The sequence below is a fragment of the Pseudomonas sp. E1BtOHC1 genome, assembly GCF_058744285.1.
Genome location: NZ_CP196023.1, coordinates 4,490,064 through 5,395,327, shown reverse-complemented (window position 1 = coordinate 5,395,327; position 905,264 = coordinate 4,490,064). Strand labels below are relative to the sequence as shown.

Below are 905,264 nucleotides of genomic sequence, written 5' to 3'. Positions count from 1 at the left end.
ACACCAACGGCTCCCGCGAAGTGCTGGCGCCGGGCCCGATGCGCGACTGATCCCTGTTTCGCTTTCAGCGGCGTGAGGTCACGCCGCTCGCATACCCATCCAATTTATGAGGAATTCCATGCGCCTGATTCGCATGTTGCTGCTGCCGGTATTGGCTGTGACCACCCTGTCGGCCCACGCCGACCCGAAAGACGTGGCACGCCTGACCCAGTTGCTGGAAAAGTCCCAGACCCTGACGGCGCGTTTCTCCCAGCTGACCCTCGACGGCAGCGGCACTCAGTTGCAGGAAACCGCCGGCGAGATGTCCTTGCAGCGTCCTGGCCTGTTCTACTGGCACACCGACGCGCCGCAAGAACAACTGATGGTGTCCGATGGCCAGAAAGTCTCCCTGTGGGACCCGGACCTGGAGCAGGTGACCATCAAGAAGCTCGACCAGCGTCTGACCCAGACTCCGGCCCTGTTGCTGTCCGGTGACGTGTCGAAGATCAGCGAAAGCTTCGACATCACCTCCAAGGAAGCCGGCGGCGTGATGGACTTCACCCTCAAGCCGAAAACCCGCGACACCCTGTTCGACAGCCTGCGCCTGTCGTTCCGCAACGGCATGATCAATGACATGCAATTGATTGACAGCGTTGGTCAGCGCACCAATATCCTGTTCACCGGGGTCAAGGCCAACGAATCGATCCCGGCGTCCAAGTTCAAGTTCGACATCCCCAAGGGTGCCGATGTGATCCAAGAGTAAGCAGCCGCAGCCGCAAGGTTTCGAAGGTAGTCCATGGACCTGTTTCGTAGTGCCCCGATCGCCCAGCCACTGGCTGCACGCTTGCGTGCGACCAACCTGGACGAGTACGTCGGTCAGCAGCACCTGCTGGCTCGGGGCAAGCCGCTGCGCGAGGCACTGGAGCAGGGCGCCCTGCATTCGATGATCTTCTGGGGCCCGCCCGGGGTCGGCAAGACCACCCTGGCGCGGCTGCTGGCGGAAGTCTCGGACGCCCACTTCGAAACCGTCTCGGCGGTGCTGGCCGGGGTCAAGGAGATCCGCCAGGCGGTGGAAATCGCCAAGCAGCAGGCCGGACAATACGGGCGGCGGACCATTCTGTTCGTCGACGAAGTGCACCGCTTCAACAAATCGCAGCAGGATGCCTTCCTGCCCTACGTGGAAGACGGCACGCTGATCTTTATCGGTGCCACCACGGAAAACCCGTCCTTTGAACTCAACAACGCCTTGCTCTCCCGGGCCCGGGTCTATGTGCTCAAGAGCCTGGATGAAGCGGCCCTGGGCACTCTGGTACAGCGTGCCCTGACGGAAGAGCGGGGGCTGGGCAAGCGTCAGCTGAGCCTCAGCGAGGAAGGCTTCCAGATGCTGCTGTCGGCGGCCGATGGCGATGGCCGGCGCATGCTCAACCTGCTGGAAAACGCCTCGGACCTGGCGGAAGACGGTGGCGAGATCAGCGTCGATCTTCTGCAAAGCCTGTTAGGGGATACTCGCCGGCGTTTCGACAAGGGCGGCGAAGCCTTCTACGACCAGATTTCCGCGTTGCACAAGTCCGTGCGCGGCTCCAACCCTGACGGCGCCCTGTACTGGTTTGCACGCATGCTCGACGGTGGTTGCGACCCGCTGTACCTGGCCCGACGCGTAGTGCGCATGGCCAGCGAGGACATCGGCAACGCCGACCCGCGGGCCTTGAGCCTGTGCCTGGCGGCCTGGGATGTGCAGGAGCGCCTGGGCAGTCCCGAAGGCGAGCTGGCGGTGGCCCAGGCCATCACCTACCTGGCCTGTGCGCCGAAGAGCAACGCCGTGTACATGGGCTTCAAGGCCGCCATGCGCGCCGCTGCCGAGCACGGTTCCCTGGAAGTGCCGATCCATCTGCGCAACGCTCCGACCAAGCTGATGAAGCAGTTGGGGTACGGCGACGAATACCGCTACGCCCATGACGAGCCGGATGCCTACGCTGCCGGCGAAGACTATTTCCCCGAAGAGCTCGAGCCTTTGCCGCTCTACCAGCCGGTGCCCCGTGGCCTGGAGCTGAAGATCGGCGAGAAGCTCAAGCATCTGGCTGCCCTGGACCGGGCCAGCCCCCTGCAGCGGAGAAAACCTTGATCCCCCTGATCCTCGCAGTCTCCGCCGGCGGCGTGGCCGGCACCCTGTTGCGCTTCACCACGGGCAACTGGATCAACGCCAATTGGCCGCGGCACTTCTATACCGCGACGCTGGCCGTTAATATCGTGGGCTGCCTGCTGATCGGCGTGTTGTACGGACTGTTCCTGATCCGTCCGGAAGTGCCGATCGAAGTGCGTGCCGGATTGATAGTGGGCTTCCTCGGTGGCCTGACGACTTTTTCATCCTTTTCACTGGATACCGTGCGTCTGCTGGAAAGCGGACAAGTGGCGCTGGCCCTGGGTTATGCGGCACTGAGTGTATTCGGCGGGCTGCTTGCTACCTGGGCCGGCCTGTCCTTGACCAAACTTTGATAAACGAGAGAACGACATGCTCGATTCCAAACTGTTACGTAGCAACCTCCAGGACGTAGCGGATCGTCTGGCATCCCGCGGCTTTGCCCTGGATGTGGCACGCATCGAAGCGCTGGAAGAACAGCGCAAGACCGTGCAGACCCGCACCGAGCAACTGCAGGCTGAACGTAACGCGCGCTCCAAATCCATCGGCCAGGCCAAGCAGCGTGGCGAAGACATCGCCCCGCTGATGGCCGACGTTGAGCGCATGGGGAACGAGCTGAGCTCCGGCAAGGTGGAGCTGGAAAACATCCAGAACGAACTGGATTCGATCCTGTTCGGTATTCCCAACCTGCCTCACGAATCGGTGCCGGTGGGCGAAGACGAAGACGGCAACGTCGAAGTGCGCCGTTGGGGCACCCCGACTACCTTCGACTTCCCGATCAAGGACCACGTGGCCCTGGGCGAAACCCACGGCTGGCTGGACTTTGAAACCGCGGCCAAGCTGTCCGGTGCGCGTTTCGCCCTGCTGCGCGGTCCTATCGCCCGTCTGCACCGCGCCCTGGCGCAGTTCATGATCAACCTGCACACCGGCGAGCACGGCTACGAAGAGGCCTACACCCCGTATCTGGTGCAGGCTCCGGCCTTGGTCGGCACCAGCCAGCTGCCGAAGTTCGAGGAAGACCTGTTCAAGATCACTCGCGAAGGCGAAGCCGATCTGTACCTGATCCCGACCGCCGAAGTGTCCCTGACCAACATCGTCGCGGGTGAGATCCTCGATCCGAAGCAACTGCCGCTGAAGTTCGTCGCCCACACGCCGTGCTTTCGCAGTGAAGCCGGTGCCTCGGGTCGCGACACCCGCGGCATGATCCGCCAGCACCAGTTCGACAAGGTCGAGATGGTCCAGGTGGTCGAGCCGTCGACTTCCATGGAGGCCCTGGAAGGCCTGACCGCCAACGCCGAGAAAGTCCTGCAACTGCTGCAACTGCCGTACCGCGTACTGGCCCTGTGCACCGGCGACATGGGCTTCAGCGCGGTCAAGACCTACGACCTCGAAGTCTGGGTGCCGAGCCAGGACAAATACCGCGAGATCTCCTCGTGCTCCAACTGCGGCGACTTCCAGGCCCGTCGCATGCAGGCGCGCTTCCGCAACCCGGAAACCGGCAAGCCGGAGTTGGTGCACACCCTCAACGGTTCCGGCCTGGCCGTGGGCCGTACCCTGGTGGCGGTGCTGGAAAACTACCAGCAGGCCGACGGTTCGATCCGTGTGCCGGACGTGCTGAAGCCGTACATGGGTGGCCTTGAGGTCATCGGCTAAATGGAATATCTGCCGCTGTTTCACAACCTTCGCGGCAGTCGTGTGTTGGTGGTCGGCGGAGGGGAGATTGCTTTGCGCAAGTCCCGTCTGCTGGCCGATGCCGGTGCGCAGCTGCGAGTGGTTGCACCTGAAATAGAAGCGCAATTGCAGGAGCTGATCGTCGCCAGCGGCGGTGAGTCCCTGTTGCGCGGGTATGTCGAGGCCGACCTCGACGGCTGCACCCTGATCATTGCCGCCACCGACGATGAATCTCTCAATGCCCAGGTCTCCGCCGATGCCCATCGGCGTTGCGTCCCGGTCAATGTGGTGGACGCGCCGGCCCTGTGCAGCGTGATCTTCCCGGCTATCGTCGACCGTTCGCCACTGGTCATCGCAGTCTCCAGTGGCGGCGATGCGCCGGTGCTGGCGCGGCTGATCCGGGCCAAGCTGGAAACCTGGATTCCTTCCACCTACGGCCAACTGGCCGGGTTGGCGGCGCGTTTCCGCGCCCAGGTCAAAGGCCTGTTTCCGGATGTGCAGCAGCGCCGGGCGTTCTGGGAGGATGTATTCCAGGGCCCCATCGCCGATCGCCAACTGGCGGGGCAGGGAGCGGAAGCCGAACGTCTGTTGCAGGCCAAGATTGCCGGCAAGGCGCCCCATGCGCCGGGCGAGGTGTATCTGGTGGGGGCCGGCCCGGGTGATCCGGACCTGCTGACCTTTCGCGCCTTGCGCTTGATGCAACAGGCCGACGTAGTGCTCTACGACCGCCTGGTGGCGCCGGCGATTCTCGAGCTGTGCCGCCGTGACGCCGAACGCATCTATGTCGGCAAGCGTCGCGCCGATCACGCCGTGCCCCAGGAACAGATCAACCAGCAATTGGTGACCCTGGCCCAGCAAGGCAAACGTGTAGTGCGTCTCAAGGGCGGCGATCCGTTCATCTTCGGCCGGGGCGGCGAAGAGATCGAAGAGCTGGCGGCCCACGGTATTCCATTCCAGGTGGTGCCGGGGATTACCGCAGCCAGTGGTTGCTCGGCCTACGCCGGGATTCCCCTGACTCACCGCGACTACGCGCAGTCGGTGCGCTTCGTCACCGGCCACCTTAAGGACGGCACCAGCAACCTGCCCTGGAGCGACTTGGTGGCGCCAGCGCAGACCCTGGTGTTCTACATGGGCCTGGTGGGCTTGCCGACGATCTGCGAGCAGTTGATCAAGCACGGGCGCGGCGCTGATACCCCGGCCGCCTTGATCCAGCAGGGCACCACCAGCAACCAGCGAGTCTTCACCGGCACCCTGGCCAACCTGCCGGCCCTGGTGGCGGAACACGAAGTGCATGCCCCGACCTTGGTGATCGTTGGCGAAGTGGTCCAGCTACGCGAGAAGCTGGCCTGGTTCGAAGGCGCTCAGTCCGAGGTCTGAAAAGCTTCGCCGGCAAGCCGGCTCCTACAGGATCGCTGTGGGAGCTGGCTTGCCAGCGAAAGCGTCCTCAACCCCTGCACCAAACCCCTTGCCCACTCAACCGTTGCCGATCATGTGCGCGGCTGAAGTCCTGCAACGGCCCCTTCGGCACAATCCCCGTTGGATTGATGGTGCTATGGCTGGCGTAGTAGTGCCCCTTGATATGGGCAAAATCCACGGTCTCGGCAATCCCCGGCCACTGATACAGCTCCCGCAGCCAGTTCGACAGGTTCGGGTAATCGGCAATCCGTCGCAGGTTGCACTTGAAGTGGCTGTAGTACACCGCATCGAAGCGGATCAGCGTGGTGAACAGCCGCACATCGGCTTCGGTCAGGTACTCGCCGACCAAGTAGCGCTGTTTACCCAGCAACGCTTCCAAAGCGTCCAGCTCGGCAAAGACATCATCGAACGCCGACTCATAGGCCTGTTGTGACGTGGCAAACCCGGCGCGATACACGCCATTGTTCAGCGCTGGATAGATGCGTGCGTTGAGTTCGTCGATGCGTGCGCGCAAAGGCTGCGGATAAAAATCCAGCTCATTGCCGGTCAAGTCATCAAAGGCACTGTTGAACATGCGGATGATTTCTGCCGACTCATTGCTGACGATGCGCTGTTGCTGCTTGTCCCAGAGCACCGGCACGGTAACCCGACCGGTGTAGTGGGCACTGTCGGCGGTGTAGCGCTGGTGCATGAAGTCGAAGGGGTCCAGGGCATCACCGCTGGAGCCGAAGGCGCTGTCGAAGGTCCAGCCGTTCTCGCGCATCAGCCAGCTGACCACCGAGACGTCGATCAACTGTTCCAGGCCCTTGAGCTTGCGCAAGATCAGCGTGCGGTGGGCCCAGGGGCAGGCCAACGATACATAAAGGTGGTAGCGCCCGGCCTCGGCGGCAAAGCCGCCTTCGCCGCTGGGCCCCGGACTGCCGTCGGCGGTGACCCAGTGGCGACGTTGCGCCTGTTCCCGTTGGAAGGCGCCGTCCTTGCCGCTTTCGTACCACTGGTCATGCCAGCGCCCTTCGATCAGCAGACCCATGAAATGCTCCTCAGCCATTTTGCGTTGGAGTGCAGTCTATTGCGCTGGGTTCGAACAAAAAGCGCAAAACTTGGGCAGTCAGGATCGATTAAATCGATCTGTCCCGGGCGTCCCAGTAGTGTTGGGCGCGCTCGAAGGCCTGCTCCCGAGGCATGCCCAGGCCACGCAAGGCCAGAGCCATAGTGGCCAACAGGGCCAACTGCGGGTAGCTGTCCTCCACCTCGCCACGCCACAGCGCCTTGAGGTGCTCGGGTTCCAGGCTGGCCGGTTTCACATGGCGTTGCGCCGACAGTGCCGGCCATTCCTCGTCCCAACTGACGCCGCCCGTACTGCCGTACAGATGGCTGGTGGTGTCCGGGTTGATCTCGATCTCGCCGCCATCGCCCTTGATCACGATGACGTTGTCCCCCAGCAGGCCGCTGGCATCGCGGTGCACCGCCTGATAGCCAGGGTGGAAGATGCTCTGCAGGCCGCAACGGGCGCCCAGGGGGTTGAGAATGCGCGCCAGGGAGTGAATCGGTGAGCGTAGGCCGAGGATGTTGCGCAGGTCGATCATCCGTTGCAGCTGTGGCGCCCAGTCGCCTAGCGGCATGAAGGCCAGGTTGCCCTGATCCAGTGCCTTGGCGACCGATGGCCAGTCACGGCACAGGGGAATCCCCAGGGGCTCCAGCAACTGCTCGGTGTACAGGCGCCCGGCCGTATGGGCGCCACCGCCGTGCAGCAGGATGCGCACGCCGTTCTGTGCCAGGCACTTGGCCGCCAGCAGGTACCAGGGCAGGTGGCGCTTCTTGCCGGCGTAGGTCGGCCAGTCGAGGTCCAGCTGGATCGCCGGGGCATTCAGGCGCTCGCGCAAGGCTTCGGTGAAGCCCGCCAGTTCTTCCGGGCTTTCTTCCTTGTGCCGCAGCAGCATGAGGAAGGCGCCGAGCTGGGTGTCCTCGACCTTGCCGTCTAACAGCATGCCCATGGCTTCCCGGGCTTCTTCCCGGGTCAGGTTGCGGGCGCCGCGCTTGCCCTTGCCGAGGATGCGCACGAACTGGGCAAACGGGTGCTCTTGCGGGGTCTGGGTGAGCAGGGGGGCGAAATCGTTCATAGGCAATTGGTCGGCTTCGGCAGGCCCGCCAGCTTGGCGGCAAGTTTGGCGGGAGTGCCTTTGAACAGTCGGTTCAGGTGCAGGCTGTTGCCCTTGTCCGGGCCCAGCTTGAGGGCGGTGTACTTGATCAGCGGGCGGGTGGCCGGGGACAGCTGGAACTCTCTATAGAAGCCCTGCAGCAGTTTGAGGATTTCCCAATGCTCCGGGCTCAGTTCAAGTTCTTCATTGGCGGCCAGGGCCTGCGCCACGTCGGCGGACCAGTCGTCGAGGTTGACCAGGTAACCGTCCTTGTCCAGTTCGATGGCGCGAGCGCCCACAGTCAGGGTACTCATAGCCAGGTGTTGACCTTGTCATGCTCGATCGACAGCTCGACGAAGCCCGGGTAATCCACTGCGCGGGCCCAGGCCGGCAGGGTCAGGCCCCGGGCTTGCAAGTCCTCTTCCAGCACATACAGATTCAGGCCGCTACGGGCGCCCAGTTCGCCGTAAAGCGTCGTACCCGGCTGCAAGGCATAGACGGCGTCGCCGCACAGCAGCAGGCCATCGGCGCTGCCCAGCAGACGCAGGCAACTGCTCAGGCGGGTGTCGGTGAAGGGCGAGTGGGACAACACATGCAAGGTCGACATCAGAGGGTAATCACCTGGTCAAAACGGTCGATGATCCCGGCCAGTTCCGGGGCGTTGAGCAGCTGTACAGCGTCAAGGCTCAAAGCCGCCGGGTCGAGGCCGCGAGCAGCGATGCTGGCACTGCAGGCAAACAGCTCGTCGACGCCGAACAGCGACAACGCCTGCAGGTTGGCGCTCAAGTCCTTCTGCCGCAGCAATGAAGCCTGTTGCCCGGGCGCCAGTTGCAGCACGCCATCGTCGAGAAACAGCAGGCCGATGGGCAGGTCGAAGGCGCCGCCGGCCAGGACGATATCCAGGGCCTCCCGGGCACCGGGGCCGGACCAGGGCGCCTGACGGCTGATCAGCAACAGGGATTTGGCCATCTCACGCCCCTCCAAAACAGATCAGGCGGTCGGCGGCCTGTACCGCGTCATGCAATTGCCCGAGCCCCGACAGCTCCCAGGGGGCTTCGACGCTCACCGCCGTGCGCTGATAGCGCTGGGCTTCGTCGGCATTCAACACACCCCGACGCAGGGCCGCGGCGATGCACACCACAGCATCCAACTGATGCTGGCCGACAAAGTCGCGCCATTCCTGGGGCAGGTTCTGCTCATCCTGGGGCGTGACGATGCTGTTGGCAGCGTTGTAGACGCCGTCCTGGTAAAAAAACAGCCGGACAATCTCATGCCCGCCCGCCAGCGCCGCCTGGGCGAACAGCAGGGCGCGGCGCGAGGAAGGCGCGTGAGCGGCGGAGAACAGGGCGATGGCGAACTTCATGACGGACTCGATGGATAAAACTGCGGCCATGATAAAGCTTTCTCCGTGGATCGGCTAAACCCCTTTCGCCCCGAAGGCTCTGGCTCCGGGAGCTCAGGACATATCGGGTAAAGCTTTGCCAGGCCCCAAACCCCGGGGCGAGGGATAGACTCGCGCCTTCATTCAACCTGGGACAAGGAGCAAGGGATGATGGATTTGAATTCGGCGGTGGTGGTGATCACCGGTGCCGGTCGCGGTCTGGGAGCGGCGCTGGCCATCAGTCTGGCGGACCAGGGCTGCAAGTTGATTCTCTGTGGGCGCAACCCCGTGGCCCTGGCGCAAGTCAGCGCGGCCATCGAAGCGCGCACCGGCAGCCCCGCCGATCACGTAGTGGTGGACCTGGCCAACAGCGACAGCGTCAAGGCCGCCCTGGCGGAGATCCATGTGCGCCATCCCCAGGTGGATATCCTGATCAACAACGGCGCCATGTGGCTGGAGGCCAGCGAGCAGCCCCACAGCGCTGCCGAGGTCACGGGCGTGATCGATGCGGCCCTGACGGGCACCTTCCTCCTGACCCAGGGCCTGCTGCCGGCGCTCAAGGCCTCCAAGCGTCCGGACATCGTCACCATCGGTTCCATCAGTGGCTTGCCCAATGCACCACTGCACAGCGTGTCGCTGCCGTTCTACGCGGCCAAGCACGGGCAACTGGCCCTGGCCGACGGCCTGCGGCAAATGCTCAAGGGCACGCCGGTGCGTTCGTTGTGCGTGCATCCACCGTACCTGGAAGATATCTCGCCGCTGGACGACGCCTGGCAACAGATCCCGGCGCGGCAGAAGGGGGAGCAGGGCACCAACCGTGACGTGGTGGAAGCGGTGGTCTTTGCCCTGACCCGACCGCGGCATATCAGCTTGTCATCCATCGTCATCGATACCGACAGCGGCGGTCTGTTCAGCTGATCGCCGGGCCTGATGTCAGCGGTTCTTGTAGCCCAGTTGCCAGCGTCGCGGGATCTTCAATGACGCGATGCCCAGCAGGGCTGCAAACAACCCGCTGACATACAGCGCCTTGAGCCCCAGGTGCTGTTCCAGAATCGCCCCCAGTACCGCCCCGGCGAACATCCCGCTCCAGGGCACCAGTTGCACCCGCCAGCCATTGCGCCGATCACCGAGCATCCAGCGCCCCAGCCCACGGCCAAAGCGCGACAGAGCACCGGTGACGTAGGTCAGGCCGATGGGCAGGCCGTTCACTTCCTCCACTGCCGCATTGAGCATGCCCATGGCAATAATGGCCGCCAGCAGGGCCGGCAGTTGCTGCTCGAAAGGCCAGGCGGCGGACGCGCAGAGCAATGCGCCAATGCTCAGCAGCAAGGGCAGGGCGCGGTGCCCGGCCAGGCGGCTGACCACCACGCCCAGGGCGTTACCGACGATAAAGGTCGCCAGCAGTAGCAGCAGGCGCAGCACCAGGCCCAGCTCGCCATCGCTGATGGCCACTGCCATGCGGGTGGTGTTGCCACTCATGAAGGACACGAAATCCCCGGTGGCCATGAAGCCGATGGCGTCGGTCATGCCAGCCAGCACCGAAAGGCAGGCCACCAGCCCTAGGCCGACCCGCCCGCGCCATTTCTGCGTGTGCTGCAGGGCGGCGCTGGCCGATTGCGTGGAAGTCGAAGGCAACATCGTCGGTTCTCCTGAACAGGGACTGCGAGGGACGCGTGCGGATCAAGGCTATGGATCGAGAGGATGCAGGGCGCAATATTCATCCCAGGGCAAGCCGGCCATTTGCGCCACTTCCCTGTGCACTTCAAGGCGCTGGGCGTGGAATTCTTCGGGGCTGGCGGCGGTCAGTTGCAGGCTCAGCTCCCAGGCGAACAGCCCCAGGCGCTCGGCTTCGGCTTCAAAGGCTTCATGCAGGCGTTCGTTGCGGTACTGCTCGGGCGTCTCGCCCTTGACCTGGGCCTCCAGCGGATTGAGCTTGTCCAGGGCTTCGCGCAGTTCGGGGCGGGCGGCGAGAAATCTTTCCAAGGCTATTTCGTGGTGCAGGGCATTGGCGGGCATCGGGGCTCCTTGAGGGGAACGGGCAGTCTTCAGGCATCAAGCCTGGGACAGGGGATGTTCTGGCATTTCACTGCGTATCTGCTGCAGATCCTTGTGCGGGATCACGTAGGTGCGGGCGAGCATATCGCCTATTCGCTGGCAGCGGCTTGATTCCGCGCAGGCCATCAGCGGGACAAAGGCGAAAGCGGCCTCCAGATAGCGGGTGGCGCTTCTGATCAGTACCTGGATCAGCGTCGGCGGCGTCCCGGCGGCGTTGATCACCACCAGGCCCAGGGCGCACTTGCCGGGCGTGCGGCCCTTGAAAAAATACTCCCAGGCCACGAAGTACAAGGGCCAGATCAGCATGAACAGCATTGAATGGAGGTAGGGCTCCAGCCCCGTCTGTTGCTCGAGGTCGAGCAAGCGTCTGACTGGCTGCAACGCCAGCACCCCGTGCAGGCTCAGCGACAGGAGCAAATACACCGCCAGCGCCAGCACCTGGTCGAGCATGAAGGCGGCGGCACGGCGCAGGATCAGTTGGGTTCTTGAGACTTCCATGGTCGATTCCAAAGTTTTTTCCATCACATCGGGCGCAGTGTAATCCCCGCAGGGCGGGGTGTAGCAGTGGTTTTGGCCGGGGCCTACCACACCCGCGCCGAGTCAGCTGACCACGGGCTGTTCGCGACCGATCTCGGCCCGTAGCTGGGCGATCAGGTGCAGGCAGTGGGTGAGCCCCGGTGAGGGCTCGCCGACCCGGCGGCTGAGGATGATCGGCGAGGTGGCCTCGGGTTCCTGTAGCGGGCAAAAACCGATGTCGTCGCGATGCAGCACCTGCACCGAGGCCGGCACCAGGGTGATGCCGATCCCGGCGCCCACCAGGCCGATGGCGGTCTGCAGTTCATTGGTCCATTGGGCGATCTTCAGGTTCAGGCCGCGGGCGCTGAACAGTGCGATCACGTGATCGGCGTAACTCGGGCGCGGGTTGGCCGGATAGAGCACGAAGGGCTCGCTGGCCAGTTGCTCAAGGCTCACCTCTTGTCCCAGCAAGGGGTGGCCGGCGGGCAGGGCGACCACCAGCCGGTCCTCGGTCAGGACCTTCTGCACGATGGCCGGGTCGTCGATGTGGATACGCCCGAAGCCGATGTCGATGCGCCCGGCCTTCAAGGCTTCCACCTGTTGCAGGGTGGTCATTTCCGACAGGCCCAGCTCCAGCTCCAGGGTCTCGTTGCTGCGCAGGCGGCGGATCAGTTGCGGCAGCACGCCGTACAGGGTCGAAGGGGCAAAGCCGATGCCCAGCCAGGTCTTGTGCCCCAGGCCAATGCGCCGGGTGTTGTCGCAGACCTTGCCCAACTGCTCCAGTACCCGATTGGAGTGCTCGTAGAAAAACCGCCCGGCGGCGGTCAGGCGCAGCGGTCGGCCACGTTCCAGCAACAGCACTCCCAGCTCGTCCTCCAACTGCTGGATCTGCCGGCTCAAGGGCGGCTGGGCGATGTGCAGGCGCTCGGCGGCGCGGGTGAAATTGAGGGTTTCCCCCAGCACCTGGAAGTAGCGCAGATGACGCAGCTCCATGACAGCTCCCCTGTGATGATGTGCATACCTTATAGGTATCAAGCCAGACCAATTCTATATTGGAACCCCGGAAAAAGCCGGGACAGAATCGAGCGCAGAACTTCAAGAACCTGACGGGTATGGACATGCACGCTTCTGCCATTGAATCGATCGAAACGATCATCGTCGATCTGCCGACCATTCGCCCCCACAAACTGGCCATGCACACCATGCAGAACCAGACCCTGGTACTGATCCGCCTGCGCTGCGCCGACGGCTTCGAAGGCCTGGGGGAATCCACCACCATCGGTGGCCTGGCCTATGGCAATGAAAGCCCGGACAGCATCAAGACCAACATCGACCGCTTCTTCAGCCCGCTGCTGATCGGCCAGGACGCCAGCAACATCAATGCCGCCATGCTGCGCCTGGAGCAGAGCATCCGCGGCAACACCTTCGCCAAGTCCGGGATCGAAAGCGCCTTGCTCGACGCCCAGGGCAAGCGCCTCGGGCTGCCGGTCAGCGAACTGCTGGGCGGCCGGGTGCGCGATGCCCTGCCCGTGGCCTGGACCCTGGCCAGCGGCGACACCGCCAAGGACATCGCCGAAGCCGAAAAGATGCTCGACCTGCGCCGCCACCGCATCTTCAAGCTGAAGATCGGTGCCGGTGAAGTGGACCGCGACCTGGCCCATGTGATCGCCATCAAGAAGGCCCTGGGGGAGCGCGCCAGCGTGCGGGTCGACGTCAACCAGGCCTGGGACGAAGCCGTGGCCCTGCGCGCCTGCCGCATCCTCGGCGGCAACGGCATCGACCTGATCGAGCAACCGATTTCGCGTAACAACCGCGCCGGCATGGTGCGCCTGAATGCCAGCAGCCCGGCGCCGATCATGGCCGACGAATCCATCGAATGCGTGGAAGACGCCTTCAACCTGGCCCGCGAAGGCGCGGCCTCGGTGTTCGCCCTGAAGATCGCCAAGAACGGCGGACCCCGCGCCACCCTGCGCACCGCGGCAATTGCCGAAGCGGCGGGCATCGGCCTGTACGGCGGCACCATGCTCGAAGGCGGCATCGGCACCCTGGCCTCAGCCCACGCCTTCCTGACCCTGAACAAACTGAGCTGGGACACCGAGCTGTTCGGCCCGCTGCTGCTGACCGAGGACATCCTCGCCGAGGCGCCGGTGTACCGGGATTTCCACCTGCATGTCTCACGGGCGCCGGGCCTCGGCCTGAGCCTGGACGAAGAGCGCCTGGCGTTCTTCCGTCGCGACAAAACCACCCCCGTGCTGCATCACACCTGAGGAGGGCTGCATGCTATTCCACGTGAAAATGACCGTGAACCTGCCGGTCGACATGAACCCCGAGCGCGCCGCGCAACTTAAAGCCGATGAAAAGGCCCTGGCCCAGCGCCTGCAGGCCGAAGGCAAGTGGCGCCACCTGTGGCGCATCGCCGGGCTGTACGCCAACTACAGCGTGTTCGACGTCGACAGCGTGCAGGAACTGCACGACACCCTGATGCAATTGCCGCTGTACCCGTACATGGCCATCGAAGTTGATGCGATGTGCAGGCATCCTTCTTCCATTCATGAGGATGACCGCTGAGCCCGGGCCAGCCCATTCACCACTCTAATAAATACAAGATGAGGATTAATCATGAACGTCAGAATTTCCCACACTGCCAGTGCCCAACAGTTTCTTGAAGAAGCCAGCGGTCAGTTCACCGAGGGCGGCAACCCCCGGGCCAAGGCCATCATCTACCGCATCCTGCGGGACTCGGTGAACATCATCGAAGACCTGGACGTGACCCCGGAAGAGTTCTGGAAGGCCGTCAACTACCTCAACGTCCTCGGTGCCCGCCAGGAAGCCGGGCTGCTGGCCGCGGGCCTGGGCCTGGAGCACTACCTGGACCTGCTGATGGACGCCGCCGACGAGCAGGCCGGCAAGACCGGCGGCACCCCGCGCACCATCGAAGGCCCGCTGTACGTGGCTGGCGCGCCCCTGAGCCAGGGTGAAGCGCGCCTGGATGACGGCGTCGATCCGGGCGTGGTGCTGTTCATGCAGGGCCGGGTGACCAACACCGCCGGCGAACCCCTGGCCGGCGCCATCGTCGATGTCTGGCACGCCAACACCGGCGGCACCTATTCCTACTTCGACGGCAGCCAGTCGGAGTTCAACCTGCGCCGGCGCATCGTCACCGACGCCGAGGGTCGCTACCGCTTTCGCAGCATCGTGCCGTCCGGCTACGGCTGCCCACCGGATGGCCCGACCCAGCAACTGCTGGACCAACTGGGACGCCACGGCCAGCGCCCGGCGCACATCCACTTCTTCATCTCGGCCGATGACCATCGCCACCTGACCACCCAGATCAACCTGGATGGTGATCAGTACCTGCACGACGACTTCGCCTACGCCACCCGCGACGAGCTGATCGCCCAGATCACCTTCAGCGAAGACCAGGCCCGGGCCAAGGCCCTGGGCGTCAGCGGGCGCTTTGCCGAGATCGAGTTCGACTTCACTTTGCAGTCGTCGGCCCAGCCGCAAGAACAGCAGCGCCACGAACGGGTTCGCGCCCTGGAGGACTGAAGCGCCGACCAGGCTTGACCCGGCCACGGAGCACCGACCCAGGTGCCCCGTGGCTTTTGCCGTTATGCCTGGCCTGACGAGACTGCGTTGCGTGCCTGAAACGCAGACCTGATAAGAACCATCAGAGTGACCCGATCATGCAAATGCATCTGTTGAGTGAGCGCAGCCGCGTGTTTGTTCAAGCCGATCCCTATGCCGTGTCCGGTTACGTCAATCAGCACGTGGGCAGCCACTGCATCCGTCTGCCCCGGGCGGGCCAACCCCAGGCCAGCCTCAACCACCGAGCCCTGGCCAGCCTGGACTTGTGCAGCCTCAGCTACGGCGGCAGCGTGCGCGTCACCTCGCCGGCCCTGGAAAGCATCTACCACCTGCAAGTGCTGCTGCGGGGCCACTGCCGGTGGCGCGGCGCGGGCCAGGAACACGCCTTCGCCCCGGGGGAGCTGCTGCTGATCAACCCGGACGATCCGGTGGACCTGACCTATTCCGACGACTGCGAAAAATTCATCATCAAGATTCCCACCCGCCTGTTGGAAAATGCCTGCCAGGAACAGCGCTGGCAGTACCCAGGGCAGGGCGTGCGCTTTCTGCGCCAGCGCTACCAATTGCAGGAACTGGAAGGCTTCGTGCCCTTGCTCAGCCTGTTGTGCCAGGAAGCCGAAGCCCTGGAGACCATGCCCAAGGTCCAGGAGCACTACGCACAGATCCTGGTGGGCAAACTGCTGGGCCTGATGCAGACCAACGTCCAGCGCGGCACCCTGGGCGCCTCGGCGGCGACCTTCGAACGGATTGCCGACTACATCGACCGCAACCTCAGGCACGACATCGGCTGCGAAGAACTGGCGCAACAGGCGCGCATGAGCCTGCGTTCGCTGTACGGCCTGTTTGAACGCAACGCCCGCACCACGCCGAAGTACTACATCCGCCAGAAGAAACTGCAACGGGTGCACGCCTGCCTCAGCGACCCGCAAAGCCCGGTGCGCAACGTCACCGAACTGGCCCTGGATTATGGCTTCTTGCACCTGGGCCGTTTCGCCCAAAGCTACCGCCAGCAATACGGCGAACTGCCCTCCGACACCCTCAAGCGTCGACACTGATCCTCAGGCATCGGCCTCTTGTAGGAGCTGGCTTGCCAGCGAAAGGGCCGGCAGGCCCAGCGCCCCGTCCAAGGGCCTCTTCGCCGGCAAGCCGGCTCCCACACAACTCGCCGTCGGCGCTTTTGCAGAATACGGATACAGGTCTGCACGCATCGGCTATTGCCCCGCCAACCCCCGTCCTAGCATGGCCCTGCCTGAATAAAAACAATGGAGGCGGCGGCCATGTCCCTGCGACCCGAATACCTGCATTCCCTGCTTGAAGAAGACCCCGACCAGGGCGTCTACCGCTGCAAGCGGGAGATGTTCACCGACCCCCGGCTGTTCGACCTGGAGATGCAGCACATCTTCGAAGGCAACTGGCTGTACCTGGCCCACGAAAGCCAGATCCCCAACCCCAACGACTACTACAGCACCACCATGGGCCGGCAATCGATCTTCATTGCCCGCCACAAGAACGGCGAACTCAACGCCTTCATCAACGCCTGCAGCCATCGCGGCGCCATGCTCTGCCGGCACAAGACCGGCAACAAAGCGTCCTTCACCTGCCCGTTCCACGGCTGGACCTTCAACAACGCCGGCAAGCTGCTCAAGGTCAAGGACCCGACCGCCGCCGGCTACCCGGCCAGCTTCAACTGCGAAGGCTCCCACGACCTGACCCGCGTCGCGCGCTTCGAGTCCTACCGCGGCTTTCTGTTCGGTAGCCTCAACCCCGACGTGCTGCCTCTGACCGAGCACCTGGGGGAGTCGGCGAAGATCATCGACATGATCGTCGACCAGTCCGCCGACGGCCTGGAAGTGCTGCGCGGCTCGTCGAGCTACATCTACGAAGGCAACTGGAAGCTCACCGCCGAGAACGGCGCCGACGGCTACCACGTCAGCTCGGTGCACTGGAACTACGCCGCCACCCAGAACCAGCGCAAGCAGCGCGAGGCCGGGGCAGACATCCGCACCATGAGCGCTGGCACCTGGGCCAAGCAGGGCGGTGGTTTCTACTCCTTCGACAAGGGCCACATGCTGCTCTGGACCCGCTGGTCCAACCCCGAGGACCGCCCGCTGTACGAGCGTCGCGATGAGCTGTCCCGGGACTTCGGCCAGGCCCGCGCCGACTGGATGATCGAAAACTCACGCAACCTGTGCCTGTACCCCAACGTCTACCTGATGGACCAGTTCAGCTCGCAGATCCGCATTGCCCGGCCGATCTCCGTGGACCGCACCGAAATCACCATCTACTGCATTGCGCCCAAGGGCGAGAGCGACGAAGCCCGGGCCCGGCGCATCCGCCAGTACGAAGACTTCTTCAACGTCAGCGGCATGGCCACCCCGGACGACCTGGAGGAGTTCCGTTCCTGCCAGCTCGGCTATCAGGGCAGCACCACGGCCTGGAACGACATGTCCCGCGGCGCCGAACACTGGGTCCAGGGGGCGGACGCCGCAGCGAAAGAAATCGACCTGCAGCCGCTCCTCAGCGGCGTGCGCACCGAGGACGAAGGCCTGTTCGTGATGCAGCACAAGTATTGGCAGCAAACCCTGCTCGCGGCCCTGGAGCGTGAAGCCTCACGCCAGATCGCAGTGGAGGCCGTGCAATGAACATTTCCTACGATGCCGTGCGGGATTTTCTGTACCGCGAAGCCCGCTACCTGGACGACAAGGAGTGGGACAGCTGGCTGGAACTCTATGCCCCGGACGCGACCTTCTGGATGCCCTCCTGGGACGACAGCGACCAGTTGACCGAAGACCCGCAGCGGGAAATCTCGCTGATCTGGTACGGCAACCGCAGCGGCCTGGAAGACCGGGTGTTCCGCATCAAGACCGAGCGCTCCAGCGCCAGCATTCCCGACACCCGCACCTCCCACAACCTGAGCAATATCGAGCTGCTGGAGCACGGCGACGGCTTCTGCAAGCTGCGCTTCAACTGGCACACCCTGAGCTTTCGCTACAAGACCGTGGACAGCTACTTCGGCTGCAGCTTCTACACCCTCGACCTGCGGGGCGAGAACCCGCGGATTCTGGCCAAGAAAGTCATCCTGAAGAACGACTACGTTCGCCAGGTCGTTGATATCTACCACCTCTGAGGCGACTGCCATGAGCCATCAAATCGCACTCAATTTCGAAGACGGCGTGACCCGTTTCGTCAACGCCAACCCGGGCGAAACCGTGGCCGACGCGGCCTACCGCCAGGGCATCAACATCCCCCTGGACTGCCGGGACGGCGCCTGCGGCACCTGCAAGTGCGTTGCCGACGCGGGGCGCTACGAGCTGGGGGAGGACTACATCGAAGACGCCCTGAGCGCTGCTGAGGTCGAGCAGGGTTTTGTCCTCACCTGCCAGATGCGCGCCCTCGGCGATTGCGTGGTGCGGGTACCGGCCTCGTCCCAGGTCTGTCGCGCCGGGCAGGGTACTTTCCAGGCCAGTATCAGCGCCGTGCGCCAGCTGTCCGCCAGCACCATCGCCCTGTCGATCAAAGGCGAAGCCCTGAGCCAGCTGGCGTTCCTGCCGGGGCAATACGTCAACCTCGGCGTACCCGGCAGTGAGCAGACCCGGGCCTATTCCTTCAGCTCCTTGCAGCGTGATGGCGAGGTCAGTTTCCTGATTCGCAACGTGCCCGGTGGCCTGATGAGCAGCTTCCTCACCCGTCTCGCCAAAGCCGGCGACAGCATGAGCCTGGCCGGGCCCCTGGGCAGCTTTTACTTGCGGGATATTCGCCGGCCCTTGCTGTTGCTGGCCGGCGGCACCGGGCTGGCGCCGTTCACCGCGATGCTGGAGAAGATCGCCGAGCAGGGCAGCGAACATCCGCTGCATTTGATCTATGGCGTGACCAACGATTTCGACCTGGTGGAACTGGAGCGCCTGGAAGGCTTTGCCGCGCGCATCCCCCAGTTCAGCTTCAGCGCCTGCGTGGCCAACCCCGAGAGCCAGTACCCGCGCAAGGGCTACGTGACCCAGCACATTGAACCGGCGCACCTCAACCAGGGCGATGTGGACGTCTACCTGTGCGGACCGCCGCCGATGGTCGAAGCGGTGAGCCAGTACATCCGCGAACAGGGCATCGCCCCGGCGAATTTCTACTACGAGAAGTTCGCCGCCAGCGCTGCCTGAAGAGCGCCTCACCGCTGTAGGAGCTGGCTTGCCAGCGAAGGCGTCCATAAGGGCGCTGCAAGGCTCAAGGGCCTCTTCGCCGGCAAGCCGGCTCCTACTGAACCCAGCACGGCCAGGCATAACGTTGTAGGAGCTGGCTTGCCAGCGAAGGCGTCCCCAAGAACGCTGCAAGGGTCAAAGGCCTCTTCGCCGGCAAGCTGGCTCCTACGGAGTCACGCACGGCAAGGTCCTCTCCATATTTTTGCACTCATGAGGTTTCCATGAACCGTTTCCACAACCAAGTCGCCCTGGTCACCGGTGCCGCCCAAGGCATTGGCCGTCGCGTTGCCGAACGCCTGGCCGCAGAGGGCGCCCGGGTGGTGCTGGTGGACCGCTCCGAACTGATCTTCGAGCTGGCCGCCGAACTCAGCCCCCGGTTCCCGGTCCTGGCCCTCACCGCCGACCTGGAGCAGTACCGCGAATGCAGCCGGATCATGGCGGCGGCCATCGCCCACTTCGGCCGCCTCGACATCCTCATCAACAACGTCGGCGGCACCATTTGGGCCAAGCCTTTTGAGCACTACGAACCGGCACAAATCGAAGCCGAAGTCCGCCGCTCATTGTTCCCCACCCTGTGGTGCTGCCACGCCGCCTTGCCGCAGATGCTGGAGCAGGGCAGCGGCGCCATCGTCAACGTCTCGTCCATCGCCACCCGCAGCCTCAATCGCGTGCCTTACGGCGCGGCCAAGGGCGGCATCAACGCACTCACTGCGTGCCTGGCCTTTGAAACCGCCGGTCGTGGCGTGCGGGTCAACGCCACCGCCCCCGGCGGCACCGAAGCCCCGCCGCGGCGCATTCCGCGCAACAGCGCTGAACAAAGCCCCGAGGAGCAAGTCTGGTACCAGCAGATCGTCGATCAGACCCTCGACAGCAGCCTGATGAAACGCTACGGCAACGTCGACGAACAAGCCTCAGCCATCCTGTTTCTGGCCTCCGCCGAAGCTTCCTATATCACCGGCACGGTGCTGCCGGTGGGCGGTGGCGACCAGGGCTGAGGGGCAACCTCCTGCTGAATAACCGACCTGTAGGAACCGGCTTACCGGCGAATGCGTCCGCGAGATCGCCTTCGCCGGCAAGCCGGCTCCTACGGTAAAAACGTATTGGATTGGCTTTCGCACGAGGGGTAGGTTGGGGATCGTGCGTGCTGTAAATTAATCCTATGGATTTATTATTAATCCATGGGTTGAATTTTTGTCGGCAGATGGTTCTTAATACATCGCACAGGCAACGGCTATTCATGGGAATCCCCGGCCGGCCGTGAATGCTCAAGGACGCGAGGCACACATGAACCCAACCCTTCCTTTGTTTCACCAGCAACCCTACCTGCAAACCGTGCAATGCCAGATCCACCGGCTTGAACGGGACGATTCGGGTGCGCCCTTCGCTCTATTGAGCGAGACGGTGTTCTATCCCCAGGGCGGCGGCCAACTGGGAGATCGGGGGCAGCTGACCCTCAGCGAACCCGGGGCCGGTGATGTGCCGCAGGTGATCGAGATCACCACCACCAAAAGGAAGGACGACGAGATCAGGCATTACCTGAAGCTGGATGACGCCGGGTTCGGCCAGCTGCAATCACTTGTGCCGGGGCAGGGGGTGACGGCGACCCTGGATTGGTCCCTGCGCTATCAGCAGATGCGCATTCATTCGGCCATGCACCTGATGCACTGCCTGCTGGAGCAGACGCTGGGGCGCTCGATTCCACACCCGGTTCGCTCGCCGTTGAATGACCAGGGCGGGGAAAACCACTATGAGTTCATGGGCGAGTTCGATGAGCAGAGCCTGGAGCGCGCCACGCAAGAGCTGAATCGCTTTTGCGCGGCCGGTCATGCCGTCAGAACCCAGGCCGATACCGGCAAAGGTCCAGGCTATCGCTGGTGGCAATGCGGCGAGTGGTCGATCCCCTGTGGCGGCGTGCATGTCGGCAATACGCGAGAGATAGGGGCCGTCACTGCCAGCATGAAAATCAGGAAAAACACCACCCGGGTCGCTGTCACGCTTGCTGCAGGGGCTGAATAAATGTCGGAGAACCAGCAGGCCTTTGGCGCGTTTCTCACCCAGTTGCGCCTCGAAAGCGGCCACCTGAAGATTTCAACCTTCCTGGACAGCGTGAACATTCCGTTTTCCGCCAACCACTACCGAGACGTCGAGGCAGGGCGCAAGCACCTGAGTCTCGACTCGGCCGTCGAGCTGCATGACAACCTGGGCATCGCCCCCTCCAGCAAGTCGAGTTTCGATTACTACTGGCATTACTTTCGTGATTTGTTGCCGGCCCCCGTGCATGAAATGCTGTTTGGCAAAGGGGTGGAGGTCAAGGATCTTTCCGCCATGCTTGAGGTGCGCGAGCACGACTCCAAGCTACTGCGTCGCGCCTTGAGCCTGAGCCGCTACGAACGTGAGTTCATCGTCACCGAAGAGATCATTGCAGCCTTCAAGGAACACTTCGAACTGCTGCCGTTGATGACCTATCTGTACATGGTGGACAGCGCCTCGGTGGCCGAAATCCAGGCGGTGTGCCAGCAGCTCGGCCTGGCCTACGACGCGCGCACCGAAGCCTTCCTGAGCCTTGTGGCCAAAGAGCGCAGCACCCCGCAGTCACCCTTCGTGCGCCATGCCCCCACCTTGAGAATGCCAAGAACCGCAGAGGCCCTGGCGCTCAAGGACCGGTTCCTGCGTCATGAGATCGACCGATCATTGACCAAGCCCGAGCAGAGCGAATATTTCAACGTATCCGGATCATTCAAATACAGCGCGATGGTCACGCTCAAAGCGGCGGAAATCGAAGAGATCCAGGACCGTCTTGTCGATCTTTTTTCAGTGATAGAAGTGCACAACAAATCCGCCGGACAGCTGGAAGACCCAGGGGCTGATCCCTACTTCTTCGGGCTGGTGGTGTCGGGCCGCCCGGAGTACGACGGGCGCGCGGGGCGATCGAAGAAAAAGAGCCGGGGATAAAACAGACTAAGGCCGCTGCAGCCAATGGCCACAGCCGAGCACCGGGTGGAGACGACCTCGGCGGCGCTATGACCTGTTCTGGGGAATGGCATAGGGCAGGGTGATAGGCGGCGCGTCCCGCAAAGGCCGCGAAGACCTCGCCATCAGATAACCAATGACCTGCGCCGAGCTCAGCTCGATATGCAACAGACCTTCATCGTCGAACCACGCGTTGGGCCAGAAGATCAGGTCCGAGGCATTGGCCTCGGGGAAGTTGGTTTCCAGCAGGCCCAGGGCGTAGTCCGTATCAGATTCCGTGCCCTCGCACTGGCAAATGAAATCTGCCACGGCGCACGCCTCGTCGAAGCTCAGGTCGTCAACGTAGCGCTGCTGATGAAAGGCCGTGCGCAGAAAGTTCGCCGCGCTGGTATGGCTGTGCATATCGCGAAATTCGTGGAATTCGAAAGGTCGGCCGGCGTGGCTGTTCCACTGCTCGATCAGCGCACTGATCTCGGGGCTTTCCCGTTCCTGGTTGGCCCAGATCTGATCGAGGATCTGCTTGAGCAAGGCCTTCATCAACGCCCGTATTTTTGGCGTCGCGGGTGTTGGTTTCAGCCGTTCCGGCATGGCCATGGGTGTCTCCCTGATTGTCATTTCATGTGTAGGAGCCGGCTTGCCGGTACTCATCCGCTACACCGGAGCACGCTAAACCTAGGTCAGATTCAACCCGCCGTCTGAGAGGAGTATCTCGCCGGTCAAGTAGTCCGACTCGACCAGCATTACAACAGCTTTTGCGATGTCGTCTGGGCTAGCGGCCCTGCGCATAGGGGCGCGAGTTCGCCATAGCTCTTGGGCCCCCGTCCACTCTGCGGTCATAGGCGTGTCGACCAAGCCAGGCGCCACAGCGTTTACGCGAATATCTGGCCCCAGGGATAACGCGAGCAAGCGGGTCATGTGATTAAGCGCGGCTTTACTGACCGCATAGGGAATCGATGCGCCCTTAGGACGGATACCGGCATGGGAACTGATATTCACGACGCAACCTGCTCGACGGTAACGGGCGGCATTGCGCAATGCCGACTCGGCCAAAGTGACGAGATGGAACGGCGCCACGACATTCACCTCGTTAAGTTCGTGCCACACCGTCGAGTTGGCCGAGGCAAGGTCGCCGTGAGGAATAACTTTGCTAATACCGGCGTTATTGACCAATACGTCGAGCTGCCCCCACGCGGCGATCGCCTCGTTAATCAGCCTGACCCTGTCAGCTTCGACAGCAAGATCAGCCTGCACGTAAATCGCCTGCTGCATTTCGGCAGCCATAGCGCGTCCCGTATCCGCAGAATTTCGCGAATGGAGCACCACCGCATAGCCTGCCTGGCTTAGCACACGTGCAATGGCTGCGCCGATACCGGAAGTGGATCCTGTAACCAAGGCGACGCGTAATACGTTATCGATTGTCGGATTGGGGTTCATATGGATTTCTCTAATGGGTTGCTGGAAAGCCAGCACCGGAGCACCAAGCGAGCAACGTTGGCGTCAGGCGGTCACGATGGGCAGGTATCCATCTTCAAATCAGGTTGGCGCTTACCGGGTAAACCGTTGCGGTGAAGGAGATACAGGTTCAGGGCCAGAACGAGTTCGTCGCGGCTGCAAGCAGGGTTGGATTGATTGCGGGTAGGTGCAGGGGGCATGCGGGAGCTATCCGTAGGTTTCCCGATTCGCTGTTCGAAACAGCGTAAGAGGCCGTAAGGATATTCTTTTCCCAACTAGTTTGGGAGTTCAGTAGTGAGTAGGAAAGGGGGCGAGTAGGGGAGAGAGGGGATGCTCCCACTACGCGGCCACGGGAGTGGCAGATCATCGAGAGTGCTTAAGCAATATCGACTACCACAAGCTCAACCTGATCGGCGGCAACGCCTGCTGGACTTCAACATCGGCCGCCTGATGGACATCGCCAAAGCGGGCGGCTACTACGACAACACGATTTTCGTGTTCTTCGGCGACCACAATACCCGCATCAGCCAGATCCCCCACATGGCCCCCGCGTTTGAACAGCTAGGGCTGGAAAGCAACAACGTACCGCTGCTGATCCATGCCCCGGGGATGTTGCAGCCCAGAGTGATCGAAGAAGCCGTCGGCCTGGCAGACCTGCTGCCCACCGTGGCCGGCATGCCCTTCACCAATGGCGCCATGGGGCGGGACATTCAACAACCCCCGCCGGAAGGCGAGCGCGTGGTGCCGCTGGTATTAAGGGAAGGGACCTTTCCAGTGATTGGCGGCGTGACCAAGGACTTTTTGTTGCAGATGCAGCACGACGGCAGTGGCGCGACTTTGCATGATTTGGCGTCGAATACCCCGCGTGAGGATGTGGCGCAGGAGCATCCGCAGGAGTTTGAACGGTTGCTGGAGTTGACGCGGGGATGCATGAGGGAGCGCGGTTGATGTTCTATGGAATGTTCGCTGACACCGCACAGTCATCGGTTGACGCCGGCCCGTGTAGGAGCTGGCTTGCCAGCGAAGGCGGCCGCAAGATCGCCACCAAACCTTCCAACCAGCCACTCTGACTCCCTAAACCAGGGAGTCACAACATCACCTTTACGTTTGCTTCAGATTGGCCTGATACCGCTCCTTCACTTCAGCCACACTCAGCCACTTACGTTGCGAATGCACCACCCGATGGCAATTGGCACACAACAACGCCAAATCAGCGAGCTTAGTTTTGTCACCCGGCTGGAGCGTGTGCAGAGGTTTAGTGTGGTGTACGTCAATCACCCCCTCCACATCTGCACCATAGGTTTGGCTGAAGTTAAAACCACAAGCTTCACACTGCAGCGCTCCATGTTGCTTCAGCGCCTCTTCCTTTTTGCGCTTAACGATTTTCTTGTCTCTTTCCCGTACCCGATGCACCCGAGTGAGCACTTTGCCTTCCTCTGCCTCGAAGAAGCCCGGGTCATCTGCTGCACTTAAATCGATAGGGCTAGCTGGAATCGTCTGAACATTGGCATTGATCGCCGCCACAACCTCAGCAAGACGCTCCGGGTCATTGGCAAATTCCAGCCACACTAACTGCTCATCCTTATTGCCTTTCGCGAGCCCCGTACGACCGTTATTGGTGTAGCTCGGGTCCCAACGCCGGAAGTTGTTGAGCTTCATACACACACCGTTGGCATTGCGAAAGCTTTGATTCTTGCTCACCCCGGTGGCATTACCGATGAGATTGAGAGCCTGCGATAACGCCAAAACATCCGGATGATTGACACCGGGTAAACCGTTGCGGTGAAGGAGATACAAGTTCAGGGCAAGAACGAGCTCGTCGCGGCTCCAAGCAGGGTTGGATTGATTGCTGATAGGTGCAGAGGTCATGCGGGGGGCTATCCGTAGGTTTCCCGATTCGCTGTACGAAACAGCGTAAGAGGCCGTAAGGATATTCTTTTCCCAACAGGTTTGGGAGTTCACTTGTGAGTAGGAAACGGGACGAGCAGGGAAGGGACGCGTTGCCTCTCACCACGTGTCTATGGCCGTGGCTGGGCAGTGAGAGAGCTTAAGCAATATCGAAGGGCTACAGCATCTGTAGGAGCTGGCTTGCCAGCGAAAGCGGCCTAACAGAAACGGGGCAAACCATCCTTCACCCCGTTTCCATATTTTTCGGATTTCTGCGTATCTAATCGATTACCGAGGCTGCGCCGGTCTATTGGCATCCAGCAACGAATCCACCACTGCTCTAGCCATCTCCACCGAATGAATCATTGACCAAATCAAACCACGCTCCACACCGCTGGCGCGTTCGGTGATTTCATCGCTGACCTGTACCGCACAGTCCAGCAGCAACGACACATGCACCAACGCTTCTTCGGCATTGATACCGGGACGGACACTGAACATGGATTGATGACCTACGGACGTAGGTACGGTGTCTTTCAGACTATTCAGGATTGAGGTTTCGGCGCTATGCGCGGCCAAGGCCAAGCGAATTCGCTGGGTGTCGATATCGTGTTCGGGGGTTCTGAATTGTCCAGGTAAGGACATGGGCGGATCGGGAACGAGCTTTTTCATGGTGCATCTCCAATGTGAATGGAGCTGCCAGCTATCGCTGCTAAACGAAGGAGTGGCAGCTGTACGCAGGTTAGCAGACCGGTCACATTGGAAACCGGCGCACCCGAAGGTGCCCTGCGCACAGCCACCATAAAAAGCAGAAGAAAAACTCTGGCAATAGGTGACGTCGATGCGCCCAATGTGATGATTCGAGCTGCTAAACCCGATCACTGATATGCAGTGATGAACCGAGCCTAGCCAGCCGAAGTATCAGGCGCAAGCGGGTTGGATTCTCTAGGAAAAGTCGCTCAATAGAAAGGGACTAGCCTTACAAGGAGTTGTGAACTGAGTAGGGAATATGGCACCTGAAGGGTAGAGATGAAGGTGGTTAGTCTTCGTTAGCCGTCCAGTGATGGCAGGATTGAGTACGCCATCACTGTTAGAGGAAACGTGACTAATGACACCTACAAAGCTGACTCGCCTTCTGCCAGTCGGTTGGCAAAATATTGCGCCGTTTCTGGGTCAGTACAGTACAAGTAGCAGCCCTTCATTCCTCGGGTCATCAAGGTCCGGTAGGTGTTCTTGATGATGAGATCAGTCTCTTGCTGTGCGAAGTCGGGTTGTTCCTTCATCAGCCTTTTCCAGCCACGAATTGTCTTGTCGTATTTGTCTCGCGCTTTGGGGGATGTCACTACTTTTCCATCGCGCACGATCAAATCTGGCCCGATGATCACACCGATATAATCCACCTCTAACCCTTGGCAGGTGTGAATACAGCCGACCTGATCCACGGATTTATCCGCGATGATCCACAGACTGCCGTCTTGATCCAGGTTCCATTGGCGGGCGTAGTGTTCACCGATTTCAATGTCTTTGGCTTTAGGGTCTTTCTTGCTGCTCCATGGCCAGCAGTAACCTGCGACGACACGCGCCTTGTTTCCGTGGTTCTTTTGTTCGATTGCCTCATGCATTGCTTGTGGTGAGTCGAACACTTTGAACTCGTATTCACTGGCATCGAGTATTGGGTTGGCGGTTGTGCGAATGCCCAGTACGTCATCTAGCCATGCCAAGTAACCATCGGAGCCACTGCAGCGGAATTGGGAGGACAAGGTGTACTCCTCCACCGTTGCCCCTCGGGCCTTAGCAAACTCTCGGATTGCTTGTTTGCTGCCAATATCCTTAAGGGTTACGCGTTGATCCTCGTCGATAAAGAACACTGAGCATTTGGCGGACCCAATTAGTTCTTTGATCTGGTTTTCACCCTCGTTGCCATAAAAGCCGCTTTTCTCATTCAGCCTGTGGGCTTCATCAATGATCAGCGCGTCGTAAAAGTCAGGCTTGATATTGGTATAGGCCCCCGAGCCGGAGAAAAGACTGGAGAACTTGGTGGGCTTGATAGTGCCGACCAGTTTTTTCTCGTATACAGCACGTGGAGCGGCGTTTTTTGAGACATACCTGCTCATCAGCCGTAAGGCGGTGAGTTGGACCAACAAGTTGATGGCCACTACGGTCTTTCCGGTACCAGGGCCACCCTCAATGATCAGTACCTTCGGAGCATCAGCAGAGGCCTCTGCGACTGCCGCAAGTACTGACTCGAAGACGGTCTTTTGATCATCAATCAGAACGAACTCAGGCTTGCCTTCCATTAGCCCACTGAGTGCTTCAGCCAAAGCTTTGGAGGGGCGGCTCTTACCGCTAGAAAGCTCGTAAAGAACGTCTTGGTTGTCGCCGTAATAGATGTGCTGTTTGAGGAAGCTTCTTAGTTTCGTTAACTCGTCAGGACCTTTTAGGAACAAAGGCGCCTTACTGGTATACGCGTCGTAGTGAGCCGAGTTGATAACGCCATCGCTGACATAGTTATGCAGGTAAGCACATGGGTGGACTTTGATGCCTTGGTCATAAACGGCTTCATTGAAGCCTTCCAGCAAAGTGGCGTAAGACCACACCTGATAGGAAGGATGAATGGTTTCAACATGACTGCCACCCAGCGCGGTTTTTACGATCGCATCTTTACTGGTGGCGCTGGCTTTGCTCCATTGCTTCAGTTCCACCAACACGGCATTTTTACCCTGGTTCTGGTCGTGGCCTGTCAGCAAGAAATCGATGCGTTTCATGGATTGCGGAATATGTAGCTCAATGGCCACTCCGGCATCCTCCGGCAGATCCTTATCCCGTAGAACCTTGGCCATGTAAGTGAGCGATCCCTGCCAAGATCGGATCTCTGAAGCCGCCACTTTCTTGCCAGTGGCTTCTTTAAAGTGCTTGAGGATCACCTCTTCAATATCGTTGTTGTCGCAAACATCGAGGAATTGTTGTTTGGTCGCCGAGTAAACGATCACAAGTGGTCCTTAGAGCCCAAGGGGTCAGAGTTGGTCGTACTTCTTGCTGGTGCTTTTGGCTTTGTCGACGGGGTACTTCTGGCCGTTCAACGCGAGTTTGTTTGTCACCGCCTCGTTTAGATCGACTCCCAGCACCGTGCTTAGTCGTACGAGGTACATGAGTACGTCGGCCAATTCATCCTTCACGGCTTGAGCGGTTTCTGGACGCTTGGCTGCGTCCTTGGCGTCGGCTTCGCTCATCCACTGGAAAATTTCGCAGAGCTCGCCGGTTTCACCGGTGAGGGCTAGGAGCAGGTTTTTGGGGGAGTGGAACTGCTGCCAGTCGCGATCGTCTGCGAAGCGCTGTAGAGCAGTTGCTAGGCGATGGGTGTCGATTAGTGTTTCAGTGGTGGCAACTACAGTGCTCACAATCTTGCCTCGTAGTTTGACTACAGCTGGCGCGACTGAGAGCTGTGTCAGAAATGGGAAGGCAGATTGTAAGAGATTTCGATTTTTGAGTAAGGTTTTTTGCCGGTACTCGTTGAATTACGGCTCGGAGCTTATTTCGCGTCCAAAACGCATCCGTTTTCTTTTAAAACAATCAAAACCAAATTGAACAGTACTGTTAGAGGATGTTGGCTAAAAATGATTGTGCTGTCTGAATACAGCGCTATCTAACCTGTAAAGGTTTTAGCAGCGTGAAAACCAACCCACTCCGGTGCTGACGTCCTAACCTTTGCTATCCTGCGCCCCTTTTCCCCACCGCAAGGACCGCAGGCATGACCCAGCCCATTGGCAGCAGTAAGCAAACAAAGGCTGGCAAACAGCATTACCTCCAACACCTCCTATCCCACCTGGCTCCAGCACTCTTGTTGGGCCTGGCACTCCTCACCCCCACCGCCCAAGCCAACCCCACCACCACCTACCGCGGCATCCTCGGCGACACCCCGGTTGAACTGGCGCTCACCTACGACTCCCAATACGGCGGCGGTATGTCCGGCTATTGGTTTTCCGAGTCCGAGCGCCTGCCCATGGCGTTGGAATCCACGCCTTTCCATCCCGGCTCTGCGCTCTTGATCAACATCATGGACAACCCGACCCTGCCGGCGACGGCGGTGTCGTTGCAGCCGTTCGCCGAGGGGGCAGAGGCGCTGCAGGGCAGTCTGGTGGATTTGCGCACGGGCACGCAGCAGCCGTTGCAGTTGCAGCGGGTGACGCGTTTTGGCGGCAGTCAGCGGGAGGCGTTTGAGGGGGAGTTGCTGCAGCCGGTGTTCGATCGGGATTTCTATTTCAGTGTGCATGCCGCGCGCAAGGCCGGGGAGGAGGTGGCGCAGGTGGACAGTATCCGGGTGATCAGCCGGGCCACCGGTAAGCGGGTGCAGGAGATTAGCGGGCAGTGGTGTCTGTCGTCCGTAGGCACCAGGACGCTGACCTTCGGGCATTTTCATGCCGAGGCGCGGATGGATTTTCAGGTCCAGGGCTATCGCGTAGGGGAGTCGGATGGTCGGGTGTGGTGCTCGCCTACGCAGTACTACCTGTACAGCCGGGATCTGCGGACCTATCGGCGTCATCCGCAGTTGGAGCAGTTCGCGGTGGACGGTGATCTGCGTTTTTCCCCCAGCGGGCAGATGGAGTTCAGCAAGCAGGACTTTATCAATTACGACCAGCGCACTCGGCGTTGGGATTATTACCGGGTGATCACCCCTGAGCGTTTGGAATATCTGTCGTCGGGCGAGGAGCGTTTCTGATGCGCGGGTTTGATTTTGCTCGGGGGTTGGCGGTGCTGGTGTTGGCGCTGTGGCTGTTGCCGGCGCAGGCGTCACACGGGGTGTATGAGGGGACCTTGGGCAAGCAGGCGATTGTCTTGACCCTGGGTAGCCAGAATGCGGTCTACCAGGGCACCTATGCCTATCAGCGCTATCGCACGCCGATTCGCCTCAAGCCGACCTTCAGCTACAGCAACAAGGTGCTGGCCATGGATGAGCTGGACGAGCAGGGCTTGCCGGTGGCGCGTTTGCAGTTCAATGACTTGATGAACTCCCGCCAGCAGGAGCTTGTGCGCGGCACCTGGACCAGTTATCGCACGGGCAAGACCTTGCCCATTGCGCTGAAGCTGGTGGGCTTGGTGGATTCGGATCGCTCGTGGCCGCAGCCGGTCACCACGCTGTTGCAGAGTGCTTCCACCAAACGCTGGTATTTCCAGGTGCCGATGCCGGGCAGTGATCGGCGGATCACGACGGTGGAGGTGATGGACAAGGCCACCGGCAAGTTGCTGGTGAGCCTGGCGATCGCGGCACCGGGCTGTCCGAATCAGGGGGTGGATACCTTGCAGTTGCGGGGTGAGGGGGAGCAACTGCGGATTGCTTTCAAGGACTGCACGTTTCCGGGGTTTCGCTGGAATGAGGGCGGTGGGAGCTTTGCGCCGTTGCCTTGAGGCCCGTTCGTTTGCGCCCTTTGCGACCTGGCGGCTAGTGGATTGGATGAGTCTGGTGTTGAACCTGGAAGTTGTGGAGCCCCGTATGGATGACAAGCAACCCCCTGTGCTGATTCAGGTGTACATGGCCGATGACGGCGGCGCCGTTCGCGAGGAGCTGCTGGCGCGGCAGATCGATGAGGATATTTACGAGTTACTGTCCTCACCGGGCCTGGCGCAAAACCTGGCGCGGGGCGATATCGTTTCAATCCGCAATCCCGATGCTCCGGCGCAAGTGCTGAAACGAGGTGGGAATTTCTGCATTCAGATCTATGCCGATTACATTGATCCTACGGTGATCAGTGCGCTTGAAAACGAGGTCGCTGGTGAACTGAGCGGAACCCTGGATGGGCTGTTCGAAGGGAACCTGTCATTCGCTGTTCCTGCGAGGAATGGCATGGACCGTATCAATGCGGTGTTCGATCGCTTCCGCGAGAGAACCGGGATTGAGTGGTACTACGCCAATGTCTATAAAAACCTCGACGACGATGAGGACGAGACGCTGTTGAACTGGTGGTTGGGCGTGTGATCCTCCCCGGGACCTGGGTATGCCACTAAACAAACCGACCAAGTAGCGACCAAGTAAGCGACCAAGTCAGCACCCGGTAGTGCTACAGCGGCCGTTCTGTGGGGCGGGTCTGCATTTGGGTGTGCTTTCTACTGGCGAGGGCGGTCTTGAGGACGCCTTCGCCGGCAAGCCGGCTCCTACGGGAGAGGTAGGAAGGGGCCGTCTGCATCAGAAATTCACCGAAGCACTCAACCGTGCTGTCAGCGGCGCGCCCTGGAACAGGTAGTCGTCGCCCATGTATTCACCGGCATCGCGCCAGTAGCGTTTGTCGAACAGGTTGTCCACGGTCAGGCGGAACACGGTGTCGTAGCCATCTACACGCCACTATTATAAGTTGCTGATTTTAAAGGGAATAAAATCATCCCCAAAATCTCCCCAATTCCTCTGCAAAACTCAGGATCAGATTGCGGCTACGTCTATCCATTCGGAACCCCTGGTATCGCGGTATACGTCGGTCATCGCTGACGACCTGTGACCTAACAATTTCTGAGCATCGCGACCTTCTTCCTCATGAAGCCTTGCCGATAGCGAGCGTTGCTCGTGGAAGCTTGGAGGGTGTGAACCGAAGGTGATCCCTAGCTTCATGGCAGCCTTATCTCTTGCCCGAGAAAATGCGGAGCTAAGAGTATCAAGAGCCAATGGATGGCCAACCTTGGCATTTCCATTCCTTCTGGAGTGATGCACTAAGTGCTTTGAGAGTGAGCCCCCTCGGCATTGCTTTATCACCTCTCCCAACTCAAGCCCAAGAGCTTCAAGGCGAAGCTTTGTGCTGATGCGGATTCTCGTCCCCGTCTTCGCCTGCACAATGTGCAAGTAGCCATCATGAACGTCTTTAAAAAGCATCGAGGCAATGTCATCCCGTCTCTGACCGGTAATCAGAGCCAGCTGCATCGCATTGCGCAACCAGGGTTCCGTCGCTTCAGCATAAGTAGCCTGCCACAGCTCAAGGGACAGCCTTTCTCGTTTGATTTTTACTTTCGGTGGCTTGGTAAGATCAACTGGATTTGCCCCAACCCACCCTCTAGCCATCGCCTCAAAGAACACGTCTCGCAACAACGATCGCATCGCTTTTGCCATCTGTGCCTTCCCCTCCTTTGTTATAGCTGTCAGGTAGTTGGCGACATCCATTGTTGTGACATCTTTTATCTGCATTGAGCCGAAAACGTCACAGAGACGATCAAGCCTTGTTCTTATTGATTTGTTGGTTGTTGGTGACAGATTCCTTTCTAAGTAAATTGCTCTGTACTCGATAAGCCACTCCGAAAATGTCTTGCCCTTTGGCTTCGGTGGTGCGCTGATTCTCTCTGATAAAGTGGGCTTCAAGGCCTCGGCGAAATTTGCAGCTATCGCTTCGCGAATTGCCGCATCCTTGTCCTTGCCAAGTCCAAAGCATCTACCGCTGATGGGATCTCTGTAGGTGTAATACGTGATCCCGTTGCGGGAGTCGGTTTTACGGTACAGATTCGGAGGCAAGTCCTTTGATCCCGTGTTACGCGGCCTCGGCGCCATGACGTGCTCTCTCTATTCTGCTGAGTAGACTGCCTCCAGCGCTCCGAACGGATAGCTTGGCTGGCTCCTGATAGCGTGCTTCTGAATCAACATAGTAGCTGCGCCCATGTTTTACCGGGCGTGGTGAGATTCGCCCTTCTCGCGCCCATTTCCGCAGGGTGTTGGGACTGGGCGGAGTCTTGAACTCAGCCGCTGCCCATTCGTCCAGGGTTACTTTGCTCATCTCTAACTCTCCTTGTGTCGCGACACGTTTTCGATATCCACGCTTTGTGTCGCGGACTTCCCGTCGGTGCTATGGCCTGTCGCGGCTTTGGCGCTTAGCTCTCCGATAACCTCGCAGGCTATGGAGAAGGCCGGATCGCCGAGGCGAGTTGCTCGTATGATCCGTGTCATACCTTCTAAAAGAACCTCGACTGCCGCCTGATCCTTGCGCCATTCGTCGCGGATCGACTCCGCGGATGCTGTCATTGTGTCGAGTTCGTGCCTGAGCTTCTTGTTCTCTGCGATGCTCAGGAAACAGGCATGGTTGCTGACCTGCAGGTCACCCTTTAGCTGCTCGCTCTCGGTGATCAGGGCCAAATAGCCCGCGGCAAGGTTTCTGTGATGTTCGTCCGAGCAAAACCTATGATCGGTCAGAATGCGGCCTGCTAGGGCTGTCAGCTCAGCGCTTGGCTTACTCATTACTTCGTCCCTCAGAGTCGGCCACCATGCGAAGCTTGAAGTTGATCCCGCAGGCCTGGGCCAGGGCCACAAGCTCGCCGACCCTGGTGGTGGGCTCCTGCAGGGCCTGGCCGAAGCGCACCAGGCGGGCGCCGAGGCTGGCGAACTCGCTGCCGCCAGTGGCGGTGCGTTGTTGTGCTGTCGTTGTCATAGTTGGAATGTCTCCTTGTACTGGCGCCGGAGCGGCACCGCGACAGGGGTTGGCCCGTCCTGATCCTGCTCCGGGGCCAGGGTTGGCTGGTTCTGGAGTGGTGGCGCGGGCGGAGTCTCGTCGAACCCTGGTGGTGGGCCGGCCACCAACGGCACGTTTTTCCGCTCTGAACTGGCCGGAAACGCCCGGCCCGTCTCACTTGAGGGGGTGGCCTGCTGCTGGAGCTGGCTGTCGGGCAGGCAGCTGATACCGGTGTTGTTCAATATCCAGCAGGTAACGCCGCGCTGGCTGTCGTGCTGGACGCTGATGACTTGTTCGCCGGCGGTGGCCTGTCCTGCGATCAGCAGCAGGGTGAAGGCGGTCAGAACCCTCATGGATTGAGGGCATGCTAATTTTTTCGACCGTAAATGTAGGTAGGTAATCAATTCGCGCATGGCGCGTCCTCCCAGTCCCAGTGCAGCTTTGGATTGATCGGCGGATAGCACTCCAGGGTGCCCAGGTCGATCAGCGTGAAGTGGCGGCCCATCCAGGCCCCGGTGTCGATGTGGTAGACGTTTCCCAGCACCGCGGGCTGGCGCACTGCGGAGTGGCCAACTATCACTGCGCGAACGCTGGCGATAACTTCGTGGTTCTCGTTGGTGATGCGCGAGCGAGACCACTGGCAGCAGGTCCTGACGTGCTCAGACTCTACTGGCCCGCCGCTCTCCAGAGCCCACTTGAACTCAGGCCACGATTGATATGGACAGTCGGCGTGTACGATCCCCACAAGGCCTGCAGCCGTTTCCACCTCGATCGCCACCGGTAGTTCGCTCAGCGCCATCGCATACTCGGCCTTCTCGTCTCGGTTCTTGGCCATCAGCCAGGCACCGCCGTTGTGCATGTACAGATCGTCACGCAGTGCCTGCTGCACAAAGCAGATGGCCATGTCTTCGTGGTTGCCCTGCACCGCGTGAAACCATGGCCTGGCCAACCACTCCAGCACCAGGGCGCTTTCCGGCCCGCGGTCGATCAAGTCGCCAACGCTGAACAGTCGGTCAGTGGCAGGGTTGAAGCCCACAGCATCAAGGGCGGCCTGCAGCTTGGTGAAATGCCCGTGAATGTCTCCCACGGCGAAGTCGCGCCCGGCGGTGTTGATCTCAAACCGTTTGAGCTTGCTCATGCTCGACCTCCCGCCAGCGCAGCCAGCTCGGCCACTAGATGATCAGTGCGACCGTAGAACTTCCCGGCGTCTTCGTTCACGAACCGCTCGAGCACGGAGGCCACGGCCTGCTGGTTGGCCAGGCCGCGCAAGTCGGCGGCGGGCAGAGCCGCGTCAGTCGACGGCGAGTGCACATAGGCGTCCTGGTTGATCAGCAGCGTGCGCACCGGACGGATGCCCTTGCACTTGCTGGCCCAGCTTGTGGTGGGCGTGCACCAGGGCAGCATGTGGAGACACCAGGAACTGCCGGGGCTGTTCTGCGTGCTCGTCCAGTACTCGGCGTGCGTGAAGGCCTGCGCTGGCCCGCCAGCACGATCAACGGACCAGTACCTGTCCCAATCGGGCAGTTGCAGCAGGTTGGCGCGCATCACCTGCAACTGCTCGACGCTTGGCAGGTGCCATCCGCGTTGGCCGCGAATCGTCATGCCCAACACCTTGCGCGCGATGGAGCTGCCAGCCTCGGCCATCGCAAGGGTGTTGGCGTGGCCGTCATGGAATGACTTGGCACCGCGCACCGTGATGCGCGGGCCTGGCTGCTCCCACCACTGGGCCAGAGTTTCGAACTCGCGTCCTGCATCGATGATCGCGTGCTCGGCGCCGTTGAAGTAGATCCGGCCGGCGAAGAAGCCGCCGCCCAAGGGCTGGCCAACAACAGGTAGGGCGGCTGGGGAGATCTCGCGGCGCTTCACGATTGCACCCCCTGCGCGGCCTGGTATCCGGCCAGAAAAATCAGGTAGTCGGCGTGGGTGCGGTGATCAACAAAGCCGCTGCAGCCCTTCTCCAGGTCGCCCGGGGCTACGCTGACGGGATTGGCGGCGATGAACAGGTCGCGCGGGTCTGCCAACTGCCGGGTTTGATTCGCGCCAACCGACGCCGACAGCGCTCCCAGAAGTAGCTCCTGGCGGTTCTGGTTGTCCAGGTACTGGCGTAGGGCCTGGATGAAAACACTGTTCATGCTGCGGTCGGCAGCATTGGCCGCGGCCTCGACCCGGGAGCGCATTCCATCAGGCAGGCGAACCACGAATTTATCGGCAAGGCGGGAATCGTACTGTGCGGACATTCACTTTCTCCTGGCCGAACGAATCCCGGCCGCGTTGTTGGCTTTCGCAAAAAATCAAAAAGTTGTTACTGGTGAGGCTGGCTAATCAGGCCAGGAACACCCCATCGCGCTCCGGCTGTGGCTGCTGTGGGTTGGGAGTGCACGCATGGATGAGCCCGCGCTTGAAAGCCTCCATTACGAGGCCGCGAATGCTTCGGACACCGAGCTTGAACTTCGCGTCATCAAGGCGCTTGGAAACGGTGCCTGGGGCTATTCCCATCAACCGAGCAATCTCTTTTGCCGTCAGGTCGTTGGCAGCGTAGAGCGTTGCTTCGAGTTCACGCGGCGCCAGACCCTTGCCAAGGGAGCCTGTCCAACTGCCGGCGGTGATGGTTGCGGTGATCATTTGGGGAGCTCCATGCGGGTTGCGATGGAGCAAAATTACAACCTGCAATTTGTAATTGCAAACAAAATTTGTAATTGAGGGGGAAAGAAAGGCCGCAAAGCGGCCTGGTCGTGGCTAGTTAAGCGAACATGCCCCACCAAAAGACATGGCCAACAATGCTGATTTGCTCATCCTGGAGCTGCTGGAATGAGTAGTCTTCGTCGGGGTGCTCATCCCGATTGAAGCTGCGGAGCCTTAAGCCATTCGGAATGCGAAACACCTGCTTCACGCGCAACTGGCCGTTGTGGTTAATGGCGTACATTTCGCCATCCATGATGTCGGTCAGTTTGTTTTTGCCAACGTTCACGCCGACTGTGGCGCCACTGCGGAGAACCGGGAACATACTGTTTCCGCTTACTGAAACGCACTTGGCATTTGAGAATTGCACGCCGTTTGTCCGCAGATCTCGCTTCGAGAAGCGCAGGCTAGAAGTGGGTCGCTCTTCAATTGTGAACCGTCCAGAGCCCGCGGAAAGTTCTACCTCCTTCAGTAGCGGGACATAAACCTCATCATCCTCTAGAGGAGTGGCGTCGTCCCAAACTCTGACATCACCATCCAGAGTAGCTTCAGTGTCTTTGGTGGCATTGGTCAGCCGCGTCATGAGGCTGGAAACGTCACCTTCAAACAGGCCACTAGCGCTCAGCAAATAGCGGCCTGGGATGCCAAGCGCATTCGCAATTTCCTGCAGCTTAGTGACCCTTGGTTTGGCGCGCCCAGACTCCCAGGCTTGCACTGCCTGAGGCGAAACCTGAAGGCGGCGAGCAAGCTCCGACTGGTTTAGCCCTAGCTTTTCGCGGCCCCTGGCAATCATTTCTGCAATGGTTTGTGTGCTCATATCCATAGCGTACAAGCGTCCTTTGTAGGTGGCATTGCAAATATCGTTTGTAAAATTGAAAGTGCGATTGTAGTCTCGGCGGCAATGTCATAAGCCCGCTGAGACCAACTATGAGTATCAACGCAATGGCAATGGCTGCTGGAGCGGTCGGAAGCCAAACCAAACTAGCGAAATCGCTTGGCTGTACCCCTCAAAATGTTCAGCGGATGTGTGCAACGGGTCACGTTCCAGCCAAGCACGTCCTTCGTATTGAGGAGGCGTCTGGTGTATCCCGGTCCCTGCTAAGGCCTGATCTGTATCCAGAAGCTCCGCCGACCTTGGAGCAAATGATGCTCCAGAAATCATCTTCAGGTCAGTCCGCTGATGGTGCTGTTAATTCATCCAGTGCCGCGGGGATCTCGTCATGACCTTGATAGTAACTGCAGTCACTTCGGATGAATCGTTCGCGCCCAGCCGCCATTATCGAGTGATGAAAGCAAGCAACCCCACAACCCTGTTTTTGTTGTCCGGTTAAATCCCAGGCAACAAAAAGGCCCGCATTCGCGAGCCTTTTTTAACCAGCCCATTGGCGTGGGCTTTCTGTACTTCTCGTTCTGGAGAACGATCTCATGCACCCGAAAAATAGCACCACCCCACCAGGGGCGCAAGACCTGCTAACCGTCAAGGTCGAGTTTTGCAATGCGCCCAACAGCAATACAGGCGCGCAGATGTTCAGTGTGGAACCAGGAGTTGGCACTCAGGACGCGCTTCAAACGGCAAAGGTCCTCGCCTCTGGCCTGGGCCAGCTCGCTCAGCACATGCATGACAGCCTGAACATGGGCGAGCTGGTCTACTGCGACGGCATGGTCGCCATGGGGTTCTTGGCCGAAACGGTCAGCGCCCTGGTCTGGTCTGTGCAAAAAGGCGCCGATGCCGCCGCTGGGTGCGGGGGTGAGCAATGACCGCCCAACCTCAAACTGTCGATCACGAGTTCTGCATCTTTGGCCAGCACGCTGTTCTGCAGGCCAACGGGGGGATTCCTCTCCATGAGTCGCTTGATGCAGCTACTGACTACCTGGAAGCAGTGGTCGCCGGTCTGCGGGAGCTGATACAGGAACCTTCCGTATCGAATCGGGCGACCCTGGTGCTCTTTGCTGCCGATACCGCGCTGGCGCTCGTCTATGCCGCCCACGCTGGAGTTGAGTCGGCGGTGGAGGTTCGGCATGACTGAGCAAAAGCAGATCGCTGACGACGCGGCCTTTCAGATTCACTGTGCCATGGACCACATCCACTGGCTGCGCGGGGTGCTGCATGTCATGCGTGATCACCTGCAGCGGGTTGATGGCTGCGAGCACTACGCGACCGTGGCAGACCTGGCCATCTACAACACGGATGACTGGCACAACCAGCTCAGTGTCGAGCTCCATGATCTGGAGGATCGCATAGCCAAGGCATTCCCTTCACAAGGAGGTGGCGTCCAATGAACATCACCCCATTCACAAGCGGTGATGCCGTCACGATGTCCTCTCAAGAGATCGCCGATCTTGTTGGTTCGCGTCACGACGACGTCAAGCGTTCCATTGATCGCCTTGTAGCCCGGGGAGTTATTTCCCAGCCGCCAATGGCGGACGGACCTAAGGCTGCCAACGGCGTGGTAGTTCAAGAGTACCGGGTCAGTAAGCGCGATAGCTATGTGATCGTCGCCCAGCTCAGCCCTGAGTTCACCGCCGCGCTGGTAGATCGGTGGCAGGCCCTGGAAGAACAGGCCGCTCGGCCGATGACTCAGGCCGAGATCACCGCGGCCAACGTGAACCACTTGGTGGCCGTCGAGCGCAAGCAGCGGGAGCATCAGGCGGCGCTGGAGCGGATCGAGACCCGGGTCGCCAACGTCGAGCGAGTCCGTTACCTGGATTCGATGCCCGCCGGCTTCGAGTCTATGACCTCAATCCGGGATCGCATCAACCGCCGCCATGGGCTGCCTCAGTGGGCGATCAATGCCGTGATGCGTGATATCGCCGGCGCGCCGCTGCCGTTCGCCATGGTTCGCAGTGCGCACTCCGACGACGGCGCCCAGCCTTACCCAATCTGGCCAACGGCCGACATCACCCGTCGCTTCGACCGGTTCGCAGCCGAATGCACCTTCGAGACCGCCGAGCGCGCCACCCATCCCGACATTCAGCAAGGCCGGTTCAAGTTGCGCCGGAGGACAGCCGCATGAGCAAAGTAATCGATTTCCCCAAACCGGCGCAGGCCGAAACCATCAATGAGGCCTTCTTCGAGAAGTGCGCCGACGCCTCACTCTTGCTGATGTCATTCGAGAAGATGGCTGATGCAGTCGATGTCATCGAGGGCGGAAACGAGATCTGTGAGCGAGACGAAACCTACGTCGGCCTGGTCGAGGCCTGCATGGCTCTGGCGGTGTTGTTCCGGCGCCGGACCGGGTTCGACGTGCAACAGGTTTCCGCTGACCACTTGGAAGAACAGCGGCGCTGTTTACTGATTGGGAAGGAGGTGCAGTCGCTCCCTATCCCCATCAGGGCGTCGGCACTCAGTCCGCTTCCTCCGTCAGCATTCAATCACCTGTCAGACCTTGACCTGGCGCAAGCGGGGTTCAACTACGTCAGGCGTGCGCACGAGCAGATCCTGAGTAATGCGCCCCAGCTGATCGAACTCGATCTTGCGCGCTCCCACTCGCTCGACTCGATGAATGCAGTCAGCTTGCTGATCACAAGGCTTTCGGAAAATGCCCTGTCGGACAAAGAAAGCAATCTGACCAAGATCAACGCTCCGGGCCCGGAGACACTGCAATGATCACCCAATCGCAAACCACAACTGCCGAGAAAGGCCCTGTCTCGGTGATCGCCGGCCCGTGGCCGACCTATAGCCAATTCAAGGGCCTGCCGGAGCGTGATCGCTGGGTTTTGTACGGCAGCGCCAAGGCCTATCGCGAGGCGCTGGAGAATCAGGGCCTGGTGATGGCTGAGGGGTATGACGAATTCATCAGTCGAGTCTGCCGGGAGCTTGAGCTATGAGCAGTGACATTCAGCGCAAATTCCAGGGGGTGTGGATTCCGGCCGAGCGCTGGCTAGATCGTAGTCTGTCGCCGAACGAGAAGGTCATGCTGGGCGAGATCTCCAGCTTGGACACTGGCCCGCGTGGCTGCTACGCCACGAATGCGCACTTTGCCGAGTTCTTCAATCTGTCTATTTCCAGAGTCTCCGAGATCATCAGTGGGCTTGTCGAAAAGGGGCACCTGCGGGTCGAACTGATCCGCGAGGGGAAGCGTGTTGTTGAGCGCAGACTGCGGCTTGTTGACCCCTTCGGTTTTCCGAAGACCCCTTCGGAAAACACGGCGAACCCCTTCGGAAAACACGGCGAACCCCCTTCGGAAAACACGCAGGGGAGCAATACACACAGCAACAATACAAAGAGCATTAAAACCCCTCCGGCATCGGGTGGTGAAAAAGGTGTTTCGGAAGAGGGGTTTGATCAGTTCTGGAAGCTGTACCCGAAGAAGAAAGGGCGCAAGGACGCAGCCAGAGCCTGGACAAAGCTGAAACCGAGCGAGGAGCTACGTCAGACCTTGATCAGTGCGCTTGGCCAACACAGTGTTTCCGAAGACTGGACCAAGGACCGAGGTCGCTACATTCCGAACGCTTCGACCTGGCTGAACGGTGAGCGTTGGACTGATGAGCTGTTGCCTGCCTCTGGCGGCAAATCATCCGCGTTCAACAACCTGCCCAACCACACCCCCGACATGTACCAGGAGGCGCAAGATGGCCGTTCGAATTTCTGACCTTTTCCACCGCCGCCCAGCCATGCGGTCTTTCGCCGGCCAGTGCGCCATCCATGGCGATGTCGACATGAGTGAAGTCGAGCAATTGGACGGATCTATGTTGGCCCGAGGCTGCAAGCGCTGCGCCTGGGACGCCTTGCACGCAACCCCTCGGGATTCTGAGGAATTCGCTCTGGCCAGCGCCCAGCGTCATGCCGAGCGGGCTATGGCCGCTCTCATTGGAGCCGGCATCACACCTCGCTTCGCTGATGCGACGTTTGGCAGCTACGGCACGCCAATCGCTGGCCAGGCCAAGGCGCTGGCTGAATGCCAGGACTATGCCGAGCGATTCTCTGAGCACTACCGAGCCGGCCGCTCGTTGCTGCTGACTGGAAATGTGGGCTGCGGCAAGACTCACTTGGCCACCGCCATCGTGCGAACAGTCGTCGAGGATGGCGCGCAGCCATTGCTGGTCACCGCCGGCGATATCGTCAGCATTGCGCGTGCCTCGATGGTGCCAGGCTCTGGCTACACCGACCGCGATGTGATCCTGCACCTTGGCGGCCTGGATCTGCTGGTGATTGACGAGGTTGGGTGCCAGAAAGGTAGCGAGTATGAGCTGGGGCTGCTGCACGGCATCATTGATCGCCGGTATCAGGCTGTGCTGCCTACAGTGCTGATCAGCAATCTGAGCGTCGATGGCTTGAGGGCATACATCGGTGACCGTGCACTTGATCGCTTGCGGCAGAGCGGCGGTAAGGCGGTTGGCTTCACTTGGTCCTCGATGAGGGCTTCGGCATGAGGGAGCTCTACAGCAACGAAGCCGAGCATGGCGTGCTCGGCGCGGTGATGCAGGCCTCCCTGCAAGGTGACACAGGTCTTGTCGAGGACATCCTCGGCCAGATGAGTTCTGGAGACTTCTACCACTTGGACAATGCGGCGCTGTTCGAGGCGATGCTTGAGTGCCGCGACCGAAATATGCCGGTTGATCCAGTTACCGTGGGGGTGGTGCAGCGGACGCTGCCCAGCGGTGACATGGTCATGGCTTACGCCGCCGAGCTCACCAGCAGCGTGCCCTCCATGGCCAACTGGAAGAGTTATGCCAAGCACGTCAAGGAGTGGGGCGTAATTCGCCGCATTCTGGATATTGCTGACCAGGCCCGGGACATGGTGCAGGAGGGTACCCATACCGCCGAGGTGATCGCCGCCGCCCAGCAGGCCATGGCAGATCTTCGCAATCTCGACGGCGAGAGCAAGGGCTTTAAACGCCTGGACCAGTGGATGGGTGATGCCGCCGATCTGGTGGACGAAAAGTTCCGCGGGGTTGCTCCAGAGTGGCCCACCACCGGGCTTGCCGACCTGGATGATTTGGTGCAGGGCATCCGGCCGAAGAAAGTTACCGTTATCGCTGGGCTGCCCGGAAGCGGCAAAACCACGCTGGCTCTGCTAATCGCTCAGCACAACGCGATCAGGAAGAAACAGCCTTGGCTGGTGTTCTCTATCGAAATGCCTGGTGAGGAGCTGGGGCTGCGCGCCATTGCTTCGCTGGGCGGAGTTAGCCTGCGCAAGCTGGACAACCCTGAAGATATGGGGGACGCCGACTGGGCGAATATGGTCGGCGCAGTGGCAATCGCCAACAAAGCGCCGTTGTTCGTCTGCGATGAGCCTGTACAGACCCCGTCGAGCATCCGGGCCACGGCTCGGCAATGCCAGCGCGAGCACGGCCTGGCTGGCATCGTCGTTGACTATTTGACCCTGGTACGCAGCGAGCGCGCAGGCCGTAGCCGAAGTGAGGAGGTAGGCAAGATCAGCAAGGCACTGCTGCAGTTGGCCAAGGAAATGGACATCCCGGTCATTGAGCTTGCACAGCTCAACCGCGATTCGACGAAGCGGGTAGGGAAAAAGCCCCAATCCAGTGATCTGCGCGACTCCGGCGAGATTGAGGCTGACGCCAGCTGCATTCTCATGGTTCACCGCGACATGGACAGCGAAGCCGGCCAGAACGGCATCACTGAAATTCTGATGACCAAGTGCCGGCACGCCCGGGTGGGCAATTGCCATGTTCAGCAGGAAGGCCAGTACGGACGGTTTTCCAACTTCTCGGGATCTCTGCCCAGCGATGACGAAGTGGAAATGGGCAGAAGCAGCTACGCCAGCAAGTACAAGGGGAGGGCACATTCGTGACGATCACCCCGAAGACCCTAGCTGTTGCCCTGAGTGATGCCGAGATCCGCCGGCACCAGGGTAGCGATGTTCGCCAGTTGCGCGACCCGCGGTATCGTGAATTGCGCTTTCGCTATTCAACCGTCGATCGCACCAGGGGCGCGTGGCACGTCGTTATCGCTGGCAAGTGGGGCAAGGCTGGCGATTACCCGGGAATCAGCGCCAAGGCGATGCTGGCCACGTTGCCGAGCATCCTGACGCGCCGCTCGGCCGACCCGGCAGCCAGTTCCACCGTCAGCCAGTGGGCCACCGTGGGCGATCTGCTGGACTGGTACGCCGACCGCACAGCGCGCAACCAGGGCCTGTCCAGCAAGCGCAAGTCCAGCATCAAGTCGGCGCTGAAGTGCCACCTGGTGCCGGGCCTTGGCGTGGTGGCGCTGGGCAGTCTGGACCGTGCCACCCTCGACCGGCTGCTGATGTGGCCGATGCAGGAGCACTTCGCCTTGTCGTTCGTTCGCTCGGTGTACGCGGTGCTGGCGGTGGCCTTTCGGCAAGCGTCGCGGCTGCGCCTGATCGAGCGCAACCCGATGGCGGATTTGAAGTTCACCGACTTTGTGACCACCCGTATCAGGCCTAAACCGGCCCAGTTGCGGGCGGACGACCTGCCGGACTTGCTGCGGGTGCTGCACGAACAGTTCGAGGAACGGCCGGTGGAGTCGATGCTGGCGCTGATGATGCTGTACCACGGCACGCGCCTGGGTGAGACCCGGTTGACCCGCTGGAGGCACGTCAACCTGGCCACGGCTAAGTGGTTCATTCCGGCGGCGGACACCAAGACCAAGGCCGAGCACACCCTGCCGCTGACCGAACAGGCCCAGCAGTTGCTCCGGCGGTACCGGGTGATTCAGGCGGCCAAGGGGTACAGCGGCCCGTTCCTGTTCCCGGGCAGCTCCGGCCGTGCCCTGAGCGCGACCAAGGCCAGCAGTCTGTTTACCAGCATCGCCCGCGGCGAGTGGTCGAGTCACGACCTGCGCAAGGTGGCGCGCACCGCCTGGACGGACCTGGGCACCGATTACATGGTCGGCGAGTTGCTGCTCAATCACGCGATGAAGGATCTGGACGCTACCTACATCCACACCACGGCCGAGGAGCTGAAACGTCGGGCGCTGGAATCCTGGCATGAGCACCTGGATCAGCAGGGTTTCGATGTGGTTGCCGCTGAGACATACCCGAGACACGAAAAACCATCAGAAGGGGCGCGCGCCTTACAGAGCGTGGCTCGCAGCGCATTTAAGCATCCATCCCAAGGGAGGATGCGAAACGACAAAGGCCGCGCCGACAGCGGTCCTGATGCTGCCAAGGTGCAGCAGGGGGAAGACAATGAGTAAGGTGACTGCGGCACTGCCGCGCAAGTGCCTGGCTGACTTCAGCCCGGGAGTTTATCGAGGCGTCATGTCGGCAATTGTTCGAGTGTTGGCCGCCGACAATATCGACAACTCAGCCAAGCAGAGCTGGCAGAAGCTCATCGACTCAGGGCCCCGTACTGGCGGATTCAGGGCGCTGCTGTCGGCCAGAGATCAGTTCGATTACGACTGCTGCCTGCATGCTCTCCTGCATCGCGAGTTGAGTGCGGCCCATTGGGACATCCTGGTGGGCAGGTACTCAACAAGTAAGGGGAATCGCGTTGGTGCTATCTCGCGGACCATCCCGCGCATCACTTCGCCGGCCCCTGCATTGTTCATCTACAAGGCGACCACGGTCTGGTTTATCCCGAAACTGAAGGGCGTCCAGGGCAAGCGCTCGACTGACGTGGCGATCCTCCCGGCGGAGTTTTACGACATCAACACTTGGGACACAGAGGCTCGCCCAGATTCAACCAGGGGTCGCTGGAGACTCGGAATCCATAAGCGGTTGGATGCAATGGAAGAGGAGGCGGTGGTCCATGTGACAGAGATCCTGGAGGAGCAGCAGCTCTTGGAGCCAACGGCTTGACAGTGGTGGGCAAATGAGCGAAATTGCTAACCATCATCTGATCCCTGCGCGTTAACGGGATCGACAGAAAAAGCCCGGTCATTGAGCCGGGCTTTTTGTTATCTGCTTGATATGGCAATCTGTCTTTTTTGATGAGAGATGGATTTCCATGGCAAGTTTTGAAGAGTTGCAAAATGCCTATAACCAAGCGGCTCAAGCGCATAATGCATACTGGTCGAATGTTACGGCTGGTGCCCAGCAACTGGTAAAGTCATTTGCTGAGTATCTAAGGGTCAATTCCGATCAAAAGGTCGACGTGTATGGCTCGGCCCCCTTGCCAGTCTTGACCGTTGGCTACATTGAGCGGGGTGAAAAGTTTGACCACCGCCCATATCAAAACCTTCCTCGGAAAGGCGACTCCATGAGCTTTGCTCTGCGGATCGTTTTTGGGGGGGATGCATCGGGGGAAGTCCCTATCGATGCGGTCTTCCAGTTATCGATCCAGCAAGGCGAAGAATTGGATCTATTCGTTGTAGAACTGATTGATGATCTCGAGAACGAGACCTTCCGTGGCCCGTCGTTTTACCCTCTTTTTGATCGTCTGACACAATTGGCGCTGGAAAAGATTGCCACTGCGCAGCGCGGATAAACACCTGTTTTCATGGCAGCGTGTTTAGCTTTTCAAGCGCGACACCACAGAGAAAGCCCGGCTATTGAGCCGGGCTTTTTGTTACAGGGAAGTCTTTGTCAATACCGGGGCTTTGTACGCGGAGTCCAGCTGCTCAAGAGCAATAAAGCCCTGGGCGGTCAGCACATGGCTTGCCGACATTTTGTACTGGCGATCGTGTACGAATCCTTCTTCAACAAGCCAAAGCGTGGCTCTCTTAACCTCTTGATCGAGTTCACGCCATTCTTCTGAAGCATTCCGGCGACCCGATTCGTCGTTTGTGGGTTGCTCACTCGTCAGCCCGATTTCGGTCGGCCCCAGATAGGTCGCGGCAGGGAATGACTCATGTAAGGCAATTAAAAGCTTCTTTGCGATCTCTTCGAATCTTTCGATGTTTGCTGTCATGCGTAGCACCTCGCAATTTGAGAGAAATGAAGATAGCACAAGGCCATTGCGCGCTATGAGCTAGGAGTGCTGCCGGGGCTGATTGATCAAGCTGCGCGAACGACTACTTCCAGGCGCTTGCCCAGGGCGCCCAGAGCGTTCTCAATCGCCTCCATCTTGGAGGTGTGGAGAAAGTCGACCAGGCGATCACCTTGTGTCTGAGCAATGCCAAGGAGTCTGCACAGATCGGCCTTACGCATATCGCGAGCCATCATTTCGTTCCACAGAATGATCTTTGCCACGGTTACGGTGGGGAGGCGGACGACATGCTGGCCAGGCTTTGGGTTAGATGCTTCAGGGATAACCCGTCGCTGGTCGACGTAGATGGACAGCGCGCTTTCGATACCGTCCACAGACTCACGCAGCGCATCGGCAACATTGTCCCCGGCACTGTTGAACTCTGGCAGGTCGTCACAGGTTACTGCGACGCCTGGGTTTTCGTCTTCGTGAATAGTTACTGGATAATCAAACATTTCTGGCCCTCCATTGGGCGGCCCTCTGGTGAATGTTTGGGGGTGATGAACGCGAGTGAGCTGGGGCTCATTAAAGCCCCAGCTGTTTGATGATTCCTTTGCGGGTCGGTTCTTTCATCTCTTTTGAACCGTGGTCCGCAAAGACCGTTTGCTTGCCGTTTGGTGCTGTGATCTTGAAGTGGCTTCCTTTAGCTGCTTCGAAGGTCACCCCTTGGGCCTTCAACCATCGTCTGAACTCGCTGTATTTCATCACCTCGCCTCGTTGTTTGGATGAGTCCAGTATACCACTATTTTGTGGTAATACAACGTTTTTGTGGTGTTCGTTTATGCCCGGCATGCGCTGGGTTTTTTACGCAGATGACGCGCCTAGGCAGCTGGGCTAAGTCGGTAGTGGCGTGGATCAAAGCCGTGCGCTCCCTGATCGACTACGCGATGAGAGTCTGGGGTACGTGACCCAACGAGCCAGACCACCAAGCCGGACATGCGCCGGCCCTCTGCACCCATTCGAGCCTCGGCAACTGCCGGGGCTTTTTCATTTCTGGAGCACAGCAATGCAGAGTTCGAACTTCGTTGAGGGGGTATCAGGCTGGCGCATCGCCGATGGCCGCATTGAGCTGTATGGCGGTCCGGGGCCGATCATCCTGGAGAAGACTCCAGAGCCTGGGCAGCCCTTCGTTGTTGTCGATGGCGTCACCTACATCAGCGAGGCCGCGATCAAGGACGCCTCGATCACCATGCATTGCCTCCGCTAACCCATTCCTTCACTCCCTAACTGGGAGGATATCGAGATGAACATGCCAGACAAACCAGACACTTGGGCGATTGCGCTTGCGTGGTTGAGTCAGCATTCGCCAGTGCTGGGTGCTGCGTTCCTGTCCGCGACCATGGCGGTCCTGCGGATAATCTACGGCGGCGGCACCAGGCGCCAGATGCTGGTGGAGGGCGCCATCTGCGGCGGCCTGACCCTGACCATCATCAGCGGCCTGGAATTCTTCGGCCTGCCTCAGACCTTGTCCACGTTCGTCGGTGGCTGGGTTGGCTTCCTCGGCGTCGAGAAGATCCGCACCATCGCCGACCGATTCACCGACTTCAAGCTGCCCAGTCGCAAGGCCGATTAATACGCGCCACGTTTTCGAATGCGCCCAATCGTGGCGCCGAATGAGGAATACCCCATGAGCACCATCAGCGCCGAGTATTACCAGATCAAGGGCATGGTCAGTGACATGCCGCCCGAGGAGCAGGCCGAGGTCGCCCGGGTTGAGGCTCAGGTTATCGAGCTGGCCAAGTCGTCCCAGTCTGCGGCCCTGGGCGTGATCCTGGCCTCAATCAAGCTTTCGCTGGAGGCATGACCATCATGCAGTCGCAAGAGGCGCCGCTTATGCCAAGCCTTGGCTCGATGCTGGTGGTTGTCGTGTTCCTGGCCGGGGTGGCGGTAGGCGCCAAGATGGCAGGAGGTTGGTGATGGCCTGTAGTGGATGCGCCGCACGGCGCGAATGGATCAACAAGTGGACGAGGATTGGATATGAACGAGCACGGCACCTGTTCGCAGCAGATCGAGAAGCTGAGCCCGAAGACCGGCGACCTGCTGGTGGTGAGCATTCCGCATCTGATGACGAAGGAGCAGCGCGAGCGGATGAGCTCAGCTCTACAGGCGCACGCTGAGCGCATGGGCTTTAAGGCTCTGGTTCTGGACGGCGGCGCAACTGCGCAGTTGCAGCCAGACCTCGGCGAGCTATTGGCCGAGCAGCGTAAGCAGACGGCGTTACTTGAACAGATCGCAACGCAGAACCTGGCGCTGATCGAGGCGCTGGCTGATGACCAGGGCGTTGATCCTGATGCTGCTCCTCGGGCCTACCTGAGTGGCGCGCCAGTTCACGGTGGCCGGTAATGGCTAGGCTCACGACCCTCAAGCCTGCGATGCAAGCCCAGCCATCAAAGCTGGCAACGGTCAACCCGGAGTCATGGCGGACCGCCAAGGGGACCGCTGCCCAACGTGGCTATGGGTACAAATGGCAAGTGGCGCGGGCGGGATGGCTAGTAGCCAACCCGCTGTGCGTGTACTGCCAGCGCGAGGGACGTGTTACCGCAGGATCAGTCGTTGACCACATCATCCCACACAGGGGTGACATGAAGCTGTTCTGGGATCGTGGCAACTGGCAGACCCTATGCCGACCCTGCCATGACGTGGTGAAGGCTGCCGAGGAGGCCGCAGGCCAGATCGGTTGATGCACGTCAATGGTGTGCATCAAATTAGTTGAAGCACGTCAACTCCCCGATTCAGAGGGGAGGGGTGGGTCGAGAGTTCAGGGCTTTTTGCTCCTAGACCACCCATCCCCGCACGCGTGAATTTTTTCCCCGTTTCAGAGGTTTTTGTTAATGGCGTTAACAGAGAAGAAGCGCCGTTTTGTCGAATCCAAGGCTGCTGGTGCCTCGAATCGCGAAGCGGCGGAAGCCGCAGGATACGCGGCGGGCAGCGCATCGGCGGCGGGTTCTCGGCTCGCCAAAGACCCTGACGTTGTTGCTGCCCTGGAAAAGTTAAAGGCGACCCGAAATGTTAAGCAGGAGCCAGATGGCGAGACCTTCGACCCAGCCCCGCTGGGTGATGAGTCTGGCGACCTGGTCAACCTGCCCAGCACTGACGATCCGCTGGTTTGGTTGCTGGCGTTGATGAACGATCCCCAGGCCAAGATCTTTGACCGGCGTAACGCGGCCCAGTCGGCGCTGCCGTACTTCCACGGGAAGAAATCCGGCATGGGCAAGAAGGAACAGAAACTCGAAGACGCGGCGAAGGTGGGTGCCAGCGGCAGCCGCTTCGGACTACGTGAGCGCCACTTGAAGGCCGTCAAATGAAGAAATGGACTACCGCGTGCCCCGATTGGGAAAGCCGTATCGTCCGTGGGCAGGCGCTCGTTCCGCTGGAGCCCATCTTTCCCGAGCAGGCGGAAGACGCTCTCGACGTGTTCTGCAACCTTCGAATGGTTGATGCCGATGGCAGCCCGCTGATGGGCGATACCTGCCGCAGCTGGGTGCTCGACGTTGTGGCCGCGCTCTTCGGCGCATATGACGCGGAAGCCGGCCGCCGGCTGATCACCAACTACTTCCTGATGGTCAGCAAGAAGAACGGCAAGTCGACCATCGCCGCGGGCATCATGCTTACGGCTCTGATCCTGAACACCCGGCCTTCTGGCGAGTTCCTCATCCTGGCGCCGACGAAGGAAGCGGCAGATAACGCATTTAAGCCGATTCGAGACATGATCGACGCGGATGAGGATCTGCAGGCCAGGTTCCATGTGCAGGAATACAACCGGATCGTCACCGACAACCTGAACAAGGCGAACTTGAAGGTGGTGGCGGCTGACTCGGCCACTGTCACCGGTAAGAAAGCCACTGGCGTGTTCATCGACGAACTTTGGGAGTTCGGCAAGCAGGCCAAGTCGGCGAAGATGCTGGTCGAGGCCACCGGTGGCTTGGCGTCGCGTCCCGAAGGGTTCGTTTTCTACTGCACAACGCAGTCAGACGAGCCGCCGGCCGGTGTCTTCAAGGCCAAGCTGGACTATGCGCGCAAAGTGCGTGATGGCGAGATCGAGGACCGGCGCTTCCTGCCGGTGATCTACGAGTTCCCGAAAGAGATGATCAAGCGGAACGAGCATCGCGACCTTGCAAACGCTCACGTGACCAACCCCAACTGGGGGCTTTCTGTCGATCAGGAGGTGATCGAGCAGAAGTATCAGGAGGCGCAGGCAGAGGGCGAGGGGGCCATACGCGGTTTCTTGGCGAAGCACCTGAACGTCGAGATCGGCCTGGATCTGCGGTCTGACCGGTGGGCAGGCGCTGATCATTGGGAGTCTGCATCTGAGGCTGGCCTGGACCTAGATACCCTGCTGCAGCGCTCCGAGGTGGTGACAGTCGGGATTGACGGCGGCGGCCTTGACGACCTGCTCGGCCTGACAGTGCTTGGCCGCGAGCCTGTGACTCGCCAATGGCTCCACTGGGCTCATGCCTGGGCGCACAGCATCGTGTTTGAACGGCGGAAGGATATCGCCAGTGCGCTGCGGGACTTTGAGAAGGCCGGCGATTTGACCGTCGTTGATCGACCTGGTGACGATGTCCAGCAGGTTGCCGACATCATCTGCGACATCAGGGATCGCGGCTTGCTGCCGGAGAAGCTGGCTATCGGCGTAGATGCGGCAGGTATCGGTGACATCGTTGATGAGTTGACCACCCAAGAGCGGGGGATCGTTATGGAGCAGATCGTGGCCATCTCGCAGGGCTGGAAGCTCAACGGCGCAATCAAGACGACCGAGCGCAAGGTGGCCGGCGGCGAGCTGGTCCACTGCGGCAGCGCGCTGATGAACTGGTGCGTCGGCAACGCCCGGGTAGTACCTCAAGGCAACGCTATAACTATCACTAAGCAGGCCAGTGGCTCGGCCAAGATCGACCCGCTCATGTCCACATTTGATGCCGTCTCCCTGATGGCGCTGAACCCGGAAGGCTCTGGTGACCTCCAGGGCTTCTTTGATAACCCGATCATGGTAGGAATCTGATGGCCAACAAAAAACCAGGCCGGGTGAAGGCAGCGCTGCAAAATTGGCTCGGCGTCCCGATTGGCCTGAAAGACGGCGCATTTTGGCAAGAGTGGTTCGGGAGTTCCGCATCTGGAAAGCACGTGTCGGTCGACAAGGCCATGCAGCTGTCCACGGTATGGGCGTGTGTGAGACTGCTGTCCGAATCCGTTTCCACGCTCCCACTTAAACTTTACCGGCGCCTCCCGGATGGGTCGCGCGAGGTGGCCAAAGAGCACCCACTGTACCGCTTGCTGTGCCGCATACCGAACGCCGAGATGACGCCGCAGCGCTTCATGTTGCTGGTGGTGGCGAGTATTTGCCTTCGAGGCAATGCATTCGTAGAGAAGAAGATGATCGGTAGCCGGGTGATCGCCCTGGTACCGCTCTTGCCTCAGTGCATGAAGGTCAAACGGCAGGACAACGGACGCCTCAAGTACACGTATAACGAGAATGGCGTTGAGCGCGACATTCCCGAAAAGAACCTGATGCACATCCGGGGGTTTGGTCTGGATGGAGTGTGCGGGATGCTTCCTGTCACCACCGGTCGCGAGATCTTCGGCTCGGCTATGGCGATCGAGGAGGCCGCGGCGAAGGTATTCGCACAGGGAATGCAGGCCTCCGGCATTCTGAGCAGTGACGCCAAGATCACGCCACAGCAGCGCGAGCAACTTCGGGCCAGCATGCAGGCGTTCATGGGGTCGAAGAACGCCGGCAAGATCATGGTGGCGGAAGCAGGCTTCAAGTATCAGGGCATCACGATGAATCCTGAGGCCGCGCAGATGCTGGAGTCTCGGGCGTTCGGAATCGAGGAAATGTGCCGGTGGTTTCGCGTGCCGCCCTTCATGGTCGGCCACATGGACAAGCAATCCAGCTGGGCCGCTTCAGTTGAGGCCCAGAACCTTCACTTCCTCACCAATAGCCTGCGGCCGCTGCTCGTAAACATCGAGCAGGAGATCACCCGCTGCCTTATCGGCGAGGCTGATGCTGAAGAGTTCTTCGCCGAGTTCTCGGTGGAAGGCCTGCTGCGTGCGGATAGCGCCGGCCGCGGCGCCTGGTACAACACGGCTCTGCAAAATGGCTGGATGTGTCGAAACGAGGTGCGTCGGCTGGAGAACCTGCCGCCGATCCCGGGCGGCGACACGTACACAGTCCAGTCCGCACTGGTGCCGTTGGACCAACTCGGAAAGCCTACCGCAGGCGTATCGCCAGCAGCCTCAGCATTCATGCTTCGGCTGGTTTCGGCGCGCAACAACGACGACCGAGAAGCCATCAACAAGGCGGTCGAACTGGCGTCAGAGGCCTTGGAAACAGGAAACCCGGACGGCCCCATGATGGCTCACGCGCTGATATCGATGCCGCTGCTCAAAGCGGCCTGACCTGGAGTAACCCATGACTCTCAAAACACTACCGGCAGCGCCGGCGGTGCGGCCGCACGCGCGCGTCGAATCCGATCTGCTGCCGAAGGCAATGGAACGATGGAATCCGGCGATCAAGGCTGCAGCCGGTGACGACTCCACCACTATCACCATGTATGACCCGATCGGCATGGACTGGTGGACGGGCGAGGGCGTCACCGCCAAGCGCGTCAGTGCCGCGCTTCGCAGCATCGGCGACAAGGACATCACCGTGAAGATCAACAGTCCAGGTGGCGACGTCTTTGAGGGGCTTGCGATCTACAACCTGCTGCGCGAGCACAAGGGCAAGGTGACCGTTCAGGTGCTTGGCCTGGCTGCCTCCGCTGCGTCGTTCATCGCCATGGCCGGTGATGAAATTCAGATCGCCCGAGCCGGTTTCATGATGATCCACAACGCCTGGACTATCGCCGCTGGCGACCGGAACGACTTCACCGAAGTCGCAGACTTCCTAGACCAGATTGACGCGACGCTGGCTGACATCTACTCGGTCAGGACCGGTGATGAGCCCGCCGCGATGCGCACCCTGATGGATGTAGAGACATGGATGGGAGGCACCGCTGCCGTCGATGCCGGCTTCGCTGACGGCCTTCTTCCTTCGGATGCGGCCCAGGAAGACCCGCAAGCCATTGCGCCTCAGCAGGTCGCGGCTCGACGCCTGGACACGATCCTGGCCAAACAGGGCATGCCTCGCTCCGAGCGGCGCTCCCTGATTCAAGAACTCAAAGGGGGTACGTCTGGCGCTGCCCCCTCCGGTACGCGCAGCGCTGCCGAAAACCAGGCCGACTTGGCCAACCACTTTGCCGATCTACAGGCCGCCATGTCGCGGTTCTCGGCAGCAGCCCTTAAGTAACCGGAGAAAATCCCATGGCAGACAATACCGCTGACCTGTTGAAGCAGGTCTCCAACGAGCTCAAGCAGGCTACCAGCGATTTCAGCAAGCAGGCCGAGAACGCGCTGGCCGAGGCCAAGAAGGCCGGAAGCCTGTCTGAAGAAACCAAGAATGCCGTCGACGAACTGGCGACCAAGTTCAACAGCCTGACCGAGGCCGAGAAGCAGCTGAAAGCCCAGCTGGGCGAGCTCGAACAGGAGTTCGCGCGCCGGCCTTCGGCTGGCACCCCGCAACCCCAGGACAGCCTCGGCGGCGTTGTGATCAAGAGCGAAGCACTCAAGCAGTTCGCGGCCAGCATCGAAGGTGGCAAGCGCGTCAACATTCCGGTCAGTGCCGCCCTGTTGTCTACCGATGTCCCGGCCGGCATCGTCGAGCCCCAGCGCCTGCCCGGCATCGACACCGCGCCGAAGCAGCGCCTGTTCATCCGCGACCTGATCGCCCCTGGCCAAACCACCGCACCGGCGATCTTCTGGGTGCAGCAGACCGGCTTCACCAACGCCGCCAAGGTCGTGGCCGAGGGTACCGCCAAACCGTACTCGAGCATCGAATTCGCGTCGAAGCTCACCGCGGTGTCGACCATCGCTCACATGTTCAAGGCCTCCAAGCAAATCTTGGACGACTTTGCCCAGCTGGGTTCGACCATCGACGTTGAAATGCGCTACGGCCTCAAGTACGTAGAGGAGCAGGAGATCCTGTTCGGTGACGGCACTGGCGTGCACCTGCACGGTATCGTCCCTCAGGCCTCGAAATACGTCCCGGCATTCGAGGTGGAGAAACGGTCGGGCATCGATGATCTCCGCCTGGCGATGTTGCAAGCCCAGCTGGCACGCTTGCCTGCTTCTGGTCATGTCTTGCACTTCATGGACTGGGCCAAGATCGAGCTGACCAAGGACTCGCTGGGCCGCTATATCCTCGCCAACCCGCTGGGTCTGTCTGGCCCTGTGCTGTGGGGGCTGCCTGTCGTGGCTACCGAGGTCGCTGCTTTCCTGGGCAAGTTCCTGACCGGCGCATTCCAGACCGGCGCTCAGTTGTTCGACCGTGAAGACGCCAACGTGGTCATCTCGACCGAGAACGCCGACGACTTCGAGAAGAACCTGATCTCGATCCGCTGTGAAGAACGTGCAGCCTTGGCGGTGAAGCGTCCAGAAGCGTTCATCTTTGGTGAGTTCGCCGCCCCGGTCACTCCGTAACCCAATGTGAGGGCCGCACAAGATGCGGCCCCAGGAGGCACTCATGAAGCTGAAAACCCTGAAACCTCTGTATCTGGGCGGCCAAACGCTGGTGGAGGGCACCTCTTTCGAGACTATCGAGCAGCACGGGCGCCAGTTGATCCAGAGGGGCTATGCCGAGCTGGACAGCTCCGAGGGCGAGGTGGTGGTGACCATCACCCAGGAAGATGCGACTGGCGCCGGCGTGCTGACCACCAGCACTCTGGGCGCCGTCACCCTGCCGATTACTCCACCAGTCGCAGTCTTCAAGGCGAAGCACAAGGGCGGTGGCAAGTGGATCGTGGTGGATGCTGAAGGCAACCAGGTTGGCGAGTTCGCCGGTAACCAAGAAGAAGCCAATGCTGAAGCTGAGCGACTGGTCGCGGGTGGCGAGCCAGAGAAGGTCAAGGAGTAACCCATGCCAGTGATCGCCATCGAACTGGCCATGCACCACTTGCTGGCCGAGCCAGAGGACCAGGTACTGGTACAGGCACAGCTTGAGGCAGCGGAAGAGACGGCGATGAAATTTCTGAATCGCCGCTTCTACCTTGATCAGGTCGCGCTCGACACAGCTCGTGCCGGGGTGCAGGGGGCGATGCTAGCGGCCAAGGAAGCGAATGCCGCAGCGGTAGCGGCCGCCGAGGCGGAGCAGGACCACACGCTGCGCTGCCGCCTTCTCGGTCATGCCCGCCAGGCGCTGGCCGACGCCTACGACCAGTGCGACGCCATCGCCTACGGCATGGTACTCAACTCTGCGATCCAGGCGGCCTGCCTGCTCAAGCTGGGCCACTTGTTCGCCAACCGCGAGGAGGTTGTCACCGGGGCGACAGCTGTCGAGCTTCCGATGGCGTCCCAGCACCTGCTGATGCCGTACCGCATCCGGATGGGTGTGTGATGCAGGCCGGTAAACTTCGGCACCGCATCGACATCGAGGAGAAAACGACTCCCCGTGACCCGGGCACCGGTGAGTATGGCGAACCCCAGTGGGTGGTGCGCTGGGGCAAGTGTCCGGCGCGTTTCGAGCCGCTTTCGGCCCGTGATCTAGTGGCAGCTCAGGCTGCCCAGTCTGAGGCAACGGCGAGAGTGGTTATTCGGTATCGCGCTGGTGTGCTCCCTATCATGCGAATTGTTTACCGCGGCGAGATCTACAGCATCGAAGGCCCGCCGCTGGAAGATCCCAAGTCGGGCCTGGAGTACCTGACCATCATCGTCTCGAAGGGGATTAAAGATGGCTGACCAGATCACCGCTCGCCTGCAGGGGCTCAAGCCCGTAACTGGCAAGATGCTGGGCCTGGCTCCAAAGCTTCGCCGCAAAGGGCTGCGCAAGGCTGCGCGCCAGGCCATGAACATCGTTCGCGATGATGCCAAGGCGCGGGCCAGGGCAATGGATGACCCGGAAACCGCCGAGAAGATCTGGCGAAACATCGTTACCCAAGAGTCGGGGCGACAGGGCCAGCGCGAGGGTGGCGTGGTGATGAAAGTTGGTGTTCGTGGCGGAGCCGGTTCAAACCAGCACAGTAAGGATGCCAGCGGCAACCCTGGTGGCGACACCCGACACTGGCGGTATCTGGAGTTCGGCACCCAGCACAACCCGCCGGCGCCGTTCATGCGGCCCGCCTTCTCAACCAACGTGAATGCCGTGACCGACCGCTTCGTGCAGGTGCTCGGGCAGGAAATCGACGCGGCGCTGTGAGGAGATCATGGAAGCACCCATTTTTGCCGTGTGCTCGACAGATCCCGGCGTTACTGCCTTGCTCGGCGTGGGCGTTGACTGCCGGCTCTACTCATTCGGGGAGGCCCCGGAAAAGCCGGTGAAGCCATACGTCGTCTGGAACTTGATCGCTGGCAGCCCTGAGAACTTCCTCGCCGGCCGGCCAGACGCCGACAGCTTTACCCTGCAGGTGGATGTGTATGCGGCCACCGCCTCTCCGGTGCTTGCAGTGACCAAGGCTATCTGTGCGGCGATTGAGCTGCGAGCTTATGTCGTTCGTTGGGGCGCCACGGACCGCGACCCGAAAACAAAGGACTACCACCGAAGTTTCGACGTGGACTGGATAGTCCGCCGATGAATCAACCGAGCCCGCCCAGTGCGGGCTTTTCTTTGCCCGATAGGAGACCACCATGTCGATTCTCACCCAAGGCACCCAGGTTTATGCCCTGATGCCTCCACTCACTGGCGCAGGCCCATCGACTGTGATGGAGGTCGAGTGCGCCACAGCATTCAACCCTGGCGGCGCGCCGAAGGAGCAGATCGAGGATACCTGCCTCAGCTCCAACGAACGCACCTACAAGCCGGGGCTGCGCACCCCGGGCCAAGCCTCTTTGACCATCAACGCCGATCCCAATAGCGCAAGCCACATCCGCCTGCATCAGCTGTCTGAAGCCAATGGCGACACCACGCTCAAGTGGGCTGTTGGCTGGTCCGATGGCTCCTCGGCTCCGAGCGTCGCAGCATCCGGCAGTCTGGATCTGATCGCGGTGACCAATGGCGGCAGCGGTTACGCCAGCGCTCCGACCGTAAATCTCACCGGCGGTGGCGGTAGCGGGGCCACGGCCGTTGCCGTGCTGGATGGTGACAAGGTGGTGGCCATCAACATCACCGCCTCAGGAACCGGCTACACCAGCGCACCAAATGTCACCTTCAACGGCGGCTCCGGTACTGGCGCTGTCGCCACCGCAACCGTCAACCTGGAGGAAGACTTCGTTCTTCCGCCTTCGCGTACCTGGTTTGTATTCGAGGGTTACGTGGCTGACTTCCCGTTCGACTTCGCCGCCAATGCCGTGGTCAGCACCGCGGTATCTATCCAACGCTCGGGCGGTTCCGCCTGGGTTAAGAAAACCACCTAAGGGGCCACCATGGATCTCGCACAACTGAAAAAGAAGGGGGGCGTTGTCGCTGACGCCCTGGTTCCGAAGAAGGTCGAGTGGACACATACCGACGAGACCGGCAAGAGCATCACCGACAAGTTCACCGTACACGTTCGACGCCATAACTTCGGCGTGATGGAGGCGATGTTTGCCGGCGGTGAGGCCGAGCGATTCAAGAATGCTCGCTACCTGTCCGCTAGCATCATGCTTGGCAAGGACGGCACCGAAGAGCTGCCGTTCGATGACGCGGTGAACCTCGATTCGAGCCTGGGAATTGTTCTGCTGAATGCGGTCAACGAGGTGAACAACCCCCCTGCAAAGAACTGACCCCAGGCGACGAGCTCTGGCATGAGTTGGTGCTCAACGGGGTCGGTGGACGATCGATAGCCGAGGCCAAGGCCACACTTTCCTATGCGGAAGTGCTGGCCTGGGTGGCCTACCGAGACAAGCATGGATCGCTCAATCTTGCTCGCCGTCAGGAGTTGGCCGCGGCGCTGATCGCCCTGCAGGTCAATCGCTCGGGCGGTGGCAAGGCGGAGCTCTACGACTTCATGCCACATCACGTCAATCCTGGGGATGCCCTGAAGCAAGCAATGGCTGAGTGGGCGTAACGCGACGTAACCCTTGATTCATTAGGGAAAACCGCCAGCCAAACAACTACCGACATGGTAAGCCCGTATCGGTGATAGCCAACTAAGCCCGCAATGGCGGGATTTTTTTCGCCTGGAGGAATGCATGGCGAGCCGTTCTCTAGGCACTTTGACACTTGATCTGATCGCTAGAATTGGCGGCTTCCAGCAAGGCATGGATCAGGCCGCAAGATCTACACAGCGCAGCATGGCGCAGGTAGAGCGGTACGCCGCAAACACCTCGCACGCGGTGATGTCGTCTTTCAAGGCGATCGCTGGAGCTGCTGCAGCCTACCTTAGCGTTCAGCAGGTTATTAAATACTCCCAGTCGTGGGTTGGAGTACAAAACCGCGTCAAGCAGGTATCCGAGACGTTTGACCAGTTCGCCAAGCAGTCGCAATCGGTATTTGCTGTTGCGCAGAACGCCCGCTCGTCTCTGGACGCTACCGCCGAGCTCTATCAGCGCATCGCCGCCAACTCTGGTCAACTCGGTGCGACCCAGGAAAAGGTAGCCCAGGTAACGCAGAACATCAGCAAGGCCATGTCTGCCAGTGGCGTATCCGCTGAGGCTGCACAGGGCGCCCTAGTACAGCTTGGCCAGGCATTCGCGTCGGGCGTGTTGCGTGGTGAAGAACTTAACTCTGTGCTCGAGCAGGCCCCCGGCCTTGCCCAGGCCATCGCTGATGGTATGGGGGTGGCACGGGAGTCGCTGCGTTCTATGGGCGAGGCTGGCAAGCTGACGTCCAAGGAAGTGTTTGGTGCGATCCTCGCCCAAACTCAGGCGATTGATGATGCTTTCGCCAGGTCTCAGGCGACCATTTCGGGGGCATTCCAGACTATCGAGAACAGCGCGACCAAATTTATTGGTTCGCTTGATGAGGCATTGGGCCTCAGCAAGGCCTTTACTGACGCCGTACTTGCTGTATCTAAAGCCTGGGATGGAGCAGGGGTTCAAGCTTTTGCTCAGGTCCTGACTGCCGGCCTGTATGTGGCGATCGGAAAGGTAGGCTTGGGGTTTGCCAACATGCTCGCGGCATGGCGTGCCAGTCGTGTCGCGGCCCAAGAGCAAGCAGAAGCATCAATGATTGCGGCCAACGGTTCGTTGCGGCGCGCCGAGGCGGCGCATGCTGAAGCCCTGGCGGTGCAAAACTCCGCTCGGCAAGCGGTTCAGTCTGCCAGCGCCCAAGTCGCAGCAGAGCGACAGATTGCAGCTGCAGAGGTTTCTCGCGTCCAGGCAGTGATGGGGTCGCTAGCTGCGGAAAAGCAACTTGAAACGCAGCGATTACAAGCCCAGATCTCCGACGTCGGTAGGCAGCAGTCCATTGCGCGGATGGCAGAACTGCGCGTGGCGGAGGTCGCGATCACCAATCAACTGGCAGTCGCCGAGGCGAAGCTCGCGTCAACGACCGTTGCAAGCTCAACCGCAGTCGCGGGTGCCTTGACGAAACAAGCTGCGGCTACTGAGGCCGTTGCGGTCACTACGCTTCAGGTCACCGCGGCTCAATACGCGGCAAGTACCGCAACAGCGGCATGGGCCGCGACTGCCACCTTTGCAGGGCGGGCAATTTCGGCGCTGCAAGGGGCCTGGTTTGGTCTGATGCGAGTTATGGGTGGCCTTCCTGGCTTGGTCCTCACCGTGGCTGCTGTAGGCGCGTCCTTTCTGACATTTGGTGACAATGCCGCATCCGGCGCGGGAAAGGCTGCAAACGCCTTTGAGGATGCATCCACGAGGATTCGCCGAGCTTCGCGTGACATGATCCCGCAGAACCTGTCGGGGCAGTCTTTCGAACAGATCCAGGAGAAGGTCGCCGGCCTGACCAAAGAGCTCAAGGAGGCCGAGCAGTGGCAGGAGGTGTTCCAAAAGAACGTTGACGACGGGAAAAACACCTCACAGGGCAACCTTGATATCCAGAAGGAGAAGGTTGGGGCGTTGCGCCTGGCGCTCCAAGAGCTCAATAAGGAGCTGAACGGCACAAGGCTTGCCTCGGACAAAGAGGGCAGCAACTACCTGAAGAACTTGGAAAAGCAAGCGGTTGTTGCTGGCAAGCTGACAGAGGTCGAGAAGCTCCGGGCTCAGCTTGCAGCTGGCTCGTTGAAGCTGTCGCCGCCGGACGAAAAAAAGGCCCTGGCTGCTGCCGACGCCATAGATAAGGCCAACAAGGCCCTTAAAGAGTCGAAGGCAATCGACAAGGACAGCAAGGCGCTTGGCAAACGCTTTGAGGACATGGAGGAGGGCTACAAGCGGCAGATCGAGCTGATTAACACCTCCACTGACAAGCGAAAGAACGCCACTGAGGTGGAGAAGCTCGCTTTTGAGGTCTCCAGTGGGAAGCTGGAAGGCGTTAACTCGCAGCAGCGCAAGCGCCTGGAAGGCTTGGCCGCTGAACTCGACGCACTCAAGAAATTGAAGCAGGCGGAGGAGGACGGCAAGAAGCTAGCATCCTTCCGATCCAGTGTGAACGAGGATTACCAGACTGCTAAAAGTGGATTTGATCAGGAGCTAGCCGGTGCCGGTCAGGGCGATAAATACAAGGAACGCCTGAAGGAGCGACTGGCGATTGAGGAAGACTTCAACCGTCAGCAGCGCGAACTTGTCCTCCAGCGAAATAGCGGCGACGTCAGCCAGGAACTGTACGACCAAGAAACTCAGATTCTCAGTGATGCACTTACCGCACGACTGGAGCTTCAGAACGACTACTACAGCCAGCTTGATGATGCACAAGCCAACTGGATGGACGGCGTCACTAGCGCATGGCAGAACTTCGCCGATGCGGCCACGAACTATTCGGCAATGGCCGCTGATGCAACAACCTCTATCCTCGGCAGCGCAAGAAGCGAGCTTGGTACGCTTCTGTCGGACGTAGCCACTGGGGCAAAGGATGCTGGAGATGCACTGATGGACATGGTGGCTGGTTTCGCCAAGTCCATGATCAATGCATTGGCGGATATGGCTGCTCAATGGCTTGTGTATCAGGCAATCCAGCTAGTGGTTGGAAAAAGCACCCAAGCGACTGCTGGCATGGCGCTTGTCGCCAATGCCCAGGCTACGTCATTTCAGGCAAGCCTTGCCGCCTTCGCCTCTACTGCGGCGATTCCAATTGTCGGCCCAGCAATGGCACCAGCGGCCGCCGCTGCAGCCGCTGCAGCAACTGCCCCAATGGTCGCCGGCGTGGCCTCCAGTGCTTTGGTCGGTATGGCACACAACGGCCTCGACAACATCCCGCGTGAGGGCACATGGCTGCTCGATGGTGGCGAGCGGGTGCTTAACCCGAACCAGAACCGCGACCTGACCCAGTACCTGCGCAGTGCGAACGATGCGGGTGCTGGAGTGGGGAGTGGCGGCGTCACAATCAATGCCCCTGTCACTGTCCAGGCCCAGCCAGGCATGAGTGACGAGGATGCTCGCCGCCAGGGCGAGATGGTTGGGCAGGGGCTCAGGCAAACCATCCGCGAGGTGCTGAATGAAGAGTTCGCCCAGGGCGGGTCGATGTGGAGGAGGTAATGGCAGAGACATTTAGCTTCTGCACCAGGGTCGGCGCATCGGGTGAGATCAAGCAACGTACATGGGAGAACGATTTCGGTGATGGATACGTCCAGTCGGGCGGCACCGGGATCAACGGCAAGTCGCAGGAGTGGGCCCACCAAGCGGTGGGTAGCCTGGAGGCGGGGCAGGAGCTTCGCCTAATGCGTGACTTCCTTGATCGCCATGAGGGCTACAAGTCTTTTTTCTGGACCCCTCCAGGCGGGACGTTGGGGCGGTACAAGTCCAAGGACTACAAGCTCGATCCACAAGGTGCTGGCCTGTTCAAGCTTAGCTTCACGATGAAGCAAGTCTTCACCCCCTATTGACCCCGCCCGAGCGGGGTTTATTTTTCTGAGGCCCCATGACTTTCGAAACCGATATCCAGAAGCTCGAGCCGGGCAACCAAGTCCGGCTGTACGAGGTGGACGCTACGCGCCTGGGCGGTAACCTGATGCGCTTTCACGGGCACGCCCAAGAGGGCGACATCGTCTGGCAGGGACAGCTGTACGAGCCAATTCAGATCGAGGCCAAAGGCTTCGATATTCGCGGCGACGGTCGGCCAGCTACACCGACGCTACAGTTGGCCAACGAAATCGCTGGTGTGCGAGGTGCCGTCTCGGCGTTATGCCTGGCCCTCAAGGACCTGGCAGGCGCTAAGGTGAAGGTCATTGAGACCTTCCGGCACTTCCTTGACGCGGCAAACTTCCCGGAGGGCAACCCCGGCGCTGCCAATCAGGCTCGGGAAAATCTTTGGTTCATTGAACAGAAGACCGAGGAAGACCGGGAGCAGGTGACGTTCCAGCTATCGAGCCCGCTGGACCTTGGTGGGGTGCAGTTGCCCAGCCAGCAGATCACCAAGCTGTGCCGATGGGCTACGCGCAACGGTTACCGCGGCGAGGCTTGCGCATATTCCGGCGCCGCGATGTTCACCAAGCAGAACGAGCCGACTGACAACCCGGCGCTCGATCGCTGTGCGGGCCGTTGGAACAGCTGCAAGCTGCGCGGTAACACACGCCGATTCGGCGGTTCCATGGGCGCAAGCCTGATCGCAAGTTCGAGGTAATCCATGCGTATCAACCAACAGTTGCAGGCCGCTATTCGCGAGCATGCCGAGCGCGAGCACCCGGCGGAAGCGTGCGGCGTGTTGATCAAGACGGCCGCGGGCCGCGAGTACGTGCCTTGCCGCAACCTGGCCAAGACGCCCCGCGACCAGTTCACCCTGCACCATAAAGACCTGGCCAACGCCGAGGACCGCGGAGAGCTGCTGGCTATCATCCACAGCCACCCGGACGCTACGCCGCGCCCGAGCATGGCCGACCGCGTCAGTTGCGAGCTGCATGAAGTGCCGTGGGGCATCGTGGCCTGGCCAGGTGGTGACATGGAGTGGTTCAAGCCGTCCGGATATACCGCGCCGCTGCTGGGCCGCGAGTTCTCGCATGGCCTGCTCGACTGCTGGGGCGCCTGCCGCGACTGGTACTCCAGGGAGGTCGGCCTGCAGTTGCCAAACTTCGAGCGCAAGGATCTCTGGTGGGAGGAGGCCGACGGCCCGAGCCTGTATGAAGACAACTTCAAGGGAGCCGGCTTCTATCAGGTCAGCGAGCCGCGCCGTGGTGACATGCTCGTCTTCATGGTGCCGTCACTTGGCCGACCATGCTTCCACCCGAATCACGCGGCGATCTACCTGGGCGACGAGCCGGCCCTGGTCAGCGAGGACGCACCAACGCTGGGTGGCTCCGGCCCATTCATCTATCACCACATGGCTGGTCGCGCCTCCACGCGCGACATCTACGGCTGGTCGATGGCCAACCGCTGTCGCCTGATCCTTCGGCATAAGGAGTACGAACCATGATGCGCACCGTGAAGCTCTACGGGGTTTTGCGCCGGCACTTCGGGCGCGAGTACGTGCTGGATGTCCACAGCGCCAGGGACGCAATACAGGCCCTGTGCAACATGATTCCGGGCTTTGAGAAGTTCCTGGCCACTGCCGAGGAGCGAGGCCTGGCGTTCACGGTGTTCTCTGGTCGCCGCAATCTCGCAGCCGAAGAGTTGGATCTGCAGGGCGGTGATAGTAGCGAGATCCGCATTGCACCAATTATCCAGGGCAGCAAACAGGCCGGCCTGTTCCAGCTAGTGCTCGGCGCCGTGTTGGTGGTGGCTGGCTATTTCACATTCGGGACTACCTCGGCGGCCGGGTTGGCAATGATGGCCGGCGGTGCCGCAATGGCGCTTGGAGGCGTGGTGCAGATGCTGTCGCCCACGGCCAAGACCGGAAGTCTCGATCGTAACGAGGACGGCAACAACCCCAGCTACGGCTTCGGCTCAGCGGTGACCACCATTGCCCAGGGCAACCCTTATCCCGTCCTTTACGGCGAACGTGAGATCGGCGGGGCGATCGAGTCCGGCGGTGTGTACCCACAAGACAGGCTGTAACCAGCCGATCACCTGACCTGCTCCGCAGGTTTTTTGTTTCTGGAGGAGTGAATGGTCGCGAAAGTGAAGCGCAGCACGCTGGCAACTCGGGCGCAGCGGCGCCAAGTCGTCGGGTACAAAGGGGGCGGCAAGAAGCAGAAGCAGCCGAGCATTGCCTCGAACAGCGTGCCGTCAATCTCGACCGCTCGCTTGGTCTACCTGTGGAGCTGGGGGCCTATCGTCGGACCTGTGAACGGATTGCGCTCGGTAAAGCTCGATGGGACGCCGATCATTGCCGAGGACGGCACGATTAACTACCCAGGTGTGAAGTGGCAGTTCCGGTCGGGAGAGCTGCACCAGGATCGCCTTGAGGGGGTTACCGAGTCGAGCAACGAGATCAGGGTCGGCCTGGAACTGCGTAGCACCGTGCCGTGGGTTTACTCAATCAATAACGCCGTTATCGACGCCGTGCGCGTGCGGTTTTCCTGGCCGGTGCTGCAGGCCCAGGACAGTGGCGGCAACATCAACGGCGTACATATCGCTTATGCGATTGACGTGGCCACGGATGGCGGTCCCTACCAGCAGGTGCTGACGTCGAGCGTAGACCGCAAGAACGTCACCAAGTACGAGCGATCGCACCGTATCGAGTTGCCCGCGGGCAGCAGGTGGACTATCCGTGCGCGTCGCTTGACACCAGAGGCGAGCAGTTCGCTGGTGCAAGACGCCATGGTCGTTGAGGCGATCGCCGAGGTCGTCAACAGCGACCAGGAGTATCCGCTCACGGCGGTCGGCTGCATCGAATACGACGCCCAACAGTTCGGCGGGGACTTCCCGAAGATTGCGGCCCTGATGCGCGGCAGAATCGTGCGAGTGCCGATGAACTACGACCCAGAGACGCGCACCTATGCCACCTCCGGCGCCGGCACCACCAACGGCGTGTGGGATGGCTCGTTCAAGGAGGCTTACACCAACAACCCGGCCTGGGTGTTCTACGACCTGGCTCTGCACCCGTACTACGGCCTGGGCGATCGTATCGATGCCTCGATGATTAACCGCTGGTCGCTGTACCGCATCGCCCAATGGTGCGACCAGTTGGTGCCGGACGGGAAAGGCCAGGGGGGCATGGAGCCGCGTTTCACCTGCAACCTCTACCTGCAGAAGCAGGCCGAGGCCTGGGCGGTGCTGCAGGACCTGGCTGCGATCTTCCACGGGTTGGCGTACTGGGACGGCAGCCAGATCACTGTCAATGCCGACATTCCGCAGGACCCGGTCTACACCTACACGCCGTCACAGATTCTCGGAGACGGGGCGATCAAGTATTCCGGCAGCAGGTTGCGCGACAGGCACAGCCTCGCCATGGTCTCGTTCGATGATCCTGATCAGGGGTTCGATACCGACAAGGAGCCGGTATTCGATGAGGACGCCATGGCCGAGTACGGCGTGCGAAGCGTTTCTGTTGAGGCGGTGGGCTGCACCAGCCGTGGCCAGGCCCAGCGCGCGGGCAAGTGGGCGCTGCTGACTGAGCAGCTGCAGATCCGCGGCGCGACGATCAACGTTGGCCTAGATGGCTATATCCCGAAGCCTGGAACCGTGATTGCGCTGTCCGATCCAATGCTGGCCGGCAGGGCCAACGGCGGCCGGATTGCTGCCGTCGCTGGCCGCACCGTGACCGTTGACCGTGACGTCGAGGTTCCCGCCGGCGCCCGGCTGCTGGTTAACCTGCCCAGTGGCAAGGCCGAGACGCGGCAAGTTCGCTCGGTGAGCGGGCGGCAGATCACCGTCATGGCCGACTTCAGCGAGGCCCCGCAATCCGAATGCGGCTGGGCGATCGACTACGACGATTTGAAGCTGATGCAGTTCTACGTTCGCAACGTGACGCGGCCAGAGTGGACTCGGTTCCAACTCGAGCTGATCCAGCATGAGCCCAGCAAGTTCGACGCCATCGATCACGGCACCATGATCGACGACCGGCCAATCAGTGTTTTGCCGCCTGGCGTGCAAGAAGCTCCGGCCCGCGTGCTGATCAGCAGCCACTCCGCTGTAGACCAGGGCATTGCGGTTACCACCATGACCATCGGGTGGGATGCTGCGCCTGGCGCTGTGGCGTACGACGTGGAATGGCGCTGGGGCTCCCGTGACTGGACCAAGGTGCCGCGCACCGGTGAGCTCGCCGTCGATGTGCGTGGAGTGTATGCAGGCCAGTACCTGGCCCGCGTGCGAGCCGTCAACGCAATGGACGTGGCATCTATCCCCGCAACGTCGGTACTCACTGATGTCGCAGGCAAGACCGCGTCACCACCAGCGGTAACGCATCTCACGGCATCGAGTGAGCTGTTCGGCATCGGCCTCAAATGGGGTTTCCCATCAGGCGCCGAGGACACCCAGCGCACCGAGATCTGGTATGGCCCAGGCAACAGCCTGGAGGAGGCCACCAAGCTGACCGACCTGGCACACCCACAGGCGGACTTCCTCATGCAGGGGTTGGCGGCGGGCGCCACGTTTTTCTTCTGGGCTCGCCTGGTGGACCGGACCGGCAACGTGGGGCCGTTCTACCCGACCGGTGCCGGCGTACAGGGGCGAGCCAGTTCCGACGCGAACCTGATACTCGACTACATCAAGGGCAAGATCGATGAGTCCAGCCTGGGCCAGCACCTCAAGGATGAGATCGCCAAGATCAGTGGAGATGGGCCGGGGTCGGTGAATGATCGCTTGGAGGCGATCAAGGATCTGATCAAGCAGTACACCGATGCGCTGGTGTGGGACCCGGAGAAGACCTACAGCAAGGGCGAGATCGTGCGCCAGGGCCAGAACCTGTACCAGGCTCTCGGTCCTGTTCCGGTGGGTACTCAACCTCCGAACGCGGCCTATTGGAAAGACGTGGGCACGATCCTTGAGGAAGCCAATGCCTTGGCCGGAGAGGTGCATAACCTGACCCAGCAGATCACCAACATCGACGGCAAGGTGACAGCTATGTCGGAGAAGGTCGACGGGGTCTATGTGCAGCTCAATCCGCCAATGGCGGGCGACAGCGGGGAGCTGGTGGGGCAGGACGCGGGCTACGCCGGTGTCTGGTCTGTCTGGTCTGCAATCGCCGAGGGCGACTACCAGCAGGCCAAGCGCACAGACATCGTCGAAGCAGGTCTCGGCGAGACAAATGCCAAGGTCACGGATCTGACCACGGCGATGGTTACTGCTGATACAGCGCTGTCCGAACGTATCACCCAGGTTGACGCAAAAGCCGGAGATAACTCTGCCGCGATCAAGGCGGAAACGCTGGCCCGCGTGACGGCAACCGATGCCCTGGCGCAGAAAACGGACACCCTCGAAGTGAACCTTGGCAAGACCTCGTTGAAGGCCGATCAAGGCTTCCAGCTCGCTACGGATGCAAGCGGCAAGGTCAATGCTTCATGGTCCGTGCGCTTGCAGTACAACGCGAGTAACGGCGAGTACAAGTACGCCGGTATCGGCTTGGGCCTAGAGAACAACGCCGAGGGGCAATTGGAATCGAAGTTCATCATCGATGCCGACATGTTCGCAATTCAGCAGGGTGGAACTGTTCCGTTTGCTGTTGAGGGCGGCCAGGTCTTCATGAAGTCTGCATTCATCAAGAACGGCTCTATCGACATGCTCAAAATCGGCGACAACCTGCAGTCTGCCGACTATGAGCCAGGAAAGCGCGGCTGGAAGCTCTGGAGGGGCGGCAATCTGGAGTTTAACGGCAACCTGGCGGGTGGCGGCAGGCTGACCATGTCGAACCAACTGATCCAGGTGTTCGACACAAACGACAGGCTGCGGGTCCGGCTTGGTATTTGGGGATAAGGCGGGAGGGAGAGGAAAGACTCTCTCGCCATTTGTTTTACAGATGAGGGGTGCGCATGGCACGCAAGAATATTGAGCTTGGAGTGATCCCGACGGGCCAAGGCGGCGACACGTTCCGCTCAGCGATGATCAAAGTTAACGACATGACCGCCGAGCTGTACACGGCAATCGAGGAGGGCGGCGGAAAGGTTCAGACAGTCGCAGGCGTCGAGCCTGATGCCGTCAAGGACGTCCCCAAGGCGCTTCTGGCGACTGCACTTGGGGTGGACGACAAAGCGGACAAAGCGGCAGTCAATACCGCGCTGAGCGAGAAAGCGGACAAGGTCCCGGGTAAGGGGCTTTCGACAAACGACTTTACAACCGCCGAGAAAACCAAACTCGGAACCCTGACCAACCTAAAGGATCAGGGTATAGGCGGCCCTGGAATCCCGGTCCCTGATGGAGACCTGAACAAGGCCCTGGTGTATGGGAACTATGCCGTCAAACCTACCGACGCAAACGGCAAAGGGACCTACGGGTTCCTTGAGGTAATTACTTTCGACAGCAGCTCAGTCTTGCAGAGGCTTACTACCACCAGGGGGCACCCTATTGGGGAGGTTTCGTGGTTCCGATCGGTTAGCGGTAACATCTGGACAGAATGGTTCAGGTCCATAACCAAAGGAGATTTTGGCGTAGGGGCAGACCCAAGAGCTGGCAGTGCTCAGCAGAGCGTAAAGGCTATTTCTGACGCAAACGTTCTGGAGCCAACAGGAACATACCTTGTCCACACCGAAACCCTGAACAGCCCGAAGGTTTACGGCACGTTCCGAATGGAGTGGTATGACGTGACGAGCTGGACGCAAACCGTTACGCAAATCAATGAGCCTATCGTGTGGGTTCGCGGATGCATTAACGGCGCCATTCAGCCCTGGAAGAAAGTTGGCTCGGGTGGCGCAGGGCTGCCTGTGGGCTCCCTGGTTCAATGGCATTTATCTGAGGCATCCCTGCCTGCCGGTCATATCCCGGCAAACGGACAGTTGCTGTCTAGAGCTATGTGGCCAGAGCTCTGGGCCCTGGTATCGCCGGTCGCGGTAACCGAAGCCGCATGGGCAGGTGACGCATATCTTCAGACCTCTTGGTCTTCAGGTGATGGCTCGACCAACTTCCGAGCACCAGACCTTAACGGAAAGCTTGCGAACGGCGCCCTGAATGGACTGTTCATGCGGGGATATGGCCGAGCATCGGCAGGCCTACAGCGGCTTCAGACTGACGCTACGCAAGACTTCAAGATAGGCTTTGTTGATTCGCCGTTTGATTTATATGCAAGTGAGACTGGATATTCTAATCCAACAACGAACTCAGGTACGTCAAGGAACGTATGGGCACAGGCGAATCAGGGCAATCAAATTAAGCTGGTCCCAGTATCCCCGGCGAACAAGGCTCTAAGGGTTGCTGCAGAGACTCGTCCGGCAAACTTCGGCGCTATCTGGTGCTTCATTGGTGGAACAACCGCAGTAAACCCTGGGACTGTCGATATCACCGCTACGGCCGCCCAAGTCGCAACCCACTCTTCGCAGATTCAAAACCTGCAAGCAACATCACTTAAAAAATGGGTTAGCGGCTGGACGCCTATAGCGTCCTCAACCAACATCTATATAACCCACAATCTCAACGCCAAACCATTTTCTATTACGCTAGAGGCGAAACTTAAAGTAGCGGTTGCTGGTTATGCGGCGGGCACTATCCTCAATATAAGCAACAACGCGGAAAGTAGTGCAGCGGTTGGAATGAGCATGTACAACCTTGGTTTAAACAACTTCGCCATACAAGCAACCAACGGGCAGAACGCCGCAGTCATTCACGCAACGCCCGGAGGAACGGGAACTTTCCTTCCATGGTCAAGCTGCGACATACAGTTCACTGTACTAGCAATTTAAGGAGTTAAAATCATGGATTACACGCTTTATCAGTACGTTTACCAGGGCGGAAGGCAGGCCGGTAAGTTCATGGGCGACCATACTCCTCCAGAGGGGGCAATCCTCGTAGATAGCATCTCCGAGTTCTGGGATCAGGTTTGGCTATTCCCGGGCTGGAGTGAGTCCCCCTCTGAGAACGCGAGGATTGATTCCGAATGGAAAGCCGAGCAGTCAGCTATCACCACCGCCCAGCTTGAGTGTCTGCAAGAGATCGCAGAAAAGGTCGAGGCTCCCGATGCAATCCACGGCAGCCTGAAAGACTGGCTCACTTATCGCGGCGAGCTGCGCCGGTACTCTGGAGGAAGGCCAAGGCCAGAAGCTCCATAGGACCAATAAAAACCGCTATTGAGCGGGTTTTTTTTGCCTGTTGAAAAAGTATCTATCACCGATCAGCGACTTCCACTTTTCCTCCCTCAGCCAGCCCGCCAAGTCGCGGGCTTTTTTGTGCCTGGAGTTTGACCATGACAATTCAAAACGCCCGCGGCGTCCGCAACCGCAACCCGGGAAACATCGACTACAACCCCCGCAACGACTGGCAGGGCCAGCTCGGCAAGGAGCCGAACGGCCGCTTTGCCATCTTCGACACTGCCGAGAACGGCATCCGTGCCCTGGGCAAGCTGCTACTCAACTACCGAGGCAAAGACGGTATGCCGGGAGTCGGCGGCCCAGGCATCGACACCCCTCGCGAGTTCATCACCCGCTGGGCGCCTGGGAACGAGAACGACACCGAGGCCTACATCGCCGCAATCGCTAAGCGCCTGGGCGTGAAGGCGAACGACGCGATCGACATCAAGAACCCGGCGACCCTGCGGGCTGTGATGCTCGGGATCATCGTGCACGAAAACGGCGGCAACCCTTACCCGGATGCTGTGTTCGAGGAAGGCTTGCGCAGGGCCTTGAGGTGAGCGCCGGCGCCTGGCGGGTGGTTGGCATTCTGCTGGCCGTCGTCCTGGTGTTGGCCGCCGGAGCTGCCCTGGGGGCCTGGCTGTCTTCCAGGCATTACCGGCCGCTGCTCGATACCGCCCAAACCGAGTTGGCCACGGCAAAGGCTGGCCGCAACAACCTGGAAGCCCTGGCGGGGGAGCAGGGGCGGAGGCTGGGTGACCTGGTGCTGGCTGGCCAGGAGCGCGAGCGTCGCGCCGCCCTGGCCCAGGCTGATGCCAAGGAGCTGACCCAGCACGATTACTCGGCGGGGAACCGATTGCTGCAGGAGCGTACTGGCGGTGACCCGGCGCCGGCGGCGGAATCGATCATTGATCAGGAGCTGGGGTTGTGAACGACAAAACGCACAGCAAAATATTCCAGAAGCTATTCCTGACCGGTCTTCTGTTGCTCCTGGTCGGATGCGCAGCCCGGGAACCTGAAGTGCGCACCGTGCGTGTGGAGGTGCCGGTGCAAGTACCCTGCAGGGCGCCGGTTGTGCCCGTGCCCGCTTGGGCCACGGATAGCCTTAAGAAGACCGACAGCCTGGAGTTGAAGGTGCGGGCGCTGCTTGCGGAGCGCTGGCAGCGGATAGGGTATGAGCGGCTTTTGCTGGCCGCAGTTGATGCGTGTCGCTGAACAGGCCGAGAGCAGCGCTATTTTTGTAGGAGGTTTATATGCCGGCAGGATTACAGACGTTTTATGCTGACGGAACGGTCAATATCGACACGAGCGCAGGGCTGCCTCGCTACCTCGGGATCACGCCAGCCCAGTGGTCCGGCAGCGTGCAGGTTCCTGAATGGGCTAGTAGTCGCCCGTGGTTCGTAATCTTGAAGGACCAAGTCGGTGGTCCGCACCAGATCAACACCACGCAGACATCCATTAGCGGTACAACGCTGACCTGGAGCACGCAGCCACATCCGCAATGGGGGCCGGCAGTGCTGGTCTACGGGTGCTATTGATGAGCAGCGTATATTTCGAAAGCATCAACGACTGGGGCTCTGTGCAGATCAGCGACTCGTTTTCAAACTATGTGCTATGGAAAAAGGGTGAAGTGTACAGCGGGGTTGGGCAGGCGGCAGCCACACAGATGTGGGACATGCGAGCTCCTGTTCCTAAGAGTGGTGCGAGGGCCATAATCGCCATTGAGCTCCCTTCAGGCTGCGCGCCGTTGACCTTATTCCAGAAGTTGGACGGGAGCACCCAATGGGCGAGGATCTACTCCAGCGACGTTTACACCTCAAACCAGAAGCTTACTTACTACGTCTTCATCCCCTCGGATGATCCCGAGGTGTCGCTAGAACCGCCGCGAGGGCTGCTCAACATCTGGAACGAGCACGGCAAGCTGATCTATGACAGCGAGGCGCCATTCCTCAAAGTGCTTGACTATCGAGAGCATTACTACGGCGCTGGGCAACTTTCAACAACGTACCCGAACGCACAAAAGATCGGGCTGGTGATATCGCAGCCGCAGTGGTACGTCGATTCTGGTGGCAGCGCGGGTGGAGGATGGGGAAGCCTCGCTGGCGTGTCGGCCTACGTGACTGGCAACCGCGTTACGTTCGACTACCTGCTATTCAGGCGAACCACCAGCGGCAACCAATGGCCGTCGGTGACGGGGGGGACAAACCCGAGCAAGCCAGCGATGGTCAAGATGTTGGTTTGCGACCTGACGAAAATGGATGAAGTCTCGCTCAACCTGTAATGGAGCCTCCGAACTGAGGAACAGCTTTTCTTCCCCAATAAGCATCCGTTTGCACCAATGCCTATTGAGCTTAAAACGTTCTAAATAAAGTGGTTTTTTTTGGTTGTTTTTGTTCTAAGCTGCTGAAAATAAAGAAGAAAATATGTTTGTATGGCGTGTACTAGCCATCAATGCGGGTGCTGTAGCGGCTGCCGATGTTGAATATGGCGTAGGCGCCGGTGGCGACGTTGCCCTGGCGGTCGGCGTATTTGCTGCCGCTGTATTGCATGCCGCCCAGCAATGCCAGGCCGTCGAGCCAGGGTAGGGCGTAGTCGCCTTGGAGGCTGGCTCGCAGGCGTGGGACGTTGAGGGTTTGATGGCCTTCGTAGGCCGGGGTGCCGGTGCCCTCGACCCGGGAGCGGATCGCCGCGACGCTGGCGGCAATCTGCAGGCGCTGGGTGGCCCAGCCGTTGGCGGAGAGCTCCAGGCCGGTGTTCTTTTGCTGGCCCTGCTGGACGTAGGTGAAACCGCCGGCAGCGTCCGGGCGCGAGTACTGGTAGGCCTGGCGCATCTGGAACAGGGCGGCGGTAAAACTCATGCGTTGCCAGTCGTATTTGATCCCGGTTTCGATTTGGCGCGAGACGGTGGGGGCCAGGGTGGCTCCACTGTTGGTGGCGAACCAGGGGGCCTGGCCACCCAAGGACAAGCCCTTGCCGTATTGGGTGTACAACGAAATGTCGTTGATCGGTTTGTAGATTAACGCCGCCTGAGGCAGGAAGACATAGCGCTGGGTGTGGCGATCGCGCACGCCGTCCTTGTCGAAGCTCTCTTCGTCGAGGCGCACTTCGCGCCCGCCGAGGACGGTCTGCCACTGTTCGTTGAAGCTGATGCGGTCACTGAGGAACAGGCCGTATTGGCGGCTGTCGAGGCGTTTATGGGGGTCGTTGAGGGCGCCGTCGTAGCGCTTGAAGTTCTCCGGCTCGCTCTGGATATTGCCCGTGCCAATCCATTGATTGATGGACTCGCGCCGGTCCACCACACGGCGAAATGCACTGGTCCCCACACTCAGTTCATGGCCCAGGCCCGCTGCGTCGAAGCGACCATTGAGCAGCGCCTGGGCTTCATCATTGCGCCGGGTGTCGTCGGGGCTGCGGAAGTCGTAGATGTCGTAGTTGCCTTCAGGGCTGAAGTAGTTGCCGTTGGCGTTGATGCAGCCAGTGGTGCAGCCGCCCCAGGCAAACGAGCTGTAGTCATCGATCACCACCTTGCTGCGGGACGCGCTGAGGTTGCCCTTCCAGTCGTCGTTGAAGCGGTACTCGAAGTTGCCGCTGATGTTCAGCGACTCATTGGTCACCGGCTTGGAGCCGCTCTGGTGTCCCAGGAGCTTTTTCGGCGAGGCGTGGTGGGGCAGGCTGGCGCCGCCCAGCAGTTGATAGCCCGGTGCCGAGCGCTGCTGCTTGTTCTGGTATTCGATGTCCAGTTGCAGCAGGGCATCGGGGCTGATGTTCCAGTCGAAGGCCAGGGAGGCGAAGTCGCGCTGGCCGTTGGTGTGCTCGACGTAGGAGTGCAGGTCTTCATGGGCCAGGTTGGCGCGCAGGCCGAACTGTTGTTCGCTGCCGAACCAGCCGCCCACGTCGGTGGCCAGGTAACCGCTGCCGCGATCGTCGGTGGAGACGGTGACCGAGCGGATATCCGTGGGCCGCTTGGTCACGTAGTTGATCAAGCCACCCGGCTCGCTGACTCCGCTTTGCAGGCCGGAAAGGCCCTTGAGCAATTCCACCCGCTGCTTGTTTTCCAGGGCGACGCTTTGTTCGCCAGTGACGGTGCGGTTGTTGATCTTGTAGCTGCTGGCGGCGTTCAGGGAAAAGCCGCGCACCTCGAAGTTTTCGTAGTAGCCCACCGGCGCGTAGCTCTGGCCCACCGAGGCGTCGTTCTTCAGCACCTCGCTGAGCAGTCGCGCCTGTTGGTCCTTGATCAGCTCTTCGTTGATCACGCTGATGGAGGCCGGGGTGTCCAGCAGCGGTGTTTCGCTGAAGCCGCCCACCGAGGCGCTGTCGGCGCGATAGCCGTACTGCGCTTCGCCACTGACCGTCTGGGTCGGCAACTGGGTGCCGCTGGCGTTGGCCACGGCGTGGCTGCCGGCCAGCAGCAGGCTCAGGGTCAGGCGATTGAAAGGCAATCCTTTGGAGCAGGCGCGTGTGGGGGGCGTCGGGTGAATCCGGCTCATGAACAATCCTAGAAGGCGACGCTGTCCCATGGCAGAAGCCGGGGGAGGTTCCTGAGAAGGCTACGATCGTCGACCTGCGTGTGTAGTGAAGAACAGCGGGGGAGCCCTGCAGGCATCAGGCAAGGGCCTGGCGGTTGCCGCTGGGTGCTGTCGGGCAGGCGCCATCATACAAGGTGCGGCGTGGGGGTAAAGGCAGGAGAGGAATCAGCTCAGGTTGCCGAGGGGGCGGCTCTGATAGGTGAACAGGAATGGCGTTACTGGTCAGGCTCAGGGGTGTTCATTTGCAGGGATTCAATCTGCTGTTCCAGGGACTCAATCTTGTTCAGCAGGATAGTGATGAGTTTTTCGTCCAGGGGGCGGGCGTCGGTGACAGTCAGGGACTTTTCCAGGCGGTTGACGATTTCGTGGTTCATGCTGCGGTTTTCCTGCTTGGCGATGCGCTTGACTTGCAGGTGAAGCTCACCAGGCAGGCGAACGATGAACTTTTGAACGGGGGCGCACATGCCGGACCTCAGGTGATATCAAAAAGAAACATCATAGAAAGATCGGGGTAGGGGGGCTTCAAGAAAATTCTGAAAAAACAGCAGGATCAGGCTTAGTTTTGCTGAGCAGGATGGGCGGCTCGCTGAGCCGAATCTGGGCTTTGCGCCCATAAAGCCATGCCATGAAATCAACAGGTGGGGGAGAGGGCGCCTGCCCTCTCGCCACAGGTGAAGGTTCGTTTGCATCAGGGGCTGGCCGATGGCTGAAGCCCCGTGCCCGACCTCAACGTCGATCCAGCCACACCGTCTGCGCATTGCAGAACTCGCGCACGCCGAAGTGCGACAGCTCGCGGCCGAAGCCGCTTTTCTTCACCCCGCCGAAGGTCACCCGGGGGTCGCTGGCGCTGTAGCCGTTGATGAACACGCCGCCGGTTTCCAGCTCGTCGGTCATCTGCCGGGCCCGTTCCAGGTCCTGGGTGAAGATCGTTGCGGTGAGGCCGAATTCGCTGTCGTTGGCCAGTTCCAGGGCGTGTTGGGCATCGCGGGCGCTGATGATGGCGGCCACCGGGCCGAACAGTTCCTGCTTGAAGGCGGTCATCTGCTCGGTGACGTCCGCCAGCACTGTCGGTTGGTAATAGTTGCCGGTGCCTTCGACCTTGCCGCCGCCCAGTAGCAGAGTGGCGCCTTCGCCCAGGGTTGCCTGGACTTGCTGGTCCAGCTCATCGCGCAGGTCGAAGCGGGCCATGGGGCCGATGTAGGTGTCGCTCGCCAGTGGGTCGCCCAGCACCAGGGCGCGAGTGGCTTCGACGAATTTGCGGGTGAACTCCGCGACCACCCCTTGTTCGATGATCAGGCGCTTGGCGGCGGCGCAGACCTGGCCGGTGTTCTGGTAGCGGCCGATCACCGCGGCCTTCACCGCTTCGTCCAGATCAGCGTCGTTGAGCACGATAAAGGGATCGGAACCGCCCAGTTCCAGTACGCATTTCTTCAGCGCGGCGCCCGCCTGGGCGCCGATGGCGATGCCGGCGCGCACGCTGCCGGTGAGGGTCACGGCGGCGATGCGGCGGTCGGCGATGGCGCGGGACACGCCGTCCGGGGTGACGTTGAGCACCTCGAACACGCCTTCAGGGAAGCCGGCGCGCTGCAGCGCTTGCAGCAGCAGGTAAGCGCTGCCCATGACGTTCGGTGCGTGCTTGAGCACATAGGTGTTGCCCGCCAGCAGTGCCGGCACTGCGCCGCGCAGCACTTGCCAGATCGGGAAGTTCCACGGCATCACCGCAAGGAGCGGGCCCAGGGGGCGGTACTCGATGCGCGCCTTGTCGTTTTCCACCAGGGTCGCTTCCGGGGCCAGCATGGCCGGGCCGTGCTCGGCGTACCACAGGCACAGCTGGGCGCATTTTTCGATTTCGCCGCGGGCCTGAGGCAGGGGCTTGCCCATTTCCAGGCTGATCATGCGTGCCATGGCCTCGCTGTTGTCCCGCAGGGCCTGGGCCAGGGCGTTCAGGTGAGTAGCGCGGGCGGCGACGCTCTGGCGTTTCCACTGAGCAAAACCTTCGGCAGCGCGGCTCAGCGCAGCGTCCAGCTCGGCCTCGGACTGGTAGGGGTAGGCGCCGATCTGCTCGCCAGTGGCGGGGTTGATCGACAAGGCGTGGGTCTGGCTGGAAACAAGGCTCATGGCACCGTCCTGCTGAGTGGGAATGACAGCAGGTTACGGTGCTGGATCTTTGCTGAAAACTGAATAATATTAAGCGAGTCGTTCACGTTTGGAGAATGAAGTGGATCTGGTCCAGCTGGAGATTTTCAAGGCAGTTGCCGAACAGGGCAGCATCAGCGCCGCGGCGCAACTGATCCACCGGGTGCCGTCGAACCTGACCACAAGGATCAAACAACTGGAGCAGGACCTGGGGGTGGAGCTGTTTATCCGCGAGAAGAGCCGTCTGCGCCTATCGCCTGCCGGGTGGAACTTCCTCGACTACGCCCGGCGCATTCTCGATCTGGTGGCCGAAGCGCGCCTGACCGTGGCCGGCGAGGAACCCCAGGGCCCGTTTGCCCTGGGTTCCCTGGAAAGCACGGCGGCGGTGCGCATCCCGGCGCTGCTGGCGGCCTACAACCAGCAATACGCCAAGGTCGAGCTGGACCTGTCCACCGGCCCCTCGGGGACCATGATCGAAGGCGTGCTCTCCGGCCGTCTGGTGGCGGCCTTCGTCGACGGCCCGGTGCGCCACCCGGCCCTGGAAGGGCTGCCGGTGTTCGAGGAAGAAATGGTGCTGATCGCGCCCCTGGGGCATGCGCCCATCACCCGGGCGCGGGAGGTCAATGGCGAAAGCATCTACGCCTTTCGCGCCAACTGCTCCTACCGCCATCACTTCGAAAGCTGGTTCACCCAGGACGCCGCGGTGCCGGGCAAGATCCACGAAATGGAGTCCTACCACGGCATGCTGGCCTGCGTCAGCGCCGGTGCCGGACTGGCGCTGATGCCCCGCAGCATGCTGGAAAGCATGCCCGGCTGCGCCACGGTCAGCGTCTGGCCGCTGTCCCCGCGCTTTCGCTTCCTGCGCACCTGGCTGGTCTGGCGGCGCGGTACCGTGTCCCAGAGTTTGAGCAGTTTTGTGAAGCTGCTGGAGGAGCGGGGGGCGGTGCTCGCCGAGGGGTGAATGGCGGGGCCCCAGCCACGCCAGGTACGCGGCGCCGCAGTTCTTCAACAGGTTGAAGGCCAGCTCCGACACCGCAATCAAGGCCCCCTGGCCGAAGGCCAGGAGACTCTCAGTGATCGACATGAGGCAGGCTTCAAGGTGAGGGTGCAGGCACGTTAACAGGCCACGCGCTCGACCCGTTGCGCTTGTTCAATAGTTTTTGGGCAGTGGCCGAGCCTGCTGGGCGAACCCGTGTGTTCGCCCTGATTGAACCGCCGATCAGCCGTAGAGACCTGCCAGTTTGAATGCCCAATCGGTGCTCAACCCGATGATCTCCAACAGCAGGTGCAGCAGCATGGGGACCAATAGTCCTCCACTGACAATTCGCGTGACAGCGAACACACAGCCACTCAAAAAGATCAGGGCAACTGACGTCCAGTTGCCGTACTGGAGGTGGAGCCCGGCGAAAATGGCCGAGGTCACGATGATGGCAATCCATTTCCAGACCTGGCTGTTCTCATATGGAAATAGCCGCAGCAGGTAGTGGCGGAAAAACAGTTCCTCGGCAATCGGCGGCAGCACCAGCAGTGAGGCGATTTTGATCAAGGTTTGCCAAGGGCTAAGCCCGGCCAGCAAGTCGTTCATGAAGGCTTCTTGAGGCAGATGCAAAACTGCGATGACGATGCCAAACAGTGCATAGAGTGCGATGAGGGCCAGCGCGCCAACTTTTAATGGCTGGCTGAATGTTCGCCCGCGCCATACAGCGGCCGGGTCAGAGCGGTACTGGATGACGAACAGGATGGACAGGACGAGTGCGGCGGAACCACTGCTGATGACGATCATCAGGTGGTTCTGCATCTCTGCCGGCACCAGCAGGATGCCGGGTATTCCAGCCAGGAAGAACAGCAGGGCAGCCAGAATGAATAGTCCGAGCCTAGGAAAGAACCGGTAGGTAGAACGCTCGGGCGCGCAGGCCCCAGGCGGGGAAAACAGATGAGTCACAGTCACTCCATGAATGTGCGATAAGCGGGGCGGCATAGTGCCACCATTGGCGACCACCAGGAACTGCTTTCAGGTGGCCCTTGCAAAGAGCCTTCAGCCTTTGCACCTGACCAGTGCCAGATACACCCCGGCTTCTTTCCCCGGTTCGATGTAATGGGCGCCTTCCAGATCGGCAACCTTGGTCGGTTCCATCACCAGTTCCAGTTCGGGTGCGCCCTTGTAGCGCTCCTCTCCACTGCTCAGACCGTACTTGAAGGCATGGTGAAAGGCCTTACAACTTTCGAAGTTGCCGTAGGTGTAGCCGCCTTTCTGGTCCACGTAGAACTGTGAGTAAGTCAGCAGCACGATGCCCCAGCGTTCGATATGGTCGTCAGGCGTGGTGTGGGGGATCTGCTTGACCAGATCCTTGCGGATCTCCCGGATCTTGGAGTGGGCGTTCTTGTTGTTGTGCACCACCTTGAATTCGATGGCGGTTGAGGCCTCTTCGCTGTAGCTGTCCTCGATCCAGATATCCACCTTGCGTCGCTCGGCGGCGATCAGCCAGCGGGGGACGTTGCAGCGAGGAGCGCTGATGTGGCTGGGGCGGTAGTCTTCGCGTTCATCGAACTGGCCGCCGAGGCCGAAGTGCTCGCGATTGATGTCCAGCAATGCCGCCGATTCCAGGCTCAGCCACAGTTCCGGAGCGACGCTGACAACAATCGATTTGAGAATGCGCTGGCGTTCTTCCTGTTGCAGGTGCGTCAGCAGCAGTTCGGTAAAGCGGGGAACAAAGGACATGGGATCTCCTTATCAGGTCCGAAAAGGTGGAGCGGTCAGATTAATGCCCAACGGGCCGTGGGATGCCCAGTTGCAGTTGTCGGGCTTCGAGCTGTTTGTCCAGGGTGTGTTTGCCACTGAGTAACTTGAGGTGCTGCACGCTGGGCGGCAGTTGGCTGTCGATCAGTGTCAGTGCATCCAGCTGAGGAGCCTTGATGATGCGCAGGTCAGCGATGTTCGAGGTTTTCAGGCCGCTGATTTCCCCCAGGGTCTTGAGGTTGATCAGGCTCAGCTTGCGCAACTGCGGTGCCCCGCCAAGGTCCAGCCGGCTCAATTGCGCCTGGTCCTCGATCTTCAGCACGTCAAGCTGTGGAAAGCCGTCCAGGTCCAGGCGGTTGAGGCCACGCACCCGCATGATCTCCAGCTCCCTGACGTAGGGGCTGTGCAGCTCGGGCATCTGCTCACGGCTGCTGAACGCCACCGACAGACTGCGCAGGCCGCTCATGCCGGCGACCATCCCCAGGGGGGTGTTGGCCGGCAGGCGATGCAGGCTCAGGGTATTGATGCTCGGACACTGGCTCAGAATCTCCAGGTCATGGCTCTGCGGGCTGATGTGCAGGCTCTGCAACTCGGGCATGCGGGCAATCGGCGCCAGATCGATGGTTGGGCCCTGGTCCAGGGAGAGCCGCAGGCTGTGCAGGTGTTCGAGGTTGGGCAGGGCCAGAAGCCCGGGCAGATCGGCACGGAAGACTTCCAGGGTAAAATCCCTGAGCGGGTGCAGGCTGCCAATGGCCTGGAAATGTTCCAGGGTTTCGAGGCCGTCCAGGCTCAGCGAGTGGACGTTGGGCAGGGCGAGCAAGGTCCGGCCATCAAAACTTCTGCTCGAATAGTGGTTGTAGAAACGCACGGTGAGGCGCTCGCCATAACGCGCGCAGAGGGCATCGGTCTGTTTCAGCAGTGGGTAATCGTATTGCTCGACGCTGTGCCACTGAACGATGACTCGGGCCCGCGGATCGGCCTCCAGCCGGGCACCGACCTGCAGGCGCAGGTCGGCCTGGGTCGGTGCTTTGATTCGATGGGGAAACATCAGCAGTCCTTGATGATTGTCGCGCGGCATCATGCCATCACTCTGGGCTTGGCGTAACGCCGATAGCCAACGGGCCGCCGGGGCTGACGTGCTTGCGATGGTGGCAAGCACTGCGCAGGCTCGCGGTGAGTGCGGATTATCGTTGAGGTGCTTCGCGAGCAAGCTCGCTCCTACGAGAGGGCGGCGGTCAGAACGGGCCGCGGGGTTCAGGAATGCCCAGTTGCTGTTGCCGGGCTTCGAGCTGTTTGTCCACGGCGCGTTTGCCACTGATGAGCTTGAGGTGCTGCACGCTGGGCGGTAACTGGCTGTCGATCAGTGTCAGCAGATCCATCTGTGGGGCCTTGATGATGCGCAGATCAGCGATGTTCGAGGTTTTCAGGCCGCTGAGTTCCCCCAGGCTCTTGAGGTTGATCAGGCTCAGCTGGTGCAGCCGCGCCAGCCCGGCGAGATCCAGCCGGCGCAGTTGCGCCTGGTCCTCGATCTTCAGCACCTCAAGCTGAGGAAAGCCATCCAGTTGCAGTTGGTGGAGGCCGCGCACCCGCAGGATCTCCAGGTCCGTGACCTGGGGGTTGCGCAACTCCGGCATGCTCTCGCGGCTGCCGAAACTCAGCGCCAGGCTGCGCAGCCCGGCCATGCCGGCCACCATGCCCAGGGTGGTCTTGGCCGGCAGGCGATGCAGGCTCAGGTGCCTGATGCTCGGGCACTGGTTCAGCACATCCAGCTGATGGCTCTGCACGCTGATGCTCAGGCTGTGCAACTCGGGCATCCAGCCAATCGGCGCCAGTTCAAGCGCCGGGCCCTTGTCCATGGACAGCCGCAGGCTGTGCAGTTGCTCCAGGTTGGGCATGCTGAGCAGTTCAGGCAGGTCGGCGCTGATCACCTGCAGGGCAAACTCCCGAAGCAGGGGCAGGCGGCCGATGGCCTCGTAGTGATCCAGGGTGTCGAGGCAGTCCAGGCTCAGGGACTGCACATGGGGCAGGGCCAGCAACACCCGGGCATCGAACGCGCTGCCCGGGTAATGGCTATAGAAACGCACCTTGAGGCGTTCACCGAAACGGGCGCAGAGCGTGTCGAGCTGACTCAGCAGTTCGCCGTCGTACTGTTCGGCCTTGGCGAACTGGACGATGACCTGGGCCTGGTCATCGGCCTCCAGGCGGGCGCTAACCTGCAGTTCCAGGTCGGCCTGGCTGGGGGCTTGAATTCGATGGGGAAACATCAGCGGTCCTTGATGATTTTCGCCGCGGCATCATGCCATTGCGCACGCTTCATCGCCATCTGCGCGCAGGCCCGGCTAGATGCCGGGCCGCCTTGCCGGAAGCGTTACGGGTCGACCTGGCCCATCAGCTCGGCCACCGATTCCGGGCGCTTGGCGTAGCGCTGGGCCAGCACCGCGCAAACCATCAGCTGGATCTGGTGGAACAGCATCAAGGGCAGAATCAGCACGCCCATGGTGCTGCCGGCGAACAGTACCTGGGCCATGGGCACGCCGGTGGCCAGGCTCTTTTTCGAGCCGCAGAAGAGGATGGTGATGCGGTCTTCCTGGTCGAAGCCGAACAGCTTGCCGAGAAAGCTCGACGCCAGCAGCACCAGGGCCAGGAGGATGCAGCAGGCCACCAGCAGCCCGCCCAGTTCCCACAGCGGGATCTGCTGCCAGATGCCTTCATTCACCGCCTCGCTGAAGGCGCCGTAGACCACCAGCAGGATCGAGCCTTGGTCGACGAAGCGCAGCCAGTGCTTGTTGCGCCCGACCCAGGCGCCGATCCAGCGCCGGGCGATCTGTCCGGCGATGAATGGCAGCAGCAATTGCACGCTGATCTTGAGGATCGCGTCCAGGGTCGAGCCGCCGTCGCCGTGCACGTTCAGCAGCAGGGTCACCAAGAGCGGGGTGAGGAAGATCCCGAACAGGCTCGACGCCGCAGCGCTGCAGATGGCCGCCGGGATATTGCCCCGGGCCAGGGAGGTGAAGGCGATGGCCGATTGCACCGTGGCCGGCAGAGCGCACAGATACAGCATGCCCATGTACAGCTCATTGCCCACCAGCGGCGACAACAGCGGTTTGAGCGCCAGGCCCAGCAGCGGGAAGAGCACGAAGGTCAGGCTGAACACCAACAGGTGCAGGCGCCAGTGGCCGGCCCCGGCGATGATCGCATCGCGCGACAGCTTGGCGCCGTGGAGGAAGAACAACAGGCCGATGGCGATATTGGTCAGCCAGCCGAAACCCACCGCCACCTGGCCACTGGCTGGCAGGAAGCTGGCCAGCAGGACCACGCCGATCAGGGTCAGGGTGAAGTTGTCGGGTAAAAGACGCGAGCGAGTCATAGCGGGATCATCCGGGGGTTGCCAAGAGCGATGGGGCGACTCTAACGTGGCTGGAATTTACCGACTAACGCCAAGGAGCCAGTTAATGCCGCCTAAAGGACATGAAAAGATCGTCCGGCGCAGTATTCCCGGGCTGCCGAGCTTGCCCCGGCCGGTGTACGGGCGCACCGAATCCTTGCCCAATCGGGCCCTGACCCGGCGCCACAGCCATCCCTGGGTGCAATTGTCCTATGCGATCCAGGGGGTGCTGGAAATTCACACCAGCGGCGGGCGCTTTATCGCGCCGCCGCAACGGGCGGTATGGATTCCCGCCGGGGTGCCGCACCGGGTGTTCAGCTCGCCGCGTACCGAGATGCGCAGCCTGTACCTGGACTGCAGCGTCACCGCCTGGGCGGCCACCGACAATTGCCAGGTGCTGGCGGTCAGCAGCCTGCTGCGGGAGTTGATCCGCGCCTTCAGCGAGTTGCCGGTGGAATATGTCGAGGACAGCGCCGACGGGCGCCTGGCCCAGGTGCTGCTGGATCAGCTGGCGGCCGCGCCGCAACTGGACCTGATGCTGCCGCTGCCTCACGACGTGCGCTTGCGCGCGATCTACCGCAGCCTGCAGGCGCACCCGGAACAGCAGACCACCCTGGGCCAGTGGAGCCAGAAACTGGGGGTGACGGAGAAGACCCTCAGCCGGTTGTTTCTCAAGGACACTGGCTTGACCTTTCGTGCCTGGCGCCAGCGTCTGCGTCTGCTCGGCGCCCTGACCCCGCTGGAACAGGGCGAGCGGGTCACGGATGTGGCCCTGGCTTGTGGCTATGACTCGACCTCGGCCTTTATCGCCGCGTTTCGCCAGCAGTTCGATGCCACGCCGGGGGAATTCTTCCGCGATCTATGACGTCTCGCCGCCGACGCCTGTTGCCACTGCCGCAGGGGGCCGCGGGCTTCAGGTTCTTGACGGGCGCAGCAGTTCGATCTGCTCCGGCGGCACCAGGGTCCGCAGGGTCTTGTACAAGGCTCGGGTTTCCAGCAGGTTCCAGATCCGCAACAGGGTCTCCAGAGCGTCCAGGGGCTTGCTGATAAAGTCCCGTGCGCCCAGGGCCAGGGCCCGCAAGCGGGTGTCGCGAGTGGCATCGGCGGTCAGTACCAGGATCGGCAGGTAGTCGTTGGCCGGAATCCGTCGGTTGAGTTGCTCCAACACCGCAAAGCCATCGAACTCGGGCATGTGCAGGTCGAGAATCACCAGGTCCGGCTCGAAGCTGTTGAACAGCTCCAGGGTGCGCAGCGGCTGGGTGCTGCTCAGAACGTTGTGCAACCCTTCCCGGGCCAGCAGTTGTTCCATCAGGTCGAGGTTGGGACGTTGGTCGTCGACAATCAGGATGCGCATATCGGCAGTCATACGGGCTCCGCTAGGCAGGCTTGGAGGTGGGCGAGGAACGCCGGTATATGGATCGGCTTGGTGAGGATCGCCGTCGCCCCGGCTTCGCGCAGGGTGCGCTGGGTCAGCTCGCTGGCGTCGGCGGTAATCATCAGGATCGGTGTGGTGGCGGTGATGGCGGAGGCTCGCAGGCGTTGCAGCACTTCCAGGCCCTGCAGGTCCGGCAGGTTGACGTCCAGCAGGATCATCTGCGGTGCGTGCTGGCGGGCCAAGTCCAGGCCCATCTGCCCCTGCATGCTCGACAGCAACTGAATCCCCGGACGGCGCTGCAGCAGGGTTTCGATCAGCGCCAGGCTTTGCAGGTTGTCTTCGATGCACAGCACTTTGCCCTGGTAACGGCTCGCGGGTTGTGGCGCCGGCACGTTCAGCACCGGGGCGCTGAAGGAGGCCCCGTCGGCCGCATCGGCCAGGCGCACGAAGGGCAGTTCCAGGGTGAAGCAACTGCCGCTGCCCGGGGTGCTGTGCACGTCCAGGGCGCCGTCCATCATTTCCAGCAGGCTCTTGCTCAGGGCCAGGCCCAGGCCGGTGCCTTCGACCTTGGGGTCGGCATCCAGGCGTTCGAACGGCTTGAACAGGCGCTCCAAGTGATCGGCAGCAATGCCGCCGCCGGTGTCGATGACGCTGATACGCAGGCGCGGCTCGTCGATCGCCACCTCGATGTTCACCTGGCCGGCGCTGCGGTTGTACTTGATGGCATTGGACAGCAGGTTGAGCAGCACCTGGATCAGCCGTTGGCGATCGGCGATCACCCCGCTGTCCGCCGGCAGTTCCGGCAGCGGGGCCAGGTGAATACCGGCGTCGGCGGCCATCGGCGAAACCAGGGTCAGGGCTTCATGCAGCACCGCCTTCAGGGCGATCGGCTCGACGTTCAGCGGCAGGCGTCCGGCTTCGATGCGGGCGATGTCCAGGACCTCGTTGATCAGCCCCAGCAGGTGCTGCCCGGCCCGCAGGATGTGCCCCACCTGGGGCCGCTGGCCGGCGGTGGAATCCATGTCCAGCAACTGGGCGAAGCCGAGAATGGCGTTCAGCGGGGTACGCAGTTCGTGGCTCATGCGCGAGAGAAACTCGCTCTTGGCGCGGCTGGCGCTTTCCGCTTCCTCGCGGGCGGTGCCCAGGGCGATTTCCGCGGCGCGGCGGTCGGTGATGTCCCGGGTGATCTTTGAGAAACCGCGCAAGGCGCCGCTGGCGTCGTACTGGGCGGTGATCACCACGCTGGCCCAGAAGCGGCTGCCGTCCTTGCGGCAGCGCCAGGCTTCTTCCATGTAGTGGCCGTGGGCGGTGGCTTCGCGCAGGGCCATGTCCGGGTGCTGCGGGCATTCTTCCGGCAGGTAGAACAGGGAGAAGTGGCGGCCGATGATTTCCTGTTCGCGGTAGCCCTTGATCCGTTCCGCGCCGACGTTCCAGGTGGTGACTCGGCCCTGGGTATCCAGGGCGAAGATCCCGTAGTCCTTGACCCCGTCGATGATCAGTCGCAGGCGTTCCTCGTTGTCCCGCAGGGCCCGCTCGCGCTCGGCCAGCAGTTGCCCGGCCTCTACCAGGCGGGTGCCCAGCTGGCCGATTTCATCCTGCTCCGGGGCTTGCGGCAGCAGCGGCTGTCCCAGGGCCAGGCGCTGGGCATTGCCCTGCACCTGCTGCACCCGGGTGACGATGCCCCGGGATAGCAACAGCACGGCGATGATGGCGCCGAACAGCCCGCAACCGGCGGCCAGCAGGGTGGCGAACAGCAGGCGCATGCGGGTCGCCACGGCGGCTTCGGTGCGCTCGGCCAGCAGCGCGTCTTCGCGCACGCGCATGGCGCTGATCTTCTCCCGCAGCACGTCCAGCACCTGTTTGTTGTCGATCAGGATCGCGGTCACGGTGTCGGCGTCGTCACGGCTGCCATTGCGCAGGGCCACCAGGCCATCGAGCTTGGTGTGGATCAGCGGGGTGATGGCTTGCAGGTACTCGCGCATGCGCGCATCCCGCACATTCTGGTCCAGGCGCTGCAGGGCGGCCTCGATCTGCGGCCGGGCTTGAAGGTAGGCCGGGAGGAAGTCTTCGCGCCGGGTCAGCAGGTAGCCGCGCACGCTGGCGGCGGCTTCCGCCAGCAGGGTGTGCACGGTCTGGATGTCGCCCTGTACCAGTAGCACCCGGCGCACGTCCTCTTCGGCACGGGCGGTCTGGCGCTCGGTGCTGTAGATCAGCACCAGGGACAGCAGCAGGATCACCAGCGGCAGCGAGATCACCACCAGCGCCTTGCCCCGCAGCGGCAGATCGGCCCAGCGCCGGGCGCTCAACAGGTTCATGGCCATTGCCCGCCGGGTTGGGCCACCAGCCCCAGGGCAATGCCGCGCACGGCGGCCTGGGTGCGGTCGGCGGCGCCCAGCTTGCCGATCACCCGTTCCACATGGGCCTTGGCGGTGCCGGTGGTGATGCCGAGTTTTTCACCGATCTCGCGGTTGCTGAAACCGCCGGCCACCAGACCCAGCACCTGGCGCTCCCGGGCGGTGAGGGGCTGGGCCTGGGGCGTCGTGCCGTTGCCACGCTCGGTCATGCGGCGCAACAGGCGGGCGCTGACCGCACTGTTGAGGGCTTCCTCGCCCTGGGCCACCCGTTGCAGGGCGCTGATCACTTCATCGCGGCTGGCATCCTTCAACAGGTAGCCCACGGCGCCGGCTGCCATCGCCGCTTCCAGGTGATCGGGGCTGTCGTCCATGGTGAAGATCACCACCTTGACCTCGGGTTGGCGCTGTTGCAGCAGGCGCGCCGCCCCCAGGCCATTGAGCTGCGGCATGCGGATATCGAGGATGGCGATGTCCGGGCGCAAGCGTTCGCAAAGCACCAGGGCTTCTTCGCCGTCCTTGGCCTGACCCACCACGGCAAACTCCGGGTTGCCCGCCAGCAGCGCGACGAAACCGGTGCGGGTCACTTCATGGTCGTCCGCCAGGACCAGGCGTATTACCTCGCTCATACAGGTTGCTCCACAGGTTGAACCGGCACTCGGGCCTGAATCCGGGTGCCTTGGCCGGGTTGGCTATGGCAGGTGAAATGACCGCCCAGCAAGTGTGCGCGCTCGTGCATGGCCACCTGTCCCAGTTGTTCAACGCCCTGGGTCGCCAGGCTGAGAAAGCCGCAGCCGTCGTCACTGACGCGCAGCAGGGCGTGGCGGTCTTCCATGGCCAGGCTCAGGCGCACCTCGTCAGCCCGGGCATGCTTGAGAATGTTGTTGATGGCTTCCTGGGCGATGCGGAACAGGGCGATTTCCACGGCCCCCGGCAGGCGCTCCGGGCAACGCTGCTCCCAGTGCACGCTCAGGCCCGCCTCCCGCAGGCGGTCGGCCTCGCGGTCGATGGCCCGCAGCAGGCCGAAGTCGTCGAGCACGTGGGGCCGCAGGCCGCCGATCAGTTGTCGGCCCTCGCCGACGCAGCCCTGGGCCAGTTGCAAGATGGTCTGCAGTTCGTCGTTCAACTCGCTGGGCAGTGACGGGCAGCGCCCGGCGAAACCTTGCAGGCGCTGATGCAACCCGGCCAGGGTTTGGGCCAGCCCGTCGTGCAGGTCATAGGCGACGCGCTTGCGCTCATCTTCCTGGGCGCTGAACAGGCGCAGCACCAGTTCCGACATGCTGCGTTCCCGGGCTTGCAGGTCCTGCAACAGACGCTGGTTTTCCAGGTGCGCCGCCAGCAGCGTGGCCAGCAGTTGCAGGGATTCCAGGTCTTCGCTGTCCGGCGCGCTGATGGGCACGCTGTTGGCCAGCAGCAGGGCGCCAAAGGCCTGGCCATCGGCACGGTGCAACAACACCCGCAGTACCGAAGCCGGCTCCGTGACCGGGCGTGCCAGCCACTGGGGTTGCTCGGCCAGGGCGCGCAGGGCCTTCAGGCGCTCGCCGTGGCCATGCTCGGCAGTGGTGCGGACCACGCCGTCGGCGTTCCACTCCAGCAGTACGCCGTGATCCATGGCGACAAAGGCACAGGCGCGCTGCACGACGCGCAGGCGCATCTGCTCGGGAGGCAGTTGCAGCAGTTCCTGGCCGGTGTCCACCAGCAGGCGCAGGCGCGCGGCGCGGCTTTGCGATTGCCGGTACTGGCTGCGCAGGGCCAGGGCGCTGCCGGGATCGAGGGGCGGGGTGGACATGACAGGACTCCAGCGGGGCGTCGGTGTGATTGAGCGGGCCGGGGCATTAGACCCTGTGACCTGGGCTGCGCCTATCTGCCGAATGGCATAGGCCGATGGCTCCAGTTGGCCGATGGCGCGGGCGGCGGCCCTTGGCACAGTGTGGCTCATTGAAACCCACTGGAGTCTGCCAATGAAACTGAAAACCACCGCCCTGGCCCTGTTCTTCGTTCTGGGCGCCCCTCTGGCCCAGGCCCTGGAAGCCACCCCTTACGTGTACCGCACCGTGGCCGAGCAGCCGCAGAATGTGCAAGACCGGGAAATCGCCGGCTTGTTCGATCGCTGGAACAGCGCCCTGCAGACCGGCAATCCGCAAGCCGTGGTCGGCCTCTATGCGCCCAACGCGGTGCTGCAACCGACCGTCTCCAACCAGGTGCGCAGCACCCACGCGCAGATCCAGGACTACTTCGAGCATTTCCTGGCGTCCAAGCCGGTCGGTCAGATCAACTACCGCGAGATCCGTCACCTGAGCCCGGACGCGGCGATGGACAGCGGCGTCTACACCTTTACGCTGACCGCCGCTGACGGCAAGCAGCAGCAGGTCCAGGCTCGCTACACCTTCCTCTATGAGCGCCTCGACGGGCAGTGGAAGATCCTCAACCACCACTCTTCGGCCATGCCGCAAGTGCAGCCGCAGTTGCAGGCCAGCCACTGATTCATCCGCGTCACCTCTTGCGCCGAGCCTGTGCTCGGCGTTTGCCTTACTGCTCGCGGTAACGCCCGGGCGTCATGCCGAACCAGCGCATGCAGGCCTTGTGAAAACTGCTCTGGTCGCGAAAGCCCAGTAACGCCCCGATGTATTTGACGCTGCGCATGGAGTTGCGCAGGAAGCTGTGGGCCAGCATCAACCGGGCTTCATCCTGCAGGGCCGAAAAGTGCACGTCTTCATGGCCCAGGCGCCGTTGCAGGCTGCGGGTGCTGACGCCGACCCGCTCGGCGATGTGCGGCAGGTCGCTGGGGGCGCCCCGGGCCAGGCATTCCGAGAGGGCCCGGCGCACCCGGGCGGTCATCGAGCCGCTGAGCAGCACGTTGAGCCGGCTGCGGGCGTATTCCATGTGCAGCACATCCAGGGCCGGGTCGGCGGTGGGCAGGGCGATGGCGCAGTCCTGGTGGCTGAAGGTCAGGCTGTTGTGGGGGGCGGCGAATTGCAGGTTGTCCCCCAGCAGGCGCCGCAGGGCCCGGGTATCCGCAGGCTCGGGGTAGGTGAAGGCCGCAGCCAGTGGGCGGGGCTTGTGCTGGGGCAGCAGCCAGTGCAGCAGGCCCAGGGTCTGGGCCGTGCCGGCGTCGATCACGGCCCGGGGCATCAGCGAGGGCGCGGCGGTGACATCGAAACCTATCAGTTTCAGCGCCTGGGGATTGCGCTCCAGGCACATGCAGAAGCCATTGCTGATCAGCGCGTGATAGTCCACCAGGCGTTGCAGGGCCGCCCCCAGGGTTGCGCAGGACATCACTGCATACCCCAGCGCCTTGAGGTTGGCCGGATGGGCCTTGCTGTAGGCCAGCAGTCCGAGATCCGGATTGCCCGTGCGCCGGGTCGCCTCGCCCATGACTTGATAGACCAGTTCCAGCCTGACGCCCTTGGGGTTTTCATCAACGTCCTGGATGCTGCTGCCGAACTGTTTGAGCAGGGCATCGACATTGGCGCCGCCCTCTCTCATGACATCGGCAAGCACCCGAAAGCTGGCGCTGGTCATTCTGTGCATAGGTCTTCCTGAACTAATGGCTAAATGATATCGATGAGGCCTTTTGCATGATTGCAATAAACAAAAGGCCGCAGACGATTAAGCCGAGGCCAGGGTTTCCGAGGACAAGCGAAAGGTATCCGGGAACACTTCCTCAAGGGGCGAGGGAGGGTCGATCATGGTCGGGCAGGGACCCTTGAGTGACCACGACGGCCGGTTCGTCGGGTGCTGCTTGTCGGGGTGTGCCTTTGTCTTGCCTATGGATCTGTCATGCAAAGCAGCAAAGACTTTTATCGCGAACTGGCCGCAGGCCGTTTGATGCTGGCGTTCCAGCCGGTGGTATGGCTGCCGGACAGCAGCCGGGTGCTTTACCACGAAGGGCTGTTGCGCCAGGTCGATGCCCAGGGTGGGGATGCCTATCCCCTGGCGCTGCTGGAGAAACACCCGGTGATGCGCGAGCTGGACCGCAGTGTGGTGCTCTGTGTGATCGAGGGTCTGCAGCGTGACGAACGCCTGCGCCTGGGCTGCAACATCTCGGCCCGCAGCGCGATCATCGACAGCTACTGGCACACCATCATCGAGCTGTTGCAGGAGGCTCCTTCCGTGGCCGCGCGGCTGGTGATCGAGATCACCGAAAGCGCCACGCCGCCGAGCATCGAGGCCGCCAGCGAATTCGTCCTGTGCCTGCGGGCGTTGGGCTGCCGGGTGGCCATCGATGATTTCGGGGCGGGCCTGGGCACCCTGGAATTCATCCGCCAGACCCGGCCGGATATCGTCAAGATCGACAAGGGTTACATCCAGCGCGCCCGTGGCGAACTCAACAGCGCCCAGACCCTCAGCCACCTGGTGCAGCTGTGCAAGACTCTGGCGCCTTGCGTGATCATCGAAGGGGTCGAAACTGCTGCCGACCAGAGCCTGGCCACGGCCTGTGGTGGCGAGTGGGGGCAGGGCTATCTGTTCGGTCGCCCGCAGGTGGATCGCCTCGGCCGGCGCTGCTGCCTGGAGCAGCGGGTGGCGGAGCTTTGCGCGCCGGATCAGGCGTAGCGGTGCTTGGGCCAGGGGCCGGGGATGGCCGGCGGCTCAGTCGGGATGGGGGGTAATGGGTGGGGTGTTGGCCGTTGGATCCTGCACCTGCGCACCGAGGGGCAAGGCAGGCAGGTCTTCTTCGGGCACCGGCCGGCTCCTGACGTGCATGTCGCGCTTGGGCCGCTCCGGCTGGAACGCATCGTAGGGCAGCAGCACGGTGTCGAGCGTTGCGTCCAGGGGCAGGCTGACGATCATCAGGATCGGGCACACCACCGTCACCCAGCAGCCGCCGGTGAGTATGCGTCCATAGCCCATGTCGTAGCCGGTGAGCAGCTGCGCGTTGGTCCTGGTGCTGCGGTAATAGCGATCGTCGCGCCAGTCCATGCTGCCGCCGCGGGCCATGTAGGTGCCGCAGCCAGTCAGCAGCAGGGTGTTGAGCAACAACAGGTAGTTGATGATTCGGATGATCGGGATTCCATTCAGGTAGCGGTTGGGGCGGGGCTCAGGGCTTGCTCGCGTCGTAGGGCAGCAGCACGGTGTCGACGGCGGCGTCCAGGGGCAGGCTGGCGACCATCAGGATCGGACACACCACACTCACCCAGCAGATGCCGGTGAGCATGCCCGCGTAGCCCATGTCATAGCCGGTGAGTATCTGCGCGTTCATCGTCGTGCCGCGGTAATAGCGATCGTCACGCCAATCATGGCCGCTGCGCGCCATGTAGGTGCCGCAACCGTTCAGCAGCAGGGTGTTGAGCAGCAACAGGCAAGGGGTGATTCGGATGATCAGGCTTCCACGCAGGGTTGAGACAGGGGGCGGCGCGGATCAGTGATTCATCGCGTCATAGGGCAGCAGCGCGGTGTCGGCCACGGCATCCACCGGCAGGCTGACAATGGCCACCACCGGGCAGACGATGCTGACCCAGCAGAAGACCGTGGCGTAGCCGTCGTAGCCACTGGAACCACGCATGGTCAGCAGCTCGATATTGGCCTGGGTGCCTTTGTAGTAGTCGTAGCCGGTATGGGCGTTGGGCGTGCGGGCGATCAGGGTGCCGCAGCCCGTCAGGGACAGCAGGGACAGCAGAAGTACAGCGTTGAGGGCTTTGATGATGCCATTCCTTAGCGAGCAGATTTTTGCCGCGCGCATCGTCGCAGAAGCCTGGGACGCACGCTAGATAGGCTCGAATAAATAATCGGCACCCGCTCAGATCGCTGATGGAATCAACAGCAGCAGATCGGTATCGCCGATGTCCACGCCGGCTTGGGTCAACAGGGTGCTGGCCTGGCCTCGGTGATGGGTCTGATGATTGAAAAAATGCACCAGCAGGGCATGGAAGTTGCGCTCGGCGACCACGCCCCGGGTGTTGGCGTAATGCAGGCTGCTGTCCAGGTCGGTCTCGCTCAGGGACTGGCTGAAATCGAGGATCAACTGGTCCAGCCATTGGCGCTGCTGCCAGAGCCCGCGCAGGTCACTGAACAGCAGGGTCTTGAGGTCCTGTGGCTGGGCCACCTGCTGCAGAGGGGCCAGTGCCGGATGCTGCGCAGGGTGCTGGGCAAAACGCTTGAGCCAGATCGTGTCACCGGCCAGCAGGTGATTGAGGGTGCCGAGGATCGAGCCGAAAAATGCCTGGCGGTCGAGCACGATCTGCCCCTCGGGCAGGCTCATGGCGGCGTTGTACAGCTTGGCGTTCATCCATTGGTTGTAGCGGGCCATCAGGTTCAGGTGTTCGGTGCGGTTCATGGCCGTTCCTTGTGGTGGTGTAGGGCGCTCGATCAGGCGGGCATCAGCTTCGCAAGGAGGATGGCCGGCGCGCAAGGGCGGTTTGAAAATGCCCGTGCGATGGGCGTTTTCCAGGCCTTCGAGGCATTAAAAAAAACGCCCCTTTGGCCCCGATAACATCGTTTCTCGGGGCTTGGGCTTTTCTCTATATTGGCCACCAGATCCAGCGCGGCAACAAGCCGCGCACCCTTTATGGTGAGCCGTTGCAATGAATAAAAAACCTGAACGCACAGGGCTGGAAAATCCCGGAACCGCCACCCGGGTGGTCTGGGGCGGAGAGCAGATCCGTCATCCCTACAACGCCACGCAAACGCCGATTATCGCCAGCGCCGCCTATGGCTATGACGACATCGACCAGTGGTACGACGTGGCCCTGGGCAAGGCTCCGGGCTTCATCTACAGCCGCATGAGCAACCCCACGGTGGAGACCCTGGAAGCCAAGCTGCGGGACCTGGAAAACGCCGAATCGGCGGTGGCCTTCAGCAGCGGCATGGCGGCCATCAGCGGCGTGCTCTACAGCTTTGTGCGCCACGGTCAGCGAGTGGTATCCACCAAGGACAGCTACGGTGGCACCAACAAAATCTTCGAAGAGTTCCTGCCGCGCATGGGCGTGGCCGTGACCCTCTGCGAAACCTTCGACCAGCAGCAGATCGAAGCCGAGATCGCCAAGGGCTGCGATCTGCTGTACTTGGAGACCCCGACCAACCCGACACTGAAGATCGTCGATATCCAGCGTCTGGTGAGCGCGGCGAAACAGGTCGGCGCCCTGGTGGTGGCCGATAACACCTTTGCCACGCCGCTGAACCAGAACCCCCTGGCGCTGGGCGTGGATGTGGTGATTCACAGCGCCACCAAGTTCCTCAGCGGCCACGGCGATGTGCTCGGTGGCGTGGCCTGCGGCAGCGAAGCGCTGATGAGCCAGGTGCGTCACTACCGGGAAATCAACGGTGCCAGCCTCGATCCGTTTTCAGCCTACCTGATCATCCGCGGGATCAAGACCCTGGCCCTGCGCATGCGTCAGCAACAGCACAGCGCGGCGCAACTGGCGCAGTTCCTGCTCAACGAGCCGCTGGTGGAAGCGGTGAATTACCCAGGGTTGCCCAGCCACCCGAACCACGCCGTGGCCTGTGCGCAGATGCGCGGCTTTGGCGCCATCGTCAGCTTTGTCCTGGCGGGCGGCATGGACAGCGTCAAGCTGCTGTTGCCGCGCCTGCGCTATGCCCACTGCGCCGGCAACCTGGGGGCGGTGGAAACCATCTACGGCCCGGCCCGCACCACCAGCCATGTGGAGAACACCCTGGAAGAGCGCCAGGCCCTGGGCATCTCCGAAGGCCTGGTGCGGATCTCGGTGGGCATCGAAGACACCGATGACCTGCTGGCAGACCTGCAACAGGCCTTTGCCTGGCTGCGCCAATCCCTCAAGCAGAATGCGGCGCCCGACGCCGTCCCTTCCCTGAATGCCCGGGCCGAGGTCGCCCACTGAAAGAGCGCGCAACACCCCCACAGCAAGGCAGCCCGTGGGGGCTTCATGAAGAGGAATAACAATAAAAACCTGGTGGCATCCGATTTGTTTTCTGCCCATTTCCACAGTCGCAGAAATTGAGACTTGCCCTGACAACTTTCATGAGAACCATCATGTCCCTACAAGAACAACAGACCGACTTGCGCGGCGGCTTCAAGCAAGAAATGCAGACCCGGCACATTGTCATGCTCGCCCTCGGCGGGGTGATCGGCACCGGGCTGTTCCTCACGTCCGGCTACACGGTGAACCAGGCCGGCCCCCTGGGGGCGGTGATCGCCTATATCATCGGCGCGCTGATGGTGTACATGGTGATGATGTGCCTCGGCGAACTGGCGGTGCAGATGCCCGAGACCGGCTCCTTCAGCACCTACGCCACGCGCTTTCTCGGCCCCGGCACCGGCTACACCGTGGCCTGGCTGTACTGGCTGACCTGGACCGTGGCCATCGGCTCGGAATTCACCGCCGCCGGCATCCTCATGGCCCGCTGGTTCCCCGACACCCCGGTGTGGATCTGGAGCGCGCTGTTCGCCATGGTGGTGTTTTTGTCCAACGTGGTCTCGGTGCGGCTGTTCGCCGAGACCGAGTTCTGGCTGTCGCTGGTCAAGGTGATCACCGTGCTGGTGTTCCTGGCGGTGGGTGGCGGGGCGATCCTGGGCCTGTTGAACATCGATCAGGCCCACAGCATCGGCTTGAGCAACTTCACTCGTGAGGGGCTGTTCCCCACCGGTTTCATGCCGATTGCCATGACCCTGCTGGCGGTGTCCTTCGCCTTCTCCGGCACTGAACTGATCGGCATTGCCGCCGGCGAAACCCGCGACCCGCAACGCAACGTGCCACGGGCGATCCGCACCACGGTGCTGCGCCTGGCGATCTTCTTTGTCGGCACCATCTTCGTCCTCGCCACCCTGTTGCCCCGGGAGCAGGCCGGCCTGGTGGAAAGCCCGTTCGTCACGGTGTTCACCTACATCGGCATTCCGTACTCGGCGGACATCATGAATTTCGTGATCATCAGCGCGCTGCTGTCCGCCGCCAACTCCGGGTTGTACGCCGCCTCGCGGATGCTCTGGACCCTGAGTGACCAGGGCCATCTGCCCAAGCAGTTCTCGGCCCTGACCCGCATGGGCACGCCGCTCAACGCGATCATCGTAAGCATGGCCGGCGGTGCGGCCTCTCTGCTCAGCAGTGTGTTCGCCCCGGACACCATCTACCTGGCCCTGGTGTCGATTTCCGGGCTGGCGGTGGTGGTGGTGTGGATGAGCATCGCCGCCAGCCAGATCGCCTTTCGCCGTCACTATGTGGCCAACGGCGGCGATGTTCGCGAGCTCAAGTTCCGTGTCCGCGGCTATCCCTGGGTGCCGCTGGGGGCGTTGTTCTGCTGCGCCCTGGCTTGTGTCGGCATCGGTTTTGATCCCGAGCAGCGGGTGGCCCTGTACTTCGGTCTGCCCTTCATCGCCTGGTGCTACTTCGTGTATTACATTACCCGCAGTAGCCGCCAGCGGCGCCTGGCCCTGGCACCTCTGGCACGCTCGTCCGATGCCTTGCAGGGCTGAAGGACGGGAGCGGTATCCAGGGTGTCCATGAGAGCCAGGCCATGAAGCAGAAAAGCTTGCCCCCGCTGAACTGGTTGCGCGCCTTCGAAGTGTCCGCCCGTTGCCTGAACTTCACCCACGCCGCCGAGGAACTGTTCCTCACCCAGGGCGCGGTGAGCCAGCAGATCCGCCAACTGGAAAGCCACCTCGGGGTGGCGCTGTTCAAGCGCCTGCCCCGGGGCCTGGACCTGACCGAGGAGGGGCGCTCCTACCTGCCGGTGGTGCAGGATGCCATCACCCGGCTGGCGGTGGGCACCAACGAAATCTTCGGCCAGCACCAGCACCGGCCGATCAAGGTCCGCGGCAGCCTGGCGTTCTTCGTCCACTGGCTGGCCCCCAAGCTGGTGACCTTCCAGCAGGCCCAGCCCCAGGTGGACCTTCGCTACATCAGCAATATCTGGGTCAAGGAACTGGACGGCGAGGACGACATGGAGATCCGCTGGGGCCGCGGGCACTGGCCGGGGCTGGTGGCCCAGCGCCTGACCTGGGACAGCCTGTTCCCGGTCTGCGCCCCGGCCTTGCTGGCGCGTTTGCCACTGCAGGTGCCGGACGATCTGGCCCGGCATCAACTGCTGCATGTACTGGGCTATGAGGAGGGCTGGGGCTACTGGCTCAAGCGCGCCGGCGCCAGTGGCGTGGACTCGTCCCGGGGCATGCAGTTCGACACCCTGATCTCGACCTTGCGCATGGCCGAGCTGGGCCAGGGCGTGGCCCTGGCCCGTTCCTCGATGGTCGCTGAAATGCTTGCTGACGGGCGTCTGGTGGAACCCTTCGAGCAACGCATCGAGGCCAGCGAGTCCTTTTATCTGGTGCGCGGCGCCGACGCCGAGCAACACCCCGATGCGCTGAAGTTTTCCACCTGGCTGGTGGAGCAGGCCCATCGCTACAAATGACTGGCCGGAGCCAAGCATGCGTTATGTGAGTACCCGCAGTGCCACCGAACAGGTGGATTTCGCAACCGTGGTCCTGTCCGGCGTGGCGGCCGACGGCGGGCTTTATGTGCCGCAGCAGTTGCCCAGTTTCAGCCCCCAGGAAATCGCCAACTGGTCGACCCTGGATTACCCCGAACTGGCCTTTCGCGTGCTCAGCCCCTTTGTTGGCGACAGCCTGCCCGAGGCGGACTTCAAGGGGCTGCTTCGGCAGGCCTACAGCGGTTTTGGCCATCGTGCGGTGGCGCCGCTGCGCCAGATCGATCGCAATGAGTGGCTGCTGGAGCTGTTTCATGGCCCCAGTGGTTCGGCCAAGGACTTTGCCGCACGCCTGCAGGCCCAACTGGTGAGCTACTTTCTCCAGCGCCGGCAGCGGCGTGGGGTGCTGGTGGGGGCCACCAATGGCGACACCGGACTGGCGGCCATCGAGGCCTTCAAGGACTGCCCGCAGACGCGACTGATGGTGTTCTATCCGCAGCACGGGGTGCCCGAGCAGCAAGGGCGGCAGTTGCAGGCGGCGCACCAGCCGGGCCTGTGGCGCTTCGCCGTGGAGGGCAGCTTCGATGACTGCCAGACCCTGGTCAGCCGCTTGCTGCGTCAGTGGCCGTTGGCCGAGCACGAGGTGATCGGCTTCAACTCCAGCAATTGGGTCGGGGTCATGGCCCAGTTGGTGCTGTATTTCCACGCCGTGCTGCAACTTGGCGGGGGCCAGCGGCCCATCGGCTTCAGTGTTCCGGCGGCCAGTTTCGCCGAGGTCTATGCCGGCTACATCGTGCAGAAAATGGGCCTGCCCATCACTCAGATGATCGTGGCCACCAACCGCAATGACGCCCTGCACCAACTGTTCCTGAAGAACCAGTATTCCCGGGGGCAGGCCAGCCAGAGCCTGTCGCCGGCCATGGACCTGTCGCTGTTCGCCAACCTGGAGCGCCTGGTCTGGGAGCTGTATGGCCAGGACCCGGACGCGGTGGCGGTGCTGATGCAGGGCTTCGAGGACAACGGCGAGATGACCCTGGACAACGAAGCCTGGCTGCAGGCGCGGATGATCATCGACTCCTATTCGGTCAGCGACGAAGAGACCGGCAAGGAGATCGTCAGCCTGTATCGGGACACCGGCTACGTCATTGACCCCCATGCCGCCACCGGGGTTCTGGCGGCACGCCTGTACCGCCGCAGCCTGGTGGCGCCGATGGTCACCCTGGGGGAGATTGCACCGGCCAAGTCGGCGCGCCTGCTGAGCTCGCTGGGCCTCCCCGGGTTGCCGCAAGAGCCGGTGGCACAGCCTTCGACGCAGCAGTGGCAGACGCTGGCCGCGGATGACTTTGGCGCGCTGCTGCACTGCCTGGAGTCCTGGTGATGGGCCGGTGCAAGGTGAGCCCATGAAGCGGATTCTTGATCCTCTGGACGAGCGCATCCTGGCCGAACTGACCCTCAACGCCCGGGCCGCCCACGCCGAGCTGGCGGCCAAGGTCAACCTGTCGCGCAATGCCGTGCGCCAGCGTATCGAGCGCCTGGAACGGGACGGGGCGATCCAGGGCTACACCATTCGCGTGGGGGAGGGGCGGGGCGCGGACACCCGGATCAATGCGCTGATCTTCGTCTACCGCTACGACCGCATGCGCGGCGCCGAAGTGCTGCAGGCCTTGCGTGCCATGCCGGAGATCGTCCAGTGCGAAGTGCTCAGCGGCGAGTTCGATGTACTGGTGCGGGTCAGCGCCGCCACGGCGGAGCGGGTGCATCGGGTGTGGAATGACATCGCCGCCTTGCCCGGGGTGGAAAACACCGTCACGTCCTTTGTCCTGTCCTCGGTGAGTTAGGGGCTGTCTGCCTGCTTGAAAAAGCCAACCAGTGTTGGCTTTTTTGCTTTTTTGGCGCCGCGGAATGTGCCCGTTCATGCCTCATGAGCAGGTGTTGGGCGGTACGCCTTGAAATGGCTTCGGTGGAAATCTGCGCGGGTAGCCGATGGCTCGAAGAAACGCCTCTGGCGGATCAACAGTCCGCTACCAAGAAACCTTTCCTGAAAATTCAGAAGTGTCTGATGTGTCGGTTATTGGGGTTAATCCAGTATCGGCACCCACTGCAAGGCCCGTATTCCGGGGGTATACGCCGTTTGCTGGGGTGCTCGGCGCTTGTTTGACGCCAGGATAGTGGCACATTAATATCGCCGCCCTGTCTTGACCCTTGCTGCCCTTTCGAAGGACCGAATATGCCTATCTCCGCCCTCGGGATGAGGTTGTGCTGTGCCTTGTCTTGCCTGCTGCTGGCCGGCCCCGTGCACATGGCGATTGCCGCTCCCTTGCCCGCACCGACCTTCAACCCCGGCGACCAGGATCTGATCCTCTAATTCCGCTTTTTGCCTGAGATATTCGACATGGACGTTCGTCAGTTTGCCTTTCTGGCCCGCCAGCCTTCGGCTGCCCTGCAATCCCGTGAGTCCTTTTTGGGCCTGCCGAAACGCGGACTGGCGTTCATCCTGGCCAACGTGATGTTCTGGCAGCCGCTGGTGGTGATGGCCGACGGCATTGTGGTCAATGGCAGCGGCACCAGCCTCGGGCAAGCGGCTAATGGCGTGCCCATCGTCAACATTGCCACGCCCAATGGCGGTGGCTTGTCCCATAACAAGTTCAGCGACTACAACGTCGGCCAGCAGGGCGTGATCCTCAACAACGCCATCAACCGCACCCAGGAAACCCAACTCGGCGGGATCATCCTCGGCAACCCCAATTTGGGTGGCCGCGCGGCCAATGTCATCCTCAACGAGGTCAACGGCGGCAGCCCCAGCCAGCTCAAGGGCTACACCGAAGTGGCCGGGCAATCGGCCCATGTCATCGTCGCCAACCCCTACGGCGTCAGCTGCAACGGCTGCGGCTTCATCAACACCCCCAAGGCCACCCTGACCACCGGCAAACCGGTGATCGAGAACGGCCAGATCCAGCGTTATCAGGTGGACCAGGGCAGCGTGTCCATCGAGGGCGCGGGCCTCAACGCTGGCAATATCGACCAGTTCGAAATCATCACCCGTAGCGCGAAAATCAACGCCGAGATCCAGGCCAAGCACCTGGCGGTGATCGCCGGGGCCAACGATGTCGATGCCAAGACCCTCAATGCCACAGCCCGCGCCGCCAACCCAGCGGAGGCACCGCAACTGGCCATCGACTCTTCGGCCCTGGGCGGCATGTACGCCGGGGCCATCAAGCTGGTGGGCACTGAAGCTGGGGTCGGGGTCAAGCTCGACGGCAAGCTGATCGCCAGTGGTGGAGATATACAGCTGGATGCCAACGGCCAGTTGCGCATGGCTGACGCCACCGCCGAGAAGGGTGCCGTGGCGATCAAGGCGCAAAGCCTCGATGCTAAGGGCGCGGTCTACGCCGGCACCGATCTCAAGGTGCAAACTCAAGACGACCTGAACAACCACAGCACCCTGGCGGCGGCCAACAGCATCAATCTGGGCAGCGGCGGGCAACTGAACAACCAGGGCATCATCGAAGCCGGGGTCAACCTCGACAACAGCCGCAACCCGAACGGCGATGTCACCCTGACGGCGCAAAACCTGAACAACACTGGCAAGAGCGTGGTGGCCAGCCGTGATCTGACGGTCACGACCAAGCAGACCCTGAACAACCAGGGCGGCACCCTGAGCGGGCAGCGCCAGGTAACGGTCAGCGCTGGGACTCTGGATAACAGCCATCAGGGCAAGCTGCTGAGCGCCGAGCGCCTGCAACTCAATGCCGATCAGGTGCGCAACGGCCAGGGCGGCCTGATCAAGAGTCAGCAGTCCCTCAATGCCACCCTGGGCCACCTGGGCAACAGCGGCGGCGAGCTGTCGAGCCAGGGCAGCAGCACCCTGGTGCTGGCCGGGATGGACAACCTCACCGGCGTGGTACTGGCGCAACAGACCCTGACCATCACCGGCAGCGCTGAGCTGGACAACCAGGGTGGGCTGCTGTCGGGCTGGCAGGGCCTGACCCTCAAGGGCACCGGCCTGAACAACAGCAACAAAGGCACCGTCTCCAGCCTCAAGGGCGGTGTCGACATCACCCTCAGCGACGCCTTGAACAACAGCCAGGGCGGTGGACTGGTCAGCCAGCAGGCCTTGGACGTCAAGGCCGCGAGCCTCGACAACAGCCTCAAGGGCGTGATCTCCAGCGCGGGTGCACAGAGCCTCAAACTCAGCGACCGGCTGGACAACAGCCAGGGCGGCTCCATCGACAGCGCCGCCACCCTGACCCTGCAGGCCATGGCCCTGGGCAACCAGGGCGGCACAGTCAACGCCACCGGCGACCTGGAATTCATCGGCAGTGACCTGGACAACAGCCACGGCACCTTCACCGGCAAGCAGGGCGTCACCCTCGACCTGCTGGGACACTTGATCAACAACCAGGGCACGCTGTCTGCCGCCGGCCCCTTGCTGCTCAAGCGCAGCACTAAGGTTGAGAACCAGGGCGGCGAACTCTCCAGCCAGCAGTGGCTGCGGCTGTTCACCGAACACTTGGACAACCGGCAGAAGGGCCGGGTCGCGGCCAATGATTCAGTGTTGATCAGCGCCAGTGGCGAAGTGCAGAACAGCGACGGCGGAGAGATCCTCAGCCGCGAAGCCGACCTGCAACTCAATGCCGAGCGCCTGGACAACGCCAAGGGTCTCCTGCAGGCCAAGACCACCCTGGGCCTTGATGTGGCGGCCGCTGCCGGCAACCAGGGCGGGCAAGTGATTGCCCAGCAGGGCGACCTGACGCTCAAGGCGGCCCACCTCGACAACCGCGCGGGCAAGGTCTCGGCCCTCAACGGCGGCGCCACTCTGGAAACCGCCGCCGATGGCCGCCTCGACAACCGTGACGGCGCGCTCTTCGCCCAGCAGGCGCTGCACATCAGCGCCAAGGACCTGGACAACAGCGCCGGCCAGATCAGCGCCCGGCAGATCGAGCTGGAACTGGCTGGCGCCCTGGACAACCGCCAGGGCCTGATCGAAAGCCGCAGTACCCTGGCCACCGCCGCCGCCAGCCTGGACAACCAGCGCGGGCAACTGCGGGCCCTGGGCCTGGCGAGCAAAACCCGCTTCGATATCGGCGGCACCTTCGACAACCGCGACGGCTTCCTGGAAACCGCCAACCACGACCTGGCCTTCGACGCCGGCGGCTTCAACAACCGTGGCGGCAGCCTGCTGCACAGCGGCAGTGGCGTGTTCGGCATCTCCATGGCCAACCTCGAAGACGTCGGCGGCCGCCTGAAGACCGCCGGCCAACTGACCCTGGAGGCCGAGCGCTGGACCAACAGCAGTGCAATCCAGGCCGACCAGTTGCTGGTCAAGGTCGACCACCTGAGCCAGACCGCCGATGGCCAGCTCCTGGCGGGCAACGGCCTGACCGGCAGCGGCAGCCACTGGAGCAACGACGGCCTGATCGGCAGTGACGCCGCGCTCAACCTCGACCTGAGCGGCAACTACAGCGGCAAGGGCCGCCTGAGCAGCATTGGTCAACTGGACCTGCATGCCGCCCAACTGGATCTGGCGGACAGCGCCAGCATCGCCGGCGGCGCTAATAGCACGCTGAAGATCGACGGGGCGCTGAACAGCGCCGGGCGCATCACCGCCAGCCAGAAACTGCAACTGAACGCCGCCAGCATCCACAACCTTGGCACCCTGGGCAGCGGCGAAGACCTGAACCTCAACGCCGCCACCCTGGTCAACGACCACGGCCTGATCTCCAGCGGCGGCAATATGCAGCTGCTAACCACCAGCTTCACCAACCGCTACGCCCAGGTGTACAGCCTGGGCACCGCGCTGATCGCCAAGGACGACCAGCAAACCCGCGCCGACCTGCTGGACAACCGTTCCGGGGATATCGAAAGCCTCGGCAAGCTGAGCATCGCCGCCACTACTGTCAACAACGTCATGGACGTGCTGCAGTACACCGAGCACGAAAAGAGTGCAGCCAGTATCACCCGCTTGCCGTGTGAGTGGATTGGTTGCGACGACCGCGGAGGCGGCCGCATCAACGGCTTCTGGGAAGTGGCCGAAACCGATCGTCTGCGAGTGACCAACAGCAGCGCCGCCGCCAGCCTCAACAGCGGCGCCGACCTGCAGATCGACACCCAGACCCTGACCAACACCAGCAGCCTGATCACCGCGGTCGGCGACCTCAACGTCAAGGCCGAGACCGTCCACAACCAGGGCCTGCAACCCCAGGAAATCACTACCCTGCGGCGTTATCAGAGCTTCGTCAACGAGACCGGTAACGCCGCCGCCCATGCCGCCGCGTTCAACGCCCGCAACAACCCGACGCCCTCGGCCAGCTTCGCTTCCGACCTCAGCGGCTTTATCGCCTGGACCGGGGTATTGCGGTCTTCCAGCAGCAAAGTGGTGGATGGCGACCAATCCTTCGCCGCCACCCTCCAGGCCGGTGGCAAGGTCAACCTCAAGGCTGACAAAACCCTCGACAACAGCGTGATCCGCTCCTTCTACGAGTACGTCGGCGCCGGCAAGACCCTGACCGACACCGGCGTTGGCAACGGCTACTCGACGCCGATCCGGATCAACCCGCAACTGCCCCCGGAACTGGCCCAGCAACAGGTCAACCCCCTGATACTGCCGGGCTTCACCCTGCCCACCAGCGGCAACGGCCTGTTCCGCCTCAGCGGCCAGGGCAGCACCTTGGCCCAGGCCCCAACCCCTGCGCAGATCGCCGGCCTACCGGACGCCGCAAGCCTGTCCCGGCCGCACAAGTACCTGATCGAAACCAACCCGGCGCTGACCAACCTCAAGCAGTTCATGAGCTCGGACTACCTGCTGTCCCACCTCGGCTACAACCCCGATGAAAGCGCCAAACGCCTGGGTGATGGCTTCTACGAACAGAAACTCATCCAGCAAGCCATGGTGGCCCGCACCGGCCAGCGCTTTATCGACGGCCAGGACAGCAACGAAAAGCTCTTCAAGCACCTGATGGACAACGCCATCCAGAGCAAGCAACAGCTTGACCTGTCGGTGGGCGTGACCCTGACCTCCGAACAAGTCGCCGCCCTGACCCACGACATCGTCTGGCTGGAAAGCCATGAAGTGAACGGCGAACAAGTGCTGGTGCCAGTGCTGTACCTGGCCCAGGCCAACAACCGCCTGGCGCCCAACGGCGCGCTGATCGCCGGCAAGGACGTGAGCCTGATTGCCGGCAAGGACTTGAACAACGTCGGCACCCTGCGCGCGGCCAATGACCTGTCGGCGGTGGCGGGGGAGAACCTGGTTAATAGTGGGTTGGTGGAGGCGGGCAAGGGCCTGAATCTGACGGCAGGCAAGGATCTGCTGAACAAGGCCGGTGGTGTTATCGCTGGGCGCGATGTGGCCTTGACGGCAACTGATGGGGACGTGGTTAACGAGCGCACTTTGACTCGCCATCAGAGCTCCACTTCCATCAGTAATGAGCAGCGCGATTTTGTTGATAGTGCAGCGCGTATCGAGGCCGCCAACAATCTGACCCTGACTGCAAGCCGGGACCTGAAAAATACCGGCAGCGCATTGACCGCAGGCGGTGATGCGGTGCTCAGCGCTGGGCGTGACCTGTCCATTACGTCCACCGAACAGGCGAACAGCAGCAATGGCCAGTTCAAGAAAGATCTCTGGACGCGTAGTCAGACCACACAAAATGCCAGTGACGTCCAGATAGCCGGCAGTCTGAAAGCAGCAGCGGGTCAAGACATTCAAGTTGTGGCGAGCAAGGTTGCTGCCCAGCAAAGCTTGTCGATGGTTGCAGCGCGAGATGTGACCATCGAGTCTGCGGCGAATGCGGGTCATAGCTCGTTCAAAACCAGTAACGGTAGAAGTTCTGACGATCAGGTTCGCCAGCAGTCTTCACGCGTAGAGGCGGGTGGTGATCTGTCGATCAAGGCAGGCCAGGATCTGACGTTGGTGGCCAGCCGGGTTAAAGGGGGGCAGAACGTCGCCCTGGATGCCGCTCGCGATCTCAATGTGCTGTCGGCAAAGGATGAAACTGCCTCTTTCATGTCCAAGAAGGGCAAAGGCTCCTTTGGTCAGAGCAGCAGCAAGCAACAGGAGAGTTACCACAGCACCAACGTCGCCTCTGTGGTTGAGGCCGGGAAAGACCTGACCCTCAACACCAGCAAGAAAGCCGATGGCGGCATGAGCATCAACGGTGGCCGCGATGTCACGCTGATCGGCAGCCAGCTCAAGGCTGGTGCAGACCTGATGGTGGGCGCCACCGGCGATGTGGCGATCCTTTCCGGCGTCGAGGAGCATGGCTCCTACAGCAAGAAGACCAAGTCCGGTTTCCTTGGCCTGTCCAAAAGCGGCAAGAGCCAGTTGCAAACCACCGCGACCCAGGTCGGCAGCGAGCTGAGCGCTGGCAACGATGTGGTGCTGGCAGCAGGCAACGATATCCGCCTGCGGGCCAGTGAAGCCACGGCCGGCAACGATGTGGAACTGCGCGCCGGGCTGGTCAAGGACACAGGTGACATCAATCTGGTTTCGGCCAACGACACGGCCTACAGCCGCAGCGAGCAGTACAAGAAAAAGGTCGGGCTTTCCTCCTCCGGGGCCAGCGTCTCCTTTGCTTCGGCCAAGGAGTCCGGGCGCCAGGCGCAAAGCAGCACCAGCGTGGGCAGCCAGGTGCTGGCCGAGCGCGATGCGAGCCTGAAGGCCGAGCGCGACATCAATGTGGTGGGCAGCGGCATCAGCGCCGGGCGCAATGTCAGCCTCGACGCCGGACGTGACGTCAATGTCGTGGCGGCACAGAACAGCTCGGCGGAGCAGGACTGGAAGAAGAGCAAGCAAGTCGGCGTGGGCGTCAGCAGCGACGACAACGGTGTCAGCCTCTTCGCTGGTGCCGAGCGCAACAAGGAGAAGAATCGCGTCGAAACCCAGACCGCCGCCGCCAGCCAGATCAGCGCTGGTGCAGACCTGTCGGTCAACGCCAAGCGCGACATCAATCAGATCGGTTCCGACCTTCGGGCCGATCACGACATCAACCTGGTGGCCGGTCGCGATATCAAGATCGACGCCGCCCGGGAAGTGCGGGTGACCGAGCAGCAGCGTGAAAGCGAGCGTAATGGCCTGGGTGTCACCATTAACCACAACTATGGCAAGACCAAGGACGCGGTCAACGGCGCCGGCGACGGTGAAAACAACACCAGCAAAGCCTCCAGCACCCTCAAGGCCGTCGACTCGGTCAGCCAGTTCCTCGCCGGGCCGACCGCTGACGTCAAGCTTGGCAACAGCAAGCAAAGCAGCAGCCAGGAGATCATCGAGCAGAGCAACCGCTCTTCAACCCTGCAGGCCGGCAACGACCTGAACCTCTCGGCCAACAACGACGTGACCGTCAAGGGCAGCCAGTTGGGTGCCGGGCGCGACATCAACATCAAAGGGCGCGACGTCACCCTGGATGTGGCCAAAGGCAGCATCAGCGAGGAAACCCGCAACACCGAGATGTGGGGCGGCATTCACGGCGGCACCAGCGGTGGCTTCAAGATCGGCGTCGGCGGCAGCTTCGGCACCGCCAGCAGCGAGAGCAGCCAAGGTTCCTCCACCGCCACCCAACTGGATGCCGGGCGCGACATCAACCTCAAGGCCAGCAACGACCTGAACCTGATCGGGACCCAGGCCCAGGCCGGACGCAACATTGACCTGGATGCCGGCAACGACCTGAACATCCGCGCCGCGCAGAACGACCACAGCAGCGAGAACAACCGCAACAGTGGTGGTGGGGAGATGGGCTTCACCTTTGGTTCAGAAGGCGTGGGCGTCTACGCCAGCGTCAGCATGGGCAAAGGCAATCTGGAGCGTGAAGGCGAGCGCCAGCAAGAGGCTTATCTCTATGCCGGGGAGCGTCTGGGCTTCACCAGTGGCAAGGACACCAACATTTCTGGTGCCAACCTGCGTGGCGATGAAGTGATCGGGCGTGTCGGGGGGGACCTGAACGTCGCTTCGGTCGCCGATACCGGCAAGGTCAAGGGCAAGGAATTCGACATCAGCGTCACCGCCACCTTTGGTCCTGCTCCGGGGCTCAGTGGCTCAGTCGGCTATGGCCAGACCACCGGCAAGACCGACTGGGTTGAAGAACAAACCCGCATCACCGGCAAGAACAAGGTCGATATCCGTACCGAAAACCACACCCAGATTGACGGTGCGCTGATCGCCGCTGACAACGGCAACCTCAAGCTGGACACCGGCACCCTGGGCTTCAGCGATATCGCCGGCAAGGACAAGGAACACGGCTATTACCTGAACGTGGGCGGCACCTACAGCTCCGGTAGTGGCACCACACAAGACAGCAGCCAAGTGGGTAAAGGCAAGGAGGGTGAAACCGGCTGGAGCGTCAGCGGCTGGGACTACCAGAAGGACCGCGAGCAGATCGTCCGCGCCACCGTCGGGGCGGGCGAGATCGTGGTGCGCAAGGATGCTGAAACCGGGGCCGATTCAACGGCCGGGCTGAACCGGGATGTGAGCAAGGCGTATGAGATCACCAAGGATGAGGAGACGCGTACGGATTTGTATGCGAGCAGTTCTTCCATTGACGCTGCACTCAAACCGGGTGAAACGCTGAAACAATGGTCTGATGGGTTGCTCAACTATGACAAAACTGCACTGAATAACTTTAACAAAGCGGCGTCAGCGCTCAACGTGATGATTAATCGCGTGGATAAAATTTTAGGGCGTCCCATGGATGCTCGTGCGGAAGCTGTGGCAGGGAAGGACTTAGCAGAAAGTACACTTGAGGCACTGATTCTTTCCGGTAAAAGTCGCCGCGAAGCTATGGCGATGATGGGTGATCAAAAGTTCATCGATGGCGTTCTTGTTGGTATCGCCTCATTAAATGGTATCGAACCGAAGGTTCTGGAGGAAATTGAAAGGGTCGTAGAACCCAGTAACTACGTTCCTAGTCAAGGTTCGCTGGTGCTGAAAGAAACGCAGGTTAATCCCAGTGGTATATTGGAGCTTCAGGGAACTTTAGAGAGTCTTGCGGCAGCTCAGAAATATATTAAGGAAAATCCAGAGCAAGCGGAAGCTGTAGGTTATGTTATGGCTGCTGCGCAGGGGCCTAAAGGTGTTGCGCAGTTTCTGGTGATGAAAGCTATTGAGGGAACAGAGTTTGGTAAGAAGTTTTCTGAAAATATGGGTAAGGCGGAAGCCTACGCGGGAAAAGCAGCGGCACAGGCTATTCAAGGGACAGAATTAAACCCGAATCATCAAGGGGATGCCTATATAATTGGCGGTGGCGAGCTGATCTATAGCATCTTTACTGGTGCGTTACCGGGTAAGAGGGGAGCGAAGGGTGAGGCTCATGTTTCTGTTAACGAAAGTCGAGTTAATGAACGTGGGGGGAATTCTGGAACTGATACTCCTAAAGGAGTAACTAATCCAGAGGTGCCTAAATTAGGGCGTCCTTCGATTCCTGAGGGGATGACACAAAGTCAATTTGGCAAGGATGTAGTCGGGTGGGGAGCAAGGCCCGAGGGTGCGCTACAGCGCCTCGAAACCATTAATGTTGCTGAGGTCGCATCAATGCAAAAACAAGGGCTTACACGTAGTATGGCTTCGGAGTGGAAAGATTTTTATGCAAATGAATTTTCTAGAAATAGAAATAATATTACTGCGAAAAATCGAGTGGAATTGATGCAGAAGATTTTGGATAATTGGGGGTAGAGATTGTATGAATATGATATGTAAAAACGGAACAAAAAAAACAATTCTGCTTATTGTCGAGCCGTGGGCGGAAGAATATTTGCTGGAACCTGGCCAGTCGGTGGAAGTGATAGGTGAGGGAGGCGTGGCTGATGGTGTTTTTGAAGTTGAGTATTTCGATGGTGGACTAATTGTATATGGGTGGGAGGGTAGCGTTTTATCCATTTTTAAGAATGGTGTTGAGGTTTCTCCTAGTTTGCAAAGTTGAGGTTTTCTGATTGGCGGTTTGGGTTTTTAAGTTGAGGTCGGAGGGGGTGTGTAAATGGTTTCTGTTTTGGTTTTTTTATAAAACAGCCGGCTTCGGACTGAGAGTTGATATCTATACAAACCTCCGATGTAAACAAAGACTTGAGCATTCGCGCCTTAACGAGAAATCGCAACAGTGGTGGTGGGGAAATGTGTATCACCGAGGGAACCGAAAGACATAGGCTTCTATGCTGGGCTCTATACGAAAAGTAATGTCGTAATCACCGCATTGCGAAGGCCAGCGAGACCATCGCGACATAACTTTTCGCGAGCTTTTCGAAACGCGTAACGATGCGACGGTTCTCCTTAAGCCAGCCAAACATACGCTCGATGATATTGCGCTGTCTGTACTTGGGATGATCAAACAGTTTCGGCAGCCCCGGCTTGGGTTTGCGCTTCATGCTGGGCAGAGGAATCACCGGTTGCGTCCGAGCGCGTGATCTTGTGGTTCTTCAGGCCCCCTTTTTTCCCGGCACCAGAAGAGGCCCGGGTTGCTCGTACTGCCGTGGAGTCAATCATCCAAGTTTCCAGGTCAATTAACCCTTGCTCGTTGAGCTTGATGTGAAGCCGTTTGAGCATCTGGTCAAACGCTCCCCGATTGCGCCAATCACGAAAACGTTGATAAACCGTTGACCAGGGGCCGAAACGCTCGGGCATGTCGCGCCAGGCAGCGCCAGAACAAAGTACCCAAAGGACACCGTTGAGCATCAAGCGATCATCTGTTCGTGGGCGGCACCTACAGCTCCGGTAGTGGCACCACACAAGACAGCAGCCAGGTGGGTAAAGGCAAGGAAGGTGAAACCGGCTGGAGCGTCAGCGGCTGGGATTACCAGAAGGACCGCGAGCAGATCGTGCGCGCCACCGTCGGGGCGGGCGAGATCGTGGTGCGCAAGGATGCCGAGACCGGGGCCGATTCAACGGCCGGGCTGAACCGGGATGTGAGCAAGGCGTATGAGATCACCAAGGATGAGGAGTCGCGTACGGATTTGTATGCGAGCAGTTCTTCCCTTGGAGCGGTGGCGAGCCCGAAGAAGGCGTATGAGCAGTGGAAGAAGAGTGTTGAGTTGTATGGGGAAAAAAGCCGGGAGACGATGGTAAAGCTGACCCTTCTCTTGGCCAGCATGGGCGTTCTAATCGCGTCGCCAGACAATCTTCAGGGCACATCCGAAGACATTAATAGAGTCCTGGTAGAAACCGAAAACTATCTAAAAGCCTTCAGTAAGGATGAGAACAGACGTGCGGAGGCTATTGAGTTTCGCCTGAGGGAGCAGTTGGGAGACTTAAATTCCGATGGGGAAAAGATTCTTCTCGCTCGGATGAAGGAAATTGTCCGCGAAAGCCCTGAGAAATCAGTTGAACTGACAGCAATGATTTCCACTCTGAGAGGTTCTCCTACAACGGCGCAGAATTATGTACAAGGGGTAGCCTATGTTGGAGTAATGGCAGCACTTGCTGCGGCTCTGGTCTATCCTACTTTGACACCTGAAAGTCAAGAGCGGATGCGTAACTCTGCTAATTCGATGATTAAAGCTGTAAGCCAAGATTTCGCTTTAACAAAGGAGCAAATGCAGAACCAACTCAAGGTTACGATGGCAGCCTGGGAAATGGTCACCCTCATGCCGTTCCCAGTTCATCTACTTGATGACGAAAACCGAAAGCTGGTTAATCCGATTGTTATTACATCAGGATGGAACCCCGCCAGCGGGGGCTACGCTGAGGGTGGCGGAGTTATTACAACGCCGCATACCGGCGGTACTCAGCTGGATGGAGTGCAGAAGGATGGTGCCTATGTGACTCCGGAGCACAAGCTGAATCCGGGGGTGATGTATAGTGAAGATGGAACTGCAAAAGGTTTAATCGGACAGGATTTTGAAAAATATCTCTATAAAGAACTGGGTGGAAAACCAAGCTTTTCGACGAAAGGACGAGAGTTTGACGGGGCTTATGGAGCGAATAACTCTATATGGTACGAGGCTAAATCTGGCCGATACTGGGAGGATCATGCTCAAGCCGGATCTAAAGGTTTTGATAAGTTTAAGTCAGATGTCGGCGCGCATTCTCGAATAGCTAAAGATAATGGCGCTTCTTTTGAGGTCCATTCCAATACACCGATTCCTCAGCATGCCAAGGAGTGGCTGAGTTCAAAAGGGATATTTTTTAAGGAGTATTAATATGGGTAGCCAAGCATCTGTAGATGTAAGTCTGTCTCGGCCTTGTAGTCCAAAAGATATAGTGATGGCACTACTTGATTCTGGGTGGAGTTTTGATTTTGAAGGGGATGTTCTATTTTTGTTGTCATCAGATATTGACTCTTATGATTGGCAGAAAGAGTATGCTGAGCATTTCAACTTAAAGGAATTTCTCGACTCTCATTCGCCATTCGGGAGGATTGGTATTGCTATGGTTTTTGATGGTAGGTTTGGAGGGGAGTTCTTAATTAGTCGGGATTGTATATCGTTGTCTATTTCAATAAATAGAATTTGTGTCTTTGGCACTGTGCCGGATTTTACTGAGTATGTTTTTAGACTTAAGAAAGTTGTGAGTGGCTTTGGTTTTTCTGATATTAGATGTGAATATATTTCCTGACTGATATTTGGTGTAAAGAAACTGATGTTGATGATGCTGTGCTGGCTGGAAGAGGGGTTGCTTCTGAAAATAAGAGTAACTATCTTGTCGCGAACTGAGCGTCGAAGAGCACGAGAGAAAAATCGCGACTTTCAAGCCGCGATTTTTGCTTGCTGAAGTACCTGCTCTTGTATTCACCTTGTTGTAAAATCCATCAAATCATACCCGCCGCGCAGCAGAATTCTGCACGCCAGTGACATTTCCTGTGGCACTATTTTAACTTTTGGCGCTTTATTAGATTTTGTATAGAAAATGCCGCGTTGAATGAAGTATCTCGTCAAAAACTAATAGGCTATTTTTAATAGAGAAAAATGAATATTTCAATATTTGAAGTGTCGATCAGAAAAGAGCTCCATATAAGCGAAATTTCGGCTGCGCTTAAGTTTTTTTTTGAGTTGTCGGATTTGAATGTTTTAAGTGTCGATGCTTTTTGGGAGTTGTCAGAGGTTGAGCAGGAGAAATCGATCGGAATCAGGCTGGAATACAATGACGTAGGTTATAGGACGTTGGCTATATTCTATTGCTGTTTTGAAGTTGTTGATGAAGTTTTGGCTGGGTTTGCGAAATATCTTGCTGAGGACTTTGGGGCTGAAGTTGCCATCGGTGACTACCTTCATAAGACTGATGTGGTTAATGATAGGTTTATTGTTTTTCAAGCAGATGGGAGTAGAAAGTTTGGCTTTGAGAAAGGCGATAGTGACGGATTTGATGTTGATGTTGTCGACTAACCCTGAGGAGGATCGGCGTGCGCGAGCTAATGAAGGATAGTGATGTTGTAAGTGGTTTTTTGAAAATGTTGATGTGTGCATATGGCGGCGATATTGAAGCAGAATTAAAGCTGAGGTTGTTGGTGATTTGTTAGGGATCTGTGCTGATAAGAAACTTAAGAGAAATCGAGGTAAGGCTGCCACGAATGCGGAAGACCGGAGTTGAAAGTGCGGGCGTCTCTGGCAGAGCGCCCGCAGCGGTTGGCTAAAGGAGGTGGATTTATAATGCCCTTGTCTGCTTATGCGGATAGCTGCCCTTGCATCCGTCGCCCTGCCAGATCCATCAAATCACACCCATCGCGCAGCAAAATGCTGCACACCAGCGACAGTTCCTGAAGCACCACTGCACCTTTGGGCGCGTCATCAGAAATCGCGAAGGTCTCCAGCAGTTGAGTCACAGCGCGAATGCGATACGCCGTGGCATTGTGTAGGACGTTAATGGGGAGCTTGGGTATCGATCGACAGATAGGGAATGTTGCAGTCGTGACCGGTAATCGGCATGTGTCTGTTCATGGAGTGAGCTAATTATAGTTAGATCTAGGGTTGAAATTATTTAGTGTTAGATGAGGTAAGGGGCGGAATTTGGATGGTGGTGTTAGCTATGTTGAGTTTGCTCTTGAGATTGCGGCTTCTTTAGAATCTGTTGAAAGTGGTATTTTTGAGTTGTTGGATCTGGTTTTTTTGGAAGTAATATATTTGGTGGTGAAGTGGAGGTTGGAGTGCTTTTTTTGAAAGGTATAAAATCTAATCGTATTGAGAAGTGGTTTAAAGTATGAGAATTCGTCGGGCCCTTGAAAAAAGAATGAGGCAGCTAGAGGCTTCGGGGCGTGGTCGCTTTTATGAAGTGGTAGGGCGGGAGCAGGTTCTATGTTCAGTTGAACTTGAGGCTGATACTTTAGATGTTTTTGTAGATGGTTTTTCATTCGTGAGTGAGGGTGAGGTGCGTAAGATTTTATTTGATGATGTGCTTGCTATTAAAAGCCATTTGAATGTGAGTTTCTTTTCTGGTGGAAGAGAGAGTTTTGATTTTTTTCTGCCCATAGATATTGAGTGTGAGTCTTTTAATTTTTCTCTTTCAGTACCTTTTTTGAGCTATTCCAATATTCTAAATATTCTGACTGGGCTCAGGGATGACTGGTGTAAGTGAGTCTTGGGCGGTAAGGGAAGGTGGTAGTGAATAATTTGCAAAGTGTGGGTCTTAAGTTGGATGTGGGGGTATTGCAGTTTGTGCCAGTTAATATTTATGTAAATGATGGGGTTTTTGATTTTAATATATTTTGTGCGCTTGATAGTGGGTTTTCTGGTTTTTTATCTGAGAAATTTTTCTGCAGGCTGTATAGGCGTGATATAGAAAGGTTGATATCTTATTTTGATAGTCATGTTAAAGGTCTGGTGGCGGGGGAGTTGGCTGAGTCATTTACTTATGTAAATTTGGAGAACGATATGCACATAACAGCCCTGAGTGGTGATGCGGTCGATTTGTCAGATGGAGAGTTTTCAATACGTATATTATTTAATTGTGGTCAGGGCGAAAAGGCAACGACAAATACTTACTTTGGGTTTGAGACGGTTGTCGATGTGTCCGATCTGAATAAATTTTGTATTGGGCTTAAAGGGTTTTTGGCTAAATAGTGATGCTTGGTTTTCAATGGGGCTTTGCTCCCGAAGGCGGGCGTATCCGGTGAGGGATAATAATGAAAATAATTAGACTGATGGCTGACTATTAGTGTTTTCCGTTGTGGGATGTATCACCAGGGTCTTATGGGGATGTTGATCCGGATGAATATCCCATTTCACAAAAGCTTAAGTCAGATCGGATGTCATGGGCATTGAAGTATGATGGAGGTTTAGATACGGAATACCCTCTACACTCCAAATTTCCCAGTGATGCAGATGAGGCGGAGTTTAACGAAGAAGGACGTTGTCTATTGGTACGGCCAAGGGGGGAATTGAAAGACTATGTTGTGATTGGCAAAATGCTGATGTGACTATTGAATTTTTTTGGGGGCGGGGATGGGCGAATATCATTACTTATGTTGTAAATCATGTCGGATCTCTTTGAATCTGGGCAAGAAATTGGGGCGAGAACATTCTCGTTTGGTTGTGCAGGGGGTATATTCTGACAAGCATCGAACTTGGCTTAATGACGGTCGTGCGTGGTTTATTATCCAGGCTTTTATGCAGCAGCATCAGGGGCATGAGCTTATGTTTGTCAGTGATACAGAGTTTCCGCAGATCCAGCTTTATGACTATGTAGAGGGTGATGGGTTTTTGGTTTAGAGGGAGTAAAGAGGGAGGGTGATGAATTGGAAATTGCACTTGTGTAAGTGGCTCTAAATTCTACTCGGCTGGAACTGCTCCAATAGAATTTTTCTGGGTGGACTCAATGGAAATGACTGAAGAATTTTTGGAGGCCACAGATCTGGACTGCTTGGATGTCACTGTCTATTTCAATAGATAGGCTTTATATAAAAGATTGTGTTCCTGATTTTACTTGATATATTTCAAGGTTGAGTGTGTTGCTTGAGAAATTTGGTGCGACTGAATTTGAATGTAAGGTTATATTTTAGATTGTTTTGATTGCGTTTGAGGAGATGCTTTGTGGAAATGTTAAAGAAAGAGTGTGTGGCAAGTATCACTCTTTATGATCTTAGGGTTTCAGAGGGTGAGTTGATGGTGTTCGCGGATTGCATAGACATGGTTATGAAAAATTTTAGCGATACAGTTCTTGCGGAAAATACAGTGTGTGAGTCGAAGGAGGAACTTTCTTTCTATCTTGATGAGATTAAGGAGTTGCTGAAGGGTATGGTCCATCAGGAGTACTTGCCAGAGCGTTTTAAGGAAGGTCTTTAATTGTGTGTCTGTCAGGAAGTTATTTATAGACTTGTTGGGTGTAGGGATGGATTTTTATTGGGGTGAAAGTGATGGTAGACGCTGGCCGTGCTGTCGCTCAGGTGTCTTGAATGGAGATGGAGTTGATCTAATCGCCTGTTTGTTAATGGATGATGGTGGTCAACCTTATTTGGAAACTGTGCCATGGCTTGATGAAGGACTGGACAAGATTCGTCAGATAAGCAGGGATCAGATTGAAGTAATTGAATGGAGTCGTGATGCTTGGGGCGTAGTTCTTGCTGGTAAGGTGGCGAAAATATATTCCTTGTATGATGAAACGTATTTTTTAGATGTGACTCTTGAAGATTTTGAAGGCGCATTGCTAGGGTGGAAGAAGTTCATTATCTCGTAATAGATGTTGGTGGGCGTATGTGTCGATTTTTAAATATCTCTAGGTGGCATACATATGACGGTTCTAGACGCTGATTGGCAACCTGAGTTTGGTTCAATATTCACTTGGTATGCAAAGGATAAATTTGGACGGGTTGCAGTAATGGTGAATAACTGCTTCGGAGATTTGCCCAGGGAGTTGCTCAGGATTGCCGAGGTTGAGTCACTACTCGATCGAATGAATGAATATATGTGGGAGGAGTCAAAAGAGTTTTATGATTACCCGATAGTGAAAGATGGCAGCTTTGATGTGGACCTGTATTCCGCTTGTCGTCATCGAAGTAACTTGTGTAAAGGTTTTATTTTAGATGAGTTTGAGAGTGATTTGGCGGAAATGGGTAACTACAGTGAGGCCAATTTACCTGTTAATAAGGGCTTCTTTGTCTATCACGCTATTGAAGGCAGCTATGAGGGTGAGGACTATCCAGTAGGGTACGATGGGACTACCAAGATGGGTGATTATTTTAGATATCTGGTCCCGACAGTTTTCGCCTCAGTCGAGGACTTTCCTGAAGCATTGCGAAGAGGCATCGCTGTTTCGGATCGCTTGGACTTTACAGTTGATCGGTTGCTGGATAACGAGCGTATAAATGAATATTTCCCTACTATGTACCAAGGCTAAGGGGAGGCTCTAATACCGCCTCTTTTGGCTTATGCTGCTAGTTGGTCTTGCATCAGTCGCCCTGCCAGATCCATCAAATCACACCCATCTCGCAGCAAAATGCTGCACACCAGCGACAGTTCCTGCAGAACCACTGCACCTTCGGGCGCTTCATCAGAAACCGAGAGGTTCTCAAGTAGTTGAGTCACAGCGCGAATGCGATACGCCGCCGCATCGTGCAAGACGTCAATGGCGGCTTGGATATCGATCAGCAGCGAGGGAATGTTGCAGTCATGGCCGGTAATCGGCATGTATCGATTCAGAGTCGTCATGGATCTTACTCCTATATCAATCAGAGCCATCACCTTCTGCCGCCAAGCAGAGTAAGGGTGACGGATTGCACAAGGTTGGCGGACCAGGGATATAGGACCTGGCACTCCCGAAGGCGTCCCTGCGCAACCCGCCATATTTCTATGCCCGCGCACCTGGCTCCAGGCGTGGGCAAAATGCTCAGCAAATACAGCAAAACGGCATATTTCACTGCCCGAGCCAGCCCCCTAACCTTGTGTCCATCAGCTTCTCAACCCGGATGGAACACAACAAAAATGACTGAATACAACATCGCCCTGGTGGGCTTCGGTGGGGTCAATCGAGCCCTGGCGCAATTGATTGCCGAGCGCAATCAGGCATGGAAAAAACAACTGGGTTTCAGTTTGAAAATCGTCGGCATCAGCGATCTGTTCCTCGGTTCCATCGTTGCTCCCCAGGGGCTGGACGCCGGCCTGCTGAGCAAGCTGCCGGCAACCAAAGGCGCTTTGGCGCAACTGCCCGGTGGTCAGGTAGAGGCGCTCAACGAGCAGGTGATCAAGGACTCTGGCGCCGACATCATTGCCGAGGCCACCTTCACCAACCCGGTGGACGGCGAGCCGGCCACGACTTTCTGCCGCTGGGCCCTGGAGCAGGGCAAGCATGTGGTGACCACCAATAAGGGCCCGATTGCCCTGCACGGCGCTGAGCTCAAGGCTTTGGCCCAGCGTAATCAGGCGGCCTTCGAATACGAGGGCGCGGTGATGAGCGGCACTCCGGTGATCCGCCTGGCCCAGCAGTCCCTGGCCGGCAGCGAGCTGCTGGGTTTCGAGGGCATTCTCAACGGCACCTCGAATTTCGTCCTGACCCGCATGGAAGGCGGCCTGGGCTTTGCCGAGGCGGTGGCCGAGGCTCAGGCCCTGGGGTATGCCGAGGCTGATCCGACGGCGGATGTCGAAGGCTTCGATGTGCGCTTGAAGGTGGTGATCCTGGCCAATGAACTGCTCGGTGCACAGCTGAGCGTCAGCGACGTCAGTTGCCGGGGCATCTCCGGTCTGACGGCTGCGGACCTGGAGCAGGCCCGGGTCGAGGGTGCGCGCTGGAAGCTGATCGGTTCGGCCCAACGTCAAGCCGATGGTTCGCTGCAGGCCAGTGTCGAGCCGCGGCTGTTGCCGCTGGCCCATCCGCTGGCGGGTATTTCCGGGGCGATCAACGCGGTGTCGTTCAACACCGGGCTGCTGGGCGCGGTGACGGTGTCCGGGCCGGGCGCCGGGCGTATCGAGACCGCCTTTGCCTTGCTCTCGGACATCATCCACATCCACCAGTCGCGCTCGAGCCGCTAGGAGCCTGCCCATGAACCTGTCACGCCTGGCGCCGGTCGCCGATTCGATTGAAGTCTGCAGCCCCTTCGATGGCCGCGTCATTGGCACGGTGCCACGCCTTGAGGCCGGTGCCGTGCCGTACCTGTTGCAGCAGGCCCGCCAGGGCGTAAAGGACTGCGCTGCGCTGCCGCGTTATCAGCGGGCACGGATTCTGGAACGGGCGGCCTTGAACATTGAGCGCGACGCCGAGCATTTTGCTCGACTGATCGTCGACGAAGCGGGCAAGACCTTGAAGCAGGCGCATAAGGAGGTCAAACGCTGCATCAACACCCTCAAGCTGTCGGCGGAAGAAGCCAAGCGCAATGCGGGCGAGGTGCTGCCGTTCGATGCCTATGAAGGCTCGGAAAACCGCCAGGGCTGGTTCTCCCGCGAGCCTCTGGGGCTGATCCTGGCCATCACGCCCTACAACGATCCGCTGAATCTGGTGGCGCACAAGCTGGGCCCGGCCATCGCCGGGGGCAACGGGGTGATTCTCAAACCGTCGGAGCTGGCGCCGTTGTCGGCCATCAAGCTGGTGGAATACCTGCGTGATGCCGGGCTGCCGACGTCGGTGGTGACCCTGGCCACCGGTGGCGCGGAGTTGGGCAAGGCCCTGGTGGCGGCGCGTGAGGTGCGGATGATTTCCTTCACCGGCGGCTTTGTCACCGGTGAGCAGATCGCCCGCAGCGCCGGACTGAAGAAGCTGGCCATGGACCTGGGAGGCAACGCGCCGGTGATCGTGATGGCCGATTGTGATCTGCAGGCCACGGTGCAGAGTTGTGTGTCGGGGGCGTTCTGGGCGGCGGGGCAGAACTGCATCGGCACCCAGCGCCTGCTGGTCCAGGCCTCGATCTATGCGGCCTTTCGCGAGGCCTTTGTGTGCCTGGCCCGGGCTCAGGTCAGTGGTGATCCGCTGGCCGACAGCACGGATATCGGGCCGATGATCAGTCTGCAGGCGGCGCAGAATGCGCAGACAGTTGTGGATGAAGCCTTGCAGCAGGGCGCGCGCCTGCTCTGTGGGCATCGGCGCCAGGGTTCCTGCTACGCCGCCACGGTGCTGGAGAATGTCGACCACGGCAGTCGCCTGTGGCAGGACGAAGTGTTCGCGCCAGTGGTGGTGCTGCAGCCGTTCGACGATCTGGATCAGGCCATCGCCCTGGCCAACCAGCCTGAATACAGCCTGCACGCGGGGATCTTCACCAACGATCTGCGCACCGCCATGGACGCTGCGCGGCGGATCGAGGCGGGTGGGGTGATGATCAACGATTCGTCCGATTACCGTTTCGATGCCATGCCGTTTGGCGGCTTCAAATACGGCAGCCTGGGCCGTGAGGGAGTGCGGTTCGCCTATGAGGAAATGACCCAGCCCAAAGTGGTGTGTCTCAACCGCCTGGGCTGAGGCTGGTTGCAGCAACACGACAGGTCGTCGGGCACCGGGCAGGTTTGGTCACCTGCCCGGTGTTTTTTTGCCTGGGGGCCGTGCTGTCGAATCGACCCGCACAAAGGCAGTGGTAAAGTTCGCCCACTCAGGAAGAACGATGGGGCAAGCGCTCGGATGATCAAGGTGTTGTGGCAACAAGGGCGCGGCCTGTGGCTGGCGCTGTTTCTCGGTCTGCTGTTACCGACACTGGTGGTGGCCGAGCCGGCCCCGCCCGGGCTGCTGAAGATCTCCCTGGATCGCCGGGTCATCGATCTGAGCAACACGCTGGACGCTGCCGATCAGCAGCGTATGGAGAACAAACTGGCGGCACTGGAGCAGCGCCGTGGCGCGCAGATCGCGGTGATGCTGGTGCCCAACCTTGGCCAGCAAAGCATCGAAGCCTTGAGCAACCAGCTGTTTCGCTCGTGGAAACTGGGGCGCAAGGGGGTCGATGACGGCCTCCTGCTGCTGGTGGCGAAAAACGACCGCAAAGTGCGCATCGAGGTGGGCTACGGCCTGGAACCGGTGGTCACCGACTTGCTGGCCGGGCAGATCATCGCCCGGGACCTGACCCCGGCCTTTCGCCAGGGAGACTTTGCCGGTGGGATCGATCGTGCGCTGGACGATCTGATCATCCTGGTGGACGGCGGTGAGCTGCCGGAACCGGCGCCCTTGAGCGTACCGCTGGAAGCCTATGCCTTGCTGCTGGCGTTCATCAGCGGTTCGGTGGCGGGGGTGATGCTGGCCGCAGGCTGGAAGTGGCGTCGGGTCCTGGCCGCTCTGGTACTGCTGGTGGCGTTGCTGGTAGGGGCGGTGGGCGGTCGCGAGTGGCTGGTGCAGTTGTTCCTGGTGCCACTGTGCATGCTGGTGGGCGGCGCGACCTTCGCCGGTTTGTGGCAGGCGCGTCGGGTGTTTTACGGAGTGCTGGGGCTGTTGCTGTATATCGCGCTGTTGAGCCTGATCAGCCAGTATCTGGGCAGTGCGACCTTCCTTTACGGGCTGGCCTGGCCGGCCGCTGTGCTGCTGGTACTGGGGGGGCATTGGCTGCTCTACCGCATGATGCGCAACCGGTGGCGCAAGAGCCCCAAGGGCTTTGCGTGGCGACTGGGGGCGCTGCTGGTGCTGATTCTACTAATGGCCTGGGGTGTCGACGCCTGGAGCACGGTCCGGCAGTGGCTGACGGTGTTGCCGTTCGCCTACTTCCTCGGTTTTATGCTGTTTGCCAGTGGCAGCAGCTTTCACTGGTCCAGTGGCGCTGGTAGTAGCGGCAGCGGCGGTCGTTCGAGCTCGGGAGGCGGGTTCTCCGGAGGCGGCGGCTCCAGTGGCGGCGGGGGGGCGTCGGGCAGTTGGTGACGCGCCTGTTTCCCTTCCCATGCCGAACGGACCGGCCCAGGCGCTGCCGTGTCCGTCCGGGTTCTTGGATCAGACGACTTCGTCGATCAATGAGTTTTTTGGCGGCGTGACCGTAACCGGTGGCTGAGGCTGTTCCTTGGCCTTGTCGCGGAGTTTTTCCAGCGCCTCTTTCTGTTCCGCCGTCAGGGGCGGTGGGGTCAGCACCTTGCCCGAGTCAGGCAGCTTGATGCCGGGCTGGGAGCCGCCGGCGGTCAGTGGTGGGAGGGGACGGTTGCTTATTTCCATGTCACTGCTTCCTTGAGTGGGGGTGAATAAAGGATAACGACCGCTTTGTGGTGATCTTTAGAGCCAATGCTCTAGGCCGCCAGCTGAACCTTCTTTCGAGAGGAAGGGATTTGATGTTGATAATTATTCTTGTTTACAAATAAGATATGTTATTACGTTTTAAAATCACCCCAAGGAGCCTCTCCCATGAAAGTCCTGTCCTCCCTCAAAGAAGCCAAGAACCGTCACCGCGACTGCCAGATCGTCAAGCGTCGCGGCCGGATCTACGTGATCTGCAAATCCAATCCACGCTTCAAGGCGCGCCAGGGCGGGGCGAAAAACCGCAATAAGGGCTGAACCGCCGCTTGCTCCTGTCCAGGACAGGGCGCCCGATACGCTGCAACTACAGCCGGGCGCCTTGGCGGTTTATCTGCCCAGGCGGGCGATCAGCGGCTCAAGCATCGGGCGTTTGCTCTGCCACTCCGCCTTGGTGATGCCCAGCAGGACCACGTCCATGCGTTGGCCATCCTTGAGGATGTTCTGGCGCCGCAGCCCCTCCTGTTGGAAACCGAATTTCAGGTGCATGTTGATCACCGCCGGGTTGCTGGCCAGCACCTCGCAGTTGAGCTTTTCCAGACCGGCTTCAGTGAAGGCGTAGTCCAGCATCCAGAACTCGATCAGGCTGCCCAGGCCCTTGCCTTGCTGCTTGGCGTCCAGGTAGAACGCCCAGTCGGCGGTTTTCTGTCGGGCATTGATGGCATTCAGTGAAACGATGCCCAGGGCCTGGCCTTCGCCCACGACGACAAACACTGCCTGGGCCGGATTGCCCTGCAAGGAGCTCAGCCAGCGCTGGTGTTCCTGTTCACTGATTTCATGGGAGGTGTACATGTACTTGCGCACCTCCTCCTGGTTGCGCAGCGTGCGTACATGGGCCTGAGTGGCGGGATCGGCATCGACCAGGGGGATGAACTGCATCCTGATGTCCTTCTCGGATGGGTGAGCGGTGGTGGTGCATGATGGCATATCCACTGCCGTTGCATGGATTTGTCTCTTGGGACAAGAACCGGTAGAAAGAACCCTCGCATTCAGAAAACAGATACCTGCATGAGCGACATTGAGAAACCCAATAGCCGCCTGTTCGACCTCGACTTGCTGCGCGCCATTGTCACGGTGGCCGATTGCGGCAGCTTCACCACCGCGGCGAGTCGCCTGCATTCCACCCAGTCCACCATCAGCCAGAAGATACGCCGTCTGGAGGACATGGCCGGGCACCGGCTGCTGGAGCGCGGCAACCGCGACGTGCTACCCACCGATGCCGGCGAGACCTTGCTGGGCTATGCCCGGCGGCTGCTGGCGCTGAACGACGAGATGCTTGAGGCGCTGTCCGGGGCCACGGTGGCGCTGACGGTACGTATCGGTGTGCCGGACGACTTTGCCGCGGGGCGCACCACTGAGCAACTGGCGGCGTTCAACCGGCGCTACCCCCAGGTCAAGCTGGAAGTCACCAGCGGCATGAGCCGCGACCTGAGTGGCAGTTATGACCGTGGCGAACTGGACCTGGTGGTGCTCAAGCAATTGCGCAACAGTCGTGAGGCCGTGGCGTGCTGGCCCGAGAAGACCCGCTGGGTGGACAGTGCGAAAAACCCCTGCATCGACCTCGACCCGTTGCCCATCGTCACCTTCCCGCCTCGCGGGGTGTATCGCGATGAAATGATCAGTGCCCTGGAAACCATCGGCCGGCGCTGGCATATCAGTTTCACCAGCTCCAGCCTCAGTGGCTTGCAGTCGGCCATTGCCGACGGCATGGGCATCGGCTTGCTGCCGCTGCGGGCGGTGACCCCGGGGCATGAGGTGCTGCCCAAAAGCATCGGCCTGCCATCGGTGGATGTGTTCGAGGTGGCGCTGCTGCACCGCCCGGCGGCCGATCCCATGGTCAAGGAGCTGGCGCGGGTATTGTCACGGGTGCTGGCCCAGGACACCCGTGGCTGAATCCGCTTGGTATTCGATAAATGAATATGCCGTAGTTCAGTATTTAATTTGTGCATGAAAGCGGCGCTGGATATCGTGGTGGCCAGCAGCGATACCCGGCATTGCCTGGCGCGTCGCTCCGCAGATTTGTTCACCCCGGCGGCGTTGTAGCACGGGGCAGCAAAACAACAATGAGGAGAGTCTCCATGTCCAAAACCACTTATTACGCGCCCCACGGCGGGCACCCGGCGCAGACCGAGCTGCTCACCGACCGCGCCATGTTCACCGAAGCCTACGCGGTGATCCCCAAGGGTGTGATGCGTGACATCGTCACCAGCCACCTGCCGCACTGGGACAACATGCGCATGTGGGTCATTGCCCGTCCGCTGTCGGGTTTCGCCGAAACCTTTTCCCAGTACATCGTTGAAGTGGGCGCCAATGGCGGCAGCGACAAGCCCGAGCAGGACCCCAACGCCGAAGCGGTGCTGTTTGTCGTCGAGGGTGAAGTCAACCTGACGTTGCAAGGCCAGGTGCACGTCCTCAAGCCCGGCGGCTATGCCTTTATCCCTCCGGCCGCCGACTGGAAGCTGCGCAACACCAGCGGCACCGAAGCGCGTTTCCACTGGATCCGCAAGCACTACCAGAAAGTCGACGGCGTGCCTTATCCGGACGCGTTCGTCACCAACGAGCAGGACATCGAGCCGCGGGTGATGCCTGACACCGAAGGTCGCTGGAGCACCACCCGTTTCGTCGACATGAGCGACATGCGCCACGACATGCACGTCAACATCGTCAACTTCGAGCCGGGCGGCGTGATCCCCTTCGCCGAGACCCACGTCATGGAGCACGGCCTGTATGTTCTGGAAGGCAAGGCGGTGTATCGCCTGAACCAGGATTGGGTCGAGGTCGAGGCTGGCGATTTCATGTGGCTGCGCGCGTTCTGCCCGCAGGCCTGCTACTCCGGCGGCCCGGGTCGCTTCCGCTACCTGCTGTACAAGGATGTGAACCGCCAGATGCGCCTGACCCTGAACGCGCCGCATTGATTCGATGGCAGGGCAGGGGCGGTTCGACGCTCTGCACGGCCGAACGGCACGTCATGAAAACCGGCGATCATTCGCCGGTTTTTTGATTGCGCAGCGGGGTAGAGATGAAGGCGCCGGAGGGGGGAGCGATGTTCTTTCGCGCCGACGCTCGCTCCGGGATTGAGGGATATCTCGACGTATCAGGCGGACATCCGCCGAGTTGACTCGGACCAGTAGACGGTTATTGAGCGCTGTTCCAACGTATCAACTTGAAGCCAAGGCGCCCGAGGGCAGCCTTGGCTGTTGCTAGTGCCTTACGCGACCGGGTGAATGGTTTCACCGTGGTCTTTCACCGTACTGTTTTCGATTTCGATCTTGCTTGTGGCCTGCACATAGTAAGGCGCCTGGGTGCCGTTCCTTTTCAGGGACAGCACAAAGCCACGGTCGTCTGATCGGTCCCAGCTTTCCTGCTTGCCGCTATCGATTCCGAAGAATTTGGTGTCGCCGTCGCTACCCCATTTGTTGATCGAGGCTTCAATTTTTTTCGATGATTTGTTGGTAACGGTAATACCCATATCTATATTCCTTTTAGATTGAGGTTTATTTGATCTGGCTATTGACTGCTATCCAATGCTTGCAGTCGTTATGTTGTTCTATACAACTTAACTAGACCTGCCAGTCAATGAGGGTGAAGCGCACTGGAGTCTAGATACTATTTTGCTATCAGCAAGGCAGTGCTCAACAACATTCTTGAGTCTGTCCTTGATTTGACTACTTGCGTCCCGAGCCTTGAAGAGAGAAATGGCGCTATTCATCGCTGACTCGCCTTACTCAGATGGTTCGATCTATTCCGCGCTGGGCGGGCGGTGATGATCAAAAAGTCTTCATGCTCGCCCTGGCCTTCATCTGGGGCCGGAAGCTGTCCGATCGGGGCGCAGAGATGGGTGAGCCGTCGCGGTGTCGGATCAGATAGGTCTGTTTCTTCGGGCCGCTGTCGTCCACTTACTCGAACCAGTTGTCGATCGGGCCGATCACCCGGTGTGATCAGATCTGCGGGAAGAAGTCCCGTGGGCTTAGCGCCATGCTCCAGATAGGGCCAACCGATATGCTGCCCATAACTGGAAATCTCCAAGCGTGACATAGGCGTTAACTGGATAACCTGGCTGAACGTCTCGAAGGCTAACTCAATCGCCGGCATCACCTGTTGTCGCGTCACAATTTGCAGATTCGCCAAACGTAGCGCGACCTATGACTGAGGACCGAAGACCAGGATCAACTGGTATATTGGCTGCGTGTCTGACCCACTTGGATTGCTTTCTAAAACACGGAGCGTGCTATGAAATTCGCAATCAATCTGCCGTTGTTATTAGTTGGGTGCACATTGTTTGGTGTGGGTATGGCGGGTGGAGGTAATTGGTTTTTGTTACCTGCCTGCCTCTTCATAGTGCTGGCTCTGATACTCAGAACAAGGAACTGAATCGCTGTAGCTCGCACCTTCGACTGCCTGGTATGAAAGGCGAGCGCCCTGGGTAGAGCATCGACCAATAAACGCAGTGAAAAAATCCGATGATCCTGGACCTGGCCATCTGGTAGTAGTGGTACCGTCTGCGCTGCAAAACCTGGAGCCTGCTAGATGAATCGTCAAAGCCCACCTCAGCCTGTCGCAACGCCTCTAGCCGCGCCAAGTACTGAAAACCCTGGCGTCCACCCACCTATCTGGCATCGCGGCACGGACTTACTGACCATTGGAAGCACGGGGGCGGCCATTTTGGGTTTCTGCTTTGTGGTGCTTGGGTTGTTGCCGGGCTTAGTGCTGACGATACTGGTCCTTCTCGGGTTCGAAGCGATGTCAGATGAACCGAACAGCGATGGGTCTAGCCTCACAACGTGGTTGTTCATCCAGCTCCTGTGTGGTTCTGTTGTGCTCATGGGGCTGGTCTTCGCGTGGATCTTCTCTGCGCCTAGAGTGCTGGCCTTCACGTTCGACGAAAACCAGCAATTGCTGACCCTCACGGTCACCCGTCGCGGTCGTAAGCCCACCGAAGTGCAGGTGCCATTTAGCGACATTATTTGTATCTGCCCTTACGTGCTCGCCAGTTATGACCGTCATGGCCATTTTAGCGTCGTGTGTCAGGGACCGAGGGACAAGGAGTTTGTATATCGATTGGCTGAGGATACTTCTCTGGAAGAAATGGAGTTTCACGCTGCGTGGTTGCGAGGAATAATTGGCTTACGGATGCAGGAACTACTGAATCTGGACAAATGAAGGAAGCGTGTCCAGGTGTTTCTTCGCCTCGATCCTGTGGTCAGCACCCTCGATTACGTCATAACCCCGGCGGGTACTGCATGGGCCGAACTGCTGCACCATCTGTACGGCTGGCCTGGGCGTGGACCTTTCGATGGGTTATCGACAGGCGGGTGATGCAAGCTCCAGCTTTTGCTACAGAACCTAGAAGCTTAATGATTGGTCTCTGCCCCGTTCTTTAGCTGCATAGAGCGCTTTATCGGCTTGAGCCAGTAGCACGTTAGACGGATGCCGCAGACCAAATGTATGAACTGAAAAGCCGATGCTTATGGTTAAGTATCCCGTGCTGGAGGCGGAGTGCGGTATTTTTAGATCCCGAACTCGTTGGCATAGTGTTTGGGCATACAGAGAGGCTTGCTCTTTGGTCATGCCATTGGACAGGATTACAAACTCTTCGCCGCCATACCTGGCTGCAAAGTCGGAGCCACGCTGAAAGGATTTATTCAAACTGTCAGCGACGCGTATGAGCGCTTCATCACCCGCTTGATGCCCATAAATATCATTGAAAGATTTGAAGTGATCAATATCAATCATGGCAAGAGTCAATGAGTCGCCATTGCGGCAGGCAATTTTCCATTGGATTTCGAACTGCGTATCAAAAAAACGGCGATTGTATATCCCCGTGAGTCCGTCTTTTATGGACAGTTGCTCGAAGTGTATTTTCATTTCCTCGAGAGACTGATGTTCGTCGCGAAGTTGCTGCTGTATAAGCATTCTCGATGTTACATCTTTTTGGATGCCGATAAAGTTACTGACAGCCCCGTTTTCATCATGGATTGGCGATATGCTTAACTCATTCCAGAACATGCTTCCATCCTTGCGGTAGTTGCGCAAGGTTACGAGGCAGTACTCGCCTTTTTTTACCGCGTTGTGAATAAGCTCCAGTTCAGGTTGATCTCTGTCGTTTCTTTGTAGGTATCGACAGTTGATGTTGGTAATTTCTTCGAATGAATAGCCGGTCATCCGTTCAAAAGCAGGGTTTACAAATATCAACGGATTGTCATCAATGCAATTGTCGGAGATGGTGATCCCGTCTCGCGAATCCATAACCGCCTGTTTGAGTATTTCAAGCTTCATACATGATCCGTCAGTAGGAGCGAGGGATAAGGATTGTTTTCAAGTGTTGTAGTGTCGAGACGTGACAATGGTTTGAGTGTTCTATTTTTTTCATTGTAGTCGCTGAAAGACTCAATGCCTGTTTTTCTATGTCTTCTATAGTGATTACGATTGGGGGCAGTAAAAAGAGCTGCTGAAATGCCGACAGCTGCGCTGAGCTGCTTCAGAAGTGAAACAACATTGGGGGCTTGGCGCTATCTTTGCCAGCGACTTAACGCATCGCTTTTTTCTCGTGCGACCGCTTGACGGTCAGCAGGTGTTGACCATTTTTTAAATATTCATATTCGCTTTCCAGGGTAGAAAAGTACTCGCCTGAGATTGATGTCTGTACTTTTTTTTCAGAAGGCTAATGCTTGGGAGTTGATCTAAAAGCGTGCAAGTAATGCGTTTCAACCCACCATGCGTATCTAGCCAGGGTGATAAAGACTTGCCGCAAAGCGAGCGGAGGCGAAGCTGGTTATCGACGTGCAGTTATGAACAAGCGAGCTGTTCGAGTCGCACTCCACATCGGATAATTGAATTGAAAACAGTTCGCCATGGTCGCTAGCGCAATTGCCGTGGTGTTGCGTTCAGCATCTTTTTCATCAGTCGCCGCAGGGAGGTGGCGTCCCTGTATCCGACGTGTTCGGCAATGGTGTCGATTGAATATTTACTGTTTGCCAGCAGTTCTCGGGCTTTATTGGCCTGGACTCGCTGGATCAGCCGTAACGGGCTATAACCGGTTGCCTTGTGGACGTGTCGAGACAAGGTCCGTTCTGACAAACCAAAGCTGGAGGCGAGTGCACTGACACTGATAGTCGCTGGTAGCGAGTCTTCAATATGGGCCGTCAACTGTGCGATCAATTCGTTCCCCTGAGCCATCATTGCCGGAACCATGAAGGGCGATTGTAGTTGCCTGCCATCTATCAGTAGTGCCCTTGCAACGGCATCTGCCAAAGCCGGGGAGAAGCGGCTTCGCAGAAGATGCAACATCAGATCACTATGACCCAGCGCTGCGCCCGCGGTGATCAATGGCGGGTCGATGATGACCATGCGATCGGCATCGACCTGGCACTCAGGTGCCCACTGCCGGAGCAAGGGGGCCAGCCACCAGGAAGTGGTCACACAGTGCCCGGCGAGCAGGTTCGCAGCCTGCAGGACGAATACCCCGGAACAGGATGCGGCTACGTCGCCTCCTGATTGCACGTGGGTGAGTAATGCCGGAATCAACAGGGCAATATCCGCCTGTTTCAATCGGTGTTCGAGTGAAAGGGCATCGGCGACTCCGATGCCGGGGATAATCCAGCAAGAGCGGTCATCGAATCGAGTGGTCAAGGGCTGAACGGCAATTTGCATGCCGTGGCCGAGGGGCACGCAATCCGTGTCCACCCCGCAGATCTGCCAGCGTGGTACGGCAGTGCCTTGTCGCTGAGCGATTACGGCTGCTGTCGAAAGGATGTCCAGAGTCAGGGCGACACTGGAGGCGAAGGCGCCATTGGCGACCAAAATCGTGAAGTCGTTCATTGGCTGATTATGCATGAAAGATGTCAAATCGGTCTCTGGTTGCAGTGTTGCATGACTGGCTTAATGACGCCTCCATTTCATCGAGCGTTAACCGGTATGCCAAATATTTTGATCAAAGTGCCCCAAGGTTCTTTTACTCCCGAGCAACGGGCACGGCTTTGCGAAGAGGTTACGAAAGTGGCCGTGGCAGTCGAACAAATCGGCGATGATCCTCGTCAACAGGGACTGTGTTGGACGCTCATTGATGAAGTGCCTGCAGGCTCCTGGACATGCGGCGCGATGGATATCAGCGCTCGGGCCATTCCCTGCATCGTGCAGGTCAAGGTTCCTGTTGGCGTGTTGAATGAGGCCATGCGAAGCGACTATGTAAAGCGTTTGCATCAGGCAGTCAGCCAGGCGCAAGCAGCCGGCGATCAACGGATCGTCATGACTTCTATCATCCTTGATGAAGTCAAAGATGGTTTATGGGCTGCGAATGGAGAGACTTGGCACTTGGCTGATTTCATTCAAGCGGCTGGATACCGACATCTGCAAGGGCCGGCATAGTAGAAGTGCACTGCATTTGGCCTATCCCGTTGTCGTTCGTGCATGAAGGACGTGTTCAAGGTCGTTGCTTGATCTAACCCAGCAATCTCTCGACGAGGCTGCTCTGAACATCATTTGTGAACAAGTTTGTGGCTGAGATACTGACCCTCCAAGTTGCGCTTTATCACGCGCAGGCGCGCTTGGAGTGTCGTACCGACAATGAGGCTTTGCACGATCTCAGAATAGCCGTCAGGAAGATTAGAAGCCTGTTGAAGCCATTTCGTTTATTGAATGAGGTTGCAGCTTTAAACAGCGCGGCAGCAGAAGTCGGCAGAGAAACGACCCCGGCCCGGGATTTGGAAGTGATGATCCTGGAGCTTCAGGAGAAGGGGGGGCGGGCTGGCGCAAACCAGAGCGTCTCGATTGGATTCAAGCTACGAAAGCATTCTCAATGGGTAGTCCATCAAGAACCTGTTGGTTCGGCTGGATAAATGGCCATCAAGCTTTCGCGTGATTGAGGCCAATGGCGATCTGATTGAAGCCGACCTGCGGCCTCTGAAGCAGGTCTGGACGGCACTGCAAAAGGCTGAGGTCCAATTGGTCAATCAGACAAAGCGGTCCCAAAACAAGCGGGCAAAAAAAAGCTGCCTTAGGTGGCAGCAGGAAAAAAAGCACGCTTTGTATGCGCAGTATTGCAGCTGAATTATTACAAAATGAAGATGTGGTTGATTGGGCAGGAGGAGCTCAGTCCCAAGACAGTGCCTTCAATGCTCTGTTAATGCTCAATGCCTATCGACTCAAGAGCATCGATTGGCGTGAGCTGGTTTTCGTGGGGCTTTTCCAGGATGCCTGGCAGTTGAGGAACTGCTGGCATAGCGGACTGTCTCTGGGATGAATCCAAAGAGGCTTGAGTGAGGCGCGATTCGCACCGACGAACTGTAGCTTGGGGGGATTGTCAGGCGGAACGCCTTAGAAGGGGGGGAGTTGCGGAAACGCCATGTGTCGGTGCGTCAGGAATGCCAAACCCCAGACACAAAAAAGCCCTGAAAAATCAGGGCTTTCTCGTTGAGATTTGGCGGAGGCGTAGAGATTCGAACTCTAGGACCTGTTACAGTCGGCGGTTTTCAAGACCGATAGAGAGAGGCAGGCGGGCCGCGCCTTGCGTGCGTTTTCCGTTCCATTACTTTAATTTTTTGACACCTCTACAGGCCGCATTCTACAAGGGGCCTGCTTTAAGTTATGGAACGGATTTTCGGGCTATTTTGACGGCTTTGCGATGGCGCCGATGCGTCGATAGACGCGCTCTGTGATGTCGCCTTTGGTGTGGCCCAGCAGCAGGCTCGCTTCGCCTACGTCCGCAATTTCAGAGGCCGCTTTTGGCCGGATATCCCTGAACTGAAAGCCAGCAATCTTGGCGGCCAGCAGTTCGTCACCAATCTCCAGCGCCGCCGATTTTGCGTTTTCCCGTGCGGCGTCCCAGCGCTTCCTCAGCATCGTCGCAGTCATCCGCTTTCCATGCCGGCTGACGATCAAATAGCTCGACACATGCTGGGAGTTTCGCGCACTGATTTCCGCGATCAGCCGACCAAGGCTGTTTGTCTCCCCTCCAGCAGTCAGCAAGATGCGCAGCTTCTTCTGCGTCTTGTTCTGTTGCACCACCAGATATCCGCCGTCGATATCGTCCTTGCGCATGACCAGTACATCTGCCGGCCTCTGCCCGGTCAGATACGCCAGGTCCATCGCGTCCTTCAGCTCTTGAGCTGCCTTCTTGTAGACCGCATCCCACACCACATCATTTGCGTAGTAGTCCCTCGGTGTTTCCTTGTTCTTCCGCACACCCTGGCAAGGGTTCTCTTTCGTCGTCAGCCCCCACTCGCGCGCGATGTTGAAGATGTGGGAGAGGGTGGCAATCTCACGGTTAGCCCGAACCTTAGCCGATCGGGCGTCCCGGTAACCGGCAATCGACGCTGGGGTGATCGCGTCAATTGGCGCGCTATCGAACACTGTCCGGAGTTGCTTGATCTCCGCCAGGTTATCCTTCTGCGTGCGCGGTGCTTTCTTGGGGATCACCTCGCGGATGTATCTATCGAAGATGCCTTTCATGGTGCGCAGGTCCAGCGGCTTTTCCTTCGCCTCGAGTTCAGCCCATTTCATCCTGGCTTGGTCTAGATCCTTGCCTAGCGGGATATCCTTTCCGAGAAGGTCGCGGTAGTAGTAAGCCGTCCATACGCTGCCGTTCTTGCGTGTCCGGGAGCGCTTGTACATGCGAGGCGGCAGGTGATGGTGCTCAGTCTTGCGGGGGCGCATATCAGTTCACTCGCGAAAAGTCTGGCGTCCATGCCGGCGCTGCCGGCGGCGGGTTAGGGTCAAGGATTGTCGGAACCAAAGCGCCCAGCTTCATGCGGGCGTACTGGCGACCCACTAGCGGCCGGCCGCCTCGGCTCTCGACATACAGCCACTTTCGATCGTCCAGCCAGCGTCTCTGGTGGAATCGACCCTTGTAGCCGGTGATGTCGGCTAGCTCTTCTTCCGAAAGGATCTCGGTTTCCATGGGGTTCTCCACGCCGCGCGTGGCGGCAGAAGGTGGTGATGGGTTATGCGCCGGCCTTGGCCAGGACTATGTCGGCGATCGCCATTGCAGCTTGGGCATCGTCCACGTAGGCGGGATCGAACCCGCCAGCGAGATGGATGGTTGCTTGGCAGGCGCGCAGGTTCTCGCGGTTGAGTTTCAGCGCGGCGACCAGCTCTTCGTGCAGTCCGCGCTCCTCGCGACCAATCTCCCAGAATTTCTGGGCCCAGTGCCCAGGCGGTGGCGGGTTCCGGTTCTGGGCGCCGAATGCCAGGGCTCCGACGATTGAGTCGCACAGATCGCGCTTATAGGCGTTGTCGCCGTCGATGCTCAGGCCGTTACGGCGCAGCGCGTCCAGAGCGTTGTTCAAATTGGACTCGGGCGAAGGCAGCACCAGGTCAAAATCTTTCTTGCCAGGACGGCAAGCCACGACCAGCAGTTCGCAGTCGAGCGGCAGGTGCTGCGCCATCTCCGAGATCAATTCGATAGCGGCCTCGCGGAATGCGTTCTTTTCTTGGGACATAGGAAATCCTCGCCCGCAGAGGTGCAGGCTTTCCGATTGTTGAGTGGGGTATTTAGAGTTGTTGCAGGATTCGCTGGCCGATCCAGCGGACGACGGTGACGGCCTTGCTGTTGCCGATCGCCTTGTATCGTGGCCCGTCGGGGCATTCCTCGGCAGGTTTGCCGCGCCAGGGGATCAGCGTGTAGTCGTCTGGCATGCCCTGGAGGCGTTCACACTCGACGGGAGTGAGGCGGCGCACGGCTGAGCCAGCCTGAACCGCTTGGACCTCGGCGCGGGCTTCAAGCGTGTAGGCGTGATCGGCCTGAACGCCAACACCGTCAGGCCCGCTGTCCGGATTCGTACGCAGCGCGCCGGCCTGGATCGTATGTGTTACGACGTTCGGCCCCATGGCAGAGTTGGTGTTGTCCAACTGCTTGCCGTAGTTGCTGGTAACCGTTTGCGCTACCTCGCGGCAATACAGATAGTTTTGCTGCTGGACTCCTGCTTCTGCAGCAAGAGCTCCAACCACCTGGCCATCCCCGCCGATATAACGAACCTCGCTCCTGCTGTTTTGGGTAAAGGCCATCAGTAAGGCATTTTCCTGACCGCTGTTCCGACCAAGCGTGTGCGCCTGATCAATACTGACACAAGGGTCTTGTGTGCCGTGTACAACCAGGTGGCTATGACCGTGATTCGCGTCCTGGCCTGAGCAGCCCTGTAAGCGTCCAAAGCTGGCGTCTAGAGTTGCGGCAACACACGGCACATCGTCGTAGCTGTAACCGCCATTCTTGCGGGCGCCGCCGGCCAACGTCGGTGCGACAAAGAAGGTTTCACTTTCGATATCGAGCCGGCTGTCCTTGGCGGTGAGCGTTGCAGCGCGCTCAATTGAGCCGCTCAGGCTGTGGCCGCCAAACGCTGGTATCCCGCCGAACATCCCGACCGCCGGCCCTTCGTCCCCCTCGCAGTTGGGGCAGCCAAACACACCTAGGGATTCGGCGAAGACGTATCCGCATCCACACTGGAGTGCAGGGCCGAAAGGAGCTGTTCCGGTAACGTCTTGCCCCTCGCCTCGGCGCGGCGCAGTATCCCGGCGCACGCCTTCGCGCTCAAAAAGTACCTCGGTGGGATCGAACCCGTCTCGAGCACTTGCGACAACGAACACACGACGGCGTCGTTGGGCCAGGCCGAAATATTGGGCGTCCAGGACCCGCCACGCGATTGTTCTCTTGGGTCCATACACACAACCAGCGTCCTGCCATTTCTTCCCTGGAGGCTGCAGCTCGCAGTCTTCCCCAGCAAGCGCGCCAAGAAAGCATCCGAAGGCGTTCCCTTTGTCACTGAGGACGCCGGGGACGTTCTCCCAGACGACGATTGAGGCGGCCTTTCGCTGGCCGGCGCGAACATAGTCAACTGCATCTGCAAGCTCCACGTATTTGATGGTGAGGGCGCCCCGGGGATCGGTGAGGCCTTCGCGCATGCCGGCGACCGAGAAGGCCTGGCATGGGGTGCCACCGACCAGCACGTCCGGCGCGGCGATCTTGCCGGCCAGCACCTGGGCGCCGATTTTGGTCATGTCGCCAAGGTTCGGCGTAGTGGGGTAGTGATGAGCCAGCACCGCGCTGGGGAACGGCTCAATCTCGGCAAGCCAGGTGGCGCGCATGCCCAGCGGGTGCCAGGCCATGGTTGCGGCTTCGATGCCTGAGCAAACCGAGCCATAGGTAATGGGCATAGGTGATCCTCGCCGGATGGCGTGATGGGTGGTTTAGGATTTGTCTCATCGCCGCCGGCGTTGCGCCGTGGCACTGTGCGGGTGTTCGCCCGGCCTATGTCCTGGCACCATCTGCTGACCGTTGTAGGGCCGGGTGGGCTAGGGCCTTGGTCTGGTGTCGAGTTCGTGAGCCATGGGAATGGCTCGCTAGCCGCTCACGGGCAGGCATGAGGAAAGCGTGCTGCCGATTTGTGCTGCTACGACGGTGACTGCCTGGCGTAGCGCGCCACCTCGATCCGCGTCATCGGTCCAACCGATGTTCTCTCCGAAGCCGCGCCGCTCGACCATCACGTACTGCAGGTTGGAGAACCAGAGGATGCTGAGCTGGAGGTCTACCACTAGGCGCAGGGCCTGGACGTCATCACTGAGCGGCTGCCATTGCTCCCGGCCGGATTCTGGATCGTCGTAGTAGAAGGCATCGCTTCCGTGCCGATACTCCAGTTCGAAGCCCATGGCCTTGGCGGACAGCTGTAACAACTCATGGTCAGTCATGGCCTTGGCCCTGTGTAGATGTTCCATGCGAGGTAGAGCAGGGCGGGGAGGATCATGGCTGCACCCTGCGAAATTCGACTACCCAGACCCAGGGGTTGGCGTCCCAGTCGCCGCCGGTGGATTGCCAGAGGTCCTTGAACGCGCCCACAGCCTCATGTCCGCGCCCGAGCGCCTTGTCCTCTATTCGCCATGCCCCTTCGGCTATGCACTGGCTTGGCGTGATCTCCTGAAGCCGCTCGACGCGCACGTCAGTGATCTCCAGCAGGATGCGGCTGTAACGCCGGTGCAGGTGGATGCTTGGCACGGATCGCTCGGGGAGCAGACCGTCATAGCTTGGACCTTTCTGAGCATCCTCATCATCGAACAGCGAGCACAGATAAACCGTTTCCCCATGCTTTCCGCCGGCGGCGAAGTAGTGACCGTATTCGCAGTCATAGCCGAGGCTCTCGCGTACCCACAGCCGGTCGCCGGGCCGGCCGTAGGGGCAATCGGCAATGATCTGAGCTTTGGCATTTGGGTACAGCCAGTGGCCGCCGCGCTTGTTTTTGAACGTCAGCATTGGACCGATCATGTCGACCTCGCGAACTTCAGGCTGCGGCTTCACAGCGCGCCGCGTGACTGTCTTCCGTCCTTCCAGGATGGCGCGCACCATGGGCCCCGAGAACAGGATCGGGCGTTCTTTTATTTCAGGCATGACTTGTCCTTGCCGCTGCTGCGGCTGGCTTGAAAGTGGGGAAGGGGTGAGTTTTTTACTGGTGGAGTACAAATGTACTCCTGTCGAGATTCAGCTACGCACGATACTCGATAGGATCTGTGCTGACTGAAGGGCAGCTACTCGCCGCTCCAGGTGTTGGGTTTCTGTGGGCATGGGGAGTCCTTACCGGGGTGTGCCCGGCGGTTGAGGTTGGTTTGGATCGGCTAAAGTGGAGCGATCTGTCAGACAGTACGTCGAGGGAAATATGGGATTTGAAGCAACGCAAAAGGGAAACCCGCATATGTTGACGATAAAGCAACACGTCTTTCCAAAGAAAAGCATCGACAGATTTTCAGATGGGGAAGGTGTTGTTCAGCTGGTTAGAAAGAATTGTGCGAAGGTAATCAAGGTGAACTCTTCGAACTACTTGTTCTGTGCTAAACGCGTTTGGGATCAAAGTACAGAAGCCGGTATAGGAAAAAACATCGAAGATCGGTTTCAGGATCTGGCGGAGTCCATCCTGACAGACTCTTCCAAAGTCATCGGGCATTTTGAAAAAATAGTAGTCGAAGACTTTTTTTCGTTGTGGAGAACCAGGCAAAAATTTAGGGTAGAGGGTCTTGAAGACTTAAGATTAGAAGGTATTGAGGGGGATTCGTTGACAAAAGATCAGCAGGAGATTCTTGAGAGGAAGCACGTAAGTTTTTTTAGAGACGGAGTAATGCCTGGACGTTTCGCTGCACAGATACATGTCATCGGATATATGAATACTTTCCGCGAAAACAATCGGGACATGCAGTGGGGAGTAGTTCGTGCGGGCGAGGGGGAGTTCATCGTTCCTGATTGTTTTCAAGATATGATGATTGTTCCCGTTTCCCCCAAGTTAATGATTATGGCTGACCAGCCAAATTCAATACTCACCCGCAGTGAGGTTGCAGTTACTAATCAAATCGCTATTGCACGATCTACTGATTATTACTTTGCGAGACGCCTGTCATCGTGTCCCGTCTATCGGGATAGTCCACCGCGACTCCAGAGACTGTTTTCGAAATAGATGTAACGGCTCCTTGTTGGTTGGTTATGGATCATGGAGTTACCTGCTGTGAAACGCTCAGGCCTACAGCCACGGGTTGAACCCAGACAGGCATGCTGTTGAGCATGAACGTCTCGCCGGCCTCGGCCAGGAGTAGGGTGGTGCCCATGACCTGGGCGATAGCTTCCGCCGCTGCTGGTGGAACTGCGTTGCCGATCCGTTCCCGCCAGGCCTGGTCGCTCAGGCCGTCCAGCTCAAGTCATTCCTCTGGCTCGACCCGGCTCTGCAGGGCGGCCAGTTCCAGGGTGGCAAATCGCTCGCAACAGGAGGCCGTAGCACTTAAAATCTCGGAAAATTCGAGGGAACGATTGATGAAGTTAAAAGCTGAAGTTGTCGGTGGCGTGGTTACAGTTGCGTATCTTTTTGGTGTTGCAGTTCTTGTCTATGTAAAACGCGCTAGTCTTCCTGGGCTTGAGCTAAATGCCATAGGTGATTTTTTGGCGGGGGTATTCGGCCCTATCGCTTTCTTGTGGTTAGTACTTGGTTACATGCAGCAAGGGCGAGAGTTGAAGCTGAGTTCTAATGCATTGCGGGAACAAGCCAGCGAGTTGAGAGTTTCAGTGGCTCAGCAAGCAGAGCTATTAAAGGCAACAAATAAATCATTAGAGAACTATGAGAAGTCGCTAGAACCATTGTTGCAGTTGGTGTTCTCAAGTGCCTTTGGGGTTTCGCTTGGTGGAGTGCCCAAGGAACGCATTGTTCTTGGTTTGATTAATTTAGGTGATTATTGCGAGCACTTAGTTGTGCGAGTAACTTTGAATGGTAACCAGGTTGGTGTTTCTGGATGCCAGTCACTTAATAGTGGCGAGCGAGAGGAGTTGGTTTTTGATGGCGTTTTTTCAGAGGCGCTCTACTATGACTTAACGGTTTCATACTCTAAGTCTAACGGTGTTTCCGGTGAGCAAGGCTTCGAAGTTTGTAAGGTTTCTAAGGGGGGATTCACTAGAGTCTTAATCGAAAAAAATAAGCCAGAGCCCACCATGGCTTGAACGACTGTATTAAAAGACACCATGGTGTCTCATTTCGCAGGGAACGGTACTACCTTAGTGATATTTCTTACTTATGTGCCTGTATTGTGAAGTACAGGTGGGCGCAGGCCTCGGCGTCAGCGCGGGCACGGTGGCCGCCGATCAGTTCTTCACCCGTGAAGTGCAATAGGGCCTCGGCAACGGATGGCTGCTTGAACTGGCGGCCCCGGCCGGCGGCGATCATCTTTTCAGTGGGCGGGCACTTCACGAGGTTGGAGCTGTTAGGCAACATAGATGACTGCTTGCATAGTTTTCCTCCGGGCAGCCGATGGCCGTGGCCTGGCTGGCGTGATCGATGGGGTAGAGTGGAGTGTTAGCGGGTAGCGCTGGAGTGTCAGGCGGCTTTACGGACAGGTATTGCGCGGAGGTGCTCTTTCTCGTCGGCATCGCCCAGGTATGGCTTGAGCTCGGCGCGGGTGTACTTGCCGGCCTGGTTCGTGTCGTTGGTGTACCCGCTGTAACCGGGCCCGAAGTAGGCGCCGCCGTGTCGATCAGTCCAGATCATGAAGAGCGATTCATTGGGCGGGAACAGGATGTTCTTCAGCACTTCGGCGCGCTTGAAGTCCAGCTTCTTCGCGGCCTGAGACATCAGCGACTCCAGCCTGCTGCGGCGCCGAGCCTGATTTGCTTTAACCCAGGGATGCTCAGGTGGAGTTGTGTAGAGCTCGAAGCAACACTCATTTGTGTAGCTGAATGGCCCGGTGACCACCCACCACATGTTGTTGATGTTGTAGAGCGCTGTGCCCCGCTGCCAGCGGCCTTCGTAGTCGGTAAACCAGACTGTCTGTCCATGCTCCAGCATCTTGCCGTCCGCTGACTTCACGTTGCTGACCATCCATGAACCGGACTTGTATTTTTCCCAATCCACGCCCTTGAAGTGCGGGCTGCCCTCGTAGTGGAGCTGGATGCGCTGCATGGCAGTGAGGTGACCTGGTCCAACCTTGCGCTCATGCTTGCGCATCCATTCCACGTCGAAGTGATAGCCGCTGAAGATGTTGCAGAGGTAGGTGCAGATCCGCCGACGCGTGCGCTCCATCTCCAGGCGCATGAGGTACGGCATGTGTTTTTCCTTTTCGCCCTGGTAGCGACCATCGTGGTCAGGGCGATCAGGCGCGTTTACGTTCTGGAACATCTGGAAGGTGATCGTAGCCCCGCAAAGCTCCAGATCGGCTTTCAGGTCGCCCTTGCTACACACGCGCTTGTTACGACGGAAGTTCTCCGCAATGCCGTACTGGTCGCGCTTGTCGCGCTCGCGCAGCTCTGGCATCGCGCAGGTCCAGCCCAGGCGGTTGAGCGTCTGCACGATGCGCTTCAACACCTGGTTGCGGTACTCACGCTCCCAGGCTTTCTCTTGCTCCCAAGACTGGCGCCCAGGGTGAGGTTCGCGGATAACGATATCGGCGTCGCCGAAAATGATGCTGGCGCTTCGTTCGATCTGCGGCATTTGTCTTCCTCCATGCATGCGCCGCCCTCCGTGGCCGGATTTGGTGGCGTGAAGTTGGTTTGTGGTCTATCTCTTGATGGCCCGGCATGGAGCCGGATAAAGGAGAGAGTCATGGGTAATCAGGCACAAATAGACGCACTGGAACACCTGCTGATTGCTGTTCTGAGCAGTACGCCCGGGGCACCAAAAAAACACCTGGTCGAAACGGCACAGGGATCTCTGCTGGGAAGTGATGGCCCTGGAGGCCCTGAGCAGAAGTCGGCAGCAGTCGACTATCTCAACTACATAGCATCCCGCATCCGTTAATCGGGCCTTTCGATTTCGTCATCAGGCTCAGGCGGATCGTCGGTGAGCGACTTTATTCCGGCTGCCCTGATGAGTCGCGACACCTTTTCGCTAACAAAAATAGGTGTCGTGACACAGCGCAGCATCGCGGCCTGGGTCTCAAAGTCTGCGCCGATGAGGTTGATCAGCAGTCGCTGGTGAATGTCCTGCTGATTGTTGATGCCGTGGGCCTTCATGACCTTCTTGAGGTCACGCTTGAACACCCCGGCCACCTCAATCGTGAACTTCTCGATTCCAAAGGCAGTGTTCCTGGCCGCTTCCTTCTCGCGCTTCCTGCGCTGCTTGATGGCTTCAGCCGTTGGTTGTTGTTCTTCCTCGGCCATGGCCGCCTTCTCCAACTTCATGTGTTGGTAAATCCAGCCAGGTCTGCCGGCGCCGGCCGGCTGTTCTGGTGCTGATTCGTCTCAAAGTGTGCCATCGATGGGTATGTTGTTCTCGGCGGCGATCATGAGGACGCGCTGAACGCGCATCGCCAATGAAGTGCCGATCTGCATTGGTCCAGCTATCTGGTAGGCGTTCATGGCTATCTCCATGCATGCTCCGCCCTCAGTGGTCGGATTTGGTGGCGTGAGTTTGGTTTGTGGTCTATTTCTTGACGGGCCGGCATGGGGCCGGTAGGAGAGGTTATGTTCGACTTGGAAAAAGCGCTTGCTGAGCTTTCTCGACTCAACTCCTATCTGGTTGATATCAGAAGAGAGGTTAATCTTTATGAGCAGCTCTATTGTGTACCAGGTTCACTATCGGTTTTAAATGGGAATTTGACGTCAGTGTTTTCGATAGTTCAGCGGTCAATGTTTATCAGTATCTTGACCCGTGTATCTGCTGTTTTCGATGCGAAGAGCTTCGGAAGTGATCCTAATTTGTCTCTTGCATTCGTGGAGGATAAATACCACGGGCTACTAAGCACAAGGACCTTGGGGCAGTTTCAAAATTTAAATGATGAATTCAATAGATTAAATATAAAGAAATTCAGAAATAAATTAATCGCTCATAACGATTTGTCAGCTGTTTTCGGTGCATCCCCCGTTTCTCATTCAATTAAGGACGGCGATATCGATCGGCTTTTGGTAGAGGCGCGCGAGTTTTGTATCTCTCTGTGCCATGACCTTCCAGGTGGTATCCAGGCTGTATTGCAAGTGATCCCATGGAAGCTACGCTCGGGTGACGATGGGTTAGAGCTTGTGCGTCGAGTTGCATTAGGCGCTTGCATAAAATCCTAAGTGTCGCCCTTCGAGACCGGATGTGGCAGTGGTTGTGATATTTGAGGTATGGCAGAGTGATTGCTGAATTTTTGTACATTGCGCAAGGAGCACTGCCAATGCGGTGTTTGCTGGTTCCAATGACCGCCCTGGTTATCGCCGGCTGCTCAGGCCCTGGCGTCGTCCCGATGGGCCAAGACACCTACATGATCGCGAAGGATGGCAGCTTTACCACCTTTGGGGGAGGCGCCGTAAAGGCGGAGCTCTATCAGGAGGCTAACGCTTTCTGCGAACGTAAAGGCAAGCAGCTCATGCCTGTCAAAGAGGCGTCCCGGGATTCTGGATATGGCCGCTATGCCAATGCCGAACTTCAGTTCCGGTGCCTTGATTCAAACGATCCAGAGCTGCGTCGGCCCACGATGGAAGCAGAGCCTACGATGAAGGTTAGAGTCGAATAGCTCCTCCGTGACCGGTGGTGGCAATTTGGTTTGGGTTGGGGTATTACGGGTGATCGGCATGGGGTTGGAATGGAGTAAAAAATGGAAGAAATCAAAATGGGTGAAGATCGTCCTCGCAACGTTTTCTACAAGGATGGTGATTATCAGGTTTCCTTGGTTTTCTCTTGGGCAGAACCCGGCGTAGTCCCATCTGGCGTAAAGGTTCACGTAGCCGAAAGCGCAAAGCCTGACAATTTCAGCCAGTCAAGTCAGCCGCTTCCAAAGAACTGGGAAGACGTCGAAGGAGCGGAAGAGGAAGGTCGTAAGTTTGCAAGCGGACTCATTGCCACCTGGCACCAAAACCGTCGCTAGCAGCTATAGAGTAGGGGCTAGCATCTCATCACCGGGGGCCTGCTGAATCATCAGCATGCTCTTGCGGCGAGATGGGACTATCTCTCTTCAGCATCGAGTCGAGATGCTTTGCGCTGGCCTACGGCCTGGATCATCCGCGCCACGTTTTCACTAACCGTTATTTTGTGGCGCGGACTTTCCATTGCCTGGTAGGAAAGAGTTGGGCCCAGGGCGTGAGCGTTGAGGATCAGGTTCTGGATCGCCTCGCTGATCTCTTCGATATCGTTCCAGGCCATCAACTCTTCAAGCTTCTGGCGGGTGCCCAGTCGCAGCCTGTGCCGCAACTCCTTCTCGTCGAACTCGATCCGCTTCGCGGCGGTTTTCGCCGATCGCTCTTTTCCAGTCTTGGCCATGACCTACCTCTTCGATGCCGCTGGCCGGTATCGTCGACCAGGTTTGACGTTTGCGCTGTTGCGGGCGGTTGCTGAAGCGCCTCAAGCTCGCTTCTCCCAGCGCTTCGGGAAGTTGAAGTCGTAGTCGAGCACCAGGCGGTTCAGCAGGGTGTCAGAGATCCCGACCTTCCTGCGCGCAGCGATTCGTGAAACTCCAGCGTCCCGCAGGGCCGACAGGCGCTCGATGAGCTTCAAATCCCGCTCCCTATCTACGATCTTGCTCTTGAACGTGAATCCGCCTTCGTGGGCAGCCCGGCGCATGGCCGATTCTGACTTTCCAGTGGCGGCCATGGCCTGGTCGATGGTCATGGTCTTGGCGAGCTCTCGGATCGTGTCGACGTAGGCCTTGCGTTGGGCGAACTGGCCTTCGTAGGTTCGCTTGAGCTGCGGGCGGGTGGCGCGTTTGCCATGCTGGCCACCCAGGTCCTTGCGTGGCCGGCGAGGCTGGAACCTGAAAGACTCCAGCACCTGGACCTTGTTGCCGGACATGAAGAAGGCAGCCTTAGCTGCCTCCAGTTCTGCCTGGCGCTCGGAGCAGACCAGGATGAAGTTGTTGCTCATGGTTACCTCACTTGATGCGAATCGAGCTCTCGCCGCGCTCCAGGTGGGCCCAGCTTGGTTCTTCCAGAAGTTCGGCTTCCGCGTCATCGCCGGCGGCCATTCGCTTGCGCACAGCCTCGTTGTGATCGCGGATTTCCTTGAGCCGGACGGCGATGGTTTTCTTGTCCGGGGTGATCACACTCTTTAGCGACACGAACTCGTCAGGCACGGCCTTTTCGTCATCGACGATCACCTTCTCTGGCGAAAGGGCGAGGGTGATAGTGAACAGCGGTCGCTTGATCGACTTGATGTCTGCGGCTTCCATGTTGCGACGCAGGTAGTCGCTGATCTGGCCGACGGTGTTCTTCTTGATGCGCTTGAGCTCGTTGAGGCGGTCGACTTCCTTGTCGATGGCATCGATGTCGCCCTCGATGTTCCGGCGCAGCATGACGATGCTGTCGGCCTTCACTTCGAACTCGCCCTTGATGCCGTCCATGGTGTCTTGGATGGCCTGGCGCAGCCCTTCGTCGTCGGTATCTGCGAGGGCAGCGAGTTCGGCCATCTGGCCAGTCAGTGCGTAGAGTTCGGTCATGCTGCACCTTCCATAGAGTCTTCAAGGTCCGCTTTGCGGGCTTCCTTGGCGCGGGTGAATTTGAGTTTTTGGGCTTCGCGCTCTGGGCTTTCCTTGCGCAGCTCCAGCTTGCGCATGGCCGACTTGTAGAGCTGCTCCAGCTCGTTGAGCGACTGCGCGGTACCGATCAGGTGGAGGGTTTTGGCTAGCCATTCGCGGTACTCAGCGGCGAGGCGCTCCTTCGCTTCGATCTTGTCCTCGGCTCGCTCGATCTCGGCTTCACCCAGGCGCTCGTTGACGTAGTGAATGTCGTCGTACAGGCCCAGGCGAACGTCGGCGGAGAAGCCAAGCTGGCTTAGGCATTTGCCGATCGCGTCGGTGAGGGACTTTTTCGGCGCGTCAAAGTCGGTGCTGATGCTGCCGAATTTGTTTTGAGTGATGAAGGGCGTGTGCCCGTAGTGCGTGATCGTCTTGCGTTCACCGTCGCCACCCAGGTACCACAGAGCGACCTTCAGGGTGTGCACCTGGGCATGAGCCAGCACAACGCCTTCCTTGTTCAGCAACGGGCCGCCGATGTCGAAGCGCTCCTCGATCACGTCATAACCCCAGCCGGTACCGCAGGGGCCGAACTGTTCCGTGGCGCGCTTGGCCAGGTACTGGGCATTCACCGCGGTACCTGTGAAGCCACCGAGGCCGGTGTACTCCTTGGTGAACTTGGGGTCGGTCTTTTCGACCTCTTCCCATAGGGCGAGGTTAGGTACAGGCATGACTATCTCCCGCCGCGGAGGTGCGCAGCTTTGAAAGATGTGGGTTATTGGGTGAGATGATCGGCGAGAGCGCTGATCAGCATTGCGGCGGTGCAGAGGGCGAGGGCAGGGAAGGAGCTACGCCAGTAGAGAAGGGCGATCACGACTCGACCAGCGAGAGAAGCCGCTCGCCCAGGGTGATCTTGGCGTTGGCCTGCTCCTTCTTGATGCCGGTGGCCTGGGCAACCTCGGAAAGGGATAGGCCCTCGCGTCGGAGTTTCGCGCAGCGGATCGCCAGCTGCTGACCACGCTTGTGTGCGCCGGCGCCGCTCATTGCCGCTGCTCCAACTGAGCCACGCGATAGCGCAGAACCTGCAGGACCCGGCCGCGGTAGCCTGGCTCCGCGTACTGCTCAACTGGCGGCCCGAAGAAGCCCCGGCGCTCGGCCAGGCTGTATGCATCACGCAGGTTATGGGCGGTGATATCTTCCAGCTGCTCGTCGACCAGAGATTTGACTGGGGAAGTGGTCATTCTGCCTCCTTGCGCCGGTGACAGGCTTCCATCAGGCGCTTGCAGTAGTGGGTGAATTCGTCAGTGGTGATTGCCCCGTCAGTGAACAGGCGGGTGATCAGGCCCTGCACCAGGACATCGATATCGGACTGGCTGTTGGGATCGGCAACGCCTTCTAGGGCTTGGTCGATGAGAATGTGAGGGCTCAAAAACCGCACTCCTGCTCGACGCGATCGCTTTCGCGCTTGGCGTCTCGGTATTCGTTGGCGTGCACTGCGACCAGGTCGCTGGCGAGAGACCGAACGATCTGCGGATCACCGCCGACGGCTTCGATGGCCCAGGTGTGCAAAATCCCGCCGTCTTGGCGCCTGATCAGTTCAATCAGGATCTTCTCGATGTAGCGATTAGGATCTGGGGTTGCGGCCATGTGATCCGCAAGCGCTTCTGGCAGGTGGTCGGAGTTGACCAGGACCTTGCTTCGGCCAACCGGGTTCGGCGCTTCGATGTGGTGCCGAGAGAGCAGATCGTCGACCGACTCAGCCAACCATTCCTGGCCAGCCTCTGTGTTGAGAAAGTCGTCTTCCGGGATGGGCTTGCGTAGCGCTGACATGATTGCCTCCAGGTTGGCGAGCTAAGCGGTAATCGTGGTGATTTCGGCTTCGTTGTCTGAAAGGAGCTTGGCGAACGTCTCTTGCATGCGCGGGCATGCCTGAAACTTCTGGCAGGCAATGCCTTCGCAGGATGGGCCGCGACTCATGCCGTTCACGTTCTTCTCAGCCGGGCACTCGCGGGACTTCATCCAGAAATGGCAGTTGCCGCACCTTGGCCGGGCTGCCGTTTGAATCCGGGCGCGCTCCCTTTTCAGGTAGGCGAGGTGGCTGACCTTGCCAAGGCCATCAATGAGCTTGTCGATTTGGTCGAGCATGGTCGCCTCCAGTGTTTAGGGTTGGGCGGAAGCCGGAACAGCCTCACGAAAGCGCGAAGGGCTCCAGTCACACCACTCATCAGCCGGGATATGGCCGAACATCAGCGTGCAGCGACGGCAATGCACGCAGTCGCCGCAGGTCTTGCCCTCGGGCAAGTTCATCTGGTCAGCGTTGTCCGCCGACCGCGGAAATGGCGCTCGTTGATCGCTCATGAATGTCTCCGTGGATTTGGTTCACCTGTATTCGTCAACACTCATGCCTCCCGCTGGTTGCCGATGGGCGCGGGGGAGGAGTGCTGACGCAATAGAGGCGGTGCGGGGCAGGTGTTAAGCTGATAGGGCTTTGACTAGGGGCTTGCTGGCCTCAGCGTCTATAAATAAGGAGTTTTGAATGTCGGTAGTAAGGATTTGCAGGTTGTCGCTATGTTTGGCATGCCTTTGCTTCGCTGGTAGCTCTATTGCAAACGAGAATGAGGAGCTGCATCAAACCGCTCTCACTGCCATTGCAATGGAACAAGTTTGCGATAAAGCAAACCCGGGTATGAACGCAAGCATCGAAAATGCCTTCGCCAACGAACCATCAATGGAATCAATAAAGCCTGAAGTTAGAAAAGTGCAATCAGACCCTGCTTATAAAGCTGAAGTGGCAGCGATGGTAAACACCCTAAGCGCTCCACCTTTTCAGGTCCTTCAGAAGGAACTGTGCGGCCCTTACGCCCCAAAATAAGATCATCACTCCGAGTTGAATTTCCCTGCAGTTCTTCCAAGGGATGCAGTAGCCCGCCAACCCGTGTTGTTGCATCAACCTGTGTATTCAGACCCGCCCCGATACAGCCTGCGCTTCGGCACGCAGGTGTCCGGGCAGTTATCGTCAGGCTGACGTGGTGCTGGTTGTTCAGCCGTCAAAACCGTACGAAAAGTCGTCAGGGTCGCAGTCGATCACCAGGGTGGCGTTGCCGAAGTACAGGGACGCCAGCATGCGCTCCCACTTCGTGCGGATTCGCATGTTGATGGCGACCTTCTTCTCGTCGAGCTTCGCGCTGATCACTTCGCCGAACTGCTCTTTCTTGCGGAAGTGGTCGCCCGTTTCTCGCTCACCCTTGATGTGGATGTGCAGCGAGTGCTTCAGACTATGGATGCTGCGCGTGTTGGAGCCATAAAGGCGGCTGCTTCGGGAGTCTTCCGGCTCAGGGTCGAATGCGATGTAGAGGAATTCATTTGAGTAGCCGCTGCTTTCTTCAAATCGGATTTCCGGCCGGTCCCAATGATCTTCAGCAGCTTGTTCTTTGTGATCATCGACGAACTCGTCGAGCAGAGCCCTCAGCGAAACCTCACCAGACAGCAGGCCGTCTGCCGAAAGAACTTCGGAGATCGATTTGTCGGCGTGCTCCAGGATGGCCGAGCCCATGGCTGCATCTTCCCAGCGCTGGCGAAGGGCATTGGCAATTAGGGCGTTGTACCGCTGAAGCTCGAACATATCGGATACGTTCGCGGGAAGGGCGGCCTTTACGGCCTCTTTGATCTGGCCAGAAAAGTCGCCGTAGGATCGGAACGCATCCTCGACGACAGACTTGAACATCTTCTCGATGCCTTCGTCGATCAGCTCACGCGGCCGATCAGACGCGGCGTATGCAGTGACGCGCTCGGCCAGCAGTGCCTGAAGTGTTTGTTCGCTCATTTGGTGCTCCGTGCTTGATCGGTTGATTTCCCGTCTGGCCCTGTCGCCAAGGCCAGCCAGTGAAATCAGGCAGCGCGGTCCAGTTCCATCTGAGCCAGCAGCTCAGTTACAGCCTCGGTCGGGGTGCAGCCGTCGCAGTAAAGGTCGTGCAGCATGTCGTCGTCCGATCCGTAGACCAGATCGCGGCCCAGGATCTTTGCCGCCTGGGCTTGCCAGCGGTGCCAGTGGCGCTCTTGTGTATCTTCGCGGCATTCGTCAGCCGCTATGGTTGCCATGTTGAACATCGTGAATCCCTCCGGTTGTTTTCCCGCTGCCACCGATCCGGTGGCAGAAGTGAAAAGGTCCGTAGTGAAGTTTTATGCGGGAATACTGATTGGCTGCTGGTCGATGATCGTGATTGATCCTCGATCAGTAACCGCTACTCTGGCCGTCAAGCCCGGGTGCATCTCTGCAAGCCTTGGGTGGGCCTTGAAATCGATGACCCTTCCAGTTCGGTCACCAAGACCCAGGAAGATCACGTCACCTATTTGAATTTCGCTTCCGCGCTTCGTTGGCATTTCTGTATCTCCTGGCCGTCATCCCAAAGCCCGCTCAATGAACGGGCTTCAGTGATGCTTTCCAAAGTGCCCCGGGCCCGCTACTGGCGTCAGACCGGGGTTGTTGCGTCAGCGATGTTGGCCAGTTACCCGCCGCTGATTGCAGGGCTGGCGGATCTTCGTCGGTGTGGGCTTCGAGCTTCCTCCGCGTGGCGTCAAACAGCATCTGTTCGCCACGGATCACAGGTCCTTACAACATGCACGCTACAGCTCTGAATGCCCTGCTGAGTGGGGCAGGGTGCATGAGGTCCGGCGTCCCCAGCCGAAGCTATCGGGGACGCTAATTTTTGAATCTGTTTCGCGCCTCCTACCGGGTCATTCGCCAGTTCGGTCAACACCTCGTCCGCCGTCGCAGTTCTGCGCGTTGGTAGCCTTTCGGGGCTATCGGATCGCCGGTCGCCAGTAGTCGCAGCGCGATTTTGTTCACCTGACTTTCTCTCGCCCCACAGGTGTGGCCGGGGCTGACCTCCCAGCGAATCGCTGGGTAATCGTTAATGGCGCAGGTTGTTAAAGAGCGGCGCGGCTTTCGCTGCTGGGCCGGTGTTGCATTGGCTTGGGAGTGATATTAGGCATAGGCTAATTTTATGTAAATAGGTAATGCCTAATTATTTTCGATTAGGCATGAAAAAGCCCGCGCAAGGCGGGCCTGGAGGAGCTATTGGATCAGTCAATGATTGGTGGGTACTTGCCGCTCACCGAGTCTCTGTAGACGATATCGCCAAAGAACTTGTAGCTTTCATGGAGCCTGGCCAGCGCCTCGCGAGCCTCGCTTTTTGATTCGTAAGGTCCGGCTCCCCATTGCCCCTCAACCATGTTGACCAACGGCAGGCCCAGGGACCGGACAGCCTCGTGAAACCGATCAACATCTTCGGGTTTGCATGGGATGGAGGCCACCCAGCCATTTCTGAGTCTTGGGGCTGCAACTGGCTCAACATCAGCCCCGCAGTGCTTGCACTTGATGGCGGCATTCTTGATGGTTTCTGCGCAGGCGGGGCAGGGGCGGGTATCAGTTGTTGTGGCTGCCGACGGAGCAGAGCCTTTACCGCCGAGCATCAAGATAATCAGGCCTGCCAGGGCGATCATCCCGCCGACAATGGTATGTAATTGGCGATCAGCCATAAGCCCAAGATTGTTCACTCTGCCGCCAGATCCAGTAGCGACAGACACGTCCATGCTCAGTGCGAATACGGCCCAGCAAATACCCACCACCAGGGCAAGCGTCCCAATTCCTTTCATTGGACTACTCCTCAAATAGATCTGGAATTTTACCACCCATGGTGCGCAGCCTCCATCGGCGGGGGGCTTGCTGGCCTGGCGGCGGATCGAGTTTGAGGGGAGGCGGCAAGGGCGGATACAAAAAACCCGGCGCTGGGCCGGGCTTTGTACAAGGAGCTGTCTTAGGCTACTAGAGACAATTTTGCACGAATAAGAGAACTTGTGCTACTTGGAAGCGTGGACATAATTGCGCTGATTCTTTTATCAGTAACTCTAATTTTACTTAGTGCTAGCTCTACCTTGGCAATGGCATCGTTAGTCGCAGTTTTTCGACACCACTGTATTGCGAATTTTTTTGAACCTATCTTCTGGTCAATACGCTGTAATTTTCTATCAAGACTGTAAATGTACTTCATCTTGACGGTGTTTACAGACTCTTCACACTCATCGATAAAGCTAAGTTCAACAGTTAAGTGTTCAGCGGTTTTAATGGTCTTGAATTCTAAATATGGACTTTCATACATAGCATCGGCTAGGTCTGAAGGCTGCACTCCATTAAAAAGATGCAGTGCGCTAAGCTCATCTAAGGCATCCTTCAGTAGTTTGTTCATTTCAACATGCCTCGAAGCTCATTAACAATGTGCGGCATCATATCTACGGCATTTAATAGCTGCCTGTTGTCCATCTGATCGCGCGCACCATAGCGTGAGTGTATCTTGGCATTGATGTACATTACAAGCACGCCATCGTTCGGAGTGTCTTTCTTCATGTACTTTAGATGTCTGGCAAACCTAGGGAAAAGCTCTATTCCCTTATCCTCAAGGCCTTTGTCGCTAATCAGGCTTGCGGCAGCGTCTTGAGATTTTTTAACCAGGAGGGCTCTAAGGTCTTTGCGAGCTAGCTCGGGACGCTTTGCAATGAGGTTCGGATTTATTTCTGAGGATGCCTTCTTTAGTTCGGCATCTATTAAAACACTACGTAATTTTTCAATAGTGGATAGGTCTAGAGCCGGACCTGAGGTTTGTAGTGTTTCAAGTTGCTTGTCTGCTGACTGCGAGATCTCTAATCGCTTTTTTTCGAATAGCTCATTAAAGTCTATGTCGTCCAGGTAGGAATCCGTTTGTCCTGCAAAAACGTCTTCTGTACTTATACCTGCTAGAGCGTTATCTCGTTCAGTGTATTCGTATTCGCTGAATTCATACTCTCTAGTGCGCTGATGCTTGGCTCGGTCGACTTCTGTTTGGAATGCTTGCCACATTACATCAAGCCCCGTTTCCTGATGAAAGACTATCAGTGCGTTGTTATCTATCTCAAATGCTTTAATTTCGTCTTCTGGTATCGCTCGCAGCACCCGGCCGACGATTTGAGCAAACGCATTCAGGCTTCGATAAGGGCGAAAAAGCGCAAGGACAGTGAGGTAGCGATGGTCATACCCCTCCATGAGCATGTTCACCGAAACAACAACCTCGCATTCATGGTTTTCAATTTTCCGGAACGCTTGCTCTTGGTCTTCCTCGCTCATCTCGCTGTGAATTGTAACTACTGTGGTACCGAGCTCTTCATACCACGAGTGAAGATCGTTGGCGTGACGAATGCTGCATCCCACAGCAAGGATTTTATGAGGTACAGAGGGAGATTCACTTTTAAGCTCTCTGAGCTTGGAGTAGCTGTGTTGAATGACGTCTTTAGAGCATGCTTCTGACAATGCGACACTTTTTTCAAGCCACTCTCTGTCTTTTAATTGAAGCACCTCTTCTTTGGAGAAGCTGCGCCCAGGATACGCGGCTAACGTGAAAGATAAGTTGTGTGCATTGACGGTTTCCTTACGAAGCCATTTTACGTATCTGTCACGCATTACTTCAGATAGCTGCGTTTCGTGAATTAGCTCGCCTGGAAGCTCTTGATTGTCACCCCGAAAAGGAGTCCCCGTTAAGAATAGTTTTTTGGCTGCGCTAAAATAGCTTAAAGTTTTAGTCCAGCTTTCTGCCGGTGCATGATGAGCCTCATCAACTATAATTAAATCGAAATAATTTTTGGGCACTCGATCCACAAGGCTGTTGCCTCTTGTACTATAGACTTGGTGGATGTTGGTGTACACCATGTTGCATGTATCAAGGTTGGCTATGAGCGTGCTTGAGTCATACTCTGTGATCGCCGGAAGGTCATCTGGGTCTAGTAGGACATTGCAATTTACCCAGAAATTATCCTCCAAGGCTTCCTGGGTTTTTCTTATGCTGTTTTTTGTTACTAGTCCAGGCGTAATTATCAATACTCTACCATTCGCAACACCATAGGGTGCTATTGAAATTAGGCCGCTTTTGCCTGTACCAGTTGGTAGCACTACTAATGCTTCGCCGTTAGGATTGTCTGAAAAGTATTTTTTTATTTGTAAGTAAGCTTCTATCTGGGGTGAGCGAAGTTTGCTATTACCTTCGATGTTTGCGACTGTGTGTTGGTAGTAATTCATATAAGTCCCTTTATGATGATAATTACGCACTATGTTTTCGTTAGATTCGTGGTAGCTCACGCTGCTCTATACGCACGACCCCATCTACCTTCGCTCATCGCTGTGCACCATAGAGGTGGTTCAGCACTATCAGCTCAAGAACAGCCACCATCACGCAGAATGCAACAAAGCCTCGCGTGAATACCCTGCGAGGCTTTTCGTAAGGCTGGAGACCAGCAAGACCACCGAGAAGGTCGGATAGAAAATCGAGCAGCCCCATCAGTCATCTGCCTCGTTGTTAATACACCCAGTGTTCGGCTGGGACGTGTACGTTTCAATGGAGAACCCTACGGCTCTCTCCAATTCTGACACGATCCAGTGCCCGGTTTAGTGCGTCCAACGCATCGAGGAGGGCTTTCGCCTCAGTCTCTCGTCCATCACCCCAAAGCCGCTCAGCCATTCTGTTGAGGGCCTGGATGGATCGCTCGATATCAGCAGCAGTTGCTGCTTTGCTGTGCGATGGTTGTTTCTTTGGCATTCAACACTTCCGTGGAGCTGGAGAATCAGCGAGCAAACATCCCCCACCAGAACACATGACCCAGAATTGAAATCTGTTGTTCCTGGGCTTCGGCGAAGGTGTAATCCTCATCCGGATGCTCGTCACGATTGAAGCTTCGCAGACGCAAACCAGTGGGCAGGCGATAGACCTGCTTCACGCGCAGCTGGCCGTTGTGATTGATCGCGTAGAGGTCGCCATCGACGATATCGCCAAGCGAGTTCTTGCCGGTGTTCACGCCTACCGTGGCGCCATCACGCAGTACTGGAAACATGCTGTTGCCGCGGACGATCACGCACTTGGCATTGTTGAACTGCACATTGTTGCGGCGCAGATCACTCTTGAAGAAGCGCAGCTTGGCGGTATCGCTTTCTTCGATCACAAACCGGCCAGAGCCGGCTGCCAGCTCAACTTCGCGCAGGAAGGGGACGTAGACCTCGTCGTCAGGGAGCGGGGTTGTGTCATCCCAGGTCTCGATGCTGGAGAGCTTGACGCTAGCCTTTGGTGACGAGTCGTAGACAGCTGGAGCTTCAGCGACGCTCAGAATATCCCCCATGCGTTCGCTCAACCCCCAGTGCGCAGGGGTAACGACATCCGAGAAATACTCAATCAGCTCCATCAGCTTAGATTTGTCGATTCGCCCCGTCTTCACCCAGCCTTGGACAGAGGGGCCCGCCACGCCGAAATCTTCGGCGAGCTTTTTCTTTGTAACGCCTTTGGCGACCCGAGCTCGCTCGATGGCTGCGCCTAATTCTATTCCTGTAAGCATTGCCTAATTAAGCCTAGTCCGCTGCCGAGTAGGCAATGGCTTGTTAGTGATTAGCTAATGCCTTATATTTGGCGCATGACAAACCGGAGAAAACCCATGACACCAGCAGAAGCGGTTCGGAAGGCAGCCGGGATTTTGGGCAGCCAAACAGCGCTGGCCAGCCGTCTTGATGTTCGAACCCCGACTGTTAGCCAGTGGTGTTCGGGAGATCGGCCCGTTCCGGCAGCAAGGGCGCTTCAAATTGAGGCGCTTACAGGTGGCGAAGTTAAGAGGGGGCAGCTTTGCCCTTCGTTTCCCTGGGGCGAGATGGTCGCTTGAGCGATTGCCCCGTCCACCTCCTCAGTAAGTCCAGATTAGAAGAGTGCAGTCTCCATGAATACGTCCAGTTCAAGACACAACGTGCAAACCCGTGACCAGGTGTTGGTGGCGCATGCCGCAAACCAGATCGCCCGTACCAGCCTGAGTCAGGACGCTTTCGCCCAAGCGCTGAGTCGTGAAATCTGCCTGCGTGTTCCCGCCGCCAAGATAATTCAGGCAAAGGTCCCGGACTTTAATGAGCTGGCGCGCATGAACGATGTGGGGGAGTTCGTTAAGGCAACAGGCCGCTGGCTGAAGCGCGTTCAGCGCTGGCTCTCCGGCGATCAGGAAATGCCGTCGTGGCTGGAAGAGTCATGGGTGAACGCTCTGGAGCCGGAGTTTCGCGACAACTGCATCAACGAATTGGCTGGCCGTCATGGCTTGACCGGCGCCCGCCAGATGCAGAGCTATCAATGTGCCAATAAAAGCTTTGGTGCGCTGATCCGCGCCCTGGGCGATGTGATCGATACCGGCAGCGAGGTCTTTGACGACCAGGTGATGTGCGAAGAGGACTTGCCGCATCTGCCGGCGTTCGCTGAACAGTGCCGCCAAGTTGAAGCTCGAGCAGGGGAGCTTGGCCGAAAGGCTGAAGCGCTGATCGCAAAACACCGACCGAATCTGAAACTTGCCTGAATCCCGGGCACAAAAAAGCCGGGATTGCGCCCCGGCTGATTCATTACCACTTGATGAGGCCGATTATGCAGAGCCAACCCAATTCCAGCAATACCCCTACCAATATCGCGCCACGTTTTCAGAGCTCGCAAAACGTGGCGCGGACTATGTCGTCTGTCGAGATCGCCGAACTGACCGGAAAGCTGCACAAGAACGTGCTGGCTGATATCCGTTCGATGCTCGCTGAGCTCGAAATCGACTCGGCTGATTTTTCAGCCCAGTACAAGGACAGCACCGGGCGCTTCCTGCCGTGCTTCAACCTCGACCGAGAGATGACCGACACGCTGCTGACCGGCTACAGCGCCAAGATGCGCCTGGCCGTAGTTCGCCGCTGGCGTGAGCTGGAGGCAGCCATTGCCCAGCCACGCGAGCTTTCCCGCATGGATCTGATCCAGCTTGCCTTTGAGGCCGAGCAGGCCCGGCTTCAGTTGACCATCCAGGTTGAAGCCCAGGCCACCAAGATCCATTCCCTGGAGAACCTGTTCAAGGAAGGCATGACCCACACCCAGTTCTGCAAGGGCCTCAATGGGGTCAACGTCATGCAGGTTGGCAAGTACCTGGAGGGCCGGAGCTGGCTCTACAACGAGAACAAGTCCGGCCTGCGCCTTCGTGTGGCGTCCTACGCCCGCGACAAGTACATGACCGAGCATCAGCACGAAGTCACTCCCCACGGCAAAGAAGCCTTCATTTCCTTCACGCCAGTCTTGCTCAAGAAGGGCGCGGTGCGCCTGTACGGCCTGTACCTGGCCGGCGAGCTGCCTATGAAAAAGACCTGGGACGGCCTGTTCACTCACGACAAGGCTATTCGAGGTGCTGCTTGAAGCCTGGTAGCCATCAATTCGGGCCGAAGGTGATGCCATGACCTTCCAAGAACTGCTCGATCGTCCTATCGCATTCCAGCGCGCGTTCGTGACTCTGGGTGTGGGCATTACAGGGGCCCTGATGCTGTCCCAAGCCATCTATTGGTCAAATCGTACCGATGACCAGGACGGCTGGTTCTACAAGACCATGGAGGAGTGGGAGGCCGAGACGGGCATGACGCGTTCGGAGCAGGAGAGTGCGCGCAAGAAGTTGGTCAAGGTCGGGGCGCTGCAGGAGATGAAAAAGGGCGTCCCGTGCCGTCTGTTTTACCGGGTCAACATCGAAGCCATTCGCGCAAACTTGTCTGCGGAAAACCCGCAATCCAGTTTGCAGGAATCCTGCAAACAAGGATGCAGCAAGCCCGCAAGCAAGCGTGCTAGAAAGCCGCAGGCTATTACAGAGACTACAGCAGAGATTACCCCAGAGATTACGGCAGATACTTTGCCGCCCAGCTCTGGCGAGCCGGCTGCATCCGGTGGGTTGGTGGTGCTTGATCGCATCGAAGTGCCCCGAGTCGAAATTCCCGCTGACATGCCGGGCCCGAAAGACCAAACCTGCAAAACCTTCAAGGCCTGGGCCAACTACGCCATGGCTTACCGCAAGCGCCACGGCGCATGGCCGGTGTGGAACGCCAAGGTCGCCGGACAGTTGGGCCAGGTCATCGACCGCCTTGGCATTGACGTTGCACACCACGTCGCCGCGTATTTCCTGACCATCAACGATGCTCGGGTGGTTTCGAATATGCACAGCATCGGCGACCTGCTGGCCAAGGCCGAGGCGTACCACACCCAATGGGTCACCAATCGCCAGATGAACGGGACTGCGGCTCGGCAGATCGAGCAGACCCAAACCAACTTCAGCGCTGCCGAGCAGGCCCTTGAAGCGCTTCGAGCTAAGAGGGTTGCGACCCATGCTGAATGACGCACAGCAAGAACAATTGCTCCTGTCCCTGTTTGCCACTGCCGAGGTGATGGGGCAGCAGCTCACCCAGGCCGCAGCATTGCTGATGGTTGAGGACCTGCGCGAATACACCGAGCCTGTGCTTACCGCAGCGCTTCGTAACTGCCGAATCGAAGGTGGCCGACTCACGGTTGCATCGATCCTGAAGCATGCCCAGTCGGCTGATGGGCGCCCGGGAAAGGATGAGGCTTGGGCCATTGCCATGACCACGAGCGACGAGTTCGAAACCGTGGTGCTGACCGACGAGATCCATCTGGCCCTGGTTGCGGCGAAGCCCATCTTGGATGGCGGCGACAAAATCGGCGCACGCATGGCGTTCATCGACGCCTACCAGCGGTTCGTGAGTCAGGCCCGAGAGGATGCGAAACCAGTCAGCTGGCACGTATCCGTAGGCTTCGACGCCAACCGTCGCATCCAGGCTGTGACCAAAGCGATGGAGCTGAAACGCATCCCGCGCGAACACGCCCAGAAGTACCTGGCGGACCTGAGTGTCGAGCCGATCACCGAGGATGGTCGGGCTATCGCGGGTTTGCTTACCGGCACAGTCACCCGGCCGGAGCCTGCGCTTCGCCAGAAATTGGAGCTCGTGAAAAGCTCGATGTTGGAAATGCGCAAAGCCAGCGCAGAGCAGAAGGACGAGATACGAATTGCAGCAGACAATGAGTTGGCTGATCGCCGGGCCCTGCTGATCAAGCAGGCGCAGGAACTGGAAGCGAAGAGGGCGGCGCAATGACCAAGCCAGCCAAGCCCCGCCCAATGCCCGTGTACCTGGTTCTGCGCCGCCTGGTAGACCCTGCCACTGGCAAGGAAGTTGCCGCGTTCGTGCCGTCCTCCGATGCCGATCGGTCGATCCTTCGAGAGCGTGAGTTTCGGATCAACACGAAGATCCGCGCCGACCTCAAACAGCCACGCAACCCACGGTTTAACGGTTTGGTCCACGGCTTGGGCCGGGTACTGAGCCAGAACATCGACCGCTTCTCTGGCAAGCAGTCCCACGACGCGATCAAGGCTCTGCAACTGGAGTCGGGCGTGTACTGCGACGAGGAGCGGTTCGACATCCCCGGCCTGGGTCAGCTCACCCGTAAGACGCCGCGCAGCCTTTCCTACGACTCAATGGGAGAGGAGGTGTTCCAAGACTTCTGGCGCCAGTGCTGTGCGTACCTGGTGTTGAATGACTGGCCGTCGCTCACGGAAGAGCGCTTGACCGAAATGGCTGAGTTCGAAGCATTCAAGGAGGCCGCGTGAAGCGCACCCCACTACAGCGCAAAACCCCGCTCACGTCCGTCGGCAAGCGTCGCAAGCGCTGTCCATCTTGCCGGGTTATGTTCACGCCCGTACGCGCCTCCCAGGCTGTGTGCGGGGAGATCGAGTGCGCCATCGCTCATGGCCAGTCAGAGATGGGGCAGGCAAGCGCCCGGAAAGCCATGGCTGATGTCGAGCGCCGGGAGATCAAGGTCCGTAAGGAGAAGCTGAAGAGTCGCGCGGATCATGCAAGGGAGGCTCAGGCGGTAATCAATCGCTATGTGCGCCTGCGTGATGCGCACTTGGGGTGTATCAGCTGCGACAAGCCGGCCTCATGGGGCGGTCAATGGCACTGTTCGCATTTCCGCAGCGTCGGCGCTGCTAAGCACCTCCGGTTCAACCTTTGGAACATGAACAAGTCCTGCTCCCAATGTAACGCCCACCTGAGCGGAAACATCATGGTTTACCGGCCGCGACTGGTCGAGAAGATCGGCTCGGAAAAGGTGGAGTGGTTGGAGTGCAACCAGGACCAGGTCCGCCATGAGGTCGACTACCTGAAGAGGCTGAAGTCCGTCTTCACCAAAAAAATCAAAAGGCTTGAGGCGCGAATCCAATGCAATGCAGCGTAGTGAATTGCGGTCGTGCCGCTATGTACAAGACCGCCCAGCTTTGCCAGATGCACTACTTCCGGGTGATGCGGAACGGTACAACCGACAAGCTTCCCACAAGTCGGCAGCGGCGGGTCATCACGCCGAATGGGTATGTCCGCGTATTCGAGCCGGGTCATCCGCTAGCCGACAAAGGCGGATATGTCTTCGAGCATCGCCACGTCATGTGGGCGGAGGTTGGGCCGGGCGGCAGAGATTGTGAGTTGTGCGGAAAGCATGAGAGCTGGCTTACCTGTCACGTCGATCACATCGACGACGACCGTAAGAACAACGAGCGCTCCAATCTGAGGATTCTCTGTCGTGGCTGCAACGTGAAGCGCGGCTTTACCCCAGAGAGTCATGCCAACCGCAGTGATGTCGGTCTGATCGAGTTTGAGGGCAAGCGGAACACGGCCACTCAATGGGGAATGGACCCGCGCGTCAAGGTCACTGGCGCAACCATCATGAGGCGGAAAAGGCAGGGCATGTCCGATTACGACGCCTTGTTCGCTCCCAAGAAAACTCACAACGGGAGAGGGCGATCATGAAAGCCATCAAGGCCGACTACCGCGAAAAGACCAAAGAACTGAAGAAGGGGATCGCAGCATGAAGCTGATCAACGCAAGGCAGGTATGGACAGAGGCTCAGCACGAATCGAACGCGTCGATCAGCGCTGCGGCAATTGAGCGGGCCGAGTCGGCATCGGTGAAGACTGGCGGCCGTATCGGCAAGCGCGAGGTGCAGTTCCCGGCGCTGGGCAGCGAGAAAGGGGAGGAGGCGGCGCGCTTTGCTGTACCTGGGCAGCGCATCAGCATCAGCGAGACGCGCCGCACGCCGATTGGTCGGTCCACAGCCCGCGCTGCGCACCTGGCCACAATCGGAAAGGTACTGCGCGCCATCGATACGCTGCCGTTCCAGGTGCAGCAGTTCGGGCACTACCTGTACCACCCAGCGATGAATATGCGACACCTACTGAACGCGGTGCTGCTGATTACCGCCAAGGCCCAGTTGCCAGACCTGACATCGGCCAAGCGAGTGAAGGCTCAATACCTGGTAACCCTGGCCCTGCAGTCCTACAAGGGAGAGGCGCACGGCGCGGCAGAGTGGGGGCCGGCCCGGGTCGCCTCTGAGATGAAGGAGTTCTTCGGTGTCACTATCGAGCCTAAGCATTGGAGTCGTGACTGGCTCGCCTTATGGGAATCACTAAAAGCAGTGATCAAGGAAGTGGATATTCAGGCTCAACAGCCGATCTGGCAGGTGATTCACTCGGAAAATGATGAAAAGGCGGCATAAAGATATTGACATGGTGGGGTTTTGAGCGTACTTTTCCCATAGTGCACAAGTAACGCGAAACGCACACGAACCCTGAACCCGGCCAAGCGCCGGGTTTTTTATTACTCCGATTTCAGCAGAATGATTTTTGTAGGGGCGGGCTGTAGTATGAAAAATACTGTTTGCATGTACAGTATTTTGCTGAGATAGTAATTTCACTCCTCGGGTGTATCAGAAGCGAAACCCACCGCGTTGCTGGTGTTTACTTTCTCGACTCGTGTGAAGGCCTTGAGCCTCGAGCAATCGCCTTTGAGCGACATGAGTGCGGAAATCTCCGCAATCACTTACTCGACTCAAAGGTGAAAATCATGGAACCAGTAACACTTGGCCAGAAGTTCATTTCTGCCAACGTCACACGGAAACAACAGCTTATTGCACCGTCTGCGAACGTTAATGGAATCATTCTGCGTACTACTCAGATCGTAGGCAGTAGCCTCTCGTTTATTTCGACCGGTACAGCTGAGCCTTCTTATTGGAGTGGTCCTGGTGTCCCGGTGCTGTTGATGGCGTGGTCAAGTTCAGAGACACTCCCAAATCCAGTCTATCTACCTCCTGGTAACGGCCTCTGGGCTTATGAGAATAATGGCCAACTTCTGGTCTTTATTACTTATGATGTGTTGCCCGCGCCCAGCGCCCAAAACGTGGACTAGTTTCCATTAGGCAGTCACTGAAAGCCAAGAGCTTCAACCCATCGCCTTTGAGCGACATGAAAGCGGAATTTCCCGCAACTAATCATTCCATTCAAAGGTGGCAAAATGAACGCAGTAACTATGGGTAAGCACTTCACTACACTGCACCCGAACGGGATTGTGGAGATTGTATCGGCAGCACAAAACACTGGTGGTCTGATCATCCAGACTGGTCTGATCGCCCCCTCGAACGGTACCGTTGATCTATACGTAGGGCCGACCGGTTCTTCCCTTGCCGATTCAGCAATCATTTTCTCCGCCAACGGTTCTCGTATCACGAATAGCAACTCGGAGGTTGTTATGCCGTACCCGATTCGCATCCCTGCGGGCAAAGCGCTGTGGACGTACTCGTCTACTCCGGGTGGCGCAATCGCATTGACCTGGGACTTGCTGGCTTAACGGTGCCTCCTGCTCCATAAGCCTGGATGAAATAGAAAAGCCCGGACCTGTACCGGGCTTTTTTGTGCCTCTGAGGAAAGCCGCTACCAAGTGGACGCTTTCCCGGATGTCTTTCGGATTTCCTGCAGCCAGGGCAACCTCACGGAAAGCCTGGACACTGATAAGCCGGCAAGTGCAGTGCAACGGAAAAACACCGGCAGCCCGCGCACCCTTACCTCACCATTGCTGTCGGGGTGGCGCGAGACTGGGTCTGGCGAGATCGATGCAATGGGGCGTCGACGTCGGGAAGGTCCTTGGCAGACAGCGCGGAAAGACGCGCGCACCTATTCAGGCCTCGGCATCCGCCGGGGTTTTTTCGTTTGCGCTCCCCGAAAGGGAGGAACAGAGATGGCCAAAATGCCAGAAAAGAACCCCGATCTATGGGCGGCAGCGCTGGCATGGTTTGCGGCCCATCAGCCACAGATCTATGCAGGCGGTACGGCTGCCATTGTTGCCGTATTCCGAGTTATCTATGGCGGTGGCAGCAGACGCAAGATGGTACTGGAAGCTGTCATCTGCGGCCTGATCGGTTCCAGCCTTATCCCGTTGCTTGAGTACTTCACGCTCCCGGCCAACCTGGCCACCTTCGCTGGCTGCATGGTCGGCTTTGTTGGAGTAGAGAAGCTGCGGGACTACTCCGATCGGTTCATGAGTCGTAAGGCTGAGGGCTGATCCGCGACACGTTTTCGAATGCGCCAAATCGTGGCGCGGCAATTGGTAATGCTGGCGATTGAGTTACCCTTTGAGACATTCAGCCACGTTCTCTAGGTAGCACTCATGTCGCGATTCGAGGTTTCCAGCAATGGGCAGCATATCGGTTGGTCCGATCTGGAGCTCGGCGACCCGCCCATGGGGGTCGCTTTTGGTGTATTTGTTCCAGGCCCCGGCTACTCCCGCATCCAAGACCAAGTGCTAGCCTCTACTCAGCGTGATCAGAGGCACTTCAACTTTACGGTGCGTATTGTTGGAGGAGAGGAGATTCGCGCCTCTGGCGCGTCCATCGCTGACTACTCGGCCGATTGTGGGGCTGATGGAATAGAGATAGTCGTTCTGGGCATCGAGTACCCTGACTATGCTGAAGTCTTTCCTGAGCATGTTGAGGCGTATCGACGCCAATTTGAGATCTGAGCTTGCATCAGGAAATAAGTGCGCTGGAAGAGTGGGTGTGCCGCAGCTGAGTGCGGCACGGTTTGATCAAACTTTCAGGGCTTCCTGAATCCGGTCTGCGTATTGCTTGAGATTATTGAACTCTGCGGCCAGATCAACTGGTGTGGAACTGCTTGCGCGGGCCGCAATTATTTCGAGTGCAGCAGCCACTGCATGAGTACGACGCCCAGTGCTTGCCGTTCCAGCCAGCACTCCGTGCTTTCCTACCTCTGACATGCTGCTCTCCAAGTGATTGGTTGATTTTAACCAATACCTGTAGCGCGTAACTATTTCAAGTTCGAGGTGACCCGTGGATAGGCCATACCCTCCCTCGTCGCTGCTTGAGCTGTCTGATCTATCCGACTTCGGTATCCGGCTGACTCCAGCCCCTGAAGTCTGGGAATGGCTCCAGGCCGAGATCCTTGCTGACGCGGGCAGCATCCATAACGAAGACCATGCCCACCTACTGGATGCAGACATCCAGATCATGTGGGCATCGTCGAGCTTCGAGAAGCAGGGCCGCATAGTCCTGGGTCAGGCTGAGCAAGTGGCGTTCCGCGCTGGAGGTTGGCAGAAGGCGCGGATGGAGCAACAGATGCGTGATTGGTTTGGCGATGTCCCGGCCTTCATCATCACCCTGGCGGCTGACTACTGCGCTCAGTGCAGCGACGCTGAGTTCTGCGCTCTGATCGAACACGAGCTCTACCACATTGCTCAGGCGACCGATAAGTACGGTCAGCCAGCTTTCACCCAGGAAGGCGCACCCAAGCTGAAGCTACGTGGCCATGACGTCGAGGAGTTCGTCGGTGTGGTCCGCCGCTATGGTGCGAGCCCTGACGTTCAGGCGCTGGTAGACGCTGCAAACAATCCTGCTGAGGTGGGGAAATTGAACATATCGAGGGCCTGCGGAACCTGTCTGCTCAAGTCGGCCTGATTTTGGACAGGTTTGGACGGATGAACGCCTATGGCAGCCCTATCAAGTGAGGTGAAGATCTTCGTAATTCAGGCCTTGGCCTGCTTCGATACGCCCTCCCAGGTAGTCGAGTCGGTCCAAAAGGAATTCGGCCTGTCTATCACCCGCCAGCAGATTGAATCGCATGACCCGACGAAGGTGTCCGGGAAAGGGCTCGCGGTTAAGTGGAAGCAGCTGTTTGAAGATACCCGCAAGCGCTTCCGAGAGGACACGGCAGATATCCCTATCGCCAACCGCGCGTTTCGCCTCCGCGGCTTGGCCCGGATGGCCGAGAAGGCCGAGAACATGCGCAACCTGGCCCTGACTGCCCAGCTTTACGAGCAGGCCGCCAAGGAGTGCGGCGATATGTACGTCAACCGGGCCCGCAAGGAAGAGCCGGACGACGAGCCGCAGATCCCGACCCGCATCCAGGTCGATGTGGTGGATGCGAGGAAACCGAATGCCGAGCCTTAACATTCCCCAGGCTCAGTTTCTCACGCTGCCCCACAAGTTCCGCGCCTTCGTTGCCGGCTTTGGCTCGGGTAAGACCTGGGTAGGCTGCTCCGCGCTGAGCAAACACTTTATGGAGTGGCCCGGCGTCAACGCTGGCTACTTCGCGCCAACCTATCCGCAGATCCGGGACATCTTCTATCCGACCATGGATGAAGTGGCCTACGACTGGGGGCTGAAGACCAAGATCAACCAGGCGAACCATGAGGTTCATATCTACAGCGGCCGGCAATGCCGTGGCACTGTGATCTGTCGGTCGATGGAGAAGCCCCAGACCATCGTCGGCTTCAAGATCGGCCACGCCCTGGTGGATGAGCTGGACGTGCTGACGTCGATCAAGGCTCAGCAGGCCTGGCGCAAGATCATTGCCCGTATGCGCTACAACCTGCCGGGCCTGAAGAACGGGGTAGACGTCACCACGACGCCTGAGGGCTTCAAGTTCGTCTTCCAGCAGTTCGTGAAGCAACTGCGCGACAAGCCGGCGCTCAAGGAGATGTATGGCCTGGTCCAGGCCAGCACCTTCGACAACGAGCTGAACCTGCCCGACGACTACATCCCGTCGCTGATGGAGTCATACCCCGAGCAACTGATCAGGGCCTACCTGAACGGCCAGTTCGTCAACCTGACGTCTGGGTCGATCTACCACGCCTACGACCGGAAGCTGAACCAGTGCTTCGACACGGTCCAGGCTGGCGAGCCGCTGTTTATCGGGATGGACTTCAACGTCGGCAAGATGGCGGCGATCACCCACGTCAAACGCGACCAGGGGCTGCCCAGGGCAGTCGATGAGCTGATCGATGGCTACGACACGCCGGACATGATCCGCCGCATCAAGGAGCGCTACTGGCAGCACGACGGCAACGACTTCAAGAAGACGTGCGAGATCAGGATCTACCCGGACGCTTCGGGCGACTCCCGCAAGTCGGTCAACGCCAGCATGACGGACATCGCCATGCTCAAACAGGCCGGTTTCTCTGTCATCGCGCCGGCGGCCAACCCGCCAGTCAAGGACCGGATCAACGCCATGAACGCCATGTTCTGCAATGCCCAGGGCGAGCGGCGTTACCTGGTGAACCCGTTTACCTGCCCGACCTACGCCGACGGCCTGGAGCAGCAGGTATGGGCGGCCAATGGCGAGCCCGACAAGTCACAAGGAAACGACCACGCCAACGATGCCGGCGGGTACTTCATCCACAAAGAGTTCCCGATCGTTAAGCCGATCACCTCGCTGAACATGGGATTTGCCCGATGACAGACGTCACCTTCACCCGCCCCGAGTACGACGCGGCGCGGAACCGCTGGCGCTTGGTGCGCGACGTCTGCAAGGGTTCGGAAACCATCAAGGCTGCCGGCGAGCGATACCTGCCGAGGCCCAATGCTCACGACAAGAGCAAGGAGAACCGGGAACGCTACGACGGCTACAAACAGCGGGCGGTGTTCTACAACGCCACCGGCCGGACCAAGCACAGCCTGGTGGGCGCCGTATTCCGTACCTGGCCGACGCTGACGGTCCCGGGCGCGCTCGATTACGTGGCCAAGGATGTCGATGGCCAGGGCGTGAGCATCTATCAGCAGTCCCAGTCAGTGATTGGGCACCTGCTCGAGGTGGGCCGTCACGGGCTGCTGGTGGACTACCCGCAAGTTGATGGTCAGGCTGTGAGTGTTGCCGATATGGCGTCTGGCCGTGTCCGTTCGACGATCAGCAGCTACCCGACGGAAGCGATCAAGAACTGGAAGACTCGCAAGGTAGGTGGCCAGCATCTTCTGAGCCTGGTGGTTCTGGAGGAGAAGGTCGATGTCGACACCGATGATGGCTTCGGCAGCAAGCAGGTAACCCAGTATCGCGTGTTGCGTCTGGATGCCGAAGGAAACTACACCCAGGAGGTGTGGGAGGAGGGCTCGGGTCAGGCCTCCATGGTCATCGCCCCTTTTACCCCGTTGAACGGCACGGGCCAGCGGTGGAGGGTGATCCCTTTCCAGTTCCTGGGAAGCGAGAACAACGACGCGAGCATCGACGACTCCCCACTGTACGACATGGCCGAGATCAACATCGGGCATTACCGCAACAGCGCTGACTACGAGGACGCGGCTTACCTGATGGGCCAGCCCCAGGTGTACATGGCTGGCCTTGATGAGCAGTGGGTGAAGATGCTGGAAGAGAAGGGGATCTACTTCGGTTCACGGGCCATTCTGCCGCTGCCCCAGAACGGAACCGCCGGCATTCTCCAGGCCCAGGCCAACACCATGATCAAGGAAGCCATGGACACCAAGGAGGATCAGTTGATCGCCCTCGGCGCCAGGTTGATCGAGCGTGGTAGTGCAGTGAAGACAGCCACTCAGGCCGACAACGACAGCGCCGCCGAGCACAGCGTGCTGTCCTTGATCGTGAGCAACGTCAGCGAGGCCTATTCGCAGTGCCTGGAATGGATGGGCGAGTTCCTCAACGTCGTCGGCGAATCGCTCTACAAGCTGAACCAGGACTTCACTCAGATCAGTCTCGACCCTGCGATCCTTTCTGCCTTGTTCAATGCTGTGCAGGGCGGCCGGTTGCCTGAGGCTGACTTCTGGCAGTACCTGCGCGACCGCGGTGTTATCGATCCGGAGAAGACCGACGACGAGATCCGGGATGAGCTGCAGACTGCTGATGCGGGCCCGCAACTGGATGACCTGACCGGAGGGGCTGATGATGGCGGCAAACCAAGCGACCCTTGATGCAACCATCCGGCACGCCGTCTTCCTTGAGCAGCTGAAATCGGGAGAGGTCGAGAAGTTCGGCCCCTTTCTCAAGGAGATCGACAGATCGATCCGTGACCGCCTGGCACGCGCTGACCTCACTGATTACACCGCCCGGCGCCTTGAGGTGCTGCTGCAGGAAGTCGACAGCCTGCTGCTGGGCATCTTCGACCGGTACAGCGAGAAGCTGAACCTGGATCTGGTCGACATCGCCAACTATGAGGCGCAGTTCGAGGCTACCAGCCTGACTAGGGCGGCGCCGGTGGGTGTGTCCTTTGAAGCTGCTGTCCCAGGCGCTGCAGCGATCAGGACGGCGATCCTTTCCAATCCGCTCAGTGTGCGCGGCGTGGACGGCGGCAAGCTGCTCAAGTCGTTCATTGATGGCTTCACGGCCACCGAGCGGCAACGCCTCACGGGCGCGATCTGGCAGGGCTTCTTCGAAGGGCAGACCAACTTCCAGATCATCAAGAACATCCGCGGGACCAAGGCGCTCAACTACAATGACGGCATCCTGGCCACGACCAACCGCAACGCCGGCGCCATTGTGCGGACGGCAGTGCAGCACGTCGCTACTCAGGCGCGCATGGAAACGCTGAAAGAGAACCCCGACGTCGTCCAGGCCGTGGAGTGGGTCAGCACGCTGGATTCGAAGACCACGCCTCAGTGCCGAACGCTCGACAAACATCGGTTCAAGCTGACCGAAGGGCCCAGGCCGCCGATCCACATCAACTGTCGCTCGACGGTGGTGGCGGTGACCAGGTTCAGCGCGCTGTTCGCCAAGGACGCTACACGGGCATCTGTCGGTGAGGATGGACCGCAGCAGGTGAGGGCCGACCTTAGCTATTACGAGTGGCTCAAGCAGCAGCCGGCAGCATTCCAAGACAAGGCGATTGGCCCTAAGCGCGCCAGGTTATTCCGCGAGGGTGGCCTGAGTGTGGAGCGCTTTGCAGAGCTGCAGCTTGATCGGAGTTTCAAGCCGTTGACTCTGAAGCAGATGAGGACACTTGAGCCGCTGGCATTTCAATCTGCGGACCTTTAGTATTTTGGAAATTGCTAGGGATTGCGTATGACCAAACTATTTAATCTTCCGCCGGAAGAAATATCGCATTTGTTGCGTTTCTATTGGTTTATTTTGAAGGCGAACAAAGAAACTGATCCGGACAAAATCATCGCGAATAAAGTGCATATAGAAAACCTGGTTGCGAGGCAGCTCTCCCGCAAAAACTTACCCGATAAAGACTTGAAAGAAATCGTTTGGTTTATAGCTGGGTCAAAAGACCTGCTCAAGACTCTGGAGACGCGACGACGCCTTACACCAATGATTTCTGATATTCATCGGGAGGTAAGAGCCGCTTATCCCAATAATCTTTACGAGCCCGCCACAGCCAGCGCCATTGACATACTAATTTATTAATCAGTCCGACCCGCTAACGCGGGTTTTTTTATGCCCGCAGGCAGGGCCTGCGCCTAAGTCTCAGGGAGACACCCCATGCTGAAATTCCAACTGGATACCCTAGAAGGGGTAGACGAATCCGTGCGCGCTTTTTACACCGAGAAGGATGGCAAGTACGTCCTGGGCATTGAAGGGTTGCCTCAGCCTGAAGATGTATCTGGCCTGAAGTCGAAGGTTGAAGAGCTGCTGGCCGAGAAGAAGTCCGAAGCCGACAAGCGCAAGGCTGCTGAAGAACAGGCTCGCTTGGAGCGCGAAGAGGCGCTGCGCAAGTCTGGCAACGTCGAGGAACTCGAGAAGTCCTGGTCCGAGAAATACAGCCGCCGCGAGGCAGAGCTGAATGGCCAGCTCGAGTCGGAGCGCAGCACCCTGCAGGGCCAGATCCGGGATCTGACCGTGGGGCGTACTGCTACCGAGATTGCAACCACCCTGGCCATCCAAGGCAGTGCAAAGGCACTGCTTCCTCATATCGAACGCCGACTGAGCGTCGAGCAGCGCGATGGTAAGCCAACCGTCGTGGTGCTGGATGCGGCCGGCAAGCTCTCTGCAACCACGCTGGAAGAGCTGAAGAATGAATTCACCAAAGACCCTGCGTTCGGTCCTCTGATCGCAGGCAGCAAGGCATCTGGCGGCGGGGCCGGCGGTGCTGGCAATAGCGGTGGGGCCGCTCTGAAACGTTCCGAAATGTCCTCTGTCGCCAAGCGTGAGTTCATCACTGCAAACGGCCAGGACGCCTACCTGAAATTGCCCAAATAATGGAGTAACCCATGGGGACTACCGTCACCTCGGACATGATCGTCTACAACGATCTCGCCCAAACCGCTTACCTGGAGCGTATCCAGGACGTGATCGACATCTTCAATACCTCCTCCAACGGCGCCCTGGTTCTGGACAACGAACTGATCGAGGGCGACCTGCGCAAGCGCGCCTTCTACAAGCTCGGCGGCTCTATCGCTCACCGCGATGTCAACTCGACCGCCGCGGTGGCCGGCCAGAAGATCGGCTCCGGCGAAATGGTCGGCGTGAAGGTGCCGTTCAAGTACGGTCCTTACGAGACCACCGAAGAGGCCTTCAAGCGTCGCGCACGCTCGCCGGAAGAGTTCTCCGAACTGGTGGGTCAGGACTATGCCGACGCAGTGCTGGAAGGCTACATTCAGTACGCAATGGCCGCACTGAAGGCTGCCATCGGTGCCAACCCCAACATGGTCACCAAGGCCAGCTTCGCCACTGACGGCAAGAAGGCGCTGACCAAGGGCATGCGCAAGTTCGGCGACCGATTCGGCCGCATTGCGTTGTGGACCATGGACTCGGCAACCTACTTCGACATGGTGGACCAGGCCATCACCGAGAAGGTCTACGAAGAAGCTGGCGTGGTTATCTACGGTGGCCAGCCCGGCACCATGGGCAAGCCCGTTCTGGTATCGGACACGATTCCGACCGAAGCCATCTTCGGCCTGCAGGCTGGGGCAATCAAAATCACTGAGTCGCAGGCCCCGGGCTTCCGTTCGTACCCCATCAACACCCAGGAGAACTTGGCGATGGGCTTCCGCGCTGAGGGCACCTTCAACCTGGACCTGCTTGGCTACAGCTGGAAGGACGCCACCGGTGGGGTGAACCCGAACCTGGCCGCGATCGGCGCGGGTGCCAACTGGACCAAATACGCCACCAGCGACAAGGTCACCGCCGGCGTTCTGATCGACCTGTCCGCGCCTTAATCAGCGCCTTCCTCAGCAAGCGGTTCGCCATGAGCCGCTTTGGAGATACCCATGGAATTGACTTACTCTGCGCAAACAACGGACTTCGATCCCGATAAGCGCTATCGCAACCCGCAGTACTTCGATAAGCCAGAATCCGGTGTGACCAAGGTCACTGTTGTGGGGGATTGGTCGGTCGTGGTTGAGGCCTATAAGGCCGTCCAGATCGAGGTGGATGTCGTCGAGCCCGGCGGTGCTGCTGAAACTGACCCGGCTAAAATGGGCGTAGCAGATCTGCGTGATTGGCTCACCGCCCAGGGCATCGAGTTCGATCCGAAGGCCCCGAAGGCCGAAATTGTGAAACTCATTCCAGCGAGCTGATTTATGGCACTCATAGTCGAGGATGGCACCGGGAAGTCTGACGCCGAAAGCTACGCATCCGCCGAGGACCTGGCCATGTACGCCGTGAAATTCGGCCTAGCCATCCCTGCGGAGGTGCCAGCGCAAGAGGCCTTGCTGCGACGGGCCGCCCTGGCCATGGATGGCATGACCTGGAAAGGGCGCAAGAGCAGTAGCGAGCAGGCTCTGGCCTGGCCGCGCCGGGAAGTGCTGCTGGATCAGGAGATCAAGCCAAATAACTACCTGCCGGCGCGGATCCAGTACGGCCAGATGGCCTTGGCTGCGGAGATCCATCAGGACGATATCGACCCGATCGAGAAGCGCAAAGGCGCGGTGACGCTGGAGCGGGTAGAGGGTGCGGTTACTCGCGAGTACGCGACTATTCCCAACACAAGCGGCCGCCTGTTGCCTGCGGCACCGGACCGGCCGAGTGCCACGCAATTTGCTGACTACCTACAGAAGCGCGGGTTGTTTGCAGTGAGAGCCTGATGGTAGCGTTGTGCCTCTGTATGCGGAGGAGCAAGAAAATGACGAAATTAGAAGCTTGGACTCGATTTGCTGAAAGTGCATTGATCGGAGTTATAACTGCCAAAGGAAACTCAATTTCACATGACAATCCAACAAAAACAGCGGCGAGCTACGCGGATAGCATGTTGAAAGAGTGGGAGAAAAAAAAGCAACAACTCGAAGATGAGCGACTCGCCGCTTACAGCGAATAATTGTAGCCCAGCCATCGCGCTGGGCTTTTCACATCTGGAGCCACCATGGCCTTCTACGACGAAATGGCCGTGATGGCTCTGGAGATGATCACAGAGCTCGGCCAGCCCGTAACCATCCGCGACATCAAGCCTGGCGAGTACGATCCTGATACCGACTCGGCCGGCCCTGACACCGTCACCGAGCAAACCGCCCAGGGCATCCTGCTCGACTTCACAGGCCTGGAGTTCCAGAACAACAGCCTCATCAAGCAGGGCGACAAAAAGTTCAAGGTCGCAGCCCAAGGGCTGGCGTGGGCGCCTGATCTGCTCAACAAGGTCATCATCCAGGGGCGCACCTGGTCCATCGTTCCGCCGCTGAAAGAGATCAACCCAGCCGGTACGCCTATTCTGTACGAGCTGCAGGTGCGGTCATGAACCGACCCGAATGACGACGGCAGTTAAGATAAGCCCTGGAGTTTCTTGTAAGGCGTAGGCTTCGAAAGGTGGCTTTCGCACTACCTGTATTGATGGGTGGACAACGACTCGATGCCGTAATAGCGTTGTGCCTTTATCTTCCGGCTGTGAGTAAAGTATATGGATATGCGCGGTATTGTATTTGCTGTTGGTGCGGCTGTTTTCTTTTCAGTTGCTGCACATGCAGACACTGATGTCAAAAAAGAGATCATTGATCGCTGCAAGTCACAGATGGATAAGTACGGATCAGTGATGGTGAAAGCCTGCGTTGACCAAGATCTAGAAGCGGTCGCTGGCCTTAAGCAAATCCCAGATGAGCATAAGAAGACCGTTGCACGCTGCATGAAGCAGATGCGTAAGTACGGTTACAGTATGGTGAAAGCATGCGTCGACCAGGACCTTGAGGCGGCGAAGGCCTTAGGTGAGTACTGAGTCACTATTCTCTTATGCGATGACCTCCACTATTCGAAAGCCCGCCTCCAAGCGGGCTTTTTTACGCCTGATGATCAGGGAGGAGTTCAGCCATGTCTTCGCGTTACGCGGGCCGGAGCGGCAATTTCGCCGAGAACATCCGCCAGTTCGCCGAGCAGGCCCAGGCCGGCATTGACGCCATCTTTCGCGAGATCGTGATCGAGATCGGCAGCAGCGTGATTCGCATGTCTCCGGTGGGTAATCCGGAGATCTGGGCCGCCAACGTGGCGCACCGTGCGGCCAACACGCGGGCAGCCGACGACTACGACTTCAAGGTCTCGGTGCGCAACACACTGATCAACCTGGACGAAAACAACTTCACCAAGGCCGGCAATCTGCGCCGCGGCGTGAAGTACGCCAAGCCTCTGACCAAGACCGAGCGCGACCAGAACTTCAACGTAAACGGCCTGGTCGCCGGGAAGGACTATGTCGGCGGCCGCTTCCGGGGGAATTGGCAGTTCTCGATCGATACACCGGCTGAAGGCGTGCTGGATCAGGTCGACCCGGCAGGCGGCGTGACGCTGGCCAAGCTGCGATTGCAGGTCGGACAGCTGACCGCCGGCCAGACTGCCTACATCGTGAACAACCTGCCTTATGCCGTTCCGCTTGAATACGGGCATTCCAAGCAGGCCCCCGGCGGCATGGTCCGGATCACGCTCGCCAGGTTCCAGCAGATCGTCGACGAAGCCATCAGGAACAACCAGGTATGAGCCATAACGTTATCGCCACGATCTATCAGGCCCGGGTTATCGCCTGGGCGAAAGCTAGGGTTCCGCCGCTGAAGGTGGTCGTCGAGAACGAGGCCTACACGCCGAAGGACGGAGAGACCCACATTAGGACCTACACCCTGCCGGCTGACACGACGAGCAACACCCTGGGCGGCGACCACCGGCTGTACACCGGTGTCTTCCAGGCCAGCGTAGTGGCGCCATCGGGCAAGTACCGCGGTCCGGCCGGCGGCCTCGCTGATGAGATCGGCGCGCTGTTTCCGCTGTATGAACGGAACGAGAAGGCCGGCCTGACGGTGATCACCATGACGCCACCAGACCAGGGCTCAGGCATTCAGGGAGACACGACCTACACCGTGCCCGTGTCCTTCCAGTACCGCGCTGACACCAACTAATTCCGCCCATCGGGCAACCCCACAGACCCGCCATTGAGCGGGTTTTGTCATTTCTGCAAAGAGGAAACACCCAATGGGATACAAAATTCCTAACGGCGGCACTTTTAAACACGCCGCCACCTACGAGGCTCCGCTGGCATTCACTGCCATCTCCAACGCAAGTGAGGCTGTGGCCACCGTTGTCGGCGCCGATCTGGACGCTGGAGACATCGTGCTGCTCACCTCCGGTTGGAGCAAGCTGGACAGCAAGGTCGTCCGCGTGAAGGCTGCCACGGCAACTGCGATCACGCTGGAAGGCATCGACACCACCGACACTCAAATTTTTCCAGCCGGCAATGGCTCGGGCACCATGAAGAAGGTGCTGACCTGGGTGCTGATTCCGCAAGTAACTGACCTGGCCTTCTCGGGCGGGGAGCAGAACTACCTCGACGTGGTGTTCCTCGAGAACGACCAGGGCAAGCAGATCCCTACTGACAAGTCGGCTGCCAGCATGGTCCTGACCATCGCCGATGACCCGGCCCAGCCGTTCAACGCTGTCCTGATGTCGGCCGATGCCGGCAAGCAGGTACATGCTGCGCGCCTCGATCTTCCAGGCAATGACACTCTGCTTTACGGGGCTTACACCTCGTTCTCCAAGCAGCCAGCGGTGTCCCGTAACAACCTGCTGACCCGCACCGTCAACCTGGCGCTGCAGTCCGAGCCAACCCGCTATCTGACCTCGGTGTAACCCATGGCCAAGTTCTCGCTGATCCAGAATCCAACCTTCAACGCCGACGTGCTGATCCCGCAGTTGGGCGGCGAGCCAGTGAAGGTGGGGTTTGAGTTCAAGTACCTGGACCGGACCGGCCTGGCCGAGCTCTACGCTGAGTGGGGCGAGCGCCACAAGGCCTTGGGGTTGAAGGCTGACGAGATGGACCTGAAAGCCTTCACCGCAGCCCAGATCGACCTGCAGGTGGACCAGGTGAAGGCCGTGGTGGCTGGCTGGGACTTCGAAGAAGAGTTCAACGAGCAGAACATCCGCATTCTGGTCACCTCGATTGTCTCGATACCCAGCGCGGTATTGGCGGCCTATTCCGAAGCGTTCAACCAGGCCCGCCTGGGAAACTCCTAAGCGCCGCGCGCGCACTCTATGAGCAAGGGCCTTCGGCTGAAGAGCTGAAGACCTTTGGCTTTCTGGTGGGTGATCTTACCGGCCAGGACTGCGAGGTGTGGCCGGACAACTGGCCGGCCTTCACCGTTTTCGAGGCGATGAGCACTCAGTGGCGGGTCGGTGCGTGCGGCGCTACTGGCCTGGACTACGGCGCTCTGCCGAGCGTCATCCGAATGTGTGGCGTGCCGGCTGGCTCCAGGCAAAGCATTTTCAGTGACATCCGGCAGATGGAGGCTGAGGCCCTGGCCGTAATGGCTGAACAGAGAGACAACAAATGAGCACTACCTTCGCATCGCTTGGCATTGCGGTTGAGTCGTCTCAGGCGGTCAAGGCTGCCGATGACCTGGATAAACTGGTCGACGCGGCCGAAGGGGCAGAGAAGGCCGTCGATGACCTTGGCAAGGCTGGGGAGGGCCTGGCCAACACCGGCAAGAAAATCAGCCAAGCGGAGGCGGAGGCCGCCCAGGGCATCGATAAAGCGACCAGTGCGAAGGAGCGCCAGGTCGACGCGAGCCGCAAGGCCGGGACAAGCGCCGCCAGCGAAATCGCAATCATCAGCCAGCTCGACAGGGCGATGACCGGCAACATCGACAGCATGGAGAAGCTGGTCCAGGCAGAAGGACTGCTTGAGCGGGCCCGCAAGGGCGGCCTGGTCACCATTGAACAGCAAGAGGCCTATCAGGAGCGCCTCGGCAAATCCTTCGACAAGATCGAGAAAGCCGAAGCCAAGGAGACGGTGCAGAAGCAGCGCCTGATTGACGCCGAGAACCGGCAGATCGAGGCACTAAAGCGCACGGTCAACAGCATCGATCCCCTGAATGTGAAGTTGGCCAAGCTGGAGGCGCAGGAAAAGGCGGCACATGAAGCTTTCCGTCTTGGCGCAATCAACGCGGAACGCTACAGCGAGGCCCTGGCCAAGGTCGGCAAGGATCGGGCCGGCATCACTGCTACAGAGGGCGCATTCGACAAGCTGAAGCTCGGCACCCGCCAGGCCCAAGAAAACGTCATGCAACTGGCCAACGCCTTGCAGTCCGGGGATTGGGGGAGTGGTGTTCGCGCAGTTACGCAGCTTGGCGCTGGAGCCGGGGCCAGTGCTGCAAGTCTCCTCGCGCTCGCGGCGCCTATCGCTCTTGTCACGGCCGCAATCGGTACTCTTGCCTACGCCTATTACAAGGGCAGCGAAGAGCAGGATGCTTACAACAAATCGCTGATCCTTACCGGAAACTATGCGGGCGTGAGTGCCGGGCAGTTGGGCGACATGGCGCGCCAGGTCAGTGCCACGGTTGGCACTACCGGGCAAGCGGCTGCGGTGCTGGCAATGCTGGCCGAAAACGGAAAGATTGCCGGCGAGAGCTTCACAGGCATCACCCAGGCAGCCGTGTCAATGCAGGAGGCTACGGGCAAAGCGGTGAGCGAGACAGTCGCCGAGCTCTCCAAGTTGGCCGACGACCCGGTGAAGGCCTCTGCAGCGCTGAACGAGCAGTATCACTACCTGACGGCCTCGGTTTACTCGCAGATCGCCGCACTGGAAGAGCAGGGCGATCATGCTGGGGCCGTAAAGCTGGCAACTGAGCAGTACGCTGATGCAATCAATGAGCGGACGCCGCGAATCCTGGAGAACCTGAGCTTCTGGGAGAAGGGCTACAACGCAGTGGCCCGCGCTGCAGATAACCTGAAGAACGTTGGCCGACAGGACATCGGCAGCGATATAGAGCAGGCTCGGCTTAATCTGGCCAGGGCACAAGCTGGAGATATTGGCGCTTTCCAGAACAAGACGGTGATGGTCGATTTCTACCAGAATCGCCTCAACATGCTGGAGGACCAGAAAGCTGCTGAGGAAGACATTGCCAAGTGGGAGAAAGAGCAAGCGAAGGCCCAGAGCGCCTCTGTCGACGCTATGACAAAGGTCGATGCATTGGCGAAGTCGTCATGGACGAACGAGCAGAAGCGCACGGAAGCGGTAAAGGAGTACAAGCGCTGGCTCGACGACATTCGCAAGACTGATCCCAACGACAAGCGCCTGGATAAGGCTGTCGTTGATAAGAACATTGCGAACATCAACGACAAGTTCAAGGACACGAAGACTGCCGCCGGCGCGGTAGACCTGACGGCCTTCAACAACTCGAAAAACAACCTCACCGGCATCCTGTCCGAGTACAAAAACGCTCAGAAGGAACTGGACGCAGCGCAGAAGGCGGGGCTGGTGTCCCAGGCCGACTACCTGCTCAAGCGTGAGGCCATGATCGGCAATGAGCGGGACGAGGTCACGGCGGCCTATGAGGCGAAGATTACGGCACTTGAGGCTGCCAAGGGCAAAGCCAGTACATCTGCCGCCCAGCGCATCCAGCTGGACCAGAAGATCGCCGATGCCCGCGCCGCCATGGTCAAGGCCCAGCAGGACGCTGACACCGAGCTGAGCGTGCTGGCCAAGAACGAAGAGGGCCGGCTGAAGAAGCAGGAACTGGCGGTTAAGACCTACACCAGCGCCTTGCAGCAGCAAGTCGACACTCTGCGCGAGCAGGGCATGCGCGCTGCCGCTGGCCTTGGCCAGGGTGATCGCCAGCGCGATCTGACCAACCAGCAGAACGCGATCGACGACCGCATCAACCAGCAGAAGCTGGACCTGGCCAACCAGTACGGCGATGGCTCCCGGGGCATGAGCCTCGACGAGTACACGCAGAAGCTGCAGGCGCTGGAAGCCACCCAGCAGAAGCTCCACGACACTGTGGTCAGCAACTACGACGACATGACGGCTGCGCAGGGCGACTGGAGGAATGGAGCATCTTCGGCTTGGCAGAACTACCTGGAGTCAGCACGGGATGTTGCCGGCCAGACCAAAAGCCTGTTCACCAACGCCTACGGCTCGATGGAAGACGCGATTGTGCAGTTCGCGATGACCGGGAAGTTATCGTTTGCTGACTTCACGAAGTCGATCCTCGCAGATATGGCCAGGATCGCTGTTCGCCAGGCCAGCTCCTCGGCGCTCAGCTCGTTGTTCGGCATGGCTGCCTCTGCTGCCGCATCGTACTTCGGCGGTGGGGCGGCTTCGGCCGGCTCAACGCAGGCCGGGTATACCGGGGTCGACTTCTCCAGCTACCAGGCCAATGGCGGTGCCTGGGGAGCTGGCGTGCAGATGTTCGCCAATGGTGGCGCCTTCACGAACAGCGTGGTCAGCAAGCCAACGGCTTTCGGAATGGCTGGCGGCCAGACTGGAGTGATGGGCGAGGCGGGCCCCGAGGCGATTGTGCCGCTGGCCAGGACCTCCAGCGGCCAGTTGGGTATTCGAGCGTTGGGCGGTGATTCAACCCCGAGCAACAACCAAGTCGTGATTCAGCAGACCTTCAACATCCCTGAAGGGAGTGGCGGGGCCAGCGAAGCGGACGGCCAGGTTCTGGCCCAGGCCTATGCAAAGTCCGCCAAGCAGGGCGCTCAGGAGCAGATCGCGAGAGACCTCCGGCCAGGAGGCCAGATCTACATGGCCATCAGGGGGCGTGGTTGATTGGCGTTGCCCGCTTCGGCGGGCTTTTTTATGCCTGGAGAAAATATGGCAACTGAAACCTTCACCTGGAAGCCGAATAACGATCCCGCGGCGACCATTGCGTTTCGAACCAAGTCGGCCAAGTTCGGCGACGGTTACGAGCAGCGTGCCCAGGACGGAATCAACAACCGCTCGCAGTCCTGGCCCCTGACGTTCACAGGCCAGAAGGCGCGCATCAAGGAGATCATGGCGTTTCTCGACCGACATGCCGGCGCAACACCATTTTTCTGGGCTGACCCGCTGGGCGATCAAATGCTCTACCGGTGTTCCGAGTATCAACCCAAGGCCATGGGGGGCGATGCCTACACCCTGACCGCAACATTCGAACAGGCATTCCACCCATGAGCATCGATCCCATCAACATCGGCGGGGCGCCCAACGATGGCAACGGCCAGGACCTGCGCTCGGGCGGTCAGATCATCAACGACAACTTCGCGGAGCTGGATACCCGCACGGCTGCCGCCCAGGAGAAAGCTGAGCAGGGCGTTTTGGATGCTGCTGCGGCAAACGCCGCCGCAGAAGCTGCCAAATCGAAGGCTGACGCCGCGGTTCCAGGCGCTGCGCTCGGGATTTCTGTCGCTCAACTGGTCAGTGGTGTTGTGCCCGCTTCTCAGTTGCCGAGCTTCGTTGATGATGTGTTGGAGTTTCCGGCGCGGGTCGATTTCCCCGCGCCGGGCGAGACAGGGAAGATCTACCTTGCGATCAATGATGGCGACAGCCCGACTAATCCTACTCGTCAGTACCGGTGGAGCGGCTCAGCGTATGTGTTGATCCCGTCCTCTCCGGGCTCGACGGATCAAGTCCCGGAAGGATCGACAAACCAATACTTCACGCAGTCCCGCGTGCGCTCGACGACTCTTTCTGGCCTGGGCGCTCTGGTCAATGCTGCGATCCTGGCAACCGACACGTTGCTGCAGGCTTTTGCAAAGCTGCAGGGCCAGCTCAACGCCAAGCTGAGTAGGAGTGAGGCGGCAACCGACTCCGAAAAGCTCGGAGGCCAACCTGCCTCGTTCTACACCGCACAGATGGTTGGAGCAACGGCGTCGTCCGCCGGCAAGCCTGGGCTTGCTCCGGCTCCAGCAGTTGGAGATCAGGCAAAGTACTTGACGGGTAGCGGAACGTACGAAGAGCCAATCCCGGGAGTGTTCACAAAGAAGTGGACAAGTTCGCCACTGTCTTTTGCCGTCGGATCGAACAACCTGATCACGCACAACCTCGGGCAGAAATTCAAACTCGCGAAGCTGTTCATTGTGTTGACCACTTCTGTCGGAGGCTGGCCTGTCGGCACTCGGTTAGAGCTGATTCCGTTCATGGATGCGGGCGGGACTACGGGATCTTCCTATGGGCTTCAGCTGGCTGCTTCAACAGAAACGACTGTTAATGCGGCCGTTGGAAATGGAGGTTTTGTTTGCCTGTCTACGGTAGGCGGAGGAGCAGTGGTTCTGCCTTCATCGGGTGTTCTGACCTTGGAGTTGTATGCATGAATGAATTGCATGGGGAGCCGTTTCATCACTACGTGACTCCCGAAGGGCAATATCTTGGCGCGTCGGATGGAGAGGCTCTAAGTGCTGTTGAAGTTGATTCGCCTCCCGAGTACGCCGATCAAGTATGGCAATTCCCCGGTTGGGCGCCGAGCCCAAGCAAGCTGCGCAGAGCTGAAGATGAGTGGTGCCAAGTCGAACTGGCTGTGATCGCCGCTCAGCTTGATGCGCTGGAAGAAGCTGAGGCCGGACAGGCGCCAGAAGACTTGCTGCCCGGGGTTCGCTCGCAGTGGCTTCGGTATCGCGGCCTGGTGCGGAACTGGAGCTCAGGAAAGGGAGATTACCCAGACATCACCAAACGCCCAACTCGCCCTATTTGAATTGCCGTCACCCGCCATGAGCGGGTTTCTTTTTTTGAGGAACTTCCATGCCAATTACGGCCGATATCCAGACCCTGGAGCCTGGCGCGTGGGTGGAGCTTTTCGAGCTCGACGCTACTGCTCTGGGCGCCGAGCTTTATCGCTTTCACGGCTACCCGCAGCAGTCGTCGATCTACTGGCAGGGCGAGGAGTATTCGCCCTGGCCGATCCAGGCCGAGGGCTTCGAAATGACAGGGCAGGGCGCGCAGCCAATGCCAACCCTGTCTGTTGGCAATGTCGGTGGGTTCATCACGGCCCTGGTGCTGTACTTCGAGGACCTAGTGGGGGCGAAGCTGATCCGGCACCGGACCTTGGGCAAGTACCTGGACGGCCAGCCCGAGGCGGACCCCGACGAAGAGCTGCCGCCGGACATCTGGTATGTCGAGCGCAAAGCTGCCGAGAACAACGAGACGGTGCAGTTCGAGCTGGCTTCAGCCCTGGACTTCGCCGGCGTCCAGCTGCCGCGCCGGCAGATCGTGGCAAACGTTTGCTGGTGGCTCAGCTGCGGCGGTTACCGCGGGCCCTACTGCGGCTACAACGGCGGGCCCGTGGCCGATGAGAACGACATCATCGTCACCGACGCCTCCAAGGACAAATGCGGCGGGCGCTTGAGCAGCTGCAAACTGCGCTTCGGCGAGAACAACCCTCTGCCTTATGGCTCATTCCCGGCCGCCGGCCTGCTTCGGAGCTGACAATGAACAAGTCCACCCGCGCCGCCATCGAGCGGCATGCACTTGCCGAGTATCCACGTGAGTGCTGCGGCCTGGTGATTCGCGAGGGGCGCAAGGAGGTCTATGTGCCTTGCCGCAACACGGCCTCGACACCCAGCGAGCATTTCCGCCTCGCGCCCGCGGACTTCGTCGCTGCCGAGGACCGCGGCCAGGTGCTGGCGGTCGTGCATAGCCACCCAGACCACCCGGCAGCACCCAGTGAAGCAGATCGCGTCTCATGCGAGGCCTCCGGGCTTCCCTGGCACATCCTTGAAGTCAGGAAAGGTGATGATGACGTCATGCGCCCCGGCGAGCTGTGCAGCTTCGCGCCGGAGGGCTACCAGGCCCCGCTGATTGGCCGCAAGTTCGCCCACGGCGTGCACGACTGCCTGAGCATCATCCTCGACTTCTACTGTCGCGAAATGGGCATCGATCTGGGCCAGTACGAACGGGAGGACGGATGGTGGGAGAAGGGCGGAAACCTGTACCTGGAGAACCTGCCGGCGGCTGGCTTCACGCAGGTCATTGTGCCGCAGCATGGCGACATCGTGCTGATGCAGATCCGGTCGAAGGTGCCGAACCACGCCGGGGTATACCTGGCCGACGGTGTGCTGAAGTCCGAGCCTCAGCACTTCCCAGCGCCCGGGTCGATCCTGCACCACCTCTACAACCGAGACAGCAAGCGGGACACCTACGGCGGCTACTGGCGCGAAGTTACGGTCAGCTACTGGCGGCACGCAAAACAATGAGGAAGAGCAATGGCTCAATCAGCTGAAAAGATGCAGACAGTGCTGCTTTCCGGTTCCTTGGCACGGCTATTTGGCCGCCGGCATAGAATGATTACCCGCGGTGGCTGGCGCGACATCATCGGGTATTTCAAGCAGTTCCCAGGATTCGAGAAACACATGGCCGAAAGCTCCAGCAAGGGGCTGCGCTACGCGATCTTCAACGGCAAAGAGAACCTTTCTGAGGATGACCTGGCGAAGCCAACCGGTCGTGATGTGATCCGGGTTGTGCCGGTGATCACTGGTTCGAAGCGCGCCGGCCTGCTGCAAACGATTGTTGGAGTAGTGTTGATAGCCGCATCCTATTTTACTGGCGGAACAACCCTTGCAGCAGGTGTCGCCATGGTTGCCGGCGGCGTGATCCAGATGCTGAGCCCCCAAGCAAAAGGCCTGGGCACCCAAGACACCCCCAACAACCGACCCAGCTACAGCTTCAACGGAGCCGTGAACACCAGCGTCCAGGGCAACCCTGTCCCGCTTCTCTACGGCCGGATGATTGTCGGCAGCGCGGTGATCAGCGCCGGGATCTACTCCGAAGACCAGATGTAAACCGAACCCGCCACCAGGCCCGCCGAGCGCGGGTATTTTTTTGCCTGAAGGAAAGTCATGAACCAGCACATTACCGGCAGCAAAGGCGGCGAGTCGAAGCCGCGGCCGTCCGTTGAGGCCCCCGACAGCCTGCAGAGCACTGCCTATGCGCGGATCCTCGACCTGGTGAGCGAGGGCGAGATCCAGGGCCTGGTCGCGGGCGAGCGGTCTGTCTATCTCGACGAAACCCCGCTGGCCAATGCCGACGGAACCCGTAATTTCAGCGGCGTCACCCTGGACGCCCGCACCGGCAGCCAGGATCAGCTACATATCCCGGGCTTTCCGGCAGTCGAGAGCGAGATTGCTGTGGGTGTTGAGCTGAAGTATGGCCAGCCCTGGGTTCGGGCTGTGCAGAACCTGCAGCTGTCGGCCGTGCGCGTACGCTTGTCTACCCCGCGCCTGGCGCAGACAAACACCAGCAACGGCGACACCAACGGCTACACCGTGCAGTACAAGATCGAGGTGTCCACCGACGGCGGGCCTTATGTGCAGGTACTGGCCTCGGCGTTCAGCGGCAAGACCTCGACCAAGTACGAGCGCTCCCACCGGGTGGACCTGCCGCCGGCGAGCAGCAACTGGCAGATTCGCGTCACTCGCCTGACGCCGAATAGCACCAGCAGCGTGATCGCTGACACCACCAACATCGACGCGATCACCGAGGTCATCGACGCGAAGCTGCGCTATCCGGGTTCCGCTGTCGTCGGCCTGCAGTTCGACGCCTCGCAGTTCCAGGCGATCCCCACGAGATCCTTCGACCTGCGCGGCCGCATCATTCGCGTGCCGAGCAATTACGACCCGGAAAGCCGGCTGTACTCCGGCATCTGGGATGGTTCGTTCAAGTTAGCCTGGACCGATAACCCGGCCTGGATCTTCTACGACCTGTTGCTGCACTTCCGCTATGGCCTGGGCCATCTGTTGAATGAGGGCCAGGTCGACCGCTGGGAGCTGTACCGCATTGGTCAGTATTGCGACCAGCCGGTGCCGGACGGGAAGGGTGGCATGGAGCCGCGGTTTACCTGCAATCTGTTCCTGCAGACCCGGTCGAACGCCCTGGACGTGCTGCAGGACTTGGCCACGACCTTCCGAGGGATGTCCTACTGGGCCGCTGGCTCGGTGATGGCCATTGCCGATATCCCGGAAGACCCGGTGTACACCTACTCGAACGCAAACGTGATCGACGGCAAGTTCGGTTACTTCGGCTCGGCCAAGAAGACCCGTTACACCGTGGCCCTGGTGAGCTGGAACGACCCGGCCGACTTCTACCGGCAGAAGGTCGAGTATGTCGACGACCAGGCCGGGATCACCCGCTACGGCATCCAGCAGACCGAGATCACAGCCACCGGCTGTACATCCCAGGCCCAGGCCCAACGCATCGGCAAGTGGGCGCTGCTGACCAACCGCCTGGAAACCGAAAGCGTGGGGTTCTCTGTGGGCCTGGACGGCACCCTGGCGCGCCCCGGGCAGATCATCCGCATCGCGGACAACGATCGGGCAGGGCGGCGCATTGGCGGGCGCCTGCGCTCTTCTACGCTCGACACCTTGATACTGGATGCCGACGTGAAGGCATACCCAGGTGACACGATCACCGTGATCATGCCCACGGGCACGGCGGTCTCCCGCAAGATCAAGTCGGTCGGGTATCCGCTGACCTGGGACAGCACGGGGATCACCTGGGACAACGGGCGGATTACCTTTGACACCACAGGCTTTCCATCCGACGTCCAGCAGGTGGTACTGGCCCAGAAGTTGGACGATCTGCCGCCTCAGCACTCGATGTGGGCGATTGACTCGACCACTCTGGCCACCCAGCTGTTCCGCGTGATGTCGGTGGCGGAGGATTTCTCCGACTCGGAGATCAAGTTCACGATCAGCGCGGTCCGTCACAACGCGAGCAAGTACGGCGCAATCGACAACGGCACGCGCATCGAGCGGCCACCGGTGACGGTGATCCCGCCGAGCGTCCAGCGGCCGCCGTCGAACGTGACGGTGAGCAATGACCACTTTGTCGACCAGGGCAGCGCGGTCAGCGTCATGACGATCGAGTGGGAAAAGCCCGAGGCAGCGATCGCCTACGAGGTGTACTGGCGCAAGAACGACGGTGACTGGATCTTTGCCGGCCGCACGGGCACCACGTCCATCGATGTGAGCGGGATCTACGCAGGGCGTTACGTCGCGAAGGTGCGGGCCATCAACTCGCTCGACATCGGGTCAGTGTTCGCGACCTCGGTCGAGACTGTGCTGAACGGCAAGACCACGCCGCCGCCGGTGCCGTCGTCCTTCACCGCCGAATCGATCGTGTTCGGCATCAAGTTGGCCTGGGGCATTCCGGCCGGAGTCACCACCGCGGACCTGCAGCGAACTGAAATCTGGTACAGCCAGACCAACCAGGTGGCTACGGCGACCAAGTTCGGCGACTACGCCTATCCGCAGACCGACTTAACGATCATGGGGCTGGCCGCCGGTGTGCGGTTCTTCTTCTGGGCCAGGCTGGTGGACCGTATCGGCAACGTGGGGGCGTTTTACGGGCCAGTGATGGGGCAGTCCTCAGCTGATGCCGGCGTGATCCTTGACTACCTGAACGATCAGATCACTGAAACGCAGCTGAGCCAGCACCTGCTGGAAAAGATCGACTCGGGCGGCGGTGCCTCGATTGAGGTTGAGGCCCTGAAGAGCGAGCTGGCGGCCATGTACTCGATCAAAACCCAGCTCACCGTCGACAACAAGCCGTACCTGGCCGGCATCGGGATCGGTGTAGAGAACAATGAAGGGATCATCACCAGTCAGGTGCTGATCGCGGCAAGCCGGTTCGCGATTGTCGACCCGAACGCCGCGGAGATCTATTACCCGTTTGTTGTTCAGAACAATGCCGCCTATATCGACACCGCGTTCATCAAGAACGGCTCAATCGACATGCTCAAGATCGGCAGCAACTTGCAGTCGAACAACTATGTGCCTGACGTTTCGGGCTGGGCATTCCGACCGGATGGAACGTTCCAGATGATGGGCAATACCCCCGGAGGAGCAAGGCTCATGATCAACAACAAAGGGCTGTATGTGTTCCATCCGAATGGCGTCAAAGCCATCGATCTGAGCGTGGACGCAACATGACGGTCGGGCTGATAACGCGTGATGCAAGCGGCAACATCACAACCAACATGACCAAAAAGCTGAGTCAGGGGGCAGGCTCCGTCATCACCAATCGCAGCAACGGATCGATCCCCGTTTCGCTGCCGGCCGGCAGATCGTACTTCTACGTTGTTCAGCCGCTGGAAGACTCGCAGCGCACAGCGGGCAAGAAGCCTGGCGTCACGATTACGCAGAATAGGCTCGAATGGTCGTACGTGATACCGGGCGGCTTTGCGATGAACTGCGAAATTTTCTATGGGTACTACTGATGAATACCGCACTCATAGTCCGCGACGAGAGCGGCAATGTTCTCTATGACACGTCGAAGTCGATCTACGGTCTCATAAAGAGCGGACCCGTCGAATATGCGGGCACATGGAGCAGATTGCAGCCAAGTGGTGCAGTGAGTGTCTTCTACGACAATATCTACAAGTTCGAAGTTGAAGGCGCAATCAGCCCGCTTGTATTCGTCACTGGCGCAAGCAACAAGCCGTTTCAGTCAAAGGAGGGTAACAAGACAGTTTTCTACTTCGCCGGCCAAGTCAGCGGCATTAAGGTTTACTGCTTCGACATCATGCGGCCAATCTTTACCGGGCCGGCGCTCAAGACGCGAAAGGAGGACGGAGGGTTCACGTTCAATAGTCTGCAGCGACCGTTGAACGTCATTGGCACTTCGACTCCTCCGGGCCCTGTGACATTTCCCAATGGAATGCAAACGCCATTCACCGGTGGTTCTGTTGCAGTGCTCATCCCTCAGCCCACGGGTTCGACACTCGGCGGCGTCCTGTGGGCGAATTACACGGTCAACCTCAATCCAAGCAAGACATATGCCGCGCATATTCCATGGGACCGCGGCTGCGGCTTTGTGAGTCAGCTCGGCAGCGATACTGTCTTCAGAGGCGCTGTTCATGAGGGATGCTACGGCCAGCAAGGGTCAATTGTGCACTGCATGTGGAACTCGCCGGAAACTACTTACGCCGGCGTTCACAGCACGACCCCTCAGGGATTCATGTCGCTGCTTTCAGACCGCATGCCTTCTTGCTCGTACATAGACACTGCTGAATACCCATACCCCTTTAATCCACAGTTGTAACTGAAGCGTCCGAATGCGCCCGCCCTGAGCGGGTTTTTTATTGCCTGGAGAAAAATAAATGCCGATCACCGAGCAGCAGTTGCTGCAGATCCTCCCGAACGCCCGCCCTGTTGCGGGCGTTTTTGTTCCTGCGCTCAACCGCGCTATGGCCCGCTGGAAGATCGACAGCCGGGTGCGCCAGGCCGCGTTCCTGGCCCAGGTCGGTCATGAGTCCGGTCAGTTGCGCAAGCTGGTGGAAAATCTCAACTACCGCGCCGATCGCATCCGCCAGATCGGCCAGGCCTCTCCTGTAGCCAGCCGGTGGCGTTCGTTGGTGCCGCGGGCGGATGAACTGGGCGGTAAGCCGGAGCGCTTCGGCAATGCTGTTTACGGCGGGCGTATGGGCAATGGCCCGGAAAGCTCGGGTGATGGTTTCCGCTACCGCGGTCGCGGCCTGCTGCAGGTCACCGGACGCAACAACTACCGCGCTGTCGCCAGCGGCCTGGGCCTGCCTCTGGAGGCGCAGCCAGAGCTGCTGGAACAGCCTGAGCATGCCGCCCAATCGGCAGCGTGGTGGTGGACCACCCATGGTCTGAACGAAATGGCCGACGCCGGACGCATCCAAGACATTGGCAGCATCATCAACACCGGGCAGCCAGGCCGGGTGCCAAATGGTGCCGTGGAACGGAAAGCACTCTACGACCTGGCTTTGAAGGTGCTGGCGTGAGCGCCTGGCTGTTACGTGGCGGCCTGCTGGTGCTGGTGCTTGCCTCTTACTGGGGGATCTATCAGCACGGACGGTCGATCGAGAGCGCAGAGTGGCAGGCGCGTTGGAATGCGCGTGACGCCGGCGATAAGCAGGCTTGGGCCATCGATGAGCGCGCAGAGCGCGACAAAGAACAGGATCGGCAGAACTCAATCAACAAGGCGGTGCAGGATGGACAACGGAAAATCGATAGTGCAGTCGCTGACGCTGTTACTGCTCGCGCTGCTGCTGGGAGCCTGCAGCGGACAGTCGACGATCTCACCGAGCGCCTCAAGCGTTCGGCCAGCAGCAATTCCTGCACTGCCGCCGCAAGCCAGGCAGCAACCCGCACAGCCTTGGTGCTTGCCGAGCTGTTCAAGCGCGCTGACGACCGAGCGGGCCAGCTGGCAGCAGATGCTGATCAAAACCGGAGCAGGGGAGTGACTTGTGAGCAGGCTTATGAAGGATTAACGAGGTGAGTTGATGCCTTTAAAATTGGTTAAGGCGAGATCATCGTGCGAGGGAAAAATTGCTATAACTAAAAACTGTGATCAGCATTCGATGAGGTAGAGCTCATGAAGAATATGACTTTGTCGGATTGGCAAAATCTACTCGTTGTGCAGGTCGGTTCCGAGAAGTGTCTTGATGAGTACTACTGTGATTTGATCTGCGCCGCTAACGAAATGTTGCGACTTGGTCTCGTTGACCGTAATGAATGGCATGGTCAGATTCAACAGGCCGGAGATTGGTTGGTCGCCGCAATTGAGCAGGAGCAAGCGCAGGCTGGAAAATGAAATAGCCCGCCGAAGCGGGCTTAAGCCGGTAGGGGGATTGTGGCCCGGCTTAGGAATTGTAGAACAATCTTGTTTTGGAGCAAGCCCGAAGCGGATTAAACAAAAAGCCCGGAAGTGGAGCGGGCATTAGAGGCTTCTGACTTTCCTGTCGGCAGTCAGCCGTTATTCACCGCATCGCCACCGGCGGGCTTGGTCGTGGGCTCGATCAGTACCGCGCCGTGATTCCTGACATTGCCGACGGCGGCGCTAACTTTGAACCACTCGAAGGCCTCGGCGGCCTCTCCCTGGTGTAGGGCCATCTGTTCGGCGCGCTCTTTGGGCGTTGCTGGGTCGAGCCATTCCCGGGCCAGGTCTGGGGCCAGGACCACCGGCCGGCGGTCGTGAATATCGACCATGCCGCCCTGTGCGTCGGCGGTGATGATCACAAAGCCGTCGTGCTCGCCCTGGTCCAGGGCTGGAAACTGTCCAATTGAGGCGCAGAGTATGGGAGAGCCGTCGCGGTGACGGATCAGGTATGGCTGCTTCTTCGGGCCGCCTTCGTCTACCCATTCGAACCAGCTATCGATCGGGCAGACAGCACGGTGTGGCCAGATCTGCCGAAAGAAGGGGCCGTGGGCCACTTTCTCGACGCGGGCATTTATCGGCGCGGCGCGGTCGGTGGCCCAATGCGGCCTCCAGCCCCAACGCACAGCGTCGGCATGCAACGCTTCGCCGGCAACATGGAAGAGGGCGAGCTGCATTGTCGGTGCTGCGTTGTAGCGCCCCAGGGGCTGGTCACCGACGTTATTGATCAGAGCCCCCGGCATGCTCAGGGCAGTGACGAAGTCGTGGATACCGCGATACTGAGAGAGTCGTCCGCACATGGCTGTGTCCTCGCTTGCTCTCAGCGTAGCTTTCCGCGTGCGCCAGCGGGTATCTGCCGCCGAAGATCCTCATTCGCTCGGTCCTTGCACCTGACTGTTGTTTCCAGGTCGTTGACTTGCTGCCGCAACCGCGCCGCTTCTCCCGCTTTTTCACGCAGCCTGGCCAGGGCTTCGTCGCGGTCCTTCTCTGTCTGGGCATGCATGTTCATCAGCTTGTAGATGTTTTCCCGGGCTGCGCGCAGCTGCAGATTCAGCTCTGCCACCTCATTTTCCAGCAGCAGAGCATGCTGCCGGGCAGTTTCTAGGGGCGTGGGGATGCCCAGCCAATCGGATGTGTCGTCATCTGTGTGCACGGTACTACCTCGAATCCAATGCTGTATGTGCATACAGTAAACGAGGTTTTGCAGCGCTGCGATTTGAGCCGACGAGATGTAGGTATAGAGGATTGGTAGTTGTTCGACAGGACGTCGGAGGAGGGTTAGTTATGGAACACGTCCATAATAGTTATGGAACGCTTTAAGTGTAATTGCGCCAAGCCTGAACCCCAGACACAAAAAAGCCCTGAAAAATCAGGGCTTTCTCGTTGAGATTTGGCGGAGGCGTAGAGATTCGAACTCTAGGACCTGTTACAGTCGGCGGTTTTCAAGACCGCTGCCTTAAACCACTCGGCCACACCTCCAGATCGCATTGCGGGCGCCATAATACCCGAATGAAACACACTGTCAAACTCTCTGCATCGCGAGTTACAGAGCCTCTGTTATGATCTTTGCCACTAAACGTTTCCCCCAACAGGAGTGTCGCCATGCGCGAACAGGATTACGCAGTTAACAACGGCGTGCAGGCCGAGCAGCTAGAGGTTAGCCGCGTCCTGCGCAACACTTACGGCTTGCTGGCTCTGACCCTCGCATTCAGCGGTGTCATGGCCTATGTGGCGCAGCAGATGCGCGTCGGCTACCCGAACATTTTTGTCGTGCTGATCGGCTTCTACGGTCTGTTCTTCCTCACCAACAAACTCCGTGACTCGGCCTGGGGCCTGGTCTCGGCCTTCGCCCTGACTGGCTTCATGGGCTTTTTGCTCGGCCCGATTCTCAACCGCTACCTGGGCATGCAGGGCGGCGCTGAAGTGGTCAGCTCGGCCTTCGCCATGACCGCCCTGGTGTTCGGTGGTCTGTCGGCCTACGTGCTGATCACCCGCAAGGACATGAGCTTCCTCGGTGGTTTCATCACCGCCGGCTTCTTTGTCCTGATGGGCGCGGTACTGGCCAGCTTCTTCTTCCAGATCAGCGGCCTGCAATTGGCGATCAGCGCCGGTTTTGTGCTGTTCTCCTCGGTCTGCATTCTGTTCCAGACCAGCGCCATCATCCATGGCGGCGAGCGTAACTACATCATGGCCACCATCAGCCTGTATGTATCGATCTACAACCTGTTCGTCAGCCTGCTGCAACTGTTCGGCATCATGGGTCGCGATGATTGATCCCTGGCGTTGAATCAATGAAAAAGCCCGCTTCGGCGGGCTTTTTTGTGTCTTCGAGAAAAGGGCGCCGGGTTCAGCGGGTCTGGACCTGCAGGCGCGCGGTGGCGATGGCTTCCTTGCTGACCTCGATGGAAAACGACTGCACCTCCACCTGCTGCTGTTCCAATTGATCAACCCAGCTGATCAGGCTGTTGAGCGGTCCTTCCAGGGCCAGGTTGATCCGGCCTGGGGCGTCATTGTCCATGCGCTCAAGGTTGAGACCGGCCTGGCTGCTGGAGCGAGCCAGCAGCCCGGGCAGGGCTTCGGCGGAAATCGCCATGGCGGTGCTGGACGGCGCGGTGGCGGGCAGTTGTTGAAGCTGATGATGCAAATCGGTTACCTCGATAAAACGTTGCTCTGCAAGCCTCAGCGCCTGCTGCTGTGGCTGCCAGAGCAGTAGATAAAACAGGGTCGCAGCGCTGAACAGGGCCAGCCCTTGAAGGGCCCGCTGCTCACGTTTGGCCAGGCGCTGCCAGTGCCCTTGGGATTGGCGGAGCAGGGTGGACAGGGGCGACTTTTTCCGTACGGCTTGGGTCACGTTCACTCCTTGATCTGCAACCGCGCGCTGACCCCTTGGGCGTCGCGTACGGAAGAGTCGGTGCTGGCGTCCAGGCCCTGGGCAATCAGGCCTTCGCGCAGTTGTTGAAGATCGGCAAAGGCCGGCGCGCTGATGTGCAGGCTCCAGCCTTCGCCGGCCTGGTAGTCGAGACGGTGGACCAGCGCCAGGGCGCCGTGGCTGGCGCTCCATTGGCCGGCCAGTTGCGACAGCTTGTGGGCGCTGCCGATGACCTCTTCGACCTCTTGCTGTTGCTTGGCGCGAATCTGTGCCGCCAGGTCGGTGGCCGGGCCTTCATCGGCAAAACGCTGTTGCCACAGGGCCAGGCTCTGTTCCTCAAGCCGGTCGCTCCGATGGTCCAGGTACCAGCGCTGGCCAGCGCTCTGCAGCAGTTGCGCGCCGCCGGCAATCAGCAGTAGCAGCAGGGCCAGGCGCCAGGGGGCGGCCTGTCGATGGCGCAGTTGGAACTCGCCCTGGCGCAGGTCGATGGCCTGTTGCGAACCCTGGCTCAGGCAGTCCCAGGGACGTTCGTCGGCTTGCCAGCCCTGGGTCTCGACTGGGTCCAGGGCCGGCGGCTGCGGCCCTTGCCAGTGCAGGTCCGCCGGCAGCAGCGGGGCCAGGCTGCCCAGCTCATCCGGTCCCAGGGCCTGGCGCAGCGGCGCACTGCCGCCCAGCAGCCAGCGGCCGTCCCAGGCCAGGGCTCGGGGCCGGTCCTGGGGCAGGCAATCAGCATCGATATGAATGCGCGACGGCTGCAACCCGTGCCTGGCCAGTTGTTCCAGGCAATAGCCCAGGCGCTCGCGATTGAGGGCCAGCACCGGGCAATGGCGTTTGTCCTTGAGCGGTCCGTGGGCCAGGTGCAGGCTGTCCAGCTCATCGATCAGTTGCTCCTCCAGGGCACTGTGCAGCGCCTGACGCAGCCAGCGACCGCTGCGTGCGGGTACGCTGACCTGATGATGGCTGGCCATTTCCATGGGCAGCAGCAAGGTCAACGGCTGTTGGTCCAGGTCCGCTGCGGCCTGTTCCAGGTTGCCCTGATGCAGGGGGCCGTCGGCCTGCCACCAGAAACAGCGCCATGGCGTCGCCCCGGTGGCGTGGGGGGAAAGATAAAGCCACTGGCTCATGTCGGTTTACTCGGTTTTCGATTGATCAGGAGGTGGGCTGGGCAGCAGCGTGCGCTGCTGAACCCGGACGTTCTCGGCATCCATTACTCGCAGGTCGCTGACCAGCCGCAGTCGGCGTTGACCCTGTTCGACGTCGATGGTGGCGCGAAATTGCCGGCTGCTGACCCCCAGTCCCCGGGGGCTGATATCCCGCCCCTGGAGCATGGGATTGGAGAGAAAGGCCGCCACGTCGGGGTAGCCCTTGGCCGGACGTGAGCTGGCCAGGGTACGGGCGGTGGGCAGGTCGATGCCCTCGATACTGGCCAGCACCTCGGCGCGGGTGGTGTTGACGTTGATTGCACTGTTGCCGAAGGCGCCTACCAGGGGTTCGAGCTGTTGCAGGACCTGGCTGTCCACCTGGGGCAGTTGCCGCAGTTCACTGAGGTCGCTCAAGGGCAGCGGCATGCCGTCGCGATTGTTCTGGCCGATCAGCAGCGCCGGGTCATGGGCCCTGATGCCTTGCTGGGCCAGCAGGCGCTGGTAGCGCGCCCGCAGATTCAGGTCGTTGCCCTGACGCAGGCTGTTGAGGTTGAGCCGGGCACCGAGGTCCTCCAACTGAATGTGGATGCGCCCGCCGTCGATTTCGAACAGCGGCGCCGGTTGTGCCCAGTGCTGGCCCAGGTGGGTCACCAGCAGGCCGCCTTCACTGCGGGCGTCTTCCAGCAGTTGCTGGCGGGCCCAACTTTCACCGCTCAAGGCCAGATTCCACAGCTGTTGCTGTTGCAGCAGATTGCTACTGCTGTGCAGGTTCAGCCGTTGCCGAGCCAGCATGTTGCTCACCACCAGGGTCACCAGGGCGGTGATCAGCAACACGCTGAGCAGGGCCACGCCTCGCTGCCGGGCCGGGCTAGTCATGGCCGGGTTCCTCTTCGCTATCGAGGCCGCCGGGCAACAGGATTACCCGGCGCACCTGGGGATAGCCCGGGGCATCCAGTTCGATCTCCAGTGCCGCCGGCAGGCTCAGGCTCTCGGTGCCCACTGGCCAGTGTTCGTGGCCCTGGCCCTGGGCGTCGATAAAGCGCAACCGGGTCAGTTGCACGCCGCTCAGCAGTTGCTGCTGTTGGCGGGTGGGGCCGACGGCGCGCTCCTGGGCTCCGGGCTCGGCAATGGCTTGCGACAGGGCGCGGGTTTCCCGCAGCCAGACGCCGTCCTGCCAGCGGTGGCTGACCTGCAGCAGGTCGCTACGGGCATAGTCCAGCGGGTTGTTCCAACCGCCACGCACCAGGCGGATACCGTCGGGCTGGCTGATCAATGCCTGGCTGTGGCTGGGATCATCGGTCAGGGGCTGGCGACGGGCCTGGACCAGATCCCGCTCGAACAGACTCATGGCCCGTTGCAGGTCCCGCAGTTGCTGCTCATGCAAGCCGATGCGCTGGTCGCTGCGCAGTACCCGGTCGAGCAACTGATAGGTGGCCAGGCCCAGCAGGCTGAAGATGGCGATGGCCACGACCACCTCCAGCAGGGTGAAACCCCGTTGCTTCATGGGCGTGCCTCAATGTAGCCAAGCAGCCGCGCGCGGCTGTACTGGCGGGCGCGCTGCGGGCTGGATTCGGCGGAAACCCGCAGTTCGATCTTCAGCAAGCGGGTATCCGGCACGGCCTCGACGTCGCTCGACAGCCACCAGCTACGGCCGCCGAATTCGATGCGTTCTTGCGTAGAGCGTATGGACGGTTGCTGCATTGCGGTGCGCAGCTCATTCATGCGGTTGTCGGCGATCCACAAGGCCTGGGTGCGTTCGGCGAGGTTGGCGCTGTTCACGGCGATATGCTGCACCGCACTGAACAGGGCGATGGATAAGGTGGCGAAAATCGCCAGGGCCACCATCACCTCCAGCAGGGTGAAGCCCCGATCAGTCCTGGGTATCAAGTTGCGCATCCTGTATGCCGTCGCTGGAAAGACTCACCAGCGGCTGATTACGGTATTCGACCCACAAGGTGTAGGCGCTGGTTTCATCACTGGAGAGCACCAGCAGTTGCGGCAGGCCATCGCGCTGGCGCCCGCTGCCCAGGGCAGCCCCGGCTTCGGCCACTTCCAGGCGCAGGCGCAACTTGTCGGGCAGGCGGTGGGGGCGCAATTCAGGGTCCGCCACCCAGCGTCCACGGGCGTCCAGGCGCAGCACGCTATAGCCGTCAGGTTCGATGCGCAGACCGTAGTCGTTGTAGCTGAGCACCGCTTCCTGGCGCAGCAACTGCAGCAGCGCTTGCAGGCGCTGGGCTTCCTGGCGTGCCTGGCGCGGGCCGGAGTCGGGATTGACCAGGCCCACCAGGCCGGCAGTCAGAGCAATCAACAGGATCACCACCAACAATTCCAGCAGGGTGAAGCCCCGGGCGTGGCGTCGCTGCACCGGTCAACGGTCCCAGTTGCCGATTTCCGCGTTCAGGCCTTCGCCGCCGATCTTGCCGTCGGCACCGAAGGAGAACAGGTCGTAGGCGCCGCCCCGAGTGCCCGGAACCCGGTACTGGTAGTGGGTGCCCCAAGGATCGATCGGCAGGCGCTTGAGGTAACCGTCGGGGTTCCAGTTACGTGCCGCTGGCGCGCCGCTGGGCTTGCTCACCAAGGCCTGCAGGCCTTGCTGGCTGCTGGGGTACTGGTGGTTGTCGAGCTTGTAGATGTCCAGGGCCATGGCGATGGCCTTGATATCGCTTTGCGCGGCCGAGGCCTTGGCCTGGTCGGGACGGCTCATGATCTGTGGCACCACCAGGGCGGCAAGGACGCCGAGGATCACGACCACCACCATGATTTCGATCAGGGTGAAACCACGTTGTTTTTTAGCTGTGTACACGTTGGGGGCTTTCCAGATTCAGGTAATCAATTGGTTCAGGCTGAGGATCGGCATCAGGATCGCCAGCACGATGACCAGCACCGAGGCGCCCATGAACACCAGCATCGCCGGCTCGAACAGGCCCACCAGCAAGGCAATGCGGTTGGCCAGTTGTTGTTCCTGCTGCTGGGAGGCGCGTTCGAGCATGCTGTCCAGCTCGCCGGAGCGTTCACCGCTGGCGATCATGTAGAGCATCATCGGCGGGAAACTGCCGTTGAGCTCCAGCGCTCGGGTCAGGCTGATACCTTCGCGCACGCCTCGGACGATGTCTTTCAGACCGGTACGAATTTTCTGGTTGGCCACCACTTCACTGGCAATCGCCAGGGCGTCCAGCAGCGGTACGCCACTGCGTCCGAGAATCGCCAGGGTGCTGACAAAACGCGTGCAGTTGCTGGCCCTGACCAGGCCGCCGATCACCGGCAGGCGCAGCACCAGGGCGTGCCAGCGTTCACGGTTGCCCGGCTTTCGCAACGCGGCCCGCCCTGCGGTGATCCCGACGCCGATCAGGATCAGCAACAGCAGGCCGTAATCGCGCAGCACGGCGCTGCTGGCGATCAGGCCGCGAGTCAGCAGCGGCAGCTCCTGGCCGCTGTCGATGAACACCTTGATCACGTCCGGCACCACGAAGCCCAGGAGAAAACCGACGATGCTGATGGCCGCCACCATGAGGATGCTGGGGTAGAGCATGGCCAACTGAATCTGCTGGCGCGCCGCCTGGCTGGCCTCGGTGTAGTCGGCGAGGTTCATCAGCACCTGATCCAGGTGTCCGGAACGTTCGCCGGCGGCCACCGTGGCCCGGTACAGATCGGGAAAGGCCTTGGGGTAGCCGCCCAGGGCCACCGCCAGGCTGTAGCCCTCCAGGACTCGGCCACGTATGGCCAGCAGCATGCTTTTCAGGCGCTGCTTTTCACACTGCGCGGCCACGGCGGCCAGCACTTCTTCCAGGGGCAGCGAAGCCTGCACCAGGGTGGCCAGCTGGCGGGTCAGCAGCGCCAGTTCGGCGCTGCTCAAGCCGCCACCGGAGACCTTGGCGCTGCCGGCGCCACTGCTGCGCTTGCCTTGGCTGGCGCTGACCTTGAGGGCGATCAGTTGCCGTTCGCGCAGCATCTGCCGCGCCTGCCGTGGGCTGTCGGCTTCCAGCACGCCGCTGGTTTTTTTCCCGGCGGCGCACATGGCCAGGTATTCGTAGGCGGCCATCTTCAGTCCTTCTGGGTAACCCGCAGCAACTCTTCCAGGCTGGTCAGCCCTTGCAGCACCATGGCCTGGCCGTCGTCGAACAGGCTGGGGCTGTGCTGGCGGGCGTGATTCAGCAGTTCATATTCACCGGCGCCGGTGTGGATCAACTGGCGCAGGGTGTCGTCGAACAGCACCAGCTCGTAGATCCCCCGGCGACCGCGATAACCCGACTGCTGGCAGCTCGGGCAACCCACCGGGCGGTACAGCAGCGGTGCGCCAGCGGGGTTCAGGCCCAGGCGTTCGCAGGCTGCCGGGTCGGCGTCATGGGGTTCCTTGCATTCGGGGCACAGCAGGCGCACCAGGCGCTGGGCCAGCACGCCGAGCAAGGAGGTGCAGAGCAGGAACGGCTCGATGCCCATGTCCACCAGGCGAGTCACTGCGCCGATGGCACTGTTGGTGTGCAGGGTCGAGAGCACCAGGTGCCCGGTGAGGGAGGCCTGGACGGCGATTTCCGCGGTCTCGCGGTCACGGATCTCGCCCACCATCACCACGTCCGGGTCCTGGCGCAGGATGGCTCGCAGCCCCCGGGCGAAGGTCATGTCGACCTTGGCGTTGACCTGGGTCTGGCCGATGCCGGTGAGGTGGTATTCCACCGGGTCCTCGATGGTGAGGATATTGCGCTCCAGGCTGTTGAGGCTGGCCAACCCGGCGTACAGGGTGGTGGTCTTGCCGGAACCGGTGGGGCCGGTGACCAGGAGGATGCCGTGGGGTTTGTGCAGGGCGTTTTCCAGGCGCTGGCGTACCTGCGGGTTCATCCCCAGGTGGCCCAGGTCCAGGCGCCCGGCCTGCTTGTCCAGCAGGCGCATCACCACCCGTTCGCCGTGGCTGGAGGGCAGGGTCGAGACCCGCACATCCACCTCGTGCCCGGCAATGCGCAGGGCAATGCGCCCGTCCTGGGGGATGCGCTTTTCGGCGATGTCGAGCTTGGCCATGACCTTGATCCGCGACACCAGCAGGGTCGCCAGTTCGCGCCGCGGGCGCAGCACTTCACGCAGCAGGCCGTCGACCCGCAGGCGCACCGACAGATGTTCCTCGAAGGCCTCCAGGTGCACGTCGGAGGCCTTGCTCTTGACCGCCTCGCTGAGGATCGCGTTGATCAGGCGGATGATCGGCGCGTCGTCTTCCTGTTCCATCAAGTCGGTGGTTTTCGGCAACTGGTCGGCCAGGCTGCAGAGATCGAACTCTTCGTCGAACTGCTCCCCCAGGCCATCGGCCACCTGCTTGGCCCCGTCCTGGCCGTCGCGATAGTGGGCCGCCAGGCGCTCGGCGAAGGCCTGTTCGTCGAGCACTTCACTGCGCAGGGGCGCGCCGTTGAAGCGGCGCACCTCGGCGATCACCGACCAGGGCGTATTGACCCGGCAATAGAGCACGGCGCCCTGGGCCTGATGCTCCAGGACCACGCCATGGCGCCGGGCATAGGCAAAGGCCAGGCGCGGACTTTCGATGGGCGTGATCATGGTTGCTGCGCGGCCTCGGTCGCCCGCATGTCGATCAGGCCCTGATCGCCGTCACTGTTGGCGTCGAACAGTTGGTGCGGGTTCTGCGGCAACTGGCCCCGGGTCTTGCCGTCCAGGGTGCGCAGCGAGCGCAGGTTGTTGTATTTCTGGGTGCTGAGCTTGTCGGCATTGCCGGTGTTGCGCAGCAGGGTCGGGCGCAGGAACACCATCAGGTTGGTCTTCTCGTTGACCTCCTTGCTGCTGCTGAACAGCTTGCCGACCCAAGGGATATCACCCAGCAACGGCACCTTGCTCACCTGGACCTTGATGTTGTCCTTGATCAGGCCGCCAAGGACGATGATCTGCCCGTCGTTGGCCAGAATGGTGCTCTTGACCGAGCGCTTGTTGGTGATCACGTCGCTGGTGCTGATGCCCGGCGGCGCGGCGGCCAGCTCGGAGCTTTCCTGTTCGACTTTCAGGCGCAGGAAGTTGCCTTCATTGATGTGCGGGGTGACCTTGAGGGTGATGCCCACATCCTTGCGCTCCACGGTGGTGAAGGGGTTGCTGGCACCGGCGGTGTCGGTGGTGTAGGAGCCGGTCTGGAAGGGGACGTTCTGGCCGACGAGAATTTCCGCCTGCTCGTTGTCCAGGGTCAGCAGGCTTGGGGTGGACAGCAGGTTGTTGTTGGAGTCGCTGGACAGGGCGGTGATCAGCGCGCCGAAGTTGCTGCTGCCGATGCCAATCACGGCGCCGTCCGGTAGGGTCGGGCTCTTGCCGCTCTCCAGGTTGCCCAGCAGGGTGCCGATGGTCATGCCGGCGCTGTTGAAGTTGCTGGCCGCGCCCCATTTGCCCCGGCCTCCGGCCCACTGCACGCCGAGGGCCTGGTTGATGTCGCCACTGACTTCGACGATGGCCGCTTCCACCAGCACCTGGGCGCGGGGCTGGTCGAGTTCGTCGATGATGGTTTCGAAGGTCGCCAGTTGTGCCGGCGAGGCCATCAGCACCAGGGCATTCTGGCTTTCGTCGGCGCTCACCAGCACCGGGTTGTCCTGCTTTTGGCCGTCACCGCGGCCGCCGGATTCCAGGCGTTTGCCAATGCCGCTGAGCAGCTCTTCGAGCTTCTTCGCGTCGCTGTGGTTGAGGCGCCGCACCCGGGCGTTTTCGCCGGCGTTGTTCGGCACGTCGAGGCTCTGGGCCAGGCGTTGCATCTGCTGGCGAATGGGCGCCGGGCCCACCAGGATCAGGCGGTTGCTGCGGGCATCGCCAATCGCCTTGGCGCTGGTCTGGGCACCGTTGCTGTCGGTCAGGCTGTCGGTCAGGGTCTTGGCCACATCACCGGCCCAGGCGTGCTTGAGCTGCAGGATGTTGAACTGGCGGCCACCGGCGTTATCCAGTTCTTCCACTACCTGGCGCACCCGCTGCACATTGTTGGCGCTGTCGGAAACGATCAGCGCGTTGGAGGTGGTGGACGGCGCCATGTAGGCATCCACCGCCACCAGCGGGCGCACGGCGGCGGCCACTTCGCTGGCATTGGCGTTGTGCAGTTCGATGACCTGGGTCACGAACTCTTCACTGGCTCCGCTGGCTTCGACATGGGCCTTGGTCTTGGCCTCGGCCACCGGCAGGATCAGCACCCGGTCGCCCTGGTCCATGGCCACATATCCCTGGCTGCGCAGGGCGGTGAGAAACAGCGAATAGATGCCTTTCTGGTCCATGGCGGTGCTGGACTGCACCGTCACCTTGCCGTTCAGGCGTGGGTCGAGAATCATCGTCTTGCCGGTGATCTGCCCGACTTCGTTGACCAGATCGCGCAGTTCCGCGTCTTTCATGTTCAAGGTCCACTGCTGCGCAAGGGGCAGTTTTTCAGTGGCGTGAAGGGGGCCGATCAGCGTGCCGAGGGCCAGCAGGGAACCTGCGATAAATGCTCGTTTCATGGTGTCTTGGGGGGTCACAAGGAAGGTTGGACAGGGCTGTCGGGCTCGCCCCGTGCCGCGGTGCTCGAAGGCACGTCGCGGACAGCGGGCAGCGGGATCAGCAAGGGGGTGGCATGGCCGGCCAGGGACAGGGCCTGGTCCTCGCCATAACGCTGGACACGAACCTGGGTGGTGCCGATTTCACGCAGGCTGCCGCCCCCGGGAAGGGGCTCGCCGATGCGGTAGAAACGGCTGCCTTCAGGGGACTCGATCAAGGCCCGGGACAGTTCCGGGCGGCTTTCCACCAGGCTCGCCAGCAGCGTCAGGGGCACCCGTGGCTGGTTGCCGCTGGCCTCCTGGGGCTGCACGCCGAACAGTTGGGCAATGGCTGCGGTGTCGGGTGGCTGATGGGCCGGGGCCGGGGCTTCGGCAGGCACTGCGGTGCCGCTCTGCTCCAGATTCTGCAGCCACAGCCAGCTGTCACGGCCAAGCCAGCCCAGCCAGCTCAACAGCAATAGCAGCGCGCCGGCCCGCAGGGCGACGCGTGGGCAAAAGCGCAAGGCGTTCACAGGGACATGCGCTGCAGGAGTTTTTCACCGTGCCAATGATGCACGGCCACCGCCGCCACATGCCCGGCCACCAGCAGCGCCAGGGCCATACAGGCGTACTTGTGCAGCACATTGAAGAAGTCGGTGAGCAGGGGTTCTTGAAGGGGCTGAGCCAGAGACAGCACGCCGAAGAGGTTGATCGGTCGCTCCATCATCAGCACGCCGGTGACCAGGACAAAACCGGTCACGACGTAGAGCGCCAGGTGGCCGCATTTGGCCAGCAGGCGCAGGGTTCGATTGGCGTGCACCGGTTCACGATGATCCAGGGCACAGAGAATTCGCAGACCGAACAGGGGAATCAGCATGAAGGTCAAGGACACATTGACGAAGCTGATGCCATCGGCGATCACGGTTGGCAGGTCAAGCAAGGCGTTGCCGAAGCCGCTGACAGTCGCCCAGATGATGATGCAGGCGAACGTCCAGTGCAGCAGCACGTGGGGTCTGGAGTAATTGCAAGTAGGCATAGGGGGCATGACTGGCAAAAGAAGCGTGGCGCCGGGGCGCCACGCTCGGGTTGACGAAGGTGTGACTTACTGGCGAGTCCAGGCCGACGGCCAGTTGGCGCCTACACCCGGCTCGAATGCAGTGGCACCGCTGTTCCACTGAATGCAGTAGCCGCTGTAAGGGAACGGGTTGCACTTGTAGGTCTTGCCGTCTTTAGGCTGCAGGACCACGGTGCCGGCTTTGTAGGTGCTCAGGCCCTGTGGGAACACGTGGTCGTACTTGCCACCGCTCTCGCCGCCGCTGCTTTCTTCCTGCTTGAGGGTGAAGCTGGCGGTCTGTTGCAGCAGGTCGCCCTTCTTCGAGGTGGCTACCACGATCAGGTCAAACTTGCCGGCGCTCTGACCGGTGAGCGGGATGGAGAAGTGCGGGGTGTTGCCGGCCGGAGCCTGCTGGAACGCTACGCTTTCATTCTTGGCGTTGTACACGGTGGCTTTCACGGTGTAGTCGCCGCCCTTGGCAATGGCGTTGAAGTGCAGGTCGACCTTGCCGTCCTTCAAGGTGTATTCGGACTGCATGCCGGTGATGGCCAGCTCGCCCGGCTTGGCCGCCTGTTCCTTGTCGATCATCACGTTGACGATGTCGCTGCCTTTCTTGACCAGGATGTCGTTCTTGCCGAAGTTGGGCACCACTTCGTCCTTGTCGTTGAGCAGGCCCATCTGGTAGCCCTGCTTGGCGGCGTTGACCTTCTTGGCCAGTTCGCGCGGCCAGACGTCGGCCTTGGCCAGTTCGGCAGAATCGATGTTCAGCACGACTTGCTTGGCGTTCACTTCGCCCTGTGCGTTGAACACGCGGGTCTTGACCTTGTCGCCGATGCTCAGTGCTTCAGGCTGAACTGCGCCCACGGTGGACCAGGAGGATGGAATCACTGCGCCGTTGTCGATGTTCAGGTCGACCACGCTGTAGAAGGTGGCGTCGGTGTCGTGCACTTTCCAGGTGGCCAGCAGCACGTGGTAGCCGCTGCGGTCAGACGGGATGTTCACGGTGTGCTGAGTCTTGCCACCGGCGGGGGCCGGGGTGTTCAGGGCTGGCCATGGCTGATCCAGCAGCGGCTTGAGCTCGAAGGAGTCACGGGTCAGCTTCTGGTTCGGGTTCCAGTCTTTTTTGGTGATGTAGAACTGCCAGTAGCGAGTGGCGTGACCGGCGGTGTACTTCCAGGTGAAGGTTTGCGGACCCGGCTTGACGGTGGTCTTGGTCCAGCGAGTGGCCGATTGCTCGTTGATCTCGGCGAAGCGGTCAAGGCCGCCGGCAGGGATGGTGCCATCGGCTGGGCCGCACTTGGTGAAGTCACCGGTACAGGCTTGGGCGCTGCTTGGGAAGTGCGAGAAACCACCGCCCGGACGACCGATGTACTCGGCGCTTTGCGGTTCGTAGGTGATGGCGCCGCAGTTGGCGTTGAGTTGACCGCCATTGCTGCTGCACATGAAGGAGCGAGCTTTAGGGGATTCAATGTAACCGTGGGCGGACGCTTGTTGAGCGGCAAGACCGGCAGCGCCCATGGCCAGGACCAGAGGCAGTTTGAGGAACGAGCGGGCTCGGGTGGAGTTGATCATTGAGAAAGCCTTGAGCAATTAGAAATGGATACAAAAGGTCCCGGGGGTGCGGATGGGGTCCGACCGATGGGGCGGCTGGCCTCCGTGCCGACGCATCCCCGAGAGCAGAGACAGGCTACGTGGCGGGGCAGAGCGGTCCCATGGGACGAGTACGAGAGTCGTCCGCTGAAGCCGGACCAACAGGCAAAAAAAAGCGTGGCATTCACATGCCACGCTCAAGGGTCAAACCTTCGCTTTAATGGTTATTGACGATCCCAGGCCATGCCCCAGTGGCTGCCGGTACCCGGCTCGTACTGAGTGGCGCCGGCTTTCCACTGCACGCAGTAGCCGCTGTAGGGGTGCGGTTTGCACTTGTAGGTCTTGCCGTCCTTGGGCTGCAGCACCAGGGTGCCGGCCTTGTAGGCGCTCAAGCCTTGCGGGAAGACGTGGTCGTACTTGCCGCCTTCAACGGGCTTGTCGCCGCCGTTGCCCGGCTTGTCACCACCGTTGCCTGGTGTTTCGCCGCCACCGACGTTCTCTTCAGCCTTCACGGTGAAGCGTGCGGTTTGCTGCATCAACTCGCCTTTCTTCGAGCTGGAGACCACCACCAGGTCGTATTTGCCGGCCTTGGTGTCTTTCAGCGAGATCGAGAAGTGCGGGGTTAGGTTGCCGATCGGTGCATGTTCATAGGCCAGGGTCTTGCCTGCGGTGTCGAACACCTTGGCGTAGACGGTGTATTCGTCTTTCGGGTCGCTGGCCTTGACGATGGCGTTGAAGTGCAGGTCGACCTGGCCGTTCTTCGCGGTGTATTCAGGCTGCACGCCGGTGACGCTGAGCTCGCTCGGCTGGCTGGCCAGTTCCTTGGCGATGATCACGCTGCTGATGTCGCTGCCCTTGTTGACGAAGATGCTGTTCTTGCCACGGTTGGGCACGATCTGATCCTTGTCGTCCAGCAAGCCCATCTGGTAGCCGAGTTTGGCGGCGTTGACCTTCTTCGCCAGTTCGAACGGCCAGACGTTTTCGTTGGCCAGTGCTGCCGAATCGATATTCAGCACCACTTGCTTGGCCTGTTGTTCGCTGTTGGTGAACACCCGGGTCATGACCTTGTCGCCGACTTTCAGCGGCTCGGGCTGGACCGCGCCGATGTCGCTCCACTGCGATTCAACCGCGTTGGCGTTGTCGATGTTCAGGTCCACCACCGAGTAGAAAGTGTTGGAGTTGTCATGCACTTTCCAGGTCGCCAGCATCACGTGATAACCGCTGCGGTCGGCCGGGATATTGACCACGTGCTTGGTGTTCTGCCCGGCTTTGGCCGGCATGCTGCCGTTCCATTTTTCATCCAGCAACGGGGTCATTTCGAACGAGTCGCGGGTCAGCGGTTGGTTCGGGTTCCAGTCTTTCTTGGTGATGTAGAACTGCCAGTAACGGGTAGCGTGGCCGGCGGTGTACTTCCAGGTGAAAGTCTGCGGGCCCGGCTTGATGGTGTTCTTGGTCCAGCGGCTGCTCGACTGTTCGTTGAGCTTGGCAAAGCCGGTCATGCCACCGGCGGCAATGGTGCCGTCGGCCGGGCCGCAAACGCGGAAGTCGCCGGTGCAGGCCTTGGCGTTGCTCGGGAAGTGCTCGCGGCCGCCACCCGGCGTGCCGAAGTACTCGACGCTTTGCGGTTCATAGGCGACAGAGCCGCAGTTGCCGTTCTGGTTGCCACCACCGGCACTGCACATGAACGAACGGGATTTCGGGCTTTCGATGTAGCCGTGGGCGCTGGCTTGTTGAGCCGCGAGCGAAGCCATGCCGATGGCCATGGCCAAAGGCAATTTGAGGAATGAACGGGCTCGGTGCAACGTGATCATCGATTGATCCTTAGTTTGAAATTATTGGATTCAACAGGCGATCGTGGGGAAGGATGGACGAGCTCAAGTTGAGTCTGGCATCCCTGTCTGGCGCCCCCCGAAAGCAGGCGCCAGAGTAGGACGGGTGAGTGTCGGTTCACATGGGACGGGTACGAGAGTGCACCAGGGGCGCCCGGGCGATACCCCGGGACCAGGGCCTGAGGGGCTGACGCAGGGCGGCCAGGTCGGCCTTGGCCTGTTCGAAGATGCGTTCCATGGACGCCAGCAGCCTGGCCTGGCAGCGGCGCACGGCGTCAGGCTGCTGGACATTGACCTGCCTCAGCCCATGGCAGGCCGCGGCCATTTCGCTGGCATCGATCAGGCAGGCCACGCCGGTCAGGCGATGACTCAGGTCGCCGATGGTCTGGGGCGCCGCGGTCAGATCGGTTTCGCGCAACTGGGCGATTTCCTGCTGCAGGTTCTTGGTCAGTTCCAGGAGGATGCGTCGGCGCAGGATCGAGCTGTTCTTGCCCACTTCGTCCAGGTGGTCGAGGTTGAACGAGCGCTCGTGCTCCACATCCTCGTCAGCCGGGGCATGGCTGCCGAGCACTTCCCGCAGACGCGCCAGGGTCACCGGCTTGATCATCAAATCGTTCATCCCGGCGTTGGAGCACTGGGTGGCCTCGTTGCTCAGGGCGCTGGCGGTGTAGCCGATGATCAGGCGCGCTGGCGTGCCCCGGCGCCGCTCGTCTTCGCGCACCGCACGGGTCAGGGCATAGCCGTCCATGTCCGGCATGTTGCAGTCGCTGATCAGCACGTCGTAGGGCGACTCGCTCAGGGCCAGCAAGGCCTGTTCGCCGCTGCACACATGCTCGGCCTGATGGCCTAGGCGGGCCAGTTGCAGGGTCAGCACCAGACCATTGGTGGACACGTCGTCCACCACCAGCACCCGCAGCGATTCGGCGGCTTGCTGTTGTGGCGTCAGCGGCTCGGGTGACGGCGCCAGGGGCAACTGCCAGCTCAGGGGCAGTTCCACATGCACGCAGCAGCCCTGGCCGGGTTCGCTTTCCAGCCAGATGTGGCCGTCCATCAACTGGGCCAGTTGGCTGCAGATGCTCAGGCCCAGGCCCGAGCCACCGTACAGGTGTGCGGTGCGGGCGCTGGCCTGGCGGTAGGGCTCGAAGATCAGGGGCTGCAAGGCCTGGGGAATGCCGATGCCGGTGTCGCAGACGCTCAGGGTCAGCAGGCTCACGCCTTCGCGCAGCGGGATTTCCTTGACCCGGGCCTGAATGCTGCCGTGGTCGGTGAACTTCAGCGCGTTGCTGATCAGGTTGTGGAAGATCTGCTGCAGGCGCAGGGAGTCGATCCAGTGCAGGCGCTGGCGGTCGGCCTGGTAGTCGAAGTGCAGTTGCAGGTTCTTTTCCCGGGCCTGGGCGGCGAACAGGCCGAGGCTGTTGGTCAAAAGCGGTTCCAGTGCCGTGGGGTGCGGGGCCAGTTGCATCAGGCCACTCTCGATCTTGTCCAGGTCGAGGATGTTGCCGATCAGGTCGATCATCGACGTCGCCGATTGTTGGGCCACCCGCAGGTTGTGCGAGGGCGTGTTGCGGCCGCTGGTTTCAAGCTCCAGCAGGCCCACCAGGGCATTGAGCGGGGTGCGCAGTTCGTGGCTCATGGAGGCCAGGAACTCGCTCTTGGCGGCGCTGGCCTTGAGTGCCACCTGCTTGGCTTCACGCAGTTTGATCTCCAGGTGCTTGCGTTCGGAGATATCCAGCCAACCCCCCAGCAGCCCTTGCAACTGGCCCCGGGCGTTGTAGAACGGCACCAGCCACTGATACAGGTAGCGCTGCTCGCCCTTGATCACCAGGCTGGTGTCGAGAAAGCGCGGCCGGTGGTTGTTCAGCAGTTGCCGGTGTTCGTCCTGCAGTATCTGCGCGAAGTCTGCCGGCATGTTCGGCTGTTCGGTGGGCAGGCAGTTCTGGACCAGATCCTCGGCGGTGGAGAAAAACTCTTCGTAGGCGCGGTTGCAGGTGCTCAAGCGTCCGTGCAGGTCGCACACGTACAGCGGAGTCGGCAGGCCGTTGAGCAGGGAGAACTGGAACGCCAGTTTGTCCTGCAGCCGGGTCTGGGCGCAGATCCGCTCCTTGACCTGGATCTTCAGTCGCCAGTTCCACACCAGGGACAGGACGAAGATCACCAGCGCCACGATGCCGATGTGCCAGGCCTGTTCGGCCGCCCATTCCCAGAAGTTGTCCCGGGGGCGTTCGGCGATCACCTGGATATCGCTCTGCGGGGTGCGCGACAGTGAGTCCAGCAGCTTGTTGAGGATGCTCAGCAATTCGCCGGAGCCTGCGGCCACGGCGAACTGATGGGGGCTGGGCGTGGCCTTGATCGACAGGCCGTATTGCAGGCCCGCTCCGGGTTGGGTCTGGCTGGCGCTGGGGGTGTCCAGGGTGGCGTCTACCCGGCGCTGCAGCACCAGGTCCAGGGACTGCTGGTAGTTCTCGGTGAGCAGCAGCTGGATCTTGGGGTAGCGCAGGCGCAAATGGTCATACAGCGGGTGATAGCGCGACAGCGAAAGCTTGCGGCCTTCCAGGGCTTCCAGGGAACTGGGAGAGCTGTCGCCGGTGCGGATGATGAAGGTCCAGGTGCGAGTGCCATAGGGCTGGCTGAAACGCACGCCGCGCGCGCCGTCGACCATGCCCAGGGTGCGGCTGGTCAGATCGGCCTGGCCCTGGCTCAACTGTTCCAGATCGTTGGCCCGGGACAGGCTGGGCTGGATGTTCAGTTTCAGGCGAAACGAGCTGGCCAGGGTCTGCAGCAGGTCGATGCTCAGTCCTGCCCACTCGCCGTCGTTGTTGCGATACAGGTACGGCGGTGCTTCCTGGGCCAGCAGGTTGATCTGCTGATGGTCCTTCAGCCACGCCAGTTCCTGGGGGCTGAGCATGAAGGCATCGGTGGGCGAATAGGGGAAGGGACCGTGGCTGGCGTGCTGTTGGACCTTGAGTTTCTGTGTCTCGGGAATGCTGTGCAGCACATGGTTGAGCAGGGCCAGCAGGGTGGGCTCGTCGCGGCGCGCGGCAAAGGCGAAACCGGTGGTGGGCAGGTGCGCGGAAAACTTGTTGTGCAGGGCCAGGTCCGGGCGTGCCTGCAGATACAGGTTGGCGCGGAACTGATCGCCGATAAAGGCATCGGCCTCGCCCTGGGCCACTTGTTCGAAGGCCAGTGCCGTGGTGCGCACGCTGCGTATCAGCGCCTGGGGGTAAGCCTGGCGGACCTGCTCCGGTTGCAGGTAGTTGTCCAGCACCAGCACCTGCTTGTTCTGCAGGTCCAGGGGCAGGCTCTGGTCGCTGGTGCGGCCGACGATGATCGGCTGGTTGCGCAGGTAGGGCAGGCTCAGGCGCAGGTTCGGGTTGGCTTCTTCGAACTCGGTGGCCCGGGCCAGCAAATCGACCCGGTGCTCCAACAGAGCCTCCACGGCGGCCTGGGGCGAGGGCACCTCGACACTCTGAAAGTGCAGGTCCAGTTGTTCGCCGATCAGCTTCAGGTAGTCATCGGAGATCGACTTCAGGACCTGATTGCCGGCGCTCTCCAGAGGCCGGTCGGGCGGCACGATGCGGGCCACTTTGAGGGTTTTGCGCGGCAGGCTGTTGCGCATCGCCAGCAGCTTGTTCAAGGGCAGGTTGCCGTCCGTCGCGGTGTCCGGGTTGTCGGCCCAGGCGGTTGGCAGCGTGCCCAGGAGCGCCAGGGGAATGAGCAGCAGGCAAAAGCGCTGCATCCTCCGGCGCACGAAGGAAAGCGAAATCAGGGGCATAGGGGGGAAGCTCCGGGATTCTGCCGCACGGGGCGGCTCAGGAAAGGCCGTGTTCCTGGATGTAGAGAAACAGGCTGGCCGAGGTGTCCAGGCCGAGCTTGCGCATGGCGCTGCTTTTTTGCGTGCTGATGGTCTGTTTGCTGCGGCACAGGTGCTGGGCGATGGCACCGATGCTCATGCCGGTGCCATACAGGCGCAGCACCTCGATCTCCCGCGCGGACAGTTGCTCCGGTTGCATCAGCGGCTTGCCGTGCAGGGCGGTGCTGGTGTCCAGCAAGTGCTGGATCGAGGCCGAGACAAAGGGCGAGCGCGGGCTGGCGGCGACCGCCTTGGGCAGGTCATTGAGCAGCCCGCGCTTGCTCACCAGCCCCTGGACCCCCAGTTTGAGCACGCTGCTGATCAGCGCCGGGTTGTCGAGCATGGTGATCACCACGATCGCCAGTTTCGGATACAGCGAACGCAGGCGACGGATCAGACGAATCCCGTCCACTTGGTCGCCACCGGGCATCATCAGGTCGGTCAGCAGCAGGTCGCAGGGCTGGCGCTGCAGGTTCTCCAGCAGGGTTTCCACGCTGTGGGCCTGAGCGACGACCTCCAGGTCGGCACGGCTTTCCAGCAGGGTGTGAATCCCAATCAGAGTCAGGGGATGGTCATCGGCTATCTGGACGCGGATCGGCATCGTGTTTGTTTACTCGGCTTTTCGACAGGCATGAGCCCACAAAAACGCGCGGCTTCCTATCAAGGAGCGGGCATTTTGCTTGTGGGGTCGTCAGAGGATTCGCAGGGTATCACTGAAATTGACGCCAAAAAGACGTCTTTGGCACTTTAAGAATCGTCTTATGTTTGCCAGGAAATTTCCTGAGAAGTTGTAGGGGAATTACTAAAGATCTTGCAAGAAACGCCTCTAGTACAGACGTTTCATCGGTGTTTTCCCTGTCGGATCTACAGCCTTTGGTGCCCGGGGCAACCCCGTCACTCCAGGGGCGGCAAACGCCGTTTGATTGGCGACTTCTTGATGATTGCGGTGTTGGTTTCGGCGAAATGGTTGAGGCGGTCCAGCAGGGTGTCCAGCTGTTCCATGGAGCGCACTTGAAGGCGGGCGATAAAGCAGTCGTCACCGGTGACCTTGTCGCATTCGGTGAACTCGGCAATCGCCAGAATCTGCCGTTCCACTTCCTGCAGTTTGCCCGGCAAGGGACGAATGCGGACGATGGCCTGCAACTGGTAGCCCAGAAGTCTTGGATCGATCTCCAGGGTATAAGCGCTGATCACGCCGCGTTCTTCCAGTCTTTTCAAACGTTCGGCGACGCTGGGAGCGGACAGGCCGCTGATCTGCGCCAGGGCCTTTAGGGAGCGGCGGGAGTCCTGCATCAGGGCACTGATCAGTGCCTGGTCGATGGCATCAAGCATGGCGATCTCGTTAGGTTGGATGGCTATTTTGCCTTGATAAAAAAGGCCTTGTGGCAGTCTAGCCTAGGTTTTGAACTGGCGATGGTCAGTTCGCGCTGGGCATAATTTGCCCACTGCCAGAGGAGCTTGATGATGGATGCACTGACTCGTCGCGGATCGCTGGAAATGACCGCCGCCATGCTGATTTCCGGAACCATCGGCTGGTTCGTCCTGGTGTCCGGGCAACCGGTACTGGACGTGGTGTTCTGGCGCTGCCTGTTCGGCGCCGGGGCCTTGCTGCTGATTTGCGGCGCTTTCGGTTTTCTTCGTAAGAACATTCTGACCAAGCGCACGCTGATCCTGGCGGTGCTCAGTGGCGTGGCCATTGTCGGTAACTGGGTGCTGCTGTTCGGCTCCTATTCCCGAGCCTCGATTGCCATTGGCACCGCGGTGTACAACGTCCAGCCTTTTATCCTGGTGGCTCTGGGGGCGTTGTTCCTGGGGGAGAAGATCACCCCGCAGAAGCTGTTCTGGCTGTGCCTGTCCTTTGCCGGGATGCTGGCCATCGTCAGTGCCCACGGCACCCAGGGCGAAACCGGCAACGACTACCTGCTGGGCATCGCCCTGGCCCTGGGCGCCGCGTTGCTGTATGCCTTTGCCGCGCTGCTGATCAAGCGCCTGAGCGGTACGCCGCCACACCTGATTGCGCTGATCCAGGTCTGCACCGGGGTGCTGTTGCTGGCGCCCTGGGCCAACCTCGGCGCGCCGCCCCAGCAGGCCACGGCCTGGGCCAGCCTGCTGACCCTGGGCATCGTGCATACCGGGGTGATGTACGTGCTGTTGTACGGGGCGATTCAGAAGTTGCCGACGGCGTTGACCGGGGCCTTGTCCTTCATCTATCCGATCGCGGCGATCTTCGTCGACTGGCTGGCTTTCGGTCATCGCCTGGGACTGCTGCAATGGGTGGGCGTCGGCGCGATTCTGCTGGCCGCCGCCGGCATGCAGCAGGGCTGGACCCTGAAGCGCCGGCGCAGCGTTTTGCAATGAGCGCAGGGGACGCAGGGCGCAGACCTGCAATGGGTTCCACGCCCGCTGGCCTGGGGGGTAGTGCCGCGCCTGTACCGGTCGGCACCTGACCTTGACAGGCCGGGGCGCAGCGCTAGTTTTTATCCAGTGTCGGCCGATTGGCCACGCACTTTCCGCCGGTGATCCAGGCCCCTGGCAACTCGCCCGGGTACGCCTCGATCATCCGCAACCACCGACTCGCGTCGTGCCGGGTCGGCCCTGGAGCGATCATGAGCACTCGACGCAAGGTTCCCGGAATCCGCAACTACGATGGCCCCGCCGGTGGCTGGGGTGCACTCAAGGCCACCGCCACCGCGGTGCGCGAACAGATGGATACCCTCAAGGCGCCGCTGACCCTGATGCGCACCAACCAGCCCGACGGCTTCGATTGCCCCGGCTGTGCCTGGCCGGACAAGGAGCACAAGTCGACCTTCCAGTTCTGTGAAAACGGCGCCAAGGCAGTGACCTGGGAAGCCACCAACAAACGCGTGACCCCGGCCTTCTTCGCCGAGCATCCGCTGACCTCGCTGTTGCAGCGCTCCGACTACCAGCTCGAAGACTTGGGCCGCCTCACCGAGCCTCTGGTCTATGACCGCGTCAGCGACACTTTCAAGCCGGTAGCGTGGCAGGCGGCGTTCGAGCGTATTGGCCAGATCCTGCGCGGCCTGCAACCCGAGCAGGTGGAGTTCTACACCTCCGGCCGCGCCTCCAACGAAGCAGCCTACCTGTACCAACTGTTCGCCCGGGAATACGGCAGCAACAACTTTCCCGATTGCTCGAACATGTGCCACGAGCCCACCAGTGTCGGTTTGCCGCGCTCCATCGGCATCGGCAAGGGCACGGTGTCCCTGGAGGATTTCGATTTCTGCGAGCTGATCATTTCCATCGGCCACAACCCGGGCACCAACCACCCGCGGATGATGGGCACCCTGCATGAAGCCTCGCGGCGCAAGGTGCCGATCATGGTCTTCAACCCGCTGCGCGAGCGTGCCCTGGAACGCTTCGCCGACCCGCAGAACATGGTGGAGATGGCCACCTACGGCTCGACCCGCATTGCCTCGTCGTACTTCCAGGTCAAGGCCGGCGGCGACGCGGCGGCGATCAAGGGCATCATGAAGGCTCTGCTGGCCCTGGAGGACAGCCTCGGGCAAGTCCTCGACAAGGCGTTCATCGCCGAGCACACCCTGGGCTTCGAGGCCCTGGTGGCGGATCTGCACGCCACCGCCTGGGCGGACATCGAACAGGCCAGCGGCCTGCACCAGGCGGACCTGGAAATGGTCGCCGCGGCCTACGCCAAGTCCAATGCCACCATCGTCACCTACGGCATGGGCATCACCCAGCACAACGAAGGTACCGCCAATGTGCGGTTGATTTGCGACCTGCTGATGCTGCGGGGCAACCTGGGCAAGCCGGGGGCGGGGATCTGCCCGTTGCGCGGGCATTCCAACGTGCAGGGCAACCGCACCGTGGGCATCACCGAGAAGCCTTCGAAAGCGTTCCTCGACAAGCTCGAACAGGCGTTCGGCTTCAAGCCGCCTTCGGCCCACGGCCATGATGCGGTGCAGGCGATGCAAGCGATGATTGCCGGCAGTGCCAAGGCGCTGCTGTGCCTGGGGGGCAACTTCGCCGTGGCCCTGCCGGACCCTGGCCAATGTTTCCCGGCCATGGCCAAGCTCGACCTGAGCGTTCACGTGGCCACCAAGCTCAACCGCAGCCATTTGCTGGTGGCCAAGGAGACTTTCATCCTGCCCTGCCTGGGCCGCACCGAGCTGGACCTGCAGGACGGTCTGCGCCAGGCCATCACCGTGGAGGACTCGATGTCCATGGTCCACGCCTCGGCGGGCAAGCTGACCCCGGCGTCGCCGTTGCTGCTCTCGGAACCGGCGATTGTCGCCGGCATGGCCAAGGCCACGCTGCCCGGCAGCCGCGTGCCCTGGCTGGAACTGGTGGCCGACTACGACAAGATCCGCGACCTGATCGAACAGACCGTGCCCGGCTTCGACGGCTACAATGCCCGCATCCGTGTACCGGGTGGTTTCCGCATGCCCCTGGCGGCGGCCGAACGCCAATGGCTGACGCCCTCGGGCAAGGCCGAGTTCTTCGTCTTCCCCGGGCTGCACGAGGACAAGGAAGTGGACGGCGCCGATGTGCTGCGGCTGATCACCCTGCGCAGCCACGACCAGTACAACACCACCATCTACGCCCTGGACGACCGCTATCGCGGGGTCTTCGGCCGGCGCGACGTGCTGTTCATCAGCCCAGGGGACCTGGCCGCCCGTGGCCTGGCCCACGGCGATCTGGTGGACATCGAGACGGTCATCGGCGGGCGTCGGCTGCGTTACGAAAACATCACCGCCATCGAGTACAAGATCGCCCCGGGCACCGTGGGCGCCTATTACCCCGAAGCCAACCGCCTGGTGCCCCTGGACTACCTGGATGTGGACAGCGGCACGCCGTCCTACAAATCGGTGCCGGTGCGGGTGCTGCGCTCGACCCTGGGCAGCGCCGCCTCCTGAACCGCCGATGTGGCGAGGGAGCTTGCTTGCGCTCGGTCGCGCAGCGGCAGCAAGCGCCCTCGCCACGGCCACAATCTGCTATTTTCCTGTCGGTGATTTTTTCGACCGCAGCCTGTGGAAACCATCAATGACCGACCTTTCATCCATGGCCGAGCGTCTGCCCGAGCCGCAAGCCATCTGCAACCCCATCACCCGTAGCGCCATCTTTATCGTCGCCACCCTGGCCCCCGGCGCCAGCGCGGCGAAAACCGTGCGTGAGTGGTGCGCCGATGTCGCCGCTCTGACCCGTTCGGTGGGCAAGCGCGTGCCGGGGGGCAATCTGTCCTGTGTCTGCGGTTTTGGCTCCAATGCCTGGGACCGGCTGTTCGGCGGCCCGCGCCCGGCGTCGTTGCACGCTTTCCGTGAAGTGGGCGTAGAAGGCCGCCGTGCGCCCTCCACCCCGGGCGACCTGCTGCTGCATATCCGTGCCGAGCAGATGGACCTGTGCTTCGAGCTGGCCACACAACTGCTCAAGCCCCTGGGGGATGCAGTCAAGGTGGTGGATGAGGTCCAGGGCTTCCGTTATTTCGACATGCGCAGCATGGTTGGCTTCGTCGACGGCACCGAGAACCCGGAAGGCCGCGAGGCCGTGGATTTCACCCTGATCGGGGACGAAGACCCGTCGTTCTGCAATGGCAGCTACGTGTTGGTGCAGAAGTACCTGCACAACATGGCGGCCTGGAACGAGCTGACGGTCGAGGCTCAGGAACGCATCATCGGCCGCACCAAGCTGTCGGATATCGAACTGGATGATTCAGTCAAACCCAGCTGTTCCCACAGCTCCCTGACCACCCTGGAAGAGAACGGCGAGGAGGTGAAGATCCTGCGCGACAACATGCCCTTTGGCCGTCCGGGCGCGGGGGAGTTCGGCACCTACTTCATCGGCTACGCCCGTTCGCCACGGCCGGTGGAGCAGATGCTGGAGAACATGTTCGTCGGTCGCCCGGCGGGCAACTACGATCGCCTGCTGGACTTCAGTACCGCGGTCACCGGCGGGCTGTTCTTCGTGCCGTCCGCCGATCTGCTGGAAGACCTGGCCGAGCGCGCCGCGGCCGGCCAGTAAACGACAGAACCCCGGCCCGCTGCTGCGGGCCGAGGTTCCAGGCGTTATGCAGCCATCTTCAGTGACTGTGCATTCCAGCGGCCTGCATCAGCAGCCGCAACAGGCCGGCCACCAGCCCCAGGCCGATGACACTGCTCAGCCAGATGCCGAACATCCACAGCAGGCGCTGCCAACCGGGTGCCGGTTGTGCCGGCCGGGTCGTGATCTTATCCATGAGCCAGCTCCAGCATCAGTGCGCCGCTGCAGGCGAGCATCAGCACCAGGCCAAAGAACAGCAGGCTCAACTGCGCCACTTGCCTGTGCCAGGGCTGGCTGGTCAGGGCCTTTGCTCGATCAGTGGTAGCCATCGCCAATCCTCACTTTGCCGCGGAACACGTAGTAGCTCCAGCAGGTGTACATCAGGATGATCGGCAGGATGAACAGGGTGCCGATCAGGATGAACAACTGGCTGGACAGGGGCGATGCCGCGTCCCACAGGCTGATGGACGGCGGCACGATGTTCGGCCAGATGCTGAACGCCAGGCCGATGTAGCCGAGGAACACCAGCACCAGGGTGAACACGAACGGCCAGTGGGAATGATGCTGGCGCAAGGTCCCCAGCAGCCCGCACAACGCCAGCAGGCCCAGCACCAGCAACGCACCGAAGATCACGATATGGGCATGGCTGAACCAGCGGGTGGCGATTTCCGGGTGCAGCAATGGGGTCCAGACGCACAACACCGCCACCACCGCCATCAGCGCGAACGCCAGGGGCCGGGTGTAGTGGCGCATGCGCGCTTCGAGCATGCCTTCGGTCTTGACCAGCAGCCAGGTGCTGCCCAGCAGCGCATAGGCCACGATCAGCCCCAGGCCGCAGAACAGCGGGAAGGGTGCCAGCCAGTCCAGGGAGCCGCCGGCGAACTGGCGATTGACCACCGCGATGCCGGAAATGTAAGTGCCGATCACAATGCCCTGGCACAGGGTCGCCAGCAGCGAGCCGCCGATAAAGGCCCAGTCCCAGATATGCCGCTGCTGCGGGCTGGCCTTGAAGCGGAACTCGAAGGCCACACCGCGGAAGATCAGCCCCGCCAGCATGAAGATCAGCGGCAGGTACAGGGCTTCGAGAATCACCGAGTAGGCCAGGGGGAAGGCCCCGTACAGCGCTGCGCCACCGAGGATCAGCCAGGTCTCGTTACCGTCCCAGACCGGGGCCACGGTGTTCATCATCACGTCCCGTTCCCGGGCATCGGGGATCAGCGGAAAGAGAATCCCCAGCCCCAGGTCGAAGCCGTCCATGATCACGTACATCATCACCCCAAAGGCAATGATCACGCCCCAGATCAACGACAGGTCTATGCCTTGAATCGTCATGTCGATATCCCTTGTTTCAGTGGTGGTGGTCGCTGGACGCGAAGGTCTCGGCGATGGCGGACAGTGGACGGCGCGGTGTTGGCTCCTGGCCGACAGGGTGGGTCGGCGGGTGCTCGTGGTGGGGCTGCGGGCCCTTGCGCACCAGCTTCATCATGTAGCCGATGCCCACCGCGAAGACCGAGAAGTAGATCACCACGAACAGCGCCAGGGAGATGCTCAGTTGGGTCACGCTGTGGTTGGACGCGGCGTCGCTGGTGCGCAGCAGGCCGTACACCACCCAGGGCTGGCGCCCGACTTCGGTGGTGATCCAGCCCGCCAGCATGGCGATCAGGCCGGTGGGGCCCATCCACAGCACCAGGCGCAGGAACAGGCGGTTGCGGTACAGCGCGCCGTTACGCCGCAACAGCAGGCCCAGGACCCCGGTGAGGATCATCAACATGCCCAGCCCGGCCATGATGCGGAAGCTGAAAAACACGATGGCCGAGTTGGGACGGTCTTCCTTGGGGAAGCTCTTGAGCGCAGGGATCTGCTTGTCCAGGCTGTGGGTTAGGATCAGGCTGCCCAGGTAGGGCAGTTCCACGGCGTAGTCGGTTTTTTCGCCGTCCATGTTGGGAATGCCGAACAGCACCAGGGGCGAGGGTTCGCTGCCGTGGTTTTCCCAGTGGCCTTCGATGGCGGCGATTTTTGCCGGCTGATGTTCCAGGGTGTTGAGGCCGTGGGCGTCACCGACCACCGCCTGGATCGGCGCCACGATCAGCGCCATCCACAGCGCCATGGACAGCATCTTGCGCACCGGCGGCGTGTCGTTGCCCCGCAGCAGGTGCCAGGCGGCGCTTGATCCGACGAAGAACGCCGTGGCGACGAACGCGGCAATCGCCATGTGCGCCAGGCGGAAGGGGAACGACGGGTTGAACACGATCGCCAGCCAGTCCATGGGCATGATCCGCCCATCGACGATGGAGAAGCCCTGGGGCGTCTGCATCCAGCTGTTGGAGGCGAGAATCCAGAAGGTCGAGATCAGGGTGCCGATGGCCACCATCACCGTGGCGAAGAAGTGCAGCCCGCGGCCGACCCGGTTCCAGCCGAACAGCATGACCCCGAGAAAGCCTGCTTCAAGGAAGAACGCGGTCAGCACCTCGTAGGTCAGCAGAGGGCCGGTGATGCTCCCGGCAAAGTCCGAGAAGCGGCTCCAGTTGGTGCCGAACTCATAAGCCATGACCAGCCCGGAGACCACGCCCATGCCGAAGTTGACGGCGAAGATCTTCGACCAGAAGTGATACAGGTCCTTGTAGGTGCTGTTGTGGGTCTTGAGCCACAGCCCTTCGAGCACCGCGAGGAAACTGGCCAGGCCGATGGTGATGGCGGGAAAGATGATGTGGAACGAGACCGTGAACGCGAACTGGATGCGTGCAAGGTCGAGCGCCTGTAGATGAAACATGACGATACCCTCGTATTGGCTTGATGCCCGAGCAGGCACTGCGCGGCCGTCGCGAACCCATGGGCTCGCGGCGGGGGCAGGGGCACTGCGCGGGTGAAGGCTGGGGTGGTGGTCGCACCGCCCCAGGCTGGGTCACACGCCGACGGACTGGATCAGGTTGCTGGCCGCAGCCGGCTCCAGGCGGATGGCGATGAACTTGGAGGTCGGCGTGTAGGTCCGGTCGCCATAGCTTTCCAGGGGCACCAGGGGGTTGGTTTCCGGGTAGTAGGCGGCGGATTGGCCGGCGGGAATGTCGTAGGCGATCAGGGTGAAACCACTGACCCGACGCTCCCGGCCGTCATCCCACAGCGAGACGATGTCGACCTTCTGCCCCGGCTCGAAACCCAGCTGGCGAATGTCCTGTTCGTTGGCGAACAGCACCTCGCGCATGCCGTAGACCCCGCGATAACGGTCATCCAGGCCATACAGAGTGGTGTTGTACTGGTCGTGGGAGCGCATGGTCTGCAGGATCAGGTCCGGCTTGACCTTGAGCTTGCGCACTCCAGCACTGATCAGGTGCTCGGGCAGCACGCTGGGGATGAAGCGCGCCTTGCCGGTGGTGGTGTTCCAGCGCCGCTGGGTGGCGTCGTTGCCCAGGTGGAAGCCGCCGGGGTGCAGCAGCTTGAGATTGAAGTCCTCGAACCCGGGGATGGTATCGGCGATCAGGTCGCGGATGCGTCCGTAGTCTTCGATGGTCCACAGCCAGTCGATGGGGTGCTGGCCCAGGGTGGCGTTGGCGATGCCGGCGATGATCGCCGGTTCCGAGCGCAGGTGCGGCGACTTGGGTTTGAGTTGGCCATGGGAGATGTGCACCATGCTGAAGGTGTCTTCCACGGTGATGCCTTGCGGGCCATTGGCCTGGATATCGATATCGGTGCGGCCCAGGCACGGCAGGATCAGCGCCTCGCGACCGGTCACCAGATGGCTGCGGTTGAGCTTGGTGGCAATGTGCACGGTGAGCTCGCAGTTGCGCAGGGCGGCGTGGGTACGCGGGGTGTCCGGGGTGGCCTGGGCGAAGTTGCCTCCCAGGCCGATGAACACCTTGGCCCGGCCCTGTTCCATGGCCGAGATCGCCATCACCGTGTTGTGCCCGTGCTCCCGTGGCGGCTTGAAGCCAAAGCGCGCTTGCAGGGCATCCAGCAGCTCGGTGGGCGCCAGTTCGTTGATGCCCATGGTGCGGTCGCCCTGCACGTTACTGTGGCCGCGCACCGGCGACAGGCCGGCGCCGGGGCGGCCGATATTGCCCCGCAGCAACAGCACGTTGATCACTTCCTGGATGGTCGGCACCGAATGGGTGTGCTGGGTCAGGCCCATGGCCCAGCACATGATCGCGCGCTTGGCCTTGCGGTACATGCGCGCCGCCAGCTCGATGTCGGCGAGCGTCAGGCCGGACTGCTCGACGATGTGGTTCCAGGACGTGGCATCGACCTCGGCCAGGTAGCTGTCCAGGCCCGAGGTGTGCTCGGCAATGAAGGCCCGGTCGAACACCGCTTCGCCGTTGTTGGCCAGGGCTTCGCGCTCCCAGCGCAGGAGGAACTTGGCGATGCCGCGAAAGGCCGCCATGTCGCCGCCCAGGGCCGGGCGGAAGTAGGCCGAGGAGGTGGGCTCGGAGCCGTTGGTGAGCATCTCCAGCGGGTGTTGCGGATGCTGGAAGCGTTCCAGGCCACGCTCTTTGAGCGGGTTGAAGCAGATCACCTGGGCACCGCGTTTCACCGCCTCGCGCAGTGGCTCCAGCATCCGTGGGTGGTTGGTGCCGGGGTTCTGGCCGATGACGAAGATCGCGTCGGCTTCTTCCAGGTCATGGAACACCACCGTGCCCTTGCCCACGCCGACGCTTTCGAACATGCCCACGGCACTGGCCTCGTGGCACATGTTCGAACAGTCGGGAAAGTTGTTGGTGCCATAGGCGCGCACGAACAGCTGATACAGGTAGGCCGCTTCGTTGCTGGCCCGGCCCGAGGTGTAGAACTCTGCCTGGTTCGGCGAGTCCAGCCCTTTGAGGTGGCTGGCGATCAGCTCGAAGGCCTCGTCCCAGGTGGTTTCTACATAGCGGTCCTGGGACGCATCGTAGCGCATCGGGTGGGTCAGGCGGCCCTGGTACTCGAGCCAGTAGTCGCTCTGCGCGGCCAGGGCCGAGACTGTGTATTTGTTGAAAAAGGCCGGGTTCACCAGGCGCCCGGTGGCTTCCCAGTTGACTGCCTTGGCGCCGTTCTCGCAGAACTTGACCATGCCGTTTTCCGGCGACTCGCCCCAGGCGCAGCCCGGGCAGTCGAAGCCGCCGTTCTGGTTGGTCTTGAGCATGGCGCGGATGTTCTTGAAGGCGTTTTCACTGCCCAGCCAGTTCTTGGTCACGGCGATCAGTGCCCCCCAACCGGCGGCCGCCCCCTTGTAGGGTTTGTATCGATCAACTTCGCTCATGATATTTCTCCAATACAGCGCACGCAGGCAACCGCCCGACAATGAATCAATGTCAGTGATTGTTTTACTGCACAGGCTAAATGCGGTTTTGTTGTGAAGCCGTTTAAGTTTGGATCTGCTTAGGGCTACGGAGTGACTTGAAGGCCTGTTTCATGGGCCACGAATAAAGCCTATTCGGCGCCTGTGTCGGCTGTCTAATCGCAATTAATGACCGGCTGATCGAAAGCCTCTATCAAGAATTAAAAGTCATGATAAACAATGGCTTGAGTAGACTTTGCGGTACTGATTGCTGGCGGTTTTTTCGGTGATAGATTGCATTGATCAATCAGTTGCAAATAGCGATTGGACGCAACTTTTAATCGCTCTTAGTCTTGCCGCCAATAACTCCTTAACGGTCGTTTGTGGCCGCGAATTACAACTAAGACCTATAGGTCGCAACCGTCGATAGAGGCTGTGATGTCAGATCAAGTATTGGTGGATGGCTTTGCTCGACGGGTCGACTATTTACGTATGTCGGTGACCGACCGATGCGATTTCCGCTGCGTGTATTGCATGGCCGAGGACATGCAGTTCCTGCCGCGCCAACGCATCCTGACCCTGGAAGAGCTGTACCAGCTGGCCCAGCGTTTCGTCGCCCTGGGTACGCGCAAGATCCGCCTCACCGGGGGCGAGCCGCTGATCCGTCCCGGGGTGGTGCAACTGTGCGAGCGCATCGGGCAACTGCCGGGGCTGCGGGAGCTGTGCATGACCACCAATGGCTCGCAACTGGGCAAGCTGGCGGCGCCGCTGTTCGAGGCCGGGGTCAAGCGCCTCAACATCAGCCTCGACAGCCTGGACCCGACGCTGTTTCGCCAACTGACCCGCAGCGGTGACCTGTCCCGGGTCATCGCCGGCATCGACGCGGCCAACGCCGCGGGCTTTGAGCGCACCAAGCTCAACTGCGTGGTGATGAAAGGGCGCAACGACCAGGAGATCAACGAGCTGGTGGCGTTCGCCATCGACCGCGGCCTGGACCTCTCGTTTATCGAGGAGATGCCCCTGGGCACCATCAGCGAGCACAGCCGCAGCGATGCGTTCTTTTCCAGCGCCCAGGTCCGCGAGCGGATCGCCGAGCGCTACACCCTGATGGAGTCCGCCGAGTCGACCCAGGGGCCGTCGCGCTACTGGCGCCTGGCTGAGGCGCCGCAGATCCGCCTGGGCTTCATCTCGCCCCACAGTCACAACTTCTGCGGCACCTGCAACCGCGTACGGCTGACGGTGGAAGGGCGCCTGCTGCTGTGCCTGGGCAACGAACACTCGGTGGACCTCAAGGCCGTGCTGCGCGCCCATCCCGGCGATGCCGAGCGCCTGCAGCGGGCCATTGTCGAGGCGATGAAACTCAAGCCCTACCGTCATCACTTCGAGCTCAACGACGAGGTCCAGGTGGTGCGTTTCATGAACATGACCGGCGGCTGATCGGCCCGTCGTCGCTCTCTTCTCTGGTTTACAGGTCGTGCCCCGATGATCGTCAGATCCAAACCCAACCTGATCAGCGTGCTGATCTCCCTCAAGGGCTCGATTGCCAAGCGCATCGCCTTGCGCAGCCTGCTGGTGACCCTGCTGGCCTCGGCCATCGTGCTGATCGAAACCCTGCACCCGGCGTACTTTTCCAAGGTCAATGCCACGCCTTTCACCTTGCTCGGGCTGTCGCTGTCGATCTTCATGAGCTTTCGCAACAACGCCTGTTACGACCGCTGGTACGAAGGGCGCAAGGCCCTGGGCGCGGTGCTTACCGAGGTGCGTTCGCTGATCCGCGAAACCCAGGTGCTCGGCGATGCCCAGGCCCGCAGCAGCATCCTGCGGGACCTGTGCGGTTTCGCCCACGCCCTCAAGGCCCGGCTGCGCCAGGAAGACGAGCTCAGCGCGGCAGGCACCTGGCTCAGCCATTGGCCGGCGGCCCGGACGCCGAACCTGCCGGACAGCATCCTGCGCCAGGTGTCACGCCAGTGCTCGGCCCTGGCGACTTCGGGCGTGATCAGCGAGTGGCGCTACCTGCTGATTGCCAATCTGCTGTCCGGGATCACCGCCGCGCAAACCACCTGCGAGCGGATCAAGGGCACGCCGCTGCCGTTCCCCTACACCTTGCTGCTGCACCGCACCAGCTACATGTTCTGCATCCTCTTGCCCTTTGCCATGGCCGAGCCCCTGGGCTGGCTGACGCCGATCTTCACCGCCATCGTCAGTTACACCTTCTTTGGCCTGGACGCCATTGGCGACGAGCTGGAGGACCCCTTTGGCCACGACGAGAACGACCTGCCGATGGACGCCCTGGTGCGCACCCTCGAACGCGAGATTCTCGACGCCCTGGGGGCCACTGAACTGCCGCCGGCCCTGGTGCCGGTGGACTATGTCCTGAGCTGATCCACTGTCTTTTTCCGAGGTTGCACATGAACGAACTCACTCACCTGGACGCACAGGGTCGGGCCAGCATGGTGGACGTCAGCGCCAAGCCGGCCACTGACCGCGAAGCCCAGGCCCAGGCCTGGGTGCGCATGCTCCCGGCGACCCTGCAACTGATCCAGGACAACGGCCACCCCAAGGGCGACGTGTTCGCTGTGGCGCGCATCGCCGGGATCATGGCGGCGAAGAAGACCCACGAGCTGATTCCCCTGTGCCATCCGCTGCTGCTCAGCGGCATCCGCGTTGAACTGCAAGCGGTGCCGCCGGACCGGGTACGGATCACCACCTGCTGCCGCCTCAACGGTGCCACCGGGGTCGAGCTGGAAGCCATGACCGCCGCCAGCGTGGCGGCGCTGACGATCTACGACATGTGCAAGGCAGTGGACCGGGGCATGGTCATCGAGGGCCTGCAACTGCTGAAGAAGCAGGGCGGCAAATCAGGGCTGTTCATCGCTGGAGACACGCAATGATTCTGGTCAATTACTTTGCCCGCTACCGCGAACAACTGGGCAGCGGCGGCGAGAAGCTGCCGCTGGACCCCGACTTGCGCACCGTCGATGACGTGCGTCGGCTGCTGATGGCCCGGGGTGAAAACTGGGCCGCTGTGCTGGGGGAGAACAGCCTGATGTGCGCGCTGAACCAGGACCTGTGCAAGCTCGATGCGGTGATCGAGGACTTCGATGAAATCGCCTTCTTTCCCCAAGTGACCGGAGGCTGAAGCATGAGCGTTCAGGTGCAGACCCAGGCCTTCAACCTTGAGCAACTCAACGCCGGATTGCAGGCCGGCGATAGCCGTGTCGGCGCCGTGGTGACCTTTGTCGGTTATGTGCGTGACCTCAACCTGGGGGAGGCGGTACAGAGCCTGTTCCTGGAACACTACCCGGGCATGACCGAGCGCTCGCTGCAGGGCATCGTGCAACAGGCCCAGGAGCGCTGGCCGCTGAACCGCGTGAGCCTGGTGCATCGGGTGGGCCTGCTGCAGGTGGGCGAGCCCATCGTCTTCGTCGGCGTGGCCAGTGCCCACCGGCAAGCCGCCTTCGAGGCCTGCGCCTTCATCATGGATTACCTCAAGACCCGCGCCCCGTTCTGGAAGCGCGAAGTCACCCCCAGCGGCGAACGCTGGATCGACGGACGCGAGAGCGACCGGCAGGCTGCCGAACGTTGGGTTGCAGAACGTTGAGCAGCAGAGCGTTGAGCTTATGCCGGTGAGTGAGGCTTGAGGGAAGGGGGGAACAACGCCGGATGCCTGTCATCCGGCGTTGTGCATTTACACCGGGCTGTAGATCCGCGGGGCGTTGCGGTGGGGCACGTGAATCAGGTTCAGGTGGTGCTTGTTGGCCCATTGCACGGTCAGTGCGGTAGGCGCGGAGAGGCTGACCAGGGTGCCGAGACGGGCGCGCACGGCCTTGTGGATCAGTTCCAGGCTGCAGCGGCTGGTGACCACGGTGAAGCCCCGGCGGCCGTCGATCCCGGCGTTCAGCAGGGCGCCGATCAGCTTGTCCAGGGCGTTGTGGCGGCCGATGTCTTCCTGGCACAGGCGCACGTCACCCTGTTCGTCAAAGTACAGCGCCGCATGCAGGGCACCGCTGCTGCGGGCCATGTGCTGGGCCTGTTCGATGCGCTCGCGCAGGCCTTGCAGGTGTACGGCGGGGGGCAGCGGCGAAGGTTCGAGGATCTGCAGTTGCGGTAGCGCCTGTTCCAGGGCTTCCACGCCGCATAAGCCACAGCCGCTGGTTCCGGCCATTTGCCGGCGATGGTCCTTGAGGGCCCAGAAGGCCCGGCTGGAAATCTGCACATCGGCCTGGCAGGCCTGGGGAAAGTGGCTCAGGCGGATGTCGTAGATTTCGCTGAGGTCACTGACGATGTCGTTGGTGATGCTGAAGCCACGAATGAAGTCTTCCAGGTTGCCGGGAGACACCATCATCACCGCCTGGCTCAGGCCGTTGTAAGTGATGGCCAGGGCAATTTCCGCAGCCAGCGGCGCCTCGGCCACTCCGCCCTCGGGGCTGTATTCGCGATAGGCCACGCGCTGCGGCGCGGGCGCCGGTGCATTGGCCTCGGGCTGTTGTTCCGTTTGTTCGATACGGCAAACCATGACGACACCTCAATACAGTCGATTCACTCCGGGGCACGCTGGCCCCGGGGGCGTTCATTCGGCCTTGATGGCAAAGAGTTTCCTGGCTTCGGCAAAGCACTTTTCGGCAATCGCCGAGCGCGGCTCGGTCTTGCGCATCACCAGGCCCAGGGGCGCCAGCACGCTGGCATCCGGCAGCTGGATAAAGGCCAGGTTGTCGATGGGCGAATCCAGGCCGCTGTCCAGGGGCATGATCGAGCAGCAGAAGCCTTCGTGAATCGCCTGGAACAGCTGGTAGGTGGAATCGCTCTCCAGGATCGGCGTCGGGTTCAGGCCGCGGCTGCGAAAGCTCAGGTCGATGGACTTGCGATAGTGCATGCCGGTGCTGAGCATTCCCAGGGGCAGTTCGGCGGCGTCCTCCCAGCTCATCTCGCTGCCTTCGAAATGAAAGTGCCGGGTGTCATAGAGCAGGCCGACCCGGGTCTCGCCGATCTCGAAGAAGTCCAGGTAGTTGGGGTTGACGTGGTCCAGGTAGCAGACCCCCAGGTCCAGCTGGTTGTTGCCGATGTCCTCGATGATCCGGTCGGAACTGGCGGACGACAGGCTGAACTTGAGTTCGGGAAAGCTCGCCGAGAGCTTCTGCACATAGCTGATGGGGTTGAAGCCGCTCAGCGGCACCAGGCCCAGGCGCAGGTTACCCACCAGTTGCCCGCGACAGGCAGCGGCTTCGGCGAACAGTCCGTCGTGGGCCGCCAGCAGGGTCTTGGCCCAGGCCAGCACCCGCTCGCCGGCCTCGGTGAAGCCTTCGAAGCGCTGGCCTCGGGTCACCAGGATCAGGTCCAGTTCGTCCTCAAGGTTGCGCAGGCGCATGGACAGGGTCGGCTGGGTGATGTGGCAGCGCGCGGCGGCCTGGCCGAAGTGCCGGGTCTGTTCCAGGGCGATGAGAAACTTGAGTTGCTTGATGTCCACAATGGCACCTGTTGTGAGGAAATCGGAGTCAGTATTAACGCAGGTGTCCGGCCTATGGAAAGGCCTTCAATCTTCCCGGGCCGGACCTTCGGGGAACACCTTCGGCGTTCAGGCCAAGGGCCTGGGGTCTGTTTCAGACAGTAGTTCAGGGGTGTTGAAATTGCTCAGTCGCGGGTCGTCCGCGGCGCAGGGCAGGGCGCTCAGTCCATGGGGTGCCAGGGCCCGCAGCAGGCTGCGTTCACCCAGGTTCCAGGCTTGGCGCAAGCTCGCTGCCAGCGCCGTGGGAATCAGGCTGAACATGGGTTGCCAGTACCCGGCCTGTTGCACCATCAGCGGATGAGGGGCGTCCTCTGCGCGAGCATCCAGCAGCGCCTGGATCAGCGCGCTGTCGATCCGCGGCGCGTCGCAGGCCAGCACCAACAGCCAGGGATGCCGGGCCACTGCCAGGCCTGCCAGCACGCCCGCCAGAGGGCCGGGAAAGTCCTGTTGTTCATCCGCCACCAAACGATCGGCATAGGACCGGTACTGCTCGGCGTTGCGGTTGCAGGAAATGATCAGGTCATCGCTGAAGGGCCGCACCACCGCCTGCACATGGGCAATCAGCGGCTGGCCGTGCCAGGTCACCAGGCCCTTGTCCTGGCCGCCCATGCGCGAGCCGCGGCCACCGGCCAGCAGCAGGATCGAGCAGGGCAGGGAACAGGCGGGTGCAGGCTGGATCGGGGTCATGGCGGGACGCATATCAAGTAGGTGGCGCAAACGATGGCATTGTCCTTCGGGCACGTCCAATCGGAACTGTTGAATGGCCGATTGATCCGGCTTATCAACGCGCCGTTGCCTGGGGCCAGACGATAGAGCGCCTCGATAATCCGGTCAGCCAGAACGATTAGACAGCCGCGCTTTCGGGCCTTTAGCCTGCACCCATGGTTTTTATCTTGCCGGTCGGAGAATGACATGAGCGTGAAGTCGGATGCGTTGTTTGTACCCTTGAACATGGCCGTGCTGACGGTCAGCGATACCCGGGAATACGCCACGGATACCTCCGGGCAACTGCTGGTCAGTCGTCTGCTGGAAGCCGGCCACACTCTGAGCGAACGCAACCTGCTCAAGGACGATCTGTACAAGATCCGCGCCCAGGTGGCGGCCTGGATCGCCGATGAGCGCATCCAGGTGGTGTTGATCACCGGCGGCACCGGCTTCACCGGCCGCGACAGCACCCCTGAAGCGGTGAGCTGCCTGCTGGACAAGCACATCGACGGTTTTGGCGAGCTGTTTCGCGCCATCTCGATCCTCGATATCGGCACCTCCACGGTACAGAGCCGGGCGCTGGCCGGGCTGGCCAACGGCACCCTGGTGTGCTGCCTGCCGGGCTCCACCGGGGCTTGCCGGACCGCCTGGGAAGGCATCCTTGCCGAGCAACTGGATGCCCGCCATCGGCCGTGCAATTTCGTGCCGCACCTCAAACCGGTGCAGGCCTGCGAGTCCCGGGGATGAGCCAGGGCCACTTGATGTCGCTGGAAGAAGCACTGGCCAGTTTGCTGGCCATGGCCGATACCCAGCGCCTGCCAGAGAGCGAAACCCTGGCCGTGGATGAAGCCCGGCAACGGGTGCTGGCCACTGACCTGGTGGCGACCCTGGACTTGCCGCCCTGGCCTAACAGCGCCATGGACGGCTACGCCCTGAACCTGCAGCACTGGGACGGTGAGCCATTGCCGGTCTCGCAGACGGTGTTTGCCGGGCAGCCCGGCGACCCTTTGCAGCCGGGCACCTGTGCGCGGATCTTCACCGGCGCCCCGGTGCCCGCTGGCGCTGACTGCGTGGAGATGCAGGAGAATGTCGAGTGGCTGGAAGATGGCCGGGCACGCTTCACCCAGGCGCTGAAACCGGGACAGAACATCCGTCCCCAAGGCCAGGAGAACCGGGCCGGTGAGGTGCTGTTGCAAGCCGGCAAACGCCTGGGGGCTTTCGAACTGGCGGTGGCTGCCGCTCAGGGCTGCACCGAGCTGCAAGTGGTGCGCCGTCCGCGAGTGGCGTTGCTGTCCACCGGCGATGAGCTGCTGGAGCCGGGCATGCCCATGCGCCCGGGCTGTATCTACAACAGCAATCGCACCTTACTGCGCCACTGGCTCGACACCCTGGGCTGCGAGGTCATCGACGCCGGGATTCTTCCCGACCAGCCACAGCAGACCCGGCTCAGGCTGGAGCAGTTGCAGCACGGCGCGGACCTGATCCTGACCACCGGTGGCGTCTCGGCGGGGGATGCCGACTGCCTGGGCCAGGTGCTGAGGAACAACGGTCGGCCGCTGTTCTGGAAGCTCGCCATCAAACCCGGAAAACCGCTGACGGTGGGCCACTTCGGCCAGGTGCCGGTGATCGGCCTGCCGGGCAATCCGGCCTCGGCCCTGGTGACCTTCGGCCTGCTGGCCCGGGCCTACCTGTTGCGGATTCAGGGAGTGGAGCAGGTCGCGCCCTTGAGTGTGCCGGTCAGCGTGGCCTTCAACTGGCCCAAGGCCGGCAGCCGCCGGGAATACCTGCGGGCACGCCTGGAAAACGGCCGCGCCGTGCTCTATCCGAACCAGAGCTCGGGGGTCCTGCTGGGAGCGTCCTGGGCCGATGGCCTGGTGGAGATTCTTGAAGGCCATACCCTGCAGGTGGGCGACTCGGCGCGTTTCATTCCCTTCAGCGAGTTGTTCTAGATTCCCGGTGCGAGGCGGGCCGTGGCGTGCTGTTTTGATGCGCCAGGCCCACCCTGACCGGCACCTGAGCAGGGCGGTTGTTCAGGCGCTTGAATCTTCGTGCCTTTCAACAGCAACGGGACGCCTGGATACACATTGAATGGCTCATTGGGCGAGCCATCGACGATGGCGTTTTCAACCAGATAGCGGGTGTTGCCGGTGGCAAAAAAACGCGCACCCTCGGCTTCACAGTGCACCTCCAGCCGAGCCGTCTCTTTCAGCGGTAATTGGCGCACCAGTGCACTGAAGGCGAGGTTGATCACTACGCTGCCGGCGATATTCGTTTGCTTGGGGTCCAGCAGGTTCATGACCGGCTTTATGTCTAGGCGGTAAACCTGCTCCTGCTCCACCGACTCAAGGGGTTTCAAGGTGACGGTCTTGCTCTGCCCCGGGGCGAGCTTGAGCTGGAAGGGCGAGGCATAGAGCTGGGGCCGGACCGTTTGGGTGATGGGTTCAAGGCGCTCATCCGCCAGCTCGACTCCCGGGTTGATCAGTCGCGACAGGCTGATCGAGACATATTCAGGACGCTGCCCCTTGTTGGTGATTTCCACCGTCATCGGTGTGTCCCGAACCTCGCTGATCTGGGGTTGGATATCGATGAGTGCCAAGGCCGGCGCAATCATCGCCAACCACGACAACAGCACGCGCGTACACAGGTTAAAGAGTTTCATGAGGTTCCCATGGGAAGGACTAAAGCCAGGCCGGCGGCCCTTGCTAGGCACGGCCGCGAACGGTACGGATCAAGGGTCGGTAATCACCGGCTCGAAGGTCAGCGACAAGACTCCGCTGTAGGCGCCGGTGGTCTCCTTGAAACTGCCATCGGGTGGATAGGCCGAGACCGTCAGGCCGTAATAGCCGGTGGAGTCTTCTCCGGGCGCTGGCCGGGGAGGGTTGTTGAATTCCGTGCCCAGGCCGACCGCCAGGGTCTTGGGCATCTCGCCTTCTGCGCCCAGGTTGATTTTGGGGCGCAGGAACACCTGTGCGGCGTTGCTGGCGTTGCGAATCTGCAACGGTTCATCCAGGCGCACCTGGAAGACCCCGGTGGACGAGACAATGCGCAGCCGCGCCTGCACTTCGTAGGGTGTGTTCCAGCCTCCCAGTTGCACCATCTCCAGGCCCTGATCGAACCATCCGCCCTGGTCGTCGGTGACGAACAGGTTGTTGTTCGGTTTCAGGTAGGCGCTGATCTTGCTACGGGTCTTGCCTTGCAGGATCACATCCGCCGGCGCCAGGGCCGGGAGTGCCCCCAGGACCGCTAGCCAGCAGGCGATTACTGTTTTGTTCATGTGCTACTCCAGATGGGCCGGGGACCTGTGGTTCGCCGCCCGCTGATAAATCACCACGCCATAACCCACACTCACGGCCAGGGGCGCCGGCTGTCCGGCGTCCGTACCGGCCTCCACTATCAGGCGCTCCCGGGGCCTGAAGGTGATGCGCCAGACCTGATTGCTGGTGGGAGACTTCAGGGCTTTCAAGGTCATCCGGTACTTCTGCCCCGGTGCCAGTACCAGCCGACTGGGGGTGACCAGCAAGCTGGGCCGCTGCACTTCATGAATGGCTAGCAGGTGCTCGGGGGACTGCCCCGGGTTAAGCACCAGCCGCTGATCCACTTCCAGGTACAGGGGGGTATCGCCGGTGTTCTGTGCATAGAGCTCGCCCTGAGGTTCGTCGGGGGTGAAGCGCAACTCTGTGCGAGACAGTTTCAGGACTCCGGCTGCCAGGCCGACAGGTGACCAGAGCGACAGCAAGAGCAGAAAAACCACGATGGGATAGTTCATCGGCAGAGGTTTTCCTAGGGCTTGGCCACGATGGTGAAGGTCAGTACATCGCTGTACGCCCCACCTTTCACCCACTTCTCGGCCAATGTCCTGAACGTTGGCACAAAGCAGGTGCGGCCGTCGGCACTCAGGGACAACAGGGCATTTTTGGTGTTGGGCAAGGGCACCAGGGTGCTGCCACTGTTCAGCGCTACCGTGTACGGCACGGTTTGCGAGCTGTCCTCGAGGTTCCTGAGCTGGTAGCGACCGTTGGCCGAGAGGCCATTTTCGCTGCTCGCGTTGATGATGAACTTTTGATAGGTGATGAACTTCGATCCGTCATAGGTGAAGCACAGCTGATCCTGGCTGGCGTTGAAGGTCTTCAGGGTTTCCTCGCCCCTGAGCAGCTCACCCAGATCCCAGTCCGGCGCCGTCATGGTGATGGTCGTATCCACGGGCGGAGGAGGCAGGTTCGCGTCCGTCAGTACGCGACAGTCGCCGCCCTTGGTGGTCGATGACAGGTAGGCCAGACCGGTGCTTTCGCCCACGTCATTGCTATTTGTGTAGTTGCCTGCGCGTACACCGACGGCAGGCCAGGCTGCGATATTTGAGTTGTCGACCTGTAGCTCAACGGTGGTGGTAACGGCGCTTGAGGTTGCCCATGGGCTATTGCTGCCGTAATAGATCACGTAGTCCTCCCCGGTGTAGGCGCTCGAGGATTTACTGCCGCCCAGCGTCAGATTCTTGGCAACTGTGGAACTGGTTTTCAGCTTGCCATTGGCGTCGTAGGTGTAGATGAGAACTCCCCGTGAAGTAAACGATTTGCCGTCAGTATGACCCGATGCTGCCTTGTAGCTGATGGTCACCTGCAAAGTGCTGGTGCCATTGCCGTTGTCCTTGAAGCTACAGCTGCTATAGCCGTTGCTTAGGTTGCTGTATTTCAAGACCAGAGCGGATGCCTCGCCCGCTCCCAGCGCCAGGTAGGCCAGCAACCCAGAGCACAGCAATTTCCAGCCCCAGCCCTTGAGGGGCAGGGCGGTAGTTGGAGTGATCCTGATCGGTGACTGCTGTTGTGTATCCATCAGGGGCATTCCAGGGTCTGTGGCTGATCATTGCTCAGCAGGCTCAGGCGCTTGCCGTTGAAGTGCTGGGGCGTTCCAGGGAACAAGGCCACCTTGCGTTTGTGCGAACCGCGATCCACCTCGACTTCCGACAGCACCAGGCGGACGTTACCGGTGTTCTCCAGGGTCAGGCCCGTGGCATCGCAGCGATGTGACCAGCCCGATCGCTGTTTGGCCGGCGGCGGCATGTGGCGCACCAGCACGCCGTAACCCACGGCCACCGACATCGGCGCGCTGATCTTGTCCTGGGGGGCTTCTTCCACCTGCATGGAGCGCACCGGCACTATGTACAGGCGAAACAGTTCTTCGGCCCCCGGCTCGGCGAGGGACTTGAGGCTGATGGCGCGACTTTGGCCAGGGCCCAGGGTGAGTTTGTCCGGGCTGGCAAGAATGCCCGGGCGATCGAGTTGCTGCAGAGGCACCTTGTGCTCCGGCTCCAGCCCCGGGTTCATCACCTTGAGCAGATTGATCGACAGGTAAAGTGGAGCGTCGCCGACGTTTCGCACGGTTACCGAGTGCTCGTGGTTGTTGTAGACCTTGAGGCTGGCGGGCATGACCAGCAACTCGCCCTCGGCCTGAGCCAGTGCAGTCCAGCTCAGTAGCGCCAGCAGCGTGGTACGCAATGTCATGGTGGGTTCCTGTTTGGAGGGTTGGGTTACTGGCACGGGTAGTAGCTGCCTTTGACGGTACGTGTGAGGTCGCACTGGTATTGGCGCCCCGCCTGTTCCACCGTGATGCTGTTCAGCACCGCCTTGTGGCTGATCGAGAACAGGCCGTTGGGATAGGCGGTATCACCGGTTTCGAGGATTCTGCCGCCCACGGGCCGGCCGCTGGCGTCCACCAGGAGGCCGCTGTAGACCATGTTGATATCCACCTTGGCCCGGGCGTTGTACACCTGCCCAGGGTGGGCCCGGACGATGTTCGCCGGCACCTCGATGTTCATGTCCATGTCCTGGCTGGCACTCACGACTCGGGCAAAGGGCACATCGCCGTATTGGTCCAGGGGCACGGCGTAGGTACTGCCTCCTGCCACGGGGTGACCTTCCACGCTGAAGCCGTAGGGGGTGCCCTTGAGATCGGGGGTTTCCAGCAACATGGCGCTGCCACTGCTGCTGTAGCGTCCCAGGGCCATGCCCTGGCTATTGGCCGCGAGCATGCCGCGGTAGTTGAAGTCGAGGTTGTTGGCGTCATCGCTGTGGCCGACGTTCAGCGAGGCGTCGCCCCGGGTACCGGAACGGCTGCCATAGGCGTTGATGTTGTTCATGCCATTGCTGCGATTGACGGTCAGGCCGCTGGAGGAGGTGCCGTAGCTGTCCTGGAAGGTCTTGCGGTAGTCAGCGGTCACCTGTGTCTGGCCGCCAAACTGCGCGGCGCGCAAGCTCGCCTGGGACCGATCGAGCATCCACGACAGGTTGACGTAGAGGGTGTAATCGCTATCACCCGGCAGAGAACCGCCTTTTTGCACCCCCAGCGAAAACGTCGACCATAGGCCGTTGGGCCGGTAGTTCCAGCGTATTTCAGCCTGTTGGGTCTCGGCGCCACTGAAGGTTCGATAGTTGTAGGCGAACAGCACACCCCCGAGGTTTTTACTGTACGAAAGACTGGTGCTGGGCGTTCCCCAATAGAAGCGCGATACCTCACGGCTTTGATAGCGACTGAGCATGAGGCTACCGAGCATCTCATCGCTCAGGTTCAGGTTGACGTAGCCGCCTGAACCCCGCTCGCCAGACAACATCCCCAGCGTGGGTGACAGGTTCAGGCTGCCCACTGTGGTGGGGCGCGAGAGGTTGATCTCCGAAGCCCAGCTTGCACTGTCACTGGCCACGGCTGCCGCATTCAAATAGAGCTGGCTGAGGTTGCGACTCAGGGCGGCCTCGAACAGTTGTCCGCCTTCTTCCATATCCTTGCCCGCGGTGACGCGCCAGGAGTTTGCCCCTTCACCGGTAAAGTTCAGGTTGTTGACGTCCTGGGTTTCCTGGCTCACCAGACCGCCGTTGCGGTCCACCAGGCGAATTTCGATGGGATAGTAGCCACCCGGAAGATCGAGGAAGCTGATTTCATTGCGGCCTAGCGCAGCGGGGCGTTTGAGCACCAGACGTCCGTTGCGATAGAACTCGTAGTTGCCTTCGGCCGTGGAGAACAGCACCAGGGAACCGGCGTCACGGTTACTGCGCAGGTTGCCTTGGCTGCCCAAGGTCAAGAACTGGTCGAAACTGGGTGAGAGCACCGTGCTGACCGAGCCCGAGCCGAAGTCGATGCTGTTTTGCTTGCCGGCTCGCACATAGGTGTCGGCAAAGTTCTTCTGCAGGTAATAGGACGATATGCCCTGATCGCTGCTGCTCTGACCGTTGCTGCTGCGGCTGCGGTTGGCATACCAGTTCATATAGCCAAAGCTGCGCCCCGGTAAGCCGAGCCAGGTATTGCCGTTGAAGTTCAGGGCGCGATAACGGTCGGAAGAACCGCGCAGGTCCAGGGACTGATTGTTGATCAGGCCCCAGGAAGTTGTAGGCGCGAGATAGTCTTCGCGGGTATTGCGAATGCTCAGTGTACGCCGGGTTTTATCGAGGGTTACATAATGATCGGCCACGCGCAGGTCGCAACCGTTAGTGCATTGCTTATAGTTGATTTCGGTGAGAATGCGTTTGATTGTTCGCAGGTCTTCAAGTGCAATGCCATTCTCTCTGTATTGCGCCGAGTCGAACACCAGGCCACTCTGTTCCAGGGAATAACTGATAAAGCCGGGTAAGGTTCGACCATTATAGGTGGCGACATAACGTGCAGTATTTTCCATCTCCACCGCGCTAAAACCTTCAGGAACTCCATAGGTGATCTTTACTTGAGCGAGCGCTTGGGTCGAGACAAGCGAAATGACGCACACAAGAAGTCTGTGTAGTTGATGGGAAAGTTTATACGGGCGCATGCCTGAGTGTTTCCAGTGACAGCAAAGAAGAGCCCTCGGGAGGGCTCATGAGACGGGGCGCTGCGATTTAGCTGCCGGAGGCGGCAACAGGCTCGAAAAGCATGACCAGGTCGCCGCTGTAGCTGCCATCGGTGCTGGGGCCGGTTTCGGTCTTGGTCGGTGCCTTGGCGCTGATCTTCAGATTGTGCACTTCGTCATAACCACCGTTGCCGGCTACTGTCTGGGTCACTTTCAACGGCTTGCCGAAGGTCACTGCACCTTCGCCGCCGGCATGAAAAATACTGACTGTGGTGTTGGTCATCTCATAAGTGCCGTTGGACATTTTCAACGGTTGTGCCAGCGAAACATTGAACTCGCTATTTTTGGTCCAGACCCGGATCGGCAGAGTCTTGGTGAAAGCTTTCTGGGTTTGGTCCAGGGGCTCCAGTTCCTCAGTTTCATACCAGGTCGTGCCATCCGCTTTGGAAACAAACATGGCATCGTTGATTTGTGCGGTGAGTGTAATTTTTTTGGAGACGATGTTCGTCGAACTTGGCGCGGCATGTGCCATGCCAATAAGTGCACCGCTCAAGCCCATGGCGATGAGGATGTTTTTAAGCTTCATGATGACTTCCGTACTAAAAAGTGAGGCGGAAAAGTAACTTTATTATGTGGGTTACTTTTTGATATGCATGGGTGACTAGTAGTAAGTAACCCGCAATAATGATCGCTATTTTAGTTTTGGAAAGGAACAAGAAGGTTCTTGGAATTCTCCAAGAACCTCCTGAAAGCGGGGGTGATTCAATATGTTGTCAGGGGCGGAAGTGGCGTTGTTAAGTTGTTTTTATAATAAGGTCGGGTCTGTGAAAAGTGTTGTGCGAGCGGGTTGAAAAACTGAGTGACTGTCTGGCTAGTGTCCAGAAGTCACTCTGGACCGACGCTTGAGGGTTGCACTTGATTCAGATCTTCCAGTGCCGGGCGTTCTTGGCCAATCGCTGGCGCATCTCGCCCAGGGTCGCGGCCAACTGCCGGGTGAGCAGCCGGTAACCGTCCAGGGCGCTATACAGCGGCGCCTCCAGGGCGTTATCGGCATGGCCTTCCAGGGGTTTCTCCAGGCGCTGGGTGACACCCGTTTGCAGGGCCCGGGCCATGCCGATCAGCTGCACGCGGATTTGCCGGTGCTCGGTCTTGAGCGCCAGTTGCATCTGCGCCATGGCGTGCGGGTCGCTGGCGTCGGGGCGGGTGTTGCCGAGGATCTCCAGGGTGCTGATGCACATCCGCAGATTGCGCTGGATGGCGTCCAGCTCGGTCATGGAAATCCGCACTTCCTTGGACACCGAAGGCATCAGCGAGCGCAGTTGCAGCATGGCGGCGTTGACCCGGCCCAGGAGCTTGAGGTGTTCGTCGTCGGTCACCGATTGGCCTTGGATGATCCGTCCGTACAACTGCGCGCAGTCGCGCAAGGCGCTGGCCAGGTTGTAGCGCCAGGAGTACACCGCGTACAGCGGAATGGCGAAGGAAAACGCCAGGGCCAGGGCAATGCCGATGAGGATGTCCACCGCGCGCCACAGGCCGTCGCTGATCTGGTTGTCACCATGGCCGGCGACGATGAACACTGTAATGGCCGCCAACAGCGCGGTGTAACCGCCCTTGCCGATGGCGTGGTAGGAAAAGTAGCCGCAGACCGCCGACATCCCCAGGTAGGTCAGCCAGGGATGACCGAAGTATGCCTGCTGCACCACCAGCACCAGGCCGACCCCGGCACCCACCAGGGTGCCGATGGCCCGCTCGGCGGCTTTCTTGCCGATATTGCCGTGGTGCTGCAGGCCGCCGATCACCACCAGCATGGTCACCGAGGCCCACTCGCCGTGGGGCAGGTTGAGGCCGGTGGTCAGCAGGATGGTGGCGATCAGGCCGAGGGCGACCCGCACCGCGTGGATCAGACGAGCGTGACGGTAGCGCCGGTACGGGTCCAGCACGGGACGCAGCAGGCGCTGCAGCAAGGGGGGCAGGTGGATGCCCCGCAGGTGTTTGAACGGGCCCAGACCGGTTTCTCCAATAGCTGATGAGTGGCTGATTCAGGGGCAGATTAAGGGAGGGGCTCGCCCCCTGGCGAGCCCGGCAACACTGTCTAGAAAATGTAGTCGGTGGTCAGGAAGCTGGAGTCGCGATTGCGGATGATGTCGCTGATCAGCTGCTTGTTGCGCTCCTGGAACTTGGTGGCCACCAGGGTGCGGATCGAGAAGGTGCGCAACGCATCATGCACCGACAGCGTGCCCTCGGCGGAGTTCTTGCGACCGTTGAAGGGAAAGGTGTCCGGCCCGCGCTGGCACTGGGCGTTGATGTTGATCCGCCCGACCTGGTTGGCGAAGGTGTCCACCAGCCGGCCGATCACTGCCGGGTCGCTGCCGAACAGGCTCAGCTGCTGGCCGAAGTCCGATTCCAGGACGTAGTCGATCACCGTGTCCAGGTCGCGGTAGGGCACGATGGGCACCACCGGGCCGAACTGCTCCTCGTGGTAGACGCGCATCTGCGGGTTCACCGGGTACAGCACCGCCGGGTAGAAGAACGAAGCCCGGGAAGCGCCGCCGTCAGGGTTCACCACCCGCGCGCCGTGGGCCTGGGCATCGGCCACCAGGGCATGCAGATAGTCGACCTTGGCGTTTTCCGGCAGCGGCGTCAGGGCCACGCCCGGCTCCCAGGGCATGCCCGGCTTGAGGCCTTGCAGCTTGGCGTTGAACTGCTGGATAAAGCGCTCCACCACGCTTTCATGGACGAACAGGATCTTCAGCGCGGTGCAGCGCTGGCCGTTGAACGACAGGGAGCCGGTGAGGGCTTCGCTGACGGCGTTGTCCAGGTCGGCGTCGGGCAGCACGATCCCCGGGTTCTTCGCATCCAGGCCCAGGGCTGCACGCAGGCGGTGGGGCTTGGGGTGGAGTTTCTTCAGGTCGCTGGCGGCCTTGTTGGTGCCGATGAAGGCGAAAATGTCGATCTTGCCACTGGCCATCAGGGCGCTGACGGTCTCGCGACCGCTGCCGTAGATGACGTTGATCACCCCGGCCGGGAAGCTGTCGCGGAAGGCTTCGAGCAGCGGGCGGATCAGCAGCACGCCGAGCTTGGCCGGTTTGAACACCACGGTGTTGCCCATGATCAGCGCCGGGATCAGGGTGGTGAAGGTCTCGTTCAGCGGGTAGTTGTAGGGGCCCATGCACAGGGCCACGCCCAAAGGCACGCGGCGGATCTGGCCGAGGGTGTCCTGCTCCAGTTCGAAGCGGCTGGAGCGCCGGTCCAGTTCCTTGAGCGCGCCGATGGTGTCGACGATGTAGTCGCAGGTACGGTCGAATTCCTTTTCCGAGTCCTTGAGGTTCTTGCCGATTTCCCACATCAGCAGCTTGACCACCGCCGTGCGCTGTTCACGCATGCGCGCCAGGAAGGCTTCCACGTGCTGGATGCGCTCGGCTACGCGCATCGTTGGCCAGGCGCCCTGGCCGCGGTCGTAGGCGCGCACGGCGGCGTCCAGGGCGGTGAGGGCGGTGTCGGCGTCCAGCAGCGGTGTGCTGCCAAGTATCACCTGGGTGTCGCCCTCGGCGCCGCTCAGGTAGATCGGGCTGCGGACCTGGGCCAGGGGGCCGTTCCAGGTGCGCAGTTCACCGTCCACCAGGTAGTCGCGCTGCTCCACCGGCTCGGGCAGGCGATAGGCTTCGGGGATGTCGGCGGCAGCAGGAAACAGGTTGTTGAGGACATTGGCTGTGGTCATGACTCTACCCCGTGTTGGAAATGGCTCCGGCGCGGTGACAGCGGCGGCATCGCTCCATGGTTTATACGCCTGAATGGCCCGGCGCTTTAGCGGTTTGTGCACCGGGCGTGCGAGCGCGACGGCCCGTGGCACAAGCGTGCGGACCTGCGGCGCGTCGGCGGTCGTGGTTCGAGATTAAACGTTTCAGCCGCTGCCCAGCAACTGCCGGATCAGGGTCGGGGTGCTGCCGGTCCAGCGCTTGAACGAACGGCGGAAGTTGGCCGGGTCATTGAAGTTCAGGTACTCGGCCACCGCCTCGTTGCTCCAGCCCTTGATCTGGTACAGGTACAGGGCCACGTGCTTGTGCACCCGGTCCACCTGCTGCTGGTAGCCGCTGTGGTGCTTGCTCAGCTTGCGCTTGAGGGTCGCCGGGCTCATGGCGAAGTCCTGGGCCGCCTGTTCCAGGGTCGGGATGCTGCGCACATGGGCTTTCAGGTAGCGGTACAGGGCATCGAGGAAACTGCTGGAAAACCCCAGCTGGCGCAGGTGCTCGCCGGCCTCCAGGCGCGCCACCTGGCCGGCGGTGGCCGAGGCGCCCGGCCAGGGCCGGGTCAGGTATTGCCGGGGGATGCGCATCAGGTCCAGGGGGCGCTGGAACTGGGTCTGTTCCCCCAGGTGCACCCAGTACTGTTCGACGTAGCGCGGTTCGCTGTGGCTGAAGCTGCATTCCCAGGGCAGGCGCTGTCCGGCCAGCCACTGACTCATGGCCACCAGCGAGGTCATGCTGGCTTCCAGCAGGAACCGCCAGTGCTCGCCGGCGCCGCAGCTGTCCAGCCAGTAGCAGTAGGCGTGTTGTTCATCGATCACCAGGCGCGGGCTGGCCAGGGGACTGAGCAGGGCCTGCTGCTGCACTAGGGCATCCAGGGCCTGATGCAGGTTCTGTGCATGGCGCAGGGCATGGCTGGCGGCGCCGTAATGCCCGGGCAGCAGGCGCTGGCCAAACAGAAAACTGCTGTCGTCGGCATCCAGCAGGCGCCGGCCGTTGCCGATCAGCGCCAGGAACTGCTGCGGGCTGAGGCGGGTCTGGCCGGCCAGGATGTCCTCATGGAACAGCCCGGTGCCGCGCAGCAGGCGGTGGCTGTCGATGTCCCGGGACAGCGCCAGATCGATCAGCGCTGCCGGTTGATAGTGCCCGGGGATAAACCGCGTATCGGCTTCGTACCAACTGGTCTTCACGGTCATGACGGCGCCTCAGGCGGTTTTCGCCAGGGGCTGCTTGGCCCGGGCCAGGGCCAGGTTGAGGCGTTTGAGCAGCCCCTCCGGGGTTTCCTCCAGGGCCATCACCACCGCGGTGCTGGCTGCCAGGTGCAGGCGCTCGCCGTGTTGCCGGGTCTTGTGCGCCAGCCCCTGCACTGCCTGTTGCAGTTCCAGGGCCAGCAGCCGTGCCTGGCTTTCCCCGGTGTTGGGCAGCAGCACCACAAAGCGGTCACCGGCCAGCCGGCACAGCAGGTCCTGGCGCCGCAGGTTGAGCAGCAGCACATGGCTCAGGGCCTGCAGCACCGCATCACCCTCGGCATGGCCGTAGTCCTGGTTGATCGCGGCAAAGTGATCCAGGTCCAGGGCCAGCAGCGACAGTGGCTGCTGCTGTCGGCGGCTGTCGGCCAGGCTACTGGCCAGCTGGTGCTTGAGGTAGTCGGCGCCGGCCAGGGGCGTGAGCTTGTCGAACTGGCGGTGTTCGCGAAACAGCCGCTCCTTCTTTTCCATCTGCGCGCTGATGGCCAGCTGTTCGCGGTGCCAGTGGTAGATGCCAAGGGTCAGCAGGATCATGCCGATGGGCATCGGCCCGGACTCCAGCCAGTGGTCCCAGGTGATGCTGTCGGGCAGGCGGATGAACTCGTCGAGGCTGTCGATCCACCAGGAAAAGAAGATGCAGCTCAGGCCCAGGGCCAGGTAGTTGGTGACCCGCCCGGCGGGGCGGCTCTTGAGCACCAGCCCCAGCCAGACCAGGGCCAGCAGCGCCGAGCCGCCTTCGCCGATGATGTCCAGCCACTGCCATTCGCTGACCGCTTTCAGGCTGCCGCAAGCCAGGTGCAGCAGCAGCCCGGCATTGGCCGCCAGCAACAGCGCGGCGAGTTTCCAGCGGTGGGGTTTGAGCACGCAGAACATGGCCGCGATCCTTTTTGCCAGGAGTGAGAGGGCGTCAGCACAGCAGATGTTTATGACACTGGGGTGACGCCGGAAAAAACCGCCGGGGGTCGAATCAGCTCAGGGTTCAGGTGTTTTTTTTTGCTGGATGGGGCAGCCTCAAGGGCCTCTTCGCGGGCAAGCCCGCTCCTACGGGGCGGCGGGTGCGCCACGGATGTGTAGGAGCCGGCTTGCCGGCGAAGGGGCCCGCAAGACCTGCGCCCGACGGGTGATGGCTTTTGCGGGCAAGCCCGCTCCCACAGGGGTCAATTCAGCTCATTTGCCGGGGCTAAACCCGGGAAAACGGCTGTTTTGGCGACCTGTCGACCAGGCCTGTCACAGAACCGTCATTCGCCAACCCTAGCGTGCCCTCCCAGTTGCCGGGCCCCTTGCCCGGCGTTAGCGGACTCTTGGGGGAGGACCATCATGTACAAGCGCAGCAGTCCCGGGCTTGTCAGCTTTACCTTGACCGCGCTGGCCATGGCCATCGCCAGTGAACGCTTGAGCGCCGCCGAAACGGCCGCCACCGAGCATGTGCAAGTGGTCGGCCAGGCCGCCAGCGTCGATCAGGCGCTCAAGGAGCAGCGGCGCTCGGACAGCATCGAAAGCGTGGTGCATGCCGACGGCGTGGCTCAGTTGCCGGACCAGAACGTCGCCGAGGCGGTGCAGCGCCTGCCGGGTATCAGCATCGAGCGCGATCAGGGCGAGGGGCGCTTTGTCAGCGTCCGCGGCCTGGGTCCGGACCTCAACAGCGTGACCATCAACGGCACCCTGGTGCCTTCGCCGGAAAGCGCGCGCCGGGCCGTGGCACTGGATGTGCTGCCATCGGAGCTGGTGCAGTCGCTGTCGGTGATCAAGACCCTGACCCCGGACATGGACGCCAATTCCCTGGGCGGCACCGTGGATGTGAAAAGCCTCTCGGCCTTCGACCACAAGGGCCTGTTCTACACCGGCAGCAGCGAGGCCAGCTACGACCAGAACACGCGCCAGACCAGCCCGAAATTCTCCGGTGCGGCGAGCAACCGTTTCAGCCTCGGCGACGGCATCGACAACTTCGGCGTGGCCGCGGCCCTGAGCTGGCAGAAGCGCGATTTCGGCTCCGACAATGTCGAGACCGGCGGCGCCTGGGACTTCGACCAGGGCGCCAAGTTGCAGTCTTTCGAGCAGCGCGACTACGCCATCAGCCGCGAGCGCGCCGGTGGCGGCCTGAACTTCGACTACAAGCCTGATGACAGCAGCAGCTATTACCTGCGCACCCTCTACAGCCGCTACAAGGACAGCGAGACGCGCAACTCCACCAGCATCGAGTTCGCCGACCCCCTGGCCGCGGGTGATCGCGGCGACGCTGAGGCCAAGCGCAAACTCAAGCAGCGCGAGGAAACCCAGGAAATCCAGTCCTACGTGTTCGGCGGCGAGCGCCAACTGGGCTTGTGGACTCTCAGCGGGCAGACCGGCTACAGCCGCTCCAGCGAAGACAGCCCGGCGCATATCGCCGGGGCCACCTTCAAGGGCAACAGCGATTTTTCCGACAGCGGCTTCTACGACAACGGCAAGCCGCGCCCGGTGATCGGCTCAGGCTTCTTTGATGCGGCCAACTTCACCCTGGACAAGGTCGACTGGGAAAAGCAGAACACCACCGACACCGAAAAGAACCTGCGCCTGGACCTGGCCCGGGACTACGACCTCAGTGGCTATGCCGCGCAGTTCAAGTTCGGCGGCAAAATCAGCCGGCGCAACAAGGACAACGATCTGGAGGCCTGGGTCTACAAGGATTTCGACACCCTGGGTTTCACTGATCAGCAGCTCAACCTCGGGCAGTTCCAGAAGGGCAGCGTGGACTATTCCCTGGGCCGCTTCGGCCCGGGCATCAGTGGCGGCGCCATCAAGCAGTTGATCGGCGGCCTGAATCAGGCGGCCTTCTATGACGAGGAAGAATCCCGGGTCAACGACTTCAAGATTCGCGAAGACATCAATGCCGGCTACTTCATGAACACCCTGGACATCGACGACTGGCGCTTTATCGCCGGCCTGCGCTACGAGGGTACCGAGTTCGAGGCCAAGGGTACCGGGGTCACCGACGGTGCCTTCACTGCCACCGACACCAAACGCCGCTACCAGCACTGGCTGCCGGGGCTGCATGCGCGCTACCAGTTGGACAAGAACACCCAGCTGCGCGCGGCCTGGACCAAGAGCGTGGTGCGCCCGACCTTCGGCCAACTGGCCCCGGGCTTTGTCATCGACGGCGACGAGGCGACCTTCGGCAACCCCGATCTCAAGCCCCTGGAGTCGAGCAACCTGGACCTGGGCATCGAGCACTACATGGGCCATGCCGGCACCGTCTCGGCCTTCGTGTTCTACAAGGACATCCAGAACTTCGTCTACAACACCGACCTGGCCGGCACCGGCGCCTGGACCGGGTTCTCCGAGGCGCACAGCTTCGCCAACGGCGACAGCGCCAAGCTGTATGGTCTGGAACTGGCCTACTCGCAGAAGTTCGACTGGCTGCCGGCGCCGTGGAACGGCCTGCTGGTGGGCGCCAACAGCACCTTCAGCCGCTCCAGCGCGAGCATCGAGGGCTTCGACCAGAAGGCCGGGGTCAACCGCAAGCGCGACATCGACCTGCCCAACCAGTCGGACACCGTGGGCAACCTGATGCTCGGCTGGGAAGACGACAAGCTCAGCCTGCGCCTGTCGGCCAACTACAAGTCGGCCTACCTGTTCGAACTGGCGTCCATCAACGACAAGGCCCACGACCTGCACGTGGATGCCCAGACCTTCGTCGATTTCAGCGCCAAGTATTCCCTGACCAAGAACCTGCAACTGAGCTTCGAGGCGCAGAACCTCACCGACCAGCCGTACTTCGTCTACACCGGCAAGCGCTCCTACAACGCCCAGTACGAGGAATACGGCCCGACCTACAAGCTCGGCCTGACCTTCACCCATTTCTAAGTACCGGGCCCTTGCCCGACTGCACCCCCAAGGATTGTGATGAGCACTGTATCGACCGCAAGAAACGGCCTGCTGGCCCTGTGCATGGCCCTGGCCGGCAGCGCCGCCCTGGCCGCGCCCAGCGTGCCCGGCCTGAACCTCAAGCCCTGGGCCGAGCAGACCCCGGGCGTCACCGGCCTGGGTTTCGTGCCCGCCGGCACAGGCGCCGACCGGCTGCTGGCCAGCGAGCGCGAAGGCCTGTTGCTGCTGGATGAACAGGGCCGGCAACTGGCCCGGCTCAAGGGCTCGTTCAATGGCCTGGACAGCCGCGCCGCCGGCCAGCAAGTGTTGGTGGCCAGCCTCGACAACCAGCGCCAGCAGGCGCTGCTGGTGAGCCTCGACCCGGCCAGCCGCAGTTGGGGCCAGCCGCTGTACCTGCCACCCCGCGACTACCCGGTCAACGGCCTGTGCCTGTACCGCGACGAGGCCAGTAACCTGTTCCTGTTCCTGGTGGGCGAGGAGGGCAAGGGCGAGCAGTGGCTGGTGGGCCACGGTGCGCAGTTGAGCGTCGAGCCGCAGCGGGTGCGTGGCCTGCCACTGCCTCCCGAGGCCAAGTTCTGCCAGGTGGACGATGCCGCCCAGCACCTGCTGGTCAATGAGCAGAATGTCGGCTGGTGGGCCTACCCGGCCCATGCCGAGGCCGACACCACGCGCCAGCCGGTGGCCCTGCGCGCGCCCTTCGGCGAGATCAGGAAAAGCGCCGGGGCCATGGCCCTGGTGCCAGGCGGGATGCTCGGCCTGGACCCGAAAGCCGCGCAACTGCACCTCTACCAGCAGCAGGAAAAAGGCTGGGCGGCCCAGGCCACACTGCCCCTGGCCGGCCTCAAGGAGCCGGAAAACCTTGCCCTGCGCGCCAGCGACAAGGGTCTGCAAGTGCTGCTGCGCGACGACGAAGACGGGCGCCTGTACCAGGGCCAATTGAACTGGCAAGCCACCCCAGTGGCGCTGCCGCCGGTCTTGCCCACCGTGCAGGCGGCGGTGCAGAGCGAGCCGGTGGGGCGCCAGGGCGACGCCGCCGATGACCCGGCGATCTGGGTCCACCCGCAGCAGCCGTCCCAGAGCCGGGTGCTGGGCACCAACAAGAAGCAGGGTCTGCTGGCCTACGACCTGCAGGGCAAGCTGTTGCAGGAGCTGGCAGTGGGGCGCCTGAACAATGTCGATGTGCGGCCCAACTTCCAGCTCGGCGAGCGCCGTGTGGACCTGGCCGTGGCCAGCAACCGCGACCGCAACAGCCTCAGCCTGTTTGCCATCGACCGGGCCAGCGGCGAGCTGAGCGAGGCCGGAGAGGTGCCCACGCCGCTCAAGGAAATCTACGGTATCTGCCTGTTCCAGCCGGCCAGCGGCGAGATCTACGCCATTGCCAACGACAAGGACGGCACCTTCGTCCAGTACCGCCTGAGCGCCCCCGGCGGCACCGCCCAGGGCGAACTGGTGCGCCAGTTCAAGGTGGCCAGCCAGCCCGAGGGCTGTGTCGCCGACGACCAGCGCCAGCGCCTGTTCCTCGGTGAGGAGGACGTCGGCGTCTGGGCGGTGGATGCCCGGCCCGAGCAACCGGCGACCCTGCACAGCGTGATCAAGGTCGGCGGCCTGTTGCAGGCCGATGTCGAGGGGCTGGCCCTGTACCAGAGCAGCGCCCGGGACTACCTGGTGATTTCCAGCCAGGGCAACGACAGCTACCTGGTGCTGGATGCCGAACCGCCGTTCGCCTCCCACGGCGCCTTCCGGGTCAGCCTGAATGCCCGGGCGGGGATCGACGGTGCCGCGGAAACCGACGGCCTGGAAGTCACCTCGGCCAACCTCGGCGGGCCCTGGAGCCAGGGCCTGCTGGTGGTCCAGGACGGGCGCAAGCGCATGCCCGAGCAGACCCAGAACTTCAAGTTCGTGCCCTGGGCCGAGGTCACCCAGGCCCTGAAGCTGCCCTGAGCCGGCGGTCATCACCTTGTCATTTGCATTTCATCGAATAGCCCCGCCAGCCCTGGCGGGCACCCGAGAAGGAGTTCCACCATGCAGGCCACACTCGAACACATGAGCATCTGGGGGCTGATCAGCGATGCCAGCCTGTTGGTCAAGGCGGTGATGCTGACCTTGCTCCTGGCATCCTTGCTCAGCTGGTACCTGATCATTCAGCGTGGCGCGGTGCTGCGCGGTCGTGAGCAGCGCTTCAACGATTTCATCCAGCGCTTTCGCGGCGCCCCCGAGCTGTTGCCGCTGTACCGCGAAGTGGCCAAGGGCAGCAACGCCGAAGGCGGCGTGGAGCCGATCTTTGCCGCCGGCTACCAGGAGTTCAGCCACCTGCGGGGCCAGGCAGGCGGTGCCGGCGAAGGGGTGCTGGAAGGCGTGGAGCGGGCCTTGTATGTGGCCATCAGCGAGCAGGAAACCCGTCTGGAAAAGGGCCTGCAGTTTCTCGCCACCGTGGGCTCGGTGAGCCCCTATATCGGCCTGTTCGGCACCGTGTGGGGGATCATGAATTCTTTCCTCGGCCTGTCCCAGGTGCAGCAGGCGACCTTGTCCACCGTGGCTCCGGGCATTGCCGAGGCGCTGATCGCCACCGCCATCGGCCTGTTCGCAGCAATTCCTGCGGTGATCGCCTACAACCGCTTCTCCGCCCGCAGCCAGACCCTGCTGACCCGTTACTACGCCTTCGGCAATGAACTGCAAGTACGCCTGCATCGCACCTTGCAGGGCACCCCGAGTCACCTGGCCGTGGCCGCCTGAGAGAAGGAGCAAACTGATGTTGACCCGGCCGCAACGCAAGCACGGACCCAAGGCGGAAATGAACGTGGTGCCTTACATCGACGTGATGCTGGTGCTACTGGTGATCTTTATGGTCACCGCGCCGATGCTCACCCAGGGGGTGAAGATCGAATTGCCCAAGGTGGCCAGCGAGGCCCTGGCCACCGACAGCCGCCAGCAGATCCTCACCCTGTCGGTGCAGGCCGGCGGCGGCTACTACTGGAACCTGGGCAGCGAACTCGATACCCGCCACCAGACCGATAGCGCCGTGGACCTTGAGCAGATGCGCGCCAAGGTGGCCCAGGTGATTGCCCAGCGCGGCGACACCCAGGTGTATATCCGCGCCGACCAGGACGCCGCTTATTCCAGCGTGGTGGCGGCCATGGCGGCGTTGCAGCAGGGCGGGGTGCACAACCTGGGGCTGGTGACCGAGGCCCCGCAATGACGGCGATGATCATGCACAGCCCGATAGCCCTGCCCATGGGCTCCGCAACTGCCGGCTTCTGGCGCAACAGCCTGGCGGCGACCCTGGCCCTGGCCCTGCACGCCGGGGTGCTGGCGGCGCTGGTACTGGGCTGGTCGGTGGACAAACCGCAGGTCGAGACACCGCCGGTACTGACCACCCAACTGGTGATGCTGGCGCCGCCGGCCGCCCCCGCGGAACCGTTGCCGGCGGTGGCTGAAGTCGCACCACCACCTCCGGCACCTACGGCGCCGCTGGAGCCCCCCAAGCCCCGGGTGGACCCCCAGGTGCAGGCGCAGAAGCTGGAACAGGCGGCCCTGGCGCGCAGGCGTGTGGAAGACAAGAAGCGTGAGCAGGCGCAGGAACAGCAACGCCAGCAGCGCGAGCGCCTGGACGCCGAACAGCGTCAGCGTGATACCGAGCGCCTGGCCCAGGAGCAGGCCCAGCGCGCCGAACAGTCGCGGCTGGCTGCCGAGCGCGGGCGTCAGCAGGCGGCCCAGGCGGCGGCCGACAGCCGCCAGTACCAGCCCCTGAGCAAGGAGGCCCCGGACTATCCGCAACGGGCCCTGGACAAGAACCTGGAAGGCGACTGCACCGTGGAGTACAGCGTTAACCCTCAGGGACGGGTGGAGAACCCCAAGGTCATCGACGGTTGCCACCCCCTGTTCATGCGCCCGTCCCTGGCGGCGGTGGCGACTTTCCGTTACCAGCCACGGCTGATCGATGGCCAGGCGGTGACAGTGCCGGCGGTGCGCAACACCTTTCACTATCGGATCAAGTAAGGCGGGGGTAGGCGTGCGCCCGTCGCCGTGCAGACCGCCACCTGGCTGACCGTGCGCGCCCTGGCTGAGCCTGTCCCTTGGCTGGCTCAGCCTGTCCCCTTGGCTGGCCGAGCCTGCCCCCTTGGCTGGCCGCCAATGCCCTCAACCCCAAGGGCCGGGTGTCTTAGTGTTGCCCTGTGTGGTCCGCCTCTGTTGTCGGGGCGGGCCCTTTGCCCTGGCCGCACTGAGGACCGCCGATGCCCACTGTTACCCCCGTCTGTTCGCGCCCGTTGCGGCGTCACTTTTGCTCGCTGATTCGCAGCGCCCTGGGCCTGTCTCTGGGCTTGCTGCTGAGCGCTTGCGGTGAGGCTGAACCGCCTGCTGCCGTGCGCCTCGACGCTGTGCGCCAGAGCCCGGCCGACCCGGCCCTGGCCCAGGTCTATGCCAGCAGCTGCCAGCTGTGTCACGCCAACCCGGCCTCCGGCGCGCCCCTGGCCGGGGATGCCAAGGCCTGGGCCCCGCGCCTGGCCCAGGGCGCCGATACCCTGCTGGATCACAGCATCAACGGCTACCAGGGCATGCCGCCCATGGGCCAGTGCATGCAGTGCAGCGAAGAGCAGTTCCTGGCCCTGATCAGCTTCATGTCCGGCCACTCATTCCAATAAAAAGACAAGGTCTTCGTTTATGGTCACGCACCTTTCTCGACGCCGGCTGCTGCAAGGCGCCGGTGCCCTCGGCGCCTTCAGCGCGCTGTGCAGCAACCCGCTGCTGGCCGAGCTGGCCCGCGCCCCGCGGCTGATTCCCTGGCGCAACTGGTCCGGCGCGCAAAGCTGCCTGCCCGAAGCGCGGCTGGCGCCCAAGGACCTGGATGAGCTGCGGCAGGTGATCCGCCAGGCCCCGGGCAAGATCCGCCCAGTGGGCTCCGGCCACTCCTTCAGCGCCCTGGTGCCCACCGACGGCACCTTGCTGTCCCTGGCCTATTTCAATGGCCTGCTGGCCCACGATCCCCAGACCCTGCAAGCCGAGTTCGCCGCTGGCACACCGATGGCGCTGATGGGCCCGGCGCTCAAGGAGGTGGGGCAGGCGTTGTGGAACATGGCGGATATCGACTACCAGACCCTCGCCGGGGCGATTGCCACTTCGACCCACGGCACCGGGATCGGCTTTGGCTCCTATTCGTCCCAGGTCTGCGGGCTGCAATTGGTGACCGCCAGTGGCGAGGTGCTGGACTGCGATCCACAGCGCAACGCCGAGGTGTTCCACGCCGCCCGGGTGTCCCTCGGGGCGCTGGGGGTGGCGACCCGGGTGCGCCTGCAGAACCGCGCCGCCTATCGCCTGCGGGAAAAACAGTGGATTGCCAGGACCGATGAACTGCTGGAAGACATGGCCAACAATGTTCGCGACAACCAGCACTGGGAAATGCTCGTGGTCACCCATTCCGACTACGCCCTGGCGGTGGCCCTGAACGAAACCGACGACCCGGCGACCCCGCCCAGGGACCCGGCCGAGGAGGGCGGCAACGAGTTCGTCGGCCTGATCGAGAACCTCGACAAGTACCTCAGCGATTTCCCCGACACTCGCCGCCACCTGCTCAACAGCCTGCGCTGGCTGGCCCGGTTCGATGAGCGGGTGGGGGATTCCTATCAGGTCTACGCCAATGTGCGCAGCGTGCGTTTCAACGAGATGGAGTACTCGGTGCCGGCGCACCTGGGGCCTGAGTGCCTGCGGGAGATCCTGGCGCTGATCCGTGACAAGGACCTGCGTACCTGGTTTCCCATCGAGTACCGCTACGTCAAGGCCGACGACATTCCCTTGAGCATGTTCGAGGGGCGCGACAGTTGTTCGATCTCGGTGCATCAGCACTACAGCATGGATCACCACAACTTCTTCGCCGCGGTGGAGCCGATCTTCTGGAAGTACCAGGGACGCCCACACTGGGGCAAGCACCACAGCCTCAATGCCCGCACCCTGCAGGGGCTGTACCCGCAATGGTCGGCCTTCGCCAAGGTGCGTCAGGCGCTGGACCCGCAAGGCAAATTCATCAACGCCCACCTGGCCTCGGTGCTGGGTGTGGTTTGAACAGGAGATCAGACCCATGAATCGTCGTCATTTCATGGCCGGCACCCTGGGGGCCGGTGTGTTGCTGGCCGGTGTCGGTGCCTGGCTGCGGCCCGGCGACCGGGGAGCGCCCTACAGCCCCTATTTCGCCGAGCTCAATCGCGAGCTCAAGGCCAACGGGCCGATGCAGCCGGTGATGCTGATCGACCTGGATCGCCTGGACCACAACATCGAGGTGGTCATGCAGTCGGTGCAACGGGGCGGCAAGCACCTGCGGCTGGTGGAAAAATCCCTGCCGTCGCCGGGGCTCCTGGCCTATATCGCCCAGCGCGCCGGCACCCGGCGCCTGATGTCCTTCCACCAGCCGTTTCTCAACCACGACGCCGAGGTGTTTGCCGACGCCGATATCCTCCTTGGCAAACCCCTGCCGGTCCGCGCCGCCGAGCTGTTCTACCAGCAGCTCAAGGGCCCGTTCGACCCGCGCCGGCAACTGCAATGGCTGCTCGATACTCCCGAGCGCCTGCAGCAATACCTGGGGCTGGCCCAGGGCCTGGGCACGCGAATGCGCATCAATATCGAGCTGGATGTGGGGCTGCATCGCGGTGGTGTGGCCGACCACGGCGTGTTGGGGCAGATGCTGGCGCTGATCAGCGCCAACCCCCGGCACCTGGAGTTTGCCGGATTCATGGGCTACGACCCCTTTGTCGACATGGGCGTGCCGGGGATTCTGGGCTCGCCGCAAAGCCTGTTCGATAAGGTCATGCAGCTCTACAACGGCTTTGCCGATTTCACCCGCCAGCAGTACCCGGCGCTGTGGCAGGCCGAGCTGACCCTGAACACCGCCGGCAGCCCCAGCTATCGCCGGCACGAGCAGGAGGCCCTGAGCACCGAGGTGTCGGTGGGCACCGCGCTGCTCAAGCCCAGCCATTACGACCTGGCGTCTCTGGAACAGCATGTGCCGGCCGCCTTTATCGCCACCCCGGTGCTCAAGAGCACCGGCCCGGTGCGGATTCCGGCCCTGGATGACCAGTCGCGGCTGTTCTCCTGGTGGGACCGCAACCAGCGCCAGACCTTCTTCATCTATGGCGGCCACTGGCTGGCGGATTTCGCAGCGCCGGCCGGGTTGCAGAGCAACGAGCTGTTCGGCCGCAGTTCCAACCAGGAGATGGTCAATGGCTCCCGCGCCGTGGGCTTGCAGGTGGACGATCAGGTGTTCCTGCGCCCGCAGCAGAGCGAGGCGGTGCTGCTGCAATTCGGCGATCTGCTGGCGCTGCGTGGCGGGCGTATCGTCGAGCGCTGGCCGGTGTATGGCTGAGGTATGTGCTCGCTCCCTGTAGCCTGTTTTCGGCTACAGGGGCGCAGATTGCTGTCGGTTTCAGAAGGCGAAAGGAATGCTCAGCTTGGCCCAGAGCATGTCGCCCTCGGGGCGGTTTTCCACGTCGAATTCCTTGGCCCAGCGGATCTCGGCGCTGGCGTACTTGAGAAAACGCAGGTGCAGCGCCGGGCCGATGGCGAACACTTGCCCGCGCACCCCGTCACTCACGTCCTCGCCCATGAAGGTCACGGTCTTGCCATATTGCTTGTCGTCGGTGGTCTGCTTCAGGTAGTAGCCGTTGAGCCCCAGGCTCAGGTCGTCGGTCAGGCGGTAGCTGGCCGAATAGTCGAAGTGGAAAATCTGCCCGGAACGGTAGTGGGTGTCGCGGTTTTCCCGGTTGAAGCTGTAGGTGCTCTTGAACGACAGCTCGGTGCGTTCGCTGGGCAGCCAGGTCATGGAAAACAGCGGCTTGTAGGTGGTGAAGTTGTTGCTGGTGTTGGCCAGCCGGTCGGCATCGTACTGGCCGGTGGGCAGGGTCACTTCCACGGCCGCGCCCAGGGTCAGGCTGGGCCCCATGTCCCACAGGATGATCGGCGCGAAGGTGGTATCGCCCATGCTTTCGCGGCGATCGCTCTGGCCGTACAGCGACACTTGCTGGCGCAGGTAGGGCTGGGCCACGTAGCCCCCCAGGCGACCGCCGAAGACCCGCAGCGGGCTCAGGTAATCCAGGCGCGGGATGATCGCGTCGGAAGTGATCTTGACCTCCTGCACCTTGCCGCCAAAGGAGCTGATGTCGAGCTTCTTGGCCTGGTAGTGGTTGTAGTAGAGGTTGAAGGCGAACATGTGCTCCGGCAGCTGGTCGGGGCTCAGGGGCAGCACGTAGAAGCCGTCGGTGCCGGGGCCGATATTGTCCACTCCGGATTCGCTGGCCTGGGCATTCAGGCTGGCGCAGGCGGCCAGGGCCACGCCCAGGTGCAGGGGCAGAGAGCGAGTGAGGCGGGTCGGGTGCATGGTTGGGCTCATTCTTATTGTTAGTGGGGAGCGCGGCGGCAGGCGCGCCGCAGGCCCCATAGAAATAAGCCCTGGGCCGGACGCGGGGCAGGGTATTGGCGGACAGGGAGGGGGACTTTGTCGGACAGGCTGCAATGCTTTGTTACATTCCTCCATAAAACCCCGTGGGACGGGATATGCTCCAGCGGTCGGTGATGCCTTGGCACCGGCCGTAGCAGACAATAAAAACAGCCGCTCAAGCGGCCCGGAAGCCGATACCCATGCAGATCAAAGCCGTCGATCCCCACGACCAGCTGGCCCTGGTTTCACCCTTTCTGTTGCAGACCCTGGCGGACGTCGCCACTGACAAAGGGATCAGCGCCGAACGCCTGTGCCGGGGCCTGGGCTTCACCCTGGAAGACCTGCAGGACCCGACCCTGCGCATTTCCTACCGCCAGGCGGTGGCGATGATCGAGCGCGCCCTGGCGGCGCTGCCCCAGCAAGGCCTGGGGCTCTGGGTCGGCAGCCGCAATGTGCTGGGCACCCTGGGGTTGCTGGGGCATGCCTTGTCCCTGTGCCGGACCCTGGGGGACGCCTTCGAACTGGGCATCCGTCATCAGCACACCTCGGGCACCATCGTCACCGCCGATGTCGGGCGTCAGGGCGAGGAGTTCTTTGTCGAACTGCAGTGCCGCCTACCCTATGGCGAGGTGCAGATCTTTGCTGCGGAAGAATTCTTCGCCAGTCTGCTGATCTATGGCCGGGCCTTGTTGAGCACGGATTTCCAGGCCTTGCGGGTGGAGTTCATGCACGCCGCGCCGGCTTACGCCGAGCTCTACCCGCAGTTGCTGGGCCCCCATGTCCGCTTCGGCTGCCTGCACGCGCGCATGGTGATCGAGGCGCGCTGGCTGCAGATGCCTTTGCCCAACCATCATCCGGTGGCCCTGCGCCAGGCCCTCAAGCTGCTGGAGCTGGAAAGCGCCCAGGTGCACCAGAAGATGGACCTGATCCAGGCGGTGGAGCGGGCCCTGAGCCGGGACCTGCGGGCCGGCAGCCATATCGAGCAGGTGGCGGGGGACCTGAACATGAGCGGGCGCACCCTGCGCCGACGCCTGACCGAGCACGGCCTGACCTTCGAAGCCCTGCTGGAACGGGTGCGCCAGGCGCGGACCCTGAACCTCTTGGGCAACCCGGAGCTGTCCATCGAACGCATCACCGAGGAGGTGGGTTACAGCGACGTGCGCAGTTTTCGCCGGGCCTTCAAGCGCTGGACCGGGCTGAGCCCCAGCGCCTTTCGCGAAGAGGCGGCGCTGCATTGAAGCCGCAGCGGCCTGGGGCGCGACCACCGCGGCCGGCCATAGGTTCCCGCGGATTGTTCGACAGCGCTGACGCCGGCAGCCCATGGCGGTAAACTCGCGGCCTTTATTCAGGAGTTCCCATGAGTTACTACCAGCCCGGCATCCTCGCTGCACCCGTTCCGTCCCAGGCCCGTCACCTGTTCTTTGCCCTTGAATCCATTGAAGCGCTGCCCCAGGCCCTCGACCAGTTGCTGGCACGGGTGGACGGTGCTTCGGCGGTGGCAGGTTTTGGTGCGTCGCTGGTCAAGGCCCTGGGCGCTCGGGTGCAGGGCCTCAAGGCGTTCCCGGCGCTGACTGGCGTGGGCGTGGACAACCCTTCGACCCAGCACGCGCTGTGGGTCTGGCTGCACGGTGACGAGCGCGGCGAGCTGCTGCACCGCAGCAACGAGCTGGAGGCTGCCCTGGCTCCGGCCTTTCGCCTGGTGCAGATGAACGAGACCTTCCGCCACAAGACCGGCCACGACCTCACCGGTTACGAGGACGGCACCGAAAACCCTCAGGATGAAGCCGCCACAGCCGCCGCACTGGCCGAGGGTGAAGACGGCCTGCGCGGTGGCAGCTTTGCCGCGATCCAGCAGTGGCAGCATGACTTCAAGGGCTTTGCCGCGATGCACCAGCAAGAGCGCGACCACATCATGGGCCGGCGCCTGAGCGACAACGAAGAGCTGGACGACGCACCGGTCTCGGCCCACGTCAAGCGCACCGCCCAGGAAAGCTTCACTCCGGAAGCCTTTATCGTGCGCCGCTCGATGCCGTGGATCGAAGGTGACAAGGGCGGCCTGATGTTCCTTGCCTTTGGCCACACACTGAACGCCTTCGAAGTCCAACTGCGACGCATGAGCGGCCTGGAAGACGGCATCACCGACGGCCTGTACCGCATGAGCCGGCCGATCACCGGTGGCTACTACTGGTGCCCGCCGCTGCACAACGGCCAGCTCGACCTGCGCGCGCTGCAAGCGCCGAAATGAACACCGAGGCCGCGTCGCTGCGCACCGTGCGCTGGGGCATGATCGGTTGTGGCAGCGTCACCGAGCGCAAGAGCGGCCCGGCCTTCTACAAGGTTGCGGGTTCGGCGCTGGTGGCGGTGATGGGACGCCGGGCCGAGGCGGTGCGCGATTACGCGCAGCGCCACGGCATTGCCCGGTACTACACCGATGCTCAGGCGCTGATCGACGACCCCGAGGTGGACGCGGTGTACATCGCCACGCCCCCCGACAGCCATTACGCCTACAGCCTGCAAGTGGCTGCCGCCGGCAAGCATTGCTGCGTGGAAAAGCCCATGGCTTTGCATGCCGGGCAGAGCCTGGCCATGCAGCAGGTCTTCGAGCAGGCCGGGCTGCACCTGTTCGTTGCCTACTACCGGCGATCCCTGCCGCGCTTTGCGCAGGTGCGGCAATGGCTGGCGGACGGGCGCATCGGTGAGGTCCGGCATCTGCACTGGAGCCTGAGCAAGGCCGCTTCCGAGGCCGACCGCAGCGGCGCGGCCAACTGGCGTACCGATCCACAGATTGCCGGTGGCGGTTATTTCGCCGACCTGGCCAGCCATGGCCTGGACCTGTTCCAGTACCTGCTGGGCGACATCGTCGAGGTGGCCGGCATCAGTACCCGCCAGGCCGGACTCTATGCCGCCGAGGATGCGGTCAGCGCCAGTTGGCGCTTCGCCTGTGGGGCCCTGGGCAGCGGCGCCTGGAATTTTGTGGCGGACCGCCGGGTGGACCGGGTGGACATCATCGGCAGCCAGGGACGCATCGGCTTTTCCGTGTTCGACGAGCATCCGCTGCAACTTGAAGCCGAAGCGCCCCTGAGCCTGGTCATCGACAACCCTGTGCACATCCAGTGGCATCACGTACAGGGCATGAACGCCCATATCCGCGGCGAGTCCCGGCACCCGGCCCTGGCCAGCGAAGCCCTGAAGACCGATTGGGTCATGGACCGGATTCTGCAGCGCGGCTGATCCCGGGGCGCCCGCCAGCCGGCTTCTACGGGGTTTGCGGGGGCATTGCCGGCGGTTTCCAGCGAGCTTTTGTAGGAGCTGGCTTGCCAGCGAAGGCGGCCTTGAGGAGGGTGCCAGTCTTTCGGGCCTCTTCGCCGGCAAGCCGGCTCCTACGGGGGCGGGCGGCTGGTCGCTCAGAAGGTCTTCTTGACGCTGGCCACCCAGGAGGCGCCGCACAGGTCGCTGAAGCCGTAGTTGCTGGTGCACTGGCTGCGGGACAGGTCGGTGTCGATGTAGCTCAGGCCCAGTTCCAGCCCTGCAAGGTCCCGGGTCAGTTTGGCCTCCCACTCGTGGTAGCTGTCCTCGCCCTGGCCCGAGGCGCGGATCAGCCGCGGGTCCTTGAAGTCCATCTGGCCATAGCGCAGTTGCAGCCCCAGCTTCAGGGGCAGTCGGGTCTCGTAGCCAAGGTAGCGGTACAGGGTGCTTTGTTGACTGTCGATGCCGGGGGCATCGCTGGAGTAATACGTCGCCAGCTTGACTCCGTAGACGCTGAGGATGCCGTACACCTCGCTCTGGTTGAACTGGGCTTCCCGGGGGTAGCTGTACTTCAGGTAGCCCAGGTCCAGGCTGATGTCTTCGCTGGCCTGCCACAGCCAGCCGCCGTAGTAGTCGAGCTCCTGGCGGGTCTTCAGGCCGCCGCCGAAGTCGACGTTGGAGCTCCAGGCACCCAGGTACAGGCCGCTGTTGTGCAGCAGGGTCACGGCCGCCTGGGCCGCGGGGTCGTTCTGGGTCTGGGAGATGCCGCGGGTGCGGTAGTCGCTGGCCAGGGTCAGTTGCAGTTCCACGGCCAGTTCGTCGGTCAGGGACAGGGCGTGGCTGGCCGGGGGCAGCAGGCACGCGGCGCCCAGGGTGAGCAGGGTGAGGGTCTTCATGGGTATCCCGTTGTTGTGATTGTTATGGGCGTGGAGCGGGCAAGGTGGTGCCGTGCCCCGGCGTCACCAGGACGCGGGGCAGGCGGTGCAACGGTGGGGCTGGGTCAGAGCGGGCGGGTGTAGATCTCGCGGCCGGCGAACCAGGTCTGCAGTACCTGGGTTTCATGCAGGGCCTTTTCGTCCACGGTAAACACATCGCGGTCGAGAACGATGAAGTCGGCCTGCTTGCCGGCCGTCAGCGAACCGATCTGCTGTTCCAGGCCCAGGGTGCGCGCGGCATTCAGGGTGTAGGCGTAGAACAGGGTTTCGCGGTCCAGGCGTTCGTCGGCGTTGAGCACCCCCAGGGGCCCCTGGCGGGTGATGGCCTGAGCCATGGCGTTCCACGGGTTGGGCGACGACACCGGCCAGTCGCTGGCGCCGGCGATGGTCGCGCCCTGTTTGAGCAGCGAGTGCGCCGGGTACTGGTAGCGGAATGCCAGGGCGCTGACGTAGGGCTTGATCATGTCCAGGGTGTAGTCGTCGGCCGAGGCCCAGAGCAGTTGCATCGAGGCAATCACGTTGAGCGGCTTGAAGCGGGCGAATTCCTTGGGGTTGACCATCTGCAGGTGGGTGATGGAGTGGCTGATGCCGCTCTGGCGATCCTGGCGCGCCTGTTGGATGCCGTTCAGCGATTCACGCACCGCGCGGTCGCCGATGGCGTGGATGTGCACCAGCCAGCCGCGCTGGTCGATGGCGCTGACCAGTTCGCCAAAATGCGCCGGGTCGATCAGCAGCTCGCCGGGTTTGTGCGAGTTGCTGTAGGGCTCGAGCATCGCCGCGCTCTGGGCCGGGTATTCGATCACCCCGTCGGCGAAGATCTTGATGCCCGGCAGGGTCAGGTTGGGGATGCCCTGAAACTGCTGGCGCACCTTGTCCAGGGTGTCGAGGTCGGCGGGGCGGCTGCGGGGGTTGGCCACCAGCAGCGCGGCGACGTGGGCGGTCATCCCGCCGCTCTCGGCTAGGGCCTTGTAGGCCGGCAGGACGCCGACGGTGTGTTCGGTGGGCTTGAGGGCGAACACCGCCTCGCCGGGGGCGGCGTTGGCGGCCGGGTCCATCCAGGCGGTGATCCCCAGGCTGTTGTTGTAGTGCAGGGCCGATTGTGCGGCGCGCAGCATCTGGGCGGGTCCAGGTACTGGCATTTTCGCGGCCACCCGGTCCCAGCCGGCGTCCACCAGGAAACCGTTGGGGCGGCCGTCAGGCAGTTGGCCGATGGTGTTGCGCTCGGCCTCGGGCAGGCTTTTGAGCAGGGCGGCGTCGATCCCGGCGCGCTTGAGCATGACGTCATTGGCCCAGGCGGTATGGTGATCGCTGCCGGTGAATACCACCGCCACCCCGGCCCATTCACCCTGGTTGAAACGCTGGCCCAGGGCCTCGGCCTGGGCCCAGTAGGCCGAGCTCATGCCGGCGATGTTGAGCACGTCGGCATGCCGGGCGCTGCCGTCGTCACGCCAGGCGCGCAGGCGTTTCTCCAGTTCGTCGAGGCTGACCACCTCGTCCTGCAGGTTGGCGCCGGTCATTTCCAGGCCGCCGAAGATCGCGTGAGAGTGAGTGTCGATCAGGCCCGGCATCAGGGTCTTGCCGCCCAGGTCGACGACCCGGGTGTGGCTGTCGATCAGCGCCTTGATCTGCGGGTCGCTGCCGGTTTGCAGGATCTTGCCATTTTCCACCGCCAGGGCCTGGACCTTGGGCTGGGCGCGGTCGGCGGTGAAGATCTGGCCGTTGAGCAGCACCAGGTCGGCTGCCGCCACGGCTTCCAACGAGGCAAAACTCATGGCGGCCAGTAACAGCGTGGGGGTCAATCTTTTCATTGAACATTTCCTTGTTATTGCGTCTGATCGCCAGATTAGGGGCTGTCCATAGCGGGCAGAACGGCTGCTTCACGAAAAACATTTTTGCCTGGATGGAAAAACCATGGACAAGTTGAATGCCTTGAAGATGTTCGTGGTCACTGCCCAGCTGGGCAGTTTCAGCCGGGCCGCCGAGCAGTTGGGCAAGACCCCGTCGGCCCTGACCAAGGCGGTCAATCACCTGGAGGCCGAATTGGGCTCGCGGTTGTTCGAGCGTAGTACCCGGCGCATCGTGCTGACCGAAATCGGCCGGCTTTATCTGGAAACTGCACGCCAGGTGCTGCAGCGGCTGGAAGAGGTGGGCGAGGAGGTGGAGCAGTTGCAGCATGGCCTGCGCGGCAACCTCAAGGTCACCGCGCCGCTGGCTTACGGCCAGGCGTTTCTGGATCAGGTGTGTGACGGTTTTCTTGAGCAGTACCCGCAGATCAATCTGCAAGTGGACCTGTGCGACGAGTTCGTCAACCTGCTGGAAAGCGGCTACGACCTGGCCCTGCGCGAAGGCCATGACGACCTGCCGGGGCTGATTGCCCGGGTGGTCGGGCGCAACCGTCTGGCCCTGTGCGCCAGCCCGGCCTACCTGGCGCGCAAGGGGCGGCCGGTGACCCCGCAGACCCTCGAAGAACATGAATGGCTGCTGTATCGCCACCCCTTGCTCAGCCGCGAGTTCTGGTGGGTCGAGCGCGACGGGCAGCGCCTGAGCCTGCCCCAGCCCCAGGCACCACGCCTGCGCAGTGACAATTACGACCTGCTGCTGGCCAATGCCCTGGCCGGGCGCGGCCTGCTGCACACCCCGTTGTGGAGCGCCGCGCCGTACCTGGCAGACGGGCGCCTGGTGCGGGTGATGGCCGACTACGAGATCGACCCGGACAGCTTCGGGCCGCACATCCTCGCGGTCTACCCCAGCCATCGGCGGGCGACCGCCAAGGTGCAGGCGTTCATCGACTATGTCGGCGGCTTTCTGGCCAGCCGTGGCCTGGACTGATTGGCGGTTCTTGTCAGATAAATCCGAGAGGAGTACAAATGTACTCCATGACGACTTTATCTCCCCGCCGCAGTGCCATCCTGACCTTTATCCGCGAGCGCATCGCCGATCACGGTCAGCCCCCAAGCCTCGCTGAAATCAGCGAGGCGTTCGGTTTCGCCTCGCGCAGCGTGGCACGCAAGCATGTGCTGGCGTTGACCGAGGCCGGGTTCATCGAGGTCAACCCGCATCAGGCCCGGGGCATTCGCCTGCTCAACCAGCCACGGCGCCCCGAGCTGCTGGAAATTCCGGTGCTGGGGCGGGTGGCCGCCGGTGCACCTATCGGCGTCGATGCTGAAGTCCACGGCCAGTTGCTGCTGGATCCGGGGATGTTCTCTCGTACTCCGGATTACCTGCTGCGGGTCCAGGGCGATTCGATGATCGATGACGGCATTCTCGACGGCGACCTGGTGGCGGTGCGCCGCAGCAGTGAGGTGCGCAACGGTCAGACCGTGATCGCCCGGCTGGACGGTGAGGTCACCATCAAGCGTTTCGAGCGCAAGGGGCAGGGCATTCGCCTGTTGCCGCGCAATCCGGCCTATCAGCCGATCGAGGTCACGGCCGACCACGAACTGTTTATCGAAGGCGTGTTCTGCGGTCTGGTGAGGCAAGGCTGATGGGCGCCGTGGTCGCACTGGATTCCCTGTTCAATGCCGGACGGGTGTGGAAAGGCCGCCCGGCCGCCGCGCCGGTCAGTCTGCACCCCACGGGGCATGCTGCTCTGGATGCGGTGCTGCCCAGTGGCGGCTGGCCGGAGGCGGCGCTGACGGAAATCCTCATCGCCGCCCAGGGCCTGGGCGAGTTGCAGTTGTTGTGGCCCAGCCTGGCGCGCTTGACCGCAGCAGGGGAGCGCATTGTGCTGGTGGCGCCACCCTTCGTGCCCTATCCCCAGGCCTGGCAGAACGCCGGGGTGGATGTGCGCCAGCTGTCGCTCATCCAGGCCGGGGAGCGCGATGCCCTGTGGGCCGCCGAGCAGTGCCTGCGTTCCGGCAGTTGCGGCGCGGTGCTGTGCTGGCCGCAGCAGGCCGACGACCGTGCCCTGCGCCGTTTGCAGGTGGCGGCGGAAAGCGGCCAGACCCTGGCCTTTGCCTATCGGCCCCTGGACGCCGCGCACAACCCGTCGCCGGCGGCCCTGCGGATTGCCGTGCAGGGTCGTCCCCCGCAGTTGCGAGTGCTCAAGTGCCGGGGCGGGCTGGCCCATCCGGCGCCGATTGCCCTGTATTCCGGGCACTGAGGTTGGCATGCGCTGGGTCTGTATCCTGTTCCCGCAACTGGCGCTGGACGCGGTGTTGCGTCAGCGCGCCGAACCCGAGGCGCCCCTGGCGCTGCTCAGTGGCACCCCACAACGCCGGGTGATCCAGGCGGTGAATGGCGCCGCCCGGGAGCTGGGCCTGCGCCCCGGGCAATCCCTGACCGCCGCCCAGGCCCTGACCAAGGCCTTTGCCAGCGCCGAATACGACCCGCAGCAGATCGAGCACTGGCAGCAGTTTCTTGCCGCCTGGGCCTACGGTTTCAGCTCCCAGGTCAGCGTGGCCTACCCCCGTACCCTGGTGTTCGAGATCGAGTCCAGCCTGGGCCTGTTCGGCCCCTGGCCGCAGTTGGAAGCGCGCCTGCGCCGGGAGTTGCAGGCTCTGGGTTTTCGTCATCGCATCGTGGCCGCGCCGAACCCGGCGGCGGCCCGGGTCCTGGCCAATGCCTATGACGGCTTGGCGGTGGCCGATCGGCAGGCCCTGGCCCAGGCTCTGGGAGCGATGCCCATCGAGCGCCTGGGCCTGGCCCCGGAGCAGGCCACGGCCCTGTCGCGCATGGGGGTGCGCAGCTTCGAGCAACTGCGGGATCTGCCCCGGCCCAGCCTGGCCCGGCGTTTTGACGGCCGCTTGCTCAAGCACCTGGATACCTTGCTCGGCGAGCGTCCGCTGGGGCTGGCGTTCTATCAGCCGCCGGATCGCTTCGACCTGCGCATCGAGCTGAATTTCGATGTGCTGTCCCATCAGGCGCTGCTGTTCCCCCTGCGCCGGCTGACCGCCGATCTGGCGGCCTTCCTCTGTGGCCGTGACAGCGGGGTGCAGCGTTTCGCCCTGCACCTGGAGCATGCCGACGGCGCCGACACCTTGATTCCGGTGGGGCTGCTCAGTGCCGAGCGCGACCCGGCGATGCTGTTTGAACTGGCCCGCGGGCGCCTGGAGCAGATCCAGGTGCCGGCGCCGGTGCGCAACCTGCGGCTGGTGGCCGAGGACTTGCCGCTGTTCGTGCCCCAGCACAGCGAACTGTTCGACGAGCGCCCGCAGCAGAACCTGCCCTGGGAGCAGTTGCGCGAACGCCTGCGGGCGCGCCTGGGGGATGACGCGGTGCAAGGCCTGGGGCACCGCGCCGATCACCGACCGGAGCGCAGCTGGCAGCCCCAGACCGATCCGCGACCCTGTCCGGCCAGCCCCGGGTTGCGCCGCCCCGGCTGGCTGTTCACCGAACCCCAGGTTCTGGGCGAGGGCTCGGTGCGGGTTCTCATGGGCCCGGAGCGCATCGAGTCCGGCTGGTGGGACGGTGCCGATGTGCGCCGCGACTACTACCTGATCGAAACCCCCGCCGGCCAGCAGGGTTGGGCCTATCGCCAGGTCGGCGAGCCCGGGCCCTTGCTGCTGCAAGGCTGGTTCGCATGAGCGGTTACGCCGAGCTGCACTGCCTGTCCAACTTCAGTTTCCAGCGTGGAGCTTCCAGTGCCCAGGAGCTGTTCCAGCGCGCCAAGTCCCTGGGCTACCAGGCCCTGGCGATCACCGACGAATGCACCCTGGCGGGAATTGTCCGGGCCTGGCAGGCCTCTCGGGAGGCGCAACTCAAGCTGATCGTCGGCAGCGAAATGCAGGTCGAGGACGGCCCGCGCCTGGTGCTGCTGGTGGAGGACCTGCCGGGTTACCAGGGCTTGTGCCGACTGATCACCCGGGCCCGGCGCCGGGCCGAGAAGGGCAACTATCGCCTGTTGCGGGAAGACTTTGCCGAACCGCTGCCGGGGCTGCTGGCCCTGTGGCTGGCGGACGATGGCCAGGCGGCGGACCACGGCCCCTGGCTGCGCCAGGTATTTCCCCAGCGCCTGTGGCTGGCGCTGGAGCTGCATTGCGGCCAGGACGATGCCCGGCGCCTGCAGGCGCTGCTGGCCCTGGCCGCTCAATCGGGGCTGCCGGCCGTGGCCTGTGGCGATGTGCATATGCATGTGCGCGGGCGCCGGGCGCTGCAGGACACCATGACCGCGATCCGCCATCACCTGCCGGTGGCCGAGGCCGGGCAGCGGCTGTTCGCCAATGGCGAGCGCCACCTGCGGCCCGTCGAAGTGCTGCAAGGTCTGTACCCCAAAGCCCTGCTCGATGAGTCACTGAAGATTGCCGGGCGTTGTGCTTTCGACCTCGGCCAACTGCGTTATCAATACCCCCGGGAACTGGTGCCCGAGGGGCACGACGCCGGCTCCTGGCTGCGGGTGCTGACCCAGCGCGGCATTCTGCGCCGCTGGCCGGCCGGGGCTCGGGCCGAGGTGCTGAAGCAGATCGACAAGGAGCTGGAGCTGATTGGCGACCTGGGCTACGAGAGTTATTTCCTCACCGTGCACGACATCGTCGACTTCGCCCGGCGCCAGCGCATCCTGTGCCAGGGTCGGGGTTCGGCGGCCAACTCGGTGGTGTGTTTCGTCCTCGGCATCACCGAGATCGACCCGGACCGCTCGACCCTGCTGTTCGAGCGCTTCCTGTCCCGGGAGCGCAACGAGCCGCCGGACATCGATGTCGATTTCGAGCACGAGCGCCGGGAAGAGGTGCTGCAGTACGTGTTCCAGCGCTATGGCCGACATCGCGCGGCGCTGACCGCTGTGGTCAGCACCTACCACGGCGCCGGGGCGGTGCGCGATGTGGCCAAGGCCCTGGGCCTGCCGCCGGATCAGGTCAATGCCCTGGCCGACTGCTGCGGCCATTGGAGCGATACGCCGCCCAGTGTCGAGCGCCTGCAGGAGGCCGGGTTCGACCCCGAGAGCCCGGTGCTGCGCCGGGTCCTGAGCCTGACCGGGCAATTGATCGGCTTTCCCCGGCACCTGTCCCAGCATCCCGGCGGCTTCGTGATTTCCGAGCAGCCCCTGGACAGCCTGGTGCCGGTGGAGAACGCGACGATGGCTGAGCGCACGGTGATCCAGTGGGACAAGGACGACCTGGACATGGTCGGCCTGCTCAAGGTGGACATCCTGGCCTTGGGCATGCTCAGCGCCATCCGCCGTTGCTTCGACCTGATCCACGGCTACCGTGGCCAGCGCTACAGCCTTACCAGCATTCCGCCTGAAGACCCCGCCACCTACGCGATGATCAGTCGTGCCGACACCATTGGCGTGTTCCAGATCGAGTCCCGGGCGCAGATGTCGATGCTGCCCCGGCTCAAACCGCAGAACTTCTACGACCTGGTGATCGAGGTGGCCATCGTCCGGCCCGGGCCGATCCAGGGCGGCATGGTGCATCCCTACCTGCGTCGGCGTAACCGTGAAGAGCCGGAGACTTATCCGTCGCCGAAGTTGGAAGCGGTGCTCAAGCGTACTCTGGGAGTGCCGCTGTTTCAGGAGCAGGTGATGCAGATCGCCATTGTCGCCGCCGACTACACCCCGGGGGAGGCCGATCAGTTGCGCCGCTCCATGGCCGCCTGGAAGCGCCACGGCGGCCTGGAACCGCACCGTGAACGGCTGCGCAAAGGCATGCGCAAGAACGGCTACAGCGACGAGTTCGCGGCGCAGATCTTCGAGCAGATCAAGGGCTTTGGCAGCTACGGCTTTCCCGAATCCCATGCCGCCAGTTTTGCCTTGCTGACCTACGCCAGTTGCTGGCTCAAGTGCCACGAACCGGCGGCCTTCGCCTGCGCCCTGATCAACAGCTGGCCCATGGGCTTCTACAGTCCGGACCAGATCCTCCAGGACGCCCGGCGCCATGGTTTGCAGATTCTGGCGGTGGACGTGGGGGCCAGTGATTGGGACTGCAGCCTGGAGCCGATCCCCAGCCACCCCGGACGCGCTGAAAACCTCATGTCCGGGCAGCCGGCTCTGCGCCTGGGGCTGCGCATGATCAAGGGCTTTCGCCAGGAGGATGGCCAACGTATCGAGAGCGCCCGGCAGCAACGGGCCTTTGCCGATGTCGCCGACCTGGGCCAGCGTGCCCGGCTTGATCTGCGTGCCCAGGAGTTGCTGGCGGATGCCGGGGCCTTGCGCGGCCTGGCGGGGGATCGCTATCGGGCGCGTTGGGAAGTAGCGGGGGTGGAGAAGCAGCTAGGGCTGTTCGCCGAGCTGCCACGCCAGGAGGAGATCCCGGTGAACCTGCCCCGGCCCAGCGTCGGTGAGGACCTGCAGGCCGATTACCACAGCCTTGGTACCACTTTGGGGCCGCATCCTTTGGCGCTGTTGCGCCCACAGCTCAAGGCCCAGCGTTGCCGCAGCTCGCGGGAACTGCTGGAGGTGGAGCACGGGCGCTCGGTGAGCGTGGCCGGGCTGGTCACCGGGCGCCAGCGCCCGGGCACTGCCAGCGGGGTGACCTTCGTCACCCTCGAAGACGAGTTCGGCAACGTCAACGTGGTGGTCTGGCGCGACCTGGCCGAACGCCAGCGTCGGGTACTGGTGGGGTCGCAGTTGCTCCGGGTCGACGGCACCCTGGAAGCAGAAGGTGAAGTGCGTCACCTGATTGCCGGGCGCCTGAGTGACCTGAGTCCGTTGCTGGACGGCATCAGCGTGCGCAGTCGGGATTTTCGTTGAGGGATCAGGCACTTGTCTGAAGTGCTTGGGTGCACTGAGGAATCAAGCAGTCAATGAAATGGCGCCAAGGTTTTTTATTCCTTTTCGGCCTGATGGCGCTTTGGCATAATCGCCGCCGATGATGCCCCCCGCATCAAGTTTCAGAACGCCCTGCCGACGATTTCGAGCCCGCACAGACTGGGGTTCGCAGAAGTACGGCAGGGCGAAAGTGCACCTAGACAGTGCCTCTAAATGGATACTCAAAAAGGAACATAGAGTGAGATTGATCTCGAAGTTGATGTTGTCCGGCGCAGCGCTGGCGGTGCTGGCGGGCATGAGCGGTTGTGCCACCGAAAGCTCCCGGGCCTTGCCGGTGGAGAAAGTCCAGAGCGCCAGCCAGGTGTGGACCGGCGCTCGGGTGCCGATGGCGGTGGGCAAGTTCGATAACCGTTCCAGCTACATGCGCGGGATCTTCTCCGATGGCGTCGACCGCCTCGGCGGCCAGGCCAAGACCATCCTCATCACCCACTTGCAGCAGACCAACCGTTTCAACGTGCTGGACCGCGACAACATGGGCGAGATCCAGCAGGAAGCGGCGATCAAGGGCCAGGCGCAGAAGCTCAAGGGCGCGGACTTTGTGGTGACCGGTGACGTCACCGAGTTCGGCCGCAAGGAAACCGGCGACCACCAGCTGTTCGGCATTCTCGGCCGTGGCAAGACCCAGGTGGCCTACGCCAAGGTGGCGTTGAACATCGTCAATATCAGCACTTCCGAAGTGGTGTATTCGACCCAGGGCGCTGGCGAGTATGCCCTGTCCAACCGTGAAGTGATCGGCTTTGGCGGCACCGCTTCCTACGATTCGACCCTCAACGGCAAGGTGCTGGACCTGGCCATGCGCGAGGCGGTCAACCGCATGGTCGAGGCCATCGACGCCGGTGCCTGGAAACCCGGCCACTGATCAACACTGCTGACAGGGAGACGTAAGCATGTTCAAGACAATCACCGCGCGGCCACTGCTGGCCGGCGCTCTGCTGTGCAGCGTTTTGCTGGCCGGTTGCAGTGGGCCCAAGACGCTATACCAGTGGGAAACCTACCAGGCCCAGACCTACGAGTACTTCAAGGGCGAGGAAGCCAGGGAAGCCCAGGTCGAGGCGCTGGAGCGCGACCTGCAGAAGATCAAGTCCACCGGCAAGGCCGTGCCACCGGGCTACCACGCCCACCTGGGCATGCTCTATGCAGACCTGGGCAAGGATGACCAGATGGTGCAGCAGTTCAACACCGAGAAGGCGCTGTTCCCCGAGTCGGCGCGCTACATGGACTTTCTGCTCAAGAGCGCCAAGAAGGGAGCTGCCCAATGAGCCTTAATACCCTGCGCAACCTGCTGGGCCTGCTCAGTGTCAGTTTGCTGGTGGGCTGCGCCGCGCCCAAGACCGTGGACTACTCGGCCTACAAGCAGGCCCGGCCGAAGTCGATCCTGGTGCTGCCGCCGCTCAATGAGTCGCCGGACGTCAAGGCCACCTACAGCATGCTGTCCCAGGTGACCTTTCCCCTGGCCGAAGCCGGTTACTACGTGATGCCGATTGCGCTGGTGGATGAAACCTTCCGTCACAACGGCCTGACCAACCCGGCGGACATCCACGGCCTGTCGCCGGCCAAGCTCAACGAGATCTTCGGCGCCGACGCCGGGCTGTACATCACGGTCAAGGAATACGGCACCAGCTACATGCTGATCAGCAGCGAGACCGTGGTCACTGCCAGTGCCACCCTGGTGGACCTGAAGACCGGCACCACCCTGTGGACCGGCAGCGCCCGTGCTTCCAGCGAGGAAGGCAACAACGGCAACAACGGCGGCCTGGTGGGCATGCTGATCACCGCTGCGGTGAAGCAGATCATCAACACTTCCACCGACGCCGGGCACCCGATCGCCGGCATCACCAGCCAGCGCCTGCTGTCGGCCGGGCAACGCACCGGTCTGCTGTACGGTCCGCGCTCGCCGAAATACGGCACCGACTGAGGTCCTCGCGGGCGGGCAATCCGCCCTTTGCCAGGGAGGCGCTTGCCGGCGTCCTCCTGGACTTGCCGGGATCGCCTATCCTGAGTGTTCAGTGCTGTTGAACCGGGCGTGTCCAGGTTTTCCGGTCCAGGGCTGAAAACCGTGAAACCATCCGCCCGGGCCGTGCTCAAAGGCTCTGGAGGCTGTGCGCAACCTCTTGAAAACCCATGCTGTATCACGTTTTTCGTAGAGTCCGTTCATGCCGTTCTTATCAGATCATCACGGGTGCCAGGGGTGGAAAGGCGAGATGGCCGAGCGCATCCGCGCCTTCGACTGGTCCGTCACCAGCCTGGGCTCATTGCAGCACTGGAGCCATAGCCTGCGCAGCACGGTGCAGCTGATGCTCGGCTCGCCGGTGCCGATGGTGATGCTCTGGGGCCCGCTGGGCTACATGATCTACAACGATGCCTACGCGGTGTTCGCTGGCGGTCGCCACCCTTATCTGCTGGGCTGCGCGGTGGAGCTGGGCTGGCCGGAAGTGGCCGAGTTCAATCGTGGCGTGATGAACACCTGCCTCAGTGGCGGCACCTTGTCCTACCGCAACAAGGAACTGGTGCTGCTGCGCAACGGCGAACCGGAAAACGTCTGGCTGGACCTCTACTACAGCCCGGTGGCCGGTGATGACCAGGCGCCGGCCGGGGTCATTGCCATCGTCGTGGAAACCACCGCCCATGTGATATCCGAGCAGCGCCGGCAGGCCGCCGAGGATGACCTGCGGCAGATGACCCGCAACCTCGAGCAGCGGGTGCTGGAGGAGGTCAATGCGCGCCTGAGCGCCGAGGAGCAGTTGCGTCAATCACAGAAGCTCGAAGCCATTGGCGGCCTCACCGGTGGCGTGGCCCATGACTTCAATAACCTGCTGCAAGTGATTTCCGGCAACCTGCACCTGCTGGCCCGCCATGAGCCGGACAACGCCAATGTGCAGCGCCGTACCGGAGCCGCGCTGGCGGCGGTGGAGCGCGGCGCCAAGCTGTCGACCCAACTGCTGGCCTTTGCCCGGCGCCAGCCGTTGTCGCCGGCGATCTACAATCCGCGCCATCTGTACGAGGGGCTGGGTGAATTGCTGCAGCGAGCCCTGGGCGAAACCATTGCTATCAAGGTGCAATTGCCCGACCAGCCCTGGTGCATCCATGTGGACCGCAATCAGTTGGAAAACGCCGTGCTCAACCTGGCGATCAATGCCCGGGACGCCATGGGCGGCGAGGGCACCATCAGCATCAGCGCCGAGAATCTGCTGCTGGACCGCAGCTTCTGTGCCGGCAAGGACCTCAAGCCCGGCGAGTACCTGCGCCTGACCGTGGCCGACAGCGGCAGCGGTATGTCCCCTGAAGTGCTCAAGCAGGCTTTCGAGCCGTTTTTCACCACCAAGTCCGATGGGCACGGCACCGGCCTGGGCCTGAGCATGGTGTTCGGTTTCGTCAAGCAGAGCGGCGGCCATATCGACATCCTCAGCCGTCCGGGGCAGGGCACCCGGGTGCAGATGTATTTCGCCCGCAGTGCCGCTCAGGAGGCCCAGCCAACATCGGCCTGCCCGGCGCGTGAGCCAGGAGGGCAGGAGCGCATCCTGGTGGTGGAGGACAACGCCGATGTGCGCAGTGCGGCGGTGGAAATGCTCAAGCACGAGGGCTATTGGGTGCGTACCGCGGCCAATGGCGATGCCGCCATGCACTTGCTGATGGCAGGGCTCAAGGTCGACCTGATTTTCACCGACGTGGTGATGCCCGGCCTGATCAAGAGCACCGACCTGGCCATCTGGGCCAGGACCCAGGCACCGCCCATCGCGGTGCTGTTCACCTCGGGGCACACCCGGGACATGATCTCGCGCAATTATCAGCTCAGCCCGGATACTCATCTGTTGAGCAAGCCTTACGGGCCCGAGGACCTGAGCGCCATGGTGCGGTCCTTGCTGGGGGCCTGAAGCACCTTCGCCTACCCGCTGCCGGGCTTGCCCCGGCACCTGCGGGTTGTGTGATGATCGCCGCTCGCGCCGTTTGCATGCGCGACACATCCCGAATTTCAACACCAGGCAGGTCCATGACTTCTTCGCGCAACGCCCCCATTGATCCCCTGACGAGCACGCTGCCGACCCTCAGTTCCGGTTTTGTCCGGGTGCGCGGGGCCCGCGAACACAACCTGAAGAATGTCGACGTGGACATTCCCCGGGATGCCCTGGTGGTGTTCAGTGGGGTGTCCGGCTCGGGCAAGTCGTCCCTGGCCTTCTCGACCCTGTATGCCGAGGCCCAGCGCCGCTACTTCGAATCGGTGGCGCCCTATGCCCGACGGCTGATCGATCAGGTGGGGGTGCCGGATGTGGACCGGATCGACGGCCTGCCGCCGGCAGTGGCCCTGCAACAGCAGCGCGGTACGCCGAGCACGCGTTCTTCGGTGGGCAGCGTCACCACCTTGTCCAGCCTGGTGCGCATGCTCTATTCCCGGGCCGGCAGTTACCCGCCGGGGCAGGCGATGCTGTATGCCGAGGACTTCTCGCCGAACACGCCACAGGGGGCCTGCCCCGAGTGTCACGGCCTGGGCCGAGTGTATGAAGTCAACGAAGCGACCATGGTCCCGGACCCTTCGCTGACCATTCGCCAGCGCGCCGTGGCCTCCTGGCCCCTGGCCTGGCAGGGGCAGAACCTGCGGGACATTCTGGTGACCCTGGGCTACGACGTGGACATTCCCTGGCGCGAACTGCCGAAAAAGCAGCGCGACTGGATTCTCTTCACCGAGGAAACCCCCACGGTGCCGGTGTACGCCGGGCTGACGCCGGAGCAGACCCGCGAAGCCCTCAAGCGTAAACAGGAGCCCAGCTACATGGGCACCTTCAGTGGTGCCCGGCGCTACGTGTTGCACACCTTTACCCACACCCAGAGCGCGCTGATGAAAAAGCGCGTGTCGCAGTTCATGCGCGGCAGCCCGTGCCCGCTGTGCGAAGGCAAGCGCCTCAAGCGCGAGGCCCTGGCGGTGACCTTTGCCGGGCTGGATATCGGCGAACTGTCGCGCCTGCCGTTGCTGCAGCTGGCCGAGGTGCTCCGGCCTGTGGCGGCGGCAGACTACCTGGAGCAGGCGGCGGCCGGTGACGAGGTGCTGAGCCAGGCGCAGACCCGGGCTGCGCGCCAGCAGCGCCATGCCCAGGGTGCCCCGGAGCACCGTGGCGCGCCGGATGTGCGGCATACCCCCAACCTGTCCGTGGAGAAGCGTCTGGCCGCGCAACGCATCGCCCAGGATCTGCTGGAGCGGGTCAGCACCCTGACCGACCTGGGGCTGGGTTACCTGGCCCTGGAGCGCAGCACCCCGAGCCTGTCGTCCGGCGAGTTGCAACGCCTGCGTCTGGCCACGCAGTTGGGGTCGCAGTTGTTCGGGGTGATCTATGTGCTGGATGAGCCTTCGGCGGGCCTGCACCCGGCGGATGCGCAGGCCCTGTTCGAGGCCTTGCAACGACTCAAGGCTGCGGGCAACTCGCTGTTTGTGGTGGAGCACGATGTGCAGACCATGCGCCGTGCCGACTGGCTGGTGGACGTTGGCCCGGCGGCGGGGGAACGCGGCGGCCAGGTGCTGTACAGCGGGCCGCCGGCGGGGTTGGCGGCCGTCGCAGCGTCCCAGACCCGGGCCTATCTGTTTGCCGAACAGGCCCCGGCCCGGCGTACCCCGCGCCAGCCCCGGGGCTGGCTGCGCCTGGAGGGCATCACCCGCAATAACCTCAAGGACCTGGACGCAGCGTTTCCCCTGGGCTGTTTCACCGCGGTGACCGGAGTTTCCGGCTCCGGCAAATCCAGCCTGGTGAGTCAGGCCCTGCTGGAACTGGTGGGCAGTCACTTGGGCAAGGTGTCGGGCCGCGAAGAGGCGCCGGAGCTGGATCTGGCGGACGAGGCACCGGTCAGTGGCACGGGGCAGATCACGGCGGGCATGGAGGGGATCAAGCGCCTGGTGCAGGTGGACCAGAAACCCATCGGTCGCACGCCGCGTTCCAACCTGGCGACCTACACCGGGCTGTTCGACAACGTGCGCAAGCTGTTCGCCGCTACCGCCGAGGCACAGGCCCTGGGCTTTGATGCCGGGCAGTTTTCCTTCAACGTCGCCAAGGGTCGTTGCCCGGCCTGCGAAGGCGAAGGCTTTGTCAGCGTCGAGCTGCTGTTCATGCCCAGCGTCTTCGCCCCGTGCCCCACCTGCCAGGGCGCGCGCTACAACCCCCAGACCCTGGCTGTGACCTGGCAGGGCCTGAACATCGCCCAGGTGCTGCAACTGAGTGTGGAACAGGCCTTGCCGGTATTTGCCGAGCAGCCGGGGATTCGCCGCGCCCTGGAAGTGCTGCGGGACATCGGCCTGGACTACCTGCGCCTGGGCCAGCCGGCCACCGAGCTTTCCGGCGGCGAGGCCCAGCGCATCAAACTGGCCACCGAGCTGCAGCGCAATGCCCGGGGCGCCACCCTGTACGTACTGGACGAACCCACCACCGGCCTGCACCCACGGGATGTGGACCGTCTGCTGGAGCAGTTGGACAAACTGGTGGAGGCGGGCCACAGCGTGGTGGTGGTCGAGCATGAAATGCGCGTGGTGGCCCAGGCCGACTGGGTCATGGACATTGGCCCGGGCGCGGGGGACCACGGCGGCAGTCTGGTGGCCTGCGGCACGCCGGAGCATGTGGCCACGCAGCGCAACAGCCGCACCGCCGCGTTTCTGGCCCAGGCCCTGGCCGGAAATTGATCCAGAACAGGGGCCCGCGACGAACGGTTACCGCTGGTCTGATTGGCGGTCGACAGACCCGGGGCGCCAAGGCCATTCTGATGACTGGCAGGGGCGTAATGAAGCCCTTGCTGCCATCAACCACGGAGGTGTTCCATGCCGGTGATCCACGACCTTTACCAGGACCTGAGCTGCAGCAAAGAGGACATTCAACAGCGTCGGGCCAGTGATCCCCACCTGAATGCGCTGTTCGACAAGTACACCAGCATCGACAATCAGGTGCTCAAGGCCGAAGCTGCAGCCGCCGCAGACGACGAATTGAAGAAACTCAAGGAAAAGCGCCTGCTGATCAAGGACGAAATCTCCGAGAAACTCACCGCCCGCTCCTGACCCTCCCCCTGTGACAAGGGCGCTCGCTGTAGCAGAGGCTTGTTGTGGCGAGGGAGCTTGCTCCCGCTGGGCGGCATAGCCGCCCTGACGCCCGCCGCGCTGTCCCCATTACACGCTACAGCGCAGCCCTCTCATCAGCGCACCCCTCTCATCCCCTCAAGGCGCCAGCGCCTCCTTCAATGGCAGCCGTGCCATATGGCTGGCACTCAAGGACCCCAGGTACAAGTCATCTCCATATTCGCGCACCGTGGTGATCGGCGAGTAGTTGCCGCTGCTGCCATCCTGCAGGTTGGCAATCACCCGGCCCTGGGTATCCAGGCCCAGGACAAAGCCGCGCTTTTCCACCGGCTTGGGCAACACGGTCATGGCGCGCACCAGCATCTTGCGCACGAAGGGATAGGCCGCGGTGCCATCGAGCAGGGCATTGCGCGGCGCATACAGGGCCACCCAGAAGCGCTCCCGGCCATTGAAACTGAGGTTGTCCGGCAGCCCCGGCAAGTTGTCGATGAACAGGTCATGGCTGCCGGCCTTGTCGCCCTTGAGCCAGTAACGACTGATGCGGTAGGCCCCGGTTTCATTGACCAGGACAAACGCCTCGTCCGGCCCCAGGGCAATGCCGTTGGCGAATTCCAGGCGCTCCAGCAGCACCTCGGTGTTGCCGCTCTGGAAGTCGTAACGCAACAGGCGGCCATCGCCGCCATGCTCGATCACCGCCTCGCCGTCGTGGCCATAACCCCAACGGCTGGTGGCGTCGCTGAAATAGGCATAGCGCCCGGCGGCGTCCACGGCCACGTCGTCGGTAAAACCGAACTTCAGGCCATTGGCGGCGGTGCTCAGGGTCTGCAACTGACCTTGCCGGTCCAGGGCCAGCAGGCCCTTGATGGCATCAGCGATGATCAGGCGGCCATCCGGATGCCGGGCCAGGCCCAGAGGACGGCCACCGGTGTTGACCAGCACCTTGAGGACGCTGCCGTCGAGGCTGGTCTGGATCACCCGGCCGTCGTGCAGGCCGGTGATCAGTTGGTCGTTTTCCAGGAGCAGGGCCTCGGGGCCATCGATGTCCCGAGCGCCCACGGGCTGTACCGCCTTGAGCTTGTGGTTCTTGGCATAGGTGCCCTGGCTCAGTGAGGGGGCAGGGGCCGGGGTCCAGGCCACTGGCTGGACCCGGGTCGGTGCCAGCAGCAGGAACGCCAGGATCGCGACCACCAGCAGCAGGAGGATGCGGCCGGGGGAAAAGCGTCGGGGGGCAATCTGATTCATGCAAGGACTCCTGTCGTGGGGCGGCTTCAGGATGGGCTGCGGGCCGGGTCGCTGGTCGGCAGCGGGATGGCCTGTTGGGCCGTCTCACACAATGCCAGCAATGACGCGGCGGATTCTCGCTCTATCCGCCGTTTGAATAACAGCTGATTGCCCAGGCGCATCAGCAGGTTGTCGAAGCGGTATTCCAGGGTCCGCACAAAACGCGTGCGTTCGGCCGCCAGCGGTTGGCATTCATAGGTCACTTGCAGTTCCAGGCCATGATCGCCCCGGGCAGTGGCGCGCCAGCGGTGCCCCGGCAGGTACTCCTGGACCTGCCAGCTCAGGTGGCCGCTGCGTCCGCCGGCATGGATGTCTTCCTCGAAACCCTGTCCGGCGAACAGGGGCCCATCGTCACCGAACACCTTGAGAGAGGATGGATGCCATTGTGGCCAGCAGCGTGGGCTGGCGGCGTAGGCCAGGGTGGTGGCGGCACTGCGGGGGATCTCGATCTGATGCTGCATGCGGGTCATGGGCGTGGACTCGTCAGGAAAGGGAACGGGGGCCGGCACCTCTTCCGGTTGCCAGTACAAGGTGCCAAACAGCCAGTCCATCAGCGGCAGGACGATATTGAAGTTGCGCTCCTGCATCAGCTCCCGGCGGTGATGCAGTTCGTGCAGGCGGCGCATCTGCCGCACCCAGGGCAGGCGCGCCAGGGGATGGCTGGCGGGCAAGTGCTCGCAGGCATGGAAGACCTCATAGGCCAGGTAGCCGATCAAGGTGCCACTGGCGAACAGCGCCGCGACGTTATTGTTCCAGACACTCAGCAACCCCCACAGGGGCAGGGCGAACAGCAGGCTGTGGACCACGATCAGCCAGGCCGGAAACAGAATCACCCGCCAGTCCTTGCGGCCTTCATAGGTCATCAGTCCCGGGGTGAAGAAACTGTGGTGGTCGCCGGTATGCCGGGCATAGAACAGCCGGGCGAAAGGCTGCTTGTGATGCCCCAGCCAGCGATGCACCACGTAGATGCACAGGTTGAAGAACAGCAGCGACACCGGCACCGCCAGCCATTCCAGGGGCAGCACCCGCTCCAGGGTGCTGCACAGCACTGTGATGCACAGCACGCCGTAGCCGAGGACGAAGCCGCCATGCAGCCAGGGGTTGTAGCGCGGACTGACCGCGGCTCGATACTGCTCGCGAAAGTGTTGGGTGGTGGTTCGCACGGCGCTGTTTCCCGTTGTTGTTTTTGTGGGCTGCAGCGTAGCCGTCGACCCTTTATCCAGCCAATGGATAGTGGGAATGAGCATTATTCATCAAGCTGAAAAGACCGTGAAAAGGGCCGGGGGAAAGCGTGTCGAGGCGGCGACGGGGTGAATGAAAGATTGACGCCAGAATAGTGGCTATTTAGTATTTTGCCATCAAATTGATATTACTTTTGCTGATGTTCTGTTTCTTTTGACCCGCTTTTCTCTGCTGCGGATCGATGGATTTCCAGTCCGATCTTGCCTCGTGAAATCAATTATCGCTCGCCGTGGGCCTTCGGGATGAAGGCCTTTGGGGTTTTGACTCCTGCATTGTTGAGAGACTGACATGGACGTTCGCCAACTCGCCTTTATGGCCCGCCAGCCTTCGGCTGCCCTGCAATCGCGTGACTCTTTCTGCGGCTTGTCCAAGCGCAGCCTGGCGTTCATTCTCGCCAACATGATGTTCTGGCAGCCGCTGGTGGTGATGGCCGACGGCATTGTGGTCAACGGCAGCGGCACCACACTCGGTCAGGCGGGTAATGGCGTGCCCATCGTCAACATTGCCGCGCCCAATGGCAGCGGCTTGTCCCATAACAAGTTCAGCGACTACAACGTCGGCCAGCAGGGCGTGATCCTCAACAACGCCACCGGCCGCACCCAGTCCACCCAGCTGGGGGGGATCATCCTCGGCAACGCCAATTTGGGCGGCCGTTCGGCTAATGTGATTCTCAACGAAGTCAACGGCGGCAGCCCCAGCCAGCTCAAGGGCTACACCGAAGTGGCCGGGCAATCGGCCCATGTCATCGTCGCCAACCCCTACGGCGTCAGCTGCAACGGCTGCGGCTTCATCAACACCCCCAAGGCCACCCTGACCACCGGCAAACCGGTGATCGAGAACGGCCAGATCCAGCGTTATCAGGTGGACCAGGGCAGCGTGTCCATCGAGGGCGCGGGCCTCAACGCGAGCAATATCGACCAGTTCGAAATCATCACCCGCAGCGCGAAAATCAACGCCGAGATCCAGGCCAAGCACCTGGCGGTGATCGCCGGGGCCAACGATGTCGACGCCAAGACCTTGAACGCCACGGCCCGCGCCGCCAACCCGGCGGATGCGCCGCAACTGGCGATCGACTCTTCAGCCCTGGGCGGCATGTACGCCGGGGCCATCAAGCTGGTGGGCACCGAGGCCGGGGTCGGGGTCAAGCTCGACGGCAAGCTGATCGCCAGTGGCGGCGACATCCAGCTTGATGCCGATGGCCAGTTGCGCATGGCCGACGCTACTGCCGAGAAGGGCGCGGTGGCGATCAAGGCCGGCAGCCTCGATGCCCAGGGCGCGGTCTACGCCGGCAGCGAGCTCAAGGTGCAGACCCGGGACGACCTGAGCAGCCAGAAAACCCTCGCCGCCCGGGACCGCATCACCCTCGAAAGCGGTGGCCAGTTGACCAACAAGGGCATCATCGAAGCCGGGATCAATGTCGACAACAGCCGCAACCCCGACGCGGACATCACCCTCACCGCCCAGAGCCTGGACAACCGCGGCAAGAGCATTGTCGCCAGCCGCGATCTGACTATCACTACCGCCCAGACCCTGGACAACCGGGGCGGTACCTTGAGTGGGCAACGTCAGGTGACGCTCAGTGCCGGCACCCTGGACAACCAGAACCAGGGCCGGGTGCTCAGTAGCGATGCGTTGGTGCTACAAGCCGGGCAACTGCTGAACCACAACGCCTTGATCACCAGTGATGGCGAGCTCAAGGCCAATCTCGGCCACCTGGGCAATCGCCACGGTGAGCTGACCAGCCTGACCCAGGTCACCCTGCAAGTGACTTCACTGGACAACGTCGCCGGGCTGGTGATGGCGGGCGACACCCTGGACATCAGCGCCAGCGGGAAGATCAGCAACCAGGGCGGGGCCCTGGGGGCGGAGCAACTGCTGAAGGTGCGCGCAGGGGACCTGGACAACAGCAAGGCCGGTAATCTGCGCAGTGAGGGGCGCCTCAGCGCCGAGGTCGCCGGGCGTCTCGACAATCAGGACAAGGGACTAATCCAGGCCACCGGAGTCGTTGAGGTACAGGCCGGGCATCTGGATAACCGCAAGGGCAAGGTTTCCGCCAGCGACACCTTGCAGGTCAGTGGCGAGATGGCAGACAACCGCGGCGGGGTGATGCGGGCGGACCAGGCCCTGAACCTGCTGAGCAGCGAGCTGGACAACCGTGACCAGGGCCGCCTGGAAAGCCAGGCCGCGGTGACTGTAGAAGGTCGCCGGCTGGACAACAGCGGCGGCCTGCTCAGCGCCACCTCCGGCCTGGAGCTCAAGACCCGGGAAGTGCTCAACAACGGCGGGCGTATCGCCAGCAAACGTGACCTGCAGGCCCAGGTCGACAGCCTGCGCCAGCAGGGCGGCGAACTGGTGGCCGAAGGCGATCTGCACCTCACAGGCCAGCACCTGGACAACCGCGACAAAGGCCTGGTGGCGTCCCTCAAGACCCTGACCCTGGACGTCGCTGAAGTGGACAACCGTGGCGGTGCGCTGTCGGGCCGGGGCGAGCTGCAGATCAACGGCCAGGGGCTGAACAACAGCGACGGCGGCAAGATCCTGGCCGACGATCGCCTGCTGCTCAAGGTGGCCCGGGTGATCAACCAGAACCAGGGGCTGCTGTTCAGTAAGCAGGGCCTGAATCTCAGCGGCAGTAGCCTGGACAACAGCGGCGGCCAGTTGGTGAGTCAGAAGCCCTTGCTGCTGACCCTGAGCGCAGCCCTGGACAACCAGCGTGGCCTGATCAGCGGTGAAGACCTGCTGACCCTCAAGGTCGGCAGCCTGGACAACCGCGGCGGCCGCCTGACCGGCGCCCAGGCCCTGAGCATCGACAGCCGCGGGGCGCTGCTCAACCAGGCTGGCGCCATCGTCGCCGAACAAGGCCTGGCCCTGGACAGCGCCAGCCTGAACAACAGTGGCAAGGGCGTGATCAGTGCCAAGGCTGACGCGCGTCTGAACACCGGGGACTTCGACAACAGCCAGGGCGGCAGCCTCACCAGCGCCGGGCAGTTGACCCTGACCGCCGCACAACTGACGAACCACCAGGGCCGGATCGGCAGCGATCAGGCCCTGAACGCCAGTGTCAGCGGTCTGGATCAGCAGGGGGGCGAGCTGTTCAGCAACGCTGATCTGACCCTGGACCTCAACCACGGGCAGTTGAACAACCAGGGCGGCAACCTTCACACCCCCGGGCAACTGCTGTTGCACAACCTCGATCAGGTGGACAACCGCGGTGGCGAGATCTCCGGGGCCAAGGCCTTCAGCCTGAACGCTCGGCAGTTGGACAACAGTGGCGGCAAGGTCCTGAGCAACCAGGCGCTGACCCTGCGCATCGAACAGGCCCTGATCAACGTCAAGGGCCTGATGGCGGCGGCGGCACTGGACAGCCGCAGCACCCGTCTGGACAACCGCGAGGGTGAGCTGCACAGCCGTGGCGACCTGCAGTTGCAGGTCACCGAGGCGGCCGACAACCAGGGCGGAGTGATCCTGGCCGACGCCCAACTGATCCTCAAGGCCGGTACCCTGGATAACCGCCAGGACGGCCTGCTGGGGGCGACCCGGCAGCTTGACCTGAACATCGGGCAACTGGACAACCGTGGCGGCGAACTGTCCAGCCGGCAGATCGGCCTGGTCGGCGAGCGCCTGGACAACAGTGATGCCGGGCGGGTACTGGCCAGCGGCGACCTGACGCTGACCGTGGCCCAGGTGATCAACCGGAGCCTGGGGCTGATTAGCGCGGACCAGGGCCTGAGCCTCAAAGGCACGAGCCTGGATAACCAGGACGGGCACTTGGTGGGGCTGCAGCGCCTGGACCTGGCGCTCGCCGGCGACCTCGACAACCATCAAGGCCGCATCAGCAGCGAAGGCCGTCTGGGCATCCAGGTGCGCAATCTCGGCAACCGCCAGGGCAGTCTGTCCAGCGCTGGCGCCCTGCAGATCAGCGCCCGGGAGGCCTTGGACAACCGGGGCGGCAAGCTGCTGAGCGACGCCGCGCTGACCCTGTCCAGCGCTCGTCTGGACAACCAGCAGCAGGGCGTTATCAGCAGCAAGGCCAAGCTGGCACTGGAGACGGGCGAACTGGACAACAGCCAGGGCGGCAACCTCAACAGCGGTGATGAACTGAACCTGACCGCGACCCAGGTCAACAACGACCAGGGCAGCATCGGCAGCGCCAAGGCCTTGCAGGCCTCGGTCAGTGGCCTGCAGCAGCAAGGCGGCAAGCTGTTCAGCAAGACTGCCCTGAGCCTGGACCTCAATCACGGCACGCTGAACAACCAGGGCGGCTTCATCAACGCCCCCGGTCCACTGGTGCTGAACAACCTGGGCTCGGTGAACAACCGCCAGGGTGAAATCTCCAGCGAGCAGGCCTTCGAACTGGCGGCGCAAAGCCTGGACAACAGCGCCGGGCAACTGCTCAGCCAGCAGGCGCTGACCCTGCGTATCGACGGCGCGCTGACCGCACTCAAGGGCAAGATTGCCGCTGCCGCCCTGCAGATCGATGCCGGCAGCCTGGACAACAGTGGCTCGCTGCTCAGTGACCACGACCTGGGCTTGAGGGTCGCCGGACCGCTGCAGAACCAGGGTTTGATCCAGTCCGCCGGGGGCTTGCAGCTCAGCGCCAAGGGCCTGGACAACCGGGGCGGCAAGCTGCTGGGCGGCACGGCGCTGAGCATCGACCTGGGACCGCAGACCTCGGACCTGGACAACCGCCAGGGTCTGATCAACACCCAGGGCGTGCTGAGCATCGCCCACCTGCGGGACCTGCAGAACCGCGAAGGTGAAATCTCCAGCGCCCAGGGGTTCAACCTGGCCGGGCGCAATCTGGACAACAGCGCCGGCACACTGATCAGCAACCAGCAGTTAGGGGTCGAGGCAGCGCAGCTGACCAACCAGCAGGGGCTGGTCTCCGGCTGGCAGGGGCTCAACCTCAGCGGTGGCAGCCTGGACAACCGCCAGCAAGGCACCCTGTCGAGCCTGCTGGGGGATCTGCATATCGACCTCAGCGGCGCCTTGCTCAACAGTGCGCAAGGCGGGCTGGCCAGCCAGGGTCAGCTGACCCTCAAGGCCGCCAGCCTGGACAACAGCGACAAGGGCATCGTCACCAGCAAGGGCGAGCAGCAACTGATCCTTGGCAGTGGCGGTTTGAACAACGCCCGGGGCGGGCTGATTGAAAGCAGCGCTAGCCTCGACATCGGCGCCGGCGAACTGGACAACCAGGGCGGCCGCCTCAGCGCCGTGGGCGCCTTGAACTTCACCGGCAATAGTCTGAACAACCAGGGTGGCAACCTGCGCAGTGAAGGCGCGGTGACCCTCGACCTGCTGGGCGCCCTGGTCAATGCCCAGGGCCAGTTGGCCGCCAGTGGTCCGCTGTTGCTCAAGCGTTCGAGCCGGATCGACAACCAGGGCGGGCAACTGATCAGCCAGAACCTGATGACCCTGTTCAGCGCCAGCCTGGACAACAGCAACCGTGGCACCCTGGCCGCCAACGGAGCGCTGCAAATCACCACCACTGGCCAATTGAGCAACCAGGGTGATGGCCTGATCTACAGCCGTGACGCCGGTTTGAGTCTCAATGCCGGCAGTCTGAACAATGCCCAGGGAGCGATCCAGAGCGCCAAGGCCCAGACCCTGACCATGACCGGGGACATCGACAACCAGGGTGGCAAGCTGATCGCCGAAGACGGCGACCTGCGTATCCAGGGCGCCAACCTGGACAGCCGCGGCGGGGTGCTGTCGAGCCTCAAGGGTCTGTTTCAGGCTCGTGTCTGGGGGCAATTGAACAACCATGGCGGCCAGGCCGAGGCCCAGAGTCTGGACCTGCAGGCCCTGGCCGGGATCGATAACGGTGGTGGGCGCATGGCGGCCAAGGGCGGCGACCTGCTGCTCAACAGCGGTGGCGCAGGGGTGGATAACAGCAACGGCGGGCTGTACGCCAGCGGGCGGGTCAAGGCCAGTGGCAACTCGCTGAACAACGGTGTCGGGCAGGTCAACGGCCAGCACATCGACCTGGACTTCAAGGGGCCACTGAACAACCGTGGCGGCCTGATTGAAAGCCGCGAGAGCCTGGCCCTGCGAGGCGCCAGCCTCGACAACCAGGGCGGCAAGCTGCGGGCCCTGGCGACCGGGGGCAAGACCGAACTGCAGATCGGCGGTCAGTTCGACAACCGCAACGGCCTGCTGGAAACCGCCAACACCGACCTGACCCTGGCGGCGTCGGGTTTGCTCAACCAGGGTGGCAGCCTGCTGCACCTGGGTGAAGGCAACTTCGATATCGCCACCGGCAATGTGATCAATGCCGGCGGCAGCCTGATCACCCGTGGAGGCCTGACCCTCACTGCTGACAGCTGGACCAACAGCAGTGTGATCCAGGCCGGACGCCTGAACCTCAACGTCAACCAATTCGCCCAGACCGCCAGCGGCCAGTTGTTGGCCAGCCAGCACTTGCAGGCCCGGGGCGGCAACTGGAGCAACGACGGGTTGCTGGCCAGCGATGGCAGCCTGGACCTGCAGATCGGCGGCACCTATTCCGGCAATGGCCGGGTGTCCAGCCTGGGCGGCATGACCTTCGGTGCTGCCCAGGTGAACCTGGGCAGTGCCGGCAGCATCGCCGGCGGCGGTGATACCCAGGTCAATATCGGCGGGCAACTGAACAACGCCGGGCGCCTGACTTCCAACGCCAAACTCACCGTGAAGGCCGGCGGCGTGCTCAACACCGGTACCCTGGGCGGCGCCCAGGACCTGAGCCTGACCACCCCGACTCTGGTCAACGACCATGGTTTTGTCTTCAGCGGCCAGAACGCCAGCCTCAACGTCAACACCCTGACCAACAGCTATGGCGAGTTCTACAGCCTGGGCGGCCTGACCGTGGCCGGCATGGCGGCCGGCACCTCGGCCCAAAGCCTGAGAAACATCTCCGGCAATATCCAGAGCGGCGGCGATATCAATATCGCTGCACTGGATCTGGTCAACGACCGGGAAAAATACGAGGCCAGCCAGCAGATCACTGATGGCCGCATGACCATCCGCTGCGTCCAGCACTGCGGCGGTGGCGCCAGTTGGGTCCGGGGGCCGGTGTTTATCTACCGGACGGTAGAAGGGGTGGTGACCAGCGACTCACCGCAGTCGACCCTGAACGCGGGGGGCAACCTGACGGTCAACAGCAGCAGTTTCCTCAACCGCTACAGCACCGTATCGGCAGGCAATGACCTGACCATCAGCAGCGGCACCATCACCAACCAGGCCTCTCTGGTGGCGTCCGGGTCTTCCGGCTATGAAGTCGGTGCCGGGGTCAAGATCAAGCGCGGGCTGTTCTTCCAGCTGGCCCGTGACGTGCAGGCCTACGACCGGGCGCACCCCCAGGGCAGTGCCTTCAACCAGCAGGACTTCGCGGCCCTGGTGGCCAAGTTCAACCCGGGGATCTTCTATGGCATCGACCGGCCGGTAGAGACCTCGACCCTGAGTTCTTCCTCCGCACCGGCCATCATCCAGGCCGGCGGCAAGGCCCGGCTCACGGCGGCCAACGACATCAGCAACATCAGCGTGATCAAGAGCGCCATTGCCGTGGGCGATCGCGCCCGGGACACCGGCGTCGGGGCATCGAGCAAGCCGCTGATGGTGGTGCTCAACTCCCAGCTGCCGCCGGACCTGGCGCAGCAGCAGGTCAATCCCCTGAGCCTGCCGAACTTCAGCCTGCCGTCGGGGCAGAACGGGCTGTTTCGCTTGAGTGGCCAGGGGGGCACTGCGCCGCCCGCAGCGCCGGCGCAAAGCTGGAACATGGGGGGCGCGAGCCTGGAGCTGACCTCGCGTCAGGCCGGGCCGGAGCCGATCCGCCCTCGGGACCTGAGCAGCCAACCGCTGCCGCAGGTGGCCCTGGGCGCCCGCGAGCTGAATCTGCAGGATCACCAGGCCACCGGCATCGATGGCCGCACTGCCGCGGTCCAGGTCAGCGCGACGGCGGCGGACTCGCCGCTGGGCGTGCTGTCGCCAGTGGGCGGCACCGGCAACCAGAGCGTCAGCCGGGTCCAGGGCCTGCCGGACAGCAGCGTGCGCAGCAATCCCCACAAATACCTGATCGAAACCAATCCGCTGCTCACCGACCTCAAGCAGTTCATGAGCTCCGATTATCTGCTGTCGAACCTGGGGTATGACCCGGACCAGAGTGCCAAGCGCCTGGGTGACGGCTTCTATGAGCAGCGGCTGATCCAGCAAGCGGTGACGGCGCGCACCGGCCAGCGTTTCCTCGATGGCCAGAACAGCGACGAGGGCATGTTCAAGTACCTGATGAACAACGCCATCGCCAGCAAGGACTCGCTCAACCTGGCGGTGGGCGTGACCCTGACCTCCCAGCAAGTGGCGGCCCTGACCCACGACATCGTCTGGCTCGAAGAGCAGGAGGTGAACGGCGAGAAGGTGCTGGTGCCGGTGCTGTACCTGGCCAACGCCAACAACCGTCTGGCGGCCAACGGCGCCCTGGTCCAGGGCCGGGACGTGACCCTGATCGCCGGCAAGGACCTGGTCAACTCCGGGACTTTGCGTGCCAGTGAGAACCTCAGTGCGACAGCGGGCACCGACCTGCTCAACAGTGGCCTGATCGAGGCCGGCAATCGCTTGAACCTGCTGGCCGGGGACAACGTGGTCAACCAGGCCGGCGGCATCATTGCCGGGCGTGACGTGACCGTCCGCGCCCTGGCGGGGGATGTGATCAACGAGCGCAGCATCACCACCTTCCAGAGCAACCCCGGTTCCACCACCCAGCGCCAGGACTATGTCAACAACGCGGCGCGGATCGAGGCGCGCAACGACCTGAACCTGGGCGCCGGGCGCGACATCAACAACGTCGGCGGCGTGTTGAGCAGCGGTGGCGACACCACCCTGATCGCCGCTCGTGACGTCAATCTGGTATCGGCTCAGGAGCACGACAAGCTCACCCGCGACCGTTATCTGAACGAAAGCATCACCCAGCACGGTTCCAGCGTCAGCGTCGGGCGGGATCTGGCGGTCAGCGCCGGACGCGACCTGACGGCGGTCGCCAGCCAGATCGAGGCCAAGCGCAACATCGCCATGGATGCCGTGGGAGACATGACCCTGGCCTCGGCGGCGGACGAGCAGCACAGCTACTCCAAGACCAAGAAGGTCACCCGCCAGGAAGACCATGTCAGCCAGGTCGGCACCTCGCTGACCGCCGGCGCCGATGTGGTCCTCAGTGCGGGCAAGGACCTGAGCCTGATCTCCAGTCGCATCAGCGCCGGCAACGAAGCCTACCTGGTGGCCGGTGACAACCTGGAGTTGCTGGCGGCCCAGGACAGCGACTACTCGCTGTACGACATGAAGAAGAAGGGCAGTTGGGGCCGCAAGAAGACCCGGCGTGACGAGGTGACCCAGGTCACCAACATCGGCAGCGAGATCACGACTGGCGGCGACCTGACCCTCAAGAGCGGCGGCGACCAGAAGTACCAGGTGGCCAAGCTGGAAAGCGCCAAGGACCTGACCCTGGACAGTGGCGGCGCGATCACCTTCGAGGGGGTCAAGGACCTGCACGACGAAAGCCACACCAAGAGCAACAACAATGCCTTCTGGAATTCCTCCAAAGGCCGCGGCAACACCGATGAAACCCTGCGCCAGAGCAGCCTGGTGGCCGGCGGCAGCCTGACCATCAAGGCCGTGGAAGGCTTGAAGATCGACATCAAGCACATCGACCAGAAAAGCGTCAGCCAGGCTATCGACGCCATGGTCCAGGCCGACCCGCAACTGGCCTGGCTGAAACAGGCCGAGGCCCGGGGCGACGTCGACTGGCGCCAGGTCAAGGAGATCCACGAGTCCTTCAAGTACAACAACTCGGGCCTGGGCCCGGCAGCGCAGTTGATCATCGCCATCGCCCTGGCGGCGGTGATGGGGCCGATGATGGCCGGGATGAACACCATGCTCCAGGCAGTGGCGGTGAACGTCGCCACCAAGGCCACGGTCAGCACCATCGACAACCGCGGCAACCTGGGCAAGGTCCTCAAGGACGTGACTTCCAAGGAGAGCATCAAGGGCTACACAGTGGCCGCAGCCACCGCCGGGGTGGCCCAGGGGTTGAACTACAACCCGAGCGCCATGGGCCTGGATGCCAAGAGCCTGCAGACCGTGGCGGTCAAGGTCACGGCCGATGCCTTGATCAAGACCGCAGTCTATGGCGGCAGCTTCAAGGACAACCTGGCAGCTTCGGCAGCCGGAACCGCCGCCAGCATCGGCGGGGCGTATGGCGCCGGCAAGATCGGCGACCTGGGCCTGACCGAGGGCGGCCTGGCGAAAATTGCCCTGCATGCCGGGCTTGGCGGCCTGCTGTCTGAAGCCATGGGCGGTGATTTCCGCACTGGAGCCATCGCCGGTGGTGCCAACGAGTTGTTGGTGGGGGTGCTGGGGGACAAGCTGCTACCGGACAACCTGATCCCCGGTTCGCCGGAGTACATCCAGGCCCAGGCCAACCTGATGGCCCTGTCGCAGATTGTCGGGGTTCTCGGGGCGGCCGCCGCCGGCGGTGACCTGAGCATCGCCTCGACGGTGGCGGCCAATGGCACCCAGAACAACTACCTGACGCACCAGGCCTTCGACGAGTTGGGCAACTGCCTGTCGGGCCGTACCTGCTCCACCGATGAGCAGAAAAAGGCCGCCGTGACCAAGGCCGAGAAACTCAGCGAGTGGCTGGACTCGGAGATGCGCAGCATCTGCGACAAGGCGCCGACCGGCGACGGTTGCCGGGCGGCGGTCAACGCTTCGATCAAGTACGTGGCCATGAAGGATGCCTGGAAAATCATGAACAAGGACGTGGTCCGTTCCTCGAAGAACACCTTCGACTACCTCTACAACACTGAAGGGGCAGCGACGCGCCTGGTGACCTACCTGAACACCATCGACAACCGGGCCAACTTCTTCGGTGCCAGTAATGTCTATGAGCAGAACCTGGGCATTGGCGCCAAGTGGTTTGGCGGGGCGGAAGAAGTGTCCAGGGCCTTTTTGACCGGGTTGGGTGCCGATGGTGATGGGACCTACCTGCCGTCCTACATCACCTTCGCTGCTGGACGAGTAGTGGCGCCGGTCTACGACTGGCGCAAGGCGGCCGGGGATGCGTTGATCACCGGTGGCTTCGATAATTTCAAGAATCTCTACAACAAGGCCACCACCGATCCGGTCGCCTGGGATATCAAGCAGTTGAAAGGCGAACAGACTATATTGCAGCCGGTTCATGAGAAGTACCTGGGGGGCCGTGATCTGTTTCAGACGATATCGGGCAAGGCCACCAATACTTCAGGAATAGCAGGGCACTTTATTGAGGAGAGGCAGGGTGTTCCAGGTGGAATCAATATTCTGGATTACGCCTCCAGGGTCGAGTTTGGTTGCAAGCTGCTGGGTTACTCAAAAAGTCAGGGATGCGCTCCATGACTGAGGTGAAATACCCACGTCTGAAGGTGTTTGCAGTGTTTGTGCTGTGTCCCCTGGTGCCGGGTTTTGTTGCCGGCCTGGTGAACTTCGTGTTGCTGCTTGCTCATCTGACCAGCAATCCGCGCTTGCTGGGCGAAGTCAGGGGAGGGGAGCTGTTGCTGATGCCCGTGTTGGCGCCGCTAATGACGCTGTTGGTGTTCTTCGTGCCTTTCCTCGGGCTGGCCCTGGGGGTGGCGCTGATAAAAGTCAGGAGGAGCGCGTTCAGTTGCAGCGCTGTGTCGCTGATTGGCGGCGGTCTTGCCATGTCATGGGCCTTGCTGTTCATTCGCGAAGTGGTCAATTACGTTGCAACGGCCCGATATTCCGATTACCTGCTTGGCCTGTTGCTGATCTTCCTGGCCGCAGCCATGACCTGCTGGCTGACCGCGCGTTTGTTCCTGCCGCAGCAGGATCCTGGTCCCACCGTGGCCGAATGATCCACGTGCCCCCCGGTTGCCGTTATTGACAGCCGGGGGCGGCGCTGCGAATTATCCAGCCCCCGGATAACCTCAGTGGGCATTATTCATGAAGCTGAATGTGCAACGCCTGGACCTCAACCTGCTGCGGGTGTTCGACGCCCTGATGCAGGAGCAGAACCTGTCCCGGGCCGCCGTGCGCCTGAACCTCAGCCAGCCGGCGGTAAGCAATGCCCTGGCGCGTCTGCGCCGGCACCTGGACGAGCCGCTGTTCCTGCGTACCGCCCGGGGTATGCAGCCCACTTCCAGGGCGCAAAGCCTGCATATCGCTGTGCGCCAGGCCCTGCATCTGTTGCAGCAGGGCCTGGACCCGACTGCCGCGTTCGATCCGGCGGCGGCCGACCCGTTGTTCACCCTGTCGATGAACGATTACGCCCAGGCGCGGCTGCTGCCGGCGCTGTCCCAGCGTTTGCAGCAGGTGGCGCCCAAAGTCCGGCTGGCGGTGCGCAGCGACAGCGCCGATTCGCTGGCGGCCTGGCTCTGCGCCGGAATGCTCGACCTGGCGGTGGACTACCTGTACTTCGACAATCCGGACCTGTGCTACCAGCCATTGCTGGAGGAACAACTGGTGGTGATCGGGCGCGCCGGCCATCCGGCCTTCACCCCGGAGCTGGACCTGGCCGCCTATCAGGGCAGCCGGCATGTGGCGATTCCCGATCGCGGCGGGCGCGGTTCGCCGCTGGAGATCGTCCTGGGCTCGGCCAAGGTCCAGCGTCAGGTGCAGTTGTGGGTGCCCCATTACCTGAGCATTCCCTTGATCGTGGCCCAGTCCGATCTGCTGGGTACGGTGCCACGGCATCTGGCGGAGCATTTTGCCGCGTTGCTGCCGATCCGCATCGCCCGCCTGCCGCTGCTGGCAGCGCCGGTGCAGGTCAGCCTGATCTGGCACCGCCAGCAACAGCAGGCGCCGGGGTTGCAATGGCTGCGGGGAGAGGTCAGCGCGATTGCCAGTGGGGTTGCGCAGTGAAGGGCGCACCGTCCCGGCGCCTTGAAAGTGCGACTCTCGAGGGGTTCCTAGTGGTTGCAGCGCTCGTGTAGCAAGGCTCGCGGGCATTTGCCGGCCAGAGGTCTTGGTGGGTGTCCGGCTGGCAATCAAGAGCCTTCTTGGTCAAGGCCAAGAGCCGTCCTGTCTCATTCGGAAGTTAACGTTTGTAGGCTTTTCGGGCCTTGGGCATAAGGCCAATGCCACACACGAGTTAGGTAAAAAACCAATGAAGTTAATCCCCAATCGGGAGTCGACCCTGTGCTCTGCGGCCGGCCCCGGCATGCCCTGTATTCTCCCCCGGGGTTAAGCGGATATGACTACTTCTCTTCTATTGCGTACTGGCTTGTCTCACCGGAACTGGCTGTTCTGCGCAGCCTTGACAACACTCTGGCCAGACTCCCAGGCATCCGCCGAGATCATGCTCAGCGCGACGCGAATCATCCTCAGTGCTGATGAACACAGCGCGTCGACCGTTGTGTCCAACCTCACCAGCAACGATTACGCGGTGCAGGCCTGGGTCAACGATGCCAGGGACAGTCAGGATCCGTACACCCCGTTCATTGCCATGCCGGCCCTGTTCAAGGTGCGGGCAGGCGAAGAACAAGTGGTGCGGATCATCAAGACCCCCGGGCAACTGCCGGAGGATCGGGAGTCGCTGTTCTATTTCAATGCCGAGGAAATTCTGCCGTTGGCGCACAAGCAGGACAAACCGTTGAACGTCGCGGCACGCACCCGGGTGAAGCTGTTCTACCGCCCCGGGAAGTTGCCGGGTACGGCCCGGGAAGCCCCCAGCCAGCTGTCATGGAAACTGCTGGACCAACCTTGCGGGACGGTATTGCGCGTCACCAACCCCAGTGCCTATCACGTCACTTTCATGGGGGTCCGGATAATGGACGGCGGCCGGCCCATCGAGTTGAAAAATGTCGGCATGGTGGCGCCCAAGTCCAGCCAGGACTACCGGCTCAAACACAAGCTCAAGTCCGGCACTGCCACCGTCGAGTTTTCGATCATCAACGATTACGGCGGTTACAGCGAGCCCTTGAAGTCCAGTGTCAGGTTCTGAATCGCTGGCCGGGTCAAGCTCTGCTGCAACGTAGCGAGCGCTCGACCTCAATCCGGGCAACGCCCACACGCTCTGGCGTGTGGGCGTTGTCGTGTCTGCGGCGGCACTCAGTCGGGGTTGGCGGAGGCCGTCAGGGTCCTGTTGAGTTTGTCCATCAGCCCACGCACCTCATTGCACAGCTGCGACAAGGTGCTGGTGGCGGCATTGTCCTCAAGGGCTTGCTCCAGGGCTTCGCATAACCGTAGCAGCGACTCGGACTGCATCATCTGCGCCGAGCTTTTCAGTTTGTGGGCCGTGTGGGCCAGGGCCTTGAGATCAACCCGGGCCATGGCGTCCTCCAAGGCCTGGAGATCCTGCTGATTGCATACGATCAGGTTACCCAGCAGGCTGCGCCGCTTGTCCTCCGGGAGGTTGAACAACTGCAGTGCCAAACTCCCGTCCTCCACCGCCTCCCGTGCCGTGCTCTCGGCGAACAATGGCACGTAGCGGGCCAGCATCGACACGCTCAGAGGCTTGAGCAGGCACACATCCATGCCGGCGGCGAGACCGGCCTGCATGTCTTCTGCCCGGGCGCTGGCGGTGGTGCCGATGATGGTGCAGGGACGAATGCGCAGTTGCTGTTCCAGGCGACGAATCTCTTCGGTCAGGGTGATGCCGTCCAACTCCGGCATATTGCAGTCGGTGATGATCAGGTCGACGTCGCTGTCCTCCCAGATGAACAGTGCCTCAAGCCCGTCGTGGGCCAGGATCGGCAGATGGCCGAGCAGCTCGATCTGCTCCTTGAGCAGGGTCAGACTGGGTAGATGGTCCTCGACGATGAGGATCTTCAGGCGCTGTTGGATCGGGGGGGCGGGCTCGCTCACAGGCAGTGCCAGCGGGGTGTCGCTGGGTGTGGCTTCCTCGGCGCAGGCGGTCAGGGTCATGGTGGTGCCCTTGCCCGGGGCGCTGTCCACCAACAGGTCGCCGCCAATGATCCGGCTCAATGACTGGCAGATGCACAGGCCGATCCCGGCGCCACTGTTACGGTTGGCGGTGACCCGGGAGAAAGGCGTGAACAGGGTGGCCATGTCGGCAGTGGCGATGCCCGGGCCGGTGTCTTGCACGCTGATGGAAAAGGCGAAACGTCGCTCACCCAATGCAACGCCCTGGACCCGCAGGGTGATATCGCCACTGTCGGTGAACTTGATCGCGTTGCTCATCAGGTTGGAGAGGATCTGCTTGATCTTCAGGCGGTCCAGGCGCAACGGCAGATCGGCACAGGCATCGAACCGGGTCTTGATCGACAGCCCTTTGCGGGTCGCCAGGCTGTCGAAGATTGCCAGGGTGGAAGTGACGATCTGCTTCAGGGTGCAGGTCTCGAGATGCAGGCGGGTCTGCCCGGATTCGATGCTGGAGATGTCGAGGATGCCCCCCAGCAGTTCCAGCAGGCTGACGGCCGCTTCATGGGCGAATTGCAGCGACTCGAGATTCTTGCCCTGGGGCGCCTTGCGGGTCAGTACCAGCTCCAGCATGCCGATGATGGCATTCATGGGGGTGCGAATTTCGTGGCTCATGGTGGCGAGGAAAATCGACTTGGCGCTGTTGGCCTGATCCGCCGTCTCCTTGGCCTGGCGCAGTTCTTCGAGGATGCGCAGGCGATCACCAATGTCCAGCCAGCCGCAGACCACGCCAAAGACCTGCTGCCGGTCGTCCCGCAGCGGTTGGACCCAGTGGTAGATGTCTAGCGTCTGGCCGCCCAGGGGCAAGGTCTGGTCACGGGAGAGGGCGACGCCGCTGGTCGCGACCTGCTCGTAGTCCTGTAGCCATTGTCCGAGCACCGCGCGCCCGAGCATCGCGTCGAGCATCTGGGTGTGGGTATTTGAGGTAGCGCCGGGTATGAAGGTCTGGGCGTAGGGGGTATTGAACAGCAACAGTTCGCCGTCGCGGCCACGTACGTAAATGGGGTGGGGAATGCTGTCGACGATGTTCTGGATCAGGCTCAGGCGTTCCTGCAATTGCTGGCGCACGATGGATTTCTTGAAGATCAGCTTTCTCAGGTAGAGGATCCAGATGCAGGTGGCCAGCAGCAGTACGAAGGATGCGCTGAGCACTTGGTAGACCCTCAGACCCACACCTTCCCAATACATGTTGTCGGTCGCGGCATTGGCGCGCCAACGTCCGGAGATGGCCGCGGTTTCACTGGGTGAAATGCGCAGCAGGGCCTTTTCGATAATGGAAATCAGCACCTTGTTATGCGGCTGGCTGGCGAGACCGATTCGGGCGTTGACGCCTTTGAGCAGACCCGAGACCTTCAGGGCGTCCTCGTATTTGTACGACAGGTAGTACCGGGCCTGGTTGGTGGAGGTCAGGGTGAAGTCGCTGCCACCGTCGCGAACCCGGTTCAAGGAGTCGGCGACGTTGTCCGTGGTGTGGATCTTCAGGTGCGGGTAGTTCTGGCGCATATGCTCCAGCAGGGCATCGGAGCGGGGTAGGGCGATGCTTTGTTCGGGATTGTCCTGGAGCTCGAACTCCTCGGGGCCGGTATTTTTGGTGATCAGGGTGTAGGGCGTGGTGATGACCGGTCGGGTAAACAGGTACTTGCGATCTCGGGAGTCGGTCTCCGACATGATGCCAAGGTCCACTTCGCCCTTGTCCAGCAACTCCATGGCCTTGTGCACCGAGCGGGTGCGGACGATCTCGAAACGCAGCCCGGAGTTCAGGCGTACCAGCTCCAGAATGTCGGACATGGTGCCGCCGAACTGGCCGCTGTTGTCGAACAGGGCGTAGGGCGCCAAGTCTTCGCTGACGGCAATCCTGAAGGGCTTCTTGCTGCCCAGCAGTTGTTTCTCTTCGCTGTTGAGCACGCTGACGAATTCGTCATCGCTGCACTTGAGGGTCACCACCCACCAATTGACCATCCTGATGATCTGGCAGCGACTGCGGGACTGCAGTTGCTGGTCGAGGATGGACGCCAGGTGGCTGTTGTTGTCGGTGTAGGCAAAACCTATGTTCGCCTCCAGGCCGTTGACACTGACGTTGGTCACCAGCTGATTGTTGAAACTCTGGTTCAGCAGGTAGTTGGTGCTGACGGTATCTCCCAGATAAGCCTGGGCATGTCCCTTGAGCACGGCGGCAATGGCTTCATAGGGCGAGTTGTAGTTCTTGATGGTGGCGCTGCGAAAGATCTTGAAGGTGTCCTCATCGATAAAGCCATCATGGGTCGATGAAATCTGCGCAGTGGGATCACGCAGGTCCACATCCAGCAGACTACCGGTGGTGGAGTACAAGGCGATCTGGGTATAGGCGTAAGGGGCGGAAATCTGCACGCCGTATTTTTCCGCCTCTGGCGGGGTGGTGGCGTCCACCAGGTCGATCTCGCCCGCTTTCAGTGCCTTGAAGGCGCTCCAGCGGTCCGGATAACCGATGATGTCGAAACGGATATTCAGGACTTTCTGCAGGGCCAGCAGGTTTTCCGCGAGTATGCCCTCCAGCTCCCTTTTCTCGGAGAAGATGGTCAGGGGCGGGTAGTCGGGGAAGGTTACGCCGATTCTTACGGAGCCCTTTTTATTGAGCCAGGCCTGGTCCTCGGGACTGACCTGGGCGGAAAACTGCAGGTTCTGTCCCCGTGAGGACAGTTGGAAGGTTTCAGCGGCTGAAGCAACGCCGGGCAGTAGCGTCAGGCTCAGTGTCATGAGTAGCGTCAGCAGGATGGTTTTCATCTTGCGCGAGTCAAATCAGGTTCATTTCTTTGGCGATACCGGCCAGTTCTATGGTGGTGCGTACTCCCATTTTGCGCAGGATGTTGATCTTGTGTCCGCTGACGGTCTTGTTGCTCAAGTGCAGCTTCTCCCCGATGGCCACGTTGCTCAGGCCCTGGACCAGTAGTTGCAGGACAATAACTTCCTTGTTGGTGAGTTTATGCGCGCTCAAGTCGCTGTTCTGGCCGTGTTCCATGTAGTGGGCCAGCACTTCCTTGGGGAAATACAGATAACCATCGTTGATGGTGTGAAGCCCCTTGATTAGTTCATCCATGCTTGCACTTTTGTTGATGAACCCCAAGGCCCCGGCTTGCATGCAGCGCGCGGCATAGGTGCTGGCCAGTTGCGAGGTGAAGACCAGGGTCTTGATCTTGAGATTTTCCGAGTTGAGGCGCTGCAGCACCGACAAACCATCCAGGCTATCAAGCCCGATGTCCAGTAGGAGGTACTCGGGAGCAAGGCTGCGTACTTTCGCCAGGGCATCCAGGCCATCGGCGGACTCGGCGACAACCTGATAGCCGTTTTGCTCAAGGGTGGCTCTAATCGCACCAGAGATGATGGGGTGGTCGTCCACAATCAGTACGGTTTTACTCATGATTCCCTCATTCTCATTATTACCTCTAGAGCGCTTATAGCTGTATGCAATAAGGTTTCGAATCGCCGGACTTACTATACCCTCCGGCACTCGTTTTCCGGCTCTAAAGCTGACTGTCTGGTGCACTTTTAAGGATCTTCTTGGTTTTATGCGAGAAGCATCTCGGGTTCTTTGGCGGGCGCTTTTGTTAGTCTGAGGGCTCTTCTAGTTGTGCTGGAAAAGAACCGCAGAGGCAGTCAATGGGTTGTCAGTTGTTGTCCTTGAGTTGTTGTATTAGTAGTGGCGCCCGGGCTGATTGCATCAGTGGCAGTACTAATGTTTATGCGGATTTTCATAAGGGCACGGCCAATCCCCGGGCGGCCTTTACCCTCACTTGCAAGTAAGAGCAAAGGTCAGTTGCTGAGGCGTTTGGGCGTTATTGACGAAGAAGATGCTCAGTCTCAGACGCTTCCTACCTCCATTCAAGAAGCATCCTGAATTCAGTTGAGTCTGATTTGGATAGCATGATTTTTTATCCGGAGCCGCAGGTCATGTCGACGCTAAGCGTACTGTTGTTGTGTTCGAACGCTTTTCGGGCTCGACGGTTTTCCAGAATACTGGCGGCTTCGGGCTTTGCCCGGGTTCAGGTGATCAGCCAGGAAAGCCAGTGGACCCAATTCCCACCGGAACTGGGTGAACTGGACCTGGTGATCTGCGACTCGTTGCACTCCCTGACGGCCATTTATTACCTGCGCCGACTCTGCGAACACTACGGTTTCTTCTCGATGATCGAGTGCGAAGCCCTGGAGGCGTCTATCCGCTGGGGCCTGGCGAACTTTCGCGTGCGCTCCGGCAAGTATTGCGTCGGCAGCTATAGCGACCTGGACACGGCGCAGATCGGTGGCTTGCTGCTCAAGGCCCTGACCGTCAAGCGCACGGTGAAGAACCACTCTCGCAGCAACAGCCTGGCGACCGATCGGCGTGCCCCCGCCAGCAATGACTGGATGGCGCAGCTGGATGTCGCCGAGGCTCTGGCACAGCAGCAGATCGTTGCCTATTTCCAGCCCCAGGTGTGCCTGAAAACCCGGCGCATCACCGGTGCCGAGGTTCTGGCTCGTTGGCAGCATCCCCACAAGGGCGTGCTGGGGCCACAGTTCTTCCTCGATCTGTTCGACAGCCCGGAGCGCCAGCGACAGCTGTTCGACTGCCTGTTGCAACAGGGCCTGATGCTGCAGCGGCAACTGCAGGCCCACACCCAGGGTGAGGCCCTGGTGTTCTCCTACAACATCGAAGCCAGCCAACTGACCGACCCCGAGTTTGCCGCCCAGGTGCTGCGGCAGATCGAGGAGGCCGGGGTGCCCAAGAAGCAGGTGACCCTGGAGATCACCGAGCGCCAGGCCCTGACCCTGGACATGCAAAGCATCGAGAACATCAGCGTTCTGGTGAAAAGCGGTGTGCGCCTGTCCCTTGATGATTTCGGTACCGGCCATTCGTCGATCATGCGCCTGGCGGATATTCCCTTTGGCCAGATCAAGCTCGACTCGGGTTTTGTCGCCAACGCCCTGGGGCTCAAGGAAACCCGGATCATCGAGGCGGTGGTGGGGCTGGCACGCTCGCTCAATCTGGAGCTGGTGGCCGAGGGCATCGAGACGGAGAAACAACGTGCCCACCTGCAGCGCCTGGGGGTCGATGCGGCCCAGGGCTATCTGTTCCACAAGCCGATGCAGGGCCAGGCGCTGCTCCAGGTGCTGAGCGCGAGCCACTCGCCATTGCGGCTGATTCGTCAGGGCTAGCTGCGCAGCAGGCCCGCGGTTCTCACATCAGGTTCAGTTGCCTGGCGATAGTGGCCAGTTCGATGGTGGTACGCACCCCAAGTTTCTTCAGCACATTGATCTTGTGGCCGCTGATGGTCTTGTTGCTCAAGTTGAGCTTGGTGGCGATCTCCAGGTTGCTGTAGCCGTTGGCCAGCAACTGCAGGATCACCAGCTCCTTGTTGGTCAGGTTGTTGAGCGCATCGCTCGGGTCGTGGCCGGTTCCCCGGTACATCTCCAGCACTTCCCTGGGGAAATACAGATAGCCGTCGGCCAGGGCATTCAGGCCCTTGACCAGCTCCTGCAGGCCGGCGCTCTTGCTGATGAAGCCCATGGCGCCTGCCTGCATGCAGCGCACGCCGTAGGTGCTGGCGCGATTGGCGGTGAACACCAGGGTCTTGACCTCCAGATGGTCCATGGCAATGCGTTGCAGGACCGAGAGTCCATCCAGGTTGTCCAGGGTGATGTCCAGCAGCATGTAGTCGGGGCGCAGCTTGTGAATCTTGTCCAGCGCGTCGAAGCCGTCAGAGGATTCACCAATAGGCTTGTAGCCGTTTTCTTCAAGCAGCTCGCTGACAGCGGCGCAGATGATGGGATGGTCGTCGACGATAAGCACACGTCTGTTTTTCATGGGGCCCTCGGAAGACACCCTAGGGAGCGCCGTTAGGGCTCGTTGCGGAAAATGGGTCACTCGGCAGTCACTGTTTTTGTTGTGGAAGTCATAGGCCCGATGACTCTTTTGCAGGGGATCAAAGTTGTTTTGCCGGGTCGTGATGACGGCGGCACAACCCCAAGAGAGTGAAGGCGTGGCAAACGGCGCGAGCATGTTAGTTCAGAAGAACGGGCAAAAGATTCGTGCAAGAAGCGACTGGTAAATTTCCAAGACGCTTCTTGCCAGGGGGGGCGCGCTGTCCTTGAAGGCTGTACTCAAGTGGGAAATTTGCGCGGCGTCCTCAGCCCGGCCAGGGACTGAGGATGGCCGGGCGACCGGTCGCAGACACAGCCCAGGGGCTGTTGCGCTGTTACGGCGCCTTGAGCATCACATAGGCTTCACCGCCACGGCGATCGTGCATGAGGATGAAACTCTGGCCGTCGAGGGTGATCCGCGCCGGGACGTTCTGCGCCACCGGCGTGCTGGAAAACTTGGCGACGCTGCTCAAGAACTGCAGGGTCAGCGAGCTGTCGTTCTGGCTGGGGGTGGTGATCGCACATTCCTTGTTGATCTGGACCTGGACCCCCAGGGTCTGGTCCTGGTTCATGCCCATCTTGGCGAAACCGGCGTCGGTGAGTTCCACAATGCCATGGGCCCGGGCGGCGCTTTCGGCCCCGGCGAAGGACGGTGCGGACTTCAGGCAGATATCGCGAAAGGCCAGGATACCGGCGGAGGTGATGGTGGGTTCAGGGTCGATCTTGCGGGTGACGCTGGAGCAGGCGCTGAGCAGCATCAGGGCGGCGAGCAGGGCGGCAAGCGGTGCAGTGCGGGGCAGAGTACTCATGGACAATCCTTGGCGAAGGGCCGGCAGTGGCGCCGGGCTTGGTTCATGCCGAATCGTGCAATCGGCTGCCTAGCAGGGTAGGCACGGCTGGCGCCCAGATCAATGTTTTGTCGGGGCTTGGCAGGCAAAGTCCAGGCGCTCTGGCGCAGTAATTGCGTGCTTCATGGATCAGTTCAGCGAGGGGGCGAGCGGCCATGCAGTTACGAGCGTTGCGTTATTTTCACGAGGTGGCCCGTTGCGCCTCCCTGCGCCAGGCGGCAGAGCGGCTGTACGTCACGCCCACCGCCGTGAGTCGGCAGATCGAGCAATTGGAACACTTCTTTGGCACCGCGCTGATCGAGCGCGGGCCCCGGGGGATTCGCCTGACGGTGGAAGGCGAGTGCCTGGCCGAGCAGGTCAGCTCCACCTTGCGCGGCTTCGATCAGGTGCGTGACGTGATCGCCAGCCGGCAGAGCCAGGTAGCGGGTAACGTCAGCATCCATGTGTCGGAAAGTATCGTTTCCAGCGTGTTGGCGCCGGTACTGGCCGCGTTCAATCGGGCCCATCCCAAAGTCACCTTCAACATTGTCATCGCCAGTGCCGGCGCCACCCTCGATGCTCTGTGCAGCGGCGAGGCCGATCTGGGCCTGGCCTTTTACCTGCAGGAACGGGTCGAAGTGGAAGTGACCGCCCATTGCCAGTTGTGGCACCGGGTACTGGTCAGCGCCGAGCATCCTTTCGCCCAGTGCCCGAGCATTCGCCTGGAGGACCTGGAAGGGCAGCCACTGGCCATTCCGGATTCGGCCTACGGCGTGCGTCAGGCATTGGAAGGCGCAGCCCGCAAGCGAGGGGTGAACATTTTGCCGGTGTTCACCACCAGCTCCCTGGAGGTGCAGAAAAGCCTGGCCCGCCAGCGCGCGGCAGTGCTGATCCTGCCCCAGGTGGACGCCGAGGCCCGGGACCTGGGTGATGGCCTGGTGGCGGTGCCGATTGACGACGAGCACCTGGAACGGATTCGTGTCGATTTGTGCGTGGTCCGTCACCGCCCCCTATCGGTAGCGACCCTCAGATGCCAGGAAATGCTCGCCCGCGCCATGCAACGCCATAGCCTGGCGTAGGAGCGGGCTTGCCCGCGAAGACGGCTGCCAGGGCGATGCAAGGCTGGCGGGCCGCTTCGCCGGCAAGCCGGCTCCTACGGGGGAGGGTGATGGGGTCAGAACAGGTTGAACGGGAAATTCCCCACCAGACGGAATTCGTCGTAGCTGCCGTCGATCTGCCCACCGCTGGCGCGGTGGTTGTAGACGATGGTGCGCAGCACCGCATCCTTGAGCCGCCCGGACTGCACCACATACGCCAGCATCAGGCCGTTTTCGTTGTGCTTGGCGCCGTCCAGGCCGCGCACGTTGTAGCCGCGGTTGCGGCCATCGCGATCGCCGTCGTAGTGCGTGCCGTCGATGCCCCAGCCCTTGGCGTGCCACAGGCTGGCGCTCAGCCCCGGCACGCCATAGGCGGCAAAATCCAGGTCATAGCGCAACTGCCAGGACTTTTCATTGGGGCCGTTGTAGTCCGAGTAGAGGGAGTTGGCCATGTAATTGCCGGTGGACTCCCAGACGTAGTCGAAGTACTCGTTGCCGAACACCTGCTGCCAGGCCAGGGTCAGGCTGTGGGCCTGGTGACTGCCGGTCAGCGCCAGACTGAAGGCGTCGTTGTCGATGTAGCCCAGGCGCTGCTGGCCCTGGTCCCGGGTGTGGTAGTAGTTGAACGCGGTCTTCAGCGCCAGCCGGCTTTTGTCCCCGGCGCGGTGGGTCAGGCCCAGGTAGTACTGGTCCCACATGTTCTCGAAGCGCGAGGCATAAAGGCTGCCTTCCAGGCCCAGGCCGGGCTTTACCGTCGCCCCCAGGTAGCTGATGCGCTCGCCGCTGTAGGCGCGGTTGCCGAAGGTGGTGGTCAGGCGTTCGCTGCCGGTGCCGGTGCGCGGGATGGCCCGGTCGAAGCTGCCGGCCTGCAGCGACAGCCAGTCGGTTTCGTTGCTGTACAGGCCCACGCCCTGGAAGCTCGAGGGCAGGGCGCGGTTGTCCTTGTAGCGCAGCACCGGGTTGTCGGTCATCAGGCGTCCGGCCTTGAGCTCGGTGTTGGACAGGCGCAGGCGTACGTCGCCGATGCCCAGGCGGCTCCAGGTGGGCAGGGCATCGCCGTCACTGTCCACCAGCACTCGGTCGCCGCCGTTGGCCACCCGGCCATGACCACGCTCCAGGTTGACCGCGCTGAACAGCCCGGCGTCGACGCCAAAACCCACCAGCCCCTGGGTGTAGCCGGAGCTGTACTTGAGCATGCCGGTCTGTACCCAGGTTTCCCGCACCCGGGTGCGCTCGATGCCGTCGGCCTTTTTGATCGACAGGTAGGTGTCGCGCTGGGTGTGCTGGTTGGAATAGTAGTGACGCAGGTTGAGGTCCAGGTGGCTGCCCTGGATAAACCCCGGCGCCTGATCCTGCTGGCTCGGGCGCGGGTTGTCCTGGGCCAGGAGGGTGCTGCTGGCGCTCATGGCCAGGACGCAAAGTACAAGCTGTTTCATGCTGCTTCCCCACAAATCAAAGGCGTCAAGCCACCGCCCGACCGCGGTTATGCGCGGCCGGCAGGGTAGAGAAAAACGCGGTGCCGGAAAAGAGTGCTGGGCAGTGCGAAGCGCGATCAGCGGGCGCGGGCTTCTGCGAGCCGTTGGCCGGGGTTGCTGCGTCCGGGTGCTTGCGGGCGGGTTTCCTTGGCGAACCAGGCGGCGGTCAGGCACACCAGGTTGGCCACCAGCAGGTAGCCCACCGGTGACATTGGGTTGCCGGTGGTGCCGATCAGCCAGGTGATGATGATCTGCGCCGTACCGCCGAAAGCCGCCACGCCAAAGGCGTAGACGATGGAGAAACCGGTGGAGCGCACCGCCTTGGGGAAACTCTCCACCAGCAACACGATCAGCGCCGCGCCGCTCATGCCGTGCAGGCCGGACAACACCGCCAGGGTCAGCAGGAACGTCGCCGGGCTGGGGTGCTCGGTCATCAACTGCAACGCCGGGAACAGCACCAGCAACAGCACCACCCGCGGCGCCATGAGGATGGTGCGGCGGCCGAAGCGGTCGCAGAGCATGCCGCCGGCAATCGCGCACACCGCCATGGCCGCGCCGGCCACCAGGGTCGAAAGCATGGAGATGCTGGTGGGCAGTTTCAGTTCGGTGAGGGCGAAGGTGGTCATGTAGTTGATGAAGTACTGGGTGATGGTGCTGCCGGACAGAATCAGCAGCCCCAGCACTAGGGCCCGGCGATGTTCGCCGAACACCTGACGCACCAGGCTGCCGGTGCTGGCTTCTTCGCCTTGGCCATGGAAGGTTTCCGCCAGGTTGCGGCGGATGTAGATGCCGATTGGCAGCACCAAGAGACCGAACACGAAGGGCACGCGCCAGCCCCAGCTGTTGAGGTCCTCGGGGGACAGCACCTGGGTCAGGGTGTAGCCCACGGTGCCGGCGGCCATGGCGGCCACGCCCTGGGCCACCACCTGCCAGCAGGCGTAAGTGCCGCGCTTGTGCGGCGGCGCGGCTTCGAGGATGTAGGTGGTGGCGGGGCCGGCCTCGCCGCCCCAGGCCAGGCCCTGGATCAGCCGGGTGAGCACCAGCAGGATCGGCGCGGCGATGCCGATGCTGTCGTAGCTGGGCAGGATGGCGATGCTGCCGGTGCCCACGGCCATCATCACCAGGGTCAGGAGCATCGCCGGCTTGCGGCCGACGCGGTCGGCATAGGCACCGATCAGCACCGCCCCCAGGGGCCGCACGATAAAACCGACGCCGAAGGCGGTGACCGATAGCATCAGGCTGACAAAGGCGCTGTCGGAGGGAAAGAAGGTGTGGCCGATCATCACCGCAAAGGTGGCGTAGACCCCGAAATCGAAGAACTCCACGGCGTTGCCGAGGATCACCGCGAACACGCTGCGCTTGCCCCCCGGGACATTCGGCGCTTCAGGATCCTGGTGCTGGGAGTGGGTGGAATCGTGACTGTGCATACTGGCCCCTCGAATTTTTATTCATAGGTTGCCCAGGCCCCGGGCGGCGAGGCCCGGGGCTGGGGTGAAGGTGGCAGTTTCGGTGTGTCAGTGGGACGGCGGACTTGGCCAGCTGTGGATCGCTCCGCGCCAGCTCTCATAGGTCTTGGCCACTTGCAGCAGCCATTGATCGGCAAAGCGCGGGGCGATCATCTGCAGGCCGATGGGCATGCCATCGGCGGCGAAACCGCAGTTGATCGACAGCGCCGGTTGTTCGCCCATGTTCCAGGGCAGGGTGAAGACGATGTGCTCGAACGGTTGCTGCGGGTCGTTGCTCGGCGATGGCCACTGGGCGGGAAAATGGTTGATCTGATTGGTGGGCGACAACACCAGGTCGAACTCGCTGAACACCTGGGCGGCGCGGCGACGCATCTCGAAGGTCTGGTTGAAGCCCAGCACCGCCTCGACCCCGGACAAGTCGGCCCCCGGCGCCGCCCAGTCACGGATATAGGGCAGCACCTTGGCGAACTGCTCGGCACCCAGGGCCGAAAGTTCCGCCCATTGCCGGGCGCGCCAGAAGCGGTCGAGGCCGTCCAGTTGGGCGCGATCCATGATCGGCGCCAGGGTGCGGACCTGGGCGCCGTGGCTCTCGAACAGTCGAGCGGCCTGTTCCACCGCTGCGCAGACAAAACCTTCCGGCTGCAGCCCTGCGCCGGGCTCCAGCATCAGGCCGATCTTCAACCCGTTGACCGACACCGGCTCATCGCTCCAGTCCGTGGTCAAGGGCGGCAGGCTGGTGGCATCCCGGGCATCGGGCCTGGCCAGGTGGCGCATCAGCAGCACGGTATCCGCGACGCTGCGGGTCATGGGCCCGGCGCAGCGCCCGGTGTAATACGGGTCGATGGGAATCCGCCCCAGGGTCGGCTTGAACCCCACCAGAGCGCACCAGGCGGCCGGCAGGCGCACCGAGCCGCCGATGTCGGTGCCGATGTGCAGCGGCCCGTAACCGGCCGCGGCGGCCGCAGCGGCTCCGGAACTGGAGCCGCCGGTATTGCAGGCGGTGTTCCAGGGGTTGCGGGTAATGCCGTGGAAGCTCGACAGCCCCGACGACAACATGCCGAAATCCGGCACCGTGGTCTTGGCCAGGATGATCGCCCCGGCTTCACGCATCCGCGCGGCCGGTGGAGCATCCTGCAACGCCGGCTTCAGGGTGGTGGCCGCGCTGCCCAGGGGAATCGGCGTGCCTTGGGTGGCGATCAGCTCCTTGATCGTCACTGGAATCCCGTCCAGCGGGCCGTTGGGCGTGCCCTTGTTCCAGCGCTCGGTGGCGGCCCGGGCCTGCTGACGCACCTGCTCCGGATCGAAGGCGTAGAGCGCACGGACATGCGGCTCCCAGCGCTCGATATGGGCCAGCAGATGCTCGTAATAATCCAGAGGCGAGAGCGTGCGGCTGGCGAATTGCGCCAGCAGCTGGGTGGTGGATAGATCGTGCAAATCAGTCATCGAACGCATCCTTGTGTCGGGCGTCAGTCGGGTTGCTGATGGCCCGACTGTATCGCTTCCACCCTAGCCCAACCATCACAAAGGACGCAGCCTGGTGTTGCGTTTTTGTGAGCACTGCGGCGGCGTATTCCTCGGCCTGATTGAATGCGGCCCCACCCGTTCGAGACGTTCTGTAGGAGCGGGCTTGCCCGCGAAGGCGGCCTCAAGGTTTGCACAAGGCTCACGGACCTCTTCGCCGGCAAGCCGGCTCCTACCGGTTCAGCGGGTCTGCGCTTGCAACTGACGACCCAGCACATCCAGCACATCGCAACCATCGCGCAGCGGGATGGCGCAGATCAGCGCTAGCTCTTGCAGCACCACGGCATCGCCGGGGATGTCGGGGCGGGCGGCGAAGTTTTCCAGCAGATGAGTGACGGCGCGGATGCGATAGGCGGCCGCTTCGTACAGCACATCGGCAGGGGCCTGGGTATCGATCAGCAGGGAAGGGATGGTGCAGTCGTGGCCGGTGATCGGCATGTATCTGTTCATAAGTAACGCCTCGGTCGGTTGAGAGCGCCACTGGATCGTCGCCAAACGAAAGGTGGCAGCTGTACGCAGGTTGGCGAACCGGGACCGGGGAGCCGGCAGACCCGAAGGTCTCCCGCGTACAGCCGCCATATAGGCAGCGTTACGGATGCGAAAAGCCCTGCAAATAAGCACAGGGCTCTCGCACACGGTCATCGGGTCGCCAAACCCGTTCGTCATCAGGACGACCCGGGACTATAGGCATGTACCCCAAAACGGAACAAGGCACTGGCAGGGCAGGACTTTCTGAGTTTGCTGTAGGACTCAGGAGCGCGAGTGTGGATCAAGCGTGCCGCGGGTTCAATGGCGGGGCTCAGTCGAAGCCGACGCTTGCGCTGTGGCGGGTTTCGCGTTCGTGCAACTGGTCGATATTGGTTTCGTAGGTGCATTGCCCGCTGCAGCGGTACTCGTAGCTGATGGTCGGCTTGAACTGCAATTTGAGCTTCGGCGTGTCGCGCTCTGGCGCCGGGGTCTGGGCGGGGGCCGGCAACGGAGGCTGCGGGTAGCTCAGGTCAAGGCCTGCGGCCTGGGCCGAACAGGTTGCCATCAGTAACAGACCTGGGAAAAACGCTTTGCAACTGAACATCATCGAATCCGCATTGCCATAAAAGGGTTGCCGATTATAACGAGCCCGGCGCCGAAAATTTAGCGGCAACGGCTCTGGATCGAGCTTTTGCTGCGGTTTAACCGGTGTTAGCCCTTCGCACCATGAAACATATGTCATGAACCGGCGGGGCGGGTCGCTCCTACACTGCAACTCACCTCCATGGCCAAGGACTCCCTCCATGACGGCAAGTACCCCAGCGAGCATTCTCGACACCTTGGAAGGCCAGCGCCTGCAGGGCAGCGATGCCGAGCACTGGCGCCAGTGGGGGCCGTACCTGAGTGAACGGCAGTGGGGCACGGTGCGCGAGGACTACAGCGCCGACGGCGATGCCTGGAACTATTTTCCCCATGAGCACGCCCGCAGCCGTGCCTATCGCTGGGGCGAGGACGGCCTGGCCGGGTTCTCCGACAAGGCCCAGCACTGGTGCCTGGGGCTGGCGCTGTGGAATGAACACGACAGTATTCTCAAGGAGCGTCTGTTTGGCCTGAACAACGCCGAAGGTAATCATGGCGAGGACGTCAAGGAGCTGTATTTCTACCTCGACGGCGTGCCCAGCCATGCCTATATGCGCATGCTCTACAAGTACCCCCAGGCGGCCTTTCCCTATGCCGATCTGGTGGCGGAAAACGCCCGGCGTGGTCTGTCTGAGGCCGAGTACGAGATCCTCGACACCGGGGTCTTCGAGGACAATCGCTACTTTGATGTGACGGTGGAGTACGCCAAGTACACGGCGGACGACCTCTTCATGCGGGTCACCGTGCACAACCGTTTTCACCAGCCGGCCCGTTTGCGGGTGCTGCCCCAGGTCTGGGCGCGCAACACCTGGAGTTGGGGCGGCGATGGGCCTCGGCCCAGCCTGCGCCTGGAAGGTGATCAGGTACTGGCGCGGCATGCGCAGCTAGCCGATCGGCAGGTCACCGCCTGGGGGGCGGCGCCTTGCCAATGGCTGTTCTGCAATAACGACAGCAACTTTCCCAAGCTGGACGGGGTGGCCTCTGCGGGGCCGTTCAAGGACGGCATCAACGATTATCTGGTGAACGGGCAGGCCACTGCGGTGGCCCTCGATGGCGGCACCCGGGCCGCGGCGCATTTTATCCTGGAGCTGGCGGGCGGCGAGAGCAAGAGTCTGTTCTTGCGCTTTGCCCCGGCGGGCAGTGAGCAGGTCAATGCTCGCCACCTGTTTGAGCAGCGTCGGCGCGAGGCCGATGACTTCTATGCGGCGCTGCAACAGCCCCTCGATGATGCGGATGCGCGCAATGTCCAGCGTCAGGCCCTGGCCGGGCTGCTGTGGTCCAAGCAGCTGTATTACTTCGACGTCAACCAGTGGCTCGATGGTGATCCCGGGCAGCCGGCACCGCCGAAGGCGCGCGCGCACCTGCGCAATACCCATTGGCGCCATCTGTCCAACTGCGACATCGTGTCCATGCCCGACACTTGGGAATACCCCTGGTATGCCTCCTGGGACCTGGGTTTCCAGGCGGTAGCCTTTGCCCTGATCGATCCCGGCTTTGCCAAGCAGCAGTTATTGCTGTTGGTGAAAGACCGCTTCATGCACCCCAACGGTCAGTTGCCGGCCTACGAGTGGCGCTTCGACGACGCCAATCCGCCGGTACACGCCTGGGCCTGCTGGCGGGTCTATCAGCAGGAAAAGTCCATGACCGGCGTCGGTGACCTGGATTTTCTCGAACGCATTTTCCACAAGTTGCTGCTGAATTTTTCCTGGTGGGTCAACCGTAAGGACGCCGAGGGCCGCAACCTGTTCCAGGGCGGCTTTCTCGGCCTGGACAATATCGCCCTGTTCGACCGTTCCGCGCCGTTGCCGGAAGGCTTCGCTCTGGACCAGGCCGACGGTACGGCGTGGGTGGCGGCCTATGCCCTGGACCTGATGCGCATCGCCCTGGAACTGGCCAAGCGCAATGGCGTGTACGTGGACATTGCGGTGAAGTTCTTCGAGCACTTCCTCTATATAGCCGGGGCCATCAACCGGGTGGATGAAAGCGCCGAAGGGCTGTGGGATGAACAGGACCAGTTTTTCTACGACGTGCTGCACCGGCCCGACGGCCACAACGAACCCCTGCGCTTGCGCTCCATTGTCGGCCTGATGCCGCTGTTCGCGGTGCAGGTGCTGGAGCAGCACGAGCACGAGAACCTGCCGGGACTGGCTCAACGTCTGCTGGGCTTTTTGCATCATCGTCCGGACCTGGCGAATCTGGTGTCGCGCTGGTACGAACCGGGCAAGGGCAACCGCATGCTCTTGGCGCTGTTGCGAGGTGAGCGCACCAAGGACCTGCTCAAGCGCATGCTCGATGAAAGCGAGTTCCTCTCGGACTTCGGTATCCGCTCCCTGTCCAAGGCCTTCGAGCAGCCGTTCGCCATGCAGGTGGATGGCAAGCAGTTGTGTGCCCGCTATGAGCCGGCGGAGTCCGATTCACGGTTGTACGGCGGCAACTCCAACTGGCGCGGGCCGCTGTGGATGCCGATCAATTACATGCTGATCGAATCCCTTCGTGAATTTCATCGGTACTACGACGTCAACTTCTCGGTGGAGTATCCGCGAGGTTCTGGATACCTGGCGTCCCTGGAGGAAGTGGCCGACGGCTTGAGCCAGCGCCTGACTCGTTTGTTTTTGCGGGATGAGGAGGGGCATCGGCCATCGATGAGCGGCTACCCACAGTTGCAGGTGGAGGCCGAGGACCGCGAGCTGGTGCTGTTCCATGAGTACTTCCATGGTGAAACCGGGCGCGGATTGGGGGCTAGCCACCAGACCGGCTGGACGGCGCTGGTGGCGTTGCTGTTGCAGCCGTGATCGCTTTGCCGGCGGCTTACAGGACGCAGCCCAAAGCGTTCATTCGCCATACCAGCGCGGCACATGCCTGGAAAAACCGGCGAAGTCCTCCCAGACTTTTTGCGTGCGTTGCAGGGTGGCCTGAACTTCCTGCTCGCCGAAAGCCATGGCCCAGAGCACGCTGAAGAAGGTATCGAACGCGGCGTAGAACGCCATGCGGGTGAGAAAGACAGGGTCGGCATGACCTGCGCAGTAGCCGTCGATCTGCCCGCGGGCGAAGTCGCTGCTGAGGTTGCAGGAAAACAGCGCCAGCCTGTTGAAGTCCCGCGCCGGATCTCCGAAACGGCAGCGGTTGAAGTCGATGATCGACAATTGGTCATCGGCGCCCACGATCATGTTGTTCAGGTGATAGTCACCGTGGAGAAACACCAGCGGCGTGTCTGCCAGCAGATGAAAGTGCTGTTCGAGAAACTGCAGGAAGTCTTGCTCATGGGCCACCTTGTGGCCACAGCTCCGGTATTGTTCGAGCTTTTTACGGTAGATGGCACGCATCTGCTGTTCGGCGTTTTCAGTGCCTTCAGGCGCAGCAACGCTGTGGATCTGCTGGAGTATTTGACCGGCTTGCAGACCAAGCTCATAACAGGCAGCGGCGGGCTGTTCAGCCACCCATTGCGCGCCATCCTTGCCTTCGATCCACGACAACAGCGAGTAAACCTGGCGTCCTGAATCAAACAGGCCGAAGTCCAAGGGCTGGGACATGGCGATGCCCTTTGCCGCCAGATGCTGGGTCCACTGGAACTCGTCGCGTTTGTTGACGTACTGGGATGAGTCGTTGGTGCGCAACAGCAGGTGTTGGCCTTGTTCGTCGACGATGTGAAAGATCCGATCGCTGGACCAGCCAAGGGTTTGTGCTTCGATGCTGCGCCATGTGGCGTGGCCTGGAATGTCTTGCATGATCGCCTCCTTGCAAAGTATTGCCGCCCCTGGGGGCGGCAATAAAAGGCGGCGAATGGTACGTGGCCTGGCGGTGCTTTTAAAGCCTGTCGCTCAGGCTGTGAATCAGCCCACCAGGGCAATGTCCTGGGGCTTGGCCCAGGCTTCTATCAGCCGCTCTGGTGTGCAGCAGGTCTTGCGCTTGTAGACGAAGTTGCTGCACTTCTCGGCGAAGCCCTTGCGGTTCTGCACCATGTCCATGTGCATGTCTTCCAGCTCGGCGTTGCGGCAGTGCTGCATCAGCTGGGGATCGGCATCCAGCTTGCGCTGGCGCAGGTGCTGGTAGCGCGGGTCGTTGAGCACGCCGTTGGCTCGCTGCAGCAGCCACAGGCCGAATTCATCCGGGCAGCGTGGGCCGATTTCCTGGACCATGCCCATCTGCAGGGCCTGGAGCGCGCTGATCGGCAGGCAGGCTTCGGTCAGTTGCTTGGCCATGGGCTGGCCGACGGCACGGGGCAGGCTGTAGGTCCAGTATTCGGAGCCGTACAGGCCCATGCTCTTGTAGTGCGGGTTGTACACGGTGTCGGCGCGGGCCAGAACCACGTCCGCCGCCAGGGCCAGCATCAGGCCGCCGGCGCCGGCGTTGCCGGTCAGGCCACTGACCACCAGTTGGCGGGCGGTGAGCAGCTCCAGGCAGACGTCGTCGATGGCCTGGATATTGGCCCAGGCTTCAAGGCCCGGCACCGGGGCGGCCTGGATCACATTGAGGTGCACACCGTTGCTGAAGGCGCCGCGACCGCCGCGTACCAGCAGCACCTGGGTGTCCCGGGCCTTGGCCCAGCGCAGGGCGCTGACCAGGCGCTGGCATTGCTCAGTGCTCATGGCACCGTTGTAGAACTCGAAGGTCAGCTCGCCGACCCTGCCGGATTCGCGGTAGCGGATCGGTTGGTAGGCTTCGGTGCTGAACGGGCTGCTGGACACTGACCAGTCCAGCACCGGCACGTCGGCCAGGCGTTCGCCGAGTACGTGGCGGGCGGGGCGTTTGAAGGTTTCCTCGCCGGGCTGGGGCTTGAGGCGCAGGTAGCCGATCCACAGGCTGTGATCGCCGCAGGCCACCAGCACCGCATCGTCGTGCACCGCCAGTAGTTGCCCGGGCATGCCGGTGCGTGAATCCAGGTGGGCGTCGTAGACGTAGTACTGGCCGCCGGCGAGGCTGGCCAGGACGCCAGGCTGGCCGTCAGCGGCGTCGATGCTGCGTTTGATGAACTGTGCGCTGTCGTGCCAGCTGAAGGTGCGGTCGCACTGCTTCATGTTCGGTTGCAGGCGGCCGAGCACCGAAGGGTTGTCGTAGTCCAGGGGCTCAGGGCTGAAGCCGTTGCGGAATTTTTCCACCACGTCGCGGATGCAGCGGATGGCAGCGTCACTCACCAGGCCGTTGTACAGCTCGGATTTGCGCAGTCCGCTGGGCAGGTTGAATTCATGGGTCGACCAGATCGGACCTGCATCCATTTCTTCGACGGCCTGCAGGGCGGTCACGCCCCAGCGCTTGAGTTCCTTGCTGATGGCCCAGTCCAGGGCGCTGGCGCCACGGTCGCCGACAATCCCTGGGTGAATGATCACCACCGGACGCTTGGGGTGGCTCCACAGCTGCTGCGGAACGCGATCCTTGAGGAAGGGGCAGATCACCAGGTCGGCCTGGGCTTCTTCGATCTGCCGGCAGACCTCTTCTTCGCCGGTGAACAGCACCACGCTGGGACGATGCCCGGCCTGGCGCAGGTCGAGCCAGGCCCGTTGGGTCAGACCGTTGAAGGCGGTGGACAGCAGGATGATCTTCAGTGATCGCATAAGCAGACTCTTCCGTGAGTGATAGCGGTGTGGCAAAGGGCTCCGGCTGTGCCGTCCCTGGCCGCGATGGAGGCGCAAGAGTAGAGGGGGGTTGCGGGGCGCAAGCTGACCGAGATCAATCAAGCGTGCGGCCTGGAGGCTGAGCCGCCCAGTGGTATTGATCCAGGGCAAAGCGGGGGGATAGAGGCGTTGCGTGGTGCAGAAACGACAAATCCCGCCACAGGGGCGGGATTTGTGTGCAGCCGGACCTGTGGGGTCTTAGGCTGGGAACAGCTCGCTCAGTTTCATGGCCAGCATCATGTCGCCTTCGGCGCGCAGCTTGCCGCCCATGAAGGCTTGCATGCCGTCGGTTTCGCCGCTGACGATGCCGTCCAGGGTTTCGCCGTCCATCACCAGGGTGACTTGTGCGTCTGGGTTCTCGCCTTCTTTGAGTTCGCAGGTGCTGTCCTTGACGACCAGCGAGAAGTGCTTGGAGTCATCGATGCGGAAACCGAAAACCAGGTCCAGGCCGGCAGCGGCAGCTGGGTTGAACTTGGCTTGCATGGCTTGTACGGCGTCAGCTACGGAGGTCATGGTTCGATCCTTTTATGGGTGGTTACAGCAAGGGTCACAGTAAGCCGGGCTCAACGGAAAGTGATGAGCTCCGGGGCCTTCAACAGTTGCAGATGGGCATGACCGTTGAAGGAAGCCAAAGACACCTCGCGCCCGCGGAACTTCAGCTGGTTGAGCGAGGTGTTGACGATTTGCCAATTCAGTTCGAACGCCTGCTGGGCAGGTATCCGGGTGATCAGGTGGAGCAGGGCGGTGATGGTGCCGCCGGAGGTGAATACCGCGATCTTGTGCGGGTTGTCCGCCGCTTCGAGAATCCGTTGCAGGCCGCCCTGGACACGCTCGACGAACCCCAGCCAGCTTTCCAGCCCGGGCGGATCGTAAGTGCCGGCCAGCCAGCGTTGGATGATCAGGGCGAAGATGCGTTGGAACTCGGCACGGTTCTGCGCGGCATTGCGCAGGATATTCAGGGCCTCGGGTTCCTGGGGCAACAGGTCGGGGAGCAGGGCACGGATGATGGCGTCGGCATCGAATTCGTTGAAGGCTGAATCGATTTCCAGTGGCGGGTGGTCAAAACCGGCAGCGCTCATCTGTTCCATGGCGGTTTGCGCGGTGTGCTGCTGGCGCCGCAGGTCACCGGACAGGCAGCGATCGAAGCTCACTCCAAGGGCGGCCAGATGATCGCCGAGAACTGCCGCCTGGCGCACGCCGATGGCAGACAGCACGTCGTAGTCGTCTGCACCGAAAGAGGCTTGGCCATGTCGAATCAAGTAGATGCTGCCCACGTCCGCGTCGTCCCGGTACGTTGAAAGTTTTGCGAGGTTATGAGGATGCCGGTGAGCTGTCAATGAAAAAACATACGCTTGTTTGAAATGCTTGTTGGAGCCTCGTTACACAAGGTTTCGCGACTGGTGGCCGGCCGGTCTCGTCGGTATGCTTGAGCCCATTACGCTGCTGGTTGGCAGCGGTTCATGTTTGAGGAGTCCCTGTGGAGTTTTTCGCCGAATACGCCAGTTTCCTGGCCAAGACCGTGACCCTGGTGGTCGCTATCCTGGTGGTGCTGATCACTGCCGCTGCCCTGCGCAGCAAGGGTCGCCGCAAAGGCGCCGGGCAGTTGCAGGTCAGCAAGCTGAATGATTTCTACAAGGACCTGCGCGAGCGCCTGGAGCAGAGCCTGCTGGACAAGGATCAGCTCAAGGCCCTGCGCAAGGCCCAGGGCAAGACCGAGAAGAAACAGAAGAAACAACCGGCCGAGGCCAAGCCTCGGGTGTTCGTGCTGGATTTCAATGGTGATATCAAGGCCTCGGCGACCGAAGGCCTGCGCCATGAAATCACCGCCTTGCTGAGCCTGGCCACGCCCAAGGATGAAGTGGTGCTGCGTCTGGAAAGCGGTGGCGGCATGGTGCACAGCTATGGTCTGGCCTCGTCGCAACTGGCGCGTATTCGCCAGGCCGGGGTGCCTTTGACCGTATGCATCGACAAGGTCGCGGCTAGCGGCGGCTACATGATGGCGTGCATCGGCGAGAAGATTATCAGTGCGCCGTTCGCCATCCTCGGCTCCATTGGCGTGGTGGCGCAGTTGCCCAACGTCAATCGTCTGCTGAAGAAACACGACATCGATTTTGAAGTGCTGACCGCCGGTGAGTACAAGCGCACCCTGACGGTGTTTGGCGAAAACACCGAGAAGGGCCGGGAGAAGTTCCAGGAAGACCTGGACGTGACCCATCAGTTGTTCAAGAACTTCGTATCCCGCTATCGCCCGCAACTGGCCATTGATGAGGTGGCCACCGGAGAAGTCTGGCTGGGGGTGGCAGCGCAGGAAAAACTGCTGGTGGACGAGCTGCAGACCAGCGACGAGTACCTGGCGGACAAGGCCAAGAATGCCGAGGTGTTCCACCTGCACTATGCCGAGCGCAAGAGCCTGCAGGAGCGCGTAGGCCTGGCGGCCAGCGGTTCCATCGATCGCGTGTTGCTGACCTGGTGGAGCCGCCTGACCCAGCAGCGGTTCTGGTAAGCCCCGAATTGCAGGCGCCTGTTCTGTAGGAGCTGGCTTGCCAGCGAAGGCGATCGCAATATTTGCACAAGGCCCGAGGGCCTCTTCGCCGGCAAGCCGGCTCCTACAGTGGTTGGGGGAGCCGATACAAAAAAGCCCTGAGCCGGGAAACCGGCTCAGGGCTTTTTGTTGGCGCCAGGGCTTAGCGGCGACGGAACAGCGGCAGCGGTTCGTCGGTGGCAGCCTGGTAGGTCACCGAGAAGTCCTTGAGGCTTTCCAAGGCTTCATAGGGGTCCTTGTCGGCCCGCAGTGCATAGGCGTCGAAGCCGCAGCGGTGCAGGTAGAACAGCTGGTCGCGCAACACGTCGCCAATGGCCCGCAGTTCGCCTTTGTAGCCATAACGGTCACGCAGCAGGCGGGCGTTGGAGTAGTTGCGGCCATCAGTGAAGGCCGGGAAGTTCAGGGCAATCACCTGGAAATGCTGGACGTCGTCACCGATTTCCTCGGCTTCTTCGTCCGCATCCAGCCACACGCCCAGGCCGCCGTCGCGAGCCTTTAGGGCATGGGCGTGATCGCGCCACAGGGCCAGCGGCACGATCAGGTCGTCGCAGTTGGAGATGCCGTCGAGGGTCGCGTCCTTGGGCAGCAGGTGCCAGGTTTCGTCGATGACCTCGTTGTTCTTAATGATTCGCTGCATAGACGCGCTCCTTGAAGAGGTCGATGCCAATACGTTGATAGGTGTCGATGAAGCGTTCGTCTTCGGTACGTTGTTCAACGTACACGTCGATCAGCTTCGAGATCACGTTGGGCATGTCGTCCTGGGCGAAGGATGGGCCGAGGATCTTGCCCAGGCTGGCGTCACGGCTGGCGCTGCCACCCAGGGAGACCTGGTAGAACTCCTCGCCTTTCTTGTCGACACCGAGGATGCCGATATGGCCCACGTGGTGGTGACCGCAGGCGTTCATGCAACCGGAAATGTTCAGGTCCAGCTCGCCGATGTCGAACAGGTAGTCCAGGTCATCGAAACGGCGCTGGATCGATTCGGCGATCGGGATCGACTTGGCGTTGGCCAGGGAGCAGAAGTCGCCGCCCGGGCAGCAGATGATGTCGGTCAGCAGGCCAATGTTCGGTGTAGCAAAGCCGTTTTCGCGCAGCTCGCCCCACAGGGTGAACAGTTGGCTTTGCTCGACATCCGCCAGAATCACGTTTTGTTCGTGGGACGTGCGCAGTTGGCCGAAGCTGTAGCGGTCGGCCAGGTCGGCGATGGCGTCGAATTGCTTGTCGGTGACATCCCCAGGCGCTACGCCGGTGGGTTTGAGCGACAGGGTGACGGCGACATAGCCCGGCTTCTTGTGGGCCAGGGTATTGCGTACGCGCCAGCGGGCGAAGCCTGGGTGTTGCTGGTCCAGGGTGGCCAGTTCGGCATCCTGGTTGCTCAGGGTCTTGTAGTCCGGGTCGACGAAGTGCTTGGCCACGCGATGCACTTCGGCTTCGGTGAGGGTGGTCTGGCCGCCGCGCAGGTGGACCATTTCCGCCTCGACCTTCTCGGCGAACACTTCCGGCGTCAGGGCCTTGACCAGGATCTTGATCCGCGCCTTGTACTTGTTGTCACGACGGCCGTAGCGGTTGTAGACCCGCAAGATGGCGTCGAGGTAGCTCAACAGGTCCTGCCATGGCAGGAATTCGTTGATGAAGGCGCCGACCACCGGGGTGCGGCCCAGACCGCCACCCACCAGCACGCGAAAGCCCAGTTCGCCGGCAGCGTTGTGCACCGGCTCCAGGCCGATGTCGTGGACCTCGATGGCTGCGCGGTCGGAAGTCGAGCCATTGATGGCGATCTTGAACTTGCGCGGCAGATAGGCAAATTCAGGGTGGAAGGTGGTCCATTGACGGACGATCTCGCACCAGGGACGCGGGTCGATCAACTCGTCGGCAGCGACACCGGCAAACTGGTCGGTGGTGACGTTGCGCAGGCAGTTGCCGCTGGTCTGGATGGCGTGCATCTGTACCGTGGCCAGCTCGGCCAGGATCTCCGGCACGTCTTCCAGGACCGGCCAGTTGAACTGCACGTTCTGCCGGGTGCTGATGTGCGCATAGCCTTTGTCGTAGTCGCGGGCGATCTTGGCCATCATCCGCGCTTGGCGCGAGGTCAATTGGCCGTAAGGCACGGCAACCCGCAACATCGGGGCAAAACGTTGGATATAAAGGCCATTCTGCAGGCGCAGGGGACGGAATTCCTCTTCGCTCAGCTCGCCTGCCAGATAGCGTCGGGTCTGATCACGGAACTGCTTGACGCGGTCCTCGATGATCCGCTGATCGTACTCGTCGTATACGTACATATAGGTCCAGTTCTCAGGCTACAGGTGGCGCCAAAGCGCACTTGGCAAATACTGCGGTGAACGGCTTCGGTACGTTGCTTCGACTGGCGTCGACCGGGGCTTGTCGCCGGTTTCACCTCGTCCTGCCTTCGTTCACGCTCAACCCCACCCATGTAAGCAAATCTGCGCGCACGGCCGCGCACTCCGATCGGAGCCGCCGAACGATACCAGTTTGCGGTTATGCGCAAAAGTGATGTTTGAGTATATGCAAAGAACCAAAACGACTAACGGTAGGGGTATATGAGTATCCACATTTGAGGTGGGGACAATCCTGGTCTTAACTGTGGTCGTGTCTTTGAGCAGTCACCGACAAAATCTACTAGAGGCGATGCTATGAGCCATCCAACCAAAGTAAGGAAAAGTGACAGTAGCGTTGATGCATGGGCGATTCTTTTTCTGATCATACTGGTCGTGGGTACGGCCGTGTTTTGGGTCAGCCACCAGTAGTCGAACGTAAAAGAAGAGCCCGAATTGTCGGACAATCAGGACGATTTGCCGCCGTTGGCTAGCACTTTGCCAGTTATACTGCCTGGGATAATCCAGGGGCTCTTTTCACAATGTTCAAGGTTCTGTGCAAGTGGGTGATATGGCTGAGTTTGCCGTTCTGGACGGTGGCTCAAGCAACGTCGGTGGTGTTTCTCAACCCCGGTAATTCGACAGAAATCTTCTGGGTCAGTTATTCGCAGTTCATGCAGGCCGCCGCCCGGGATCTGGGTATGGATCTGCAAATTCTCTATGGCGAACGCAATCCCCAGAACTCTCTCGATCAGGCTCGGGAGCTGTTTCAGCGAGCGCAAAAGCCCGATTATCTGATGTTGGTCAACGAACAGTATGTCGCTCCGCAGATCCTGCGCATGTCTCAGGGTACCGGGGTCAAGCTGTTTATCGTCAACAGCCCGCTGACCGAGGATCAGCGGGCGTTGATCAGCCAAAGCCGCAGCAGTTACTCCGATTGGATCGGCAGCATGATGGGCAACGATGAAGAGGCCGGTTATCGGATGCTCAAGGAGTTGTTGCGCAAGCATGGCCCTGTGCCTCAAGGGCAAACAATCGATTTGCTGGCCTTTTCCGGGGTGAAAGTCACGCCGGCGGCGCAGTTGCGCGAGCAGGGACTGCACCGGGCCCTGACTGAGAATCCGCAGGTGCGCCTGCGGCAACTGGTGTATGGCGAATGGAACAGGCAGCGGGCGCACGAGCAGGCGCAACAGTTGCTGCAGCGCTACCCGCTGACGCAACTGATCTGGTCGGCTAACGACGAAATGGCTCTGGGGGCCATGCAGGCTGCTCGGGAGTTGGGCCGAAAGCCGGGTGTCGACCTGCTGTTCAGTGGGGTCAACAGTTCGCCCGAAGCCTTACAGGCATTGATCGACGGGCAGTTGTCGGTGCTGATGGCCGGACATTTCACTATCGGCGGTTGGGCCCTGGTTGCCCTGCATGATGATGCACTGGGGCTCGATGCCAGGCGCCTGGGTGGGCCGGACTGGCAATTGTCGCTGTTCCAGTCACTGACCCGAGCCCAGGCCCAGCAACTGCTGCGGATGGGCGATCAGATGGGGGCCCGGTTCGATTTTCGCGGGCTGTCCGCCCAAGGCAAGCCGGACAGCTACCGCTATCCCTTCAGTTTGCAACTGCTGCTGCACTGACGCCGCTCAGACCCCCGCCAGGTGCATGGCCAGGTTGGCGATACCCAGCAGCACCAGTACGAACAGGGTGGTAAAGAGAATGCCCAGCACGATGAAGTGACTGGGTTTGCCGTGACTGAAGTCCCGGGCGCGATTTTTCCCGCTTTGTACGCCGAAGGCGGCCGCCAGCACGCTTTGCAGCATCTGCAGGAAGGTTGGGGGCTGATTGTCGCTGCTTGGATCGTCCATAAATCCCTCGACACGGTTGGGTGTCAACAGAGCATAGACAATGCCGCCTGTGATGGGGGCTGCACTTACCTAGGAGCCGGATCGCCGGCGAAGAGGCCCGAGAGTCTTGCATCGCACGCTCGAGCGCCCTCGCCGGCAAGCCGGCTCCTACCGCGTCCGGATCAGTTGTCGTAGCCCAAATTCGGCGCTAGCCAGCGTTCGCTTACGGTCAGGTCCTGGCCCTTGCGCTCGGTGTAGCTCTGCACCTGGTCCTTGTCGACCTTGCCCACGGCGAAGTACTGCGCCTGAGGGTGGGCGAAGTACCAGCCGCTGACCGCCGCCGCCGGGAACATGGCGAAGTGTTCGGTGAGGAATACGCCGCTGCGGCCGGCGCGGCCTTCGCTGGCCTCGGGGTCGAGCAGGGCGAACAGGGTGCTCTTCTCGGTGTGATCCGGGCAGGCCGGATAACCCGGGGCAGGGCGGATGCCGCTGTACTGCTCCTTGATCAGCGCCTCATTGTCCAGCTGCTCATCCTTGGCATAGCCCCAGTAGTCTTTACGCACCTGCTGGTGCAACCATTCGGCGCAGGCTTCGGCCAGACGGTCGGCCAGGGCCTTGACCATGATCGAGTTGTAGTCGTCGCCGGCATCCTGGTAGGCCTTGGCCACTTCCTCGGCGCCGATCCCGGCGGTGGTGATGAAGCCGCCGACATAGTCAGTGATGCCGCTGTCCTTGGGTGCCACGAAGTCCGCCAGGGAGAAGTTCGGCTTGCCGTCGGTCTTGATGATCTGCTGGCGCAGGTGATGCAGGCGCGCCAGAGGCTGGCCATCATCGCCGTAGACTTCCAGATCGTCGTCCTGCACCTGATTGGCCGGCCAGAAACCGAATACCGCACGGGCGCTGATCAGCTTCTCGTTGATCAGCTTGTCGAGCATCTCCCGGGCGTCTTTGTACAGCGCGGTGGCGGCTTCACCGACCACCTCGTCTTCAAGGATGCGCGGGTATTTGCCGGCCAGGTCCCAGGAGATGAAGAACGGCGTCCAGTCGATGTACTCGGCCAGCACCTTGAGGTCGATGTTGTCCAGCACTCGGGCGCCGGTGAAGCTCGGTTTGACTGGCTGGTAGCCGGCCCAGTCGAACTGCGGCTTCTTGGCGATGGCTGCGGCGTAGCTCAGGCGCTCGGTGCGGGCGCTGCGGTTGGCGGTGCGCTCGCGGACTTCGACGTATTCCTCGCGGGTCTTCTGCACGAAACCGGCCTTGAGTTCCTTGGACAGCAACTGCGTGGCCACGCCCACGGCGCGGGAGGCGTCGGTGACGTAGACCACTGCGTCATTGCTGTACTTGGGCTCGATCTTCACCGCAGTGTGGGCCTTGGAGGTGGTGGCGCCACCGATCATCAGCGGCAGGTGGAAATCCTGGCGCTGCATCTCGCGGGCGACGTGGACCATCTCGTCCAGGGACGGGGTGATCAGCCCGGACAGGCCGATGATGTCGCACTTCTGCTCCTTGGCCACCTGGAGGATCTTCTCCGCCGGCACCATCACCCCGAGGTCGACGATGTCGTAGCCGTTACAGCCCAGAACCACGCCGACGATGTTCTTGCCGATGTCGTGCACGTCGCCCTTGACCGTGGCCATGAGGATCTTGCCCTTGGCCTCCGGCTTGTCGCCTTTCTCCAGTTCGATGAACGGGATCAGGTGCGCTACCGCCTGCTTCATCACCCGGGCGGATTTCACCACCTGGGGCAGGAACATCTTGCCGGCGCCGAACAGGTCGCCGACCACGTTCATGCCGGACATCAGCGGGCCTTCAATCACTTCGATCGGGCGGCTGAAGCTCAGGCGCGACTCTTCGGTGTCTTCGACGATATGGCTGGTGATGCCTTTGACCAGGGCGTGCTCCAGGCGTTTGTTGACCTCCCAGCTGCGCCATTCCTCGGTTTCGGCTTCCTTGACGCTGCCATCGCCCTTGAACTGGTCGGCGATGGCCAGCAGGGCATCGGTGCCATTGGGCGTGCGGTTGAGTACCACGTCTTCCACGGCATCACGCAACTGCTGCGGGATCTGATCGTAGATCTCCAGCTGGCCGGCGTTGACGATACCCATGGTCAGGCCGTTGCGGATCGCGTACAGCAGGAACACCGAGTGGATCGCCTCGCGCACCGGGTTGTTGCCGCGGAACGAGAACGACACGTTGGACACGCCCCCGGAGCTCAGGGCGTAGGGCAGCTCGTCGCGGATGTAGGCGCAGGCGTTGATGAAGTCCACCGCGTAGTTGTTGTGTTCCTCGATGCCGGTGGCCACGGCGAAGATGTTCGGGTCGAAAATGATGTCTTCCGGCGGGAAGCCCACTTCATTGACCAGGATGTCGTAGGAGCGCTTGCAGATTTCCTTCTTGCGCGCTTCGGTGTCGGCCTGGCCGACCTCGTCGAAGGCCATCACCACCACGGCAGCGCCGTAGCGTTTGCACAGCTTGGCGTGGTGAATGAACTGCTCCACGCCTTCCTTCATGCTGATGGAGTTGACGATGCCTTTGCCCTGGATGCACTTGAGGCCGGCTTCGATCACTTCCCACTTGGAGGAGTCGATCATGATCGGTACGCGGGAGATGTCCGGCTCGCCGGCGATCAGATTGAGGAAGGTGACCATGGCCTTCTTCGAATCCAGCATCCCTTCGTCCATGTTGATGTCGATCACCTGGGCGCCGGCTTCCACCTGCTGCAGGGCGACTTCCAGGGCTTCGGTGTAGTTGTCCTCGCGGATCAGTCGGGCGAACTTGGCCGAACCGGTGATGTTGGTGCGTTCACCGACGTTCACGAACAGCGAGTTGCGATCGATGGTGAAGGGCTCCAGGCCCGACAGGCGGCAGGCCTTGGGGATATCCGGAATCTGCCGTGGCGCATAACCGGCAACGGCTTTGGCGATGGCGCCGATGTGCCCTGGGGTGGTGCCGCAGCAGCCGCCGACGATGTTGAGGAAACCGCTCTGGGCGAACTCCTCGATGATCTTCGCGGTTTGTTCCGGCAGTTCGTCGTACTCGCCGAATTCGTTGGGCAGGCCGGCGTTGGGGTGCGCCGAAACGTGGGTACTGGCCTTGTTCGACAACTCTTCCAGGTACGGACGCAGTTCGCTGGCGCCCAGGGCGCAGTTCAGGCCCACCGAGATCGGCTTGGCGTGGGCCACGGAGTTCCAGAAGGCTTCGGTGGTCTGGCCCGACAGGGTGCGGCCGGAGGCATCGGTGATGGTCCCGGAAATCATGATCGGCAGCTCGAGGCCCAGTTCCTCGAACACGCCCTGTACGGCGAAGATCGCCGCCTTGGCGTTCAAGGTGTCGAAGATGGTCTCGATCAGGATCAGGTCGACGCCGCCTTCGATCAGGCCCTTGGTGGCCTCGGTGTAGTTCTCCACCAGTTCATCGAAGGTGACGTTGCGGTAGCCGGGGTTGTTGACGTCGGGCGACAGCGAGCAGGTACGGCTGGTCGGGCCCAGGACGCCGGCGACGAAACGTGGCTTGTCCGGGGTCTCCTGGGTCTTGGCGTCGGCGATCTTGCGCGCCAGGCGTGCGCCTTCTACGTTTAATTCGTAGGCCAGTTCTTCCATGCCGTAGTCGGCCATGGAAATGCGCGTGGCGTTGAAGGTGTTGGTTTCCAGGATGTCAGCGCCGGCATCCAGATAGGCTTTTTCGATGCCGCCGATCACGTCCGGACGGGTGATCACCAACAGGTCGTTGTTGCCCTTGACGTCGCTGGGCCAGTCGGCGAAACGCTTGCCACGGTAGTCCTGTTCTTCGAGCTTGTAGCTCTGGATCATGGTGCCCATGCCGCCATCGAGAATCAGAATGCGCTCTTTGAGGGCTTGCTGGAGAGCGTGGAGGCGAGCACTGCGATCAGACATGAGAACTACCTGGTAGGGCCATTACGAAGGGCGTGGATCATAGCAAACCTGCATGGATTTGCGGCATGTACGGGTTTTTCATGAATATCGCTCATGTTGGTCGGTGGGCGACCCCGGTAGAATCGCGGCGTTTTTTATTTTCGGGATCAGGGACATGCCGTATCGTTTTGTCGTTGCCAGCGCTTTGCTGCTTCTCAGTTCATTGTGTATGGCCCAAGGTCCGGCTATTTCCTACACCCGCGACATCCAGCCGATCTTCACCGAGAAGTGCGTGGCCTGTCATGCCTGCTACGACTCCGCCTGTCAGCTCAACCTGGGCAGTGGTGAGGGGGCCGGTCGCGGTGCCTCGAAAATTCCGGTGTATGACGGCGAGCGCAGCAAGGCCCAGGCCCCGACCCGCCTGTTCTACGACGCCAGTGGCAAGGCGGCCTGGCAGCGCCAGGGCTTCTATTCGGTGCTCGATGCCCAGGGCAGCCAGGCCGCGCTGATGGCGCGGATGCTGGAACTGGGGCATCGCACGCCATTGCAGCCCAATGCCAAGTTGCCCAGTGAAATCGCCCTGGGCCTGAACCGGGAGAACATGTGCCCGCAGCCGGCGGAGTTCGACGCCTATGCCGGCGCGCATCCGAAAGAGGGCATGCCGCTGGCGGTCACCGGTCTTACCGATCAGCAATACCAGACCCTGCAACGCTGGCTGGCCTCCGGCGCACCCATCGACGAGCAGGGTCTGGCCCCCAGTGCCCGGGAAAGCCTGCAAGTGGCTCAGTGGGAGAACCTGCTCAACGCCCCTGGCGCTCGGGAAAGCCTGGTGGCGCGCTGGCTCTACGAACACTGGTTCCTGGCCCATGTCTATTTCGAAGGCGGCGAGCCGGGGCACTTCTTCCAGTGGGTGCGCTCGCGTACCCCCAGCGGCCAGCCCATTGACCTGATCAACACCCGTCGCCCCAACGACGACCCGGGCACCCAGGTGTATTACCGCCTGTGGCCGGTGCAAGGGGTGATCGTGCACAAGACCCACATCACCTACCCGCTGAGCGCGGCGAAGATGGCCCGGGTCAAGACCCTGTTCTACAGCGGCGACTGGCAGGTCACTGCCTTGCCGGGCTACGGACCCGGGCGCCGAGCCAATCCGTTCGAGACCTTTGAGGCGATTCCGGCCAAGGCCCGCTACCAGTTCATGCTCGATAACGCCGAATACTTCGTGCGCACCTTCATTCGTGGCCCGGTGTGCCGCGGGCAGATCGCCACCGATGTGATCCGCGACAACTTCTGGGCGCTGTTCCAGGCCCCGGAACATGACCTGTACATCACCGATCCTACCTATCGCGGCCAGGTCACGCCGCTGCTGGCCATGCCCGGGCAGAACGACGATGTCGGCAGCGTGCTCAGCTTGTGGCTGTCCTATCGCGACAAGCGCAACGAGTACGAAGCCCTGCGCCGCGACTTCTATGCAGACTCTCCGGCACCCAGTTGGTCAACCCTGTGGGCCGGCAACGACAACGCGCTGCTGAGCATCTTCCGTCACTTCGACAGTGCTTCGGTGACCAAGGGCCTGATCGGCGAGGTGCCGCAGACGATGTGGCTGTTCGACTACCCGCTGCTGGAGCGCACCTATTATCAGCTGGCAGTGAATTTCGACGTGTTCGGCAACGTTTCCCACCAGGCCCAGACCCGGCTGTACTTCGACCTGATCCGCAACGGCGCCGAGCAGAACTTCCTGCGCCTGATGCCCGCCGGTACCCGCGAGGATTTCCTCGACGATTGGTACCAGAACAGCGGCAAGTTCAAGATGTGGCTGGATTACGAGTCCATCGACGATGACAAGCGCAGCGCGCTGAAACTGGACCCCAAGGACCCGAAGAAAGACTTCGCCCATCAGTTGCTGGCGCGCTATGGCGAGCTCAATGCCAAGCCCGACCCGATCAATCGCTGTGACAGTGCCTATTGCTCGCGGCCCAATATCGACCCGGCGCTGCAGGATGCCGAGCAGGCCCTGAGCAGCCTGGCGTCGCGCCCGGCGGCGGGGCTCAAGGTCATCGAACAGTTGCCGGAAGCCACCCTGCTGCGGGTCCAGGCCCCGAGCGGCAAGCGCGAGTTCTACAGCATGCTGCGCAATCGCGCCCACAGTAACGTGGCTTTCATGCTGGGCGAGTCGCTACGCTACCAGCCGGGCCTGGACACCCTGACCATTTTCCCGGGCATTCTCAGCAGTTATCCGAACTTCATGTTCAACGTTCCCACCGAGCAGGTGCCGGCGTTTGTCCAGGCCATGCAAGAGGCCCGAGACGCTGCCGGCTTCGAGAAGATCGTCGATCGCTGGGGGATTCGCCGCAGTCATCCGCAGTTCTGGCAGTACTTCCACGACCAGACCCGCTATCTACAGGAAGTCGACCCGGTCGAGGCCGGCGTCATGGACATGAACCGTTACGAAAACCTCTGATACAGGGCCGCTATCTGTCCTCGGGCCGCCTACTGACGGGGCCCGGGGATGCCCTATACCAAGGTCTATCCCGACAAAAATACTAGGACTTTGTCAGCGGCGTCGATTGGCGTAAACTGCGCCCACGTCTGCGAGGAACCACCATGAGCGCCATAACCATTACCGACGCCGCCCACGATTATCTGGCTGATCTGCTATCCAAGCAGAACACCCCGGGGATTGGCATCCGCATCTTCATTACCCAGCCAGGGACTCAGTACGCCGAGACCTGCATCGCCTATTGCAAGCCGGGCGAAGAGAAACCCGAAGACAAGGCCCTTGGCCTGAAGAGCTTCACCGCCTACATCGACGCCTTCAGCGAAGGTTTCCTCGATGACGCGGTGGTCGACTACGCCACCGACCGCATGGGCGGCCAACTGACCATCAAGGCGCCCAACGCCAAGGTGCCGATGGTCAATGCCGACAGTCCGGTCAACGAGCGCATCAACTACTACCTGCAAACCGAGATCAACCCGGGGCTGGCCAGCCACGGCGGCCAGGTCAGCCTAATCGACGTCGTTGACGACGGCATCGCCGTGCTGCAATTCGGTGGCGGTTGCCAGGGTTGCGGCCAGGCCGACGTGACCTTGAAGGAAGGCATCGAGCGCACCTTGCTCGAGCGCATCCCCGAGCTCAAGGGCGTCCGCGACGTCACCGACCACACGCAGAAAGAAAACGCCTACTACTAAGGCGTTCGCTGCGAACTAAAAAACGGCGCCCCGTGAGCGCCGTTTTTTATGCCCGCAAGTCCCCCCCAAAAAAACTTCCGTAGGAGCCGGCTTGCCGGCGAATGGGCCCCCGAGCCTTGCACCGATACCGAGGACGCCTTCGCTGGCAAGCCAGCTCCTACAAAGGGGGAGAGGTGTCAGGGGCGATAGAGGTGCGCGTGTCCGGCGCGATACAGGGACGACTCGCTGAAAACATCCGTGGCCAGCACCCGGCCCACCAGGATCAGCGCCGTGCGCCGGAAACCCTTGGCCGCGACCTGCTCGGCAATGTCGGCCAGGGTCCCCAGGACCCAGTCCTGGTCCGGCCAGGTGGCACGATGCACCACCGCAATCGGGCAGTCGGCGCCGTAGTGCGGCAGCAGCTCGGCGACGATTTTCTCCAGGTGATTGACCCCCAGGTGAATCGCCATGGTGGCGCCGTGGGCCGCCAGGCTGGCGAATTCCTCACCGGCAGGCATGGCGGTCTTGTCCGCATAGCGGGTGAGAATCACGCTCTGGGACACATCCGGCAAGGTCAGCTCGGCCCCCAGCAGCGCGGCGCAGGCCGCTGTGGCGGTGACTCCGGGGACGATTTCGAAGGCAATGCCCAACTCCCGCAGGCAGCGGATCTGTTCACCGATGGCGCCATACAGGCTCGGGTCGCCGGAATGTACCCGGGCCACATCCTGTCCTTGGGCATGGGCTTCCCGGATGGCCTCGATGATCTGTTCAAGGTGCAGTTCGGCGCTGTTGATCACCCGCTCAGCACGGTGGCCTTCCAGTACTGCCTGAGGCACCAGGGAGCCGGCGTAGATGATCACCGGGCAGCGATGGATCAGGCGCTGGCCCTTGACCGTGATCAGTTCCGGGTCGCCGGGACCGGCACCGATGAAATAGACAGTCATGGCTGTCTCCTGTGAGAAAGGGGCTGGAGCCGTGCTTCAAATGAAGATTGCTCATGATCAAGGCGGGGGATTATCGAGGATTTTACCGGCAAGCGGCCATTGCCAGGGTGGCCTGGGCGTATTTCTGACGAGGGATCAGCAGTTGGGCCGGGCCGGGATGCAGCTGTTCGGCCATGGCCAGGGCAGCACTTTCGGCAACGCCGTAGCAGCCGGTGCGTTCAAAGGCGATCTGTGAACGGTGGCTGAGGCGCAGGGCATAAGGTGCCAGTTGCATGCTGCTGAAACAGGTCAGTGGCAGTGCCAGTTGCTCGGCCAACTCCAGCAGACCGGGCTCGGCCTGTTTCAGGTCGATGCTCGCCAGGGCGAAAACCTGCTGCGTATCGATGCGATGGGCTTCCAGCACCTGATCCAGCAGCGCGCGCAGCGTGGTCACCGGGCAGCCTTTCTGGCAGCCCAGGCCGACCACCAGGGTCGACGCTGCGCGCACTTCGATCATGCCGAGTACTGATCCGTGTTCCTGCGCCGGAACAACCAGGCGCTGATCAGCCCGAGGGCCAGCCAGAAGGCGGCATTGGTCAACTGCGAGGCGATTTTGAATTGTGCCTCCAGCTCTTCCGGGGCCAGCATCGAATGCACTTCCGGTTGTGGCGCGCCGATCACGTGAGGCACGGCGATGATGGCCGCGCCCAGCAGTTTCAGCAGCCAGTTGCCGGCGAACACGATCAGGGCAAGGCCCACGGCGGTGGAAGCGGCAGCGCCGACCCACCACACCTGGCGCTGTACCAGGTCGGCGGCGGCGGTGCCCGGCAACTCCGGTGGCAAGCCCAGGGTCGGCGCCAGGCAGAAGGTCGCATAACCCGCCAGGCCCCAGAGCAGGCCCTGGGAGGTGCGGCTGGGCGCCCGCAGGGTGTAGAGCCCGGCCAGCATCAGGGCGAAGCCGACGGCCACCACCAGATTGCCGCCCGTGGTGGACAGCACTCGCTGCCAGCCATCTTCCGGTTCCCAGGCTTCGGCGTCGTGGCTGTGGCCGGCCATGGCGCCTTCGGCGTGTTCATGGACTTCTGCGGCCGGGGCCTTTTCATAGGTTTCCGCCTGCAGAATCAGCGGGGCCACCCAGAAGCTTTGCAGCAGGGTCAGCAGCAAGGCCGCCAGCAACCCGGTGAACCCTGCGGTTTGCGCAATACGCTTGATCATGTCGGCAGGTCTCAGTGGCAAGGGAAAGCAGCGCTGTGACGGGTGTCGTGGGCGGCGTTGTGCACCGCTTCGATATGGGAGAAGCCGGCGAAGTACACCAGGCAGGCGCCCAGCAGCGAAGCGCCGATGGCGGCCACCAGGCGCTGGCTCAGGGTGGAGGTGCTGCTGGTGGAATGGCTGGTGCTGCTGATGATCGACATGGCGCTTCCCTCTGGAGTGTCAGCGGGGAGAGTGGCGCAGGAAAACCCCGCGTGACCGGCACGCAGGGTTTGCAACAGCGCCCGCCCACCGCGGGTTTGTTATGTGTGTGTTGCGGGCCGGTCTCCGGGCTGGCGAGGGGCAGGGGCCGAGTCATGTCGGACCGTGCCGGCAAGTGTCGCCTTCCCATGCCTTGGCACAGTGGATCTGACACTTCGCTCGCTTACCGTTGCGGGGGCAGCACCGGACTGGTCACGGCTTTTGTAGTAAAGCACGTGATTCACCGGTTTCCCGTTTCACCCTGTGAAGGGCACCCGTAACAAGGCGCGTAGGAAATCATGGCCGGGGTAACGTCGTCAATTGCGGACGCCGGCGCATTGCCGATTGACCGTCCCCCGCGCTCTGCGTAGCCTTGCGCCTTCGAGGTTCTTCGGCCAGCGGTCGAAGCTAAGAAGGGAACGCGGTCGATGCCGCGGCTGCCCCCGCAACTGTGAAGGGTTTCATTTCTGCAAGGCCACTGCATTCGCGTCCGGAACGCCTGCGGGAAGGCGCAGAAACCGCCAGTCCAATGACTGGCAAGCCCTCAGCCAGGAGACCTGCCTCGATCCCAGATTCTCACTACAACCGGGCGGGGTGATCCGGTGGCGAAATCTCCGCGCGCCCCTGCGCTGCGGCTCTCGTCCCGTTTGCCCGCCACCTTTGCCAAGGGGCATCCGATGAAAACACTGGCCAAACTTCCCGTCACCATCGTCACCGGCTTCCTTGGCTCGGGTAAGACCACCTTGCTGCGGCACATGCTGGATAACGCCCAGGGCCGGCGCATCGCGGTCATCGTCAACGAGTTCGGCGAGCTGGGCATCGATGGCGAGATCCTCAAGCAATGCTCCATCGGCTGCACCGAGGAAGAGGCCAGTGGCCGGGTCTATGAACTGGCCAACGGCTGCCTGTGCTGCACCGTGCAGGAAGAGTTCTTCCCGGTGATGCGCGAACTGGTGGCGCGCCGCGGCGATCTGGATCACATCCTCATCGAAACCTCCGGCCTGGCCTTGCCCAAGCCCCTGGTCCAGGCCTTCCAGTGGCCGGAAATCCGCAGCGCCTGCACCGTCGATGCAGTGATCACCGTGGTCGACAGCCCTGCCGTGGCCGCTGGCACCTTCGCCGCGTTTCCCGATCAGGTGGACGCCCAGCGCAAGCTCGACCCCAACCTGGACCACGAATCGCCCCTGCATGAGCTGTTCGCCGACCAGCTGTCCAGCGCCGATCTGGTGATCCTCAACAAGACCGACCTGATCAACCCCGAAGACCTGGCCAAGGTGCGCCTGGAAGTGGCCGAAGAGCTGCCGCCAGCAGTCAAAGTCATCGAAGCCAGCAGCGGCCGCCTGCCGCTGGACGTGCTGCTGGGCCTGGGCGCCGGCTCCGAGGAGCACATCGACGGCCGCCACAGCCACCACGATCACCACCACGACGGTGACGACGACCACGACGATCACGATCACGACGCCTTCGATTCCATCTCCATCGAACTGCCCCAGGCCGACGAAAGCCTGCTGCTGGACGCCCTGACCCAACTGGTGGTCAAGCACGGCATCCTGCGGGTCAAGGGTTTTGCCGCGATCCCCAACAAGCCGATGCGTCTGCTGATCCAGGGCGTGGGCACGCGCTTCGACAAGCACTTCGACCGCAAGTGGGGTGCTGACGAAGCCCGCACCACGCGCCTGGTGCTGATCGGCCAGGAACTGGACGCCGCTCAGCTCGAAGCGCAACTGCGCGCCGCCCTCAGCGTGTAACCCATGCACCTGCTCAGGACCCAGCCCGGCGGTTTCGTGTCGGATGACAACATTGCCGACCTTGGACAGACCCCCGCCGAGCTGGTGATCCTGTGCAGCGGCGACTCCAGCCTGGCGCTGCTGGCGGACGCTGCCGAGCAATTGCCCGAGGACTACCCCAGCTTTCGCCTGGCCAACCCGATGCAGGTGCAGAACCATGCGTCGGTGGACCTGTATGTGGACGAAGTGCTGCGCCACGCCAAGGTGATCCTGATTTCCCTGCACGGCGGCATTGGTTACTGGCGTTACGGCGTCGAACGGCTGGTGGAACTGTCCCGACGCGGAGTGCAGTTGATCCTGGTGCCGGGGGACGATCGCCCGGACCCGGAGCTCAGCGACCTGAGCACGGTGCCGGCCACCGAGCGTGATCGCCTGTGGCAATACTTGCGTCAGGGCGGCCGCGATAACGCCTTGAACTTCTATCGTTGCCTGGCCAGCGGTCTGCTGGGGCGCGACTACCCCTGGAGCGAACCGCAGACCCTGCCACGCACGGCGATCTATCACCCACACAAAAGCCAGGCCACCCTCAGCGACTGGCAGGCCGATTGGCAGCCCGATCAAGCAGTGGCGGCGCTGCTGTTCTACCGTTCCCACCTGCAGGCGGCCAACACCGGTTTTATCGATCTGTTCTGCCAGCGCCTGCAGGCGGCGGGGCTCAACCCCTTGCCGATGGCCGTGGCCAGCCTCAAGGAAGTCGGTTGCCTGAGCCAGGTGGAAGACTGGCTGGATGCAACCGCGGCCGGGGTGATCCTCAATACCACCGGCTTTGCCCAATCCAGCCCCGAAGCCCCGCACCTGCGGCCGTTCCGGCGCAATATTCCGGTGATCCAGGCCATTTGCGCCCAGGACAACGAACCCGGCTGGCGTGACAGCGAGCAGGGCCTGGGGCCGCGGGACCTGGCCATGCACATTGCCTTGCCGGAACTGGACGGGCGCATCATCAGCCGGCCCATCAGTTTCAAGGACCTGGCCTGGCGCAGCGAGCGCAGCCAGTCGGATGTGGTCTGCTATCGCGGCCAGCCCGAGCGCATGGATTTTGTCGCCGAACTGGCTCGACGCTGGGTCGAGCTGGGACGCCTGGACAATGGCCAGAAGCGCATTGCCCTGGTGCTGGCCAACTACCCGACCCGGGATGGTCGTATTGGCAACGGCGTCGGCTTGGACACCCCGGCCGCCGCGCTGAACATCCTCAAGGCCCTGCACGCCGAAGGCTACCCGCTGCCGGCCGAGTTGCCCGCCAGCGGCAGCGAGCTGATCCGGCAACTGCTGGGCGGGGTCAGCAACGACCTGGACAGCCTCGACCAACGCCCGTGTCAGCAAAGTCTGGCCCTGGACAATTACGCGGTGATGTTCCAGGCCTTGCCGGAAGCCAATCGTCAGGCCGTGCTAGCGCGCTGGGGTGCACCGCAGCAAGACCCGATGTTCCGCGACGGGCGGATGATGATCGCTGGCCTGCGCTTTGGCCTGACCTTCGTCGGCATCCAGCCGGCCCGGGGTTATCAGGTGGACCCCAGCGCGGTCTATCACGACCCGGATCTGGTGCCGCCCCATGGCTACCTGGCGTTCTACTTCTGGCTGCGCCAGACCTACGGCGCCCATGCGCTGATCCATGTCGGCAAGCACGGCAACCTGGAATGGCTGCCGGGCAAGGGCGTCGGCCTCTCGGAGAGTTGCTGGCCGGATGCGCTGCTGGGCCCGCTGCCGAACATCTACCCGTTTATCGTCAACGATCCGGGGGAGGGCGCCCAGGCCAAGCGCCGCACCCAGGCGGTGATCATCGACCACCTGATGCCGCCCCTGACCCGTGCCGAAACCTACGGCCCGCTGCGTAATCTGGAGCTGCTGGCGGACGAGTACTACGAAGCCCAACTGCTGGATCCACGTCGTGCCCGGGAGCTGCAGCGGGACATCCTGCAACTGGTGCGCGAGACCCACATCGACCGCGAGTTGCAACTGGGCGAGCAGCTCGACAGCGACGCCGATGCGGCGATCTGGCTGCCGCGCCTGGACACTTACCTGTGCGACCTCAAGGAATCGCAGATCCGCGATGGCCTGCATGTGTTCGGCGAATCCCCTGACGGCCGACTGCGCATCGACACCCTGCTGGCCTTGCTGCGCATTCCCCGGGGCGATGGCAAGGGTGCCCACGCCAGCTTGCTGCGAGCTTTGGCCAAGGCCTTCGGCCTGGGCTTCGATCCCCTGGACTGCGCCCTGGCCGAGCCCTGGACCGGGCGCCGTCCGCAGCCGTTGCAACGGCTCAGCGAGGCCTTGTGGCGCACGGCGGGTGACGTGCGCGAACGCCTGGAGCTGTATGCCGCAGCCTTGATCGAAGCCGCGCTCCAGGGCCCGGTGGCGCAGTTGGACGAGGCGGGCTGGGAGCCGGTGCAGGTGATCATCGAGGCGTTGCGCGAGGTGGTCGCCCCGCGCCTGGACGCTTGCGGCCCCGCAGAAATGCGCGGCCTGCTGGACGCCTTGAGCGGCCGCTTCGTTCCCGCCGGCCCCAGCGGTGCGCCGAGCCGTGGCCGTCTGGACGTGCTGCCCACCGGGCGCAATTTCTATTCGGTGGACGTGCGCAACCTGCCCACCACCACCGCCTGGCGCATCGGTTTCCAGTCAGCCAGCCTGATCCTCGAACGCCACCTGCAGGACCACGGCGACCACCTGTTGCAGTTGGGCCTGTCGGTCTGGGGCACCGCCACCATGCGCACCGGCGGCGACGACATTGCCCAGGCCATGGCCCTGATGGGGGTGCGTCCAGTGTGGGCCACCGGCAGCCAGCGGGTCGACGATTTCGAGATCCTGCCCCTGAGCCTGCTGGACCGGCCCCGAGTTGACGTAACCCTGCGGGTGTCCGGGTTCTTCCGTGACGCCTTCGCCAACCTGATCCGCCTGTTCGACGCGGCGGTGCAAGCGGTGGCGGCCCTCGACGAACCCGATGACATGAATCCGCTGGCGGCCAGAGTCCGCGCTGAACGCGCAGCCTTGATTGCCTCCGGTCTGGATCAGGACACCGCCGCGCGTCAGGCCGGCTGGCGGATCTTCGGCGCCAAGCCCGGGGCCTATGGCGCCGGGGTCCAGGGGGCCATCGACGGCCGCCTGTGGCAGAGCCGCGAAGACCTGGCCGAGGTCTACTTGAACTGGGGCGGCTACGCCTATGGCGGCAGCGACGAAGGCACTGCCGCCCGTGAGCAGTTCGCCTCCCGCCTGAGCCAAGTACAGGCGGTGCTGCAGAATCAGGACAACCGCGAGCACGACCTACTGGATTCCAACGACTACTACCAGTTCCAGGGCGGCATGCTGGCGGCGGTGGAAAGCCTCAGCGGCGCCAAGGCCGCCAGCTACCACGGCGACCACAGCCAGCCGGACCTGCCGAAGATCCGCACGCTCAAGGAAGAACTGAACCGGGTGATCCGCTCGCGGGCGGCCAATCCGAAGTGGATCGAAGGGGTCAAGCGCCATGGTTACAAGGGCGCCTTCGAAATGGCCGCGACCCTGGACAACCTGTTCGCCTTCGACGCCACCACCGAGCTGATCGACGATCACCAATACGCTTTGCTGGCGGACGCCTACCTGCTGGATGACTCGACCCGCGAGTTCGTTCGCCAGCATAATCCCCACGCCCTGCGCGACATGACCGAGCGCCTGCTGGAGGCTCAGCAGCGTGGCTTGTGGCAAGAGCCCGGCGATTATCGTGAAGCCCTGGAAAACCTGCTGCTGGATATAGAAGAAGATTCCTGATTCGGCGTAGATCGCGAGCAAGCTCGCTCCTACAACGGCAATGCCCTACCTGTAGGAGCGAGCTTGCTCGCGAAGGCGTCCTCCCAGACACCCCTGACCCGACCCAAGCGAGACCCCGACATGAGCGACACCCCCCATTTTCCGCTGTCCGCTGTGGTCGGCGCCGACGCCCTGAAACTGGCCCTGTGCCTGACCGCCATCGACCCGAAGATCGGCGGTGTGCTGATCGAAGGCCCCCGGGGCATGGCCAAGTCGACCCTGGCCCGGGGCCTGGCCGACCTCTTGGCCAGCGGGCAGTTCGTCACCTTGCCCTTGGGCGCCACCGAAGAGCGCCTAGTGGGCACCCTGGACCTGGATGCCGCCCTGGGTGAAGGCCGGGCGCAGTTCTCCCCGGGGGTTCTGGCCAAGGCGGACGGCGGCGTGCTCTATGTCGATGAAGTCAACCTGCTGCCCGATCACCTGGTGGACCTGCTGCTGGACGTGGCCGCCAGCGGCACCAACCTGATCGAGCGCGACGGCATTTCCCATCGCCATTCGGCGAAATTCGTGCTGATCGGCACCATGAACCCGGAAGAGGGCGAACTGCGTCCGCAACTGCTGGACCGCTTCGGCCTCAACGTCGCCCTCAGTGGCCAGACTGCGCCGCTGGAGCGCGGGCAGATCATCCGGCGGCGCCTGGATTTCGACAGCGATCCCCAGGGCTTCTGCGGCCAATGGGCCGAGGCACAAACAGCGTTGCGCGAGCGTTGCCAGCAGGCCCGAGCCCTGCTGCCAGCCATCGCCCTCGATGACCGGTCCCTGGAGTTGATCACCGAGCGTTGCTTTGCTGCAGGAGTCGACGGCCTGCGTGCCGATCTGGTGTGGTTGCGGGCCGCCCGAGCCCACGCCGCCTGGCGCGGTGCGAGCGCCATCGCCGAGGAGGATATCGACGCGGTGGCCGAGTTCGCCTTGCGCCACCGCCGCCGGGAGATTGCGCCCAACGCGCCTCAATCAGGACAAAGCCCCCAGGCACCGGCATCACACAACGCTCAGCCCAGCGAAGGCCAGGGCCAATGGGGCGAAATGCCGGCCCAGGCCCTGCCGACCGGCGCCCGTCGTGAAGTGCCCAGCTGGCCAAAAAAGCCCTAGGCATTCGTCCCCGCACTGACCGGGGGGCGGATGCCAAGCCCCGGGCGGGGCACCTGGATCAGGGCCGGCAAGGCAAAAGCCGCGAGGCCCGCGCCGGTTCCATCAACTGGCCCGGCACCTTGCTCAAAGGCCGGCCGCGCCTGCGCCAAGACCTGCTGTTTCGCCTGCGCAGCCGCGCGCCCCATGAACTGTGGCTGGTGATCGTCGACGCCTCGGCCTCGACCCGTCGGCACTCGGCCCTCAGCGACGCCAAGGGCCTGCTGGCGCAACTGTTCGACGACGCCTACCGCCGGCGTGCGCGCCTGGCCCTGCTCACTGCCAGCGGCCAAGCGCCCCGTTGGCAGGTCCAGGGCCTGAAAGCCTCCAAGGACCTGCGCCACTGGCTCGACGGTCTCGGAGCTGGCGGTGGCACGCCCTTGCTACAAGCGTTGGCCGAGGCCGCCCAATGGCTGGAACAGCGCCAGCGGCGCCTGCCGGCGGAGCGCCAGCGCGTGCTGCTGATCACCGATGGCCGGCTGAAAACCCTACCCGCCCAGATACCCCTCAACTGCCCGACCTTGATGCTCGACATCGAACGCGGCCCGATCCGCCTGGGCCGCGCCCGGGAACTGGCGCAGCTTCTCAACGCCGACTACCGCCACCTCGACGCCCCCGTGTAGGAGCTGGCTTACCAGCGAAGGCGTCGTCCGGTGCGGTGCAAGGCTTGCGGGCCTCTTCGCCGGCAAGCCGGCTCCTACAGGGGGCGGGGCGGTTCGAGGGATACCCATCTCCCCGTAGGAGCTGGCTTGCCAGCGAAGGCGTCGGTCGGGACGGTGCAAGGCTTGCGGGCCAATTCGCCGGCAAGCCGGCTCCTACAGGTGGCGGGGCGTTTCGAGGGATAAACATCCCCCCGTAGGAGCTGGCTTGCCAGCGAAGGCGTCGGTCGGGACGGTGCAAGGCTTGCGGGCCTCTTCGCCGGCAAGCCGGCTCCTACAGGGGGCGGGGCGGTTCGAGGGATACCCATCTCCCCGTCGGAGCTGGCTTGCCAGCGAAGGCGTCGGTCGGGGCGATGCGTGACTTGCGGGGGCCTAGTGCCTGGGTATCGCGGGAACGGCTACGCTTTGCGCTGTCTTTCACAGGAGTGAATCCATGCGGGTACTGGTGCGTAACGATAAGGACGATTTCCGGGTCAAGGCCTATGCCGGGACCAACGGCGTGTTGCTGGCCATGGATCTGGATGCGTCGCGGCGCAAGGGGCTGCTGGGCTTCGCCATCGAGAAACAGGTCGACAGCAAGCCCTGGCTGTTTCTGTTCAATAGCCTGACCTTCCCCGGCAAGCCCCACACCTTCCCCCAATACAACGCCACCCCCAGCGATCAGGCGCCGCTGCAGAAATTTCGCTGGGCCGACTACGCGGTCCGTCCCGGCACCACCCTCAACTATCGGGTTCACCTGGCCTACGGCAGTCCCGATGCACTGCAACTGGGTGAGGCCCTGGAACTGAGTATCACCGCCGACAACGGCCAGCCCCCGGGGCAACGGGTGATCTTCAACCGTGCCGTGGCCGCCAGCCAGGCCTTCTCGCGCAAGTTTCCCGAACTGGATGGGTTGCTCAGCAGCAACAAGAAACTGCCCATCGAGGCCTGGCCCGACGCACCCCGGCAATGGCTGGAAAACGGTTTGCTGGAGGAGCTTCTGGGGTTTATCCAGCGCGCCACGGATGCCAGCTGGAGCCTGGATATCGCCATCTACGAGTACCAGTTGCAGGCCGTCATTGACGCGGTCAACGCCGCCTTCGACCGTGGCGTGCAGGTGCGGGTGCTGTACCACGCCGGCCCCGGGGACGACGACACCACGCAGAACCAGGCCAGCCTGCAGCACCTGCCCGAGGACAGTAAACGCGGGCGGGTGACCCACGCGATCTTCCACGACAAGTTCATCGTCCTCAGCCGCCTCGACGCCGCCGGCCAGCGTCAGCCCGAAGCGGTGCTCTGCGGCAGCACCAACTTCACCGCCAACGGGGTCTACCGCCAGGCCAATGTGCTGCACAGCCTCGATCACCCGGACATTGCCGGGCGCTATTTGCAGGTATTCGAGCAGATCTGGCAGGCGCCGACGGACGTGGGTGCCACCCGCAAATGGTTGACCCAGAACAATCCCATGCAGCCTGATGCACCGCTGTTCGCCGGTTTTTCCCCGCGCAGCGGTCAGGGCGATCTCAGTGAGTTCGTCGACATCATCAACAGCGCCCGCCGCGACCTGCTGTTCGTCACCGCCTTCGCTTTGCCCGACAGCATTCTCGACGCCTTGCTCGGCCAGCCCCACGACGATGTCCTGCGTTATGGCCTGCAAAACACCGCCAGCCGTATCACCGGCTTCCACGCCGACCGCACCGCCGAATTCGCCGCCACCGCTTTGCTCAACAATGGCCTCGAGGGCTGGCTCAAGGAGGGCCTCAAGGGCCAGAAGGGCAACCTGCTGGTGCACACCAAGGCGCTGGTTACCGACTTCACCAGCGAGGCCCCGGTGATCATCAGCGGCAGCCACAACCTCAGCGTCGGCGCCAGCCAGAGCAATGACGAGAACTTCCTGATCATCCGTGGCGACACCGATCTGGCGGATCGCTACGGCCTGGAACTGCTGCGTTTCTACGAGCATTACCGGTTTCGCTATTTCGCCAGGCAGTTGGCCCTGAAACAGGTCCAGCCCCTGGCGATGGACGACAGCTGGAGCAATGACTACTACCTGGACGGCGACCTGCGCCAGCTGTCGCGCCTGCGTTTTTCCGGGCGCTGAACCGAGCCGCCGAACGGCCTGCCACCGGTCCGCTTTTACGGGGCCGGAACAGGCAAATTGATATCACCTGATCTAGCGTTGCCAGCGGAGCGAGCGCTCCCTCCGCAACGGAGCCTTTTCAGGGAGATAAATCATGGTTTATATACGGCGTGATGTAGGGAAATTGAGCGGCGATTGGGACCCGACCCTGTTGTGGTATGCCAGAGCGGTGGGCGTCCTGCGCCAGCGCCCGATCACCGATCGCACCAGTTGGCGATTCCTCGCGGCAATTCACGGGTTCTCCGAGTCGTGGTGGAGGATGGACGGCTACCTCAAGGCCGGTGAGGCACTGCCCAACGAAGCGGAACAGCTGCTGTACTGGGACCAGTGCCAGCATGGCAACTGGTTCTTCCTGCCCTGGCACCGCGGTTACCTGGCGTCCTTCGAACAGATCGTCCGCGATGTGGTCGTCCAGCTGGGTGGTCCCAAGGATTGGGCGCTGCCTTACTGGAATTACAACGAGGGGCAGCAGTCCCTGCACCTGCCCGCGTGCTTTGCCGCCAAGACCCTGCCCAACAATGAGGGGGCCAACCCGCTGTATGTTGAAAAGCGCTTTGGCCTTTCGGGCGACGGCAACGTGGTGCTCGATGGCAGCCTGATCGGTCTCGGCTGCCTGGATGATCCGCTGTACGAAGGCAATGTCAGGGGCACCCCGCCAGGGTTTGGCGGCGTGCCGGATTCCTCGCTTGACAGCGGCGTCCCCGGCGGCCTGGAGTCGTCCCCGCACAACATCGTCCATACCGAAGTGGGTGGCTACGACCAGGTGCGAACCGCACCCGACGGTTCTCGGTATACGGTTCGTGGCCTGATGAGCTATCCCAATACCGCCGCGCTGGACCCGATCTTCTGGCTGCACCATGCCAATATCGACCGCTTGTGGCAGGTCTGGCTAGACAGCTCCGCCGATCACAGCAACCCCGACAAATCGGACTGGTACAACGCCCCCGACAGCTTGAGCCGGTCGTTTATCGTACCCACCGTCAGCGGCGAGCCGTGGAAGTTCAAGGTGGTGGAGATGCTCGATACCCTGGCGCCCAAGCTCAACTATCGCTATGACACCAGCGCTGCCGCCAAGAGCCCGGTCAACCTGCTGCACCTGCGTTTGCAGCGTCTGGGACTGGAGGCCGATCAACTGCAAAACTTCAGCGCAAACGGAGCACTGATGGCCAAGGAACCGGATACAGAACTGATAGGCGCCAATCGCGCACCGCTGGAAATAGTCGGGCACTCGGTGCAGACCTCGGTGCAGTTGGACAAGCAGGTCACGCAGCAAATGTTCAACAGCCTGAAGTCGAACCTGTTCGCGGCCAGCTTCACGCCGCCGGACCGGGTCTTCCTCAATCTGGAAAACATTCGTGGCAACTGCGATGCGGTGCTGCTGGAGGTCTATGTCAACCTGCCGCCCGATGCCGACCCAAGCCAGCATCCGGAGTTGCGCGCCGGCGTCTTGTCGCTGTTCGGCGTGAGCCAGGCCAGTCGTACCGACCGTGAGCATGGCGGGCACGGCATCACCGAGGTGTTTGAGATCACCGATATCATCGATGCCCTGCACCTGGGGGGTATCACCTCGGCGGATCAGCTGAATATCCGCCTGGTGTCCAGGGCGGCAGTGCTGGCCGAGAACCAGATCACGGTGGCGCGGGTCAGCCTTACCCGGCTGGGCGGTTGAGGGGCGTGCTACGCGGGCTGCGACCTTCGGGCCAGAACCCGCGGCCCTGGTTGCTGCTGACCAGCCTGGTGGGCTGGGGGTGGTTGCTGGGGTCGACGGCGATGCTGTCGATTCCGGCGTTTTGCGGCAGCCTGCCATTGGCCGGTTATGCCCTGGGCTGGCAGGGCATCGAGCAGGCGTTGCTGTTCAATCCACCGCAGCAACTGTTGCTGGGCTGGTGGCTGATGCTGCTTGCCATGCTGCCACTGCTGTTGGTGCAACCCTTGCTCTACGTCTGGCACCGTAGTTTGCGGCGCAAGCGTTGGCAGGGCGTTGCCCTGTTCGTGCTGGGCTTCGGTGCGGTCTGGAGCCTGGCAGGCGTGGTGCTGATGGGGCTGGTGGTGGCGGTTCGGGTGTGGTTTGGCCTGAGTGCGTGGCAGGGTTTTTTCGCCGTGTTGCTGCTGTGCCTGGCCTGGCAGGCCTCGCCGTTCAAGCAACATTGCCTGAACCAGTGCCACCGGCAGCCGCGGATCAGTGCCTTTGGCCTGGGCTACCTGAGGGACTGCCTGGGTTTTGGCCTGTCCGCCGGGGCTTGGTGCGTAGGTTCCTGCTGGCCGCTGATGCTGTTGCCGGTGCTGCTGGAACAGGGGCATGTGGCGCTGATGCTGCTGGGCATGCTGTGGATGCTCTACGAACGCCTGTTGCGGCCTCGGGTCTTGCGCTGGTACTGGCCCTGGCCGCGGCATCCGCGGGGTCTGTCCTAGTCGTTGCCTGAGGTTGCCCAGGGGCGGGGCGCCCGCGATTGCGATCCCGCCCCTGGTAGCCTTTGCCTAAGGCCTACAACCGCGGCGCCGGGCTCACCGTGGCATTGCGCCAGGCGGTTTGCAGTTGCTCCTCGAGCAACGCCGGGACCGGCTTGCCGGGCTGGTTTTCCAGGCTCAGCTTCAGGCCGTTGAGGGAGCGGCCGCTGAGGCGGTTGCCCGCCAGATCCTCACGGAACACCTGTTCCGCCTCGGCATAGCGTTTCTGCGCCAGCAAGGCATAACCCAGGGACTCGCGCAGGGTGTAGTACCAGTCCGGCGGCTCGTTGTAGGCCAGGGCGTCTTGCACCTCCACCGCCTTGCGCCAGGCGGCAATCTGCTGCTGGCCGGCATCGCCCGTCAGGGCCTGCAGGTCAGCGTTGAGGCCCTCTTTAGCGTTGTTGAATACCTGGTTGCCGAGGTTTTTGAGGGCTGCCAGATCCAGTGGGCCGGCAGCACCGGTCTGGGCGCGGTCGAGCAGGATCAGGTTGGCGATGCGCAGCAGCTGCAGCGCCGGATTGTTGCCATATTGCAGGGCGTCCTTGCCGGTCAGGGGCTGGGGCGAGGTGGCGACGGCCTGCCAGAAACCCTTGAGGGCATCACGGGCCTGGTCCTGGTTCAGGTTCTGGGCGCTCAGTTGCCGGTACGCCAGGGCATAGGCTTTCATCAGTTGGGTGTAGGGCTTGGTCAAGTCTTGCCAGGGCTTGTCCGTTCCCTGGTTCGCCTCGCGGCAAGCCTGGTTGATGCTGGCCAGGCCGGCGTCGATCTTCGGTTCGATCCGTGCCAGGGCGTCCCAGTCCTCGAAGCGCACGGCGAAGTAGTAGGGCACCGCGTAGAAGTAGTCGGTCTTGGTCTTGAGCTCTTCGGGGTACTGCTGGCAAAGGAAGGGCACGGCCGAGTAGCGGGTGGTGTTCTCCACCAGTTCCTCGGCCATGTTCAGGGATTCGTTCTGCCGGCCTTCGATGGACAGGGTCCAGGTCAGGAAGTGAATGTTGTGCCCCAGGTAGTGCAAGGCATAGGGGCTTTGCGGCTGGACCTGATGGGCATAGGCGCGGTCCACCGAGACTGCGGTGTAGTTGGCCACGCTGGCCAGGTTGTTGTTGCCGGTGCGCTGGTAGATGTGCGAGGCCATGTGCACCAGATGGCCGATGGCCGGGTTCTGGTCGCGAAAGCGATTGGCCATGGGCAGGCCGCTGTCGGGGAACGGTGATTCTTCGATGGCGTGGATGTAGAAGTGATTGGCCCCGGTGTGCTGCTGGTCCTGGACCAGTACCCGGTTGAGCACTTGCAGGGCCTCGTAGGCGGCGTCGGTCGGCTTGACCTGATTGGATACGGCCTCGGTGCCGTCCCACCATTTCCACGGGTCGCGGCTGAGCAAGGCGTCGGCGTACAGGGTCGCGGCATCGAGGTCGTCAAAGTAGTTTTCCGACAGGGTTTTCATGGCGTCGGCGTAGCGCTTGTTGCCCTCATCGCCGAGGCTGACCTGGCCGTCCTTTTCGCTATACAGGCTCAGCAGTGCCTTGGCGTAGTCCACCTCGCGCTGCAACTGACGCTGGCTGAAGGCGGCTTGTGCGACGCTGTCCTTGAGCCGGGCGCTGGCGTGCTCCAGGGCGATCTGAACCGAGCGGTAGGCCAACTGGTTGCAACCGGTGGTGGCGACACTGTTGATGTTGGAGTTGGCCGACAGCGCGATGCCCCAATAGGGCATGGCCGAGTCTTCGTCGAAGCGGCTGGCCTGGTAGAAGGCGCGGATCGCTGCCGAGAAATTGAAGCCGTATTGCAGGGCCATGCCCTGGCTGTAGAAGGCCTGGACCTGCTCCGGCTGCTTGAGACTGACCAGGGGGTAACGGGTGCCGCCCAGGCCCGAGAGCAGTTGGTCGCCCTCGGTGTCCTGGGGGCTGACGCATTTGTGCAGCACTTGCAGGTAGGGCGTGTCCGGCGGCACCGGGGTGAAGCCGCCACTGTGTTCATCACTGCCGTGGTTCATGGTGTGGGCCAGGGCGCTGGCGCTGGCCAGCAGCAGGCCGGCGGCGAGGGTCGAGCGCAGGAAGGGAACGTCCATGCTGTGTTGCTCCTAAGAGGACATGCTCGGTAGGAGCCGGCTTGCCGGCGCAGGCGGTCTTAGCGACCTGTTCGCCGGCAAGCCGGCTCCTACAGTGGAGGGGCAATGACAACCGCCGGGGTTCAGTCGTTGTCGTGGCTGTGGCGGGCGACGAACAACGGGCCGTCCGGCTTGGCCAGGCGCTTGATCTGCGGTGCCAGGTCCTGCCGGGGAATCACCACCTGGATCAGCGCCGGGCGGTCCTTGATCTGCAGCAGCTGCGGCAGCAACTGTTCCAGCCCGGCCCGGGTCGAGACCTTGAACCCCTCGGCGCCGAAACCCTTGGCCAGGGCCAGGTAGTCCCAGCTTGGCAGGGTGTCGAACGGGGCGAACTGGCCGCCGGGTTCGAAGGCGTTAATGTCGACGAAAGCCTGTTCGATGGCGTAGACCTCGTTGCTCATGACGAACACCAGGGCGTTGATCCGGTTGCGTGCCAGGGTCGACAGCGACTGGCAGATCATCATGAAGCCGCCGTCGCCGGCCACCACGATCGGCCGCCGACCGCTACCCATGGCCACCCCCAGGGCGCAGCCGGTTTCGTGGCCCAGGGAACCCCAGATGGCATCGGCGACAAAGCTGTCCCGAGGTAGGCCGTTGAGGTTGCTGGCGGCATACAGGGCCGAGCTTTCACCGAGGATCAGGCTGCTGCTCGGCCACAGATTCTGTTGCCGGGCAAAACCGTCGAGGATCTCCAGGAACAGGTCGTAGCCCAGGGCATCGTCGGCTGCGCCCTGTTGCAGCAGCGGCGGGCGCGCGGGTTCAGGAACCTGGTTGCGCAGAGGGTAGTCGCTGTCCAGGCCCATGGCCCCCAGCAGCCGTTGCACATAGTCCGGCAGCGGTATGTGGGGGTAGTACTGCAGGCCCGTGCGGGCCAGTTGGCTGTTGACCAGGATGATCCGGCTGAAGTCCTTGTTCAGCAGTTGCAGGTAGTCGTCGGTGAAGATCACCCCCAGGGCGAGGATGCAGTCCACGTCCTGCATGAAGGCCTGGGTCCACAGGCGCGAAGCGGTGCCGGCGCAGGTGCCGATGAACTGCGGGTGACTTTCGTCGACCACGGTCTTGGCTTCCAGGCTGGTGGTGAAGGGCAGGCCGCTGGCCTCGATCAGGCGCATTACCTGCTCCTGCAGGCCGTAGCGGGCCACTTCGATGCCCAGCATGATCAGCGGCGAGCGAGCGCTGCCCAGGCGCAGCAGGCTGGCCTCGATGGCGGCGCGCATCGAGTCCTCGTCGCAGCGGGTGGGCAGCGGTTGCAGTTCGCCCTGAGGGCGCGGGCAAGGTTCGCCCCAGACGTTCTGCCAGGCCTCCAGGTAGATCGGCCGGCGCTCGCTGATGGCCTTGACCAGCGCCTCATCGATCAGCGCCGGCGCGCGCAGGCTGTCGTCAAGGATCAGGCTGGCCACGGTCACCGGCTCGAAGACCTTGCGGCCCACGTCCAGATCACCGGTGGAGTGGTGGAACAGCACATCCTGGGACCAGATCAGGTTGCGGTTCTGCGCCGACGGGCTGGCGCTGATCAGCACCAGCGGATTGCGTTCGACATAGGCGCCGGCAATGGCATTCAGGGCACTGAAGGTGCCGACGCTGTATTGCAGCGATACCGCGCCGATCCCGGTGTAACGGGCATAGCCGTCGGCCGCGTAGGCGGCTGCCATCTCGTTGATCTCGCCCACCGCGTCGATGCCGTCGAAGTCGTCCAGGGCCGACATGAAGTGCGAGACGTAGTCCCCCGGCACCTGGAATACCTTGGTCAGGCCCAGTTGCTGCAGGCGGGTCAGCAGGTAGTCGGCGACGCTGAAATTGTCATTGCTGGTCATGGGCGATCCCCTCGTAGGCGAACTGGGTGACGCTGTCCAGGGTCTTGGCGCAGTCCTGGCAGGGCAGCGGCTGGTCGCCGGGCAGGGTGCAGCCGTCCGGGGTCGGCACCGGCAGCAGGGCATAGTCCTTGGGCAGCCAGTTGGGGCGCTTGAGGCCAAAGAAGTCCTGCAGGGTCGACTCGGCCACGGTCAGCGCGCCTTCCACCCAGCCCTGGCCCATGGAGTAGGCCTCGCCGACGATATGGATCTGCTGGTCGGCCACCGGCTTGCGCATGCGGCACAGGATCTGGTCGATCCGGTAGTTGGCCTTCCATTCGTGCCAGCCGCCGCCGTAGGGATCGGCGTCCCAGGCGTGGTAGACCGCCGAATAGGGGCGTGGCAGCTCCACCTGATCATGCAGTTGAGTGACTTGCATCTGCGCCACCCGGACCATTTCGTCGCTGACCTGGAACTCGCTCCTGGGCACCACTGCCGCGGCTTGCAGTTGCCCGGCGAGGCTGGAGGGCACATGGCCGACAAAGGGCGCACCGCCTTCAAGGCCTTTCCAGAAAGGCACGGTGCCGATGTCGTTGTAGGAGGCCATCAGCAACGAGTTGAGGTTCGGCTGGCCGCCGGGCTGTTCGCACTCGGTGCCCATGTAGTAGACCTGGCGCACCGGCAGGTCGGTGACCGAGCGTCCGGCCACCAGCCCGAGGCTGCGCCACCAGGGCTGTTCGTAGGCCAGAAACAGCTTGAACGCCGACTGCATCAGCACCGAGCCGAGGTTTTCCTTGAGCCAGGGATCGTCGAACAGCGGCGCATCGATCAGCTCCAGGGCGCGACGAGGCATGGCCAGGATGATCTGCTTCGCCTTGACTACCTGGCTGCCGCCGACGTCCCGGGTGCTGCCCTGCTCGGTGACGGTGCTCTGGAAATGCAGGCGATAGGGGAAGTCGCGGTCCTTGGCGTAGCTGATCTGCACCAGGCGCTGGTTCATCTGCACCCGTTGGGCGCCGGGCAAGATCCCTGGCAGCTTGCGGAACTTGGCCTCCAAGGTCAGGGGCAGGCTCTGGAAACCCTTGGTCAGGGTCAGAAACTCGGTGTCGTCGCTGTATTCGGTGGCGGGCAGCTGGGTGACCGCGCTGGCGTTGGCGACGTTGGCGTCGTAGCCGCCGGCGTCCTTCATGAACTGGTAGCCCTCATTGCTCATGACCCGGTACAGCAGGTCCCAGAAGCCGTAGCGCCAGATCTCCTTGCCGAACACCTTGACCTGCATCTGCTGGCACAGGCTGAGCTGGTCGAAGCCCGGGTAGACGTAGTTCATCACCTTGACTTGCAGGTCCTCGGGGCCGAAACCACGTTCGGACCAGGCCAGGTCGTAGGGGATCTTGTGTGGCGCTTCCTTGAAGTCGCGATACCGGAAGCGCTTGCCCCGCAGGTAGAACAGGTTGTTCAGCGAGCCCACTGGGGGCGGCGCGCCCATGGGGAATTTCTGGCTTGGCAGGCGTAACTGCTTGACCAGGCTGTCCACCAGCACATGGCCGGTGGGGCCGGGGATATAGCGCATGCCGCCGACTTCCGCGACCACGTTGGGCAGCCCCGGCAGGTTGATGCTGAACAGCCGGCCGCCGATGCGGTCGCCATATTCGAACAGGCCGACACGCAGTTTTTCACCTTGTTCATGCTGCAGGCGCCAGGCGCTGTAGGTGCCGGACACGCCCCCACCGACCACCGCGACATCGAGTTCGAGTTCTTGAGGTTTCATGCTGAAGTCCTTTTCGCTGGAAGGCGGACAGGGAGGTCCGTCGCGACCTAGTATTGTCCAGTTTTGGCGAAATGCCAGTTTGCCATTAGTGCGTGTTTCGGCCCGTGTGTACGGGGCTTTGAAGATTATTGTCGGACAATATTCGAGGCTGCTGGCGCTGGCCGGCGGGGCCCTCTCCGAGGGGGCTTGAACCGTCGCTGCAGCGTTGGACAGGGCCGCGCCAACTGCGTAGTTTTCACGGACTGCGCACAAGGACTCCGCCATGTCTCCGGACCTGACTTCCATCGAGCTGTTTCTCAAGGCCCTGACCCTGGGCAACCTGTCTCGGGCTGCCGAGCAGTCGCACCTGTCGCTGTCGGCCGCCAGCCGGCGTCTGTCGCTGCTGGAGCAGCACTTCAAGGTGGCGCTGCTGACTCGCACCTCCACCGGGGTGCAGCCGACCGCGGCCGGGCAGGCCCTGGCCGAACATGCCCGGAGCATCCTGCGGGCGGTGGATGTGATGCACGCTGACCTGGCCGACTTTGCCAAGGGCGCCACCGGCCGGGTCAGCCTGTACGCCAACAGCTCGGCGATGAGCCAGGAACTGCCCCGGCAATTGACCCAGTGGAGCGACCTGCACCCGGGGATTCGCGTGGACATCCGCGAGGAGCGCAGCCGCGAGATTCTCCTGGCGGTGCGCGACGGCATCGCCGATGTGGGCATCGTTACCACCTTGCCCCAGGCCCGGGACCTGTACTTCAAGCCCTATTGCCGCGACCGTCTGTGCCTGATCGTGCCCCAGGATCACCCGTTCAAGATGAGCCATGCGCGTTTCCAGGACCTGTTGGGCTACGACTTCGTCGGCCTGGAGGACAACGCCGCCATCACCCCGTTGATCACCGAGGCAGCGGCTGCGGTGAGCATGCCTCTGCGCCTGCGGGTGCAGGTGCGCAGCTTCGAGGCGGTGTGCCGGCTGATCGCTGCCGGGCAGGGCGTGGGGGTGTTGCCCCAGGGCGCGGTGCAGATCTTTCGCAAGGAGATGGCCTTGCGTTTTATCGAAATCGACGACCCCTGGGCCGATCGTCAGATGTTCCTGTGCCGACGTCTGGAGCAACCGTCCCTGGCCAGCCGCGAGCTGTTCGACTACCTGGCTGACTGCGACCAGAGCGGAGCGCCGCCGCCCTAGTCGCGCGCCCCTGGCTGGCTGGCGCCGCGAGCCTTCGAATTTTGCGAAGGCGGTTTCCACAATGAGCAATTCCCCTGGGTGCTTCCCCGTGCCCAGAATGGGCTCGCCCTTGCGCTTGACCTGCCTCAATAACAACAACACGTCAGACCAGGAGATACGGCTTGTCCAGGATCAATTCCGCTGTAAAACCGTGCCACCGCATTGCCGTGATCGCCGGTGACGGCATCGGCCGCGAAGTGGTGCCCGAAGGCCTGCGCGTGCTGGAAGCCGTCAGCCGGCGCTTCGGCATCGATCTTGAGTTCGATCATTTCAACTGGTGCAGCGAGCACTACCAGGTCCACGGCAGCATGATGCCCGAGGACTGGGCCGAGCAGATCGGCGACCACGAGGCGATCTTCTTCGGCGCCGTCGGCGCCCCCGACATCGTCCCCGACCATATTGCGGTCTGGGACTCGCTGCTGAAGATCCGCCGCCAGTTCGACCAATACGTGAATATCCGTCCGGTGCGCCTGATGCCCGGAGTGCCGTGCCCCCTGGCCGGACGGGTGCCGGGGGACATCGATTTCATCGTGGTCCGGGAAAACACCGAAGGCGAATATTCCAGCGTCGGTGGCCGCATGTGGGAGGGCACCCCGCGGGAGATTGCCCTGCAGGAGTCGGTGTTCTCCCGTCACGGTGTCGACCGGGTGGTGAAGTACGCCTTTGAACTGGCCAGCCGCCGACCCCGGCGCAATCTGGTGGCGGCCACCAAGTCCAATGGCATCGCTATCACCATGCCGTTCTGGGACGAGCGGGTGGAGCAACTCGCCAAGGCCTATCCCCAGGTCGATACCCGCAAGTTCCACATCGACATTCTCTGCGCGCACTTCGTCCAGCACCCGGACTGGTTCGATGTGGTGGTGGCTTCCAATCTGTTTGGCGACATCCTTTCCGACCTGGGTCCGGCCTGTACCGGGACCATCGGCATTGCACCCTCGGCCAACCTCAATCCGGAGCGTCTGTACCCTTCGCTGTTCGAGCCGGTGCACGGTTCGGCGCCGGACATCGCCGGTCTCGGGGTGGCCAACCCGATCGGCCAGATCTGGTCGGCGGCCCTGATGATCGAACACCTGGGGCAGGGCGACGAGCTCTACCAACGGGCCGCGGCGGCGATTGTCGGAAGCATCGAGACGGTGCTCGCCGAAGGCCCGCGCACCCGGGAAATGGGCGGCAACGCCAGCACCGTGGAAGTGGGTAGGGCGATTGCCGAATGTCTGGCTGGAAACAGGAGCTGAGCTGATGAGTCTGGAACACTACATCGACAACCAATGGCAAGCCTCGTCCTGGGCCGAGGACATTCCGGTACTCGACCCCAGCACCGGCATCAGCTACGCGCGCATCGCCCGCGGCACTGCCGAGGACATCGACCTGGCGGTGCAGGCCGCGCAGCGGGCCCTGGGGGACAACTTCGATGGACCCTGGGGCAGCCTTTCGGCACTGGAACGTGGGCGCCTGCTGGCGCGTCTAGGCCAGGCGGTGCTGGAGCACCATGAAGAGCTGGCGCAGATCGAGGCCCGTGACACCGGCAAGGCGCTGAAGGTGGCCCGGGCCGACGTCACGGCCCTCGCGCGCTACTTCGAGTACTACGCCGGGGCCGCCGACAAACTCCACGGCGACACCTTGCCCTATCAGGCTGGCTACACCGTGCTCACCGTGCGCGAGCCCCACGGCGTCACCGGGCACATCATTCCCTGGAACTACCCGATGCAGATCTTCGGCCGCAGCGTCGGCGCCGCTCTGGCGGCGGGCAACGCCTGTGTGGTCAAACCCGCCGAGGACGCCAGCCTGTCGCTGCTGCGGCTGGCGGAACTGGCGGCCAAGGTCGGTTTTCCGGCAGGCACGATCAACGTGGTCAGCGGCTATGGCCACGAAGCCGGCGCGGCGTTGTGCGCCCATCCTGGCGTCGCGCATATCTCCTTCACCGGTTCCACCGGCACCGGCGCCCTGGTGGCCAAGGCCGCCGCCGAGCGCCATTGCCCGGTGACCCTGGAGCTGGGGGGCAAGTCGCCGCAGATCGTGTTTGCCGACGCCGATGTGGAGCGGGCGCTGCCGGTACTGATCAACGCCATTGTGCAGAACAGCGGCCAGACCTGTTCTGCCGGCAGCCGCCTACTGGTGCAACGCAGCCTCTACGAACCGCTGCTGGAGCGCCTGGCCCAGTGCTTTGGCCAACTACGTGCCGGGCCCTCGGAGCTGGACCTGGACCTGGGCCCGCTGATCAATCAGAAGCAGCTGCGCCAGGTGCGCGAATTCGTCCGTGAGGCCGAAGCCGCCGGCATCCCGGTGGCGGCGCGCGGGCAGGTGGTGGCCGAGGCCGGCAGCGGCGGCTACTTCCAGGAGGCGGTGCTGTTTCGCGATGTACCGCCAGACAGCCGTCTGGCCCGAGAGGAAGTGTTCGGCCCGGTGCTGGCGGTGATGCCCTTCGAGGATGAGGCCGACGCCATCCGCCTGGCCAATGACAGCGCCTTCGGCCTGGTGGCCGGGGTCTGGACCCGAGACGGTGCGCGGCAGTTGCGCATGGCCCACAAGCTGCGTTGCGGCCAGGTGTTCATCAACAACTACGGCGCCGGAGGCGGTGTCGAACTGCCCTTCGGCGGGGTCAAGGCCAGCGGTTATGGCCGGGAGAAGGGCTTCGAGGCGCTGCTGGGTTTCACCACCTTGAAGACCATTGCCATTCGTCACGACTGAGGGCCGCCACGACGGCGGCCCATAACAACAAAAACAGGAGTCACTCCCATGCGTCTAGCCAACAAGACTGCCATCGTCACCGGCGCCGGTTCCGGCTTTGGTGAAGGTATCGCCAAGACTTTCGCCCAGCAGGGCGCCCGGGTCATCGTCGCCGACATGAACGCCACGGGCGGCCAGCGGGTGGTGGACCAGATCCGCGCCGCTGGCGGCCAGGCCCACTTCATCGAGGTCAACGTGGCCCAGGACGCCAGCGTTGGCGACCTGCTGCGCAATACCCTGGAGCAATACGGCGGCCTGGACATCGTGGTCAACAACGCCGGCACCACCCACCGCAACCGGCCGATGCTGGAAGTGGACGAGGCCGAGTTCGACCGGGTGTTTGCGGTCAACGTGAAAAGCATCTACCTCAGCGCCAAGCACTTCGTGCCGCATTTTCGCGGCCAGGGCGGCGGGGTGTTCATCAATATCGCCTCCACCGCGGCGATCCGGCCGCGCCCGGGGCTGGTCTGGTACAACGGCAGCAAGGGCGCGGTGGTGGTGATGAGCAAGACCATGGCCGCCGAGCTCGGGCCGGACAACATTCGCGTCAATTGCGTCAATCCGGTGGTCGGCGCCACGGCCCTGCTCAGTGAGTTCATGGGCGTGCCGGACACCCCGGAAAACCGCCAGAAATTCATGGCCAGCATTCCCCTGGGACGTTTCTCCACCCCTCAGGACGTGGCCAACGCCTGTCTGTACCTGGCCTCCGATGAGGCGGCCTTTATCACCGGCACCTGCCTGGAAGTGGATGGTGGACGCTGCGTCTGATGATCTGTAGAAAGCCCTTTGGCTAAATCCAAACCCAGCTACGGAGTGCAGTCGACATGTGTGGGATCGATAACAACACTAGCCACCCCAATACCAAGCAACTGCTTGAAGGCCTGCCCAAGAACTGGGGCAAGTGGGGCCCGGACGACGAGGTGGGTGCCCTCAACTACCTGCAACAGGCCGAAGTGCTACGGGGCGTGGCCGCCGTGCGCCAGGGCAAGACCTTCACCCTGCAAGTGCAGATCGGCCACCCCGGCGGCGACCCGATGTGGCCGGCGCGCAACCCCTCGATGCGCTTCAACACCCTGGACCGCAGCCACTATCAGGCCGGCAAGCAGCCGTCCATGACCGGCGGTGCCGAGTACTGCGACGACGTGATCTTCATGCAGCTGCAGGGCTCGACCCAGTACGACGCCCTGGGCCACGCCTGGTACGACAACCAGCTGTGGAACGGCTACGACGCCAGCAGCACCGTTGGCGGCATGGCCAAGGCCAGCGTGCTGCCGATTGCCGAGCGTGGCGTGGTAGGCCGCGCGGTACTGATCGACATGGCCCGCCACCGCGGCAAGAAGTACCTGGGGCGCGGCGAGACCTTCAATCACCTGGACCTGCTGGCCGCCGCCAAGGCCCAGGGCGTGGCCATCGAGAAGCGCGACATCCTGATCATCCGTACCGGCTCCATGGGTGCCTTCTACGAGTACGGCAAGACCGAGTTCTTCAAGGATCTGGTGGAGCCGGGGCTGACCTACAGTCGCGAACTGGTGGACTGGTTCAACCAGATGGAAATCCCCAATCTGGTGACCGACACCATTGCCAACGAAGTGATCACCGACCCGGTGTCCGGGGTGCAGATTCCGCTGCACTGCGCGCTGATGCGCAACCTGGGGATCGCCTTCACCGAGATCGTGCTGCTCGAAGACCTGGCCGAGGATTGCGCCGCCGACGGCCAGTGGACCTTCCTCTACACCGCCGCGCCGTTGAAGATCGTCGGCGGCAGCGGGGCACCGGTGAACCCCATCGTCATCAAGTAGCCGGCGCTTGCTGGTGGAGAGGCGGGCGCAGGGTTTATCCTGCGCCCCCTCACCAAGACCGATAGGGATCATCGACCGATCATGCATGACGATTCGCACTCGCCGGACTGCAGCTGCTGCCTGGATCACGCCAATGCCCATCAGGGCGTACTCGATACCCTGGAGTTGATGGCCGACCACCCCGAGGCCAGCGAGGACGACATCGTCCAACTGCTGCAGGAGCGTGGCTACTCGGCCATCGCCGCGGAAAAACTCAACGCCTTCGTGCCATCGGCCCTGGCCTGGATCGTGCTCAAGCGCCTGGGGGTGAAACACCTGCCCAACCACTTCATCGCCCTGGATGAGGAGGGCGAGGAGGTCCGGGTTCCGGTGGCCGGCCAGCACTACTTCACCGCCGCGCTGACCCTGGCATACGACACCTTTGAAAACGGCTGGAGCAAGGTGCTGCCGCGCAAGACCTACGAAATGGTGGCTGGCCGCAGCGCCGAAATGGCCATGGCCAACGAGGCGCTGTATGCCGGGGAGTCCTTGCAGGGGTCCACCCTGGAGCCCGTGCAACTGCTGCGTCTGGATGCCAAGGCGGCGCTTGAGTAAACGCCCGGCTCGACACTGGCGGGCCGCAGGTTATGGGGTTACCCTGCGGCACTTTTTTCGAGACCGATATGGACCTTCGCCTCCCGTGACCGATACCTGCCCGCCAAACTGCGCGCACTGCGCCCAATACCCTGATCACCAGACCGCCCACCAGGCCGTGGTCGAAGCCCTGCAAGTGATGGGCGCCCACCCCAAGGCCAGCGAAGACGAAATCGTCCAGATGCTCCAGGCGCGTGGCTACTCGGCCATCGTCGCCGAGAAGCTCAACGCCTTTGTGCCCTCGGCCCTGAGCTGGCCGCTGCTCAAGCGCCTGGGGGTGGAGTCCTTCGTCGGTCACTTCATCGCCTACGACGACAATGACCAGGAGGTGAAAATCCCGGTTTCCAGCCAGCACTATTTCACCGCTGCGCTGATGCTGGCCTACAACACGCTCGAAGAGGGCTGGAGCGAGGAGTTGCCGCACAGCACCTTTGTCAGCGTGACTCAACACAGCGCCGAGATGAACGCGGCGAATAAGGTGCTGAACCAGGGCGGCAGCCTGGAGGGCGGGACGATCGGGCCCCTGAAGTTGCTGCGGCTGAGCGCCAGCGAGGTGCTGGAGCAAACGCCTAGCTGATGTAGATGATCTTCGACACCAGCTCCGCGCTGTTCTTGGCCTGGAGCTTCTTCATCAGCCGGGCGCGATGGACTTCCACGGTGCGGTGGGAAATCGCCAGTTTGCGCGCCACTTCCTTGCAGGTCAGGCCGTTGACGATGTGCAGGGAGATTTCCCGCTCGCGAGGGGTCAGGCGCACGGTCGGCGCCAATCGCCGGTCCAGGCGTTCGAAGTGCCAGATCATCAGCCCGAACGGGTCGTCCGGGGTCAGGGAAAAGCCGTGGGCCCGGGCCCAGAACACCTCACCATCGCGGTGCTGCATGAAGCGTTCGTCGGTATAGGAAGCGCCTTGGCCGTTGCGCAGCCAGTGTTCGCTGCGTTCGCCAATGCTCTGGTAATCGGCCTGGGAGGGATACAGCAACAGGGTCAGGTGATCCAGCAGCTGCTCGCGCTCATAGCCGAACAGGTGCAGGAAGGCCTGGTTGCAATCGAGCATGCGCCGATGCCCAGTGATCAACTGCGGTGCGGGTGAAACCTGGAAAGCCAGGCGCTCGAGGTCCTGGAGCTGCTGGGCATGTACGGTCATTGGGCATCCTGCCTCGTGGGGGTTGGTGCGCCGCTCTAGCTGGGCAGGCACTACTTACTGCTGTACGTAGTTGCCCCAACTAGCGTCTGATTTCGGCGCTCGCCATTGTATGGAATGCCCGCTTCAAGCACAGAAGAAAATCACTATGACCCATGCTTCCGTATCCATTGTTGCTGCTGCCCACACGCCTTTCGGTCGTCTGCAGGGCTCGACCCTTGAGGACCTGATTGTCCAGGTCACTCGTGAAGCCCTGGCGGATGCCGCGATTGACGCGGCCGAGATCGACGCCCTGTTCCTCGGGCACTTCAACTCAGGCCTGGTGCCGGACGGCTTTGCTGCCTCACTGATGCTGCAGGCCGACCCGCAACTGCGCTTCAAACCGGCGACCCGCTGCGAGAACGCCTGCGCCTCGGGCTCGGCAGCGATCCAGGCCGGGGTCAACGCGATCCGCAGCGGCGCCGCCGAACTGGTGCTGGTGGTGGGGGCGGAAAAGATGACCGGCAACTCCACCGCCGAAGTCACCCAAGCGCTGGCCGGGGCCGGTTACCAGAACGATCCCCAGGAGGCCGGCCTGAGCTTTGCGCAGCTGTTTGCCCGGGTCGCGCAGCAGTACACCGAGCGCTACCACAGCCCGCTGGCCTCGATGGCGGCGATTGCGGTGAAGAACCACGCCAATGCCATGGCCAACCCGTTGGCGCAGATGCACCGGCCGATGGACTTCGAGCATTGCAACAATGTTTCCCAGAGCAATCCGCTGATCGCGCCGTCGCTGCGCCTCACCGACTGCTCGCTGATCAGTGACGGCGCGGCGGCCATTATTCTGGCGTCACCGCAGCGCGCCCGTTCGTTCCGGCGCGAGGTGGCGATCCGCGCCCTGAGCCAGGTCAATGACCTGCTGCCGATGGCCAGCCGCGACATCCTGGCCTTCGACGGTCCGCAGCGGGCCATTCACGGCGCCTTGCGCGAGGCCGGGGTGAGCCTGGGGGACATGAACTTCGCCGAGGTCCACGACTGTTTCACCATCGCCGAGCTGTTGATCTACGAGGCCATGGGCCTGGCGCCCAGGGGCCAAGGCCATCGGGCGCTGGATGAGGGCATCGTGCGCCAGGGCGGTCGTTTGCCGGTGAACCTGTCCGGTGGACTCAAGGCCAAGGGCCACCCGGTGGGCGCCACCGGGGTCTCGATGCATGCCCTGGGCTTTCGCCAATTGATCGGCGAACCGATTGGCCTCGGCGTGCCCCGTGCCGAATTCGGCTTGCTGTTCAACATGGGCGGAATGGCCGTGGCCAACTACGCCTCGGTCCTGCAAGCGGTCAGGGCCTGAGATGAACATCGCTCATTGGCTGCTGGATGCGGCTCAACGCTGGCCCCAGCGTCCAGCGCTGTTCGAGGGCAACCGCCAGGTGGCCGACTATCAGGACTTCGCGGCGCGGGTCCGGGCTCGGGCCCTGCACTTGCGCCACGGCCATGGCATCGCCCCGGGGGAGCGGGTGGCGTTGCTGATGAAGAACAGTTGCGACTACCTGGAGCTGCTCTACGCCATCTGGTGGAGCGGGGCGGTGGCGGTGCCGGTCAACAGCAAGCTGCATCCGCGGGAGGCGGCCTGGATCGTCGGCAACGCCGGGGCCCGGGCGATTTATACCGACAGCGGTCGGACTTTCGAGCTCCAGGACTTGCCGGACAACTGCCGCGAGTTGCCTGGTTACGCCACCCCCGTGCCGGCTGCAGCCCCGGGCCACGAGCTGGTGGAGCCCTGCCCGCGCGGGGATAACGAGCTGGCCTGGCTGTTCTACACCTCGGGCACCACCGGCCGTTCCAAGGGGGTGATGCTGTCTCACGGCAACCTGATGGCCATGTCGCTGTGCTACCCACTGGATGTGGACCCGGTGCAGGCCCTTGATGCGGTGGTCTATGCCGCGCCGATGTCTCACGGGGCCGGGCTCTACAACTTCATTCACGTGCGCTGCGGTGCCCGGCATGTGGTGCCGGAGTCACGGGGGTTCGATGCGGCGGAGCTGTTCGGGCTGGCGCAGCAACTGGGACAGGTCAGCCTGTTTGCCGCGCCGACCATGGTCAAGCGCATGGTGGAGCAGGCCTGTCGCCAGGGGTATTCGGGCGAGGGGATCAAGACCATTGTCTACGGCGGGGCGCCCATGTACCTGGCGGACCTGGGCCAGGCCCTGGACACCTTCGGCCCGCGGCTGGTGCAGATCTACGGCCAGGGCGAGTGCCCGATGACCATCAGCGCCCTGTCCCGGGAGCTGATCGCCGACCGCGAGCACCCCGACTGGCCCGCGATCGCGGCCTCGGTGGGGCGGCCACAGTCCTGTGTGGAGGTGCGGATAGTCGGTGCCGACGGGCAGTTCCTGACGCCCGGCGAACCCGGGGAGATCGCCGTGCGCGGTGCCCCGGTGATGCACGGTTACTGGGACAACCCGCCAGCCACTCAGGCGACTCTGGTGGACGGCTGGTTGCTTACCGGCGATATCGGTTTTCTCGACAGTCGCGGGTTTCTGACCCTCACGGACCGCTCCAAGGATGTGATCATTTCCGGCGGCAGCAATATCTATCCCCGGGAAGTGGAAGAGGTGCTGATGCAGCATCCCGAAGTGTTCGAGGTCTGCGTGGTGGGGGAGGCGGATGCCGAGTGGGGCGAGGCGGTGGTGGCCTTCGTGGTGCTGCGTTCTCCTGGCGGCCTCGATCCACAGGCGCTCAACCATTGGTTCGTGACCCGCATGGCCTCGTTCAAGAAACCCAGGAAATACCTGTTCTGCAGCGAGCTGCCCAAGAACAGTTACGGCAAGATTCTCAAGACCCGCTTGCGGCAGTGGTTGCAGGACCCCACAGGGTCCGTCGCCGACCTCTGAACGATTTTTCCATGGACAGCAATACGACAGGAGTCTCCAAGCATGGACGTGTCCTCTTGCAATCCCCGGCGCCAGCGGCGCCGGGCTTTTATCGGCGCTACCTCGGGCCACTTGATCGAGTGGTACGACTACGGCGTCTACGGGTTCCTGGCGCTGTACATCGGCAAGGCGTTCTTCGTCTCCGATGACCCCACCAGCAGCCTCTTGGCAAGTTTTGCGGCCTTTGCCCTGAGCTTTTTCATCCGTCCTCTGGGCGGGCTGTTCTTCGGTCCCCTGGCGGACAAGATCGGTCGGCGCAAGACCCTGATCACCGTACTGCTGCTGATGGCCGGTTCCACCTGCCTGCTGGGCCTGTTGCCGACCTACGCCAGCATCGGCATCGCCGCGCCGATCCTCCTGGTACTGATCCGCTGCGTGCAGGGGTTTTCTGCCGGAGGCGAGATCGGCACCATCACCAGCTTCATTTCCGAGTACGCCGGACCTGGGCGCCGGGGCTTCGCCACCTGCTGGCTGATGGTCACCGCGGTGCTCGGCCTGCTGCTGGGCGGCGCCGTGGCCAATGGCATGACCTGGGCCCTGGGGGCCGAGCTGATGCAGGACTGGGGCTGGCGGATTCCATTCCTGATCGCCGGGCCCCTGGGGTTCATCTCGCTGTACATCCGCCTGAAGCTCGAAGACAGCCCGGAGTTCCTGGCCCTGGTGCACGCCGGAGAAACCTCCAAGGCGCCGCTGCGGGAAGTCTGGCAGTGGAAACGCTCGATTGCCCTGGTGTTCTTCATCATCACCCTGCACAGCTCGATCTTTTATCTGGTGCTGACCTTCGCTTCGACCTACATGTCCAACACCCTCAAGTTCGACAGCGGCACCACCTTGCTTTACGTGTTCGTCGCCAGCCTCTCGGCGGCGCTGGTCATGCCCCTGGGCGGCGCCTTCACCGATCGCTACGGACGCAAGCCGTTCCTGATGGTGATCGGCACCCTGGCCACCCTGGCCATGTACTGGTTCTTCAAGTCGGCGCCCAACGCCACCCCGGCCACGTTGTTCTGGCCGCTGATGGCAGTGGCGATCCTGTTCGGGCTCTACGCCTCCTCGACCTACGCCCTGATGAGCGAACTGCTGCCGACCCGCATCCGCTCCACCGGGATTGCCGTGGCCTACAACATCCCCGTTGCGGTGTTCGGGGGCAGTGCGCCGCTGATCTCCACCTGGCTGATCAAGCTCACCGGCGACATCACCGCGCCCTGGTACTTCTACGTGGCCACCGGGGTGGTGTCGTTGATTGCCCTGGTGGTGCTGCGCAAGGAGGACTTTGTCGCCTGCGCTCCCGGCTCGCACAACCACGACAGCCTGAGCCCCCCGTTGCTGGTCAACCCGGCGCCCTGAGCCAGCAGGCCGGTTACGGCCTGGAGGTTCAGCAAGTGGGGGACTCAGAAGCCTTGGGGTTTCCAGCATGCCGCCGGTGGCGCGGCACCGGCACAGGCGCGGTTTTGGCTATACAGCGGTTTTGCCGGCTTGCGGGTTACCGCGCTGTTGCGGGTCCTGATGCAGGTGCGGGTATAGCGGTGCATCTGGTTCAGCGCCAGGTTGCGCAGCCCCTTGGGGCAGATCAACAGGGCCTCGCCGAAAGAGAAGAGTTGAAAGCCCTGAACTTCCAGGCGCTGCTCAGAGGTCAGGCGGGTGTTCCACATCAGTGGGTCCAGGTCATGCAGTTCGAGGTCATCGTGCAGCACGAATCGTTCGATTCCGTCCTGACGCACGTCGAGGCTGCCGGCGGCCTTGTAGGTGATCTGACTCATGGCTCCGGGCAGCACCAGAAGAAATGCTGCGGCCAGGAGCAGGGTGCACATCAGGGCATAGAAGACCCGTTTGTAGGGACTACCGGCCTTGCAGTAGAAGAACACGATGGGCAGCAAGGAGAAGAGCAGCCCCAGGAAGTTCAACAAGGCTGGTAAGTGCGGCGAGTCATTGGACACTTCGTTGTTGTAGGCATTGATGATCAGCAGGCTGGTGAAGATCCCCGAGATCACCGTGCCCAGCAGGCAGAGTGTCAGGGTCACGAACAGGCCACCCCAGGTGCCTCTGCCCGCAGCGGGGTGTTTCTCCAGACTGCTGTGGATCACGCGTTTGAACGCGGGGCGTGACATCACCAGCCCTGTCACCAGTACCACCATCGCCACCAGTATCAGCGACGCCAGTGCCTCACCCAGATGCACGTAGTAGCTGAGCACGATCAGGGTCATGAAGCCTGCCAGGACCGGCAAGGTCAGCCATACCACCACATCTTTCATGTGTTCTGGAGTGTTGCGAAACACATCGTTTGCCAGCCCGAACAGCAGGGTGGTGACCGTAAGCAGCAGCAAGTAGATCAGCATGAGAAACAGCACCATGACCAGCCAGACCACCAGCGCCGATCTGGCATCGATGGAGGCCATGAACAGGTCGGTGCGGCCGATGGCCCGGGTGTACATGTACAGGCTGAACAACCCCAGCGCGGCGGCGCTCAGGCCGATGACGGTGCCGATCTGGCTCCAGTAGTTGAGGACGCGTTTGAGGTTTTTCCTGAACACCTCTTCGAAGGTGGGTCCTGCGACTTGCATGTGGGCACTCCCTGGCAACGGCGATGGCGGCGGGAGTAGAGCAAGACGAGGGGGGCTCTGTCGATGCTTTTGCACGCAGGACCAGGCTCCGACAGGGCCGGTCCCTGGCCCAGTCCTTCAGGCTCGCGCCTCAGCGGTATTGCGCCGCCGCTTGCACAGGGAGCCGCCCCTTGCGCCCGGCTGTCAGGCGATAGGCAATGGCCAGCCAGACGAACCACGCCGGCATCACGCACAGGGCCAGGCGGGTGTCCGGGCGCAGGGCCAGCAACGCCAGGACGAACAGCAGGAACGCCAGGGCGAACCAGGCCATGGGCACGCCGCCGGGCATCTTGTATTGGGAAGCGGCGTGCAGTTCAGGGTGCTTTTTGCGGTAGGCGATGTAGGACGCGAGGATGGTCGACCAGGTGAAGATCACCAGGATCGCCGACACCGTCGACACCAGGGTGAAGGCGGTCATCACCTCTGGAACCACGTACAGCAACAGCACCCCCAGCAGCATCAGCAGGCTGGTGAAGGCCAGGCTGATCACCGGCACGCTATGCCCCGACAGGCGTTTGAACAAGCGTGGCGCGTTGCCCTGGTCCGCCAGGCCGAAGAGCATGCGGCTGGCGGAGAACACGCCGCTGTTGGCCGAGGACGCCGCCGAGGTCAGTACCACGAAGTTGACGATGCCCGCCGCGGCCGGGAAGCCGGCGATCAGGAACAACTCCACGAACGGGCTTTTGCTCGGCGATACCTGCTGCCAGGAGGTCACGGCGATGATGCACGCCAGAGCCAGCACGTAGAACAGGATGATGCGCAGCGGAATCGCGTTGATGGCCCTGGGCAGGGTCCGGCGCGGGTCGCGGGTCTCCGCTGCCGCGGTGCCGATCAGCTCGGTGCCGGCAAAGGAGAAGATTGCCATCTGGAAACCGGCGAAGAAGCCCAGCAGGCCGTTGGGAAAGGCGGCTTGGCGGTCCAGCAGGTGGCTCAGGGAGGCACTCACCCCGGAAGGTGAGACAAAGGCGCTGGCGATCAGCACCAGACTCACCGCGATCAGGGTGACCACGGCGATGATCTTGATGATGGCGAACCAGAACTCCACCTCGCCGAACAGTTTCACCGTCAGCACGTTGAGGGCGAACAGGGTCAGCATCATGGCGATGGCGGGAATCCAGGCCGGTACATCGGGGAACCAGTACTGGAAGAAGCCGCCCACCACCACAGCGTCGCCCACCACCGCCACACTCCAGCTCAGCCAGTAGGACCAGCCGAGGAAGAACGCCGCCTGGGGGCCCAGGTAGGCACCGGCGAAATCGGCAAAGCTCTTGAAGTTCAGGTTGGACAGCAGCAGCTCGCCCATGGCGCGCATCACCAGGTACACGAACAGGCCGATGATCATGTAGATCAGGATGATCGAGGTGCCGGACATGGCGATGATCTTGCCCGAGCCCATGAACAGCCCGGTGCCGATGGCGCCACCCATGGCCATGAGCTGGATATGACGGTTATGCAGGGTGCGTTGCAGCGTCGGGTGCTCGCAGGCCCCGAAGGTATCTGGATTCATCACAAAACCTCTTGATTTTATAGTTGTCGAGTTTTGGCAGTGGAAGGTCGTAGGGGGCTGCGGTCTGTGATTGTTGTGGTGCAGCCGGTTCAGGTAATGCCCGTGAACAGGGGCACGAGGCCGGTTCCCTGTTCATGGGCCACGGGAGCGCTCTTTCAGCCGGCGGCGATCCGTCGCGGTGCCGTTGCCAGGGGGGCGGGGCGCGGTTGGAGCAACTGGTACAGGTCCTTGATATTGGCCGGCGTAGGCACCAGCTGGATCTGCTCGCCGATGCCGTGCTGGCGTGCCAGGTCATGCAGGTAGCGCAGGGACGCGAAGTCTTCCAGGGCGAAACCCACCGAGTCGAACACCGTGACCTGGGCCTCATGCTCGCGGCCCGGCGCCAGGCCCTGGGCAATGCGGAAGTACTCGATGACCGGGAAGTGTGCCGGCATCTGCTGGATATCGCCTTCGATGCGGGTCTGGGGTTCGAATTCGACGATCACCCGGGCGTTGCGCAGGATGTCCGCGTGCAGCTCGGTCTTGCCCGGGCAATCGCCGCCTACGGCGTTGAGGTGCATGCCCGGCTCGATCAGTTCGGGGGTGAGGATGGTGGCGTAGGCCTTGTCCGCGGTGACCGTGGTCACGATGTCCGCGCCCTTGACCGCATCGGCTACCGAGTCGGCGATGCGCACCTCGAGTCCCGGCCAGGCCTGCAGGTTGTGCTTGAGCTTATGGGACGCCTCGACGTCGATATCGAAGATCCGCAGCTCGTTGATGCCGAGCATTTCATGGAAGGCGATGGCCTGGAATTCACTCTGGGCGCCGTTGCCGATCAGCGCCATGCGGCGGGCGTCCTGGCGCGCCAGGGATTGCGCCACCAGGGCTGAAGTGGCGGCGGTGCGTACCGCGGTGGTCAGGGTCAGCTCGCTGAGCAGCACCGGGTAGCCGCTGTCGACCTGGGCCAGCACGCCGAAAGCCATCACCGTCAGCAGGTGCCGGGCGGGATTGCCGGGGTGGCCGTTGACGTACTTGAACGCGTATTGCTGACCATCGTCGGCGGGCATCAGCTCGATGACCCCGGTGGCGGAGTGGTTGGCGGTGCGCGGGGATTTCTCGAAGGCTTGCCAGCGCTGGTAGTCGGCCTGGATGTAGCCGGCCATTTCCCGGATCGCCCGGGCTATGCCCAGGCGTGAATACAGGTCCGCTGCGTGATCCACATCGATGAACAAGGTCATGTCTTTTCCCTCTCGGTCAGAACGTTGAAAACTGCTGGGCGGTGCGACGCTGGCGCATTAGCGGTTGGCATGGCCGTGGAGCACATTGACCGCGTTGATGCCGATCTCATCCACCATGTAGCCGCCCTCCATGACGAACAAGGTGGGTACGCCCACGCTGGCGATGACCTGGCCCATGCCGAGGAAATCCTCGCTTTCCAGAAGGAAGTGGCTGATGGGATCGTCCTTGAAGGTGTCGACGCCCAGGGACACCACCAGTAGCTCCGGGGAGAACTCGCGAAGCCGGGCACAGGCCTGGATCAGTGCTTCCCGGTAGCGCTGCCAGGTGGTGCCTCGGGGCAGGGGGAAGTTCAGGTTGCAGCCTTCGCCGGCCCCGGCCCCACGCTCTGCGGCGAACCCCGAGTAATAGGGGTAGGACACCGCCGGATCGCCGTGCAGCGAGACGAACAGCACGTCATCACGCTCGTAGAAAATGTTCTGGGTGCCGTTGCCGTGGTGGAAGTCCACGTCCAGCACCGCCACGCGCTTCGCGCCCCGGGTCACGGCGTGTTGCGCGGCAATGGCGGCGTTGTTCAGGTAGCAGTAGCCCCCCATGTATTCCCGGGCCGCGTGATGGCCCGGCGGACGGCACAGGGCAAAGGCACTGTCGTGGCCTTCGTCGATCAGCGCCAAGCCGGTGAGGGCGATATCGGCGCTGGTGCGCACGGCATTCCAGGTGGTGGCGGTGATGGGCGAGCCGGCATCCATGGCGAAGAAGCCCAGCTTGCCGTCGATGAACTCCGGCACCTGCTGGTTGGCCAGGTCGCGTACCGGCCACACCAGGGGCAGGGCGTCGTGGCTGCGGCCAGTGGCGTGCCATTCGCTCCAGGCGCTTTCCAGGAAGGTCACGTAGCGTTCGCTGTGGGCGGCGACGTAGCAGGAGCGGTCGAAACTGCGGGGGACGATGATGTCGCCAAGCCCCACGTGCCTGACCCGGTCGCGGACCGTATCGGCCCGGCTGGGTTGCTCGAAGGAGGGCTTGAGCACCCCATCCTTCAACTCGGTGCCGTGGTGCAGGCGGTGGGATTCGCTGAAGACGGTAAGCATGCTGAACGCATCCATTGTGGTTGTCCGGTGCAAATAGTTTGTTCCGGCATGCCTGCGACTTCTTTGCTTTTTGTTCTGATGGAATTAGAGTTTTGGGTAATATTTTTCCATTGGGAGGCTGATTGTGAAAAAAATGACTCGAAGGGTGTCCCTGGACGAAACCGACCTGGCAATCCTCGCCCTGCTGCAGCAGGACGCGAGCATTTCCAATGCCGAACTCAGTGAGCGCCTGTCCCTGAGCCTCACCCCCTGCTGGCGCCGACGCAAACGCATGGAAGAGGAAGGGGTGATCAAGGATTACCAGGCCAACCTCGACCGGCGCCTGCTGGGGCTGGACATCATGGCCTTCGTGCATGTGCGTTTTGCCACCCACTCCGACCAGACGCCGGATGACTTCGAGGCGGTGATCATGCGTCTGCCCGAGGTCCAGGCCTGCCACAAGATCACCGGTGACGCCGACTACCTGTTGCAGGTGCTGGCCCAGGACCTGGACAGCTACAGCGATTTTGTCGAGCAGGTGCTCAGGCGCCAGCCGGGCATCGCCTCGATCCAGTCGAGCCTGGCGCTGCGGGAGATCAAGGCCACCAGCCGCCTGGCGATTGCCCCGGCACCGGCCCGTTGAATCGAACCCGGGTTACTGGAACTCTCCGGACTCCAGGCAGAACGCGACCAGGGCCTGGTCGCTGTCCAGGTTGAGTTTGCGGATCGCCGAGATCTTCTGTGCGCTGACGGTCTTGACACTGCGCTTGAGGTTGGCGGCGATCTGCATCATCGATTCGCCCCGCACGAAGTGCCGCAGCACCTCGTATTCCTTGGGCGTGAGGCTGCTCAAGCCGTCGGCCATGGAGCGCACCGGGCTGCTCAGAAGCTCGTTCTGTTCAAGGCTTGGCGGGTAATGGATGCGTCCCAGGCGGACGTTCTTCAAGGCGCACAGCAGCTCGCTCATGTCGTGGCGCTTGAGCAGGACCGAGCGCACACCGATGTCGTACAGCGCCGCGACGATCATCGGGTTGGACATCATGGTCAACACCAGCACCTGGACCCGTGGAAAGTGGCGGATCAAGTAGGTCACCAGACGGATGCCGTCGCCGAACTTCTCGTCGCCCTCCATGAAGTAATCGGTAATCACCACGTCGATCCGCGGGTCGTCCGAGAGTTGCTGGATCAGCGCGCTGGGGGTGGTGACGGCGGCCACCACCTCGTACTTGGGTGTCTTGTGCAACAGGTCGCTGACGGCAGCGAGCACCAGGGGATGATCGTCGGCCAGGGCAACTCGGATTTTTTTCATGGTGGACACGATCCATTTTCTATAGGAAATGCGCAGAGATGCGAGTGCAGCGAGAGCTCAGTCGGGCTGGCTGATGTCCTGCAAGGCGTGCAGCAGCGTCAGGCTATTCGCGCGCGTGGTGGGCGTCAAACCGGCTTGTCGCAGGCTATGTCCCAAGGCTTCCAGCTGTTGAATCAAGGCGTCGTAGCCGGTCACCGCCAGGGACCCGCGGATCCGATGCAGCAGGTGGAAGATGTGTGGGTAATCCTGTCTGTCGATGGCCTGGCGCAATTGTTCGAGGTCCACCGCCATGGTGCTGATGAATATCTGTCGCAGGTTGCTCGATAGGCTCGCAGGTTCCGGGGGCTGGCGCAGGGTGGAGGGCGAAGCCTCGTCTTCCTGCGGGTCGAGCTGGGTGAGCCGCAGCAGGCTGGCCCGCAGGGTCTGCAAGGGCACCGGCTTGACCAGCCAGGCGTCCATGCCGGCGGCCTGGCACCGGGTCTCCTCGTCACACATGGCATTGGCGGTGATGCCGATGATGGGGCGGTCATCCCCTGAGGCCCGCAGGATGCAAGTGAGTTCGTAACCGTTCATGCGCGGCATGTTGACGTCGGTCAGCAACAGGTCGTAGTCGCCCACGCGCCACAGGTCCAGGGCTTCGGCGCCATCGGCGGCCAGGGTGCTGCGGCAGCCCAGTTGCTGCAGTTGATGGCTCAGGGTCGCCTGGTTGATGGGGTTGTCCTCGGCCACCAGCACGTTCAGTCCCAGGGCCGGCAGGGCGCTGAGTTCCTCGGCCTGCTCGCTGGGGGTGTCGGCGGGACGCCCCAGGCTGCGTTCGATCAGCCGGCCGATGGCACTGAAATCACAGGCTTGGGCAAGGTTCGCGCCGGGGCCCTGGTAATGGCCTCCCAGGTCGATGCGGATCAAGCCGCTGGCCTGCTGCGGGGCCGTGTCGGGGCTGTCGTCCAGTAGGCACAGGACAATGCCCGGGGCCTGGGGAGCGGGGTTCGAGCCTTCCAGGGGGCTGGCTCGGGCGCCCCATTTTTCCAGCCATTGGCACAGGTTGCTGCTGAGTTCATGGTGGGGGCTCTGGACATAGACCCGGGCGCCGCTGAGCTCCGGCTGGCGTTCGGCGAGGGGCTCGCTGGCCACCGGCAGATCCAATTGCAGGGAGAAACTGCTGCCCAGGCCCAGTTCGCTGGTGAGGTGGATCCGGCTCCCCATCAGCGCGGCCAGTTTGGCGCAGATCGACAGGCCCAGGCCCGCGCCGTGCACGGTGTGGGAGTGGGTATCGATCTGATAGAAGGGGATGAACAGTTGCTGCTGTTCCTCCTGGCCGATGCCGATGCCGGTGTCCGCCACTTGCAGCGATAGCCGTGTCCGGCCGTCACTGCCGGGTTCGGCCCGGGCGCGGACGATCACCTGCCCGGAATGGGTGAACTTGATCGCATTGCTGATCAGGTTGGTGAGGATCTGGCTGATCCGCCCGGGGTCGCCGAGCAGGGCCTGGGGCAGTGTCGGGTCGACCCAGGAGAACAGCAGCAGCCCCTTGTTCCGGGCACTGTCGATAAAGGCCGCAGTGCAGCGCTGCACCAGCGCCCGGGGATCGAAGGGCTGATCGCCGAGGGACAGCTGGCCGGACTCGATCCGGGTGATGTCGAGGATGTCGCTGATGATCTGCAGCAAGAGCGCCGAGGACACCTGGATGCGTTCGAGCAACTGGCGCTGCTCCCGGTCCAGGTCGGTCAGCCCCATCAGTTCCAGTGAGCCGAGGACACCGTAGAGCGGTGTGCGGATCTCATGGCTCATGGTGGCGAGGAACACCGACTTGGCACCGTTGGCCTTGTCGGCGGCCTGCTTGGCCTGGGTCAGTTGTTGCTCCATCTGGGCCCGGACGCTGAGGTCGGCGAAGGCACAGATCAGGACCTCCTGATTGCGGTAGCGGGTGGGCGCATAGGCGATGTAGAACGAGCGGCCGTCGTGGCTCTGATAGTTCTCCACTTCTCCCGGGCCCCGGGCCTGGGTGATCCGCTCCAGCAGTTCGTGTTCCAGCCCGCTGTCCTGCAGGCTTTGCCCGACCTGGGTATCGAACCACTTCAAGGCCAGGTTGTTGGCGAAGACGATCCGACTGTGTTCGCGGCTGAGCACGCACAGGGCCACCGGGGTGGTTTCCAGCAGGGTGCGGCTGAATTGGTCGTTTTCCACCAGCTCGGTGTGGGCCCGTTGCGCCGGCACTATTACCCGGCGCTGGTACCAGCGTGCGTAGCTGCGGCCGGCCAGAGGGCTGAGCAACAGCAGCAGCAAGACGCCCACCAAGGGCCAGCTATGCCCGAGGAACAGGGTCCTGTAGGTGAGCAGGTAGTAGCCGGTCCAGACGGCACTCTCGTCACTGATCCGGAACACCAGGCCGTCGCTGCGCAGGTTGACCTCCCGGGTCAGCTGCGTGGGCGGCGGGAGCTCCCCCAGCAACAGGCCGTCGTGCTGGCTTTGCAGCCAGAAGGCATCGTAGAAGTTGCGCTGCAGTGGTCGGGAAAAGACGTTGATGCGGTCCCGGTAGGTGAGGGTGGCAGCATAGGTCTTGCCCACGCCGTTGCCCAGGGACAGGCCGTGCAGCGGGATAAAGGCCAGCATCTGTTCCGGAAAGTCCTTGAGGTGAATCCAGCGGATCTCGTTGTGATCCGTGGCGCTGGTGCGTATGGCCTTGATGCTGGCCATCGCCAGGGCGGCGGACAGCCGCGGCTGGCTGCTGCCGACGGTGGGCACGGTATAGGTGCTGCCGACACCGGCATCCACCAGCAGCAGGGCCGAGGCCGGGTAACTCGAACGCACCCAGAAACTCGAATAGAGATCCGCCAGGTAGCGGCCCAGGCCAACGGCCCGGGGGCTGTCCAGGGGACACTGGGTCATGTCTTCGCACACCAGGGTGAACGGGACTTCCACCGACGACAGGCGGCCCTGGAACAGTGTGGCGCCCAGTGCCTGCTGTTGGTGCATGAGGTGGAAAACCTGCGGTGAGCCTTGGGTTGCATTGTTGTCTTCGAGTATGGGTTCTCCGGCCAGGCGCCGGAGCAGGGCTTGCTGCTCGCCCATGTAGCGGGTCAGCAACTGGAAATCCACGGCCATCCGTTCCTGCTCCTGACGGATGATCCGCTGGCCCCCCCAGAACAGGGCGCCGCCCATGATCAGCAGCAAGGGCAGAATGACGAACATGACGACATTCAGCCGTCGGAAGTTTTGGGCGATGCGTCGTAGCGGGATATCTGGCATGGGTTGGGAGAGACAGGCCGGGTGGGTGGCGAAAAGGGCGGTGTGACACTGCATCCCAGCAGTTGTGTAAAAGCGTCCAGCTCCAATGCCGCGGAAATAAGGTAACCCTGGGCGCTGTCGCAGCCAATCAAGCGTAGAAACTCCAGGTCACGGGCCGATTCTACGCCTTCGGCGACCACTTCAAGGCCCAACTGCCGGCCCAGTTGCACCGCCGCCACCAGGGCCGCGGCCCGGGCCTCATCGGCTGCGGCGCCATGGACAAAGTGGCGATCGATCTTCAGTTCGGTAAAAGGCGTGGAAATCAGCGCGTACATCGAACTGTAGCCCATGCCGAAGTCGTCCTGGGCCAGGCCGAAACCTTTCAGGCGCAGGCGGCTGGCGCCCATGTGGTACTGGCCGGGGGACAACGGCCGCTCGGTTTCCAGCAACTCGAAGCAGATATCGCGGGTGGCCAGCCCGGCCGCCAGGGTGATGCGTTGCAACTGGTCCGGCAGGCCGGGGTCCTCCAGCAGGCCGGTGGGCAGGTTCACCGAGACCGTGAGGCGATGGCCCAGGCGCTGCCAGTGCCGTTGCGCCTGGATGGCGTCGTCGAGCATCAGCAACAACAGGGCGTGATCCAGCCGGCAGCGGCTGATGGAGGCCAGGAAGGAATCGGGCATCAACAGGCCGAAGGACGGATTGTGCCAACGCACCAGGGCTTCGGCGCCGACGATCCGGCCACTGTCCAGGGCGCGCCGGGGTTGGAACCGTGCGCGCAGTTCACGACGGGCGATGGCCCGTTCCAGGACTTCGCGTTCGAACACCGGCTCATGCTCCGGGGGCAGTGGCAGGGCAGGGCCCTGGCCGGCCCCGATGATGGCGCTGATTTGCTCGACATGCCTGGCTTGCAGGGGCTTGGAGAAGGTGCCCAGCACCGCCAGGCCCTTTTCCTTGGCCATCAGGCTGACGCTGTTCATCAGTCGGCGGGAGCAGGAGGACACGATCGCCAGAATCGGTACCCGCTCAACGCCGGTCAGGGCATGGATGAACTGCACGCCATCCATTTCCGGCATGTGCAGGTCCAGCAGCACCAGGTCGTAGACCTGGCGGTGCAGCATGGCCAGCGCCTGGCGCCCGTCGAAGGCCGTGTCCACGGGGCCGAACCCGGCTTCCTGCAACAGTTGACTGACTTGCAGACAGTGGAGCGGATGATCGTCCAGCACCAGCACTCGCAGCGGCTTGGGCAGGCTCACGTGACTTTCCTCTTGATTGATTGAAGCACTTCGCTAAGGGCGTCCAGAGGCACCGGCTTGATCAGCAGGTGACGGATCCCGGCGGCTTCGCAACGGCCACGCAGCAAGGGCGAGAGTTCACCGGTAATGCCGATGATGGGGCCGCAAAAGCCCTGTTTGCGCAGGGTGCGAGCGAACGACAGACCGTCCATGTGTGCCATCTGCAGATCAGTGAGGACCCCATCGAAGGACAGCAGGTCGCCACGTTTCAGGGCTTCGACGGCGCTGCTGCAGGCCACCACCCGGTTGCCCAGGTAGCGGCCCTGCTGGAACAGCACTTGCAGCGACAGCGGGCTGTCATCCACCGCCAGCAGTTTGAGGTCCAGGTTTGGGGCCAGGGCCTGGGGTGAGGCAAAACGACCTTCGCTGACAATCCCGGCCTGGGCCTGGGCCACGGCGTTGCGCAGGCTGTCGAGGCTGAAGGTGCGGGCCACCCAGCTGTCGCCGGCCTGAGGCTGCGGCGGGCCCAGGCCAGGGGCGTGCATGATCACCCGAGGGCCGCTCCAGTTGATGGCCCGGCAGGTGCCGAAGAAGGCCTCCACCAGCACCGCCTGGCGCGCCTGCGGGTTGCGGTCCGCGGAGTAGGGCAGCGCCAGGGCGCCCCAGCGGCGCAACCATTGGCAGAGGTTGAGGGTCACCTCCCGCACATCGCCGTGCACGTACACCGGGATCACCCCCAGGCGCGGCGCCTCGGCTTCGCTGACGATGGCGCACGGCTCCAGGTCCAGGCTGAAACTGAAACTGGAGCCCAGCCCCGGTTCGCTGATGGCTGCGAGCCGGCCTTGCATCATGAACGCCAGCCGTTCGCAGATGGCCAGGCCCAGCCCGGTGCCAGAGGCTTTCTGGCCCAGCCAGTCGGGCACCCGATAGTAGGGTTCGAACAGGCTGGCCTGAAACTGCGGATCGATCCCCGGTCCGGTGTCCGTCACCTGGAAGCGCAGCCTGGGTGGCTGGCCCGGAGGCAGTTCGCAGTGCAAGCGCATGACCACCTGGCCGGATTCGGTGAACTTGATGGCATTGCTCACCAGATTGTTGAGGATCTGGCGAATGCGTCCGCCGTCGCCGATGACCTGCTCCGGCGTGTCCGGGTCCAGAGTCACATACAGCCGCAGACCCTTGCTGCGGGCCCTGGCCGAGTAGCTGAAGGCGACCTCTTCCACCAGTCGCACCGCCGAGAACGGTGCGCAGTTGAGGGTCAGCCGCCCGGACTCGATCAACGACATGTCGAGGGTGTCGTTGATGGTTCGCATCAGCACCGAGGAGGCTTGCTGGGTGGCTTCCAGGTAGTCGTTCTGCTCGGGACTGAGGGCCGTGGTACGGAGCATTTCCAGGGAGCCGAGGATGCCGTACATGGGGGTGCGGATTTCGTGGCTGAGGGTGCTCAGAAACAGGGTCTTCTCGCGGTTGGCCTGGTCCGACAGACCTTTGGCCTGCAGCAGCGACTGTTCGGCCAGCTTGAAGTCGGTGACGTCACTGATGCAGCACAGCACCGCCGCCACGCCGTTGTAGCCGGTAGGGGCGCACGTCAGCTGGATGAACCTGCCGTCCGCCAGGGCGTGGTCGATGGTTTGCACCTGATCATGGGGTGTGTCGAGGATTCGCTCGCGCCATTCGGGCGTCGAGGCCAGCCAGCACCGGCCCGCCGCATTGGAAAGGATCAGTCGGCCGTTGTCCCGACGCATCAGGCACAGGCCCACCGGTGCCACCTCGATAAAGCGGCGATTGAGCGAGACGCTGTCGTTCAAGGCGCTGTAGTGGCGTATCGCAGGCTCCACCAGGCGCAGGCGGATGTAGCGCGCCCCGAGGAAGATCGCCGCGAACAGCAGCAGGGTCAGCAATGCGCTGCTGTACAGAGGGCCCGAGGTGTCCTGCAGCAGTTGGCTGACCGGTGCGTAGTACACCAGGCGCCAGCCAGCGTTGCCCACCGACTTGTTGAGCACTATGTAGTCCGGTAGCCCCCGCAACCGGTGCAGGCCGAAGGAGTCTTCGTCGGCCCGAAATTGCGACAGGCTCTCGGGGACCTGCCAGGCGGCGCTGTGCAGCACGACCGCACCGGCGGCGTCATAGAGCACGTATTTACCCTGGTGCAGCCCCAGGGGATCGAGGGCCAGGTCGATGTCGTTGAGCTCCAGGCCGAGCCAGCCATCGGCGGCGTTGCGCTCGTCCACCGGGCGCAGCAGATACACCTGTTTTTGCCGGCCGCTGGCGGCCCAGGACCATAGGGTTCGGGCCCCGGGGTGCTGGTACAGCAGGTTCTGTGCGGCGCGCTGGTCGAGGTGCTTGAGCCAGGGGTCGTCGATGGCCCTGGGGACCGACTCGATGGCATGGGCGCCCGCTGGGTCGTAGAGGGTGCGGATCAGGTCCTGCTCCGGCGCCAGGTACAGCAGGCGGCTGTGGGTGCTGTCGACTTCCTCCAAATCACGCGCAGTGAGCACCAGGGCCCAGTTCGATGCTGGGGGCTTATTGCCCAGTGGCAATAGGCGTAACTGGTTATTACTTGCGAGAAAGTTCCTGCTGTCTGAAGTAAGGCGTTCTTCGCTAGTGCCTACGGCTGAAGAGGAAATGGCCTTTAGCAGGCTCTCTCGCTGATTGAAGAACTGCTGGGCGTTAAATGCCGCGGCATTCATCTGCCGTCGATAGTTGGAGAGGGTTTCATTCAGTGACCAGTGCACCACAAAGCCCGCAATGATCAGGATGCAGGACAGCAGGCTGTACATGAACAGACGTAGCAGTACCACCGGAATATGGGCCCCGGCAAAGTGACTGGTTACGGGTGGCAAGTGGGCTTGTGTGTGCATCGGCCCATGGTAAATAGAACTATCTTTTGGCTTCTTCAGAATATTCTTAATGCCCGGTCTTTAAGAAGATTCTTATTTGTTAGTTGGTCTCTTGACTCGAACATGCGGGCCTCTTGTGTTTTAACGCAAAGGCTTGAAAGTTTATGACTCTGGTTAAGAACACGATAAGCGTAGCGGTCAGTTCGGCGCTGTCGTTGATGACACTTTCCCCCCTGTCCGCTGTGGCGGCCGACTACGACACGATCGATCTGTCCTCGCCTGGTGGGCAATCCCTGACCCTGGACGGGGCCAACGTCGAGCATTCCGGCAGCGGCCCGGCGGTACGGGTGAGTGGTGCGCAGAACCAGTTGCAGGGCAGTGACTACCAGATCAAGGTCACGGCGGGCAGCTCCAGCAGTTCGGTGGTAGGGGTGCAAGTGGAGGCCGGCGGCCAGGCCAGCTTGTCGGATGTGAAGATCACCACCGGTGGTTCCGATTTCGCCACGGGCGCGGTGGTCAGCGGCGCCGGCAGTAGCCTGACGTTGAACAATGCGCAGATCACCACCAGCGGTCACCAGAGTCGCGGCGTGACGGTCACCGCCGGCGGCCAGGCGCTGTTGTCCGGAGGCTCGATCAGCACCGCCGGCAACCAGGCCGAGGCGCTGTCTGCCAGTGGCAAGGGCTCCAGCATCAAGGCTGCGGACATGGCCCTGAGCAACAGCTCGACCGGTTCTGCCGTCGTTGTGCGCGCCTCCGACGGCGCGTCCGTCGAGCTGGAGCGGGTCAGCGTTGACTCCCAAAGCTTCATCGGGGCGATGTCCGCTGAAGGCGTCGGCTCGTCCATCAGTGCCAATGGGGTCGATGTCACGTCCAGCAATGGCCGTGGCATTGGTGTGACCAGCGCCGCCTTGACCTTTCGCAACGGCACCATCAACGCCAAGGGCGATGGCATTACCCTGAGTTCGCTCTATCAGGTGCCCGGTGGCACTGCGGTGGTGAGCGACAGTCAGATCACCTCGCAAAATGGCAACGGCATCAACGTCAATGCCGACCTGGCCACGGCCGATCTGGATAACGTGCAGATCACCACCCTGGGTGACTACGGCACGGCGATCTGGATGCCGGGGAGTAACACCCGGGTGGACGCCAAGGACACCCGTCTGGAAACCAAGGGGGCTGCGGCGGTGGGCGTCGACAACCGCGCCGGTGTGTTCACCATGGACGGCGGTGCCGTCATCACCCAGGGCAACAGTTCCCATGCCCTGTACGCATCAGCGGATACCCCGAACAGCCCGGGGGCGGTGTTCAACGTCCGCGGGGCCCTGATCGAGACGTCGGGCCGTGGCGCGGTGGGCGCCCTGGCGCGGATAGGGGGGGCCAAGATCACCCTCAACGACAGTCGCGTCGTCACCCACGGCGACTTGGGCTATGGCCTGTTCGCGTCTGGCCGGGGCGCCAGTGTGCAGTCGATCGACAGCGATGTGCTGACCTCCGGTGGAGAGGCCCATGGCCTGGCCATCAGCAACAACGCCAACTCCCTGCTCCAGGGTTCGACCCTGAGCACCGGCGGCGCCAACGCCAACGGCATTGTCAGTTACGCCACCAGCGCCGGTGTGGTGAATGAGGTTCAGGTCACCGCCAGCCACATCCAGACCCAGGACGGAGCAGGCATTCTGGTCAACGGTGGCGGCTTGAACACGCGCTTCACCGACAGCACCCTGACCGGCCGCAGCGGCGGTCAGCCGGGCACCGCGTTGTGGATCACCGACCGCACCAGTGGGGTGTTGGCGGAGGCGGTGAACCTGGAGGCGGTCAGGTCCCATCTGTCGGGAGACGTGCGGGTGGACGGCGGCAGCCTGCAGCTGTCCCTGGCCGATCACTCCAGCCTGGAGGGGGCAATCCTGGGGGGCGGGCGTGACACCCAACTGTCCCTGGACGACAGCAGCGCCTGGACCTTGCGCGGTGATTCGGTGCTCAGTCGCCTGGCCAACCATGGGGTGGTGGAATTCGCCGACCCGGGACTGGCAGGGGCCTTCAAGCAATTGCAAGTGACCGGCGACCTGACGGGCGATGGCCACTACATCATGAACACCGACCTGGGGCGGCAGCAGGGCGACCGCCTGATCGTCGGTGGCCAGGTGACTGGCGACAACAGCATCCTGGTCCGCAACTCCGGGTCCGAACCCGGGGCCGAGGGGCAACACCTGACCCTGGTGCAGAGCGCCGGCGGCCCGGGTTCGTTCAGCCTGGCCAACCAGGGCGCTATGGTGGACGCCGGGACCTACCGTTATGGACTGCGGGCCGATACCCAGGGCAACTGGAATCTGGTCAATGTGGGCCGCAGCCAGCCGACGCCGGGGCCGGACAACCTGTCCACCGGTGCCAGCGCGGCCATCAACAGCAGCGCCATCGCCAGCTTGCGGGCTACTTGGGACGCCGAGCGGGCGACGCTGGTGCAGCGGGTCGGCGAGCTGCGTGAAGGCGCGCAGCGCCAGGGGGTGTGGGTCCGCGGCTTCGGTCAGCAGCAGTCCCTGGATAACGGCGTGGGGCGCAACTTTTCCCAGCAGGTGCAAGGCACTCAACTGGGGATCGATACGCGGATCGATACTCAGGGCGGTCAACTCGTGGTGGGTGCGCTCGCCGGATACAGCCAGACCGACCGCGACTTCAAGCGCGAAGGCAGCGGCAAGCTCGACAGCTATCACCTGGGCGGCTACGCCACCTACCTGGATGATTCGGGCTGGTACACCGATACCTTACTGACTCTGAACCGCTGGTCCACCCGCCTGGACGTGTGGGGCACCGACGGCGCCAAGGTCTCCGGGCACGCGCGCAGCAAGGGCGCGGGGCTGTCGGTGGAGGCCGGCAAACAGATCGATCTCGGCGACCGCTGGTTCGTCGAGCCCCAGGTGCAAGTCTCCATGCTCTACGCCCGTTCGGACAACTACCGCCTGGACAATGGACTGCAAGTGGAGCCCGGTGATGGCTTGTCGACCCAGGTCCGCAGCGGCGCCCGGGTTGGCCGCAACCTGCAGCTGGACAATGGCACGCGCCTGCAGCCCTACCTCAAGGCCGGCTGGATCGAGGATCTTTCGGCGCAGAACAAGGTGCGTACCAACGGCATCGGCAGCCGTCCCGATGGCAGCGGTGGCGGCTGGTATGCCGGTGCCGGAATCACCGGGGAACTGACCCGCAACCATCAGGTGTATGCCGAGGTCGAGACGAGTGAAGGTTCGAACATCGACCGGCCCTGGGCGGCCAATGTCGGTTACCGCTTGAGCTTCTGAGGCGACTTCACGGCTGTTGGGCGTTGTGCGCCGCCTGCAAGGTCCGGCGCACGCCTTCGGCATAGGACGTCTTGGCGATGGGCCCGATCAAGCCTTGCAGGGCCGAGTCATCGAGGATCAGCGGCGAGCTGATCAGGTAGTGCATCTCCACCATCTCCCGCAGCAGCGGATCGAACAGCCCCAGCAGGCGCAGCAGGGGCTTGCCGATCACCCGCTGCTTGAAGGGCGCGCCGCCGTGCTGGCGGATCAGGGCCAGCAGGTCGCGCTGGCTGGTGACCCCGGCGCCTGCCAGGTGCCAGGTCCTGCCGAAGGCGTCGGGCTGGTCGATCAAGCGGCAGACCACCGGGCCCACATCCGGCACGAAGACGAACTCGTGGGGGCGATCCAGGGGCCCCACCAGGTTCGCGGTGCCGCCCTTAACCGCCGCCTGAAAGGCGCCGTGCAGCAGGCTTTTGTCGACCCAGGGACCGTAGAAGTCCGGGAGGCGCAGTACCGCCGCCTGGATACGGCCACTGGCATGGGCCTGCAACAGCAGGTCTTCCTGGGCCTTGCGCATGCGCCCCTTGAAGCTGTTGGGCTGGCGCGGATGGTCTTCGCGCACCGGATGGGTCTGGGCCATGCCGTAGGGGTAAACAGTGCCGATCAGCAGGACCTTGCGCACCCCGGCAGCGATCGCCCCTTCCAGGGTCTTGCGCATCAGTTGCGGGTGCAGTTCGAACTGCCAGTAGTCGACCCCTACCAGATAGATCAGGGTGTCGATTCCGGCCGCGGCGGCGGCGATCGACGCGGGCACGTCCGGGTCCCAGGTGACGCGTTCGGCCAGTGGGTCGGCGCCGAAGGCCTGGGCCAGGCCGGCCTCGCTGCGGCCCACCACACGATAGGCTTGCCCCTGGCTGTGCAGGGCACTGGCAATGCTTTGGCCGATGGCACCGACGGCGCCGAACAGGGCTATTTGTGGCATGACAGGCTTCCTTTTTGTTGAAGAGAGCTTGCAGGGTGCGAAATCCTCGGCTAAATGGAAATTGCCCACTTGTTGATGGTTTCTATACATAAATGCATACCCTGACTGACCATCCGCCCAACTGGGACTGGTACCGGAGCTTTCTCGCCGTCCTGGAGACCGGCTCACTCTCTGCTGCCGGCCGTGCCATGGGCCTGACCCAGCCCACGGTCGGGCGGCATATCGACCAACTCGAGTCGGCCTTGGGCCTGAAATTGTTCATCCGTTCCTTCGATGGCTATGCCGCCACCGAAGCGGCTCTGGAGCTCAAGCCTTATCTGTTGCAAGTGGCGGCGGGAGACGCGGCGTTGCGCCGGGTCGCCAGCAGCCAGGGCGCGGGCGTGCAGGGCTGCGTGCGCATCTCGGCCAGCGAAATCATCGGCGTCGAGGTGTTGCCGCCGATTCTCGCCACCTTGCGTCAGCAGCATCCGCAACTGGTGATCGAACTGGTGCTGTCCAACCGTGCGGATGACTTGTTGCAACGGGAGGCGGACATCGCGGTACGGATGTTTCGCCCGACCCAGGAGGCGCTGTTGGTCCGCCGGGTGGCGGACATCGAAGTGGGCTTGCATGCCCATCGGGATTATCTGGCGAGCCAGGGCACGCCGGCTTCCCTGGAGCAGCTGGAGCAGCATGCCTTGATCGGGTTCGATCGGGAAACCGCCTTTATCCGCCGTCTGCAACAGCAGTATCCGCTGCTCTCCCGCGCCCGTTTCGCCTGGCGCAGCGACAGCGATCTGGCGCAACTGGCGGCGTTGCGCGCGGGGTTTGGCATTGGCGCGTGCCAGGTCCGTCTGGCCAGCGCCGATCCGCGCCTGGTACGGGTTCTGGCGCAGGAGTTTTCGGTGCGGCTGGAGACCTGGGTGGCGATGCATGAGGACCTGCGCAACAGCCCCCGTTGCGCGGTGACCTTCGCCGCACTGGTGCAGGGGTTGGTGGCCTACGCCGGGGCAGACTGAGGGCAGGGCAGCGTTGCGCGCAAGACGTGCCGCCCGTCGAGCGGCCTATTGATTGTCCGATACTCCCCAAAGTGATTTATCATACGCCGTATGTTTTTTCTCAAGGCAATGGCTATGGCATTCGGCAAGGTCTTCATCGCCACTTCGGTGGACGGTTTTATCGCTCGCAACGATGGTGCCATCGACTGGCTGCCCAGTGGCGAGTCTGGCGAGGACTATGGCTACGCGGCTTTCATGGCCTCGGTGGATGGCATCGTCATGGGGCGCGGGACCTATGAAAGCGTTCTGGGTTTCGAGTCCTGGCCGTTCCACAAGCCGGTGGTGGTCATGAGCCGCAGCCTTGCGGCTGAGGATGTGCCGCAGCACCTGCGGGACAAGCTGCGCATCAGCGCCGCGCAGCCCGCGGAGTTGGTGGCGCAGTTGCGGGGCGAAGGCTGGACACGGGCCTATATCGATGGCGGTGCGGTGATCCGGGCCTTTTTGCAGGCGGGGCTGATCCAGGAACTGACCCTGACCCGGGTGCCGGTGCTGATCGGCAGTGGGCGGCCCTTGTTTGGTGGGCTTGAAGGCGACCTGCGACTGCACTGTATCGCCTCGCGGCAGTATCCCGATGGGTTGGTCAGCACCTGCTATCGCGTCGAGGGGAGCCGCCCCGATGAGTGAACGCGCCAAGCGTAGCGGTCGTCCTGCTGCCGGTCGTTCGCTGAATCTCGATCAGGTTCTGCAGGCCGGCCTGAGATTGCTGGAGGAACTGGGCCCCGAGGGATTCGGCGGCCGGGCCCTGGCGCGACAGTTGGGGATCACCCCGATGTCGGTGGCCTATCACGTGGGCGACCAGCACAACCTGATGCGCCTGCTGGTGGAGCGGGTGCACGGCGTGCCACTGCCGGAACCGCAAGAGGACCTGCCAGCGCTGCAACGGGTCCAGGTGTTGCTCGGCCATTACATGGCGCGGGTCCGTCGACATCCGGCCCTTACCCTGTGCGTGCTCAGCGATCCGCAGCTGTTCGATGGCGCCCTGGCTGCCTTCAGTGAGCGCCTGCGTGATGCCGTACGGCAACTCGACGATGACCCGGTGCTGTTCGACCTGCTGGTGGACTACACCCACGGCCACGCCCTGGCACTGGCTCTGGCCGGGGAGGGCGCGCCGGGGCTTGAGGGTGCTTTTGAGGCGGGGTTGCGGCGCTTGCTGCGCTGAGCAGTGCTCAGTCGGCAGCGCCGAGCATGGCGGCGAAGCGCTGCGCCGACCACTCCTTGCGGTCCGATACCTGACCGTCCCCCAGTTCCACCAGACGCAGCACGCCGTCGGCCCGCAAAACCACATCCAGCGAAAAAAACCGGCTGTCGATCAGCGCGGCGCACTCGTTCACCAGTGCCGGCACCTCGCCTTGTGCCGCATGGGCCTTGCCGTTGAGCACGAAGTAGCGCCGTTCGCTGTCCTCCAGGTAGTCCTCCCGGCGCCGGACACAGATGCCTCCCTCGATCTGCCCGCGATACTGACGCATGCGCTCTACCAATGGGGCTATGTCTGCCGGCGAAGCCACCAGGCTGCCGCTGCCGGTGTTCAGTGACTTGACGTAGTCCTTGATGAAATAGCCCGGCCAGTTCAGGTCTGCCAGTGCCTGGATAAAGTCGGCGTCGGGCGCCAGTACCCGGGTCTCGCTGGTGTACCGGGCCAGCAGCGGATACCACTCTGGCAGGTGATGGCAGTGTCGGTAGTGGGCCAGGGAGGTGAATTCCTTGGCGTCCTTGGCGTGCAAGTGCTCGAGCAGTGCGCCGTAGCCTTCGGGCGTCAGCATCCAGCCGCGGTAGAGCACCGGCTCGTCGCCTGGCAGGGCCGGGGAAGCCTTGAAGCGGCCGCTTTCGAAATCCTCGAAAGAGAACAGCGAGGCGTTCAGGCCAGCGGCCAGCACCGCCTCATATTCGTCCAGGTAATGCTCGTCCGGGCGTTTGGGGTCGAACGGGTCGCTGGGATACAGCAGGTGCATGGCAGGTTCCATCGAGTGAAAGGGGGGCCGGGTCAAGGGACGCGGGTGAGGATGGCGTACGAGCGGTCGATGATAACGGCATTTGTGCAGGCTTTCTTCCTGGGCCCGCCGCGTCTCACATCTGTGCACGTTTATTCACAGAAAATCACTGACTGCAGACAGATTCCAACGCTTGCCATGGGGATACTGGGGCGGCTCCCGAGGAGCCTGAAGGATCGACGTGACCAGAGGAAAAACCCATGCGTTGCATGCTTGCCACCTTGCTGATCTGCACCTTGGGCGCGATGCCCCTGGCCCATGCCACCGCGCCTGCGGCGTTTCACAAGGTGTTCGACGACATCAAGCCGGACCAGCCCGGTTGCGCCGCCGGGGTGATGCGCGGCGCCAAAATGATCTGGAGCGCAGGGTACGGCGCTGCCGACCTGGCCACCGGCCGGGCGATCCAGGCCGACACCCTGTTCAACCTGGCCTCGGTGTCCAAGCAGTTCACCGGTTTTGCCATCCTTGAGCTCGAAGCCCAAGGCCGCCTGGATCTGGATGACTCGATCCGGCGCTTTGTGCCGGAACTGCCGGCCTATGCCGAGGGCATTCAGATCCGTCATCTGCTGCACCACACCTCGGGCCTGCAGGACTACATGCTGCTGGCGGAGTTGGCGGGGATTGCCCTGAACCAGCGCTTTACCCAGCAACAGGCCCTGGATCTGCTGTTCAAGCAGAACGCTCTGATGTTTCCCCCCGGCAGCGAGTTCAGCTACAGCAACAGTGGTTATGTGCTGTTGTCGAGCATCGCCGAGCGAGCCGCCGGCATGCCCCTCAAGGACTACAGTCGAGCCCATCTGTTCCAGCCCCTGGGCATGAGTCGCTCGAGCATTGTCGATCAGTACCCGGTGCAGTTGCCGAACCTGGCCCAGGGCTATGAACAGGGCGAGTCGTCCAAGGGCCCCGAAGCCGTGGACGCCCGCTGGGAACAGACCGGCGACGGTCAGGTGCACAGCACTGTGGCGGACCTGATGCTGTGGTTACGCAACTTGTCCACGGGGCGGGTCGGGGGCACGGCGCTGGTGGAGAAGATGCGCCAGACCGAGCCCTTCAACGACGGTGACCCGGGCTATTACGGCATGGGCCTGGCCAACCGCAGTTATCGGGGCTTGCAAGAGGTGTCCCACAGCGGCAGTTGGGCCGGTTTCAGCACCGATGTGGCCTGGTACCCGAAGCTGGATGTGGCCACTGTAGTCCTGTGCAACAGCACGGAAGGGGAAGCGTCGGAGCGCGGGCACCGCTTGCTGGATGTCATGCTGGGCCCGTCCTGGTTACCCCGGTACACGGACATTCCCGCGCCGCCGCCGAGCATCAAGGCGCTGCCCAAGGCGTTCTTGAATACCTTGGTGGCCGGCACCTACCTGGATGATCTCGGTCATCAGTTCCAGCTGCAACGCACCGGCGATGGGTTTGTCCTGGACACCTTTCACGAGGTCCTGCCGTTGCTTCGCCAGAGCGATCAACTGATGGCGGCGGACAACGATGGCATCCCGATCTATCTGGCGGCGGCACCGGGGGCACGGATCGTTGGCAACAACCCGGCCTCGACCTATGTCCTGGCGCCGGCCTGGAAACCCGAGGACATCCGTCGTTATGTCGGCCTCTACGCGCTGCAAACCAGCCCCGGACAGCTCAAGGTCTACCCCCGGCAAGGCAAGCTCTACGTACGTATCGGCCAGCACAGCTACCCTTTGCAGCCGCTGACGACGGAGCGCTTTCGCGCCGGTGAACTGGGGGTGATCAGCTTTGCCGAGGAGGGTGAGGTGTTGACCAGCAGCGTGGCGCGCAACCTGCGGTTCAGGAAGGTGACGGGGCAATAGTGGCCAGTGCCGCCGTGAGCCACGAACCCCTCAGATCCGCCGGCTGTGCACCAGCAACCACAGCAGGTAGAAGCCCCCCAGCAGCCCGGTCATCAGGCCGATCGGCAGGTTCGCGTACCAGGCCAGGCGCTGGCTGAGCAGATCCGCGGTCAGCAACAGGACCGCGCCCATCAGCGCCCCCGACACCAGCGGCACTTCGGCGCAACGGGTCAGGCGCCGGGCCAGTTGCGGGCCTGCCAGGGCGATAAAGGCGATGGGCCCGGCCGCTGCGGTGGCGATGGCGGTCAGGCCGACGGCCGCCAGGACCATGATCAGCCGGGTGCGCTCCACCGCGATTCCCAGTTGGGTGGCGGTGGCGTCGCCCATTTCCAGCAGGTTGATGCGCCGGGCGTGGTACAGGGCTATGGGCACAATGGCCGCAAGGCCCAGGGCCGCGGGCAGTACGTGGGACCAGGTGCGGGTGTTCAGTGAACCGGCCAGCCACAGCTGGGCGAACATCGCCTGGTCGAGGTTGCCGCTGACCAGCAGGATGCTGTTCAAGCCGGACAGACTGGCGCCCACGCCAATGCCCACCAGCACCAGGCGGTAGCCGCCGCTGCTGTGGCCCTTGCGCGCCAGGAGCAGCACTAACAGCGCAGTACAGAGGCCAGCGCCCACTGCTGCCAGGGACGTTGCCAGGGGGCCGCAATCCCACAGCATGATCTGCACGATGGCGCCGCTGGCAGCACCAGTGGTGAAGCCGATCACGTCCGGCGAACCCAGGGCGTTGCGCGAGATCGACTGGAAGATCGCCCCGGCCATGCCCAGGGCTGCGCCCACCAGGGTGGCGGTGAGCGCCCGGGGCAGGCGCACCCGATGAATCACCCGCTGGGCAGTGGAGTCCTGAGCGTAACCCAGGAGACTGGCCAGCACCTGATCCGGGGGCAGGGCCAGGCTGCCGGTGCCCAGCAACAGGGCCCAGAGCAGCAGCGTGGCGAGGATCAGGACGCCGCAGACCAACACCGTGCGTGGCCGCCAGCGCAGGGACAAGGGGCCCAGACGCAGGGCTTGAGGGCCCATCACAGGCGGCTCAGGCGAAAGCGCCTGACCAGGACAATGAAGCACGGGCCGCCCAGCAGCAGGGTGATGATCCCGGCGGCGATTTCCTCCGGTGCCGCCAGCACTCGGCCCAGTACGTCGGCCCCCAGCAGCAGGCTCGCCGCGAGCACTGCCGAGTAGGGCAGGATCCAGCGATAGTCCGGGCCCACCAGCATTCGCGCCAGGTGCGGCGCCACCAGACCGACGAAACCTATGGGCCCGGCCACGGCGGTGGCCGCGCCGGCCAGCAACATCACCGCCAGGCAGGACAGCAGCCAGGTCAGGCGCAGGTTCACCCCCAGGGCCTGCCCCAGGTCCTTGCCCAGCGCCAGGGCATTGAGGTTGGCGGCGACGCCCAGGGCGATGCACAGGCCGAGGGCGATGGCCATGGCCGGAACATGCAGCAGGGCGAAGCCGCTGCCGGACAGCGAGCCCGAGGCCCAGTGGCGGAAGTGGTCGAAGACCTCGGGCGGACTGTTGAGCACGATGATGCCGGTCAGCGAAGTGAGCATCACCGACAACCCGGCCCCGGCCAGCACCAGGCGTACCGGGTTGGTGCCGGTCTCATGGGCCTGGCCCAGGAGAAACACCACGACGCCGGCCAGCCCGGCCCCGAAGAACGCCAGCCACAGGTACTCGGCCATGCTGGTCAGGTGCAGCAGCGCCACGCCGATGATCACCGCCAGGGCCGCACCGGCATTGATCCCCAGCAGGCCCGGTTCGGCCAGGGGGTTGCGGGTGACGGCCTGCATCACCGCGCCGGCCATGCCCAGGGCCGCTCCGGCCAGCAGGGCAATCAAGGTGCGCGGCAGGCGCAGTTCCCGCAGGATCAGGTGCTGGTCGTTGTGCAGGTCGGCGGCGTGCAGCGCCTCCCAGGTCACGCTCAGGGGAATGGCCCGCGAGCCGACGGCCAGGCTCAGCAGGGCCAGCAGAACCAGCAGCGCGAGCCCGGCCAGCAGGCCCCAGGTACGGGGCGTGTTGCCTCGGGCAAGTCGCAGCGGTATGCCGCGGCCTTGGGCAGACAGGCTCATGGTTTAACGAAAGTGCCCGGCGACGGCGTCGATCATCTGCCGCCCCGAGTAGTAGTCGATGCGAAACGAGCTCGGACCCAGGGCGTAGACCCGCTTGTGGACCACCGCCGGCAGGTTGGCGAGCACCGGATCGGCGAGAAACGCCTGCACGTCGTTCTCGTCGGCGCTGAGCAGGAACACGCTGTCGCCGCTGATGGCTGCGGGCAGGTTCTCCCGGGAAATGAACTGGAAGTCCGAGGCACGGGTGACTTTCCCTGCCAGCGCCTCGGGCAGCTCTACCACCTTGAAGCCCAGGCCGGTGAGGAGCCGGGCCTGGGGGCTGTTGAGGCGGCCGATGGAATAGCTGCCGGCGATGTTGTAGCCCACCACGCTGACCGGACCGGGAGGCGGGGTGATGTGGGCGGCGGTGTCGGCGGCGTATTGGCCGAAGCGCTGGATGGCGGCCCGGGCCTGTGGTTCCAGGCCGGTGCGTTGGCCCAACTCGGTAGCGATGTCCTGCCAGCTGTGGTTCGAGTAGTCCACCACCAGGGTCTCGATGCCCTGGGCCTGGAGTTCGGCACGCTGGGCGATGACGCTGTCGGCGCCGGTGGCGGACACCACCACCAGGTCGGGGTCACTGGCGATCACCGCTTCGATATCGAATTGCAGGTTGCGGTACAGCACCTGCACGCCCCGTTGTTCGGCCACCTTGGCCCATTGGGAAAAGAACCCTTGCTGATCGGTGAGGCGACTGGCCGTGGTGGCGGCGCTGGCCACCAGCGGCGCGTCCATGGCCAGCAGGATTCCGCTGACGCTGGGGCTGGTGGAGACGATACGGGACGGGGCGGTCGGGGTGGCCCAGGCAAGGTGAGCGGACAGGGCCAGGACCGCTGCGCTGAGCAGCCGGACAGTAAGGCGTGGGTTCATCGTCGATCCGTTGGGCGGTGGGTGGAGTGCGGCTGGGGCGCCTTCTATTTCGCCTGAAGGGCCTGGACTGCAGGGCTTATATGATAATGCTTCTCATGCAATGTGTTCCATATTGTAGAATCCATTCCGCAATTGCAATACTGCAAGCGCCTGCTGCTCCAAGGAAAACCTGCCCATGACTCATCGTTTGCACGCGGATGCCGTGACCTTGCGCCACGACGCGCGAATCATTTCCCAGGACCTTTCCCTGGCCATTCCCGATGGCTCGTTCACCGTCATCGTCGGGCCCAATGCCTGTGGCAAATCCACCCTGCTGGCGGCGCTGTCGCGGCTGCTGGCCCCGGCCAGGGGCCAGGTGCTGCTCGATGGCAAGGACATTCGCCAACTGCCGGCCCGGGAGGTGGCCAGGCGCCTGGGCCTGCTGCCGCAAAGCGCCACGGCGCCGGACGGCATCACCGTCGCCGATCTGGTGGCGCGGGGGCGCTACCCGCATCAGTCGCTCCTGCGCCAATGGTCGCTGGAGGATGAGCAGGCCGTGCGCCGGGCGATGGCCGCGACCCGGGTCAGCGAGCTGGCCGAGCGACTGCTGGACGAACTGTCCGGCGGCCAGCGCCAGCGGGTGTGGATTGCCATGGTGCTGGCCCAGGAAACCCCGATCCTGCTGCTGGACGAGCCCACCACCTACCTGGACATCGTCCATCAGATCGAGCTGCTGGAACTGCTGGCCGAACTCAACCGCCAGGGGCGCACCATCGTCGCGGTGCTGCATGACCTGAACCAGGCCTGCCGTTATGCCAGCCACCTGATTGCGCTGCGGGACGGGGCCGTAGTTGCCCAGGGGGCGCCGGCGACGATCTTCACCGAGGCGTTGGTGGAGCAGGTGTTCGGGCTTGCCTCGATGATCATCACCGACCCGGTCAGCGGCACCCCCTTGATGGTGCCCAGGGGCCGGGTCGAGGCGCCGTCATCCGGCGCGCCTGATTCACTGGGTGACGACTCAGCGACGTGAAGGGAGCGGTTCCTGAGGAACTCGCTGGCCGCCGGTGGCCTGGTTGACCAGAGCGGCTTCGTGGAACAGCGCCTCGCGATCTTCCGGCGCCTGCAGTTGCCCCAGGTCGGTGACGGTGGTCATCACACAGACGATTTCCTGCTGGGCGTCGAACACCGGCGATGCCTGGCCGGTGACGTTGGACAGCAGGTGGCTGGTGAGCTCGGCCCAATGCTTCTGACGGACTTGATCGAGTACCGCGCTGCTGGGCGGGGTGCCGCGAAAGTGTGCCGGCTGCTGCTTGCGTGCGGCGTCGATGACGGCCTTGGGCAGAAAGGCCTGGAACACCAGCCCGCAGGCGGTGTTGTCGATGGGCAGGATGTCCCCCAGGGCCAGGGGGTTAATGGAGAAATAGGCACTGCGATACCAGCGCACCAGGGTCGGCCCACGGTCGGTCCAGATCGCCACGCCACCGCTGGCGGCATGCCGCTGGGCCAGGGCCTTCATATGCTGGGCGGCGATGTCCACGGCGTCGATGCGTTTCAGTGCGCCGATGCCGATGCTCAGGGCCGCAGGCCCCAGGTCATAGAGGCCGCTGACCGGGTCCTGCTTGGCCAGGCCTTCCTTGACCAGGCTTTGCAGGTAGCGGTGGGCGGTGGAACCCCCGGTGCCGGTACGCCGGGCCACTTCCCCCAGGGCCAGCTCGCCCTCGGCATTGGCCAGGGTGTTGAGAAAGCGCGCGGCAATGGAAACCGACTGGATGACCCCGGAGCGTTTTTCCGGTGGGGCATCCAGGGTGTCGTCCAACGGGTTGTGCGAAGTGTTCAACGGCTGGTCTCCTCAGCAATGTCTGGCCGCGTGGGGTGCGCAGGCTACGGCCTGCGTGGCGCTGGCACTAGCGGCGGCCATGATAGCGGTTTCGCCGTCGGCCAGGGACGGGCGAATGTACCCGGGCCGAACCTGAAGGTCATTCCAATTTGCAGAATGTATTCCGTATTGAGGAATTTGATGGCTACGTGATAGCCTAATCCTGAAAGAGGATCATTCTCATTTGGAAGGAAGTTTTGATGGCCCTTACGTATCGCACATTCAGCCACGGTATTGGCGTTCTTACCCTGTCCACCCTGCTGGCGACCCCGCCGGCCCTGGCTGAAGACAGTCGGGCCCGGGAGCACGTCGTGGCGAAGGGCGGCCTGGCATTGGACGCACTGGTGGTGACCGGTGAAAAACTCGACCGTGAATTGAAGGACACGGCGTCATCCGTGTCGATCATCACCGACCGCGATATCCAGCAGACCCGGACCGGCGATGGGTCGGTCTCGGAAGTCATCAACGGCAGCCCCAACGTGATCTACACCGATTCGGTGGGGGCGCCGATCATCCGTGGCCAGGACACCCAGGGGCCGAACAACGGGCAGAACGTGTTCTGGGGCGGTACGGTGCCCCGGGCCACCATCAACCTCGACGGGCACTATCTGAACTACAACGAGATGTTCTTCGGCGCGACCTCGGTCTGGGATGTGGACAGCATCGAAGTTTTTCGCGGCCCGCAGACCACCTCCCAAGGGGCCAATGCGATTGCCGGGGCGATCATCGTCAACACCAAGGATCCGACCTTCACCCCCGAGGCGGCCTACCAGGCTGAAATCGGCAGCTACCACTCGCGGCGCAGTTCCGTTGCCGTGTCCGGCCCTTTGGCCCAGGACTTCGCCGGGCGCCTGGCGGTGGACTATTCGGCCCGCGATACCTTCATCGACTACGACAACCCGAAATTCCAGGGCGGCAAGACCGACCAGGATTTTCGCAACCTCAACGCCCGGGCCAAGCTGCTGTGGCTGCCTACGGACATTCCGGGGCTGGAGAGCAAGTTCACCTTTTCCCACAACGACAGCAACCGCCCGACCCAGGAAGCCGCCTCGGCGCCGTTCCACAAGCTGGAACACAGCTCCACCACCATGCCCTCCTGGCAGCAGGACACCAACACCAGCATCCTGGATGTCTCCTATGAGCTGGGCAACGGCCTCAAGCTGTTCAACCAGGCCCAATACTCGTTGTCATCGGTGCACCGGGTCACCGGCGCGGCGGGCGAGGGCGATGCCGACATCCACCAGAAGAACGCCTCCAACGAATCGCGCCTGACTTTCGGTGAGAAAGAGGACCTGCTCAGCGGCATGGGCGGGGTCTACTACGCCCGCACCCGCACCGACGAAACCCTGAACCTGAGGGGCCGCTCGGCCTTCGACGACACCAAGACCAACCTGGGGATCTTCGGCGAGGTCAATTACCGCCTCACCGATCTCTGGACCCTGAGCACCGGCCTGCGCTACCAGCAGGACCACATCGAACGTACCGGCAACTCGGTGCTGGCCCCCGGCGCGCTGAACTATGACAAGACCTTCTCCACCGTTCTGCCCAAGGTGTCACTGGCCTACGCCGCCACCCCGCACTGGACCCTGGGCGGCCTGATCAGCCGTGGCTACAACCCGGGCGGCGTGTCGCTGAACCTGAGCACCCGGCAATGGGCCTACTTCAAGGAAGAGTCGATCTGGAACTATGAACTGTTCAGCCGCGCCAGCCTTCTCGATGACCGCCTGCTGATCAACACCAACCTGTTCTACATGGACTTCAAGGACGCCCAGTACAACATCCCGGTGGTGATCTCCCCCGGGGTGGCGCAGTCCTACACCATTAACGCCGAGAAGGCCCACGCCTATGGCCTGGAACTGGATTTCGACTACCGCCTGCTGGACAACCTGCGGCTCAAGGCCAGTGCCGGGACCCTGCGCACCCGCATCGACAAAATCTCCAGCAACGCCGGCTACGCCCACAACGAGTTCGCCCGTTCGCCGGGCTACACCCTGAGCTTCGGCCCCAGCTGGGACATCACCGAGCGCCTCAACCTCAACGCCCAGGTGCGCTACCTGGACGGTTACTACTCGGATGTCGCCAACACCTCGAGCTATTCGATCAAGCCCTACACCCTCACCGATGCACGCATGAGTTATCGCTTCAACGACCAGGTGCAGCTCTATGGCTACGTCAAGAACGTCTTCGACGACCGCTCGCCCACGTACATGCAGCAGAACCGCGGCATTGGCGGCATCGAAGCCAGCATGACCCAGCCACGGACCCTGGGCATCGGCGTCAAAGGGGCGTTCTGAGGCCCCGAGGACCCATCGCCGGCTGCTGCCCGAGGCGCGGTCGGCGTTCATTCGTACACAGGAGATTGGCAACAGATGAGTAACCGCAAACGCCTGCATATCGGCATGTCCCTGGCCCCCACCTGGCTCAGCGGAGATGCCTGGCGCCAGCCCGACAGCAATATCGAGGGTATCTACAGCGCCGACTTCGCCGTGGACATCGCCAAGCGCTCCGAGGCCGCACACCTGGATTTCGTGTTCCGCCCCGACGTCAGTTGCCTGAATATGGACGGCCTGGAAAGCGGCTCGGGTTTCTCCAGCCTCGACCCCACGGTGCTGCTGGCGTGCATCGCCCGGGAGACTTCGCACATCGGCCTGGTATCCACCGTCTCCACCACCTTTTTCCCGCCCTATGTGGTGGCGCGCCAGTTGCAGTCGCTGCACTGGGTGAGCAACGGTCGCGCCGGCTGGAACATCGTCACCGCCTTGCAGGGCCACGAGAACTTCGGCCTGGAGGCCATGCCCAGCGCGGACCAGCGTTATGCCCGGGCGGCGGAGTTCACCCGCCTGGTGCATGACCTCTGGGCCAGCTACCCCAACGACGCGCTGCTGCTGGACCGTGAGCATGGCCGTTACGCCGACCGTGCCAAGGTGCATCCGGTGGACCATGACGGTGAGCATTTTCGGGTGCGCGGTCCGCTCAACCTGCCGGCGTTCAAGGCGCGGATTCCGTTGATCCAGGCCGGCGCCTCGGACACCGGCCGCGACTTTGCCGCCTCGGTGGCCGATCTGGTGTTTGCCCCGACCCCGGACAAGGACGCCGCCCTGGAGCTGCGCCGCGATCTCTCCCAGCGGGCCCGGCGTCAAGGTCGCAAGCCCGAAGACATTCGCCTGCTGCCCGGTCTGAGCCTGTATCTGGCCGCGACCCGGGAAGAGGCTCGAGAGCTGTTCATGCAGACCCACGGCCGTCCGGACAACGGACGCAAATTCGCCTCGATCAAGCAGATGCTCGGCCTGGACCTCAGTGACTGGCCCCTGGACCGCCCAGTGAGCGCGGCAGACTTGCCGGCCCCGGTGCACAACCCCGGTAGCCGCACCCATACCAACCTGTTGCGGCGTCTAATCGAGCGCGAGACCTTGCGCCTGGATGAATTGCTGCTGCGCCCGGAAGTGATTTCCGCCGCCCACTGGCAAGTGATCGGCACCGCCGAAGATGCCTTCGAACAGATCGTCGACTGGGCCGAGGCCGGTGCCATGGACGGCTTCATCGCCGCGCCGGGAGGCTCGATCCGTTCGATGCATATCTTCCTTGAACAGGTGGTACCGCGACTGGTGGCGGCCGGGCTGTTTCGCGAGGCCTACAGCGGCAGCACCTTCATGGAGCACCTTGAACAGCGCTGATGGAGAGGGGAGCGTCCGCGCTGGACGTCTCCCGGACTACCAGTGGTCAACCAATTGCTTGACCTGCGACGCATCGTGGCAGCGCAGCAGCGCCTGACGAAAGCGTGGATTGGAAAACAGCCGGGCAGTGTCCGCCAGCAGTTCCAGGTGTTGCTGATCGGCGGGGGCGGGCACCAGCAGCACGAGGATATCGCTCACCGGCTGCTGGTCGGGGGCGGCAAAGGCCATGGCGGTCTGCGGCCGCAGGTACAACGCATGGATGCTATCGAGCTCGGCGAGCCGCGCATGGGGCACGGCCACACCGTCGCCGATGGCGGTGCTGGCGGCCAGTTCCCGGCGCCACAGACTGGCCGTGACCCCAGCGCCGGGCAGCTGTCGGGTCTCTTGCAGATGCTGGCCAACCTGTTCGAACAGGCACTGTTTGTTCGACACATGGACGTCGAGGAGGATGTCCTCGACCTGCAGATAGCGGGCAAGCTTGCTCATGGGCTTCTCCGGGCGTTTCAGGCTTGGCTCAAGGAGAATTGAAGCGCATTTGCCTGGCCGGGTCAGTGGCGGCCGGGCAGTCTTTACGAACTCTTTAGATCGCCGGCCCCCACCCCACATTCGCTCAGGGTGCCCTCGATAAAGTCGTTCTGGGCCACCTCAGGCATGGCCGGCAGCCGTTCGAACAACCCCTCGTCGCAGCCGCGCTGTATTTCGGCATGGTCCACTTCGACCACGTCCCAGCCGACACTCCCGGTCTCGACCATGGCCTTGATCATGCCGATTTCGCCGTTGTACTCGCCGGCCCGAACGCTAATCGAGTGTTGCTGCTCGAAGGGGGTGTAGAACGCCTGCTGCTGGGCTTGCTTGTTCAGCCCGCCGACGGAAACCACGGTCAGCGTATCGGCCTGGACGGCGCTGCAAAGCAGCGCCAGGGTCAGGCTGGCAAGAGCAGTTTTAAGCATGGCTGGTCTTCCTTCTTGTTGTTGTTTTAAAGATCGCGAGGGCCATCCTAGCCAGCACGGCTGCAGCTCATGAGGAATAAAAGGCGCGCTCAACGGGAGTTTTTTTCTCACGGCGTTGCACAGACGTCGCCCCGGTGCCAGCAGGCTGGGTAAGATCCAGAGACTGGCGCAACCCTGTACCGGGCACTGTGCCCGGACCATCGTCGCAGTGCGCCCGGGAGCCCAGACATGAACAACTTCACGGACTATCGCCTGCCTTCCCTGGATGCTCTGCTGGCCTTCCAGGCGGCCGCGCAGTTGCAGAGTTTCGAGCGCGCGGCCGATGCCCTGGCACTCACCGGGAGCGCCTTGCGCAAGCGTGTTGCAGGCCTGGAGCAACTGCTGGGCGTATCGTTGTTCGAGCGCCTGGGCGGCAGTGTGGTGCTGACCGTACAGGGGCAGGTCTACCTGGAGCAGGTCAGCCCGATCCTCGCGCAGTTGCTGGCAATCCCCGGGCATCAGCGTCCGGTGCAGCGCCAGCAGCACCTGACGGTCAGTTGCCCGCCGACCTTCGCCCGTCAGGTCCTCATCCCGCGCCTGCAGGAGCACAGCCTGGCCTACCCGGACGTCGACCTGCAGATCCAGCTCAGTGCGCCCATGGGCAGTGTCGATGGTGGAGCCTGCGACGTGCTGATCAGTGGCGACAGCGCCGAGGTCGCGCCTTGTCAGCGGCTGCTCGACGAACAACTGCTGCCCATGGCCGCACCGGCCTTGCTGGCGCATTTCCCGGGCCTGGATCCGGTGCGGGATTTCGCCCGCTTGCCCTTGTTGCGTTCACCTCTGGAGCCCTGGCGGCCCTGGTTCATGCAAGCCGGCCTGGAACTCGTCGAACCGGGGCAGGGCCCGGCGCTGCTGGACCTGGGAATGATGCTTGAGGCGGCGGCCAAGGCTCAGGGCGTGGTTCTGGCGCGGCCCTCACTGGCACAGGCGTGGCTGGCCGATGGGCAGCTGGTGGCGATTGGCGAGGTGCGCAGCGAGCCCTCATTTCACTATCAACTGCGGGTTCGGCAGGCATCGCCGGCGGCGGAAGCCTTCAGCACCTGGTTGACCCGGGTCTGTCATGAAACCGTGCTTGAGGCGCAGGCACGCTTGAAGCATTCGCTGTAGGAAAGTTACGCCCGATAAGCGCGAAATCTTTTCCCGGTCACGCCTCGGGCAGGCCGTTAATCTCGCGCTGAACCTCAATCGGGAGCGGGCCAATGCCCATCATCACCTGTATCGAAGACTTGCGTGTAATGGCCCAGCGGCGGGTGCCGCGAATGTTCTATGACTATGTCGATGGCGGCTCCTGGACCGAGAGCACCTACCAGGCCAACCAGGCCGACTTCAGCGCGATCAAGCTGCGCCAGCGGGTGGCGCGCAACGTCGAGCAGCGCTCGCTCAGCGCTCGGCGAATGGGCATCGACATGGCCATGCCGCTGGCCATCGCGCCCACTGGCCTGGCAGGAATGATCCACGCCGACGGCGAGATTCTTGCCGCCCGCGCCGCCACCGCCGCCGGCATTCGCTACACCTTGTCGACGGTGAGCATTTGCTCCCTGGAGGACATCGCCCAGGCCATTGCCGCGCCGTTCTGGTTCCAGCTCTACGTCATGCGCGACCGCGGTTTCGTCGCCAGCCTGATTGACCGGGCCAAGGCCGCCGGTTGTGATGCCCTGGTCCTGACCCTTGATCTGCAGTTGAGCGGCCAGCGCCACAAAGACCTGAAAAACGGCCTGAGCATTCCACCGCGACTGACCTCCTCCAGTCTCTTGAATATCCTCGGCAAGCCGCGCTGGATCAAGGGGATGCTGAGTACCCGTCGGCACCATTTCGGCAACATCATGGGGCATGTCAAAGGCGTGGATGACAGGCGCCAGCTGGCTGAGTGGACTTACCAGCAGTTCGACCCGCGCCTGAGCTGGGACGACATTCAATGGATCAAGAAGCGCTGGGGCGGCAGGTTGATCCTCAAGGGCATTCTGGATGTCGAGGATGCGCGCCTGGCGGCGGACAGCGGCGCCGATGCCCTGATCGTCAGCAACCACGGCGGCCGGCAGCTGGACGGTGCGCCTTCCAGCATCAGCATGCTGCCGGCGATCGTCGAGGCCGTCGGCGAGCGGATCGAAGTCTGGCTCGACAGCGGTATCCGCAGCGGTCAGGACGTGATCAAGTCCCTGGCGCTGGGCGCCCAGGGGGTCATGCTCGGGCGTGCACATCTGTATGGCCTGGGGGCGATGGGTGAGGCTGGAGTGGCCAAGGCCCTGGAGATCATCGCCAGAGAAATGGACCTGACCCTGGCCCTGTGTGGGCACACCGATGTGCAGCATCTGGATCACGACATCCTGTTGCCGGGTAGCTACCCTCTGCCCTAGGCAGTGCGGCTCGCAGCCTGGGATGCAGCCGCCTGCTGCCAACCTCTCAAAGGGCCTCCAGAAAAGCCTTCAGCGCCTTCAGTTCGCTCCGGTCCAGCTCCAATACCTTGAATTGCGCTGAGGTCACGGGAAACAGCGGGTCTTGCAACTGTCCACCCTTGGGGACGGGTATGGGCATGCCGGCGTTGTAGAACAACAGCACCTGATCGAGGCTGCTGGCCAGCCCATTGTGAAACCAGGGGCCGGTATGGCTCACCAGTCGCAGTGAAGGTGTGCGAAAGCGCCCGATATCTTGCACCAGCCCGGTGACCTCATAACGCCCGAGGTCTTCGCGACGACGCCCATAGAAGGTCAGGCCTGCATTGTGGAAACGGTCGTCCTGCATCCCTGGACCGAAGTGGCAGTTCATGCAGCGCGCCTTGGTGCGAAACAGGTGCAGCCCCTGCAATTGCTGGTCGTTGAGGGCCTTCGTCTGCCCTCGCAGAAAGCGCTCGAAGGGGGTGCGTTGTGCAACCTGCAGCAGGCTGCGCTGATAAGTCGCCAATGCCGCCGCCACTTGCTCGGCCCCCAGCGCCTGTCCGGGAAATACCTTGGCGAACTGCGCCGGATAGTCCGTGCTGTCACGCAGCCGGGCCACCAGCTCCGCGACGCTGAAGGCCATCTCCTTCGGGTCGACGACCGGCATCAGGGCCTGCATCTCCAGACTGTCGGCGCGCCCGTCCCAGAACAGATGCCCGGCCAGGCCGCTGGCCACCAGGCTCGGCGCATTGCGCCGGCCCGCTGCACGGTCATGCCCGAATGAAACCCGGCGCCCATCGGCGAACCTCAGGTCCGGCTCATGGCAGGAGGCGCAGGCGATCTGCCCCGAACGCGACAGGCGCGGGTCGAAGAACAGCTGGCGGCCAAGGTCGGCCTTCTGCTGTGTGTAAGGGTTGTACTCCGGGGACGGCGCCCGCTCGGGCAAGGGGCCCAGCTCTTGCCAGGCCACCCCGGCATCCACCTGCGGCGCCGGCCACTGCGCGGAGGGCCGGCTGTACATTTCGCGCAGGCAAGCCGGTTCGCTTAGTGCGCAGGCACGCACCTGTTCCAGCCCGACCATCAACAACATGCCGAGCATGACCACAAGACTCTTCAGGGACCGGCGCATTTCAGAACGCGTACCCGACTTCGAGCCAGTACTGGCGGCCCACCTCATAGGTCGAGACCGAGTTGCTGTTGACCGTCTGGTTGGCATTGACCGACTTCTTGTCGAGCACGTTGAACACGTCGACATTGACGAACACTGTCTGGTCCTTGGCGGTGGGAATGCGCCAGCCCAGGCGCGTGTCCCAGGTCAGCGCTGCCTGGAATTTCTGTTCTTCCCAGACATCCACCGAGGTCCCCATGTAGTCCACATTGCGTCCCGTGTCGCCAATGCGCTTGTAGCCGGCGCGGTAGCGCCAGAAGTTGCTCCACTGCAGATTGGCTTGGGGGATCTGGGTAATGGTGGTCAGGCGGGCCGTCCAGGGCCGGTTGAAGTTGCTGGCCGGGCGGTCGTCATAATTGATGAAGCTGCCCTGGTACTGGATGACGTTGTTCTGGTAGTACAGGTTTTCGGCAGCGACGTAGGTCGGCGCGGAGGCCTTGCTGTCGGTCCAGTTGAGCGCCAGCTGCCCGCCGGTCTGGGTGCCCAGCAGTGTCCAGCGCTGCAACGGCGTCACCGTCAGGGTGTAGGTGTCGGTCTCGCTCTTGCCGTCGTTGGTGTAGGTGGTGTAGTTGCTCGCCAGCGTCGGGTCCGTGGAGGGCTCGCCCAAGGTCTTTCCGGACACCTGCACCACCTGGTCGCGGCCCTTGCGATTGACATACTTGAGGGCATATTCGACCCCGGCCCATTGCTGCACCACGCCCAGCATCAGCTCATCGTCGTAGGGAATGTCCAGCTGATTGAAACGCACCTGGTTGGCGGCGTTGGACTTGACCACCCAGGGTTTGTCCAGGCTGTCGCGGGTTTCGTTGAAGCGCAGGCGGTTGCGTCCGTCTTGCAGCTGCCAGCTGCTGACACTGCGCCCGTAGTAACGGTTGACGCCGGCATTGAGCAAGGTGGTGCGGTCACCGAACAGGTCATATTCGAGGGAGAAGCGCGGCGCCCAGGTGGTCTTGTCCATGTAGTCGTCGCTGTCCACGCGCACGCCCGGGCGCAAGGTCAGTTGGCCGATGGTGATCTCGTCCTGCAACCAGCTGCCCCAGGAGGTGGTGGTGAAGTCGAATTCGCCGGTGGCGTAGCGGGTACGGCTCTTCATGTACTGGCCCGCCCAGCCGTTCAGGGTCCGGCCCATGTTGCAGGCGACGCTGTCGGTAACCCCGGCGCTGTTGGTGCAGGTTGTGGTCGCCGCGGGGGCAACATAGGTGCTGCTGTCGGTCAGGCGCTCGTAGCGCACGTACTGGCGGGAGAATTCCAGGCCGGTTTGCGGACGGTGAGTCATGCCCAGCCAGTCGACGCTGCGCCAGTCGGCATTGAGCTTGTACTGCCAGGTACGTTGCTGCTGCTCGATATCCCCCCAACCGCCTTCAAGGGTATTGGCGGTGGGCTTGTTGCCGATGCCCCAGTCCTTGGTGGTCGACTTGCGCCAGGTCCAGTAGTCGGCCGAATCCGACTGGCGGCTCTGTTCCTGGCCGCTCCACGCCAGGTTCTGTTCGATGCGCGCCAGGTCGCCATCCCATATTGTGCGCAGGTTCAACTGGGTGCCGCCGGCCTTGTTGTCATAACCCGAGTTGGCCACGTTGGCACGCAAGTAATGACTCTCCTCTGGGGCATGGGTCACGCTGGTCTCGACAGTGAGCTGATCGCTGGCTTTCCATACCGACTTGAGGAAGTAGTTGTCGATGCGCCGCTTCTGCTTCTCCTCGTGAAAGCCCATTTCCTCGACGTTGTTGTAGGAGTAGAAACCCAGCGGGATGGTCGAGCGCTTCTGGCTGAAGCTGCCGAGCAGGCCGAAATTGTCGGTCAGGTGGCCCTGCAGCGTGCCGCGAACGGTGACCTTGTCGAACTTGGGCTGCTCGTCGGGAGAGCCGGAGTTCTGCATGCGCAGCTCTTCGCTTTCGTCGATGTGATATTTAGTCCAGGCGGAACGGGTGGTCTGCACCGAGAACTTGCCGTGCAGTGCCTGGGTTGGCGCACGGGTTTGCGCATCGATGACGCCGCCGTTGAAGCCGCCATAGGCCGCTGGCACGTTGCTGTCCAGGACCGTGATGTTCTCCAGCAGGTCGCTGTCCAGTGCCAGGCCCTGGCTGCGCCCCGGTACCGCGTCCAGAAGTTGTACCCGGTCTTCGGCCGGATCGATGTCATTGTTCATGTTGATGCCATCGATCAGGAAGGCATTCTGGTAGAACTGCGCCCCGTTGATGCTGATGTTGGCCGGGCCGATTTCCCCAGGGGTCTTGCTGCTGAGCTGGGCATCGTCGAACTGCACGTTGGGATGGCTGCGCAGCAAGCTGGTGATGTCGCCATTGCCCGCCGGCATGGCTTCGATCGTCGCGCGGTCGATACGAGTCTCCCCCTGAGGCAGCACCCACTCGCCAGGGACCTTGGTATTGCCCAGGCGGACCGGATCGGTACGCGGGCGAGTCGCCCGTTGCACCATCAGCGCATCGTCACCGACGTAAATCCACTCCAACTGGCTGCCCTTGAGCAGTTTTGCCAGCGCCTGCTCGGCGCTCAGCTCGCCCTGTACCGCCGGAGCGTTCAGGTTGAGCAGCAGTTGGCTTTCGACGCTGATCTGCAGACCGGTCTGCTGTGCCAGCGCCATCAGCGCCGTGCTTAACGGCTGGCGCGCGATGTCGATGCTATGCCGTGTGCGCAGGTCACTGGCCAAGGCCGGCAAGGACACCGCCAGCCCTACTGACAGCCACAATAGCCGCGCACTGCGCCGGCAACCCTGAAGACCCTGTGGGGGGAAAATGGACATGCTCTGGTGGACTCCCCGATAGTGCGAATAATACGCACATGCTAATGAGAATAATTATGATTAACTCAGCGGGGCAATAAACGAACGGCAATCGAGAACTTCCAGAAAATTGTGAAATTTATTGTTTTACCGGTACTTGCGGCTCTTCGCGGATCAGGGTGAGGTACGGCCCCCATTGACTGAGGCGCCCGCCCAGTGGGGCGATCGCCAGCTGCAGCGCGCTGACTGGCGAGCGCAGGTTCAGCGAAGCGGTGATACGCCGCTCGCCCAGCGCAGGGTCCGCCAATAGCAGTACACCGGGGTAATAGTCCTGCAGCGCATCAATCACCTCGGAGAGCGGCCGGTCATTGACCAGCAATTGCCACTGGCGCCAGGAGGCAACCTGGCCAGGCAACAGCCGACCGCGTTGCGGCGGGCCCTGGTCCAGGCCGAGGCGAAGGCTATCGCCCGGGCCCAGGGCCGGCACCGCGAGTTCGCCGCGTCCATCGCGAACCTGGACTGCGCCCCTCTGCACCGCCACCACCACGGCGTTGCGGCTGAGATCCACGTCGAACGCGGTCCCTACGACCCTGACCTTGATGTCCGCGGCCTGTACCGTGAACGGGCGCGCGGCATCGTGGCTGACCTCGAAGAACGCCTGTCCCCGGAGTAGGGTGACCGCCCGCGTACCGGGTTCGAAGTCCACTCCAATAGCGCTGTCGCTGCCCAGTTCGATACGGCTGCCGTCACTCAAGAGCAGCTGTCGATGCTCGCCGGTTGGGCTGGTATAGGCGGTCGGAGGCCTAGGTCCGAGCAACAACAGCACACAGGCCGCCAATGCAAACGCCTTCAGTGCCCGACCCGGCCAGTTGCGCCGGGCCTGGATCGGGGTTGGCAAAGGCTGGGGCGCGGGTGGCTCCAGCGGCTCCAGGCCGCCAGTGAGCAACCAGATTTTCTCGGCCTTGCACCAGGCCCGGGCATGGCGCTCATCAGCGGCCAGCCAGCGCGCATGGGCCTGTTGCAGTAAGGCGTCATCCGGCGCGGCGTGGCATTGCAGTAGCCAATCCATCGCCGCCTGCCACACCGGGTCGTCCTTCAGTGAACCGGATACAGGTTGAGGCAAGGGGGTATCAGTCATCGGCCAGGTGCTCCGCACAGTGGGTCAGTGCGTCACGCACCAGCTGGTGCGCCAAGCTGGTGGAGATCTTCAGCTCAACGGCAATTTCCTGGAAGGTCATGTGTTGCAGACGATGCATGTGAAAGGCCCGCCGTGTGCGCTCCGGCAGCAATTTCAGGGCATCCTGCAGCAGGCGCAACTGGTCGCAGTGCAACGCCTGATGTTCCGGTGACGGCGTACTCGAAGGCAGTTCGTTCAGCAGATCGGCGCCATCGGGATGACGGTTTTCCAGGGTCGAGCGCCGCAGTAGGTCAAAGGACAGGTTGCGCACGATACGGTACAGGTAGCCCACCGGGTTGCTCGGCTGGGCGGCACTATCAGCCTGGCCGCAGAAGCGCAGCCAGGCCTCCTGGACCACTTCTTCGGCTTGCGCCCGGCAACCGACAATGGGCGCCGAATAGTCGACCAGCGCGGTGCGATGGGAAAGGTAGAGCTCGAGTTTATCGCTGAGATAAGACACGGCGGCGATCATTCAAGGCGGGATCAGGCCAGGGGGGCGGAATTCTATTCTTAATCACAAATGATTATCAAATACATTTGGGTAAGCCCTGATAAGTATCTCCCGGGCAAGTCTTGCGCTGGGATGGCCTTGCTTGAGGGCATTTTCTGCAGTTGGCTCAGTTGCTCATGGGGCAGGCGGACCGCGGCTTGCCACATTTTGCGCCGCTGATTGTCGTAGCCGTAGCGACTGGAGAGGTTGCCCAGGGCGTCGTTGTTGTTCTTGCAGCAGGCGCAGGCCTTGCCAGAGGAAGGTCGTGTCTTGGGTCTGGCCGCTTTGCGTGACGGCATTTAGCAATGCGTCGCCCGAGGGCGTCGTAGTGGTAACGGGCTTCGCTGTGCAGGGTTGCGCCGTGCCAGGTCTGGGCATGGATCAAGCGGTTTTCGCAGTCGTAGGTAAAGCGTTGCGTTGCGCCGTTGGTGCAGCTTTTTTCGCTGAGGTTGCCCCAGTCGTCGTAGGTAAAACGCAGGTCTTTGAAGGCGACCAGGCGGTTGTTCTGGATGCGATCGAATTGCCAACTGCCGCTGCCGCAAAGGTTGCCGGCCGGGTCGTAGGAAAAGTCTTCGGTGTGCAGTTGCGGGTGGTTCGGCTGGCGGCTGCGCAGTTGGCCGCTGGCGTCGTAGTGGAAGTCGGTGATACCGCGCTGTTTGTCGACGATCCGTTGCACTTCACCGCCGTCGCTGTAGTGATAGCGGCGGTGCAGGGTGGTGGCGGGATGTTGTGGGAGGCCGAGCAGGCTGTCGGTTTTTTCCTGCAGTTGGCTTAGTTGCTCGTGGGGCAGGCGGATCGCGGCTTGCCACATTTCACCTAGTGTGCGTCTGAAACAACCCCTTCAGGGGATTGGCTATTAACCATGGCTACTTTACGAACCATAAACGCCTATATCTAAAGCGTGGCCGATTTGAAAAGGGCTATCCGTGAATTTATCGAAGCTCATAACGAGCACTCAGCCAAGCCCTTTAAATGGAACAACACGGCTGAGAGCATCATCAGTTCGGTACATAAAGCAAAGCTGAGTGCGATCAAAAATAAGTTAATTGATTAACCGCTCAGGCTATTAGTCCTATTAATCGCACTAAAATATCTAAACCATTAATATCTGCTGATTTAATTTAGCTTTGTGCTCTGCAACCAATCCTTGATCCACGAGTTTTTCATTAGCTCAGGTGATACATTTTCTAGAGCTCGAGAAAACTCACTTATCACGCTGATCAACAAATGCTTTAGATGAACTATAGGGATGTTCTCGATCATTGGGTTCGGCTGCCAACTTGTTTGGCTTGTGCAGACTGCTACGTAATTTTCCTTCGAAGGACTGAAAGATATAAGTCGCTCAACCCCCTGCTCATACAGATCAATTTCAAATGCAAGACTCGAATTTATTGCCCGAACAGCATCGGGCATTTGCTCGAGAAAAACTGACAAATCTGTTCCTATGTCAACAGGCCATTTTTCTTGGCCGAAACCAGAAATACTAAAATATCCAGATAGTTCCAGCTTTTTACAGGCGTCCATTAAAATGGACCTCACATCATCATCTTCAACGTTATATCTACGGAATGGGGAAGTTTTTTTTAGCTTGTCAAAAAACTTCAGCTCTATATTGAAATTCGACATTATTACTCCAAGACAGGATAGGAAGTTCTGATCTCATTTCCTCTAGGGACGACAAGGGCATGCTTAGCTTGAGTAATACTGCCATCTGGCTTTATGACTTGCCCTAATCCCTCAGGGATAGGAATTTTCGTTGGCTTAGTAACATTGACATTGCTGAGTAACTCTGCAGCCTGCTCATTATTAAGCCATTGCCCTTGATTGTTATTTGTTCCACGAGCTCTATCCATTAATCGTTTTGTGTTTTTTGCTCCTGCGCCATGTTCGTTAAAGGTGTGACCGTATTTTTTAACGCTCTTCCAATTAGATGTAGATTTGGAAGCACATAAACCCCACGGATCAACCCACCCCAACGCATTCGGCGCATACCGATACAGGTTTTCCCCACCCGCCAACCCAATCGGGTCCTGCGTGGTAAACCGTCCCACCGTCGGATCGTAGTACCTGAAGGTGTTGTAGTACAGCCCGCTTTCCCGGTCGTGGTACTGCCCCTGAAAGCGCAGATTCTGTTCCACCGCATTCGGTGATAACGCTTCCAATCCGCCCCAGGCTTTGTAGTACGCGCGCCACACCACATGCCCTTGGGCGTCGGTCATTTCCTGCGGTGTGCCGATCTGGTCGGTATGGAAGTAGTAGGCCTGGCCGGGGTGTTCGGGCAGCTTGGGATCTGTGTCGATGCGCGCCAGGGGCGCGTAGCTGTCCGGCTCGTAGACGTAGGTGCTGTGGCGCTGTGGTTGTTGTTCTTGCAGCAGGCGCAGGCCTTGCCAGAGGAACGTCGTGTCTTGGGTTTGGCCGCTTTGCGTGACGGCTTTAGCGATGCGTCGCCCGAGGGCGTCGTAGTGGTAACGCGCTTCGCTGTGCAGGGTCGCGCCGTGCCAGGTCTGGGCATGGATCAGGCGGTTTTCGCAGTCGTAGGTAAAGCGTTGCGTTGCGCCGTTGGTGCAGCTTTTTTCGCTGAGGTTGCCCCAGTCGTCGTAGGTAAAACGCAGGTCTTTGAAGGCGACCAGGCGGTTGTTCTGGATGCGATCGAATTGCCAACTGCCGCTGCCGCAAAGGTTGCCGGCCGGGTCGTAGGAAAAGTCTTCGGTGTGCAGTTGCGGGTGGTTCGGCTGGCGGCTGCGCAGTTGGCCGCTGGCGTCGTAGTGGAAGTCGGTGATACCGCGCTGTTTGTCGACGATTCTTTGTACTTCACCGCCGTCGCTGTAGTGATAGCGGCGGTGCAGGGCGGTGGCGGGATGTTGTGGGAGGCCGAGCAGGCTGTCGGTTTTTTCCTGCAGTTGGCTTAGTTGCTCGTGGGGCAGGCGGATCGCGGCTTGCCACATTTTGCGCCCCTGGCTGTCGTAGCCGTAGCGACTGGTGAGTGTGCCTTGGGTACGCAGGGTTTCGCGGTGCAGGGCGTCGCGCTCGAAGTCGCTGATCAGGTGGCCATCGAGGTTGATCTGGTGCAGGTGGCCGCTGCCGTAATAGAGCTGGTTGAGCTGGCGAGCGTCGGGCAAGGTCAGCCCGGTGAGGTTGCCCAGGGCGTCGTAGTGGTAGGCAAGATTGCCGGTGCTGCTGCTTTCGCTCAGCAGTTGGTCGGCGGCGTCATAGCTGAAGGCCAGGCGGTCGGAGCGGATGCCCAGGGCGTCTCCCACCTTGCTTGGCAGGCGTTCGACGGCGATCAGACGGTCCGCGTCGTCGTAGTGATAATCCAGGCGAGCATCGCTCGTGACCCGGCTGAGCAGACGCCCCGCGGCGTCGTGTTCGAATTGTTGCTGACGAGTGACCTGGACCAGGGTCGGGCTGGTGGCGATTTCTTCCAACTGGCTCAGCTGGCCGTTGAGGCTATAGCTGAAGCGGCGGCGCAGGCCATCGATGCGCACTTCTTCATGCAGGCGATCGCTGGCGTCGTAGCTGAAGCGGTAGGCGGCCTTGTTTTCATTCAGCAGAGCGATCAGGCGCTGGGCTTTGTCGTATTGATAGTGAACCTGCTGGCCACGGGCGTCCTTGCGTTGGCTGGGCAGGCCCCGGGGCGTGCGCGCCAGGCTGGTGGTGTGGCCATCGGCATTGGTGTGGCTGAGCAACTGGCCAAGGGCGTTGTAACGGTACTGGTCATGGCTACCGCCTGGATGGTCGACGCGCAGCACTTCGCCATCGGCTTTGCGGGTCAGACGCGTGGTGCACTTCAGGGCATCGGTGATGCTCGCCAGGTGCAGGTGGCTGTCGTAGCCATAGCGCGTCAGTTGACCGGAACAGTCCTGGTATTGCTCGATCTGCCCCAGTTCGTTCCACCATAGTCGGGTGTTGTTGCCCAGCGGGTCGATGCGGGTGTGGGGCAGGCCGGCGTCAGTGTTGAAGAACTGGGTCACCTGACCCAAAGGGTCGGTGCTGTCGAGCAGGTTACCGTGACGGTCATAGCTCCAGCGCTGGCAACTGCCATCGGCACGCTCGATGGTGGTGATCAGGTCCGTGTCCAGGTGATAGCTGTAACGGATCGAGCGGCCCAGGGGATCGGTTTCTTCCTCCAGTCGCGAGAGCTTGTCGTAGGTAAAACTCAAGGTGCTGCCGTCGGGCAACTCCAGGCCGGTCATGTTGCCGGACTCATCAAGCTGGAAACGGTACTGCTCGCCACCAAAGTCACGGCTGGCGATAACTCGCCGACCTTCGTTGTAATCGATCCGTGCAGTACGACCGAGCACGTCTTTGATATGAGTCTGACGCTGTGCCAGGTCATAGCTGAACAGGTAGCGCTCACCGTCACTGGTCCAGTGCTCGGTGACCCTGGGCTGACCGTCGTTCAGGGTCGCCCAGCGGTAGTGACAGCGCAGGCCCAGGGCGTTTTCGTGGGCGACCATCAGGCCCTGGTCGTAGGCAAAACCTCGCACCCGTTCGCCGTTGCGGTTGATGACTTGGCGCAGTTGGCCGTTGGCGTCGTATTGGTAATGCACCAGGGTTTCGACAGGCTGGTTATCGACGACCCGTTCGACTCGGCTCAGGCGTCGTTCGTGCTGCTCGTAACATAGGTGCAGACGAATGCCGCCCGTGGCGCACAAGTCGCTCAGACGCTGCTGACCGTCATAGCTGAAATTGAGAAAGTGACCGAGGGCGTTTTCGATACGCCGCAGGGGAGATGGCTGACCGTCGTCGGCCAGCTCACCGAAATAGAAGAAGCTGTTGTCCAGGCTTTGCAGCAGATAGTGCCCACCTTCGGAGCGCACCACGAACAGTTGTTCGTCCGTCAGGTAGGCGCGCTCGCCGGGCTCCAGTTGCGGCAAGGGCAGATCACGCCCCTGGTTGTCGCGCAGGTACAGTTGCTGGTCTTCCAGGCGCAGGTTTTGCTCCCAGGGCAGCACCCAGCCGCGCCCGAGCAAGCCTTCGTGGGTAAGGTCACTGGCATAGAAGCGCGCCCAGGTGATGGGCATCAGTCCTGGCAGGCTGAAGTCGGTTTCGCTCTCTTCAAGAAGCAGTTTGCGCCCGCTGATGGCGTCCACCGGATTGCCGAACAGGGCACCGGCCACGCGGCCAATAGCCGGACCAATGACGAAGCGTCCTGCCAGTTCACCCGCGACAAACCCGGCAGCAAATTTCAATGCACAAGGGGCGACGGCCTTCAGGCCAATTTTACCGGCCGTCAACGCCAGTTTCAGTAGGCCGCCGGCGGCGCCGGCCACGGCCATGAGGATATCGACGGTGGTGCGCAGCCACTGCGGAATCTCGTCTTCGATCTCCAGGTACTGCTCTTTTTCGGCGCCGATAAAAACGCTGTCCGAGCCGCTGTCGATGACGCTGCCGCAGGTCAGCTTGTCGCCCTTGCGCGCCGCCGGCAGGCCGTTGATAAACACCTTGGCCGAGCCCTCCGCCACCATCGGAGGAGCCGGATGCTTGGTGCAGATACCCAGGCTATCCTGCACTTGTGCGGCATTCAGGCCATTGATGAATACGTCCGGCGAACCGCTGCTGATGCCCCCGGCGGGGGCCTTGGACATTCGCCCAATGGCTTCGCCCGCGGAGGTCAGTGCCATACCTCCCACACCCGCAAGCACCCCGGCCAGCAAGGCAGTGCCAAATCCGCAGGTGGCGACGGTGAGTATGGCCACGGCCGCAATCAAGGCGATCCCCAGCGCCGCCCCCACCAGAAACCCCACCAGCGCGTTGCTGTGGGCCAGTTCGTCGTTTAACCGTGCCGCTTCAAACATGCTTGGCCTCCCAGGCCTCTCGTTCCTTGAGTGCGCAGGCGCCTTATGGCTTGGACGGGGATGGAGGATGGGCCTCAAAGCTCGCCAGGACGTCTGTCCACAGCTGATTCAATGAGTCGTCAAAGGGCTGCTGGCTAGTGGCCGAAAACACCAGCACGCGCTGCGGCGAGACGATGAAACCGGCCTGCCGCTGGTACACCGGACGCCCGTCGCTCTGGTAATGGGCGTCGACTTGCAGGCCCGGTACCGGCGACTGCGTCGAAAGCCAGACCTCTTGCAGGTCCTGACGTTTGTATTTGCGCAACTTGGCGGCAATCAGGCCGACCTGGCGCTCGACATACTCCGCCAGGCTTTCCCCGGGCAGCGTGAGGTCCCGGGACAGGGTCAGGCTGAAGGGCGCGGGCAGGGCGACGCCTGGGACGAACATGTTGACGCTGCGATCTTGAAATCCGCTGGGCAGCGTGAGTTTTCCTTCCTGGATCAGGTAGTCCATGGGTGCTTGCTCTTGGGAAATGAAGGTCAGGCGGTGGGTGCCGGTGGTGGAGAGAAGGCAGCCTCGACTTCGGCATCGATGTTGCCTTTGACGCCATCCGTTTCGGGGGCGGTGGTTGCGGCGCCGCCGGGCATATTGATGTCGAGCTGACCGCCGGTATTGATCTGCGCGTCGCCGGTCACCGAGAAGTTGAACTTCGAGCCATAAAGGTTGATCTCCCCACTGGCTTTCATTTCAAAAACGCTCTGGCCGCAGACCAGGCGTATTTTTTCCCCGGCTTCGATCAAGTACTGGGTGCCGATGCTGTCCTTCTTGGTGGCGCCGACTTGCAGGGTGTCGTCGACCTTGACCGTTCTCAGGCTGTTCTGGCCGACGGTGATGGTTTCGTCCTGGCCGACCGAGTGCACACGGTTGACGCCGACCCAATGGCTTTCATTGTTCTTGACGGTGCAGTCCTGATCGCGCTGGGCATGGATGTAGATTTGCTCCTGGCCGGCGCGGTCCTCGATGCGCAACTCGTTGGACCCCTTGCCCCCCAGGCTGCTGCGGGTTTTGAACACGCTGCGGGTCTTGTTCGCCGGCAGCGGGTAGGGCACCGGCGTGTGCTGGTTCGGTACGCAACCGGTCACCAGCGGCTGCTCGGGATCGCCGCCGATAAAGCTGACCAGCACCTCCATGCCGATCCGCGGGATGATCACGTGACCAAAACCCTCGCCCGCCCAACTGGTGGCCACGCGCACCCAGCAGCTGGAGAATTCGTTGCGTTGGCCTTCGCGGTCCCAATGAAACTGAATTTTTATGCGCGAAAAATCGTCACACCAGATTTCCTCACCGGCAGGACCGGTCACCAGCGCGGTCTGGCTGCTCAGTCGAGGCTTGGGGGCCGGCTCTTGCGGCCGAAAGAATATCTCGCTGGGGATGGCGCTGAAGTGGTTGCGGTAACCCTGGGTAAAGCCGCCGTGGCGGTCGTCGCTGGTGACCGACTCTTCCAGTACCTGCGGCTGACGCCCCTCGTGTTCAACGCTGACCAGCAGCCACATCTGGTTGTACTCGCTGCGCGGATGCGCGGTCAGGGTCACCAGATGGCCGCAGCGAAAGCTCGCTAGATCGCCCTGACCCTTGGCCAGTTGGTAGTCGGCACGGTGGCCTTCAAGGGCGATCTGGCTCAGATGCTTGCCCACTGCGCCGGTGTTGTAGCGGCCCGGGTAGCGATAGTCCTCCAGGATCGGCGCTGCCTCGCTCTGTGCGGAACTGTGCAGGGTGCTGGGCACCGGATCGAGCTTGGCGCCGTTGGACGCGCCGCGTGGATCGGGCTTTTTCAGGTCGTAGTCGCGGCGCACCACCTGGCTGGTGCGGGTGCTGAAGCGCACCGCGAAATGACTGACCACCGGGTCTTCGGCAGCCAGGCCGCTGCCTTGTTGATAGCGCGCATGGGCCAGGATCGGGTAGTCGGTCTGATTGTCGGAGAACACCAGCAGGTGCTGGTCGGGCCTGTGTTCGTGGTGCCAGTGAATGCCGTCTTCGAAGCACAGACGTTGTAGAAACTGGAAATCCGTCTCGCCGTATTGCACACAATACACCCGGGGCAGCGACGGCTTGGGGGCAATGTTGAAGCGGTATTGGTCGGCGAGGATGCCGTGTTCCTTGAACACCTTGGCAATGATCTGCGGCACCGTCAGGTTCTGGTAGACCCGTTGGTTGTGGCGGTGCTGCAACTGGTAAAGGTGCGGGCGCAGGATCAGGTGATAGTGGGTCATGCGCTTGCCGCTGTCGCCGATTTCGATGTCGTCGATCAGGCCGTGGATGCCTTCACCCTTGAGGCCGAACTGCAAGAACGCCGGTTGGTTGAGCAGGCTTTCCAGATCGATGTTGGGGTTGTCCGAAACCAGCTCGATATGGATCGCATACAGCTCGCTGATGGCTTCGCGGCCCTTGAAGGCCAGCACCTTGAAGTCGTGGCGAACAGAAGGGATGGACAGCACGAAATGCGCAGTGTCGGCCGGCGCGAACATAGGCTCATCCTTAAGCTTGAGAGAGGCCAGACCCGTGCCGTACCTGGCCCGGGTGCAAAGTGGCGCTCAACCTAGCAAAGGGTGCGCAAACGCTAATATGAGACGAGTCTGGAAAGTCAGTTGAATTTTCCGCACCTGGCTTGGCTTTCCGCAGCAAGCAGCGAGGTTATGACTGACCCACTCAGGTCATGACCCCGCTCAAGCTCACTGGCTGCATCAGTCGAAGCGGGCACCGATGACTAGCCGGTTAAACCCTGGCGGCATACATGGCGCTTCCTGGCCCTAACGATTGAACCACTTGCCTTTCAACCAATTGGTCCTGGCCAGCTCCACCACCTCGTCACCACGCCCGCTCATCACGGCCTTGAGCATGTACAGGCTGAAGCCCTTGGCCTGTTCCAGCTTGATTGCCGGCGGCATGGCCAGTTCCTGGGTGGCGGTGATGACGTCCACCAGCACCGGGCCGTCGTGAGCCAGGGCGGTGCGCAGGGCGCCTTCGAGCTCTTCGGAGTTCTCCACGCGCAGGCCGAGGATGCCCATGGCGTTGGCCATGGCGGCAAAGTCCGGGTTGTGCAGGTCGGTGCCGATGTCCAGGTACCCGGCGGATTTCATCTCCATGGCCACAAAGCCCAGGGAGGCGTTGTCGTAGACCACGATCTTCACCGGCAGCTTGAGTTGGGCCAGGGAAATGAAATCCCCCATCAGCATGCTGAAACCGCCGTCGCCGGACAGCGAGATCACTTGGCGCCGAGGGAAGGCGGCCTGGGCGCCCATGGCCTGGGGCATGGCGTTGGCCATGGAGCCGTGGTTGAAGGAGCCCAGCAGGCGGCGTTTGCCGTTCATCTTCAAGTAGCGTGCGGCCCACACCGTGGGGGTGCCGACATCGGCGGTGAAGATGGCATCGTCGTCGGCCAGTTCGCTGAGCAGGCGGGTGAGGTATTGCGGGTGGATCGGTCGCCCGGGCGCTGAAGGCTGGGCCAGGTCGTCCAGGCCCTGGCGTGCCTTGGCGTAGTGCTGCAGCGATTCTTCGAGGAAGCCGCGATCGCCCTGGTAGGGGAGGCGCGGCAGCAGGGCGGCGAGGGTTTCGCCGACGTCGGCGGCGATGCCCAGGTCCAGGCTGACGCGTCGGCCCAGGGCCTGGGGGTTGCGGTCGATCTGTATCACGCAGGCGTCGCTGGGGTAGAACTGGCGATAGGGAAAGTCGGTGCCGAGCATCACCAGGGTGTCGCAGTTGAGCATGGCGTGGTAGCCGGAGCTGAAGCCGATCAGGCCGGTCATGCCGACGTCGAAGGGGTTGTCCCATTCCAGGTGTTCCTTGCCGCGCAAGGCATGCACCACCGGGGCGCCGAGGGCATCGGCCAGAGCCACCACCTGATCATGGGCGCCGGCGCAGCCACTGCCGCAGAGCAGAGTCACGGCCTTGCTCTGGCTCAGCAGCTCCACCAGTCGGTCCAGGTCCTGGGGGGCGGGCAGGGTGCGCGGCGGGTGCAGCGTCGGCCAGGGCTTGCTGGTGGCGGGCACCTGTTGCAGGGCCACGTCACCGGGAATCACCACCACCGCCACGCCGCGATTGAGGATCGCGCTGCGCATGGCCCGGTGCAGCACCTGCGGCATCTGCGCCGGGTTGCTCAGCAGTTCCACGAAGTGGCTGCACTCCTTGAACAGCTCCTGAGGGTGGGTTTCCTGAAAGTAGTCGAGGCCGATCTCCGAGGAGGGGATCTGCGCGGCGATGGCCAGCACCGGTACATGGTTGCGATGGCAGTCGAACAGGCCATTGATCAAGTGCAGGTTGCCCGGCCCGCAACTGCCGGCGCATACCGCCAGCTTGCCGGTGGCAGCGGCTTCGGCACCGGCCGCGAAGGCCGCCACTTCCTCGTGGCGCACGTGCATCCACTCAATGGTCTGCATGCTGTGCAGGGCGTCGGTGAGGCCGTTGAGGCTGTCGCCGGTCAGTCCCCAGATGCGCTTGACCCCGGCCTGCTCGAGGGTGTTCGCCAGTTGTCGGGCAATGCTGATGTTCGCCATGGAATGCTCCTGCTGTCCGATCAAGAAGTGGTCGCGATCAAGAGAGGACAGCAGGCAAGGGCGGATGATTCCGCAAGACTGTGGTGTCAGCCCAAACGTGCCGGGCGGCACGAGGCAAGCTCGGCACAGCATTGGCCCAGCAGCAGCTCCTGGCTGATCAGGCGGCCGATGGTGGGCGCCAGGGTCACTCCGGCATGCATCACCGCCAGATACAGGCCCTGGTACTGCTCGCTCGAGCCAATGATCGGCAACTGGTCACGGGGCATCGGGCGCTGACCAACTTCAACGCTGCGCAGGGCTATCTCTTCGGCGCCACGGAACAAACGGCGGATTGTGGCCATGGCTTGCTGCGCGATGGCTTCGGGTCCTTGAGGGCCGCTGTCGTCGATGTAGTCTTCCGCCGCCAGCAGGCTGCCGTCCGCCGCTTCGCGAATCTCCAGCAGGTTGTTGGAAACCAGGGTCTTGACCAGGCCGGGCGGGGCATCGAAGCGGATCAGGATCGACGGCGAGGCCTGCACTGGCAGCTCGATTCCCAGGGGCGCCAACAGCTCAGGGGTGGCGCAGCCCGCTGCCAGGACGACGTGGTCGGCAAGGCAAGGCCCGGCCGCAGTGGTGATGCCGAGCACGCGCCGGCCCTCTACCAGCAACCCCTGTACCGGCGTCTGGGTGAGCACCCGGGCGCCATGGGCGCGGGCCCCTTCGAGCAGGGCCAGGGTGGTGGCTACCGGGTCGAGACTGCCTTCGCCGGGGGCGTACCGGGCTCGCTCCGGCAGCACTTGCAGATTGGGTTCAAGCGCCCCGATCCGGGCACGGTCGATCCAGTGGGCGGACGACATCGGCTCTTGGTCATTAGTGTCTGTCGAGTCCTGGCCGGCCTCGGCATAGGACAGTGCTCCCGTCCATTGAATCGGCAACCGGGGCAGCTCCTGCTGCAGGCGCCGGTAGTCCGCCAGCGCCAGGGAGCGCAGCGGCCGAGCGGCTGCCGGGAACTCGCCGTGGGGGTTGATCCAGGCAAAGGAATGGCGGGTGACCCCGGAACCTGGACTGGCTTGCTCGATCACCGTGACCTGCGCGCCCTGTCGGGCCAGGTGGTAAGCGATGGATGCACCGACAATGCCGGCACCGACCACAATCACATTTGAAGGCTTCACGCTGACCTCGTCTGCTGAGGGCTGTACCTTAATCGGCCGTTTATTGCGCCAGCAATTTATTGAATGTTATGAAATTGCAAGCGGCGGGCCGCTGCCCGTTTTGGCAGCGGCCCATGGGGCCAGCCGGCAACCCCATGTTTCATTGGGCTTTCAGCACCAACCCTTGGGCCTGGGGCAGGGGGTTGCGCATCAGCCGGCCCACCACCAGGGCCCCAAGCAGGGCGAGAATGCCTGCCACTGTCAGCACCAGTCCGAAGCCGCCGACAAAGGCTTGCAGGGCCAGGGGTTCAATCAGGGCGCGGGCGCTTTCCGGCAGGCTCGCCAAGGCGCCCTGCATATCCCCGGCCACCACCCGCGAGGCGATGTCCGGCGCCTGGGCCAGCCAAGGCCCGGGCACCTGGCTGAGGCTGCCTTGCAGCCGTTGCTGGGTATGGCTGGCCAGTAATGCACCGAACACGCCGATGGCCAGCATGATGGCGCTGAAGCGCATGGTGGTGCTCATGCCCGAGGCCATGCCGGTGCGTTCCCGGGGCACGCAGGCCATGATGTTTTTCTGTGTGTCGCCGTTGAGCAGGCCGGCTCCAGCACCGGTCACGGCAATCGCCATCGCGAAGCTCAGATAGCCCCCGGCATGCACCGCCCAGGCGCTGAGCAGGTTGCCGCAGCCCACCAGGGTCAGTCCGGCGGCCATCAGGGCGGCGGGGGTGTAGCGCCCGGCCAGGCGGGCGCCGATCCGGGGGCAGATCAGCATGGTCAGGGCGAAGGGCAGCATGCCCAGGCCCGAGGCAATGGCGGAGAAGCCCAGACCGTTCTGCAGGTAGAAGGGCAGCAACGTCATCATCACTTGGGCACAGCCGGCGTAGGCGAACATGCCCAGCAGGGCGCCGATGAAACGCGGGTGGCGAAACAGCTGCAGGTCGACCATGGGCCGGCGTTGCAGGCGCTCGATCAGCACGAACAGCCCCAGCAGCGCCACGCCCGCCAACAGCCGTGTGGTGGTGGCCGGGTGGCTCCAGCCGATGCGGTTGGCTTCGATCAGGCCCCAGATCAGGCACAGCAGGCTGGCGCTGAAGGCCAGGCTGCCCCAGGGGTCCAGGCGCGCTGCCTGGGTATCCCGGGATTCCGGTACGTTGCGCAGCACGCTCCACAGCAACAGGGCGCCTACCGGCAGGTTGAAGTAGAAGATCCAGCGCCAGCCGAAGTATTCAGTGATCAAGCCACCGACCGTGGGCGCGGCGGTCATGGCCATGCCCATGCAGGCACCCCAGAAGGCCCAGGCCTTGGCCCGCTCCACTTCGTCATGGAAGGTATGGCCGATGGAGGCCAGGGCCGACGTCAGCAACAGCGCTGCGCCGACGCCTTTGAGGGCCCTGGCGACGTCCAGCAGCAAGGCGTTGGGCGCGGCGCCGCAGCCCAGGGAGGCGAGGATGAACAGGCCGAGGCCGCAGAGCAGGGTCCGTTTGCGCCCGAAGCGGTCGGCCAGGCTGCCCGCCGGCAGCAGCAGAGCGGCGAAGGCCAGCATGTAGGCACTGACCACCCATTCGATGTCGGCGAAGTTGGCCCCCAGGTCGCGGGCGATGCTCGGCAGGGCCACGGCGACGATGTTGGTGTCGAGAACGATCAGCGAACAGACCCCGGATGCGGTCAGCAGGGTCAGGCGCGGGTTGATGGCGCGGCTCATGGCGCGGTCTGCCGACTGAGGGTGGCGAGGGCGGCCAGGGCGATTTCATCGTCGTGGGCCGGGGTGTCGGCGCTGACCCCGATGGCGCCGATCACCTGGCCGTCGACGATGATCGGTTGTGCGCCTTTCATCATCAGCAGGCCGGCGCTGAGGGCGGCGGGGCGGCCGCCATTGACGGCGTTTTCCAGGTCCCCGGAAGGCCGTTTGAACAATGCCGAGGTGCGTGCCTTGCCTTGGGCCAGCTCGATTCCGGCCACCACCGGGGCGCCGTCCATGCGTGCGCCGAGTATCGGCCAGCCGCCGTCGTCGACAATCACCACGGCGCAGGGCCAGCCCTTGGCCTGGGCGGTTTGCTGGGCGGCCCTGAGCAGGCGCTGGGCGTTGTCCAGGGTGAGGATTGCCTTGTGGGCAACGACAGGCCGGCTTTCCTCGGCTGCCGCGGTCTGCAGCACGCAGCAGCTGATCATTGCCAGAAACAGGGGTTTGACGCGCATGGCAGAGGCTCTCTACTGTGAAGGTTTGCTCAGCTTATCCCGGCCTTTAGCGGTCTTTGTTAGCCGCTGGCGAGCAGTTCATTACCTTTGAGCTAATGCCAATCATGGAAATTCGTCACTTTCGCTACTTCCTGGCAGTGGCCCGGCAGCGCAATTTCACCCGCGCCGCCGAGCAATTGGGGATCGCCCCGCCAACCCTCAGCCGACAGATCCAGGACATGGAAAAAGCCCTCGGCACCCGGCTGTTCCTGCGTCAGCAGCGTGAGGTAAGCCTGACTGAGGCCGGCGCCACCCTGCTGCTGGAGGCCGAGGCCACGGTGCGCCAGTTCGAGTTCGCCCAGCGCAACGCCCAGCGCGCCGGACGCGGTGAGATCGGCCATATCGAATTGGGCTACGTGGCCTCGGCGGTGTATTCCGGGCTGTTGCAGAAGCAGGTGCAGGGCTTTGGCCGCGACTGCCCGGACGTCAGCCTCAACGTGCGCGAGTGCCCAATGGCGACGCTGCCGGCGCGGATTGCCGATGGCCGCCTGGACGTGGGCTACATCCGCTCGCCCATGACCCTGCCGGAAGGCGTCGAGGCCATTCGCCTGGATGCCGAGGGCTTTGTCCTGGCGCTGTCCGATGAATCCTGGCTGTGCCGCCTGCCGCAGATCGCCTCCGAACACCTGCTCAATGAAACCTTCATTCTTCCGGAGCAGATCAGCGGCACCTTGCAGGTGGCGGCCCAGGGCGCCTACGCCCCCAAACTGGGGCCCCAGCCCGGCGGCCTGGTAGCGGTGCTGGCCCTGGTGTCCCTGGGGCAGGGCGTGGCGGTGGTGCCGGAGTCGGTGGTGGGCCACATCAGCCTGCCCCATGTGTTGTACCGGCCGATTGGCGGCAGCTCGGCGACGTCCTGGCTGTCGCTGATCCACCGGCGTTTTGAACAGGCACCGGCAGTGGTGCGCTACATCGAACAGGTACGGCGCGAGTACCGCAGCAAGGCCTGAAGCGGCATGTTCAAGCGACGGTCCGGGTTGCATAATCCCCGGGCCATTCTTCTAGCTTCAGGAGCTGCGCCTTCGATGATCGACCACCTTGACCACCTGGTACTGACCACCATCGACCCGGTTGCCGCCGAGGACTTCTACGTCCGTGTGCTGGGCATGCAACTGGAGACCTTTGCCGGCGGGCGCAAGGCCTTCAAGTACGGCCGGCAGAAGATCAACCTGCATGTGCGTGGCCAGGAATTCGAACCCAAGGCCCACCTGCCGGTACCGGGCGCGCTGGACCTGTGCTTCATCGCCAGCGTGCCCCTGGAGCAGGTGATTGCCCATCTGCAGCAGGTCAACTGGCCGATCATCGAAGGCCCCGTGTTGCGCACCGGAGCCACAGGGCCGATCCGCTCGGTGTACCTGCGGGACCCGGACCTGAACCTCATCGAGATTGCCGAGCGGGTGTAGGGCGGCTACGGGGGCGGTACGGATAAACTTTTGTAATGATTTCCCGCTGGGGGAAAGCGCCGCCGCCCCTGTAACCTCCAAGTCCGTTTTTTCACTCAGGACTTGCATGAACACGCTCTCGGAGCCCCCCAGTCGGCGCTCTTCCTTCGCTTTGCCCCATGATTTCTCGCGCCCTCCGGCCACATTGAGACGCAGACGCTCAGGCAGTCATTCTCCCGGCCGTACTTCCCCGGCTTTTGCCACTTCCCGCCCTGACCAGCCCGCCACCAAGGTTGCGCATGCCCTGCACCTTGGCGCTTCGTCGCGCCTGGCCGTTTGAATTTTCTGGAGAACTTGAGTCGTCGTTATGGAATGGATCGCAGACCCCACGGCCTGGCTTGGCCTTTTGACCCTGATCGTCCTGGAGCTGGTGCTGGGCATCGACAACCTGGTGTTTATCGCCATCCTTGCCGACAAGCTGCCGCCGGAGCAGCGTGACCGCGCCCGCTTGATCGGCCTGTCCCTGGCACTGCTGATGCGCCTGGGCCTGCTGGCCAGCATCTCCTGGATGGTGACCCTGACCCAGCCGCTGTTCGAGGTGTTCGACAAGAGCTTTTCCGGCCGCGACCTGATCATGCTGTTCGGTGGTGTGTTTCTGCTGTTCAAGGCCACCATGGAGTTGCATGAGCGCCTGGAGGGCCATGTCAGCCAGCGCGCCGGCAGTGCCACTTACGCCTTGTTCTGGCCGATCGTGGCGCAGATCGTGGTGCTTGATGCAGTGTTCTCCCTGGACGCGGTGATTACCGCCGTGGGCATGGTGGAACATCTGTCGGTGATGATGATTGCGGTGGTGGTTTCCATCGGCGTGATGATCGTCGCCAGCAAGCCGCTGACCCGTTTCGTCAACGAACACCCGACGGTGATCATGCTGTGCCTGGGCTTCTTGATGATGATCGGCTTCAGTCTGACCGCCGAAGGCCTGGGCTTCCATATTCCCAAGGGCTACCTGTACGCGGCCATCGGCTTCTCGATTCTGATCGAGGTGTTCAACCAGATCGCCCGGGCCCGACGCAAGAAGTCCATGCAGGGCCTGCGCCCGATGCGTGAGCGCACGGCCTATGCGGTGATGCGCCTGCTGGGTGGTCGCAAGCTGGCGGCGGAAGAGGTGGGTGAGGAAATCGCCGACTTGCTGGAAGACGGTGATGCGCCGAGCAGCGAGCTGTTCGACCGCCGCGAACGGGTGATGATCAGCGGCGTACTGCAGTTGGCGGAGCGGCCGATCCGTACGTTGATGACGGTGCGGGCCGAGGTCGACTCCATCGACCTGACGGACAGCCCGGAGAGCATCCGGACCAAGCTGATGCACTCGTCCTATTCGCGCCTGCCGCTGATTCGCGATGGTGCGGTGGATGAGCCGCTGGGCTTCGTGCACAAGAAGGAATTGCTCAAGGAATACCTGGCCGGCAACGAGCCGAACCTTGAGCACCTGGCGCGCAAGACCATCAACCTGCTGGACAGTTTTTCGATCCTCAACGCCCTGGAACAGATGCGCAAGGCGTCGACGCACATCGCCTTCGTGATCAATGAATTTGGCGACTTCATGGGCATCCTGACCATGACCGACATTCTCGAATCCATTGCCGGCGAGCTGCCGGATGCCAGCGAGGTCGAAGGGCCGGATGTGGTAGGGCAAGAGGGTGGGTTCCTGGTCAATGGCGCCCTGAACCTGCCCCAGGTGCGCCAGCGTACCGGCTTTGGCGCCGAGCCTACCGAGGACTACCAGACCCTGGCCGGCCTGGTGATGAGCCTGCTGGACCGTCTGCCGGTCAAGGGCGACCGCCTGGAATGGGATGGTTGGAGCCTTCAGGTGATGGCGGTGGAAGAGCGCCGCGTGACCCAGGTCCTGCTGTCCCGCCAGGCGCCTGCCTGACGGATGGGGGCTTTCACTGGCCCGCCTTGGTCATGAGCAACTGATCCAGTAGCGGTTTGCCCCACGGGCGGTAACGCAGGGAAAACACCGCGGTGGCATGGCAGTCGCCGGGGCGGGCGTCAGGCGCCGCCGGTTCGGCACGGAACGGCTGGCCCTCGGCGCTGGTCTGGCGGAAGGCCTCCCGGACGATGCCGACCCCGCAGGGCAGGGCGGCGGCGTAGCTGTCGCGCACCCCCGGCGCCAGGCGCCCGGTACCGGCGCCGTCCTGCCACCAGACCTGTATGCCGCCGGCGGCCAGTTCACCGAGCCAGGCGCCATTGACCCGGGGCGCCAGGTGCCCGGCGCTGAAGGCGCTCAGGTGCAGCGGCGCATCGAGCTGATGGGCGAAGTCCTGGAGTTGGCGCTGCAAGGTGCTACGCCGCTCCGCGGCCTGGAAGTGCAGGTCGTCCAGTTCCATGGGCAGGTACCAGCCGCTGACCGGCAGCTTCCAGTCTTTGCGCAGCCTGTGCTGGCGCTCCAGGGACCCGGCCAACTGCGCTTGCCAATAGGTTTCCAGACCGGCGCTGTCCAGTTGCTCGATGCGCTGGTAATAAGCCGGGTCCATGTACAGCCCAAGGACCAGTTGCAGGCCTTGTTCCCGAGCCTGGCGCAGGCTGTCGGCGAGCCAGCCGTGAGCATTGCCCAAGTGCGAGTCGCCGTAGGCGGTCCACTGCACGATCAGGGTGCGTACGCCTTGGCGGGCGCTGGCCTGCCAGATCTCGCGCCACTGTTCGCGGCTCAGCGCCGCATCGCTGTTCAGCGGCTGGTAGAACAGCCGCTCCTCGGCCTGGGCGCCGAGGTTCAGGCCCAGGTACAACAGGGTGATCAACGTCAGTCGTTTCATCAGAAATTCAGCTCCACGCCCACCAGGACGCCGTTGCTCCCTTCGTACAGGTTGCCTCCCAGGGATTGTTGATATTCGGCGCGTATCGTCAGGCGGCTGCGATAGGCGTTGTACTGGTCATCGTCGAACCCGTACTGCCAGCGCAGGCCGACCCCGGTACGCAGGTCCTGGCGCCAGTGGTTGCGCGGGTCCTGGGCGGCCAACTCGAGAAACCCGTAGGGCATCAGGGTCTGGGCAGTGCTGACCGGCAGTTTCCAGGCGTGGCCCTGTTGGTAGCGCGACAGCCATTGATGGTCACCGGCCTTGGTCCACCAGGCGGCGTCCAGGTAGAGGAAGCGCTCGTCCCAGTCGCTCTCGTCGATCCGCCAGTCATTGCGGTACTGGCCCTGGTCGAGGAACGAGGCGGTGCCCCGCAGCAGGTAGTCGGTACTAGTGTGGCCGCGTTTACGATGGTCGTTGAGCTGGTCCAGCAGGCGTCCGGGGTCGAGCATCTGGCCCAGGCTCAGGCCGTGGTTGTCCTGGTCGTCGAACTGGCTTTGCCTGTAGAGCTCGCCGTAGAAGTTGATGTTGGCGTTGCCCCAGGGCTTGTAGCGCAGGCCCAGGCCGGCAGCGGCCGACTCGCCGTAGGAGGAGCGCCCGCGGCCGCCGAGCAGGGTGCGGCCGTAGACCGACAGGCTGCTGCCGTTGCGGCTTGGTTCTTCGCCCAGGGCGTGGTCCCACATGGCCACTTGGACGTTCTGCGATTGCGGGCGGCGGTGGTGGCCCTGGTGCTGGTTGTTGGGCAACAGACTGTTGTGGGTGGAGACCCCGCCCGGCGACCAGGTGCTGGCGAGGGTCAGACTGTCGCGCCGGGACAGGGTTTCGTGGGCGCGGCGCTGACGGTAGCGACGGGCTTGCATGCTGCCATTCTCATCGTCGGCGGCCACCGGGTGCTGCTCCAGGTCGATGACCCGGCGCAGTTCCTTGCGGGCGCCGAGGCTGTTTTCGATTTCGTCATAGCGCCAGGCCAGGGTCTCGCCCAGGCGATAGTCTTCGGGGAAGTCTCGAGTGGCCTGTTGCAGGTAGGGAATGGCCAGGCGCCGCTGCTCCGGAGTTCGGGTGCCGGCCAGGCGCATGCCGTAGTCGGCGCGAAAGCGTGGGTTGTTCGGCTCCAGGCGCACGGCCTCGGCCAGCCACAGGGTGCTCTGTGACAGGTCGCCGGCCTTCTGGGCGGTTACCGAGGCTGCGTAGTGGTGCCCGCCATTGGCTGACGGCCCGAGGGCCTGACGCTGACGTTCCAGAGCGCCGCTGTAGTCGCCACGCTGCTCGGCAATGGCGGCGCCCAGGGCCCACTCATCGGCGCCACGGGTCTGGCTCTGTTGCCAGTAGTGCTCGGCGCTGGCGTTGTCGCCCAGATTCAAGGCGCTGCGGCTGGCGGTGAGGCGGGCATTGTCGCTCAGTTGCCTGTCCGGCACGCTGCGCCAGATGGCCAAGGCACCGGCCGAATCACCGGAGGCTTCAAGGGCATAGGCCAGCGGCAAGCGGCTGCTGCGATCTCCCAGGCGTTCGGCGGCCTGGTACCAGGCCACGGCGGCGCCGGGTTGTCCGGGCATGGCGCAACGGCCCAGGGCCCGGTATTCCCCGATTTCCCTTGGGCGTGGGCCGATGGCTTGTTGCGCCGCGTCGCAACCACCGTTTTGCGCCAGTTGCGCGAGCAGTTGGCCGCGGGTGATGGGATCGACCCGCTTGAGCAGTGCACCCAGGCGGCGCAACTGTGCCGGAGTCAACGCAGATGGGGCGGCGTACAGCCCGGCCAGGCGTTGCAGCGAGGAGGCAGGCAAGCCGCCGCCGTGGCGGTCGTAGGCCTGCTCCAGCAGGGCCTGGGCGTGGGCCTTCCGGCCGTTGTCGAGGGCCAGGTAGGAGGCTTGGTCCAGGGCTGCCAGGTTGCCGGTCTGGCGGTACTGGCGCTCCCACAGTTCAGCGGCTTGGCGGGTGCGGCCCTGGGCCTGCAACAGCATGGCGCGCTGTTTCAGCACCGCCGGGGTTTGCTCCTGCTGGCTCAACCACTGGAGGGCCCGGGCGCCTTGGCCCTGTTTCAGCCAGACCTCCAGCAGACGCTCCCGGCGCGCCGTGTCCCAAGGCTCCGGCAGCCGCTGGCTTTGCAGCAGGTCGCCGGCCTGCAGGCGCTGGGCGAGCACCAACCAGGCCTGTGGGTCCTCTTTGGGCGAGCATTGATGCAACTGCCGGAGGGCGGCGTCAGGGTCATGCCGGGACAACCACTCCGCGGTTTCCAGGCAAGGTCGCTGCAGCTCGGCACTCAGGCGCAGCACGGTTTCGCTGTCGTTCTCCTGGCGGGCCAGTTCCCAATGCTGTACCCGCAGGACCGGATCGGCCTGATCCTGCATAGGCAGGCGCAGGATCCAGCGCTGCGCCTGGGCCCGGTAACCCAGGGCGATGGCTCGTTCGATCATCGCCATATGGACCTTGTGGGCAGCTTGCGGACTGGGTGCCTGTTTCAGCAGGGCTTGCAGCTTGCTCTCGTCCAGGTGCTGCATGTAGGCGTTGGCCAGGCGCTGCCAGCCGTCTGCATCGAGCTGCTGGCGGGCTGCTACGGGTTCGAGCTGGGCAATCACTTCATCCCAGTTGCGCAGCTGTTCGGACCAGCTGGCGCTGGCCAGGCGCAGTTGGCTGTCGTCGCCCTTGTCCGGCAGTTTCGCCAGCCATTGATGGGCACGGGCGGCGCCGCCGAACTTGGCCAGGCTCATGCTGTAGGCCTGCCACAGGCGGATGCGATGTTCCAGCGCACTGCTGTCGATCCAGCGTTCCACTTGCCGGGGGGCGGGAGGGTCCTGTTCGATCCAGGTCAGGCGCAGCTCCAGCAGGGCCGCGCTGTCTGGTGGCAGGGTGTGCATGGCTTGCAACGCATCCTTGTAACGGCGTTGCCTGGCCAGGGCCTGGGCCAGCAGGCCCTGAGCCTCCTGGTTTTTCGGCACCTGTTGCAACAGGTGCCGGGTCAGACGTTCCACTTCCTTCCAGTTGCCTTTGTGCGCTTCGCGGTAGCTGCGATCCAGATAGGGATAGCTGCGAAAACGCTCGAATTCGCTCAGGGCTTCGGTCTGCGCCAGGGGCAGGCCGGACAGGCTCAGCAGCAGGCCGCCCAGGAGCAGTTGATTGCGCGTGTTCATGCATCCTCCCGCGCGAAGATGCGGTAGGCCGCTTGTTGTTCACTGGCCTGGTCTGCCAGGGCCTGTTGCAGCACCTGAGGCGTGATCATGCCGCGCTCCAGCAGATGTTCACCGAGGGAGCCGCGATCGGCGTCGTAGTCGATCATCGCCTGGTTGAACAGGCTGGGCGGAACCAGGCCACGCACTTGCAGCAGGCTGCCGATTTGCACCTGATGACGGCTGACCCGTTCCAGCAGCGCTTCATCGTCCTGACGCCGTTCCAGGGTGGCGAGCATGCGTCGGGTTTCCTCGCCCTGATGTTGGCCGGCATACCAGTGGCGGATACCCAGGGTCACCCGGCCCTGAGGTGCCAGGCGGCAGGTTACCGGGCGCTTGAGCTGGCGACTGATGGCCCCTAGGGACACTTGGCTCACGGGGTCTTCGGAAGCCAGGATCAGGGTTTCGCCCTGTTCGGCCACCGGCAGCACAGCGTATTGCACGGCAATGCGCCGGGGCATGCTGGCGATCAGTTGCGGATCGAGCTTGAACGGGTTCAGTGGCGCCCATTGCAGATCGAACTGTGCCGCCAGTTCCTGCACCAGTTGGGTGCTGTCGATGTAGCCCCGCAATAGCAATTCGCGGCCCAGGCGCCGACGCACCGGGCTGGTGATTGCCGCTTCGAGCTGCTCTTCACTGAGCAGGCCCTTTTCCAATAGGCGTTGGCCCAGGGGCGTGCGCTGGGCCTTGGTCAGGGCGGGAAACTCATGGGTGGTCTTGTCCCAGGCCACACGTCGCGAATCGCCCATCTGCAGTACTTGGCGCAGGGCTCGCAGGTTGGCGAAGAAGTTGACGAAGTTGCTCCACATCATCCGCGGTGCCGACAACAGTCCCTGCACCAGCCCATAGAAGCGGGTAACGAACCAGGCTCGCTGGAACAGGCGGTTGAGCAGCATCAGGCCGTTGAGCCAGAGCAGCGCCACCAGCAGCGAGCTGTCGCTCAGGATTGATTGGAAGTGCCAGGCATCCGGGGTCAGCACAGTGATCAGCCACAGGCTCAGCAGCACCAGAAACAGCAGGTTGACCATGAAGCTCAGCAGGTAGGCGATCAGCCCTCGACGGTCGCGCCAGAGGAAGTAGTTGAGCAGGCCCGTGCGGCTCCAGCCCAGGTTGGTAGTGCCCTGGAACACGATACCGACGATCCAGCGGGACTTCTGCCGGACGGCGTGCTGCCAGTTTCGGGGGAAGTGTTCGCGCACGCAGATCACCTGGGCGAACTGGCGGTTCATGCCCGGTACCCATTGGTAGTCCAGGGCCAGTTTGGGGTCGTTTATCGAGTAGCGGGCAAAGATGCACTTCATGCCTTTTTGCTTCAGGCGAAAACCGATGTCGTAGTCCTCGGTCAGGCTCTGCACGTCGAAGGCGATGCCGTCGCCGTCTTCCAGCAGGGCGCTGATGGCGCGGCGGCTGAAGCAGGTGCCGACCCCGGCGCTGGGCACCTGGCCGGTCAGGGCCTCGCGCACGATTACGTCCTTGCCGTGGTTCTCGGCGAATTCGTCGACATAATGTCCGGCGGTGAAACCTTGCCACTGCGGCGCGTAGGGGTAGACCGGGATCTGGATCAGGTCCTTGTTGGGCAGCAGGTAGTTGTACAGGCGCAGTTCCATGGGTGAGATCACGTCTTCGGCGTCATGCAGGATGAAGCCGGCGAACTCGATCTTCGCCTCGCTCTGGAAGCGCAGGATGGCGTCGATGATGTTGTTCAGGCAGTCGGCCTTGCTGGTGGGACCGGGGCGTGCGCAGACCACCTTGTGCACGTTGGGGTAGTGCAGGCACACCGCGTCGACGTCGGCCTGGGTCTCGGCGTCGTTGGGGTAGGTACCGACGAAGATCTGGTAGTTTTCGTAGTCGATGGTGGACGCCGCCAGGCGCGCCATCTCGCCCACCACACCCACCTCGTTCCAGGCCGGGACCATGATCGCCAGCGGTTTTTCCGGGGTCGCGAACAGCCGTTCCTCGTCTGCCGGCTTGAACTTTTCGTAGATCCGCCAGCGCCGGATCAGCCTGCGGCTCCAGTACACCAGGTCGATGAACAGGTCATCCAGGCCCAGCAGGAACATCAGCAGGGCCAGGCTGATTGCCAGGTATTTGAGGCCGTAGAGGATGTAGATGAAGGCATCGACCAAGTCCAGGCTCATGCCCTGTCACGCAGGGCTTGAGCCTCCAGCCAGGTGCATAGGCGGCGGGCGATGCGCTCACTGGCATGGCCGTCGCCACAGGGGCTGTGTACCCGGCTCATGCGGGCATGGAACTCGGCATCGTCCAGCAATGCACTGGCATGGCGCACGATACGTTCGCGGTCGGTGCCCACCAGCAACACGGTGCCGCCCTCTAGCACCGACGGCCGTTCGGTGACGTCGCGCAGTACCAGCAGCGGCTTGCCGATGGCCGGCGCCTCTTCCTGGATGCCGCCGGAGTCGCTGAGGATGAAGTACGAGCGCCCCATCAGCCAGACAAAATGCTGATAGTCCTGAGGCGCTATCAGGTAGATGTTGGGTGTGTCCGAGAGCAGGCCATAGACCGCGCTCTGCACCTGCGGATTGAGGTGCACCGGGTACACGAACTGCACGTCCGGGTAGCGTTGGGCCAGGGTGGCCAGGGCTTCGCAGATGTCGCGGAAACCGTCGCCGAAATTCTCCCGGCGATGGCCGGTGATCAGCACCATGCGCCGGTTGTGTTCCAGCACCGCCAGGGGCGAATCGGCGGCGGGGCGCCATTGGGTCTGTTGCTGGTGGTGACGCATCCACAGCAGCGCATCGATCACCGTGTTGCCGGTGACCTCGATGTTCTCCACGGGCACGTTTTCCCGCAGCAGGTTGGCCTGGGCCTCGGCAGTCGGAGCGAAGTGCAGGTCGGCGATGACCCCGGTCAGGCGCCGGTTGGCTTCCTCGGGCCAGGGCGCCCTGAGGTTGCCGGTACGCAGCCCGGCCTCGACGTGGCCGATGGGCAACTGGCGGTGAAAGGCGGCGAGGGCGGCGATAAAGCTGGTAGTGGTGTCGCCATGCACCAGGACGATGTCCGGTTGCAGGCGCTCGAAGGTGGTATCCAGATGGATCAGCAGTTGTTGCGAGAGGCCGTTGAGGGACTGGCCCTGGGTCATCACTTCCAGGTCTTTGTCGACTTGCAACTCGAAGGAATCCAGTACCTGTTTGAGCATCTCCCGGTGTTGGCCGGTGGAACAGATGTGCAGTTGCAGACCTGGCCAGTGTTTTAGAACCCGGGCCAGTGGAGCCATCTTGATTGCCTCAGGGCGTGTACCGAAAACCATCATGACTTTAAAAGGCATGTCCCCTCCTTGGGTGCGATGCAATCGGAACGAACGTTGAATCAAAGCAGTGCTAACTACTCCTGTCCAGCAGGGGCAGGGACGCTGTGCTATCGCTCAAGTGTGCAGTTGCTGAAAAAAGAGGATGTTGCGGCGATCTTGAGGTTAAATTCCTTTGTATGGCGCAATACTGCTTTGAAGATGCAGGATCATGCTTTCTCGATCCTCGACAGGGCACCTCCACGTCAGTGAAATGCTTGTCACAAAATTGACGCTAATGCCACTTGTCGGGAGGTTGAAAATCCGTCGCGTGCGATTGTGTCAAAATGATGTCGCTCGCTGTTAAAATGCGCGTCATCCCCCGTCCTGGGGGGTGCAGGTATGGGTGGCAGTCTGTTTTGTGGAGTAGTGCTGTGGGTCGTGCTTTAGCGGTGTATGTAGTAGCAATGGCCCTGGTGCTGGGGTGTTTTGCCTGGGCAATGACGGCGGTCTACAACTGAGCGCTCAGCACTTTTCGAACCTTCCCCGGACCCTGTTCAGTGGTCCTTCAGCGTTGTTTGTCCCGGCCCATGATCAGCAGGGCCTGGTTCAGCCATTGTCCGGGGTGGGTAGATCCCGTTCGGCGGCCTGGGCCTGGAACCAGTTCAATACGGTTTCGCAGGCCGGGTGCGCGGCGCCGCTGTCGCGCAGCCACAGGGCATAGACGCCACCGGTCTTCAGTGCTGCGCCGAAGGGTATCAGCAGGCTGCCCCGGGCGATCGAGTCCTGGGCCAGGATCAGGTCGGTCATGGCCACTCCCAGCCCTCGTGCCGCGGCGTCCAGGGCCAGGTCGTCGAGGTTGAACAGGATGTGCTTGTAGCTGCGAGGGGTCAGATCGTCCTGGGCTTGCAGCCAAGCGGTCCACTCCTGGCGGCTAATGGAGCCGTGGATCAGCGCATGCCCCGCCAGTTCCTCCAGGGAGCGCGGCGGCTGTTGCCCGTCACTCAACTGCGGTGCACATACCGGCACCAGGTACTCGTCGAACAGCAGTGTCAGCGGTCGTTCGTCCAGGCCTTCGGGCAGGTACAGCACATAGGCATCACAGTCGCCACCGGTGTCCACCAGGGCGCCCCCCACCGTCTCGATGGACAGGCACAGTCCGGGGTTGGCGGCGTAGAAGCCACTGAGCCGGGGCAGCAGCCAGCGCACCGCCAGGGACACGAAGATGCGGATACGGAACGGTCGGTCCAGGGGCGCCGGGGCCAGGCGTTCCTGCAGCGCTCCCAGGGACCGGAGAATCTCGCTGGCCACGCTGCAGGCATCGCGGCCCTGGTCGGTCAGTGACACTCGTCGACTGCTGCGTTCGAACAGGGTCACTCCGTAGTGCTCCTCCAGTTGCTGGATCTGCCGACTCACTGCGCTCTGGGTCAGGTGCAGGCGCGCGGCGGACTCGGTGAAACTCTGGGTCTGGGCCACGTTGAGCAGGGTCTGCAAGGCTTGCAGCGAGGGCAGTCGAAGAGGGTTATCCATGCGTTTTCCGAATAGATCAATGAATTAATAACGTTCGAAATCCAGCTTGGGTCGCCATAGATTGTGGGCATGTGGCGCCGGCGTGGATTCCCTGTTGAATGCTCCTGGCGCATGGATTGTGAAGGAGTGGCAGGCTTTGAACAATGTATGTGGCTGGATCGCCCTGGCGGGGGAAGCCCCTCAGCGGCCGACACTCAAGGGCGTGCAGAAAACCGACTGGCTGATCATCGGCGGCGGCATTACCGGCCTCTCGGCTGCCCACGCCCTGGCGCGGATGTTTCCCCAGCAGCGCATCGTCCTGCTGGATCGTCAGCGTGCGGCCCAGGGCGCCTCGGCGCGCAATTCGGGGTTTGTGGTCAGCCATGAACTGCCGGGTGCCGACGAACTGATCGACCGCCCTGGTTATCCGGCCTATCAGGTCGCCTCGCGGGTGGGTTTCGCCGCCGGCGAGGAGGTGCGCCAGCGTATTGCCGAACTGGCCATCGAGTGCGAGTTCAATGACGGCGGCTACCACTTCGCCGTGCATCAGCCCCAGCACCTGCAGGACAGTGCCGCGCGGGTCGCCACCTTGAATGCGGTCGGGGCTCAGGCCTGCTATCTGGAAGGCCCGGCGCTGCAGCAACGCCTGGGCAGCGCTTTCTATCAGCGGGCAATTCACTGCGCCGGTGGCAACGCCTTGCTGCAGCCGGCCAAGTACGTGAAGGGCCTGCTGCAAGCGTTGCCCGAGCGCGTGGATGTCTATGAAAACAGCCCGGTGGACGACCTGCGACCCGTGCCCGGCGAGGGTTGGCGGGCGCAGACCCGAGAGGGCGAGATCAAGGCGGCCCAGGTGCTGGCTTGTGTCGGCGCGTTCCTGCCTCGGGTTGGCGTCAAGCACAGCGGCACCTTTCCCCTGGAGCTGAGCGCCAGCATCACCCGGCCGCTGCCAGAACAACCCTGGCAGAGCCTATTGGACGAGCAGGGCTGGGGCGTGCTTTCCACCCTGCCGGGAGCGGCCACCGTGCGCCTGCTGCCAGGGCGCCGGCTGCTGATGCGCAATACCGTCGAATACCGCCAGCGTGACCTGGGGCTGGCGCAGTTGGCGGTACGCCGCGAGGCACATCTGCGGGGTCTGCAAAAGCGCTTTCCCGGGATCACCGATGCCGATCTGCAATACACCTGGACCGGACACCTGAGCGGCACCCGCTCTGGCGAACCCTATTTCAGCCGGGTAGCCGAGGGCCTGCACACAGTGGCCGGTTGCAACGGCTCCGGGGTTGCCCGGGGCACCCTGTGGGGGCGGCTGCTGGCGGAAATGGCGGCCGGCGGCGACTCGCCGCTGTTGCGCGATGTGTTGTCCCAGGCCCGCCCCGGCTACCTGCCGCCGCGACCGTTTTTTGACATTGGAGCAAGCTTGCGCATGGGCTGGGAAGTGCAGCGCGCGCGACACGAACGTTAACCGTCGCGGCGAAAAATCGCCGCAATAATAAGAGCACAGAGGGCGGCAATATGATCAATCGCACCACTACGGCACTGTTATCCCTGGCCTTGTGCGCCACAGGCGCACAGGCGGCAGAAACAGTGAGCATCGCCAACTGGAGCGGCTACATCGCTCCCGACACCTTGAGCGAGTTCACCCAACGCACCGGCATCCAGACCACCTACGACGTGATCGACAGCAACGAGACCACCGAGGCCAAGTTGATGACCGGTGGCAGTGGCTACGATCTGGCCAGCCCGTCCAACCACTTCCTGCCGCGGCTGATCCAGTCCGGGGCAATTCAGCCCCTGGACAAGAGCAAGCTGCCCAACTGGAACAACCTCGATCCCAAGCTGATGAAGCTGCTGGAAACCAGCGACCCGGGCAACCGGTACGGCATTCCCTACATGTGGGTGACCGTTGGCATCGGCTACAACGTCGACAAGATCAAGGCGATCTTCGGCAACACCGATGTCACCCAGTCCTGGCAGATGCTGTTCAAGCCAGAGAACATCCAGAAGCTCAAGCAGTGCGGCGTAGCCTTCCTCGACAACCCGACGCAGATGGTACCCATCACCCTCAAGGCCCTGGGGCTTGATCCCCACAGCGAACAGCCGGCAGAGCTGAAGCAGGCCGAGGAGGCGCTGCGGGCCATCCGTCCTTCGATCCTCTACTTCCACCAGGCCAAGTACGTCAGCGACCTGGCGAACGGCAACATCTGCGTGGCCGTGGGTTTCAGCGGCGACGTGCTGCAAGCCATGGCCACCGCCCAGCAGGCGAAAAACGGCGTGAACATCGGCTACAGCATCCCTCGGGAAGGCTCTACCGTGGCCATGGACATGGTGGTGATTCCCAAGAACGCCCCGCACCTGGAAAACGCCTACGCCTACCTGAACTACCTGCTGGACCCCAAGGTTATCGCCAATATCAGCAACTTCGTGCAGTACGCTAACGGCAACGCGGCGTCCTTGCCTTACATCGAGCCACGGCTGCGTGACAACCCGGCCGCCTACCCGCCGCAATCGGTGCTCGACACCCTGTTCCCGATCAAGACCATGACCCCGGCCGGGATGCGCCTGAGCACTCGCCTGTGGACCCGGATCACCAGCGGCACCTGAGGGCAGGGGCGTTTCAAGCCACCGGAGCAGGGGCGCGCGGCAGAGGTGGGGAACTGTCATCTTCGGCTGATAGAACAGTGTATTTCCTACCACACCACAGCAAGCCTCGGTGGTGGGATCGGGCCGAGGAGATGCTGTCGCCAAGGATGCGCACTCATGCACAAGACACTGCTTATCGCTTCGCTGCTGCTATATGGCGCAGCGGCCCACGCCGCCGATCCCGCTGAAGTGCTCGGGCACGGCTTTGGCTCCCTGGGCTGCGTCGACCTGCAAGACCCCGACAGCAAGACCACCTGTGGTGCCCGGGCCTGGTCCAACGGCAAGGGCTGTCAGGGTTTGTCCAGCCAGGGCATGCGGGACAAATGCCTGGACGAGGCGCTGTATCCGCAGAGCCGCTCGACTCGCAGCCGTACCGCCAGGGCCAAGCCTCCTGCCCCTGCGGCGCAGGTTGCCATCCGGCACGCTATGGAGCCGCCTGCGCCGTTGTTGTCGGAGGGGGAGGCGAAGCGCTTGGAGGAGGTGCTTGGGGTCAATGGCTCCAGGCGTTGAGTCGCATCAATGCAGCGCAGGTTTTTGTACACGCCTCTTGCTGTCTGTATGCTCCCGGCCCGGTGATTCGCTCCGGGGGCCGGAGCGGATGTAAGCAACCATGACTTGTCCGCTCTCGATAATGCGCAGGCGGCCCGCTGGAGAACATCAATCAATGGCCGGACCGACTGTCAGGGTGCTGTTGCCGCGCAAGATCGATGGTTTGGTCGAAAGCCTGGTACGGGCCTGCTTGGCCGAAGTAGCAGATCAGCCCTGGATGGGGACGGGATCGTTCTTCATTGAAGGCAGCCCCATGCTTTACGCGCTAGGGCCCGATTATCCAGAGGAACTGGCGGAATATGCCGGGCTGGCCGGGCCGTTGGGATGGCTCCCTGAAGGTATCCTGAGCCTGGCGGCCATGGATAAAGATCTGTTGGATCACCAACGGCTAGGACAGGCGGCGCTGGCGTTGGTCCGGCGCCTGGATGGCGTGGTGGCCTTCTGCGCCAGCATCCATGCCTACACCCGGGACAGCGAGTTTCTGGCGGGGCTGGCGATCATCGAGCATGAGGGCGAGAGCATTTTCAGCTCTGTGGACTTTGCGGCATGGTTGGGGCATCGGGATTTTCGACTGGTGAAATGATCCACGGCCACGCGCCCGCACTGCCGCCCCGCCCACCACCTTCCGTAGGAGCTGGCTTGCCAGCGAAGGCGGCCGTGAGATCGCTTTCGCCGGCAAGCCGGCTCCTACAGGGGAGAGGTCAGATCTTCTGTTGGTGTTCGGCGGCGTGCAGGCCCAGGTAGTAGGTCAGGTTGTCGTCGTTGATGCCCAGGGTGCCGAGAATCTGTGCCATGAAACTCACCGGTGCGCTGCCTGGGGCGGTGATCACGCGCTGGTCCGCGACGGCATGGGGCACCTCCTGATAGTGCGCGGCCCCGCCATAGTTCACTGCCAGCAGGTTGGCCGCCGAATTGGAGGTGTGCTTCACCGCGTCCAGCACCCCGGCCCGAGCCAGCTCGCGGGTGCCGTCACAGATACCGGCGATCACAATGTTGTGTGCCTGGGCAGCGCGCAGCAGGTTGCCGATGTCCGGCGCCTGGTCGCTTTGCCAGACGCTCCCGCCGCAGACCATCAGCAGATCCACTTCATCCAGACGAATGTCTTCCAACGCCAGGTCCGGGGTCACCCGCAGGCCGCCCATGGAGGTCACGATGGCGCCCTTGGGGGAAGCATAACGGCAGTCGAAGCCATAGTAGCCACGGCCGGTGGCGTTGATCAGGGCAGTTTCCCAGTCGGCGAAATTGTCGCAGATGATAGTGATGGCGCGGGTCACGTGGTTGTCCTTCCTTGGGGCAATGAGCATTGGTAGGGCGTCAGGGTAACCCGTTTTTCGGCTGGCGGATGGAGAAGCTTTTACTGCACAGGCGTAAATGTAGAAGTCTGTGGGACGACAGTGACAGCCGGCAATTGTCGTTGGCTTTTAAGGATGGGGCTCGCTTAAGATCCCGCGCCTTGACGTCACTGAATACAGAGCAAGGCGGTTCGTGAGTGAACCCATCAAAGGAACTGAACATGTACAGCTTTCTGAACGGGACCCCGGCGCAGTGCGGGTTATGGGGCGGCATTCTTCTGGTGCTGTCCGGTTGCCAATCCGGCTCACCCAGCACCTTGCTATCCCAGGAAGAGCAGCAACAGCGGACAGATACGCAACTCTATGCCGCCACTGTACAGCAGGTGTTGCACCGCGAAAGCCTCAGGGCCAACCGCGAGAAACTGATGGGCAGCGTGGAGCTGGTCATGAGGTTCGATCGGCAGAATCAGGTCATCAGTTGTGAGGCGCAGAGCAGCTCGGCACCTAGCGCACAAGCCTATCCCTACAACCCGAAGCTTGGGGAAATGGTCAAGGCAATCTGCTGGAATACGGTGTTTCCTCTAGCGCCTGCCACGGCTTTTGAGCCTGACGGCGTGCTGGAGGTCAAAGGGACTTTGATGTTCCCTCAGTTGACCCTGGAGTCCTAGCAGCTGAAGGCATTTGATTTCAAGGCCGTTCAATACGCCCAAAGTCATTTCTTCTGGGAACACACGCTGGCCCGCTTGCCGGTGGACAGCGTCGGGGTGGCCAGTTTCCAGGTCAAGGCCGATCCTCAGGGTCGTGTGCAGGAATGCTGGGTGAACCTGCGGGAAGTGCGTTACCGACCCGAGTCGTTCAAGCCTGACAATCAATTGCGCAATCGCGCCACAGAGCTATGTGAGCAGTTGGACTTGCGGCAGATGCCGGGTTTTTCGGTCGAGCAGGGCAAGGTGCAGCCGATCCACGCCAGCGTGTTTTACACACCGTGGAAAGGCGGGCCGAACAAGTCCGCGCGCCTTTCTCAGGCAAACGGCGGGGAGCGTTGAGCCTGGTTGTTGCTCAACGGTGAGCAGGTTTCACTAAAGCTTTTGCGATTGGCCCGCAGCCCCGCTAACGGCGATTACCCCTGCTGTGGCAGGAGCGAGCTTTGCTCGCGAAGACGGTAGCTGGCGATTCCCCGCGGCCACGGGTATAACAGCGGCCTTTTCCCAAGGAGGCAGGGCCGATGTTCAAGTCAAAATGGTTGGGGGCGCTGGCAGCATTGCTCCTGGCGCAAGGGGCACAAGCCGAGCCGGGAGCCAACTGCCAGGAGCAGAAGGTGCAGGGTCACAGCGCGCAAATGTGCCTGCTCCCAGGCGCTGCTTTTCAACACGACACTTACCGCCTGATCGTGGACGGCAGTCTGATCTTCAGCCTGACTGACGACTTCGCCGAAGACGTCACCCTGGTTCACCGCATCCCCGCGGGACCTGCCGTGGAATACCCGCTCTCGCGCCAAGGCACCAGCAGCGTCACCCTCAAGGGCGGCTGCGTACCGGTGAGCGAGGGCAATCTGGAAGTGGCGCGGTTGTGCAACTTTCACTGGGGCAGCGTGCCAGTGGTCAAGGACGTGCGCTTCAACTTTTGACCCCACGCAGCTCTGTAGGAGCCAGCTTGCTGGCGAAGGCGTTGGCAGTCCTGCCCTTGGCTGCCGGAGATCCCGGATCGGCCCCCTCGATAAGCTCGTGCGGCGTGCGTAACTTGGCCTTCTGTCCTGTCTTGGGCTGGTAGTTTCCCACCTTCATTTGCCACGTCCACATTCTTTCCCCCTTGAGCTGGCTTGGTTGCGATCACAGCAACTGCCTCTGATCGGTTTCACTGTGGCTTCTTATGGCTCGGCTAATATTTGCAATGGTAAGACAGCTGTTGCCTTGAATGTTTGGACTACTTGAAATAGCTGTTTGTTATTAGGCTGGGGTTGGTGGCTTGTGGGTGTGTTTGTGGTGTCTGCGTTTGTTATTGGTCAGTTGTTTTACCTTGTTTAAGCTCGTTAGGGAGAGTGCAAATGGGTAAGGATGATGCAGATAAGACTGAAAGCGATCTTAAGATGGAGGCTTATATAAGAAACGCCATTGAGCAGATTGCTGTAGATGCTATTAAAGATGCTGCGATTCGTGCTTTTCCTGTTCGGAAGGAACGTTACAGGGATCAACTGGTAAAGTACATTTTTGGCCCTGTTTTTGTCGGGGCGGCATTGGTAGGCGCTTTTTCTTTTTTCACCTCTTGCACAGCTTCAAAAATACAAGAAGATCAACAGAGGAGAGAGTTGCAGCGGGCGGAAAATATAGGTGTCTATCTCAAGTACAAACAGGCTCATAGATCGCGCTTGCTTCAAGGCTCATTGCTTGTATCTTCTTTGAAATGGGGGTTTACAACCGAGATTGTGAGTGAAAGAAAGCGTAACTATGATCTTGCGTATTTAAAGACAAATGAAATTTTCCCCGATGCGCGAGACTATCTTGGCAGGGTTGTGGTGCCTGCGGGCGTGGATAGCAAGGACACATATGACTTGACGATCGAGAAACTTCGTAATGTCACTACTGTGTATGATCTTGCGCTGACAGCTGGCTATGCTGTGAGAAATGATTGGGATCAGGGTATATGGACGGATCGCATAAGAAAAACACCTGATGTTGCGCTTTATAAGTTGAAAAGAGAGCGCGACTGCAAAGTGAATAATACATTGATGCAATATCCGTATCATAAGAAGTTATATAATGCGACGGCCTTGAAAAATATATATACAAGTTGCACTGATGCTGTTTTTCAGCAGCTGGATGATGCTATACGAAAAGAGACTTCAAATAGTGTCGTTAAATTTTCGATCTGGAAGAAAAGCACCAGTGAAAAAATTGCCAAGGCCTGCGCACTTGAAGATGCAGAATTGAAAAAAGACGTGACTGAAGACTGCGGCAAGTCGGGCGAGGACATTGCTGCATCGAGCCCGAACGCCTTTCAGGTCAAGCGTTTGTAAAGCGCACTAGGTATTGAGCCTGAGGGAGGCATGCCAGGCTGATCCTCTTCGGGCAGTCTGGAGGGTAGGCGGGTCAGTCAATCCAGAAAATAATTTGCAGTAGGGTATTTACATTCAGCCTTGCGCTGAGCATCATCCGCGCCGTCTAAGTTTCGCTGCTGACCAGACAATTCCAGCCACCAAAAGGGTGGTTGTTTTGTTGCGTCCAAGAAAAGCAGTTGAAAATGACCAAGACTCCTCTGAAAAGAATTCAGCACAAGCTCGCCCGTTCCGGGGTGGCTATCGAACGCCTGAATTCCAATTCTCTCTCTATTTCTTCGATCAATGACGCCGGGCTCAAGGTGGATTTGCTGCTGCCCGATAGCTTTGCCATCGAAGAGAAAGCCATCCTCCAACTGATGGATTTCGCCAAGGTCGCCCACCCCCATGGCGGTGAAGTGAAGTGCGCCTGCGCCACGCCGGACTTCCACACAGGCAGCCCGATCCCGGTGGGCAGTGTGATCGTCACCAGCCACGACATGGTGGTGCCGCAAGCCATCGGCACCGACATCAATTGCGGGATGCGCCTGCACAAGCTGGGGCTGAACTACGAGCAGTTCATGGCGCAGAAAGCCAAGTGGACCGCCCTGGTCCGTGGCGATCTGCTGGAGGGCACGCGCAATATCCCCACCAGCCCAACGGCCATGACCGCGCTGTTTCAAGCCGGGCTGGGGGACTTCTGGGCCCAGGTGCAGCAGCAGGACCCCATCGGGTTGTTTGCCGGGGCGGATTTCGCCCAGTTGCAGCGTGAGTTGTCGGGCCTGCATGAGTCGTCCTTCGCCCGAGGCAGCGCCGACTACGCGCCTGAAGCCTTGCAGGACCGGTCGCGGAAAATCCTCCGCGACCCGGGCCTGGGCTCCCTGGGCGGCGGCAACCACTTTGTCGAGATCCAGGTGGTCACCGAGCTGGTGGACCGTCAGGCCTGCTTTGCTCAGGGCCTGTCCGTGGGGCAGGTGGTGATGATGATTCACACCGGTTCCCGGGACGTAGGCTTCTATGTCGGGCGGCGCTGGATGGACAAGGCCAAGGCTCTGTGGCCGGAGGGGATCAAGCACCCCGACTCGAAGATCTTCGCCCTGTTTGGCGAGATGGCCGACGAGTACCTGCTGGCCATGCACAGCGCCGCCCATTACGCCGACGCCAACCGTGCGCTGATCGCGGAAATGGTGCGCCAGCGCACCCGGCAAGTGTTTGGCGCGGGCATCGAGGCGCCGTTGATTGTCGATGTGCCGCACAACATCGTGCTGCGCGAAGAAGGCGGTAATGTGCACCGCAAGGGCGCCACACCGGCTTATGCCGGGCAGCCGCTGCTGATTCCGGGGAGCATGGGGCATGACTCCTACCTGCTCACCGGGTTGGGCAACGAACGCTGGCTGCGCTCGGCCAGTCATGGTGCCGGGCGTTCCATGTCCCGCAGCGAGATCGTGTTCAAGGCCAAGAAGGACAAGGCTTTCCTCGGTTTGCAGGGGGTGGAGTGCATCACCACCAAGGAAGAACGGATGATCGAAGAAGCACCGGGGGCCTACAAGGAAATTGGCCAGGTGATCCAGTCCCAGGTGGAAGAGGGCACGGTGTCGGTGATGGCGCGGTTTTCGCCGATCTTGACCTTCAAGGCTTAAGCTTGCAGGGACTGTGGGGCGGGGATGGTTTTCGGGTTTGCCGTGCAACTGTGCGGCCGATACATTGTCGCCCCCCGGCCTGGTCGTTCTGAGCGGTGTCGTTGAAGTTATCTGTGCAAGGGATGTCATCAGATCGTGAAGTTGCTTAAAAAAGCTGTTTGGTTTGTGTTGTGCATGGGGTCGATGCTCTCGATGGGCGCTGGCCTTTATCAGTTCATGCTGCCTAAAGGTGATCCCAGCCTGGCGTTGATGCTGGTGCTGATTGCGCTTATTTCTGGCTTCTATCTGCGGCCGCAAAAGCCCAGGGCACGGTAGTTGCTCTGGTGATTGCCTGTTTGCGGCCAAGGTGGGGTGCTCGATCATGAATCAAGATGAAAGTCTGAAGCACGATGCTGTAGCGCCATTGACAGGTGCCAGCGAGTTCGTCGTCGACAAGCGACCCCTTGTCGAACTGCTTGCCGTGCTTGCCCAGTGTGGCGAGGTGGTGTCCTGCTTCTTCAAGCCTGAGCCCGCCATCAAGGTGTTGGGTGAGAGGCAGCGACTGGCCGAGTTTCTGGAGCGTTTCAGCCACTTCGCCAGGTCGACGGCTATCGGGCAGATCGAGGGTGAGTTCGGGCCCTTTTCCATGCTGAATCGATATGAGTTCGAGGGCTCGTTATTGGCGGTGGTGCTTCGGGGCGGGTGTCATTCGTCCACCCGTGGATGTTCCGTGGCCTATGCCCGCGAGGTGGTGTTCGAAGCGCTGGATGCTGTGTTTCCGGCGCCGTTTTCCGAGCTGGTGGTGTATCGGTTCGATAGTTCCGATTGGTGTGAGTTGACCAGGGATTCGACTATTTCTTCTGCCTATGTGGTTTGTCAGGGGGCGCGAAATCTTTGGTGGGTGTTGTGCGTTGCTGATGTTGATTGATGCCTTGTGGGCGCCAGGCTTTCCATGGGGAAGAGTTTGGGTCAGGCACGGGGGTGACACGCACGATGGGGTTTCTTGGGTAGGAGCTGGCTTGCCAGCGAAGGCGGCATCGAGGACACCGGTGGATTGGGTGTTGTAGGTAGCGGTTGCTGCGCTGTCACCCAGTTGTCTGCCATGGCCACACAAGCTCTGTGGCGAGGGAGCTTGCTCTCGGTCGATCGGTTGGCGTTTCGGCGCGCGTAAACCGGAGTCCCCGATTTGGCAGGTGTACATATCCGTTGCTTTGGGTGTGGCCACTGGCGGTTTCGCCCTTACGGCGAGTCCCTTTTGTCAAACGACACAAAAGGAACCAAAAAGTCTTGCCCCTCCACTCGGTGCCTCGCCTAGGCTCGGCATTCCCTCACTCCGGCATTGATCCGTGGGCCGCCGCCACAGGCCATCCATGGCCTGATGGCGGCTAACCCGGCGTCCTGCCGGGTTACCCACGGCTCAATGCCTGCGTTCGGCCATCGTGGTTAACGGGGCGTTCAGATCAAGATCAAAATCAAGAGCGCGACGGCGGCCTGCCGGCCGGCCTGAAGCTGGAGCTGGAGCGGCGTGTCGCGCCCCTCGTGTAGGAGCTGGCTTGCCAGCGAAGACGTCGGTCCAGACGCTGCATGTCTTGCGGGCCTCATCTCCGGCAAGTCGGCTTCGGCAATTGCAATGCTTGTTGTTCCGTGACGCGCAACACATCGCAGCCATTGTGTAACAACTAGGTCGTCACGCTCGAGAAGCGCTTCAGGTCGAGGTGATCGGCATTGCGGGTGGTCATGGCGCAGGTCAGCAGGTCAAGCAAAGGAGCTTGAGGGTTGATCAAGGCGACGGGATGACCCATTCCTGGAAAGTTTTGCCATCCCCCTGTCATCTCCTTTGTTCTCCATGGCACACTCTGGCGCCTATTCCGTTGTTTCATATTTTATTCCGTTGTAGCGGAATGCTTTGAGGCGGAGTGTCTTTGTTTAGAGCCTTGGCGTTTTCCAGGTCATCGTTGTTTTCTGCGGTATTGACTGCACAGAAACACGCGGCGAGTTGGACAGCATTCTTGGGCGTGGCCAGCAAGATGGCCAACCTTCAACCAGGAGAACCTCTCATGAGCATCACCCGTTACGGCACAGGCAGCACCGCAGGCGGCGGCCAGCCGCGTCCTTTCGCTCGCGCCGTCGAAGCCGATGGCTGGCTGCATGTGTCCGGTCAGGTACCGGCTTTGGATGGCGAGATCATTCACGGTGGAATCGTTGAGCAGACGCATCAGACGATGCGCAATCTGCTGGCCATTCTCGAAGAGGCCGGGTACGGCCTGGAGGATGTGGTGCGGGTTGGCGTGTGGCTGGAAGACCCGCGGGATTTCTGGAGTTTCAACAAGGTGTTCGGCGAGTACTTCAAGCCCGAACACGCGCCGGCCCGGGCCTGTGTGCAGGCCAGCATGATGGTGGACTGTAAGGTCGAGATCGATTGTGTGGCCTACAAGAAGAAGCCTTGATGGGGGCGAACTTGTCTCGGCTGTTTTGTGCAGGAGCTGGCTTGTGTAGGAGCTGGCTTGCCAGCGAAGACGGCCGTGAGGGCGACACAAGGTTTGAGTGCCTCTTCGCCGGCAAGCCGGCTCCTACGGGTCGATAGGGGCGCCATGTTTTTTTGTGAAGGCCAGATAGATGAGTGAAGACAGCATCAAGCGCCGGGCCAAGGGTCTGGATCGGGCGTTCGATATTCTCGATTTCCTCAAGGAGATCGGTCAGCCGCTGCGGCCCAACGATATCGCCAAGGGCATTGGCAGTCCCAAGTCCACGGTCTATGAGTTGGTGGCGTCCTTGCTGGAACGGCGGGTTCTGGAGCCGGTGGGCAAGGACGGTCATGTGTACTTGGGGCGTCAGCTGTATTTTCTCGGGCAGGCCCATTTGCGCCATTTCGATCTGAGCCGCGAGGCCGATCAGGCGTTGCAGGAAATTGTCAGTCAGACCCGGGAAACGGCGCAGATGTGCCTGCTCAACGGGCGCAAATACACCGTCGCGCTGATGAAGGAAGGCGAGCGGCATTTTCGTATTTCCTCGGACATTGGCGAGAACGCGCCGATCCCCTGGACCGCGTCCGGGCGCTTGCTGCTGGGGCATATGAGCGATGAGCAGATCGTCGAGATGATCGATGATCAGGACTTCATGCTGCCCAATGGTGAACGTCTGCCGCTGGAGACCTTCCTCCAGGAAATTCGTCAGGCCACCGACGACGGTTTCTTTTCCTTCGACAGTGTCGCCGACACCTTTACCCATTGTTTTGCCGCGCCGGTGCGCGATGCGCACGGGGTGTGCATTTGTACCCTGTGCATTGTCGCGCCCAGGGCCGATGCCCAGCGCAATTACCAGGAATATCGCCGGGTGCTGATCGACAGCGCCAATCGTCTGGCCCGGCGTATCAACGATTGATGCCTGTGTCGCGGCTGTGCGCAGCCGCCTTGATAAGGAGTGCCAACATGTCTTCTGCTTTGAATCTGCCCCTGGTGGAAAAGGGCGCCGCTGCTAACGGCGTGAGTCTGCTGAGCGACGTCAGCCTGCCGGCCCTGGTGCTGCACCGCGAGGCGCTGGAGCACAACATTCGCTGGATGCAGAAGTTTGTCAGCGACAGCGGCGCCGAGCTGGCGCCCCATGGCAAGACCAGCATGATGCCGGGGTTGTTTCAGCGGCAGCTGGAGGCCGGTGCCTGGGGTATCACCTTGGCCACGGCGGTACAGACTCGCGCTGCCTACGCCCATGGCGCGCGTCGGGTGTTGATGGCCAACCAGCTGGTGGGTGCGCCGAACATGGCGCTGATCGCCGAGCTGCTGGCGGATGCCCATTTCGATTTCTATTGCATGGTCGATCACCCGGATAACGTGGCCGATCTGGGGGCGTTTTTCGCTGAGCGTGGGGTCACCCTCAAGGTGATGATCGAGTACGGCGTGGTGGGCGGTCGTTGCGGCTGCCGCAGCGAGCAGGAAGTACTGGCCCTGGCCAAGGCGATCCAGGCGCAGCCGGCTTTGGCGTTGTGCGGTATCGAAGGTTACGAAGGGGTGATCCATGGCGACCAGGCCATCAGCGGCATTCGCCAGTTTGCCGATTCCCTGGTGCGTCTGGCGGTGGATCTGCACAACGACGGACTGTTTGCCATCGAGCGGCCGATCATCACCGCCTCGGGTTCGGCCTGGTACGACCTGATTGCCGAGTCCTTCGAGGCCCACAACGCCAAGGGGCGTTTCCTCAGCGTGCTGCGTCCGGGCAGTTACGTCGCCCATGACCACGGCATCTACAAAGAGGCCCAGTGCTGTGTGCTGGATCGACGCAGTGATTTGCACGAAGGCCTGCGTCCGGCGATGGAGGTCTGGGCCCATGTGCAGTCGCTGCCGGAGCCGGGGTTTGCGGTAGTGGCCCTGGGCAAGCGCGATGTGGCCTATGACGCCGGGTTGCCGGTGCCGCTGCGGCGTTACCGCGCGGGAGCCGAGGCCGGTGCCGGCGATGATGTGGCGGCGTGCAAGGTGACGGCGGTGATGGATCAGCACGCGTTTCTCACCGTGGCGCCGGGAGTGGAGCTGCGTATTGGCGACATCATTTCCTTCGGCACATCGCACCCGTGCCTGACCTTCGACAAGTGGCGCACCGGTTTGCTGGTGGATGAGCACCTGCAGGTGATCGAAAGCCTGGAAACCTGCTTCTGACACGTAGGAACCGGCTTGCCGACGAAGAGGCCCTTGGCTAGGGCGCAGGTCTTGAGGGCACCTTCGCTGGCCAGCCAGCTCCTACCCGGTGGTGTGTGCTTTGAAGGAGAGGTCAGGAACATGAACAGCAAGAAGCGCATCGCCGCCATCGGCGAATGCATGATCGAGCTGCAACAGCGTCACGACGGCAGTCTGCAACAGAGCTTTGGTGGCGATACCTTGAACACTGCGGTGTATCTGTGCCGGGAGCTCGGGCAGCAGGCACAGGTGGATTACGTCACGGCCCTGGGCTACGACAGTTTCAGCGATGCCATGTGCCAGAGCTGGGCCGAGGAAGGTATCGGCCTGGGAAAGGTTCAGCGCCTGCCCGGGCGTTTGCCGGGGTTGTATTGCATTCAGACCGATGCTCGGGGGGAGCGGCGTTTTCTGTATTGGCGCAATGAAGCGGCGGTGCGCGATTGTTTCAATACGGCGGCCGCGGGGCCGATCCTCGAGGATCTGCAGGATTACGATGTGCTGTACTTCAGCGGCATTACCCTGGCGGTGCTGGGGGAGTCGGGGCGCAAGAAGCTGATTGACCTGTTGGTGGAGGCACGTCGCCGCCAGGCGCAGATCGTGTTTGACAATAACTATCGTCCCCGGCTCTGGGCCTCGGTGGAGCAGGCTCGGGCGGCCTATTTGCAGGTGCTGGAGCATGTGGATCTGGCGTTGCTGACGCTGGATGACGAGCAGGCGTTGTTTGGCCATGACTACGCCCATGGGGTGTTCGCGGCGTATCCGAATATTGTCGAGGTGGTGCTCAAGCGCGGGGCCGAGTCGTGCCTGGTGCGCTGTGGCGGTGAGAGCTACGAAATACCGGCGCAGCAGGTGGAACAGGTGGTGGACACCACGGCGGCGGGGGATTCCTTCAGTGCGGCTTATCTGGCCTGTCGTTTGCTGGGTGGCAGTCCGGTGGACGCGGCGCAGGCCGGGCATCGCTTGGCGAGCCGGGTGATTCAGCATCCGGGGGCGTTGATTCCCCGAGAGGCCGCTTTGTAGGAGCCGGCTTGCCGGCGAAGAGGCCTGTGGATGGGGCGGTGTTCTTGCGGACGCCTTCGCTGGCAAGCCAGCTCCTACGGGGGGTGGTGGGTCAGTCGCGGAAGAACACCTGCACCAGGTGATAGCCGAATTTACTCTTGATCGGGCCGTGTATGGTGCGCAGGGGCTTTTTGAATATCACCTGATCAATGGCACCGACCATCTGTCCCGGACGCACTTCTCCCAGGTCGCCGCCGCGCTTGCCCGACGGGCAGGTGGAGTATTTCTTGGCCAGGACATCGAAGGCTTCGCCCTTGGCGATGCGCTGCTTGAGCTGCTCGGCTTCTTCGGCGGTTTTCACCAGGATGTGGCGGGCTTGGGCTTTCATGATGGCGTGACCTTGTAGCGGGAAATCGGCGGCCGCGGATTATGCCTGAATTCAGGACTCGCGGCCGATCATCTGGCGAATCTTCTGCGCCAGTTCTTCGATGGAAAACGGCTTGGCCATCAGGTCCATGCCCGGTTCCAGAAAGCCTTGGCGCTCCGCGGCCTTTTCAGCGTAGCCGGTCATGAACAGCACTTTCAGCGCGGGCCGCTGTTGGCGGGCGATCTCCGCCAGTTGCCGGCCGTTCATGCCCGGCAGGCCGACGTCGGTCACCAGCAGGTCGACGCGCATCGGCGACTCCAACAGGGGCAGGGCGCTGCGGGCGTCCTCGGCCTCGAAAGCGCGGTAGCCCAGTTCGCTGAGGACGTTGAGCACCAGCATGCGCACTGCCGGGTCGTCCTCCACCACCACCACGCTTTCCCCGGCCATGGCCTGGGGCGCCTCGCTGCTGCCTGTGGCTTCCGGCTTTTCCAGGGGCGCGCTGTGCAGGCGAGGCAGGTACAGGCGCACACAGGTGCCCTGGTCCGGTTCGCTGCTGATGGTCACGTGGCCGCCGGACTGCTGGGCAAAACCGTAGATCATCGACAGCCCGAGGCCCGTGCCCTGGCCGATGGGCTTGGTGGTGAAGAAGGGGTCGAAGGCCTTGGCCAGAATCCGCGGGCTCATGCCCGCGCCGTTGTCGCTGACCCCGAGCATCACGTAGTCGCCGGCCTTGACCGGCTCCAGGGTGCTGATGTCGCTGCCGTCGAGGTAACTGTTGGCGGTTTCGATCAGCAGCCGGCCGCCGTGGGGCATGGCGTCGCGGGCGTTGATCACCAGATTGAGCAGGGCGTTTTCCAGCTGGCTGGCATCGGTGTTTACCGGCCACACATCGTCCGCCAGTTGCATCTGCAATTGGATGTGCTCGCCCTTGGTGTGGTTGAACAGCTCCTGCAGTGAGCGCACCAGCTGGTTCGGGTCCAGGGGCTGGCGGTCCAGGGACTGACGCCGGGAGAAGGCCAGCAAGCGGTGGGTCAGGGACGCGGCGCGCTTGGCCGAGGACATGGCGGCTTCGGTGAAACGACCGATTTCATCGCCGCGGCCGTTGTCGATGTAGCGCTGCATCAGGTCCAGGCTGCCGATGATGCCGGTGAGCATGTTGTTGAAGTCGTGGGCGATGCCGCCGGTGAGTTGGCCCACAGCCTCCATCTTCTGCGCATGGCGCAGGGCGTCCTCGGCGCGCTCGCGCTCGAACATTTCGTTCTGCAGGCGCTGGTTGGCGGTGGCCAGGGCCTCGGTACGACGGGTGACCCGCTCTTCCAGGGTTTCGTTGAGGTTGCGCAGGGCCTCTTCGGTCTGTTTACGCTCGGTTTCATCAATGACGAAAATGTAGAAACCGTTGATGGCACCGTCGGCACCGTAGCGCGGCAGGTACTTCATCAGGGCATGGCGCGGGCGGCCGTCGCGGTGGGGCGAGTTGGCTTCGAAGCTGCAGGGCTTGCCCGCCAGTGCGGCGGCAATGTTCTCGGCGCGGGTGGCGTAGATCTCGTCGCCCAGCACTTCGCGGATGGTCTTGCCGTACAGCTCCTGCGGGGTCAGGCCGTACCAGTCCAGGTAGGCGCTGTTGTTCAGGCGAAAACGCTCCTCGCGGTCGACATACCCGATCAGCACCGGCATCGCGTTGATGATCAGTTGCAGTTCGGTCTGGCTCTGGCGCAGCGCCTGCTCCATCTGCTTGCGCTCGGTCAGGTCCAGTGCGGCGCCGAGAAAGCGCGTCGGCCGGCCGTGGTGGTCCTTGTAGCAGCGGCCCCGGGCGAACACCCAGCGTACCTGGCCATCGGCCAATTGCAGGCGGTATTCCTCGGCGTACTCGGTGCCATGGGTGATGCAGTGCTTGATGCCCCGGGCCACCATGCCGCGGTCTTCCGGGTGCACGCCTTTGAGGTACTCGCTGATAGGCAGTTGCCGGGACTGCTGGGGGTCGACGCTGTGCAGCTGGGCAAAATGGGTGTCGGCGATAAAGCGGTCTTCGCCAATGTCCCAGTCCCAGGTGCCCACCGCGTCGGTTGCTGCCAGCGCCAGCTGCAGGCGTTCTTCGGTCTCGTGCTGGGCCCGCAGGCTGTCGTCGGAGCGTTGCTGCAGTTCGAGGGCAATGCGCCGGCGCTCGTTGGTCTCGATGGCGGTTACCAGGATCCCGGCGACGTCGCCGCGCTCATCGCGGATCGGGCTGTAGGTCAGGTCCAGCCACAGGTCGTATTCTGTGCCGTTGCTGCGTTGCAGGCTGAAGCGCTGCTCACTGAAGCTGCGGACCTGACCCTTGAGCACCGCGCGATAGATGGGGTCGGTGAAGTCCATCAGCTCCGGCCAGGTCAGGTGTGCGGGCTGGCCGAAGGCGTTGGGGTGCTTGTTGCCCGCCAGCAGGGCGAAGCCGTCGTTGTAGATCTGGGTCAGCTCGGCGCCCCAGAGCAGCAGCATTGGCATCGGCGAATGGATCACGATGTCCACGGCGGTGCGCAGGCTTTGCGGCCAGTGGTCGGATTCACCGAGGGTTGTGGCGGACCAGTCCAGACGGGCAATCAGGTGGGCGGCTTCGCTGCCGGAGTGGGTGCCATTCATGTCGAAGGTGTCCTGGGTGGAGCAGTCGTGCGCGGCGAGGCGTCAGGCTCGTTCACTCGAAAAGTCGCATGGACATGCGGTGCATATTCAAACGGATGGATTGTAGGTGTTTCGGGCGGGGTTATTTTCACCTGCTTTTGCGGCAGATGACCAGTCTAGAGAGGCTGAACGGTTATCACCGTGGCGTCTGCTGAGGCTTTGCCCGTAGGAGCTGGCTGGCCAGCGAAGAGGCCCTTGCCTGGTGCACCGACCTGGACGACGTCTTCGCCGGCAAGCCGGCTTCTACAAGGGGGCGGGGTCAGCTGCGCAGTTCCTCGCGGTCGCGAAACTGCTCCAGGGCCTCGGGGTTGGCCAGGGCGTCGGTATTCTTCACCGGCAGGCCGTGCACCACATTGCGCACCGCCAGCTCAACGATCTTGCCGCTGATGGTCCGGGGAATGTCGGTCACTGCGAGGATTTTCGCCGGTACATGGCGCGGCGTGGTGTTGCTGCGGATCACCTGACGAATCCGCTCCTGCAGCCCGTCATCCAGCACCACGCCATCTTGCAGGCGCACGAACAGCACCACGCGCACGTCATGTTCCCAGCTCTGGCCGATGGCCAGGCTTTCCAGCACCTGCTCCAGCTTCTCCACCTGGCGGTAGATTTCCGCGGTGCCGATCCGCACTCCACCCGGGTTGAGCACCGCATCCGAGCGTCCGTGAATCAGCCAGCCGCCATGGGGCAGTTGTTCGGCGTAGTCGCCCTGGGCCCAGACCCCGGGAAACAGGCTGAAGTACGAAGCCCGCAGTCTGCTCTGGTCCGGGTCGTGCCACAGGCCGACGGGAATACTTGGAAAGTGCCGGGTGCACACCAGTTCGCCTTTCTCGCCGGTCACCGGCTGGCCCTGGTCGTTCCACACTTCGATGGCCATGCCCAGGCTCTTGCCCTGCATCTCGCCGCGGCGCACCGCTTGCACCGGGTTGCCGGCGACAAAGCAGGCGACGATGTCGGTGCCGCCGGACATGGAGGCCAGGCACAGGTCGCCTTTGATCTCGCGGTACACGTAGTCGTAGCTCTGTGGCGACAGCGGCGAGCCAGTGCAGAGCAGGGTCTTGAGGCGGTCCAGCGAGTGGCTCTGGCGCGGCCGGCTGCCGGCCTTTTCCAGGGCCGCCAGGTATTTGGGGCTGGTGCCGAAGACGCTGATGCCTTCGCTATCGATCAGGTCGATCAGGTGTTCGTTGGAGGGATGGAAGGGCGATCCGTCGTAGAGCACCAGGCTGGCACCGGTGGCCAGGGCCGAGACCAGCCAGTTCCACATCATCCAGCCACAGGTGGTGTAGTAGAACAGTCGCTCGCCAGGCCCCAGATCGGCGTGCAGGCCGTGTTCCTTGAGGTGCTGCACCAGCACCCCGCCGGTGCCGTGGACGATGCATTTGGGCACCCCGGTGGTACCGCTGGAGTAGAGGATGTACAGCGGATGGGCGAAGGGCACCGGAACGAATTCGGGTTCGCCGCCGAGCTGATAGAAGTCGTCCCAGAGGCTGACCCGGGCTGGGGTACGGTAGTCGTCGACCCGGGCTTGCGGGCGGGCATAAGGCACGATGAGCAACTGTTCCAGGGACGGCAGGCGCTCAAGAATCTCGTTGATCTTGGCGGTCTGGTCGATGTCCTTGCCGGCGTAGCGATAACCGGCGCAGGTGATCAGCACCTTGGGTTCGATCTGGCCGAAGCGATCGATCACTCCCTGGGTGCCGAAGTCCGGCGAGGAGCTGGACCACACCGCACCGAGGCTGGTGCTGGCCAGCATGCCTACCAGGGTCTGCCAGGTGTTGGGCATGCAGGCGGCAACCCGGTCGCCGAGGCCGACTCCGGCGTCCCGCAGGCTGCGTTGCAGGCCGGCCACCTGAGCGGCCAGTTCGGCGTAGGTCAATTGTTCACGCTGGCCGTTCTCGTTGATGGCCACCACCGCCACAGCGTCGTCCCGGCGCTTGAGCAGGTGCTCGGCGAAGTTCAGCGTGGCTCCTGGAAACCATTGGGCACTGGGCATCTGCGGGCCTTCGCGGAGCACCGCTTCAGCCGGTTGCCGAAAGCTGACGTCGAAGAAGTCGACGATGGCCTGCCAGAAGCTTTCTCGCTGCTCGATGCTCCACTGGTGCAGGGCGGGGTAGTCGTGAAGATTCAGCCCGTGGCGCTGATTGACGAAGCGGCGAAAGGCATCCATCCGCGTCTTGCCGATGCGCTCGGCGCTGGGTTGCCAGAGTATTTCGGACATGCAAGGCCTCGTGTTCTTATTGTTTTTTTGGGGGGGCTGTTGGCTGGCAAGCCAGCTCTACAGGGACCGCCACATCCGTGTAGGAGCCGGCTTGCCGGCGAAGATCTCAGCCAGCGTGTCGCCTTATTGCGCCAACCACCCGCCATCGATATTCCACGCCGCACCACGCACCTGGGAGCCGGCTTCGCTGCACAAAAATAGCACCAGTTCCCCCAGTTGCGCCGGGGTGACGAACGCCAGGGACGGTTGCTTTTCCGCCAGCAGGTCATGCTGGGCCTGTTGCGGATCAGTGCCCGCTGCGACCCGGTCGTCGATCTGCTTCTGTACCAGCGGGGTCAGTACCCAGCCCGGGCAGATAGCATTACAGGTGACATTGCTGGTAGCGGTTTCCAGACCCACCACCTTGGTCAAACCGATCACCCCGTGTTTGGCCGCGACGTAGGCGGCCTTGCCCACCGAGCCTACCTGGCCGTGCACCGAGGCGATGTTGACGATGCGCCCCCAGCCCTTGGCACGCATTCCCGGCAACCCCAGGCGGGTGCTGTGGAACACCGAGGACAGGTTGATGGCGATGATCGAATCCCAGCGCTCCACGGGGAATTCCTCCACCGCCGCCACGTGCTGGATGCCGGCGTTGTTCACCAGGATGTCGACGCCGCCAAACTCCCGTTCGGCGTAGGCGAACAGCTCGGCGATCTGCGCCGGGTCGCTGACGTCGGCCGGGTGATGGCCGACCTGGCCGCCGAATTGCCCGACCTCGGCGATTGCCTTCGAGGCGTCGCCAAAACCGTTGAGAATCAGCTTGGCCCCGGCCTTGGCCAGGACCAGGGCGATCCCCAGGCCGATGCCGCTGGTGGACCCGGTGACCAGGGCGGTCTTGCCAGAAAGAGTGCTCATGAATACCTCACACAATGCCGGTGGCGTAGAAAGTGGCGATGACGACGAAGACCGCCAGGGTCTTGATCAGGGTAATGCAGAAAATGTCCTTGTAGGCTTCGCGGTGGGTCAGCCCGGTGACTGCCAGCAGGGTGATCACTGCGCCGTTGTGGGGCAGGGTGTCCATGCCGCCGCTGGCCATGGCGGCCACCCGGTGCAGCACTTCCAGGGGAATGTTGGCGGCGTGGGCGGCGCTGATGAAGCTCTCGGACATGGCCGCCAGGGCGATGCTCATGCCCCCCGAGGCCGAGCCGGTGATGCCCGCCAGCAGGGTCACGGTAATGGCTTCGTTGACCAGCGGGTTGGGGATGCTTTTCAGCCAGTCCGCCAGCACCAGAAAACCTGGCAGGGAGGCGATCACCGCACCGAAACCGTATTCCGAGGCGGTGTTCATGGCGGCCAGCAAGGCGCCGCTGACCGCGCTTTTGCTGCCTTCGGCGAGCTTGCTGCGAATGGCCGAGAAGCCGAATACCAGCACCATCAGGATGCCCACCAGCAAGGCGGCCTGCACTGCCCAGATGGCGGTGAGCTTGGCGATTTCACTGGTTACCGGTGTTGCCATGCCGGGCAGGCTGAGGCTGTGGGTCTTGCCGTACCACTGGGGAATCCAATGGGTGAACAGCAGGTTCATGATGCCCACCAGCAGCAGCGGCGACAGTGCCAGCCAGGGGTTGGGCAGCTTCAGGTCTTCGGCGGTTTCTGGCTCATTGCGCAGCTCGGTGCCATAGCCTTCACCGGCCTTTTGCGCCTTGTTGCGCTGACGCTGGAGGAACAGCATGCCGGCGCAGAACACGAAAATGGTGCCGATCACGCCCAGCCAGGGCGCTGCCCAGGCGGTGGTATTGAAGAAGGTGCTGGGGATGATGTTCTGGATCTGTGGGGTGCCGGGTAGTGCATCCATGGTGAAGGAGAATGCACCCAGGGCGATGGTGGCCGGGATCAGGCGCTTGGGGATATTGCTCTGGCGGAACATCTCGGCAGCGAACGGGTAGACCGCGAACACCACCACGAACAGCGAAACCCCGCCGTAGGTCAGCAGGGCGCAGACCAAAACGATCACCAGCATCGCCTGGCGGGTGCCCAGCAGGCGGATGGCCGCGGCGACGATGGAGCGGGAAAAGCCCGACAGCTCGATCAGCTTGCCGAACACCGCGCCCAGCAGGAATACCGGGAAATACAGTTTGATGAAGCCGACCATCTTCTCCATGAACACCCCGGTAAAGGCGGGCGCAACGGCGGAGGGATCGGTGAGCAGGACCGCGCCGAGGGCGGCGATGGGGGCAAAGAGGATAACGCTGTAGCCACGGTAGGCAGCCAGCATCAGCAGCGCCAGGGCTGCCAAGGCAATGATCACACTCATGGTGTGTCTCTCCAGGATTGTTATTGTTGTCGGGTGTTGCGTGTGGAGAGGCTTATAGCGAGAACTGTGCCAGATGCGTAAGCTTTTGAAATATATGGGTATTTTAATTTTTCCGGAGGCGCGCTGGAGTTGATTGTCTCTGTTTTGAGACTTTTTTGGATTGGCCGGCCTCTTCGCTGGTAAGCCAGCTCCTACGGAGATCGCTCAGCCCGCCGTAGGGGCTGGCTTGCCAGCGAAAAGCGCGCAGCGTGCCCGGCCAGTTCTCCAAATGGAGATTGATGTCTCGCTATGGAGACTCGGCAATCCCCAAGGCCGCCATCTTCTTGTACAGCGTGGAGCGCCCCAGCCCCAGGCGTCGGGCCGCTTCATCCACCTTGCCGGCACATTGGGCCAGGGTGGTGCTGATCAATTGCCGATCGAATCGCTCCCGGGCCGCGGCGAAGGTTTCCTGGTCCGCCGACTCGGCCGGCATCGCCGCTGCATTGCGCTGCACCGGGCTGAAACTGCCGATGGCCGCACGAATGTCCGCGGCATTGAGCATCAGGTCATCGCTGAGCAGTGCCGCGCGCTCCAGTACGTTGCGCAGTTCGCGGATATTCCCCGGCCAGGCATGTTGCGCCAGCAGGTCCAGGGCTTCTCGATCCAGCTCATGCTGGCTGCGCAGTTCTTCGAGTATCCCCTCGCTCAGGGCCGGCAGGTCGTCAAGGCGCTCGCGCAAAGCCGGCACCTGAATCGGCAGCACGTTCAGCCGGTAATACAGGTCTGCACGAAACTCGCCGCGCTTGATCGCGGCTTCAAGGTCGGTGGAGGTGGCGGCGATCACCCGCACGTCGCTGTGGATCACTTCGTTGGAGCCCACCGGTTCGAACTCTTTTTCCTGCAGCACTCGCAGCAACTTGCTTTGCAGAGGCAGGGGCATGTCGCCGATTTCATCGAGGAACAGGGTGCCGCCCTGGGCGATCTGCAACTTGCCGGCGCGGCCTTTGCGGTCGGCACCGGTGAAGGCGCCGGGGGCGGTGCCGAAGAACTCGGCTTCCAGCAGGGCCTCGGGAATCGCGGCGCTGTTGATGCTGACAAAGGGCTTGTGGGCCCGGGGCGAGGCGGCGTGGATGGCCTGGGCCAGCAGCTCCTTGCCGGTGCCGGTCTCGCCTTGCAGCAGCACCGGGGATTCGGCGCTGGCGCTGCGCCGAGCCCGGCGTTTGACTTCCAGGCTGGCGGCGCTGGTGCCGATGAAATGGGCGAAGTTGTATTTGGTCTGCCGGGCCCGCAACAAGGAACGGGTGGAGGCCAGCTCTTCCTGCATGCTCAGGTAGCGCTTGAGCATGGGGGACAGGCTGCGCAGTTCGTCGAACAGGGCGAAGCCGATGGCGCCGATCACTGTGCCGGCGGCGTCGTGGATTGGCAGGCGCATCACCACCAGGGGCTCCTTGGGGGTGTCCTGCATGTCCAGCAGGATCGGGCGACCGGTGCGTACCACTTCTCGCAACAGGCTGCCGGGGATCACGCTTTCGCAGGGCTTGCCGATGGCGAAGGCGGCGGATTCCAGGCCGAAGCGCCTTGCGTAGCGCTCGTTCATCCAGACGATATTAGCGTCGCGATCGACGATCACCGTGCCTTCACTGGACTGCTCGATGATCTCGAACAGCGAACGGATCGCCAGTTGGCGTACACGCTGGTAATCCTTGAGGCTTTCGCTGTCGTTCATGGCGGCATCCTGAAAATGGGCGCCAGGGATTATGCCCGATTTGTAGGAGCCGGCTTGCCGGCGAAGTGGCCTTTGGGTGGGGCGGTGATCTTGCGGGCGTCTTCGCTGGCAAGCCAGCTCCTACGGTGGCGGTGAATGTGTTCGCCCGTGTAGGAGCCGGCTTGCCGGCGAAGGGGCCCTTGGGTCAGCCGGGATGGGCGGCGGCAAGCAGTTCCTGGGTGTAGGGATGCTGTGGGGTTTCGAATACGTCGTGGCTGGTGCCGCGCTCAACCACCTTGCCGTCCTTGATCACGATCATGTCGTGGGCCAGGGCTCGCACCACCGCCAGGTCATGGCTGATGAACAGGTAGGTCAGGCCGTACTTTTCCTGCAGTTGGCGCAGCAGGGCTACCACTTGTTTCTGTACGGTGCGGTCCAGGGCCGAGGTCGGTTCGTCCAGCAGGATCAGCGCCGGTTTCAGGACCAGGGCTCGGGCGATGGCGATGCGCTGGCGCTGGCCACCGGAAAACTCGTGGGGGTAACGGTGGCGGCTGTCGGGGTCGAGGCCCACTTCCTCCAGGGCGCGGATCACTTGTACGTCGCACTGACGGGCGTCGTACTGGCTGTGGACTTCCAGGCCTTCGCTGATGATCTGCGCCACCGACATGCGCGGGCTGAGGCTGCCGAAAGGGTCCTGGAATACCACCTGCATCTGCTTGCGCCAGGGGCGCAGTTGCTTCTGGTTGAGGCCATCCAGGGCCTGGCCCTGGAAGCGGATGCCGCCCTGGGAATCCAGCAGCCGCAGGATTGCCTGGCCGAGGGTGGATTTGCCCGAGCCGGATTCGCCGACAATCCCCAGGGTCTTGCCTTGCTGCACGCTGAGGCTGATGCCGTCCACCGCCCGCAGGAATTCCTTGTGCCGGAACAGGCCGCCGCCTATCTGGAATTCGACGCTGAGATTATTCACCTCCAGCACGGTTTCCCGGGTGTCGCGACACAGCGGTTCGCCCTCGGGCTCGGCATGCAGCAGCTCACAGCTGTAGGGATGTTGCGGTGCGTTGAACAGGGTTTCGCAGTCGGCCTGTTCGACGACTTCTCCAGCCTTCATCACACACACCCGCTGGGCGATGCGCCGTACCAGGTTGAGGTCGTGGCTGATCAGCAGCAGGGACATGCCCAGGCGCTGTTGCAGGGATTTGAGCAGCAGCAGGATCTTGCGCTGCACGGTGACATCGAGGGCGGTGGTGGGTTCGTCGGCAATCAGCAGCTCCGGTTCGCAGGCCAGGGCCATGGCGATCATCACCCGCTGGCGCTGGCCGCCGGAAAGCTGGTGGGGGTAGGCCTTGAGTCGCTCCTTGGGTTTCTGGATGCCCACCAGTTCCAGCAGTTCGAGAATTCGCGCCTGGGCCTCCTTGCCCCCCAGGCCGCGATGCAGCAGCAGGGTTTCGCCGATCTGCTTCTCGATGCTGTGCAGCGGGTTGAGGGAGGTCATGGGCTCCTGGAAGATCATGGCGATGCGGTTGCCCCGCAGTTTTTGCAGGGTCGCAGCCGTGGCGCCGTTCAGCTCCTGGCCGCGGTAGCGCACGCTGCCGGAGCTGCTGCAGCCGGTCTGCGGCAGCAGTTGCAGGATCGAGTGGGCGGTCACCGACTTGCCCGAACCGGACTCGCCCACCAGGGCCAGGCATTCGCCGGGGCGGATGTCCAGGCTCAGGTCGCGAACCACAGTCTGCTCGCCGAAGGCGACGTTGAGCTGGCGGATTTCGATCAGGTTTTCAGTCATTTCTACAATCCGCTTCAAGATCGTGGATCAAAGGCATCGCGCAACGCCTCGCCGATAAACACCAGCAGCGAGAGGATCAATGCCAGGGTGAAAAACGCCGTCAGCCCCAGCCACGGTGCCTGCAGGTTCTGCTTGCCCTGGCCGATCAGCTCGCCGAGAGAGGCGCTACCGGCGGGCATGCCGAAGCCGAGGAAGTCCAGGGCAGTGAGGGTCGAGATGGCGCCGGTGAGGATGAAGGGCAGGTAGCTCAGGGTGGCGTTCATGGCATTGGGCAGGATGTGCCGTAGGATCACCTTGCGGTCTGTCAGGCCCAGGGCCCGGGCGGCCTTGACGTATTCCAGGTTGCGCCCGCGAAGGAACTCGGCACGCACCACGTCCACCAGCGCCAGCCAGGAAAACAGCGCCATGATTCCCAGCAGCCACCAGAAGTTCGGCTCGACGAACCCCGAGAGGATGATCAGCAGGTAGAGCACCGGCAGCCCGGACCAGACTTCCAGCAGGCGCTGGCCCAGCAGGTCGACCCAGCCGCCGTAATAGCCTTGCAGGGCACCGGCGGCGATACCGATCAGGGCGCTGATGGCGGTCAGGGCCAGGGCGAACAGGATCGACACCCGGGCACCGTAGATCACCCGCGCCGCCACGTCCCGGGACTGGTCGTCGGTGCCGAGCCAGTTGACGTTGCTCGGTGGGCTGGGAGCCGGACGGGTCAGGTCGTAGTTGGGGGTGTCCTCGCTGAAGGGGATCGGCGGGAACAGCAGCCAGCCACCGTCCTTGCGGATCAGCTGCTGTACATATTCGCTGCGGTAGTCGGCCTGGAACGGCAACTGGCCGCCGAACTCCTGTTCGGTGTAGCGCTTGAACACCGGGAAGTACAGCGAGCCCTGGTAGCTGACCACCAGAGGTTTGTCGTTGGCGATCAGCTCGCCGCCCAGGGTCAGGATGAACAGGCCGATGAACAGCCACAGCGACCACCAGCCGCGGCGGTTTTTCTTGAAACGGTCGAAGCGTCGGCGGGCGACGGGAGAAAGCTTGAGCATCAGGCGTTCCTCGCGGCGAAGTCGATACGCGGGTCGACCAGGGTGTAGCACAGGTCGCCGATGAGTTTTATCAAGAGGCCAAACAGGGTGAAGATGAACAGCGAACCGAACACCACCGGGTAATCTCGCGACACCGCCGCCTCGTAGCTCATGCGCCCCAGCCCGTCGAGGGAGAAGATCACCTCGATCAGCAAGGAACCGGCGAAGAACACGCTGATAAAGGCCTGGGGAATCCCCGAGACCACCAGCAGCATGGCGTTGCGGAATACATGGCCATAGAGCACCCGGCGCTCGCTCAGGCCCTTGGCCCGTGCGGTGACCACGTACTGGCGGGTGATCTCGTTGAGGAAGGAGTTCTTGGTGAGGATGGTCAGGGTGGCGAAGCCGCCGATCACCAGGGAGCTTACCGGGAGTACCAGGTGCCAGAAGTAGTCGGCGATCTTGCCCAGGGTGCTCAACTGTTCGAAGTTGTCCGAGACCAGCCCGCGTACCGGGAACCAGTTCAGCGAGGTGCCGCCGGCAAACAGCACGATCAGGAACATGGCGAACAGAAAGGCCGGCATGGCGTAGCCGATGATGATCGCGGTGCTGCTCCAGATGTCGAAGTGGCTGCCGTGGTGCACCGCTTTGCGAATCCCCAGGGGGATCGACACCAGGTAGGTGATCAGGGTCGCCCAGAGGCCAAGGGAAATGGTCACCGGCATCTTTTCCAGGATCAGATCGGTGACTGTGGCGCCGCGGAAGAAGCTCTTGCCGAAGTCCAGCTGGGCGTAGTTCTTGAGCATCAGCCACAGGCGTTCATGGGCCGGCTTGTCGAAGCCGTACTGTTTTTCGATGTCTTGGATCAGCTTGGGATCGAGCCCGCGACTGGCTCGGGAGCCGCTGCTGCTCATGGCATCGGCGGAGCCGCCGACGCTGCCACCGCCACCAATGCCTTGCAGGCGGGCGATGGCTTGTTCCACCGGGCCGCCGGGGGCCGCCTGGACGATGACAAAGTTGACCAGGAGGATGATCAGCAGGGTCGGAATGATCAGCAGCAGGCGCCGCAGAATGTAGGCCAGCATCAGTGGCGTCCTCCGGGTTTGCCACGGCGGATCAGTTCGGCGGCCATTTGTTCATCGGTCAGTGCCGTGCTGCTGACTTCCCACCAGCTTTCGATGGCTTCGTCGTTGCTTGCCGGCACTTTGGGGATGCCGAAGCGGTTCCACCAGACGGTGGAGGTGCCCGGCGGGTAGTAGTTGGCGATCCAGTAGTAGTTCCACTGCAGCACCCGGTCCAGGGCGTGGGCGTAGCGCAGCATCTCCGGCTGGCTGGTGGCCTTCACCAGGCCATTGACCAGGGTGTCCACTGCCGGGTTCTTGAGCACCATGTAGTTGTTGGAACCCGGATCGTTGGCTGCCGCGGAGCCGAAGTAGTTGTACAGCTCCATGCCCGGCGAGGTAGTCACAGGGTAGCCGGTGACGATCATGTCGTAGTCCCGGGCCATCAGGCGGTTGACGTACTGCGAGGAATCGATGCGGCGGATGTTCAGGCTGATGCCGATCTGCGCCAGGTTGCGCTTGTAGGGCAGCAGCAGGCGCTCGATGGAGCCTTGAGTGATGAGGAAGGTGAAGCTCAGGGGCTCGCCTTCGGCGTTGACCAGTTTGTCGCCTTCGGCTTTCCAACCGGCCTGTTCCAGCAGGGCCAGGGCTTGCAGTTGCTTGTCGCGGATCACGCCGCTACCGTCGGTTTTCGGCGCCTCGAACACCTGGGTGAAGACTTCGTCGGGGATCTGTCCACGCAGGGGCTCGAGGATCTTCAGCTCCTCGGCGTCCGGCAGGCTGCGTGCGGCCAGGGGCGTGTTGGAGAAGAAGCTCTGCTGGCGGATGTAGAGGTTGCGCATCATCTGCCGGTTGCTCCATTCGAAGTCCCAGAGCATGGCCAGGGCCTGGCGCACCCGACGGTCCTTGAACACTGGCCGGTCGAGGTTGAACACGTAGCCCTGGGCCGGTTGCGGCGCCGACTGGGCCAGGTGGGCCTTTTGCAGGCGACCGTCGTTCAGGGCCGGGCTGTCGTAGCCGATGGAGTAGCCGGTGGCGGAGAACTCGCGGTTGTAGTCGTAGGCGCCGCCGCGCAGCACCTGGCGGGCGACGTCGATGTCGCCGAAGTACTCGACGCTGAAATGGTCGAAGTTATACAAACCGCGGCTGACCGGCAGGTCCTTGCCCCACCAGTCGGGGTTGCGGGCGAAGGTGATGCTGTTGCCCGAGTCCACTTTGGCCACGCGATAGGGGCCACTGCCCAGGGGGGCTTCGTAGCCGCCGCCATTGGCGAAGTCGCGACTCTTCCACCAGTGTTCGGGGAACACCGGCAGGGTCGCGATATCCAGGGGCAGGGTGCGGTTTTCATTGCTTTTGAAGTCGAAGCGCACCACTCGTGGCGATTCCACGGTGACGCCTTTGACGTCTTCGAATTGGGTGCGGTAGCGCATGCTGCCCTGGGTCATCAGCAGGTCGTAGCTGTAGCGCACGTCCTCGGCGGTGATCGCAGTGCCGTCGGCGAAGCGTGCCTTGGGGTTGAGGTAGAAACGCAGCCACAGGCCGTCTTCGGCACGCTCCATCTTTTCGGCCACCAGACCGTAGACGGTGTACGGCTCGTCCAGGGAGCGCAGGGCCAGGGGCGAATAGACCAGGCCGTCGAGCTGGGACACACCGATGCCTTTGTCTATATAAGGCAGCACGTGGTCGAAGCGCCCGATCTCGATGGCCGAGCGGCGCAGGGTCCCGCCTTTGGGGGCCTGGGGATTGACGTAGTCGAAGTGGCTGAAGCCCTGGGGGTATTTGGCCGGTTCGCCGTAGACGGTCATGGCGTGTTGCGGTGCCGCCTGGGCACCCGTGGCCCCCAGCAACAGGGCGGTGAAAAGCACGGTGGGGAAAAGCAGTCGCATTGTCAGCCTTACGAGCCGGGTGATCGATGACCACGATTTGTACGCTAGCGGCGCGTGACTGGCCAGCCGCTTTCACATGCACAACGGCCCACCAGGAGGCGGGCCGTTGAGCAGACGCAGTCGCGAGGGGATCAGTCCTGGCGGCTGGTGACTTCCAGCAGGTGGTAGCCGAACTGGGTTTTCACCGGACCTTGCACCACGTTTACCGGAGCGCTGAACACCACGGTGTCGAATTCCTTGACCATCTGGCCCGGACCGAAGGAGCCCAGGTTACCGCCGTCACGGCTGGACGGGCAGGTGGAGTTCTTTTTTGCGACTTCGGCGAAGTCGGCGCCGGCTTCGATCTCGGCTTTGAGTTCGTTGCACTTGGCTTCGCTGGCAACCAGGATGTGACGGGCAGTGGCTTTGGCCATGGATATTGCTCCTTTCAAGAAAGTTGAGAGCCTACCGGATTCAGGTGGCTATTTCTTCTCAAAGTTCCTTCAAAGCGTTGCCATCTGGCGCCTGTGCGGGCGGCGGGTATTGCAGCAGCCGGCTTGCCGGCGAAGAGTTCCTTGGAGGGGGCGGTGCTCTTGGGGACGTCTTCGCTGGCAAGCCAGCTCCTACAGAGGGCCGTGGTCAGGCGGGAACGGCAGCGACCTTGTGTGCGTGCTGCAGTTGTTGCGCGGCATTGCGCAGCAATTGCTCGGTCGCGTTCCAGCCCAGGCAGCCGTCGGTCACTGATACGCCGTAGCGCAGCTGGCCGCTCAGGGGCTGGCAGCCTTCGAACAGGTGGCTTTCCAGCATCACCCCCATCAGCGAGGTGTCGCCCTGCAGGCGCTGTTCCAGTACGTCGTTGAATACGGCCGGTTGGCGCAATGGGTCCTTGCCACTGTTGGCGTGGCTGCAGTCCACCATGATCCGCGCCGGGATCTTCAGCTTGTGCAGGTCGCGCTGGACCTGGGCCACGCTCTGGCGGTCGTAGTTCGGGCCGCTGTGGCCGCCTCGCAGCACCAGATGGGTGTCGGGGTTGCCCGGGGTCTGGATGATCGCCGGATGGCCCTGGCTGTCGACGCCGAAATGGCGGTGGGAGTGGGCGGCCGAACGCATGGCGTCACAGGCGATGGCGACGCCGCCGTCGGTGCCGTTCTTGAAGCCCACAGGCATTTCCAGGCCGCTGGCCATCTCGCGGTGGATCTGCGATTCGGTGGTGCGCGCGCCAATGGCGACCCAGCTCAACAGGTCATCGAAGTAGCCGGCGGCCATGGGTTGCAGCAATTCGGTGGCAATCGGCAGGCCCAGGCGCAGCATTTCGCGCATCAGTTCCCGGGACAGGGTCAGGCCGCCGGCCATGTCGTCGCTGCCGTCCAGGTCCGGATCGTAGGCCAGGCCTTTCCAACCCACGGTGGTGCGGGGCTTTTCGACGTAGGCGCGCATCACCAGGAGCATCTGGTCGCTCACTTCTTCGGCCAGGCGGGCCAGGTTGGCGGCGTATTCCAGGGCTGATTGCGGGTCATGGATGGAGCAGGGACCGACTACCACCAGCAGGCGCTGGTCGCGGCCTTCGAGAATGGCGCGTACCGCCTGGCGGTGGGCGGCAACTTGCTGGCTCAGGGCCAGAGACAGCGGCAATTGCTGTTTGAGCTCCAGAGAGCTGGGCAGGCGCTGGGTCAGGGTTTCGTTGGCGCTGACGTGGGCGGACAGGGGCAGAGCGGATACGGACGAGTTCATGTTCGGTCTTCCTGGGCGGGCGGCGGGCGATGTCCCGCGCGCGGCCCTACTGGGGTGTTCGACAATTGGCCGTACTGGCCACAAGTGTGCAATTGCCACCGGTAGGTGACCGATCGGAGGCGGCAGGCTGTCCCGAGCGGAGGCTGCTAAATCGCCAGGCGCAGAACATGTCGTAACGGTAATAGGTGGCGTAGTTCATGGAGCAATCCTCAGTAAGTTCGGTGTGTCGCTGAAAGTCGTGGTTAAAAACGTTGGGCCTGAAAAAACAAAACCCCCGGTCGGGAGGCCGACCGGGGGTTGAGATTTCTCTGGTAGGCGACCCGTTAAAGTGGGCGCCGGTTGGGTATCAGGCGCGCCAGTGGCTAAACCAATACCCAAAATAAAAGTTGACCGGAGCTGTGGTGCCGTTGACCCAGGCAGCCGCAACCGAACGCAGTGCGCTGGCGGTGTGGCGATGCAGGGAAAGGGTCTGGGACAACATGAGTTTCTCCGTGAAGTGGGGCGAGCTTACTAGAGGCCGGGGCCGCGATTCAATCAGTAATTTCTATGGAGGCTGATGCAATGAGCCTTGGATTAAGCCGTGAAAGGATTTATGCCACACTCGCCGCTGCCTCTCGTTGTCTTGCCAAGGAACCTCCATGACCGTGCTGACCCTCGCTGCCGCCCAATCGGTGTCCATTGCTGGAGACTTGCCGGCGAATCTGGCTCGACATCAGCACTTGATGGGGTTGGCAGCGCAGCAGGGGGTGCAGTTGCTGGTGTTTCCTGAACTGTCCCTGACCGGTTATGAACCGCAGTTGGCCGCTGAGCTGGCGCTGGCGCCCGATTCCCCGCAGTTGCAGCCGCTGCGGGATCTGGCCCGCGAGCTGAAGCTGACGACGGTGGTGGGCATGCCGATTCGCTTGTCCGTCGATGGGCCGGTGCTGATTGGCGCACTGGTGCTGGGGGCGGACGGCACGCTGGCGGTTTACAGCAAGCAGCATCTGCACCCTGGAGAGGAGCGAGTTTTTGCTCCGGGTAGCGGTGGCGCGCCGTTGCAGTTGGGGGATGAGGTCCTGGCCTTGGCGGTATGCGCGGATTTCTGTCATGCCAGCCATGTGCAGGCTGCGGTGGACGCTGGTGCTGGCATCTACGCCGCCGGGGTGTTGATCAGTGAAGGCGGGTACGCCGTCGACAGTGCTCTGCTGCAAGGGTATGCCCGGGACCACGGGATACTGGTGCTGATGGCTAACCATGGCGGCCCCAGCGGTGGCTGGTCTTGTGCCGGGCGCAGCGCAATCTGGGGCACTCAGGGGCAATTGCTGGGGGCTGTGGAAGGCGTCGGCGAAGCGCTGCTGATCGCCCGGCGCGATGGGCGGCAATGGCGGGTCGAAGCGCGGGCGGTTACGGGTTGATGAGCGCCTTTCAATTGCGTCCGGCGGCTGAGGCGGATTTGGCCTTCGCCCGGGATCTGACTCGTTCCACAATGCTGCGTTATTACATCCGCAATGATCTGCTGTGGCTTGATGAAGCGTTTGATGTAGCTTGGGCCGGTCGTGAGAATCTTTTGATTTGCTCGGGAGCCCGGGTATTGGGGTTTGTTAGCCTGAGCCGGGACCTGCGCGCCGTCTACATCCGTGAGTTGCATGTACTTGAGGCGTGGCGGGGGCAGGGCGCCGGAGCCTGGACTCTATTGCAGGTGATGGAAAGGGCGCGCTCGGAGCGGCGGGGTTTGCTGCGCCTGACCGTGTTCAAAGGCAACCCAGCACAGCGTCTATATGAGCGGATGGGGTTGAAGGTGGTGGGGGAGGAGGAGTGTTTTTTGCGGATGGAGCGCTCCTGCGCCTCAGATACTGAGGCAGGCTCCTGCGGCAATTGAGCGCAACCTTGTGGGCTTTACCCCGTTTGCCGTTCTTGCGGCCTGCCAGTGGTTGATCGGTGGGCACAGGATCGAGTCTGTGCTCGTGGGAAAACTGTTGAACCGATTGACCTTGATCGTTCGGTCAGGCTTGGCTTGTGCGGCAATGTGGATACCGGGCATAGTTCAAAGCCGTTCAAATTGCTGGAGGGTGCTGTTCAAGGACGATCAGAAGGTAATCTGTCGCCTGATCAGGACCCTGGCGAGTTGTCGCAGACCCAGAGCCTGCGCAAAAAGCCACAGATCGCCGAGCCCTGAAGCCAGAGCGCTTTCTTGCATCTGGCCGGCGGCGTCTCTTATCGCGTGCTGATGTTTTTTATATAGCGCTTGTGATTAGGTTTGTACGTCGCTTTTTTGCTAAGGTATCCGGCAACCTATAAAGACCAAATCGCGAGGTGTCTGCTTGATTAGGGTGCTAGTAGTCGATGACCATGATCTCGTTCGTACGGGCATTACACGAATGTTGGCTGACATCGATGGCCTGCAAGTAGTCGGGCAGGCGGAGTCAGGGGAAGAATCCCTGCTCAAGGCTCGGGAGTTGAAGCCCGATGTGGTCCTGATGGACGTAAAGATGCCCGGGATCGGCGGCCTCGAAGCCACGCGCAAATTGCTGCGCAGTCATCCGGACATCAAGGTCGTGGCAGTGACTGTCTGCGAGGAAGATCCGTTTCCGACTCGGTTGCTACAGGCCGGAGCGGCGGGCTACCTGACCAAGGGCGCGGGCCTCAATGAAATGGTCCAGGCCATTCGCCTGGTTTTTGCCGGTCAGCGTTACATCAGCCCGCAGATTGCTCAGCAACTGGTGTTCAAATCATTCCAGCCTTCCAGCGATTCCCCGTTCGATGCCTTGTCGGAGCGGGAAATTCAGATTGCGCTGATGATTGTCGGCTGCCAAAAGGTGCAGATCATCTCCGACAAGTTGTGCCTGTCGCCGAAAACCGTGAACACCTACCGCTATCGTATCTTCGAGAAACTGTCGATCAGTAGTGATGTCGAGTTGACGCTGCTGGCGGTTCGTCATGGCATGGTTGATGCCAGCCTCTGAAATGACTGACCTGTTTGATCCCAGTGCTTTTCTTTCTACCTGCAGTGGCCGCCCCGGCGTGTATCGCATGTTCGACAGCGATGCACGCCTGCTTTACGTGGGTAAAGCCAAGAATCTGAAAAACCGGCTGTCCAGCTATTTCCGCAAGACCGGCCAGGCACCGAAGACCGCAGCCCTGGTGGCGCGCATCGCGCAGATCGAAACCACCATTACCGCCAACGAGACCGAAGCACTGCTGCTGGAGCAGACGCTGATCAAGGAGTGGCGGCCGCCCTACAACATTCTTCTGCGCGACGATAAGTCCTATCCCTATGTGTTTCTTTCGGACGGCGATTTTCCGCGTTTCAGCATTCATCGTGGGGCGAAGAAGCAGAAGGGCAAATATTTCGGGCCATACCCCAGTGCCGGCGCCATTCGTGAAAGCCTCAGCCTGTTGCAGAAGACCTTCATGGTCCGCCAGTGCGAGGACAGCTATTACAAGAACCGCACGCGGCCCTGCCTGCAGTACCAGATCAAGCGCTGCAAGGCGCCTTGCGTCGGCCTGGTGGAGCCTGAGGTCTATGCCGACGACGTGCGCCACTCGGTAATGTTCCTGGAGGGGCGCAGCAATGCCCTGACCGACGAACTTTCCAGTGCCATGGAAGCGGCCGCCGGCACCCTGGATTTCGAAAAGGCCGCCGAGCTGCGAGATCAGATTTCCCTGCTGCGCCGGGTCCAGGACCAGCAAAGCATGGAAGGCGGCACGGGTGATGTGGATGTAGTCGCGGCCTTCGTCAACCCGGGCGGCGCCTGCGTGCACCTGATCAGCGTGCGTGGCGGTCGGGTGCTGGGTAGCAAGAACTTCTTTCCCCAGGTGGGCATCGAGGAAGACGTGGCGCAAGTCATGTCGGCCTTTCTCGGCCAGTATTTTGTCAGCAGCCCTGAGCGCGATCTGCCTGCGGAGTTGATCGTCAACGTGGTGCACGAAGACTTCCCGATCCTGATCGCCGCCATCGACGAACTGCGGGGCCGCGAGCTGAGCATCAGTCACCGGGTCCGTGGCACCCGTGCCCGCTGGCAGCAACTGGCGGTGACCAATGCCGAACAGGCGCTGAGTGCACGCTTGGCCAACCGCCAGCACGTAGCAGCGCGCTTTGAAGCCCTGGCTGAAGTCCTGAATCTGGACGAGCCGCCTCAGCGCCTGGAGTGTTACGACATCAGCCACTCCAGTGGCGAGGCTACTGTGGCTTCTTGCGTGGTCTTCGGGCCAGAAGGGCCGCTGAAATCCGATTACCGCCGATACAACATTGAAGGTGTCACCGCTGGCGACGACTATGCCGCCATGCATCAGGCGCTGACCCGCCGCTTCAGCAAGCTCAAGGAAGGCGAAGGCAAGCTGCCGGATATCCTTCTGGTGGATGGCGGCAAGGGGCAACTGTCCATGGCTCGCGACGTGCTCAACGAACTGGCGGTACCGGACCTGATCCTCCTCGGCGTGGCCAAGGGGGCGACCCGCAAGGCCGGTTTCGAGACTTTGTACCTGAATGACGCCGCCCATGAGTTCACCCTGAAGGGCGACTCGCCGGCGTTGCACCTGATTCAGCAAATCCGCGATGAGGCTCACCGCTTCGCGATCACCGGTCACCGTGCCCGACGTGGCAAGACCCGGCGTACCTCGACCCTGGAAGGGGTGGCGGGCGTCGGTCCGAAGCGTCGGCGGGACCTTCTTAAACATTTTGGTGGATTGCAAGAACTGTCTCGTGCCAGCATCGACGAGATAGCCAAAGCACCGGGAATCAGTAAAAAGCTCGCAGAGTTGATTTATGCAAACCTGCACAGCGAGTAGAATGCCCAATCACCTCGTAGCCAGTTGTGCCGATGAATATCCCTAATCTGATCACCGTTCTACGCGTCCTGCTCATACCGATTTTCATATTGCTGTTCTATTTGCCCTATAGCTGGAGCTACATGGCGGCCAGTTCAGTCTTTGCCTTCGCGGCTGCCACTGACTGGTTGGATGGCTACCTGGCACGACGCCTGGAGCAGAGCACGCCGTTTGGCGCGTTCCTCGACCCTGTGGCCGACAAGCTGATGGTGGCGGTGGCCCTGGTGCTGCTGGTGCAAGAGCACGGCAACCTGTGGCTGACCTTGCCGGCTGCCGTGATCATCGGTCGCGAGATCGTTGTCTCGGCACTGCGCGAATGGATGGCTGAACTTGGCGCCCGGGCCCAGGTGGCAGTGTCCAACATGGGCAAATGGAAAACAGCGGCGCAGATGCTGGCGCTGGTGATCCTCCTGGCCAACCCTTCGGACTTCAGCTTCTGGGTCTTGGTAGGCTATGCCTTGCTGCTGGTAGCGGCGGGCCTGACTTTGTGGTCGATGTTGCAGTATCTGCGGGCTGCATGGCCGCATCTGAAAATCGACAACGAGAAAAAATAAGTATTTTTGAATCAAGGGCTTGACGCGCATTCGGATTTCTATAGAATGCGCAACACCAAGACGATGCGGGAATAGCTCAGTTGGTAGAGCACGACCTTGCCAAGGTCGGGGTCGCGAGTTCGAGTCTCGTTTCCCGCTCCAAACATAGCGCTGTAGAGTTCGAATGAATTATGCAGCGATCGCAAAAAGGACCTTCGGGTCCTTTTTGCGTTTCTGTGGGTTCCGCAGTGATTCAGCACCATCCAGCGCTTTAAAGTCCGGAATGGGGCATCTCCCAAAACGCTCAACCTTGCTTTACACGATTGTCATACTGTGGCTCACCCAAAACATGCCTGGCCTGTTTCTGTTGTGAAATGTGTGGTGGGACGCGACGCGACGCTTCTTCAGTAAGCCAAGCGGATCAATCCAGCCCACGGGGTTCGGCACGTACTGGAAGACGTTGAGTCCGCCCGCGTACCCAATCGGATCTCGACTAACAAACCGCCCCAACTCCGGATCATAGTGCCTGTACCGGTTGTAATGCAGTCCCGTCTCATGATCCTGATACTGCCCCTGGAACCTGATCGGGTTGGTAATCTCTTGCTGCCGAGCGGTATCCGAATGTAGCTCTTTGATCCCACCCCAAGCCCTGTACTGCGCGCTCCAGATCACTTCTCCCCTCTGATCCGTCAACTCTTGTGGTGTTCCCAGGTGGTCGCACTGATACCAGGCCAGCGCAACGATCTGATTGGGTTCTGGTGCATTGGCCCAAAGCGGGTCATGGTCCAGTTGGTAAAAGGCGCCGTATTCGGGCTCAGGAATCAGATAAATGAACTGATGGGTTATCGCCTGGGCCACCGGTACAAAACTGCCCGGCTCATAGAAGTAGTGGGTGGTGCGTGCGCCTTCTCCGATATGGTCCGGAGCCCGGCTTTCCCAGGCAAGGGTATCGCCATCCCAGCCGTATAGCGTCACGCCGCAACCGGCTTGGCTGTTGCGTTTGCGGCGCTCTAGGCGATTGAACTCGGAGCCGGCTTTAGGCCGATCCCTGTAGTGGGCCTCGGTCTGTTTGTAGAGGCGTCGGCCGAGGGCATCGTAGGCATAGTTCGCTTGTAGACGGTCGTCGCGGTAGCTCACCAGGCGGTCGAACAGGTCCCAGGTGAAATGGCTGCGCTGGCCATCGCGCAGGCGTTGGGAAAGATTGCCCTGGTCGTCGTACTGGTAGTGGGTGCCGGCGTACTCGCGCAGCAGGTTGTCCAGCAGGCGTCTGCGGGGCAGGCCGCGTTGTGGAAGGTCCGCTGTTTTGGGGTCGAGGAGGTTGCTGGCGGGGTCGAAGGCAAAGGTCTCTTGCCCCAGGCGCGACGTTGCCCCGAGCAGGCGGCCCACTGGGTCGTATTGATAGCTCAGCGTACCGCGGCGGCTGTCGTCGATTTGCAGCAGTTGGCCGATAGCGTCGTATTGATAACCGCGTTTGATCAATGTGCTCTTGCCGTCGCCACTGCCCAGCAACTGTTCTTGGAGTCGCCCGAGCGGGTCCCATTTTTGCGTCTGGAGCAGATGGTTGCCCTGGTGTCGGGCAACTTCGCGGTGCAGGTCGTCGCGTTCGTAGGCCAGTAGTTCATGCGCGTCCAGGCGCATGCCGAGCAGGTGCCCGCTGCCATAGGTCAACCAACTGACCTTGTGGCCATCAGGGCGGACGGTGGCGATGCGCTGGTTGAGGGCGTCGTACTGGTGCTGCCAGACCGCGACCTGGGGTTGTTTCAGGCAGCTGTAGTGCTGATGTTCGCGTGTCAGGTTGCCGGCGGCATCGTGGAAGAACTGCAACTTGCTGTCGTTGTTGCTGGCCAGCAGCAGGTGGCCATTGCCATCGTAGGCATAGCGTTCAAGCTGCTCCTTGGCTCTCGAAGAGTCGGCGCCTTCAATACTGAGGCTGGCCCGGCGTTCGGTCAGTCGGCCCATGGGGTCGAACTCGAGGCTGATGACACGCTGGCCATCGATGGTCCGGGCGAGACGGCCTGTTTCAGGGGCGTATTCATAGCGGGTGCTGTGCCCGTCGAAACCTGTTTCTTTAAGCAGGCGACCGACCGGGTCATAAACGAAGGTGGTGTATTGCTCGTTTTCGTTTTGCAGGCGCTGCAGTTGCCCGAGCCGGTCCCATTGATAACGCAGCTTGTGTCCGGCGGCATCGATGCGTTCGCTCAACAGTCCCGCTTCGCTGTAGGACCAGGAAGTGGCTTGGCCCAGGGCGTCGATATGACCGAGTAGTCGGCCCTCGGCATCGCGCTCAAAGCGTTCCTCGGTCTTGTCGGGATGAACAATGACGGCCAACTGGCCGGCGTCATAGTGGTAGCTGGTTTTTTGCCCCAGGGCGTCGGTGAAACAGATCAGTTGACCACGGGCATCGTATTCCCAGGCGCTGGCTTTGCCGGAACAGTCGACATAGTCGGTGAGCTGCCCGCTGTCGTTGTACTTCAGCTTTTTTTCATTGCCATTGGCATCGGTAATGGCAGTGGGCAGGCCCATCTGGTTGTACTGGTATTCGGTCTTGTTGCCGAGGGGGTCGACGGCCTCGGTGAGGTTGCCGCGCAAGTCGTAGTCACGGCTCCATTGACCGCCTTCGGCGTCGCTGATCTTGATCAGTTGGTCCTGGGCATCCCAGGCGTAGTGCAGGGTGTTGCCATCGGCTTGCGTATGTTCAAGCAGGTTGCCCCCGCGTTCGTCATAGGCGTAGCGATCCTCGCTACCGTCGGTATGCACATGACGCACGACGTTCTTGGCATCGTCGCGGAAGAACCATTCCGAAAGACCGTCCGGGTGTAGAACGCGATAGGGGTAGCCGAGGCTGTCGTAGTAGTGCCAGGTTTCGTGGCCATTGGCGTCGGTGACATAGGTCAGACGGATATTGCGGTCCCACTCCAGGCGCGTTTCGAAACTGCCATCGTCGGCCCATTCATGGACGGCGCGAGCATCGGGGCCTTCGCCTTGCCAGCGCAGATTCATGCCGCGTCCGCTGCGATCGGTGTAGCGGGTCACCAGGTGGTGCTGGTACTGATAGGTCCAGGTGGCGGCGTTCTCGTCCTGGGCGAGGATCAGGTCCCCGGCGGCATCGTATTGATAAAGACTCAGGCGACGCTGGGGTTCTTTTTCACCCATCAGCTACAAGCCAGTAATGCGCCCGTCTTCATCCACCAGTGTGCCGAGGTGGGTATGAACCTGACCGGGCTCGTCCTGATAGGTCATCAAGTCGGACAGCACAGCCTTTTTACCCATGCGGTGTTCATAGCCCAGCAGCATGCCGGCACCGCCACGCAGTTCGATTTGCACGAGCAAAAAACGCTCGCCATCGCGGCGATAGGTTTCCCGCCGATCGAGGCCGCGACATAGGGCAATTTGCACATCGCTGATGCGAATCAGCGTGAGGTTTTCCACTCGATCATCGTGGGCCTCACCCACCTTGGGCAGTGGGTAGTCGAAGCTGCGCCCATCGGCCGCGTGGTAGCGCAAACCGTCGCCAATCAGGTCCAGGCGTGTGGTGAAGGGTGTGATCCAGCGTGCGCCCAGTTCGCTTTGGTCATAGGCGCCCAGACTGGAGCGGTAAGTCCGGGTCCAGTCGATGGGGAAGGGGCCGGGCAAGGTGAAATCGGTATGGGAAATGATCTCGCTGCCCATGGCAAAACTGATGCTGGCGCAGCTGCCGGTGCAGGTTCCGGCCTTTTGCGGGGATGGGTCCTGGGTGGCCGGCCCTTGCCGGGATTGGCCTTGTTTACCCTGAACCGGCGCGTCGGTGTTTATCCGCTGAAGCAGTGGGAGGGTCAACTCCTTGAGGAACGAATCCCTTAACGGCACTGACTATCCCTCCCTGAGTTCTTTGTTTAAATACGTCTGTTTTTCTGAGTGTGTGGTGAATCCAAAATCAGAAAAAATTGTATGGCGGCAAAGAGGTTGTACTTAATTCGCAACTGATCGATATAAGAAAAGTCCGAAACTTGCATGGATAACGTCTGGCTTATTTTTAATGTGGAGAGTGATTGCTGAAAAGTTTCAATTTTTGGGTGATCTGTTGTGCCGCCTACTGCGAGGGTTTACACCTTTATGCCGGTGTTCCTTTCATTGGGTGCGACCTCGAAAGGAGACTGTTTTTAATGTTTATTTCTAAATAAGTGCATTATGTTTTTGATAATTATCAGTTAATTTTATTTGTCTCTCGATGCGCCAATGGCTGAATGAGATCGTGCCGGCTCGATGTTGCTTGCTCATGCAACATAGTAAGTTGAGACATTGATCTGTGACAATAAGTCGCGGTCACACGGCGTGAACGAGTCATCTAGAAACAAAAAACCGGTGCAGTGTGCGTTTTTAGGAAAAACCGAATTAGTCAGGGAATTATTCTCGTGAATTTAGGATTTTTCTTAAATTAATGCTTCTGGCTTAGGGGGTATATTTTTAAAGCATTAGCCGCCTGCTTTGCGGCAAAGCTTTAAATAGGTCATGGATGAACCACTCAAATAAACTGTCTGCTCATTATCTTGAAGTCGCTAAAACCTCTATTTCCAAAGAGAGTTTTGCGGGCGCGGATGTTCGTTTTTCGACTGAGTATGAAGCCCTTGAAAACGAGTTGGGCAAAGCCCAGTCCATGCATGAAAGCGGTCAGATCGACTGGCTGAAAGTTCTTGAAAACAGTGAAACCCTGTTACGCGTGCAGTCCAAGGATCTGCGGGTGGCGGCCTGGCTCACTTGGGCGCTGTATCAGCGTGAGTCCTTCGCGGGATTGCTGGCGGGTTCCGGCCTCTTGCAGTACTTGTGTGAACAGCATTGGGTCGTTGTCCATCCCAATAAACCGCGTACCCGTGGTGCCGCCATCAGTTGGCTGGTGCCACGACTGGAGCAGGCGTTAAGCGAAAGTATCGCGATCAAGGAACAGTTGCCGCTGTTCCGTCGATTGGTGCTGAATCTGGAAAAACTTGATGCTGCACTGACCCAGCATCTTGGCGATGATGCCCCCTTGTTGCTGCCCATCTGTCGGCGCCTGTCGAGCATGATCCAGCGTGCCGTCGAGCATCAGCCGGAGCCCGGCGCCGTCGGCACCGTGGTAGCACAGGTCAAGCAGGCCGCGACCCAGCTCTTCTCATCGGCTTCTTCGATCGATAACGAAAAGGATGCCCAGAGGGTCCTGCGTGCGCTGCAGGAACATGCTCGACCTCTGTGCGCCTGGTGGCTCAAGCAGAAGGCTACCGATGTGCGTTCCCTGCGCCTGAACCGCACCATGCTGTGGTTGCCCATCGATACTGTCCCTGAGCGTAACGCTGAACAGGTCACGGCATTGCGAGGGCTGCCAGGGGACAAGCTCAATAATTACCAGGAACGCTTTGCCGGCGGTCAGTTCGCCGATTTGTTGCTGGAGCTCGAAGCCAGCCTGTCGAGGGCGCCCTTTTGGTTCGACGGGCAGCGCCTGGTCTGGGAGTGCTTGCAAGAGTTGAACGCCGACCAGGCCATGCGTGAAGTCGAGTTTCACTTTGCGCTCTTGCTGCAGCGTCTGCCGGGAGTGGTCGAGCTGCGTTTTCACGACGGCACCCCCTTCGCCGATCCGGCCACCCGAAGCTGGATCAGCGCCCATGTCATGCCTCACCTATCCGCCACCAGCGCGCCGCGCCAGGTCGAAGCCAGTTCCAGCCAGCCGATTTGGGAGCAAGCCCTGGAAGAGGTCTTGCCGATCCTGCGCAAGGATGGCCTCAAGGCGGCTGTGCAGGTGCTCAAGCCCGGCTTGCAGAGTGCGCGTGGCGGTCGCGTGAGGTTCTTCTGGCATTTCAGCCTGGCCCGGCTGTGTTTCATCGCCAAGAAGTACGAGCTGGCCAAGACCCAGCTGGAAACCCTTGACCAAGAATTGCAGAACTCAGGCTTGCACGCCTGGGAGCCGGATCTTGCGTTGGAAGTGCTGCACCTCCTGCATAGCTGCTGTGAGTTGTTGCCGCAGAACCACGCAGTGCGAGAACGCAAGGAAGAGATTTATCGCAGGCTGTGCCATCTCGACCTCGAGGTGGTACTCGAATAGGCCCACGGGCCGACAATCGCAAGGAAAGAACCCATGGCCAAAGAAGGCTCTGTAGCCCCTAAGGAACGCATCAACGTCACCTTCAAACCCGCGACTGGCGGAGCTCAGGAGGAAATTGAGCTACCACTGAAACTGTTGGCGATCGGCGATTACACCCAGCGCTCGGACGAGCGCAAGGTAGAAGATCGCAAGCCGATCAGTATCGACAAGATGACCTTCGACGAAGTCTTGGCCAAGCAGGAACTGAGCCTGACGCTGAGCGTGCCTAACCGCCTTCAGGAGGGCAGTGACGCTGATGAGCTGGCGGTCAGTCTGCGGGTCAGCTCGATGAAGGACTTCAACCCGGCCAGCCTGGTAGAGCAGGTGCCCGAGCTGAAAAAACTGATGGAACTGCGCGATGCCCTGGTGGCACTCAAGGGGCCGCTGGGTAATGCCCCTGCGTTCCGCAAAGCCATCGAAGGCGTTCTCGCCGACGACGAATCCCGCGTTCGCGTGCTCGGTGAACTGGGCTTGAACGCCGCCGCCCCAGACGCCTGACCCATCAGACAAGGAAGCCACAACACATGACTACCCGTGCCGCGCAACACCAAAGCAACGAGAGCAGCGAGTACAGCATTCTCGACGGCATCATCGCCGAAACCCGTCTGACTCCGAACGACGAAGCCTATGACATCGCCAAGCGCGGTGTATCAGCCTTCATCGAGGAGTTGCTCAAGCCGCAGAACAGTGGCGAGCCGGTCAAGAAGGCTATGGTCGATCGCATGATTGCCGAGATCGATGCCAAGCTCAGCCAGCAGATGGATGAGATTCTCCACCACGAGGACTTCCAGTCGCTGGAGTCTGCCTGGCGGGGGCTGCAGTTGCTGGTGGAACGCACCAATTTCCGTGAAAACATCAAGATAGAAATCCTCAACGTCTCCAAGCAGGACCTGCTGGACGACTTCGAAGATTCGCCGGAAGTGATGCAGGCCGGTCTTTACAAACACATCTACACCGCTGAGTACGGTCAGTTCGGTGGCCAGCCAGTAGGCGCAATCATCGCCAACTACTTCATGTCGCCCAGCTCTCCCGACGTGAAGTTGATGCAGTACGTCTCCAGCGTTGCCTGCATGTCCCATGCGCCGTTCGTTGCCGCGGCAGGTCCGAACTTCTTCGGCCTGGAAAGCTTCACCGGCCTGCCGGACCTGAAGGATCTGAAGGATCATTTCGAAGGCCCGCAATTTGCCAAGTGGCAGAGCTTTCGCCAATCGGAAGACTCGCGCTACATCGCCCTGACCTTGCCGCGTTTCCTGCTGCGCAATCCCTATGATCCGGAAGAGAACCCGGTCAAGTCCTTCGTCTACAAGGAAACCGTTGCCAACAACCACGAGCACTACCTGTGGGGCAATACCGCGTATGCGTTCGGCACCAAACTGACCGACAGCTTCGCCAAGTTCCGCTGGTGCCCGAACATCATCGGTCCGCAGAGCGGTGGCGCAGTGGAAGACTTGCCGTTGCACCATTTCGAAAGCATGGGCGAAATCGAAACCAAGATCCCGACTGAAGTGCTGGTTTCAGATCGTCGCGAGTACGAATTGGCCGAGGAGGGCTTCATCTCCTTGACCATGCGCAAGGGCAGTGACAACGCAGCGTTCTTCTCTGCCAACTCGGTACAGAAGCCGAAGTTCTTTGGCATCAGCGCCGAAGGCAAGACCGCGGAGCTGAACTACAAGCTCGGTACGCAACTGCCTTACATGATGATCGTCAACCGCCTGGCCCATTACCTCAAAGTGCTGCAGCGTGAACAGCTTGGCTCATGGAAGGAGCGTACCGATCTTGAGCTGGAGCTCAATAAATGGATCCGTCAGTACGTGGCTGACCAGGAAAACCCCAGTGCCGAAGTCCGTGGCCGTCGTCCGCTGCGCGCTGCGCAGATCATCGTCAGCGATGTGGAAGGCGAGCCGGGCTGGTATCGCGTCAGTCTGAACGTACGCCCGCACTTCAAGTACATGGGGGCCGACTTCACGCTTTCTCTGGTTGGCAAGCTGGACAAAGAGTAACCGGGAGTCAGGCCATGAACGGATACGGCAGCCTTTTCGAACGCCTGAGTGCCGAGGCCGGCCAGCGCGTCGGCTGGAGCCGCGAGGTAAGCGCGATGGCATCGGTGGCTGCCCATCTGGGCAAGATGCTCAGCACCCGAGCGGGGAGCGTGCAAACGCTGTCCGACTACGGGTTGCCCGATCTCAACGACATGCGCTTGAGCTTGCACGATGCCCTGAGCCAGGCCCGGTTGGCCATCGAGCATTTCATCGAAGCCTACGAGCCGCGGCTCAGTCAGGTGCGTGTCGTTTCTCTGCCGCGTGATCATGACCCGCTCAAGCTGGCGTTCAGTATTGAAGGCTTGCTTGAGGTGGAAGGGATCAAGCGTCAGGTCAGTTTTTCCGCCTGCCTGGATGGCAGTGGACAGGTCAAGGTCAGTTAAGGAGACGACGATGACAGGAAACCATGCGGTCTGCGCCAGCCGGTCTTTTGACTGCCCAGGCCACGACCTTTGTTGGCGATCCCGTACGCGTCGCGAACACAGCAGGGACCTCTGGCGCGCGGGGTAATGCGGCACGGGTACCGGCAACGCGTTCCACCGAAGTGATCCATGACTCCTACTACCAGGCACTGAGCCCATGTCCTTTAACCACTATTACCAAAGTGAGCTTACCGCGCTGCGCCAGCTGGGCCGTCGCTTCGCCGAGCGCAGTCCGGCCCTGGCCCCCTTTCTCGGGCAGGCCGGACGAGACCCGGATGTGGAGCGCCTGCTCGAAGGGTTTGCGTTTCTGACGGGGCGTCTGCGCCAGAAGCTCGATGATGAGCTGCCCGAGCTGAGCCACTCGCTGATGCATCTGCTGTGGCCGAACTACATGCGGCCATTGCCGGCGTTCAGCATCTTGCAGTTCGACCCCCTGCAGCAGTCCGGACCTGCCCAGCGAATACCGCGAGATACGCCGGTAGAGAGCCAGCCCATCGATGATGTCAGCTGTCGCTTTCGCACCTGCTATCCGACCGAGGTGCTGCCTCTGGACCTGACGGCATTGAGCTACTCGGTCAAGGGCGATGGTGCACTGTTGAGCCTGCGCCTGGAAATGAGTTGCGACGGTCATTTCGGTGAACTGAACCTGCAACGCCTGCGCCTGCACTTGGCCGGTGAGCGCTACATCAGTCAGATGCTTTACCTCAGCCTGCTGCGCAACCTTGAGGGCATCGAACTGGTGCCGCTGGGGGCGGGTGGCGAGCCGCTTGCCGGGGCCAACGGCAGCGGGATGTCCTTCAAGATACCGGGCAACCTTGTACAGCCCGTGGGCTTTGCTGAAGAGGAAGCGCTGATCCCGTACCCGCTGAATACCTTCCGCGGTTATCGCTACTTGCAGGAGTATTTTGCCTTCCAGGACAAGTTCCTGTTCGTCGACCTCAGTGGCCTGGATCTGCTGCAGAGGCTGCCACAAGACGTTCTCCAGCGCATGCACGGCCTGGAGTTGCGCTTCGATATTCGCAACAGTGGGGTACAACGTCTGCGTCCGACCCTGGACAACGTGAAGCTCTACTGCACACCTATCGTCAATCTGTTCAAGCACGATGCCTTGCCGATTCGTCTCGACGGCAAGCAGGACGAGTACCTGCTGCTGCCGGCCAAGTACGAACTGGAACATTGCGGCGTGTTTTCCATTGAAAGCGTCACCGGCTGGAAGCCGGGCGGCCTGGGTTATCAGGCGTATGTACCCTTCGAGTCGTTCGAGCATGATCCGAGTTTCGACGTGCCCCACAGCCGTCCGCACTACAGCATTCGCCAGCGCTCATCACTGCTGCACGACGGCCTCGACACCTACCTGAGCTTCGGTATCCGTCACACCGATGCTCAGGAAACCCTGTCGATCGAGCTGACGTGCACTAACCAGAACCTGCCGCGCCGGCTCAAGCTCGGCGACATCAACCAGTTGTGCGAGGAAACCCCGGAGTTCCTCAGTTTCCGCAATATCACGCCGGTCACGTCGAGCTACGCACCGCCGTTGAACCGCGATTTTTTGTGGAAGCTCATCAGCAACATGTCGCTCAACTATCTGTCGTTGGCCAACGTTGATGCGTTGAAGGTCATCCTCGAAACCTACGACTTGCCACGCTACTACGACCAGCACCTGGAGAAGGTCAGCAAGCGTTTGCTGGGCGGGCTCAAGTCGATTCGTCACGAGCACGTTGATCGCCTGCACCGAGGTCTGCCGCTGCGCGGGTTGCGCACCGAGCTGAGCATCGATCCCCAAGGCTATATCGGTGAAGGCGACCTGTTCGTTTTCGCGTCGGTTCTTAACGAGTTTTTTGCTCTTTACGCCAGTCTCAATTCCTACCACGAGCTGCGGGTAAAAAGTACACAGGGAGAGGTGTACAAATGGGCACCACGCATGGGGCTGCAGCCCCTGCTTTAAGCCGACTGAGCACGGTAATACGAGAGTATTCGCTGTTTCAGGCCGTACTGTTGGTCGTCGATCGCTTGCGCGATGCCCACCCGCACCTGAGCGACGAGGAACTCTACGATCAGCTGGAGTTCCAGGCCAATCCGAGCCTGGGTTTCCCTGGCAGCGATGTCGATCGCGTGGAGTTTTTCGAAGAGTGCGGTCAGATGCGTGCGCGTTTGCGTTTCAACCTGATCGGGTTGTTCGGCGCGGGCTCGCCCTTGCCAGCGTTCTATGGCGAGCAGGCCCTGGGCGATAGCGAAGAGGGCAACCCCACGCGCAACTTCCTCGATCTGTTCCATCACCGCCTGCAACGCCTGATGCTGCCGATCTGGAGTAAATATCGCTACCGCGCCAGCTTCAAGAGCGGTGCCCTGGACCCGTTTTCAGCTCAGTTGTTTGCCTTGATCGGCCTGGGTGGCGAAGACATCCGCAAGGCCCAGGAACTGAATTGGAAACGCTTGCTGCCTTACCTCGGATTGCTCAGCTTGCGCGCCCACTCGGCCGCCCTGATCGAGGCGGTGCTGCGCTATTACTTCAAACACGCCGATCTGGTGATCGAGCAGTGCATCGAGCGCCGGGTAGAGATTCTCGACGAACAGCGCAACTGCCTGGGGCAGGCCAACAGCCTGCTCGGTGAGGACCTGGTACTGGGCGAGCGGGTACGCGACCGCAGCGGCAAGTTTCGCATTCATATCAGTCAGCTCGACTGGCAACGTTTCCACGAGTTCCTGCCGATCGGTTTCGGTTACCAGCCGCTGTGCGCGTTGGTGCGATTCACCCTGCGCGACCCGCTGAACTACGACATTCGCCTGGTGCTGCGCCAGGAGGAAATCCGCGAACTGTGCATCGGCGAACAGAACACCTGTCGTCTGGGGTGGACCAGTTGGCTCGGTCATGAAAAGGCCGACGGCGTGGTGACCTTGGGCAGCAAAATTCATTAAGGACAGATGACCCATGATCAACCTAGACCTGCAACAACTTATCCAGGCACTGGACGCTGAAACCCGCCGCGACCTGGAGCGCTCCGCTGAACGCTGTGTCGCCCGTGGCGGCAACAAGGTGCTGGTCGAAGACCTGCTGCTGGGTTTGCTGGAGCGCCCCCAGGGTTTGCTTGCCCGGGCGTTGCAGGACGCGCAAGTTGATGCCGGCGAGTTGACCGAGGCATTGCAATCGCAAGTCGGCGATAGCGGCTCACGCAGCCCGGTGTTCGCTCCGGAACTGGTGCAGTGGCTGCAGGACGCGTTACTGGTGGCCAATCTTGAACTGGGTCAAAGCCAGGTCGAGCAGGCGGCCTTGATTCTGGCCTTGCTGCGCAACCCGATGCGTTATGCCGGCAGTCGCTACCAGCCGTTGTTGGCGAAACTGGACATCGAACGCCTGAAGGATTTTGCCCTGTCACAACAGGAACGAACCTCCGGCGGCGGGCCGGCGGCAGCGGGGGAGTCGCTGTTGCAGCGCTTCACTCATAACCTCACCCAACAGGCGCGAGACGGCCAACTCGACCCGGTGCTGTGCCGCGATGATGCGATCCGGCAGATGGTCGACATCCTCGCCCGTCGCCGCAAGAACAACCCGATTGTGGTCGGTGAGGCCGGCGTCGGGAAAACCGCAGTCGTCGAAGGCCTGGCCTCGCGCATTGCCGCCGGAGAAGTACCGCCCGTGCTCAAGGACATTGAGCTGCTCTCTCTGGACATGGGGCTGCTGCAAGCGGGCGCCAGCGTCAAAGGTGAATTCGAGCGTCGCCTGAAAGGGGTGATTGACGAGGTCAAAGCCTCGCCCAAGCCGATCATTCTGTTCATCGATGAGGCTCACACCCTGATCGGCGCAGGCGGCAATGCCGGAGGCTCCGATGCGGCCAACCTGCTCAAGCCGGCCCTGGCCCGCGGTGAGCTACGTACCATTGCGGCCACCACCTGGACCGAATACAAAAAATACTTCGAGAAAGATCCGGCCCTGGCCCGCCGTTTCCAACCCGTGCAATTGCACGAACCCACCGTTGCCGAGGCGGTGACCATTCTGCGAGGTCTGGCTCAGGTCTATGAGAAGAGCCACGGTATCTACCTGCGTGATGACGCGGTGGTGGCCGCTGCCGAGCTATCAGCCCGCTACCTCGCCGGACGTCAGTTGCCGGACAAGGCTGTCGATGTCCTCGACACCGCCTGTGCCCGGGTTCGCATCAGCCTTGCGGCGGCCCCTGAGCGTCTGGAGCGTCTGCGGGGCGAGAGCGCTGAAGGGCGGCGTCAGTGCCAGGCGCTGCGGCGCGATGCCGAAGCCGGATTGAAGATCGACCAGGAGGCCCTGGACAGCCTGGAAGCGCGACTGGCCGAAGCCGCAGAGCAACAGCAGGCCCTGGAAACACTCTGGCACGAGCAACGCACATTGGCCGAGCGCGTGCTGCAGTTGCGCGTGCAATTGGCCAAGGCCCGTGACGCCAGCATCCTGCGCTCGACACCGGAGAACGAAGGCTCGCCGGATGCAAGCCTGGAGACTGATGTGCAAAGCGGACCTGGCGTGGGGGAGCTGGAGTCGGCACTCAACGACACCCATCGCGCCCTGAGCGACGCGCAAGCCCGGGAGCGGCTGGTCAGTTTCGAGGTCTGTCCACGCCTGGTGGCTGAAGTCATCAGCGCCTGGACCGGTGTACCGCTGGCGCAACTGGCCCGTGAGTACAACGCCAAGGTGGCGAGTTTTGCCACTGACCTGAGTGCCCGTATTCGCGGTCAGGACCAGGCGGTGCAGGTTCTGGATCGTTCCATGCGTGCCGTGGCCGCAGGCCTGAACAAACCGGACGCGCCGGTCGGGGTATTTCTCCTGGTGGGCCCCAGCGGTGTGGGCAAGACCGAAACCGCCCTGGCCCTGGCAGACCTGCTGTATGGCGGTGAGCGTTTCATCACCACCATCAACATGTCCGAGTTCCAGGAGAAACACACTGTTTCGCGCTTGATCGGCGCTCCGCCGGGTTATGTCGGCTATGGCGAAGGCGGCATGCTTACCGAAGCGGTGCGGCAAAAACCGTACTCCGTGGTGCTGCTCGATGAAGTCGAGAAAGCCGATCCGGATGTGCTCAACCTGTTCTATCAGATCTTCGACAAGGGCGTGGCCAACGATGGCGAGGGGCGTGAGATCGATTTTCGCAACACGCTGATACTGATGACTTCGAACCTGGGCAGCGAGCGGATCAGTGCGCTGTGCGAGAACGCCGAGCGCCCAAGCGTCGACACCCTGGAACAGACAATCCGTCCGGTATTGAACACGCATTTCAAACCGGCGCTGCTGGCACGTATGCGCGTGGTGCCTTACTACCCGGTGAGTGGCCCGGTGCTGCGTGAACTGATCGAAATCAAGCTGGGGCGGCTGGGTGAGCGGCTGAACGCTCGGCAGCTGGATTTCAGCCATTGCCAGGCGCTGGTCGATCACTTGGCCGAACGCTGCACTCAGAGCGAAAGCGGTGCGCGCCTGATCGACTACTTGCTCGACCTGCACGTCCTGCCGTTGGTGGCCGACCGCCTGCTGGCGGCCATGGCCAGCGGCGAGAACCTCAAACGTGTGTACGCAACGCTCGATAGCAGCGGTGGCGTGGCCTGTGAGTTCGCCTGAGGTGGGCATCATGTTCACCCGGGTGCCGCAACCGCTGGTCTATGCAGAGGCGCTGCTGGCGCAGTTTTCCGGCCTCTCGCGGGCCTCGGAAGGCTCTGCGTTGCTTGAAGACTTTGTGCGGGGGGCAGCGCAGCTCAGTGGTTGTGAACTGAGCCAGCTGTACCTGCTCGATGCCACCCATAGCTGCCTGCAACTGCGCGCCGAATGCCTCGGCGGCCTTGTGCAACCGCGGGAAGTGATCAACCTGCCGAGCGATTACAGCGGTGAGCAGTTGCTGCAGTTCGCCCTGTGCCAGAACCGGGTGGTGAGCCTGGTGGGCCTGAACCACAGCCTCCACGACACCAGCTTCCTGCCCGTGCGCAGCATCGCGTGGCAGTCACTGTTATGCGTACCGCTGGTCAACTCGCGCCAGGCTGTCCAAGGCTTGCTGCTGTGTGCCAGCGCGGAACAGGAAGACCTGCAAGCCTTTGCCCAGTCGTTGGGCCAGCTGGGGGCGTTTGTCCTTGGGCAATGGGCGTTGCTCCAGCGTTTGCACCTCCCCGCGGGCGAGCAGGCGCCGCTCCTCCATCCCGAGGTCATCACCAGCGGCTATGGCCTGATCGGCACCAGTACGGTGATGCGCCAGACCTATCAATTGATCAGCAAGGTACTGCACAGCCCTTACACCGTGTTGCTGCGTGGCGAAACCGGCACCGGCAAGGAAGTGGTGGCGCGCGCCATTCATGATTACGGCCCGCGTCGCTCCCAGGCATTTGTGGTGCAAAACTGCGCGGCGTTCCCGGAAAACCTGCTGGAAAGTGAGTTGTTCGGTTATCGCAAGGGTGCATTCACGGGCGCTGACCGCGATCGCCCCGGGCTGTTTGATGCGGCCAATGGCGGCACGCTGTTGCTGGACGAAATCGGTGACATGCCGCTGTCCCTGCAAGCCAAGTTGCTCCGGGTGCTGCAGGACGGCGAGATCCGCCCGCTGGGCTCCAACGACACGCATACCATCGACGTGCGCATCATCGCCGCCACCCACCGCGATCTGGCGGCGCTGGTTGGCGAAGGCAAGTTCCGTGAGGACCTGTATTACCGTCTGGCTCAGTTCCCGATCGAGTTACCGGCATTGCGCCAGCGTGAGGATGACATCCTCGACCTGGCCCGGCATTTCGCCGACAAGGCCTGTGCCTTCCTGCAACGGGACCCGCTGAGCTGGTCGCCGGCGGCCCTCAATCATCTGTCCGGTTATGCCTTTCCAGGCAACGTGCGCGAGCTCAAGGGGCTGGTGGAGCGTGCGGTGCTGCTCTGTGAAGGCGGTGAGCTCATGGTCGAGCATTTCTCCCTGAACATCGAGGTCATGCCTGAAGCGGTGGGCCTGAACCTGCGCGAGCAACTGGAGAACGTCGAGCGCCACCTGTTGCTCGATTGCCTGCGCAAGAACGACGGCAATCAGACCCTGGCGGCCCGGGAATTGGGATTGCCCCGTCGCACGCTGCTGTACCGCCTGGGGCGCCTGAATATCAATCTTGGCGACTTTGAGGCCTAGCGAGACATGGAGCCTTGGCTGGTTTTTCGTACTTCTCGGCGTGCCTGCAAGGGAAGGCGTTTTGTGCACTGTCTACCTATGGAGACCTTCTGATGTCTGTTCGTCACTGGCAAGCCGTGCTTTTGAGCCTTTTTGTTCTGGTTGGCCTCGGCGCCTGCAGCGGCAATTACAAATTCAACGACGACACCTATCGCCCGCTGGGTGATCCGCAGGCGGTCAATCGCGGCAAGTGAGCGCAAGGAGCATCACCATGGAACTGGTTTTTGAAATGCTGAATGCCAAGCAATTCGTGCCGGCGGACTTGAGCAGCAAAACCTTCAGGCGGGCCGGTGGTGTCATCGGCCGGGGAGAGGATTGCGAGTGGAAGATTCCGGATAGCAACCGTCATCTGTCCAACCATCATGCGCTGGTCAGTTATCGTGATGGCCAGTTTTTCCTCACCGATACCAGCAGCAACGGTATCCAGGACCGTGGCAGTGGCGCGCGTCTGCGCAAGGGCGAAGCCCAGCGTATCGAGCAGGGCAGTGTCTACGTGCTGGGGGATTTCGAGATCCGTGCGCGCCTGGTGCAAGCCCCGGAAGCCTTCGCCGTTGAAGCCGGTCGTCCACAGGCGGCCGGCAGCATCATTCCGGATAACGCATTCTTTGATCTTGACCCGCTTACTGCATTGGACCAGCAGGAGCACAGTGGGGCAGAGCTTGACGAGCTGAGCGCGCTCGAGGTGCCGCACCAGGAACCTGGGCAGCGAGCCGATTATGCCCGCATCGATAGGGAGTGCTTGTTGGTGCCGGAACTGGTGGCGCCCCCCGAGCCGCTGGCGCTCCCCGAGCCCATGGCGCCGGCGTGTCAGAGTGACGCTTTCTGGGCGAGTTTCGGTGCGGTCCTGGGGGTGGATCTGCAGGCGCTCGATAACGATCAGCGTGAAGCCTTGGCGGTCAATGTCGCGGGCCTGTTCAAGCAAAGCATTGGCGGCTTGCAGCAGAGCCTGCGCACCCGCAGCGAACTGAAAAACGAGTTGCGCCTGGCCCTCACCACGGCCCAGGGCAACAGTCAGAACCCGCTCAAGTTCGCCGTGGATTGCGAAGCGGTGCTGGGCATCCTGCTGCTGGATCACAAGCCAGGGCAACTGTCCGCCGAGCAGGCGATCTCCCGTGCCTTTCGCGACCTGCAGGCGCATCAGGTGGCGTTGCTCAGCGCCAGCCGCGCCGCAGTGCGTAGCACCCTCGAACACTTTTCGCCGCAACAGCTGACCCTGCGTTTCGAGCGCGATGGCCAGCAACCGTTGCTGGTGACTTCCGGTAGCCGTTGGCGAGCGTATCGCCGCTATCACCAGGCGCTGTGCCAGGACGATGACTGGAACGAGCGCCTGTTGGCGCGGGATTTCGCTCAGGCCTATGAAGAACAGATCCGCCTGATCTCCACCCTCCACCTCGATGATCAAGGATGACCTGCATGTCTCGCCGTACCCACCCATTACTCAAGGCCCTGACGGTGCTCATGGCCCTGGCGCTGTTGACTGGCTGCGCATCGATGTCGCCGTATTCGACCCTGACCAAGTTGAACCTGAAGCTGAGCGCCAGCGATCGGCTCAACCCCGACCTCAATGGGCGCCCGTCGCCGATCGTGGTGCGATTGATGGAGCTCAAGCATCCGGTCGCATTCGAGAACGCCGATTTTTTCAGTCTCTACGAGCGTGCCAGGGAATCCCTGGCGCCGGATCTTGTGGCCAGTGAAGAGCTGGAGTTGCGACCGGGCGAAAGCCTCGATGTCAAGTTGCGCGTCGAAGACGGGAGCCGTTTCGTCGGCGTGCTTGCGGCCTATCGCGATTTGCCGGAAAGCCAGTGGCGCTATGTGGTGCAGCTCACCCCGCAGGAGGTGACCGAGGTCGGCCTGATCCTCGACCAGTCCGGCATCCGCAACAGCAACGATGTGCTCACCCACGCGGATGACAACTCATGAACGTGCATAAAATCATTTGGCAGGAAGGCATGTTGCTGCGGCCTCAACATTTCCAGCACAACGATCGTTACTACGATTACCAGATGAAAACCCGTACCCAGTTGCTGAGTAGTTACAGTTGGGGATTTCTGGCGCTGGAGATCGATCTGCAGTTTCTCAACATGGGCAAGCTGGTGATCAGCCGAGCCTCCGGTATCTTGCCGGATGGCAGCCTGTTCGAGCTGGGGGACGATACCGAGCCGCTGGCCCTGGATGTGCCGCCCAATACGGCGAGTACCCCGGTTTACCTGGCCTTGCCGCTGGTCACGGGCAACCACATCGAGTCACGGCGCCCGGAGCAGTCCGACGTGCTGGCGCGCTACACCACCTACGAGGCACAAATCGCCGATTCCAACGCCGGTGATGATTCCAGCAGCCAGCTCAGTTGTGCCCGTCCGGACTTCCGTCTGCTACTGGGCGAGCAGCAGAGCGAGCAAGCCTATGTGAAGTTGAAAATCTGCGAAGTGATGGATGCCACCTCCGATGGCGTGATCAGCCTCGATCCGGATTTTGTGCCGACCTTCCTGCACACCCATGCCAGCGCCTATCTGCTCTCGTGCCTGAAAGAAATCATCAGCATGCTCAGCCATCGGGGGGACACCATCGCCGAGCGGATTCGCTCCAACGGCAAGGTTGGTGGCGCCGAGGTGGGCGACTTCATGATGCTGCAGTTGATCAACCGTACCGAACTGCTGTTGCGGCATTACCTGGATCTTGAGCATGTCCATCCGGAGGAGCTCTATCGTTCGCTGCTGGTGATGCTCGGGGAACTGGCGACTTTCGCCAGTGACAGCAAACGCCCACGGCTGGACAGCCGCTATCAGCACAGCGACCAGGGGGCGAGCTTTCGCAAATTGATGGACGCCATTCGCCAGGTGCTGTCGATGGTGCTCGAGCAGCATGCCATCGAGCTGGTGCTGCAAGCCCGCCAATACGGCGTGCTGGTGTCGCCGCTGCATGACCACAAGCTGCTGGAGTCGGCCTCGTTCGTGCTCGCGGCCAGTGCCAACTGCGACTCCGAAGAATTGCGTCATCGCTTGCCGGCGCACCTCAAGGTCGGGCCGGTGGAAAGCATTCGGCAACTGGTCAACCTGCACCTGCCGGGGATCAAGGTCCGGCCCTTGCCGGTGGCTCCGCGACAGATCGCATTCCACTCCAACAAGACCTATTTCATCCTCGACCTCAGTCCCGAGGACTTGGCGCAACTGGAACGTTCGGGAGGTTTCGCCTTCCATGTCTCCGGTGAGTTCGCCGAGCTTGAACTGAAATTCTGGGCCATCAGGAACTGACCGACATGATCAAGGATCTGGAACACCCTCAGGACGATAAAACCGTTTTGCTTGACCGTCATGGGCATGGTCCGGCACGCAACCCGCTGACCGACTTCGCCGAACCACCGCGTTTCGAGCAACTTGAGGAACGGATGATCTATGCCGCGCGCCTGGGCCCTGCGCAATCCTTCAGTGTCAGCCTCAACCCGCTTGTGGCGGCGGCGTCCGAGTTGCTGTCGGAAGTGGTTCGCCTCAAGCACAGCAAGTCTGCCGAAGACTTGCGTGCGCTCAATACGCGTCTGAGTGCCGGCCTCAAGCAGTTCGACGCGCGGGCCCAGCAGGACGGTGCGCAGAGCAGCCAGGTGATGGCCGCACGTTATGTGCTGTGTACGGTGGTCGACGAAGCGGTGGTGAGCACCTCCTGGGGCAATGAAAGTGAATGGTCGCAAATGAGTCTGCTCAGCAGCTTTCACAACGAAACCTTCGGTGGCGAAAAGTTCTTCCAACTGCTGGATCGACTGTCGAAGAACCCGGTCAAGCATTTGCCGATGCTGGAACTGATGTACCTGTGCCTGGCGTTGGGTTTCGAGGGCAAGTACCGGGTCATTCCCCGCGGCGTGCTCGAACTCGAGGGTATCCGCGACGCGTTGTACCGGCAGATCCGCCAGCTGCGTGGCGATGTGCCTCGTGAACTGTCGCCACATTGGGAAGGGCTCCGCGATCAGCGTCGCAGCCTGGTACGCATCGTACCGGGGTGGATGGTCGCGCTGTTCACCGTGGTGTGTCTGCTGGTGATGTACTCAGGATTCGCCTGGGTGCTTGGCCAGCAGCGCGAAAGTCTGTTGCAGACGTATCAGCCGCTTGACCCGGTGGTGGTCCAGCCCCAGCAGTAAGACAGGGACGTGTGATGAATAACTTCTTCAAGAAAACCGGCGCCTTCCTGCGCCAGACCTGGGTCTGGACGTTGCTGTTGGTGCTGAGTGTGGCATTGCTGGTGTGGTTCGTCGGGCCGCTACTGGCGGTCAACGACTATAAGTTCTGGGCCAGCGCAACCTCGCGCCTGCTAACCATTAGCGCGCTGTTTCTGATGTGGGGCCTGACGATGGTCTTTGTCAGTTGGCGCTCCGGCGTTCGCAAGAAAGCCGTCGAGGACAGCGAGGCCGGACAAGAGCGCATGCAGCGTGACGAGTTGATCGACCAGGAGCACAAAGAGCTCTTTGAGCGCTTCAAGGAGGCGCTGCGCACCCTCAAGACCTCAAGCCTGTACCGCGGTCGCAGCGAGCGTTGGCGCAGTGATCTGCCCTGGTACCTGTTGCTCGGTCCACAAGGCAGCGGCAAGACCAGCCTGCTGGACTTTTCGGGCCTTGAATTTCCACTCAACAAAATGGGCCGCAAGCTGACCCGCGACACCAGCGGCACACGTCACTGCGACTGGTACTTCGCCGAACATGGCGTACTGATCGACACGGCCGGCCGCTACCTGAGCCAAGGCGCTGCCGACGTCGACGCCAGTGCCTGGAACACCTTGCTGGGTCTGTTGCGCAAGCGTCGTCGCGGCCGCCCGCTCAATGGCGTGCTGGTGACCGTTCCGGTGGAGGCACTGCTGAGCGTCGACGAGCAGGAGCTGGACACCCTGGCGCATCAGGTTCGCGTGCGCCTGCAGGATATTCATCAGAAGTTGCACGTCGATGTTCCGGTCTATCTGGTGCTCAGCAAGGCCGACCAACTGTCGGGGTTCGACGAGTTCTTTGACCAGATGAGCCGCGAGGAAAGCGATCAGGTACTCGGCGCCAGTTTTAGCAAGGAACAAAGCGGCACCGATGTGGCGGTACTTCGCCAGGAGTTCGAGGAGTTGCTGCGGCGCTTGAACAGCCAGGTGATCATGCGCATGCACCAGGAGCGAGACACCCAGCGTCGCGGGCGCATTCTCGACTTCCCGCACCAACTGGGACAGATCGGTGAGCGCCTGTGCCTGTTCGTCGACATGGCATTCACCGGCAACCGCTATCAGCGCCCCAGTCAACTGCGGGGCTTCTACCTGACCAGTGCGCCGCACCTGGTTGAAGAGCTCGATCAAGACACGGCCAGTATCGGTGCAACCCTGGGCATGTCGGCCGCCGTCCTGCCGACCCTGCGCAGCGGTCGCTCGCGCTTTATTCACCACCTGTTGAGCCGGGTGATTTTTCCCGAGGCCGACCTGGCCGGCCTCGACCAGCGGGAGCGCCGACGCATTCACTGGGGCCAGCGTGCCCTGTACGTGGGCGCCCTGGCGGCCTTGGCGGTGTTTGGCATGCTGTGGGCGGGGAGCTTTTCGGCCAACCACGGGCGCCTGGAGCAACTGCGTTCACTGGCACAGACCTGGAGTGAGCAACGCGCGGCCCTGAGTGCGCGGGATGACGCGCAGGCCCTGCTCAAACCCCTCGACACCCGCTTTGCGGCCACCCAGGTCTTTGCGCCTCAGGGTGAGGTGCCGCTGCATGAGCGTGTCGGACTGTATCAAGGCGAGGCCAGCCGTCCGGTGCTCGTGCGTGCCTATGAGCGTGAGTTGCAGGAGCAACTGCTGCCCAGGGTTGCGCAGATGCTCGAAGGGCAGGTTCGCGCCAACATGCGCGATCGCGAACGCCTGCTCAACAGCTTGCGCGCCTATCTGATGCTGAACCTGCAGGACCGTCGTGATCCCTCCTTGCTCAAGGACTGGGTGGCGCGAGAATGGTCGAGCCGCTACGCCGGCAACAGCGCCTTGCAGAACGGTCTGAATGGGCACTTCGAACGCCTGCTTGAATTGCCGTTCAGTTATCCGCTCAACGACGCACTGGTGAGCCAGGCCCGCCAGGTGTTGCGCAGTGAGTCGTTGGCCAATGTGGTCTACCGAGTGTTGCGCGAACAGGCTCGCAGCTTGCCGCAATACCGTCTGAGCCAGCACCTGGGGCCACAAGGCAGTCTGTTTGTCGGCACTGACTATGTGATCCCCGGTTTTTATACCCAGCAGGGTTATCAGCAGTATTTTTCGATCCAGGGCACAGCGCTGGTCACCGATATCCTGCGTGACAACTGGGTGCTGGGCGAAGGCTCGGGAATCAGTGGCATGGATCTGCGTCGGCTGATGGTCGAGCTGGAGCAACTGTACTTTCGCGACTATGCCAACCACTGGAGTGAAGCCCTGGGCCGGGTCAGCCTGCCGCCGTTCCACGAAGCCGGTGATGGGGCCGAACAACTGGCCGGTCTGACCGCGGCCAACTCGCCGCTCTTGCAATTGCTGGTGGAGATACGGGAGAACACCCGCTTCCAGAGCATGGTCGAGGCTGCCGACGAGGTGGCGGTGCAGGCAGGCAAGGCGGAGCAGGGGGATGTACAGCCGGATGTGCCGGGCAAGGGACTGGTCGCCGCAGCGGGGAAGGCCCGGCAGGCCCTCGCCAAGAGCCTGCCGGATACGGCAAAGAAGGCGCTGCAACGTCGCTTCGAACCCCTGCACCGGTTGCTGGATGACAACAACGGCCCGGCGGCGGACCTGACCCCGGCGTTGCTGGCACTCAACGACCTGCAGCTGCAGTTGTCCAGCCTGGCGCGGTCCAGCCAGCCTGATCAGGCCGCGTTTGAAATGGCCAAGGCGCGCATGAGCGGCCAGCGCGATGCCCTGAGCAGCCTGCGCAATGCCTCGGTGCGCCTGCCGCGTCCGGTGAGCCTGTGGTTCAACACGCTGGCCGAGGACGCCTGGCGCCTGGTGCTCAACGATTCGTACCAGTACCTCAACCAGCGATACCAGAGCGAGCTGTACAGCTTCTACGGTAAGGCGATCAGCAAGCGCTATCCGTTCAACGCTCACAGCACCAGCGATGTGGCCGTCAACGATTTTCGCGAGTTCTTCAAGGCTCAGGGCATCGCCGACCGCTTCTTCGACACCTACATACGACCCTTCGTCAGTGGTGATCCGGGTAGCTACCGCCTGCGCAACATCGACGGCCAAAGCCTGCCAATCAACAAGGCCTACCTTGAGCAGATGGTCGCCGCGCAAGTGATTCGCCAGGGATTCTTCGCAGAGAACCCGGCCGAGCCCCAGGTGCAGTTCAGGCTAGAGCCCTACACCCTCGATCCGGCCGTGAGTCGCGCCGAGTTCCGTTTTGGCAACCGGCAACTGGAATACCGGCACGGCCCCATTGTGCCGATGTCCTTCAAGTGGCCTAGCGATGCTGATGAGGGCCGTGCCAGCCTGGTCTTGGACAAGATGGTCGGCCGGCCGATCGGTATCGAGAAGAACACCGGGCCCTGGTCGTTGTTCCGCCTGCTGGACCTGATGCAGACCGAGTACCTGACCGGTCGCGATGTGCTGGTGCTCAAGGCCGAGCTGGGTGGCTTGCGTGCCAACTATCTGCTGCTGAGCCAGCGCACGCCGAATCCGTTCGACATGGGCGTGCTGCGGTCCTTCCGTATGCCGGCGCAGCTCTGATGTCGGTTGCCAGTACTTGGCGCAGCGCCGCGCGCACCGATCCGGGTAAGGTGCGGCGGCGCAATGAGGATGCCTTTCTCGATTGCCCGGAGCAGGGGCTCTGGGTGGTCGCCGATGGCATGGGCGGCCACCAGTGCGGTGATGTTGCCAGCCAGCTGATTGTCGCCAGTCTGGCGGAGCTGTCGCTGCATGACAGTTTCGATGGACGGCTCAATGAGTTGCGCCAATGCCTGCACTGGCTCAACCGGCGCCTTGGCCAGGAGTTGACGGTCAGTGCGGGGCGGCATGACAGCATTGTTGGCAGTACCGTGGTGGCGCTGCTGCTGCAAGGCAACCGCGCGGCCTGTATCTGGGCCGGTGACAGCCGCTGTTATCTATGGCGTGGGCAGTGCCTGTATCAACTGTCCAAGGATCACTCGCTGATGCAGCAGTTGGTGGACGAACAACGGATGAGTCCGGAGCAGGCCAGTGCCCATCCCGATGCCAATGCCCTGACTCGCGCGGTGGGCGCCAGCGAGCGGTTGGCCCTGGATGTGCTGGAGTTCGAGGTCTATGCGGGCGATGTTTTCCTGCTGTGCAGCGATGGTCTTTATCAAGGGCTGACCGGGGATGCCTTGGGCCGGGCCCTGAGCCTGGCGTCGCCCCGGGTTGCCCTGGAGCGCCTGTTTGAAGGGGCATTGCGCGGCGCAGCCAGAGACAACCTGACGGCCGTGGTGATCCGCCAATGACGGATATGAAGCCCGATATGCAGCGCATCCTGGCCAGCGAGGCTGAGGCCGGCAACCAGACCTACTTTGCCTTCGTCAAACCCCAACCCGCTGCGCCTGCCGTGGCGCGCCCCAGAGGCAAGGGTCGACACCGGGGCAGAAAGCGTCGCAAAGCCAAACCTGCGGAGTCGGCGCCGCTAGGCACGCTGCCGGTATTGCTGGCGGGTCGCTATCGTCTTGAGCGGCTGCTCGGTGCTGGAGGCATGGGCACGGTTTATCGCGCGCGTGACCTGCTGCACGAACAGTTTGGCGACCCCGATCCCTACATCGCACTCAAGGTGTTGAGCGAGGAGTTTTCCGAGTCGCCGGATGCGGGCCTGGTGCTTTATAGCGAGTTCGCTCTGACGCGACGATTGCGCCACCCGAACATCGTGCGTTTGCACAGCTTTGAAGTGGATGCCCAATGCCAGTGTGCGTTCATCACCATGGAGCTGATGCGCGGGCTGACGCTGGACAAGCTGCTCTGCGAGCACCCGACGGGCCTGCCGTGGACAGCCTTGCAGGAGGTAGTCGTGCCGCTGCTCGATGCCCTGGCCTACAGCCACGGACGCGGCGTGCTGCATGGGGATCTGAAGCCGAGCAACGTGATGCTCGGCGAAGAGGGCGTGCGCCTGTTCGACTTCGGCCTGGGTCAGGCCGCAGCAGGTGTCTTGCCCGGCCTGCCTCACTTGAGCCGCAGTCGCTTCAATGCCTGGACGCTGGGCTACGCTGCCCCGGAATTGCTGGAGGGCGGTGTTCTGTCGGCCGCTGCCGATCTGTACGCCGTCGCTTGCGTGATCTTTGAACTGGCCTGTGGCAAGCATCCCTTCCGCGGCTTGCCGTCGACCCGGGCGCGTGATGAGCGACTGGAGCGCACGCTGCAGGCGCCAAAGCATCTTCCCGGGCATTGCTGGCCCGCCCTGCGATCGGCGCTGGCCTTCAATGTGGAGGAACGCCGCGGCGGCCTTCAGGCCCTGCGTGAGGCGATGGGTACGCAACCGTCCTGGATGTCGCGCTGGATGTCGCGCTGCAGAAGATAGTCCGTGAGCGGGGAGGGTTCCGGTCTTTTTCGTCGGGCTCGGAAGGCCAATGGTTCTCTAAGTGGAGATGTGTGTCATGCGTCAAAAGGATTTGAAGTTCACGTTTTCCGTGCTGACCGCGCAGGTGGCGTTCGAGGTGGTCGAGTTCACCCTGGAAGAAGCCTTGTCCGAGCCTTTTCGCCTGACGCTCGAGCTGGCCAGCGACAACGGTGCTATCGACTTCGGCCAGATCCTCGACCAGCCGGCCTTGCTGACGATCTGGCAAGGCGGCCTTCAGGTGCGGCATGTCCATGGCTTGGTCAGCAGCTTCACCCAGGGTAAAAGCGGTTTTCGCCGCACCCGTTACCGTCTGCTGGTGGAGCCGCAACTGGCCCGGCTGGCCCTGAGTTCCGACTGGCGCATTTTTCAGCAGAAAACGGTGCCCGAGGTCCTCAAGTCGGTGCTGGACGAGCACGGCGTCCTTGATTACCAACCTTATATCCATACCCAGCATGCGCCCCGTGAATACTGCGTCCAGGCCGGAGACACCGACCTCTACCTGTTTGACCGCCTGTCCACCGAGGAAGGCCTGTTCTATTTTTTCAAACACGATGCCAACGCCCACACCCTGGTCCAGGGTGACAAGTTGTACGTCCAGGAGCGCATCCAGGGGGCTGCGGTGCTGTACAGCACTCAGCCGGCCGGGGATGCCCCGCAACCGGTGCTGTACGCGTTCAGCTACACGGAAAACGTGCGTAGCGCCGAGCAGACGCAGCGTGACTACAGCTTCAAGCGCCCGGCCTTCGACCAGCAGCAGCGACTGCTCGGCGATAACCTTGAGCATCAGGCCCAGCGCTATGAGCGCTACGATTATCCGGGCCGCTACAAGAGCAGCGCCGTCGGCCAACCCTTCACCCAAAACCGCCTGCTGGGCCATCGTCGCGATGCCCGGGTGGCGACGGTGGAAGGGGATGATCCGCGGCTGATTCCAGGGTTTTCCTTCCAACTGACCGGGCACCCCCGGGGCGACTTCAACCGCTGGTGGCGCTCGGTGCGCATCACCCACACAGGGATACAGCACGCCAGCCAGCAAGAAGAGGCCGCTGGCGCCGAGATGGGGGTGAGTTACGACTTCCGCGCCCAGATCATTGCCGAGGACTGCGAATGGCGGCCGATGCCACTGCCCAAGCCGGTCATTGACGGGCCGCAGATTGCAACGGTGGTGGGCCCGGAAGGCGAGGAAATCCACACCGATGAATATGGCCGGGTAAAAATTCAGTTCCCCTGGGACCGCGAAGGCAAGCACAACGGGTTCAGTTCCTGCTGGGTCCGGGTTTCACAGAACTGGGCCGGAGCGGACTGGGGCCATATGGCGATCCCGCGTATTGGCCAGGAAGTCATAGTCGACTACCTGGATGGCGACTGTGACCAGCCGATCATCACCGGACGCACCTACCGGGCCAGCCATATGCCGCCCTACCGCCTGCCGGATCACAAGATCCTCAGCACCATCAAGAGCAAGGAGCACAAGGGCAGCCGGGCCAACGAACTGCGCATCGATGACACCACCCAGCAGATCAGTGCGGCCTTGATGAGCGACCACGGCAGCAGCGCCTTGCACCTGGGGTACCTGACCCATCCCCGTCCCGAAGGTGGCGCACCGCGTGGCGAGGGTTTTGAACTGCGCACCGACGAGCGCGGCGCCCTGCGCGCGGCCAGGGGGCTGCTGCTCAGCACCGAAGCGCAACTGCAGGCCAATGCCGGGCAGTTGCAGCGTGGCGCGGCCATCCAGGTGCTGGAAGCCGCGCTGCAACTGGCCAAGGGGCTGGGCGACTATGCGCAAGACCATCAAGGCATCGGGCATGACACCGAGCCACAGCAAACCCTCAGCGAGGCGGTGCGCGACCTGGGGCATGGCGCCAACGACGAGTCGCAGCAGAGCAACGGCGGCAACCCGGCCATTGCCCTGAGTGGCCAGGCGGGCATCGCCGCGGTGTCTCCCCAGAGCGTCACCCTGGCGGCGGGCGAGCATATCGACAGCGTCGCCCAGCAGAATCAGCAGCTCACCTCGGGGCAGAAGTTTGTAGTCAATGCCGGCACCGACCTTGGCCTGTTCGCCCAGAGCGGCGAGATGCGCCACATCAGCCACCAGGGGCTGATGTTGCTGCAGGCGCAACAGAACAGCATTCGCCTGGAAGCGGATCAGAGCGTGGAAGTCAGTGCAAGCAAGCAGCACGTCCTGGTGTCTGCCAAGGAGCACATCACCCTGATGTGCGGCGGGGCTTACCTGACGCTCAAGGGCGGCAATATCGAGCTGGGCATGCCGGGCAATTTCACGGTCAAGGCGGCTAAACACAGCCTCGTCGGCGGGGCCAGTCTTGCGGCGCAGTTGCCGAACTTCAACGTGGGCGATACCCAGCGGCGCTTCATGCTCAAGCAGATCGATGGTCAGTCAGCCATGCCCAACGTGCCCTACAAGATCACCCTGGCCAATGGTGAAATCGTCGAAGGCGTGACCGATGCACAAGGCGCGACGCAGCTGTTGCAGAAAGATGCCATGAGTATCGCCAAGGTGAGCATGCAGCGTTCGAGCACGCCATTGATTGCGGCCGCTGCAGCAGTGGGAGCGGCAGCTCTCGTGGCCAAGGCCTTCTCCGAACCGGATAGTGAAAAAGGGCGGGCCCTGACGGAGGGAGAGATCACTCTGGCGAAACGTGTGTTTGGCGACTCTATCGATTACGACAAGGTGCGCTTGCGTGATGAGGACTATGTGCCGTGGCAGGGCAAGAACTACGTAATGGCCCCCAACGGGCACATCTACTTTGGGGAGGACTTGCGAGGTGTGGCCGACTGGAGCCTGCTGCCGGCCGATGAGCGGGGCTTGTTCATTCACGAAATGACCCACGTATGGCAACACCAGCACGGCGTCAATGTGCTGTTGGTGGGCGCCTATCAGCAGGCAAAGCAGTTCCTGATAGGAGACCAGTACCAGTATCAGGTGGAGCCTGGGAAGACGCTCAAGGACTACAACATCGAGCAGCAAGGAGACATTGTGCGTGATTACTACCAAGGCCTGGAATCTGGAAACACTCAGGTACTGACAAAGCTCAAGCCTGTATTGGGCAACTTCCCGGCGGGGTATTGAACGATGAAAGGCCTGATGTTTGCTGTGTTCTGTGGGGTTTTGCTGATGCCATGGCCAACATGGGCCGTGTCCAAACGTCCTCCGGAAACGCCAGTGACGATCAATTCCGGTCGTCCAATAGCGGACCTTCGACCTCTGTTGGCGGACACCAACAACCTGGAGATCACCCATGTGTTTCTCTGCCGTCGGACCGCCAGCAGGTGTTACGAAACGCTCTGGGATATTGACCTTCCCGACGGCTGGATTCAGCCGCAAATAGAATTGTTGGGCGACTACCCCGGTGCTTTGGTCAGAACGCAGAACCGCAAAGCGCTGCAGCCGGGGGGTAGTTACAACCTCAATATTCATTTCAAGGAGCGCGGTCGTTGGCATAAACAAACAGTTTCCAGCACCTTTTTGGAGTTTTGTCTGATAGACGAAGGGGAGGGGGTAAAAGTCCAGGAATCGGCGCTTTGCCTGGCTCGAAGAAATGCCGAAGAGCGGCAATCACTGCCCTGAATCGATGGGGTGTAGCCCGTAATCTGGATGCTTGCTGTTCATGCCTCAATGAGGATAAGCACGATCAAAGATGAGCTGCAGATGAGGGCTGCCGACGTCGGCCAAAGGGGCAACTGAGTCCTTGGCAAAAATCGAATTCACATTGAAAAAACTGCGTCAGGGTACCAAGTCATGAAGTCTGATATATCGCCTTTATTCCTGTTGATCGCCCTGATCGCAACCTCTGTCCAGGCCGTTTCCAGAATGCCGCCAGCGACCCCGGTCTTGATCAGGGATAACCAGCCTGTCGTTGATCTGCGTCCCCTGTTGGCTGAAACCAACAATCTAGAAATTACGCATGTGCTTGTCTGCCGCCTTGGTGCTCAGCGTTGCGATGAAACGATATGGGACATTGCGCTCCCCGCTGGTTGGCAGCAGCCGGATCTCACCTTGTTTGGCAACTACCCGGGAGCAACCGTAAGGGTTCTCAGACATGAGGCTTTACAACCAGGAGGCAGTTACAACCTGTTCATTCATTTCAACGAGCGGAGCCGACTGCACCAGCAGACGGTCGACAACACCGTTACCGAGTTTTGCCTGGAAGAAAAATCTGACGCCTTGCGCGTCCTGACCCGCGCAGATTGTCGGGCTCGAAGGATCGCAGCGCAACATCAAGGAGGACACGCACGATGAATGACGCCGTTCGAATGAGGACCATTTGCACCGGTGAAGCGATCACCCTGCCAGGCGGTGGCGATGTGCACCTGATCGCGCCACCGCCCAAGCCCTGCGTGACCATCGTGGTGCATGGCGTCAACGACCTTGCCGGCTGCTACGAGCGCATCGAGCGCGGCCTGTGCGAGGGGCTCAACGAACGCCTGGACATGTCGCCGACCCTGCCCAATGGCGTGAGCAATCCAGGCTTGCTGCGCCCGGCCGGCTACAGCTTGCCCGAGGACGATGATGGCAAGGCCAGCAACCCCGACGCGGTGTACTACCGGCGCAAGTTCGGCGCCTCGGCCAACGGCGCCGACAGCCGCAGCGTGGTCATTCCGTTCTATTGGGGCTTTCGCGAGGAAGAGCAGCACATCATCAAGGATGCGCCCCATGGCGAGTGGATGGATCGCAACAGAAACCGCCTGGACAAGGCCGGCACCCTGGAGGGGGGGCATTTCGTCAATGCCACCACCAACCTGCCGGACATGTGGGGCAAGGGCTTCAACGGCAAGCTGTTTGGCTTCATTTCCCTGAATCTGCTTGCCGGAGAGCTGACTCACCCATTGTTCTCCGCACCTGGACGTCGCTACATGGTGCTGGCAGCGATGCGTCTGGCGATGCTGATCAAGATCATCCGCAAGCGCTACCCCAACGACACCGTGAATGTGGTGGGCCACAGCCAAGGCACGCTCATCACCCTATTGGCCCATGCCTTTCTCAATGAAGACAAGGTGCGGCCGGCCGACGGCGTGGTGATGATCAACTCGCCCTATAGCCTGCGCGAACCCAACATGGAGAAGCTTCAGGGCTTTGGCGCGCAGCAGACGGCCGAGGCCCGCCTGGCGACCCTTGATGCCATCCTGAAGTTCATGACCGCAGCGCCCAATCCGTACCCGGCCTTGTCGAGTATCGCCCTCAAGAACTGCCAGGGTTATGGCGCTATTGGCGGGCCTGGCTGGAGCAGTGGCAGCGCCTGTGAAACCACGATTGACGCCAAGCGCATTGCCTTCAACGAGCGCGACAACCGAGGCAGCGTCTACCTGTACTTCACCCCACAGGACCAGACCGTTGGCCTGGCCAACGTCCAGGGGATCGGCTGGCAGGGCGTTGACGAGCACCTGTATGGCAAGCCACTGCGCCGGACTTTGCCGATGAGCTTTCACCAACGAATCTTTACCCTGCGCAAGCGCGGCGGTGAAAAGGAACTGATCGGTTTGCACACGCCGCCCTATGTCTACCCATTGCTGCTCAAGGGGGAGGACACCTGGGAAGACGCCGGTCTGCCGTACAAGCAGCGGATGTCCGTGGCCCGCGCCTCCCTTGAGCAAGGGAAGTCGGTGATGCTGACCGCGCCGTTGTTGCCGGTGCCCGTTGCAACCAACTTTGACGCCGATGGCACGGTGGTCATGCCGGGGGCGGACTCAAACAGTGGCGTCTATCAGGTCAAGGACAAACTGGCGCCTATCGATGCAGCTATCGCAGTAAGCAACAAGGCCTGGTCTCCCGAAAGCGCCAAGCACACCCGGCTGGAGTCGATCGACGAAACCGTCGCCTTCAAGCACGGGCGTGATATTGGCAGCGTTCAAAAGGCCCTCAACGAAGGCAAGGAAATATCTGAAACCACCCATGTGTTTGCCGCCCGAGCGACAGACAGCGGCAAGGTGCTGGTGACGCGTTCAGAGACACCCTACGAGGCACGTCTGCGCCTGCAAAGTGGAGGCAAGAACAAGGAGCACGAGGAAGCGCTGTCTTTTCACTCGGCCATTCCAAACAACCCTGAACATAGCCGGCGAGTGCTGGCGTATGACGTGGCGATAGGGGCGGGTGAGAGCGTGGATGATGTGACGTTTTATGCGTATTTGTGTCGGGTGGCGGATTGGCGGTTGGATTGGGAAATTATTGATGAGTCTGCCAATAAAGACATTGAGGTAGAACAAGACCAGCCAGACGAAGCAGTGGAGGCACTTTATCGTCAAGAGGAGCCTAGGGATTTTGACCTGATTAACTCGACAGCCACGTATCGAGCAACTGGTGAGCTTCCTGATGCCGTGAGGGACCAAATGCCTTCCCTGGTATTCACCCAGTCTCTGGCGGAACGCAAAGCGGGCCATTCCGTCCGTCCTGGAGGGCCCGTCTGATGCGCCGCATGCTTGCGTATGGGGCCCTCTCCGGCTTGCTCCTGACCAGCCAACTGATTCAGGCCGCCGAATCCTCATTGACGTCTATTCGCTGCTTTGCCAGTTCGGCCACGCCCGTGACTGCCTATTCCTCGGCCAAGAAGGCTTCCACCATGACCGTTGAAACTCGCTACCGTGCACCCACTGCTTCGCCTCGTTTGGAAACTCTGGATGTGCTCAGCATTGGCATGAGCCTGGATGTATTTCGGCAAGGACAGGCCTGGCAGGCTTTGCAAGAGCAAAATGCTAAACAGCTCGAGGCTTTACACGTCGGTAGTATCTTGCCCATGGATCCGAAAAAATATCCGGTAATTGCCGATGACAAAGACATGGCTTATGCCAAACGAAAAGCTGATGCATTGGAGTTGGGACTGAAGGTTTTTTTGGAAAAGTGGCCGATTCCTACTATCACGGTGGTTCGCGGCTGGAGCGCTGAAACACCGAATCTGCGTTATGCGCCTGAAAGAACTAGGCGCAGTTTGTCTGTAATGGTCAATAACATGCGGATACCTGCAGGCTTGCATTGGCACCGAATTCGTAATCTTCAGGACGGTGTTATCTGCAATGACTCGCCCGAAGGTTTAGTCGAAAATATATTTCAACTCTTCGAGCTTTATCCTGATCTTCCTGCAGTACTGGTTTACGCCAATGAAGGATTCAACATGTCATATGCGCTTTCCGCCAGAAAGGCTCCATTGATTGGTGGGCCTGGGCCACGTAAACCCGATGAACTCACCGACTCAATGGTCGCCCTGGTCATCGGCCGTCCCGAGCGCGTCGAATGGCTGCGTTACTACGCACCCTTCACCAAGGTCAACAAGAACAGGATCGATCCCGAGTTCACCGGCTGGGGTTGGCGTAAACCTGCCGTGGAGTTCCAACCTTCAGAGTTCATCCCTCAGCCCTGGACCGAACGTGCTCTTGAGCAATGGGACGCTTTACCGGTGCTGGCCCAGATCCATCGCCCGGTCACCGTTTCCCTGCAGCGCCCGGACACCGGCGAACGCCTCAAGCGCGAAGCCCTGAGTGCACAACTAGCCGCAGGCTGGAAAAAAGCCATCGACGGGATTGCCCCAGCACCGGCCCGGTTGTTCTACGATGGCGGTTTGAACAGCGTGCCACTGGCCGAACTGATGCCTGCGCTCACCATTGCCCATAGCACCCTGGATCTGCTGGACTCCCGTGAAAGCTACGACCTGACTCAACGGCTGGGCGATACCGGCGCTGCCTCACCTTTCGTGGGCATTGCCTTGGCCACCATGGCCAGTTACCAGAACGCCGACACCAGTGTGGTGATGCCCCTGCGTCGCAAGGACCAGGCAACCATCATCACCATCACCTCACCGACACCCGGTAAAAAACCTCTCGACAACAGATTCGGCGTCAACCTGATGCCCCAAACCGCCAGCAATGACGACGGCGCCTCGGTAAAGCCTGCATCGGTTGCTCCTGCGGCATCGCGGATGTCGGTTGTGGAAGAGGACTATGCGCTGGAAGAGTTTCTGGCTGAGCTGAGGCCCAAGGACAATTGGATGGATGATCTCTAGCGCTTGCTGATCAAGCTGCGCTGAAGACCCGGGTCAAAGGGAGAGGGCTGTTTCGATGCACCGCATACTGTTGCTGATTGGCTGCTTGTCGTTACTCAGTCAGGGTGTTCAAGCCGCCGAACTGCCCCTGACTTCTGGTCGTTGCTTTGCCAGTTCGGCCACGCCCGTGACGGCCTACACCTCAGACAGGAAGGCTTCCACCATGACTGTTGAACCTCGTTACCGTGCACCCACTACTTCGCCGCGATTGGAAACACTGGATGTGCTCAGCATCGGTGTGAGTCTGGATGTGTTCAGGCAGGGACAGATTTGGAACGAGTTACAGGAAAAAAACTTAAAACAAGAGGAAGCACTACATGTAGGTAGCATTCTGCCTATGGACCCGAAAAAGTATCCAATAACCGCCGATGATAAGGATATGGCCTATGAAAAGCGGGAAGCGGATGCACTTGAGCTGGGATTAAGGGCTTTTTTAGAGAAGTGGCCGATTCCCACTATTACTGTGGTTTCAGGTTGGAATCCTAAAACTCCGAACCTTCGTTTTACACCTGAAAGAACCCGGAACAGCTTATCTGTCATGGTTAATGACATGCGAACTCCTGCAGGACTTCATTGGCATCGCATTCGCAACCTGCAGGACGGCATCATCTGTAATGACACTCCTGAAACCTTGCTGGAAAACCTGTTCCAACTGTTCGAGCGTAACCCTGACCTTCCTGCTGTATTGGTCTACACCAATGAAGGCTTCAGCATGTCCTATGCGCTTTCTGCCAAAAAAGCCCCATTGATTGGTGGACCAGGGCCACGTAAGACAGGTGAACTCACCGATTCAATGGTCGCCCTGGTCATCGGCCGTCCCGAACGTGTCGAATGGCTGCGCTATTACGCCCCCTTCACCAAGGTCAACAAGAACAAGATCGATCCCGAATTCACAGGTTGGGGCTGGCGTAAACCTGCTGTCGAATTCCAACCTTCGGAGTTCATCCCGCAACCCTGGACCGAGCGCGCCTTTGAACAATGGGACGCCTTGCCGGTGCTGGCCAGGATCCATCGTCCGGTCAGTGTTTCCTTGCAGCGTCCGGACAACGGCGAGCGCCTCAAACGCGAAGCCTTGACCACACAACTGGCCGCTGGCTGGAAAAAAGCCACTGATGCCGTTACGCCCACACCGGCCCGGGTGTTCTACGACGGCGGCCTGAACAGCACGCCACTGGCCGAGCTGCTTCCTGCTCTGACTGCTGCCCGCAGCTCCCTGGATCTGCTCGATTCCCGCGAAGGCTACGACCTGACCCAGCGCCTGGGCGATACCGGGGCGGCGTCGCCATTCGTGGGCATCGCGCTGGCCACCATGGCCAGCTACCAGAATGCCGACACCAGTGTGGTCATGCCTCTGCGCCGCAAGGATCAAGCGACCTTCATCACCATCACCTCACCGACACCTGGGCAAAAGCCCGTTGGCAACAAATTTGGCATCAACCTGATGCCCCAAACTGCCAGCAATGACGACGGCGCCTCGGTAAAACCTGCATCGGTTGCTCCTGCGGTATCGCGGATGTCGGTTGTGGAAGAGGACTACACGCAGGAAGCGTTTCTGGCTGAACTTCAGCCGAAGAAAAACGGAATGGATGACCTTTAAGGTCGCAAAGGAGTGGACATGGACATTATTCGACTGGGGGACAGTACCAGTCATGGCGGTACTGTCATTGAGGCATTCAGCCAAACCGACTTGAACGGTAAACCCATGGCGGGCGTTGGGCACAAGGTTGTGTGCCCGTTGTGCAAAGGGGTGTTTCCTATTTCAGAAGGCAGTGCGCTGTTGGATGTCGGTGGTGTTGCGGTGGCCCTTGACGGTATGAAAACCGCGTGTGGTGCCAGCCTGATCGCTAGCGGCCCCAAAGCAGGTGCGCAGTGTTAGTCAGGTAGCGATATTTGCTATCGCCCCTTAGCCCATCACGTTGGCGGGCAGTCCCGTTTTTTTCAGTGGCAGGTTCAATCATCCGCATAGGCGCCAAGGACCTTGTGTTCGATTAGAAAGGATCTGGCACGGGGCTGTTCTTGGTTGTCCAGGTCCCACCTGATGAAGGAATGGAAGTGTGCGGATTTTCCGAAGTGTTCAGTGGCCGTCGATAACGCCATTCTTTTTTTCCGGGGCAGGGACTCGAGTCTGGATGGGGAGAACAGGTTTACATCGAAGACGTCTCTAATGAAGTCGAGGTGTCGAGAGGTCCTGACAATGCTTGCCCAATTGCCAATCTGCTTTTTTCCGGGCCAGAGCAACGGGTGCTCTTGATCCACCAGGTGGTAGCCGCGGGCAAATCCCGTTCCGAAGGCTTGTGTTTCGCGGTAGCCGTACAGGTAGTCAAAGCGATCCAGAAATCCACAGCATGCCGATGATGCAGTGAGCAGGTCTTCAATAGAGAAGATGTTGCTGCTGGCGCTGATCGCTAAGCCACGATCCCGAGAGAATAGGGCGGCCAGTTCGCAGTTGAACACTTCTTCGCATTCATCCTTCGCAAGGACAGGTTGTGAGAAGAGTTCAACGCCTCCGTTCTCAGGATGCAGAAGGCTTTTATGGAGATTTTTCTCCGAGTATTTAACGACTTTCCCTCTGCTGTTTCCAAAGCGATCGACGTTTCTTTCCAGGTTTGCAAAGACACCTCGCAAACTTGAGCTGATCTCAATCAGATCATGGTCGGCGCCGGTAACGGCTTCTCCGGCGAGGAAGTTATAGAGTGCCATGGCGCTTGCCTGTTATTGAGCTGAACCCTTGGGTTGCAATCTGTTCTGCCATCGAGTTGATCCATTGCGTCATCGGGTTTTGCTAGAGCCGTCCAGAACTCTGGTTGGCAACGCCGGCTGTCTCCAGGCGCTGTTCAATGATCAATGGGTCATGCGTCGTAACGATGCCAGGGATGAACATTCCGACTGTCGGGCGAAGTCGATCCCGTGATGTTGCAGGCAGGCGTCTTCATAGGCGATCTGGTCATCGTCAGCTATCGAGGACAGGTAGGAATCTATAGCTTCGAAGCTGCACGCTGGCGGTATGTCAACCGAGAAGAGTGACAGGCTACGCGTCACTGTGCAGTGGGCACCCAGCTGCCGCAGTTTCTTGATGATGTTGGCTTTGTCTTGTGGGTTTTCAGCGAAGACTCTGAGGGTGGAGTGGCCTCCTTGTTGAATAACGACGGTAGCGATCAGCTCGCTGTTTTCCTGTCGCGTATCAATCAGGTCGCCTTTGCTGAGTCCATAAATGTAATAGGGCGTGTTGTCGACGAGGTAGGTGGTTTCGCCTTGCTTGATGCCCCACAGGGACTCGGCGGTGACGGGCGGATAACCGTCAGCATCCTGTTGCAGGATGAAGGTGATCTTGTGAAAGACGTCCTGGTGATGTTGCTTGATGTCCATGGTGTTTGCCCGCTCGAACTGGTCCGACAGTGGTGATAGCCGTTTTGCGCCGAAGAATACCTTATCCCATCGCCTCATCCGCACAGATAGCGGCGGCTACCCGGCGTGCGCCTCGTTGGGCTTGTGAACAATCCCGAGCCTGGAAGCGCTGTCGGGGGAGCCGACTGCGTGGACCATCACACCGGACGTACGTGGCGTTTGAATAATCTCGGGAATAATGCTGTGATTGCGCCCGTCGCGCCCTCCGGGTGGCCGCGCTTTTTTCAGAGACACAGTGAAATGGATAGCCAAGCAATGACAACCAGGACGTCGCAGCTGCCTCCCGGCAGCGATAGGCGCGAGCACCTGGAGGGTATCTCAGCCCATACCGCACTGGTGTTGGAGACCAACAACCTGCGTGGCGGCAAGGATGCAGAGGAGGCCTTGAACAGCCTCAAGCGGCTGATCGCACGCCTTGCCCTGCAGAGCCTGCCACCCCAGAGTTTTGCCCAGTGGGTCATCACCCATGACGGCCTCGATCCTATGGCACGCCAGGCCTTGTGTGCACTGGCCGGACGGGAACTGGACTTCGTCGAGATCGATACTCTTACCGGTTACTACGATGCCAAGAATGTCGGCTTCGACGCGGTCGATCAGGGGCGTTGCCAGTACGTGGTCTTTGCCGATGCCGATTGCATTCCCTGTAGCCATTGGCTGGAGCAGTTGCTCGTGCCTTTTGCCGAGGACGACGCGCCGCTGGCGGTTGCCGGGCGTACCAGTTATGCAGCCAGCGTCGCCGGCAGTGCCCTGACCGCCATCGATTTCATGTATTTCCCCAGCCCCTTGCGCCACGGCGCCACGCGTAACTTCTACGCCAACAACGTGGCCTTTCGCTGTGACACCTTCGAGCAGTACCGCTATGAGCCTCTGGATGGCGTCTATCGCGCCCACTGCCAGGTCATGGGCCTGCGTCTGCAAGCGGCGGGGGTGGCGGTGGCCTATGCGCCAGGCGCCCATACCGAGCATCGACTGCCCGACAGCCATGGCGAAGTGGTCAAGCTGCGCTGGCTCAGGGGCGGCGACAGCGTCGGCCTGACCCCCTATCTGGTCCGCGCCTATATGCCGGGCTGGCTGCAATGGCTTGGACGCAGCGGTCCGATCGGGCCGCTATGCGTGATGCTCGGGCGCCTCGGCTACAGCCTGCGGGCCCTCAACCATCAGGACTTGCCGCCCTTGCGCGGGCTCCGACGTCTTGGGGCGACGCTGGTGGTCATCGGCATGTCGTTGCTCGATACCGCCGGTGCTGTGGTGCGTGGCATGGGCATCAGTGTCGGGCGTCGGAGCGCCGGTCACAGTGAAGCCTTGTCCTATCACCGCAACCTGGATTGATCCGCGTCGCGCCGTACCGTCGCACGCAGGCTGCGTGCCCACAGGAAGACCCCATGAAAACACCTTCGCTCGCTTCATTCGGCTACTCCCTGGCGTGCCTGGCACTGCTGGCACTGAGCGGTCAGGCCACTGCCGCGCCTTCCGAGTTCAGTGGTCGCGGGGTGTATCACTTCGCCTCGGACAGTGGCTGCGCGACCGCCACCCGCAGCGCTGAGCGCGACTGCAACCGGATTGCCCTGGATGTGGCGGATGCCCAGGCCAGCGTCGACCCGCAAACCCGCGCCATCGTGATTGGCGCTGACGACCACCATGACAGCAAGACGGTGATCGGCGACGTGCTGCTGCACGGCAGTGGCATCGCCGCCGATGGCCAGCGTGTGCCGCTGAGCCTGCAGGTGCTGTTGCGGCGCTCGGGCACGAAGTGGAAGTCCGACACCTATGTGCACTCGCCCGTGCGTGGCAAGTTCAGCGACATCGTCCTCGACCCTTATCAGATCAGCGTCCGCGAAGGCACCGCTGAGCGCGTGCTGTTCACCGCCGAGCAGGCGCGCAAGGTCCTGGCGCAGCCGTCAATCGCCGCGCGAGTGGCCAGCTACTTCGTGGTCGTGCGCCCCAGCGATGCCCGGAACCCGGCGGCCGACGACATCACCATCGGCCTGGGTGTCGGGCGGCTGTCCAAGTCGGTGATGCGTGCCAGCTTCAGCGCCACGCAACCGGGCACTGGCGAACTGGACGCGTTACTGGCAACGGGCACCTGGAACCTTAACCTGCAGGCCTTGAGTGGCCAGATTCCGTTGTGGGTGGTTCAACGCCAACTGTTCGTGTTCGGCCTCGAAGACAGTCCTCTGCTCAAGGAGGTGCGCCAACGCGGCCTGAACAAGCGCGACATCCTCGAATTGGGGGCGGTCAACGGCAAGGGCTACCTGCGTTACAACGGCCATGAACAACCCTTTGCCGATGCCGGGGCATCCGGAGCGGCCTTTATGCGTGACAGCTTTATCGGCCTGATCCTGGCCTGGCACCGCAGCCAGCAGGTGGCCACGGCATCCGCCACTGCCCCGCAGCCCGCGCAATGAGTGTGGGTGAAGCGGTCGCCACCGAGGCGAACTTCAGCTGCCTGAGCATGCCTCAGGCCCAGGGCCTGGGGGCGGTGCAGGCGCGCCTGGTGGATCGCATCAAGCGCGCTGCGCTGCGGCGCCTGCACCGTAGCCCCCGCGGGGAGCGCTTGTTGTTGCGCATGTACCTGGCCGGCGAAGACGCCACCGAGCGCACGCTGCTGGAAGACTTGCTCCCCCAGTCACCGCCCTGGCTCGAGCGTCAGGTGCAACAGCATCTGGCCGATGAGCGTCGCCATGTGACGCTGTTTGCCGACGCCTTGCGCGGCCTGGGCGACGACGGCTCGGTACGCCTGGAACCGGACTGGCTCAGCCGGCGCAAGATCCGGCGTTGGCAGCGCCTGGCCCATCGCTATGCGGCACATTTCGCGCATGGCCTGCTGGTGCCGGCCTACGCCACCGGGCTCTGTGCCGAGCAGATGGCCCAGCGGGTATTGAGCCGTCATTGTGCGGTGATAGGGGCCGGGCATGAGCTGTATCCGCTGCTGTCCCGGGTCCTGGCCGACGAGCAGGGCCACGTGCGCTTGTGCGAGAACACCTTGCGCCGCATCGTCGCGCCCCATGAGTCGGCACACCTGGACCTGTTGCTCAAGGACATTCGCGCAGTGGATGCCAGTTTCGGCGTGACCGGTGCCCTGGCCATGTACATCGCCGGTTGGGTCCTGGGCGGTGTGGGCAGCGCGGCTCGATGAGTCAACGGATTCTTTACCTGGCGACCGCCGATGCCCGTGGCCACCTGATGCGTGCGCAGTTGCTGGTGCATGCCCTGCGCGAGGCAGGGGCCCAGGTCGACGTGCTGACGACCTCGGAGCAGGGGCAGCACTTTCTGCAACGCTTCGGCATCGAGGCCGAGCTGCTGTCCAGGCACTATGCGGTGCAGTTCGACAGCGAGCAGAACATGCTGCGCCAGGCCACCAATCGCAATGTCGCCCATTACCTGTTTCGTCCCGGGCGGATGCTGCGGGACATTCTCCATCTGGGGCGCAGGCTGCGCAGTGTGGATCGGGTGATCAACGACTCCTTCCACCCGGCGCTGCTGTACATGGGCATGCTGCCGGGATGGCGACGCAAGGTCGTGCATGTGTACGGTGCGAGCCTCAAGGTGGCGCTGCTGAACAATTTCGCGGGCATGTGGCCGCGTCAGTTCGGGCGGTTGTTCGGCTGGATTGTCGAGCGCCAGATCAACGCGGCGCGAGCCCGCATCGAGCATGATTTCGCCTATGAAGTGGACGACGCCCAGGCGCCGTTGCTGTATCGCCTGCCGACTCCGGTGGCCCTGGCGGCGGTGATGCCGGAACCATCGGCCCCCGGCGCTGCGGTGTACCTCAATCCGCATTTCAGCGAGCCCAGCCTGGCCGATGCCTTGAGCGCGGGTCTGGAGGACGCCGGCCTGGACGGGCATCGGGTGGGCGAGGGCTATGCCGGGCGCCGTGGCTGGCTCGGGGTCGATCCGCACTGGGCCAGTCGCGCCGCCCAGGCACGGCTGATAGTGTCAGCGCCGGGCATGGCGGCACTGTCCATCGCTCGGGTCTATCAGCGGCCGATCATCCTGGTGCTCAGCGATCAGCCCGAACAGACCAGCAATGCGGCGCGTGCCGCCCAGCTACAGCTGCTGCATCGGGTGGTGACCTGGCGCGGCGACGCCGCGGATTTTCGTCGCCAGGTGGCTGAGGCGGCGCAGCAATTGACTGCAGCGGCGGGGGCCGAGTCGACAGCGGCTGCAGGTCGGGCGCGGGCCCAGGGGCGGATCGACGCCTGGGTCAGCCGCCTGCTCAGCCTGTGAGCGCGCCGCTGTGGGCCGTTATCCACCCCTGCACCCGCTAAGCGAGCAGCCATGAGCAATCCCTTACCCAGCCCGACCCCAAGAGCCAACTATCGACAGGCGCTGGTTGCGCTGCTTGGACTGTTGCTGGGCCTGGGCATTTTCATCGGCCTGCAGCGGCTGATCACGCCGCGCTACACCTGGGTCACGCCGCTGGATGAAGAGATTCCTTTCATTGCCCAGTCCTGGTGGTTGTATGTGCTGTTCTTTCCCTTCGTGCTGCTGGCGGCGACCTACGCCAGTGGCGAGGCGTTCAGGGCGTTCAAGAACGCCACGGGCATGGCCTTCGTCATCGCCATCCTGTGTTTCTGGCTGTTCCCCGAACACCTGCCCAGGCCCGATCTTGGCAGCCTCGACAATGCCTTTGTGTATCAGCGCCTGAGCCGCATGTGGCAACTGGACCTGGCGTCCAACGGCTGCCCCAGCCTGCATGTGGCAGTGACGTGCCTGGCCTGCCGTGCCCTTTGGTCTCACCCCGGAAAATGGCTGATCGGCATTACCGGCCTGTTGATCTGCCTGTCGACCCTGACCCTCAAGCAACACACGCTGCTGGATGTCGCAGGCGGCCTACTGCTGGCCCTGGCCTGCGCCCTGGCCACCCAACGACAAGGAAGCCATGCCCGTGTCCCAGCCTAATGCCCGTGCCGGCGACAATCAGGCGCTCAATGCCTTTGTCCCGGCCGCCGAGCTGTTTGTCATCAAGCCCTGGATCGGCATGCTGGCGCTGTTGGCCGACTGGGCCCTGATCGCCGCTGCGTTCGTCTGTGCCGCACGCTGGCCGCACCCGGTCATTTACTTTTTGGCGGCGCTGATCATTGCCCGCAGCCAGCTGGCCCTGGCGGTGATCATGCATGAGAGTGCCCACGGCGTGCTTTTGCGCCGGCAGGCACTCAATGATTGCGTGGGGCAGTTGTTGGCGGCTGGCCCGCTGTTTCTTTCCATGGCGACCTACCGCGCCGGCCACCTGAAGCACCACCGGCAACCGATGCTGCATGACGACCCGGTGATGGCGGTGTTCGGCATGGGGGACTACCCGCTGCCTCGGGGCAAGCTGGCCAGGCGGTTGCTGGCGGACCTGTTCGGGGTGGGCTACTTCATCAGCGCCTACAGATTTGCCCGGGGCGACTACCGCGCCATCATGCCCAAGGTCGACAAGTCTGCGGGGCAGGTGTCCTGGGAGATCTGCTCAATGCTGCTGGGCAATGGCGTGCTGTTCGGTCTGCTGAGTGCGTTCGGGCATCCCTGGCTCTACCTGGGCTTGTGGTTGTTGCCAGCCATCACTTTGCTGCCCTTGATGGGCCGGGTCCGGGCGCTCATGGAACACGCCGGATTGCCCGCCCATGCTGACCAGAGCCAGAACGCCCGCAGCATCGTGCGTCCGAACGGGCAGACCTTCTTCTTCGGTCCCCATGGGATCCACTACCACATCGAGCATCACCTCTATGTGCGCGTGCCGTTCTACCATTTGCGCCATCTGCATGAGCAACTGGCAGCGCGGCAGTTGCTGCCTGCCGGGAATCTCTATGGCGGTTACATCGGGGTATTGCGGGATGTCAGCTACCCGGCGTTGAAGCCGCCGACGGCCTGACTGCTCATGGCATCTGCGCACCCATCCTCCGGATACTGATCGAGGCTATAGGAAGGGAGGTGTAGAAGGCGCTGGGCAATCAACCGGAACAAGGCCATCGGACCCGCCATTGCGGCGGGTCCGACAGTAGCGTCAGAGCTTGGGCAGTTGCCCGATACGCCCGACCATTTCGGTGACGATCTGCAAGTCCAGGAGGAACTGCTCCACGGTCTTGAACTCGTTGTCGGTGTGGCCGGTGTACTTGACTTCGGGCCGCGCCAGGCCGAATTGCACGCCGTTGGGCAGTTCATGCACCGAGGTGGCACCGGCGGAGGTGCCGAACTTGTGTTCCATGCCCAGGTTCTCGCTGGCCACCGCCAGCAAGGCCTTGACCCATTCGCCTTCGGGGTTGCGGTACATCGGCGCGGCGATGGAGGTGTCGAGCTTCACCGCCACCTGGGTCTTCTTGCTCCAGGCCGCCAGCTTGTCGGTGATTTCAGCCTTCAGCACGTCCGGGGTCTTGCCCTTGGGCACCCGCAGGTTGACCGCCAGCTTGAAGGCCTTGTCATCCACGCCGACGAAGGTCGGGGAGGTGGTCAGCGGGCCCATGAAAGCGTCGGCGAAACCGATGCCCAGCTTGTTCCCCAGGTAGTCCAGGCCCCAGTTGTCGGCGGCGTAGCGGGCACCGTCGGTGAACGCGTTGTGCTTGAGGGCGACCTTGCCGTCGAGGCTGTGGATGAAGTCCAGCATCCGCGCCACCGGGTTGACCCCGGACTCGGGTTCGGAGGAGTGGGCGGACACGCCGGTGACGGTCAACTGCACCTCCTTGCCCACCACCTTGGCGGCCACTTGGAAGTTGCCGCCGTTGGCCTTGGCATAGGCGGCACCGGCTTGCTGCAGGCTGGCCACCAGTTCGGCGGGTGTGTCGGTCTTGAGGGTGGCCACCGAGGTGGAAGGAATCTGGTTGGTGGCCAGGCCACCGGTCAGCCCGGTAATTTCCGCGCCCTTGCCCTCGGCGGCACGCCGGGCAAAGGTCGCCATCACCGTGCCGTAGCCTTTCTCGGCGATCACCACCGGGTAGCCGCCATCCAGCGCCAGGTTGTAGTTGGGCGTCGGATTGCGTTCGAAGTAGTAGGGGATGGCGTCGCCGCTGGTTTCCTCGGTGGTGTCCACCAGCAGTTTGAAGTTCCGGGCCAGGGGCAGCTGCTCTTCCTTGATGATCTTCATGGCGTAGAGCGTTACCACGATGCCGTTCTTGTCGTCCTCGGTGCCGCGGCCATACATGCGGTCGCCGATCAGGGTGACCTTGAACGGGTCGAGGCGGGTGCCGTCTTCCAGGACCCAGTTTTCCGGGGTTACCGGCACCACGTCGGCGTGGGCGTGGATGCCGACCACTTCGTCGCCGGTGCCTTCCAGGGAAATCTCGTAGACCCGGTTGTCGATGTTGCGAAAATTCAGGTTGAAGGCCTTGGCCAGGCCCTGGATCTTCTCGGCGATCTTGAGAAACTCGGGGTTCTTGTACTGCGGCACACCGTCGATGTTGAAGGTGGGAATGGCCACCAGTTCACGCAGGGTTTCGGTGGCGGCCTTGCCGTACTTCACCCGGGCGTAGAGGCCCAGCAGGCGATGGATCTCGTTCTGCTGTTCGGCGGACAGGCTCTTGTTGTCGAGAAAGGCGCCAATGGCCGGGCCCAGGTTGGCGTCCTTGCCCACTTCGCTCTTGGCCAGGCTGCCGAGGAACTGACGGAAGTCGCTGACCGAGGCATCACTGAAGGACTTGAGGATGGCCGCGCTCTGTTGCGGGGTGATATTGGCCTGGGCGGCGCTGGAGAACGCGGACAGGCTGGCGAGCATCAGGGTGGCCGCAGCCAGGTGCTTGAGAGAGAAATCCATTGTTGAGGGCATTCCTTTGCAGGCGGTGAGTAGGAACTGTCTGATGGTTCAGACAGAAACGTTCCCAAGCTAACACTACGAAGGAGGGCGGCGGGAGTCCCGGATGTGGGATCTGTCGCACAGAACTGCAAAAGCGGCGCACAAACGAAAGATGTTGCAGAGCGAGGAACAGGGGGCGCCTGGGTGGGCGCCCCCTGTGGGTGAGGCAGGATCAGATGGCAGCGTCCCAAGGACGGTCGCCATGCTCGTCCTTGATGCGGGTCGGCAGGCCCATCACGTCCAGCGCCTTGAGGAACGGCTTGGCCGCCAGCTCCTCGACGTTGACCATGCGCTGCACGTCCCACTCGCCACGGGCGACCAGCAGGGCGGCAGCCACTGGCGGTACGCCGGCGGTGTAGGAAATGCCCTGGCTGTCGGTCTCGGCGTAGGCTTCTTCGTGGTCAGCCACGTTGTAGATGAAGACTTCGCGAGGCTGGCCATCCTTGGTGCCCTTGACCAGGTCACCGATGCAGGTCTTGCCGGTGTAGCCCGGGGCCAGGGAGGCCGGGTCAGGCAGTACGGCCTTGACCACTTTCAACGGCACCACTTCCAGACCTTCGGCGGTCTTGACCGGTTGCTCGGAGAGCAGGCCGAGGTTGCGCAGCACGGTAAACACATTGATGTAGTGTTCGCCGAAGCTCATCCAGAAGCGCACGTTGGGCACGTCGAGGTTCTTCGACAGCGAGTGCACTTCGTCGTGACCGGTCAGGTACAGGTTCTGCGAGCCCACCACGGGCAGGTCATCGGTACGCTTGACTTCGAACATGGTGTTGCTGGTCCACTGGCTGTCCTGCCAGCTCCACACCTGTCCGGTGAATTCGCGGAAGTTGATTTCCGGGTCGAAATTGGTGGCGAAATATTTGCCATGGGAACCGGCATTGACGTCGAGGATGTCGATGGAATCAATGCGGTCGAAATGTTCTTGCTTGGCCAGGGCGGCATAGGCGTTGACCACGCCCGGATCGAAGCCCACGCCGAGAATGGCGGTGACCTTCTTCTCCTGGCATTCCTCGAGGTGCTTCCACTCGTAGTTGCCGTACCAGGGTGGGGTCTCGCAGATCTTGCCCGGCTCTTCGTGAATCGCGGTGTCCAGGTAGGCCACACCGGTATCGATGCAGGCACGCAGCACCGACATGTTGAGGAAGGCGGAACCGACGTTGATGACGATCTGCGATTGCGTCTCGCGGATCAGCGCCTTGGTCGCTTCGATGTCCAGCGCGTTGAGGGCGAAGGCGTTTATTTCAGCGGGCTGTTTGAGGCTGCCCTTGGCCTTGACGCTGTCGATGATGGCCTGGCATTTGGAGATGTTGCGCGACGCGATAGCAATACGACCGAGTTCGTCGTTGTGCTGCGCGCACTTGTGGGCCACCACCTTGGCGACACCTCCTGCACCAATGATAAGAACATTCTTCTTCAATTTATTTACGTCTCCTCGTTACTGTCCGCTCAGGAAAGGCTGGACAGGTAGTCTTCGAAACCAAACTCGCGAACCACTTCGATGCTGCCATCGAGCTGCTTCACGACAATGGACGGCATTTTCAGACCGTTGAACCAGTTTTTCTTGACCATGGTGTAACCCGCTGCGTCGATGAACGACAGTCGATCGCCGATGGCCAGCGGACGATCAAATTGGTATTCGCCGAAGATGTCCCCGGCCAGGCAGGATTTGCCGCACACCATGTAGGTATGTTCACCCGAGCTTGGTGACAGCTTGGCGTTCAGGCGATAGATCAGCAGATCGAGCATGTGCGCTTCGATGGAACTGTCCACCACCGCCAGGTGTTTGCCGTTGTACAGGGTGTCGAGCACGGTCACTTCCAGGGACGCGCTCTGGGTGATGGCGGCTTCGCCCGGCTCCAGGTAGACCTGCACGCCGTACTTCTGGGAGAAGGCCTTGAGGCGTGCGCAGAAGGCGTCCAGGGCGTAGTCCTCGCCGGTGAAGTGAATGCCGCCGCCGAGGCTGACCCACTCCACCTTGTGCAGCAGGTGGCCGAAGCGCTCTTCGATGGTGGTCAACATCTGGTCGAACAGGCCGAAGTCGCCGTTCTCGCAGTTGTTGTGGAACATGAAGCCCGAGATCTGCTCGATGACTTGCTCGATCTTGGCCGGGTCCCATTCGCCCAGGCGGCTGAAGGGCCGCGCCGGGTCGGCCAGCAGGTAGTCCGAGCTGCTCACCTGAGGGTTGACCCGCAGACCGCGGACCTTGCCACTGGAGGCTTCGGCAAAACGCTGCAGCTGGCTGATGGAGTTGAAGATGATCTTGTCGCAGTTGGCGAGCATGTCCTCGATCTCGTCATCGGCCCAGGCCACGCTGTAGGCATGGGTCTCGCCTGCGAACTTCTGCCGGCCGAGCTTGAGCTCGTACAGCGACGAGGAGGTGGTGCCATCCATGTACTGCTGCATCAGATCGAACACCGACCAGGTGGCGAAACACTTGAGGGCCAGCAGGGCCTTGGCGCCGGACTGCTCGCGCACGTAGGCGATCTTCTGCATGTTGCTCAAAAGCTTCTGCTTGTCGATGAGGTAGTACGGCGTCTTGATCATTTCAGGGTCTCCGGCAGGGCCAGCCAAAAAGGTACGCATTGTGCCTTCAGTGCCTGCAGATCGAAAGCTCGGAAATGCATTTTCGCCGGGTAATCATCTGAAAGGCCCTGCCGATCAGTCTGATCGCCATTGGCTTGCGCCCGGATGTCCCCCGACTACAGTCCGGCCCTCGGCAACCCGGGGCTGCAGGCCTTGGCGCTGCCTCGTTTTTTCTTATCCAGGGAGCACATTTTTAGTCATTTTCCTTCGCCGACGTCTGTCGCACCATCTGCTGCATCCGACTCACACCCGGGTTCTGAACAAGGCGCCCAGCGCTCGCGCTGGCGCCCCTCGTCTCGCAGAAGGACACAGACATGACCGTAGAACAAATACAAGTCGATACCCTGGTGGTCGGCGCAGGCCAGGCCGGCGTGGCCATGAGCGAACATCTGAGCAAGCTGGGGGTGCCCCATCTGGTGCTGGAGCGCAGCCGGGTCGCCGAGGCCTGGCGCACCGGGCGCTGGGACTCGCTGGTGGCCAATGGGCCGGCCTGGCATGACCGCTTTCCGGGGCTGGAATTCGATATCCCTGCCGATGCCTTCCCGGCCAAGGATCAGGTGGCGGACTACTTCGAGGCCTATGCCCGCCAGTTCAATGCGCCGATCCGCACCGGCGTGGACGTGCGCAAGGTGCAGCGCAATGTCGGACGCCCGGGCTTCACCGTCGAGACTTCCGAGGGGGTGATCCAGGCCAATCGCGTGGTGGCCGCCACCGGACCTTTCCAGCGCCCGGTGATTCCGCCGATCGCGCCCAAGAATGCACGGGTCGAGCAGATCCATTCCGCCGCGTACCGCAATCCGCAGCAACTGCCCGCGGGGGCGGTGCTGGTGGTGGGGGCGGGCTCTTCCGGCGTGCAGATCGCCGATGAGCTGCAGCGCGCGGGGCGCCAGGTCTACCTGTCGGTGGGTGCCCATGACCGTCCACCGCGCTCCTATCGCGGCCGGGATTTCTGCTGGTGGCTCGGAGTGCTGGGGGAATGGGACGCAGAGATTGCCAAGCCGGGCCGGGAGCACGTGACCATTGCCGTCAGTGGTGCCCGCGGAGGCCAGACCATCGACTTCCGCGCCCTGGCCCATCAAGGCATCACCCTGGTGGGTCTGACCCAGGCCTTCGACGGTGAGCGCGTGACCTTCCAGGCGGACCTGGTGGACAACCTGGCCCGTGGCGACGAGAACTACCTGGCGCTGCTGGACGCGGCCGATGCCTATATCGCCCGCAACGGCCTCGACCTGCCGCCGGAGCCCGAGGCTCGGCAGCGTGTCCCGGATCCGCAGTGCGTAAAGCAGCCGATCCTGGAACTGGATCTGCTGGCGGCGGGGGTTACCTCGATCATCTGGGCCACCGGCTATGCCGTGGACTTTTCCTGGCTGCAGGTGGATACCTTCAGCGAACAGGGCAAGCCCTTGCATCAGCGCGGTGTGTCCCGCGAACCAGGAATCTATTTCCTTGGCCTGCCCTGGCTGTCGCGCCGGGGCTCCTCCTTTATCTGGGGCGTCTGGCACGACGCCAAGCACGTCGCCGATCACATCGCCACCCAGCGTAAATACCTTGCCTACAGCCAAGCCCGGCAGACTTCGGCGCAGACCTGCGCGCAGCCGGAGACGCCGGTCCACAACCTCGACAGCGTGGGAGCCCACTGATGCCTACTCATACCCGTATTCGCATGTTCAATACCAAGGACACTTACCCCAACCAGTCCCTGGACAACGACCTGTGCCAGGCGGTGCGCGCCGGCAACACGGTGTACGTGCGCGGTCAGGTCGGCACCGATTTCGACGGTCGGCTGGTGGGCCTCGGCGACCCGCGGGCCCAGGCCGAGCAGGCGATGAAAAACGTCAAGCAACTGCTGGAAGAAGCCGGCAGCGACCTGTCCCATATCGTCAAGACCACCACCTACCTCACCGACCCGCGTTACCGCGAGCCGGTGTATCAGGAGGTGGGCAAGTGGCTCAAGGGCGTGTTCCCGATTTCCACCGGCCTGGTGGTCTCGGCCCTCGGCCAGCCGCAGTGGCTGATGGAGATCGACGTGATCGCGGTGATTCCCGAGTGACCCCTGTGCGGTGGTTTCCAGCGGCGCCGCGTCGAGCGTCCATGCGGGCCCAGTGGGCCAAGGAGTTCCCATGACTTTTTCCATCGTTGGCCGTTGCGCCGAAACCGGCCAGTTGGGCATCGCTATCAGTTCGTCGAGCATTGCCGTCGGCGCCCGCTGCCCCTGGCTGCGGGCCGGAGTGGGGGCGGTGGCGACCCAGAACGTGACCCTGCCGGCCCTGGGGCCGCAGATCCTCGACCTGCTCGAGCATCAGAAACTTGAGCCCGGCGCCGCCCTCGATCAGGCCCTGGGGCGCAACGGCTGGAGCCAGTACCGCCAGGTCACGGTGATCGACGGCCAGGGGCGCACGGCGCTGTTCAGTGGCCAGCAAGCCCTGGGCCTGCACAACGCGGTGGCGGGGGAGCAGTGCGTGGCTGCCGGCAACCTGCTGGCGCGGCCCGAGGTGATCGAGGCCATGGTCCAGGCCTTTGAAAACACCCCGGGCATGCTGGTGGAGCGCCTGCTGGCGGCCATGCAGGCGGCGATGGCGGCGGGGGGCGAGGCGGGGCCGGTGCATTCGGCGGCGCTGAGCGTGGTGGACGACCTGACCTGGCCCATCGTCGACCTGCGGGTGGACTGGGCCGATGCAGATCCCATTGGCCAGCTCGCGGGCCTGTGGCAGGCCTATCGCCCGCAGATGCAGGACTACCTGACCCGGGCCCTGGACCCCACGGCGGCCCCCAGTTATGGAGTACCGGGCAATGAGTGAGCATTCGAGCCGCGAGCTGTTGGCGCGGCTGGTGGGTTTTGCCACGGTCAGCCGCGACTCCAACCTGGAGCTGATCGGTTTTATCCGCGACTACCTGGCGGGCCATGGGGTGGACAGCGAACTGATCTACAACCCGCAGCGCACCAAGGCCAACCTGTTTGCCAGCATCGGCCCCAGCGATCGTAGCGGTGTGGTGTTGTCCGGGCACACCGACGTGGTGCCCGTGGATGGCCAGGCCTGGAGCGTCGAGCCGTTTGTCTTGAGCGAGCGGGAAGGGCGTCTGTATGGCCGTGGCACCGCCGACATGAAGGGCTTTATCGCCTCGGTGCTGGCGGCGGTGCCGGGCTTGGTCCGGCGAGAGCTGCGCATGCCGATCCACCTGGCCTTCTCCTATGACGAGGAGGTGGGCTGCCTGGGCGTACGGCCGATGCTCGAACGATTGCAGCAGCGGCCGCACAAGCCGTTGCTGTGTCTGATCGGCGAGCCCACCGAACTGCGCCCGGTGCTGGGCCACAAGGGCAAGCTGGCCATGCGTTGCCAGGTGCGTGGCGCGGCCTGTCATTCCGCCTATGCGCCGTACGGGGTCAATGCCATCGAGTATGCGGCGCGGCTGATCGGCAAGCTGGGGGAGATCGGCAGCCAACTGGCCCGTTCCGAACACCACGATCCGCGCTTCGATCCGCCGTTCTCCACGGTGCAGACCGGCACCATCCAGGGCGGCCGGGCACTGAACATAGTGCCGGCGGACTGCGAGTTCGATTTCGAGGTGCGCACCCTGCCGCAGTTCGATGCCCAGGCCGTGGTGGATGAACTGCAGCGTTATGCCCAAGACCAATTGCTGCCGCAGATGCAGGCGGTACAGGCCGACACCGGGATCGCCCTGCAACCCTTGAGCGCCTACCCGGGGCTGACCACCGCCGCCGACAGCGAGGCCGCCGAACTGCTGGCGCTGCTCAGCGGTTCGCGGGCGTTCGGCACTGTGGCGTTCGGCACCGAGGGTGGGCTGTTTCATCAGGCCGGCATCCCTACGGTGGTCTGCGGTCCGGGCAGCATGGACCAGGGCCACAAGCCGGACGAGTTCATCAGCCTTGAGCAGTTGCACGCCTGTGACGCCATGCTGCTGCGCCTGGGGGACTGGCTGGAACGTCCCGCCTGACCCTGTCCGGCGGTTGACGGGTGCTGTTTTACGCCCCCAGGCCACCTCCCGGATGGCCTGGGCGTTGGCGTTTGCGCGGCCGGTCCAGGGCCTTGGCTACAGAGCTTTTTCATGGTGCCGGAGCATATTTTTAGTATTTTTCCTCTCGCTCGCTGTGACGCACCATCCTCCCTACCTACATAACAACCAGGCCGTTACAACGGTCGACGAGGGAGTGCAGCGTGTTCGATCTCGGTTACTGGCAGCAGCGAGCTGCCCGGCAAACATTCATTGACCAGGCGCTGATCGGCGGCCAACGGTTGTCCGCCCAGTCCGGCGCCACGTTCGACGCCATCAACCCCGCCACCAATCAACTTTTGGCCCGGGTCAGCGCCTGTGGCGCAGCGGAGGTGGACCTGGCGGTGGCCGCCGCGCGCCGGGCCTTCGACCAGGGGCCCTGGGCGCGCATGGCCCCGGTGGAACGCAAGAAGGTGCTGCTGCGCCTGGCCGAGCTGATGCTTGCCCACCGCGAGGAACTGGCCCTGCTGGAATCCCTGAACATGGGCAAGCCGGTGATGGATGCCTGGAACATGGATGTGCCCGGCGCCGCCAACGTCTTCGCCTGGTACGCCGAAAGCGTCGACAAGCTCTACGATCAGGTGGCCCCCGGCGCCCGTAACAGCCACGCCAGTATCAGCCGTGAAGCCTTGGGGGTGATCGGCGCCGTGGTGCCCTGGAACTTCCCCCTGGACATGGCTGCCTGGAAGCTGGCACCGGCCCTGGCGGTGGGCAACTCAGTGGTGCTCAAGCCCGCCGAGCAGTCGCCGTTCTCGGCACTGCGCCTGGCCGAACTGGCCCTGGAGGCCGGGTTGCCGGAAGGGGTGCTCAACGTGGTGCCGGGCCTGGGTGCCGAGGCCGGCCGCGCCCTGGGCCTGCACCCGGACGTGGATTGCCTGGTGTTCACCGGCTCCACCGAAGTGGGCAAGTACTTCATGCAGTATTCGGCCCAATCCAACCTCAAGCAGGTCTGGCTGGAATGTGGCGGCAAAAGCCCGAATCTGGTGTTCGCCGACTGCCAGGACCTGGACCTGGCCGCCGAGAAGGCCGCCTTTGGCATCTTCTTCAACCAGGGCGAGGTGTGTTCGGCCAACTCGCGGCTGCTGGTGGAACGCAGCATTCATGACGAGTTCGTCGAGCGCTTGCAGGCCAAGGCTCGGGACTGGCGGCCGGGCAATCCCCTGGATCCGGCCAGCCGTGCCGGGGCCATGGTCGACGCCCGCCAGACCGCCAGTGTCATGGGCTTCATCAAGGGCGCCCGGGAGCAGGGTGCCGAGCTGGCGTGTGGCGGCCGGCAGTTGATCATCGATGGCAGCGACAACTACATCGAACCGACCATTTTCACTGGCGTGGATCGCCAGATGACCCTGTTCCGCGAGGAGCTGTTTGGCCCGGTGCTGGCGGTGACCCCCTTTGACCAGGAGGAGCAGGCTGTTGCGCTGGCCAACGACAGTGTCTATGGCCTGGCTGCGTCGCTGTGGAGCGATGACCTCAACCGTGCCCACCGGGTGGCCCGGCAACTGCGGGCCGGCACGGTGTCGGTGAACACCGTGGACGCCCTGGACGTCACCGTGCCCTTTGGCGGCGGCCGGCAATCGGGGTTTGGCCGCGACCTGTCGCTGCATGCCTTCGACAAGTACACCCAACTGAAAACCACCTGGTTCCAGTTGCGCTGAGCCATGCCTTGCGACCCGCTCGCCGGGTCCAGTGCCGCGCCGTCAGAGCGCGTCTTTGCCTGCCGCTCCGGCGGCAGGCCCACAACAATAAAAAACGGAGTGTGTGCCATGACTGCAAGTGTCTCCCTCGAGGCTGCAAGCCCCCTGCAACGCGGCGGTTTGCGCCGGGTCCTGGGCCTGGGTTCGCTGGTCTCGGTGGCCGTCGGCCTGGTGGTGTCTCAGGGGGTGATGGTGCTGATGCTGCAAGGGGCGGGGATGGCCGGACTAGGCTTCTTCATGCCTCTGCTGCTGGCGTATCTGATGGCCCTGACCTACGCGCTGTCCTTTTCCGAATTGGCGCTGATGGTGCCTCGGGCCGGCAGCTTGAGCAGCTACACCGAAGTGGCCATCGGGCACTTCCCGGCGATCCTCGCCACCTTCTCCGGCTACATGGTGGTGGCGATGTTCGCCCTGTCCGCCGAACTGCTGCTCCTGGACCTGATCATCGGCAAGGTCTACCCCGGCGCGCTGCCGCCGATGCTGGTGGCCTATGGCGTACTGGGCACCTTCACCTTGCTCAACCTGCTGGGCATCGATGTCTTCGCCAAGCTGCAGACGGTACTGGCGGTGGTGATGGTGGTGATTCTGCTGACCCTGGGCCTGGGCGCCATCGGCAGCGCGCAAGCGGATCTGCAACTGCCGCTGGATCAGGGCTGGAACCCCATGGAAGTGGGGGCGCTGGCGTTGGCGGCGATGGCCATCTGGGGCTTTGTCGGTGCCGAATTCGTCTGCCCGCTGGTGGAGGAAACCCGCAACCCGGAACGCAATATCCCGCGTTCGATGATCATTGGCCTGAGCATTATTTTCCTGGTGATCACTCTGTACTGCCTCGGCGCACTGCTGTGCATTCCCCGGGAGCAACTGGCGAGCCACCCGCTGCCGCATTTCCTCTTCGCCACCTCGGTGTTCGGTGAGGCCGGCAAGCTGTTCCTGGTGGGCGCGGTGATCACCGCGACCTGCAGCACGGTCAATTCGTCCCTGGCGGCGCTGCCGCGCATGCTTTACGGCATGGCGCAGAACGGCCAGGCCTTTCCCCAGTTCAAGCGCCTGAGTCCGCGCACCCGTACGCCCTGGGTGGCGGTGCTGTTCATTGCCGCCCTCACGGGCCTGCCGATCCTGCTGCTGGGCCAGGACCCGGATTCCATCAGCCTGCTGCTATTGGCCGCGGCCCTGGCCTGGCTGCTGGCCTACATCATTGTGCACATCGACGTGATCGCCCTGCGGCGTCGCTATCCCGAGGCGCCACGGCCGTTCCGCTCGCCGTTCTACCCCTGGCCCCAGGTGCTGGGCATCGTCGGCATGCTGTTTGCGATCTATCACGTTTCGCCGTCGCCGCAGATGACTGCGCGGATCTTCGGCAGCGCCGGGGTGGTGCTCGGGGTGATCTCGGTGATCGCCGTGGTCTGGATCAAATGGGTGATGCGCAAGCCACTGTTTGTTCCCGAGCCGCTGTTGCCCCTTGACCCGGGTCCCGCTGCAACCCCTTCCCTTGAATCCACTTGCCGTGCAGGAGAATGACCATGAGTGCTTCCAACCCTCAGCCAGACAACGCCCCGCAACGCAGTACCCAGGACTACCAGGCCCTGGACGCCGCCCACCATATCCATGCCTTTCTCGACCAGAAGGCGCTGAATGCCGAAGGCCCGCGGGTCATCGTCCGTGGCCAGGGCCTGCACCTGTGGGACAACGACGGCAAGCGCTACCTGGACGGCATGTCCGGCCTGTGGTGCACCAACCTGGGCTACGGCCGCAAGGACCTGGCGGCCGCCGCCACCGCCCAGCTGGAACAGCTGCCGTACTACAACATGTTCTTCCACACCACCCACCCGGCGGTGGTGGAGCTGTCGGAGTTGCTGTTCAGCCTGCTGCCGGGGCACTACAGCCACGCCATCTACACCAACTCCGGTTCCGAGGCCAACGAGGTGCTGATCCGCAGCGTGCGCCGTTACTGGCAGATCCTCGGCCAGCCGCAGAAGAAGGTGATGATCGGCCGCTGGAACGGCTACCACGGCTCGACCCTTGCAGCCACCGCCCTGGGCGGGATGAAGTTCATGCACGACATGGGCGGGTTGATCCCGGACGTGGCGCATATCGACGAGCCTTACTGGTTCGCCCATGAAGGCAACCTGACACCCGCCGAGTTCGGCCTGCGCTGCGCCCGCCAGTTGGAGGAGAAGATCCTCGAACTGGGGGCCGAGAACGTTGCCGGTTTCATCGCCGAACCGTTCCAGGGCGCGGGCGGCATGATCTTCCCGCCGGACAGTTACTGGCCCGAGATCCAGCGCATCTGCCGCCAGTACGACGTGCTGCTGTGTGCCGACGAGGTGATCGGTGGTTTCGGCCGTACCGGGGAGTGGTTCGCTCACCAGCACTTCGGTTTCGAGCCCGATACCCTGTCCATCGCCAAGGGCCTGACCTCGGGCTACATCCCCATGGGCGGCCTGGTGCTGAGCAAGCGCATCGCCCAGGTGCTGGTGGAGCAGGGCGGGGTGTTCGCCCACGGCCTGACCTATTCCGGGCACCCGGTGGCGGCCGCCGTGGCCATCGCCAACCTCAAGGCCCTGCGCGATGAGGGCGTGGTGACCCAGGTCAAGAGCGACACCGGTCCCTATCTGCAGCAATGCCTGCGTGAAGTGTTCGGCAACCATCCGTTGATCGGCGAGATCCAGGGCACCGGACTGGTGGCGGCCCTGCAGTTCGCCGAGGACAAGGCCACGCGCAAACGCTTTGCCAACGAGAACGACATCGCCTGGCGCTGTCGCACCCTGGGCTTTGAAGAGGGCGTGATCATTCGCTCGACCTTCGGGCGCATGATCATGGCTCCGGCTCTGGTGGCCAGCCGTGGCGACATTGATGAGCTGATCGACAAGACCCGCCGCGCCGTGGAACGCACGGCGCAGGAAATCGAGACCGGGCAGTTGCCAACGGCCTGAGGGCTGGCGCTGGATCGAGCGCTTGTCGGCGCTGTTAAAACACCACACCCCGCCAGAGTCGGACTCTGGCGGGGTGTGGTGTTGTTGCCATGGCTCAGGGGGAGCCATTTCCTGCTGTGGGGTTCAGATCCGGGCCACTAATCTGTGGCCAGGGTTCAGAACTTGCCGTTGAAACCTAGGCGGAAGGTGTCGTTGCGTTCGTCCGAGCCCAGGGCGGTCTTGTACGAGAGCCCCAGTTGCCAGGCGCGTCCGAGGTTGAAGTCGACGCCCATGTCCAGACTGGCGAAATCGCTGTCCAGGGCATCGGGCTTGAGCCGGTACAGCGTGCCTTCGTCGCCCTGGTCGGTGTAGCGCATCTTGTAGTCGCTGCTGCTACTGAAGTTGTGGCCCCAGGCCAGGCCGACCTTGGGCGTGACCACACCGATGCGGGTCATCAGGTCGTAGCCCGAGCGCACGCCGAGGTAGGAGGTGAAGTTCTGCTGGCGCTGCTCGTCGTAGGACAAAGCGTAAATGCCGCCGCCACTTTCACGGTAGGCGTCCATGCGCGTGGTGCTGGCATTCAGGCGGCTGTAAGGGGTCAGCGACAGCGGGCCCTGGCGGTACTCGTAGCTGGCGGTCAAGGAGGCGAACAACTGATCGGCATCCCGCGAGCCACGGGCATAGTCATCGGCACTGCCAGTGATGTAGCGGCGTGAGTCGAAGCTGATGCGGTTGTAGCCCAGCAGGCCGTCGACATACACCTGCGGGGCCAGGTTCAGGCTCAGGTAGGTGGCGATACCGATGGCGTCTGCATCACTGCGGGTGTGGTTTTTGCCGATGTCACTGCGGTCGTTGCCGTAGCCGAAACCGACACCGGCAATGGCGGTCGGCGACAGGCGATAGTCGACCCCGGCGCTCAGGCCCAGGGTGGTGAAGCTGTTGTCCCGCGCGCCCCGTGCATGGGTCGAGCCGACGTTGACGAAGCCGTCGCTCCAGAACGCCAGGGCATCCTGTTGGCAATTGTCTTTGAGGGCGGCAGCGGCTTCGCGTTTTTCCTGCTCGGTCTGGTTGGCCGAGGCCCCCAGTTGGTCCTGGACGGTCTTGGCGATCTCGCCCAGCGGCACTTCGCGACCTTCCTTGCGCAGGCTGGCGTTGAACGAATTGCGGTCGCAACTGATCTGGTGCAGTTGCTCCAGACGCCGGTTGAAGTTGTCCATCTGGGTGCTGGCAAAGCGTTCCGCGGCCCGGGTCTGGGCGTTGAGCAGGCCGATGACTTCGGCGTCCTTGGTCGGGTCCGGGCGCTCCTGGATCATGAAGCTGACGGTGCTCGCGGCGCTGGAACCGCTGCCGTTCTGCAGGCTGAAGCTGACGATGGCGGTGCCGGCGAAGGCGGCCGAGGGCACGAAACGCATCGAGAATGGGCCCATCATCATCGCCCTGCCGGCCGATGCAGGTGTGACCGAACCCAGGGTGGCCTGGGTGAACGGGCCGCCGGTGGCGCCTTGAGTCAGGTCGACGGTGGCCGATTGGCCTGCGGCGAGGATCTGGCTGGAGGCGGGTACGGTGATCGCCACGCTCGCGATCACGATCGAGTAGGCCTGTGAGCCCGTCGCCCCATTGGCGTCGGTGGCGGTGATGCTCAGGTTGCTGGTGCCGCTGGTGCTCGGCGTACCGCTGATCAGACCGCTGGCGGTGTTCAGGCTGAGGCCGGCGGGCAGGCTGCCGCTGGTGATGCTGTAGCTGTAGGGCGCGGTACCGCCGGAGACACTGAGGGTCGCGCTGTAGGGGCTGCCCGCCGTGCCGGCGCCCAGGGACGCTGGTGTCACCGTCAGGACCGGCGCGCTGACGGTGATGCTCACCGTGGCCGGGCTGGAGGTGCCGCTGGCGTTGGTGGCGGTGTAGGTGAAGCTGTCGGCGCCGGAGAAGCCGGCGGTCGGGGTGTAGCTGATGCTGGTGCCACTGGCAGTGGCGGTGCCATGGCTGGCTGCACTGGCCACGGCGACGCTGGTGGCCGCGCCACCGGTGATGTTCAGGGTGATGGGGTTGGCGCTGCTGTTGGCCGCTAGCGAAGCGCTGACAGCGTTGGCCACAGGCGCCTGGATGGCGACGGTGATCGAGTAGGCCTGGGAACCGCTGGCGCTGTTGGCGTCGGTGGCGGTGACGGTCAGGTTGAAGGTGCCGCTGGCGCTCGGCGTGCCGCTGAGCGCGCCGCTGCTGGTGTTCAAGCTCAGGCCGGCCGGCAGGCTGCCGGTGGTGATCGTGTAGCTATAGGGCGCAGTACCGCCGGAAGCGCTGATGCTGGCGCTGTAGGCCGTACCGACGATGCCGTTGCTCAGGGAGCCGGGGCTCAGGCTGATGCTTGGTGCACTGACGGTAATAGTCACCGTGGCTGGGCTGGAGGTGCCGTTGGCGTTGGTGGCGGTGTAGGTGAAGCTGTCGGCGCCGGAGAAGCCGGCGGTCGGGGTGTAGCTGATGCTGGTGCCACTTGCGGTAGCGGTGCCATGGCTGGCGGCGCTGGCCACGGCGACGCTGGTGGCGGCGCCACCGGTGATGTTCAGGGTGATGGGGTTGGCGCTGCTGTTGGCGGCGACCGTGGCGCTGACGGCGCCGGCGACCGGCGCCAGGCCATTGATCACGATGCTGTAGGCGCGAGAGCCGGTGGCGCTGTTGGCGTCGGTGGCGGTGACGGTCAGGTTGAAGGTGCCACTGGCGCTCGGTGTGCCACTGATCACGCCGGTGCCGGTGTTCAGGCTGAGGCCGGCAGGCAGGCTGCCGGCGCTGATGGCGAAGCTGTAGGGCGCGGTACCGCCGGAGGCGGTTAGGGTCTGGCTATAGGCCGTGCCCTGAGTGCCATTGGGCAGAGTGGTCGGCGTTATCGCCAGCGTCGGCGCGCTGACGGTAATGGTCACCGTGGCTGGGCTGGAGGTGCCGCCGGCGTTGGTGGCGGTGTAGGTAAAACTGTCGGCGCCGGAGAAGCCGGCGGTCGGGGTGTAGGTGATGCTGGTGCCGCTGGCGGTGGCGGTGCCGTGGCTGGCCGCGCTGGCCACGGCGACGCTGGTGGCCGCGCCACCGGTGATGTTGAGGGTGATCGGGTTGGCGCTGCTGTTGGCGGCGACGATGACGCTGACGGCGTTGGCCACGGGTGGCGCCAGACCGTTGATCAGCAAGCTGTAGGCGCGGGAACCAGTAGCGCTGTTGGCGTCGGTGGCGGTGACGGTCAGGTTGAAGGTGCCACTGACGCTCGGTGTGCCACTGATCACGCCGGTGCCGGTGTTCAGGCTGAGGCCGGCAGGCAGGCTGCCGGCGCTGATGGCGAAGCTGTAGGGCGCGGTACCGCCGGAGGCGGTTAGGGTCTGGCTATAGGCCGTGCCCTGAGTGCCATTGGGCAGAGTGGTCGGCGTTATCGCCAGCGTCGGCGCGCTGACGGTAATGGTCACCGTGGCTGGGCTGGAGGTGCCGCTGGCGTTGGTGGCGGTGTAGGTAAAACTGTCGGCGCCGGAGAAGCCGGCGGTCGGGGTGTAGGTGATGCTGGTGCCGCTGGCGGTGGCGGTGCCGTGGCTGGCCGCGCTGGCCACGGCGACGCTGGTGGCCGCGCCGCCGCTCAGGCTCAGGGTGATCGGGTTGGCGCTGCTGTTGGCCGCCACCGTGGCGCTGACCGGGCCGACCGTGGGCGCTGCCGCTGTATAGGTATAACCATTGGTCAGGGTCGCGCTACCGCCCGGCGTGGTGACCGCCACATTCACCGTGCCTGCGGCGTGGGCCGGGGTGGTGGCGGTGATGGTGGTGGCGTTGTTGACGGTGAAACTGCTGGCTGCTGTTCCGCCAAAGGTCACCGCTGTGGCACCGGTAAAGTTGGTGCCGGTGAGGGTGACGGAGGTGGCGCCTGCGGTGCTGCCGCTGCTTGGGTTGACTGAAGTCAGGGTCGGAGTCGCGGAGCTGGTGACCAGCAGGTTGTAGGTGGCGACCCCGCCATCGTTGTGGCCGTCATTGAGGGTGATGCTGAAGGTGTAGTTGCCGGCGGTGGTCGGGGTGCCGTGCAACAACGTGGTGGCGCTGCCGGGTGACGCGTTGAGGATCAGGCCCGGCGGCAGGCAGGGGGTCACACCATCGTAGTCCGGGTCGTTGGCATCGCACTCCACCCAACGGTCCAGGGGCATGGTGCCGCCGACGGACGTGATGTTGATGCTCATGCTCTGGCCCACCGCAATGGTGGGCAAGGTGCTGCCGGAGGCCGGGCTGGTGATCACGGGGGCGGCCGCCATGGCCTGGCTGGCCAGGGTCAGCATGACCAGCAGCAGAAACAGTGAAATCAGCGGGCGTGTCAGCCAGGTACCTGGCGCGATCAGCGGTGTTCTCATGAGGGCTTCCTGCCTTGCGACCGGTTCAGGGTCGTGTCCAGCGTCAGTGTTGATAAAGGTCCAGCGGTTACAGCACGGCTACAGCCGGCCCCTTGGGGGCAGGTATTACTTGATGCTCAGGGACTGTCGATCTCTTCTCGTGCGGCAATCCGCGCGGGACGCTGCATCTGGGTGTACAGGCCGGTATCGGCGCCGGCGCGGAAGCCCAGTCGCTCATACAATCCGCGGGCCCGGCTGCCGTGCTCGACACTCAGGCTGCAGGTCTGATGCTGGGCGTCGGCCTTGGCCAGTACTGTGCGCAGCAACTCGGTGCCGATGCCCCGGCCATGCCAGTCCGGCAGCAGGGCGATATCGACAATTCGCACATCGTCGGCTGCGTACTGCACGCACAGGCGCCCGATCGGGCTACCGGCCTGCTCGACGATCAGAAAGTCCGCAGCAGGGAAGTGCTTTTCATAGTGCTGGCGTTGCAGTTCGGCCTGGGTGTGCAGGAAAGCCCGGCGCTGGGCGTGGTTCCAGCCAGGCACTGCACTGACTTCGGCCCAACGGCGCGAGGCGTACAGCGCCTGGAGAAATCCCAGGTCGTGGCCGTTCTGCTTGCGCAGTACGGCCACGCTGCCTGCCGGCAACTGGAGAGGGGTGATGTGAGTCATGAGGCTCTGATCGGGTACTCGCCATCCAGGCAGATGCAGTAGGACAGCGTCTGGAAGGGTTGCATGGTGTTGCGCAAGGCCGTCGACGTTGCGCCGCTGCCGGCGTTGCCCACCGTGATGGCCGCCAGTCTCGGGCCTGTCGCGGTCGGTGCAGTGTTGTTGTACAGGCGTATGTTGCGGGGCTGCGCCAGATAGGCGGTGCTGTTGGGGATATCGAGGGCGGCCGCTGATTCGTTGCCGTCCTTGGCCACCACCTGATGGGTGTGCGGGGCGAAATTGCTGGCCACCATGGTTATCCGGTCGGCGCCGAGGGCCTTGCCAACTGGGATATCGCTCAGCCCGGCACCCATGGCCACGCGCCCGTTGAGATCGGGCAACTTGAAGTTCTGGCCGGGGGTGCCGCCATACAAGTTGCCAATCACCGAATAGAGGGCTGGATTTTGCTGGACCGTGATGGTCGAGCCATCGCAATACGCCCAGTTTTGCGGGACGAAGTTGTAGGGAAACAGTCTGATTTCACCGGTAAACGCATCCATGATCGGTCATTCCAGATTGAGTGAGGGGGTCACTGCTGTCGGGTCGGATAGAGGCCGAGCAGGCAAATGATGTAGTTGATCGCCAATGAACCCATCAGGTTGCTATGGGGGGTCGTGGCGCCACCGGCCGGGGTCAGTGCCGAGTCGAGAAACTGTGGGTTCAGCGGGACGCTGGCGGAGGTTCCGGTGCCTGCGCTGTACAGCCCGGTGATGATCCCCACGCCCGGGAATGTGGCAAAGGTCATGTTGTTGGGCGTGGCGGCGGGGGACGGGCTCGCCGACGTGGCATCCTGGCTGCTCACCATGAAGCCATGGGTATGGGGCGCGGTGTTTTCCGGCCTCATGGTCACGGCTGCCACGCCAAAGGTTTGGGTCAGCGTTCTTGGGGTCAGACCCGTTCCGGTGCCCTGGCCCACGGGCAGGCGACCCCGGTAGTCCGGCAGGCCGAAGTTGGTGCTGCCATTGCCGCCGTACAGGGTGCCCAGTAATGAATACAGGACCTGGAAGTTGCTGATCGGCAGCAACGTACCGTCACAAAACGCCCAATTTTCCGGCGCATAGTTACCGGCAAACATGCGGATCTCTCCGACGAAGGCTTCAGACATGTCAGTTTCCTTGCTTGAGGGTCTGTAGACAGCCGTTACTGGCGCGGCGGGTAGATGCCCGTCGTAGCGATGCAGAAACAGCCGACGATGGAGGGCTGCATGTTCGGCATGGCCGCGCCTTGGGTTTGGGTGATAGTGGCGGGATTGAGGCTGATCAGGGCGCCGGTGGCCACGGCGTAGGTCGGTTTTGCCGCGGCCCCCTTGGAGTTCGAGCTGACGGCGGGAATGTTGCCTGCCGGGTCATCGTTGCCCGGGTCGGTCGAGACATGCGTGGCATGGTTGTGCAGGGCCACCGAGTTTTGCGGCATCGTAACGGTCTCGCTACCGCCGATGCTGCCCAGCGCGTGCACATCCATGATCGGATCGACGGTGGAGGCTTTGTAGTTCTGCCCCAGGGCGACCCGGCCACGCAGGTCCGGCAGGCCGAATGTGGTGGTGCCGTTACCGCCATAGGTTTTGCCCAGGAGGGAAGCCAGCGCCACATTGGAGTTGATTTGCAGAACCTGGCCCTCGCAAGGCAGCCAACCCTGAGGTGCCCAACCCCAAGGGAACAAGCGAATTTCTCCGATAAAGGGATCCACGTTCTTTTCTCCTTGAACAAAATATTGGCGTCGGTAATCCATCTTTCGCTAAAGCTAGCGAGTGCGCGAATGCACAATAAACAGAATTGAATTTAGTTCGCAAATTTTATTTTTTAGTTGTTCGGTGGCGCTTGATTAAGCGTTCGTTGTAACGCCAAAGGTTGACGTTGCTGCTCAATTTTTGTATTGGCCGTAAGAGCGCTTGATGCGCTTTGTCTGTTACCGGGGAAATCGATTTTTATAGGGGGTAAGCCCCGGTCTGCATGCGCTACAGGCTGGGCTTCACTTTTAGAATGCGCTGGGCTTGGGCTTCTAAGTTGAGTGTTAGGAAACTAAGCAGGCTAACGATTCTGTACGAAAGTACTGGATGCTTAGTCTAAGGTCTTATGCGTTTCAAACGGTTGTTGAATGCCGTTTGCGCCTGTTTTAGTTGCGTCTGCTAGAGGCGGGATTTCAGAGTAAAAGCGTCGGGTATTGTTCGAGAAAGAACAGCGCTAACTCGATAGCAGAATCTAAGTATTGGTTTTAATTGAGTTTATTGATTGTTTCCTGGCGCCAGTAGAATGCCGCCCCGGGCGGGGCGGCACCTTGTCACTGACTTACAGCCCGGCGCTTTCTGCCGCCACGCTCTTGGGCTTGCCGTAGTGCCACTCATAGACCACGAACTTGAAGTCCTTGAGGTCGCCTTTCTCGTCGAAGCTCAGGTCGCCGGTGGGGGTCTTGAAGGTGCCGGCGTGGATCGCCTCGGCGACTTTCTCCGGGTCTTCGCTCTTGGCCGCGGCGATGGCCCCGGCAATCACTTCCACTGCCGAGTAGGACGGCAGCACGAACGGGCCGCTGGGGTTTTCCTTCTTGGCTTCGAAGGCTTCCACCAGGGCCTTGTTGGCCGGGTCCTGGTCGAAGGACTTGGGCAGCGTCACCAGCATGCCTTCGGAGGCATCCTTGGCGATCTGCGAGATCGAGTCGTTGCCTACGCCTTCAGGCCCCATGAAGCGTGCGGTCAGGCCCTTTTCCTTGGCCTGGCGCAGCAGCAGGCCCATTTCCGGGTGGTAGCCGCCGAAGTACACGAAGTCGACATTGGCCTGCTTGAGCTTGGCCAGGATCGACGAATAGTCGCGCTCGCCGACGTTGATGCCTTCGAACATCGCGACCTTGATGCCTTCCTTGCCGAGGATGTCCTTGACCGAGCTGGCGATACCTTCACCGTACTGCTGCTTGTCGTGCAGCACCGCCACATTGGTCGGTTTCAGCTGGGCGATGTAGCGTGCCGCCGCCGGGCCCTGGGCGTTGTCCAGGCCGATGGTGCGGAACACCATCTTGTAGCCCCGGGCGGTCAGCTCCGGGCTGGTGGCGGCCGGGGTGATCATCACGATGCCTTCATCTTCGTAGATGTCGGACGCTGGCTGAGTGGAGCTGGAGCACAGGTGCCCGACCACGAACTTGACGCCGTCATTCACCACTTTGTTGGCCACGGCCACCGCTTGCTTGGGGTCGCAGGCATCGTCGTATTCCACGGCCACCAGTTGCTTGCCGTCGACGCCACCCTTGGCGTTGATCTGCTCGATGGCCATGCGCGCGCCGCTGAACTGCATGTCTCCGTATTGCGCCACCGGGCCGGTCTTGGCCCCGGCGATGCCGATCCTGATGCTGTCGGCTGCCAGGGAATGGCAGGCGAGGCCGGCAAGAATCATGGCGCTGAGCAGTTGGGTGGCTTTGTTATTGATACGACTCATATGTTGTTCCACTCCTGTGGGTAACGGTTCAAGGGGTGTTGCGGGTGTTGCGTGAATGCATGATGCGTCGCAGACAGCGGCGCATCGGCAACTCGGGGTTGTAGACCGGCCAGCCCGGGACGGTTTTGACCCCGCTCAAGGAAGGGCCTTGCCGATCCTGGCCACCGCCTCGAAGGCCGGCAGCGGCGCCGCGGGTTCGACACAGGCATCCAGGGCCTGGGCGATATCGGCCAGCAGGTCGGCGATGTCTTCCAGACCCACCGACAGGCGCACCAGGCCTTCGGCAATGCCATGTTCGGCCCGTTCTTCCGGGGTGTAGGTGGAATGGGTCATGCTCGCCGGATGCTGGGCCAGGGACTCGGCGTCCCCCAGGCTCACGGCGCGGCTGAACAGTTGCAGGGCGTTCATGAAGCGGCTGCCGCTGGCCAGACCGCCCTTGAGTTCGAAGGCGATCATGCCGCCGGGCAATTTCATCTGCTGTTGCGCCAGGCTGTATTGCGCGAAGGACGGCAGGCCGGGGTAGGCGACCCACTGCACCAGCGGATGTTCCTCCAGGTACTCGGCGAGGGTCTGGGCGTTGCTGCAGTGGCGGTCCATGCGCAGGGCCAGGGTCTTGAGGCCGCGCATCAGGAGAAAGGCGTCCTGGGGCGAGAGCACCGCGCCGGTGAGGTCCTTCAGGCCCTGCAGGCGAATCCGCTCTGCCAGACCTTGGCGGGTGACCACGATACCGGCGGTGATGTCGCCGTGGCCGTTGAGGTATTTGGTGGCTGAGTGCACGACCAGATCTGCCCCCAGCTCCAGCGGACGCTGCAGATAGGGGGTGCAAAAGGTGTTGTCCACGGCAAAGGTGATGCGCGGGTGCTGGCGGGCGATTTCGGCCACGGCGGCAATGTCCACCAGTTGCATGTTGGGGTTGGCCGGGGACTCGCAATAGATCATGCGTGTGGCAGGGCTGATGGCGGCCCGCAGGTTGCCCAGGTCGCTCATGTCCACATGGCGCACCTTGACCCCGAACTCGGCCAGACCGTGGTGCAAGAGGGCGAAGGTACAGCCATACAAGGTCCGGCAGACGATGATTTCGTCGGTGGGGCGCAACAGGGTCCACAGGGTGGCGGCAATGGCGCCCATGCCGGAACCGAAGGCCACTGCGGCTTCGCCATTTTCCAGGGCCGCCATGCGCGCTTCGAGCAACGCCAGGGTCGGGTTGCCGATGCGGGTGTAGAAGTAGCCGGGTTCTTCGCCGGCAAAGCAGCCGGCGCCATATTCGGCGGTGGCGAAGGTAAAGGTGGAGGTCAGGTAGATCGGTGGAATCAGCGCGCCCTGGTGCTCCTGAGGGTTATAGCCGTGGTGGATGGCTCGGGTGGAAAAACCAAGGTCGCCGCTTTTGGTGTGCATGGTGAACACTCCCGGATTTGCTCTAGGCTCTATACGAAAACTGCCTGCGCTTCGACCATGCTGTGCACTTCGCGCCTTCGGCGCTACGTAGAAACAGGCTCGTGCGCGAGTCCGATCGGAATGCTCATGTAGGCCCTACAGTCGACCGCGACTCCGGCCCTTCCTCGCCTGTTTTTGCCTTGCCTGATCTTTGCTCGGTGAGTTTTGGTACAGGCCTTAATGCTATGCTCAAATTCGGCGCAATAAATTCTAATCTGCCCCCTTAAAAGTCGGGTGATTGGAATAAATCATCATAAAAACAAGATAAAGAGGCAAAACATGCCCCAAGGTCTGGATCGCACGGACAAAGCCCTGCTGATCGCCCTGCAAGACAATGCCCGGCTCACCAACGCCGAACTGGCCGACAACGTTGCCCTGACCACGTCGCCGTGCTGGCGACGGGTGAAAATCCTCGAAGAGAGCGGGGTGATCACCGGCTACCAGGCGATCCTCTCGCCCAAGGCTCTGGGTTATGGGGTCACTGCCTTTGTCAGCGTGATGATGGAGTCACACTCCCAGGAGACCGCCCGGGCTTTCGAGCAGCGGCTGCTGGAGATCCCGGAAATCATTGCCTGCCACAACGTCTCCGGACGCTATGACTTTCTTCTCGAAGTGCTGGCCAGGGACCTGGAGTCCTTCGGTGAATTTGCCCGGGAGGTGTTGCAGGCCCTGCCGGCGGTGAAGGAGATCTATTCGAGCTTTTCCTTCAAATCGGTGAAGCCGTTGCGGCAGATTCCGGTACAAGAGTAAGAGCGGCGGCCGTTTGGCGGCGATCGGCGCCGTTGTTGTTCAGCGCGATCGCCCAGAGGCCGCGGCGATGGCGTCCCGCTGCTTCACAAGCCATCGAGCTGCCTGAAACAGGCCCGCAGCGAAAGAGCGCAGTGCAGGTCAAGGCTCAAACCGCGCCATGGGCCGCGAGGTTGCAATACTGCCCTTTGAAATACAGCAATGGCCGCGTAGCAGCCGCTTGTTGCAGGTTTAACGCTTTCACTTCACCAACCACGATCAGGTGATCACCTGCGGCGTGTTCGGCATGAATTTCACAATCCAGCCAGTGCAGGCTGCCGGTGATGATCGGATTACCCAACGGCGATTCCTGCCATTGAACGCCATGCCATTTGTCTGTGCCTTTGCGAGCGAACTGGTTGGAAATCTTGACCTGTTCACCTGACAGGATATTGACCACGAATCGACCCGCCTGGCGAATCTTGGGATAGCTGGCCGAGCTGGACATGACGCTGAATGACACCAGCGGCGGGCTCATCGACACGCTATAAAACGACTGACAGGTAAAGCCAATCGGCTCGCCATCAACCTGTGAGGTAATCACCGTGATACCGGATGCGTAGTGCCCGAGCGCTTCGCGAAAGTTCAATGGCTCGATAGCAGTACTGGGAAGTGACATAGTGGGTCCTAAATATTGGGTGCTGCTCGAAAATGTTGAGGAGGGCCTGAAACAGTCCCGTAACTTTTCAATCCGCCGCTTCAATCCCCCCGCACAGCACTTCCGGCTTTAGTTCAGCACGGGTTCGAGAGTTCTCTTCGGATAATTTCTGCACCGGCGCTCAAAGCCTTTAGCTTGCCTCTTGCCACTCCACGAGATAAGGGTGCCATGCCACAGTTAGTGCAAGGATAGAGTTTGTCGGCATCCACGAACTGCAGTGCTTTGCGTAGGGTATTGGCCACTTCCTCTGGTGTTTCAATGGTGTTGGATGCCACATCAATGGCCCCGACCATCACTTTCTTGCCTCTGATGAGTTCAATGAGATCCATTGGGACATGAGAGTTGTGACATTCCAGTGAGACTATATCGATACTGGACTTTTGCAGCTTGGGGAAAGCCTCTTCATATTGTCGCCACTCTGATCCCAGGGTCTTCTTCCAGTCTGTATTGGCCTTGATGCCATAGCCATAGCAAATATGGACCGCCGTTTCACACTTAAGACCTTCAATTGCCCTTTCCAGGGTGGCCACTCCCCAATCATTCACCTCATCAAAGAAAACGTTAAAGGCGGGCTCATCAAACTGGATGATATCCACACCGGCAGCCTCTAACTCCAGGGCTTCCTGATTGAGGATCTTGGCGAATTCCCACGCCAGTTTTTCGCGGCTTTTATAGTGGCTGTCATACAGCGTGTCGATCATTGTCATCGGGCCTGGCAGCGCCCATTTTATGGGTTGCTTGGTTTGCTGACGTAAAAACTTGGCATCTTCAACAAACACCGGCTTTTGCCGAGTAACAGCACCCACCACCGTTGGCACGCTCGCATCATAGCGATCACGAATTCTAACGGTTTCACGTTTCGCGAAATCAACGCCGCTGAGGTGCTCAATAAAAGTAGTGACAAAGTGTTGGCGCGTTTGTTCGCCATCACTGACGATATCAATACCGGCCTGTTGTTGTTCCTGCAGTGACAAACGTAACGCATCGTGTTTGCCCTCAACTAATTCCTCGTCTTGCAACTTCCAGGGCGACCACAGTGTTTCAGGTTGTGCCAGCCAGGAGGGTTTAGGCAAGCTGCCGGCAGTTGAAGTGGGTAACAGTTTTTTCATCATGAATGGCCTTGTGTTTTTAATCAGTCAAAGAGCGTAATTGGCGGACCACTGCTCAAGAATGGCCTGGTACGGCTTGATGAAGTTGTTTTCAACAAACTGCCCCTGCTCAACAGCCAGGCGGCTACGTTCTTCTCGGTCATAGACAATTCGAGTTAATGAATAGTCCTGATGTTGCAGACTTGGCTGGTAGGATTTACCTGCAGCAGAGTTGGCGTTGTAAATTTCAGGGCGGTAAATTTTCTGGAAAGTGTCCATCGTGCTGATGGTGCTGATAAGCTCAAGATTAGTGTAGTCACTGAGCAAGTCGCCGACGAAATAGAAAGCCAAAGGCGCAACGCTATTTGAAGGCATGAAGTAGCGAACTTTCAAGCCCATTTTCTTGAAGTAATCATCAGTTAAGGAGTATTCATCCTGCTGGTACTCGATGCCCAATACAGGATGCTGGTTTTCAGTCCGATGATAGGTCTTGCTGCTCGAAACACTGAGGCAAATGACCGGTGGCTTATTAAAGTTTTCCTTGTAAGCGCTTGAGTTGATGAAGTGCTGGAATAGCTTTCCATGCAGCTCTCCGAAATTGTCAGGAGCGCTGAATGTTGGTTGATCCTTGTTGTGCCCCAATAACAGCACGCTAAAGTCATAATCTCGTACGTAAGAGGAGAAGTTGTTTCCGACAATGCCTTCGAGGCGTTCATTGGTCTTTCGATCAAAAATATTCGTTTTCAATATTTCAATCAGAGGGATGGCATTGTCACTGCTTTCAGTATCGATACCCATTTCAACGGAAATGATTTCAAGTTCGACGGTATAACGATCGCCTTTGGGGTTGTCCCAATGCGCCAATGCATTGAAACGGTTGTCAATCATTCTCAAGGTGTTGCGCAAGTTCTCTTGGCGGCTCTTTCCACGGGCCAAGTTGGCGAAATTGGTAGTGATGCGTGTGTTTTCGGAAGGGTGATAGTGCTCGTCGAAGCAAATGCTTTTAATGGTAAATGTAAATTCTTTGCTCATGGTAATCTGGCATCCTGGTTTCCGAGATAGAACCTGAATTCATTTGTGGGTTCTTAGTGCTTCCCAATTTTATTTCTGGTTTCTTTTGCTCAGTAGTCTTTATGTTATCTATAATTTAGGCGCATTTTATGCTGAGCTATTAATTGAGTGAAAATGAATTGATTTCACTGAGCCTTTAGTCACATTCATGATGTGATGTTCATTCAGTTGTAGAAGTCTATTTCCCACAGGATTTACTGATCGGCGAAACAAGCAACTGAAGGTGTGCGAGTTGGCGAGTGCGTGGGGAGTTGGCCATCGCATGACAGAACATCTTCAAGGCTTGAAGAGCCGCAGCGCTCGGGCCCTGGCGCAATCCGACCCGTGGCAGTTTTGGCAAAACTCGATGGGCTTCAGATCACAGCCAGAGGGGGCCTGGGCACGCAGCGACCGGGGACCTGTCCCATCAATGCAATTGCTGTTCGTCCAGGTAGCGGTTCAGGCATTCGATAAAGGCCTGGTGCTTGCGGGTCTGGCGCCGGTGAGCCGGGTAGATCACATGGATTCGCGGGCCGAATTGCTCCGGGTCGAGCTGCGCCTCGGGCAGCAGTTGCACCAGCTCGCCGCGACGCAGGTAGGGCGCCGCGCTCCACTGCGGGCACAGTTGCAGGCCCAGCCCGGCCAATAGCCCGCCGAACAGAAAGTCGTAATTGTCACTGGCCAGTCGCGGCACCGGCTGGGGCACACGCTGCTGCTCGCCATTCAAGGTGAAGCGCCAGAAATGCGGGTTCAGCGCCGGATGACGGAAGATCAGCCAGTCATGCGCGGCAAAATGCGCCGGGGTCACCGGCAGGGTCTGGCGTTCCAGGTAGCGCGGGCTGGCGCAGAGCAGGATGCGGTTGGCCGTCAGCGGGCGGGCGATCAGGTCCGGCAGCTCCACCGGGCCGTCGCGCACCGCCAGGTCATAGCCGCCACTGTGCAGGTCGACGAACTCGTCAGTGAGTTCCACTTCCAGCCGCATCTGCGGGTATTGCTCAAGAAAGTCATAGCAGGCGCCATTGAGAAAGGCCGGGGCAAAGGAGGGCGGCGCCACCAGGCGCAGGGTGCCGCACATTTCCTGCTGCAGGCGCTCGATGTCTTCCTGGGCCTGCTGCAGTTGGCGCAGCACCTGCCGGGCGCTGGCCAGGTAGATATGCCCGGCTTCGGTGAGGGCGATGCGTCGGGTCGAACGCTCGAACAGCCGGGTGCCCAGCTGGCTTTCCAGGTGGCTGACCGCCTTGGTCAGGGCCGAGGTGGTCTTGCCCAGGCACGCGGCGGCGCGAGTGAAGCTGCCCTGGTCCGCGGTGGTCACGAACATGGTGATGGCGCCCAGCTGGTCCATTTCAGTCTTGCCTCTTTGGAAAGGATGTCTTGCGCGAAGCAGTATTCTTAAGCGCCGATGAGTTGGCTAGTCTCTCGCCCATTCTGACCCAAGGGTGCCAACAACAATGAAAAACGCTCTGAAGATCACGCTGGCCTCGGCGCTGGTATTGGCCTCGATGCACAGCCAGGCAGCGGTGGACCTGCTACTGCACAACGGCAAGGTGTTCACCGCCGAACAGGGCCAGCCCCTGCAACAGGCTGTGGCGGTGGAGCAGGGACGGATCGTCAAGGTCGGCAGCGATACCGAGGTCCTGGCGCTCAAGGCTGCCGGGACCCGGATCATCGACCTGCAGGGCAAGGTGCTGATGCCGGGGTTCATCGACAGCCACAGCCACGCCATCTTCGGGGGCCTGAAGCTCAAGGCCGCCGATCTGGACAGCCAGCAACTGCCCCTGGATGAGCTGGAGCAGCGCCTGCGCGGCTGGCGCGATGACGGTAGGGCGCGGCATGGCGACATCCTCAGCGTCAGCGGTTTTCCTTCGACCTACTGGAGCCAGGTGGACGCCCTGGAGCAACGTTTCAACCAGGGCGAATGGGCCACCACGCCGGTGCTGTTCGTCGGCTGGGACTACCACACCGGCTGGGCCAACCGCGCCATGCTCAAACGCGCCGGGATCGATGCCGCGCGGGTCAAGGCGCTGCAGGGCGAAGCGCAGGCCACCATCGGCCACCACCCCGACCACAGCCCCAACGGCTTTGTCGCCGACGCCGGGCTCTCGGCGCTGACTTCGCAACTGCCGCCGCCGAGCTTCGAGCAGTTGCTGGATGCCGGGCGCGCCGCCCGTGATCTCAACCTCAGCCTGGGGATTACCGCGCTGATGGACCCGGCGGCCAACGCCACCCCCGGCGACGCGCTGTTCGCCATGCACCCCACTGCCAAGACGGTTGGCGTGCTGCCGGTGTACAAGGCGCTGTCACAGCAAGGCGAGTTGAACCTGCGGGTCGCGGCGCTGATGGTGGCCAATCCCAAGAGCCGCCCGGCGGACCTCGAGGTGCTGGACCAGGTACGCAGGCAGTTCCTCGGCGTCGAGAACCTGAGCCTGCCAGGGATCAAGATCTTCGCCGACGGCGTGGCCGAGTTCCCGGCGCAGACCGCCTCTTTGCTCACCCCTTACAAGAACTCGAAGAAGGACGGCGAACTGCTGATCGACCCGGCGCATTTCGGCGAGTTGGTCAGCGCCGCCGATGCCCGGGGCTGGTTGGTGCACGTGCACGCCATCGGCGATCGCGCGGTGCGCGAATCCCTCAACGGCATCGAGCAGGCGCGGCGCGACCGTCAGAGTGGCGTGGTGCACTCCATCACTCATCTGCAGATGGTCAACCCCAAGGAGTTCGCCCGCTTCAAGCCTCTGGACGTGATTGCCTCCATGCAGTTGTACTGGGCGTCCGCCGACGAGTTGAGCATCGACCTGCTCCAGCCCTACATCAGCGCCATGCAGTTCCAGTTCATGTACCCGGCGCGCTCGCTCTTGAAGAACGGCGCCACCATTGCCGGCGCCAGCGACTGGCCGGTGAGCACCCCCGAGCCCTGGAAGGCCATCGCCCAGGCCATCAGTCGCAAGGGCCCCAAGGGCGTATTGAACAAGGATCAAGGCATCGACCGGGAAGCCCTGTTCTACGCCTACACCCGCAATGCCGCGCGAGCCATTGGCCTGGAGCAACAGATCGGCAGCCTGGCCCCGGGCAAGCAGGCCGACCTGATTGTGCTGGACCGCGATGTGTTTCAGGTGCCTCAGGAGCAGTTGGCGGATACCCAGGTACTGACGACCTATTTTGCCGGACGCGAGGTGTACCGCCGGCCGTGATTCGGCGGTAACGCGAAGCGGGCCCGCGATCTTGATCGCGGTTTTTTTGTCGACGCCCTCGCTGGCAAGCCAGCTCCTACAGGTGATCAGCTCGCCTCAAAAGCACTTTTCTGCACACCGATGATTGACGCGGCAACAGCGCCTCCCTATTCTTTGTCGATCGACAAAGAATAGGGAGCAATTCGATGAAAACCCTCAAGGGTCCCAGCCTGCACCTGGCACAATTCAGTGCCGATACTGCACCTTTCAACAATCTGCCGAGCATTGCCCAATGGGCCGCCGACCTGGGTTTCAAGGCGCTGCAGATTCCCGCCTGGGATGCGCGGTTGTTCGATGTCGCCACCGCGGCGGACAGCCAGGACTACTGCGATGACCTCAAGGGCCAGCTGGCACAAAAGGGTTTGGTGATCAGTGAGCTGACCAGCCATATCTTCGGCCAGCTGGTGGCGGTGCATCCGGCCTACGACGCGATGTGCGACAACTTCGCCCCTCAGGCGCTGCGGGGCCATCCTCAAGCCAGAACGGCCTGGGCCATAGAGCAGATGAAGCTGGCGGCCAAGGCTTCGCGCCGCCTGGGGCTGAGCGACATGGGCACCTTTTCCGGGTCCCTGGCCTGGCCCTATCTGTTTCCCTTTCCGCAACGCCCAGAAGGCTTGATCGAAGCCGCTTTCGAGGAGCTGGCGCGGCGCTGGCGGCCGATCCTCGATGTGTGCGACGAGCAGGGGGTCAACCTGTGCTACGAGATCCATCCCAGCGAGGACCTGCACGACGGCACCAGCTTCGAGCGTTTCTATGAATTGGTGGATCGCCACCCGCGCTGCAACATCCTCTTCGACCCCAGCCACTTCGTGCTGCAGCAGCTGGACTACCTGAGTTACCTGGACATCTACCACGAGCGCATCCGCATGTTTCACGTCAAGGATGCCGAGTTCAATCCCAGCGGCCGCCAGGGCATCTACGGCGGCTATAGCTCCTGGGTCGAGCGGGCCGGGCGCTTCCGCTCCCTGGGCGATGGCCAGGTGGATTTCAAGGGGATCTTTTCCAAACTGGCGCAATACGACTACTCGGGCTGGGCGACCCTGGAGTGGGAGTGCTGCCTCAAGGATCAGGAGGATGGCGCCCGGGAGGGTGTCGAGTTCATCAAGCGCCACATGATCCAGGTCACCGAGCGGATCTTCGACGACTTCGCCGGGGCCGGGATCGACCGCCAACAGATCAACGCCATGCTCGGCATTGCCTGAAACCCTTCATCGAGAAAAAACCATGAATGCTTTGACTGACAACCTCCAGGCCGACAGCGTCGACCTGGTTCACCGTTACGTGCGCGTCGATGGCCAGCGCATCCACTGCGTCAGCGCCGGCACGGGCCGACCGGTGCTGCTGATTCCCGGCTGGCCGCAGACCTGGTACGCCTGGCGCGAAGTGATCCGGGCCCTGGCTGCCCGGGGCTTCCAGGCCATCGCCGTGGACCCGCCGGGCAGCGGTCAGTCCGACCGCCCGGAGCAGGGCTACGACACCGGCCATGTGGCCGGGGTGCTGCACCAGGTGATGGGGCAGTTGGGCTTCGAGCGCTACAGCGTGGTCGGCCACGACGTCGGCATGTGGATCGCCTACGCCCTGGCCAGCGATCATCCGCAGGCGGTGGAGCGCCTGGCATTGACCGAAGCGGTGATCCCGGGGCTGGCGGAGGCGCCGCCGATCTTTGTCGCGCCAGAGCAGAACATCTTTCTCTGGCATTTCATGTTCAACCAGTTGCGGGATTTGCCGGAAGCCTTGATCGCCGGGCGCGAGCGGGCCTACCTGAATTACATCTTCGATCACTGGTCCCATCGTCGCGAGGCGGTGGCCGCCGAGGTCTATATCGAGGCCTATGCTGTGCCGGGCGGCCTGCGCGCGGGCTTTGCCTACTACCGGGCGATTCCCGAGACGGTGCGCCAGAATCAGCTGCGCGCGCAGCGGCCGCTGGCGATGCCGGTGCTGGCCATCGGTGCCGAGCACGCCACCAACGATGCGCCCTTGCTGACCCTGCAGGGCCACGCCACGGATCTGCGCGGCGCCATCGTGCCCGACTGCGGGCACTTCATCATGGAAGAGGCGCCCGAGGAGTTCCTCGCTCACCTGCTGCCCTTTCTTCAGGAAGGCGCCGACTGAAGTTCGGCGCAGACGGCCCCGGGGCATGGAAAATGGCCGGGGCCGGTGCAAATCTAATATCATTTCGTCGCGGCGCCTGCGCCCACTCACTGACCGGCCCCTGCCGGTCAGTTTCCTTGTCTTGACGAGATACCCGACCCCCATGGCTGGAAGACCCCGCGAATTCGATCGCAACCAGGCGTTGCGCCAAGCGCTCGAGCTGTTCTGGGCCCGTGGATTTGAAACCACCTCCATGGCCGATCTGGTGGCGGCCCTGGGGATCGCTTCGGCGCGGATCTACGCCGCCTTCGGTTCCAAGGAGGCGCTGTTTCGCGAGGCCATCGAACTCTATGAAAGCCATGAGGGCGGCTTTGCCGATCAGGCCCTGGGCGAAGCCAGCGCTTACGTCGCCATCGAGCGCATGCTCAAGGAGGCGGTGGCGCTTTACACCCGGGCCGGTCATCCCCAGGGCTGCATGGTGGTGTCCTCGGCGGTGAACTGCTCCAGCGACAACGACAGCGTGCGTGAGTGGCTGGCCGAGCATCGCCGGGCACGTACCGCCAGCATCATCCAGCGCCTGGAAACGGCGGTGCAGTCGGGGGAACTGCCGGCACACACCGATGCAACTTCCCTGGGGGATTATTACTCTACGGTGCTGCACGGACTGTCGGTACAGGCCCGGGACGGGGTCACCCAGGCGCGCCTGCTCAATGGGGTGGCGCTGGCCATGACGGTCTTCGAGGCGGCGCGGGGCAACTGACCAGGCGCCTGCCAGCGTCTGCCGCGCAGCGCGCACCAGGTGCGCAAGCGGGCAGCCCGAGTCATTGTTCCTGGCCCGGCTTGTGCATTTTTATCGGGTCCTGGACCTGTTCGATCATCGATAGAGTATTACGACCCGCACATGAGTAACTCCGCGGCTACACCTCAAGGTAACTGGCAGCCGGTCATCGCGTTGGCGCTGGCGGCCTTTGTCTTCAACACGACGGAATTCGTGCCGGTGGGGCTGCTCAGCGCCATCGGCGCCAGCTTCGACCTGCCTACTGCGCGGGTCGGGCTGATGCTGACCCTCTATGCCTGGGTGGTGTCCCTGACCTCGCTGCCGGTGATGCTGCTGACCCGCAACGTCGAGCGGCGCAAGCTGCTCACGGTGCTGTTCGGGCTGTTCATCGTCAGCCATGTCCTTTCCAGCCTGGCCAACAGTTTCGGCCTGTTAATGCTCAGCCGCATCGGCGTGGCCCTGGCCCATGCCCTGTTCTGGTCCATCACCGCGTCACTGGCGGTGCGCCTGGCACCGCCGGGCAAGCAAGTGCAGGCCCTGGGCCTGCTGGCCACCGGCACCTCCCTGGCCATGGTCCTGGGCATTCCCCTGGGGCGCCTGCTGGGCGAGGCCCTGGGCTGGCGCACCACCTTCAGCGTGATTGCGGCCATGGCCGGTCTGCTGGTGTTGTGGTTGATCCGTACCTTGCCGCTGCTGCCCAGCCAGAACTCCGGCTCCCTGCGCAGCCTGCCGCTGCTGTTCAAGCGCCCGGCGCTGGTGGCGATCTATGTGCTGACGGCCCTGGTGGTCACCGCGCAGTTCACCGCCTACAGCTACATCGAACCGTTCATCAAGGTGGCGGCGGGCCTGGGGGGCGATGTAGTGACTCTGATCCTGCTGGTGTTCGGCGGTGCCGGAATCATCGGCTCGCTGCTGTTCAGCTGGCTGCACCGTCACAGTCCCCAGGGTTTCCTGCTGACGGCGGTGACCCTGCTGGCGCTGTGCTTGAGTCTGCTGTTGCCTCTCAACGGCCACGTCTGGTCCCTGGTGGCGCTGAGCGTGGTCTGGGGCATGGCGATCATGGGCTTCGGCCTGGCCCTGCAATCGAAAGTGCTGGTGCTGGCGCCGGACGCCACCGACGTGGCGATGGCGATGTTCTCCGGGATCTACAACATCGGCATCGGCGGTGGCGCGTTGCTGGGCAGTTGGGTGGGCGGCCAGTTGGGGTTCGCCTATGTCGGCCTGGCGGGCGGTGCACTGGCCACCGTGGCCTTGCTGTTCTATGGCCTGGCGATCCGGCGCATGGCCGCCGCCGCGCCGGGCAATTGAGGCAGGCATTGCCCGACGCCGCTGGCGCTTTGGTGTTCCTCGGCAGCGCCAGGCTTCAGGCGTGCACCGGCTTGCGGCGATCCGGCCAGCAGGCCACCAGCAACAACAGCAGCGCCGCCAGCAGGTAGGGCAGGCGCGGCTCCACGGCGTAGATCAGGGTGCCTGCCAAGGGCCCGACCACCACCCCCAGGCCCTGGGCTGCACCGACGGAACCGGCGGTGGCGCCTTGCTCGGCAGCGTCCACTGCGTTGCTGGCCAGGGCGGCGAAGGAAGGGAAGATCCAGCCCATGCCGGCGGCCGAGACAAAGAACCCCAGCCATAGCACCCAGGCGTGGGCGGCGAGGATGCTCGCGGCAAAGCCCACTGCGGCCACCAGGGCGCCGACGCGGATCATTCGCAGTGGCGGCCACTCCAACTTGCGCACCACCAGTTGCGCAGCGATCAACGCCACCCCCACCAGGGTCAGGGCGACACCGGCGGTCTGCGCCGCGTCCGCCGGGCCCATGCCCAGGCGGTCGAGGGCGAAGAAGCCCACGGTGATCTGTGCCATGGCCACGCACAGCATGGAGATAAAGGCCACCAGCAGCGGCCGGCGCAGGCGCGGGTCTGTCAGGCTCACCGACTTTGGCGGTTGCTTGAGGTGCAGTTCCTGGCGCGGCAGTCGTGCCTTGAGGAAGGCGAAGCCCAGCAGCGGCAGCAGCGCCAGCACATAGAACGGCAGACTCAGGCTATGGCGTGCCAGCAGCGCGGCAATCGCCGGGCCCAGGACCAGGCCGCAAGCGTTGGCCGCCCCCAGGGAAGCCATGGCCCGAGCCCGGTGCTCGGGCTCGATGTTATCGGCGATCAGCGCATAACCGCCCACCGGAATCGCTGCATAGAACACCCCGATCAGGCCGCGGCCCAGCAGCAGCCCGGCAAACGCCAGCAGTGCCGAAGGCAGGGCGTGCAGCGACAGGTCGATGAATACGCTGAGGGCGAGAAAGGCCAGGGTGAAGCCGCCGGTGCCCAGCAGCAGGATCTGCCGCCGACCCAGGCGGTCACTGGCCCGGCCCCAGGGGCGGGCCAGGAGCATCCAGATCACGCCGGAGACGGTCACCGCCATTCCCGCTTGCCAGGTGGCCAGGCCCAGAATCCGCGCAATGGGACCGATCAGCGAGACAAACGCCATCATCGCCATGGTGCAGGCCAGGTTGGCCACCAGCAGCGGACGCAGGTCGAAGGCCGGTGCGTCCTGGGGCGTTTCCAGGGTGTCGAGGGGCAGCTGTTGCATGTCGCTCATGAGTTATCCCAGGGCTGAGTGAAAGGGCAGGCGGCCGTCGACCATCACCAGCGGTCGACCGCGCACCTGTTCCAGGCTGCCGTCGACGCCATAGACGTCGCGCAGCAGTTGTTGGTTGACCACTTCCAGGGCCGGTCCGGCGGCGGCCAGGCGGCCGTTGTGCAGGACCACCACCTGCTGGCTGAAACCCAGGGCCAGGTTGATGTCGTGGACCACCACCAGGGTGATCAGTTGGCGCTCGCGGGTGGCCCGGGTAATGGCGTCCACCACCTGGCACTGGTGGTACAGGTCCAGGGCGCTGGTGGGTTCGTCCAGCAGCAGCACCCGGGGCTGACGCACCAGGGCCTGGGCCAGCCCCACCAGCTGGCGCTGGCCGCCGGAGAGGGCATCGATGGGGCGGTCGGCCAGGGCCGTCAGGTCCAGGTCCCGGAGCACCTGTTCGACCCCGTGCAGCACCGCGGCGCTGGGGCGGCCGGGGGCGAAACCGGCGCTGCGATGCCCGGCCATGGCGGCGCTGAGCACGGCTTCGAAGGCGCACAGGCGTGTGCGTTCCGGCAGGCTCTGGGGCAAGTAGACGATATGTTGAGCACGTTCGACCTGGGGCAGGCGGTTGAGGTCGACGCCATCGAGCAGCACCTGCCCGGTGGTTTTCTGCAACCCGGCGATGCCCCGCAGCAGGGTCGATTTGCCCGCCGCGTTGGGGCCGATCAGCGCGGTCAGGGTGCCGGCGGCCAGGGGTGGCAGGCTCACGTCGCGCAGTACCTGGCGGCTGCCGTAGTGCATGTTCAGGCCGGCAGTGCACAGCCCGGGCGTGGAGGAGGCGATAAGGCTCACAGGACACCTCGACGGTTGCGCATGACGATGGCCATGAAAAATGGAATGCCCACCAGGGCCGTGACGATGCCCACCGGCACCAGTACCCCGGGGATCAGGGCCTTGCTGGCGATGGAGGCCATGGACAGGATCAGCCCGCCGCTGAGCACGCTGGCCGGCAGGAACAGCCGATGGTCCTCGCCCACCAGCAGCCGGGCGATGTGCGGGGCAATCAGGCCGATAAAACCGATGGTGCCGACAAAGGACACCGCCAGGGCCGACAGCAGGCTGATGCGCAGCAGCGACAGCAGGCGCAGGCGACCGACGTCGATGCCGAAGCTGCGGGCCCGTTCCTCGCCCAGGGTCAGGGCGGTCAGGGCCCAGCTCTGGCGCAGGGAAAACGGCAGGCACAGCAACAGCGCCAGGGCCAGCACCCCGAGCTTTTCCCAGGAGGCCCGGGCCAGGCTGCCCAGGGTCCAGAACACCAGTTGCTGCAGGCTGTCCTGGGTGGCGACAAACTGCAGCAGGGCCACCAGGGCGTTGAAGGCGAACACCAGGGCGATGCCGAACAGCACCAGGCTTTCCACGCCGAAGCCGCGCCAGCGTGCCAGCAGGTACAACAAGGCCACCGAGGCCAGGGCGAAGAGGAAGGCGTTGGCCGAAATCAGGTACTGCGCCGGCACTCCGGGAATGCCCAGGCCCAGGACAATGGCCAGGGCCGCGCCAAAGGCTGCGGCCGCGGATACGCCGAGGGTGAAGGGGCTGGCCAGGGGGTTGTCGAGCACGGTCTGCATCTCCGCCCCGGCCAGGGCCAGGGCGGCACCCACCAGCACCGCCATCAGGGCGTAGGGCAGGCGCACGTTCCACACGATCACCGCTTCGACCCGGGGCATCGAGCCCGGGTCCCAGAGCACCTGCAGCAGGCGCGAGAGGCTCATGCCCGAAGGCCCGGTGGTGATGTCCAGGGCCAGTGACAGCAGCAAGGCCAGGGCCAGCCCGGACAACAGCAGCACCCGGCGGCCATGGCGTCTTTGGTAGTGCCCTGAGGCAACGCGCTCCTGCACGTCGGTGGCAGCCTGGGTCATGGCACCAGGCTCGTGGTGAATACGCCGCTGGCGGGAATCGGCATGAAACGCTGGTACAGCTCCCGGCGGGTCTGGTCCGGGTCCAGGTCCTTGAACAGTTCAGGGTGCAGCCACTTGGCCAGGGCCTGGACCGCGATCAGGTGCTCCGGCGAGTCATAGAAGATGTGCCACAGGCCATGCACATTGCCCTCGCGCACCGCCCGCAGCTCGTTCAGCGGTGGGCGCTGGGCGGCCTGGCGCAGGCTGTCCCGAGCCTGTTGCAGGGTGGCGGAGTACCCCAGGGTCACGCCGCCCTGGCCGGCAGCGAACACCCCGGTGGCCACGTACACATCCGGATCGCTGGAGAGGATGTACTCCACATTGAGCACACCAATGGGCCCGGGAATGCGCCCGTCGGCGATGTTGCGCCCGCCGGCCAACTTGATCATTTCGCCGAAGTTGCCGGTGCCCGGCGAGCCGCAGCAATCCTGCAAGCCGGCGAGCATGTCGACGAAGATCTTCGGCTGTTTGACGTTGCCGGCCTTGGCCAGGGTTTCGCTGACCCGGGCCAGGGACTGCTGGTAGAAGGCGATGAACGCCTCGGCCTGCTGTTCACGGCCCAGGGCCTGCCCCAGCAGGCGCATGCTGGGCACGGTATGGCTCAGGGGATGGTCGCTGAAGTCGACGAAGATCACCGCCACCCCAGCGGCTTCCAGCTGCTTCACCGCCTCGCTGTCGGGGCTCGGCCCGTGGCCGCCGCTCAGGGCCATGATCGCCAGGTCCGGGTGCACTGCCAGGGCCTTTTCGACGCTGAAGGTTTCGGCGGAAGTTCCTCCTACCAGCGGCACCTTTTCCGCCTCCGGGAAGGCCTTGTGATAGGCCTCGTAGCCCTGTACGTCGAGGCCGCGAAAGTCCCCTTGCCAACCGGCGAGACGGGCGAAGGGATTCTGGCCTTCGAGCAGCGACAGGGAATAGATCATCCGGCCTTCACCCAGGAGGATGTGCTCGACCTTCTCCGGCACCTGGACCTGGCGTCCGGCCAGATCGGTGAGGGTCGCGGCGCTGGCCGTGGCGGCCCATAGCAGGCCCAGGGGCAGCAGGCCGAGCAAGAGCCCGCGCTGGGCGCGGCGCAAGAAATCACGGTGTGTCATGGGAGGTTTCCTTGAACGATTGAACGGCCCGGCGAGTGACGCGCTTGCGCCACCACAACAGCAGGCCGGTGATGTACAGCAGGGGTAACGAAATACCGCAGAGAAAAGCCAGCCAGGCGCCGGGTGTGCCCAGCAGCAAATGCCCGTGGGCAGCGGAAAACAGCGGCTTGACGGCCATGGGCCGGGCCGCCAGCCAGGTGAACAGTTCCGGGCGCGCGAGCCAGGCACCGCTTGCGGCGATCAGCAGCAGCGGTAGGCACAGCCACGCGGCGGCGAGGTTGTGCCATTCGCGCAGGCGCCGGGTGCCCTGGCTGCCGCGACGCAGGCTGGCGGCTTTCCACCAGCTGCGGCGCCCCGGCCACCAGAGGTACAAGCCGCTGCCCAGCGAGCCCAGCAACACCAGGCCGCACACCAGCACCAGGGTCGAACCCCAGGCCTGCGGCAACAGCAGGCTGCGGTGCAGCGCCACCAGCTTGGCCAGCCACAGGTCTTCGAAGACAAAGAAGCCCCGGGGCTCGCCGGTGTAGGGATCGATCATGGCGATGCCGGTTCCGGGGCGCTCCTTGAGGGCACCGAAGACGATCACATTGTCCGATTCGAGAAAGCCCTGGCGCGGCGGCGCCGCGCCGAAGACTTTGTGCAACTGCGGGTAGGCGTCGGAGGCGGCCCTGATCCAGGCCTCCTGTTCCAGCAGCGTGCCGTGCTCGCCGGGGGCCAGTTGCAGCATCGGCGCACCGACCTCCCAGCGCAGGATCGGTCCCTTGAGTTCCAGCAGCGAACCACTGAGGCCCAACAATGCCAGGAGCAACCCCAGGCTCAGGGCCAGCCAGCGATGCAGCCGGAGCCAGATTTCACGTATGGGCAGCATCGGCGACTTACCAGCGGTAGCGCAGGCTGGCGATGACGCTGCGGTCATAACCGGCGCTGCAATTGGTCAGCGAGCAGCCTTCGTAGTAGCGCTTGTCGGTGAGGTTGGTGGCGTTCACCGCCAGGCGCAGGCCCTTGGCCGCCGGGATCAGCTTGTCGAAGTCGTAGTGCACCGCCGCGTCCAGCAGGGTGTAGGAGGGCACGCGCTGGGTGTTGGCGGCATCGGCCTCGGTGGAGCCGATGTAACGCACCCCGGCGCCAAAGCCCAGGCCGCTCAGGGGGCCTTCGGGCAGGGTGTAGTCGGCCCACAGCGAGGCCATTTTTTCCGGGGTGTCGGTGGGGCGTTTGCCCTTCTCCAGCGGGTTGTTGCTCTTGCTCACCTCGGCGTCGTTGTAGGTCAGCGCCGCCAGCAGGTCCAGGCCCCGGGCCAGGCTGGCCTTGCCTTCGAGCTCGATGCCGCGCACGTTGATCTCGCCGGTCTGGATCTTGTTCAGGCGTTCGGCCGGGTCGGTGGTCAGGACGTTTTCCTGGGTCAGGTCGAACAGCGACAGGGTGATGTAGCTGTCGATCCCCGGCGGCTGGTACTTGATCCCCACTTCCGACTGCTTGGCGCTGGTGGGCTTGTACGGCGTGCCGTAGAAGTTGGTGCCCAGCACCGGGTCGAAGGACGTGGAGTAGCTGATGTAGGGCGCCAGGCCGTTGTCCGCCAGGTACACCAGCCCGGTGCGGTAAGTGAACTTCTCGTCGTCCTGCTTGCTCCCGGTATGCTCCAGGCGATTGTCGGTACGGGCGCTGGAGCGGTCCTGACGTCCGCCGACGGTGAGCACCCAATGCTCATCGAAGGTGAACTGCTGCTGGGCGTAGACCCCAACCTGATCGGCGCGCTGCACGGTATTGGTGAAGGGGGTGGTGGGGTTGAACACGCCGCCATGCACCGGGTTGTAGATGTCGATGGGCGAAGCGGTGCCGCCGCGCAGGTAGTAGTCCTCGCGGGTGCGTCGGTAGTCCACTCCCAGCAGCGACACCATTTGCGTGCTGCCCAGGTTCCAGCGGGCCTGGGCATTGTTGTCCAGGGAGTAGGTGTCGCCGACGATGCGAAAGCGATAGGCGGCGCGGTTCAAGGTGCGCAGGTCCGGGGCCAGGGACATGCCGCTGGCGGTGTTGGTCAGCAGGTTGACGTGGCCGTAGCGGGCGCTGGAATTGAGACTCCAGACGTCATTCAGGCGGTGCTCCAGCAGGTAGCCCAGGGAGTATTGGGTGCGGTCGTTGTCCAGCCCCGGTTCATCGAGGAAGACGTTGTGCTTGACCTTGCCATTGGGGTTGCCAAGCAGGGTGCCCCGGGCCGGCAGGAACACCCGCGGCGCGCCGAACGTGTCCTGGGTGTAGTCGGCCAGCAGGGTCAGGCTGGTGTCGTCGTTGGGCTTCCAGGTGAAGGAGGGCGCGAAGTACTGTTTGTCGTCCTTGATGTGATCGAACTGGGTGCCGCTGTCGCGCTCCAGGCCCACCAGGCGGTAGAGGAACTGCCCTTCATCGTCCAGGGGGCCGCTGAAGTCGAACTGGCCCTGGGCCCGGTCGAAGCTGCCACCCTGGATCTGCACTTCATGGAAGGGTTTGTCCAGCGGGCGCTTGCTGATCTGGTTGACCACGCCCCCCGGGGAGTTCTGACCGAACAGCACCGAGGCCGGGCCCTTGAGCACATCGATGCGCTCCAGGCCATAGGCTTCGACCTTGGGCCAGGCCTGGGCGGTATTGCCCTTGAGGCCATCGCGGAGCATGCCGGTGGTGACGTCGAAACCGCGGATCGAGAGGGTGTCGAAGCGCTGGCTGGCGGCGGTGGTATTGGCCTGGACCCCGGCGGTGTAGCGCAGCGCCTCGTTCACCGACTGCACCTGCTGGGCATCCATCTGGTCGCGGGTGATCACGGAAATCGACTGGGGAATTTCACTCAGCGAGGCATCGGTCTTGGTGCCGCTGAGGCTGCGCTTGGCCACATAGCCGCTTTGCTGGCCGGTGGGGGAGTCGACCTGGGTGGCGCTGATCACGCTGGTGTCCAGGGTCAGCGGCTGTTGCGGTTCGCGCTCGGCGTCCGCGGCCAGCGCGCTACCTGCCTGGGTCAACGTCAGGCCCAGGGCCACGCCGTGGATCAGGCACGCCAGCGGACTGCGGCGCAGGGTCGGGCGAGGAACCGCAGAATCGACAGGCCAACCTGAGGTGTTTCGGTGCGCAACGCTGGTGCCCATGCTTCACTCCGTGATGGGGATTAAATGAGAATGCAAACGTATCTCATTTGTGAGCATGGGTTAGGGCCTAAAACTTTGGCTTGAGCGATCATTTCTTTCGTTTGCGGTACGGCGGGGCAAGGTCAAGGGCAAGCGCGCCCGACTCAGCGCAGGGACTTGGGCGAAACCCCGAAGCGCTTGCGAAAGGCGGTGGAGAAATGCGCCGGGCTGTAGCCGACCCGATAGGCCGCGCTGGAGACATTGGTTTCGCCACTGGCCAGCAAGCGGTAAGCCTCGCCCAGGCGCTGTTCCTGCAGGTAGGCATAGACGCTGGTGCCGAACACCTGGCGAAAGCCGGCGGTGAGCTTGCGCGGATTGAGACCCACCTGACGCGACAGCTCGGACAGCGACGGCGAGTCCTGCAATGAGTTGAGCAGCAGGTCCCTTGCGGCATGGATGCGTTCGATGTCCGCCGAGCTGCACAGGCTGTCCTGCAGTGGTCGGGACTCGGCATGGGCGAGGATGCCCTCGACTCCCAGGGCGGTGAGCTCCAGGGCCTTGCCGCCCAGGTAGAAGGAGCGGGTCGGGCCCTGCAGCGGGCAGGTGAAGATCTGCTGGGCCAGGGCCAGCAGTGGCTTGCTGGCCGGCTGGCAGAACAGCATCGGCCCGCCGCCGAGCGGGTCCAGCAGGCGCTCGGGTTCCAGGCCGGCATTGCGGATCGACGGGAAGTCCAGCTGCACCGTGGTGTAGCGCACCGGTACGCCACTGGCGAACAGGTGGTCGCCGCAGTGCTCGCCCTGGTTGGCCACGGCGCACAGGGTCGGGCCGCGAATTTCCACTTCCGGTTGGCCCTCGACCCGGCAATTGAGCTGGCCGCTGAGCACCAGGATGATTTTCAAACCTTGCCAGAGCGGCTCTTGCATCCACATCTGGCTGTCCATCAGCACAGTCCCGGTGGACAAGGTGATTTCCGGCACCACAGCCGCCGTGCCGGCGTGCTGCGGATTGGGAAACTGCAGGGTGAAATCCCTTTGGACAGGCTGCGGCGCAGCGTGGGGGCTGAGCATGGCGAACTCCCTGTGAACCCGAAAAAGAGGCCATAAGCTAGCAGGAAAATCCTCCCCTGTAATTAAGAATGATTATCCTTTAGCTTTCTGGCCCCGTCCTGTCAGGGCCGGCCGGGGCCTCGCCGCGCAATCAAAAGAAAAAGCCGCGCAAACGAATGTCCTGCCGATTGCCGGGCCCTGGAAATTGCCGGTTAATAATCACTCTCATTTGCAGGCACGGCAGCCCTTCATGGATGACACCCCACGCAACAGCACCGCAGGAGCGCCTGTGGACCTTCATTTCCTTCCGCGCTGACGGCGTTTTCCCGTTCATTCCAAGGGCCTGGCACCTCAGGTCCGGGGCCGCTTTTTGCGTCAAAAAACTCAGGAGACAGCATGTCCACTTTCGATGATCTGCAGGATTGCCCCTCTTGGCCCGAGGCGTTTGCCCAGCACTATCGCCAGGCCGGGTACTGGCGCGATGAAACCTTTGGCGACCTGCTGCGGGTGGCTGCCCAGGCCTTCGCCGAGCGCGAGGCGCTGACCGATGGCGAACAGCGCCTGAGCTATCGGCAGTTGGACCTGCGGGTCGACCAACTGGCCGCCGGCCTGTACCGCCTGGGGTTACGGGCCGGGGACAACGTGGTCCTGCAACTGCCCAATTGCAGCGCCTTCGTCGAAACCTGCTTTGCCCTGTACCGCCTCGGCGTGCGGCCGATCTTCGCCTTGCCCGCGCACCGGCATCTGGAGATCGGTCGCTTCTGCGAATTCGCCCAGGCCCGCGCCTACCTGTGCGCCGACCGTGACGCCAGCTTCGATTTCCGGGCCATGGCCCGGGGTCTCAAGGCCGGCAATCCGCACCTGGAGTGGGTGATAGTGGCCGGCGAGGCCGAGGAATTCACCGCCCTCGATGGCCTGTATGACCCGGCCCCGTCGCCGGCTTTCCCGGTGCCGAGTGCCGATGCCGTCGCTTGCTTCCAGTTGTCCGGTGGCTCCACCGGGATTCCCAAGCTGATCCCGCGGCGGCACAACGAATACCTCTACAACCTGCGGGCCAGCGTCGAGCGCTGCGGCTTGTCCAGTGCCAGCGTGTACTTGGCGGTGCTGCCCATGGCCCACAACTTTCCCATGTGCTGCCCGGGGTTCATGGGCACCTTGTCGGTCGGCGGGCGGGTGGTGCTCGGCCACTCACCGAGCCCGGAAGTCTGTTTTGCACTGATCGGGCGCGAAGCCGTGACCCACACCGCCCTGGTGCCGCCCCTGGCCCTGGTCTGGATGGAGGCGGCCCAGGCACGCGGACGCGGATTGCCGTCTTTGCAGCTGTTGCAGGTGGGCGGGGCCAAGCTCAGCTTCGAGGCGGCGCGGCGCATCGAGCCGGTACTCGGTTGCCGCCTGCAACAAGTGTTCGGCATGGCCGAAGGACTGATCTGCTACACCGACCCGCAAGACCCGCCCGAGCGGGTGCTGCACACCCAGGGCCGGCCCCTGTCGCCGGCGGACGAAATCCGCGTGGTGGACGAGCAGGACCAGCCCGTCCCGGTGGGGCAGGTGGGCCAGTTGCTGACCCGTGGTCCCTACACCATTCGCGGCTATTACCGCTATCCCGAGCACAACGCCCAAGCCTTCACCGCCGACGGTTTCTATCGTACCGGTGACCGGGTGCAGCTCACCGCCGACGGCTACCTGATGGTGGAAGGGCGGGACAAGGACCTGATCAACCGCGGCGGCGAAAAGATCGCCGCCGAAGAAGTGGAGAACCTGCTGCTGAGCCATCCGGCGGTGGCCGACATCGCCCTGGTGGCGATGCCCGATGCCTTCCTCGGCGAGCGCACCTGCGCCTTCGTCATTCCCCGTGGCCCGGCGCCCCGGGCTCCGGAACTGCTGCGCCATCTGCGGGCTCAGGGCCTGGCGGCGTTCAAGCTGCCGGATCGCTTCGAATTCATCCCGGCCTTTCCCCAGACCGGGGTCGGCAAGGTCAGCCGCAAACACCTGCGTGAGGCGATCCAGGCCTTGTACTTCGGCGCTGAGGCCGAAGCTCAGGTGGGAAGTGATGCCCGTGGCTGAACAACCAGGATTGACTGAACTGTTGCAACCGGTGCGCGGGCGTCTGCTGGCGGCGATGCTGCTGCAGGTGCTGGCGGCGCTGGTGGGCCTGCTGCCGCTGATTGCCGTGGCCGAACTGGCGCCGCTGTTGCTGGCGGGCGAGCTGGACGTGGACCGCGCGGGCTTCTGGCTGCTGGCCGGGGGCGGGGCCTTGCTCTTGCGCTTGTTGGGGTTGGCGGCGGGGTTGCAGATTACCCATTTGGCCGACAGTGACCTGCAGCGCCATCTGCGCCAGCGCATTGCAGCCCATCTGGCGCGGGTGCCCCTGGCCTGGTTGGGTGGTCAGCGGGAAACCGCCGAGCGGGTGCTGCTGGAGGATGTTGGTGCTCTGCATCAGTTGGTGGCACACCTGCCCAACAATCTGGTGGCGGCGTTGGTGGTGCCTTTGGCCAGCCTGATCTACCTGCTGACCGTGAGCCTGCCCATGACCCTGGTGGTGCTGGCGCCACCGCTGGTTGCGCTGTGGCGCCTGCGGGTGATGCGTACCCCGGCTTACCACGCCGAGCGCCAGCGCTTGGGCGGGGCCATGGGCGCACTGTCGACGGCGACCCTGAACTTTGTGCAGAGCATTGCCATGGTCAAATCCTTTGGCCGGGTGGAGCGGGTACAGGACGACTTCTTCAAGGCAGTAGAGGATTTTGCCGGTTTCTTCTCCCAGTGGGTCGAGCGCTGGGCCGGCCTGGGGGCCAGTGTCGAAGTGCTGCTCTCGCCTCTGCTGGTGCTGGCCCTGGTGCTGGTGGGCGGGGTGCCGCTGATTGCCGGCGGCTGGTTGCAGCCCGTGCAGTTGCTGGCGTTCGCCTTGCTTGGCCCGGCCCTGGCGGCGCCGGTGGCGGCTCTGGGGCATGGCGCCGATTCCCTGGTCCAGGGCCGGACGGCGGCGCAGCGCATCAGCGCGGTGCTGAGCACCCCGGTGCTGGCGCAGCCGGCGTTCTCCCGGGAACCTGAAGGGGCCCTGGTGACCTTCGATGCCGTGGACTTCAGCTACCCCGACGGCACCCAGGTGCTGCGGGGCATCGATCTGCGTCTGCAGCCCGGCACCCTGACCGCCCTGGTGGGGGATTCCGGGGCCGGCAAATCCACCCTGGCCACCTTGCTTGCGCGCTTTGCCGATGTCAGCGCCGGGGCGATCCGCATCGGCGGTGTCGACCTGCGGGACATGGACAGCGCGACCCTGTATCGCCAGGTGGCCTTTGTCTTTCAAGAGGTGCGTCTGCTGCGCGCCAGCGTCTTCGATAACCTGCGCCTGGGGCGCCCCGAGGCCAGCCTCGCACAGGTCGAGGAGGCGGCCCGGGCCGCGCAGATCCATGAGCGCATCAGCGCCTTGCCCGAGGGTTATCACACCCTGTTGGGGACCGGCGTGCAGTTGTCCGGCGGCGAGGTCCAGCGTCTGGGCATTGCCCGGGCCATGCTCAGCCAGGCACCGATCCTGGTACTCGACGAGGCCACTGCGGCCAGCGATCCGCAATCCGAAGCGGCGATCCAGCAGGCCCTGTCGCGGTTGGCGGCAGGGCGCACGGTGCTGGTGATCGCCCATCGCTTGAGCAGCATTCAGGACGCCGATCAGATTGCCGTGCTCCAGGGCGGGCAATTGCTGGAGTGCGGTCGGCACCAGGCCTTGCTGGATCAGCAGGGGGTGTATGCCGAACTGTGGGCGGCGGAGCAGCTTGGCGCTGCCGCGTTGACGAGGGCCCTGCCATGATCGCTGCCCTGTTACGCAGCTTGCAGCCCAAGGAAGCCGGCCTGCTGCGCCGGGCGCTGTTGGCCATGGCGGCCAGTGCCTTGGCCCAGGGCCTGGCGCTGGCCTTGCTGCCCATGGCGTTTGCCTGTGTCTTCGACGCCGCGTCGGGCAAGGCGCCCTGGCTCTGGGCCGGGGCCTTTGCCGGGTTCGCCGGGCTGTGCCTGTGGTTGCGTCGTCATGCCCAGCTTGCCGGCTACAGGGCCGGGGCTGCGGCAGCGCAGTCGCTGAACCTGCGCATCGGCCAGCAGTTGGCGCGCCTGCCCCTGGAGTGGTTCGTCGAGCGTCGCGGTGCCGAGCTCAACCGTTTGGTGACCCATACCGTGGCGCAGATCATGAGTGCCCCGGCGCACCTGTTGCAGCCCATGGCCAATGCCCTGCTGACGCCCCTGGCGTTGCTGCTGGCGCTGTTTTTCTACGACCGTTCAATGGCCCTGGCCGCCCTGGCCAGTGTGCCCCTGCTGCTGTTGTTCTATCACTGGGGCGTGCGTTGGGGCGGGCAGGCCGAGCGCCTCAGCGAAGCGGCGGCCGGCGAAGCGGCGGCGCGGGTCCTGGAGTTTCTGCGTCAGCAGCCGCTGCTGCGCTCCTGCGGGCGCAACGCTGAAGGCTTCAGCCTGCTGGGCGAAGCCTTGCAGCAACAGCGTCAGGCTCAGCGCCGGGCCCACTGGCGCACCTTTCCGGCGGCCCTGGGGCTGGTGGTGGTGCTTCAGGCCGGCTACACCGCCGTGTTGCTGTGCGGGCTTTATGCGGTGCTCGGCGGCAGCCTCGGGGCCGTGCAATACCTGGCCCTGGCGGTGCTTGCCAGCTGCCTGGTGGAGCCCATGGGGGCCCTGGTCAACCTGGGCACCACCTTGCGCCAGACTCGCCACGGCGTGGACAGCCTGTGCCAGTTGTTGAGCCTGGCGCCCCTGCCGGAGCCGGCCGAGCCCCAGACGCCGCAGGGGCAACGGGTCGAGGTGCGGGAGCTGAGGCTGGTTCGCCAGGATCGTGCGGTCCTGCAGGACATCAGCTTCGAGCTGGAACCGGGCTCCCTGAACCTGCTGGTGGGGGCCTCGGGCTCCGGCAAGTCGAGCCTGTTGCGCTTGCTGGCGCGTTTTTGCGATGTCAGCAGCGGCGCCATCCTGCTGGGGGGCGTGGACCTGCGCCAGCTCTCGGCCCGGCAGCGCGACCAGGACATTGCCCTGATGTTCCAGGACTGTCCGCCGCTGGCCGCCAGCCTGCTGGACAACCTGCGCCTGGGACGCCCCGAGGCCAGTGAGGCGCAACTGATGGCCGCCGCCCACGCCACCGGCCTAGACCGCCTGGCCCAGCGCCTGCCCCAGGGCTGGCAGACCCGGGTGGGCGAGGGCGGCGTCAGCCTCTCCGGCGGCGAACGCCAGTGCCTGGCCCTGGCCCGGGTCATGCTCAAGGACGCCACCCTGATCCTGCTGGATGAACCCACCGCCGCCCTGGACGCCATCAGCGAAGCACGGGTCAACCGCAGCCTGCTGCAACTGGCGCGTAAGCACACGGTGCTGCTGGTGACCCACAAGCCGACCCTGGCCCCCGATGCCGGGCAGATCTTCCTGCTGGACCAGGGCCGCCTGGCCCAGCGCGGCACCCATGCCCAACTGATGGCGGCTGCGGGCCGTTATCGCGAACTGTTCCACGAGCGCGAGGCGATCAATCGCTGGCGCTTGCGACCCACCCCTTCCGTACCCCATAGGACCGTCCACCATGACTGATAACCCAGCACTGGCACGCGCTCATCCAGCGCACGCCAGCCTGAGTCATTCACCCCAAGGACTCTGCGCAGGCATTGCGCGGCTGCTCAACTACGAGCCCGAGGACCTGGAGGCGGATGCTTCGCTGATCGAGCAGGGCCTCGATTCGGTGAGCATCATGCGCCTGCCGGCGTTGCTGGCCGCCGAGGGCGTGACCCTGAGCTTTGCCGAACTCATCCAGCACCCGACCCTGGACGCCTGGTGGGCGCTGATCGAGGCCCGTCGCGGCCTCGCGGCGCCGCGCCTGCAGGCGGTAGCCGGCGCCGGCGACAACCCTGATTTTCCACTGACCTCCCTGCAACAGGCCTACTGGTTCGGTCGCGATCCGGGCATGCCCCTGGGGGGCGTGGGTTGCCACCTGTATCAGGAGCTCGATGGCCAGGGCCTGGAGCCTGAGCGTCTGGAACAGGCTTTGCGCCGCCTGTGCCAGCGTCATCCGATGCTGCGGGCCTGCTTTGTCAATGACACCTGCCAGCGCATCCTGCCGCAGAGCCCCTGGCCCGGGCTCAGCGTTCACGACCTGCGCCAGGCTGGCAGCGTGGTCGTGGCCCAGACCCTGGAGCAGATTCGTCAGCGCCTGTCCCATCGCTGCCTGGAGGTCGGCCGCGGGGAAGTCTTCGATGTGCAACTGAGCCTGCTGCCCGAAGGCCGTAGCCGTCTGCACCTGAACATCGACCTGTTGGTGGCGGATGTCCTGAGCATTGGCATCCTGCTGCGGGATCTGGCCCTGATCCATGCCGGTCTCGAACAGCAACTGCCGGCCCTGGAGTGGGACTTTGCCCACTACCTGAAGGCCGAACAGGCGGCTCGGGCGCCGCAACTGGCGGCGGCCCGGGACTACTGGCTACCGCGCCTGGAGGATCTGCCCGACGGCCCGCAATTGCCCCTGGCCCAGGAGCCGCAGCAACTGGGCACGCCACGCTTCCGGCGTCTGGCCATGCGCCTGGATAAACACCAGTTGCAGGTCCTGGAGCACAAGGGCCGGCAGCATGGACTGACCCTGGCCAGCGTGCTGGCCTGTGCTTATGCCCAGGTGCTGGGGCGCTGGAGTGCCAGTCAGCATTTCCTGCTCAACGTGCCGCTGTTCAACCGCCAGGAACTGCACCCTTGCGTGCCCCATCTGCTGGCGGACTTCTCCAATCTGGTGCTGCTGGAAGTGGATCAGCGCCAGCCCCTGGATTTCTGCCGGCAGGCCCTGGCACTGCAGGCTCAGTTGCACCGGGATATCGCCCACAGTGCCTGGCCCGGGGTCGAGGTGCTGCGCGAGCGTGCACGCCTGCGCCAGGGCGGCGGTCAGGGCGCACCGGTGGTCTTTGCCTGCAACCTGGGTCCGGCCTTTGTCGATGACACCTGCCGCCAGCAACTGGGCGAGCCCGGCTGGGCGTTGTCGCAGACGCCCCAGGTGTGGCTGGATCACCAGAGCTACCCCATGGCCGACGGCCTGCTGCTGAACTGGGACGCGGTGCAGGGGCTGTTCCCTGAGGGCCTGTTGGAGCAGATGTTCGAGGCTTATCGCGGTCTGCTGCTGTGGCTCTGCGAGCATGACTGGCAACAGGTGGCGCCGTTGCCCCTGCCGGCCGAGCAGGAGCGGGTGCGCAGCGCGGTCAACGACTGCCGGCACGCGACCCCGGCCCGGCTACTGCACCAGGGTTTCTTCCAGCAGGCCCAGGCCCATCCCGAGGGGCTGGCGCTGATCTGTGACCAGGGCCAACTGAGCTATGCCGAGCTGGCCCGGCAAGCCCTGCAGCTGGCGGGCGCCCTGGTGGAGTGGGGCGTGCAGCCCGGCGAGGCGGTGGCGGTCACCCTGCCCAAGGGCCGCGAGCAAGTGATCGCGGTGCTGGGGATTCTGGCGGCTGGTGCGGTCTACGTGCCGGTGGGCATCGAGCAGCCGCCGGCCCGGCGCGACGTGATCTATCAGCGTGCCGGGGTGCGTGTGGTACTCACCGACACGGCTCACCGCGACGGCGGCATCTGGCTCGCCGCACTGCGGGTGGTGACCCTGGCCCAGGCGCGCCCGGCAGTTGCCCTGGCGCAGCCGTTACCGCTTGCGGCGGATGCCCTGGCGTATGTGATCTTCACCTCTGGCACCACCGGTGAACCCAAGGGGGTGGAGCTTTCGCACCAGGCAGCGATGAACACCATCGAGGCGCTCAACCGGCGTTATCGGGTCAGCGCCGAGGATCGGGTGCTGGGCGTCTCGGCCCTGGATTTCGACCTGTCGGTGTACGACCTGTTCGGCCTCTTGAGTGTCGGTGGCGCCCTGGTGCTGCCGGCCGACGCCATGCGCAAGGAGCCCCAGGAATGGCTGCGCCTGATCCGCGAACAGCGGGTCACTCTGTGGAATTCGGTGCCAGCGCTGCTGGACATGTTGACCTTGCAGGTACGGGACGGTGCCGGCCTGGCGTCGTTGCGCCTGGCCATGGTTTCCGGGGACTGGGTCGGCCTCGATCTGCCCCGTCGCCTGCGCCAGGCGGCGGGGCGTGACCTGCAGTTCGTGGCCCTGGGTGGCGCCACCGAGGCGGCGATCTGGTCCAACTACCAGGACGTGGACGCGGTGCCCGGGCACTGGCGTTCGATCCCCTATGGCCGGCCCCTGGACAACCAGTGCTTCCGGGTAGTGGACAGCCAGGGCCGGGATTGCCCGGACTGGGTGCCCGGCGAGCTGTGGATTGGCGGCGCCGGCGTTGCCGCGGGCTATCGCGGCCTGCCCAGCCTCAGTGCCCAGCGCTTTGTCGAGCATGACGGCGGACGCTGGTACCGCACCGGCGACCAGGGGCGCTACTGGGCCGACGGCACCCTGGAGTTCCTCGGGCGCCTGGACCATCAGGTCAAGGTCCGCGGCTTTCGCATCGAGCTGGCGGAAATCGACGCGGCCCTGGAACGCCACCCGGCCATCAGCCGTGCCCTGAGCCTGGTGCTGCCCGGCAGCGAGCCGCAGCTGGCGGCGGTGCTGGTGGCCAACGAGGCGCTGCCACAGCCCCAGGCCCTGCGGCAGTGGCTGGGTCAATGGCTGCCCGAACACATGCTCCCGGACAGCTGGCTGACCCTGGCCGAACTGCCGCTGAGCAGCAACGGCAAGGTCGATCGCGCCGCCTTGCTGTGGCTGTTGCAGGAGCAGCGGCGCGGCATCCAGCCACAGAGCTGCGAGGCCCCGCAAGGGCCGTGGGAAGAGGCCGTAGCCGCCCTCTGGCAGGAGTTGCTGGAGGTGCCACAGGTGGGCCGGCACCAGGGCTTTTTCGCCCTGGGCGGCAACAGCCTGCTGGCAGCCCGCTTGATCGAACGCATCGCTCGGCAGTTCCAGCTGGAACTGTCGCTCAAGGACTTTTTCAACGCGGCCACCGTGGCCCTGCAGGGGCAGTTGCTCGCCTCGCGCCGGGAACAGCGGCCCGTCAATCAGAACGCAATGGTGGAGGGCGTGTTATGACGCTGCAGCAACTGCAACAGGATCTGCAACAACTGGGCGTGGAACTCTGGGAAGAACAGGGCCGCCTGCGCTATCGGGCTCCGGCCGGGGTCATGGACGAAGCGCGCCTGCAGCAGCTTCGGCAACACAAGGACGCGCTGCTGCAACAGCTGCAGGCGGCGCAGATGCCGACCCTGGAGGCCGATCTGCCGGCCCGGGAAGAACCCTTCCCGCTGACCGATGTGCAGGCGGCCTATCTGCTGGGCCGCACCACGGCGTTCAGCTTTGGCGGCGTGGCCTGTCACGGTTATCTGGAGTTCGCCCAGCAGGACCTCGACCCGCTGCGCCTGGAACAGGCCTGGAACCAGCTGATCGCCCGCCACGAGATGCTCCGCGCGGTGGTGCTGGAGGAGGGCTACCAGCGCATCCTGCCCCAGGTGCCGCATTACACCATCGCGAGCCACGACCTGAGCCAGGACGACGGCAGTGCCTTGCAGGCCTTGCGCGAGCGCATGGAACTGCGCCGGGCCACGCCCCAGCAATGGCCTTTGATCGAACTGTGCGTGAGCCAGGGCCGCGACACCTCGCGGCTGCACCTGTCGGTGGATCTGCTGGTGTGCGACTACCAGAGCGTGCGCATGCTGCTGGCCGAGTTGCAGCAGCTGTACCGTGGCGAGGCCCTGCCGGCACCGGCGCAGATCAGCTTCCGCGACTACGTGCTGGGCGAGCGGCGCCTGCGCGAGCAACCGCGCTACCAGCGCGACCGTGACTATTGGTGGGCGCGGGTCGACAGCCTGCCGGGGGCGCCGGAGCTGCCGCTGCTGGGAGCACCCACCGGGCCACGCTTCCAGCGCCGGGCCATGAGCCTGGAAGCGCGGGACTGCAACGCGCTGCGCCTGAATGCGGCCGCCGCCGGGGTCGGTGTGTCGGCGGCGATCCTGTCGGCCTATGCCGAAACCCTGGGCCGCTGGAGCCGTCGCGGGCACTTCTGCCTGAGCCTGACCCTGCTCAATCGCTTGTCGCTGCACCCCCAGGTGGATCGCCTGGTGGGGGATTTCAGCTCGGTGGAACTGCTGGAAGTGCAGACCCTGCAAGGGGGCAGTTTCGGCCAGCGCAGCCAGCAGTTGCAGGAGCGCCTGTGGCAGGACATGGACCATCGCCTGTGCTCGGGCATCGAAGTGCTGCGCGAGCTGGCGCGGCGCAAGGGTCAGGATGCGGCGCTGATGCCGTACGCCTTCACCAGCACCCTGGGCGCGGGTGGCGAAAGCGGCGGCGGGGCCTTCATGCCGGGAGCCGAGCTGGTGTTCGGCATCAGCCAGACTCCCCAGGTGCTGATCGATTGCCAGGTCAGCGAACGGGACAACGGTCTGGCGATCAACTGGGACATTCGCGAAGGGGTATTCAGTGAGGCGCTGCTCGACGACCTGTTCGATACCTTCGAACGGTTGCTCAAGCGCCTGGCCCGGGAACCCTCGGCCTGGACCCTGGACGATTGCCTGGAATTGCCGGCGGCCCAGCGCCTGCAGCGCGAGCTGGTGAACCAGACAGCGGCGCCGTTGTCCGCCGGAGGGCTGCATGAGCCGTTCTGGCGTCGGGCGGCCGCCACGCCCCAGCGTGTGGCCTTGATCCAGGGCGCCGGGCAACTGAGCTACGGCGAACTGGCCGGACGCGCCGAGGCCGTGGCCGAGGCCCTGCTGAAGGCCGGCTGCCAGCCGGGCGAGCGGGTCGCGGTGTGCATGGACAAGGGCCTGGAGCAGGTGATCGCGGTGCTGGGCATTCTGCGGGCGGGGGCGGCCTACCTGCCCCTGGACACCAATCAGCCCGAAGCCCGGCGCCAGTTGATCCTGGACAACGCCGAGGTCGGCCGGGTGCTCAGTCAGTCCTGGTTGAGCGATGAACTGTGCTGGCCGGCGCGGGTGACTCAGGTGATCCAGGTCGATCAGAGCCCGCTGGCGGCGCAAGCTCCGTTGCCGGTGCAGGACATCGATCCGCAGCAACTGGCCTATGTGATCTACACCTCCGGCTCCACCGGGGTGCCCAAGGGCGTGATGATCAGCCATCAGGCGGCGCTCAATACCATCGTCGACATCAACCAGCGCTTTGCCATCAACGCCGAGGATCGGGTCCTGGCCCTGGCCAGCCTGGGCTTCGACCTGTCGGTGTACGACCTCTTCGGCCTGCTGGCAGTGGGCGGCGCGCTGGTGCTGCCGGACCCGCAACGCCGCGCCGATCCGTCGCACTGGGCCGAGTGCGCCCGGGAGCATGGGGTGACCCTGTGGAACTCGGTGCCGGCGCAATTGCAGATGCTCACCCACTACCTGCAGGCGGTGCCGTCCATGGCTCCTGGGGCCCTGCGTCTGGCGCTGCTGTCGGGGGACTGGATTCCCCTGAACCTGCCGGCGGAGGCTGCGCAACTGTTGCCGCAGTTGCGGCTGATCAGCCTCGGTGGGGCCACGGAAGCGGCGATCTGGTCGATCTACTACCCGATCACCCAGGTCGATCCGCAATGGCGCAGCATTCCCTACGGCGCGCCTCTGGCCAACCAGCGGTTCATGGTCCTCGACGAGCAGGGCCGCGACCGTCCCCAAGGCGTGGCCGGCGAGCTGTACATCGCAGGTAGCGGCCTGGCCCTGGGTTATCTGGGGGATGCCGAGAAAACCGCCGAGCGTTTTGTCGATCATCCCCGCAGTGGCGAGCGCCTGTACCGCACCGGCGACCTGGGCCGCTACCTGGAAGATGGCCTGATCGAGTTCCTCGGTCGCGAGGATTTCCAGGTCAAGGTCCGCGGCCATCGCATCGAACTGGCGGAGGTGGAGAGCGCCTTGCTCAGCCATCCCCATGTGGAGTCCGCGGTGGTGGTGGCCGCGGGCGAAGGGGCCTTCGATCGGCGTCTGCAGGCCTGCCTGCGGGCCAGTCTGCGGGACATGCCGCTGGCGTGGCCGGAGCACTTGGAGGCGCGCACCCAGACAGCGGCCCAGGCCGTGCGTGGCGATCTGAGCGATGCCCTGGTCAGCGAGATGTCGGCCTGTGTCGAGCGCGCCGCGCTGCTGTCCATGGGCCTGGCCCTGCAGCGTCCCGGGCTGTTCCAACAGGCGGGACAGAGTCACTCCCTGGAAGAGGTGTTGGCCTTGAGCGAAGTCGCGCCGCGCAACCAGCGCTTGATCCGGCGCTGGTTGCAGGCCCTGGCCAAAGAAGGGCTGGTGCAGCATGACCGGCAGTCCGGTGGCTACTCGGACCTGCGGGTGCAGCGCGAGGAATACCGTCAGCTGTGGCAGCGCATCGAAGCCCTGGAGCCTTCCGTGGGCTGGGGCGCCGAGGTCCTGCGTTATTTGCGCGAGAGCCAGGAGCAACTGCCGGCGCTGATGAGCGACCAGCTGGACCCGCTGCATCTGCTGTTCCCCGAGGGCCGCACCGACACCGCCGAGGGCGCCTACCGCAAGAACCTGATCAGCCAGTACCTGAACCAGGCAGTGTGCGCCGCGGTGCAGGAGATCATCCGCCAGCGTCCCGCCGGCCAGCGCCTGCGCCTGCTGGAGATCGGCGCCGGGGTCGGCGGCACCAGCGCCGATCTGATCCCGGCCCTGGACGGCCTGCCGGTGGACTACCAGTTCACCGACCTGTCGCAGTTCTTCCTCAATGAGGCCCGGGAGCATTTCGCTGCCTATCCCTGGGTCAGCTACGGGCTGTTCGACCTCAACCAGGATCACTGGGCCCAGGGCGTGGCTGCCAACTCCCTGGACGTGATTCTCTGCGCCAACGTGCTGCACAACTCGCGGCATGCCAGCCGGGTGCTGGCGCGGCTGCGGGAGATGCTGGCCCCGGGTGGCTGGCTGATCTTCATCGAGGCCACTCGCGACACTTACCAGATCATGGCCTCCATGGAGTTCAAGGAAGGCCTGAGCGCTTTCGAAGATTTCCGCGCGGAACTGGACACCACTTTCATCCGTCGCGAGCAGTGGCAGCAGTTGCTGCTGGAGGCCGGGGGCGAAACCCCGCTGTGCCTGCCCCAGGCCGATGACGCCATGTCGCAGATCGGTCAGCACCTGTTCATCACCCGCTTCAAGAGCGAGCGCCAGACCCTGGAGCCCGAGCAACTGCGTGCCCATCTGGCCCAGCGTCTGCCGGACTACATGATCCCGGCGGACTGGCAGATCCTCGATGAAATGCCCCTGACCGCCAACGGCAAGGTCGACCGTCAGGCCCTGGCCCGGATCGGTGTGGCCGGGCCCGAGCAACAGGTCAACAGCGGCGCGGCGCCCCTGGACGATCTGGAACGCAGCATCGCCGAGGTCTGGCAGACCCTGTTGCGGGTGCCGGCGGTAGGCCGCGAGCAGGGCTTCTTCGAGCTCGGCGGCGACTCGCTGCTGGTGGCCCAAGTGGTGGGCCGCCTGCGCGAAGCCTTGCCCCAGGCCCGGCAGTTGCCCTGGAGCGACTTGCTGCGGCAGTTGATCAACCAGCCCACGGTAGCGGCCCTGGCCGACTACCTGCGCGGGCAAGGGGTACAAAGCGATTCGCCTCTGGTGCGCGTCAGCGACAAGGCCCAGGGCCCGACGCGGATCTTCGTCCACGACGGCAGCGGCACCCTGGCGCCGTACCGTGCGCTGTTCGCTGCCCTGGGGGAGGAAGCGCCCCTGGAAGGGCTGGTGCTCAACGATGTGCCGGGTTACCTGGCGCTGGAGCCGGCCACGGCGATTCGTCAGCTGGCCGAACGTTATGCCGACACCCTGCAGGCCGAAGGCCGGCGCCAGGTGAGCATCGTCGGCTACTGCCTGGGCGGGTTGCTGGCCACCGAACTGGCGGCGTGCCTGGCGGCGCGCTCCATCGAGGTGCTGCAACTGAGCGTGATCAGCAGTTACCGGGTGCCGTTCATGATCGAGGATGACCTGCTGGCCGAGTACGTGTTCGCCCGGGTGATGCAGGCCGATCCGCTGGCCCTGGGTTACCCCGAGGACGAACAGGCCATGGAACGCAGCATCGCCCGGGTTCTGGCCCAGACCCCGGGGCGGGTGCCCCAGGGTTCGCTGCTGGCCTTGAGCGACGATGGCCAATGCACCTCGGCCCTGGCCTGTCTGCAGCGCCTGGCAGAGAAGACCCCGGAGCAGCGCCTGCAGGCAATTGCCGAGGCCATGCGCCATGCCGGTTCGCAACTGAGTGACCTGGACTGGCTGCAGGAGCAACTGCGGGTGCTGCGCCACAGCCTGGCGGCGGTGGCTCTGCATGAAGCCACGCCGTATCAGGGGGACATGCTGTTCATTCGCCAGAGCGGCGAGGTTCAGGTGCTGCCCGGCATGCACCGCGACATGAGCGCCTACTGGCAGGCCCTGTGCCTGGGTGAGCTGCGGGTGGTGGATGTGCCCGGGGATCACTTCAGTTGCATGCAGCAGCCCCAGGTGCAAGCCGTGGCCCAGGCCTTCGATGCCGTCACCGAGGTGGCGGCATGAGTGGGGCGGTCATTGGACTGGTTGGGGCCTATGGCAGCGTCGGTCGTCAGGTGGCGCAGCTGTTGGCCGGCCACGTAGCGCTGCGCCTGGGCGGGCGTGCCCCGCAGCAGGCCGAGCAGTTGAACCAGCAGTTGGGGGCGTGCGCCGAAGTGCGCGCCCTGGACCTGTGGGATGAGTCGAGCCTGGCCGATTTCTGCGCCGGCTGCGCCCTGGTGATCAATTGCGCCGGGCCCAGCTACCGGATTCTCGATCGGGTGGCCCGGGTCGCGCTGGCGGCGGGCGCCGACTACCTGGATGTGGGCGGCGACGATCCGCTGCACGAGCGTCTGGCCGGGCAGGTGCCCGAAGGGCGCCGGGTGCTGTTGTCGGCGGGCATGCTGCCGGGGCTGTCGGGGGTGTTCCCGCGGTTGCTGGCGCAGTCCTTCCAACGCGTGGATGAGATGCGCTGCTATGCCGGTGGCCTGGGGCGTCTGTCCGCCACGGCCGCCGAGGACTTCCTGTTGAGCCTGGGCAACGGCTTTGGCCAGGCCCAGTGCGGCTGGCGCGAGGGACAGGTGGTGCGCAGCACGGCGAGTGCCGAGCAGCACCTGGAACGGGACTGGCTGCCGGTGGCCGGGGTGCAGGCCTATCCCTACCTGAGCACCGAGCAGCAGCGCTTGTTCAGCCAACTGCAAGTGCCTCACGGCCAGGGCTTCAACCTGTTCGAGGGCGGGCAGTTGGCGGCCGCCCTGCAGCGTATCCAGGGCTCGGCGCCAGAAGCGCGCCACTGTCCGCAGAATGTGGCCGCGCTGGTTCAGGCCAGCGCCTTGGATGTCGCTGGACGGCGGCCGTACCAACTGCTGGCGGTGGAGGTCGACGGCCTGCGTGACGGCCGCCAGCAGCAGGCCAGCGCCTGGCTGCGGGCCGGCGACGGTTCGCGGCTGACCGGCAGCGTTGCGGCGTTCTGCGCGCTGCATTGGCAGCTATTGCCGCAAGGCCTGCACTACGCGGCCCAGGTGCTGGATGCCGAGGCCTGCCTGGAACAGGTCTGTCAGTGGTTGCCGGACACCCGGGTCAGCCTGGGCCACAGCGCCGGTACCCCACTGGTCGAGCTAGAGGAGGGTGTGCTGTGAGAAAGGCTCCCAGTGCCTGGCTGCGCCGTTACCCGCAGCCGCAACCGCCACGCTGCCGGCTGGTGTGCCTGCCCCATGCCGGCGGCAGTGCGAGTTTTTTCAATGACTGGCGCCGTCAGATGCCGGCGGATGTCGAGCTGATCAGCGTGCAGTACCCGGGGCGCGAGGAGCGCCTGAGCGAAACCTGGCCCGGCAGCCTGGAGTGGATGGCGGGCACTATCACCCGGGCCCTGTCGGACCTGGTGGACCGGCCGTTGGTGCTGTTCGGCCACAGCATGGGCGCGGCCCTGGCCTATGAAGTGGCAGGGCGCATGCAGCAGCAAGGCTCGGCCCCTCAGCGGCTGATTGTGTCCGCACACCCGGCGCCCCATCGCCAGCGCCACAGCGAGCTGCACCTGGGGTCGGACGAGGCGTTGCTGGCGGATGTACAGCGCCTGTCCGATGGCGCGCCGTCACTGTTGGACGACCCGACGCTGCGGGACCTGTACCTGCCGGCACTGCGTAATGACTATCGGCTGATCGAGTCCTATCGCGGCGACATCGGCCGTGCCCTGGACCTGCCCCTGAGCGTGTGCCTGGGCGGCCAGGACACTGAAGTCGATGCGGACGAAGCCTATGCCTGGGCCGAGGTCAGCGCCCAGGTCACCGACTTCCAGAGTTTCCCCGGTGGGCACTTCTATTTGCGCGAGCAGCAGGCCGAAGTGCTGCGGCACCTGACCCGGCTGCTGGCGGGCCACGGCGAGCAGCCGTGGCAGTGCTGGCCCTCGACCCCGTGAATTTTCCTTTGGTAGTAATCGACATGAAAACCCCCGAGCAATGCAGCGCCCTGGATGACATCCGCTGGGCGATCGACACCCTGGACCAGCAGATCATCCAGGCCCTCGGCCAACGCCTGGCCTACGTCAAGGCAGCCGCGCAATTCAAACCGACCCAGGACAGCATCGCCGCGCCGGAGCGGGTCGCGGCGATGCTCCCGCAGCGTCAGCAATGGGCCGAGCAGGCAGGCCTGGACCCGATGTTCGTGGTGCCGCTGTTTGCCCAGATCATCCACTGGAACATCGCCCAGCAAGTGCGCCATTGGCGCGTCCAGCGCGGGCTTGAACAAGGAGTTGGCGATGAATGAGTCGTGCCTGTCCGGGCTGACCCAGGCCCTGCGCGAAGGCGAGGCCCAGGCTCGGCGCAATAGTCGCGCGGTACTGGTGGTGTTCAGCCTCGCCGCCGAGCGCCTGGAGCCATTGCGGTTGTTTGCCGCCAACCGCCAGGTGTTCGGCCAGAGCCTGTTCTGGTCCAGCGACCAGGGCGCTCTGGCCCTGGCGGGATTCGGCTGCACCGAGGAAATCAGCCCGCCGGCCGCCGAGCGCTTTGCCGCCACTACCCAGGCCTGGCACCAGCTACTGGAGCAGGCCCATCAGGTCGGCCCGCGCAAGGCCTATCTGTGCGGCGGGTTCGCCTTTGACCCCCAGGGGCCGCGCAGCGCCCAGTGGCAGTCGTTTGCCGCCACCTCCCTGGTGCTGCCGCGGATTCTGTTGTTGCGCGAAGGCGAACAGCAGCACTGGCTGTTCAGCCTGTGGATCGAGCCTGGTGCCGATGTGGCCCATTGCGCTGCCGGCCTTGCGGCGGAATGGAACCTGTTGCAGGCCCGCTATGCCCATGCACCGTCACTGCAGGTGCCGGCGGGCACCCGGCAGGACGACGATGCCCTGGGCGCCGAGCAGTGGCAGGCCACGGTCGCCGGCGCCATCGACCGGATCAACGCCGGTGAACTGAGCAAGGTGGTGCTGGCCCGGGAAGTCTGCCTGCGGGCCCAGCGCAGCATTCCCTGCGGGCCCTTGCTGGAGAACCTCAGGGCGGCCTATCCCCAGGCCTTCCTGTTTGCCTTCAGCCGAGGCGACAGCTGCTTCCTCGGCGCCACCCCAGAACGTCTGGTGCGCGTGGCCCGGGGCACCTTGAGCACCGTGGCCCTGGCCGGCACCTGCGCCCGCGGCCAGCACGATCAACAGGACGCCGAACTGGGTCAGGGCCTGATGGACAGCGCCAAGGATCGCCACGAACACGCCCTGGTGGTGCAGACCCTGCGCGAAGCGCTGCAGCCCTATTGCGCCATGCTGGAAATTCCTGCGCAGCCGCAACTGCACCGCCTGGCCCACGTCCAGCACCTGCTGACCCCGGTGCTGGGGCGGCTGCGGCCCCAGGTGGACCTGCTGCAAATAGTCGACGCGCTGCACCCGACCCCGGCGGTGGGCGGCCTGCCCCGGGCCAAGGCCCTGGGCTATATCCGCGAGCATGAACAACTGGACCGTGGCTGGTACGCCGCGCCGGTGGGCTGGCTGAACGCCGAGGGCGATGGTGAGTTTGCCGTGGCCCTGCGCTCGGCGCTGATTCGCGGCAACCAGGCGCACCTGTTTGCCGGCTGCGGCATCGTCGGCGAGTCGGACCCTCTGAGCGAATATCAGGAAACCTGCCTGAAGTTGCGCACCATCGGCGAAGCCCTGCGTCCGCAACCGGCCAGCACCTACGAAAAACGCGGCCTCTCCCTGTAGGAGCCGGCTTGCCGGCGAACCGCGCAGCGGCCAGTGGGCGCGGTTTGTGGCGAAGGAATGCGACGCTCTTGCGGGCCCCTTCGCTGGCAAGCCAGCTCCTACGGATGAGCAGGTGTGCACCTGTAGGAGCCGGCTTGCCGGCGAACCGCGCAGCGGCCAGTGGGCGCGGTTTGTGGCGAAGGAATGTGAGGCTCTTGCGGGCCTCTTCGCTGGCAAGCCAGCTCCTACGGATGAGCAGATGCGCACCCTTGTAGGACCCGGCTTGCCGGCGAACCGCGCAGCGGCCGGTTGGCGCGGTTTGTGGCGAGGGAATGTGGCGCTCTTGCGGGCCCCTTCGCTGGCAAGCCAGCTCCTACACAAGCCAGCTTCAGCTGGTGGGGACGGCGCTGGGGGGCGGGCCGGCGACTTTGTGGTTGGGCTTGGCCCGCAGCAGGGCGTTGATGGCCTGGCCATAGTCCTTGCCCGCCAGGCTCATGCTGTTGTTGTGGGTGCCGCCGGGCACCAGCAGCAGTTTCTTCGGCTCCAGGGCGGCCTTGAACAGTTGCTGGCTCAGGCGCGGCGGCACGTAGTCGTCTTTGAGGCCGTGGACCACCAGCAAGGGCATGCCGATCTCGCGGATCTTGTCGATGGAGTCGAACTTCTGCGACATCAGCCAGCGCACCGGCAGGGAGGTCTTGGTCGCCGCTGCTGCGGCATCGGCCAGGGTGGTGAAGGTGGATTCGACAATCAGCCCGCGAGCGGCAATCGGGGACTTGTCGGCGGCGGCATTGCGCCCCAGTTCGGCAGCCAGGTCGATGGCCACCGCGCCTCCCAGGGAGTGACCGTAGATCAGGCGTTTGCTGGCATCGGGCTGCAGCGCCTTGAGCCGCTCCCAGGCCACTCTGGCATCTTCATAGACGCTGGTTTCCGAGGGCAGGTCGCCGTGGCTCTGGCCAAAACCCCGGTAGTCGATGGCCAGCACCGAGTAGCCCAGGGCGTGCAGTTGCTCGATGCGAAACAACTGGCCGGTAAGGTTCCAGCGCACTCCGTGCAGGTAGAGGATCGCCGGGGCATCGGCGCGTTGCGCCGGCCACCACCAGGCGTGGATGTTCTGCCCGGGCTTGAAGTTTTTCGGCTTGAGCTCGAGCTCCTGCACCGTGCTCGGCAGGCCGCGGTACCAGCCGGCCGTGCCAGGCTCGATGCGAAACACCAGTTGGCGTTCCTTGTGTTCGAGCACCGCGCAGCTCACCGGCAGGCCGACCAGCAGCGCGGCCATGCACAGCAGGGGAAACCAGCGACGGCGCAGGCGCTGGGACAGGGTTGGGGACATGGAAGGCTTCACCACAGAACAGTCGAAAACGCGTTTTAACAGATGTGCCGGGATGGCTGCAGGGATTTCGGCGCAGTGGTCAGTGGCAAGGGTTAGCAAATGCTACGGGAGGGGGGCAGCGCCGTGGCCAGCCGCTAACTCAGTGGGCCACGACGCGGCTGAGGTTTTAGAAGTTCCAGCGAGTGCTGAGCATCACATTACGCGGGTCGCCGTAGTACGACGAGTTGTAGAAGCCGATGTTGGTGAAGTACTTCTTGTCGAACAGGTTGTTGACGTTGAGGGTGGCCGAGACGTTCTCGGTGATCTGGTAGCGGGCCATCAGGTCCACCAGCCAGTAAGGGTCCTGGGCGAATTTTTCCTCGGTGCCCTTGCCGTAGTTGCTGAGTATCTTCCAGCCGGTGCCCTGCCAGCGGACGCCGCTGCCCAGGGTCAGTTTGTCGAGGCTGCCGGTCAATTTGTAGCTGGTGTAGAGGTTGACCTGATCTTCCGGTTCCCAGGTGGAGACCTTGGCCCCGCTCTGGTCGCGAATGATCTTGTGGGTGTAACCGGCCTGCAGCTGCCAGCCGGGGGCGAGCTCTCCGGAGATTTCCGCTTCATAACCCTTGGCCTTGGACTTGATGCCCTTGGAGGCATAGTCCAGCCCGGGGGTAGTGGGGTTGGCGTTATAGGCCAGGTCATCCACCGGGCGGTTTTCTTCATGCACCTCGAAGTAGGCCAGGCTGGAGTTCAGGCGACCGTCGAAGAACTCGCCCTTGAGGCCGACCTCGTAGTTGGTGCCTTCGTCGGGCTTGAGCACCTTGTCGTTGCGGTCGCGGTAGTCGTCCTGGGGCAGGTAGATCTCGGTGTAGCTGGCATAGACGGAGAAGTTCTGATCGAGGTCGTAGACCACCCCGGCGTAGGGAATGACCTTGCCGGTGTCCTTGGTCTGGCTGGTGCCGCTGACCTCGTAGTTGTTGACCCGGCTGCCCAGCAGCAACGAAAGATCATCGTTGAGGCTAAAGCGCGCGGTCATGTAGCCGGCACTCTGGCGGGTGGTCTCGTCGTTCTTCTTGGTCATGCTGCCCCAGTCGGGCTTGGGGCTGTGCCCGTCCCAGTTGAAGTAGTCGTAGAAATTGTTGTGATTGGTGGCGTTGGTGAAGTCCCGGCCTTTCCAGTGCGAGTTGGAGATCGATGCCCCGACCACCAACTGATGCTCGCGCCCCAGCAGGTCGAAGGGGCCCGTGGCGTAGAGGTCGCCGCTGTCGCTGACGGTTTCGCCGGTGTACTTGCGGGTCAGCAGCGAGGCGATGCCGGTCTCGGCATTGGGCGACATCAACGAACCCAGGGGGGCGTTGTAGCCATTGATCTGGTGGTTGTACTGGGCCTTGGCCACCCAGCCGTTGGCGAAGCTGTGCTCCAGGGTGCTGAACACGGTGCGGGTGTATTGCGACCAGCGGCTCCAGCTCGCGCCGTTGTTGTAGGAGCGCGAGGTGCTGATGGCGTTGCCCTTGGAGTCGTACAGCGAGCTGCTGCCCGACCAGCTGGAACCTTTGGGGTCGTTGTCCTGATAGTCGGCGCCGACGGTCAGCAGGGTGTCCGGCGACAGGTCGAACTCGAGGATGCCGTAGTAGACGCTGGTCTGGCGCTGGTAGTGGTCAAGGAAGGATTTCTTGTCCTGATAGGCGGCGACCATCCGGCCGCGGACATTGCCGCTGTCGGTCAGGGGGCCACTGACATCGACCTGCGAGCGGTAGTTGTCCCAGGAGCCGGCCCCCAGGTCGATGTGTCCGGCGAATTCGGCGGTGGGTTTCTTGCGCACCATGTTGATGGTGCCGCCGGGGCCCCCGGCACCGGTGAGCAGGCCGGTGGCGCCCTTGAGGATTTCCACGCGGTCATAGATCACCGTGTCGGTGAGGGTATGGCCCGAGGAGTACTGCGCGTCCTGCAGGATCGGAATCCCGTCGTACTGGAAGTTCTGAATGGCAAAGCCGCGAGAGAAGTAGCTGGTGCGGTCACTGTCGTAGGTGGCCACGGTGATGCCCGGGGTATGGCGCATCACGTCGTCGATGGAGTTGAGGCCGAAATCGTCCATGGCCTGGCGGGTTACCACCGAGATCGACTGCGGGGTTTCCCGGGGTGTCAGCACCAGCCGGGTGGCGGTGGCGATGGTGCCGGGAGTGTAGGAGCCGGAGCCTTCGGTGATGGTCCCCAGCTGGTTGGTGCTGACGGTGGTGGCTCCGAGTTCCACGCGTTCGCCGCCGCCGGCCCTGAGCACTCGATAACCCGCACCTTCGGCCACCGCTTGCAGGCCCAGGGGCGCCAGCAGGCGTTGCAGGCCTTCGCCGATGGCGAAGCGGCCGCTCAGGCCTGGGCTGTGCTTGCCGGCGCTGAGGCTGGCATCGACGGCGATCATGGCCCCGGATTGCTGGCCGAAAGCCCCCAGTACCTGATCCAGGTTGCCTGGGGCGATTGCATAGTCGTGGCGCTGGCTGTCGGCCACTTCGGCGTTGGCCTCGGCGGCCAGCAGCGGCAGGCTGGTGCTGGCGATCGACAGGCCGATGAGGAACGGGCGCAGGGCCGCGGCAAGGGGCGTGAGGCGGATGTGCATAAGAAAGTCCATGGGTTGGGAAGGGTTGGCGCCGAGCTGTTTTCCAGCTTCTTCCCTGGTCTTGATGCGTGAGATTGGAAAAACTGCCGCCGTCCTGGAAAAAAATCAGGCTGCCGTCACGGAGGCCCAATAGCCCATGACCCGCTGAATGCGAATGGGCAGGGTTCGGGCCAGCAAGTCGAGGCTGGCGTCCGGCTGGTCGAGGGAGAACGAACCGGATACCCGCAGCCCGGCGACCTCGGCGGCGCAGCGCAGCAGGCCCGGACGATAGCGGTCGAGTTCGGCGATCACCTCGCCCAACGGCATGCGTTCGGCGATCAGCAGGCCCTGGGTCCAGGCGCTGGCCGCGGGGGCCACTGGCGTTATGGGGCTCATGCGTTGCTCGATGTCCACCTGCTGGCGCGGGCCCAGGACCTGTCCGGGCCCCTGAGCCAGACTGACCGAGGCGCTGCCGCTCAGCAGTTGCACCCGGGTGCCGTGGTGTCCCGGCAAGCCGACGCTGACCATCAACTGCGACAGCGGTGCCAGGTTGATCCTGGCGTCGGCGGTGACGATCCGCACCGGCGCGGCGTTGCCCAGGGTCAGCAGCAGGCGCCCGCTGTTGAGCCGTAGTTGCGGTCCTTGCACGCGGTCCTGAAGATCCACCGTGGTGCGGGTGTCCAACTGCAGCGCCGTGCCGAGGGCCAGTTGCAGTTGACGGCGTTCGCCGGTGGCGGTGTGGTAGTCGCTGAACAGCTGCGGCAACAGCAGCCGCTCACGCACGCTCCAACTGCTGGCGGCCACCACTCCAAGGCCGACGACGCCCTTGAGCAAGGTGCGCCGCGTGGGGTGGCTGCGGGCCTGGAGCAACTGCCGGGTGCGAGCGGCGGGCAGGCTGCGGGTGCTGTCGCGCAGGTCCTGGCCGAGCCCGGCCAGGCGTTGCCAGGCCAGTTCATGTTGCGGGTCGGCCCGGCGCCAGGCCAGGCACCCGGCCTGTTGCTCGACGCTGCTGGTGCCCGACTGCAGGAGCACCAGCCATTCCAGGGCCTGATCCAGTACCCGGTGATCCAGCGCGCCCTGATCGTCCATGGGCTCAAAGGCGCTCATGCCGGGTACACCGCCGCGTAGCAGTGGCGGTAGGCCTTGAGCATGGCTTTCTGTACCACGTTGACCGAGAGCTGCAGGCGCTCGGCAATCTGCGGGTAGGTCAGGCCTTCGAGCTGGGACAGCAGAAACACTTCCCGCACCCGATGGCCCAGTCCGTCCAGCACCTGACCCACGGCGTCCAGGGCTTCGAGCACCAGCAGGCGGGTTTCTGGTGAAGGCTGGTGTTGCGGCTCCAACTGCGCCAGGGATTCCAGGTAGGCCCGCTCCAGGGCCTGGCGGCGGAAATACTGGCCGCACAGCCGGCTGGCCACGGTGTTCAGATAGGCCCGGGGTTCACGCAGTACCGGCAGCTGTTCGCTGCGCAGAATCCGCAGGAAGGTGTCCTGTGCCAGGTCCATGGCCTGGTCCTGGTTACCGAGCTTGCGTCGCAGCAGTTGCACCACCCAGTTGTGATGCTGGACGTAGAGCTCGCCCACGGCGTGCTGTAGCGAAGAGTTGGGCACCATCGATAGGGGTTCCGGGACCGAGGCGGGCGAAAAGGGTGTTTATGGTAATGCTTCTCATTAGTGAGCGCTCAAGTTTTTATCGCTGCCGGCCAGGGTCTGAGCACGCCGGGCTTGTCGCTCATATAGTTGTAGGCTACAACTAAATATTCCACGAGCGAGGTCACCTTTATGTCGAGCCCATCCGCAGGTTTCATCCCGCAATTGCGCCAGGCTTCCCGGCAGATGGTCCGTGAGCTGGGCTTCATGCACAGCACCCTGGCCGCCACCGACTACTCGCCCTCGGCAGTGCATGCGTTGCTGGAGATCGGCCAGGGCAATGCCTTGACCGCTGGCGATCTGGTGACGCTGCTGGGGCTGGAAAAATCCAGCGTCAGTCGTCTGGTGCGCAAGCTGGTGGAGGCTGGCGAGATCAGCGAACAGGCCGATGCACAGGATGCCCGCTCGAAGCGCCTGCACCTCACCGCCCAGGGACGCCAGACCCTGAACGGTATCGACCGTTTTGCCCAGGCCCAGGTGGCCGCAGCCCTGGTGCACCTGAGCGCGGACCAGCAGCTTTGCGCCTCGACGGGCATCGCCGACTACGCCCGGGCACTGCGTGCGGTGCGCCTGGGCGAGGCGCCCGAGCCGCCCGCGTGCTGGTCCATCGCTCGTGGCTATAGGCCGGGGGTGATTGGCCGCATTACCGAAATGCATGCCTGTTACTACGCCGCCCGCGCCGGTTTCGGCCAGGCCTTTGAAAGCCTGGTGGCAGCGGACATGGCTGAGCTGATGGGACGTTTGCACAACCCGCGCAATCAGGTCTGGGTGGCGCTGCAGGGTGAGCGGATTGTCGGTTCCATCGCCATTGACGGGGAGGGCGCGGACGGCGAGGCGATCCTGCGTTGCTTCATCCTCGATGATTCAGCGCGTGGCCAGGGCTTGGGCCGACGGCTACTGGTCGAGGCCCTGGGGTTCTGTGACCAGTGGGGTTTTACAGCCACCCGCTTGTGGACCTTCAAGGGCCTGGATGCGGCGCGCACGCTCTATGAGCAACACGGCTTTGAACTGGTGCAGGAGCAATTGGGCGAGCAGTGGGGTGCAGCGGTGACTGAACAGTGTTTCGTGCGGGCCGGCGCAGCTTGATCGAGGCGGCTGCCGGGTGCTGGCTTGAGCTCGCTGGTTGGCGCCCCGGTGGCAACAGAGAGTCGGCATCGGTGTTAGGGTGAGCCCCCTGGTTGTGCCGACGCCTTGAGCGTCGGTCTTGAAGACATTACCGATCTGTGGAGAAGCACCCCATGCAAGCCATCAAGCTCAGCCTGCCGGCATCCCTGGACAACCTGAAAACCGTGGCGCTGCCGGATCCCGGCCAGCCCGGTGCCGGTGAGATCCGTGTGCGCATTCATGCCTGTTCCCTGAACTTTCACGACTACGCGGTGGTGACTGGCGCACTGCCCACCGCCGACGGACGGATTCCCATGGCCGACGGTGCCGGGGTGGTGGAAGCGGTGGGCGCAGGTGTCAGCGAGTTCCAGGTTGGGGATTCGGTAGTCTCCTGTTTCTTCCCCCACTGGCATGACGGGGGCCCGGCCATCGCCGACTTCAGCACCACGCCGGGCGACGGCGTCGACGGTTATGCCCGTGAAGTGGTGATCCAGCCCAGCCATTGGTTCACCCATGCGCCCAAGGGCTACAGCCACGCCGAAGCGGCGACCCTGACCACTGCCGGTCTCACTGCCTGGCGTGCACTGGTGGTGGACGGCGGGCTCAAGGCCGGGGAAACCGTGCTGGTACTGGGCACCGGCGGAGTGTCGATCTTCGCCCTGCAACTGGCCAAGGCCATGGGTGCTACGGTGATTGCCACCTCTTCGTCGGACGCCAAGCTGGCCAAGGTTCGTGAGCTGGGCGCCGACCACACCATCAACTACCGCACCCAGCCTGAATGGGGTGACGAAGTACTCAAACTGACTGGCGGCCGGGGCGTCGACCATGTGGTGGAAGTGGGCGGGCCGGGCACCTTGCCGCAGTCCATCACCGCTTGCCGTATCGGCGGTCATATCGCCCTGATCGGCGTGCTCACCGGTTGGGCCGGGCCGGTGCCGACGGCGGCGCTGATGGCCAAGCAGCAGCGCCTGCAGGGCTTGATCGTCGGCAGTCGCCAGCAGCAGATCGAGATGGTCCGTGGCCTGGAAGCCACCGGCATCAGGCCAGTGATCGACAGCACCTTCCCCCTGGCCGAGATCGCCAAGGCCTTCGCCCATGAAGCCTCGGGCGCGCACCTGGGGAAAATCTGCCTGACATTCTGAGGCGTTGATCGCCCACGACCGGGCCCACTACGGACGCGGCCAGATCATCCTGCGCGACCCGGTCAGCGGCGTGATCTGTGGCGGCACTGAATCCCAGGCAGATTCCCATATTGCGCTGTGGTAGCCGGTTGTGGCGTTCGTGCTGTCAGGGGCAGCGCGGCGTTCGTCTGAACATGGCAAGTCCGCAGATGAGGCATGAGCGGGGCGGGGCAGCTACGGCAAAGGCAATGAAAGAAGGTGTGTCGGCGAGCGATATTAAATAGAATGAGTCTCATTTGATTTAACGTGCCACGCCGGGTGCCCTTGCCATGAATGACGCCGTACTGCCAACGGAGCACACCTTCGACAACCTGTACCGTGATCACCGCAGTTGGCTCGAAAGCTGGCTGCGGCGACGCCTGGGCAACGCCTGGGATGCCGCCGACCTGAGCCAGGACACCTTCCTGCGTGTGCTCGGCAGCACCCAGCCCCTGGCCCAGTTGCAGGAGCCACGGGCCTATCTGCTGACTGTGGGCAAGCGCTTGCTGATCAACTTCCATCAGCGGCGCAGTCTCGAACAGGCTTACCTCAACGCCTTGGCGACCCTGCCCGAGGCCTGCGTGCCCTCGCCTGAACAGCGCTGGATCGTTCTGCAAGCCCTGCAGGCGCTGGACGAGCTGCTCGATGGCCTGCCGCATCGGGTGCGCCGGGCGTTTCTCTGGAGCCAGCTGGAAGGCCTGGGTTACCGCGAGATTGCCGAGCGCCTGCGGGTGAGTGAGCGCACGGTCAAGCGCTACATGGCCCAAGCCTACGAACACTGCCTGCTGGTGGAGCTGTGACCTCGTCCACCGGCAGCGATCCGCGTCAGGTCGCCCGCGCCGCCGCGCGCTGGCTGGCCTTGCTGGAGTCGGGCAGCGCCAGCGAGAGCGACCAGCAGGGCCTGCAACAATGGCGCGAGCGCTGCGCCAGCCACGAACAGGCCTGGCAGAAAGCCCAACTGCTGCGCCAACGCTTCGCCGCGCTGCCCGCGGCCCTGGCCCTGGCCAGCCTCGACCGCCCGCAACCGGGACGTCGGGCGCTGCTCAAGCGCGGCCTGGGGGTAGCGCTGCTGGTGCCGAGTACCTGGTGGCTGAGCCGGCAATTGCCCCTGGAGGTGTGGCGCGCCGACCTGCACACCGCCACTGGCGAGCGCAAACAGGTGCCCCTGGCCGACGGCAGTTTCCTGCAACTCAATACCGCCACGGCGGTGGACCTGGACCTGGCGGCGCGCCGCCTGACCCTGGTGCAGGGCGAGATGGCGCTCAAAGTGCCGGGCCGCTCGGCCCTGACCCTGTACACCGACTTCGGCCGGGTGCGGGTCAGCCAGAGCGAAGTCTGCGTGCGTCAGGAGCGCATCGGCTGTCGGGTGTCGGTGCTCAGTGGCGTAGTGCAGGTGCAGCCTTTGCAGGGGCCTGCCCTGACTTTGCACGGCGGACAGCAGGTCAGTCTGCAGGCTTCCGGCGCCGGGTTGCTGCAAGTCTTCGACAGTGCGATACCCGGTTGGCGCGAAGGGGTATTGATGGCCCAGGACCAGCCGCTGGGGGATTTTTTGCGCGAGTTGAGTCGTTACCGCAGCGGTGTGTTGCGTTGGGATCCGGAGTTGGAGGCGCTGCGGGTCACCGGCAGTTTCCGCGTCGATGACACCGACCGGGTGCTGGCCTTGCTGGCCGCCAGCCTGCCGCTGGAGGTGCAGGCGCGGACGCGGTTCTGGGTCACGCTGCGCTCGCGTAAAAAACTGGCTTGAGGGCTGTCCCCTTTTTTCCAGGTGCCTGTCATTGCAGGTAAGTGAACGAAAAAGAGAGCCTCTTCAATGCCCCGCGTCATGCCTGCTGCTGTGCGTCCCTTGTTGCGTCTGAGTCTGCTGCTGAGCCTGAGCGCCAGCCCGTTGCTGGTTCCCTTGAGCTGGGCCGAGGAGGGTGGCCGCCGCAGCTACCAGGTGCCGGCCGGCAGCCTGGGCGCTGCCCTGACCCGGTTTGCCGGGCTGTCCGGCGTCGATCTGGCGGTGGACCCGGGGCTGGTCGAAGGGCGCAGCAGCCCCGGGCTTTCCGGTGAGTTCGCGGTGCAGGAGGGCTTTGCCCGACTGCTGCAGGGTTCGGGTCTGCAGTTGCACGCCGTGGGCGAACAGGCCTACACCTTGGCGCCGGTTCCCGAGGCAGGCGGCCTGGCGCTGCCCGCCACCTCGATTCTCGGCAGCGATCTCCCAGGCAGCGGCGAGCCCTATGCCGGTGGCCAGGTGGATCGCAAGGGCGGCCAGGGCCTGCTCGGCGACCGCGATTTCATGGACACCCCGTTCAACCTCACGTCCTACACCGCCGAGGCGCTGAAGAACCAACAGGCGCGAACCCTCGGCGACGCCGTGGCCAGCGACCCCTCGGTCCGTACCACCAACCCGGCCAGCGGGCGTTTCGAGCAGTTCTCGGTGCGCGGCTTCAGCCTGTTCAACAGTGACGTGTCCTACGGCGGCCTGTACGGGATCCTGCCGACCTACGCCATCGACATGGAAATGGTCGGCCGCCTGGATGTGCTCAAGGGGCCGGGCATGCTGCTGGGCGGCATTGCGCCCCGGGGCAGTGTGGGGGGCGGCATCAACATCGAGCCCAAGCGCGCCCAGGACACGCCCTTGACTGAGTTCACCGCCAACTACGCGTCCGCCGGGCAGACCGGTGGCGCGGTGGACATCGGCCGGCGTTTTGGCGAGGGCAACCGCTTTGGCCTGCGCTTCAATGGTGTGCGCCAGTCCGGCGACACCGAGTGGGACCACCAGCAGCTCCAGCGTGAAACCGGAGTCATCGGCCTCGATCTGCGTGATGAGCGGCTGCGCCTGTCCCTGGACCTGGGGCACCAGGAGCGCCACGCTGACGCGCCGATCGAGCGGGTCGAAGTGGCGGCCACGGCGAAAATGCCCAAGGCCGAAGACATCCGACACAACATCGCCCAGTCCTGGACCTACGCCCATTCCAAGGACAGCTTCGGCGCGCTGCGCGGCGAGTACGACCTCAGCGATTCACTGATGGTGTATGCCGCTCTGGGGGCGCGCAAAGGCAACTACGACTTTCTGCGTCATGCGGTGCAGGTGACCAACAGCGCGGGCGACTTCACCGTGACCCCGCGTACCTTCCGTCGCGATGAAGACGTCAAGACCGCCGTCATCGGCCTGCGCAGCGGGTTTCAGACCGGGCCGATCGGGCACACGGTGAACCTGAGTCTGAACCGCTTCAACATGGATTTCGACAACGCCGGCGAGCGCTACCTGCGCCGTGTCAGCAACCTCTACCGGCCGGTGGAGCTGCCGTTGCCCGGGCGCCCCAACCGCATCGACACCAGCACCCACACGGAAAACCGTTTCACCAGCCTGGCCCTGGCCGACACCCTGAGCTTTGCCGAGGACCAGGTGCTGCTGACCCTGGGCGCACGCTTGCAGCGGGTCCAGGTCAGCACCTGGAGCAACGGCGTGCGTGACGAGCCGGTGAATGATGAAAAGGCCCTGTCCCCGGCGCTGGGCCTGGTGGTCAAGGTCAGCGATCGCCTGTCGCTGTACAGCAATTACATGGAAGGCCTGAGCCAGGGCGAAACCGCGCCGACCACGGCGACCAATGCCAATCAAGTGTTCGCGCCGTACCGCAGCAAACAGGTGGAAGTCGGCGCCAAGTACGACCTGGGCAGCTTCGGTATGAGCGCCAGCCTGTTTCGCATCCAGCAGCCGTCGTATGTCTACGACGAGAACAACAACTTCAAGCCCGATGGCCAGTTGCGCAACCAGGGCCTGGAGCTGAATGTCTTCGGCGAACCCCATGACGGTGTGCGCCTGCTGGGCGGGCTGATGCTGCTCGACAGTGTGCAGACCGAAACCGGTAAGGGCCTGTATGACGGCAATCGCGGCACCGGTTCGCCGGTGGTCAACGCCAACCTTGGCGCTGAATGGGACATCGACAGCTTGCGCGGACTGACCCTGACTGCTCGGGCGATTCACTCCAGCTCGCAATACCTGGACCCAGCCAACCAGCAGAAAATCCCTGGTTGGGAACGCTATGACCTGGGGGCGCGCTACGCCTTCGAGCTGGGCGAAAAACCGATCACCCTGCGCGCCAGTGTCGAGAACGTGCTCAACACCACCTACTGGGCCTCGGCCGCTACCTCGTCCGACAGCGCGGCGGGGTTGACCTTGTCGACGCCGCGCACCTGGCTGGTGTCGGCCACGGTGGGGTTCTAGGGCCGTCCTCGAACATTGCGCAGCCGCTGTCGAACCTTCTTGCAGCGGCTACCGGGAACCCGGTAACCGCCCTATGCAAGGTTCAATGCGCTGGCTTGAGCTCGGGCGTGGCGTTGGTCCGGGCGATGACAGTGAGGATCGACAGCGCAGCGATGACCAGCCCTGGCGAGGTGGCCAGCAGGACCCCGGCGGTGCCGGCGCCGGCGGCGAGGATCTGCCCGGCGGCCAGGGGCCCGGCCATCGAGCCCAGGCGGCCGATGGCCACGGCAGCGCCCACGCCGGTGGCACGCACTGCGGTCGGGTAGGAGGGCGGTGCCAGCGCGTAGAGCACCAATTGTGCGGCCATCACGAACAGCCCTGCGGCAAACCCGGCCATGGCCATTGGCACAATGCCCTGCGACAGCCCGACCCCGGCCAGCGCCGCCAGCAACCCGGCGTACACGAACAGCACCACTTTGAGCCCGTTGCAACGGTCCAGCAGCAGGCCGCCGAGCAACGAACCGAGGGCGCCGCCGATGTTGAACAGCATCTGCACCAGGCCCGCCTGGGGTTTGCTGAAGCCCTGTTCGAGCAGCAGCGAGGGCAGCCAGTTGAGCAGCATGTACATCACGGTCAGGGTGAAGAAGTAGCTGAGCCACAGGGCCAGCGTGGTGCGCGCGCGACCTTCGCCGAACAGCGCCTGGGCGGTGGAGGCACGCTGGGTGCCGGCGCTGGCGGTGTGTTGGCGAAAGGCACTGGATTCGGGCAGCAACCCGGCCATCAGCGGCACCACCAGCAGCGGCGCCAGGCCGCCGATGATGAAGGTGGTCTGCCAATGTTCGCTGGAGAACATCGCCACCACTGCCGCCAGCGCGCCACCCAGGGGCACGCCGCAGTACATGATGCTGATGGCCGTGCCCCGGCGGCGTTCACTCACCGCTTCGGCGCACAGGGCGATCAGGTTGGGCAGCGCCGCGCCGAGGCCGAGGCCGGTCATGAAACGCACCAGCAGCAGGCTCGAATAACTCTCGACGTAGGCCGTGCACAGCGAGAACAGGCCGAACAGCAGCACCGCGCCGACCAGGATCTTCTTGCGCCCGATACGGTCGGCGACCCAGCCGCCGAAGAACGCCCCGGGCAGCAGGCCGATGATCCCGGCGCTGAACACCCAGCCCATCATCTTCGGGTCCAGGGCGAAGCTCTGGCGCAATCCGGCAGCGGCGGTGCCGGCCGCTTGCAGATCGAACCCCTCGATCAGCGCAACGATAAAGCACAAAGCGATGGTCAGCGTCGAACGACGCGATGGACTGTCCATGGGCAAACCTCATTGTTGTTTTTGTTGTGGTGGCCAACCGGACGCCGGGCCTGAATGCGCCGGTGCTGGTGGCTGGTGATTAAGATAACAAAGATAACTAAAAAATGAATAGAGCCTTAATTTCAGCCAATAAATGCAAATAAAGTGATTTAAATCAGATAGATAAACTGACAATAAGGATTTGTTTAAAAAATAGATAATATTATTAATGTTCGATTATCGGTCATTTGTGGTTGACGTAAGGCTTGGGCTGTTTCCATTCTCTGTCCGCGACGTCGGCTGCCAGGCCCTCGCTCGACACCTAAAACAACAACAAAAAATGGACATCGGACATGCCAAATATCCCCACCAACGCCGTTGCTGCGGCGTCAGCTTCCTGTGTGCCCAGTCGCCCCACGCGGCTGGCTCTGGCCTTGCTGGGCTTGAGCCTGTTGCCTGGCCCACTCTGGGCGGCGGGTTTTATCGATGACAGCCACGGCACCCTGACCCTGCGCAATTACTACCTGGATCGCGACTACAAGGACGATGGGGCGAAGACCGCCGCGCGGGAATGGGCGCAGGGTTTCATCATGAACATGGAGTCGGGGTTCACCGAGGGCAGCGTCGGTTTCGGCCTGGATGTGCGCGGGCTGCTGGGGGTCAAGCTCGATTCCTCGCCGGACCGCAGCGGCACCGAACTGCTGCCGGTGTCGGCCAGCGACAAGCGTGCCGCCGATGAATACTCGCGGCTGGCGCCCACCGCCAAACTGCGCTTTGCCCAGACCACGGTGAAGACCGGCGATGTCTCGATCTTCCTGCCGTTCGCCTTTGCCAGCCCGTCGCGCCTGCTGCCGCAGACCTTTCGCGGCACCACCCTGAGTTCCAGGGACATCGACGGCCTGACCCTCAACACCGGCTACATCGACCGCATCAACAAGCGCGACTCCACTGACTACCAGGCCATGACCATTGCCTCGCCCAACCGGCGTTTCAATGCCACGGCCAGCACCTCGCACCTGGCGTACCTGGGGGGCGACTACCAGGTCAACAAGGACCTCAGCCTGCGCGCCTATCACGCGCAGGTGACCGACCTCTACCAGCAGGACACTCTGGCCCTGCTGCACAACCTGCCCCTGGGCGATGGCGTGCTGAGCAGCGACCTGCGCAGTTTTTTCAGCCGGGAAGACGGCAGTGCCAAGGCCGGCCGGGTCGACAACCGCAACCTCTCGGCGCTGTTTGGCTACAAGTTCGGCGGGCACCGGGTGAGCCTGGGCTACATGCATTCCAGCGGCGACACGGCCACGCCCTACATCTCCGGCACCGAGTTGATGGGCATGAGCGAGCTGACCATGAGTTCGGACTTTCTCAATGCCAAGGAGCGCACCTGGCAAGCCATCTACGACTATGACTTTGCCGCCTCCGGCCTGCCCGGGCTCAAGAGTCGGCTGCGTTACGTGCGCGGCGACAATATCGAGCTGGCGGCCTTCAATGCCAGTGAGCGCAAGGAGCGCGAGTTTCAAATGGAGTTGGGGTACGTGCTGCAGAGCGGCCCGTTGAAGAACCTCGGGCTGGTGGCGCGCAAGTCGATCTATCGCAATGATTTCCCGGCGGGCGCGGCGTTCCGCGATGAAAACCAGACCCGCTTCCTGGTGCTCTACACCTTGCCGATCTGGTAGGCCCGCAAGCGCCTTGCTGCGTCAGCGTGCCGGCCCTGTGCCGGCACCTTGGGTTCAGTCCTGGTAAACCTTCTTCAGCAGGCGCAGCAGCTCTTCGCGCTCCCCGGCGCTCAAGGCCGAGGTGGCGTCGACGTCGCTTTGCGCGGCGATCTGCTTGAGCTCCTTGAGCAGGGTTTCGCCGGTCTTGCTCAGAAAAATCCCGTAAGAGCGCTTGTCCGGCTTGCAGCGCACCCGCACCGCCAGAGCGCGGCTTTCCAGTTTGTTGAGCAGGGGCACCACTTGCGGCGGCTCGATGGCGAGGGCGCGAGCCAGGTCGGCCTGCATCAGCCCCGGGTTGCTGTCGATGATCGCCAGGGCCGAGAACTGTGCGGGCCGCAGGTCGTGGGCCGAGAGCCGGCCGATCAGGTTCTGGAACAGCTTGAGCTGGGCGCGCCGCATGGCGTAGCCAATCAGTTCGTCCAATGCCGAATCCAGCGGCGCCTGGACCTCGGCGTTGGCGGGTGGGGCCTCGCGCGGGTCGGCGAGGGGAGCAGGCTTGGCCATGACAAAAACATCCTGGGTCGGTTAACAAGGCTATCCAGTTTGCCGGGGTCGGCCGCTGATAGCTACGTTTGCCTATGTTGGCAGGCGTTGCAGAAGGATTTTTCCAGGGCTAAGGAAAATGGTTAATCTGATTAATAGTTAATTGACATAACTATATTTGCGGTTTAATTTCGATCCATCTTCAAGCCAGAACAAGAGAGCATCGCCATGAGCAACTACGAAGGTCGCTGGACAACGGTCAAGGTCGAAATCGAAGACGGCATTGCCTGGGTCATCCTCAATCGCCCGGAAAAACGCAACGCCATGAGCCCGACCCTGAACCGGGAAATGATCGACGTGCTGGAAACCCTGGAGCAGGACCCGGCCGCCGGCGTGCTGGTGCTGACTGGCGCCGGTGAAGCCTGGACTGCCGGCATGGACCTCAAGGAGTACTTTCGCGAGGTGGATGCCGGCCCGGAGATCCTTCAGGAAAAAATCCGCCGCGAAGCCTCCCAGTGGCAGTGGAAACTGCTGCGCATGTACGCCAAGCCGACCATTGCCATGGTCAACGGCTGGTGCTTTGGTGGCGGCTTCAGCCCGCTGGTTGCCTGCGACCTGGCGATCTGCGCCGATGAGGCGACCTTCGGCCTCTCGGAAATCAACTGGGGCATCCCGCCGGGCAACCTGGTGAGCAAGGCCATGGCCGACACCGTCGGTCATCGCCAGTCGCTGTACTACATCATGACCGGCAAGACCTTTGGCGGGCAGAAAGCCGCAGAAATGGGCCTGGTCAACGACAGCGTGCCCCTGGCGCAACTGCGTGAAGTCACGATCGAGCTGGCGCGCAATCTGTTGGAGAAAAACCCGGTGGTGCTGCGTGCCGCCAAGCATGGCTTCAAGCGTTGCCGCGAGCTGACCTGGGAGCAGAACGAAGACTACCTGTACGCCAAGCTCGATCAGTCGCGCCTGCTGGATACCGAAGGCGGACGTGAGCAGGGCATGAAGCAGTTCCTCGACGACAAGAGCATCAAGCCCGGCCTGCAGGCGTATAAACGCTGAGCCCGGCCGGCGAACGGCGGGCGCATCCCGCTGTTCGCCATGCCCCTGGCATTACTGTTACACCGCTGCGCTGCATTCCCGACAAAGACAACAAGAGGAATCACCATGCTGGACGTGCCCCTGCTGATCGGTGGCCAGTCGCGCCCCGCCGGCGACGGTCGAACCTTCGAACGCCGCAACCCGGTGACCGGCGCTGTGGTATCGCGCGTGGCCGCCGCGACCCTGGACGATGCCGACGCCGCCGTGGCCGCGGCCCAGGCCGCATTCCCCGCCTGGGCGGCTCTGGCCCCCAACGAACGCCGCAGCCGTCTGCTCAGGGCCGCCGAGCAATTGCAGGCCCGCAGCGGCGAATTCATTGCCGCCGCTGGCGAGACCGGGGCCATGGCCAACTGGTACGGCTTCAACGTCCGCCTGGCGGCCAACATGCTGCGTGAAGCAGCGTCGATGACCACCCAGATCAACGGCGAAGTCATTCCCTCGGATGTCCCCGGCAGCTTCGCCATGGCCCTGCGCCAACCCTGCGGCGTGGTGCTGGGCATTGCCCCGTGGAACGCCCCGGTGATTCTCGCCACCCGGGCCATTGCCATGCCCCTGGCCTGTGGCAACAGCGTGGTGCTCAAGGCTTCCGAACTGAGCCCGGCGGCTCATCGCCTGATCGGCCAGGTGCTGCAGGACGCCGGCCTGGGCGATGGCGTGGTCAACGTCATCAGCAATGCTCCGGCCGATGCCGCGGCGATTGTCGAGCGGCTGATCGCCAACCCGGCGGTGCGCCGGGTCAACTTCACCGGTTCGACCCATGTTGGGCGGATTGTCGGCGAGCTTGCGGCGCGCCACCTCAAGCCGGCCCTGCTGGAGCTGGGGGGCAAGGCGCCGCTGCTGGTGCTGGACGATGCCGACCTGGATGCGGCTGTCGCGGCCGCGGCGTTTGGCGCCTACTTCAACCAGGGGCAGATCTGCATGTCCACCGAGCGCCTGATCGTCGATGCCAAGGTGGCCGATGCCTTCGTCGCCAAGCTGGCGGCCAAGGTCGAGAGCCTGCGCGCCGGCGATCCGGCGGCCGCAGATTCGGTGCTCGGCTCGCTGGTGGATGCCAGCGCCGGGACACGCATCAAGGCGCTGATCGACGACGCCCTGGAGCAGGGCGCGCGGCGGGTGGTCGGCGGGCAACTGGACGGCAGCATTCTGCAGCCGACCCTGCTCGACGGCGTCACCGACGCCATGCGCCTGTACCGCGAAGAGTCCTTCGGCCCGGTGGCGGTAGTACTGCGCGGCAGCGGTGATGAAGAACTGTTGCGCCTGGCCAACGATTCCGAGTTCGGCCTGTCGGCGGCGATTTTCAGCCGCGACACCGGGCGTGCCCTGGCCCTGGCGCAACGGGTCGAGTCGGGCATCTGCCATATCAACGGGCCCACCGTGCATGACGAGGCGCAGATGCCGTTTGGCGGCGTCAAGTCCAGCGGCTACGGCAGTTTTGGCGGCAAGGCCTCGATCGAGCACTTCACCCAATTGCGCTGGGTCACCTTGCAGAACGGCCCGCGGCACTACCCGATCTGATCCGTCGCCACGGGCGCGGTGCCTTGAGCACGCGGCCCGTGTGCCGGCCAGGCATAACAATAACAAGGCCGCAGCCACCGGCTGCCACGCTTGCCAGCTGTCGCCCTGCGTGCGCGGCGCAGGCGTGCCTTGATGGAGGACATGTACGTGAGTTGCCAATTCAGAGCGCCATCCCCACCCGTGGCCGAGCCGCCGCGTTACCGTCAGGTGTCCATTGGCCGGCCGGCGGTTGCCGTCAGTGAAGAGCAGGGCGTGTTGCATATGCGTTCCCTGGAACCCCTGGCGCCCTTGCCGCAGCGCTTGCTCGATCGTCTGTTGCACTGGGCCCGGGTGCGTCCCGAGCAGACCTTCATTGCCGCCCGCGAGGCCGGCGGCGACTGGCGCCGGGTCAGCTATGGGCAGATGCTCGACAGCGTGCGCGCCATCGCCCAGGGCCTGCTCGGCTACGGGTTGTCGGCCGACAAGCCGCTGGCGCTGCTCTCGGGCAATGACATCGAACACCTGCAACTGGCCCTGGGCGCGATGTACGCCGGGATTCCCTATTGTCCGGTGTCGCCGGCCTATTCGCTGCTGTCCCAGGACTTTGCCAAGCTGCGCCATGTCTGCGACCTGTTGCAGCCGGGGCTGGTGTTTGTCAGCGATGCTGGCGCTTACCAGCGGGCCATCGACGCGGTGCTGCCGCCCGAGACGCCGCTGATCTGCGTGCGTGGCCAGGTGCCGGGGCGGCGCCAGGCGAGCTTCGCCAGCCTGCTGGCCGAGCCCGGTGGTGCCGAGGCCGATGCGGCCTTTGCCGCCACCGGCCCCGACAGCATCGCCAAGTTTCTCTTCACTTCGGGCTCGACCAAGCTGCCCAAGGCGGTGATCACCACCCAGCGCATGCTCTGCGCCAACCAGCAGATGCTGTTGCAGACTTTTCCGGTGTTCGGTGAAGAGCCGCCGGTGCTGGTGGACTGGCTGCCCTGGAACCACACCTTCGGTGGCAGCCATAACGTCGGCATCGTGCTCTACAACGGCGGCAGTTTTTATCTGGACGATGGCAAGCCCACGGCCCAGGGCTTTGCCGAAACCTTGCGCAACCTCAAGGAGATTTCGCCCACCGCCTACCTGACCGTGCCCAAGGGCTGGGAGGAGCTGGTCAATGCCCTGGAGCAGGATGCCGAGCTGCGCGAGTGTTTTTTCAAGCGCATGAGCCTGTTCTTCTTCGCCGCCGCCGGGCTTTCGCAAAGTGTCTGGGACCGTCTCGACCGGGTTGCCGAGCAGCATTGCGGCGAACGTATCCGCATGATGGCCGGGCTCGGCATGACCGAGGCCGCGCCGTCTTGCACCTTCACCACCGGGCCGCTGTCGATGGCCGGTTACATCGGCCTGCCGGCGCCGGGTTGCGAAGTGCGCCTGGTGCCGGTGGACGGCAAGCTCGAAGGGCGTTTTCGCGGGCCGCACATCATGCCCGGCTACTGGCGCGCGGTGCAGCAGACCGCCGAGGTGTTCGACGCCCAGGGCTTCTACTGCTCGGGGGATGCGCTCAAGCTCGCCGACCCCGACGACCCGCAGTTGGGGCTGATGTTCGACGGGCGCATCGCCGAGGATTTCAAGTTGTCGTCCGGGGTCTTTGTCAGCGTCGGCCCGCTGCGCAATCGCGCGGTGCTCGAAGGCTCGCCCTATGTCCAGGACCTGGTGGTAGCCGCACCCGACCGCGAGTGCCTGGGGGCCCTGGTGTTCCCGCGCCTGTATGAATGCCGGCGGCTGGCGGCGCTGGGCGCCGAGGCCAGCGATGCCCAGGTGCTGGCCAGCGCGCCGGTGCGCCAGTGGTTCAGCGACTGGTTGCAGCGCCTGAATCGCGAGGCCAGCGGCAATGCCAGCCGCCTGGAGTGGATCGCCCTACAGGTAGAGCCGGCGTCCATCGACCGCGGGGAAATCACCGACAAGGGCTCGATCAACCAGCGCGCGGTGTTGCAGTGGCGTGCCGAGCAGGTCGAGGACCTGTATCGCGGCCGCGAGCCGTCGATCCTGCGCGCCGAGCCCAAGCCATGAACGGCGCCGGGCAGTACAGCGGGTTTGCCGATGTGGCGATCCTTGAGGCGTTGCGCACGCCCTGGGTCGACCTTGGCGGGGACCTGGCCGAGATCTCGCCGATCGATCTGGGGATCAAGGTCGGGCGCGAGGTGCTGCTGCGCGCCGGCATCGATGCCCGGGCGGTGGACAGCGTGCTGGCCGGTTCCATGGCCCAGGCCAGTTTCGACGCCTACCTGCTGCCTCGGCACATCGGCCTGTACAGCGGTGTCGGGCAAGCGGTGCCGGCCCTGGGGGTGCAGCGCATCTGCGCCACCGGTTTCGAGCTGCTGCGCCAGGCAGCCGAGCAGGTGCGGGGCGAGGTGCAACTGGCGTTGTGCGTGGCCAGTGAATCGATGTCGCGCAACCCGATTGCCGCCTACACCCATCGCGGCGGCTTCCGCCTGGGGGCGGCGGTGCAGTTCAAGGACTTTTTATGGGAGGCACTGTACGACCCGGCGCCGGGGCTGGACATGATCGCCACCGCCGACAACCTGGCGCGGCGTTATGGGCTGACCCGCGAAGCCGTGGACGGCTATGCCTGCGCCAGCCATCAGCGGGCCCTGGCGGCCCAGCAGGCGGGCTGGTTCGCGCCGGAAATCGTCGCCGTGAGCCAGCAGGCCTTCGAGCTCGACGGCTATCAAGCGCGCGGCATTCGCCTGCCACGGGGTGTCGAGGCAGTCAGCCAGGACAGTCATCCGCGCCCCAGTGAGCTTTCTGCCCTGGCGCGACTGCGGACGATCCACGAGGGCGGGGTGCAGACCGCCGGCAACAGTTGCGCGGTGGTCGATGGCGCGGCGGCGGCCCTGGTCGGGCGGGCATCGGCCTGCAGCACGCCACCCCTGGCGCTGTTGCTGGCCAGTGCGGTGGTCGGGGTGGCGCCGGAGTGCATGGGCATCGGCCCGGCCCCGGCGATCCGCCTGCTCCTGCAGCGCAGTGGCCTGAGCCTCAAGCAGATCGGTCGCCTTGAAATCAACGAGGCTCAGGCCGCCCAGGTGCTGGCCGTGGCCCGGGAGCTGGAGCTGGACAGTGATCGCCTGAATGCCCAGGGCGGCTCCCTGGCCCTGGGTCATCCCCTGGCCGCCAGTGGCCTGCGCCTGGTGCTGACCCTGGCCCGGCAACTGCGCGAGCACAACCTGCGCTACGGGATCGCCGCCGCCTGCGTGGGTGGTGGCCAGGGCATGGCGCTGTTGATCGAAAACCCGGCCTGGCGCGGCTGAGTCCGACCGGCCCGCCGCCCCTGGCGGGCCACTCTATTTCTACTTGATGAGGTGTCCCCATGTGGAGCTACCAGGCGCCGCTGCGCGATATGCAATTTGTCCTTGAGCACTGGCTGGAGGCCCCCGAAGCGTGGCGTCGGAGCCCGGCGTTCGACGTGCTGGACCTGCCCCTGGCGCTGCAGGTGCTGGAGCAGGCCGCGCGTTTCAGCCAGGACGTGCTGGCCCCGCTGAACGCCAGAGGCGATCGCCAGGGCTGCCAGTGGGCGGACGGGCAGGTCAGCACCCCGGAGGGTTTTGCCGAGGCCTATCGGGCCTATGTCGAGGGCGGCTGGCCGGCCCTGGTCTGCGCCGAAGCTTTGGGTGGCCAGGGCCTGCCGCAGCTGCTGGACGCGGCGCTGCAAGAGATGCTCTACGCCAGCAACCACGCCTGGGCCATGTACACCGGCATCGCCCATGGCGCTTACCTGTGCCTCAAGACCCACGGCGCGCCCTGGCTCCAGGAGCGCTACCTGCCCGAGATCATCAGTGGCGCGAGCCTGCCCACCATGTGCCTGACCGAGCCCCAGGCCGGCAGTGATGTCGGCCTGTTGCGCTGTCGTGCCGAGCCCCAGGCCGACGGCAGCTATCGCCTCAGCGGCAGCAAGCTGTTCATTTCCGGCGGCGAGCATGACCTCACCGACAACATTCTGCATCTGGTGCTGGCCCGGCTGCCGGGCGCGCCGGAGGGCAGCCGGGGAATCTCGCTGTTCCTGGTGCCCAAGCGCCTGGAGCGGGGCCAGGGCAACGGCGTGCGCTGCGACGGCATCGAACACAAGATGGGGATCAAGGGCAGCGCCACCTGTTCCCTGGTGTTCGAGGCGGCCCAGGGCTGGTTGGTGGGCGAGGCCCATCGCGGCCTGGCGGCGATGTTCGTGATGATGAATTCGGCGCGCCTGCACGTGGGCCTGCAGGGCCTGGGGCATGTCGAAGCGGCGTGGCAGAACGCCCGCGACTACGCTGGCGAACGCCAACAGATGCGTGCGCCATTGCGCCCCGCCGGTGTCGCCGCCCAGGCCGCCGACCCGATTCGCTACCACCCGGCCATGCGCCGCGTGCTGTTGGAATTGCGCGCCACCAGCGAGGGCTTGCGGGCCATCGGTTATTGGGCTGCGCACCTGCTGGATGAGGCCGAACATCACCCTGAGCCCCAGGTCCGGCGCCAGGCCGATCAACTGGCGCAACTGCTGACGCCGATCATCAAGGCCTTCTTTACCGAGCAGGGCTTTCGTCAGGCCAGCAACGCCTTGCAGGTCTTCGGCGGCTACGGCTACGTCGCCGAGTTCGCCATCGAGCAGACCCTGCGCGACAGCCGCATCGCCATGATCTACGAAGGCAGCAACGAGATTCAGGCCAACGACCTGTTGTTGCGCAAGGTGCTGGGGGATGGGGGACAGGGCTTCGCGCTGTTGCTTGAGCAACTGTGCGCCGAGGCTGGGCGCGGCGCAAAGGTGCCCGAGTGCGCAGGGTTTGCCCGGTCGTTAGGGGATCTGGCCGAGGCGTTGCAGGAACGGGTGGGCGAGGTGCAACAGTGGGCGCTGGAGGATGCCGAGTACCCGTATCGCGCGGCCGGGGATTTTCTGGCGTTGTGTGGCCTGAGCCTACTGGCACTGGCCTGGGCGCGGGCGGCACGGGTGTCGCGCAGGCTGCCCGAGGGCGATCCGCTGCGTGGGGCCAAGCTTGAGACGGCGGGGTTCTTTTTCAGCTACCTGTTGCCCCAGGTCGAACAGCGGATGACGGCAGTACGCAACGCCCGGGCGGAGTTGGCGTTTATTTGATGCGGCTCGTTTTATTGGATCCATTGGTGGGTGTCAGCGGCGACGATCAGGCGCTGATGGATCAGCGGTGAAGGTGGGTGCCGGGAGGGCGCTGGCCCTTGCGGGGCGCTCGGCGTCCTGAAAGGGCCGGTGTCAGGCCGTTGTGAAGCTCAAGCGCCCTTAAGTGCACTGTCTTTAGCGGTTTTAGTCCCTTGGGTGAACGCGGGTGGGCGATAATCGCCCGCTAATCCGGGGGGCTTGTCCGGTACATAAGTCTTTGATCCTTATGGTCATTTCGCTCGTTTCAGGTCGATTTCGAGTGTTTTTACCGACTTTTTCAGTCCGTTTCTCTCTTGCTAGTGGATCCATTAGGCGCTTTATTGGCGACCTGGCGATGGCAGGAGCCCTCCTGACCGTCCGCAATAAAAACAACAAAAAGGGTTTCGTCATGAATGTCTTTTCGACGGCGTGCGGCCACCTGGCTGGCGCGCGCTGGCTGTCTGTGTGCACAGGTTCGCTGGGTGTTGCGCTTCGGCTCATGGCCGAATGGCAGGTGCACCCATGAACCGCGATCTCAAGCAACGGCTCGATCAGGGGCCGATGGGTGCGTTCCAGTGTCTGGCGATCGGTATCTGCATCGTCCTCAATATGATCGACGGCTTCGATGTGCTGGTGATGGCCTTCACCGCCGCCTCGGTGTCCGCCGAGTGGCAACTCAACGGTGCGCAGATCGGCCTGCTGCTCAGTGCCGGGTTGTTCGGCATGGCCGGCGGTTCGCTGTTTATCGCGCCCTGGGCCGATCGCTTCGGCCGCCGGCCGCTGATTCTGGGGTGCCTGTTGCTGTCCGGTGTCGGCATGTTGCTTTCGGCCACCAGCCAGAGCCCGTTGCAACTGGCGTTGTTGCGCGGCCTGACCGGGTTGGGCATTGGCGGCATCCTGGCCAGCAGCAATGTGATCGCCGCCGAGTACGCCAGCCGCCGCTGGCGTGGTCTGGCGGTGAGCCTGCAATCCACCGGCTATGCCCTGGGGGCGACCCTGGGCGGCTTGCTGGCGGTGTGGCTGCTGAGCCATTGGGGCTGGCGTTCGGTGTTTGTGTTTGGCGGCATCGTCACCTTGCTGGTGATCCCTCTGGTGCTGCTCTGGCTCCCTGAATCCCTGGACTTTCTCCTGGCCCGGCGCCCGGCCGATGCTCTGCTGCGGGTCAATCGCCTGGCCCATCGCCTGGGGCACCCGACGCTGGCGCGGCTGCCCGTTGCGGCGCTGCGCGAGGAGGGCGCCGTCAGCGGCTTCGGCCAGTTGTTCGCCGGGCCGATGCGGCGCACCACGCTGCTGATCTGGCTGCTGTTTTTCCTGGTGATGTTCGGTTTCTACTTCGTCATGAGCTGGACCCCGAAACTGCTGGTGGCCGCTGGGCTTTCGGCGCAGCAGGGGATCACCGGCGGGGTGCTGCTGAGTGTTGGCGGGATCTTCGGCGCGGCACTGATCGGCGGCTTGTCTTCGCGCTGGCCGCTGACCCGGGTGCTGTCGCTGTTCATGCTGGTGACCGCCGGGCTCTTGGTGTTGTTTGTCGGCAGTGCCTCGTCGATTGCCGCGGCCCTGGGCCTGGGGCTGCTGATCGGGCTGTTCGCCAACGGCTGCGTGGCCGGTCTGTATGCCTTGTCGCCGGTGGTCTACGACGCTTCGGTACGGGCTACCGGGGTGGGCTGGGGGATCGGCATCGGGCGCATTGGCGCGATTGTCTCGCCGACGGTGGCCGGGATGCTGCTGGATGCCGGCTGGCAGCCGCTGCACCTGTATGGGGTGTTTGCCGTGGTCTTCGTGCTGGCGGCGGGTTGCCTGTTACTGCTGCGCCCGGCAGCGCCGCAGGCGCAAGCGGCCCTGGCCTAGCTCGCGCAACTGGATGCGGCAGCGGGCGCCGCTTCAAGACTGGCCGTCGATGATCGCCGCAGTCACGGTCTGGCGGAACCAGGTCAGTGCGGCGGAGCTGTCGCTGTTGGGGTGCCAGTGCAGGGACACGTCGAATTCCCCCACCGGGAACGGCAGCTCCAGTTGCTGCAGGCCGCCTTCGAGAATGAACAGGCGGGCGATCTGCGCCGGCAGCACCGCCAGCAGGTCGGTGCCGGGCAGGATCTTGGGCAGCACCGAGAAGTGCGGCACCTGCAGGCTGATGCGGCGCTTGGCGTTCATCTGCTTGAGCACGTCCTCGATGCTGCCGTGGCCGGTGGTGCGGGTCACGGCGATGTGCCGCTCGGCGAGGAACTGCTCCAGGCTCAGGTGCTGGCCGATGCGTGGGTGGCGGTCGCTGAGCAGGCACACGTAGCGCTCGCGGATCAGTACCTGGCTGCGGGTGCCGGTCAGGGGCTTGCGGCAGATCAGCGCGTCGACCTTGGCGCTGCTGAGCCATTCGCCGGCCTGGTCCACCTGCAGCGGCAGGACCTCGACTTCGGCTTCCGGGGCCTGCTGGTTAAGACGCGCCAGGATCAGCGGCAGAAAGCCCATTTCGCCGAGGTCGGAGAGAGCGATGCGAAAGCGTCGCTCGGTGGTCGCCGGGTCGAAGCGCCGGGTGCTGTGCACGGTGTTTTCGATCCGCGTCAGAGATTGGCGTAGGGGCGGGTACAGCTCATCGGCCAGTTGGCTGGGCTGGATGCCGTCGCGGCTGCGGCTGAACAGGCCGTCGTCGAACAGTTCCCGCAGCCGCGCCAGAGCGTAGCTGACCGAGGGTTGGGTGACGAACAGGCGCTCGGCGGCCAGGGTCACGCTGCGGGCTTCGTAGAGGGTGACGAAGGTGCGGATCAGGTTCAGATCGATGTGGCTCATGGTGCCTCATGGATATAGATGGATCTTATTTTTAATAGAAATAGTATCGATTTGATCAATTTAATCGCGGCTGCAAGAGTAACTCAAATTCTAAAAAAGCAGCGGCAAAGGTCCCTATGAAAACCGTCCATAGCGCTTCCTACGACATCCTCCGGCAACACGGCCTGACCACGGTGTTCGGCAACCCGGGTTCCAACGAACTGCCCTTTCTCAAGGGCTTTCCTGAAGACTTCCGCTACATCCTCGGCCTGCATGAAGGCGCGGTGGTCGGCATGGCCGACGGCTTCGCCCTGGCCAGTGGCCAGCCGGCGTTCGTCAACCTGCATGCGGCGGCGGGCACCGGCAACGGCATGGGCGCGCTGACTAATGCCTGGTACTCCCACAGCCCGCTGGTGATCACCGCCGGCCAGCAGGTGCGGTCGATGATCGGTGTCGAAGCGATGCTGGCCAACGTCGATGCGCCGCAGTTGCCCAAGCCGCTGGTCAAGTGGAGCCATGAACCGGCCTGTGCCGAGGACGTGCCCCGGGCCTTGAGCCAGGCGATTCATCTGGCCAACCAGGCGCCCAAGGGCCCGGTGTATCTGTCGATTCCCTATGACGATTGGGCACGCGCGGCACCGGCCGGGGTCGAGCATCTGGCGCGGCGCCAGGTGGCCAGCGCCGGGCTGCCTTCAGCGGCGCAACTGCGCAGCCTGGTACAGCGCCTGGCGGCGGCGCGCAACCCGGTGCTGGTGCTGGGGCCGGATGTGGACGGCAGCCAGAGCAACGCGCTGGCGGTGCAACTGGCGGAGAAACTGCGGATGCCGGCCTGGGTTGCGCCGTCTGCGTCCCGTTGCCCGTTTCCTACGCGCCACCCGAGTTTTCGCGGGGTACTGCCGGCGGCCATCGCCGGCATCAGTCGCTGTCTGGTGGAGCATGACCTGATCCTGGTGGTGGGCGCTCCGGTGTTCCGTTATCACCAGTTCGCCCCGGGGGACTACCTGCCTGAGGGCACCGAGTTGCTGCACATCACCTGCGATCCCGGTGAAGCGGCCCGAGCGCCCATGGGCGATGCGCTGGTGGGGGACATTGCCGAGACCTTGCAGGCCCTGGTCTGGGCGCTGCCAGAGTGCGACCGGCCGCAGCCGGCAGCCTTGCCGGCACCGGCGCCGGTCGAGGAAAGCGACGGCCTGCTGCGCCCGGAAACCGTGTTCGACGTGATCAACGAGCTGGCACCCAAGGATGCGATCTACGTCAAGGAATCCACCTCAACCGTCGGTGCCTTCTGGCAGCGAGTGGAAATGCGCGAACCCGGCAGTTACTACTTCCCGGCGGCCGGTGGCCTGGGCTTCGGCCTGCCGGCGGCAGTGGGGGTGCAACTGGCCCGACCCGAGCGGCGGGTGATCGGGGTCATTGGGGACGGCTCGGCCAATTACGGTATCACTGCGCTGTGGACCGCCGCCCAGTACCAGATCCCGGTGGTGTTCATCATCCTCAAGAACGGCACCTACGGCGCCCTGCGCTGGTTCGCCGGTGTGCTGCAGGTCAGCGACGCCCCGGGGCTAGACGTGCCCGGCCTGGACTTCTGCGCCATCGGCCGCGGCTATGGCGTGCACTCGGTGCAGACAAACACCCGCGAGGAGTTCGCCCAGGCCCTGAGTGAAGCCCTGGCGGGCAACCGCCCGGTACTGATCGAGGTGCCGACCCTGACCATCGAACCCTGAGGGCTGCCTAGTCGCCGGGCGCGAGCCCGGCCTTGCCAACCGCAACCTGCGGACTCACCAGAAGAATAAAAAGAGGTGGTTATGAACACGACTTCGGTCACTGTTGTGATAGACGACGCGCCCCAGCCGGCGCGTGCCGGTTCCACCCACGCCGACATCGGCACCTTGCTCGACCATGGCCCCTTCACCGGCATGCAGAAACTGGTGGTGCTCTTGGCGGCGCTGTCCATCGTCATGGACGGCTTCGACGGCCAACTGATCGGTTTTGCCATTCCGCTGATGATCAAGGAGTGGGGCATCACCCGTGAGGCATTTGCTCCGGCGGTGGCGGCCGGGCTGATCGGCATGGGCATCGGCAGTGCCTGCGCCGGTTTGTTTGCCGACCGGTTCGGCCGACGCATGGCGATCATTACCAGTGTCTTTGTGTTCGGTGTGGCCACTTGCGCCATTGGCCTGGCACCCAATGCGCTGGCGGTGGCGGTCTTGCGCTTCATCGCCGGCCTGGGCATCGGTGGCGCGCTGCCCAGCGCGACCACGGTGACGGCCGAATTCACCCCGGCGCGGCGGCGCACCCTGGCGGTGACTGCCACCATTGTCTGCGTGCCCCTGGGCGGGATGCTGGCGGGATTGTTCGCTTCCCATGTGTTGCCGCTGTACGGCTGGCGCACCCTGTTTTTCATCGGTGGCAGCCTGCCCATCGTCCTGGGCTTTGCCTTGCTGGCGACGCTGCCGGAGTCGCCGCGCTTTTTGGCGCGCCGGCCCCAGCGCTGGAACGAGCTGAGTACCTTGCTCGGGCGCATGGGTCGGCCGATGGCAGCGGGGGTGGTCTACACCGATGCCCTGGAGCAGAAGAGCGAGAAGCAGGGCGGTTTCCGCACCTTGTTCGCCCGTGGCTATGGACGCGACACCCTGGCCCTCTGGGTGGCCTTCTTCATGTGCCTGACTGCGGTCTATAGCGCCTTCAGCTGGCTGCCGACCATGCTCCTGTCCGAAGGTCTGGAGCTGTCGGTGGCCGGGTCCGGGTTGACCGCCTACAACCTCGGCGGGGTCATCGGCGCGCTGGTCTGTGCGATGGCCATCACCCGCTGGGGCTCGTTCTGGCCGTTGCTGATCTGCTGTGCCGGCGGCGCGGCCAGCGCCTTTGCGTTGCAGGGGGTGGATATCCATCAGGACACCGGTTTGCTGATCTTCGGTTTCGGCGTACACGGCCTGTTCGTCAACGCGGTGCAGTCCACCATGTACGCGCTGTGCGCCTTTATCTACCCCACCGGCGTGCGCGCCACTGGCACCGCCTCGGCCCTGGCCTTCGGACGCCTGGGGGCGATCCTTAGTGCCTTCGCCGGGGCCTTGGTGATCACCCGGGGTGGGGCCGAGGGCTACCTGACGCTGCTGGGCGCGGTGATGCTCATGGCGCTGATCGCGCTGCTGATCGTGCGCCGGCACATCCCCCGGCGCCTGCCGGGCCAGTCATGAACGCCGTCCTTGAAACGCTCATTCAATCAGGAGGTTCGATGAACATCACCATTCTCGGTGCGGGTGCCATGGGTTCGCTGTTTGGCGGCCTGCTGGCGGAAAGCGGGCAGCAGGTGACGCTGCTGGACATCAATGACGCGCATCTGGCAGCCATCCACCGTGACGGCCTGCTGCTGGCCACCGACCACGGCGAGCGGCGCATCAGGGGCTTGAACGCCTGCCGCCCGGAACAGGCCAGCGGGCACCCGGACCTGCTGCTGGTCTTCACCAAGACCCTGCACACCGACAGCGCCTTGCGCAGCGTTGCCGGGCATATTGCCGGGCACACCCGGGTGCTGACCCTGCAGAACGGCCTGGGCAACGCCGAAGCCTTGTCGCGGCATGTGGCCCCGCAGCAGGTGCTGATCGGCATGACCAATTGGCCCGCCGACATGCTTGGGCCGGGGCAGGTGCATTCCCATGGCCAGGGCATGGTCCGGGTGCTGGCCCTCGACGAGGGTGAGCGCCAGGCCAGCGCTGAAGTGGCGGCGGTACTGGACGCGGCCGGGCTCAATTGTTCGGTGGACCCCGAGGTCTGGACGTCGATCTGGGAGAAGGTTGCCTTCAATGCGGCGCTGAACAGCCTGTGCGCGGCCACTGGCTGCACGGTGGGCCAGCTGGCCGCGGCGCCGGAAGGCGTGGCGCTGGCCCGGGCCATCGTCATGGAGGTGGTGGCCGTGGCCGGCTCCCAGGGGATAGTGCTGGATGCCCAGCGCTGCCTGGACAGCATGGCTTTTGCCATGGACCACCACCGAACCCACAAGCCCTCGATGCTGCAGGACGTGTTGGCCGGGCGGCCCACGGAAATCGGCGCGATCAACGGCCAGGTAGTGGCCCGGGCGCGAGAGGCGGGGGTGGCGGTGCCCCACACCGAAACCCTGCTCGGCCTGCTGCGGCTGATCGAACAACGCGCCATCTTGTAGGAGCCGGCTTGCTGGCGAAGAGGGCCTTGAGTCTTGTGTTGTTCTGGTGGGTATCTTCGCTGGCAAGCCAGCGCCTACACCGGCGGTTTATCGGCGACACATCGGTTTATGAATGCTGTTCCATGAGGAGATTTTTCATGAGTGAATCCAACGCGGTCTATCGCGATCTGCATCTGCAACCCATCGCCGGGCAGTGGCGCCCCGGAGCCGCCGGCAAGACCCTGGCGGTGACCAATCCGTTCGATGGTGCGCTGTTGCTGGAAGTGGCCCAGGCCAACCGTAGCGACCTGGATGTGGCCTATGCCAAGGCCGCCCAGGTGCAGCCGGAATGGGCGGCCCTGGGCCCGTCGCAGCGCGCGGCAGTGTTGCACCGGGCGGTGGCGATCTTCGACCGGCGCCAGGAGGAAATCGTCAATTGGATCATCCGCGAATCCGGCAGCACGCGGATCAAGGCCCTGGCCGAATGGGGCGCGGCGCGGGCCATTACCCTGGAGTCGGCGTCGTTCCCGGCACGAGTGCATGGGCGGATTGTCGAGTCCGATGTGCCGGGCAAGGAAAGCCGGGTCTACCGCAGTGCCCTGGGGGTGGTGGGGGTGATCAGCCCGTGGAACTTTCCGCTGCACCTGACCCAGCGTTCCATCGCCCCGGCCCTGGCCCTGGGCAACGCGGTGGTGGTCAAGCCGGCCAGCGATACCCCGGTGTGCGGTGGCCTGCTGCTGGCCAGGATCTTCGAGGAGGCGGGGCTGCCCGCCGGGGTGTTCAGTGTGGTGGTGGGGGCCGGCAGCGAGATTGGCGATGCTTTTGTCGAGCACCCGGTGCCGGCGCTGATCACCTTCACCGGCTCGACCCCGGTGGGGCGCGGCATCGGTCGCATCGCCAGTGGTGGCGAGCATCTCAAGCACGTGGCCCTGGAGCTGGGGGGCAACAGCCCGTTCGTGGTGCTCGACGATGCCGACCTGGAGCAAGCGGTGAACGCCGCGGTGTTCGGCAAGTTCCTGCACCAGGGGCAGATCTGCATGGCGATCAACCGGATCATCGTCGATGAACGGCTCTACGACGCCTTTGCCCAGCGCTTCGTGGCCCGGGTCAAGCAGCTCAAGGTGGGGGATCCGCAATCGCTGGAGACCGTGATCGGCCCGGTGATCAACGCCCGCCAGTTGCAGGGCTTGCAGGACAAGATCGCCCTGGCCCGCGAGCAGGGCGCCGAGCCGCTGTACGAGGGCGGGGTGAACGGCAATCTGCTGGCACCCCATGTCTACGGCGAGGTGCGGGCCGACATGGACCTGGCACGCAATGAAATCTTCGGCCCGCTGGTGGGGCTGCTGCGCGCCCGGGACGAAGCTCACGCTCTGGAGCTGGCCAATGCCAGCGAGTTCGGCCTGTCCAGCGCGGTGTTCACCCGCAGCCTGGAGCGCGGGGTGAACTTCGCCCGCCAGGTGCGCGCGGGCATGACCCACATCAACGATGTGCCGGTGAACGATGAGGCCAACGCGCCGTTCGGTGGCGAGAAGAACTCCGGGCTGGGGCGCTTCAACGGCGACTGGGCGATCGACGAGTTCACCCGCGACCACTGGATTAGCGTGCAGCACCGGCCACGTCAGTATCCCTTCTGACGGGCTGACCTGAACAACCCCCGGCCGCCCAGGCCGGGCACTTGCGCATCCGTGAACGGACGGGCCGCTACCGGCCTGTCGGGGCACGGCTGCGCTTATGAAAAACGGAGAACAATAATAATGAACACCCGTCATCCGATGCTCTGCCGTTCCCTGGTTGGGGCTTGTCTGTCAGCGGGCCTGTGCGCCCCTTCCTGGGCTGGCGACGACAGCGGTTTCTTCGAGGGAAGCAAGACCGACCTGCTGCTGCGCAACTACTACTTCAACCGGGATTTTCGCGACCACGACGCGCCCAAGGGGCAGATCGAGGAGTGGGCCCAGGGCTTCATCCTCAAGTTCAGTTCCGGCTACACCCCGGGCACCGTGGGTGTTGGCCTGGATGCCATCGGCCTGTTCGGCCTCAAGCTCGACAGCAGCCGCCGGGTCAGCGGCTCGGAGTTGCTGCCGGTGCACGACGATGGTCGCGCGGCGGACAATTTCGGCCGGGCCGGGGCGGCGTTGAAGGCGCGGATTTCCGCCACCGAATTCAAGCTCGGCGAGCTGCTGCCGGACGTGCCGCTGCTGCGCTATGACGATGGCCGCCTGCTGCCGCAGACCTTTCGCGGGGCCATGCTGGTGTCCCGCGAGATCGACGGCCTGGGCCTGCAGGCCGGGCAGTACCGGGCCGTGAGCCTGCGCAACTCATCGGACATGCAGGACCTTTCGGCCTGGGCCGCGCCGGGGGTGAAGTCCGATGGTTTCAACTACGCCGGCGCCGAATACCGCTTCAACCAGCAGCGCACCCTGCTCGGCGCCTGGCATTCGCAACTGCAGGACATCTACCGCCAGAGCTATTTCAACTTGCAGCACAAACAGCCGGTGGGCGACTGGGTGCTGGGGAGCAACCTGGGCTACTTCATCGACCGCGACGATGGCAGCGCGCGCATCGGCCGGGTCGACAGCCACACCGCCTATGGCCTGTTTTCCGCCGCGCGGGCCGGGCACACGCTGTACCTGGGGTTGCAGAAGGTCAGCGGCGACAGCCCCTGGATGTCGGTCTACGGCAGCAGCGGCCGGACCCTGGGCAACGACATGTTCAACGGCAACTTCAGCAACGCCGGCGAGCGCTCCTGGCAGCTGCGCTACGACTATGACTTCGCCGCTTCCGGGGTTCCCGGGCTGCTGGCCATGGTGCGTTACGGGCGTGGCGACAACGCCACCACCAAGGCCGGCAAGGACGGCCATGAGTGGGAGCGCGATACCGAGATCAGCTACACCCTGCAAAGCGGCACCCTGAAGAACCTCAGCCTGCGGCTGAACAACGCTACCAACCGGCGCAGCTTTAACAGCGACTTCGACCAGACCCGGCTGATCGTCAGCTACCCGTTGTCGCTGTGAATAGCCTGTAGCCGCTGCCGCAGGCGGCGATTGCAAGGGCGCGGGAGGTCTTGCGGTAGATCGCCAGGCAAGGCCCTGTGGGCCTGTGCGCCGCCTCGCCGTGGCCCGGCGGCGGCGCCAGGCTACGCCTGGATACGCGTTGCGGCGGGCCTTGCGTTACTATGGCCGCCCACCTTTTTTCAGGAAGCTGCCCGGATGAGCAAACCCGGTCAAACGGTGCTGGTCGCGCTGCGCAAGATGATCGCCTCGGGCGAGCTGGCGGCAGGCGAGCGCTTGATGGAAGTGCCTACCGCCGAGCGCTTCGGGGTGTCGCGCATGCCGGTGCGCATGGCCTTTCGCACCCTGGAGCAGGAAGGCCTGCTGGTGCGTTTCGGCGGCCGCGGTTTTCAGGTGCGTTCGGTCAGCGCCCAGGACATTGCCGGTGCGGTGGAGGTGCGCGGGGTGCTGGAAGGCCTGGCGGCGCGCCAGACCGCCGAACGCGGGCTGTCGGCCGAGGGCCGGGCGATTCTCGAACGTTGCCTGGTCGAGGGCGATGCGCTGTTCGACAAGGGCTATGTCAACGAGGAAGACCTGGAGGTCTATCACGACCTCAACATGCGTTTTCACCAGGTGATCGTGGCGGGCAGCGGCAACCCGGCGATCGCCGATGCCCTGGCGCGCAACGACCACCTGCCGTTTGCCTCGGTTACCGCCCTGGCGGTGGACCGCCAGGACATGGCCCGGGAATACCGGCGCTTCAACTACGCCCACATGCAGCATCATTCGGTGTTCGACGCCCTGGTCAACGGCCAGGGCGCACGGGCCGAAGCGTTGATGCGCGAGCATGCCAACGCCACCTTGCGTTACGCCGAGATCTTCGGTTCGGCGCTGGCCGACGAGCGCATGAAGTTGATCCTGCCCTCGCCGTGAGGCGTTAGAGATCCAGCACCAGCAACGGGGTCTTGGCGCGGGAACAGCAGGGCGTGAACTGATCGTTGCACGCCTGTTCTTCCTCGGTGAGGAACAGGTCGCGGTGCTCCGGCACCCCCTCCAGCACCCGGGTCAGACAGGTGCCGCAGATCCCTTGTTCGCAGGAAATCGCCACCTCGATGCCCTGGTCCTGCAGCACCTGGACCACGCTGCGATCGGCCGGCACCTGGAACACCTGCCCGCTGCTGGCCAGCTTGACTGCGAAGCTGCCATCGGAGCTGTGGTCCACGGGCGCGGCGCTGAAGTACTCGCGGTGCAGGCATTGTTCCTTCCAGCCCAGGGCCCTGGCGCTGTCCAGCACGTGCTGCATGTACCCGCTGGGGCCGCAGACATACAGGTGCAGATCATCCTGCGGCGCGCCCAGGGCGTGCGCGATATCCAGGGCAGTCTCGGGCTGTTCGTCGAAATGCAGGCTGACCCGCTCGGCGAAAGGCGATTGCCGCAGGCGCGGGACAAAGGCCGCGCGCTCGGCCGAACGGGCGCAGTAGTGCAGCTGGAAATCCGCGCCGCTGTGGGCCAGGTGCTCGGCCATGCTGAGGATCGGGGTAATGCCGATGCCGCCAGCGAACAGCAGGCTGCGCCGCGCGCCGGGGGCCAGGGCGAACAGGTTGCGTGGCTGGCTGATGCGCAGGCGCGCGCCCACCTCCAACTGTTGGTGCAGGCTGCTTGAGCCGCCTCGCGAGGCGGGGTCCTTGAGTACTCCGATCACGTAGCGGTGGCGTTCTTCGGGGTGGTTGCACAGTGAATATTGGCGCACCAGGCCGTTGGCCAGATGCACGTCGATATGGGCGCCGGCGCTGAAGGCGGGCAGGGGGCTTGCGTCGGCCGCGGCCAGTTCGAAGCTGCAGATGTCCAGGGCTTCGCTGTGGCGCGCGACCACCAGTACGTCGATCATTGTCGGTCCTCGCCAGTGGCCGCATCCGGGCCGGCTGGCTGTCGGGGGCGGAGAGGGACTTATCGGCTTGCCGCGATCAGTGCTTCCCGGGGCTCGCGCTCCTGGGCGATCAGGCGTTCCAGTACCCGTCGCGACTGCACGCCGCCGGCGTCGATGTTCAATTTGAGCAGGCTGCGCTGGGGCTGGGCGAGCAGGTTCTGCTGCTGGCGTTCGAGCATCTCCAGGTCTTCGCTGAAGATCTTGCCCTGGCCTTCGCGGATGCTGGCGGTGAGGGCCTGGTCCTGCGGGTTGAAGTTGCGCGCCATGCCCCAGAAGTACCAGATCGAGGTGTCGCTTTCGGGGGTGATGAAGTCCACCACGATGCTCGACGCCTTGAATGCCGCGGGGGCGTCGTAACCGCCGTGGCCGGCGTGGGCCACGCCGACTTCGATCAGCACATGGCTGGGCGGGCTGAAGCGGCAGATCTGCCAGCGGTCCACCGGCACGTCGTCGGCCAGCTGGTTGCCGCGCAAGGCCATGCGCCAGAACGGCGGCGGCATGACGTTGTGCATGTGCCGGGCGGTGACCACTTGATCGCCGTCCACTGTGGTCTGTGGCGGCGCCTCGTCGATCTCCTTCTGGCCGATGCTGGAGGCGTGGACATAGGTTTCGTGGGTCAGGTCCATCAGGTTGTCGATCATCAGCCGGTAGTCGCACTGGATGTGGAACAACCCGCCGCCGTAGGCCCACTGTTCGTTGTCGGCCCATTCCAGGTGATGGATCAGCGCGGGATCGGCCAGGCTCTGGTCGCCGGGCCAGACCCAGATGAAACCGTAGCGCTCGACCGCGGCGAAGGTCTTGTTGCAAGGGAAGCCGCGTACCCGCTGACCGGGCATTTCCACGGTCTTGCCGTCGCAGCCCATCACCAGGCCGTGGTAGCCGCACACCAGGTTGCCATTCTCGACATAACCCAACGACAGCGGGGCGCCGCGATGGGGGCAGAAATCCTCGACGGCGGCCACCCGGCCTTCATGGGCGCGGTAGAACACCATTCGTTCGCCGCAGATCTGCCGGCCCAGGGGCTTGCCCTGCAATTCATCGGGGGTGCAGGCAACGTACCAGGCATTTTTTGGGTACATGACGTCTCTCCAGGCGTTTGTTTTTTTATTTAATGGATCCATTAAAGGGTTCGCGCTCTAGGAGTGTCAAACGAATGCACGGATATTTTGTTCGATAATCGGTTGCTCTTGAGGTTTTAGGGGGTTGTGGATCCATTGAGCGATTTTTATGGATCCATTGAGCGCGTGTCAGGACACCGTCTGCGCCAGGGCGGGGCGTGGTTGCGGGGCTAGGCCAGGAGGGCGCAGCGCCAGGGGCTGGAATCTGGCGGCTGCGGTGGCGGGGTGGGTTTGTGCGGCAATCAGCGCCGTTGCAGGCTGTCCTGCAGGCGCTGGATGCCTTCTTCAAGCATGGCCCGCGGGCAGCCGAAGTTCAGTCGCACGAATTGCCCGCAGTCGTCGCCGAACTCCAGCCCGGCGCTGAGGCCGACCTTGGCCTCCTTGAGGAAGAAGGCGTAGGGGTCGGCAAGGCCCAGGGCGCTGCAATCGAGCCAGGCCAGATAAGTGCCCTGGGGCGCGTGCATGCTAATGCCCGGCAAGCGGGTCTGCACCGCGTGCAGCAGGTAGTCACGGTTGGCTTGCAGGTAGCCGAGCAGTGCCTGCAGCCAGGGGCCGCCGTGGGTCAGGGCGGCGTGGGTCGCTTCCAGGCCCAGGGGGCTGACGCTGTCCACCATGCCGGCGCGGGCATTGTTGAAGGCCAGGCGGGTGGCCGGGTCCTGGACGATGGCGAAGCAGGTCTTCATCCCGGCGATGTTGTAGGCCTTGCTCGCTGACATCAGGGTGATGGTGCGCCGGGCGATCTCCGGGCTCAGGGATGCGGTGGGAATATGCCGGCGCCCGTCGAAGCACAGCTCGGCATGGATTTCGTCAGAAATGATCAGTGCGCCTTGATCCAGACAGGCGTCGGCCACGGCTTGCAGTTCTTCCCGGGGGAAGACCTTGCCCAAGGGATTGTGAGGGTTGCTCAGGAGCAGGGCGCCAGCACCTTGCAAGGCCTGACGCAGCGCGTCCATGGGGGTGACATAGGTGCCTTGCTCGGTGAGCTGGAACGGGACTTCGACCTTGTCCAGGTGCCAGTTGTCCGGGGCCATGCGCAGCGGGCGATAGTTGGGGGTCTGTACCAGCACTTTTTGCCCGGGCTGGACGAAGGCGTGCAGGGCCATGTTGAACCCGGGCTCGACCCCGGGCAGGAAGATCAACTCGTCGGGCTGCACACGCCAGGCGTACTTGTTCCAGAGGTCGGCGACCACGGCTTCGCGCAGTTCATCCCGGGCCACGCTATAGCCCAGCAGCGGGTGCTCGAGGCGTTGGTGCAAGGCCTGGAGAATGCCGTCCGCCACGGCAAAGTCCATGTCCGCCACCCACATGGGCAGGACGTCCTCGGGGTAGCGGCTCCACTTGGTGCTGCCGGTGCCTTGGCGGGGATGCAGGGTATCGAAATCGAAGCTCATGAACGGGTCTCGTCGAATCGCATGGGGAGGGTGGAAGGGATTCTAGCCTTCCCTGAGGGTGGCCGGCAGGGTGTGTTGGGCCAGGCCCGGGGCAAAGGCACTGGCAGGTTCAAGGGGAGTGAAGTGGATGGTGGCGAATATGGTTTGTGTACAGAGTGAAGTATTGAAATTGAAACAGGTGTTTATTCAATGTCGAGTGTTCTCTGGTTGTCTTTTATAGAGTTTATGTCAAGCGACTTCTTGTGGGTTGTTTGTCATTGTTTGTTGCTGGAGTTTTTAAGAATTGTCTTAGTTTGTCTTTTTTAGTCGGTGTTATATGGTGTGGCGGTTATTGGACTTGTTCAAAGTTTCAACGTGAGTGGGTATATCAATAATCGAACCGGCAAGGAGCAGGGCAATGACGGTTGAAAGTGGACTTCGCTATCGTGATTATTCGGTCCCCTATCTAGTGGATGAAACCCTTCGGGAAGGTATTGAACGTACGGCCTTTCCCATTTCCGTGGACGCCAAGGTGGCGATTCTCAAATCCATGGCGGCAGCAGGATTGAGAGATTTCGTGGTGGGCTGCGGGCCTGAAGAGCCGCTGGTCTGGGACCGTCTGCACCAGGCCCGGGAAGCCCATGAACTGCCCGCCGATACCCGGGCCACCTTCATCATTCTGCTCAACTGCTGGGAAACCGCTTTCGCCTATTTCCAGTCCCGCCAGCAACATCGCCAGTGGATCGCCGACACGGTGTTCAGTTTCGGCATGATCACCTACAGGCAGGGTGAGCGGGAGTTCGAGCGGGCCATCGAGGCGTTCCGCAGCATCGGCGCCGTCAGGTTCAAGGCCAGTGTGCTCAACAATTTTCGCAAGGGTGTGTCTGACCAGCGCTATGGGGAAATCTGCCGGCAGATCGACTGGGCGGCCAGCCTCGGGGTGGAGGTCATCAGGATCAACGATTCGGTGGGCTCGCTGCAGCCCCATGTGACCCAGTGGCTGTGCTCGAAGCTGGTGCAGGATTACCCCCATCTGGTGTTTTGCCTGCATGCCCATAACGACAACGGACTGGCCCTTGCCAATACCATGCAAGCCATTCATTCGGGCTTTCAGATGGTTGAAGGGGCGTTGGCCGGTTTTGGCAATAGATCGGGTATTGCCCCCCTGGAACAAGTGGTCAAGTTGTGCAAGGTCAATAATATAAACTTGGGTTCCTGTGAACTTGATCTGGATAAGTTGATCAACGCAGCTCATCAATGTGAAGACACCTTCTTGCAATTGCCCAGTGTTTATCGGCCGGTGAGCGGCAAGTTTGAAACACTCTCTAACTACGGCGTCCTGAATATTCCGGACTTTCTTGAAACCAATGATGAGAAGGGGTACTTCGTCAACTATGTCGGCCTGCATCCGCAGACCATTCGCCAGGCCCTGACTCATTATTCAACGGCAGGACTGGATGTGGCCGCGATTGCCGATGCAGACCTGTGGCCCATAGTGGACAGCCTGAAAGTGGAGATGCAGGCCTCCATGAAGGACATCGAGTCCCACTATCGCCGGGTCATGGGCGGGGTGATGGATTTCTACCGCGCCTCGACTTACACCCCCCGGCAACTGGCGTTGTATGCCGAACGGCGGATTGTTCGGGGGCATGCCGCTCATGGATAAGGTCTTTACGGTGGTGATGCCGCTGTTTGCCATGATCTTCGCCGGCTACTGGATAGTGCGGATCGGGGTCATCGGCAAGGAAACGGTAAAGGGCCTCGTGGGGGTCGTGTTCTGGCTGTTCCTGCCATGCTTCATTTTCATCAAGACCCTGGGCACCCGGGATCATGGCGAGCTGGACTGGGGGCTGCTCAGCGCCTACTACCTGGCTTGCCTGGTGACCTTCATCATCGCCGCGGTGGGCGGTCGGCTGATCTGGGGCGGTAATGGGCGCGTAGCCGGCCTGCGTGGGCTGTCGTCCATATCGGGAGTGGTGGGGTACATGGGCTTGCCCTTGATGGTCATGGCCTTTGGCGATGAGGCGGCCTTGCCGACGTTGATGATCACCATGGCCGACAACCTGGTGATCCTGGCGGGTGGGGCATTGATCATGGAGCTCACTGCGCAGCAGGAGGTACAGGCCAAGCCGGACCTGGCCCGGGTGCTGCTCACCACGACCCGCTCCATTGTCAGCAACCCACTGATCCTGGCGGTGTTGCTGGCGGTGCTGTTCATTGCGCTGCAATGGCAGTTGCCCGGTCCGCTGCAGATCTTCGCCACGCAGATGACCAATGCTACCGGCCCCTTGGCCCTGGTGGCCCTGGGCGCTGCCTTTGCCGTGCACAGGAATCAGAACCTGATCAAGGGCGACGCCCTGGCTTTGGCTCTGTTGAAGGTGGTGGTGCTGCCGGTGCTGGTGTTCGTTTCCGCCAGGTATGTATTTGGCCTCAGCGACTTCCTGGTCAAGATTGCGGTGATCATGGCGGCGCTGCCGGTGGCGGTTAACGTTTTCATCCTGGCGTCGCGCTACAAGACCTATGAGACGGAGGTCTCCAGCAGCATGCTGCTCTCCGCGGTGATGGGCATCGGAGTGATCTCGGGGTTGCTGGTCGTGCTGGACTGATGCTCAAGCCTGCCGGTTGATGACCGGCCTCAGCACCCTGCAAGCGTCATGCGCTTGCGGGGTGTTTTGTTTGCCCGTCCCGCGGCGTTCGCCGCGGGGCTGATACCCCTGGGAGGACCTGCAACAGTTGCCCGCAAAGCAGCTTTTCCCTTGCCTGTGCCTCACAAAAACCTCGTTTCGCAACGTTCCGGGTTATGGAAACAATGACCCCCTGCATACGCCTGCCCGACTGCCACGGGCGCATCCGGCGATGCACTGCCGATCGATTTGTTCTTCCTACAAAAACAACAGGGAGCAAGCGATGAACCGCCATTCGAGCAAGACCGCGTCCGCTCACCCCGGACCGGTTGCAAACACTCCAAACGAACGGGGCCACAGAGCCCGCAACGGTGAGGATCCGGCCACGTGGCCTGTGCTGCGAGGCGCCTTACACCGCTGACCAAGACTCGTAGTGCCTGGTGCAGTACCGCCCGTGAATACGGTCGCTTCCAGGCTCCTGCTGTGCGGGTTCGTGCGGGCGAGCCGGCTTTCTTGAGGATGGGTTTCATGTCCAACACCTTGCGTTGCGGCGTTGCATTGTCGTGGGTGCTGCTGTGCACCGGGGCTTCGGCTCAACCACAGAACCTCACCGTCATTTCCTTTGGCGGAGCGACCAAACAGGCCCAGGAAAAAGCCTATTTCCAACCCTTCAACCAGAGCGGCGCCGCCCGAGTGGTGGCGGGTGAGTACAACGGTGAACTGTCGAAGATCAAGGCCATGGTCGATGTCGGCAAGACCAGCTGGGATGTGGTCGAAGTGGAGAGCCCGGAGCTGTTGCGCGGCTGTGACGAGGGCTTGTTCGAACCTTTGGACCTGGCCCGCTTCGGTGATCCGGCGCAGTTCGTTCCGGGCACCCTGAGCGAGTGCGGCGTGGCCACTTACGTCTGGTCGATGGTCATGGCCTTCGCCCCGCAGAAGCTGGCCAAGGCTCCCGAATCCTGGGCCGATTTCTGGAACCTCAAGGATTTCCCCGGCAAGCGCGGTTTGCGCAAGAGTGCCAAGTACACCCTGGAAATCGCCCTGCTGGCGGACGGTGTGGCGCCGGCCCAGTTGTATCAGGTGCTCAACACCCCGCAAGGCGTGACCCGAGCCTTCGCCAAGCTGGATCAGATCAAACCCTACATCCAGTGGTGGGAAGCCGGGGCTCAGCCTGCGCAATGGCTGGTGGCCGGTGATGTGGTCATGAGCGCGGCCTACAACGGACGCATTGCCATGGCCCAGAAAGAGGGCATGCAGTTGAGTATCCTCTGGCCCCAGAGCCTGTACGACCCGGAGTACTGGGCGGTGGTCAAAGGCTCGCCGAACAAGGTCCTGGCCGAGGATTTCATTCTCTTCGCCAGCCAGCCCCAGGCGCAGAAGGTGTTCTCGGAGAACATCCCCTATGGACCGGTGCACCGTCAGGCACTGCCCCTGTTGCCTGAGGCGGTGCAGCAGCAACTGCCGACCTACGAGGCCAACCTGCAAGGCGCGCGGGCGGTGGATGCTGGGTTCTGGGTCGATCATGGCGAGGAGCTGGAGCAACGCTTCAACGCCTGGGCGGCCCGTTGAGAGGCTACTGATGCGCTGAGGAAAAAGGGCCTGCACACGTTGTGCAGGCCCTTTTTTGTGGCAGCGTTCAAAGCGGGTTCTGCAATTGCTTCTCCGCCTGATGCACCGCGTCGCGGCATACCTGTCGTAGCCAGTTACAGAGGGTTTGCGCAGCGGGCGACGAACTGTGCTGATGCAGCGCGTAGTGATAGGCCGGTTGGCAGCGCACCCGTCCCAGAGGTAGCAGGCGACCGTCTGCCAGCCACGAGTGGGCCAGGGAAGGACGAGCCAGCACCACGCCCTGGGCGTTGGCGGCAGCCTCCAGCATCATTCCCAGATCCAGCAGGGCCGGGCCATGGTCAGGTTCCGGCAGGCTCAGGCGTGCTTCCAGCAACCACGGGCGCCAAGGCTCCAGGGGCGAGCGCAGCAGCGGCAGGCGGCTGAAGTCCCGTGGCAGGTGCAGATAGCCGAAGCGTGCCAACAGGGCCGGTGCCGCCATGGGTTGCAGCAGTTCATTGAGCAGACGCTGTTGGGGCGCCACATGGGCGCTGTCACCACAGATATTGATGTCCTGACCTGTGCGCCGGGTCAGCGGTGCACAGAGCTGGATCTGCAAATCGATATCTGGATGAGCCAGGCTGTGCTCCGCCAGGCGCGGCACCAGGATCTGTCGGGCGAAGGTGGGCGGGCAGTTGAGTGTCAGCCGTTGCTTGCGCTGGGCCTGACGGCGGTGCAAGGGCACAGCCAGTAGTTGCGTGAGTATCGGGGTGATCTGATCCAGATAAATTTGGCCTTCGACGGTCAATGCCAGGGGCCCGCCTTGGCGATCGAACAACTGCAGTCCCAGTAACTGCTCGAGGGTGAAGATACGTTTGCGCAAAGCGCTGTTGGTCAGCGACAGGGACTTCGCGGCCCGGTCAATGCTCATCATCTGTGCCGCGACGGCAAAGGCCAGCAGGGCATCGAGGCTGGGCAGGCGATAGTCGTTGATCCGGTGCAGGGCGGTTTTGGCCAGTGCCTGCTCAAAGGGTGACCGGGAGCGTAGGTTGCTGTTCATCCATGACCTCGATCTTGAGAAATCTGACGGTGCCAGAGGAGACTTACGCTGTCAGATTGGAAAAAACCTCCCTGGAACACTGCCTTTTATTCCACCTCAATGGTTACGACGGCTGACTAGGCTTGCCGTTTTGGCCTGGAAAAAAAGGAAGATTCTCCATGTTCAAGACTTACATCTGGGCGACCACGCTGGTTTACGACCCCAAGGCCCTGCCATGGGCCCCCACCCACTGGGCCGATTTCTGGGACCTGGCGGCGTTTCCGGGACGCCGTGGGTTGCACCACAGTGCCCGATTGTCCTTGGAGCTCGCGCTGCTGGCGGACGGCGTGAAGGTGTCGCAGGTATATCCCGCCCTGCGAAAAAGCAGTGGCGTTGATAGGGCGTTTCACAAATTGGAGCAGATCAAGTCCCACATTCAGTGGTGGGACGCGGGAGCCGAACCGCTGCAATGGCTGGTTTCGGGAGAGGTGAGCATGTCGTCGGTCTACACCGCGCGATCCATCGATATGCGCCCGCAGGAAGCGGACTTTCCGCTGCAGTGGCGCGGGCGTCTTTACGACATGGACAGTTGGGGAGTGGTCAGGGGCGGACGAGACAAGGCCGCAGCGCAAACCTGCATTGCCTTTGCCAGTGTGTCCCAGCAGCAGGAGCTGTTTGCCTGGATCATTCATGGCTGCCCCAGCCATGCACAGGCACTACGGGTTGATCACGGCTTCTGGCGTGATCACGGAGAGGCCCTGGAGGAGCGCTTCAAACACTGGGCGGCGGCGAGCTGAACGCACCAGCCGGCTCAATGGGCCGGGGCTTTAATGGCGTTGGGTCAGCCAGTCGATAAACAGCGAAAACAACTCCGCCTGGGAACTGATGGCCAGCTTGGTGTAGAGATTCTTGCGATGCATGCGCACGGTTTCCGGAGAAATTTCCAACACCTTGGCCGTGGATTTCACCGAGTGACCGCGCAGGATCAAGTGGGCGATCTCCCGTTCACGCACTGTCAGCAGCGGAGTGCCGAAGCTCATGAAGGCGGCTTCGATCTGTTGGTTGAGGTTGGCCGGTGCCAGGGCCGGTAGCGAGCCCTGAGTGGCGTGCCGCACCAGTTGCTGCAAACCGCCGGCACTGCCGAAGCGACGGATCAGTTCACGCACCAGCGGTTCCACCGCACGTAGTAGCGCCAAGGGTTCGCTGGCGAAGCGCGCGCCACTCAAACCCTGGAACATGCACAGGGAAATCTTGCTATGCGGGTCGAGGTCGACGATGTAGTAACTGTCTTCGGCGCCCCCGGTCTTGAGGTAGTAGGTCTTGTAGTACTCGCTGGCGAAGAAATCGTCCGGGGCGATTTCCGAGAGGTGGTAGAAGCCCTCCGCCAGGCCGTTTTCCACCGCCAGGCAAAAGGGGTCGAGCAGGTAGCCGCGGGAGAAGTAGCGGTTGATGATCTCGTCGCGGTACTCGCCGACTATGCCTTGCTCATGCAGTAGCTGTGGTGGCAAGCCTTTGCGTTCCAGGCTGATCATCATGGATTCGATGGGGGTCAGGGCATTCAGCGCTGCCGCCAGATGGCTGAGGAAGGCCTCATCGTCCACGCTGTCGAATGCCTTGGCCAAGCCGGCATGCCAGGCCTGCAGGGCATGGAGGGAGAGAGGGGCGTCGGGGGTATTGGCAGGTGCGCTCATGCCCGGCAGTTTAACTGCCGGGCGCAGGCCGGGTAAGACCCCGATTCGCAGTGCTGCCGGTGCCTGTTGTCGATTCATCAACCCAGGTACTGGCCGTCACGGCGCAGCTCGGCTGCAGCCTCGAGGATGCATTCGCGCAAGGTCTCGACAATCTCGTCGATCTGCGCGCGGGTAATGATCAACGGTGGCGACATGACGTTGAGATGGCCGATGGGGCGCACCAGCAAACCCTTGGCCTGGGCTCGCAGGTGGATGCGTTCGGCAATGTTCAGGGCCTCCGGCAACAGGCTCTTGCTGTGCTTGTCGGCGACGAATTCGACGCAGGCCATCAGCCGCTTGCAGCGCACATTGCCGACCAGGGGCAGTTGCGCCAGGCTCTGCAGGCGTTGCTCCATGTAGGCCCCCACATCCTCGACATGGGCCAGCAGGTTTTCCCGCTCGATGATCTCGATGTTCTTCAGCGCTGCGACGCAACTGACCGGGTGTCCGCTGTAGGTGAAACCGTGGGTGAAGCAACGGCCCTTGCCCGGCTCGCCTATCACCTGCCAGATGCGCTCGGAGAAAATGCATGCCCCCAGGGGCAGGTAGCCCGAGGTCAGGCCCTTGGCGGTGGTGATGATGTCCGGCTGCATGTTGAATACGTCCTGCGAGGCGAAAAAGGTTCCCAGGCGACCGAACGAGGTCACCACCTCATCGGCGACATACAGCAGGTCGTAGCGCTGGCAGATTTCCCACATGCGCCGGTGATAGCCCTCGGGAGGAATGATCACTCCGCCGGAACCCATGATGGGTTCGGCGAAGAAGGCCGCCACCTTGTCCGGGCCGATAGTGAGGATCTTGTCTTCGAACTCGGCCACCAGAAAGTCGAGGAAATCCTCCTCGCTCATGCCTGCCGGGGCACGGTAGTAGTTGGGGCAGGAGATGTGGTGAAACAGGTCGCTCATGAAGTCGAACTCGGGAGCTCGGTCGGCGGCCTTGTTACCGATGGACATGGTCAGGAAGGTGGAGCCGTGGTACGCGTTGATCCGCGAAATCACATGCTTTTTCTCATGCTTGCCACGACTGTTCTGATAGAACTGCACCAGGCGGTAGGCGGTGTCTACTGCAGTGGAGCCGCCAGTGGTGAGAAACACGTGGTCCAGGTCCCCCGGCGCCAGGCTGGCGAGCTTTTCGCAGAGCTGGATGGCGCTGACGTTGGCCATGTCGCAGAACGGATTGGAATAGGCCAACTGCCGTACCTGATCGGCGATCGCTTCGGCCATTTCCTCGCGGCCCAGGCCGATATTGGTGCACCACATGCCGCCGACCGCATCCAGGTAGCGCTGGCCGGCAGTGTCATAGATATAGGCACCATCACCGGCGGCGATGTTCAGCGAGCCCTGCTCGCGGTGCTCGTCGAACATATGGAAGCCGTGCATGTAATGGGCCTTGTCGGCGGCCACCAGTTGAGGGTCATCGAACTGTTGAAAAAAGGCTTCGGGTTGGATAGCCATGGGCTTCACCTCGGGTCGAATCATTGGACGCAATGTCTATGGAATGGGTAGGAATGGATCACTTGCCGATCTTCACCATGTTCCAGGTGCGGGTGATCAGGCGGGTGCTGACGGGAGACTGGATCTTCTGGGTGAACAGCCGCTCACGGGTTTGGGCATCGGGGTAGATCGCCGGGTTGTCACGCACCTCGGCGGTGAGCAGCGGGGTGGCCTTGAGGTTGGCATTGGCGTAGCGGATGTAGTCGCTGACTTCGGCCATCACCTGCGGCTGCAACAGGTACTCGATAAAGGCATGGGCATTGGCCACGTTCGGCGCATCGGCGGGAATGTAGAAATCGTCGAACCAGATCAGCGAGCCTTCCCTGGGAATGAAATAGTCGAGCCTGACCGGTGCCCCCGCTTCATTGGCCCGGGCCTGGGCGGTGGCGTAATCGCCGGACCAGGTCGCACTCAGGCACAGGTCGCCATTGGCCAGGCCATTGAGGTAACTGGTGGAGTCGAACTTGCGGATATAGGGCCGTACGGCCATCAAGGCATCCTGCGCGGCCTTGAGGTCTGCGGGCTCGGCGCTGTTGGGGTTGCGCCCCAGCCAGGCCAGCACCAGCGGCAGAATATCCGTGGGCGAGTCCTGCAGCGTCACCCCGCAATCAGCGAAGCGCGACACCACCTTGGGATCGAACAGCATCGCCAGAGAACCGATGGGCGCGTCCGGCATCCGCTCGCGGATCTTGTCGACGTTGTAGGTCACCCCGTTGCTGCCCCAGGTATAGGGCGCCGAGTACTGCACCCCAGCGTCGTAATTCTCCAGGCTTGTCAGCACCTGGGGGTCGAGATTCTGCCAACTGGGCAACAACTGCTTGTTCAGCGGCTGGAACACCCGCGCCTTGATCAAGGGCGGCACCAGCGCCGCATTGAGTACCACCAGATCGTAGCCGGAGCGTCCGGGCAGCAGCTTGCCCTGGACGGTTTCATAGGAATCGAAGGTGTCGTAGATCACCTTGATGCCGCTGGCTTTCTCGAAGCCGGCGAGGGTGTTCTCGCCGATATAGTCCGACCAGTTGTACAGCCGCAACGTCTTGCTTGCAGGCTCCTCGGCCTGCACCCAGGCCGCCGCTACCGTCAGAACCACGCCAAATACCGCAGGGAATGCTGTACGCATGCTGGAATTCCGCCTTGAACCTGATGGGAGGAGCCCGGGTCGAGCCGTTGGCGTTACTGTCCGCGAGCCGCCGCACACACGCCATAACCCGATCGGGTAGGTGAGCGAGGAACAGGCAAGGGCGAGCTATCGGACTTGATTTATGCAATCATCCAGCCCCGCCGGCGACTTCGAGCCGTATTTGCCCGCCCGGAAACCTGTAGAAACAGCCCGGCAGAAAAAATATCGAATAGGAGTTGCCAGGAATGGAAAACATGTCCATAATTGCGACCATTCCTCAGCGAGGAAACGGAAAAACTCTTTAGAAATCAAAGAGTTGCGAGATGAGGTTGATCTCGAAAGCCGTTCCAGTTTGTACGTGTGCAGTGTTGTTTTTCAGGCATTGGACATTTTGGGGCCGAGTAGCAAAATGGTTATGCAGCGGATTGCAAATCCGCCTACGCCGGTTCGATTCCGACCTCGGCCTCCACCCTTGAAAACCCCGTAGATTAACGTCTACGGGGTTTTTTATTGCCTGGGATTTGGGTAATCACTTCCGCAAATTTTTGGATCGCTTCCGCAAGTGATCGGTTTTTAGCGCTGATCTGAAGAGATTTTCCCTTCGTTCTTATGGATCTTTCGGAATTGGCGATAAGGAATCGCGCTATGCCAGGAACTGTTAATCTCTACGATGTTTGGAGTCAGCTAAAAGCTTGTCTCGTTTGAGAGGAATTAGTTCGATTTAAAAGAAAAGCTCCGCTGCTTCTTGTACTCGATGAAGTCTGAGGTGTTGATTTGGTTAGCCTTTCGCCGGGAGCCTCCACCAACAGTCTTAACCTGGAGGTCGCTGCTCCCAATTATTGCTGCGTTTATATCGTCGCTGTGGGCTGGAGTGTGGTTGTAGATCATCTCGTAGAAGCTTCTTACAGGCAGTGGCTGGCCAGAGTCGCAAATGAAGCGTGGGATGTCGTCATGGAGTTCATCCTTTGCTTGGTCTCTGGCCGATGAATCGAAAAGATATAGGGTCTTATCTGCACTCGGATCATGAGCCAGCATATTGAGTCCTGACCTTCCATAGTGTGCCTGTGTATGGCTATTTTGGTGAAGAATATCGTTGTATACCTGACGAGCTCTATGAGAGTTGGCAAGGTGAATCAACCAGTATCGCCACCCATTAGGATTGTTAATTGAGAAAGGGCTTACAAATTTTGCACATTTTTGGAAGCTGTCAAAAACAATTCGTTCGGCAATTCCGAGCCATTCTCTTTTAGAAGCTTGTTTGACCAAGGTTTCAAAATCTTGCTCAGATAGTTGGAGGTAGGAGAGCTGAGAAGATAAGGCCTTAGGATCGTTCTGCTTTAGAAACGCCAGTAACGCAGTGATTACAAATGTGTAGAAGATTTCGACGGATTCATTTAAACCCATCATGTCAATTAAAGTCTCAGTCCGAACATGGCTATGGCCGCACTGATCGAGGTTAAAAATAATGCTTTTATGCCGCTCCGAACGAATTAGTGTTTTTATCGATGGGTAAATATTCTCAAAATAGTCACTAAAGTAATGTGTATTGATCTTTAGATGGTCATTGGAGAGCTTGGCCTGAATTAGTGCAGGAGCCAGATTTTCTTTTAGCAGCTCAATGACATTTTTTTCTGCATCATTGAGGATCAGGCTGCACTCAATATCAACCAGCGGCATATTGCTCATCGCTCTGCGCAGATTGATATCGCTAATTGCCCGGTTTAGCTCCTCAACAAAAATAAGAGGAGAACCAGCCGCACCGCAGTTGTAGCGTCCTGCTCCGCTGAAACCGTCGACTACAGCTAGACGAAATTTTCTGACTAGGGGGGATGTGCACCGAGTTTGGACATAGTTGTAGAAATATTCGCGAAGAATCTGATGTTTCTTCCTTGAGTGCTCAGCGAGGATTGCACCCTCTTCCCAAGCGTACTTCTTCTCAGCCATAGATTTTCCTTGTCAGGCTACGGTAGATCTACTGGGTCATGTCTACCAGTTTGATAGGCATTTCGTCCCAGGTCTTGCCACGATATTCTCTACCGTTGGCTTTTTTCGAGCGGCGAACATTGTCTTTACCCCATGTTCCCCACTGTTTAAAGAAAAACGCTGTCCCGCTTTCCAAACACTGAGTGTAGATCTCATCGATCCATTCTTCTCTAACTGGACGTGCCTTATTCCCGCTCTCGCCGCCGACAATAGCCCAGTCGATGTGCGAAAGATCGATCTGGCCTACTGGCCCAATCAGAGGTTCAAACGAGATAAACCTAATCTGGGCAGGAGTGTCCTTCAGGTATTGAACGCGCTTTGCAGCATCATGATCCTCCACAGACGTACCCAGCCAGACATTGGGTAGCACCTCGGTGATGACTTCATTGAGAATCTGCCTCATGCGTTCAGGGCGCTTGGTTAAAATCTGGTAGTTGTGATGAGGCGTCTCCCTCATCACTTTCCATACGGCGATGATGAACTCATCGCTGACCTTTTCATGGAAAAGATCACTCATTGAGTTCACGAAAACTTTTCTCGGCTTCTTCCACCGATATGGGATGGTTAAGGCATCCTGGTCTTCGACAATCGAGCCGTTCCAAATAATGCGCTTGTTCTTTTTGCGTGTGAGACCCGCATACTTCGGTGTCCCCATTGCCTCAAGGCGACGTGCCATCTCCATGGCATAGCAGTTTTTGCAGCCGGCGCTAACAATGGAGCAACCAGCTACCGGATTCCAAGTAGAGTCCGTCCACTCGATCTGTGTCTCTGCCATATCCCTTCCTAACTCCTCGTTTGCGTTCCTAGCTGGCGCATTTGTTTCCGAGCGAGCCGAATTCGGAGGCCATCATAATGAATTCCTGCCCGTATGGGCAGCCATGGGGGCGATGGCGGCTCGCCTAGCTGAATCCTGTATTTATGTACAGTATAGCGCTAAGAACTATTTTGGGGGCCTATCTCTCAAACACTCTCGGCGCAGTAGTGGGTGAGGTGTTCATTTAGTAGGTTTCACGATCTCACCAACTCGTCGGTAGACCTTCTTGGTCATCTCTTCGGTTGAATGCCCCAGCAATCGGCTTGCATGCGTCAGCTCAATCTCACTAGCCGCCTTGGGCCGAATGTCCTTGAACTGGAATTGCCGAATGCTGACCGCCAATGCCGGATCGCCATCGGCCGCAGCCTTGATGGCTGCCTTCTCCCGCGCATCGTCCCAGCGGTTGCGCAGCATCTGCTGGCTCATTCGTAGCCCCGACGCGTTGGTGATCAGCGTCGACGTCCTGATGCCGTTGATGGCCCTGCGTTCCTGGAGATCCTCGATAAAAGCACTCAAGCCTGACTGGACGCCTTCCTCCTCCAGGCGCAGCCGCAGGCGCTTTTCGGTCTTGCCCTGACCTATCAGTAAGAACCCATTGTTCAAGTCGGTGGCGGCGATCTTGAGCACGTCTGCGGGGCGTTGTCCGGTCAAGTAGGCCAGATCCATCGCGTCCTTCAGTTCCTGCGCCGCCTCGGCGTAGACCGCATTCCATACAGTCTCGCCGGCGTAGTAGTCCCTGGGTTTTTCCTTGTTACGGCGAACGCCGAAGCACGGGTTGGCTTTGTCGGTCAGGCCCCACTCTCGGGCAATGGTGAATGCGTGAGAGAGCAGGGCGATTTCTCGATTGGCCCGGACCTTGGCGGTTCTGGCATCGCGGTATTGGGCGATCACCTGGGGGGGATCGATTCGAAGCGTTGGGCGCCAAGCTGAAGCGAACCCTGCATGGCATCGCCGCCGCGCAGTCCATTGTCGGCGAGATGGCGGCCAAATTCAGCCTGGCCGTGACGGCAGCGGGGCCGATCCAGCAGCGACTCGGCACCCTGCAGGAGCAGGCCGCCAAAGCCGGCGTGGCGATCAACCGGATCGGCGGACAGAAGCCTTTGAAGAGCTGCGCCGTTAGACTGGCTTTCGCTGGGCGGGCCAGGAACGCCTGACCCGCAGCATCGCGCAGCAGGCGGTGGGGCAGGGTGACGACTAGATCACCTTCAAGGGCGCGGTGTTTCCTGGGTTAAAGGGGGGACTGGGTCAGTTGCAAAAACTGCGCAGCATCGGGCGACGCCTGCAGCCGCTCAGCCTGACTACGGGCTATGGCGAAGTGTTGGGCACCTGGTGCTTGACCAGCCTTGAAGAAGAGCAGGGCCATCTGCTGGCCGGGGGCATCCCGCGTAAGCAGGGCTTTTCAATGGAGTTTGTGAGCTATGGCAATGACATGCAGAACGTCTGACGGGGATCTGCTCGACACCTTGTGCCACCAGTACTACGGGCACCTGAATGGCAGTGTCGAAGCGGTGCTGGATTCAAACCAGGGGCTTGCCGATGAGCCCCAGCCGTTCCGGGCAGGGGTGCTGATCGTGCTGCCGGAGTTGCCTAGCGTGCCTGATGCTGTGGTGAAGTTATGGGATTAAAGGTGGCAGTTTGATAGCATTCGGATAGTAATTTCTACAATGCTAGGGACTTGGCTGATGAACAAGAAAAAAGTTGTAGGGTTTTTAGTTGGTATGGGAATGCTGGGATGCGCGCTGAGTGCTTCTGCTAGTGATAACCTTTTTAAGTCCTATGCCTATGAATCTCCTATTTCCGCTTATCCGAAGTCAAAGGGTTATTATGACTGCTCTGAAGAGATCGGCGGGAAGGCATTGTGCCTAGATGATGTGGACTTTCTTGGGCATAAGTTTGATGCAGTACTGGTTTTTTCTAATTCAAAATTGATCGCGGTGTCGTTGAATAGTGCCTATGATCAGAATCTTTACGCAACTGTAGTAGGCTCTCTTAGTAAAACGTTCACTCTAGCCGGTCTTGCTAATGGTCAGACTGAACTAGATTTGGTCCAGCTGGCTTCTAAGGCCTCTAGCCCTGAGGAGTTTAACTTTAAACTTACCAACTATGAGTCGGCAGCATTCAATAGCGGTAACTTGGTTTACACGTTCATTGAAGGGGTCGATTTGAATAAAAGATTCGCTAGCATTGCCAGTCTTCTGGATGCATCCGCTGACAATATTCGAATTGCTGAGGTCGAGCTTGCAGGAGAGGGAGCCGACTCTAGTTTGATAATTAGCTTCAGCTTCCCCAATCTTGACGCGAAGAAAGTTACAGCCGCAGCCCAAAAGCCTGTCGAATCCTTTTAAGACATAAAATATATGACAGAGCCCCGTATAAACGGGGCTTTTTTGTTTCTGAGGTATTTAAATGAGCCCCATGTTCCGAATCGTTGCGGACGGTAAGAACATCACCGCACTGATCAATGATCGGTTGTTGACCCTGCGTACCTCTGACAAGCCCGGCATGGAGTCGGACGAGTTTGAGCTGCGCATCGACGACCGCGACGGCGCGGTGGCGCTGTCCAGCCGTGGCGCCAGTATCGAGGTGTTCATGGGCTACGCCGGCCAGTCACTGACGCGCCTGGGTCGCTACATGGTGGACGAGGTCGTGGTGACGGGGCCGCCTGACTCTATCGAGATCCGGGGCAAGGCCAGCGACATGCGCGGCAGTGGCAAGACCACCCGCAGCGGGAGTTGGGAAAGCGTCCCGCTGCAGCAGATCGTGCGCGATGTGGCGACCCGCAATGGCTGGCAGCCGGTGTGCCCGGTGACCACCAAGGTGCCCCGGGTCGATCAGCTCAATGAATCCGACTTCAACTTCATCACCCGCCTGGCCAAGCAATACGACTGCACGGCCAAGGTGGCCGACGGCAAACTGCTTGTGCTGCCTCGACAGGCCGGGCAGAGCGCCAGCGGCAAGGCCCTAGGCACCGTCACCATCATTCGCCGCGACGTGAGCCGCTATCAGTTCCGCCTGGGGGACAAAAGCACCCACAAGGCGGTGCGGACCAAGCACCAGGACAAGAAGAGCGGAAAGCTGCGCGTCGTCGACCTGGGCAACGAGGACTCCCGGACGATCTGCCGCCGGTGCACACCGACCGCCATATCTATCCGAACAAGTCCGCAGCCGAACAGGCTGCCAAGGCGCGGTTGGCGGCATTCAACCGCAGCACCGCGGGCGCGCGCCTGGAGATGCCAGGCCGAACCGATCTATTCGCTGAGCGCATGATCAATGCCCAGGGCTTCAAGGTCGGCCTCGATGGCGAGTACCTGATGGACTCGGTCGAGCAGGTGTTCACCCAGTCCGGGTGGAGCACCACGGTCGAGTGCAACGGCGGGAAAAAGGGCAAGGCGAAAGCCAAAGGCAAGAAAAAGAAAGAAACCAAGCCGCTCAAGGTTGTGCAGCTTTAACCCCAATCATCACTGGAGATATCAGGCATGACGATTACAGTGCAGCAGCTGCTGCAGATCCTCCCCAACGCCGGCGCTAAAGCCGGCGTTTTTGTTCCTGCTCTCAACGCTGCCATGAGCAAGTACGCAATTATCACCCGGCTGCGGATGGCAGCGTTCATCGCGCAGATCGGCCATGAGTCCGGCCAGCTGCAATGGGTACGCGAGCTGGGCAGCAGTCAGTACCTGAGCAAGTACGACACTGGCGCCTTGGCCAAGCGCCTGGGCAACACCCCTGAGGCGGACGGCGACGGCAAGAAGTACCGAGGGCGGGGCCTGATCCAGGTCACCGGCCGGGCCAACTATGAAGCCTGCAGCGAAGCGGTGTTCGGCGATGCGCGGTTGCTCAATACCCCGGAACTGCTGGAAGTCCCGGTCTATGCCGCGTTGTCGGCGGGCTGGTTCTGGCAGCGGGCGGGCTTGAACACCCTGGCCGATAAGAGCGACTTCCTCACCATCACCAAGCGCATCAACGGCGGGACCAATAGCCTGGCGGATCGCGAGGCGCTGTATGAGCGTGCATTGAAGGTGCTGCCTTGAAGGCCCCGGGCTGGCTGTTGCCGGTCCTGGCCCTGGTGCTGGGGTTCGCCCTGGGTGGTTGGCTGGCCTGGACGTGGCAGGCCAACGCCTACGGCAAGGATCTCGCTGATCAGGCCGAGGCGTACAGCACTGATCGCGAGCAGGCCGCCACGGCGGTGATCAACTGGCAGGAAACCCAGCAGGACGCCCGCCGGGCGCTGGAGGAGCGCCTGCAGGCGAATGACGAAACCCATTACAAGGAGCTGCGTGATGCTCAAACGAACCAGGCTCGCCTGCGTGATCGGCTTGCTACTGCTGATCTGCGGCTGTCAGTCCTACTCAACACCGCCGTCTCGGGTGGTAGCGGTGGGCTGTCAGCCACCGCCGGCACCAGCGGCGTGGTTCATGGAGGAGCGCGAGTCGAACTTGACCCAGCGACTGCTCAACGAATTGTCGCCATCGCCGGAGACGGTGACCAAGGACTGATCGCCCTGGCTGCCTGCCAAAAGTACGTGAAGGGAGTTGTTTCAACGAAGTGAAAAGGAACGGGCCGGTGGGCAGCGGCAACATCTACTGACCCGTCAACCCACAAATCACGTCTGGAAGCCCGTTCAATGCTCGGATCAGGTAGCGAAAAGAGTTTCAGCATATTTTGGGACTTGTCCCGAGAATCCCTAGTTGCAAATAGTTATCTATATTAATTGAAGTTTCTTTCTTAGTTTTCTACTTATCGCGTAGTGCTAGGATGATGTATAGTTACGGTGCATGGGATTTTAGCCTTGATCACGCTGGAGGCGTAGATGTCCGAATATCATGAGAGAGAAGTTCTAAACGCAGGAACCCTTGGTACTTATCGTGTACATTCGTTGTTAACACGGATTAGTAGCGAGGGAGATATGGAACCGGAGGGTGAAGAGCCTTTTCCTGGTGCTGTTTCTCTTCACGCTCATGAATATACGCACTACCTGCACAACCTTTCGACTACAGCTGGTCTGGAGGCTATGCTGGCATGCTTCTGGTTGGTAGTTCCCTTTGTGAACCATACGGACGATCGAGGTTGGTATAGTACTCCTGCAGACTCAGAAACTACTGAAGATGAAAATCTTGCACTAGCATTTAAGTTGATGACGAATGCGCGAGGCTCGGTCGACGGAATTCCTAATGAAAAAAATTTCAAGTGGCCAATTATAGAAGAGTGGATCTTTGGTGGCCTGCATTCGGAAAGTATTCCGCTTTCACACTCGATCGAGGGGCATATAGGGAAGTTTAATGTTAGCTCGTTATCGATAACCGCCAAGTCAAAGTTTTCTCAATACGATTTGGTGCTTCGTCTTGGGTTGGATTTCATATCGGAAGGTGTTGCCTACGAAATCGAGCGTGAACAGCGCAGGTTGGCTGGTATCCCTGAGCAGTTTTTAGACGCTCAAACGCCAAGTTATCCGTATTTGGCATATCAGCCTCTTGTCGACCATTTTGTGGGACATAAAACGACGGTTTTCGAAAGAGTTCTAATAGGGAATTTTTCTCTGTTGAGTCATCACGTCTCCGATACTTTTTTTGAACTATGTGCTGCTCTGAAGAGTGACAGAGAAAGAGATGACGGTCAGATACAAGAAACAATGTACGTTGCAGAGCGAGTGCTGGAAAAATTCCGCGATCATTCAACAAGGGCTGACATCTCGCATGTTGACCAAATAAAGTCGATCCTAGAAGGGTCGAAGGACTTATACCCTGCTGTTGAGCTATACGGAAGACTGATCGAAAAAGGTTTAAAGCTTCGATCATCGATTCCGTTGATGGAGCATCTTTTTGCTCAGACTCATTTGACGCCTGAAAATTTCAGGAACGTCACTGTAAACCTTCTTGAGCGACAAGTCTGCCAGGAAAAATCAGATGGCACTGTTCAAATCGAATGGATTGGTGCGTTAGGAAGCGTTGCTGACCTTGAGCCTGAAGATCACCATCAATTCGGTGTGCTGCAAGCGTGTATCCATTACCTTCAGCAACACTTCACCAGAAGCGGTCGTCTCGCTAATACACAGGATTTAGGCGAATCGGCCTGTCCATTTCGTGGGGCTTGTGAGGCCCAAAAGAAGTTTGGTAATCCTTCCGAGTGTGATACTAAGCCTTGGTTGGTGTCGGTTGCCGATGGGAAGAGTCAGGTTTGCTTCTACGAGGCAGCTCGACTCTCGCTTAGGCTCGACAGACGAGCGAAAAACGATTTGCCCGCGTGAGCTGATCCAATCTGAACACAATACTAAGCGGGATCGAATTCCTATCTGTTTTCAACTGCTATCGTATACGGCTGTTGTTGGTGGAAGACAGCTGTCATTGGGTTCTGGGCAGTTGAGTACGTGTACAAAATCAGTTCCGCAATCACAATCCTGAGCCGCATAGACCGTGGGTTCCAGCCCTCCTAAAGAATCACACTTGCGGAACTGCTTTATTGCTAAGTGCTTGAAAAAATTGAAATTTTATCTGGATTGCAAATCCGCCTACGCCGGTTCGATTCCGACCTCGGCCTCCACCCTTGAAAACCCCGTAGATTAACGTCTACGGGGTTTTTTATTGCCTGGGTGAAAGTGCTGGCGTACCAAAACTTTCCTATTTCGTCGGGTTCGCGATGACGCCCACGGGAACGTAGATCTTCTTCGTAGCCTCCTGTTTTGAGTGTCCGAGAAGCCGGCTTGCATCGCCTGGATCGAGAAATTTAGGCGCTTACGCAAACATCTCGACACATGCAAAGGCCCTGACGGCGTGAGAGTTTGTGACCTGGCTGGTGCCGCCAGAGCCAGATGCCTGCGACTCTTATTCAGCCCAAAAAAGAAAAAGAAGAAAGTTCGCAGCGTGATCACTATCGCCGGCGGTGCTTTCGGTCTTGGGAGGAGACCGTAAGCATTAAATTAGTCAGTTTCCTATTTGCTCTTCAATGCTGCAGGCGCCGCCCTCCGTGGCCGGTGGCGGCAATTTGATTTGGGTTGGGGGATTACGGGAATCCGTCGATTTAGAGAATTCAAATTGTCGCCGGAGCCGGCTAGATCTGTTCTACCGACTCCTGCTTTCGCAACTGGCTCCGCGCCTACCCTTGACCCTACAACGAGCTGCTCAGGCACGGAAAGCGAGGCACCGTCCTTTGGGGAGTCCTCGCGTCTGATGGGTGAACACCAAGCGAAAGGCGCAATTATAGGTGGAAATCGCCCGCAGCCTCCGGCTGGTAAAGCACTTTCCTGATCTCAATCCGGCGGGTCCGATCAGAAACTCGCCAGTCGATGGCGTCCCCCTCCTGATAGCCAAGGATGGCGACGCCTATATCGGAATACACGGAATGCTTCCCTGCTTTGCTGTCCGCGTCTTCCGGGTAGACCAAGGCCACTTCGATCTCTTCGTCGTCCAGTTGCAGCAAGGCCTTGGAGTTCATCGTAACGACATTGCGCGCCACCTGCTGCGGCTTGACGACAATGGCTCGCTCAAGCTCATGTTCGAGTTCAAAAACGGCCGGGCCTTGCTCGAGTGCGATCAAGCTCTCGAGCCTGGCCTTGTCGATTTCAGTGATGTAGATCTCAGTGGCGTCGGCAACGGTACCTTCGCGCAAGAACTGGAGATAGTGCCCCGCCGTCATGGAAAATGATTTCAATGTCGGCGTTTCGCTTTCAAGCAGAAAGCCGCTGCGCTGGAAGGCTTTCAGCGAGCGCGTGTTGTCCGGGTGGATCTTGGCGATGAGTTTCTCGGCCCGCATGTCGAGGAAGGCCAGTTTCATGCCTTCGCGGATGGTGCGGGCGCCAAGGTTTCGGCCCCATTTGTCGCTGTCTCCGATGACCAGAACTATCTCGCAATTGGAGCCGGTCTTGATCAGACGGACAAAGCCCACCGGGGCGTCATGCCGGTCATAGGCCATGAAGAATCGGCCGCCCCGGTTGAACAGATGGGTCAGGATCGGCAATTGAGTTCGATCGATGACTTGCTCGATGGAGCGGGAGACATCGCGTGAATCGCTCAGATAGCAGGTAACGCGCTCATCCTCCAACCAATCCATTAATGTCAGCGCGTGCGCCCGAGTAATTTCAGGGCACAGCGAAATGAAAGGCTTGTTCATCTAAACCACACTTATTTGTAAAGAATGGAAGCCGTCCATGGCTATGGTCATTACGGTTCGTCGGCAGCCGGCCATTTTAAGATATACCGCGAGTAATGGCGAACATCCCGGCGAGTTCGAGGAAATCATCGTTTTGCCGAGCACGAGCACGAGCCAGCCAAGCGCTCAAGCCTCGATGAAGCCGACTACATTCAGAATGATCAGCTCTGTATCGTTCTGCCCCTTGATGCGCTACCCAACCAGCCGAGACACCTTGCTGATGGAAGTTGGCAAGAAAATGAAGTTCGGCGAAGAGAGGACTCGTCAGCTCTGGAAGGCCTGAATGGCTTGGATTGACGGTGCGCTGGAGGTTCGTCGAGAGGCCGCGTAGTTCCTTTCAATTATGGTCTTTGAGTGGAATTTTCTATCAAGGGAGGGAAGGGGAATGTCCAGTTCAGGAGGGTCATCAGCCAAGTATCGAAGGCAAACTTTTGCTGTTGCCTCGGTAGGCCGGGCAAAGCCACGAGCGGCAAAGCCTTTGGCTCCGTCACCATCACCCGCGGCGACGTGAGCCGCTATCAGTTCCGCCTGGCTGCGTTTCAGCGCAGCACCGCGGATGTGCGCCTGGAGATGCCCGGCCCGGCCGATCTATTCTTTGAACGTATGTTTCCTGTTGGCTGCAATAAAATCTTGAAAGCTTTTAATAAAGCCTTGTCTTATGTCAGGCAATATTTTTTTAGAGTCAGAAAGTAAAGATAGATAGGTGTTGTGTCCCCCGTGCCTTCCTCTATCCAGCGCTCTTCAGTTTCAAAGCAAAAAAGTACGCAGCGTATGAGAAACGCAAAGTTTTCATCTGATTGACGGTGCTGTTTCTCTACCGCCCAGAGTTCTAGTGCAAGCTTTCTCCGGAGATATCCATCGCTTTCTATACGTTCTCGCAGGATACTTTCTTCGATATATGGAATCAGCACCTTCAACTTAGAATCAGAAATGCTAGCAAGTACACCGCCGTCAATCAGACTGAGCAAATAGCGAGCGTACTGACGTGTCATTTCACCGAAAGACACGCTTGCTTCAAGTAACGCCTCTTCAAGGCGATCAAACTCTTGAACCTCCAGGCTATCAATCATTATACAGCTCCATCTTTTACTCTCATCGTGCAGCAGCAATCGGCCTAAAGCGGCCTGTGCAGATTCGGGAAGGGGTTCGAATCCCTATTCTCGCTACCCTGATTGCATTTGGCGAACTGGTTGTTGGTTAGGGAGGTGAGGTTGTGGGGCAAAAATGGAGCAATCCATACGCCAAACTGAATCGCCCCTGCGCATTGTGCAGCTTGGGCACCGTCGATGTTGGTTAGAATGGCGTGTTGAAGTCTATTGCTCGCAAGGGAATCCAATGAGCGCTGAAAAGCCAGAGCTTTTGTTCATCCTTCAAAGGTTTCTAGATAATGTTTATGAGAAGGCTTTGAAAAGCCAGAGTGTTTTACTCAAAAGGAATCATGGTCACTACACATACGCGGATGAAATACTCTTCGTCTACGTGACGATCTTCCCTAAAGAGGTTGAGCTTGTTTTTGAGAGCAAGCAGGTAAGTAGCGGGGTTTTTAGTGTTGCTTTGGATATGTGCATGTCCAGTGGAGAAGTACTGGCTGGCGACCTGCTGTCTCTGAATGGGAGATGCGAGGAGATCAGCGCGGCATTGGCTTCGCAAGAAGACTGGGTGTTGGCCCTCTTGTTAAAGTGCTTGGGCAACTGAGTCTTGTTTCAGGAGCGTGGACACCGCAGGCGTTCCGGTTTGCCGGTTCGCGAGCGCGGATTTTATGCAGTGACCGCTCCTGGCTGTGGATTCAACCGGTCGATGCAACAGATTGGCTAAATCGTTCTGCGGGTGTTTCGTAGTCTAGTGTTTTCCGAGGACGGCTATTTAGCTGCCTTGCAACTTCATTGAGCGTGGCTTGCGGATGCATCTGCGTCGAACTGAGCCAAGGCATCCACCGTTGATCGGCAGGCTGCCCATGTTCAACACGATGTTCGATGAGCAGCCAATACCCCCGGACTTGCCTTACTTGGGCAGCGACAACGGCACGCCCCAGATGGGATCTTCCATGCCTTGCTTGCCCAGCGGCGTGATCTGCATGGGCTGGAGCCTGGACAGCAGTTGCCGGTGCTTCTCGCTCAGGTTGCGCTGCTCAATGAGGTTCTGTGTAAAGCTCATGGGTGCCGGCCAGGTGTAGACGGTCAGGTTGTCGAGCGGACACTCGACTTTTTTCGGATCGATCGCCCGGCACTTCGACTGCTGGTACTTGTAGCCAGGGGTCTTCAGATGCATGCGCGGGGCCAGCAGCAATTGCCCGCCCTGGATGGTGAAACTGGCGAGCGCCTTGTCGACCGGCAGGCGCGCCTGGACCTTGATTGCGGGAACGTCGCGAGAATCGGTCTGTTGGTAATAGCCGGCCGGGGAGCCCGCCGTCGTCTGGGTATATTGCTGTTCACCCCAGCTCACGCAGGCACCCGAGGCCCTGAGCACGGAGGTACAGACAGTTTCGGTCTTGGTCTCGCTGCCATAGGTGGCGTCCTTCCAGACCTCTTCCCTGTAGTACTCGCGATACAGCTCGGGGGACAGGTACGCAGTACCGTTGGCACCACGACCCGAACCGGGTGGGCCGCTGCGGGCGCCGACCTGGTCGAGCAATCCTTTGATCTGGTAGTCATCGCCGCCGGTCAGTAGGTATTTGCCGGGCGGCAGGATATGCACCTCGAAGGCCTTGAACAGATAGGTTTCGTCAGGCTTTCTCTGCAGGGCATTGGTCTGGAACTTGCGGCCGAAGGTGATCTTCGGATCTTTCTCGTATTCCCAGATTACCGTCGGCGTCCATTGAGTCATGGTCAGCGCGTCGCTTAGCGACTTGTGTGGCATTACGTCGGCCACCAGTACCACCGCCATGTTCCCCTTGAGTGCTGCGTCCATTAGGTCCAGCAACTGCGCGTAACGCGGATCGTCCATGCTGCCGTAGGCACCCGAATCAAGATCGGACATGCAGCCGGAGAGGGAAAGAGAGAGAAGTAACGCAGCGGGTAGGGCCGAACGCGGCCGAAACAGTTTCATGTAGCAATCCTTGAAGGCCATGGGCGATCGTACTCTGCGGGCTATTTATGTCGGGCCAGTCACTGCGGCGCCAGGGCCACGCCCGTGCAGCGGCCACGAATGGAGAAGTCCTTGATCTGTCTGGCCTTGTCGACAGTCATGGAGAGGGTGCAGCCGCTCGTGTGAGTGACGTCGTCCCAGTAGTTGGTGTGGACCATCACGCCGCCCTGCATCTCGCTGGAGCCGCCAACCACTTCCTTCTTTACGTAGGAGGTGTCGCGGTACCACTGCATTTGCACCTCGCTGCGATCGGGCGAGGGCTGCATGCGTCCAGGCGGGCCGAAGAAGTCGATGGCTTCCTTGGCGTCGCGTCCCTTCCATTGCTGGCCGGCCATGTATTCCGGGAGGGTGGGTATGCAGCCGCTCAGCAAAGGCAACAGCAGGCCGAGGGCAAGTAGGTGCCGGGTCATGGCGGCCTCCTTCATTGCGGGCTGTTGCCGAGCATTGCGTCCAGGCTCTGCACGGCCTCGCTGTTGGCCTGTATGCCGTACAGCTGCTGGAACATGGCCTGGACGGTCTCGACCATGCGGCCGGCGGCCATCTTGCCCATTGGCAGCATCTGGTTGTGTTCGCGGTTGCCGGGTGCGCAGACGAAGGCGAAGGTGCGCTGCAGCCAGTAGTCCTTCGGGGCGATCCAGCCTTGGGCGGTGGTCACGTCTTTCATGGCATGGTCGAAACGGCGCATGGCTCGGGCGCTGTCGAAGCGCACCTTGCGCTCCTTGCACTTGTACTGGATCTCGTAGGCCGCCAGCACGGGCATCGCCGGGTCTTCGAAGATCTGCATGATCATGGCCGACTGCACCCCCTGGGGCTTTTGCAGGACACCGGCGGCATCGGCGACGAATACCTCGTTGTGGTAGCGCTCGCCCTTGCCGTAGACGATCCAGTATTCACCTTGAGGGTTGGCGAGGGCCGTGACGCTGGTGCACAGCAGGATGAGTGATAGCGGCAACCATCTGGCGTGGGGGAATGGGATCGCCATGATATTTCGTTCCTTGAGGGTGCTTGTCCGCGGCCGCACGGGACCGTCCAAGAGAAGGAATATAGGGCTGGCCAGCAGCGGGGGTCGATTAGGGCGGATGTGCTAATGGCGCATTGCCTTTATCGATTGGGTCAACGAAACCTGCAAAGGACGCTCGTGTGCACGTTCAGAGCCTTGGGCAGGTACAACCCCGGTGTTAAAGTGCCGCGATTGAAAAGGGAGGGCGGTATGCGGGGTCAGATACTGGATATCTCGACAGAAGTCGAATCGTTGCTCCTGCAGCTGGGCGCATCAGGCCGAGGGTTGCATGAAAAACTGAGCTCGGTTGAGGGAATGATCAGCCCGCCGATGGTGAAAAAGATTCGCTGGATTGCGAGCGTACGTAACAAGGCGGTGCATGAAAGCGTCGTTGAGGTGGATCTTGAAGGCTTCAGCAAGGGCGGGGCTGAAGTAGTCGCTTACTTGAAGCAGCGAGTTGCCTCGATTACTGCCAAGCAGACCAAGCACAAAGACCCGCAGGTTTCGTCTGAGCCAGGCAAGCCCTGGGCCGAGAAGGGTGGCTGGGAGAAGACCAAGACGGTTGGCACCTATATGGCCGCTGGTGCAGCTGTTGTCGCTTGGTTGTTCATGTCTTCCAAGTGAGTCTTCAAGATTGCTTATGGCCCGGCTCGCTTGCCGGGCTTTTTCGTTTCCGGCTGCCTGATGTTGGCGACTGTCGCTGTGGATTGAGCCGGTATTGCTGAGTATTGGGCGCTGTGTCATCGAGTGCTGAGTTGCCTGGCAATCACATCTCGATAGTCGGCATGGTGCTTTTGCCGCAACTTATCAGTTGTCCCGCCGTGACCTGTAGTCCGCTTGTTGGTTTTGCCGCGTACCCGGCAAAGAAGCCGACGGACACCAATGCAATGTAGAGGACGGTTTTTCTCAGGGCCATGCTGGCACTCGCTTACTGTGTGATAGGGAAATGTGCAGCACTGATCCTCATTGAGGGAAAAGGTTCCAGGTGACCGATGTTGCGCGTGCCCCGCGAGAGGCGACGCAAGCCCGTTCACTGGTTGGCGCAGAATCTGGATTTTGCCCGCCAAGCGGGTCGGCGCATGTGCCGCCGATGGCACAAGGTTCAACATTTTGTCTTACCGTCTGCTGGGTGTTTGGCCCGATACTATGGCTCCAACTCAGCCATGCCCAAAAGGATTGCAAGTAGTCAGTTATGGATAATCGCCTCGACGCCCAGCGCGCTATCGTTGCTCTTTTAATCATTGTCATCACGTTAGGCGGCATTGCCTTCGTCGTCTTTCTGCTGGGTTCTTCTGCCGGGTTTCTTCCTGGGATCGGCAGCACCCTGACGATCGTTACCCTGGGGCTGACCTGCCTGCTGTGCTACCCGCTGGTCTTCGCCTATTGGTGGGTCTCGGGGCGGCCCATTGGGCTGCGGCACTTTCTGATTGTGCATGGCATGGTGTTAGCAGGCTTTGTTACCTGGTATCTGATGCTGGTATCTGATTCGCAGTGATTCGGACCCAGGCCGCGACAGTGGATGGCAGCGGCCACTTTGTGGAGTCGGGAGTCCTTTACCTGAATGAACGCAGGTTCGGGCTCAACTTGCCAAGTGCTGGCAAGTTGTTCGATTCAGCAAAGGCTATCGGCTGGAGAGGGTAGGGACAGGGGCGGAAGGCTCATGTCGCGAATGGCCGCCGCGAGTTTGTCCTGATAGATCGTCAGGATGGAGTAATCCAGCTTTTGGGTGATGTTGGCGCCGCCTGCGCAATTGGCCAGGAGTTCATCCAGGGCGCCGGCTACCAGATCGGCGGTGACTTGCAGGACATTCAATCCAAAGCGGCTATCGACAATGACCAGATTCGTTAAATCGTACATACAGCCCCTGTGGTCACTGTGCTAATGAGTAATGGCTATAAGCCATGATCAGTTTAACTAAACGGCGGGTGCGCTGTCACCGGGAGAAGATGGGCGGTGTCGCAGGCTGATAGCTGTTTGCGCTTTTGAATTTTCAGCACGCTTGCGGCGGCTCTGTGTACCATTGCGGCCCGTGAAAAAGGACCAGGGTCGATCTGCATGCTGATACTCAAGAGGGGCGACAACCAAGGCTTGAGAGTGGGGCCGCGCTGGCCGTCTGCAAAGGTGTTGATGGAGCGCGAAGTCTTTCTACAACTGCTCAAGGTCCAGTCCAGTCTGCCGCGTTCGGTGCAGTTGCTGGTGACCCGGGGCTACGAGAGCAAAAGCAGTTACCTGGGGTTTTTCAGGACGCTGTCCCGCTGGCTGGGGATCAGGTTGTTCTGCTTGTGTTATCCGGGGCGTAAAGAGGAACTGGAGGATATCTTCGGCTCCAATGGCCATGATGTGGATGGCACTCATATCGATGTGTCCATTGTCTTTGATGGCAAGCGCCTGCGCTTTCTGCCGTTGGGGGTGTTTACTTCGCCGGCGCGGCAGCATCAGTTGCAAGGGCGGTACTCGGCTGTCGTTGATGAGGTCAAGGATGTGTTGAGGCGTTACGGTTTCGAGATTCATCGCAATCACACGGAGAGCCTGCAGATCCATTGCGACTACAAGGCCTGATAGCCAGGTGCTGCTGCCTCGGCCTCTGACGCCGAGTCCAGAGTGCCTATGTCATGAACGTAAAAAGGAAGTTATGTGTTGCGAAGCCTGTTGTTGCTGGTGTTGATCTTTGTCTTGAGTGGATGCACGGCCCTGATTACTCGCACTACTCCCCTGAGTTGCCCCTATATTGGCGTACGCATGGATTGGGCATTGGCTAAGAAGAACAACGGTGTGCTCTGGCCGTTTCTGGCGTTGGATGCTCCATTCTCCGGCGTGGTGGATACGCTGATGTTTCCCTTCGAGTATCAGTACAGCTGCACGCTTTGATCCTCAGCTGGCCGATGACCTGATGAGCACTGATGGAGGCGGAGCTCTATCTGCCTGATCTTCGATCAATGACAGGAACTGCCGTCTACAGTTGAGTGTGACCTTGGCCTCCTAAAGAGAACCGACATGCTCAAGTCCCGTTCGTTGATCGTTGTTCTTGCCGGCGTGTTCCTGGCTGGCGCTTCCCCTCTGGCATTGGCCGACCCCGGAAATGGCAAGGGGCAGGGGCACTCCAAACACAGTTCGCAGGATGACCAGGGTGGGCATGGCAAGGGCAAGAAGTCAGGCGCCGATGATTGGAGTCATGGCCCCAGTGTCGATCGCGGCAGTGTCCTGAGCATACTGGGTGTGCATCGTGACTATTGGAGCCCGGGACCGGCATTGCCTCCAGGCATCCAGAAAAATCTGGCTCGGGGTAAACCTCTGCCCCCGGGCATTGCCAAGAAGCTGGACCACCGGCTGCTGGGACAGCTCCCTCGCTATGACGGCTATGAATGGCGGCAGGCCGGAACCGACCTGATTCTGGTGGCCATCGCCAGCGGGATCATCTACGAAGTGCTCAATGACGTCCTCAACTGATTGACGGGCCTGTTGAGGTTCCAGCCTGTCGTGGCTGAAACCTCAACATTGAGCCCGTCTTCTTGATGCGTTACTGCCAGCGTTTGAACAGCACGCTGGCATTGACCCCACCAAAGCCGAAACCATTGGACAGTGCATATTCCATGGCCACTTTGCGTGCCTCGCCGCGCACCAGGTCAAGGCCCTCGGCGGCGCTGTCCGGGTTGTCCAGATTGAGGGTCGCGGGAGCGATCTGGTCACGCAGGGCAAGGATGGCAAAGATCGCCTCGATCCCGCCGGCGGCACCCAGCAGATGACCCGTAGCAGACTTGGTGGCGCTGATGGCCAGGCCGCTGCCGGTACCGAATACACTCCTGATGGCGGCCAGTTCGCCCTTGTCGCCCACCGGCGTGGAGGTGGCATGGGCATTCAGGTGTTGGACCTGGGAGGCTTGTACGCCGGCCTGGCGCAAGGCTTGCTGCATGGCGCGCCGGGCGCCGTCGCCATCTTCCGGGCCCGCGGTCATGTGGTAGGCGTCGGCGCTGGTGCCATAGCCCACCAACTCCGCAATGGGCTGTGCGCCCCGAGCCAGGGCATGCTCCAGTTCCTCGATGACCAGCAGCCCGGCACCTTCACCCATGACAAAACCATCCCGTGCCTGATCGAAGGGACGTGAAGCCCGTTCCGGGGTGTCGTTGTACTCGCTGGACAGGGCCCGAGCCGCGGCGAAGCCACCCAGGCTGACCCGATGGATCGCCGCCTCGGCTCCGCCACAGACGGCGATGTCGATTTCACCGGCGCGGATCATCCGTGCGGCGTCGCCGATGGCCTGGACCCCGGCAGCACAAGCGGTGACTGGCGCTCCCAGTGGCCCTTTGAGGCTGTGGCGGATCGAGACGTGGCCTGCAGCCATATTGCTCAGGAATGAAGGAATGGTGAACGGTGACAGGCGTCGCGGGCCCTTGCTGTCGGTGGTTCGCACGGCATCGGCGATGGCTGGGAAGCCCCCTACACCTGAGGCGATGATGGTGGCTGTACGTTCCTGGGCCTGAGGGTTATCGGGTTTCCAGTTGGCTTGGGCCAGGGCTTCTTCCGCCGCCGCCAGGGCGAAGAGGATGAAACGGTCCATCTTGCGCTGTTCCTTGGGGGCCAGCAGTTGGTCCGGATCGAAGCCGGCCTGGGGATCTTCGAGCGCGTCGGGCACCTGGCCGCCAATGGTGGTGGGCAGATCCTGGATAAACTCTTCCGGCAATTGACGGATTCCGGATTGTCCCGCCAGCAGGCGCTGCCAGACCTGCTCGACCCCACAACCCAGTGGAGTGATTGCGCCCATGCCGGTGACTACGATGCGTTTACTCATGCGGGTCCTGCTCCTTAGTTGGTTTGCGTGGGGAACAACGAAACGTGGACGATACTATCATCATGAAAGTAACATCCAAATCCACAAATACTGAGGTGCATCGCAGGAGCCAGCCATGCAACGAAAAAGTCTGATCGACGCTGAATGTCCAATTGCCCGCAGCCTGGAACGGGTCGGCGAATGGTGGAGCATCTTGATCATGCGCGACGCGCTGCACGGTCTGAGACGTTTCGACGAGTTTTCCCGCAGCCTGGAGATCGCCCCGAACATGCTGACCCGCCGCCTGAACTCCCTGGTGGAGGCGGGTCTGTTGGAGCGCCAGGCCTACAGCGAGCGCCCCTTGCGCTATCAATATGTGCCCACTGCCAAGGGCGAGGACTTCCGTGTCGTACTCATGGCCTTCGTAGCCTGGGGCAATCGTCACTACGCGCCCGAGGGCGAGAGCGTGCAACTGGTCGAACGTGAAAGCGGACGACCTGTGCAGCCCGTGATGGTGGATGTTGCCGATGGTCGTCTGGTGCCGTTGCAGGCGTGTACGGTGCAGGCGGGGCCGGCTGCCAGCGACGGCATGCGTCAGCGATTGATGGCTATGGTGGAGTGAGTCCGGCCTGGGGCAGGCTGCGCACCGCGGCTGCGGTGCCTGGCGGGTCGGCCTGGACGGTGGGCCCCGGAAAAATGGCGGAAGGACTGAGGTTGCTGGGGATCAACTTGCCCGCCACGTAGCCGCTGTGGCTGATCAGGGCCAACAACAGCAGTGTGTTGTGCAGTTTCGGCAATACCTCCAGCACCCAGCTGCCGGAACCCAGGATATGGCCGACGGCGGCGCCATAGACAAACACCACCACCATGGTGATCAGCAGCATCTGCAGGCGTGGCAGGTCGACGATGGCGCCATTGGTCACATCCTCGCCGCGAATCAGGTCGGCCAATCGTGCGTCCTTCGGGTCGCTTTTCATCAGTACCTGGCCCTTGGCCGACGGCAGCGCCACCAGGCTCTGGCTGTCGAGCAACTGCTGGCCAGTGGTTGCCAGAGCGCTATGATCTGCGGGTTGCTCGGCCTTGCGGTTCAAGGCCATGGGGGCAGTGACGAAGCTGGCCAGGCTGAAGCCCATCAATGCGATCAGGTTGTAATCCAGGTCCACCATCAGCGCTGTAGTGGCGTTTCCCCGGACAATGTTGCCGATATACACCGTATACAGGGTGGCCAGCACCAGCAGCGTCCATAGGGTCATTTGCAGACGTGACAGCGAGTAGCGGTTGCGTTCGTCGATCAGTACTCCAAGTACCCGGCCGCGAATTCGCAGGCCGGCGAGGACGAACAAGACCAACAGGCCTGCCAGGCAACTGGCCCAGGCGCCCAGGCGCGGCCAATCGAATGCAGGTGCAACTGCCAGGTAAGGGGGAGGACTGGGGTGACTCAGAAGTAGGGCGGCGGGTGCTCCGGCCGCAAGCAATACGGCCAGCGTACGCAGCAGATAGCCATTGGTCTTCATCGTGGCAGGCCCTCTCCTTGTGTAAGCGGTTCTTTGTCCCTGGTCTGCGAGGCTGCTCTTGTTCTCAGGCTATTTACCGTCGCCAGCGCCCTCCGGCCTATGGCCGCCGGAGCGCCTGCTGTTGGGTATAGCGAATCTTTTTCCTGGCCGTTTGCCGTTGGTCGGGTGCTTTGTGTGGGGGCGGTGGGTGTCAGCGAGCGCCAAGCCCGCGGCGCCAGGCCGGGTGGAAGTGTCGCCAGTGGGCGTCCTGTGCCGCAGCCAGAAGCTCGCGGTCACCCCGGGTATCGCCCCAGGCCCTGAGTCGGTATTGGCTCAATGGGCCGTAGACACTTTCCAGGCGCAGCACTTTGTTCTCGCAACGGCAGTTGTGGCCGGCGATGCGGCCGGTCAGCACGCCATCGATCACCTCCAGTTCGGTTCCGATCAGCCTGACGCCCAAGCGCGTGGCGAAAGGCTGCAGGACCAGGGCCGGCGACGCCGAGCACAGGGTTACCAGCGCCCCGGAACGCAGTTCCCCGGCTACCGCTTGCAGTCCACTCGGGCGCATCAGCCGGGTCCAGGATTTCAGGCAGAAGGCTTCGGCCTGTTGCTGGAGCCACGTCGCCTCGATGCCCTTGAGAAAGGTGCTGATCAGTTGCGCCTTGAGTTGGTCGCGTTCAACACGACGAGCCAGGTAGCCCAGGCTGGGCAGCGCCAGCTTGAGTATCCGTTGGCTGAACGCCCGTTGCCCGAAGGCAAACTTCAGAAAGGGCACGAAGCTGTCGTGGTGGGTGAGGGTGCCGTCGAAGTCGAATACTGAAAGCACTCGGTTGGCCTCGGCATTGAGTCCAACGGTGTCTGGGGGCAGCGGCTGTGTTTCAGCGTCAGCGTTCAGGGGCGGCAGGGCCGTAGGGGGTTGGGGCGACATAGGTGTTCTCGGTGGTTGCAGCCGCCTGACTCGCGGCCGGTATTGCCATTAATGGGTGCAGTTTACGCGCTCCGGCCTTTAGCGGCGGGCCGGGCAGCCGGCGGATCAAAGGCGCAGCATGGGCAATGGCTTCCAGGGGCGGATCAGCAGTTGTTTGAAAGACAGCTGAACCAGGCGCAGATGAAAGCCCGCATCAGGAAAGGCTGAAAATACCCGGCGCCGATCGTCCCGCGAGATGCCGAAACTCAACATTCCCAGCGACACATCTATCCAGTCGGCTCGACGAAAGCTTTCCACCAGGCTGTCTGGGCGAGGGGCGGCGGCAGTGAGCTTGTGGTGTTGTTCGATCATTGCCAGCACTTCGGCTTTCCACTCGGGCCTGGCGATTTCATCCAGGTGGGTTTCAGCCAGGCGCAGCGACGGCGGTAGATAGTCGAAAGTCCTGGCGGTCCAGATGCCCAGGTCGTGGAAAGCGCCGGCAATGGCCAGCTTCTGCAACTGCTGGGCATCGGCACTGATGAGCAGGTTGCAGAAGTTGATCACCCGGTACACATGGTTGCGATAGCCGGTGAAGTCCTTGCCCAATTCTTGTCGATAGCGTTGCAGCAATTCATCCAGCGGTTCCAATCGGGTCAGCAACATTGCTTCTTCCTTGCGGGACTGGCGCAGGGGCCGGTCGTCTATATCCAGGCAGGGGCTCATTGGCTTGCAGAGGTGCTGGCGCGTGCTCTTTCAACCATGGCCACTATGGTGGCGCAGAGTTCTTCCTGGGCTTGTGCGGGAGTGATTTCTCCCAACGCTGCTGCGTGGGACACCGCTTCGGCCGCACCGAGCATGGCGCGCAGCCCGGCCCTTGGGATCACGGCTTCGGCGGCGAAGGGTTCCAGAGTACTGCGGCACTTTTCCAGGAATATCGCCTGGTAGTCGCGCTTGATGATTTCCAGCTCCGGTGAACTGGCCAGGGCGGCAATCACCCCCGGGATTTCGCGGCCCTGTAGCAACACGCAGTCGACATAGGACGTGGCAATGACCGCTGCGCGGGCGGCAAGGGTCGGTTCGCTGGTTTGCAGGGCCTGTTCCATTAGCAGAGTCTGGCGCTGGTCGAAGTCCTGATACAACGCCGCCAGGAGCACCGCTCGAGTACTGAAATGGTCGTAAACCACCGGCTTGGTGACGCCGGCCTGTTCCGCCAGATGCCCCAGGGTCAGTGCCTCAGTGCCGTGCTCACGGACAATCTGCCAGGCCACGGCCATCAGTTGTTGCAAGCGTTGCTCCCGTGACAGGCGCCGTCGCGGCGATGAAACGGAATCGGTTTTCTGATTGCTTGACATGGCTATATACCAAAAGTAACTTATCGGCAGTAACTTACTAAAAGTATATAAAGCTAGATCCCCTAGCGCAATCCGTCCGCAGGAGTACTCGCCATGCATGCACTTGTTGTTGTCGCTCATCATGATCCCAAGTCTCTCACCCATAGCCTTGCGTCGCAGATTGCCGAGGGGCTGGGGCGCGGTTCCGGGCATTCATTGGAGATTGCCGATCTCTGGGCTGAAGGGTTCGAGCCACGATTCGGTGCTGCCGATATCGCAGTGCATCGAAGCCAGGCGCTTCCTCCCGCCGATGTGCTCGCCGAACAGGCACGCATCGACCGCGCCGATGCCCTGGTGCTGGTCTACCCGATTTACTGGTGGTCCATGCCGGCGCTACTCAAGGGCTGGATCGATCGCGTGTTCTCCAATGGCTGGGCCTTCGATTTTCGCGCGGATACCAAGCTGGAGAAAAAGCTTGGGCGCCTGCGAGTGCACCTGGTGGGGGTTGCCGGTGCCGACGCTGGCACTTATGAGCGACATGGGTATCTCGACGCGATGCAGACCCAGATCGACCATGGGATCTTCGACTACTGCGGGGCCAGTGTGGTGACCTCGCAACTGATCTTTGACTCGGAGAGCGGGGATGTGGCGCCTTGCCTGGAGCGGGCACGAGCGCTAGGGCAGGCACTGTTTAGTCCCGCGGCGGTCGTCGAATCGGTGTGAGAGTGGGGATTGGGGGCGGGAACAGTTGTGCGGCGAGATTTCGTACTTGGCGTCACGGTCCGCTTCGGGAAGGGCCGGTTCGAGTTCCTAGCCCCAGCAACACCAGGCAAAGGTGGTCAGGCACAGCATCAGGGGCAGGGCGTCGAGAAAGTCATTCATACCAACACATTCCATTCAGGCAAGTGCCGGCAATTTAAGGTGAGCAATGTTGTCTGTCTGTTGCGATTCTGTGAATTTTCAGCGCATTTTCGTTTAAACCTGGACGGCTGGTCGCAGTACGGCGATGGCCAGCTCAGGCGCATCGCCGTGGAGCCTGGAAAAGGCTCGGGAAGAAGTGCTCTGAAATTCAAAGACTCAAAAAAAGTGTGGATATTTAATGACTTAGGTGATTTTATTTACGTTTTTTTCTTCAAAATATCTTGTTACAGAATGTACTGTTCCGTTACTATAGCTCCGCGTTCACCTACCACGGTTTATGCATTTTTAGTCCCAAGTGTCCATCAGCTACTTGGGCTTTTTTTTGCCTGAAATTTGCCGTCGTCACCGTTCTCGGCGTACTTTTCCCACGCAAGATTCGGAAACGGGCCCAGCATAGGGCCCGGCCCAGCTATCCCGGATTTCAGTGCTCCAGGATGTGCAGTCCTTCTTCCGCCTGTGGAGGCACGAAGTAACGGCAGATCAGCTCGAATTGCTCCTCACTGGTACTGAAGGGGTGATCCCCCTGGCTGTTACGTTCCCGCAGTCTTGTCAGGCAGATATCCTCATCGACATGCAACAGGTGCAATTGATGCTCGGCCTGAGCCTTATCTGCCAAGGCTCGCAACCAGGCGCGTTGGGCCAGGGTATTGGCGGGGAAGTCCAGCACGACATGGGTTCCCCCGCGCAACAGGGTGATGACCAAAGGCTCCAGCGCATTTTTCAGGCGCTGGGCATGCAGTACATAGTCAGCAACTGAATGAATAAGGCCCGGGTACAGCTGCGCCAGCCATTGGTCCTCACAGATCAACACGCTGCCGGGAGCCTCGGCCAATCGCTTGGCCAGGGTGGATTTGCCCGAGGCGATCTTGCCGCACAGCAGGTGTAGAACGGCAGGGGATGAATGGTTCATGCTTTTCTCCCGGGCTTTGCGCCTCAGACGATCGGAGAATGGTCGGGTTCAGAAACTGCGTAGCAGAACTGAGAGGTAGTTAGCATTTTTGTGTGTTTTTCGATACACAGGATCAGACGCTGACCTATTCTCAATAGGAAAAATCCACAAAATCCCACACAGGCGAGAAGCCATGCTCTCCACCAGCGAGCTTTGTCACATATTGGAGTCTGGCTTTCTCCCGCTTTCTTGCGTCTGCAGCGTGCATCCCAACGGTTCCTTGACGATCAAGATCTACGATGCCGAATCTGGCCGGGTGGACTTGTTGCTGACCGGTGTCTCGACCGCCGAACTCACTAGTGTGCGCGACATCTCCAACCTGATCGGCGAGTTGCGCACCGAACTCCGGGCTGGGCGCAGAGCCTTTGCTGGTGGTTTTACCAACTACGCCGGATAACGCCATCTGGACGTTATTGGTGACAGTTGAACATGTCATTCTGAACGCATAGCTTTGTGTCGTTCGCCCGGTATCTATGGCTCTTTACCGGTTCATGGATGGCGAGGTCATGTGTACTGGGCGAACTCCGTTGGCTATTGACGTGCTTGTTTCCAGCTCAGAGCCTGTAGTATCCCATCGCAGTGCCTGCATCTGATCAATGACCTGAGCGCGGCATGCCATGACTTTTTACTCTTCGATCTGTCCTCGCGGATTGACTCAATATCAAGGACGACCTCCATGAATATAGGCAATACGCCTCCCGCCAATTACACCTATGCGCAACTTTCAAAGGTGCTGGAAAACAACCGAACAGTGGCCCAGGTCAAAGGCCCTGAGGCGCCAGTGGAGCAGGAGTTTTCGACTCACCTGGAGACCGAGTTGGCCGCCTCCCAGGAAGACCCGCTCAAACTCAAACTATCGTTGCGTTTTCTGGCTGAGGCCTGAGGCCTGCCAATGGGCTGCTTCGCGCCGAACGCTTTGCTTGGTTTGGCTGGTGCCAGACTCGAACGAGCATGGGGCTGATGATAAGTCTTTATAAATCAGTTGGTTGGCTAATATCTCCATGTTAGTCTTGGCGCCGCTGAAAAAGTCGACGCAGTGTTTGGTGAGCCTCTCGAGGATGATCAGATCGCCGCTGTAGGCTCCTGATTTCCTGTGCTTTTTTACACAGGACTCAGAGTGGAGGGAGAGGTTTTTTTGCCTGCTTCGACCTTGCTTCACAAGGACTGGATGTATATATTCCACACCCTGCTTTAAGCACTGGCCGGCTTGCTGCCGATTGATTGTTCCAGTGTCGCGTGATCGCGCTACCGCCCGAATGGCGAAACTGGTAGACGCATGGGACTTAAAATCCCCCGCTCGTAAGGGCGTGCCGGTTCGATTCCGGCTTCGGGCACCATCTAAAATCAAGGGTTTACGGGCTATAGCCAGTGTAAATGCCTGTATCTTTCCGGTCCGCAATTAATCCAATGGTCCGCAATTCACTTTGTCGGTGAGACCTTCTTGCCTTTGCGGTTGCGGATGTACTGCTCAGTCATCACTACGGTGGTATGCCCATTACGCAGTAAGTCTCGAGGCGAACAAGACGTACGCCGCGCATATTCCATGGGACCGCGGCTGCGGCTTTGTGAGCCAGCTCGGCAGCGGCACTGTCTTCAGAGGCGCTGTTCATGAGTGCTGCTACGGGCAGCAGGGGTCAATTGTGCACTGCAGTGGAACTCGCCGGAAACTACGTACGACGGCGTTCACAGCACGACCCCCCAGGGGTTCATGTCGCTGCTTTCAGATCGCATGCCTTCTTGCTCGTACATAGACACTGCTGAATACCCATACCCCTTCAATCCGCAGTTGTAACTGCGACGTGTAAACACGCCCGCCTTGAGCGGGTTTTTTATTGCCTGGAGAAAAGTAATGCGTACATCACAACGCGGCATGAACTTGATCAAGTCGTTCGAAGGCCTGCGCCTGCAGGCCTACCAAGACAGTGTTGGCGTCTGGACCATTGGCTATGGAACAACGCGCGGTGTGAAGGCCTGCATGTCGATCAGCAAAGAGCGGCCGAGCGCATGCTGCTGAACGATGCGCAGCGCTTCGAGCCCGAGGTGCAGCGCCTGATTACGGTGCCTCTGAACCAGAACCAGTGGGACGCCCTGATGAGCTTCACCTACAACCTGGGAGCGGCGAACCTGGAGTCGTCGACGCTGCGTCGTCTGCTCAATGCTGGCGACTATGCTGCCGCGGCCGAGCAGTTCCCGCGCTGGAATAAGGCAGGAGGAAAGGTGCTTCCCGGCCTGACGCGCCGCCGGGAGGCCGAGCGAGCGTTGTTCCTGGAGGCTGCATGAAGGCCTTGAGCTGGTTGTTGCCAGCCCTGGCCCTGGTTCTGGGGGTCGCCCTGGGCGGTTGGAGCGCATGGGCGTGGCAGGCCAACGCCTACGGTAAGGCTCTGGCCGAGAAGGCTCAGGCGTACAGCACGGATCGCGAGCAGGCTGCCACGGCGGTGATCAACTGGCAGGAAACCCAGCAGGACACGCGCCGGGCGCTGGAGGACCGCCTGCAGGCGAATGACAAAAACCACTACAAGGAATTACGCGATGCTCAATCGATCCAAGCTCGCCTGCGTGATCGGCTTGCTACTGCTGACCTGCGGTTGTCAGTCCTACTCAACACCGCCGCCACGGGTGGTGGCAGTGGGGTGTCAGCCACCGCCGGCACCTGCGGCGTGGTTCATGGAGAAACGCGAGCCGAACTTGCCCCAGCGGCTGCTCAACGAATTGTCGCCATCACCGGTGACGGCGATCAAGGACTGATCGCCTTGGCCGCGTGTCAAGCGTATGTCAGAGAGGTTACGCACTGACCTACATTTTAAGCATCACCTCAATTCATGCTCCATCACTCTCCTATAAATGGCGTGCCAGGTTGTAACCTTTGTTGGGGCGTGCCTTTTAGAAAATTGGATACGCAGTTGTGATGGTTTTGCCGTCGAAAAAAGTTTGCAGCGGAATCGGTTTGTTAAAGACCAGACAGTATTTTTTGTCTACGGGAATGGGTGAGGAGGGGCCGCACCTACTATTTGCGTCGGCGTCGCAGTTATACGAGGTTGGTATAGGGTTTTTTTGATCGTACTTATGATTATAGGCATAATCAATACTCATTAGTACTTGGCTTGCTGTGCAGCTGTTTGGAAACATTGTCGAACTTGATTTGACTGCAGAGTTTGATCCATCATGAATAATGAAGTTGAACAGTTTGTATATTTGAGTGTTGTTGAGATTGAATATTAAGGGCGGTGGTAAGGGTGTTGGGGGTAATGAAGTAGGCGGTGGACTTGTTTTTGTAGTTGTAGTTGTTGTGATTTTTGTCATTGTTATCGTTGTTTCGGCAAGAATTGTACTGACGAATGTGGCATTTGCCGCTGAATGAAAGCCTTTTGCGATACCGGACTTCACTTCTCCGCAAAAAATATGTCCCTGATCTATTGGCGTCTTTGTAGATGGCAACACTACTTGTTTGGGAAGGCATGTGGTTGCTGCTAGCTTCGTGGTAGGTGGTGATGTGAAATTACTGCATGAGATGAGTGCCAGTGTCGATATGGAAATTAGAAGTAATTTTTGGGTTGCGCTCATCTTTATCATCCTTGATAACGAGTGTTTAATTTTTTCTGTGTTCGGAGGCTATGCAGGGTGCTAAAAGGCGATGTTGCGATTTCACTGTAGATCCTAGCACTCTACTTTCAAACGTGAGAGTTTGGTATTTCATGTAGAACTGACGAACGGAGTTTCTGGTTGGTGGCGGCTGTCGTTGCTCGCTAGTGATTATCCGCAGTTCATCATGTTGTCGCCGACGGCCTTGGCCAGCGGCACTATCAGCTCCGGCCCATGGTTGCGTACATTTCCTACTGCAGTGCTGACCCTGAACCACTCGAAGGCCTTGGCGACCTCGCCCTGGTGCAGGGCCATCTGTTCGGCGCGCTCCTTCGGCGTGGCCGGGTCGAGCCACTCCCGGGCCAGCTCAGGCGCAAGGACCACAGGTCGGCGGTCGTGAATATCGACCATGCCGCCGGCGCTGTCGGCGGTGATGATCACAAAGCCTTCGTGCTCCCCGTGGCCTTCGTCTGGATTCGGAAGTTGTCCGATCGAAGCGCAGAGAATCGGCGAGCCGTCCCGGTGCCGGATCAGGTAAGGCTGCTTCTTCGGGCCGCCTTCGTCCACCCATTCAAACCAGTTGTCTATTGGGCATAGGGCCCGGTGTGGCCAGATTTGCCGGAAGAACGGGCCGTGGGCCACGTTCTCGGCCCTGGCATTGATCGGTGGGGCTCGATCCTTGGCCCAGTGCGGCTTCCAGCCCCAGCGCACCGGGTCGGCGTAAAGCCTGCCAGCGGCGACATGGAACAGGGCCAGTTGCATGCTCGGTGCGCCGTTGTAGTGTCCCAGAGGCTGCTCGCCCAGGTTGTCGACCAGGGCCCCGGGCATGCTCAAGGCCGCCACGAAATCATGAATGCCACGGTACTGGGAAAGGCGCCCGCACATGGTCATGTCCTCAATGCCTGCTTCAACTGTAGATCAGGCACCGGACGCTTTCCTTGGCGGGGCAGCTCTACTGGGGCGTGTCTCCCAACAGCGCCGCTACGAAACGGTTGTGGAACACACCCTGTGGATCGCAGCTTCTGCGGTAGGAATCGAAGGCCTTGATTCTGGCACCGCGCCGCGTCGCCAGATCCTTGAGGAACGCCGGGTTGAACGGTGGCGAAAATGTTCCAACGGGGCGACTCGGGTCGTAGAAACCGAACATCTTGCCGGTGTGCGGCATTCCTCCCAGGGCCACCCAGGCGCGCTCGATGTCGGCGAAGAAGTGCAGCAGGAGCTGGGGGTATTCAGCCCCCGCGACGGCCGGTACGTAACCGATCAGGTCCAGATTGACGAAGGTCGCGTTGGGGGTTTCGGTGTAGGTTCCGGCCAGTACGCTGTCGCCGCCACGGACGAAGCGGAACTCCATGGGGGCAACCAGCAGGAAGTCGCTGGAACGCTTGAGGCGCTCCATGACCGCGTCAAGACCCTGCCAGGCCTTGCCCAGCCCTGAGTCATCGAGTGCCGGGAGTTCGATGAAATAAGACATGAAGATCACCCGCGACGCCCGGGTCAGCCACAAGTCGGAGTAGACAGCCGCAGCCTGATCGAAGAGCGTTTCGATGGTGAGGTAGCCCGCATCGATGATCGCGTTGGCCGCCGTTTTGTTTCCAAGATACTGCGCCGCAATCAGGGGCGGTTCGAGGATTGGCTCCATCGGTATCAAATAGGGCGCGCCGAAGATGTTTTCTTGCGCCAGGGCGCAGGCATCGGGAACGCTTGCCTTCAGGTTCGGAATCTTCGTCGCTGGGGACGAAACCAGGTCCCACCACAGGATGAGGAAGTGGTGGGTGTACGGATTGACGAAGGACTCAACGCGGTCATGGCTCGCGAGCAGGGTCTTGAATTGGGCAATGAACGCCTGCTGATCGTTACAGGTGATGTTGCCCTCCTTGCCCGATTTCAAGGTCGTGGCCCAGGGGCGTGGCATCACCTCCACGGTGACCGAGGTGACGATTCCCAGGGCCCCCAGAGAGACGCGGGCGAACTGCAGGGGCGACCAGCCATCCACCGCTGGGGTCTGTGTGTCGAGGGTCCTTACCTGGCCATCCGGGCCCATGATGCTGAACGCCGAGACCGTTTCCGCGAAGATCGGCGCGTTGATGGTGGCACCGTGCACGTCCACCGCGGTCATCCCACCAAGGCTGAAAAAACCGCCGGCGGTCACGGTCTTGAGCATCATGTCGTGGCCCGTCAGAAACGCATCCAGTACATCCTCGCGTACACCCGTGTTCACCGTGACCTTGGTTTCGGAGGGGTGCAGCACGATGGACTGATTGCCCTCGGGCCCCAGGTCCTTGTAGCAGGAGAGGTCGATCAGCCAGCGTGCCGGGTTCGGCGCGAGGCGATTGTCTTCGGCCACCAGGGCCGGCTGCGCGTGCCGCTGGCCGGAAACGCGGACAGTCGCGCCAGCCAGTGCGGCTTGACTGACGATGGCCTGGAGTTCAACCAGGTTCGTCGGCGAGAAGTAATATTCCCCATCGATCGACATTGTATGAACGATGTTCTGAGCCCAGTTCCTCCACGGCAGAGGCTGGACCTTGAAGTCCAGGGTCGTTCCTGTCACTTCGTAAGCTGCCAGCCTGCCGTTATCTGCCGACTGCACCAGGGGCGTCCCTCGACTACTTGTTCCAAGCACTGCACAAACATAAGGGGCCACCCCGATCGCATCGGCTGGAACTCCGAGCGACGAAAGTGCCGGGCTTACCTTGTACAGGCCGTTGTTGAAGTTGCCGCTGTTCCAGGCTGAGGTATGCCAGCTTCCCTTCGAATCAAACCACTGAATCGAAAAGTTCATGATGAAGATGCCATTGTTAAGGCAGCCAATGCGCTCGACTTTTCTCATGATGATGTCCAGTTGGGTGGTGGCGGCATGAAACATGCGGTCGATGAAATGCGCTGGCGCCAACCCTCCATGGAGCATTGGCGCCAGGCATCATCGGGACAAGGGTTGCGGTCTACTCGATCAAGTTGATTGCAAAGCCAATGAACGTGGTACCGACAGCGTCATAGGTGGCGATCTGACCGTTAGCCGCGAACGCGACAAACGGCGTTCCCTGACCGGAAGTCCCGGCTACTGCGTGTCCATAGACCGTGACCGCCAGCGCATTGGCCGGAACCCCAATGGTGTTCAGATCGGGAGTTGTCCGCGAGGTCGCCACGGGATAGTTGCCGCTATTCCATTCGGAAGTCACCCACCTGCCGTCGCTGCCCAGCCATTGGACCGAGAAGTTGAATACGTAGCCGCCTTTGTTGTTAACGGTGATTTTCTGGACCGGTCTCATAGTAATCTCCTGTTAGGGTAAAAGTTTTCAATCAAGATAATTCGATATCCACCATTGGCGGGTGGATGCCTTGTTTCTTGTTCGACAAGTGTTGAACTAGAGATGTATAAAGCAATTATTCTTGTCTGCTTTCCTTAGTGCCGTTGAATGGCATGTGGGTTGTGTGGCATGCCAATCGATGCTGCTTGATGCTGGGTCTGTTTTCGTGGGTTGGGGTGAAGCTTGTTGAAACAATTGCAACAGCTGTTGCGGGCCAAATATCACAGCAGGAACGAGCGTTGTTTCCGATAGGGTGATTCAATTTTATGTAAAGGTTGAATGGCGGTTGCTGCGCTTTGGCTACTTAAACTGTAGCAAGCATATTTTTAATGTGGGTGTAGTTTTGAGTTGGGTTTAATAGTTGTCCCTATTAAACGGGGCATTCGGGAATACGATAAAAACAGGATGTTTTTAGCAATCAAGCTGTTGATGGTTATAGAGGGTGGGCCTCTCTACTGCTAGACGTCTTGCGGGGCGTAACTACCTGGCGGTGATCAATTCGGCATGCACTATCCCCGAGCAGAAGGATGGCTGGCGGGGCAGAGCGCGAACCTGCACCTGAAGCAGCGGGCGCGACAGGCTTGCAGCGCGTCAGTGCGCCGTTGCACGGCTGATGCAGATGCACCACCTGCAGGATAGGGACCGCAAGCACGGCATCCAGGGTGGATGCGGGCGCGAGATCCGGGGTGCTGATTGGCGGCACAAAAGGGTAAAGCCGGGCTCACTGCTGAACCGGGGCCTGGTTCGTGCCGCAGGGGATTGGCCGAGGAGAATCGGCCCGTTATTGCGGAGGTGCAGAGCCGCCAATGAATTTTTCAGTACCAGGCTGGTGGGCACCGTATTCGACGACGTACCACCCACCAAGACGTCTAGCCTGCGCTTCGGCGGTAGGTTTATCTGCGTAGATATCGATGAATTGCCATGATCCGGGAACGTCCCTCATCACTGCCCAGCCGAGTACCCAGCCGTTGTTGTCTGGGTCAGCGGGAAGGTTTTTCCTGAGGCTTCTGATTGACACCACCGCTCCTTGTCTTTGAGAGGGGCAACACGTTACTGCTGATGCCGGGCAAGGTGGTAGTGGCATTGGTCTTGATATTGCCAATATCGATGCCGAGCTTCAGGGGGGATACGGCAGAAGCCGGTGGGACACCTGCCTTCAGCGCTCGCTCAGCGTGCTCTCTCAATTCCTTCTGGTAAGAAGGGATAACTGAAGAGAGTTAGTTGCCCCTGGAAATGCTGGCGGGCAGTGAAATAGGTTCAGGTTGCAGGTGTCCGGTTTTATTAGGCCACTACAGTGGACGTTGCGATTGCAACCTTGCTAATTTCCCTGACCGGTCTAAGGTCTATCTCAGTTCTTACTTCAGCGTGCCAGGAGGCATTCAGTGCAGGGTAGGAATCGGCCACGTTTCACAGTTACATCTAGCAAATTCCCATTGGGAGGGATACCAATGAAAAAACTACCAGCCTGTTTGATTTCACTTGCCTCGGCGCTGAGTCTATCTGTTCTTTCTAGTTATGCTCTAGCGGATGTATACCTTTGTACATCCGATCCTTGTAATACTTGGGAGCCGACTCCACTCACAGAAGATCAACGTAATATAAAGTCTCCAGATAGTAATAAAACCACTATTAAGGCGACCCTGGAGAATTCAGTAAAGACAGAAATTTCCAGTGCTTACAAGACTAAGGATCCGAAAGGTAAAAATCTCTACCTCAAGAAAGACCTATGGCATAAAGGGGGTTCAGTTCCTTTTTCGGAGGATGTGCATGTGACTGTTTATATTTATGATAAACCCACCAGCGCGAGGCCCTCTAAGTCATGCCACGCTTTCTCATATAAGAAGCAGGGCAACAAGAACTACTTCGGTACCTGTCAATAGACGTAGTTATCTCGAAGCCGGAGCGCTCAGCAGATTCCGGTCCTGGGGAAGTGTTGTCGCTCACAACGCTTGCTTGGCGCCTATGGTTGATCTTGGCAGTGTTGCTAGTGGCAACCGTGGAGCGTTAATCGAATTCATCCACTACCTCTACTACCTCGGCTGCTCAGTAGTTGCTGTAGGCTGCTCAGCGCCGATCCGCTCGAGCAACGCCCTCTCCTTGGCGCGTTTCTGCTGTTGCAATTCCGCGTTGGTCTTGGCCATGGCCTAGCATCTTCGATGCCGCTGGCCGGTATCGTCGACCAGGTTTGTCGGTGGCTCGGATGTGAGTACGACGCTGGCGTTGAGTGAAGGCTCAGCCGGCGCGCGACAGATCGTTATGCAGTAGGTCTGACACGGAAGGCCAGGTACACCGGGCCGAATGGGAAGGTGCTGACTTCCAATTCATCTAGGGGGGTTGAGCGTGCGCGTGCGGCCCCCTGCGTTGCTGTAGATCATGTGGCTGCTCGACACCGCGATGTTGATCTTGCCGGCGGCGGCCTGGATTAGCGTGGCCTTGAACCCTTCAGTCACATCGTCACCGACTCCGGCGACCGGGGACTTATCGCGCTGCGGGCCTGCCAAGCGTATGTTCGGGAAATTCAAAAAGAATAAAATTCAGCTGAAAATCCGCTTTAAGAAGAATGACGCTTTCGCCTACATTTATGGGCGTAAAAATTAGCATGCCGGGTACGAGCGCTCTGAATCGGGTGTTCTGGACCGAATCCAGTTAACTGGAATTTGTGGCGGAAAATCCCGTTATCGGTATCACCGACGACGGAGACCGAGGAATGATCGCGCTGGCTGCGTGTCAAGCGTATGCAATGGATGTTTCTGAAAATTGGGGTTTTTACAAGTATTGAATTCTTTAAATGTCAGCGCTTAGGGGGGGGCGACTTAGTGCTGCGAGTGTGGCGTATGTACTAAATAGACTTTCGTAATAGGTGAACAGTACTAGGGCTCTCGCCCAATTTGTGTTGGGCGAGAGTCTTGCTGCCTAATAGTCGTCCAGTTTATTCGATGTTGAGTGTTGGATCCCATATGCAGCATCCAACGACTTTGTTAAATCTGTCGACGATAATAAAGGACCATGTGTATAATACGGTACCTCTTGCTTCTGCAGTAGCCTCCCATGTATTTATAGTGATCATCTGTGGGATTGGTGGTCCGTTTGGATTATTGGGATTAAGCGATGATACGTTGTCAGTGATTGGCGTTAGTCTAGGCTGGGTAATAATTCCAGGGGGGGTGGAACTAAGGATATTGAATTTATCTAATATCACCGCAGTGCCGAGGTTCCTTGAGATGTCTGTTGCGCGCCATCGAATGACATCGCCAACTCCTACTGGGAGATATAGGTCGCCTGTTCCTTGATGTCGAAGTCCATTACTAAACTTGGCAGTCATGTGGATTGTTTTTTGGGCTAAATCATAGCTCAGCGCAGTTGGTTGGTTGCGGTTAGTGCTGATGTCCGGGTGTCCCTTTTCGTTGTAGTATTGAATAATGGTGTCTACATCTATCACGGTTAGTACATCAACAATAATTCCCATTATGACTTTCCTTTGTCTGGGTTAGAGGGGTGCGATGAATTAAATGTTCGGCGGATTGGCTTTTGTTAAGCAGTTTTCGAGTTGACTATAGGTCCAAGGTTTGGGGAGTCAAATAATTATCTTAAATATTTGTAGACAAGAGATGAGCGGTAGCCCAGCATGGGTTGAATAGGTGTTTTTTTTATTGCAAAGGGTTGTATTTTGTTATTTCAATATTCAGTTTTGGCTTAAAGGTACGGTGCGGAGTTTTGGACTTTGTCAGCTCTGATATTGCTATCAATACACATAAACTCGCAAATGGTGCACTTACCCACGGGGCGATCAATTCAGCATACAGCCCTGAATATTCCAATATCCTCGAACGGCCTGCCTTGCTACGTCACCATTTGTTCACATTCGCGCGCCTCGACAAAGCTGAAGGGGGGTCTGGACGAGATCAATCAACGATGGGGCAGGAGAACGCTTCGTTCGGCCAGCGTGCCGAGCAATCCGGACTGGGGGATGCGGCGCGAAATGATGAGTCAGAGCTACACGACTAGGCTAGATCTGATGTGGAAACATGCATTTGAGTGGGAGGTGTTCGGTCGGCAGGACGCTGGAGGGTGGTAACATCAGCTTTCATCAGGGCTTGAATGCAAGCCAGCGCTGAGAAAAAAGTACAGCAGGAAGTACATCTGAATAGCGTCGCTTTAGGTTTGGCCAGTAAACGTTGATGTTTTTGCACTGAATTAGACTCCGGCTTCGGGCACCATCTATTTCAAGGGCTTGCACGGTTTTTTTGAGTGAGCCTTATCCTGAACTGCTCCGCAATTTCAAATACTGTTCCGCAATTCACTTTGTAGGCGTGACCTTTTTGCCTATCCGTTTGCGGATGTAGTTCTCTGTCATCACCACCGTGGTGTGCCCGAGCTGATCTCTTGCTTGCAAGTATGTCGCCACTGGATTCCGCTTTGTCGGTGCCGGCCTTCGCTCGCAAATCTCGCATCTGAAAATCAGCTTTTTCAACTCCTGCCGCCTCGCGCGCCGCATCAAACCTTCCCCGCAGCATACTGGTGGTCATTGGCTGTCCATCCTCCATCACTACAAGCCGAGTAGATCTCACTCTGTAGCCCGCTTTCCTGGCCGCAATGCGGTCAATCACGACCCTTAGTTCCCCAATGGTCTCAATCCTGCGCCTGGCTCCGGTCTTGCTCTGGGCAACAGCAAGTTTTCCATCCTTGATGTCCCGCTAATCCATTTTCAGCGTATCGGCGATTCGCTGTGCGGTTAGATAGAAGAGATCCAGGGCGTCTTTGAGCGGCTGATCACTCTTCGCGTAGACAGCCGCGAACATTTCATCCTCGACGTATACGTCACGACCGGTCTCCTTGTGCCCCTTTACCCCGGCACAGGGGTTGGCCAGCGCGGTGTATCCGCACTCGGGTGTAAAGTTCCAGATAGCGCTGAGCAGCGCCTTTTCCCTGTTCGCCCGAACCGGCGCGGTCTTTCCTCGTTCCCGTAGGTATTGCCGCACATGTTGCGGCTCAATATCCTCGAGCGACGCCGGTGGGTCATTGAAGAAATCGAGTAGGTTTTTCAGCTCGCGCTTGTTGTTCTTCTGGGTGGCGGCTGACTTGGTTGGGACGACCTCGCTCATGTAGAGGTCGGACACATAGGCAAAGGTCAGCACTGATTGTGCCAGAGCTGACGCGGTTCTTGTTTGCTCGAGCTTGGCATACTCCATGATGGCCAGACCGTAATCAGTCCCCAGGGAAATCTCCTTTCGTGGCTTGCCTCCAGTGTCGTAGAGGTAGTAGATCTTGTCCCCGCGCTTGCGAAGTCTCAGGCGAGGGATGCTCCCGGGAAGTGTCGGTTTTCTGCCCATCATCGAGCCTTACGCGGTTGTCACTTGGCACGCCCTGTCGGTAGCTCCACTTTCCCCGCGATCAGTGCTGCGGTGGTGACGCAGGGCCAACCGTTACGCTTGATTGTGTGCCTGATTCCGTTTTTGCACAGCACAGCAATCTGGTTGGCTTTTGTTTTTGCGCCAGTCAGCTCACACACTTCGTCATGACTCAAAAATTCAATAATACTCATGCAGATATCCATGCCGCGCGTGGCGGCAGAAAGTAGTTATTCGGCCTGTAGCTGGTAGTAGGTGGTGTACCGGCGCCGCGGACAGGCTTTCCGATTGTTGAGGGGGGGCAGATGGCGCTGATCGCCGCCGGCGTTGCGCCGTGGCAGGGTTGCAGCGTTCGCCCGGCCTAGTCCTTCATCCAAGTCCTGGGCTCTCGGGTCGGGTGGACTCTTCTGGACCAGTCCTGTCGGAGTGTGACCAGTCCGCTGAGTTTTACGACTCAGCTGGCTTGGGCCGTGACGGTTTTGTTGAACTTAGGTAACTTGGCATTTTCCCTTCACGGATGACGGATTCATGCCAAGAACGAATCGTATTGCAAAAAATGCCCTGAGTATCTCGCTGCTGGGCTTACTAGTCACTAGCACATTGGCCTTGGCGGAAACTCAAAAGGTGACCGATCTGTTACGCAGTGGCTATGAGATCAAAGCCGCCTACCAGTCGCCAGCAAGAGTCGGCACGGTTCACTTTCTAATCTTGCAAAAAGGCTCGTCTGCGTTCCAATGTATGAGCTACGGCTCCGAATTAAGGCCGAAATTCTTCGACTATTCCAACACCTACTCTTGCGCAGAAGTTCAGGATCTGATTCCCGTCCAGCCTAACCTCGGGCAATGAACCAAAAGTGCATTTACGGTTATGGGTAACGCTGGATTTTGTCTAGGCCGCGCAGGTTCGGCAACGTCATTCATGGCCTTGGCCCCGTGTAGATCAGGTAGAGCATGTAGAGGGCGGGGAGGATCATGGCTGCACCTCCCGGCGCGCCCACCAACAGACCGGGCCATCGTTGGTGTCATGGATAGCCAAGCAGAACCAGCCTTCGCCTTCAGGCTTGCCCGGCTCCCAGTAGCCGCAGTGCGGCTCATCGGACTGGAAGTAGCGATCTGCGACCTCTTCCGGTGCGTCTGCCTCCAGGCTGATCATGACGAGCTTCAGGCCCTGCTGTGCGACCCAAGCCTTGCACTTTTCGCCGTCGCCCTCGTCGAAGTCCGGCAGCTCGGGTGCTGGAACATTCCGTATTCGTCGCGAACGACCGGTGCTGCTTGGATCAGTTTGATTTCTTCAGGCATGACTTCGTCCTTGGCCGCTATAGCGGCTGACTTTGAAGGGGGAGGGAGGTATCGTCCGACCCGAACACGCAGGAGCTGCGATGTGGTCTTGCGATCTCTATCACTCAATATTAAGGATTGATCTAGTGCCGAGCTCTGTGATTATTAAGAGAAAGGTATTGTTCGGCGATTGTGATCCGGAGGGGATAGTCTATACACCTAGGTTTTCGTACTTCGTTGTTGAGGCTGTTCATGATGCACTTACAGTGTGGCTCTCCGGCCCCGGATTAAGAACTCTGCTGGGTTTTAATCTACTGCCTCCAGCGAGGGCTTTCTCTCTAGAGTTTCTTCGCCCAGTCACTTGGGATGATGAGCTTTCGATGAAAGTGAGTGTTTCCAGTGTTGGACTTCACTCGTTCACATTTGAAGTCGAGGGGCATGTAGCGCCAGGTGTCATAGCATTTACTTCTAGTCTTACGCACGTTTGCGTCTCGCCGGTTACCAGAGAAGTTATTGAGGTTCCTGAGCAACTGAGGGCGCTACTCCTGTCTTGAGAGTTGTAGTTGCTTGGACAGGGCGCAGCGGATCGAAGTTTGGCTCGCCGGTAATGACCAGCTTCGTCACTGTCGAGCTCTCAATCTTCAGCGCTGGCGGCCCAGCTGCGTCGTGACAGTTCGCGATCATTGTCGTTGAAGGTCAGCTCGTCTATGCGCTGATCTCTTTCGTTCAGATCTGACTGAAGGGCGGGGGCAGTCCATTCATCCTAGTTGAAAATTTCAAGTTCGCCTGATTTCTGAAGCTTCTCTCCAATAAAAATTGCTCCACTTTTTGTAATGTGAGAGACATCAGAGAATATTGGATCACCGGTATTTGAAAAAACAGAGCATGTTTTTTTGTTCCAGTTACAGATGTATTTTCCAATGTCTAGGATTTGCGCCCCGTGAGCTTGATCCATAAGCTTGGCTCTCTTGCTTTCAAGATTTGAGGTTCGAGAGGCGAAAGCTATTTTTTCTGGGATGACATCTTTCCAACGAGATAGAAGCATTACGTCAATGCCCCCTTTACCTTGAGCTTTTGAAGGTATGATGATTAGTTTGGCGTTTCGGTTTGATGTCGTCAGTGCATGTATGGTGTTTTGTATTTGATCTATTCCATAGTCTGTCCAGGATGAGGCTATTACTATAATGTCGGCCGATGAAATGCGTATGTCATTTAAGATGTTATTTTGCCTTTCTCGACACTCTTTTTTTTGCATGGTATCAGTGGGAATGTTGTCGTAAAACTCTGTATTTATGGGTATTACCGCTTGGCATGAAACTGGTATTAAAATTGTGGAGATGTCCAGTTTTTCAGGGGTTGTTTCTTCTATTATATTCAAAAAGTCAGCAGCTTGACTGTCTCCAATAATCAGTACTCGTTTTCTGTGGTTGTTTGAAAATTTTTTCCCTTCAAGCTTGTTGAAGCGATTCCATACATATGCACGATGTTGCTCTATTGGCGTTTTGAGTAGCTGCTGAGTAGCATCTGAGAACCGTTGTGGCAGACCGCTGGAGGAGTAAATTAAGCCTCCAATAATTGCAAGTGGTGCCAGTAATGCGCAGAAAGATATGAGGCCTGCCTTAATGCGGCCATGCTGCTTTAAGTATTCGATGTGTCTAAATGGTGTTTCTACATATTGATATAGTAATTTTGCGATAATTAATGTTGCAGATAGCAAGGCTGCAATTTCCAGTAGTGATAGCGGAGCCTGACTTACTCTTATGGACTTGTAAAAAACAACGATTGGCCAGTGCACCAAATATGCAGAATAGCTAATTTTTCCAATAGCAACAAAAGCTCCTGAGCTGAGAATTTTTGAAGTTATCGGAGCGTCATTGCAATATATTAGTAACGCCGCCCCTATACATATTGGTAATGTGGCGATTCCTGGGAAACTCATCTGGCTTGAGTAAAGAAAGCTTGGGGCTAAGATTAGCAATGTTCCTATAGCAGCCACGACTTCCTTGTTTTTTTGATTTAAATAGTCTTTGTTTATAAATACAAGAATTGCGCCAAAAGTAAACTCGAAAAATCGAAACGGAGACAGGAAGAAAGCGGCATTTCTGCTAAAGCTTAATGCGATCTCTGCGGAGATTAAAGAGATTAATGCAAAAGCTATTATTGAAATTATGGCCTTTGATTGATTTAAGAGTCGCCCAGTAAAAAATAAAAGCAGTGGAAAGAATATGTAGAATTGTTCTTCAACTCCAAGCGACCATGTGTGTAGTAGCGGTTTGCTAATGGCGTCTGAGTCGAAATATCCTGACTGAAAATAGAAGTAAATATTTGAAATGAATAATGATGAGGAAAGGAGCGAGCCACCGAATTCTTTATAATTTTCAGGAGGGGTGATTGCAGTCGCACATAAAATCGTAAGCAGCGACACTGCTATCAATGCGGGGAATATTCGCCTGGCTCTCCTGAAGTAAAATTTTCTAAAAGAGAATTTTTCAGAGTGCAAGTCTTGGCATATGATGCTTGTTATTAGGTATCCGCTGATTACAAAGAATACATCAACTCCTACAAAACCACCTTTAAGGTGCGGAAAGTCAAAGTGATAAAGTAATACAAGGCCTACGGCTATAGCGCGGATTCCGTCAATTTCTGGAGAGTACTTTAAGGCTTTTATTTTCCAGCTTTTACAGGGGGCAGCTCTTTTTAAATGGTCGGCACTTAGTTCTCTTGTTCTTATGGTTGTGTGAAGGAGGATGAATAGTATAAGGAGTGTTGCTGTTGGCAATATTATATAAAGTGGCGGATCAAAGCTAACGGAGAGCCTGTAGGCCATCTCTGATGGGGTGGTGCTTGAGTTGTGTTTCGTCTGGGAGAGATAGATATCTCTCCCCCAGTAAGACCATTTTCCCCCTCCATTTTCGCTTATGTCGTCATGAAGTGCTCCTCCGCGTCCTATCGGCCTGCCATTTTCGAATAAAATGCCATCCTTAAAAATGCTTTTTTGATTCTCTGGCGCGGAAAATATTGTAATCCAGAAAGGTACGGCTGCAATATAAGCGTTGCGATCTTGGTGTTTTATATTATTTAAGTCTACTGATGCTGTTGGACGTGCCACATATATAGCGAGTAGGGCGATCAATAATATAGAAGATGCTTTTGCGAATAAACGTATCATTCTACACCAGGGTTTGGTTTAAATTTTTAGAGTGTGCAGTATGAGTCTGAAACTTAAATCTATCACGTCATCATCCTTGTGACATATCTTGATTTGGTGACTTTTCAATATAACGAACTAGGGGTTATCGGTCTAGATGCCTTGATCATCGAATCTGCAGCGGTACAAGCCTTCTGGCGCTGAAATGAGGCCTGAGAACTGGTAAGCGATGTGTAGAGTCGCAGCGGTGACCGACTCATCGCCAATTCTGTTCGGCAGGACGCCGGGATATATTATGCCTTGGCGCTCATCAGGATTTGGATGCCATCCAGCGCCGAAAAAATAGTAAAGCAGGAAATACATCTGAATTGCGCCAGTCCAGTTTTTCCTATCAAACATTGACGTTTTTGGCTTAATTAGACTCCGGCTTCGGGACCCATCTACTTCAAGAGCTTAGGCGTGTTTCCTCGCTTCTTAGGCAGAAAGCAAGTTGTCGCAATCCTCTATGTAGCCGCAATCTACTTTGTTGGCTAGACCTCTTATAGACAAAGGCATTGGTGTTTGGAGCAGCAAGCGGGTGTGCGACGATTTCATGGGCTACTAAAATCGGCTTCGAGAAAGGTATGACCGAAATCGGCTGCCTGGCTTACGCTCCTGCCGCCGCAGTGGGAGAGCAAGATTGATGACGTGCTGCCACATAAGTGGCAGCTGGTCTAGTTACACAAGGGTTGAATCCTGAACGCATACCAATATTTACACTGACTGTGAAACGGCCACATTGTCATGGATTATTTCAAATCTTGCTGGGAAGTGACTCTCCTCAATCAATACACCTTTTTCTTCTAGGTTTCTGATATTGGTTATATCAAAAATTCGAACGTCAAATCGAAGTCCATGATTAGTGACGAACCTTGTTTCTGCCGAGTTTATTGCTGGATTGAGTGGCCAGCCACCGTCTAAAAAACCTTCAGATTGAGACGGGTTTTCTCCCCAGTTACTCATGACTCTTGCAATACTACCAAGCGGAGAGTCATGTCGCACATGATTAGTCCGAGCTCTATAGTTGGCAGTGCCATAAAGCTCGGCACGAACTGTACTTCTACCCGAAGCAATCACTCTCTCCATAATGTAATCAACTCGATACCTTCTGTTTGCAGGGACCGAAATCGAAAACGGGTCAACGGTCCAGCTCCTCTGCGTTGTCCTTGTGACGGTATTTTGAGTGGACATATTGTATTCAACGCTAAAGTTGTGAGTAATTCCTCCGCTGGCAAATAGTACATCTACAGATGCAGTAGTCTCTACTCCATAAGTAAACACCCATCCACTTGAGTTTGTGGTTGATGTTTCGCTTGTCTCTACATAGCTGAAGCCGGGCACAGGGAGAGATATTTCATGCGACAAATCATTGCTCATGATGTTTTGCGTAACAGTTAATATTTCGACTGATCCAGCGACGGATGCGGGAATGCTCTGTCCTGACAGTTTGGCATCATCAACTCGATGCCCCAGATAATCAAGGGGGGTGTTTGCAGTACCGGGCCGCTGGGTATGTGTTGCATAATTTACCAACATGGTTCTGAGCATGGTGTCTAAATCCACCCCAGATCGTGCACTTGTATCAACACTATCCTTTTTCATTTTTTTAGCGTCCTTTGATTATGAATTCTCCATAGAATTTAACGCTAGCAGATTGGTTTTCGGTGTCAATATTGTGGAGGGCACGACATCCGCTCAACTACGCCATCAACATTCGTCCAGCCTGACACTGTAGTTTGAAAGATTTATCCCTCTTGGTCCTTTAAATGGGGGCCAAGGTATGTGGTTGGAGGTATTTTCCTTCCAAGCACAGAATTTTCATCTTCGGCTTGGCTTCAGCATCTTCGTCGAACTTAAGGCTTACGCCGTCGGACACTAGTGGTTTTTATGCAAAAGCATTTAGACATCTAAGCGATAAAGTCCGGTAATACGTAGCCCTGATCCCAGCGCTTAAAGCGATGGCGTAAGCGGTGTTGCCCGTATGGTTATCTGTACAGCCCTCAGTCTCCATTGACGGTGCATGTCGGCCTGGCCGAGCGCCGGCAATGGATCGGGCATTTATTCCTTCAGTAAACCTGCCGATGATCAGCCGCTGTTCACCATGCCACCACCTGTGGCCTTGGTCAGTGACTCTATTGGTTCCGAGCTTTGATTGCTTCTGCTTGGTGCGCTCTTTTGGCGTTGTCGGGTCTGGCTCCAGGACCATCGACTGGCGCTGATGATCCGGGAGAAGTCCAATTGAGCTGCAGAATATTGCAGGTTGTCGCGGTATCGAATAAGACAGTGCTGTTTCTTGGGCCCACCCTCATTGATCCATTCAAACAAGCTATCGATTGGGGGGACCGTCCGGTTTGCCCAGATTTTGCGGAAGAAATGCCCGGGGATGACCTTATCGACGCGAGCATTGCCCCGGGATTGGTCATCAACTCCTCTGGGCGATCGTTGCACGCAAGGGCGTCCCGAAGGAGAATGGCGGGCTTCTAATCACCGTCACCAGGATTGCTCAGTGAAATCAGTGAGTTGGTATCAAGCTTGTGGACGGGCATGCCAAGCGAAACACCGTGTGATCTGAAGTTCTTCTCTTACGAGCGCGAACACATTGCTCATGAACAGCCTCGGTTCAAATGTTCTCGAGAGAGTTGAGTGCTGCAGAAGCACGCCAGGGATTTGCCTTCGATTCAGATCTTATTTATCCAATAAGGCCATATGGAAAAATGAAAATAAAAGTACTATTCATCGCTTCGCTAGGGATTCTATCGCTGTTTCAAGCATCACTATCCTTCGCGGATGATGCCAATGGAAAAAATATCTATTTACAGCGCTGCGCTATGTGCCATGGAGCAGATATCAAAGGGACAGGACCATTGGCAAATAAAAGCAATCCTCCTACGCCAGATCTAACAACGTCCGCTTTCAAAAAACGACTGAATGATTACCCGGGCGTTATTGTGTCATCGATAATACTGCGTCCAAATGGCGACTTGATTCCTAGAACTTTGCGAGAAAATGGTGTGAAGCTATCGCCATTCTCTTGGCGGGTTAATGATTTTCGCGATTTAAATCAATATATGAGTGGTGTGATTTTAAAGAAGCGATGATGTTGAGGTAAGAGTGCGATATGGAGTTTTAAGGGGTATTTAACGATTTGCCTAGGGCCTTAAAGGCTACCGCTCGTAAGGACGTGGCATTTCGATTCAGACTTCGGGCAGCATTCATATCAAGGGTTTGCCTGGTTTTTACTATGCAGGCCCTTCTTGTTTTCGTTCCGCAGTTGGTTATTTTTTCGGCGTGGCTTTCATATCTTGCACGGCTGCCCACTTGTGATCACTTGTTTGAAAGACTTTGGCCGTGTAGCTCGTTTCCAGATGCCGTTCACAGACGAGCCCCAGCAACGTCTGGGGTTCGATAACAGGCATGGATACGCTGAGGTCGAATTCATTGGCGCAGATGATCGGAGACACTGGATATGAAGCCTGACTGTCTGGGCTGGGAATCATAACAGCCAGGCATGTCACTTCTTTCATCGGGACTGTATTACCACCCTGATTGGCTAGTCGGGGCGGTTGGGGCCAAATGTTAGTGACGAGCTACCTGTGCCCAAACACCATCAAGTCTGTCGATAGAGGTAGCTCAGCGTTATCAGCTCAAACATCACAACCATCAGGCAGAACCCGACAAAACCTCGAGTAAAAACCCTGCGAGGCTTGGTGCCAGAAGTTTGGTAGTTACCGAAGACACTGAGAAGGTTGGATATGAATTCTAAAAAGTCCATCGGTGTCCGACGTTTCCCCTTGACTCTAATGGAGAGTCGTAATCCTGCGATTTTCTCCAATTCTGATACGATCAAGCGCTCGGTTTAACGCATCCAGCGCATTCAACAAGGCTTGCGCTTCAGCCTCCCGGCCATCTCCCCAAAGCCTTTCAGCCATCGTGTTGAGCGCCTGAATGGATCGTTCTATATCAGCGGCAGTCGCTGTTTTTTTATCCGCTGGCTGTTTCTTTGGCATTCAATATTTCCTGGGCGCTTGAGAATCAGCGCGAATACATTGTCCACTAGAACACGTGACCTAGGGTTGTAACCTGCAGCTCCTGAAGCTCAGTAAATGTGTAGCTCTCATGCTGACGCTCATCCTGATAGAAGCTGCGCAGGCGCCGCCCTGTTGGCAGTCGCTAGACTTGCTTCACTCGCAGTGGAGACGCCATGCTGTTGAGCTTATCTGTTCTTCAAGCAGAGCGACTCGGCTTATCTATTTTGTAGAGCAGGTACTCTTGAGTGCGATCGGTGAGTTGTCTAGTGGCGCGACGGAAGAGGCGTCCACCGATTTTCTCCATGGCGCGTTGAGATCGAACGTTCTGGCTGTCAACCTGAAACCAAACAGTGTCGACCCATTGGAATGCATGAGTCAGCATTAAATGTTTCAACTCTCTATTGGTTCCGCCTCCCCAATGATCACGAGCCAGGAAGGTATAGCCGATCGTCACTTCTCGTTTTTTCTCATCGAACTCGGAGTAGCGAGAGGAGCCGATCACTTGGTTGCTCCTGCGGTCGATCACGATAAGCGCAGACTTTGAAGCAAGCGCCTCGTTAAACCATTGCTGAAAAACGGGTTCCTGATAGCGCGTTGGGCTTGGATGCTGAGCCCAGATCAGCGGGTCGGATGCAACACGGTACAGCGCTTCGAAGTCATCAATTTCCAGTGGGCGCAGTTCTAGCGATTCACCAATAGTTGAGGGGGCGAGTGGCAGCAGTTGCATCATTTTTCCCTTTGGGCTCAAGAGTGGTTTTGTCCGTTCACTGTCACATTGGCGCATTTATCGATTGGACTGCCTTCGAAAAGTCATAGTCTCTCCGATGGGGACGATGACTGCCTGATCAGCTTCGCCTCTGACGTGACAATACACCGCACTGGCGCAACTGACGTGACTGGTCTTTTCTGTTTCGGGTCCGTTGTTGTGCTCGCTGACCGGTCTGGCGGCAGGCGCGCGAGGGACGGGTGTTTGATCCTTCGGCAGGCAACGGCCTGGCTACAGGAGCCTACACGGATCGTTATCGATGTTTCGACCAAGGAGCTCATATTGAACAGGAAAATGTTGGCGGCTTCGCTGCTGTTGTGGATGTTCTCGCTGACGGCGCAGGCGGATTGCGCGGTACTGGGGCCTGGGGAAGATCCCTGTGCGGGCCCGGTTCTAGGGCCTACGGTTTGCGAATGTCCCTGATATTGGCTTGTGCCCTCGATAGGGGGGCATGGATTGCTCGTCTACTGACCAGGAGGTTACAAATGAAGAAAGTCATGTTGGCTGTACTGCTGCTTTGTGGTTTTTCCCTGACTGCCCAGGCAGCGTGCCCGGTGTTTGGCCCATCTGAGGATCCGTGCAGTGGTCCGGTGTTTGGTCCGTCTACCTGCGAATGCCCTTAGGGAGGTTATCTGGCGGGTCCGGTTGGATCCGGACCTGCTTTGTGAAGTTGGTATTGTCCGCTCCCGAGCAGGCAGTAAAGCGCGCTCCCTTAGAACCCGCCCTGAGCGGGTTCTTTATTGCACTGAGAAAAGATCGGCAGGCGTGCCAACCGGGCGCGGTAGAGGGTGTCTGGTGTTTACCGTACTCAAACGGCGTGCTTCTGGTTAAATGTGGCTCATTTTTACAGGAGGTTCTTTGTTATGGAAAATGTGTTCAAGCAACCGTTGTTCGTAGTCGGCATGACTCTGCTTGCTGTAGGAATAGGGACCTCAAACCCCGGTTTTTGGATACCCGGGAGCGTGTTTATGATGATCGGGTGGTCACAACGGCAGAAGGATTGAGGTAGCTGTGCCGCTAGTGCAGAGACAGTAATGCGCTAGTCCGAGCCCATCAGGTAGTTGTCGCCGGTCAACCGGTCCTGCTTTTTTCTGAACCTCATTCACGGAGCAAAACATGAGTGCTATCAACCGCGCGGTCCTGGACGACCTGGCACCGCAAGGCGTGCTGCGGGCCGCGATTAATTTTGGCAACCCTGTCCTGGCGCAAAAAGGTAGCGATGGTTCGCCGCAAGGTGTGTCGGTCGCCTTGGCAAAAGCTTTGGCTGAAGAGCTCGGCGTAAGCTTGCAGATGACCACCTTCGATGCGGCCGGCAAGGTCTTTGCGGCGCTGGAGGAGGGGGGCTGGGACGTCGCTTTTCTGGCTATCGAGCCGGTGCGTGAGGAGCAGATAGCCTTCAGCGAGCCTTACGTCATCATCGAAGGCACCTATCTGGTGGCGGCAGACTCATCTTTCCAGGCGGTCGAGGATCTCGACCAGCCAGGCCTGCGGTTGGCGGTGGGCAAGGGCGCGGCCTACGACCTGTTTCTGTCTCGCACGTTGAAACATGCTCAGCTTGAACGGGCGGAAACCTCGGCGGGCGCGGTAGATCTTTATCTGCAACAGAGCCTGGATGCGGCGGCGGGTGTGCGCCAACCCCTGGAGTTGATGGCGGCAAACACTCCGGGTTATCGAGTACTGGAGGGGGCCTTTACGGCTATTCGGCAGGCCATGGCAGTGCCTCGGCCGCGGGAAGCAGGAGCGGCCTATGTCAGGGGTTTCATCGAGCGCAAGAAGGCCGAAGGATTCATTAAGGCCGCATTGGCCCAGAGCGGTCAGGCCGACGTGACTGTCGCACCTCTTCAATGACTGCGTATTGGTCATTTCAGGTCCATGCAGGCGACAGGTGCATGTCTCTTGGAGGGGCTGTGGCCTCGTCCTGAGGGCGGGAGGCGCGCGACAGTTGAAGTCATTCTCCTGATCAAGATTTCAAGAACTCTCAACCTTCTTGGCCAACTCAGGGCTTTCTGCGTGAAGGCAGTAGCATGCCGACCTGCTTTTGATAAGCGAGGTACTGCTTGCCAAAGACTCTGACCATGTCTTTCTCTTCGAGATGGGTTCCCGCGAATATGTAAGCGGTGCAGGTCAGTGCGAATACGAGGTGTCCGACACTCATCGCCGGTGTTGCCCAGAAGGCAATGAGAAAGCCCAGGTACATGGGGTGGCGAACAATCTTGTAGAGAAAGGGCGTGATGAAGTTGAGGGGCTCCGGCTGGGTTTTGTAGAGGCTAGGGTAAGCCTGTTTCAAACCAAACAACTCAAAATGACTGATCAGAAACGTTGCCACTAACGCAATCCCCCATCCTGCCCAGTACAAGCCGTTCAGCAACGCCCTGAGCACCTCGGACTGAACGCTCCAGACCATGGTCGGTATGGGATGCCACAAAATGAACAAGAGGATCAGCGCCAGGCTGCTGCATAGAACATAAGTCGCTCGCTCTATGGGGACGGGAATAATCCTGGACATTTTTTTCTTGACGCTTTCGCGGGCCATGACGCTGTGCTGGACGGCGAACAGGGTGATAAGGGCGACATCTATGGCTGTTGCAACCAGCCAATGGCGGTTTTCCCCTGAGTCAATGTTCTTCAGTACCGACAACGCACCAAGGAAGCCAATCAAGTAGAGGAAGGTCAGGAGAAAAATCACATAGCTGCTGAGGCTGTAGAGCAGATAGAGCAGGTTTGTGGCAGTGCTTCTTGGTGCTTTTTTCAGTGTGGAGTCCGCGTTCATGAACGATTCCTTTCGGTCATGGCGGAGATTGCAAACTTGCGCCCAGAGTGGAAACTCAATTAATCGACACTTAAACCTAGCACTGATTGTCGGTTGCCGTTGCTTGTCTGTTTCAGCGCTGTCCCGGATCAGGCTGCACCAGATGCCGCCAGGGGAATACCTGTCGAGCAAAATGCGTTACGTAGCCGCCGCGGGTGGCCTGGATCACCATGAACTGCAATGCAGGGCGGAGCTGGCGCAGGGTCTCGAGCTGTTCCAGGCTCAGGCAGGTGTTGCGCAGGCGCAGCACTTTCAGTGGCTCGCAGGCAGCACTGGCGAATAGTTTTTCATAGCTGGCGAAGGAGGTGACGGTCTGTTCTTCGCGCTGATCCGCCCAGTTGTTCTGCAGTTCGCTGGACTCGGTGAAGTCCAGGTTGCTCAGCCGCGGCAGATTGTCCGAGCCGGCCAGGTTGGCAATGAAGTGCTGGGTGTCCCAATGGCCGCCAATGCGCAGGTGGGCAAGGTGCGGCAGATGGACCTGAAAGAAGCTCGAGTCGGGGGCGTTGGGCAGGGTCAGTTCGCTCAAGTGCGGGGCTTTCGCTACAAAGCGGGCGATTTCTCCTGCTTCCTCCATCAGCGTGCCGGCTTTCTGGATCAGCGAGGCGTTGTGGTCCTGGGGCTCGCTGGGGCGAATGGACAGTGACCTGAGAATCGGAAAGCTGACGGCGCTGTCCAACAAGGGCGTGAACTCCCATTCGCGGGTGCCGTTTGCCCCTTGGTCCGGGCCGGAAAAGGCCAGGGAACTGAGGGTGTCGGCCACTGCCTGGTCGGCGAGACACTCCAGGGTCCAGGCAAACGGCTCTTCCCACAGGTCACCATGAAACTCCAGGTGCAGGCCACCACGTATTGGGGCCAGGGCCAGGTAGTTGTAGTCGCTGACCCACAGCGGCCCCGTCAGGTCTTCGGGGTTGTCGTCGCGCTCGGCTGCCTGGTCCCGGGTGAAGTCATGGATGCGTTGCTGCAGGGCCAGCAGGCGCTGGTAGCCCGGCGAAGACAGAGGGAGGGACATGGTTGGAATCCGCTGCTGGGTGGGGCCGGGCTGAGCCGCTGGCTAGGGGCGGCCATGATAAGTCCTGGCGCCTACCTGAGTCTTGGTCCGGCACAGTGCCTTACACATTTTTTCAACAAATCAACCATGTTCCCGGGGGCGCAGGGAGCGCTAGGATCGCCCTTTCATGCACGGGTCCTGTGGACCTTTCGGAGTGTTACCCCATGCCACAAGGGCTATTGCCTCATTCATCCACTGGATTGCTGGCCAGGGAGATCACCCTGGTAGATGTCGAGCGGCTGCAGGCGTTCTTCGTTGAGAATCCGGACTACTTTCACATCGTCCACGGCTGTGCACCGCAGCCGGATGAAGCCCGCAATGAAATCGATGACAGCTTGCCAGAGGGCTGGTCCTTCACTCGCAAGTGGAAGATCGGTTACTTCGACGGGACCGGTGCCCTGGTGGCAATGGTCAGTATCGTCAGTGATCTGCTGGCATCCAGGGTCTGGCACATTGGTCTGTTCATGGTGGCCAGCTCGCTGCAGGGCCGGGGCGTTGCCCGGCAGTTGCACCGCGAGCTTGAAGACTGGGCGGCCGGGCAGGGCGCGCGCTGGCTGCGGTTGAGCGTGGTGTTCGAGAACGTCCGGGCCGAGGGTTTCTGGAGAGCCTGTGGCTATGTCGAGGCCCGTACCCGTGACGGGATAGAGCTAGGCCAGTTACGGCACCGGGTGCGCATCATGATCAAGCCGCTGTCCTCGGACTCCCTCGAAGACTACCTGACCCTTATGCCCCGCGACCGGGTCGAGCCTCTGGTGTCGGTCTGATAAAAATGGTTGAAAATGGCGAGCTGTATGTCATCGATTTCTGGGGCCGCAAGCGCTAGTCCTGAACATACGCAACCGCTGTTCTGGAGCGGTCGGCAGGACATGGTGAAGGCCTCTCGGGCATGAACTAAAACCGCTGTCGCCAGTCCCATGGGACATCTTTGACCATTCGGGGAAATACCGTGAAAACTCGTCTCGCAACGCTCTGCGCCGCAGCTCTGGCTTCGGCCCTGCCAATTCTGGCCGAGGCTGCCCAGGCTCAGTCACCCGCTCCTGAACCGACCTATCAGAGCCAGGTGGCGCGCTATCAGTGCGAGGGCAATGTCCGCATCGATGCGGCCTATCTGAACATCGACAATGGCACCTCGTTCGCCACGCTCTACTACAAGGACCAATTGATTCCCATGCACATTGCCCGTTCGGCTTCCGGCGCGCTGTATGTGGCGGACGACGAGCAGAACAGCTTTCGCTGGCACACCAAAGGCAAGTTGGGCATGTTGTCGTTCCTGGAGGCAGATCACACCGCCAAGGAGCAGCAACTGCTCAAGGATTGCCAGGAGATCGATCCGCAGTAACAGTTCCACGCAGCTGGCCTTCAGGCAAAAAAAGCCCGCGGCAGAGCGCGGGCGAACGTAGTTGCTTGAATGAGCGAAGGAACTATACACAGGCGGGATCGGCGTCTGGGTGAAAGAAGTTTCATCTTGCGTGGTGGTTGTTTTGTCGGCTCAGCCGAGCCGTTGTCGGATCTGTTCTAACCTGAAATGGCGAGTCAAAAATCCCTTCAGGAAGAGAGGTGGGCATGGCAACACAACAGCAACGCCCTTATGAGCAGGAACGGAGCGATGAGGCGGCGCAGTACGAGGTCGAACACAAAGAGCCGCCACCGCAAACCTGGAAACACCCGGACGATGGCAAGAGCCTGTCGGAACGGGACGAAGAGCGTCCCTTGAAACCCTGATCCAAAGCCCCGCTCCAGAGCGGGGCTGCTGTTTGTGGCGAAGCCATTGTTGCCCATGACCGACCGTCGCCGTCGCTCTGATACCATCCCCAGCCTTAATGTCCCGGGACCTCGGGACGGAATATCTGTTCAAGGGAGAAATACATGATTGTCACCACTACCGCCCATATCGAAGGTCGGGAAATTGCCTCCTATCTGGATATCGTCAGTGCTGAATCCGTCCAGGGCATCAACGTGGTCCGCGATATCTTTGCCGGCATGCGCGACTTTTTTGGCGGGCGCTCCCAGACCCTGGAACGCGCCTTGAAGGAGGCGCGGATCCAGGCCACCAATGAAATCAAGGAGCGGGCCCGTCAGTTCAACGCTGATGCAGTGGTCGGCGTGGATTTCGAGATCAGCATGCCTTCCGGGCGTGGCGGCATGGTGGTGGTGTTTGCCACCGGGACCGCCGTCAAGCTCAAGTAACGCTCTACCCAACTTCCCGCCCAACTGTCCCCGCCCTCCCTGGACTCAAGCCCCTACCGGGGTACAGAGCTCCACCAGGGTGCCATCCGGACAACGCACGTAGGACACCGTCTGCCCCCAGGGTTTGCTGCTGGGGGCCGCGAGTTCCTGGGCGCCCTGTTCCAGGGCCCGGGCATGGGCTGCATGGACGTCATCGGTCACCAGTCCCAGTTCCATGCCCAGGGGTTGCGGCGAGGAGTGGGCGGCGACGTGGCCGGCCTTGAAGTTCAGTTCTGCCAGGTCGTGGTCGGCGAAAGCCAGGGTGGTGCTACCGGTTTCCAGTTCGCCGTAGGTGCCGGACTCATGGAGAAACCGCCGCTTGAAGCCGAAGGCCTGCTCAAAGAAGGCCAGGGAGTCTTCAACCTTGGGCACATAGATGATGGTGTAGCCGAACTGCATGGCGTGACGCTCCTTGTCTATGGATAAGAGGACGCGAATCTAGCATGGGCGCTCGCTTGCCCGCGGCTTTTTGCGGTAAGGCGCTGATTCATTGGCGACGCTCCAGCAGCTGCCAGCCACGTGGGGACCATTGCAGTTCATGGGTCGGTGCCAGGGCCTGGAGAAAGTCCTGATCGTGGGACGCCACCACCAGTGCCCCGGGGTAGTCCCGCAGGGCTCGCTCAAAGGCCTGTACCGATTCCAGATCCAGGTGGTTGGTTGGCTCGTCGAGCAGCAGCAGGCGGGCCGGGCTGCCTCCCCACAATGCCAGCGCCAATGCCGCTTTCAGCCGCTCTCCGCCGCTGAGCTGGGCGCAGGGTTGCTGCACCCGCCGAGCGTCCAGTTGCAGGCGTGCCAGGCAGGTGCGCAAGGCGCTTTCCTCCAGCGGTGTAGCGGCCTTGGCCAGTTGCTCCAGCAGCGAAGGTTCGGGGGCCAGTTGCAGCAGGTGCTGGTCAAGGTAGGCACCGGTCACCGCCACCCGGCATTCGCCGCTCAGGGGCTGCAATTGACCGGCGAGCATCTTCAGCAAAGTGGATTTACCGCAACCGTTGGGGCCGATCAGGGCAATACGTGCCGGGCCGCTGACGTGGCAGGTGAGATAGGACGCCGGCGACCGACTGTCCAGCCAGGGCAATTGCGCCTGCTGCAGGTTGAGCACTGGCTGGCCTGCCTGCAGGTTGGTATCGGGCAGTGTCAGCAAGGTCGGTTGTTCCGCCGCGACCCGGGCGTAGGCACTGCGTACCTGTTCATCGAGGGCGCTTTTGTGCCCCTGATGGCTGTGACGCACCTGGCCCATGATGTCCCGGGCGGCACCCAGTATCTTGGCTCGCTCAAAGCCGGAGACGTTGGCGGTCTTGGCGTATTTGCGCGATGTAGCGGCATGGCGCTGGATGGTGTCGTGCTCGCGTTGCAGACGTTTGTGCTCACGGCTGCGCTGGGTACGAGCGTGTTCCAGTGCCGCCTGGGCGGCATCGTTATGGGCCTGACGCTGAGCCTGGTACAGCGCGTAGTTGCCGCCGTAGACCTGGGCTCCCTGGGGGCTGAGTTCAACGATGCGTTGCACCTGCATCAGCAACTGGCGGTCGTGGCTGACCAGGATCAGACCGCCGCGCCACTGTTGCAGTTGCTCCATCAGCCAACGGCGTCCGGCACGGTCCAGGTGGTTGCTGGGCTCATCAAGCAACAGCAGGTCGGCGTCGCTGAGCAGGGCGCCGATCAGTACCACCCGGGCCAGTTGCCCGCCGCTCAGGTTGGCCGCCGGATGATCCGGTTCCAAATGTTGCAGGCCGGCCTCATCCAGAGCTTGGCGCAGGCGTTCGGCCAGGTCCCAGCGATCATCCACCCGTTGCAGGTCTTCCGGGGCGGCGGTGCCGGCTGCCAGGCGCTGCAGGGCTTGCAGCGTATCAGCGACGCCTGCGACCTGAGCCACAGTCTGTTGTGGGGCCGGCAGCGGGTCCTGGGGGACATAGGCCAGGCTGGCGTTACGATTGAGGCTGCCGCAAGAGGGTTGCAGTTCACCGGCGATCAGGCGCAGCAAGAGGGATTTACCCATGCCATTACGCCCGACTATGGCCGTGGGCAGGCGATCGAAGCTCAGGTTCAGGGCATCAAGCAAGGTTTCGCCATTGGCGAATTGATAAGTCAGCTGGTTCAGTGAAACCAGCGCAGGCAGCCGGGTGACGTGAGTCATCAGCACCTCCAGAAAATGTTGGAACAGGCCAACGAGCACTAGCAAGGCTCGTCGCGGATACATTTTGGAAGGCTTAGTTGTTCACGTCGGCAATCGTCCTGGGACTGGAAAGAAGGTGCGTAGCCTAACCGCGGAATTATCTGGCTGACAAGTCCGCTGATTCGCAGTCGGGATCTTTCAGGTGGATTTCGGCACTTGCTCCAGGTCCCGCAGAAGGCTCCCCAGTCCTGGAATGAGACTGGATATTATCAATGTGAAAGTTTTTTTATTCTTTATTGCTATTGTTTTTATTGCAGTTGTTTGGACTTCAGATTGTTTGACTGTGTTCAGGTTGACTAAGGTTGGGGTGCGAACTTTAATTCAAGCGGTGGATCTCTGAAACTTATTGTTTGAGGCAGCTGGCATGCAGAATAACATTGGTAATGATTGTGAAGAATGCTTGTCCAATAGTAGGCGCACGGTGTTGAAAACAGCACTAGGGTTGACTGCTGTCAGTATTGTTGCAGGGGCGGGGCTGGGTGTATCAAGTTTTTCCTATGCCGCGTCCTTGACCAAGGAAGAGCGCGACAACATGACGCCGGATCAGATCATTGCCGGCATGAAGGAGGGCAACCTGCGTTTTCGCAACGGAAAAATGGATCAGCACGACTACCTGGCACAGAAGAGAGCCAGTGCGACTGGGCAATTTCCTGCAGCGGTCATCCTCAGTTGCATTGACTCGCGGGCGCCGGCGGAGATCATTCTGGATGCCGGGATTGGCGATACCTTCAATGCCCGTATAGCCGGGAATGTCACCAACAGTGACCTGATCGGCAGCCTGGAATTCGCCTGTGCGGCCGCCGGCGCCAAAGTCATTCTGGTGATGGGGCATACCGCATGCGGCGCCGTCAAAGGTGCTATCGATAATGTCGAGTTGGGTAGCCTGACCGGGCTGCTGAACAAGATCAAACCGGCAATCGGTGCAACTAAGTATTCCGGAGAACGCAGCAGTAAGAATGATGAGTTTGTGGATGCAGTGGCCAAGACCAACGTGCAGAACACCCTCAATGAAATTCGTCAGGAAAGTTCGATACTGAGCCAACTGGAAAAAGAAGGAAAAATAAAAATAGTCGGTGCTATGTATCACTTGAATGGCGGAATGGTTGAATTTACTGTCTGAAAGATTTCCTTCTGAAACAGTGCTGGTATTAGTCGTAGTTGCTCGATGGGCCGAGCATTTCGGGCAACTACGATGAAGTAATCGAACGCTTTCTACTGTACTTGTTTCTTTTTATATTCAAGCGCGTTTCAGCCTGACGCTCAGGCGATCGGTGCCGGTTCTTCGCGTATGCCGCAGGGCTGAGTTGTCCAGTGTCATGCCAGCACTGCCACCGCTTTGATCTGCGCCCAGAGTTGCTGCCCGGGGTGCAGGTTGAGCTGGTCCCGGGAGTAGCGGGTGATGCGTGCCAGCAGAGGGGTGCCGGCTGCGTCCAGGCGCACCAGGACGTGGGCGGCGTTATCGGCGGGAATCTCGTCGCTGACGGTTACCGGCAGGCGATTGAGAATGCTGCTGTGTTCGCTGGCCTGCAGGCTCAGGCTGACGTCCCTGGCCTGGACCTTGAAGCGCAGGGACTTGCCCAGCGCCAGGGGCTGGTGGGCCACACGCACCTGCAATTGGCTGTCGGGCAGTTGCAGGGTCAGCAGTTGGTAGGTCGCGTCATAGTCGCTGACCCGGCCTTCCACCACCACGCCAGCGTCATCCCCCAGAGCCAGGGGCAGATCCAGTCGCGCCAGGGTCTGGCCGATGGGGCCGCTGGCCAGGGCGCGGCCGTCACTGAGCAGGACGATATGGTCGGCCAGGCGCGCCACTTCATCCTGGGAGTGGCTGACGTACAGCACCGGGATATCCAGCTCGTCGTGCAGTCGTTCCAGGTAGGGCAGGATTTCACTTTTGCGTTTCGAGTCCAGGGCTGCCAGGGGCTCGTCCATCAACAACAGCCGTGGGCTGGTGAGCAGGGCTCGGGCGATGCCGATGCGCTGGCGTTCGCCGCCCGAAAGGTTCTGCGGGTGGCGCTGGAGCAGGTGGCCGATACCCAGCAACTCGGTGGCCTGGGCCATGTCCACCCGGCGCTGCAGCCTGGGGATGCGGCGCAGGCCAAATTCCAGGTTGGCCTGGACCGACAGATGGGGAAACAGGCTGGCTTCCTGGAACACATAACCCAGGGAGCGCTTGTGGGGCGGGACGAACAGCTTGCGCTGGCTATCCTGCCAGATTTCGTCGTTGATCTGGATCCGCCCATGCCCGGCCTTTTCCAGGCCGGCTATGCAGCGCAGGCAAGTGGTCTTGCCCGAGCCCGAATGGCCATAGAGCGCCGTGACGCCGCGCCCCGGCAGTTGCAAGTCGAGGTCCAGGGCGAAATCGTGGTAGCCCAGGTGCAGCTTGACGTGAATGCTCATCGATTCAGCTCCAGCCTGCTTTGGTCTTGCGGCTGGAATACAGCGCCAGCAACACCAGGAACGAGAACACCAGCATGGCTCCGGCCAGCCAGTGGGCCTGGGCGTACTCCATGGCTTCGACGTGATCGTAGATCTGCACCGAGACCACCCGGGTCTTGTCAGGGATGTTGCCGCCGATCATCAGCACCACGCCGAACTCGCCGACGGTGTGGGCAAAGCCGAGAATCGAGGCGGTGATGAAGCCCGGCCGCGCCAGGGGCAGGATCACCGAGAAAAAGGTGTCCCAGGGATTGGCACGCAAGGTGGCGGCCACCTCCAGGGGACGGCTGCCAATGGCAGAAAAGGCGTTTTGCAGTGGTTGCACCACAAAAGGCATGGAATAGATCACTGACCCCAGCACCAGGCCGCTGAAACTGAAAGTCAGGGTGCCCAGCCCCAGGGACTGGGTGAACTGGCCGAAAAAGCCGTTGGGCCCGAGGGCCAGCAGCAGGTAGAAACCTATCACCGTCGGTGGCAATACCAGGGGCAATGCCACCACGGCGCCGATCGGCCCGCGCAACCAGGAGCGGGTGCGCGACAACCACAACGCAATCGGAGTGCCGATGACCAACAGGATGAGGGTCGTCAGGGACGCCAGTTTAAGGGTCAGCCAGATGGCGGAAAAATCGGCACTCGAAAGGGTCATTTACAGTTGATAGCCGTAGGATTTGATGACAGCGCCGGCTTTGGGCCCCTTGAGGTAGTCAACCAGCGCCTTGGCAGCCGGGTTGTCCTTGCCCTTGTTGAGGATCACCGCATCCTGCTTGATCGGATCATGCATCTGGGCCGGGACTATCCAGGCTGAGCCGCTGGTGACTTTGCCGTCTTTATAGATCTGCGACAAGGCGACAAAACCCAGTTCGGCATTACCGGTGGAGACGAACTGATAGGCCTGGGTGATGTTCTGGCCCTCGACGATCTTGGCCTTGACCTTGTCGGTCAGGCCCAGCTTGGCCAGCACCTGGGTCGCGGCCAGGCCGTAAGGCGCCGCCTTGGGGTTGGCGATGGACAGGTGCTGGTACTGGTTGTCCTTGAGCACCTGGCCTTTGCTATCGACGTAGCCGTCCTTGGCCGACCACAGGGCCAGGGTGCCGATGGCGTAGGTGAAGCGCGAGCCTTTGACGATATCACCCTCGTTTTCGAGCTTCTGCGGGGTGCTGTCGTCGGCGGAGAGGAAGACTTCGAAAGGCGCGCCATTCTTGATCTGGGTGTAGAACTGCCCGGTGGCACCATAAGCGGCCACCAGCTTGTGGCCCGTGTCTTTTTCGAAGTCGGCAGCGATGGCCTGGATCGGTGCGGTGAAATTGGCAGCGACCGCCACCTGGACTTCAGCGGCCTGGGCCGAGCCGAAGGCGAAGAGGGCGAGCAGGCCAGCGAGGCAAGTCGGGGCAAAACCTGAGGCACGAAGGTTCATCGAACAGCTCCATTGGGGGGAAGGACGCGTTGGGCAGCGAATGCTTGGAGGGAATCTGCACCCATGGCAGGGCTTATCGCTGTATAGCGAAATATATAGCGAATTCTCGATGAACGGAACTGTGCTGCAGGCCTCGCTGGCAATGGGCTGCAACCGGCACATTAACCGGTGCAGCACCCGGCGCCGCGATCACGGTCGCGGCGCCGGGCGGTCAGCGCCGCTTGAGCTGCGCCAGGGTCTGTTCGGCCAGGCGCAGGGTCAACTCGTAGGCTGGCAGCTCCACCCCCAGGCGCAGGGCCTGGCCGGACCAGAGGTTGGCGAAGTCGGCATCGTCCTTGGCCTTCAGCGGCAGCAATGCTCCGCCGGCTCGGGGAAATGCCGGAGCCAGGGGGCTGATGGGACCGATTTCGCGCATCACCCGGTTGACGATGCCTCTGGCAGGGCGGCCGGTGAACAGGTTGGTCAGCGCAGTCTGGCTTTCCTTGGCGGTACGTAGGGCCCGGTGATGGGCGGCGCTGATGTGGGCTTGCGGAGTGAACAAGTAAGCGGTGCCCAGTTGTACCGCCGACGCGCCCAGCGCCAGGGCCGCGACAATGCCTCGGGCGTCGCCGATGCCACCGGCGGCGATCACCGGTACCTTCAGCGCATCGACGATCTGCGGCACCAGGGCCATGGTGCCCACCTGGCTGTTGAGGTCGTCGCTGAGGAAGATCGCCCGGTGACCACCGGCTTCGTAGCCCATGGCAATGACCGCGTCGCAGCCGCGCTCTTCGAGCCATAAGGCTTCGTCCACGGTGCTGGCCGACGAGAGCACCCTGGCCCCGGTAGCCTTGACCCTGGCCAGCAGCGCCGGCTCCGGCAATCCAAAGTGAAAACTCACCACCTCGGGCCGCAGCTCTTCCACCAACTGGCAACCGGCTTCGTCGAAGGGCGCCCGATTGCTGACCGGGGTTGGCGCATCGAAGTCGGCGCCCAGTTCCCGGTAGTAGGGTTGCAGGGCGTTCTTCCAGCGGCGCTCCTGTTCGCTGTCCACGGCTTGCACCTGATGGCAGAAGAAGTTCAGGTTCAGCGGGTGCCGAGTGGCCGAGCGAATGACCTGCACTTCCTGGCGAATCTGTTCCGGGGTGAGCATGGCGCATGGCAACGAGCCCAGGCCGCCGGCCCGGGACACGGCAATCACCATGGCGGAGCCGTTGGCGCCGGCCATGGGGGCTTGAATGATGGGCAGGTCGATGCCCAGCAGATCGAGGAGGCGACTATCGGTCCATTGGCTCATGTGCATGGTTCTCCGGCGGCAGGATTGGACGAGGCAGGCGATGGTTTTTAGCAGGAGAGGGGCGCCCTAGGCCAGCTGACTTTTCCCGGGTGGGCTCAAACACAGGCATTTACCGCGGTGGCAGGGTGGCTGTCGCGGAGGTTGATCCGACGCTAGACTGCGGCGGATATTTTCCCTCATCGCGGCGTAAGGAAGCTTGATCATGGAAGTAAAACTGCGCGAAGTATTGCCCTTCAGCGTCGCAGGCCTGCAAGTTCGCACCCTCAATGTCGAAGAGCAGCAGGCGGACAGTGCCAGGATCGGACCGATGTGGCAGCGCTTTTATGTCGATGGCCTGTTCGACAAAATCGGCCCTCGTCAGGCGGACTCTTTCGTCTATGGCGTCTATTCCAATTACGAGTCCGACGCTTCGGGGCATTTCGATGTGACCGCCGGTGTGGCAGTGACGAGTGCCTGTGCGGACTACCCCAACGTGGACATCCAGGGCGGTGATTATCTGGTGTTCAGCGCCAAGGGCGCGATGCCCGATTGCGTGATCCAGACCTGGGGCCTGATCTGGGCCTACTTCCAGGACAACCCGCAGGTGCAGCGCGCCTTCGCTACGGACTTTGAGGTTTATACCAGCGCCGATTCGGTGGCGATCTACATCGGGATTCAGGCCTCGGATGGCGTCTCGCGTTCCAGCAACTGACGCTTGCGCTCCACTCCCCAGCGGTAGCCTGAAAGATTGCCGTCGCTACGTATCACCCGGTGACAGGGGATCGCCACCGCCAGGGTGTTGGCCGCGCAGGCCTGGGCCACCGCACGCATGGCCTTGGGGGCACCAATGCGCTGGGCAATCTCGGCGTAGCTGGCGGTGCTGCCGGCGGGAATGCTTTTCAGGGCCTGCCACACCCGCTCCTGGAATGCGGTGCCGCGCAGGTCCAGGGGCAGGTCCAGGCCGAGGGCTGGCGCTTCGACAAAGCCCACGACCTGGGCGACCAGGCGTTCGAAATCAGCGTCGGCGCCGATCAGGTTGGCCCGGGGAAAGGTGTCTTGCAGTTCCTCCACCAACGGGTTGGGGTCGTCCCCCAGGAGGATGGCGCAGACACCCCGGTGACTCTGGGCTACCAGGATCGCTCCCAGGGAACATTGGCCCACGGCGAAGCGGATATCGGTGTTGGGCCCACCGGCGCGGTAGTCGCTGGGTTTCATGCCCAGCAACTGGTCCGCGGCTTCATAGAAGCGACTGTTGGAGTTGAAGCCGGCGTCGTACAGCGCTGTGGTCACCGAGTGTCCGCTTTGCAGATGGCCGCGGACTTTGCGCGAGCGTTGCGCATTGGCGTAGCCCCGCGGTGTGAGCCCGGTGGCAGCCTTGAACACCCGGTGGAAGTGATAGCTGCTGACGCCCGCGTGCTGCGCCAGTTGTTCCAGGCTGGGAGCCGATTCGGCAGCTTCAATCAGCCGGCAGGCGGCAGCCACCAGCGCCGCATGGTGCGCGGCGACCTGGGTCTGGTCGCTGGCTTGACGCTTGCTCGGACGATAGCCCGCCGCTTCGGCCTGTTGGGCGCTGTCGAAGAACTCGACGTTTTCCGCTTTCGGCAGGCGCGACAGGCTGCTGGGACGGCAGTACACCCCCGTGGTCCGCACGGCATAGACGAACCTGGCATCGGCGCTGGCGTCGCGTTTGAGCACGGCCTGCCAACGTGGGTCCTGTTCAATCTGTTGTTTGCGTGTCAGGGCATTCATGGTCGGTGCTCGACGGGGAGTGGCGGTCAGATTAACGGCCCGGGCCCCGTTCGGCACTCCGGGGCTTGCGGTTGAATTCCACGTCTCAGCCGGCGTGGCGAAAGGTCAGGTTGATCCGTTGCCGGCCGAGCAGGGAATGGCTGCCGTCCTTGAGGGGCAGCACCCCGTGATAGCGCAGGCGATCGACGCCGCCCCAGACCACCACATCACCGTGGAGCAACGGCACCCGCTGGCTCTTGTCGCCGCGCTGCTGGCCGCCGAAAAGAAAGATCGCCGGCAGACCAAGGGACAGGGAGACGATGGGCGCGCTGTAGTCGCGCTCGTTCTTGTCCTGGTGCAGGGACATCTTCGCTCCGGGCCGGTAGCAGTTGATCAGGCACGAGTCGGGATTGAAGCCTTTGAAATCGGCAGCATCGGCTGCCATCTCCGCCAGTTGACGGAACACCTCGGGCATTGCCGGCCAGGGCCGTTGGCTCTGCGGATCAATGGGACTGTAGCGATAGCCGTTGCTGTCGGTGGTCCAGCCCAATTGGCCGCAACTGCTCAAACCGACAGACATGGTGAAGCCGCCTGGCGTGATCATGTGGCGAAACGGCGCCGCGGCAAGCACGGCGTCGAGCTGAGGCAGCAGTGCTTCGATCCAGGGGAGGGCGAAGCCGCGCAAGACCCTGGATTGTGGGCCCAGCGCTTCGATGCGGGCCGGCTGTTGCAGGTCGCTGTCACTGAACAGCCCGAGGTTGGCGGGCCCGTCGTCATTACAACGCATCGTGAAAAATCACTCCAAGGGTGTGGCGCTGGCCGCTGTCAACGCGGCTGACACCATGGCGCAAGGTCACTCGATAAGGCCCGCGCGCTCCGGCTACTGGGCGATGATGCACGGCGAATACCAGGCCATCACCCTGCTTCAGACCAATGACCTGCGGCCGTGATTGCATGCGCGGGCGCTGTTCGGTGAGCACCAGTTCGCCGCCGCTGAAATCGGTTCCCGGCTGTGAGAGCAGGAAGGCCACTTGCAGGGGGAAAACGTGTTCGCCATACAGATCCTGATGCAAGCAGTTGTAGTCCCCTGGGCCATATTGCAGGAGCAGTGGGGTCGGGCGCAGTTGTCCGGCGCCATGGCAGCGCTGGATGAATGCGCAATGCTCCGACGGGTAGTGAACGTCGATGTTCATCAGGCGGTTCCAGCGGTTGGCCTGGTCGACAAGGCGCGGGTAGAGCAACTGGCGCAACTGCGCCACCGGGTCTGGCAGTGGATAACCGAAGTACTGATACTCGCCGCGGCCGAAACCATGGCGGGCCATGATCACTTTCGAGCGAAACAGCCCAGGGTTCTGGTAGAGACGGCTGAGGGCCTGGCACTGCGGCACCGTCAGCAGGCCTTCGAGCCGGGCGCAGCCGTCCTGGTCGAGGGCCTGTTCGATGCAGGCCCAATCCAGTTGTTGCAGGCGATCATGGAGCGATGAGGCGGGCATGGCGGGAGTGTCCTGGGCAGTAAGAGTCTGGCCAGTCTGCGGCTGGGGTGCCTGCTGAACACTCCGTTGCTTGCGCTTGAATCGGTCGCGGGGAGGGCGGCTCTACAACGCTTTGCTGACGCTGACGTCGCTGATGACGTCGTCGGACTGGCCATGCAGGGCTTCCAGGGCGGCCAGGGCCTCTTCCTGAGTGCCGTTTTCAAGCTGGGCAAATTCGAAGCGGCGCTCACCATTGAGCTTGTATTTGATGACGTACTTGGTGGTCTGGGGCACGGGGCTACCTGTTGTCGCGAGGAGTTTGGGGCTTAGCGCAGTTTCGAGCTGGAGCGACGAATGATGCGGATCGAGTGAGTCAGGTTCGGCTTGCGGGTCACGCTGATGGGGCGCCGGTTGACGGTGTCGATGGTGATATTCCAGAAGCCGGTGCTGGGGGCGGTGATCTTGGCGGGGAACTTGTCGAAGGCTCCGCCGTGATAGGTGTGACGGCCGCCATTCTTGAAGCTGCGGAAATTGGCGTCGCTCATCAGGCGAATGTTGCAGACCTGGGAGCATTCGATGACGACGATATCGTCTTCGTTCAGGTGCTCGCGCTGGTGGATGAATTTCATGGGCGCCTCCAGAAGGGCTATATCTACAAAAACAAAACGTTGGCGTGGGCGATGGCGCAGTTTATCAGGCCCAAAGGGTTATTATTCGGCCCCAGCCTCGGGCTTTGACAATTTAAAACAGTTATTTGGATTTTTATCGGCGATAAAGCCGTGCCTCTGGAGAAAAACAGCGCCTTTGCTGTCGGAGGGACTTTTATTGGAGATTTTATATGAAGCGCTGGGTGTGGGTTCTGGCCTTGGCCATCAGCGGTTGCGCCTCCGTCTCGGATATCAACCAGACGCCGCCGACCCTGAGCGTCATCTCTGGCAAGAAGCCCCAGGATTACGCCAAGTGCCTGTCCGGGAAGCTTTCCGACAGCCGTGGCGCACTGCAGGTCGAGCCGCGCAAGGAAGGTTACCGGGTGATCGTGCCCCAGAGCCTGTCGGCGGCTCCGGCGGCGGTGTTCTACATCGATGAACGCTCGGGCGGCAGTAGCATCAAACTGCACGAGCAAATGTCCAACAACCCCCTGCGGCCACAGGATGTGCGCAAGGCAGGAGAGGCCTGTATCTCTGGCTGACCCCAAGCCCAGGGCCTTGCCAGGGCCTTTGACTGCTCTGGTGAGCAGCAACAGCTAGCCGCACCAATTTCGCATTGTCGCTATGGATCGATTGCCCTACTATTTGTGTGCTTATGCCGACTGGGTCTAAGCATATAACTAGAATAATGGAGTCCATATGATCCCACTGGATCGAATGCTATTGAGTGGCCTGATGCTGCTGTTTGTGCAATCTGCCCACGCCGTGGATGGGCAGAAAGTTTTCACCCAGGGCGGCACCCAGCCAGGGGCAACAGCCTGCCAGGCCTGTCATGGGGCTGATGCGATGGGCCTCGCCCCCGCCGGGTTCCCGCGTCTTGCCGGCTTACCGGCAGGCTATCTCGCCAAACAGCTGCATGACTTTCGCAGCGGTGCGCGCAGCAGCCCGGTCATGCAGCCTCTTGCCAAGGCATTGAGCGAAGACGAAATCAGCGCCGTGACCGGCACCCTCGCGGCCATGCCCGGGCCGAAAACCCAAGCGGTCGGCCGTAGTCAAGTCGCCAGCGGCGTCGGTGAGCGCCTGGCCTTGCGTGGCGCCTGGGAGCGGCAGGTTCCCGAATGTGTAAGTTGCCACGGGCCTGGCGGTGTCGGTGTCGGTGTGGCTTTTCCGCCCCTGGCCGGGCAGCCGGCCGGCTACCTGGTGGCGCAACTCAATGCCTGGCGTGATGGCAGTCGGCACAACGACCCCAATGACCTGATGGGGCATGTTGCCAAGTCCTTGAGTGCTGAAGAAGTCACCGCAGTGGCGGATTACTTTGCCAGCTTGAAACCTCAGGAGGCGCGGCCATGAAACCATTGATTGCAGGATCGTTGATGGCATTGCTTGCGGTTCAAGTGCAGGCGGCTTCCATTGCCATGGAAGATCAGTCGCAGATACCGGCGCCAAGCGCTTCCGCTCATGCCGAGTACTTCCAGTCGCCGGCCGAGAGTGAGTTGCCGGACAATGCCTACGGCAGGCTGGTGCGCGAAGGTCATGCCTTGTTTGTCGACACCAAGCGCCTGGCGCCGCAGTACGTGGGCAATGGGCTCAATTGCAGCAACTGTCACCTTGACCAGGGCCGTCTGGCCAACTCCGCGCCGCTTTGGGGCGCCTATCCGATGTACCCCGCCTACCGCAAGAAGAACGACAAGGTGAACACCTTTGCCGAACGCTTGCAGGGCTGCTTCCAGTTCAGCATGAATGGTGGCAAGCCGCCGGCGGCGGACAGTCCGGAGATTACCGCGCTGTCGGTATATGCCTACTGGTTGGCGAGCAAGGCGCCCCTGGGTGTGGAGTTGCCTGGAAGGGGGTACCCCGATGTGGCCCAGCCCGCTAAGGGCTATGACCTCAAGCAGGGCGCGGCGGTGTATCAGGCGCAGTGCGCGGTCTGCCATGGCGAGCAAGGCCAGGGCCAGAAAGCCGGGACGGACTATGTGATGCCGCCGCTCTGGGGCAAGGATTCCTATAACTGGGGAGCGGGGATGCATCGGATCAATACCGCAGCGTCCTTTATCAAGCACAACATGCCACTGGGCAAGGGCGGCAGCCTGAGCGACCAGCAGGCCTGGGACGTGGCAGCCTTCGTCAACAGCCACGAGCGGCCGCAGGATCCGCGCCTGGTGGAGGGCTCCATCGAGAAGACCCGAGTCAAATTCCACGCCAATGACGGGGTAAATTTGTACGGTCAGACGGTAGAGGGCGTGCTGATAGGCCAGGGCATCCGATAAACTATCCCTCATCGTCAACGATGCCGCCCGGGTTCAAACCTTGGCGGCATCGTCTTTTTGGGAGAAAGCATGAAGCGGGAACACGTCAGGGAAAAGCATGCAGAGGGCTTGATCTCTGCCACCCACGTGATTCAGAACCCGGCCAATTCCGGGGAATGGATTGTGTTTTTCAAGAAGAGCGCCGGGCGCAGCTACTTTCTGGTGGATGAGAGCGACGAGGTGGAATCCTTTTCCCGTCTTGACGATCTGATTGAAACCATTCGCGGCCTGGGCATCAAGTTCGCCGAGATTCACATGTAGTGGCGCGTTCGCCCACTACTTGCAGACGACTATCACGCTACGGCTTTTGTAGTTGCCAACGTCGACTCCCAGGGTCTTGTCACTTTCCTTGGGGGCAGGTGTGCCTTCGGTGCTGACGATCTGATAGCCAGTGCCGGCGCAGGACGCTTCGGCTTTTTCATAGCAACTGGCCCAGGAGCCGGCTTCCCCGGAGCAATCGATGCTCAGGCCTTGTTCGCCATTGGTCAGATAGGTGTTGGAAGCCGTGGCGCATCCGGTCAGAGCCAGTACAGCGGTGACTGCGAGAAGTCTGTTCATGGGGATTTCGTCGTCTGGAAGAGGGATGTCTTGGGGGGGTGGGTATCGATGTGGCGATGCTATAGCTAATGGCCATTTCGGTACAGCGCATCACCTTAGTCCGCGGGCGCTGGCGAAAAGTGCCACGCCTGGATATGACGGACCTTGAATCGGGCATTTCGGGGGTATTTCGCTGCCATTGAAGGTGCCATCAGTGTCGCGTGGAAAATGCAATTGAGCGTGCCCTTATGGGCTTGCCCGGAAAGCGTCTCGACTTGGCCGGTCAAGGCGCTCAGGCACCGGTTTACAAGCCCTGTGAGGTGATGAAGGTTTACGCCATGCGCTATCTAGAGGATGCTGCGGAACTATCTGGCGCTTTATTTCTCTATGATGGCAGCGGTTAGCCAGCGCGGGGCATTGTAAGGTGCACGCCGCCTGATTAGACTGCGCCGAAACTCGTACGCACAGCCTTTTTAAGGACTCATATGATCAAGAAATGCTTGTTCCCAGCAGCCGGTTACGGTACTCGCTTCCTGCCAGCGACTAAAGCCATGCCTAAAGAAATGCTGCCGGTGGTGAACAAGCCACTGATCCAGTACGGCGTTGAAGAAGCGCTGGATGCTGGACTGACTGAAATCTCCATAGTGACCGGCCGTGGCAAGCGCGCCCTCGAAGACCACTTCGACATCAGTTACGAGTTGGAAAACCAGATCAAGGGCACCGATAAGGAAAAATACCTGGTCGGTATCCGCAAACTGCTGGACGAGTGCTCGTTCTCCTACACTCGCCAGACCGAAATGAAAGGTCTGGGCCACGCCATTCTTACCGGTCGCCCGCTGATCGGTGACGAACCCTTCGCCGTGGTGCTGGCGGACGACCTGTGCGTCAACCTTGAAGGCGACGGCGTACTGACCCAGATGGTCAAGCTGTACAAGCAGTTCCGCTGCTCGATCGTGGCCATCCAGGAAGTCGATCCGCAGGAAACCAACAAGTATGGCGTGATCGCCGGCGAGATGATCCGTGACGACATCTACCGCGTTCACAGCATGGTCGAGAAGCCAAAACCGGAAGACGCTCCATCGAACCTGGCGATCATCGGTCGTTACATTCTGACTCCGGATATCTTCGATCTGATCGAGCAGACCGAGCCGGGCAAGGGGGGGGAAATCCAGATCACCGACGCCCTGATGAAGCAGGCGCAGAACGGCTGTGTAATGGCCTACAAGTTCAAGGGCAAGCGTTTCGACTGTGGTGGCGCCGAGGGTTACATCGACGCGACCAACTTCTGCTTCGAGAACTTCTACAAGACCGGTAAGGCGTACTGATAGCTGCTGCACGGGTTTGTCGGAAAAGCCACCTTCGGGTGGCTTTTTCATTTGTCGTCCTTATGTAGATCCTCTGCGCTGACCCAATCGCCATCTGCGGTTATGCTTGTCAGCCTGCCTGGGAGAGTGAAATGGCCTACGATTTTGATCTTTATGTAATTGGTGCCGGTTCCGGCGGTGTGCGTTGCGCGCGCTTTGCCGCGGGTTTCGGGGCGAAAGTCGCGGTGGCCGAAAGCCGCTATCTGGGCGGTACCTGTGTCAACGTCGGCTGTGTGCCGAAAAAACTCCTGGTGTACGGTGCCCACTTCGCTGAAGACTTCGAGCAGTCCTCGGGTTTTGGCTGGTCCCTGGGCGAGGCGGACTTTGATTGGGCGACCCTGATCGCCAACAAGGATCGCGAAATCAATCGCCTTAACGGCATCTACCGCAATCTGCTGGTCAACAGTGGTGTGACCCTGCACGAAGGCCATGCCAAGTTGATCGATCCCCATCAGGTGGAGGTCAATGGCCAGCGCTACAGTGCCCGGCACATCCTGATTGCCACGGGCGGCTGGCCGCAGATTCCGGATATTCCCGGCCGCGAGCATGCCATCAGTTCCAATGAGGCGTTCTTCCTCAAGGCTTTGCCCAAGCGTGTCCTGGTGGTGGGCGGTGGTTATATTGCGGTGGAGTTTGCCGGGATCTTCCACGGCCTGGGTGCCGATACCCAGTTGCTGTATCGCGGTGATCTGTTCCTGCGTGGCTTTGATGGCGCGGTGCGCAAGCACTTGCAGGAAGAGCTGACCAAGCGCGGCCTGGGGCTGCAATTCAATGCGGATATCGAGCGCATCGACAAGCTGGCCGATGGCAGCCTGGAGGTCACCCTCAAGGATGGTCGCAAGCTAGTGACGGATTGCGTGTTCTACGCTACTGGGCGTCGGCCGATGCTCGACAACCTGGGGCTGGAGAATACCGGCGTCAAACTCGATAAGCGCGGCTTTATCGAGGTTGACGATCAGTACCAGAGCAGCGAGCCGTCGATTCTGGCCATTGGCGATGTGATTGGGCGTGTGCAACTGACGCCTGTGGCCCTGGCGGAAGGCATGGCTGTGGCTCGGCGTCTGTTCAAGCCGGAACAGTACCGCCCGGTGGATTACCGGATGATTCCGACGGCGGTCTTCAGCTTGCCGAATATCGGCACCGTTGGCTTGACCGAAGAGCAGGCGCGCGAGGCGGGGCACAAGGTGCAGATTTTCGAAAGCCGCTTCCGGCCGATGAAGCTGACCCTGACCGACTGCCAGGAGCGCACCTTGATGAAGCTGGTGGTGGACGCCGACAGTGACAAGGTGCTGGGGTGCCACATGGTTGGGCCTGATGCCGGGGAAATCGTCCAAGGCCTGGCGATCGCCCTGAAGGCGGGAGCCACCAAGCGCGATTTCGACGAAACCATCGGGGTGCATCCGACGGCTGCCGAAGAGTTCGTTACCATGCGTACCCCTGTCGCGGACTGATCACGAGTCCGCGGGTGTGTCTGGCTGCGCCTTGGTTGCCGCAGCCAGGCGCAGCGCCTCGAGGCCGGCCTCGGCCTTGGTGGCGCGCAACTCCATCTCCTTGCTCAATCGAGCCTGTTTGTCGGCTCTTTCCTTGAGTGCCTGAATCTCCTCCGAGGCGACGCGCAAGCGTTCCTGAAGCAGGGTGCCGGCGCTGTCCTGGCGCGCCAGTTGTTCGTTAAGCAGTGCCTGCGATACAGCGCTCTTGCTCGCTGCGTCCTGGACCTGCTTGAGCTCCTTGTGGGTGGCTCGCTGCTCGCTGAGCAGGCGTTCGTTGTCGCGATGCAGTTGGGTGATTTCGTCCTGGCGTACCAGTGCGCTCTGCTGAGCCTGGCGCAGCTCCATCTGCACCTGTTGGATCTGGCCTTCGTGGCGACGCAGTTCCTGTTCGCGTTGTTCCTTGCTGGCGGCGCGGTAGTGCTCTAGAGCGTCCCTTGCATGCAGGTGTTTTTCTTCCAGGGAGCGGATCTGTTGCTCCTTGTCTTCCAGGCGCAGGTGGCAATCCTTCAAAGCCTGATTGAGTTCGGCGTTGCGGGTTTGTTCGCTCTGCAGCATGGAGCGGGTGTCTTGCAGGGCGGCACTTTCCCCGGCCAGGGCGCTGGCCTGGATCTGTAGCTGCTGCTGCAGTTGTTCCTGGGTGTGCCGCGCTTGCTCCAGTTGTTGCTCGAAGGCCTGCTTCTGTTGTTCGGAGTGGGCGAGGGCCTGCTCCAGAGGTTCCTGGGCCTGCTCTTGCAGGCGTTGAGCCAGTCGTCCTACCAGTTCACTCAACTCCTCATCCAGTGGCACCGGGCCCGCATCTCGGCGGCTGGTGCCGTCATCCAGCTCCTTCAAATAGCGGTGGATGGTGGTTTTCGAGCCGGTATTGCCCATTTCTATGCGTACTGCATCGATGCTGGGGTGTTCGCCGCGGGCAAGAATCGCCTGACGCGCTTTCTTCACCACCGCCTTGTTTATGCCTCCGCGAGCCATGGCTCCTCCAACGATTTAATACTGTGATACATGGTATGTAATTACTGATTATTGTACAGGTAGGTATAGTTTCAAGATAGAGAAAATATGACCTGGGATATTGTAGTATTACCCAGTGTCATGGGGCGTTCGGCGCTTCTTTGTCTTTTCGCTGGCGTACATCTGTCGGGGGTTGAACTGTCATGAGTGAGCTGGAGCGTTACCTGCAAGCCGCTACCCGCGATAACACCCGTCGCAGTTATCGGGCGGCGATCGAGCATTTCGAGGGGCAGTGGGGCGGGTTCCTGCCGACGACGGCGGAGAGCGTGGCCCGTTATCTCGCGGCCTACGCCGGGGAGTTGTCGATCAACACCCTGAGGTTGCGCCTTTCTGCCCTGGCTCAATGGCACAACAGCCAGGGTTTTGCCGATCCGACCAAGGCGCCAGTGGTACGCCAGGTGTTCAAGGGCATTCGTGCATTGCATCCAGTGCGCGAGAAACAAGCCGAGCCCTTGCAGTTGCAGCATCTGGAGCAGGTGATTGCCTGGCTTGACGAGGAGGGTGCAGCCGCTGCCGCCGAAGGCCGTCAGGCCGACCTGTTGCGAGCGCGCCGCGACCGGGCCCTGATCCTGCTGGGGTTTTGGCGGGGTTTTCGCAGTGATGAACTGTGTCGCCTGCAGGTCGAGGATGTGCAAGCCATGGCCGGTTCCGGCATCAGCCTCTATCTGCCGCGCAGCAAGGGTGATCGCGACAATCTGGGACGCACCTTTCACACGCCGGCGCTGCAGCGTCTGTGTCCGGTACAGGCCTATGTCGAGTGGATCAACGGCGCCGCACTGGTGCGCGGCCCAGTGTTTCGCAGCATCGACCGCTGGGGCCACCTGAGCGAACAGGGGCTGCACGCCAATAGCGTGATTCCATTGCTGCGCCAGGCTCTGGAGCGTGCCGGCATCGACGCCGAGCATTACACCAGCCACTCCCTGCGCCGTGGGTTTGCCACCTGGGCCCACCGCAGCGGTTGGGACCTCAAGTCCCTGATGAGCTATGTGGGCTGGAAGGACCTGAAGTCCGCCATGCGCTATGTCGAGGCCAGCCCGTTCATGGGGATGGCACTGATTGATCCGAAGCCGGTTCGCCAGTAGTCAGAGGTTTCTTCTATTAATACTGTCGGCTGATAGCCAAAACCAATCGGTAGCATCAGGTTTGCCAATGAGCCAAGCGGAGACTCATTGGTTAGGATTCTCTCCATCAAGTTTTCACCCAATGTTTTCAACCACTGATGGAGAGTCAACGATGCCTATCATCAACAGCCAAGTTAAACCGTTCAAAGCTACCGCATTCAAAAACGGCGCATTCGTCGAAGTGTCGGACGCTGATCTGAAAGGCAAATGGTCTGTCGTGTTCTTCTACCCGGCTGACTTCACCTTCGTTTGCCCAACCGAGCTGGAAGACCTGGCCGACAACTACGCCGAGTTCCAGAAGCTGGGTGTTGAGATCTACAGCGTTTCCACCGACACCCACTTTGCTCACGCTGCCTGGCACAACACCTCGCCAGCCATCGGCAAGATCCAGTACACCATGATCGGCGACCCAACCCTGGCCATCTCTCGCAACTTCGACGTGTTGATCGAAGAAGCCGGTCTGGCTGACCGCGGCACCTTCGTGATCAACCCGGAAGGCCAGATCAAGATCGTTGAAATCAACGATGGCGGCGTAGGCCGTGACGCTTCCGAGCTGCTGCGCAAGATCAAGGCCGCTCAATACGTTGCCGCGCACCCAGGCGAAGTCTGCCCAGCCAAGTGGAAAGAAGGCGAGGCCACCCTGGCTCCGTCCCTGGACCTGGTCGGCAAGATCTAAGTCCATGTTTGACTCCAGGGCGGTGATCCGCACCTAAGTAAGCTGCACCGCCCCCAAAACGCCCGGGCGAGATTCGCTCGGGCGTTTTTTTTTATCGAATCATCTCTTTATTCAGAACATGGAAATCGCCCGTATGTTGGACGCCAATCTTAAAGCTCAGTTGAAGTCATACCTGGAACGGGTCACCCAGCCGATCGAGATCGTCGCCTCCCTCGACGACGGTGCGAAATCCCAGGAAATGCTCGCGTTACTCAAAGACATTGTCAGTCTTTCCAACCAGATTACGTTGCTCGACAACGGTACCGATGGGCGCAAGCCGTCGTTCTCGTTGAATCGCCCGGGAAGTGATATCAGCCTGCGTTTCGCCGGCATTCCCATGGGCCACGAATTCACCTCGCTGGTGCTGGCCCTGTTGCAAGTCGGCGGTCACCCATCGAAAGCCAGCGCTGAAGTGATCGAACAGATCCGCTCGCTCAAAGGTGAGTTCAACTTCGAAACCTACTTCTCGCTGTCTTGCCAGAACTGCCCGGACGTGGTCCAGGCCCTGAACCTGATGGCGGTGCTCAACCCGAACATCCGTCATGTGGCGATCGACGGCGCGCTGTTCCAGGCCGAAGTTGATGAACGCAAGGTCATGGCGGTGCCCAGTGTCTACCTCAATGGCGTGAACTTCGGCCAGGGTCGCATGGGGTTGGAAGAGATCCTCGCCAAACTCGACACCGGTGCGGTAGAGAAGCAGGCGCAGAAGCTCAACGCCAAAGAGGCCTTCGATGTGCTGGTGGTCGGCGGCGGTCCAGCCGGTGCTGCGGCAGCCATCTACGCCGCTCGTAAAGGCATTCGTACCGGGGTCGCGGCCGAGCGCTTCGGCGGCCAGGTACTGGATACCATGGCCATCGAGAACTTTGTTTCGGTGAAAGAGACCGAAGGGCCAAAACTGGCCGCGGCACTCGAAGAGCACGTCAAGCAATACGACGTCGACATCATGAACCTGCAGCGTGCCAGTGCCCTGGTGCCGGCCAAGGAAGTGGGCGGTCTGCATGAGATTCAGTTTGAAAGCGGCGCCAGCCTGAAGGCCAAGTCGGTGATCCTGGCGACGGGTGCCCGCTGGCGTGAAATGGGTGTGCCGGGTGAGCAGGAGTACAAGGCCAAGGGCGTGTGTTTCTGCCCGCACTGCGATGGTCCGCTGTTCAAAGGCAAGCGGGTGGCGGTGATTGGTGGCGGTAACTCCGGCGTCGAAGCGGCGATCGACCTGGCGGGTATCGTCAGCCACGTAACCTTGCTGGAGTTCGACAGCAAGCTGCGGGCCGATGCCGTGTTGCAACGCAAGCTGTACAGCCTGGCCAACGTCAAGGTCATTACCAGTGCCCTGACCAGTGAAGTGAAGGGTGATGGGCAGAAGGTCACCGGCCTGGCCTACAAGGATCGCGATTCGGGTGAGTTCCACACGGTGGACCTGGAAGGCATCTTTGTGCAGATCGGCCTATTGCCCAACACCGATTGGCTCAAGGGCGCGGTGGAACTGTCGCCCCGTGGCGAGATCATCGTCGATGCCCGTGGCGAGACTTCGCTGCCTGGAGTATTTGCTGCCGGTGACGTAACGACAGTGCCCTACAAGCAGATCGTGATTGCGGTGGGCGAGGGCGCCAAGGCCTCCCTCAGTGCATTCGATCACTTGATCCGCACATCAGCACCGGCTTGATCGGCCGCTGAAAAAACAAAACCCCATGAGCTTGGCTCATGGGGTTTTTTATTGCTGTGCTGGTAGGCGTCGGTTGGCCGCTGAAGAGGCCCTTGGGCCTTGCGCCGTTGAGGACGCGTTCGCTGGCAGGCCAGCGCCTACACAGGCCGGCTCTGTACCGGCAAAGGGTTACAGCGGCGCCGGCTGGATGATCTCGACCCAGTAGCCATCCGGGTCCTTGATGAAGGCCAGGCTCTTCATGCGGCCGTCATTCAGGCGCTTCTGGAAGTCGCAGCCCAGGGTCTCGAAACGTTCGCAGGCAGCGACAATGTCCGGCACCGAGATGCAGATATGACCAAAGCCACGCGGGTCGGTGTTGCCGTTGTGGTAGGCGAAGTCCGGGTCGTTCTCGGTGCCGTGGTTGTGGGTCAGTTCGAGAATTCCGGGGATCGACTTCATCCATTCGGTACGGGCCGCAGCGTCGGCCGGAATCTGCGACTTGTCCACCAGTGCGAGGAAGTACAGGCTGAATTCGGCTTCGGGGAAATCGCGTTTTTCCACTAGGGAAAAGCCCAGGACCCGGGTGTAGAAGTCCAGGGAGCGAGTGATGTCCTTGACCCGCAGCATGGTGTGGTTGAACACGAAACGGGCAGTGGCTGGGTCCGGTTGGGCAGTCACGCCGGGGAAAGTGTTGAGATCGTTAAGGCTCATGGGCCCTCCAGAAGAAAGTGCGGCAAAGGCTTCCCGCGAGGGTGGGGAAGTCCTTGGCAGGTAATGGTTCGGACATCCTTGGAATCGGGCAATGATACGCAACTGGGCAGGATGGCGCCAAACCCAAAGCTCCTGATCTATTGCCCATTCCTGGCGCCAGGCTCAGACTTCAAGGCCTGTTCCTCAAGTGTGCCAGTCCATGATCGAGTCGTTTAGAACCCAGGCTGCGGGCCTGTTGCTGCTGATGTTTGCGGGCGTTGTCCAGGCGCAACCGGAGGTTGCCTGGCCCGAGGGCTGGACCGTGGAGCCAGTGCCCGTCCAGGAGGCGGATCAGGCCGCCCAGGTTTCCCGGCAGCGGGCGGTGAAGAACGATGCCGCGGGCAATCCGCAACTGGTCATGGAGTTGACCATGACCCAGGTGGAGAGTGGGCATGTAGTCAATCTTCAAGGGGTATTGCTGGAAATGCGCAAGTCGGTACAGAAAGACTTTGCCCGAGGCGGATATCAGAGTGTCTGTAACAAGATTCATGCCGCGCAGTTGAGTCGTCTCGACGCTCTGGAGACCACTTGTACCATTACCCAGAATGGGCGACATGTGTTGTCGCAAACACTGGTGGCGGCGCTGGATGGGGATAAGGCTTATGTACTTTCATACGCCGGCCAAGCAGCGGCTTATGCCGACAGTCAGGATCAAATACTCGCTGTACGAAATAGCCTCAAACTTTAAGGAAAAATCTGAAATAGTCGGTTTGCTTTTCGCGTGTGGCGAGTTCGTTATCGAAAAGGCATTAAGCGAGTAGTTGGTTCGGGGCTGGCCTTATTGCAAGGTCTATCATGGGCTGGCTCATCGCCGGCAGCTGGGCTGGATCTTCCCTTAGATTCAAGTCGTAATAAGAATATTCTTATCAATGTAAAAGGCCCTGCATATGCAGGGCCTTTTTCAGGTTGCGGCTTTGTTCAAGCGCGCAGCCAGGAATCCACAGTGGCAGCACCGTACTGTTCTTTCCAAGCTTTCAGGCCGCGATGATTGCCGCCCTTGGTTTCAATCAGTTCACCGGTGTGCGGGTTCTGATAGACCTTCACCACGCGTGCGCGGCGCTGTTTAGGGGCGTTGGCCTGTGGCAGGCCGCCTTTGCCCAGGTTGGGATCAAGGATTGCGATGATGTCACGCAAACTCTTGTCGTAGGATTTCATCAGGGCCTGGAGTTTCTCTTCGAACTCGATTTCCTTTTTGAGTCCGGCGTCATTCTTCAGGGATTCAAGCTGCGCGAGCTGTTCTTGAAGTGCTTTTTCTGCAGCACGAAATTCAGCAAGTCTGGACAATATCTTCACTCCAATAGTCTATTTTGGCTGATACAAACCACAAACAAAGCTATAAGCCATAAGCCGGTTAAGGCTCGATTAAGTGGCCTACCTGTGAATCTTGTACAGGCGGGAAAAATTGTAGTAGTTAATGGCGCGCGAGTAAATCAGGTTGTTCTTGTTCAAGCCTGTATTTGCCAATTTAATCAAATTGGTGCATGTCCCGAGTTATCGGTATCGAGTACTTGATGTTCTGGTATGGCCATTTAATGGCGCGCAACGGTCGCAACAAATTCTGCACTGGGCATGGGGCGTCCGAATAAATAACCCTGCAGGAAATCCACCCCTTGAGCTGCGAGGTAATCCCGTTGTTCGGCAGTTTCAATACCTTCGGCGACGATGCCCAGATCGAGTTTGGCCGAGAGTTGGATAATGCTGTCGAGTATATGCAGCGACAGTGCGTCGGCACCGATCATGGCGACGAAGCTCTGATCGATCTTCAAGTAATCGACATTGAACTGACGCAGATAACCCAGACTGGAATGCCCGGTGCCGAAGTCGTCGATGGCGATCATTACCCCGAGCTCATGCAAGGCGGCAAACAGCTGCAGGGTGGTGGCCGTGGGCTCGATCAGCTCGCGTTCGGTCAACTCCAGTACCAGGATCACTTTGCCGGGAGGGAAGGCGGCGAGAAACTCCCGACAGTCCTCCAGCAACTGCAGGTCATGACAGTGACTGGCGGTGATGTTGATGCCGATATGAAAACCGTCAGTGAAGTCGGCAGCGTGGGGGGCCAACGCCTGCATCGTCTGCTGCATCAGTGAACGAGTCATGGGCACGATCAGCCCCGAGTGTTCGGCGAAGGGGATGAACAGGTCCGGACGCACCAGCCCCTCTTTCGGATGTTGCCAGCGCATCAGCACTTCAATGCCGGCCCATTGCAGCGTGTCGCCGCGCACCACCGGCTGAAAGTATGGAATGAATTCCCGGGCTTCCAGTGCCCGGCGCAATTCATGGCTGGGAGAGGCGGAGCGCTTTTGCAGCCAATGGGCCAGGACACCGGCGGCGGCACCGAGAAACACCAGCAGGCTGAACAACGCCGGATACTGGCTTTTCATGTATTTCCAGGTGTCCCCCTCGGGAAATCCGGCACTGACGCTGTAGGGATAGCGTGATGAGCTCAATTGCTCGCTGGCCACTGCTGCCAGTGGCGGCGCGCCGTCGTGGACCCTGCCGTCACTGGACAACCAGTGCTCGCCCACCTGCAGTTGCAAATGGGCGAAGCGGCTGATCAGACGCAGGGCGTTGGTCAGGTGATAACCGTCGATGGTCGCCAGGGCCGAGCGCTCGCCCTCACTCCAGCGGTAGACCAGCAGCGCGGTGTTGGGGGTGATGGGGTTGCCACTCATGAGCCAGAGCCGGCCATCAACGTAGTCCCGGGGCTCGAGGGGTACCGGATAGTTGCCCAGCAATGAACTGCAATAGTTGTTGTTGCGCCACACCAGGTTGGTCGAGCGCACGAATGGCCGGCGAGTCACCTGGTCGCGCAGGGCCAGTTGCCGGACCTCGTCGCACTCCAGGCCTGCCTGGGGCAGCAGCGCCCTGGCGGCGATGTCGGTGTTGTCCAGCATCAGGTCGAACTGGCGAACGGCTTCTTCGGCGGTTTCCAGGCTACTGCGTACCAGCGCTCGTTCGGCCTGGGCATAGAGAATGACGCCCCCCAGTGCGATGGGGAGCACAATCGCCAGCAATGTCCAGAGTGTGCGGGTAGAGCGCTTTAGCGGACCTTTGGCGGTCAGGGGCATGGATCGAACCTGTGGAAGAGGAGGGGCCTGCCAGCGTGTGGCTGCCGCAGCAGGGGCAGCAGCCTCCTGGTGTTGTCTCGATCATCGCAGGATAGACGGCTTTGGATGACGATACAGGCGTTGCGCATGCTGGATAAAGGCCAGAGCTGCCGGCGATGCCTGGCGCCGGTCGAGCACGGCGATCCCCACCTGGCGCCGCACCGGCGGCGACAGGGGCTTGCTTTCATAGCGGGCGTCCGCAGCCGGTGGCAAGGACAGCTCGGCCAGAATGCTCAAGGCGTCACCCCGGGCCACGGTTTCCAGGGTGCTGAGCAACTGCGAGCTGCGATAGCGGATGTTGGGACTCAGGCCGGCGCCGGTGAATAAGCGCGTAACCAGCTCGGCCGAGCCGGCTTCGGTAAGTACGAAGGGATCGTGACACAGCTGTTCGAGGCGGATCTGTTGCTCCCGGGCCAGGGCATGGCCTGCCGGAATCAGCGCGACCAACTGGTCCTCGATCAGTGCGAAGGTATCGAAACGCTCCTCGGGCAACACCACGAACCCCACGTCGACCCGTCGCTCCTCCAGCCATTGCAGCACCTGGCGATCCGGTCCCTCGTCGATATGCACCTCGATTCCCGGATGCTCGCGTCGGTACTCATTGAGGATGGATGGCAACAGGTGCATGGAGGACGTGGGGCCAAAGGAGCCGATGCGCAAGGTGCCGCGCTTCATGCCCCGAGCATCGGCGGCCTCCTGCTCCAAGGTCGCTGCCAGCCCCAGCATGGCCCGGGCCCGCAGCAACAGTTGGCCACCGATATCGGTGAGCTCGACCTGGGCCTGATGGCGGCGGAACAACTCGACCCCCAGTTCCTGTTCCAGGGACTTGATGGCGTGGGACACGGCCGACTGGGTGATGCCCAGGCGCGTGGCGGCGCTGGTGAAGCCCGCAAGCTCGGCCACCCGGGAGAAGATCTCCAATTGGGTCAGGGTCATGAGTAAACGCTCATTTTACGATGATTAGCTATTAGACAAAGAATGGCCTCGCAGCACAAATCCACGGCCACAGAGCAGCATGAACATGAATGAAAGCGGTATTAGCGGCCCCCTGGCGGCCGATCACGGGGACCTGGTGGTCTATTGCAAACTGGCAGCAGTGACCATGATCTGGGGCGGCACCTTCGTCGCCGGACGTTACCTGGCCGGTGGCTTTTCCCCCTTGCTGGCTGCCAGCCTGCGTTTCTTGCTCGCCAGCCTGGCCCTACTTGGCTTCATGGCGGTGGCGCGTATTGCCCTGGTCCGCCCCAGCCTCAAGCAGCTCGGCCAACTGGCACTCCTGGGGTTCTTCGGCATCTTCTTCTACAACCTGTGCTTCTTCCTCGGCCTGCAACAGGTCAACGCATCGCGGGCATCCTTGATCGTGGCGCTCAATCCTGCGCTGATTGCCCTGGCGTCCTGGGCACTGTTCAAGGAGCGCCTGAGCCGGCGCAAGTTGCTGGGCATCCTGTTGTGCCTGAGCGGTGCCGCCCTGGTGATCTGCAGTCGCGATCCTTCGGCCCTGGCTGCCGGGGCAGGGGGCTGGTATGGCGACCTGTTGATACTCGGCTGCGTCCTGGGTTGGGGGGTGTACTCGCTGTTTTCCAAAGACCTCAATCAGCACCTCGGCCCGTTGCAGACCGTCACCTATTCGATCCTGATGGGAACCCTGATGCTGTGGGCCACGACCCTGGCCCGGGGCGAGTTTGACCTGCATGCCATTGTCCGCCTGGACCTGAGCCAGGGCTTGAGCCTGCTGTACCTGGGTGTCCTGGGATCGGCGCTGGCCTATATCTGGTACTACGACGGCCTGCGACGCATCGGTGCCACCCGCTCCGGAGTGTTCATTGCCCTCAACCCGCTGACGGCAGTGCTGCTGGGCGCACTGTTGCTGGGAGAGCAACTGAGCCTGGTGATGGGATTGGGCGGGGTGTTGATTCTCGGCGGCATCTACCAGTGCAACAAACCCCTTGCGGGCCAGGCGAAAAAGGCGATTTTATAGAGAATGCGGACAAAGGCTTTTACGCTGTGTAGAATCCGGTTACGCATACAATAATAAAGTCTTCTGGCAGCAGAAGCCTCGTCCCCCAGCCTGTAAGACAGGGTCGAAATGAAGATTCTCGGGTTTCAACTGATCTACGGTGACTTCCTCGCCCGCAGCGTGCGGGGTATCTCCTGCGCACCACCTTCTTTCCTCAGCATTGATAGCAACTAACGATCCGTTAATTCTAAAAATATGATGAGGCGCCAACCATGGCAGATATCTTCGAAAACCCAATGGGCCTGATGGGCTTTGAATTCATCGAATTCGCATCGCCTACCCCCAACACTCTCGAACCGATCTTCGAGATCATGGGTTTCACCAAAGTCGCGACCCATCGTTCAAAAAACGTGCATTTGTACCGCCAGGGCGCGATCAACCTGATCCTCAACAACGAGCCCCACAGCGTCGCTTCCTACTTCGCGGCCGAACACGGCCCGTCGGTGTGCGGCATGGCGTTCCGGGTCAAGGACTCGCAAAAGGCTTACAACCGCGCCCTGGAGCTCGGCGCCCAGCCGATCCACATTGAAACCGGCCCGATGGAACTGAACCTGCCGGCGATCAAGGGCATTGGCGGCGCGCCGTTGTACCTGATCGACCGTTTCGGTGAAGGCAGCTCGATCTATGACATCGACTTCGTCTACCTCGAAGGCGTGGACCGCAACCCACCGGGTGCCGGCCTGAAGATCATCGATCACCTGACCCACAACGTGTATCGCGGGCGCATGGCCTATTGGGCCGGCTTCTACGAGAAGCTGTTCAACTTCCGCGAGATCCGTTACTTCGACATCAAGGGCGAATACACCGGCCTGACCTCCAAGGCCATGACCGCTCCGGATGGCATGATCCGCATCCCGCTGAACGAGGAATCGTCCAAGGGCGCCGGGCAGATCGAAGAGTTCCTGATGCAGTTCAACGGCGAGGGCATCCAGCATGTGGCCTTCCTCACCGACGATTTGGTGAAGACCTGGGACGCGCTGAAGAAGATCGGCATGCGCTTCATGACCGCGCCGCCGGAAACCTACTACGAGATGCTCGAAGGTCGCCTGCCGAACCACGGCGAGCCGGTCAATGAGTTGCAGTCCCGCGGCATCCTGCTGGACGGTTCCTCGGAAGCCGGTGACAAGCGCCTGCTGCTGCAGATCTTCTCGGAAACCCTGATGGGCCCGGTGTTCTTCGAATTCATCCAGCGTAAAGGCGACGATGGTTTCGGCGAGGGCAACTTCAAGGCACTGTTCGAATCGATCGAACGCGACCAGGTGCGTCGCGGTGTACTGGCCACCGAGTAACCCTCGGCAGGCTTGAGCACAGAGCCCGATCAGGCCATGCCTGATCGGGCTTTATTTTGCCTGTCGGTTGGCGATAGTGAATGTGTTAATGTTTCCGCCTTTGTTTCCCAGCCCTTGACCGATGCCTCGATGAAAACACCCAGACCTTCCCTGACCTTGACCCTGCTGCAGGCCCGTGAGGCCGCCATGGCATTTTTCCGCCCATCGCTGAACCAGCACGACTTGACCGAGCAGCAATGGCGGGTCATCCGCATCCTGCGCCAGAACGGTGAGCTGGAGAGCCACCAGTTGGCGAAGATGGCCTGCATCCTGCCGCCCAGCATGACCGGCGTGCTGACTCGCCTGGAGCGCGATGAGTACGTCAGCCGCCGCAAATCTCCGGAGGACCAGCGCCGCCTGTTCATCACCCTGACCGAAAAGGGCCAGGCGTGTTTCGAGTCCATGAGCGGTGACATGGAAATCAATTACCAGAAAATCCAGCAGCAATTTGGCGAGGACAAGATGCAGGCCTTGCTGGCCCTGCTCAATGAGCTGAAGCAGATCAAGCCCTGATCCCCAACGGCGCCCGAACCTGGCCTGCCCAGGCCCATGCGGGCGCGTCGATCAGTTGCGGCGTTGGCGCAGCAGGTGTTTGACCCCTTCGAGCACCAGCACCAGCACCGCCAGCCAGACCGGGATGTACGTCAGCCATTCCCCGGCCTTGATGCTTTCCCCCAGCAGCAGCGCGACAAACAGCAGCAGTACCGGCTCCACATAACTGAGCAGGCCGAACAGACTGAAGGCCAGCAAGCGACTGGCGATGACGTAGCACGCCAACGCCGAGGCGCTGATCACCCCCAGCAGAGGAATCAGCAGGTACAGGCCGGGATGGCTGTCCACCACGGCAAATCCCTGTTCGCCTCCTTGCACAAACCACAGTGCCACCGGGATCAACAACGCCATGTCCAGCCACAGGCCGCCCAGATGATCGGTGCCCAGGCGACGCCGCAGGACGAAATACAACGGGTAGCCTACGGCCACCACCAGGGTCGCCCAGGAAAAACTGCCCACTTGATACAGCTCGTTGAGCACCCCGAGGCAGGCCAGCACCGTGGCGACTTTCTGCAAGCGCGACAGACGCTCGCCATACACGATGCGTCCGGTCAGGACCATGGTCAGTGGCAGCAGGAAATACCCCAGTGACACATCCAGGCTGTAGCCGTTGAGCGGTGCCCACATGAACAACCAGAGCTGCACCCCCACCAGGGCTGACGAGAGCAGCAGCGCCAGGCTCAGCATCGGTTTGCTCGCCACCTGTCGCAGCACTTCGCCGACCCGGTGCCACTCGCCACTGAAGATCATGAACAGGGTCATGCAGGGTAGGGTCAGCAGCATGCGCCAGCCGAAAATCTCTACCCCGGTCAGGGGCGTCAGCAGGGAGGTGTAGAAATACATGACGGCAAACAGCACCGACGCCAGGACCGATAACGCAATTCCTTTAGACACACTGTCCTCGTAATACCCGAACGCTCGGGACACATAGAAATAAGGGGGGGAGAAGCGAGGAGGAATATAGAGGGTCAGACGCGAGATATTTGCTCTGATTGCGCCATCGCGGCGGGATTTTTTCTCGTTTAAGGCCAAAGTGCAGCAGAGCCGGTTGAGCCCAAGGCCGGTGGCGCACGCCTTTGCGCCGCCACCGGCAGCGTTCAGCCCAGGTGCGGAAAACGACCGGAGACGAAATGGCTCACATCGTTGAAGCCCGGGGTCGAGGCGTGTCCCGGGGTCACCAGGGCGTCGATGAAGGCTTCATCCTCAGGGCTGATCTTCACCTCCAGGGCCCGGGTGTAGGCGTCCCACTGGGCTTCAGTGCGCGGGCCGACAATGGCCGAACTCACCGCCTGGTTATTCAGCACCCAGGCGATGGCGAACTCGACGATGCCGACCCCGCGACCCTGGGTGTATTCCTGGATCTGCTGGGCGATGCGCAGAGATTCCACCCGCCACTCGGTTTCCAGGATGCGCTTGTCCTGGCGTCCGGCGCGGCTGGCGCTGTCCGGGGCCACGTCCGGAGCGTACTTGCCGCTGAGCACACCACGAGCCAGGGGGCTGTAGGGCACGACGCCCAGGCCATAGGCCTTGGCCGCGGTAATCTGCTCGCCCTCGGCCTGGCGGTTGACGATGTTGTACAGCGGTTGGCTGATCACCGGACGGTCCACCCCCAACTGGTCGGCCACTCGAATCGCCTCGGCAATCCGCCAGCCCCGGTAATTGGACAGGCCCCAGTAGCGGATCTTGCCCTGGCGCAACAGATCGCCAATGGCCGAGATGCTCACCTCCAGCGGCGTGTCGTGGTCCTCGCGGTGCAGGTAGTAGATGTCCAGGTAATCGGTGCCCAGGCGGGTCAGGCTGGCGTCGATGCCGTTGAAGATGTGCTTGCGGCTCAGGCCGCTGCGGTTGGGCACGCCATCCGCCGGGCCGAAGCCGACCTTGGATGCCAGCACCCACTCATGACGGTGGCTGGCAATGGCCTCGCCGACAATTTCTTCGGAGCGGCCCTGGGTGTAGACGTCGGCGGTGTCGATGAAGTTGATCCCCTGGTCCCAGGCCTTGTCGATAATGCGCAGCGAGTCTTCGGTGTTGGTCTGCTCGCCGAACATCATGGTGCCCAGGGTCAGGCTGGAAACCTTGAGACCGGAATGGCCGAGGATGCGATAGCTCATGGGCGAAATCCTTGTGCTAGAGGGGGGGCCAGGGCATTTCCGGCCATTGGGGCGACCATCAAATACCACAAAGCCCGGCTTCTGCAATGCCTGAATGGCGCCTCCTGCAAGGAGATTCTGCTGTCGTGTAGGAGCCGGCTTGCCGGCGAACCGCGCAGCGGCCAGTCGCCCCGGGCCGGTGCTGGTCAGGGACACAGCGCCCGACAGCGCTGCAACACAAAGCTGTGCAGCAGGCGCACCCGCTCGGAAACCTGCAGGCGATGGGGACACAGCAGATTGAACGGCGCCGGTTCCCCTTGCCAGTCGCCGAGCAGCGGCACCAGGCGCCCGGCACGGATATCCTCGGCCACATCCAGCCGGGCCTTGTAGACAATGCCGTGGCCGGCCAGGGCCCAGCGTCGGGCCACTTCGCCGTCATCGCACAGGTAGTCGCCACGCACCGACACCTCGCGAATCTCGTCGCCACGACTGAAGCGCCAGCTGTCATAGGGTTGGCCGTTACGCAGGTAAAGCAGGGCGCTGTGGTGCGACAGTGCCTCGGGGGACTGCGGGGTACCGCAACGGGCCAGATAAGCCGGGCTGGCGCACGCCAGGCGGCGATGTTCGGGGAGAATGGGCAGGGCCACCAGACTCGAGTCCGCGGGCACGCCAAAGCGCAGGGCCACATCCACGGTGTCGCGGAACAGGTCGGCGTGGCGGTCATTGAGCCGCAGTTGCAGGCGCAGTTGCGGGTGCTCGGCCTTGAACTCGTCAAGCCAGGGCAGCAGCGCGTTGCGGCCGAAGTCCGACGGGGCCGACAGTTGCAGCACACCAGCCAGGCCCTGGCTCTGTTGCTTGAGCGCCTGTTCACCGTCCTCCAGGGTGGCCAGGGCCAGGCGCACGCTTTCCAGGTAGCGGCGCCCCTCTTCGGTCAGGCGCATGCTGCGGGTGGAGCGCGCCAGCAGGCGGCTGCCCAGGCGGGTTTCCAAACGCTTGAGGGCAATGCTGGCCGCGGCAGCCGTCATGCCCAGGGAGCGTGCGGCGGCGGATATGCTCCCGGAATCGGCGGTGCGCATGAAGATTTCCAGGTCGAGGATTGAGCTCATTAGTAAAAATCCTTTAAAGATCTTTGCGTTTTAGCGGGATTTTTCCTCGATTGGCAAGCTGTGAAGATGCAATCACCTTTACATGACCCAGGTGATCGCAATGAGTTTTTCCAACGCAAGCTTGCAGCACAAGACCGTAGTGGTGATTGGCGCCGGTAGCGGCATGGGTGCTGCCGTGGCCCGTCAGGCAGCCGCACGAGGGGCACAGGTAGTGTTGGCCGGGCGCAGCCTGGAAGCCCTGCAACGGCAGCAGGCGCAGTTGCCGCCCTCGGCCCGCAGCATCGCCGTGGACATCACCGACGCCGCCAGCCTCCGTGACCTGTTCAGCGCCGTGGGTGCCTTTGACCATCTGGTGATCAGTGCCGGTCCGGCCATCGCCGCCAAGCCCCTGGCCGACACTGACCTGCTGGATGCCCAGCGGGCTTTCGAGGTGAAGTTCTGGGGCGTGTGGCGTGCGGTCCAGGCGGCGCTGCCGACGCTCGCGCCCCAGGGCAGCATCAGCCTGACCTCGGGTCTGCTGTCGCGCAAAATGGTCCCCGGGCAAGTGCTCAAGACCACCCTCAATGCCGCCCTCGAAGCCCTGGGCAAGCACCTGGCCAAGGAACTGGCGCCGCGTCGGGTGAATGTCATCAGCCCCGGGGTCACCGACACTGAAGCCTATGCCGGGATGCCCGAGGAGGCTCGGCAGGCCATGTTCGCCCGCACCGCTGCAAACTTGCCGGTGGGCCGTGTCGGGCAGCCGGACGATGTAGCCGCGGCCTTTATCCTGGCCATGGAGAACGGTTTTATCAGCGGCAGCCTGATCGATGTCGATGGCGGTGGCCTGCTGTGAGCTGGCGCTTCGATCACCTGGCGTTCAACTGCGTCCAGGGCGAGGCGTTGCAGCAGGCATTCGCCGATCTGTTGGGCCTGCAAGCGGGACGGCGTCCACCGTTTCCCTTTCCCGGACGCTGGCTGTATCAGGACCAGCAGGCGCTGGTTCACGTCATCGAACAGGCCGATTGCCCTGAGCCGCAGCTGAGCCACATCGCCTTCAGCACCCAGGAGGCGGCCGAAGCGGTATTGCGGCGGGTGCAAGCCAGTGGCCTGGAGCATCAAGTGGCGCAGGTGCCGGAAGACGGCATCTGGCAGATCTTCGTCCGCTTGCCCGGTGGCCTGGTGCTGGAGTTGGATGCTCCGGCGGCGGGGGAGTTGAGCATCAGTCACGACTACGCCCGGCAAGGTGGCGCACCGGCCTGAGGCCAGGCGTGAAAAAGCCCGTTGGAGCAGAGGCTCGAACGGGCTTTTGTCGTTGCCGGGGCTGTGTATGGCCGGGGCTTAGCGGTTCAGGGTGCGGGTCATGCGCAGCGCCAGCAGACTACCGCCGACAATCACCCCGGCCAGCAGGTACAGCGCGGCATCGGTGGAGCCGGTGCTGTCCTTGACCCAACCGACCAGATAGGGGCTGAGGAAGCCGGCCATCTGGCCCATGGAGTTGATCAGCGCCAAGCCACCGGCCGCCGCTCCGGCACTCAGCAGGGCGGTGGGCACCGGCCAGAACATCGGCAGGCCGGTGAGGGCGCCCATGGTGGCGAGGGTCAGGCCGAAGATGGCCAGGGCCGGGGTGGTGGCGAAGTTCACCGCGATCAGCAGACCTACGGCGCCCATCAGCATCGGCACCACAAGGTGCCAGCGGCGCTCCTTGCGCAGGTCCGCCGAGCGGCCCACCAGCAGCATGAACACCGCCGCCAGCAGGTAGGGAATCGCGCTCAGCCAGCCGATTACCAGATTGTCGGCAAAGCCCAGGTTCTTGATGATCGACGGCAGCCAGAAGTTGATCGCGTAGACCCCGCTCTGGATGCAGAAGTAGATCAGGCCGAAGGCCCAGATCGCCGGATTCTTGAACACGGCTGTCAGGGAGTCACTGGCGGTTTTCGGCTGGTTGGCGGCGTCCGTGGCCTGGTCGGCCTCCAGCACCGCGCGTTCAGCCGGCGTCAGCCACTTGGCGTGGGCGAAGCTGTCGCTGAGCAGGAAGAACGCCAGGGCGCCGAGTATCACCGTGGGAATGCCCTGCAGCAGGAACATCCACTGCCAGCCGGCGAGACCGCCTTGCCCGGCAGCGAAGTGATTGAGGATCCAGCCGGAAAACGGACTGCCCAACAGGCCCGAGACCGGGATCGCCGACATGAACAGGGCCATGATCCGGCCACGGCGGAAGGTCGGGAACCACTGCGAGAGGTACAGCACCACCCCGGGGAAGAAGCCGGCTTCGGCGGCCCCGGTGAACAGGCGCAAGGTATAGAACTGGGTCGGCGTGGTGACAAACAGCAGGCAGGTGGACAGGGTGCCCCAGGTGATCATCATCAGCGCGATCCAGCGCCGTGGGCCGAACCTGTTCAGCGCCAGGTTGCTCGGTACGCCGCACAACACGTAGCCGATAAAGAAGATCCCGGCGCCCAGGCCGTAGACCGTTTCACTGAATTTCAGGGCATCGAGCATCTGCAACTTGGCGAAGCCAACGTTGACCCGGTCGAGGTAGTTGAACAGATAGCAAACGAAGATGAAGGGAATCAGGCGCAGGGTGATGCGCTTGTAGACGGCGTTCTTGTCGTCAGCCTGGGCCAGTGGGGCAGCGGCGCTCTGTGACATGGTGTGTCTCTCTTTATTATGATTTTTTGCGGTGCAAGGGTAACGTTGACCGCCCTGAGAGTCTCGGTCACACCGAGAGCGCTGTCTTTGTGCCTGCGCACAGCGATTGGCTGCCGACCCTGTGCCTCTGAACAACGTCCAAGGATCTTCCCTCTATGTTCGAACTCGATCATGACCTGGCGCAGGACATCGTCGACCGCACGATGGCCATCCTGCCCTACAACGTCAATGTCATGGACAGCCAGGGCCTGATCCTTGGCAGCGGCGAGCCGGAGCGGATCAACACCCGCCACGAAGGCGCGCAACTGGTGCTGGCCAACGGCCGCGTGGTGGAGATTGACGAGCCCACCGCGCGCCAGCTCAAGGGAGTGCAGCCGGGGATCAACCTGCCGTTGCTGCACGACCAGCGGCTGATTGGCGTGCTGGGCATCACCGGTGATCCGGCGCTGCTGCGCACCTACGCCGAACTGGTGCGCATGACCGCCGAGATGCTGGTGAGCCAGCGCCACCAGCAGGCTGAGCAGCAATGGCGGCGCCAGCGCTGCGACGATTTGCTGGCCCTGCTATTGAGCGACAGCGGCGACTCCCCGCGCCTGGTGGACGAAGCCCAGCAGATGGGACTCAAACCGCAGTTGGCGCGAACCCCCTATCTGTTCGAACTGGCGCCGGAGCAGGCCGCGGGGCAGGGCGTCGAGACCCTCAGCAGCTGGCTGATGAGCCGTTACCCGGACAGTTGGTGCGTCAGTTCGTCAAAGACATCCCTGCTCTGGTGCCGCCCGGCGAACCTCAGCCTGGACAACCCGCGGCTGCTGGAAAAACTCGACGGCCAGGGCTGGAACATCCTGCGGGTCGCCGTGGGTGGGCAGGCCGATGGCCTGGCCGGATTGCGCCGCTGCTATCGTCGGGTCGGCGACCTGCTGGCCTACGGCCGCGATATCCTGCCGGACTCGCGCCTGCTAACCCTCAACCGCTACCGCTTGCCGGTGATGCTCTGGCGCCACCGCAACGACGACGCCCTGGACGAACTGCTGACACCGTTGCGCAAGGTCCTGGCCAAGGACAGCAACGGCCAGTTGCTGGCGACCCTGCGCAGTTGGTGCGACCACGATGGCCAGAGCCAGGCCTGCGCCGATGCCCTGGGCATCCACCGCAACAGCCTGCGCTATCGCATGGAGCGGATTGCCGAACTCAGCGGCGTCGACCCCTTGCGTCTGGATGGCATGCTGGCCCTGTACCTGGGGGTGCAATTACTGCCTCACAGCACCGATCAACAGCATTCCCTGTAGCGGCTGCCGAGCGTCAGCGAGGCGGCGCAAAGGTCCCCGGGACCCTGCCTGGCGACTCGTCGTCGAGGTGCTGACGGCCTTGAGATCGCGGCGTCTCCTGCGCCGTTGTAGCAATGAACAATAAAGCGCCCTCGGACTTGTGCAGCGGACCGGGGTCAGCGCCTGCGCCAGATGGCAGCATGGCAGCACAAGAACCGGAGATAGCCCATGAAGATCATCATCGCCCCCGACTCGTTCAAGGACAGCCTGAGTGCCGAAGGCGTGGCCCAGGCCATTGCCCTGGGGCTGGCCGAAGTCTGGCCCGACGCCGAGCTACGTCAATGCCCGATGGCTGACGGTGGCGAGGGCACGGTGGAGTCGATTCTTGCCGCTTGTGACGGGCAACTGCGCAGCCATCGGGTCCAGGGGCCGCTGGGAGCGACGGTCGAAGCCCGCTGGGGCTGGCTGCCCCAGAGCCACACGGCAATCATCGAAATGGCCGAGGCCAGCGGCCTGCAATTGCTGGCGCTGGACCAGCGCGATGCCTGCAACAGCAGCACCTTCGGTACGGGGGAGTTGATCCTGGCCGCGCTGGAGGCCGGAGCCCAACGCATCATCCTGGCCATCGGCGGCAGCGCCACCAACGATGGCGGCGCCGGCGCCCTGCAAGCCCTGGGTCTCAAATTGCTGGATCGCCAGGGTCAGGTATTGCCCCGTGGTGGTCTGGCCCTGGCTGATCTGGCCGGCATTGAGCCCGATGGCATGGACCCGCGTCTGGCCCAGGTGCGTTTTGAAATCGCCGCCGACGTCAACAACCCGCTTTGTGGCGATCACGGTGCTTCGGCGATCTTCGGTCCGCAGAAAGGTGCCACGCCGCAACAAGTGCAAGCGCTGGACCGGGCTCTGGGGCACTTCGCCGACCTGTGTGCCGGCGTCTTGACCCGGGATGTCCGTGATGAGCCCGGCAGCGGCGCCGCTGGCGGCCTGGGGTTTGCCGCCAAGGCGTTCCTCGGCGCGCAATTTCGCCCCGGCGTGGAAGTGGTGGCGGAGCTGGTGGGCCTGGAGCAGGCCGTGTGCGGTGCCGATCTGGTGATTACCGGCGAGGGCCGCTTCGACGCCCAGACCCTGCGCGGCAAGACCCCCTTTGGCGTAGCACGCATTGCCCGGGAGCAGGGCGTTCCGGTGATCGTCATTGCCGGCACCCTGGGCGAGGGTTACCAGCAGATGTATGCCCACGGCGTGGATGCAGCCTTCGCCCTGACCTCAGGCCCCATGAGCCTGCAACAGGCCTGCCGCGAAGCCCCGCGCCTGCTGCGCGAACGCGCCGCCGACATCGCCCGCGTCTGGCGCCTGGCCGTTCAATCCTCGCCGGCGCCTGCTGCCCCTGTGTAGGAGCGGGCTTGCCCGCGAAGAGGCCCTAAAGCCCTGCCGCGTCCGCAAGAACGCCTACGCCGGCCAGCCGATTCCTACAGCAATCGCCCGTCAGTAAACCCCGCCTTCGCTGGTGGGGGTGTCCAGGGTCTTGTACTGGCCGGCCAGACTCTGCAGGCCCTTCATCAGCACGGTGGTATCCACGCCCACCGCGACAAAATTCGCCCCCAGTTCGATACAACGCCGGGCCAGCCGCTGATCGGCACTGAGAATTCCCGCGGCCTTGCCCGCTCGACGAATCCGCACGATGGCGTCTTCAATCGCGGCCACCACATCGGGGTGCCCGGGGTTGCCCCGCTGGCCCATGGCCGCCGACAGATCCGCCGGGCCGATAAACACGCCGTCGACCCCGTCCACCGCAAGCATCTCATCCAGGTTGCGCAGGCCTTCGAGGTTCTCGATCTGCACCAGCAGGCACATCTGCTCGTCCGCCTGGTCCAGGTAGCCGGCGATGCTGTTCCAGCGCGACGCCCGGGCCAGGGCGCTGCCAACCCCGCGAATGCCCTGGGGTGGATAACGCATGGATCGAACCAGCTGACGGGCCTGGTCAGCGCTTTCCACCATGGGGATCAGCAGGGTCTGGGCGCCGATATCCAGCAATTGCTTGATCAGCGCTGTATCGCCAATGGGCGGGCGGATAATGCCCTGGGCTGCGTAGGGGGCGATGGCCTGCAACTGCGCCAGCAGGCTGCGCAGATCGTTGGGCGCGTGTTCGCCGTCCAGCAGCAGCCAGTCGAAACCGGCGTTGGCCGCCAGCTCGGCGCAGTAGCCGTCCGCCAGGCCGAGCCACAGGCCAATCTGCGGCTCGCGCTGTTGCAGGCGTTGCTTGAACAGGTTCAGCGGCATGTCCATGGCAGTCTCCTCAGACAAAACGGCAGGCAATGCTGCCCAACTGGTCGTAGTCCACATGGAATACATCTCCGGGACGGGCGGCCACCGGGCGAGTGAAGGAGCCGCCGAGAATGATCTGCCCGGCTTCCAGGCCGACGTCATAGGCCGCGAGCTTGTTGGCCAGCCAGGCCACGCCCTTGGCCGGGTGGTTGAGTACCGCGGCGGATACCCCGGACTCCTCGATCACGCCATTGCGGTAGAGCACCGCCGGCACCTTGCGCAAATCCACATCCCCTGGACGCACGGCGCGGCCGCCCATCACCACCCCGGCGTTGGCGGCGTTGTCGGAGATGGTATCGAAGACCTTGCGCGTGGCCTGGGTCTGCGGGTCCACCTGCTGGATGCGGGCGTCGATGATCTCCAGGGCCGGAATCACCCAGTCGGTGGCGTCCAGCACATCGAACAGGGTGCAGTGGGGGCCTTTCAAGGGTTTGCCGAGGATGAACGCCAGCTCCACTTCGACCCGGGGCACGATGAAGCGCTGGAACGGAATGTCGCTGCCTTCATCGAACAGCATGTCGTCCAGCAGGGCGCCGAAATCCGGCTCGGTGATGTTGGACGACACTTGCATCGCCCGGGACGTCAGGCCGATCTTGTGGCCCACCAGCTTGCGGCCGTCGCGGATCTTCTGCTCCACCCAACTGCGCTGGATGGCGTAGGCGTCTTCGATGCTGATGGCCGGGTATTGCAGGGACAACTGGCCGATCTGTTCGCGGCTGCGTTCGGCGGCGTTGAGGCGTGCGGCGGCCTCTTGGATATCCGAGGGGCTGAGCATGTTTATTTCTCCCGAGGGTTGACGATATGGGCAGGCACCCGCAGCACCAGCCAGGCGCCCAGGGCGATCAGCAGGGCCAGGGCATAGAGGGCGAGGCTGGCGCTTTGGGTGGCGTCACGCACCACACCAATCAGGTAGGGCGCGAGGAAAGCGGCAACACTGCCGAAGGAACTGATCAGGGCAATGCCCGCCGCCTGGGTGCTGCTGGCGAGAAAGGCCGGCGGCAACTGCCAGAACATCGGTAGCGCGGCGCTGGCGCCCATGCCCGCCACCAGCAGGCCGAACATCACCAGCCAGGGGTTTTCCGGGGCCAGCCCGGTGAGGATCAGGCCAAGGCTGGACATCAGCAGTGGTACCCCCAGGTGCCAGCGGCGTTCGCGCAGGCGGTCCGAGGAGCGGCCAACGCCGAGCATGAACAGGCAGCCGGCCAGATAGGGCAGGGCACTGAGCATGCCGACGTTGCTGTCCCGGGCGATGCCGGCGTGGTGGATCAGGGTCGGCATCCAGAAGGCGATGGTGTTCACCGCCAGCATCACCGCGAAGTAGATGCACACCAGCAGCCAGGCATGGCGGTCGGTGAGGATGTCGCTGAAGCGGTTGATGGACTTGCGCTGTTCTTCCTGTTGCAGCGCCTGCAACAGCTGGGTTTTCTGCGCCGGGGTCAGCCAGTTCACCTGCTCGATGCTTTCCGGCAGGGCCTTGAGCACCACCAGCCCGAGCAACACCACGGGCAAGCCTTCGATCAGGAACATCCATTGCCAGCCGCGCAGGCCGCCGAAGTCGTGGAAACTTTCCAGAATCCACCCCGACAAGGGCCCGCCAATCACTCCGGCCATGGGCACGGCGATGGCGAACAGCGCGGTGACCTGACCGCGGCGACTGGCGGGGTACCAGCGGTTGAGCAGCACCAGGATGCCGGGGAAGAAACCCGCCTCGGCGACCCCCAGCAGAAAGCGCAGGGCATAGAAGCCCCAGGCACTGTCCACCAGCATCAGGGCACTGGACAGCAAGCCCCAGACCAGCATCAGGAAAGCGATCCAGCGCCGTGGCCCGACCCGGTCCAGGGCCAGATTGCTGGGCACCCCGAACAGCGCGTAAGCCACGAAGAACAGCCCGGCGCCGAGGCCGTAGACGCTGTCGCTGAAGCCCAGATCCTGGGTCATCTGCAACTTGGCGAAGCCGATATTGATCCGATCCAGGTGGGCGAAGATGTAGCAGACGAACAACAACGGCATCAGGCGCCAGGTGATCTTGCGATAACAGTCGTTGACCTCGGCCACAGGAGCCTCGGCGATTGCGGGATGGGACATGGGGCGATCTCGTTATTGTTCTTGTGTGGGCCGGCTTGCCGGCGAAAGCGCACTCTGGGTTGGCGCAAGGCTTGCGGGCCTGTTCGCTGGCAAGCCAGCTCCTACGGGGCACATGGGCGTTGGTAGGAGCCGGCTTGCCGGCGAAAGCACCGGCACAATGCTCAGGCCTGTCCGCGCAGAAACTCATGCACGTTGTTGTGCTTGAAGTTCAGTTCGGCATCCAGCTCGCTCATCTCGAACGACAGGGCCAGCAAGCGCTGCGCCTGCAGCTCGGCGAAGTGCGCCTTGATGATTTCGAACAGCCCCTCGGCCACTTGTCGCCGGGTGGCCAGGTCACGACCGGCACCCACCTGCAGGCGCATATGGACAAAGGCGTAGTCGTGCTTGCCGTCGGCCATGCGCCAGGTGTCCAGGCGCACGCCGCGGCTGCGAATGCCCCCAAGGGGAAACACGCCAGTGGCGCCCAGGTAGTCATGAACCTTGGAGAACAGCCCCGGCAGATCGGCCGCCTGTTCGATGTTGTCGGTGTATTCAGCGATGAAATGGGGCATGAGGGCCTCCTTCGCAGGCAGCGGCAAGCGGCAAGCTACAAGCCGCAAGAGGGGACTCCTGTGACTTGGCGCTTGTGGTTTGTCGCTGCTGTCGATGTCGTCTTGCAGCGGGTAGCTCGGAGCTTGCAGCTGCTTCTAAATTTCAAAAATGGCGTTGATCTGACCGGTGCCGGAGCTGCCGAAGAGCGGGGTGATGATCTCGGCCGGGCGGTTGTATTCAGCGCCGCCCAAGAGCCCCAGGAGCATCGCCGTGTCATGCATGCCGCCCTCGCCATGGCAGCTGGCGGCGTAGTCCGGGAGCATGGCGCAGAACTCGCGAAAGCGACCCTGCTGCCAGAGTTCCACCACCCGCTGGTCCACCTGTTTGTCGAATTCCCGGGTCCAGTTGTGGATGTTGGCCTCGGCCTCGCGGTCGTTGGAGAAACGGTGGGACAGCGAACCGGACGCCAGCACCAGGACCTTACGGTCGCTCTTCTCGATGGCGCGGCGCACCGCGGCGCCGAAGGTGAAGCTGTCCTCAAGCCGGTGCCAGGCGCACCAGGCGGCGATGGACACCACCTTGAAGTGCTCGGCGGCGGGCACGTCCATGTGCATGTAGCGCATGGGCACCAGGGTGCCGTACTCCAGCTCCAGGCTGGGGATGTTGTGGGCCAGGGTGCGCACGTCGGCGGCGTTGGCCTCGGCGGCAATCAGTTGACCCAGCTCCGGGCAGCCCTGGTAGTCGTAGGTCATGTTCTTGATGAAGTGCGGCAACTCGTTGCTGGTGTAGGTGCCGTTGAAGGCTTCACCGCAGTTGATGTGGTACCCGCTGTTGACCAGCCAGTGCACATCGAACACCACCGCGGTGTCGGCCCCCAGCTCCCGGGCGCGGCGAGCAATTTCCTTGTGCCCGGCAATGGCCGCCTCACGGCAGCCGTGGTGCTTGCCCGGCAGTTCGGACAGGTACATCGATGGTACGTGGCAGACCTTGGCGGCCATGACGACTTCGCCCATGGTGCTTCTCCTGAAACATCTTATTGTTGGCGTGATCCGGGACGGTTCTGAACCTTACACGCCCCAGCGCGGGATGTGGTGGCTGCCCATGGAGAGGCAGACGTTCTTGATCTCGGCAAACACTTCAAAGCTGTACTCGCCGCCTTCGCGGCCGGTGCCCGAGCCCTTGATGCCGCCGAAGGGCTGGCGCAGGTCGCGGACGTTCTGGCTGTTGATGAACACCATCCCGGCCTCGATGCCCCGGGCCAGGCGATGGGCCTTGCCGATGTCCTGGGTCCAGATGTAGGAGGCCAGGCCGTATTCGGTGTCGTTGGCCAGTTGCAGGGCTTGGGCCTCGTCCTTGAACGGGATCAGGCACACCACCGGGCCGAAGATTTCTTCCTGGGCGATGCGCATCCGGTTGTCCACGTCAGCGAACACCGTGGGCTGGATGAACTGCCCGCGGGCCAGGTGCGCCGGCAGGTTGACCGGGCGTTCCAGACCGCCGGCCAGCAGCGTTGCGCCTTCTTCCAGACCGATGCGGATGTAGCCGGTGACCTTGTCGTAGTGGGCCTGGGTGATCATTGAACCGACCTGGGTCTTGGGGTCTTGCGGGTCGCCGACAATCAGGCGCTTGGCCCGAGCGGCGAATTCCTTGACGAACTGCGGGTAGACGCTTTCCTGGATGAAGATCCGGCTGCCAGCGGTGCAGCGCTCGCCGTTCAGGGAAAAGATGGTGAACAGTGCGGCGTCCAGGGCCCGTTCCAGGTCGGCGTCCTCGAAGATCAGCACCGGCGACTTGCCCCCCAGTTCCATGGAGTACTTCTTCAAGCCGGCGGTCTGCATGATCTTCTTGCCGGTGGCGGTGCCGCCGGTGAAGGAGATGGCCCGCACGTCCGGGTGGCGCACCAGGGCATCGCCGGCAGTGGCGCCGTAGCCCTGGACGATGTTCAGCACCCCGGCGGGAATCCCGGCTTCCACCGCCAGCCTGCCCAGCTCATTGGCGGTCAGTGGCGACAGTTCGCTCATCTTCAGCACCGCGGTGTTGCCCAGGGCCAGGCAGGGTGCGGTCTTCCAGGTGGCGGTCATGAACGGCACGTTCCACGGCGACACCAGGGCGCAGACGCCCACCGGCTGGTACAGGGTGTAGTTGAGCATCTGGTCGTCCACCGGATAGCTGTGGCCATCCATGCGGGTGCAGACCTCGGCGAAGAAGTCGAAGTTGTGCGAGGCCCGGGGAATCAGCACGTTGCGGGTCTGGTGGATCGGCAGGCCGGTGTCCAGGGTTTCCAGCTCCGCCAGATGCGGCACGTTCTCCTCGATCAGAGCGCCCAGGCGGCGCATCAGCCGGGCGCGCTCCTTGGCCGGGGTATTGGCCCATTTCGGGAAGGCGTCCTTGGCCGCGGCCACCGCCTGGGCGATTTCCTCGGCGCCGCCGCTGGCCACCTCGCCGATGGCTTCACCGGTGGCGGGGTTGTAGTTGGTGAACACTTCACGGCTTTCGACTTCGCGGCCGTTGATCCAGTGTTTGATCATTTATGCGTGCTCCTTGGCCACGGCAGTGGGCTCTGGTTGGGCGTGATGGGCGAAAAAATCGCGCTCGCTGACAATGCGGTTGACCAGCCGGCCGACACCTTCGATTTCCACCACCACCTCATCGCCGGGCACCACGTCGGACAGGCCTTCGGGGGTGCCGGTGGCGATCATGTCCCCCGGTTGCAGGGTCATGAAGCCGGACAGGTATTCAATCAGGTAAGGGATGTCGAAGATCATGTCGGCGGTGCTGCCTTGCTGACGCAGTTCGCCATTGACCCAGGTGCGCAGGGTCAGCTTGTTGGGCTCCGGTACTTCGGCGGCATCGATGATCCACGGGCCGACTGGCGTGGTGGCGTCGCGATTCTTCACCCGCAGGTTGGGCCGGTAGTAGTTCTCCAGGTAATCGCGGATCGCGTAGTCGTTGCACAGGGTGTAGCCGGCCAGGTAGTCCAGGGCGTCCTCGCGCTTGACGTTGCGTGCGGTCTTGCCGATCACTGCCACCAGCTCGCACTCGTAGTGCATGTAGGCGACGTTGTCCGGGCGCCAGGTCACCTGCTGGTGGCCGGTGTAGGTGCCCGGGGACTTGATGAACACCAGGGGCTCGGTGGGCGGCTTGAAGGCCAGTTCGGCGGCGTGGTCGGCGTAGTTCAGGCCCAGGGCGAACATGGTGCCGGTGGCCGGTGGCAGCCACTGCACCTGATCCTCGGCCAGGGTCCGGCCGTCTTCGAGCTCTAGGGTATTGGGGCCGGTGACCCGAGCTTGGTGGACCTGGCCCTGATAACGGATGCGCGCGTGTTTCATGTCAGTTCCTCATTCGGCAACGATGCTGTTGGCCAGGCGGCCCAGGCCGCTGATCTGTACTTCGACCCGGTCGCCGGGCCGCACATCGACCCGGCCCTCGGGGGTGCCGGTGATCAGCACGTCTCCGGCATGCAGGGTCATGAATTCGCTGATCTCGGCAATCAGCTGAGGGATGCTGCGCACCAGATTGGCGGTGCTGTTGTGCTGCACCCGCTCGCCGTTGACGAACAGCTCCAGGCTCAGGTCGTGGGGGTCGCTGATCTGGGCGGCCGGCACCAGTTGCGGGCCGATGGCGCAGAAGCCGTCCCGGCACTTGGCCTTCACCGCGGGGCGGTAGTAGCTGTCTTCCGGCAGGCTGAACTCGTTGACGATGGTGTAGCCGGCCACATGCTCCAGGGCGTCCTCCAGGCGCACGCGGCTGGCACGCTTGCCGATCACCACCCCCAGGGCCGGGCCCGGTTGCAGGCGTTCGACGTCCTTGGGGAACACCACCGGCGCCTCATGGGTATTGCGGGTGTTGGGGGTCTTGATGAACAGCACCGGTTTCACCGGAGGCTTCTGGTAGGGCGGCTGGGTGAAGCTTTGCAGATGGCTCTGCAGCAACCCTTGGTAGTTCAGCGCAACGCCGAACAGGGTGCCGCCGGCGTGATCGTTCAGTGCACGGCTCATCGAGCGTCTCCTGGTTCCTGGTGTCGGGGCCCGCAATGCGCTTGCCGCTCGCGGGGTGAATTCGTTAATGTATTAACGTTATATTTAATATGTTAACGATCGTCAAGCGACAGCCTGATCGATTGCTTCGTGCACTGGCGGGCAAGCCGTGAATCCCGCAGGATGCCAACGCTCTGCGTGCTGAAAAATAAAAACAGAAGGGTGCCATGAACCCACGCCAACCCATTCCCAATATCAACATCGGCCAGGTCTACGATCAGCGCTACGCCGATGCCCAGGTGCATTACGACAAGCTGAGCAATCTCGCCGGCTTCTTCGGGCGCAACATGCCCGTGCATCGCCACGACCGCTTCTTCCAGGTGCATTACGTGCAAAGCGGCGCGGTGCGGGTCTATCTGGACGACCAGCAATACCTGGAGTCGGGACCGATGTTCTTTCTCACGCCACCGACCATTCCCCATGCCTTCGTCACCGAGGCCGACAGCGAAGGCCACGTACTCACCGTGCGCCAACAGCTGGTGTGGGAATTGATCGGTGCCGATCCGACGCTGGCCCCCGCGCCCCAGGTGCCGCCGGTGTGTGTGGCGCTGGCGCGCCTGGGGCCGGAGTTTGCCGGTGAGGTGCGGCGCCTGGAGTCTCTGTTCCAGGAGTTGCAGCAGGAAATCGGCGGGCAGGGGGCTGGGCGCGAGCCGGCCCTGGAAGCCCTGACCCGGCTGCTGATGATCAGCCTGCTCAGGCTTTCGGCCAATTCCCTCAAGGCCCGCCCGGCCCGGCATGAAGACTTGCAGATCTTCCATCGCTTCAACGAACTGATCGAGGCCCGCTACCTGGAGCACTGGCCCCTGGCGCGCTACGCCAGCACGCTGGGGGTCACCGAAGCGCGCCTCAACGACGTCTGCCGTCGCATCGCCGATCTGCCCTCCAAACGCCTGGTGTACGAGCGCCTGATGCAAGAGTCCAAGCGCTTGCTGCTGTTCACCGCCAGCTCGGTGAATGAAATCTGCTACCAGCTGGGCTTCAAGGATCCGGCCTATTTCAGTCGGTTTTTCCAGCGCTACGCCAAGACCGCACCGGGGGAATACCGGGCGCGCCAGGGGCTGACGAACCCGCCAGTGGCCGAGGCGCCCGGCCCCTGAGACCGCGGGAAGGGCAAGGTTGACCGCGGGGGCCGCGTGGCGTTGCACAGACCGTCGCCAATGGCTGTATTCGAAGCCTTTCGACCATGGCAGAATCCGCGCCTTTGCCCGACAAGGAGCGTCGTCATGCTGCGTGCCGTTGTGTTGTCCCTGCTGGCGCTTGGCGCCACGCCGTGCCTGGCTCGAGAGCTGCCGGAACTGACGCCGCTGTGGCTGCAGCAAGAAGGCTGGATCAGCGCGTGCGACAACCGCCGCGACTGTCAACTGCTCTACGCGCCGAACATCGCCTTTGCCGAGCAGGTCAACCACCTGACCCTGTTGATCCGCAGCCAGGCCGGTCCCGAGGGCCAGGTGCAGCTGCAACTGGAACACCAGGGCGCGCCCTTCGATCCGGCCGCGCTGCGCCTGGATGGCCAGCCGCTGGAACCCGGCTTGCTGGCAGCCCTGGTGCAAGAAGTGGAGGCCTCCGACAGCACCCGTCAACAACAGTACTTCCGGGTTGACGATCAGGCCCTGGCCCGGCAATGGCTGGCGCGGCTGCGCACCGGGCAGGTGCTGGAACTGCCGGGAGAGGAGCCGGCCCAGGTGCAGCTCAAGGGGTTGCCGGATCTGCTGCAACGGGTGGATCAGGTACAGGAACGCCTGGGTACGGTCAGCGCTCTGGCGGCTCCCGGCGCGCAACCGGTCAGTGCGGTGCCCAGGGTCCAGGCGGCCAAGGCCCTGGGCGCCTATCCCGGGGTGACGCCCCTGAGTGCCCGGGAACGCAGCGGGCTGCGGGCAGCGGTGCAGAAAACCTTGCCGCCGCCCAAGTCTGAAGAGGACGACGACTACGTCATGCCGCCGAGGATCGAGCTTTATCCCCTGACCGCGCAGCAGGCGCTGGTGTTCGAGTTCTCCGACTGCGGCGCCTACATCTGCCTGTTCGATATCAGCAGCCGCTCGCGCACCGCGCCCTATGCGCTGCAACCCCTGCAGATGCAGGCATTGCCGAACGGTAGCGTCGACCATGCCGGGGGCATCAACTATTACCCCGAGACCGGCGAGCTCAGCAGTTTCCTCATGGGCCGCGGGATGGGTGACTGCGGTGAAATGGCCAGCTGGCACTTCGACGGCCAGGCCTTCCAGCTCACCGACTACCGGCGCATGCCCAATTGCAGTGGCCTGGGCTACGACAACTGGCCGGTACTCTGGAGTGCCGAGGCGCCGAAGCGCCCCTGAGCCCCGGTTCAAGTGCATGTTTCGCCTTGAGGCATGCTGCGCGGTTGCGCCGGTGCCGTGCCCAGCAGCAGGTCGGCGGCCTTTTCCCCGATCATGATCGCCGCCGCGTTGGTGTTGCCGGTGATCAGGCTCGGCATGATCGAGGCGTCCGCCACCCGCATACCCTGGAGGCCGTGGACCCGCAGTTGATCGTCCACCACCGCCAGCTCGTCATGGCCCATCTTGCAGCTGCCCACCGGGTGGAACACGGTGCCCAGGTGCTGGCGAATCCATTGCTCGATCTGCTCCTGGCTCTGTACCTGCGGGCCGGGCACCAGTTCGCCCTTGAGCCGCCGGGAGAAGGCCCGGGTCGCGGCCAGCTGGCGCACCAGGCGCAAGCCGGCCACCAGTTTGCGCAAGTCCTCGGGGTGGCTGAGGAAGTTGGCCTCGATCAGCGGTTTGTCGTGGGGATCGGCGGAGTTCAGGCGCACCCGACCTCGGCTTTGCGGGTGCATCACCGCCACATGCAGGCTGATGCCATGGCCCACGGGAATCAGGCGCTGGGGCTGGTTCTTCAGGGCCGGGGCGACGATCAGCCCCAGCTCCGGCACCGGGTCCTCGGGCGTAAGGCGCAAAAAGGCCCCGGACTCGACGGTGTTGGAGGTCAGCGGGCCCTGGCGCCGGGTCAGGTACTGCCAGGGCGAACGGGCCAGGGGCAACAGTCCCTTGGGCGAAAGGCCGTAGCTCAGCTCGGGGTCGCTGCGGTACATCAGCACGATGTCCTGGTGGTCCTGCAGGTTCAGGCCGACCCCCGGCAACGGGTGGCGCGGCAGGATGCCGTGGGGTTTCAGTTCCTCTGCCGGGCCGATACCGGAGAGCAGCAGCAACTGCGGCGAGTTGATCGCCCCGGCGCACAGGATCACTTCCCGGCGCGCCTGCAACTGACGGACCTGCCCGTTCTGACTGATCTCCACGCCGCTGGCGCGAGTGCCTTGCAGCAGCACTCTGTGGGTCAGGGTGGAACTGAGCAGGGTGAGGTTTTCCCGCTGCAGGATCGGATGCAGGAAGGCCCGTGCCGCGCTGCAGCGTTCGCCGTTGATCTGGGTGACATGGAAGGGCCCGAAGCCTTCCTGTTCCGGGCCGTTGAAGTCCGGGTTGTAGCTCCAGCCCAGCTCCGTGGCCGCTTCATAGAACACCTGATTGACTGGGCTCGGGCTGCGCTGCTCGGCGACGTTGAGCTCGCCGTGCTGGCCATGCCAGGGCGAGTCTCCCGGTTCGAAATGCTCCGAACGCTTGAAATAGGGCAGCAGCTCGTCATGGCTCCAGCCCTGGTTGCCGGCGGCAGCCCAGCGGTCGAAGTCCTGACGGTGACCACGGATGTAGATCATGCCGTTGATGGCGCTGGAGCCGCCCCAGACCCGGCCACGGGGGCAGGGGATGGGCTGGTCGCCGCTGGCGGCCTGGGCGCTGAATTGATGCATCCAGTTCCAGCGCGGGTTGGCGATGAGGCGGATGATCCCCGCCGGGGTGCGCACATAGGCGGCGGGCAGCACGGTGCGGTCACTGGGCCCGGCCTCGATCAGGCAGACCTTGAGCTTGGGGTCGGCGGACAGACGGTTGGCCAGCACGCAACCGGCGGAACCGGCGCCCACCACGATGTAGTCGAAGGTTTGCGTGGTGTGTTCACTCATGGGGGATACCTCTTGGGCAGTCACAGAAATCCATCTCACAGCCCCAGCAGCGAGCCGACGTCGAGGGTCACTTGCAGGCCGACGACAAAGCCGTTGCCGCTCAGCTCGCGGGCTTCGGGGTTGTAGAAATTGTCCGGGTTGATCAGGTACTGGACGCTGGGCTCCAGGGCCAGTTGCCGGGTCAGGGCGATGTGGGCGTTGGCTTCCAGGGCATAGACATTGCGCTCGCCCAGGCGCGGGTCGCCGCCGTTGGCGGTCCGTGCCTGCTGCTGGAAGCGCAGTTGGTGATCGTTGAGGCGCAGGTAGCTGGCCTTGAGGTTGAGCTTGTCCTGGGGCCGGTCGAAGGGGGCGAGGTAGGTCAGCCCGGCTTCGGCGAACTGGCTGAAGGGCTGTTTATCGTCGGCCGCCGCCGACAGCGAACCGAACAGCAGCAAGGCTTGGGGCGCAGTACCGGTGCCGGCGTCGGCGCGCCACAGCGACTGCTGGAACTTGAAGAAGGCGCCGCCGCTGCCGAATGCCATGGCCCCGGTCAGCGGGTCCACCTGCTTGGAGGTGTTGTAGTAGCCGTTGAGTTCGTAGTGGGAGCTGTAGGCATCGCGGTTCTGGCTGCCGATGCCCAGCAACAGACTGGTGCCGCTGGCGTCGTCGGTACTGAAATCCAGGCCCTTGCGCTCCTTCAGGTAGTCCACCGGGTTGGATTCGAAGGCGCCGCCGTGCACGTACCACTGGGGTGTCAGCTGGTACTTCAGGTAGCCGCCCCAACTGCCGTAGGGCGGCGGCAGGATGCCGGTGGAAGAATCGATGATCGGGTCGTTGCAGGTGATGGTGCTTTCGCAGTTGTAGATATAGAAGTAGCGCCGCGCGTTGGTTCGCCCCAGGCTCAGGTCGACCTGGCCGTCGAGCCAGGTCTGCTGGTAGGTCAGCAGGCTCAACTGGTTGCTGGTGAGGTCGTTGTGGATCGGCGCGCCGCCGAAGTAGCTGCCGGCGGCGCCCTGCCAGTTGCGTGAGGTGGGCACGCCGGTCTGGTGGTCGAGGATGAACAGTGTCTGCTCGAAGTGCAGCGCTGCGCCGTCGAGCCCGGCGAAGGTCCCCAGGTTGATGTCGGCGCCGACGAACAGATCGCCGCTGTTGCCGAAGCTGTGGGGGCGGGGGCCGGTGTCGAGGTTCTTCATGGCCAGGCTGAGAAACTGCACGTGGGGCGTAATGCCCCGGTCGGCCAGGTAGTCGCCCAGACCGGACAGCGGCCCGCTACGAGGCGCAACTGGGGCATCGGCGAAGCAATCAAGGGGCAGCAGCAGGGCTGCCAGCAGCGGGCACAGCGCATAGGAAGCATTCATGTCGGGTACTCGTTTCTTGTTGTTTTTGTCTTGAGTGTTGAAACCGATGGCTCAGGCCTCGGCCAGGGCCGGTGTCGGGTTGACCAGCACCTTGATCTGACTCTTGTCGTGCAATAACACCTCGAAACCCTGTTCCACCGCCTGCTCCAGGGCCAGGCAGCGGGTCACCACTCGGGACAGGTCCAGGCGTCCGCTGGCCAGCAGCTCGATCAGTTCGGGATACACATGGCGGTAGCCGACACTGCTGAGCAGGCGCAGTTCGTTGTTCACCAGATGAAAGGCGTCGAATTGCACCTGACCCATCAAGCCCACCAGCACCGCTTCACCGCCCTTGCGCAGGCAGTGCAGGGCATGGCTCAGGGTCTGCTGGGTGCCGGCGGCCTCAAAGGCCGTGTCGAGGCCGCCATCGCTCAGTTGCCGCAGGTGTTCCTGTAGTTGCGGATCGCGGCCGTCCAGGGCGGCCGAGGCGCCGAGTTCCAGGGCCAGGCGTCGGCGCTGCGGGTCCAGGTCCACGGCGTAGATGCGCTCCACGCCCCGCAGCCGTGCCAGCAGGATCAGCAGCAGGCCGATGGGGCCCAGACCGAACACCACGCAACTGTCGCCGGCCATCAGGCTGCTCTGGTTCAGGGCGTGGTAGGCCACCGCCGCCGGCTCCAGCACGGCGGCCTGCTTGAAGCTGACGCGCTCCGGCAGCAGGTGCAGCATGTAGGCGGGCACCAGCGCCTGCTCGGCAAAACCGCCGTCGCCCATCAGGCCGATAAAACCCATGGAGTCACAGAGGTTGTACTGGCCCATGCGGCAGTACTGGCATTCACCGCAGCGATACTCCGGCTCCACCGCCATCCGCTGCCCCAGCAGACGTGGGTCGACGCCGGGGCCCAGGGCCACCACTTGGCCGCAGAACTCATGGCCCAGCGTCAGTGGCGCCCGGCAGCCGGACAGCGGATGGGCCGCGTGCTGGGGAATCGAGTGCGGCCCATCGGCGTACTCATGCAGGTCGCTGCCGCAGATACCGCAATAGGCCACCTGCAACAGGACTTCCCCGGGGCCGGGCTGGCGCAGTTGTACCTGGCTCAGGCGCAGGTCCCGGGCGGCGTGCCAACGCAGTGCGTTCATGGCTGGTTTCCTTGCAGGACAGAGGAGGCGTCGGCGTGCCGGCGCTGTTGACGGGCCAGCACCGCCGGGGCGGTTTCCTTGAGGAACAACGCCAGTACCGCTGCCAGCAAGGCGCCGCCACATGACATCCACATGACGATGGACAGGCCGAAGCGGTCGGCGGCGAACCCGGCGATGGTCGGGGCGACGAAGCCGCCCACCAGTTCACCAATGCCCATGATCATGCCCAGGGCCGTGGCCATGACTTCACGGGGCACGGTCTCCGCCGGAATGGTGGCCATGAACAGGGTGAAACAGCCCAGGCCGGTGTAGGTCAGCAGCATCAGTACGCCGAGCATCCAGGGCGAAGACGCGTAGAGCAGGGCCATGGGGCAGCAGGCGGCGATCAGCGAGAACAGCACCAGGGTCGGTCGCCGGCCGATGCGATCGGAGATCGCCGGCACGCCGAAGCCCCAGAGCACCCAGGCGCCGCCCAGGCAACTCATCACCGTGCCCATGCTGGCCGGGCTGTAGTCGCGGACCTTGACCAGAAAGGTCGGGGTGAAGGAAATCAGAATGATGAACCAGGTCAGGAACACGCAGCTGATCAGGGTGCAGAGCACGATGTTGCGACTTTTCAACAGGGCCAGCCGATGTCCGCCGCCGTTGCTCGGTGCGGCGTTGGTCCGGGGCTCGCCCCGTGGCGGGTCCGGGTGCACGTAGCGCCAGATCAACAGGGCGATCAGCAGGCCGGGAACCAGCGAGATGATGAAGGCGTGGCGCCAGCCATAGGCTTCGGCCAGGGCGATCAGCACCGGCGGTCCGATCACGGCCCCCAGCAGCCCGGCCGCCGAGCCTTGCAGCAGGCCCATGTTCAGGCCCCGGCGTTGGGGCGATGAAGCCTCAACCATCAAGGATTGCGACAAGGGCAGGATCGGCCCTTCGGCCAGCCCCATGATGGCGCGAAACAGCAGCAGGCTGAGGAAGCCGGTGACCAGCCCGGAAAGGGCCGAGCACAGGGAAAACAGGATCACCGCGACGATCAGCAGCGGCTTGCGCACGCCTCGGCGGTCCGACCAGGCGCCCACCAGGGCACCGGACACCGCCCAGGCCAGGGCCAGCACCGACGACAGCATGCCCAGGTGGCTGTTGCTCAATTGCAGTTCGTCGGCCATGAAGGGGAACAGGAATGACAGCGCAAGACGATCGAAAAAGACGAAGCCGAAGGTCAGGAACAGCACCCCCAGCAAGGTGTTCTCGTAACCGGCCTTGTTGTTTTTATAAGCCATGGTGGTTCTCCGAGGAGGCGTGAGAAACGCCGATCAGCGAAACAGAGTGTCGATATGGGCCGCGCCCAGGCCGATCTTTTCGTAGTGTTCGCGGCACAGGGCGATGTAGGAGTGCACGTCGAAGTAGCCGTCGGGCTCGCCCTGTTCGTCGAGCCAGATCAGCGGGCCCTTGACGATGAAGAACACCCGCATCGGCTGCTCGTGCTCGTAGGCCACCAGGGTGTGGCCTTCGCCCGGGGTTTCGTAGACGAAGTCGCCGGCGCTGGCGGTCCACTCATGCTCCAGGTAGCCCCACTTGCCGGACAGGGTGTAGGCGAAGACTTCGTGGGGGTGGTAGTGGCGGTTGACCAACCCGGCACTGCGGGCCATGAGGATGTCGCACCAGCGGTTCTCGCTGGGGGAAATCCACAGCGGTCGCGAAGACACGGTTTCGGTGAAGGGCACGTACAGGCTCAGGTCGTCACTGGCGGCATCCGGCAGGTAGACCTCGGGTTTGGCATCGGGCTTGAAACAGTTGGCGATGGGTTGCAGGTCTTTCCAGAACTCACGGGTGGCGGCTTCAGGCATGGTCGACCTCGATTGTTGTTATAGGGGGGCGTCATGGGGGTGACTGAGGTGACTTTAGGCCCATGGCTGGGCGCCGGTTTGATCGAATCGGACCGGTTTGTTGTCTGTTTCGGACAGGGATTTTTCCTACCGAAAATAGCGATGTAATGAGGTCGTTCCGGCGAACGGCTCCCACTGCGTTTCAAGTTGACAGGCTATATAGTTCAGATGTTAATGAATGGCCGCAGCCCGCAGATCATGCGGCCCAGGTGCCCGGACACTGCCTTGCCGTCCGGGGAACATCCCGCCGCCCATGAGAAGAACAACAATGTCTCCATGCGCCTTGCTCGAAACCCGGCACGCCAGCACCCAGGCGGTCGACCCGGATCACCGCCTGAGGTTCTGGGAGGACTACAACGCCAGCACCCTGGTGGGGCTCAAGTGCAACTCCTACGCCGAAGACGGTTTCATGGCCAGCCAGGACAACCTGCAGTTGGGTGCCATGCGCCTGGCGCGCATCGTTGGCAATGAACATGTGGTGGAACGCGACACTTCGATGATCCGTGGCGTGCCCAAGGACTCGATCTTCGTGTCCCTGGTCACCGGCAGCGGTTCGTTCTTCTATCAGGACGGCGCCTGCCAGGTACTGGAGCCGGGGGAACTGGTGGTCTACCGCACCGACAAGCCTTACCTGTTCGGCTTCTCCGGGGCGATGCGCCAGTTCATTTTCGATATTCCCCAGGAGCAGTTTGCCGCGCGCTGTCTGAAGCGTTTCGACCGGACGCTGAAGATCAGCGTGCACAGCGGAGTCCAGCGCCTGTTGTTGCGCACCCTTGGGGAGCACACCCGGGCGTTTTTCCAGCAGCCGCTGTGTGGCGAGGCCGAGGCCTATCAGGAGCAGGCCTTCGAACTCCTGGCCAGCATCATCGCCGGACAGGTGGGAGAGCGGCCCATCAATGCCCTGAGTGCCTCCTACCTGCTGGCGGCCAAACAGTGCATCCATGAACAGTTGGGGGACCCGACCCTGAGCTGCGAACGGGTCGCGGCCCAGACTGGTATTTCTACCCGGCACCTGGCCCGGCTGTTCGCCATGGAAGACACCGTGCCCAGCCGCTTCATCCTGGAAAAACGCCTGCAGCAGGCCCGCCAGCTGCTCTGCAGCAGCCAGGGGGCGGGCCTGGACATCAGTGAAATCGCCTACCGTCATGGCTTTGCCAGCCAGGCGCATTTTGCCCGGGCATTCAAGGCTCGTTATCAGCACACACCCAGTGAAGCGCGGGCTCAGGGCGCCTTATCGGAGTGGCCAGTAACAGCCCCGGGTGCCCATCAGTCCTGAGAGTCGGAGGGTGAGTCCGGCAAGTCGCTTTCGGGACCACCTCGTGTTGCATGCCTGGAGCAGCGACAGAGCTCCCCCAGGCCGCACCTCTGCAACAGGTCATCCAGGGCGGCCCTGGGCATCGTGGGTGGGCTTGGTTGCGGCGGGATCTCGGGGCTGTTCCGCAGTTGGGCCGCGCGGTGCAGCAGTCGGCTCCGGGCGCAGTGCCAGAAGCCGATTTCGTCGAGGTAATCCGTGGTTTTGCGGTGCATGGACATCTCCTTTGTCTCAGCGGGAACGCAAGTGACTCGTTGCCGGACAGCACTGGCATCGAGGGAGGGGCGGACAAGCAGACGGGCAGCCCCGCGCGCGCGGCACACCCGGCCTTCAAGGCCTGGGGCGCAGCGGCACGCAGGGTTATTGGGTGTTGAGGTGCTTGTCCTGAGGGTCATGTAGCTGAGGAGAGGATAGGAAACCTTTCAGCTTTGCCGAGACCAATGTGCTGGACAGAGAGAATGCCTTCGCCGGCCAGTCGGCCCCTACAGCACGATCGTAGGAGCCGGCTTGCCGGCGAAGAGGCCGAAACGGCCCGTGAGGCTGACTGTCCGGCGACGGGCGCTGCCGGACAGTTGGCGACCGGTGATCATCGGCCACCACTGCAAAGGGAATTTAGCGACCGGCGGCCTCTATGGCCTCGGCCTGGCGGTCCAGCAACTGGCGCTGGAAGGTCATGAAGGCTTCCTTGGGTTGCTGCAGATGCACGAAGGCCAGCATCGGGTCTTTGACCGCGGTGCGCACGCCCGACAGCGCCTCCAGGGTGGCCAGCCCACAGAAGGGCACATAGGCCTCGGAGTAGCCGCCTTCATGCACCAGCACCAGGCGCCCCCCGCACAGGCGTTCGGCGGCGTCCCGCAGGCACTGGGTCATCTCGCGGAAGGAGTCGCTGTGCAGCAGCATCCGCGCCAATGGGTCCACGGCGTTGGCGTCATAGCCGCAGGCGACGATGATCAGCTCGGGTTCGAAGCGTTCCAGGGCCGGTATCACGATGCGCTGCATGGCGTACAGGTAGGCGTCATGACCACCACCGGGCAACAGCGGGACGTTGATGTTGCAGCCCAGCCCGGCGCCGCGGCCACGGTCCTGTTCACCGCCGTAACCCGCTGGAAAGCAGCCGTCCTGGTGCAGGGACAGGGTCAGTACGTCGGCCCGTTCCTCGTAGATCGACTGGGTGCCGTTGCCGTGGTGCACGTCCCAGTCGATGACCGCGACCTTGCCCAGTCCATGACGGGCCTTGGCGGCCTCGATGGCAATGGCGATGTTGGCCAGGAAGCAGAAACCCATGGCCTGGTCGCGGGTGCAGTGGTGTCCCGGTGGACGGGACAGGGAATAGGCGTTATCGGCTTCGCCGCTGAGCACGGCGTCCACGGCGGCCATGGCCAGCCCGGCGGACAGCTTGGCGATTTCATAACTGCCGGGGCCCACCGGCGCCTCGTCACCGAGGTGACCACCACCGGCATCGCTCAAGGCCTTGAAACGTTGCAGGTAGGCGGCACTGTGGACCCGCAGCAGGTCGTCTTCGGTGGCTGCTGGGGCACTGCGCAGGTGCAACTGTCGGGTCAGGCCGGAGACATCCATCAGGCTTTTCAGCCGGCGCTTGGTTTCCGGTGATTCGGCGTGCCCGGCGGCAGACGGCGGCTGGACCCAGCCGCCTACCGGGAGCGTCAGGACGTGGGGGCCGCCGCTGTGCCACAGGCAGAGTTCATCGAAGAAAAAAGCGGTTCTACAGGTCATGGTGATATCCATTTTTCAAGGAAAGTGTTGTTCAAGGACGCGCTGGCGCTGCCCGGTGGCAGTCATCGCCCTTGGGGATGGGAAGGGGCCTGGAGGGCGGGCCGGCAGCTGAGTACCAGGGCCAGGGACAGCAGGGTGATGACGGCGCCCCCCAGCAACAGGCCCTGGAAGCCGCCGCTGCTTTCGATCAGGCGTCCGGCGAGGGTCGGGCCTATGGCCAGGCCGGCGCTGATCACCAGATTGGAGGCGTTCATCAACCGGCCGCTGCGATCCATCTCTGCCATGCGTGCGAGGATCAGCGGCAGGATGAAGGTCCAGGTGAACTTGAACACCAGCGCCGCCAGCGCGAAGCGCGCCAGCTGCGGCTGCCCCAGAAGCAGCAGCACCGAGCCGGCCATCAGGCCGTAGCCCAGCAGGAGCAGAGCTCTGCGGGGCAAGCGGTCGCCGAACAGGGTGGCGCACAAGGCGCCGACTATGCCCATCAAGGTGGCAATGGCCAGGATGTCGCCGTTGGTCTGCGCCGAGAGGCCGGACTGGCTGCCGATGGAGCCGATGAAGGTCCAGACGCCGCTGAGGCTGATGTAGAAGGTGAGGATGCCGAGAATACCCAGGCTCGCCTTGAGCCAGGAGATCGCCGGGGCTTGCGGGGCGTCGACGGCCGGGCGCGCAGCGCCTGCTGGAAAGCAACGGGCCAGGGGCAGGCACAGGGTCATCAGCAGCGCCAGGATCAGGTAGCAGGCCCCCAGGCCGAAGCGTTCGAAGAGCATCGGCAGCAGGCTCAGGCCGACCGCGCCCAGCACCAGCTGGCCCATCACCCAGAAGCCGTAGGCACGGCTGGGGCTGGGGCTGGCGGCAGCGCTGGCCAGGCAGATGATCATCAGCGAGCCGCCGGCCAGGGCACTACCAATGCGCGCCATCAGCAGCAGCGAATAGTCATGGGCCAGCATCGACAGCAGGTTGGCGCAGATGAACAGCACGGCGCTGCACAGGGCGGCGCGGCGCCAGTCGATGTGTTTCAGCCACCAGATGGCCGGCAGCGTGGCCAGGCTCATGGCGCCCAGTTCGGCGGAGAACAGGTCGCCGATCTGTGCGGGGCTCAAGTGCCACTGGCTGGCCAGTTGGGCGGCGATGGCCGGGGCCATCAGCAGCACGGCGGGAGTGATGGCGGCGAACAGCACTATGGCTGCCAGCAGCCCCAGGGGTTGGCGGGTGGCCGGCGCGGTGGGGCTCAAAACAGGGTTCTGGGTGTTCATGGACAGGCTCCAAAGGCAAGGGATTCAGAACACGTGGACCAGGCGCAGCAGGGCGTCGGTGCCGGCAAAGCCGTTATCGGTGGCGACGTTCTGCGACAGGCTGAACATCAGCTGGTTGCGCTTGTCCAGCCAGTGCCCGAGCTCGAAGCCGACCTGGGTGTAGCGCTTGTGGGTGTCGTCGATGCGCCGGTCGTTGATCCGCAGTTCACCGCCATCGGCGTGGATCAGGCGCAGGGCGCCGTAGGTGCTGGGGGTGAAGTCGTAGGAAGCGAAGGCTTGCAGGCGATAGAGCGGGTCCTGCTTCAGGTCACTGCCGAAATAGTCGTCGTTGGTGCCGTACAACTGGGCTTCGAGGTTGGCCTCCAGCACCCATTTCTCCCCCAGGCCCTGGGTGTAGTTGTAGACAAAGGTCGCGCCCCAGCGATTGGCTCCCGGGGAGACGTCCGGGTTGCGGCTGTGGTACTCGCCCACCGGCAGCGTGATCAGGGTCAACAGGCCGCTGTAGGTGCGGGTTTGCGGCTGGTTGATGAAAAACAGCGTGCCCCCCACCTGGGGATCGCCGAAGCCGCTTTCCCCGGTATGGCGTTCGGCGCCGGGCAAGCGAGCGTTGATGTCGGCGAAGGGCACGATGAACTGGGGGGTGCAAAGGGTGCCGCACAGGTCGCTGAAGAACACCTGGCGGTAGGCCATGGCATTGACTCGCAGCTCGGCCTTGCCGGTGCTGTCGGCCGGGCCGTGAAAGTCGCCGGCGCGGGTGGCCGGCAGGTACAGCACCCCCAGGCTGGTACCCACGGGGGCGGCGAAGAAGTCCCGGGCGTTGAGGTCCGCGGCGTTGAGCGACAGGCTGGCCAGGGCGCCAGCCACGGCCAGGGTGGTACGGGTAATGAGCCTTGTCATGGGCGGTGCGTCTCTTGTTGGCGTTGTTGTTCGGCGAGGGGCTCGCCGGCACACGGCAGTGGGGCAAAAAAAGGGCAAAGGCAGCCCGTGGCCGTCAAATGCGACGGCGCAAATCAGCGCTGGTCAGGGGCCGGGGTCAGTCGGGCGGGGCGTGAAGCAACTGGGCGATGCGCGCCTTGTCCTTGACCCCGAGCTTGCTGTAGATGGCGCGAATGTGATGGCGCACGGTGTTGGGCGACATACCCAGGTCCCGGGCCACTTCCTTGTAGGTCTTGCCGTCGCCGAAGCACTGGGCGACGGCATTTTCCCGGGGGCTGAGTTTGGGCAGGAGGCTGCGGCTGCGGGCGGCCAGCAGGTACAGGTCGCCCACGGCCGAGCAGTCGATCTGCAGGCGTTTGCCTTCGAAGCCGTTGCTGTCCAGCGCCATGGGCAGTTGCGGACCGTTCCACTGCGGCCATTCATGGAGCAGCAGATCGACAAAACCGCGCTCGGCGCATTGCAGCACACCGCGCCGGTCGCACACGGCCAGGGCCAGGTTGCGCGGGCGGGTGAGCTTCTCGCGCATGGCCACCAGGGTGCGGATCTGATTGGCCGATACCGCTGCCACCAGGTGCAGCATCAGGTTGTTCAGCACATGGCAGTCGTCCAGGGTGAAAGCCGGGGCGCCAGGGGCACGGTACAGGGCCAGGTGGTTGCTCAGTTGGGTATGGGGATCGATGTGCACCACGCACAGCAGTTCGCCGATGTTATAGAGCCGGCTCAGCCAGTTGAGGCCAGGGCCGCTGTGCGGATCGGCCATGTTGACGATCACCGCCCGTCCCGGCACCTCGTGGACCCGGCTGACGGTGACATCGGTGTGGCGGATCGATTGCCAGTCCGGCAGGTAGCTTGGTGGCAGGCGGTACAGGTAGCAGCTGTGTTCATCCGGCAAGCCGTCGATCAGTGCGGCGCGGCCCCACCAGGCACTGTCGAAGGGCAAGAGTTTGCTGATGCGCGCCAGGGCATGCTGGTGAAGGTTTTCGATGTCCTTGTTCTGCGCCAGTTGCTGCAGTTCCAGGGTCAGCTCGCTGAAGGCCTGCAACAGGCTGGCCGGAGCATGATCGGGTCGGTTCATGGGGCTGTACCTCTGTGCGACGTTGTTATTGTTTTCGTCACGGAAGTGGTTGAGGACCGTTACGCCGGGGGGACGTGGGCAGGGCCTGGTGCGAGTATCGATGGCTTGGCCGGCCACCGCCATCCTACAGATGCAGGAGGTGGCCCATGGCCCGGCGGCGCGGGTCGCTTATGCTTCAGCTGGTAAACCATGATCACTATGGGGAGTGAGTTCGATGCCAATGCAGCCTTTCTCTGTTTCGCACTGCGTCACAGGGTTTGATGCCGTCAGGCTGCGGCCCTGGGGCGGTCGCTTGTATGGCTTCAGCGAGACGCTGCCGGGCACCGTGCGGCGACTTGAGGTCGCGCAGCCACAGGTCAAGCTGGTCATCGGGCTGGCGTGCCCCTACGGGCTTGCCGCCAATGGGCGCGAGGAGCGGTGTCAGGCGTTCGTGGTGAGCCGCCCGGCAGCTCCGATGCTCGTCGAGCAGCGCGGTGTGCATTCATGCATCGAGGTGGAGCTACCACCCTGGGCCGCGTATCGCCTGTTTCAGGGCGATGGCCAAGTGCTTGCCAGCCCTTGGCTGGATCTGCGGGAACTGTGGGGCACGTCGGTTGGCTTGTTGGTCGAGGCACTGGAAGAAAGCCCTTGCTGGACGAGTCGATTGCAGCGGGTCGAAACCTTTCTTGCCGAGCGTTTGCACAACTCGCGCCGTGAGGTGCCCGAGATGCTGCGCCGGGCCTGGGAGGAACTGCAGCGAAGCGCTGGCGGTACCTCGATCGCTGATCTGAGTCGGCAGGCCGGCTGCAGCGGACGGCATTTCGCCAGTCGCTTCAAGGCCCATCTGGGACAAGGGCCCAAGGCCTGCGCCCGGCATATTCGTTTTGCTCGCGCCCAGCAGTTGCTGGAATCGCTACCGGCGCTGGAGCTGGTGCAGGTTGCGGTGCTGTGCGGCTACAGCGACCAGAGCCACTTCACCCGGGAGTTCCAGGCATTCGCCGGCTGCTCCCCGGGAGCCTATGCCCGAGGCGGCTGGGCCGATATTCCTGGCAAACCGGCATCGTTGCTCGAAGGCCGGGAGAATTGAGTGGCCCGGTCAGTTTTATTCAAGACCCGCCGAGCCTTTGCAGCGGACAGTGACGGCTCTGTCTCTGTGAACGTGGAGGATGTATGCCAGGAAGTCTTTCTCATGTGGAAATCGGGGTTGCCGACGCTTCGCAGTCGCTGGTTTTTTTCCAGCGCCTGTTCGACTGGTCGCCGCAGCGGTTAGGTGCAACGGAGGATGCCTGGTTGCAGGCGCCCTCGATCCGGGTCGGCGTCCATGGCGACGATCCGCAGTCGCGCATGGTCGTGTATTTCCGGGTCAGCGACATGGCCGACAGCGTGTCCCGGGTCCGGGCTCTGGGGGGGCAGGCCGGTGACATCAGTCCCCACGAACCCGGTTTCGGCCGGTTCTGCCAGTGCCACGATCCCCAGGGCGTGTGCTTCGGCCTGCATCAGCCGGACCTCCTTGAATCCTAGCCAGGGCTGGGAGCTGTTCAGGCAGCCTGGCCAGGGCGCTGCAGGCGATGGAAGCAACGGCTGAAATACACCAGCGAGTCGCCTTGCTCGCGCACGCTGATTTCATCCAGTTCCACCAGCATCACCGAGTGGGTGCCGATTTCCTGGACCTCGGTGATGCGTCCCTGGAGGCTGGCCAGGGCGCCGTCCAGCACCGGCAGGGCCTGCAGGCCGTCGCGCCAGGGGTGCAGGCCGAAGCGCTGGTCCATGGCCACCCCGGTCATGCCGGCGAAGTGCCGGGCCACTTCCTCGTGTTCGCCGCTGAGGACGTTGATGCACAAATGGCCGTTGCCCTTGAACACCGGGTTCAGGGCGCTGTTGCGGTTGACGCAGACCATCAGGGTCGGCGGGCTGTCGGTGACCGAGCAGACCGCGGTGGCGGTGATGCCGCAACGGCCGGCGGGTCCGTTGCTGGTGATGACGTTGACCGCAGCGGTCATGTGGGCCATGGCGTTGCGGAAGGCGAGTTGCTTGGGATCGAGTACAGACATAACGAATTCCTCATGGACGCAGGGCATTGCGCTGCAGGAGCCAGCTTGCCGGCGAAGAGAGTCTTGAGCCTTGCGCCGCTCTGGCGGTCGCCTTCGCTGGCAAGCCCGCTCCTACGACGACAGGTGGACATTGGCCTTTCCTGTAGGAGCCGGCTTGCCGGCGAAGAGGGCCTTGAGCCTTGTGCCGCTCTGGCGGTCGCCTTCGCTGGCAAGCCAGCTCCTAGCAGACGCCAGCGGTTACTGGCGGATGCGGTCCAGCATGTTGATGTCGTCGGGGTTGGTCAGGTGCGCAACGGTCCAGCCGTCGAGGTCGTAGTCACCCAGGCACTTGTCCACCAAGTCGGTCATGGCCTTCATCGAGCCGCTGGCCTGGGCGTGGCGCAGGCACTGCATGCGGATCTCGTCCTGGCTGCCGGCGTAGTTGATCTCGTACAGCTCGTGGCGGCCGCCGAATTCGGTGCCGATGGCGTCCCAGAGCAATTTGAGAATCTTGATCCGCTCCTCGTGGCCCATGCCGCCGGAGCCGCGGCAGTAGGTGCCGAGGTACTGGTTGAGCACCGGGTCCTTGAGATCGCGGGAGCCGGACGGCAGGTAGATCAGGCCGCTGGCCACCACTTGCTCGATGATTTTCTTGATGTCGGTGTAGGCCTGGGGCGCCAGGACCCGGTAGGCCTGCAGCGCCTGGGTGCTGGGCAGGTAGACGCCGTTCATCCATTCGCTGGCGTTGCCATGCATGGCGTCGGTGAGGGACCAGAACAGGTTGCGCCAGGCCACCACTTCGCCGACCTGGGCCTGGACCCCGCGAAACTCCAGGGAGCCGGTGCATTGCAGGGCCTTGACCAGCAACCCGGTGATGAAATCGAGCTTCACCGCCAGCCGGGTGCAGCCCTGCATCGGGAACAGCCGGCCAAAACCACCTTGCGGGAACCACTGGCGGCAGCGCTCGAAGTCACGGTAGATCAGCACGTTCTCCCAGGGGATGAACACCTTGTCCATGATCAGGATCGCGTCGTTCTCGTCGAAGCGGCTGGACAGCGGGTAGTCGAAGGGCGAGCCGGTCATGCCGGCCTGCAATTCGTAGGAGGGGCGGCAGATCAGCTTCATGCCCCGGGTGTTCATCGGCGCGATGAACATCAGGGCGAAGTCGGTGTTGTCTCCCAACAGCTGGGCCGAGCCCTGGCCGACGAAGTTGTAGTGGGTCAGGGCCGAGTTGGTGGCCACCACCTTGGCGCCGCTGACAATGATCCCGCCCTCGACTTCCTCGTCCACCGAGATGAACACGTCCTTGACCTGATCCACTGGTTTGTCGCGATCGATGGGCGGATTGACGATGGCGTGATTGAGGTAGAGGCAGGCTTCCTGGATGCGCTTGTACCAGGTGCGGGCGTTGTCTGCGAAGCGCCCGTAGAACTCCGGATTGGCCCCCAGGGCACTGCCGAAGGCGGCCTTGTAGTCGGGGCTGCGGCCCATCCAGCCATAGGTCAGGCGCGACCAGTCGGCGATGGCATCGCGCTGCTGGCGCAGTTCATCGGGGCTTTTCGCCGAGCGGAAGAACTTGTGGGTGTAGCCGCCGTTGCCGGTGTCGGTGTCCCAGCACAGTTGCTCCTTGGTGGCCGGGTCGTGCAGGGCGTCGTACAGACGGGCCATGGAGGCCGCCGAGTTGCGGAAAGCCGGGTGGGTGGTGACGTCCTTGACCCGGTCGCCATAAATGTAGATTTCACGGTCGTCGCGCAGGCTGGCCAGGTATTCGGCACCGGTCAGCGGACGGTTGGTTGCGGCACGAAAGTCTTCGGGTTTCATATCCAGTCTCGGCGTTGTTTTTATTGACTGGGACCATGATGGGCAGGGGCGGGCGCTGAAAAAATGGCTTTTACGGCGAATGAATTGCACTTTTCATAGGGCGCGTTGGTGCTCTCGGGCGGGATACAGCGCACTGTCCCGGAGCAGCGAATCACTGCTTTATCGATTCACTTCGCGTTGTGCTGTATCAGTCCTGAAACAGGGGTCACATTTCGAAATATTTTTGCCAATCAGCCAGATGAAAGCTCAAGTTCGGCCGATATCTCTGATAGGCCCATGGACACTGTTTCTATGGTGTCCCACGTCGATGCAGTCCTGATGCGTCGGCGGATCAAGGGCATGGATGCTCGCCGCCCCGTTCTCCTTCGAGACTCGCCCTATGTCCTTGCGTAACCTGAATATCGCCCCGCGTGCTTTCCTCGGTTTTGCCTTCATTGCCTTGCTGGTCATGGTGCTGGGCGTGTTTGCGGTGAACCGCATGTCGATCATCCGCGACGCGTCCCTGGAGATGGAAAGCAATCAGCTGCCCAGCGTCGGTTACCTCGGCAACCTGACCGAGAACGTCCTGCGCCTGCGGATTCTGTCATTTCGCGTGCTGGTGAACCGCGAACCGGCCGGCCTTGCCGAAGCCCAGACCCGCATCGGCGTGCTGGTGGACAAGGCCAAGCAGGCCCAGGCCAGCTACGCGGCGTTGCCGGCGGGTCCGGAAGAAGTGGCGCTGTACAAGACCTTCAGCGCGACCCTGGACAACTACCTGCAGGCGCAGAAGGAGATGCTCGAACTGTCGCGCCAGGACAAGCTGGAAGAGCTGCGCACCCTGATCAACACCCGGATCAAGGACGGCACCGACCAGATGGGTGAGCAGTTGAACAAGCTCATCGCGATCAATGCCGCGGACGCCAAGAGTGCCTCCAAGGCGGCCGGCGAGCACTACAACAGTGCCATTGCCGGGATCGTCATCGTCGCGCTGCTGGCCGCGTTGCTGACCATCGTGCTGGCGCTGTTGTTGACCCGCAGCATCGTCACCCCCCTGAACAAGGCCCTCAACGCCGCCGAGGTGATCGCCGGCGGCAACCTGCGCCAGGCCATCGAGGTCGACGGCAAGGACGAACCGGCGCGCCTGTTGCGCGCCCTGGCGGAAATGCAGGCCAGCCTGCGCCGCACCATCGAGCAGATCGCCGGCTCGGCGACTCAGCTGGCTTCGGCTTCGGAGGAACTCAGCGCGGTGACCGAGGAGGCCTCTCGCGGCGTACAGCAGCAGAACACCGAGATTGAACAGGCCGCCACCGCAGTCAACGAAATGACCGCGGCGGTGGAAGAGGTGGCACGCAACGCGGTGTCCACCTCCGAGGCTTCCCAGCAGTCGACCCAGGCCGCCCGTGAAGGCCGCGACCGCGTGGTGCAGACCGTCGAGGCGATCCAGACCATGGCCCACGACGTGCAAAACACCTCGGTGATGATCGAAGGCCTGGCGACTCAGGGCCGGGACATTGGCAAGGTGCTGGACGTGATTCGCGCCATCGCCGAACAGACCAACCTGCTGGCGCTCAACGCCGCCATCGAAGCGGCCCGTGCCGGTGAGGCCGGGCGCGGCTTTGCCGTGGTGGCCGATGAGGTTCGGGCCCTGGCCCATCGCACCGCCCAGTCGACCCAGGAAATCGAGAAGATGGTGGCCGGTATCCAGAACGGCACCGGCGAAGCGGTGGAGTCCATGCAGCAGAGCAATCAGCGGACCCAGAGCACCCTGGAACTGGCCCGCGCCGCTGGCGTGTCCCTGGAGCAGATCGCCGAGTCCATCAACCAGATCAACGAACGCAACCTGGTGATCGCCAGTGCCTCGGAAGAGCAGGCCCAGGTGTCCCGCGAGGTGGACCGCAACCTGGTGAACATCCGCGACCTGGCGATCCAGTCGGCGGCCGGGGCCAACCAGACCAGTTCAGCCAGCCATGAACTGTCGCGTCTGGCGGTGGATCTCAACGCCATGGTGGCGCGCTTCGTGGTCTAAGGGCGCGAACGGTGGGGCGGGGCGCTCGACGAGTGCCCCGCCAGCACCTAGGGTTTTGGCTGAAGCATCTTTCATGGAGAAAACGATGCGCTACTCAGCCCTGACCCAACGGATTGTCGGAGAAGGTTCCGCAGCCTGGAACATCCACTACCGGGCCCTGGCCCTGCGCGAGCAGGGGCGGGATGTGTTGTTGCTGACCATCGGCGACCCGGATTTCGATACCCCCAAGCCCGTGGTCCAGGCAGCAATCGACAGCTTGCTGGCCGGTGATACCCACTATTCGGACGTGCGCGGCAACCTGGCCCTGCGCAGCTGCATTGCCCGTCGCCATCATCAGCGCAGCGGGCAGATTGTCGACGCCGAGCATGTGGTGGTTTTGCCGGGCGCCCAATGTGCGGTGTTTTCCGTGGCCCAGTGCCTGCTCAATCCCGGGGACGAGGTGCTGGTGGCCGAGCCCATGTATGTCACCTACGAAGGCGTATTCGGTGCCTGCGGGGCGCGCATCGTGCCGGTGCCGGTGCGGGCCGAGCAGGGGTTTCGCGTCGACCCGCGGGAGATGGCGGCGCGGATCACTCCGCGCACCCGGGCGATGTTGCTCAACAGCCCGAACAACCCATCAGGCGCGAGCCTGTCCCTCGACGACTGGCAAGCCCTGGCGCGGCTGTGCTTTGCGCATGACTTGTGGCTGATTTCCGATGAGGTCTATTGCGACCTGCTGTACGAGGGCCAGCACTTGAGCCCCGGCAGTCTGCCGCGCATGGGTGAGCGTACGGCCACCATTAACAGCCTGTCCAAGTCCCATGCCATGAGTGGCTGGCGGGTGGGTTGGGTGATTGCCCCGCCGGCCCTGGTCGGGCACCTGAGCAATCTGGCCCTGTGCATGCTGTATGGCCTGCCGGACTTTGTGCAGAACGCCGCGGTGGTGGCCCTGGACCGCGACCTGCCGGAGCTGGCGCAGATGCGCGACGAGTACCGTCGGCGTCGGGACCTGGTGTGCACGCTGCTGGGCCAGTGTCCGGGGCTGACCCCGATCTGCCCGGATGGCGGCATGTTCGTCATGGTGGATATACGCTGCACCGGGCTGGACGCCCAGGCCTTTGCCGACTGCCTGTTGGAGGGCTACGGGGTTTCGGTACTGGCCGGAGAGGCCTTTGGTCCCAGCGCGGCAGGCCACATTCGCATAGGCCTGGTGCTGGATTGCGAACGCCTGGCCGAGGCCTGCCGGCGCATTGCCCGCTGCACCGGCGAACTCCTCGAACGCCGCCCCCCAACCCGCCACCCGTAGGCGCCTGTCGGGCGGCGTTGCGCTTGCCGGCGAAGAGGGCCTTGGGCCTTGTGGTGCTCTGGCGGGCGCCTTCGCTGGCACGCCAGCTTCTACAAGGGGGCGCTGTGTTGTTGTCAAGCCGTTATCCGGCCTGCCGTGTCTTGGTGGTCCACGCGGCGGTGTTCACCAGATTGGGCGGGCGCTGTCCCGACAGGGCCGCCAGCAGGTTGTCCACCGCGCAGCGGGCCATGGCTTCGCGGGTTTCGTGGGTGGCCGAACCGATGTGCGGAGTGGCCACCACATGGGGCAACTGCAGCAGCGGTGAACGGTGATCCAGCGGTTCGCGTTCGAACACGTCCAGCCCGGCGCCCCGTATCCGTCGCTCCTGCAAGGCTTCGATCAAGGCTGCTTCGTCCACCACCTTGCCCCGGGAAATATTGATGAAAATGCTCTCCGGGCGCATCAACGCCAGCTCCCGACGGCCAATCAGTCCTTGGGTCTTCTCGGTCAAGGGCAAGGTCAGGCAGACGAAGTCGGCTTCTTGCAGCAGTTGCTCCAGGCTCCGGTAGCGGGCATTGAAACGTTGCTCCACCGCGGGCTTGGGGCTGTTGCTGTGGTAGATCAGCGGCATGCCGAAGCCGAAATGCCCACGCTGGGCCAGCGCCTCGCCAATGCGGCCCATGCCGATGATGCCCAGGGTCTTGCCGTGCACGTCGCTGCCGAAATGCAGTGGGCCGATGTTGCGGTTCCATTGCCCGGCGCGAACCATATTGGCCAGCTCCACCACACGCCGGGCGGTGGCCAGGATCAGGGCGAAACCGGTGTCGGCGGTGGTTTCGGTGAGCACGTCCGGGGTGTTGCTGAGCAAAATCCCCCGTTGGGTCAGGTAGTCGATGTCGTAGTTGTCGACCCCCACCGAGACACTGGCCACCGCTTGCAGGCGCGGCGCCAGGTCCAGCAGGTCGGCGTCCAGGCGCAGGCTCGCCCCCAGCAGGCCATCGGCGCTGGGCAGGGCCTGGCGCAGGGCCTTGAGGCCGCTGGGCCCCAGGTCTTCGATCAGGGTGACCTCGGTCTGTTCCTGCAGGCGGGCCATCAGCGACGGCGAGAGTTTCTTGTACAGCACCAGGTGTTTTTTCATGAGGGTCTCGGTGGCAATTCAGGGGTGGGCCAGACGGCGACGCAGGGGCAGGCCCTTGGCCTGGGGGGCACTGGCACCGGGGTTGAGCAGCAGGGTCAGCAGCACCGAGAGCAGCAGGGCGCCGCTCATCAGCAGGTAGGACATCCCCGGCGAGCCGGTGGCGCTGTTCAGGTAGCCCACCAGGTAGGAGCCGCCGAACGAGCCCAGGGCGCCCATGCTGTTGATCAGGGCCATGGCGCCGCCGGCGACGTTGGCCGGGAGAATTTCCGGGACGATGGCGAAGAACGGGCCGTAAGGCGCGTACATGCAGGCCCCGGCGATCACCAGCAGGCTGTAGGACCACCAGAAGTGCTCGGCGCCCAGCAGGTAGGAGCCGTAGAAGGCGATGGCGGCCACCAGCAGTGGCGGCCAGACGAAGCGCTTGCGCTTCTGGGTGCGGTCCGAGCCCCAGGACACCAGGAGCATGGCAATCACTGCCGCCAGATAGGGCAGGGCCGAGAGCCAGCCGGCCTCCACCATGTCCATTTGCGCGCCGTGCTTGAGGATCGATGGCAGCCACAGGACGAAACCGTAGACCCCGATGCTCCAGCAGAAGAACTGCAGCGCGAGAATGATCACCTTGGGCGAGCGGAAGGCCTCGGCATAGTTCTTCACCGCCTTGATGCCCTGCTGTTCGGCGGCCAGGGCGCTTTCCAGGTCCTGCTTCTCCTGGTCGCTGAGCCACTGGGCCTGGCTGGGCCGGTCATCGGCCAGGCGCCACCAGATAAAGGCCCAGATCACCGCCGGCAAGCCTTCGATGATGAACATCCAGCGCCAGCTGAAATGCTCCACCAGGTAGCCCGAGACCACCGACATCCAGAGCATGGTCACCGGGTTGCCGAGGATCAGGAAAGTGTTGGCCCGGGAGCGTTCGGCGCGGGTGAACCAGTGGCACAGGTACACCAGCATCGCCGGCATCACCGCGGCTTCCACCACCCCGAGCATGAAGCGGATGGCGATCAGCATGTAGGCGTTGGACACGATGCCGGTGAGGGTGGCCAGCCCGCCCCAGAGAATCAGGCTGACGAAGATCAGTTTCTTCACGCTGCGTTTTTGCGCGTAGATCGCCCCCGGCACCTGGAAGAAGAAGTAGCCGAGGAAGAACAGCGCCCCCAGCAGCGATGACAGCCCCGGGGTGATCTGCAAGTCATTGGCCATCCCCGAGGCGGCGGCGAAGCCGTAGTTGGCGCGGTCCAGGTAGGCCAGGCTGTAGGTGATGAAGACGATGGGCATGATGTACCACCAGCGGCGGGCGGCGAGTTTGAGCGTGTCCATGAAAGTTCTCCTGAGCTTGTTGTTTTTGTCGCAACAGGTGGTTCTTGGTTTTCGTTTTCCGTAGCAGCCGGCTTGCCGGCGAAGAGGCCCTTTAGCCTTGTATCGCCCTGGCGGGCAACTTCGCTGGCAAGCCAGCTCCTACAGGGCGCTGGCGGTTTTCAGGGCGGGCGTGTGCTCCGGCAGTTCGTGGCGCAAGGGCAGGCCTTCCATGTCGCCACGGCTTTGTACGGCGCGGCTGCCGACCCAGTTGGCCCGCTGTACCGCCTCGATCACGCTGCGGCTTTCCAGCAGGGCACTGATCAGGCCCACGGCGAAGGCATCGCCGGCACCTACGGTGTCCACCACCTGGGCCACCGGTACGCCGTCGACGAAGCCGGCATCCAGATGGGTGCGGTAGTAGGCGCCATGGGCACCGAGCTTGATCACCACCGCTTCGGCGCCCTGGTCCAGGTAGAAGGCGGCGATGTCCGCCGGGTCGTCCCGCCCGGTGAGCAGGCGCCCCTCGCTCAAGCCCGGCAGCACCCAGTGGGCCAGGGCCGCCAGGCGGTTGATCTCGCGAATCATCAGAGCCTCGCTGGCCCACAGGCCGGGACGCAGATTGGGGTCGAAAGACACGCTGCGGCCGCTGGCGCGCTGGGTCTGCATCAGGTGGCCGGACAGCTCCCGGGCCGACTCCGACAGCGCCGGGGGAATGCCGGTGGCATGCAGATGGCGGGCCTGGAGCAGGGCCGGAGCCAGATCGTCGAGGCTCAGGTGGCTGGCGGCCGAGCCACGGCGGAAGTACTCGACCCGTGGATCGTCGCCGGTTTCCTCGCGGGACTTGAGCTGAAAGCCCGTGGGGTGCAGCGGGTCGCGGCGCACGAAGCGGCAGTCCAGGCCTTCGGCCTGCAAGGTGTCGAGCACGAAACGCCCGAGGGAGTCGTTGCCGACCCGGCTCAGCCAGGCCACCTTGAAACCCAGGCGCGACAGGCCGATGGCCACGTTGCTGTCGGCACCGGCAATGCGCTTGTGAAAGTGCTCGACCCGGGCCAAGTCGCCGCTGTGCTCGGCGACGAACATGGCCATGGTTTCCCCGAAGGACAGAATATCGATCTCAGACATCGGCTGGCTCCAGTCGCGACTGGCCGAGGCGGGCCAGCAGGTCGACCTGCTCGGTGGTTACTTGCAACAGGTCGTCGCCTTGCAGGGGGTATTCCACTGCCCGGGTAATACCTTGAGTCATGTGCCGCAGCAGTTGTTCCCACTGCTGCAACTGTGGGGCGCCGGGCGGTAGGGCTACACGCTTGCCGTCGACCCGCAGGCGCACTGCCTTGCAGTGCACGTAGTCCACATGCCGGCCCAACAAGTGCGCGGCCGTCAGCGCCGACTGCTCTTGCCACTCCCAGTTGCCGATATCGAAGGTCATGCGCAGGGGCAGGTTCCACCCTTGCACGGCGTTGAAAAAACGCTGGAAGGGCTCGATGCGCCCGCCATGGGCGGTCTGGTCGTTTTCCACCAGCAGGGCGAGGGGCTGGCCTGAGAGCAGGCTGGCCAGGCTGTGCAGGTCGTGATGTTCGGTGAAGTGGCCGAGGGACACTTTGAGCCGCTTGGCGCCGAACGCCCGGGCCCGCTGCAGGGTGGCGGACAGTTCGGGATTGGGTTCGCTGTGCTCGGCCGGCCACAGCTCCAGCGGCGAGGAAAACACGCTTTCCAGGCCCTGTTCCCGGGCGCTGCGGGCCAGCTCCTCGGGTTTCTCGTGGGTCAGCAGTTCTTCGCGCCATTCGATGCACGAAGCGCCGGCGGCGGCCACCAGGGCAATGAAATGGCCCTGGCCGTGCCGGCGGACCAGATCCGCGCCGTAGCTGGACAGACTGATGGAGACGGGAGATTGATGCATGCTTCAGACCTCTGAAACCGGTTTCATTTTTATTCGAGAAAACCCGGGACGCGCTGCAATGCAGGGGTTCCCAGGACTACACAGAGTGTTTTCGGGTGGAGCCGCGAATCATCAGTTGCGCCGCAAAGTCCAGTATCCGCGCCGGGCCGGTATCGCCTCGTAGGCGCTTGAGCAGGCATTCGAAAGCGGCGGTGCCTATGGCCTCGGTGGGTTGGGCCAGGGCACTGATGCCGCTGCCCACCAGGGGGTACCAGTCCAGGTCGTCGAGGGCGATCAGGCCGATGCCGTCGAATAACGGGCATTGGAGTTCACGCAGGACCCGGGTCGCCGCCAGGGCCGCCACGCCATTGGCGCAGAACAGCGCCTTGGGGCCGGGGCCGGGAGCGTCGAGAAAGTCTTTCAGATGGCGGGCCAGGGTCTCGCCGGTCTCCAGTGACTGGCCGCGCAAGGCCGGGCGCCGGGCGACCTCGTCCTGGAAGGCGGCGCTGCGTTCGAGCCGTGAGCTGGTGCCGTCATGGGGTTCGCTGACCAGCAGCAGGTCGCGATAACCCTGTTGTTCCAGGTGCTCGACGGCGCTGTGCACCGCCGCCGGGTTGTCCAGGCCCACCAGATCGGCGTGCAGTGATTCAAGCTTGCGGTCCACCAGGACCATGGGCATTTCCTGCTGCAACTCCAGCAACAGCTCCAGGTGGTGACCCAGGGTGTTCACGATCAGGCCTTCGATGTTGTAGGCCCGCAGGTTGGCCAGGTGCTGGGCTTCCTGCTGATCGTCACGGTCGGTGTTGCACACCACCAGGCTATAGCCGTGCTGGCGGCAGGCGGTTTCCACGCCGTGCATCACGGCAATCGAGTAGGGGTTGCGGATATCGGCCACCAGCATGCCGATCAGGCGTGTGCGCCCGCGTTTCAGGCCGCGGGCCATCTGGTTCGGGCGGTAGCCCAGCGCGCTGATGGCCTGCTCGATGCGCAAGGCAATGGCATCGGAGAGCAGGGCCCGGTCTTCGCCGATAAAGCGCGACACGCTGGCCTTGGAGACCCCGGCATGACGGGCAACATCGAGCATGGTGACGCGGCTGCGCTGGGCGGCGGAAAACTGATTCACGGGCGACGACCTTATTCTTGGAATTATCGGTTTGCAGTCCTTCCGAGTGCGGCGCTGAAACCGGTTTCAGGAAACCGCAAAACCCATTCTGTCGTCAAGGGCGAAACATCGATAAATCTGCATCAGCGCTGAAGGTGGCTGACCAACGGTAGGGGCTCAGGGTTGCTCAAGGCATGGGCGCAGGGCCTGCAGCAGGGCGTCATACAGCTCATCGACTTCCGCCACCAGCCCTCTGGCCCGCAAGCAGCCGTGCACCAGGCCCAGGCCCGGGTACAGCTGGCTGGTGACGCCGGCGTGCAACAGGCGCTGGTGATAGCACTGGCCGTCATCGCGCAAAGGGTCGAACTGTGCCAGGACGATAAAGGCCGCCGGTAGGTTACTGAGGTCCTCTGCCAGCAGCGGCCGGGCGTAGGGCGACCTTTGTTCGGGCCCGGGCAGGTACAGCGCCTGGAAACAGTCCAAGTCGCTGCTGCTGGCCACCTTACGTGGCGCCAACGGTCCGGGAAACGCTCTGCGGCGACTGGCTTTTGCACGGTGACGACTGCCTGGGCGCGCTCACGCCCACAGGCTCATCCAGGTAGCGATCAGCAACAGCAGGGCCATGGCGCGGTTGAAGCGTTGCAGCGCCCTGGGCGACCCTAACCAACGGGCGGAGCCGGCACCCAGCAGGGCCCAGGTGCCGAGGCAGGGCAGGGCGACGAAGAAGAACACCAGAGACAGGCACAGCACCCGGGCCTGGCGCTCGGCGCCATTGCCGGCGAACACACTGACCACCGCCAGGGCCATCATCCAGGTCTTGGGGTTCACCAGTTGCAAGGCCGCGGCCCCCAGCAGCCCCAGGCGCCGGCCGTGGCCATTGGCGTCCAGGTTCGTAGCCGGTGCCCGCCAGATCTGCCAGGCCAGGCAGCTCAGCCACAACAGACCGGCCCACTGCATGCTCTGCCGGACTTCGGGCAGGCGCCCCAGCCAGTCACCCAAGCCACTGCCGACCAGGAGCACGATACCCGCCGCGGCCAAGGTGGCACCGAGGATGATCGGCGGCGCGGCCCGCAGGCCATAGCGGGCGCTGTTGCTCAACACCAGGATATTGGTGGGCCCCGGGGTGATGGAGGCGACAAAGGCGAACAGCACGAACGGCAGCAGGGTCGAGATGGAAGGGGGCATGGCCGGCAACTCCAGAGAAGATCGAGAAGGTGATCTTCGCCGTCGGCCCGTCAAGCGTCTGGAAGCTTTGTGCAGCGCTTGCGGTACAGCGCCGGACTCAGGCCATAGGCACGCATGAACCAGCGCCCCAGATGACTCTGGTCGGCAAAACCCAGGGCCGTGGCCACGTCCGCCGGGGCTGCGCCGCCAGCCAGCAGGCGCCGGGCCCGGCTCAGGCGCAGTTGCACCAGATAGGCGTGGGGCGGCAAGCCGAAAGCCGCCTTGAAGGCGCGGCTCAAGCGAAAACGGTCAACTCCACAGGCCCGGCTCAGAGCGTCCATGCTCAAGTCCTGGCACAGCTGGGCATGCAAGTAGTCCCGGGCCCGTTGCGCCACCAGCGGCAGGCGCGGGTCCTGGCCATAGCGCTGGCGCCAATGCAGGTGCCCGGTCAATTGTTCGAGCAACTGGTCCAGGGCGCTCTGGCGGACAATCCGCAGTTCACCGTGATGCAGGCTGTGAAAGGCGGCGCTGGTGGCCTGGGCCAGGCGCGGGTCACTGGCCAGGGTCGTGCCGAAGCCCAGCTGGGTATTGGCCGGCGCCTCGGCAAACAGCGCCCCCAGTTCCCGCTCCAGCCACTGTGGGTCCAGGTACAGCATGCGATAGGTGAAACCGCCCGCGGTGGGCGCCTCGCCATCGTGAATTTCCCCGGGCTCCAGCAGGAACACCTTGCCCGGTGTGCTCTGGTGCTGGGCCCGACGGCAATTGAACTGCTGCACCCCTTGCTCGGTGACGCCCACCAGATAGCTGTCATGCCAGTGAGGGTCATAGGCGTGGCCAGTGAAATGGGCGCGCAGGGTCTCGATGCCGGTGTCGGCGTCCTGGGCCAGATCGATCCAGTTGTCGGCGGTCATGGGCTACCTGAAAAGCGAGGTTCAACCCTGGCAGTTAGCGCCTGTGCCAGGGCTTGGGTCTAGAAGTTTTGTGCAGCTTCAGCTGAACAGCCCGGCGGCGATATTGATGGAAAAGCCGAGGATCGCAGTGTTGAACACAAAGCCGATCAACGATTGGGCGAGGACGATCTTGCGCAGCTCGCGGGTGGCCACGCCGACGTCCGAAGTCTGTACCGCCACGCCGATGGTGAAGGAGAAGTAGAGGAAGTCCCAATAGTTCGGCGTAGTCAGTTCCTCGGCGAAGCGCAGGGCCGGCTCCTTACCGTTCCAGGTGTAGTAAAGGCGGGCGTAATGCACGCTGAAGATCACCCCCACCAGCAACCAGGAACCGATCACCGTGAGCCCGGTGAAGCCGTAATGCAGCAGGCGCTGAGTGGTATCCAGATCCTTGCTGCCCACCAGTTCCAGGGTAATGGTCACCAGACTGGCGACGGCGGCGACGCAGACGATCAACAGCACCAGCCCGGCGTTTTCGTCCTCGACTTCGGCGATGCGTTTCACGTCCTCGGCCTGGGCCCGCACGGTCAGCCAGAACATCAGCGCCAGGTAGGTCCAGACCGCGGCGTTCCAGCCGATGAGGATCTTGCCGGTCAGGGTTTGCGCGGGGGCGAGGAGGCCGATGGCACAGCCGATCAGTACGCCGATGGTCAAGCGGGGGTGGGTTCGGATCACGAAAGACATGGGGGCTCGCAGCTTCTGGGCAGAGGGGGAACATTAGCATGTGGGGGGATTTGGATCGGGGGGCATAGTGGTTGCTGCGGGTGTGGCGGCTGGCGGGTTCGTCTTGATGGCTTGGGGGTGGGGTACATATCCGTTGCTGCGGTTATGGCCACTTAGGGTTTCGCCCTTACGGCGACTCACTTTTTTCAAACGCCAAAAAAGTAAGCAAAAACGCTTGCCCCTCCATGGGCCCCTCGCTGGGGCTCGGGGTTCCCTCGCTTCGGCATTGCTCCGGGGGCCGCCGCCACCCGGCCATCCATGGCCGGGTGGCGGCTAGCTCGGCATCCCTGCCGAGCTGCCCCCTACGCAACGCCTACGCTCGGCCGGCTGGGAAGGGGCCTGAAGATCAAAATCAAAAGCAAAAGCCAAGCGCGTGTTACGCGCCATCCGTAGGAGCCGGCTTGCCGGCGAAGAGGCCTGTGAGACATGCATCGCCTGGGCCGACGCCTTCGCTGGCAAGCCAGCTCCTACATGGGGGGCCCTACACACCGCTCCAGCTTCAGGCCGGCCGGCAGGCCGCCGTCGCGCTCTTGATTTTGATCTTGATCTGAGCGCCCCGTTAACCACGATGGCCGAACGCAGGCATTGAGCCGTGGGTAACCCGGCAGGACGCCGGGTTAGCCGCCACCCGGCCATGGATGGCCGGTGGCGGCGGCCCACGGATCAATGCCGGAGTGAGGGCATGCCGAGCCTAAGCGAGGCACCGAGTGGAGGGGCAGAGCGTTTTGCTTACTTTTGTCTGGGCCGGCATTCCGGATTTTCAAAAGTGAGCCGCTGTAAGAGCGGAACCATAAGTGGCCACACCCGCAGCACCGGATATGTACCCCAACCCCGCTGTAAGAGCGGAACCGCCAGCCGCCACCCCCGCAGCAATGGATATGTCCCCCCACCCCCACAACAAAAACTCACGCCAAAGTCTTGGCCATGCCCCCTACAAACAACTCCGACTCAAGAAACGCCTGCAACCACTCCTGCAAGGCGCGATAAGGCGCCTGCACAAACCACTCCCGGTCCACATGAGCAAACTGGCGAACAAACGGTACCTGTGACAGTGGGCCGCACTGCGCTCAGAACGCTTTGAGATACTTCCTAGATTTACTCGCTGGCTCTTTTGTTATGGTCTGGCGCCGGTTTTTTTGCGCAGCATCAGTAGAGGGTCAGGTCTGGCACCCGTGTCGTCAGGCCAAACCATTCAGCCCTGCTGCGCAGCCTCGTCCCTGAAAGGATTGGACGTGATCCGGCTGGACGACGTGAAAGGTTGTCTTTCAGGCCATCAAGGAGCAAATGCACAATGAATGACGCCGTTCGGATGAGGACCATTTGCACAGGCCAGGCAATCACCATGCCGGGCGGTGGTGACGTGCACCTGATCGCGACCCCGCCCAAGCCCTGCGTGACCATCGTCGTGCATGGGGTCAACGACCTGGCCGGTTGCTACGAGCGCATCGAGCGCGGCTTGTGTGCGGGGCTGAATGAACGCCTGGACATGCCCTCGGTGCTGCCCAACGGGGTGAGCAGCCCAGGTTTTCTCCGGCCGGCCAGCTACAGCCTGCCTGAGGACGATGATGGCAAGGCGACCAACCCGGATGCGGTGTATTACCGGCGCAAGTTCAGTGCCGCAGATACGCGAAGCGTGGTGATTCCGTTCTATTGGGGGTTTCGCGAAGAAGAGGGGGCAATCAACAAGACCGAGCCCCACGGTGAATGGCTGGACCGCAACAACAACCGCCTGGACAAGGCCGGCACCCTGGAGGGGGGCCATTTCGTCAATGCCACCACCAACCTTCCCGATATGTGGGGCAAGGGTTTCAACGGCAAGCTGTTTGGGTTCATTTCCCTGGACTTCTTTGCCGGTGAGCTGACCCACCCGTTGTTTTCCGCACCCGGCCGGCGCTACATGGTGCTGGCCGCCATGCGTCTGGCGATGTTGATCAGGATCATCCGCAAACGCTACCCGAACGACACGGTGAACGTGGTGGGTCACAGCCAGGGCACGCTGATCAATCTGCTGGCCCATGCCTTTCTCAAGGATGACGAGGTTCAGGTACGCCCGGCCGACGGCGTGGTGATGATCAACTCCCCCTATAGCCTGCGTGAGCCCACCACGGAGAAGTTTCAGGGTTACGGCAGCCAGCAAACCTCAGAAGCGCGCATTGCGACCCTGGAGGGGATCCTCAAATACATCGCCGGAGCGCCCAATCCGTACCCGGCATTGTCGAGCGTCGCCCTGAAAAACTGCCAGGGTGATGGCGCCATTGGCGGGTCGGGCTGGAGCGGCGGGCCTGCGTCGCAAACCACCATCGATGGTAAAAAGATCTCGTTCAACGAGCGCGATAATCGCGGCAGTATCTTTCTGTACTTCACCCCTCAGGACCAGACCGTCGGCCTTGCCAACGTGCAGGGGATCGGCTGGCAGGGCGTTGACGAGCACCTGTATGGCAAGCCGGTACGCAGTACCTTGCCACTGAGCTTTCACCAACGGATCTTTACCCTGCGCAAACGCGGCGAGAAAAAAGAGCTGATTGGTCTGCACACGCCACCCTATGTCTATCCATTGCTGTTGAAGGGTGAGGACACCTGGGAGGACATGGGGTTGCCGTACAAACAACGGATGTCAGTGGCCCGCGCCTCCCTTGAACAAGGAAAGTCGGTGATGCTGACCGCACCGTTGTTGCCGGTGCCTGTTGAAACCAACTTTGACGCCGATGGCACGGTGGTCATGCCGGGAGCGGACTCAAACAGCGGTGTCTATCAGGTCAAGGACACACTGGCGCCCATTGATGCGTCCATCGCGATCAGTAACGGCGCCTGGACCTCCGAAAGCAGGCAATACGCCAAGCTGGATTCGATCGATGAGGCCGTCGCCTTCAAGTACGGACGCGATATTGCCAGCGTCAAAGAGGCGCTCAATGAAGGCAAGGACACGGCAGAACAGACCCACGTGTTTGTCGCCCGAGCGACAGACAACGGCAAGGTGCTGGTGACCCGTTCAGAAACCCCCTACGAGGCTCGTATGCGCCTGCAAGGGGGAGGCAAAAGCGGGGAGCATGAAGAGGCCCTGTCGTTTCACTCGGCGATTCCCAACAACCCTGACCATAGCCGGCGAGTGCTGGCTTATGACGTGGCGATTGGGGCGGGAGAGAGCGTGGATGATGTGACGTTTTATGCGTATTTGTGTCGGGTGGCGGATTGGCGGTTGGATTGGAAGAGCAAGCGGGCCAAAGGAAGGGCACAGGCTGATTCAGATTTAGATAATGATCTTCCAGACGAAGCTGTACAGACCTTCCTTCGAGCGGAAAACGATAAAAACCGCGACCTGATCGTCTCTACAGTGACATACCGCACAACTGGCACGCTACCAACCACGGTCGTGAATAACATGCCCTCCTTAGTGTTCTCGCAGACCTTGGCGGAGCGAAAAGCTGGCAAGCCTATTGGCCAGGGAGGCGAAGTCATCTGATGCGCTCGATATTTACCAGTTTGAGCATTGCCAGCCTGCTGCTGGTCAGTTGTTCAACGTTGGCCGCGCAATCTCCATTAACGCTGCCCCGCTGTTTTGCCAACCCGGCGACGCCCGTGCCTGCCTATCCTCTAACCAAGAAGACCGCTGATATGTCTGCTGATACTCGCTACCGAGCACCGACTACCTCACCTCGTCTAGAAACCCTGGATGTGCTCAGCATTGGCATAAGTCTGGATGTATTTCGGCAAGGGCAGATTTGGAAAGAGTTGCAGGAGAAAAATGCAAAGCAAACGGAATCGCTACACGTAGGCAGTATCTTGCCCATGGACCCAAAGAAGTACCCAGTCACTGCTCATGACAAAGACACGGCCTCTGAAAAACGTGAAGCCGATGCGCTTGAGTTAGGGCTCAGGGACTTTCTGGAGAAATGGCCGATCCCTACCGTCACTGTGGTTCGAGGTTGGGACTCAAAAGCACCCAAACTGCGCTTTACGCCCGAAGAAACTCAAGAGAGTTTATCTGTGATGGTCAACGACATGCGAAGCCCGGCTGGTTTGCATTGGCATCGTATTCGTAACTTACAGGACGGCATTGTCTGCAACGACACTCCCGAGGGCGTCATGGAGTCCCTGTTCCAACTATTCGAACAGCACCCAGACCTTCCGGCGCTGCTGGTGTACGTCAATGAAGGCTTCAACATGGCGTTGTCATTGACAACGAAAGGCAATAAGCCAATAGGACTTGGAACCGGCCCTCGACAGCCAGGAGAACTCACCGACTCAATGGTCGCCCTGGTCATCGGCCGTCCCGAACGCGTCGAATGGCTGCGTTACTACGCCCCCTTCACCAAGGTCAACAAGAACAGGATCGATCCCGAGTTCACCGGCTGGGGTTGGCGTAAACCTGCCGTGGAGTTCCAACCTTCAGAGTTCATCCCTCAGCCCTGGACCGAACGTGCCCTTGAGCAATGGGACGCTTTACCGGTGCTGGCCCAGATCCATCGCCCGGTCACCGTTTCCCTGCAGCGCCCGGACACCGGCGAACGCCTCAAGCGCGAAGCCCTGAGTGCACAACTAGCCGCAGGCTGGAAAAAAGCCAGCGACGGGATTGCCCCAGCACCGGCCCGGTTGTTCTACGACGGTGGTTTGAACAGCGTGCCACTGGCCGAACTGATGCCTGCGCTCACCATGGCCCATAGCGCCCTGGACCTGCTGGACTCGCGTGAAAGCTACGACCTGACTCAACGGCTGGGCGATACCGGTGCTGCCTCGCCGTTCGTGGGCATTGCCTTGGCCACCATGGCCAGTTACCAGAACGCCGACACCAGCGTGGTGATGCCCCTGCGTCGCAAGGACCAGGCAACCATCATCACCATCACCTCACCGACACCCGGTAAAAAACCTCTCGACAACAGGTTCGGCGTCAATCTGATGCCACAAACTGCCAGCACTGACACTAAGCAACCCGCGCCCGCAAGCAATCCGGCAGCCCCTTCGTTGGCGAAATTTGAGAATGACGATTACGCAATCGAAGAGTTTGTGGCCAGCCTGAAACCCAAGGGCGACTGGATGGATGATTTGTAAGCTTCGGCCCCAGCAGGCCATCCAACCGAGCGAGAAATGCCTTGCCCTGGCTCCGGTAATGCGCCATGAGCGCTTCGGGATAGCGCTCGGCGTACTTGTAGCGATTGAGGTGCGCTTTGAACACCTGGTCATTCTCGGCAATCAAGGCCGCCATCTGCGCCTGGTTCCCGGGCCTGCCCGAGTCACTGATTGGCGAACGTGCACAAGGGGCCTCGGCCGCACGCGATCTCGGGCAGGCTGGATAGGCTGCCGTCAGAACTGATAAGTGAAGGCGGTCTGAATGCCGGTCACATCTTTGCCGCCTGGCTGCTGTGCCCAGAACACGCCCGTATGGACGGCGCTGTGTTGGTTCAGGGCATAGCTCACTCCTGTGCCTGCGCCCAGGCGAGCGTTGTGCTGTTTTTCGGCCTGGTAGGTGTATCGCCCCAGATACTCCATTCGGGCTTGAAAGGCGTCACGGTTGTTGCGCAGGTCCTGGGTCAGTTCCAGGTTGGCACTGAGTTCAAGCTGCTGGGTGAGCTTCCTGGCGCCCCGTACACCGACGTTCAGGCTGGTCGTCGTGCGGCCCATTTTCGCGTAGCTGGCCGCAAACACCGCGCCGCTGTTTTCGCGATAAGCCTGGCGGCTGACCTGCGTCTGGCTGAGGCCGAGATACGGCGTCAGGGTCATCGCATTGAGCATCACGCCATAGGCGCCTTCTATGCTGAAGGACTTGCCGCGCAGGCTCGAACGCCCTTGGCCGGCTTCGGTATAAGCCAGTTGTTCGCGTGTGATGTCGACCTTGGAAGACACATAGGCTGCGGCCACACGGCCCTGCCAACCCAGCCCGTGACCTGACTCATCAACGGCCGCGGAGATGGCGACCGCCGGTGCTGCCGACCCTGCCTTGGCGTAGTTGTCCGGCAGTTGCTGATCGAGGTCCTGATCCAGGGTGACGCCCAGGCGCAGATGCTCGGTGGGACGAACCCCCAAGGTCAGACTCATGGTGGTCTGCTTGGCCCCGCTGTTGCGACTGTAGCTTGGGCCAACACCGATACAGAACGAGCCACTGTCGATCTGGCATTGCTGGCTCATCAATCGAGCCAGTTGCGCGCTGCGCAAATCGAGCATCCCCCAGGCCCGATTGGCGTTCTTGGCCATGGCGGTGCGAGTGTTGTCCAGGTCGACAAGGTGGGAGCCTGTGTCGGTGATTTTCCACAGCGCGGTGTGCATGGCACCTTCACCCGTCAGGCTGAGGCCCACGACAACATTGCCGTCAGCGGAGACGCCGGTCGCCGCTGACGTTTCACCGCCTAAGGTGCCCAGGTCGACCATGCCGCTGGCATCGGTGTGCCTGAATGCATGGGCATAGCCAGTGGCCGTCGCGGCTATACCCACGATGACGGCACCGTCGGCGGAGGCGCCATAAGCAAAGGAATCGCCACCCCAGGACTCCAGGCCGACCATGCCGGCGGTGTCCGTGTGCTTGAACGCTTGACTGCCGCCTGTAGCTGTCTGGGCCATTCCCACGACAACATGGCCGTCAGCGGAGATGCCTAATGCCTGTGAGGTCTGCCCTCCCAGGGTGCCCAGATCGATCATGCCGCTCGCGTCGGTGTGCTTGAAGGCGTGTTGCGTGCCTGTGCTGGCATCGATATCAGCGTATCCCACGACGATGCTGCCGTCCGCGGACACGGCAGTGGCGTGGGAGTAGCCGCTGTTGCCCGCATCCAGGGTGCCCAGATCGATCATGCCGATCGCATCGGTGTGTTTGAACGCACGATAGTCGCCATTGGTTGTAGTCGAATCGCCTACGACAACGGAGCCGTCAGCGGATACGCCCGTGGCCTGTGAGGTAAGTCCTCCCAAGGTGCCCAGGTCGATCATGCCGGTTGCGTCGGTGTGCTTGAAGGCGTGAGCGTTGTTACTGGAGACGCCGGCGAATCCCACGACCACCTTGCCGTCAGCGGATGCGGCCTTGGCATAGGATTGAACGCCACCCAGCGTGCCCAGATTGACCATGCCGGTGGCATCGCTGTATTTGAACGCATATTGATTGCCGTTCGCGAACGCAGTGCCGACGATGAAGTGACCGTCAGCCGATAAGCCATAGGCTACCGAGCCATCACCGCCCAAAGAACTTAAGTCGATAGTAGTGTCGGCACAGGACTGTGCTGAATAAATCACTCCATAGATCAGTATTAATGCGGCTGTTGCAAAAGGCGATTTCAATGTAATGAACCTGGCAATATAGGAAATGATTACAGCGGCCTGAATAATGGAAGTTTTTTATGGGCGAGCAGGCTACTGCCGAGGTAGAGGCTTGGTTTGCGCAGTAATTAGGCTTTGAGGCCAGTCTGGCTTGGGGGTTGGCCGCTTTGGGCGTGATGGTGTGAATCGAAGTTGTATTGCTTACATGAGGGGAGTAACTAGGCGCGTAAAGTGATTGTCGCGTTGGGTATGAACTTAATGAGTTGGGTTAGTTTAGTTGTTAGTTGTGCATGAAGTCTTTAGGAAAATTCTGAAAGCCTGTTGGTTTCGGCAGCTCAACCTATTTGAAACTGCCGATCCGCGCCTCTTATGAAAGTTATTGTTTGGCCATGACCGCCAGAAACAATTCTGATTCGAGCCCCCCCTGCAACCACTCCTGCAAGAAGCGATAAGGCGTCTGCGCAAACCACTCTCGATCTACATGAGCAAACTGGCGAACAAACGGCAGCAGCGCCATGTCCGCCAGGCTCGGATGCTCCGCCAGCAGATAGCGTTGCTCTTGCAGCAGGCTATCCAACTGCGCCAGAAACACCTCGCCCTGGGCCCGGTAGTGCTCCATGGGCGCTTCGGGATAACGCTCGGCGTACTTGTAGCGATTGAGGTGCACCTTGAACACTTGATCGTTCTCGGCAATCAAGGCCGCCATCTGCCTCTGGGCCTCGGGGGCGCCCATGAGCCGCCAGTTGTCCGGATCATGCTGGTCCAGGGCCCAGTGCATGATCTCCAGGCTTTCATCGATTACCCGATCCTCCACCGCCAGCACCGGCACCGTGCCCTTGGCCGACAGCGCGAGCATCTCGGCCGGCTTGGCCTTGAGGCTGACCTCGACAATCCGCAATTGCACCCGGGCATAGCGCAACGCCAGCCGCGCGCGCATGGCGTAGGGGCAGCGGCGGAAGGAGTAGAGGGTCGCCCCGGGCGTTGGCAGGTTGCTCATTTCACCTCCAGGGTGCTCAGGCCATTGCCCTGGCGGCTGACCTTGATCTGCACCGGAATCCGTTCGTGCATCTCCTGCACGTGGGAAATCACCGCCACTTTGCGCCCCTGGGCCTGCAGGCCGTCGAGGGCGTCCATGGCCAGTTGCAGGGACTCGGGGTCGAGGCTGCCGAAGCCTTCGTCGATGAACAGCGATTCGATCTTCAGGGTGCTGGAGGCCATGGACGCCAGCCCCAGGGCCAGGGCCAGGGACACCAGGAAGGTCTCGCCGCCGGACAGCGAGTGCACCGAGCGCAGCTCGTCGCCCATCTCGGTGTCCAGCACCAGCAGGCCGAGCATGCTGCCGCCGCGCTTGAGGCGGTAGCGGCGCACCAGTTGGCGCAGTTGGGCGTTGGCGTGGTGCACCAGCAGGTCGAGGTTGTAGGCCTGGGCGATCTTGCGGAAGGTGTCGCCGGTGGCCGAGCCGATCAGGGCATTCAGACGGGCCCAGCGCTGCCATTCGTTGTAGGCCTCGTTGATCCGCTGGCCCAGGGCCTGGTTGGCTTCCTGGCGGCGCTGGTCGTCGGCCTGTTGCGCCCGCAGTTCCGCCACTTGCTGTTCGCTTGCGAGGGCTTGCTGTTGCAGCGCTTCAAGGGCCTGGAGCAGTTGTCCGGCCTCCAGGTTGCCGTTGTGCTGGGCCTGGTGCTGTTCCAGGCGTTGCTGGCGCTCCTGGAGCAGGACCTTGGCTTGTTCGATGGCCTTGTCGTTGGCCTGCAGGCGCTGGCGCAGCTGCGCAACGTCGGTGTCATCCAGTTCCAGCAACTGTTGCAGCCCGGCGTCATCCAGTTCCGGGTGCTGGGCGCGCCATTGTTCGATGCTGCCGAGCAGTTGCTGCTGTTCGCTTTCCAGGGTCTGCAGACGCTCTTGCCGGGCCTTGAGCTCGGCGCCCAGTTGGATCAGTTGCTGCTGCAGCTCTTGCTGGTCCTGCTGGGCCTTGGCCTGGGCGGCGCGGGCCTGTTCCACGGCTTGATCGAGCTGTTGCTGCCAGAGTTCGGCGCTAGGGTGCGATCCCAGCAGGGCGGCCAGCCGGTCCTGGCAGGCCTGCTGCTGTTGGCTCAGGGCGTCGAGCTGCTGCTGAGCGTCGCTCAGTTGCTGCTGGCGGGTCAGTTGGCGGTCCTGTTCCTTCTCCAGCAGCAGTTGGCGCTGCTGTTGCTCTTCGGTTTCGTCCTGACGCTCGCGCAGCTGTTCGATGCGTTGCAGGACCTGCTGGTCCAGCTGCATGAAGGTGCTGGCCGGGTCGCGGCGCAGGCCTTCGAGCACCTCGGCCGGCAGCAGGTTGTTGAAACTGGCCAGTTCTTCTTCGAGACGCTGTTGGTCGGCGGCCAATTGCTCCTGCTGTTTGTGCAGATGCTGGGCAGCCTGCTGGCTGGCTTCGAGTGCTTGCTGCAACTGCTGCTGCAGGCGTGTAGCGTCTTTTTGCAGGGTCAGCAAGGCATCCAGGCGGCCTTCATCCTGGGTGATGCTCTGCTGCAACTGCTCCAGTTGCTGGCGTAGCCAGGCATCGCGTCGAGCCGGGTCCTGGTCCAGCAGGCTGGCACTCTGCGGATGCGCTTGCAGGCTAGGGGCCAGAGCCTGTTGCTGGCTGGCCAGTTGTTCCTGTTGCTGGAGGAATTCCTTCTGTTGGGCGATCAGGCCCTGGACCTGGGCCCGCAGTTCGTTGAGCTGTTCCTTGAGGCTGTCCACCGCCTGGCGGGCGTTGGCTTCTTCGCTTTCGTCATGGCGCCCCAGGCTTTGCAGCAGGGCTTCGGGCTGGTGATAGGGGTGCTCGACGCTGCCGCACACCGGGCAGGGCTGATCGTCCTGCAACTGCCCGCGCAGCTCCTCGACACTGGCACTGCGGGCCAGCCGCTGGCGTTCCAGCAAGGCCTGGGTGACGCTCAGGGTCTGCTCGGCGACGCTCAGTTCGGCCTTGGCTTGCAGGCCGGCCTTGTTCAGTGCTTCGCGCTGGACGGCCACGGCCTGTTGCTTGTCTTGCAGTGCCTGGCCGCGCTGGTCCAGTTCCTGTTGCTGGGCCCAGAGTCGTGCCAGCTCTTCGGTGGCCCGTTGTTGCTTGCGGTTGTCCTTGAGCAGGCCGTCCAGCAGTTGGATCTGCTCGGCTACGGCCTGGGGCTCGGCACCGGCTTCGCTGTAGAGCAATTCAAGGTGGCTGCGTTGTTCGGCCAGTTGCTGAGCCGCGGCGCCGGCCCGCTGTTCCAGGGCCGGCAGTTCGGCCTGGCCCTGGTTCAGGCGGTTACCGATCAGCATCAGTTGCTGCAGGCGTTCGCGGTAGAGCGTCCAGGCTTCGCTCAATGGGGCGAGGGCGGCGCTGTGCGCCAACTGCCCGGCAATCCGCTCCAGGCGCTCACCCACCAGACGCTGCTTCTCCAACAGTTGCTGGATGCTTTGCTGGCCTTCGGCGCTGGCGCTTTGCGCACGGTCACGGGTTTCGCCGGCGTCGTTCAGGCTCTGGCCAAGACGACTCAGGTTGCCCTGTTCGGCAAAGGCTTCGCGCAGCAGCGGGACGCTGTCGCTGTGCTGGCTCTGGGCCTGGGTCAGGGCGCTGCCGGCGTCGAGCACTTGCTGTTGCTGCTGTTGGTGACGTTGTTGCAGCTCAACCTGTTGCGCGGCCTGCTGCTCGATCTGTTGGCGCAGAGGCTCCAGGGCTTGGTGCAGCTCGATCTGGCGCAGGAACTGGTGACGCTGCGGCGCCAACTGCTCCAGCCGTTGCAGGCGCAGGCGCTCCGGGGCCAGGGTCAGGGCTTGCTGCTCAGCCTGTTGCAACTGCTCGGCGGCGTCTTGCTGCGCCTCCTGCCACTGGCGCAATTCCTTGAGCCAGCTGTGCTGGGCTTCCAGCTGCTTGAGCTGGGCTTGCTGGGTCTTGAGCTGTTGCTGGGCGTCGTTGAAGCGTTGATCCAGTTCGGCCCGGGCCTCGGGCTCCAGGGGCACGATACCGCTGGCCTGGGCCTCGAGCGCCTTGTGGACCTCTTCGGCTTCCTTGCTCTTGCTGTAGGCGCGGCGCCCCAGCTGGCTGTAGATCGCGGTGTTGGTGAGCTTTTCCAGGAGCTCGCTGCGCTCTTTGTCGTCGGCCTTGAGGAAGGCGCTGAACTCGCTTTGGGCCAGCATCACGGCCCGGGTGAACTGCTCGAAATTCAGCCCCAGCCGGGCTTCGATCAGCTGCTTGTATTCGTTCTTGCTCTGGTTGCTCAGCAGTTGTTCGCTGTCCAGGTCGGTGAGGTTCTGCCGGCTGGCTTGCAGCTTGCCGTTGGCCTTGTCGCGGGCGCGGTTGGCTTCCCAGCGGGCGCGGTAGCGGCGTCCGTCGATGCCGACAAAGTCCACCTCGGCATAACCGCTGCCGGTGCCCCGGCGCAGCAGGGTGCGCGGGTCGCTGGTGAGAATCTCGCTGTCGACTTCCGGGACCTTGGTCTCGCGGCCGATATTGTTCAGCCGTGGCACCGCGCCGAACAACGCCAGGCACAGGGCGTCCAGCAGGGTGCTCTTGCCGGCGCCGGTGGGCCCGGTAATGGCGAACAGCCCGGCGCTGGCCAGGGGCTCGGCGGTGAAATCGATCTCGAACGGGCCGGCCAGGGAGGCCAGGTTCTTCAGGCGGATGGCCAGGATCTTCATGGCTGTTCACCTTCTTGCTGAATGTCCTGCAACAGCAGGGCGAAATCCTTGAGGGTGGCTTCGTCCACCTCGTTGGCGTAGGCATCGCGCCAGGCCCGGCGGAACAGTTCTTCGGGGCTCAGCTGATCCAGTTCGATCAGCTCGGCGCCACTGTCTTCACCGTCGCGACCGCCATTGCCGGCGTATTCGGCGGCAATCCGTACCAGGCGCACGGCCTTGCCTTGCAGGGCGCTTTCCACTTGCTGGCGCAGGTCCGGTTGCGGCTCGTCCAGGCGCACCCGCACTTCCAGCCAGGGCTGGCGCTGTTCTTCGGCCAGCAGGTCGATGTCCGGCAGCTCGCCGAGCTGGGCCAGGATGTCCCCCAGGGGGGCCGGGCCCAGGCGTTGCAGGTTGACCGCCCGGGGAATCAGCCGCGGTTCGACGCTGACCAGGGTCTCGCCGTCCAGGCGCACGTCGAGGATCTGGTGCTGGTAGCCGATCTCGGAAAACGACAGGGGAATCGGCGAGCCGCTGTAGCGGATGCGCTCCTCGCCATTGACCTTCTGCGGCTTGTGCAGGTGCCCCAGGGCCACGTAGCTGACGTCCGCACCGAACAGGCTGGCGGGCAGGGCCTCGGCATTGCCGATGATCAGGCTGCGCTCGGAATCTTCGGACACCGAGCCACCGGCCATGTGCGCATGGCTCACGGCGATCAGGGCCTGCCCCGGCTGGCGCTTGGCATTGGCCGCGGCGATCAGCCATTCATGGACCTGGGCGATGCCCTTGAGGTAGTCGTCTCCCAGGTGCGGGCCGGTGACTTCCGCCGGGCGCAGAAAGGGCAAGGCCAGGCACCAGCCGGCAATCGCTCCGCTGGCGTCGGGCAAGGGCAGCAGCAGGCGTTCGGCATCCAGTTGGCCGTCATCCAGCCACAGCACCCGGCCCAGGGCGTGGGTGCGCAGGCGGCGCATCAAGGGGGCGGGCAGTTCGATACGCGAACCGGAATCGTGGTTGCCAGCGATCATCACGATGGTCAGGGCCGGCTGTTGCTCGTGGGCGCTGACGATGAAGTCGTAGAGGCGTTCCTGGGCTTTGACCGGCGGGTTGACGGTATCGAAGATATCGCCGGCGATCAGCAGGACGTCCGGTTGCTCGTGCTTGAGCTGGCGCAGCAGCCACTCCAGAAAGCAGGCATGTTCGAAGTCGCGTTCCTGGCCGTGGAGGTTCTGGCCCAGGTGCCAGTCGGAGGTGTGAAACAGACGCAAGGCAAGCTCCGCATGAAAAAGGCTGGCCGCACAGAAAATGACCGCGGCGAAAGGGTCGAGAGTTTACTGGCAAACGCGTGTTTATGCCCGACGCTGCGGCAAATGCAGGCGCGATTGGCCCCGCGAGGCGCTACGGGGGGCGGTTGCTGTAGGAGCTGGCTTGCCAGCGAAGGGGCCCGCCCAGGCGCTGCATGACTTACGGGCCTCTTCGCCGGCAAGCCGGCTCCTACGCGGAGGGGACTGCGCGGCAGCGGATTATTTGGGATACAGCGGCGGCAGGCTGGTGGTGTCCGCGACCGGGTCCTGGACCCGGTCGTTGATGGGGATGGCGCGGATCGCTCGCCATAGCTCTTCACCTTGCCAATATTGGCCGGTCTCGCTGTAGAGGGCGCCATTGAGGCCGTCCAGGGCGTCGGACAGGGGGATGAAACGCGCGGCCATGTCGGCCAGGGTTTCCGGCTGCTGGCGCGCCCAGGCGTCCAGGGCCTGGCGAGTGGCCTGGGGGTCGTTGGCCTGGCAGGCACGCTTGAGGTCGTCCAGCAGCGAACGTGGGCTGGGCCCTGTCTGGGCCGCGCGCAGCACCGCCGGTTGCCAGCGGGCGCGCCACCACAGGCCGAAGCCCAGCAGGGTGGTGCAGGCCAGCAGCAAGGTGCTCAGTTGCCACAGCCACAGGTTGCCGCTGTCGACGCTGATCGGCGCGTTGCCCGCCGGGGTGTCCACCACCAGGCTCGGGTTGTTCGCCACTTGCAGGGTCCGCGCCGGCAGGCTGGTCTGCTCCAGGCGGTCTTCCTGGGTGTTCCACCAAGTGATCTCGAGGGCAGGCAGTTCGACCTCCCCGGTGCGGGTCGGCACCAGGGCCTGGCGGTCTTCGCGAATCCCCAGCAGGCCGTGCTCGACGTGCTGGTTGCTCAGTTGCGGCTGGTCCGGGTAGCTGCGCAGGCCGTTGATCTCGGCCTGGGGCAGCGGTGGCAATTGGGCGCTGGACAAGCCCTCGGCACGCAGGGTCAGGCTACGGGTCAGGGAATCGCCCACCTGCGGGTGATCGGGCTCCGGGTTCCAGCTTTCACTCAGGCTCAGGCTGCGGGCCGGCAGCCAGGGGGCATCGGCGGGGTAGGTGGCAGGCTTGGCCAGCACCTGCAGGGTCATTTCGGCGGAGCTGACGTGGATCAGCTTGCCGGGCTTGGGGGGCTGGGACGTGGGCTCTGTGCCGGTGCCCGGGTTGGCTGGGGTGGCGGTGAAGGTCAGCGCCGGAATCTGCAGTACGCCGCTGCGCTGGGGATAGACGGCGTAACGCATCTCGATCACCCCATGGCGCACGCCATTGATGAGTTTTTCGTAGGTGCGTGGCTCCCCCAGTTGCTCGATCCGGGCGTCGCTCAGTTGCAACGGGCTCAGGCTGCTGTCGTCGAACAGCGGCACCGAATGGTAGATGTGCAGGGTCAGCAGGGCCTGGGCCTGGACATAGACCTTGGGCTGGTCCAGTTCAGCGTCGATGAACACCGGTTCCAGGCGGGCGTCCTGATCCTGGACCGGGCTGGCGTTGACCTGCAGGGTCAGCGCCTGGCTCTGCAGGTCGCCCAGTTGCAGCGGGGCGATCTCCAGGGTGCCGGTCAGGCGCGGCAGCAAGGTGACGATCCAGCGGGTGCTGGCGTGGCTGTCGCCGAGGCTGTTGAGCTGGTTGACCTGGCGCGTGCCGCGCACTTCGAACTGACTGTCCAGGGGCGTCAGGTCGGGCTTGCCAAACTGGGTGACATCGGTGGACTCCAGAGTCAGCTCGACGGTTTCCCCGGAGTTCACCTGGCTGCGGTCCAGGCTGGCGAGCAGCCCGGCAGCCTGGGACTGCGAGGTCCAGAGCGCGAGGGCAAGCAGAAGGGCGGTGCAGCGGGTCATCGAATTTTTCCCTGATCCTGATGTTGTTGCTGTTCGTACCAGAATTTACGCCTCAGCAGTTCTCCCGGATCGTCCGGGATCTTGCGCAGCCATTGCTCCAGCGCCTGCTGGTGTTCAGCGTCCAGGCTGTCCTGTGCCGGACGCAAGGGCGTGGTGGTGTGCTGGTCGTCCAGCTCACTGCCGGGCACTTCACTGTGGCCATTGCTCTGTGGGGCGGGCGCTGTGGCCTCGCCCTCGTTGGCCGGTGGCTGCCCGGGGTTGTCCGGGGTTTCGCTACCGGTGGCCGGCTGGGTGGCCGCTCCGCTGGGTCCGGGGTTGTTGCTGGCGTCGCTGTCGGGGTTTTCCGGCTTCTGTGGCGGCGTTGGCGGGGTGGCTTGCTGCTGTTGCAACAGGCTTTCCACCAGGGCCTTGTTCTGGAGTGCCGGCTGCAGGTCCGGCTGGCGTTCCAGGGCCTGTTCATAGGCGTCGATGGCAGCTTCCAACTCACCACTGCGCGCCAGGGCATTACCGCGATTGTAGTGGGCGCGGGCGTCGTTGCCTTCGGCAAAGCGCTCGGCGGCGGCATTGTAGTTGCCAGCCTCGTACAGGGCCACGCCTTGCCACTGCGGGTCCTGGAAGTGCCGTGCGGCTTCTGCCGGGCGCTGCTGTTCCAGCAGGCGCCGGCCTTGCTGGTCGGGGCGCAGCCACAAGTCGTTGAAGTCGAAGGCGTAGCTGGGCTGTGGCAGCCCGAACAACAGCAGCGGCAGGCAGAACAACCAGCCCCGGCGTCCGGCGCAGGCCGCCAGCAGCAACAGGGGCAGCAACAGCCAATAGCCCTGGTCGGCCCAGGTGTCCAGGCGCAGGGTCTGGCCGTCGCTGCGCACGCCTTGAGGCCCCCCCGCGAGGCCCAGGGCCTTGAGGTCACTGTCGTCCAGGCGGGCCTGACGGTAGCGGCCGCCCACCTCGCCGATGAACTGCTTGAGGTCCGGGCTGTCCAGGCGCGACACCAGGATCGCCCCCAGGTCGTCCTTGAGATAGCTGCCGTCTTCCAGGGCCACCGGGGCACCGTCGCGGCTGCCGATGCCGAGCATCAGCAATTGCGGTGCTTCACTGTCCAGCGCCTGGCGGATGCCCTGGCGCTCCTGTTCGCTGAGGGAGGAGGCCATCAGCAGCACCCGGCCCTGGCCCAGGGCGCCCTGGTCCAGCAGCTTGAGAGCCTTGAGCAGGGCCAGGTCGGCGCGCTGGCCGGCCTGGGGCATGATCGATGGCTTGAGGGCGTCCAGCAGGTTGCGGCTGGTGGCCAGGTCGTCGGACAGCGGCACCAGGGTGTGGGCGCTGCCGGCGTAGACCACGATCGCGGTCTGGGCGTCGCTGCGCAATTGCAGCAGGTCCAGTAGTTTGTGCCGGGCCTGTTCCAGGCGATTGGGCGGCACATCGTTGGCCAGCATTTGCGGGGTCAGCTCCAGCAGCACCACCAGCGGGTCGGCGGGTTTCTGGCTGGTTTGCTCCACCCGCTGCCAGCTCGGGCCGAGCAGGGCCAGCACTGCCAGCAGCCAGGCCAGGCCCAGGGCGACCCAGGGCAGTTTGCTCTCGCGGCCATTGCCGCCACTGAGCAGGGCGGCATGAAAGGCCGGCGGCAGGATCATCTGCCAGCGCCCGGCGCGCTTCTGCCGGTGCCAGAGTTTCCATAGCAGCAGGGCCAGCAGTGGCAGCACCAGCAACCACCCGGGACGGAACCAATGGGGCCAGAGGCTGATCATCGACGCCTCCGCAGACGCAGGCGCTTGAGGCGCTGGCGCCAATCATGGGTCGGCTGCAGAAAGTGTGACTGGGTGAAGAAGCGTTGCAGCGGGTTGTGCGGCCAGCGCTCGCGCAGCACCAGCAACACGCTGAGCAGCAGCGCCGTGGCCAGGGGCCAGTGGTAGAGGGCCTGGGCCGGGCGGGCCTGGGTCGGTTGCTGGGCCACCGGCTCCAGTTGGTCGAGGGTTTCCTTGATGGCTTGCAGCTCCTGGCCGTCACGGGCACGGAAGTAGCGCCCGCCGGTGACTTCGGCCAGTTCCTTGAGGGCCGGCTCGTCCAGGTCCAGGCTCGGGTTGAGCCCCAGCACGCCGAGGGTCGCGCTCTGGTCCGGGTCGGCACCGATGCCGATGGGATAGATTTTCACCCCTTCCTCGGCGGCCAGGCGCGCGGCGGTAATGGGCGGGATTTCGCCGCCGTTGTTGGCGCCGTCGGTGACCAGGATCAGCACCCGGCTTTGCGCCGGGCGCTGGCGCAGGCGCTTGAGGGCCAGACCGATGGCATCGCCAATGGCGGTGTTCTTGCCGGCGATGCCGATCTTCGCTTCGTCGAGCCAGACCCGCACCGTGTGCCGGTCGAAGGTCAGGGGCGCTTGCAGGTAGGCTTTGCTGCCGAACAGGATCAGGCCGACCCGGTCGCCTTCGCGGTGTTCGAGAAAGTCCCCCAGCAGGTGCTTGACCAGGCTCAGGCGACTGACGTCTTCGTCCTGCCATTGCATGTCGGGAAAGTCCATGGAACCGGAGACGTCCACCGCCACCAGCAGGTCGCGGCCACTGGCAGCCACCGGCAGCGGTTCCCCCAGCCATTGCGGACGGGCAGCGGCCAACAGCAGCAGGACCCAGAGCAGGATGAACCGTGCCTGCTGGCGCCAGGCCGGCAGGTGGGCGCGGGCCCGGCGCTTGGACAGGCCTTCCAGGTCACTGAGGAAACTCACCTTCAGCGCCGGCTCGCCGCTGTCGGCCACCGGTAGCACCAGGCGCAGCAGCCAGGGCAGCGGCAGCAGGGCAAAGATCCACGGCCAGGCGAACTCAAACATGTTTGCGAATCCAGGTGTCCACCGCCTGGGTCAGGCCGGCGATGGCTTTGTCATCGAGCTTGCACTCGGGCTTGTAGGCGCCTTCCACCAGCACCATCCAGCGGGTCAGGCCGGCGGCGGGGCAGCGGTTGTCGAGAAACGCCAGCCACTTGCGGCCATTGAGGGTGTGGCTCTGGCTGTAGGGATAGTGGTTGCGGCACAGACGCTTGAGCAGGGCGTTGAGGGCCTGCAGCCAGGCTCCCGCCGGGGCGCCGTCATAGGGCTTGGGCAACAGCGCCAGTTCTGCCAGGGCCGCCAGGCGCACCGGGTCCAGGGGTTGTTCGCTGCGTGTGCGCACGGCCTTGCGCGGCCACAGATGACGCCAGCGCCAGATAGCGAACCCGAGCACCGGCAGCAGCAGCGCCAGCAACCACCAGCCTGGTGCTGGCGGCCACAGGCTCACCTGCGCAGGCAGCAGCAGCGGTTGCAGTTGTTCCAGGCTGCTCATCGGCCGGCTCCCGGACGCTGCGGATTGAGGTATTCGCGCAACTGCTCGACCATCTCGCTCTGGGTGCTCAGGGGCATCAGCAGCACCCGCAGCTTTTGCGCCAGACGCTCCCAGCGGGCAATCCGCGCCTCGCTCATGGCCCGGTAGGCCTGGCGCAGCTCGTAGTTCAGGGTGTCGAGTTCCAACTGGGCGCCGCGCTCGGCAAAACGCAACAGGCCGGCGGCGGGCAGGGCATGGTCCAGAGGATCGGACAGGGGCATCAGCAACAGGTCGCAATGCCGCGACAACAGGCTCAGTTGCTGCTCGGCGGCGTCGCTCAGGGCGCGCTCGTCGCAGATCACGATCACCAGGCTGCCGGGACGCAGCACTTCACGGCCGCGCAGCAGCGCGGTGCCCAGGGCATCACGCTGGGGCTGGGCGTCGCTGTGCAGCGACTGGTTGACCCGCACTAGGCGGTTGAGCAGTTGCAACAGGCTTTGCTTGCTGCGCCGCGGTTTGATTTCGTAGTGCTCGTCGTCGCCGTAGACCAGGCCGCCGACCCGGTCGTTGTGGCCCAGTGCGGCCCAGCCGATCAGGCTCGCGGCCTGGGCCGCGAGTACCGACTTGAACATCAGCCCGGAGCCGAAGAACAGCTGGCGGCTCTGCTCGACCATGATGAAGATCGGCCGTTCGCGCTCCTCGTGGAACAGTTTGGTGTGGGGCTCCTGGGTACGGGCGGTGACCCGCCAGTCGATGGTGCGCACGTCGTCGCCGGCCTGGTAGACCCGCACCTGATCGAAGTCCACACCGCGTCCGCGCAACTTGGAGTGGTGCAGGCCGATCAGCGGGCTGCGCTGGCTGGGGGTGGAGAACAGCTGCACCTCGCGCACGCGATGGCGCATCTCGATCAGCTCGCCGAGGGTGATGCGAATGCCGGGTTCGGCGATGGCTTGAGTCATGGAGATCAGGCGACGGCAACGACGTCGAGGATGCGCTGTACCACACGGTCCTGGTCGATGCCTGCCGCTTCAGCCTCGAAGGACAGAATGATGCGGTGGCGCAGCACGTCGAACAGCACGGCCTGGATGTCTTCCGGGCTGACGAAATCGCGGCCGGCGAGCCAGGCGTGGGCCCGGGCGCAGCGGTCCAGGGCAATGGAGCCGCGAGGGCTGGCGCCGTAGGCGATCCACTCGGCCATTTCCGGGTCGAACTTGGCCGGGGTGCGGGTGGCCATCACCAGTTGCACCAGGTATTCCTCCACCGCGTCGGCCATGTACAGGCCGAGGATTTCCTTGCGCGCGGCGAAGATCGCCTGCTGGCTGACCCGGCGCTCGGGCTTGGTCTCGCCATTCAGCGCTTCGCCGCGGGCTTGCTGGAGAATGCGGCGTTCCACGGCAGCGTCCGGGAAACCGATCTTGACGTGCATCAGAAAGCGGTCGAGCTGGGCTTCGGGCAGGGGATAGGTGCCTTCCTGCTCGATGGGGTTCTGGGTCGCCATCACCAGAAACAGCGGCGACAGTTCATAGGTGCTGCGGCCAACACTGACCTGACGCTCGGCCATGGCCTCCAGCAGCGCCGACTGGACCTTGGCCGGGGCACGGTTGATTTCGTCGGCCAGCACCAGGTTGTGGAAGATCGGGCCTTGCTGGAACACGAAGCTGCCGGTTTCCGGGCGATAGATCTCGGTGCCGGTGATGTCGGCGGGCAGCAGGTCGGGGGTGAACTGAATCCGATGGAATTGCGCTTCAATGCCTTCGGCCAACTCTTTGATGGCCTTGGTCTTGGCCAGTCCTGGAGCGCCCTCGACCAGCATGTGGCCGTCGGCGAGCAGGGCGATGAGCAAGCGCTCGATGAGTTTTTCCTGGCCGAGAATCTGCGTTGAAAGAAAGGTTCGCAGCGCCAATAGCGCTTCACGATGTTCCATCGGTGACTGTTCCTGGAGAGGGTGCGCCCCGGGCGTTGAAATAACGTCGGGGCTGGGGGCGATACTTTAATCCATAGCGGGGGTCGGCGACTAACGGGGAAAACCTGATTTAGCCAATTAGTCGAAAAAAATCCGTGTTTTATTCAGCCCCACGCGCCACCTCCCCGTAGGAGCCGGCTTGCCGGCGAAGGGGCCCTTGAGCCGTGCATCGTTCCTGCAGGCGAACGAGGGCGCTCAGGACAACTGGCTGATATAGGTGCCGGTGCCCTTGAGGATGTTCTGCAGGGTCGCTTCCACTTCGGCCAGGTCCGAGGCGGCGGTGCTGTGGCGGATTTCCAGGTGGTCGGAGCCGTTCAGGGCATCGGCGTCGGCCGCGGCGATTTCGATCAGCAGGGTGGTGGGGCTCAGGGTGACCTTGACGCCATCGAGGGTCGAGGGCTCGCCGTCGAGGGTGATTTCCAGTTCGTCCTCGTCCGGGTAGCGGCTCATCAGGAACATCTCGCCCTGGCTGCTGTGGCAGCAGAGCATGGCCATGTTGTCTTCTTCGTCGTCGCAAGGGTTGGCGATCAGGTGGGCAGTGGTCATGTGCATGGCGTATTCCTGGGGCTGGGGCCGGCAGCGGCCGGACGGTGCAAAAAGAAGCAATTCTGCCAGCCCGATGGAATTTCTGCTGGCCTGTCTGTCAGAGAACAGGTCGTGAACGCAAACCGCCTGCAGAGTCACTTCTGGTACGCAAGTACCGTGAAACCGGGAGAAAACCCTGATTTTTCTGTACTGGCTGCTAGTGTTGTTCAGGGCACCTTCAGCCGGTTGCGTGCCGTTGACCGAATATGTCGCAGCATCGCAAGCAGCTGTCGCGTTCCACTCGTTAAGCTGCGCAGCGGACAATTTGTTCTCAAGTGCAATAGGTTGCGTCTGATTTGCGATGGTCACCTGTAAAGGCATTGCGCGATATGCAAGCGCCAGTCGTTTTTGCAGATGCCCATCCCGGGAAGGTGAATGTGACCTGCGCGTCTCGTCCAGCTTCACCCACCTGGCATCCTGCAACCTCTGCCCGAGACCAGGAGCAGGATGCACCACCGCCCCGCAAGGGGTTTGCACGCGACGCTACCATCAATAACAAGCCCAAGCGGAGTACCACAGATGGCGTTCTTCACCGCAGCCAGCAAGGCCGACTTCCAGCACCAACTGCAAGCGGCACTGGCGCAGCACATCAGTGAACAGGCACTGCCACAAGTGGCGCTGTTCGCTGAACAATTCTTCGGCATCATTTCCCTGGACGAACTCACCCAGCGTCGCATGTCCGACCTGGCGGGCTGCACCCTTTCTGCCTGGCGCCTGCTTGAGCGCTTCGATCACGCGCAACCGCAAGTGCGCGTCTACAACCCCGATTACGAACGTCATGGCTGGCAGTCGACCCACACCGCGGTGGAAGTCCTGCACCATGACCTGCCGTTTTTGGTCGACTCGGTCCGCACCGAGCTCAACCGTCGCGGCTACAGCATCCACACCTTGCAGACCACCGTGCTCAGCGTACGTCGCGGCAGCAAGGGCGAGCTGCTGGAAATCCTGCCCAAGGGCACCCAGGGCGAGGGCGTGCAGCAAGAGTCGTTGATGTACCTGGAGATCGACCGCTGCGCCAACGCTGCCGAACTCAGCGTGCTGGGCAAGGAGCTGGAACAGGTACTGGGTGAAGTGCGCGTCGCCGTGGCCGACTTCGAGCCGATGAAGGCCAAGGTCCAGGAACTGATCGAAAGCATCGACAACAGCCAGTTCGCCATCGCTGCCGATGAAAAGACCGAGATCAAGAGCTTCCTGGAATGGCTGGTGGGCAACCACTTCACCTTCCTCGGCTACGAAGAGTTCGTGGTCGGCACCGATCAGGATGGCGGGCATATCGAATATGACCCGAGCTCGTTCCTCGGCCTGGCCAAGCTGCTGCGCGCCGGCCTCACCAGCGATGACCTGCGCATCGAAGACTACGCCGTCAACTACCTGCGCGAACCGACGCCGCTGTCGTTCGCCAAGGCCGCGCACCCGAGCCGCGTGCACCGTCCGGCCTACCCGGACTTCGTCTCGATCCGCCAGATCGATGCCGACGGCAAGGTGATCAAGGAATGCCGCTTCATGGGCCTCTACACCTCTTCGGTGTACGGCGAGAGCGTGCGAGTGATTCCCTACATCCGCCGCAAGGTCGAAGTCATCGAGCAGCGCTCGGGCTTCCAGGCCAAGGCGCACCTGGGCAAGGAACTGGCCCAGGTTCTGGAAGTGCTGCCACGGGACGATCTGTTCCAGACCCCGGTGGACGAGCTGTTCAGCACCGTGATGTCCATCGTGCAGATCCAGGAACGCAACAAGATCCGTGTGTTCCTGCGCAAAGACCCCTACGGTCGCTTCTGCTACTGCCTGGCCTACGTGCCGCGCGACATCTATTCCACTGAAGTGCGGCAGAAGATCCAGCAAGTGCTGATGGATCGCCTGCAAGCCACTGACTGCGAATTCTGGACCTTCTTCTCCGAGTCGGTGCTGGCCCGCGTGCAGTTGATCCTGCGGGTGGACCCGAAACAGCGCATCGACATCGATCCGCTGCTGTTGGAAAAAGAAGTGGTGCAGGCCTGCCGCAGCTGGCAGGACGACTACGCCAGCCTGGTGGTGGAAAGCTTCGGCGAAGCCCACGGCACCAATGTACTGGCGGACTTCCCCAAAGGCTTCCCGGCCGGCTACCGCGAGCGTTTTGCCGCGCACTCGGCCGTGGTGGACATGCAGCACCTGCTGAGCCTCACCGAAGCCAATCCGCTGGTGATGAGCTTCTACCAGCCCCTGGGCCAGGTCTCCGACCAGCGCGAGCTGCATTGCAAGCTGTACCACGCCGACACCCCGCTGGCGCTGTCCGACGTGCTGCCGATCCTGGAAAACCTCGGTCTGCGGGTACTGGGTGAATTCCCCTATCGCCTGCGTCACAACAACGGCCGCGAGTACTGGATTCACGACTTCGCCTTCACCGCCGCCGAAGGCCTGGACCTGGACATCCAGCAGCTCAACGACACGCTGCAGGACGCCTTCGTCCACATCGTGCGTGGCGATGCCGAGAACGATGCCTTCAACCGCCTGGTGCTGACCGCCGGCCTGCCTTGGCGCGACGTGGCGCTGCTGCGTGCCTACGCCCGCTACCTGAAGCAGATCCGCCTGGGCTTCGACCTGGGCTACATCGCCAGCACCCTGAACAACCACACCGACATCGCCCGCGAGTTGACCCGGTTGTTCAAGACCCGTTTCTACCTGGCGCGCAAGCTCACCAGCGAAGACCTGGAAGACAAGCAGCAGCGTCTGGAGCAGGCGATCCTCACCGCCCTGGACGACGTTCAGGTGCTCAACGAAGACCGCATCCTGCGACGCTACCTGGACCTGATCAAGGCCACCCTGCGGACCAACTTCTACCAGACCGACGCCAATGGTCAGAACAAGTCCTACTTCAGCTTCAAGTTCAACCCGCACCTGATCCCCGAGCTGCCCAAGCCGGTGCCGAAGTTCGAAATCTTCGTCTACTCGCCACGGGTCGAAGGTGTGCACCTGCGCTTTGGCAACGTCGCTCGCGGCGGCCTGCGCTGGTCCGACCGTGAAGAAGACTTCCGTACCGAAGTCCTGGGCCTGGTAAAAGCCCAGCAAGTGAAGAACTCGGTGATTGTGCCGGTGGGCGCCAAGGGCGGTTTCCTGCCGCGTCGCCTGCCACTGGGCGGCAGCCGGGACGAGATCGCGGCCGAGGGCATCGCCTGCTACCGCATCTTCATTTCCGGCCTGTTGGACATCACCGACAACCTGAAAGACGGCGCCCTGGTGCCACCGGCCAACGTGGTGCGTCACGACAACGATGACCCGTACCTGGTGGTGGCGGCGGACAAAGGCACTGCGACCTTCTCCGACATCGCCAACGGCATCGCCATCGACTACGGCTTCTGGCTGGGTGACGCCTTCGCCTCCGGCGGTTCCGCCGGTTACGACCACAAGAAGATGGGCATCACCGCCAAGGGCGCGTGGGTCGGCGTACAGCGCCACTTCCGCGAGCGCGGCATCAATGTCCAGGAAGACAGCATCACCGTGGTCGGTGTCGGCGACATGGCCGGCGACGTGTTCGGCAACGGCTTGCTGATGTCCGACAAGCTGCAACTGGTGGCCGCGTTCAACCACCTGCACATCTTCATCGACCCGAACCCGAACCCGGCCACCAGCTTCGTCGAGCGCCAGCGCATGTTCGAGCTGCCGCGTTCGGCCTGGACCGACTACGACACCAGCATCATGTCCGAAGGCGGCGGCATCTTCTCGCGCAGCGCGAAGAGCATCGCCATCTCGCCACAGATGAAAGAACGCTTCGACATCCAGGCCGACAAGCTGACCCCGACCGAACTGCTCAACGCCTTGCTCAAGGCGCCGGTGGACCTGTTGTGGAACGGCGGTATCGGCACCTACGTCAAGGCCAGCACCGAGAGCCACGCCGACGTCGGCGACAAGGCCAACGACGCGCTGCGGGTCAACGGCAACGAGCTGCGCTGCAAAGTGGTGGGCGAGGGCGGCAACCTGGGCATGACCCAGCTGGGTCGTGTGGAGTTCGGCCTCAATGGCGGCGGTTCCAACACCGACTTCATCGACAACGCCGGTGGCGTGGACTGCTCCGACCACGAAGTGAACATCAAGATCCTGCTCAACGAAGTGGTGCAGGCCGGCGACATGACCGACAAGCAGCGCAACCAGCTGCTGGCGAGCATGACCGACGAAGTCGGTGGCCTGGTGTTGGGCAACAACTACAAGCAGACCCAGGCCCTGTCCCTGGCCGCGCGCCGTGCCTACGAGCGTGCCGCCGAGTACAAGCGCCTGATGAGCGACCTGGAAGGCCGTGGCAAGCTGGACCGCGCCATCGAGTACCTGCCGACCGAGGAGCAGCTCACCGAGCGCGCCGCGACCGGCAAGGGCCTGACCCGTCCAGAGCTGTCGGTGCTGATTTCCTACAGCAAGATCGACCTCAAGGAAGCCCTGCTCAAGTCCCTGGTGCCGGATGACGACTACCTGACCCGTGACATGGAGACCGCGTTCCCGCCAAGCCTGGTGGCCAAGTTCTCCGAAGCCATGCGTCGCCATCGTCTGAAGCGCGAGATCGTCAGCACCCAGATCGCCAACGACCTGGTCAACCACATGGGCATCACCTTCGTGCAGCGCCTGAAGGAGTCCACCGGCATGAGCCCGGCGAACGTCGCCGGTGCCTACGTGATCGTGCGGGACATCTTCCACCTGCCGCACTGGTTCCGTCAGATCGAAGCCCTGGATCACCAGGTCTCGGCTCAGGTGCAACTGGAGCTGATGGACGAGCTGATGCGTCTGGGCCGTCGGGCGACCCGCTGGTTCCTGCGCAGCCGTCGCAACGAGCAGGATGCGGCGCGCGACGTCGCGCACTTCGGTCCGCACCTGGCGGCGCTGGGCCTCAAGCTCGACGAACTGCTGGAAGGCCCGACCCGTGAAGGCTGGCAGAACCGTTACCAGGCCTATGTCGAAGCCGGTGTGCCGGAGTTGCTGGCGCGCATGGTGGCAGGCACTACCCACCTGTACACCCTGCTGCCGATCATCGAAGCCGCCGACGTGACCGGTCAGAGCGCAGCCGATGTGGCCAAGGCCTACTTCGCCGTGGGCAGCGCCCTGGACTTGCCGTGGTACCTGCAGCAGATCAGCGATCTGCCGGTGGGCAACAACTGGCAGGCCCAGGCCCGTGAAGCCTTCCGCGATGACGTGGACTGGCAGCAACGGGCGATCACCATCAAGGTTCTGCAGATGGCCGATGCGCCGGACGACATGGAAGCCCGCGTGGCCCTGTGGCTGGAGCAGAACGCGAGCATGGCCGATCGCTGGCGCGCAATGATGGTGGAAATCCGTGCCGCCAGCGGCACCGACTACGCCATGTATGCAGTGGCCAACCGGGAACTGCTGGACCTGGCCATGAGCGGTCAGTCGGTGCTGTAACGGCCTGACCCCGCCCTGAACCAAAAAAGCCCCGTATCTTGCGATACGGGGCTTTTTTATTGCCTGCCGATTGCGTCGGCAAGCGGGTGCTGGGTGGCGCTTAGCGGGCCTTGGCCGAGGCGTCCTGCTCGACCACCATGTCCAGCACGTAGACCGTGGACGGGGCATCGGCAGGCGGGTTCTTCCATTCGTACTGCTTGACGCGCAGCACGTTACGCACGCCGTCCTGATGCTCGTAACCCTCGATGGACTGGTACAGCGGATGCCAGTTGTCCTGGGTCGGCAGTTGCAGGCCTGCGGCATCGTAGCGGCGCTCACGCACTTGCAGGCACTGGAAGTCGGGGATCAGCGGGTGGCTGCACTTGACGGTCTTGGCGGCCACTTCCAGGAAGCGGGTCTCGCCCTGGCTGCCGTAGCGGGTCTCGGGGGTGGGCTGGCCTTCGAACTTGAGCTGGGTGCCGTCCTGGGTGGTCAGTTGCAGGGTCGGCGTCGATTCGCCGCCGCCGAAAGTGCTGCGCAGGTCGCCTTTGAACAGACGGCCGACTTCGGCGTCCAGGGTCATCAGGCTCGGGTCGCAGGCCATCATGGTCGAGGCCAGGGGCTGCACCTTGAGCACGCCGTTTGCAGACTGGAAGCCGCCGAACTGGCGGTTGCAGCCGCCGCTGATGTTGAGGTTCTGCCCGACGAAGGTCAGGCGCAACTGACGCTCGATGCCCTTGTTCAGGGCGGCAACGGGTTTGCCCGCCGCGTCGCTGGCCGAGACCAGTTGCCAGTAGTAGGCAGCCAGTGCTGGCTGGGCGCTGACGGATGCAGTGCTGGCGGGCATGGAAGAGGATCCTTCAGGGGGAGTGGACGCCGGGGTGCAGGCCTGGAGCAGGGCGGCACAGACGGATACGAGGAGGATGTTTTGCTTCATGGTTCGCTCTTTCAGCCTTGATGGAGTATGACCTGCGGCATTGGCGGCAGGCCCAGGCCGGTAACCTGGGGCAGTCAATCAGGCGTCCGATGCGTGGCGCCCGCCACCTGGGCCGGGCGCCGCCGGACGACCGCTGCCGTTACCGATTGCGATGTGACAGCACTGTGCCAGTTCGGTTTCATGGCCGGTGGCCCCCGGGAGTGTAACCAAATCTTGCACGCGCGCTGCGAACAGGCCTCGCACCTTGCGCTGCGCCGCCCACTGCCCAGGGCTTACCAGAACCAGTAAGGCAGGAATTTGGGCGTGGGCTCGTTGGCCAGTTCCAGGTGATAGGTGATGGCGTTGAAGAAGAACCCATCCAGCAAGAGAAACGCCGCCACGCCGAACGCCAGGACGATCACCTCGTAATGCCGGTGTTCGGCGTATTGCCGGCCGATCCAGTAGCGCACGCCGCTGAGCAGGGCAAAGCTTGCGAACACACCGGCGAAGTTGGGCTGCAAGGGCTGGGCGGCAAAAGCGTTGTAGCCCAGCACCAGCAGCGCCAGGACCGCGCCGCTGGCCGGCAGGTTCAGGCACAGGCGCAGCAGGCGTTTGCGGGTGGTGCTGAACAGGCCGTTGGGGTCGACGAATATATAGGCCGCCAGCAGGGAAATGGCCGGGGTGATGGACACGATGTAACGCGCCTTCTTCGAGTTGGGAACGGTGAAGAACACAATCAGCACCAAGAACCAGGCGCCAAGGTACAGCAGCAGGCGCGGTGCCGACGGCGGCGGGGCGCTGAACCCCTGCCTGGCGCTTCTGGCCATGACGCAGAGGGCGTAGAACGCGGTGACGCTGTAGGTGACCAGCCCGACGCTGAAGTAGAAGTAATAGCGTGGCGAGTGATCGCTGGCGATTCGGCCCAGGCCCTGCATCTCCAGCACTTGCTGCATGAAAGTCTCGCCGCCCTGCACATGGGCGGCCCAGGCCAGCAGGGCGACCCCGGCGAGAAACAGCAGGCCGCTCAGCAATGAGAACCCGAACAGTCTGCGCGACTGTCGGCTCAGCAGGTAATAGGTGCCGACCACCAGCGCCGGGCCGATCATGCCAATGGGCCCGCGCAGGGCAAAGCCCAGGATCAGGCCGAGGAACACCAGCGCCAGGCGTCCGCGCTGTTGCTTGAGATCGGCGGTGTAGGCCAGGTAGAAGCAGCTCACGGTGATCAGGGCCGGATAGATGTCCAGGGCCAGGGAGTTGACGCTGTCCAGGAACGCCCAGGTGAACAGTGCAAAGAGCACGCCGCAGACGCCCCATTTCTGCTCATGCAGGGCCCCCAGCTTGTAGATGAACACCAGCATCAGCGACGCGGCAATGCACAGAGGCAGGCCCATCGACAGCACGGACAGCTGGCCGAAGGGCAGCGACGCCAGGTAGACCAGCACCGTGTTGACAACGGTGTAGTCGGGATACGGCTGCAGATCGTCGGCGATGGGGAACAGCGTCATGCCGTGCTGCAGCATGTAGTCGGCGAAGTCGACGAAGCGCGTGGTGTAGTTGAGGACTGCAGGCTTGTACTGCAGGCCCATGAACAGCACGAGGGCCACCAGGAAAATACTCAGGGCGGGTCGTTGCCAGATTTGTCTTTGAACGCTTTCCATGCTCTCAACACACACAAAAATACTGACGATACGGTGGCCAGTAGGCGAACGCCAAGCACGCATGGCGGCGTGGGACGTTGCTGGCACCGGTGTTTAAGGTGCAGCAATCTAGCGCGGCAGACGTTAACGGCCGGTATACGGGCAGTGTCCCGGTAATAGGCCGCATGAGGCGCGAGGAAATGCCCTCAGGGTCGTTGCGGCTTGACCGACGTGCCGAGGGTATTGCCCATGCGCACGCTGGTGGCGGCCGGTGTCGAGAGCCCGACCTGGTTCGGCGGGCGCTTGTGCACCGGGTTCTCCATGGCCTGCTGATTGGCCTGGGCTGCCTTGACGGCGTCCGGGTTGTTGCCCATCTGTTTGCTCAGGCAGTTGTAGTCGGGAGCCTTGTAGCCGCCGACGCTGACTTCCACGCAACCTTCGCTGGCTTCCTCGGCCTGCACCGTCCAGGGCAGGGCGCACAGCAGCAACAAGGTGACGGCGTATTGGCTTGAACGATTCATCCTGGCCTCCTGGCAGGCCCGGGAAAGCGGGCCTCGATGCCGGCCGAGTGTAGTGCAAACCGATGACTGGAAAAGTGATGGTTTTTTTGCCGTGGCCGTAACACCAGATTCATAAACTGGCCTCAGGATGACGCTTTTAGGGATTGGACTGCAGTGCAGCGACACAGCGCGCAGGTCGGGCGATGGACTTCATTGCACGGGGGCTTGGCGACCTGTGTGCTGGGGCTTGTGCTGCTGGCACCGATGCCGCAGGGCTGGGGCCAGCCTGCTGTCGAGGGACCACCCCGGGTGGATTCCCAGACCCTGCTGGCGCTGGAGATTCCGGCGCAGAGCCTGGTGGATGCCCTGGAGCTGTTCAGCCGCGCCACAGGGATGGCGGTGCTGGTGGATCGGGAGTTGACCCGGGGGCGGCGTTCGGTGGGGATCAAGGGCCGCTACAGCGCTCGGGAGGGGTTGAGTCGCCTGCTGGCAGGCAGTGGCCTGATGGCCCGTTATGCCCGCAGCGATGCCTTCACCCTGCAGGTGCCGGAGGCGACGCCGGCCACGCCGTTACAGGGTGCGGGAAGCAGTCGGGCGGCGCGGCTCAACAGCAGTTATGCCAGTGCCGTGCAACAGGCGGTGGAGCACAGCCTGTGTGGTTCGGCGCTGACCCGTCCGGGCAGCTTTCGCGCCTTGCTGCAACTGTGGATCGGCGCCGATGGCACGGTGCAGCACAGCCGTCTGGTGAGCTCCACCGGCGATCCGCAACGGGATGAGGCCTTGGTGCAGCGCCTGGCCGATACCCGGGTTCAGCGCCAGGCACCCAGCTCGCTGCGCCAGCCGCTGACCTTACTCTTGATACCGGACACAACAGGGAAACGCATGGACTGCAGGGAATGGGAAGGAGCTTCCGGGGTATGAAAAATACCGGACAGAGTGCGATGGTCAGGCTGTTCCTGACGTCCTACGAGGACTTTCGGGTGCGCTTGCGCAGACGCCTGGGTTCCGAGGACCTGGCCAACGACGTCCTGCATGAAACCTACCTGCGGGTCGACCGCATGGAAGAGCCGCCCAACCTGCTGCAACCCAATGCCTACCTCTATCGCATGGCCCTGAACATTGCCGCCGACCGCCGCCAGTCCGACGCCCGGCTGCTGACCGGCGACGAGGTCGAGGAACTGCTGCACATCGCCGATGACACCCAGGACCCGTCGCGGGTGGTGGGCGGCCAGAAAGAAATCCAGACCCTGCTCAAGGCCCTCTACGAACTGCCGGCGCGGCGGCGCAAGATCTTTATTGCGGCGCGCCTGGAAGAGGCGCCGCACCTGGAAATTTCCCAGCGTTTCGGCATTTCCACACGGATGGTGGAGAAGGAAATCAAGGCTGCCCTGGGCCATTGCGCCTTGCGCCTTGAAAGAAAAGTCATTCAGCGGTTCGGTCCCGGGGCCGGAAAACTGTCCTAGACAATGAGTCCCTGATCAATCCGTGAGTACCTGCGCGCTTGAACATTTTTAGCATCTCCACTCCCCAGGCCTCGGCGGACCCGCAACTGCTGAGGGAAGCCCGGGACTGGCTGGTCCTCCTGACCTCGGGTCGGGCCACCGTGGCCGACGCCCGGGCACTGCGCCAGTGGTGCGCGCAAAGCCCGCAGCACGCGGCCGCCTTCGAGCACACCAAGGCCCTGTGGCACTGCCTGCAACCGGCAGCCCAGCAGCTGGAGCAACAGTCCCGGCCCCGGCACTTGGGGCGTCGGGCTTTTCTGGGCGGGGCGATTGCGGCCTCGGCGGCGCTGTTCATGGTCCGGCTCACCGTCCCGGGTGGCTTTGCCGGGCTGACCGCGGATTTCGCCACCGAAGTCGGCGAGCAGCGGCGGGTGGACTTGGCCGAGGGCGTGAGCCTGGAGCTCAATACCCAGACCCGCATCAGCCGCCGCGACCCGGGCGCGGGCGAGCAGGGCATCGAGCTGCTGGAGGGCGAGGTGGAAGTCTTCAGCCACGGCACCCAGCCGCTCAAGGTCCAGGCCGGTGATGGCTGGCTGAGTGCGCGTCAGGCGCGCTTCAATTTGCGCAATACCGATCATCAGGTGTGCGTGACCTGCATCGAAGGCAGCCTGCAAGTGGCAGTGGCGGGGCGCAGCATTCGCCTGGACAGTGGTCGGCAACTGACCTACGACGCCAGGGCGGTGGGTGAGCCGATCGCCGTGGACCCCCGCAGCGTGATCGCCTGGCGCGAACAGGTGCTGGTGTTCGACAACGCCAGCCTCAACACCGTGATCAGCGAGATCAACCGCTATCGTCCGGGGATGCTGGTGCTGCTCAATGCCGAGTTGGGCCAGCGCAAGGTCCAGGCGCGCTTCAACCTCAACCAGTTGGCGGGCGTGGCCTTGCTGATCCGTGACGCCTATGGTGCCAAATGCACCGAACTGCCGGGCGGCGTTGTCCTGCTGAGCTGACACGGCCCCACCCGCACCGCCTGATTGCCTGATGCGCTGCGGGGTACGCCGGAGAAGAGGCCGGTGGGCTTTCCGCAATTTCCGGATCGATGTTGCCTGGCCGCTACGGGGTGAGCGGGCCCAGCACCTGGCGGTAGCGTTCTTCGCCCTGGGGCGTTTGTCGCACCAGGCGGATTTCCAGGCCCGGGGGATTGTCCTGGCGATTGCCACTGAGTTGACGCCAGCCTTTGTCAGGGTTCCAGACCCGTACCTGCAAGTCGCTGACCCGGCCGAGCACGGCCACCCCGTTCTTGGGTGCCGGCAAGGGGTAGCGGTCCCGAACCTCGGCCTCGGCGCGGTACAGGGTGTCGCCCTTGAGCCACCAGCGCACGCGTTGCAAGCCGACCCCCGGAGCGGGTGCGCTGCGGATCACTTCCAGGCGAAAGCCCTTGCTGTCGGAGCTGCGCACGCTCAGTGGGGCGGGGCTGTCGGGTTCGGCTTCGTCGCTTTCTCCCAGGCTCGGTTCGCGCAACTGGGAACCGGCCCGCAAGGCTACGTCGCGCTCCAGCTGATTGAGGCTGCGCAGCAGTTCTTCGGTCTGTTCGGTGCTGGCTCGCAGATGGCCGTCGGCCCGGGTGACGCTGTCCAGGCCGCGCCAGGCAATCAGGCTGACCAGCGCCATGAGCATGATCGCCACCATCACCTCGATCAGGGTAAAGCCGCTTTGCTTAGTCATGGCTGGCTCACCACCCGCAACTGGCCGCTGGCGCTGCGCTCCACCCGAAGGCTGTTCTGGCCGTCGGACAGCACCACCTGCAGCGGCGGGTTGATCCATTCGGCGTTCAGTACCAGGCGCTGCCTGGGCTCGATATGCACCTGCAGCGCCGGGCTTTGCCAGGGCCGTGGCCGCAGTTGTTGGTCGTGGCGAAAGTCGTCGATACCGCTGCCCTGGTCCTCGCGGCGGCTGAAGGTATAGCCCTTGGCCGTGGCCCGCCAGGTGATCGGCCGGCCATCGGCCCGGGCTTCGGCCTGGGCCACTTGCAGCAACTGGGCCAGGCCTTCGGCGTCCTTGCGCAGGGTCTGCAGCGGATCGGGCCTGATGCTCAAGCCCACGGCAGCGCTGGCGATGCCGATGATCACCAGCACCACCATCAGTTCGATCAGGGTGAAGCCCTGTTGCTTGCCTGTGTGTCGCACCTTGTGCTCCTTGGCGACGGGACGGGCCCGTCCGATGCAGATGATCGTGCAGTGAAATAAAACCGTGAGAATTGAGCTGTAGGCTGTGGCAACGGACAAACAGGAGGTCCCGCCGATGCTACGTGCCATGTCATTTCCGTCGCGCCTTGACGCCCCCCGGCTGCTGCAATACGCGGCGTTGCTGGCGGCCCTGGCCGGTGTCGCCACCTGGTCGTCGCTGCTGCTGACCCCGGCGCAGTCCCAGCCCCCGGCGGTGGCGCCCCAGGTGCTTGCCGCGCGCTCCGACAACCCGGCCTTGCAGTGGTTTGCCAACCAGCCGGTCCAGGTGGAGATCAAGGTGTCCGGGGTCATGGCCGGCGCCCAGGGCGCGGTGGCAATCCTCAGCCTGAACGACGGTCCACCGCGCAGCTTCCTGGCCGGCGAGCAACTGACCCAGGGGGTGCGCCTGGCGGCCGTCGAGGCCGACGGCGTGCTGATCGAGCGCGGCGGCGAGCAGTCGCGGGTCAAGGTCAGCAAGTTGCCGGACTCGCCGCTGCTGCCACGGCTGACCCGTTGAGCCTCATTGGCGCGGTGCCTGGGGCCGGCTGACCAGGGTTTCCAGGCGGGCCAGGGGCGGCGCTTCGCGGCTGCGGTCACGCACCTGGACACTGACCCGCAACAGTCCGGGCACGGTTGCGGTGCCAATCGCCTGTTCGCAGCGCAGCTTCAGGCGCCCCTGGTCGCAATCGACGCTCTTCAATCCGCTGGGCAAACGGCCTTCCAGGCGCAACTCGGCGAGCCGGCTCTGCGCTGCCAGCAAGGCCAGGGACTTGTCCCGCAGCAGACCGTTGCTCTGGGTCATCAGCCCGGCCACGCGCACCGCTGCGGCCATCGCCACGGCAATGATGGCCAGGGCCACCAGCACCTCGATCAGGGTAAATCCAGCTTGTTTGGACAAGGCTCGCATGGGCCCCTCGAGACTGGGAAACAGTCTCGCAGACTAGCCTGCAGGCTTGACCGAATGGCGACTGAAACTCCCGAGGTTTTTCAATACCACTGACATATCTTCTTGCAACACTGCGCGACGAATCGAACTCAAGCCAAGGAATGTCGAGATGGATATCGCGCCTGTCACCTCAACCGCTCCACCCCGAAGCCAGCGTGGCTTCACCCTGATCGAGATCATGGTGGTGGTGGTCATCCTCGGGATTCTTGCGGTGATGGTGGTGCCCAAGGTCCTGGACCGTCCGGACCAGGCTCGGGCCACGGCGGCCAAGCAGGATATCGCCGGCCTGATGCAGGCCCTGAAGCTGTATCGCCTCGACCACGGCAGCTACCCGAACATGAACCAGGGCCTCAAGGTGCTGGTGGAGCGTCCGGCCAATGCCAAGGACAGCAACTGGCGCTCCTACCTGGAGCGGCTGCCCAACGATCCCTGGGGCCGTCCCTATCACTACCTCAACCCGGGGGCCAATGGTGAGGTGGATGTGTTCTCCCTCGGTGCCGACGGCCAGCCCGATGGCGACGGCGTGAATGCCGATATCGGCTCCTGGCAGCTGTAAGGCCGGCCATGAACAGCCATTCGCCCAATGCGGCGAAGCAGCGTGGCATGGCCATTATCAGCGCCTTGCTGATCGCCGCGGTGGTGGCGGTGATTGCCGCTGCCATGCTCTCCCGGCAAAGCACCTTTACCCGCACCGTGGAAGCCGAGCAGGCGCGGGTGATGGGGATCGGGGTGTTGCAGGGCGGCCTGGAATACAGCCGGCAATTGCTGTGGGACGCCCGTCAGCGCGATGTCCTGACCCGACTCGACCAGGCCTGGGCACGGCCCATCGGCGATCAGGCCCTGGGCGGCTTCAACGCTGGGTTCCAGGGGCGCCTGCAAGACCTGCAAGGCAAGTTCAACCTGCGCAATCTGGTGTTCAACCAGCAAGTGGACCCGGTGCAGTTGCAGGCCTTCGAACAGCTGTGTCAGCTGATCGGCATCGACAGCGCCCTGAGCCGCCGCATCAGCCAGCGGGTGATCGCTTCCTATCCCCAGCGCTTGGGCAGCACACCGCCCGCTGCCAGCCACCCGGGCAGCTTCAACAGCGGTCGCCTGACGTCCCCGGGCGCAGCGACCCAGACCTTGCCGCCCCGTCAGCCGATGCTGCGCAGCCTGGACGACCTGCGCGGCATCCAGGGTCTGGACCAGGCCCGGCTGGCCCGTCTTGAACCCTACGTCAGCATCCTGCCGGGCAACACCTGGATCAACGGCAACACCGCCAGTGCCGAGGTACTGACGGCGGCGGTGCCGGGGCTGCCACTGTCCCGGGCCAAGGCCCTGGTGGCGGAACGCGATGCCGGGCACTGGTTCATCAATCGTGGCGACTTCCTCAACCGTCTGCGCATGCCCCATCTTGCGGTGGAGCAGATCAAGGTCGGCATCACCAGCGAATGGTTCCTGCTCCAGGGCCAGGCTCGCCGCGATCAGCGTCGGGTCAGCCTGGAGGCCCTGTTGCACCGTCCCGAGGACCGCATGCCCCAGGTGATCTGGTCGCGGGTGGGGGCATGAGTCGCTTGCGTATCGCCTTGCCGCCCCTGGCCGAGTTGCTCGCGGCTGAACCACCATTGGCCAGCCCGGTGGACTTCGCCCGGCTCGATCGCAGTGGACGGGTCAGGGAGATCGGCCGCAGTCCCCTGGGGCAACTGGCCCAGGGTGACAAACCGGTGCCGGTGGAGTGCTTCCTGCATCCGCTGGACAGCCTGCTGACCCAGATCGAGTTGCCTCAGTTGCCGGCGGCGCGGATCAAGGCCGCGGTGGACTGCGCTGCCCAGGCGCTGATCCTCGGCCCCAGTGAGCAGATGCATGTGGCCCATGGCGCCCGGGATGCCCAGGGACAGGTGGCCCTGAGCTGGTTGCCCAAGACCGCACTGCAGGCCCTGGGACGTGTGTTGGCAGAGGCCGGACTGAAGCTTCAGGGGCTGTACCCGGCGCCTTATGCCTTGCCGGTGCCACCGTCGGGGCAAGCCAACCTGTGCCTGCTCGATGGCCAGCTACTGCTGCGCCAGAGCAGCGGGCAGGGCAGCGTGCAGCCGCTGGTGGAAGAAACCCTGGAACAGTTGCAGGCCTCGGGCTGCGAGGTGGGCTGGATCGGCGATGCCGCGCCGCCGGCCTGCCAGCCGCTGCCGGCCGAGCAACGCTGGAGTGGTCCGCTGCCGGGATGGGGCTTGCACGCCGGCGCGGTGGCGGGGGGCGTGAAGGCCCAAGGCTGGGGCCGGGCCCTGGGTTGCTGCGCCCTGGCAGTGCTGATCTGGATCGTGGGGCTGAACCTGTATGCCGCCCGTGAGGCCGAACAGGGCCAGCGGCTCAAGGCGCAGATGAGTCAGCGGGTCAGGCAGGTGTTCCCCCAGTTGCCGGTGGTGCTCAATCCCTTGCAGCAGGCCCGCCAGCAACTGGCGGCGCAGCAGAGCGGGGCGGCGGACCCGACCCAGGTGTTCACCCGCCTGTTGCAACAGGCCGGTAGCGCCATGCCCTTTATGGTGGGCAGCGTGCAGAGCCTGAGTTTTGCCGAGGAGCGCTTGCAGCTGGAGCTGCTGCCGGACACGCCCAAGAGCGCCGAAAGCGGCTGGCAGGGCGCCTTGACCCAGGCCGGCTACAGCGTCCGGGCCGAAGGCAATGGCTGGAGCCTGAGCCCGGCCGCAGACGAACCGGCCAACGTCGCCGACACCCCCGCGGGAGCTGAAGATGAATAAGGCCATGCTGGCGCAGTATCAGGCGCGTTGGTCGCGCCTGCGGACCCAGGCCCAGGGCCATTGGAGCACTCTGGCGCCAAGGGAAAAACGCCTGCTCAGCGCCACCGCCCTGGGCGTGCTGGGGCTGCTGCTGTGGTGGCTGTTGATCCAGCCGCCGCTGAAGAAGATCGACTACTGGCAAGCCGAGACGCCGAAGCTGCGCGCCCAGGCCGAGGCCCTGGAGGTGCTGTTGCACGAGGCGGCGGGCAGCAACAGCCGTGGCACTAGCCTTGAGCAATCCTTGCGCCAGACCCTGGACGGGGCCGGGCTCAAGGACCACTACCAGTTGCAACAGCCTGATGAAGCCGGCCCCCAGAGCTGGCGTTTGACCTTTGAGCAGGCCCCGGCGGATGCCGTGGTCGGCTGGCTGCTGGGGGCTCCCCGGCAGCTTTCACTGCAGGTGGTGGAGGCCCGTCTGCAACGCGCAGCCGCGGCCGCCGCCCAAGACTCGGCAGGCACACTGTCCGGGACCGTTCGCATGGATCAGGCGCAGGGCGCTAAGGAAGCTTCATGAAGTGGTCAGGTTGCAATTACGTGCGCCAGTGTCGCAAGGCCGCACCTTTTCTGTTGCTGGCGTTGGGGGCCTGCAGCAACACCCCGTCCACCACGCCGCCGCCCTTGCTGGTGGACAGCGAACTGGGCCAGCCCCTGGCCGATACCCGGCGCAGCGGCGATGCCCTGTTGGATCGCCAGCGCTTGCAGGCACAACAGGCTCAACGACCTAAGGTCCTGCACCCGGTGACCAACAGCAGTCGCGGCCACGGCAGCCCGCGCAGCACCAGCGTGCCGCGCAACCCCCTGGGGGATCAGCCGGTGCAACTGAACTTCGTCGACGCCGATATCCAGGCGGTGGTACGGGCCTTGTCCCGCTCCACCGGCCAGCAGTTCCTGGTGGACCCGCGGGTCAAGGGCAACCTGACCCTGGTCAGCGAAGGCCAGGTGCCGGCCCATCAGGCCTACGACATGCTGCTGGCGGCGCTGCGCATGCAGGGCTTTTCCGTGGTGGACGTGGGCGGCGTAGCCCAGGTGGTGCCCGAGGCCGACGCCAAGCTGCTGGGCGGGCCGATCTACAGCGCCGACAAGCCGGCGGGCAACGGCATGCTGACCCGCACCTTTCGCCTGCAATACGAAAATGCGGTGAACCTGATCCCGGTGCTACGGCCCATCGTTTCGCCGAACAACCCGATCAACGCCTACCCGGGCAACAACAGCATCGTGGTCACCGACTATGCCGAGAACCTGCAGCGAGTCGCGCAGATCATCGACGGCATCGACACCCCCAGCGCCATCGACACCGATGTGGTAGCGGTGCAGAACGGCATCGCCGTGGACATTGCCACCATGGTGGCCGAACTGCTGGAAACCCAGGGCGGCGACCAGACCCAGAAAATCAGCGTGATCGGCGACCCGCGTTCCAACTCCATCATCATCCGTGCCGGCAGCCCGGAGCGTACCGAGCTGGCGCGCAACCTGATCTACAAACTGGACAACGCCCAGAGCAACCCGAGCAACCTGCACGTGGTCTACCTGCGCAACGCCCAGGCCGGCAAGCTGGCCCAGGCCCTGCGCGGGTTGTTGACCGGCGAAAGCGACAGCGGCGGCAACGACGGCGCCCGGGCCATGCTCAGCGGCATGGGCGGCAACAGCCAGAGCGGCCAGAGCCCGACTCAGAACAGCAGCGGCACGCCCACCGGCAGTGGCAACGTCAGCAGCAGTGGCGGCAGCGCCTACGGCCAGGGCAGCAACTCCGGCAGCGGCTTGAGCGGCACTGGCCAGGCAACGGATCAGAACACCGCCTTCAGCGCCGGCGGGGTCACCATCCAGGCCGACGCCACCACCAACACCTTGCTGATCTCCGCCCCGGACCCGCTGTACCGCAACCTGCGGGAAGTCATCGACCAGCTCGACCAGCGTCGCGCCCAAGTGGTGATCGAGAGCCTGATCGTCGAAGTCGGCGAGGACGATGCCAGTGAATTCGGCATGCAATGGCAGGCCGGCAACCTCGGTGGGCGTGGCGGCTTTGGCGGGGTCAACCTCGGCGGCAGCGGGCTGGTGGGCACCCCGGCCAGCAAGACCAGCATCGACGTATTGCCCAAGGGCCTGAACATCGGCGTGGTCAACGGCACCGTGGACATCCCGGGGATCGGCAAAGTGCTGGACCTCAAGGTCCTGGCCCGGGCGTTGAAGAGCAAGGGCGGAACCAACGTGTTGTCGACGCCGAATCTTTTGACCCTGGATAACGAGGCAGCGAGCATTTTTGTTGGCCAGACCATTCCCTTTGTTACCGGCAGTTATGTCACCGGAGGCGGCGGCACCAGCAACAACCCGTTCCAGACCGTGCAGCGCGAAGAAGTGGGTCTCAAGCTCAATGTGCGGCCGCAGATTTCCGAGGGTGGCACGGTCAAACTGGACATCTACCAGGAAGTCAGCGGCGTCGATCCCCGTGCCTCGGTGGATGCCGGGACCGTGACCAACAAGCGTGCGATCGATACCAGCATCCTCTTGGATGACGGGCAGATCATGGTGCTGGGCGGGTTGCTGCAGGACGGTTATAGCCAGAGCAATGACGCGGTGCCGTGGTTGTCGAACATTCCCGGGCTGGGGGCGTTGTTTCGCAATGAGAAGCGCAGCATTACCAAGACCAACCTGATGGTGTTCCTGCGGCCTTACATCATTCGTGACAGTGGCGCGGGGCGCAGCATTACCCTCAATCGTTACGACTTCATGCGCCGGGCGCAGGGGGAGTTGCAGCCGGAGCGCAGTTGGGCGATGCCGGATATGCAGGCGCCGCAGTTGCCTTCGGCGGCGAAGGCGATTCCGGGGGCGGTGCCGGTGTCGTTGCAGACGCCTGGGGCTGGGCAGGGGCCGCGGGCGACGATCAGGGCGGTGCCGGTGCAATGAATGGGGGCAGATTCGTTTATGGCGAGGCGGGGGACATATCCGCTGCTGCGGGTGTAGCCACTTATGGTTCCGCTTTTACAGCGGGGGATGGAGGACATATTGGGTACATATCCATTCCTGCGGGTGTGGCCACTTATGGTTTCGCCCTTACGGCGAGTCCCTTTTTACAAACGCCTAAAAAGGAACCAAAAACGCTTGCCCCTCCATGGGCCCCTCGCTGGGGCTCGGGGTTCCCTCGCTTCGGCATTGCTCCGGGGGCCCGCCGCCAACCGGCCATCCATGGCCGGGTGGCGGCTAGCTTGGCATCCATGCCGAGCTGCCCCCTACGCAACGCCTACGCTCGGCCGGCTGGGAAGGGGCCTGAAGATCAAGATCAAGATCAAAAGCCAGAGCCAAGCGCGTGTTACGCGCTTTTTGTAGGAGCCGGCTTGCCGGCGAAGAGGCCCGTGAGACATGCATCGCCTGGGCGGACGCCTTCGCTGGCAAGCCAGCTCCTACAGCAGTCAGATACACCGTGCAGTTTCCCGTAGGAGCCGGCTTGCCGGCGAAGAGGCCCGTAAGACATGCATCGCCTGGGCGGACGCCTTCGCTGGCAAGCCAGCTCCTACAGCAGTCAGATACACCGTGCAGTTTCCCGTAGGAGCCGGCTTGCCGGCGAAGAGGCCCGTAAGACATGCATCGCCTGGGCGGACGCCTTCGCTGGCAAGCCAGCTCCTACAGCAGTCAGATACACCGTGCAGTTTCCCGTAGGAGCCGGCTTGCCGGCGAAGAGGCCCGTAAGACATGCATTGCCTGGGCGGACGCCTTCGCTGGCAAGCCAGCTCCTACATGGGGGGCGCTACACGCCGCGCCAGCTTCAGGCCGGCCGGCAGGCCGCCGTCGCGCTTTTGATTTTGATCTTGATCTGAGCGCCCCGTTAACCACGATGGCCGAACGCAGGCATTGAGCCGTGGGTAACCCGGCAGGGATGCCGGGTTAGCCGCCACCCGGCCATGGATGGCCGGTGGCGGCGGCCCACGGATCAATGCCGGAGTGAGGGCATGCCGAGCCTAGGCGAGGCACCGAGTGGAGGGGCAGAGCGTTTTGCTTACTTTTGCGCTTTTCAAAAGTGAGCCGCTGTAAGAGCGGAACCCTAAGTGGCCGCACCCGCAGCACCGGATATGCACCCAACCCCCGCTGTAAAAGCGGAACCGTAAGCCGCCACACCCGCAGGAACGGATATGTACCCAACCCCGCGGTAAGAACAAAAACCGTAATCAGCCCCACCCGCACCACCGGATATGCACCCCACCAGGAGGCACAAGCAATGACCACCCAGCTCCCCTACGCCTGGGCCAAATCCCAACGCATTCTCCTGCGTCACAGCGAGGAGGGCGCCACCCTGCTGGTTTGCCCCTCGACCCCCGGCTGGTCGATCAGCGAAGCCCGTCGCCAGTTCGGCCCCGCACGCCTGGAGCGCATCCGCGACGACGAACTCGACGGGCTCTTGGCCACGGCCTACGCCGACACCGGCAGCGCCGCGGCGGTGGTCGGGGCAGCGGAGAATGAGGTGGACCTGGACCGCCTGATGCAAGACATGCCGGAAATCACCGACTTGCTGGACACCCAGGACGGTGCCCCGGTGATCCGCATGATCAACGCCTTGCTCACCCAGGCCGCGCGGGATGAGGCCAGTGATATCCATATCGAGCCCTTTGAAACCCACTCGGTGGTGCGCTACCGGGTCGACGGCACCCTGCGCGACGTGGTCTCGCCACGCAAGGCGCTGCACGGGGCACTGGTGTCGCGGATCAAGATCATGGCCCAGTTGGATATCGCCGAAAAACGCCTGCCCCAGGACGGGCGCATTGCCTTGCGGGTGGCCGGGCGGCCCATCGACATTCGTGTGTCCACGGTGCCCACCGGCCACGGCGAGCGGGTGGTGATGCGTCTGCTGGACAAGCAGGCCGGGCGCCTGCAACTGGAAACCCTGGGCATGGACCCGGATGTCCTGGCGCGTCTGGATGGCTTGATCCGTCAGCCCCACGGCATCGTCCTGGTCACCGGTCCCACCGGCAGCGGCAAGACCACCAGCCTCTACGCCGCCCTGGCCCGGCTGGATGCCAGCACCAGCAATATCCTCACCGTCGAGGACCCGGTGGAATACGACTTGCCGGGCATCAGCCAGATCCAGGTCAACGCCAAGATCGACATGACCTTCGCCCTGGCCCTGCGGGCGATTCTGCGCCAGGACCCGGACGTGATCATGATCGGCGAGATCCGCGACCTGGAAACCGCGCAGATCGCAGTCCAGGCCTCGCTCACCGGGCACTTGGTGCTGGCGACCCTGCACACCAACGACGCGGTCTCGGCGGTCAACCGCCTGATTGACATGGGGGTGGAGCCTTTCCTCCTGGCCTCGTCGATGCTCGGGGTGCTGGCCCAGCGGCTGGTGCGCCGCTTGTGCAACCAGTGCAAGCAAGCCGATCCGGCCCATCCCGGTACCTGGCACCCGGTGGGCTGCCCGGCCTGCAACCACATCGGCTACAGCGGCCGCACCGGGATTCATGAGCTGTTCTGCATCGACGATGACATCCGCAGCCTGATCCACCAGGGCGCCGACGAGCAGGCCCTGCGGGCCGCCGCGCGGCGGGCGGGGATGCTGAGCATGCGTGAGGACGGCGAGCGCTGGGTACGCAGCGGCGCCACCGCACCGGAAGAAATCCTACGTGTGACACGGGACGCCTGATGAATCGCTATCGCTACGAAGCCGCCGACGCGCTCGGCAAGATCGAGTCCGGCCACCTGGAAGCCGACAGCCAGGGCGCGGCTTTCGCCAGCCTGCGCAGCCGGGGCCTGACTGCGCTGAAGGTGCAACTGGACAGCAACCCAGGCACCGGCGCAGCAGGGGGACTCTTCAGCCCCAGGCTCAGCGACAACGACCTAGCCTGGGCCACGCGCCAGCTAGCCAGCCTGCTGGGGGCCAGCCTGCCCCTGGAGGCGGCGCTGAGTGCCACGGTGGAGCAGGCCGAGCGCAAGCACATCGCCCAGACCCTGAGCGCGGTGCGCGCGGATGTGCGCAGCGGCATGCGCCTGGCCGAGGCCCTGGCGGCGCGCCCGCGGGACTTTCCGGACATCTACCGGGCGCTGATTGCCGCGGGTGAAGAGTCCGGCGACCTGGCCCAGGTCATGGAGCGGCTGGCGGACTATATCGAGGAGCGCAACGGCCTGCGGGGCAAGATCCTGACCGCCTTTATCTACCCCGGGGTGGTGGGACTGGTGTCCATCGGCATCGTGATTTTCCTGCTCAGTTATGTGGTGCCCCAGGTGGTCAGCGCCTTTTCCCAGGCCCGCCAGGACCTGCCGGGGCTGACCCTGGCCATGCTCAACGCCAGCGACTTCATTCGTGCCTGGGGCATTCAGTGTTTCGGCGCCATGGTGGCGGGGTTCTGGGGTTGGCGGCTGTACCTGCGCAACCCCCGGGCACGCTTGAGCTGGCACAGTCGGATTCTGCGCCTGCCGCTGTTCGGGCGTTTTGTCCTGGGGTTGAACACCGCGCGTTTCGCCTCGACCCTGGCGATTCTCAGCGGCGCCGGGGTGCCGCTGCTGCGGGCCCTGGACGCGGCGCGCCAGACCCTGTCCAACGACCGCCTGAGCCAGAGCGTCAGCGAGGCCACGGCCAAGGTGCGCGAAGGGGCCAACCTGGCGGCTGCGCTGCGGGTGGAGAAAGTCTTCCCGCCGGTGCTGATCCACCTGATCGCCAGTGGCGAAAAGACCGGTGCCTTGCCGCCGATGCTGGAGCGGGCGGCCCTGACCCTGTCCCGGGATATCGAACGTCGGGCCATGGGCATGACCGCGTTGCTCGAACCGCTGATGATCGTGGTCATGGGCGGTGTGGTGCTGGTGATCGTCATGGCGGTGATGCTGCCGATCATCGAGATCAACCAGTTGGTGACCTGAACCGCACAACCCGACCCAACCTGACCCCGTCCGGCCCGATCTGGCTCGGTCCGTAGGAGCTGGCTTGCCAGCGAAGGCGTCGGCACCGGCGATGCAGGTCTCGCGGGCCTCTTCGCCGGCAAGCCGGCTCCTACGAGGGGGGCGCAGCCGAGGTACAGGGCAGGCATAAATTTTCATCCCGCCAGCCTCACTCCCGACCGGGCAACGGGCCAAGCTCGGGTTCCTCGTTCTGTCATGTTCCAGCGCTGTCTGCACCACCCTCGGCGCTTGCAGGGCGATGCCGGCGCCAGCCTCGGAAACCTGGCTGTCACCTTCCCGGGAAAGGCCCGAAAAACGGCGACAAACACCCGAGAATCTTTTGCAAAAACAGCCGGTTTCTCCCGAGGTTTTTTCCTTTATCTGTCACCGGAAACTGCGAACTTCTCTTTCCATGGCCTCACCCCTCAAGCCGTCTGGAACAAGGCTTTTGGCCCGAGCGCCATGGCGTCATGCAAGAGCTATTCACCCAACGTACGAACACGACGAAAGGAGATTCTTCATGTTTAAGCGCAACGTTCTGGCGGCATCCATGACCCTGGCAGCCCTGTGCTCGGCACAAGCTGCAATGGCTGACATCAACGGTGGTGGCGCTACCCTGCCACAACCGCTGTATCAGACCTCCGGCGTACTGACTGCCGGCTTCGCTCCCTACATCGGCGTAGGCAGCGGCAACGGCAAATCTGCCTTCCTGAACAACGATTACACCAAGTTCGTGGCCGGCACTACTGGCAAGAACGTGCACTGGGCCGGCAGCGATTCCAAGCTCTCTGCCACTGAACTGAGCGCCTACGCCAGCGGTCACGAAGCCGCATGGGGCAAGCTGATCCAGGTGCCTTCGGTCGCCACTTCGGTTGCCATTCCGTTCAACAAGGCCGGCACTGCTGCCGTTGACCTGAGCGTCAACGACCTGTGCGGCGTGTTCTCGGGCCGTGTCTCTACCTGGAACCAGATCGCCGGTTCGGGCCGTACCGGTGCCATCACCGTGGTCTACCGCAACGAAAGCAGCGGCACCACCGAGCTGTTCACCCGTTTCCTCAACGCCAAGTGCGCTGAAACCGGCACCTTCGCCGTGACCACCAACTTCGCCTCCAGCTACTCGGGTGGCCTGCCTGCCGGTGCAGTAGCCGCGGTCACCAGCCAAGGCGTGATGGACGCGCTGAACGCTGCCGACGGTCGCATCACCTACATGAGCCCGGACTACGCCGCCACGACCCTGGCCGGTCTGGACGACGCTACCAAGGTGGCCAAGGTGGCCGGTGTTTCGCCAGCGCCTGCCAACGTTTCCGCCGCCATCGAAGCCATCGAGCCTCCGACCGTGCTGCGCAAGGATGGCACCATCGTCGATGGCACCAAGCCTAACAACTGGGTACCGGTATTCGCGGCTACTGCCAGCGCCACCGATCCAAGCGTCGTGCCTTACCCAACCACCGGCTACCCGATCCTGGGCTTCACCAACCTGATCTTCAGCCAGTGCTACGCCGACGCTACCCAGACCTCGCAAGTGCGGACTTTCTTCGGCCGTCACTATGGTTCCAGCTCGCTGACCAACAACGACAACGCCATCAAGAACAACCGCTTCGTACCGCTGCCAGCGGCCTGGAAAACCGCCATTCGTGACAACTTCGTCAACGCTTCCAACGTGCTGAGCATCGGCAACACCAGCGTCTGCAACACCATCGGTCGTCCGCTGTAACGCAGGCTGCTACCGAGTCGCAACACCCGATCAGCAACGGTTTGCGCCGTTGCTGATTTTTTTGTCCTGCAGCTGCCACCCACGGCGTTGCAGGTATCCGCACGGCGCTGCCCAGGTTCGCGGACCTGTCCCTGGCACGCCCTGATTCGACAGGAGTCTGATCATGCCCAACGTCCATTGGTGGATGGCTTCATTGCTTTGCAGTGCCGTGTGCGCCCAGCCAGCGCTGGCGGATTTGAATGGTGGCGGTTCAACCTTGCCCCAGCCGCTGTACCAGACCCCCGGTGTACTGAGTGCGGGGTTCGCACCGTATCTGGGCCTGGATCAGCGCGACCGGGAAGCGTTTCTGAACAACGACTACGGCGCCCTGGTGCCGGGGGATAACAGCAAGAATGTGCACTGGATAGCCACTGAGTCCAAGTTGACCAGCGCCCAGCTGAACAACTATGCCTTGCTGCACAAGCCGGCCTGGGGGCCACTGATACAGGTGCCGTCAGCGGCCACCAGTATCGCGATTGCGTTCAACAAGCCCGGCGCTGCCTTGAACCTGAGCACCAATGACCTATGCGGCATTTTTTCCGGTCGCTTGTATGACTGGAGTCACCTCTATGGTTCGGCGCGTAACGGCCCGATCACCGTGGTTTACCCCCAGGGTTCAAGCGCTACCACGGAAGTGTTCACGCGCTTTCTCAATGCCCGTTGCACCGAGCCCGGCGGGCCATTCACGGCGAGCCGATCCTTCGCCTACGCCCATCCTTACGGACCTCCGGCCAATGCCGTCACCGCTGTCGGCAGCGCGCAGATCATGGCGACGGTGAATGCCACGGTCGGCAGCATCACCTTCATCGGCGCGCCGTACGCGGCGAGCAGCCTGGCGGGCCTTGAGGATGGCAGCAAGGTGGCGCAGGTGGACGGTGTCGCCCCGACACCGGCCAACATCCGCGATGCGATCGACGCCATCAGGACCCCATTGTCGCCGGAGCTCATGCCGTACCTGAGCGACCCCAACACTTGGGTGCCGCAGTTTGCCGCAAACCCTAGCCCCTACGATCCCAGTGTGGTGGCTTATCCGCATGTCGGGTATCCGATTCTGGGCTTCACCAATCTGGTGTTCAGCCAGTGCTACGCCGATGCCACCCAGACTGCGCAGGTCCGGGCGTTCTTCTCTCGTCACTACAGCGTGTTTGGGCTCAACGACGCGGCCATCAGGAACAACCGCCTGCAACCGCTGCCCGCTAACTGGAAGACGGCGATTCGCAACACCTTTCTCACCCCGACCAGCGCCTTGAGCATCGGCAATCCCAACGTCTGCAACGGTATTGGGCGTCCTCTTTGAGGGCGCTGCGGCAACGGCCCGGGCCGTTGCCGCAACCTGTTGTGGCCCGCATTACACCCGGCAGATGAATTTTCCGTGACATCCGTTCGGTCGCGCCTTGCGCCAACGGCCTATTCCCTAAAGCAGTGACGCGCGCCCTGGGCCCTACAAGCGTCGCGCTCCCGTGGGCGTCATAACAAAGGATGAGTAGTAATGGTTCGCTGCAAACCTCCGGTCAAATCCCCAGCCCTGCGCCTTGATGGCGAGATGCCGATCCTGCGGCTCAAGCCCCTGGCCCACGCCATCGCCCTGTTGATGATGGCGGGCAGTGCCCATGGCGCCACGGCGTTCAGTTCCGGCTGGTTTGCCGACAAGGGCGCCTCCCAGGCTGCCACCGCCGCGCGCACCAACGGCCAGGTGCCGGGGATTCCGCCGTTGTCCCAGCAGACCCGGGCCAACCAGCAGTTGCAGCGTTCCTTGAGCAATCTCAATGCCAGCGTCGCCGCCATCGCCGCCCAGCAGGCGGCCCAGGCCGCGGCGCGTCAGGCGGCCTTCGGCACGGTGAGCAGTATTCCCGATGGCCTTGGCCAGGGCGGGCTCAAGGTCGACAACAGCCTGACCCAGGGCTGGATCAACGCCAAGGGTCCGGTGCAGAGCCAGTCCGGCGGCAAGACCACGGTGACCATCGAACAGACCGCCGACAAGGCCATCCTCAACTGGGAGACCTTCAACGTCGGGCGCAACACCACCGTGGACTTCCAGCAGCAGTCCAACTGGGCGCTGCTGAACAAGGTCAACGACCCCAACGGTCGGCCCAGCGAGATCCAGGGCCAGATCAAGGGCGCCGGCACGGTGATGATCATGAACCGCAATGGGGTGATCTTTACCGGCACCAGTCAGGTCAACGTGCGCAATCTGGTGGCGGCCGCGGCCACCATCAGCGATGAACAGTTCACCCAGCGCGGGCTCTATGTGGACGCCAACGGCACCCAGCCGACCTTCAGCGACGCGCTGGGCAAGGTCCAGGTGCAGCGTGGCGCGCTGATCCAGACCCACGCTCCGGCCAGTTCCACCGAGTCCGGCGGTTATGCCTTGCTCCTGGGCGCGGAAGTGGAGAACGCCGGCACCCTCGTCACCGCCAAGGGCCAGACCACTCTGGCTGCCGGCGACAGTTTCTACATCCGCCGCGGGGTCGGCACCAGCGGCAACCAGCACTCGACGACACGGGGCAATGAGGTCGCCACCTCGCTCAAGCCCGGCAGCAGCGCCGGCAAGGTCAGCAACAGCGGGCTGATCATGGCGTCCACCGGCGACATCACCCTGACCGGGCATCAGGTGCAACAGAACGGCGTGGCCCTGGCCAGCACCTCGGTGGACACCCGCGGCACTATCCACTTGCTCAACGCCGCCAGCGACAGCACCGGCAGCGTGACCCTGGGGCAGGGCAGCACCACGGCGATTGTGCTGGACAGCTCCGGCAGCACCGCCCTGGACAGCCAGCGCAACAATAGCCTGATCAACCTCGACGGCACCCCGACCAACCTGATCACCGGCCAGTTCAATAACTTGAGCAGCGTCGCCGACCGCACTGACCAGTCCCGGGTGGAGATCGTCAGCGGCGGCAGTGTGGACTTCCAGAACGGCTCCATCACCCTGGCCACCGGTGGCCAGGTGGCGGTCAGCGCCGGGCAGCGCAGTCTGGTGCGCGATGGCGCGGTGATCGATGTGGCCGGCGCCGTCGGGGTCAAGGTGGCGATGGAGTCCAATAACATCAAGATCAACGTCCAGGGCAACGAGCAGCGCGACTCGGCGGGCAACCGCGACAGCGGCCAGTTGATCAACAACGACGTCTGGGTCGACCTGCGCGAACTGGTGTTCGTCCCGGCGGGCACCAACGGCTACGCCACCGATCGCTGGTACACCGCCGGCGGCCTGCTGGAAGTGGGCGGCTACCTGGGCACCCAGGGCCACAACATTGGCGAGTGGATGGCCCAGGGCGGCACCCTGACCTTTACCGGCAAGGAGGTGGTGACCCAATCCGGGGCTCAGTTGAACCTGTCCGGCGGTACCGTCGATGTGCAGGGCGGCTATATCCAGCAGACCTGGCTCAAGGGCGCCGACGGGCGTCTGTACGAACTGTCCCGGGCTCCGGGAGACCTGCTCTACACCGGCATCTACAAGGGCTATGTGGACAGCAGCCCGCGCTGGGGCCGCACCGATTACTACTACAATCCGCTGATCGCCCAGCAGCGCCGCTACGAGGCCGGCTACAGCGTCGGCCGCGATGCCGGCAAGCTGGTGATCGGTACCGGCAACGCGGTGCTTGAAGGCCAGCTGGTCAGCGAAGTGTTCAAGGGCGACCGCCAGACCCAGGCGCCGAACCTCAACCTCGATGGCTATCAGCAATCGCACAAGGCCGCGGCCCAGCGTGCGCAGCTGATCATTGGCAACTACACGCCGATCTACAACAAGGCCAGCGGCACCTTGCGCTATGCCCTGAGTCCCACCGTGGACAAGGTGCTGATCGAGGCCAACCAGCAGAAGATCGCCGACGGCCTGGACCTCACTACAGCGCTGCCGGCCAACCGTCAGGGCCAACTGGTGCTGGACAGCGACACGCTCAACGGCTTCCAGCTGGGGGCGATCAAGGTCGGCGCCAAGCAGCAGATCCAGGTCAACAGCGCGCTGCAAGTGGCGCACGGCGGCGACATCACCCTGTTCGGGCCAGAGGTCAAGGTCAACGCCGACCTCACGGCCCATGGCGGCAGCATCAACGCCGGCAACGTACTGAACCAGGTGGATGTGAACCGCAACTTCGTGGTCGGCGATGTGATCCTCGCGCCCGCTGGCGGTGCCCAGGCCCGGGTCGATGTGGCCAGCGGGGTCAAGCTGGATGTCAGTGGGCGCTGGAGCAACCTGGCCCTGGACCCGTCGGACAGCAGCGGCCTGGCCTTTATCAACGGTGGCAAGCTGTCGTTGCGCAGCAGCGGCGACCTCAACCTGGGCAACGGCACCCTGGTGGATGCCGGCTCCGGCGCCGGCATTGGCTATGACGGCAAGACCAGCGGCGGCAAGGGCGGTGACGTGACCCTGGCGGCCGACGGCAAGCTCGACCTCAATGGCGAGCTGCGCGGTTATGGGGTCAACGGCGGCGGCACCCTGGCCCTGCAGGCCCACAAGGTACTGATCGGCGCCAAGGACGTCGTCCCGCAAGCCGGCACCCTGCAACTGGCGGGGGACTTCTTCAACAAGGGCTTCGGCGCCTACGACATCACCGGCAACGAAGGCCTGACGGTGGCCGACGGTGCCCAGGTCGAGGTCAAGATGCCGGTCTACCGCTTCGGAGCCCAGGCTGGCAGCAGCGCCACTGGCAGCGATCCGGCCAGCGTTCTGCAGCCATGGCTGCCGGAGCTCTACCCGCAGGACGCGGCCAAGGGCGTGCTGACCCAGCGCCGTGGCGCCGGGTTGACCCTGAGCGCCGGCAATCAGTACTCCACGGCTGCCCAGTTGGCCACCACGGCGCTGAACGTGGGGCAGGGCGCGGTGATCAATGTCGATCCGGGGCAGGCCATCAACCTGCGCAGCGTTGGCCAGTTGACCATGAACGGCACGCTGAATGCCTGGGGCGGCAGCGTCAGTCTGGGCGGCCTGACGGTGGCCAGTTCCGAGGCCGCCAACGCCGCCGGTCACGGGCGTTCGATCTGGGTCGGCGAGCAGGCGCTGATCGACGTGGCGGCGCGGGCGGTAAGCGCCGTGGACAACCGCGGTCGCCGTTACGGTCAGGTGCGCAATGGCGGCAAGATCGCTATCGGTGGCGAGATTGACCTGGCCACCGGTATTGCCAAGGCCAGCGACCTGTTTGTGGTGGTGCGCGACGGGGCGCGTCTCGACGCTTCCGGGGCCCAGGCGGCCCTGGACATTCCCGGCCAGGGCCGGGTGCAGGTGGCCAGCAACGGTGGCAGCATCAGTTTCGCCTCCAACAACGGCCTGTACCTGGACGGCAGCTTCGTCGCCCGGGCCGGGGGCGCCGGCGCGGCGGGGGGCACTTTGTCCCTGGCCCTGGAAAGCCCGTACTACATCAAGAACGCGGTCAACGACCGGGTGCTCAAGGCCCGGGAGCTGGTGCTCAGCCAGAGCCATCAGGGCAGTGCGCTGCCCGGTAGCGCCGACGCCGCAGCCGCCAGCCTGGAGTACGGCCACGGCCGCCTCGGGGTGGATCAGGTCACAGCCGGTGGCTTCGACAACCTGGCACTGCTGAGCAACGGTCTGCTGAGCTTCGACGGCGATGTGTCGCTGAACATGGGCCAGAGCCTGCGCCTGTACAGCGGCGCCCTGAACCTCAGCGACAGCGCCGCGGCCAATAGCCGGGTCAACCTGTCGGCACCCTACCTGTTGCTGGCGGGCATCCTCGCGCCCCTGGAGGCCAAGGATCAATACGTGCGTCCGGTCGCCACCGGCACGCCGTCGCAACGGGGCACACAGGCGCAGTTCAACGCCAGCGGCCAGTTGATCGATGTGCGCGGCAACGTGGTGTTCGGCAGCAAGGGTACCTTGCGCCAGGCCGACAACAGCCTGCTCAGCGTCGAGCGCCGGGGCTTCGACCATGTGCAACTGACCAGCCAGGGCGACCTGCGCTTTCTTGCCGGGGCCGGTGCCGATGTGATCGCCAAGGGCATCAGCACCCAGTTGCTGACCCAGGGCGACATGACCCTGCGGGCCGCACAGCTGTACCCGGCCACCGAGGTCGGGGCCCGGGTGATTGCCGGTTACCTCAACGATATCTCCGGCACCAGCATCAACTTCGACCCCGCGCGCACCCTGACCATCGGCCGCACCGGCAATGACCAGGCGCCTGTGCCTTACTCGGCCTTCGGCCGCTTGCAACTGGGCGCGGCCAGCATCAAGCAAGGCGGGGTGATTCGGGCGCCCCTGGGCCTGATCGAGATCGGCAACCTGGGCGCCAGCCAGGTCGAGTTGCTGCCCGGCAGCCTGACTTCGGTCAGCGGCAAGGGCCTGGTATTGCCTTACGGCGGCACCGTCGATGGCCAGGTCTACAAGTACAACGGCAAGACCGTGACCTTCCTCGGCCAGGGCGCCCTGGTGAACGAGAACAGCGACCTGAGCGTCGGGGTGATCCTGGGGGGCAAGGCGGTGCAGGTGCAATCCAATGCCACTGTGGACCTGTCCGGTGGCGGCGAGCTGCTGGGCGCCGGGTTCATTTCCGGGCGCGGCGGTTCCACCGATGCGCGCTACAGCCCACTGGTGCAGATCGGCGCCAACGGCAGCTTCATCCTGCCGGGCCTGGCCAGCAACCCGATCTACGCCATCGTCCCCGGAGTGCAGCCGGGCTATGCACCGGTGGCGCCGGAGGGCGGCGCGGTGGACCCGCTGATCGGCCAGCAGATCACTATCGGCGCCGGAGTGCCGGGGTTGGCGGCGGGCACCTACACCCTGATGCCGTCCACCTATGCACTGATGCCGGGGGCCTTCCGCGTGGAGATCAACGGCCTGGCCGGGCTCGGCACCGAAGGTGCGACCCAGCAACTGCGCAACGGCTCCTGGTCCACCGCCGGGCGCTTGTCGATCGCCCATACCGGGATCGGCAACAGTGTCGCCAGCCAGTTGATCCTGACGTCGGCCGATACCCTGCGCCGCTATTCCCAATACAACGAAACCGGCTATGCCCAGTTCGCCCTGGCCGATGCGGCCAAGCTCGGCGTGCCACGACCGATGCTGCCGGTGGATGCCAAGACCCTGAAACTGGCCCTGCAGCCGGGCGCCGGTGCCGATGCCTTTTCCTTCCAGGGCATCGGGCGCTTCGATGCCGCTGCCGGGGGCTACGGCGGCACCGTCGCGGTATTGAACATGGGCGAGGGCGGCATTGAAGTGGTGGCCAGGGGCAAGTCCGCCACCGGCGGCTTCAATGGGGTCACCCTGGACGCCAACAGCCTCAATGCCATGGGCGCGGCGCGCCTGATGCTCGGTGGCCTGACCCTGGTCAAATATGGCCAGGGCGGCAACTACATCACCCTGGCCGAAGGCATCAATGCGCCCAAGGGCTCCATCACCTTGCGCGAGGGCGTGACCCTGGCGGCGCCGGAAGTGTTCCTGGTGAGCAATACCGGGCAGATCGTCCTGGAGCAGGGCGCGTCGATCAACAGCCTGGGCCGCGGCAAGGCCAGCTATGACGCCCGTGACGGTTTCACCTATCAGGTGGCCAACATGCTGGCTGTCTCCAACGGCCTGCTCAATGTGATCGGCAAGGCGCAAGCGGGCGGGCAATCCAGTGGCGGCATCCGGCTCGGGGTGTGCAGCAGCGCTCCCTGCAGCGGCCAGACCGCGCTGTACTCCGACGGCAGCATCGTCGCCCTGACCGACAACGCCTTTGAACTGGGCGATCAGGTGCGCTATGGCACCCGCCATCTGAACCTGGGGTTGAACACCATCAATGTCGGCAGTGCCGAAGCCCTGGCGGCCGCGGCGGCCGGCAATCGCCTGCCCAGCGGCATGACCCTGACTCAGCAAGTGCTGGACCGCCTGCTGCGCGGCGATACCCAGTCCGGCGCGCCGGCCCTGGAGACTCTGCAGCTCTCGGCCCGGGACAGTTTCAACTTCTACGGCAGCACTCGCCTTGACACCTACGACCCGCTCACCGGCCAGTCGCTGCTGAGTAACCTGATGCTGTCCACTCCGGCGATCTATGGCGCAGGTGGTGCCAACGATGTGGCCAGCATCCACACCGCCAACCTGATCTGGCAGGGCGCCGAGGCACCGGCCGGGGCGGTAGTGGCCGGTGGTGCCGGTACTGGCAGCGGGCGTCTGGAAATCAATGCCGAGCGCATTGAATTCGGCTATGGCGCCTTTGCTCAGCCCAGCAGCAGCAAGAGCCTGGACCGCTTGGCCCTGGGTTTTGCCGGGGTCAACCTGAATGCCAGCCAGCGTATTACCGCCAACCACAAGGGCAGCCTCAGGGTCTATCAGCACCAGGGGGCTTACGACCCGGTCAGCGGCTTTGCCTACAGCGGCGGCAACCTGAATATCCTCACCCCGCTGATGACCGGCGAGGCCGGATCGGTGAACCGCATCACTGCCGGTGGCGCCATCGATATCAGCGCCTCGGCCGGGCCCCGTGGCACGGCCAATGGCCAGGGCGCGGAACTGTCCCTGCAGGGCGACAGCCTGCGTCTGGCCAGCGCCGTGGTGCTGCCCAGCGGCAAGGTGACCCTGAGTGCCCGTGGCGATGTGCTGCTCAGCGATGCGGCGTTGATCGATGTGGCCGGTCGGGCCAGCGCGTTCAATGACCTGACCCGCTACGGTGCCGGTGGTGAAGTGCTGCTGCAAAGCCGCGAGGGCAATGTGCTGCAGGCGGCGGGCTCGACCATCGACCTCTCGGCCAGCAACAACCAGGCCGGCAAACTGCGGGCGGTGGCGCTGGACGGCGCTGCCGGCACAGTGGACCTGGCCGGCAAGATCCTCGGCAGCAGCAGCGGTACCTATGATGCCGGCGGTACCCGGGTGCCTTACCTGGGCGGTGCGGTGGAAATCCAGGCCCAGCGCCTGGGCAGCAGCGGCACCCTGGACGAGCAGTTCGCCGCCCTCAACCAGCGTCTGAATCAGGGGCAGGTCCATGGGGCGCGCAGCTTCCAGCTCAAGCAGGGCGACCTGAACATCGGCAACGGGGTCAAGGCCAACACTGTCAACGTCTCGCTGGACAACGGCAGCCTGAGGGTCAGCGGGCGGGTGGACGCCAGCGGCGAGCAGGTCGGCAGCATCAACCTGGCCGCCAGCAATGGTCTGACGCTGGACCGCAGCGCGGTGCTCGATGCCCATGGCAATCAGCTACGCGTGGACAGCTACGGCAAGATCATCGATGCGCCGAACCGTGCCACCGTGGTGCTCAATTCCGGCCAGGGCCGGCTGACCCTGGCCGAGGGTGTGCGCATTGACCTGCGCCATGGCACCGAGGTGGCGTCGGGCAGTGCGGCGGGGCAGAACGACGGCCGCAGCCGCGGCACCCTGGAATTGAATGCGCCGCGTATCGTCCAGGCGGACCAGAGCAGCAATGACATCGATATCGATGCCCGCGGCGCGCTGGATATCCGCGGGGCGCGTTCGATCGCGGTCAACGGCATGCTGCGCTACGACGATGCACCGCAGAAGTCCGATGCCACCGCCAGCGGTCGCCCTTACCAGGAGATCACCCAGGCCTATCTCAACGCCAAACATGCCCAGAGCACGGCCTTTATCAACGCGGCCCTGCAAAACAGCGACCTGCTGCAGAACAAACTGGCCGGGCTGAACAACGCCAGCTACGCCGATGCCTTGCATCTGCGGCCGGGGGTCGAGATCGTCAGCAAGACTGCGGACGGCGATCTGGTGGTGCAGGGTGACCTGGACTTGTCCGGCTATCGCTATGCCAGCCTCAATCCCCATAGCCAGAAGACCTCGGTCTACGGCTCCGGCGAGGTCGGCAGCCTGACGTTGCGGGCCGGCGGCGACCTGAACATCTACGGCAGCATCAACGATGGTTTCGCCCCACCGCCCCCGAGCGCAGACGACAAGGGCTGGGTGCTGTTGTCGGGAGTGGACTTCAGTGGCGGCTCCACCCTTGTGCCGGGCAGCGGAGTGACCCTGGCCGATGGCACGGGCTTCCCCTCGGGCACCATCCTCAACTACGACCTGCCGATCAAGGGCTTGAGCCTGAGTGCGGGCACCCGCCTGCCGGTCACCGCAGTGCTCGACCAGAGCCTGGTACTGCCGGCGGGCACGGTACTTGCGGCCGCGGTGCGTGACGCGGCGGGCAATCTGCTGTTCGCCGCCGGGACTCTGCTCAGCGAGGCCCAGACCCTGGTGGCCGGCACCCGGCTCGACGCCGGCAGCCTGCTGACCCAGAACGTGCGCTTGCAGCCGATGACCTGGCCCAAGGGGGTGGCACTGCCCAAGGTCAGTGCCGGGCTGGTGCTGCTCGACGGCAGCAAGGCGCTGCCCAAGGGCGCGCTGATTCCTGCCGGAACCAACGTCAAGCTGCCGGGAGGCGTCGAGTCGGTGCAGTTGCGACCGGACGTGACCGGGCCCCAGGGCCGGCTCTGGGCCATTGCGCCGATGCTCGCCGAGGGCTCGCAATCCTGGTCCCTGCGTCTGGTGGCCGGGGCCGATACCGAGGCCGCCGACAGCCGCATCCTGCAAGCCACGCCTCGCAGCGGCGACCTGCATCTGGCGGACAGTCACTACGGCATGTTTGCCAAGGAACTGCCGGCCAGGGGTTTGATGACCTGGACCTTGGCGGCGGTCCAGGCCCTGGCGGAAAACGGCGTGGTGGTCAAGGAAGGCGACCCGGTGGACCAGAAAGTCCTCGATGACCTGGAGCAGGGCAGCATTGCCGAGTTCTGCGCGCAGACGCCGGAGTTCTGCGCAATGAAGGCCACCTACGTCTGGACCCAGGCCGCGGTGGACGAACTGGCCCAGGCCGATATCGTGGTCAAGGTGGGGGAGGTGATCGATGAAAAGTTCATTCAGGACCTGGGGCTGCCTTCGGTAGCGGCCATGTGCGCCGAGACGCCGAGCTTCTGCCAGGCGCAAAGCGCCAAGGAGTACGAGGCCCGGCCGTCCAGTAGCCGTTTCAGTGTGGTGCGTACCGGTACCGGCGACCTGGAACTGCTCAGCGCCGGCAACCTGAGCATGGACTCGCTGTATGGGGTCTATACCGCCGGGACTTCATCCACGGCCACTCGCGCCGGCGATCCTTACAACCAGCCTCGCGGCCTGGGCAGCGGCAGCACGGTGCTCAACGATCCGGGCAGCTACTTCGAGCAGTTCGTCAATGGCAGCGGCACCAGCCTGTATCGTGCCTGGTACCCGGAGGCGGGGGGCAATCTGCGGATCGACGTCGGTGGCGACCTGACCGGCAACATCACCAATGTCGCCGGCAACAGCAACAGTTGGCCCAATCCCAAGGACAGCGGCCTGGACTCGGCCGAGGTGGGCAACTGGTTGTGGCGCCAGGGCAGCGCCGATGTCGCCACCGGCGGCTCGGCCCAACCCACGGCCTGGTGGATCAACTTCGGCACCTACGCCGCGGGCGTTGCCGACAAGATGGTGGGTTTCACCGGCTTCGGCACCCTGGGGGGCGGCAACCTGGAGGTGAATGTCGGCGGTGACGCCGGAGTCCTGCAGGGGCTGTCCAGTGCTGCCGGCATCAGCCCGCGCAGCCAGGGGCTGGTGTTGGCGGTGGGCAGCACCGGACGGCTCGCCAGCGATGGCAGCCTGCAACTGACCGGCGGTGGCGACCTGCGGGTGCGTATTGCCGGAGCCCTGAACCCGCTCGCCGAGCTGAGCAACGATCATCGCAGCGGCATGCTGGTCAACCTGCGCGGCAACACCCAACTGCAGAGTGCCTCCCAGGGCAGCATCAATCTGCTCTATGGCGGCACCAGCGTTGACCACAACCCCAGCGAAACCCGGGCTTTCGATCCATTGCGTGCCACGCGCGGCCTGGCCCAGGGCGGCATGACCCTGGTGCCGGGCGATGCCACCTACCAGCTGCAGACCCTGGGGGATCTGGTGGTGCAGAACGTCGAGGACCCGGGACGGATCAAGCAGTTCAACCCGGCGCCTTTCAGCCGTGGAACCCAGTCAGGCACTGGCCAGAGCTGGTTCACCCTGTGGACCGACAGCACCGCCGTCGACCTGTTGTCCCTGGGCGGCAATCTGACGCCGTTCACCACCTCTTCCAGCGCGACCGATCTGGCGGTGGTCTACCCGTCGATACTGCGCGCCGTGGCCAGCAGTGGCAGCCTCTACTACGGCAAGGCCGCCGCGCCTCAGCGTGAGGACGTCAACTATCGCTACCCCTTGCTGCTGGCGCCCGGTGCCAAGGGGCAGTTGCAGTTCCTGGCCGAGGACTCGATTTATGCCGGTGGTTTCACGGTCAGCCAGTCCGGGGCTGCCGCCAGTGCGCTGGCGACGCCATGGCATCCGGCCTTTGTCGGGCGCATCGGCAATACGCTGGTGGCCAGCAACCTGTCAGTCAATGGCAACCCGGCGGTGTCGACCTTGCCGCTGTTCGCCTTCGATTCCGGCAGCGTCTCCGGGATCATCGAGGGCGCCATGGACCCGGCACGCTTCTACGCGGTAAACGGCGACCTGCTGGGGGTCAATAGCGGGCGGATCATTACCTTCGGCACCCAGGCCTCGCAGTTGCACGCCGGGCAGACCTGGTACGAAGGCAGTCGTGCGGTGTGGATGATGGCCGGGCGCGACATCGTCAGCAGTGGCCGGGTCTACGGCGTCGGCGATCCGGGCGATGCTTCGTCTGCCCAGGGCAACCTGTTCGTCCATAACAGTCCCAGCGACATTTCCATCGTCAGCGCCGGGCGCGACATCCTCTACAGCAACTTCAACGTCGCCGGTCCCGGCACCCTGGAACTGACGGCGGGGCGCAACATCCTCATGGAGGACAAGGTCAGCATCACCAGCATCGGCGCCGTGGCACCGGGGGACACTCGTCCCGGGGCCAGTATCGTGATGCAGGCCGGGGTCGGACCCTCGGGGCCGGACTATCGGCGCTTCGTCGAGGCCTATCTGGACCCGAGCCGGCTGGCTCAGCCCGGTGAAAGCCTGGCGGCGGGCAAGGTGGCCAAGACCTACGAGGCTGAGCTGGTGGACTGGCTGGCGCAGCGCTTCGGCTTTGTCGGCGACAGCACCCAGGCCCGGGCCTACTACGCGAGCTTGCCGGCGGAGCAGCAGCGGGTGTTTGCCCGGGATGTGTATTTTGCCGAGCTCAAGGCCGCCGGCCGCGAGTACACCCAGGACGGCGGGATACGCCAGGGCAGCTACGCCCGGGGCCGGGCGGCGATTGCCGGGCTGTTCCCGAGCACCGATGTGGCCGGCAACCCGATCACCTACAAGGGCGATATCACCCTGTTCGGCGGCGCCGGGGTGCACACCGATTTCGGCGGCAACATCCAGATGCTGACCCCGGGCGGCAACCAGACCTTCGGCATCGAAGGCACAGCGCCACCGGCGTCGGCCGGGGTCATCACCCAGGGTTCGGGGGACATCCAGCTGTACTCCCTGGGCAGCATCCTTCTGGGCCAGAGCCGGATCATGACCACCTTCGGCGGCTCGATCATGGGCTGGTCGGCAGCGGGCGACATCAACGCCGGTCGCGGTTCCAAGACCACCGTGGTCTACACCCCGCCCAAGCGGGTCTACGACAACTGGGGCAACGTCAGCCTGTCGCCGTCGGTGCCCAGCACCGGGGCGGGGATCGCCACCCTGAATCCGATTGCCGAAGTGGCGGCCGGGGACATCGACTTGATCGCCCCCCTGGGCACCATCGATGCCGGCGAGGCGGGTATCCGGGTCTCGGGCAACGTCAATATCGCGGCACTGCGGGTGGTCAACGCGGCGAACATCCAGACCCAGGGCAAGTCGTCCGGGGTGCCGGTGACGGCGGCGGTCAACACCGGGGCCATGAGCTCGGCCAGTGCCGCGGGCTCGGCGGCGTCCCAGGCCGCGGAGGACGCGGCGCGCAATCAGCAGACGGCAGCCAAGCAGGGCCGGGCGTCCATCGTCACCGTGGAAGTGCTGGGCTTTGGTTCCGAACCGGTGCAACGCCAGCGTGAAGAAGCCAGCCGCACCCCGGGCTACAACCCCGACAGCCCGGTGCAGGTACTGGGGGCCGGGCCCTTGAGCGAACAGGCCCGGGCGCGCCTGACCGATGAGGAGCGTGGACAACTGACGCTGTAAGGTTCTCTCGTGGTAGCAAGGCTTGGGGGCGATCATTGATCGCCCCTTTTTTATGCGCTGTACCGGCGTTGCGGGCGTTGTGTTGACTGGCTATTCCTTATGGGAATGCAGCGGATAAAAACAATGAATTTTTATTATTGATCGCCATGACCTAGCTTGGCTCGACAACCTTTGGAGCCACGCTGTGAACTCATCTTCTGTGAACTCGATTGAAAAGTTCGATACCGCCCGGGCCGAGGAATATGCGCGCCAGAGCCGCATCGCCCTGGCCGGGTATGACGCCTGCCACGATCTGACCGCCTGCATGCTGGCGGCCAGCCTGGGTCCATCGGGCTCGGCCAACATACTGGCCGTAGGGGCGGGTGGAACGGCTCAGGAAATCATCGCCATGGCGGCCTTGGAGCCGGGCTGGCGCTTTACCGCGGTGGACCCTTCGGCGCCGATGCTGGAGGCGGCCCGCCAGCAGTTGCAAGCGAACCGGCTGCTGCACAGAACAGAGCTGCGACTGGCCACGGTGGATGATCTGCCGACGGAGGAGCTCTACGAGGCGGCCACCCTGATCGGGGTGCTGCACCATCTGCCCGGCGATGACGCCAAGCGCCAGCTCCTGCAAGCCATAGGCCGACGTCTCAAGCCCGGTGCGCCGCTGGTTGTTGCGGGCAATCACTACGCCTACGCCAGTCAACCCTTGTTGCTCAAGGCCTGGGGCCAACGCTGGCGTCAACAGGGTGCGACTGCGGATGAGGTGCAGGCCAAGCTGGGGAAAATCCTCCAGGGCGCCGACCCGCCGCACTCCGAGGCGGCGGTGCAGCGGTTGCTTGAGGAGGGTGGTTTCAGCGAGGGAACGCGCTTCTTCAGCAGCCTGTTCTGGGGCGCCTGGCTGAGCCGCAAGGTGTGATGAAGGGGGCTGCCCAGGGGGCGGAAGGCCCTGGGCGTCGAGGGCCCCGCCGTGGCGGGGCCGTGGTGCAGCGGGTGGTCAAACCGTGGCGATCATGCACCCTATGGCGCCAGACTCCTGGTAAATGACCCGGGTGTTGTGAGCGTTGGCGAAGGCCCGCAAGCCACGTTTGGCAACGTCGCTGTAACCCAGGGCCACGGCCCAGCGTGCCGTGACGGGGCTGGTGTACTTGGTGAGTTTTTCGATGTCCTTCTGGGTTTCGGCCAGCAGCTTGTTGCCGGCGTTGGTGGCACTTTCGACTTTCAGCTCGATGGCATAAAGCTCGTTGTTGTGCTTGGCCAGCACGTCCAGGCGCAAGGTCGAATTCGGTTCGGGATAGGGCACTTCGCGGGCGGCGGACAACTGGGCCGAGCGCAGCAGCATCAGAAACTCGACTTGAAACCACACTTCCCAGGCGGCGCCGGTGCTGATGGCGGCTTCGATGCGGGCGTGGTCGCTCAGGATGAGTTGGCTGAGGTCGGTGTTTTTCATGGGGTATTCCTCTTCGTTGGGGGTGCAAAGAGGAACGTGCGAAAGGTGGCGGGTGTGAATCTGCTGGCCGTGCCAGCACAGGATCAGGCCTCAATCCGCTTTCCTGGCGCCTGGCTGGCTCAGGTTGGCCGCGCCCAGGCAGTAGAACAGCCCGCCGGCGACAATGAACGCCCCCAGCATGTAGAAGATCCAGTGCGCCGGTTGGCTGGCCAGGACCATGCCGCAGAGTATCGGACCCAGGGCGCCGCCGAGGTTGGAGAGGTTCTGTGCGCCGTAGTACAGGCCCCGCAACGGCTCAGGGGCGATCAGGTCGATGAACATGTACTCGGCGGGAAACACGATGATTTCCCCCAGGGTGAACACCACCATCGACAGTACCCACAGCGGCAGGCTGGTGGACAGGCCAAACCCGCTGACCCCCAGCAGAAACAGCCCCAGCCCGGTTGCCAGCCAGCGGTTCAGATGGCGCGGGGAAATCCGCCGGCCAATGCTGTACTGCAAGGCAATCACCAGCAGGGCGTTGGTCGCCACCAGGGTGCTGATGATGCGGTAGGTGGCCTCTGGGGACGTGGTGATCACCAGGTACTGCGAGAGATAGGCCGAGAACTGGCCAAAGACCACGGCGCTGAGCAGGCCGCCGAGGGTGAAGCACACCAGGCGGTAATCGCGCAGCAGCTGTTTGCCCAGGGTCGGGAAGGAGAGTGGCGCTGGCGTTGCGCCGGCGCCGTCCAACTGTCTATCGCCCCAGATCAGATGGATTGCCAGGAACCCGGCACCCAGGGCAGCGGATATCAGAAACGGCAGGCTGATCTCCAGGTGCGCCAGCCCGGCGCCGAGAAACGGGCCCACGGCGTAGCCGATATTGGTCAGGGTGTACTTGATCGAGAAGGCTTCGCCGCGTTGCTCCACCGGCAGGCGCTGGGCAAAGCCGGCCTTGATCGCGATGTCGATCACCGCGTAGGCCAGGTTGATCAGCACCAGGCACAGGTAGAACAGCCACAGCTGGCGGGCCGTGAAGGTGCCGATAAAGCCCAGGGTGAAGAGTGCGCAGCAGCCGAGGATCAGGCGGTGGCTGGCGGTCCTGTCCACCAGGAAACCGCCATACAGGCTCAGCAGCGAACCGAGGATCAGGCTGCTGCCGATCACCAGGCCGATGTCGCTCACCTGCAGGCCGAAAGCGCTGTTCAGGTAGATCACCAGATAGGGCAGGGTGATGGCCCGGGCCAGGGTCAGCACCAGGGTGCCGGTGAGCAGCAGGTTGATTGCCTTCGGGTAGCCTTTCAGGGTGCGCAGCATCCGTGCCTCATCGTCCGTAGCAGGGTCTGGGGAGAATGCAGCCAGCTTACTGGGGAATCTGATTCTGTTTTATGATGATTTTTACCCAATGAATGGAATCAGATTCATGAATGCGAGGCGCCGATGTTTTCTTCCGAACGCTTGAAGGGGATCGATGTATTTGTCTGCGTCGCCGACTGCGGCAGCTTCAAGGGCGCCGCCGAGCGTCTCAACCTCACCGCTTCCGCCGTCAGCAAGGCCATTGCCCGGCTGGAGGGGCGGTTGCAGGCGCGGCTGTTCCAGCGCACCACCCGCAGCCTGGCGTTGACCGACGCGGGGACGGCTTTCTACCGCACCTGCAGCGGTGTGCTGGCCGATCTGGAAGAGGCCGAGCTGGCGCTGAACGCAGAAAACACCGAACTGCGGGGGCGGGTGCGCATCGATCTGCCCGGGACCTTTGGCCGCTCCCAGGTGCTGGCCGCCGTCTTGCGGTTTGCCCGGGAACACCCCGGCTTGCAGCCGCACATCACCTTTTCCGATTCTGGCATCGACCCCCTCGAAGCCGGCGTGGACATTGCCGTGCGCCTCGGCGGTTCGGGCCTGTGGCCGGCGGCGCTGGGGCATCGCTGCCTGGGCCGTGAGTGGCACCTGTTCTGCGCCTCCCCCGATTACTTGCGCCGCCATGGCACGCCGCTGACCGACCAGGACCTGGAGCGGCACCAGTGCATCGCCTATGGCTGGGTGGACGGCCGAGTCAGCCCCTGGAACTTCGCCACCGGTCGTCCGGGCGAGAGCGAGCGCCGGGTGATGTCCGCCAGTTGCGTGGTGGGGGATGGCGAGGGCTTGTTGATGACGGTGCTGGAAGGTTACGGGATCGCGCAATTGCCTTCGTGGCTGGTCAAGCAGCAGCTGGCGCAGGGCACCCTGGTCGAAGTGCTGCCGCAGTGGGCCAGCGAAGGGCAGGCGATTCATCTGCTGTGGCTGAAAAGCCGGCAGGGGTTGCCCAAGGTCAGCGCATTGCTGGAGGTGCTGGAACGGAATCTGGGGGGATGAACATGAAGAAAAATGGCAGGGGCGGCTGGATTCGAACCAACGCATGGCAGGATCAAAACCTGCTGCCTTACCGCTTGGCGACGCCCCTGTAGCTGTTGCGACGTTACTTGCTTTGACTGCCGGCCCGGGGAGGGCCGCTGCAAGAACGGGCGCAAATTTATCAATTTCTGCGCGGGCTGTGAAGCCCCAAAAGCAAAAAAATGAGTTTGAAAACAGCTGCTTAGTCTTTTTCAGTGCTCTTTTGCACTCTGTAGGGCTCAGGTCGCCAGGTAAGCGGCCTGTGAATCCGTCAAGGGCCGGGCCATGTCCAGGGCGCGGCGGATGGCCCGCAACTCTGCGCCTTCAAGGGCGCGGCGGCCCAATTCATAGTCGTCACCCCCGGGGCCAAGGTGCACCGAAAACAGCCCGAACAGTTGCTCGCCAACTGCTTCGAGGAAGATTTCCATATAGGTTTCGTCGCGGCGGTAGGCGCTGAGGTAGATCAGCCCCTGGACCTCGGCGCGACCACAGTCGTGGATGGCACCCCAGGTCAGGCAACTACCCTGTTCGCTCTCGATCAGGGGCATGGACCAGGCGTCCTGTGCCAGCGGTTGAGCGCGCAGGGCCGCCGGCAGGGGCTGACAGGACAGGACCAGGAAGCGGTACCTCGGCCGGCCATGGTGGATGGCATTGCGTGGAGCAGGAGGTTCGGCTGCCAGACCGGTGATCCTGACCCGCAGCAGATGGCTCAGGGCAATTTCCGAAGGCTGCTCGTTCCAGCCATTGAGGTCGGCAACCGGCGGGCACCAGATCAGTTGCAGGGTTTCGCCGATCACGATGCCGTCCTGGTGCTGGAAGAAGGCCGAGTGTTCCTCGCCTACCACCGGCAGCAAGTCATGCAGGTGCAAGGTCGGCGCGCCGTAGTCGATGCCCAGATCGGTGGACCAGAACAGTGGGGCGCAGGTTTTCAGAGGTGCCGGCATGGGAGCGAGCCTGTGATGGGGAGGGGGAGGATTCTTCGGCAACTGGCGCCGGATGTCACCTCTGTCTGACTCAATCGGCTACATCCCCTGGCGCGATGCGACCGTGACAGCGTCCAGCCGCGCACTAGTATAGGGAGCCTGAAGCAAGACCTATAAGAACAGCAGAAGGACACACGTATGCGACGCTGGAACGGCTGGGGGGATGCATCCACGGTGGTCGAATTGCCGGCCCAGGGCGCGGGGTTTCTGGCCGAGCGCCTGGGACCGGGGCGCCGCTTGCCGGAGGCGACTCTGGAACAGGCGCTGGCCAAGGTGCCGGCCTCTCGCCTTGCTGCCCACCCGCTGTATTGCATCGACCCTCAGGAGCGCCTGCTGCATGCACGCGGCCAGAGCCTGCCGGACTGGCTGGCCCTGCGCGAAGGCGAGCTGGGGGTTTATCCGGATGCCGTGGCCTTTCCGGAAACCGCCGAACAGATCCGTCAGTTGCTGGCCCTGGCCGAGGATCGCGACCTGTGCCTGATTCCCTACGGCGGCGGCACTTCGGTGGCCGGGCACATCAATCCGAGCGGGTCGGAGCGGCCGGTGCTGACGGTGTCCCTGGCGCGCATGAGCCGCCTCCTGGATCTTGATGAAGACAGCCTGCTGGCCACTTTCGGCCCCGGTGCCAGCGGCCCGCAGGTGGAGAGCCAACTGCGGGCTCGCGGCTACACCCTGGGGCACTTCCCCCAGTCCTGGGAGCTGTCGACCCTGGGGGGCTGGGTGGCCAGCCGCTCCAGTGGCCAGCAGTCGCTGCGCTATGGGCGCATCGAGCAGCTGTTCGCCGGGGGCACCCTGGAAACCTTTGCCGGGCCGATGCCTATCGCGACCTTTCCGGCGTCTGCGGCCGGACCGGATCTGCGGGAAGTGGTGCTGGGCAGCGAAGGGCGCTTCGGAATCATTTCCGAGGTCAAGGTCAGGGTCAGCCGCTTGCCGGACGACGAGCGCTTCTACGGCGTGTTCCTGCCGGACTGGACCCAGGCCCTGCAAGCGGTGCGCGCCCTGGCCCAGGCCCGGGTGCCGCTGTCGATGCTGCGCCTGTCCAATGCCCTGGAGACCGAAACCCAACTGGCCCTGGCCGGCCATCCCACGCAGATCGCCTGGCTGGAAAAATACCTGGCCCTGCGCGGTGCGGGGCCAGGCAAGTGCCTGCTGACCTTCGGCGTGACCGGCAATCGCCAGCAGAACGCCTTGTCCCTGCGTCACGCCCGGCGGCACCTCAAGGGGTTTGGCGGGGTCTTTACCGGGACTTTGCTGGGCAAGAAATGGGCGCAGAACCGCTTTCGCTTTCCCTACCTGCGCGAAAGCCTGTGGAATGCCGGCTACCTGGTGGACACCCTGGAAACCGCCACCGACTGGAGCAATGTCGACCGCCTGTTGCAACGCATCGAGGGCAGCCTGCGGGACGGCCTGGCTGCCGTGGGCGAGCAGGTGCATGTGTTCACCCACCTGTCCCATGTCTATGGCGAAGGGTCGAGCATCTACACCACTTACGTATTCCGCCCGGACGTCCAGTACCCGGCGACCCTGGCCCGCTGGCAGGCCCTCAAGCACGCCGCCAGCCAGACCATCGTCAATCACCACGGCACCATCAGCCACCAGCACGGGGTGGGCAAGGACCATGCGCCGTACCTGTTGCGAGAAAAGGGCGCGCTGGCCATCGACACCCTGCAGGCCCTGAGCCGCCACTTCGACCCTGCCGGGCGCCTCAACCCCGGCACCCTGCTGGAGCAGTGAAGCCATGAGCCAGGACTGGAACGGCCAATGGCGCCAACAGGCGCTGCCCGGGCTGGGGGCGCACACCTGGGACCTGATCGTGATCGGCGGCGGCATCAGCGGCGCCGGGATTGTGCGGGAAGCGGCGCGGCGCGGCTGGCGTTGCCTGTTGCTGGAGCAGCGGGACTTTGCCTGGGGCACTTCCAGCCGCTCATCGAAGATGGTCCATGGCGGCTTGCGCTACATCGCCAAGGGCCAGTGGCGCCTGACCCGGGACTCGGTACGCGAGCGCCAGCGCCTGCTGCAGGAGGCCCCCGGGCTGGTGGAACCCATGAGTTTCCTGATGCCCCATTACCGTGGCCAGTTTCCCGGGCCCAAGGTGTTCGGTGGCCTGTTGACCCTGTATGACGCCCTGGCCGGGCGCCGCAACCACAGTTTTCATGATGCCGCGCACCTGCGTTTCATGGCCCCGGGGGTGAAGGAGCCGGGTCTGCTGGGGGGCACCTGTTTCCTGGATGCCCTGACCGACGATGCGCGCCTGGTGATGAGGGTGCTGGCCGAGGCCCGGGCCGATGGCGCGCAGGTATTCAGCGGCCTGCAGGTTACGGGACTGCTGCGCGAAGGCGGGCGGGTCTGTGGGGTCGAGATCGAGGACAGTGAGGGCGGCGCGCCGCAACAGCTGCGTTGCGCCGCTTTGGCGGTGGCCACCGGTGCCTGGGCCGAGCGCCTGCGCCCGCCGGGCAGCGGCCGCCAGCTGCGGCCCTTGCGCGGCAGCCACCTGTTGCTGCCGGGCTGGCGGTTGCCGGTGGCCCATGCCTTCAGCTTCATGCATGCCGAGGACGGTCGGCCGGTGTTCGTCTTCCCCTGGGAAGGGGCCACGGTGGTGGGCACCACCGATCTTGATCACCGTGACGATCTGGACCAGAGCGCCAGCATCAGCCAGGAAGAACTCCAGTACCTGCTGGCCGCCTGTGCCCAGCAGTTTCCCCAGGCTCAGGTGAGCGCCGCCGATGTGCTCTCGACCTGGGCCGGGGTGCGTCCTGTAGTGGCCGGCGCGGGTGGGGAGCAACCGGGCAAGCCGTCCAATGAAACCCGCGAGCATGTGCTGTGGCAGGAACCGGGCTGCGTGACCCTGGCCGGCGGCAAGCTCACTACCTTCCGGCCCCAGGCCATCGAGGTGCTGCAAGCCTGTGGGGCGATGCTCGGGCGCAGCGTGGAGGACGACGGCGAACCGGTGTTCTCCCCGCTGGCGCCGGTGGATATTCCCGGGCTCAGCGCGGCTCAGTTGCGGCGCCTGGCCGGGCGCCATGGCCGCGACTTACCCCGAGTAGCGCAGCGGGTGGCCGAGCTGGGAGGCGATTGCGTTGGCGCCAGCGACACCCTGTGGGCCGAGCTGGCCTTTGCCGCCGAGGCGGAGATGGTTTTGCACCTGGACGACTTGCTGCTGCGCCGTACTCGTCTCGGTCTGCTGCTGGCCGAAGGCGCGGCGCAGTACTTGCCGGCCATCCGCCGCCTGTGCCAGCCCCGGCTGGGCTGGGACGACGCGCGCTGGCTGGCCGAAGAACAGCGCTATCGCGACCTGTGGCAGCGCCATCACAGCCTGCCACCCGTCACCCCTTGATGCCCCAACCAAGAGAGCCGCATGGACAACCACAACAACAAAAAGCAGGACTACCTGCTGGCGATCGACAACGGCACCCAGAGCGTGCGCGCGCTGCTGTTCGACCTGTCGGGCAACTTGCTGGGCAAGGGCAAGGTGGAGCTGGAGGCCTATTTTTCGACCCAGCCCGGCTGGGCCGAACAGCATCCGGACTACTACTGGGCCAAGCTCGGTGAAGCCTGCCAGCGCTTGTGGCAGCAGACCGGCATCGACCGTTCGCAGATCCGCGGCGTGTCCCTGACCACCCAGCGCGGCACCCTGATCAATGTCGACGCCCAGGGTAAAGCCCTGCGTCCGGCCATCCTCTGGCTCGACCAGCGCCAGGTCGAGGTCGAGGGCCGCATCAAGGGGCCTTGGGGCTGGCTGTTCAAGCTGATCGGCGCCGAGGCCACGGTGGAGTACTTTCGGGCCCAGGCCGAAGCCAACTGGGTGGCCCAGCAGCAACCCGAGGTGTGGGCGGCCACTGACAAGTTCCTGCTGCTCTCGGGCTTTCTCACCCATCGCCTGACCGGCAACTTCGTCGACTCCGTCGGCTGTTGCGTGGCGTACCTGCCGTTCGACTACAAGCGCCTGCGCTGGGCCGCCCCCAGCGACTGGAAATGGCAGGCCCTGGCCGTGCGTCAGGAGCAGTTGCCGACCCTGCTCAAACCCGGTGAAACCCTGGGCCGGATCAGCGCCGAAGCGAGTCGCCACACCGGTATTCCCGAGGGCCTGCCGCTGATTGCCGCCGGTGCCGACAAGGCCTGCGAAGTACTGGGCTCGGGCGTCCAGGATTCCACCACGGCCTGCCTGTCCTACGGCACCACGGCCACCATCACCACCACCCGTTCCCGTTACCTGGAAGTGGTGCCGCTGATCCCGCCGTACCCGGCGGCGGTGCCGAATCACTACAACTGCGAGGTGATGATCTTTCGCGGCTACTGGATGGTCAGCTGGTTCAAGCAACAGTTCGGCCTGCGGGAAGTGCAGCAGGCGGCCGAGCAGGGGCTGGAGCCGGAACAGCTGTTCGATGCCCTGGTCCAGGCGGTGCCGCCCGGGTCCATGGGCCTGACCCTGCAACCCTACTGGTCGCCGGGCATCCGCGAGCCGGGCATGGAAGCCAAGGGCGCCATGATCGGCTTTGGCGACGTGCACACCCGGGCTCATATCTACCGGGCCATCCTTGAAGGTCTGGCCTATGCCCTGCGCCAGGGCATGGAACGCATGGAGAAACGCTCCAAGCTGAAGATCACCCGCCTGCGGGTGGCCGGCGGCGGCTCCCAGAGCGATGCGGCGATGCAATTGACGGCGGATATCTTCGGCCTGCCGGTGGAGCGCCCCCATGTCTATGAAGCCTCGGGGCTGGGGGCGGTGATCGCCTGCGCGGTGGGCCTGGGCTTGTACCCGGACTTTCCCACGGCCATCAGCGCCATGACCCGGGTGGGCGCGGTGTTCGAACCGCAGCCGCAAGCGCAGCAGATGTACCAGCGGCTGTACAGCGAGGTGTACCTGCGCATGTACCGCCAGCTCAAGCCGCTGTACCAGAGCATTCGCGAGATCACCGGGTACCCGGCTTGAAGGCACGGCGGGCGCCGGCCAGGAGGGGCAAGGATTCCCTGTTCAAAAAAACTGCCTGCCTGGCAAGGCTCATCTATCGTCATCAAGGTGGACGGATCTCTCCGACAACCTGAACCGACGAGCTGAACATGAACCGCCAGGAAGCGCTGAACATCCTATGGAAGCGATTGTTCATCATCTTTGTGCTGCTGTTGGCGGCGTCCCTGGGGGCGGTCGCCCTGGCCGATGGCTACACCATCCCTTCGGTGGTGTTCATCGTTGGCAACATCGGCGGTTACGTGGGCTTTCACCGGCAACTGTCCCACCTCAGCGAGGAGGAGATCATCAGCCTGTGCAGCTCCTGGTTCAACGTGCTGCTGCCTTCGTTCATCGGCGGCATCCTGGCGGGCCTGCTGTACATCCTGTTTATCTCCGGGGTGGTGCAAGGGGAGCTGTTTCCCGAGATCGTCAGTGACAAGAGCTGCAACTACCCCGAGAACAGCTTCTATGTGATTTTCTGCCAGCACGCTGGAGGTTACGCCGCCTATGGCAAGTTGCTGTTCTGGTCCTTTGTTGCGGGTTTCAACCAGAATTACGTGGTCGATCTGATCGAAAACATCAAGGGCAGTAAAAAAGCACAGGGTGAAGCATGAGCGAAGACAGCAAAAACAAAGACAGCCAGGTCAAAGGCCCGGCGTCGTACTTTCCTTCCATTGAGAAAAACTACGGTCAGCCCATCAGCCACTGGCTGGAGCTGCTTGGCGCCGTCAGCGGCAAGAAGCACATGGAACTGGTGGCCTGGCTCAAGTCTGAACACGGCATGGGCCATGGTCATGCCAATGCCTTGGTGGCGCACTTTCTGGCGGGGGCCAAGACCCCTTAGCGCTGCGTGCTGGACGCTGTGGCTTCGCCAGTGAAGGCGTGACTGCCGACATCCGCTTTCCTGGCGAAAAAAAGCCCAATTCCCCTGTGTTCTCTTGGTTCTTTCCTGCGTCGCAACTTGCATTGCCCCCTTTCTGCCTGTCGGAGTTTTCTCGATGTCTTCGCCAAAATCCTTGCCCACGGCCCTGTTGGGCCTGGCCCTTGCCTGCCCGGCAATCGCCGAGACCCGGAGCGTGGAGCTGGCCCCGGCGCAGGTCCTGGGGCAGGACCAGGGCGGCGAGGGACAGCGGCTGGCAGAGGCCGAGGCGCGGCTGGCCCAGGTGCCGGGCGCCAGCAATGTGGTGGACATGCGCCGGCCGCTGCAAGGCCGGGTCGCCAGCAACCAGGATGTGCTGGCTTATCAGCCCGGGGTCTACGCCCAGTCCGCAGGGAACGAAGGGGTAAAGATCTCGATCCGTGGTTCGGGCATCAACCGCGCTCCGGGTGCCCATGCTTCTGGGCTGTACACGATGCTCGACGGTCTGCCCTTGACCGGCCCCGGCGGCACCCCCTATGAGTTGCTGGAGCCCCTGTGGATCGACCACGTAGAGGTGCTGCGCGGCGCCAATGGTTTCGACCGTGGCGCCCTGGCCCTGGGGGGCGCCATCGATTACGTCAGCCACACCGGCTACGACGCACCGCTGTTGCAGGTGCGCTACGCCACCGGCAGCCACGGTTATCAGCAGCGTCAGGTCAGCTCCGGGCAAGTGCTGGGGGATTTCGACTACTACGTCTCGCTGACCGATGCCAACGCGGACGGCTATCAGGACCACACCCGCAGCCAGAGCAAGGGGGTGATTGGCAACTTCGGCTATCGCTTCAATCCGAACCTGGAGACGCGTTTCTACCTGCGCTACCGCGAGACCGACAACGATCTGGCCGGGCGGGTCAGCAAGCATTCCATCGAGCACGACCCGCGAGCGGCCAACCCGGCCTACGTCAGCCGCGACGATCGTCGCAAGCAGCCGGGCAGCACCTTTGTCGGCAACAAGACCACCTATTACATCGACGACGATTCGAGCATCCAGACGGGCCTGGTCTACCACGACTACCCCATGGACTTGCGCGAAGGCCCCAACCGCCTGAAGGTGGCCTACAGCGACGTCAGCGGCACCTTCGACTACAAGCGCCGCGACACTCTCTGGGGCCGGGAAAGCCACAGCACCCTGGGCCTGCGGGTGACCAAGCACCTGCCCAATGACGGCGCCAGCGAGTTTGTGCGGATTCCCGCGGGCAACACCGCCAGCTATACGCCAGGCACGCGAATGCGCAATTTCACCTACCAGGGCTCGGATACCGTCCTGCACGTTGGCAATGATCTGGAGATCGCCGATGACCTGTGGCTGACCACGGGCCTGGCGGCCATCTACACCCGTCGTGAAAGTGCGGTGACCTACCCCGAAGGGGGCGGCAAGACCAGCCTCGGCGATTGGGACTATGCGCCGCGCCTGGGCCTGCGCTACCAGCTGAACCCGGATCTGCAACTGTTCGCCAACCTCAGCCGCTCGGTGGAAGCACCGCACCCCTGGTCGCTGATCTACAGTGCCAACCGGCGTTTCCCAACGGGTAGCGGCGTGGCCACGGGCGCTCAGCGCGATCCGATCGAGCTGCGCAATCAGACCGCCACCACCCTGGAGCTGGGCGGCCGCGGCGACAGCGCCCTGGGACAATGGAGCCTGGCCTGGTACTACGCCCAGGTGCGCCACGAACTGCTCTCGGTATTGCCGGACCCCAGCGCCACCACACCCTATGAACTCAACGCCAGCCCCACGGTGCACCAGGGCGTGGAGGCCAGCCTGCAGAGTGAACTGTGGTCGCAGCCGGGCGTCGGCCGCTTGAGCCTGCGCCAGGCCTACACCTTCAGCGATTTCCACTATCGCGACGATTCGCGCTTTGGCGACAACCGCCTGCCGGGCCTGCCGATGCACTATTACCAGGGCGAGCTGCGCTACGACTGGCCCCTGGGTTTCTTCGCCGCCGTCAACACCCAGCTGGTGTCCAAGGTGGCGGTGGACTATGCCAACAGCTACTACGCCGATCCCTACGCGCTGTTCGGCGCCACACTGGGCTACAACGCACCGAAGAACGACTGGCAGACCTGGCTCGACCTGCGCAACCTGACCGACAAGCGCTACGCCGCCACCGTGACCCCGGGCTACGACGACAAAGGGCAAGACTTGGCGCGCTCGACGCCGGGAGAAGGCTTGGGGGTGTACCTGGGGGTTTCCTGGAGCCTGCGCTGACAGCGGGGCGCCGAGATCAACAAGAACAAGTGCCCGCAATTGCGGGCACCTTGTACAGGCCTGGCCGCGTCAGCCCAGGCAGCAGCGGCTTACCACTGGCCCGAGAAGACGCAGGTCAGGGCTTCGATGGCGCTGAATTTCCACAACGAATCGCCGCAGTCGCTGGCGAAGGCGTGGGCGTTGGAAGCAGTGAGCGCCAGAGCGATGGCCGAGGCGTAGACGATTTTCTTGAGTGACATGGGAATACTCCTTGTTATGAATCCGCACGTTCTTGTGAGCGCCATCCTGAAGGGGGTGGTGCGGACTATAAGCTCGCCCTGAGCCAGGGACCATTAGCCCGAGTGTGCTAATGGCCCATTCCCATCATTGCGCGGCCTGGCGCTGACTCAGTTGCGAAAATACAGCTCGTCCAACTGCCGCCGGCGTATCACCAGGTACTCCTCCCAGACCTTGGGAAAGTCCTCGTCCCGGGTGAAGGGAAAGGTCAGGTAGACGGTGCGGCCGATCACACTGATGTACTCCCGCACTCGCTTGTACGCCGGTTGCTCCAGCAGCGAAATGTACTCGTCATAGGCGTAGTGGTAGTGGGAAACCGTCACTCGATGGGGCGCGATCATGCCGCGGGAAAAGTCGATCACCCAACCGTGACTCAAGTCGCTGCCCAGGTAACCGTAAACCCCGTCCTCGGAGAGGCTGATGGCTTTTCGTGCCTGCTCGCCATCTTCGTCGTTGACCAGCACGATCTGGGTTTCGAAATAGCGGATGGCCTGTTGCTCGGGGCCGCGCAGCTGCAGGTTCCAGCCGACGGCGCCCATGCGGAATTCGCCTTGCTCGGTAAACTCGGCGGTCCAGCCATTGGCGAGGGTAATGCTGTGTGTGGTCATCGTTGTCCTGGTGATGGCTGTCCCTGAAGGTCGGGGATTGTACGTCAGCCGCTGCGCGAAACGGCAGGGGCCGTGGCGCCCCGTCAGTCATGCCGGCATGCGGGCCGGTGCGGATCGGGGCATGAAGCACGCAATGAATATCCTTGATGGGAAGCGCTTCAGCGCGGTGATCGCTCAGTCAGGCAGTGAGCGGCCCTGCAGGGTACGGCATAATGCACGGCCGTTTTACTTCAACCCAGGAATTGATCAGGAGGATCCGGCTGGCTATGTACAGACTTGGGCACATGATAGACAACCAGTGGGTGGAGCACAGTTATCCGCCTGTATTCGTGGTGGCGCCCATTGGCGAAGGGCAGCGCGTGGTGGCCGGCGTTCCAGGCTCGGACCCGCAAGTCCTGCTCAGCCTGCTGGGCTGCCTGGCCGAACCGCTGGTGCTGCTGTTCGTGCTGCACACGCCGCGGGACGAGTCGCAAGCGGGGCGTTACTGGAGCCCGCAACTGTCGCGTGAAGAGGTTGAAGATTTCATCCAGGACTTCAAGCCATTCCTTTGTGGCGATAGCCGCTTTGATCTTTGGGTTCACTCGCCGGCGCAACAGGCCACGGTGGTCTGGGACCGACACAATCTGATCTACGCCTACGGCCCGCTTGACGACTACACCAGCGCCTTGCGAGCGCTTGGCTTCAGCCATGGCGAGCCGCAACTGCCGGTGCCCCATACGCATCACTACCATCCGCAGTTGGACGACCTTGGCAGACAGCTACTCGACCGGTTCGACTGGGAACACTCGCCATTGCGACCTGAGGATGAGCAGTGATGGCTCCGGGGTGATCCAGGCAGTTGCCTGGTCAGGCTTGTATCGGCTGACCAATGCAGCGATGGAAAACCTGTTCCATCGGTCTGAGATTGCCGTTGTAGGCTGCGATGTTTGCCTTGATCCATTCGCCGCCTTCGATTTCCCACCAGCTGATTTCAAACCCGGCATTCATGATGAGATGCTCAAAAAGGATTCGTTGTGCGCGGCCATTACCGTCACGAAAAGGGTGCACTACGTTGAGCTCGGAGTAAGTTTCTGCAACAGCGATTATCAGCTCCTCGCGCTCCATACCTTCGAACCAGTTGGCCGCAGCCATGATCTTGAAGATCTTGTCCGCTTCTTTCTCTATATAGGCTGGTTGGCAGAATCGTGTGTCTTGCTTGAATATCCCCACTGTTCGAAGTTCTCCGGCCCATTCATACAGATCCGCGAACAGCGTCAGGTGGATGGTTCTGAGAGAGTCGAGTCCATAAGGAGGTGGACTGAATTCGAGGCTTTGCGCAGCAAGGGCAGAGAATAGTTGTTCGGCTGTGCTCAAGGTCGGATCGTTGCGTATGCCGAGTTTGTTGCGCAGGACAGCAGAGCCGGGGTAACAGTAGGGGTCTTGGCCTACGCCATATTTGTCAGGCATCAGGCGTCGGTCTTGGCAAAGGCCTTCAACAGTTCTTCACGGGAAGGCAGCGCGCGCTCAACGTCTGCCGGGGAAACCTTGAAGCCTTCCAGACGCAGGCTGGCTGCGTAGTTGGATTTACGAGTCTTGGCCGCGTAGGCCCTCTTGGTTTCAAGACTGATGGTGCCCATGGGACTGTACCTCGATGGCGTGAGTGGGCGAATTATAGTCGATCCAGTTGGGGGTGGCAGCCATAGCCATCTGCAATCAAGCCCACTCATGCTCGGTCAATCTTTTGAATTCAGTGCAGGCCTCATCAAACTGTTGCCTGGAGAATTCGGCGCGTTGAGCGTTGCTGTTCCAGGCCACCGCAGTGACCAGTCCGCCGATCACTGTGACGGCTCGTCCAAAACGTTCCCAGATCAGCTTGTCTCCCCGTACCACCTGCTCGACCACGGCCACTGTGCAACTGAGATCCATGTCGTCGGGGCAGATCAGCAACGGAACGATGCTCGAGCAATCCTCGCTCGCGGGAGCCAGTAACTGCCAGGCAAGTTCTGCGTGCTCGTCATCGATCAGCCAGCCCTGGGCCGGTACCAGCCCCTCGGTGCTGTCTGCCCCCGAGCCATCGTAGATAACGCCCTTGATCCAACTGTCCAGGGGGACGCCATCGACGGTGAAGACGGGGTGGGGGGCCTTGGTGTATTTCGATTGATGCATTGCGGCGCGAAGGTTGTTCATGGGGCTCTTGCCAACGGGTTGAGCGCAAAAGGTCATGCGCAGTGGGGGACTCGACGGGGCGGCGTTGAGGATCGGGGCCGTTGCGGCCCCGGTCCCGGTTAGTCAGTGGCCGCTGTGCAATGCCGGAGTCCGTGGTGGAATCAGGCGCTTGCTGCCGGTGGCTTCGAAGGCCGAAGCCAGGTGCAGCAGGCTCGAATCGTCATAGGCACGCCCGGCGAAGGTCAGCCCCACCGGCATGCCGATGTCCGCCATGACGCCCATGGGCACGGTAACGGTGGGCACCCCCAGGTGGCGGATCGCAAGGTTGCCGTTGGCTACCCACACGCCGTTGCTCCAGGCGATGTCCGCCGACTCGGGGTTGATGTCGGCATCGGCCGGGCCAACGTCGGCCACAGTGGGGAACAGCACGGCGTCCAGCCCCAGGCGATCCATCCATTCTTCCAGGTCGATGCGTCGGGTCTGCTCCAGGCCGCGCAGGCCGTCGGCCAGGGTGGCGATCTGGTCCCAGGTCTTGAGGCCGCGCTTGGCCATGTTCACGTATTGGTCCATGCCGGCGGCCAGGTCGTCTTCACGGTTGGGCAGGGTGCCCGGGTCGTGGGGGAAGATCTGCGGCCCGTCGACATCCGCCAGGCGGTTGAGCTTGGGATCGTCGTTGGCCCGCAGGAAGTCATCGAAGGCCCAGCCCGACAGTTCCCACAGCTCGTCATGCAGGAACTCCTTGCTGACCAGGCCGCGGTTGTACACCGTCGGCGCACCGGGGCGGTCGCCCTCGCAGTTGGACACCAGGGGGAAGTCCACTTCCAGCACTTGCGCGCCGGCGGCTTCCAGGGCACGGCGCGCCTGCTCCCAGAGGCTGATCACCGAGGGTCGGGTGTGGATGCGCTGGCCGGTGGGGCCGCCGATACCGGGCTTGTCACTGGTGCCGGCTTCCGGGTCGGCGTTGATGTACATGCGCGGCACGCCAAAGCGCTTGCCCTTGAGCGCCGCGGCATCGGCCGCCAGTTGCGGGTAGGACGCGGGGCGCACCGAGGTCACGCTGGGAATCGGCACCCAGGGCTGCAGACGCCACAGGTCGCCGCGGGTGTCCGGGTCCTCGGCCACCACCACGTCCAGCACTTCCAGCAGGTCGGCCATGGTGCGAGCGAAGGGCACTACCACGTCCATGGTCGGGGTCAGCGGCCAGTTACCGCGCACCGAAATCACCCCACGCGACGGCGTGTAGGCGCACAAGCCGTTGTTGGAGGCCGGGCCACGACCGCTGGACCAGGTTTCCTCGGCCAGGCCGAAGGCGGCGAAGCTGGCGGCGGTAGCCGTACCGGCGCCGTTGGAGGAGCCCGAAGCAAAGGGCGCGGTCAGGTACGCGGCGTTGTAGGGACTTTCCGCGCGGCCATACACGCCGCGCTGCATGCCGCCGTTGGCCATGGGCGGCATATTGGTCTTGCCCAGGCAGATGGCCCCGGCGCCCCGCAGACGCTCGATGGTGAAGGCATCGCGATAGGCCACCAGCTCGGCGAAGGCCGGGCTGCCCGAGGCAGCCGTCAAGCCCTTGACCAGATAGCTGTCCTTGGCGGTGTAGGGAATGCCGTCCAGCGGGCCCAGGGTCAGGCCCTTGGCGCGACGCTCATCGGCGGCTTCGGCTTCTTTCAGTGCCTCGGGGTTGCGCACCACCAGGGCATTGAGAGCCGTGGCGGTGTTCGGCCCGTCATAGGCCTCGATCCGCGCCAGATAGGCCTGGACCAGCTCCACGGAGGTGGTCCGGCCCGATTCCAGGGCGGCGCGCAGGTCGGCGATGGAGACTTCGGTGACTTCGATCATGGGGCTACCGCCGTTGGCTGGTGGGAGATGAGGTAAAGAGGGCGCAACGGAGCGCGGGTGTTCGGGTAATGGTTGTGCATGGTGATTCTCGTGGTACGGCTGGGCACGACAAGGGTGGCAAGGAAAACTGTGGGCCTTTTTAGCATCTAGTGCGGGGCAGAGGAACCGTTGAACTCGCCCAGGTAGTCCAGCGTCGGCGTGCTTTGCGGGGTGCGCTGATTGGGGCCGGATGCAGCCGATTGTTGGTCGCCATGAATCGACTCGCTGCCGACGACGATGAAGTGGCTGTAATGCCCCTTGATCCGCGAGCGCAGCCGCTGTTGCTCGGCATCACTATGGATCAGCGATTCCAGGTATTGCGGGCCGTCTTCACTGTCGATCAGCTCGACGAAATCGGCGTCCATGTAGTAGCCCAATTCCTGCCTGAGGCGCCAGCTGGGATTGCGTGCTTCCCAGGCGCTGAATTCGGCGGCGCTGACATCTGCTGCAGGTTCGGGCTCCCACTGTTCGAAGGCAAACAGTTCGGCCTCTGCCTGGTTCGGGAAGCGGGCGGCGAACAGGTAGAAAGGGAAGTAGTTCTCGGCTTCTGACATGGACGGCAAGGCTCCTTTCTTCAGATCAGGCTCTCGCGCTGCAGGTGGCTGACATGGCCAATGCCAGCGGCGCTCAAGCGCGCCGCCAGGTCTTCCCGGGCCTGGGCGCCGCCGTTGCGCACGTATTCCAGCTCCGAGGCGGTGATCAGCACCACCGGCACCAGGGTCACGGGGGACAGGGGCATGTCTTCCAGACGGGTCGGGAAGTCCGGGGCCGGGCCACCGATCAGCACCCCGGCGCAGTCGTCGGCGCTGACGAAGTGCGCGGGCAACTGCTCACTCATGGCCCGGGACTGGCTGACCCCAGGCAGCTCCAGGGACAGCACGCCGTAGCGTTCCAGGCGCGAGGTGTAGCCACCGGCATCGGCCACGGTGCCGGCCACGCAGCGCAGCAGTTCGAAGGTCCAGCTGTCGGCAAAGGGATAGACGTCGCCGACCGCGCCCTGGGCGTGGGCCGGAATATCTGGGGTTTCCACGAACAGCTCCATCTCGAAACCGTTGCCCAGATCGTCACCTTGGACACCGTCGAACGGGTCGGACAGGCCCTCGGTGGCGAGGATGATGCCGTTGTTGCGGCGCACGATGCGGTAAGCCTGGCGCGTGGAAGGCCAATGAGGCCCGCCCGTGAAGCTGGGGCTTATGGCAAAGCCCAGGACGTCGGCTTCGCAAGTACCGACGGCTTGCCAGTGGCGCTCGAGGCAGGCGGCGCCGGCTTCCATCAGGGCAATGCTGGCCAGGTCCGCTTCGCTTGGCTGGTACTGGGCGTAGGGCTCCTCTGCAGCGGTTGGCTCGCTGGCGGGCAGGGCGGGCTCGGCTTTTTGTGGCGCCGGCTTTTTAAAGACGCTGAGCAGCTTTTCCAGAAAGTTCATCGGGCGATCCTTGCGGGGCCCGTGCGTTGCATGCAGTGCACAGCGCACGGGTAGAAAGACAGGGGCGCGCATTGTGACCGGTTTGCCGTGCCCGTGGAAACTGACGGATACGTGTTGCTTGAAGCCTTGCCTTGCCGAAGCCGCCACCTGAGAATCCGCTCCGGCCCCCTATCAAGGAAAGTGATCTGCATGTCTTACCCGAAAAAGCTAAGCCCGGAGTTTTCCGGAGCACTGAGAACCTTCAGTTTCTGGGTCGCCAACGGCACCCTCGGCTACCCGTTGCTGGAAGGCGTCGACTATCGCAGTTGCCTCGGCGACGAGCCGAGTATGCTGGAAATGGTCTACGCCATCTTTGCCAATGTGCTGGAGCTGGACGAGCAGGGCGTTCCGGTGAATGCCAAGTACGCCGAGCACCGCGCCGCCCAATACATTCGTCAGTATTGCGACCCGGGCTACACGGCCCTGCCGGCATTCGAGGAATGGGAGCAGGAGCTGTACGGGCCGCCCGATCGGGACGACAGCAAGCCCTGGCCCGCCGGCGTGGCCTAGGTTTCTCGACGGCTGGATGCAAGCGCCGGGCACTGTGGCTTCGAAACGATGAGCCCCTCATCAAGGCTTATGAATGTCGCTGATTTCGCAACGAGTAGAACTGGAACTATGAAATCCTCGGCAACTCCGAGCCTGAGTTGCACTGCCATATCTTTCCCCGTTATGCCTCGGAGCCGGAAGGCAAGCGCAGGATGCCGGTGTGGTTCTACGACTGGAAAACCGCGCCGCCCTATGTCGAGGCGGAGCATGGGGCGTTGCGCGAAAGAATCGCCCAGCTATTGGCCGTCTGACTGTAGGAGCGAGCTTGCTCGCGATGATCGTCAACGAAAACGCCGCGCCCACTGGGGGAACGCGGCGTTCTTGAGTGCTTCGCGAGCAAGCTCGCTCCTACAGGTACAGGTACAGGTACAGGTACAGGTACAGGTACAGGGAAGGGCGGGGTGTCAGCGGTTGGCTGCGGTCCACTTGGCCCGCGCTGCGTGCAGCTTCTTGTAGCTGTCGATCCGCCGCAGGTTGGCCTCGTAGTCCGCCAGGTCCAGTTTGTCGTCCGGCGGCACTTCCAGCACCGCGTTCAGCGCCTGTTAGAACAGCCCGCGTTCGACGGTGTTGTTGTATTGCAGGAACATCTCCACCAGCTCCTAGGCCGGGTCGAGCTGCCCCAGGGCCACGTGGAGCAGCAGCCTCAGCTCCAGAATGGTCAACTGGCCCCAGGTTGTGTTGTTTCTGCCGGGTCTTCATGAAGCTGCGCGAAGGGCTCGTCGGCTCCAGCCCCAAGCCCGCGATGCGGGTCCTGCAGCGCTTGCGCCCGGGTCATCTGGAATTGTCGCTGGGCAGCCAGGCGTGCGCTCTGGTCGAGGCGCTTGCGTATGACATAAGTCACCTGGGAACTGACCAGGTCGAAGATCAGCGTGACACCGCCGCGGAACACATTGGCGCTGCCGTCCAGCGCATGCAGCGATTGGGTCAGCTCGACAACCATCTGTGACAGCAACTGCCCATCCGGGCCGACCCGACGCAGTGGCCGCACCGAGTGGACCTCGATCCCGCGCATGTCGCAGGTCTGGCTGTCCTGGCCAATCTGCAGTTGATAGTTCGGGTTGGCCCGGCGAAATAATCCCAGTGCCGCCAGTTCGGCGTCGCTGACCCGTTTCGGGTCCGTCAACCAATGATGAAATTTTTTGGCGTTGTCCCTTGAGGTGGTCCAGGCCGATTCGCGGTGGGTCTGGAGAGTCCATTTCAGGCTCAACTCCGGCAGGCCCCGGCACAGCTCGGTAAAGGGCTCCAGGGGCGGCTGCCAGCGCAAGGTGTCGACGGAGTAGCAGCGCAAACCCTCGGGGTAGATACCGCGGGCCATGAACGCGGAAGAAAAGGCCACGCGATAGCCGTAGGGGTCGTCTGGCACCAGGTCGTGGTCGGCGGTGATCAGGGCTCTGAGGAAGTCACCAAAAGTGATGTCCACCGGCGGGCAGTAGTCCAGTGCCCGGATGCAGATGGTGAGAATATGCTTGGCCACTTTGCTGGCCACGTCTGTCAGCGCATCCACCAGGTCGCTTTGCAGGGCCCCCTGAGGCAGTACTTCCGAGCCGTTGGTTGCCAGGCGAATGGGCACCCGGGCTCGCCGGGTGTAGACCTGCAGGAAGGCATCGAACACCGCCGACACCAGCACCGAGCCTCGCTCATGGGGCGTGGTCTGGCTTTGGTAGTCGCTGGCAGCCGGTGGGCGCCGGGTCCAGATGGGCTGGTTGTCGGCGTCCATGTCTGCGGTGCCGATGGCGTCCCGCAGGGCCTTGTAGTGCCCGGTGGATCTGCCGAACTGCACCGCCAGCCAGGCCAGCATCGACTGTTGGCTCAGGTCGCCCCGTGAGCGTGCCAGTAGCTCGCGCAGCGAATCGCGCAAGGTGAAGTGCTGGAACAGGGCAACGATGTCGGCGAAGCCCTCGTGAAAAGCCAGCACGTCCGGATTGGTCGGTTCGATGAAGCGCCGATGCAGGCCGTCGAGCAGGGCATGGGAGGTTTCGTGGGCGACGATATCGTGGGACAGCGCGGTGAAAATGTCCTCGCCGGCCATGCCGGCGTTGGCCTTGGAGGAGTTGAAATAGCCCAGCAGCAGGGCCTTGTGCTGTGGACTGTAGTAGGCGTTGGCCTTTCTCAATGCATGGGGGTAGATGCGCAGGCGCTGCACGTACTTCGAGTGTTTGCCGGTGATCTGCGGCGCCCAGAGCGCCGTGCGCCCCAGGGCTCTTTCGAAATAGCGGATGGTCTGCATCGCTACGGCGTACACCATCTGCTGGTGAAACTGCGGATTGGCCTCTGAAGGTTGCAGGCCATCGGTGGCCAGGAGCCGTGCGTCGTTGAGATCCACCGGGGCGTAGCGACAGTTACTGGCCGGGTCGATATCCACGACTTCAAGGTATTCGCCCATGGGGCCGGGCAAGAGGTTTTCCTCCCAGGGAACCGGCAGCGTGGTTTCGTTGATGGCCACCGTTTCCAGCTCGCGCCCAAGGGACGGGTCGTAGGCGTAAACCCGTAGCCGGCGGGCAGTGGGTGTGGGCGTTGCCGGCACCAGGGCATGCTGCAATTGCTGCTCGTTCAGCCCGGCAAAAGGCTGGCTGGGGTGTTGCGCCGAGGCGGAACTGGCGCGCTTTGCTGTGCCAGGCGGCTCGGACTGTCCTGGTTGCAAGGCCCGGCGCAGGGTTTGCGAGGCCCGGGGGTGTTGAGCCAGGGCCTGGGCCAGGGCCACGCGCTGGTCCGGGCTCAGGGAGTCCGGATGCACATCCGGGTCCGGCAGGATCGCCTCGATTGCCGCCGATTGGGAAAGCTGCAAGGCCTCCAGCTCCAACATGCGTTGCTGGGCGTCGCCAAACTCCGTCATGCCCAAGCCGGTCAGGACCCGCAAAAAGGGGAAGGCGGCAGAGTCCGCAGCTTCCTTGTGCAGGCTTTCAGCGGCGGGAGGCGGCTTGTGGTAGGCGTCCAGGGCCCGTAGCTGGCCTCGTCCCAGCTTGTTCTGGTCGCTCGGGCTGGCGCTGGAAAACAGCGCCGCGCGCACCGCCTCCACACGCATCCACTGGTGTGGGTAGGCCTCCCAGGCTTGCTGATGGGCCTGAATCCAGATGGCCGCCGCTGCCGCGATTTGCGGGGTGGCCGATGAGGTGCCGCCGCCATCGCGATCGATCACGTTCGGACAACCGAACTTGGCCCGCGGAATGTTTGGCGTGTAGGCCGCCATCGCCGTGCGCATCTTGCTCTTTGGCCCGTAGTTGCCGGCCATCAGGGTGATCGGCAGGTCTGCATAGGGTTGGTGATCCTCCATTACCCCACAGGCAGCGATCACCCGGTTGAAACGCGCGGGAAACACAATGTGATGGGTGGGGGCGTTGCCGAAGTTGTTACCGGCTGCGGTAACCAGCAGTACCCCCTCGTCATAGAGGGCGTTGACCTCTTCGGCCCAGAGCTGGCTGGCCAGTCCGCCCATGCTCATCGTCACCACCTGCACTGCAGTTTCGGGGTGGCGGCACAGTTCGCGAACATAGCGCAGGGCTTTGACGATGGCGCTGTTGTAGAACAGCTCGACCCGGTTGGCGACCCGGATGGGGACGACCCTGACAAAGGGCGCCGCGCCGAGCCGCTTCATTGCGCTCAGGGGCTTGCCGGCGAGGATGCTCAGGGTCGCGGTGCCGTGCCCCGGGTTGCTGACCAGGCCGGATGAGGTATCGGTAGCATCCTGGGGGCGGTCTTCGTCGACAAAGTTGCGTTCCAGTGATTGTTCCAGGCGTTGCGGCAGGGATAGGTGACTGCGGTCGTATCCGGTGTCCAGGTGGGCAACCCTGACGGCTTGGGCCAAGGGCACTTCGGCGAGTTGGCTCAGCAGCGTATCGAATTGGCCGTGGGCGTCATCCTGATACCAGAAGTCGTTGTCGGCGGTGGGGTAGCGGGTGTTCTGCGGGTCGCTGGTGCAGGTGGCACTCAGCGCCAGTGCGGGGTCCTCTGGCTCGCCGCTGAGCCAGGTCTGGGCCAGATCCGGCTCGGCGAATACCGGCTGCGGCGCTCCCGCCAGGCCCAGGCCATCGCTGACCATGGCGTGGCACACGTCCCATGGGTTGAGCGTGTCCAGGGGGGTGGTGGATTCCACTAGATGCCAGACCGGCTCCCCGGGTGGCAACGCTGAAACCTCGGCGGACAGGGGCAGGGCGGTGAGTGAGCTACCGGCCAGGGACAGCGTCGCACCCTGGGCAACAGGCAGCATTTTGACGAGATAACGTTGAACCTGGGGCATGGGCCGGGGCTCCGTTAGCGCTGCAGCACAATCCTTTGCGGCACAGCCAAAACCGCAAGCCCAATCACTCGGCCGGCCAGTTTCCCGGCGAGCTGGTGATTGCTTCTTCAGCGTAGACACAGCGCCGATGCTGCTCACGCGAAGTGTGTGGCCGGCTGTCGGGATGGCCTTGGCATGAGGCTGACGGGGGGCATTTGCCGCGCCTGTAAATTGATCCGCGAGGTCTTTCAATCCCCGCAGCCTGATCTAGGCTGATCTGCACGGCGCTTGTGCGGGCGCCCCGATGAAACTGCCGACAAGGCGGCAACCTCGCCGACCGGCCCGTGGAGATACAGCATGGAAGTGGGACAAACCGCCAGTGCAACCATTCAAGCCCGGGCCCCGTGGAATGACACCCGGATCGACCTGATCCAGGGCGGGGTCTATCAACTCACTGCCGAAGGGAAATGGTGGGACCTGTTCATCCACGCCGATGCCGATGGCTACCCGACCAAACTGTGGCCCCAGGGACATTTCGAGAGTCGGCGACGTGTACCTACGGCACTTTGGTTCTGCCTGGTGGGGGTGATTGCGAGTGTCGAGGGACGGGCGTTTGCCATCGGCAGGCATGCCCAGATAGAGGCCGAGACCCAGGGGCGCCTGTTTTGCTGCGCGAACGACGTGCCGGGCTACTACTTCAACAACTTCGGCAAGTTGCAGTTGCTGGTGCAGCGGGTTCGCTGACGCCGCTGATGCTGGCACTTGCCGCACCAGCGTCCCCATAGCCTGCAAGCAGAGGCACAAAAAACAGCCAGGCAATGCCTGGCTCGTTGATTGTGGCGGGCGCCTGTTACCGAGGCCGCCCGCCAGAGGCGCATGGACGGGGTGTCAGCGGTTGGCTGCGGTCCACTTGGCCCGCGCCACGTGCAGCTTCTTGTAGCTGTCGATCAGCCGCAGGTGGCGGTCCAGGCCTTCGAGCTGCAGGTTGGTCGGGGTCAGGCCGTAGAAACGCACGCTGCCGTTCACCGAGCCGATCACAGCGTCCATCCGTTCGTTGCCGAACATGCGCCGCAGGTTGCCCTCGTAGTCCGCCAGCTCCAGTTCGTCGTCCAGTTCCACTTCCAGTACCGCGTTCAAGGCCTGATAGAACAGGCCGCGTTCGACGGTGTTGTCGTTGTATTGCAGGAACATCTCCACCAGCTCCTTGGCCGGATCGAACTGCTGCAGGGCCACGTGGAGCAGCAGCTTCAGTTCGAGGATGGTCAACTGGCCCCAGGCCGTGTTGTCGTCGAACTCGATGCCGATCAGGGTGGTGATGTCGGTGTAGTCGTCCAGCTCGCTTTCTTCCAGGCGTTCCAGCAGTGAGCGCAGACCATCTTCGTCCAGGCTGTGCAGGTTGAGGATGTCTTCACGGAAGAACAGTGCCTTGTTGGTGTTGTCCCAGATCAGGTCGTCCACCGGGTAGATTTCCGAATAGTCCGGCACCAGGATGCGGCAGGCCGTGGCCCCCAGGTGCTGGTACACCGCCATGTAGACTTCCTTGCCCAGGCCTTCGAGGATGCCGAACAGGGTGGCGGCTTCCTCGGCGCTGGCTTGTTGCCTTTCGCTGAAGCCGCTTTGGCTGGTGAAGTCCCACTCGACGAATTCGAAGTCCGCCTTGGCACTGAAGAAGCGCCACGACACCACGCCGCTGGAGTCGATGAAGTGCTCGACGAAGTTGTTCGGCTCCATCAGCGCCTGGCTTTCAAAGGTCGGCTGCGGCAGGTCGTTCAAGCCTTCGAAGCTGCGGCCCTGGAGCAGCTCGGTGAGGCTGCGCTCCAGCGCCACCTCGAAGCTTGGGTGAGCACCGAACGAAGCAAACACGCCACCGGTGCGCGGGTTCATCAGGGTCACGCACATCACCGGGAATTCACCGCCCAGGGACGCATCCTTGACCAGCACCGGGAAGCCTTGCTCTTCCAGGCCCTGGATACCGGCCAGAATGCTCGGGTACTTGGCCAGCACCTCCTGGGGCACATCCGGCAGGGCCAGTTCGCCTTCGAGAATCTGGCGCTTGACCGCCCGCTCGAAGATCTCCGACAGGCACTGCACCTGGGCTTCGGCCAGGGTGTTGCCGGCGCTCATGCCATTGCTCAGGTACAGGTTCTCGATCAGGTTGGAGGGGAAATACACCACCTCGCCGTCGGACTGGCGCACATAGGGCAGGCAGCAGATGCCGCGCTCGATATTGCCCGAGTTGGTGTCGTACAGATGGGAGCCGCGCAGCTCGCCATCGGGGTTGTAGATGGCCAGGCAGTGCTCGTCGAGGATCTCTTTGGGCAGCTCATCCTTGCGCCCCGGCTGGAACCAGCGCTCGTCCGGGTAATGCACGAACTCGGCGTTGGCGATCTCTTCGCCCCAGAACTGATCGTTGTAGAAGAAGTTGCAGTTCAGGCGCTCGATGAACTCGCCCAGGGCCGACGCCAGGGCGCCTTCCTTGGTGGCGCCCTTGCCGTTGGTGAAGCACATCGGCGACTGCGCATCGCGGATATGCAGCGACCAGACGTTAGGCACGATATTGCGCCACGAAGCGATTTCGATCTTCATCCCCAGGCCCGCGAGGATCCCGGACATGTTGGCGATGGTCTGCTCCAGGGGCAGGTCCTTGCCAGCAATATAAGTGCCTTCGCTGGAGCCCGATTGCGGCATCAACAGCGCCTGGGCATCGGCGTCGAGGTTTTCCACTTCCTCGATGATGAACTCGGGGCCGGTCTGCACCACCTTCTTCACCGTGCAGCGGTCGATGGAGCGCAGGATGCCTTGGCGGTCCTTGTCGGAGATGTCCGCCGGCAGTTCGACCTGGATCTTGAAGATCTGGTTGTAGCGGTTTTCCGGATCGACAATGTTGTTCTGCGACAGGCGGATATTCTCGGTGGGGATGTTGCGGGTCTTGCAGTACAGCTTGACGAAGTACGCCGCGCACAGTGCCGAGGAGGCGAGGAAATAGTCGAACGGACCCGGCGCCGAGCCATCGCCCTTGTAGCGGATCGGTTGGTCGGCCACCACCGTGAAGTCGTCGAACTTGGCTTCAAGTCGAAGGTTGTCGAGAAAGTTGACCTTGATTTCCATGGGGGCACCGGCATCACAAAGCAAAAAATGGCGGGCATTATCCGGGATTTTGCGCGGCAGTGGGGCGGTTTTTGGCAATGGCGGACTGACGGGCCTTGAGCCGCGGTCGGGAGCCGGTGAACAGGGCGTTTGGCAGATGCTAATGTCGGCTAATCGGATAAAAGGTATTGGAGTCAATGACCACAGTGTTGAGTGAGGTTGATCTTCACAAGGTGTTGGAAACTATTGAAAACGGCTCCAGCCAGGACCTGAATCTTCTTTATGAGGGATTGCAGATCGATCGGCGTGAGCTCTTGAACCAGCTCGCAATTGCCATGGCCCGGCTCTTTACCAGCGGTCGTCGCGACTTTCATGACTGCGACGCAGTGATGAATACCTTGTTCAGCGACATCGTTGATCTGTCCTTGAACGCGGACATGCCTGAGCCGGCCTTTTCCATCTACCTTGCGTTCGATGCGGGGGAGTATGGGCACAGCGGTGATGTGCAGGATGTGCTGCCCTGGGAGCGGTGGACGCGGCCGGAACTGGAAAGGATTTTGCGGGATGTAGGTGCTGGAGAAGCTGGCGGCGTGCAGTAGGCAAATGTTTGGGGGAAAGAGGGCGGGTTCGCCCTGTTTCGCCCTACTGCTCAAGCATCAAGCTGCGCCAAACGATCTCTAGCGGTTCAACAGGCACAACTTCCGGTCGCCTTGCCAGCTTGTCCAGCACCTCAGCTGACGTCGCCGGATTTTGCTCTGGCGATGACTGCCAAGGCGACAGAAGGTGCTCAGGCTCGGCCCCCTTAGTTGAGTCATCGATAGATGGTGTCGTCATTTGATCCTGACCACGACCTTGCCCTTGGCCCGTCCCTGCTCGACGTACTGCAAGGCCTCTGCCGTCGATTCGAAACTGAAGCTGCGGTCAACCACGGGCTTGATGATTCCGGCCTCAATCAGCGCGGTGATCTGTTGCAGCTGGGCGCCATCGGCCCGCATGAACACAAAGGCGTAGCTGACGTCCAGCTTGCGCGCCTTGCGCCGGATACCGAAGCTCAAGAGGCGCATGACCTGCTGCAACGGCCAGGCCAGCCCTTGCTGCTGGGCGAACTGCACAGTGGGTGGCCCAGAGATGGAAATCAGCTGGCCGCCGGGCTTGAGGACCTTGAGGGATTTTTCCAGTACGTCGGTGCCCAGGCTGTTCAACACCAGGTCGTAGTCATGCAAGAGGCTTTCGAAGTTCTGCTGCTTGTAGTCGATCACCTGATCGGCGCCCAGGGCTTTGACCCATTCGACATTCGCCGTGCTGGTGGTGGTCGCGACGAAGGCGCCGAGGTGTTTGGCAAGCTGGATGGCAAGGGTGCCGACCCCGCCTGCGCCCGCATGGATCAGCACTTTCTGGCCCTTTTTCAGTTGGGCGGTTTCCACCAGCACTTGCCAGGCGGTGAGTGCGACCAAGGGGATCGACGCGGCCTCCGTCATGGTGGTGTTGGCAGGTTTCAGGGCAATTGCGTTTTCGTTCACGGCGATCCATTGGGCGAACGTCCCGATCCGCGCTTCGGGCGGGCGCGCGTAGACTTCGTCTCCGGGCTTGAAACGTTGCACTTGTGAGCCCACTTCAACCACGACGCCCGCCAGGTCATTGCCCAGTATCAGTGGCAATGCATAGGGCAGGATCAGCTTGAATTCGCCGTTGCGGATCTTCGAATCCAGCGCGTTGACGCCGCTGGCGTGGACCTCGATCAAGACGTCGTGGGCACCGACCTCGGGAACGGGCACTTCGCTCATGCGCCCGGTGTTCTTGCCATAGCGATCAATTGAAAATGCCTTCATCGGTGTGCGGCTCGTGTCAGTGGGAATAGGTGTGGGCGGTGCTTGGGTGGGGTGGCTGTCATGGGGCTCAGTCGTCAAGGAACGCCAGGGTCCTGGCCACGAAGTCAGCGTGGTACTGAAAAATGCCGCCGTGCCCGGCATCCTCATACATCACCAGCTGTGCGTTGGGGACGCGGTTGGCCAGGGCAAGGGAATTGACGCTGGGCACCATGATGTCGTTGTCGCCGTTGACGATCAGTGTCGGCGCCCGCAGGCGCCCGAGATACTGCGGCGCCTGTTTGCCCCACGCGGTGATGGCTTGCAACTGGCGCAGGAAAGCGCCGGGCGTCGGGCCCTTGTCGCGATTCTTCCGGCGGGCTTTCAGGCGTTGCAGATACTCCGAGGCGGCTCGACGACCATTGGGCGTCGAGGTAAAGAACAGGTAGAACTTGGGATCGCGCAAGGTCAGCAAGCCTTTGAGCATCAAGGGCCAGGTCACTGAGCCGACCTTGTCGATAGCGGTGCCGCCGGCCGGTCCGGTGCCGGTGAGAATCAAGCGGCGTACCAATTCGGGGGCCTTCAGGGCGATGTCCTGAGCGACGAAGCCGCCGAGTGAAAAGCCCAGTACATCGACGCTCTTGAACCCCAGGGCCTGTATCAGTTCAATGGCGTCTTGCGCCATTTCGCCGACCGTCAGGGGGGCGGTTCCACCCGAGCCGCCGATGCCGCGATAGTCGGTGGTGATGACCCGCCGGGTCTGTGCCAGCCCATCGATTATTGCCGGGTCGAAGTTGTCCAGCACCGCGCCCCAATGGTTAAACAGCACCAGAGGCACGCCGTCCGCGGGACCGGTATCGCGATAGGTGAAGGGAATGCCCCTGAGCATGATCGACTGGTTCGCCGCGTTGATGAACGACGTCTGCAAAGCCGGGGGGAAGGTTGTCTGCGTTGGATTCATTGCTACTCCGAACAGCGGACCGGATTCGTCGCAGTGCCTGCCGCGAATCCGGCGCGAACGCTCGCTGCCTAAAGATCACTGTTGGGGCTGGTAACGCTGGGCAACCTCGGATTGACGGATTTGCCCCAGCAGGCCCTGACGTGCGCTCTGCAGGTCATCCCAGCGTTGCGCTTCCTGCAGCGGCGGGATCGTCACCGGTTCGCGACGATCGAAACCCAGTAGCGCGGCGTCCACCAGATCGGCCACTTCCATGATTTCGTCCAGGGTGTTGATGTCGACGCCGGAGCGGTCCCAGATTTCCGTGCGGGTGGCGGCCGGCAGTACGGCCTGCACGTACACGCCCCGGGGCGACAGTTCCAGGCTCAGGCCCTGGGACAGGAACAGCACGAAAGCCTTGGTTGCACCATAGACCGTCATGCCGAACTCCGGCGCCAGGCCCACCACCGAACCGATGTTGATGATCGCGCCGTCACCGGCTTTGGCCAGGCGCGGGGCAATGGCACTAGCCAGCCGCACCAGTGCCGTGGTGTTGAGGGCAACCAGTTGCGCAACGCTGTCGGTGCTTTGCTCGATGAAGTTGCCGGACAGCGCGGCGCCGGCGTTATTGATGAGGATGCCGATACGGGCGTCGTCGCGCAGGCGGCTTTCAACGGTTGTCAGATCGCTGAGTTGGGTCAAGTCCGCCGTCATGACATCGACGGCGACCCGGTGTTCGCTGTGCAAGCGGGCGGCAAGTGCGTCCAGGCGTGCCCGGTCGCGGGCGACCAGGACCAGATCGTGGCCACGTTGCGCGAAGCGCTCGGCGTAGACGGCGCCGATGCCAGTGGAGGCGCCAGTGATAAGAACGGTAGGGCGAGGGTTCATGGGGTCATCTCTCTTTCAGAGTGAGGGGGAACAGACAGCGTGAATCGGACTGCTCAGCTTGCGTTGGTGCTTGCTTCAACCAGCGTCGGGTAGTCGATGTAGCCTGCCGCACCGCCGCCGTAGAGGGTGGCGGGATTGAAGGCGGACAGCGGCGCGCCGCTTTGCAGGCGCTCCACCAGATCCGGGTTGCCAATGAACGGGCGACCGAAGGCGATCAGATCGGCCTGGTCTTCGGCGAGCCGCGAGGTCGCCAGCTCCAGGTCATAGCCGTTGTTGGCGATGTAGGTGTTTTTGAAGCGCTGGCGCAGGGCGGCGAAATCCAATGGCGCCACGTCGCGCGGGCCACCGGTAGCGCCTTCGACCATGTGCAGGTAAACGACGCCGAGGGCGTCGAGCTGATCGACGACGTAATCGAATTGCGCCTGCGGGTCGCTGCTGGAAACACCGTTGGCCGGCGACACCGGTGACAAGCGCACCCCGGTGCGAGCCGCGCCGATTTCATTGACCACGGCTGCGCTGACTTCGAGCAACAGCCGCGCACGATTTTCAATCGAGCCGCCGTAAGCATCGGTGCGCACGTTGGCGCCGTCCTTGAGGAACTGATCCAGCAAATAGCCGTTCGCGCCGTGAATTTCCACACCGTCGAACCCGGCAGCGACAGCGTTTGCCGCGGCCTGGCGGAAATCGGCGACGATCCCCGGCAGTTCGCTGATGTCCAGCGCGCGGGGCTCGGAGACGTCCTCAAAGCGGTTATTGACGAACACCTTGGTGGCCGCGCGCAGCGCGGAAGGAGCCACGGGGGCGGCGCCGTTTTCTTGCAGATCAACGTGGGATACGCGGCCGACATGCCACAGTTGCATAAAGATCTTGCCGCCCTTGGCATGCACCGCGTCGGTCACCGTGCGCCAGCCATCAATCTGCGCCTGGGTGTAGATCCCGGGGGTGTCCTGATAGCCCTGGCCCTGTTGGGAAATCTGCGTGGCTTCGCTGATCAGCAAGCCTGCGCTAGCGCGTTGGCTGTAATAGGTGGCGGCGAATTCGCTGGGAACAAAGCCTTCGCCCGCGCGGTTGCGGGTCAGTGGCGCGAGGACGATGCGGTTCGACAGCGCGAGGGTGCCAAGGGTGTAAGGGGTGAACAGATTCTGATCGGTCATCTGGTGTCTCTTCCGTGCCCGGTGGTGGAGGTCGGTGGTGCGTGCAATTAGGATGATGATCGAAATCTAAACTGTCAACGGTTTTGATTATGGTCGACATCTATGTATGATTGGGACCATGATTTCCCAATGAACATGAGGTATTGCACGTGAGAGTGAGCAAGGCCCAGGCGCAGGCCAATCGAGAGCACATCGTTGAAACGGCCTCTGAATTGTTCCGTGAGCGCGGCTTCGACGGTGTCGGTGTGTCGGATCTGATGGCGGCGGCCGGTTTCACCCACGGAGGTTTCTACAAGCATTTCGGCTCGAAGGCCGACCTCATGGCCGAAGCCTCGGCCTGCAGCCTTGCCAAGTCGCTGGCGGGCGCGCAAGCGCTGGATGTTCCTGGCTTCATCGACGTCTATGTGAGCAGAGAACATCGCGACGGACGTGGCAGCGGTTGCACCATGGCCGCGTTGTGTGGCGATGCGGCGCGCCAATCGGAGGATGTGAAAGCGACGTTTGCCGAAGGGGTCGAGCACACCCTGCAAACCCTGGGGGACAAATACCCGACCAGGCCGAATGCCGCTCCGGGGGAGGGCCGGCGGAAAATGATCGATCTGCTGTCCCGTGCGGTCGGTGCGATTATGTTGTCGCGTGCCTGCCCGGATGATTGCGCGTTGGCGGATGAGATTCTTGAGGTGTGTCGCGCTGAGATGCTTGCTTCGTTGCCGGTTGATAAAGGTGAGCCGGCGTAGAGGGGGACGATACAAGCCGATAGTGTTGTGGCGCACAAGCACCCGCAGCGGCCCCAGCGCCTCCCACGATCCACCAAGCCACCCATGCCGGCACCTCGCCCCTGGCACTGCAAATGGGCCTGCCAGCGCTGGACGCCTTTCCGCGCAAACTCTGGACCCGCCTGGCGGGCCGGCAACTGCGCCAGGCGGGTGTCGAAGGCTTGGTCTACCCGGACGCGCGCGGCTACGCCCCGTTGCGGGCGGCCATTGCCTCCTACCTGGGGATTTCCCGGGGCATCAGCTGCCACCCGGAACAGATTTTTGTCTGCGCCGGCTACCGCGCCTGCCTCGACCTGATCAGCCACGCGCTGATGCGCCCGGGCGCCACCTGCTGGCTGGAGGAGCCCGGCTACTTTATGGCCAGGAACGCGCTGCTGGAAGCCGGCGCACAGTTGGTGCCGGTGCCCGTGGACGATCAGGGCCTGGACGTCGCCCAAGGCATCGCCCGCGCCCCAGAGGCCGGCTTTGCCGTGGTCACCCCGACCCACCAGAGCCCGCTGGGGGTGTCGCTGTCCCTGCCGCGGCGGCTGGCCCTGCTGGACTGGGCCAACCGCCAAGGCAGTTGGATCATCGAGGACGACTACGACAGCGAATACCGCTACCAGGGCAAGCCCTTGCCCGTCCTCAAGAGCCTCGACCAGCAGGGCCGCGTGCTCTACACCGGCACCTTCAGCAAAGTCCTTTTTCCAGGGCTGCGCCTGGCCTACCTGGTGGTGCCTGCCGAACAGACCCCAGCGTTCGCCCGCCAGGCGGATCGTTTGCACAACCACTGCCCGCACCTGCTGCAGGCGACGGTCGCGGCCTTTCTCAACGAGGGACACTTTGCCCGGCACCTGAACAAAATGCGTGGCCTGTATGCGCGTCGGAGGCAATGGCTGATCGATGCGTCGTGTCAACAGTTTGGCGAGCGTTTACAGATAAACCCTCAAGCGGGCGGTATGCACTTGGTCGCCGGTCTTGGCGAAGGGAATGATGTCGAGCTCGTCCAGCGTGCCCGGGCGGTGGGCATCGCGGTTGAGCCGCTGTCACAGTGGTGCCTGGAAGCCCAGTCCAGGCAGGGTATGGGGATGGGCTTCACCAACGTCGCCGGTGCCGAACAGGCATCGACGCTGGCGCAAATCATCCAGTGAAGAAGGGAGCTGATTGTTATTGGCGAGAAATGGCACGCAGCGAAGGATGAGTTGCAACAGGAGCTTTTGGAACCACTCCTTGATTGAGCGCTTTTTTCTGAGCTTGAAAATGCAACGAGTGTGGCGGCGCGATTATGCCAACCATGCCGAAGTGGTTCGTGACATCACTGAATACGTCGTTGGGTTTTACAACAACGGATAATGGCGGTGCTCGAAATTGGTTTGTTTGTCGTTGAGCATTTACGGACAGGCGATGGTTTGGAAATCGATGATTGAGGTGTCTGGTATCAGTTGATCAGTAGATATGCCTGTGTTCGGCCAGAAGCATCCGATCAATGACGGGAAAGAAATTAGGCACGATCCAGTTTGGATGGGTATTGGGTACTCAATCGCCAGAGTGTCCTGCTTGCAAAATGAACCGAATGAAGAGTTGGAAACTATTGGGTAGCTCGATGTTAGGGACGTGTTTTCAATCCATTTGGAGCGAAATGTCTGGATTTACGTCGAAGCCGAGAAAAAGGACTTACTGATCCATAGCTGGTTTAACAGAATCTACCAGGGTACTGGCTGCGCCAAATGTCGAGTAGGGCAGGATAGGAAAGCTATTCGCTGCATTAGTAAAATGACCCGCTAATGCGGGGCTATAGGCACCTGGTATGGACGTTGCTGGCAACCCCTTGAGTCATGAAACGTGAACTATAGTGATGATGGGTCTGTATCGCTCTCACACCGCGGAGGAGTGACCGTGGACATTAATGCAGAAGTTTTTGAAGTGGTCGGGAAAACCGCAGGGATTGGTGGTATAGCAGTCGTTGTATTCTTGTTTATTCTCATGAAATTAATATCAGGTGGCATAATTAAGGTTATGCGTCCGATGCAAGTATTTCGATTGCTGCGATTGGTGGTGAACTGGGCGGGGGTGATAGCTGTTGCGGGTATTGCAGGCTGGCTCATTAGTGTTTACATGGGAAAGCATACTGCCAGTGAGGTGGAGGACGAGTTATCCCGGGCAAAGGAGTTCTCCGAAGATGAAAGGTTGAAAGAGGCCGAGACCCTCCACTACACCGGACGCGATTCAGAAAAAATATATGATTTACTTGAAGAGCTTGTGCAGGACGAAAATCCATTGGGAGAGGCTTTTTTGAGTGACAAGCTTTTTAATGATATGAGCACAAAAAAAGATGTTGATCGAGCTATAAGTCTTGCACAGAAATCGTTTCCAAAACTCCAGAATTGGTGCAGCGTCCATCAAATGCCGGCAGCATGCTTTTACCTAGGTGAAATGTATAGTTCTGGTGTATTTGTTGGGGGGGATCAGCTCAAGGCATTTGAGCTTATAAAGTTTTCCGCAGATCATGGATATCAACGAGCCTATGTTTTTTTGGGGGCTATGTATCAAGATGGAGAAGGGGTGGAAAGTAGTAAGGATATTGCAAGGAAATGGTTGATAAAATCTGCAAGCTTCGGAAATGGCCGTGCGCTATATTTGTTGGCTCAGTCATATAAAGATGAGGATGGCGTGAAGTATTTGGATTATCTGAGGCAGTCAGTTGATAAAGGTTATCCAAGAGCAGAGCTGGAACTCTCATTAATATACCGAGAAGGTGTGATATTACCCCGCGATGCTAAGAAAGCCCGATTTCTCCTTGAAGATTCACTGAAAGATACAAGTCCTGACTCATTTTTTGTAATGGGGCTCGATTATGAGATGGGCGCAAATGACTGTCCGAGAGACTTGGTAAAGGCAAGGGGCTTTTATAAAAAAGGGGCGGAATACGGAAGCCTCATTGCAATGGATAGTTATGGACTATCATTGCTGTATGGAAAGGGAGGAGTTAAAGATGAAATAGAGGCTCTAAAATGGTTAAAAAAGTCTGCTGAAAGAGGAGGTGCGTCGGCAAAGTCGTCTCTTGGTATGCTTTACGAGCAAGGCGTCGCAGTCGCGAAAAATACAATTAAAGCAATAGAATATTACACCGCGGCTGCGGAAGAGAATGATGCGTATGCTATTGGAAGACTGTTCGAAATACATCGTGATGGTATTGGGGTTTCAGCCGACAAGGTGGAGGCTCGCAAGTGGGTTGAGCGTGGTGTCGCAATTAATGATGTCGAATTAACTTATATGGCTGGAAGATTTTTTTACGAAAATATAGATGCTAAGGAAGGGCTAAATTTATTAGAAAAGGCTGTGAGTCTTGGGAGTGCTGAGGCGGCTAGTGTATTAGGCTCAATATTTGAGGGGAGGGGAGGCGCCGCTAACATGGCTGTTGCCAAAGAGTATTTCACAAAAGCAAAAGAGCTTGACTCCTCTAATAAGACTTATGAAGTGGATGTTCATTATTCGAATTTTGTTTTGTCAACCCTACAGGTTGAAAAAGACGCTGCCGTCTCAAAGGTCTTGGAATTCGCTAAGGCAGATGATAAGTGGGCACAGTATCGCATGTACGAAATATACCGTAGTCCTGATTATCAGAGAATCGATGAGTCCATGCGCTGGCTGGAAATTTCCGCAAAAAATGGACATCCGTGCGCTAGTGTTGACTATGGCTTAGCCTTATTGAGAGGAGACCACGTGAAGAAGGATCTCCCAGGAGCTATACATTGGTTGGAAGAAGGTTTCGCAGGGGGGCGGCCAAACGCAGGATTCAATTTGGGAGTTATTTACGTCACGGGAGAGTTGACTACCCAGGATGTTGTACGTGGTCTGAAATATCTTAATGACGCTGCAGGGATGGGGAGCAACGAAAGTCGAGTCTATTTGGCTCGCATTTACAAGGATGGAAAGTACATGCCTAAGGATATAGTGAAAAGCCAAGATTACTTGGTTAAGGCTGCAGTGGACGGAAATGAAGAAGCAAAAAAAATACTCGAGGGTGCGTCTACTCCCCAACTGCAATCTTGCGCTGTGAGTATTAATTAAGTCTGGTCTGAACTATCGCGTGGTAAGCTCATATCAGCGGGGCTTTTATTTACGTAGTCGGTTGCTTTCACGATCATCATGACGTGACTCCCAGCTAGACGCAGTCCCAGTACCCTGACACACAACCTCAGCCAATGTAAAAAATTATGGCGTGAAGTTGCATCTCTATAGAATCTGAAAAAAGTGGCGACTTAGCACTGGCCTAGAATTTACGGAGAAGCGCTATAGCGGTCGTTTTTTAAACCAACAGAGCTCATCTAGGGGGCTGCCGAAACTAGGCTGTTCAAGGTTGGATTCGAGCGGCCGCGTTGGGGCGTAGGCGGTCGTTTATGAGCGCTGCATTTGCCCAATCTCGGTCCTTCCATACTTGCAAAAGCTGATTAAAACCACCATCTAAGCTTTAAGCGCTTGCTTAAGTAATTACGTGCTTCTGATAAGCAACAACGGAGAATCAATGTCTGCACAAATAAGTCAAAAGAATGGACTGACACTGACCATCCTGTCGTGTCCAAGCGGCCGGCCGGGCTGTGTTCTGATTCGGCTCACCGGCACTGCTCTGCATGCAGAAATAGTCTCGGAAAAAAACTCAGTCGGGGAAGTGCAGCAACCGCTGGACGAATTCTTCATGCTGGCAGCGCAACTTAAAGAGGGCATTACTCAAGATTGGCTTTCTGAAGGCCAGGATTTGGCCTTCTCTGCCAGCAGAGATCCAATGTTTCCAGGGTTGGTTTTTTTACGCATCTACTTAGGCTCAACCTCAGATGACGACTGTGATTGGCAGATCAATGGGTCGTTGTTACTCACCCCGACCCAAGTCGCTCTGTTTGCCGAAAAGTTGAAGCAGATTTAACCGATCGGCTTTTCTATTCGATTCATGACCTGCCTCGGCCACCATCAATCGTCTGCTGTGGCAATGCTCTTTCTCCGAGCGTCATTCCACGTAACGCAGCCACAGATGTGTCCGGTTGCAGATCGCTGGGACGACTGCTGAAATCACCGTTTGCCGGTTCTCCTCAGGGGTGTTGTAGAGCGCACAAAAATCGCTCGCCACTGCGTTGGCGACGCTCAGGTCGGCAGGCACTGCACGCAGGAAACCGAGGTAAGACGCGCCCACCCCCATCAATTCATAACCGTGGGCCTGGGCGAAATGGCGGGCCACCGCGAAGTTCTGCGCAGGGCCCAGGTCGCAACTGAAATAGCCGTTGGGAAACGCCGCCAGGGCCTGGCAGGCATGCTCGACCGGAACCAGGAGTGCCGAGAGGGGCTGGTCGAGCAGTGAAACCGGGTTGTCCTGATAGTCCATCCATTCCTGCAGGGCGGGCTGGTCAAGGGTCAGTCCGTGGGCGCACGCGTCTTCGAACGAGCTACCGGCCACCAGATCGGTGAAGTTGCGCAAGCAGATCGGGAACTCGGCTTTGGTGGTGGGATAGCCCAGGTATTCGCCCTGTTCGAAGCACTCTGCAGGTAACTGGGCGATGTCCTGTTCCGAGGCATCGTCCAGCCCCAGGTTATTGCGTGCATGGCCGGAGGTGTAGCGGGCCTGGGGCAGGTCATCCAGCGAGAGCAGGGGCCTGAAGCCTGGGTGGTTGTCGGCGATCTGGCGGTAGGCGTCGATCAGCTCGTCCAGGCTGGAAATGCCGCTCAGGCTGTACTCATCGCAGGTGCCGGCAGCGGGGTTGCCAGGCATTGCGTTACCGCGAAATTGGATATCCATCGAAGGGCTACCTGTTCACTGTTGATGTTCAGACAAATGATTCAGCTTTTCTGCGCGCCAGCGCACCTCCCGCTAGCACCGCCGGCATGATGGCCAGGCAGCAGGTGAGATGCACCCAGCTTATTTGGCTTAAGGAGAAGATCCCCACGGGAATGCCCCAGACCAGCAGGATGATGACCCCGACCCAGATGGCAGGACGCAAGGTGCGGGTCGCCTGGGTCCGGGTGCTGACAAATCCCCCAACGCCCGCCGTGACGGTCCAGCCAAGCACCGTCAGCCACTGAACGGTGTTGATGCTGACCAGTTGATCGTGCTGTTGTCTCCAACCCGGTTCGCCAAGGGCAACGAACGCAGGAGGGAGAAACTGTGAAATGGCCAGCCCGAACACAGGCAGCACCAGGACGCAGGAGAGCAGGCCGAAGAGAATGGCTTTAAACATGGGGTGTTCGACATCCGTGTTGAGAGGGGCTTGGAGGGTGTTGCTGATTGGATGCGCGGTTCGTGAGGCATCCAGGCTAAGCAGTGGTTTGTTTACGGCTTCCCGGGAAGGATCGTCATCGAGGTCGATAGCGTCAAGAGAGAACGTCCTGTTTGGGCATGAAGAATCGAGCGAAGAGTTCGGATTGGGACTTGATGTTCAGCTTGGCGTAAATGTTGCGACGATGAACCTTTATCGTCTCTGCCGAGAGTGAAAGTTTGCCGGCGATCTCCTTGTTGGAAAAACCACTGAGCAACAGTCTGAGTACATCGCTTTCGCGGGTTGTTATTTGCGTGCCAAGCTGGCTGACCGTTTCGGGCCATTGAGGCGGGGCGCTGAGGCTTTTCTCTACATCCGTCTCAAAGCACATGCGCTGATGCATCAAGGCAGTGACCCATGGCTTGATCAGGTCGAGCATCGTAATTTGTTCCTGATTGAAGTGGACGCCGCTGCCAATGGAGATGCACAGGGTTCTGTCGGCATCGAGCTGGATGTTGTACTGGACTTCATCGACAGAAATATATTGCGCAAAGTACTTGTGGTAGTACTCGGTTTCCAGAAAGTACTCCGGTGCAATATCCAGCAAGTGGAAGAAACCGCTCTGCGGTTTTTCTCGATTGGCGATATAAAACGGGTCGAGCAGATAAAGCCCCTTTACATAGAGATGAATGAACGCATCCACCTCTTCCACATCGGCTACTTCGGGAAGGCTGACCACTTGCACCTGTTGATTGCTGAAGATCAGGACTACCCAGTTATCGATCTGCACATATTCATTGAGTGTGCGAATAAGCGAGCTCCAGAAGTCTGGGCGGTTCAACTGCATGATCAGTTTTCCAATCGAGCGGTGCCAAGCCAGGCTATGCAGGTCGAGTGGCATTTTCTACCCCTTTAGGGTTAGGGATTTGTGGGTCAAGGGTAAGTAATCGTAGGTATTTACTATTGATCAAGGCTCGGTATATTCGCCTTCAGGGTTTACGACAGCCATGAGGGCACGTCGTCTAGACAAGGATGTTGCATGAGAAAATTACCTTTGCGAACCGTTTTTTCGGTCGCGCTGCTCTGTGCCGGGATCAGTACATCCGCGGTGGCAGTAGAGCCTGGGATGTACCTGTACAACTGGTTCGGGCTGCTCGCGCCGGAGACCCCAAAAGAGTTTGAACAGGCCACGGGCACCCGGATTCACATGGATGCCTTCGACAGCGCCGAGATCATGCAGAGCAAGGTCATGGCCGGGCGCACGGGCTATGACGTGGTGGTGGCAACCTCCAATGTGTTGCCCAGCCTGATCAAGGCGGGCGTGCTGCAGCCGTTGGACCCTGCCCAGCTGAGTAACCTGTCCCACGTCGACCCTGACATCCTCGCCCAACTTGCGGTCAATGACCCTGGCAATCGTTACGCTGTGCCCTACTTGTGGGGCACCACCGGCATTGGCTATGACGTTGATAAAGTCAAAGCGGCACTGGGTGATAATGCGCCGGTCAATAGTTGGGACTTGATCTTCAAGGAAGAGAACATCAGCAAGCTACAGTCCTGTGGCGTGGCGATGCTCGACTCGCCCAGCGAGATCATCTCGATTGCCTTGAATTACCTGGGGCTCCCCAGCAATAGCAAGAACCCGGATGATTACCAGAAAGCCCAGGAACTGCTGTTGAAGATCCGGCCTTATATCGTTTATTTCGACTCGTCGAAAATCGATACGGACCTGGCGGGCGGCAACATTTGTGTTGTTGTGGGCTGGGCTAATGGCGCCCTGGCGGCGCAGGCTGCCAACGAGAGTGCCAATACCGGACGCACGATCAACTACAGCCTGCCTCGCGAAGGCGCGTTGGTCTGGTCGGAGAATTTGGTGCTGCTAAAAGACGCCCCCCACCCAAAGGAAGGCCTGGCGTTTATCAACTACATGATGCGGCCGGAAGTGATTGCCAAGACGTCAAATCACACGCTGTATCCTAATGCCAACAAAGATGCCACTGAGTTTGTCCAGCAGAAGTTGCGCGATAATCCGTGGATTTATCCAGACAAGGCAACTGTCGCGACACTGGTTCCGCTTGAGCCGCTGCCATTGAAACTGGAACGTATCCGCACGCGGGTCTGGACCAAGGTCAAGAGCAGTATCTGATCGGGTTTGACCTTTCGCCTGCTGCTTCATACACGTCGTTGTGGTGAGTGCGGGCTCATTGTTTAAAACATTCGGTGAAATGTACTCGCCTTGCGGAATCCGTTTCTTTCCGCAGGGCGGTATGCGCCTGCGTCCATTCAACACCTGATGCAAGAGGAGCACAGTGGATGTTCAGCCCAGCCAATCAAACGCACTTCAGTTTGACCATCGACGGTTTTGAGCACGACTTTCAAGTGCTCGCATTTACTGGAGAAGAGGCGATCAGCAAGCCTTATTTCTTCAATGTGGAGTGTGTGTGCGAGCGGCCGGATCTGGACCTGCAAAGCCTCTTCGACAGGGAGGCTTTTCTGGCTTTCGACATGAAGGGCAACGGCGTTCATGGACGCATCTATCACATGGCTCAAGGCCGTAACGTTCAGGGTTTGACGCACTACAATCTGGCCCTGGTACCGCACCTGTCCTACTTGCGCCACCGCATCAATCAGCGGATCTATCAACAGTTCTCGGTGCCGAGCATCGTCGCCTTGATCCTCGAAGAGCATGGAATCCTCGGCGACGCCTACAGGTTCGAGCTGGCGTCGAGCTATCCCGAGCGTGACTGTTGTACCCAGTACGATGAAACGGACTTGCACTTTATTCAGCGCTTGTGCGAGGAAGAGGGCATTCACTTCCACTTCCAACATAACGCTCAAGGCCATGTGCTGGTCTTTGGCGATAACCGGGCGGCTTTTCCGCCGATTGGGCCAGCCACGGCTTTTGCACCAGCGCGCGCCAGGCCCGCCAACGAGTTACCGACCCGTCACGACAAGCAGACAAGCCTGCGAGCCCTGCAGCAGCGCGCGGTTGCAGGGCAAGGGGAGCAGAGCGGGTTGCTCAGTGGTCATGTACTGGAAACCTCGGGCCAGAGTGGCGAACTGTGGCTACTGACTCAGGTCATCCATGAAGGCAAGCAAGCACAGGTTTCGGGGCAGAGCGTCGCCAATGTCAGCACTGACAACCAGGATCAACTGCGTCAGGGGTATCGCAACCGTTTCACCGCGCTTGCGTTGGACCTTTGCTATCGCCCGCCTTTGGCTCATGAGAAACCTCTGGCGCCGGGCAACCAGACGGCGCTGGTCATCGCGCTGGAAGACCAGGCGAACCCGCCTGATCGGCGTGTCGAAAGGGTCAAGGTCAAGTTTCCCTGGGACCGCGAAGGTCGGTTTGACGACAAGAGCAGTTGTTGGCTAGCCGGCACTGCCAACTGGCGCTGTGAAGTGACACCGCTGCGACCCGGCGTGGAGGTCAAGGTCGCGTTTCTTGAAAACGACCCCGATCAACCGCTGATCAGCGGTTGCCTGTGTTGCGGCTGATAACCGAGCCTTGGTCTCGAAGCGTAGGCCTTGTTCAGACTCTATCTTCAGGGCCATCGCTGTCGATAGAGTTGGGTGTTGTTCTGCAACACCACAACCCTGTTTGAAAGGAGTCACAACCCTTGACCTGGAAGCTTGCCTGTTTTGATCTGGATGGGACCTTGGCCCGGAGCAGCACCGGCCTGCATCTGGCGCAAAAAATCGGCCATGGCGATGTCATGCGCACGCTGGAGGACGGCTACCAGGCGGGCGAGGTCAGTAATATCGAAGTGGCCCGGGTCGATGGCTTGTATTACCGGGGCCTTGGCCAGGCCGACATCGCCCGCATGCTCAATGATATTCCAGTCATACGCGATATCAGGAAAACCACCGATTGGCTTGCAGCCCATGGCATCCCCTCGGTGATCTGCACCCTGGCCTGGCAGTGTGTGGGTGACTATTTTGCCCAGCGCTACGGGTTTATCGGCTCTAGCGGGCCGGTACTGAAAACCGACCCCATGGGCGTTTTCACCGGAGAGGTTGAAGCGCATTTCACCGAGCACGACAAGCCGGTATTCGTGGGTTCAATGTGCCAGTCGCTAGGGGTGGACCTGTCGCAGGTTTTTCACATTGGTGACTCGGTGTCGGATATTCCACTGTTTGAGGCGGTGGGCTATTCCATTGCCCTGAACGCGCATCAAGCCGCTAGGGAGAAGGCCCGGATCACACTCGATAGTGATTCGTTGTTTGACATCATTGGCCTGATTCCCGGGCTCGATCCTGACGCCAGGGTATTTTCATGAGTTTCTGGCTGCGTAGGTCTCGCCCGTCAGCAGGATGACGCCTTCTTTGGAGCAGACGCGGGTGAGGCTGTTGATAACGACTTTAAGGCCGCTGGAATGCGGGAACAGCGAAAAGAACAACTCGAAGTACAGGTAGTCCTGGACCAGGCGCGCTGCCAGATCGGGATGCTCCTTCAACAGCGTCCTGAAGCTTGGGTAGCCCAGCTCTGCAAGTTCCGGGATGTCGACAAAACCCTGGTAGATATCGTCGGTTTTGCATTCGGCGGCAAAGGTGTCCGCGCATTCAAGAAAGCGTTGCGGCAGATCGCCGTGGTGGATGCGCAGCTCATAGGGTATTACCGGGATCGTGGGTGTCTCGCCGAAGCCCAGGCTGCGATAGCCAACGGTTCGTGGGTCGATGATTTGGCCGGCTGAGGTGAACTTCATGATGGGCTTCCGGGTTATTCGGGTGGTGAAAGACTGTCGTTATCTTCGAGCGTGCGCGCTTGGGGTTTAACGGTTGCGACGTAGAAGAGGATATAGCCCGAATACACCAGCGAGCCTGCTGCCACTTCATGGTCGAAGCACTGCTTTAGTTCATCCTCATCCGTAAAACCGTATTCCACGAGCCTGTTCTCGGCAAAGCCGGCCAGCCTCGATAGGGTTACGCCGTCGATTTCGCCCTGCTCACCAAAGTCAAAGCTCACCGTTGCCGTTGGCAGGTGAACGGCGCAGCCATAGCCGTGCTTGAAGTAACGGATGCCGCCTGCCAGCTCTCCTTGTTGCGGGATATCGGTTCCCACCCAATCGGCGTTGCTGACAGGGAGGGGAATGGCGGATTGCTGCATCAGTTCGACAGCCGTGCGGATGCTGGCTTGGTAGTCGGAAACAAGATGGGCGAGGTGCGGGTTCATGGGGATTGGCATCGTGATCAAGGGGGCAGAAGATTTCAGAGATTGCGGCGCGATACAAGGTGCGAGTGTGCTTGATGCGCGCAAAGACTTTGATGCCGGTATATTCGCCTGGATGAATGTTGGAGTTTGAACATGGGGTTCTCCACCACTGTCTGGGAATGGTACGGGCAGGATGAGTACAAGCGGGTGCTGGCGGTGGGCGAGGCGATCGATGCCCTCGGATTCCTGGCATTGGATGCCGACGCTCAGCAGGCCAGCATCCCTGATTGCGCCGCCTGTGAGGTCTGGTCCATGGCGATGTTGCCGTTGCAGGCGCTGCTTGCAACGTGCGCGAGCGCTTTGCCGGATGAGGTTCGGGCTGGAGTGCAAAGCCTCTGGGAGCAATGCAATGGGTTGTCCGAGGCGGCCTTTCATTGTGGCGACCGGGGGATCTTCGAGCACGGGCAGTGGCAGTCGCTGCGGGAGGCTGCCGGGCAAGTGTTGGGGTTGATGGAGGAGGAGCAGTTGCGGCCCTTTCTGGAAGAACTGATGGTGGATTGTGGACGTGCGGTGTAGGGGTGAAGTCTTGACCCAAGTATTGGCCAGAGACTGTTCACGAACGCTGCAACCCATGACTGATTGGAAAGATACGGATGTTTGACGAGCTGATATTTACCGGTGAAGCGCCAGCAAAAGATGATGCATATGCTGGTGGCGGGGCCTGCCTGCCCACGGATCTGGCCTGGCCCTGTTCGCCTGATGGAGTGCCGCTGACACATCTGATGGCCTTTCCTGGACGTTGGTTTTCAGAGGCCTTGCTCGATAGGAATTATTGGGTTTCGGTTTTTGTGCCGTACTTGCCGGGCGAGGTCGGCCACTATCGAAAGTTGCGTGCCGTCCAGGGACGCTCGGAAGCGGTTGTCATGGGCTATGTGCGCGCCGGTTCCGAGCGGGATGAGGCAGCTCAGCCGATTTCAGATTGCGGGACGGTGCGGCTGGAGGTGAACTGCGACGCCGATGATGATGAGAACCTGGCCTCGAAGTTGGATGGCGTGGACGCTTGGCTGCAGTCGCCTGTTTTAGCGGGGGCAGGGCGTAGAAGGGTTTCTATATATGGGGGCGATCTGGATGTAGCGCTGCCTGAGCACAAAGGCGTGCTTTCGGATGGCATGGGGTATCTGTTTCTGGATGAGGACTTTTCAGAGAGAACAGGCGCGGGGATTGGTCGGTTCTTTTTGCAGTTGGGGTAGGGCGATATGGCGCTATCGAAAGCGGAGGCCAGGCTAGCGATCTTCGCTGAAAGGGCGTTTGGCTGCGTAAACGGGCGTTGCTCGACCAATGCCAGTTGAGAGGCTTCTAGATAGACGGAGAGAGCCAATACTCTATCCCTGGTCGGAGCCTTACCTAAGTGTCTGTGGCCCTGGCAGTTACCCGTCTGGATTCAGCTGTGTCGGTGCTTTGTCGTTTGGGGGCTAATCGCTTTCGGCCAGGAGCGGTCATTGGCGGACTTTGCCCCCCCTCGCCTGAAATTACGCGCTGCCATGATGCTATAGGCATGTAAATTTATTGGAGCAAACACAATTGCCTTTACCGTATTCATTACTACGTCATTCAGCTTCTGAACTTGCCAGATTGATTCAACGGCGCGAGCTCTCTTCCACATCCATTGTGTCCACCTACCTAGCACGTATCGAAGCGCTTAACCCATCACTCAACGCCTTGGTGCAGGTATGTGGCGAGGCTGCGTTGGCACGCGCCTGGGAGGCCGATCGTGCAGTTGCCCAAGGTGAGTATTGGGGAGCGCTGCATGGCGTCCCCTTCACCGTTAAAGATGTTATGGATACTCGCGGTGTGGTGTCAGCAGTCGGCTTGGTCGATCGGGCTCGATACGTACCGGAGCAGGACGCTGTAGTGGTTAGGCGAATGAAAGCTGCCGGCGCGATCTTGCTTGGCAAAAGCAATTGCCCACCCGGGGGCGGCGGGGGCGTCACTGATAACCCCGTATATGGTGCTACGCGTAATCCGCATTCTCTATCCCACAGCCCAGGAGGCAGCAGCGGTGGCGAAGCTGCGGCGATCGCCGCCGGCCTTTCACCATTGGGATTAGGCAGTGATTCCGGCGGTAGCTTGCGTGTGCCTGCGCATTTTTGCGGTATTAGTACGTTGAAACCCACCAGTGGCCGTGTACCCAACACCGGTGTATTCGATCATCTTGGCGGGCTCAGCGACTACCGCAGCCAGATTGGCCCAATGGCCCGACATGTCGAGGATCTGGCTTTGGTGCTGCAATTGATCGCCGGTGAGGACGGTCGGGACGCCGGCGTGATACCGATGCCGCTCTGCGCCATGAGTACTGTCGAACTACGCGGATTGCGAGTGGCTTGGTACGGCGAGGGCGGCATTGCACCTGTTGACGACATCACGCAGACGACTCTGCAGTCGGTGGCCGAGATATTGAAGGAGGCAGGTGCCGTGCTCTCTTCGGCGTTCCCAGAGGCATTGGCCAATTCCAGAGCCATTACCGAACGCTATTGGGCCATGAGCAAAGGCTCCGGGGCGGAGTTAGTACAGTTGTTGGCAGACTGGGATCAATTTCGCAGTGCAATGCTGGGGTTCATGGAGGGCTACGACATCATTCTCTGTCCTGTCGACGCCGCACCGGCGCCGTGCGTGGGAGAGGCACGGCCTACCCTGTTCAGTCACACGTTGCCCTACAGTTTGGCAGGTTGGCCCAGCGTGGTAATTCGTGCCGGTACTAGCGATACGGGTTTGCCGGTGGGGGTGCAGATCGTCGCGCGACCTTGGCACGAGCATGTTGCTTTGGCTGCAGCAGTAGCAGTTGAGAAAGCGCTCCCATTCACGCTTTGAATCGCCACCGGTCATTGGCAAAAACCTGAGCCGAAAATGCACGCAGGTTTATTTTTAATACATGAGCCGCTTCATATCACGGCCAAAAGCACCTGAAAAAGATCCATTTGGTTGGCTGCTATCGCTCCACAAAAGCAGCCCATCAGCTAGAGAAATAAGGCGCACTGCGCCTCTTGCGCCCGCAAACGCAGGATCAGGCCCGAGGTGAATTCAATCACCAGATGATGATCCGCAGGAAAGTGGTCCGTGAGGTAGAAGGTCTCGGTGGCGGCGCCGGCTTCCACCACGCCTATGGCATGCACGCAGCCCAGGTCGCTCTCGAAGGCATTCAGCTCTCTGGCATCGGCGCAGAAGTAGCTTAGTTGACTGAAGCTGAGGATGATCTGGCGTGCCTCTTCGACGGGCACCCAGTCTTGCTGCAGACGGTTGAAAGTCAGTGTCAGCGAGCCTTTCAGGACGTCGTGTCGTATAGCCTCGGCGTTGTAGAAGTTATGCAGATCGTAGGCGCGTCCCTGCACTTCGACTTCGATATGGCCCAGGAGGAAGTTGTGACAGTGCATAGGGTGGCTTGATCTCTTGATGGAGGGCGGGTGAACGGGCCGGGATGAGATGGCAGTGTTGTTGGCACGGCGACGCGGCTAGCCGAGTCGGAGGGCGGTTTTTGTGTTGTACTTGCCGGGCGAAGTTGAGCCTTTGACAACGGATTCAAGTCGTTCACTTCGCTCACCGAGATGGGTTAAAGCCCGTCCCTTAACCAAACGTCAAATGGCAAATTGAAGTCGGTAGCATGGCCGAAAATAGATGAAATTCAATGACGGTGACAGGGTAAAAGTTAAGCCCCACGTGTGGTGGCCGAATGGCGGGGTTGGAGTGGTTTCGTTACCTCCGGAATATGTAAAGGAAGCCTTGGGTGGTGAAGTGGAGCTCTCTAGCACTCAACGAACTATGGCTGGAAAAGACAGGATTATTACCAGTGTATGGATTGATTTTGACGAGCCGGCAATGGATTGCAGTGATGACGGCCCTTACATCGGCGGAGAGGTTCTCTTGGAGTACCTGGAACATATATAGGGTGGAATTTAAAAAGTAAGACGGTCTGGCAGATTGCACTTCGCTTGTTTTTGTCCGCGAAAATGCTCGCGGCCACTTGCGGACGTTCCTCGGCCACCAAGGCCAACGCCATGGCCCACCTGGCGGCGCAGCGAGGGTTCCGCAGGCTTGCTCCATGGGGGGCTTGCGACCGCTGTTCTCGTCAAAGACATAGGACGGATGTGCTAGATAGCCCTTTGCTACATGTTCAGGGTGCCAAGCTGTTGCCTTCAAAAATAACGGCAAAGGACCGCCCCCATGATCGCTTTTACAAGGCAGCTTTTACCTGCCGCATTGCTGTGTAGTGCCCTCGCTGCCCAGGCGAGCGAAGTGCTGAAGGGCGACTTCTGGGTCGTTCACTACCAAGGCGCCTTGGGCAAGAATCAGGTGTTCATCGCAGACGGCGACCCCACTCACATCATCAATCGTCCAGGTGGCGCGAAATCATTGGGTGTCTATCAACTTTACGAAGAGCCCGGTAAACCCAACTTCACCTCTTACGATGTCGAAATCGATTGTGCGAAGAACCGCGTGCGCATCATGGATGCGGCGGATTTCCACAGCGTGTTCAATGAATTTCGCAATGCGAAGTATTCCAGCCAGTGGCAGAGCAAACCTGACGCCTGGCTGGCACAAAGCCGTGACTTTGTCTGTAAGCCGACTGCACGCCAAGCCAAGAAGATGGAGCACTTGGGTGTGATGCCCGCGTCGCAAATGAGCCAGGCAGGTCCGCATTTCTTCGAGATATTGAACCGCGAGGCCGCCAAGACGGCCATCATGCAGAAGATAGATGAAGGATTCGCGCAGATGCCTGCCAAGTAACGCGGCCTTCAGGGAGAAGACCTTATGAACCGATTGTTTATGTTGGCCCTGCTCGCCACCTTGCTCAGTGGCTGCGCATCATTGTCGGCCAGCAGTGCCTGGAAAGATCGCCCGGTGGGCGAACTGATCGACTTCTTCGGCGTGCCAAGACAGATCATGGTGGCGCTGGAGGAAGATATGGTCGTGCTCAGATATGTACGTGACAGTAGCTATGTTTCACGTGAAGCCGCGGGTACTTACACGGGGCCGCAGAACGGGCAACTTGTGCACGCAGAATACTGGGAAGACGTGCAGCACTCAGGCAGTTGCGAAATCAATGTGTTCGTCAACAGAGCGCGACTGGTGGAGAAGGTGCGAACTAAAGGGCGTTGTGTAGCGGTCGAGATGGGGCCGGCAGGGTAGGAATGGGCCGCTGGCGAGGACAGATTCCACGAACATGCACATCAGGACAGTGGTCGTCGACCTGCGCTATAGGCGCGTGCGTGGCTCACTTTGGGGTTTGAAGAGATCGGCAACCCTGTACCAGGTTTCATCCGAGAACTCGTAAGGCTTTGCAATTGCAGAACTCCTTCTTGTAGAGGAGTAGGGGCTTTACAAAAACTGAGCTAACGAGGGGCCATGATTGGAGTTCCGGGTTTTCGTACAGAGTCTCCCAAAGCGGCCCTTCACGAGGGGCAAGAACCGGACAAAGGCGGTCGCTTACTATCTAAGAATTCCGGGGCGATTCAGGTAGTTGGTATTGACCGCTTACTAGAACTACACTTTTACGTCTTCGTGTCTTACGCCTCTAAGGTTGCAATCCATTAGGCCTTGATAGGGTCCGGAATAGCCTGTTATCACGAAGTAACCCCTCAGCCTTATAAACCCTCGCTGCGAGTAAAAAAAACAGCTTCCTTCTACGTGGGATATGTGGACGTTAAACTGTGTTCCGGTGCATTTGAAAATTGAAGGTTTTTCTCCTTTCTCAAGTTCTTCAAAGCAATCTTCAAAAGCTACAAAGTAAGGGGCCGTACTTTCAGTGTCGCCTCGAAAGCTGTTGTCATCCATCGTGAGGTCAAGAAACACGATGCCTTCATCGTTGCCAGCTATGAAATTTGATAACTTTTTGTAGTCCGCAATGGAGGATATAACACCTTCGTATTTAGGCTTACCTCGCTTACAAAATTTTTCACCTCTGATCCGGTACCAAATGCTCTTTATGTAAGGTGTAGCTATTTTTCCGAAAATTCGACCGAAAGTACCGGCGATCACGCTAAATATTTCCATATTCCCGCTCTTGAGCTTGTTTGAGTATCTTCTTCTGTTGGCGCTGATTGAAAACGTGACCCACGTGCTGACATGAAACTACCCCACGGCTAGAAAGTCCTCATTGGTTCGTTAATGGAGCGGATATGAAAGCAGTCATCGCAAAGTCGACACGTCCCAGGTCCAGCCGGTGGAAGACTCAAGAGGACATAATCGCAGACTGGTTCGTCTGCACAGACAGTGCACACATCCAAACTTCCGGCTTCCCGGATAGCCGCTTCCGTCATCGCAGCCTGCTTTGGGTCCCACTCGCGCAGCGAAGCGAACCATTCCGGCGTGTGCGGACGAAGCAGCGTGCGAGGCTCCGGCTCAAGCAGCCCCTTACGCTCAAGCCAAGTAGTTGCCGCCCTAATGCGACGAGCATGTAGCTGTGTCAGAAGCTCGTACAGCTCTATCTTCAGAGCGAAATATTGGCGTGGATGCAATGCGTTCACGGTCACGTAGCCCGCATGGTTCAGGACAAAGCGGTTTTGCCCCAACTTCTCGCTTGCCAGCAGCTCTTCACAGTATCTCTGCTTGTGCTCCGTCGAGCTTCCGGATCCCTCCATGAGGGCGGCGTGATACTGCCAAGCATTCCTTTCAAACTCATCCTTCCACAGTTCCAGATACCTTGAAGTTCTCAGAGCTTGCACTAGGTGATCATCTGCCTCCTGATGGTCTATTAGGTATGCATCAATGTCGTTGAGTGATTCAATCTCAGAGGACAGCTTTCGGGCTTCCCGAAGCAAGGCATTGGTTGAATCCCGCATTGCCTGAACGTGGTCAATATCTTCACGCCAGCGAGCCTCTTCTTCCGCATTGAGATCTCTAAGCACATTAGGAACCTCAAAAAGCGCTGCGCTATTCAGTAACTCCCCTGGATGGCAAAAGTCAGCATCAGGCACTAGGTTTGCTCCGGCCCTTTGATAAGCCTGTGCGACCAATCGCGAGCAGAACTGCCTCCGACCGGCCACAAAACCAGCCAACACGCTCTTGGCGGCGCCGATCTTGGTGTATCGAGTACCAACCGCAGCTCTGGCGAAGGTGATAACAGAGTGCAGTTGGTCAGTAGTCAAGGGCACAACGGGCCGAAGAACGTGCCCAGCGCAGCCTGGCTCAAGCATCAGCCGCTCGAGATTGCGCGCATGAACACCGTCACCAGTAGAATCGATCACACTCGACTTCCCCACACAAATCATAGCGTGAGAGATGTCCGCGCCGATGGTCTTACGGATCTTTTTGCTCATGGGGTCGGGCGTGGTTGTAAGTACAATATCGCCGAGCTGGATTAGGTCGGAGACGAACACCCGAGGCCTCAGTCCCAATTCATTCATCTCGCCTTCCATTTTGAATATTGCTCCTGTGCAGGTATTGAACGATTGATATTAGTGACCGATCCGAAATGTTCAAAACTGAATATGCATTCAAGCAGGTAGATGCCGGGCTGTCCCGATGATGGTGAGAGACTTCGCTCATCGGGTCATCGCGACGTACAATTCCTTCGCATCAAGCGATTCGGCATCAAGAATGACGGCGTGATCATACTCAAGGTGAGTCGCCCCTGATTTGTAGAGCATTAAATGACAGTCTCTGGCCGATTGCAGCCACGTTTAAAAGACTTTTCCCCCTTAAAAAGTCCAAGGCCCCATTTGAAACGCTCCGCGCTACCAAGCAGCGCGGAGCGCCCAGGCGTCAGGCTTGAAGGCGCCAGCCCATCACTCCCAATAGGTCGCAGCTGTCACGTAGCAGAATCGCAGCAACGTTAGATACATGTTGCAGATCGGTGTCGTCAGCATTCTTCAGTTCTGCGCGGGAGAGGCTTTCCAGCAGTTGAGTCACGGCCAGTAAACGTGCGGTGCCGTTGGCGTGCAGCACGTCCAATGGTGCGGTCTTGTCTATAAACAGGCAGGGAATCAGGCAGTCGATGCCGGTGATGGAAATGTATCGCTCTGTCATGGGTAAGGCTCCGTATTAACCAATATTGAACAGGCCGTCCTTTGAGGCTGTCCTGTTTAGCCGTGGTCAGAGGGCTGTCGTCAGCGGGGTTGCTGGGCGATGAGCGCTGTGAACCTGGTTGCTTGTTGGTTAATTCCAGGTCGCCAAACCTGATCACCAGTTGGGTGAGTAAGGGACCATAGTCTCTGTGGATTGCGGTGGATAGTCAGGCGATTCTGCAAGTTTTGTAGGATTGCGGAGGGGGACTTGGCGGCCTGAGAGCCGGCCAGTTTTTCTGGGGGGGTGGGGTACATATCCATTCCTGCGGGTGCGGCCGCTGGCGGTTTCGCTCTTACAGCGAGTCACTTTTACCAAACGCCGGAGTGCCGGCCCAGCGAAAAGTAACCAAAAGGGCTTGCCCCTCCATGGGCCCCTCGCTAAGGCTCGGGGTTCCCTCTCTCCGGCATTGCTCCGGGGGCCGCCGCCAACCGGCCATCCATGGCCGGGTGGCGGCTAGCTCGGCATCCCTGCCGAGCTGCCCCCTGCGCAACGCCTGCGTTCGGCCGGCTGGGAAGGGGCCTGAAGATCAAGATCAAGATCAAAAGCCAGAGCCAAAGCCACGGCTAATGGCGCGCCCGTCCGGGCGGCGCATTTTTCAGTCTTGTTAAAGCAATCAGTTTCTCCTCCGTAGGAGCCGGCTTGCCGGCGAAGAGGGCGGTCCGGTCGTGCGCGGAATAAAGACAGGTCAGCGCTGTCCTGGCGGCGGTTTTCGCCGGCAAGCCAGCTCCTACGAGGTTCCTGTATGTCGTTGTTCCACCTTTCGCTGGCCTTTGTGAATGAAGCTTTTATGACAAAAGTTCGGTAGCACATGGCCACGCACGTCTTGGGTATGTAACGCGCTTGAGGGGGCCGCAAGGCCACTTTTTTAAGCCGAGGCGGGACGCCGGGAGTGAGGCTATGGGGACTATGGAACGCTACTCGAAAGTGGGCATGCAGGAGCTGGATCAACGGCTGTCGAAGATTGTCGAGGCGGCGCGCAAGAAGCCGGTGTCGGTCTATCGCTACGGCGCGCCGTGGGTCTGGATCGTGTCCCAGGATGATTGGCAGGGCGCCTTGAAGGAGGTGTCCAGCTATATCCCGCCGGGGCATTCGCTGGTGCTGCTGCGTCCGCAGATCGATGAGTTGCTGGATCAGCACCGCGATCTGCTCCAGGGCCTCAATGCCGAGCCCGGCATGCTGATCGCGCCGCGTACGGTGATGCACATTCTGTTGCTGCAGTTGCTGTATTCGGTGCCCAGTGAACAGCAGCTGTATGAACAGCTCAGTTACAACCTGTTGTTCCGTTGGTTCGTCGGTCTCGATCTGAACCAGAAGGTCTGGAGCTTCAGTGTCCTGAGTCGCGACATCGCCACGCTGTTGAACAACCCGCGGGCGGTGCAGTTGATCCAGAAAATCATCGGTGAGGTGTTCTGCGGTGCCTTGCTGCAAATGCCCGAGTTCTCGCTGAACTTCGCGCTGCTGCACACCTGGCTGGCGCGCCACGAAAACACCTCGATCACCAGCAATTGAATCGGCCAAACGCTGTGCAGACGGCGACGGCATTGCGCGTGTGCGCGCCAATTTTCAGACTTCTAGGGGGCGGTGTGGAGCATCTGGGCAAATCAGGGCGACCCGGCAGTGGCGGGCGCTGGTGGCCGTTGTGTGGCTGGTTGACGCTGGCGGCACTGGCGCCGGCGGTGCAGGCCGAGGAGGGCGAGGCGGTCCCGGTCGAGGCCACGGCTGCGGCGCGGTTGGTGGACGTCAATGAATACTTCGTGCGCGGCAATACCGTGCTCGATGCCCGGGCCATCGAGGAGGCGGTGTACCCGTTCCTCGGGCCGCAGAAGGCCCTGGCCGATATCGAAGGCGCTCGGGATGCGCTGCAGAAGGTCTATCAGGAACGCGGCTACCAGTCGGTGTTCGTCGAGCTGCCGGAGCAGAAGGTCGACGACGGCATCGTCTACCTGCAGGTCAGTGAAACCAAGGTCGGTCGGGTGCGGGTGGTGGGCGCCAAGCATTACTCGCCGGTGGAGATCCGCGATCAGGTGCCGGCGCTGAAAGAAGGCGAGGTGCCTGACTTTGCCACGGTGCAGACCCAGCTAGCCGGGCTCAACCGCGGCGCCGGGCGCCAGGTCATGCCGTTGGTGCGTGAAGGCCAGCGCCCGGGGACCATGGACGTGGACCTGCAAGTGGAAGACCAGAACCCCTGGCACGCCAGTGTCGGCCTGAACAACGACTACAGCGCCGACACCGAAAAACTGCGCAGTGTGGTCAATGTCGGCTACGACAACCTCTGGCAGCTGGGCCACAGCATTTCCCTGACCTATTTCACCGCGCCCCAGGACACCGACAACGCCAAGGTCTGGTCCGGCTCCTACACCGCGCCGCTGAGCGATCGCTGGGCCCTGCAGTTCTCCGGTTACCAGTCCGACAGCAACATCGCCACCATCGGTGGCAGCAACGTGCTGGGCAAGGGCCACTCCTACGGGGTGTCGGCGATCTACACCTTGCCCGCCGCGGGTAGCTGGGCCAACTCGCTGTCGGTGGGGGTGGATTTCAAGGACTTCGAGGAAGAGATGCGCTTTGGCCGCAGCAGCGACCAGATTCCGCTGAAGTACGCCCCCATGACCTTCGGCTACAACGGCTATCGCTACAGCGAAAAATCCCAGCTGGGCCTGGGCCTGAACCTGATCATCGGCACCCGGCGCTTCTTCGGCTACGGCAGCGACGCCCAGGAGTTCCACTACAAGCGCGACGAAGCCAGCGCCAGTTTCTCGGTGCTCAAGGGCGACCTGAATTTCACCTACACCTTCGCCAACGACTGGCAGTCGGCATCCAAGACCGCCTTCCAGCTGGCCTCCGGGCCGCTGGTGTCCAACGAGCAGTATTCGGCCGGCGGCGCCACCTCGGTGCGCGGCTATCTGGCCGCCGAGCGCACCGGGGATGAGGGCTATCTGTTCTCCCAGGAGCTGCGCACGCCATCCCTGGCCAAGTTCCTCGGCAGCTACGTGCAGGAGTGGCGTTTCTACGCCTTTGCCGAAGGCGCGCACCTGTCCCTGCACGAGCCGCTGCCCGAGCAGGAGGACCAGTACAGCCTGGCCAGCGTCGGCCTGGGCACCCGCGCCAGTTTGAGCAAGTGGCTGTCCGGCAGCCTCGACTGGGGCTACCCGCTCAAGGATGGCCCCAACACCCAGAAATACGACCCGCGCCTGCACTTCAGTGTGCAAGCGACGTTCTGACTTTACGGAGACCCTTCACATGCAACGCTTATTCCTGAGCCTGTTGATCTGCCTGGGCTTCGTGCTCCCGGCCACGGCCCATGCCTGGTGGCAGGACGACTGGCATTACCGCAAGCAGATCTCGGTGGACACCACCCCGCAGGGCGCCGCCATCAATGAAGCCCTGGGCCGCACCGCGCTGCTGGTGCGCCTGCACACCGGCAACTTCACCTTCGACGGGGTCAAGGAAGACGGCGCCGACCTGCGCTTTGTCGCCGCCGATGACAAGACCCTGCTCAACCACCAGATCGAAAGCTTCGACCCGCTGATGGGCATGGCGCTGATCTGGGTCGATGTGCCCAAGGTCGAAGGCGGCCAGCGTCAGGACATCTGGATGTACTACGGCAACCAGAAGGCCCCGAGCACCGCCAATGGCCAGCTGACCTTCGACCCCAGCTACACCGCGATCTATCACTTTGACGGCAGCAACGGCACCCCGGCCAAGGACACCACCGCCTACGGCAACACCGCGCAGAACGCCACCGGCGCCAGCATTGACGGGGTCATCGGCCGCGCCTTGCAGTTCAGCGGCCAGCCGCTGCTGCTGCCGGCCAGCCCGTCGTTGCAGCACAACGCCGGCGGCGCTTTTACCTTCAGCGCCTGGGTACGCCTGGACCAGGCCAGTGGCGAACAGCTGCTGCTGGCCCGTCGCGAAGGCGCCGGCAGCCTGCTGGTTGGCATCAACCAGGGCATGCCCTTCGTGGAAGTGGACGGCCAGCGCGCCGCCTCCACCCAGCCGCTGAACCCGGGGCAATGGCAGCACCTGGCCCTGAGCGGCGAGGGCAGCCGACTCGCGCTGTACGTCAATGGCCGCGAAACCGCGAGCCTGGCCCAGGCCATTCCCACCTTCAATTCGCCGTTGGCCATCGGTGCCGACTTGCCCGCAGCCGCTGGGGCCGAGGCCAGCCACTTCCTGCCGTTCACTGGGGCCCTGGACGAACTGCGCCTGTCCAAGGTGGCGCGTCCGGCGGCGCTGATCCTGGCCGATGCCAGCGCCCAGGGCGCCGAGTCGAAGCTGGTGGCCTATGGCGTGGATGAAGAGCAGTCGGGCTTCGGTTTCGGCAGTCTGGGTTTCCTGCTCAAGGCGGTGCCGGTGGATGCCTGGGTGATCATCCTGGTGCTGGTGGGAATGATGATCCAGTCCTGGGTGATCATGCTGCGCAAGAACCGCATGGTCAGCCGGGTCAGCGCTGCCAATGCGCTGTTCCGCGAGCAGTTCGCCAAGGTCGGCACCCGCCTGGAAATGTTCGCCGACGACCAGATCCTGGCCAGTCGCCTGGAGCACTCTTCGCTGTGGCGCCTGTACCTGGTGGCGGTAAAGGAGATCCGCACCCGCCGCGAGCAGGGCGCCGATACCTCGTCGGTGTCGGCGGCCACCATCGAGGCCATCCGCTGCTCCATGGACGGCGTGCGCACCCGGGAAAACCAGCAGCTGAGCGCCAAGCTCTCGACCCTGTCCAACGCCATCGCCGGCGGCCCCTACATCGGTCTGTTGGGCACGGTGCTGGGGATCATGGTGGTGTTCCTCGGCACCGCCATGGCCGGTGACGTCAACATCAACGCCATCGCCCCGGGCATGGCCGCGGCCTTGCTGGCCACCGCCATGGGCCTGTTCGTCGCGATCCCGGCGCTGTTTGGCTACAACCGCCTGATCACCCGCAACAAGGAAGTAGGCGCCGACATGCGGGTGTTCGTCGACGAATTCATCACCCGGCTGGCGGAGCTGCACGGCGAGAGCCAGCACAGCGAGAACGCCCACTGGCGGGTCAGTCACAGCAACGCGTCGGTTCCGGCCTGAGGAGAACTGCCATGGCTTCCGTGAACGCCTCCCATGACGACGAAGACGATGCCGCCGTCGACAGCATCAACATCACGCCCCTGGTGGACGTGCTGATGGTGGTGCTGGTGATGTTCATCCTCACCGCCACCGCCCAGGTCTCGGGCATCCAGATCCACCTGCCCAAGGCCAGCGCCTCGGTGTCGCTGTCCGAGGCCAAGACCAAGGCCATTTCGGTGAACGACGGCGGTCAGGTGTTCCTCGATGCCTACCCGGTGACCCTGGGCGAGCTGGAAGAGCGTCTGCGCATCGAGAAGGCGCAGAACCCGGACTTCCCGATCATCGTCCGCGGCGATGCCACGGTGCAGTACCAGAAGGTCATCGAAGTCCTCGACCTGCTGCGCCGCCTGGAGTTGTCCCAGGTCGGCCTGGTCACCGGCAAACCGAGCCAGGGCTGAGACATGACCGCACAACAACCTATCCAGCTGCCCCCGGTGCAGAACAAGCCGCGAGCCGTGCAGCTGCTGAAGTGGGGCGTCGGCCTGCTGCTGGGTGCCGTGGCCGCCTGGTTCTTGTGGCAGTGGGCCAATGACATGGCCGGGGTACGCCGGGAGGCGCCCAAAGTGCCAACCATCATCCCGCTGCCGCCGCCTCCGGAAACGCCGCCACCGCCGCCGGAGAAACCCAAGGAGCCGGAGCCGGTGGAAGAAAAGATCCCGGAACCCGAACCCACGCCCACCCCCGAGGAGGTCAAGCCGGAGGAGGAGGCTCCGCCATCGCCGGCGGATGATCTGGCCAATCCGATGCAGATGGACGGCGAGGCCCAGTCCGGCAACGACGGTTTCAACGTCGGTGCCGGCAAGGGCGGCGGCATGGCCGGCGCCGGTGGCGGCGGGCTGGGCACCGGCACCTACAAGCAGTACCTGGCGGCGACCTTCCAGCGCGCGCTGCGCGAGGACCCGGAGCTGCGCAAGAAGGCCTATGCGCTGCAGGTCGACCTGTGGCTGGGCGCCGACGGGCAAGTGACCCGCGCTGAACTGGCCGGCTCCAGCGGCAATCCCGAGACCGACCAGCAGGTGCTGGCGGCGCTGCGGGCCACGCCGCGCCTGAAAGAGCGCATGCCGGCCTCCCTGACCTTGCCGGTACGCCTGTCCCTCAAGGGCCGGCGTCCGGAATGAGCGAACCCCTATTTGCAGTTTCTACAGGAGTTGTGTGCAGATGATTTCCACCGTGAATCGATTGACCCTGGCGCTCGGCATGGTCGCCCTGACCCTGGCCGGACAGGCCGCGGCTGCCGCCGCGCCTTCGGAGAACGCCACGATCAACCTGATCCGTCTGTTGGTGCAGCAGGGGGTATTGAAGCAGGAGCAGGCCGACGGGCTGATCGCCCAGGCCGAGAAAGAGGCCCAGCAGGCCCGTGCCGCCACCGCGGTGGCCGCTACTGGTCCCGCTGCGGCGCCCGGTGATGTACGGGTGCAATATGTGCCGGCCATCGTTCGCGAGCAGATCCGCGATCAGGTCAAGGCCGAGGTCATGGCCACCGCCAAGCAGGAAAACTGGGCCCAGCCCAACACCTTCCCGGACTGGATCTCGCGCATCAGCTTCGACGGCGACATCCGCCTGCGGGACGAGTCGCGGTTCTTCGCCGACAACAACAGCAACGAGATCGTCGACTACGCCAAGCTCAACGACAACGGCCCCTACGACGTCAACAAGGACACCAACAGCAAGCTGCCGCCGCTGCTCAACAGCCGTGAAGACCGCGACAATCTGTTTCGCCTGCGGGCGCGCCTGGGGATGAAGGCGGTGATCTCGCCGGAATGGACCGCCGGCATCCGCATCGGCACCGGCTCGGACAACAACCCGGTGTCCACCACCCAGACCCTGGGCGGCGGTTTTGGCAAGAAGGACATCTGGCTCGACCAGGGCTACCTGACCTGGAAGGCCACCCAGGACCTGACCCTGACCGGCGGGCGGATTGCCAACCCGTTCTATTCCACCGACATGCTGTATTCCAACGACCTCAACTTCGACGGCGTGGCGGCGATCTTCAACCACAAACTCAACAGCGACTGGGGCCTGTTCGGCACCCTCGGCGCCTTCCCGGTGGAGTACACCAACGACACCGCCACCAGCAACGGCTTCGACAAGAACGAGAGCGACACCAAGTGGCTGTTCGGCGGGCAGATCGGCGCCAACTGGAAGATCAACCGCAGCAACAGTCTGAAGGGCGCCTTGGCCTACTACCGCTTCGACGACATCGAAGGCCAGCGCTCCAGCCCTTGCGCGCCCTGGGCCGGGGCCCCGGGCTGCGACACCGACGGCTCGCGCGTGGCCTTCATGCAGAAGGGCAACAGCGTGTTCCTGCTGCGCGACATCACCCCCAACCCGGCCACGCCGGGCCTGACCCCGCAGCCGCAGTTCGTCGGCCTGGCCTCGAAGTTCGACGTGCTCGACCTGAACCTGGCCTGGGACACCGAGCTGCCAGACGACCTGCGCCTGCGCAGCCAGACCAACTTCATCCGCAACCTGGCCTACGACAAGGGCGAGATGCTCAAGCGCAGCGAGGGCGAGATCGTCAACAACATCAATCGCAACGGCCAGTTCGAAAGCGGCGGCAACGCGCTGCTGGTGCAGTTCACCCTGGGCAACGCCCTTGAGATGAAGAAGTCCGGCGACTGGAACTTGCTGGCTGGCTACAAGTACATCCAGCCCGATGCCTTGCCCGACGGCTTCAACGATTCCTCGTTCCACCTGGGGGGCACCAACGCCAAGGGTTATTTCGTCGGCGGCAACTACGGCATCGACAAGAACATCTACGCCACGGCCCGCTACATGAGCGCCTCGGAAGTCTACGGGCCGCGCTATGAAGTCGACGTCATGCAGCTTGAACTCAACACGCGCTTCTAAGCATCAGGAGGAAGGTTATGAACAGCCGAGCGAGGGCAGGGGCGGTCAGCCTGTTAGTGGCCTGGGGCGTGTTGGCCAGCGCCAGCGCTAGCGCCGAAGGCATGGAGGAGCGCCTGCGCACCCAGTTGCGCAGCACTACCCAGCAGTTGCAGGCGCTGCAAAGCGAGCAGGCCCAGGCTGCGGCGGCGCGGATTGCCGCCGAGAACGCAGCCAGGGAAGCCCAGGCCCAGGTCAAGCAACTGAGCGCCGAGCTGGCCAAGACCCGCGGCGTGGCCGAGCAACTGGTCGGCCAGCAGCAGAACCTGCAAAGCCAGGCACAAGCTCAGGCGGCGGCCAGCAGCGAGCAGTTGGGCAAGTTCAAGAAAGCCTACGAGGACTTACTGGTGCTGGCCCGGGGCAAGGAAGCCGAGCGGGTGAAATTGCAGGCGCAATTGAGCGAACGTGACACACAAGTGCAGCAATGTGCGGTCAAGAATCAGCAGATGTACGGCATCGCCAAACAGATCCTGGCGGCCTACGAAAAAATCGATGTGGCTGAGCTGGTGAAAATCCGCCAGCCCTTCGCCGGCAGCGCCCGGGTCAAGTTCGAAGAGCTGGCCCAGGGCTTTGGCGACGAGCTTTACCAAACCCAGTTCGATGCCCCCCGGGCGGCGAGCACCCACTGATCACCAGGGAAGAGATGACCATGACTTTGATTACCAGCGTCACCACCGAAAGCCTCACCGACCTGCTGCAAGGCGCCGGCTACCGGGTCAACCAGACCGAACAGAACGGCATCGTGCAACTGCTCAGCGCCAGCCAGGGCATCGGCTACGCCGTGCGTTTCGGCAACCCGGGCAGCGAAGCCGGGCACTATGTGGACTTCACCTACAGCTGCGCCTTGCGGGTGCAGGGCGAACTGCCGGCGGGGCTAGCGGAACTGTGGAACGCCTCGCGGCGCTTTGCCCGGCTGTCGCTGCAGGGCGAGTTCCTGGTGATGGAGATGGACGTGGTGGTGGCCGGGGTCGGCGAGACCCATCTGCGCAGCCAGCTGGAACTGTGGGATCGCTTGCTGCAGGAGTTCATCGTCTACCTGCGCGAATACAGCCAGCAGGCGGCGCAGTTGCAGGCCCAGGCCGAGCAGGCGCCAAGCCCTGAAAGCCAACCCCTGGAAGAGGCGGCCAGCCTGTGAAGAAGCCGACCCTGGTGGTCGGTGCCGGAGCGCTGACCCTGCTCGGTCTGGCGCTCGGCCTGGCCTTGCGCCCGGGCAACGATCCGGTGGCGGCGCAGCAGCCGGCACCCACCGTACTGGCACAGCAACTGGCGACAACCCCGACCGTGGCGCGCCTGGGCAACCAGCTTGTGGCGGCGCAGGAGCTCAAGGCGCTGTTCGCCAGCCTGCCCGAGGAGTCCCGGGGGCAACTGCGGGCCAATCGCCCGGCCCTGGAGGCCTGGATCCGCTCGCGCCTGGCGGAAAAGGCGGTGCTGGAACAGGCCGACGCCCAGGGCTGGCGCCAGCGCCCGGACGTGGAGCAGCAGACCCGCGCCGCCACCGAGCAGATCGTGTTTCGCGACTATTTGCAGTCGGTCAGCCAGGTGCCGGCGGACTACCCCAGTGCCGCCGAACTGCAGCAGGCCTATGACAGCGGCAAGTCGGCCTGGATGACCCCGGCGTTGTACCGGGTCAGCCAGATCTTCCTGGGCGTGAGCGACCCCCAGGCGCTGGAGCAGGTGCGTCGACAGGCCCTGGAACTGAGCCGCAAGGCCCAGGCCGTGCCGGGGGAGTTTGCCGCCTTGGCGGCGCAGTATTCCCAGGACCGCGACAGCGCCCAGCGCGGTGGCGACTCGGGGCTGCAACCCTTGCAGCAACTGGTGCCGGAAGTGCGCAGCGCCGTGGCCCGGCTCAAGGTCGGTGGTGTCTCTGAGGTGGTGCAGAGCGCAGCGGGCTTTCACGTGCTCAAGCTCACCGAACAGCAACCGGCGCGCACTGCCAGCCTGGACGAACTGCGTGATCGCCTGACCCAGGCCCTGCGCGCCCAGCGCCAGGAACAGATCGCCAAGGCCTACCTGGAAGGCATGCTCAACAGCGCGACCCTGAGCATCGACGGCGCCGTACTGAATCAGGTCCTGGAGGACAAGCTGTAGGCGCTGGCTTGCCAGCGAAGGCGATCTTGCGGGCCTCTTCGCCGGCAAGCCGGCTCCTACGGGGGCAACACGCGGCATCGGCAACTGTAGGCGCTGGCTTGCCGGCGAAGGCGGTCTTGCGGGCCTCTTCGCCGGCAAGCCGGCTCCTACGGGGGGGCAACACGCAGCATCGGCAACTGTAGGCGCTGGCTTGCCAGCGAAGGCGATCTTGCGGGCCTTTTCGCCGGCAAGCCGGCTCCTACGAGGCAACACGCAGCATCGGCAACTGTAGGAGCTGGCTTGCCAGCGAAGGCGATCTTGCGGACTCCGCCGCCCGCTAGCCAAGGAAGCAACACTCAACAAGACAGGGAGTCACCAATGTCATTTCTCGAACCCGCTCCACTCCAGGGTGTCGCACCCTACGTTGCGCCCCAGGAACCCCGGGAAGCCTGGCTGGCCCTGGCCGCCGGGATCGATCCGGAGGTCGCCCAGTATTTTCTGGTCAGTGCTCGCTGCGGTTGCTTCATGCAGGCAGCCCGCAGCCTGAACATCAAGGCCACGCTGTTACGCAAGCAACTGGCCCTGCTGGAAGAGCACCTGCGCCGCTCACTGTTCTGTTATCAGGGGAGTGCCTTGAGCCTGAGTCGCGAGGGCCTGCAACTGCAGGCGCAACTGATTGCCCTGGCCCACCAGCGGCGCCTGCCGGTGATCGAGCAGCCGTTGATCCGTGTTGCCGTGGCGGAAACCATCCTCCACGACATTCTCGGTCGCGACCTGATCGCCTTGCTGCGGCGCAATGCCAGCGCACGCCTGGAGATCATCTCCATCGACAGCGACCTGTCCCTGCAGGCCCTGAGTGCCGATCTGGTGCTGTGGCTGGCGGCCGAAGACTCGCCGCTACCGGGCCCCAGCTTCGCCACCCGCGAGCCGCTGCCCCTGGCGCGTATCGACTACCTGCCGCATATCGCCAAGCGCTACTCCCGGGTCGCGGCGCGTCCCGACAGCCTCGACGACCTGGCCGACTACATGCTGGTGCAGTGGCAGCACGACCGTCAGGTAGAGCCGTTCCGGCCCTGGAACAGCCTGGTGGAACAACGCCTGGCGGGGGTGGTGCACGTACATGCCTATGAACTGATGCTGGAGATGATCCGTTGCAGCGCCTGCATCGGCCTGTTGCCGCAATACATCAGCCGCTTCGACCGTGGCTTGACCGCCTTGCCGGGGTTGTTCACCGAGCCCATGCAACGCCGCGCCTGGTTGGCGGTGAATGCCCAGGTGGCCCATGAAGCCGAAGTGCAGCAGCTAGTGGACCTGATCCTGCACACCTTCAGCGAGCGAGAGGACTGGTTCGCCTGATCCACCCGTGATCCGCCTTTGCGTAGGGACCGGCTCGCCGGCGAAAGGGCACGCGGCTGGAGCTGCCGACGCCTTCGCCGGCAGGCCAGCCCCCACAACTGCCGATACTGCGCGTTCCCCCCGTAGGAGCCGGCTTGCCGGCGAAGAGGTCCGCAAGCCTGGCGTCGCTCTGCGATACGCCTTCGCTGGCAAGCCAGCTCCAACGGGCGAGGATCCCCTCGTCATGCAGAGGCTCATGCCCTTACACTCGATGGCCATTTCCACTTCAAGGAAGACCTGGCCATGCCTAACGCCAATCCCACTATCGTTATCGAGCGTTGCAACGAAGCCCATATCGAGGGTCTGACGGCGCTGTACAGCGAACCCAGCGTGGCGGCCCAGACCCTGCAACTGCCTTACCAATCCCGTGAACTGTGGCGCAAGCGCGTCGGGTTGGGCCAGGACAACGAAGGGTTGGTGGCCCTGGTGGCCCTGCACCAGGGCGCGGTGATCGGCAGTTGCAGCCTGCTGCAGGTGGCGCGGGTGCGCCGGGCCCATTGCGCTGACATCGGCATGGGCGTGTCCCCGGCCTGGCAACGCCAGGGTATCGGCAGCCGCCTGCTGGCAGCGGTGCTGGAGGTGGCGGACAACTGGATGAACCTGCGTCGGGTCGAACTCACGGTCTATGCCGATAACCAGGCGGCCATCGGCCTGTACCACAAGTTCGGTTTTGAAACCGAAGGCCAACTGCGGGACTACGCCATCCGTGGCGGGCAGTACGTCGACGTGCTGAGCATGGCGCGCCTGCGCCGTCCCGCTTGATCTGTGACCCCGTCAGGCCGGCTCGTCCGCCAGGGCAAAGGCCACCGCCGCCCTGGCATGCAGTTCGGTGGTGTCGAGCAGGGGCAGGGGGCTGTGCTCGGGCTTGAGCAGCAGGCCGATCTCCGTGCAGCCCAGGATCACCGCCTGGGCACCACGGGCCTTGAGTGATTCGATCACCTGTTGGTATACCCGGCGCGACGCGTCGCTGATGACCCCCACGCACAACTCCTCATAGATGATCCGGTGCACCGCCTGGCGCTCCTGCGCATCGGGCACCAGTACCTTCAGCCCTTGCTGGCTCAGGCGGCTCTTGAGGAACTCCTGCTCCATGGTGAAGGCGGTGCCCAGCAGCCCGACGTTCAGGGTGCCGGCCGCCAGCGCGGCCTGGGCCGTGGGGTCGGCGATGTGCAGGAAGGGCACTGCAGTGGCCGCCTGAATCTGCTGCGCCACCTTGTGCATGGTGTTGGTACAGAGCACCAGGCACTCGGCGCCACCATCCTGCAAACGCTGGGCGGCGTCTATCAGAATCCGCGCCGCTTCATCCCAGCGCCCGGCGTGCTGGGCCCGTTCGACAGGCCCGAAGTCGACGCTGTACATTAGCAACCGCGCCGAGCGCAGCGGCCCCAATTGATCGCGAACCTGCTGATTGATCAGGCGATAGTATTCGGCGCTGGATTCCCAGCTCATGCCGCCGATCAGGCCGATGGTGCGCATGTGCAGCTCCTTGAGTCATGGTGTAGAAGGGCCTTCAGTCTCCCGTGGTCCGTGGTATCGATCTATCAGGAAATTTCATATGCCCGAGGTTCTCAACCGCAGCCTGCTGGACGGTCGGCTCTGCCTGCAACTGTTGCCCGCAGCCGCCTACAGCGCTCGCGATCCGGCGCAGTGGCAGACCCTGGGCGTGACCCTGGAACGCCAGCGTGGGGTGCATGCCATCGACTCCGACCGGCGCGAGGATTTCGACACCTGGCCCGGCACCCTGGCCTTGACGCCCAAGGGTGTTGAAGTGTTCTCCGAATCTGCCTGTGGCGGTGAATACCTGCTGGCGCGCTGGCAGGAGCAGACGCCACTGATCCCCGGCGAGCGCCGCCTGCAGAGTCCGGGGCATGCCGGCGCTCTGGCCCTGGGCCGTGAAGCCCGGCGTCTGTTGCTGGCGCCTGCAATCGATGAGTTGGCCCTGGAGCACTGTGCCCTGGCCTTTGTCGGTCTGTCCCAGTCCCGCCACACTCCCACGGCGCCGTTACCACGACTGGGCCAGGTGCTGGAGCAGATGGCCGACCAGTACGCCCAGCCCTTGTCCCTGGCGCAATTGGCGCTCACTTACGGCCACAACGAACTGCGCCTGCTGCGCGACTTTCGCCGCGCCGTCGGCATGACGCCCCATGCCTGGATCACCGAGGTGCGGCTGCAAGCGGCCCGGCGCCTGCTGGAACACACGGACCTGCCCCTGGCGGCCATTGCCCAGGACAGCGGTTTTGCCCACCAATCGCACCTGGGCAGCGCCTTGCGCAAAAGCCTCGGCCTGACCCCGCGCCAGTACCGGCTGCGCTTTCACCCGCGCGCCCTTGGGTAAACACCCCAACGTCCGGCACCGGCATCTGCCATGATCAAGTCCGGCGACCTGCTGTTCCCAAGGGTCGATGCCAGGGACACACCGCAATGGACGATATCCAGCAACTGGGCGAGATGCTCCGGCACTACGCCGCCAGCGAAGCCCACAAAAAGCAGCTGTTCGACAGCCAGTCGGTGGTCTGGGCCCAGCGTATTCATGAGTTGTTCGGGCAGATTGAAGAGTGGTTGGCGCCAGTGCTGCTGCCGGACCTGCTGGAGCTGCACCGCGAGCCTTATGTGGCCTTCAGCCCGGCATTGCCGGTGGAGAGTTCCACTTTCAAGAGCGAGAAACTGACCATCGCCATAGCGGGCAAGCCGGTGGAGTTCGTCCCGGATGTGATGGGGCCCAATGGGCAGATATCCCTGGCGGTGATCGGCCTGACCGCGGCGCGCCTGGGCAGTGTTTCCCTGGTGGGCGAGCCCTCCGGCAGTTGGCAATGGCGCAAGACCAATGGCCTCAAGGACCCCGATATCTTCGTTTTCGACGGCAACTTCCTGGCGGCCCAATTGCAGAGCCTGATCCCCCGCGAGCGCGCCTGATAGCGCGTCTGATGTAGGAGCTGGCTCGCCAGCGAAAGCGATCGCCGGTCATGTGCACGTCTTGCGGGCCTCTTCGCCGGCAAGCCGGCTCCTACGGAGGGAGCCGGTTCGCTTTTTCTGTAGGAGCTGGCTCGCCAGCGAAAGCGACCGCCAAGCACGTGCACGTCTTGCGGGCCTCTTCGCCGGCAAGCCGGCTCCTACGGGGCGTTACATGTCCAGGTTGATCCATCCCGGCTTGGGCTCTTCCGGCGCGACGGCATTGATCTTCTTGCCCGTGGCCAACTCCACCCGGCGGGCCACGTCGGGGTCGTCGGCAAAAGGAATCAGGCTGGCGTCATCCAGGCTCTTGGCGCTCTGGTGGCGCAGGCAGTACTCGATGCAGAGGTAGAGAAACGCCACCCCCAGCAGGTTGAACAGAATATCCATCGGTCATCCGGCTCCCTGAAAAAAACGCCGGTCACTGGGACCGGCGGGCATTGGTTGGGTCAGGCGATCTGTGCGTCGCTCAGGGCCAGTTTTTCATCGGCCACGCGTACGGTGCGCCAGGTGTTGTAGGCCATCAGCAGCATGCCGCTGAGGAAGAACACGCCACCGGCAAAACGCACCACGAACCCCGGATGGCTGGCCACCAGGGCCTCGACGAAGGAGTAGGTGAGGGTGCCGTCTTCGTTGACTGCACGCCACATCAGGCCCTGGGTGATGCCGTTGACCCACATCGAGGCGATGTAGAGCACGGTGCCGATGGTGGCCAGCCAGAAGTGGGTGTTGATCAGGCCGATGCTGTACATCTGCTCGCGGCCAAACACTTTGGGCACCATGTGGTAGATAGCGCCGAAGGTGATCATCGCTACCCAGCCCAGGGCCCCGGCGTGAACGTGGCCGATGGTCCAGTCTGTGTAGTGGGAGAGGGCGTTGACGGTCTTGATCGCCATCATCGGGCCTTCAAAGGTCGACATGCCGTAGAACGCCAGGGACAACACCAGGAACCGCAGGATTGGGTCGGTGCGCAACTTATGCCAGGCCCCGGAGAGGGTCATCATGCCGTTGATCATCCCGCCCCAGCTGGGGGCCAGGAGAATCAGCGACATGGCCATGCCCAGGGACTGCGCCCAGTCCGGCAGCGCGGTGTAGTGCAAGTGGTGCGGGCCGGCCCAGATGTACAGGGTGATCAGCGCCCAGAAGTGCACGATGGACAGGCGATAGGAGTAGACCGGGCGTCCCACTTGCTTGGGCACGAAGTAGTACATCATCCCGAGAAAGCCGGTGGTGAGGAAGAAGCCTACGGCGTTGTGCCCGTACCACCACTGGACCATGGCGTCGGTGGCCCCGGAATACACCGGGTAGGACTTGAACCAGTCCACCGGGATCGACAGGTGGTTGACCACGTGGAGCATGGCGATCACCAGGATGAAGGCGCCGAAGAACCAGTTGCCGACATAGATGTGCCGGCACTTGCGCCGCACCACTGTGGTGAAGAACACGATGGCATACGCCACCCAGACCACGGCCATCCACACCGCGCCGGCGAATTCGATCTCGGCGTATTCCTTGGTGGTGGTGTAGCCCAGGGGCAGGGTGATCAGCATGATCACGATCACCGACTGCCAGCCCCAGAATGTGAAGGCGGCCAGGGTGTCGGAGTACAGCCGTACCTGGCAGGTGCGCTGTACGGCGTAGTAGCTGGCGGCAAACTGGGCGCTGCCGGCGAAGCCGAAGATCACCAGGCTGGTGTGCAGCGGCCGCAGGCGGCCGAACGTGCTCCAGGGCAGATCGAGGTTCATCTCCGGCCACACCAGTTGCGAGGCAATCCACACCCCCATGGCCATGCCGATCACGCCCCATACCACGGTTGCGACGACGAATTGGCGAACCACCTTGTAGTTGTAAGCCTGTCCGATTGTTGCTGAGTTCATGGTCAATGCTTCCACGGTTGCAAAGTCTTGCCAGGCCACCCGGTCTGGCACGGGGTGCACTGTAGGAATCAGCGGGGAAACAAAACAGACTCAGAAAAACAGCATTAATACGGATCAGATTTATCTCATGTCCACGGTGCTTCGGTAGTGGCTGATATGGTTTTTTAGTTTTTACCTGAATCTGTAACGTTCTGCGCCGCACGCGCATAGTCGCCCCCTCACAACACGCGCCGTTTAGAGCACGACCAGCACCGATGAGGACGAGGTAGGCACATGTATCAGTACGACGACTATGACCGGGCCCTGGTCTTTGAGCGGGTGGCGCAGTTTCGCGATCAGGTCGAGCGCTTCATGGGCGGCCAGCTGAGCGAAGAGGAATTCCTGCCCCTGCGCCTGCAGAACGGCCTGTATATGCAGAAGCACGCCTACATGCTGCGGGTGGCGATTCCCTACGGCACCCTGAGCGCCCGGCAGATGCGCACCCTGGCCAGCATCGCCCGGGACTTCGATCGCGGCTACGGCCACTTCACCACCCGGCAGAACCTGCAGTTCAACTGGATCGAGCTGGCCCAGGTGCCCGACATCCTGCAGCGCCTGGCCGAGGTGGAGATGCACGCCATCCAGACCTCCGGCAACTGTGTGCGCAACATCACCACCGAGGCTTTTGCCGGGGTTGCCGCCGATGAGTACCTGGACCCGCGCCCCCTGGCGGAGATCCTGCGCCAGTGGTCCACCATCAACCCTGAATTCCTGTTCCTGCCACGCAAGTTCAAGATCGCCATCTGCTCGGCCAAGCAGGACCGCGCGGCCATCATGATGCATGACATCGGTCTGTACCTTTACCGCGCCCGCAGCGGCGAAATGCTCCTGCGCGTGATTGTGGGCGGGGGCCTGGGGCGCACGCCGATCCTTGGCCTGCAGATTCGCGACGGGCTGCCCTGGCAGCACCTGCTGTCCTATGTCGAGGCGGTGCTGCGGGTCTACAACCGCTACGGCCGGCGTGACAACAAGTACAAGGCGCGGATCAAGATCCTGGTCAAGGCCCTGGGCATCGAGGCCTTCGCCAAGGAAGTGGAGGAGGAGTGGCAGCACCTCAAGGACGGCCCGGCGCAGCTCACCGACGCTGAGTACCAGCGGGTCGCCAGCGCCTTTGTGCCGCCGATCTACGAGCGCCTGGCGGACACCGATCTGGATTACGGCAGCCACCTGGCCGAGTCCCCAGCCTTCGCGCGCTGGGTGGCGCGCAATGTGCACCCGCACAAGGTGCCGGGTTACACCTGCGTGGTGCTGTCCACCAAACCGGGGCCAAGCTCGCCGCCGGGGGATGTCACCGGTCAGCAGATGGAGGCGGTGGCCGACTGGTCCGAGCGCTTCGGCTTCGGCGAAATCCGTATTGCCCATGAACAGAACATCGTCCTGCCGGATGTGCCCAAGTCGCAGCTGTTCGAGCTTTGGCAGTGTGCCAGCGAGCACGGCCTGGGCACCGCCAATGCCGGCTTGCTGACCGACATCATCGCCTGCCCGGGCGGTGACTTCTGCGCCCTGGCCAACGCCAGGTCACTGCCGATTACCCTGGCCATCCAGCAGCGCTTCGAGGACCTGGACTACCTCCACGACCTGGGGGACATCAGCCTGAACATTTCCGGCTGCATGAACGCCTGCGGCCACCACCACATCGGCAATATCGGCATCCTCGGGGTCGACAAGAACGGCAGCGAGTGGTTTCAGGTCACCCTGGGCGGCGCCAAGGGCCGTGACAGTGCTCTGGGCAAGGTGATCGGGCCGTCCTTCAGCGCCGAGGAAATCCCCGAAGTGATCGAGCGCATCATTGCCACCTTCGTGCGCTACCGCGAAAGCGACGAACCCTTCGTCGAAACCCTGCAGCGCATCGGCCTGGAGCCGTTCAAGGAGCGGGTCTATCCCAAGGCTGTGGAGGCGCTGGCATGAACAACCTGCTGCGTCTGCATGAGGGCGAAGCCCAATTGGTGGAGGACGATGCCTGGAGCCTGGTGCGCGGGGTCGACGATACGCTGCCCGACGGGCCGCTGATCCTGCCCCTGGCCCTGTGGCTGATGCGGCGCATCGAGCATCACCCGGCCCGGGACGGCGTATGGATCGGCCCGGATGACGAAGTGGAAAGCCTCAAGCCCTGGCTCAAGCTGATCCCGCTGATTGCCGTGGATTTTCCGAGTTTTCGTGATGGTCGGGGCTACAGCCAGGCCTACCTGTTGCGTACCCGCCTGGGCTGGATGGGCGAGTTGCGAGCCATTGGCGACGTGCTGCGCGATCAACTGAGCCATATGCGTCAGTGCGGCTTCGACAGCTTTGCCGTGCGTGAAGACAAGTGCGCCCAGGACGCTCTCAAGGGACTGGTGGGCATGAGCGTGCTCTATGGTCGCTCAGTGATCGAACCTCGCCCGCTGTTCCGCCGCCGGTAACCGTCGGCACCTTTTCCGTAGGAGCCGGCTTGCCGGCGAAGGGGCCCCGAAGATGGCTTTTGTCGGGGTCCCTGGGGTCTTTCCATCCTAAAAACACCCGGCTCAGCAACAATCCTTTGGCTATACCTGTAATTCCCCTGGCCAGTTCCTGGCTGTTTCACCTACAGGAGTTACCCATGAAACTTGCATTGATGATCGGCACCGCGTGCCTTGCCTCTTTGGCAGTGGTCGGCTGCTCCAGCAAAGTGACCCAGCCCGACGAATATTCCGGGTTTCTCCAGGACTACAGCCGGCTCAAGGAGGCCAAGTCGCCCTCCGGGGTGGAGGTGATGCGTTGGATCGATCCCAAACTGGATGTAGGCCGGTACCGGGCGATCTATATCGAGCCCACCCAGTTCTACCCGCAGCCACAAGCCACAGCGAAGATTCCCCAGAGCACCCTCAACGGTATCAATCAGTATTACGACCAGGCCCTCAGGCGTGAGGCGGCCCGCAGCTTGCCCCTCGCCGAGGGCCCTGGTCCGGGCGTGGTGGTCGTACGGGCGGCGATCACTGCTGTCAGCAGTAAAACCGAAGGCCTGAAGCCGTATGAAATCATTCCCGTGGCCCTGGTGGCAGCGGCGGTCAGCACCGCCACCGGAATTCGCGACCAGGAAACCACGCTGGGCACCGAGGCGGTGTTTCTCGATGGCAGCAGTGGCAAAGTGATTGCTCAGGTGGTGCGCAAGGGCACCGGCAAGCCCCTGAAAAACGACACGCAAGTGATGAAGGCCGATGACGTGAAGAACGTCATCGACGGTTGGGCGGCGGACTTCCACCAGTCTTTTGCCAAGCTCAAGGCGCGTTAGGGCCTGATTGTCCGGCGGCGGCCAACAGGGGCTGCTGCCGCTTCAATAGTCCATCTGGGCCTGCTTGTTGTAGTAACTGAGCAGCGAGTCGTAGGCCCGCATGACCGCGTGATAGTCCTCGCTCAGACGCTGTGGTGCAGCCTGTTTCTGCCAGTCCTGATGCAAGGCGAGCAAGGCTTGCTGGTAGCGCTGCGCTGGCCGCGTGATCTGGCTCCATAGGTAATAGGCCGGTTGTGTGCGGCTGCTTTGTGGTCGGTTGCGCAAGGGCTGGCCGGCATCCCAGGCCCGTTGCAGATCCTGGCTGGCTTGTGCCAGTTGTTCCGGGGTCAGTTTTTTTTCGCGCACGCCCTGGCTGATCTGCTCCACCGTGAGCCGCGCCTGGATCATGTAGTCCAGCAGGTGCCAGTGGATGTCCTGTCCAAGACGTTGCTCAAGCAGCCGCTGTTGCTCGCGTCGGGCGCCGATGTCTGCGCTCGCCAGGGCGTCACGCAGCTCGGCGGAGGCTTGCAGGTAGTGGTCGAACTTGGGTTGGAGCAGGGCAACAGTGGCTGTGTCTTCCTCGGCCGGCATGTAAGCGCCGGGTACGGCGCTGGAATGAGCGCGACGGGCAAGGTTGGCCTGGTGCAGCGCGTCGATGTAGCGCTCGGCAAGGCCGATCAGCGGGGCGTCGGGTTGCAGGTGGCGCAGTCGATAGAGCATGCGCGGTTCACAGTCGCGGGCGGGCAGGGTGTCCATGTCGGTCTTCGCGCCGTCTGCGAAGTCCTTGGCATTGTTCAGCAGATCGGCGAACGCCATGCGCCAGGCCGGTTGAGTGCCGTAGGTGTAATAGCCCAGGCGCCATGGCACATCGTATTGGTTGACGCAGTCGATCAGCGGCGCCCTGGCCGCAGCCTGGGCACTGGCGGCGCTGTCCAGGCCGGCCAGCCACAGTTCGAAGCGGGCGATCGGGGCTCCGGCACCCAGGAGTGCAAACAAGCCAAAAATCAGCGCGCAACCGAAAATCAGCAATGGGCGTTGGCTCATGGCCGGTTCTCCTTGGGGTACCACTGTGCCTCGGTGGCCGGTGCTGCGCACTCGGGGACATTGGCCGGCATGCGCGCGCACAGGCGCTCGGTCCAGGGCTGCAGGCCCTGGTAACGCCCGGTGGTGTGGCGCTCGTCGAACCACTTGAGGGTGGCAATTGCCGCCACCAGCAGCACCAGTCCCGTGCCCAGCAGCAGGCGGCGCGGCCAGGGATTGATGCGTTGCCAGGCGTTCAGCGGGTCGATCTGGCGCTGACGGGCCAGGGCCACCAGCAGCAGGACCCCAAGATAAGTGATCGTGGCCACCGGGTGGACCGCCACGCCCAGCAGTCCGCCCAGCAGCGCTGCGGGCAACAGGTCGCGAATCAGTTGCACGCCGTGATAGGGCGTCCGGTGCCGAGGCAGGCGTTGGCTGAGGCGCTCGTCCCACTGGAACAGACGTTGGCTCAGGGGCCGCCAAAGTCGCTGCAGCCCTTCGCCTGCGGCGCACAAGCACAGAGCCCAGACCAGCGTCACTCCGACAATCTCCCAGGGACTGCTGTCTTGCCCGGCGTAATCGGCCATTGCGCCGGTGAGGCTGGCCAGAACCACGCCCAGGAGCATCGGCCAGCTGTTGATCGCGTGTTCCCAGTCCCGCCAGAAGTAGGGGTTGCTGGCGGGCATGCCGGCGGCGACTTCCGGGTAGTCTGCGGCCAGGCTTGCGGCCAGCGTGTGGCAGGCTTGCCAGTCCAGGCTGCCCAGCTGCCGGGCCCAGGCGCGGCGCTGACGGAAGCTCAGGGGCGCGAGCAACAAGCGTGCAGCACGGTGCTCCGGGGTGCTCGGCGGTTCGCTCGCCAGTTGTTGCTGGTGGGCCAGGTACAGCGGTGCCTGATGGCGTTTCAACAGGCGCGGCCAGAGCACTTCCGGGCAGTTGTCACCGGTATTGGTGTGCCAGCCTTGGCCGGCACAGACCGCCTGGAACACCGCCACCGACCAATAGGGGCTATTGGCCAGTGTCTGTGCCAGCCACTGGTTGAACCATTGTCGATGTTGCAGGTGGAGCAGCCAGGAATGGGCTGAACGCTGGGCGTAGGCCTGCAGGAACGCCGCTTCATCCTTGGCCTCCAGGGCTGCGGCCAGCGGCTCTTGCACTCGCTGATAGAGCTGTTGCTGCAACTCCAGCACCAGATATTCCGGCAGATCCAGGCGTTGCCAGGCACTCATCCAGCGCAGATGCTCGAAACCCCAGTGCAACACCGCGTCGGCCTGTGCCGGGTGTTCGACGCAATAGCGCAGCAGGGCCAGTTCGAACTCATAGGCGCATGCCTGCTCCTGGGCCTGCTCAAAGCGCTGGTCGAGCTGATCGACATGCAGCTCCTTGAGCAGGATAGCCACTCGCTGCACGGGTGAGAGCGCCAAGGTGACCGGCTCGTTGTCTGCCCAGGTCTCGACCGTCTCCAGGGTCTCGTTCTGTTGCTCCCAATCCTTATGGGCCAGTGCCTCTTCATAGGCGTCGCGCAAGCGCTGGAAACCTTGCGGATCTTCATCCGGGCGGGTCTGCTTCAGCAGCCTGGCGTAGTGGCGCTTGATGGTTCGGATGTCAGCGGTGGCCGGCAGGCCGAGTAGGGTCCAGCAGCTCATTGGGCGGTAAGACTCCGTGCAACCCGCAGCAGCATCCAGTGATGGATGGATGAAATTGCGCACCCTACCGGTTTCTCGGATAAAAGTCCCCGACTCGAATCCGTCTATTGAAAAGTGGGAAGGCCAGGGCGGTTCAGCGTTGGCCGTGTGGTGCGGCAAGGATCTCGTCTGCGCTGATTTGCTACGCCCGGAAGGTACGCTCCGAGTGGTATGGGACTGCTCGAAGGGAGTGAGCAACCTCAAGTGGATTGTGACTATAACCTTATTCGTTGAGTGGTTTAGTTAATGTTGTTTATAGATTAAAAAAATCAATAAAAACAACTATTTATAGATTTATTCTAATCCTGTGTGTGATGTGTTTTTTAGTTGAGGAAGGAGCTTTCAGGTATGCCCGTAGTTGAACGCACGACTTTTCTGGCAGGTTGCAGTCCGGCTCAGGTGCTGGATTTCTGTCTTGAGGGGGGCAACTTTCCGAAGATCTTTCCCGAGCCCGTTACGCCCTTGGGGGGTATCGATCTCAACGATCTGCGCATCAGCGCCGGGCGCCAGTTCAGCTTCAGGCACTGGATGTGGGGTGTCATTCCGGCGAACTGGACGGTGGTCATCCGTGAGGTGAGCGACCGGCATTTTGTCGATGAAATGCTCAAGGGGCCGTTGCGAGCCTTTCGCCATGAGCATCGGGTGGAGGCTGCCGAAGGGGGAGCCCTGTACACCGACCGGGTGACCTATCGGGCCATTGGCGGTGCACCTTTGGAGCGGCTGGTGGTCAATCGCTACATGGCGCGTATTTTCGATGCCCGGCAGCGCAACATGGTGCGCTTGCTGAGCGTTGCGCCGTCTTCGTGATTCTCTGTGTGGATATTCAAGGAGCATGCCGTGAGCAAGAAAATTCTGGTGGTCCTGACCAGCGTGGCCAAATACCCGACCTTGAACCGTGCCACTGGCCTGTGGCTGGGGGAGGCGGTGCACTTTGTGAAAAAGGTCGAGGCGGCAGGGTTCGAGGTGGACTACGTCAGCCCCAAGGGCGGCTACGTGCCCATCGATCCCCATAGCCTGGCCATGGCTGACGACACCGACTGGCAGTGGTACCAGGACAGCGCTTTCATGTGCCGCCTGGGCGCGACCCTGAAGCCGGAGCAGGTCCGCTCAGAGGATTATGTGGCGATCTACTACACCGGCGGGCATGGCGTGGTCTGGGACTTTCCCGACAATGCTCGGCTGCAGGCCTTGAGCCGTGAAATCCATGAGCAGGGCGGTTATGTCAGTTCGGTCTGCCATGGCGCGGTGGGCTTGCTGAACATCAGGCTCAGCGATGGCTCGCTGCTGATTGCCGGCAAGCAGGTCACCGGGTTCTCCAATGAAGAGGAGAAGCTGGTCGAGCTGGACCAGTACGTGCCCTTCCTGACGGAAACCGAGCTGGTCAAGCGGGGTGCCCTGTACCAGAAGGCCGCCGCGCCCTGGGCACCGTTTGCCGTGCAAGACCAGCGAGTGATCACCGGGCAGAACCCGGCGTCCGGCGGCCCGGTAGCGGAGCTGCTGCTGGCGCACCTGTAGGAGCCGGCTTGCCGGCGAAGGGGCCCTTGAGCGTTGCGGTGCTCTTGCGGACGCCTTCGCTGGCAAGCCAGCTCCTACGATTACCGATTACCGATTACCGATTACCGATTACCGATTACCGATTACCGATTACCGATCCACGATCCACGATCCACGATCGGTAATCATTGCGCGGTCCGCCTGGGCGCTGTTGAAGCGGTTTGTTGGACAATTTATCCGCCCGACAATAGGTGCTCGCGCCGTTTCATGCTTAACTTCGGCCTCTCAAGAATTTCTCATTGCTGTTCCATCATCACTGTTCAATAAAGGACTCCGTTCATGGCTCAAGTCACTCTCAAAGGCAACCCGGTTCAGGTCAACGGCCAGCTGCCGCAAGTGGGTTCCAAGGCTCCTGCGTTCTCCCTGGTAGGCGCGGGTCTGGCCGATGTTTCCCTGAGCAGCCTCGCCGGCAAGCGTAAAGTGCTGAACATCTTCCCAAGCGTCGACACCCCAACCTGCGCTACCTCGGTACGCAAGTTCAACGCTCAGGCCAACGAACTGGCTAACACTGTGGTGCTGTGCATCTCTGCCGACCTGCCATTCGCCCAGGCCCGTTTCTGCGGCGCCGAAGGCCTGGAAAATGTGCAGAACCTGTCGACCCTGCGCGGTCGTGAGTTCATCGAGAACTACGGTGTCGCCATTGCCGACGGCCCACTGGCCGGCCTGACGGCCCGCGCCGTGGTGGTGCTGGACGAAAACGACAAAGTGCTGCACAGCGAACTGGTCAAGGAAATCGCTGAAGAGCCGAACTACGACGCGGCCTTGGCCGTACTCAAGTAACAGCCTTTACAATTATTCACGGCCTGGCCCTGTCCAGGCCGTTTTTATTTGTGCTTCAGTGGCTTAGCGCCGCACCTTAAAACGTCAGTCAAAGGTAAATTGCCGGTAAAGGCGCTTTGCTAAAACAGCTCTAGTGCTTATCTTTCAGCCTTCTCAAGAAGACTCCCACGCGCCCAATGGTTGATCACTCCATGCAATCCTCTGCTCCCCGCAACTCCCGTCGCTGGCTGTTCGGCCTGTTCGTCCTGCTGTTGGTCGTGGGCTTGTGCTGGAAATTCTGGCCGGCCAGTACCCATCAGGAGGCTGCCGGGCAGAAAGCCGCGACCGGGCATACCGGGCGCAGTGGCAGCGTGCGTCCCGGTTTCGGCGGCGCCAGCGGACCGATTCCTGTGCGCGTATCGCCGGTGACTCAGGGCGACTTCCCGCTGTACTACAAGGCCCTGGGCACGGTGACGGCACTCAACACCATCAATGTGCGCAGCCGGGTCGCGGGGGAGCTGGTCAAGATCAACTTCGAGGAAGGGCAGATGGTCAAGGCCGGCGACCTGCTGGCACAGATCGATCCGCGGCCCTATCAGAATGCCTTGCTCCAGGCCGAGGGCACCTTGCTGCAGAATCAGGCCCAGCTGAAGAACGCCCAGGTCGACCTTGAGCGTTATCGCGGCCTGTACGCCCAGGACAGTATCGCCAAACAGACCCTGGACACCGCTGCGGCGCTGGTGGGCCAGTACCAGGGCACGGTCAAGACCAATCAGGCGGCGGTCAACGACGCCAAGCTCAACCTTGAATTCACCAACATCCGTGCGCCCATCGCCGGTCGCCTGGGCCTGCGCCAACTGGACGTCGGCAACCTGGTGGCCGCCAACGACACCACGGCGCTGGTGATCATCACCCAGACCCAGCCGATCAGCGTGGCCTTCACCCTGCCGGAAAACAGCCTGGAAACCGTGCTCAAGCGCTACCACAGCGGCGCCAAGCTGGCGGTGGAAGCCTGGGATCGTGGCGATGTGAAATTGCAGGCCAGCGGCGTGCTGCAAAGCCTGGACAACCAGATTGACACCACCACCGGCACCCTGAAGTTCAAGGGGCGCTTCGATAACCGTGACCAGGGCCTGTTCCCCAATCAGTTCGTCAATGTGCGGCTGCTGGCCGACACCCTGAAGAACGTGGTGCTGGCACCTTCGGCAGCGATCCAGTTCGGCACCAACGGTACCTTCGTCTACGCCATGGACGGTGATAACAAGGTGAAGATCCGCCAGTTGCAGGTGGGCGACAGCAACGGCGACCTGACGGTGATCAAGGACGGTCTCAAGGCTGGTGACCGGGTAGTGATGGAAGGCACCGACCGCCTCAAGGACGGCAGCGAGGTGGAAGTGGTCAACGACAGCAGCGAAGTGCCCACCACCCCCACCGAACACTTGCAGGGCCAGCCCGCCGGCTCGGCCAGCGCGCCGGCGGTGGATGGCAAGCCGGTTGATGGCAAGGCGCAAAAGGTCGGCGCATGAATTTCTCGCGGCTGTTCATCCTGCGTCCGGTAGCCACCACCCTGAGCATGCTGGCCATTGTCCTGGCCGGCCTGATCGCCTATCGCCTGTTGCCGGTCTCGGCCTTGCCCCAGGTGGATTACCCGACCATCCGGGTCATGACCCTGTACCCCGGGGCCAGCCCGGACGTGATGACCAGCGCGGTCACCGCGCCCCTGGAGCGTCAGTTCGGGCAGATGCCCGGCCTGACCCAGATGGCCTCCACCAGTTCCGGTGGCGCCTCGGTGCTGACCCTGCGGTTCAGCCTCGACATCAATATGGACGTGGCCGAGCAACAGGTGCAGGCGGCCATCAACGCCGCCACCAACCTGTTGCCCAAGGACCTGCCGGCACCGCCGGTGTACAACAAGGTCAACCCGGCGGACACCCCGGTGCTGACCCTGGCCATCACCTCCAAGACCATGCTGTTGCCCAAGCTCAATGACTTGGTGGACACCCGCATGGCACAGAAGATCGCCCAGATCAGCGGCGTCGGCATGGTCAGCATCGCCGGTGGCCAGCGCCAGGCGGTACGGATCAAGGTCAACCCTGAAGCCCTGGCGGCCAACGGCCTGAACCTGGCGGATGTGCGCACCTTGATTGCCGCGTCCAACGTCAACCAGCCCAAGGGCAACTTCGACGGCCCGACCCGGGTCTCGATGCTCGATGCCAACGACCAGCTGACCTCGCCCAAGGATTACGCCGAGCTGATCCTGGCCTATAAGAACGGCGCACCGCTGCGCCTGAAGGATGTGGCCGAGATCGTCGACGGCGCCGAGAACGAGCGCCTCGCGGCCTGGGCCAACGAGAACCAGGCGGTGCTGCTCAATATCCAGCGCCAGCCCGGGGCCAACGTGATCGAGGTGGTGGACCGGATCAAGGCGCTGCTGCCGAGCATCACCGACAACCTGCCGGCGGGCCTGGACGTCACGGTGCTCACCGACCGCACCCAGACCATCCGCGCCTCGGTCACCGATGTGCAGCACGAACTGTTTATCGCCATTGCCCTGGTGGTGATGGTGACCTTCCTCTTTCTGCGTCGGGCCAGCGCCACCCTCATTCCATCGATTGCCGTGCCGCTGTCGCTGATCGGCACCTTCGGCGTGATGTACCTGGCCGGTTTTTCGGTGAACAACCTGACCCTGATGGCCCTGACCATCGCCACCGGTTTTGTGGTGGACGATGCCATCGTCATGCTGGAGAACATCTCGCGCTTCATCGAGGAGGGCGACAGCCCGATGCAGGCGGCGCTCAAGGGTGCCAAGCAGATCGGCTTTACCCTGATCTCCCTGACCCTGTCGCTGATCGCGGTGCTGATTCCGCTGCTGTTCATGGCCGACGTGGTGGGCCGGCTGTTCCGTGAATTTGCCATCACTCTGGCCGTGGCGATCCTGATTTCCCTGGTGGTGTCCCTGACCCTGACCCCGATGATGTGCGCGCGGCTGCTCAAGCGTGAGCCCAAGCCTGAAGAGCAGGGGCGCTTCTATCGCGCCAGCGGGGCCTGGATCGACTGGTTGATCGAAAGCTACGGGCGCAAGTTGCAGTGGGTGCTCAAGCACCAGTTCCTGACCCTGATGGTGGCCGTCGGCACCCTGGGCTTGACTGTGTTGCTCTATCTGGTGGTGCCCAAGGGCTTCTTCCCGGTGCAGGACACTGGGGTCATCCAGGGGATTTCCGAGGCGCCGCAGTCGGTGTCCTTCGCCGCCATGAGCCAACGCCAGCAAGACTTGGCGAAGATCATCCTGCAGGACCCGGCGGTGCAAAGCCTGTCGTCCTACATCGGCGTCGACGGCGACAACGCCACCCTCAACAGTGGGCGCTTGCTGATCAACCTCAAGCCTCACAGCCAGCGTGATCTGAGCGCGACCCAGGTGATCGCGCGGATCCAGCCCGAGGTGGACAAGCTGCTGGGCATCCGCCTGTTCATGCAGCCGGTGCAGGATTTGACCATCGAAGACCGGGTCAGTCGTACCCAGTACCAGTTCAGCCTGTCGTCGCCGGACGCCGAGCTGCTGAGCCTGTGGAGCAATCGTCTGGTGGAAGCCCTGGCGCAACGTCCGCAGCTCACCGACGTGGCCAGCGACCTGCAGGACAAGGGCTTGCAGGTGTATCTGGTGATCGACCGCGATGCGGCGTCCCGGGTCGGGGTTTCGGTGTCGAACATCACCGACGCCTTGTACGACGCCTTCGGCCAGCGCCAGATTTCCACCATCTACACCCAGGCCAGCCAGTACCGGGTGGTGCTCCAGGCCCAGGCCGGGGAGCGCATCGGACCCCAGGCCCTGGAGCAGATCCACGTCAAGACCACCGACGGCGGGCAAGTGCGGCTGTCGAGCCTGGCCCATGTCGAGGAGCGCCAGGCGCAACTGGCCATCGCCCATATCGGCCAGTTCCCGGCGGTGATGATGTCCTTCAACCTGGCGCCCGGTGTAGCCCTGGGGGAGGCGGTGAATGTCATCGAGCAGGTGCAGCAGGAGATCGGCATGCCGGTAGGGGTGCAGACCCGCTTCCAGGGCGCGGCGGAGGCCTTCCAGGCCTCGCTGTCGAGCACTTTGCTGCTGATCCTGGCGGCGGTGGTGACCATGTACATCGTCCTCGGGGTGCTCTATGAGAGCTACATCCACCCGATCACCATCCTCTCCACCTTGCCCTCGGCGGCGGTGGGGGCCTTGCTGGCGCTGATTCTCAGCGGCAACGACCTGGGCATGATCGCCATCATCGGCATCATCCTGCTGATCGGCATCGTCAAGAAGAACGCGATCATGATGATCGACTTCGCCCTCGACGCCGAACGCCACCAGGGCATGGCCCCGGAACAGGCCATCTATCAGGCGGCGCTGCTGCGTTTCCGGCCGATCCTGATGACCACCCTGGCGGCGCTGTTTGGTGCGGTGCCGCTGATGCTGGCCACCGGTTCCGGTGCCGAACTGCGCCAGCCCCTGGGCCTGGTGATGGTGGGCGGCCTGTTGGTGAGTCAGGTGCTGACCCTGTTCACCACGCCGGTGATCTACCTGTACTTCGACCGCCTGGGTCGGCGCTTCGGCAAGCGTGAAGACGCCCAAGAGGTGGAGGCATGAAGGGCCGCAGTAAGCCTCAAGCCTGGGGCGTTCAGCCATGAACCTGTCCGGACCGTTCATCAAGCGCCCGGTGGCGACCATGCTCCTGAGTCTGGCGATCATGTTGCTGGGCGGCGTGAGCTTCGGCCTGCTGCCGGTGGCGCCGCTGCCGCAGATGGACTTCCCGGTGATTGTGGTCCAGGCCAGCCTGCCCGGGGCCAGTCCCGAGGTCATGGCGTCCACCGTGGCCACGCCCCTGGAGCGCTCCTTCGGCGCCATCGCCGGGGTCAACACCATGAGCAGCCGTTCCAGCCAGGGTTCGACCCGGGTGATCCTGCAGTTCGACCTGGACCGCGACATCAACGGTGCCGCCAGGGAAGTGCAGGCGGCTATCAACGCTTCGCGCAACCTGTTGCCCAGCGGCATGCGCAGCATGCCCACCTACAAGAAGGTCAACCCGTCCCAGGCGCCGATCATGGTGCTGTCCCTGACCTCCGATGTGCTGGAGAAGGGCCAGCTCTACGACCTGGCCTCGACCATCCTGTCCCAGAGCCTGTCCCAGGTGCAGGGCGTGGGCGAGGTGCAGGTGGGCGGCAGCTCCTTGCCGGCGGTGCGCATCGAGCTCGAGCCGCAGTTGCTCAACCAGTACGGCGTGGCCCTGGACGATGTGCGCAACGCCATTGCCAACGCCAATCAGCGCCGGCCCAAGGGTTCGGTGGAAGATGACCAGCGGCTGTGGCAGATCCAGGCCAACGACCAGTTGGAAAAGGCCCGCGACTACGAGCCGCTGATCATCCATTACAACAATGGCGCGGCCCTGCGGCTCAAAGACGTGGCCAAGGTCACCGACGGCGTGGAAGACCGCTACAACAGCGGTTTCTTCAACGACGATGCGGCGGTGCTGCTGGTGATCAACCGCCAGGCCGGGGCCAACATCATCGAGACGGTGAACGAGATCAAGGCCCAGTTGCCGGCGTTGCAGGCGGTGCTGCCGGCCAGCGTCAAGCTCAACCTGGCCATGGATCGCTCGCCGGTGATCAAGGCCACCCTGCACGAGGCGGAGATGACCCTGTTGATCGCCGTGGCGCTGGTGATCCTGGTGGTGTTCCTGTTCCTCGGCAACTTCCGCGCTTCGGTGATCCCGACCCTGGCGGTGCCGGTGTCCCTGGTGGGCACCTTCGCCATCATGTACCTGTACGGCTTCTCCCTGAACAACCTGTCGCTGATGGCGCTGATCCTCGCCACCGGGCTGGTGGTGGACGATGCCATCGTGGTCCTGGAGAACATTTCCCGGCATATCGACGAAGGTATCGCGCCGATGAAAGCGGCGTACCTGGGGGCCAAGGAGGTGGGCTTCACCCTGCTGTCGATGAACGTGTCGCTGGTGGCGGTGTTTCTCTCGATCCTGTTCATGGGCGGGATCATCGAGAGCCTGTTTCGTGAGTTCTCCATCACCCTGGCGGCGGCCATCGTCGTCTCCCTGGTGGTGTCCCTGACCCTGACCCCGATGCTCTGCGCCCGCTGGCTCAAGCCCCATACCCCGGGTCAGGAAAACGCCCTGCAACGCTGGAGCCGGCGCAGCAACGAGTGGATGGTGGGCAAGTACGCCACCAGCCTGGACTGGGTGCTGCGGCACAGGCGCCTGACCCTGCTCAGCCTGTTGCTGACCATCGGCGTCAACGTGGCCCTGTACGTGGTGGTGCCCAAGACTTTCATGCCCCAGCAGGACACCGGCCAGTTGATCGGCTTTGTCCGTGGCGACGATGGCCTGTCCTTCAGCGTGATGCAGCCGAAGATGGAGGTCTTCCGTCGTGCGGTGCTCAAGGACTCGGCAGTGGAAAGCGTGGCCGGCTTCATCGGTGGCAGCAACGGCACCAACAACGCGTTCATGCTGGTGCGCCTCAAACCGATCAAGGAACGCAATATCTCGGCGCAGAAGGTCATCGAACGGCTGCGCAAGGAAATGCCCAAGGTGGCCGGCGCCCAGTTGATGCTGATGGCCGACCAGGACCTGCAGTTCGGCGGCGGCCGCGAGCAGACCACCTCGCAGTATTCCTACATTCTGCAAAGCGGCGACCTGGGCGAGCTGCGCCAGTGGTACCCGAAAGTGGTCACTGCGCTGCGGGCCCTGCCGGAGCTCACGGCCATCGATGCCCGGGAAGGCCACGGTGCCCAGCAAGTGACCCTGATGGTGGACCGCGACCAGGCCAAGCGCCTGGGGGTGGACATGGACATGGTTACCGCCGTGCTCAACAACGCCTACAGCCAGCGGCAGATCTCCACCATCTACGACAGCCTCAACCAGTATCAGGTGGTGATGGAGGTCAACCCGAAATATGCCCAGGACCCGATTACCCTGAATCAGGTGCAGGTGATCACCGCCGATGGGGCGCGGATTCCGCTGTCGGCCATCGCTCACTATGAAAACAGCCTGGAAGACGACCGGGTCAGCCACGAAGGGCAGTTCGCTTCGGAAAGCATTTCCTTCGACATGGCCGAAGGCGTGACGGTGGAGCAGGGCACCGCCGCCATCGAACGGGCGATCGCCAAGCTGGGCATGCCCGAGGACGTGATCGTCAAGATGGCCGGCACCGCCGATGCCTTCGCCGCCACCCAGAAGAGCCAGCCGTTCATGATCCTCGGCGCGCTGCTGGCGGTGTATCTGGTGCTTGGGGTGCTCTATGAAAGCTACATCCACCCGCTGACCATCCTCTCCACCTTGCCTTCGGCCGGGGTCGGCGCCTTGCTTTCGATCTACGTGCTGGGCGGCGAGTTCAGCCTGATCTCGTTGCTGGGGCTGTTCCTGCTGATCGGGGTGGTGAAGAAGAACGCGATCCTGATGATCGACCTGGCGCTGCAACTGGAGCGCCACCACGGGATGGACCCGCTGCAATCGATCCGCAGTGCCTGCCTGCAGCGCCTGCGGCCAATCCTGATGACCACCCTGGCGGCGATTCTCGGTGCCTTGCCCCTGTTGCTGGGCAACGCCGAAGGCTCGGAAATGCGCCAGCCCCTGGGCCTGACCATCATTGGCGGCCTGGTCTTCAGTCAGATCCTGACCCTTTACACCACCCCGGTGGTCTACCTCTATCTCGATCGCCTGCGCCACAAGTTCAACCACTGGCGTGGGGTCCGTACCGATGCTGCTCTGGAAACGCCGCTATGACCGACCATTCGTCCCGTCCTGTTTCTCCGCTGTCCGCCCAGCGCCTGGCCATGGCCCGGGGGTCGCGGGCCTTGAGCCTGGGCCTGTGCGTGCTGCTGCTCAGCGCCTGCGCCATCGGTCCCGACTACCAACGGCCCCAGGTGGCCGAACCGGTGCAATACAAGGAGGCCCAGGGCTGGCGTCAGGCCAACCCCAGCGACGCCCTGGCCCGTGGCGCCTGGTGGGAGCTGTACGGTGACACGCAGCTCAACGGCTTGATCGAGAAGCTCAACAGTTCCAACCAGAGCGTCGCCCAGTCAGAAGCGCAATACCGTCAGGCCCAGGCCCTGGTCCGCAGTTCCCGTGGGGCGTTCTTTCCCAGTGTCGACCTGAGCGCCGGCAAGACCCGGGCCAGCCAGGGCACTGGCAGCAGCAGTTCGGCCCTCAGCAGCTCCAGCAGCGGTATTCGCGACACCTACAACACCCAGTTGGGGGTGAGTTGGGAGGCGGACGTCTGGGGCAAGCTGCGCCGCGGCCTGGAAGCCAACGAAGCCAGCGCCGAGGCGAGCTTTGCCGATCTGGCGGCCATGCGCCTGAGCCAGCAGTCGGAGCTGGTGCAGAACTACCTGCAGCTGCGAGTGATCGATCAGCAGAAGCGCTTGCTGGAAGCCACGGTGGCGGCCTACCAGCGGTCCCTGACCATGACCCAGAACCAGTATCAGGCCGGGGTGTCCGGCAAGGATGCAGTCGCCCAGGCCCAGACCCAGCTGAAAAGCACCCAGGCCGACCTGATCGACCTGATCTGGCAGCGGGCGCAGTTCGAGAACGCCATCGCGGTGCTGATCGGTGTGCCGCCGGCCGAGTTCAACCTGGCAGAAAACACCCGTATTCCCGGCTTGCCCCAGGTACCCCTGGCGGTGCCCTCGCAACTGCTGGAGCGGCGTCCGGACATTGCCTCGGCTGAGCGTTCGGTGATCGCCGCCAACGCCAATATCGGTGTAGCCAAGGCCGCCTACTACCCCGACTTGACCCTGAGCCTGGCCGGTGGCTACAGCAGCAGTACCTACGCCGACTGGATCAGCCTGCCGAACCGGTTCTGGTCGGTGGGGCCCAAGCTCGCCATGACCCTGTTCGACGGTGGCCAGCGCTCGGCGGAAGTGGATCGCACTGAAGCGGCCTACGACCAGACCGTGGCCAAGTACCGACAGACCGTGCTCGACGGTTTCCGCGAGGTGGAGAACTACATGGTCCAGCTCAAGGTCCTGGAAGACGAGGCCGAGGTGCGTCAGCAGGCCCTGGATTCGGCACGGGAGGCCCTGCGCCTGACCGAGAACCAGTACAAGGCCGGATTGATCGCCTACCTGGACGTGGTCACCAGCCAGACCACCGCCTTGAGCAACGAGCGCAGCGTCCTCAGTCTGCTGCAGAGCCGGTTGATTGCCAGTGTGCAATTGATCGCCGCCATGGGCGGTGGCTGGGATGGTCAGTTGCAGGCCGACGAGCGGAAATAGGCCCGGGGGAAGCTAGCGAACCCGGTTTCCTGCCACCCTTGCAAGGCAAGGCCCTGCGACGAGCGCTGCCTTGCCTGCTGCAACGGGCTTCAAATGAGTGAGTCGATATCCAGATGGTAGGGCGCTCCCGCTACATGGCCGCCCAGCAACTCGGCTATCGCTTGTTCAGAGTCGTCGACTGGCGGCGCCATCATCGCCAATTGCTCCTGCACGGTGTTTTCCGGGTGATCCAGCCAACGCGGCAGGCCTTCGGCCAGCAATTGCGTTTGACCGGCGAAAGCACCGTACACATCGCTTTCGTCGATCCTGGTAACGCTCAATTCACGCAGACGTTGACGAGTCATGTCCAACGCATTGATTTCATTGCGCAGCCTGTCGACTGCGAGCACGCTCTGTTGAGAACGCAGGTAGGCATCGGGCCGCCCCCACAGGCTGCGGTCCAGATCACGCAATTGCTGGGTGATACTGCCCAATGCCCCATCGATCCGACTGAACTCCCGCTCGGTCACCAAGGGGCGTTTGAACGCCTGTGACTCCTGCCAACGGCGCAGGGTGGCCCAGCAGTGAGGGATATAGCTGACGACCATCTTGTGATCGGCGTTATCCAGCAGTTGCCGCAGGAGCGAGCCACGCACCGGCAGGCCGTCGATTTCCTGCAAGACCCTGGCGCAGCCCTGATCGAGAATGGTGCTACAACCCGGCGCCCAGAGAATCGCCGATGTGCGCCCTGAGCCAAAATCCACCGGCAGAAAGTGGCGCAACGTGCCGTGGTGGGCGTAGGGCTCGCCGGTAAAATTGATCAACCCGGTAATGAACAACGCCAAGCCCACCGGAGCATTGAACACCGTCACCGCCCCACGCGCCGCCAGCACCTTGGGCTTGGAAGTGCTCATCCAGGTGGCGGGGACACTCGGTACCGGATCGTTATGATTGACAAAGCGGTGGTGCACCAGGGCTTCGGCGCCGCTGACAAAACGGGTATCGCCGACCCTTGGGCTGCATAGGTGTAGAGCAGAATATTCGCTTCGTAGCGCTTACTCCGCCGCAGCATCTCGGAGAGTATCAGCGCCACGGCCCCGCCCAGGCTGTGCCCGGTGATCACGAGCTTTTGCCCGTTGTAGAATTTGTCCAGATAGCGGGCAACAAACCCGTAGGCCACTTTGGCCGCGCCATAAAAACCGTTATGCACCTTGCCTTCGCCCTCCTCGAAGGGCACTTGCTCGGCGTCCATATCACGCAACGCATCGGCCTTTTCCGCAGTGCCGCGCACGGCAATCAGAATCAGCTCTTCGTGATGGGTGATATAGGCCTGGGTGTCCGTGCCGTCCTTATCCTGGCCGTCATCAAAGAAATGAATGTTGGCCGGGTTTTCCTGGGCTTCCCCCAGGCTCGGGTGATTGACCTCGGGGTACAACTGCGGGTCGAACGGGACAATTTCCAGGCGCCTGGAGTAAGGCACCTCTTCATACAGCGGGTAATAGGCTTTGCCGCCGGCCTGGTCGGCATCGACCTGCCACAACTCGGCAAAGGTCGGCAGCACGGCGCCAAACCAGTTACCGCTGCTGGGTTGCCCCGGAAAACTCACTCGCGGGCTATCCACCGGGTGAAAGCGCGGCTCTTGACCAAACCCGCTGTAACTCAAGGTCGCCAGCAGCGCCAGTTGGTAGAGGTTGAGCGCGCAAAACTGCGCGCCGGTCGACAGCATCGGCCGCAAGGCCCGCAGCGGTCGGACCTCCAGCACATGGTGGCGGTTGGGCAGCAAGGCAATGCCCTGGACCTTGGGCGACGGCGGGGCAAACCCCAGGTCAGCCATTGCACTGTCGGTCGACCTGACGCCCTGCGCTGCCCCGCCATCGAGGAAACCCGTGGCCTGGGGCGGCTGTCGAAACAGCGAGTACACATGCCGATTGGGGGGGAAGTATCGCTCGACCATGGACGGCAAGTGGGCGTCATGCTCCACCAGCTCACGCACTTCGACCTGATAAAAACTGCCAGCCTTGGCTTGCGCCGGGTTGCTGCGAGTACGAGCCCCATCCTTGTTGAAAAACCGGGTGCTCTCGGCACGGACTTGTAGCTCGGTGATGGGGAGTGGGTAGTGCGGCCTATTTCTTAAATCCTGATACAACTCGCCTCCACCTTTATAGGGCTGGTTTAGTTTTAGCAGCACCGGGCCACAGTAGTGATCCTCTACGCGACCCACGCCGTTGGCATCCAACCTGCCGGTATAGGTGACGTCTTCGTAATCAGTCGCTTCATAAGCCAGCCCCGCATAAGGCTTGCCGTCACCGAACTCATCCACCAACTGAAAACTGGTCGCCTGGCCGCGCAATGGGCAGGTGTACATACGTCCCTCCATGGAGGGGCCATCACCGGCCGGAAGAGATTTGAAACTCATGGGCTCACTTCCTTGTTTTCGGTACAACCGGGATAAATGTTGCAAATACGACCGTCAGGCATTCTGAAGGTACTGAAATCGGTGTAGTTGCCATTGCAGTACGCACGCTGATCTTCGAAGCTTTTGCCCATGCAGCGCTTCCAGCCGCCGGGTACCTTGACCCACGTATCTCCCCAACCGGGTTCTTCCTCATCCGCCAACTTGATCTTCAAACGCACGGTTTTACCCGGCAGTTGGTCCAGGGTGTAAGCCGCAAAGGGTTGCCCTCGGGTCACCTTGCCCTGGGCATCGGTGCTTTTGCAGGTGAGGATTTTCGTGATGTAGCGCTTAGGGCCAATCGTCCGAAACAACCACTGACACTGACCCAGAATTTCACTTTCACCGGCAGCGTTGAAGGTGCCTCTATCAGCACTGCTCAAGTACTCACGCACCAGAATTTTTCCAAAGTCGCGGGTAAAATCCCACCGATCCTTGCCATAAGTTCCATTGATATAGAACTCAACGTACTGCAACACCAATGGGCAGCCGCTGACGGTTCTGCGCAGCACTATTTCGGAGTCGCGGGTATAGCTTTCCTGCCACTTTCTATTGATGCCGATTCGGGTGTTTTTACCACCCGGCACGCTGCATGTTTCGCCTGGAGCCGGAACGTAAGCAGCTGTGGCTTCGTAAGCGAAGTCCACGGGCAAGTCGGCGCTCAAGGTAAAGCTGTCTGACTGGCCTATGGCCGAGCAGCCCATTGCCGAACCCAGGCAGCCAGTGAGGAACAAGCGTTGAACAAGCGTTTTCATACCGGCTCCTCACCCTGCCAATACAGGGCTTCCTGATAGAGGCGCGCAAAGTGTTGCGCCGGGGTTTCGTTGGGCTTGGGTTGCCAGGATGCAGGCGGGGCGTAACCCGGCGCTCGCAGGCTTTGGGTCAGCAGGAAATAGATTGCGTCGGGCTCCTGCCACTCCCACGTTCGGGCCAGATCGAGCTGGGTTCGCAGCCAGACATCGATGTTCTGCTGCTCGGCAAGCCCCGCCAGTGGCTCCGTGTGTTGGCGCATGAGATAACGACGGGTATTGTCAAACTGCACAGCGGCGTAGGTGGCTTGTGGAGTGGGTATGTTCAGCCACGCTGGCTCAGCTGGCAGCGGATGAGTCCCGGGAGCGGGGTTATCGGTGACCTTCCATTGCTCGGTTTGCCAGTAGCACACACTGGCCATGGGCCCCAGGTAGCCGGAATAGTCTTCGGGCTGTAGAACAGCCAGGGCACGTCCCAGCACACGATTGTCGTGAAAACGGTACAGGGCTTGATTTGGGGGCTCGCCCGTTACCAATCGGTCTCGCCAATGTTGAGTCAGGGTATCCAGGTCGCTGTCCGAACCGCTGGCCAGCCAGCCCCAATCAGGTTCAAGCACCTTGATCAGGGCAAGCACCACCGGATGGTTCACCTGATCGATCTGAAACAGGTAAGGCCCGGCGCTTGCCAATGAGTGCGCCGGAGTTCCCAGATAAACCTCACGAAAGCGTTCGTTGCCCAGTTCCGCCACCAGAGCATCGCGTTCTTGCCGGTTACCATCGGAGTCCAGCAGCAGATAGATGCACCGCCCCATTCGGGATTGTTCATACCGCCATTGTTCGGGCGTATTCATGCAAGCTCTCCTGTATCGCACAGTCCCCGGCGACAGGCTTCGCACAATGGGCAGAGATCCAGGGACTGTTGCTTGCTCGCGTGCATGATGGAAAGTGGGTTGTCGATGATTGCCTGTGGCGTATCCGTCAAGGCCTTCAGGGCTTGCAGCGCTGCGACACCCGCCAACGGTGCACCACCAACGACAATCGGAACGCTGCTGAAGATTCCGCCCGAGCTGATCACAATATGTTGCCCGCCCGCCTGAAGGGTCAGGCTCATGCCGGCATCGATCACCACGTTGGCGGCGTTGACCCGGGCCTGGGCGCCTGCCTGGATTACCCAGGTACCCGCCGCGGTGGTGCTGGCGCTGCCGCTGATGGAAAGCAACTCGTCACCGACAATCACGGTGTTGCGCAGGCCTTGGGTGGTGTGGGTTTCATCGCCCTGGATCAGGCTTGAGCTGTTGCCGTCGACCTGCGCGGAACGGTCGTTGCCGATCAGGCTGTGGCTGTCCTGGGTGATTTGCTCTCGGCGCGAGTGGCCAATGCGGGTGTCGCTGTCGTTGAGGATCAGTTGTTCGAGATCCCGTTGCGCCCGCAGGAAGATCTTCTCCTGCCCGGCCCGGTCCTCGATCATCAGTTCGTTGTAGCCGCCACTGTTGGGGGTGCTGTGGCTACGCAGCACGGTCCGGCTTTTGTTCGCCGGCAAGGGATAGGGCACCGGAGTCGCCTTGTTGACCACACAACCGGTGATCAAGGGCTGGTCGGGGTCGCCTTCAAGGTAGGTCACCACCACCTCCATGCCGATCCGGGGAATGGTCACTGCACCAAAGCTCTCCCCAGCCCAACTGGATGAAACCCGCAACCAGCAACTGCTTTTGTCGCTATTGAGTTCTGCTCGGTCCCAGGGCAGCTCGACGCGGACCCTGCCATGGGCATCACAGAAAATCTCATGGTCCACAGGCCCGGTGACCCGTGCGGTCTGGCTCACCAGCAACGGTCTGCGCTTGGGCAGTGGTGGGCGCACAGGTACATCCCAGGGAATTGCCTTGAACTGGTTGCGGTAACCCTGAGTAAAACCTCCGTCAGCCGCAGAGTCGTGAGTGATGGCTTCTTCGAGGGCCTGAGGCTGCTTGCCGGTGTGATGAACGCTGAGCAGCAGCCACAAATCGTTGCAGGCGCGGCGCGGATGCTCGCTCAAGGTAAAGAAATGACCAGTGCGCAAGGTCGGCTGGTCACTCTCGCCTTCGGCCAACTGGTAGTCGGCGCGATGACTTTCCAGGGCGCGCTGAGTGAGATGCTTGCCACGTGCCTCGGCCGGCATCGACGCCGGATAGCGATAGTCCTCGAGCAGCGGGCCCTGTTGACTGGCGTGCCGGCTTTCCAGCAAACGGCTTGGCCGCTCAAGGTCATAGTCACGGCGCGTGACCACACGGGTGCGGGTGCTGAAGCGCTGGGAAAAACGCCTGATGACTGGGTGATCGGCGACGGTGCCGCTGCCGGGTTGAAAGGGCGTGACGCCGAGCTTGGGGAACCAGGTTTGATCCTCGCTGAACACCAGCAGGTGATCATCGATCGAGTGCTGGTGGTGCCAGGTGATTCCTTCCTCGGCGCACAGGCGCTGGATGAACTCAAAATCGCTTTCAGCGTATTGGGTGCAGTATTCGCGCTGTGGGGCATTGCCGATATGAAAGGTAAACACATCCGGCAAAATGCCATGCTCCTGGAGCACTTGAGCCACGATCTGCGGCACCGTCAGGTGCTGGAAAATCCGCTGGTTGTGACTGAACTGCAGGTAATGCAGCGCTGGCACCAGGGTCAGGTGGTAATGAGTCAGGCGCGTGCCGGACTCACCCACCTTCACCTCCTCGATGCGGCCATGCAGGCCCTCGCCGTTGAGGCTCAAGCGCAGAAAGGCGGGCTGGCAGAGCAGGCTTTGCAGATCGAAATCGGGTTTTTCGCTGACCAGTTCAACGTGGATCGCATACAAGGCGCTGATGGCTTCGAGGCCATCAAAGGCCAGCACTTGGAAATCGTGGCGGACGGAGGGAATAAAAAGCTCGAACTGTGCAGAGTCGGCCGGCGCGAACATGAGCTTGTCCTTAAGCTGGAAGGGGCAAAAAAACGCTTGGGAGAACGCTACCCGCAGATGCTAGAGAGAGGGGAGGCCGCTGAATATGGGATGATTCTTGAGGTCCAGGCGAAAGTGCTCTGGTTCCTGTAGTAAAAAGCGAAGCTGGAGCTAGGCCTGATCCAGACTCTGACCGGAGGTACTGCTCAAAGCGCGCAAAGCCTTTGCCCACAAGGCCTGTAGGGGTATCAAGGGCCTGTGCCAGACGTTCTGTCTGGCTACTGGCTTTTTGCTCACTTTGTAGATGCGTTCTTCTACGCAATCAGTACAATCTGCGCTTTTGCCCGCCGAGCAAACTGTCGGCACAACGGCCCAGAGATGCCCCATGCTCATCGGTAGTTATTCCCCCGCACTGGTCGTGATTTCCATTTTTGTGGCGATCCTCGCCTCTTATACCGCTCTCGATCTCACGGGGCGTATTGCCACCACTACAGGCCGTGCGGCCCATCTGTGGATGTGTGGCGGAGCGCTGGCCATGGGTGTTGGCGTGTGGTCGATGCACTTTATCGGCATGCTTGCGTTCGAGCTGCCCATCGACCTGGGCTACGACACCGTGCTGACCGCCTTGTCGTTGCTGATTTCGATCCTGTCCTGCGGTTTTGCCCTGTGGCTGGTGAGTCAGCCGCGCCTGCCGCTGGGGCAGTTGCTGTTCGGCGCCTTGATCATGGGCGCGGGCATCAGCGGCATGCATTACACCGGTATGGCGGCCTTGCGCATGCAGCCGGGCATCGACTACGACCCGAGCCTGTTCGGTGCCTCGCTGCTGATCGCCTTTGGTGCTTCGCTGGCGGCGCTGTGGATTGCCTTTCGTCTGCGCCAGAACACGCCCCATGTTCGGCTTGCGCGTACCGGCGCGGCGATTGTGATGGGGGTTGCCATCGTCGGCATGCACTACACCGGCATGGCCGCGGCGCGGTTTGCCGATGGCAGTTTCTGTGGGGCGGTGGGCAACGGCCTGAGCGGCAAGGGCCTGGACAATCTGGTGCTGATCACCACCCTGGCGGTGCTGATCATCGCCTTGCTGACCTCGGTGCTGGACGCGCGTCTGGAAGCCCGCACCGCGGTGCTGGCGCAGTCCTTGACCGAGGCCAACAAGGAGCTGACCCAGTTGGCCCTGCACGACACCCTGACCGGTTTGCCCAACCGTATCCTGCTGGCGGACCGCATCGATCAGGCCATGCACCGGGTCACCGCCCATGGTGGCTGCTTTGCGCTGATGTTCATCGATCTGGACGGCTTCAAGCCGGTCAATGACGCCTTCGGCCACCACATGGGTGACCAGTTGCTGCGCGAAGTGGCCCAGCGCCTGCGCGAGGACCTGCGCAGCGAAGACACCCTGGCGCGGATCGGTGGCGACGAGTTCGTGCTGTTGGTGCAGCTCGACGAGCCGGAAGATGCCTTGCGCCTGGCGGCGCGCCAGGTGGGCCTGGTGTCCCGTTCGTTCCGCGTGGCCGACCACGACTTGCAGATTTCCGCCAGCATCGGCATTGCGGTGTACCCCGGCAATGGTCTGACCGCCCAGGAACTGTTGATGAACGCCGACGCGGCCATGTATCACGCCAAGGCCACCGGCAAGAACGGCTACAGTTTTTTCGACGCCTCGATGAACACCAATGCCCGGCGCCAACTGCAGTTGCTTCAGGACCTGCGCAATGCCCTGGAGCATCATCAGTTCCGCCTGTATTACCAGCCCAAGTTCGATGCCAGCAATGGCCGTCCGGTGGGGGCCGAGGCCTTGTTGCGCTGGGAGCACCCGCAGCACGGCATGCTGCTGCCGGACAAGTTCATCGAGCTGGCGGAGAAGAGCGGGCTGATCATCGCCATCGGCGACTGGGTGCTGCAGGAAGCCTGCCGGCAGATGCGCGAGTGGTATGTCCTGGGCTATACCCACTGGCGGATCGCCGTGAACCTCTCGGCCCTGCAGTTCTGTCATGTGGGCCTGGTTAAGAGCGTGCAGGGTGCCCTGCAGCGCTATCAATTGCCGGCCAATAACCTGACCCTGGAAATTACCGAGACAACGGCGATGAACGACGCCGATGTCAGCATGATCGTCCTGCAGCAGTTGGCGGACATGGGCGTGGACCTGTCCATCGACGACTTCGGTACCGGCTATTCGAGCCTGATGTACCTCAAGCGTCTGCCGGCCAACGAATTGAAGATCGACCGTGGTTTTGTCCGCGACCTGGAGCATGACAGCGACGACGCGGCCATCGTCTCGGCGATTGTCGCCCTGGGCCAGGCCCTGGGCCTGCGTATTGTCGCCGAGGGCGTGGAGACCGGGGTGCAGCAGACCTTCCTCACCCAGCTGGGCTGCGACTCGTTGCAAGGCTATTACCTGGGCCACCCGCTGCCGCCCGAAGGCTTCATGCAGGGCATCCAGCTGGCTGAACACAAGTCCTGACTACGGCCCTGAGCGCGTACCTGGGCTGCAGTTGCTGCGACCTTTGGATAGGGGCTGATTGATGTCACTGCGGTTTTCATCGCTGCCGGTGCAGTGTTTAATGACGGGCGTTGAAACGATCAGTCAGGGAGTCGGCAGCATGGACAAAGTCATCGTCATCACCGGTGGCGGGCGGGGAATCGGCGCAGCCACGGCGTTGTTGGCTGCTCAGCAGGGTTTCAAGGTTTGCATCAACTATCAGGCCGACGAACAGTCGGCCCTGCAGGTACTGGAACAGATCCGCGCCCTGGGCGCCCAGGCCATTGCGGTGCGGGCCGATGTCAGCATCGAAGACGAGGTCATTGGCCTGTTTCACCGGGTCGACAACGAACTGGGCCGGGTCACCGCCCTGGTCAACAATGCCGGCACCGTGGGGCACAAGTCCCGTCTCGACGAAATGTCCGAATTTCGTATCCAGAAGATCATGAAGACCAATGTCATGGGGCCGATCCTCTGCGCCAAGCACGCGGTGCTGCGCATGTCGCCGCGCCATGGCGGGCAGGGCGGCAGCATCGTCAACGTGTCGTCGGTGGCGGCGCGCCTGGGTTCTCCCGGCGAGTATGTCGACTACGCCGCGTCCAAGGGCGCGCTGGACACCTTTACCATTGGCCTGTCCAAGGAAGTGGCGGGCGAGGGCATCCGCGTCAATGCGGTGCGCCCGGGCTACATCTACACCGATTTTCACGCCCTGAGCGGCGATGCCGACCGGGTCAGCAAATTGGAAACTGCCATTCCCATGGGCCGTGGCGGCCGCCCGGACGAAGTGGCCGAAGCGATTGTCTGGCTGCTGTCGGACAAAGCCTCCTATGCCACCGGCACCTTCCTCGACCTGGGCGGCGGCCGCTGAGCCCCTCCGATTGACCGCAGGAGCCGGCTTGCCTGCGAAGCGGCCCTTGAGCCTTGCGCCGTGCTTGCGGACGCCTTCGCTGGCAAGCCAGCTCCTACGGTTTCCCTTCGAGCTTCTGGTCTAACCCGTAGGAGCCGGCTTGCCGGCGAAGCGGCCCTTGAGTCTTGCGCCGCGCTTGCGGATGCCTTCGCTGGCAGGCCAGCTCCTACATTCCCTGGCGTCGGCCGGGGCCGATCAGTAAGGCCAGCAACAGCCCCAGCACGCTGATGCCAAAGCTCATCGCCAACGGCATTACGTAACCCAGAGTTTCCTCCGGGCGGGTGCAGCTGTAGCCAAATCCATAGCCTTGTTCATCCGCCCAGACGCCCGGTGTGGCGCTCACGTCCACTGGCGCCGAAGGCTCGGGTTGCTCATTGGAGAACCCCAGGTTCGAATGGCTCGCGCTGCGCATCGCCAGCTGTTCGATAGCCTGCAACTGGGCGTCGTTACAGCGGTTCTGCGCCCAGCTGCCGACCACCACCAGGGCAGACAGCAGAAGCAGCAGCGGCACCGGGTAATAACGCCGGGTCCGCAGCAGGGGCGCTACCAGCAGCCCGGCCAGGAAGCCGGCCAGCAGCAGATTGGCCCAGTACCACCCTCCGCCTTCCCAGCTTGGCGGCATCAGGTGCACCAGCAGCGGGGGCAGCACAACGCGAGCGAACAGCAGGCACAGGGTGGCCGCGAGCAGGGTGATCAGCAGGGTCTTGATCCAGGACTTCATGGGCAATGCATAACCTGTGTGGAGGGGAGGTAGACGGGGCGTATCAGTCTTGTGCCACTCGCTGGGGTATCGGCGGCGGGGTAAAGCGCCGGGCGTATTCGAGCAGGTCCCGGGGGAAGACCATGTGCTCTACCGCGCTGTCGTCCAGGCCGTAGAGGTAGGCCACCGCCGCGGCTTCAAAGGCCCAGTAGCCGAAGTAGGATTCACCGTCCAGGTGGGAGTCGTGCCATGGGGCCTGCTCGAACGCTTCATACCACTGGTCGCAGTACTCCACCAGCAGCGCTCGGGACTCGTCCGCTTGATCGCAGTAGATGGCCCTGATCAGCGGCGTGTAGACCGGGTGGTACCACTCATCGATGTCTGCGCGGTCCGGCAGGCAAGGCTTGAGCAGGTCCTCGATCAGGGTGTCCTCGGCGTGGTAGCCGGCGCGGTCCTGCAGCGCCACCATGCGCGGCAGCAGGTCGCGGCGTTGCAGCAGGATGCACAGGCTGATGACCTGCACGTATTCCTCGTACTGGTCGAGGTAGTCCTCGATGTTCAGCGGCGCGATATCCGGCATTTCATTGCACAGGGCCAGGGTGCGCTGATGCTCCTCGTAGCTGGCGATCAGTGCGTCCAACTCCTGGGCCAGCTCAGGCATGGCCTTGCCGCCGGTGTAGCCCAGGATCAGATGGTCCAGGCGTGCTCGCTTGACCTCCCAGGCCTTGAGCGAGGCTTCCTGCCCGGGGTAGTCCTCTTCCATAGAATGTGTCTGCCAATGGGCTTCGGTACCCGCCAGGAACTCCAGGAGGGTGTGGTACTGCTTGTGCTCGAGAAACACTTGCCTGCGTTGCATGTCAGTACCTGGCCTCAGTGGAAGGGCATCGGCGGCGGGGTAAAGCGTCGGGCGTATTCGAGCATCTCCCGGGGGAAGATCATGTGCTTGACCGCGCTGTCGTCCAGACCGTAGAGGTAGGCCACCGCCGCCGCTTCAAAGGCCCAGTAGCCGAAGTAGGAACCCTCGTCGCCGTCCAGGTGGCTGTCGTGCCATGGGGCCTGCTCGAACGCCTCGTACCACTGGTTGCAGTACTCCACCAGCAGTTCCCGGGGTTCATCCGGATCTTCGGTGTAGATGGCCCGGATCAGGGGCGTGGAGACGTCGTGGAACCACTGATCGACGTCTTCACGATCGGGCAGGTAGGCCTTGAGCAGGTCCTCGATCAGAGTGTCCTGGCCGCCAAAGCCGGCGCGGTCCTGCAGCAGCACCAGACGCGGCAGCAGGTCGCTGCGCTGCAGCAGGATGCACAGGCTGATCACCTGGACATATTCCTCGTACTCGTCGGGGTAGTCTTCGATGTTCAGTGGCGCGATATCTGGCTGTTCCTCATAGCACCCCATCTTGCGCTGGTAGTCTTCGTAGCCTTCGATCACCCCGTCCAGTTCCTGGGCCAGTTGCTCCATGGGCGCACCACCGGTGTAGCCCAGGATCAAGTGGTGCAGGCGCGCGCGGCGGACACTGGAGGCCTTGAGGGAGGCTTCCTGCTCGGGGCTGTCGGCCATCATCGAGTGGGTCTGCCAGTGGGCCTCTTCGCCGGCTAGGCTTTCGAGGTAGTCGTGGTACTGCTTGTGGCTGAGAAACACTTGTCTGCGGTTCATGTCGGTGCCTTGGCTCGGTAGACGCGAATCAGGGAAAAGGGCGCCCGCGAGCGGCGAGGCCCGCAGGGCTTGGTCCAGGAACTGGTGGGCCATTCATCGCCGGCAGGGGGCGGCGTCTAGCCAGGCGCGCTTCAGTCCTGCGCCGCCGATTGGGGAATCGGTGGCGGGGTGAAGCGCCGGGCGTAGTCGAGCATGTCCCGGGGGAAGACCATATGCTTCACCGCGCTGTCGTCCAGGCCGTACAGGTAGGCCACCGCCGCCGCTTCAAAGGCCCAGTAGCCGAAGTAGGAACCCTCGTCGCCGTCCAGGTGGCTGTCGTACCACGAGGCGTGCTCGAAGGACTGGTACCACTGGTTGCAGTACTCCACCAGCAGCTCCCGAGGCTCGTCCGGGTCTTCGCTGTAGATCGCCCAGATCAGGGGCGAGTAGAGGGTGTGGTACCACTCATCGAGGTCGGCGCGATCCGGCAGGTAGGGCTTGAGCAGATCCTCGATCAGGGTGTCCTCGGCATGGTAGCCGGCACGGTCCTGCAACAGCGCCACCCGCGGCAGCAGGTCGCCGCGCTGCAGCAGGATGCACAGGCTGATGACCTGTACATATTCCTCGTAATCGTGGGGGTAGTCGTCGATGTTCAGCGGCGCGATATTCGGCAGTTCTTCACAAAGTCCCAGCTTGCGCTGGTAGTCCTCGTAGCCTTCGATCACCCCGTCCAGCTCCTGGGCCAAGGCCTCCATGGACGCACCACCGGTGTAGTTCAGGATCAGATGATGCAGGCGTGCGTCCTTGACTTCCGCGGCCTTGAGGGCGGCTTCCTGCTCGGGGCTGTCGGCCGTCATCGAGTGCATCTGCCAGCGGGCTTCGGTGCCCGCCAGGCTTTCCAGGTAGCGGTGGTAATGGGCGTGGCTGAGAAACACTTGTCTGCGGTTCATTCGGTGCCTGGCTTCAGTAGACGGGAATCAGGGTGAAGGGCGCCTTGCGCTGCGAGGCTTCCAGCATCAGGGTCGGCAGGTCGACCTCGGCCGGCTCCAGTTCCAGCTCTTCCAGCTCTTCTTCCAGTTGCTGCGGATCGGCCGCCAGGGCCTTGATTGGCAGGCGCAGGTAGGGCCGCGGGTCTTCCCCGTAGTAAATCTTCACCGGGCCTTCAGGGATGCCTTCCAGGCGGGCAAAACCTTCTTCGTCGAGGTTGCCCTCGGCTTGCGAGCCGTCACTGAACACCGCTCGGTAGGCGGCGCCGGGCACCGGTTCCAGGTTGGGGTAGTGCAGGTTCAGCTCCAGCCAGTGGCCTTCACCGGTGAGGTGTTCCAGACCCTGGTTGATGTTCTGGGCGATGCTCGCCGCGTCGTGGGCCCCGGGTTGTGGCGCGGGGGTGAGGGTCGTTGTGCGCGGTTCCAGGGAGGACTGTGGCTTGGGCACCAGAGCCGGGCCGCTGCTGTGGGCGGCGGCCGAGTTGTTGCGCTGCTCGGCGATCCAGGGGGCCATGCGTTCTTGCACCGACACCATGAGGAACTCAGTGTGTTCCTGGGCTTCGTTGAGGTTGTGGATCACCAGACGTTGCTGCTGGGCCGTTAGGTTGTTGAAGATCGAGGAGGCGCGCACGCCGCTGATGATCTCGGGCAGTTCCTCGGCCAGGCGCACTGGGTCCAGGCACTTTTCCAGCAACTGTTCGGGGCTGGTCTTCAGACGGCAGGCCAGCAGGGTGTAGCGGATCAGGTCGAAGAGCTTTTCGGCGTGGCGCTGGGGGGCGCGGTTGATCAGGCGCAGGAGGATCTTCAGGCCTTGCCCGGGGCCGGGAATCCAGCCGATCAGGGCCAGGGCCAGGTCGAAGAAGGCATCTTCCTCGTCCTTGGGGTTGTTGATGGCGTCCAGCTCGAAGATCGCCTGGATGCAGTCGTAGGCGTTGAGTTCCTGGGTCAGCAGTGGCAGGCGGCCGCGCTCGATGGCCTTGATCAGTTCGGTCTTGGCCTCTGGGTAGTCGTCGTAATACAGGTCTTCGACCATGACGTGTTCCTTTCCCTGGAAAATTGGAGCGCGGATGCTGAATGAATTGAGGGGGTGGGGCAAGGTGCTTTGGCGGTTTTTTTATGTTGGGAGGTGTTCATTGTTGTGGTTATGGGGGGCGTTTGGTTTTGTGTGGGTGGTGAGGGGGGGCATATCCGTTGCTGCGGGTGGGGCGGGTGGCGGTTTCGCCCTTACGGCGAGTCACTTTGGGGCCCCAAAGTAACCAAAGGGCTTTGCCCCTCCACTCGGTGCCTCGCATAGCGAGGCATGCCCTCACTCCGGCATTGATCCGTGGGCCGCCGCCACCGGCCATCCCTGGCCGGGTGGCGGCTAACCCGGCATCCCTGCCGGGTTACCCACGGATCAATGCCTGCGTTCGGCCATCGTGGTTAACGGGGCGCTCAGATCAAGATCAAAATCAAGAGCGCGACGGCGGCCTTGCGGCCGGCCTGAAGCTGGCGCGGTGTGTAGCGCCCCATGTAGGAGCTGGCTTGCCAGCGAAGGCGTCGGCCCAGGCGCTGCATGTCTCACGGGCCTCTTCGCCGGCAAGCCGGCTCCTACGGGGAGCTACACGGTGTATCTGACTGCTGTAGGAGCTGGCTTGCCAGCGAAGGCGTCGCCCCAGGCGCTGCATGACTTACAGGCCTCTTCGCCGGCAAGCCGGCTCCTACGGAGAACTGCACGGTGTATCTGACTGCTGTAGGAGCTGGCTTGCCAGCGAAGACGTCGGCCCGGGCGGAGCAGGGCTTGCGGGCGCTTTCGCTGGTAAGCCAGCCGCAAATGCGCGGGCTGGTGGGGCGGTTGTGCTCAGAAGGAGCGGATGATGCGGCCCAGGGTTTCCATGGCCTGTTCCGCCGCTTCGTTCCACGGGCTGCCGTAGTTCAGGCGGATGCAGTTGCGAAAGCGCTGGGTCGGGGAAAAGATCGGCCCTGGGGCGATGCTGATGCCTTGGGCCAGGGCCATCTGGAACAATTTCAGTGAGTCCATCTGCGGTGGCAGTTCCAGCCACAGGAAATAGCCGCCCGCCGGCTGGCTGACTCGGGTCTGCGCCGGGAAATAGCGGGCAATCGCTGCCAGCATGGCGCTCTGCTGTTCTTCCAGGGCATAGCGCAGTTTGCGCAGATGGCGGTCGTAGCCGCCGTGCTGCAGGTAGTCGGCAATCGCCGCCTGGGCCGGCATCGAGGCGCACAGCGAGGTCATCAGTTTCAGGCGCTCGATTTTCTGCGCGTAACGCCCGGCGGCGACCCAGCCGATGCGGTAGCCCGGGGCCAGGCTCTTGGCGAACGAGCCGCAGTGCATCACCAGGCCCTCGGTGTCGAAGGCCTTGGCCGGTTTTGGCGCTTGCTGGCCGTAGTACAGCTCGGCGTAGACGTCGTCTTCGATCAGCGGCACTTGATGCTGGCGCAGCAGCTCCACCAGCTCCTGCTTCTTGGCCTCGGGCATGCTCGCGCCCATGGGGTTCTGGAAGTTGGTCATGCACCAGCAGGCCTTGATCGGGTGCCGCTCCAGGGTCTGGGCCAGGACTCCGAGGTCGATGCCGTCCCGCGGGTGCACGGGAATTTCCACCGCCTTGAGCTTGAGCCGTTCCAGCACTTGCAGGCTGGCATAGAAGGCCGGGGCTTCGATGGCCACCAGATCGCCGGGCTCGGTCACGGCCTGCAGGCAAAGGTTCAGGGCCTCCAGGGCGCCGTTGGTGATCAGCAGTTCCTCCATGGGCAGCATCAGCCCGGCCACCATGTAGCGCAGGGCGATCTGGCGGCGCAGTTGCGGGTTGCCTGGGGACATGTCGGTGACCACCACCCGCGGGTCCATCTCGCGGCTGGCGCTGGCCAGGGAGCGGGACAGGCGTTGCAGGGGGAACAGGGTCGGGCTGGGGAAAGCCGAGCCGAAGGGCACGGTGCTCGGGTCCTTGATCGAGTCGAGCACCGAGAACACTAGTTCGCTGACATCGACTTCGGTGGATTCGTTGACTTCGCTGCTGATCACCGGCTCGGAGAACGGGCTCGGTGCGTGAGCATTGACGAAGTAGCCGGAGCGCGGGCGGGCACGGATCAGGCCGCGACGCTCCAGCAGGTAGTAGGCCTGAAACACCGTTGACGGGCTGACCCCATAGGTCTGGCTGGCGTAGCGCACCGAAGGCACGCGCTGGCCGGGGCCCAGGACTCCGGAGCGGATCAGTTCGGCGATGTCGTCGGCGAATTTTTCGTAGCGTTTCATCTGCGGTGCAAGATCCAGTCTGGTCATCGGGTCTAGGTGTTCAGATTCGCAAGGGAAGGCTCGACGACCATGGATGGGCCCATGGCGGCGTCGAGTACAGAGTTCCCGTGGCTCAGGGACGGCAGCAGGCTCCCTGGCCACGGCATTCTAGTGGCTCAGCGGTTCATCGGCGCAACAAAACGGCTCTTGGCGATGGCGTAGACGCTTGGCTCATCGCTGTCGGCGACCTTGAAGCTGATGGCCTGGGAGCTGCTTTGGGCACGATCCTGGGTCATGGCCACCGAGACCGGCAGGTCGGTGATTTCTCCTGGGGCCAGGCTCAGTTCGGTCTTGCCCTGCAGTTCGAAGCCATCGCCATCCACCAGGGCCAGGCGGTAGTTCTGGCGTTCCTGGGTCTTGTTGATGATCTTCAGGCTGTAGATGTTCTCGATCTGCCCCAGGGCGTTTTCGCGGAACAGACCACGGTCCTTGCTCACGTCCAGGGACACCATCGGCCGTTGTACCAGGGCCAGCGCCAGGGCGCCGATCATCACCAGCAGCACTGCGCTGTAGCCCACCAGGCGCGGCCGCAGCAGGTGAGTCTTGCCCCCTTGCAGTTGGTGTTCCGAGGTGTAGGCGATCAGGCCCCGGGCATAGCCCATCTTGTCCATGATCGAGTCGCAGGCGTCGATGCAGGCAGCGCAGCCGATGCATTCCATCTGCAGGCCGTCGCGAATGTCGATACCGGTAGGGCACACCTGCACGCACACCTGGCAGTCGATGCAGTCGCCCAGGCCGACGTCGGCAGGCTTCACATCGCGCTTGCGCGGGCCGCGGCTTTCACCGCGCACCGGGTTGTAGGAGATGGTCAGGGTGTCCTTGTCGAACATCACGCTCTGGAAGCGTGCATAGGGGCACATGTGCATGCACACCGCCTCGCGCAGCCAGCCGGCGTTGATGTAGGTGGCCGCGGCGAAGAACAGCACCCAGAACAGGCTCAGGCCACCGATCTGCAGGGTCAGCAGCTCCTGGGCCAGGGGGCGGATTGGGGTGAAGTAGCCGACGAAGGTCAGGCCGGTGAGCAGGCTGATGCCCAGCCACAAGGTGTGTTTCATCGCCCGGCGGACCAGCTTGTTCAGCCCCCAGGGCGCGGCTTGTAGCTTGATTCGCTGGTTGCGCTCACCCTCGGTGACCTTTTCGCACCACATGAACAGCCAGGTCCACGAACTTTGCGGGCAGGTGTAGCCGCACCAGACCCGGCCGGCGAACACCGTGATGGCGAACAGGCCGAAGGCACAGATGATCAGCAGCGCCGAGAGGAGGATGAAGTCCTGGGGCCAGAAGGTCGCGCCAAAGATGTGGAACTTGCTTTGCGCCAGGTCCCAGAGCACCGCCTGACGGCCGCCCCAGTTCAACCAGACGGTGCCGAAGAACAGCAGGAACAGGAAGCCCGCGCCGGTCATGCGCAGGGTGCGGAACAAACCGCTGAAGCTACGGGTGTAAACGTGTTTGTCGGTGGTCTTCGTCTTCATCTGTTTGGGTTGTGAAGGTTCGAAGTTCTCTACTAATCGGACGGGGATTCTTTCGCTCATGGTCGTTCGCTCATCAGCCTCCATCAGGCCCGGCAACTATGACCATGGATCTGTTTGCATAACAGACTCAGCTATTTGATAAAAAACCGTATCAGATGAGCTTTTACGGTGCCCCTGCGACAACTTGCTGCACCCCCTCAAGCGCCACCAGGGAAGGCCGCAGGGGCCTCTGGCACAGGCCTTCGCGGCGAGCCCTGATCCAGATCAGTCAAATCACCGAATCACCGTCGGTGGCCTTCAGATGGCGCCGACCGTCGGTGGCGCCTGCTACGGTCAAAGCATCGGCTTCTGCTTCGGTGATGTAGATGCGTTCTCCCGCCAGGTCCACGGCCGACATGGATTTGGCACCGTCGGTGATGACGGTCAGAGCACTGGCGGGCAGGTGTTGGTGGAGGGTGTCAGTGTCGATGTAGCAGGTCTGGTTTTCGATGCGCAGGCTCATGATGCGTACCTCTTGGCAATGGGCATACAGATTAGGCTGCGGGGCCTGGCCGGGGTTCGGCAGCGGCGATCAACGGTGGCCGTTGCGGGCCTGCTTGCGCAGGAGTCCGCGTGCAGGAGCCTGCTTGCCGGCGAACGGTCGCGGCACGAGGGCGGCGATCTGACAGGCGCTTTCCCCGGCGCACCGGCTCCTACGGTGTTAGCGCAGACGCTTATCTATGCTTGACCACCACGGGCGGCATGGTGCTGGGCGGGTCGCCCTTGGGCGGCGGGGTGGTTTCCGGAGGTTCCTGCTCGGGAACCGGTTGCGGCTCGCTGGGGGGCAGGGTCGGTTGGTCGATGTTCGGATCGGGAGTTTCTGCCGGGATCGGGATGTTCATCGCTGTGGCCTCCTTTGTGCTTGTCGATGCACGGGCTCCTTCGGTGGACCCTGGGAGCGCGGAATTGATTCCCGTCGATTTCGCCGCCAATCGCGGTGAACTTTCGCCGATGCCTGTGGCTCGGAAACTAGGTGCATTGATTCATCGGGGCGTTGACCGCCCTCCAACCAGAGCGTCCATGGCGCGTTAAAGGGGTGATGCTCAATGACTGCAGAAAAACCGACCGAACAGCAATACCAGGCGCAGGTGCCCTTGTCTCAGGCCTTGTTGCTGCCGCGCATTGCCATCGAGAACACCCGCCCGGTGCTCGATGGTGGGCAGTTCGCGGTCAAGGCGGTGGCCGGCCAGGAGATCGAGGTGACGTGCAAGGTGTTCGCCGACGGCCACGACAAGCTGGCCGTGCGGGTACGCTGGCGCGACGAGCAGCAGGAGGCCTGGGACAGCCAGGCCCTTGAGGACCAGGGCAACGATGGCTGGCTGGGGCACTTTCCCGTGCCAACCGTGGGCCGCTATCGCTTTTGTATCGAAGCCTGGATCGATCAATTCGCCAGTTTCTGTTACGAGCTGGAGAAAAAACACCTGGCCGGGGTGCCGGTGAGCCTGGAGCTGCAAGAGGGACGCAACCAGGTGCAGCAAGCCGCCGAGCGCAGCGAAGGGCCGTTGCGCGAGCGGTTGCTGGCGCTGCAGCAACAGCTTGCCGGCTTGCTGGAGACCGAACAGGTCGCCCTGTTTCTCAGGGATTCCAGTGCCCGGCTGATGGCCGAGGCCGATCACCGGCCCTATCTGAGCCTGAGCCCCGAATACCCACTGGATGTGGAGCGGGTGCAGGCGCAGTTCGCCAGCTGGTACGAGCTGTTTCCCCGCTCGATCACCGACCATCCGTCCCGCCATGGCACCTTCAACGACGTCCACTCGCGGCTGTCGATGATCCATGACATGGGCTTCGATGTGCTGTATTTCCCGCCGATCCATCCCATTGGCCGCAGCCACCGCAAGGGGCGCAACAACGCGTTGACGGCGGGCCCGGACGACCTCGGCAGTCCCTATGCGATCGGCGGCGAGGAGGGCGGTCACGAGGCGATCCATCCACAGTTGGGCAGCCTGGATGACTTCCGCCGGTTGGTGGCTGCCGCTGCCGACCACGGCCTGGAGATCGCCCTGGATTTCGCCATCCAGTGTTCCCAGGACCATCCCTGGCTCAAGCAGCACCCGGGTTGGTTCAACTGGCGCTCGGACGGCACCATCAAGTACGCCGAGAACCCACCGAAGAAGTACCAGGACATCGTCAACGTCGACTTCTATGCCGCCGATGCCATACCCGGCCTGTGGCTGGAACTGCGGGACATCGTCATCGGCTGGGTCGAGGAGGGGGTCAAGACCTTTCGCGTGGACAACCCCCACACCAAGCCGCTGCCGTTCTGGCAATGGCTGATTGGCGACGTGCGCCGCCAGTACCCGGAGGTGATCTTCCTCGCCGAGGCCTTCACCACCCCGGCGATGATGGCGCGCCTGGGCAAGGTCGGTTACACCCAGAGCTACACCTACTTCACCTGGCGCAACACCAAGAGCGAGCTGGCCAGCTACTTCGCCGAACTCAATCAGCCGCCGTGGCGCGACTGCTTCCGGCCCAACTTCTTCGTCAACACCCCGGACATCAATCCGGCGTTTCTGCATGACTCGGGGCGTCCGGGATTCCTTATCCGCGCGGTGCTGGCCAGCATGGGTTCGGGGCTGTGGGGCATGTACTCCGGGTTTGAACTGTGCGAATCGGCACCGGTGCCGGGCAAGGAGGAGTACCTGGATTCGGAGAAGTACGAGATCCGGCCCCGGGATTTCAACGCAGCCGGCAACATCATTGCCGAGATCGCCCAGCTCAACCGCATCCGCCGGCAGAACCCGGCGCTGCACAGTCACCTGGGGCTCAAGCTGTACAACGCCTGGAACGATCAGATCCTGTACTTCGGCAAACGCAGCGCCGAGGGCGGCAACTTCGTCCTGGTGGCGGTCAGCCTCGATCCTTTCAATGCCCAGGAGGCGCACTTCGAACTGCCGCTGTGGGAGCTGGGGCTGGCTGACGCCGCCGCCACCCAGGGAGAGGACCTCATGAACGGTCATCGCTGGACCTGGTACGGCAAGACCCAATTCATGCGCCTGGAACCGGCGCAGCCCTTCGGCATCTGGCGCATCAGTCCCCTGTAGGAGCCGGCTTGCCGGCGAAGAGGCCCATGAGCCTTGCGCCGGGCTGGCTGACGCCTTCGCTGGCAAGCCAGCTCCTACGGTTGTCGTGGCGCATCGGCAGGTGCGTCGGCGCCCATTCATCTTTTCAGGAGTCCGAGATGGCCAAGAAACCCCGCTCAGCGACCTTTATCAAGGACCCGCTCTGGTACAAGGACGCGGTGATCTATCAGGTGCATGTGAAGTCCTATTTCGATTCCAACAACGACGGAATCGGCGACTTTCCCGGGCTGATCGCCAAGCTCGACTACATCAAGGACCTGGGGGTCAACACCATCTGGCTGTTGCCGTTCTACCCCTCGCCACGGCGTGACGACGGCTACGACATCGCCGAGTACCGCGGAGTCAGCCCCGACTTCGGAACCCTGGCCGACGCCCGGCGCTTTATCGCCGAGGCCCACAAGCGCGAGCTTCGGGTGATCACCGAACTGGTGATCAATCACACCTCGGACCAGCACCCCTGGTTCCAGCGGGCGCGCAAGGCAAGGCCCGGTTCGGCGGCGCGCAACTTCTACGTGTGGTCCGACGACGATCAGAAGTACGCCGGTACGCGGATCATTTTCCTGGATACCGAAACGTCCAACTGGACCTGGGACCCGGTGGCCGGCCAGTACTTCTGGCACCGCTTTTATTCCCACCAGCCGGACCTCAACTTCGACAACCCCCAGGTGATGAAGGCGGTGCTCTCGGTGATGCGCTATTGGCTGGACATGGGCATCGACGGCCTGCGCCTGGACGCCATTCCCTACCTGATCGAGCGCGATGGCACCCACAACGAGAACCTGCCCGAGACCCACGACGTGCTCAAGCAGATTCGCGCCGAGATCGACGCCCACTACCCGGACCGCATGCTCCTGGCCGAGGCCAACCAGTGGCCGGAAGACACCCAGCTGTACTTTGGTCAATCAACCAATGGCAACGACGGCGACGAATGCCACATGGCCTTCCACTTCCCGTTGATGCCGCGCATGTACATGGCCTTGGCCCAGGAAGACCGGTTCCCCATCACCGATATCCTGCGCCAGACCCCGGAGATTCCGGCCAACTGCCAATGGGCGATCTTTCTGCGCAACCACGATGAACTGACCCTGGAAATGGTCACCGACAAGGAGCGCGACTACCTGTGGAACTACTACGCCGCCGACCGTCGGGCGCGGATCAATCTGGGGATTCGTCGGCGCCTGGCGCCGCTGATGGAACGAGACCGGCGCCGCATCGAATTGCTCAACAGCCTGCTGCTGTCGATGCCCGGCACCCCGACCCTGTATTACGGCGACGAGATCGGCATGGGCGACAACATCTACCTGGGTGACCGCGACGGTGTGCGCACGCCGATGCAATGGTCCATCGACCGTAACGGCGGCTTTTCCCGCGCGGACCCGGCGAGCCTGGTGCTGCCGCCGATCATGGACCCGCTGTATGGCTATCAGTCGGTCAACGTCGAAACCCAGTCCGGCGACCCCCATTCCCTGCTCAACTGGACCCGGCGCATGCTGGCGGTGCGCAAGCAGTCCAAGGCCTTTGGCCGGGGCACGCTGAAGATGCTGTCGCCGAGCAACCGGCGGATTCTGGCCTATACCCGGGAATACACCGGGCCTGACGGCAAGCAGGAGATCATCCTCTGCGTGGCCAACGTCTCGCGCAGCGCCCAGGCGGCGGAACTGGACCTGTCGGCCTTCGCCGGCATGGTGCCGGTGGAGATGCTCGGCGGAAATGCCTTTCCCCCCATCGGCCAGTTGCATTTCCTCCTGACCCTGGCGCCTTACGGCTTCTACTGGTTTGTCCTGGCGGCGGAAAACCAGATGCCCAGTTGGCATGTGGAACCGGCCCAGAGCCTGCCGGACTTCACCACCCTGGTGCTGAAAAAACGCCTCGAAGAATTGCTCGAAGCGCCCTCGCGCACCACGCTGGAGCACAACGTCTTGCCCCACTGGCTGCCCAAGCGCCGCTGGTTCGCCGGCAAGGACAGCGCCATCGAGCAGGTACAGATTGCCTACGGTGCAGGTTTTGGCGACCCCCAGCATCCCGTGCTGCTCAGCGAGATCGAGGTCACCAGCGACGGGCAGAGCCAGCGCTATCAACTGCCCTTCGGCCTGCTCGCCGAAGAGCAGCTCGGCAGTGCCTTGCCTCAGCAACTGGCCATGGCCCGGGTGCGTCGCGGACGCCAGGTCGGGCTGATCACCGACGCCTTCGCCCTCGACGGTTTCGTGCGCAGCGTGCTGCTGGCCCTGCAGGCGCAGACCCGACTGGACAGCGCTGCCGGGCAGATCCGCTTCGACGGCACCGAGCCACTGGCCGAGTTGGGGCTGACCGGCGAATCCGAGGTGCGCTACCTCTCGGCGGAACAGTCCAACAGCTCGGTGGTAGTGGGTGGCAGCCTGGTGCTCAAGCTGATTCGCAAGGTGGAAGGAGGCATTCACCCGGAACTGGAAATGGGCGCCTTCCTCACCCAGGCCGGGTTCCGCCATATCTCGCCCTTGCTGGGCTCGGTGGTGCGCCGCGATGACCAGGGCGAGGAGCATCTGTTGATGATCGCCCAGGGCTACCTGAGCAATCAGGGGGATGCCTGGGAGTGGACCCAGAACAACCTGGAACGGGCCATCCGCGATGAGTGGGCGGATGCCATGTCCGAGCAGGAACAGCATTACAACGCCCTGGGGGAACTCGAGGATTTCGCCGGCCTGCTGGGGCAGCGCCTGGGAGAAATGCACCTGTTGCTGGCGGCCCCCGGCAACCCCCCGGACTTTGCCCCGCAAGTGAGCACCCTCAAGGACACCCAGGCCTGGAATCGTCAGGTAGCGGAGCAAGTGGAACGGGGGTTGCAGTTGCTCCAGCAGCGTCAGGGCGAGCTGAGTCCTGGCGATCAGAAGCGGGTGAGCCGATTGTTGCAGCACAAGACGAAAATTCTCGGTCACATCCAGCAACTGGCCAGCCAGTTGCTGGGTGGGCTGCGCATCCGGGTGCATGGCGACCTGCACCTGGGGCAGGTGCTGGTGATCAAGGGCGATGCCTACCTGATCGACTTCGAGGGCGAGCCGGCGCGGCCCCTGGCAGAACGCCGGGGCAAGCACAGCCCGTACAAGGATGTCAGCGGGGTCTTGCGCTCCTTCGACTACGCCGCGGCCATGGCCCTGGAGGCACCGGCGATGGAGGGCGCGCAGATGGCCGTGCAGGCCCGGCAACGGGTGGTCCGTCGTTATCTGCAGGAGGCGCGGCAAGCCTTTGTCCAGGCGTATCGGCTGGCGACGGCTAATCTTGCCCATGAATGGCAGGACCCGGGGGCCGCGGATGCCGCCCTGGCCCTGTTCAGTCTGGAGAAGGCCGCCTATGAGCTGGCCTATGAAGCGGAAAACCGGCCCAGCTGGCTGCCCGTGCCCTTGCACGGCCTGGTCGGGCTGTTGTCTGAACTGGAACCCTTTTCCGATCTTGAGCGTGGTGGAGAGCAGTCATGAGTTTCTCGAACAAGGAACAGGGAAAGCACCAACCGGCATTGCTCCCTTCGGCCAAGACCATCGATGCCCTGGTGCGCGCGGAGCATCGTGATCCGTTCGCTGTGCTCGGGCCCCACGGCGACGGTGCCGACGGGCAGTTCATCCGGGCCTTTCTGCCCGGAGCCCTGAGTGTGCAGGTACTGGACCGGGACCAGCAAAACGTACTCGGCAGCCTTCAGGCCGCCGCAGTACCCGGGCTGTTTGTCGGGCATTTCAGCGAGAGCCGGGCCTATCTGCTGCGGGTGCAGTGGGCCGGTGGCGAGCAGGTCAGTGAAGACCCCTACAGCTTTGGCCCGCTGCTGGGGGAGATGGATCTGTATCTGTTCGCCGAAGGCAATCATCGTGACCTCGGCTCCTGCCTGGGAGCGCAGGCAATCACCGTGGACGGCGTCCCGGGGGTGCGCTTTGCGGTCTGGGCGCCGAACGCCCGGCGGGTCTCGGTGGTGGGCGACTTCAATATCTGGGACGGGCGTCGCCACCCCATGCGCCTGCGGCACCCCTCCGGAGTCTGGGAGCTGTTCGTTCCGCGCCTGCAGCCTGGAGAAGCCTACAAGTACGAGATTCTCGGGCCCCAGGGCATCCTGCCGCTCAAGGCCGACCCCATGGCCCTGGCCACCCAGTTGCCGCCGGACACCGCGTCCAGGGTCGCCGAGCCGCTGAATTTCCACTGGCAGGACCAGTCATGGATGCAGGCCAGGGGTGAACATCAGCGAACCGATGCGCCCCTGTCCATCTACGAGTTGCACGCCGGCTCCTGGCAGTGCGAAGTGGATGACCTGGGGGAGGTGGCCCGCCAGTACAGTTGGGCCGAGCTGGCCGAACGCCTGATCCCCTACGTCAAGGACCTGGGCTTCACCCATATCGAGCTGATGCCGATCATGGAGCACCCCTTCGGCGGTTCCTGGGGTTATCAGCCGCTGTCACAGTTCGCCCCCAGTGCCCGCTATGGCTCGCCCCAGGATTTTGCCGCCTTTGTCGATGCCTGCCACCAGGCGGATATCGGCGTCATCCTCGACTGGGTACCGGCGCATTTCCCCACCGACACCCATGGCCTGGCGCAGTTCGACGGCACCGCGCTGTATGAGTACGGCAACCCCCTGGAGGGCTTTCACCAGGACTGGGACACCCTGATCTACAACCTCGGGCGGACCGAGGTGCATGGCTTCATGCTGGCTTCGGCATTGCACTGGCTCAAGCATTTCCATGTCGACGGCCTGCGGGTGGATGCAGTGGCGTCGATGCTCTATCGCGACTATTCACGCAAGGCCGGTGAATGGGTGCCGAACCGCCACGGCGGTCGCGAGAATCTGGAAGCCATCGACTTCCTGCGCCACCTCAACGAGGTGGTGGCCCTGGAAGCGCCGGGAGCCCTGGTGATCGCCGAGGAATCCACCGCCTGGCCCGGGGTCAGCCAGCGCACCGACCAGGGCGGCTTGGGCTTTGCCTACAAATGGAACATGGGCTGGATGCACGACTCCCTGCATTACATCCAGCAGGACCCGGTGTACCGCGCCCATCACCACAACGAACTGAGCTTCGGCCTGGTGTACGCCTGGTCCGAGCGCTTCATCCTGCCGATCTCCCACGACGAGGTGGTGCACGGCAAGCATTCGCTGATCGACAAGATGCCCGGCGACCGCTGGCAGAAATTCGCCAACCTGCGGGCGTACCTGAGCTTCATGTGGACCCATCCGGGCAAGAAACTGCTGTTCATGGGCTGCGAGTTCGGCCAGTGGCGCGAGTGGAACCACGACCAGCAACTGGACTGGTACCTGCTGCAATACCCCGAGCACCGGGGCGTCCAGCAATTGGTGGGCGATCTCAACCGGCTGTATCGCCAGTACCCCGCGCTGCATGATCAGGACCACGCGCCCCAGGGTTTTCAGTGGCTGATCGGCGACGATGCGATCAACAGCGTCTATGCCTGGTTGCGCTGGAGCAAGGCCGGCGAGCCCTTGCTGGTGGTGGCCAACTTCACCCCGGTACCGCGCCAGGCGTACCGCGTCGGCGTGCCGCTGGCGGGACGCTGGAGCGAGCTGCTCAACAGCGATTCGCAACTCTATGCCGGTTCCAACTATGGCAATGGCGGCGAAGCCTTCAGTGAAGAACAGGGCAGCCATGGACAGGCCCTGTCCCTGGTGCTCAACCTGCCACCCCTGGCGGTGTTGATCCTGCGCCCCGACAGCCTTTAGTGGCGGGCGACCGGTAATGGCGAACAGGGGCCATTACCGGCACCTTACTCAGTGCATCACCAACGCATGCGCACGCCCAGGCTGCCGATCAGGCCATTGAGGTCGTTGTCATCCACATCGCTGCTGTAGTCGGCACTGACATACAGGCTGACAGCGGGGGTGACTCTGGCCACCAGCCCCAGGCCAACCTCTACGGTGGAGGCGTTGCGGCTGCTGCTGATCTTGTCCACCTGGCCCAGGCTCAGGGTGTCGCCGCTGTAGACGGTGTGCCAGAGGTTGGTGCGCACATAGGGTTCCAGGGGCAGGCCGTTGACGTCATAGCGCCCTTGCAGACGTGCTCCGACCCGGCCGCTCCAGGCGTTGAGGTCGCTGCCGGTGCTGCCACCGTCCAGGCGAATGCGTTGGTTGATCACCTGGGCCTGAGGTTCGATCACCCAGTTGTCACTCAGGCCTATGGCCACGCCGCCCTGTACGGAAAAGGTCAGGGCGTTGCCTTCGGTGGTCAAGGCCCGGCCCTGTTCATTGCGACTGAAACCGCTGACCCGGCCGCCGCTGGCGGACATGTCCAGACGCCAGCCTCGGGCATCTTGCAGGCTCCAGAAGGCGCCCAGGCCTTGCCCCTGGACGCTGAGCCCGGCATTGCGTGGGTCGTTGACGGTGGCAGGGGCGCCGCCTTGGGTGAGCTGGTAGGTGTGGGTGCTGCTCAGCAGGCCGATGCGCTGGGTGGTGCCGTTGTTCTGGATGCTGTAGAGCAGGGGGCCCTTGCGCGGTTCGCTGCCTGCGCCGGGCAGCGCCAGGTAGCCGACTTCAAGGTGCGCCGGCAGTCCGGGCCGGTCCAGGACCGCGAAGTCGCTCGGGCGCGGGTTGTCCAGGGGGAGGGCGCTGATCGGCAGGCTGCTTGAAACTGGGGGATAGCCGGTGTTGTCGGTGTCCTCCCCCGGGGACGCCGCGACCTCCATGGAGCACAACAGCAGGGGTGTGCACAGGCTGCACAAGGTGAGTGGCAGAGGGCTTGAGGTGAGTGAGGTATTCATGGAGGTCTACCTTGCAAATGCATGCTTTATCTCGTTGGGGCGCCTCTCCCACCCCCGTTCGAGAGGCAGCCGGATTCAATCGGGTAAAGTCCGTCGACCCGCTCTGCAGCAGGTGTTTTCGGCCTTTTCCCGGTTACTGTTTCCAGGGGTGGTCATGTGTAGCTAAGGAGAGAGCAGGGGGCTCGTCAAGAAAATGCCTGACAAATGGAAGGGTTATTTCAGGGTGTCCAAATAGCTGAAAATTGGCGCTTATCGGGATGCCTGGGATGCGGGGTGGAGCAGAGTCGTCAGGAGGGGGCAGCCCCCGGGCATACCTGCTGCCAGTGCCCGGGAGCAGGTATTGCCGAGGGGCAGGACTACAGGGACTGCGCGGCTTCGATGATCAGCGCAGCCACGGCAGCAGGCTGGGAAGCGAGGGAGGCATGGCTGGCGTCCAGGCGCAGGACTTTGCGCGGGTTCAGGCGCGCCGCCATGCGCTCCTGGTTCTGCGGGGCGATCATGCGGTCGGCGTTCGATACCTGGTACCAGGAAGGTTTGTCACGCCAGGCCGGGGCCCCGAGGGTGTCACCGAAGGTACTGGCCAAGGGAGCTTTCTGGGTCAGGCCCATCACCAGGCCCTCCTGGGGGCTCAGGTCCTGGCAGAAACTCTGCTGGAAGCGCTCGGGCCGAACCCACAGGTAACCGTCGCTGTCAGGCTCCAGATTGGCGGCACCTTCGGGCACAAACTCCTGGGTCAGGCCGCCGGGGCTCTCACCCTGGTCGGGGGCGAAGGCGGCGATGTACACCAGGCCTTGCACATTGGCTTCATGGCCGGCCTCGGTGATCACCGCACCGCCATAGGAATGGCCCACCAGCAGCACCGGTCCGGCTTGTTGGGCCACCAGCTTGCGGGTACGGGCGACGTCCTCGGCCAGGGAGGTCAGGGGCAGTTCCACCGCGCGGATCTTCTCGTAGCCCTGGTTCAGCAGTTCGACTATGACCCGGTTCCAGTGGGCGGCACCGCCCCAGAAGCCGTGAACCAGGACGATCGTGGGTTTATCGCTCATCGTTTGACTCCTTCTGCGCGGACAAGGGCCGCCCCGGGACGGATGCCCCGGGGTTCATGTCCGGGCAAAAGCATGGACGAATCTGCTTTCGGCGGGCTTTCTTTGTTCAGGGATTCTGATGTGCGGCCACGGGCGGCAGTTGCACCTCGACCGCCAGAGGCAGGTGATCGGAGAGATGGGTCCAGGGCTTGTTGCCGAGGATCTGCGGCCGGTGACTGCTGGCATTGCGCAGGTAGACCCGGTCCAGGCGCAGCAAGGGCCAGCGCGCGGGGTAGGTTTTGGCCGGGCGGCCGTAATGGCGTTCGAAGGCTTCGTGCAGGTCGTCGCGTCGGCCCAGGGTGACATTGCCGTGCATCTGCCAGTCGTTGAAGTCGCCGGCAATGATCACCGGTGCCTCCTCGGGCAGGGATTCGAGCAGTTGGCAGAGCAGTGCCAGTTGCAGTTGCCGGTGGCTTTCCAGCAGGCTCAGGTGCACGCAGATGGCGTGGACCTCGGCATATCCGGGTACATCCAGGACGCAGTGCAGCAAGCCGCGGCGCTCAGGGCCGGTGATGGAGACATCCAGATTGCGGTACTGGCGGATCGGATACTTGGACAACAGGGCGTTGCCGTGATGACCGTCGGGGTACACCGCATTGCGGCCGTAGGCGTAATCGCTCCACATGCTGTCGGCGAGAAACTCGTACTGCGATTGCTGCGGCCAGTTGTCCAGCCGCGACGCGTGGCGTTCATGCTCGCCCAGCACTTCCTGGAGAAACACCAGGTCGGCCTGGGTGCTGCGTACCGCTTCTCGCAGTTCCGGGAGAATGAAGCGTCGGTTGAGGGCGGTGAAGCCCTTGTGGGTGT

The 905,264-nt window shown here is 62.1% G+C and carries 805 protein-coding genes, 5 tRNA genes, 32 pseudogenes and 2 riboswitches (2 of these 844 cut by a window edge); of the genes and pseudogenes, 452 read left to right on the top strand and 390 right to left on the bottom strand.

Annotated features, from left to right (window positions below; all coding sequences use genetic code 11):
* The 6 genes from ACSSVC_RS24435 to cysG form a co-directional block, all read left to right on the top strand.
* On the top strand, positions 1-50 hold the 3' portion of the coding sequence (locus ACSSVC_RS24435) for a DNA translocase FtsK (RefSeq protein WP_492611578.1). The gene continues 2,359 nt to the left of window position 1, outside the view; the window shows 50 of its 2,409 coding nt (coding positions 2,360-2,409); the start codon falls outside the window, past its left edge; the stop codon is at positions 48-50.
* A 68-nt stretch (positions 51-118) separates the two neighbouring features.
* Positions 119-742: an outer membrane lipoprotein periplasmic chaperone LolA gene (lolA, locus tag ACSSVC_RS24430; protein ID WP_123727938.1), complete on the top strand. Its 624-nt coding sequence runs from the start codon at positions 119-121 to the stop codon at positions 740-742.
* Positions 743-775: 33 nt separating this feature from the next.
* Positions 776-2,101 carry a replication-associated recombination protein A gene (locus tag ACSSVC_RS24425; RefSeq protein ID WP_346635079.1) on the top strand — a complete coding sequence of 442 codons (1,326 nt, stop codon included), beginning with the start codon at positions 776-778 and terminating at the stop codon, positions 2,099-2,101.
* Complete coding sequence (gene crcB / locus ACSSVC_RS24420) at positions 2,098-2,472, top strand: fluoride efflux transporter CrcB (protein ID WP_016966951.1); 375 nt, start codon at positions 2,098-2,100, stop codon at positions 2,470-2,472. Before ACSSVC_RS24425 ends, crcB begins: the two co-directional genes overlap by 4 nt.
* Before the next feature lie 16 nt (positions 2,473-2,488).
* A complete protein-coding gene (gene serS, locus ACSSVC_RS24415; protein ID WP_404937303.1) occupies positions 2,489-3,769 on the top strand; it encodes a serine--tRNA ligase in 1,281 nt (426 codons plus the stop codon).
* A complete protein-coding gene (cysG, locus tag ACSSVC_RS24410) occupies positions 3,770-5,164 on the top strand; it encodes a siroheme synthase CysG (protein WP_346635077.1) in 1,395 nt (464 codons plus the stop codon).
* Between the two features lie 67 nt (positions 5,165-5,231).
* Here cysG and ACSSVC_RS24405 read toward each other — a convergent pair whose 3' ends face one another.
* From ACSSVC_RS24405 to tusD, 6 genes are all read right to left on the bottom strand, one after another.
* On the bottom strand, positions 5,232-6,233 hold the full coding sequence (locus tag ACSSVC_RS24405) for a glutathione S-transferase family protein (protein WP_492611577.1): 1,002 nt from the start codon (positions 6,231-6,233) through the stop codon (positions 5,232-5,234).
* Between the two features lie 88 nt (positions 6,234-6,321).
* Complete coding sequence (locus ACSSVC_RS24400; RefSeq protein WP_346635075.1) at positions 6,322-7,323, bottom strand: glycosyl transferase family protein; 1,002 nt, start codon at positions 7,321-7,323, stop codon at positions 6,322-6,324.
* Entirely contained in the window at positions 7,320-7,655 is a 336-nt protein-coding gene (locus ACSSVC_RS24395) for a TusE/DsrC/DsvC family sulfur relay protein (protein ID WP_492611576.1), read from the bottom strand. Before ACSSVC_RS24395 ends, ACSSVC_RS24400 begins: the two co-directional genes overlap by 4 nt.
* Complete coding sequence (gene tusB / locus ACSSVC_RS24390) at positions 7,652-7,948, bottom strand: sulfurtransferase complex subunit TusB (RefSeq protein WP_492611575.1); 297 nt, start codon at positions 7,946-7,948, stop codon at positions 7,652-7,654. Before tusB ends, ACSSVC_RS24395 begins: the two co-directional genes overlap by 4 nt.
* Positions 7,948-8,310 (bottom strand): sulfurtransferase complex subunit TusC, encoded by a 363-nt coding sequence (tusC, locus tag ACSSVC_RS24385; RefSeq protein WP_492611574.1) that lies wholly within the window; start codon positions 8,308-8,310, stop codon positions 7,948-7,950. Before tusC ends, tusB begins: the two co-directional genes overlap by 1 nt.
* 1 nt (position 8,311) lies before the next feature.
* Positions 8,312-8,704 (bottom strand): sulfurtransferase complex subunit TusD, encoded by a 393-nt coding sequence (gene tusD / locus ACSSVC_RS24380; RefSeq protein ID WP_446439832.1) that lies wholly within the window; start codon positions 8,702-8,704, stop codon positions 8,312-8,314.
* 186 nt (positions 8,705-8,890) lie between these two features.
* Here tusD and ACSSVC_RS24375 point away from each other — a divergent pair, with 186 nt between their 5' ends.
* A complete protein-coding gene (locus ACSSVC_RS24375) occupies positions 8,891-9,640 on the top strand; it encodes an SDR family oxidoreductase (RefSeq protein WP_492611573.1) in 750 nt (249 codons plus the stop codon).
* A gap of 15 nt (positions 9,641-9,655) precedes the next feature.
* Here the strand turns inward: ACSSVC_RS24375 and ACSSVC_RS24370 are convergent, their stop codons facing one another.
* The 4 genes from ACSSVC_RS24370 to ACSSVC_RS24355 all read right to left on the bottom strand — a co-directional run bounded on the left by ACSSVC_RS24370 (position 9,656) and on the right by ACSSVC_RS24355 (position 12,286).
* A complete protein-coding gene (locus ACSSVC_RS24370) occupies positions 9,656-10,360 on the bottom strand; it encodes a YoaK family protein (protein WP_492611572.1) in 705 nt (234 codons plus the stop codon).
* A 48-nt stretch (positions 10,361-10,408) separates the two neighbouring features.
* Complete coding sequence (locus tag ACSSVC_RS24365) at positions 10,409-10,738, bottom strand: DUF6388 family protein (RefSeq protein ID WP_346635071.1); 330 nt, start codon at positions 10,736-10,738, stop codon at positions 10,409-10,411.
* Positions 10,739-10,774: 36 nt separating this feature from the next.
* Positions 10,775-11,275: an RDD family protein gene (locus ACSSVC_RS24360; RefSeq protein WP_446439727.1), complete on the bottom strand. Its 501-nt coding sequence runs from the start codon at positions 11,273-11,275 to the stop codon at positions 10,775-10,777.
* Positions 11,276-11,377: 102 nt separating this feature from the next.
* Positions 11,378-12,286: a LysR family transcriptional regulator gene (locus ACSSVC_RS24355; RefSeq protein ID WP_346635069.1), complete on the bottom strand. Its 909-nt coding sequence runs from the start codon at positions 12,284-12,286 to the stop codon at positions 11,378-11,380.
* 125 nt (positions 12,287-12,411) lie between these two features.
* Between ACSSVC_RS24355 and ACSSVC_RS24350 the strand changes: the two genes are divergently transcribed.
* The 10 genes from ACSSVC_RS24350 (at position 12,412) to ACSSVC_RS24305 (ending at position 22,023) form a co-directional block, all read left to right on the top strand.
* Positions 12,412-13,560: a muconate cycloisomerase family protein gene (locus ACSSVC_RS24350; protein WP_492611571.1), complete on the top strand. Its 1,149-nt coding sequence runs from the start codon at positions 12,412-12,414 to the stop codon at positions 13,558-13,560.
* Positions 13,561-13,570: 10 nt separating this feature from the next.
* A complete protein-coding gene (catC, locus tag ACSSVC_RS24345) occupies positions 13,571-13,861 on the top strand; it encodes a muconolactone Delta-isomerase (protein WP_011062149.1) in 291 nt (96 codons plus the stop codon).
* A 51-nt stretch (positions 13,862-13,912) separates the two neighbouring features.
* Entirely contained in the window at positions 13,913-14,842 is a 930-nt protein-coding gene (gene catA / locus ACSSVC_RS24340; protein ID WP_346635067.1) for a catechol 1,2-dioxygenase, read from the top strand.
* Positions 14,843-14,979: 137 nt separating this feature from the next.
* The gene (locus ACSSVC_RS24335) at positions 14,980-15,936 is read left to right on the top strand and encodes an AraC family transcriptional regulator (protein ID WP_492611570.1); all 957 of its coding nucleotides are present in this window, start codon (positions 14,980-14,982) and stop codon (positions 15,934-15,936) included.
* Between the two features lie 222 nt (positions 15,937-16,158).
* Positions 16,159-17,523, top strand: coding sequence for a benzoate 1,2-dioxygenase large subunit (gene benA, locus ACSSVC_RS24330; protein ID WP_492611569.1), 1,365 nt, complete (start codon positions 16,159-16,161; stop codon positions 17,521-17,523).
* Positions 17,520-18,008, top strand: coding sequence for a benzoate 1,2-dioxygenase small subunit (benB, locus tag ACSSVC_RS24325; protein ID WP_346635065.1), 489 nt, complete (start codon positions 17,520-17,522; stop codon positions 18,006-18,008). Before benA ends, benB begins: the two co-directional genes overlap by 4 nt.
* Before the next feature lie 10 nt (positions 18,009-18,018).
* On the top strand, positions 18,019-19,032 hold the full coding sequence (benC, locus tag ACSSVC_RS24320) for a benzoate 1,2-dioxygenase electron transfer component BenC (protein ID WP_492611568.1): 1,014 nt from the start codon (positions 18,019-18,021) through the stop codon (positions 19,030-19,032).
* 260 nt (positions 19,033-19,292) lie between these two features.
* Positions 19,293-20,066, top strand: coding sequence for a 1,6-dihydroxycyclohexa-2,4-diene-1-carboxylate dehydrogenase (locus ACSSVC_RS24315; RefSeq protein ID WP_492611567.1), 774 nt, complete (start codon positions 19,293-19,295; stop codon positions 20,064-20,066).
* Positions 20,067-20,355: 289 nt separating this feature from the next.
* The gene (locus tag ACSSVC_RS24310) at positions 20,356-21,087 is read left to right on the top strand and encodes an alanyl-tRNA editing protein (protein ID WP_492611566.1); all 732 of its coding nucleotides are present in this window, start codon (positions 20,356-20,358) and stop codon (positions 21,085-21,087) included.
* A complete protein-coding gene (locus ACSSVC_RS24305; protein ID WP_346635061.1) occupies positions 21,088-22,023 on the top strand; it encodes a hypothetical protein in 936 nt (311 codons plus the stop codon).
* A gap of 66 nt (positions 22,024-22,089) precedes the next feature.
* Here ACSSVC_RS24305 and ACSSVC_RS24300 read toward each other — a convergent pair whose 3' ends face one another.
* Both ACSSVC_RS24300 and ACSSVC_RS24295 read right to left on the bottom strand, forming a co-directional pair.
* Positions 22,090-22,689, bottom strand: a complete 600-nt coding sequence (locus tag ACSSVC_RS24300; protein WP_492611565.1) for a hypothetical protein — start codon at positions 22,687-22,689, stop codon at positions 22,090-22,092.
* A gap of 24 nt (positions 22,690-22,713) precedes the next feature.
* On the bottom strand, positions 22,714-23,475 hold the full coding sequence (locus ACSSVC_RS24295) for an SDR family NAD(P)-dependent oxidoreductase (protein WP_492611564.1): 762 nt from the start codon (positions 23,473-23,475) through the stop codon (positions 22,714-22,716).
* A 438-nt stretch (positions 23,476-23,913) separates the two neighbouring features.
* On the opposite strand from ACSSVC_RS24295, the pseudogene ACSSVC_RS24290 reads away from it, so the two are divergent.
* Positions 23,914-24,449: pseudogene (locus tag ACSSVC_RS24290) on the top strand (sulfatase-like hydrolase/transferase); the annotation flags it as partial.
* Positions 24,450-24,594: 145 nt separating this feature from the next.
* Here the strand turns inward: ACSSVC_RS24290 and ACSSVC_RS24285 are convergent.
* The 4 genes from ACSSVC_RS24285 to ACSSVC_RS24270 form a co-directional block, all read right to left on the bottom strand.
* Positions 24,595-25,362 carry an HNH endonuclease gene (locus tag ACSSVC_RS24285; RefSeq protein WP_173664417.1) on the bottom strand — a complete coding sequence of 256 codons (768 nt, stop codon included), beginning with the start codon at positions 25,360-25,362 and terminating at the stop codon, positions 24,595-24,597.
* A gap of 306 nt (positions 25,363-25,668) precedes the next feature.
* A complete protein-coding gene (locus ACSSVC_RS24280; protein WP_492611563.1) occupies positions 25,669-26,052 on the bottom strand; it encodes a DUF6124 family protein in 384 nt (127 codons plus the stop codon).
* 443 nt (positions 26,053-26,495) lie between these two features.
* Positions 26,496-28,370 (bottom strand): DNA/RNA helicase domain-containing protein, encoded by a 1,875-nt coding sequence (locus tag ACSSVC_RS24275; RefSeq protein WP_492611562.1) that lies wholly within the window; start codon positions 28,368-28,370, stop codon positions 26,496-26,498.
* Positions 28,371-28,394: 24 nt separating this feature from the next.
* Positions 28,395-28,778: a nucleotide pyrophosphohydrolase gene (locus tag ACSSVC_RS24270; protein ID WP_060844083.1), complete on the bottom strand. Its 384-nt coding sequence runs from the start codon at positions 28,776-28,778 to the stop codon at positions 28,395-28,397.
* Between the two features lie 350 nt (positions 28,779-29,128).
* On the opposite strand from ACSSVC_RS24270, the gene ACSSVC_RS24265 reads away from it, so the two are divergent.
* The 3 genes from ACSSVC_RS24265 (at position 29,129) to ACSSVC_RS24255 (ending at position 31,351) form a co-directional block, all read left to right on the top strand.
* On the top strand, positions 29,129-30,097 hold the full coding sequence (locus tag ACSSVC_RS24265; RefSeq protein ID WP_492611561.1) for a hypothetical protein: 969 nt from the start codon (positions 29,129-29,131) through the stop codon (positions 30,095-30,097).
* Complete coding sequence (locus tag ACSSVC_RS24260; RefSeq protein ID WP_446439710.1) at positions 30,097-30,783, top strand: hypothetical protein; 687 nt, start codon at positions 30,097-30,099, stop codon at positions 30,781-30,783. Before ACSSVC_RS24265 ends, ACSSVC_RS24260 begins: the two co-directional genes overlap by 1 nt.
* An 85-nt stretch (positions 30,784-30,868) precedes the next feature.
* The gene (locus tag ACSSVC_RS24255; protein WP_492611560.1) at positions 30,869-31,351 is read left to right on the top strand and encodes a DUF4265 domain-containing protein; all 483 of its coding nucleotides are present in this window, start codon (positions 30,869-30,871) and stop codon (positions 31,349-31,351) included.
* 207 nt (positions 31,352-31,558) lie between these two features.
* Here the strand turns inward: ACSSVC_RS24255 and ACSSVC_RS24250 are convergent, their stop codons facing one another.
* From ACSSVC_RS24250 to ACSSVC_RS24200, 11 genes and pseudogenes are all read right to left on the bottom strand, one after another.
* A complete protein-coding gene (locus ACSSVC_RS24250) occupies positions 31,559-31,690 on the bottom strand; it encodes a TonB-dependent receptor (RefSeq protein ID WP_235437023.1) in 132 nt (43 codons plus the stop codon).
* Positions 31,691-31,789: 99 nt separating this feature from the next.
* The gene (locus ACSSVC_RS24245) at positions 31,790-32,899 is read right to left on the bottom strand and encodes a phage integrase Arm DNA-binding domain-containing protein (protein WP_492611559.1); all 1,110 of its coding nucleotides are present in this window, start codon (positions 32,897-32,899) and stop codon (positions 31,790-31,792) included.
* The gene (locus ACSSVC_RS24240) at positions 32,880-33,122 is read right to left on the bottom strand and encodes an excisionase (RefSeq protein ID WP_080963116.1); all 243 of its coding nucleotides are present in this window, start codon (positions 33,120-33,122) and stop codon (positions 32,880-32,882) included. The genes ACSSVC_RS24245 and ACSSVC_RS24240 overlap by 20 nt, the downstream gene beginning before the upstream one ends.
* A 2-nt stretch (positions 33,123-33,124) precedes the next feature.
* Positions 33,125-33,580 (bottom strand): hypothetical protein, encoded by a 456-nt coding sequence (locus ACSSVC_RS24235; RefSeq protein WP_492611558.1) that lies wholly within the window; start codon positions 33,578-33,580, stop codon positions 33,125-33,127.
* Positions 33,573-33,770, bottom strand: coding sequence for a hypothetical protein (locus ACSSVC_RS24230; protein WP_492611557.1), 198 nt, complete (start codon positions 33,768-33,770; stop codon positions 33,573-33,575). Before ACSSVC_RS24230 ends, ACSSVC_RS24235 begins: the two co-directional genes overlap by 8 nt.
* Positions 33,767-34,204: a hypothetical protein gene (locus ACSSVC_RS24225; RefSeq protein ID WP_492611556.1), complete on the bottom strand. Its 438-nt coding sequence runs from the start codon at positions 34,202-34,204 to the stop codon at positions 33,767-33,769. The genes ACSSVC_RS24230 and ACSSVC_RS24225 overlap by 4 nt, the downstream gene beginning before the upstream one ends.
* Positions 34,192-34,929 (bottom strand): metallophosphoesterase, encoded by a 738-nt coding sequence (locus ACSSVC_RS24220; RefSeq protein WP_492611555.1) that lies wholly within the window; start codon positions 34,927-34,929, stop codon positions 34,192-34,194. Before ACSSVC_RS24220 ends, ACSSVC_RS24225 begins: the two co-directional genes overlap by 13 nt.
* Positions 34,926-35,660: a hypothetical protein gene (locus ACSSVC_RS24215; RefSeq protein ID WP_492612590.1), complete on the bottom strand. Its 735-nt coding sequence runs from the start codon at positions 35,658-35,660 to the stop codon at positions 34,926-34,928. The genes ACSSVC_RS24220 and ACSSVC_RS24215 overlap by 4 nt, the downstream gene beginning before the upstream one ends.
* A complete protein-coding gene (locus ACSSVC_RS24210) occupies positions 35,654-36,028 on the bottom strand; it encodes a CopG family ribbon-helix-helix protein (RefSeq protein ID WP_492611554.1) in 375 nt (124 codons plus the stop codon). Before ACSSVC_RS24210 ends, ACSSVC_RS24215 begins: the two co-directional genes overlap by 7 nt.
* A 148-nt stretch (positions 36,029-36,176) precedes the next feature.
* A pseudogene (locus ACSSVC_RS24205) lies at positions 36,177-36,413 on the bottom strand (response regulator transcription factor); the annotation flags it as partial.
* Positions 36,414-36,531: 118 nt separating this feature from the next.
* Positions 36,532-37,293, bottom strand: coding sequence for an XRE family transcriptional regulator (locus ACSSVC_RS24200; RefSeq protein WP_492611553.1), 762 nt, complete (start codon positions 37,291-37,293; stop codon positions 36,532-36,534).
* Between the two features lie 104 nt (positions 37,294-37,397).
* Here ACSSVC_RS24200 and ACSSVC_RS24195 point away from each other — a divergent pair, with 104 nt between their 5' ends.
* From ACSSVC_RS24195 to ACSSVC_RS24135, 13 genes are all read left to right on the top strand, one after another.
* Positions 37,398-37,694: a transcriptional regulator gene (locus ACSSVC_RS24195; protein WP_492611552.1), complete on the top strand. Its 297-nt coding sequence runs from the start codon at positions 37,398-37,400 to the stop codon at positions 37,692-37,694.
* A gap of 201 nt (positions 37,695-37,895) precedes the next feature.
* Positions 37,896-38,228: a hypothetical protein gene (locus tag ACSSVC_RS24190; RefSeq protein WP_492611551.1), complete on the top strand. Its 333-nt coding sequence runs from the start codon at positions 37,896-37,898 to the stop codon at positions 38,226-38,228.
* The gene (locus tag ACSSVC_RS24185; RefSeq protein WP_492611550.1) at positions 38,225-38,497 is read left to right on the top strand and encodes a hypothetical protein; all 273 of its coding nucleotides are present in this window, start codon (positions 38,225-38,227) and stop codon (positions 38,495-38,497) included. The genes ACSSVC_RS24190 and ACSSVC_RS24185 overlap by 4 nt, the downstream gene beginning before the upstream one ends.
* Positions 38,490-38,750, top strand: a complete 261-nt coding sequence (locus tag ACSSVC_RS24180) for a hypothetical protein (RefSeq protein ID WP_492611549.1) — start codon at positions 38,490-38,492, stop codon at positions 38,748-38,750. Before ACSSVC_RS24185 ends, ACSSVC_RS24180 begins: the two co-directional genes overlap by 8 nt.
* On the top strand, positions 38,747-39,484 hold the full coding sequence (locus ACSSVC_RS24175; RefSeq protein WP_492611548.1) for a Rha family transcriptional regulator: 738 nt from the start codon (positions 38,747-38,749) through the stop codon (positions 39,482-39,484). Before ACSSVC_RS24180 ends, ACSSVC_RS24175 begins: the two co-directional genes overlap by 4 nt.
* Positions 39,481-40,077, top strand: a complete 597-nt coding sequence (locus tag ACSSVC_RS24170) for a hypothetical protein (RefSeq protein WP_492611547.1) — start codon at positions 39,481-39,483, stop codon at positions 40,075-40,077. Before ACSSVC_RS24175 ends, ACSSVC_RS24170 begins: the two co-directional genes overlap by 4 nt.
* Entirely contained in the window at positions 40,074-40,298 is a 225-nt protein-coding gene (locus ACSSVC_RS24165) for a hypothetical protein (protein WP_492611546.1), read from the top strand. The genes ACSSVC_RS24170 and ACSSVC_RS24165 overlap by 4 nt, the downstream gene beginning before the upstream one ends.
* Positions 40,295-41,062 (top strand): LvrA C-terminal domain-related protein, encoded by a 768-nt coding sequence (locus ACSSVC_RS24160; protein ID WP_492611545.1) that lies wholly within the window; start codon positions 40,295-40,297, stop codon positions 41,060-41,062. Before ACSSVC_RS24165 ends, ACSSVC_RS24160 begins: the two co-directional genes overlap by 4 nt.
* Positions 41,043-41,843 (top strand): ATP-binding protein, encoded by an 801-nt coding sequence (locus ACSSVC_RS24155; protein ID WP_492611544.1) that lies wholly within the window; start codon positions 41,043-41,045, stop codon positions 41,841-41,843. Before ACSSVC_RS24160 ends, ACSSVC_RS24155 begins: the two co-directional genes overlap by 20 nt.
* On the top strand, positions 41,840-43,225 hold the full coding sequence (locus ACSSVC_RS24150) for a replicative DNA helicase (protein ID WP_492611543.1): 1,386 nt from the start codon (positions 41,840-41,842) through the stop codon (positions 43,223-43,225). The genes ACSSVC_RS24155 and ACSSVC_RS24150 overlap by 4 nt, the downstream gene beginning before the upstream one ends.
* Positions 43,222-44,592 (top strand): tyrosine-type recombinase/integrase, encoded by a 1,371-nt coding sequence (locus ACSSVC_RS24145; protein WP_492611542.1) that lies wholly within the window; start codon positions 43,222-43,224, stop codon positions 44,590-44,592. Before ACSSVC_RS24150 ends, ACSSVC_RS24145 begins: the two co-directional genes overlap by 4 nt.
* Positions 44,585-45,196 carry a hypothetical protein gene (locus ACSSVC_RS24140; RefSeq protein WP_492611541.1) on the top strand — a complete coding sequence of 204 codons (612 nt, stop codon included), beginning with the start codon at positions 44,585-44,587 and terminating at the stop codon, positions 45,194-45,196. Before ACSSVC_RS24145 ends, ACSSVC_RS24140 begins: the two co-directional genes overlap by 8 nt.
* A 148-nt stretch (positions 45,197-45,344) precedes the next feature.
* Positions 45,345-45,824, top strand: a complete 480-nt coding sequence (locus ACSSVC_RS24135) for a hypothetical protein (protein ID WP_492611540.1) — start codon at positions 45,345-45,347, stop codon at positions 45,822-45,824.
* An 81-nt stretch (positions 45,825-45,905) separates the two neighbouring features.
* On the opposite strand, the gene ACSSVC_RS24130 is transcribed toward ACSSVC_RS24135, so the two are convergent.
* From ACSSVC_RS24130 to ACSSVC_RS24120, 3 genes are all read right to left on the bottom strand, one after another.
* Positions 45,906-46,247, bottom strand: coding sequence for a hypothetical protein (locus ACSSVC_RS24130; RefSeq protein ID WP_492611539.1), 342 nt, complete (start codon positions 46,245-46,247; stop codon positions 45,906-45,908).
* A gap of 86 nt (positions 46,248-46,333) precedes the next feature.
* Entirely contained in the window at positions 46,334-46,759 is a 426-nt protein-coding gene (locus ACSSVC_RS24125) for a type II toxin-antitoxin system HicB family antitoxin (protein WP_492611538.1), read from the bottom strand.
* Positions 46,760-46,829: 70 nt separating this feature from the next.
* Positions 46,830-47,009, bottom strand: a complete 180-nt coding sequence (locus ACSSVC_RS24120; RefSeq protein ID WP_047305235.1) for a type II toxin-antitoxin system HicA family toxin — start codon at positions 47,007-47,009, stop codon at positions 46,830-46,832.
* A gap of 301 nt (positions 47,010-47,310) precedes the next feature.
* On the opposite strand from ACSSVC_RS24120, the gene ACSSVC_RS24115 reads away from it, so the two are divergent.
* From ACSSVC_RS24115 to ACSSVC_RS23965, 31 genes and pseudogenes are all read left to right on the top strand, one after another.
* A complete protein-coding gene (locus ACSSVC_RS24115; protein ID WP_492611537.1) occupies positions 47,311-47,511 on the top strand; it encodes a hypothetical protein in 201 nt (66 codons plus the stop codon).
* 36 nt (positions 47,512-47,547) lie between these two features.
* Positions 47,548-47,877, top strand: coding sequence for a phage holin, lambda family (locus ACSSVC_RS24110; protein WP_047305234.1), 330 nt, complete (start codon positions 47,548-47,550; stop codon positions 47,875-47,877).
* Between the two features lie 54 nt (positions 47,878-47,931).
* Positions 47,932-48,108, top strand: a complete 177-nt coding sequence (locus ACSSVC_RS24105) for a hypothetical protein (RefSeq protein WP_200902900.1) — start codon at positions 47,932-47,934, stop codon at positions 48,106-48,108.
* A 173-nt stretch (positions 48,109-48,281) separates the two neighbouring features.
* Positions 48,282-48,647, top strand: a complete 366-nt coding sequence (locus tag ACSSVC_RS24100; protein ID WP_492611536.1) for a hypothetical protein — start codon at positions 48,282-48,284, stop codon at positions 48,645-48,647.
* On the top strand, positions 48,647-48,985 hold the full coding sequence (locus tag ACSSVC_RS24095; RefSeq protein WP_492611535.1) for an HNH endonuclease: 339 nt from the start codon (positions 48,647-48,649) through the stop codon (positions 48,983-48,985). Before ACSSVC_RS24100 ends, ACSSVC_RS24095 begins: the two co-directional genes overlap by 1 nt.
* 150 nt (positions 48,986-49,135) lie before the next feature.
* Positions 49,136-49,609, top strand: a complete 474-nt coding sequence (locus ACSSVC_RS24090) for a terminase small subunit (RefSeq protein WP_492611534.1) — start codon at positions 49,136-49,138, stop codon at positions 49,607-49,609.
* Positions 49,606-51,303 (top strand): terminase large subunit, encoded by a 1,698-nt coding sequence (locus ACSSVC_RS24085; RefSeq protein ID WP_492611533.1) that lies wholly within the window; start codon positions 49,606-49,608, stop codon positions 51,301-51,303. The genes ACSSVC_RS24090 and ACSSVC_RS24085 overlap by 4 nt, the downstream gene beginning before the upstream one ends.
* Positions 51,303-52,700, top strand: coding sequence for a phage portal protein (locus ACSSVC_RS24080; RefSeq protein WP_492611532.1), 1,398 nt, complete (start codon positions 51,303-51,305; stop codon positions 52,698-52,700). The genes ACSSVC_RS24085 and ACSSVC_RS24080 overlap by 1 nt, the downstream gene beginning before the upstream one ends.
* A 13-nt stretch (positions 52,701-52,713) precedes the next feature.
* On the top strand, positions 52,714-53,589 hold the full coding sequence (locus ACSSVC_RS24075; RefSeq protein ID WP_221811669.1) for a head maturation protease, ClpP-related: 876 nt from the start codon (positions 52,714-52,716) through the stop codon (positions 53,587-53,589).
* 14 nt (positions 53,590-53,603) lie between these two features.
* On the top strand, positions 53,604-54,818 hold the full coding sequence (locus ACSSVC_RS24070) for a phage major capsid protein (protein WP_253084336.1): 1,215 nt from the start codon (positions 53,604-53,606) through the stop codon (positions 54,816-54,818).
* 43 nt (positions 54,819-54,861) lie between these two features.
* A complete protein-coding gene (locus ACSSVC_RS24065; protein ID WP_492611531.1) occupies positions 54,862-55,251 on the top strand; it encodes a hypothetical protein in 390 nt (129 codons plus the stop codon).
* Positions 55,252-55,254: 3 nt separating this feature from the next.
* Positions 55,255-55,731, top strand: coding sequence for a head-tail connector protein (locus ACSSVC_RS24060; protein WP_492611530.1), 477 nt, complete (start codon positions 55,255-55,257; stop codon positions 55,729-55,731).
* The gene (locus ACSSVC_RS24055; RefSeq protein ID WP_492611529.1) at positions 55,731-56,072 is read left to right on the top strand and encodes a phage head closure protein; all 342 of its coding nucleotides are present in this window, start codon (positions 55,731-55,733) and stop codon (positions 56,070-56,072) included. Before ACSSVC_RS24060 ends, ACSSVC_RS24055 begins: the two co-directional genes overlap by 1 nt.
* Positions 56,065-56,529: an HK97-gp10 family putative phage morphogenesis protein gene (locus tag ACSSVC_RS24050; RefSeq protein WP_170001194.1), complete on the top strand. Its 465-nt coding sequence runs from the start codon at positions 56,065-56,067 to the stop codon at positions 56,527-56,529. The genes ACSSVC_RS24055 and ACSSVC_RS24050 overlap by 8 nt, the downstream gene beginning before the upstream one ends.
* A gap of 7 nt (positions 56,530-56,536) precedes the next feature.
* On the top strand, positions 56,537-56,905 hold the full coding sequence (locus ACSSVC_RS24045; RefSeq protein ID WP_492611528.1) for a DUF3168 domain-containing protein: 369 nt from the start codon (positions 56,537-56,539) through the stop codon (positions 56,903-56,905).
* A gap of 52 nt (positions 56,906-56,957) precedes the next feature.
* Positions 56,958-57,296 (top strand): annotated as a pseudogene (locus tag ACSSVC_RS24040) (phage tail tube protein); the annotation flags it as partial.
* A gap of 234 nt (positions 57,297-57,530) precedes the next feature.
* Positions 57,531-57,683, top strand: a pseudogene (locus ACSSVC_RS24035) (phage tail tube protein); the annotation flags it as partial.
* Positions 57,684-57,692: 9 nt separating this feature from the next.
* Positions 57,693-58,031 carry a phage tail assembly chaperone family protein, TAC gene (locus ACSSVC_RS24030; protein WP_492611527.1) on the top strand — a complete coding sequence of 113 codons (339 nt, stop codon included), beginning with the start codon at positions 57,693-57,695 and terminating at the stop codon, positions 58,029-58,031.
* 29 nt (positions 58,032-58,060) lie between these two features.
* Positions 58,061-58,315 (top strand): phage tail assembly protein T, encoded by a 255-nt coding sequence (locus ACSSVC_RS24025; RefSeq protein WP_492611526.1) that lies wholly within the window; start codon positions 58,061-58,063, stop codon positions 58,313-58,315.
* Positions 58,316-58,439: 124 nt separating this feature from the next.
* Positions 58,440-61,835, top strand: coding sequence for a phage tail tape measure protein (locus ACSSVC_RS24020; protein ID WP_492611525.1), 3,396 nt, complete (start codon positions 58,440-58,442; stop codon positions 61,833-61,835).
* Positions 61,835-62,182, top strand: coding sequence for a phage tail protein (locus ACSSVC_RS24015; RefSeq protein WP_492611524.1), 348 nt, complete (start codon positions 61,835-61,837; stop codon positions 62,180-62,182). The genes ACSSVC_RS24020 and ACSSVC_RS24015 overlap by 1 nt, the downstream gene beginning before the upstream one ends.
* A gap of 35 nt (positions 62,183-62,217) precedes the next feature.
* Positions 62,218-62,919 (top strand): phage minor tail protein L, encoded by a 702-nt coding sequence (locus ACSSVC_RS24010; RefSeq protein WP_492611523.1) that lies wholly within the window; start codon positions 62,218-62,220, stop codon positions 62,917-62,919.
* 3 nt (positions 62,920-62,922) lie between these two features.
* Complete coding sequence (locus ACSSVC_RS24005) at positions 62,923-63,705, top strand: C40 family peptidase (RefSeq protein WP_492611522.1); 783 nt, start codon at positions 62,923-62,925, stop codon at positions 63,703-63,705.
* Complete coding sequence (locus ACSSVC_RS24000) at positions 63,705-64,286, top strand: tail assembly protein (protein ID WP_492612589.1); 582 nt, start codon at positions 63,705-63,707, stop codon at positions 64,284-64,286. The genes ACSSVC_RS24005 and ACSSVC_RS24000 overlap by 1 nt, the downstream gene beginning before the upstream one ends.
* A gap of 51 nt (positions 64,287-64,337) precedes the next feature.
* Entirely contained in the window at positions 64,338-68,084 is a 3,747-nt protein-coding gene (locus ACSSVC_RS23995) for a TipJ family phage tail tip protein (protein WP_492611521.1), read from the top strand.
* Positions 68,085-68,140: 56 nt separating this feature from the next.
* Positions 68,141-70,000, top strand: a complete 1,860-nt coding sequence (locus ACSSVC_RS23990; protein ID WP_492611520.1) for a hypothetical protein — start codon at positions 68,141-68,143, stop codon at positions 69,998-70,000.
* A 12-nt stretch (positions 70,001-70,012) separates the two neighbouring features.
* Positions 70,013-70,366 carry a hypothetical protein gene (locus ACSSVC_RS23985; protein ID WP_492611519.1) on the top strand — a complete coding sequence of 118 codons (354 nt, stop codon included), beginning with the start codon at positions 70,013-70,015 and terminating at the stop codon, positions 70,364-70,366.
* Between the two features lie 134 nt (positions 70,367-70,500).
* A complete protein-coding gene (locus ACSSVC_RS23980) occupies positions 70,501-70,944 on the top strand; it encodes a structural protein P5 (RefSeq protein ID WP_492611518.1) in 444 nt (147 codons plus the stop codon).
* Positions 70,941-71,315 (top strand): hypothetical protein, encoded by a 375-nt coding sequence (locus tag ACSSVC_RS23975; protein ID WP_492611517.1) that lies wholly within the window; start codon positions 70,941-70,943, stop codon positions 71,313-71,315. The genes ACSSVC_RS23980 and ACSSVC_RS23975 overlap by 4 nt, the downstream gene beginning before the upstream one ends.
* Positions 71,312-71,599 carry a hypothetical protein gene (locus tag ACSSVC_RS23970; protein ID WP_492611516.1) on the top strand — a complete coding sequence of 96 codons (288 nt, stop codon included), beginning with the start codon at positions 71,312-71,314 and terminating at the stop codon, positions 71,597-71,599. Before ACSSVC_RS23975 ends, ACSSVC_RS23970 begins: the two co-directional genes overlap by 4 nt.
* Positions 71,600-71,921: 322 nt before the next feature.
* Complete coding sequence (locus ACSSVC_RS23965) at positions 71,922-72,665, top strand: hypothetical protein (protein ID WP_492611515.1); 744 nt, start codon at positions 71,922-71,924, stop codon at positions 72,663-72,665.
* Positions 72,666-72,828: 163 nt separating this feature from the next.
* On the opposite strand, the pseudogene ACSSVC_RS23960 reads toward ACSSVC_RS23965, so the two are convergent.
* From ACSSVC_RS23960 to ACSSVC_RS23950, 3 genes and pseudogenes are all read right to left on the bottom strand, one after another.
* Positions 72,829-74,871: pseudogene (locus ACSSVC_RS23960) on the bottom strand (TonB-dependent siderophore receptor); the annotation flags it as partial.
* 254 nt (positions 74,872-75,125) lie between these two features.
* Positions 75,126-75,374 carry an Arc family DNA-binding protein gene (locus ACSSVC_RS23955; RefSeq protein WP_346635048.1) on the bottom strand — a complete coding sequence of 83 codons (249 nt, stop codon included), beginning with the start codon at positions 75,372-75,374 and terminating at the stop codon, positions 75,126-75,128.
* Between the two features lie 262 nt (positions 75,375-75,636).
* Entirely contained in the window at positions 75,637-77,028 is a 1,392-nt protein-coding gene (locus tag ACSSVC_RS23950; RefSeq protein ID WP_346635047.1) for an aldehyde dehydrogenase family protein, read from the bottom strand.
* Positions 77,029-77,128: 100 nt separating this feature from the next.
* Between ACSSVC_RS23950 and ptrR the strand changes: the two genes are divergently transcribed.
* Entirely contained in the window at positions 77,129-78,007 is an 879-nt protein-coding gene (gene ptrR, locus ACSSVC_RS23945) for a putrescine utilization regulator PtrR (protein ID WP_110652865.1), read from the top strand.
* Between the two features lie 9 nt (positions 78,008-78,016).
* On the opposite strand, the pseudogene ACSSVC_RS23940 reads toward ptrR, so the two are convergent.
* From ACSSVC_RS23940 to ACSSVC_RS23915, 6 genes and pseudogenes are all read right to left on the bottom strand, one after another.
* Positions 78,017-78,109 (bottom strand): annotated as a pseudogene (locus ACSSVC_RS23940) (LysE family translocator); the annotation flags it as partial.
* A 156-nt stretch (positions 78,110-78,265) separates the two neighbouring features.
* Entirely contained in the window at positions 78,266-78,988 is a 723-nt protein-coding gene (locus ACSSVC_RS23935) for a CPBP family intramembrane glutamic endopeptidase (protein ID WP_346635046.1), read from the bottom strand.
* 93 nt (positions 78,989-79,081) lie between these two features.
* Positions 79,082-79,765, bottom strand: coding sequence for a hypothetical protein (locus tag ACSSVC_RS23930; RefSeq protein WP_346635045.1), 684 nt, complete (start codon positions 79,763-79,765; stop codon positions 79,082-79,084).
* Between the two features lie 40 nt (positions 79,766-79,805).
* A complete protein-coding gene (locus ACSSVC_RS23925; RefSeq protein WP_492611514.1) occupies positions 79,806-80,831 on the bottom strand; it encodes a leucine-rich repeat domain-containing protein in 1,026 nt (341 codons plus the stop codon).
* A gap of 187 nt (positions 80,832-81,018) precedes the next feature.
* Positions 81,019-82,047, bottom strand: a complete 1,029-nt coding sequence (locus ACSSVC_RS23920; RefSeq protein ID WP_492611513.1) for a hypothetical protein — start codon at positions 82,045-82,047, stop codon at positions 81,019-81,021.
* Between the two features lie 104 nt (positions 82,048-82,151).
* Positions 82,152-83,150: a bile acid:sodium symporter family protein gene (locus tag ACSSVC_RS23915; protein ID WP_346635042.1), complete on the bottom strand. Its 999-nt coding sequence runs from the start codon at positions 83,148-83,150 to the stop codon at positions 82,152-82,154.
* An 85-nt stretch (positions 83,151-83,235) separates the two neighbouring features.
* Here ACSSVC_RS23915 and ACSSVC_RS23910 point away from each other — a divergent pair, with 85 nt between their 5' ends.
* Entirely contained in the window at positions 83,236-84,033 is a 798-nt protein-coding gene (locus tag ACSSVC_RS23910; RefSeq protein WP_346635041.1) for an AraC family transcriptional regulator, read from the top strand.
* Positions 84,034-84,081: 48 nt separating this feature from the next.
* On the opposite strand, the gene ACSSVC_RS23905 is transcribed toward ACSSVC_RS23910, so the two are convergent.
* From ACSSVC_RS23905 to ACSSVC_RS23890, 4 genes are read right to left on the bottom strand one after another with little or no spacing between them, the layout of a single operon-like run.
* Positions 84,082-84,534, bottom strand: coding sequence for a response regulator (locus ACSSVC_RS23905; protein ID WP_346635040.1), 453 nt, complete (start codon positions 84,532-84,534; stop codon positions 84,082-84,084).
* Positions 84,531-86,858, bottom strand: a complete 2,328-nt coding sequence (locus ACSSVC_RS23900; RefSeq protein WP_404937279.1) for an ATP-binding protein — start codon at positions 86,856-86,858, stop codon at positions 84,531-84,533. The genes ACSSVC_RS23905 and ACSSVC_RS23900 overlap by 4 nt, the downstream gene beginning before the upstream one ends.
* Complete coding sequence (locus tag ACSSVC_RS23895) at positions 86,855-87,523, bottom strand: response regulator (RefSeq protein WP_346635038.1); 669 nt, start codon at positions 87,521-87,523, stop codon at positions 86,855-86,857. Before ACSSVC_RS23895 ends, ACSSVC_RS23900 begins: the two co-directional genes overlap by 4 nt.
* Complete coding sequence (locus tag ACSSVC_RS23890) at positions 87,520-88,683, bottom strand: sensor histidine kinase (protein WP_404937278.1); 1,164 nt, start codon at positions 88,681-88,683, stop codon at positions 87,520-87,522. Before ACSSVC_RS23890 ends, ACSSVC_RS23895 begins: the two co-directional genes overlap by 4 nt.
* A 172-nt stretch (positions 88,684-88,855) precedes the next feature.
* Here ACSSVC_RS23890 and ACSSVC_RS23885 point away from each other — a divergent pair, with 172 nt between their 5' ends.
* Positions 88,856-89,377: an SgcJ/EcaC family oxidoreductase gene (locus tag ACSSVC_RS23885; protein WP_346635036.1), complete on the top strand. Its 522-nt coding sequence runs from the start codon at positions 88,856-88,858 to the stop codon at positions 89,375-89,377.
* Positions 89,378-89,423: 46 nt separating this feature from the next.
* Here the strand turns inward: ACSSVC_RS23885 and ACSSVC_RS23880 are convergent, their stop codons facing one another.
* A complete protein-coding gene (locus tag ACSSVC_RS23880) occupies positions 89,424-90,425 on the bottom strand; it encodes an AraC family transcriptional regulator (RefSeq protein WP_346635035.1) in 1,002 nt (333 codons plus the stop codon).
* A gap of 249 nt (positions 90,426-90,674) precedes the next feature.
* Here ACSSVC_RS23880 and ACSSVC_RS23875 point away from each other — a divergent pair, with 249 nt between their 5' ends.
* A complete protein-coding gene (locus ACSSVC_RS23875; protein WP_492611512.1) occupies positions 90,675-91,448 on the top strand; it encodes an EAL domain-containing protein in 774 nt (257 codons plus the stop codon).
* Positions 91,449-91,484: 36 nt separating this feature from the next.
* Here the strand turns inward: ACSSVC_RS23875 and ACSSVC_RS23870 are convergent, their stop codons facing one another.
* From ACSSVC_RS23870 to ACSSVC_RS23855, 4 genes are all read right to left on the bottom strand, one after another.
* Positions 91,485-91,874: a YceK/YidQ family lipoprotein gene (locus ACSSVC_RS23870; protein ID WP_346635033.1), complete on the bottom strand. Its 390-nt coding sequence runs from the start codon at positions 91,872-91,874 to the stop codon at positions 91,485-91,487.
* Between the two features lie 58 nt (positions 91,875-91,932).
* Positions 91,933-92,190 carry a YceK/YidQ family lipoprotein gene (locus tag ACSSVC_RS23865; protein ID WP_346635032.1) on the bottom strand — a complete coding sequence of 86 codons (258 nt, stop codon included), beginning with the start codon at positions 92,188-92,190 and terminating at the stop codon, positions 91,933-91,935.
* Positions 92,191-92,253: 63 nt separating this feature from the next.
* On the bottom strand, positions 92,254-92,574 hold the full coding sequence (locus ACSSVC_RS23860) for a YceK/YidQ family lipoprotein (RefSeq protein ID WP_346635031.1): 321 nt from the start codon (positions 92,572-92,574) through the stop codon (positions 92,254-92,256).
* Positions 92,575-92,631: 57 nt separating this feature from the next.
* Positions 92,632-93,168: a DinB family protein gene (locus ACSSVC_RS23855; protein WP_346635030.1), complete on the bottom strand. Its 537-nt coding sequence runs from the start codon at positions 93,166-93,168 to the stop codon at positions 92,632-92,634.
* A 247-nt stretch (positions 93,169-93,415) separates the two neighbouring features.
* On the opposite strand from ACSSVC_RS23855, the gene ACSSVC_RS23850 reads away from it, so the two are divergent.
* The 8 genes from ACSSVC_RS23850 to ACSSVC_RS23815 all read left to right on the top strand — a co-directional run bounded on the left by ACSSVC_RS23850 (position 93,416) and on the right by ACSSVC_RS23815 (position 109,135).
* Complete coding sequence (locus tag ACSSVC_RS23850; RefSeq protein ID WP_492611511.1) at positions 93,416-94,690, top strand: cystathionine gamma-synthase family protein; 1,275 nt, start codon at positions 93,416-93,418, stop codon at positions 94,688-94,690.
* A gap of 152 nt (positions 94,691-94,842) precedes the next feature.
* Positions 94,843-96,279, top strand: a complete 1,437-nt coding sequence (locus ACSSVC_RS23845) for an amino acid permease (RefSeq protein ID WP_346635028.1) — start codon at positions 94,843-94,845, stop codon at positions 96,277-96,279.
* A 41-nt stretch (positions 96,280-96,320) separates the two neighbouring features.
* Complete coding sequence (locus ACSSVC_RS23840) at positions 96,321-97,211, top strand: LysR substrate-binding domain-containing protein (RefSeq protein WP_110652790.1); 891 nt, start codon at positions 96,321-96,323, stop codon at positions 97,209-97,211.
* 16 nt (positions 97,212-97,227) lie between these two features.
* Positions 97,228-98,604, top strand: coding sequence for a threonine synthase (gene thrC, locus ACSSVC_RS23835; RefSeq protein WP_404937275.1), 1,377 nt, complete (start codon positions 97,228-97,230; stop codon positions 98,602-98,604).
* 22 nt (positions 98,605-98,626) lie between these two features.
* On the top strand, positions 98,627-99,064 hold the full coding sequence (locus ACSSVC_RS23830) for an Lrp/AsnC family transcriptional regulator (RefSeq protein ID WP_019095870.1): 438 nt from the start codon (positions 98,627-98,629) through the stop codon (positions 99,062-99,064).
* Between the two features lie 389 nt (positions 99,065-99,453).
* Complete coding sequence (locus ACSSVC_RS23825) at positions 99,454-99,591, top strand: hypothetical protein (RefSeq protein ID WP_346635026.1); 138 nt, start codon at positions 99,454-99,456, stop codon at positions 99,589-99,591.
* A gap of 27 nt (positions 99,592-99,618) precedes the next feature.
* Positions 99,619-108,888 (top strand): DUF4951 domain-containing protein, encoded by a 9,270-nt coding sequence (locus ACSSVC_RS23820; protein WP_492611510.1) that lies wholly within the window; start codon positions 99,619-99,621, stop codon positions 108,886-108,888.
* A 7-nt stretch (positions 108,889-108,895) separates the two neighbouring features.
* Positions 108,896-109,135 (top strand): hypothetical protein, encoded by a 240-nt coding sequence (locus ACSSVC_RS23815; protein WP_492611509.1) that lies wholly within the window; start codon positions 108,896-108,898, stop codon positions 109,133-109,135.
* Positions 109,136-109,394: 259 nt separating this feature from the next.
* On the opposite strand, the pseudogene ACSSVC_RS23810 reads toward ACSSVC_RS23815, so the two are convergent.
* A pseudogene (locus tag ACSSVC_RS23810) lies at positions 109,395-109,905 on the bottom strand (transposase); the annotation flags it as partial.
* Here ACSSVC_RS23810 and ACSSVC_RS23805 point away from each other — a divergent pair.
* The 3 genes and pseudogenes from ACSSVC_RS23805 to ACSSVC_RS23795 all read left to right on the top strand — a co-directional run.
* Positions 109,890-110,255: pseudogene (locus tag ACSSVC_RS23805) on the top strand (toxin C-terminal domain-containing protein); the annotation flags it as partial. The pseudogenes ACSSVC_RS23810 and ACSSVC_RS23805 sit on opposite strands and share 16 nt — an antisense overlap.
* A 1,090-nt stretch (positions 110,256-111,345) precedes the next feature.
* Complete coding sequence (locus tag ACSSVC_RS23800; protein WP_492611508.1) at positions 111,346-111,759, top strand: hypothetical protein; 414 nt, start codon at positions 111,346-111,348, stop codon at positions 111,757-111,759.
* Positions 111,760-112,109: 350 nt separating this feature from the next.
* Positions 112,110-112,526, top strand: a complete 417-nt coding sequence (locus tag ACSSVC_RS23795) for a hypothetical protein (protein WP_492611507.1) — start codon at positions 112,110-112,112, stop codon at positions 112,524-112,526.
* 278 nt (positions 112,527-112,804) lie between these two features.
* On the opposite strand, the pseudogene ACSSVC_RS23790 reads toward ACSSVC_RS23795, so the two are convergent.
* A pseudogene (locus ACSSVC_RS23790) lies at positions 112,805-113,078 on the bottom strand (hypothetical protein).
* 259 nt (positions 113,079-113,337) lie between these two features.
* Between ACSSVC_RS23790 and ACSSVC_RS23785 the strand changes: the two are divergent.
* The 6 genes from ACSSVC_RS23785 to ACSSVC_RS23760 all read left to right on the top strand — a co-directional run bounded on the left by ACSSVC_RS23785 (position 113,338) and on the right by ACSSVC_RS23760 (position 116,469).
* Positions 113,338-113,712 (top strand): hypothetical protein, encoded by a 375-nt coding sequence (locus tag ACSSVC_RS23785; RefSeq protein ID WP_492611506.1) that lies wholly within the window; start codon positions 113,338-113,340, stop codon positions 113,710-113,712.
* A gap of 26 nt (positions 113,713-113,738) precedes the next feature.
* The gene (locus ACSSVC_RS23780; protein WP_492611505.1) at positions 113,739-114,197 is read left to right on the top strand and encodes a hypothetical protein; all 459 of its coding nucleotides are present in this window, start codon (positions 113,739-113,741) and stop codon (positions 114,195-114,197) included.
* Between the two features lie 104 nt (positions 114,198-114,301).
* On the top strand, positions 114,302-114,553 hold the full coding sequence (locus ACSSVC_RS23775; protein WP_492611504.1) for an immunity protein CdiI family protein: 252 nt from the start codon (positions 114,302-114,304) through the stop codon (positions 114,551-114,553).
* A gap of 613 nt (positions 114,554-115,166) precedes the next feature.
* A complete protein-coding gene (locus ACSSVC_RS23770; RefSeq protein WP_404937266.1) occupies positions 115,167-115,418 on the top strand; it encodes a hypothetical protein in 252 nt (83 codons plus the stop codon).
* Positions 115,419-115,422: 4 nt separating this feature from the next.
* On the top strand, positions 115,423-115,809 hold the full coding sequence (locus tag ACSSVC_RS23765) for a hypothetical protein (RefSeq protein ID WP_492611503.1): 387 nt from the start codon (positions 115,423-115,425) through the stop codon (positions 115,807-115,809).
* Between the two features lie 54 nt (positions 115,810-115,863).
* A complete protein-coding gene (locus tag ACSSVC_RS23760) occupies positions 115,864-116,469 on the top strand; it encodes a hypothetical protein (protein ID WP_492611502.1) in 606 nt (201 codons plus the stop codon).
* A gap of 29 nt (positions 116,470-116,498) precedes the next feature.
* Here the strand turns inward: ACSSVC_RS23760 and ACSSVC_RS23755 are convergent, their stop codons facing one another.
* Entirely contained in the window at positions 116,499-116,780 is a 282-nt protein-coding gene (locus ACSSVC_RS23755; RefSeq protein ID WP_492611501.1) for a hypothetical protein, read from the bottom strand.
* 273 nt (positions 116,781-117,053) lie between these two features.
* Between ACSSVC_RS23755 and ACSSVC_RS23750 the strand changes: the two genes are divergently transcribed.
* The 3 genes from ACSSVC_RS23750 to ACSSVC_RS23740 all read left to right on the top strand — a co-directional run bounded on the left by ACSSVC_RS23750 (position 117,054) and on the right by ACSSVC_RS23740 (position 120,888).
* Complete coding sequence (locus tag ACSSVC_RS23750) at positions 117,054-118,097, top strand: homoserine dehydrogenase (protein WP_492611500.1); 1,044 nt, start codon at positions 117,054-117,056, stop codon at positions 118,095-118,097.
* A gap of 10 nt (positions 118,098-118,107) precedes the next feature.
* The gene (locus tag ACSSVC_RS23745; protein WP_492611499.1) at positions 118,108-119,514 is read left to right on the top strand and encodes an aldehyde dehydrogenase family protein; all 1,407 of its coding nucleotides are present in this window, start codon (positions 118,108-118,110) and stop codon (positions 119,512-119,514) included.
* A gap of 156 nt (positions 119,515-119,670) precedes the next feature.
* Positions 119,671-120,888 carry a TPM domain-containing protein gene (locus ACSSVC_RS23740; protein ID WP_404937261.1) on the top strand — a complete coding sequence of 406 codons (1,218 nt, stop codon included), beginning with the start codon at positions 119,671-119,673 and terminating at the stop codon, positions 120,886-120,888.
* A 69-nt stretch (positions 120,889-120,957) separates the two neighbouring features.
* Here ACSSVC_RS23740 and ACSSVC_RS23735 read toward each other — a convergent pair whose 3' ends face one another.
* Entirely contained in the window at positions 120,958-121,173 is a 216-nt protein-coding gene (locus ACSSVC_RS23735; protein WP_404937260.1) for a hypothetical protein, read from the bottom strand.
* A 186-nt stretch (positions 121,174-121,359) separates the two neighbouring features.
* On the opposite strand from ACSSVC_RS23735, the gene ykgO reads away from it, so the two are divergent.
* A complete protein-coding gene (gene ykgO, locus ACSSVC_RS23730) occupies positions 121,360-121,509 on the top strand; it encodes a type B 50S ribosomal protein L36 (protein WP_011062095.1) in 150 nt (49 codons plus the stop codon).
* A 69-nt stretch (positions 121,510-121,578) separates the two neighbouring features.
* Here ykgO and pseH read toward each other — a convergent pair whose 3' ends face one another.
* On the bottom strand, positions 121,579-122,127 hold the full coding sequence (pseH, locus tag ACSSVC_RS23725; protein ID WP_346635226.1) for a UDP-4-amino-4,6-dideoxy-N-acetyl-beta-L-altrosamine N-acetyltransferase: 549 nt from the start codon (positions 122,125-122,127) through the stop codon (positions 121,579-121,581).
* Positions 122,128-122,256: 129 nt separating this feature from the next.
* Here pseH and ACSSVC_RS23720 point away from each other — a divergent pair, with 129 nt between their 5' ends.
* On the top strand, positions 122,257-123,141 hold the full coding sequence (locus ACSSVC_RS23720; RefSeq protein WP_123725843.1) for a LysR family transcriptional regulator: 885 nt from the start codon (positions 122,257-122,259) through the stop codon (positions 123,139-123,141).
* Positions 123,142-123,326: 185 nt separating this feature from the next.
* Positions 123,327-124,163, top strand: coding sequence for a bifunctional allantoicase/(S)-ureidoglycine aminohydrolase (locus ACSSVC_RS23715; RefSeq protein WP_123725844.1), 837 nt, complete (start codon positions 123,327-123,329; stop codon positions 124,161-124,163).
* A gap of 293 nt (positions 124,164-124,456) precedes the next feature.
* Here ACSSVC_RS23715 and ACSSVC_RS23710 read toward each other — a convergent pair whose 3' ends face one another.
* Together ACSSVC_RS23710 and ACSSVC_RS23705 are read right to left on the bottom strand one after the other, a co-directional pair.
* Complete coding sequence (locus ACSSVC_RS23710) at positions 124,457-124,717, bottom strand: hypothetical protein (protein WP_123725845.1); 261 nt, start codon at positions 124,715-124,717, stop codon at positions 124,457-124,459.
* 287 nt (positions 124,718-125,004) lie between these two features.
* Positions 125,005-125,183: pseudogene (locus ACSSVC_RS23705) on the bottom strand (DUF159 family protein); the annotation flags it as partial.
* Between the two features lie 592 nt (positions 125,184-125,775).
* On the opposite strand from ACSSVC_RS23705, the gene ACSSVC_RS23700 reads away from it, so the two are divergent.
* Positions 125,776-126,408 carry a hypothetical protein gene (locus ACSSVC_RS23700; RefSeq protein ID WP_346635227.1) on the top strand — a complete coding sequence of 211 codons (633 nt, stop codon included), beginning with the start codon at positions 125,776-125,778 and terminating at the stop codon, positions 126,406-126,408.
* Positions 126,409-126,591: 183 nt separating this feature from the next.
* Here the strand turns inward: ACSSVC_RS23700 and ACSSVC_RS23695 are convergent, their stop codons facing one another.
* Together ACSSVC_RS23695 and ACSSVC_RS23690 are read right to left on the bottom strand one after the other, a co-directional pair.
* Complete coding sequence (locus tag ACSSVC_RS23695; protein ID WP_346635228.1) at positions 126,592-127,524, bottom strand: diguanylate cyclase domain-containing protein; 933 nt, start codon at positions 127,522-127,524, stop codon at positions 126,592-126,594.
* A 582-nt stretch (positions 127,525-128,106) separates the two neighbouring features.
* Positions 128,107-129,066, bottom strand: coding sequence for a GlxA family transcriptional regulator (locus tag ACSSVC_RS23690; RefSeq protein WP_492612588.1), 960 nt, complete (start codon positions 129,064-129,066; stop codon positions 128,107-128,109).
* A gap of 96 nt (positions 129,067-129,162) precedes the next feature.
* Between ACSSVC_RS23690 and ACSSVC_RS23685 the strand changes: the two genes are divergently transcribed.
* The 3 genes from ACSSVC_RS23685 to ACSSVC_RS23675 all read left to right on the top strand — a co-directional run bounded on the left by ACSSVC_RS23685 (position 129,163) and on the right by ACSSVC_RS23675 (position 130,486).
* Positions 129,163-129,612 (top strand): tautomerase family protein, encoded by a 450-nt coding sequence (locus tag ACSSVC_RS23685; RefSeq protein ID WP_492612587.1) that lies wholly within the window; start codon positions 129,163-129,165, stop codon positions 129,610-129,612.
* 116 nt (positions 129,613-129,728) lie between these two features.
* Entirely contained in the window at positions 129,729-130,082 is a 354-nt protein-coding gene (locus ACSSVC_RS23680) for a CHAD domain-containing protein (protein ID WP_404937258.1), read from the top strand.
* Between the two features lie 191 nt (positions 130,083-130,273).
* Positions 130,274-130,486, top strand: a complete 213-nt coding sequence (locus ACSSVC_RS23675; protein WP_346635230.1) for a hypothetical protein — start codon at positions 130,274-130,276, stop codon at positions 130,484-130,486.
* 362 nt (positions 130,487-130,848) lie between these two features.
* On the opposite strand, the gene ACSSVC_RS23670 is transcribed toward ACSSVC_RS23675, so the two are convergent.
* The 6 genes from ACSSVC_RS23670 to ACSSVC_RS23645 form a co-directional block, all read right to left on the bottom strand.
* Positions 130,849-131,898 (bottom strand): tyrosine-type recombinase/integrase, encoded by a 1,050-nt coding sequence (locus ACSSVC_RS23670; protein ID WP_492611498.1) that lies wholly within the window; start codon positions 131,896-131,898, stop codon positions 130,849-130,851.
* A gap of 1 nt (position 131,899) precedes the next feature.
* A complete protein-coding gene (locus ACSSVC_RS23665) occupies positions 131,900-132,142 on the bottom strand; it encodes a DUF4224 domain-containing protein (RefSeq protein WP_305949580.1) in 243 nt (80 codons plus the stop codon).
* Between the two features lie 43 nt (positions 132,143-132,185).
* Positions 132,186-132,683, bottom strand: a complete 498-nt coding sequence (locus tag ACSSVC_RS23660) for a hypothetical protein (RefSeq protein ID WP_492611497.1) — start codon at positions 132,681-132,683, stop codon at positions 132,186-132,188.
* A gap of 52 nt (positions 132,684-132,735) precedes the next feature.
* Positions 132,736-134,391 carry a DNA cytosine methyltransferase gene (locus tag ACSSVC_RS23655; RefSeq protein WP_492611496.1) on the bottom strand — a complete coding sequence of 552 codons (1,656 nt, stop codon included), beginning with the start codon at positions 134,389-134,391 and terminating at the stop codon, positions 132,736-132,738.
* Positions 134,392-134,577: 186 nt separating this feature from the next.
* The gene (locus ACSSVC_RS23650; protein ID WP_492611495.1) at positions 134,578-134,922 is read right to left on the bottom strand and encodes a hypothetical protein; all 345 of its coding nucleotides are present in this window, start codon (positions 134,920-134,922) and stop codon (positions 134,578-134,580) included.
* Between the two features lie 52 nt (positions 134,923-134,974).
* A complete protein-coding gene (locus ACSSVC_RS23645) occupies positions 134,975-135,616 on the bottom strand; it encodes a hypothetical protein (RefSeq protein ID WP_492612586.1) in 642 nt (213 codons plus the stop codon).
* 265 nt (positions 135,617-135,881) lie between these two features.
* Here ACSSVC_RS23645 and ACSSVC_RS23640 point away from each other — a divergent pair, with 265 nt between their 5' ends.
* Complete coding sequence (locus tag ACSSVC_RS23640; RefSeq protein ID WP_492611494.1) at positions 135,882-136,670, top strand: hypothetical protein; 789 nt, start codon at positions 135,882-135,884, stop codon at positions 136,668-136,670.
* Positions 136,671-136,701: 31 nt separating this feature from the next.
* On the opposite strand, the pseudogene ACSSVC_RS23635 reads toward ACSSVC_RS23640, so the two are convergent.
* Positions 136,702-136,962, bottom strand: a pseudogene (locus ACSSVC_RS23635) (DNA cytosine methyltransferase); the annotation flags it as partial.
* A gap of 58 nt (positions 136,963-137,020) precedes the next feature.
* On the opposite strand from ACSSVC_RS23635, the gene ACSSVC_RS23630 reads away from it, so the two are divergent.
* Positions 137,021-137,698 carry a hypothetical protein gene (locus ACSSVC_RS23630; protein ID WP_110652708.1) on the top strand — a complete coding sequence of 226 codons (678 nt, stop codon included), beginning with the start codon at positions 137,021-137,023 and terminating at the stop codon, positions 137,696-137,698.
* A gap of 67 nt (positions 137,699-137,765) precedes the next feature.
* Here ACSSVC_RS23630 and ACSSVC_RS23625 read toward each other — a convergent pair whose 3' ends face one another.
* The gene (locus ACSSVC_RS23625; protein ID WP_492611493.1) at positions 137,766-137,969 is read right to left on the bottom strand and encodes a hypothetical protein; all 204 of its coding nucleotides are present in this window, start codon (positions 137,967-137,969) and stop codon (positions 137,766-137,768) included.
* Between the two features lie 102 nt (positions 137,970-138,071).
* Entirely contained in the window at positions 138,072-139,181 is a 1,110-nt protein-coding gene (locus ACSSVC_RS23620; RefSeq protein WP_492611492.1) for a hypothetical protein, read from the bottom strand.
* A 111-nt stretch (positions 139,182-139,292) separates the two neighbouring features.
* On the opposite strand from ACSSVC_RS23620, the gene ACSSVC_RS23615 reads away from it, so the two are divergent.
* Positions 139,293-139,487, top strand: coding sequence for a hypothetical protein (locus tag ACSSVC_RS23615; protein WP_492611491.1), 195 nt, complete (start codon positions 139,293-139,295; stop codon positions 139,485-139,487).
* Here ACSSVC_RS23615 and ACSSVC_RS23610 read toward each other — a convergent pair.
* Positions 139,484-139,849 (bottom strand): hypothetical protein, encoded by a 366-nt coding sequence (locus ACSSVC_RS23610; RefSeq protein ID WP_492612585.1) that lies wholly within the window; start codon positions 139,847-139,849, stop codon positions 139,484-139,486. The two genes, ACSSVC_RS23615 and ACSSVC_RS23610, sit on opposite strands and share 4 nt — an antisense overlap.
* A 303-nt stretch (positions 139,850-140,152) precedes the next feature.
* Between ACSSVC_RS23610 and ACSSVC_RS23605 the strand changes: the two genes are divergently transcribed.
* The 3 genes from ACSSVC_RS23605 (at position 140,153) to ACSSVC_RS23595 (ending at position 141,534) form a co-directional block, all read left to right on the top strand.
* Positions 140,153-140,746: an AbiU2 domain-containing protein gene (locus ACSSVC_RS23605; protein WP_492611490.1), complete on the top strand. Its 594-nt coding sequence runs from the start codon at positions 140,153-140,155 to the stop codon at positions 140,744-140,746.
* Between the two features lie 98 nt (positions 140,747-140,844).
* Positions 140,845-141,183, top strand: coding sequence for a hypothetical protein (locus ACSSVC_RS23600; RefSeq protein ID WP_492611489.1), 339 nt, complete (start codon positions 140,845-140,847; stop codon positions 141,181-141,183).
* Positions 141,184-141,264: 81 nt separating this feature from the next.
* The gene (locus tag ACSSVC_RS23595) at positions 141,265-141,534 is read left to right on the top strand and encodes a hypothetical protein (protein ID WP_306408811.1); all 270 of its coding nucleotides are present in this window, start codon (positions 141,265-141,267) and stop codon (positions 141,532-141,534) included.
* Positions 141,535-141,611: 77 nt separating this feature from the next.
* Here ACSSVC_RS23595 and ACSSVC_RS23590 read toward each other — a convergent pair whose 3' ends face one another.
* The 10 genes from ACSSVC_RS23590 to ACSSVC_RS23545 form a co-directional block, all read right to left on the bottom strand.
* Positions 141,612-141,926, bottom strand: coding sequence for a hypothetical protein (locus tag ACSSVC_RS23590; protein ID WP_492611488.1), 315 nt, complete (start codon positions 141,924-141,926; stop codon positions 141,612-141,614).
* An 81-nt stretch (positions 141,927-142,007) separates the two neighbouring features.
* Complete coding sequence (locus ACSSVC_RS23585) at positions 142,008-142,526, bottom strand: hypothetical protein (RefSeq protein ID WP_492611487.1); 519 nt, start codon at positions 142,524-142,526, stop codon at positions 142,008-142,010.
* Positions 142,527-142,533: 7 nt separating this feature from the next.
* Positions 142,534-143,097: a siphovirus Gp157 family protein gene (locus ACSSVC_RS23580; RefSeq protein WP_492611486.1), complete on the bottom strand. Its 564-nt coding sequence runs from the start codon at positions 143,095-143,097 to the stop codon at positions 142,534-142,536.
* Entirely contained in the window at positions 143,094-143,843 is a 750-nt protein-coding gene (locus tag ACSSVC_RS23575; protein WP_492611485.1) for a hypothetical protein, read from the bottom strand. Before ACSSVC_RS23575 ends, ACSSVC_RS23580 begins: the two co-directional genes overlap by 4 nt.
* 139 nt (positions 143,844-143,982) lie before the next feature.
* The gene (locus ACSSVC_RS23570) at positions 143,983-144,156 is read right to left on the bottom strand and encodes a hypothetical protein (RefSeq protein ID WP_011062073.1); all 174 of its coding nucleotides are present in this window, start codon (positions 144,154-144,156) and stop codon (positions 143,983-143,985) included.
* Positions 144,153-144,353 (bottom strand): hypothetical protein, encoded by a 201-nt coding sequence (locus ACSSVC_RS23565; protein ID WP_492611484.1) that lies wholly within the window; start codon positions 144,351-144,353, stop codon positions 144,153-144,155. Before ACSSVC_RS23565 ends, ACSSVC_RS23570 begins: the two co-directional genes overlap by 4 nt.
* Positions 144,350-144,541, bottom strand: a complete 192-nt coding sequence (locus ACSSVC_RS23560; protein WP_041118603.1) for a hypothetical protein — start codon at positions 144,539-144,541, stop codon at positions 144,350-144,352. Before ACSSVC_RS23560 ends, ACSSVC_RS23565 begins: the two co-directional genes overlap by 4 nt.
* Entirely contained in the window at positions 144,538-144,942 is a 405-nt protein-coding gene (locus ACSSVC_RS23555; protein ID WP_492611483.1) for a hypothetical protein, read from the bottom strand. The genes ACSSVC_RS23560 and ACSSVC_RS23555 overlap by 4 nt, the downstream gene beginning before the upstream one ends.
* A gap of 21 nt (positions 144,943-144,963) precedes the next feature.
* The gene (locus ACSSVC_RS23550; RefSeq protein WP_492611482.1) at positions 144,964-145,257 is read right to left on the bottom strand and encodes a hypothetical protein; all 294 of its coding nucleotides are present in this window, start codon (positions 145,255-145,257) and stop codon (positions 144,964-144,966) included.
* A gap of 15 nt (positions 145,258-145,272) precedes the next feature.
* A complete protein-coding gene (locus tag ACSSVC_RS23545; protein WP_492611481.1) occupies positions 145,273-145,470 on the bottom strand; it encodes a hypothetical protein in 198 nt (65 codons plus the stop codon).
* A gap of 178 nt (positions 145,471-145,648) precedes the next feature.
* Here ACSSVC_RS23545 and ACSSVC_RS23540 point away from each other — a divergent pair, with 178 nt between their 5' ends.
* A complete protein-coding gene (locus ACSSVC_RS23540) occupies positions 145,649-145,984 on the top strand; it encodes a hypothetical protein (RefSeq protein ID WP_161466376.1) in 336 nt (111 codons plus the stop codon).
* 168 nt (positions 145,985-146,152) lie between these two features.
* Here the strand turns inward: ACSSVC_RS23540 and ACSSVC_RS23535 are convergent, their stop codons facing one another.
* The 7 genes from ACSSVC_RS23535 to ACSSVC_RS23505 all read right to left on the bottom strand — a co-directional run bounded on the left by ACSSVC_RS23535 (position 146,153) and on the right by ACSSVC_RS23505 (position 152,517).
* Entirely contained in the window at positions 146,153-146,935 is a 783-nt protein-coding gene (locus tag ACSSVC_RS23535) for a hypothetical protein (protein ID WP_174824032.1), read from the bottom strand.
* Between the two features lie 65 nt (positions 146,936-147,000).
* Positions 147,001-147,219, bottom strand: coding sequence for a hypothetical protein (locus ACSSVC_RS23530; protein WP_492611480.1), 219 nt, complete (start codon positions 147,217-147,219; stop codon positions 147,001-147,003).
* A gap of 975 nt (positions 147,220-148,194) precedes the next feature.
* Positions 148,195-148,767, bottom strand: coding sequence for a hypothetical protein (locus ACSSVC_RS23525; protein WP_404938966.1), 573 nt, complete (start codon positions 148,765-148,767; stop codon positions 148,195-148,197).
* Positions 148,768-148,928: 161 nt separating this feature from the next.
* A complete protein-coding gene (locus ACSSVC_RS23520) occupies positions 148,929-149,357 on the bottom strand; it encodes a hypothetical protein (protein WP_404938968.1) in 429 nt (142 codons plus the stop codon).
* Positions 149,354-151,273 carry a DEAD/DEAH box helicase gene (locus tag ACSSVC_RS23515; RefSeq protein WP_276494843.1) on the bottom strand — a complete coding sequence of 640 codons (1,920 nt, stop codon included), beginning with the start codon at positions 151,271-151,273 and terminating at the stop codon, positions 149,354-149,356. Before ACSSVC_RS23515 ends, ACSSVC_RS23520 begins: the two co-directional genes overlap by 4 nt.
* Positions 151,274-151,526: 253 nt before the next feature.
* Positions 151,527-151,730: a hypothetical protein gene (locus ACSSVC_RS23510; protein WP_276494844.1), complete on the bottom strand. Its 204-nt coding sequence runs from the start codon at positions 151,728-151,730 to the stop codon at positions 151,527-151,529.
* Positions 151,731-151,755: 25 nt separating this feature from the next.
* Positions 151,756-152,517 (bottom strand): LexA family transcriptional regulator, encoded by a 762-nt coding sequence (locus tag ACSSVC_RS23505; RefSeq protein ID WP_404938974.1) that lies wholly within the window; start codon positions 152,515-152,517, stop codon positions 151,756-151,758.
* 57 nt (positions 152,518-152,574) lie between these two features.
* Here ACSSVC_RS23505 and ACSSVC_RS23500 point away from each other — a divergent pair, with 57 nt between their 5' ends.
* From ACSSVC_RS23500 to ACSSVC_RS23285, 44 genes are all read left to right on the top strand, one after another.
* Positions 152,575-152,835, top strand: coding sequence for a transcriptional regulator (locus tag ACSSVC_RS23500; protein ID WP_324608107.1), 261 nt, complete (start codon positions 152,575-152,577; stop codon positions 152,833-152,835).
* 54 nt (positions 152,836-152,889) lie between these two features.
* Positions 152,890-153,507 carry a DUF8585 domain-containing protein gene (locus ACSSVC_RS23495; protein WP_404938976.1) on the top strand — a complete coding sequence of 206 codons (618 nt, stop codon included), beginning with the start codon at positions 152,890-152,892 and terminating at the stop codon, positions 153,505-153,507.
* 65 nt (positions 153,508-153,572) lie between these two features.
* A complete protein-coding gene (locus ACSSVC_RS23490) occupies positions 153,573-154,367 on the top strand; it encodes a Rha family transcriptional regulator (RefSeq protein WP_492611479.1) in 795 nt (264 codons plus the stop codon).
* Positions 154,368-154,404: 37 nt separating this feature from the next.
* Complete coding sequence (locus ACSSVC_RS23485) at positions 154,405-155,328, top strand: phage replication protein (protein ID WP_492611478.1); 924 nt, start codon at positions 154,405-154,407, stop codon at positions 155,326-155,328.
* Entirely contained in the window at positions 155,318-156,100 is a 783-nt protein-coding gene (locus tag ACSSVC_RS23480; protein ID WP_492611477.1) for a hypothetical protein, read from the top strand. The genes ACSSVC_RS23485 and ACSSVC_RS23480 overlap by 11 nt, the downstream gene beginning before the upstream one ends.
* Positions 156,097-156,612 carry a hypothetical protein gene (locus ACSSVC_RS23475; protein WP_492611476.1) on the top strand — a complete coding sequence of 172 codons (516 nt, stop codon included), beginning with the start codon at positions 156,097-156,099 and terminating at the stop codon, positions 156,610-156,612. Before ACSSVC_RS23480 ends, ACSSVC_RS23475 begins: the two co-directional genes overlap by 4 nt.
* Entirely contained in the window at positions 156,609-157,238 is a 630-nt protein-coding gene (locus tag ACSSVC_RS23470; RefSeq protein ID WP_492611475.1) for a recombination protein NinG, read from the top strand. The genes ACSSVC_RS23475 and ACSSVC_RS23470 overlap by 4 nt, the downstream gene beginning before the upstream one ends.
* A gap of 20 nt (positions 157,239-157,258) precedes the next feature.
* Positions 157,259-157,804, top strand: a complete 546-nt coding sequence (locus ACSSVC_RS23465) for an HNH endonuclease signature motif containing protein (RefSeq protein ID WP_492611474.1) — start codon at positions 157,259-157,261, stop codon at positions 157,802-157,804.
* Between the two features lie 58 nt (positions 157,805-157,862).
* Positions 157,863-158,549, top strand: a complete 687-nt coding sequence (locus ACSSVC_RS23460; protein ID WP_492611473.1) for a hypothetical protein — start codon at positions 157,863-157,865, stop codon at positions 158,547-158,549.
* 347 nt (positions 158,550-158,896) lie between these two features.
* The gene (locus ACSSVC_RS23455) at positions 158,897-159,238 is read left to right on the top strand and encodes a hypothetical protein (RefSeq protein ID WP_241109389.1); all 342 of its coding nucleotides are present in this window, start codon (positions 158,897-158,899) and stop codon (positions 159,236-159,238) included.
* 105 nt (positions 159,239-159,343) lie between these two features.
* On the top strand, positions 159,344-159,676 hold the full coding sequence (locus tag ACSSVC_RS23450; RefSeq protein ID WP_305949609.1) for a hypothetical protein: 333 nt from the start codon (positions 159,344-159,346) through the stop codon (positions 159,674-159,676).
* A gap of 387 nt (positions 159,677-160,063) precedes the next feature.
* Positions 160,064-160,387, top strand: coding sequence for a phage holin, lambda family (locus ACSSVC_RS23445; protein WP_443693250.1), 324 nt, complete (start codon positions 160,064-160,066; stop codon positions 160,385-160,387).
* 105 nt (positions 160,388-160,492) lie between these two features.
* A complete protein-coding gene (locus tag ACSSVC_RS23440; RefSeq protein WP_492611472.1) occupies positions 160,493-160,843 on the top strand; it encodes a hypothetical protein in 351 nt (116 codons plus the stop codon).
* 328 nt (positions 160,844-161,171) lie between these two features.
* A complete protein-coding gene (locus tag ACSSVC_RS23435; protein ID WP_492611471.1) occupies positions 161,172-161,795 on the top strand; it encodes a putative metallopeptidase in 624 nt (207 codons plus the stop codon).
* Positions 161,796-161,825: 30 nt separating this feature from the next.
* Positions 161,826-162,287 (top strand): DUF2280 domain-containing protein, encoded by a 462-nt coding sequence (locus tag ACSSVC_RS23430; protein WP_492611470.1) that lies wholly within the window; start codon positions 161,826-161,828, stop codon positions 162,285-162,287.
* Positions 162,274-163,575, top strand: a complete 1,302-nt coding sequence (locus ACSSVC_RS23425) for a terminase large subunit domain-containing protein (RefSeq protein WP_161466360.1) — start codon at positions 162,274-162,276, stop codon at positions 163,573-163,575. The genes ACSSVC_RS23430 and ACSSVC_RS23425 overlap by 14 nt, the downstream gene beginning before the upstream one ends.
* The gene (locus tag ACSSVC_RS23420) at positions 163,572-165,035 is read left to right on the top strand and encodes a DUF4055 domain-containing protein (RefSeq protein WP_492611469.1); all 1,464 of its coding nucleotides are present in this window, start codon (positions 163,572-163,574) and stop codon (positions 165,033-165,035) included. Before ACSSVC_RS23425 ends, ACSSVC_RS23420 begins: the two co-directional genes overlap by 4 nt.
* Positions 165,010-166,095 carry a minor capsid protein gene (locus ACSSVC_RS23415; protein ID WP_492612584.1) on the top strand — a complete coding sequence of 362 codons (1,086 nt, stop codon included), beginning with the start codon at positions 165,010-165,012 and terminating at the stop codon, positions 166,093-166,095. The genes ACSSVC_RS23420 and ACSSVC_RS23415 overlap by 26 nt, the downstream gene beginning before the upstream one ends.
* Before the next feature lie 27 nt (positions 166,096-166,122).
* Positions 166,123-166,470 (top strand): hypothetical protein, encoded by a 348-nt coding sequence (locus ACSSVC_RS23410; protein WP_492611468.1) that lies wholly within the window; start codon positions 166,123-166,125, stop codon positions 166,468-166,470.
* 75 nt (positions 166,471-166,545) lie between these two features.
* Positions 166,546-167,262: a hypothetical protein gene (locus ACSSVC_RS23405; protein WP_492611467.1), complete on the top strand. Its 717-nt coding sequence runs from the start codon at positions 166,546-166,548 to the stop codon at positions 167,260-167,262.
* Between the two features lie 11 nt (positions 167,263-167,273).
* Positions 167,274-168,221: a major capsid protein gene (locus tag ACSSVC_RS23400; protein ID WP_492611466.1), complete on the top strand. Its 948-nt coding sequence runs from the start codon at positions 167,274-167,276 to the stop codon at positions 168,219-168,221.
* 51 nt (positions 168,222-168,272) lie between these two features.
* Positions 168,273-168,581, top strand: coding sequence for a hypothetical protein (locus ACSSVC_RS23395; protein ID WP_404939016.1), 309 nt, complete (start codon positions 168,273-168,275; stop codon positions 168,579-168,581).
* 3 nt (positions 168,582-168,584) lie between these two features.
* Complete coding sequence (locus tag ACSSVC_RS23390) at positions 168,585-169,088, top strand: DnaT-like ssDNA-binding protein (protein ID WP_404939018.1); 504 nt, start codon at positions 168,585-168,587, stop codon at positions 169,086-169,088.
* Positions 169,089-169,126: 38 nt separating this feature from the next.
* Positions 169,127-169,318, top strand: a complete 192-nt coding sequence (locus ACSSVC_RS23385; protein WP_404939020.1) for a hypothetical protein — start codon at positions 169,127-169,129, stop codon at positions 169,316-169,318.
* 45 nt (positions 169,319-169,363) lie between these two features.
* Complete coding sequence (locus tag ACSSVC_RS23380; protein WP_492611465.1) at positions 169,364-169,732, top strand: hypothetical protein; 369 nt, start codon at positions 169,364-169,366, stop codon at positions 169,730-169,732.
* A gap of 159 nt (positions 169,733-169,891) precedes the next feature.
* Complete coding sequence (locus ACSSVC_RS23375; protein WP_404939024.1) at positions 169,892-170,203, top strand: hypothetical protein; 312 nt, start codon at positions 169,892-169,894, stop codon at positions 170,201-170,203.
* Between the two features lie 92 nt (positions 170,204-170,295).
* On the top strand, positions 170,296-170,952 hold the full coding sequence (locus ACSSVC_RS23370) for a hypothetical protein (RefSeq protein ID WP_404939026.1): 657 nt from the start codon (positions 170,296-170,298) through the stop codon (positions 170,950-170,952).
* Positions 170,949-171,365 (top strand): phage tail terminator-like protein, encoded by a 417-nt coding sequence (locus ACSSVC_RS23365; protein WP_404939028.1) that lies wholly within the window; start codon positions 170,949-170,951, stop codon positions 171,363-171,365. Before ACSSVC_RS23370 ends, ACSSVC_RS23365 begins: the two co-directional genes overlap by 4 nt.
* A 73-nt stretch (positions 171,366-171,438) precedes the next feature.
* Positions 171,439-172,092, top strand: a complete 654-nt coding sequence (locus tag ACSSVC_RS23360; protein WP_492611464.1) for a phage tail protein — start codon at positions 171,439-171,441, stop codon at positions 172,090-172,092.
* A gap of 3 nt (positions 172,093-172,095) precedes the next feature.
* Positions 172,096-172,476: a phage tail assembly chaperone gene (locus ACSSVC_RS23355; protein WP_492611463.1), complete on the top strand. Its 381-nt coding sequence runs from the start codon at positions 172,096-172,098 to the stop codon at positions 172,474-172,476.
* Positions 172,477-172,541: 65 nt separating this feature from the next.
* Complete coding sequence (locus tag ACSSVC_RS23350) at positions 172,542-172,793, top strand: DUF1799 domain-containing protein (protein ID WP_492611462.1); 252 nt, start codon at positions 172,542-172,544, stop codon at positions 172,791-172,793.
* Positions 172,790-176,014 carry a phage tail tape measure protein gene (locus tag ACSSVC_RS23345; RefSeq protein ID WP_492611461.1) on the top strand — a complete coding sequence of 1,075 codons (3,225 nt, stop codon included), beginning with the start codon at positions 172,790-172,792 and terminating at the stop codon, positions 176,012-176,014. The genes ACSSVC_RS23350 and ACSSVC_RS23345 overlap by 4 nt, the downstream gene beginning before the upstream one ends.
* Positions 176,015-176,059: 45 nt before the next feature.
* Positions 176,060-176,398 (top strand): phage tail protein, encoded by a 339-nt coding sequence (locus ACSSVC_RS23340; RefSeq protein ID WP_092313455.1) that lies wholly within the window; start codon positions 176,060-176,062, stop codon positions 176,396-176,398.
* The gene (locus ACSSVC_RS23335) at positions 176,395-177,537 is read left to right on the top strand and encodes a hypothetical protein (RefSeq protein ID WP_492611460.1); all 1,143 of its coding nucleotides are present in this window, start codon (positions 176,395-176,397) and stop codon (positions 177,535-177,537) included. Before ACSSVC_RS23340 ends, ACSSVC_RS23335 begins: the two co-directional genes overlap by 4 nt.
* Positions 177,534-177,914: a hypothetical protein gene (locus ACSSVC_RS23330; RefSeq protein WP_492611459.1), complete on the top strand. Its 381-nt coding sequence runs from the start codon at positions 177,534-177,536 to the stop codon at positions 177,912-177,914. The genes ACSSVC_RS23335 and ACSSVC_RS23330 overlap by 4 nt, the downstream gene beginning before the upstream one ends.
* Before the next feature lie 47 nt (positions 177,915-177,961).
* On the top strand, positions 177,962-178,645 hold the full coding sequence (locus tag ACSSVC_RS23325; RefSeq protein WP_102863219.1) for a phage minor tail protein L: 684 nt from the start codon (positions 177,962-177,964) through the stop codon (positions 178,643-178,645).
* Between the two features lie 2 nt (positions 178,646-178,647).
* Complete coding sequence (locus ACSSVC_RS23320; protein WP_404939042.1) at positions 178,648-179,412, top strand: C40 family peptidase; 765 nt, start codon at positions 178,648-178,650, stop codon at positions 179,410-179,412.
* Between the two features lie 9 nt (positions 179,413-179,421).
* Positions 179,422-179,997, top strand: a complete 576-nt coding sequence (locus ACSSVC_RS23315) for a tail assembly protein (protein ID WP_404939044.1) — start codon at positions 179,422-179,424, stop codon at positions 179,995-179,997.
* A 57-nt stretch (positions 179,998-180,054) separates the two neighbouring features.
* Positions 180,055-183,144 (top strand): TipJ family phage tail tip protein, encoded by a 3,090-nt coding sequence (locus ACSSVC_RS23310; RefSeq protein WP_492611458.1) that lies wholly within the window; start codon positions 180,055-180,057, stop codon positions 183,142-183,144.
* Positions 183,141-183,431, top strand: a complete 291-nt coding sequence (locus ACSSVC_RS23305; RefSeq protein ID WP_492611457.1) for a hypothetical protein — start codon at positions 183,141-183,143, stop codon at positions 183,429-183,431. The genes ACSSVC_RS23310 and ACSSVC_RS23305 overlap by 4 nt, the downstream gene beginning before the upstream one ends.
* Positions 183,431-184,255, top strand: a complete 825-nt coding sequence (locus ACSSVC_RS23300; protein WP_492611456.1) for a hypothetical protein — start codon at positions 183,431-183,433, stop codon at positions 184,253-184,255. The genes ACSSVC_RS23305 and ACSSVC_RS23300 overlap by 1 nt, the downstream gene beginning before the upstream one ends.
* A 58-nt stretch (positions 184,256-184,313) precedes the next feature.
* Positions 184,314-184,961 carry a glycoside hydrolase family 19 protein gene (locus tag ACSSVC_RS23295; RefSeq protein ID WP_492611455.1) on the top strand — a complete coding sequence of 216 codons (648 nt, stop codon included), beginning with the start codon at positions 184,314-184,316 and terminating at the stop codon, positions 184,959-184,961.
* Positions 184,958-185,458, top strand: coding sequence for a DUF2514 family protein (locus tag ACSSVC_RS23290; RefSeq protein WP_492611454.1), 501 nt, complete (start codon positions 184,958-184,960; stop codon positions 185,456-185,458). Before ACSSVC_RS23295 ends, ACSSVC_RS23290 begins: the two co-directional genes overlap by 4 nt.
* 96 nt (positions 185,459-185,554) lie before the next feature.
* A complete protein-coding gene (locus ACSSVC_RS23285; RefSeq protein WP_492611453.1) occupies positions 185,555-185,773 on the top strand; it encodes a hypothetical protein in 219 nt (72 codons plus the stop codon).
* Between the two features lie 155 nt (positions 185,774-185,928).
* On the opposite strand, the gene ACSSVC_RS23280 is transcribed toward ACSSVC_RS23285, so the two are convergent.
* The 3 genes from ACSSVC_RS23280 to ACSSVC_RS23270 all read right to left on the bottom strand — a co-directional run bounded on the left by ACSSVC_RS23280 (position 185,929) and on the right by ACSSVC_RS23270 (position 187,315).
* Complete coding sequence (locus tag ACSSVC_RS23280) at positions 185,929-186,636, bottom strand: SOS response-associated peptidase family protein (RefSeq protein WP_492611452.1); 708 nt, start codon at positions 186,634-186,636, stop codon at positions 185,929-185,931.
* A 20-nt stretch (positions 186,637-186,656) separates the two neighbouring features.
* Positions 186,657-186,989: a hypothetical protein gene (locus tag ACSSVC_RS23275; protein WP_492611451.1), complete on the bottom strand. Its 333-nt coding sequence runs from the start codon at positions 186,987-186,989 to the stop codon at positions 186,657-186,659.
* Positions 186,990-187,227: 238 nt separating this feature from the next.
* Positions 187,228-187,315: transfer RNA gene (locus ACSSVC_RS23270), tRNA-Ser, on the bottom strand.
* Positions 187,316-187,438: 123 nt separating this feature from the next.
* On the opposite strand from ACSSVC_RS23270, the gene ACSSVC_RS23265 reads away from it, so the two are divergent.
* On the top strand, positions 187,439-188,110 hold the full coding sequence (locus ACSSVC_RS23265; RefSeq protein WP_123725856.1) for a Bax inhibitor-1/YccA family protein: 672 nt from the start codon (positions 187,439-187,441) through the stop codon (positions 188,108-188,110).
* A gap of 73 nt (positions 188,111-188,183) precedes the next feature.
* On the opposite strand, the gene gspM is transcribed toward ACSSVC_RS23265, so the two are convergent.
* From gspM to ACSSVC_RS23180, 17 genes are all read right to left on the bottom strand, one after another.
* The gene (gspM, locus tag ACSSVC_RS23260) at positions 188,184-188,687 is read right to left on the bottom strand and encodes a type II secretion system protein GspM (RefSeq protein ID WP_346635231.1); all 504 of its coding nucleotides are present in this window, start codon (positions 188,685-188,687) and stop codon (positions 188,184-188,186) included.
* A gap of 2 nt (positions 188,688-188,689) precedes the next feature.
* Positions 188,690-189,829 (bottom strand): type II secretion system protein GspL, encoded by a 1,140-nt coding sequence (gene gspL, locus ACSSVC_RS23255; protein WP_492611450.1) that lies wholly within the window; start codon positions 189,827-189,829, stop codon positions 188,690-188,692.
* Positions 189,830-189,835: 6 nt separating this feature from the next.
* A complete protein-coding gene (gspK, locus tag ACSSVC_RS23250) occupies positions 189,836-190,723 on the bottom strand; it encodes a type II secretion system minor pseudopilin GspK (RefSeq protein WP_492611449.1) in 888 nt (295 codons plus the stop codon).
* A complete protein-coding gene (gene gspJ / locus ACSSVC_RS23245) occupies positions 190,716-191,351 on the bottom strand; it encodes a type II secretion system minor pseudopilin GspJ (protein ID WP_492611448.1) in 636 nt (211 codons plus the stop codon). Before gspJ ends, gspK (ACSSVC_RS23250) begins: the two co-directional genes overlap by 8 nt.
* A complete protein-coding gene (gspI, locus tag ACSSVC_RS23240; RefSeq protein ID WP_492611447.1) occupies positions 191,348-191,743 on the bottom strand; it encodes a type II secretion system minor pseudopilin GspI in 396 nt (131 codons plus the stop codon). Before gspI (ACSSVC_RS23240) ends, gspJ begins: the two co-directional genes overlap by 4 nt.
* Positions 191,718-192,212, bottom strand: a complete 495-nt coding sequence (gene gspH, locus ACSSVC_RS23235; protein WP_346635236.1) for a type II secretion system minor pseudopilin GspH — start codon at positions 192,210-192,212, stop codon at positions 191,718-191,720. Before gspH (ACSSVC_RS23235) ends, gspI (ACSSVC_RS23240) begins: the two co-directional genes overlap by 26 nt.
* A gap of 3 nt (positions 192,213-192,215) precedes the next feature.
* The gene (gene gspG / locus ACSSVC_RS23230; protein WP_346635237.1) at positions 192,216-192,650 is read right to left on the bottom strand and encodes a type II secretion system major pseudopilin GspG; all 435 of its coding nucleotides are present in this window, start codon (positions 192,648-192,650) and stop codon (positions 192,216-192,218) included.
* 18 nt (positions 192,651-192,668) lie between these two features.
* Positions 192,669-193,886: a type II secretion system inner membrane protein GspF gene (gspF, locus tag ACSSVC_RS23225; RefSeq protein ID WP_492611446.1), complete on the bottom strand. Its 1,218-nt coding sequence runs from the start codon at positions 193,884-193,886 to the stop codon at positions 192,669-192,671.
* A 2-nt stretch (positions 193,887-193,888) separates the two neighbouring features.
* Entirely contained in the window at positions 193,889-195,382 is a 1,494-nt protein-coding gene (gene gspE / locus ACSSVC_RS23220; RefSeq protein ID WP_346635239.1) for a type II secretion system ATPase GspE, read from the bottom strand.
* Complete coding sequence (gspD, locus tag ACSSVC_RS23215; RefSeq protein ID WP_492611445.1) at positions 195,379-197,295, bottom strand: type II secretion system secretin GspD; 1,917 nt, start codon at positions 197,293-197,295, stop codon at positions 195,379-195,381. The genes gspE (ACSSVC_RS23220) and gspD (ACSSVC_RS23215) overlap by 4 nt, the downstream gene beginning before the upstream one ends.
* Positions 197,296-197,309: 14 nt before the next feature.
* On the bottom strand, positions 197,310-197,843 hold the full coding sequence (locus ACSSVC_RS23210) for a type II secretion system protein N (protein WP_446439690.1): 534 nt from the start codon (positions 197,841-197,843) through the stop codon (positions 197,310-197,312).
* The gene (locus ACSSVC_RS23205; protein ID WP_404937255.1) at positions 197,840-198,346 is read right to left on the bottom strand and encodes a cytochrome b; all 507 of its coding nucleotides are present in this window, start codon (positions 198,344-198,346) and stop codon (positions 197,840-197,842) included. The genes ACSSVC_RS23210 and ACSSVC_RS23205 overlap by 4 nt, the downstream gene beginning before the upstream one ends.
* A gap of 66 nt (positions 198,347-198,412) precedes the next feature.
* Positions 198,413-199,936: an N-acetylglucosamine-binding protein GbpA gene (gene gbpA, locus ACSSVC_RS23200; RefSeq protein ID WP_492611444.1), complete on the bottom strand. Its 1,524-nt coding sequence runs from the start codon at positions 199,934-199,936 to the stop codon at positions 198,413-198,415.
* Between the two features lie 242 nt (positions 199,937-200,178).
* Entirely contained in the window at positions 200,179-201,765 is a 1,587-nt protein-coding gene (locus ACSSVC_RS23195) for a lytic polysaccharide monooxygenase (protein WP_492611443.1), read from the bottom strand.
* A 136-nt stretch (positions 201,766-201,901) separates the two neighbouring features.
* On the bottom strand, positions 201,902-205,555 hold the full coding sequence (locus ACSSVC_RS23190; protein ID WP_404937253.1) for an ATP-binding protein: 3,654 nt from the start codon (positions 205,553-205,555) through the stop codon (positions 201,902-201,904).
* Positions 205,556-205,592: 37 nt separating this feature from the next.
* Positions 205,593-206,234: a response regulator gene (locus tag ACSSVC_RS23185; protein WP_346635246.1), complete on the bottom strand. Its 642-nt coding sequence runs from the start codon at positions 206,232-206,234 to the stop codon at positions 205,593-205,595.
* A 293-nt stretch (positions 206,235-206,527) separates the two neighbouring features.
* Positions 206,528-206,965, bottom strand: coding sequence for an Lrp/AsnC family transcriptional regulator (locus ACSSVC_RS23180; RefSeq protein ID WP_346635247.1), 438 nt, complete (start codon positions 206,963-206,965; stop codon positions 206,528-206,530).
* A gap of 132 nt (positions 206,966-207,097) precedes the next feature.
* Here ACSSVC_RS23180 and ACSSVC_RS23175 point away from each other — a divergent pair, with 132 nt between their 5' ends.
* The 3 genes from ACSSVC_RS23175 to ACSSVC_RS23165 all read left to right on the top strand — a co-directional run bounded on the left by ACSSVC_RS23175 (position 207,098) and on the right by ACSSVC_RS23165 (position 211,627).
* Positions 207,098-207,991, top strand: a complete 894-nt coding sequence (locus ACSSVC_RS23175; protein WP_492611442.1) for a DMT family transporter — start codon at positions 207,098-207,100, stop codon at positions 207,989-207,991.
* 248 nt (positions 207,992-208,239) lie between these two features.
* Positions 208,240-210,525, top strand: a complete 2,286-nt coding sequence (locus ACSSVC_RS23170; protein ID WP_404937251.1) for an FdhF/YdeP family oxidoreductase — start codon at positions 208,240-208,242, stop codon at positions 210,523-210,525.
* Positions 210,526-210,652: 127 nt separating this feature from the next.
* Positions 210,653-211,627, top strand: coding sequence for a Dyp-type peroxidase (locus ACSSVC_RS23165; RefSeq protein WP_346635250.1), 975 nt, complete (start codon positions 210,653-210,655; stop codon positions 211,625-211,627).
* Positions 211,628-211,685: 58 nt separating this feature from the next.
* Here ACSSVC_RS23165 and ACSSVC_RS23160 read toward each other — a convergent pair whose 3' ends face one another.
* From ACSSVC_RS23160 to ACSSVC_RS23140, 5 genes are all read right to left on the bottom strand, one after another.
* Positions 211,686-211,841, bottom strand: coding sequence for a DUF2474 domain-containing protein (locus ACSSVC_RS23160; protein WP_346635251.1), 156 nt, complete (start codon positions 211,839-211,841; stop codon positions 211,686-211,688).
* Entirely contained in the window at positions 211,834-211,974 is a 141-nt protein-coding gene (locus ACSSVC_RS23155) for a hypothetical protein (RefSeq protein WP_404937250.1), read from the bottom strand. Before ACSSVC_RS23155 ends, ACSSVC_RS23160 begins: the two co-directional genes overlap by 8 nt.
* Complete coding sequence (cydB, locus tag ACSSVC_RS23150) at positions 211,961-212,977, bottom strand: cytochrome d ubiquinol oxidase subunit II (RefSeq protein WP_346635253.1); 1,017 nt, start codon at positions 212,975-212,977, stop codon at positions 211,961-211,963. Before cydB ends, ACSSVC_RS23155 begins: the two co-directional genes overlap by 14 nt.
* Before the next feature lie 16 nt (positions 212,978-212,993).
* Positions 212,994-214,415, bottom strand: a complete 1,422-nt coding sequence (locus tag ACSSVC_RS23145) for a cytochrome ubiquinol oxidase subunit I (RefSeq protein WP_346635254.1) — start codon at positions 214,413-214,415, stop codon at positions 212,994-212,996.
* Between the two features lie 132 nt (positions 214,416-214,547).
* Positions 214,548-216,872, bottom strand: a complete 2,325-nt coding sequence (locus ACSSVC_RS23140) for an FdhF/YdeP family oxidoreductase (protein WP_346635255.1) — start codon at positions 216,870-216,872, stop codon at positions 214,548-214,550.
* Positions 216,873-217,328: 456 nt separating this feature from the next.
* Between ACSSVC_RS23140 and moaA the strand changes: the two genes are divergently transcribed.
* Genes moaA through moaE form a run of 5 tightly spaced genes read left to right on the top strand, consistent with a single transcriptional unit; the run spans position 217,329 to position 220,491 of the window.
* Positions 217,329-218,327, top strand: a complete 999-nt coding sequence (gene moaA / locus ACSSVC_RS23135) for a GTP 3',8-cyclase MoaA (protein ID WP_404937249.1) — start codon at positions 217,329-217,331, stop codon at positions 218,325-218,327.
* 45 nt (positions 218,328-218,372) lie between these two features.
* Positions 218,373-219,272, top strand: coding sequence for a bestrophin family protein (locus ACSSVC_RS23130; RefSeq protein ID WP_102881610.1), 900 nt, complete (start codon positions 218,373-218,375; stop codon positions 219,270-219,272).
* A gap of 26 nt (positions 219,273-219,298) precedes the next feature.
* Entirely contained in the window at positions 219,299-219,781 is a 483-nt protein-coding gene (moaC, locus tag ACSSVC_RS23125) for a cyclic pyranopterin monophosphate synthase MoaC (RefSeq protein WP_346635257.1), read from the top strand.
* Positions 219,778-220,029 carry a MoaD/ThiS family protein gene (locus ACSSVC_RS23120; RefSeq protein ID WP_346635258.1) on the top strand — a complete coding sequence of 84 codons (252 nt, stop codon included), beginning with the start codon at positions 219,778-219,780 and terminating at the stop codon, positions 220,027-220,029. The genes moaC and ACSSVC_RS23120 overlap by 4 nt, the downstream gene beginning before the upstream one ends.
* A gap of 3 nt (positions 220,030-220,032) precedes the next feature.
* Entirely contained in the window at positions 220,033-220,491 is a 459-nt protein-coding gene (gene moaE, locus ACSSVC_RS23115; protein ID WP_492611441.1) for a molybdopterin synthase catalytic subunit MoaE, read from the top strand.
* An 87-nt stretch (positions 220,492-220,578) separates the two neighbouring features.
* On the opposite strand, the gene fdhD is transcribed toward moaE, so the two are convergent.
* From fdhD to mobA, 3 genes are all read right to left on the bottom strand, one after another.
* Entirely contained in the window at positions 220,579-221,406 is an 828-nt protein-coding gene (gene fdhD, locus ACSSVC_RS23110; protein ID WP_346635260.1) for a formate dehydrogenase accessory sulfurtransferase FdhD, read from the bottom strand.
* Positions 221,407-221,460: 54 nt separating this feature from the next.
* Positions 221,461-222,354: a LysR family transcriptional regulator gene (locus ACSSVC_RS23105; RefSeq protein WP_346635261.1), complete on the bottom strand. Its 894-nt coding sequence runs from the start codon at positions 222,352-222,354 to the stop codon at positions 221,461-221,463.
* Positions 222,355-222,462: 108 nt separating this feature from the next.
* Positions 222,463-223,080, bottom strand: a complete 618-nt coding sequence (mobA, locus tag ACSSVC_RS23100) for a molybdenum cofactor guanylyltransferase MobA (RefSeq protein ID WP_492612583.1) — start codon at positions 223,078-223,080, stop codon at positions 222,463-222,465.
* Between the two features lie 225 nt (positions 223,081-223,305).
* On the opposite strand from mobA, the gene moaB reads away from it, so the two are divergent.
* Both moaB and ACSSVC_RS23090 read left to right on the top strand, forming a co-directional pair.
* A complete protein-coding gene (moaB, locus tag ACSSVC_RS23095) occupies positions 223,306-223,845 on the top strand; it encodes a molybdenum cofactor biosynthesis protein B (RefSeq protein ID WP_102881605.1) in 540 nt (179 codons plus the stop codon).
* A complete protein-coding gene (locus ACSSVC_RS23090; RefSeq protein WP_346635262.1) occupies positions 223,842-225,047 on the top strand; it encodes a molybdopterin molybdotransferase MoeA in 1,206 nt (401 codons plus the stop codon). Before moaB ends, ACSSVC_RS23090 begins: the two co-directional genes overlap by 4 nt.
* On the opposite strand, the gene ACSSVC_RS23085 is transcribed toward ACSSVC_RS23090, so the two are convergent.
* From ACSSVC_RS23085 to ACSSVC_RS23035, 11 genes are all read right to left on the bottom strand, one after another.
* Entirely contained in the window at positions 225,044-225,757 is a 714-nt protein-coding gene (locus ACSSVC_RS23085) for a hypothetical protein (protein WP_492611440.1), read from the bottom strand. The two genes, ACSSVC_RS23090 and ACSSVC_RS23085, sit on opposite strands and share 4 nt — an antisense overlap.
* 69 nt (positions 225,758-225,826) lie before the next feature.
* Positions 225,827-226,372, bottom strand: a complete 546-nt coding sequence (locus tag ACSSVC_RS23080; RefSeq protein WP_492611439.1) for a hypothetical protein — start codon at positions 226,370-226,372, stop codon at positions 225,827-225,829.
* A gap of 3 nt (positions 226,373-226,375) precedes the next feature.
* A complete protein-coding gene (locus ACSSVC_RS23075) occupies positions 226,376-226,864 on the bottom strand; it encodes a fimbrial biogenesis chaperone (protein ID WP_346635265.1) in 489 nt (162 codons plus the stop codon).
* Between the two features lie 14 nt (positions 226,865-226,878).
* Positions 226,879-227,925: a hypothetical protein gene (locus ACSSVC_RS23070; RefSeq protein ID WP_492611438.1), complete on the bottom strand. Its 1,047-nt coding sequence runs from the start codon at positions 227,923-227,925 to the stop codon at positions 226,879-226,881.
* Positions 227,925-228,593 (bottom strand): hypothetical protein, encoded by a 669-nt coding sequence (locus ACSSVC_RS23065; RefSeq protein WP_492611437.1) that lies wholly within the window; start codon positions 228,591-228,593, stop codon positions 227,925-227,927. Before ACSSVC_RS23065 ends, ACSSVC_RS23070 begins: the two co-directional genes overlap by 1 nt.
* Positions 228,594-228,619: 26 nt before the next feature.
* The gene (locus ACSSVC_RS23060; RefSeq protein WP_492611436.1) at positions 228,620-230,755 is read right to left on the bottom strand and encodes a TcfC E-set like domain-containing protein; all 2,136 of its coding nucleotides are present in this window, start codon (positions 230,753-230,755) and stop codon (positions 228,620-228,622) included.
* 196 nt (positions 230,756-230,951) lie between these two features.
* Positions 230,952-231,488 (bottom strand): CS1 type fimbrial major subunit, encoded by a 537-nt coding sequence (locus tag ACSSVC_RS23055; RefSeq protein ID WP_346635269.1) that lies wholly within the window; start codon positions 231,486-231,488, stop codon positions 230,952-230,954.
* A 334-nt stretch (positions 231,489-231,822) separates the two neighbouring features.
* A complete protein-coding gene (locus ACSSVC_RS23050; RefSeq protein ID WP_346635270.1) occupies positions 231,823-232,866 on the bottom strand; it encodes an FUSC family protein in 1,044 nt (347 codons plus the stop codon).
* A 128-nt stretch (positions 232,867-232,994) separates the two neighbouring features.
* Positions 232,995-234,620 (bottom strand): NADP-dependent glyceraldehyde-3-phosphate dehydrogenase, encoded by a 1,626-nt coding sequence (locus tag ACSSVC_RS23045; protein WP_446439678.1) that lies wholly within the window; start codon positions 234,618-234,620, stop codon positions 232,995-232,997.
* A gap of 183 nt (positions 234,621-234,803) precedes the next feature.
* The gene (locus ACSSVC_RS23040; RefSeq protein ID WP_446439677.1) at positions 234,804-235,841 is read right to left on the bottom strand and encodes an AraC family transcriptional regulator; all 1,038 of its coding nucleotides are present in this window, start codon (positions 235,839-235,841) and stop codon (positions 234,804-234,806) included.
* Positions 235,842-235,850: 9 nt separating this feature from the next.
* Positions 235,851-236,765 (bottom strand): GGDEF domain-containing protein, encoded by a 915-nt coding sequence (locus ACSSVC_RS23035; RefSeq protein ID WP_346635273.1) that lies wholly within the window; start codon positions 236,763-236,765, stop codon positions 235,851-235,853.
* A gap of 444 nt (positions 236,766-237,209) precedes the next feature.
* Here ACSSVC_RS23035 and ACSSVC_RS23030 point away from each other — a divergent pair, with 444 nt between their 5' ends.
* The 8 genes from ACSSVC_RS23030 (at position 237,210) to ACSSVC_RS22995 (ending at position 247,101) form a co-directional block, all read left to right on the top strand.
* Positions 237,210-239,732: a TonB-dependent receptor gene (locus ACSSVC_RS23030; RefSeq protein ID WP_492611435.1), complete on the top strand. Its 2,523-nt coding sequence runs from the start codon at positions 237,210-237,212 to the stop codon at positions 239,730-239,732.
* Positions 239,733-239,771: 39 nt separating this feature from the next.
* Positions 239,772-241,694 (top strand): phytase, encoded by a 1,923-nt coding sequence (locus ACSSVC_RS23025; RefSeq protein ID WP_404937236.1) that lies wholly within the window; start codon positions 239,772-239,774, stop codon positions 241,692-241,694.
* A gap of 81 nt (positions 241,695-241,775) precedes the next feature.
* Complete coding sequence (gene tolQ, locus ACSSVC_RS23020) at positions 241,776-242,486, top strand: protein TolQ (RefSeq protein ID WP_236204130.1); 711 nt, start codon at positions 241,776-241,778, stop codon at positions 242,484-242,486.
* 16 nt (positions 242,487-242,502) lie between these two features.
* Positions 242,503-242,949, top strand: a complete 447-nt coding sequence (gene tolR / locus ACSSVC_RS23015) for a protein TolR (RefSeq protein WP_041118949.1) — start codon at positions 242,503-242,505, stop codon at positions 242,947-242,949.
* Positions 242,946-243,749, top strand: a complete 804-nt coding sequence (locus tag ACSSVC_RS23010; RefSeq protein ID WP_346635277.1) for an energy transducer TonB — start codon at positions 242,946-242,948, stop codon at positions 243,747-243,749. The genes tolR and ACSSVC_RS23010 overlap by 4 nt, the downstream gene beginning before the upstream one ends.
* A gap of 236 nt (positions 243,750-243,985) precedes the next feature.
* Positions 243,986-244,393 (top strand): c-type cytochrome, encoded by a 408-nt coding sequence (locus tag ACSSVC_RS23005; RefSeq protein ID WP_346635278.1) that lies wholly within the window; start codon positions 243,986-243,988, stop codon positions 244,391-244,393.
* A gap of 85 nt (positions 244,394-244,478) precedes the next feature.
* Positions 244,479-245,807, top strand: coding sequence for a D-arabinono-1,4-lactone oxidase (locus ACSSVC_RS23000; protein ID WP_404940054.1), 1,329 nt, complete (start codon positions 244,479-244,481; stop codon positions 245,805-245,807).
* Between the two features lie 85 nt (positions 245,808-245,892).
* Positions 245,893-247,101, top strand: coding sequence for a DSD1 family PLP-dependent enzyme (locus ACSSVC_RS22995; RefSeq protein WP_404940052.1), 1,209 nt, complete (start codon positions 245,893-245,895; stop codon positions 247,099-247,101).
* Positions 247,102-247,161: 60 nt separating this feature from the next.
* Here ACSSVC_RS22995 and ACSSVC_RS22990 read toward each other — a convergent pair whose 3' ends face one another.
* Positions 247,162-248,112 (bottom strand): SphA family protein, encoded by a 951-nt coding sequence (locus tag ACSSVC_RS22990; RefSeq protein WP_346635279.1) that lies wholly within the window; start codon positions 248,110-248,112, stop codon positions 247,162-247,164.
* Positions 248,113-248,372: 260 nt separating this feature from the next.
* Here ACSSVC_RS22990 and ACSSVC_RS22985 point away from each other — a divergent pair, with 260 nt between their 5' ends.
* The 3 genes from ACSSVC_RS22985 to ACSSVC_RS22975 all read left to right on the top strand — a co-directional run bounded on the left by ACSSVC_RS22985 (position 248,373) and on the right by ACSSVC_RS22975 (position 251,403).
* A complete protein-coding gene (locus ACSSVC_RS22985) occupies positions 248,373-249,410 on the top strand; it encodes an AraC family transcriptional regulator (RefSeq protein ID WP_404937233.1) in 1,038 nt (345 codons plus the stop codon).
* 119 nt (positions 249,411-249,529) lie between these two features.
* Positions 249,530-250,417 carry a Dyp-type peroxidase gene (locus tag ACSSVC_RS22980; protein ID WP_404937232.1) on the top strand — a complete coding sequence of 296 codons (888 nt, stop codon included), beginning with the start codon at positions 249,530-249,532 and terminating at the stop codon, positions 250,415-250,417.
* A 17-nt stretch (positions 250,418-250,434) separates the two neighbouring features.
* Positions 250,435-251,403 (top strand): Gfo/Idh/MocA family protein, encoded by a 969-nt coding sequence (locus tag ACSSVC_RS22975; RefSeq protein ID WP_446439827.1) that lies wholly within the window; start codon positions 250,435-250,437, stop codon positions 251,401-251,403.
* Positions 251,404-251,576: 173 nt separating this feature from the next.
* Here the strand turns inward: ACSSVC_RS22975 and ACSSVC_RS22970 are convergent, their stop codons facing one another.
* On the bottom strand, positions 251,577-252,314 hold the full coding sequence (locus ACSSVC_RS22970; protein ID WP_446439674.1) for a TorF family putative porin: 738 nt from the start codon (positions 252,312-252,314) through the stop codon (positions 251,577-251,579).
* Positions 252,315-252,418: 104 nt separating this feature from the next.
* Positions 252,419-254,161 (bottom strand): amidohydrolase, encoded by a 1,743-nt coding sequence (locus ACSSVC_RS22965; protein WP_492611434.1) that lies wholly within the window; start codon positions 254,159-254,161, stop codon positions 252,419-252,421.
* Positions 254,162-254,264: 103 nt separating this feature from the next.
* Here ACSSVC_RS22965 and ACSSVC_RS22960 point away from each other — a divergent pair, with 103 nt between their 5' ends.
* The 11 genes from ACSSVC_RS22960 to ACSSVC_RS22910 all read left to right on the top strand — a co-directional run bounded on the left by ACSSVC_RS22960 (position 254,265) and on the right by ACSSVC_RS22910 (position 268,081).
* Positions 254,265-255,182 (top strand): LysR family transcriptional regulator, encoded by a 918-nt coding sequence (locus ACSSVC_RS22960; protein WP_404937229.1) that lies wholly within the window; start codon positions 254,265-254,267, stop codon positions 255,180-255,182.
* A gap of 38 nt (positions 255,183-255,220) precedes the next feature.
* On the top strand, positions 255,221-255,838 hold the full coding sequence (lexA, locus tag ACSSVC_RS22955; RefSeq protein ID WP_404937228.1) for a transcriptional repressor LexA: 618 nt from the start codon (positions 255,221-255,223) through the stop codon (positions 255,836-255,838).
* Complete coding sequence (imuA, locus tag ACSSVC_RS22950) at positions 255,838-256,455, top strand: translesion DNA synthesis-associated protein ImuA (protein ID WP_404937227.1); 618 nt, start codon at positions 255,838-255,840, stop codon at positions 256,453-256,455. The genes lexA and imuA overlap by 1 nt, the downstream gene beginning before the upstream one ends.
* Positions 256,456-256,462: 7 nt before the next feature.
* The gene (locus tag ACSSVC_RS22945) at positions 256,463-257,878 is read left to right on the top strand and encodes a Y-family DNA polymerase (protein ID WP_492611433.1); all 1,416 of its coding nucleotides are present in this window, start codon (positions 256,463-256,465) and stop codon (positions 257,876-257,878) included.
* Positions 257,875-260,979 carry an error-prone DNA polymerase gene (locus tag ACSSVC_RS22940; RefSeq protein ID WP_492611432.1) on the top strand — a complete coding sequence of 1,035 codons (3,105 nt, stop codon included), beginning with the start codon at positions 257,875-257,877 and terminating at the stop codon, positions 260,977-260,979. The genes ACSSVC_RS22945 and ACSSVC_RS22940 overlap by 4 nt, the downstream gene beginning before the upstream one ends.
* A gap of 277 nt (positions 260,980-261,256) precedes the next feature.
* On the top strand, positions 261,257-261,916 hold the full coding sequence (locus ACSSVC_RS22935) for a CsgG/HfaB family protein (RefSeq protein WP_346635379.1): 660 nt from the start codon (positions 261,257-261,259) through the stop codon (positions 261,914-261,916).
* Positions 261,917-261,944: 28 nt separating this feature from the next.
* A complete protein-coding gene (locus ACSSVC_RS22930; RefSeq protein ID WP_402887303.1) occupies positions 261,945-262,316 on the top strand; it encodes a DUF4810 domain-containing protein in 372 nt (123 codons plus the stop codon).
* Entirely contained in the window at positions 262,313-262,972 is a 660-nt protein-coding gene (locus tag ACSSVC_RS22925; protein WP_346635290.1) for a DUF799 domain-containing protein, read from the top strand. The genes ACSSVC_RS22930 and ACSSVC_RS22925 overlap by 4 nt, the downstream gene beginning before the upstream one ends.
* A 238-nt stretch (positions 262,973-263,210) precedes the next feature.
* Positions 263,211-264,929 (top strand): ATP-binding protein, encoded by a 1,719-nt coding sequence (locus ACSSVC_RS22920; protein WP_446439669.1) that lies wholly within the window; start codon positions 263,211-263,213, stop codon positions 264,927-264,929.
* Between the two features lie 116 nt (positions 264,930-265,045).
* The gene (locus ACSSVC_RS22915; RefSeq protein WP_492611431.1) at positions 265,046-267,712 is read left to right on the top strand and encodes an excinuclease ABC subunit UvrA; all 2,667 of its coding nucleotides are present in this window, start codon (positions 265,046-265,048) and stop codon (positions 267,710-267,712) included.
* Positions 267,713-267,847: 135 nt separating this feature from the next.
* On the top strand, positions 267,848-268,081 hold the full coding sequence (locus tag ACSSVC_RS22910; protein WP_102864849.1) for a DUF465 domain-containing protein: 234 nt from the start codon (positions 267,848-267,850) through the stop codon (positions 268,079-268,081).
* 156 nt (positions 268,082-268,237) lie between these two features.
* On the opposite strand, the gene ACSSVC_RS22905 is transcribed toward ACSSVC_RS22910, so the two are convergent.
* Complete coding sequence (locus tag ACSSVC_RS22905) at positions 268,238-269,341, bottom strand: SMP-30/gluconolactonase/LRE family protein (protein WP_492611430.1); 1,104 nt, start codon at positions 269,339-269,341, stop codon at positions 268,238-268,240.
* Positions 269,342-269,367: 26 nt separating this feature from the next.
* Positions 269,368-270,543, bottom strand: a complete 1,176-nt coding sequence (locus ACSSVC_RS22900; protein ID WP_492611429.1) for an SRPBCC family protein — start codon at positions 270,541-270,543, stop codon at positions 269,368-269,370.
* 367 nt (positions 270,544-270,910) lie between these two features.
* On the opposite strand from ACSSVC_RS22900, the gene ACSSVC_RS22895 reads away from it, so the two are divergent.
* The 4 genes from ACSSVC_RS22895 to ACSSVC_RS22880 all read left to right on the top strand — a co-directional run bounded on the left by ACSSVC_RS22895 (position 270,911) and on the right by ACSSVC_RS22880 (position 284,585).
* Positions 270,911-282,022 carry a two-partner secretion domain-containing protein gene (locus ACSSVC_RS22895; protein ID WP_492611428.1) on the top strand — a complete coding sequence of 3,704 codons (11,112 nt, stop codon included), beginning with the start codon at positions 270,911-270,913 and terminating at the stop codon, positions 282,020-282,022.
* Positions 282,019-282,498, top strand: a complete 480-nt coding sequence (locus ACSSVC_RS22890; RefSeq protein WP_404937219.1) for a hypothetical protein — start codon at positions 282,019-282,021, stop codon at positions 282,496-282,498. The genes ACSSVC_RS22895 and ACSSVC_RS22890 overlap by 4 nt, the downstream gene beginning before the upstream one ends.
* 88 nt (positions 282,499-282,586) lie before the next feature.
* Positions 282,587-283,504 carry a LysR family transcriptional regulator BsrA gene (bsrA, locus tag ACSSVC_RS22885; protein ID WP_346635297.1) on the top strand — a complete coding sequence of 306 codons (918 nt, stop codon included), beginning with the start codon at positions 282,587-282,589 and terminating at the stop codon, positions 283,502-283,504.
* A 331-nt stretch (positions 283,505-283,835) separates the two neighbouring features.
* Positions 283,836-284,585: a fimbrial biogenesis chaperone gene (locus tag ACSSVC_RS22880; protein ID WP_492611427.1), complete on the top strand. Its 750-nt coding sequence runs from the start codon at positions 283,836-283,838 to the stop codon at positions 284,583-284,585.
* A 107-nt stretch (positions 284,586-284,692) separates the two neighbouring features.
* Here ACSSVC_RS22880 and ACSSVC_RS22875 read toward each other — a convergent pair whose 3' ends face one another.
* Together ACSSVC_RS22875 and ACSSVC_RS22870 are read right to left on the bottom strand one after the other, a co-directional pair.
* Positions 284,693-288,283, bottom strand: a complete 3,591-nt coding sequence (locus tag ACSSVC_RS22875; protein WP_492611426.1) for an ATP-binding protein — start codon at positions 288,281-288,283, stop codon at positions 284,693-284,695.
* 10 nt (positions 288,284-288,293) lie between these two features.
* Positions 288,294-288,917: a response regulator gene (locus tag ACSSVC_RS22870; RefSeq protein ID WP_346635300.1), complete on the bottom strand. Its 624-nt coding sequence runs from the start codon at positions 288,915-288,917 to the stop codon at positions 288,294-288,296.
* 530 nt (positions 288,918-289,447) lie between these two features.
* Between ACSSVC_RS22870 and ACSSVC_RS22865 the strand changes: the two genes are divergently transcribed.
* A complete protein-coding gene (locus tag ACSSVC_RS22865; protein ID WP_492611425.1) occupies positions 289,448-290,689 on the top strand; it encodes an EAL domain-containing protein in 1,242 nt (413 codons plus the stop codon).
* A 22-nt stretch (positions 290,690-290,711) separates the two neighbouring features.
* Here ACSSVC_RS22865 and ACSSVC_RS22860 read toward each other — a convergent pair whose 3' ends face one another.
* Complete coding sequence (locus tag ACSSVC_RS22860; RefSeq protein ID WP_492611424.1) at positions 290,712-291,338, bottom strand: response regulator; 627 nt, start codon at positions 291,336-291,338, stop codon at positions 290,712-290,714.
* Between the two features lie 391 nt (positions 291,339-291,729).
* On the bottom strand, positions 291,730-292,203 hold the full coding sequence (locus tag ACSSVC_RS22855) for a hypothetical protein (protein WP_346635303.1): 474 nt from the start codon (positions 292,201-292,203) through the stop codon (positions 291,730-291,732).
* A gap of 194 nt (positions 292,204-292,397) precedes the next feature.
* Between ACSSVC_RS22855 and ACSSVC_RS22850 the strand changes: the two genes are divergently transcribed.
* Positions 292,398-293,300, top strand: coding sequence for a LysR family transcriptional regulator (locus ACSSVC_RS22850; RefSeq protein WP_346635304.1), 903 nt, complete (start codon positions 292,398-292,400; stop codon positions 293,298-293,300).
* Positions 293,301-293,395: 95 nt separating this feature from the next.
* On the opposite strand, the gene ACSSVC_RS22845 is transcribed toward ACSSVC_RS22850, so the two are convergent.
* The 5 genes from ACSSVC_RS22845 to ACSSVC_RS22825 all read right to left on the bottom strand — a co-directional run bounded on the left by ACSSVC_RS22845 (position 293,396) and on the right by ACSSVC_RS22825 (position 298,813).
* Positions 293,396-294,754 carry an OprD family outer membrane porin gene (locus tag ACSSVC_RS22845; RefSeq protein WP_346635305.1) on the bottom strand — a complete coding sequence of 453 codons (1,359 nt, stop codon included), beginning with the start codon at positions 294,752-294,754 and terminating at the stop codon, positions 293,396-293,398.
* 116 nt (positions 294,755-294,870) lie between these two features.
* Positions 294,871-296,220: a citrate-proton symporter gene (locus ACSSVC_RS22840; protein ID WP_404937213.1), complete on the bottom strand. Its 1,350-nt coding sequence runs from the start codon at positions 296,218-296,220 to the stop codon at positions 294,871-294,873.
* Between the two features lie 87 nt (positions 296,221-296,307).
* The gene (locus tag ACSSVC_RS22835) at positions 296,308-297,702 is read right to left on the bottom strand and encodes an amidase (protein WP_404937212.1); all 1,395 of its coding nucleotides are present in this window, start codon (positions 297,700-297,702) and stop codon (positions 296,308-296,310) included.
* Positions 297,703-297,960: 258 nt separating this feature from the next.
* Complete coding sequence (locus tag ACSSVC_RS22830; protein ID WP_346635308.1) at positions 297,961-298,230, bottom strand: hypothetical protein; 270 nt, start codon at positions 298,228-298,230, stop codon at positions 297,961-297,963.
* 349 nt (positions 298,231-298,579) lie between these two features.
* Positions 298,580-298,813 (bottom strand): hypothetical protein, encoded by a 234-nt coding sequence (locus tag ACSSVC_RS22825; protein ID WP_346635309.1) that lies wholly within the window; start codon positions 298,811-298,813, stop codon positions 298,580-298,582.
* Positions 298,814-299,051: 238 nt separating this feature from the next.
* Here ACSSVC_RS22825 and ACSSVC_RS22820 point away from each other — a divergent pair, with 238 nt between their 5' ends.
* A complete protein-coding gene (locus ACSSVC_RS22820; RefSeq protein ID WP_492611423.1) occupies positions 299,052-301,679 on the top strand; it encodes an MGH1-like glycoside hydrolase domain-containing protein in 2,628 nt (875 codons plus the stop codon).
* Positions 301,680-301,718: 39 nt separating this feature from the next.
* Here ACSSVC_RS22820 and ACSSVC_RS22815 read toward each other — a convergent pair whose 3' ends face one another.
* The 4 genes from ACSSVC_RS22815 to ACSSVC_RS22800 form a co-directional block, all read right to left on the bottom strand.
* Positions 301,719-302,612 carry an aminoglycoside phosphotransferase family protein gene (locus ACSSVC_RS22815; RefSeq protein ID WP_346635311.1) on the bottom strand — a complete coding sequence of 298 codons (894 nt, stop codon included), beginning with the start codon at positions 302,610-302,612 and terminating at the stop codon, positions 301,719-301,721.
* A gap of 105 nt (positions 302,613-302,717) precedes the next feature.
* Positions 302,718-304,436, bottom strand: coding sequence for a hydrogenase maturation protein (locus ACSSVC_RS22810; protein ID WP_404937211.1), 1,719 nt, complete (start codon positions 304,434-304,436; stop codon positions 302,718-302,720).
* A 258-nt stretch (positions 304,437-304,694) separates the two neighbouring features.
* The gene (locus ACSSVC_RS22805; RefSeq protein WP_011061945.1) at positions 304,695-305,009 is read right to left on the bottom strand and encodes an SCP2 sterol-binding domain-containing protein; all 315 of its coding nucleotides are present in this window, start codon (positions 305,007-305,009) and stop codon (positions 304,695-304,697) included.
* A gap of 50 nt (positions 305,010-305,059) precedes the next feature.
* A complete protein-coding gene (locus ACSSVC_RS22800) occupies positions 305,060-305,770 on the bottom strand; it encodes a histidine phosphatase family protein (RefSeq protein WP_346635313.1) in 711 nt (236 codons plus the stop codon).
* Positions 305,771-305,973: 203 nt separating this feature from the next.
* On the opposite strand from ACSSVC_RS22800, the gene sohB reads away from it, so the two are divergent.
* On the top strand, positions 305,974-306,999 hold the full coding sequence (gene sohB, locus ACSSVC_RS22795; protein ID WP_123725935.1) for a protease SohB: 1,026 nt from the start codon (positions 305,974-305,976) through the stop codon (positions 306,997-306,999).
* 181 nt (positions 307,000-307,180) lie between these two features.
* On the opposite strand, the gene ACSSVC_RS22790 is transcribed toward sohB, so the two are convergent.
* On the bottom strand, positions 307,181-307,675 hold the full coding sequence (locus tag ACSSVC_RS22790) for a DUF934 domain-containing protein (protein WP_159892932.1): 495 nt from the start codon (positions 307,673-307,675) through the stop codon (positions 307,181-307,183).
* A complete protein-coding gene (locus ACSSVC_RS22785) occupies positions 307,659-309,317 on the bottom strand; it encodes a nitrite/sulfite reductase (RefSeq protein ID WP_492611422.1) in 1,659 nt (552 codons plus the stop codon). Before ACSSVC_RS22785 ends, ACSSVC_RS22790 begins: the two co-directional genes overlap by 17 nt.
* A 596-nt stretch (positions 309,318-309,913) precedes the next feature.
* Here ACSSVC_RS22785 and ACSSVC_RS22780 point away from each other — a divergent pair.
* Positions 309,914-310,999: an ABC transporter substrate-binding protein gene (locus tag ACSSVC_RS22780; RefSeq protein ID WP_492611421.1), complete on the top strand. Its 1,086-nt coding sequence runs from the start codon at positions 309,914-309,916 to the stop codon at positions 310,997-310,999.
* Positions 311,000-311,005: 6 nt separating this feature from the next.
* Here the strand turns inward: ACSSVC_RS22780 and ACSSVC_RS22775 are convergent, their stop codons facing one another.
* Both ACSSVC_RS22775 and metH read right to left on the bottom strand, forming a co-directional pair.
* Entirely contained in the window at positions 311,006-311,227 is a 222-nt protein-coding gene (locus ACSSVC_RS22775) for a DUF2970 domain-containing protein (RefSeq protein ID WP_102864877.1), read from the bottom strand.
* Positions 311,228-311,388: 161 nt separating this feature from the next.
* The gene (gene metH, locus ACSSVC_RS22770) at positions 311,389-315,099 is read right to left on the bottom strand and encodes a methionine synthase (RefSeq protein WP_492611420.1); all 3,711 of its coding nucleotides are present in this window, start codon (positions 315,097-315,099) and stop codon (positions 311,389-311,391) included.
* A gap of 154 nt (positions 315,100-315,253) precedes the next feature.
* Here metH and ACSSVC_RS22765 point away from each other — a divergent pair, with 154 nt between their 5' ends.
* Both ACSSVC_RS22765 and nfuA read left to right on the top strand, forming a co-directional pair.
* Positions 315,254-317,539, top strand: coding sequence for a fatty acid cis/trans isomerase (locus ACSSVC_RS22765; protein WP_404937209.1), 2,286 nt, complete (start codon positions 315,254-315,256; stop codon positions 317,537-317,539).
* A 143-nt stretch (positions 317,540-317,682) separates the two neighbouring features.
* Positions 317,683-318,267, top strand: coding sequence for a Fe-S biogenesis protein NfuA (gene nfuA, locus ACSSVC_RS22760; protein ID WP_102864880.1), 585 nt, complete (start codon positions 317,683-317,685; stop codon positions 318,265-318,267).
* 176 nt (positions 318,268-318,443) lie between these two features.
* On the opposite strand, the gene cobM is transcribed toward nfuA, so the two are convergent.
* From cobM to ACSSVC_RS22740, 4 genes are all read right to left on the bottom strand, one after another.
* On the bottom strand, positions 318,444-319,190 hold the full coding sequence (gene cobM, locus ACSSVC_RS22755; RefSeq protein ID WP_346635318.1) for a precorrin-4 C(11)-methyltransferase: 747 nt from the start codon (positions 319,188-319,190) through the stop codon (positions 318,444-318,446).
* Positions 319,191-319,272: 82 nt separating this feature from the next.
* Positions 319,273-319,686, bottom strand: a complete 414-nt coding sequence (locus tag ACSSVC_RS22750) for a cobalamin biosynthesis protein (RefSeq protein ID WP_346635319.1) — start codon at positions 319,684-319,686, stop codon at positions 319,273-319,275.
* Positions 319,683-320,384 (bottom strand): CbtA family protein, encoded by a 702-nt coding sequence (locus tag ACSSVC_RS22745; protein ID WP_346635320.1) that lies wholly within the window; start codon positions 320,382-320,384, stop codon positions 319,683-319,685. The genes ACSSVC_RS22750 and ACSSVC_RS22745 overlap by 4 nt, the downstream gene beginning before the upstream one ends.
* Before the next feature lie 11 nt (positions 320,385-320,395).
* Positions 320,396-320,584, bottom strand: a complete 189-nt coding sequence (locus ACSSVC_RS22740; protein ID WP_123725945.1) for a CbtB domain-containing protein — start codon at positions 320,582-320,584, stop codon at positions 320,396-320,398.
* A 98-nt stretch (positions 320,585-320,682) separates the two neighbouring features.
* Positions 320,683-320,915: riboswitch (cobalamin riboswitch) on the bottom strand.
* 73 nt (positions 320,916-320,988) lie between these two features.
* A riboswitch (cobalamin riboswitch) is annotated at positions 320,989-321,200 on the top strand.
* A gap of 98 nt (positions 321,201-321,298) precedes the next feature.
* On the opposite strand from ACSSVC_RS22740, the gene cobW reads away from it, so the two are divergent.
* The 7 genes from cobW to ACSSVC_RS22705 all read left to right on the top strand — a co-directional run bounded on the left by cobW (position 321,299) and on the right by ACSSVC_RS22705 (position 332,500).
* A complete protein-coding gene (gene cobW / locus ACSSVC_RS22735; RefSeq protein ID WP_102881550.1) occupies positions 321,299-322,369 on the top strand; it encodes a cobalamin biosynthesis protein CobW in 1,071 nt (356 codons plus the stop codon).
* Between the two features lie 3 nt (positions 322,370-322,372).
* Positions 322,373-326,146 (top strand): cobaltochelatase subunit CobN, encoded by a 3,774-nt coding sequence (cobN, locus tag ACSSVC_RS22730; protein WP_492611419.1) that lies wholly within the window; start codon positions 322,373-322,375, stop codon positions 326,144-326,146.
* Positions 326,147-326,266: 120 nt separating this feature from the next.
* A complete protein-coding gene (locus tag ACSSVC_RS22725) occupies positions 326,267-327,274 on the top strand; it encodes a magnesium chelatase ATPase subunit I (RefSeq protein ID WP_492611418.1) in 1,008 nt (335 codons plus the stop codon).
* Positions 327,275-327,327: 53 nt separating this feature from the next.
* Complete coding sequence (locus tag ACSSVC_RS22720; protein WP_346635380.1) at positions 327,328-327,933, top strand: vWA domain-containing protein; 606 nt, start codon at positions 327,328-327,330, stop codon at positions 327,931-327,933.
* Positions 327,934-328,402: 469 nt separating this feature from the next.
* On the top strand, positions 328,403-330,049 hold the full coding sequence (locus tag ACSSVC_RS22715; RefSeq protein WP_346635323.1) for a phospholipase D-like domain-containing protein: 1,647 nt from the start codon (positions 328,403-328,405) through the stop codon (positions 330,047-330,049).
* Between the two features lie 133 nt (positions 330,050-330,182).
* The gene (locus ACSSVC_RS22710) at positions 330,183-331,757 is read left to right on the top strand and encodes a tyrosinase family protein (RefSeq protein ID WP_492611417.1); all 1,575 of its coding nucleotides are present in this window, start codon (positions 330,183-330,185) and stop codon (positions 331,755-331,757) included.
* A 5-nt stretch (positions 331,758-331,762) separates the two neighbouring features.
* Positions 331,763-332,500, top strand: coding sequence for a copper chaperone (locus ACSSVC_RS22705; protein ID WP_346635325.1), 738 nt, complete (start codon positions 331,763-331,765; stop codon positions 332,498-332,500).
* A 73-nt stretch (positions 332,501-332,573) separates the two neighbouring features.
* Here ACSSVC_RS22705 and ACSSVC_RS22700 read toward each other — a convergent pair whose 3' ends face one another.
* The 3 genes from ACSSVC_RS22700 to ACSSVC_RS22690 all read right to left on the bottom strand — a co-directional run bounded on the left by ACSSVC_RS22700 (position 332,574) and on the right by ACSSVC_RS22690 (position 338,195).
* A complete protein-coding gene (locus ACSSVC_RS22700; RefSeq protein ID WP_492611416.1) occupies positions 332,574-334,598 on the bottom strand; it encodes a hypothetical protein in 2,025 nt (674 codons plus the stop codon).
* A gap of 122 nt (positions 334,599-334,720) precedes the next feature.
* Entirely contained in the window at positions 334,721-336,451 is a 1,731-nt protein-coding gene (locus ACSSVC_RS22695; protein ID WP_492611415.1) for a thiamine pyrophosphate-binding protein, read from the bottom strand.
* Positions 336,438-338,195 (bottom strand): flavin monoamine oxidase family protein, encoded by a 1,758-nt coding sequence (locus ACSSVC_RS22690; protein ID WP_492611414.1) that lies wholly within the window; start codon positions 338,193-338,195, stop codon positions 336,438-336,440. Before ACSSVC_RS22690 ends, ACSSVC_RS22695 begins: the two co-directional genes overlap by 14 nt.
* 262 nt (positions 338,196-338,457) lie before the next feature.
* Here ACSSVC_RS22690 and ACSSVC_RS22685 point away from each other — a divergent pair, with 262 nt between their 5' ends.
* From ACSSVC_RS22685 to ACSSVC_RS22655, 7 genes are all read left to right on the top strand, one after another.
* Complete coding sequence (locus ACSSVC_RS22685) at positions 338,458-339,360, top strand: LysR family transcriptional regulator (protein ID WP_346635329.1); 903 nt, start codon at positions 338,458-338,460, stop codon at positions 339,358-339,360.
* A 161-nt stretch (positions 339,361-339,521) separates the two neighbouring features.
* Positions 339,522-340,634 carry a tartrate dehydrogenase gene (locus tag ACSSVC_RS22680; protein ID WP_346635330.1) on the top strand — a complete coding sequence of 371 codons (1,113 nt, stop codon included), beginning with the start codon at positions 339,522-339,524 and terminating at the stop codon, positions 340,632-340,634.
* Positions 340,635-340,638: 4 nt separating this feature from the next.
* Positions 340,639-342,087: an aldehyde dehydrogenase family protein gene (locus tag ACSSVC_RS22675; RefSeq protein ID WP_346635331.1), complete on the top strand. Its 1,449-nt coding sequence runs from the start codon at positions 340,639-340,641 to the stop codon at positions 342,085-342,087.
* 48 nt (positions 342,088-342,135) lie between these two features.
* Positions 342,136-342,894: an SDR family oxidoreductase gene (locus ACSSVC_RS22670; protein WP_346635332.1), complete on the top strand. Its 759-nt coding sequence runs from the start codon at positions 342,136-342,138 to the stop codon at positions 342,892-342,894.
* A 56-nt stretch (positions 342,895-342,950) separates the two neighbouring features.
* Positions 342,951-343,925 carry a cyclase family protein gene (locus ACSSVC_RS22665; RefSeq protein WP_110653276.1) on the top strand — a complete coding sequence of 325 codons (975 nt, stop codon included), beginning with the start codon at positions 342,951-342,953 and terminating at the stop codon, positions 343,923-343,925.
* 81 nt (positions 343,926-344,006) lie between these two features.
* On the top strand, positions 344,007-344,519 hold the full coding sequence (locus ACSSVC_RS22660) for a hypothetical protein (RefSeq protein WP_404937203.1): 513 nt from the start codon (positions 344,007-344,009) through the stop codon (positions 344,517-344,519).
* 85 nt (positions 344,520-344,604) lie between these two features.
* Entirely contained in the window at positions 344,605-345,135 is a 531-nt protein-coding gene (locus tag ACSSVC_RS22655) for a hypothetical protein (protein WP_404937202.1), read from the top strand.
* Here ACSSVC_RS22655 and ACSSVC_RS22650 read toward each other — a convergent pair.
* The gene (locus ACSSVC_RS22650; protein ID WP_404937201.1) at positions 345,128-345,700 is read right to left on the bottom strand and encodes a LuxR C-terminal-related transcriptional regulator; all 573 of its coding nucleotides are present in this window, start codon (positions 345,698-345,700) and stop codon (positions 345,128-345,130) included. The genes ACSSVC_RS22655 and ACSSVC_RS22650 overlap by 8 nt on opposite strands.
* Before the next feature lie 145 nt (positions 345,701-345,845).
* Between ACSSVC_RS22650 and ACSSVC_RS22645 the strand changes: the two genes are divergently transcribed.
* From ACSSVC_RS22645 to ACSSVC_RS22635, 3 genes are read left to right on the top strand one after another with little or no spacing between them, the layout of a single operon-like run.
* Entirely contained in the window at positions 345,846-347,024 is a 1,179-nt protein-coding gene (locus tag ACSSVC_RS22645; protein ID WP_346635336.1) for an acetyl-CoA acetyltransferase, read from the top strand.
* A gap of 1 nt (position 347,025) precedes the next feature.
* On the top strand, positions 347,026-348,567 hold the full coding sequence (locus ACSSVC_RS22640) for a class I adenylate-forming enzyme family protein (protein WP_492611413.1): 1,542 nt from the start codon (positions 347,026-347,028) through the stop codon (positions 348,565-348,567).
* 42 nt (positions 348,568-348,609) lie between these two features.
* On the top strand, positions 348,610-349,950 hold the full coding sequence (locus ACSSVC_RS22635; protein WP_346635338.1) for an MFS transporter: 1,341 nt from the start codon (positions 348,610-348,612) through the stop codon (positions 349,948-349,950).
* A gap of 44 nt (positions 349,951-349,994) precedes the next feature.
* Here ACSSVC_RS22635 and ACSSVC_RS22630 read toward each other — a convergent pair whose 3' ends face one another.
* From ACSSVC_RS22630 to ACSSVC_RS22615, 4 genes are all read right to left on the bottom strand, one after another.
* Positions 349,995-351,164 carry a hypothetical protein gene (locus tag ACSSVC_RS22630; protein WP_492611412.1) on the bottom strand — a complete coding sequence of 390 codons (1,170 nt, stop codon included), beginning with the start codon at positions 351,162-351,164 and terminating at the stop codon, positions 349,995-349,997.
* A gap of 130 nt (positions 351,165-351,294) precedes the next feature.
* Positions 351,295-352,710: an amino acid permease gene (locus ACSSVC_RS22625; protein WP_346635340.1), complete on the bottom strand. Its 1,416-nt coding sequence runs from the start codon at positions 352,708-352,710 to the stop codon at positions 351,295-351,297.
* A gap of 155 nt (positions 352,711-352,865) precedes the next feature.
* Positions 352,866-353,927, bottom strand: coding sequence for an ornithine cyclodeaminase (gene ocd / locus ACSSVC_RS22620; RefSeq protein ID WP_492611411.1), 1,062 nt, complete (start codon positions 353,925-353,927; stop codon positions 352,866-352,868).
* A 57-nt stretch (positions 353,928-353,984) separates the two neighbouring features.
* Positions 353,985-355,013 carry a histone deacetylase family protein gene (locus ACSSVC_RS22615; protein WP_346635342.1) on the bottom strand — a complete coding sequence of 343 codons (1,029 nt, stop codon included), beginning with the start codon at positions 355,011-355,013 and terminating at the stop codon, positions 353,985-353,987.
* 133 nt (positions 355,014-355,146) lie between these two features.
* Here ACSSVC_RS22615 and ACSSVC_RS22610 point away from each other — a divergent pair, with 133 nt between their 5' ends.
* A complete protein-coding gene (locus tag ACSSVC_RS22610; protein WP_170004083.1) occupies positions 355,147-355,635 on the top strand; it encodes an Lrp/AsnC family transcriptional regulator in 489 nt (162 codons plus the stop codon).
* A 12-nt stretch (positions 355,636-355,647) separates the two neighbouring features.
* Here ACSSVC_RS22610 and ACSSVC_RS22605 read toward each other — a convergent pair whose 3' ends face one another.
* The 4 genes from ACSSVC_RS22605 to ACSSVC_RS22590 are packed head-to-tail and all read right to left on the bottom strand — an operon-like array spanning position 355,648 to position 363,598.
* A complete protein-coding gene (locus ACSSVC_RS22605) occupies positions 355,648-356,301 on the bottom strand; it encodes a response regulator (protein ID WP_346635343.1) in 654 nt (217 codons plus the stop codon).
* 57 nt (positions 356,302-356,358) lie between these two features.
* Entirely contained in the window at positions 356,359-359,490 is a 3,132-nt protein-coding gene (locus tag ACSSVC_RS22600) for a hybrid sensor histidine kinase/response regulator (protein WP_492611410.1), read from the bottom strand.
* An 8-nt stretch (positions 359,491-359,498) separates the two neighbouring features.
* Positions 359,499-360,779 (bottom strand): EAL domain-containing response regulator, encoded by a 1,281-nt coding sequence (locus tag ACSSVC_RS22595; protein ID WP_346635345.1) that lies wholly within the window; start codon positions 360,777-360,779, stop codon positions 359,499-359,501.
* Positions 360,776-363,598, bottom strand: a complete 2,823-nt coding sequence (locus ACSSVC_RS22590; protein ID WP_492611409.1) for an ATP-binding protein — start codon at positions 363,596-363,598, stop codon at positions 360,776-360,778. The genes ACSSVC_RS22595 and ACSSVC_RS22590 overlap by 4 nt, the downstream gene beginning before the upstream one ends.
* Positions 363,599-363,813: 215 nt before the next feature.
* Between ACSSVC_RS22590 and ACSSVC_RS22585 the strand changes: the two genes are divergently transcribed.
* Positions 363,814-366,882 carry an autotransporter outer membrane beta-barrel domain-containing protein gene (locus ACSSVC_RS22585; protein WP_492611408.1) on the top strand — a complete coding sequence of 1,023 codons (3,069 nt, stop codon included), beginning with the start codon at positions 363,814-363,816 and terminating at the stop codon, positions 366,880-366,882.
* 7 nt (positions 366,883-366,889) lie between these two features.
* Here ACSSVC_RS22585 and ACSSVC_RS22580 read toward each other — a convergent pair whose 3' ends face one another.
* Positions 366,890-367,843: an SDR family oxidoreductase gene (locus ACSSVC_RS22580; RefSeq protein ID WP_492611407.1), complete on the bottom strand. Its 954-nt coding sequence runs from the start codon at positions 367,841-367,843 to the stop codon at positions 366,890-366,892.
* A 92-nt stretch (positions 367,844-367,935) separates the two neighbouring features.
* On the opposite strand from ACSSVC_RS22580, the gene ACSSVC_RS22575 reads away from it, so the two are divergent.
* The 3 genes from ACSSVC_RS22575 (at position 367,936) to ACSSVC_RS22565 (ending at position 370,039) form a co-directional block, all read left to right on the top strand.
* Positions 367,936-368,841 (top strand): LysR family transcriptional regulator, encoded by a 906-nt coding sequence (locus ACSSVC_RS22575; protein ID WP_346635349.1) that lies wholly within the window; start codon positions 367,936-367,938, stop codon positions 368,839-368,841.
* Positions 368,842-368,955: 114 nt separating this feature from the next.
* Positions 368,956-369,504: a dihydrofolate reductase family protein gene (locus ACSSVC_RS22570; RefSeq protein ID WP_346635382.1), complete on the top strand. Its 549-nt coding sequence runs from the start codon at positions 368,956-368,958 to the stop codon at positions 369,502-369,504.
* Positions 369,497-370,039 carry a TetR/AcrR family transcriptional regulator gene (locus ACSSVC_RS22565; protein WP_346635350.1) on the top strand — a complete coding sequence of 181 codons (543 nt, stop codon included), beginning with the start codon at positions 369,497-369,499 and terminating at the stop codon, positions 370,037-370,039. Before ACSSVC_RS22570 ends, ACSSVC_RS22565 begins: the two co-directional genes overlap by 8 nt.
* A 7-nt stretch (positions 370,040-370,046) precedes the next feature.
* On the opposite strand, the gene ACSSVC_RS22560 is transcribed toward ACSSVC_RS22565, so the two are convergent.
* On the bottom strand, positions 370,047-370,829 hold the full coding sequence (locus tag ACSSVC_RS22560; protein WP_404937192.1) for an ATP-grasp domain-containing protein: 783 nt from the start codon (positions 370,827-370,829) through the stop codon (positions 370,047-370,049).
* Positions 370,830-371,068: 239 nt separating this feature from the next.
* Here ACSSVC_RS22560 and ACSSVC_RS22555 point away from each other — a divergent pair, with 239 nt between their 5' ends.
* Positions 371,069-372,688 (top strand): serine hydrolase domain-containing protein, encoded by a 1,620-nt coding sequence (locus ACSSVC_RS22555; protein WP_346635352.1) that lies wholly within the window; start codon positions 371,069-371,071, stop codon positions 372,686-372,688.
* Between the two features lie 30 nt (positions 372,689-372,718).
* On the opposite strand, the gene ACSSVC_RS22550 is transcribed toward ACSSVC_RS22555, so the two are convergent.
* Genes ACSSVC_RS22550 through fepB form a run of 3 tightly spaced genes read right to left on the bottom strand, consistent with a single transcriptional unit; the run spans position 372,719 to position 375,702 of the window.
* Positions 372,719-373,750 carry a FecCD family ABC transporter permease gene (locus ACSSVC_RS22550; RefSeq protein WP_492611406.1) on the bottom strand — a complete coding sequence of 344 codons (1,032 nt, stop codon included), beginning with the start codon at positions 373,748-373,750 and terminating at the stop codon, positions 372,719-372,721.
* On the bottom strand, positions 373,747-374,796 hold the full coding sequence (locus ACSSVC_RS22545) for a FecCD family ABC transporter permease (RefSeq protein ID WP_346635354.1): 1,050 nt from the start codon (positions 374,794-374,796) through the stop codon (positions 373,747-373,749). The genes ACSSVC_RS22550 and ACSSVC_RS22545 overlap by 4 nt, the downstream gene beginning before the upstream one ends.
* A 3-nt stretch (positions 374,797-374,799) precedes the next feature.
* Positions 374,800-375,702: a Fe2+-enterobactin ABC transporter substrate-binding protein gene (gene fepB, locus ACSSVC_RS22540; RefSeq protein WP_492611405.1), complete on the bottom strand. Its 903-nt coding sequence runs from the start codon at positions 375,700-375,702 to the stop codon at positions 374,800-374,802.
* 175 nt (positions 375,703-375,877) lie between these two features.
* On the opposite strand from fepB, the gene ACSSVC_RS22535 reads away from it, so the two are divergent.
* Positions 375,878-376,711, top strand: coding sequence for an ABC transporter ATP-binding protein (locus ACSSVC_RS22535; protein ID WP_346635356.1), 834 nt, complete (start codon positions 375,878-375,880; stop codon positions 376,709-376,711).
* Here the strand turns inward: ACSSVC_RS22535 and ACSSVC_RS22530 are convergent.
* Positions 376,700-377,485, bottom strand: coding sequence for an IclR family transcriptional regulator (locus ACSSVC_RS22530; RefSeq protein WP_185073431.1), 786 nt, complete (start codon positions 377,483-377,485; stop codon positions 376,700-376,702). The genes ACSSVC_RS22535 and ACSSVC_RS22530 overlap by 12 nt on opposite strands.
* Before the next feature lie 272 nt (positions 377,486-377,757).
* On the opposite strand from ACSSVC_RS22530, the gene ACSSVC_RS22525 reads away from it, so the two are divergent.
* Positions 377,758-379,851, top strand: a complete 2,094-nt coding sequence (locus tag ACSSVC_RS22525; RefSeq protein WP_430962742.1) for a TonB-dependent receptor — start codon at positions 377,758-377,760, stop codon at positions 379,849-379,851.
* A 75-nt stretch (positions 379,852-379,926) separates the two neighbouring features.
* Positions 379,927-381,231 (top strand): NtaA/DmoA family FMN-dependent monooxygenase, encoded by a 1,305-nt coding sequence (locus ACSSVC_RS22520; RefSeq protein WP_492611404.1) that lies wholly within the window; start codon positions 379,927-379,929, stop codon positions 381,229-381,231.
* 36 nt (positions 381,232-381,267) lie between these two features.
* On the opposite strand, the gene ACSSVC_RS22515 is transcribed toward ACSSVC_RS22520, so the two are convergent.
* Together ACSSVC_RS22515 and ACSSVC_RS22510 are read right to left on the bottom strand one after the other, a co-directional pair.
* Positions 381,268-381,717, bottom strand: a complete 450-nt coding sequence (locus ACSSVC_RS22515) for a PTS sugar transporter subunit IIA (protein WP_346635359.1) — start codon at positions 381,715-381,717, stop codon at positions 381,268-381,270.
* An 83-nt stretch (positions 381,718-381,800) separates the two neighbouring features.
* Positions 381,801-382,181 (bottom strand): type 2 periplasmic-binding domain-containing protein, encoded by a 381-nt coding sequence (locus ACSSVC_RS22510; protein WP_446439635.1) that lies wholly within the window; start codon positions 382,179-382,181, stop codon positions 381,801-381,803.
* Between the two features lie 228 nt (positions 382,182-382,409).
* Here ACSSVC_RS22510 and ACSSVC_RS22505 point away from each other — a divergent pair, with 228 nt between their 5' ends.
* Together ACSSVC_RS22505 and ACSSVC_RS22500 are read left to right on the top strand one after the other, a co-directional pair.
* Positions 382,410-383,327 (top strand): LysR substrate-binding domain-containing protein, encoded by a 918-nt coding sequence (locus ACSSVC_RS22505; RefSeq protein ID WP_346635361.1) that lies wholly within the window; start codon positions 382,410-382,412, stop codon positions 383,325-383,327.
* Positions 383,328-383,419: 92 nt separating this feature from the next.
* Entirely contained in the window at positions 383,420-384,574 is a 1,155-nt protein-coding gene (locus ACSSVC_RS22500; RefSeq protein ID WP_346635362.1) for an alpha-hydroxy acid oxidase, read from the top strand.
* A gap of 46 nt (positions 384,575-384,620) precedes the next feature.
* Here the strand turns inward: ACSSVC_RS22500 and ACSSVC_RS22495 are convergent, their stop codons facing one another.
* From ACSSVC_RS22495 to ACSSVC_RS22475, 5 genes are all read right to left on the bottom strand, one after another.
* Complete coding sequence (locus tag ACSSVC_RS22495) at positions 384,621-385,721, bottom strand: cytochrome-c peroxidase (protein WP_404937184.1); 1,101 nt, start codon at positions 385,719-385,721, stop codon at positions 384,621-384,623.
* Position 385,722: 1 nt separating this feature from the next.
* A complete protein-coding gene (locus ACSSVC_RS22490) occupies positions 385,723-388,518 on the bottom strand; it encodes a secretin and TonB N-terminal domain-containing protein (protein WP_492611403.1) in 2,796 nt (931 codons plus the stop codon).
* 118 nt (positions 388,519-388,636) lie between these two features.
* Positions 388,637-389,635, bottom strand: a complete 999-nt coding sequence (locus ACSSVC_RS22485; protein WP_492611402.1) for a FecR family protein — start codon at positions 389,633-389,635, stop codon at positions 388,637-388,639.
* Positions 389,628-390,146 carry a sigma-70 family RNA polymerase sigma factor gene (locus ACSSVC_RS22480; protein ID WP_492611401.1) on the bottom strand — a complete coding sequence of 173 codons (519 nt, stop codon included), beginning with the start codon at positions 390,144-390,146 and terminating at the stop codon, positions 389,628-389,630. The genes ACSSVC_RS22485 and ACSSVC_RS22480 overlap by 8 nt, the downstream gene beginning before the upstream one ends.
* 145 nt (positions 390,147-390,291) lie before the next feature.
* Entirely contained in the window at positions 390,292-390,975 is a 684-nt protein-coding gene (locus ACSSVC_RS22475) for a hypothetical protein (RefSeq protein ID WP_492611400.1), read from the bottom strand.
* An 87-nt stretch (positions 390,976-391,062) separates the two neighbouring features.
* Here ACSSVC_RS22475 and ACSSVC_RS22470 point away from each other — a divergent pair.
* Positions 391,063-391,218, top strand: a pseudogene (locus tag ACSSVC_RS22470) (IS630 family transposase); the annotation flags it as partial.
* A gap of 62 nt (positions 391,219-391,280) precedes the next feature.
* Here ACSSVC_RS22470 and ACSSVC_RS22465 read toward each other — a convergent pair.
* The 8 genes from ACSSVC_RS22465 to ACSSVC_RS22430 all read right to left on the bottom strand — a co-directional run bounded on the left by ACSSVC_RS22465 (position 391,281) and on the right by ACSSVC_RS22430 (position 403,818).
* Positions 391,281-391,790 carry a hypothetical protein gene (locus tag ACSSVC_RS22465; protein ID WP_404937182.1) on the bottom strand — a complete coding sequence of 170 codons (510 nt, stop codon included), beginning with the start codon at positions 391,788-391,790 and terminating at the stop codon, positions 391,281-391,283.
* Between the two features lie 2 nt (positions 391,791-391,792).
* A complete protein-coding gene (locus tag ACSSVC_RS22460) occupies positions 391,793-395,962 on the bottom strand; it encodes an RHS repeat-associated core domain-containing protein (protein ID WP_492611399.1) in 4,170 nt (1,389 codons plus the stop codon).
* Between the two features lie 43 nt (positions 395,963-396,005).
* A complete protein-coding gene (locus ACSSVC_RS22455; protein WP_446439628.1) occupies positions 396,006-396,455 on the bottom strand; it encodes a DcrB-related protein in 450 nt (149 codons plus the stop codon).
* Between the two features lie 26 nt (positions 396,456-396,481).
* The gene (locus tag ACSSVC_RS22450; protein WP_492611398.1) at positions 396,482-398,467 is read right to left on the bottom strand and encodes a type VI secretion system Vgr family protein; all 1,986 of its coding nucleotides are present in this window, start codon (positions 398,465-398,467) and stop codon (positions 396,482-396,484) included.
* A gap of 282 nt (positions 398,468-398,749) precedes the next feature.
* Positions 398,750-400,492 carry a ubiquinone-dependent pyruvate dehydrogenase gene (gene poxB, locus ACSSVC_RS22445; protein ID WP_346636207.1) on the bottom strand — a complete coding sequence of 581 codons (1,743 nt, stop codon included), beginning with the start codon at positions 400,490-400,492 and terminating at the stop codon, positions 398,750-398,752.
* Between the two features lie 86 nt (positions 400,493-400,578).
* Positions 400,579-401,643 (bottom strand): NAD(P)/FAD-dependent oxidoreductase, encoded by a 1,065-nt coding sequence (locus ACSSVC_RS22440; RefSeq protein WP_492611397.1) that lies wholly within the window; start codon positions 401,641-401,643, stop codon positions 400,579-400,581.
* A gap of 139 nt (positions 401,644-401,782) precedes the next feature.
* Positions 401,783-403,324, bottom strand: a complete 1,542-nt coding sequence (locus ACSSVC_RS22435; RefSeq protein WP_446439625.1) for an MFS transporter — start codon at positions 403,322-403,324, stop codon at positions 401,783-401,785.
* Positions 403,321-403,818, bottom strand: a complete 498-nt coding sequence (locus ACSSVC_RS22430; RefSeq protein WP_404937177.1) for a GlcG/HbpS family heme-binding protein — start codon at positions 403,816-403,818, stop codon at positions 403,321-403,323. Before ACSSVC_RS22430 ends, ACSSVC_RS22435 begins: the two co-directional genes overlap by 4 nt.
* A 104-nt stretch (positions 403,819-403,922) precedes the next feature.
* On the opposite strand from ACSSVC_RS22430, the gene ACSSVC_RS22425 reads away from it, so the two are divergent.
* From ACSSVC_RS22425 to ACSSVC_RS22415, 3 genes are all read left to right on the top strand, one after another.
* Positions 403,923-404,804 carry a LysR family transcriptional regulator gene (locus ACSSVC_RS22425; RefSeq protein WP_185073525.1) on the top strand — a complete coding sequence of 294 codons (882 nt, stop codon included), beginning with the start codon at positions 403,923-403,925 and terminating at the stop codon, positions 404,802-404,804.
* Positions 404,805-404,879: 75 nt separating this feature from the next.
* Positions 404,880-405,257, top strand: coding sequence for a VOC family protein (locus tag ACSSVC_RS22420; RefSeq protein WP_346636211.1), 378 nt, complete (start codon positions 404,880-404,882; stop codon positions 405,255-405,257).
* 346 nt (positions 405,258-405,603) lie between these two features.
* Positions 405,604-407,166, top strand: a complete 1,563-nt coding sequence (locus ACSSVC_RS22415) for a TerC family protein (RefSeq protein ID WP_492611396.1) — start codon at positions 405,604-405,606, stop codon at positions 407,164-407,166.
* A gap of 13 nt (positions 407,167-407,179) precedes the next feature.
* On the opposite strand, the gene ACSSVC_RS22410 is transcribed toward ACSSVC_RS22415, so the two are convergent.
* The 5 genes from ACSSVC_RS22410 to ACSSVC_RS22390 form a co-directional block, all read right to left on the bottom strand.
* Entirely contained in the window at positions 407,180-408,049 is an 870-nt protein-coding gene (locus ACSSVC_RS22410; protein WP_492611395.1) for a DUF4434 family protein, read from the bottom strand.
* The gene (locus tag ACSSVC_RS22405) at positions 408,049-411,213 is read right to left on the bottom strand and encodes an NfrA family protein (protein WP_492611394.1); all 3,165 of its coding nucleotides are present in this window, start codon (positions 411,211-411,213) and stop codon (positions 408,049-408,051) included. The genes ACSSVC_RS22410 and ACSSVC_RS22405 overlap by 1 nt, the downstream gene beginning before the upstream one ends.
* Positions 411,210-413,387, bottom strand: a complete 2,178-nt coding sequence (gene nfrB, locus ACSSVC_RS22400) for a cyclic di-3',5'-guanylate-activated glycosyltransferase NfrB (protein WP_346636215.1) — start codon at positions 413,385-413,387, stop codon at positions 411,210-411,212. The genes ACSSVC_RS22405 and nfrB overlap by 4 nt, the downstream gene beginning before the upstream one ends.
* Positions 413,384-414,535, bottom strand: coding sequence for a non-hydrolyzing UDP-N-acetylglucosamine 2-epimerase (gene wecB, locus ACSSVC_RS22395; RefSeq protein WP_404937172.1), 1,152 nt, complete (start codon positions 414,533-414,535; stop codon positions 413,384-413,386). Before wecB ends, nfrB begins: the two co-directional genes overlap by 4 nt.
* A 567-nt stretch (positions 414,536-415,102) precedes the next feature.
* Entirely contained in the window at positions 415,103-416,023 is a 921-nt protein-coding gene (locus ACSSVC_RS22390; protein ID WP_404937171.1) for a LysR substrate-binding domain-containing protein, read from the bottom strand.
* 136 nt (positions 416,024-416,159) lie between these two features.
* Here ACSSVC_RS22390 and ACSSVC_RS22385 point away from each other — a divergent pair, with 136 nt between their 5' ends.
* From ACSSVC_RS22385 to ACSSVC_RS22370, 4 genes are all read left to right on the top strand, one after another.
* Positions 416,160-417,461, top strand: a complete 1,302-nt coding sequence (locus ACSSVC_RS22385) for an NAD(P)/FAD-dependent oxidoreductase (RefSeq protein WP_404937170.1) — start codon at positions 416,160-416,162, stop codon at positions 417,459-417,461.
* A 50-nt stretch (positions 417,462-417,511) separates the two neighbouring features.
* Entirely contained in the window at positions 417,512-418,600 is a 1,089-nt protein-coding gene (locus tag ACSSVC_RS22380; RefSeq protein WP_492611393.1) for a polyamine ABC transporter substrate-binding protein, read from the top strand.
* A 156-nt stretch (positions 418,601-418,756) separates the two neighbouring features.
* Positions 418,757-419,149, top strand: a complete 393-nt coding sequence (locus ACSSVC_RS22375; RefSeq protein ID WP_404937168.1) for a hypothetical protein — start codon at positions 418,757-418,759, stop codon at positions 419,147-419,149.
* A gap of 154 nt (positions 419,150-419,303) precedes the next feature.
* Positions 419,304-419,771, top strand: a complete 468-nt coding sequence (locus ACSSVC_RS22370; RefSeq protein WP_492611392.1) for a DUF6368 family protein — start codon at positions 419,304-419,306, stop codon at positions 419,769-419,771.
* 118 nt (positions 419,772-419,889) lie between these two features.
* Here the strand turns inward: ACSSVC_RS22370 and ACSSVC_RS22365 are convergent, their stop codons facing one another.
* The gene (locus ACSSVC_RS22365) at positions 419,890-420,462 is read right to left on the bottom strand and encodes a type 1 glutamine amidotransferase family protein (protein WP_404937166.1); all 573 of its coding nucleotides are present in this window, start codon (positions 420,460-420,462) and stop codon (positions 419,890-419,892) included.
* A gap of 239 nt (positions 420,463-420,701) precedes the next feature.
* On the opposite strand from ACSSVC_RS22365, the gene ACSSVC_RS22360 reads away from it, so the two are divergent.
* The 11 genes from ACSSVC_RS22360 (at position 420,702) to ACSSVC_RS22310 (ending at position 430,814) form a co-directional block, all read left to right on the top strand.
* The gene (locus tag ACSSVC_RS22360; RefSeq protein ID WP_492611391.1) at positions 420,702-421,148 is read left to right on the top strand and encodes a hypothetical protein; all 447 of its coding nucleotides are present in this window, start codon (positions 420,702-420,704) and stop codon (positions 421,146-421,148) included.
* 150 nt (positions 421,149-421,298) lie between these two features.
* Positions 421,299-421,526 (top strand): hypothetical protein, encoded by a 228-nt coding sequence (locus ACSSVC_RS22355; RefSeq protein WP_492611390.1) that lies wholly within the window; start codon positions 421,299-421,301, stop codon positions 421,524-421,526.
* Positions 421,527-421,705: 179 nt separating this feature from the next.
* Complete coding sequence (locus ACSSVC_RS22350) at positions 421,706-422,107, top strand: hypothetical protein (RefSeq protein WP_492611389.1); 402 nt, start codon at positions 421,706-421,708, stop codon at positions 422,105-422,107.
* 417 nt (positions 422,108-422,524) lie between these two features.
* The gene (locus ACSSVC_RS22345; RefSeq protein WP_492611388.1) at positions 422,525-423,493 is read left to right on the top strand and encodes a hypothetical protein; all 969 of its coding nucleotides are present in this window, start codon (positions 422,525-422,527) and stop codon (positions 423,491-423,493) included.
* Positions 423,494-423,717: 224 nt separating this feature from the next.
* Positions 423,718-425,151, top strand: coding sequence for an RtcB family protein (locus ACSSVC_RS22340; RefSeq protein WP_404937163.1), 1,434 nt, complete (start codon positions 423,718-423,720; stop codon positions 425,149-425,151).
* Positions 425,152-425,286: 135 nt separating this feature from the next.
* On the top strand, positions 425,287-425,466 hold the full coding sequence (locus ACSSVC_RS22335) for a hypothetical protein (protein ID WP_346636227.1): 180 nt from the start codon (positions 425,287-425,289) through the stop codon (positions 425,464-425,466).
* A gap of 46 nt (positions 425,467-425,512) precedes the next feature.
* Positions 425,513-426,058, top strand: coding sequence for a hypothetical protein (locus ACSSVC_RS22330; protein WP_346636228.1), 546 nt, complete (start codon positions 425,513-425,515; stop codon positions 426,056-426,058).
* A gap of 1,129 nt (positions 426,059-427,187) precedes the next feature.
* Entirely contained in the window at positions 427,188-427,577 is a 390-nt protein-coding gene (locus ACSSVC_RS22325) for a RidA family protein (protein ID WP_102881511.1), read from the top strand.
* Between the two features lie 169 nt (positions 427,578-427,746).
* Complete coding sequence (locus ACSSVC_RS22320; protein WP_404937161.1) at positions 427,747-428,511, top strand: IclR family transcriptional regulator; 765 nt, start codon at positions 427,747-427,749, stop codon at positions 428,509-428,511.
* A gap of 47 nt (positions 428,512-428,558) precedes the next feature.
* The gene (locus ACSSVC_RS22315; RefSeq protein ID WP_492611387.1) at positions 428,559-429,776 is read left to right on the top strand and encodes an amino acid deaminase; all 1,218 of its coding nucleotides are present in this window, start codon (positions 428,559-428,561) and stop codon (positions 429,774-429,776) included.
* 120 nt (positions 429,777-429,896) lie between these two features.
* Entirely contained in the window at positions 429,897-430,814 is a 918-nt protein-coding gene (locus ACSSVC_RS22310; protein WP_346636232.1) for a sugar kinase, read from the top strand.
* 91 nt (positions 430,815-430,905) lie between these two features.
* Here the strand turns inward: ACSSVC_RS22310 and ACSSVC_RS22305 are convergent, their stop codons facing one another.
* The 12 genes from ACSSVC_RS22305 to ACSSVC_RS22250 all read right to left on the bottom strand — a co-directional run bounded on the left by ACSSVC_RS22305 (position 430,906) and on the right by ACSSVC_RS22250 (position 447,460).
* Positions 430,906-431,181, bottom strand: coding sequence for a peptidylprolyl isomerase (locus ACSSVC_RS22305; protein ID WP_492611386.1), 276 nt, complete (start codon positions 431,179-431,181; stop codon positions 430,906-430,908).
* A gap of 51 nt (positions 431,182-431,232) precedes the next feature.
* Positions 431,233-433,773 carry a PAS domain-containing hybrid sensor histidine kinase/response regulator gene (locus ACSSVC_RS22300; RefSeq protein WP_346636233.1) on the bottom strand — a complete coding sequence of 847 codons (2,541 nt, stop codon included), beginning with the start codon at positions 433,771-433,773 and terminating at the stop codon, positions 431,233-431,235.
* A 298-nt stretch (positions 433,774-434,071) separates the two neighbouring features.
* Positions 434,072-436,027 carry an acetoacetate--CoA ligase gene (locus ACSSVC_RS22295; protein WP_404937160.1) on the bottom strand — a complete coding sequence of 652 codons (1,956 nt, stop codon included), beginning with the start codon at positions 436,025-436,027 and terminating at the stop codon, positions 434,072-434,074.
* Positions 436,028-436,150: 123 nt separating this feature from the next.
* Positions 436,151-436,924, bottom strand: coding sequence for a 3-hydroxybutyrate dehydrogenase (gene hbdH / locus ACSSVC_RS22290; RefSeq protein ID WP_404937159.1), 774 nt, complete (start codon positions 436,922-436,924; stop codon positions 436,151-436,153).
* 7 nt (positions 436,925-436,931) lie between these two features.
* Complete coding sequence (locus ACSSVC_RS22285) at positions 436,932-438,323, bottom strand: GntP family permease (protein ID WP_346636236.1); 1,392 nt, start codon at positions 438,321-438,323, stop codon at positions 436,932-436,934.
* Positions 438,324-438,609: 286 nt separating this feature from the next.
* Entirely contained in the window at positions 438,610-440,028 is a 1,419-nt protein-coding gene (locus tag ACSSVC_RS22280; RefSeq protein WP_404937158.1) for a sigma-54 interaction domain-containing protein, read from the bottom strand.
* A 184-nt stretch (positions 440,029-440,212) separates the two neighbouring features.
* Positions 440,213-441,787, bottom strand: a complete 1,575-nt coding sequence (locus ACSSVC_RS22275; protein WP_492611385.1) for an ABC transporter ATP-binding protein — start codon at positions 441,785-441,787, stop codon at positions 440,213-440,215.
* Between the two features lie 14 nt (positions 441,788-441,801).
* A complete protein-coding gene (locus ACSSVC_RS22270; protein ID WP_346636239.1) occupies positions 441,802-442,824 on the bottom strand; it encodes an ABC transporter permease in 1,023 nt (340 codons plus the stop codon).
* Complete coding sequence (locus ACSSVC_RS22265; protein WP_102864941.1) at positions 442,824-443,888, bottom strand: microcin C ABC transporter permease YejB; 1,065 nt, start codon at positions 443,886-443,888, stop codon at positions 442,824-442,826. The genes ACSSVC_RS22270 and ACSSVC_RS22265 overlap by 1 nt, the downstream gene beginning before the upstream one ends.
* Positions 443,888-445,750, bottom strand: a complete 1,863-nt coding sequence (locus tag ACSSVC_RS22260) for an extracellular solute-binding protein (protein ID WP_492611384.1) — start codon at positions 445,748-445,750, stop codon at positions 443,888-443,890. Before ACSSVC_RS22260 ends, ACSSVC_RS22265 begins: the two co-directional genes overlap by 1 nt.
* A 131-nt stretch (positions 445,751-445,881) precedes the next feature.
* Complete coding sequence (locus ACSSVC_RS22255; RefSeq protein ID WP_007924449.1) at positions 445,882-446,163, bottom strand: peptidylprolyl isomerase; 282 nt, start codon at positions 446,161-446,163, stop codon at positions 445,882-445,884.
* 205 nt (positions 446,164-446,368) lie between these two features.
* Positions 446,369-447,460, bottom strand: coding sequence for a 3-deoxy-7-phosphoheptulonate synthase (locus tag ACSSVC_RS22250; protein ID WP_492611383.1), 1,092 nt, complete (start codon positions 447,458-447,460; stop codon positions 446,369-446,371).
* A gap of 638 nt (positions 447,461-448,098) precedes the next feature.
* On the opposite strand from ACSSVC_RS22250, the gene ACSSVC_RS22245 reads away from it, so the two are divergent.
* A complete protein-coding gene (locus ACSSVC_RS22245; RefSeq protein ID WP_446439610.1) occupies positions 448,099-448,854 on the top strand; it encodes a carbon-nitrogen hydrolase family protein in 756 nt (251 codons plus the stop codon).
* Positions 448,854-449,318 (top strand): GNAT family N-acetyltransferase, encoded by a 465-nt coding sequence (locus ACSSVC_RS22240; protein ID WP_446439609.1) that lies wholly within the window; start codon positions 448,854-448,856, stop codon positions 449,316-449,318. Before ACSSVC_RS22245 ends, ACSSVC_RS22240 begins: the two co-directional genes overlap by 1 nt.
* On the opposite strand, the pseudogene ACSSVC_RS22235 reads toward ACSSVC_RS22240, so the two are convergent.
* Positions 449,317-449,480, bottom strand: a pseudogene (locus tag ACSSVC_RS22235) (helix-turn-helix domain-containing protein); the annotation flags it as partial. The gene ACSSVC_RS22240 and the pseudogene ACSSVC_RS22235 overlap by 2 nt on opposite strands.
* Positions 449,481-449,760: 280 nt before the next feature.
* Here ACSSVC_RS22235 and gacA point away from each other — a divergent pair.
* From gacA to ACSSVC_RS22215, 4 genes are all read left to right on the top strand, one after another.
* Positions 449,761-450,402, top strand: coding sequence for a response regulator transcription factor GacA (gacA, locus tag ACSSVC_RS22230; protein ID WP_011061841.1), 642 nt, complete (start codon positions 449,761-449,763; stop codon positions 450,400-450,402).
* Between the two features lies 1 nt (position 450,403).
* On the top strand, positions 450,404-452,227 hold the full coding sequence (uvrC, locus tag ACSSVC_RS22225; protein WP_492612582.1) for an excinuclease ABC subunit UvrC: 1,824 nt from the start codon (positions 450,404-450,406) through the stop codon (positions 452,225-452,227).
* Positions 452,228-452,259: 32 nt separating this feature from the next.
* On the top strand, positions 452,260-452,820 hold the full coding sequence (pgsA, locus tag ACSSVC_RS22220) for a CDP-diacylglycerol--glycerol-3-phosphate 3-phosphatidyltransferase (protein WP_346636244.1): 561 nt from the start codon (positions 452,260-452,262) through the stop codon (positions 452,818-452,820).
* 65 nt (positions 452,821-452,885) lie between these two features.
* Positions 452,886-452,961 (top strand) — tRNA-Gly (locus tag ACSSVC_RS22215).
* A 153-nt stretch (positions 452,962-453,114) separates the two neighbouring features.
* Here ACSSVC_RS22215 and ACSSVC_RS22210 read toward each other — a convergent pair.
* Together ACSSVC_RS22210 and ACSSVC_RS22205 are read right to left on the bottom strand one after the other, a co-directional pair.
* Positions 453,115-455,952 carry an RHS repeat-associated core domain-containing protein gene (locus ACSSVC_RS22210; RefSeq protein ID WP_492611382.1) on the bottom strand — a complete coding sequence of 946 codons (2,838 nt, stop codon included), beginning with the start codon at positions 455,950-455,952 and terminating at the stop codon, positions 453,115-453,117.
* 3 nt (positions 455,953-455,955) lie between these two features.
* The gene (locus ACSSVC_RS22205) at positions 455,956-456,645 is read right to left on the bottom strand and encodes a DUF6531 domain-containing protein (protein ID WP_492611381.1); all 690 of its coding nucleotides are present in this window, start codon (positions 456,643-456,645) and stop codon (positions 455,956-455,958) included.
* 646 nt (positions 456,646-457,291) lie between these two features.
* On the opposite strand from ACSSVC_RS22205, the gene tssA reads away from it, so the two are divergent.
* From tssA to ACSSVC_RS22090, 23 genes are all read left to right on the top strand, one after another.
* A complete protein-coding gene (tssA, locus tag ACSSVC_RS22200) occupies positions 457,292-458,848 on the top strand; it encodes a type VI secretion system protein TssA (RefSeq protein WP_346636246.1) in 1,557 nt (518 codons plus the stop codon).
* A 33-nt stretch (positions 458,849-458,881) separates the two neighbouring features.
* Positions 458,882-459,385 (top strand): type VI secretion system contractile sheath small subunit, encoded by a 504-nt coding sequence (gene tssB, locus ACSSVC_RS22195; RefSeq protein ID WP_053152387.1) that lies wholly within the window; start codon positions 458,882-458,884, stop codon positions 459,383-459,385.
* A 26-nt stretch (positions 459,386-459,411) separates the two neighbouring features.
* Positions 459,412-460,887 (top strand): type VI secretion system contractile sheath large subunit, encoded by a 1,476-nt coding sequence (gene tssC / locus ACSSVC_RS22190; RefSeq protein WP_053152386.1) that lies wholly within the window; start codon positions 459,412-459,414, stop codon positions 460,885-460,887.
* Positions 460,888-460,901: 14 nt separating this feature from the next.
* Entirely contained in the window at positions 460,902-461,309 is a 408-nt protein-coding gene (gene tssE / locus ACSSVC_RS22185; RefSeq protein ID WP_404937150.1) for a type VI secretion system baseplate subunit TssE, read from the top strand.
* A 196-nt stretch (positions 461,310-461,505) separates the two neighbouring features.
* Positions 461,506-463,293, top strand: a complete 1,788-nt coding sequence (gene tssF / locus ACSSVC_RS22180) for a type VI secretion system baseplate subunit TssF (protein ID WP_053152382.1) — start codon at positions 461,506-461,508, stop codon at positions 463,291-463,293.
* A complete protein-coding gene (gene tssG, locus ACSSVC_RS22175; RefSeq protein ID WP_053152380.1) occupies positions 463,257-464,264 on the top strand; it encodes a type VI secretion system baseplate subunit TssG in 1,008 nt (335 codons plus the stop codon). Before tssF ends, tssG begins: the two co-directional genes overlap by 37 nt.
* A 13-nt stretch (positions 464,265-464,277) precedes the next feature.
* Positions 464,278-466,920 carry a type VI secretion system ATPase TssH gene (gene tssH, locus ACSSVC_RS22170; RefSeq protein ID WP_492611380.1) on the top strand — a complete coding sequence of 881 codons (2,643 nt, stop codon included), beginning with the start codon at positions 464,278-464,280 and terminating at the stop codon, positions 466,918-466,920.
* 10 nt (positions 466,921-466,930) lie between these two features.
* Positions 466,931-468,448, top strand: a complete 1,518-nt coding sequence (locus ACSSVC_RS22165) for a sigma 54-interacting transcriptional regulator (RefSeq protein ID WP_492612581.1) — start codon at positions 466,931-466,933, stop codon at positions 468,446-468,448.
* 92 nt (positions 468,449-468,540) lie between these two features.
* Complete coding sequence (locus tag ACSSVC_RS22160; protein WP_053152375.1) at positions 468,541-468,681, top strand: hypothetical protein; 141 nt, start codon at positions 468,541-468,543, stop codon at positions 468,679-468,681.
* A 17-nt stretch (positions 468,682-468,698) separates the two neighbouring features.
* Positions 468,699-469,895, top strand: a complete 1,197-nt coding sequence (tagH, locus tag ACSSVC_RS22155) for a type VI secretion system-associated FHA domain protein TagH (RefSeq protein WP_492611379.1) — start codon at positions 468,699-468,701, stop codon at positions 469,893-469,895.
* Between the two features lie 5 nt (positions 469,896-469,900).
* On the top strand, positions 469,901-470,407 hold the full coding sequence (gene tssJ, locus ACSSVC_RS22150) for a type VI secretion system lipoprotein TssJ (protein ID WP_346636249.1): 507 nt from the start codon (positions 469,901-469,903) through the stop codon (positions 470,405-470,407).
* On the top strand, positions 470,404-471,735 hold the full coding sequence (gene tssK / locus ACSSVC_RS22145; protein WP_446439604.1) for a type VI secretion system baseplate subunit TssK: 1,332 nt from the start codon (positions 470,404-470,406) through the stop codon (positions 471,733-471,735). The genes tssJ and tssK overlap by 4 nt, the downstream gene beginning before the upstream one ends.
* Before the next feature lie 5 nt (positions 471,736-471,740).
* Complete coding sequence (gene icmH, locus ACSSVC_RS22140; RefSeq protein WP_265577188.1) at positions 471,741-472,610, top strand: type IVB secretion system protein IcmH/DotU; 870 nt, start codon at positions 471,741-471,743, stop codon at positions 472,608-472,610.
* Positions 472,611-472,624: 14 nt separating this feature from the next.
* Positions 472,625-476,161, top strand: coding sequence for a type VI secretion system membrane subunit TssM (gene tssM / locus ACSSVC_RS22135; RefSeq protein WP_446439603.1), 3,537 nt, complete (start codon positions 472,625-472,627; stop codon positions 476,159-476,161).
* On the top strand, positions 476,161-476,889 hold the full coding sequence (locus tag ACSSVC_RS22130; RefSeq protein ID WP_210671710.1) for a PP2C family protein-serine/threonine phosphatase: 729 nt from the start codon (positions 476,161-476,163) through the stop codon (positions 476,887-476,889). Before tssM ends, ACSSVC_RS22130 begins: the two co-directional genes overlap by 1 nt.
* The gene (locus tag ACSSVC_RS22125; RefSeq protein ID WP_492611378.1) at positions 476,886-477,947 is read left to right on the top strand and encodes a serine/threonine-protein kinase; all 1,062 of its coding nucleotides are present in this window, start codon (positions 476,886-476,888) and stop codon (positions 477,945-477,947) included. The genes ACSSVC_RS22130 and ACSSVC_RS22125 overlap by 4 nt, the downstream gene beginning before the upstream one ends.
* A gap of 76 nt (positions 477,948-478,023) precedes the next feature.
* Positions 478,024-481,071 carry a type VI secretion system Vgr family protein gene (locus ACSSVC_RS22120; protein WP_492611377.1) on the top strand — a complete coding sequence of 1,016 codons (3,048 nt, stop codon included), beginning with the start codon at positions 478,024-478,026 and terminating at the stop codon, positions 481,069-481,071.
* Positions 481,072-481,074: 3 nt separating this feature from the next.
* Positions 481,075-481,569 carry a hypothetical protein gene (locus ACSSVC_RS22115; RefSeq protein ID WP_053152357.1) on the top strand — a complete coding sequence of 165 codons (495 nt, stop codon included), beginning with the start codon at positions 481,075-481,077 and terminating at the stop codon, positions 481,567-481,569.
* A 171-nt stretch (positions 481,570-481,740) separates the two neighbouring features.
* Complete coding sequence (locus tag ACSSVC_RS22110; protein ID WP_404937140.1) at positions 481,741-482,241, top strand: hypothetical protein; 501 nt, start codon at positions 481,741-481,743, stop codon at positions 482,239-482,241.
* Positions 482,238-484,403 carry a T6SS effector phospholipase Tle3 domain-containing protein gene (locus ACSSVC_RS22105; protein WP_492611376.1) on the top strand — a complete coding sequence of 722 codons (2,166 nt, stop codon included), beginning with the start codon at positions 482,238-482,240 and terminating at the stop codon, positions 484,401-484,403. The genes ACSSVC_RS22110 and ACSSVC_RS22105 overlap by 4 nt, the downstream gene beginning before the upstream one ends.
* Entirely contained in the window at positions 484,403-485,989 is a 1,587-nt protein-coding gene (locus ACSSVC_RS22100; protein WP_492611375.1) for a type VI lipase adapter Tla3 domain-containing protein, read from the top strand. Before ACSSVC_RS22105 ends, ACSSVC_RS22100 begins: the two co-directional genes overlap by 1 nt.
* A gap of 55 nt (positions 485,990-486,044) precedes the next feature.
* Complete coding sequence (locus ACSSVC_RS22095) at positions 486,045-487,625, top strand: type VI lipase adapter Tla3 domain-containing protein (RefSeq protein WP_492611374.1); 1,581 nt, start codon at positions 486,045-486,047, stop codon at positions 487,623-487,625.
* 18 nt (positions 487,626-487,643) lie between these two features.
* A complete protein-coding gene (locus ACSSVC_RS22090) occupies positions 487,644-487,904 on the top strand; it encodes a PAAR domain-containing protein (protein WP_346636450.1) in 261 nt (86 codons plus the stop codon).
* A gap of 74 nt (positions 487,905-487,978) precedes the next feature.
* On the opposite strand, the gene ACSSVC_RS22085 is transcribed toward ACSSVC_RS22090, so the two are convergent.
* Both ACSSVC_RS22085 and ACSSVC_RS22080 read right to left on the bottom strand, forming a co-directional pair.
* Positions 487,979-488,728: a hypothetical protein gene (locus tag ACSSVC_RS22085; protein WP_492611373.1), complete on the bottom strand. Its 750-nt coding sequence runs from the start codon at positions 488,726-488,728 to the stop codon at positions 487,979-487,981.
* 141 nt (positions 488,729-488,869) lie between these two features.
* A complete protein-coding gene (locus ACSSVC_RS22080; RefSeq protein ID WP_346636448.1) occupies positions 488,870-489,394 on the bottom strand; it encodes a DUF4265 domain-containing protein in 525 nt (174 codons plus the stop codon).
* Positions 489,395-489,688: 294 nt separating this feature from the next.
* Here ACSSVC_RS22080 and ACSSVC_RS22075 point away from each other — a divergent pair, with 294 nt between their 5' ends.
* The 6 genes from ACSSVC_RS22075 to ACSSVC_RS22050 are packed head-to-tail and all read left to right on the top strand — an operon-like array spanning position 489,689 to position 495,287.
* Positions 489,689-490,762, top strand: coding sequence for a glycosyltransferase family 2 protein (locus tag ACSSVC_RS22075; RefSeq protein ID WP_492611372.1), 1,074 nt, complete (start codon positions 489,689-489,691; stop codon positions 490,760-490,762).
* 53 nt (positions 490,763-490,815) lie between these two features.
* Positions 490,816-491,838 carry a hypothetical protein gene (locus tag ACSSVC_RS22070; protein WP_346636446.1) on the top strand — a complete coding sequence of 341 codons (1,023 nt, stop codon included), beginning with the start codon at positions 490,816-490,818 and terminating at the stop codon, positions 491,836-491,838.
* Positions 491,835-492,569, top strand: a complete 735-nt coding sequence (locus ACSSVC_RS22065; protein ID WP_404937133.1) for a hypothetical protein — start codon at positions 491,835-491,837, stop codon at positions 492,567-492,569. The genes ACSSVC_RS22070 and ACSSVC_RS22065 overlap by 4 nt, the downstream gene beginning before the upstream one ends.
* A complete protein-coding gene (locus ACSSVC_RS22060; protein ID WP_492611371.1) occupies positions 492,566-493,660 on the top strand; it encodes a glycosyltransferase family protein in 1,095 nt (364 codons plus the stop codon). Before ACSSVC_RS22065 ends, ACSSVC_RS22060 begins: the two co-directional genes overlap by 4 nt.
* Positions 493,661-493,711: 51 nt before the next feature.
* On the top strand, positions 493,712-494,335 hold the full coding sequence (locus ACSSVC_RS22055; protein WP_492611370.1) for a phosphatase PAP2 family protein: 624 nt from the start codon (positions 493,712-493,714) through the stop codon (positions 494,333-494,335).
* A complete protein-coding gene (locus tag ACSSVC_RS22050; RefSeq protein ID WP_346636442.1) occupies positions 494,322-495,287 on the top strand; it encodes a fatty acid desaturase family protein in 966 nt (321 codons plus the stop codon). The genes ACSSVC_RS22055 and ACSSVC_RS22050 overlap by 14 nt, the downstream gene beginning before the upstream one ends.
* A gap of 132 nt (positions 495,288-495,419) precedes the next feature.
* Here ACSSVC_RS22050 and ACSSVC_RS22045 read toward each other — a convergent pair whose 3' ends face one another.
* From ACSSVC_RS22045 to ACSSVC_RS22035, 3 genes are all read right to left on the bottom strand, one after another.
* Entirely contained in the window at positions 495,420-497,159 is a 1,740-nt protein-coding gene (locus ACSSVC_RS22045; protein ID WP_346636441.1) for a dipeptidase, read from the bottom strand.
* 211 nt (positions 497,160-497,370) lie between these two features.
* Positions 497,371-498,615, bottom strand: coding sequence for a saccharopine dehydrogenase family protein (locus tag ACSSVC_RS22040; RefSeq protein ID WP_346636440.1), 1,245 nt, complete (start codon positions 498,613-498,615; stop codon positions 497,371-497,373).
* 29 nt (positions 498,616-498,644) lie between these two features.
* The gene (locus ACSSVC_RS22035; RefSeq protein WP_346636439.1) at positions 498,645-499,742 is read right to left on the bottom strand and encodes a carboxynorspermidine decarboxylase; all 1,098 of its coding nucleotides are present in this window, start codon (positions 499,740-499,742) and stop codon (positions 498,645-498,647) included.
* Between the two features lie 353 nt (positions 499,743-500,095).
* On the opposite strand from ACSSVC_RS22035, the gene ACSSVC_RS22030 reads away from it, so the two are divergent.
* The 7 genes from ACSSVC_RS22030 to ACSSVC_RS22000 all read left to right on the top strand — a co-directional run bounded on the left by ACSSVC_RS22030 (position 500,096) and on the right by ACSSVC_RS22000 (position 508,419).
* Entirely contained in the window at positions 500,096-501,421 is a 1,326-nt protein-coding gene (locus tag ACSSVC_RS22030; protein ID WP_346636438.1) for a flavin-containing monooxygenase, read from the top strand.
* Positions 501,421-501,831 (top strand): RidA family protein, encoded by a 411-nt coding sequence (locus ACSSVC_RS22025; RefSeq protein WP_011061806.1) that lies wholly within the window; start codon positions 501,421-501,423, stop codon positions 501,829-501,831. The genes ACSSVC_RS22030 and ACSSVC_RS22025 overlap by 1 nt, the downstream gene beginning before the upstream one ends.
* A 70-nt stretch (positions 501,832-501,901) precedes the next feature.
* Positions 501,902-502,579 carry a DUF1028 domain-containing protein gene (locus tag ACSSVC_RS22020; protein WP_346636437.1) on the top strand — a complete coding sequence of 226 codons (678 nt, stop codon included), beginning with the start codon at positions 501,902-501,904 and terminating at the stop codon, positions 502,577-502,579.
* Complete coding sequence (gene argE, locus ACSSVC_RS22015) at positions 502,572-503,735, top strand: acetylornithine deacetylase (protein ID WP_492611369.1); 1,164 nt, start codon at positions 502,572-502,574, stop codon at positions 503,733-503,735. Before ACSSVC_RS22020 ends, argE begins: the two co-directional genes overlap by 8 nt.
* 221 nt (positions 503,736-503,956) lie before the next feature.
* Positions 503,957-505,447 carry an aldehyde dehydrogenase gene (locus ACSSVC_RS22010; RefSeq protein WP_346636435.1) on the top strand — a complete coding sequence of 497 codons (1,491 nt, stop codon included), beginning with the start codon at positions 503,957-503,959 and terminating at the stop codon, positions 505,445-505,447.
* Between the two features lie 108 nt (positions 505,448-505,555).
* Complete coding sequence (locus ACSSVC_RS22005) at positions 505,556-507,004, top strand: APC family permease (RefSeq protein ID WP_492611368.1); 1,449 nt, start codon at positions 505,556-505,558, stop codon at positions 507,002-507,004.
* A gap of 2 nt (positions 507,005-507,006) precedes the next feature.
* On the top strand, positions 507,007-508,419 hold the full coding sequence (locus ACSSVC_RS22000) for an aspartate aminotransferase family protein (RefSeq protein WP_346636433.1): 1,413 nt from the start codon (positions 507,007-507,009) through the stop codon (positions 508,417-508,419).
* A gap of 155 nt (positions 508,420-508,574) precedes the next feature.
* On the opposite strand, the gene ACSSVC_RS21995 is transcribed toward ACSSVC_RS22000, so the two are convergent.
* The 7 genes from ACSSVC_RS21995 to ACSSVC_RS21965 all read right to left on the bottom strand — a co-directional run bounded on the left by ACSSVC_RS21995 (position 508,575) and on the right by ACSSVC_RS21965 (position 518,259).
* Positions 508,575-512,756, bottom strand: coding sequence for a putative Ig domain-containing protein (locus ACSSVC_RS21995; RefSeq protein ID WP_492611367.1), 4,182 nt, complete (start codon positions 512,754-512,756; stop codon positions 508,575-508,577).
* 116 nt (positions 512,757-512,872) lie between these two features.
* Positions 512,873-513,409 carry a GNAT family N-acetyltransferase gene (locus ACSSVC_RS21990; RefSeq protein WP_492611366.1) on the bottom strand — a complete coding sequence of 179 codons (537 nt, stop codon included), beginning with the start codon at positions 513,407-513,409 and terminating at the stop codon, positions 512,873-512,875.
* Entirely contained in the window at positions 513,406-513,945 is a 540-nt protein-coding gene (locus tag ACSSVC_RS21985; protein ID WP_404937125.1) for a phage tail protein, read from the bottom strand. Before ACSSVC_RS21985 ends, ACSSVC_RS21990 begins: the two co-directional genes overlap by 4 nt.
* A 29-nt stretch (positions 513,946-513,974) precedes the next feature.
* Positions 513,975-514,550, bottom strand: a complete 576-nt coding sequence (locus ACSSVC_RS21980) for a phage tail protein (RefSeq protein ID WP_346635572.1) — start codon at positions 514,548-514,550, stop codon at positions 513,975-513,977.
* 35 nt (positions 514,551-514,585) lie between these two features.
* The gene (locus ACSSVC_RS21975) at positions 514,586-515,131 is read right to left on the bottom strand and encodes a phage tail protein (RefSeq protein ID WP_492611365.1); all 546 of its coding nucleotides are present in this window, start codon (positions 515,129-515,131) and stop codon (positions 514,586-514,588) included.
* Positions 515,132-515,730: 599 nt separating this feature from the next.
* Positions 515,731-516,864: a branched-chain amino acid ABC transporter substrate-binding protein gene (locus tag ACSSVC_RS21970; RefSeq protein ID WP_346635570.1), complete on the bottom strand. Its 1,134-nt coding sequence runs from the start codon at positions 516,862-516,864 to the stop codon at positions 515,731-515,733.
* A 135-nt stretch (positions 516,865-516,999) separates the two neighbouring features.
* Positions 517,000-518,259, bottom strand: a complete 1,260-nt coding sequence (locus ACSSVC_RS21965) for a methionine gamma-lyase (protein WP_346635569.1) — start codon at positions 518,257-518,259, stop codon at positions 517,000-517,002.
* 318 nt (positions 518,260-518,577) lie between these two features.
* Here ACSSVC_RS21965 and ACSSVC_RS21960 point away from each other — a divergent pair, with 318 nt between their 5' ends.
* On the top strand, positions 518,578-519,048 hold the full coding sequence (locus ACSSVC_RS21960) for an Lrp/AsnC family transcriptional regulator (protein ID WP_346635568.1): 471 nt from the start codon (positions 518,578-518,580) through the stop codon (positions 519,046-519,048).
* A 145-nt stretch (positions 519,049-519,193) separates the two neighbouring features.
* Here the strand turns inward: ACSSVC_RS21960 and ACSSVC_RS21955 are convergent, their stop codons facing one another.
* From ACSSVC_RS21955 to ACSSVC_RS21940, 4 genes are all read right to left on the bottom strand, one after another.
* Positions 519,194-519,703 carry a flavin reductase family protein gene (locus ACSSVC_RS21955; protein WP_346635567.1) on the bottom strand — a complete coding sequence of 170 codons (510 nt, stop codon included), beginning with the start codon at positions 519,701-519,703 and terminating at the stop codon, positions 519,194-519,196.
* Between the two features lie 113 nt (positions 519,704-519,816).
* On the bottom strand, positions 519,817-520,851 hold the full coding sequence (locus ACSSVC_RS21950; protein ID WP_346635566.1) for a methionine synthase: 1,035 nt from the start codon (positions 520,849-520,851) through the stop codon (positions 519,817-519,819).
* 27 nt (positions 520,852-520,878) lie between these two features.
* Positions 520,879-521,862, bottom strand: a complete 984-nt coding sequence (locus tag ACSSVC_RS21945) for a DUF1852 domain-containing protein (protein ID WP_346635565.1) — start codon at positions 521,860-521,862, stop codon at positions 520,879-520,881.
* A gap of 445 nt (positions 521,863-522,307) precedes the next feature.
* Positions 522,308-523,222: a LysR family transcriptional regulator gene (locus ACSSVC_RS21940; RefSeq protein WP_346635564.1), complete on the bottom strand. Its 915-nt coding sequence runs from the start codon at positions 523,220-523,222 to the stop codon at positions 522,308-522,310.
* A 106-nt stretch (positions 523,223-523,328) separates the two neighbouring features.
* Here ACSSVC_RS21940 and ACSSVC_RS21935 point away from each other — a divergent pair, with 106 nt between their 5' ends.
* From ACSSVC_RS21935 to ACSSVC_RS21915, 5 genes are all read left to right on the top strand, one after another.
* Positions 523,329-525,068 (top strand): amidohydrolase, encoded by a 1,740-nt coding sequence (locus tag ACSSVC_RS21935; protein WP_446440231.1) that lies wholly within the window; start codon positions 523,329-523,331, stop codon positions 525,066-525,068.
* A gap of 185 nt (positions 525,069-525,253) precedes the next feature.
* A complete protein-coding gene (locus ACSSVC_RS21930; protein WP_346635562.1) occupies positions 525,254-526,309 on the top strand; it encodes a sugar phosphate isomerase/epimerase family protein in 1,056 nt (351 codons plus the stop codon).
* Between the two features lie 22 nt (positions 526,310-526,331).
* On the top strand, positions 526,332-527,219 hold the full coding sequence (locus tag ACSSVC_RS21925; RefSeq protein ID WP_346635561.1) for an alpha/beta fold hydrolase: 888 nt from the start codon (positions 526,332-526,334) through the stop codon (positions 527,217-527,219).
* 142 nt (positions 527,220-527,361) lie between these two features.
* On the top strand, positions 527,362-527,958 hold the full coding sequence (locus ACSSVC_RS21920; RefSeq protein WP_346635560.1) for a TetR/AcrR family transcriptional regulator: 597 nt from the start codon (positions 527,362-527,364) through the stop codon (positions 527,956-527,958).
* A 141-nt stretch (positions 527,959-528,099) separates the two neighbouring features.
* Positions 528,100-529,284 (top strand): sugar transporter, encoded by a 1,185-nt coding sequence (locus ACSSVC_RS21915; protein ID WP_346635559.1) that lies wholly within the window; start codon positions 528,100-528,102, stop codon positions 529,282-529,284.
* 55 nt (positions 529,285-529,339) lie between these two features.
* Here ACSSVC_RS21915 and ACSSVC_RS21910 read toward each other — a convergent pair whose 3' ends face one another.
* From ACSSVC_RS21910 to ACSSVC_RS21880, 7 genes are all read right to left on the bottom strand, one after another.
* Entirely contained in the window at positions 529,340-530,563 is a 1,224-nt protein-coding gene (locus tag ACSSVC_RS21910; protein WP_346635558.1) for an MFS transporter, read from the bottom strand.
* A 3-nt stretch (positions 530,564-530,566) separates the two neighbouring features.
* On the bottom strand, positions 530,567-531,346 hold the full coding sequence (locus ACSSVC_RS21905; RefSeq protein WP_346635581.1) for an ABC transporter ATP-binding protein: 780 nt from the start codon (positions 531,344-531,346) through the stop codon (positions 530,567-530,569).
* A 47-nt stretch (positions 531,347-531,393) separates the two neighbouring features.
* Positions 531,394-532,461, bottom strand: coding sequence for a FecCD family ABC transporter permease (locus ACSSVC_RS21900; protein WP_346635557.1), 1,068 nt, complete (start codon positions 532,459-532,461; stop codon positions 531,394-531,396).
* On the bottom strand, positions 532,458-533,591 hold the full coding sequence (locus ACSSVC_RS21895; protein ID WP_346635556.1) for an ABC transporter substrate-binding protein: 1,134 nt from the start codon (positions 533,589-533,591) through the stop codon (positions 532,458-532,460). The genes ACSSVC_RS21900 and ACSSVC_RS21895 overlap by 4 nt, the downstream gene beginning before the upstream one ends.
* The gene (locus tag ACSSVC_RS21890; protein WP_492611364.1) at positions 533,578-534,459 is read right to left on the bottom strand and encodes a PepSY domain-containing protein; all 882 of its coding nucleotides are present in this window, start codon (positions 534,457-534,459) and stop codon (positions 533,578-533,580) included. The genes ACSSVC_RS21895 and ACSSVC_RS21890 overlap by 14 nt, the downstream gene beginning before the upstream one ends.
* Positions 534,460-534,466: 7 nt before the next feature.
* Positions 534,467-536,698 carry a TonB-dependent siderophore receptor gene (locus ACSSVC_RS21885; RefSeq protein ID WP_404937120.1) on the bottom strand — a complete coding sequence of 744 codons (2,232 nt, stop codon included), beginning with the start codon at positions 536,696-536,698 and terminating at the stop codon, positions 534,467-534,469.
* A gap of 143 nt (positions 536,699-536,841) precedes the next feature.
* Entirely contained in the window at positions 536,842-537,744 is a 903-nt protein-coding gene (locus tag ACSSVC_RS21880; protein ID WP_346635553.1) for an AraC family transcriptional regulator, read from the bottom strand.
* A 375-nt stretch (positions 537,745-538,119) separates the two neighbouring features.
* On the opposite strand from ACSSVC_RS21880, the gene ACSSVC_RS21875 reads away from it, so the two are divergent.
* Genes ACSSVC_RS21875 through ACSSVC_RS21835 form a run of 9 tightly spaced genes read left to right on the top strand, consistent with a single transcriptional unit; the run spans position 538,120 to position 555,820 of the window.
* Positions 538,120-539,787 (top strand): (2,3-dihydroxybenzoyl)adenylate synthase, encoded by a 1,668-nt coding sequence (locus ACSSVC_RS21875; RefSeq protein ID WP_492611363.1) that lies wholly within the window; start codon positions 538,120-538,122, stop codon positions 539,785-539,787.
* The gene (locus ACSSVC_RS21870) at positions 539,774-541,525 is read left to right on the top strand and encodes an ABC transporter ATP-binding protein (RefSeq protein WP_346635551.1); all 1,752 of its coding nucleotides are present in this window, start codon (positions 539,774-539,776) and stop codon (positions 541,523-541,525) included. The genes ACSSVC_RS21875 and ACSSVC_RS21870 overlap by 14 nt, the downstream gene beginning before the upstream one ends.
* A complete protein-coding gene (locus ACSSVC_RS21865) occupies positions 541,522-543,285 on the top strand; it encodes an ABC transporter ATP-binding protein (RefSeq protein WP_492611362.1) in 1,764 nt (587 codons plus the stop codon). The genes ACSSVC_RS21870 and ACSSVC_RS21865 overlap by 4 nt, the downstream gene beginning before the upstream one ends.
* Entirely contained in the window at positions 543,278-546,748 is a 3,471-nt protein-coding gene (locus tag ACSSVC_RS21860; RefSeq protein ID WP_492611361.1) for a non-ribosomal peptide synthetase, read from the top strand. Before ACSSVC_RS21865 ends, ACSSVC_RS21860 begins: the two co-directional genes overlap by 8 nt.
* Entirely contained in the window at positions 546,745-552,168 is a 5,424-nt protein-coding gene (locus ACSSVC_RS21855) for a non-ribosomal peptide synthetase (protein WP_492611360.1), read from the top strand. Before ACSSVC_RS21860 ends, ACSSVC_RS21855 begins: the two co-directional genes overlap by 4 nt.
* Positions 552,165-553,280, top strand: a complete 1,116-nt coding sequence (locus ACSSVC_RS21850; RefSeq protein WP_492611359.1) for a saccharopine dehydrogenase NADP-binding domain-containing protein — start codon at positions 552,165-552,167, stop codon at positions 553,278-553,280. Before ACSSVC_RS21855 ends, ACSSVC_RS21850 begins: the two co-directional genes overlap by 4 nt.
* Positions 553,277-554,056 (top strand): thioesterase II family protein, encoded by a 780-nt coding sequence (locus ACSSVC_RS21845; RefSeq protein ID WP_446440239.1) that lies wholly within the window; start codon positions 553,277-553,279, stop codon positions 554,054-554,056. Before ACSSVC_RS21850 ends, ACSSVC_RS21845 begins: the two co-directional genes overlap by 4 nt.
* A 23-nt stretch (positions 554,057-554,079) precedes the next feature.
* A complete protein-coding gene (locus ACSSVC_RS21840; RefSeq protein ID WP_185073334.1) occupies positions 554,080-554,403 on the top strand; it encodes an isochorismate lyase in 324 nt (107 codons plus the stop codon).
* On the top strand, positions 554,396-555,820 hold the full coding sequence (locus tag ACSSVC_RS21835; RefSeq protein WP_346635545.1) for an isochorismate synthase: 1,425 nt from the start codon (positions 554,396-554,398) through the stop codon (positions 555,818-555,820). Before ACSSVC_RS21840 ends, ACSSVC_RS21835 begins: the two co-directional genes overlap by 8 nt.
* Positions 555,821-556,187: 367 nt before the next feature.
* Here ACSSVC_RS21835 and ACSSVC_RS21830 read toward each other — a convergent pair whose 3' ends face one another.
* The 4 genes from ACSSVC_RS21830 to ACSSVC_RS21815 all read right to left on the bottom strand — a co-directional run bounded on the left by ACSSVC_RS21830 (position 556,188) and on the right by ACSSVC_RS21815 (position 561,308).
* Complete coding sequence (locus ACSSVC_RS21830; protein ID WP_346635544.1) at positions 556,188-557,129, bottom strand: alpha/beta hydrolase; 942 nt, start codon at positions 557,127-557,129, stop codon at positions 556,188-556,190.
* 166 nt (positions 557,130-557,295) lie between these two features.
* Positions 557,296-559,716, bottom strand: coding sequence for a TonB-dependent siderophore receptor (locus tag ACSSVC_RS21825; RefSeq protein ID WP_337152848.1), 2,421 nt, complete (start codon positions 559,714-559,716; stop codon positions 557,296-557,298).
* A gap of 105 nt (positions 559,717-559,821) precedes the next feature.
* On the bottom strand, positions 559,822-560,802 hold the full coding sequence (locus ACSSVC_RS21820) for a DUF4880 domain-containing protein (protein ID WP_492611358.1): 981 nt from the start codon (positions 560,800-560,802) through the stop codon (positions 559,822-559,824).
* Positions 560,799-561,308 (bottom strand): sigma-70 family RNA polymerase sigma factor, encoded by a 510-nt coding sequence (locus tag ACSSVC_RS21815; protein WP_337152850.1) that lies wholly within the window; start codon positions 561,306-561,308, stop codon positions 560,799-560,801. The genes ACSSVC_RS21820 and ACSSVC_RS21815 overlap by 4 nt, the downstream gene beginning before the upstream one ends.
* Positions 561,309-561,476: 168 nt before the next feature.
* On the opposite strand from ACSSVC_RS21815, the gene ACSSVC_RS21810 reads away from it, so the two are divergent.
* From ACSSVC_RS21810 to ACSSVC_RS21785, 6 genes and pseudogenes are all read left to right on the top strand, one after another.
* Positions 561,477-562,430 carry a bifunctional helix-turn-helix transcriptional regulator/GNAT family N-acetyltransferase gene (locus ACSSVC_RS21810; protein ID WP_492611357.1) on the top strand — a complete coding sequence of 318 codons (954 nt, stop codon included), beginning with the start codon at positions 561,477-561,479 and terminating at the stop codon, positions 562,428-562,430.
* A 152-nt stretch (positions 562,431-562,582) separates the two neighbouring features.
* Positions 562,583-563,590 (top strand): zinc-dependent alcohol dehydrogenase family protein, encoded by a 1,008-nt coding sequence (locus ACSSVC_RS21805; protein ID WP_346635541.1) that lies wholly within the window; start codon positions 562,583-562,585, stop codon positions 563,588-563,590.
* 16 nt (positions 563,591-563,606) lie between these two features.
* Positions 563,607-563,714, top strand: a pseudogene (locus ACSSVC_RS21800) (hypothetical protein); the annotation flags it as partial.
* A gap of 184 nt (positions 563,715-563,898) precedes the next feature.
* On the top strand, positions 563,899-564,408 hold the full coding sequence (locus ACSSVC_RS21795) for a sigma-70 family RNA polymerase sigma factor (RefSeq protein ID WP_346635540.1): 510 nt from the start codon (positions 563,899-563,901) through the stop codon (positions 564,406-564,408).
* Positions 564,405-565,352: a FecR family protein gene (locus tag ACSSVC_RS21790; protein ID WP_492611356.1), complete on the top strand. Its 948-nt coding sequence runs from the start codon at positions 564,405-564,407 to the stop codon at positions 565,350-565,352. Before ACSSVC_RS21795 ends, ACSSVC_RS21790 begins: the two co-directional genes overlap by 4 nt.
* A gap of 66 nt (positions 565,353-565,418) precedes the next feature.
* Positions 565,419-567,818, top strand: coding sequence for a TonB-dependent siderophore receptor (locus ACSSVC_RS21785; protein ID WP_404937107.1), 2,400 nt, complete (start codon positions 565,419-565,421; stop codon positions 567,816-567,818).
* Positions 567,819-567,900: 82 nt separating this feature from the next.
* Here the strand turns inward: ACSSVC_RS21785 and mhpT are convergent, their stop codons facing one another.
* Positions 567,901-569,112, bottom strand: coding sequence for a 3-(3-hydroxy-phenyl)propionate transporter MhpT (mhpT, locus tag ACSSVC_RS21780; protein ID WP_492611355.1), 1,212 nt, complete (start codon positions 569,110-569,112; stop codon positions 567,901-567,903).
* Between the two features lie 332 nt (positions 569,113-569,444).
* Here mhpT and ACSSVC_RS21775 point away from each other — a divergent pair, with 332 nt between their 5' ends.
* Positions 569,445-570,767 carry an OprD family porin gene (locus ACSSVC_RS21775; RefSeq protein ID WP_346635537.1) on the top strand — a complete coding sequence of 441 codons (1,323 nt, stop codon included), beginning with the start codon at positions 569,445-569,447 and terminating at the stop codon, positions 570,765-570,767.
* A 54-nt stretch (positions 570,768-570,821) separates the two neighbouring features.
* Here ACSSVC_RS21775 and ACSSVC_RS21770 read toward each other — a convergent pair whose 3' ends face one another.
* Positions 570,822-571,310 (bottom strand): MarR family winged helix-turn-helix transcriptional regulator, encoded by a 489-nt coding sequence (locus ACSSVC_RS21770; protein WP_015635949.1) that lies wholly within the window; start codon positions 571,308-571,310, stop codon positions 570,822-570,824.
* A gap of 207 nt (positions 571,311-571,517) precedes the next feature.
* Between ACSSVC_RS21770 and ACSSVC_RS21765 the strand changes: the two genes are divergently transcribed.
* The 6 genes from ACSSVC_RS21765 (at position 571,518) to ACSSVC_RS21740 (ending at position 580,851) form a co-directional block, all read left to right on the top strand.
* Positions 571,518-572,348: a p-hydroxycinnamoyl CoA hydratase/lyase gene (locus ACSSVC_RS21765; protein WP_346635536.1), complete on the top strand. Its 831-nt coding sequence runs from the start codon at positions 571,518-571,520 to the stop codon at positions 572,346-572,348.
* Positions 572,349-572,453: 105 nt separating this feature from the next.
* On the top strand, positions 572,454-573,902 hold the full coding sequence (locus tag ACSSVC_RS21760) for an aldehyde dehydrogenase (protein WP_346635535.1): 1,449 nt from the start codon (positions 572,454-572,456) through the stop codon (positions 573,900-573,902).
* A gap of 147 nt (positions 573,903-574,049) precedes the next feature.
* Positions 574,050-575,933, top strand: coding sequence for a feruloyl-CoA synthase (locus ACSSVC_RS21755; protein WP_492611354.1), 1,884 nt, complete (start codon positions 574,050-574,052; stop codon positions 575,931-575,933).
* Positions 575,930-577,171 (top strand): thiolase family protein, encoded by a 1,242-nt coding sequence (locus ACSSVC_RS21750; protein WP_404937102.1) that lies wholly within the window; start codon positions 575,930-575,932, stop codon positions 577,169-577,171. The genes ACSSVC_RS21755 and ACSSVC_RS21750 overlap by 4 nt, the downstream gene beginning before the upstream one ends.
* A gap of 59 nt (positions 577,172-577,230) precedes the next feature.
* Positions 577,231-578,985 carry an acyl-CoA dehydrogenase family protein gene (locus ACSSVC_RS21745; protein WP_346635532.1) on the top strand — a complete coding sequence of 585 codons (1,755 nt, stop codon included), beginning with the start codon at positions 577,231-577,233 and terminating at the stop codon, positions 578,983-578,985.
* 540 nt (positions 578,986-579,525) lie between these two features.
* Positions 579,526-580,851: an MFS transporter gene (locus tag ACSSVC_RS21740; RefSeq protein ID WP_346635531.1), complete on the top strand. Its 1,326-nt coding sequence runs from the start codon at positions 579,526-579,528 to the stop codon at positions 580,849-580,851.
* Between the two features lie 33 nt (positions 580,852-580,884).
* Here the strand turns inward: ACSSVC_RS21740 and ACSSVC_RS21735 are convergent, their stop codons facing one another.
* Positions 580,885-581,781 carry a LysR family transcriptional regulator gene (locus ACSSVC_RS21735; RefSeq protein ID WP_346635530.1) on the bottom strand — a complete coding sequence of 299 codons (897 nt, stop codon included), beginning with the start codon at positions 581,779-581,781 and terminating at the stop codon, positions 580,885-580,887.
* Positions 581,782-581,897: 116 nt separating this feature from the next.
* On the opposite strand from ACSSVC_RS21735, the gene mdlC reads away from it, so the two are divergent.
* The 6 genes from mdlC to ACSSVC_RS21705 all read left to right on the top strand — a co-directional run bounded on the left by mdlC (position 581,898) and on the right by ACSSVC_RS21705 (position 589,818).
* Complete coding sequence (gene mdlC / locus ACSSVC_RS21730; RefSeq protein WP_492611353.1) at positions 581,898-583,484, top strand: benzoylformate decarboxylase; 1,587 nt, start codon at positions 581,898-581,900, stop codon at positions 583,482-583,484.
* A gap of 81 nt (positions 583,485-583,565) precedes the next feature.
* A complete protein-coding gene (locus ACSSVC_RS21725) occupies positions 583,566-584,957 on the top strand; it encodes an MFS transporter (RefSeq protein ID WP_404937097.1) in 1,392 nt (463 codons plus the stop codon).
* 38 nt (positions 584,958-584,995) lie between these two features.
* Positions 584,996-585,919: a ketopantoate reductase family protein gene (locus ACSSVC_RS21720; protein ID WP_492611352.1), complete on the top strand. Its 924-nt coding sequence runs from the start codon at positions 584,996-584,998 to the stop codon at positions 585,917-585,919.
* Positions 585,920-586,056: 137 nt separating this feature from the next.
* Entirely contained in the window at positions 586,057-587,532 is a 1,476-nt protein-coding gene (locus ACSSVC_RS21715; RefSeq protein ID WP_446440252.1) for an aldehyde dehydrogenase family protein, read from the top strand.
* 120 nt (positions 587,533-587,652) lie between these two features.
* Positions 587,653-588,909 (top strand): OprD family porin, encoded by a 1,257-nt coding sequence (locus ACSSVC_RS21710; RefSeq protein ID WP_492611351.1) that lies wholly within the window; start codon positions 587,653-587,655, stop codon positions 588,907-588,909.
* A gap of 195 nt (positions 588,910-589,104) precedes the next feature.
* A complete protein-coding gene (locus ACSSVC_RS21705; RefSeq protein WP_346635524.1) occupies positions 589,105-589,818 on the top strand; it encodes a GntR family transcriptional regulator in 714 nt (237 codons plus the stop codon).
* Between the two features lie 4 nt (positions 589,819-589,822).
* Here ACSSVC_RS21705 and ACSSVC_RS21700 read toward each other — a convergent pair whose 3' ends face one another.
* The 3 genes from ACSSVC_RS21700 to ACSSVC_RS21690 all read right to left on the bottom strand — a co-directional run bounded on the left by ACSSVC_RS21700 (position 589,823) and on the right by ACSSVC_RS21690 (position 593,321).
* Positions 589,823-590,773 carry a PDR/VanB family oxidoreductase gene (locus tag ACSSVC_RS21700; RefSeq protein ID WP_346635523.1) on the bottom strand — a complete coding sequence of 317 codons (951 nt, stop codon included), beginning with the start codon at positions 590,771-590,773 and terminating at the stop codon, positions 589,823-589,825.
* A gap of 59 nt (positions 590,774-590,832) precedes the next feature.
* Positions 590,833-591,891 (bottom strand): Rieske 2Fe-2S domain-containing protein, encoded by a 1,059-nt coding sequence (locus ACSSVC_RS21695; protein ID WP_446440254.1) that lies wholly within the window; start codon positions 591,889-591,891, stop codon positions 590,833-590,835.
* A gap of 281 nt (positions 591,892-592,172) precedes the next feature.
* On the bottom strand, positions 592,173-593,321 hold the full coding sequence (locus tag ACSSVC_RS21690; protein ID WP_492611350.1) for a MalY/PatB family protein: 1,149 nt from the start codon (positions 593,319-593,321) through the stop codon (positions 592,173-592,175).
* 397 nt (positions 593,322-593,718) lie between these two features.
* Between ACSSVC_RS21690 and ACSSVC_RS21685 the strand changes: the two genes are divergently transcribed.
* The 3 genes from ACSSVC_RS21685 (at position 593,719) to ACSSVC_RS21675 (ending at position 597,493) form a co-directional block, all read left to right on the top strand.
* Positions 593,719-594,966, top strand: coding sequence for a hydroxymethylglutaryl-CoA lyase-like TIM-barrel protein (locus tag ACSSVC_RS21685; protein WP_446440256.1), 1,248 nt, complete (start codon positions 593,719-593,721; stop codon positions 594,964-594,966).
* Complete coding sequence (locus tag ACSSVC_RS21680) at positions 594,959-595,906, top strand: AEC family transporter (protein WP_404937090.1); 948 nt, start codon at positions 594,959-594,961, stop codon at positions 595,904-595,906. Before ACSSVC_RS21685 ends, ACSSVC_RS21680 begins: the two co-directional genes overlap by 8 nt.
* Before the next feature lie 546 nt (positions 595,907-596,452).
* On the top strand, positions 596,453-597,493 hold the full coding sequence (locus ACSSVC_RS21675) for an ABC transporter substrate-binding protein (protein WP_346635518.1): 1,041 nt from the start codon (positions 596,453-596,455) through the stop codon (positions 597,491-597,493).
* Positions 597,494-597,560: 67 nt separating this feature from the next.
* Here the strand turns inward: ACSSVC_RS21675 and ACSSVC_RS21670 are convergent, their stop codons facing one another.
* Positions 597,561-598,529 carry a LysR substrate-binding domain-containing protein gene (locus tag ACSSVC_RS21670; RefSeq protein WP_346635517.1) on the bottom strand — a complete coding sequence of 323 codons (969 nt, stop codon included), beginning with the start codon at positions 598,527-598,529 and terminating at the stop codon, positions 597,561-597,563.
* A gap of 158 nt (positions 598,530-598,687) precedes the next feature.
* Here ACSSVC_RS21670 and ACSSVC_RS21665 point away from each other — a divergent pair, with 158 nt between their 5' ends.
* Positions 598,688-599,305: an extracellular solute-binding protein gene (locus ACSSVC_RS21665; protein ID WP_446440258.1), complete on the top strand. Its 618-nt coding sequence runs from the start codon at positions 598,688-598,690 to the stop codon at positions 599,303-599,305.
* Positions 599,306-599,335: 30 nt separating this feature from the next.
* Here the strand turns inward: ACSSVC_RS21665 and ACSSVC_RS21660 are convergent, their stop codons facing one another.
* The 3 genes from ACSSVC_RS21660 to ACSSVC_RS21650 all read right to left on the bottom strand — a co-directional run bounded on the left by ACSSVC_RS21660 (position 599,336) and on the right by ACSSVC_RS21650 (position 602,851).
* Entirely contained in the window at positions 599,336-600,199 is an 864-nt protein-coding gene (locus tag ACSSVC_RS21660; RefSeq protein ID WP_492611349.1) for a helix-turn-helix transcriptional regulator, read from the bottom strand.
* Between the two features lie 77 nt (positions 600,200-600,276).
* Positions 600,277-601,692 (bottom strand): aminotransferase, encoded by a 1,416-nt coding sequence (locus tag ACSSVC_RS21655; RefSeq protein WP_492611348.1) that lies wholly within the window; start codon positions 601,690-601,692, stop codon positions 600,277-600,279.
* Positions 601,693-601,750: 58 nt separating this feature from the next.
* Positions 601,751-602,851, bottom strand: coding sequence for a polyamine ABC transporter substrate-binding protein (locus ACSSVC_RS21650; RefSeq protein WP_492611347.1), 1,101 nt, complete (start codon positions 602,849-602,851; stop codon positions 601,751-601,753).
* A 395-nt stretch (positions 602,852-603,246) separates the two neighbouring features.
* Here ACSSVC_RS21650 and ACSSVC_RS21645 point away from each other — a divergent pair.
* Positions 603,247-603,320 (top strand) — tRNA-Cys (locus ACSSVC_RS21645).
* A gap of 242 nt (positions 603,321-603,562) precedes the next feature.
* On the opposite strand, the gene ACSSVC_RS21640 is transcribed toward ACSSVC_RS21645, so the two are convergent.
* From ACSSVC_RS21640 to ACSSVC_RS21630, 3 genes are all read right to left on the bottom strand, one after another.
* A complete protein-coding gene (locus tag ACSSVC_RS21640; RefSeq protein WP_492611346.1) occupies positions 603,563-604,795 on the bottom strand; it encodes a three-Cys-motif partner protein TcmP in 1,233 nt (410 codons plus the stop codon).
* A 28-nt stretch (positions 604,796-604,823) separates the two neighbouring features.
* Positions 604,824-605,609, bottom strand: coding sequence for a phage Gp37/Gp68 family protein (locus ACSSVC_RS21635; protein ID WP_492611345.1), 786 nt, complete (start codon positions 605,607-605,609; stop codon positions 604,824-604,826).
* Between the two features lie 219 nt (positions 605,610-605,828).
* Positions 605,829-606,638: a tyrosine-type recombinase/integrase gene (locus ACSSVC_RS21630; RefSeq protein ID WP_492612580.1), complete on the bottom strand. Its 810-nt coding sequence runs from the start codon at positions 606,636-606,638 to the stop codon at positions 605,829-605,831.
* Here ACSSVC_RS21630 and ACSSVC_RS21625 point away from each other — a divergent pair.
* The 7 genes and pseudogenes from ACSSVC_RS21625 (at position 606,527) to ACSSVC_RS21595 (ending at position 611,889) form a co-directional block, all read left to right on the top strand.
* Positions 606,527-607,092 (top strand): annotated as a pseudogene (locus ACSSVC_RS21625) (phage tail protein). The gene ACSSVC_RS21630 and the pseudogene ACSSVC_RS21625 sit on opposite strands and share 112 nt — an antisense overlap.
* Positions 607,067-607,273, top strand: a complete 207-nt coding sequence (locus tag ACSSVC_RS21620) for a tail protein X (RefSeq protein ID WP_492611344.1) — start codon at positions 607,067-607,069, stop codon at positions 607,271-607,273. Before ACSSVC_RS21625 ends, ACSSVC_RS21620 begins: the two are co-directional and overlap by 26 nt.
* A 57-nt stretch (positions 607,274-607,330) precedes the next feature.
* On the top strand, positions 607,331-607,993 hold the full coding sequence (locus ACSSVC_RS21615) for a hypothetical protein (RefSeq protein ID WP_492611343.1): 663 nt from the start codon (positions 607,331-607,333) through the stop codon (positions 607,991-607,993).
* Positions 607,994-608,054: 61 nt separating this feature from the next.
* Positions 608,055-609,097: pseudogene (locus ACSSVC_RS21610) on the top strand (phage late control D family protein).
* A 27-nt stretch (positions 609,098-609,124) separates the two neighbouring features.
* Complete coding sequence (locus ACSSVC_RS21605) at positions 609,125-609,676, top strand: glycoside hydrolase family 19 protein (RefSeq protein WP_492611342.1); 552 nt, start codon at positions 609,125-609,127, stop codon at positions 609,674-609,676.
* The gene (locus ACSSVC_RS21600) at positions 609,673-610,194 is read left to right on the top strand and encodes a lysis system spanin subunit (RefSeq protein WP_492611341.1); all 522 of its coding nucleotides are present in this window, start codon (positions 609,673-609,675) and stop codon (positions 610,192-610,194) included. Before ACSSVC_RS21605 ends, ACSSVC_RS21600 begins: the two co-directional genes overlap by 4 nt.
* 261 nt (positions 610,195-610,455) lie before the next feature.
* Positions 610,456-611,889: a hypothetical protein gene (locus ACSSVC_RS21595; protein WP_492611340.1), complete on the top strand. Its 1,434-nt coding sequence runs from the start codon at positions 610,456-610,458 to the stop codon at positions 611,887-611,889.
* A gap of 947 nt (positions 611,890-612,836) precedes the next feature.
* Here the strand turns inward: ACSSVC_RS21595 and ACSSVC_RS21590 are convergent.
* Positions 612,837-613,748 carry a bifunctional GNAT family N-acetyltransferase/nucleoside diphosphate kinase regulator gene (locus tag ACSSVC_RS21590; RefSeq protein WP_404937053.1) on the bottom strand — a complete coding sequence of 304 codons (912 nt, stop codon included), beginning with the start codon at positions 613,746-613,748 and terminating at the stop codon, positions 612,837-612,839.
* Positions 613,749-613,785: 37 nt separating this feature from the next.
* On the opposite strand from ACSSVC_RS21590, the gene ACSSVC_RS21585 reads away from it, so the two are divergent.
* Both ACSSVC_RS21585 and ACSSVC_RS21580 read left to right on the top strand, forming a co-directional pair.
* Positions 613,786-614,070 (top strand): hypothetical protein, encoded by a 285-nt coding sequence (locus ACSSVC_RS21585; protein WP_492611339.1) that lies wholly within the window; start codon positions 613,786-613,788, stop codon positions 614,068-614,070.
* Between the two features lie 136 nt (positions 614,071-614,206).
* Positions 614,207-614,393, top strand: a pseudogene (locus tag ACSSVC_RS21580) (hypothetical protein); the annotation flags it as partial.
* A gap of 50 nt (positions 614,394-614,443) precedes the next feature.
* Here the strand turns inward: ACSSVC_RS21580 and ACSSVC_RS21575 are convergent.
* Positions 614,444-614,857, bottom strand: coding sequence for a hypothetical protein (locus tag ACSSVC_RS21575; protein ID WP_492611338.1), 414 nt, complete (start codon positions 614,855-614,857; stop codon positions 614,444-614,446).
* Positions 614,858-615,122: 265 nt separating this feature from the next.
* On the opposite strand from ACSSVC_RS21575, the gene ACSSVC_RS21570 reads away from it, so the two are divergent.
* Positions 615,123-615,482 carry a hypothetical protein gene (locus tag ACSSVC_RS21570; RefSeq protein WP_492611337.1) on the top strand — a complete coding sequence of 120 codons (360 nt, stop codon included), beginning with the start codon at positions 615,123-615,125 and terminating at the stop codon, positions 615,480-615,482.
* 306 nt (positions 615,483-615,788) lie between these two features.
* On the opposite strand, the gene ACSSVC_RS21565 is transcribed toward ACSSVC_RS21570, so the two are convergent.
* The 3 genes from ACSSVC_RS21565 to ACSSVC_RS21555 are packed head-to-tail and all read right to left on the bottom strand — an operon-like array spanning position 615,789 to position 617,853.
* A complete protein-coding gene (locus ACSSVC_RS21565; protein WP_346635499.1) occupies positions 615,789-616,832 on the bottom strand; it encodes a hypothetical protein in 1,044 nt (347 codons plus the stop codon).
* A 59-nt stretch (positions 616,833-616,891) separates the two neighbouring features.
* A complete protein-coding gene (locus ACSSVC_RS21560) occupies positions 616,892-617,281 on the bottom strand; it encodes a hypothetical protein (protein WP_346635498.1) in 390 nt (129 codons plus the stop codon).
* An 11-nt stretch (positions 617,282-617,292) separates the two neighbouring features.
* Positions 617,293-617,853 (bottom strand): hypothetical protein, encoded by a 561-nt coding sequence (locus tag ACSSVC_RS21555; protein ID WP_346635497.1) that lies wholly within the window; start codon positions 617,851-617,853, stop codon positions 617,293-617,295.
* A 228-nt stretch (positions 617,854-618,081) separates the two neighbouring features.
* On the opposite strand from ACSSVC_RS21555, the gene ACSSVC_RS21550 reads away from it, so the two are divergent.
* Together ACSSVC_RS21550 and ACSSVC_RS21545 are read left to right on the top strand one after the other, a co-directional pair.
* The gene (locus tag ACSSVC_RS21550) at positions 618,082-618,495 is read left to right on the top strand and encodes a hypothetical protein (protein ID WP_346635496.1); all 414 of its coding nucleotides are present in this window, start codon (positions 618,082-618,084) and stop codon (positions 618,493-618,495) included.
* 568 nt (positions 618,496-619,063) lie between these two features.
* Positions 619,064-619,366, top strand: coding sequence for a hypothetical protein (locus ACSSVC_RS21545; protein WP_346635495.1), 303 nt, complete (start codon positions 619,064-619,066; stop codon positions 619,364-619,366).
* A 116-nt stretch (positions 619,367-619,482) separates the two neighbouring features.
* Here ACSSVC_RS21545 and ACSSVC_RS21540 read toward each other — a convergent pair whose 3' ends face one another.
* Complete coding sequence (locus ACSSVC_RS21540; protein WP_346635494.1) at positions 619,483-619,728, bottom strand: hypothetical protein; 246 nt, start codon at positions 619,726-619,728, stop codon at positions 619,483-619,485.
* Between the two features lie 270 nt (positions 619,729-619,998).
* On the opposite strand from ACSSVC_RS21540, the gene ACSSVC_RS21535 reads away from it, so the two are divergent.
* The 3 genes from ACSSVC_RS21535 to ACSSVC_RS21525 all read left to right on the top strand — a co-directional run bounded on the left by ACSSVC_RS21535 (position 619,999) and on the right by ACSSVC_RS21525 (position 621,318).
* Positions 619,999-620,430, top strand: a complete 432-nt coding sequence (locus ACSSVC_RS21535) for a hypothetical protein (RefSeq protein ID WP_346635493.1) — start codon at positions 619,999-620,001, stop codon at positions 620,428-620,430.
* A 75-nt stretch (positions 620,431-620,505) separates the two neighbouring features.
* A complete protein-coding gene (locus ACSSVC_RS21530) occupies positions 620,506-620,739 on the top strand; it encodes a YceK/YidQ family lipoprotein (protein ID WP_346635492.1) in 234 nt (77 codons plus the stop codon).
* Between the two features lie 126 nt (positions 620,740-620,865).
* Entirely contained in the window at positions 620,866-621,318 is a 453-nt protein-coding gene (locus ACSSVC_RS21525; RefSeq protein ID WP_346635491.1) for an anti-virulence regulator CigR family protein, read from the top strand.
* Between the two features lie 70 nt (positions 621,319-621,388).
* Here ACSSVC_RS21525 and fabF read toward each other — a convergent pair whose 3' ends face one another.
* Positions 621,389-622,657: a beta-ketoacyl-ACP synthase II gene (gene fabF, locus ACSSVC_RS21520; RefSeq protein ID WP_346635490.1), complete on the bottom strand. Its 1,269-nt coding sequence runs from the start codon at positions 622,655-622,657 to the stop codon at positions 621,389-621,391.
* A gap of 115 nt (positions 622,658-622,772) precedes the next feature.
* On the opposite strand from fabF, the gene ACSSVC_RS21515 reads away from it, so the two are divergent.
* Positions 622,773-623,258 (top strand): winged helix-turn-helix transcriptional regulator, encoded by a 486-nt coding sequence (locus ACSSVC_RS21515; RefSeq protein WP_346635489.1) that lies wholly within the window; start codon positions 622,773-622,775, stop codon positions 623,256-623,258.
* On the opposite strand, the gene ACSSVC_RS21510 is transcribed toward ACSSVC_RS21515, so the two are convergent.
* From ACSSVC_RS21510 to ACSSVC_RS21495, 4 genes are all read right to left on the bottom strand, one after another.
* Complete coding sequence (locus ACSSVC_RS21510; RefSeq protein WP_346635488.1) at positions 623,245-624,150, bottom strand: hypothetical protein; 906 nt, start codon at positions 624,148-624,150, stop codon at positions 623,245-623,247. The two genes, ACSSVC_RS21515 and ACSSVC_RS21510, sit on opposite strands and share 14 nt — an antisense overlap.
* Positions 624,151-624,340: 190 nt before the next feature.
* On the bottom strand, positions 624,341-625,057 hold the full coding sequence (locus ACSSVC_RS21505; RefSeq protein WP_404937048.1) for an HAD family hydrolase: 717 nt from the start codon (positions 625,055-625,057) through the stop codon (positions 624,341-624,343).
* A gap of 105 nt (positions 625,058-625,162) precedes the next feature.
* Positions 625,163-625,699: a hypothetical protein gene (locus tag ACSSVC_RS21500; RefSeq protein ID WP_346635486.1), complete on the bottom strand. Its 537-nt coding sequence runs from the start codon at positions 625,697-625,699 to the stop codon at positions 625,163-625,165.
* A 56-nt stretch (positions 625,700-625,755) separates the two neighbouring features.
* Complete coding sequence (locus ACSSVC_RS21495; RefSeq protein ID WP_346635485.1) at positions 625,756-626,388, bottom strand: TetR/AcrR family transcriptional regulator; 633 nt, start codon at positions 626,386-626,388, stop codon at positions 625,756-625,758.
* Positions 626,389-626,481: 93 nt separating this feature from the next.
* Here ACSSVC_RS21495 and ACSSVC_RS21490 point away from each other — a divergent pair, with 93 nt between their 5' ends.
* Positions 626,482-627,090: an NAD(P)H-dependent oxidoreductase gene (locus tag ACSSVC_RS21490; protein ID WP_492611336.1), complete on the top strand. Its 609-nt coding sequence runs from the start codon at positions 626,482-626,484 to the stop codon at positions 627,088-627,090.
* Between the two features lie 27 nt (positions 627,091-627,117).
* On the top strand, positions 627,118-627,618 hold the full coding sequence (locus ACSSVC_RS21485) for a hypothetical protein (RefSeq protein ID WP_346635483.1): 501 nt from the start codon (positions 627,118-627,120) through the stop codon (positions 627,616-627,618).
* A gap of 91 nt (positions 627,619-627,709) precedes the next feature.
* On the opposite strand, the gene ACSSVC_RS21480 is transcribed toward ACSSVC_RS21485, so the two are convergent.
* Positions 627,710-628,198 (bottom strand): P-loop nucleotide/nucleoside kinase family protein, encoded by a 489-nt coding sequence (locus ACSSVC_RS21480; RefSeq protein ID WP_346635482.1) that lies wholly within the window; start codon positions 628,196-628,198, stop codon positions 627,710-627,712.
* A 172-nt stretch (positions 628,199-628,370) separates the two neighbouring features.
* On the opposite strand from ACSSVC_RS21480, the gene ACSSVC_RS21475 reads away from it, so the two are divergent.
* The 3 genes from ACSSVC_RS21475 to ACSSVC_RS21465 all read left to right on the top strand — a co-directional run bounded on the left by ACSSVC_RS21475 (position 628,371) and on the right by ACSSVC_RS21465 (position 629,574).
* Positions 628,371-628,634 (top strand): DUF1652 domain-containing protein, encoded by a 264-nt coding sequence (locus tag ACSSVC_RS21475; protein WP_346635481.1) that lies wholly within the window; start codon positions 628,371-628,373, stop codon positions 628,632-628,634.
* Between the two features lie 279 nt (positions 628,635-628,913).
* A complete protein-coding gene (locus ACSSVC_RS21470; RefSeq protein WP_346635480.1) occupies positions 628,914-629,120 on the top strand; it encodes a hypothetical protein in 207 nt (68 codons plus the stop codon).
* Positions 629,121-629,487: 367 nt separating this feature from the next.
* Positions 629,488-629,574 (top strand) — tRNA-Leu (locus ACSSVC_RS21465).
* A gap of 82 nt (positions 629,575-629,656) precedes the next feature.
* Here the strand turns inward: ACSSVC_RS21465 and ACSSVC_RS21460 are convergent.
* A pseudogene (locus ACSSVC_RS21460) lies at positions 629,657-629,731 on the bottom strand (tyrosine-type recombinase/integrase); the annotation flags it as partial.
* 355 nt (positions 629,732-630,086) lie between these two features.
* Here ACSSVC_RS21460 and ACSSVC_RS21455 point away from each other — a divergent pair.
* A pseudogene (locus ACSSVC_RS21455) lies at positions 630,087-630,517 on the top strand (lysozyme).
* The gene (locus ACSSVC_RS21450) at positions 630,514-631,029 is read left to right on the top strand and encodes a lysis system i-spanin subunit Rz (protein ID WP_404937041.1); all 516 of its coding nucleotides are present in this window, start codon (positions 630,514-630,516) and stop codon (positions 631,027-631,029) included. The pseudogene ACSSVC_RS21455 and the gene ACSSVC_RS21450 overlap by 4 nt, the downstream one beginning before the upstream one ends.
* Positions 631,030-631,117: 88 nt before the next feature.
* Here ACSSVC_RS21450 and ACSSVC_RS21445 read toward each other — a convergent pair whose 3' ends face one another.
* From ACSSVC_RS21445 to ACSSVC_RS21420, 6 genes and pseudogenes are all read right to left on the bottom strand, one after another.
* On the bottom strand, positions 631,118-631,798 hold the full coding sequence (locus ACSSVC_RS21445; protein WP_404937040.1) for an EndoU domain-containing protein: 681 nt from the start codon (positions 631,796-631,798) through the stop codon (positions 631,118-631,120).
* Between the two features lie 189 nt (positions 631,799-631,987).
* On the bottom strand, positions 631,988-632,701 hold the full coding sequence (locus ACSSVC_RS21440; RefSeq protein ID WP_446440334.1) for an SOS response-associated peptidase family protein: 714 nt from the start codon (positions 632,699-632,701) through the stop codon (positions 631,988-631,990).
* A 67-nt stretch (positions 632,702-632,768) separates the two neighbouring features.
* A complete protein-coding gene (locus tag ACSSVC_RS21435; RefSeq protein WP_492611335.1) occupies positions 632,769-634,679 on the bottom strand; it encodes a D-arabinono-1,4-lactone oxidase in 1,911 nt (636 codons plus the stop codon).
* Between the two features lie 76 nt (positions 634,680-634,755).
* Complete coding sequence (locus ACSSVC_RS21430; RefSeq protein ID WP_015636211.1) at positions 634,756-635,082, bottom strand: hypothetical protein; 327 nt, start codon at positions 635,080-635,082, stop codon at positions 634,756-634,758.
* A 2,293-nt stretch (positions 635,083-637,375) separates the two neighbouring features.
* Positions 637,376-637,583, bottom strand: a pseudogene (locus tag ACSSVC_RS21425) (hypothetical protein); the annotation flags it as partial.
* Between the two features lie 467 nt (positions 637,584-638,050).
* Positions 638,051-638,587 (bottom strand): AidA/PixA family protein, encoded by a 537-nt coding sequence (locus ACSSVC_RS21420; RefSeq protein ID WP_492611334.1) that lies wholly within the window; start codon positions 638,585-638,587, stop codon positions 638,051-638,053.
* A 411-nt stretch (positions 638,588-638,998) separates the two neighbouring features.
* Between ACSSVC_RS21420 and ACSSVC_RS21415 the strand changes: the two are divergent.
* Positions 638,999-639,196 (top strand): annotated as a pseudogene (locus tag ACSSVC_RS21415) (DUF4113 domain-containing protein); the annotation flags it as partial.
* A gap of 222 nt (positions 639,197-639,418) precedes the next feature.
* On the opposite strand, the pseudogene ACSSVC_RS21410 reads toward ACSSVC_RS21415, so the two are convergent.
* Together ACSSVC_RS21410 and ACSSVC_RS21405 are read right to left on the bottom strand one after the other, a co-directional pair.
* Positions 639,419-640,451: pseudogene (locus tag ACSSVC_RS21410) on the bottom strand (tyrosine-type recombinase/integrase).
* Positions 640,452-640,471: 20 nt separating this feature from the next.
* A complete protein-coding gene (locus ACSSVC_RS21405; RefSeq protein WP_346635461.1) occupies positions 640,472-640,663 on the bottom strand; it encodes a DUF4224 domain-containing protein in 192 nt (63 codons plus the stop codon).
* Between the two features lie 334 nt (positions 640,664-640,997).
* Here ACSSVC_RS21405 and ACSSVC_RS21400 point away from each other — a divergent pair, with 334 nt between their 5' ends.
* Positions 640,998-641,315, top strand: a complete 318-nt coding sequence (locus ACSSVC_RS21400; protein WP_346635460.1) for a hypothetical protein — start codon at positions 640,998-641,000, stop codon at positions 641,313-641,315.
* 123 nt (positions 641,316-641,438) lie between these two features.
* Here ACSSVC_RS21400 and ACSSVC_RS21395 read toward each other — a convergent pair.
* Positions 641,439-641,767 (bottom strand): annotated as a pseudogene (locus tag ACSSVC_RS21395) (hypothetical protein).
* A 125-nt stretch (positions 641,768-641,892) separates the two neighbouring features.
* Here ACSSVC_RS21395 and ACSSVC_RS21390 point away from each other — a divergent pair.
* Positions 641,893-642,300, top strand: coding sequence for an acyl-CoA thioesterase (locus tag ACSSVC_RS21390; RefSeq protein ID WP_346635459.1), 408 nt, complete (start codon positions 641,893-641,895; stop codon positions 642,298-642,300).
* Between the two features lie 209 nt (positions 642,301-642,509).
* Here ACSSVC_RS21390 and ACSSVC_RS21385 read toward each other — a convergent pair whose 3' ends face one another.
* Positions 642,510-644,915 (bottom strand): acyltransferase family protein, encoded by a 2,406-nt coding sequence (locus ACSSVC_RS21385; RefSeq protein ID WP_492611333.1) that lies wholly within the window; start codon positions 644,913-644,915, stop codon positions 642,510-642,512.
* Positions 644,916-645,647: 732 nt separating this feature from the next.
* Positions 645,648-646,535, bottom strand: coding sequence for an ETX/MTX2 family pore-forming toxin (locus ACSSVC_RS21380; protein WP_404937035.1), 888 nt, complete (start codon positions 646,533-646,535; stop codon positions 645,648-645,650).
* 1,112 nt (positions 646,536-647,647) lie between these two features.
* Here ACSSVC_RS21380 and ACSSVC_RS21375 point away from each other — a divergent pair.
* Entirely contained in the window at positions 647,648-648,031 is a 384-nt protein-coding gene (locus tag ACSSVC_RS21375) for a c-type cytochrome (RefSeq protein WP_346635577.1), read from the top strand.
* A 177-nt stretch (positions 648,032-648,208) separates the two neighbouring features.
* Here the strand turns inward: ACSSVC_RS21375 and ACSSVC_RS21370 are convergent, their stop codons facing one another.
* From ACSSVC_RS21370 to ACSSVC_RS21355, 4 genes and pseudogenes are all read right to left on the bottom strand, one after another.
* Complete coding sequence (locus ACSSVC_RS21370; RefSeq protein ID WP_492611332.1) at positions 648,209-648,457, bottom strand: hypothetical protein; 249 nt, start codon at positions 648,455-648,457, stop codon at positions 648,209-648,211.
* Positions 648,458-648,730: 273 nt separating this feature from the next.
* Entirely contained in the window at positions 648,731-648,940 is a 210-nt protein-coding gene (locus tag ACSSVC_RS21365; protein ID WP_492611331.1) for a hypothetical protein, read from the bottom strand.
* A 46-nt stretch (positions 648,941-648,986) separates the two neighbouring features.
* Positions 648,987-649,124: pseudogene (locus ACSSVC_RS21360) on the bottom strand (XRE family transcriptional regulator); the annotation flags it as partial.
* 33 nt (positions 649,125-649,157) lie between these two features.
* Positions 649,158-649,688, bottom strand: coding sequence for a GNAT family N-acetyltransferase (locus ACSSVC_RS21355; protein WP_404937034.1), 531 nt, complete (start codon positions 649,686-649,688; stop codon positions 649,158-649,160).
* A gap of 321 nt (positions 649,689-650,009) precedes the next feature.
* Between ACSSVC_RS21355 and ACSSVC_RS21350 the strand changes: the two genes are divergently transcribed.
* The 3 genes from ACSSVC_RS21350 to ACSSVC_RS21340 all read left to right on the top strand — a co-directional run bounded on the left by ACSSVC_RS21350 (position 650,010) and on the right by ACSSVC_RS21340 (position 651,575).
* On the top strand, positions 650,010-650,150 hold the full coding sequence (locus tag ACSSVC_RS21350; protein ID WP_346635453.1) for a PA0050 family protein: 141 nt from the start codon (positions 650,010-650,012) through the stop codon (positions 650,148-650,150).
* Between the two features lie 62 nt (positions 650,151-650,212).
* On the top strand, positions 650,213-650,350 hold the full coding sequence (locus ACSSVC_RS21345; protein WP_259744916.1) for a PA0050 family protein: 138 nt from the start codon (positions 650,213-650,215) through the stop codon (positions 650,348-650,350).
* Between the two features lie 493 nt (positions 650,351-650,843).
* Positions 650,844-651,575, top strand: a complete 732-nt coding sequence (locus ACSSVC_RS21340) for an ABC transporter substrate-binding protein (protein ID WP_492611330.1) — start codon at positions 650,844-650,846, stop codon at positions 651,573-651,575.
* 148 nt (positions 651,576-651,723) lie between these two features.
* On the opposite strand, the gene mddA is transcribed toward ACSSVC_RS21340, so the two are convergent.
* The gene (gene mddA / locus ACSSVC_RS21335; protein WP_404937033.1) at positions 651,724-652,497 is read right to left on the bottom strand and encodes a methanethiol S-methyltransferase; all 774 of its coding nucleotides are present in this window, start codon (positions 652,495-652,497) and stop codon (positions 651,724-651,726) included.
* Between the two features lie 112 nt (positions 652,498-652,609).
* Positions 652,610-653,545, bottom strand: coding sequence for a hypothetical protein (locus tag ACSSVC_RS21330; protein ID WP_492611329.1), 936 nt, complete (start codon positions 653,543-653,545; stop codon positions 652,610-652,612).
* Positions 653,546-653,748: 203 nt separating this feature from the next.
* Between ACSSVC_RS21330 and ACSSVC_RS21325 the strand changes: the two genes are divergently transcribed.
* The 4 genes from ACSSVC_RS21325 (at position 653,749) to ACSSVC_RS21310 (ending at position 655,771) form a co-directional block, all read left to right on the top strand.
* Positions 653,749-654,348 carry a GNAT family N-acetyltransferase gene (locus ACSSVC_RS21325; protein WP_346635449.1) on the top strand — a complete coding sequence of 200 codons (600 nt, stop codon included), beginning with the start codon at positions 653,749-653,751 and terminating at the stop codon, positions 654,346-654,348.
* A 182-nt stretch (positions 654,349-654,530) separates the two neighbouring features.
* Positions 654,531-654,923 carry an MliC family protein gene (locus ACSSVC_RS21320; RefSeq protein WP_346635448.1) on the top strand — a complete coding sequence of 131 codons (393 nt, stop codon included), beginning with the start codon at positions 654,531-654,533 and terminating at the stop codon, positions 654,921-654,923.
* Positions 654,924-655,147: 224 nt separating this feature from the next.
* Positions 655,148-655,306, top strand: coding sequence for a hypothetical protein (locus ACSSVC_RS21315; RefSeq protein WP_221811941.1), 159 nt, complete (start codon positions 655,148-655,150; stop codon positions 655,304-655,306).
* A gap of 144 nt (positions 655,307-655,450) precedes the next feature.
* Complete coding sequence (locus tag ACSSVC_RS21310) at positions 655,451-655,771, top strand: YbjQ family protein (protein ID WP_346635447.1); 321 nt, start codon at positions 655,451-655,453, stop codon at positions 655,769-655,771.
* Between the two features lie 45 nt (positions 655,772-655,816).
* On the opposite strand, the gene ACSSVC_RS21305 is transcribed toward ACSSVC_RS21310, so the two are convergent.
* Both ACSSVC_RS21305 and ACSSVC_RS21300 read right to left on the bottom strand, forming a co-directional pair.
* A complete protein-coding gene (locus ACSSVC_RS21305) occupies positions 655,817-656,209 on the bottom strand; it encodes a VOC family protein (protein ID WP_346635446.1) in 393 nt (130 codons plus the stop codon).
* An 88-nt stretch (positions 656,210-656,297) separates the two neighbouring features.
* Complete coding sequence (locus ACSSVC_RS21300; RefSeq protein ID WP_346635445.1) at positions 656,298-657,938, bottom strand: ABC-F family ATP-binding cassette domain-containing protein; 1,641 nt, start codon at positions 657,936-657,938, stop codon at positions 656,298-656,300.
* A gap of 403 nt (positions 657,939-658,341) precedes the next feature.
* On the opposite strand from ACSSVC_RS21300, the gene ACSSVC_RS21295 reads away from it, so the two are divergent.
* A complete protein-coding gene (locus tag ACSSVC_RS21295; protein ID WP_446440342.1) occupies positions 658,342-659,097 on the top strand; it encodes a carbonic anhydrase in 756 nt (251 codons plus the stop codon).
* A gap of 194 nt (positions 659,098-659,291) precedes the next feature.
* Here ACSSVC_RS21295 and modC read toward each other — a convergent pair whose 3' ends face one another.
* The 4 genes from modC to ACSSVC_RS21275 all read right to left on the bottom strand — a co-directional run bounded on the left by modC (position 659,292) and on the right by ACSSVC_RS21275 (position 663,103).
* A complete protein-coding gene (gene modC / locus ACSSVC_RS21290; protein WP_346635443.1) occupies positions 659,292-660,374 on the bottom strand; it encodes a molybdenum ABC transporter ATP-binding protein in 1,083 nt (360 codons plus the stop codon).
* 4 nt (positions 660,375-660,378) lie between these two features.
* Positions 660,379-661,059 carry a molybdate ABC transporter permease subunit gene (gene modB, locus ACSSVC_RS21285; protein WP_346635442.1) on the bottom strand — a complete coding sequence of 227 codons (681 nt, stop codon included), beginning with the start codon at positions 661,057-661,059 and terminating at the stop codon, positions 660,379-660,381.
* Entirely contained in the window at positions 661,060-661,827 is a 768-nt protein-coding gene (modA, locus tag ACSSVC_RS21280) for a molybdate ABC transporter substrate-binding protein (RefSeq protein WP_346635441.1), read from the bottom strand.
* 211 nt (positions 661,828-662,038) lie between these two features.
* Entirely contained in the window at positions 662,039-663,103 is a 1,065-nt protein-coding gene (locus ACSSVC_RS21275) for an NAD(P)H-dependent flavin oxidoreductase (protein WP_346635440.1), read from the bottom strand.
* A 202-nt stretch (positions 663,104-663,305) separates the two neighbouring features.
* On the opposite strand from ACSSVC_RS21275, the gene ACSSVC_RS21270 reads away from it, so the two are divergent.
* Positions 663,306-663,794, top strand: coding sequence for a GyrI-like domain-containing protein (locus ACSSVC_RS21270; RefSeq protein ID WP_446440345.1), 489 nt, complete (start codon positions 663,306-663,308; stop codon positions 663,792-663,794).
* Here the strand turns inward: ACSSVC_RS21270 and ada are convergent.
* From ada to ACSSVC_RS21245, 5 genes are all read right to left on the bottom strand, one after another.
* Complete coding sequence (gene ada, locus ACSSVC_RS21265) at positions 663,758-664,831, bottom strand: bifunctional DNA-binding transcriptional regulator/O6-methylguanine-DNA methyltransferase Ada (protein WP_492611328.1); 1,074 nt, start codon at positions 664,829-664,831, stop codon at positions 663,758-663,760. The two genes, ACSSVC_RS21270 and ada, sit on opposite strands and share 37 nt — an antisense overlap.
* An 85-nt stretch (positions 664,832-664,916) precedes the next feature.
* The gene (gene alkB / locus ACSSVC_RS21260; protein WP_492611327.1) at positions 664,917-665,597 is read right to left on the bottom strand and encodes a DNA oxidative demethylase AlkB; all 681 of its coding nucleotides are present in this window, start codon (positions 665,595-665,597) and stop codon (positions 664,917-664,919) included.
* Positions 665,587-666,303 carry a 2OG-Fe(II) oxygenase gene (locus ACSSVC_RS21255; RefSeq protein ID WP_492611326.1) on the bottom strand — a complete coding sequence of 239 codons (717 nt, stop codon included), beginning with the start codon at positions 666,301-666,303 and terminating at the stop codon, positions 665,587-665,589. Before ACSSVC_RS21255 ends, alkB begins: the two co-directional genes overlap by 11 nt.
* Before the next feature lie 102 nt (positions 666,304-666,405).
* Positions 666,406-666,576, bottom strand: coding sequence for a hypothetical protein (locus ACSSVC_RS21250; RefSeq protein WP_317068900.1), 171 nt, complete (start codon positions 666,574-666,576; stop codon positions 666,406-666,408).
* Positions 666,577-666,608: 32 nt separating this feature from the next.
* Positions 666,609-666,911 (bottom strand): DUF1883 domain-containing protein, encoded by a 303-nt coding sequence (locus tag ACSSVC_RS21245; protein ID WP_011061687.1) that lies wholly within the window; start codon positions 666,909-666,911, stop codon positions 666,609-666,611.
* A gap of 209 nt (positions 666,912-667,120) precedes the next feature.
* Here ACSSVC_RS21245 and ACSSVC_RS21240 point away from each other — a divergent pair, with 209 nt between their 5' ends.
* The 4 genes from ACSSVC_RS21240 (at position 667,121) to ACSSVC_RS21225 (ending at position 669,496) form a co-directional block, all read left to right on the top strand.
* A complete protein-coding gene (locus tag ACSSVC_RS21240; protein ID WP_346635436.1) occupies positions 667,121-667,471 on the top strand; it encodes a hypothetical protein in 351 nt (116 codons plus the stop codon).
* Between the two features lie 157 nt (positions 667,472-667,628).
* Positions 667,629-668,279, top strand: coding sequence for a c-type cytochrome (locus ACSSVC_RS21235; RefSeq protein ID WP_346635435.1), 651 nt, complete (start codon positions 667,629-667,631; stop codon positions 668,277-668,279).
* Between the two features lie 65 nt (positions 668,280-668,344).
* On the top strand, positions 668,345-669,196 hold the full coding sequence (locus ACSSVC_RS21230) for a c-type cytochrome (RefSeq protein WP_430962747.1): 852 nt from the start codon (positions 668,345-668,347) through the stop codon (positions 669,194-669,196).
* Positions 669,197-669,265: 69 nt separating this feature from the next.
* Positions 669,266-669,496 (top strand): hypothetical protein, encoded by a 231-nt coding sequence (locus ACSSVC_RS21225; protein ID WP_102863256.1) that lies wholly within the window; start codon positions 669,266-669,268, stop codon positions 669,494-669,496.
* A 15-nt stretch (positions 669,497-669,511) separates the two neighbouring features.
* Here ACSSVC_RS21225 and ACSSVC_RS21220 read toward each other — a convergent pair whose 3' ends face one another.
* Positions 669,512-669,793, bottom strand: coding sequence for a hypothetical protein (locus ACSSVC_RS21220; protein ID WP_102863257.1), 282 nt, complete (start codon positions 669,791-669,793; stop codon positions 669,512-669,514).
* A gap of 464 nt (positions 669,794-670,257) precedes the next feature.
* On the opposite strand from ACSSVC_RS21220, the gene galU reads away from it, so the two are divergent.
* Together galU and gorA are read left to right on the top strand one after the other, a co-directional pair.
* The gene (gene galU, locus ACSSVC_RS21215) at positions 670,258-671,097 is read left to right on the top strand and encodes a UTP--glucose-1-phosphate uridylyltransferase GalU (protein ID WP_003182953.1); all 840 of its coding nucleotides are present in this window, start codon (positions 670,258-670,260) and stop codon (positions 671,095-671,097) included.
* Between the two features lie 131 nt (positions 671,098-671,228).
* On the top strand, positions 671,229-672,587 hold the full coding sequence (gene gorA, locus ACSSVC_RS21210) for a glutathione-disulfide reductase (protein ID WP_404937027.1): 1,359 nt from the start codon (positions 671,229-671,231) through the stop codon (positions 672,585-672,587).
* Here the strand turns inward: gorA and ACSSVC_RS21205 are convergent, their stop codons facing one another.
* Positions 672,588-673,595 carry a DNA-binding protein gene (locus tag ACSSVC_RS21205; RefSeq protein WP_492611325.1) on the bottom strand — a complete coding sequence of 336 codons (1,008 nt, stop codon included), beginning with the start codon at positions 673,593-673,595 and terminating at the stop codon, positions 672,588-672,590. It lies immediately after the preceding gene.
* Positions 673,596-673,777: 182 nt separating this feature from the next.
* Between ACSSVC_RS21205 and ACSSVC_RS21200 the strand changes: the two genes are divergently transcribed.
* The 3 genes from ACSSVC_RS21200 to ahpF all read left to right on the top strand — a co-directional run bounded on the left by ACSSVC_RS21200 (position 673,778) and on the right by ahpF (position 677,130).
* A complete protein-coding gene (locus ACSSVC_RS21200; protein ID WP_492611324.1) occupies positions 673,778-674,716 on the top strand; it encodes a site-specific integrase in 939 nt (312 codons plus the stop codon).
* Between the two features lie 151 nt (positions 674,717-674,867).
* Positions 674,868-675,431, top strand: coding sequence for an alkyl hydroperoxide reductase subunit C (gene ahpC, locus ACSSVC_RS21195; protein WP_011061677.1), 564 nt, complete (start codon positions 674,868-674,870; stop codon positions 675,429-675,431).
* Between the two features lie 133 nt (positions 675,432-675,564).
* A complete protein-coding gene (gene ahpF / locus ACSSVC_RS21190) occupies positions 675,565-677,130 on the top strand; it encodes an alkyl hydroperoxide reductase subunit F (RefSeq protein WP_492611323.1) in 1,566 nt (521 codons plus the stop codon).
* Between the two features lie 168 nt (positions 677,131-677,298).
* Here the strand turns inward: ahpF and gloA are convergent, their stop codons facing one another.
* On the bottom strand, positions 677,299-677,820 hold the full coding sequence (gene gloA, locus ACSSVC_RS21185; protein ID WP_492611322.1) for a lactoylglutathione lyase: 522 nt from the start codon (positions 677,818-677,820) through the stop codon (positions 677,299-677,301).
* Positions 677,821-678,019: 199 nt separating this feature from the next.
* On the opposite strand from gloA, the gene ACSSVC_RS21180 reads away from it, so the two are divergent.
* A complete protein-coding gene (locus ACSSVC_RS21180) occupies positions 678,020-678,547 on the top strand; it encodes a DUF4946 domain-containing protein (RefSeq protein WP_346635428.1) in 528 nt (175 codons plus the stop codon).
* Positions 678,548-678,777: 230 nt separating this feature from the next.
* Here the strand turns inward: ACSSVC_RS21180 and ACSSVC_RS21175 are convergent, their stop codons facing one another.
* The 3 genes from ACSSVC_RS21175 to ACSSVC_RS21165 form a co-directional block, all read right to left on the bottom strand.
* A complete protein-coding gene (locus ACSSVC_RS21175; protein WP_123725488.1) occupies positions 678,778-679,143 on the bottom strand; it encodes a histone-like nucleoid-structuring protein, MvaT/MvaU family in 366 nt (121 codons plus the stop codon).
* Between the two features lie 245 nt (positions 679,144-679,388).
* Positions 679,389-680,927, bottom strand: a complete 1,539-nt coding sequence (locus ACSSVC_RS21170; RefSeq protein ID WP_346635427.1) for an EAL domain-containing protein — start codon at positions 680,925-680,927, stop codon at positions 679,389-679,391.
* An 81-nt stretch (positions 680,928-681,008) separates the two neighbouring features.
* Positions 681,009-681,902, bottom strand: a complete 894-nt coding sequence (locus ACSSVC_RS21165; RefSeq protein WP_492611321.1) for a LysR family transcriptional regulator — start codon at positions 681,900-681,902, stop codon at positions 681,009-681,011.
* A gap of 85 nt (positions 681,903-681,987) precedes the next feature.
* Here ACSSVC_RS21165 and ACSSVC_RS21160 point away from each other — a divergent pair, with 85 nt between their 5' ends.
* From ACSSVC_RS21160 to hpaR, 3 genes are all read left to right on the top strand, one after another.
* Positions 681,988-682,944, top strand: coding sequence for a DMT family transporter (locus ACSSVC_RS21160; RefSeq protein ID WP_404940037.1), 957 nt, complete (start codon positions 681,988-681,990; stop codon positions 682,942-682,944).
* 251 nt (positions 682,945-683,195) lie between these two features.
* Entirely contained in the window at positions 683,196-684,272 is a 1,077-nt protein-coding gene (gene hppD / locus ACSSVC_RS21155) for a 4-hydroxyphenylpyruvate dioxygenase (RefSeq protein ID WP_346635425.1), read from the top strand.
* Positions 684,273-684,401: 129 nt separating this feature from the next.
* Positions 684,402-684,824, top strand: coding sequence for a homoprotocatechuate degradation operon regulator HpaR (hpaR, locus tag ACSSVC_RS21150; protein WP_123725484.1), 423 nt, complete (start codon positions 684,402-684,404; stop codon positions 684,822-684,824).
* Between the two features lie 51 nt (positions 684,825-684,875).
* On the opposite strand, the gene rarD is transcribed toward hpaR, so the two are convergent.
* The 3 genes from rarD to ACSSVC_RS21135 all read right to left on the bottom strand — a co-directional run bounded on the left by rarD (position 684,876) and on the right by ACSSVC_RS21135 (position 688,059).
* Positions 684,876-685,757 carry an EamA family transporter RarD gene (gene rarD / locus ACSSVC_RS21145; protein ID WP_346635423.1) on the bottom strand — a complete coding sequence of 294 codons (882 nt, stop codon included), beginning with the start codon at positions 685,755-685,757 and terminating at the stop codon, positions 684,876-684,878.
* A 203-nt stretch (positions 685,758-685,960) separates the two neighbouring features.
* Positions 685,961-686,974: an aldo/keto reductase gene (locus ACSSVC_RS21140; protein ID WP_346635422.1), complete on the bottom strand. Its 1,014-nt coding sequence runs from the start codon at positions 686,972-686,974 to the stop codon at positions 685,961-685,963.
* A 185-nt stretch (positions 686,975-687,159) separates the two neighbouring features.
* Positions 687,160-688,059, bottom strand: coding sequence for a LysR family transcriptional regulator (locus tag ACSSVC_RS21135; protein WP_346635421.1), 900 nt, complete (start codon positions 688,057-688,059; stop codon positions 687,160-687,162).
* Between the two features lie 100 nt (positions 688,060-688,159).
* On the opposite strand from ACSSVC_RS21135, the gene ACSSVC_RS21130 reads away from it, so the two are divergent.
* Together ACSSVC_RS21130 and ACSSVC_RS21125 are read left to right on the top strand one after the other, a co-directional pair.
* Positions 688,160-688,891, top strand: coding sequence for an SDR family oxidoreductase (locus ACSSVC_RS21130; RefSeq protein WP_404937021.1), 732 nt, complete (start codon positions 688,160-688,162; stop codon positions 688,889-688,891).
* Positions 688,888-689,298 carry a VOC family protein gene (locus ACSSVC_RS21125; RefSeq protein ID WP_492611320.1) on the top strand — a complete coding sequence of 137 codons (411 nt, stop codon included), beginning with the start codon at positions 688,888-688,890 and terminating at the stop codon, positions 689,296-689,298. The genes ACSSVC_RS21130 and ACSSVC_RS21125 overlap by 4 nt, the downstream gene beginning before the upstream one ends.
* A 78-nt stretch (positions 689,299-689,376) precedes the next feature.
* Here the strand turns inward: ACSSVC_RS21125 and ACSSVC_RS21120 are convergent, their stop codons facing one another.
* A complete protein-coding gene (locus tag ACSSVC_RS21120) occupies positions 689,377-690,687 on the bottom strand; it encodes an MFS transporter (protein WP_346635418.1) in 1,311 nt (436 codons plus the stop codon).
* 155 nt (positions 690,688-690,842) lie between these two features.
* Here ACSSVC_RS21120 and ACSSVC_RS21115 point away from each other — a divergent pair, with 155 nt between their 5' ends.
* Entirely contained in the window at positions 690,843-691,973 is a 1,131-nt protein-coding gene (locus ACSSVC_RS21115; RefSeq protein WP_346635417.1) for a sugar diacid recognition domain-containing protein, read from the top strand.
* A gap of 207 nt (positions 691,974-692,180) precedes the next feature.
* Positions 692,181-693,344, top strand: a complete 1,164-nt coding sequence (locus tag ACSSVC_RS21110) for a glycerate kinase (RefSeq protein ID WP_492611319.1) — start codon at positions 692,181-692,183, stop codon at positions 693,342-693,344.
* A 90-nt stretch (positions 693,345-693,434) separates the two neighbouring features.
* Here ACSSVC_RS21110 and hpaI read toward each other — a convergent pair whose 3' ends face one another.
* The 8 genes from hpaI to ACSSVC_RS21070 all read right to left on the bottom strand — a co-directional run bounded on the left by hpaI (position 693,435) and on the right by ACSSVC_RS21070 (position 700,888).
* Positions 693,435-694,235 (bottom strand): 4-hydroxy-2-oxoheptanedioate aldolase, encoded by an 801-nt coding sequence (gene hpaI / locus ACSSVC_RS21105; protein WP_492611318.1) that lies wholly within the window; start codon positions 694,233-694,235, stop codon positions 693,435-693,437.
* Positions 694,236-694,245: 10 nt separating this feature from the next.
* Entirely contained in the window at positions 694,246-695,049 is an 804-nt protein-coding gene (hpaH, locus tag ACSSVC_RS21100) for a 2-oxo-hept-4-ene-1,7-dioate hydratase (RefSeq protein ID WP_015635875.1), read from the bottom strand.
* A 2-nt stretch (positions 695,050-695,051) separates the two neighbouring features.
* On the bottom strand, positions 695,052-696,359 hold the full coding sequence (locus ACSSVC_RS21095) for an MFS transporter (RefSeq protein WP_492611317.1): 1,308 nt from the start codon (positions 696,357-696,359) through the stop codon (positions 695,052-695,054).
* A 161-nt stretch (positions 696,360-696,520) separates the two neighbouring features.
* Positions 696,521-696,910: a tautomerase family protein gene (locus tag ACSSVC_RS21090; RefSeq protein WP_325984803.1), complete on the bottom strand. Its 390-nt coding sequence runs from the start codon at positions 696,908-696,910 to the stop codon at positions 696,521-696,523.
* Positions 696,911-697,045: 135 nt separating this feature from the next.
* A complete protein-coding gene (gene hpaD / locus ACSSVC_RS21085; protein ID WP_325984801.1) occupies positions 697,046-697,903 on the bottom strand; it encodes a 3,4-dihydroxyphenylacetate 2,3-dioxygenase in 858 nt (285 codons plus the stop codon).
* 54 nt (positions 697,904-697,957) lie between these two features.
* Positions 697,958-699,418, bottom strand: coding sequence for a 5-carboxymethyl-2-hydroxymuconate semialdehyde dehydrogenase (hpaE, locus tag ACSSVC_RS21080; RefSeq protein ID WP_325984799.1), 1,461 nt, complete (start codon positions 699,416-699,418; stop codon positions 697,958-697,960).
* Positions 699,419-700,219: a fumarylacetoacetate hydrolase family protein gene (locus ACSSVC_RS21075; protein ID WP_346635412.1), complete on the bottom strand. Its 801-nt coding sequence runs from the start codon at positions 700,217-700,219 to the stop codon at positions 699,419-699,421. It lies immediately after the preceding gene.
* A gap of 9 nt (positions 700,220-700,228) precedes the next feature.
* A complete protein-coding gene (locus ACSSVC_RS21070) occupies positions 700,229-700,888 on the bottom strand; it encodes a fumarylacetoacetate hydrolase family protein (RefSeq protein ID WP_346635411.1) in 660 nt (219 codons plus the stop codon).
* 206 nt (positions 700,889-701,094) lie between these two features.
* Between ACSSVC_RS21070 and hpaA the strand changes: the two genes are divergently transcribed.
* Positions 701,095-702,024 (top strand): 4-hydroxyphenylacetate catabolism regulatory protein HpaA, encoded by a 930-nt coding sequence (gene hpaA / locus ACSSVC_RS21065; RefSeq protein WP_346635410.1) that lies wholly within the window; start codon positions 701,095-701,097, stop codon positions 702,022-702,024.
* A gap of 126 nt (positions 702,025-702,150) precedes the next feature.
* Positions 702,151-703,242: a DUF1176 domain-containing protein gene (locus ACSSVC_RS21060; protein WP_492611316.1), complete on the top strand. Its 1,092-nt coding sequence runs from the start codon at positions 702,151-702,153 to the stop codon at positions 703,240-703,242.
* Positions 703,243-703,250: 8 nt separating this feature from the next.
* Here the strand turns inward: ACSSVC_RS21060 and ACSSVC_RS21055 are convergent, their stop codons facing one another.
* The 5 genes from ACSSVC_RS21055 to ACSSVC_RS21035 are packed head-to-tail and all read right to left on the bottom strand — an operon-like array spanning position 703,251 to position 709,200.
* Positions 703,251-704,912 (bottom strand): GMC family oxidoreductase, encoded by a 1,662-nt coding sequence (locus ACSSVC_RS21055; RefSeq protein ID WP_492611315.1) that lies wholly within the window; start codon positions 704,910-704,912, stop codon positions 703,251-703,253.
* 35 nt (positions 704,913-704,947) lie between these two features.
* Positions 704,948-706,249: a carbohydrate porin gene (locus tag ACSSVC_RS21050; protein WP_404937015.1), complete on the bottom strand. Its 1,302-nt coding sequence runs from the start codon at positions 706,247-706,249 to the stop codon at positions 704,948-704,950.
* A 51-nt stretch (positions 706,250-706,300) separates the two neighbouring features.
* Entirely contained in the window at positions 706,301-707,365 is a 1,065-nt protein-coding gene (locus ACSSVC_RS21045) for a 2,3-butanediol dehydrogenase (RefSeq protein ID WP_492611314.1), read from the bottom strand.
* Positions 707,362-708,633 (bottom strand): MFS transporter, encoded by a 1,272-nt coding sequence (locus tag ACSSVC_RS21040; protein ID WP_404937013.1) that lies wholly within the window; start codon positions 708,631-708,633, stop codon positions 707,362-707,364. Before ACSSVC_RS21040 ends, ACSSVC_RS21045 begins: the two co-directional genes overlap by 4 nt.
* Positions 708,634-708,666: 33 nt before the next feature.
* Positions 708,667-709,200 carry a 2,4'-dihydroxyacetophenone dioxygenase family protein gene (locus tag ACSSVC_RS21035; RefSeq protein WP_346635404.1) on the bottom strand — a complete coding sequence of 178 codons (534 nt, stop codon included), beginning with the start codon at positions 709,198-709,200 and terminating at the stop codon, positions 708,667-708,669.
* A 307-nt stretch (positions 709,201-709,507) separates the two neighbouring features.
* Here ACSSVC_RS21035 and ACSSVC_RS21030 point away from each other — a divergent pair, with 307 nt between their 5' ends.
* The gene (locus tag ACSSVC_RS21030; RefSeq protein WP_346635403.1) at positions 709,508-710,515 is read left to right on the top strand and encodes a helix-turn-helix domain-containing protein; all 1,008 of its coding nucleotides are present in this window, start codon (positions 709,508-709,510) and stop codon (positions 710,513-710,515) included.
* Positions 710,516-711,163: 648 nt separating this feature from the next.
* Here ACSSVC_RS21030 and ACSSVC_RS21025 read toward each other — a convergent pair.
* The 4 genes from ACSSVC_RS21025 to ACSSVC_RS21010 form a co-directional block, all read right to left on the bottom strand.
* On the bottom strand, positions 711,164-712,285 hold the full coding sequence (locus tag ACSSVC_RS21025; RefSeq protein WP_346635402.1) for a class II histone deacetylase: 1,122 nt from the start codon (positions 712,283-712,285) through the stop codon (positions 711,164-711,166).
* Between the two features lie 62 nt (positions 712,286-712,347).
* The gene (locus ACSSVC_RS21020; protein ID WP_404937012.1) at positions 712,348-713,538 is read right to left on the bottom strand and encodes an MFS transporter; all 1,191 of its coding nucleotides are present in this window, start codon (positions 713,536-713,538) and stop codon (positions 712,348-712,350) included.
* A gap of 24 nt (positions 713,539-713,562) precedes the next feature.
* On the bottom strand, positions 713,563-714,435 hold the full coding sequence (locus ACSSVC_RS21015) for a transporter (protein WP_404937011.1): 873 nt from the start codon (positions 714,433-714,435) through the stop codon (positions 713,563-713,565).
* Between the two features lie 136 nt (positions 714,436-714,571).
* A complete protein-coding gene (locus ACSSVC_RS21010; protein ID WP_346635399.1) occupies positions 714,572-715,549 on the bottom strand; it encodes a helix-turn-helix transcriptional regulator in 978 nt (325 codons plus the stop codon).
* Between the two features lie 214 nt (positions 715,550-715,763).
* On the opposite strand from ACSSVC_RS21010, the gene ACSSVC_RS21005 reads away from it, so the two are divergent.
* Complete coding sequence (locus ACSSVC_RS21005) at positions 715,764-716,615, top strand: helix-turn-helix domain-containing protein (protein ID WP_492611313.1); 852 nt, start codon at positions 715,764-715,766, stop codon at positions 716,613-716,615.
* A gap of 83 nt (positions 716,616-716,698) precedes the next feature.
* Positions 716,699-717,049: a VOC family protein gene (locus tag ACSSVC_RS21000; RefSeq protein WP_346635397.1), complete on the top strand. Its 351-nt coding sequence runs from the start codon at positions 716,699-716,701 to the stop codon at positions 717,047-717,049.
* Between the two features lie 17 nt (positions 717,050-717,066).
* On the opposite strand, the gene hpaC is transcribed toward ACSSVC_RS21000, so the two are convergent.
* Together hpaC and hpaB are read right to left on the bottom strand one after the other, a co-directional pair.
* Complete coding sequence (gene hpaC, locus ACSSVC_RS20995; protein ID WP_123725454.1) at positions 717,067-717,579, bottom strand: 4-hydroxyphenylacetate 3-monooxygenase, reductase component; 513 nt, start codon at positions 717,577-717,579, stop codon at positions 717,067-717,069.
* 237 nt (positions 717,580-717,816) lie between these two features.
* Positions 717,817-719,379 (bottom strand): 4-hydroxyphenylacetate 3-monooxygenase, oxygenase component, encoded by a 1,563-nt coding sequence (hpaB, locus tag ACSSVC_RS20990; protein WP_346635396.1) that lies wholly within the window; start codon positions 719,377-719,379, stop codon positions 717,817-717,819.
* A 343-nt stretch (positions 719,380-719,722) separates the two neighbouring features.
* Here hpaB and ACSSVC_RS20985 point away from each other — a divergent pair.
* The 3 genes and pseudogenes from ACSSVC_RS20985 to ACSSVC_RS20975 all read left to right on the top strand — a co-directional run.
* A pseudogene (locus ACSSVC_RS20985) lies at positions 719,723-720,478 on the top strand (MCP four helix bundle domain-containing protein); the annotation flags it as partial.
* Positions 720,479-720,835: 357 nt separating this feature from the next.
* Entirely contained in the window at positions 720,836-721,384 is a 549-nt protein-coding gene (locus tag ACSSVC_RS20980) for a methyl-accepting chemotaxis protein (RefSeq protein WP_404940034.1), read from the top strand.
* An 85-nt stretch (positions 721,385-721,469) separates the two neighbouring features.
* Positions 721,470-722,669, top strand: a complete 1,200-nt coding sequence (locus tag ACSSVC_RS20975) for a pyridoxal phosphate-dependent aminotransferase (protein WP_346635394.1) — start codon at positions 721,470-721,472, stop codon at positions 722,667-722,669.
* A 121-nt stretch (positions 722,670-722,790) separates the two neighbouring features.
* Here ACSSVC_RS20975 and ACSSVC_RS20970 read toward each other — a convergent pair whose 3' ends face one another.
* The 10 genes and pseudogenes from ACSSVC_RS20970 to ACSSVC_RS20925 all read right to left on the bottom strand — a co-directional run.
* Complete coding sequence (locus ACSSVC_RS20970) at positions 722,791-723,786, bottom strand: 2-hydroxyacid dehydrogenase (protein WP_346635393.1); 996 nt, start codon at positions 723,784-723,786, stop codon at positions 722,791-722,793.
* 18 nt (positions 723,787-723,804) lie between these two features.
* A complete protein-coding gene (locus tag ACSSVC_RS20965) occupies positions 723,805-725,100 on the bottom strand; it encodes an MFS transporter (RefSeq protein WP_492611312.1) in 1,296 nt (431 codons plus the stop codon).
* Between the two features lie 138 nt (positions 725,101-725,238).
* A complete protein-coding gene (locus ACSSVC_RS20960; RefSeq protein WP_346635391.1) occupies positions 725,239-726,201 on the bottom strand; it encodes a sugar kinase in 963 nt (320 codons plus the stop codon).
* Positions 726,194-726,976, bottom strand: a complete 783-nt coding sequence (locus ACSSVC_RS20955) for a sugar phosphate isomerase/epimerase family protein (protein WP_346635390.1) — start codon at positions 726,974-726,976, stop codon at positions 726,194-726,196. Before ACSSVC_RS20955 ends, ACSSVC_RS20960 begins: the two co-directional genes overlap by 8 nt.
* Before the next feature lie 76 nt (positions 726,977-727,052).
* Positions 727,053-728,078 (bottom strand): LacI family DNA-binding transcriptional regulator, encoded by a 1,026-nt coding sequence (locus ACSSVC_RS20950; protein ID WP_492611311.1) that lies wholly within the window; start codon positions 728,076-728,078, stop codon positions 727,053-727,055.
* Between the two features lie 156 nt (positions 728,079-728,234).
* Positions 728,235-728,600: pseudogene (locus ACSSVC_RS20945) on the bottom strand (alpha/beta hydrolase fold domain-containing protein); the annotation flags it as partial.
* Positions 728,601-728,633: 33 nt separating this feature from the next.
* Positions 728,634-729,242, bottom strand: coding sequence for a LysE family translocator (locus ACSSVC_RS20940; protein ID WP_404940032.1), 609 nt, complete (start codon positions 729,240-729,242; stop codon positions 728,634-728,636).
* Positions 729,243-729,292: 50 nt separating this feature from the next.
* Positions 729,293-730,132 carry an AraC family transcriptional regulator gene (locus ACSSVC_RS20935; protein WP_492611310.1) on the bottom strand — a complete coding sequence of 280 codons (840 nt, stop codon included), beginning with the start codon at positions 730,130-730,132 and terminating at the stop codon, positions 729,293-729,295.
* A 78-nt stretch (positions 730,133-730,210) separates the two neighbouring features.
* Positions 730,211-730,852, bottom strand: a complete 642-nt coding sequence (locus ACSSVC_RS20930) for a DUF1345 domain-containing protein (protein ID WP_346635386.1) — start codon at positions 730,850-730,852, stop codon at positions 730,211-730,213.
* 944 nt (positions 730,853-731,796) lie between these two features.
* Positions 731,797-731,934 (bottom strand): annotated as a pseudogene (locus ACSSVC_RS20925) (glutathione S-transferase); the annotation flags it as partial.
* 248 nt (positions 731,935-732,182) lie between these two features.
* Here ACSSVC_RS20925 and ACSSVC_RS20920 point away from each other — a divergent pair.
* The gene (locus ACSSVC_RS20920; protein WP_492611309.1) at positions 732,183-734,351 is read left to right on the top strand and encodes a T6SS effector phospholipase Tle3 domain-containing protein; all 2,169 of its coding nucleotides are present in this window, start codon (positions 732,183-732,185) and stop codon (positions 734,349-734,351) included.
* On the top strand, positions 734,351-735,937 hold the full coding sequence (locus ACSSVC_RS20915; protein WP_492611308.1) for a type VI lipase adapter Tla3 domain-containing protein: 1,587 nt from the start codon (positions 734,351-734,353) through the stop codon (positions 735,935-735,937). The genes ACSSVC_RS20920 and ACSSVC_RS20915 overlap by 1 nt, the downstream gene beginning before the upstream one ends.
* Here ACSSVC_RS20915 and ACSSVC_RS20910 read toward each other — a convergent pair.
* The 12 genes and pseudogenes from ACSSVC_RS20910 to ACSSVC_RS20855 form a co-directional block, all read right to left on the bottom strand.
* A pseudogene (locus ACSSVC_RS20910) lies at positions 735,921-736,109 on the bottom strand (glutathione S-transferase family protein); the annotation flags it as partial. The gene ACSSVC_RS20915 and the pseudogene ACSSVC_RS20910 sit on opposite strands and share 17 nt — an antisense overlap.
* A gap of 80 nt (positions 736,110-736,189) precedes the next feature.
* A complete protein-coding gene (locus tag ACSSVC_RS20905) occupies positions 736,190-738,148 on the bottom strand; it encodes an HAF repeat-containing protein (protein WP_492611307.1) in 1,959 nt (652 codons plus the stop codon).
* Between the two features lie 355 nt (positions 738,149-738,503).
* Positions 738,504-739,124 carry a glutathione S-transferase gene (locus tag ACSSVC_RS20900; RefSeq protein WP_492611306.1) on the bottom strand — a complete coding sequence of 207 codons (621 nt, stop codon included), beginning with the start codon at positions 739,122-739,124 and terminating at the stop codon, positions 738,504-738,506.
* Positions 739,121-742,765, bottom strand: coding sequence for an AAA family ATPase (locus ACSSVC_RS20895; protein WP_492611305.1), 3,645 nt, complete (start codon positions 742,763-742,765; stop codon positions 739,121-739,123). Before ACSSVC_RS20895 ends, ACSSVC_RS20900 begins: the two co-directional genes overlap by 4 nt.
* Positions 742,762-744,006, bottom strand: a complete 1,245-nt coding sequence (locus tag ACSSVC_RS20890) for an exonuclease SbcCD subunit D C-terminal domain-containing protein (protein ID WP_404937002.1) — start codon at positions 744,004-744,006, stop codon at positions 742,762-742,764. Before ACSSVC_RS20890 ends, ACSSVC_RS20895 begins: the two co-directional genes overlap by 4 nt.
* Positions 744,007-744,261: 255 nt before the next feature.
* Positions 744,262-745,896 carry a BatD family protein gene (locus ACSSVC_RS20885; RefSeq protein ID WP_492611304.1) on the bottom strand — a complete coding sequence of 545 codons (1,635 nt, stop codon included), beginning with the start codon at positions 745,894-745,896 and terminating at the stop codon, positions 744,262-744,264.
* The gene (locus ACSSVC_RS20880) at positions 745,893-747,635 is read right to left on the bottom strand and encodes a VWA domain-containing protein (protein ID WP_346636337.1); all 1,743 of its coding nucleotides are present in this window, start codon (positions 747,633-747,635) and stop codon (positions 745,893-745,895) included. The genes ACSSVC_RS20885 and ACSSVC_RS20880 overlap by 4 nt, the downstream gene beginning before the upstream one ends.
* Positions 747,632-748,708 (bottom strand): vWA domain-containing protein, encoded by a 1,077-nt coding sequence (locus ACSSVC_RS20875; RefSeq protein ID WP_346636336.1) that lies wholly within the window; start codon positions 748,706-748,708, stop codon positions 747,632-747,634. Before ACSSVC_RS20875 ends, ACSSVC_RS20880 begins: the two co-directional genes overlap by 4 nt.
* On the bottom strand, positions 748,701-749,195 hold the full coding sequence (locus ACSSVC_RS20870; protein ID WP_346636335.1) for a DUF4381 domain-containing protein: 495 nt from the start codon (positions 749,193-749,195) through the stop codon (positions 748,701-748,703). Before ACSSVC_RS20870 ends, ACSSVC_RS20875 begins: the two co-directional genes overlap by 8 nt.
* Positions 749,192-750,133: a DUF58 domain-containing protein gene (locus ACSSVC_RS20865; protein WP_346636334.1), complete on the bottom strand. Its 942-nt coding sequence runs from the start codon at positions 750,131-750,133 to the stop codon at positions 749,192-749,194. Before ACSSVC_RS20865 ends, ACSSVC_RS20870 begins: the two co-directional genes overlap by 4 nt.
* 5 nt (positions 750,134-750,138) lie before the next feature.
* The gene (locus tag ACSSVC_RS20860; protein ID WP_003218556.1) at positions 750,139-751,098 is read right to left on the bottom strand and encodes an AAA family ATPase; all 960 of its coding nucleotides are present in this window, start codon (positions 751,096-751,098) and stop codon (positions 750,139-750,141) included.
* 234 nt (positions 751,099-751,332) lie between these two features.
* Complete coding sequence (locus ACSSVC_RS20855; protein WP_346636333.1) at positions 751,333-751,689, bottom strand: hypothetical protein; 357 nt, start codon at positions 751,687-751,689, stop codon at positions 751,333-751,335.
* 552 nt (positions 751,690-752,241) lie between these two features.
* On the opposite strand from ACSSVC_RS20855, the gene ACSSVC_RS20850 reads away from it, so the two are divergent.
* A complete protein-coding gene (locus ACSSVC_RS20850; protein ID WP_492611303.1) occupies positions 752,242-757,101 on the top strand; it encodes an NAD-glutamate dehydrogenase in 4,860 nt (1,619 codons plus the stop codon).
* A gap of 100 nt (positions 757,102-757,201) precedes the next feature.
* On the opposite strand, the gene ACSSVC_RS20845 is transcribed toward ACSSVC_RS20850, so the two are convergent.
* From ACSSVC_RS20845 to ACSSVC_RS20835, 3 genes are all read right to left on the bottom strand, one after another.
* Positions 757,202-757,927, bottom strand: a complete 726-nt coding sequence (locus ACSSVC_RS20845) for a DUF4377 domain-containing protein (protein WP_446440668.1) — start codon at positions 757,925-757,927, stop codon at positions 757,202-757,204.
* Positions 757,928-758,289: 362 nt separating this feature from the next.
* Positions 758,290-759,654 (bottom strand): glycosyltransferase family protein, encoded by a 1,365-nt coding sequence (locus tag ACSSVC_RS20840; RefSeq protein ID WP_446440669.1) that lies wholly within the window; start codon positions 759,652-759,654, stop codon positions 758,290-758,292.
* 185 nt (positions 759,655-759,839) lie between these two features.
* Positions 759,840-760,154: a hypothetical protein gene (locus ACSSVC_RS20835; protein ID WP_446440670.1), complete on the bottom strand. Its 315-nt coding sequence runs from the start codon at positions 760,152-760,154 to the stop codon at positions 759,840-759,842.
* 243 nt (positions 760,155-760,397) lie between these two features.
* On the opposite strand from ACSSVC_RS20835, the gene ACSSVC_RS20830 reads away from it, so the two are divergent.
* Genes ACSSVC_RS20830 through ACSSVC_RS20820 form a run of 3 tightly spaced genes read left to right on the top strand, consistent with a single transcriptional unit; the run spans position 760,398 to position 762,585 of the window.
* The gene (locus ACSSVC_RS20830) at positions 760,398-761,054 is read left to right on the top strand and encodes an STN domain-containing protein (RefSeq protein ID WP_346636345.1); all 657 of its coding nucleotides are present in this window, start codon (positions 760,398-760,400) and stop codon (positions 761,052-761,054) included.
* Complete coding sequence (locus ACSSVC_RS20825; protein WP_123725113.1) at positions 761,051-761,596, top strand: RNA polymerase sigma factor; 546 nt, start codon at positions 761,051-761,053, stop codon at positions 761,594-761,596. The genes ACSSVC_RS20830 and ACSSVC_RS20825 overlap by 4 nt, the downstream gene beginning before the upstream one ends.
* A gap of 38 nt (positions 761,597-761,634) precedes the next feature.
* Complete coding sequence (locus tag ACSSVC_RS20820) at positions 761,635-762,585, top strand: FecR family protein (protein ID WP_346636328.1); 951 nt, start codon at positions 761,635-761,637, stop codon at positions 762,583-762,585.
* Between the two features lie 103 nt (positions 762,586-762,688).
* Here ACSSVC_RS20820 and ACSSVC_RS20815 read toward each other — a convergent pair whose 3' ends face one another.
* Both ACSSVC_RS20815 and gspH (ACSSVC_RS20810) read right to left on the bottom strand, forming a co-directional pair.
* A complete protein-coding gene (locus tag ACSSVC_RS20815) occupies positions 762,689-763,300 on the bottom strand; it encodes a type II secretion system protein GspJ (RefSeq protein ID WP_346636327.1) in 612 nt (203 codons plus the stop codon).
* The gene (gene gspH, locus ACSSVC_RS20810; protein WP_346636326.1) at positions 763,297-763,761 is read right to left on the bottom strand and encodes a type II secretion system minor pseudopilin GspH; all 465 of its coding nucleotides are present in this window, start codon (positions 763,759-763,761) and stop codon (positions 763,297-763,299) included. Before gspH (ACSSVC_RS20810) ends, ACSSVC_RS20815 begins: the two co-directional genes overlap by 4 nt.
* 127 nt (positions 763,762-763,888) lie before the next feature.
* Between gspH (ACSSVC_RS20810) and ACSSVC_RS20805 the strand changes: the two genes are divergently transcribed.
* The gene (locus ACSSVC_RS20805; RefSeq protein ID WP_404940028.1) at positions 763,889-764,317 is read left to right on the top strand and encodes a type II secretion system protein N; all 429 of its coding nucleotides are present in this window, start codon (positions 763,889-763,891) and stop codon (positions 764,315-764,317) included.
* A 3-nt stretch (positions 764,318-764,320) separates the two neighbouring features.
* Here ACSSVC_RS20805 and gspI (ACSSVC_RS20800) read toward each other — a convergent pair whose 3' ends face one another.
* Positions 764,321-764,707, bottom strand: a complete 387-nt coding sequence (gene gspI / locus ACSSVC_RS20800; RefSeq protein ID WP_404936997.1) for a type II secretion system minor pseudopilin GspI — start codon at positions 764,705-764,707, stop codon at positions 764,321-764,323.
* 148 nt (positions 764,708-764,855) lie between these two features.
* Between gspI (ACSSVC_RS20800) and gspG (ACSSVC_RS20795) the strand changes: the two genes are divergently transcribed.
* From gspG (ACSSVC_RS20795) to ACSSVC_RS20745, 11 genes are all read left to right on the top strand, one after another.
* On the top strand, positions 764,856-765,302 hold the full coding sequence (gspG, locus tag ACSSVC_RS20795) for a type II secretion system major pseudopilin GspG (RefSeq protein WP_123725119.1): 447 nt from the start codon (positions 764,856-764,858) through the stop codon (positions 765,300-765,302).
* A gap of 8 nt (positions 765,303-765,310) precedes the next feature.
* A complete protein-coding gene (gene gspK / locus ACSSVC_RS20790) occupies positions 765,311-766,294 on the top strand; it encodes a type II secretion system minor pseudopilin GspK (RefSeq protein ID WP_346636323.1) in 984 nt (327 codons plus the stop codon).
* A complete protein-coding gene (gene gspL / locus ACSSVC_RS20785; protein WP_492611302.1) occupies positions 766,291-767,475 on the top strand; it encodes a type II secretion system protein GspL in 1,185 nt (394 codons plus the stop codon). The genes gspK (ACSSVC_RS20790) and gspL (ACSSVC_RS20785) overlap by 4 nt, the downstream gene beginning before the upstream one ends.
* A complete protein-coding gene (locus ACSSVC_RS20780) occupies positions 767,468-768,028 on the top strand; it encodes a type II secretion system protein M (RefSeq protein ID WP_446440674.1) in 561 nt (186 codons plus the stop codon). The genes gspL (ACSSVC_RS20785) and ACSSVC_RS20780 overlap by 8 nt, the downstream gene beginning before the upstream one ends.
* Positions 768,025-770,415, top strand: coding sequence for a type II secretion system secretin GspD (gspD, locus tag ACSSVC_RS20775; protein WP_492611301.1), 2,391 nt, complete (start codon positions 768,025-768,027; stop codon positions 770,413-770,415). The genes ACSSVC_RS20780 and gspD (ACSSVC_RS20775) overlap by 4 nt, the downstream gene beginning before the upstream one ends.
* 1,306 nt (positions 770,416-771,721) lie before the next feature.
* Positions 771,722-773,143, top strand: a complete 1,422-nt coding sequence (gene gspE / locus ACSSVC_RS20770; RefSeq protein WP_346634215.1) for a type II secretion system ATPase GspE — start codon at positions 771,722-771,724, stop codon at positions 773,141-773,143.
* Positions 773,143-774,354, top strand: a complete 1,212-nt coding sequence (gspF, locus tag ACSSVC_RS20765) for a type II secretion system inner membrane protein GspF (protein ID WP_492611300.1) — start codon at positions 773,143-773,145, stop codon at positions 774,352-774,354. The genes gspE (ACSSVC_RS20770) and gspF (ACSSVC_RS20765) overlap by 1 nt, the downstream gene beginning before the upstream one ends.
* 538 nt (positions 774,355-774,892) lie before the next feature.
* The gene (locus ACSSVC_RS20760; protein WP_346634217.1) at positions 774,893-776,086 is read left to right on the top strand and encodes a substrate-binding domain-containing protein; all 1,194 of its coding nucleotides are present in this window, start codon (positions 774,893-774,895) and stop codon (positions 776,084-776,086) included.
* 163 nt (positions 776,087-776,249) lie between these two features.
* A complete protein-coding gene (locus ACSSVC_RS20755; RefSeq protein ID WP_492611299.1) occupies positions 776,250-777,422 on the top strand; it encodes a substrate-binding domain-containing protein in 1,173 nt (390 codons plus the stop codon).
* 192 nt (positions 777,423-777,614) lie between these two features.
* Positions 777,615-790,151 carry a filamentous hemagglutinin family protein gene (locus ACSSVC_RS20750; protein WP_492611298.1) on the top strand — a complete coding sequence of 4,179 codons (12,537 nt, stop codon included), beginning with the start codon at positions 777,615-777,617 and terminating at the stop codon, positions 790,149-790,151.
* 184 nt (positions 790,152-790,335) lie between these two features.
* Positions 790,336-791,049 carry a class I SAM-dependent methyltransferase gene (locus ACSSVC_RS20745; RefSeq protein WP_346634220.1) on the top strand — a complete coding sequence of 238 codons (714 nt, stop codon included), beginning with the start codon at positions 790,336-790,338 and terminating at the stop codon, positions 791,047-791,049.
* A gap of 78 nt (positions 791,050-791,127) precedes the next feature.
* Here ACSSVC_RS20745 and ACSSVC_RS20740 read toward each other — a convergent pair whose 3' ends face one another.
* Both ACSSVC_RS20740 and ACSSVC_RS20735 read right to left on the bottom strand, forming a co-directional pair.
* Positions 791,128-791,580, bottom strand: coding sequence for a hypothetical protein (locus ACSSVC_RS20740; protein ID WP_346634221.1), 453 nt, complete (start codon positions 791,578-791,580; stop codon positions 791,128-791,130).
* Between the two features lie 90 nt (positions 791,581-791,670).
* Positions 791,671-792,876, bottom strand: a complete 1,206-nt coding sequence (locus ACSSVC_RS20735; protein WP_492611297.1) for an MFS transporter — start codon at positions 792,874-792,876, stop codon at positions 791,671-791,673.
* Between the two features lie 123 nt (positions 792,877-792,999).
* Between ACSSVC_RS20735 and ACSSVC_RS20730 the strand changes: the two genes are divergently transcribed.
* Positions 793,000-793,908 (top strand): LysR family transcriptional regulator, encoded by a 909-nt coding sequence (locus tag ACSSVC_RS20730; protein WP_492611296.1) that lies wholly within the window; start codon positions 793,000-793,002, stop codon positions 793,906-793,908.
* Between the two features lie 13 nt (positions 793,909-793,921).
* Here the strand turns inward: ACSSVC_RS20730 and ACSSVC_RS20725 are convergent.
* Together ACSSVC_RS20725 and ACSSVC_RS20720 are read right to left on the bottom strand one after the other, a co-directional pair.
* Positions 793,922-793,996 (bottom strand) — tRNA-Gln (locus ACSSVC_RS20725).
* 169 nt (positions 793,997-794,165) lie between these two features.
* Positions 794,166-794,870, bottom strand: coding sequence for a hypothetical protein (locus ACSSVC_RS20720; RefSeq protein ID WP_492611295.1), 705 nt, complete (start codon positions 794,868-794,870; stop codon positions 794,166-794,168).
* A 177-nt stretch (positions 794,871-795,047) separates the two neighbouring features.
* Here ACSSVC_RS20720 and ACSSVC_RS20715 point away from each other — a divergent pair, with 177 nt between their 5' ends.
* The 6 genes from ACSSVC_RS20715 (at position 795,048) to ACSSVC_RS20690 (ending at position 802,982) form a co-directional block, all read left to right on the top strand.
* Positions 795,048-796,643, top strand: a complete 1,596-nt coding sequence (locus ACSSVC_RS20715) for an FAD-binding oxidoreductase (protein ID WP_346634226.1) — start codon at positions 795,048-795,050, stop codon at positions 796,641-796,643.
* Between the two features lie 4 nt (positions 796,644-796,647).
* Entirely contained in the window at positions 796,648-798,243 is a 1,596-nt protein-coding gene (locus ACSSVC_RS20710; RefSeq protein WP_492611294.1) for a glycerol-3-phosphate dehydrogenase/oxidase, read from the top strand.
* A gap of 21 nt (positions 798,244-798,264) precedes the next feature.
* Entirely contained in the window at positions 798,265-799,839 is a 1,575-nt protein-coding gene (locus ACSSVC_RS20705) for an FGGY-family carbohydrate kinase (protein WP_492611293.1), read from the top strand.
* Between the two features lie 128 nt (positions 799,840-799,967).
* Positions 799,968-800,471 (top strand): hypothetical protein, encoded by a 504-nt coding sequence (locus ACSSVC_RS20700; RefSeq protein ID WP_346634228.1) that lies wholly within the window; start codon positions 799,968-799,970, stop codon positions 800,469-800,471.
* Positions 800,468-800,701: a DUF4287 domain-containing protein gene (locus tag ACSSVC_RS20695; protein WP_346634229.1), complete on the top strand. Its 234-nt coding sequence runs from the start codon at positions 800,468-800,470 to the stop codon at positions 800,699-800,701. Before ACSSVC_RS20700 ends, ACSSVC_RS20695 begins: the two co-directional genes overlap by 4 nt.
* A gap of 154 nt (positions 800,702-800,855) precedes the next feature.
* Entirely contained in the window at positions 800,856-802,982 is a 2,127-nt protein-coding gene (locus ACSSVC_RS20690; RefSeq protein WP_492611292.1) for a TonB-dependent receptor family protein, read from the top strand.
* Between the two features lie 89 nt (positions 802,983-803,071).
* Here ACSSVC_RS20690 and ACSSVC_RS20685 read toward each other — a convergent pair whose 3' ends face one another.
* Entirely contained in the window at positions 803,072-803,221 is a 150-nt protein-coding gene (locus ACSSVC_RS20685) for a hypothetical protein (protein ID WP_015635448.1), read from the bottom strand.
* 147 nt (positions 803,222-803,368) lie between these two features.
* Positions 803,369-803,866 (bottom strand): hypothetical protein, encoded by a 498-nt coding sequence (locus ACSSVC_RS20680; RefSeq protein ID WP_346634231.1) that lies wholly within the window; start codon positions 803,864-803,866, stop codon positions 803,369-803,371.
* A 284-nt stretch (positions 803,867-804,150) separates the two neighbouring features.
* On the opposite strand from ACSSVC_RS20680, the gene ACSSVC_RS20675 reads away from it, so the two are divergent.
* Positions 804,151-804,681: a hypothetical protein gene (locus tag ACSSVC_RS20675; protein WP_346634232.1), complete on the top strand. Its 531-nt coding sequence runs from the start codon at positions 804,151-804,153 to the stop codon at positions 804,679-804,681.
* A 31-nt stretch (positions 804,682-804,712) separates the two neighbouring features.
* Here the strand turns inward: ACSSVC_RS20675 and ACSSVC_RS20670 are convergent, their stop codons facing one another.
* The 6 genes from ACSSVC_RS20670 to ACSSVC_RS20645 form a co-directional block, all read right to left on the bottom strand.
* Positions 804,713-805,312 (bottom strand): putative adenosine monophosphate-protein transferase Fic, encoded by a 600-nt coding sequence (locus ACSSVC_RS20670; protein WP_492611291.1) that lies wholly within the window; start codon positions 805,310-805,312, stop codon positions 804,713-804,715.
* Positions 805,312-805,482, bottom strand: a complete 171-nt coding sequence (locus ACSSVC_RS20665) for a YhfG family protein (protein WP_346634233.1) — start codon at positions 805,480-805,482, stop codon at positions 805,312-805,314. The genes ACSSVC_RS20670 and ACSSVC_RS20665 overlap by 1 nt, the downstream gene beginning before the upstream one ends.
* Positions 805,483-805,558: 76 nt before the next feature.
* On the bottom strand, positions 805,559-806,032 hold the full coding sequence (locus ACSSVC_RS20660; RefSeq protein WP_492611290.1) for a hypothetical protein: 474 nt from the start codon (positions 806,030-806,032) through the stop codon (positions 805,559-805,561).
* A gap of 102 nt (positions 806,033-806,134) precedes the next feature.
* Positions 806,135-807,847, bottom strand: a complete 1,713-nt coding sequence (locus ACSSVC_RS20655; RefSeq protein WP_404936985.1) for an amidase — start codon at positions 807,845-807,847, stop codon at positions 806,135-806,137.
* Positions 807,848-807,993: 146 nt separating this feature from the next.
* On the bottom strand, positions 807,994-808,440 hold the full coding sequence (locus ACSSVC_RS20650; RefSeq protein WP_346634236.1) for a hypothetical protein: 447 nt from the start codon (positions 808,438-808,440) through the stop codon (positions 807,994-807,996).
* 20 nt (positions 808,441-808,460) lie between these two features.
* Entirely contained in the window at positions 808,461-809,309 is an 849-nt protein-coding gene (locus ACSSVC_RS20645; RefSeq protein WP_492611289.1) for a suppressor of fused domain protein, read from the bottom strand.
* 189 nt (positions 809,310-809,498) lie between these two features.
* On the opposite strand from ACSSVC_RS20645, the gene ACSSVC_RS20640 reads away from it, so the two are divergent.
* Positions 809,499-809,858, top strand: coding sequence for a DUF7677 family protein (locus ACSSVC_RS20640; RefSeq protein ID WP_346634238.1), 360 nt, complete (start codon positions 809,499-809,501; stop codon positions 809,856-809,858).
* A 104-nt stretch (positions 809,859-809,962) separates the two neighbouring features.
* Positions 809,963-810,148: pseudogene (locus ACSSVC_RS20635) on the top strand (hypothetical protein); the annotation flags it as partial.
* Positions 810,149-810,301: 153 nt separating this feature from the next.
* On the opposite strand, the pseudogene ACSSVC_RS20630 reads toward ACSSVC_RS20635, so the two are convergent.
* Positions 810,302-810,580, bottom strand: a pseudogene (locus ACSSVC_RS20630) (OsmC domain/YcaO domain-containing protein); the annotation flags it as partial.
* Positions 810,556-814,131, bottom strand: coding sequence for a S8 family serine peptidase (locus tag ACSSVC_RS20625; RefSeq protein WP_492611288.1), 3,576 nt, complete (start codon positions 814,129-814,131; stop codon positions 810,556-810,558). The gene ACSSVC_RS20625 and the pseudogene ACSSVC_RS20630, both read right to left, overlap by 25 nt.
* Before the next feature lie 336 nt (positions 814,132-814,467).
* On the opposite strand from ACSSVC_RS20625, the gene ACSSVC_RS20620 reads away from it, so the two are divergent.
* Complete coding sequence (locus ACSSVC_RS20620; RefSeq protein ID WP_346634240.1) at positions 814,468-814,854, top strand: hypothetical protein; 387 nt, start codon at positions 814,468-814,470, stop codon at positions 814,852-814,854.
* Positions 814,855-814,998: 144 nt separating this feature from the next.
* Here the strand turns inward: ACSSVC_RS20620 and ACSSVC_RS20615 are convergent, their stop codons facing one another.
* Positions 814,999-817,218 (bottom strand): OsmC domain/YcaO domain-containing protein, encoded by a 2,220-nt coding sequence (locus ACSSVC_RS20615; RefSeq protein WP_492611287.1) that lies wholly within the window; start codon positions 817,216-817,218, stop codon positions 814,999-815,001.
* Between the two features lie 176 nt (positions 817,219-817,394).
* Between ACSSVC_RS20615 and ACSSVC_RS20610 the strand changes: the two genes are divergently transcribed.
* A complete protein-coding gene (locus tag ACSSVC_RS20610) occupies positions 817,395-817,796 on the top strand; it encodes a hypothetical protein (protein ID WP_492611286.1) in 402 nt (133 codons plus the stop codon).
* A gap of 231 nt (positions 817,797-818,027) precedes the next feature.
* Here the strand turns inward: ACSSVC_RS20610 and ACSSVC_RS20605 are convergent, their stop codons facing one another.
* The 4 genes from ACSSVC_RS20605 to ACSSVC_RS20590 all read right to left on the bottom strand — a co-directional run bounded on the left by ACSSVC_RS20605 (position 818,028) and on the right by ACSSVC_RS20590 (position 821,981).
* Positions 818,028-819,026 carry an NADP-dependent oxidoreductase gene (locus ACSSVC_RS20605; protein ID WP_492611285.1) on the bottom strand — a complete coding sequence of 333 codons (999 nt, stop codon included), beginning with the start codon at positions 819,024-819,026 and terminating at the stop codon, positions 818,028-818,030.
* A gap of 67 nt (positions 819,027-819,093) precedes the next feature.
* On the bottom strand, positions 819,094-819,963 hold the full coding sequence (locus ACSSVC_RS20600) for an alpha/beta fold hydrolase (protein WP_492611284.1): 870 nt from the start codon (positions 819,961-819,963) through the stop codon (positions 819,094-819,096).
* Positions 819,964-820,038: 75 nt separating this feature from the next.
* Entirely contained in the window at positions 820,039-820,827 is a 789-nt protein-coding gene (locus tag ACSSVC_RS20595; protein ID WP_492611283.1) for an SDR family NAD(P)-dependent oxidoreductase, read from the bottom strand.
* Between the two features lie 53 nt (positions 820,828-820,880).
* Entirely contained in the window at positions 820,881-821,981 is a 1,101-nt protein-coding gene (locus tag ACSSVC_RS20590) for an alkene reductase (RefSeq protein WP_492611282.1), read from the bottom strand.
* A 149-nt stretch (positions 821,982-822,130) separates the two neighbouring features.
* On the opposite strand from ACSSVC_RS20590, the gene ACSSVC_RS20585 reads away from it, so the two are divergent.
* From ACSSVC_RS20585 to ACSSVC_RS20570, 4 genes and pseudogenes are all read left to right on the top strand, one after another.
* Positions 822,131-822,718: a TetR/AcrR family transcriptional regulator gene (locus tag ACSSVC_RS20585; RefSeq protein ID WP_492611281.1), complete on the top strand. Its 588-nt coding sequence runs from the start codon at positions 822,131-822,133 to the stop codon at positions 822,716-822,718.
* Between the two features lie 50 nt (positions 822,719-822,768).
* Positions 822,769-823,887 (top strand): annotated as a pseudogene (gene pdxR, locus ACSSVC_RS20580) (MocR-like pyridoxine biosynthesis transcription factor PdxR); the annotation flags it as partial.
* Between the two features lie 745 nt (positions 823,888-824,632).
* Entirely contained in the window at positions 824,633-826,807 is a 2,175-nt protein-coding gene (locus ACSSVC_RS20575; RefSeq protein WP_492611280.1) for a tetratricopeptide repeat protein, read from the top strand.
* A 454-nt stretch (positions 826,808-827,261) separates the two neighbouring features.
* Positions 827,262-827,657 carry a hypothetical protein gene (locus tag ACSSVC_RS20570; RefSeq protein WP_492611279.1) on the top strand — a complete coding sequence of 132 codons (396 nt, stop codon included), beginning with the start codon at positions 827,262-827,264 and terminating at the stop codon, positions 827,655-827,657.
* An 81-nt stretch (positions 827,658-827,738) separates the two neighbouring features.
* On the opposite strand, the gene ACSSVC_RS20565 is transcribed toward ACSSVC_RS20570, so the two are convergent.
* From ACSSVC_RS20565 to ACSSVC_RS20555, 3 genes are all read right to left on the bottom strand, one after another.
* Complete coding sequence (locus ACSSVC_RS20565; RefSeq protein ID WP_492611278.1) at positions 827,739-828,521, bottom strand: hypothetical protein; 783 nt, start codon at positions 828,519-828,521, stop codon at positions 827,739-827,741.
* A 28-nt stretch (positions 828,522-828,549) separates the two neighbouring features.
* A complete protein-coding gene (locus ACSSVC_RS20560; protein WP_404936976.1) occupies positions 828,550-828,960 on the bottom strand; it encodes a hypothetical protein in 411 nt (136 codons plus the stop codon).
* A 133-nt stretch (positions 828,961-829,093) separates the two neighbouring features.
* Positions 829,094-829,879 (bottom strand): response regulator transcription factor, encoded by a 786-nt coding sequence (locus ACSSVC_RS20555; protein WP_346634250.1) that lies wholly within the window; start codon positions 829,877-829,879, stop codon positions 829,094-829,096.
* A 138-nt stretch (positions 829,880-830,017) separates the two neighbouring features.
* Between ACSSVC_RS20555 and ACSSVC_RS20550 the strand changes: the two genes are divergently transcribed.
* The 3 genes from ACSSVC_RS20550 to ACSSVC_RS20540 all read left to right on the top strand — a co-directional run bounded on the left by ACSSVC_RS20550 (position 830,018) and on the right by ACSSVC_RS20540 (position 833,255).
* On the top strand, positions 830,018-831,121 hold the full coding sequence (locus tag ACSSVC_RS20550) for a polyamine ABC transporter substrate-binding protein (RefSeq protein ID WP_346634251.1): 1,104 nt from the start codon (positions 830,018-830,020) through the stop codon (positions 831,119-831,121).
* Between the two features lie 167 nt (positions 831,122-831,288).
* A complete protein-coding gene (gene tssI, locus ACSSVC_RS20545) occupies positions 831,289-832,473 on the top strand; it encodes a type VI secretion system tip protein TssI/VgrG (RefSeq protein WP_492611277.1) in 1,185 nt (394 codons plus the stop codon).
* Between the two features lie 122 nt (positions 832,474-832,595).
* Complete coding sequence (locus ACSSVC_RS20540; protein ID WP_492611276.1) at positions 832,596-833,255, top strand: HAD family hydrolase; 660 nt, start codon at positions 832,596-832,598, stop codon at positions 833,253-833,255.
* On the opposite strand, the gene ACSSVC_RS20535 is transcribed toward ACSSVC_RS20540, so the two are convergent.
* Together ACSSVC_RS20535 and ACSSVC_RS20530 are read right to left on the bottom strand one after the other, a co-directional pair.
* Complete coding sequence (locus ACSSVC_RS20535) at positions 833,250-833,681, bottom strand: hypothetical protein (RefSeq protein ID WP_492611275.1); 432 nt, start codon at positions 833,679-833,681, stop codon at positions 833,250-833,252. The two genes, ACSSVC_RS20540 and ACSSVC_RS20535, sit on opposite strands and share 6 nt — an antisense overlap.
* A gap of 14 nt (positions 833,682-833,695) precedes the next feature.
* Positions 833,696-834,148: a DUF6896 domain-containing protein gene (locus tag ACSSVC_RS20530; RefSeq protein WP_346634255.1), complete on the bottom strand. Its 453-nt coding sequence runs from the start codon at positions 834,146-834,148 to the stop codon at positions 833,696-833,698.
* On the opposite strand from ACSSVC_RS20530, the gene ACSSVC_RS20525 reads away from it, so the two are divergent.
* The 4 genes from ACSSVC_RS20525 to ACSSVC_RS20510 all read left to right on the top strand — a co-directional run bounded on the left by ACSSVC_RS20525 (position 834,147) and on the right by ACSSVC_RS20510 (position 836,995).
* Positions 834,147-834,278: a hypothetical protein gene (locus ACSSVC_RS20525; RefSeq protein WP_346634256.1), complete on the top strand. Its 132-nt coding sequence runs from the start codon at positions 834,147-834,149 to the stop codon at positions 834,276-834,278. The two genes, ACSSVC_RS20530 and ACSSVC_RS20525, sit on opposite strands and share 2 nt — an antisense overlap.
* A gap of 2 nt (positions 834,279-834,280) precedes the next feature.
* Positions 834,281-834,703 carry a hypothetical protein gene (locus ACSSVC_RS20520; protein WP_492611274.1) on the top strand — a complete coding sequence of 141 codons (423 nt, stop codon included), beginning with the start codon at positions 834,281-834,283 and terminating at the stop codon, positions 834,701-834,703.
* A 77-nt stretch (positions 834,704-834,780) separates the two neighbouring features.
* The gene (locus ACSSVC_RS20515; protein WP_492611273.1) at positions 834,781-835,377 is read left to right on the top strand and encodes a hypothetical protein; all 597 of its coding nucleotides are present in this window, start codon (positions 834,781-834,783) and stop codon (positions 835,375-835,377) included.
* A 316-nt stretch (positions 835,378-835,693) separates the two neighbouring features.
* A complete protein-coding gene (locus tag ACSSVC_RS20510; RefSeq protein ID WP_205413472.1) occupies positions 835,694-836,995 on the top strand; it encodes an amidase in 1,302 nt (433 codons plus the stop codon).
* A 146-nt stretch (positions 836,996-837,141) separates the two neighbouring features.
* Here the strand turns inward: ACSSVC_RS20510 and ACSSVC_RS20505 are convergent, their stop codons facing one another.
* Positions 837,142-837,555 carry a hypothetical protein gene (locus tag ACSSVC_RS20505; RefSeq protein WP_492611272.1) on the bottom strand — a complete coding sequence of 138 codons (414 nt, stop codon included), beginning with the start codon at positions 837,553-837,555 and terminating at the stop codon, positions 837,142-837,144.
* A 241-nt stretch (positions 837,556-837,796) separates the two neighbouring features.
* Between ACSSVC_RS20505 and ACSSVC_RS20500 the strand changes: the two genes are divergently transcribed.
* The 3 genes from ACSSVC_RS20500 (at position 837,797) to ACSSVC_RS20490 (ending at position 839,308) form a co-directional block, all read left to right on the top strand.
* Positions 837,797-838,066 (top strand): hypothetical protein, encoded by a 270-nt coding sequence (locus ACSSVC_RS20500; RefSeq protein ID WP_139187201.1) that lies wholly within the window; start codon positions 837,797-837,799, stop codon positions 838,064-838,066.
* Positions 838,067-838,342: 276 nt separating this feature from the next.
* Positions 838,343-838,906 (top strand): hypothetical protein, encoded by a 564-nt coding sequence (locus ACSSVC_RS20495; protein WP_492611271.1) that lies wholly within the window; start codon positions 838,343-838,345, stop codon positions 838,904-838,906.
* Positions 838,907-838,930: 24 nt separating this feature from the next.
* Positions 838,931-839,308 carry a hypothetical protein gene (locus ACSSVC_RS20490; protein WP_492611270.1) on the top strand — a complete coding sequence of 126 codons (378 nt, stop codon included), beginning with the start codon at positions 838,931-838,933 and terminating at the stop codon, positions 839,306-839,308.
* 354 nt (positions 839,309-839,662) lie between these two features.
* Here ACSSVC_RS20490 and ACSSVC_RS20485 read toward each other — a convergent pair whose 3' ends face one another.
* From ACSSVC_RS20485 to ACSSVC_RS20475, 3 genes are all read right to left on the bottom strand, one after another.
* A complete protein-coding gene (locus ACSSVC_RS20485; protein WP_492611269.1) occupies positions 839,663-840,172 on the bottom strand; it encodes a hypothetical protein in 510 nt (169 codons plus the stop codon).
* Positions 840,173-840,261: 89 nt separating this feature from the next.
* Positions 840,262-841,524, bottom strand: a complete 1,263-nt coding sequence (locus ACSSVC_RS20480) for a YiiX/YebB-like N1pC/P60 family cysteine hydrolase (RefSeq protein ID WP_492611268.1) — start codon at positions 841,522-841,524, stop codon at positions 840,262-840,264.
* A 358-nt stretch (positions 841,525-841,882) separates the two neighbouring features.
* Positions 841,883-842,146, bottom strand: a complete 264-nt coding sequence (locus tag ACSSVC_RS20475) for a short-chain dehydrogenase (protein WP_492611267.1) — start codon at positions 842,144-842,146, stop codon at positions 841,883-841,885.
* Positions 842,147-843,091: 945 nt separating this feature from the next.
* Here ACSSVC_RS20475 and ACSSVC_RS20470 point away from each other — a divergent pair.
* The 11 genes from ACSSVC_RS20470 to ACSSVC_RS20420 all read left to right on the top strand — a co-directional run bounded on the left by ACSSVC_RS20470 (position 843,092) and on the right by ACSSVC_RS20420 (position 854,389).
* Positions 843,092-843,694 carry a transposase gene (locus ACSSVC_RS20470; protein ID WP_041118040.1) on the top strand — a complete coding sequence of 201 codons (603 nt, stop codon included), beginning with the start codon at positions 843,092-843,094 and terminating at the stop codon, positions 843,692-843,694.
* Between the two features lie 74 nt (positions 843,695-843,768).
* Complete coding sequence (locus ACSSVC_RS20465) at positions 843,769-845,403, top strand: ShlB/FhaC/HecB family hemolysin secretion/activation protein (RefSeq protein WP_404936965.1); 1,635 nt, start codon at positions 843,769-843,771, stop codon at positions 845,401-845,403.
* 19 nt (positions 845,404-845,422) lie between these two features.
* Positions 845,423-847,240, top strand: a complete 1,818-nt coding sequence (locus ACSSVC_RS20460; RefSeq protein WP_492611266.1) for a DUF2341 domain-containing protein — start codon at positions 845,423-845,425, stop codon at positions 847,238-847,240.
* 11 nt (positions 847,241-847,251) lie between these two features.
* Positions 847,252-847,677: an ExbD/TolR family protein gene (locus ACSSVC_RS20455; RefSeq protein ID WP_011061113.1), complete on the top strand. Its 426-nt coding sequence runs from the start codon at positions 847,252-847,254 to the stop codon at positions 847,675-847,677.
* A gap of 3 nt (positions 847,678-847,680) precedes the next feature.
* The gene (locus ACSSVC_RS20450) at positions 847,681-848,397 is read left to right on the top strand and encodes an energy transducer TonB family protein (RefSeq protein ID WP_346634266.1); all 717 of its coding nucleotides are present in this window, start codon (positions 847,681-847,683) and stop codon (positions 848,395-848,397) included.
* Positions 848,398-848,437: 40 nt separating this feature from the next.
* Positions 848,438-850,129, top strand: a complete 1,692-nt coding sequence (locus ACSSVC_RS20445; RefSeq protein ID WP_492611265.1) for a putative porin — start codon at positions 848,438-848,440, stop codon at positions 850,127-850,129.
* A gap of 17 nt (positions 850,130-850,146) precedes the next feature.
* Positions 850,147-850,794, top strand: coding sequence for a DNA repair protein (locus ACSSVC_RS20440; RefSeq protein ID WP_492611264.1), 648 nt, complete (start codon positions 850,147-850,149; stop codon positions 850,792-850,794).
* Between the two features lie 20 nt (positions 850,795-850,814).
* Positions 850,815-851,300: a YbjN domain-containing protein gene (locus ACSSVC_RS20435; RefSeq protein ID WP_492611263.1), complete on the top strand. Its 486-nt coding sequence runs from the start codon at positions 850,815-850,817 to the stop codon at positions 851,298-851,300.
* On the top strand, positions 851,297-852,253 hold the full coding sequence (locus ACSSVC_RS20430; RefSeq protein WP_492611262.1) for a peptidylprolyl isomerase: 957 nt from the start codon (positions 851,297-851,299) through the stop codon (positions 852,251-852,253). The genes ACSSVC_RS20435 and ACSSVC_RS20430 overlap by 4 nt, the downstream gene beginning before the upstream one ends.
* Before the next feature lie 357 nt (positions 852,254-852,610).
* A complete protein-coding gene (locus ACSSVC_RS20425) occupies positions 852,611-853,588 on the top strand; it encodes a LysR family transcriptional regulator (protein WP_346634271.1) in 978 nt (325 codons plus the stop codon).
* A 282-nt stretch (positions 853,589-853,870) separates the two neighbouring features.
* Positions 853,871-854,389 carry a GNAT family N-acetyltransferase gene (locus ACSSVC_RS20420; RefSeq protein ID WP_346634272.1) on the top strand — a complete coding sequence of 173 codons (519 nt, stop codon included), beginning with the start codon at positions 853,871-853,873 and terminating at the stop codon, positions 854,387-854,389.
* A 12-nt stretch (positions 854,390-854,401) separates the two neighbouring features.
* Here the strand turns inward: ACSSVC_RS20420 and ACSSVC_RS20415 are convergent, their stop codons facing one another.
* Positions 854,402-855,103 (bottom strand): aspartate/glutamate racemase family protein, encoded by a 702-nt coding sequence (locus ACSSVC_RS20415; protein WP_446440484.1) that lies wholly within the window; start codon positions 855,101-855,103, stop codon positions 854,402-854,404.
* 79 nt (positions 855,104-855,182) lie between these two features.
* On the opposite strand from ACSSVC_RS20415, the gene ACSSVC_RS20410 reads away from it, so the two are divergent.
* Together ACSSVC_RS20410 and ACSSVC_RS20405 are read left to right on the top strand one after the other, a co-directional pair.
* Positions 855,183-855,962: a helix-turn-helix domain-containing protein gene (locus tag ACSSVC_RS20410; RefSeq protein ID WP_404936958.1), complete on the top strand. Its 780-nt coding sequence runs from the start codon at positions 855,183-855,185 to the stop codon at positions 855,960-855,962.
* A gap of 86 nt (positions 855,963-856,048) precedes the next feature.
* Positions 856,049-856,540, top strand: coding sequence for a hypothetical protein (locus ACSSVC_RS20405; protein ID WP_346634275.1), 492 nt, complete (start codon positions 856,049-856,051; stop codon positions 856,538-856,540).
* A gap of 207 nt (positions 856,541-856,747) precedes the next feature.
* Here the strand turns inward: ACSSVC_RS20405 and ACSSVC_RS20400 are convergent, their stop codons facing one another.
* Both ACSSVC_RS20400 and ccoN read right to left on the bottom strand, forming a co-directional pair.
* A complete protein-coding gene (locus ACSSVC_RS20400) occupies positions 856,748-856,966 on the bottom strand; it encodes a hypothetical protein (RefSeq protein ID WP_060843700.1) in 219 nt (72 codons plus the stop codon).
* 59 nt (positions 856,967-857,025) lie between these two features.
* Positions 857,026-858,453 (bottom strand): cytochrome-c oxidase, cbb3-type subunit I, encoded by a 1,428-nt coding sequence (gene ccoN / locus ACSSVC_RS20395; protein ID WP_346634276.1) that lies wholly within the window; start codon positions 858,451-858,453, stop codon positions 857,026-857,028.
* A 273-nt stretch (positions 858,454-858,726) separates the two neighbouring features.
* Between ccoN and ACSSVC_RS20390 the strand changes: the two genes are divergently transcribed.
* The 3 genes from ACSSVC_RS20390 (at position 858,727) to ACSSVC_RS20380 (ending at position 861,739) form a co-directional block, all read left to right on the top strand.
* On the top strand, positions 858,727-860,400 hold the full coding sequence (locus ACSSVC_RS20390) for a nitrite/sulfite reductase (protein WP_346634277.1): 1,674 nt from the start codon (positions 858,727-858,729) through the stop codon (positions 860,398-860,400).
* Positions 860,397-860,891, top strand: a complete 495-nt coding sequence (locus tag ACSSVC_RS20385) for a DUF934 domain-containing protein (protein ID WP_346634278.1) — start codon at positions 860,397-860,399, stop codon at positions 860,889-860,891. Before ACSSVC_RS20390 ends, ACSSVC_RS20385 begins: the two co-directional genes overlap by 4 nt.
* Before the next feature lie 176 nt (positions 860,892-861,067).
* Entirely contained in the window at positions 861,068-861,739 is a 672-nt protein-coding gene (locus ACSSVC_RS20380; protein ID WP_404936957.1) for a DUF3313 domain-containing protein, read from the top strand.
* A gap of 42 nt (positions 861,740-861,781) precedes the next feature.
* On the opposite strand, the gene ACSSVC_RS20375 is transcribed toward ACSSVC_RS20380, so the two are convergent.
* Both ACSSVC_RS20375 and ACSSVC_RS20370 read right to left on the bottom strand, forming a co-directional pair.
* Positions 861,782-862,762, bottom strand: a complete 981-nt coding sequence (locus tag ACSSVC_RS20375; protein ID WP_492611261.1) for a DUF3829 domain-containing protein — start codon at positions 862,760-862,762, stop codon at positions 861,782-861,784.
* Positions 862,759-864,381: a J domain-containing protein gene (locus ACSSVC_RS20370; RefSeq protein ID WP_404936955.1), complete on the bottom strand. Its 1,623-nt coding sequence runs from the start codon at positions 864,379-864,381 to the stop codon at positions 862,759-862,761. The genes ACSSVC_RS20375 and ACSSVC_RS20370 overlap by 4 nt, the downstream gene beginning before the upstream one ends.
* A gap of 387 nt (positions 864,382-864,768) precedes the next feature.
* Here ACSSVC_RS20370 and ACSSVC_RS20365 point away from each other — a divergent pair, with 387 nt between their 5' ends.
* From ACSSVC_RS20365 to ACSSVC_RS20335, 7 genes are all read left to right on the top strand, one after another.
* Complete coding sequence (locus ACSSVC_RS20365) at positions 864,769-865,227, top strand: SRPBCC family protein (RefSeq protein WP_492611260.1); 459 nt, start codon at positions 864,769-864,771, stop codon at positions 865,225-865,227.
* Positions 865,228-865,257: 30 nt separating this feature from the next.
* Complete coding sequence (locus ACSSVC_RS20360; protein ID WP_492611259.1) at positions 865,258-865,935, top strand: type 1 glutamine amidotransferase domain-containing protein; 678 nt, start codon at positions 865,258-865,260, stop codon at positions 865,933-865,935.
* Between the two features lie 318 nt (positions 865,936-866,253).
* Complete coding sequence (tpx, locus tag ACSSVC_RS20355; protein WP_123725341.1) at positions 866,254-866,754, top strand: thiol peroxidase; 501 nt, start codon at positions 866,254-866,256, stop codon at positions 866,752-866,754.
* Between the two features lie 176 nt (positions 866,755-866,930).
* Positions 866,931-868,259 (top strand): MdtA/MuxA family multidrug efflux RND transporter periplasmic adaptor subunit, encoded by a 1,329-nt coding sequence (locus tag ACSSVC_RS20350; RefSeq protein WP_492611258.1) that lies wholly within the window; start codon positions 866,931-866,933, stop codon positions 868,257-868,259.
* Positions 868,256-871,354 carry an MdtB/MuxB family multidrug efflux RND transporter permease subunit gene (locus ACSSVC_RS20345; RefSeq protein ID WP_346634285.1) on the top strand — a complete coding sequence of 1,033 codons (3,099 nt, stop codon included), beginning with the start codon at positions 868,256-868,258 and terminating at the stop codon, positions 871,352-871,354. The genes ACSSVC_RS20350 and ACSSVC_RS20345 overlap by 4 nt, the downstream gene beginning before the upstream one ends.
* Positions 871,355-871,391: 37 nt before the next feature.
* On the top strand, positions 871,392-874,499 hold the full coding sequence (locus ACSSVC_RS20340) for an efflux RND transporter permease subunit (RefSeq protein ID WP_346634286.1): 3,108 nt from the start codon (positions 871,392-871,394) through the stop codon (positions 874,497-874,499).
* Positions 874,496-875,989, top strand: a complete 1,494-nt coding sequence (locus ACSSVC_RS20335; RefSeq protein WP_346634287.1) for an efflux transporter outer membrane subunit — start codon at positions 874,496-874,498, stop codon at positions 875,987-875,989. Before ACSSVC_RS20340 ends, ACSSVC_RS20335 begins: the two co-directional genes overlap by 4 nt.
* A gap of 89 nt (positions 875,990-876,078) precedes the next feature.
* Here the strand turns inward: ACSSVC_RS20335 and ACSSVC_RS20330 are convergent.
* The 4 genes and pseudogenes from ACSSVC_RS20330 to ACSSVC_RS20315 form a co-directional block, all read right to left on the bottom strand.
* Positions 876,079-878,384: pseudogene (locus tag ACSSVC_RS20330) on the bottom strand (lipase family protein).
* Positions 878,381-879,175: a hypothetical protein gene (locus ACSSVC_RS20325; protein ID WP_492611257.1), complete on the bottom strand. Its 795-nt coding sequence runs from the start codon at positions 879,173-879,175 to the stop codon at positions 878,381-878,383. The pseudogene ACSSVC_RS20330 and the gene ACSSVC_RS20325 overlap by 4 nt, the downstream one beginning before the upstream one ends.
* Positions 879,172-880,020 (bottom strand): DUF4123 domain-containing protein, encoded by an 849-nt coding sequence (locus ACSSVC_RS20320; RefSeq protein ID WP_492611256.1) that lies wholly within the window; start codon positions 880,018-880,020, stop codon positions 879,172-879,174. Before ACSSVC_RS20320 ends, ACSSVC_RS20325 begins: the two co-directional genes overlap by 4 nt.
* A complete protein-coding gene (locus ACSSVC_RS20315) occupies positions 880,017-882,092 on the bottom strand; it encodes a type VI secretion system Vgr family protein (RefSeq protein WP_492611255.1) in 2,076 nt (691 codons plus the stop codon). The genes ACSSVC_RS20320 and ACSSVC_RS20315 overlap by 4 nt, the downstream gene beginning before the upstream one ends.
* A gap of 364 nt (positions 882,093-882,456) precedes the next feature.
* Between ACSSVC_RS20315 and ACSSVC_RS20310 the strand changes: the two genes are divergently transcribed.
* Complete coding sequence (locus ACSSVC_RS20310) at positions 882,457-884,532, top strand: putative bifunctional diguanylate cyclase/phosphodiesterase (RefSeq protein ID WP_404936947.1); 2,076 nt, start codon at positions 882,457-882,459, stop codon at positions 884,530-884,532.
* A 139-nt stretch (positions 884,533-884,671) separates the two neighbouring features.
* Complete coding sequence (locus ACSSVC_RS20305; protein WP_346634293.1) at positions 884,672-885,418, top strand: SDR family oxidoreductase; 747 nt, start codon at positions 884,672-884,674, stop codon at positions 885,416-885,418.
* Positions 885,419-885,623: 205 nt separating this feature from the next.
* On the opposite strand, the gene ACSSVC_RS20300 is transcribed toward ACSSVC_RS20305, so the two are convergent.
* From ACSSVC_RS20300 to ACSSVC_RS20260, 9 genes are all read right to left on the bottom strand, one after another.
* A complete protein-coding gene (locus tag ACSSVC_RS20300) occupies positions 885,624-886,178 on the bottom strand; it encodes a hypothetical protein (protein WP_346634294.1) in 555 nt (184 codons plus the stop codon).
* Between the two features lie 43 nt (positions 886,179-886,221).
* Complete coding sequence (locus ACSSVC_RS20295) at positions 886,222-887,013, bottom strand: PoNe immunity protein domain-containing protein (protein WP_346634295.1); 792 nt, start codon at positions 887,011-887,013, stop codon at positions 886,222-886,224.
* A 14-nt stretch (positions 887,014-887,027) separates the two neighbouring features.
* Positions 887,028-887,813 (bottom strand): PoNe immunity protein domain-containing protein, encoded by a 786-nt coding sequence (locus tag ACSSVC_RS20290; protein WP_346634296.1) that lies wholly within the window; start codon positions 887,811-887,813, stop codon positions 887,028-887,030.
* A 131-nt stretch (positions 887,814-887,944) separates the two neighbouring features.
* Positions 887,945-888,742: a PoNe immunity protein domain-containing protein gene (locus ACSSVC_RS20285; RefSeq protein ID WP_446440496.1), complete on the bottom strand. Its 798-nt coding sequence runs from the start codon at positions 888,740-888,742 to the stop codon at positions 887,945-887,947.
* A 13-nt stretch (positions 888,743-888,755) separates the two neighbouring features.
* A complete protein-coding gene (locus tag ACSSVC_RS20280; RefSeq protein WP_492611254.1) occupies positions 888,756-889,811 on the bottom strand; it encodes a hypothetical protein in 1,056 nt (351 codons plus the stop codon).
* Between the two features lie 807 nt (positions 889,812-890,618).
* Entirely contained in the window at positions 890,619-892,028 is a 1,410-nt protein-coding gene (gene mapR / locus ACSSVC_RS20275) for a GntR family transcriptional regulator MpaR (RefSeq protein WP_053151441.1), read from the bottom strand.
* A 155-nt stretch (positions 892,029-892,183) separates the two neighbouring features.
* Complete coding sequence (gene ccoG, locus ACSSVC_RS20270) at positions 892,184-893,599, bottom strand: cytochrome c oxidase accessory protein CcoG (protein WP_346634299.1); 1,416 nt, start codon at positions 893,597-893,599, stop codon at positions 892,184-892,186.
* Positions 893,600-893,807: 208 nt separating this feature from the next.
* Positions 893,808-894,041: a DUF3203 family protein gene (locus tag ACSSVC_RS20265; RefSeq protein WP_346634300.1), complete on the bottom strand. Its 234-nt coding sequence runs from the start codon at positions 894,039-894,041 to the stop codon at positions 893,808-893,810.
* A 211-nt stretch (positions 894,042-894,252) separates the two neighbouring features.
* The gene (locus tag ACSSVC_RS20260; protein WP_346634301.1) at positions 894,253-894,420 is read right to left on the bottom strand and encodes a hypothetical protein; all 168 of its coding nucleotides are present in this window, start codon (positions 894,418-894,420) and stop codon (positions 894,253-894,255) included.
* A 204-nt stretch (positions 894,421-894,624) separates the two neighbouring features.
* Between ACSSVC_RS20260 and ACSSVC_RS20255 the strand changes: the two genes are divergently transcribed.
* The 3 genes from ACSSVC_RS20255 to glgB all read left to right on the top strand — a co-directional run bounded on the left by ACSSVC_RS20255 (position 894,625) and on the right by glgB (position 902,338).
* Positions 894,625-896,619 carry an alpha-1,4-glucan--maltose-1-phosphate maltosyltransferase gene (locus ACSSVC_RS20255; RefSeq protein WP_492611253.1) on the top strand — a complete coding sequence of 665 codons (1,995 nt, stop codon included), beginning with the start codon at positions 894,625-894,627 and terminating at the stop codon, positions 896,617-896,619.
* Between the two features lie 137 nt (positions 896,620-896,756).
* Complete coding sequence (gene treS / locus ACSSVC_RS20250) at positions 896,757-900,107, top strand: maltose alpha-D-glucosyltransferase (protein WP_346634303.1); 3,351 nt, start codon at positions 896,757-896,759, stop codon at positions 900,105-900,107.
* Positions 900,104-902,338: a 1,4-alpha-glucan branching protein GlgB gene (glgB, locus tag ACSSVC_RS20245; RefSeq protein WP_346634304.1), complete on the top strand. Its 2,235-nt coding sequence runs from the start codon at positions 900,104-900,106 to the stop codon at positions 902,336-902,338. Before treS ends, glgB begins: the two co-directional genes overlap by 4 nt.
* Positions 902,339-902,394: 56 nt before the next feature.
* On the opposite strand, the gene ACSSVC_RS20240 is transcribed toward glgB, so the two are convergent.
* The 3 genes from ACSSVC_RS20240 to ACSSVC_RS20230 all read right to left on the bottom strand — a co-directional run.
* Positions 902,395-903,372 (bottom strand): autotransporter domain-containing protein, encoded by a 978-nt coding sequence (locus ACSSVC_RS20240; protein ID WP_346634305.1) that lies wholly within the window; start codon positions 903,370-903,372, stop codon positions 902,395-902,397.
* Positions 903,373-903,728: 356 nt separating this feature from the next.
* Positions 903,729-904,418, bottom strand: a complete 690-nt coding sequence (locus tag ACSSVC_RS20235) for an alpha/beta hydrolase (protein WP_346634306.1) — start codon at positions 904,416-904,418, stop codon at positions 903,729-903,731.
* 106 nt (positions 904,419-904,524) lie between these two features.
* Positions 904,525-905,264, bottom strand: partial view of an endonuclease/exonuclease/phosphatase family protein gene (locus ACSSVC_RS20230; RefSeq protein WP_404936940.1) — the 3' portion only. It continues 67 nt past the right edge of the window; 740 of the gene's 807 nt are visible here — the last part of the coding sequence; the start codon falls outside the window, past its right edge — the gene reads right to left on this strand; its stop codon occupies positions 904,525-904,527.

Excerpts from the sequence above, each read along its gene's own strand:
- ACSSVC_RS23815 (WP_492611509.1), top strand. The coding sequence starts at position 108,896 with ATGAATATGATATGTAAAAACGGAACAAAAAAAACAATTCTGCTTATT.
- ACSSVC_RS21245 (WP_011061687.1), bottom strand. The coding sequence starts at position 666,911 with ATGAAATTCATCCACCAGCGCGAGCACCTGAACGAAGACGATATCGTC.
- ACSSVC_RS21995 (WP_492611367.1), bottom strand. The coding sequence starts at position 512,756 with ATGAGAACACCGCTGATCGCGCCAGGTACCTGGCTGACACGCCCGCTG.
- cydB (WP_346635253.1), bottom strand. The coding sequence starts at position 212,977 with ATGACGATTCAAGGCATAGACCTGTCGTTGATCTGGGGCGTGATCATT.
- ACSSVC_RS21545 (WP_346635495.1), top strand. The coding sequence starts at position 619,064 with ATGGATAATCGCCTCGACGCCCAGCGCGCTATCGTTGCTCTTTTAATC.
- ACSSVC_RS20255 (WP_492611253.1), top strand. The coding sequence starts at position 894,625 with ATGACTGCAGAAAAACCGACCGAACAGCAATACCAGGCGCAGGTGCCC.
- ACSSVC_RS20780 (WP_446440674.1), top strand. The coding sequence starts at position 767,468 with ATGAATAAGGCCATGCTGGCGCAGTATCAGGCGCGTTGGTCGCGCCTG.
- ACSSVC_RS23295 (WP_492611455.1), top strand. The coding sequence starts at position 184,314 with ATGCCGATCACCGAGCAGCAGTTGCTGCAGATCCTCCCGAACGCCCGC.
- ACSSVC_RS20835 (WP_446440670.1), bottom strand. The coding sequence starts at position 760,154 with ATGAATCGTTCAAGCCAATACGCCGTCACCTTGTTGCTGCTGTGCGCC.
- ACSSVC_RS20365 (WP_492611260.1), top strand. The coding sequence starts at position 864,769 with ATGCCCGTAGTTGAACGCACGACTTTTCTGGCAGGTTGCAGTCCGGCT.
- ACSSVC_RS21030 (WP_346635403.1), top strand. The coding sequence starts at position 709,508 with ATGTCTCCATGCGCCTTGCTCGAAACCCGGCACGCCAGCACCCAGGCG.
- ACSSVC_RS20460 (WP_492611266.1), top strand. The coding sequence starts at position 845,423 with ATGCAACGCTTATTCCTGAGCCTGTTGATCTGCCTGGGCTTCGTGCTC.
- ACSSVC_RS22895 (WP_492611428.1), top strand. The coding sequence starts at position 270,911 with ATGGACGTTCGCCAACTCGCCTTTATGGCCCGCCAGCCTTCGGCTGCC.
- ACSSVC_RS24015 (WP_492611524.1), top strand. The coding sequence starts at position 61,835 with ATGGCAGAGACATTTAGCTTCTGCACCAGGGTCGGCGCATCGGGTGAG.
- ACSSVC_RS22255 (WP_007924449.1), bottom strand. The coding sequence starts at position 446,163 with ATGGCCAAAGCCACTGCCCGTCACATCCTGGTTGCCAGCGAAGCCAAG.
- ACSSVC_RS23335 (WP_492611460.1), top strand. The coding sequence starts at position 176,395 with ATGAGCATCGATCCCATCAACATCGGCGGGGCGCCCAACGATGGCAAC.
- ACSSVC_RS23535 (WP_174824032.1), bottom strand. The coding sequence starts at position 146,935 with ATGAGCGAACAAACACTTCAGGCACTGCTGGCCGAGCGCGTCACTGCA.
- ACSSVC_RS21345 (WP_259744916.1), top strand. The coding sequence starts at position 650,213 with ATGAAGAAAGTCATGTTGGCTGTACTGCTGCTTTGTGGTTTTTCCCTG.
- ACSSVC_RS21200 (WP_492611324.1), top strand. The coding sequence starts at position 673,778 with ATGAGTGAGCTGGAGCGTTACCTGCAAGCCGCTACCCGCGATAACACC.
- ACSSVC_RS22330 (WP_346636228.1), top strand. The coding sequence starts at position 425,513 with ATGAATCAAGATGAAAGTCTGAAGCACGATGCTGTAGCGCCATTGACA.
- ACSSVC_RS22980 (WP_404937232.1), top strand. The coding sequence starts at position 249,530 with ATGAGTTACTACCAGCCCGGCATCCTCGCTGCACCCGTTCCGTCCCAG.
- ACSSVC_RS23510 (WP_276494844.1), bottom strand. The coding sequence starts at position 151,730 with ATGCCAAAGAAACAACCATCGCACAGCAAAGCAGCAACTGCTGCTGAT.
- gspE (WP_346635239.1), bottom strand. The coding sequence starts at position 195,382 with ATGATCACGCCCATCGAAAGTCCGCGCCTGGCCTTTGCCTATGCCCGG.
- ACSSVC_RS22765 (WP_404937209.1), top strand. The coding sequence starts at position 315,254 with ATGCCGTATCGTTTTGTCGTTGCCAGCGCTTTGCTGCTTCTCAGTTCA.
- ACSSVC_RS20435 (WP_492611263.1), top strand. The coding sequence starts at position 850,815 with ATGACTTTGATTACCAGCGTCACCACCGAAAGCCTCACCGACCTGCTG.
- ACSSVC_RS23685 (WP_492612587.1), top strand. The coding sequence starts at position 129,163 with ATGCCAAATATTTTGATCAAAGTGCCCCAAGGTTCTTTTACTCCCGAG.
- ACSSVC_RS21835 (WP_346635545.1), top strand. The coding sequence starts at position 554,396 with ATGAATGAGTCGTGCCTGTCCGGGCTGACCCAGGCCCTGCGCGAAGGC.
- ACSSVC_RS23980 (WP_492611518.1), top strand. The coding sequence starts at position 70,501 with ATGACAATTCAAAACGCCCGCGGCGTCCGCAACCGCAACCCGGGAAAC.
- tssG (WP_053152380.1), top strand. The coding sequence starts at position 463,257 with ATGGGCACCACGCATGGGGCTGCAGCCCCTGCTTTAAGCCGACTGAGC.
- ACSSVC_RS23820 (WP_492611510.1), top strand. The coding sequence starts at position 99,619 with ATGGACGTTCGTCAGTTTGCCTTTCTGGCCCGCCAGCCTTCGGCTGCC.
- ACSSVC_RS20345 (WP_346634285.1), top strand. The coding sequence starts at position 868,256 with ATGAATTTCTCGCGGCTGTTCATCCTGCGTCCGGTAGCCACCACCCTG.
- ACSSVC_RS23405 (WP_492611467.1), top strand. The coding sequence starts at position 166,546 with ATGCTGAAATTCCAACTGGATACCCTAGAAGGGGTAGACGAATCCGTG.
- ACSSVC_RS21605 (WP_492611342.1), top strand. The coding sequence starts at position 609,125 with ATGACGATTACAGTGCAGCAGCTGCTGCAGATCCTCCCCAACGCCGGC.
- ACSSVC_RS21170 (WP_346635427.1), bottom strand. The coding sequence starts at position 680,927 with ATGCCCCTGACCGCCAAAGGTCCGCTAAAGCGCTCTACCCGCACACTC.
- ACSSVC_RS21160 (WP_404940037.1), top strand. The coding sequence starts at position 681,988 with ATGAATGAAAGCGGTATTAGCGGCCCCCTGGCGGCCGATCACGGGGAC.
- gspF (WP_492611446.1), bottom strand. The coding sequence starts at position 193,886 with ATGGCCGCCTACGAATACCTGGCCATGTGCGCCGCCGGGAAAAAAACC.
- ACSSVC_RS20840 (WP_446440669.1), bottom strand. The coding sequence starts at position 759,654 with ATGGAAAGCGTTCAAAGACAAATCTGGCAACGACCCGCCCTGAGTATT.
- ACSSVC_RS21770 (WP_015635949.1), bottom strand. The coding sequence starts at position 571,310 with ATGGCCAAGCCTGCTCCCCTCGCCGACCCGCGCGAGGCCCCACCCGCC.
- ACSSVC_RS22835 (WP_404937212.1), bottom strand. The coding sequence starts at position 297,702 with ATGACTGATTTGCACGATCTATCCACCACCCAGCTGCTGGCGCAATTC.
- ACSSVC_RS23670 (WP_492611498.1), bottom strand. The coding sequence starts at position 131,898 with ATGCGCCCCCGCAAGACTGAGCACCATCACCTGCCGCCTCGCATGTAC.
- ACSSVC_RS22065 (WP_404937133.1), top strand. The coding sequence starts at position 491,835 with ATGAGTGTGGGTGAAGCGGTCGCCACCGAGGCGAACTTCAGCTGCCTG.
- ACSSVC_RS22310 (WP_346636232.1), top strand. The coding sequence starts at position 429,897 with ATGAACAGCAAGAAGCGCATCGCCGCCATCGGCGAATGCATGATCGAG.
- ACSSVC_RS20865 (WP_346636334.1), bottom strand. The coding sequence starts at position 750,133 with ATGACTCAAGCCATCGCCGAACCCGGCATTCGCATCACCCTCGGCGAG.
- ACSSVC_RS23615 (WP_492611491.1), top strand. The coding sequence starts at position 139,293 with ATGGGTAATCAGGCACAAATAGACGCACTGGAACACCTGCTGATTGCT.
- ACSSVC_RS23900 (WP_404937279.1), bottom strand. The coding sequence starts at position 86,858 with ATGAACCTGTTGAGCGCCCGGCGCTGGGCCGATCTGCCGCTGCGGGGC.
- ACSSVC_RS21270 (WP_446440345.1), top strand. The coding sequence starts at position 663,306 with ATGGAAGTAAAACTGCGCGAAGTATTGCCCTTCAGCGTCGCAGGCCTG.
- ACSSVC_RS23760 (WP_492611502.1), top strand. The coding sequence starts at position 115,864 with ATGACGGTTCTAGACGCTGATTGGCAACCTGAGTTTGGTTCAATATTC.
- ACSSVC_RS24355 (WP_346635069.1), bottom strand. The coding sequence starts at position 12,286 with ATGGAGCTGCGTCATCTGCGCTACTTCCAGGTGCTGGGGGAAACCCTC.
- ACSSVC_RS21385 (WP_492611333.1), bottom strand. The coding sequence starts at position 644,915 with ATGATACGTTTATTCGCAAAAGCATCTTCTATATTATTGATCGCCCTA.
- ACSSVC_RS20295 (WP_346634295.1), bottom strand. The coding sequence starts at position 887,013 with ATGCAACGCAGGCAAGTGTTTCTCGAGCACAAGCAGTACCACACCCTC.
- ACSSVC_RS24245 (WP_492611559.1), bottom strand. The coding sequence starts at position 32,899 with ATGGCGCCGAGGCCGCGTAACACGGGATCAAAGGACTTGCCTCCGAAT.
- ACSSVC_RS23895 (WP_346635038.1), bottom strand. The coding sequence starts at position 87,523 with ATGAGCGAGGTAATACGCCTGGTCCTGGCGGACGACCATGAAGTGACC.
- ACSSVC_RS20915 (WP_492611308.1), top strand. The coding sequence starts at position 734,351 with ATGCGCTCGATATTTACCAGTTTGAGCATTGCCAGCCTGCTGCTGGTC.
- ACSSVC_RS24425 (WP_346635079.1), top strand. The coding sequence starts at position 776 with ATGGACCTGTTTCGTAGTGCCCCGATCGCCCAGCCACTGGCTGCACGC.
- ACSSVC_RS22565 (WP_346635350.1), top strand. The coding sequence starts at position 369,497 with ATGAGTGAACGCGCCAAGCGTAGCGGTCGTCCTGCTGCCGGTCGTTCG.
- ACSSVC_RS20615 (WP_492611287.1), bottom strand. The coding sequence starts at position 817,218 with ATGGAAATCAAGGTCAACTTTCTCGACAACCTTCGACTTGAAGCCAAG.
- ACSSVC_RS21045 (WP_492611314.1), bottom strand. The coding sequence starts at position 707,365 with ATGAACGCACTGCGTTGGCACGCCGCCCGGGACCTGCGCCTGAGCCAG.
- ACSSVC_RS22465 (WP_404937182.1), bottom strand. The coding sequence starts at position 391,790 with ATGTCGAATTTCAATATAGAGCTGAAGTTTTTTGACAAGCTAAAAAAA.
- ACSSVC_RS23395 (WP_404939016.1), top strand. The coding sequence starts at position 168,273 with ATGGAATTGACTTACTCTGCGCAAACAACGGACTTCGATCCCGATAAG.
- mapR (WP_053151441.1), bottom strand. The coding sequence starts at position 892,028 with ATGAAACGCTACGAAAAATTCGCCGACGACATCGCCGAACTGATCCGC.
- ACSSVC_RS20900 (WP_492611306.1), bottom strand. The coding sequence starts at position 739,124 with ATGAGCAACCTGCCAACGCCCGGGGCGACCCTCTACTCCTTCCGCCGC.
- ACSSVC_RS21020 (WP_404937012.1), bottom strand. The coding sequence starts at position 713,538 with ATGAACACCCAGAACCCTGTTTTGAGCCCCACCGCGCCGGCCACCCGC.
- ACSSVC_RS22740 (WP_123725945.1), bottom strand. The coding sequence starts at position 320,584 with ATGTCGATCATCAGCAGCACCAGCCATTCCACCAGCAGCACCTCCACC.
- ACSSVC_RS22260 (WP_492611384.1), bottom strand. The coding sequence starts at position 445,750 with ATGCGACTGCTTTTCCCCACCGTGCTTTTCACCGCCCTGTTGCTGGGG.
- ACSSVC_RS22685 (WP_346635329.1), top strand. The coding sequence starts at position 338,458 with ATGTCTCCGGACCTGACTTCCATCGAGCTGTTTCTCAAGGCCCTGACC.
- ACSSVC_RS21330 (WP_492611329.1), bottom strand. The coding sequence starts at position 653,545 with ATGTCCCTCCCTCTGTCTTCGCCGGGCTACCAGCGCCTGCTGGCCCTG.
- uvrC (WP_492612582.1), top strand. The coding sequence starts at position 450,404 with ATGACTGACCTGTTTGATCCCAGTGCTTTTCTTTCTACCTGCAGTGGC.
- ACSSVC_RS23005 (WP_346635278.1), top strand. The coding sequence starts at position 243,986 with ATGCCCACTGTTACCCCCGTCTGTTCGCGCCCGTTGCGGCGTCACTTT.
- ACSSVC_RS23585 (WP_492611487.1), bottom strand. The coding sequence starts at position 142,526 with ATGAGCAACAACTTCATCCTGGTCTGCTCCGAGCGCCAGGCAGAACTG.
- ACSSVC_RS21070 (WP_346635411.1), bottom strand. The coding sequence starts at position 700,888 with ATGAGCCGTGCACTGAACGATCACGCCGGCGGCACCCTGTTCGGCGTT.
- nfrB (WP_346636215.1), bottom strand. The coding sequence starts at position 413,387 with ATGAGCCTGGACTTGGTCGATGCCTTCATCTACATCCTCTACGGCCTC.
- mdlC (WP_492611353.1), top strand. The coding sequence starts at position 581,898 with ATGAAAACCGTCCATAGCGCTTCCTACGACATCCTCCGGCAACACGGC.
- gspD (WP_492611301.1), top strand. The coding sequence starts at position 768,025 with ATGAAGTGGTCAGGTTGCAATTACGTGCGCCAGTGTCGCAAGGCCGCA.
- ACSSVC_RS23430 (WP_492611470.1), top strand. The coding sequence starts at position 161,826 with ATGGCAGCCCTATCAAGTGAGGTGAAGATCTTCGTAATTCAGGCCTTG.
- ACSSVC_RS23420 (WP_492611469.1), top strand. The coding sequence starts at position 163,572 with ATGACAGACGTCACCTTCACCCGCCCCGAGTACGACGCGGCGCGGAAC.
- ACSSVC_RS24230 (WP_492611557.1), bottom strand. The coding sequence starts at position 33,770 with ATGACAACGACAGCACAACAACGCACCGCCACTGGCGGCAGCGAGTTC.
- ACSSVC_RS23660 (WP_492611497.1), bottom strand. The coding sequence starts at position 132,683 with ATGTCCCAAGAAAAGAACGCATTCCGCGAGGCCGCTATCGAATTGATC.
- lexA (WP_404937228.1), top strand. The coding sequence starts at position 255,221 with ATGTACTCCATGACGACTTTATCTCCCCGCCGCAGTGCCATCCTGACC.
- ACSSVC_RS24235 (WP_492611558.1), bottom strand. The coding sequence starts at position 33,580 with ATGAGTAAGCCAAGCGCTGAGCTGACAGCCCTAGCAGGCCGCATTCTG.
- gspF (WP_492611300.1), top strand. The coding sequence starts at position 773,143 with ATGAATCGCTATCGCTACGAAGCCGCCGACGCGCTCGGCAAGATCGAG.
- ACSSVC_RS22690 (WP_492611414.1), bottom strand. The coding sequence starts at position 338,195 with ATGAAACCTCAAGAACTCGAACTCGATGTCGCGGTGGTCGGTGGGGGC.
- ACSSVC_RS22210 (WP_492611382.1), bottom strand. The coding sequence starts at position 455,952 with ATGGGTGAAAAAGAACCCCAGCGTCGCCTGAGTCTTTATCAATACGAT.
- ACSSVC_RS22125 (WP_492611378.1), top strand. The coding sequence starts at position 476,886 with ATGACGGATATGAAGCCCGATATGCAGCGCATCCTGGCCAGCGAGGCT.
- ACSSVC_RS23320 (WP_404939042.1), top strand. The coding sequence starts at position 178,648 with ATGAACAAGTCCACCCGCGCCGCCATCGAGCGGCATGCACTTGCCGAG.
- ACSSVC_RS21655 (WP_492611348.1), bottom strand. The coding sequence starts at position 601,692 with ATGGCTATCCAACCCGAAGCCTTTTTTCAACAGTTCGATGACCCTCAA.
- ACSSVC_RS21475 (WP_346635481.1), top strand. The coding sequence starts at position 628,371 with ATGCTCTCCACCAGCGAGCTTTGTCACATATTGGAGTCTGGCTTTCTC.
- ACSSVC_RS22120 (WP_492611377.1), top strand. The coding sequence starts at position 478,024 with ATGCGTCAAAAGGATTTGAAGTTCACGTTTTCCGTGCTGACCGCGCAG.
- ACSSVC_RS20495 (WP_492611271.1), top strand. The coding sequence starts at position 838,343 with ATGATCGCTTTTACAAGGCAGCTTTTACCTGCCGCATTGCTGTGTAGT.
- ACSSVC_RS24260 (WP_446439710.1), top strand. The coding sequence starts at position 30,097 with ATGCGCGGGTTTGATTTTGCTCGGGGGTTGGCGGTGCTGGTGTTGGCG.
- ACSSVC_RS23850 (WP_492611511.1), top strand. The coding sequence starts at position 93,416 with ATGAATAAAAAACCTGAACGCACAGGGCTGGAAAATCCCGGAACCGCC.
- ACSSVC_RS23415 (WP_492612584.1), top strand. The coding sequence starts at position 165,010 with ATGGCGGCAAACCAAGCGACCCTTGATGCAACCATCCGGCACGCCGTC.
- ACSSVC_RS22650 (WP_404937201.1), bottom strand. The coding sequence starts at position 345,700 with ATGACCGTACATGCCCAGCAGCTCCAGGACCTCGAGCGCCTGGCTTTC.
- ahpC (WP_011061677.1), top strand. The coding sequence starts at position 674,868 with ATGCCTATCATCAACAGCCAAGTTAAACCGTTCAAAGCTACCGCATTC.
- ACSSVC_RS20870 (WP_346636335.1), bottom strand. The coding sequence starts at position 749,195 with ATGAGCAGCCTGGAACAACTGCAACCGCTGCTGCTGCCTGCGCAGGTG.
- ACSSVC_RS22055 (WP_492611370.1), top strand. The coding sequence starts at position 493,712 with ATGAGCAATCCCTTACCCAGCCCGACCCCAAGAGCCAACTATCGACAG.
- ACSSVC_RS20375 (WP_492611261.1), bottom strand. The coding sequence starts at position 862,762 with ATGAGCCAACGCCCATTGCTGATTTTCGGTTGCGCGCTGATTTTTGGC.
- ACSSVC_RS21535 (WP_346635493.1), top strand. The coding sequence starts at position 619,999 with ATGGAGCGCGAAGTCTTTCTACAACTGCTCAAGGTCCAGTCCAGTCTG.
- ACSSVC_RS23610 (WP_492612585.1), bottom strand. The coding sequence starts at position 139,849 with ATGGCCGAGGAAGAACAACAACCAACGGCTGAAGCCATCAAGCAGCGC.
- ACSSVC_RS22320 (WP_404937161.1), top strand. The coding sequence starts at position 427,747 with ATGAGTGAAGACAGCATCAAGCGCCGGGCCAAGGGTCTGGATCGGGCG.
- ACSSVC_RS22430 (WP_404937177.1), bottom strand. The coding sequence starts at position 403,818 with ATGCGCGTCAAACCCCTGTTTCTGGCAATGATCAGCTGCTGCGTGCTG.
- tssH (WP_492611380.1), top strand. The coding sequence starts at position 464,278 with ATGATCAACCTAGACCTGCAACAACTTATCCAGGCACTGGACGCTGAA.
- ACSSVC_RS20935 (WP_492611310.1), bottom strand. The coding sequence starts at position 730,132 with ATGACCGCCGACAACTGGATCGATCTGGCCCAGGACGCCGACACCGGC.
- ACSSVC_RS22710 (WP_492611417.1), top strand. The coding sequence starts at position 330,183 with ATGGTTTATATACGGCGTGATGTAGGGAAATTGAGCGGCGATTGGGAC.
- ACSSVC_RS21855 (WP_492611360.1), top strand. The coding sequence starts at position 546,745 with ATGACGCTGCAGCAACTGCAACAGGATCTGCAACAACTGGGCGTGGAA.
- ACSSVC_RS23025 (WP_404937236.1), top strand. The coding sequence starts at position 239,772 with ATGAGCACTGTATCGACCGCAAGAAACGGCCTGCTGGCCCTGTGCATG.
- ACSSVC_RS22605 (WP_346635343.1), bottom strand. The coding sequence starts at position 356,301 with ATGAAAAAAATCCGAGTTGCCCTGGCCGACGATCATCCCCTGGTGCTC.
- ACSSVC_RS22475 (WP_492611400.1), bottom strand. The coding sequence starts at position 390,975 with ATGTGGCAAGCCGCGATCCGCCTGCCCCACGAGCAACTAAGCCAACTG.
- ACSSVC_RS21440 (WP_446440334.1), bottom strand. The coding sequence starts at position 632,701 with ATGTGCGGGCGCCTTTCCCAGTACCGTGGCATTCATGATTTCGTGGCG.
- ACSSVC_RS21120 (WP_346635418.1), bottom strand. The coding sequence starts at position 690,687 with ATGTCACAGAGCGCCGCTGCCCCACTGGCCCAGGCTGACGACAAGAAC.
- ACSSVC_RS22025 (WP_011061806.1), top strand. The coding sequence starts at position 501,421 with ATGCCTACTCATACCCGTATTCGCATGTTCAATACCAAGGACACTTAC.
- ACSSVC_RS20595 (WP_492611283.1), bottom strand. The coding sequence starts at position 820,827 with ATGAACCCTCGCCCTACCGTTCTTATCACTGGCGCCTCCACTGGCATC.
- ACSSVC_RS20965 (WP_492611312.1), bottom strand. The coding sequence starts at position 725,100 with ATGGACACGCTCAAACTCGCCGCCCGCCGCTGGTGGTACATCATGCCC.
- ACSSVC_RS23205 (WP_404937255.1), bottom strand. The coding sequence starts at position 198,346 with ATGCCTACTTGCAATTACTCCAGACCCCACGTGCTGCTGCACTGGACG.
- ACSSVC_RS22085 (WP_492611373.1), bottom strand. The coding sequence starts at position 488,728 with ATGGCACTCTATAACTTCCTCGCCGGAGAAGCCGTTACCGGCGCCGAC.
- ACSSVC_RS21060 (WP_492611316.1), top strand. The coding sequence starts at position 702,151 with ATGCTGCGTGCCGTTGTGTTGTCCCTGCTGGCGCTTGGCGCCACGCCG.
- moaE (WP_492611441.1), top strand. The coding sequence starts at position 220,033 with ATGAGCGTTCAGGTGCAGACCCAGGCCTTCAACCTTGAGCAACTCAAC.
- ACSSVC_RS21435 (WP_492611335.1), bottom strand. The coding sequence starts at position 634,679 with ATGTTTCATGCCGCCACCACCCAACTGGACATCATCATGAGAAAAGTC.
- ACSSVC_RS23520 (WP_404938968.1), bottom strand. The coding sequence starts at position 149,357 with ATGAACAAACTACTGAAGGATGCCTTAGATGAGCTTAGCGCACTGCAT.
- ACSSVC_RS21255 (WP_492611326.1), bottom strand. The coding sequence starts at position 666,303 with ATGCCCGCCTCATCGCTCCATGATCGCCTGCAACAACTGGATTGGGCC.
- ACSSVC_RS20285 (WP_446440496.1), bottom strand. The coding sequence starts at position 888,742 with ATGAACCGCAGACAAGTGTTTCTCAGCCACGCCCATTACCACCGCTAC.
- ACSSVC_RS21525 (WP_346635491.1), top strand. The coding sequence starts at position 620,866 with ATGCTCAAGTCCCGTTCGTTGATCGTTGTTCTTGCCGGCGTGTTCCTG.
- ACSSVC_RS21480 (WP_346635482.1), bottom strand. The coding sequence starts at position 628,198 with ATGAACCATTCATCCCCTGCCGTTCTACACCTGCTGTGCGGCAAGATC.
- ACSSVC_RS23595 (WP_306408811.1), top strand. The coding sequence starts at position 141,265 with ATGGAAGAAATCAAAATGGGTGAAGATCGTCCTCGCAACGTTTTCTAC.
- ACSSVC_RS22990 (WP_346635279.1), bottom strand. The coding sequence starts at position 248,112 with ATGCACCCGACCCGCCTCACTCGCTCTCTGCCCCTGCACCTGGGCGTG.
- gspE (WP_346634215.1), top strand. The coding sequence starts at position 771,722 with ATGACCACCCAGCTCCCCTACGCCTGGGCCAAATCCCAACGCATTCTC.
- ACSSVC_RS21470 (WP_346635480.1), top strand. The coding sequence starts at position 628,914 with ATGAATATAGGCAATACGCCTCCCGCCAATTACACCTATGCGCAACTT.
- ACSSVC_RS22830 (WP_346635308.1), bottom strand. The coding sequence starts at position 298,230 with ATGAACAGATACATGCCGATCACCGGCCACGACTGCACCATCCCTTCC.
- ACSSVC_RS22380 (WP_492611393.1), top strand. The coding sequence starts at position 417,512 with ATGATCAATCGCACCACTACGGCACTGTTATCCCTGGCCTTGTGCGCC.
- ACSSVC_RS21115 (WP_346635417.1), top strand. The coding sequence starts at position 690,843 with ATGTTCGAACTCGATCATGACCTGGCGCAGGACATCGTCGACCGCACG.
- ACSSVC_RS24375 (WP_492611573.1), top strand. The coding sequence starts at position 8,891 with ATGATGGATTTGAATTCGGCGGTGGTGGTGATCACCGGTGCCGGTCGC.
- modC (WP_346635443.1), bottom strand. The coding sequence starts at position 660,374 with ATGAGCATTCACGTCAAGCTGCACCTGGGCTACCACGATTTCGCCCTG.
- ykgO (WP_011062095.1), top strand. The coding sequence starts at position 121,360 with ATGAAAGTCCTGTCCTCCCTCAAAGAAGCCAAGAACCGTCACCGCGAC.
- ACSSVC_RS22420 (WP_346636211.1), top strand. The coding sequence starts at position 404,880 with ATGATCGACCACCTTGACCACCTGGTACTGACCACCATCGACCCGGTT.
- ACSSVC_RS21575 (WP_492611338.1), bottom strand. The coding sequence starts at position 614,857 with ATGATTGATAGCCTGGAGGTTCAAGAGTTTGATCGCCTTGAAGAGGCG.
- tssC (WP_053152386.1), top strand. The coding sequence starts at position 459,412 with ATGACTACCCGTGCCGCGCAACACCAAAGCAACGAGAGCAGCGAGTAC.
- ACSSVC_RS20550 (WP_346634251.1), top strand. The coding sequence starts at position 830,018 with ATGAGAAAATTACCTTTGCGAACCGTTTTTTCGGTCGCGCTGCTCTGT.
- moaB (WP_102881605.1), top strand. The coding sequence starts at position 223,306 with ATGAGCGTGAAGTCGGATGCGTTGTTTGTACCCTTGAACATGGCCGTG.
- ACSSVC_RS22960 (WP_404937229.1), top strand. The coding sequence starts at position 254,265 with ATGGACAAGTTGAATGCCTTGAAGATGTTCGTGGTCACTGCCCAGCTG.
- ACSSVC_RS23630 (WP_110652708.1), top strand. The coding sequence starts at position 137,021 with ATGAAGTTAAAAGCTGAAGTTGTCGGTGGCGTGGTTACAGTTGCGTAT.
- ACSSVC_RS21590 (WP_404937053.1), bottom strand. The coding sequence starts at position 613,748 with ATGAACAAGCCTTTCATTTCGCTGTGCCCTGAAATTACTCGGGCGCAC.
- ACSSVC_RS21760 (WP_346635535.1), top strand. The coding sequence starts at position 572,454 with ATGCTGGACGTGCCCCTGCTGATCGGTGGCCAGTCGCGCCCCGCCGGC.
- ACSSVC_RS23860 (WP_346635031.1), bottom strand. The coding sequence starts at position 92,574 with ATGCGCGCGGCAAAAATCTGCTCGCTAAGGAATGGCATCATCAAAGCC.
- ACSSVC_RS20695 (WP_346634229.1), top strand. The coding sequence starts at position 800,468 with ATGAGCGAAGACAGCAAAAACAAAGACAGCCAGGTCAAAGGCCCGGCG.
- ACSSVC_RS22845 (WP_346635305.1), bottom strand. The coding sequence starts at position 294,754 with ATGAAACAGCTTGTACTTTGCGTCCTGGCCATGAGCGCCAGCAGCACC.
- ACSSVC_RS21075 (WP_346635412.1), bottom strand. The coding sequence starts at position 700,219 with ATGAAACACGCGCGCATCCGTTATCAGGGCCAGGTCCACCAAGCTCGG.
- ACSSVC_RS23955 (WP_346635048.1), bottom strand. The coding sequence starts at position 75,374 with ATGTGCGCCCCCGTTCAAAAGTTCATCGTTCGCCTGCCTGGTGAGCTT.
- ACSSVC_RS21595 (WP_492611340.1), top strand. The coding sequence starts at position 610,456 with ATGTCCGAATATCATGAGAGAGAAGTTCTAAACGCAGGAACCCTTGGT.
- ACSSVC_RS21565 (WP_346635499.1), bottom strand. The coding sequence starts at position 616,832 with ATGAAACTGTTTCGGCCGCGTTCGGCCCTACCCGCTGCGTTACTTCTC.
- ACSSVC_RS21230 (WP_430962747.1), top strand. The coding sequence starts at position 668,345 with ATGGAAGATCAGTCGCAGATACCGGCGCCAAGCGCTTCCGCTCATGCC.
- ACSSVC_RS23285 (WP_492611453.1), top strand. The coding sequence starts at position 185,555 with ATGAAGAATATGACTTTGTCGGATTGGCAAAATCTACTCGTTGTGCAG.
- treS (WP_346634303.1), top strand. The coding sequence starts at position 896,757 with ATGGCCAAGAAACCCCGCTCAGCGACCTTTATCAAGGACCCGCTCTGG.
- ACSSVC_RS24100 (WP_492611536.1), top strand. The coding sequence starts at position 48,282 with ATGAACGAGCACGGCACCTGTTCGCAGCAGATCGAGAAGCTGAGCCCG.
- ACSSVC_RS22305 (WP_492611386.1), bottom strand. The coding sequence starts at position 431,181 with ATGAAAGCCCAAGCCCGCCACATCCTGGTGAAAACCGCCGAAGAAGCC.
- ACSSVC_RS23555 (WP_492611483.1), bottom strand. The coding sequence starts at position 144,942 with ATGTCAGCGCTACGCAAGCCCATCCCGGAAGACGACTTTCTCAACACA.
- ACSSVC_RS23575 (WP_492611485.1), bottom strand. The coding sequence starts at position 143,843 with ATGCCTGTACCTAACCTCGCCCTATGGGAAGAGGTCGAAAAGACCGAC.
- ACSSVC_RS22855 (WP_346635303.1), bottom strand. The coding sequence starts at position 292,203 with ATGAGTACTCTGCCCCGCACTGCACCGCTTGCCGCCCTGCTCGCCGCC.
- ACSSVC_RS20675 (WP_346634232.1), top strand. The coding sequence starts at position 804,151 with ATGATAGACAACCAGTGGGTGGAGCACAGTTATCCGCCTGTATTCGTG.
- ACSSVC_RS22670 (WP_346635332.1), top strand. The coding sequence starts at position 342,136 with ATGCGTCTAGCCAACAAGACTGCCATCGTCACCGGCGCCGGTTCCGGC.
- ACSSVC_RS21955 (WP_346635567.1), bottom strand. The coding sequence starts at position 519,703 with ATGTCACTTCCCAGTACTGCTATCGAGCCATTGAACTTTCGCGAAGCG.
- ACSSVC_RS23570 (WP_011062073.1), bottom strand. The coding sequence starts at position 144,156 with ATGAGCGGCGCCGGCGCACACAAGCGTGGTCAGCAGCTGGCGATCCGC.
- ACSSVC_RS23920 (WP_492611513.1), bottom strand. The coding sequence starts at position 82,047 with ATGTTTCCCCATCGAATTCAAGCCCCCAGCCAGGCCGACCTGGAACTG.
- ACSSVC_RS20450 (WP_346634266.1), top strand. The coding sequence starts at position 847,681 with ATGACCGCACAACAACCTATCCAGCTGCCCCCGGTGCAGAACAAGCCG.
- ACSSVC_RS20685 (WP_015635448.1), bottom strand. The coding sequence starts at position 803,221 with ATGTCACTCAAGAAAATCGTCTACGCCTCGGCCATCGCTCTGGCGCTC.
- ACSSVC_RS21220 (WP_102863257.1), bottom strand. The coding sequence starts at position 669,793 with ATGAACAGACTTCTCGCAGTCACCGCTGTACTGGCTCTGACCGGATGC.
- ACSSVC_RS23090 (WP_346635262.1), top strand. The coding sequence starts at position 223,842 with ATGAGCCAGGGCCACTTGATGTCGCTGGAAGAAGCACTGGCCAGTTTG.
- ACSSVC_RS20290 (WP_346634296.1), bottom strand. The coding sequence starts at position 887,813 with ATGAACCGCAGACAAGTGTTTCTCAGCCACAAGCAGTACCACGACTAC.
- hbdH (WP_404937159.1), bottom strand. The coding sequence starts at position 436,924 with ATGAGCACTCTTTCTGGCAAGACCGCCCTGGTCACCGGGTCCACCAGC.
- ACSSVC_RS23655 (WP_492611496.1), bottom strand. The coding sequence starts at position 134,391 with ATGCCCATTACCTATGGCTCGGTTTGCTCAGGCATCGAAGCCGCAACC.
- ACSSVC_RS21240 (WP_346635436.1), top strand. The coding sequence starts at position 667,121 with ATGAAGCGCTGGGTGTGGGTTCTGGCCTTGGCCATCAGCGGTTGCGCC.
- ACSSVC_RS21665 (WP_446440258.1), top strand. The coding sequence starts at position 598,688 with ATGTTCAAGACTTACATCTGGGCGACCACGCTGGTTTACGACCCCAAG.
- ACSSVC_RS20860 (WP_003218556.1), bottom strand. The coding sequence starts at position 751,098 with ATGGAACATCGTGAAGCGCTATTGGCGCTGCGAACCTTTCTTTCAACG.
- ACSSVC_RS21140 (WP_346635422.1), bottom strand. The coding sequence starts at position 686,974 with ATGAGCTATCGCATCCTCGGCCATTCCGGTCTCAAGGTTTCCAGCCTG.
- ACSSVC_RS23505 (WP_404938974.1), bottom strand. The coding sequence starts at position 152,517 with ATGCTTACAGGAATAGAATTAGGCGCAGCCATCGAGCGAGCTCGGGTC.
- ACSSVC_RS20720 (WP_492611295.1), bottom strand. The coding sequence starts at position 794,870 with ATGCCGGCACCTCTGAAAACCTGCGCCCCACTGTTCTGGTCCACCGAT.
- metH (WP_492611420.1), bottom strand. The coding sequence starts at position 315,099 with ATGTCTGATCGCAGTGCTCGCCTCCACGCTCTCCAGCAAGCCCTCAAA.
- gorA (WP_404937027.1), top strand. The coding sequence starts at position 671,229 with ATGGCCTACGATTTTGATCTTTATGTAATTGGTGCCGGTTCCGGCGGT.
- ACSSVC_RS20600 (WP_492611284.1), bottom strand. The coding sequence starts at position 819,963 with ATGAATCCAACGCAGACAACCTTCCCCCCGGCTTTGCAGACGTCGTTC.
- ACSSVC_RS21940 (WP_346635564.1), bottom strand. The coding sequence starts at position 523,222 with ATGGACCAGCTGGGCGCCATCACCATGTTCGTGACCACCGCGGACCAG.
- ACSSVC_RS20670 (WP_492611291.1), bottom strand. The coding sequence starts at position 805,312 with ATGCCTGACAAATATGGCGTAGGCCAAGACCCCTACTGTTACCCCGGC.
- ACSSVC_RS23400 (WP_492611466.1), top strand. The coding sequence starts at position 167,274 with ATGGGGACTACCGTCACCTCGGACATGATCGTCTACAACGATCTCGCC.
- ACSSVC_RS23045 (WP_446439678.1), bottom strand. The coding sequence starts at position 234,620 with ATGACCACAGCCAATGTCCTCAACAACCTGTTTCCTGCTGCCGCCGAC.
- ACSSVC_RS20235 (WP_346634306.1), bottom strand. The coding sequence starts at position 904,418 with ATGAGCGATAAACCCACGATCGTCCTGGTTCACGGCTTCTGGGGCGGT.
- ACSSVC_RS22850 (WP_346635304.1), top strand. The coding sequence starts at position 292,398 with ATGCAGTTACGAGCGTTGCGTTATTTTCACGAGGTGGCCCGTTGCGCC.
- ACSSVC_RS22375 (WP_404937168.1), top strand. The coding sequence starts at position 418,757 with ATGCACAAGACACTGCTTATCGCTTCGCTGCTGCTATATGGCGCAGCG.
- ACSSVC_RS20350 (WP_492611258.1), top strand. The coding sequence starts at position 866,931 with ATGGTTGATCACTCCATGCAATCCTCTGCTCCCCGCAACTCCCGTCGC.
- ACSSVC_RS21515 (WP_346635489.1), top strand. The coding sequence starts at position 622,773 with ATGCAACGAAAAAGTCTGATCGACGCTGAATGTCCAATTGCCCGCAGC.
- ACSSVC_RS20885 (WP_492611304.1), bottom strand. The coding sequence starts at position 745,896 with ATGACCCGCTGCACCGCCCTTCTGCTTGCCCTCGCGCTCTGGACCTCG.
- tusD (WP_446439832.1), bottom strand. The coding sequence starts at position 8,704 with ATGAAGTTCGCCATCGCCCTGTTCTCCGCCGCTCACGCGCCTTCCTCG.
- ACSSVC_RS21795 (WP_346635540.1), top strand. The coding sequence starts at position 563,899 with ATGAATGACGCCGTACTGCCAACGGAGCACACCTTCGACAACCTGTAC.
- ACSSVC_RS22880 (WP_492611427.1), top strand. The coding sequence starts at position 283,836 with ATGACTACTTCTCTTCTATTGCGTACTGGCTTGTCTCACCGGAACTGG.
- ACSSVC_RS21920 (WP_346635560.1), top strand. The coding sequence starts at position 527,362 with ATGGCTGGAAGACCCCGCGAATTCGATCGCAACCAGGCGTTGCGCCAA.
- ACSSVC_RS22505 (WP_346635361.1), top strand. The coding sequence starts at position 382,410 with ATGAACAACTTCACGGACTATCGCCTGCCTTCCCTGGATGCTCTGCTG.
- ACSSVC_RS24200 (WP_492611553.1), bottom strand. The coding sequence starts at position 37,293 with ATGGATATGAGCACACAAACCATTGCAGAAATGATTGCCAGGGGCCGC.
- ACSSVC_RS20500 (WP_139187201.1), top strand. The coding sequence starts at position 837,797 with ATGAAATTCAATGACGGTGACAGGGTAAAAGTTAAGCCCCACGTGTGG.
- ACSSVC_RS22635 (WP_346635338.1), top strand. The coding sequence starts at position 348,610 with ATGGACGTGTCCTCTTGCAATCCCCGGCGCCAGCGGCGCCGGGCTTTT.
- ACSSVC_RS21025 (WP_346635402.1), bottom strand. The coding sequence starts at position 712,285 with ATGACCTGTAGAACCGCTTTTTTCTTCGATGAACTCTGCCTGTGGCAC.
- ACSSVC_RS23155 (WP_404937250.1), bottom strand. The coding sequence starts at position 211,974 with ATGGCTACCACTGATCGAGCAAAGGCCCTGACCAGCCAGCCCTGGCAC.
- ACSSVC_RS24115 (WP_492611537.1), top strand. The coding sequence starts at position 47,311 with ATGCAGAGTTCGAACTTCGTTGAGGGGGTATCAGGCTGGCGCATCGCC.
- ACSSVC_RS20445 (WP_492611265.1), top strand. The coding sequence starts at position 848,438 with ATGATTTCCACCGTGAATCGATTGACCCTGGCGCTCGGCATGGTCGCC.
- ACSSVC_RS23425 (WP_161466360.1), top strand. The coding sequence starts at position 162,274 with ATGCCGAGCCTTAACATTCCCCAGGCTCAGTTTCTCACGCTGCCCCAC.
- ACSSVC_RS20310 (WP_404936947.1), top strand. The coding sequence starts at position 882,457 with ATGCTCATCGGTAGTTATTCCCCCGCACTGGTCGTGATTTCCATTTTT.
- ACSSVC_RS21380 (WP_404937035.1), bottom strand. The coding sequence starts at position 646,535 with ATGAAAAAGGATAGTGTTGATACAAGTGCACGATCTGGGGTGGATTTA.
- ACSSVC_RS20475 (WP_492611267.1), bottom strand. The coding sequence starts at position 842,146 with ATGACAGAGCGATACATTTCCATCACCGGCATCGACTGCCTGATTCCC.
- gspL (WP_492611302.1), top strand. The coding sequence starts at position 766,291 with ATGAGTCGCTTGCGTATCGCCTTGCCGCCCCTGGCCGAGTTGCTCGCG.
- ACSSVC_RS23145 (WP_346635254.1), bottom strand. The coding sequence starts at position 214,415 with ATGTTTCATCTACAGGCGCTCGACCTTGCACGCATCCAGTTCGCGTTC.
- ACSSVC_RS21865 (WP_492611362.1), top strand. The coding sequence starts at position 541,522 with ATGATCGCTGCCCTGTTACGCAGCTTGCAGCCCAAGGAAGCCGGCCTG.
- ACSSVC_RS22030 (WP_346636438.1), top strand. The coding sequence starts at position 500,096 with ATGACCGTAGAACAAATACAAGTCGATACCCTGGTGGTCGGCGCAGGC.
- ACSSVC_RS23280 (WP_492611452.1), bottom strand. The coding sequence starts at position 186,636 with ATGTGCGGACGACTCTCTCAGTATCGCGGTATCCACGACTTCGTCACT.
- ACSSVC_RS22810 (WP_404937211.1), bottom strand. The coding sequence starts at position 304,436 with ATGCGATCACTGAAGATCATCCTGCTGTCCACCGCCTTCAACGGTCTG.
- ACSSVC_RS20335 (WP_346634287.1), top strand. The coding sequence starts at position 874,496 with ATGACCGACCATTCGTCCCGTCCTGTTTCTCCGCTGTCCGCCCAGCGC.
- ACSSVC_RS22130 (WP_210671710.1), top strand. The coding sequence starts at position 476,161 with ATGTCGGTTGCCAGTACTTGGCGCAGCGCCGCGCGCACCGATCCGGGT.
- ACSSVC_RS21445 (WP_404937040.1), bottom strand. The coding sequence starts at position 631,798 with ATGAGCGCAACCCAAAAATTACTTCTAATTTCCATATCGACACTGGCA.
- ACSSVC_RS22860 (WP_492611424.1), bottom strand. The coding sequence starts at position 291,338 with ATGAAAAACAGACGTGTGCTTATCGTCGACGACCATCCCATCATCTGC.
- nfuA (WP_102864880.1), top strand. The coding sequence starts at position 317,683 with ATGAGCGCCATAACCATTACCGACGCCGCCCACGATTATCTGGCTGAT.
- ACSSVC_RS24135 (WP_492611540.1), top strand. The coding sequence starts at position 45,345 with ATGGCAAGTTTTGAAGAGTTGCAAAATGCCTATAACCAAGCGGCTCAA.
- ACSSVC_RS22240 (WP_446439609.1), top strand. The coding sequence starts at position 448,854 with ATGAGCGCCTTTCAATTGCGTCCGGCGGCTGAGGCGGATTTGGCCTTC.
- ACSSVC_RS24370 (WP_492611572.1), bottom strand. The coding sequence starts at position 10,360 with ATGTTGCCTTCGACTTCCACGCAATCGGCCAGCGCCGCCCTGCAGCAC.
- ACSSVC_RS24170 (WP_492611547.1), top strand. The coding sequence starts at position 39,481 with ATGAGCAAAGTAATCGATTTCCCCAAACCGGCGCAGGCCGAAACCATC.
- ACSSVC_RS21925 (WP_346635561.1), top strand. The coding sequence starts at position 526,332 with ATGAATGCTTTGACTGACAACCTCCAGGCCGACAGCGTCGACCTGGTT.
- ACSSVC_RS20735 (WP_492611297.1), bottom strand. The coding sequence starts at position 792,876 with ATGCTGCGCACCCTGAAAGGCTACCCGAAGGCAATCAACCTGCTGCTC.
- tssE (WP_404937150.1), top strand. The coding sequence starts at position 460,902 with ATGAACGGATACGGCAGCCTTTTCGAACGCCTGAGTGCCGAGGCCGGC.
- ACSSVC_RS21945 (WP_346635565.1), bottom strand. The coding sequence starts at position 521,862 with ATGAGCAAAGAATTTACATTTACCATTAAAAGCATTTGCTTCGACGAG.
- gspK (WP_492611449.1), bottom strand. The coding sequence starts at position 190,723 with ATGACTAGCCCGGCCCGGCAGCGAGGCGTGGCCCTGCTCAGCGTGTTG.
- ACSSVC_RS23475 (WP_492611476.1), top strand. The coding sequence starts at position 156,097 with ATGACCAAGCCAGCCAAGCCCCGCCCAATGCCCGTGTACCTGGTTCTG.
- ACSSVC_RS22080 (WP_346636448.1), bottom strand. The coding sequence starts at position 489,394 with ATGGACATCAAGCAACATCACCAGGACGTCTTTCACAAGATCACCTTC.
- ACSSVC_RS20300 (WP_346634294.1), bottom strand. The coding sequence starts at position 886,178 with ATGAAGTCCTGGATCAAGACCCTGCTGATCACCCTGCTCGCGGCCACC.
- moaA (WP_404937249.1), top strand. The coding sequence starts at position 217,329 with ATGTCAGATCAAGTATTGGTGGATGGCTTTGCTCGACGGGTCGACTAT.
- ACSSVC_RS22105 (WP_492611376.1), top strand. The coding sequence starts at position 482,238 with ATGAATGACGCCGTTCGAATGAGGACCATTTGCACCGGTGAAGCGATC.
- ACSSVC_RS23720 (WP_123725843.1), top strand. The coding sequence starts at position 122,257 with ATGAGCGACATTGAGAAACCCAATAGCCGCCTGTTCGACCTCGACTTG.
- ACSSVC_RS24045 (WP_492611528.1), top strand. The coding sequence starts at position 56,537 with ATGGAAGCACCCATTTTTGCCGTGTGCTCGACAGATCCCGGCGTTACT.
- ACSSVC_RS24315 (WP_492611567.1), top strand. The coding sequence starts at position 19,293 with ATGAACCGTTTCCACAACCAAGTCGCCCTGGTCACCGGTGCCGCCCAA.
- ACSSVC_RS23665 (WP_305949580.1), bottom strand. The coding sequence starts at position 132,142 with ATGGAAACCGAGATCCTTTCGGAAGAAGAGCTAGCCGACATCACCGGC.
- hpaE (WP_325984799.1), bottom strand. The coding sequence starts at position 699,418 with ATGATCAAACACTGGATCAACGGCCGCGAAGTCGAAAGCCGTGAAGTG.
- ACSSVC_RS22930 (WP_402887303.1), top strand. The coding sequence starts at position 261,945 with ATGTTCAAGACAATCACCGCGCGGCCACTGCTGGCCGGCGCTCTGCTG.
- ACSSVC_RS24105 (WP_200902900.1), top strand. The coding sequence starts at position 47,932 with ATGAGCACCATCAGCGCCGAGTATTACCAGATCAAGGGCATGGTCAGT.
- ACSSVC_RS22110 (WP_404937140.1), top strand. The coding sequence starts at position 481,741 with ATGAAGTCTGATATATCGCCTTTATTCCTGTTGATCGCCCTGATCGCA.
- ACSSVC_RS24185 (WP_492611550.1), top strand. The coding sequence starts at position 38,225 with ATGACCGCCCAACCTCAAACTGTCGATCACGAGTTCTGCATCTTTGGC.
- tssA (WP_346636246.1), top strand. The coding sequence starts at position 457,292 with ATGAACCACTCAAATAAACTGTCTGCTCATTATCTTGAAGTCGCTAAA.
- serS (WP_404937303.1), top strand. The coding sequence starts at position 2,489 with ATGCTCGATTCCAAACTGTTACGTAGCAACCTCCAGGACGTAGCGGAT.
- ACSSVC_RS20755 (WP_492611299.1), top strand. The coding sequence starts at position 776,250 with ATGCCCAACGTCCATTGGTGGATGGCTTCATTGCTTTGCAGTGCCGTG.
- ACSSVC_RS21550 (WP_346635496.1), top strand. The coding sequence starts at position 618,082 with ATGCGGGGTCAGATACTGGATATCTCGACAGAAGTCGAATCGTTGCTC.
- ACSSVC_RS23185 (WP_346635246.1), bottom strand. The coding sequence starts at position 206,234 with ATGCCGATCCGCGTCCAGATAGCCGATGACCATCCCCTGACTCTGATT.
- ACSSVC_RS21910 (WP_346635558.1), bottom strand. The coding sequence starts at position 530,563 with ATGAGCGACATGCAACAGCTGCCCCTCGACACCCTGGAAACGCCCCAG.
- ACSSVC_RS23080 (WP_492611439.1), bottom strand. The coding sequence starts at position 226,372 with ATGAACAAAACAGTAATCGCCTGCTGGCTAGCGGTCCTGGGGGCACTC.
- ACSSVC_RS23890 (WP_404937278.1), bottom strand. The coding sequence starts at position 88,683 with ATGTCCACCCCGCCCCTCGATCCCGGCAGCGCCCTGGCCCTGCGCAGC.
- ACSSVC_RS22165 (WP_492612581.1), top strand. The coding sequence starts at position 466,931 with ATGTTCACCCGGGTGCCGCAACCGCTGGTCTATGCAGAGGCGCTGCTG.
- gspI (WP_404936997.1), bottom strand. The coding sequence starts at position 764,707 with ATGCGAGCCTTGTCCAAACAAGCTGGATTTACCCTGATCGAGGTGCTG.
- ACSSVC_RS22700 (WP_492611416.1), bottom strand. The coding sequence starts at position 334,598 with ATGGACGTTCCCTTCCTGCGCTCGACCCTCGCCGCCGGCCTGCTGCTG.
- ACSSVC_RS24365 (WP_346635071.1), bottom strand. The coding sequence starts at position 10,738 with ATGCCCGCCAATGCCCTGCACCACGAAATAGCCTTGGAAAGATTTCTC.
- ACSSVC_RS20520 (WP_492611274.1), top strand. The coding sequence starts at position 834,281 with ATGGGGTTCTCCACCACTGTCTGGGAATGGTACGGGCAGGATGAGTAC.
- ACSSVC_RS22435 (WP_446439625.1), bottom strand. The coding sequence starts at position 403,324 with ATGAGCCGCGCCATCAACCCGCGCCTGACCCTGCTGACCGCATCCGGG.
- ACSSVC_RS23985 (WP_492611519.1), top strand. The coding sequence starts at position 70,013 with ATGGATTACACGCTTTATCAGTACGTTTACCAGGGCGGAAGGCAGGCC.
- ACSSVC_RS21885 (WP_404937120.1), bottom strand. The coding sequence starts at position 536,698 with ATGGGCACCAGCGTTGCGCACCGAAACACCTCAGGTTGGCCTGTCGAT.
- ACSSVC_RS21930 (WP_346635562.1), top strand. The coding sequence starts at position 525,254 with ATGAAAACCCTCAAGGGTCCCAGCCTGCACCTGGCACAATTCAGTGCC.
- ACSSVC_RS24295 (WP_492611564.1), bottom strand. The coding sequence starts at position 23,475 with ATGAACCCCAATCCGACAATCGATAACGTATTACGCGTCGCCTTGGTT.
- ACSSVC_RS22295 (WP_404937160.1), bottom strand. The coding sequence starts at position 436,027 with ATGTCCGAAATACTCTGGCAACCCAGCGCCGAGCGCATCGGCAAGACG.
- thrC (WP_404937275.1), top strand. The coding sequence starts at position 97,228 with ATGCGTTATGTGAGTACCCGCAGTGCCACCGAACAGGTGGATTTCGCA.
- gspD (WP_492611445.1), bottom strand. The coding sequence starts at position 197,295 with ATGAAACGAGCATTTATCGCAGGTTCCCTGCTGGCCCTCGGCACGCTG.
- ACSSVC_RS22840 (WP_404937213.1), bottom strand. The coding sequence starts at position 296,220 with ATGCACAGTCACGATTCCACCCACTCCCAGCACCAGGATCCTGAAGCG.
- ACSSVC_RS23785 (WP_492611506.1), top strand. The coding sequence starts at position 113,338 with ATGAGAATTCGTCGGGCCCTTGAAAAAAGAATGAGGCAGCTAGAGGCT.
- ACSSVC_RS21505 (WP_404937048.1), bottom strand. The coding sequence starts at position 625,057 with ATGTCGCCCCAACCCCCTACGGCCCTGCCGCCCCTGAACGCTGACGCT.
- ACSSVC_RS24265 (WP_492611561.1), top strand. The coding sequence starts at position 29,129 with ATGACCCAGCCCATTGGCAGCAGTAAGCAAACAAAGGCTGGCAAACAG.
- ACSSVC_RS22455 (WP_446439628.1), bottom strand. The coding sequence starts at position 396,455 with ATGGACTACCTGATCCAGGAAGGAAAACTCACGCTGCCCAGCGGATTT.
- gloA (WP_492611322.1), bottom strand. The coding sequence starts at position 677,820 with ATGAGCCTTAACGATCTCAACACTTTCCCCGGCGTGACTGCCCAACCG.
- ACSSVC_RS24165 (WP_492611546.1), top strand. The coding sequence starts at position 40,074 with ATGATCACCCAATCGCAAACCACAACTGCCGAGAAAGGCCCTGTCTCG.
- ACSSVC_RS23530 (WP_492611480.1), bottom strand. The coding sequence starts at position 147,219 with ATGTTCAACATGGCAACCATAGCGGCTGACGAATGCCGCGAAGATACA.
- ACSSVC_RS23580 (WP_492611486.1), bottom strand. The coding sequence starts at position 143,097 with ATGACCGAACTCTACGCACTGACTGGCCAGATGGCCGAACTCGCTGCC.
- ACSSVC_RS22485 (WP_492611402.1), bottom strand. The coding sequence starts at position 389,635 with ATGACTGATACCCCCTTGCCTCAACCTGTATCCGGTTCACTGAAGGAC.
- ACSSVC_RS21650 (WP_492611347.1), bottom strand. The coding sequence starts at position 602,851 with ATGCGTACAGCATTCCCTGCGGTATTTGGCGTGGTTCTGACGGTAGCG.
- wecB (WP_404937172.1), bottom strand. The coding sequence starts at position 414,535 with ATGCCTTTTAAAGTCATGATGGTTTTCGGTACACGCCCTGAGGCAATC.
- ACSSVC_RS23175 (WP_492611442.1), top strand. The coding sequence starts at position 207,098 with ATGGATGCACTGACTCGTCGCGGATCGCTGGAAATGACCGCCGCCATG.
- ACSSVC_RS22510 (WP_446439635.1), bottom strand. The coding sequence starts at position 382,181 with ATGCTTAAAACTGCTCTTGCCAGCCTGACCCTGGCGCTGCTTTGCAGC.
- ACSSVC_RS20315 (WP_492611255.1), bottom strand. The coding sequence starts at position 882,092 with ATGTTCGCGCCGGCCGACTCTGCACAGTTCGAGCTTTTTATTCCCTCC.
- ACSSVC_RS22910 (WP_102864849.1), top strand. The coding sequence starts at position 267,848 with ATGCCGGTGATCCACGACCTTTACCAGGACCTGAGCTGCAGCAAAGAG.
- ACSSVC_RS22315 (WP_492611387.1), top strand. The coding sequence starts at position 428,559 with ATGTCTTCTGCTTTGAATCTGCCCCTGGTGGAAAAGGGCGCCGCTGCT.
- ACSSVC_RS22045 (WP_346636441.1), bottom strand. The coding sequence starts at position 497,159 with ATGGATTTCTCTCTCAAGCACCTGGCTGCGGCCACCCTGATGCTCGCC.
- ACSSVC_RS20640 (WP_346634238.1), top strand. The coding sequence starts at position 809,499 with ATGTCTTACCCGAAAAAGCTAAGCCCGGAGTTTTCCGGAGCACTGAGA.
- ACSSVC_RS20895 (WP_492611305.1), bottom strand. The coding sequence starts at position 742,765 with ATGAAGATCCTGGCCATCCGCCTGAAGAACCTGGCCTCCCTGGCCGGC.
- ACSSVC_RS22500 (WP_346635362.1), top strand. The coding sequence starts at position 383,420 with ATGCCCATCATCACCTGTATCGAAGACTTGCGTGTAATGGCCCAGCGG.
- ACSSVC_RS22160 (WP_053152375.1), top strand. The coding sequence starts at position 468,541 with ATGTCTGTTCGTCACTGGCAAGCCGTGCTTTTGAGCCTTTTTGTTCTG.
- ACSSVC_RS22555 (WP_346635352.1), top strand. The coding sequence starts at position 371,069 with ATGCGTTGCATGCTTGCCACCTTGCTGATCTGCACCTTGGGCGCGATG.
- ACSSVC_RS22820 (WP_492611423.1), top strand. The coding sequence starts at position 299,052 with ATGACGGCAAGTACCCCAGCGAGCATTCTCGACACCTTGGAAGGCCAG.
- ACSSVC_RS22940 (WP_492611432.1), top strand. The coding sequence starts at position 257,875 with ATGAGCGGTTACGCCGAGCTGCACTGCCTGTCCAACTTCAGTTTCCAG.
- ACSSVC_RS23165 (WP_346635250.1), top strand. The coding sequence starts at position 210,653 with ATGACCGACCTTTCATCCATGGCCGAGCGTCTGCCCGAGCCGCAAGCC.
- ACSSVC_RS20320 (WP_492611256.1), bottom strand. The coding sequence starts at position 880,020 with ATGAATACGCCCGAACAATGGCGGTATGAACAATCCCGAATGGGGCGG.
- ACSSVC_RS22515 (WP_346635359.1), bottom strand. The coding sequence starts at position 381,717 with ATGAGCAAGCTTGCCCGCTATCTGCAGGTCGAGGACATCCTCCTCGAC.
- tssF (WP_053152382.1), top strand. The coding sequence starts at position 461,506 with ATGTCCTTTAACCACTATTACCAAAGTGAGCTTACCGCGCTGCGCCAG.
- ACSSVC_RS22275 (WP_492611385.1), bottom strand. The coding sequence starts at position 441,787 with ATGACTGAAAACCTGATCGAAATCCGCCAGCTCAACGTCGCCTTCGGC.
- hpaR (WP_123725484.1), top strand. The coding sequence starts at position 684,402 with ATGAAAACACCCAGACCTTCCCTGACCTTGACCCTGCTGCAGGCCCGT.
- ACSSVC_RS22775 (WP_102864877.1), bottom strand. The coding sequence starts at position 311,227 with ATGGACGATCCAAGCAGCGACAATCAGCCCCCAACCTTCCTGCAGATG.
- ACSSVC_RS22495 (WP_404937184.1), bottom strand. The coding sequence starts at position 385,721 with ATGCGCCGGTCCCTGAAGAGTCTTGTGGTCATGCTCGGCATGTTGTTG.
- ACSSVC_RS20975 (WP_346635394.1), top strand. The coding sequence starts at position 721,470 with ATGCGCTACTCAGCCCTGACCCAACGGATTGTCGGAGAAGGTTCCGCA.
- ACSSVC_RS21825 (WP_337152848.1), bottom strand. The coding sequence starts at position 559,716 with ATGCACATCCGCCTCACGCCCCTTGCCGCGGCCCTGCGCCCGTTCCTC.
- ACSSVC_RS21660 (WP_492611349.1), bottom strand. The coding sequence starts at position 600,199 with ATGAGCGCACCTGCCAATACCCCCGACGCCCCTCTCTCCCTCCATGCC.
- ACSSVC_RS20470 (WP_041118040.1), top strand. The coding sequence starts at position 843,092 with ATGGAACGCTACTCGAAAGTGGGCATGCAGGAGCTGGATCAACGGCTG.
- ACSSVC_RS20530 (WP_346634255.1), bottom strand. The coding sequence starts at position 834,148 with ATGAACCCGCACCTCGCCCATCTTGTTTCCGACTACCAAGCCAGCATC.
- ACSSVC_RS24160 (WP_492611545.1), top strand. The coding sequence starts at position 40,295 with ATGAGCAGTGACATTCAGCGCAAATTCCAGGGGGTGTGGATTCCGGCC.
- ACSSVC_RS20650 (WP_346634236.1), bottom strand. The coding sequence starts at position 808,440 with ATGTCAGAAGCCGAGAACTACTTCCCTTTCTACCTGTTCGCCGCCCGC.
- ACSSVC_RS23340 (WP_092313455.1), top strand. The coding sequence starts at position 176,060 with ATGGCAACTGAAACCTTCACCTGGAAGCCGAATAACGATCCCGCGGCG.
- ACSSVC_RS23490 (WP_492611479.1), top strand. The coding sequence starts at position 153,573 with ATGCAGAGCCAACCCAATTCCAGCAATACCCCTACCAATATCGCGCCA.
- ACSSVC_RS20605 (WP_492611285.1), bottom strand. The coding sequence starts at position 819,026 with ATGAAGGCATTTTCAATTGATCGCTATGGCAAGAACACCGGGCGCATG.
- ACSSVC_RS21685 (WP_446440256.1), top strand. The coding sequence starts at position 593,719 with ATGACGGTTGAAAGTGGACTTCGCTATCGTGATTATTCGGTCCCCTAT.
- ACSSVC_RS22945 (WP_492611433.1), top strand. The coding sequence starts at position 256,463 with ATGCGCTGGGTCTGTATCCTGTTCCCGCAACTGGCGCTGGACGCGGTG.
- ACSSVC_RS23925 (WP_492611514.1), bottom strand. The coding sequence starts at position 80,831 with ATGTTTCCCCATCGAATCAAAGCACCGACCCAGGCCGACCTGCGCCTG.
- ACSSVC_RS20805 (WP_404940028.1), top strand. The coding sequence starts at position 763,889 with ATGTCATTTCCGTCGCGCCTTGACGCCCCCCGGCTGCTGCAATACGCG.
- ACSSVC_RS23700 (WP_346635227.1), top strand. The coding sequence starts at position 125,776 with ATGAATCGTCAAAGCCCACCTCAGCCTGTCGCAACGCCTCTAGCCGCG.
- ACSSVC_RS22985 (WP_404937233.1), top strand. The coding sequence starts at position 248,373 with ATGCAGATCAAAGCCGTCGATCCCCACGACCAGCTGGCCCTGGTTTCA.
- ACSSVC_RS24110 (WP_047305234.1), top strand. The coding sequence starts at position 47,548 with ATGAACATGCCAGACAAACCAGACACTTGGGCGATTGCGCTTGCGTGG.
- ACSSVC_RS20405 (WP_346634275.1), top strand. The coding sequence starts at position 856,049 with ATGGACGATATCCAGCAACTGGGCGAGATGCTCCGGCACTACGCCGCC.
- ACSSVC_RS20845 (WP_446440668.1), bottom strand. The coding sequence starts at position 757,927 with ATGCCCGCCAGCACTGCATCCGTCAGCGCCCAGCCAGCACTGGCTGCC.
- ACSSVC_RS23950 (WP_346635047.1), bottom strand. The coding sequence starts at position 77,028 with ATGAGCCTTGTTTCCAGCCAGACCCACGCCTTGTCGATCAACCCCGCC.
- ACSSVC_RS21450 (WP_404937041.1), top strand. The coding sequence starts at position 630,514 with ATGAAGGCCTTGAGCTGGTTGTTGCCAGCCCTGGCCCTGGTTCTGGGG.
- ACSSVC_RS20380 (WP_404936957.1), top strand. The coding sequence starts at position 861,068 with ATGAAACTTGCATTGATGATCGGCACCGCGTGCCTTGCCTCTTTGGCA.
- ACSSVC_RS23450 (WP_305949609.1), top strand. The coding sequence starts at position 159,344 with ATGAACGCAGTAACTATGGGTAAGCACTTCACTACACTGCACCCGAAC.
- ACSSVC_RS21295 (WP_446440342.1), top strand. The coding sequence starts at position 658,342 with ATGCAGAATAACATTGGTAATGATTGTGAAGAATGCTTGTCCAATAGT.
- ACSSVC_RS22920 (WP_446439669.1), top strand. The coding sequence starts at position 263,211 with ATGCCGTTCTTATCAGATCATCACGGGTGCCAGGGGTGGAAAGGCGAG.
- ACSSVC_RS22580 (WP_492611407.1), bottom strand. The coding sequence starts at position 367,843 with ATGCCACAAATAGCCCTGTTCGGCGCCGTCGGTGCCATCGGCCAAAGC.
- ACSSVC_RS20390 (WP_346634277.1), top strand. The coding sequence starts at position 858,727 with ATGTATCAGTACGACGACTATGACCGGGCCCTGGTCTTTGAGCGGGTG.
- ACSSVC_RS23565 (WP_492611484.1), bottom strand. The coding sequence starts at position 144,353 with ATGACCACTTCCCCAGTCAAATCTCTGGTCGACGAGCAGCTGGAAGAT.
- ACSSVC_RS24225 (WP_492611556.1), bottom strand. The coding sequence starts at position 34,204 with ATGCGCGAATTGATTACCTACCTACATTTACGGTCGAAAAAATTAGCA.
- ACSSVC_RS22790 (WP_159892932.1), bottom strand. The coding sequence starts at position 307,675 with ATGCAGCGAATCATTAAGAACAACGAGGTCATCGACGAAACCTGGCAC.
- ACSSVC_RS20570 (WP_492611279.1), top strand. The coding sequence starts at position 827,262 with ATGTCTGCACAAATAAGTCAAAAGAATGGACTGACACTGACCATCCTG.
- ACSSVC_RS23525 (WP_404938966.1), bottom strand. The coding sequence starts at position 148,767 with ATGAAAGGAATTGGGACGCTTGCCCTGGTGGTGGGTATTTGCTGGGCC.
- ACSSVC_RS20410 (WP_404936958.1), top strand. The coding sequence starts at position 855,183 with ATGCCCGAGGTTCTCAACCGCAGCCTGCTGGACGGTCGGCTCTGCCTG.
- tssI (WP_492611277.1), top strand. The coding sequence starts at position 831,289 with ATGTTCAGCCCAGCCAATCAAACGCACTTCAGTTTGACCATCGACGGT.
- ACSSVC_RS22075 (WP_492611372.1), top strand. The coding sequence starts at position 489,689 with ATGACAACCAGGACGTCGCAGCTGCCTCCCGGCAGCGATAGGCGCGAG.
- ACSSVC_RS23480 (WP_492611477.1), top strand. The coding sequence starts at position 155,318 with ATGCTGAATGACGCACAGCAAGAACAATTGCTCCTGTCCCTGTTTGCC.
- ACSSVC_RS24000 (WP_492612589.1), top strand. The coding sequence starts at position 63,705 with ATGCGCACCGTGAAGCTCTACGGGGTTTTGCGCCGGCACTTCGGGCGC.
- gbpA (WP_492611444.1), bottom strand. The coding sequence starts at position 199,936 with ATGATCAACTCCACCCGAGCCCGCTCGTTCCTCAAACTGCCTCTGGTC.
- ACSSVC_RS24020 (WP_492611525.1), top strand. The coding sequence starts at position 58,440 with ATGGCGAGCCGTTCTCTAGGCACTTTGACACTTGATCTGATCGCTAGA.
- ACSSVC_RS20875 (WP_346636336.1), bottom strand. The coding sequence starts at position 748,708 with ATGTTTGAGTTCGCCTGGCCGTGGATCTTTGCCCTGCTGCCGCTGCCC.
- ACSSVC_RS23345 (WP_492611461.1), top strand. The coding sequence starts at position 172,790 with ATGAGCACTACCTTCGCATCGCTTGGCATTGCGGTTGAGTCGTCTCAG.
- ACSSVC_RS23540 (WP_161466376.1), top strand. The coding sequence starts at position 145,649 with ATGTCGGTAGTAAGGATTTGCAGGTTGTCGCTATGTTTGGCATGCCTT.
- ACSSVC_RS21765 (WP_346635536.1), top strand. The coding sequence starts at position 571,518 with ATGAGCAACTACGAAGGTCGCTGGACAACGGTCAAGGTCGAAATCGAA.
- ACSSVC_RS24210 (WP_492611554.1), bottom strand. The coding sequence starts at position 36,028 with ATGTCCGCACAGTACGATTCCCGCCTTGCCGATAAATTCGTGGTTCGC.
- ACSSVC_RS20370 (WP_404936955.1), bottom strand. The coding sequence starts at position 864,381 with ATGAGCTGCTGGACCCTACTCGGCCTGCCGGCCACCGCTGACATCCGA.
- ACSSVC_RS20340 (WP_346634286.1), top strand. The coding sequence starts at position 871,392 with ATGAACCTGTCCGGACCGTTCATCAAGCGCCCGGTGGCGACCATGCTC.
- ACSSVC_RS23085 (WP_492611440.1), bottom strand. The coding sequence starts at position 225,757 with ATGAAACTCTTTAACCTGTGTACGCGCGTGCTGTTGTCGTGGTTGGCG.
- ACSSVC_RS24080 (WP_492611532.1), top strand. The coding sequence starts at position 51,303 with ATGGCCAACAAAAAACCAGGCCGGGTGAAGGCAGCGCTGCAAAATTGG.
- ACSSVC_RS23690 (WP_492612588.1), bottom strand. The coding sequence starts at position 129,066 with ATGAACGACTTCACGATTTTGGTCGCCAATGGCGCCTTCGCCTCCAGT.
- ACSSVC_RS22870 (WP_346635300.1), bottom strand. The coding sequence starts at position 288,917 with ATGAGTAAAACCGTACTGATTGTGGACGACCACCCCATCATCTCTGGT.
- ACSSVC_RS20505 (WP_492611272.1), bottom strand. The coding sequence starts at position 837,555 with ATGCACTGTCACAACTTCCTCCTGGGCCATATCGAAGTCGAAGTGCAG.
- ACSSVC_RS21370 (WP_492611332.1), bottom strand. The coding sequence starts at position 648,457 with ATGAAAGAAGTGACATGCCTGGCTGTTATGATTCCCAGCCCAGACAGT.
- ACSSVC_RS23605 (WP_492611490.1), top strand. The coding sequence starts at position 140,153 with ATGTTCGACTTGGAAAAAGCGCTTGCTGAGCTTTCTCGACTCAACTCC.
- ACSSVC_RS21570 (WP_492611337.1), top strand. The coding sequence starts at position 615,123 with ATGAGCGCTGAAAAGCCAGAGCTTTTGTTCATCCTTCAAAGGTTTCTA.
- ACSSVC_RS23030 (WP_492611435.1), top strand. The coding sequence starts at position 237,210 with ATGTACAAGCGCAGCAGTCCCGGGCTTGTCAGCTTTACCTTGACCGCG.
- ACSSVC_RS21305 (WP_346635446.1), bottom strand. The coding sequence starts at position 656,209 with ATGCAGTTCGGCTACACCATCATCTATGTGCCCAAGGTTGAAGACTCC.
- ACSSVC_RS22070 (WP_346636446.1), top strand. The coding sequence starts at position 490,816 with ATGAAAACACCTTCGCTCGCTTCATTCGGCTACTCCCTGGCGTGCCTG.
- ACSSVC_RS24255 (WP_492611560.1), top strand. The coding sequence starts at position 30,869 with ATGGATGACAAGCAACCCCCTGTGCTGATTCAGGTGTACATGGCCGAT.
- ACSSVC_RS22745 (WP_346635320.1), bottom strand. The coding sequence starts at position 320,384 with ATGATCAAGCGTATTGCGCAAACCGCAGGGTTCACCGGGTTGCTGGCG.
- ACSSVC_RS22645 (WP_346635336.1), top strand. The coding sequence starts at position 345,846 with ATGACCCATGCTTCCGTATCCATTGTTGCTGCTGCCCACACGCCTTTC.
- ACSSVC_RS22935 (WP_346635379.1), top strand. The coding sequence starts at position 261,257 with ATGTTGTCCGGCGCAGCGCTGGCGGTGCTGGCGGGCATGAGCGGTTGT.
- ACSSVC_RS20565 (WP_492611278.1), bottom strand. The coding sequence starts at position 828,521 with ATGGATATCCAATTTCGCGGTAACGCAATGCCTGGCAACCCCGCTGCC.
- ACSSVC_RS23140 (WP_346635255.1), bottom strand. The coding sequence starts at position 216,872 with ATGAGCGAAGTTGATCGATACAAACCCTACAAGGGGGCGGCCGCCGGT.
- ada (WP_492611328.1), bottom strand. The coding sequence starts at position 664,831 with ATGAATGCCCTGACACGCAAACAACAGATTGAACAGGACCCACGTTGG.
- ACSSVC_RS22245 (WP_446439610.1), top strand. The coding sequence starts at position 448,099 with ATGACCGTGCTGACCCTCGCTGCCGCCCAATCGGTGTCCATTGCTGGA.
- ACSSVC_RS21875 (WP_492611363.1), top strand. The coding sequence starts at position 538,120 with ATGTCCACTTTCGATGATCTGCAGGATTGCCCCTCTTGGCCCGAGGCG.
- ACSSVC_RS22325 (WP_102881511.1), top strand. The coding sequence starts at position 427,188 with ATGAGCATCACCCGTTACGGCACAGGCAGCACCGCAGGCGGCGGCCAG.
- benA (WP_492611569.1), top strand. The coding sequence starts at position 16,159 with ATGTCCCTGCGACCCGAATACCTGCATTCCCTGCTTGAAGAAGACCCC.
- ACSSVC_RS22560 (WP_404937192.1), bottom strand. The coding sequence starts at position 370,829 with ATGCACCTGCTGTATCCCAGCGACCCGTTCGACCCCAAACGCCCGGAC.
- ACSSVC_RS23460 (WP_492611473.1), top strand. The coding sequence starts at position 157,863 with ATGAAGCTGATCAACGCAAGGCAGGTATGGACAGAGGCTCAGCACGAA.
- ACSSVC_RS20665 (WP_346634233.1), bottom strand. The coding sequence starts at position 805,482 with ATGGGCACCATCAGTCTTGAAACCAAGAGGGCCTACGCGGCCAAGACT.
- hpaD (WP_325984801.1), bottom strand. The coding sequence starts at position 697,903 with ATGGGCGAAGTCGTCATGGCCGCCAAGGTCTGCCACGTACCATCGATG.
- ACSSVC_RS23905 (WP_346635040.1), bottom strand. The coding sequence starts at position 84,534 with ATGACTGCCGATATGCGCATCCTGATTGTCGACGACCAACGTCCCAAC.
- hpaH (WP_015635875.1), bottom strand. The coding sequence starts at position 695,049 with ATGCTCAGCCCCTCGGATATCCAAGAGGCCGCCGCACGCCTCAACGCC.
- ACSSVC_RS23845 (WP_346635028.1), top strand. The coding sequence starts at position 94,843 with ATGTCCCTACAAGAACAACAGACCGACTTGCGCGGCGGCTTCAAGCAA.
- ACSSVC_RS21050 (WP_404937015.1), bottom strand. The coding sequence starts at position 706,249 with ATGAATGCTTCCTATGCGCTGTGCCCGCTGCTGGCAGCCCTGCTGCTG.
- ACSSVC_RS23740 (WP_404937261.1), top strand. The coding sequence starts at position 119,671 with ATGATCAAGGTGTTGTGGCAACAAGGGCGCGGCCTGTGGCTGGCGCTG.
- ACSSVC_RS21900 (WP_346635557.1), bottom strand. The coding sequence starts at position 532,461 with ATGACCCAGGCTGCCACCGACGTGCAGGAGCGCGTTGCCTCAGGGCAC.
- catA (WP_346635067.1), top strand. The coding sequence starts at position 13,913 with ATGAACGTCAGAATTTCCCACACTGCCAGTGCCCAACAGTTTCTTGAA.
- ACSSVC_RS21430 (WP_015636211.1), bottom strand. The coding sequence starts at position 635,082 with ATGAGACCGGTCCAGAAAATCACCGTTAACAACAAAGGCGGCTACGTA.
- ACSSVC_RS21540 (WP_346635494.1), bottom strand. The coding sequence starts at position 619,728 with ATGTACGATTTAACGAATCTGGTCATTGTCGATAGCCGCTTTGGATTG.
- ACSSVC_RS22970 (WP_446439674.1), bottom strand. The coding sequence starts at position 252,314 with ATGAAGACCCTCACCCTGCTCACCCTGGGCGCCGCGTGCCTGCTGCCC.
- ACSSVC_RS21950 (WP_346635566.1), bottom strand. The coding sequence starts at position 520,851 with ATGAAAAAACTGTTACCCACTTCAACTGCCGGCAGCTTGCCTAAACCC.
- ACSSVC_RS24180 (WP_492611549.1), top strand. The coding sequence starts at position 38,490 with ATGACTGAGCAAAAGCAGATCGCTGACGACGCGGCCTTTCAGATTCAC.
- ACSSVC_RS23070 (WP_492611438.1), bottom strand. The coding sequence starts at position 227,925 with ATGGATACACAACAGCAGTCACCGATCAGGATCACTCCAACTACCGCC.
- ACSSVC_RS22410 (WP_492611395.1), bottom strand. The coding sequence starts at position 408,049 with ATGAAACGACTGACGTTGATCACCCTGTTGTACCTGGGCCTGAACCTC.
- ACSSVC_RS24075 (WP_221811669.1), top strand. The coding sequence starts at position 52,714 with ATGACTCTCAAAACACTACCGGCAGCGCCGGCGGTGCGGCCGCACGCG.
- hpaB (WP_346635396.1), bottom strand. The coding sequence starts at position 719,379 with ATGAAACCCGAAGACTTTCGTGCCGCAACCAACCGTCCGCTGACCGGT.
- catC (WP_011062149.1), top strand. The coding sequence starts at position 13,571 with ATGCTATTCCACGTGAAAATGACCGTGAACCTGCCGGTCGACATGAAC.
- ACSSVC_RS20620 (WP_346634240.1), top strand. The coding sequence starts at position 814,468 with ATGGAAGTGGGACAAACCGCCAGTGCAACCATTCAAGCCCGGGCCCCG.
- ACSSVC_RS21090 (WP_325984803.1), bottom strand. The coding sequence starts at position 696,910 with ATGCCCCATTTCATCGCTGAATACACCGACAACATCGAACAGGCGGCC.
- ACSSVC_RS21830 (WP_346635544.1), bottom strand. The coding sequence starts at position 557,129 with ATGTCCCCAACCCTGTCCCAGCGCCTGCGCCGTCGCTGGTTTCCCCTG.
- ACSSVC_RS20440 (WP_492611264.1), top strand. The coding sequence starts at position 850,147 with ATGAACAGCCGAGCGAGGGCAGGGGCGGTCAGCCTGTTAGTGGCCTGG.
- ACSSVC_RS24405 (WP_492611577.1), bottom strand. The coding sequence starts at position 6,233 with ATGGGTCTGCTGATCGAAGGGCGCTGGCATGACCAGTGGTACGAAAGC.
- ACSSVC_RS20705 (WP_492611293.1), top strand. The coding sequence starts at position 798,265 with ATGGACAACCACAACAACAAAAAGCAGGACTACCTGCTGGCGATCGAC.
- ACSSVC_RS23495 (WP_404938976.1), top strand. The coding sequence starts at position 152,890 with ATGAATACGTCCAGTTCAAGACACAACGTGCAAACCCGTGACCAGGTG.
- ACSSVC_RS21375 (WP_346635577.1), top strand. The coding sequence starts at position 647,648 with ATGAAAATAAAAGTACTATTCATCGCTTCGCTAGGGATTCTATCGCTG.
- ACSSVC_RS22345 (WP_492611388.1), top strand. The coding sequence starts at position 422,525 with ATGGGTAAGGATGATGCAGATAAGACTGAAAGCGATCTTAAGATGGAG.
- ACSSVC_RS20980 (WP_404940034.1), top strand. The coding sequence starts at position 720,836 with ATGATCGAAGGCCTGGCGACTCAGGGCCGGGACATTGGCAAGGTGCTG.
- ACSSVC_RS20590 (WP_492611282.1), bottom strand. The coding sequence starts at position 821,981 with ATGACCGATCAGAATCTGTTCACCCCTTACACCCTTGGCACCCTCGCG.
- ACSSVC_RS22350 (WP_492611389.1), top strand. The coding sequence starts at position 421,706 with ATGTTCAAGTCAAAATGGTTGGGGGCGCTGGCAGCATTGCTCCTGGCG.
- ACSSVC_RS22695 (WP_492611415.1), bottom strand. The coding sequence starts at position 336,451 with ATGACCAGCAATGACAATTTCAGCGTCGCCGACTACCTGCTGACCCGC.
- ACSSVC_RS22610 (WP_170004083.1), top strand. The coding sequence starts at position 355,147 with ATGACTCGAAGGGTGTCCCTGGACGAAACCGACCTGGCAATCCTCGCC.
- tusC (WP_492611574.1), bottom strand. The coding sequence starts at position 8,310 with ATGGCCAAATCCCTGTTGCTGATCAGCCGTCAGGCGCCCTGGTCCGGC.
- ACSSVC_RS21495 (WP_346635485.1), bottom strand. The coding sequence starts at position 626,388 with ATGTCAAGCAATCAGAAAACCGATTCCGTTTCATCGCCGCGACGGCGC.
- ACSSVC_RS24360 (WP_446439727.1), bottom strand. The coding sequence starts at position 11,275 with ATGGAAGTCTCAAGAACCCAACTGATCCTGCGCCGTGCCGCCGCCTTC.
- ACSSVC_RS23745 (WP_492611499.1), top strand. The coding sequence starts at position 118,108 with ATGAACCTGTCACGCCTGGCGCCGGTCGCCGATTCGATTGAAGTCTGC.
- ACSSVC_RS22520 (WP_492611404.1), top strand. The coding sequence starts at position 379,927 with ATGAGTAACCGCAAACGCCTGCATATCGGCATGTCCCTGGCCCCCACC.
- ACSSVC_RS21750 (WP_404937102.1), top strand. The coding sequence starts at position 575,930 with ATGAACGGCGCCGGGCAGTACAGCGGGTTTGCCGATGTGGCGATCCTT.
- ACSSVC_RS22000 (WP_346636433.1), top strand. The coding sequence starts at position 507,007 with ATGAGTGCTTCCAACCCTCAGCCAGACAACGCCCCGCAACGCAGTACC.
- ACSSVC_RS24095 (WP_492611535.1), top strand. The coding sequence starts at position 48,647 with ATGGCTAGGCTCACGACCCTCAAGCCTGCGATGCAAGCCCAGCCATCA.
- gspJ (WP_492611448.1), bottom strand. The coding sequence starts at position 191,351 with ATGAAGCAACGGGGTTTCACCCTGCTGGAGGTGGTCGTGGCCATCGCC.
- ACSSVC_RS20970 (WP_346635393.1), bottom strand. The coding sequence starts at position 723,786 with ATGAAAAAACACCTGGTGCTGTACAAGAAACTCTCGCCGTCGCTGATG.
- ACSSVC_RS23750 (WP_492611500.1), top strand. The coding sequence starts at position 117,054 with ATGACTGAATACAACATCGCCCTGGTGGGCTTCGGTGGGGTCAATCGA.
- ACSSVC_RS20655 (WP_404936985.1), bottom strand. The coding sequence starts at position 807,847 with ATGATCGAAGTCACCGAAGTCTCCATCGCCGACCTGCGCGCCGCCCTG.
- ACSSVC_RS22785 (WP_492611422.1), bottom strand. The coding sequence starts at position 309,317 with ATGTACGTATACGACGAGTACGATCAGCGGATCATCGAGGACCGCGTC.
- ACSSVC_RS21915 (WP_346635559.1), top strand. The coding sequence starts at position 528,100 with ATGAGTAACTCCGCGGCTACACCTCAAGGTAACTGGCAGCCGGTCATC.
- ACSSVC_RS21135 (WP_346635421.1), bottom strand. The coding sequence starts at position 688,059 with ATGAGCTCAATCCTCGACCTGGAAATCTTCATGCGCACCGCCGATTCC.
- ACSSVC_RS23735 (WP_404937260.1), bottom strand. The coding sequence starts at position 121,173 with ATGGAAATAAGCAACCGTCCCCTCCCACCACTGACCGCCGGCGGCTCC.
- ACSSVC_RS20415 (WP_446440484.1), bottom strand. The coding sequence starts at position 855,103 with ATGCGCACCATCGGCCTGATCGGCGGCATGAGCTGGGAATCCAGCGCC.
- ACSSVC_RS20535 (WP_492611275.1), bottom strand. The coding sequence starts at position 833,681 with ATGAAGTTCACCTCAGCCGGCCAAATCATCGACCCACGAACCGTTGGC.
- tagH (WP_492611379.1), top strand. The coding sequence starts at position 468,699 with ATGGAACTGGTTTTTGAAATGCTGAATGCCAAGCAATTCGTGCCGGCG.
- ACSSVC_RS20515 (WP_492611273.1), top strand. The coding sequence starts at position 834,781 with ATGTTTGACGAGCTGATATTTACCGGTGAAGCGCCAGCAAAAGATGAT.
- imuA (WP_404937227.1), top strand. The coding sequence starts at position 255,838 with ATGGGCGCCGTGGTCGCACTGGATTCCCTGTTCAATGCCGGACGGGTG.
- ACSSVC_RS20940 (WP_404940032.1), bottom strand. The coding sequence starts at position 729,242 with ATGCCCCCTTCCATCTCGACCCTGCTGCCGTTCGTGCTGTTCGCCTTT.
- ACSSVC_RS21365 (WP_492611331.1), bottom strand. The coding sequence starts at position 648,940 with ATGCCAAAGAAACAGCCAGCGGATAAAAAAACAGCGACTGCCGCTGAT.
- ACSSVC_RS21690 (WP_492611350.1), bottom strand. The coding sequence starts at position 593,321 with ATGAGCTTCGATTTCGATACCCTGCATCCCCGCCAAGGCACCGGCAGC.
- mddA (WP_404937033.1), bottom strand. The coding sequence starts at position 652,497 with ATGAACGCGGACTCCACACTGAAAAAAGCACCAAGAAGCACTGCCACA.
- ACSSVC_RS22490 (WP_492611403.1), bottom strand. The coding sequence starts at position 388,518 with ATGTCCATTTTCCCCCCACAGGGTCTTCAGGGTTGCCGGCGCAGTGCG.
- ACSSVC_RS23855 (WP_346635030.1), bottom strand. The coding sequence starts at position 93,168 with ATGAACCGCACCGAACACCTGAACCTGATGGCCCGCTACAACCAATGG.
- ACSSVC_RS22535 (WP_346635356.1), top strand. The coding sequence starts at position 375,878 with ATGACTCATCGTTTGCACGCGGATGCCGTGACCTTGCGCCACGACGCG.
- ACSSVC_RS20280 (WP_492611254.1), bottom strand. The coding sequence starts at position 889,811 with ATGGTCGAAGACCTGTATTACGACGACTACCCAGAGGCCAAGACCGAA.
- ACSSVC_RS21405 (WP_346635461.1), bottom strand. The coding sequence starts at position 640,663 with ATGAGTATTATTGAATTTTTGAGTCATGACGAAGTGTGTGAGCTGACT.
- ACSSVC_RS24085 (WP_492611533.1), top strand. The coding sequence starts at position 49,606 with ATGAAGAAATGGACTACCGCGTGCCCCGATTGGGAAAGCCGTATCGTC.
- ACSSVC_RS22340 (WP_404937163.1), top strand. The coding sequence starts at position 423,718 with ATGACCAAGACTCCTCTGAAAAGAATTCAGCACAAGCTCGCCCGTTCC.
- mobA (WP_492612583.1), bottom strand. The coding sequence starts at position 223,080 with ATGACCCCGATCCAGCCTGCACCCGCCTGTTCCCTGCCCTGCTCGATC.
- ACSSVC_RS23885 (WP_346635036.1), top strand. The coding sequence starts at position 88,856 with ATGAAACTGAAAACCACCGCCCTGGCCCTGTTCTTCGTTCTGGGCGCC.
- ACSSVC_RS20385 (WP_346634278.1), top strand. The coding sequence starts at position 860,397 with ATGAACAACCTGCTGCGTCTGCATGAGGGCGAAGCCCAATTGGTGGAG.
- ACSSVC_RS23010 (WP_346635277.1), top strand. The coding sequence starts at position 242,946 with ATGACGGCGATGATCATGCACAGCCCGATAGCCCTGCCCATGGGCTCC.
- ACSSVC_RS23160 (WP_346635251.1), bottom strand. The coding sequence starts at position 211,841 with ATGGATAAGATCACGACCCGGCCGGCACAACCGGCACCCGGTTGGCAG.
- tusB (WP_492611575.1), bottom strand. The coding sequence starts at position 7,948 with ATGTCGACCTTGCATGTGTTGTCCCACTCGCCCTTCACCGACACCCGC.
- ACSSVC_RS22425 (WP_185073525.1), top strand. The coding sequence starts at position 403,923 with ATGGAAATTCGTCACTTTCGCTACTTCCTGGCAGTGGCCCGGCAGCGC.
- ACSSVC_RS21315 (WP_221811941.1), top strand. The coding sequence starts at position 655,148 with ATGGCAACACAACAGCAACGCCCTTATGAGCAGGAACGGAGCGATGAG.
- ACSSVC_RS21205 (WP_492611325.1), bottom strand. The coding sequence starts at position 673,595 with ATGGCTCGCGGAGGCATAAACAAGGCGGTGGTGAAGAAAGCGCGTCAG.
- ACSSVC_RS21560 (WP_346635498.1), bottom strand. The coding sequence starts at position 617,281 with ATGACCCGGCACCTACTTGCCCTCGGCCTGCTGTTGCCTTTGCTGAGC.
- ACSSVC_RS21735 (WP_346635530.1), bottom strand. The coding sequence starts at position 581,781 with ATGAGCCACATCGATCTGAACCTGATCCGCACCTTCGTCACCCTCTAC.
- tssJ (WP_346636249.1), top strand. The coding sequence starts at position 469,901 with ATGTCTCGCCGTACCCACCCATTACTCAAGGCCCTGACGGTGCTCATG.
- ACSSVC_RS21010 (WP_346635399.1), bottom strand. The coding sequence starts at position 715,549 with ATGAACCGACCCGATCATGCTCCGGCCAGCCTGTTGCAGGCCTTCAGC.
- ACSSVC_RS22585 (WP_492611408.1), top strand. The coding sequence starts at position 363,814 with ATGACACTTTCCCCCCTGTCCGCTGTGGCGGCCGACTACGACACGATC.
- ACSSVC_RS21015 (WP_404937011.1), bottom strand. The coding sequence starts at position 714,435 with ATGACAAGGCTCATTACCCGTACCACCCTGGCCGTGGCTGGCGCCCTG.
- ACSSVC_RS21820 (WP_492611358.1), bottom strand. The coding sequence starts at position 560,802 with ATGAGCGCCTTTGAGCCCATGGACGATCAGGGCGCGCTGGATCACCGG.
- ACSSVC_RS23390 (WP_404939018.1), top strand. The coding sequence starts at position 168,585 with ATGGCACTCATAGTCGAGGATGGCACCGGGAAGTCTGACGCCGAAAGC.
- ACSSVC_RS23380 (WP_492611465.1), top strand. The coding sequence starts at position 169,364 with ATGGCCTTCTACGACGAAATGGCCGTGATGGCTCTGGAGATGATCACA.
- ACSSVC_RS23300 (WP_492611456.1), top strand. The coding sequence starts at position 183,431 with ATGAATACCGCACTCATAGTCCGCGACGAGAGCGGCAATGTTCTCTAT.
- ACSSVC_RS20265 (WP_346634300.1), bottom strand. The coding sequence starts at position 894,041 with ATGAGCCTGCGCATCGAAAACCAGACCTGCTACATCGACACTGACACC.
- ACSSVC_RS24130 (WP_492611539.1), bottom strand. The coding sequence starts at position 46,247 with ATGACAGCAAACATCGAAAGATTCGAAGAGATCGCAAAGAAGCTTTTA.
- ACSSVC_RS22575 (WP_346635349.1), top strand. The coding sequence starts at position 367,936 with ATGCATACCCTGACTGACCATCCGCCCAACTGGGACTGGTACCGGAGC.
- ACSSVC_RS24010 (WP_492611523.1), top strand. The coding sequence starts at position 62,218 with ATGACTTTCGAAACCGATATCCAGAAGCTCGAGCCGGGCAACCAAGTC.
- ACSSVC_RS21670 (WP_346635517.1), bottom strand. The coding sequence starts at position 598,529 with ATGAACAGCAACCTACGCTCCCGGTCACCCTTTGAGCAGGCACTGGCC.
- ACSSVC_RS21680 (WP_404937090.1), top strand. The coding sequence starts at position 594,959 with ATGGATAAGGTCTTTACGGTGGTGATGCCGCTGTTTGCCATGATCTTC.
- ACSSVC_RS23465 (WP_492611474.1), top strand. The coding sequence starts at position 157,259 with ATGTACAAGACCGCCCAGCTTTGCCAGATGCACTACTTCCGGGTGATG.
- ACSSVC_RS23800 (WP_492611508.1), top strand. The coding sequence starts at position 111,346 with ATGGGTAGCCAAGCATCTGTAGATGTAAGTCTGTCTCGGCCTTGTAGT.
- ACSSVC_RS24005 (WP_492611522.1), top strand. The coding sequence starts at position 62,923 with ATGCGTATCAACCAACAGTTGCAGGCCGCTATTCGCGAGCATGCCGAG.
- fabF (WP_346635490.1), bottom strand. The coding sequence starts at position 622,657 with ATGAGTAAACGCATCGTAGTCACCGGCATGGGCGCAATCACTCCACTG.
- glgB (WP_346634304.1), top strand. The coding sequence starts at position 900,104 with ATGAGTTTCTCGAACAAGGAACAGGGAAAGCACCAACCGGCATTGCTC.
- ACSSVC_RS22890 (WP_404937219.1), top strand. The coding sequence starts at position 282,019 with ATGACTGAGGTGAAATACCCACGTCTGAAGGTGTTTGCAGTGTTTGTG.
- ACSSVC_RS23035 (WP_346635273.1), bottom strand. The coding sequence starts at position 236,765 with ATGTTCTGCGTGCTCAAACCCCACCGCTGGAAACTCGCCGCGCTGTTG.
- ACSSVC_RS21840 (WP_185073334.1), top strand. The coding sequence starts at position 554,080 with ATGAAAACCCCCGAGCAATGCAGCGCCCTGGATGACATCCGCTGGGCG.
- ACSSVC_RS21500 (WP_346635486.1), bottom strand. The coding sequence starts at position 625,699 with ATGTTGCTGACCCGATTGGAACCGCTGGATGAATTGCTGCAACGCTAT.
- ACSSVC_RS23650 (WP_492611495.1), bottom strand. The coding sequence starts at position 134,922 with ATGACTGACCATGAGTTGTTACAGCTGTCCGCCAAGGCCATGGGCTTC.
- ACSSVC_RS20425 (WP_346634271.1), top strand. The coding sequence starts at position 852,611 with ATGTCATTTCTCGAACCCGCTCCACTCCAGGGTGTCGCACCCTACGTT.
- ACSSVC_RS21850 (WP_492611359.1), top strand. The coding sequence starts at position 552,165 with ATGAGTGGGGCGGTCATTGGACTGGTTGGGGCCTATGGCAGCGTCGGT.
- ACSSVC_RS20455 (WP_011061113.1), top strand. The coding sequence starts at position 847,252 with ATGGCTTCCGTGAACGCCTCCCATGACGACGAAGACGATGCCGCCGTC.
- ACSSVC_RS24090 (WP_492611534.1), top strand. The coding sequence starts at position 49,136 with ATGGCGTTAACAGAGAAGAAGCGCCGTTTTGTCGAATCCAAGGCTGCT.
- ACSSVC_RS21985 (WP_404937125.1), bottom strand. The coding sequence starts at position 513,945 with ATGGATGCGTTTACCGGTGAAATCAGACTGTTTCCCTACAACTTCGTC.
- ACSSVC_RS22805 (WP_011061945.1), bottom strand. The coding sequence starts at position 305,009 with ATGACCTCCGTAGCTGACGCCGTACAAGCCATGCAAGCCAAGTTCAAC.
- ACSSVC_RS21325 (WP_346635449.1), top strand. The coding sequence starts at position 653,749 with ATGCCACAAGGGCTATTGCCTCATTCATCCACTGGATTGCTGGCCAGG.
- ACSSVC_RS24310 (WP_492611566.1), top strand. The coding sequence starts at position 20,356 with ATGAACCCAACCCTTCCTTTGTTTCACCAGCAACCCTACCTGCAAACC.
- ACSSVC_RS21235 (WP_346635435.1), top strand. The coding sequence starts at position 667,629 with ATGATCCCACTGGATCGAATGCTATTGAGTGGCCTGATGCTGCTGTTT.
- ACSSVC_RS22905 (WP_492611430.1), bottom strand. The coding sequence starts at position 269,341 with ATGAATCAGATTGCCCCCCGACGCTTTTCCCCCGGCCGCATCCTCCTG.
- ACSSVC_RS24285 (WP_173664417.1), bottom strand. The coding sequence starts at position 25,362 with ATGACCTCTGCACCTATCAGCAATCAATCCAACCCTGCTTGGAGCCGC.
- ACSSVC_RS20525 (WP_346634256.1), top strand. The coding sequence starts at position 834,147 with ATGGGGATTGGCATCGTGATCAAGGGGGCAGAAGATTTCAGAGATTGC.
- ACSSVC_RS21000 (WP_346635397.1), top strand. The coding sequence starts at position 716,699 with ATGCCAGGAAGTCTTTCTCATGTGGAAATCGGGGTTGCCGACGCTTCG.
- ACSSVC_RS23265 (WP_123725856.1), top strand. The coding sequence starts at position 187,439 with ATGCGCGAACAGGATTACGCAGTTAACAACGGCGTGCAGGCCGAGCAG.
- ACSSVC_RS22915 (WP_492611431.1), top strand. The coding sequence starts at position 265,046 with ATGACTTCTTCGCGCAACGCCCCCATTGATCCCCTGACGAGCACGCTG.
- pgsA (WP_346636244.1), top strand. The coding sequence starts at position 452,260 with ATGAATATCCCTAATCTGATCACCGTTCTACGCGTCCTGCTCATACCG.
- ACSSVC_RS24030 (WP_492611527.1), top strand. The coding sequence starts at position 57,693 with ATGGATCTCGCACAACTGAAAAAGAAGGGGGGCGTTGTCGCTGACGCC.
- ACSSVC_RS22615 (WP_346635342.1), bottom strand. The coding sequence starts at position 355,013 with ATGCTTACCGTCTTCAGCGAATCCCACCGCCTGCACCACGGCACCGAG.
- ACSSVC_RS20750 (WP_492611298.1), top strand. The coding sequence starts at position 777,615 with ATGGTTCGCTGCAAACCTCCGGTCAAATCCCCAGCCCTGCGCCTTGAT.
- mhpT (WP_492611355.1), bottom strand. The coding sequence starts at position 569,112 with ATGGACAGTCCATCGCGTCGTTCGACGCTGACCATCGCTTTGTGCTTT.
- ACSSVC_RS23310 (WP_492611458.1), top strand. The coding sequence starts at position 180,055 with ATGAACCAGCACATTACCGGCAGCAAAGGCGGCGAGTCGAAGCCGCGG.
- ACSSVC_RS22965 (WP_492611434.1), bottom strand. The coding sequence starts at position 254,161 with ATGAAAAGATTGACCCCCACGCTGTTACTGGCCGCCATGAGTTTTGCC.
- ACSSVC_RS21815 (WP_337152850.1), bottom strand. The coding sequence starts at position 561,308 with ATGGTGCCCAACTCTTCGCTACAGCACGCCGTGGGCGAGCTCTACGTC.
- hpaI (WP_492611318.1), bottom strand. The coding sequence starts at position 694,235 with ATGGACATGCCGCTGAACCTGTTCAAGCAACGCCTGCAACAGCGCGAG.
- ACSSVC_RS23625 (WP_492611493.1), bottom strand. The coding sequence starts at position 137,969 with ATGTTGCCTAACAGCTCCAACCTCGTGAAGTGCCCGCCCACTGAAAAG.
- fdhD (WP_346635260.1), bottom strand. The coding sequence starts at position 221,406 with ATGGTTTGCCGTATCGAACAAACGGAACAACAGCCCGAGGCCAATGCA.
- ACSSVC_RS23065 (WP_492611437.1), bottom strand. The coding sequence starts at position 228,593 with ATGACATTGCGTACCACGCTGCTGGCGCTACTGAGCTGGACTGCACTG.
- ACSSVC_RS21700 (WP_346635523.1), bottom strand. The coding sequence starts at position 590,773 with ATGATCGACGTACTGGTGGTCGCGCGCCACAGCGAAGCCCTGGACATC.
- ACSSVC_RS20855 (WP_346636333.1), bottom strand. The coding sequence starts at position 751,689 with ATGCACATGACCACTGCCCACCTGATCGCCAACCCTTGCGACGACGAA.
- gspL (WP_492611450.1), bottom strand. The coding sequence starts at position 189,829 with ATGAGCCAGTGGCTTTATCTTTCCCCCCACGCCACCGGGGCGACGCCA.
- ACSSVC_RS24280 (WP_492611563.1), bottom strand. The coding sequence starts at position 26,052 with ATGAAAAAGCTCGTTCCCGATCCGCCCATGTCCTTACCTGGACAATTC.
- tpx (WP_123725341.1), top strand. The coding sequence starts at position 866,254 with ATGGCTCAAGTCACTCTCAAAGGCAACCCGGTTCAGGTCAACGGCCAG.
- ACSSVC_RS20880 (WP_346636337.1), bottom strand. The coding sequence starts at position 747,635 with ATGATCAGCCTCTGGCCCCATTGGTTCCGTCCCGGGTGGTTGCTGGTG.
- ACSSVC_RS23995 (WP_492611521.1), top strand. The coding sequence starts at position 64,338 with ATGGTCGCGAAAGTGAAGCGCAGCACGCTGGCAACTCGGGCGCAGCGG.
- ACSSVC_RS23880 (WP_346635035.1), bottom strand. The coding sequence starts at position 90,425 with ATGCACAGAATGACCAGCGCCAGCTTTCGGGTGCTTGCCGATGTCATG.
- ACSSVC_RS23645 (WP_492612586.1), bottom strand. The coding sequence starts at position 135,616 with ATGCCTGAAATAAAAGAACGCCCGATCCTGTTCTCGGGGCCCATGGTG.
- argE (WP_492611369.1), top strand. The coding sequence starts at position 502,572 with ATGAGTGAGCATTCGAGCCGCGAGCTGTTGGCGCGGCTGGTGGGTTTT.
- ACSSVC_RS21585 (WP_492611339.1), top strand. The coding sequence starts at position 613,786 with ATGGCTATGGTCATTACGGTTCGTCGGCAGCCGGCCATTTTAAGATAT.
- ACSSVC_RS22265 (WP_102864941.1), bottom strand. The coding sequence starts at position 443,888 with ATGCTGGCCTACATTCTGCGGCGCCTGCTGCTGATCATTCCGACCCTG.
- ACSSVC_RS23500 (WP_324608107.1), top strand. The coding sequence starts at position 152,575 with ATGCCTTATATTTGGCGCATGACAAACCGGAGAAAACCCATGACACCA.
- ACSSVC_RS24350 (WP_492611571.1), top strand. The coding sequence starts at position 12,412 with ATGCACGCTTCTGCCATTGAATCGATCGAAACGATCATCGTCGATCTG.
- ACSSVC_RS23485 (WP_492611478.1), top strand. The coding sequence starts at position 154,405 with ATGACCTTCCAAGAACTGCTCGATCGTCCTATCGCATTCCAGCGCGCG.
- ACSSVC_RS23315 (WP_404939044.1), top strand. The coding sequence starts at position 179,422 with ATGGCTCAATCAGCTGAAAAGATGCAGACAGTGCTGCTTTCCGGTTCC.
- ACSSVC_RS23170 (WP_404937251.1), top strand. The coding sequence starts at position 208,240 with ATGAGCACTCGACGCAAGGTTCCCGGAATCCGCAACTACGATGGCCCC.
- ACSSVC_RS22750 (WP_346635319.1), bottom strand. The coding sequence starts at position 319,686 with ATGATCGAAGTGCGCGCAGCGTCGACCCTGGTGGTCGGCCTGGGCTGC.
- ACSSVC_RS20960 (WP_346635391.1), bottom strand. The coding sequence starts at position 726,201 with ATGTCTGAGATCGATATTCTGTCCTTCGGGGAAACCATGGCCATGTTC.
- ACSSVC_RS23640 (WP_492611494.1), top strand. The coding sequence starts at position 135,882 with ATGGGATTTGAAGCAACGCAAAAGGGAAACCCGCATATGTTGACGATA.
- ACSSVC_RS22370 (WP_492611392.1), top strand. The coding sequence starts at position 419,304 with ATGGCCGGACCGACTGTCAGGGTGCTGTTGCCGCGCAAGATCGATGGT.
- ACSSVC_RS20930 (WP_346635386.1), bottom strand. The coding sequence starts at position 730,852 with ATGTCTTTCGTGATCCGAACCCACCCCCGCTTGACCATCGGCGTACTG.
- hpaA (WP_346635410.1), top strand. The coding sequence starts at position 701,095 with ATGAACCCACGCCAACCCATTCCCAATATCAACATCGGCCAGGTCTAC.
- ACSSVC_RS22005 (WP_492611368.1), top strand. The coding sequence starts at position 505,556 with ATGACTGCAAGTGTCTCCCTCGAGGCTGCAAGCCCCCTGCAACGCGGC.
- ACSSVC_RS22525 (WP_430962742.1), top strand. The coding sequence starts at position 377,758 with ATGGCCCTTACGTATCGCACATTCAGCCACGGTATTGGCGTTCTTACC.
- ACSSVC_RS20690 (WP_492611292.1), top strand. The coding sequence starts at position 800,856 with ATGTCTTCGCCAAAATCCTTGCCCACGGCCCTGTTGGGCCTGGCCCTT.
- ACSSVC_RS21785 (WP_404937107.1), top strand. The coding sequence starts at position 565,419 with ATGCCCCGCGTCATGCCTGCTGCTGTGCGTCCCTTGTTGCGTCTGAGT.
- ACSSVC_RS23715 (WP_123725844.1), top strand. The coding sequence starts at position 123,327 with ATGTCCAAAACCACTTATTACGCGCCCCACGGCGGGCACCCGGCGCAG.
- ACSSVC_RS24240 (WP_080963116.1), bottom strand. The coding sequence starts at position 33,122 with ATGAGCAAAGTAACCCTGGACGAATGGGCAGCGGCTGAGTTCAAGACT.
- ACSSVC_RS23600 (WP_492611489.1), top strand. The coding sequence starts at position 140,845 with ATGCGGTGTTTGCTGGTTCCAATGACCGCCCTGGTTATCGCCGGCTGC.
- ACSSVC_RS20555 (WP_346634250.1), bottom strand. The coding sequence starts at position 829,879 with ATGCCACTCGACCTGCATAGCCTGGCTTGGCACCGCTCGATTGGAAAA.
- benB (WP_346635065.1), top strand. The coding sequence starts at position 17,520 with ATGAACATTTCCTACGATGCCGTGCGGGATTTTCTGTACCGCGAAGCC.
- ACSSVC_RS22640 (WP_492611413.1), top strand. The coding sequence starts at position 347,026 with ATGAACATCGCTCATTGGCTGCTGGATGCGGCTCAACGCTGGCCCCAG.
- icmH (WP_265577188.1), top strand. The coding sequence starts at position 471,741 with ATGATCAAGGATCTGGAACACCCTCAGGACGATAAAACCGTTTTGCTT.
- ACSSVC_RS21860 (WP_492611361.1), top strand. The coding sequence starts at position 543,278 with ATGACTGATAACCCAGCACTGGCACGCGCTCATCCAGCGCACGCCAGC.
- ACSSVC_RS21705 (WP_346635524.1), top strand. The coding sequence starts at position 589,105 with ATGAGCAAACCCGGTCAAACGGTGCTGGTCGCGCTGCGCAAGATGATC.
- ACSSVC_RS22095 (WP_492611374.1), top strand. The coding sequence starts at position 486,045 with ATGCACCGCATACTGTTGCTGATTGGCTGCTTGTCGTTACTCAGTCAG.
- ACSSVC_RS20560 (WP_404936976.1), bottom strand. The coding sequence starts at position 828,960 with ATGTTTAAAGCCATTCTCTTCGGCCTGCTCTCCTGCGTCCTGGTGCTG.
- ACSSVC_RS22300 (WP_346636233.1), bottom strand. The coding sequence starts at position 433,773 with ATGAATGGCACCCACTCCGGCAGCGAAGCCGCCCACCTGATTGCCCGT.
- ACSSVC_RS21165 (WP_492611321.1), bottom strand. The coding sequence starts at position 681,902 with ATGACCCTGACCCAATTGGAGATCTTCTCCCGGGTGGCCGAGCTTGCG.
- ACSSVC_RS22545 (WP_346635354.1), bottom strand. The coding sequence starts at position 374,796 with ATGAGCCTGTCTGCCCAAGGCCGCGGCATACCGCTGCGACTTGCCCGA.
- ahpF (WP_492611323.1), top strand. The coding sequence starts at position 675,565 with ATGTTGGACGCCAATCTTAAAGCTCAGTTGAAGTCATACCTGGAACGG.
- ACSSVC_RS22360 (WP_492611391.1), top strand. The coding sequence starts at position 420,702 with ATGTACAGCTTTCTGAACGGGACCCCGGCGCAGTGCGGGTTATGGGGC.
- moaC (WP_346635257.1), top strand. The coding sequence starts at position 219,299 with ATGAACGAACTCACTCACCTGGACGCACAGGGTCGGGCCAGCATGGTG.
- hppD (WP_346635425.1), top strand. The coding sequence starts at position 683,196 with ATGGCAGATATCTTCGAAAACCCAATGGGCCTGATGGGCTTTGAATTC.
- ACSSVC_RS24195 (WP_492611552.1), top strand. The coding sequence starts at position 37,398 with ATGAGTATCAACGCAATGGCAATGGCTGCTGGAGCGGTCGGAAGCCAA.
- cobW (WP_102881550.1), top strand. The coding sequence starts at position 321,299 with ATGAAAACACTGGCCAAACTTCCCGTCACCATCGTCACCGGCTTCCTT.
- ACSSVC_RS23060 (WP_492611436.1), bottom strand. The coding sequence starts at position 230,755 with ATGGAAAATACTGCACGTTATGTCGCCACCTATAATGGTCGAACCTTA.
- ACSSVC_RS24175 (WP_492611548.1), top strand. The coding sequence starts at position 38,747 with ATGAACATCACCCCATTCACAAGCGGTGATGCCGTCACGATGTCCTCT.
- ACSSVC_RS23370 (WP_404939026.1), top strand. The coding sequence starts at position 170,296 with ATGTCTTCGCGTTACGCGGGCCGGAGCGGCAATTTCGCCGAGAACATC.
- ACSSVC_RS20850 (WP_492611303.1), top strand. The coding sequence starts at position 752,242 with ATGGCGTTCTTCACCGCAGCCAGCAAGGCCGACTTCCAGCACCAACTG.
- ACSSVC_RS23545 (WP_492611481.1), bottom strand. The coding sequence starts at position 145,470 with ATGAGCGATCAACGAGCGCCATTTCCGCGGTCGGCGGACAACGCTGAC.
- ACSSVC_RS21355 (WP_404937034.1), bottom strand. The coding sequence starts at position 649,688 with ATGCAACTGCTGCCACTCGCCCCCTCAACTATTGGTGAATCGCTAGAA.
- pseH (WP_346635226.1), bottom strand. The coding sequence starts at position 122,127 with ATGCAGTTCATCCCCCTGGTCGATGCCGATCCCGCCACTCAGGCCCAT.
- ACSSVC_RS24120 (WP_047305235.1), bottom strand. The coding sequence starts at position 47,009 with ATGAAATACAGCGAGTTCAGACGATGGTTGAAGGCCCAAGGGGTGACC.
- gspK (WP_346636323.1), top strand. The coding sequence starts at position 765,311 with ATGAACAGCCATTCGCCCAATGCGGCGAAGCAGCGTGGCATGGCCATT.
- ACSSVC_RS23130 (WP_102881610.1), top strand. The coding sequence starts at position 218,373 with ATGATCGTCAGATCCAAACCCAACCTGATCAGCGTGCTGATCTCCCTC.
- ACSSVC_RS21775 (WP_346635537.1), top strand. The coding sequence starts at position 569,445 with ATGCCAAATATCCCCACCAACGCCGTTGCTGCGGCGTCAGCTTCCTGT.
- ACSSVC_RS23795 (WP_492611507.1), top strand. The coding sequence starts at position 112,110 with ATGAATATTTCAATATTTGAAGTGTCGATCAGAAAAGAGCTCCATATA.
- ACSSVC_RS21890 (WP_492611364.1), bottom strand. The coding sequence starts at position 534,459 with ATGCTGCCCATACGTGAAATCTGGCTCCGGCTGCATCGCTGGCTGGCC.
- poxB (WP_346636207.1), bottom strand. The coding sequence starts at position 400,492 with ATGGCGAACATCAGCATTGCCCGACAACTGGCGAACACCCTCGAGCAG.
- ACSSVC_RS20610 (WP_492611286.1), top strand. The coding sequence starts at position 817,395 with ATGACCACAGTGTTGAGTGAGGTTGATCTTCACAAGGTGTTGGAAACT.
- ACSSVC_RS24220 (WP_492611555.1), bottom strand. The coding sequence starts at position 34,929 with ATGAGCAAGCTCAAACGGTTTGAGATCAACACCGCCGGGCGCGACTTC.
- ACSSVC_RS22480 (WP_492611401.1), bottom strand. The coding sequence starts at position 390,146 with ATGATCGCCGCCGTGTCTTATCTCAGCGATAAACTCGAGCTCTACCTT.
- ACSSVC_RS23840 (WP_110652790.1), top strand. The coding sequence starts at position 96,321 with ATGAAGCAGAAAAGCTTGCCCCCGCTGAACTGGTTGCGCGCCTTCGAA.
- bsrA (WP_346635297.1), top strand. The coding sequence starts at position 282,587 with ATGAAGCTGAATGTGCAACGCCTGGACCTCAACCTGCTGCGGGTGTTC.
- ACSSVC_RS22780 (WP_492611421.1), top strand. The coding sequence starts at position 309,914 with ATGTTCAAGGTTCTGTGCAAGTGGGTGATATGGCTGAGTTTGCCGTTC.
- ACSSVC_RS21275 (WP_346635440.1), bottom strand. The coding sequence starts at position 663,103 with ATGAGCCAATGGACCGATAGTCGCCTCCTCGATCTGCTGGGCATCGAC.
- ACSSVC_RS21130 (WP_404937021.1), top strand. The coding sequence starts at position 688,160 with ATGAGTTTTTCCAACGCAAGCTTGCAGCACAAGACCGTAGTGGTGATT.
- ACSSVC_RS20815 (WP_346636327.1), bottom strand. The coding sequence starts at position 763,300 with ATGACTAAGCAAAGCGGCTTTACCCTGATCGAGGTGATGGTGGCGATC.
- ACSSVC_RS21620 (WP_492611344.1), top strand. The coding sequence starts at position 607,067 with ATGGCAATGACATGCAGAACGTCTGACGGGGATCTGCTCGACACCTTG.
- ACSSVC_RS24055 (WP_492611529.1), top strand. The coding sequence starts at position 55,731 with ATGCAGGCCGGTAAACTTCGGCACCGCATCGACATCGAGGAGAAAACG.
- ACSSVC_RS21710 (WP_492611351.1), top strand. The coding sequence starts at position 587,653 with ATGAACACCCGTCATCCGATGCTCTGCCGTTCCCTGGTTGGGGCTTGT.
- ACSSVC_RS20680 (WP_346634231.1), bottom strand. The coding sequence starts at position 803,866 with ATGACCACACACAGCATTACCCTCGCCAATGGCTGGACCGCCGAGTTT.
- ACSSVC_RS23120 (WP_346635258.1), top strand. The coding sequence starts at position 219,778 with ATGATTCTGGTCAATTACTTTGCCCGCTACCGCGAACAACTGGGCAGC.
- ACSSVC_RS23325 (WP_102863219.1), top strand. The coding sequence starts at position 177,962 with ATGCCAATTACGGCCGATATCCAGACCCTGGAGCCTGGCGCGTGGGTG.
- modB (WP_346635442.1), bottom strand. The coding sequence starts at position 661,059 with ATGACCCTTTCGAGTGCCGATTTTTCCGCCATCTGGCTGACCCTTAAA.
- ACSSVC_RS21005 (WP_492611313.1), top strand. The coding sequence starts at position 715,764 with ATGCCAATGCAGCCTTTCTCTGTTTCGCACTGCGTCACAGGGTTTGAT.
- ACSSVC_RS23440 (WP_492611472.1), top strand. The coding sequence starts at position 160,493 with ATGTCGCGATTCGAGGTTTCCAGCAATGGGCAGCATATCGGTTGGTCC.
- ACSSVC_RS22875 (WP_492611426.1), bottom strand. The coding sequence starts at position 288,283 with ATGAAAACCATCCTGCTGACGCTACTCATGACACTGAGCCTGACGCTA.
- ACSSVC_RS20625 (WP_492611288.1), bottom strand. The coding sequence starts at position 814,131 with ATGCCCCAGGTTCAACGTTATCTCGTCAAAATGCTGCCTGTTGCCCAG.
- ACSSVC_RS23825 (WP_346635026.1), top strand. The coding sequence starts at position 99,454 with ATGCCTATCTCCGCCCTCGGGATGAGGTTGTGCTGTGCCTTGTCTTGC.
- ACSSVC_RS23180 (WP_346635247.1), bottom strand. The coding sequence starts at position 206,965 with ATGCTTGATGCCATCGACCAGGCACTGATCAGTGCCCTGATGCAGGAC.
- ACSSVC_RS22865 (WP_492611425.1), top strand. The coding sequence starts at position 289,448 with ATGTCGACGCTAAGCGTACTGTTGTTGTGTTCGAACGCTTTTCGGGCT.
- ACSSVC_RS20700 (WP_346634228.1), top strand. The coding sequence starts at position 799,968 with ATGAACCGCCAGGAAGCGCTGAACATCCTATGGAAGCGATTGTTCATC.
- ACSSVC_RS23365 (WP_404939028.1), top strand. The coding sequence starts at position 170,949 with ATGAGCCATAACGTTATCGCCACGATCTATCAGGCCCGGGTTATCGCC.
- ACSSVC_RS21055 (WP_492611315.1), bottom strand. The coding sequence starts at position 704,912 with ATGAGTGAACACACCACGCAAACCTTCGACTACATCGTGGTGGGCGCC.
- ccoG (WP_346634299.1), bottom strand. The coding sequence starts at position 893,599 with ATGAGCGAAAGAATCCCCGTCCGATTAGTAGAGAACTTCGAACCTTCA.
- ACSSVC_RS20825 (WP_123725113.1), top strand. The coding sequence starts at position 761,051 with ATGAAAAATACCGGACAGAGTGCGATGGTCAGGCTGTTCCTGACGTCC.
- ACSSVC_RS21640 (WP_492611346.1), bottom strand. The coding sequence starts at position 604,795 with ATGGCTGAGAAGAAGTACGCTTGGGAAGAGGGTGCAATCCTCGCTGAG.
- ACSSVC_RS21745 (WP_346635532.1), top strand. The coding sequence starts at position 577,231 with ATGTGGAGCTACCAGGCGCCGCTGCGCGATATGCAATTTGTCCTTGAG.
- ACSSVC_RS23930 (WP_346635045.1), bottom strand. The coding sequence starts at position 79,765 with ATGTCCTTTGTTCCCCGCTTTACCGAACTGCTGCTGACGCACCTGCAA.
- ACSSVC_RS23305 (WP_492611457.1), top strand. The coding sequence starts at position 183,141 with ATGACGGTCGGGCTGATAACGCGTGATGCAAGCGGCAACATCACAACC.
- tolQ (WP_236204130.1), top strand. The coding sequence starts at position 241,776 with ATGCAGGCCACACTCGAACACATGAGCATCTGGGGGCTGATCAGCGAT.
- ACSSVC_RS21695 (WP_446440254.1), bottom strand. The coding sequence starts at position 591,891 with ATGTACCCAAAAAATGCCTGGTACGTTGCCTGCACCCCCGATGAATTG.
- tssK (WP_446439604.1), top strand. The coding sequence starts at position 470,404 with ATGAACGTGCATAAAATCATTTGGCAGGAAGGCATGTTGCTGCGGCCT.
- ACSSVC_RS23550 (WP_492611482.1), bottom strand. The coding sequence starts at position 145,257 with ATGCTCGACCAAATCGACAAGCTCATTGATGGCCTTGGCAAGGTCAGC.
- ACSSVC_RS20740 (WP_346634221.1), bottom strand. The coding sequence starts at position 791,580 with ATGAAAAACACCGACCTCAGCCAACTCATCCTGAGCGACCACGCCCGC.
- ACSSVC_RS24305 (WP_346635061.1), top strand. The coding sequence starts at position 21,088 with ATGTCGGAGAACCAGCAGGCCTTTGGCGCGTTTCTCACCCAGTTGCGC.
- ACSSVC_RS24065 (WP_492611531.1), top strand. The coding sequence starts at position 54,862 with ATGAAGCTGAAAACCCTGAAACCTCTGTATCTGGGCGGCCAAACGCTG.
- ACSSVC_RS20325 (WP_492611257.1), bottom strand. The coding sequence starts at position 879,175 with ATGAAAACGCTTGTTCAACGCTTGTTCCTCACTGGCTGCCTGGGTTCG.
- ACSSVC_RS22020 (WP_346636437.1), top strand. The coding sequence starts at position 501,902 with ATGACTTTTTCCATCGTTGGCCGTTGCGCCGAAACCGGCCAGTTGGGC.
- ACSSVC_RS22825 (WP_346635309.1), bottom strand. The coding sequence starts at position 298,813 with ATGGCAACCTGTTCGGCCCAGGCCGCAGGCCTTGACCTGAGCTACCCG.
- ACSSVC_RS21895 (WP_346635556.1), bottom strand. The coding sequence starts at position 533,591 with ATGACACACCGTGATTTCTTGCGCCGCGCCCAGCGCGGGCTCTTGCTC.
- ACSSVC_RS23330 (WP_492611459.1), top strand. The coding sequence starts at position 177,534 with ATGAATGAATTGCATGGGGAGCCGTTTCATCACTACGTGACTCCCGAA.
- ACSSVC_RS22625 (WP_346635340.1), bottom strand. The coding sequence starts at position 352,710 with ATGAATCCAGATACCTTCGGGGCCTGCGAGCACCCGACGCTGCAACGC.
- ACSSVC_RS23620 (WP_492611492.1), bottom strand. The coding sequence starts at position 139,181 with ATGCCGCAGATCGAACGAAGCGCCAGCATCATTTTCGGCGACGCCGAT.
- ACSSVC_RS22925 (WP_346635290.1), top strand. The coding sequence starts at position 262,313 with ATGAGCCTTAATACCCTGCGCAACCTGCTGGGCCTGCTCAGTGTCAGT.
- ACSSVC_RS20490 (WP_492611270.1), top strand. The coding sequence starts at position 838,931 with ATGAACCGATTGTTTATGTTGGCCCTGCTCGCCACCTTGCTCAGTGGC.
- ccoN (WP_346634276.1), bottom strand. The coding sequence starts at position 858,453 with ATGAACTCAGCAACAATCGGACAGGCTTACAACTACAAGGTGGTTCGC.
- ACSSVC_RS23875 (WP_492611512.1), top strand. The coding sequence starts at position 90,675 with ATGCAAAGCAGCAAAGACTTTTATCGCGAACTGGCCGCAGGCCGTTTG.
- ACSSVC_RS22270 (WP_346636239.1), bottom strand. The coding sequence starts at position 442,824 with ATGCTCAAGCTTTCTCCCGTCGCCCGCCGACGCTTCGACCGTTTCAAG.
- ACSSVC_RS23915 (WP_346635042.1), bottom strand. The coding sequence starts at position 83,150 with ATGACTCGCTCGCGTCTTTTACCCGACAACTTCACCCTGACCCTGATC.
- ACSSVC_RS22725 (WP_492611418.1), top strand. The coding sequence starts at position 326,267 with ATGAGCGACACCCCCCATTTTCCGCTGTCCGCTGTGGTCGGCGCCGAC.
- ACSSVC_RS22250 (WP_492611383.1), bottom strand. The coding sequence starts at position 447,460 with ATGAACTCGTCCGTATCCGCTCTGCCCCTGTCCGCCCACGTCAGCGCC.
- lolA (WP_123727938.1), top strand. The coding sequence starts at position 119 with ATGCGCCTGATTCGCATGTTGCTGCTGCCGGTATTGGCTGTGACCACC.
- ACSSVC_RS23360 (WP_492611464.1), top strand. The coding sequence starts at position 171,439 with ATGGGATACAAAATTCCTAACGGCGGCACTTTTAAACACGCCGCCACC.
- ACSSVC_RS21810 (WP_492611357.1), top strand. The coding sequence starts at position 561,477 with ATGTCGAGCCCATCCGCAGGTTTCATCCCGCAATTGCGCCAGGCTTCC.
- ACSSVC_RS21310 (WP_346635447.1), top strand. The coding sequence starts at position 655,451 with ATGATTGTCACCACTACCGCCCATATCGAAGGTCGGGAAATTGCCTCC.
- modA (WP_346635441.1), bottom strand. The coding sequence starts at position 661,827 with ATGAACCTTCGTGCCTCAGGTTTTGCCCCGACTTGCCTCGCTGGCCTG.
- ACSSVC_RS21035 (WP_346635404.1), bottom strand. The coding sequence starts at position 709,200 with ATGCCTGAAGCCGCCACCCGTGAGTTCTGGAAAGACCTGCAACCCATC.
- galU (WP_003182953.1), top strand. The coding sequence starts at position 670,258 with ATGATCAAGAAATGCTTGTTCCCAGCAGCCGGTTACGGTACTCGCTTC.
- ACSSVC_RS20660 (WP_492611290.1), bottom strand. The coding sequence starts at position 806,032 with ATGAACAACCTTCGCGCCGCAATGCATCAATCGAAATACACCAAGGCC.
- ACSSVC_RS21300 (WP_346635445.1), bottom strand. The coding sequence starts at position 657,938 with ATGACTCACGTCACCCGGCTGCCTGCGCTGGTTTCACTGAACCAGCTG.
- ACSSVC_RS21960 (WP_346635568.1), top strand. The coding sequence starts at position 518,578 with ATGCCCCAAGGTCTGGATCGCACGGACAAAGCCCTGCTGATCGCCCTG.
- ACSSVC_RS21635 (WP_492611345.1), bottom strand. The coding sequence starts at position 605,609 with ATGGCAGAGACACAGATCGAGTGGACGGACTCTACTTGGAATCCGGTA.
- ACSSVC_RS23195 (WP_492611443.1), bottom strand. The coding sequence starts at position 201,765 with ATGATCACGTTGCACCGAGCCCGTTCATTCCTCAAATTGCCTTTGGCC.
- ACSSVC_RS23830 (WP_019095870.1), top strand. The coding sequence starts at position 98,627 with ATGAAGCGGATTCTTGATCCTCTGGACGAGCGCATCCTGGCCGAACTG.
- hpaC (WP_123725454.1), bottom strand. The coding sequence starts at position 717,579 with ATGTCTGTACTCGATCCCAAGCAACTCGCCTTCCGCAACGCCATGGCC.
- ACSSVC_RS24125 (WP_492611538.1), bottom strand. The coding sequence starts at position 46,759 with ATGTTTGATTATCCAGTAACTATTCACGAAGACGAAAACCCAGGCGTC.
- gspG (WP_123725119.1), top strand. The coding sequence starts at position 764,856 with ATGGATATCGCGCCTGTCACCTCAACCGCTCCACCCCGAAGCCAGCGT.
- ACSSVC_RS23410 (WP_492611468.1), top strand. The coding sequence starts at position 166,123 with ATGACCAAACTATTTAATCTTCCGCCGGAAGAAATATCGCATTTGTTG.
- ACSSVC_RS21110 (WP_492611319.1), top strand. The coding sequence starts at position 692,181 with ATGAAGATCATCATCGCCCCCGACTCGTTCAAGGACAGCCTGAGTGCC.
- gspI (WP_492611447.1), bottom strand. The coding sequence starts at position 191,743 with ATGCGCAACTTGATACCCAGGACTGATCGGGGCTTCACCCTGCTGGAG.
- ACSSVC_RS20710 (WP_492611294.1), top strand. The coding sequence starts at position 796,648 with ATGAGCCAGGACTGGAACGGCCAATGGCGCCAACAGGCGCTGCCCGGG.
- ACSSVC_RS21980 (WP_346635572.1), bottom strand. The coding sequence starts at position 514,550 with ATGTCTGAAGCCTTCGTCGGAGAGATCCGCATGTTTGCCGGTAACTAT.
- ACSSVC_RS22280 (WP_404937158.1), bottom strand. The coding sequence starts at position 440,028 with ATGAACGACAGCGAAAGCCTCAAGGATTACCAGCGTGTACGCCAACTG.
- ACSSVC_RS20260 (WP_346634301.1), bottom strand. The coding sequence starts at position 894,420 with ATGAACATCCCGATCCCGGCAGAAACTCCCGATCCGAACATCGACCAA.
- ACSSVC_RS22815 (WP_346635311.1), bottom strand. The coding sequence starts at position 302,612 with ATGCAAGACATTCCAGGCCACGCCACATGGCGCAGCATCGAAGCACAA.
- cysG (WP_346635077.1), top strand. The coding sequence starts at position 3,770 with ATGGAATATCTGCCGCTGTTTCACAACCTTCGCGGCAGTCGTGTGTTG.
- ACSSVC_RS23990 (WP_492611520.1), top strand. The coding sequence starts at position 68,141 with ATGGCACGCAAGAATATTGAGCTTGGAGTGATCCCGACGGGCCAAGGC.
- ACSSVC_RS22060 (WP_492611371.1), top strand. The coding sequence starts at position 492,566 with ATGAGTCAACGGATTCTTTACCTGGCGACCGCCGATGCCCGTGGCCAC.
- alkB (WP_492611327.1), bottom strand. The coding sequence starts at position 665,597 with ATGCGTTGTAATGACGACGGGCCCGCCAACCTCGGGCTGTTCAGTGAC.
- ACSSVC_RS21225 (WP_102863256.1), top strand. The coding sequence starts at position 669,266 with ATGAAGCGGGAACACGTCAGGGAAAAGCATGCAGAGGGCTTGATCTCT.
- ACSSVC_RS21880 (WP_346635553.1), bottom strand. The coding sequence starts at position 537,744 with ATGCTCAGCCCCCACGCTGCGCCGCAGCCTGTCCAAAGGGATTTCACC.
- ACSSVC_RS22100 (WP_492611375.1), top strand. The coding sequence starts at position 484,403 with ATGCGCCGCATGCTTGCGTATGGGGCCCTCTCCGGCTTGCTCCTGACC.
- ACSSVC_RS22415 (WP_492611396.1), top strand. The coding sequence starts at position 405,604 with ATGGAATGGATCGCAGACCCCACGGCCTGGCTTGGCCTTTTGACCCTG.
- cobM (WP_346635318.1), bottom strand. The coding sequence starts at position 319,190 with ATGACTGTCTATTTCATCGGTGCCGGTCCCGGCGACCCGGAACTGATC.
- ACSSVC_RS23375 (WP_404939024.1), top strand. The coding sequence starts at position 169,892 with ATGGATATGCGCGGTATTGTATTTGCTGTTGGTGCGGCTGTTTTCTTT.
- ACSSVC_RS20480 (WP_492611268.1), bottom strand. The coding sequence starts at position 841,524 with ATGAATGAATTGGGACTGAGGCCTCGGGTGTTCGTCTCCGACCTAATC.
- fepB (WP_492611405.1), bottom strand. The coding sequence starts at position 375,702 with ATGAACCCACGCCTTACTGTCCGGCTGCTCAGCGCAGCGGTCCTGGCC.
- ACSSVC_RS20240 (WP_346634305.1), bottom strand. The coding sequence starts at position 903,372 with ATGAATACCTCACTCACCTCAAGCCCTCTGCCACTCACCTTGTGCAGC.
- ACSSVC_RS20400 (WP_060843700.1), bottom strand. The coding sequence starts at position 856,966 with ATGGATATTCTGTTCAACCTGCTGGGGGTGGCGTTTCTCTACCTCTGC.
- ACSSVC_RS20645 (WP_492611289.1), bottom strand. The coding sequence starts at position 809,309 with ATGAACTTTCTGGAAAAGCTGCTCAGCGTCTTTAAAAAGCCGGCGCCA.
- ACSSVC_RS22405 (WP_492611394.1), bottom strand. The coding sequence starts at position 411,213 with ATGAACACGCGCAATCAACTGCTCCTGGGCGGCCTGCTGCTGAGCCTG.
- ACSSVC_RS21990 (WP_492611366.1), bottom strand. The coding sequence starts at position 513,409 with ATGACTCACATCACCCCTCTCCAGTTGCCGGCAGGCAGCGTGGCCGTA.
- ACSSVC_RS20920 (WP_492611309.1), top strand. The coding sequence starts at position 732,183 with ATGAATGACGCCGTTCGGATGAGGACCATTTGCACAGGCCAGGCAATC.
- ACSSVC_RS22660 (WP_404937203.1), top strand. The coding sequence starts at position 344,007 with ATGCATGACGATTCGCACTCGCCGGACTGCAGCTGCTGCCTGGATCAC.
- ACSSVC_RS21615 (WP_492611343.1), top strand. The coding sequence starts at position 607,331 with ATGAACAAGAAAAAAGTTGTAGGGTTTTTAGTTGGTATGGGAATGCTG.
- ACSSVC_RS22115 (WP_053152357.1), top strand. The coding sequence starts at position 481,075 with ATGAAAGGCCTGATGTTTGCTGTGTTCTGTGGGGTTTTGCTGATGCCA.
- ACSSVC_RS21970 (WP_346635570.1), bottom strand. The coding sequence starts at position 516,864 with ATGAGTCGTATCAATAACAAAGCCACCCAACTGCTCAGCGCCATGATT.
- benC (WP_492611568.1), top strand. The coding sequence starts at position 18,019 with ATGAGCCATCAAATCGCACTCAATTTCGAAGACGGCGTGACCCGTTTC.
- ACSSVC_RS22570 (WP_346635382.1), top strand. The coding sequence starts at position 368,956 with ATGGCATTCGGCAAGGTCTTCATCGCCACTTCGGTGGACGGTTTTATC.
- tssB (WP_053152387.1), top strand. The coding sequence starts at position 458,882 with ATGGCCAAAGAAGGCTCTGTAGCCCCTAAGGAACGCATCAACGTCACC.
- ACSSVC_RS24150 (WP_492611543.1), top strand. The coding sequence starts at position 41,840 with ATGAGGGAGCTCTACAGCAACGAAGCCGAGCATGGCGTGCTCGGCGCG.
- ACSSVC_RS23040 (WP_446439677.1), bottom strand. The coding sequence starts at position 235,841 with ATGACCGTGAAGACCAGTTGGTACGAAGCCGATACGCGGTTTATCCCC.
- ACSSVC_RS22715 (WP_346635323.1), top strand. The coding sequence starts at position 328,403 with ATGCGGGTACTGGTGCGTAACGATAAGGACGATTTCCGGGTCAAGGCC.
- ACSSVC_RS22630 (WP_492611412.1), bottom strand. The coding sequence starts at position 351,164 with ATGCAAGTCGCAGGACCCACCTTCGAAGAGGTGTTCAGGAAAAACCTC.
- ACSSVC_RS21040 (WP_404937013.1), bottom strand. The coding sequence starts at position 708,633 with ATGGCTTATAAAAACAACAAGGCCGGTTACGAGAACACCTTGCTGGGG.
- ACSSVC_RS24050 (WP_170001194.1), top strand. The coding sequence starts at position 56,065 with ATGGCTGACCAGATCACCGCTCGCCTGCAGGGGCTCAAGCCCGTAACT.
- ACSSVC_RS21180 (WP_346635428.1), top strand. The coding sequence starts at position 678,020 with ATGATCGAGTCGTTTAGAACCCAGGCTGCGGGCCTGTTGCTGCTGATG.
- ACSSVC_RS22460 (WP_492611399.1), bottom strand. The coding sequence starts at position 395,962 with ATGTTTGAAGCGGCACGGTTAAACGACGAACTGGCCCACAGCAACGCG.
- ACSSVC_RS21490 (WP_492611336.1), top strand. The coding sequence starts at position 626,482 with ATGCATGCACTTGTTGTTGTCGCTCATCATGATCCCAAGTCTCTCACC.
- ACSSVC_RS23190 (WP_404937253.1), bottom strand. The coding sequence starts at position 205,555 with ATGCCCCTGATTTCGCTTTCCTTCGTGCGCCGGAGGATGCAGCGCTTT.
- ACSSVC_RS21870 (WP_346635551.1), top strand. The coding sequence starts at position 539,774 with ATGCCCGTGGCTGAACAACCAGGATTGACTGAACTGTTGCAACCGGTG.
- ACSSVC_RS21965 (WP_346635569.1), bottom strand. The coding sequence starts at position 518,259 with ATGCACACCAAAAGCGGCGACCTTGGTTTTTCCACCCGAGCCATCCAC.
- ACSSVC_RS23675 (WP_346635230.1), top strand. The coding sequence starts at position 130,274 with ATGCGCAGTATTGCAGCTGAATTATTACAAAATGAAGATGTGGTTGAT.
- ACSSVC_RS20955 (WP_346635390.1), bottom strand. The coding sequence starts at position 726,976 with ATGCATCAATCTCCCGTCTCCATCAGTCTGTCCAGCTACGGCGCGGAT.
- ACSSVC_RS21805 (WP_346635541.1), top strand. The coding sequence starts at position 562,583 with ATGCAAGCCATCAAGCTCAGCCTGCCGGCATCCCTGGACAACCTGAAA.
- ACSSVC_RS23755 (WP_492611501.1), bottom strand. The coding sequence starts at position 116,780 with ATGACGACTCTGAATCGATACATGCCGATTACCGGCCATGACTGCAAC.
- ACSSVC_RS23590 (WP_492611488.1), bottom strand. The coding sequence starts at position 141,926 with ATGGCCAAGACTGGAAAAGAGCGATCGGCGAAAACCGCCGCGAAGCGG.
- ACSSVC_RS21725 (WP_404937097.1), top strand. The coding sequence starts at position 583,566 with ATGAACACGACTTCGGTCACTGTTGTGATAGACGACGCGCCCCAGCCG.
- ACSSVC_RS22665 (WP_110653276.1), top strand. The coding sequence starts at position 342,951 with ATGTGTGGGATCGATAACAACACTAGCCACCCCAATACCAAGCAACTG.
- ACSSVC_RS21740 (WP_346635531.1), top strand. The coding sequence starts at position 579,526 with ATGAACCGCGATCTCAAGCAACGGCTCGATCAGGGGCCGATGGGTGCG.
- ACSSVC_RS21935 (WP_446440231.1), top strand. The coding sequence starts at position 523,329 with ATGAAAAACGCTCTGAAGATCACGCTGGCCTCGGCGCTGGTATTGGCC.
- ACSSVC_RS22285 (WP_346636236.1), bottom strand. The coding sequence starts at position 438,323 with ATGAGTGTGATCATTGCCTTGGCAGCCCTGGCGCTGCTGATGCTGGCT.
- ocd (WP_492611411.1), bottom strand. The coding sequence starts at position 353,927 with ATGACCTTGTTCATCGATGTGGATCACGCAGCGGACCTGTATTCACGC.
- ACSSVC_RS22450 (WP_492611398.1), bottom strand. The coding sequence starts at position 398,467 with ATGTTCGCGCCGGCCGACACTGCGCATTTCGTGCTGTCCATCCCTTCT.
- ACSSVC_RS21720 (WP_492611352.1), top strand. The coding sequence starts at position 584,996 with ATGAACATCACCATTCTCGGTGCGGGTGCCATGGGTTCGCTGTTTGGC.
- ACSSVC_RS23910 (WP_346635041.1), top strand. The coding sequence starts at position 83,236 with ATGCCGCCTAAAGGACATGAAAAGATCGTCCGGCGCAGTATTCCCGGG.
- ACSSVC_RS20420 (WP_346634272.1), top strand. The coding sequence starts at position 853,871 with ATGCCTAACGCCAATCCCACTATCGTTATCGAGCGTTGCAACGAAGCC.
- ACSSVC_RS21400 (WP_346635460.1), top strand. The coding sequence starts at position 640,998 with ATGCCAAGAACGAATCGTATTGCAAAAAATGCCCTGAGTATCTCGCTG.
- ACSSVC_RS24300 (WP_492611565.1), bottom strand. The coding sequence starts at position 22,689 with ATGAGTACCGGCAAGCCGGCTCCTACACATGAAATGACAATCAGGGAG.
- ACSSVC_RS21340 (WP_492611330.1), top strand. The coding sequence starts at position 650,844 with ATGAGTGCTATCAACCGCGCGGTCCTGGACGACCTGGCACCGCAAGGC.
- ACSSVC_RS24155 (WP_492611544.1), top strand. The coding sequence starts at position 41,043 with ATGGCCGTTCGAATTTCTGACCTTTTCCACCGCCGCCCAGCCATGCGG.
- ACSSVC_RS24060 (WP_492611530.1), top strand. The coding sequence starts at position 55,255 with ATGCCAGTGATCGCCATCGAACTGGCCATGCACCACTTGCTGGCCGAG.
- ACSSVC_RS20305 (WP_346634293.1), top strand. The coding sequence starts at position 884,672 with ATGGACAAAGTCATCGTCATCACCGGTGGCGGGCGGGGAATCGGCGCA.
- ACSSVC_RS20760 (WP_346634217.1), top strand. The coding sequence starts at position 774,893 with ATGTTTAAGCGCAACGTTCTGGCGGCATCCATGACCCTGGCAGCCCTG.
- ACSSVC_RS21420 (WP_492611334.1), bottom strand. The coding sequence starts at position 638,587 with ATGGGAATTATTGTTGATGTACTAACCGTGATAGATGTAGACACCATT.
- ACSSVC_RS24400 (WP_346635075.1), bottom strand. The coding sequence starts at position 7,323 with ATGAACGATTTCGCCCCCCTGCTCACCCAGACCCCGCAAGAGCACCCG.
- ACSSVC_RS23695 (WP_346635228.1), bottom strand. The coding sequence starts at position 127,524 with ATGAAGCTTGAAATACTCAAACAGGCGGTTATGGATTCGCGAGACGGG.
- ACSSVC_RS21905 (WP_346635581.1), bottom strand. The coding sequence starts at position 531,346 with ATGCACTACGGCAGCCGCCAGGTACTGCGCGACGTGAGCCTGCCACCC.
- ACSSVC_RS23710 (WP_123725845.1), bottom strand. The coding sequence starts at position 124,717 with ATGGGTATTACCGTTACCAACAAATCATCGAAAAAAATTGAAGCCTCG.
- ACSSVC_RS23055 (WP_346635269.1), bottom strand. The coding sequence starts at position 231,488 with ATGAAGCTTAAAAACATCCTCATCGCCATGGGCTTGAGCGGTGCACTT.
- ACSSVC_RS20485 (WP_492611269.1), bottom strand. The coding sequence starts at position 840,172 with ATGGAAATATTTAGCGTGATCGCCGGTACTTTCGGTCGAATTTTCGGA.
- ACSSVC_RS21675 (WP_346635518.1), top strand. The coding sequence starts at position 596,453 with ATGTCCAACACCTTGCGTTGCGGCGTTGCATTGTCGTGGGTGCTGCTG.
- ACSSVC_RS20830 (WP_346636345.1), top strand. The coding sequence starts at position 760,398 with ATGCCGCAGGGCTGGGGCCAGCCTGCTGTCGAGGGACCACCCCGGGTG.
- ACSSVC_RS21095 (WP_492611317.1), bottom strand. The coding sequence starts at position 696,359 with ATGTCCCATCCCGCAATCGCCGAGGCTCCTGTGGCCGAGGTCAACGAC.
- ACSSVC_RS21510 (WP_346635488.1), bottom strand. The coding sequence starts at position 624,150 with ATGAAGACCAATGGCTATCTGCTGCGTACGCTGGCCGTATTGCTTGCG.
- ACSSVC_RS23355 (WP_492611463.1), top strand. The coding sequence starts at position 172,096 with ATGGCCAAGTTCTCGCTGATCCAGAATCCAACCTTCAACGCCGACGTG.
- ACSSVC_RS23075 (WP_346635265.1), bottom strand. The coding sequence starts at position 226,864 with ATGAACTATCCCATCGTGGTTTTTCTGCTCTTGCTGTCGCTCTGGTCA.
- ACSSVC_RS24070 (WP_253084336.1), top strand. The coding sequence starts at position 53,604 with ATGGCAGACAATACCGCTGACCTGTTGAAGCAGGTCTCCAACGAGCTC.
- ACSSVC_RS24140 (WP_492611541.1), top strand. The coding sequence starts at position 44,585 with ATGAGTAAGGTGACTGCGGCACTGCCGCGCAAGTGCCTGGCTGACTTC.
- tolR (WP_041118949.1), top strand. The coding sequence starts at position 242,503 with ATGTTGACCCGGCCGCAACGCAAGCACGGACCCAAGGCGGAAATGAAC.
- ACSSVC_RS22035 (WP_346636439.1), bottom strand. The coding sequence starts at position 499,742 with ATGATCAAGACGCCGTACTACCTCATCGACAAGCAGAAGCTTTTGAGC.
- ACSSVC_RS22600 (WP_492611410.1), bottom strand. The coding sequence starts at position 359,490 with ATGTTCGTCATTCTGCCCTTGCTGCTGATCATGGGCGGCGCCCTGTTC.
- ACSSVC_RS22390 (WP_404937171.1), bottom strand. The coding sequence starts at position 416,023 with ATGGATAACCCTCTTCGACTGCCCTCGCTGCAAGCCTTGCAGACCCTG.
- ACSSVC_RS23965 (WP_492611515.1), top strand. The coding sequence starts at position 71,922 with ATGAGCAGCGTATATTTCGAAAGCATCAACGACTGGGGCTCTGTGCAG.
- tssM (WP_446439603.1), top strand. The coding sequence starts at position 472,625 with ATGAATAACTTCTTCAAGAAAACCGGCGCCTTCCTGCGCCAGACCTGG.
- ACSSVC_RS22675 (WP_346635331.1), top strand. The coding sequence starts at position 340,639 with ATGAGTCTGGAACACTACATCGACAACCAATGGCAAGCCTCGTCCTGG.
- ACSSVC_RS24335 (WP_492611570.1), top strand. The coding sequence starts at position 14,980 with ATGCAAATGCATCTGTTGAGTGAGCGCAGCCGCGTGTTTGTTCAAGCC.
- cobN (WP_492611419.1), top strand. The coding sequence starts at position 322,373 with ATGCACCTGCTCAGGACCCAGCCCGGCGGTTTCGTGTCGGATGACAAC.
- ACSSVC_RS20715 (WP_346634226.1), top strand. The coding sequence starts at position 795,048 with ATGCGACGCTGGAACGGCTGGGGGGATGCATCCACGGTGGTCGAATTG.
- ACSSVC_RS21555 (WP_346635497.1), bottom strand. The coding sequence starts at position 617,853 with ATGGCGATCCCATTCCCCCACGCCAGATGGTTGCCGCTATCACTCATC.
- ACSSVC_RS23445 (WP_443693250.1), top strand. The coding sequence starts at position 160,064 with ATGGCCAAAATGCCAGAAAAGAACCCCGATCTATGGGCGGCAGCGCTG.
- ACSSVC_RS24395 (WP_492611576.1), bottom strand. The coding sequence starts at position 7,655 with ATGAGTACCCTGACTGTGGGCGCTCGCGCCATCGAACTGGACAAGGAC.
- ACSSVC_RS21715 (WP_446440252.1), top strand. The coding sequence starts at position 586,057 with ATGAGTGAATCCAACGCGGTCTATCGCGATCTGCATCTGCAACCCATC.
- ACSSVC_RS20730 (WP_492611296.1), top strand. The coding sequence starts at position 793,000 with ATGTTTTCTTCCGAACGCTTGAAGGGGATCGATGTATTTGTCTGCGTC.
- ACSSVC_RS22090 (WP_346636450.1), top strand. The coding sequence starts at position 487,644 with ATGGACATTATTCGACTGGGGGACAGTACCAGTCATGGCGGTACTGTC.
- ACSSVC_RS23455 (WP_241109389.1), top strand. The coding sequence starts at position 158,897 with ATGGAACCAGTAACACTTGGCCAGAAGTTCATTTCTGCCAACGTCACA.
- ACSSVC_RS23385 (WP_404939020.1), top strand. The coding sequence starts at position 169,127 with ATGACGAAATTAGAAGCTTGGACTCGATTTGCTGAAAGTGCATTGATC.
- ACSSVC_RS24190 (WP_492611551.1), top strand. The coding sequence starts at position 37,896 with ATGCACCCGAAAAATAGCACCACCCCACCAGGGGCGCAAGACCTGCTA.